The organism is Bacillus cereus ATCC 14579 (assembly GCF_000007825.1).
In the GTDB taxonomy this organism is placed as follows: domain Bacteria; phylum Bacillota; class Bacilli; order Bacillales; family Bacillaceae_G; genus Bacillus_A; species Bacillus_A cereus.
The window spans coordinates 3085218-4007963 of record NC_004722.1; the positions used below are offsets into that span (position 1 = coordinate 3085218).

Below are 922746 nucleotides of genomic sequence, written 5' to 3' on the forward strand. Positions count from 1 at the left end.
GCATCTATTTTTGGTGTCATTAATTATTACATTGCGCTAATAGTTACATTAGTGGCAGCATTTACATTAGATAGAAACTTACTATTTAAGATCGATTACTTTCTTCTAATAACCTTTGTCTGTTTTTTTATTTTCATCGGAAACATTTCACATTCGGATGCACTGGAGACATTTGCTCGCGCTAATTTAAGAGGAGATACTTCAGTCTTCTTTAGTTCCATATTTTTGAGTCAATTGATTAGCAATTTTCCTACTTCAATTCTTCTATCAAACTTTACTTCTGATTGGAAAGCTTTATTACTAGGAGTAAATATTGGAGGGCTTGGAACAATTATCGCATCTTTAGCCAGTGTAATCTCCTATAAACTATTCATTCAGGCCAATGTTAAAGAGAGTAAGGCGTATTTAATTAAATTTAGCATTTACAACTTTTCATTTTTAATCATACTTACATGTATACAATACTTTATGTTTAAATTTCTAAAAATTTTTTAAAAAATTAATTCCTTTAGAAAAACCCAAATTCTCAATTTAATGCTGAGATATTTGGGTTTTAATATAGGTATGTTTAAAGAGCTACAACAAAGTTACCATCAATTTAATATTTTGAGATGTTCTCACAGCGAAAATCTTTTAGCTTTTACGTTGTTTATTAGATTTCAGTTCATTTTTGAAGTCTTCTTCACAAAATCCTTAATGTCCCTCAATTTTTTCCTGCTAATATTATCTTTAATGGTTGAATCTATTTCAATTTTTAATTTTGCAAATGCTACTCCTACACAATTATAGATACTTAATCCAAAAGCAAGATGTCTTGCAGTACCACTAAATGCCTTTTTAATATCAATGTCAGGACGATAAACGTTGAATTTATCAGGCCTTTCAAATACGTTAGAGTCACAATTTGTTGCACCAATCATACAGTAGTATCCACATAACTAGTTACATTCTCCTTTTTTCTATTGTTAATAGCTTCGTAATAAAAGCTGTTAAACATCAAAAGTGCGAAGTCTTAAATTAAACTTCGCACCTTATACAAATTTACAATCCGTGACGATACCAATACAAATGCAATACTAGATACATACTAATCACTCATTATATCTGTTGCTCTTTTAATTGGCCAATGTATAAACAAATCCTTTTACTTAGCCATTCTTCATGATTGGCTTGATTGTTTCTAGATACTTAATCCCTCTATACTCTTTCAAGCGGTAATCCATTCCGATGGAAATTACAAATGACAAAATTTATCCGTTTTTCCTACTTTCTAAATTCAGCAAGTAAAATGTTCTTAAAAACTTCCGGGTTATTAAGGTTTAAACTGTTCGAATTGATAGCGAGTGTATGTTTACCTCCAAGTGTTCCACCAGCAAAAGTGGAAAACCCTGGAACGGCACCCCTGTGTCCCCATACCGAGACACCGTTCGGAAGCTTAATTTCAAGTATTCCAAGACCATATCCGGTTCCCTCTCTATTTGTAGGAACTGTAGTAAGCATTTGTTTTAACTGCTGTTCCTTCAGTAATTTGCCACCTAGTAAGCAAGAGAAGAATTTGTTTAAGTCGTCAGCAGTAGAAATCATATCTCCATCCGAGCTACCTGGGTTAATATAAGTAACATCTTTTAGCTCACTCGCTCCGTTTATTTGCAAGTAGCCACGGGCATGCTTGGTGCCTGGAATCACGCTTGAATTGCCAGGTAGGAATGTATTTGACAAATCAAGCGGTTCAATAATTCGGTTTTCAACCTCTTCGGCATAACTGTTGCCGGTTACTTTTTCAATAAGGATCCCCAGTAATACGTATCCTGTGTTTGAATAAGACCAACCCTTTCCTGGGGCAAAGTCCGGGGGAAGTGAAATCCCCATCTTTACGAATTCTTCAGCCGTATACGATTTTTTTGTATCCATAATATCAAAGTCTTTTGAATTTACATAGTCAGCAATACCACTTGTATGATTCAATATTTGACGGATCGTAATCTGGTTACCATCATATCCGTTTCCTTGAATAACGCCAGGTAACCATTTTTCAATGGAGTCGTCTAGATTCAAACGGTTCTCTCCAGATAATTGAAGTAGAACTGTTGCAATGAACGTTTTCGTCACACTGCCAATGCGAAAGCGGAAATCTGCTTTCATTGGTTTCTTAGTTTTCAGATCCGCTACCCCAGCTGTATAACTCCAAGTTTTACCCCCCTTAGAAATTTTAGCGAGTATTCCCGGGTATCCAAGTTGCAGTTCATCTCGCATTGCTTTCTTAACGGAAGTACGATCGCTTTGCGTACTTGTTTGTAACGAACTAGATACATTTTGCGTAGGTTCTGCTTTTACAACTGATGTTGGTGTTATGTATAACAGGGAACTTCCACCTATTAAAAGTGCTAGACTTGCACATGTAATTTTACTGCGTGTTTTCATAAAGAATTCCTCTCTTCTATTAAAATTGTATAGATAGTTGATAGAAGTGTCATATACGAACCACACAGCTATCCATTCTCCAAATGATGAAAAGGCAACAATGCATTTGCAATCATTGTACTCATTATTTTCACAAAACACTCTTGTTACTGATTGTTTGTTTTATATGTAGGCCGTAATTGTTCCCCCCCTTCACGCTTCCTTATATTTTTATCCTACACAATGAAAATCTCTTTTTTCTTACCTATTCCTTACAAATTCCTTACATACAAAATCACTTCTACAATAGGATTGAAGTAGCATCTGTGCCCGAAAGCGCAAAAAACACCGATGCTTTTCGCTTCAGTGTTTTTGCGCTTTACATATTGAAGATTCGTTTTACTCTTAACAGGTTAAACTGCTAATTTTTTCTAATGCGATTATTCTTCTTGCTATATAGAACAAATTTCATTGTGTTATATGAAACACTATGAAATTTGTCATTAAGGCACATGATTCTAAATTTATTGATGTACTTGAGATGGACTCACTTTTTGAATTTGAACAAGTATATCAAATGCTTTACCTAATGATATATCAACAGTTTTTGGTATATCAGGCCCTTCGGTAGTTATTCCAGCGAAAATTGGATGTTGTTCGTTTAACCAAGTTTTTGTCACGCCATTCGCCTTACGTAAATCAATAAAAAATTGATCTTTTTTGACCTGTCCAAAAATGTAGTTATAACTGTTTGGATCATCCGATTTTAATGTTCCATAGGGGCCAAATTCACCATCGCTATTCTTGACATTATATTGTCCTTCATAAACTGACGTTCCAATAGATACGTACCGTTTTCCGTAATATTCTGCTAAATGCTGCCCTGCTACTTTAGGGTATATAAAAGAAAGCATATTTGTTTTCGAAACGTGTCCATTATGTCCCCATACAATGGTTTTTCCTAAATGTTCTTCAGTCCACTTCGCATTTTCATACATTGCAATATCATGTTTCAAATAAAAATCCGCTGGTTTATCAGGAGGTGTCGCTAACATTGTAGTAAACTGTTCAATAATACGAGCATTTTGCTTTATCCATGCAAACTCTTTAGATTTCCCATTTAAATAGCTTTTATTTTCCTCTAATAAAGCACTAATTTGTTTAGCATCTAAAACATACTTTTCTTTTTCTTCTTTCGTAAGGCTTTCAAAAGTATTCATATCCTTTGTTACAGGAATAAGCCCTTTTATCTTCTCTTCTACTCTAGGCAACAGTTTTGAGTTGTTTGCTTTAATATATTCTATTATATTATTATAAACATTTTCGTTTACTGATTGAATGTCCATCCCGATGACACGTACTTTCGATTTATGTTTTGGATTAGCATTATATTGCCGAATCCAATCAAGTAAATCTAGCATTTCTTTCGTCTTAAATACAGGTGTTAGATGTTGGCTTGGGTTTCCCTTACCAGTAAGAACATATCGATCAAGTTCCAAGGCCCTGTCCCATCCCTCTTCTAAAACTAGATTGGTAAAGCCCTTTTCAGATACTAAATACTTAACAATGCGGTGTTTCATTGTAAAAACTTCATGAGCCCCATGCGTAGCTTCACCTAAACCTACAATTGAAGCTGAACCTACCATATTCTTAAGTGGTTTCAAATCATTAAGAGATGCAGTTGGATTAGTTGTTTTTAAAGGCTTTGCATGTGCTTCTAACCATTTCGCTATTTGATTTGTATTGTAGGGAGCTGTAACAGAAACCTCTGTTTTCGAATCTGCATAAGTATTTCCTACAAAATGAGTCATTGTTATAGCAGAAGCAACAATTGCAATAATTATTTTCTTTTTCATAAAAAACCTCCTGAAATATTTACTTATAGCTTTTTGACATACTCTGCCAATTTCCGTTTAAAACATTCATTTTCTTATTACTGTTAAGATACATTTATTCTAGTTCCTAAAACTCACTTATTTCTTAATAGGTTCTTAAGAAATTCTTAATTCACTTATACGAATATAAAACTAAATAAGCTTCAATTCATTGTATTGTAAATTCCTCATTGCATAACATTATAATGTACAGATATTCGTTATAGATGATGTTATCTAAAGTATTCAATTTCAGTATGTATTATTAACGTAGTTAATATATGGTTAATATGAAGTTCCAAATTTTGATTGTTTGTAGTCTCTTTATCATAGAGTTAATTTAGGGGTTATTTTTTGTTCACTTCATTTTTTCGGCACTCTGCATCTAGACGGTATACCCATTGGCCACAGTTAGACTATTTCAAATCAAAAAAATAGATTACCTGCACACTAAAGAGTATAGCGCACAGGTAATCTAGTTGTTTTTGAGATTAATAAAAAACTAATTTATCTTTTGAATTCTTCCATCAATAATAGACTGAATTGGTTCTTTTGATTTTTTTATATAATCTACTAATGCTTCAAAATCAGTTGGTCCTGTTTCAGCATCTTTACCGTTTTTAAAGGATACAAATCCATCTCCACCTGAAGCTAGAAATGCGTTCGCAACGACGCTGTAAGTTTTAGAAGGAATAATTTCTTCTCCATTTGTTAAGCGAATACTTGTTACTTTTTCTCCATTAGGCTTGTTCGCATCCCAAGTGTATTGGATCCCTGAAATTTGAAGCATTCTTGTTATGTCTTTTTGCCATTGTTGATTTAAAATATCACGAATGTCTTGACCTGTTAAATTTACTTTTATTAATTGATTTCCGAATGGTTGAATACCATATATCTCTCCCCATGTAATATCACCAGCATCTAAGTCATTACGAATACCACCAGGATTCATAAGTGCAATTTGGGATTGCATTGTTGCACGCTGAGCATCAGCAACTAAATTTCCGAGAGTAGATTCACCAGCCGTATTGAGTTTACGATCTAGTGGAGCAATAGACTTACCTACAATTTCATTAACAAGAGGTGCGATTTTTGCTTGATATTTCTCCATCTTCTTCTTGATTTTTTTATCAGGCTCCATGCCTTCATGGTAAGTTGTAACAATTTCTGCTTTTTTCTCAACAATATCTTGTGTTTTACGATCAATCTTTACATCAACATCAGCAAAAGCCATACCATATGAATTTGCTTGTACGACAAGTTTATTATTAACAGTTCCATTTACATAGGTGTGGCTATGGCCACCAAAAATAACATCGACTTCTGGATCAGTCTCATTTGCTAATCGGACGATATCACCATTTGTGACGCCGTTCCCATCTGTTATACCTCCGTTATGTGCAAGAACAACGATAGATTTAACGCCTAGTTTTTTTAATTGCTTTACGGATTTGTTAATAGCTTCAACTTCATCTGTAATTTCTACATTCTTTAGCATAGTAGGCATAACAAGGTTAGGAACATCCGTTGTTACGACTCCGATAAAGCCAACAGGAACTCCTTGTACCTTTTTTATAGTGAATGGTGGTAAAAATAAACGACCGGTGGATTTATTATAGAAATTTGCAGCAACATATGGGAATTTTGCTCCTTTAAAATTACCTGTTTTCTCATGGTATCCACCATAAATAAGGCGGTTCATTTCTTCAACACCTTCATCAAATTCATGATTTCCTATCGTTCCAACATTGAATTTCAAATCATTTAGAAATTCAATCGTAGGTTCGTCTTGTAATAATGCTGAAACAGGAGTACTTGCTCCAACAACATCGCCAGCATGTACCTTTAATGTATTCGGATTTTGTTTTTCACGATCACGTAAATAAGCCCCTAAGTACTCAATTCCCCCTGCATCTTTATTGTTAATTTTTTTTACAGTGTCTAGTTGCCCATGAAAATCGTTAATACCGAGCATTTGTACATCTATGTAGCGGTTTTGTTCTGTACTTGCTTGGATTGAAGGCGCAGCAAATACACTAGTAAAAGTAACTGTACTTAATGCTAAAGCAACTGGAATGATTTTTTTCAACATAAAATTTCTCTCCCCTAATTAAAATCTGACATAATACGATGTTATTTTAATATATTAAGAGAATTATTTCCACAAAAATTCTACCAATTATAAAAATTAATAAGATTTTATTGTTTTCTGACAAGATATTTCTTCCTCAGAAAAATGTATATTTCTTTGTTTTGAGGATTATTCAAAATATTATCTTGATAGTAATATAACAATACTTCTAAGAAATCTAAAAAACTCTAATCAATATATTTTAGCTGTTAAGAAGAGTATTCAATCCAAAATTAATGGAGATTTATCAACCTAACACCTCAATATCACCATTTAAAAAGATGCTCCTGGATTTATCCAAGAGCATCTTTTATAAAGCTTTATTTTTTACTTGTTTATAATTTATCAATTAACAATTATATATTTGTAATCAGTCATTTAAAAATAATAGGAGTGCTTCATTAAATTCTTTAGCATGCGTTGCATGTAGCCCATGTGGACCACCCTTTATTAAGGCCACTTTAGAATTAGGAATTGCTTCATGTGTTAATTTCCCACTATATTCATATGGTACAGTTGCATCAGAATCACCGTGAATAATAAGAGTAGGTATATTAAACTTCTCCAAGTCTTTTCTAAAATCTGTCTTACTAAAGGCGGTAATACAATCAAGTGTTCCTTTAGGTGATGCACTGGCTGCAATATCCCAATTATATAAACGGAATGGCTCACTAACTAAATCTGTTCGATTACCAGCCGCGAAAAATCCCTTAGTAAATTCATCAAGAAATGCAAGGCGGTCATTTATCACACCACTTTTGAATGCTTCAATTGTTGCATCATCTAATGCCCCTTCAGGATGATTCTGTGATTTGTATAAATATGGAGGTACTGCTCCAGCAAAAACAGCCTTTTCAATACGATCTGTTCCATACGTACTAATATACCGGGATACTTCGCCTCCACCCATAGAAAAACCAACAAGTGTGACATTTTGAAGCTCTAAATGTTCTAATAGTTGATGTACATCAGAAGTAAAGGTATCATATTCATACCCTTCCCACGGCTGAGATGATTGTCCAAATCCTCGACGATCATATGTTATAACTCTGTATCCAGCCTCAACAAGAGCGGGAACTTGGTATTCCCAAGATCGACCACTTAACGGCCAACCATGAATGAGTACAACTGGTTTTCCTGTGCCATGATCCTCATAATATATCTCAATTGGTGCTTGATTTTCGGTTCCCACAGTAATTTTAGCCATGCTTCTACCTCCAAAAAGTATTCTAATATGTATCCTTTTCTTCAATAATCCGGATGAATCTCATAACCTATTCATGCACGTTTATGTTGTGAACTCTAAGTATGAAACTCTATTGTTCCAATGCATTCATTTTCTCCTTTTGGAACAATCCCCCCCTCTAATACCTTTTTCATCATAAAATAATTACTGAACATTACTCCTATTCAATTGTAATAACAAAAATAGGTGACTATCAATATTGTTCTATCTATAGGATGTATAGGTAAAACCAATCTATTTTATAGTGAAAACAACTATAGTTACGACCTATACGAATTATAGATAATTTAGAATTGATTAACGAATCAGTTTTCAAATACTATAAATTTGTATAGCACTTCATGTTCTATGAATGCTGCTATAACCAATATTATTGGGCTGCTTAGTTATAAACGAAGAAACTTATGATAGTATTCGACTATTTAAACTTTCTTCGATTACTTAATTTTTAGGAGGAATACATAATGACTGATCTCTATTCTCGTATTAACAAAGACGATGCTGTCGTGCTTTTAGTAGATCATCAAACTGGTCTTATGTCCGGACTAGTACGTGACTATGGTGTTGATGAATTCAAGAACAATGTTTTAGCTCTTGCTCATACTGCTAAGTTTTTTGATTTACCAGTTATTTTAACAACAAGTTTTGAAAACGGGCCTAACGGACCTTTAATGCAAGAATTGGTTGATCTCTTTCCTCATGCACCAAAAATAGCTCGACCTGGACAAATTAACGCATGGGATAATGATGATTTTGTAAAAGCAATCGAAGAAACTGGAAAAAAGCAACTTATCATCGCGGGCGTAGTTACGGACGTTTGTGTTGCTTTCCCTGCACTTTCCGCTATAAAAGCTGGCTATGAAGTATTTGCTGTTACTGATGCTTCAGGAACTTTCAGTAAACAAGTTGCAGATGCTGCCAATACACGTATGGCACATAGTGGCGTGCAACTTATGAACTGGTTTAGCGTAGCTTGCGAATTACAACGCGATTGGCGCAACGATGTCGAAGGTTTTGGCAATTTGCTTGCTAGCAATCTTCCAGGCTATCAAAATATAATTGGAAGCTATAGAGGAGCTCAGCGAGATCTTAGTAAACAAAATGCATAAATGTATCTCAAGTAAATAGCTTTAAATCACCTTTTTTAAAGTAGATAGTATAAATTTAGTGCTGATTAAATCAGCACTAAATTTAAATTAAAAAGTATAGTAGAGCTTCAATTGACAGAAGATACATTACTTTCAATAAACAATTGAAAAAGGAGCGTTTTATTATGAGTAATTTAGAATTGTTAAATCCGGAGAACAGTGCCTTAATTTTAATTGATTTTCAACCTCAAATGACTTTTGGAGTTGCAAGTATTGATAGACAAACATTGATTAATAACGTTATGCTACTTGCTAAATCAGCAAAAACTTTTAACGTACCTACTATTCTTACTACAGTTGAAACACGCAGCTTTTCTGGTTATTTTTGGCCACAAATTCTTGATATATTCCCAAACCATGAAATTATAGAACGTAGTTCAATGAACTCTTGGGAAGATCCGAAATTTGTTGAGGCAGTTAAAGCAACCGGTAGAAAGAAATTAATATTTGCAGCACTTTGGACTGAAGTTTGCCTTGCATTCCCTGTGCTTGAAGCAATTAAAGCTGGCTATGAGGTATATGCAGTTGATGATGCTTCAGGTGGTACTAGTTTGACAGCACATAACGCTGCTATGCGTCGTGTAGAACAAGCTGGTGCAATTCCAGTGACAGCAATTCAAGTTTTACTTGAATACCAACGTGACTGGGCACACAAAGACACTTATGATGCTGTAATGGAGATTGTAAAGGAACACACTGGTGCTTATGGTCAAGGTGTAGAATACGCATATACTATGGTGCATGGCGCGCTTCCAAGCAGGAAAATATGAAACAAGAAGGAGTAGCTGTCGAAGAGACTTATACAAGGAACACGATGGATGCCGGCAATCCAGTAACAACGATTGTTACATGGGAAATTCAAGAAGGTAGAGAAAAACAGTTTGAAACATGGAGACATGAAATTGAGGCTGCGGCTACTAAATTCCCAGGACATTTAGGTGTAAATCTAATAGTCCCAAGTAACGAATCCAGAGAGTATACTGTTATTTTTCGCTTTGATACGTATGAGCATCTACGTACTTGGCAAGAATCAGATGTTCGCCGGGATTTGTTAAAAACGGCGGAGCAATTTCAAGCCGCTAATCCAACTTACAAAACTGAAAGCAGTTTGGCTTATTGGTTTGTTACTCCGAAAACGCCAGTTCCACCGCCAAAATGGAAAATGTCTATCGTTACCCTTCTGGGTGTATGGCCTCTTAGCATGTTAGTTCCTAAAGTGATAGGACCTATTATAAAACATATGAATCCTATTATGTCAGCTTTTTTTGTTTCTGTATGTATCGTGTCCTTGCTATCATGGGTAGTCATGCCGATTTTCGGTAAATTATTTCATCCATGGTTACAAAATAATAGGAAGTAGACGAGGTGTGAATATGAATGTACCGGATATGATCTTATACAACGGAAAAATTACTACCCTTGACCCTTCTCAGCCTGAGGTATCTGCTATCGCCATAACTGATGGTTTAGTCACTGCAGTAGGTGGAGATGAGCTTCTTAATAGTGCCACGGGAAAAAACAAAAAAAATAGACCTTAAAAGAAAGAGAGCTATTCCAGGCCTGAATGACTCTCATATACACGTTATTCGTGGTGGTCTGCATTATAATATGGAATTACGTTGGGAAGGCGTACCATCACTTTTTATTGCTCTAGAAATGCTCAAAGAACAGGCAAGACGTACACCTGCTCCTCAGTGGGTAAGAGTAGTTGGAGGTTGGTCTGAATTTCAATTTAAAGAGAGACGGATGCCAACATTAGAAGAGATTAATGCTGTTTCTGAAGACACGCCTGTCTTTGTGCTACATCTTTACGATAGAGCACTTGTAAATCGTGCAGGGCTACGTGCACTGGGATACACGAAAGATACCCCAGATCCTCCAGGCTGTTTAATTCAGCGGGATAAAAGAGGTAATCCAACAGGCCTTTTAATTGCTAACCCTAACGCTTCTATTCTTTATTCAAGTTTGGGTAAAGCTCCAGTACTTAATTTTGACGACCAGATTAACTCCACACGCCATTTTATGCGCGAATTAAATAGATTAGGTATTACAAGTGCCATTGATGCAGGTGGCGGTTTCCAAAATTATCCTGACGACTACAAAGTTGTTGAACATTTAGCCGAGAAGGAACAATTAACTTTACGTATTGCTTATAATCTATTTACGCAAAATCCTAATCATGAATATGAAGACTTTGCTTCATGGACAAAAATTGTTTCTCCAGGTCAAGGAAATGATAAGTATAAAATGAATGGTGCCGGAGAAATGTTAGTATTCTCTGCAGCTGATTTTGAAAAATTTCAAATGCCACAGCCCGAACTAGCTACGATGATGGAAGCTGACTTAAAGAAAGTAATTTCTCTATTGGTAGAAAACCGTTGGCCATTCCGTTTACATGCAACTTATGACGAATCAATCACACGTTTCTTAAATGTATTTGAGGAAGTCAACAAAGAAATTCCTTTTAATGGTCTACGATGGTGGTTTGACCATGCAGAAACTATCTCAGATCGTAGTATGGAACGTGTTAAGGCTTTAAATGGCGGTATTGCCATCCAAGACCGCATGGCTTTTCAAGGTGAATACTTTGTTGACTTATACGGAAAGGAAGCAGCAAAGCGTACACCTCCCGATTTATCGTATGTTAGACCTTGGTATACCTGTTGGCGCCGGTAGTGATGCAACCAGGGTTTCCAGCTATAACCCTTGGGTTGCTCTTTACTGGATGGTTGCTGGAAAAACCATTGGTGGGCTTTCCATATACGATGAAAAAAATAAACTTGATAGAAAAGTAGCCCTGGAATTATATTCAAAAGGAAGTGCGTGGTTCTCTGGTGATGAAGGTAAAAAGGGAACCCTGGCAGTCGGTCAGTTTGCTGATATTGCTGTATTGTCTGCTGACTACTTTACTGTGCCAGAAGAAGAAATCAAAGACCTTGAATCATTACTCACCATTATGGGTGGGCAGGTTGTTTATGGAAATGATGAATTTAAAAATTTATCACCTGAATTGCCGCCAGCATCACCTGATTGGTCACCGACGGGCGTTTATGGGTATGGTGGTGCTAACCTAGCCAACACTATACTTTCTCACGATTCCCATGATAACAAGTTACATAGTTGTAGTAACCCTCTCCATCAACATACTCATACCGTAATAGGAAAAGATGGAACTAAATGGGGGATTGGTTGTACTTGCTTTGCTTTCTAAATCAAAACCACCGGTATAATGCCGGTGGTTTTCTTTCTACAATAAGGATATGTAGATTCAAAATAGCAGTGTATATCCCTTATGGAATCTGTTACTATACGATAAGACCAAAGAATTGATTGATTAACTTAACTTGTTTTTGATAACCTTCTCTCCTTGCAAAGTTTTTCCTTTTTTCCTTAATTAAAAGTCAATGGTATCCCCTTTTGATCGACTACACCACACATATAAATCCACTGCCTTTTGACTTTAATATAGATCTTAATTTTTCAATTGTTACACTAAAATTATTATTATTTCTATTACACTGATACTTTTTGAGAATCATTTAACTTCTGCATAAAGATACGTGCTGCAAAACTTAAAAATTTATCATCAAAGTGAATAAGATTAATATCTTGACTTGGTGTTGGATCAGTAATACGAACTATGCTCAAAGTATCATTATTAACAAAGTTAACCAGTGAAAGAGGTATTATAGCAACCCCATGTCCATTGTATACAAGGCTCAATAGAGAAATAGAAGATTTTGTTTCTATATTTGCTTCAGATAAAGATAACCCTAAACTCTCACAATATATCTTAATAGATTCACGACAACTACATGAAACCATTACTCTACTGAGCCCTACTAATTCTCGAAAAGAAACAAATGATTTTTCATTCAAAGGATGATTTTTTGGAATTACAAGGACGAGCTCTTCACTATACAAAAGGGTGTTTGTTAATGTGTCTGGAATTTGAGCACTACGTGTAATCCCGAAATCAATATTTTTGTCAACGATTTGATTTACAGCAACTTCGGATTCTATAATCTTTACTACAATGTTGGGATAATGTTGTTGAAACTTCATAATATAAGGTGTTAAATAAGTGAGATCCTCTAATAAACCTCCTATAGTAATCACACCTCTTTTTACACCCTTTAATTCAAAAATTTCATTATAAACGTCATCAAATTGTTGCATGATAAATTTTCCTTTATCAAATAGCAGCTTACCCGCTTCTGTCATTTTGATACCTCTTCCAACTCGATGAAACAAGGGTGTATCAAGTTCACCTTCTAAAACTCGTATTTGTTGACTTAAAGTCGGCTGTGAAATACCTAGAACTTCCGCAGCTTTAGTGAAACTATTATTATTACAAACTTGAATAAAATACTCTAAATGACGTAATTCCATTCTTGATACCCACTCTCCGCTTTATGAAAGATTTATAATTTAAAGGACGATATGTATACGTTAACATAACAACTTTATTTCATACTATACCAATTGAAATTACACGTTTTATTCATTTTGTATTATAATAAATTTACTACCATTTATTAATTTTTCCTCCTATTTATTTAATTTATATTTAATTAGGACATTACTAATTCGAGATATATTTCTAAAAATTTATAGTTCGAGTGCATAATACCCTAATTTTTTCAACTTGTGGATTATCATTTTTTTGTCAATATAGTCCAAACCGCCTAATATTTGCCGAATCGCCTCTTTATGCTGAGGAAAAATAATATCCATCAATTCAATACCTTCTGAAGTAATTGACGCATACGTGACACGGCGGTCTTTAGGACATGGTTTTCGTATTAAGAACCGCTTCTTTTCCAACTTATCCACTACATACGTGATACTACTACTTGCAAGTAATATTTTGTCTCCAATTTTTTGTATAGGCTGATCGCCTTTACTATACAGTAGCTCAAGCACTGCAAATTCAGTTGGATTAAGTCCATAACTTTTTATATCCTCTTCAATACGCTTAGTAATTGACTGTACTGCCCTTGATAATATAACAAATAACTTTAAAGATAAGCTCTCATCGTTAATCACGCTCATAATTACCAATCCTTTACAAGTTATCTTGAATTCGAGATTCATTATATTATCGTCAAAATATTATGTCAATCATTCATTTTAGCTTTATCAATCCATTTATAATTTATTTCTCAACATATGACATATGGAATTAGAAGAAAACAATTGTTACTATATAAGTATCTCAATTACGTTATTTCTTTTAAAGAGAGCTTGTTTTTAATCCGCAAGTTCTCTTTTGCCATATTCTAAATTGAATCCGGACAAATTTCAGAGTATATGATATAGTTTTTAAACAAAGATTAGAGCTCTCCTACAGGAAGGAGAGCTCTAATCTTTCATATAAATATTCACCATTTTTATCATTGCGAGGACATCAAAACTTTAACTTGATGGGGATATGTTGCTATCTCAATTAATAAATATTACAAACCATATATCTATCATATTTTTTATAAACAGGATTAATTAGATTTAAAAAAAGATTTCTTTTTCTTTACTCGTAATAAGTCACCTGTCCATCCTTTGAATCGCATATACATATACATACCCGCTGTTGTGAAAATAATAAATAAGAGAGCGATTAAATAGCTATATTTCCATTCTAGTTCAGGCATGTATTTAAAATTCATACCCCATAATGCTCCTAAGGCTGTCAAAGGCGTACTCACAGCAGTTAATACAGTAAGAGCTTTCATAATTTCATTCCCACGATGAGAAGAAACAACTTCTTGTAAATGAATCATCGTGTCTAATTCTTCTTGGTACTCTTTAACAAGTTGTAATCCACGCTCTAATTTTACGTGTGTTTGTTTATAACAAAGGGTGTTTGTTAGTTTTTCTAACCAAGCTTCTTTTAGGCCTTGTAACACTTCTTGTATTAAGCGAAACACATGTGTGTTCATAAATAATTCATGACGAATATGATAAATCCTTTCTAAAACTGCTATGTTATTATGATGATAAAAATCCCATAATACATTTCTGAAATTGTTTTCAAAGTAATCAACCTTTCGCAAATAATGAGATATAAACATTGATGAGATAGCACATAATCCTTCATCGGAACTATTACAATTTTTTGTACCCATAGGGAAATTATGTATTAATTTTTGGAAATCCTCTTCCTCTTTTTCCTGAACTGTTATCAGTATTCCATGAGCTACGAAATAATGAAGAAATTTTTGAATTTTGGCGTCCTTTTTATCTTGATCATATAAAAACGAACCATATACACAAGTTTGACTTGGTGATAACGTATAAACATATAATCCATTTTCACAAGGAGAACTTATTTTCTTTACAAATTGAGCGAAATAAGATGTTACATCACGAGGGATTATAGAAGAAAGTTTTTCAAGCTCACTAGTTTTCACATGATACCAACTCCATTTCGTCATTTTTATGCATTCCATATTATTCTTCCTTTCTAAATAGTTTTATGTTTAATCGAATCATATCCGTAATACGAAATTTGTATGTAGGTATTCATGTCTTGGAGGAAAAGTTTTTAGATCATCTAAATTACAAAATAAATAACATAGGAGGTCTTATTCTTTTAAAAGGAAGACCCCCTATATATTAGTTATTTTTATTTTCAATTTTAAACATTTCCTCTATACAATCACTTTTTATCTTTTCTTATAAAGAATTTATTATATGTGGAAAAGAAGCTACATAATTTGGCACGTCTATTCAACGAACTCCATTTCATTCGTTATTATAATTTGGATTCATATGCAGATTGATTGGTAATGTCCTCAAATACTTGACTCCCAATAATGTAGTATCCATGGAGTGCAGCCTCTTTCGAAGCGTCTACCATACGGAAAGAAGAAATTTCACTTTGCATTTTTTCAATTCGTTTTTTGTGGAGATCTACTATTCCTCCTGTCCAAATAATAGTGTTATACTGTTCTAACTTAAATTGTTCTTGTAATACACGCATGACGTCTTGGAAGTGTGCATCCAACTCTTTTTGAATCAAAGTATGAACCTGACTTGTCTCATGATTTTCTTCTCGACATTCATATCCTTTTTCTAATATGTTTGGCATGTCGTTAATATGCAATTGATTACTTTCACCCTCATGATTCTGCACGATATTCTTAATATTTTTCAAAGGCTTGCTACATCCTAGTTCCGCCTCATAATGATTTAAAATGACATTCTGTTTCATATCTGTCATTTCTACTGTACGAAATCCGCCATCAATAATTAAGATGCGATCTCGTTCCTGAATGATTCCCTCTTTTAAGAAATAGGCATGTAAAGCGACCGGTTGCTGAAGAATCAAAGCATTTTCCACCGTAATATGAATAAATTTCCCATCAATTTGTACGGAAGTTTCTTTTTTTAGTGCACGTTGTAATTGCTCATGCTGACTACCAAAACAAGTAACGGGGAGCCCGGTAACAACTAGAGGTAACACGACATTTTCTTTATAATCCTTTGCAATGCAACCAAATATTTGTTGTTTAAATCGTTCGCTTTCATAATAATTTTCTATTTCTTCGTCAAATGGAGGAAGAAACGAAGCGTCAGATTGATGTGCTTCATTTCCCATGTAGTATGCAAAATCTAAGTCTATAAAACTTACCTTTGTTAAATCTTCACTTTCAGCATGATTAGGTACAGGGGCTAGTGTGGAAGCTTCACTCTTGATTGTCATCTCAGAATCTACATCCTGTCGATATGCCCTTTTGGTAAAGCCAATTCCTACATCAATTGCATACAGAGATTTCATACTTTTTCCCTCACTTTCTATTTTTAGAGTTAAATCTAGGCACTCTCTTCTTTCCCTTCTTTCACATATTTCTTTTCATTTTTCGTTTTTTCCCCGTCTAAGTTCTTACTATTTTCATTTATTTCGTAATCCTTTTCACCTGTTTTCTTTTTATTATTTTCGTTTTCTGTTAAGTCTTTAATGGTAGAAATGACAACTGGTGTGGCTGTAAGCAGTTGTGGTAATGTTTGTTTTGCAACATTAGCTGCAGTTACAGAAAATTGTTTACTTGTCTCAGTTACCTTCTCCAATGTTTCCTTTATGTTTCCTTCTTGTAGTTTTTCTTTTACGCTTTTTCCTTTTGTTTGTATAGCTTTCCGATTTTCTTTTTTTAATAGGGAGACTATGACTCCGGTCGTAATTCCAATCACAGCATATTTAAATATTGTATGTTTCATTTTTCTCATCCTTTTCTATTTTTATTTTCCTCCATGCTACAACCTAAAATAATTCCCTTACCTATTTATCAGATGTTGCAATCTATTACAGAGAATGATAGTTTTGCGGCTGCCTATCATTCGCCATTGGTACTTCAGCTGTTACTAGGAGTAAAATCTTCCCTTGATCTAGTTTTTCTTCATATAAGTTAGCTTCCTCCTTCGACAACCCCATTTCTTCCATTTGATTTCGAAGTTCGTCCCCTTTTTTGGAGAAAAAGTTGATAATACTTGTTCCCAATCCTTGTTCTTTTACTCCAATCGTATTTGTGTTTGTATCATCCGCAATCCTTTTTGTTATATGTTTTTCATGTGCTAAAACATAAATGTCATCGTGGCGAACCCCTTGCAATTCTAGCTCTTTTACTTTCATAACTACTTCCTGTTCATTTTGATATTCATAAACTACCGTTTTTCTTTCATTCGTATGCATCGTATCTTTCCTCCTTTAGATTTTTTATTTAGTTGTTATGTAATATGTAATACACCTATTTTAAAGATGTTAAACCTAAATTTTCAAAAAATTTTACACAATAGGTTATTCATGTTTTTAATATCAAAGAAATGTCACAAGAACTTTGCTTTGATAAAAGCGCTCCAAATAACGATTTGTTTGGAAGGTAAGCCCATTGTTTTATAGAAATCATAGAAAAATAAAAAAGCACTCCTTTTTAAAGAGTGCTTTTAAAAAACATATAACCTAATCAAAATATTTCTATTTTGATTACGGAAAGAAAGTCTTTATTAAAACATATGGTTGCTAATTTAATTGCGATCTGCCTTGCACCCAAGCAGCAATATCATTTATAACATACTCAGGGATATTAGCAGGACTATAATATTCATTTGGCTTACTTATTTCCCCTTCACCCTCTGTAAAGAAATGATTTAACTTTGGATATAGTCGATAATCTACGTTATCTCGTTCTTTTAATTGTTCTTTCCAAAGAGGAATTTCAATTTTTGATTGAACTTGATAGTCTCTTTCTCCTTGAATAATAAGAAGCGGTGTCTTTTGTTCTTTTGACATTTCTGCCGCTTTAATTTTCCGTATAGAATCCCAAAATACTGCTGATCCTAAGTAAAAATCTTTTGGGGGATTCTGACCAGAGAAATTAGGGTCATTTAATAATTCAAATTGCGATTTGTAGAATTTATATTGATCCAGGTTCATTGCTCCAATAGAGAAAAGGTACTCAAATTGATCTAAAACAACGTCTTGGATCGTACGAGCTGGCCCTCCCATTACAATTGCTCCAGCAATATTTTTATTTTGGTCTTTTTCAATCATTTTCGGAAGCATCATTCCACCTTGACTATGACCCAAAATATAAATTTGATTTTTATTTATTAGAGGCTCATTTTTAAGAAATTGAGTTACAAGAAGAGCATCATCTGTTGTCTCTTTATCAACTGTATAAAAGGGACTGAATTGTGTTTTCAACCCATGTTCATAAGTTCTTTTATTATAGCGAAGGACAGCAATTCCCTTCGATGCAAGACCTTCAGCTAAATCGCGAAATGGTTTTAAAGCAAACGCTGTTTCATCCTGATCAGTTGCTCCTGATCCTTGAACAAGAATAACCGCTGGAAAAGGACCCTTTCCTTTTGGAACCGACAATGTCCCTGGTAATGGAAATGCACCACTTCCAACTACTACTTCTTTATCAACAAATGATTCAGGCTTACTATATGATGGACGCTCTGCAACAGGACTAAACGACATGCTGAGTTGAAAATCGTCTATTTTTCCAGATGGATCTAGTTTAATTAGTAAAGGTACAGTCATTTTTTCAAAAACTAATTGAATCTCCACATTTGTATGAACAGGATTTATCTCTTTTTGTGTAACCTCCCCAATTTCTATAAAAGAACCTGCTTGTAATTGCACTGGGAGTCCCTCCCAATAGTTCTTCAGCCATTCTTCGGATATTATTTTCTGTAATGACCTTGAGGTTAAAGCAAATGCAGATTTATAATCTTCACTATTCATATGGCGAATAAATGAAAGAGTAGTAGATATAATAGGATTTTCATCATCACTATTGTCTACTTTTTTTATAGTTGTGTTTGCTTCCTTTAATTTCGAACTAAATTGGTAGTTAAACGGATAGTTATATGTATAAGGATATAAGCTTGTTTTCAATACTTCCGTATTCCGTCCCTCATACAAACTTGAAGAACTCGTAAAATTTTCAGGTGAAATTACTTCCTCCGCATATGAGACTGAAGGAATTGCTATTGTAAAAATTGCACTGACAAGTAATAACTTATTACTTATTCTTCTTTTCTTATCCATAATTATTGATTCTCCTTTCAAAATTAAAAATTTCTAATACAATATGCCAACTATAAGGAAAATAAAAATTATTAAAGAGATTAATAATCTATTTTACGATCCCCCCTAACTAGTTAAAAATCTATCATTAACAAACTTCAATAAAAAATGCCTTCCCCCTCTTTTTTTATCATTGGATTTTTCAGTGACATAGAAGCACAGTGCCGTATTACATGTAACTGACCCATGTGATTCTCTATTCCAAAAGAAAAAAGCAATCCACTAGATGCTTTCTTTAATTGTTCTCACTCTAATTTTTTTAGATAATTCTCTTATTACTGTAAGATACATTTATTCTAAATCCTAAAACTCACTTATTTCTTGATAGGTTCTTAAGAAATATCAAAAAATAAAGAAAACAAGTTATTTGGTTATTCATTCCGTAAGCTTAATGCTCAAGTTAGTTTTTTTCACACGGTTAAACTTTATTAAGAAAACCTTAAGAAATTTCCCTCTATATTCATAAGAATTTTTTTCTATACTGAATCCTGTAAATGAACAAGAGGAGAAACGACCATGAAAAAATTTGTACTTTGCATACTAGGAATAGGCCTTCCTATATACTTACTACCTTTCATATTACGCGGGGATTTAGACAGATTTAATCCGATTGCTGAAGAAAAAAATGTATACGCCGTTGCGAAGGGATATGGCATTCCAGATTATCATTATAAAGGCCGAGCTATGTACTCACTAAAGGGTGTTGATGAACTAAGCAATGAAAAAGAATATAAAGTTGGAACGAACACGCCTAATGATTTTATAAGAAAAACTTACTTAAAAATTCATGTGAAAGGAAAATATGTGTATTCTTACGATATTATTTCTAAAGAGGATATTCCGGAGAAAATAAGGGGACAATTGGAGATAGCAAATAAATAAAAGAGCCAATTCATACGATTTGGCTCTTTATTCTCTCTCCCATCTACCGTTGGGAAAATTCTTTCGGTAGATTTATTAAATTCGTTATCATTGTTCCAATAACCATTGTTCAATTACTTTTACTGTTTCATCTCGTTGTGCTTTTGCCGTAATTAAACTCGCATTATCACCTTTTTGCTCACCATACATGCCAAAATGAGCATGGTTTCCCCCTTTTATCATGTGCATAGTAGTATTCTTTGACATGAACTTTTTATTGTTCTCTATTTTTTCTACAGTTGCTAAAGCATCTACTTCCCCGTAAATTGATAACATTGGAATCGATTTCGTAGAGAAGTCATCTGCAGGATACGAACCTAAGAAAATAATCCCGTCTACCTTTTCTTCATGTTGAAAGGCATACCTAGAAATCATAGCTCCGCCCATTGAATGCCCAGCAACATACCATTTTTGAACTTCAGGATACTGTTCAATTACACTATCTACCTCATTTATTCCAAATAACGCTAAGTTTAATGGTAACTTAGGCATTACTACAAAATGCCCATCTTTTGCAAGAGCTTCTCCTAAGTAACTATAAGCCTCGGCTTCTACTTTAGCTCCTTGATAAAAAATAACTCCTATTTTTGCATCTTTCTCTCCAAAAACTATATAATCTTCATCTTTTTTATCATCTACTAAAGACAAAGCCTCTTTCGTTGGTTTATAAGTAAACTGAGACCAACTTAAAAAAGTAATACTTCCGACGATTAAAATAGCTAGTAAAGAGTACAGAACAATTTTTATCCATTTTTTCAAAAAGATGACCTCCTAAGATGTATATATTCTATATTTCAGATTATCATTAATAAACATAAAAACTCGAGCATTTTTATTGTGCTCAAGTTTTTAGTTCCGTCTTTAATTTATACTATAAATTGTCCAAGATAAATATGTAGCAAATGCAGACCATAAAAAATATGGTATTAGCAACCATGCCGATACTTTAGATAAATTGGAAGAAAACATAATGAGAAGTAACGTAGTAATAGCGACTAGTAAACAATCTACTGTTGCTAAAAACAAATTCTTTTGGCTAAATTGAAAATAGCTGAACGCTTGATTGAATATATAATTTAAAAGGAATAAAAACCAAAATGTTTTTGGCTTGAATCCATAGTTGTTGTAAATAATTGCAACTGATAATGCGATAAGTCCAAATAATACAGCCCATATCATTCCGATTGTCATACCAGGAGGTGTCCAAGACGGCTTTTCTAACGCATCATACCAAGTACGATCAATAGGGAATAAAACACTAGAAACATAAAACAAACCATATGTTAGGAAAAATACTATAATACTAGATTTTTTCATAAACATTCTCCTTTTTACTAGAAGATTATAGAAACTTTATATGATTAGTATGTCCTTGTAATGGATAAAATCCTAATATTTAAATTCCAAATACATATTGTTTAACCTATTTCATACAAATTCTTTCATACTTTTATATGCACAAAGGGCTCTCTCCCGTGCTGCCTTATGATCAACAATCGGAAAAGGATATGTATCCCCAAGTTTTATATTGGATTTTTGTAAAATATGCTCAGGTGCTTCCCAAGGCTTATGTATATATTTGTTTGGGATATCTCTTAATTCTGGTACCCATCTTCTTATATACTCTCCATTTTTATCAAACTTTTCTCCTTGTGTGATTGGGTTAAAAATACGAAAGTACGGTGATGCATCTGCGCCACTTCCAGCAACCCATTGCCATCCCATTGTATTATTTGCAATATCAGCATCTAGTAGTGTATCCATAAACCATTTTGCTCCTTCTTGCCACGGAATTAACAAATGCTTTACAAGAAAAGAGGCTACAGCCATTCTTGCCCGGTTATGCATAAAACCTGTTTGCCATAGTTCTCGCATTCCCGCATCAATAAACGGATAACCCGTTTTCCCCTTTTGCCATACTCTTAATAACTCCTCTTCCTTATCCCACGGGAAATTTTCAAAGCTCTTATTAAGAGGTTTATATACTGTAAATGGATAATGATATAGTAAATAATAAGAAAACTCTCGCCAAATTAATTGACGTATAAAGCTATTAACTTGTTTTTCAAAAAGACTACATTGTCTTTCGGTACTTTTATTTATTAAGTAATGAAACATTAGCTTTACTGATATTTGACCAAATGAAAGATACGGTGCCAACATCGAATGGACATTTTGACCTGGAAAATCTCTTCCTTCACTATAAGAGACTAATTTACTAGAGAAAAATTTCTTGAATGTTTTATATGCCCCTTCTTCTGTCGGATCCCATATTACTTCCATATGAGATGTCCACGGTATAATCGGCAACAATTGTAATTCTGAAACAGATAAGCTTGCTGGTAAAGAGTTCCCCCACTTTATACTCTGCACTCTGCTAAAAGGTTTAGGTATTACCTGCTTTTGAAATGCATTGTAAAAAGGCGTAAACACCTTATATTCAGTGTTATCTTTCTTTTTAATAATCCACGGTTCTAATAATAAATGCGAATTAAATTCTTTACAGATAATACCTTTATCCTCTAACATCATTTTCATTTTTTGATTAGATTGTAATCTGTCCGGATCATAACAAATATTCCAATATACAGCCGTTATATCTAATTGCTCTATGAGAGAAAGTATTTCTTCCTCCGTACGTCCTTTACGAATTATTAAAGTAGAGCCCAATGCCTCAAGTTGCTTCTTTACATCTATTACAGCATGGTGCAACCACCACTTTGACGCACTTCCTATTGAAAAAGTTTCATCTTGTATATATACAGGAAGAACCTCACCAGACTGAACAGCCTCAAATAGAGCTGGGTTATCATATAAACGAAAATCTTTTTGAAACATAACAATAATTTTATTTTGCATGGCTATCCTTTCTAATTCTTAAAGCACAATTCATTCTTTATTAGAACAAATACTTCTGTTATTTTTAAATGATTATAAGAATCATTTTTTGTAATTGCAAACAAACTCTTCTATCTTTAATGGATTTTTCCAACTCTTAATAAAGATAAAAATATAATGCACTTTGTACTTATCTTAAACTCTTATAAAATAAAAAAGAAAATGGAGAGAAAGATGAAAAAACAATTTTATAAACAATCAAACTTAAATACATCTATAGATTCAACAATCCTATGGACTTTTCAAAACCAAAATGCCATAAATACACTTTTGAATGAAGGTAAGCTTATAACCGATCCTATTTTTGTTAGTAAAGAAGATTGCACAGCATATAAATACATTGTAAGACACATGAAACAGAAAGGTATTGACTTTATTATAGATTTCCCCATTTGGGCATGGCATTCATGCAATGGTTACCAAAAGAAGCCTACTTTTGAGACTGCAAGGGAATTACTATCAGATATTCAATTAGAGAAAGAAATATACCTCATCGAATTCACATGTCCTAATTTTTTATTCATGTTAACAAACTATAGCGGATGGTGCGACATTTATTTTAAACTTACTGGCAATCCTAAAGCAAGTGTAACAAATGATGAAGAAAAACACTTATTTGATCTTTACCCTATCATTGAGGAAGAATGGGAATATCATCATATCCAAGCAACTCTACCCTACCTAAAAAAAGAATGGATTATACAAATAACAGAACTTAGTAAGATAAATGGATTTAACAAATAATATTGTTTATGAATGCTTTATTTAAGCATTCATAAACATAACAAATAGTCACATGAAACTAATACATTTAAAATAGCTTTTTTTATAATGGAATCCTAAATAAGCTCCTTACTACTATGATTTTGTATACATGTAGTTTACTCATTTAGTTTTGGTCTAGTTTGTAAATATAAATGCAAATCTGGACTTGAACCGTTAATAATTATATCTCGAACAATTTTAGAAAGTACCATACTATAAACTAATCCATTATCTCCATACGCATAGATAAAGTGACAATTTGGAAACTCTTCATACATTCCAATTATAGGTAAACCATCATGAGTACCACCATAAAAAGCACTTAAATAAAATTCAGGTTCAACTGTTATATTGGGAAAGAGCTTATTAAATTCATTCACTAATTTCTCTTTTTTATGGATTAATTTTGAATCTCTTTCTTGAGCAATGTTTGTATCTTCATCTAATCCACCTATAATAATCCTATTATCTGCAGTAGTTCTCATATAAATATATGGTCTCGCAGTTTCCCAAATGAGAGTGCGTTTATACCAAGAAGATAAATCTTCCACAGGATTAGTAACAATTGCATATGAGCTAATCAGTGTAGCGTTCTTTTCCTTTTTAAATTCCAATCCTTCATATCCTGCAGCCACAATTACTTTATTGGCAGTAATAGAATTGCCTTCCTTTGTATAAAAGATAGCACATTCTTTCTCTAACTTTTTGCCAACAATCTCTGTATCTTCATAAATGTGAACTCCTTTATTAGAGGCTTGTTCTAATAAACTATGTGTAAATTTATAAGGATTTATTTCACCATCATTATACGTATAAATAGCTGCACGTTTTTTAAATGGATATCTCTGTCCAATTTGTTTTTCTGATAACCAAGCCGCTTTAAAATCATGCTTATGTAAATAATACAATTCCTTTTCTAATTTCTTTATATCCTCTTCATAACTTGCATAATATAAACTGTCCCGTCGTTTAAAGTCAGAGCAATAAGGCAAGTTTTGGTCAGCATATTCAATATCATTAATAGCTTGTTCACATAATTTCATATGCTTAACTGCATACTCTTCCCCAAATGTATTTACAAGTTCAAAAAACATCTTATCACCTAAATATTGAATAAGTGCTGTATTTGTAAGGTTACTTCCATGTCCTACCTTTCTTTTATCAACGATAACAATATTTAAATCTGATTCACTCAAATAGTATGCTGATTGAGCACCCGAACTTCCTGCTCCTATTATGAGTACGTCACATTTTATATCTTCGTCCAAACGAGGATAAGAAGGTGTATTAGAAAAAGTCGTGTTCCAATATAATTTCCCTTTCTGTAAATCCATTTTAATTGCACCGTCCTAAATAAAATAGTTATATCCCCATCGGTATCTCCAAATCATTCTTACTATATACTTCTTATCAAAATTATCTTGCTATCATGAATAAAGGTTTTCATAAACCTAAAAGCCTTGTCTTAAAATTTTTTTTCGAAAAAACGTCAAATAATTTTTTGTTTTTATTATAAAAAGAGCAAAAGATCTCCATTTATAGAAGATTTCTTTTACTCTTTTTAAAGGAAACAACTCCAAATATTTAACATATTATAGTATCTACAAAATAAAAGTTGCTTATCTATCGATAACTTACACATAAGAATGCATTTGTTTCACTACTTTATTAACAGAAACTTTAACAACCGTTTCTTTTTCCCCTGTTCTATCAATCTTGAAACCATGAACTTTAACATCAGACGGTACTAGTGGATGATGACAAATCATATCTATACTCTTCTCAATATTTTCACTAACATTTTCTTTTCCACTTAGCCATTCATCAAGGCTACCACTTGAAAATTCAGGCATGCAATTTTCAAAGAGATAGTCTAGTTCCCTGTTATTTTTTATGGAATCACGTTGAATTTGTAGATTAACTACATCCGTTTCTTTATCCTCTATTCCTACAACAAAAATTTCTTCAACATTTTCTTGATAAATAGCAATAATAATAGATCTCATTATATCTCCATAAGGATGTACAATTACAGAATCGTAGCTGTGTATAGTCAACATGTTTTCTTGTTGAATGTTAGTTACTTGTTGGATAATAGGCTCTATTTCATGTTTAATGTCTGTTAACAATAAAACTTTTTTATTCTTTGAATTCATATGGAGCACTCCTTCTTCATTATTGTATTTATGAAACTTTTAAGCTAGTAACAATAGTTGATAATTCATTACATGATTGTTACCAGTTTTTCCAGTGCCCCTTTGGATCAACACTTGCAAGTCTAACCCATCCATTTTGAACTTTTTCTCGAAATGTGAAATCATTATTTAGCAAACGTTCTATATATTGACTAGGCGCTTGAATTACAATTAGTAAACGAAGTGGTGAATGATACGTCTCACTATCTGACTGCATAACGGATTGCCAAGGTAAGCCTGGCAACAAATCACTTGCATTTCCCTGCATAACACCTAGACCCGCGGTTACAGTTTGGGTTGTTTTGTTTCCACTACCATAATAATGAGGAGCTACAGTTGAAGCGTAATATTGTAGATTTATCCACTGAGCTACTGTTCCTGGTCCTGCAATAATGTTAGCTAATATATCGCCACTTTCATCCTGTTTCCAATCATAATTATGAAGGAAAGCCCTACCTTCTAAGTCACAATCCTGAGTTAATTCTCGTTGCCCGATAATAAAAGATGCATTACGAGCTAATCCCCATTCTGGACGTATTTCACTCCAATCTTCTGCAAATCGATGTGCCTCTTTACTCGCATTTTTTATTTTCGTTTTAAAATTTGGTAATTGCGTTAAACGCTCTCTATTTGCATGTTGGCTCACATTTGGCATAATCGATTCGATACAATCAAATGCTTCTTGCGCAGTTTCCGAAAGTTCTGGGACGTAAATCCATTCCAATTCGTCCACTGTTGTTTTATGTTCAGCTGCTGCAAAAATGGTATCCTTAGGAATTTTAATACCTTCAGCAAACAACGCCTCTCTCACTTCTGGAAGATTACATAAAGTAGCAAAAACTCTTGCATTGAATCCTCCTGCTGCTCCGCCACAAGCACCACACTCAAGTGCTGCAGCATAAGGGTTGTTCGTACTTTGACTACTATGTCCGCACATTACAACTAAAGGAGCAAATTTTTCTGTCAGTCCCACTATTTTTAAAGCTTGACGCACATAGTTCACTTTTTCTTCTTTTGTAAAACCGATAGGTATCTCACCCTTTGTGTCATGAACATGATTAAGCGAGAATGTTGTATCAGGTTTTTGTAACATAGTTTTACGAAGTTTACGAATGAAACCACCAACTCCTCTTGGGACAAAGCTTCTTGTCACCATCTGTAGACCAAGTAAAGGACCACTTAACTCAGGTAGCGCCATACTTGTCATTACGTTCTGTTTCATCGTTTTAAAAGTATAACGTACCGAACTGCCTACCCTCTTACGCTGCTCATAAGATTTAAGTTCATTTTCATTTGTGAGCTCTTTTATTTGATGTTTCGGTTTGAGTATAACTGGCAAAGAAGGATGGTTGTTATTACTACCTAGTTCACTAGTTGCAATTGGTAACCCAAAGAAACCAGCTATTCCAAATGTTTCAAACGGACCTAATTTTTCAAGGTGGCGACGAAACGGTTCTGAACGTACATCAATACAGAATGCTAATTGAGCTAATACACGCTTTTTATCATTGGTTGCACGTTGTGTAGAAGCAATCTTCTCCCTTAATTGCTCTGCATGCGTTTGTTCCCAAGCTTCCAGCCAAAGTTTCCTGCGAATATTTTCATCAAAACGATAAGCGAATGCTAATAATTCACTTTGTTCAGCAGCAGGCATTTGTAACCATTCCCGTGTTGAAATATTCCCCCAATAGATCCAAGAAGCTATAAGTGGGACGATCGAAACTTTTTTCTCAACCTTTTGATTTTTTAAAGGTAAATAAGGTTTTACAATAGCCAGCTCCATAGAAATTCGAACTGCTAAATATTCTATGAGAAGTTCCTGTTCCTGAATTGATTGTTGTGAGCGCCATCGTATCATTCCTGCCCACCCAGGCAAAGAAAGTAAGTGCCCTTCAAGGTAAGATTGTATGTTAGATTCAGAAATTCCTAGTTCAGATAATGCTCTCGCTAAAGCTACTTCGGCATCTTGTGGCCAATTTTTTAAAACTTTACGCTCATTTTTACTGAGCGCTGGATCAAATGTAATAAGGTGTTGCCATGCGCGATAAAAACCTTTCTCTCGATTTGGCATCGTCCAATTTGATCCGGATTCATCAAGATATAATTTACACCATTTAATGATATGATAATTAAGAACATCAGATAGGTTTTCACTATTTTGACTCTCTATAAGCGAACTTATTGGCTGCATAACAGAGGCTTGCATACTTGCTGTATTTATATAATTCATTTCTTCTGCCAATTTATTTACTTCTGGTGATGATAATAGACTAGAAGGTAATTTTTCTAACTTTAAAGCTGCTTGGCAAAATCGCTCTGCTTTCTCTCGCGGAATATGAAAAGATTGTGAATCCAGCCAACGAGACAAACTCATTTGTAAAAATGATTCCTCAATCTCACCTTTCGCTTTTGCCGAATGAATCATGGAGGCACTAGGATAAATATCCACATTACGAGCTTCTTTTAACCAATTTGCGACTTGTTCAAATGATTGCTTTTCAAGTCCCATCCAAGGGTGGTGAGCTGCAAACGTAAAGATAGGCCAAAGTGGCGCAATAACTCGGCTAGCAGATGCAACTAAATCATTTATATTATTTTCTTGCATATCAATGTTTGTATCTTTCTTTAATATTGACGGTATGCTCATCACGAATTACCTCCCTTTGATACATAATGTTTCAGATAGCTTGGGTGACTTTCTACTGACTTTCGTCTCGCCTCACCTACTCGAACTAACCAAAGATAAAGTACAGCGAATAAAGTAGAAGATTGATGACGAGTAACGAAAGTACTAATAACACTACTAAATAGTAAAATACATATAACAAAGATAACGGCTGGAGCTGAAGGTTGAACACTTTGATAAATATCAGTATGCAACCATTTATAAAGAGAATTATGAACGGTAAAGTAAATGAGAGAAAATCCAATCAAAACAATTACGCCAGCAATTCGTCCCATTCTTCCCTCTCCAAAAACAACAAGCTGTTTCCATGAAAAGTATAGTGACCAGCCTAAGATTAACGCACTAACTAGTTGATACCCCTCTCCAGAAGTCATAAACCAGAAAGTAATTGCTATAAATAATCCTAAAACACGCCCAACTATAATCCATAAATTGGACATCTTTTCATTAGACTGATTCACTACCCCAAAACGTTGCACGGAAGAACCAGCTTGTAAAAATAGTGTAGCTTTAAACAAACCATGTAAAATTAAATGAATAATAGCCGCTAAATAGGCACCTAAGGCACATTGAATAAGCATAAATCCCATTTGTGCAATAGTTGAACCTACTAGCTGACGTTTATAATCAACTTGGACTAAACTAATTCCTGTACCTATTAAAATAGAAATACTAGAGAAAATTAGTAAAATTATTTGTGCAATATCATCATGAAAAAGAGGTGAAAATCTAGTTAACATGATACCGCCAGCATTTACTAAACCCGCATGCATAATAGCAGAAACAGGAGTTGGAGCAACAGCAGACTCAATTAACCATCTTTGAAAAGGCCATTGTGCTGCTGGAATCATCACCGCTAATATAATTAATAAGTTAATTCCTGTTCTCTCCAATGTTCCATGTAGCACTACATTTTCATTCGTTAAAACTGATGTTAACTGCCACTGTCCTGTTACTTGAAAAAGCCAAATGATAGCTGATAGTAAGGCAATCCAACTTATTGTAAATAGGTAGCCAGAGATTTTAGTTGCTTCACTAACTACTTTCCACCCTTTATTTAGCCCTATAAGTAGAACCAATCCTATAAGCGTTGCTCCCCAACAAATGAGCATTAAGCGCAGATCATCACTTAACCATGCAACCGAAGATACACCTGTAGTAAATGTAAAAAGTGCAAAGTATTTTCGATATGAGCGATCTCCCATTAAATAACGTACAGAGAAACGCTGAATGATTAAACCAATTGTAAGAACAAAGAAAGCCATTAACCAAGCTAAAGTATCTAGATGCCAAGGCCCCACAACTCTATCTCCATTGTTATTAACAAGTGCGAGTAAAGAAACCAATGAAGGTAAAGCAGCGATACCAATATGGATATGAACAAAACGTAAAGGTATCCTTGCATTTAAAAATAATAATCCACTTAGCCAAGAAGCACTAAGCGCCATAAAAAATAAAGTTAACAGTGTTGATGAACTCAGCGAAATTAACATGTTAAATACTCCCTTCTAAGCGAAAATATCCTATAAAAATTCCTTTTCATTACGATAGTTTTTTTAATTTCAATTTTCATTCACTCTTTTTAGTACATCGTTTTTTCCCATAAAAAAAACCGACAACTTCCATAATTCAATGATTTTATATCATCATTGAATTATGGAGATTGTCGGTTTCACTTCAACTAACTTCAATAAAGTTTTTTGAAGAGCTCCCATTTTATAGAGGATAGTAATGTATGTATTACTCCTATTAAAAATAACAGTATATCTCTGATCTCCTAGATTATGCAATCAATATATCAATTTATGTTATGCGCTATCTTTCAATTAAGAAACTTTTTCATTTAGTCAATATTACATATTAAAAAAATGCTAAAGCCTTAATTATAGCAAACAGTTAAAATAAGCATCTATTAATTTTTTAAAACAATTATAAGATAAACTATATTAAGCAATTTGTCAATTTATTTATCAGTTTTTTGAGCGTTATTCCAATTAAAATTCAGTACACGTAAATAATTTCAAGTTTTTAATTATTATCATGTTAATAAATATAAATAAAGTGCAAAACTTTTAGGTTTCTTAATTATCTCCCACTAACCCTACGATGATTTTAATTTTTAAAACTTTTCCTCAAGATTATGAAACAATTTAAAAATCATTACTCGCTCACCTGTACGCGAACTTATATCCGTATGAAAACTTTTCACTTTTTCTCCAGTTAATTCTAGTATGATCTCTTTCAAATCGTCAATTCCAGATTCAACTAGCTCCGAACGATTTTTCTTTATCGTTAGCATACCGTCTTTCGTTTCGCAAACCGTATATTCAGCCGGTGTTAAAATACCTTGTAAATTTACGAATAATCATATCCCGCAATATATCTGTCTTAACGGATATAGATCCGCGTCCTAGGTAGTCCTTTTCCCAGTGAGTAATTGCTTTGCTTATCTCTGATTCAATCGAGCCTTTTGAGTTTTTCATCTATGTATCCTCCTTCAATAAAATGTAATTACATTTATAATTACAATAACAATATAATAATCTGGATTGATTTTATTTTCAATTATTGAGAAGAATTTATAGGAATCGTTGTCATGTATCCTTTAGTATTAAGGTGAATTTCTATATTGTAATATACGTTTTTTGATTATTACCCGACAAAATACTCTTACTATAAAGACTCTGTTGCATAGATTTCAAAAAGGACATTCCGGAGAAAATAAGAAAACTCTTGTAACGTAATACATAAACGAAAGAGCCGATTTCTTTATAAAATAAGAAATCGACTTTTGGCTTAGTTATTGATTTAGTAATGGAAAACACCTTTTTAAAATAATTATGTTTATACTATAGACGTTGATCTTTCTGAAAGTTTAGTTGAAAATGATCCGCTTCATTGTATACCCCGAATTCATATCCTTTTTCCTTATAAAATTTAATAATTTCCGGAAGCGCTTGTAATGTCTGTAGTTTTTCATGCATTAGAACTACTTCCACATCTTCTGTTGTTGTACGCTTTACATTTTCTATAATTTGCTGTGGGTTACCTTTTAATTTCCAATCATTTGAATCTATCGTCCAATCCCAAACTTTTATTCCTGCTTCTACAATTTTGTTACGAATGTCCTGCCCCTTTAATCCTGGTGCAGATCCATATGGGGGACGGACTAGTTTAGGAGTTGTACCTGTAATATTATGAATAAGAGCTAACGTTTCTTTCATCTCCGTTACAAATTGTCCTTTTTTGTATAGCTTATCACTATTATGTGTCATACTATGTGCACCAATATAATGTCCTTCTTTTACTGCTCGTTTTACATTTTCCTGAAAAGCGGTATTCTGTAAATTGCTACCTTGCATAAAAAATGTCGAGGCAACATGTTGCTCTTTTAGTACATCTAAAAATTTTCCAGTAAATTCGCTAGGACCGTCATCAAATGTTAAATAAACAACCTTTCCTACTGGTTTTCCATCAGGTCTTTTCTGTTTTGCCAGCGATGTGTCCTCTTTCTTTCCTTGTTGTTGCGTATTAGCTAGCCTAATACTTTCATTAGCTACCCCTTTTGCTGGGATAGAGTTCCATTTCCCTATTAAAAAGAAAGTGAAAAAGGTCGTTGCTAAAACAACTACTAGAGATAGTATTGCCTTCGTTACTACACTTATTTTTTTCTTATTTTGTGATTCTTTCATTATGTTTCAATCCTTTCCCTACTCATTTTCATATTCATTATTTATACAGCTAAGCATTAACTCCAGCTGATATTTACAATAAATAGATTAATAGAGGAAGGTGAAGATAAAATGCAGATAATGTCGAAATTAGTTAAAGAATAGCCTATTGCATCCACTCTTTAAAAAATATTTTTTCTCTATTACAGTTAAATTTGAAAACTGAATATACATCCAAAATAAAAGATACTACTCTTTCTAAACAATATTTTTATATCAAGATAACAGCATGTCGGTATAAAGATAAAATACAAAGATAGCCGTACAATTGAAATTCTATTATAATTTTGTAATTGGAATTCATTTGAACCAAATGAAGAACTAGAAGAAATATTATTATGTGGAGGTGCCCCAATGAACCTTGTAATTAGAGAATTAGAAACAAATGATTTAGATAATCTTCCGGAGATTGATGACAGTTTTATAGTGAATGCTCGGTTAATTCTTTCTCTTTCCAAAGTAAATAGACGCATAGAATATACAGTAGAAGACATTCCGAGTTATGAAAAAAGTTATTTACAAAATCAAGATGATAATGAAGAACTGCCTTACAATGAATATATAAATAAACCTAATCAAGTCATTTACATAGCACTGTTACATAACCAAATCATTGGATTAATGGTATTAAAAAAGAATTGGAACCACTATGCTTACATAGAAGATATAACGGTAGATAAAAAATATCGTACAATCGGAGTTGGTAAAAGATTAGTTGATCAAGCAAAGCAGTGGGCAAAAAAAGGCAATATGCCAGGTATCATGCTTGAAACGCAAAATAATAATGTCGCAGCATGTAAGTTCTATGAAAAATGCGGATTTGTAATTGGTGGGTTTGATTTTCTTGTTTATAAAGGTTTGGATATTGAAAATGATGAAGTTGCAATTTATTGGTATTTGCATTTCGACTCTTAACGTTAAACTTAGTCAAAATAAAAACCCCAATCTCTCAATAGTAAAATTGAGAAATTGGGGTTAAGCTACTTAACAATTTTTTTCATTTAAAACAAGTAACTAATTAATAATCCTGCTGACAACAAGAAGCCGAAAATCGTATTTGTCATCGCTGTTGATTTCATTGCGATGCGCATATACCCAGGATCCTTTGCCCCTTTTTTGAAACTTTGAATTGCAGAAATTGGCTTTCTCAAACCTAGGAACATAACTAATGCCCAAGGGCTTATATAACCCATTAATACAATTACGGCAATCCATAAATACGCAATGAAAAAGGCTACCGCTAGTGTGACCACAGCTTTCTCTCTCCCAAGGAGGATTACTAATGTCTTTCTTCCACCTTTAATATCTTCTTCGATATCTCGGATGTTATTCGACATATTGATTGCACCTACTAAAATTCCAATTGGAATGGAAATCAATACACTTTCAATCGTTACAGTATTCGTTTGAATAAAGAAAGCAATGAGTACAAAACATGTTCCCATTAACAATCCAGAAACTAATTCTCCAAACGGGGTGTACGCAATTGGTAATGGACCGCCTGTATATAAATAGCCAACCGCCATTCCAATTAAACCGATGACGACTAACCACCAGCTGCTATTCATACAAATATAAATGCCAATAAAAGCTGCTACGACATATAATAAAAGCGCAACTGTTAACACATTTTTTGGCTTCAATCCATGACGGACAATTCCGCCACCGATGCCAACGGATTCAGCGGTATCTAATCCACGTTTGAAATCATAGTACTCATTAAATAAGTTCGTTGCTATTTGCAATGCTAAACATGCAGCCATCATCGCAATAAATAACAGCCAATCAATTTTGGCAACATAAAGTGATGCCACTGTTCCTAAAATTACAGGAGAAAACGTCGCCGTTAACGTATGCGGGCGTGTCATCTTCCATATTAATTTAGCGGAACTAATTTCTTTTTCTGTCCCCATAACTCATTTCAATCTCCCTACATTTAAGTATAAATTACTAGCAGTATCTTTCTATCTATTTCCTGCCACGCATCCATTCATTATATCAATAAATGATTGTCCTTTCTAACAAATCAACTTTTAATAAGATGAAAAATTATAAAATGAAACTTTCATCAGTAGGAGTTTTGTCATCCCCACTGATTATTAGTACATATCCATTGTTTTTTTCCGGGCAGCCCTCCCTCCCATTCGCTGAATTTTGTGGTGGGAGTCTTACTGTCCGTTAATGCGGGATAAAAAAGAAGTCAAATTACTTCCAAACAACACCTCGCCTCTCATATTCCATTCTGTATTCAACAGCAGCCGCAATTTTAGGACTTGCGAATCTTTCCGTGATCCAAAGTCCCAAATCAACTCCTGAAGTGACTCCTCTTGCAGTGATAACATCGTCTTGATCTACAATTCGGTAATGAAGAAGCTCTGCCCCGTATTCACTCATTTCATCCTGTGCCAAATAGTGCATCGTTGCCTTTCGACCGTTCAATATACCAGAGGCTGCTAACAGCATACCCCCTGTACACACGCCAGCAACGATTGTTCCTGCATTGTACATCTCGCTAATCATTTTAGTCAAAGTTCCAAGCTCTGCTTGCTTTCGTGCCCCATGCTCTGCTTTATGATTCCAGCCACCACCAGGTACAATTAACAAATCTGGACGATTCTCCATTCGTAAAAAATCATGTAGTTTAACTGTAACTCCAAACGAGGTAGTAACTTCCTTCTTTTGTTCACTCGAAACGAATTCAACTACAAATTGAGCCCCTTCTTCTATCGCTCTTTTCAGTACCTCAAACGGTGCGAAAGAGACAAGTTCTCCGAAACCATCAAACAATACTATTTGTATTTTCATTTTCGCACACCTCATATGCTTTCTTTTTTAAATTGTAGATATATATAATGATTGGACAATCTCAAAGTGTAAATTGTAAAGTATACCTAGATTATTCAAATAAAAAATAATATCCCACATAGTTAAATACATTTGTAAACCCTACATTTTCTACAACTGCAACAGAAGGCTTGTTCAATTCCATACAGTCCCAATATGGAATAATATCATTCTCCAAACAATCTTTCACAAAACTATGCGCTATCTTTTGAGCTAATTTTCTCCCTTGGTGACCTTCTATCGTTTCAATATCTATACAGTGTATATTTTCAAAGACGAACCCTGAAAAACAAACACTCACAATTAAATCATCATAAACAATGCAATAGCCAATCCCCTCATTGAAAAAAGAATCCGGTGAAGACCAAAACTCTAAAATTTTTGATTGTAAAAAATCAATGTTCTTAAATGTATTATTATTATTTTCATAGAGAGCTTTACTCATTTTCAGTACAGTATATCTCTGTTCAAATTTAGGCTCATGATGATTTTCATAATCCTCTTTTCCTAGCATATACACTCTTTGATTCCAACTCTTTAATTTACGATGCTGAAATATTCTTTCGATTGTTTTATTCCACTTCGAATGATTCCCGATTCCTTCAAAGCAATCTAATCCTACTTTCCTCGCCTCAGGTACTATTACATGATTAATAAAACGATTCACTTCTTTATTAAACTCTTCATTTTCAGCATCTCCAATAAAGAAGAAGCCATCATTATTACCTAACCAAATAAGTCCCGAATTAGGAGAAGTCACGTTATCTACAAATATACGACCAGGATTCACTCCTGCAATTACAGCACGTACCTCTAATTGACCTTGTTCATTCACTAAACGATTACACCTATAAAAATCATCCTTGCTTAGTTCACAGATCATACGTTACACCCCCTTTTTTAAACTGTTCTATTCTAACTTTACCATTTTACATAATATTCTGCATTTTTACTAAGAGTAGTTTTAAAGCGATGCGATAAATAAATGAAATACATAATAAAAAAGAGCCAATCTCCAACACAATAGAAGATTGACTCTTTCCTTTATTTACTCCCCTGTTTTAGAAAATCGCTTTATACGTTCTCCAATTTCATCTCGAACACGTTGAAATTCAGACCACTCTTTTCCTGCTGGATCATCAAATCCCCAGTGAACACGATTCACATGCGGCGGAGTAGATGGGCAAACAGAATCCGCATGACTACAAAGCGTAACGACTAAATCAGCACTATTTAAAATGTTTGCATCAATTATATCTGATGTTTGATTTGTTATGTCGATATTTACTTCGTTCATTGCTTTAATTGCGTTTGGATTTACTCCATGTGCTTCCATTCCTGCAGAATACACATTCCACTTATCCCCTAAATATTGTTTACCCCACGCTTCTGCCATTTGGCTTCGGCATGAATTTCCTGTACATAAGAAATAGATTGTCTTTTTGTTTTCCATGTTGTTTTCCACCTTTATTTTTGAATTTAGACTGGTTGGTCATTAAAATATTTACGTTTAAACCAAAAGGAAACATTTACAAGTGCAATCATTACAGGGACTTCAACTAACGGTCCAATGACAGCTGCGAATGCTGCGCCCGAATGAATACCAAACACACCAACTGCTACAGCAATTGCTAACTCAAAGTTATTACTACCTGCTGTAAATGCTAACGTTGTCGTCACCGGATAGTTTGCACCAATGTTTCTTCCCATAAAGAAAGAAACAAAAAACATTACAATAAAATAGATTAATAACGGAATCGCTATTCTTACCACATCTAGTGGCACGCTAACAATCATCTCTCCTTTTAAAGAGAACATAACGATGATTGTAAATAGCAATGCAAGTAATGTAAGTGGACTAATTTTAGGTATAAACACTTTTTCATACCACTGTCTTCCTTTTAACTTAACTAGTACAAAGCGTGTCAACATACCTGCTATAAAAGGAATTCCTAAATAGATACATACTGATTTTGCTACTTCTATCATTGTAATATCGACAATAGCACCTTCAATCCCTAACCATTCTGGAATTACAGTTACAAATACGTATGCATAAACTGAGAAAAAGAGCATTTGGAATACCGAATTAAAAGCAACTAAACCTGCCGCATACTCTTTATCCCCATCAGCAAGATCGTTCCAAACAATTACCATTGCAATACAACGTGCTAATCCAATCATAATGAGACCAACCATATATTCTGGTTTATCAGGAAGAAAAATAATTGCTAAAACAAACATAAGTACCGGACCAATAATCCAATTTTGTACTAAAGATAGAACTAACACTTTTACATCTTTAAATACTCGGCCCATTTCCTCATAGCGAACTTTCGCTAACGGTGGATACATCATTATAATTAATCCAACAGCAAGCGGAATAGACGTCGTTCCAACTTGTAATGTATTCAGTCCGTCTACTACACTAGGGAACACAAACCCTAAACCAATCCCAACAGCCATCGCTAGAAAAATCCATAGTGTTAAATATCGGTCTAGAAAAGATAAACGTTTCATTTTATTTTCCATCTCCTATTAACAACAAGAATTTTTAGCTACCTCATTTGAAGTCGCGCAACAAGATGACTCTTCAATTTTGTGAACATTACTATCTGCTTTCGTATAAAAGAATTCCCATTCATTCCCATCTGGATCTGTTACCCAAAACTTATCTTGCACTGCATAGCAACAAGTCGTATCCATCTCATCACGCGCGAAGAAACCTTCTTTTTCTAATCGTTCTTTATGCAATGTAATTTCTTCAGCTGTATCCACTTGGAAACCAAAATGATTTACCTGATTTCCCTTCACTTCATCTCGCACGTTCAGCGTAAAATTAAGTCCTGGCGTCTCTAATAAAAATTTTGCATAATCTGTTTTCACTTTAACTGGTGAAACACCAAATACCTTTTCATAAAATTCAATAGACTTCTCTAAATTCGTAACGTTTATACCGACGTGAACATATCTCATACCTTATTCCTCCTTTTTATATATCATTAATCAATTTTTTTTGATTAATAACTCAAAATTTTAACAGCAACTACCTTTCCCTGTTTTTCTAAAGATACAGCACAATTCTTCTGATAATAAATTATTCACTTCCGCATCATTTAAATCATAATAACTCCACGTACCTTTTGTTTCTTTTACAATCAAACCTGCATCTAATAAAATTTTTAAATGATATGATAATTTAGATTGCGTCATTTCAAAAACTTCTGTTAAATCACATACACACGTCTGTCCTCGCTGGCAAAGTTCATACATGATTTCTAAACGTTTCTGATCCGCCAACGCTTTAAACTTTTTCTCATAGAGCTGAAAATTTTGTGCCACTGTAGTTCACTTCCCTTCATCAACTTTTTTTGATATTTATAGTATATACGTAGATGAGTTCTATATGCAACTTATTAATCAAGTTTTTTTGATTTATCTAAAAAACTTCCTCGCATCATATCTTTGTTACAATTAAAAAAGACCATAACCTTTTCAAAAATGAAAAACTATGGTTCTTTTTACAACTTAATAGTTACAATATTTCCGAGAAATGGAGTCTCTATAACTATTTTAAATTTTAATTTGATCATTATAGAGTAGTGCCCCATCACCCTCAATCTAAGAAAAACAAATACCCCAAAATGAGAAAAATCGATATGCTCTTGTTTTTGGTGCATATTCATAAAAATAGTCTAAATCCTTAAGTTGATGGTTGTGGGGCGGGCCCCCCATAAGAACGGTATCTAAAAGATTGTATGATAGGTGTTAGTTCCATTCCAATGGCCTCAGCCGGCGATTAACTCAAATACCGATTTCGGATGACCGCCATGTGATGAAGTTCGTGTCCTGCGACGCCGTATGCGAGGGCGCGCGCCGTAATGCTTAGGTTGTTGGCTGTGCCCTTGCGGGTCCACGCCTCCGCTGGTAGCCCGCGCAACAATGTAAGCGTTGATTGCCGTACGGCCCGGTAGTCTTCGGCCAATTGCGCGGTTGTCCAGCTTCCGAAAGGAGGTATGAATAATTCCTGATCGAAACCGGTCAGAGGCGTCTGGTCCCCTCTTGCGAACCGGAGCAGGCGGTAGGTCATGACGCGTTCCGCGTCTGTAATGTGGCCCACGACTTCTTTCAGCGTCCATTTTCCTTCCGCATACCGATATGTGGCCTGGCTTTCGGTCAACGATGCCAGGAGCTCGGTCATTTGCTTTTCCTGGGCGAGCAGAATATCGATGATGTTACCGTCCGGCACCAAACGGATATATTCGCCGGAGCTCCCGGCATATTCTACTTCTGACGGTCTTTGATTCATGCGTAGTCACCTCTTTATGTAGATATAGAAAATTATAGCACTCGTCTATGTCTAATAAATTCGCGAAATAATAGAACTTCCCTTCTAATAATTGAGGATAAGCAACTATTTAGTCAGTCGCCACACTATCCTGATTCGTTAGCACAATAAGCAACGCTAATCAATAATGCATAAAAATTAGAAGTTATACAATATTTCAAAGTTATTAATATATATTAGATTATTCCGAAACATATATAAATACATTTTGTCGAAACTATTAAAAAGGGAGAATTTCTCTAGCTGGAGAATTAATAATTGTGTTACCAATATGTAAAAATCTCAATTTAAAATTAAAGGAGAACAAAATGGGACAAATAATTGTATCGATGTACCTCTCACTAGATGGTGTCATGGAGGAACCAGCTTGGACTGCTCCATACTTCAATGAAGAAGTAGCAAAGTTTCAATCCGATTTACTGTTTGAAAGTGAAGCGCTTCTACTAGGGCGAGTAACCTATCAAGGTTTTGCAGCTGCCTGGCCTTCTATGACTGATGAAGAGGGTTTTGCTGATAAGATGAACAGCATACCTAAATTTGTTGCTTCAACAACTTTGGAAAAAACCGAATGGAATGCAAATCTTATCAAGGGTAATATTGTAGAAGAAATATCGAAACTGAAGGAACAGCCCGGTCAGAACCTTTTAATTTATGGTAGTGGTGAGCTTATACAGACATTGATGCAACACGACCTCATTGATGAATATCATTTTATGGTCAATCCTGTTATCGTGGGAAGCGGAAAGCATCTCTTTAAAACCGGAAACGATACAAAGGCTTTAAAACTGATCGAAACAAGAACGACCAGTTCAGGTGTCGTTATTCTTTCCTATCAGCCGGAGAAAAAAGAATAATTATTGATAAATTATATAAACAAAAAAAGATTGACTCTTTCAGATCAGGAAAAGTTAAAAATAACTTCCAATAACAAGAATAATGTAAATAAGCTGTCCATGTGGACAGCTTATTGTTTTTTTGCTTAGCGTGCAAAATTCGCGTCTTGTTCGCGTGACCCCAAACAGTACGATTTTATTTCAAAGACACAACGATCTTACTACACACTTTTTATTTATCCCACACTCTCATCTACTAATATTACTATTTTTTATTACTAATGTTGCCGTTTCACTCGGATGGCTAAGAGGAAAATGATGGCCATATGGAACAAAATCAACCTTACCAAGATGCGATGGAGCAGAATAGCCTCTGTCATACTCCCCCCAAATAATGTGAAGATTATACTTTGTTACTTCATTGAAATCACCTTGATCATTTTTTAGTAGTAAACTGTTAAGCTGAACCGTAGTATTTAAAATTCTAGGAGAAGTAAAACTGTTTCTTATTTTTTCAATATAATATTCAGGGATGCTCTCCATACTTTCAAACAAACCATTACTTAATAAATATCGCCCTATCAAATTAGTAGTTGCCAGTTTTAATTTCCATTTGTTCATAAATTGAGGAACTTTTAGCGATTTAGCATTTTTTTTAACAACAGGCGGCTGAAGTAAAGTGATTGAATACTTCTTATCTATGTACTCTTGTACCAATGCTTCCAGAAGAATAAACGCACCGAATGAATGGCCAATTAGATGTGCACCATTAGTAGCTTTCTCCAATAATTTTTTCACTACATTCAAATAGATATCTAGAAGATTTTTCTCTCGTTTAAAAGGAGAACGTCCCAAACCTGGAAGATCCAAAATCCATACAGGTTGACCAGTTTTTTCATGAAGCTCTTGTGCTAAAGGAAATAAATCCTCTCCATCACTCAATAAACCATGTAATAAAATAAACGGTTTACCCTTTCCTTGTAATTGGTAAAGGGTAGTGTTATCGCATAATGTTCGTTTAAATAAATGATTATGCCGGCCATTTTGATACATCATTCGATAATCCAGATCAGCTACTACGGCAGGGAAAAATTTCATTACACTCGTCTTCTTAAACCAATCTCCTCCCATAATTTTTTTCGCTGAAACATTTAAAAATTTTTGTCTTGTAATAAAATTCAGTCCATCAGAAGGAATTTTTGTTATTTTACTTCCTCCACTATTCATAATTGCTTTCATAAATGGCATTGGAACAGAGATTTTTGGTGCCCTCATATTCATACTTTCCGACATAATACTTAATAATTCAGCAATGTTCTGATCGTGCTGTTTGTCTTCAACAAGTGTATATGTTTGAATAGTCGGTTGCTCCAATCTGAAAACCTGCACAATAAACTTCGCAAGCTCATCGTTTGAAATAAGTGGTAACCTATATCCCTTACCTCCAGGAATCACTGGCATGAGCCCTCTTCGCATACTCATCACAAGCAAACCTAACCCTGCTATCTGCTCTGTACTCCCTGTTTTACTACTACCGACTACAGTTGGCGGATTAATTACAGAAAGCGGATAACCTACTGCTGATGCCTGCTGACGGATATAAAGATCTGCTAAAAATTTTGTTCTCTCATATGGATTTTTTATTTTCAAATAATTGTTTCCTTCTTTAAACACATCAATTGCAATCTTGCTATTTTTATCATCAAAAGGACTCATATAGCCTACAACATGAATAAATTGTTGCAAACCCTTCAATTGATGAATACTTTTAGCTAATTCACTAATATGTTTGGCGCCATTTAAAAATACGGAAGCTGCCTCTTTACTTGTCGCTTGAATATCCATGGGGCCTCCTGCGTGAATAATCACATCCGTTTTCAATACCCTCTCCTTATCTTCAGCACTTAGACCTAAATCTATTTTCGTCAAATCACCTTCAATAAAGTGCATAACTTCCTTTTTTAAGATGCCTCTTTCTTGAAAAAGGCGTGTTGCTTTATTTTTCGACCTCACTAAAAGAAGAATTTTAACATCCTCTTTGGCTAATTCTTTTACCAATTGCTTTCCAATAAAGCCTGTTCCGCCAGTTAAAAATACTGTTCTCATATAAAATCCCCCTTTTAGTACTATTTAGTACTAATTTGATGTAAAAAAAATGCTTCTTTTATCGAAGCAATTTAAAAAAATGATCTGCTGTTTTCGTAATTACAGTTGCATCCTTCAATGTTTCTGAAATAAATAACGCTCCTTCAAGATTTGTAATAAAAAGTGATGCAACCTCATCAATATTAATCGTATTTCTGAATTCTCCATTCTCTACCCCTTGTTTAAGTAATAGAGAAACTTTCTTTTGTAATCCTGTAAAAAAAAGACCTATTTTTTCTTTTATTTGCGTGGCCTGTGTAGGACTTTGAATATAAAGAGTAATAAATGGACAGCTTCCCTTATACTCTCTCGATTGAACTCCTTGTGATAATTGCTTTAAAAACAGTTGGATACGATCTTCAACTAAAAATTGGTTCTGAGAAAGTACGTCATCAATTGCAGATTGATACATTTCAATCCAATAATCAACAACCCCTTCTAATAATACTTCCTTATTAGAAAAGTGATAATACACATTAGACTTTGAAACTTTGCTTACACGTACTAATTCATCCATACTTGTATAAGCAAACCCTTTTTCTAAAAATAATGTTGCAGCTACTTCAATCACACGTTTTTGATTCATTAATTTTACCTTTGTCATAACTAGAACTATATAGTACTAATTTAAATATTGCAAGTATTTATGTTAATTTAGAAAAAAGTTGAACTGAACCCCGAAATTGTTCATTCACTATCGTCTAATAGAAGTCACCATACATGCCCATCAACTTAAGAAAAAGAAATGCCCCCAAAACGAAAAAATGAGCGGCTTCTCAGAATAATTATCTGTAGAGAAAGAAAATTTTAATTTAGGAGTATATGAAAATATTAGCTTGATGGTGATGTGGTGCTCCCCCAATATGTAAATAAAAAGTAGGAGGAGCCTATATTAACAGACTCCTCTTTAAAATAGCCATTCTATACATGTTAGAAATAAATTCATTTTACTAATAATGAATATTCACCGTTTTTATCATCGAATTTATATACATTTAAATAATATTTACCTGGTTTCGCTGCGAATTTCCCCTTTATAACATTTCCTTCATCTTCACCACAAGCTACATAATTTTGCATGTCTGATTCATGATAAAGCACCCATGTCATCCCAATATTTTGTTCATTTACCACAGAAATATCTACTTCTTTTGGATCTGTAACATTAAACGTATAAACATCTGTTTGATCAGGAGTAATCAGATTTCCTTTTACAAGCGTATTAAACGGGAGTACCTTCTCCTCTTCATAAGATTCACTTGTTTGCGGATCTTGTTTTACAGTAACTTTTGTTTGTTCTTTGCTTTCTTTTCCTCTACTATCTTTTACTGTTAGTTCCACAGTGTATGTTCCTTTTTCTCCATATACATGGGTAGGATTTGCTTCTGTACTTGTAGTACCATCTCCAAAGTTCCATAGATAAGAAATAACTTTTCCATTTTCACTTTTTGTACCATCGCTATGAAATTGAATCTCTTCATTTACTATCCCGCTGTATGGTCCATTCATATTTACTATAGTAGTTGTTTTTTCCTTTTCCTCTGTCGCAACACCATGAAAAACAATATCATATTCAAACTGGTTAGCTGCATTCACACGATAGTTTACGAAATAGGCTGTAACTGTTTTATAACCACTCCAACCTTTTTGGGATAACTGCTCTAAAGTTTGGTTTACTTGTTTACTCATCGCTTTCCAATCTTCAGACTCACCTTTTGATGTACCACCTGTGTACTTGCCTTCCACGGTAAATGTATTAAAGAATTGCGACTCATATTTTGTAATTTTGGCATCTTTTATATTTGCTACATCCACAATTTCGTTTTTCACTTCAGCTAGCGGCTTTGGTGCATGTTGAATTAAATAATCATTTGTTACTTTCGGTACATTATATTTATCTTGATTATCAATCAACTGCTGCATATACGCTTGATATTCTGCATTCAATTGTGTATTGTTGCTCAATGATTCACGATATGAGTCATAATTTTTCACATCGTTTGCACGGATTAAATCTTGAAGCTTATCAAATGTTTCAAATTGATGATTATACAAATATGACTGTAGTGCAAAGGAATACTTATAAAAGTCCCATGATCCATATTTTGAGAACAAAGTTTGCTTTACTGTATAACGGCTTGCTGGATCAGATGATAAGCCACTTATCATACTTTTACGCGGAACAACATTATTTGTACGTGTAGATCCTGCAAAAAATTCTGCATTCCCTTCTTGGAACCAAGTTAATCGTTCATTTTGATACATTTCTCCGCTTCCAAATAAACCAGGAACCTCATACCTTCCTTGTAAATAATGAGTGAATTCATGACGGAATAACTCTTCTAAACTATAAATACTCTGCTTTGGCGTACGCTCATATGTAAAGAAGGTCCCCTTCTCTTCAATATAAATTCCACCGTTGTTTGTTTCATATCCATATAATTGTCTATTTAATTGATATTCATCTGGATTATTATAAATTACTATTGTTAGTACATCATCAGCGTTACCTGGTTCTAGCGCTTTATCATTACCAATTACACGGTGATATTGTGCTTTTACTTCTTTGGCTGCCCAATATAATCTCTTAATTTTTTCTTCTGTTACTTTATCTCCCGTCTTAAAGACAATAGATCCGTCATCAAATGTATATGTTTTAGGTAAGTATTGTTGTTTCCCTTCTTCACGTATTTTCTGTAAATCTACTGCATTTCCACTATAATCTTTTCCACCATAGTTTGTTTTCATTTGTTCTACTGCTACAAAATAAGCTCCACTTAAACGAGGATACAAGTTCATCGCTTGTGTAATAACTTCCAATCCTTTGTTTGGATTACTATGAAATTTCCCTAAACGTCCTGCATAATAAATGCCATTATTAATTAACCAACTATTTTCATTTGTTATATTCCCCACGAGAGCAATTCTATTAACCTCATTTATAAAGTTATCAATCTTTCCATACCACATTGTTTCATTAGGTTGCTTATTCGTATCCTGCAAATAAGACTGTATATCATAATCAATTCCTTTTACAATTTCATATACGGCTTGTCCTTTCGCATAATCGCTTACATACGTAGAAAGATTATCATTATAGTGTTTTAAAACATTTACCGCATACTGTACTGTTTCAGTATCACTAGAGGCATTACCAATTAATTTTCCATACGCAGTTACTACTCTATCTTGCTCAGCTGTACCTAATGTGAAGTTTCGATTTTTCGCGATTGCTTTCAATGCTGGTAAACACTTGTCATGGAAGCTTCTCTCTTTTAAGTAACTTAATTCATTATTATAATATCCCACATAAAAAGCAGAACGTAATACTTCAACAAATGTTTCAATGCCCTTTGAATTTTCTTTCGTAAACGTCCTTCCTCGTTGTCCTAATTCATTAATGATAACGTTCATGCGTTCTTTATTCTGATAAAATGCTTTCGTATCTTGATTGAATTGAAATAAATCCGTAATTTGATTCCAAGAAATTTTTGATAATGTATCAATGAGTTCGCTATTAGGCATTTTATTCAGTTCTGCCAAAGTATAGCTTTGCTTTAATTGAATTTCATCACGTTTCATAACCAGAGTAGGACGTTGTGAAAAATCTCCTATTTTTAAACGCTCTTCAAAATTCAAAGTTTCGTCCGCTTTTGTAGCATGTACAATTTCATCTTTTGAAGTTTCTGTCCCCATTGGTTTCATCTGTAAGATATTATAGGGTGCTGTTTCTTCTGCTGATACCTGTGTTTGAATACTTCCAAATGATAATGCCATTGTACTAATCCCAATCATCATTTGGGTAAATCTTAAATTCTTGTTCATTACATTTCCTCCATTTATATATTCCACCCAAAAATATAACATTTTATCTTAATAAATTATTATAATATGTATTATTTCATATTTAATTACATGAATTTCCCTATAAAATGATATTAAATAAAACATTATAGAATTTTTTTCTTTTTTCATTCTTACTCATGAATTGGGTATATCTTTTGTTTGAAATTTACGAGTTCATCGCAAGAAACCAAACTCTCTGGCAAAATTTCGTAAGATATTTGGCGATAAAAATCTTTGAATTTCTTAAGTAAATAGTTGTAATTCATCGGATACAGAAATAGATATACAAAAACGTCATCCTTTCTTATAATTTTACAAAAAGAATAACTTATTTTTTTATAAAAAATACTCGTCAAAGTGTAAAACAAAAAGGGCTATCTCAGCCCTTTTTGTTTTATAAATCCTCTATATTATATTCGGTATATTCCTCATAATAGTAACTAATATTAATACTTTTCATGAATATTTCATGACTATTTATTTCATCTACTAATGCATTTTGGAGTAAATGCTTAATTTCAATATCTTTAATTGGGCTGCGTTCTATTGCAGTAAATAATCTTCTTTATCAATTTTATTGCAGTCGATCACCTGATGAAGTTCATTTTTAAAGATTAAATCTAGCCATATTCTATTCGCTCTACCGTTTCCTTCTCTAAAGTGGTGGCTATATTCATTTCAACTTAAAGAGAGTCTGTGTTTTGGCACAAGCTCTTTTTTATTACATTTCAAATATATTCAACAAGGTGAGTCTTTTGCAATTACAGCAATATAGAAAAAAAGTCTGGTTCTGATATAAAAACTTCAAAATAAACGCAATTAATCTATAAAGCTCGGACATACCAATGAAGAAGCATTCAAACGAATCCGGGCTGTTTAAATTTGATTATAAAACTATTCTTCTCTAGCAAAATAAAGCAAGGCTATGGTCGGAAAAGCGATTCCTATCCATAATGTTAGATTCCATCCTCCTAAGGCATATGCCCATCCTCCAATAAAGGATCCAACAGCACCTCCTAAAAAGAAAATAGCCATAAATAGCCCATTTAATCGACTACGAATTTCTGGACTCAACGAGAAAATTAAACGTTGGCTAAGCACAAGGTTTGCAGATACTCCCATGTCCAACAGAATTGCAGCAATTACTAAAACAGCTATTCCAAAGGACGAGCTACTTTGAATAAAAAGTGGGAGTATTAAAGAAATAATAACAACAGTGAGAGCTATCCCAGTGGCGGGTCGTGTCCAGCCAAGATCAGCTAGACGACCACCTATTGGAGCGGCTATTGCACCTGTAATTCCGACAAGTGCATATAATGCTATGGCAGTCTGAGAAAAATGAAAAGCAGGACTAAATAATAATAATGGAACAGTGGTCCAGAATAAACTAAAAGCCCCAAATACACAAGCATGATAAATGGCGCGACGGCGTAAAATTGGAGTAGTACGTAGCAGTTGCCACATTGAATTAAGTAAGGCTATATAATTTGTTTTTGCCTTTGGTTTCCTAGTAGGGAGTACTTTCGATAATACAAACGCTAAAACAATAATTACAGTAGCAGATAAAGCAAATATTGCATTCCATCCCCACATATCGGCTACTAGACTAGAGATCGGTCGCGCAAGCATAATACCTAATAACAGACCACTCATGACATTGCCAACTACGCGACCGCGTGCATTCTCAGATGAAAGATATGATACAAGAGGTACGAGCACTTGCGCTGCGACCGAACCCAGTCCGATAAAGAATGAAGCAATTAACAACAAGGTTGCGCTTTTTACAAAAACCATAGAAATGAGTGCAAATGCACTTAAAAATAACAATATAAGTATCAATTTTTTATTCTCAACAATATCCCCCAAAGGCACAAGAAATAATAAGCCAACAACATATCCAATTTGAGTTAGCGTTACAATTAATCCAGCGCTACTATTAGAAAGCCCAATTTCATTACTAATTAGCCCAATTAAAGGCTGTGCATAATAAAGATTAGCCACAATAATACCACATGCAGTTGCTAAAAGAATGATTAAACCTGATGAAATGTCCTTATCAATTGCTTTATTTTTAAAATTAGACATAAGTATTTCCTCCCATACTTTTATTTCAAAATTACTAAATCACTTTGGCAAGTACTACTGCGATGCCATTTTTTATTGTAATAAATTAAGTCTGAGCTAATTTCCATTCTGCTTTTAAAAGGTCCAATTTCCTCTCTTTTCCCCCCCCTTTTCTAAATGTTTTTTAGCAATGTAATTTGTGATTTTTGGAACCTAAATATATCCATACCATTACAAGATGTTAGTTAATTAATAAACTGAACGTACAGTTCATTAATTAACTAACATATATACTAGACGTTCAGTTTTGTAAATAGGATATTTCGTTTTTTGTTCGTATTAAGTATACTAAACGTATAGTTTATGTTTTGAAAGGAATGATTAATGTGCAAAGTAAAAGAGGTCGACCACGTAATATTGAAACCCAAAAGGCCATCCTGTCTGCGTCCTATGAGTTATTATTGGAAAGTGGCTTTAAAGCAGTCACAGTCGATAAAATTGCAGAACGTGCTAAAGTCAGCAAAGCTACGATTTATAAATGGTGGCCAAATAAGGCTGCTGTGGTAATGGATGGTTTTCTTTCTGCTGCTGCCGCCAGATTGCCTGTACCTGACACAGGTTCAGCGTTGAATGATATTTTAATTCACGCCACAAGTTTAGCCAATTTTTTAATCAGTCGAGAAGGAACCATTATCAATGAGTTAGTTGGCGAAGGGCAATTTGATTCGAAACTAGCAGAGGAATATCGTGTTCGATACTTCCAGCCACGTCGACTGCAAGCAAAGCAACTTCTGGAGAAGGGAATTAAAAGAGGAGAATTAAAAGAAAACCTCGATATTGAATTAAGCATCGATCTCATTTACGGACCAATTTTTTATCGTTTGCTAGTAACTGGTGAAAAGTTGGATGATTCCTATGTACATGATTTGGTTATAAACGCCTTCGAAGGGATACGTTTGAGGTAATTAACATATAAACAAAGATTTAGATTTCCACTGTTTCCTATACTGATGTAACTAGTATTAACTTGGTAAATAAAGTATCTAATGTTTTAAAACTGATGTATATGGGGTTTTCCCCCATATGCATCAGTTTTAAAAAAGGCTTAATCTACAAGCTATTTTGATAACGTAGTATTAACACATCCAAGCTTTATTTAATACCGTTTTTATCATTATCAAAAACCCTGATTTTTGCTAACACAATTAAGTCTTATTGCCGTTCTTGTTCCATTACTACAAAGACCCCAAGTTCCGCTATGATATATTGGAATGAAGTGAAAGATAACATGTTTGTAATAAAATTGTGTACAATGCTAGGATTACCAAAATTAACATTCTATCTTTTGAAAACACTTTGTGATTTTTGAATGATAATTAAATTGTATAGACTCGAAATTAAACATATAAATATCCTTTACAATAGCGAATTCTTAATTACATTATAATCCTCTATTGTATTCACATCATAAAATAATTTAGCATCGCTATATACAGTAATCTTACCTTGGAAAGACTTGTCAAAGAAAATGGAGCGCGCACCTTGATCCCCTTTTAGTTTTTTTAAACTCGGAAAAATCCCCTTTGAAAATAAAATTGGTGGCTGTGGGATACCTTGAAAGCTAGCAGCTACATAATCAAGCTGTGGGAGGTGCTCATAACTATCTATTAATGAATTTAAAAGCTTAACTGTAATAAAGGGTTGATCTGCAAGCATTACTACTACTCCATCAGCATTCATACTTTCTGCCTTTTCTAAACCACAATGGAGAGAGTAAGATTGACCCAGACATGATTTTTCACAAGAAAGAATATGAACCCTTTCAACTTGTGTATAATGTAACAACCAAGACGGTTGATTTGAAACTACTATAACATCACTCAAATTGGAAGAAAGTGATGTATGTAATGCTTTATTCCCAAGTAATGTATTTCCAGTTGGAAGGTACAGCTTATGTAACCCCGGACCTGTTCTTCTACTCTTTCCAGCTGCTAGATATATTCCTACTATTTTCATCGTTCTTCATCCTCATTATTTGTATCATTTCTGCCAGAATGCTTATAGCAATTTCCATTGGTCCCTCGGATCCAATGGATAAACCAGCAGGAGAGAAAATCCATTTAGGTTTATCCAGTCCTCCTAGCAAACGTACGGTACGATATCGGGACCCTAAAATACCTAGGTAACGACAAGGATGGTTCTGCAATAGACTAAGTAGTTCTTGATCCCGTTTGAAATGATGTGTCATTATCATTATAAAATCCTGTTTCTTTATAGATATCCTGGATAGAATCTTTTTTGGAAAACCGACAACATGCCTATCCGCTTCTGGAAACCGTAGCGGTGTGCATAATCCCTCTCTCCAATCACAAATAGTAACAAAAAACCCTGTTTTTTTTGCTAAGGAGACAAGTGGCTTGGCATCTTCTCCTGCACCAATTACAAACAATTTTGGTCGTGGTTCGAAGCAATATACATATAGATGTTCATACCAACCATTTTTCAATTCAGGAAGTGCTGGAATTTCTCCTTCCCAATCTCCAAATTCATCTCCTTCTTCGCTAAAAAAAAGAGTCTTCGATTTTAATAAATCTTTTATCATCCAGACACGTAGCCCTTTTTCTGTATATTCTCTTACTTTTCGTAAATACTCTTGATATATATAATTCACTTTTTCTAATAATATATAAATAATTCCATTACACCCTACTCCCCATGATAAATCATTTTCTTCCCTCATATCGAATTCATGTATGCTCCATTTTTCATTAATTAAATCTTTAGTATAAAGATAAAGTTCTTCCTCAATACACCCCGCGCTGAGCATTCCAACCTTTGTCCCATCTTCTCCAAATACCATCATTGAACCTTCTTTCCGGTATGATGAACCGGCTACCCGAAGGATGGTTGCAATAGTGTAACCTTGTGGGCTTGCTATTACTGTCTCTAATATCTCATGTATATCAACCATCACAATTCTCCTTTCCTTTAACTTTGAAGAAGGGATTTTACTGCTTCTCTAATTTCTTGATAGCTTGTACATCGGCAAATGTTTGATTCTAACCACTCCTCAATTATTTTGTCTGTTACTTTGGGATAATTTACTATAAGAGCATGACAGTTTACAATAAACCCCGGCGTACAGTACCCACACTGAAATGCCCAATGTTCTATAAATGCTCGTTGTACAGGAGATTCATGTAAACCTTCAATTGTTGTTATCCTTTTTTCTGTTGCTTCTACTGCAAGCATGATACAAGATTTTATCGGCCATCCATCCACTAAAACCGTACAAGTTCCACAGTCCCCATTTTCACATCCACGTTTTGCACCTGTTAGATTAAATTGATCTCTCAATGTATCTAAAAGGGTATCAGCTGTTCTCACTATTCCCTGCCGATTTTCTCCATTTATATAAAGGGTAAGCTTTTTAATCAAAATATCCCTCCTTCAAAATGCTCTAACATGTCCCGTAATATATTTCTTAATACAAACAACCGATATTCTCTTGATCCACGAATATCATCTAGTACAGGTGCTGGAATACGTAACACAGTATTTTCTATCCTCTCTTCAACTGACATCTGATTATTATTAATAGCAAATTCCATAGCAGTAGAACGAAAAGGAAAAGCACATAATCCACTAAATGCCATACGAATTTTATTTCCTTTTTTCAAAGCAGCTAGTGTAATTAATGGGTAATCAATTTTTTCAAGTTTTCTCTTTTTCACACTATAAAAAGGTAGTCCAACATACTCTATATCAGTTAAGACTTGTAAAAGAAATTCTCCCTTACTTAATTGTAGTCTTTCTATAAATAGAGAATGGATAGAGACGTAACGTATACCTTTCATTCCTACAATTCCCAAAGTGCTGTCTGCTAATAAAAACGGAAGCACTGCCTCTCTATAACAGATTTCCCCTGCAATGTTTCCACCTAAAGTAATTTTGTTCCGTGCTGTACGGTCTGCTACTCTTGACGCTGTTTTACTCAAAAGTGGAAACACATTCGAATCTGAAACATGAGTTAAAGTAAGTGCTGAACCAAGAACTACATAACGCTGATACCTTCCAAGCACATTACATTCCGGAATTTCCTTTATATCAATTACAGACTTGAGAGAAAGATTCCCCAATCTACCAAGGGTAATAATTTCAGTTCCACCGTTGTAATATATCGGCGTTTTCCCTTCTTGATAAAGCTTAGAATATAGTTGTAATGCTTCTGTTATAGAGTTGGGGCGGTAATATTCAAAGTCAAATGGAATCATAATAAAGGATTCTCCTTTTTCAGTTTCGTTCGCCAAATTAGTTCTGGAGTAATCGGTAACTGATGCAAAGAAACCTGCGCTGCAACTGATAAGCAATTTGCAAGAGCCGCTGGCATTCCAAGGATGCCATGTTCGCCAAGAGCACGGGAACCAAACGGAGAATCGTCATGAGGAGTTTCTATAAATTCTACTTTATATTCAGGTTGTTGACCGTAGTGGGTTACTTTATATGAACGAAATTGATTGTTTAATACTTTCCCTTTTTTGTCATAAGTAAATGCTTCTCGTGTTGCAAAGCTAAGTCCCATACTCATTGCGCCCATTATCTGGGTCTCAGCTCCTTTCAAATTTAATACCTTTCCAGCATCTATTACACTAAAAGCACGAATTAATTTATATGTATAATCTTGCGTGTCAAATTCAACCTCTACTGCCTGTGCTGCAATTCCCCACTCCGGGCCTGGTTTTCCTTTTCCAGTTTCCTTGTCAGGTTCTGTGATTCCTTCAAACGTATATGCTCCTCTTCCTATAATCTGTTTGTTAATTACTTGTCCGTTTGAGGAGACATATCCTAACGCAATATGAGCTATTTCTATAGAAAGACCAGGAGATTCTTTAACATATACTTGTTTATTAGCAATTTCTAAACTCTCTATCGGATACCCTAATAAAATAGAAGCAGATTTTTTCAACTGCGAAATGATATCTTCTGTTGCTGCTAGCACTGCATTTCCTACTAAATATGTAGTTCTGCTTGCAGCTGTTTTCCAATGCTTTGGCGCAACTTGTGTATCCACTTCCATTTTGATATGTATATCTTCCATCTTCAATTGCATTTTTTCTGCTACCATTTGCGCAAGCACAGTTTTTGTACCCGTTCCAATCTCCACTGCACCACAATGGATATTTACACTACCATTTTCATTAAACGTTATTACCGCCCCTGCCCCTGCATCTGGTGGTGTTGTAGAGTTTTTCCATGCAAAAGCAATACCCTTTGCACGCACTTTTCTATCTGAAATTTGTATATACTGTCCTTTATTCCAATTAATAAGTTTTTTTAATCTTTCTAAACATTGTTTCGGATTTCCCATATTACTTCTTGTTACTGGAACTTGTGTAGGTGTCATATCTCCTGGTTTGATTGCATTTTTTAATCGAAATTCAAGTGGACACATACCTAATTTGTTAGCCATAATATCTATAGTTCGTTCTACAACAAAAGTATATTCAGAATGTCCAAATCCACGGAATGCTGTAGCATAAGGATGATTTGTATACATACAAAGCGAGTCACACTCTACATGCTCAATTGAATAAGGTCCTGTACAATCTAGACCCGCCGCTTTACTGACAACTACAGCTCGATCCGCATAAGCTCCACCATCAAATAAAAAAAGGAATTCTGCAGACTTTAAAATCCCTTCTTTCGTACAACCTAGTTTAACTTTTGCTTGCAAACCAATATGAACGGGCGAAGTAATAAAATCCTCTTCTCTGCTATTACGAAGTTTTACCTTTCTTCCTCCTACAGCTTTGGAAGCAATGTAGGATAATATTTCCAATTGAACCATAGTTTTCCCGCCATATGCTCCGCCTACTAAAGGTACGCTAACATGTATATTGCCTTCATCTATACCAAATGCTTCACTCAACTGTTTTCTAATCTCAAATGGTGCCTGAGATGTTGAAGTAACAAGAACAACTCCGTTCGACTTAATCTCGACTTTTGTACATCTCGTTTCCATTGCAGCATGATCAGATTGCGAAAATGAAAAAGATTCTTCTACAATTACATCGCTCTGGTTAAATCCATTTTTAATATCACCCTTCCGAACTTTTGTCCGTGTAGCAATATTTGTATTGGGCTCTGGTTTTGCTTCTTCTATGATTCTATATTCTCCTAAACGCTCATGAACAAGAGGAGCATTATTTTGATATGCCTGTATTGGGGAATTAACAACAGGAATTTCTTTGTACGTTACATGTATTGAAAAAACCGCTCTTTGAGCTGCCGATTCACTGTCTGCAATCACCATAGCAACCGGCTCACCAAAGTATCGTACCTTCTCAAAAGCTAACGGTGGCCGGTCCACTATACTACTACCGACCAGATAAGGATAGTCTCTACCCGTAACAATATTTCGAACACCCGATATTTTCCAAGCCTCACTTGTATCAATGCTCTCTATATACGCATGTGCATATTCACTAGTTAAAAGCTTTACATGCAATATTCCTGTTTCATTTTCATCGTCAATATACTCTTTGCTCGTCCCGTTACTTTGTCCATTGCTTCTTTCCTGGTGATACTTTTTCCAATGATATGATATTGACTCATAAGTCTCCTCCTTTTTTCCTACTCTATACTATTAGTCTTCTCCTATTTTTAGTACATGGAAGAACTTTCTCTACAAATACCTTTTATATTTCTATGTGAGAATAAGTTTTGGTTTATTTTATACATTCCTAAAATTTAATGCTTATTTTTAAAATTGTGGGGGCTTCCTATATTTATCAAGCTAATCTTAAAGTCCTTTGACCTTGAGTATTTAACAATACCACTTGTATGGTTCAATATCTGCCGGACAGTAATCTGGTTACCATCATATCCGTTTCCTTGAATGACACCAGGCGACCCCTTTTTAATAGAATCATCTAGATTCAAGCGGTTCTCTCCAGCTAATTGAAGTAGAACTTTTGCGGTGAACGTCTTCGTCACGCCGCCAACGCGAAAGCAAAAATACTTTAATTACATTTTTCTAACATCCATTTTTTTAATAAAAAAAGAGAGCCCATATATTAGGTACCCTTTCATAAAAGAATTTTTTATTATTTTTTCTAATTTATATTTTGCTTTTAGGCATATCTTCAGGTTTCACTTCTTCGTATCTATCGATTCCATAATAAGAGTCACCGCTATATTTCCCACCTATTTCAACACGGGAGATACACATTCACTTTTAATTTTTTCTTTCCATAAAACTTATCAAAAGTATTCAATGTTAAAAGAAAAATAAACGTTTTTGAAATCTTCCAGAATTGCGCGCTATTGTTGAATAAATCTTAGATTTCCAAATGACTTTATCGTTATATTTTTAAGTACAGTGAAGTATTTTATATCGAAAATTAAATAACTATATTTTAACCCCGTCCTAAATTTAGAACGGGGTTATGCTTGTTTTAGGTTTTAAAATTAAATAGTTTTTTTGTCTATTTACAGATACAAATGGTAGCTAAATCTGAACCAGAAAACTTTCGTTTTCGTTTTACAAACTCAAGTTCTCTTGCAAGTTCTTCTAAAAATACAGGTGTAATATATCGTTGTAATTCTTCCGCAAATGGTTGTAGTTCTTCTTGAAGCGAGAGATTCATAAGAAAATGTCATCCTTTCTAGTCTAGCTTTTTTAGAAAGAATAACGTTTTTTTACTCTTAGGGGTAGTGAAAATTCTTAAGTTGATGGGCATGGGGTAGCACCACATCACTATCAAGCTAATACATTATATTACCCCAAAACGGAAACAACGAGTTGCATTTATATAAATAGCTTTTGGAAAATTGATAATTTTGTTTAAGGATACTTTAAGATTTTAGCTTGAATGACATATAGTGCTACCTCATAATGAATGATTAGGATATTGAACTTAAACGTGTTATTTTTAGCATTCTAAATAATCGGGTTCAATGTATTTTTCTGTTTCAGGTGAGCTTTTAATTTCTATAGGATATTTCTTAAAAGCTACAACAGTAATTCTATCTTCTTGAACTAGACTTCTGGATTCATTTATAGAAGAGAAACCTGTTCGCTTTAAAAAATTGTATAAAGAAGATTTTGTCATCCAAAAACTATTAACGTTATCTAATGATGCCCATTTTGATTGTAAACGTTCTTCTAATGATGAATTAGCAGAGTGCTCCAGCATTGTGTGCCCCTTATATTTATAATTTTTATAAAGTACTGATACATTGGGAGTACAAGTGATATGAGTATCAATTATTACAAACCTTTTGCATACTTCATACACTTTTTCTAAAAAAGGGAATACATCTGAACTGTCTAAATGATATAAAATACCAGAACATAAAACAATATCAAATTGACCGTATTTTTCAGCACTTAAATTTCTTACATCATCTTGATAAAAGGTTAAGTTTTCTAAATTTAATATGTCTTTAGCAAATATAGCTTTTTGTACGTTTGATTCTCTTCCTTCTATCCCTACAACGGTTGCTCCTTGCATAGCAAACTCAATAGCGTAATGCCCCTCTAAACAAGCTAAATCTAAGATTCGAAGATTTTTAAAATCACATTGTGTGATATCTTGAATCATTGTCACAATTTTTTTTAATGCAGGATTTGGTTGTCGAATATCTCTTGTATATAGAGTATCCGTTAATTTAATATCATAAGCGGTCCATTCACCATATTTACGAATAATGTTTTCTTTCTCGAGAACAAAATCTTTCATGATACAATTCGCCACCTTTAACAAAATATTAGTGTAATATATACCTTTATAAGATCAATATATGTGTGTATAACTTGTATTTAGACGAAGGTAAACGTTTTACGTATTCTCCGAAAGAATTCTCCTTCCTCAAGCGGGTGAAGGGCGTAGCCCAACGATAGGTGGGCGATGAATTTCGGTTTGGCATAGCCAAAAACTTTTGATAAACTAGCTATATGAAGTTCTTTGATAACTTGATATAGAAGGTTGCAGGAAGAAAATAGAGTGCGAAAACCAAGCCATTCGGTTCCTGCGTAAAATATCAACCGTACCAAAAGAGCATCCATGCGTTGGACCTAGGGGCGGAACACCCCGAAGTAACGCTCAGGGAGACGAAAGGTTACTTTCGTCGTGGAACTGAGAAGCTCCCACTTCAAGCTTTGCTAAGTGGCGAGTAGTTCACAGCTTGTCACTTTATCATGTGATATGTCAAAGATTCCTTCTTTTTGGGAGCCACTCGCAAATTTATAACAATAGGCAGCTCAAAATGAAATAACTAAATTAGACACGTTAAAGCTCTTTCAACTTATTAAAGCTATTGAAATTGTTAAAAGCATATCATTTGAACAAGATAAACAAGAGGTTTCATGAATAAGATTGTAGTTTTGCGGTACTGATGCTATAAGTGTGAGTAATGAAAAACTCATTTTTTTATTTTGGGGTAATTCTAAATTCTTAAGTTGATGGGTATAGGGTATCGCCAGTATTTTGGAAAAATCCACGCTAAGCAAAATATTAGTAACATTAAGTTATGACACCGTTTGTTATAAAAAAATCCCCAAAAACCGATTTCTAAATTAGGAAACCGACTTTAAGACATCTTATTCAATATTTAATAATCGTTTATATCTTTCTATTCTTTCCTTTGCTACCCTTAATCTTTCGTTTTTTAATAAACTCTCATGCCTCTGTTGTGATGAAAAACCAGTCACTTCGAGAATATTTATTTCAACATTAAAATTCCAATCATTTATTTTATAATCAATGGGATACTCAATTTGACCAATATCCTGTTCAGCGTCTACTGCTATATATTTACCATCTTTTAAAAAGAACTTATAGCTTAACCCAATTGTATATATCCCTAACAATTCTCCTAATTCAGAATGCGTTATCTTTAATACCTCTCCACGCACTTCAATGTCCTCATTGTTAATTAAATTATTTGCAAATGATTTTTTATCTTTAACAAGATAAAAATAATCAGTGTTACCTACAACTACAGTTTGATCTAATTCATACCAACTTGGTTTCCAGTTAAAAATCATAATACAACACCTCTAAAAGTGATTATTCAACTACTTAGGGGACTGGTGGCAAAACGCGGATTTTATCCGCTAAGATAGTTACTGAAAGTAAAATGTAATCTTTACTACTGTAAAAAAATAAATAGTTCCACGCAAAAGATGTTAGTTGACGTAAAATTCGTTATAGGAAACTAATTTTTAATATTAAAGCAAACTCTTCCCCGAACAGAGAGGAGTTTGCTTTTTTAGCATGCTTACCTTTCTATAAATTACTAGTTATGAAACAAGGATCGTTTCATAACTAGTAATTTACTTGATTATCTTGATGGGTATGGAGTAGTGCCCCTATAAACAAAACCCTCCAGAGACATCTATAATCTGCCCTGTTACCCAGCGGCTATCAGAAGAAGCAAGGAATGCTACTGCATCTGCAATATCTTCAACTTGCCCTATTCGTCCGAACACAGATGAGTTTTTAGCAAAATTTCGTATTTCCGGATCATCTAGCAATTTTGCATTGATATCTGTCTTCGTATATCCAGGCATAATTGTATTCACTGTTATACCTCTTTCTCCAAGATGTTTAGCTAGAGGCAGTGTCATCGTATTTAATGCACCTTTACTTAAGCCGTATGCAATGGACCCTGTAAAACCAAGTCGTACTTCAGCTGATGAAATGTTAATCACACGGCCCTCTGCTCGTATTAATGGTAATGTTTGCTGAATTAAAAAGAATGGTGCTTTCATATTTACAGACATAATTTCATCAAAAACTTCTTCTGTCGTATTTTCAATCGTTCCTTGTGTACCTATCCCTGCATTGTTTACTAAAATATCAATCTCTGATGTACCAACTTTTATTTGTAATTCATTCTTTAACTGTTTTACTAGCTTTTTGACACCATCAATTGAATTAAGTTCAGCTTCAATTAAGAACGCTTTTCCTCCATTAGATTCAATCTCACTAATCGTTTCATCTGCAGCTGTTTTATTTCGGCCGTAGTGAATCGCAACTAATGCTCCATCTTTCGCCAATCTCATCGCAATCGCACGGCCAATTCCACGACTCGCTCCTGTTACTAACGCTACTTTTCCATCAAGATTCTTCATTTTTTCCATCCTTCCTAAATTTCCGTTTGATAAAAACCTATACTTATATTTTCATGTAAACACCAATCATTTTAAATATAGATTTATAGGTAATTTAGTCCATTCGCTTATGATATTATAGTTATAATTCGTAATTTACTTTAGAAAACAAAAATAAGGAGGCTACACAATGCAAAACGCCGTAAAACTGGATGAAATCGATCATAAAATTATGAACTTGTTGTATGAAAATGCGAGAATTTCTGTTTCAGAAATAGGACGAATTATATCCATGACGCAACCTGCTGTAAAAGAACGTATTAACAAGCTTGAAGATCAAGGAGTTATAGCGGCTTATCGAACGAAATTTGAGCCTTCCAAAATTAATAAAAACATTCAAGCATTCATCATGTTTAAAACGAGCCAATGCTCTGATTTTATTCAATTTTGTAATGCCGCTCCTGAAGTAACAGATTTATATCGAATTAGTGGGGAATTTAATTATATGATGAAGGTCATGAGCGATTCGATGGATTCCCTCGCTGCATTTTTAGACTCGTTAATGCAATTTGGCTTGTCATCTCCTTTAATTGTTTTAAAGAGTGAGTTTGAGGAGAAATTGTCGTTCTAATAAAGGGATACGTATTATCCTCCGCTAACAGTACAAGCTTTTCCTTTATGAGAAAATCCAACAGAATCAATGATTAGTAACCAAAAAAAGAACATTGATTTTCAATGTTCTTTTTTATATCTCTACTTATTAATTAGATTGCTATTCGAAAAAAGCACCTTAATCCCCTTACCCTTGATTCCTCTGCGCCTCTCTAAACTCCTCCTTGACCTTCTCTAACAACCCTTCTTCCGTAATTAATCGATAAGCCGTATTTGCTAATGCTTTTGCCGATGTAATTAATGCTTTATCTCCAAGTTCTGAACGTGCTGCTTCTCTAAATTCATTCGTATGTGCAATTAAATCATCTGGTCCGATTTTAATGTACGGGTGAATGGTCGGTACAACTTGACTTACGTTTCCTGCGTCGGTTGAACCGATCCCTACTCTTTCTTTACGATTTACATCTTCACCTAATAGTTCTAGTTCTTCCGCTACAATATCGTTATATGTTTTTGTTACGAGTAATTCATCGATTTCATTTTGGAATTGATGGATTTTTACTTTTGCACCTGTTGCTAACGCTGCTCCCTCAGCAATGTTTCTTACTTTTTCTGTTACTTCCGCGCATCTTTTTCTCGTTGCTGCACGGATGAAGAACCTAGCCGCGGCATAGTCAGGAATAATGTTAGGTGCTTTTCCGCCTTCTGTAATGACGCCATGAATTCTCACGTCTGACGGAAGTTGTTGGCGAAGTGCGTTTATACTGTTGTACAGCTGGATAACCGCATCTAATGCGTTAATCCCTTCTTCAGGTGAAGCTGCGGCATGAGCTGTTTTTCCGTAAAAATGAAAATCGAGTGGATCGACTGCTAGTGAAGGACTCGTTGTCGCTGTTTTTCCGCTCGGATGAATCATAAGCGCCGCATCAATGTCTTTAAATAAACCTGCCTTTACATAACTTGATTTCGCGCTACCATTTGGCCCGCCTTCTTCTGCTGGCGTACCAAACACAACAACTTCCCCGCCAATTTCTTCAAGCGTTTCTGATAATGCAATTGCTGCTGCAACACTAATTGTGCCGATTAAATTGTGACCACACGCATGGCCTAGTCCTGGTAAAGCGTCGTACTCCGCTAAAAATGCGATTGCTGGTCCTTGTTTTCCAGAGCTTTTTCGCGCGATAAATCCCGTTTCATGTCCAGCTATATTGTGCTGCAACTGAAATCCTGCACTGCCTAGCAATAAACTTAACGTTCTAGATGCATAAAACTCTTGGTTACCAATCTCTGGATTCGCATGAATATCATGACTTGTTTCTATGTACTTTTCCTTATTTCTTTCGATACTCTCTTCAATTGTTTTTCTTTGTGACGTTACTCCTGTCGCTCCCATTGTTCTTCCTCCTTTTATTTTCACGTAAAAAAGCCTCTTTCTAAAAGATAGAAAGAGGCTTCTGTATATACAGTCAAAATGAGCTTCTTTCTTATCTTTCAAGTTACCTTGCTGGAATTGGCACAGTATTCATAACGAATCCGCTGCCGAGGTATCATAGGGCCAGTCCCTCCACCTCTCGTGATAAGAATTTTCATAAAATTATATTAAATTATTTTTTATTCTAAGTTCATTCCAAGTAAAAGTCAAGGAATTCCTATCCGAATTTACCGAATATCTAAAAATCCTTTTAATACACCAATTGTTTCTGGTGCTTGCAGTCTTGCACATACGTACGGAAATTCCGTGCTACCTTCAAATATCATTTGAGATGTGAGCGGTGCGCCTGCCCAGAAGATTTCATCATCAATTACGATAAACGGGAATGCTTTATTTTGTCTTTGTAACTTTACATTTTTCAGTGGAACTGGTCCATCACTATAAACTATTATTTGTGCATTTGTACGCATGAACGCTTGCCATACTCGTTTATCTACTTGTTTTGTACTTGGAAGTGAAATAATAATTTTTCGTTTTGCGGCTAAAATATCTTTTAATAGCCCTTTCGGCTCTTCAAGATTCATTTCCATAAACCAGCGTAAACGTTTCGAAATTTTCCGTTCCCACAATTGTCTTGATGTCGTGCGATCACACACATCTCCATGACGTTCTATATGAGCTGTTAATTGCGATAACGCTTGTTTTCTAGAAAGATTTTTACGCATATAATGGCAATCTGATAATTGAATGAACTTCCCTCTCGCTCTTGTCACTGCTACATTGACGAGGCGATGGTTTTTATGGTCAAAGAATAGTACGCCAGGTCGTTCTTGTGGATAACTGTCAACCGTATCAAAGATCATCATATCTCTTTCAGAACCTTGGAACTTATGAACTGTAGCCGCTAAAACTGGTATGTGTTGATATTTCGTTCTCTGCAACATTTCTCTAATACACGTCGATAAAAAGCGTGACTGCGCCCTGTAAGGTGTCACAACACCAATTGATTGAATACCGTCTAACAATCCGATTAACATCATTTGCATCGCTACTAAACCAGACATAATGTTAAAACGTGAACCAGAAGCAGCATCTTTTAACGAAAAAGCTCCCATTTGGCTCGTATCAAATAAAACACTCGCTTCATTTGCGAACGGTTGCAATTGCGCAAGTTCTTTACGCTCTGAAACAGACGGATGATCGTATACTCTATTTTTATAAATAAACGAATTCGTAAACTTCGATATATCCGCATGCATACGTCTTTGTTCCTGCAACATAAATAGGTTTGGGTGTGCTTCTGATTTATTAACAGACTCAACAATCCCAGCGTGGTAAAACATATCTTCCCCAAGCCATTTGCGAACAAGTTCATGATTTGCCATCGCAATTGGAGGTAACTGTAAAAAGTCACCGCAAACGACGATACGTTTCCCAAGTGAAGCAGCTAATGCAATTTGCGGAACGAACGCCATACTCACCTCATCTACGACAACTAAATCAAATGTACGCTCATAAATTAGCGCATCAATGGCACATTTCGATAAAGTTGCGCCGATTACTTTCGCATTTTCAATATATTCTTTTTCTACTTCTTTAATTTTAGCCTTTTGCTTTCGAAGATCACTTTCAATCTCTTGTATACGCTTCTTATCAGCAGATGTTGCTTTATACGATAAGATTTTTTCACGAAGATCTTGGCGTGTCTCTTCTAAGTAGAGTCTTTCCTCACCCCATGATCCGTTCGTCGTTTCAACTAACTTAGATGCAAGTAACGTTTCATGATTTCGTATATGTTCATGCTGACTATAACCGTAACGAACAATTTCGCCAGGCGTCCATTTCTTTTTCTTTTCAATTTGCTTCGTTACTTCACTCATTAATACGTCTACTGCCGCGTTACTATGAGCTAACACAAGTACCGATTTTCCTTTTTGATAATGAGCCGAAATAATACGTGATAAATTGTAAGACTTCCCTGTTCCAGGTGGTCCCCATACGTACGTTGTCGGATTGTAAAACGCGCGATATGCCAGTTCATTTTTCGGATTTTTCATCTTCTCAATATGTTTCGGACTGCTCGTCCCATCAACAAGACGCTTTATACGATTACGTTTTAGCTTGTCTTTACGTGCTTCTTTCAATCGCTCTTGCAGTTGCTCTAAAAGTTGCCACGGTTCACTGTATAAAACCGCTTCTCTTATTTCACCTTGTATATAATCATTTAATTTCAATTCTATTTCTAATCCATGTACAGATAATACTTCTCCTGTCGCTTCCTCACCATCGAACTCAATTCGAATTGGTGATCCTTCAGGTAAGCTTACTTCCGAAATAAGCTGAAATACATACACTGTATTCTCATAATCTGTATATAAAAAACGACCGTTCATGATAGAAATTTTACTACCACCTATCGTTTTCCAATGTTTAATTTCATATGCTAATGCATAATGCCACTCTTTCATCGTTTCTGATAATGAAGGAGTTTGAGTATTTGTATTCATCGTATAATCTCCTTCCTTCTCCCCAAACATACTTTCTCACTATACCATACAACACGCTAAAATTTGTAAGGTTTTTATCTTGCTTATTTTCTTAATTTTCAATAATATGTTGTATATAATTTTCAGAAAGAAGGAATCTACATGCCAGTTAGAAGAATTGAACACGTAGGACTTATGGTTGCAAACTTAGAAGCATCTATCTCATTTTATGAAGAAGTAGTCGGCTTACAGCTCCTTAAACGCATGGGGCACCCAAACCCAGACTTAAAACTCGCTTTTTTAGGTGTGGAAGAATCGAAAGAAACGATACTCGAATTAATTGAAGGCTACAACTCTTCCCTTCCGGCAGAAGGAAAAGTACATCACATTTGCTTTAAAGTGGATTCATTAGAGGATGAAATCGAAAGACTAAAGAAACACGCAGTAACCTTTTTACTAGGAGATGAAATCGAAACATTACCAGATGGAACACGTTACATATTCTTCGCTGGCCCTGATGGGGAGTGGATTGAGTTTTTTGAGACGGAGAGATAGAGTGAAACTTTAGTCAGCCCACAATAAACGGGATAATAACTTTATGATCCACATAAGGAGTAGAAACTGATGAATATAGTTTTTTGGGTACTTATACTATTTCCACTTCTTAATATAATCCTGTTAAAGAGGTGGAATATAAGTCCCATTAATCTCATGGGGGTATTTGGTAATTTAAAAATGCTGTTTATTTATAGCACTTTTACGAATGCAAAAACAGCCAAAATACTCAAGCAGTTTCGCATAAAAACTTGCATATTTTAGGCTGTTTAATTGTACTCCTTATTTTGTTAAAGTTACCCGTCAGTTCAATTCCAAAGACCTCAGCTGACGATTAACTCAAGTACCGATTTCGGATGACCCTCATGTGATGAAGTTCGTGTTCTGTATCCGCTACACTATCTGTAGCAAAAGTTGTTATCTCATTTTCTTCAACACTTGACATTGCTCGATTTATAGCCTGTTCTAGCTTTACGTTCTTCTTGTTCATAGCTGTTACTAAGCGTTCTATAGTTGCTACATCTTTATGATAAAAAATTCTAGAATTATTATTGCTACATTCTTTCATTTTATTAATTAGTATGATATACCATCACAGCACCAGAAAGACTAATATAAGCTAGTATCATCCATACGTTATCATTTCTAATCTATCCTGTTTAGAAATGATAACGTTTTTTTGTACTTAAAGGTATTAAAATTTCTTAAGTTGATGGGAATATAGGGTGCCCCCTATATGGTGGAGATAGAATCGTAGCGGATAACATAGGAGAAAAACTAAACGGCCTAAAAGTATTGTATTTTAATATTGAAATTTTAAGGGTAGCCAACTATATAAAATGTAACACTGACGTTCCAGGGGATTATGTTGAATACAATAATGAGGAGAAATGGTTTATGTCTATATTATTTTCTCTTCCAATTACTATATATTTTTAGCATACTATTAACTATAAGGAGGGAGTGCAGAAATGGAAGAAAAGAAAGTGACGTGGTTAGAACTCTTTTATGATTTGTTATTTGTGGCGGCAGTGACGGCTGCGACTCATGTTTTACTTCATGTTGAAGATGGTCAAATCCATGCAGAGTATTTAGTAAAATTTGTCTTAATTTTTATTCCGATTTGGTGGGCTTGGGTAGGGCAAACCATCTTTGTTAACCGGTTTGGAAAAGATTTATTTCATCAAAGAATTTTTTTGATCCTGCAAATGTTTTTTGTCCTAATAATGACATCAAGCTTATCAGCTGATTTTGATCCTTATTATCTTTCTTTTTTAATTGGCTATATTGGCTTAAGGGTCGTGACTGCAATTCAATATCTTGTTGTCCAGCGTATAGAAGAGGGAGCTCGAAAAAAAGCAGCACTCTTTTTAGGAAGATATTTTTGGATTGGAATCGTTATTTCATTATTATCCGTCTTTTTTGATTCTTGGATTCGATATGCTGTGTTATATTTTGGGATTCTTATCGATATTATTGCCCCACTGCTTGGAAGGAAGTGTTTAGAAAAGGTTCCTACAAATACAGCCCACTTGTTAGAGAGATTTGGTCTATTTTCCATTATTCTCTTTGGGGAAGCTCTTGTAAGCACTCTTGTGGTCATTCAACCTAAACAAGGAAATTGGGATTCAATAAGCTTTGCGATCATTTCATTTATCCTCATTATTTCGATGTGGTGGCAATATTTCGATAACATGGAGAAGAAACTCGACAAGTCTAGACAAACTTCTGGTCAAATTATTATTTACGGTCATCTATTTATTTTAATGTCTTTGAGTATGGTTGCAGCATCCATTAGATTATTATTTTTACATGAGGTCTATTATTCTTTTATCTTATATTTTGTTTTTGGTTCTGTATTGCTCTATTTCCTGTCAACTACAATTGTTTTTCATCAATACAGGTTTGAACAACACCGCTTGAACATTTATCATTTGTGCTTGTTTTTAGGAATTTTAGCAGTCTTTTTTGTTATTAATTTAATTATAGTAGTGCCGAATATTGTGATAATAGGACAATTAACCTTATTTTTTATCATCTATGCTAAATTAACAAGCACATAAATAAAAGAATCAAATAAATTAGTATCAAACTATAATACTGGTTTATATATATATTGGTAAATTTTATATTTATATTAAATCTTATAATTCACGGTGACTCTGATGCAACTGTACCTTTTGAGTTAAGTGGAAACGCACATATGATTCCATTCCTGATAGTAAACTTGCTCTAATACAGGTTGTCCTCATGGATTAAACGCAACTCCTGCAAAAGAATTTAATGAAGTATTATTAACATTTTTAAAAGAATAATCTTTGAGGAACTACCAGAGGCGGTTCAACAGCAATATCAAGAATAATAACACGAATTTATCGATTAGGGTTTTCCAAAAAGAGTAGCGCTATGCTTAATCTTTTGGAAAACCTTCTTTACATAGTTTTTTTAGGTCTCTTAGGGGAATCGTCACAGTGCTATCAAGTTAAAAAATACATTCTTCCCATAAACGAAAAAAACGAACTGAACTTCTATGGACAACTATGAAAGAATGAAATTTTCGTTTTGGGGATAATTCAAAATCTTAGGTTGATGGCGATGTGGCGGTACCCCAAATCCAACATCTCTAGCTAGATTCTGTAAGGTATTTGGTGATAAAAGACTCTTAATCCCCTGTGCAAATAATTGTAAGTCGTCAGATACAGAATTAGACATAAAAAAACGTCATCCTTTCCTATAATTCTACCGTAAGAATAACGTCTTTATGGCGATATGGTGGTATACCTACTTAATTTAGCTTATTCTCCCTTTTCGGGGATTTGGGCAAAATTACCCCACAAAAAAACAGCGAACCCTTCGAATATGTGGGTTCGCCATTATAAATCATTTATTTCACGTCTAATTTTTCTTTCACCTTCCCAGGAAGCTCGTCTTTCTTCACCTCTTCCCAAGCAGTTACACCTTTTTTATCGGAGTGGAACACGCGTAAGAATGCTTCTTTACGAAGCTCTTTAAATCCATTAAATTTCACTGTTTTTTCATTACCAGTTTTGTCAAATCCTTGTAATTAATAATTATACTCTGTGTATTTATTTCCTTCTTTAGATACCCCTGACTTTATTTTCGCATCAGTTGTAATTTGAACATAGTATTCATCTTTTCCCATACGATTCACATCGCAACCAACTAACATTGTAGCAAATACAACTAGAATACTAAAAAGTGTAATATATCTTTTCACGTCATTCACCTCATGTGTTTTTTATTATGCTGTTATCATAACCCCTTTTTATTTGAGAAGAAATTCAAGAACATGACATGAAGATTACACTTTTGTAAGATAATAAAAAGACGACTACAACAGCTGCCTTTTTAATCAACATCATAACAATCACTTGCATTGTAGTCTAACATTTAAATAAACCAACCCATATAAACACAAAAAAGAGGAGTCACCCTAAGGTGACTCCTTTCCTAAGATAACTCCCAAAATATAAGTTATACAACATCCTTAAAAAAATAAATAATTTACTCCGGTTGCTATGATAGAGAATCCCATAATAATTGCTATTACAATACTGTGACGTACACGATTCATAACGAAGATTGCAATATACTCTCGAATCATCGCATTTGGCCAATAATAGAAGGCTGTTTTTGAGCCAATTCCTTGGCTATTTAATCCTACTATTTTAGCGTATAATCCTGCGCGAAACACATGGAAGTTGTTTGTAGAAAAAATGCAGTTATACTGTGTTCCTTTTAATGATTCCATAATTCTCTTTGAAAAAAGCATATTTTGGTATGTTGTAGTAGAACGGTCCTCTTTTATTGTATTCTCTAGAGGAATCCCATTATTCACAGCATACTCCTGCATAGCTTTCGCTTCAGAAATATTTTCATCTGATCCTTGTCCACCAGAGAAAATAATCTTAGGTGGTGAGGAAACTGCTTCTTGTTTCTTATAAAATTCAATAGCTCTATTAATTCTGCTAGCTAAAAGTGGCGGAACCTTATCATTAATTAAACCACTACCAAGAACAATGATAAAATCCTGGTTGTATTTTGGTCTATTGAACTGGTATAGGAAATAGGCCGTTAGGAAATTAGATAAATCTATAAATAAATATAAAGAAATGAGAACTGCTCCCCAGTAAAGTGTTCGAATCGCTTCGGGGAAGAAGTTAATTGGTTCAACTAAAGAAATTACTAAAAAGAACGAAAGAAATATACCTAAAACGAAAGTTAAACTATTTGCAAAACGTCGACTTTCTTTGCTCATAAGAATCTTAGCATTTAGAAACAGCCCCAATATTAAGGCAACTAAGCCGAAACTTAACATAAAGAGAACAATCACAGCAGGTATTAAAGCGATGAACAGTAAAAACTGATTTCCTGTAATCATAGAGAAATACGCACTTGCAATAATTATTGAAATTATAAACAGGTTAAATAAAAAACCGTTTATTATCCTTCTAGGATCAGTTAAATAAAAACCTAGAAAAAGAACGAGTAACATGATTGGAATAAACGCGTAAAACATAAATTTTTAACACCTCAATAAATTGATATTATACAGATACTTAAAAACAACTTTTATAATATCCCATATTTATTAAATTAAATCAATTTTATATTTCATAAATATAAAATTGATTTAAAACAAAAAAGAAATAAATTTTTAGATTTATTATCTTTTTATAACTTAGAAGACTCTTAGTTCACTAAAATTATTGTCAGAAAATCCAACTAAATCATCCCTCCCTAATTCTGTCGAAACAATCCAGACAAAAACAATCTGAAATATGGAATAAATAACCATACTACATAAAGAAATAGGATTGATTTAAAAAATAACTTTAAAGATATTCTGCCCAAAAAACATACCCTCCCTTTTCACCTCAGAATAGCACGAACAAAACGTAAATTTTGTACGCTAAGAAACCGAATTTTTTAGATTGTTGAACTCAATCCCCGTCAGTGCCATAAGAAAAAGGGTTACCGTAGTAACCCTTTTTCTTATAATACACGTCATTTTGGGAAGCTACGGATGAATAAAGTCAATCTATGAGATTTCCCACAATCTTTTAACTTCCACCAATTCCTACCCATTGAATTCCATTCTATATATATCTGGTTTTGATGTCTGTAGTAAAAAATTCAAATCATACTTACTGTCATAATACCCCATCATCAAAGTCATTACAGCTCTATGAGTGCCTAATACTATTTTCTGTCCTCGATAGGTGTTTAATAATTCTTTTAAGGCTTTTGTCGCACGTTTCTGACAGTCGACATTAGACTCTCCTCACGTTAAAGCAAATTCGGGGTCTAAGTTTGGGTTTTTACTTCCAAAAATATCTTAGCGTATAAGAGGATAGGAGACGATTCCCGGTATTAGGTTAGGGGCCACTCTGGGATTTGATTACAAATAAAAAAGAACTTTATTCAAGTCCCTTTAATCTACGATAAAGATCGACCTAACTTACACATGTAATTTGTCATATTTGTTTAAAAATCAAATATATATTCTCTACACTCCCCAGTTATCAGTAGGTCATGTATTTAAAAATCTAAAAAGGTCCTTTTAGATTTTCTGAAGAGACTTTTTACTTCAATAAAGTATAATAAAAGCCGTAGGAGTTTAATGCCTACAACTTTGTAAAAGGATCTTGATTCACTATAAAATATCCTCTATAGATTTATTCTTAAAATTTACTTTTAACTTGATGTTAATGTGACGTAACCTTAAATATTTAGAAATTTAAAAAGCCCCCTAATATTGTTAAAGGGGCTTTACTCATACGAATGATAATTTTTATAAATAATTGCTAAATAGTGAATTTACATAAATGCTTTTAGAAGCTCTTGAACTAATGGGATTGCTCCACCTATAAATTTTAAAACTGCCATTGCGATTTCCATATTATTTCCTCCTCTTTTGTTAATACTGGGATGTGATTAAACTTTATACCTTCATTATAGTAAACGCTTACATTTGTAACAATACATTTCTGTATGCAATATTGCATATTTATACGTTTTGACAATATTTGACCTCTATTAGCCATTCTTTAATGGTACCATAACGAAGTGAGAGTCTTTAAGGGTTCTCCTTAATAGGAGTAAATATGGAAAAAGTTCAATATATTTACAGTAATATAAAATTTAAAAGTTGGTTTAAACAAGTATTAGCTGTAGGAGGAATATTAGGATTCTGCTACTTGGTGTTATATGGTTTTTGTTTTTTAGTTGATATGTAAATATTATACAACGATACTAGTGGAGTCTTGCCTACAGAGGTAAGACTCTTTTATTGTACTTGAGATGAACAAACTACATACAATAGCTTTCAGGTTCTTCAAATTTCTCTGTATGGTTCTTTGTTCCTCTATGTTCTAGACCCACTATTTCCTATCATTGAATATAAATAAACTTCCGTTTATATTGAAAATACAATTTTATTGATAAAAAATGTCTTTTTACTAGATACATATTAAAAAGAAAAGTATAAGTTGTATTCCATTTCGGTACAATCTTTTTATCTTTGAAAAGGACTTAAATCTTATTAATAGATTTGAGTCTTTTTTGTATACATCAATCTCTATATAACCATATAAATATAATATATTAAAAATAATTTAAATGCAAGAATACTTGTAGAGGAACCGCCAGCACTTCGAAAAAAACAAGCTAAGCCAAAAAATACAATAAGCTGCCCATATGGACAGCTTATTTACACAATTTTCTTTATGGGAAGTACACTTAAGGTCATTTTTAACTTAATAGGAGTCTAATATCTCAAGTTTCTTAGCTAATACCCAGCTATTTAGGCCTAAAGATGCATAAATATTGTAATAAAAATAATTCCCGTTTCTCAATGTTTCCTATAATTCTTTAGTATCTTCATAGAACATAGGCCAACCTTGCATTAAGATATTATATATATATTTCTTACTACAAATATGGACGGTATTATCCTTGTTGCAGTTTTAATTTTAATCAAGTCTATTGTAATTACACAGATTGAAATATCTATTCAATTTTAAAAATAGTAAAGGAAATGTATATAAAAAGATTACTTGTCTTAGAAACAAGTGATCTTTTTATTAGATAAACTGCAACTTGCTAACAGCAGGTAATTGTTATCCTATTCATATGTTCAATAGATATCATAATACATTTTTTAGTTATATAGACGGAATTGTTTCTAATAAAATGAGACCAAAAATATTTCAAAAGGTACCATTAATTATTTAATGCTTTAAAAATGCAATTTTGAACCTTTCGAAGCACTAAATTAGGTAGATTTTAATAAACTTCAAACTTTGTCTGCATCAGGATCTCACAATTGAGTCTGAGTAATTAATGCTGTCAACATAACAAAAGAGTCCTGATTGAAACAAACTCTTTTATGAGTTTTTACAAGAGTAAACTTTTAAGCACATAATTACATTTCTATTATTTATTTTACCACTTGTACAGATGCTGGTTTCCACCCTTGATTCTCTACCCAATCAATATTAACCTTATATTTTTTATTACTTTGTTTATCTCGTACATTACCGTAGGCTTTATTATTACCATTATTTCCAATAAAATCGAAAATCAATTGGCTCTCTGGAACATCAACAGCATAAGAGATTGCTTTTTTCATCTCACTCCAATCTACTGTTCCTTCTTTAAATTTCATATCAGGTTTTGCTCCTTGCTCTGTACCAATTGGCTTCCATGAAGGATTAGTTTGAGGATCCTTTTCTTGAGATACCGTTTTTTCTTCCTCTTTATTTTCAGTTCCGTTCGTTTTTACCGATTTTTCTACTTTTTGTTTCCCTTCTAACTGTGCTGCTTCTTTATCTTCGCTTTTCTTTTCTTCTATCTTTGCTATTTCTTTATCTTTAGTTTTCTTCTCTTCTAACTTTGTTGCTTCTTTATCTTCAGTTTTCTTCTCTTCTATCTTTGCTGTTTCTTTATCTTCAGTTTTCTTCTCTTCTATCTTTGTTACTTTCTTTTCTTGAGCAATTGCTTTCGTTGATGTATTAGAAGGGGTAAACAATTGGTATGTCACTATACCAACTGTCACTAATACCAAAGTAAATGCAATATTAAAAATTGCCTTTTGACGACGATTCTGTTGTTTTTCTTGAAATCTGCTTACTTGTCCCATTCTTCAAACCTCCGTGTTTACTTTCTCCTCTACTCTTTATGTATTATCCCTAAAATTCTTAATATTTTTATTAAACAATAGAAATAAACTACACTTTCCATACAGGATTTCATATCATAATAAAATTTGTGTTTTTTCAAGTATCTGACATATGTTATTCAAAATAGTTTAATACATTAAAAATTGATAAGCTTCTGCACTTAAGAAACCTTCAATTTTATTCAAAGGTGATTCCAATTACGTCCACATTAGATCTCCTGTAGAAAGCTTTTTAACAATTAAACCTCTTCTTCCCTTATTAATAATTTTAAAATTAAATTTCCCTCTATAGTATAATAAAGATGTTTCGTTTTCTAATGGGGTATGTCGTAAAATCAAAAGAGATTTTATCTCTTTTACCTTCTTTTCAGAGTAAAGTTCACCACTAGGAAATTCTATTATTCCTAATGTAATCTTTAATTCGCTCTCATCAAAAGCCCACTCTTTATTAAGTTCTCTTATCTTTTGTATAAAGCTTCTTTTAGTTTGTCCTATATAGAGCAATGTTACATTCTTAGCATATACTCTAGAGATTGCAAATATCCCCTTCTTAGAAGCTTCTTCCCTATTATAAAAGTCATTTATACTATACATGCCATACCACTTAATATGTACTGTTTCTATGAATCTCACCTCGTTTTTAGACAATATTATAATTTCTGAATGTTCAAATTATTATGGGTACATATGCTTGATTACTTGAATTATAAATTGTGCTTTTCAATAATACATTTTATTATTACTAATTTCAATAATGAAGAAAAAATACAATATTATAGTTTAATTACAAAGCTGTATAAAAACAAAGTGATGTCGTGCCACATATTTTCTTTTTTTACAATATCAAACTATCGTGAACAAAATTTTAAAATTTATGGAATAAAAATATAATGTGTATGTACATACACATTATATGAATTGAAGAAAAAGAGTAGAAATTTAATCTCTCTACGCTGTTAAAATTATTCAACTCCAAAAAAACTGTACATCTTCTAGAGATACTAATTTTCTAGTTTTGATGTTTTTATAGTGCTTGAGCGTGATATTATTCAAGCTTTTTCATTGAGAATGCATAAATACAAACAAAACCAGTAATACATCTTTTCTGTACCGTACTGGTTTTGTTTAAGATCATCTTAAATTATAGCTAGTTCACCGAGATTGCAAATTCCGATTTCGGTGCCCCAGCGAATACGATTGTTCCGTTCTTCGGAAGTTCCACCTTGTTATTGCCACTCACAATGGTGAAGTTGACGCAAACTCCCTTCTCATCATACACCGCAAATGAACCATTTGATGGCAGCGTCACGGTCATCCTTTTGTCTGTTGCCGCTTGTGGAATTGTAAACCATTTCGCATGTCCATTTGCTCCCAGCGTAACTTTGGATGATTGGCCTACATCAATTGGTTTTACATTAGATTCACTTACGTATAACAATCCAGCCATCTCGATATATTCATTGCCGCCTTCTGTATAGAAGTGTGTTTCCGTCGTATCACGACCATTCATCACGGGTACTTGGATCTGATGCACCGCGGTGTTCGGACCTGTAATTTTTCTGCCATCCCAATAGCCTGCTGGGCCTTCCTTGCGAGTAATTTGAGTACTAAGATGTTTCGACTGAACAAGATATTGAATAGAACTAAATTTCTCGTTTACACGATAAAACTTGACACCTTCCCTCTTTGCCCATGCAGCAGCGGTTTTCTTCGAAAGCACGTTGTCTTCTAGTTTCTCAGCTAAATAGTGGGTCATCACACTTTGCCCTAAACCTGGATAAGATTTATATGCGCTCTCCTTCAAATAAGTTCTTCCATTCTTCTCGGTTACGAAGTTGAGCTTGGAAGTACCCCCCTCATTAATAAAGCTTCCATCAGCAGTATATACATATTTTTCTTCTGGATTAGATGGTAAGAATAGTTCACCGTTCTTCGTAATTTCAATTTTGAAATGAGTTTCGCTATTGCCATAAAATCCTGCTTTCTTTGCTACGCCTTGAGGCATTTTGACTTTGACCGGCTTACCAAAGGATTTGTTCGGCTTGATTTCCTTAATAGTACCTTTTTCTTTAAGCGTAGCGAGCAGCAATTCAGTTGCCATTAGCTGATTTGTAGAGCTCCGTCCACCAGATGTCAATACAGCCGCTGCTATTTTCTGTTCCGGAAGCACGACTAATATAGCATGTTGCAATGCCGTATCGCCGCCCTTAGCCAAAGCTTTGATCCCATATTCACTGAATGGGTATAGTTTCACACTATCCCAGCCAAGACCATAGTTAAAAATATTCTCGCCAGCCCCCGGCCACATTCCTTTTTTATATTCCTCTTGCTCCATTGCCTTAACTACCTTATCAGAGAGGATTCCTTTTCCCTGTCCCATAAATAGTTGTGAGAATCGCACCATATCTTCTGCCGTGGAAGATATGCCTCCCGTACCAATAACATTCACCGATTCAATTGGAAGTTGCCCTTGGTACGCCGAGTAATATAGTCCAGCCCGATTTTCATCCCTCCATTTGTCCTGTGGCGTTTTCGTATGATTCATTTTTAAAGGCCCTGTAAAGTTTTGATGTAGAAATTCAGTAAAGCTCATACCACTAACTCTTTCCACCAAAATTTCGGCCAGCGTAAAACCATCGTTACAGTATACTGAGAAAGCACCAGGGTCCGCCTTCAAGTTTTGATTTGACAATTGCTGTAACAAGGTATCATGGGCATAGGTATCATTATCGTTAAATAAAAATGCATTACCTAACGTAGAACCTTGCAATCCAGAGGAGTGATTCAATAACATACGCGGTGTTATACGTTTGTATCGACCGTCCTTCATCTTAAAATCAGGAACATAGCGGACAACAGGAGCATCCAAATCGACTTTTCCTTCATCGACCAATTTCATTACAGCCGCTGTTGCATACATTTTACTAACTGAACCAATCCCGTATAAAGTATCTTTGGTTAGCGGCTTTTCCCCTTCCATATCGTTCTTGCCAGCCTGACCAGACAAAATAAGTTTTCCATTATCAATTAGTGCATACTGCACGCTAGCTGCCCCATGGGACTTCGTAAGTAGCTCCGCTTTCTCTGCTGCACTCTTCTTCAGTTCCTGACTAGCTACTTCTTCACCAGTTACAACAGTAGTCTTACTTTCAGAAAATGCTTTCGCTCCTGTTGGTAGAATCATAGTTACCGCTAATGCAGTGGCTAACACACCAGTTAGCTTATTTTTCATCACGGAATTACCTCCTTAAATAATTGATCGTTTTCATCATTCCTTTGTGTAACTATGAAACTATGATAAATTTTACCCGTTTTTACTTTTAGACTACTTGCTAAATTCAGCAAGTAAAATATTTTTAAAAGGATCAGGAGTATCAGCTTTAAGGCTGTTCAAATTGACTGCCAATGTATGCTTGCCTCCAAGTGTGCCTCCAGCAAAAGTTAAAAAGCCAGGAATGGTTCCTCCATGCCACCATATCGATACACCGTTTGAAAGCTTCATTTTGAAAATTCCAAGCCCGGAATCGCCAAGTTCATCTGTTCCTGTAGGGACTGTTGTAAGCATTTGCTTTAGTTGCTGTTCTTTCAATAATTTGCCCCCAAGTAAATAAGAAAAGAATTTGTTTAAATCATCAGCTGTAGAAATCATATCTCCGGCTGAGCTCCCCATACTTGGGTTATAATAAGTAACATCTTTCGGCTCACTTGCTCCGTCTAATTGGATATATCCACGGGCATGCTTGGTTCCTGGAATGACGCTTGAATTTCCAGGTAAGAATGTATTCGCTAATTCAAGTGGTTCAATAATTCGATTTTCAATCTCTTCCGCATAGCTGTTCCCAGTTACTTTTTCAATAAGAATTCCTAGTAATACATATCCTGTATTTGAATACGACCAGCTCTTTCCTGGAGCAAAATCTGGAGGCATGGATATTCCCATCTTTACTAATCCTTCAGCAGTATAAGATTTTTTTGTATCCATCATATTAAAATCCTTTGACCTTGTGTAATTAGCGATACCACTTGTGTGGTTCAATAATTGGCGGATAGTAATCTGTTTATCATCATATCCATTTCCTTGAATGACACCAGGTATCCATTTTTCAATAGAATCGTCTAGATTTAAGCGGTTTTCTCCTGCTAATTGAAGTATAACTGTTGCAGTGAACGTCTTTGTCACGCTGCCAATTCGAAAACGAAAATCTCTTTTCATTGGTTTCTTAGTACTCAGATCAGCTACACCAGCCGCATAACTCCATGTTTTTCCACTCTCAGAAGTTTTAGCAAGTATCCCTGGATATCCTAGTTTCAATGTATCCCGCATTGCCTCTTTGACGGAATTATGATCTCTTTGGGTGCTTGTTTGTAACGAACTAGATACATTTTGAATGGACTCCGCTTTTACACTTGAGGTTGGAGTTGTATAAAACAGGGAACCTCCAGTTATTAAAAGGGCTAAACCTGTACATGTAATTTGGCGATGCTTTTTCATCAAAATATTCCTCTCCCCTATTCATATTGTATAAATGGTTATTTGCTGTTTGGAACTAATCACACAGCTTTCTTCTTACCCCACTGCAAAAGGACGATATTGAATCTGTAATGTCTCTTTTCCTCCAAACAAGTCTTATTAATTGATTTGTTTTTTATAGAAATATATAGTATTTTTCTCCTCTCACTCTTCTTTACATTTTCATCTTACACAAGGAAAATCTCTTTTTTCTTACCTCTTCCTTACAAATTCCTTACGTTCAAAATTACTTTTATAATTAATTATTTTTTATTTTAATAACATTTAGTTGTATTAATTTGATAGGAATTTGACTTCACATAAAAGTTTATTTATTTCAAAAAATGAATTTAAATACAAATTAACTATTTAATATTCAACACCTCACCTATACATGTCCTAACATAAGTTCCTATCATCTATATGTATTATTTATTACAACAGCTTCACGCTAAAAATAAGATATTTCAAAAAAGAGAAATATAGGTATCTCAACAAGAGATTACCAATATAAACAATGTGAAAATGTAAGAACCCCTGTATTACTGCTGATTTCCCTCTAACTAATACAGTTTCAAACATTGGACACAAATACTACATGTAATGTTGAATTTATTACCTATTCAAAATTCTGTTAGTTCATTTTTTCTTAAAATACAAAAATATTTAACTTATAAATATACAAGCTATAATAGGGACGTCTAGGGATAACCTATTAGCACCTTAGAAAATATCAACTTTCTAAAATTGGACAAGATGAAAAAATCACTCAAAGAAAGGTGTGTAATCAAAAAGAAAATTCATTAAAAATTCTTTAGCAGCAAAAGACATCGCATTAGCTATGCCTTAGCAATGTCTACAATGTTGACGAGGTTATTGAAGCGATGTAAAGGGATGGAAGACAGATGTCTTGCGAATTAAAAGCAATAGTTTTAGAGGAATTCTGGACATACTTACAATTTTTTAATCCTTATTCACTTAAATACACCCATCTACAATCAACAGATTTTGAAAGCGTTAACAAACATTAAATTTTAGATTCAATTAGAGAAGAACACACGATTTGAGGAACTTGTAGGAGATTCATTTTCCAGAACGACTTATATTCCTAAGACTTAAGAATAGGATACAAGGAGGATTTATTATATGAATGGGAATACTGCTAAAAAAATAGAATTGCAATCTGAAAATACTGTGATTACAAACGAGAAATATTTGGATCCTAAAAAGTGGCATAAGCAAGATACTACGTGGGCATTGAGCCTTTTTGGGACAGCAATTGGAGCAGGAGTACTCTTTTTACCAATTAATGCAGGTTCAGGTGGTTTATTATCATTATTACTCATTACATTACTTGCCTATCCAGTTATGTATTACTCACATAGGGCGCTTGCTAAAATGATATATGCTTCCAATTCTGCCGATGAGGGAATTACGGGGACAATAAGAGAGTATTTCGGAAATACAGCGAGTATTATTTTTAACATCGTATACTTCGTCTCAATTTATACAATTGTCTTGATGTATTCAGTTGCACTTACAAATACTGCAAGTAGTTTTATTGTGAATCAATTACATATGAAAGAGCCCTCAAGAGCCATTTTATCGCTTGTCTTAGTACTGGGTCTTATCGCTATACTAAATTTTGGTCAAGATATCACTGTAAAAATTATGAGCTTGCTAGTATACCCTTTCATAGCTTCTCTACTATTTATCGCAATATCCCTAATTCCTCAGTGGAACACATCAATGCTTAGTTTTTCAGATGTCTCTACTGCTTCAACCGGAACAGGATATTTGGGAACGATATGGATGATACTACCTATCATAGTGTTTTCATTTAACCATTCTCCAATGATTTCGTCTTTTGTGATAAAACAAAGATCTACGTATGGGATAGAAGCAACTGATGCTAAATGTGCTCAAATACAAAAGATTTGTTATATCATGACGTTCGTTGTTGTTATGTTCTTCGTTTGGAGCAGCGCACTGAGTTTGACTCCAGATGATTTAAAAGTGGCAAAAGAGCAGAACTTATCAATCCTATCCTATCTCGCTAATGAACTTAATTCGCCAGTAATTACGATTGCAGCTCCTATTATTGCTTTTATGGCTATAACAAAGTCTTTCCTTGGTCATTATATAGGATCATATGAAGTAATGCGTGATATGATTATCAAATTTGGTAAAACACGTGGAAAAGATATAGAAGAAAAAACAGTTAAGACAGTAATTCTTACTTTTGTCGTATTAACATGCTGGTATGTTGCTTATGCAAATCCAAGTATTCTTGGGCTCATTGACGCTCTAAGCGGTCCATTAGTTGCTGCTATCTTATGTCTATTACCAATGTATGCGATCCGTAAAGTACCGGTATTAGCTAAATATAGAGGTAAAATGAGCAATGTATTTGTTATTATTGTAGGAGTACTTACAATCTTAGCAAGTATTAAATCTTTATTCTAACTTACTAGTTGATTATCGTTATTACAAATCAGAATAACAAATTATCAAAACGAAAAGAAGTTGACGAACGATGTATATAAATATAAAAAAATCTATGTATATTTAAAATTTAATTTATGGTTGTCTATATTAATATACTAGGATTAACCAGGAAGCATCCAACAAATTATTATTAATCACTACATTTTCTTTCATAGTATGTCAACGTATAAAAAGACACTTTCTATAGTGTCTTTTTATACGTTATAAGATGAATACACTAACTACATACTTATAATTGGAGAGCTTTTGTGAATATCTTCTATGAGTTGGTCCTTTTCTTTCCCCGTTCATTTCTTCTTTTGAAAAGGTACCCCTATATGGACTAAATATCATAAAATGTTAATTTTCTTTTGCTTGCCTATATATTCAATCGCCATCCAGCCATTTTTGGGTATGTTCGATAAAACGTTTTGTCGCTGGTAATGCGTGTTTAATTGAAGTAAGTGACAACCCAAGCGATCGTGTAGGTTTGTCTTCCAATTCCACAACCGTAACATTTTCGCATTGTCCTTGTAATGCGAGTTCAGACATGACACTGATTCCCAGCCCGTTCTCCACCATCGCGACAATCGCATGATCATCACCGGTTTCAAATTGGATATCGAGATGAATCCTAGCAGCTTCTAATACTTTCCTAACATCGTAACCACATGAAGAAGCAGGCATAATAAAAGGCTCTTTCTCGAGCTGATCGTACTGAATTATAGATTGTTTACTTAATGAGTGATTTTTAGGAAGGACACATAGCATTCGATCTTTTCTTAGTGGAATAGATTCTAGATGGCCCGCCGATGGTAGTGACATAAAACCTAAGTCAATCACCCCTTGTTGAATCCACGTTTCAATCATTCCGTAATCACCTTCCATTAATTTGATTTCAATTCGAGGATATTCCAAGTGAAATCGATGAATGATTGCAGGCAACCAGTGAATAGAAACGCTTGTAAAGGTTCCAATGCGCAAGGTTCCTGCAACTATCCCATTAATCTCTGCAACAGTTTGCTTCAATCGCTCATTATGATTTACTACTTCACGAACATGCGTTAAAACACGCTCACCATTTTCCGTTAATCGAACTCCCGTTTTATTCCGGGATAACAGTTGAAAACCATACTCCAATTCAAGACTTCTAATCGCATGGCTGACACCTGACTGAGTCACGTTCATTGCTTCGGCCGCTCTTGATAAGTTCCCCATTTCAACCGTCTTCAGAAAGATTTCTAACTTAGTCAGACTCATCGATTCTCCTACTTTCTCATGTATGAATTTTGTTCAAGTATATCATTACATATATTCGTTTTACTAATACTTGAATCACAATTAAACTAAGTACATAAAAATTTTAAAGGAGAACTAAAAATGAAACCAATAAAGGCTAATCTTATGATCTTACTTGTTACAATGACCTGGGGTACTTCCTACCTTTTTATGAAAATCGGATTGGAAACTGTCCCTTCATTTTCTCTTGTTGCATTACGCTTTGGTATTGCTTTTTTTGTTTGTGCTGCTGTTTTTTTTAAACAATTTCGTTCAATTCATTTTGTCACCTTAAAATACGGCTTTATTCTAGGATTTTTACTTTTCGTTGTATCTGCTTCAGTCATCTTAGGTTTAAAAACGACATCAGCTTCAAATGCTGGTTTTCTAGCCAGTTTGACCGTAATCTTTATCCCTTTATTATCTATCGTTCTGTTTAAGGATCGACTGAGCTACAGACTAATCATTAGTTCCCTTGTAGCAATGACTGGAATTGGTTTACTGACTTTGAATAATCAATTAACACTTAATTCTGGAGATTTACTCTGTATACTCGCTGCTCTCTTTTATGCTTTTCATATTATTGTCACCGGAAGGGCGGCTAAAGTGGCCAATACATTGCAGCTTGGAATTCTTCAGTTGGGATTTGCAGGAGGGTTTGGCGTACTCTCTGCCCTGATTTTCGAAGAGCCGCAACTTCCATCCACTAAAGAAAGTTGGATCGCTGTACTGGTATTAAGTATATTCTGCAGTGCTTTTGCCTACATCATTCAGGCGATGGCCCAGAAATACACAACACCGACACATACAGGACTCATTTTTTCATTAGAACCTGTATTTTCTGCACTATTTGCATACCTGTTCATGAACGAAGTATTGTCACTCAAAGGGTATATCGGAGCATTACTTATTCTAAGCGGTGTTATACTTGCTGAGATAAAAGTAAAACGAAAATCTACATTATTGCTCTAAACCTAATCGTTCTTAACATAACAGAATTGGCAATTGCTGTCTCTTATATATATATTATTAGGGCTTTATCAACATTGTTTACTAATATTTGGTCAGGAAGTCTTGTAGATCGTTCAAATAAAAAATGTCTCATGATAGCACTAGGTTTATTTTTTATACGAGTCCCCTCACCATCAATTTAAGAATTAAAAAAAGAAGGGGATTATCCCCCTCCTTTTTACGCTTGCTCCGACTTTCGAAATTATTTAATATACCCACGATTCAGTTCCGTTAACTTTTCATTGATGTTAAAAATTTTCACTCTAATATCTTTTACACCAGCTGCTTCAAGTCTGCTCTTGTGCATTTCCGCGTATTTTTCAGCATCTTGTTTTTCTTCAAATACATAAATGCCTCCAGCTTCTTTTGTTTCTTCATTCTCTGTCCATATTTTCCAATGAAACCCTTCTTCTTCGTTAATACTTTTTGCTAAATCCCAAAATCCTTTTTCCATTTCTTCACCAAAAGGACCTTCAAACGGAAAATCAACTTGTAATAAATATGCCATTTTCACTCACTCCTATTTTTAATATAAAATTCTTCCCATTCTTTTACTGATTATGATTCAAATGATCGTAATGTCTAAATCAGTATTGCTATTATTATTCAAGCACTAATTTGAGAATCCCCCTATTTGTAAAATAATCACATAATGATAGTAACTTGAACGCATAAAGTGAAAGTTTAATAGTTTTCGGTTATTTTTAAAAAATGTGATACAAACTTATCCCTAAACTAAGGACAAACAAAACAAGTGCAGGTATCGCTTTCTTAAAGGGATCTCTCGCTAATACAATTAGCGTTAATGCAGCTGCAAGCATCGTACCGCCTAATAACAAGCCTGCCCATAAAGCTACTGTTGAAATCCAAATTCCTATCAACATTCCAATCGCTCCTACAATCTCAAAAGCTCCAGTTAAGAAATTAAAAAACGAAGGTAAACCAAATCGTTTGAACTCATCTGCCATTTTCCCGGATATAATTTTCGTTCCCGTCATTAAAAAGAACAGAAACAACACTACTTTTACAATATTGATGAAAATTAAAATAGTAATCACACCTCTCTTATTATTTGGTAAAAACTCAGTATTGTTCAGATAATAGTCACTACCTTTATCCTATTTCCTGAGATTACCTGTATGGAAGTCGCTTCAATTTACATTACCCTTTTCAATATTAAAGGGCTAGAAATTACATGCCATAGCATGTATAATACAAAAAATTTGACTGGTACTAAGCAAAAAAGTGACCCTGAATCAGATATCATACAAAATAAAGTTATCTTCCCATTCTTCCAAATGCAAATTATGTGCTATAGCATATATAATACCTAAAACAAAGTTTGTTCCTTATGAATAGCATAGCATCAATAAGGAACAAATATTAATAGTGTGTATCATACAATTTGTTTAATAACGATTGTAATACTTTAATTTCTTCCTCGCTCAAATTACTCGTAACAAAATGGTGAGCGTCTTTCACTACAGGCAAGATTGTTTTCTTTAATTCGTCACCTTTTTCAGTTAAAAAAAGGTTATGTGAACGCCTATCTTGGTCATTCAAAGCCTTCTTTACAATCCCTTTTCTCTCCATTGACTGTATCATTCTAACAACAGTAGTTTGATCTTTATCAATAGCTTCCGCCAACTCTTTTTGAGTAGTGCTCCTTTGGCTACAAAGAACACTAATGATCCCCCACTGCTCTGGCGTAACTCCATACGGCTTTAATTTCTTCGTAAAATAATTGGTCATTTTCACATCAGTACGATGAACAAGATAGCCTATTAAATCATGTAAGTTCATATATCACCTCTATAAATTAAGATATAAAAGGATATAGCATACCAGTCAATCATTCACAATGAATGTATTTGTTTCACCATATATATGCTATGGCACATATAATAAAGTAGATTATTTTAATTGTCAAATGATTTACCTATTATTTTTCAAAAACAAAATCGCCTCCTTAGATTATAGAAGGAATGACTAATTTGACGTATCTCTCTGACGATTTCTCCCTTATCATTTTATGATATGCTAATAACATTTGATAAAATATGGTATCTACAAATAGTCAAACACCTTTAAAGATACCTCGTCCAGTTCTTGCTGTTGCAAGATAAACAGCATATAATCAGTTAACCCCCCTCATGAGCAACAAAAACATAAAAAAGACATTCCAAATACGGAATGCCTTCTTTCATTTTATAACCCCCTCCACTTAAATCTATTTTACAACTATAACATTCAACACGCTGAAATCTTCTATTTAACGTAATCAATCAATTAACTAAAAAAAATTGTTAATTGCACAATGCTCTTCTCACTTTTCTTGCAAAATTTAGTGGATCATCAACGTCTTCGATATTAACGTAAATCAAATTTGGATCATCACATAACCACTCATTGTGTATAGACGAAACGATTATTCCTTGTTTAATAATTGTCGCCACAAATTCAGTGACTTCTTTTTGTAAGAGTGCTACTCGGCCTAGGCATAATGCCCGTCCAGTTTTATTGTCTCGTGATTCGAATGAAAAAGAAGTGGTTACTCTAAAACGTTTTCCCAAGATTGTTGCTCGTATTTCATCCCTGTTTATTGTTGCCACGCATTTCCCGCCGGCGAATCCTTCTTGTCCACCGATAATTCTTGCAAACTGTTGACAAATTGATTCCTCATTAACTGCCATACCTTTAATCATCCCCCCTTTTACTGTTAGGTTATGAATGAATACATAGGTCTGAAACGGTAATGAATCTAATGTATTATAAAAAAATGATGACAATCTACCGAAAGCTATTAACTCAATTATTCTTGATCGTATGAATTGTTATCAGAGTTTAAATGGTGCGGAATTTTCATTTTATGTTTAATGGGCATCGGAGACTAAAAGCAAAACTCAGCTATTATATGGTAAGACATTTTTAAAAAGCATAAAAAAGACACCCTAAGGTGCTATCCTCCGACTTGAGAATCGTATCTATGTATGGATAAATTTTGAAAAGACAAATACAAAAGAGAAGATTCTAACTATAATTTATAGAACTCTTATGCCATGAATTACTTACATATTTCCTTATTTACCAGAAGAAGAATCTCAGTTACATTATTTTCTGAACAGTCTCGTTAAAGCCATCCCAAGAAATCCAATGCCCATTCCTATTAGCCATCCAGTTTGGGCATTATCTAACATAGATCCCACTCCTCCACCAAGAAACATACAGCCAACGAATACTAATCCTCCAATTCCCCAATTCGGCCGTTCCATAATTCAATCACATCCTTTCAATAAAACATATGCGATTAGCTCCCTCAACTTTCTTCTATAGGATAGTTCATTATTTTGCTTAGGTTTAGTGCTATCAGGGAATTCAAAAATTTTTCTTTTTATATAGACCATTCATTTGCCACATTTCTGTTTACTTATATTTTTTAAAAGAAGGTTTCCATTCTGTTAAATCCTGATAAACAAACGTTATATTGTTACATATTCCCTCTACAACTTCGTACATACGTTTCATATCACTAGTCGTAAATAATATAGATCCTTTGCGTTGAGTGCTATCTACAATAGTTGGTATGATGTCTCCCTCTTTTACTAATAGATCAATTAATACGACCTCGGATATGTTATTTAACTCCTTATACTTGATTTCTTTTAAGCAACCTGGTTTTGGAATCAAGCTTAAAGACATAGCATGACATTTTGAAGATACACATCTAAATTCATCTATAGTCTCAGTAGCTAACGTATCAAAATAGTATCCAAATTGAGATATGCCCGTTGTTAGCTCCACCATTTTCCAAATATTCCCGCCACCTATTCTAACTTGAGACTCTATGATTCTTGGTTTATTGTGTTTGTCTATCTTTATTTCTGTATGAGTAATGCCGTTTTCCATTTGCATGTCGTCCAAAAATAGCATTACTTTCTCCATAATTAATTGTTTTTGAGATTCGTCTATAGGTGCTGGCATAATAGTATAGTTTATTATAAACGTATCTTCTTTAAATACTTCAGCTGATATAGCTAGTATAGAATGTTTTTTGTTATAAGAAACGGTTTCGACCGTATAAACTACATCACCTTCAATGTACTCTTCTACTAAAACTGGTAGTTGAATACCGTTATCTTTAATAAATACTCCTACATCATCTCCTGTATCTAGCTTGGATACTCCTTTACCACCTGCGCCAATCGGAGGCTTTATTATAATACTATCTTTTTTGTTCAAAAATTCATCAATGTCTTCAATAGTATTGCAAACTTTCGAGTCTATCGAAAAGTTTTTGCCTGCTAGCATTTCACGCATCATGTCTTTATTGCGCGTTATCAAATTGGCATTGTAAGAAGGTCCTTTAACATTAAAAATCTTTGCGATTATGCAAGCCGTATCTAAGGCTGTTTCGTTGAAAGATATAACCACATCAAATGGTTTCTCTTTGAATAATTCTTCAGCATAGTATACAGACAAGGGTATGTTTGTTGTGTCTATTTCTTTTTTATAGTAACACTTTTCTAAGATAGTTCCATCGAAATATATATGTTTAGCGTAAGATCCTATATATGAAACAGTATATCCACTGTCTAAAGCATCTTGTATTGGCTTTGTCCATCCCCCTATAAATAAAATGTGTGGTGTAGTATATTCAATGTCATTTCCTTTTGATACCTTATACATCATAATCATCTCCTCTAAAATGAACTCGTATATTCAATGTCATTTCCTTTTGATACGCCACGTCTTAACAAGGCCACTAAACACAATGTTGTTCCGAATCCTCCTATGAATAACGTAGTTTGAAGCCCAAATATAGAAACTAAAAATGCACTAGCAAAACTTCCTAATGCCCAAGCCCCCCAATTCAGCGTACGTTGTACAGCATTTACTCGGCCTAGCATGTGATTTGGTGAGGCAAGTTGTCGTATGGTTGCAGCGTAAGGGCCAAATACACCTTCTCCCATACCATGTATGATACTTGCAGCTACTATACCGTAAACGGTTCCCATATATCCCATTATCGGTATAAAGGCCAAACCAGTAACTGATACAGTAGCGCTATAAATAAGCATTTTTGTATTATTAATTTGTTGACTTTTTTTCATGAGAACCGTATTGCCTATTAAAAATCCCACTGCTGCTGAGCCTACAACAAACCCTATTTCAAGTTCAGATAGACCCATTACCTTATACAGGAATATTACTAAAATACTATTTAGTATGTATTTAAAAAAACCGTAAACAGCGCCACAGGTTACAATTGGTTCCAATACAGGGTGTTTTTTAAAATATACCAAGCCTTCATATATGTTTTGGTATATGGATTTTATATTTACGTCTTTTAAAGATCCATCTGTATGTGGTTTAAACTTTGAAATAAATAGTACAAATGCAAAACAAACAAAATACGTTACTGCGTCAATAGTGAAAGAGCCTGTTAATCCAAATAGAGTAATGATGATTCCTGCTAGCATAGGACCAATTACTACAGAAAGAGACTCCGAAAGAGCTAGTTGGGCATTTCCTTTTTTTAACTTGTCTTTATCTGTTACTATTTCCGGTAAGAAAGAAGGAACAGCAATGTTATAAAATGTAGTAAATATTCCATTTAAAAACATGATAAAAACTAATAAAGGGAACGTTAAAATATTTGTTACAGTCAGTATGAATACTGATAAAAATAATACTCCTTGACATATACTACAAATTAGCAAGGCATTTTTTCTATGAAAAATGTCTATTAAAGCACCGGCTACTAATCCGAAAATTAGATAAGGGACGAATATAATCCCACGAAGCATAGCAGCATTTGCTTCACTTGTTTGTAACACCTCTAATGCAAAAAGTGGCAAAGCTACTATTGTAAACTGAGTACCTAACAAACTTATAGACTGTCCTAGCCAAAGTTTGTGAAAATTAAAACGTTTGCTATCTTTCATAATATCCCCCCACTAAATTCATATTTATAAATTATCAAGTTAACGATATAAATAAGAACAGGAAAAGCCTATCTTTCAACTAATGTCTGTAGCACATAAAAATTCGAAGCCTAGTATAAAAGCGATTTTAGTTTCAAAATGAAGACTTGATCTTTAAAGCTCTCTTGGCTATTAAAAAGCTCATTTTCCGAAAAATAATTCTGCATTCGTTTATAAACCAATTGATATACAGATGAGATTTATTTGTAAAAATCTAGTTATTAATTAGCTTGCTTCGAATTCATTTTCCGATTTTATGTCACTTTGAATCACCTCCAGCATCAGTATAACCTTGAAGGCACGCTGTTGTACGCATTTTGGAATGTAACAGCAAGATATCAAAGTTACGATGACAAGTTTTTATGTAATTATACGTAATCAAATCTGCACAATTTGAGAAAAAGAACAATCTGTGAATCTAAGGTATCAAGTTTGAATTCAACTCGTCACAAATACACACTTGGATTGGAACGATACTTTTATAGCGGTGATATATCAAGTTACCCTTTCCTAGGATTCTTCAGAAAGAACAGCGTATTTTTTCATATTAGGTGTTATTTTGTTTTGTTAGTTTAATAGCGATGTAGCACTCCCCTTTCAAAATAGTAAAGTATAAACATGAAAAAACTCCAAACAAATTTTGTTCGGAGTTTTTTCAAATACGCGATATTTATTTAATCTTCATTATTGAGTTCTATTGTACCTGTCCTAGCACTAACTTTTAAAATATTTAACAGATTATCAGGTGTCTTGATTTCCACTTCATATTCAAATTTTGATTGTGCTAAGTTGTCATCTTCTAATTCGAATTCTTTTTTCACATTAATAATTTCTCCATTTGTATGAGCTAAAGAAATTTCACGAACTTGTTTCTCTGTGTAGTTTTCATTCTTTTTTGCATAATTGTAACCCATACCATAATATCCACCAACAATAGCAATACCACTTACTAAAATAGCAATTACACTTATCATTATTTTCTTTTTATATTTTAACATTTTCATCCACTCCTTAATGATTAATCATCTATTCCAAATCTTGCTTCAAGTGCATTTTCTGCTTGCTCTAATTGATCTTCCAGTATATCGTGTTCTTTTTCTTGCGTTTGATATTGCTCAACAGTTATCGTTCCAGCGTGATAATCTGCTTCTAGCTGATTATCAGATAGATCTATCTTGTCATCCAGTTGGTCAATTTCTTTTTTTGCTGCTAAGTACGTATTTAAGTTATCTTCTTTTGCTCCAACTGGTTTCGTGTTATTTGCCTTTTCTACAATAGATGAGACTTCGTTTTTGAAATCTTGTATTTGTTTCTTATCATTTGTAACAGCTTGTGTTTTGTTTGGTTCTTGTTGTAATTGAGCAACTTCTTTTTGTAATTTATCATTTTCCACTTTCAGTTGTTGTACTTGTGTATTGTTATCAGCTTGAGTAGAACAAGCTGTTAACAATACACAAGACATTGCTCCAATCAGCATCCATTTTCCCATTCTGTTTTCCTCCCTTTACATGTGCACCTTATCCTTGCCTTTATATTACTCAACAAACATTAAAGGAAGATTAATGTACAAAAAAATAAAGTGAAGGCTTTTACAGGCAGTTAATCCCTACCTCCCTCGCATTCACCGAATTTTGAGGGAGGAGTCTTACTGCCCGTTAATGCGGGATAAAATGATATAATTAACTAGTTTCTAATCTTTCTTTAATGTTTTGGAATTATAGTGATACATATTAATAAGAAGAAAAGGAGAATGTTAATGCGAGTTCTTATCGTCGAAGATGAACAAGACTTACAAAATATATTGGTGAAACGATTAAATGCAGAACATTATAGTGTCGATGCATGTGGGAATGGAGAAGATGCCCTGGATTATATAAACATGGCTACCTACGATTTGATTGTCCTTGACATTATGATTCCCGGAATAGATGGTTTACACGTATTACAAAGATTACGCGCGGACAATAATGCAACTCCTGTCTTGCTTCTTACAGCTAAAGATACAATTGATGATCGTGTAACAGGACTCGACTTAGGTGCAGATGATTATTTAGTAAAGCCGTTTGCTTTTGATGAACTGTTAGCAAGAATTCGAGTGTTAATGCGAAGAACAACAGGAAATACATCTAATGTATTTGAAATCGCTGACCTAGTGGTAGATTGCAATATGCATAAAGTAACACGAGGAGACCAAGTTATCACTCTTTCCAGTAAAGAATTTGCAATTTTAGAATATATGATTCGTAATAAAGAAGTTGTGCTGACACGAGATAAAATTGAGCAACATGTGTGGAATTACGACTATGACGGCGGATCGAATATTATTGATGTTTACGTCCGCTATCTTCGTAAAAAAATTGATAGCCAGTTTGAAACGAAGTTAATTCATACAGTGCGCGGAACTGGTTACGTATTGCGAGTAGAATCATGAAAAGACTATCAATAAAAATGAGAGTGACCCTGTGGTATACGGGTCTAATTGTAATTATTATGGCACTCGTGTTAGCTTTTATTTTAACTTCTTCAGATAAAGTTTTGCTTTTTAATATGAAAGATCAATTAAAGAGCACAGTAAAAGAAAGCATGGAAGATATCGAATATAAGCATGGGCAGTTAAAGATTGACGATGATTTTGAAACCTTAGAAGATGGAGTAAATATAAGCATTTATAGTAAACAAGGTGAGCTGTTGGTAGGACATAGTCCAACAAGCTTTAATAAAAAGATATCGCTTAAATCCGATGAAATACAAACCATTAAAGACGGCAATAAAGAATGGATAGTATATGATTTTCTCCATAATGCAGGCGGCGATGAGCAAGTCTGGGTTCGTGGAATAATGACTATGAACCAATTATCCTCAACGATGAATACGCTTATCGTGGTAACAATCATCTCATTCCCATTACTTATTCTTATTGCGGCATTCGGAGGATATTTTATCACGCAAAGGGCGTTTCGACCTATGCAACAAATGAGTGATTCAGCCAGTAAAATTGGTGATGGTAAAGACCTTTCGAAGAGAATTAATTTACAAGGTTCACCGAAAGACGAAATGTATCATTTAGCACAAACCTTTGACAAAATGTTTGAGCGATTGGAGACATCATTCGAAAGTGAAAAACAATTTACATCTGACGCATCTCATGAATTAAGAACGCCAACATCTGTTATTATTTCGCAATGCGAATACGCTTTATCGCAGAGGAATAACCCGAAAGAAATGGAAGAATCGTTAGAAGTAATTTTAAAGCAATCACGTAAAATGTCCGCTCTAATCTCACAACTCTTATTATTAGCAAGAGCTGACCAAGGAAATCATAATACTTTCCAATTTGAATGTATCAATATGAGTGAATTAACGGAAATCGTTGTAGAAGAACTTTCATTAATGGTTCAAGAAAATTCGATTGAAATAACAACTAATATAGAGGAAGACCTATTTATTAAAGCCGATCAAACATTGATGATGCGTTTATTAATGAATTTACTAACGAATGCGATTGCTTATAGCAAAGCGAGTGGAACTGTGAATATGCAACTATTCCGTGATGAAACCAACATAATAGGTAAAGTCTCCGATAATGGCATCGGCATCAGCGAGCAACATATTACTAAAATATGGGACCGCTTCTATCGAGTTGACGCAGCACGAACATCTTCAAACATCGGAAACACAGGTTTAGGATTGTCGATGGTAAAATGGATTGTCGAACTACATGGAGGAGAAATTACGGTTGAAAGTAAATTAGGAGAAGGCAGTACTTTTACATTTAAACTACCAATTGAAAAAAGAGCATAATTTATACGTGTCTGTCGCTTCAGAATAAAGATTGATTCAAAGGCTCTCTACAATCCTTATGTAAAAATAACTGACGCATTTTAAACATCATCGATTTTATCATTTTGGACAACCTATTCTGTTAAATTAATATACATACGAAAAAACTATCAAAATAAAACCCCAGAAATCCAATGGTCTCTGGGGCTTCATTATATATTTAGCTCTTTTTGCTTTTTGTTTTGTTTATGTCTATAGAGCAATTTACGACTTATTAGAGAAATCACTAATAAGGTCAGAATGAATAAGATAAGTTGCATAAATGATAAATCAAAATATTTAGCACCTGTAACGATTAAAAGTGTAGAAATCGTGCCTTTTACAACGAAAAAAATAATAACCCATAATCCGCCTTTTTTCCAGTTCATTTTATATTACCCTTTCCTACGTTTAAATTCTTAAAATATTTAATGATAGTTCGTAAATATGACAACTTAATAGAAATCTATTATATTAACAAAAAATTCATGTCTAATTAAATGCGACGATTCTATATTAAGTGAAAATGATATTCATTGTCAATTTTATTGATTATTTGAATACTTATTCTTAATCTCTTTCTACTTTGTTTCTTATAAGCAATACACTCTTGTATTCAAACAAAAACACCTCCATTGCATTTGCACACTTAGTATGCGAATGCAAGAGGTGTTTTTTCATATACCATCAGATAAGATTTCCTGCTTTGTTTATTTCTTGATACGTAGCTATTTTCTAGTACACGATAACTGGATCATACGTGTTCAAACTATCATATACAGTTTTTGCAACATTAGGAAGAAGGTTCACACACCCACCTGATCCACCTGTTAAATAAGCGTTATTTCCCCAGTCTTTTCGCCAGCCGGCATCGTGGAATCCTTGACCGCTATTTGTGAATGGAACCCAGTAATCTACTTTAACCGCATAATCAGCTTTCCCTACTGCGCTACCTCTTAGCGTGTATGGTGTTCGTTTGTATAGAACGTACCAAACGCCTGGTGATGTATCTTCACCCGTGCTATGTTTACCCGTTACTACATTTGTTGTAACGACTAATTTTCCATCTTTGTAAATCCAAATTTGTTGCTCTGCAATTGAAACTTCCGCATACGTGTCTCCGATGCCATTATTCGCTGTTGTTTTATAACCGATACCTTCCTTCTCCCAACCATTTCCGTGAATGTTAGAAGCAGAAAGCGACTTTTCGCCTTTCTCAAAGGCTTGTTGAACTTGTTTAGTTTCTTTTTCAACATCTAGTGCCCAGCCGTAGCCTTGCCCTTTTACTGATATGACTGAACCAGAATGCGTTTTAAATGAGAAATCTTTATTTAATGTTGATTTGGCATTATTAATTTCAGTAATTTTCTTCTTAATGTCGCTCGCGTCAATTGTAACTTTCATATCCTTTGACATAGAAGCATTTTGAATTAAATCTTTCGCTTTTAAAGGATAAACTTCATTCTGCACTTTATACTCAACAGACTGCCCAAGAAGATTCTGTAGTGCTTTCTCCTCTTTTTTGACAATCGGATCGTCTTCTTTAATAGGTTTTATGTATGCAGACTTCAGATGAATTTCGCTTTTATATTTTTGCTTATCGTAATCTTTCAGTAGACTAGTAACGTCATACTGTTTTCCTTCCACACTTTTCGAAATAACAATTTTTCCTTGTTCTAGCTTCGCCATAGCATCTTGAGGCGCTTTTAATTTTTCATTCATAGAGATGAGCGTTTCTTCTACAAGTTTTTTCATCGTTTCACTACGATACTGATCTGCCTTCTCTGGTAGTAATGAATAATTTTCTCCCTTTGAGGAAGGGAAAAATGTCCACTGACTTTTTAATAGTTTCTTAACTTGAGGCAAATCTTTTTCCGTAAGTTCCGTTTTTGTATCTTTTTCATCTAAAATTTGTTGTTGATCAACATAGACTTTGTTTGCTAGTCCAGATGTCTTTAATTTCTGTATTGCCTGATCAGCACTCAGACCACCAACTTTTGTGTCATTAATTGTAACATTCGAATTGAAGTGAGTTGCCTGATAATAACTCATTCCCCCAATAAGAAGTGCAATTACACCAATACCCGCTGCGATAAACTTCCAATTTGTATAACGTTTTTTTGATCTTACTCGTTTTTGATCAATTTTTTCAACTGATTCATTTGTGGGAATGTTGTTCACCAATCTTTCCCCCGTATGCATTAACGTCAAACGATTTTCAACTAAAATCATAGACTAGTGTCCCTTATTTTTCCTAAAATTTCATTATTTCCGCCCCCATTTTATCGCAATTTAATGATTTAATTTAGATTTTTTAATAGTACGATGCATTGAACAGCCCTTTACAAGTCATAAAATGAAACTTAAATTAACCGTCACACCAAGAGATTTAGCTTAATATTCTAGGGGGAAATTTTTCTCTTTACGTAAAATGCGAATTATATTATCCATTTTTATGAACATCAATCCCTAATTTTGTCAAAAAAAAAAAAAAAAAAAAAAAAAAAAAAAAAAAAAAAAAAATAAACGATAGTCCTTCTACATTTTTGATAAAAGGACTATCGTTTTTTCAGTTAGAGTATTTGTATAATCGTTTAACTTTTTATTTCCTGAAGGTCTAACGTGATGAAAATGATGAAATTTCATCTCATAGCCTTTAAATGAAAAACATTATGTTTTTTATGACAATCAAGTTTATTTTTATAAATTAAACCCTTAGCTTGATAAGAGTCCGTTCAACTAGATTTTTTCTAATATTTTTAGGAGCATCTTATTTCAGCCTCGTCATATTACACTAATCGAATTTAAAACACATCCGTATGCTATTTAGTAAAATTTACGATTCGAGCCATAATTATTGCAGTAGCCAAGATAATAATAGCGGTTATCAAACCAGATTCTCCAATCCAAATCTCAGTTTGATCTCCTGTACTTGCACGTGCGAAAGGTCCTTGAATAATGGCATTCCAAGTAGTATGAATGATAACCGAAGGCCAAACGCTACCTGTGATAAGTCGTAAATAAGCTGTAATATAACTGAATGGCACAATACAAAAATAGATGCCAAGTACTGAAAGTAGGGCCGATGTTCCCTCTACATATAGACCAGCAATAACAATTGGAACATGCCACGTTGCCCAAATTAATCCGCTAATAAGAATGGGACGTGAAAACTCTGCATCGATTAGCCTTGTGAGCATATAACCTCGCCAACCCATTTCTTCTCCCATAACTGGAATTAAGTTAAGCAAGCTACCTAAAACTCCGCTCAATACTACTATAAAAATGAAACTTAATGGTATCGGTAGATATTGAAATCCAAGTATATTGTAAATAGGTTCTAGCATACCACCTTGCGGGGGCTGAAACCTCGCAAGTCCGCTAAACCAGGCGATAGAATAAGTAATTCCACATATTATCATAGGTATTAACAGCGCAAAACCAATCCCCTTCCATATCTTTAAGTTACCGAGACTAAAAGATACATCTTTAAACCCTTCTTTCAATATTATGCGAGTCAAAATAGAAGAAAATGCTGGGGTAAACATATATACCACAATAAGCGGCATACTTTTAGTAATCATTACTACTACATTTAGAATAATAGAAGTAATGGTTAAGATACTTAGAAAGAGTTGAAGTCCTATTTTAGCACGTTGGATTATATCTTTATTGTGGAATGCTTCTCCGTGTTATAACATTTGTAATCCCCCTTTCCCCTTTAATTCATTTGTTTATCAAATTTACTTCCTGTCATTTCAACAGCTACAACTTAGAATAAAAATATTTTGACATACAGATCATTCATCTTTAAAATCCCTCCCAAATTCATAATCTAGTCTTACTTGCGATTCAACAATTTAATTATTATTTATAAACTGTCATAGCCGATAGTACAAAAGTGTAATGATTAACCTATGACTTGTGTCAATTAATCTTATGACAATATGTAACTAGAAAATATGATATGGAATAAATAACAATTGAATTAAAGCAATTGATTCGTGCAAGTACATGAATCAATCTTGCTTTTGAAAATAATTCAATTGAGGTGGGCAAAAATGAATAAGAAAAGAATGATTGCAATGGTTAGTACAGCTTTATTAGTCACAGGATGCGCGGAAGTAGGAAACGCTCAAACTGTAGCAGTCGAAAATTCAGGTCAATCAGTCCAAAAAAATATAGTTAAATCAATACAATCACAGGCTAACCCATTAAAAACGATAGAGCCGTCAAAACCATTTGAAGATTTAAAACCACTTAAGAAAATGATTGGGAACGCGCAATATGTAGGATTAGGAGAGAATACTCATGGAAGCTCTGAAATTTTTACTATGAAGTTTCGCCTTGTGAAATATTTGGTTACTGAAATGGGTTTTACGAATTTTGCAATGGAAGAAGATTGGGGAAACGGCTTAAAACTAAATGAATATATCCAAACAGGAAAAGGAAACCCTAGGGAATTTTTAAAATTGTTATATCCTACTGACGAAATTATAGCCATGATTGAGTGGATGAAAGATTATAATGCTGATCCATCCAATAAAAAAAAGATCCAATTTATTGGGCTCGACTTAAAGGCGTTGGACCAAGGTAGCTTTAATAAAGTAATTGATTATGTAAGGCTGCATCGACCAGATTTGCTGGCAGAAGTAGAAGAAAATTATAAAGAATTGTCTTCTTTTACTGGAAGTATACAGGAATATATGAAACTTACTCCTAAATTGAAAGAGAAGTTCAAAGCAAACGCTGAGAGAGTAGCCCGATTACTAAAAGATGAGAATGAACAAGCCAACACAGAAATAATTCCATCCGAGTACATCTGGGCGAAAGCAACGGCAAGTGCAATAGAGAAATTTACCACAATGCTACTCCCTAACGACTATCCAAGTATAATAAAACTACATGAACAATACTTGGCCGATCATGCAATGTGGGCACAAGAGACATTTGGTGGTAAAACGATGGTATGGGCACACAATATTCATATAGCTAAAGGAATTATCGATGAGAAATTATACCCTTATGTTGCGGGGCAGTTTTTGAAGGAACGTTTAGACAATAATTATGTCACAATTGGTAGTACAACTACGGAGGGGAATTTTACCTTATACAGCGAATATAATCCTTCCACTGGAGGTAAGATTACAACAGACACTATTCCACAAGATGTAAAAAGTTTCAATTATACTCTCGGAAAAGTGCCATATAAAATGTTTTTATTGGATAACCGTCACCTTAAAGGACAAGCAGAAAAATGGGTTAAAGCAAAAAGACCATTACTAAGTATAGGGGGACAAATCCTCCCGAACAGTTCGGTGTATTTTGATACTTCATTGCTTGAGCAATTTGATATTATTTTTCATATTCGAAAAACAAGTCCATCTCATATTAAATAAAAGTACAAAGCAATCCCGTTCTTGCAGATGTAAGAACGGGATTGCTTTGTGGAGGAGTAATAAAGTGAAACTTTAATCAGCAGGTTTTTGTTCATCCCCCACTGATTATTAGCCTTCACCAATCGTGCGTTTACCGGCAGCCCGCCCCCCACCTAACGCTGAATTTTGAGGTGGGAGTCTTACTGCCCAGTAAATAGCGGGATAAAAGCATCTTTTTTAACCAGAAGTAAGCTGCTCTCCCCTTTTTAACATCATTTAGAACTGTCATATGACACTTTTACACTAGTGAGAATGACAAAAAAAGCAGTATGATTCGGTTATTACACAGATAGGAGCGATGAACTTTATGAAATCAAGATTCATCCATAATGGTTATTTTTTATTGCTAACTTTCGGTACAGGATTGTTTTATTTTTGTTTTTACCTAATAGCTCTGCTATTTAGTTTAACCCTTTCATTTACTGTTGTTGGGATTCCATTAATTATGCGCGTACTACAGACTACCACACCCTTTATCCAATTCGAGCGCATACAGACGAAAATTTATACAGATATTTCAACAGACTCTTACGATAGAAGTATAACAATGGATACATCGAACTGGTCTCAGGTGAAATTAGTGCTAACAGATCGTCGCACTTGGTGTGCTGTCTATTGGCTAATGCAGAAATTTACGATTGGCATTTTCAGTCTCATTAGTGCAATCATTTTTTACGTAATGCCACTTATGTTCCTGTTGGCACCACTACTGTATCGATACATCGATATGAATATTATATTTATACAAATAGATACTTTTGCCAAGTCACTCTTTGTAATGTTTATGGGTATAGTATTTACCGCCATAAGTATTAGAATAGTCGATGGTTTGACAAAGAAAATTGGGGGCTATACACGTAGTATGATTCGGCAACTAAATCAATAGAAGTTTGCAGTCTGTGAGTAGTATCGTAGTTTTAAATTAAAAAGTATAATAAGGCAGGAAGGATTAAATTATTATATAGGAAGTAAAATGGTAGGCTATTTAGGGGGTAAAGGACTTGTTAGATATGGTTAAGTATTGGTTTTGGTATGATTGGATTATGTTAGGGGTACGCCTACTTGCTAGTGTGTCTATCATTCTAGCTACATTAAATTTTCAGGATGGTTTAACATTACCACTTTGGATTATTATTCTTTGGGAAATTATTGCCTTCTCTGTTCCATGGGTAGCCTTACTATTCAATTATAAATATTATTTGTTCACAGAAATACTGCTATATGGTGGACTATGTATATATTTAACCTTATTATTTCCAGAAGCTTACAACACATTTCTTATATCGGTGTTTCTAATTGCTGCGAATAGTAAGCATTTGTCCTATTATTGGACAGCTCCAATAACGGTTTTTATAACAACTGGAATTTTCTATGCGGTTGCGCCAAGTAATAGCTATTGGATTATGGTCACCTATTATGGATTCGCATATGTAATGGGCTTCGCTTTTCATTTATTAATCGTCAATCATAAACAAAATGAATCAATTCGTAAACAAAACGCGGTACTTGAGCAATATATGTCTCAGATTGAACGCATTACACTGGCGGAAGAACGAAACAGACTGTCGAGTGAGCTTCATGATACAGTTGGTCACGCTTATACTTCTATTATTATGGGGATGGAAACGTTGCGCACCGAACTTGCTACGGAAATGGGTATACAGAGGCTAGATTCTCTGCTTGAAATGGGACGTAAAAGCATCGAGGACGTGAGAGGTTACCTACATCAAATGGAGTCTCCTTGTCAATCGCCTTCCTTAATTCAATCTCTCCAAAATCTTGGAGCCGAATTTCAGGAGCACGCTCTGGTTAATGTAAGTTTTCGGGCATACGGAGAGGAATATGAATTGTCTCGGCAAGCGAAGATAGCGTTCATTCGTTGCTTACAAGAGTCCCTTACGAATGCAGTACGTCATGGTCAGGGAACTGAAATTATAGTTTCATTGCAGTTTGAACAACAATATACGAGATTAGAAGTTCAAGATAATGGAAAAGGAAATGTAGAATGGCAAGAAGGCTTCGGTATGAATGCGATGAAAGAACGAGCAATGAATTTGCAAGGTCAATTGTCTGTATATACAAAGCCAGATGAAGGAATGCTTGTTACATGTACCATACCGCGACAAACTGAAATAAAAGATGGACTTATTCGTTTGTTAATTGTAGACGACCAGCCATTTGTTCGGGAAAGTTTGAGGACACTACTCGATAGATATGAAGATTTAAATGTAGTCGGTTTGGCCGAGGATGGCAATGAAGCCATCGATTTGTGTGGGCGCCTTCAACCTCATGTTATACTTATGGATTTAGATATGCAACACATGGATGGAGTCGAAGCAACCAAAAAGATTAAGCAACAATGGCCACATATCCGCATATTGATTTTCACCACTTTTCAGGATACCGAACAGGCGTTGGAATCGCTTCGCAACGGTGCGGATGGTTTTTTACTCAAATCTATTGAAACATTGGAGCTAGCTAATACGATCCGACTTATTCACAAAGGTGGGACACTGATTGATCAGGGAATGTCTCACAAAATATTTGAAAAGTTTGATGCGCAAAAAGAGACACCACAATCAAAAGCAACCGCTTATGAGCTAACAGCTAGGGAGATAGAAATATTGCAACTAGTAGCCAAGGGACTTCGATACACTACCATAGCATCAAGGTTATATTTATCGAATGGTACGGTCAGAAATTATGCTTCCACAGCTTATACAAAGCTAGGAGTCCGCAACAAAGAAGAAGCTGTGCAAAAGGCTCTAGAAATTGGAATTATTGAATAAAAAAACGTTTTTTGTTTCTTTACAGCAAGGTAAAATGTAGTTACAAGGTACAGTAAAGGATAAAGTGAAACTTTAATCAGCCCTCATCAGTCGGACTTTTACGGGCAAATAGCGGGATAAAATGAGCGAACTATCATGAACTCCTGTTTTATGCGTATAATTAATAGACAACCTAAGTAACAAGTTTGTTCCATTTTTATCAGTAGTCGTATCTAGAAACCTAAAAAAGTCCATTTAGAAGATTTAAATGGACTTTTTCACTCATATAATACTATCTATAGTTAAACAAATAAGATTAAATACATTTAAATTTTCTTGTTTTATCTAATAAACTGTTTAGGCATTTCTTTAACGTGCTTATCATCATCACGCCAATCATAGGTTTCTTTCTGCGAAACATCTAAAGTTTGATCTCCAATTCTAACAATATTCTTATTTACCCATTCAATATATGGATCGGTATCTGGATAATTCCAATATATATTTTTCTCTGAATCTGTATCAAGGTTAACTAATTCACCCCTAACAGCATCCGCACTTAATGATCCTGCATTATGAAAATAAGTCTTGATGAGATATTTTCCATCTGGAGATTTCACTGTTCGAATTAATTCCCCTTTTGGATATTGCAAACTAAAAAGTTTCCAATATCCAAATCCAATTATAATTACTAACATAGTAAGTATAGTTAGTAATACTTTTCTTTTTGTTTTTTTAATTTCACCTTTTGTATTTATAATACTCATTCAACTCCATTCCATAATATATCAAAAATAAAAATACTCCGTTAATACGGGATAAACATGAAAATTCCCATTTAAGAAAACTTAAAAAAATCAGACTGTATACTTGAATTGCTCTCCGCAAGAGAATATACTAATAAAGCAGGCTATGACGTTCCTTCCTTCTAACTTCTTTGGCGAAATAGGGATGTTACTTTCCTGCTAAACACATAGGCTATGACAATTCTTCCTTCTTTGTAGAAATTTCAAATTGTTTTAGAGTTGTCAATTTCCTATGAAAATAATTAGACTATAAAACCTCTTTCTTCTTTGGGATTGAATAAACTTTAGTTTATCAACCATTGATGTAGAGGTTTTCTTTTCTTAATTAACAAATTACCACTTAACAACTAAATGTTATACCCCTAATTTTTCACTAAAAAATAGCTTTATACCCTCAGTGCATTTCTCTACAATTAGTGTGTTTATGCATGTAAAAATAAAAATCTACCACTGAAAGGAGGACAGTCAGACTATTCCCCTCTTTTATAAAGAGTGAATAATCGGCGTTCTCATGAAAAATTCTATTTATATAAGAAGAAGTTTGAAAGTAATTATAAAAAGAGAAGAAAATAAACTACCGAACATGTATTTAGCCACTGCTTTAAAAAACTTGGAAAGTTTAGGATTTACTTTTTCTGAGCCTTTAATAGAAGAGTTGCAAACACTTTCGGTTGGTGCATTCACATCGTTTTACAAAGAGTTGGTAAAACATTTAAAAGAATTGGTTGGTGCACATATTCAGTTTACTCCTATGTATCCAAACTTTCCGCAACAAATGATGGATTTAAGTGACGCTGATTTATACATCAATGCCGTTATTCATTATGTGACGTTGCGCCTACCTGTATCAAAAGTAGAAGAACGACTTCCTCTTTTAGATAGCGTTGATTTGAAAGTTATTGACTTAGGAAGTGAAGAAGATTTCAATCAAATGATTTCTCAATTGATTCGTGCAAACAGCTCTATTTCCTCAACTGATAAGACAGATGTAGAATGGGCTATTACACACACTGAAGATGTTTCCTGTTTTCTACCTAATGTAATTCCCCATAAGGAAAATATGTCTTTTATAATTGGGGTTTTATTAATAAACAGAAAAATATCAGCCGATGCTGCTGCAAAGTATTTTAAAACAGCAACTGATGTTCTTCGCCTTGCAGTTGCTTTATCTGAAGGTGATGTGAGTTTAGCATCCTCCGTTCGATTCAAGAAGTTTAACCGAGTAGAAAGACGCTTCCTTTTAGGATTGTTAGAGCAATGCGGAAACATTACCGAAGATATGATTCGATACAAAAAACGTTGGATTCGTTTAGGTGAAATTCTTCATCCAGCAGAATATCATACTCGTTTCCCAAAAACCCACCGAGCATTTGAGATGCTTCTATTTTTCCATTAAAGTTGAAACATTTAATGGAAAAATAGAAGCAGCTTTGTTGAATCGTGATATCATGACAGCGAAAAATCTTTTAAAAACTCGCCCGGGGGAATTTGCCAGACGCTTGGATCATTTAATCCGTTTATGTAGTGATACGTCAACAGATGTTTTCAATATTCTCGAAGAGTTTCTAAGTATAATAGGAAATGTTTCTACCCCTGTATTACTTCAACTCACGGCTCATTTTAAGCATCGAAATGATAAAAATGAATTTCGCACCTTTTTTCCAAAGGGAAATGTAGCAAAAGCTATAGGTATTGAAAATACACTTCCATTTATCTCAGAGGATATTTGTTTAATGATTGTAAAAATGTGTGAAGATACTTTAAAAAATCGCTTCGCAGAACTTCCAAGTCTCGGAAAAGTATTTTTGGATGAACAGTTAAAAAATCACTTAGTTCCCTTCTCTCAACGTTCAGCCAGCAAAGCGCTTCGCACATTATCTCGAGGAAGTAAAGTAGATTTGCCAGAAGGAGATACGATTCGTTTTTTCCTATGGTGGAAAGAAGGCTATGTGAATGGACAACATACAGGACGTGTTGACATTGATTTGTCTGCTGCAATGTACGACGAAGATTGGCAATACAAAGAACATGTATCCTTCACGAACTTACGTTCAAAAAATTTCAAAGCCTACCATAGCGGAGATATTACTTCTGCACCAAAGGGAGCATCTGAATTCATTGATTTCGATATTCCGTCTGTGCTGAAATATGGTGGACGCTATGTAGTTATGACTTTGCTTTCTTACACAGACCAACCATATAAAGATTTACCAGAATGCTTTACTGGTTGGATGGTTCGTCAATATCCTGGTTCAGGTGAAGTATTTGAACCTTCTACTGTTCAAGATAAAGTGGATATTACTGCCGACACCCAAATCTCTATTCCAGTTATTTTAGACTTAAAGGAACGAAAATTGATTTGGACAGATTTGTCTCTTACAAGAGATCTAACTTATGATAATACCATCGAAGCTAATCAAAAAGGTATGATACTAGTTGGAAAGGCTTTAACTAATTTAGTTAAACCGAATTTATATGACTTGTTCCGATTACATATTGAAGCTAGAGGTGAACTCGTTCAAGACATCGAAGAAGCAGAAACTATTTTCTCTTTGAATAAAGGGATTACTCCTTTCGATATCGAAAAAATAATATCTGATTTTATAGCTGACTCAAAAGGCTAACTACATTACAAACATTGATAATGTGTGGAAAATATCGATGTATAATGTCTATGTGAAACAGGACCTGATAGATGTATATCAGGTCCTGTTTTTTATTTAGTAGATACTAAATAATCTGGTTAATCACTATTCATCTAAATACACTATACTAATAAAGTGAAATTTATTCGAAAGAAGTTCATTAGTTAATATGTATCTAATTAAGAAACATTCATATACCAGCCCAAACATCTTTTCCATATCGCCCTTCATCTTGCACACGATCCAACCAATTTCTTGCTTCTTGTTCACTGACTTCATGAATTTCTTGATATGCTTGACAAAGGGTATCTTCTACATCCGGAGCCATTTTACTTCCATCACCACATATATAAAGATGAGCTCCATTATCTAATAACGAAATTAAATTGATTCTATCTTGTTTTATCAAATGCTGTACATATGTTTTTGGATGTCCCTCTAGACGAGAAAAAGCTGTGTGTAAAGAGATTAATCCATCTCTTTCATCATTTTCTAATTCTGTACGATAGAGATAATCTTTTTCAGGATGACGACAACCAAAATATAGATGCGCTTGTCCTAAGTTCATACCTTTTTGCTTTTGAACACGACGCGCTTGCAAGAATCCACGGAATGGTGCAATTCCAGTACCTGGCCCAACCATAATAATTGGTGTTTCTGGATCTTTAGGTAATTCAAAGTTTGATTGTGGCGTTCGAATGAAACAGATAATCTCATCTTTATTATGACGCTGAGCTAAGTAATTAGAAGCGACTCCTTCATATGTCCCTTCCCCACTCCATGCAGGCGCATTAACAACACCGACCGTAATGCTCAGACGATTGTGTGCAACGAGTGGAGAGCTTGAAATAGAATAGTAACGCGGTTTGAGCGCAGGAAGAAGTTCTAAAAAGCGTTCAAATCGGATTTCACAAGCCTCATACTTTTCAAGAAGGTCCAACATTGAAATCCGTTTCTTTAATATTTGTTCATGATAAACTCCTTCTTCTAATAATGCTTCCAATTCTTTTTTATGAGGAGGACATGCTGTGAATGTTACCATTTCTCGTATTTGTGCTCGAGTGGCAGCTTCTTGAACTTCAACACTATAACTAAGAAGGGCCAATAAACTAACAGGACTGTCTAAAGGTATGTGATTTATACTTCGTCCACTTGCACTCAGTATAACTTGATCCTTCCCATTTAATCCAAAACGTTTTAAAATTCGGTTGATATTTTTCTCGCTATTAACTGGCAACACTCCAAGGTGATCTCCTTCTTTATATGTAGCGCCTTCTGGCAAAGATACCTCGATATGTCGTGTACTTCTATCACTGCTGGATGATTGAAGTTCACGATTTTCTAGTATAGATGCATAAACTGCTTCATATGTTCGTGCAAGAGGAGATCCTCCAAGACGACTGACAAATTGCAGACTCAAAGTACTGCGCTCTTTTTCCATATTTTTGTTGAGCTCCAATCCAAATGCCTTCATCGCATCAGACCACATGTTTTGTTTCCATTGCTCAAGCTGTTCCTCGAAATCACCACTTGCATCTGCTTCTCCGCGTTTAGAAAATCTTGTTGCTCCTTTTTGAGCCATTTGCTCATCAATGTATCTTGGAATCCGTTGGTAGGTACTAGCCCAATTATGATCTCCACAACCAAAAACTGCGTATTGAACCCCTTTTAGCTCATCTGGTTTTAGTTCCTCCAACCATTGCACAAACTGCCCTGCATTACTTGGCGGTTTTCCATTATAAGAAGAAGTCACAATAAGTACCGCTCCTTCTTTTGGCAAACTTCCAATTCGATCGTTAAGAGCTACCACTTCCGTTTGAACTCCTTCTAAACTAGCTGTATCTGCTAATTCTCTTGCAATACCTTCTGCTACACCTGTATCCGAGCCATACAGAACAAGAAGTGAAAGATTATCGGCCCCAATAATAGAAGGTGTCTTCTGGACATGTTGCTTAATTTCATCGTTTTTCAGCTTGTCCTCTGTAGGTGCAAGAACAGTAGGATGACTAATAGTTTGTTTTCGGGGTAGAATCCTAATCTTAAAATCACCGGGCTTTAGCGTTAATGTTTGTTTTACGTCCAGCTGATAGTTTTGATAATCGATTAATTCAAAATGTTGAAGAAGCATTCCCATTACAAGAGTGGCTTCATGAAGTGCAAATTGCATACCGATACATGCTCTCTGGCCATTTCCAAATGGCTTATAAGCATGATGAGGAACCTTATCCAGCTCTTCAAATCGTTCAGGTTGGAATTCTTCCACATTGTCTCCCCATGCATCTTTATCCCTATGTAGCTGTGGAATAAGAACAGAAATACGATCTTCTCCTTTCTTAATTGGGTATTTCCCGCCAATCACTGTATCTTCTTTTGCATAAAGACTGAATGCTGGAGCGGTAGGCCATAGACGTAGCGATTCATTTAAAATCATCCGCATATACTTCAGTTTCATAACTTGTTGGTATGTTGGAGTAGGATCTGTCAAAACACGGTCTACTTCTTCATAGGCTTTTTTCAATTTATCCGGATTCTTTAATAAGAAGTAAATTGCAAAAGATAACAATCCACTTGTTGTCTCATGTCCAGCTATTAAAAAAGTAATAATTTGGAAACGAATGTTTTCATCATCTAATTTTTCACCAGTTTCCGGATCTGGCACATTTAACATACGGGAAAGTAAATCATTTTCTTCCTGATCTCCACTACTTTTACGTTCAGCAATAATATTATCTACTAAAGAAAACATAGATTGGATATCATGCTGAAATTGACGTTTCGTTCTCCACATAAGTTTGTCTTCTATATCCAGCCGCTGCAATTGGTGCATCGCCTCATCTAGAGCACGGGTCATGCTAGTAATAAAAGGATGAGGTGTCTCACGATAAAAGCTATTGAATCGGTAATTAAAACCACATAGACCAATTGTATCTAACGTAAGACGTGTCATATCCTCCGGAACATCTACGTTTTCATTCGGATTAAGCCGTGCCCATTTTTGAACGAGTTGTACAGCAATATCGACCATCATGGCATGGTAATCTTTCATTGCCCGTTGGCTGAATGTAGGCATCAAAATATTATGAGCTTTTTTCCAGTTAGGCTCGTGAGTCTCGCTAGTAAATAATCCGTCCCCAGCAAAGGCACGAACTTTTGCTAAAGCACCCTCTATACTTTTATCGAACCGTGTTTCGTCACAGACTTCCGCTACCAATTCATGTCCAGAAACGACAATGATGGTATCACTTAAAGTTTGAATTTGAAAAATGGGACCATACTCTTCCGCTATCTTGATAAAGGATAGGGTCGGTTTATCTTTATCGATTAATGGGAGATTACCCAGCGGTCCATATGTTTTCGGCTGAGGAATGGCAGATACTTTTTTTTCCATTAAAAACACCCTTTCAAAAAAGCATGAAATAAAGATATGTAATTGATTACCTTATTTTATCTTTTCCCTAACTATTCATGATTATGATATTGCGTATAAGCTTGGCAATTAGATTTATAACTTGTAGAAAAATACTAAATTAAAATGAAGCGAATAAATATAGTTGGAGCCTTTTAATGTTGGTATTAAAAGATAATCTAAACTTGTAATGTTTATGAGAAATTGCAAACGGATCTCATCTCTTGTATTTGTTCATAAAAATGATTATTTTGATTCATTTTCTTCTAAAACATCCCAAAATAGAGAAGTTGACGAGCTTAAGATTGTAGTATTTGAAAAATCAGTGGTTTAGTTAAACCAATACAATAAGCAATATACCGTGTTACTAATGAAAGAGGACCTGATATGAACATCAGGTCCTCTTTCACTATATAATTATGTCACTGCTTCTTTCAGTTCTTTTCCCATTTTAAATACCGGCGCCTTAGTAGCAAAAATTTGTATTTCTTTATAGTTTATCTAATCAGCAAACAACTTGTAGGAATCATTATCTAACGTTTTATTCTTCTCTACCGATTTAACTTCTCGACGGCTTCCGCACTTGTGTCTACACGTTTAACGAAAAAAACTAATAGTAGTGCAACAACATTCATGCCAAGCGCTACATAGAATGAATATTGAATTCCGGATAATAAAGCCTTCTGAGTTACTATTGCCTTCGTAGTTTCTGTGAAGGTTGTTGGATCTATATGAGACATTAAACTTTCAGCTTTTGTTTTTGTTACAGAGTTCATAATCGTAACAAGAATAGCAGTACCAATGGAACCGGACACTTGTTGAGCTGTATTATTAACAGCTGTACCGTGCGGATTTAAGCGAGTTGGCAATTGATTAAGACCATTTGTCATAAGTGGCATCATCACCATCGCCATCCCAAACATCCGCAGTGTATAAATAAGAATAATATGTGTATGACTAGAGTCAATTTGCAGACTTGCCAACATATAAGTTGAAACAGCTGTAATGGAAAGCCCTACTATGCCAAGAATCCGAGGACCATATTTATCAAATAGTTTACCTGTAATTGGTGACATAATCCCCATTATTACCGCACCTGGAAGCATCATCAGCCCAGAGCTCAGCGGCGAAATACCACGGACGTTTTGTACATAAGCTGGTGTTAAAATCATACCTGAAAACATGGCCACCGCGTTAACAATTGCAATTACAGACGCAAGTGCAAACATTGGGTACTTGTAAACACGTAAATCCAATAACGGCTCATCCATTTTTAATTGACGGATAATGAAAGCAATTAAGGCAATAGCGCCTATGATTAAGGCTGTTAAGACAACTTTATTCGTCCAGCCATCGGAGCTTGCAGAACTGAATCCATATAACAGACCGCCAAAACCGACAGAAGATAATAGTAATGAGAGATAATCAAGTTTTGCATTTTTGTTTTGTTTCATGACATTCTCAGATTTCCAAATCCCTAACAGTAAGCTAATGATTGCTAACGGTAAAATCATTTCAAAAAGCAAACGCCAGTCATAATACTCTACAATATAACCTGATAGTGTCGGCCCAATTGCTGGAGCTGTAATCATAACTAGTCCAAAAATCCCCATTGCTGTTCCCCTTTTTTCTCTCGGAAAGCTTACTAGCATAATATTCATTAACAAAGGCCCCATAACTGAAGAGCCTGCCGCTTGAACCATCCGACCAGTAAGTAATAAACCAAAGTTCGGTGCTACAGCCGCTAAGGCAGTACCAAGAATAAAAATCACCATAGATGTAATAAATAGGCTCCTATTTGAAAAACGCGTTATTAAAAATGCTGATGCCGGAATTAATATACCACTTACAAGCATATACCCTGTAGAAAGCCACTGGATCGTTGAATAATCTTGAATGTTTAAATCTTTCATTATTGATGGCAAGGCTACATTTAAAAGGGAGTTATTTAGAAATGAAACAAATGCCCCAATAAAAAGGATTACAAGCATTAAATATGGTGGTTTTCTTTTATGTAATGTTTCACTCATATATTTAATTGCCCCTTCATTATAAATTTCATTGATTCGTTTAAATCGTTTACATATTTGCACAAGAAAACATTACCCTTGCAGTATTTTGCCAAACTCTTCGAATGGATATTCTCTTTTTAGCAATTCCACTTGCTCAACATACCATTTTAAAATCTTTTTGTTGATGAAACCTTTATAAAAACGTTTGTTAACGGAATTTAAATTAGGCTGAAATACAAAAAGAAGCAACTGAAAATACCCTTCTAAAATAAATTGAAACTTTAAATCAATGGGAATTTTACAGGCAGTGAGAAAAATCAACAAGACCACGCACCCATTCCTTTAAATACAGGCTTGTAGATCTAGTTATGTAACCATCCAAAAAAAGGAATATTACATAGGCTAAGTCTAACATTACATTTTTAAAGTGAGGGGAATTAGCGTATGCACCAATATTGGTATTTGAAGTCACAGGGAAACGGGGAACAATATAATAACAAAATTTCATTATATTCACAGCCCGAAATAACTAAATTTGAGGTAATAAATGATTTGAAGCTTCCTGAGAATTGGAGTTACCGAGTTTATCCAGTTAGTTGGGATTCATCAGCCAATTATACGGGGTTCAATCCCCAACCTCCGCCCTTCTCTTTGGGGCAGCAGCCAATTAATTATGCAGGGATAATACCACAAGGTCACCCTGCTAATTGGACTCCATTACCAGGTCATGCAGGTTTTAATTTTCAAAAACCTCCCTTCCCCTGGGCGCAACCATTCAATCATACAGGGATGTTCGCACAAGGTCATCTTGCAGCTTTACTATCGCCGCCAGCCAAGCCTTTTCATTTCAATACCAATAACTCGGGTGTTTTTGGAAACCCTCCAGGATGGGGTGGTCCGTGGGCCCCAATAGGATGGGGAAATAACGGAGGTAACGGTCAGCTAGGACTGCTTGGAAACTTACTTACAGCAGGAAAAGGCACCATGAGTGGAATAGGAATGATCAGTAGTTTAATCGGGATGGGGAAGTTCTTCTTTTAGTTAATTAGAACAGGAGAATGTGGCTGTAGCTTTAATCAGCCACATTTAAGGACAGTAATCTCCCACCTAACTTCCTAGCATAGCATTCGCGGAAATTTTAGGTGGATATGTATTGTTACAAGTTACTGTTTTACTTTGAGTACTCCTTTACTTTCTTATCAAGTGCCTTACTATAAGCATCTTTGTTTTCCTGTGATAACTCATAAACTGCTTTTTTCCAATGCTCTCCGTCTACACCTGATAAAAATTCAGTACCTTTCATTGCAGCTTCTTGAATCTTCTGTTTATCTTCTTTACCAGCATCCTTAATTAACTTCGTTGCTTTTCTTGCCTCTGTTACCCCTTCTTGTATGGATTTGTGAATGTCTTTGTATGTATCAGGTACTTTTATATGTTCCATATTATCTAAAATTTTATCTATCTCGTTTGATGTTTTTAAAACAGCTTTTGCTTTTTCTTTATCCTTTAAGGATTCTCCTAAGTTTAGTAATAGTTCATCTTTCTTAAATTGGAACTCTACCACTTGCTCACATATGTAGTACGGATACTGTTGTTCGGAAAGTATTGTTATTGCTTTACTAGTTTGCTCAGTCTTATGAGTAGAATCTTTATCTCCTACCTCGCATCCGACTAACAGCATAAATGGAACTGCTAACGTTACTAGTTTCTTTGCTCTCATTATGTATTCTCCTTGTAGAAATTATTGTAAGTAATTAACATATCAAACTATAACATACATTACATTATGGTTCACTTCCATTACGCTTTTAAAATGTAAAATAAGAATACACCCCATAAGCCACAAATAAGATTAATAGAATAGAAATGCCGAGTACCGTATATATAATCCATTTTAAATTTGAATTCATATCATCCTCCTACCTCTCAATAATTCCAGTATATAACAAAAAAGCATTGGATACCCAATGCTTTTTACACTTACACAAATAAAGAAGTATTCGCATATAAAGCTGGTGAACCACCTGAATGTACGAATAAAATATTGTCTTCCTTATTAAAATTACCTTTTCTAATTAAGTCGATTAATCCCGCTACTGCCTTACCTGTATACACTGGATCAAGTAAAATACCTTCTGTTTTCGCAAGTAACTGAACTGCCTCTACCATTTCCGGCGTTGGTAACGCATAGCCTGGTCCTACATATTCATCAAAGCACGTAACAGCGTCGCGCGAGATAAAGTTTGGAATACCAACATGTGCTGAAGTTTCATCTACAAGTTTTGCTACTTTCTCTTCTTGCTCAGCTTTTCCTCTACTTACATTAATCCCGATTACAGGAATATGGCTTTGTGTTCCAGAAAAACCAGTAATTAAACCAGCATGCATACCGCCGCTACCACTTACACAAACAACTGAACTGAAATCAATTCCTTGCTCAAATGATTGCGCCATAATTTCTTGCGCACAAGCAACGTATCCCATAGCGCCTGTAGGGTTTGATCCACCAACTGGAATTACATATGGTGTATTTCCTTTTTCACTTACTTCTTTTGCTACTTTATGCATTTCTTCCATCAGGTCTGCTCCGTTCGGTACAACAATGACGTTTTCAGCACCTAATAAGTGATATAAGAAATAGTTTCCGTTAAAGTCTCTCTTCTCTTCTGTCTCAAGCCCTTCCTCTAATACAAGGATACATTTCATTTTTTCTTTTACCGCAGCAGCAAGTGTCAGGCGGCAATGATTTGACTGAATACCACCAGCTGTAATTAACGTATCTGCACCATTTTCCTGTGCATCTGCAACTAAAAATTCTAACTTTCTCGTCTTATTGCCACCGGCTGTTAAACCAAGTAAATCATCTCGTTTAAAATAAATAGTCGGACCACCAAGTGCTTCAGAAAAATTGTTTAACTTTTCAATTGGTGTATATGATTCTGTATATTTTTTTCTCGGGAATTTAGCTAAATTCATTGTAACGCTCCTTTTGTACTTCTTTCACAATATATGTAACGTTACTATTATTACACGTAAAAATGGTGAAGTCATCTTTCTCGGTTAAAAATGTATTAGAATTTCATTTTGATAAGTAAAACCGTATTAATGCTTTTAACTTAATTATGGTACATGAAATTTATATCAACGATTTTTTAAATATATCGTTCATTACTTACAATATATCAACGATTTTTCAAATATATCGATCGTAACTTGCAGTATATCAACGATTTTCTTAATATATCAATCTATCGACAAAAAACGACAGACAGGCAACCCCTTTCTCATCAACAAAAAAGAGCCCACACATTCAAATGCAGACTCCCTCCAATCACTTATTTACCGAAAAACGAAGTAACTGCGTTAATCCCGGCTCTAAATTCATTTCACCTTTGTGGCGTACGTATACGACTTTATCTCCATCAAATTTCGGAGGATTTGCTTTACTATACGTATGCCACTCATTCGTTCCTTCTATAGTGTACTCCATATATTCAGTTGCACCGACAATTATATTTTTACTATCATCTGCCGTTACATTTGGTGCCATCTGCGCAATTTTTGAATCACTAATTAATAACTTCTTTATATCCTTATCACGTTTGTAATCGTAAGCTGTCACAATTACATCGTTACCATATGCTTTCACTTGTAACCCTTGTTTAAATGAATAGCCATCTGGAGCAGTTTTCTCTCCTCCATTTGGCCCTGCTGACATCCAGCCTGTTTCAATCCCGCCCGTATTTACAACAGTGAAACCTTTTTCATCTCCGCCTTTAATTTTCTTTTTACCAGCCCAGTCAGGTAAGTTTAAATCCCAATGCGTATGACTCGTAAAGAAAACAACTTGCGGATAGTCTTTTAATATATCGTACAACTTATCGATGTTTAAATAATCTTGTAAGTACGGTGATTGTCTTGATCCAGATACTGTATCAGGTAAAACGTGATGAGAGAAAATAAAGATTGGCTTATTTTTATCTTTTTGACTATACTCTTCTAAATTTTGTTTTAACCAACCTAATTGCTCATCACTCATATATACTTCGTCCCACATTTTTGAATCGTGGTATTTCATATATTTTTCAGTTCCTAAAAATAGAAGCGGATACCCATCTAATTCTTTTTTATGATATACCTTTTCTTGTCCACTAAATTTCAGATATCGGTTAAATAAAGTTTCCTCATTTACACCATTTGGCCATGTACTTTGAGAGAGTTTTCCATCTGCTGTCCATTTACCAGCATAAAACTCATGATTCCCAACAGTAGACCATACATTTTCCGGATACTTATTTTTATTTAACACACGCTTTACATCATCATATTGTGACTGTTGTCCAGTCGGCGTTATATCCCCATTCATAATAAGCGCTCTAGAAAGTGGCGTCACTTTGTTCATATCTTTTAGCACATGATCAAAATCCCCTAAATCCCCTTGAATATCACTAATAACGTTAAAAGTTGTAGCTGATTTTCGGGCTTGCTCTTTCCCTTCCGCATGCACTGAAAACGTCGGTAATAATGCCGCCATAACTGCTAACGAAGCAACTGTCTTTTTCATACAAATTCTCCCCCTAATAATAGAATGTACAAACTGACATGTTCTGCTTTCTCTTAGGTGCTTGTCCAATTCACATTATAAGGAGGGATTGTAAAGATAGATGGAATAAAAAATTAAGTGTTTTTTAAGAGATTTTGTTGTTTTTTGCACTCCACAATTCGCGATTCACGCCAATCTAGCTTTCTAGTCTTTTACATTACATACATGTAAATTTTGATGTTAAATCTTTTCGTTTCATACGTTGTTTTTATTACTTTTAATTTTCGGGAAAAATCCACTAATTAATAATGTTATAATCCATACCATTATTAGAATGAAATTTATTGTATTACCGGAATTCAAACTAAACACTCTCCACAAATTGGCAGCACAAAAAACGAGAACAGCAGGAATAATAAGTAAAAATGTCCTAACTACTAATCCGATGTAAGATTTCTTCGCTTGCTTAAAAATGAACGTTCTTCTACCTTTGTACAAACTAATCACAAACAGTAGCAAATATATACTAAATGTGGTGCCAATAACAATTGATGTAATGAAGTTAGTTTTTCTCTGCTCAGCTAGAGCGAAGTAACTTTCAGGTAATTTTCCAGTTTCATATTCAATCCATGCGTGGTAAATATCCTGTCGTAAGTCTATACCACCTTCACCATTTGTAAGGATTACCAATCCATCCTTTGTATTAGGAATGAAACCATAAAAAGAATGCCAGCCACGATTGTCACCAGAATGATAAAGTAATTTCCATTGATTAGATAGTTTTTTTTCAAATATACCTAAACCATTCTCCCCTAATATCGGCTTTTGCATTTCCTCAACACGTTCACTTTTGATGACACCATTCCCTTTATTATTTGCATCCATGCTTGCAAGTATCAATGCCATCATATCGGTAACATTTGTCTTAAGACCTGCAGCAGCCTGTTCGGTAAATTGGTAACTAGGGAGCTCCTCTCCAAAATAACCATAAGCTTTTGAAAGGTTATGGTTTTCAGGACGTTGTAAAAATGAACTAGATTTCATTCCTAAAGGTTTCATAATTTGTTCTTCCATATAACGATCAAACGGTATTCCGGTAACTTCTTCAATTACAAGTTGTAAAATTGTATATCCGCCACCAGAGTAAATTGTTTCTGAACCTGGTTTATTGGTAACTTCCACTGGTTCATTAAGCCATCCTTTTCCAGACAGAGACTCCTCAATAGAGTCAAGATGTTTCCCTGGTGCAACCCCGAGATATCCTTTATGTGCAGACAGCCCTGCTGTATGACTTAACAATCTTCTTATCGTAACTTCATTATTATTAAACTCTGAATTAGATAATTTCCATTTGGTCAGATATTTTCCAACGGGATCATCTAGTAATAAACGCCCTTCATCTACAAGGTGCAAGATTCCCCACGCTGTAAGACTTTTAGATATGGAACCAGCCTGAAACAAAGTATCATCACTCACCGCTTTTTTTGTCTTTTTATCTACATAACCGTAGTTAAGTGTATAAGCAATACGTCCCTCATGCACAATTCCTATTGCAACCCCGGGTACCTCATAATCCTCCTGCCATTTTGGTACCTGTTCATCCAGCTTTTTTTTGAAATCCTCTATACTCCTATCAGTCAGCGTGCCCGATTCTGCCCTCACCACATTTGTAAACCATGCTTCATTCGTAATAAATATGCAAATAATTAAACATAAAATACTTTTGCATATTATCGATGCTTTTTGTCTATTCTTCATTTGCTCCGCCCTTTTTTTCAGAATATTCTATCCGTTAATTAGAGTATCCTATTCACATATCTAGTTCTATCGATTTTCATTACTTAACCTTACAAAATTGTAATAAAAATCAAAGATCTACATGCTTAGGGGTTTTACTGTTCTTTATTCGAGGGCAGGAAATTTAATACAAAAAAGACACAGAGATTCCTCCCCATGCCTACTAATTCCTTACTTCTTCACCGCATGTACATAATGCACCGTCTCAAAAGCTTTCAAATAATCATTTCGTCCTTCAAAATATAATGTATTTATGTCCTCTGGTGATAAATGCTCATAAATAAGTAAGCCCGCCTTCTCTAACAGTGCTTCCATTTCAGCATAAGAATAACATGATTTCATCGGTTCTCCGCCTACCGCAGCCATTTTCACCATATTTTCAACTCGATTGGACAGTCCTTTTTTCGTAAATAAGTTTTCATCTGGATAATCAAAAACGATAGAGCTTCCTTCTGGAACCATCTCGAATAGACATTCTATTAAACTGGAAAGTTCCTCTTTCGTTAAATAATATGAAACACCTAAAAGGCTAAAGAAAGTCTTTTTATTTTCAAATCCTTCATTGCGTAACTGTTCATAGGAAAATCCTTTCGTAAAATCCATTGAAACAAAATGAAGGTTTTTTGGAACTTCAAGTTCTGTTTCTTTTATTCTTTCCTTCTTAAACACCTGCGTAGAAGGATGATCCACTTCAAATACTTCTATTTTATTTTCTAATTCTCGGTGTCTAAAACTGAATGTATCTAATCCCGCACCGAGTATAACGTATTGTTTCGCTCCCAGCGTAATCTCGTGTAGTAATACTCTTTCACAATATGCCGCACGTGCTAAAGGTGTTGGTGATAATTGCACTTGTGTAATCCATTTTAATATTTCTTGTGGATTATCTTGAAACTGCTGTGCAATGTCTGTATTGAAGAAATGTATTCCTTGAACCATATTCGTTTCAATATTAATTCGTTCTTTTGGCGAAATGAACTCTTTAGCTACATAATCATCAAAGATTTTCGGATTATCAAATTCACTATGATATGCCCTGCTGAAAGCTGATACTAACGACGTTACACTTGCTTCACCTTGTTTCACGCACATACACTCTCCTTCATTTTCACAACAAAAATAGGGTTCCCCTGGCCAGGAGAACCCTATTATACACCTTATTTTTATATTGGTAAATTATAGCACAAATAAGTTTTTTTGTCAAGTTTCCAGCCTACTAACGCTCCAACAATTTGTGTAATCTCTAGCAGGAAGATTTCGATCTACACCGAATATTCCAGTTCATAACAATACAAATGGAGGCCAATATGAAACGATTCGTCATTATTACTGTAGGAAAAACACACAGCGGTAAAACTACATTTGCAAAAGCTTTAGAAAAAGAGTTATCCCACTCTTTCGTTATGGATCAAGACAACCAAGCTGAATTTATTAACACGCATTACGAAAAATTACAGCCGGCTGAAGGTGCTAATACATTTAAGCACGGTCTTTCAAAATTCATTGTTGATTATGCGAAAGAACATACAAATTTACACCTTATTATTTGTAATTCCAATCGCAGTAAAAACGGAAGATTCTATTTACTAAACGAATTATTTCCACAGAATGAATATGTACGCATATTAGTTCATTTTGACATTCCAGATGATGTACTTTACGAAAGAGTGGCTCGAAGCACGCGAAGTACGAATATTTTTAGAGGTGGATATTCTAGTTTCAAAGAAGTACTTGATCGACAACAAACTGAATCACTTCACGATGATGTAGTAGATCCTATAGAAAATGAAGCTGATTATTTGTTTGTTATTCGTAACAGTAAGGATGTAAACTCTACTATATTAAAAATTGTCCATCTTGCTAAAGAGTACTCCCCTACCCCAAATAAGAGATTATAAAAATTACATAATCATAGATTATTATGCAAATACTTCCTCTAGGCGGCACAGATGGTATATAATGATGGAAGAATCTACTTCTATATGCTCAATTTTACACAAAACAGCTCATGCATATGAAAGAAAAGAGGTACAAAAATATGAAAACAAAACAAACAATTGCTGCGTCTACACTAGCTTTAGCAATGATTGCTGGCGCGAACTCTACTCATGCGGAAGTAAATGATGCTACTCCTCAGCAAAGTACGGGAGATCGATTAGCTGAAATTAAGCAACATAAACAAGAGTTAGATGCGAAATTACAGCAACACAAAGAAAACGTGGATCAAACATTGAATGAACTTAACAAGGTTAAGGAAAATGTTGATACGAAGGTGAATGAACTACATGAACGTAAACAAGTTGCTGATGAAAAAATTAACGAGATTAAACAACATAAACAAGAGTTAGATGCAAAACTTCAGCAAGACAAACAAATCGCCGAAGATAAAATCGCTGAAATTAAAGAGCATAAAAAACAAGTAGAAGATAAAGTTGCTGAAGTAAAAGAGCATAAACAAAATATCGATAACAAAGTGAATGAGATTAAAGAACATAAACAAACTGTCGATGAAAAAGTGAATGAAATGAAGCAACATAAAGAGAACATTGATCAAAAGGTTAATGAACTTAAGGAAGTTAAAAAACAAGTAGATGAAAAATTAGCTGAGTTAAAGAAAGCGAAACAAACTGCTGAAGACAAACTCGCTGAACTAAAAGAAAACAAGCCGAATACTGGTAACACGTTAGAGGAACTTAAGAAAATTAAAGGCAATTTAGACAGTCTTTCCGCTAACTTAGAACTAGCTAAACAAGATGTAAAAAACAAACTAGCTGAATTACAAAAGGCTAGAGAAGATTTACTAAATAAAATTAACGAAATTAAACAATCGAAACAAACTGTTTCAGACGATTTAACAAAGAAAAAACAAGACTTAGATATTAAAATCAACGACTTTAAGCATACTGAGAAAAAAATTGACGACAAATTAGCTGAGTTACATACAACGAAGCAAAATGTTGATAACAAGATTAATGAAGTATCACAGTCTAAACAAACGCAAGCAGATAATGGTACTAAAAACGATAACGCTAAAGAACTTCCTAACGCTGGTAGCGAGCAATCAAACAATATGGCTCTAGGAATGCTATCTGTATTAGGCGGGATTTTATTACTTACTCGTAATAAAATTAAAACGTTATTCTCTAAATAAATCCATTAAAAAAAGGAAAACCGCACATACATGTACGGTTTTCCTTTTTTTATATTAACTGTCCATCTCGAAGCGTCAATATACGATCACATACATCAAGCATTCTTTCATCATGTGTAATCATAATTGCTGCTTTTTGGCTCTCTTTCACTTCACGTTTCATCATTTCAACAACTTCACGTGCGCGTTTTGAGTCTAAGCTTGCCGTTGGCTCATCCGCTAATATTAAATCTGGGTTGTTCATGAACGCACGAGCAATTGCTACCCTTTGTTTTTCCCCACCAGATAGTTGATTTGGATAATGATTTTTTCTTTCTCCTAATCCAAATGCCGCTAATAAATGATCCGCACGCTTTTCTGATTCTTGTTTACTTTCTTTTTTTAACTTAGCAATGTAAAGTAATTGTTCTTTTACATTTAAATATGGAACAAGATTTGCGAACTGGAAAATGAAGCCGATTTTTTTCAAACGAATATCTGTCATTTCCTTTTCTGATAACTGTGTAATATTTTGCTCACGAATGTAAATATCCCCTTTTGACGGTGATAATAATGCACCCGCGATTGATAATAACGTACTTTTCCCTGATCCAGAAGGACCGACGATTCCGATAAACTCTCCAGCTTTCACATCAAGCGACATCGGATGAAGGGCTGTTACTTCCGTATTCCCTTCTCCGTACACTTTACTTACTTTGTCTAATTTCAATAATGAAGTCATTACATCCCGCCTCCAATTGCTTCTAATGCATCAACTTTTAATACTTGGTATAACGAAATAAGTGTTCCTAAAATACTAATTACGATAAAGATTGCTGCGTATTGTGCAATCATCGGTGTTGTTAATAAGAACGGCATACCCGCTGGTAAAATTTGTTCTAATCCTTGTACAAGAACGATACTAATTACCATCGCAACGACTGATAAGAATAACGCCTGTACGACTAAACTATTTGCTAAATACGAGTTCTTCGTACCAATTGCTTTTAATACACCTAATTGCTGTGTTTTTTGTAGTGTAATAACATAGAAGAATACACCGATTAATAACGCAGCGATCACAAGTAAGAACGCAATGATCATCGTTAATGTTCCTTGCTCTTCTTTAAATCCTGGAATACTTTGCAGTACTTCTTTTTTATCGATAACGTGAGCATTTTTAATTTCTTTATCTGTGTTAAGTGCAATTGCACTATAATCTTTTTGGTTTGGTTGTGAAATAGATCCCCATACGTCTTCATTTATATAAACGACTGGTGTATGGCTAAACATTTGATCTTTCGTAAATCCGACGATTGTAAATTCTTTCTTTGAAACAGGATCGATAATTGTATCTCCAATATCGATTCCCTTCTCTTTAATCGATTCATCAGCAACCATCTCGTTGTTTGCTGTACCTAATTTCTCCCCTTTTACAATGTTCGGTTCTAAAAATGAATCTCGTTCGCTTGAGAAAATAGCGATATCAACCTTTTTCGAGCTATCTTTCTTTTCATATGTTGAAACTTTCACACGAAACGGAACTGCCTCTTTCTCGCCTACTTGACTTACTACGTTATCTACATCGTCTTTCTTAATTTGTGAACGAAGTAATTTATTTTCCGCATCATCTGCTAAAACGAACTTATTTGCCTCCATATTTTGAATCGATGAAGCATTATCATATGATAATCCATTTGCTAATCCTGAAATAACAAGGACTAAAAATGATAATAACACCATAATCAATCCGATTAATCCGTATCGTAATTTTGATTGTTTTAATTCACGCAGAGCTAAAAACATTTCGCTCGCTCCTTCCTCTTTCTTTCTATGCACTTATCATAAAAAAGAAATATGAACGGAATATGAACAGAAGATTACAGAGATTAAGATTAAATTTTCAGAAAGTATTGAAAATAATTGAGATCCTTGATACAATTCAGTCAAATAATCTTGACCGAGTAATTTAATTTAAGGAGTTGATCATTTTGAAGCCCGTATTAACACTAACTACTTATAGCCAACTAAAAGCATTAAGCGATCCACTACGTTCCGAAATGATGATACGTCTATGCGAACGTCCTTATACTGGACAATTACTATCTGAGAAATTCGGCATTTCAAGGGCGAAAATTCATTATCATTTAAAAGAATTAGAAAAGAATGGTCTTATAGAGATCGTTTATACAGAAGAAAAGAATGGGATTGTTCAAAAGTTTTATCAATCTGTCGCGAAAGGCTTCACCCCTGCTGCAGATCTATTACCTCATTTAGAAATAGTAAGCGAATCAGGTCGCCAAATCTTTTTACAAATGATAGAAAGAACGAAAAGCCAAATTCTCGCTGCACCAGAAGAAGCTTTTACATTACGAAATGCAAGTGAAGATCCAGCTAAGTGGAATTACGTTTCATCCTGCTGGGAATTTGATGCTACGCCAGAACAATTTCAAGTGTGGGTAAAAAAGTTTTATGAATTAATGGCTGAATTAAACGAAATCACAAAAGGTGCAGATAAAGATCCAAATAGTAAACCTTATTATATTTCTACTACTGCACTTCAAATCGCTGAGAGAACAATGCAGCAATTTATTAAAAAAGAAGAAAAATCGTAATACGATTTTTTTTACATAAACGGTCAAATTTATTTTACCGAATAAATTTATTATAAAGGAGCAGATAAAGTGGACATATTAAAAAACCGGAATTTCCGCTTATTATTTTTAGGGAGAATTTTTACAAACATAGGAGATAGTTTGTATTATGTAGCAGCGATGTGGCTCGTATACAAATTAAGTGGTAATCCTTTTTATTCTGGATTAGCTGGTTTTCTTACATTATTACCTTCTGCACTTCAATTTCTTACTGGTCCATTCGTTGATAGATGGTCCATTAAACACACCCTCGTCATCACACAAGTTTTGCAATGCATTCTTATTTTAATCATTCCTATTACACACTACTTCGACCTATTAACAGTCCACCTACTACTCATCATCATGCCAATCGTAGCCTTTATTGAACAATTCGCCTATCCCGCACAATCAAAAGCTTTACCACTTCTACTGCATAAAACACAATTATTAAAAGGAAATTCACTCTTTTCATTTGCGTATCAAGGCATTGATTTAATTTGTACGACGCTTTCTGGCATATTAGTAGCACTATTTGGCGCGATCACTTTATATGTAATTGACTCTTTCACATTCGCGATTACTGCCCTTTTGTTCTTTTCATTGAAAATACCAAAGCAAACCGAAACGGGCACATCACTTTCAACTAAACAATATTTCTCTGATTTAAAAGAAGGTTTTTCAATTGTCTTCCGTTCCTTAATGGGCGTATTCTTAATCGGTTCCGTTGTCGCTAATTTTTCAATTGGTATGACGATGGCCATACTCCCTTCTTTCGCTGATTCTTTAGGGGGCGTGAAATCATATGGCTTCTTCTTAGCTGCTATATCAGCAGGTAGTCTCATCGGTGCATTATTCAGTTCATGGGTTGGTAAACGTAATGTTGGCCGTGTCTCTATTATTGGCTTTGCGACTGGCGCTACCTTTTGGTTTCTCTCTACAATCGTACCGTTTCAATGGCTATCTATTCTCTTATTCGGCCTAGCTTGGATTCCAATTGGTGCAACCAACATATTATTTGCGACAATTAGCCAAATTGTAATTCCAAATCAATATATTGGCCGCATCAATTCAGTCATGCGAAGTATGAGCACAATTGCTATGCCGATCGGTTCTTTAATTGGCGGATACACTGCAAATGTATTTAGTAGCCAACTCATTTTCGCGCTCGCTAGCATCGGGATTTTATTTATTTCTCTCGTATGGCTACTTCATCCGAAATTACGAGCATTGCCGAAAGCTGATGAGATTACAGCGGATACTTTTGGGGTGCAGTTTAAGGAGGAGCGCAGGAAAGGTGCTGCTTTATAGCCAGCAAACATAACCCCGTTCTAAATTTGGGACGGGGTTAAAAATATAATAATAAAGTCGTTTGAATATCTAAATTTTATTCAACAAAAGCACCAACCTAAAACGGCAGTTAACGCTTTGATGGCCATGCCCCCTGCATTTTCCTTAATTGAATAATTTGGCCTGTATGATAAGCATCATGAAGCATGATGTCCAGTAATTTACCTTCAAGTGAATTTTGTTCAAGCTCTCTTTCAGAAATTGCACTTAATACCTGTCTTAAATTACGCTGAGCATTTTCAGAGCGTTCAACGACTTCCTTCCATTCCGTATCATTATTAGATTGCTTAGTCAGATAAAAGGTGTCATTACCGTCAAGATTATGTGTCCATTCACGTCCTTCCAAGTTTGCAGCAAGTCTTTCTTTGTAATAAGTGAGATGATTAACATTCTCCCAAATGGTATTCGTTGTCTCTCCAGCTGGTTTCCACATAGCCTGTTCAGCTGTAAGTCCTTCTATAGCATATTTAAACGGTGCATACCAACTCTCTTTGTCGAATGTTGAATCTAGTACGTTTAATAACAAGTCAATTCGTTTCAAAGTAATTTCCTCCCTACACAGTTCAAGTTTTAATACACTCCCTCTAACTCTGTAGAGATTCTACATTTTTAAATAAACTTCCTCCTAATCCCACTCCATAAACTCATCCGATTATGCAATTAAAATGACTCATATTTTTTCATTTTACACGTATACTAGCGACAAAAAAAGAAGAGGCTGTTCCCAAACAGCCTCTTTCATCTATTTAGGAAGCTCCACCCGAACAGTCGTCCCTTCCCCTTTCGTACTATATACCGAAACGGTCCCTTTATGCAGTTCAACAATCTTCTGCACGATTGATAATCCTAAACCGCTACCTTCTACGTTTCTTGCTCTCGCTGTATCCACCTTATAAAAACGATCAAAAATACGATCCATTTCTTCTTTTTCCATACCGATTCCGTTGTCTGATATAGAAATTATAACGCTAGACTCTAACTCTTCCACGAAAAACTCAATCGTTCCACCATCGTTTGAAAACTTAATGCTATTCGTGAAAATGTTACTCCATACTTGATGAAGTAAGTTTTCATCACCTTGAATTGTAATGTCCGGCACATCAAATTCAACGGCGATATCTTTTTCCCGCCATTTCCATTCAAGCATAAAAATGACGTCTTTAATTTGTTTTTGTAAGGAAAAGTCTTTTATTTGTAAAACCTTTTCCTCCTTATCTAATGAGGCGAGCGTAAGTAACTGTTTACATAAACTAGACATTCGCTTACTTTCACCTTCAATAATTTGTAAGTAATGATTTCTTTCTTCCTCACTCATCTTTTCTGTTTGCAACGTTTTTGAAAAACCTTGTATGGAAGAAAGCGGCGACTGGAATTCATGTGAAACGTTCGAAACAAATTCTTGTCTCATTTCATCTAGTTCTTTAATACTTTTCGTCATCTTTTGGAAGCTTGTAGATAACGTTCCTATTTCATCTTTTCGTTTTACGTCTAATTCAATTTTATATTCCCCACTCGCAATTTTTTGCGTAGCCTTCGTAAATTTACGGATTGGGCGAACGATATAGCCTGCTGCAATCGCTATAAAGATAATGCTTAATAGTACGATAAACCCAAGTAATACCGCTAAGAAAATTCGCATTTCGCCAAATTGGTTCTGAATGTCGGGGCGAATAAATAACGCGTACTGTTTATCACCGTGCTTTACCGGTACACCAACACTATTTATTAATTCATTATCGAAAAATCCTGTAATAAAAAGACGCGTTGGATACGTAGAAACACCATTAAACGTTTCTCCTTGCAATACTTTATGAACAGTAGCATCGCTAATAGACGTCTTACGAAACGCATTACCGATACGCTTTCCATTCTTTTGATCATCGACAATATAAATTTCATACCCTAACTTCGCAATAGAATGCAAATACGTCTCTTGATTTTCTTCACTTTGCTTTTCATATAACGATTTAACTTCTTCCGCATACTTTAAAATCTTTTCACTATTATACGGTTTTAACTTCACTTGATAATATACGTTCGTTAATAAAAAGCCGATAATACTACTAAGTAGCATAATGCCGACCGTCATAAATACAAATCTAGAATATAGTGATTTCATCTTATTTCAACTCCAACTTATACCCGAGGCCGCGCACCGTTGTAATTTGAAAATCATCCGTTCGTTTTGAGAAACGATCTCGGAGCCTTTTCACATGAACATCAACTGTTCGTTCATCTCCTTCAAAATCCATTCCCCATACTAATTCAATTAATTCTTCTCTTGAAAATGTTCTCCCAGGATAACTAGCTAGTTGTGATAATAATTCAAATTCCTTTAAAGGAAGTAAAATCGTCTGGCCGTTACACTTTACTTCAACACCTTTACGATCAATTGTCGTTCCATGGAGTGTAATTATGTCAGCGCTCAGCATTTGATAACGGCGTAATAAAGCTTTCATACGGAAAATCACTTCAGCTGGTTCAAATGGTTTTACGATATAATCATCTGTACCAGAAATGAATCCTTTTTCTTTATCCACTAACTGGTCTTTCGCAGTTAATAAAATAACAGGAATATCATGATACTTCCGAATTTCTTCACATAACGTATAACCATCAACAAAAGGCATCATAATGTCTACAATCGCAAGATGAATATTTTCCTTCTCTAATACGTCTTGCGCTACCTTTCCATCTTCCGCCTCAAAAACTTTAAACCCCTCTTTTTGTAAATGATAATGCAATAACTCTCTTATATGTTTATCGTCATCAGCTAATAAAATATGTATCATCTTCATTAAACCCTCTCTCGTTCATCCTTCTACATCACTACATTAAGAAACAATTGGATTTTTTGCAAGAAAAAGAAAAAGAATCTATTTTGAAAAAAGACTATTCAAAATAGATTCTCACGTTTTAGTATTAAGATTATTTTAATCAAAAATAATTTTTAAGCCTTCGAAATATCAACAAATCCTTCTCCGAACACATCACGAACATCGTGGATAGCAATGAACGCAGCTGGATCCGTAGTTTGAACAATCCTCTTTAGCTTCACTACTTCTTGCTTATTAATAACAACATATAGAATGTCCTTCGGCGTTTTCGTGTAATAGCCATGACCTGAATACACGGTAACCCCTCTGCCCATTAAGGTTGTTACCTTCCCGGCAATTTCATCCGGATTATCAGAAATAATTGTAATGGCCTTTTTCGGATTTAAACCTTCAATTACAAATTCCATTACTTTCGTTCCTACATATAGCATAATAATTGTCAGCATCAGTTTTTCTGCACCAATGATGAAATAAGATGAAAATGCAACGATTAAATCGAAGAACAGTAGACCATAGCTAATGCTCCAGCCTAAGTATTTATGTGTCATCCTCGCTAAGATGGTAGTTCCTGCTGTCGTTCCACCAACGCGAATGATAAGACCAATCCCGCATCCGATAAATATTCCACCGAAAATGGCATTTACCAGCATTTCATCTGAAGTAATCGTCCATCCTTCTGTTAAATGAAGAAATAGCGAGTTCGTAACTACAGCGATAATCGTATAAATCGTTGTGATCTTATTTAAAAATTTATAGCCGACTATTAACAAAATCGCATTTAAAATTAAGTTAACTAAACCTGGTGACCACTCAAATAAATAGTACGTAATAATCGTGATACCTGTTACCCCTCCCTCACCAAACTCGTTCGGAATAACAAATAAATTGACACCTAACGCAAAAAGAAATGCACCGATAATAATAAAAATAATGTCTGTCGTTCTTTTTTTCATACAGTACCTCACTTCTTATGTAAATATTTATTCTGCCATAAACTCTCACTATTATATCGTGGAATATTCAAATCGAACAGTGGTTTGTTTTTATTTTAATATAAGATAAAAAATCAACATTATTTATTATGTACTGCAAATAAAGTTTTGATTTCACCCGTAATTTACTCTTAAAAAGAAATGCTGAACATTGACTTGCACAAATTTCAAATAAAAAAGTACCCATCTAATTGTCATACGCAATGAGAATTAGATGGGTACTGCATGATACATTTAGTTTTTACATGTATTGTTTGGAGAAAATTGCAAATAACGACCTATACTCGCCTTATTAAGACCAAATCCATACATCATCATTATTTTCAGTGTTCGTCTTTGCTTCATGAACTCTTTCGATATGATCAACTGTGTTCCAGTTAATAGAACTTCCGCCCCAGCCCACATACTCCATATCAATTTTCACTTTCTCACCCACATTAAATACTTGTCCCTTTGTTAAGAAAACATCAATAATATCTTTCTTCCCATTTAGCGATGGATACTCAACTACAACATATTTAGTAGCACCGTCTCCCTCATCTTCCATCGTTCCTACTTTTGATACTTCTCCAATTACATAATTAGGTGAGCCATCTTCTTTCATGTGCATACCTAACTTGTTTGTTGTATTTTCAACTGCAGTTGCAACCATATATTCTGTAAAATTACGCATCATAGATCCAGTAGCTTTTACTTCATCTCCTACTTTCACGTTTGAAAGTGAATCAATATACACACTAACAGGTTCCTCATATTGCTTAGATTTTACAACAATCACACCGGTATCTACTTCTACTACTCGTCCTTCTAACGTCGAGAAATTCGATTCAATAGAAGCTGCACTCGCTTTTGTTAGTTCTAATCCTGGTACATTTGTTCCTGATAATGCTGCGATCCCTAAAGCACCTGCTAAAATTATTTTTTTCATACCCATATGTAACATCTCCATTCATGATGATTTTATTTTTTTGATTGGTATCGACCAACCTGTAATCATTATAGTTACAGGTTATAAAAATAACAACCGTTTTCCTCATGCAATGATGCATACTGTGATTTTCAAATATAAATTTTAGCAAAAAACATTTGTAGATTATTCCTATATTCAGCACTAATACTAAATTCTCAAATTACAGCAGGTGAACTTATTGAAGGCGGAGAAACTAATGTCATGTACAATGTTCTTCAACTCTACGGTTTGTATAGCCGTAGTTCATTACATTATGTAGGAGCGGGATTCATATGTTAATAAAGCCAAAGAGATTACAGCCTGGAGATATCGTAGCGACAGTAAGTCCTTCGTGGGGAGGAGCAGGTGATGCTGAAATAAGATGGCGATATGAGCAAGGAGTAAAAAGATTAGAAGAAGTTTTTAGTCTTACGGTTATCCCAATGCCAAATAGCTTAAAAGGTAGCGAATACCTTTATAACAATCCAGAGGCTCGTGCGGAAGATATAATGACAGCATTTAAAGATACACGTGTGAAAGCAATTATCGCGAATATTGGCGGTGAAGATAGCATCCGGTTACTTCCCTATATAGATTTTAATGTGATACGCGAAAACCCGAAAATTTTTATGGGGTACTCTGACGTTACTATTACACATTTATTTTGTCATAAAGCAGGGCTTTCCTCTTTATACGGTCCAGCAATTCTGACCGATTTTGCCGAAAATGTAGAAATGGATCCATACACAATTGAAATGGTAAATCGTACCCTCTTTTCAAATGAAACGATTGGCGAGATTCAACCAGCTCATGAATGGACAAGTGAGCATTTAGAATGGATTGAAATAAATAAGGATACAAGACGTACGATGCAGCAAAATAATGGATATGAGGTACTTCAAGGCTCTACCACTGTACAGGGGCGCTTAATTGGTGGTTGTATTGAAGTATTGGAATTTGCAAAAGGAACGGAACTTTGGCCTGAGAAAAAACATTGGGAGAATAGTATTCTCTTCTTTGAAACTTCTGAAGATCATCCAGAACCAAGTTATATAAAGTATTGGTTGCGAAATTATGCAGCGCAAGGCATTCTGCAAAAAGCAAAAGGTATCATTTTTGGTAAACCGAAAGATGAACAATATTATGAAGAATATAAACATGAAATACTGCAGGTTATGAAGGAACATCATTTAGAAGATTTGCCGATCCTTTATAATTTAAATTTCGGCCATACTGAACCGAAGTTTATTTTACCTTACGGTGCGATGGCGGAAATTGATTGTGAAAATGTATCTTTTTCTATTTTAGAGAGTGGCGTGGAATGAAGTGTAACTTTAATCAGTGGGGGGTCCATTCACATCGCTATCAAGCTAACATTTTGAAGTACTCCCAAAACAAAAATTTATTCTTTTCATAGGTAACCAAGGACATTTAGTTTATTTTTTCGTTTTAGGGAACAATTAATTTCTTAAGTTGATAGCGATGTGGCGCTATCCCAAAATATAAAAATCTCCTTCAAAAAAGAAAGGCGCCTACGCACCTTTCTTTTTTAACTCACTTGTACTCTCTTCAGCATCCAAAATCCCTTCGGAATCACTTTAATACATCATTGTACGGATCTAATTGCTTTTTAGAAAAGTAATGGATTGTCTCCTTACTTTTCAGTAACATATTTCCTTTTATAATTAAAAAAAATGATATTATAGTTTTTCAATTCTCATATAAAGTCTATTGACTGTTTATATCTTTCTCTATATTCTTTAACAACATTTCCAACCTATCCCTAGTAACTTGATTAAAATGTGGATTTAATTCCTTTATTATGAATTCAAGTAACTCATAGCTTATGTATTCACCCAATTCCAGTGAATATTGTTCAGCTAAAAAAGACTTTAATTTTTTAGAGATATCAATCTTATCCTTTTTACTAATTTTTATCTCCATTCGATAACAAACCCCTCTTAGATTAATCTGAAAAGCTAATTAAAATAACTTTTTATTACCTGAGAACTGGTCACTGTTGCATATCTTTTTTTGAAGTATCTCTGTTTTATATATTACACAGCACAATATATAAAACAAAGCCCAAATACAGAATTTTTTACCTTTTCCACCTTTTTTAGGAATTCCAAATAAAATTAACTTTTTCATATTATTAAATTTTTTCTATAAATTTTTCATACCTTCTACCTTTTTGGCACTTTCGTTACCGTAAGTTGCAATTTTCCTCATTTTTAAAATAATACAACCTAGACTCAATGCAAAAAGTGCAAATATCCCAAAAGTAACAGTTATAGTATTTAATGATAGACTCCAGCTAATTAAGAAAGATACTAGTGCCCCCCCCCTAAACTGGCCGATGCGATAAATAGACTAGTCACTTGATCAATATTATTTTCCATAATACGGGAATCTATGATTAATGTTATTGGAAAAACACCCGCTATGACTAAACCAATAATGAAGATGACAAACAAATACATACCTGTACCTCGAACAAAGGGAAATAGAGATAAAAGAATCACTAATGTAAAGCAACTAGATGTAATATATGTCCAATAATTAAATTTATGGGCTAGCTTACCTACAAGTATTCTTCCTATAACTATTGCTAGCCAAAAACAAGATATACTTACTGAACTGATTAATTCATTCTCAGTAAGAATCATTATTGTAGATAAAAAATTTGCAAGATTAGTTTCTATGCCTGCATATAAAAATGCAAAAAGTGAAATGAATAATATAACTGTAATCTTTTAAATTTTAGAGTAAATGAGGAAAGGGATGCTCCTCCCTTTCCATTATTTTGAGGAGAAAAATTTAGAAATTTTGTACGTCCAAAGATGTACTAAACAAATAGTGTAAAAATAAAGAATAGTAATATCCCATAAAGAATAAAATACCATTCATAAAATTTTATAATATAATTAACTAGTAACGGAAACCCTAGCGTCCCAACCCCAAACCATACTTCGAGAATGCTAAATTTAGCAGCACTATTCCTTTCTGCTGAAATAATAAAGGAACCCACCGTAGTTTCTAACAAACCCCTAATACAAAGCAAATAACAGTTAAATATGCCCATTCTTTAATATATATAAAACCTCCTAGAACGATGGACATTACTAAAACACCTAATGTTATTGTTTTAAAATAATGATACTTTCTTACTAGTATGGGTGAACTTAGAACACCAAATAAAAAAAACGTAAATTGAAAAAATATTAAAACGCCTAATTGATCAGGGGTTCTTCCATAATATTGTATGAATGAAGGAATTAAACTACCTATGCAAACATGTATTATTCCTACAATAAAATAAAACAAGCAACCATATCTAGTCCTTTATCCGGACAAAAAAATCGATCCAGTCAAAACTTTAAAACTTATAGTTTACCTGTAGGTACCAAAGAATTGAAATGGGTTATTGTGCCTTCAGAAAAAGATCATCCTTCTACTATCTCTTTCAATGTAATGATTGATGTTCCCCTAGGTACTGATTCTATTCGTTGGAAAAATATTTCACATGAATCTAGGACTGAAGCTTACACAAATACCAAATATTATATCGCAAGTCCAATTGGTGCCACTAGCAAATTCACTGTGCAAATTTATGCTATTACAAATTAGAAAATAAAGAATCCCAATGGAGTACCATTAGGATTCTTTTTCGATTTCATTTCGTAAACAATAGATGGAGATTAAATTTATTTGCAAATCATTTAAACCATTTGAGAATTTATATTTTGAACGGCCGTTTATTTCCAAAGAAAAATCCAAAAATATTAACTACATTTTCCTGCTTATCATTTACTCAAAACTGGCTTCCAAAGCGATAGGGCAAAAATCCAATTTGTGTCACCATTGCCTTGATAACCTTGAACTGCTTTATACACTTTCCTCTCATATACTACTCTATCACCTTTAGTATATGCTTTTCTCGCATCCCATTTTTCATATGTGGAATCCTCTGCCTTTGTTGTTACATCCAATACATCACTTCTACTAGATTCATTTCCAGCTAAATCAACCGCTGTTACTACATATTTATACGATGTATTAGCCTTCAATTCCTTATCCATAAAGTTAGACTCTTTATTTTAATACTAGTAGAATCATTTCGTTCATAGAGACTATCTTCAATTAATATTAAAAGCTACTTTCTGGTTGCTGTTGTCCATCTTCACCTATACAATTAGTTTGTAAGAACCCTCCTCTTAAGGAAGGCCCTATCTTTTATCAGAAGTAGAATTCAATTTAATACTTAGGGCAAACATTTTATCGCAGACACTATCAAAGGTACATTGCATCATTTAACAAATATTTTAATCCTACCGCTAGACTTACAATAAGTATAGACAAATATCAATTTCCGCACCAATACTATTGATAAAACCAATAGTATGTTGATCAAAACATAAAGAAGGGACTTCATTATTTTCTATTTTTACAACAACAGATAATTTGCATTTTAGATTATGTTTACTTTGCATATTAATTATTTCATTTTTTTTATGTTCCAATATGGAAATTAACTTTTTTACAACCTCTTCTGCATTAAGAGATTCTTCATACCCTGTTTCAATACTCCAGTTTGTTTCTTCCCGAATAAATAACGAATTACCTCTAATAAACTCACCTTTTTTATAAGTCATCGTTGGTTCTAAATTAAATTGTTTAGTTAGCTCTTCTGGATTAAATATTTCTCCGAAAATGGCTAGTTCTACATTTATTAATGTACTCAAATTATTTAACACATCCCTATTAATATTTGAAGTAAAGGATAATAAATTTTATCCTTTACTTCATACTTATAATTCATTATAACTAAAAATCTAAAGTCATTTTTTCACAAATGACTTTAGATTTTTTTATTTTATAAATGAATCAGTTGGTATCGGAGTTCCTTTTCCACCTTTTAGGTAAATCCAAAGTCTTCCTGTTTTCTTATCCACATAGATATCATATTTTGAAATACTAACACTTCTACCCAAGTAGTCTCTTTTTAATTCGTGAGCATCAATACCTTTTCTTTTAAGGAATTTATCATCAACCTTATTTATACTCTTGGGAACCTGTTTCATTGCTGAAGTTACTGCTTGTTTTCCATACTTTTTTATTGCATATTGTATACCATATCTAGCCACAGCCGCTACTACTACAGGCCAAATAGAAGCACTTGCTTTTAGGGTATTAACTTCATATTCTTTTCCTGTTTCTTGATCAACGAATGTAGCTATAAAGTCATTTCCTTCAACTTCTTGTACATAAACATCAAAGTTTTGTTGGGTTTCTTCACCATTTTCATCAACCGTCTTACCGAATACAGTAATTCCCCCTGTTTCAAGGTTCATGTCGATATCTGTTGAAACTGATAAATCTGTTGTGTCTAAAGTTGTATTAACTACGACCTTTTCGTCTGTTTCTTTTTCTATATTAATCTTTAATTCATTTGAAACTTCAATTCCTAATTCTTTATTTACTTCAGATTCCACTTTACTTACATCAACGGAAGTTACTTTATCTTGTATTCCTGTATCTGCTTTTACATATTGTATATTAGGAAGTAAAGTAAGTAACATAGAAAACACTAATATTTTAACAATTACGTTTTTCGTTAATCGATCTCCTCTTTCAATCTATCATTATTAATCCAGAACCATATTCAGAATCATATCCTTTTTCACCTAGATCTTTAGTTTTATCATTTAAATAAGCTTTAATATTCTGACTATTGAAAATTATATCTTTTTGTGCTAATAGGACTGCTACAGTACCCGTAACATACGCAGTAGCAAAAGAGGTACCACTATAATATGAATAGTCACCTTTATTATCAGTAGTTAAGATATTTATTCCGGGAGCTGCATAATCTATTTTCCCTTTTGCAGATACACCAGATCGTTTTAAATTTTCTTTTATTGCTGAAACAGATATTACATTTTCATATTTAGCTGGATAATCAACTGATAATCCTAATGTATTTCCTGAAGCTGCAACAATTATGATTTCCTTGTCTAATGCTTCATCTATAGCTTCTTTTAATTTCGGATTATCTGATTGTACACCGAAACTAATATTCATTATTTTCACATTTTCTTGAATGCACCATTGTATAATGAAAACGATAGCTCAATTCACCCTTGGTATACTTATCTTTAAGTATCAAAGATACCAACTCTTTAAACATAGGTTTTATATCGATTTTTCTAATTCCATTCGAAGCAACTATTTCATATGATAATAAAGGATTGGAAGAATTATTGATATCAATCGCTTGCTCCAACTCAATAGCAGCCTGTCCTTCATATTGGACTGTTTCACGGACACCCAATAGTGCTGAAACAGCATCAAAAAGCCTTCCCATACTTGAAGTAAGAGGAGAATTAATTCCTTTTTGAATCATTTTTATAAGTACATCTAGTTCAAAACTATTTCGCTCTGAAATTATCTTTATTGGTAATTCTTTGACTTGTTCACCATATATTTGCGTCAATATTCCTAAAGCAATTCTATACGGTTCTTTAACAGCTTTATCACCGCCTGGCAGCTGAAAGTAATCGATATATGCCGCTCTTTGATAATTAAGAAAATCACCGATTAAAAACTCTCCACCCCAAATATTCCCATCATCACCATAACCCGTACCATCTAAAATAACTCCTAAAACAGGACCATCTAATTGATTATCAACCATACAAGAAGCCATGTGGGCATGATGATGCTGAACCTGTACAACTGGTAAAACTTTTTGATCAAATGCATATTTTGTACTATAAAAATCAGGATGAAGATCACTTGCAATTACAGAAGGACTAATTTCAAAGATTTTTTGTAAGTGAGCTATAGTATTTTTAAACGATTCATAAATTTTATAGTTTTTTAAATCACCAATACGATGACTAATAAAAGCTTTTTCGTCTTTAGTTAGGCAAATCGTATTCTTTAATTCTGCTCCTAAAGCAAGTACATTAGTTGATCCTTCTTTAAAATCAATTGGGTTTGGTACATAACCTCTAGCGCGACGAATTATTTGTAGTTTTATTACTTCATCATCTAAATCAATACCCCTAACAATAGAGTCATCTACTCTAGTGAATATCTCCCTATTGTGTACTAAATAATAATCTGCAATTCCCTTTAGCTGCTCAATTGCATCTCCATCTTTATATACAATAGGTTCATCAGAAACATTGGCGCTCGTAGCTATTAATGCAATAAAATTCCCTCTTAAAATAAGATGATGAAGTGGTGTATAGGCTAACATTACCCCATAATTATTATTATTTGGTGCAACATCTAAAGAAATAAACTCATTATCCTTTTTGTTCAATAACACAATTGGTCGTTCTTTAGAAACTAATAAAGTTTCTTCATTTTTTGTTATTTCAGCAAAATTTTTCACATCATCTAATTGAGATGACATTAAAGCAAAAGGTTTTTCATCCCGTTTTTTTCTTTTTCTTAATTCTTTTACAGCTTCATGATTCATTGGATCTACAACTAAGTGATATCCACCTAACCCTTTAATAGCTAGGATTTTCCCCTTTTTCAACAAATCAATTGTTTTTTCTATTGGATTATCAGTGGAGACATTTGTACCATCTGTTGTTTTCAATTGAACTTGTGGTCCACATTTCCAGCAAGCATTTGGTTGGGCATGGAATCTCCGATCCAATATGTCTTTGTATTCTTTATCACACTCTTTGCACATAGGAAATTTGGCCATTGTAGTATATGGTCTATCATAAGGAATATCTTTTATTATTGAATATCTAGGTCCACAATTTGTACAATTAATAAATGGATAACGAAACCTTCTATTCGTTGGATCAAATAATTCGTCTAAACATTCATTACATACATAAGTATCAGGAGATATTAAAGTTTGCCTACTACTATGTTTTTGGCTACTCAAAATATCAAAAGAGCTATAACGATTGTTGGATTCTTGTTCCTCTATTAATTTAACCTCTTGCACATAAGCCAATTCTGGGGAATTAAATTCAATATCATGAATAAAATGCGTAATATTATTTTGTTCCCCTTCTACTTCTATAAGCACTCCATTTGAATCATTTAACACCCATCCGTTTAGATGATACTTTTTTGCTATCCTATATACGAAAGGTCTAAAACCAACACCTTGCACAATGCCTTTAACTTGATACTTTTTTATAAACATATTTATTACTTTTTTCATAAATTGTCTCCTAACATAATCGAGGTAATTCTGCCCCATATAATAACTCAATGAGTTTCAATTCACCTGATTTTGCTTCCATGAGCACTTGTCTTTCTTTTGTTTGATTAACTTTACCAATTACCGCAGCTTCTTTACCATATTTAGTATTTTTTAATACCCTCACGACTTCCTCACTTACCTCTGGAGAGACAAACATACAAACATTGCCCTCATTAGCTAGATACATTGGATTAACACCTAACATGTCGGCAGCCATAATAGTTTCTGCTAACATAGGAATATCTCTTTCTTGTATTTTTATTCCAGTATTAATTGTTTCTGAGACTTCATTTAAAACTGTACCTAGCCCGCCTCTTGTAATATCTCGCATACAATGTATAGAATCACCAAAAAGATTTTTCAACTCTGATATCATATGATTTAATGGTGCACAATCACTATTTATTCTCTGTTCAAACCCTAATCCTTCTCTGATAGAAAGGATATGTATACTATGGTTTCCTAGTTGTCCTGTTATAATGATATCGTCACCTTCTTGAATAGAGTTTACCGAAAACGGTGATACATCTCCTTCAAAAACTCCTATTCCAGTTGTATTAATAAAGATTTTTTCTACTTCACCTTTTTTAACAACTTTTGTATCACCAGCAACAATATACACTCCAGCTTCTTTCGCGGTCTCTCTTATAGAATCTAATATTTCTTCCAAATCTTTAATTGGAAAACCCTCTTCTAGTACTAATGCCAATGATAGATAAAGTGGTTTTGCACCACTAACCGCTAAATCATTAACCGTTCCACAAACTGCTACTTTACCTATATTCCCTTCACCAAAAAAGATAGGATCAATAACAAAAGAGTCTGTTGTCATCGCCAATCTTCTACTACTTACCTCAAGAATGGCACTATCCTCCATTTTTCCAAGGTGAACATCTTCTAGTTTTGCAGTAATAATTGAACTAATTAAATCCTGACTCAATAGTCCTCCTGTTCCATGGTCTAAAATTATATTTTCTAAATCTTTAGTTAATTTCATTTATTAAAACTCCTTTTCATTTTTATTTTTGAAAAATAATATCACTTGCTACATAGAACAAGTGATATTACAACGTATTTACTTACGGAATTGCAACTCCATCAAAAGAAATATCTTCATTTTTAGAAATTGAATTGCAGATTTCCTCGATACTCATAATCTTTGCACAATATGAACCTAACCATTTTAAAGCTCGTTCCTTATCTTCAGCCTTCGCTGAAACAACTGCATCTTCTGGTACGATTACATTATAACCACGGAAAAATCCATCCGCTGCAGTTGTTTGGACACAAATTTGAGTTTGCATACCCGTAATAATAATTGTATCTACTCCTAATTTTTTTAAGGTTTCATCAAGATTTGTCTCAAAAAAGCCACTATCCTTATTTTTCTCCATAATAATATCTTTTTCATGAAGAAACTCAGGTAAGATTTCTGCACCTTTAGATCCCTTTGTGACTGGTAAAAAATCACCATATCGTTCAGCTTTCGGATCATCTTCTAAGTTAATTAACTGCAGGTGAATAATAGAAACATCATTTTCTCTCATAGTATCTAAGAAAGACACCATTTTAGGCGTAAACGCCTCCACAGCTGCAATTCTATCCTCATTTTTATTAACCAAATCGTACTGTAAATCATTTGTGAGCACTGCATATTTCATAATAATCCTACCTCCAATTAACTAAGAATTTAATTTTTCTAAAATACAATGTTCATTATTCCATCAGTAGTAAGAATATGTAAAATATTATTTTTTATCTAAATTTTCTAAATAATTTTCTGAAAATTAATACCTAATAGGACTCTATTTCCTATTAGGTATTAATTTAACGCTTTTTATTTTGAATAATCACTCATATGTAATTAAAGTTTTTCACTCTCTGTAAAAAATGATTTATGTTCTACTGGAGAAGAAAGCACTATTAAGGTTGTAGGCTTTCCATACTCTAAGCACAAATTAATATAGTCTTCGAGTGTATGTACAGATTCCGTGACTACCTTTGTTAGATAACTATACATACCGGCAATCCGGTGACATTCAACCACATCTGAATGTTCCATTGCAAACTTTTTATATTTATTGCAATCCCTTGGTTCCATCAAAACAAACGCAGTAATATGTTTTTTTAATTCTTTCGGATTAACAATCGTGCGATAACTTATAATTACCTCTTGTTCTTCTAGTCTTCTAACTCGCTCTGTAACAGAAGGAGAACTCAAACCTACCAGTTTTCCTATTTCAACCATACTTAAACGTGCATTTTCCTGAAGATGAGAAAGAATCTTTAAATCTGTATCATCCATTGCTTGGCCTCCCCTTGATTAATTAAGAAAACACTTAATAATTCTTAAATTCTTTAAGAAAATTATAATTAATACATAAATTATAGCATGTTATCTTTTTTTTAAACTTTATATAATTAATATCAATTAACGAAAGAGAGGCTGAGAATCTTGACACAACAATCATTGAAACGTTCAATTACTTGGGTACAGGGGACCGCATTAACCATCGGAGCTGTGTTAGGTTGTGGAATCCTTATTTTACCTTCAATTACTGCAAATAGCGCTGGACCAGCTTCAATTTTATCTTGGGTTATCATGTCTATATTAGCTTTTCCTATTGTAGCGACTCTAGCGCGTCTTGCTAAAATGATTCCCAGTGCTGGAGGAATTACAGCTTATGTTCAAATGGCATTTAATGCAAATACAAGTGCCATCCTAGGCTGGATTATGTTAGGTTCTATTCCTATTGGAGTACCTATTATTGCTTTAACAGGTGCCCATTATATTGGATATGTTTTTCCAATAAGCAATCTTAGTGTTATAGGAATTGCAGCATTAATTTTAATTACCTCTTTACTCTTACATATAAAAGGGATCGAGCTATCATCAAAAGTTAGTGTGTTTGTAATTTGTATTATTTCACTTTTAATAGTTGTCGCTGTTATCGTTTCTATACCATATGTAAAATTAAGTTCTTTTACACCATTTGTACCAAACGGGTGGTCTTCTGTTGGCGCTTCTTCTGTAATTATCTTTTTCTCATTTGTAGGGTGGGAAATGATAACCCCATTAGCTGAAGAATTTAAAAGGCCCGCTAAGGATATTTCGATTAGTTTATTTTTAGGAGCAATTTGTATCTCCATTATGTACATTGCAATATCTTTTGTAACAATAGGGACCCACTCATATGGTGATAAGGATCAGATAGCTTCCCTTAGTATTCTAATATCAAAAGGATTAGGACCGATAGGTACATATATAACAACTATTTTAGCAATTTTCATTTCGTTTAGTGCTGTACATGCTAACATTGCAGGTTTTTCAAGAATGATTTACGCTCAAGCTAGAGAAGGACATTTCCCTTCCTTCTTTGCTAAGTTACACTCTCAATTTCAAACTCCAACTAGGGTATTACTAGTTCTAGGAGGCATTTTTAGTTGTATTTTAATTTTTTACGGTATGGCACGACCAAATTTAGAAATGCTTCTTAAAGGTCCTAGTGTAATATTTATTACTTCATATATTTTTACAATGCTAGCTGCTCTTAAATTATTAAAAGTGCGTGATATAGGTTGGTGGATGGCCTTCCTATCTCTAATTATATGTATTATTGTATACTCATTTAGTGGTTGGGCTATTTTCTATCCAGTTATCTTATCAGTTATTGGTTGGATTTATATAGTTATGAATAAGAAGTATAGTACTATAACCAATCATTCAATAAATACATCAAATGAAAATTAGGTTCTACTCCTATAAACTAATACCACAACTTATATACTGTTATTAACACTATCCAAGTTGGAAGAAGTACAGTTTCAGCTGACTTATAACTAGGTCAAAGTAATTTAATAAAATATGAATGATTAATAGAATTTATTTTTCAACTTTCAAATAACAACCCTTTTTTATAACGTATCTCTGCAAAGAAATGTTATAAAAAAGGGTGATTGATTATGTGCAGACCCTCTTTCACCTTACTTCACATATACATAAGCTTCATTTGCAATTACAAAGTAGGTTTTATCCTTATTGTTGTGTATTTTAACAGTATAAATATAGGTTCTCGTGCAGCTTTTTTAAACTATAATAAACTCCGAAAAACCAACTAAGGAGCATAATAGATAAGATATGTTAAAGAAAAGTAGTTTGAAAAAGATAATATGTCTGAAATTCTAAAGGAACGTGGTATTCCAATTTATCCAACAATCATTATGCACTAAGTTCGTAAATATGAAAATTTTATCCGTTACTTTTGAAAAACAACAAAGCAAAAATACCTTTTTATCTTTATACTCAACATATTCTTTCCCCTCCACTACCGCTACCACTGCAAATTCATCATTTAAAACCAATGAACCCACATGTTTGCATTAACCACTCCACCTATAGTGATATATTTTATGCTACCTAGCCTTATCTCCCCTTCATAACTTCTTTTTCAAGTTGATTCCTACATGTAAACATCGCAATAATCTTTGTGCGATTTTTTTCATCAGGTTCTAATTGTTCAATGCTTACGTCACAACGAATGGTTACTATTAATTGGTGACTTTCTATTAAATGAAAATCGCCTCTTATAGAGCGCAGTTTTACTTATGTTCATTCTTATGCAAATTCTGAAGCATATTCTTCGTATGTCTTGAATGTATTAAGCAATCGAGCTGATTCAATCATGATTTCGTTCGATGAATCAGTTACACAAATGACAATAAATCGATTATCATCTCTATCTCCAAACAACCCTTCTGATTCAAGTTCCATTAACACATTTAACGTTTCTTTCAACAGTGTATGTACTCGTATGTTAAAGTCATCTTCGACGATATTATGATATTTCTTAATAATTTTGTTCACTTCATCAAACGTTCCAAAATCGTTCCATTCGCTCCACTCAACAGCTCCGTATCTATAATAATTGTATAAAGGGTCCGATTTATTAACTTTGATTAGTCTTTCTTTATTTGCCACTGGTCCAATGCTATTGACACAATCGTCTGTTAATATGGAGTACCCGTATATTGTGTCAACACCGCATCTTGTTAAAAGTTCGTTATAATGACAACGAATTGCATTTTTCAATTCAACATAAAAACTTTTTTGCAGCTGCATTTTCATCGTATTTCCTCCATTTTTTTTGTAGCGACCTGTTGTTACATATTTCAATCTTAATATTAAAATCAACATTAAACGTTTACTGAGCCAAAATAAGAAAAACCGAAACTAAAAATCATTTCGGTTTTTCTAACTAAAGAAGTCTATTTATTTTAAAGAATGAACAAACAACCCACTACGCAGTTTCGGTTCAAACCACGTTGATTTCGGCGGCATGACTTCTCCGGCATCTGCGATTGCTAATAAATCTTCCATAGATGTCGGATATAATGCGAATGCTGCTTTGTATTCGCCGCTGTTCACAAGGCGTTCTAGTTCTTCTAATCCGCGGATTCCTCCGACAAAATCGATACGTGAATCAGAACGCGGATCATGTATTTCAAGCACTTGGCTTAATAAATGATCTTGCAGGATAGATACATCTAAACCTCTAACAAGATCATTCGCATCAAACGTTTCCTCTTTCACTGTGAGCTTATACCACTTCTCATTTACATACATACCAAATGATTTGGGCTCATTTGGTTTATACGGAGAAACAGTTGCTTCTTCTACATAAAAGTACTGCGTAATTTGATTTAAAAACTGTTCCTCTGATAAGCCATTTAAATCTTTCACAACTCGGTTATAGTCCCAAATCGATAATTCATCATGAGCTCGAATTCAACCGATAAGAAGAAATTAAATTCCTCTTCTCCTGTGTAATTTGGATATTGTTCTCTTCGCATAAGTCCTACTTTTGCAGCTGATGCAGAACGGTGATGCCCATCTGCAATATAAAGATTAGGAATATCTTCAAATGCGTTTACTAAAGTCGTAATTACATCTTCATCTGCAATCTTCCACGCAACATGCTTAACACCGTCTTCTGCTGTAAATGTATAAATTGGCGCATGCTCTTCTTTCCAGCTTCTAATTAAATGCTTTACTTCATCTTTTGTACGGTACGTTAAAAAAATCGGACCTGTATTTGCGTCACACACATCTACGTGGCGAATACGATCTAGCTCTTTTTCATGACGTGTTCTTTCATGTTTTTTAATTGTATCATCTTCATACTCATCAATAGATGTACAAACGACAAGGCCTGACTGCGTTCTTCCTTGCATCGTCAGTTCATAAATATATAGCGCTGGCTCTTCATCTTGTATGAACACTTCTTCTCGTATAAATTGCTTTAAATTGTCTCCCGCTTTTTCATACACGCGATCATCATACGGTGACAGTTCAGGATCTAAATCAATTTCTGCTTTATCAACATGCAAGAAAGAATATGGATTCCCTTTTACAACTTCCCTTGCCTCTTCACTATTTAATACGTCATACGGTAAAGCTGCCACTTGTGCCGCTTTTTCCTCTACTGGACGAATGGCCCGAAACGGTCGTATTTTTGCCACATTCCTCTCTCCTTTACACAATCATTCGAACGGCTACAACACCTGTAATTTTGCTTATATTTTCTACAATATTCTCTTTTATTATATCATCAATTCCGTTATCGATATCAATCATTGTGTATGCCCAAGAATGTTTACTACGATTAGTCATATCGGCAATATTAATATGATGTTCCGCTAAGCATCCTGTAATTTGCCCTACCATATTCGGGACGTTTTGATGCATAATTGTAATGCGTTTCTTTCCGATATACGGCAGCTCAACATTTGGATAGTTGACTGAATTACGTATATTTCCTGTCTCTAAATATTCACGTAATTGACGTGCTGCCATTACTGCACAATTTTCTTCTGATTCAGACGTAGATGCACCAAGGTGAGGCGTCGCTGTTACATTTTTCATCTTTATTACATTTTCATTCGGGAAGTCCGTTACGTAATGTGTAATAATATCTTCTTCTAATGCTTTTTGAAGAACCTTTTCATCTACAAGTTCTCCTCTAGAGAAATTAAATAGACGCATCCCTCTTTTCATCTTCTCTACAGCGTGTTCCCCAATAATCCCCTTCGTTTGATTCGTAAGAGGAATATGCAATGTAATATAATCACATGTTGCAAAAATTTCATCAAGGCTAAATGCTCTTTGCACATGTGTAGAAAGACGCCAAGCTGTTTCAACTGAAATGTAAGGGTCATATCCGATAACATCCATCCCTAACGCTAACGCATCGTTCGCAACTAAAGCACCGATTGCGCCAAGTCCGATAACACCTAGACGTTTCCCTGCAATTTCTGATCCAACAAATTGTTTTTTTCCTGATTCAACAAGCTGTGGTACTTCTTCACCCTCTAAGTTTTTCGTCCAACTTACACCATTAATAATGTTACGTGAAGACATAATAAGACTGGCAATAATGAGTTCCTTTACAGCGTTTGCATTTGCCCCCGGCGTGTTAAATACTACAATTCCTTTTTCTGTACATCGCTCGACAGGAATATTATTTACACCAGCGCCAGCTCTTGCAATCGCCTTTAAGTCTTTTGAAAACTCTTCTTGATGTAAAGAGTAGCTACGAAGCAAAATTCCATCTGGATGATTGATTCTATCTCCTACTTCATAACGTTCTTCAGTAAAAACTTGCAAACCTTTTTCTGCAATTTGATTTAACGTTTGAACACGAAACATATCCCCATCTCCCTATCTATTCTCAAGCTCAAATTCCTTCATATAATTTACTAATTGCTGTACGCCTTGTACTGGCATCGCATTGTAAATACTAGCGCGCATACCACCGACTGATCGATGCCCTTTTAACGTAACAAGTCCTCGTTCTTTCGCTTTTTGTAAAAACTCACTGTTCAGCTCTTCTGACGGTGTTGTAAACGGAATGTTCATAAGTGATCGATACGTAGGATCAACTGGTGAAGTAAACAATTTTGATTCATCTAAGAAATTATAAAGAAGTGAAGATTTCATTCTATTTTGTTCTTCAATCGCAGATACTCCGCCTTGCTCTTTCAACCACTCTAGTACAAGTTTCGTTACGTAAATACTAAAGGACGGCGGTGTATTATATAAGGAGTTATTTTTACTGTAAGTTTCATAATTTAACATTGTCGGACAAGAGCGATCTGCTTCCCCAATTAAATCTCTTTTTATAATAGCAATCGTTAAGCCCGCAGGTCCTAAATTCTTTTGCGCCCCCGCATATATAAGACCAAACTTCGAAACATCATATCGCTCTGATAAAATATTTGAGGACATATCCGCAACGAGCGGCACTTTTTCTACATGTGGAATGTCCACATATTTTGTCCCCTCAATTGTATTATTCGTTGTAATATGTACATAATCTAGTTTTTCATCACTTAATAAACCGTCCAGTTTAGGAATCGTAGTAAACTTCTCTTGCTCGGAAGAAGCAATCACTTGTACTTCCCCAACTTTTTCGGCTTCTTGCAATGCCTTTTTAGACCATGAGCCAGTTAGTACGTATCCAGCTTTTTTATACGTATTCATTAAGTTCAACGGTATCATAGAGAATTGTAATGACGCACCGCCTTGTAAAAATAAAACTTCATACTCATCAGGGATGCTCATTAATTCACGAAGTAAGTTACTCGCTTCCTCTATAATACTTTGAAAATAAGAAGATCGATGACTCATTTCCATAATAGACATGCCTGTCCCGTTATAATTTAATAGCTCCTTTTGCACTTTCTCTAAAACTGGCAAAGGGAGTATTGATGGTCCTGCTGAAAAATTATAGACTCTCTCCATTACCCTCATAACCTCCCTATTTCTCATCGGATTATTTTTTAAACTTTCTGAATTATAACCTAAAATATAATATGTGGTCAATTTGTTTTCTATTATTAGGGCGCAAGACGCGATGGAATCGCTTGCAAGTGCAGACTTTTTTATGGACATATAAAAAAGTGTTAAGTACATAATCGTACTTAACACTCTAATAATGAAAGAATAATAGCTAATCGTTCGTAAAGAACCGATCAAAAATTTGATAAATAGCAGAGAGACCAATGAGCCAATAAATAGTGTCCACAAGCGCCGGCATAGAACCAAACCATTTCTCAACTACATTGTAATCTAACGCTACAAATAACCAATTCAAACCGCCAAGAATCACCAAAATTACTGTAAGGTAAGACAAAAATTTCATTATGATTGCCCCCTAGGTGATAAGATGGTGAAAGGCCTTTCACTAGAAATATATGTAGTAAACTTTAAAACTTACCTATTTTATAAAATTTATTTTCTGTACCACCCGTTAATAACTGCCTCTGCTTCTTTACTATGTATTTGATACGCATGTGTACTATCATTAGAGCCAATAAACCAAATTGAAAAACCTTTAAAATATGGTTTCGGTTCTAATACATCGCGGTAAGCACGCCATCCATTTAATTGCACATCCTTCGAAAACACATTTGAAACATCTGGATTCCATGGATTTTGTAATCCAAGTTCACGTGCTGGAACGTTAAATCCACCGAAGTAAACTGGCTTTCCTGTTGCATTATGTAATTGTTCCAATTGCTGAACAACATTTTGCCCACGATTATATACTGTTGTCGCAAATAAACTTTGCTTCACTTCTTCATATGTTGGATTTCTTTTTCCTGAAACTTCAAACCAACTGTCTATGCTAACAATATCCACCTTTTTTAAATACGGGCGATTGATTTTCTCTTCAAACTTCGCTTCATAAGAAGGGTCCCAGCTTGCTGTTAACCACCAGTTCATTTGATACAAAACATTTCCTTGATACTGATTACGAACAAAATCAATTGTATCGCTCCAGTATCCTTCTGCATACTCCATATTCACGAAATTAGAAGCAATCTTTAGTCCATACACATTGTATTTACTTGTAATGGAATTAAAAATATCTTGCAGAATAACCGTCTTCCAATTCCAGAAGAAATCATTAATGTTACTTGGGTTCCATTCTGTCTCTCCAACATTCCCCTGCTGAATATACGGGAACGGTTCCACTATAACTTGAATATTACGCTTTAATAATTCTTGAATTAAAATAATAGCTTGTTGCTTTTGCGCTTGATTAATTACCATGTTAGTAGAAGTCACATTTGGGATATCTACTTGAATCGGTACATTTACTGTATTTAAATTTAAGCGCTCTACATCAGCTAATACTTTCGCTACATTTCCAACTTCCCATACTGTTACGTTTCCTGATTTGATTTTTCCAGATTGAACAGTATTTACATCTGCCTGTACATTTCCTTGAAAACAAAAAGAAAACAACATAAGAAACACTCCTAAAAAACTTATTAAACTCTTATTTTTCTTCACAACTTTCCCCCTATAATTTTTGGCTTTCTTGATTATTTTATACAACGTTTCATATATATTCCACAAAAAATCCAATAAATTTTTATTGATAAAAATGCTATTCATCCTTTATTCACATCTTACTCATACTAAGCTCCTAAAAATAGTAAGATAAATAAAAAAGGAACGGATTTCCGCTCCTTTTTTATCTTTTTACAATTATCAATCCATTTCCCTTTTAGGCTCTACCAACATGATATGGGATTCCTTTTCAGTGAAAGGTTTATGCTCAACGCCTCTCGGGACAATAAACATCTCGCCTTTAGAAATTTTCACCTGTCCATCACGAAAATCGATGAACATCTCCCCTTCAAGCACAATAAATAGCTTATCTGTATTAGGATGCTCATGCCATATAAAATCTCCATTAGCTTTAAAAAGCTGAATTTGATCGTCATTCATTTCACCAATCACTTGTGGATACCAATAATCGTTAATTTTAGATAACTCGTCATTTAGTTTAATAGGTTGGTAATGGATAATAATCCCTCCTCACTTTCAAATTCCACTATATTACAGTAATATAAGTAAAAAAGTCGTTATTACGCTTAAAAAGAAAATGCTCCGGCCAGAACTTTTCATTCAGATAGTACAAAGGAGTGATTTCAATGAAAGTACTTTCAATCCAATGTTTCCTTTAACTCTCCATAAGTATAGAACAGTGATTTTCAAATAAGAATGGACCCCTGTTGACATTAGTATGGATTATTGATGAACTTCTCGCGATATTTAGTAGGCGAAATGCCAACTCGCTTCTTGAAAACTCTACTAAAATAAAAAGGGTCTGCGATTCCAACAGCCTGCGCAATTTGTTGTACAGGCACATCACTTGTACATAACATTTTTTGAGCCATCTTTATACGATAGTTCAATAAATATTCTGCTGCCCCCATACCTGCATGCTTTCTAAACACGTAAGAAAGACGATTTCGATTAACATTATTTTGTTCTGTAAGTGTATGAATTGTAATATCTTTATAATAGTATTTACGAACGTAACTAGATATTCGTTCGAATAAAGTATGCGACTCATAATTGCTTTCTCTATTGAAAACACTTAATAAAGCTTCATTCAACGCTTCGCGAAACAGCATTTCGGTCTGAAACATCGAAATGCCTCCACGCTGATTATATACATCCCAAAGACGCATAAGTAATTCGACAAGACGAGGAGATTGTCCTGTTAATAATTCAAAATGCTGATGAGTAAATCCAGAGTCTTCTCGTTCTGAATTGCTTATCCGATATAAAACAAGAATATATTCCCAGTTTATTTCACCAAGCATTTTATGGGCTAATGTCATTTTTGCACCCCCATGTATAACTTTTCCTGGGGAAAGAGTATACGGCGTACCATTAAATTGAAATTGCGTCTTCCCTGTAATTGGAAATACAAATCCTGGGAAATAATCTGTAGACTCAGCAAAAGGCACACCTGGATTTTTAGCATAACGATATACTCCTTCTACTCGGAAAGGAGTATTGGCAAGATACTCTGCTAACTCATTCACGTCTAACTTCACAATACACGCCTCATTTCAATAATAGTTTTCTTGTAATTCGCGAGATTAATTGGTGTACATTCTGGGAAACGCTAAACTAAAAATAGTACATACAACTTAACAAGATCTGGTTATTAACCTATAAATATATTGTTTTTCATTTATTGACCAAAGTATCCTCCCTATATTATTGATAATGATTTTCATTGTAGTTTGGTAAAAAAACATTTGTCAAGTTGGCTGGCCTAGAAAAATGATGAAACAAGGGGGATAGAGGAACAGTTCTGTTGCAAATAATACCTAGTCTTTGTTAACTAATTCCCCTCAAAACTGGAATGATCATGTTAATAGTTGTAATGACTTTATTAGTTACAGCACTTACAGCATGTGGAAATAATCGTAATCCTGAAGAATTTGCTACAGCGTATTTCGAAGATGGAAACAGCCTACTATCAAATTAAATGATAGTAGGCTGGCTGTTAAAATTATTTAAGAACTGGGTTATGTTCTAAATGATAAGCTTTCATTATCAAAAAGAGTATTACTAGTTCCCTCCACAAACAAAAACACCCTATCACTTCGGTTCTAAATTTAGCACCTTCCCCTCTATCCCCTCCGTATTCAATGTAGTCGTATGATACGTGCCATTTACCCAATCATCTATTTGATCATGATACCAATCGCTTCTAAAATGGCCCGACTGTCCTGGCCCTACGATATGATAACCGTTTGACATATCTTTCGTATCAATAATGAATCTCCAAGACGCCCCGTGATTTACAATGCCGTTTTCGCCGTAACTCGCTGCTTGCACGGTAACTTGGCTCCCACCAATCGGAACTGGTTTCTCACGATTAAAAGCGAGTAATGCTAACATACTCGATGATTTCGAAATGGGATGTGTAAAAGCGAGTTGATGGTAATCGCCCCACTTCCACTCTCCAATATCGGGTCCATATTCCTTCTGCAATTTCTTCATTACATTCTCGTACGATGTATGCACAACTTTTGTGAAACCTCCGTACTTCGTAAACCAAACGCTATTTTCTCCCGCTACTTCTTTTCGAATCAATTCATCAACAACTTGTGACTTCCCTTCAAATAACTCCATTACATCTTTCGGTATTTCTTTTGAAAATAACGTATTTGAAATCTCTTTCATTAACAAATGGAATATTAATGGTGCCGCTTCATCTTTACTATCGTAAAAATTCCACTTTGTTAATTGGTCTACGCCTTCTTTCTCTACCTCATTTAAAGATGCTTTATTTAACTCTTTTAAAAATATAGGAGTAAACTCTTTCCCATATAAATTCTTTTGATCCATCTGTAACTCTTCTAAATCTTTCACCGTGTACTTTTCCTTCTCTTGCAAAAATTCTTGAATACGCATTTGCCTATATGGCTGCGCCCACGTATTGCTAATATGATACGGATAATCATCATCAACAATTTTATTATTCGCAGTTGAAATAAACCCTTGTTTTGGATTAATTACTTTTGGAAGTTGATCAAACGGGATATACCCTTCCCATTCATATTCATCTGTCCATCCTGGAACAGGTAAGCTACCATCACCTTTTTTACGCACTGGTATATTTCCATTCGCTTTATAAGCAATTGTGCCGTCTTTTGATGCAAACACAAAGTTTTGGGTTGGTGTATGAAAATCTTGAAGAGCGGTTTCAAACTCATTCCAGTCTTTTGCTTTGTTCATATTTAATACAGCTTTTAACTCAGCTGAAGGTTCTAAAGCTGTCCACTTTAAAGAGAATACTGTTTTCGTTTTCTCCTTCCCCTTATCCGCAAACTCTGAAATTACTGGTCCATGCCTCGTAATCGTAACGTTATAAGGAATTGGCTTCCCGCCTTTTACTTTAATAGACTCGTCTACAACGGTAGCTTTTTCCCATTTATCGTTATACAGAAATTCATTTTCATCATTAGGATTTCTCTTCTCAATATATAAATCTTGCACATCAGGCCCTGTATTCGTAACACCCCACGCTATTTTGTCATTGTGTCCTAATATAACACCTGGTACTCCAGCGAAAATAACGCCACTCACATTTAAACCTTTCATTTCAAGTCTCGTTTGATACCAAATAGAAGGCGTCGCAAGAGATAAATGAGGATCATCTGCTAAAATTGGCTTACCTGACGCACTCTTCTCACCGCTCACAACCCAGTTATTACTACCGTTAAACTCCGGCGGAATTATCGTTTTTGAAAAACTTTGTGCTACGTCCACATTTGTATTTTTCAGTTCAGCTAGCAATCTAGGGGCATCTTTCGGATATGCAGGAAATAGCTCATTCGCTTGCTCTTTCGGAAGATTTTTCAGCGCCCAATATCGAAATGCCTGTCCGTGCCAATGTCCTCCTAAGTCAAACGCCATATACTTCCCGATTGTTAAAGTATCAACAATTGACCACTCAGCAGGTTCATAACCTAATATAGTAAACTCAACTGGTAATTTCTTTTCCTTTTTCGCCTCACGTATAAAAGCGTTCACCCCATCAGCAAATGACTGCAGGGCATCTTTCGCTTCTCCATTATATTGACTAACTGAAGCTTCGGCCGCTCGCCGTAAACCGAGTGTTCGAAACAATTTATCTCGGTCAACAGCTGCTTCCCCAACAACTTCACTTAACATACCAGAAGCTTGTCTTCTACTTAAGTCCATTTGAAACAACCGATCTTGCGCTTGTACATATCCTTGTGAAAAATATAAATCATGTGCATTTTCCGATTTAATATGCGGGACACCTTTACTATCACGCTTCACCGTAACAGCGTGTTGTAAATCCTCTAGCTTTATCGTTCCATCTATCTTTGGCATAGATTTCAGCGTATATATGTTCAAAAAAATCGCAGCGGGAAATAACTAACAAAAGAACGATACTACTAGCCCAAATAAAAATTCTTTTTCCCCTTTTTCGTTTCTTCTTTATAACGACTTCCATATAACCACCCCTTTCTCACACTATTCGCTTCTTTTTGAGAAAGAACCTTTTAAAGACATTGAAAAACCCCCTTCATTTTCCTACCAATGAAGGGGGTTTTTCTTATCGTTCGCTACGCCAACTTTCATTATGCCCAAGATTTGAATCTGTCGCTACTTGGACATCATATAACATTTCACTAAAGAAGCGTTTATCTACTTCTTTTGGTACAATACGTCTTTCATCATCAATCTCATCGTATTCATATGAACCACGATTCACTGTACCTGCTTTATAAAATTGAATGTCAAATACACATACATCTTCTTCATCTTCATAACCAATCGGCGCTCCGCTAAATGACAATTGCACGCCTAATCCGGTACGAGTATCTTCTTTGTAAAATGTATAATACACACCGCCATCTTGAACAGACCCACGGATCCATCCAAGCTTCGTCATCTTACCGAATAACGAACGACCATTTAATAAAATACCGCCAAATCTCTCAATAGCACTCTTATCATTCTTTTCTACTACAAACACTGGACGCTCAATTTGTAGGAACGGCTGAACAATTCCCGCACTTTCTAATTGCTCTTTCCATAATTCCTTCTCCGCCCCAGACAATTCTAACGGATGAACGAAACCAATAACAGTGCCAGATGAAAGTTCATAACTCTTCCCGTCAATTGTACAGAACACGCCACCTTCTGCATAACGGAATGCCTTCAGCAACTTCCCTTCCTTATACTCACCCCAAATGAGTGAAATAGAAAATTGCTTCATAATTGGATTATCCATAAATACAGATTTCCATGCATTATGTGACCAATAACGCTTTAACGAAAGTGCCGCTTCTAATCGTTGTTTTTGCATGGAAAGAGTAGTTCGGAGTTCCTTCTTTAAAGAGGCTAATTCTTTTTTAGCCTCTTCAGCCTTTTCTACATCATCTTTTGCATTCGGCTTTGGAAGTGACTTCATACGTTTTCCTTCTTCTGTCTCTAATTCAATTTTTGACTCTGTAGTTAAAATGGCAGTAAAACTTCGATTCCCGAAATCAATTATCTTTTCACCCTGTATAGTAAAGCCGAGGTCCGGCACCAATTGATCTTCCAGCTCTTCCTCTGTTATACCACGTGTTTTCGCAGCAAGACCTAGCGCTTCTTTTGCTGCATTACGTACTTGCTTATGTTTATATTTAAATGCTATTGCATGAATAGACATAAGTGCAAGCTTAGATGAAGACAAACCTAAAGCACGAACGGCATCCGCTGCTATCTTTCCTCTCATTTGAAGCACCCATTCATCAATTTGCTTTATAAGTATGTCGACCATTTTGTCGTCACTATACATTCCGTATAACGAAAGAATTCCACGCTTCTTCACATCTGCGTCTTGAGAAATCCATATTTGATATATTGTTTGCACACATTCTTTTAAGTCCTCTTCATTTAAAGCTCTACCAATTACTTCTGCCGTTTCTTTCTTCTCAATAACAGCATCTGAAATATACTGTTGTAAATAGGCTAACGGAATTGCAGCATCAGCAATTTCATCAGAGTCACGTAAACGGATTTGTGGCTCATCCCCAATCAATTGCAGAAGTGAATTTCTTATTTGTTCAGTTAAAATACGTGCACATAGTTCTTCTATTTTTTCTTCCTCCGTTTGGAATAAAAATGAGAATTTTCCTGCGAAAGATTCATTTTTACTTTCTTGCAAAGCTTCCTGTACAATTTTCGTATATTTTTCAAGCTTATACTCTATTAGTATTTTCATCACATTTTCACGAACAATCTTCTTTTTATTATGAAGTTCAACTGCTACATCTGCTGCAGCTTCCACATCTTTTGAAAGCAGTTTAACTACAGACTCACGCATTTTTTTAGATGAATCTCCTAAGCTTTTAATTAAAATTGGACGCATTTTAATCATGTTATCCTTTGCTAACTCTTCTAAAATATATGCTTTTGCCACAGCAGAATACTCATCAAATCTTTCAATGATGTACGCTTGTTCTTTTACAATTACACAAACAAGCGCTTCCTTCGCCTTATTTCTCTCTTCACTGTAGCATGCAGCTTCTTCAACTGCATAAGCGATAAGCTTTTCCTTACTTAACCCATACGAAAGCAGATCTTCTAATACTTGTTTCGGTTCTACTCCTCTGACAGAACATTCGTAAAGAAGTTCGTATAAATTAACACTATCATCATCTCCAAACTGTAGTGTAAGTACAGCTTCCCTCTTCGCTACATCATCTATATCCCAAAGAAGCGCAACCTCTAACACCGGCATACCCCAATACATACTCCTATATTTCGGATTTTTAAGTATTTGCTTCATATCCTCAAGTGACAATTTCCCTTGTAAATAATCACGATATGTATCCCGCACTGTAGACAATTTTATTTGCAAAGCAGCAACAAAAAATTCTTCTCGCATTTTCCCTATATTTAGCTCATATCCTTTTTCAGCTAACGTTCGTGCGATGATGAGATAATTCATTTTACTTACATATTGCAAAGTATGTTGAATACATTCAGGATCTTCCTCCAACATAAAGCATAGCAATTCATATTCATACGTCTTACAAAAATCCTCACTGTTCAAATCATGTTGCCTTAGACGATGCGCAAAAAATCTTTCCTTAGAAATCCAAAACTGTGTACAAAAACTTTGAATTTCTTCATATGTTTCTCTATTTACACTACCAGTTTTTTTGTAGTTTTGAGACTGACCGAGAGTGTGACACATATAACGTGTTGCATAGTTTATAAAACCCCAAACATTTTTCTTCGCCAATATTTCAATATATCGCCTCGCAACATCCGAATATTTATGAACACAAAATAATAGCCGCCAAATATGTTCCGGTAAATTCCCACCTATAAATACTTCACTATCATCTTCACCTTTTAAATACCGTTTAACTGCTTCAACCTTTTCCTTTTCCCCTAGCAGTTTTAATATAAATTCTGTATGTTCTTCTAACCTTTCATTCAATAAAGAACTATATGTACGAAACTTTTCATAATCTACATCAAACATTATGAGAAGTAATGTTAATTGTTGCTTAGTTGGTAAAGTATGTAATTGTCCCTCTATATAGTTCGGACTCTCTTTTGTTAACTCTCTAAGAAAAACATCTGCTTCATTTACATAACTTGAAATACTGGATAAATATTTACATGCGATTGCTACAAGTTTGTCCAAAGGAAGTGCACTTTTTTCTAAATAAATCTTCATTTTAGAAAAACTGACATGCGCAAAACGGACTACAAGAACATTTAATAATTGCTCCTCGAGTATATGGTAAAATAATCGAAAAAAATCCGGATCTTGTTTATGCACTTTCCTAAAATCGTTTATAAATCTCTCCGCAAAATCACTTCTTTTTTGATCACGAATTGTCGTTAGTTGAATATTTTTTAAAATCTCTTCTTCTTTTGTCTGTAAATATCGTTGTGATAATTGTTTCTGTTCTTCTGTCATATTAATATATTGAAACAACTCAGATGTACTAGTAGTCAAACTTTGTACCCCCCGCATCTTTTTATCTATTATAAAAATACCCTTATTTAATGGTAGTATAGCATAAAACTCACAAAAACGAACGTACATTCTGTATTAAATTAATGTAAATTAAAATACACTACTCAACATACATTTCCTTCTCTCTAAACTTCCCATTACAGACTTCCCCCCACTAAAATCCTTTAACTTTTTGCTACACCAATTCCTCAAAATCCCCTTCACATAAGCTAACGTTTTCTTATTATTTTCAAACGCAATTTTAAGTGCCTCTAACACTTTCTCTCCAGAAAGTCTTTGTATCCAATTCTTCAATTCCTTCACAATATATGGGGATAAACTACTAATATTTTGTTCATAAAACTTATAAACTTCACTATTTGGAACGTCCTCTTCTATGGTTTCCACCTCTTCCGCTTCTTCTTTCTCTTCAATAACTACTTGTGAACTACTATTATCCTCTTCTTTTGGCATACCAAAATGCTGCAGTACTAATGGAATCTTGTATTCTTTTTCAAGGCATTTACGTAAAAATATATGTATGAACTCATTACTTTTTACAGTCTTTAACTCACGTAATACGCACTTCTCCACATTCGTATTTGAAATAGGGTTATAGTGTAACCAATTTATTATGAATACCTCTTTCGTTTCCGTATCATATAGAATCTTTCCATACTCAACAAACCTGTTTAGCAACTTCTCAACAGTCTCCATACTATAACCTGTTTCAAGCTCTGCCACACGCTTCGGTAATATGTAGATACCACATTGCTTCGTTTTCGTACCAGTTAACAAATATATGTAAAAATAACGCTCCTCTGGCGTTAAATCTAATATGAATTCATCTTGCCAAAAGTTCACCTGCACATTACGGTATACCGCCATATGTTTCCCTCCACTCTTTGCTAGTAAATAGGAAAATTTTAATCCTTCATTATAAAGATAGGCATGCGGGAATGGTTTTGGCATTCGAATTACAATTTTTTTTACTACTACAACGCCGGTTTCATTTTTTCGTGCTTGTTTTGTTCTTGTAGTTGTTTTTGTTTTTGTTTTTGTTTTTGTTTTTGTTTTTGTTTTTGTTTTTGTTTTGCTTTTGTTTTTTCTTAGTGATTTATTACTTGGTAGGGGCTTATGAGGGGCTTGGAAGGGCATTCTACATTACAATCTATCAAATACAATTGTTCTTCCTACTAAATAGGAGCTATTCCAAATTATTATTTTGGATAGCTCCTTTCAAATTCTTCTTATTTTTTACTTCTACCAATGTCAGCTTCTACATACAATTTCTTCTGCTATTTGCGGGCAGTAAAACTCTCATTTCAAAATTTGGTGAATAAACTGCTTGATGTAAGTGCGAGTGGCCCTCACTGATTAAAGTTTCCTTTTATTTTTGCATTGAATCTAACATCTTCACAATAAAGGCAGCCGCCTGACCACGAGTTGCTGTGCCTCGAGGATCAAACTCATTATTTCCAATACCATTAACTACCTTTAAGCTGTATAATCGTTGAACCGATTCTTTGTATGTTATTAAATGCTTATCTGTAAATGGTAATGCTACTAACTCACCTGTAATTCCTTTATATCGTAATGCTTTGTCAATCATAATAGATACTTCTTCACGAGTAATTGGTGAGTTAGGATCAAAAATCCCTTCACCACGACCATTAATAATTCCTGCACTTGCACAACGTTTAATACCGTCATGAAGTGATGGATGTGCCTCATTGATATCTACAAATGACTTATTTCCCTCTGGTAGTTTAAGAGCATTCGAGATTAATTTCGCAAACTCCGCTCTCGTTACATTTCGATATGGAGCAAATACACCATTGCCTTCGCCTTGCATAATACCTAGACTGTTTAATTTACGAATATGCCCTTCAAACCATCCACCTGTAATATCATCTTTTGGTTTTTGTACTTCTTCCTTAGGCTTTTGTACTTCTTCCTTTGGTACATTGTAGTTAATTTTAATCCAACTTGGGTCATAGAAAATCCATTCTCCATTACCTACTTTATACCAACCATTTTTAACCGCTAATACTTTGTAACGATCTCCGTTTGAAGCTTTACGTACAACACGATGTTCAATGCCCGCATCACTACGTACATTGATGCCACTACCATTTACCACTAGTTCCATGCTAGGTTCAGCTGGATTATTTTCATTTGGATTAAATGAGTCATTTTTATCTTGTAAAGGCGTATCAATCTGCGCATTTATATTTGCATACCACTGAATTCCTTGTACGAAACCAGCCCAATTACCTCGTGAAATTAAAATGTCAGGACATTTTTTCCCACTCCATTGTTGATGCTTGTATATATGATCTGCACCAATTCCTTCTTTGTTCATTAAATAACCTGCAAGTCGTTTTGCATTTTCTAACGCTTTATTGTAATCACCGTCTTGGTTAACCGCAATCTCGATACCGATAGACTCCCTGTTTCCTGAACCATCTCCATCTCCTGCATGCCAACCATTTTCGTTTGTTGGTAAGTGTTGATAAATTTGTTTATCATCTACAGTAAAATGCCATGAAGCTGTTCGGAAAGTGCCTTCAGTTGCTTGCTTGTATAAATATTTCGCATGATTTTCAGCATTAGCACCAGCGGCTGTATTTGCGGTCTCATGGATTGTAATGTAACGTGCTTTCATCGGATTCGCAGGACGAATATCAGGATTTCCTGCTGGAACAATCCACTCCACAAATGGAACTCCTGCAAGTGTTCCATATTTCTTCGTACTCTGTGCACTATATTGAATACCTCTTGGCTTTGCAACAGGTTTCATTTGACGATCAGATCCATCATTTCGACCATCTACAGATTCAAATGCCCTTTCAATGTTTGAAATAGCTTCCTTTTCTGCTACTTGTCCCTTCTTAGCATCTTGCATTTTGTTTAATTCTTCTGTTTCATCATGTTTATGCTTATATTCTTCTAAAAGCATTTTTTCATTTTCAGATACTTCTGCTTCGTTAATTTGTACATGATCAGGAACTTCCAACTTGAAATTAGAATAATTTAATCCGCTCGTTCCGTGTTCTCCTTGGGCAATATTAAGTTGATCAGTTTGAGATTTGTTGATCTCTTCTGCTGATGCTGATAAAGGTACGCTCCCTAAAATCACTAGACTTGTTGATAGTGCGATTACTTGTTGTTTGATTGTCTTATTCATTATTATAATAATAGATACATACACATTCCCGCCGTGTATGTATCTCAACCTCCCTTTATTGTCACATTAATTTTTTAAAATATGAATCTACTATGTACTTTTAATGCATTTTCTTTTTATTCATATATTTAAATTATCATATTTTATACCCACTAAGAAAATATTTATATGTCATCCCTACAGATGAATTTCATCTAACATACTTTTTATAAAATTCATCAACAAACATTATTTTACAACTAATTACAAATACCGTCAAAATAATCAATTTAGACTTAGACAAATAACTGGCATACAATTTCATAATAAGAGATCCTATACTATCGAAATACATCTATTCCAAATTCCCTTTAACGTTTTCAACAATCTCATTTATCGTATTCCGATCAAACTTATCACTAATTTCATATGACTCACGATCTCCTACGAATTGCACGCCTACGATATCATTGCGATCCTTACCGTATTGCACTTCAATAATAGATCCTCGCTCTATTTGTTTCCAAATGAGACCTGCTTCATCTTTATTATCTAAAATAATGCAGTCTTCAATATTTTCATCAATCCCAATTAATTTATTATCATCCATATATCCAATCTCGTATTGTTGCCGTTCTTTCGCTTTGCCACTTACTAATATACCTTTGCTACCATATGAGTAATCCATATAGTCCTTTTTCTCCGTTTGTACTGCTTTCGGCTTTTGTGCTTCAGTTTTTTCAGCAGCCCCACAACCTGTAATAAAACTGATTGGGATAACCACTATTAATACTAATCTAGTAAATTTCTTTATCATTTGTAACCAACCTCATATATTTAATGTAAAACTCCATTTATTACTTCTATTAAAGAATAACATGATACTAAGTAAACAGAACGAAAGATAACATATTATTTACATACCCACTCTTTAATGAAGGACCAGGCCATTTAAACCTAGTCCTCCATAACTTTAACTTTGCTTCACATACTTAATTGTATGAAATGACGTCTCATTAAATAATTGCAAGTTTTCCCCATCATAATCTTGAACTTTATATGCTATTTTCTTTTTTTGAATTGTATCTTCTACACCGTCTACTAAACGTTTATTGAGATGTAAATAGATTGTAAAAGCTTCCTTATCATATTCCCAAGTTCCTTCAATATAATTCTTTTTATTTGGATACTCACCTTTACCATACGTTTCAAATGTCTTATCACCTTTTAAAATGAGTGACATATTAAAACCGTCTGTTCCTTGGAATCCCCAATTACCGATTAATTCCGTACCATCTTTCACATTCTTCATAACGTTATCTGTATTAATTCCAGCTTTCTTATCTAACTCTTTCAAATCTTTCACAGATACTGTACCGTCACCGATTTTAATATCCCCTTCAAGATCTTTGAATGCCTTAAGCCAGTAAATATCTCCTTCTTTCACTAACTTTTCGGATTTCTCCATTAACTCTTTATCAGTCTTATCGCCTTTTTCTCTTTTTTCTTTTCGGGTGAATACTTCATTTATTAAAGAAAAAGACTCTCTAAAATAACCAATTGCTTTTTCAAAATCCTTTTGTTGATTTACATACTCTGCAGGGGGATCTATCGACTCAAATTTATCTAACACTTTATTTAATTCTTTCACACTATCTACTATATCTGATTTCTTTTTCTTACCGTCAAAAACCTCTCTTGTAATATTGTTATGCTCCGCAAACAACTTATCAAACTCTACCCCTAATTTATACACTTTATTAGGATAGTCTTCCTTTGAAACTTTTTCTTTCTTACTATTAGACTTCGATTCTTTTACTTTAGACTCTTCCGTTTTCTCCTGTTTAGAAGTGTTCGTTTTCTCAGAAACTCCACAACCAAATAACAACATGACCGGAACTGCTACCCCTAGTAGTTTCTTTGCATTCATGACTGATTTCTCCTTCTACTTGAATGGATTACTCTTGCTATACCCATCCTCTTTTTTTATCTTGTAATTAAAGTTACAATCGCAATAACTCCTAGAATCGGTCCCCAATATTCCATTTTTATAAAAAATAATGAGTGCTTTTTGTTAAACATAACTTTTTCACCAGTTTCGGCATCTATATAAACTTTCCCATCTGGCTTATTAATATATTTACCTAAATACCAAGACATAACCCCTGATATAATAAACATTACCGCCATTGGCCAACTATGGTCTTGAAAATATGTAGCGTCCCCCGTTATAGATCCAAAGATAGCCTTACCCAAAAGAGTATTAATAATTACAATAATTGCGACTAAAAAACCCCAACCAGACCAAATAATCATCTATTTCTCCTCCTAAAGCGTACAACTTTGTACTTTATGTTAATTTGAACTGCAAACGAAAATGTTTAAAAAACCGAATATTCAGACGTTGATAATTATATTTAGCTTACATTCGATTCTAACTTTAATGTCCTAAATGCAAATGAACCAGATATAATTTGTAAAATTGTCGGAATAAGTAAAAAGAATAATGACATAAACAACATAACTATAGGAATCACAATCATACAAACTCCATAAACTTTATTATTAACCTTGTTTACTAAACACGATAAAATGAAAAATCCTATTTGAACCGTTAAAATAATAGAGTAATAAGCTAAAAGTTCGTAATCAACACCTTCCATAATATTAAACGCTACAACTATTAATATTATGGAAATAATAATTCCCAAAATGCCACCAATTAAACCTAATACAAATTCAGGTGTTCTTGTCAATTCAATCCCCCTTTTTTGAAAAACTAACAACTTGTATATTTTTCCCATTCACCATCATACCAAATATTTATTGGAAAAACTATACAAATCATTTTTATTCTACTGTACTTTACTTCTAACTATAGATAACTTGTAGCAGTTACAAAATTAAAACCTTCACAATTACTTACTGAATTGTCATATTGAAAATTATAAATTAAAACGATAGAATTATAGGATTTATTTAATTTAACTACTTCCTTAATTCGAGAAAGTATTTTATCATCATATGAACATCCCGTTAATAACATAGAAATGTCATCACTCGCTTCTTCTAACACTTCCTTTTCAATAAAATCTTCATCTACATCAATCATATCAATATTAAAATCAACAAAAAATCTTGCTGGTATAGAGTCTCCTTCTTCATCATACGTAACATCTATATATGTATCCAACTGATCTTGCGTTTGCATATTACCGAACCATATTGAAACCATTCCGTGTACTTCCATTAATAGCGTCCTCCATTATGAATATATATTCTCATTCAACTTACGCTGTAAAATTCATGATTTTTATAAAAACCATTTCTTCTTTCCTTTCAGTCAAATAGGATTATTCGGAAATTCATTGTCATACTTATTAATTAGCTCTTTATCATTTTCATCAATTGGTACTTCACCTAAGTATTTATGTTTCCAAATAATCATCTGATCACTAAAACTATATTCTGTATCGAACCAATTTGTATAATCGAAATGCATGTTAAATTTCCCACTATGTTCAAGAGACATTGTAAAGGAATACCAAAGTTCTTGGTGGTTATCTTTGAAAACATTTCTTAATTCCTTACTCAATTTATATAAAAAATCTTCTTTCCTTTCAAACTCCTCTTCATCAACTTCGTATTTAAAAGGAATTTCTACACTATACTTATAATTTTCTTTATTTCTGAAGTTGTTATAGAAAAAGTAAGTTCCCCCTCCATCTTCTGATATTTGTGCATAAAAATAAAATTTCTCCCATTCTTCTGGAATCATGGCATGAACCGTTTCCGCTATCTCTCTATATAATCGATTCAATTTTATTTCCAATTGAATACCCCCTATTTGATTTTCATCATTCACTTTTTCTATATTATACCACCCTTTTAATTAGCTCTTTATTTCATCTAAAATTCAAACCAAGTTTCGATACTTTTAGAAAGTAGACATACCTCTTGAATACAATTAGTATTAAAATAAGAAATATGAAAGACTTAAAAAGGCTCTTACATGAAGGAAGGAAGTGCACAGCTATGGATTTTAAAACAGTTATGCAAGAACTTGAGGCTCTAGGTAAGGAACGAACGAAAAAAATATACATATCTAACGGTGCGCATGAGCCAGTATTCGGAGTAGCTACAGGTGCTATGAAACCAATCGCTAAAAAAATAAAATTAAATCAAGAGTTAGCTGAAGAGCTTTATGCCACAGGTAACTACGATGCTATGTACTTTGCAGGTATTATTGCCGATCCAAAAGCTATGAGTGAGTCTGATTTTGATCGCTGGATAGACGGGGCATATTTTTATATGCTATCTGATTATGTAGTGGCAGTAACTTTATCAGAGTCAAATATCGCACAAGATGTTGCTGATAAATGGATTGCAAGTGGGGACGAACTTAAAATGTCTGCAGGCTGGAGTTGCTACTGTTGGCTTTTAGGAAATCGCAAAGACAATGCGTTTTCCGAAAGTAAAATTTCCGATATGCTTGAAATGGTGAAAGATACAATTCATCATTCTCCAGAACGAACAAAATCCGCTATGAATAATTTCCTAAACACTGTGGCAATCTCATATGTACCACTACATGAAAAAGCAGTCGAGATTGCAAAAGAAGTTGGTATAGTTGAAGTCAAACGTGATAATAAAAAAAGCAGTTTGTTAAATGCTTCTGAAAGTATTCAGAAAGAACTTGATAGAGGAAGACTTGGTTTCAAGCGTAAGTATGTAAGGTGTTAAACAGATTCGTATCTGGGTGTCAATTTGATAAAGATTGACACCTTTTTCATTCAGGTTATATATCCCCTCATTTACTTTTAACTTATATTAAAAAATAATATCCTGATAACCTACTTCCATTACCTTTTCATTTAATAAACGAACTCCTACACCATTTTCTATATCCCACGTACAATTAAATGTAATTCCAACCTCTTTTCCCTCCATAATATCTGCATACGGAACAACAATACCATCTAAACTAATCATCTCTAGTATTTGATCATTTGTTTCAATTAATGGATAATTTTCTTGCATTCCAACATCATATCCTAATTCACATCGCCTTTGTTTGTAATAATCTAATATAGAATGTAATAAACTTATTTGTACCTCTTCCCAATTTTTTATTAATGATTGATATGCTACATACTGCCCTTCATCAAACACTCCATCTTCTTCACCATCTATCATCAAATCAATCTCAGTTACATTGCCTATAAAAGTTATAGGCATACACTTAGCCCAAGCATAATTATATTCAATCTCTCCAAAAACTGAATTGTTTACTCTCATTTATCTGTCATTCCTCTCGCACTTATTACTAAGGTGTCCCTGCTTCTTGTTAACTTCCATCAACACTTAACACTTGAAATACTCTTTCAAAAACATATAAAACGTTGGCCAACTCTCCTTTAATTCTCCATTTAAAAGTAATTCATCTCCACCTTCAAAATTTACTGAGTAAACTTTATCGGTTACACTATCAAGGACCAATACAGCATTTGCTGTCATTTCCGTTAATACTAAATACTTATTAGGAAATCCATGTTCCTTTCGAGCAATAATTGTGTAATATTCTATATTATTCTCTTCATCTATAATGTCAAGTAATTCATAAGGAACATGCACTTCCCAAAATGGTCCTGCAAATCGATAATAAAACTCTCTAAATGTATTAGACACTTCTACACCTAACCTATTTATTACTTCATTCACCTGACCTTTATCTTCCCGTTTATATATATCTTCTTTCAAGACTTCTTCTAAACGATTTGGCAAAGCATGCATTTGTATCCCTCCTTTACAAGGTTTATCCATGTGTTTATGAAATGAATTTGCAGCTCCCTGCAAACTACCTGTACGGCATAGAACCAATAAATGTAACCTCTAAACCATCAAACATATCCTCTCTTTTCACTTCATTATATTTAAAATCATAAAGAACAATAGCAAAGTTAATATCGTTCGCTAAACTATCTCCATTTACTAGCTTTTTTATTTTAGGAATAATTCGTTCACTATAAGAAAAATCATTTAAAATATGTTCAATTTCCCTTTTATTATTCTCATAAAAACAAATTTCAATATTATCTTCATCATAATAACCGAATTCAAAGCTCGTCCCAAACTTTGAATGAACTGAATCACCATCTATCGTGTAATCTATATCGACATACTCCTCAAGATTTTGGAGTGATTTAGAAATTCCAAACCAAACTGAAGCCATTTCACTATATTCCACTTTCCCACCCCCTCTAGCCGGTCTATAATTCATATAAACATTCTTTACTTTACTATTTTTGTAATCTCAAACTAGAAATCAACTCATTTAAACTGTTCGAAATCTCCATAAACAACCCACGTTCGAAATCCTCCAATTCGACTTTGCCACTTACATTATTTAAAACAACTAGTAAACCATTTCCTTCTACTCCTATAGGAATCTTATCTAGCTTACGATGATTTTTTTCATACCTTTCTAACTTCTCTTTGAAAGAGTCCAACTCTATATTTGGCAATACAGCCTCTAAACTAATATAATGGTCATCGATAAACCCATCCAAATCAGTAAACCAATATGAATTAAAATAGTGATGAACTGAATCATGAAACTTAATTCCGAACCGCTCCTCAAGTATTGTTAAATTAGTTTTAATATATTTCTCAACCGGTTTCCATGAAATTTCTTCTTCCTCTATTTCCCCATGATAGATAACGAAATTGACTTTTTCGTTATACGGTGTTTTAAATAAGAAATTCAAACCTCTATCAAAATATTCTTTTCTTAATTTAAAATATGTACTCATAGCATTCTTCACTATCACCATACTCCTCTTCAATGCACCATACATTTACATTTTCATTTTCACTTCCAATTATTCATATAAGCTCTCAATTTCCATACACCAAAAAGAACCCTTTTCCATACACTTATCATCAATTTTTTCAATTCTTCCTTCAACCAACTTATTGTAAACTCTGGTATATTATTATCGATAAAGGCATCCTCACCATTTATCTCTACTGCCTTATCAATCATTTTTGAATATACTAATAAACATGCTGCAAATGGAAGTTTCACTTTATCCTGCAATCTCAGCCGAAGAGAGCCCCTCATGAATATTTCCGCTTACAATGATAGAATGTCCCCAAAATATATCTCCATCCGAAAAGAATATTTCAAAATCACCTTCTGAATAAACGCTTAAGCTGCTTAATGTGATGGAATTAATGAACATTTCTTTTGTAATTTCGTCGATTTCTGCTTCATCATCATCTTGTAGCCATTCATTTGCTAACTCTACCAGTTCTTTTGCAGCGTACATTTTCATTTTCATTTTCCATTCATCTTGCTCTTTGAAAAGTGCATGTGCTGTTTCCAGTGCAGACTTCATCATATGTTTGTCTTCACTCCAATCAAAATATAAATGACATTCTTCACCAGCCCAAGATATTCTCTTTTCAAAAGCTTTCACTCTTTTATCGAGTTCGAACACACCCAACATCTCATCATGATAAAAAAGCGGTTTCATTGCATCTTGTAAGATGATTTCCAACTCATCATCTTTATATGGTGTTTCCAAAACCTTAACAAGCATCAATGAATTTTCTGACTTGCGCACCTGTAATGCTACAACTGTATTTGCTGTCAAAATGTCTTTTGATTTTCTCCATTCTGCATCATCAACCAACCATGCCAGTCGTATGTCTTCTTTTCTAATCGTTTCATTGTTATGTAAGTCTTTCCACGCAATCAAATCAATTGACGCAGTCCACAAAATGTTGTCACCGCCTTTTGATGCACCGATTCCTAATGCCCCTGTGACAGCTGCTATTTCAATCACATTTTCTGAGAATCTATTTTCAAATCTACTTATTTCACTTGATTTACTCAATTTCGAATACATTCCTTTCATAGCCCACAGGCATAAGTACTTTGTGAGTTTTCCTGTTTTATTATAATTGGTCATGGTAATGCCTATATAGAATTATAGCTATAATTCTATATAGGCGTTACCTGGAATTTTAAATTTATTTACATCATATTCTTTAATTATATATACTTTTATAGCTTTAAAATCTTTACCAAAAGCAAGAAATGGATTTTTTAAGAAATATATTATTTCTTCGTCGTCATAAATTCGGGCTTTAATTATTTCTTTGTCCGAGTGAAACGATAAATTGACTCCTTTGTAAAAATATTCGTAGTATCCTTCTTCATCCTGCTCACTCTTATCTTCAAAAGGAACAGATTCAATATAATATATATTCCCATTTACATTTATTGATTTCATACAGCATGACTTCCTTTTCAAGAATATTCATAAGAAATTAAATAGTCTCTGTCAATCATACCAAAAATAAGGGATTTACTTTTAGAATTTATAAAAAATATATAGGATTAAATTTAAATCTTTATATTTTTTTCCATATTACTTCATTATCTCTGTACAATTGTGTAATGTGTCACAGAAGTAGACATATTGCAATGAGTCGCAGTGAAGTGGGATATCCCTTGAGAATATAAAATAAGAAGATTAATCTAGAAAGACTATCTAGTCTAATCTTCTTTTATTGAATTTTTAATTAATGCATTTTTACCCTTAAAATAATATAATCAACGGGTGGATTATTATTTACATCCTCAAAACTGGTTCTAATTTTAAAGTCAAATTCATTTGTTATATTTTTCAATGAATAAAGGTTTGTTCCATCTACACTTGTACGGAGCAATATATCCGAAAACGTAAAACGCATGAAGAATATGTTGAGGAACTATTAGAAAACGCGGGTATGATATGCCGCAGAGGTTTTAGAAGTTCATGGCGATAATATCGAAGTTATAGGAACATACAAAGGCGCTAGAAATACCACAGAACACAAATGTAACTCATGTAAAAATATATGGGAGGCAGCACCAACAAATATTTTAAAAGGAAAGGGAGAGAAACATTATGTCAAAGTTATTACGTGAATTATCTAAACCGGATAGTGAGGCCCTGCGTTCCGAAGCACTAGAACAGTTAAAAGTTACTTCAGGTAAAATTGTTGCTTGTGATCCTCTTATTTTTAATAAAAATCACTTCGAACAAACAATTCAGCCAGGTACATATTCAATTGTTGCTTGGTGGCATAAGGAAGATGGAGTCATTGCTGGTGCTGAATTGAAATTGTCGGAGTCAAAAGCGGTAGGATGGAAGATGGCAACAAAACCAGAACAAAATGTCAGTGAACTGGAAGACGGATATATTTTTGGTTACCCGGTTGATACAGGCTTAGGGTGCTTTGCAGATGTTGAAGCAATTGATAAGTTAGAAGAAATAGAAGATAGGTTACAACAAGAACTAGGAGAAGAATTTACTAGTTTGTATGATGATCTTATAGATGACATACTAACAGAACATGATGAAGATTGGGGAAATTGCGTGGTGTGTGAGGAAACAGGAAGTAATATCATTATATTCCGTTCAGGTTATGGAGATGGATTTTATCCTTCCTATTGGGGAATCGATGAAGCAGGAAAAATTGTTTCACTTGTTACTGATTTTCAAGTGCTACATGAGGAAAATTGAGGACAACATCAATAATAATATAAAAGTCAATATTTTTTTCTTTTACAGCGTCTAATATTTGCAAATAACTCGTGGGATAATCTCCTTATATACTACTGGTTCTAATAAATAGGGTTATATTCTTAAGTGAATATAACCCGTCATTTTATCATGATAGAGTTGAACTTCAGAACACTCTACGCTCCGAAATTACTTTTTCTATGATTTCCTGGCGATTATATTCTACCTGCACCGTTTCACAGTTTCCCCAATGAGTAGGAGCGGATTTTTCGTTTGACTCAAATACATCTAGAAGACGATTCAATATCTCTTCCTCGTTAAATGCTACAGTCGGATACATTGCGATTGTAAAATAATTCGGTTTCATTTTACTACTCCTTTTATTTGCTTTATCACAGCCAAATAAGTTTAAATCCCTTTCCCACTATTAATCATGTAACTTATTTAAAAACTCCGTAAAATCATTAGCAATACAGAATACATTTTCTCTTGCTCTTTCCTCTGCTTCCTCAGCCGTAATCCCTTCACTTTCCATCAATGTTTCCTTTTCCCATGCCCCCTCATGTTCCCAAAAGACGACAATTGGATCTTCTTTATGATTTTTATAATCAAAGCAGATTAAATTTCCTGCTGGGTCAAATGCGAATGGAATCAATGCACTCGGTAATGTGTCATTGTAATCATTGAATATCTCAATAATATTTTCATCATCATCCATATCATAAGTTAGTAATGTGCAAAAAACTTTTCTCTTCCCCTCAACTTCAAATACTTCTGGACTAACATGTGCTCCGTTATTCTTCATTACACATTCTATATAATCTAAAGGAAAATGAACGCCCAACTCTTTTTCTCATTTATATTTGTTTGTTCGCGCCATAAACATACTTCTATATTTCGATACCTCTTCACATTTCCTATATCTCTTTCTACGACTATCTCTCACTCGAATTACAATTCGTTATTTTATTAATATTCAACATTTTTAATATAGTGCTTATTACTTCTTTAAACCGCTACTGAATTTTTCCGCATATAGTATATCGAATTCAGTTAGTTCTAGTTTTTGTTCTACAATATTCCCTTGTTCATCATACTTTTTAAAAGTCATTTCACGTCCCGCAATACATTCAGACTCATGCTTCTTCATTCCATTTTGAAAAAATTCAACACAGTACCCTTCAACCGCACTTCTATTCATATTACTGATTCTTTTTATATTTCCATCCATATAAAACTCCACATACTCTCCTTGTTTAACACCATTTTCTACATAGAAATAACATTCTATATTTCCATTCTCATAAACATCATAAGCTAAGCCAGTAAACAATTTTTCTTTACCATCATCCGCACACTCTACTATTCCTAACCCATAAGGTCCCCCATATTCTAAACATTCTTCAAACTCAAGGCCATTCTGTATTATATACTCCTTCGTTAACACATCATTTAACATTTTCAATCCTCCTTTACAATATTAGCTAATGGTTAAGCCTTGTGTAATAGTAAGTTTTTATCGTAATATAATTCTATTTTTATTGTGTAATTTCTATATACAATGAGAGGGATTTTCTAATATTCGTTTGTAACGTATGCTATCATAGGCCTTTAAATGTTCAAAATTCATTTACTTCTCACCAGACACACTTTTCTGTTCAATCCAAACCTCGCATTTACACAGTGCATCTCTTTCAGTAAATTAAAGCAATAGAAACTATCTTTAGTTTTTCCTCTTCTCTTATTTTTTGCCACAACTGTTTGCTAAGTGAACATGTTCATTAAAAATGTTGTTGTTAATTTGTTTTTCATATTTTTTTAATGTTTCATTTATTTTACTGCCAGTTTTACTTTCAAAACTTTTCTCTAATTCTGCTGCTATATCTCTTAGACTTGTTTGTAATTCATGAAATGCCCCTATGTTTTTTTGAAGAGCATATGTATCTTCTTTTATAATGTCTATTGATTTAAACCCTACTTCTGTTTTTAACATCATACGCTGCATTTCTCTTTCAATCTGTTTTTTAGCAGCTTGTAACTCCTCAACAACCTGATCTGCTAAATCTCCTGTAACACTTTCGATTTGCTTTTCTATCTTTTTAATTTCCCCCATAAAATCCATCATATAATTATCTCCTTATCTAAACTGAAAATTCCCCGCTAATTGATTATCTTTATCCCTAAGTGAATTTGCTGCATCACTAATTTCATCCCCAAAACTACTTAAACTTTTTTGTTCTTTTCTTAAAAGATGAATTAATTCTTCTGCCATGTGTACATCGTGAAAATAGTCATTTCCACCTTCTTTCGTTTTGGCAATTCGTGAGATGGCTTCATCTATTTCATATGCTTCTAATAGATGATATTTCCCACCTGGCCCTGTTTCATATTTTAATTGACTTTTCAACTTTTGAACCGCTTCAGCTTCTCTTCTTTGAAACTCTTCTATATTTTTTGCTATATCTGATAATCGATTACTGAGCATTTGAATTTTTTGTGCTTGTCTTATAATATCTTCAGGTTCTAATTTTAATATTGGACTTCCATTTGAATGAAATGCTCCTCTAAATGTATCTCTACCGTGTCCTTCCATAGTTAAACGTGTAAAAAAATCTTCTTTTGTATCATTCTGTCTCACTGTAAATTGCTTACCAATTAGAGGTGCACCGAATTGAGTATGGTTACCAATTGGGTCATTCTCATGTATATAATCCGTAGCTTTGTTTTCCATTTCCCCTCTATCTACCCGTTTTTTCGCTTCAGGACTTAGCAAACGATAAGGATTTGGTGCAGCCCATGTAGTTGCATAAAAATTCCGTTCCGAAGCAACATAATCAGCTTCTGCGCCTCCTTTACTATGCCCTGTAGCATGCACATAAGTTGGCTGATATGTTTCATTTACTTTATCTACCCATTCCAACCCGGTATTAAAAGATGTTGCAAAATCTGGTTTTACTGTTTGACTATTACTTGGAGTAATTAATTTAGAATGTGTTTTAATTCCAAACGTAATTTGATCGATATCTGTTTCGAAATCTGCTAATTGCTTAGGCTCTGTTCCACGAAATGCAAATACTATAGTTTCATAGTGAGTTTTATTCTCTTTATAATCATTTTTCGGCACCACTGCAATAGCTTGTAATCCATTTTTCACTTTTTGACAATCTGCATCTATTGATTCTATAACAACCCATTTTTTACCATTAACACCTTTTATTTCTACACCTTTGTGCAAAAATTTATCATCATACACTTTATCTGATAGTTCGAAGTAATCTTCATCTGTCGCAATTGAATTCTTTTTAAATTCACTCATATCTTTCAACTCATTTCATGGTATATTTTAACTATATTCAAATACAAGGGGATTTTTTATGAAGAAAAAATTAGTAATTATTTTATCCATTATTTGTATTATAGCAGGAGGATATTTTACAATGGAATACTTAAAACATAAAGAAAAAGAAGAATTTTTTTGGAAAACACAAGAAACAAGAGTAGAAAAGTATATTCATTATAATGTTAAAGATGTTAAATCGATTACATTTATAGAACATAAAATAAGTCCAATGGGAATTCCGTCTATAGAAGGATATATAAATGATGATAAAGATCTATGGTTTGATGCTAGTATCAGTACTACAGAAAACTTCGAAGATAAATTTTCACGTTCTGGAGAACTAGGAAAACTTATAAAAGACCCTGAAAAATCCGTATCCGAAATTGAAAAGGAAGAGAAAGAAAAGAAAAAAGAATAGTCTTTGCACTATTCTTGTCTTGTCTTCCCTATCCAATTTTAAAAAGAATGTAATAGGGGCATTTCTAATGAAGAAAGTAATTATTTTAATTGTATCTGCTTTGGTGCTCATAGCAGGAGGGTATTTTACAATAGAATACTTAAAACATAAAGAAATAGAAGAAAAGTTTTGGAAAGCACAAGAAGTTCGTGTAGAAAAGTATATTCATTATAATATTAAAGATGTGAAATCTATTACATTTACAGAACGTGAAACTAGTCCTATGGGCATTCCTAGACTAAAAGGGTATATAAATAATAACCAACAATTAGATTTTGTAGCTCGTATTAGTACTACAGAAAATTTCGAAGATAAATTTGACTGCTCTGCGGAATTAGGAAAACTTATAAAAGATCCTGAAAAGTCTGTTTCCGAAATTGAAAATGAAGAAAAGAAAAAAATCCAAGAGTAGTCTTTACGATTACTCTTTTGTTTTCCTATAAAAAATAAAACAAAAGTTGATTATTTGTAATATAGTAATAGCCATTTAACTATCTATAAGATAATTTTTTTATATTTGATAACCATATGCCTATCAATCCCATTATTTTAGTCTTATTTTTTTCCAATCTTTATTATCTCTCATCTATCTTATGTTTTATGTATGCAGCGATTTCTATTCTCTTGTTTAGCTATGTCTCTTATATTGGCAGAAACATGAATTATTCAACCGAAGATTTATAATCACTCTTTACATTTTTTAACCCTTCTATTACATTATTTATTCTTATCGATAAATCTTTTATTTCCTCTACTGTCAATTCTCCTTCTGCCTCTTGAGGGTTAAACATACTTAGCCTCTTTGTTATACCTTCAATACGCCCAACAAAAACTATATGATAATCGACTGCAATTTCTCCTATGGCAGTATCAACTATAACACCTTCAATCTTTCCTAAATTATCAAATTCATCCGCTAGTTTTGCTATAGCATATCGATACCCTCTCTCTTCATCTAATAACTCTTCATACGCCTCCCGAATTGCATGAAATAATTCATTATACTCCCAATCTTTCATACATCCTCCCTCAAAAAAAAATCCCCACGCTTATGTGAAAATAATCTTTCAACACAAATATGAGGACTTCCTTATTTCATTACTATACTTTACACATTTTATTCGTTAGAATCTTCTTCATTCAATTTATATACTCTATCTCTTTTCTCATCACTTTTGACAAAAATAAGCTTTCCTTCTTTAACAAAACCTTCTAATAGTAAGCATACTTGCCCATATGCTTTAGGCTTATTCGTTGTGAATCTCTCATCTGATATTTTACCAGCTCGTATTAATTGTTCGCATAACTCAAGTGCACTTATTTCTTCAGAATTAATTAATTCTAAAATATCCTTTTGTAAGGGCGATAAAGGCACAGGGGTCTCAGCTACCTCCACCTTTTCTCGTTTGTTTTCTTCTTCAAATAAATCTTCGAATGAAATTTGATTCATACTTCTTTTCCTTTCTAACGATTGATTTGTATAACATGAACTGAATCCTATAGCGTATGTATTATTATGTTACCTTTTTTCATAAATCCCAAACTCATGTACATCGTTTCATATAGTATATTTCGATTATACCAAATATACGTTCTGTTTTCTATTGTAGAATTCGTTATAATAGGAATGAAAGTAATGATGAACATTTTTCTCGTTGTTAATTGTATACTCTCTGTAAAAAAATAGAAATTAAATTTATAAATTTGTATAATAAAATAGTACGAGTGAAATTTTATTATAGAAAGGTTCTGTTAATATGTTAGGTATTCATGTTGAAAAAACAAAAGATGAACTAATTATTTCATGGCAATTCTCTAAAATTCATATTGCATTATGTGAAATCACTGAGGTAACGGAAGATAATACATATGCTGGTGTTGAAGAAAAAAGCGCAATCCGAATTGGAACAGCATATGGTACAACTGATCGTATTTTAATTAAGACAGTAAAACAAAATTATTTATTATTCACTACTAATAGAGTATCCATTTTAAATAAAATAAAAGCTTAATTGTTTTTCTTCCTATATTTAAACGTTAAACACTTTCATTCTATTATAGGAAACGCTACAAAAGATTCATTGATTACTCCTGCTCCTAATTCGGAAGCATATGGTGAAACTATATAACACAAACACCCTAGCTCTTCGCTAGGGTATTCTTAGTTTTATCTATAATACAGTAGTTCTACAATTCTTATTTATTTTTATGAACTCCTTGTAATTGACTAAGAACCTCATTGGCAGTCCTCTCAAATCTTTTAGGGTTATCAGCAATAATTTCATTAAGTAAATTAATTATCGTTAGTTGTATATCATGATTCATTCCTACAAGTACTTTAGCATACTCACTTCTATATAAATCATTATTTAAAATTCTTATGTTTAGTAGCATTGCCCACTCTTTTGCACTCTCAACCATTTTTGGTAAAGCTTTAGGCATCTCCGTTAAATATTTTCCGAAGCTCCCCTAGCTAGTTTTAACCATTTTATTTATCTAGATTGATATTTTAACGAAGTATATCCAGGCTATTTGCAGATTCAAATTCAGCTAAATTTTCATATTCCTACACGCAAACTTTAGAGTTATTTTATATAAATTTATTAAATAACCTCTTTACAAATCTATCATTTGCTATTAATTCAAATAGGTTGGTAATTGATTTAACCATTCTTCAAAATTATCCGCTTCCTTAGTTACACCATGTTCTTCATGAAAATAAAAGTAAACTCCCGTTCTCTGCCCCTCTTTTGAATGAAGGCAAAAGTAATCCCCATTACCTATACTATAAAAAGGGATTAGTTCTTTTTTCCAAAAACCTTCTTTCATTTCATAATCATAAATAAATTCAATAGTATCATTTCCGTTCGTCTTACCACTAGAAACATTTAAAATATCCCCTGGAAATACATATTCAGACATTAGTTCAATAAAGCATTTAAATTCTTTAGGAAATTGACATCCAAATTTTTTCTCCAGTTCCCTCCAATCATTATCTGAAGGGGAATCTAAATCCTCTAATTCTTTATCTAACATACTGTCTAATAAGTTTGCAATTTCATCTTTTCCCACAAACTATCCCCCTTATACTAGAAAAAAGGCTGAATTCTATTTTATTTACAAGTATTCTCTCGATTAAAGTCAAATACTACTAAATATGTGTTCTTTTCCATAGTATCCCCTTATCACAATTTCTCTAAGATTAAATTTACTTTTTCTAAATATAAATCTGGATTGTCCTCTCTTATCTCGAGAAGAATTCCTTTAATTATTTGCTTTGTTGAACTATTTATATTTTGTAAAACATTCATATACGATACGACTAAATCTTTTGAATGTAAAAGTGTCCAATGAATTCTTTCCACCTAGAATTCTGCATGAGATAACATTTTAGGAATAATAATAGCTAATTTGCATAGTCCTTCCTCTACTCCGGAATGTTTAGCAATATAAAAAATCGTTTCAACAAGGTAGTCACCCGCTGATGGCTCAGCAATATGATCCTCAAAAATTATACAAAGATCAGGAATTATATCATTTGTCCCTTTATTTGCTAATTCATTAAGAATACTCTCAAAAACTTCAATATTATCCCCTTCATTCTCTAGAAAACGCATTTTATATAGAACGGAAATTTCCCCTTTAAAATCTATTAACTTCTCCTCCTTTTTACAACATCGTTATTATAATTTATCACATATCTTCACATCATTATGTTCATAATACGTTCAACTAATCTATTATAATAAATTATTACTTTCTAATAACTGATACCAATCATCCTCTTTGCTTCCTACGGTTTCACTAATTCCTCCAAATTGAACAAACTTATTACCTAATTCACAATATCTTTTTCCTACATAATAATGTTGTAAGAAATTATTAAAATCACCATATGACTCAATAATAAAATTTTGATTAATTAAATCTCCATACAAACAAGAAACTTCTCCATTAATCTTATTAATAAACAATGGATATCTTTCAATTTTCCCTATACAAACCCACTTATCAGTACCACCTGGCATGTCCTCCGTATAAAATTGAATACTTTCGCGTTTTAGATGACCATATATAGTAATTACTCCACCGTTCAACAATTCATATTTTTTTATAATAAAATTATAATCTTTCAGAGGGTCTTCTTCTAATCTTTCATCAATCTTTTTTTCTGCCTCTATAATTTCACCAATAAGCAAACAAAATGGATCATTATCTAAAATATCCTTAATTAGTTCTATTTTTTCTAATACTGATTTCTCCATTTTCTACTCCCACTCATTATCTATTTAACTAAGATATAACTATTGCTTTACCCCTTTTAAAGGTTATTATTTTTCACTTCCTCAAACCACTCATCAGCAAAATCATCCGCCGTTTTTATATCATCATTTGTATGGATTAAATCATACTCATATTCAGCTTTAAACTTACCACTCTTAGTATCGTATATTAATTTCATCTCAGTTGGCATATCTTTTTCGTATTCTTTGCATAACATTTCAATTCTTTCGATATCTTCACTTATAATTTGTAGAACCTGAAACATTCGTTCTGGAGATACATCATATCTTTTTTCTCCATTTTTCAATGCATCATTAACCTTGTGACACTCTACATAGTTATTGTTAATGAAATAAAAGAAACTACTAGAAATCATATCTTCTTCATATGAAGCGTACACATATACTTTATCAGCTCTATTTTCAACATATTCCATACATATGGATACCATATCAGCTTGCAATTCACTAAACCTTTCCTCAAATTCTTTCATATTACTTTTTCACTCCTTAGATTAAAATTCAAATAGCAACGTCTTGATACCCCACTTCAGTTACTTTTTCATTTAGTAAACGTATTCCTAATCCATTCTCTGTATCCCACGTACAATCGAAAGTTATCCCAATATCTCGTTCTTCATGAATATCTCCATATGGGACTACAATTCCAACTAAAGTGATCCTCTTAAGTAATTGATCAATTGTTTCGATATGCGGATAATTTTCATTAAATCCAATATCATATCCTAATTGTTGACGCTCTTGCTTGTAATAGTCTAAAATCGCTTGTAAAAAATCTTGCTGCAATTGTTGCCAATTTTGCAATAATGAATTATAAGCAGTATATTGTCCTTCATCAAACTTACCGTCTTCTTCACCTTTCACTATCAATGCTATTTCAACTTCTTTTCCACAAAATTCAACGTTAATGTCCTTAACCCATCCATATGTATACTCAATCTCACCAAAAACTGCATCATTTATAATCATTTTTAACTCTCCCTATTTACTCCCTTGGATCCATATAGATTTCTCTATTCGTATAAAAGTTACCCTCTAATATTAACTGTTTTTTCCAGTCGTTTCTATACTCAGTATAGTACTATCAATTGCTAATTTTTCAATGAGTTTTTTCGCCTTCCCGTATGGAAATCTCTCTACTAATATATAAGGAAGATTTTTTGAACCCTTTAGCAAATCAATTACGGAAATCTCAAGCCCTAATATGTTCTTTATTCTTATTAAATCTTTCAAACCTTCACTAGGAGTTTTCACTAACACTATATTACATATATCAGACGACTTATGTATCGCTTTCTGTTCTATTTCACTTACACAACCACTATTCACCCATTTTTTAAAATCAGCGGTAATTACAGTAGCATGGCTTGGATTCATGTCCCCAGAATCAATTACTACCACCTCTTTTTCCTCTGCATGTTGAGCCATTAAAAATACATTACCCCCACCGTCATCACCAATTGAGACATATCCCCTCGCATACTCATCTACTTCCCAAACCTCGTTCCTTTCTGCAATATGCTCCGTACCATAAATAAGTAATCCACTACCGATTGAAAAGCCATTTGTACATCTCAATAATTCTTTATATACATTAGGTAATGTAACATTCATGCGATTTTCTACTGCTTGAATTTCAATATCACTCGCTGCTGACTTTTCTATCAAATCTGGAATATTAGATAGATTAATCATTTAATAATCCCTCCTAAACTATTAAGATATTTAAACGTATCGCCTGCCCTCTCTCTATAATCATTTCGCAATAGAGTTCATTAAATTCATAAAGTATGTCAGTATGTAAGCCTTCATTTTTCATTTGGTAAGTAGACAATCATTTTCCCATTCATGTACTCACCTTTCCATCCACAAGGCCATCCTCCCATTTTATACACCTCAAATACCTTTTCATAAAAATTATCCACTTTTCCATTTACTAAACGATTTAGTGCACACATCTCAAGGTCTCTTTCTACTTCTTCAAGAATATTTAGATGATCAATAGAAATAAATTCTAATCAAAAACAACTCTCAATCCTAAGTTTTACGATAAATAAAAAACATCCATCTTGAAATTCATCTAATTGCTCAAAAGAACATACATCAAAATTCACATACTCTCTAAGTTTTTTATGCTCTAGGTTCATAAGTTCTAAATTTCTCTTTACCTCTACTTTTTGATGATAAGAATTAAATTGTATGATTGTCATTTTTACTCCATCCCTATTATTACATTAAACTTCTAATCTTCATAAATTACCGATCCCATATACTTCAGGCTTCTACCATCCAGTTTTGCTTCTTCAACAAGTTCTTCATATTCAAAATCATATAACCTAATGACAGTATTGTATTGTTCTTCTAAATTTCCACCATAAAATTCTATAAGTTCACTTATAATTGATTCAGAATACGAAGCATTCTGTAGTAATTCAGACAAAGAAGATGTAACATGTTCATTATATGTACATTCTAATAAGTCTTGATTATACTCAATGAAATCTATTTGAAAATCAGTCATAAAACGCGAAGGAATCCTGTTCCCCTCATTATCATATTTTATTTCTACATACTTTCTTAACACCATTTCGCTAGTACCATTTCCAAACCAAAGAGAAACAGCTCCTGGACTTTCCATATTAATCCTCCTTTCCAATTTTTCTATGTTCTAATGGTAATAAATCAGGCATACTGTTTCAGATATAATGTAATTAGGTTCTTAATTTCTTTTTAAATGTTTCAATTCTTTACCAGTTACGTTATTAATAAATCTTATTTTTTCATTTTCAATTTGTACGAGTTCGTTAGTTTCATATACATTCCATGTGTTTATATTCATCATTCAGTAAAATGTCACCTCGCCTAAGCTCGTACTTCGTTTTCTATTCTATCATTGCACTTAGTACTTCATGATGGTTGTACCATCATGGAGTGTATTCTTCAAAATAGCCATTTCTTTTTCTATTTACTTCTCATATATGCTTATACATGTTTACGCTAAGCCACTACAAACTTTTATCATATATGATATTGTACTCATTTTTTTGTATCTTCCAGATTTTTAAGATGCTTTTCTAAGTATTTTTTCCCTGAATTACTTTTAGGCATAAGACCAAGATGTTCATATTCCCAAATAATCATTCTCTCGTGGGAATTTTCATCTGAAAGGTCATCATAATTAAAGTCAATATCAAACTTTCCTGTATTATCAAAAATCATAGTGAAATTTGTCCAAGCTTCTTGATCATTATCAATAAACTCTTTCTTCATTCTCTTAATACAATCTAACAAACGATGCCACTTCTTAAAATATTCTTCTTCTGGGACATTAAAGATTTCAAAAATACTATGACTGTAAATAGGAGTACTATTCTCTTCAGTGTAGTAATAAAAATATGCCTCTTGAGCACCTTCCCCAACCTCACCATACAGGTAAACCTTAAACCACTTCTCTGGAATTGTATCAATTACAACCTCTGCTATTTCATTGTATAACTTGCTTAATTTTTCATCATTCATCTAATTTTCCTCCTGGTACATTATCAAAATCCCTCAATCTCCATCTATCTTCATCACCAATTTTATATCTAATAACAACACTGTCTGGACGTTTTGAATTCCCGCTATAATTCGGCGTTATTTTCACCCTAACTTTATCACCATCATTAAGAGCATTAGCCCATTCATTCTCTAGTTTTTTCCATTCTCCTCTGTTTAAGTTACAATTCATTGGAACTAAATTATCCATATTACCAGAGTCTTTAAATATAGTTGCAATTAAATGTCCGCCGTCATCATCCAAACGGTCATTCCCACCTACCACTCTCTGAGCGTAGTTATTCCGCTTACCATCACCTAATTGAAGGCTACCCTCGCAACTTGCAACACACCCTTGACTATCTGTTGTATATGTATATCCTTCTTTACTTGTTCAACATTTTGCTTTAATATCTTTTTACGTTTTTCCCTAGCATATTGTTCTCCATAGTTTACTTTTACAGGCCCTTCACCCGTACCCTTAACCCCACCACTCTCCAAATTCGAGACCCTACTCTGAATACTCGCCTTTGAGGCATCATGGGCTTCTTGGAATTTTCCGCTATAGTTCGTTCCAGTTCTAACGACACTTCCATCTGGCAGTATTTCTACACTTTTAACGAATGGGGATACGGAGTCCGCACCTTTCGCTAATGTATTTTCAATTATATAATACCAGTAATTTGGGTTAGCCTTAATTCACAAAAATAATTTTTATAAATTTATAGCATGCCTACCTATTAAAAAAGCACTTATTGCCTTTCGTAGACAATCAAGTGCTTTAAATTCATCTGTTTTTAAGCAGCATAAATTTATAAGTATTTTAGTAAAAGTATGACACCTTGTATGCATCGTGACAAGTAGATTAAAACTTACGAGCTTGTACGAGTTCATTAGTTTCAGGTTCATTTTAAGTGGTATATATTCGTAGCCAAATAAAACCTCATCTCACCTAAGCTCGTACTTTGTTTTCTGTTCTTTCATTGCACTCCATGATGATACAACCATCATTAATCTGTACTTTTTAACAGCCCATTTTAAATAGCGACATCTTGATAACCTACTTCATCTACCCTTTCATTTATAAGACGAATTCCTAAACCATTTTCCTCATCCCATGAACAATCAAACGAGATCCCTACATCACGTCCATCACGAAGGAAATCATACGGAACAGAAATACCTACTAATGTTATATGTTCTATTAATTGATCAACTGTTTCAATTAATGGATAATCTTCATTAAATGCAACATCATAACCAAGCTCATGCCTTTTTTGTTTATAATAATTTAAAAGTGGTTGTAATATGTTATGTTGGATTTTCTCCCAATTATCCATTAATGAATTGTATGCCACATATTGACCTTCATCAAATTTACCATCATCTTCTCCTCCAATTAATAATGCTATCTCCGTGTCCTTTCCTAAAAACTTTATGGTTCTGTATCCTACCCATGTATACTGATAATCAAGTTCTCCAAAAACTTTATCATTTATTGTCATTTTATAATCTCCTTATTATTTATTTGCAAATCCTCCAGGTTCAAAAGCTCCTGCGTTTATTTCACCAACTCCACCAAGGTGTCCAAATTTGGCGTTTATTTCTGTTGGCACAAGTTGTATAGTAACTCCATCATTTAACTCATGCCATGTTAATTTATTTTTCACTCGGTATTTTTCTATATCTTTTGCCGTAATTCCACCAGCTTCCATTCCAAATTGGTTTGCCAATTCTGGTGAATTATTAAGCTGATCTGCTAACCTTTCATTTGCTTGCTTAAAATTATAATCTCTAGCAGTATTTCCTTTAGCCCCTTTTCCACCTAGCATATAATCGATTTCCAACTGTGCCTTTGCTACTGGTGAAAAATCAGGAACTCCATTTTTATACTCAATTCCATTAATACCAGCTTCATTTAAGATTTTCTGTAACGTAGGATCTGGTGGTGGTTTTAGGGTACATAAAGACTCACCTCTAACCCCTTCAAAAACGACATTTGAATTCGTTTCTGCGGGTGTTTGCTTGAATCTTGATTCATATGTACTGGCAAATTCCTCTTGCTTGAAGGCTGGTGGAACTTCAGCCTCTCTATTACCCGTACCCTTAACCCCACCACTCTCCAAATTCGAGACCCTACTCTGAATACTCGCCTTTGAGGCATCATGGGCTTCTTGGAATTTTCCGCTATAGTTCGTTCCAGATCTAACGACACTTCCATCTGGCATTATTTCTACACCTTTAACGAATGGGGTTACGGAGTCCACACCTTTTGCTAATGTATTTTCAATTATATAATACTAATAATTTATGTTAGCCTGAATTCATAAAAAATAATTTCTAAAAATTTATAGCATGTCTATCTAATAAAAAAGCACTCGTTGCCTTTCGGAGACAATCAAGTGCTTTAAGTTCATGTATTTTTAAATAGCATAAATCTGTAAGTTTTTTAGTAACAGTACGACACCTTTTATATGTCATGACAACTACTACATTAAAACTTACGAGTTTCTATCAGTTCGTTAGTTTAATATGCATTCCATGTGTTTTGAAGTATGCACTTTTTAATAGCCTACTTTTTTTCCACTGCAAATACACTTTATTTTCTATTCATCTACATATATGATTGTTATCTTTAACCAAGTACCACATTTTTTAGCATTCTCATGTATAAAGTATAGTTTTAGCATTTATAAAGTTACTGTAATCCATTTCGTATATTTGCTTAATATCTTAAATTATTAATTACAACATATAAAAGTTGGTAATTAAGGATTCTTCAATCCATTAATAAAATCCTTAAAGCTATCAGCTATTTTATACGTATTTTCTTCTTCACTAGACTGTGGAAAATAAAAAGAATGATCCCAATAATATACACCATGGTTTTCAGTATCTGTAATAAGTACAATTAACCCTGAACTCGGATCATCTCCTATGATTAAACTGGTCGGTAACATATCTTCTTCAAACTCTTCATAGCATTCACTTAAATCAAAAGTTTTTTTTACACCTATACCATACAAAACATCTAAAGGGATTTCCTGATTTAATTCTTTAACAAAAAATTTACTATACCTAACTTTCGAAGTACCTCCGTTATATTCACTTAAAAATTTTTTATAATCTTCCGGAAGTAAAAATCCTAAAAACTCTTCTAATTCTTCAATTGATTCTTCAGTTGCTTTACCAAAAGCATTTAAATTCATTTATTTCACTCCTATTTAATCTTTTAACTTCTTAGCTAATGACATTCCACCCATATGTCGAAATCTTCTATGCATCTCTTTACTAACTTCTTGCATTGTTGTTAAATCTTGATGATGGTGCCATGTGTTTTCATCTAATTTTGGTCCATTTGGAGCTAATTCATCAGCTTTAGCAAAATCAATGTCATATCTATTAAATTCACCTATCGGAACTTCTTGTCTTACCAACCCAGCAGATTTAAAGTCGGGAAAACCTCCAGGATAAGAAACTCGATTTGGAGGAATCTCCCAATCAATATAAGTCCATATTCCTTCCTCACTAATTTCGATTTTCCCACCTTTTTTCTGCCATTTTTCAGGATCTCTAGAATATAAGGGTTTAGTAGATAATTGTTCCTCTGTAAATTTCACTATTTCTGGATTTTCACCCGTACCCTTAACCCCTCCACTCTCCAAATTCGAAATCCTACTCTGAATACTCGCCTTTGAGGCATCATGGGCTTCTTGGAATTTCCCGCTATAATTCGTTCCAGATCTAACGACACTTCCATCTGGCAGTATTTCTACACCTTTAAAGATTGGGGATACGGAGTCCGCAACTTTTGCTAATGTATTTTCAATTATATAATTTTCACGACTTAATCTATCTAACAATCCTTAAAAATAATCTATATTGATTTTCACTTATTTATCAATCTCTAATATCTCTAAGAAAAAAGCACTCGCTACCAATAATAGGTTTTCGAGTGCTCAAATGTATATAATCCCCATCATATTTAAATCATTTTTAAGATTTGTTCCTTCACATTTTCATCAAATTTGGCTCCTTCTACCTTTGCTCCTGTCCAAACTACATTGTCAAGTTTAGCACCGGTAAAATTCGCGCCCGTAAAATCACCATTTAAAAGGGTCGCTCCCGTTAAATCTGCGTCAGTAAAATCTGCATTTCTAGCGTTTACTTCTGATTAATTAGCATCTTCTAAATATGCTTTTTCAAAGTTACCTTCTGTAAGATTCGCGTTGCTGAATTTTGTTCCCGTACAGTCGGCCTGTTTTGCATCTATTTTATATAAATTTGCTCGTCGAAAAGTAGCATGATTTAATATCGTTCCAACTAATTCTCCATATGAAAAATCAACTTCATCAAAACATGTTTCAAAACAACTACTTATATTTATCTTTGCATATTTCATATTCGCTTTAGAAAAATCCGCTTCGCCAAACCTACAATCTGCAATATGTATTTCCTCTAAATTACAGCTCCTGAAATCAGCAAACTCAAAATCACAATCAAAAAAAGATGCTCTCATTAGTGAAGAAGCTCTTAAATGGACTTGTTTTGCCATGATACCCTCTGCCATCACCTCTGACAAATCTGAAAAAGTAAGATCTAAATTGCTCATATCTAGCCCATCTATAGTTTCATCATTGTATTGAGATCTATTTAATATTTCCATGACTCTTATTCTATCATTATTTTTCTCATCCATGATTACAAATTCCTTTCATTTAACTTTCCAGATACTCCTTCCAAGCAACATTTGGAGAATAAGTTACAACCATTCGACTTTCATGAAAACTTGGCATGGCCATTACTTGAGCTGGTTCTAAGTATTTCATTACATGTAACCAACTATCAAGTAACATATCTATATCGGCTTCTAATGGATTTTGTAAAAGGTCTATACAAATCCCACCCCAATCCAGCTCTGATACGACAGCTGGGCTATTTAGTAATAATTCCTTATCAAACATGTCTAAAATATGACCACTCAAATATGTTTTAGCGCCTACCCCCAAAGGACCGTTAGGAAGAAACCTTACCGGTATAGGTAAGGCAGACATATTCATCCACATATGTAACCGTTCACGTTCTGTATTCCATGGATAAGACGCTTTCCAAAAGATTTGCGACACCCCAAAACGTGGTTTTACAATTTCTGCGATTTGATCGGATAACTCAAAAAAAGCAGACCATAAACTTTTAGGTATTGATTTATGAAACTCAAACTCAAGATATGACCTATGACTCCAGTTAACTTTAAAGCTTCCTCTATAGTGCACTGCTTTATCACGATACAAATGTACTTCTGATACTTTACGTTCCAAAATCACCTTTTCAAGAATTTCCTCACGATTATATTCTACCCGTACAGTTTCACTGTTACCCCAATGAGTAGGAGCAAATTTTTCATTCGAATCAAACACGCTCAAAAGACGACCTAGTATCTCTTCCTGATTAATCGATACTGTAGGATACATTGCAATTGTAAAATAATTAGGTTTCATTTAAATCCCCCTTAATACTAAAAAGTAAAGTTACATACTTATCTATATTTTTATCCATATACCTCCACCAGGGATATCTGGGTGCGCCCCCCACTTATGTGTCACTTTACCACTATTTGGATCAGTATAGAAAATGTCACTCTCTTTCGCTAAAGGCCCACTTGGTCTTGGATGAGGAGGAATCCCATTCAAATCGGGTTTATCGCTTGATATTGTCACAATATGACTTCCATTTTTATCTTCGAGCATCTCTCTTTCAGCTCGCATTTGGCTGTCATTATGAATAACGTGTTCTTTGTCACTTATTTTGTGTTTGTGATCATGAACTAAATCGATTTCATCCTTAGCATTACGACCTATACTATCTGGACGCGTAAGATGCCCTTCACTGGATGTATACGTAACAACCTTGCCAGAGTTATTGTCCTCTAATGTACGATTTAGGTGTTCTCCCAAAGCTTTTCTTCCTTTTATTTCTTCTTCTCTTCCACGCTCTTGACTTTTCTTTAAATTTTCACGCTTAACATCCCACTCTTTACGTTCTAAAGGCTCTTTTGTTTCTTCACAATGACGATTATACCTAATGTTATCTGCTTCCTTATAATCCCCCCGTGCTTTGGCTTCATCTATTTTTATTCGATAGTATTTTTCTCTCTCCGGGGTTAGTTTAATTTTGTTTGGGTTTGCGTTACTACCACCACTACCCTTAGCAAGTTGATAAGCGTCATCCTTAGCTGCCGTACTTGCCTTTGAAAACTTTCCAGCTACTTCTCCAACAGTTGAAGATTCTATATAAGGAAGCTTCATTCCTATTCCAGTATCCACCATCCTAACTGCTACTGGAATAGGAGTATTTTTCATAGCATCTAGTGCATTTTTTAAAGTCTTATTTTCCTTAAGCGATTGTACCACATTTTTACCCAAATTTGGATTAAAACCAGGCATTCCTTCTTTGAATTTTAATAATTTGGCTAAATCAGCTAATTCACTCGTCCCTTTGAATGCTTTTACTCCTTTTCCTACCGCTCCAACAACTGGGATTGCATCTAATCCGCCAAAAATGATGTTTCCTACCCGCTCTTCTTGGCTCAATTTCCGGTGTGTTCCCCAGTCTTCTCCGTCGATACCACTTTTTATTTGTACAGCGCCGTATACTACTGCGGCAGCGGCCCCGAGTGGTGGACAAAGGATTGTTGTGATGATGATTCCTACGCCTATTCCTATGTCTCGCACCATTTCTAGTTTTTTCTGTTCATCTTCTATCGATTTGTATTCAAATCCTCGTGTGGATGGGACCACTTTCTTGTATTCTTCATAATTTAATTTTGCATCTGGATTTTGTTTTTTTAGTTCTTCGTACTCCGCTCTCAGTACGTTATCAAATGCAGGTGAATCTTTAAAAATATCTTCTACTGTTATTTTATCTTTCTTCTTCTGTATTGTTTGTGGTACACTTCCGTAGCCCGCATGCGCACCTGGTAATACTGTCGTTGTTGTAGAGCCAATTCGGTTATTTGTTTCAAAACTGAGAATAGATGTATCTCTCATTTTTTGAGCGAATTTATCCATTTCTACTAAAAAAGGTTTATCTATATGTTCAGAGACTAATCGACCTGCTTCTCCGCAATATTTTTGTAATGTCGAATAGCTATCAAGTAATTCCCCGATTTTTTGCGATTGATCTTTAGGATTAAAATGTATACTACCATCCGAGTCTAAATCTCGTATTCTTCCATCAATTCTTTTTAATGATTCATTTGCTTCCCGTAATTTCATGAGTGCATCTTTTGTAATTCGATTCATACCATCCCCCATGTTTTGCCATGGTTCAGGTCTATATTTCACATCCATCTCGTTTTCATCCCCCCAGCCGTATGGTGATTTCTACAACTTACTTAATATTTCACGTAATTGTTCGTCCTTTTCAAGCATTTCTACACATACATTTCCTACAACTGTCGCTGACCTAGAATAGTGTTCAGCCAATTCTAGTGTTTTGTGTAATATATCAGGATATTTTTCAATTACTCTCATCGCTTCACCTTTTTGATAAAAATCACAGCTTAATAAACTCTCAATATTCGTTCCAATGACGTCTACATGGATTTTATATATATTTTCTAACTTCATTACTATATCTAGTAGTTCTTGAAAATTAACTAATACTTCTTCTCCACCACCAGAACCACTATCTCCCATTGATACTTGCATTATTGAATACCTCCTAACGAGAATTGTCTCGGGTCAATTAACTTTTTATATGGCATTTTTAACACGTCATACAATTTCTTATTAACCGCATAGAGGCTCACCCAGTCATATTGATTACGATCTACATCTATTTGAACGAAATCTTCTCCTTCAGTGAAATATAAGAAACATTCCCATTTTCCTCCTCTATTACTTCGAGGCCTCGTATACGTTTCTATCGCTATAACGTTTTTATTTGATAAATCTTTTTCCTCAAATGTTTGTTGTTCTTCTTCTGTCATTCTCTTTGAGAAAAATGTATCTTCTATTTCCCTCGGTTCTCTCAATAAGAAAGGGATGCGTGTTAATAAGGAAAAATATACGTCTGGCTTTGGTATGTAGTCGATCTCGTATTTTTTATTTGGTTCTATTTCCGTTAATACAGCCACTCGGTCTTTATCCTCTTTCAAAAAGCCAATTAATACATTATTCATTCTCGTGTATTCATGACAACTTTCATATTCCTTTAATAGTTCAATTATTTGAAAAGCTGCAGGGGTAATTCCATTTTCACTTGTAAGTAGGCCTTTTTCTTTTAAACTCGTAGTTGCTTTCGTGACACATTCTGCATCAAGTAAAATAATTGCGTCACGGTTTGGCAATCCAAATATATCGGTAACCCCAGCTGCACCTGCGAGAACATATAATTCAGCAGGTGCAAAACTCATTTCTTTCCCCATTCTTTTATCCCTCGTTTCTCCATCACACTTGTTTTATCGCCCTTACTTCCGATTTATCTCCGTACGTTTGAATGCTTTTATCTAACTCTTTCAAAGCTTTCGTATGTCCTTCAAATGCCTCTACCATTTCTGAATTATATTGAATGATTAAATCAAGATAACTTAAAAATGCATCTCTCGTTTTTCCATTCCATTTCGCACCTGTGACATATGCTTTTAAGTCTTTCGCTTGGTTTAAAGAATCCTTCATACCATTTTCAATGTTTTGTGCGTAAGAAATGGCACTTGCAGTGTTACTTCCTATAATTTCAACCTCTTTACCACTCATGTTGGTTCCCTCCATTCTTTGTATGCTTAATGGATAAGTTTTTCAAATTCCTTTTTCTTTTCTTCAAAAGCCTTGGTCGCTGCAGCGTATGCTGACGCTTTCTCTGATTCTGCTTTCGCTTTATATTCCAAATACTTTGCATAAGCTGTACTTTTTGCAGATCCAACATCGCTTAATGCACTTTTAAAATAGGATAATACTGTATTTAAGTCTTCATCCTTTTCATGACGTTTTTGTTCAAATTCAACTGCCGGAATTTTATTAGCTTCTAAGCCATTACTTTTACTCTCATACTCTCTCTTCGCTGATTCAGCCTCTTGAATGAATTGCTTTAACTCTCTTTCTTTATCTTTTAAATAATCATGTAAATCATCATACCGATCTCGTTTCCTCGCACTTTCTGTAAAACCAGACGCATTTAAAAAAGCATTGTATAATTCATCTAACATCTTTCTCCCCCTTTAGCACAATAACTATGTAGTTAAATTCGTATATTTAAACATGAATATTCATTACATTAAGAATTAACAAATAATTATTTTTACATATTGCTATTTTATCAAAGGGATTTTAACATTTCCATATTTTATGAATGGCTTTCGCATTTTTCTTCAATAAAGTGAAACTTTAATCAATATGACTATGTATTTATGTGCAGAAATAATAAAAAACACTGCCAGGCGCAGTGTTTTTTATTACTACCTTTTATCCAATTCATTCGTATTAAATCCTTGCTTGAGAGTAAGACCAGTTCTTTCTTATTTCATCAACAACTATTTCTGGATAATCCCAATGAAGCGTACGAGTAGGCTCCCTGATTCGTTATACTATTCCTTAGGCTGTTTTATTTCTATATTCATTCCAATATTTTGGCTCAGTCGCGCTTAAAAGAACAATAGAAAAAGGATCTGATATGAATATCAGATCCTTAACTTTAATTTCTTAATACATACATCTTTTTACACGATAACTGGTTCATACGTGCTCAAATTATCATACTCAGTTTTTACAATACTAGGCGGAAGGTTAACACATCCTCAGATTCACCTTTTCTTGTAGCAATGCATAATGTTTAATAAAATTAAAGCATATTTTTACTTACCAGACTTAATTTTTTCGTTATATTCTTCTAAAGTTAACCCTTTTTCTTTTAGATAAACAGCAACTTCTTTCCCTACATAACGATAGTGCCATGGCTCATACTTAATGCCAGTAATATTCTCTTTATCTTTTGGATAGCGGAGAGTAAATCCATATTCTGCAGCGTTCTTATCTAACCATTTGAATGCATCGGTAGTTTCAAATTTTGCATTTAAATCTTCTACAGTATTCTGCCATTCAACTGAAATAATGTCTAACGCTAATCCAGTATGATGTTCACTTGCACCAGGATACTGAAGATATTCCAATGCCTTAGCACTAGCCTCTTTATCCGACAAACCTTGAGATTTATAGCTTTTAACTGAAGCATCATAATAAGTTTGTTGTAATTTTATAGCTCGATAACCTGATCTTAAATAAAGATTGATTCCCTCTTTTTTTGCAGCTGCTACCATATCCTGATAGGAAGTTGCAATTCTACTATCTATTTTCATATTTGGCTTCGCATTTTGAGTGATACTTGTTAATTCAATTCCTAGTTCCTTTGATAACATATGCTCTCTATTTACAAGGATAATTCTCCAATCATTAACATCAGAGATAGGTAAAACATCTTTTTTCTTCGCATGTATTTCATTTTTATTTTTATCGTTATTATTAGTAGTTGCCTGAGATGTTTGCTTTCCACTACAAGCAGCCAGACTCCATCCCATTGCTAATACCAATGCTAAAATTATAAATTTTTTAATTGTATCTCATTCCCTTTTTGTTTATTAGTCTTTATACCAATTTCCCAACACGTCTCTAGGAATCTCCTTGAAATCCTTCAAAGAAACGGGGCCGACAAATTTTTTAATTCCATGTTTTTTAGAATTTTCATCCGAATAATCTTTTAAAAATTGAATTTTAAATTGTTTCTTACCATCGGCATAGTCGGTTACTGTCGGTACGATTGCCGCTTGTCGTATACCAAAAGTTTTATCTTCATACTTAACAAATTGTACATAAGATAATCCTCCAACTAATGTTTCTAATTTTTCTTGCGCAGAAATAAGATTTCCAAGAGAATAATAGATTAGCGTTTCATGTCCATCTTTATTTTGTTTCCACTCAATTGGTTGAATTACATGTGGATGATTTCCAATTACTACATCTACACCTAAATCTGTTAAATATTGAGCAACTTCTTTTTGTTGCTTTGAAGGTGTTGAGGTATATTCTACTCCCCAATGCACCATAACAATCACCATATCAGAGCTATTCTTCGCCTTTTCCACATCATTTTGTATCGCTTTTTTATCAATTAAATTTAAAGCCCAAGACTTATCAGCTGGAATTTTAATTCCATTCGTACCATATGTATAATTGAGTAACGCAAAACGAATACCATTTTTTGTAATCGTTTTTATTTCATTACGCTCGTTTTGACTCTCATTAATACCTACCGGGATAACATCCGGATATTTCTTCCAGTATTCTCTTGTATTCGCAACACCTTTAATACCCATATCCATAGCGTGATTTGTCGCTTGCGTCACTATATTGAATCCAGTGTCCACTAAAGATTGGCCTACTTCTTCAGGTGTATTGAAAGTCGGATATCCTTGTACTTTTAAATTATTTCCGGCAATCGGAGTCTCCTGGTTCACGATAGCAAGATCACTTGATTTAACAGCTTTTTTGATATTTTCATAAATATAATTATAATCATATGAACCGTCTTTTTGTTTGCCATCTTTAATTACTGCGTCATGATATAAATTATCACCCGTTGCTATTAAATTCACAACCGATTGTACTTTTTTATCTTCCGTAAAATTAGGAGACTGTTGGATAGGACTTTTATCTACCCAATTTGGTGCTTTTAATGATGTATCTATATTGGATTCAGCCGGTGGTAATGAAGCTTTAGATGTCTTAACATCAGTATTACCACAAGCGGTTAAAAGCACTAAAAAAATAAGACATACTAAAAAAAACTTTTTACTTCTCTGTAAAGTATCTAACATGTGATCCTCTTTTCTGTTTTATTCCTTATAACTAGTTCTAACAAATCATTCTTTACAACAACGTATTTTGGTTTTACCCTTAATTATGGAAGGACACTCTGTTACACCTGCTTCGGAATATACTAATAATTATTTTCCGCTTTCTAGCAATCTATCGATTCCATCAGAAGTGATAGATTACTAGAAAAAGATGATCCATCAGGATGTCGACTAGTTTGATATACCTGTTCCAATTGCAGTAACTCGTTTAATATTTAAACAAGATAGGAGAATCGTTCATATAGCCTCTTCTCTCGCTTTATGTTTAAGGTGCCTCCCAAAAAAGGGATCGTTGCTGTACCCCTTTACATAGTGCGAAATTTTTGCAACTAATTTCTTTCATTCAAGCGACAAACATTATACCGATAACAATAAGTAAGACCCAAGAACTTATTTTACCAATATACGAAAAAAGTAGCAATCTTTTGCCCCATATAAAGAAGGCAATTAGGAGAAATGAACGAGAGATTCATTCTATTCAATTCCTTCATTGATTAATAAAAAAACAAGCCACCCAACTATTGGATGGCTCTATACTATAAAGAGAATTTGTTATTGGATTACTTCAATTTCCCTTCAAAAACAATCTTCCTACCGCACGGCTCAACTACTGTTTTGCCGTCTTTCTTTACTTCATGAAAGATTGGCTCTTCCATACGACGAGACGGAGCGTAGCCTTCTTGTTCCATACGTGCTAAGCAGTCTGTAATTGTTTCATTTTCAAGTACTTCAAATTTCTTTTTATTAGGTTGTTTTGTCATGCCCTAACCTACTTTCTATTTTTCTTGATGCGAATTGATTTTTCATGTAGACCATATATAACATTGCGAGAATTCCCATTATAATCATAACCGCAATAAAAAAGCTTGTATACTGTATTTTTTCTATAAATACGCCGCCTAATACAGGTCCCATAATACTTCCTAAACTAAAAGCGATTCCGGATAATATATTACCTGCTGGTAGTAAGTGTCTCGGTAATAAATCAGTCATAAATCCAAGCCCTAAAGAGAAGCACGATCCAATAACCATACCCGCTAAAAGCATGCAGGCAAAGACGATCCAGTAATATTGATCAAATACGGCGGCAAGTAGAAAAATGCCCGTACTTATGCTAAACGTCCACGTTAAAATACGGTCCCTTCCGTATTTATCACTCAATATACCGAGCGGAATTTGTGTAATAATACCCCCAACTGCAAATGCTGGTAATAAGAAGGATACATCTGAAACAGACCACCCTTTACGAAGTGCGTATACTGGTAAGTTACTGTTTAGCATTGCTTCAAGTACACCATATGCAAGTGGTCCTAGCAGTGCAATCCATCCTAATCCAACAACTTGTTTATAACGAGAAAATGATGATTCACTCTTCACTTCTCTTTCATCTTGCGCTGGGAATGCATTTTTTGTTGGAAGTAGTAAAAGCCAACCTATTAAACAAAGTATAGTAGATATAATAAATGGCGTTGCAAGACCGTACTGCACAGTGCTTGCTAAATACGGACCAACGGCAAAACCAATTCCGAAGAATACACCGTATATCGATACTTGTCTCCCTATTTTACTTGGGTCTGATGTCGTCGTGATCCATGTTTGTGTTCCGACATGAAGCATATGATCTCCAACTCCAACTAGAAATCTAAGGATAAACCATACCCAAAATGAAAATGTTTGTGTAAAAAAGAATAATGAAATAATAACGAGAAACCCACCTATAACAATAATCGGCTTCATTCCAAACCTTTGCATCGGTTTTTCAAGAAACGGCGAAATAACTAATATCCCAATGTACAATGCCGTCGCATGAATACCATTAATACTTGAACTAACCCCTTCTTGTTCAAAAATCATTGCAATGGCCGGTAAGAGCATTCCTTGTGACAAACCCGAGATTGCTACAATCCCAACCATAATCCAAAAAGTAAAACGCATTGACATCCTCTGTCCCTCTCCTTCTCATGCTTCCACTTTTCATTATAAACTGTTTCTTCAAATGCGTGTACGAATATTCGCAATAAAAAACAAGCTAAAAGAATGAACCTTTTAGCTTGTTATCTTATCCTTCCCAAACTTGCGCTTTCACATTGTAATGAAAGTGTTTAAAATATGGATTTTCATAAAATGAAGGTCCATATAAGTAATGTTGCATATGAGCTGTTAGTGGCTGCTGCATTTGTAAAGGAACTACAGCTGGTGAAACTTGCATATACATCGGATCTATCATTATTTTTGTATAGATATGATGATTATATGGCGAATAAGCGATTAAGGATGGTTTATGCATTGATAATCTCCCCTTATACATACAAATGTTATAGTATATGCAACACTTCTCATTTCGGGGATTATTTCTGTTCTAACCAATCCTCTACATGTTTTATAAATATATCTAAACAATCAATAAACGGCGAGTGTCCGCAATCTTCTAATACCTTCAACTCTGCATTTGGCAAATGTTTCGCTAATTCCTCACCGACTACTTGCGGTACGACATAATCTCTATCACCTTGTATGACGAGTGTTGGCGCTTTAATACGATGAATTTGTTTACTTCCCTCTACAACCCCATTATGTTCATCTGAAATATTAAATGTAATGAGCGCATAATTCACATCTACGAAATTACGTTGCGTTAACATATCATCTAAATACTTTTCATAACGATCCGGTTCAGGTTGATTATGTGTATATATTAATAGATTCCATACTGTACGGTAATATAGTTTGTTCATATTTTTTATCGCATCTAATACTGGAGCGATTTGTACTGGATCTTGCGCAATTTCTTCTTTCGTCTTTACTAAACTTGATACAATCGGCTGCCCATTCGTATCTTTTTTAAAGATTGGGTATCCTTTCATTCCTACTGATTCTACTAAAATTAACTTTTCTACAAAAGTTGGGTGATTCGCTGTAAATTGCATCGCAACGCCACCACCCATTGACCAGCCCATTAATGAAAATTTCTCTAGCTTTAACTCGTCAATAAATAATTTTACATCGTCTGCAAAGTCTTGTAATGAATCTATCGACTGATTATACGTTGATTGTCCAAACCCTCTTAAATCAAGAGCGTAAATATGGTATTGATCTTGCAACTTTTCAATAACTAAATCCCAATGTTGTGACGATGTCATGTTCCCGTGAATGAGTACAAGAATATCTGTATTTCGCCTTCCAACTTCCTGATATGCAATCGTTTCTCCGTTCGATAGTGAAACAAACTCCATTGTTGCAGGCTTAATCATCACAAGTTCCCCCATTCTATTTAATAGAAAGAAAATTCTTTACTTAATTAAAGAATAGCACGTAGAATATACGTTCGCAACATAAAACCTATAAGAATTTTTTACATAAATCAACATGTCTATTACTAGACAATTATTATAAAAAAGTATATAGTTAGCTAGGTAACTAATTTGAAAGGATCAAAATACATGGACGAAAAACAACATTTTTTTCACATCGTCAGCCAGACTTCTCGAAAGTTTACGAAGAAATTTAATGAACGTGTATCTCCAACAGGGTTATTTAGTGCGCAATGGGCTGTTATTTTCCGCATTAATCAAACTGGTTCTTGTACGCAAACAGAATTGTGCCAGTATTTAAATGTTGAATCACCAACGATGACTCGTACGTTAACACGTATGGAAACGATGGGATGGATTATTCGTACAGAAGGTAAAGATCGCCGCGAGAAGCTCATTTCTTTATCCGAAACAGCGATAAAGATGATTCCAGTATGGCAAGAAGAAGTTGATACTTTCGAAGAAAAAACGCTAGAAGGTATTAATGAAGATGATTTACATCAAGCATTTCAAGTGTTACAACAAATTATTAAAAATTTAGATTAAATTGGAGGGATGACGATGCAAAGTGAGAAACTTTGGACGAAGGATTTCCTCGGAACTTGTTTTAGTAGTCTATTTCTTTTCTTAACATTTTACATGCTTATGACTACTCTGCCTGTCTATGTCATAGACGGCCTAAAAGGAAAACCTGAGGAAATTGGTTTAGTTGCAACTGTGTTTCTTATTTCTTCTGTTTTATGTAGACCATTCACAGGAAAATGGCTCGATGATTTAGGAAGAAAGAAAATATTATTTATTTCACTTTCATTATTTTTAGCCGCTACTGTTATGTATTTCGGTGCGCAAAGTTTATTCTTATTACTTGCCCTTCGCTTCTTGCACGGTATTGGGTTCGGGATGGCAACGACAGCTACTGGTACGATTGTAACTGATGTTGCGCCAGCTCATCGACGAGGCGAAGCGCTTGCATATTTCGGCGTATTTATGAGTCTGCCGATGGTAATTGGTCCTTTTTTAGGTTTAACAATTATTTCTCATTTTTCGTTTACTGTATTATTTATCGTTTGTTCCGTATTTTCATTACTTGCATTTTTATTAGGACTACTTGTAGATATTCCGCACGAAGCACCTGTTAGCAAACAAAAACGTGAAAAAATGAAATGGAAAGACTTAATCGAACCATCTTCTATTCCGATTGCACTTACAGGATTTGTTTTAGCCTTTTCTTATAGTGGTATTTTATCCTTTATTCCTATTTATGCGAAAGAACTCGGTTTAAGTGAAATTGCAAGTTACTTCTTTATTTTATACGCACTTGTTGTTGTCATTTCTCGTCCATTTACAGGAAAGATTTTTGATCGCTTCGGTGAAAATGTACTCGTTTACCCTGCTATCATTATTTTCACAATCGGAATGTTCATATTAAGCCAAGCCCAAACTTCATTTTGGTTCCTTGGCGCAGGTATGCTAATCGGTTTAGGTTACGGGACATTAATTCCGAGTTTCCAAACGATTGCGATTTCTGCCGCTCCAAACCATAGACGTGGTTCTGCGACAGCTACGTATTTCTCATTCTTTGATAGTGGTATTGGTTTTGGTTCTTTCATTTTAGGTATTGTCGCAGCGAAATCCAGTTATCATAATATGTATTTTATCGCAGCTATTATCGTTGCGTTCACTTTACTTTTATATTATGGATTACACGGACGAAAACAAAAATTCAAGAAACAACCTACAGACGGAAAAATTTCCGCTTAACGTTAATAAGGAAAGTAAACTTCCCCGTTTACTTTCCTTATTTTGTATTTCTTTCAAGACGAACGTATACTTATAGTAGAAATAAAAAGGAGGGCCATATATGAAACTAAAAAAATCTCCCCTACTCTTACTTATACTAACATTCATATTTGTAATTACAGGGCTTGGGTTTACTTACTTCAAACAAAATAAAACGACCCCACCAAAACATAATGTGACAAAAGAAAACTGGTTAAATGACCCTTACTTACGTTGGTCATATACCCATATGAAAGAATTCACTTTAGTTAATGACGTAAAAAACAATCCTGACCAAATTGCTCACTTCCCTTCCGCATTGCAAAACTTAGACGATTTTGCTGTGGAGCGTAGATTCGGAAATACAACTCCTCTAAAAAAACTTTTAGATGATAACAAAACAGATGCTTTTGTCGTTGTACATAATGGACAACTTGTTTACGAACGATATTTCAATGGGTATAAACAGAATGAACCTCATGGTATGGCATCATTAGCAAAAGTCTTTACCGGGGCAATTATACAATCTCTGGCTGAAGAGAATCGTATCGATTTAGAGAAAACAGCTGACACTTACATAAAAGAATTAAAAAACACACCGTTCGGTAATGCCACACTTCAGCAATTAATGGACATGCAAGTTTCAGCTGAATATCCTACTCATGGATATGAGCAACCTGGGCTAGAAAATCAAGATGCACAATTATATTTAGCTAGCAATATTTTACCCCGCGGCAAAAATTACGACGGTCCGATGAAAATTTATGATATGTTACGGGAAGCCGAAGAAACCTTTATTGGAGCTATTTATTCGTTTAAATTATATAGACAGGAGTACAAATGATTCACTTATAAGAAACAATAAAAAACAGTAGTGATTTTACATTACTGTTTTTTATTGTTCATTTTTAATTGTAAACTTTTCATTTTTAGTTAACTGTATATTCTATACATATGAGGTTAACATAACCCATCATTAGCGTTAGCGAGGAAAAAGGACAACCCTGCTCTCACAAGTGAACCCTTTTTTAGTTCTATGAATCTATACATATTATATACATTCCTATCCTAACGTGGTTTTAGTGCTCTTGTTTGTTACTGGATTAGCCAAAAAACTGTATAAAATCTTGCATACTATTAGCTTGTTTTTTCTAAAAATACTGGCATCCCCCAATTTGTGCTTTCTTATGGATATTTCTTGACTCCTCATTAAAACACTCTCCTGTTCTTTGTCTATCTTTAAGAATAAACCCTGCTTGTTTATTTCAAGTTCTTGCATCGAGGTTTTACCTTCTCCCAAAGCCAAACAAACAATTCAGATTACATGCCTATATCAAACTAAACATTCAATCTTTATCCAGTTTGTAAATAAAATAGGATAATCAGCCCCATAACGGACTAACTATCCTATAAATTATTATCTAAATTCAATAAAGTGAAACTTTAATCAGCCCTCACCAATCGGGCTTTTACGGGCAGTTGATCCCCACCTAATTTCTTTGCTTCCGCTGAAATTTGAGATGAGGGTCTTACTGCCCGGCAAATAGCGGGATAAAACTAGAACTTCTTTTCCTATGTATATTTACTTCGTTACCTCTCCAAACTGCGCTCTCGTCACTTTCGCCAAGTCATCTACTTTAAGCTCAATTTGTATACCAATTTTCCCGCCACTTACTATCATCGTTTCAAGTGATTGGGCACTTTCATCAATACATGTAGAAAATAACTTCTTCATTCCGACTGGTGAACAACCACCACGAATATATCCTGACACTTTCGTAATATCTTTTACAGGAATCATTTCAATTTTCTTTTCACTTACTGCTTTTGCGGCAGCTTTTAAATTTAGTTCCTCATCTACCGGAATAATAAACACATGATAATTTTTACTATTCCCTTGAGCGATTAACGTTTTATATACTTCTCTCACTTCTCGTCCAATTTTCTCGGCTACTGATACGCCATCAATTTTCCCATCGTCTGGATCATATGACATCATCGAATATTCAATTTTTTCTTTATCTAATATTCGCATCGCATTTGTTTTATCTTTTTTCATAGTGATCTCCTTAAAAGGTTATTTCATATTATTAAGTTTTATTATACACCCTTTTCCATTTCTCCTACATAACTTCACGTATATTTCAAAACTAAAAATATTGATAATTCAAAAATCATCTGATATAATTTGGAAAAACTTACGTTAAGGAGAGATTTGCAATGCTAAATTTTAATACTTCTTTCCAACTTCATCATCAAACGTAACGCCGTGTATCCGAAGAAAAATTTTTCTTCGTGGGTACAGGGCTTTTCCTGTTGACCCACGAAGCGTTCATAAAGCTATGTGGGTATTTTTATACCTGCATAGCTTTTTTTAATTTGAAAAAGGAGTGATTATGATGGAAATGAGAAATGTAAAAGGAACGAAAGACTATTTACCAGAGGAGCAAGTGCTGCGAAATAAAATTAAAAGAGCTTGTGAAGATACGTTTGAACGATACGGATGCAAACCTTTAGAAACGCCGACGTTAAATATGTATGAGCTTATGTCTTACAAGTACGGCGGTGGCGATGAAATATTAAAAGAAATATATACACTTCAGGATCAAGGAAAACGTGAGCTCGCCTTACGATACGATTTAACTATTCCATTCGCAAAGGTTGTGGCAATGAATCCGAACCTCCGCCTCCCTTTTAAACGTTATGAGATTGGGAAAGTATTTCGAGATGGGCCAATTAAACAAGGAAGATTTCGTGAATTTATACAATGCGACGTTGATATCGTCGGTGTTGAGTCTGTCATGGCAGAAGCTGAACTTATGGCTATGGCGTTTGAGCTGTTCCGAACGTTAAACTTAGAGATAACGATCCAATATAATAACCGAAAATTATTAAACGGTATTCTCGAGTCTATTAACATCCCTACTGAGTTAACGAGTGACGTCATTTTGTCATTAGATAAAATCGAAAAGATTGGGATTGATGGTGTACGAAAAGATGTATTAGAGCGCGGGATTTCTGAAGAAATGGCTGATACGATATGTAATACCGTATTATCTTGTCTAAAGCTTACTATCGCTGACTTTAAAGAAGCTTTCAATAATCCACTCGTTGCCGATGGAGTAAACGAATTACAACAATTACAGCAATATTTAATCGCCCTTGGAATAAATGAAAATACGATATTCAACCCGTTTTTAGCGCGAGGACTCACAATGTATACAGGTACTGTATATGAAATCTTTTTAAAAGATAGATCGATTACATCTAGCATCGGTAGCGGCGGCCGTTACGATAACATTATCGGAGCATTCCGTGGTGATAACATGAACTATCCAACAGTCGGTATTTCATTCGGTTTAGACGTTATTTATACAGCACTATCACAGAAAGAAACGATATCATCTACAGCGGATGTATTTATCATCCCGCTCGGAACAGAATTACAATGCTTACAAATCGCCCAGCAATTACGTTCTACCACTTCCTTAAAAGTCGAACTTGAACTAGCAGGACGCAAATTAAAACGCGCCCTTAATTATGCCAATAAAGAAAATATCCCTTATGTGCTTATTATTGGGGAAGACGAACTTAGTACAAACACTGTTGTGTTGCGGAATATGAAGGAAGGTAGTGAGGTGAAGGTTCCGATTTCTTCTTTAAGTAGGTATTTATAATACGAACCACCCTCGTTTGGGTGGTTTTTCTATTTTATAGATACCTAACAATTAGTTTACATAAAATTATTATAATCTATTAAAAATACAAATAAACAATATCCAATTACCTATTATTTTTGGTAATATATAGATATGAATTATTTTAGGAGGATTAACTTTGAAAACCTACATCCAATTACTAAAGTGGACTACAGGGATCTATCATCTTTTATTACTTCCTTGTTATTATGTATTTCCAAGTCTTGTTAACCTATATGGGTTACCTTTACTACTATTGATTGTTTTTCATATCACTACTATTTTATTAGCTAAAAAAGAAGGCATGAATACGTACCCTCATTATATCGGTATTATCGTTACTCTAGTTGCCTTCTTTCCTTATATAGACATCTTTCTACATATGATAGCAGCCATTTTCCTTTTATTAGATGCTGCTTCTACGAATGCAAAAGAAGTGTATGATTCATAGATGGATAAAATGAAACTTTCATCCATTGAGTTTTGAAATAGGTCAGCAAAAAGGGTTTACTTTTTAAGTAAACCTTTTTTCATTTTTAATTACTCTCCTTACTTCAGAATAATAAAAGAATATTCTGTTTAATTTTTATAAATTTCTAAATATTTATAAAACATTCAAATTAACATACATTTTAGTTATGTAAAAAATCTAAGTTTTAAGGAGATGAATCCATGCTGAAAAAGTTGGTAGCAGGTGCATTATTAACTGTTTCGTCGTTAACTGGAGGACTGGGATCAGTATCAGCTAGTACCGAAAAAGATTATACGATTTCCTCTTTCGAATATGTAACTGTAGATGAAAAGACTGTTGATTCGTTTAACAAATTGAGTGCTCCATCAAAGGAAGACATAAAAATAACGTTAGTTCTACCGAAACAAAATCAAAATGGAGACTGGTTATCTTATGGATTTTCGAGCAAAGAAAGTTTAGAGTCTTTTATTGAAAAAGATAAACAAAGGTTGAACAATTCAATCACTCCCCTTGGTGTTGGAGGAAGCGGACCTGGTAGTACAGACTTCTATAAACGCACAAATCAAGGTAGCGAGTATTTTTCTCTAAGTAGTGGTTATAAAAACTTGTCTGCTAGTTGGCAAAATCAAATTGTTTCTGTACGTACAGCAGCTCCTACTGCTAGCTATTCAACAACACTATGGGAACGTACTTCAACTGACGGATATGGAAAAGGTGTTGTTTTTAAACATGCTGATTGGTATGGTCAAACTGCAAACTTAAATAACTTTCCAACTTCAGCAGTTGAAGTTAAAAAGTAAAAAATATAGAAATAAAAGGTGTTTTCATGTATGAAAGCACCTTTTATTTCTTCTATAACAATTTCAACTCTTAATTATTATTTTTCGTATTCCTATTCTCCAAAACCTTCTCCATATTATGAGTTGCCCATTCCATCATTAATAGAATCACTGGACGTAGTGATTCACCAAGCTCAGTTAACGAATATTCAACTTTAGGTGGCACTTCACGGTATACTTCACGATGTATAATGCCATCAGCTTCAAGTTCTCTCAGCTGCAGCGTTAACATTCTTTGTGTGATATTTGGTTTTAATCTTTTTAATTCATTAAAGCGCTTTGTACCATCTAATAAATGATACAAAATTACCCCTTTCCATTTCCCTCCAATCACCTCAACCATAGCTTCAACTGGACAAGAATATTTATTTAAAAATGGGTAATTTATATTATTTTCGTTTGGACAATCCATAATAAATCCCTTCCCTTAACAATAGTATCTTTTTTGATACTATACCACATAAATGTGCGTACTTGTATCTATGTTACTTTAAAAATATAATTTACTTACAAAAATAAATTCATGAAAAGAGGAACTTTTATGACAAATACAAACGAAATTACAAAAGAAAAGATTATGGAGGCTTTTCATTTCAGACATGCATGTAAAGAATTCGATCCTATGCACAAAATTTCAGAAGAGGATTTTAAATTTATTTTAGAAACAGGCAGATTATCTCCTTCTTCTTTTGGATATGAGCCTTGGAAATTTATTGTCGTACAAAATAAAGAATTAAGAGAAAAACTACAACCGTATTCATGGGGGGCTGGTGGGCAACTTGCAACAGCTAGTCATTTTGTTATTGTTCTTTCAAGAAACATTAAAGATATGCATTATGATGCAGAGTATATTAAATATATGATGAACGATATTATTGGATTGCCTGAAGACACTCAAAAAATTAGATATGAATTCTTCAAAAAGTTCCAGGAAACAGATTTTAACTTATTACAATCCGATCGTGCTGTATTTGATTGGGCATCTAAACAAACTTATATTGCTTTAGGTAATATGATGACGAGCGCAGCTCAAATCGGTATTGATTCTTGTCCAATAGAAGGATTTGATAAAGAGGAAGTAGATTCTTTACTTCGTCAAGAAGGCATTATACAAGACGATAACTTTGAAGTATCAGTTATGGTTGCCTTTGGTTACCGTAAAGAAGAGCCAAAGCGTGATAAAACAAGACAGACTATGGATACAATTGTTGAATGGATTAAGTAATATAGCACAGACAAATAATGCTCCTAATAGCTGGATACTTATACTAAAGAACTATCAGTCGTTTTTCTTATGTATGAATTTGGTTTTTCATGGAAAGATATGTTAGTATGTATACAGTTTGAGTGCTCTATTTTTAGAGTCGAACAGGAGGAGAATGAATATGTCTGATATTGAAGTTGGCGAAGTGTTTACTCTTAGTGATGAGAATAACGAAGAGCAAGAAGTAGAAGTACTTGGAGCGATGGATGTCGAAGGTGCAGAGTATATTGCTGTTGCCTTTGTTGAAGATATCCAAACAGAAACTGAGGAAGACATTGATATTTTCTTTTTAAAAGTAGAAGAAGATAATGAGTTTTCATACATTGAAAATGATGAAGAGTTTGATAAAGTATCTACTGCGTTTGAAAAGATTTTGGATGAGCAAGAGCAAGAATAGTATGAATGAAAAACACGCGGGCGGATGTATATCCGCCCTCTTTTTATTTATTACTCATCCAGAGACTCACGCAGTAATTGCAGTACATCTTTCATCGCAAAAGGTCCATCTTTTTTAACATGTTCCGCAAATTCTGAAACGAGACGTAATGTTCTCACACTTTCGATTGGATGCTCTCCTGATGCACTTTCAGCTGAAAGCATAACTGCATTCGTCCCGTCCAGTACAGCTTGAAACACATCAGTCACCTCTGCCCTTGTTGGAATAGAATGATCTACCATAGATTGAAGCATTTGTGTTGCTGTAATGACATATGTATTCGTTCGATTACATTCCTGAATCATCATTTTCTGTAAAAGCGGAATGCATTGATACGGTAACTCTACTCCTAAATCGCCCCTTGCAATCATAATTCCATCTGCTTCTTTACATATATCTTGAAAATTCTCGATTGCTTCCATCGTTTCTATTTTTGCAATTACATTAGGTGACGTTTCTTTATACTGTTGTATAAAATCTCGTATTTCTTTTATATGACTAGGTTTTCTTACGAAAGAACACGCGATAAAATCAACATTCTCTTCTAAAAGAAACTGAATATCTTTTTTATCTTTCTCTGTAATAGCTGGTAAACGAACAGCCGCATCTGGTAAATTAACTCCTTTATGAGATGAGATATTGCCACCTGTTTTTACCTTCGTTTCTATTTTGTCCGTACTTATCTTTTCAACAATTAATTCAACTTCTCCATCATTAATTAAAATTCTACTGCCTACTTTCACATCATTCGCAATTCCTTCATAATCAACGCTTGCTTCTGTATTACTCCCTGTAACTGGTTGTGTATGTAAAATAAAAGAATCTCCTGCCTGAAGTGTAATTTGCTCTCCCTTCACTTCACCTAATCTTATTTTAGGACCTTGTACATCACCCAAAAATTTAATAGAGTCATCTAATGATTTCACTAAACGAATGATGTCTTTATGACTTTCATGCGTGCCATGCGATAAATTCAGTCGAACAATTTTCATACCATTCTTTATTAACTGTGCTAACGTTTCTTTATTATTACTTGCGGGTCCAATTGTACAAATTCGATCGATTGTCATTTTTGTCACCATCCTTTTTTTAATAAGTTTCCCATATGAACTTAAAAATAACAGAGATTCTGACATGAATAGATTTAAATTTACATGAATTTCATAAAATTAAACCTGTATCCCTTGCTGGCTAAGCATTAGAAGATATATTCGCTTTTTTGCAAATGAAGACATGTTGAATCGAAAGTAAAAGAAAAGTTAAGTATGGGATAAACCATTGAGAGTTTCGAAATTTTCATATATTGTATGAATTGAGTTCGAACTCAAAAATTTAAAAAGGTGGGAAAATTAGTGAATATGAAAAAATCTTTATCGGTGACAACTTTAGGGTTAGCGGTTTTAGGTTTTGGTTTTACTAATAACGCAAGTGCTTCAGAGGTCGATACTGTAGACAAGCAGCCCGTTTTAGTTGACTTTGATACAATTCAATCAACAAAAACATCTAGTGTTCCTAGTTTGACTGTTGCAGTTGCACCTAAGAATGACTCTAACATTAGCGTATATACTCCCTTTTTTGGTAACCCATATGCAGTTGCTAAATCGAATTCAACTACGACCGAAGACTATGTTTATGCAAAAGCAAGAACTTTCAATGGCGATGGCTCATTAGTGAATACGAAAAGTAATAGTGCAAAAAAATCATCCTTTGTAAGTGCTACAGCGACCAACACAAGCATTTATTATGGAGATGATTACGCTATCGGTAATCATACCTATAAATTAAGTGGTTATAATGATGTGAATCACGAAACAAAAGCTTTCTGGTAAGAAAGAGAAAAAAGATATGCATCTTGCATATCTTTTTTCTCTAATATTTTACATATATTGAGGTGCTATTTATGAAACAAATATATATTATTAGCGGTGTTTTACTTATTTCATTACTTACAATTTATATTTTGTTCAATACTTCATTCATACAACCTCATCCACCTTCCATAGAAAATAAACGAGAGCAACAAACCAATACTATTTCTTACGGATTGAAGGATAATCAAGGCCAACATATTAACAATGGTAGTACAATTACTAGTGAGGATAATAAAATTAATGTAACATTATCATTCGTACATACTATTAATGAAAACCGAAAATATGGATTAATTGTTCTAGAAGATTACGAACAAAAACCTTTTAAAATAGAAGATACTACTACTGAAATATCACACTATTTTTTTGATATGAAACCAAACAGTTCAATTACTACGAAAATCTCTTTACACACTTCTCCTAATGCAAGTGAATTAACCTTTTTAATAATTAAAAAACCTGAATACAAATTAAAAGATAATAACTTAAATAAAGCAGCTATTTTAGAAGATATTCTAAGTATGCGATATTCAATACATCCTCTTCAGAAAGAAAACGAAAAAATAAAACTCTCCCTTATAGATCCAGATGCTATTCTAAAAGATGGTCTTTACGAACCATTATTTGTTACGAACCGTGAAGAGAACTTACAAACTGTCTTCTTTGTAAAGGAAGGCAAGCAATTAATTTTATCAAACGGTAATGAAACAAATGATGAAATGACTTACGCAATCGTGGCTTTTAAAGATTGGAAACAAGTTGAAATATTTAACAATAGAAAAGTCGTTTATACTAAGGTTGCACCTGAAACGAGGCAAATCTTTAATTTCACATTGCCTTCAGTGGATCAGGAAAGTAATTTGCAACTCGTCGCTTTTCCATTTCCTTATAAAGTTAGCGAAGAAGATTATATCAGTCAACAAGCATTCAGTTCCTTTCGCATCGTAATTGAAAATGAAAATAAATAAGTTATACTATGCACATTACAACAACCTAAAAAAGGCCTACTCACACGAGTAGGCTTTTGAAACTATGAAAGTTTCGTCAATAACTGATTTAAATCTTTTTTCGTTTTCATCGTTAATGATTTCATTTTATTAATATCGATTTTTTCTTTCTCCGCTCCTACAATTAACGGATACATACTTTGACCGATTGTTTTAGAATCCGTCGGATGTGATGCTTCTAGCTCTTTTTCAATCACATCCCACTTTTCATTAATTTGTTTGCCAAGCTTATTCACTGTTTCCAATTTTGGATTAGCAGCTAACTGCTTGTCCAAGCTATCAATTAATGCTACAACTTCTTTAACATTCGTTTTCACAGCAACACTTTTCTTCGGATCTTTCGTTGTCTTTCCGTTATTGTTTGTGCTTGTACTTGTGCTTTGATCTGTTGTTTTCCCGCTAGTCGTTTGATCATTCGTTTTTCCTGTCGTCTCTTTTTCTTTTGTTTTTACATTTTCGTTTTGAGTTGACGTTTTGCCGTTACTTTCTGTCCCTGATGATTCTTTCGTATTTTTTGCATCCTTATCTGTTTTTTCATTTGAAGAAGTATTTGTTTCTTTTTCAGTATCTTTCGTTGTTTTTGACGCTTCATCTGCACTTGTCGTTTTTGCTTCTCCATCATTTTGCGCAGTTACTTGCTCTTTCTTTTCCGTTTCTTTATCTGCTGAAGGACTACAAGCTGCCATAGTAAGCATTGTACCAATTGTTATCGATGCGATAGCGACCTTTTTCATTTTCATATAAATCCCCCTATGTTTTACATAATTTATCCTCCCCTTTACGATTCGATTCCCCCTTAAAAAATCCCTTTTCATACGAATTATCATCTTTCCGACAGTAATCTTCATAATAATACGTACAAAAACTGATAAACTCATTTTAATATTCGAGTTTCTTCTACTTCATTTTTCTACTCGCAAGTAAAAGAAAAAGAGTATATTGTCACATTAAGAATTACGATCTTCATATGACGATATACTCTTCTATCAAATTTTTATCTTTCTTGACATTTTATTTATACAAAAAAATAAAATTTTCTTTCGTTTTTTGTTTCTCAACATTTGTTAACATAATATTTTTATGAGTAACCACCATTCGAGTGAATGACTTGCCCAGTAACCCATTTCGCTTCTTCACTTACTAAAAAAGAAATTAAGCGCGCAGCATCCACCGGTTCTCCTACTTTACCTTGCGGGAACTTCCATACTAAATGATGCTTCAGCTCCTCTGTAATCCATCCTGTATTCGTCGGTCCTGGATCTACAGCATTCACTGTAATCCCCTTCTCCATCGCAACTGGTGCTACTGACTTTGTAAATGCTTCAATTGCCCCTTTCGTTGCTGCATATGCTAGTTCATCTGGCATTGGACCTACTGACTGTCCTGAAGTAAGATTAATAATACTCCCGCCCGTTTTAAGTGAATAATGTTTTATAAACAATGAACTTAATAGCATAGTAGCCCGAACATTAACTGTATAATGTTTATCCAACTGCTCTACATCTAATTCCTCAATTCTTGTATGAGTAGAATATACTGCATTATTAACTAGAATAGATGGATCACCTAACCGTTCTGATACCATATAAAATAAACGATTTGGCGAATAAGACTGCGATAAATTGATTTCTGCCATTTCACATCGAACATCGTAACTTTCAATTTCCTTTTTCAGCAAAAAGGGTTCTTGATCACTCATTCCCCATGGCATCGCTTTATCATACTTTGGCCAGTACGTGAAAAAAATGTCTATCCCCTTTTGAGCAAGCACCTTGCATACAGCTGCACCAATTCCATTCAGACGAGTTGCCCCTGTTACAATTGCTATTTTCTTCACCTTTTTCTCCTCCATCTATACACAGATCCCCTGCATGAATACAGAGGATCTATCTTCTTATTGAATATTTGACAGTATACGTTCAGCACCTAATTTTAACATTTTAATAAAGATATAATTTACAATCGTAAACATTACAAATAAAACGATAAACATAACCCACAGTCCGACATGAAGGAAGAAGTATAATACACTTACTCCCCCCACAATAATTAAAGCTATTAAAATATTAGCTAAAAAATTCCACAAAGTTGTATATCGACTTTTAAATAATTTCTGCTCTGTATCCCAATGAATATCTGCAGTTTGCGCGTCCCAGCGTGTTCCGATTAAATTAATTAATAACAACCCGTTCGCACTTAGTAAAAACCACAGTATCATAAAGACTGGAGAAATCCCAGCTACAACTGCCATCGTAATACCGAATACTGCTAAAATGATCACATTAATTAACCAAGCAGTGATTGCTTTCGCAAAAAAGATATCCGAAGCCTTTACTGGTAAATAACGATTCACAAACCAAGAGCTTCCATCTCGCGAAAATGACGTTGTTGCAATGACGTTACTACCCATTAAAAATAACGATGCACAAAGGCCAACACCAATTGCAAATCCCGTTGTCTCTGAATTGTTAATATACTCTGTAATAAACTTTAAATTTCCATCTTGCACAAATAAAATAAAGAACAACATAATTGGCATAACGAAAGTTTGTACAATGCAATTTAAGAAAAATTGTGGTGTACGGAATAACGTTTTAAATTCTTTTTTCACATACGCTTTTAAATGCGAACTTTGTACTGTTGATTTCTGTAAACCTTCCGCCGAAATAACTTGTTTCTTTGCTGTACTCGTTGAAAGTCCAATAACCCCTTTTAAATATGTACGCTCTGCTATGTAATAAAACAACACAAAGAAGACAAATGAAATAACTGCAAAGATTATTACATATAAAGGTCCCTTCCAATTTGCATTTTCTACTAATGCTACTGCTCCAAAATATGTAGTTGGAAAATAGTTTGTCATTTGTACTAAAAGAGAAGACTGGTTGTTTGCAAGGTAATCCGCAATTGCATCTTCAGAAAACGAACTTTTATTTTTCCACTGCAAAAATACGTTAATTCCTACAATAAATAGTATACTTACGATTCCAATAAATATATTTCCTCGGTCTTTATTTTTCGCTATATTTGTATACCTCATAATAACTGTCATCAGTAACGAAGCTAGTACTAACGGCACAATTGGGAAGAGTAAGTAAATGAAAATCATATATATGTAATATGTAATAAATGCGCCACTTTTTAAACCGTACGTAATAAAGATCGGTAATAAAATAAATGAACTCATTACGTATTGTGTAATTAATACTGTTAAAAATTTGGCTGAAATAATTTGCGCTGGTTTTAATGGTAATGGTAATAACATTTCAATGTCATTGCTGTAGTAAAATACAGTTAAAATGTTCGTAATACTCATTAAAAATACCCATATACTCGCAATCGCAAGTCCCATTGCGATAATCATTCCTGGATCTTGCCCTAAATGTATCATTCCCTCATACATTGCATGCGTGATAGAACCAAACAGTAAAAAGCCGACAAATAAAATAGCTGCAAATGAAAATACATACGCCCATCGCTTCTTCTTATCTGTTATAAAATCTGCATAATTTAATTTCAATAATACTTTCGTTAACGTCCAAATTTTACTCATTGCCCGTCATCTCCAAGAACATTTTTTCAAGTGATTCATTGGATTTAAAATGATCTCTCATTTCATCTAAATTCCCTTTAAACTGAAGGTTTCCCTTATTAATAATCGCGACGCGGTCACATAATTTTTCTGCCACTTCTAATACGTGTGTAGAGAAAAATACAATCTTTCCTTTATCCGCATGCTCTCTCATCATTTCTTTTAAAATATATGCAGATTTCGGATCAAGCCCAGTTAATGGTTCATCTAAAATCCATACATCTGGCTCATGTACGAGCACACCAATAATAACGATTTTTTGTCTCATACCGTGCGAATAACTTTGAATTTGATCAGATAAAGCATTATAAAGATCAAACTTCTTCGCTAAAGACTCTATTCGTTCTTGTCGTACTTCTTTCGGCACTTCATACATATCGGCCATAAAGTTTAAATATTCAATTCCTTTTAATCGTAAAAACATATCTGGACTATCTGGTACATAACCAAACGTCTTCTTCGCTTCCATCGGCTCTTCCATAATATTTTTTCCGTTAATCGTAATAGTCCCTTTGTCCACCCCGTGAATACCAGTAATCATCTTAATTGTCGTTGATTTACCCGCACCATTCGGTCCTAAAAATCCAAAGATTTCGCCGCTAGGTACAGATAAACTTAAGTCTTTTACTGCATAGGTAGACCCATTATAACTTTTTGACACATTCGTAATTTCAATCATTTCATCCAATCCTTTCCTTAATTACCAAATAACTATATTGATATTATAGCATAGTTCTATTTTAATATTTTTACATTTTTCAGTATATTTAACCTTTAAAATAAATATACACCCCTAATCCAACAACTAAAACGACAGCTAGTATAATATAAATCATTGTTAAGCGTTTAATATTCCCCTTTGTCGCTTTGCTATAATTTGCATCACCATTCCGCCCAATTAACACCGTCGCAATGACAGTAATCACTACAAGTAATACAACGATCATGATCCAAGTTAGCATTTCTTCCTCCCCCTCCTTACAACCATTTTACAATATTATCCTCTTTATTTCGCAGCATATTTCCTCTTTTTACTATTATTATGAACCAAACTGGAAAACTATTATTACCATTCCTATCCATATGTGATATATTTATAACATAACGTGATTTATTTCTAACACTATAAGGAGGAACTATCATGAAAACAACTTGGATAAAATATTTAGGATTTCTCGGTTTCTTCGGTTTCCTCGGATTTTTTTATGAAAAAGGATTGTTTACTATGTTCTGTTTCTTCTCCTTTTTCACATCGTATAGAACAGTTCAACACGATGAACTGTTTGAACAAATTGTCAATAAATCGTGTCGCAATGCATTTATCGTTACGTTACTAACTACCACAATCATTATGTTTATTGAAATGTTATTTCCAAACCCTACGCTACAAGAGATTGATATCGCTCTTATTTTCGGCACACTCATTCTTACATTCGGCTTTTCTATGTTCTTTTTCGATAAACCAATGGATGAAATGGAAGATGCACCATGGCATTCGTAACGAGAATAAAAGAATACCGTGCCAAATTGAACATGACACAAGAAGATTTAGCGAAGAGCGTTGGTGTGCGACGTGAAACAATTAGTCATCTCGAAAAAGGTAAATACAATCCTTCCTTACAACTTGCTCACGATATAGCGAAGGCATTACATAGTACGATTGATGAGATTTTTATTTTTGAGGATTGATTAAAGACGTCCAGTCACAAGAATCACAAAAAAAATACCGTCATTCTTTCCAAGAAGAATGACGGTATTTCTCATTGATTATCCATATAAAACCGCATGAAATACGCCTAATAGCAAGTATTGATCCTGCATGTAATCTTCATCATATACATTCATCTCAATGTAATACATATCTTCCTCAAGACGAATATTCCAATCTGCAATTACATAGCCCTTTCGTAATAACTTTCCCATTCCAAATAAAGTTTTATGAACAACATATTCTTCTGCCTTATATGTAAAGGTAAATAAGAAATTTGCATCCAATAACTTTCCGTCACATACAAGTATTTCATGCTCTGCATCATGATTATCTTTGTACATTACTAAAATCCTTCTTTGGCGCTGCCTACTTACATCCTTTGCAATGACGCGAATATTGTCCTTACTATCCTTTATTTCATAAATAATATTACTACCAATTTTTGGAATAAAATCCAGCGCTCTCATCAGCGTATTTTTATAATAGCCCCTTACTACACCTACTTGCTCACTTCCATTATAAACCTCTATCGGTGTCGTATCTGCTTTGCTATCACACGGTCGTTTGTAAGAGAGCTGCATCATTCGCTCTCCTCTTAAGTACTGATCAAACGTCACAGGATATTCTATCATGCGCAGTTCTTTATTTAGCTCATACAAATAGCGTTGAACACTCTCTATTAATGTTGCAGTAGCTATACGCTCTTGAAGTTCAAATTCTTGCCAGCTGGAAAAAACAATCCATTGATTATGATCCTCTTCATAGAAGAAACCAAGAATTACCTCTTCACGGTCAGCCGTTTCATATTTCATAGGCACGTTCTGCCCATGTTGAACTTGTTCCATCCACTGACCTAAATAAATCCCCAGCTCTGCAACCTTCATACATGATTTTTGAAAAAATACGCTGTCACTCGCGCAAATCGTTACATCTCCTTCGATAAAGCCCTTTGAATAAGCATCATACCGTGGCTCATCCTTCTGCGGGAGATTTTTGTCTAACTCAAATAAAAACGTTAACATCCTTTATTCACCTCTAGTTGTTACACTAATCATACATGACATCGCATCACGCTAGGAAACTATTTATATACGCATATTTAATTCACGCATTATAACACGTGAATGACCTTGTATAGTAGCTCTATTTTTTTGTTCTATATCTTAGTATATGAATTTATATGAGCGATTTTTCAAATATATCTATCGCAACTTACAATATATCAACGATTTTTTCAATATATCTATCGCAACTTACAATATATCAACGATTTTTCAAATATATCTATCACAACTTACAATATATCAACGATTTTTCGACAAATATCAGCACGATTAAAATGAAGCTACCTTTTCTTCCGCCACTTCTACAATTTCTAAAATTTGGAGCAGACTCTCCACTTCATAAGTCGGGTTAACATCTGTCCCGTTTTCTTTCAAACTCGGATTATACCAACACGTATCAATGCCGTAATCTTCTCCGCCTTTCATATCAGAAGTTAACGAATCTCCAACCATTAGTACGCTTGATTTATCAGTAATCCCAAACTTCTCAAACGCATAATCAAAAATCTCACGTGCTGGTTTTTGATGACCAACTTCTTCAGAAATAATAATGTGATCAAAGAAATTACATAAAGGTGAATTTCCGATTCTTGATTGTTGCACCTTCGTATATCCATTCGTAATAATACCTAACTTGCAATCTTGTAGATTTTCACATAATTGTACTGCGCCTTCTATAAGATGTACTTCCTTCCCTAAATTTTCAAGGTATACATCACTAAATTGCTGTGCATCTACGTCTATATTATGAAGTGCAAATAATTGTCTAAATCGATCTACTGCTAATTCACTTAGCGTAATCATTTTATTTTCTAAATCTCTCCATAATCCATTACTAATCTCTTTATAGCTTGCAAGATAATCATTATACCCTGTAGGCATATCAAACTGTACAAACGCATTATGTAATGCGTGTCTTTCCGTTTCAGGGAAATCTAATAATGTATCATCTACGTCGAATAATATAACTTTGTATTTCATGATGTTTTTCTCAACTCCTATATTCTCATAGCATAATTATAACAACAATAGTAAAAGGAGGCTAATCCGCTCAGCCTCCTTTTACTTATTAGTCTTCTAGTAATAACTCTTTCATTTTCTCTAACGACTCTTTCGTAAAGCCAAGAGCCCTTTCAGCGTATGCTTCAACTGATCCGTATTGCTTTTGAATTTCACCAATCGCAGCTTGCAAGTATTCAGCACGTGCTTCAAACATTGCACCTAATATCGCTCTGCTCTCATCGTTTTGTAATTTCGCACCTAAAAAGGCCATCATTTTTTCATTTAGCTTTTCACGGAATCCGTTACTTAGTAAGTAGTCTTCCATTACTGTTTTTTCTGGTACACCTAGTAAAAGTAGTAATAATGCTGAACCAAATCCAGTACGATCTTTTCCAGCTGTACAGTGGTTTACTAACGGTAAGTTTTCCGGGTTTTGCGCTAAGTTTAAGAAGCTCACGAATGCCTCGTTACCACTTACGAAATCTTGATTCATTTTCACAAGATACTCACCTGGTTTTCCTAACATAGAAAGGTCACCAACTTGGAAAAACTCATTTATATTTAAGTCTTTCGCTAAGTCTTGCATAACTGGTAAGCACACTTGACGAGCACCTGTAATCTCAGGATTGGGCTTATGCTTTACCTCAAAGTCTGTACGATAGTCACAAATTAACTTTAAACCAGACTTTTGTAAATAGTCGATATCCCACTCTGTTAGTCCTGCTAATTCTTCAGAACGGTATAATTTGCCCCATTTCACTTTACGTCCATCTGTCGTTTCATATCCACCCATATCACGGAAGTTAAACGCACCTTGTAATGGCAATCTACGCTCAGCTACTGTCACTGCTTGTCCATTACTACCTACTAGTCTAAAATATGGACGCTCATTGTCGCTCGGGTTTTCAATTGTATATGATAATTCTCCATTTACAGTTGCAAGTAATTCTCCATTTTCTTCAATATGATCTGGCGAAGTACTCCAATAAATACGAACTTCTTCTATATTATTTTCCCACTTTATTTGTAACGTATTATCTTCAATTCTTTCTACAGTTGCTTGTAGCCAATTTCTTTGCTGTCCCATTCTTTCACCAACGCTTTCTCTTATAATTGAATCTTACCCTATTGTATTATGGGAATATCCGTTTTGTCGTTCTCATTTTTCTTTTTATCTTACAAACAGGCGAAAAGTTCTTTTACTTGTTCAAAATTTGTACATGGATTACCGCGAAATACGTATGCGATTTGTTCATTACCTAAATCTTCGTATACAACTGTTCCGCGATTAGGGTGCGAATAAAACTCTAACCCGTTTATAATTTGTTTTGGGCCATAGTTCATTGTCCATGAAGAAATAGGATAATACGCTTTGTTTTTATGTCTACAAACCCAAAGTGCATATAGTTTATTAACTTCGTCCCAGTATACATACTGCGTTTCGTCATTTCCGAAACCGACCGATTCAAGTTTCCAATTTAGTTTTTCATGAATTAACAAATTTACATAGGATACGTCATCTGGAGCATTCCACTCTCTACATCTTCCTATCTCACCCATTTCACTTCTCTTCGCTTGAAAGCTTAATAAGTGAAATGATGTATGTAATATCGTTTTCCCAAGCTCCATATTTACTGGTTGTAATTCAAATAGAAATCGTTCCATTTCGTCTTGGTTTACATATCCATGATCAACAGAAATTTCAACTTGTGTTTTCCATATAGATGTAACGTAACTTTCTTTTCCTTTATAATTTATACCTTTCCAATACACAAGCCCTTTATATTGAAAACAATCTCCTTTTGCTTGAGAAATACAGCTATCCGGAAATACTGGTTCCATTATATCGAGAAAAAATTCCTTTACTCGAAACATCCCAGTTGGAGTAACAACCTGAAACCAAAAAGTTCCCCACTTTTCACCTTCATAACGTTCTGAAACTTTTTCAACATTCCAGCCTTCTAACAATACATTTGGATACAGTAACACGAATGAATGCATGGATTGCTTTAACATATATAGTCCCCTCCCGCTATACGAGTTCGAGAGTATACATCATTCATCCTCCTAAAACTTTCTCACATATCTCTCAGTTGAACTAAGCAGCTGACATCCGTTCTTTTCAAAAACATCCTTCATCCACTCATTTTGCATATTTGTCTCACCAATATAATAAGATGCACCTATTTCCTTTAAGACAAACATCGCACCTGCAAATAACGCAGCTTCATATCCCTTATTACGCATATTTGGAGTAACTGCGAAGTACATAAGTTTCCCTTCTTCTAACGCACCTCTTTCAATATATGGAATTACAATTCCTATCGGCTCTTCACCTACACTCGCTATTAAACAATGTTCTTTCCACTGCTCACCAATTTCTTCTAGCATCATATGCACAAATTGATCATGAGCGACTGGTTCTCCCGTTGCTTCATTCCACAGTGAATAAAAAGCCTCTTCTCCAACTTCTTCAATAAGCTTAAAATCAATTTCACTTTCTACATCTTCTACTTCGTATATATCTTTAAATACAATCATGTTTTCCGTAACATATTCAAATGAATACGTTTCAAAACATTTTTTATACACATCATAATTTGGACTTTTTGAAGAGATTTCAAAATGTAGTTTTTCTAATCCATCTTTTTCAGCTTCAGCAACGTAATATTGCACCATCTCTTCTAATTGCTCTTCTGTAAAAACCTCTGCATTATTTTCTTTTATCATAATAGAAGAAGCACTTCTTCTTATTTTAAAATGTTTTTCTAACTGTTCTATCGTCGTCATATTCTTCCCTCATCTATATCATACTCGAATTTCTAATCGTTCTCCTTGCATGAGCAGGATTGTCCTTGAATATATAGAATACTAGAAAAGATCGCATCTTTAAAGTGCGGAGGAGGTTCTCCATTGGATATTACAGCATTGCAACAACAGTTAGAGCTTATACAACAAAATGACTACACGCAACTGCAACATATAGACGTAAATGAGTTAACTTTGAACATGCTTCAGTATATCGGAACGACTGATAGCTACGTTCGTTACCAACTTATATATAAATGTTTTGCGCATTTCATTCATCATGAATTCCTTATGGACGATCAGCTGAAATTACTTCTGCAAACTTGTTTAAGTGATGAGTATTTATATTGTGACATTTACTCCCCACATACAGATGGGGTTTTCACACGTTCTTACACTGTTTCGTTAATTGCGTTAATACTCCAATTCGCTAATTCGCACTACTTTTGTACAGAGGAGGATATCGAAGAAATAAAAAATAAACTCATTACATACACAAACTTAGAAACGGATTTTCGGGGCTATATTGAAAATAAAGGATGGGCTCATTGTCTTGCTCATGTATCTGATGCCTTTACTGAAATTGTTCATAATACGTATACAACTTTTGAATGGTACGAAGAATTAATTCATTGTTTATTAAATAAAATCTTTATTCCATCTGACCTTTTTCATAATAACGAAGATGAACGCATTGTTACTCCATTACTAGCAATGCTGTATCATGATTTTCCTCAGAACGATTTAATTTCTATTATTCATAAAAAAATAAAAAGGCTTCCTCAAATTAGAAAACGCCTTTCGCTTAATGAGTATTGTATTTTATGTGCCAATATTAAAACCTTTTTACGCACATTATTTTTCAGAACGAAAGATGACCATAACTTAGCCTTTACAGCACGTAAAACAGAAAGAATGTTAAAAGAACTTCCTAACTATTATTAAATACAAGGAGCAATGACATGGGTTATATTGAAGATATGAGAAATCTAGTAGGAAATCATCCACTTATTCTAATAGGATCACACGCCATTATATTAAATGAAAAAGATGAAGTATTGCTGCAGCTCCGTACAGATTTTAACCGCTGGGGCATTATTGGCGGTGCCTTAGAATATAACGAAACGTTAGAAGATGCTTTAAAACGAGAAGTGTTTGAAGAAACTGGACTTATTATTAAAAATCCAGAACTATTCCGTACATACTCAGGACCAGATTTCTTTCAAATCTATCCAAATGGCGATCAAGTACACGGTGTACTCGTTGTTTATATTTGCCGCGAATTCCACGGTGAGCTTGTATGCGACCATACGGAATCGAAAGAACTACGCTTCTTTTCACTTGATGAATTACCTAATAATCTTCCTCCTGTTATCGAGAAGATTATTACAGATTATCTAAAAAAATAAGGGAACGCTTAACGTTCCCTCTCAAATCCAATCCGTTTTTTAATTTCTGCTAAATTTATCTTCGCAATAGCGCGTGCCTTCTCAGCACCGTTTTCTAATGCTTCATATAATAAATCCGGCTCATTCATATACATTGCGTACTTTTCACGAGGTCCAGCTAACTCATGATCTACAACGCGAAACAACTCTTTTTTCACATCGCCCCATCCGATTCCAGTCTCATATTTTTCACGTAATGACTGTACTTCGTCTTCTGTCGCAAACTCTTTATATATCATAAATAATGTTTCTAATTCTTTCGGTTCATTTGGAAGTGAAGAGTCTGTTTTGATTTTAAATATTAACTTTCGAAGTTTTTCTTGCTCTGCAAATAATGGGATTACATTTCCGTAACTTTTACTCATCTTCCTTCCATCAAGACCAGGTAAAATAGCTCCTTCTTCTTGCACTACATACTCCGGTAGTGTAAATGTCGTGCCAAATGTATGATTAAAATACGTCGCAATATCACGCGCAATTTCAATATGCTGAATTTGGTCTTTTCCAACTGGTACATGAGTAGCTTGAAATAATAATATGTCAGCTGCCATTAAAATCGGGTACGTGTATAACCCCATATTCACTCCCGCATCGACCTCTAACCCTGCTTCTTTATTTTGCTCCACCTTCGCTTTATACGCATGAGCACGGTTCATAAGACCTTTCGGAGTTAGGCAGGCTAAAATCCAAGCTAATTCTAGAATTTCCGGTACTTCTGTTTGCCGATAAAAAACAACATCTTCCCCAAGTCCAAGCGATAACCAAGTAGCTGCTACCTCTTTCGTATAACTGCTGAACTTTTCTGAATCATGCACAGCATTTAATGCATGATAATCAGCTATAAAGTACAATGCTCTTCCTTCATTATTCTTTGACATTTGTAATGCAGGTTTAATCGCACCAATATAATTTCCTAAATGTGGATAACCTGTCGGCTTAATTCCTGTTAACATTATTTTTTCACTCACACTAACTCCTCCTTTCGCAAAATAAAAAGAGCCCCTCATCCTTAAAAAAGGACGAGAGACTCCCGCGGTACCACCTTAATTAGCTATCATTAGCTCACTTCATACTTCAATAACGTGAAGTAACCGTCTTTACCTACTCATTTCAGTTAGAAGCTCCAGAGTCCATTCCATATTCATCCCTTACTGATTTCCACCACATATCAGCTCTCTGAAAAGTTTCGAATATGTACTCTTCTCTTTCATTGCTTTTTCGTTATTTTTTACAGTTTATCACATTTCACTTCCAAACAAACCCTAATTTTCTATTTTATATAGCAGGAATTTCCACTTCAATTGTCTAATATTATATAGGTTTGTTGAAATATTCGAAACAACTTTGGAGGTTTTTTCATGGTAAAATATATATCAATTTTAGGTTCAACAGGATCCATCGGCACATCTGCATTAGATGTCGTTTCAGCTCATCCTGAACATTTTAAAATCGTCGGTTTAACCGCAAATTATAATATCGATCTTCTTGAGCAACAAATCAAAACGTTTCAACCTCGTATTGTAAGCGTTGCGACAAAAGACTTAGCAGACAAGCTTCGTACGCGTATTTCAGCAAATACAAAAATCACACACGGGACTGATGGCTTCATTGCAGTAGCTACTCACCCTGATTCAAATCTTGTATTAAGCTCTGTTGTAGGTGTTTCAGGATTACTTCCAACAATTGAAGCATTAAAAGCGAAGAAAGATATCGCTATTGCTAATAAAGAAACTTTGGTTGCAGCTGGACATATCGTAACTGAACTAGCGAAACAAAACGGATGTCGCTTAATTCCAGTAGATAGTGAGCATTCAGCTATTTTCCAATGTTTAAAAGGAGAAAATAATAAAGAGATTGAGAAGTTAATTGTAACAGCTTCCGGTGGTGCTTTCCGTGATAAAACACGTGATGAAATGCAAACATTACAAGCAAAAGATGCTTTAAAGCACCCAAACTGGTTAATGGGTGCAAAACTAACGATTGATTCTGCCACATTAATGAATAAAGGGTTCGAAGTAATGGAAGCGAGATGGCTATTTGATATTCCATATAAAAAAATTAATGTAATGATTCATAAAGAAAGTATCATTCATTCTTTAGTAGAATTTATTGATGGATCAGTTATGGCACAGCTCGGTGCTCCTGATATGAGAATGCCGATTCAATATGCGTTTCACTATCCTACTCGGCTACCTTCTTCCTATGAAAAATTAAATTTATTAGAAATCGGTAGTTTACATTTTGAAAAACCAGATTTAGAGAAGTTCCCTTGTCTACAATACGCATATGAATGTGGCAAAATCGGTGGTACTACTCCCGCTGTATTAAATGCAGCAAATGAAATTGCGAATGCGCTATTCTTAAAAAATGAAATTGCCTTTTTCGATATTGAAAAAACAATTTACAAAACAGTTGAAGCTCATCATAACGTAAAAGATCCTTCACTAGATGCTATATTAGAAGCGGATCAATGGGCACGCCAATATGCAAATGAATTGTTAATAAAAAAGCGCTAAAACAGTTCCCACTGTTTTAGCGCTTTTTTTCACGTATTCAACTTAACAAATCTATAACCGTGCGTAACTAATACTTTCAATATCGCATATCCTGGAATCGCTAAAATAATCCCCATAATCCCGAATAAGTTTCCGGCAGTTAAAATGATAAAAATGATAGTAATCGGATGAATATCTAACTTTTTACCCATAACTTGCGGAGAAATAAATTTACCTTCTGCTAATTGTACAACCATCATAACGATAATTACTTTTAACACCATTGCTGGCGAGTCGATAAATGCGATAATTAACGCTGGTGTAATCGCGATAATTGGTCCTACGTACGGAACGATATTTACAATCATCGCTAAAATCGCAAGTAATACCGCATATTTAATACCAATAATAAGATAACCAATTAATAGCATAATACCGATAAATAAGCTGACGATAATTTGACCTCTAATATACGAGCTAATCGCATAATGCATATCATCTAGTATTCTCATTGCTGCTGGTTGTCTTTGCTCTGAAATAAACTTTAAAAAGTGATTCGGCAATTGCTCACCATCTTTTAAAAGATAGAACAATATAAATGGAACCATTACAAATGTCAAAACAACCTCTGTAACAGTACTCAAAAATCCAGTTACATTCCCAGTTACTGATGATAATGACTTTGTAAAATCAACTGTGTATTCTTTTACCATATTCGCAACATTAATATTTAAATTCTCCTGAATTTTACCGAGTAAATTACTTTCCCCGAATCTACGTGCTGCTTGTTCAATCTCATGGCCAAAATACGGTAAGTTATCAATTAATGCATCAATTTGATCTTTAATAATAGGGATAACCGTTACAACTAAAAATACAAATAATCCTAGTACGATTAAATATATGGAAGCTATCGATACGATTCTTGAAACACCTTTCTTTTCTAAAAGCGAAACGAATGGATGCAAAATATAAAATAGCACGCCTGCTAATAGTACTGGGAAGAAAATTGTTTTTAAAAATACGATAAACGGTGTAAAAACAAATGATATTTTTGTTAGCAATAAAATATTAATGAACAATAACGCAAATCCAAGTAATACCGCCAAATAATTTTGTTCTCTAAAAAACTTTCTTAACTTATCTCTTTTTCTTATATTTATTTTCTCCAATGAAACCACCTCTTCGAATGATGAAAAGCCCTTATTCAGGGCTCTTCATCATAATCTATATCTCTATTTCTTTGCAGCTTTCACTACAAATGATACAATAAGAATTAACACGATTGCACCTAATAATGCCGGCACGACATGAATCCCACCAAATGATGGCCCAAAGGATCCAAATAATCTACCACCTAACGAAGCACCTAATAAACCTGCGATAATATTTCCGAACATACCACCTGGGAAATTTTTACCTGTTATAGAACTAGCAATTGCACCTATAATAGCACCAACTATTAATGTGATAATCCATCCCATTTTTAGTCCTCCATTTCTATTATAGTTTGTATGATTCAATACAAACATATGTATTTATCATTGCTAATCATATTTCACTATAGAAATATATTTACTACTATTTTACATATGGAGATACATATATTATATGCAAAAAAGAAAAATATTGTCAAACTCACCCATAAAGCAATTATATTCATATACCATATTTAAAGGAGGCTTCATTGTCTATGATTCTTAAGTTAAATTCCACTTCTTTTGAAGTAGCAACATCCATTTTACAGGTTCAAATTCCAGCTTATAAAGTTGAAGCAGACTACTTAAATAGTACTGCCATACCTCGTTTATATGATACTGTAAACGATATTCAAAATTGCGTTGAAACATTCTATGGATATTTTTCTGAAAATAAACTTGTCGGTTTTATTTCTTTTGTACAAGAAGAAAAACTAATCGATATCCACAGGTTAGTTGTATCGCCCAATTTTTTTCAAAAAGGAATCGCAACGAAACTCCTAATTTATATATTTAACATGTTTCCCTCTTCAATGGCATACATTGTACAAACAGGTAAAGCGAATACCCCTGCTATTACTTTATATAAAAAACACGGATTCATTACAGTATCAGATACAATACTTCCTGACGGTATGATTCTTACGCAATTAAAAAAGACAGAATACACAAAATAATTTGACTTGTTCGCTCCTTTATGTTATTTTTTACTTTATAAAACCTTTTGCTGAGTCCAAATTTTGGAGCGGGGGAACCATTTTTGTAGCTATGCTACTTGGGGCGAATCTTTTTTAAGTAGGGAAACTCTCACTTCCCGAGTCCGACAGCTAACCTCGTAAGCGTAATGGGAGAGGAAGGTGCTTTTTGCCTATGTTACACATTTTGCCTCCTTAATTATAAATATGGGATCGATATCAAATAGTCACCTATATTTATAGAAAAGGAGAATGTATTATGTTACGTTTATCTGATCACGCAATAAAAATGATGGAGCAAAGACTCCGAATTGAAAAACAACGCACATATCAAGCAAATAAAGTTGTAGATAACTTACATCACAAATACTTCTTTCAGCATATTTTTCAACCGAAAAGATAAAGAAAATGTTTATTTAATATTAAAAAACACAAGGTGTGTCTTACAAAGACATTCCTTGTGTTTTTTATATTCTTTATAAAATTCTCACTACATTTAAGCTTGCTGTAATCGCACCTGCTATAGTAGTCACATGCCCTACACCTAACGGGCCATTTTGTAATATTAATGTTGAATTGGCACTCGTCACATTCACAAGAAGTGTATTTGAAATGGCTGGTTCGATTACTACAGTTGATGTCGTTACGTTTTGTATAAAACTCCCTGTTAGTTGCGTTCCATTTAATAGCAATCTAACAGATACTGTCTCATTCCCACCATTTGCATCCCCTTGAAAATAGTAGCTTACTAAATATATTCCTGGCGTCGTTACTGTGACTGTCGTAGCACTAGTTAAAGATACACCAGTTCCATATACAGTGGATCCAGAATTAATTGGGATGTTGGCATTTGCTGCAATTGTGCTTGTTGATGTAGAAAAGAAATATCCGCCACCTGTCGATATAGCAGATGATCCTGTTGCTCCAGTTAAGCCTGTTGGACCCGTGGCACCTGTTGGGCCCGTTATCCCCGTTACCCCTGTTGCTCCAGTTATTCCTTGTATGCCTTGTATTCCGGTCGGTCCTGTTGCACCAGTCACTCCAGTCGCTCCGGTTGCTCCGGTTGCTCCCGTCACACCTTGTGGACCTTGGATTCCTTGGATTCCTTGTGGACCTGTTGCTCCCGTAGGGCCGGTCGCTCCCGCCTGCCCCGTTACCCCTTGTGGACCTTGGATTCCTTGTGGACCTTGAGGACCCGTTGCTCCCGTCTGGCCGGTTGCTCCCGCCTGCCCCGTTGCTCCTTGTGGTCCTTGAATTCCTTGAGGACCTTGGGGACCCGTTGCACCAGTAGGTCCGGTTGCTCCTGTTGGACCAGTTGGGCCCGCCTGGCCAGTTATTCCTTGTAGACCTTGAGGGCCTGCCTGACCAGTTGGGCCTTGTGGACCTTGCACGCCTTGTATCCCCTGAATTCCTTGGGGGCCGGTTGGACCAATTGGACCTTGTATTCCCTGAATTCCTTGAGGACCCGTTGCTCCCGTCTGGCCGGTTGGGCCTTGTGGACCTTGCACTCCTTGTATTCCTTGAGGACCGGTTGGGCCTATACTTCCTTGTGGTCCCTGAATACCTTGTATTCCTTGAGGACCAGTTGGACCGGTTATGCCACTCGGACCTTGTACGCCTTGCACTCCTTGAGGACCGGTTGGACCACTCGGACCTTGGATTCCTTGTAGCCCCTGTAAACCAGTTGGACCGGTCGCTCCCCTTACTCCTTGCTCACCTTGTATGCCTTGTAGACCTTGAGGGCCGGTTGGACCGATTGGACCCTGTGCCCCTTGCACTCCTTGTGGACCAGTCGGACCGGTTGCTCCTACCGGTCCCTGGATTCCTTGTAGACCTTGCGGACCAGTCGGACCGGTTACTCCTTGTATCCCTTGTGGACCTTGAATGCCTTGATCACCCGTTGGACCCGTTGCCCCCATCGGTCCCTGTACTCCTTGCAAACCTGTTACACCAGTTGCTCCGGTCGGTCCCTGTATTCCTTGTACCCCTTGAATTCCAGTCGCTCCTGTTGCTCCGGTCGCTCCTGTTGCCCCTGTTGCTCCAGTCGGACCAGTTGGACCCCCTGGTGATCCTGCTGGACCGGTTGGACCAGTTGGACCTCCTGGTGGACCAGTTGGACCGGTTGCTCCAGTCGGGCCAGTTGCAGAACCTGTCGGACCAGTTATCCCAGTGGCTCCTGTTGGGCCGGTTGGACCTGGATCACCTTGTAAACCGGTTGGACCAGTCGGACCGATTACACCTTGCACTCCTTGTATTCCTTGTATTCCTGTTGGACCTACTTGCCCCATTTCTCCCTGGGGACCTTGTAAACCTTGAACACCAGTTTCCCCTTGTGGACCCATTGGTCCTTGCTCCCCTTGAATTCCTTGAGAACCAGTTGGCCCTGTTGGACCAATCGGACCCTGTATTCCTTGTATTCCGGTTACACCTTGTAAACCACTACCTCCTAAATTACCTTGCACACCTTGTATACCAGTATTTCCAGTTGGTCCAGTCGGACCAATTTCCCCTTGCACTCCTTGTATGCCTTGTATTCCTGTTGGGCCGGTTGGACCGATTTCTCCTTGCATTCCTTGTATGCCTTGTATTCCTGTTGGACCGGTCGGACCGATTGGGCCAGGAATTCCTTGTATCCCTTGAATACCAGTTGGACCAGTCGGACCTCTTTCTCCTTGTATTCCTTGAACACCTTGTATTCCCTGTGGGCCTCGTTCTCCCATAGGTCCTTGATTACCTTGAGAACCTTGTGGTCCAGTTAAACCAGTTGGGCCGGTTGGACCATTTTCTCCTTGCATCCCTTGCACTCCTTGTATTCCTTGTGGGCCGGTTGGACCGATTGGACCTTGTACGCCTTGTATTCCTTGCGGTCCAGTTGGTCCACCTAAAGCACCAGTTGGACCGGTTGGACCAGTGGGCCCCGTAATACCTGGCGGTGGAAAAGGAATAGGTGCTTGAAACTTACTACACTTATCTTGATTCTTCACAAGCATCTCCCCCGTTATAACTAACGTATCAAACTATTTTTAATACATTTAAACTAGCTGTTATCACACCAGATAATGTCGTTACATGCCCGATAGCTAACGGACCATTTTGTAAAGACAAAGTTGCATTTGAAAAAGTAACTTCAATGACCATCGTATTCGAAACTGCTGGTTCTAATATAAAAGTACCTCCTGTAACATAAAAAATAAAACTCCCTGCGACTTGTGTTCCATTTAAAGTAAGCCTCACTGAAATTGTTTCATTTCCGGCCGTTGGATCACCTTGAAAATAATAGCTTACTAAATAAATTCCCGGCGTACTTAACGTTACAGTTGTTGCATTTGTTAAACTGACATCAGAACCAAAAACTGTAGATCCAGAATTAATTGGTATTAACGCATTCGCTGCAATTGTACTCGTTGAAGTAGAAAAGAAATAACCGCCCCCACTAGGTAAACCAGTCGCTCCTGTCGCTCCCGCTATTCCAAAGAAACCTATTGAACCTGCACTACCAGTTGCTCCTGTCGGTCCCACCACGCCACTTGGGCCCTGACTACCTTGTGCTCCAACTGGGCCTATACTACCACTAGCACCTGTCACCCCACTTGCTCCAGTTGGGCCTTGCAAACCTTGAACTCCTTGTATACCTTGTATTCCTTGCGAACTCGTTGCACCTGTATTACCTGCCGTTCCCGTTATTCCTTGTATTCCCGTAATCCCTTGAACTCCTTGCACACCTTGTGGTCCAGTTGCCCCGGTTGCTCCAGTTGCCCCAGTTTCACCCGTTGCACCTGTAATTCCAACATTTCCTTGTGGACCTTGGGGCCCTTGACTACCTTGCGCTCCTTGGACTCCTTGAGGTCCTGTTATACCAATTTCCCCTGTATTTCCTTGGGGGCCTCTAATTCCTTGTGCACCTGTTGGACCGATAATTCCTTGCACACCTTGTATTCCTTGCACTCCTTGCGCTCCTGTTGGACCCGTTATTCCTTGTAATCCTTGAGGACCTTGCAAACCGATAGCTCCAGTCGGTCCTATTATTCCTTGCACTCCTTGAGGACCTTGGGCACCTTGTGTACCTGTCAATCCGGTAGTCCCTTGTATCCCTTGAACACCTTGAGGACCTTGTGTTCCAGCTGCTCCTGTTTCCCCTTGAATTCCTTGTACGCCTTGGATTCCTTGTGCTCCAGCTGGGCCGGTTGCTCCTCGGATTCCTTGTGCTCCTTGAGCTCCTTCCGCTCCTGTAACACCAACTGGACCAGCTATCCCTTGTATTCCCACCATTCCTTGTGCACCTGTTGGACCTATCACACCTTGAATACCTTGAATACCTTTAGGACCTTCTGCACCAGTTGGACCAGTTACTCCCAGCGGACCTTGTATTCCTTGAGAACCTTCTGCACCCGTTGGACCTGTTATACCTTGGTTACCTTGAGGACCTTGTGCTCCTTGTACTCCAACTGCTCCAACTACACCTTGGGCACCTTGCGCTCCCCTTACACCTTGATGACCTGTTGGACCGGTTATACCTTGCACACCTTGCCCTCCAATTGGACCTATCCCTCCGCTTACACCTGTTGAACCGGTCGCACCCGTTGGACCTGTTGGACCTCCTGGTGGACCCGGTGGGCCAGCTGGTCCAGTCACCCCACTAGAAGGGCCAATTGGACCGGTCACTCCCGTCGGACCGCCCGGTGGTCCTTCTGAGCCTTGAGTACCAATACTACCTGTCGCTCCCGTTATACCTCTTATTCCTTTTATCCCTTGAAAACCTGTTGCTCCCGTTATACCTTGTATTCCTTGCACACCTTGTGGTCCTTGTAAACCTATTGCACCTGTTATCCCCTTTATTCCACTTATACCTTGGGCACCTTGCATTCCAGTAGAACCAGTTGGACCCACTTCCCCTTGTATTCCTTGAGCTCCTTGCGGGCCTTCCTCTCCAGTAATTCCTTGTATACCTTGGAAGCCGTCTTCTCCTTGTATACCAATAGCCCCTTGCTCTCCTTTTATTCCTTGAACACCTTGAGGGCCTTGTGGACCAGTTACACCCGAGACTCCAGTTACGCCTCTTTCTCCCTGCATTCCTTGTGCCCCTGTTTGTCCTCGCTCACCTATTTCCCCTTGTATTCCTTGTATACCTTGTATTCCTTGACTACCAGCAGGACCCGTAGCTCCTTGTATTCCTTCTAATCCTTGTACTCCAATATCACCAATTAGACCTTGGTTTCCGATTAATCCTTGAGCACCTTGGAGACCAGTTGGGCCAGTTATACCTTGCTCTCCTGTATCACCAATAACTCCTTGTATTCCTTGTGCTCCTGTTGTCCCTCGGGGACCTTGTATCCCCCTGATACCTTGAGGACCTTGGGGCCCAGTTGCTCCCGTCGGTCCAGTCACCCCTGTAGGACCAACAGGACCTTCATGCCCTCCAGTTGGACCGATTGGACCACTATTACCTGTCGGACCCGTTGTTCCTATAAGCGGAAGAGGCAGTGCCACTCCAAATTTTTTGCACTTTCTATGATGACGCACAACAATCCCCCTTCCCCAAAATAATTACACCTTTTATATGAAATGCATTTTTATAAGAAAAGTACACCTTTGACCTCATTTTTTTAAAATAAAGAAGCCTATCATTTCATCTATTTGAAATCATAGGCTTCTTTTATAAAAACACTTTACTTTCTAGCTTTAATAATAAAAGTAGTCGGCACCATTCTAGCTTTATATAAAGAATAATACTTCATAGACGGCTCAGCTAGTTCTCCATCAAACGAGCTTGATGGTTCAGGCTCTTCTATTCTCTTAATTTTAAATCCCACTCTATTTAACTCATTTATGTATGTACTTATTTTTCTCTTATATAATGTCGCTTGTACATTTTCTCCTTTAAATGTTTCAAACGTAATGGGCGTTTCCTCATGATAAGAAGACTTTATAGCAACTTCTTCCGTACCATACTGTAAGTTTGAATATACCGGGTGCTCCCAACTAAAAATAAAACTTCCCCCTGGCTTTACATATGAATAAATCAGTTCCAACGTTTTTCTTAAATCCGAAGTCCAACCTAATGCATAAATGGAATATACAATATCAAAATATCCTTTCGGAATATCGCCTTCTTCTTCCATTGCTCCACATATTAACTTTGGATTCCACGACTGTAACGTTTCATGTGCCGTTTCAATTTGTGTTCTCGAAAAATCAAGTCCCCACAATTCTTCTGCGCCATGTTCCGCCATATACTGCAACGAATGTCCACTTCCACACCCAATATCAAGTACCTTTTTATCTTTAATTGAATCGAACAAATGAATCTCATCTTCAGATGCCGTATACGGTCCGTATTTCGGTAAACAATCCACTTGAAAAAATAAGGTGCAACTGTATCCCAACACTTTTTATTTAAAGCTAACATTTGCGTACCTTTCATATTTTACATTCCCCCATCCATTTTTCTTTCTCTAATATTAATTACATATCATAACCAGATCGCCCTTTTCTCTTCGCCCGGTAGTTTTTCACTTTCGCAATCGTACCGCATGCTCTTCCTCCTTCTTCTCCAGCATACATACCGCACCATCTTTTACTTCCATTTCGCGAATGATCATAAAATACCCAGCGACAATCTGGACATGCTTTTAACCTTCCCCATACATTTTCTTGAATTGACATTAACACAATGCTTAACACTTTTGTATACACATTCTCTTCATATACCGGTTCATATGTAATACCTTTCATATCATCCTTTATATGTACATGAAATGGGTATTTCTCTAACCATTTTTGCAATGATCCTTCGCCTTCAATTGTCATCCGAATATCTTCTCGAAAACCTCTTAATTCCTCTATCGTATGAAATGGAAACTCTTCATCAAAATATTCTTTCATAAAAAGCTTTATGTCTTCTTCTGTTTGCAGCAAATCAATTGGCTCTCTCGTATCGTTTGGTATTCTCCATGTATTTAAAAATTCCCGAATATATTCTAGTTCATTTGGAGCGTTTTGATTCAATTCGATCCACCTTCTTCTTAAAATTTACTTTTTTCTGACTTTATGTATAATTATAGTATAAAATAGTTAACCATCAAATTATTTTACTGGTTACATAATTAGGAGGATTTCTATGAAAAGTTTCTCAACACCGATACGTTTCATGCTTATTTCTTCATTTTTTATGTCTTTTGGGTATTTTGCAGTATACGCATTTTTAGCTATTTATCTATTAACCTTTCTTCATTTTTCTGCTGTCCAAGTAGGAACAGTGTTGACGGTTATGACAATTACATCACGAGTTATCCCATTATTCTCAGGGTTAATTGCTGACAAAATAGGCTATATCATTATGATGATAGCCGGTTTATTTTTGAGAGGAATCGGATTTATCGCTTTAGGAATATGCTCTGATTTCTATACAATTTCTATTTCTTCTGCACTTATTGGCTTCGGAACTGCATTTTACGAACCTGCTGCGCGCGCCATATTCGGTTCACAACCAGCTCATTTGAGAAAAAATTTATTTACATATTTAAACCTTAGCTTTAATTGCGGTGCAATAATCGGACCAATTGCAGGAGGGTTCATACTCTTACTTGATCCAATCTATGCCTTCTCTCTAACAGGATCACTTATGCTGTTATTCGCTTTTATCTTTTACTTACTTAAAAATCACTTCCAAGTCACTACTGAAAACACGTCTATTACATTAGGAATACAGGCCATCTTACAAAACAAGTCTTTCCTTCTGTTTTCCTTTATCATGATTTTCTTCTATATTATGTTTACTCAACTTACTGTCGCACTTCCACTTCATATGAAAAACATTAGTAGTAGCAATCAACTTGCTACACTCGTTATTACGATAAATGCGATAACAGGCGTCATATTTATGGTATTATTCCGAAAATTATTCCACAAATACAACACACTTTCAATTATTAAATACGGTGTTTTATTAATGAGTATTTCCTTTTTACTCATTCCTTTATTTCAACACCCATATTGGCTCTTTATTTGTGTAATTTTATTTACAATCGGTGAAACACTCGTATTACCTAACGCTGATATCACTATTGCAAATTACAGTAATGAATCATATACAGCCACTTTCTTCGGATTTTATCAACTATCACTCGCATTTGGTTTTATCATTGGTAATTATACCGGTACATCTTCTACATCCAACTTAAGCGGAATGTATACACCATGGCTTATTTTTGGCGGAATAGGACTTATTGGTTTTATTTCACTACATATTTTGAATATAAAAAAAGTGGCCTCTAAAGAGGATATACACCTATGTAATACAAGCGACCTATAACGAAAAAGATTCGACCATCATCTTTGACAGTCGAATCTTTTTATTTTTCATATTCAAGGTGATTATGTCTTTTACAACCAAATAAATAGCAAGCCCCTATATAATCAGTTTCAAACTCTAATCCTGGAACGTATCCAGATTTGATACGTTCTACCATTGTTTTATAACAATTATTCTCTTCTGTATATTCCTCAATTAACTCTTTCTTATCATTTTCTGTCCAGTTTTCTTCTACTTCTTCATTCTGAACATCTTCTATTTCTGCTGTTTTCGCTTCGATACATTCCCGTATAACTTCATTTATACGGGAGAAATTATTCGTTTTATATAGAGCATACACAAATCTACCAATCCAATTAGGACTTTTCCAGCATTCTTTATATCCCTTTTCGAACCATTCAATTGCTTCTTTATAGCAATTCAACTCAACATATAAATCTGCTACATTAATTTCCCCTAAAAAATTATCAGATTCCCTGTTAAAAGTATCTAACTTCTCTTTTGCTTCTGTCGTTCGTTCTAAATCAATTAAACATTTTACATAGCTATACATGATATAGTCCGAATCCCCTGCAACTCGCAAGAAAAAGTCTGAAGCTTTTTCCAGCTCTCCAAGGTTATAATGCGCTACAGCTACATTATGATATGCTTCATCCGATGGTTGAATCGAAATAGATTTTTGTAATACTTCCTTCGCTTCTTCCCACTTTTTTTGTTTTATATAAATTTCCCCTAAGATGTTATAGGGAAAGTATGAAGAAGGATTCAACTTAACAACTTCTCTTATTAATTCAAGAGCTTTCTCATCATTCTCTTCCTCATAAAAGTACATCCAAGCCAGATTATTGAGAGATTGTACATCTCTAGATTTATGTACTGCTTGTTGAAATAGTTCCATTGCTTCCTCATATTTATTTTGTTCAAACATTTCAATTGCCTTCTCATTAATGTTCAAATAACTACCTCCGAAGTGAATGAATTCATCTATTCCCTATCATTATTGTAAAATGTAAAAATTGTAATTTCTATAAAAAAATTTCTTTCTCTCGTCTACATTTCGATTGAAATAGAAGCTAAAACACAAGAATTTACAACAATCAGTAAATTCTTCAATCTCCCTTAAATTGGATATACACCCTGTTTTAATTTACATATTATGGTACAATTAAGGGGGTACTAACTAAACATTTACGCTCCGCACTAGTAATCTAGCAATACCAAAATCAAAAATCACATAGAATCGGAGGGGATGTTATGAAAAAGAAATTACTTGTTCTTCTATTCACTGGAATCATATTATCAGGATGTTCAACTATAGCAGAGAATTCTTTAGAAAGCGGGAAAGGCAGTATGGAATTATTAACACCAACGATCACAGCAAAAGATAATGAATTAGAAATTAAAACTAAAGGCATTGATGAAAATAAAGTAACTTTTATTTATGTTGCTAATAAAAAAGTGTTGGAACAAAAACTAAAAAATGGTGAATCCTACAAACTTAACATTAAAGATATCGAACACGCTCATAGGACGGACTACAAACCAAAAGTTCAACTTTTACAAACGAAAGACGATGATGATGATGGAGAAATAGTAACCTTCAAACAAGTTAGATATACAGTTAAAAACTGATTTTAAAGTTGTTTCATTATAAATGTAACAAAAGAAAATATACTTTTAACAGTAGATAAATGTAGGGGGTGCTAACATGAAAAAACGATGGATTTCTTGGTGGATTGGTAACATATTTTGGATTATCGTTTTTGGAATATGGGCCGCTATTATTTGGCTACGAGATGTTGATGGTGCTGGTGTTATTCAAACACCTGAAATTAAATCAATATCACTTATCGTTTTATTAATCACGTTTATCATACCGGTATTTTTTCAAATTATATGGCTAATCATTAATTTGAGAATGAGTAAAAAACATAATTATACGATTTAGTTTTTTTGAATTAACAGATGAATATTTTTCATAAAAAAAGAGAGGAATCTACATCAAAATAGATTCCTCCCTTTTACATTTAGACTTATACTGCGCTTTTAATGCATCACTATTCCTCTTTTTTACGATGCATGTTCATCTTTCTTCTTCATTAACGCTCTTTTCTTCATCGCCTTCGTTAAATATCCACCCTTAAACGAGCGAATTTCATACGAAGACATAAACGCTTTCGGTGCAATTTCATTAATGATTTCTAAAAGCTCTTTCTCTCTAGAACGCTTTGCGACGATATCTAAGCGATAACGTATAGAATTAATACCTTCGCCTTCAAATACTGTAACGCCAAATCCAGAGTGACGTAACTCATCTACTAATTCATTACAACGGTCTAGTAAACTAACTTGATACGTAATATAACCAATTGCTAATTTATTCTCTATATAACCGCCTAATAACAGTCCCGCACTAAAGCCAATGACATAGGCAACGATATTCATCCAATTTGATAAATCTTGAAACACAATACCTAAACTGACAATGTAAATAGCTCCTTCTAACAATCCAACACCAGCAGCGGATCTTGTTTGATTCTTTACAAGCAAAATCGTACGGATTGTTAAAATTGGAACGTAAATAATTTGAAGCACAAAAATAAGTAGCGCTTGTAACATTGGTATCCACCTCTTTCAAAAAGTCTTTTGTCATAATAACATACATAACCTTTAGAAATCGATGGGTTTTTAATTTTTTTTTTATTATTTTTCATACTATTGAAAAACGCAAAAAAGAAGCGTATTATATTTGTCGTTAATTTGATTACTTGTATCATATCGCTAAACTAAAAAAGGAACCTGATTAGGTCCCTTTCATCATAGCTCTATGTTTTTTGAAGCATGTTCTCTTTGCTTCTCTTCTTCTTTCACTAACTGCATATTTGCATAAGCTAAATTTGCAATCATTAAAAAGTGACCACCTAAAATACCTGTACCGAATGCCCACATTTCCATTTCATGCTCAATTTCATACATGATGATAGCTCCTAAAATAGCAGCTGCAAATCGGTTTAAAACTCCTAATCCAGGAGCCTTTTTCTTCATTACGATACTTTTTCCGAGTTTCTCCACTCTGCGAGCTAATAACCAAAGACAATAGGCGCTTACTGCTAATCCAATACCGAACCCTGTCACTTGTTTTCCAAACGGAGTAATCGTCCACATAAGTAGTAAACCACTAAAGATCACATACAATTGTAATCGATATACACGTAAGGCTTCTTGAATCAAAATATCCGCTCCTAAGTTCTCATTTTTTGTACTTTAGAAGAAAAGCAGCAACTTACACAGTTGCTGCTTTCTCTTCTTCTTGTTCTTGTTCCATCTTACGAATTTCAACACGTTTAATTTGGTAAGCGTCTTTTTCTAACACTTTAAATTCAAAACCTTCCGCCTCAACGTGTTGTCCTTCTTCGATTTCATGATTTTGCATCATAATCCATCCACCGATTGTATCCACATCATCTTCTTCGATGTGTAATCCAAATAAATCTTTCACTTCTGAGATAAGCACTTTTCCATCAACAATAATATGTTGCTCGTTCACATGTTGAATTGGTGGTGCTTCATCTTCATCATATTCGTCACGAATTTCGCCGACGATTTCCTCCAAGATATCTTCAAGCGTTACAATTCCAGCTGTTCCTCCGTACTCATCATATAAAACAGCCATCGGAATTCGCTTCTTCTGCATTTGAAGTAATAAATCGTGAATTGGAGTCGTTTCCATCACTTCAATAATCGGACGCATATACGAGCGAATAGATGATAAATCTTTTTGATCCTCGGTCATATATCGAATAAAGAAATCTTTTACGTTGACCATACCGATAATATCATCTTTATCTTCTCCAAAAATCGGATAACGTGTGTATCGCTCATTTTGGATTACTTTCATGTGTTCTTCTACTGAATCTTCCAGGTAGAAACCAACGATTTCTGTTCGCGGTACCATAATCTCTTTTGCAATACGATTATCAAATTCAAAAATATTATTTACATACTTGTATTCAGCTTGATTAATTTCGCCACTTTCATAGCTATCTGAAAGGATAAGACGTAATTCTTCTTCTGTATGAGCTACTTCATGTTCAGAAGCCGGTTTTAAACCGAATAAACCAGTTATCACACGAGCTGAACCGTTCAATACCCAAATAAACGGGTACATCACTTTATAGAACATCATTAGTGGAGCTGCAAATAATAATGTTACTTTTTCAGCCTTTTGAATTGCCATCGTTTTCGGAGCCAATTCCCCAACTACAACGTGTAAATACGTCATTAACATAAAAGCAAGACCAAATGTTAATACTGATGAAATAGAAGGATTTAAGTTCCATTTCTCAAATAACGGGTGTAATAACTTTTCAATTGTCGGTTCACCTAACCAACCTAATCCCATAGCTGTAACTGTAATACCTAATTGACAAGCAGATAAATATTCATCCAAATTTGTTGTTACCTTTTTCGCTGCTAAAGCACCGCGTTTTCCTTCCGCAACAAGCTGATCAATACGACTTGAACGTACTTTTACAATCGCAAACTCTGCTGCTACGAAAAATCCAGTAAATGCGATTAAAATCGCAACCATGACTAAATTAAATATTTCCAATGAATCCCCTTAGTTAAAAAACTAAGGTGTCCACCTCCTGTATACTATAATGTTTTCTTATTTGTTTGTTAGAAAACATAGCCCGATACAAAAATTAAAGAGGTCGGATTTCACTTATTCTATAATAATAGAGCAAGTGTCTGTATTAAAGCTGTCGTTTGACCTGATAAAGATTTCGATATTTTTTCACGTTGTGAATCAGTCAATTCATCTAAAAGCGGTTTTAACTCAGTAAGCTCCACTTCTAATCGATGAATATGGTCTGTCACTTCATTCACTTGTTTCGAAACGTGTTCATTGATACCGAGCAGCTTCTTCTTCTCCTCGATTTTCTCTTTAATCTCACAAAGCGGCATATGCATTTCTTTGCACTTTTCAATAAATTGTAATGTCTCAAATGCTGTTTCGTCGTAATAGCGATAATTAGATTGAGATCGCTCCGCTTTTAAGATACCTAGATTCGTATAATAATCAATCGTTCGTTTCGACACGTGAGCCATGAGAGCCAACTGTCCGATTCGATACACCTTCCCAACGATCTTCCCCCCTTGTTTATATTACTTACATCATACAATACATAAACTGTACAGTCAAACGTGACGGTTTATTATTCACAATTTATACAAAATTCCAATCTCCTCCTATGATGATTCAATACGAGTAATCTACACTTATACAATAAAATTACTAAACTACTACCTAATCACTACATTATCTGCCACTTTTAACCTTTCTTATTTAAAAGCATATCCTACTAATAATGATTGCTTGTATAGGAGGGAATTAATATGAAAAAGACAATCATTTCTCATTTTTATAATGAAGAATACCTACTTCCATGGTGGCTTATGCATCACACGAAAATATTCGATCACGGCATTTTAATTAATAGAGGGTCTACAGATCGTTCCGTAGAAATTTGTAAGCTATTAGCACCCCACTGGGAAGTACGAAATTCAAGATTTCTTGAGTTTGATCCAACTAATACTGATATTGAAGTGATGGAAATTGAAAGAGAAGTTTCAGGTTGGAAAATCGTTTTAAATACTACTGAATTCTTTTGTTGTAATAATACTGAAGAATTTTTTTCATCTCTTCATACACTAGGCCAAAACATGTATGCGATTAGAATGATTTTAATGATAGATAATCATAATTATAATTATTCAAAGCCTAGATATTCTATCCCCTTAGTAGAACAGCGATACCACGGTGTCTTCCCTTATAACCCAAATCTCGGATGTGCTTGGAGATTTATTCACAATCATCTAGACGGTGCATATTTACCTGGTAGACATCATTCGCGGCACGGATATATAATTTATGACTATCCTTCATTTATTTTAAAATTTTATTTTAGCCCTTGGAATGAACAATCAAAGGCAAGAAAATTACAAATTACACCTACCCTTTCAAAAAGGGGTGTTCAAATGGGACTTCAAACACATTACGGTCAATCTCCTGAAGTACTGGACATACGTTTTTTAGAGCTTAGTAACCTAACACAAGACCTCCGTCATAACCCTGAATATCAAGAATTATTTCCAAAATTCAAACCGTAATATTTTCTGCATCGTCATCACCTCAAACATTTTCATTCACTTAATCAAAAACAATCTCATTTGCATAAAACATGAATACTGTATAAATAATAAATTTTTATTTTAGGAGGAAAAAATGAAAGCTGTTATTCTTGCTGGTGGGTACGGTACAAGAATTGGGGAAGAAACACATTTAAAACCGAAACCTATGATTGAAATTGGAACAAAACCCATTCTATGGCACATTATGAGTTTGTATAGTCATTACGGGATTACTGAGTTTATTATTTGCTTAGGCTATAAAGGATATGCAATTAAAGAGTTCTTTCTAAATTACAACTTACACATGTCTGATTTCACAATACAGTTAAACGATAATACAATTACTAGCCATTCTCATCGTGTAGAACCATGGAAAGTTACACTAATCGATACTGGTGTAAATACCGAAACGGGTGGCCGAGTGAAAAAGATTCAAAATTATGTCGGAGACGAACCTTTCTGCCTCACTTATGGTGATGGATTAAGTAATGTAAATATAAAAGAACTTATTACATTCCATAAAAAACATGGAAAATTGGCTACTGTTACTGCCGTACAACCTCCTGGTAGATTTGGTTCTCTCATATTAGATAAACAGTCTGTAACATCTTTTCAAGAAAAACCATTAGGTGATGGCGGATGGATTAACGGTGGATTTTTCGTTTTAAATCCTGAAGTTTTCAATTACATTAGTGGAGATAAGTCTGTTTTTGAAACAGACACTTTAGTTCAGTTAGTAAACAAAAATGAATTGGCCGCATATCAACATTCTGGTTTTTGGCATCCGATGGATACATTGCGCGATAAAAATAAATTAGTCGAGCTATGGGAAAGTAATAGCGCTCCGTGGAAGGTTTGGTAATATGGCTTCATCATCTTTTTGGAATAAGAAAAAAGTATTTATTACAGGACATACTGGATTTAAAGGCTCCTGGCTCACCCTTTTCTTAAGTTCTTTAGGTGCAGAAGTAGTAGGCTTTTCTTCTCATCCCCCATCCATTCCTAACATTTTTGAACAAGGTAACGTAGCAAAAGAGTGCACGACAATGAAAGGCGATATTACAGATTACCATTCTTTATTTCATGCCATGAAGCAGCATAAACCTGACATAATATTTCATTTAGCAGCTCAGCCAATCGTAACCGCTTCATACAAAAATCCTATCGATACATTCAAAACGAATGTTTTAGGTACTGTCCACGTGCTAGAAGCAGCAAAGTCCGTCGAAAGCGTACGTGCCATTATTAATGTGACAAGCGATAAATGTTATGAGAATGACGGTAGTGGCGACCGAGCGTTCGTGGAAAATGACCGACTAGGAGGTTTCGACCCTTATAGCGCTAGTAAAGCTTGCGCTGAAATAGTGGCAACATCCTATCAAAAATCATTCTTCCGCACTAATACCCAGAAACTCGCCTCAGTCAGAGCTGGTAACGTCATCGGCGGTGGTGATTGGGCAGAAGATCGATTATTCCCTGATATCATTCGGGCATATTTGCACAATCATACTTTGTATATTCGAAACAAATATGCCGTCCGTCCGTGGCAACATGTTTTAGATCCTCTACATGGCTATATCCTTTTAGCTGAGAAACTTTGGAATGATGATAAATATGCAGAAGCGTGGAATTTCGGCCCAATGAATGAACCTAACAGAACCGTTCATGATGTCATTGAATCTGTAATAAAATTATGGAATAACCCACTAACAATCATTTCCTCCTCTACAAATACTCCTTATGAATCACCTGTTTTAACACTCGACAGTACAAAAGCAGTAAATAAACTCGGCTGGACTCCTAAGTTATCAACAGATGATGCTATCGCTTGGACTGTTGATTGGTACAAAAAATATGCATCTGGTGAAAATATAGAATCTTTCACACGACAACAAATCGATGTATTCAAAAATTTATAAGGGGGCTATAAAATGGAACAGAAAAAATGCCGTTTTTGCCACTCATTACTAACCAACACTTTTTTAGATTTGGGCGTTTCCCCTCTTGCTAATTCATTTGTAGCTCCTGAAAGCTCATATAAAATGGAACCTTTTTATCCGCTGCACACATTTGTTTGTAACTCTTGTTTACTCGTACAGCTAGATGAATTTGAATCCCCACAAAATATTTTTCATAACTATTTATACTTCAGCTCTTACTCCTCAAGTTGGCTACTACACGCTAAACAATACGTAGAAATGGCGATTAAGCGTTTCAACTTAACGAAACATTCAAAAGTGATTGAAATCGCAAGTAACGATGGGTACTTATTACAATACTTTAAAAAAGAAAATATCGAGACATTGGGAATTGAACCCGCGAAAAACGTAGCAGAAATTGCTATCAAAAAAGGAATTCCTACTCATGTAAATTTTTTCAGTAATGACTTAGCAAAAAAATTGCCACAAGCTGATTTAATCGTCGCAAATAACGTATTAGCACACGTTCCGAACTTGCATGATTTTGTCGCTGGTTTAAAAACACTATTAAAACGTGATGGCACGATAACAATTGAATTCCCACACTTATTAAACCTTATATCCTTTAACCAATTTGATACCATCTACCATGAACACTTCTCCTACTTCTCACTTATAAGCCTTCAAAAAGTTTTAAGTTATCATCATTTAAAAATTATTGATGTAGAAGAACTTTCAACGCATGGTGGTTCCTTACGGATTTTTGTAAACCATCTAAGTGCCCAATCAACTATCCATTCCAATGTTACAAAATTAATTCAAAAAGAAGTCGATCATGGGTTAGATACTTTAGATTACTATCTCCTTTTTTCTAAACGCATCGAACAATTGAAAATAAATATTTTAAAGTTTTTTATTGAAGCGAAAGTTTTAAACAAACAAATTATCGGTTACGGTGCTCCAGCTAAAGGAAACACCCTTTTGAATTATTGCGGGATAGGTAAAGAATTTCTAGCTTATACAGTAGATAAAAATCCTCACAAACAAAATCTCCTTTTACCAGGAACTCGTATTCCAGTAAAATCTCCAGCAGAAATTAAACGTACAAAACCGGATTACATTTTCATACTTCCTTGGAATTTGAAAGACGAAATTATGAAAGAATGCTCTTTCATTCGTGAATGGGGCGGTAAATTTTTAGTGACGGTTCCAGAAGTTGAGGTGATCGAGCCATGAAGAAAGTTGTTGTAACAGGTGGTAGTGGCTGGATAGGTAAATATGTTGTACATTCACTTATACAAAAGGGATATGAAGTGCACGCCACGTATAATAAAAATAACCCCTCTCACCTCCCTTGCCATTGGCATAAAGTAAACTTGCTTCGCGATGACGAAGTAAAACAATTCATTTCGGATGTTCAGCCTAGCCATCTCATTCACCTTGCTTGGGAAGCAGTGCCACCAGCATGCTATGTATCTATTAATAATTACTATTGGCTAAAGTCTAGTATTTCATTGATTCAACACTTCACAACATGCGGCGGAAAGCGTGTTGTCGTTGCAGGTACTGGCGCAGAGTACGAATGGTTTAACGGCGTATTATTTGAAGATTCATCGCTCCTTTCCTATAAAACCCCGTATTCTTTATGTAAAAATGCACTGCACTCCTGGCTAGAAACGTATGCACAACAAACAGGCCTCAGCATGTGTTGGGGCCGCATTTTTCATATGTATGGACCTCACGAACAAGGTAATCGGCTCGTTTCTAATATTATCACTTCCTTATTAAAAAATGAGGAAGCACTATGTACACATGGAAAACAATCGAGAGATTTCCTCCATGTGAGTGACGTCGCAGACGCTCTCGTAACAGTATTAGAACATGGCGTTACAGGCACCATCAATATCGCTTCAGGTCAATCTGTACAAATTAAAGAACTAGCTTCTATCATCGCTAAAAAGATAGGAAAAGAACATTTAATTAAACTAGACGCGATTCCTTTCTCTAAGGATGAACCTTTATTCGTCGGCGTTAGTGTAGAACGTTTAAAAACTGAAGTAAACTGGGAAACCAACATACGATTTAAATACAGGAATAGAAGAAACAATTTTATGGTGGGAATCATTTATACAAAAACATAACGATATACGTCACTAAATCGTAAATCCTTCGTTCCTCTCGCTAATTCCTTATACCATTCTTCTAATCTTTCCGGCGTAATAATATGGTGCGTCCCCATTCCCCCATGCTTACTAGCTTCAGAAAGAGTCGGACCAATTTGTAACTTTCTCTTTCTCATCACATCGTTCCACGGACTAAATCCAAACCATAATATACAAGCAAGAGGTGGATAAATCATCGATTCATGCGCAGATAAATGTCTTCCAACCGTATAACTTCCATGCTCATGATTATGAATAAATCTACCTCTTCTCCATAACGGCCAATCTTCTGGTAAATAACCATGAAATCGCTGTTTCATTAAAGGTATTCCAAAGTTAAGGTCAGGATAGTTGTAGTTAGGATCATCAACCATAATAAGCCCGTCCAGCCAATACATCCTCCCCCCCAATTCATTTAGCGATTTCCAAAACTGATTTTTATCTTGCACGCAAAGAAACTCAGTCGTATTTAAAATCATTTTCCATCCTTGTACTTCTTGTTCTATCCTCATCACTTCATGATCTGTCGCATATGCATCAAACTCTGGATTTACAGAATCTCGCACCTCCCAATGCGGTGCGAATTTTTTACAAATCTCAACGGAACGATCTGTTGAACCTTTATTAATTAAAATACCATGATCAAAAAGTTTCGTATGATGCATAAGCCACCATGGCAATAAATACTCTTCATTGTAAAAATGTGAAATAACGGTTGTAGTTATAATAATCTCCTCCTCTTTCTCTATTAATCTACTTTTTATCCTACAACCAATATACTCATAAGCAAAAATATGTTTCCTAATTATTGATCAAATATTATTATTAATATTTTTGTAAGTTTTCCTTTGGTACCCAGCCCTTCTCACCATCTCTTCCTTCGCACCAAACCCATTCATTCAATTCTTCTAATCCGATCAATCTTTCTCCAATATTCACATTTAATTCTTTCGCAGTATATTGTTTTATAATAATTCCTGTTCCATTCATATCTTTTCTTATAATTTGCTCCGGAACCCATCCTTTCCGGTTATACTTCTCTTCGTGACAAAACATCCAGTTTTCCCAGTTTTCCGGACCAGCGTAACTCTCTATCATTTTCACTACATCCCCCTCTTCTAAGCGAATTGGATTAGGATAATTGCTAACATGTGATTTTATAACGATATATTTCATAACAACCTCCAATAATCAGAAAATTAAGTTATAATATCATTATAACTTAAAGAGGAGGAATGCACTCATGTACTACAACACTTCATTCGAAAACGATCAACCTGTAGGCCGTCTATAAACTAAGACGGGCTTATAACACATACACTATGCCTCGTCTTAGGGAACTCATATTACCCTAAAAATAGACGGAGGTACTTCAAATGAAACAAACAATTTTAGGAGCTATATGCTTATCACTAGCAGCAAGTATATGGGTCGGTATGTATGTTGTTAGCAAATACGTACTCGATTTCATTCCACCACTAACACTCGTTTGGCTACGCTTTATTATCGCTTTTGTTGTTTTATATGGCATTTTGAAACTAGCTGAGAAAAAGCAAAAGAAAAAAGTAACCATTCGCAAAAAAGATTGGCTCCTATTCGCTTGGATTGGATTTATCGGCTATTTCATTTCGATCACATGCCAATTTATCGGAACAAAATTATCCGACGCTCATACAGGCTCGTTAGTTACATCAGCTACACCTGCATTTATGGTTATATTTGCAGCGCTCATTTTGAAAGAAAAACTAACTGCTCGTAGACTTTTATCTACTATAATAGCGACAATCGGTGTCATTATCGTAATCGGATGGGATATTGAAATTGGCTCCTATTTTATTGGAACAATCATTTTAGTTGGAGCCGCTATTACGTGGGCTTTACTATCTATTTATGTAAAAATCGCTTCAATCCAATTTTCATCCTTAGTTATTACAACGTACGCAATTTTCTTTTCACTCTTTTTTATTACACCTTTTATGATATGGGAGCTACAAGCGGCCTCTATCGGAACAGTAAATACGTACGTAATATTAGGCGTATTATACTTAGGAATCGTCTCAACAGCAGGTGCCTTTTTCCTTTGGAATAAAGGATTAAAATTACTGGATGCAAGCATAGGTTCCTTATTTTTCTTCTTCCAACCTATCGTTGGATCATTACTTGGTTGGCTCTTATTAAATGAAACATTAAATAGTAACTTTTTTATTGGTGGTATTCTTATTATATGTAGCGTTTTAATTACTACTTTTGAAAAGAAATAAAAAGCAGGCAGAGATTCTTAGTCTCTGCCTGTTCGCATTATTGGATCTTGGTCGTGAAAACCAATACAAATCGGTATATTATTTTGCACTTCACTACGTACACTTATAAAACTACACAGCGTTTTAGCAATTAAATATAAAGTGATACCGATTGCTTTTTCACTTGTGTCAAAGCCATTTTCATTATACATATCCGCTAATTCTACAGACTCCGGTCCCTCAACATCATATGTCCATTCAGAAGCCCAATCATCATCCTCTTCTTCAAGTGGAGCATACTCCTCACAAATATAAAACTGACTAGTCCACTCGTTATCAAGGTCATACTCAAAATAAATCGCTTTTGCTTCTTCATTAGTAGCCATTTCTACAGCTGCATCCAAACCTACTCGAATATTTACCTTATATGACTCTACATCAATTACTTTAATTCGTTCTGCATATTCTGTAGACGCCAACATGCAACAAATATCATAATACTTCGCTTCTATTTGCTCTACTGCTAACGAAAAGACATCCTCTTGCATCTCTTCTAAATACTGAAATATATCCACACTAAATACTCCTCACTCTTTACGCACTCCAATGCGATGGACGAGACAATAATTTCGGTAATTTCGTATGTTTGTCCCCTCTAGCAGCATTAACTTGAACTTGCGTCAGAAAAATACTATTAGTAAAATCAGCCCCGCGAATATCTGCATCTCGCAAATCTGCTCCGATGAGATCTGCTCCTCTTAAATCTGCACCATTTAAGTTAGCCGCAATTAAGTAAGCTCCTCTTAAATTTGCACCTTGTAAATTTTTCTTTTTCAGATTCGCTCCCATAAGGTCTGCTCCGCGGTGAATAATTCGTTTCTTACGCGCAGTATTCATTTCCTTCCATACTAATTCGCTCGTTTCTAAAAGAAGAATGTTCACCTCTGCCCTATGCATTGGAACATTTATTTTCATTAGCTCATCTGGATTTAAATTCGAAAGTCGCTCTGTCTCCTCAATTGCGGTCTCCAGCTCTTTATGAATTGGCTGTGTTGCCTTTAAAAGAATCGCTTCATTCAAATACCAAAGCATTTCATGAAGTTGATGCATAACCGGAAAAGCATCGTACATTTTTCTTGCATGCTTTGCATCTTTCCTCCAATCAATCCCTTTAAACGTACCCTGAGAAATCTTCTGCCCAGCACCGAAACACTCAAATACTGTACAACCTTTATAACCTTTTCCTCTAAGATTTTTATGTATACTACATTTAAAATCTGATTGTAAGTTGGAACATGGTTTACCACCATCTTTATTCACTGCAAAATCTACCGATGCTGCAAACGGTAATGCAACGCAACATAGACCGAAACATTTTTCGCAGTTTGCTTTTAAATGATCGTTATGATTAGTCAAAATCTATACCCCCTGTTGTCTTTTGACTATTTCATAATATTCCAACTGTAATAAATAATCAATTTTAAAATAAACCAGCATCTTTCGTTTCAATTCATAAATTTATCATTCGATTTCCTTTCAATTGAAAAGGACTATTTCTATTTAATGAATTATAATTAAATTATAAATTTTCTAACTAAAAAGGAGACTTATTATGGCACTAGAAATGAAAACAAACTGTCAAATTTGCGATCAATCGCTCGAACAAGATTCTGAAGCATACATTTGTGTATATGAATGTACATTTTGCGCACCATGTACAGAAGAAAGACATAACGTTTGTCCAAACTGCGGCGGCGAATTAGTACGTAGGCCGAAAAAGAAACAATAAAAAGCAAAGCGATATCGCTTTGCTTTTGTTTAGGCATCTGAAATTATATATTTAAAAACTTCACACAAACAGGCTCTGGCACAACAACATCAGATTGTAAAAGTGTTAACTTACCTGTAGATTCATCTCTTGAAAATAACACAAGATTATGTGACTTTTCATTTGTAGCAACAAGGAACTTTTCAGTAGGATCTAATACAAAGTCTCTTGGCCAATTTCCTTCTGTAGATGTATGTTCAACAAATGTAAGCTGACCTGAATTTTGATCTACGCTATAAACAGCGATACTATTATGACCACGATTACCTGCATATACAAAACAGCCGTCAGAAGAAATATGAATCGCACTTCCTTGATTATTTTCATCAAACTCTTCTGGAACAGTAGAAATATACTGTAGTTCTGTAAAGGATCCTTCTGTAGGATTATATGTTAACACAATAACCTCTGAACTAAGCTCCGTCATTACATACGCATACTTTCCATTCGGATGAAAAGTAATATGTCTTGGACCACTTCCTGGATTTACAGATAAACGATTCACTTCTGTTAATATACTATCTTTTACTTCATACGTAATTATTTTATCTATCCCTAAATCAACGCCCACTACATATTTTTCATCAGGAGTATATCCCGCGTAATGTGCATGTGGTTTTTCTTGTCTTTCTTTATTCGGACCTGAACCTTCATGTGTCATAATAGATGCAGCAGGATTTACAGTTCCATTTTCTTCATTTACTTCAAAAGACTCAATCGTTCCTTTATGGTAATTTGCTGTAACTACTGTATGATTTCCACTATCAACACTAATATGACAAGGAGAAGCCCCTTCTACTACTTGTCTATTTTTCGCTTTTAGTTCTCCAGTATGACTATCCATGGAATATGCAGCTACACCGCCAGATTCGCCTTCCTTAACAACGGAATAGAGATATTCATTATTTCGATTAATCGTTACATATGTAGGGTTATCCAACTTAGCGGCAAGTGTTACATTACTAATTTTTTTTGCTTCCGTTTCTAAAGTAAACTTATATATTCCTTCACTATTTTCTTTCGTGTATGTTCCAACATATCCGATAAACTCTTTGTTATTCTTCATTTTCATAACCCTCTCTCCCTATATTTTTCATTCATCATACTTCTTAAAATATTTTATGTTGAAAGACCATCCTAAAAAATCGGAGTACCTCTTTATACGTTACCATATTTTCTTGGTAACTAGCTTTTAAACCCACTTTTTTTGGTACGCTGCTATACTTTCATATTCTTCTTCCAATTGACGAGACAGACGAATATAGATTGGTGTTAAATCTTTATATTTTTCCACACTTTCCATGTTTGGTTCATGATGGAAATTCGCACCTACCATTTCAGAAACTACATGCAACGTATCTACTTCACCTAAACTATATAAACCGAGGATTGCAGCTCCTAAGCAAGAGCTTTCAAAACTTTCCGGAACATATACGTCTTGATGGAAAATATCTGCCATCATCTGTCTCCAAAGTTCCGATCTTGCAAAACCACCTGTCGCTTGAATTTTTTTCGGTTCACCAATTAGCTCTTTTAAAGCAAGAAGAACGGTGTATAAATTATAAATTACTCCTTCTAAAACAGCACGGATCAGATGTTCTTTCTTATGATGCAATCCAAGTCCAAAGAAAGATCCTCGCGCATTTGCATTCCATAAAGGAGCTCTTTCTCCTGCTAAATACGGGTGAAATAATAAACCGTCGGACCCCGGACTCACTTTTGCTGCTATTTCAGTAAGCACTTCATATGGATCTTTCCCTAAACGCTTCGCAAGCTCAATCTCTGAAGTACCCAATTGGTCACGAGCCCATCTGAAAATCATACCACCGTTATTAACTGGTCCACCAATTACCCAATGGTCTTCAGTTAAGGCGTAACAAAAAATTCTACCTTTTGGATCTGTTACAGGACGATTTGTTACAGCACGTATCGCACCGCTTGTACCAATTGTCACAGCAACAACACCAGGATCAATTGCATTTACACCTAAATTGGATAGGACTCCATCACTCGCTCCTACTACAAAAGGCGTAGAAACAAGTACATTCATCTCTTTGGCAAGCTCTTCATCTAATCCGGTTAAACTGTGCGTTGTTGGAACGAGTTTAGAAAGCTTGTCATCTGTAATTCCCGCAACATGTAAAGCCTCTTCATCCCATTTTAAAGATTTCAAATTAAACATCCCTGTTGCTGATGCTATAGAATAATCAATTACATAATCCTTATATAACTTATAAAAAACATACTCTTTAATAGAAATAAATTTATAACTTTTTGCGAACAATTCTGCCTGTTCATTCTGTAACCAAACTAATTTCGAAAGTGGCGACATCGGATGAATTGGTGTCCCAGTACGCAAATAAATTTCATGACCATTCATATCATTCTTTATTTTCTCTGCCCAGCTTACACTTCTATTATCTGCCCAAGTGATACATCTCGTTAACGGTTTTCCCTTCTCATCTACAGCAATGATACTATGCATTGCCGAACTAAAAGAGACACAAAGAATATCATTCGGCTGTACACTACTTGACTGTACAGTTTCTTTAATCGTATTTATTACTGCACGAAAAATTTCTTCTGGGTCTTGTTCTGCTATTTCAGGTGTAGGAGAATATAAAGGATATTCAATTCCATGACTTGCAATAACAGACCCATCAGTAGAAAATAGAACCGATTTTGTACTAGTTGTCCCAATGTCTACACCAATCATATATTTTGTGCTCACCATTTCTTCCTCCTAACAAAAATCCCTACAGTATCCTAATCATATAAGAACCATAAAAATATATTTATTTTATCTGTTCATAACGTTATGTGCTAAAGTTGTCTCTCTTAATTGATATAAAAATATCCTTATTTTAAACAAACATATCAAGTAGTAAAACTCCTCCAAAAGCGATAAATGAAAGTAACGTTTCTAATACCGTCCATGTTTTAAATGTTTCTTTCACTGTTAAACCTAAGTATTCTTTTACCATCCAGAACCCAGCATCGTTTACGTGTGAAAACATTAATGCTCCTGCACCTGTTGCAATGACGAGCAACTCTAAATTCACACCTGTCGTATTTTCAATGATTGGTGAAACGATGCCTGCTGCTGTTGTTAAAGCGACTGTCGCTGACCCTGTCGCAATTCGAATTAGTCCTGCTACTATAAATGCTAATACAATTGGAGATAGAGCTAAATGCTCAGACATTTGAGCAATAGCATTGCCTACACCACTATCGATAAGAATTTGCTTAAATCCCCCGCCGGCACCAATAATCGCAACAATTGAACCGATTGGTAATAAGCTATCTTCTGTTACCTTCTTAATAGCCTTTTTATCGATACCTTGGCGAAATCCAAGAAAATAAAACGCTGCAAAACATGCAATCAATAACGCAATGATAGGACTACCGATTAATGTGATAATCTTCATCAAAGTAGTAGAAAGTGGAACATAAGGAGCCGCTGCAGCTAAAACCATTAACATAACTGGTAACAATATGACTAAAAATGAAACTCCTATTCCTGGTAATTTCGTTGATTTTGTATTTACACGAATCAATTCTGGCTCATTTTCAGGAATTACACGTTTGTGAATCCATTTAGCGAATATAGGACCTGCAATAATCGCTGCAAAAAATGTAATAATGAGTGAATACAATAGTACCTTCCCAAGGTTCGCTTTATAAATACCAATTGCAACGATTGCCCCTGGATGCGGAGGAACTAGGCCATGTACGACAGATAGCCCAGCAATTGCTGGTAACGCTATCAATAAAATATTTTGTTTCGTAGTTTTATGAATTGAAATTACTAACGGCAACAATATTAAAATACCTACTTCAAAAAACACCGGAATTCCAATAATAAAACCTGCAATTAACATAGCCCACGGTAAGTTTTTTATCCCAAAGGATTTAATAAAGAACTCTGCCACTTGCATTCCAGCACCTGACTCTGCCATCATTTTCCCTAAAATTGTACCTAAAACTAAAATACCTACTAAATGCCCGAGAACACTCCCAACTCCCGTTTCATAAGCACTCACTATTTTATCCATTGGCATTCCAGACATAATTGCTAAAAACAAACTTGCAACCGTTAAACTAATAAACGCATGCCATCTCCACCACGAAACCCCTAAAATAACAATTACAATTGATAATAATGTAATCATTAAAAGGTACATATTCATACTTAATCCCCCTTTATGTAAACCCTTTCAAAAATGCTATATAATGAAAAGAACCTATATAGTTCTTACTTGAGTAAAAGATAGCTTTACATATTGATATGCACTTAAAAGCATCCTCACATCATAATGATTTATACAAAAAGAATCTCCCTTATCAGAGATATACTTTAACTCATCTCTCTGATAAGGGGATTTCTCTTTCATAATTATAATGTCATTGTGATAAACGCTTCGCGTAAGCAAATTTTCCTTTTTTAAAAGTGAATGACGCTTTCTTCTCTTGCTGTTTTCACATAGTAAGACTACAAACTCGGGATCCAGTTTAAACGATGAAGTTACTTAGAATTTGTCCTCTCATGAAAAGCAATTTTCAGCAAGCCCCTTCACTTTTATACATTATAATTTAGGAGCTTTCGCCCAATCCGCAGCAAACTTCTCAATACCTTGATCTGTTAATGGGTGCATAGCAAGTTGCTCGATTACTTTATAAGGGATTGTTGCAATGTGAGCACCTGCCATCGCTACACGAGTTACATGATCTGGATGTCTGACAGAAGCCGCAATAATTTGTGTATCTAATTGATGAACATCGAATAATTCAGCAATTTTAGCAACTAATAGTACACCATCTTCAGAAATATCATCTAAGCGTCCTAAAAATGGAGAAACATACGTTGCACCTGCTCGAGCAGCTAAAAGTGCTTGGTTCACAGTGAAAATAAGTGTAACGTTCGTTTTCACACCTTTTTCAGTAAGATAGCGACAAGCTTCTAATCCTGCTAGCGTCATTGGAAGTTTTATCGTGACGTTTTTATCGCCACCGTTAATTTTAATTAATTCTTCTGCTTGAGCAATCATTTCTTCAGCTGTAACAGCATCTGGCGTTACTTCTGCCGAAACAGACTCAACTTTAGGTACTGCCTGACAAATTTCTGCGATACGGTCTTCAAACTTAACGCCCTCTTTTGCTACTAAAGAAGGATTCGTTGTAACACCAGCTAAAACTCCAAGTTTATATGCTTTTTTTATGTCCTCAAGATTTGCAGTATCAATAAAAAATCTCATGATCAATTCCCTCCAGTTTTTAAACGTTGATGAGTTACATGTTTAATATGCTTATCCCGTAAAAGCCCGATTGATGTGGAATAAAGCCCCTACTTATTAAAGTTTCACTTTATTTCTTTTCTACTGCATGTCCGCCAAATTCATTGCGCAGAGCTGCTACAACTTTTCCTGTAAATGTATCATTGTCTAATGAGCGGTAGCGCATTAATAGAGACATTGCGATAACAGGAGTTGCTGTTTGAAGGTCTAATGCTGTTTCTACTGTCCATTTTCCTTCACCAGAAGAATGCATAACACCCTTAATTTCATCCAGTTTTGCATCTTTAGAAAATGCATTTTCTGTTAATTCCATTAACCAAGAACGAATGACTGAACCGTTGTTCCATACTCTTGATACTTTTTCATAATCGTAGTCAAATTCACTTTTCTCTAGAATCTCAAATCCTTCACCAATAGCAGCCATCATACCGTATTCAATTCCGTTATGAACCATTTTTAAGAAGTGACCACTACCAGCTTTTCCAGCATATAAGAATCCATTTTCTACAGCAGTATCGCGGAAGATAGGTTCAACGATGTCCCAAGCTTCTTGATCTCCTCCGATCATGTAACAAGCACCATTACGAGCGCCTTCCATTCCACCAGAAGTTCCTGCATCCATAAAGTGAATGCCATCTTCCTTTAATTGCTCATATCGGCGGATAGACTCTTTATAATGTGAATTACCAGCTTCAATTAGAATATCTCCTTTTGATAAAAGTGGTGTAACCTCATCAATAACAGAATCAACAACAGCGTGTGGTACCATTACCCAAAGAATTCTTGGTGATTGTAATGACTGAACAAGTTCACTTAAACTAGATGTACCCGTTGCCCCGTACTCTTTCATTTCTTCTACTGCGCTCGTATTTAAATCAAATGCTACTACTTCATGTTTATGATCCATTAAATTTTTCCCTAAATTTAATCCCATTTTACCTAACCCAATTAATCCTACTTGCATAATATAATTCCTCCTCAAATCATCTTTTATTAAAAATCCATATCACTACAATCTGGAATACCTTTCAGCACTGAAATGTTAGTATGTACAAGAAAGGTATTCACAGTCATAGCTTAAGAATTCAACACATTTTTTGTAATTTGAACAACATTTTCTGTCGTAAATCCAAATAGATTCATGACTTCAGTTCCAGTTCCTGAAGCTCCAAATGTTTCAATTGATAGTACTTTTCCTTCTTGTCCTACATAACGTTCCCACCCGAGAGATACACCCATCTCAAGAGATACTCGTTTCGTTATAGAAGACGGAAGAACGGATTCTTTATATTCGTTCGATTGGCGATCGAATAACTCCCAGCTCGGCATTGCAACGATGCGAACAGAAACTTGTTCTTCTTCTAATTTTGCTTTCGCACTAGCAGTTAAGGATACTTCAGAACCTGTCGCAATTAAAATTACATCCGGATTTTCATTTGTTTGTGTTAATACGTAAGCTCCTTTAGAGAGATTCTCTATGTTCGCTTTCGTTTCATTAAACACCGGTAAATTTTGACGGCTCAGTACTAAAACGACTGGACCATCCGTTTGCTGTAAAGCATACGCCCAAGCACTTGCTGTTTCATTTGCATCTGACGGACGGATAACTGTTAAACCAGGAATTGCTCGAAGCGCTGCCAATTGTTCAATTGGTTCATGCGTTGGACCATCTTCTCCTACAGCAATCGAATCATGTGTAAATACGTAAGTAACAGGTAAATTTTGCAGTGCAGCCAGTCGAATCGATGGCCGAAGGTATTCATTAAATACAAAGAATGTCTTTACGAAAGGTTTTACTCCTCCGTGAAGAGCCAGTCCATTCGCTGCCGCGCCCATTGCATGTTCACGTACACCGAAGTATATATTTCGTCCAGCATATGATTCTACTGCATATACTGCTTCCCCTTTATATCTGTCATCGTAGAATGAGAAAGATCCGCACTTCCACCGAAAATAGAAGGAATCGATTTCACATAATGATTAATAGCTTCCCCACTTGCAACACGAGTGGAAATCGTTTTTTCAGTATCAAAAGATAGAATGTCTTTCGCTTCAATTAAAACATCACCTGTAATCGCTTTTTCTAATTCATCTGCTAGCGCAGGATTCGACTCTCTGTATGAGTTGAACTGCTCATTCCAGTCATTTTCTTTTTCAATACCTTTTTGTTTCAGTTCATTAAAATGAGCTGTTACTTCTTCAGGCACAAAGAAGTCTTCCTCATAGTGCCAACCATACACTTGTTTTGTCGCTGTCGCTTCTTCTACTCCAAGCGGATTACCATGTGCTTTGTTCGTTCCAGCAACTTTTGGACTTCCATAACCTATAATGGTTCTAATTTCTATAAGAGTAGGTTGATCCGTATTTTCTTTCGCTGATTGAATAGCTTTTGTAATAGCATCGACATCGTTTCCATCTTCAACTCTTACATATTGCCAATGTACAGATTCTGCCCTTTTCTGAATATCTTCAGAGAAAGCAATGCCTAATTCACCATCAAGTGAAATTTCATTTGAATCATACAGTACAATTAACTTGCCAAGTTTCATATGTCCTGCCATTGACATCGCTTCATAAGCGACACCCTCCATTAAGTCACCATCTCCGACTAAAGCGTACGTATTGTGATCTATAATAGAGTGACCATCCTTATTGAACTTCGCTGCTAAATGCGCTTCTGCCATTGCCATTCCGACAGCATTAGCAATCCCTTGTCCTAACGGGCCTGTCGTCGCTTCAACTCCAGGAGTATGACCAAACTCAGGATGTCCTGGTGTTTTACTATTTAACTTTCTGAAGTTTTTCAAGTCATCAATTGAAACGTCATATCCAGCTAAATGAAGTAAGCTATACAGTAGGCTCGATCCGTGTCCCGCTGATAAAACGAATCGATCACGGTTAAACCATTTCGGATGATTAGGATTGTGATTTAAATGATTCGCCCATAATGCATAAGCCATCGGTGCTGCTCCCATCGGAAGACCTGGATGACCTGAATTTGCCGCATTAATAGCATCAATTGATAATGTACGAATTGTATTCACTGCTAATTGATTTATGTTTTGTGTCATAGTAATCGTCCCCCTACATGCTTTCATGAAAGAAAGTACTTATTTTTCCGTCTCTTGATCTAACCACCATTTAAATCCACTTTCTTGCAATAATTCATTAGACGCATCTGGACCATATGAACCAGACTCATATTCATGAAGTGGTAATAAGTTCTCCTCGAATGCTTCAAGAATTGGTTGTACCCATTCCCATGACAATTCAACTTCTCTCCAATGTGCAAAGAATGTAGCGTCTCCACTCACCGCATCATGAATGAGTCTTTCATACGCTTCAGGTACTCCCACATCCGCTTGCTCACAAGTAAAGTTAATACGCATCGGTTCAATTTCTCCATTTTTCAATGGATTTTTACTATTTAACTGTAATGAAACGTTCTCACCTGGACTAATTTCAATTATTAATAAGTTAGGTGCTGCATTTGGATTACTATCTTGATATTGCTGTTTTAACGTATTTTTAAATTCGATTACAATACGAGTAGACTTTTCTTTCATTCGTTTACCTGTTCGTATATAAAATGGAACGCCAGTCCAAAATGGATTATCGATCCACAGGCGAGCAGCAACAAATGTGTCTATGTTAGAAGAAGGATTTACTCCTGGCTCCTCTTTATACGCTACAACTTGTCCGCCTTTTATTTCTCCTGAAACGTATTGACCGCGAACGATATGGTTTTGAACGTCTTCTTTTTTCACTTTACGAAGCGTCTCCATTACCTTTCGCTTTTCCTCTCGAATTTCACATGCATTAACCTTTTCCGGCAGATTCATAGCAGTCATCATTAATATTTGTAACATATGATTTTGAACCATATCTCGAATGGCTCCTGCCTGGTCATAATATCCTGCCCTTTCTTCAACCCCAACTGTTTCACTAGCTGTGATTTGTACATTCGCTATATGTTCTTTATTCCAAATCGACTGGAGAACAGGATTTGCAAATTCTAGCGCTTCAAGGTTTTGAATCATCGGTTTACCTAAATAATGATCAATACGGTATATCTCGTCTTCTTCAAACGTGCGACTAAGCTTATCATTCAGCTCACGAGCAGATGCAAGGTCGTGCCCAAACGGTTTCTCAATCATCAGGCGTTTCCATCCATCTGTTTTATCAAGTCCGCTTTCCTTAATATTTAAAGCAATCGTCTCGAAAAATTCAGGAGCAACTGAAAGATAGAACATTCTATTACCTTTTATATGTAGTTCTTCTTCCCTTTCACGAACGACTTGTAATAATCTCTCATAGTCTTCCGGCTTACTCACATCTAATGGACAATAGCGAAAGTTATCTAAAAAAACTTCGAGTTCTGGAGTACCTTCTTCTCTATGACGGGAAAACGTCTCTATTGATTCTTTTATTCTTTCTTGAAAATCCACATGAGATACTTGACGTCTCCCAAGCCCGATAACGGATATTTGCTTTGGAAGCTTTTGATCTCTATATAAGTTATATAGTGCGGGGTAAATTTTGCGTTTCGCTAAGTCCCCTGTCGCTCCAAATAAAACAAAGGTCATTGATTCCAATTTCAGTCCCCCTCTTGTTGTATAATCCTTGTCAATATTTTAAAAATGAATTGTACAGAAGCCCCTGTTTTTATAAAAAAAACAAAGAGTTATCAAATTCCAATTCCTTTTATACCTTTCGCTTTCTAATTGTCCCCAATATTAATAGTGGCAATTCAAAGCACTTCTACCACAGATTACTTATTTATCGAACTCAACAAACAAATGTATATCCGATTACTTTTAGTAATTAAATAATCTTATGTCTAGTATATTAACCATATAAATTATTATCGTCAATAAAAATGTCTTGCATTACATACTATTTATTTCGTAATGCTTTTCTAAGTGTATTCCTAATTACCATTCATTTTCAAAGATAATGATTGATATAACAAATGTCAGTTTCATCAAAATCTTCAATCATTTTTCCGTTAAACTCACGAGCAGACGTTACATGATAACCAAAAGGCTTCTCTATAATAAGACGGTTCAATCCTTTTGTAGCCCACAATCCACTTTCCTTAATATTTAAAGCAATGACATCAAATACTTCTGGTATAACAGATAGGTAAAACATGCGGTTTTCAGGAATGTTTAATTCTGTTTCACGCCTCTTTACAAGACGCAACAAATCTTGATAGTCCTCTATATTCGCTGTATTTAATTGACAATAACGAAATGTGCTAATAAATTCTTCTACTCCTAATTCATCATCAGTAGATCTTCTAGAAAATGTAGCAAGGGATTGTTCTACCTTTGTTTGAAATTCCACATCTGACATTACCCTTCTGCCGATACCGATAATCGAAATAGATTGTGGTATATTTTGATTACTAAATAGCTTATATAAAGCAGGATAAATTTTGCGTTTCGCTAAATCCCCTGTCGCTCCGGATAAAGTGAAACTTTAATCAGTGGGGGTTTTGTTCATCCCCACTGATTATTAGTTGAACCAATCGGGCTTTTACAGGCAGTTGCCCCCACCTAACTTCTATGATATCGCTGAATTTTGAGGTGGGGGTCTTACTACCTGTTAATGCGGGGTAAAAGAAATGTCATTGAATCCATTTGTTCTCTCCCTTTTAAAACAATTGATAGAATAGAATATATAAGTTCATTCGCTACTTAGCACAATACTGTCTCTAAAACCTCATACTTTACCAATGTTTCTTCAATACAATTTTCCCAAGAGCACGTTCTGACTCACTTATGTGGTGTGCTTTTTTTACACCTTCTACATGTAAAGGCAACACATGCGTGACAACAGGTTTAATCTTCCCGCTCTCAATTAATTCTGGAATAAGAGAAAGGGCATATCCGTTAGGCTCAGCAAATATATGGTCACTCTCAATATTTTTCTCTCTTGATATCTCGGTTTGCGGAATTTTCATACCTTTCGGACCATAAATAGACGCTAACTTTCCATTTGGTGCAAGTACTTTATAACTATTCTTTAGTACATCCCCACCTAACACATCAAATACAATATTGTAATTATGCAAAAGCAAAGAAAAGTCTTCCGTTTTGTAATCGACGACAGTATCAGCGCCTAGATCCTTTACAAATTGCATGTTTTTCGTACTAGTCGTAGTTGCAACATATGCACCGAAGCTTTTTGCTAGTTGAATAGCAAACGTACCAATCCCGCCAGATCCAGCATGAATTAAAACCTTATTACCCTTTTGAACATTAGCGAATTTTACTAAACTTTGCCAACTTGTCAAACCTACTAGAGGGATTGATGCTGCTTCCTCAAAAGATAGATTTCTCGGTTTTTTCGCTACATACTTCTCATCTACAGCCACGTACTCTGCATAAGTACCATTTCGTTCAATATCTGGACGACTATATACTTCATCCCCCACTTTAAATGCGGTAACGTTTTTTCCTATAGCAGCAACTACACCTGCAACATCCCATCCTAAAACGAGCGGGAAGTCATAAGAAATTACGTCTTGAAGTAAACCCTCACGTATTTTCCAATCCACAGGATTTACACCAGCTGCATATACTTCAATCAGTACATCGTTGTCTCCCAATAGCGGTGTCTGCATTTCAATCTCTTGTAGTACACTTTTATCTCCATATTGCATAAGTCCTATTGCTTTCATTCTTTTCACTCCTTTACAAGGCTGGGAAATGCGGTAGCACTTCTTCTCCTAGCTCATCCAATACTTCGTCAGCTGGACGTTGACCATCAAATAGAGCAAGGAATAAATGATTCACACCAATACTTTTATATATATCAAGTAATTCAATTAGTGCCTTACGCCCTGTACGGTAACCTAAACGTATCGGTGTAGGACGTTCATTTGGATCTTCAGATAAATCTAAATGCATCGGTTGTATAAATGGTTTGAATACATCTGGATGATAATCCTCTACTAGTTCTCTCCATTGTCCAATTGCTCCCGCCTGATGCACCGGACTACGTGGATAATACATCCATCCATCTCCATGTTCAGCAAACCATTCCATATTTTGCTGACTAAAACCTGTAATAAAGGTTGGAACACGTTTAGACGGTTTTGGAACTAAATTCGCACCATGAACTTCTCCTAGTGTCGACTGGATAGACGGGAAGTTTTTATACAAAATTTCTTCCAAGTAAGCAAATGCTTCTCTAAACTTTTCACCTCGTGTTTCATGACTAACACCTAACGCTTTGAAATCGGCACGTCTGTCACCGGATGAAACGCCAAGCATAATTCTTTCTGGAAATAGTTGATCTAATGTAGCAATTTCTTTTGCTACACGCAATGGATGACGAAGTGACAACACTGTTGCCGACGTTCCAAATGCGATTTTCTCTGTCTTGCTTGCTAAATACGTCAAATAAATCATCATATCGTAAATTTGACCTGTTGCAGGATCACCAAAATCAGGGTCTTGCAGCAATACATCGCGAAGCCATACACCTGTAAAACCGTATTGTTCCGCTTTTTGTACTAACTCTACTTGTTTTTCCATCGTTGGAGCATGAAACTGATAATTTTCAATCGGAATGTGAACTCCTAACGTAAGTTGATCTTTCGCAAACATACGATTATATCCAAAATGGTTCGCAAACTTTTCCATGTGTTTCACTCACTTTCCCTCATTCATATAAACCTATACTTTTCATATTTCTTCTCAAAATTTATAAGCAACACTGCAACACCACATTGTTGCCGATTGTAATCGTTATAACTTTCTTTGTGCTACGAGTGTTATTATAAATCGGCCATAACATGAATAACAGTACGTACTTTAAAGTGATGTAGGCACTTTAAAGTACCTATACTAAGTGAGTAGTAATAAACATAATGAATAAATCGTGCTGCAAAAATAACATCTATCCTTTCTTCAAAAAACTTTACAGTTGCTTTTGCAAGTACGTTACATGATCCCACGTACTTTCCTCTTCTTTATATAAAATGCTCAATATCCAAATTCAAAATATTATACTTATTTTTCGTACTTTGCTATGCTATAACCACAAACAGGAGGTATAAACTATGAAAGCACAAATTATCCATTCTTTTGGGGGTTCATCTGTATTTCAATTAGAAGAAGTTTCAAAACCAAAACTTTTACCAGGTCATGTTCTAATCGATGTAAAAGCAACAAGTGTAAATCCAATCGATACAAAAATGCGTAGTGGTGCCGTTTCAGCAGTCGCTCCTGAGTTTCCAGCTATATTACACGGCGATGTAGCTGGTATTGTTATTGAAGTAGGAGAAGGTGTTTCGAAATTTAAATGTGGGGATGAAGTATACGGATGTGCCGGAGGTTTTAAAGAAACTGGAGGTGCACTTGCAGAATTTATGCTTGCTGATGCACGATTAATTGCTCACAAACCTAAAAGTTTAACAATGGAAGCAGCAGCTGCTCTACCATTGGTTGCAATTACAGCTTGGGAATCTTTATTTGATCGTGCAAATATTAAATCAGGTCAAAATGTGCTCATTCATGGAGCTACTGGTGGCGTAGGACACGTAGCCATTCAATTAGCTAAATGGGCTGGTGCTAAAGTTTTTACAACTGCTTCTCAGCAGAACAAAATGGAAATAGCCCATCGTCTAGGAGCCGACATAGCTATTAACTATAAAGAAGAATCTGTTCAAGAATATGTGCAAAAACATACGAATGGCAACGGATTTGAAGTTATATTTGATACAGTAGGTGGCAAGAATCTCGATAACTCTTTCGAAGCTGCTGCAGTCAACGGAACTGTCGTAACAATTGCAGCTCGTTCAACCCATGACCTCTCTCCTTTACACGCAAAAGGACTCTCTCTGCACGTTACTTTTATGGCGTTAAAAATATTACATACAGATAAACGTGACGCTTGCCGGGAAATTTTAACTAAACTAACGCAAATAGTAGAAGAGGGACACCTTCGACCATTACTAGATTCGAAAACTTTTACGTTTGATGAAGTTGCACAAGCACATGAATATTTGGAATCAAATAAAGCAATTGGGAAAATAGTGTTGAAAAACGTTTGGTAACTTTCACTAAATAATACAAATAACAGCGGGATTGCTTCGTCTTATCTTTTTCTTAAGAAATGCCACAACGCTAAAAGCTTTCCATCCTTTACAACAAGTAAAAAAGAACAGCCGAATTTTTCTTATAGTAGAAAATCCGGCTGTTTTCTTATCACAATTTGCTTTTTGTATATTTCTATTAATGAGTAAAATACAACTTATTTGTCTTACCATCTTTACTTTCTACAGAATACTATGTTGTTTTTAATTTATTAAAATACACTACGTACTAATCCCCCGTCTATTCGCAACGCGGAACCATTAATCGCTGAAGAAAGTGGGCTGCTTAAGAAAGTGACAAGATTGGCAATTTCTTCTGGACGAATAAGTCTTTGAATAATAGAGGTTGGTCGATTCTCTTTCATAAATCGCTTCTCAGCTTCTTCTATTGTCAATTGCTCATTAGGATAAAGACTATTTAACATAGTCTCCACTCCTTCCGTTAAAGTCGAACCAGGCATGATAGTATTAACAGTCACATTCGTTCCTGTCGTCAGCTCAGCTAAACTGCGAGAAAGTGAAAGTTGCATCGTTTTAGTCGCACTATAGTGAGCCATTTCTTGAGATGGCATAATAGCTGCTTCGCTAGCAATAAAGATAACTCTTCCTTCTTTTCTTTCAATCATTTTTTTCAAGTACGAGCGAGTAAGCCGAACACCACTCATAATATTGACTTCAAACAATTTAAACCAATCTTCATCAGGGATATCAAAATATTCTACAGGTTCAAAAATTCCTAAGTTCTCAATTTCACCCTCTACTTCAGGGTACTTTTCAATCACGTTTTGGCACCCTTGTTCTATTCCTAAATCAGCTACTACAGGTTGAAGGATAGCCTCCGGATACTGCGCTCGAATTTCGTTTATCGTTTGATTAACATTTTCTTCACGGCGTCCATTAATAAGTACAGTAGCTCCTTCCGCTACTAATGAAGTGGCAATTGCTTTTCCAATGCCTGCCGTAGATCCAGTAACCAGTGCTGTTTTCCCTTTTAATTGCATATGCATATAGATCCCTCCAAATTCATGTGCTACATGATTGACTTACGTTGGAATAAATAATTACGTTTATATTGTGGTTCACTTCTCTTATCTTTAACAGAAAATAAGCAGATCCACCCTTTTTTCGAAAGAGTATAAACGAAAATTATGTAGCTATTGCACTCTGTACTGAATTAAAAATCGAAATTATCATCATTTAGATCTACTCGATAATTCTGATTCTAATCATTGTCATGTTAAAAAATCACATCAACAGCAGAGTAAAGCTAAAACCAACCAGTAAATACCATTATGATCTATATTAACTAGAAAGAAAATTACGCACTTTAAAGTTCCATAGGAACAAAAAAGTGCCCTATATACTATAATTTCTAACTTTTTATATTTACTAACGTAGTATCCTTTTCTATCATAAAAAAGAGTGTAAAATTACACATTCTTACATACAGTTATAGGATTATTTTTTATCCTAATTAACTAAAAACCATATAACATAAAGTGAAACTTTAATCAGCCCGACCCCCACCTAACTTCTTTTCTTCCGCTGAATTTTAGGGCGGGGTCTTACTGCCCGGCAAATAGCGGGATAACATTCAAAAAAACCTTGCAGAAAAATTCTACAAGGTTTTTGTCTATATATACAAATTAATCACTATATTAAAATGAAAGAATTTATAATTCATCACAATAATATTAAATATAAGCTGCTTTAAAGGCTTGTTGGACAGCTTGTACTTCTAATGAGTCTTTACCATATAAGTTCGTTGCTACATGAATACAAGCTTCTTTTAATTCTTTAAAGTCAGAAGTCATATTTAATTCATCCGTATTTGCATAATAGAAAATATCAAACATTTTATCTTCTCCAATGCCATGTACGTTTACTCCATTATGGTTTCCACCACTAGCAATCAAGTAAGCTACTTTATTAATAATGCTAGAGTTCGTGTGTACACCACCATGATCGTGGTCAGCATCAATAGGTAAGTTATTATAATGTCTATAGTCCTCCGGATATCTAGAAGAGATAGATGATGGGTTTTTCATATCTCTAAAAATACGACCAGATTGTTCTCCCATTGTCCAATTGAACTTTCCGTTATTTGCATACTTTTCAACTGCTACTCCTAAAATATCAGATAACGCTTCATTAATTGCACCAGCTTCTCCTGCGTACTCAAGTCCAGACTCATTTCTTGTAACCGCGTGTGTAAATTCATGTCCTGCCACATCAAATGCTCTAACAATTGGATCTCCATATACCAGCATAGCCCCATTACTAAATGCATTAAACCACTGCTTAGGATTCCCTTTATTCGTACCATTTGTGTTCCAACCATGAACGACAGAAATTACTTTTTGTCCGTTATTATCAAAGCTGTTACGGCCATATTTTTCTTGATAAAAATCATATACTTTCGTTGCTAAATAATGGGCACTAACTGCTTTAGGATCTGTAAAATTTGTAGAATTACTTGTTACTAAATCATCGAGATAACCCCATACATTTCTTCTATAATTATTATAATCTTTATAATTAGCAGTATATGTTTCAATTCCCTTACCACGAGAATAATCTGCAAGCATGTACGTTCCATCACTTCGCTGCGTAATTCCAAACGTACGATTAATACCTAAGTCATCTTTTCCTGTACCTGTTAATTTTGAAGGATCTTGTGATTTATTTACTGTCGCAGATTGGACAATACTACTATCTACTTGTATACCTAATTTTTGAACGAGTTCTTTTAATAGATTACCACCAAAAGCATCAATTAATACTGTACCAGATACATATTCAGGTGTAGATGCACTAAAAGTAATTTGATATGCGTTTGTAGCTTTATTTGTATTTTCATCTACATATACTACTTGTTTAATTTCTGGTTCTTCAATAAATGTAAGATCATTTCCATAGATGTTGAAAAGCTGTTTCTTTGCATCCTCTTCTGATAAAGTAATAGGTTGTTTCAAATCTTCCTGTTGTTGTAGATCTTGGGCACTATCCCCCGAAACGCTCGTAAGTACACCATCATCATTAATATGTGCTGTTAGTTGATATCCGTATACATCACGTCCTTCATACGTTTGTTGAAGACGTACCAATGTAGTACCATCATAAGATTTACGACTTTGCGTAACATTATAATTAACTTTGGATTCCGTATTAACTTGCTTTGATGATAATGCTTGTTCTGTTTTTCCTTTTAGTGCATCCTTTGCTACATTTTCTGCCGAATTTTGAGAAGGTGCTGTTAAATTACCTGTTCGGAACGTATCCTCCTTTGTGTCCACTTTTAAATCTTCTGTTGCCGCATGTACTCCTCCATAAGGCATAATCGCCGATAACACCACTCCTGTAGTTAAACCTACCTTTACGAAATTATTCATATTCTTACTCCTTTATAATCTTATTATTAAGTTAAATAAATGTTTTTTCAAAATTGGAAACATAGATATTTCAAACTATCTATGTTTATCTACTGTTTATGAATTGTGATTCCTCATAATATAGATAGATTGCGTCTTTACTTTTAGATTCATTTCATTCCTCAAAAATTACTCATTATATAAGCTATCTTTATATTTATTTATATACGTTATTTTTTGTGGTTCTGATAACATATTTATCGCCATCCACACATTCTTTTTCATTTCTAATTTTTGCATTGGTATCTCTTTTAAAACCGGATTACTTATAATTTCTTCCATTTCTTCATCAATTCTTTTCATAAGATTTTCTTCTGGATTATTTTTTAAATAAGTATTTTTCAGTCCCCATTTTGTCATTATAAATTCATTTGTTTTATTCATAGGATTAATAATAGTAGCTTTACTAGTTAATCGTTTTTTTATTTCATCATGATAGATTTTAATTTTATATCCTTCTTTTAGTGGAATAGTATCTTTTACAATCGTTACATTTGTCCCTTCCATTTCCTTCGTATAAATTTTTTCACCTTTCTCATTAAACACCTCTATTGATGCGTATTTTTCATCTGTATAATAGCTATGAGGCGTTTTAGTAGTAACCGTAAAAACAGCCCGCTTTTGCTCTAAGTCTGTATTTAATTCGGCAAACTGATCATCTCCTAATCCTAGGAATTGAATCGTTTCATTTACCAAATTGCTCACTTTCATTTCGTTAACATCAATCGTTAGACTATTATCCTTTTCCTTTACATAGGCATAATACGAACGGAAATGATACATTCTATCCATTTTCTCACCTGAAATTTCAACCGTATAAACCCCATTTGGTACGTCTTGTAAATTGATATCTGCTGTTTCAATTGTTTTTTCTTGAACAACTGTATTCCTTTCTTTTAATTTAATCTTTCTTCCTTTCAATGTATCTATTTCATTTGTATGTAAATGGATATGCAAATTCCCTTTTAACCCAAGTGAAGCAATTTGCTGATTCGTAACTATTTCAAAGTTAGAGTTTATCGGAATATCAGGATCAACTAGAGCTCTCGCCTTAGCTAATTGTGATTCAGGCACTATATACGCTAAAGAAGTAATTGCCGGATAACCTTTCGCCCTATTCATCTCTATTTGTTTATGATTAAGCTTAAAGCCCCATCTTTCAAAAACGGGTGTAAAATCAACTTGTACATTCTCGCTATAATACTGATTCATTAAATCCGGTAAAGAATAATCCCCCTTTTTGAAAGCAGCATTGCTAGCTAGTTTTCGATAACCTTGATACATTTTTGCAAAAGCTTCATCGCCAGCTTTTTGTTTCGCCATCGTTAAAAGAATAAGTTTTTGTCGCAAATCTAAATCATCATAATTTTTATTTTCTTTCATTAAAGCATTGTATAAATTCCGTTCTACCTGTTCCTTCTTCCCAAAATTAAATAACCAACCAACTTGATCTGCTTTTTTGCCGTATTTACTATATTGATATTGAACACCAAATAGATTATTAGAAACTTCTCCTGTAAATATTCCTTGATTATCAAAACCAGCTTGGTATCCATGAGCGATTTCATGTAAAGTTCCCCAACTTAGTTTATCTAACCACATCTTTGTACTATCTGTACTATTGGCTGTCCAATTTGCGCCATAATAGGCACCGCCAGCACCAGATATATCTGCTTTTAAGAAATAACGATTTTGACTTTTTTTATTTTCAACCGTTGAGCCATCTAAACCAATAATTGAATCATACATCGCAAAAATATCTTCATAATATGCAATTAACTCATCCAACGATTGAAAATCTTTTAAAGATCTTACTAACTCTTTATCTTTTTTAGGTACAAATAATTGAAAACTCTCCCCTTGAATTAACGCATACTCTCCATCAAATTGATCCCATGTACTAAAAAATTGAGATACACTTCCTTGTTGTTTATAAATCGCAAGAGGTTTAGTAGCACTTTCATTCCCTAGTTGGTACTCAAGTACAGCGTGCTCTTCACCATACGGAGTATCTATGAAAGGAACTAAAGGCGTATCACCTTGAATGGTAATCCATTCATTTCCTACTTGTATGGATTTTTCATTTTTAGAGTCATTAGACAATAAACGTAATGTTAATTTGTCTTTAAAATTAGGATTCGTTTGTCTTACCTTTAATGGTGTATTTCTCTGCAAAATAAATCCTAAATCTTGTCGATCGTGATATTTACCCTTACTTATGCCCGCCTGAAATATCCAAGTAGGCTCTTCTAAACTAGTAATTTCTTTTACATTTGTTCGTTCATCAGCATGTAAGTGTATATTTCCTATGAGGAAAAACATTGTATACATGATGCCTATAACAAGTAGCCTTTTCATTTACATATCTCCTTTTCTATTTTTTATATACAAAATACAATAAAACCCTCCTTCTTTACTTATAACTGTCGTCAGTAAGTTACTTATTAGTGTAATTATTATAGTTACATTAGCTCATGATTATCAATCATTAAATATATGTAATTTTGCATATATGGATATAAAACCGAAATTTTTGAAATACCGTGAAATGATCCAATATTATTTCATACATTATTCAATAAAAAAACACACGAAGCCCCTTAAGTCTTCATGTGTTTTCATACATGTTATTACATTTGTAATTGAATAAATTATCTTATTCTGTAATATTAAATTTTGAAACCAGTTCCGTTAATTCTTCCACCTTTTCTTTCATTTTGTTAGATTGAATTGATATTTGTTCAATTGATACAGCTTGTGATTGAATTGATTTTACTGTTTGAAGAGTCTCTTTTTTTACATCCGTTGCAGTTTCAGAAACTAGCGAAAGAGAAGCATTTACTTCTTCTGTACCAGCAGACATCTCTTCTGTCGCTGCGGATACTTCTTGAATTTGACTTGTAATCTTATCAATATCTCTCATAATAGACAAGAAGGTTTGATTCGCTTTGTGGGCAGCTTCTTTTCCTTCTACTGCCTTCTGTTGGCCTTTTCGCATGACATTAACTGTATCTTGAGTATCTTGTTGAATGGATTTTATTAAATGATTCACTTCCTTTGCAGATTCTTTAGATTGCTCAGCCAAGTCTCGAACTTCTGCGGCAACCACTGCAAATCCTTTCCCATTCTCTCCAGCACGTGCCGCTTCAATAGCGGCATTTAAGGCAAGAAGATTCGTTTGTTCGGCAATATTAGTAATTGCAGCGAGAGCTGTATCAATCTGTTGTGTACGTGTAACAAGTTTATTTATTACTTTTGATGTTTCCTCGACAACATCATGCACACTATTCATTTGAAGAATAGAGTGATTTATCACTTCACTACCGATATTTATTCGTTCTGTAGTCGTTACTGCTACCTCAGCGACTACTGCTGAAGATTCAGCTACAGTTTGCACCCCTGTTGTAATTTCTTCCATTGAGGATGAGCTCTCCTGAATACTAGTTACCTGTCCTTCTATTTTTGTTTTTACTTCTAAAACAGTCTGTACAACCTCATTTGAAATACTAGACGCTCGATTTGTATCTTGTAATACGCCCTCCGTAGTAGAAATAACCTCTTGTGTTGTCATCTTAACATTCGCAATTAATTGTTGAAGGTTATCTAACATACTATTAAAAGACTGAACAATATGCCCTAATTCATTATTTGCTTTATAAGGAGTACGTGTTGTTAAATCTCCAGCTGCTACTTTTTCCATATCATTTTGTAGTAACACAAGTGGTTTTCGGATAGTTAATTTAATAATATATCCAATTAATATAATTATCAAAATTGCTAAAAGCGAAATACTAACAAACATTATCATTGTATTTTGAGCACTATTATTATTTTCCTTCTGTAAAAGCTCTGCATTATTACTATTATATAAAATTAATTCACGAATTGATTTTATTGATTTTTGCATATTAGGTTCAATCTCTTTTAGGTAATATGCATATGCTTCCTCATTATTAGATTTCCCTAATTCTTGCGCTTTCTTCATTTGAGTTCTTAATTTATTAAATGTTTCATAAAACGTGTTATATAATTCTTTTTCTTTAGTAGAAATAACTTTAGCCTCAAACTGCTTTAAAAGATAATCATTTTCCTGACGAATTCCGTCCATTTCTCTTATTAATTCATTCATTCTTTTTTCATCTTTTGATACCATAATTTCCATAAAGTTCATATTAACATGATAAAAATTAGATTCTACAATACCAATCCACTCAATTGGTAGTAAATTATCCTCATACATATTAGAGGAAGTACTTTTCCCTCTTTCTAATCCCCAAAACCCTATTAGGGATAATACTATACATGCAATACTTGATATAGTTATTAATATGTTTAGTTTTGTACCAACCTTACTGTTTCTTAATAATTCCAATTCACTTTCTCCATTCTAATATATAGTTTAAGTAATGTATTTTATACCAAGAATCCAAAAATTACGATGTTTATTTTGTAATATGCAATTTTGCATATCATCCACTACTGATTCAAAATAACCTAACATTGTAATTTTGGTTTTCCAAAAATTCATGATTATGAACACACCCTATTAATTCTTGAACTTCTCATCCAAAATATCCAAAAATATTGTGGCACTAGGGGAACCCATCATTGATGTATAAATTACACTACCATACAAGACTAGCTTAAAAATATTTTTCTTATTGCTCATTTTTCTATTTCCTCTCTATTAGAAGTACTCCTAGCACATCACACTAATAAAAACGATAGTATTAAAAAATAAGGAAAGACATAACACCTATGTCTTTCCTCTAAAATTGTAACACTCAATATACTCTTAGCTCTATTTGATTTGCCAGTTAAATCCTCACATTTCTTTCTTTATAATATCTCCTAACTCCGTCCAACTTGTAATCCGCGGGATATTGAGATGTTGATTGTAAGAAGTAGTTTTTGCATACACATTTATCGGTTTTCCTATTAACGTTTCTAAGACTGCCGGCTTATCATCAAAGAAATAGTTTAATTTTATTTCTTGTATGAAGTGTATTTTTTCTTCATCCTTCATTCCATAGAAAAAGCGATCTTCATGTACCGGAAAACCTTTTTCTATTAACCATTTTTTTGTTTGCTCTCCATGTTCTTTAGGCCGTGCTGTTATATAGTATATTTCATGTCCCTGTTTTTCTAATTCTTGTAATGTCTCTACTGCATATGGAAACGGTGAACAAGAAGTATAATAAATCTCATCCAGCAAACTATTCCACATATGACTGCCTTCCTCCGAAGTCATGCCAAATGCTTCATGAATTTCAATTGTTTTTAAAGAATGAAATACATCCAATCCTACTTTTTTGTTTAATTTCTTATTATATAAATGAAAAGCATGCTGCCTTAAATCAATTAATGTATCATCGATATCAAATCCAAACTTCACTCTTCATCGCTCCTTTCTGCAATCCATTTATCGGAACATATAAGTAGCTTTTATTCTCCTTATATGTTCCGATATTCTGGATAGCCAATAAATCTATAATCTTTTCCAACCTGGGTAAATGATACATCCTTAAATTCAATTGCATCTTGCATTTTAGTAATACCAGTCCCCTCTACAAAGCTAGGCGCCAATCTGCCCCCAATAATTTTTGGTGCGACATATAATATAAGTTTATCCATCAATTTATTTTCAATAAACGAAGCATTTACCTCTCCCACCACCTTCAACAAGCAGGGAGGAAACTCCTTTTTGCCCTAAAACATCAAGCATTTCATGTAAGTTTATATGCTTTTCTCCGCTAGTAACAAATACTTTAACTCCTGCATTTTCTAATGCTATCTTTTTTTTCGCTGCATGATTACTTGTTGTAAATATCCAGGTAGGAGCTTCTCCATCTGTAACAACATTAGCTTCCATCGGTATGCGTAATGTCGAGTCCAATATTATTCGAATTGGATTTCGTCCATTTGGAATACGTGTTGTCAATGATGGATTATCCTTTTGAACAGTATTCGCTCCTACTAAAATAGCCGCATTTTCGTTTCGTATTTGGTGTACTTCTTGTCTTGCTTCTGTAGATGTAATCCACTTACTATCCGATGAAGACGTAGCGATTTTACCGTCTAATGTAACTCCTGATTTAATCGTTACAAATGGACGCTTTGTCAAAATATATTTATTAAAGACTTCATTCATTTTTTTAGATTCTTCTTCACACACTCCTACAAGTACTTCAATACCTGCATCTTGTAGAATTTTAATTCCACGTCCAGAAACAAGCGGGTTTGGATCAAGTGTAGCAACTACTACCTTCTTAATTCCTGCTTGTACAATTGCTTCAGCACAAGGCCCTGTTCTACCATGATGAGAACAAGGTTCAAGAGTTACATAGATTGTAGCACCACGTACCTGTTCTCCAGCCATACGTATCGCATGTATTTCGGCATGTGGTTCTCCGGCCTTCATATGTGCTCCGACCCCTACAATTCGATTATCATTTACAATTACAGATCCAACCAATGGATTTGGAGTCGTTTGTCCCTTCATAGCCTTGGCATTTTCTAGTGCTAGCTTCATATACAATTCATGCTCAAGCATGTAAGTGTCCCCCTTCAAAATGTCCAGAACGCTGAATCTTCGTTTGCAAATATTTCTCATTAAACTCTGAGATATCACCCCATAACGGTTCACGACTCGTAACATTTAATCCAGCTTTTTGTAACGCTTCTAATTTTTTCGGATTATTTGTAATAAGTTTTACAGGTTTTGAGCGTAGCGCTTTTAATACTTCAATTGTATCATCATAGTTTCGAACATCATCTTCAAAGCCTAGGTTCAGATTAGCTTCTACTGTATCTAACCCATTTTCTTGCAAGAGGTACGTCATTGCTTTACTAAACAAACCAATTCCTCTTCCTTCATGATTCGCTAAGTAAAATAAAGCACCTGAACCATGTTCTGTAATCATTTGTAAAGACTGCTTTAATTGGAATCCACAGTCACAACGTTTACTACCAAAGATATCACCGGTGTGACAAATACTATGCATACGAATTAGGGCATCTTCAGAATTCTCAAAATCACCATATACAAGCACACTAGATTGCTGCATATCAGCTAAATTAATAGATGAGAGTTTTTTGATAATTCCTTCTACACTATTTGTAACCTCACTACATTGTAACCAAGAATACCATTGGAAAATTTTAGTCTCCCCATATAAATTAATTGGCAATTTGATAGGTCCTACTAAATAAATATCCTTTCCATCTTGATGTATAAATTGAATTTTATCTTCTAACATATGAATTGTATCTGTTGTAACCATTAGGTACCTCCTAGTATTGAGAATCTCTAAAAATTCTCTTCCATTGTTATATTTTTTATTGTTTAACTTACACAACGTAAGTGTTTTTACAGATGCTATTCTTTTTTCTCTCAGCTTATATGCAATATGTATCATTACAACTTTGGCCATTTAAAGAAAAGAGTTTTAGTTACATAAAACAACTTAGTTACCTTATGTAAGTGAATATACATTCGTAATTAATTTACGTCAAGTAATTAATTATAAAAACATTTGTTACTAATAGTAAGATGTTATATAATTTGTTTTAGGAGGTGAAGGAAAATGAATGATTCTACATTATGCCCTCGCTTTGAAAAAGGAATGAAATTTTTTAGCCAACGATGGACAGCACTAATTATTTACCAACTTTTTTCTGGATCTCAGCGCTTTTGTACGCTTGAATCTTCTCTTCCTGTTAGCGGAAGATTACTTTCAGAAAGATTGAAAGAATTAGAACTAGAAGGAATTGTCGAACGTAAAGTCTTTCCTGAGACACCAGTTCGTATAGAATATTCTTTAACTCAAAAAGGATTTGCTTTAGAAGCTATTATTCGCGGAATAGAAGAATGGTCACAGGAATGGATAGAACTTGAGGAATAACATAAAAGCTTTTTCGTATATAGTTTTAAGTAATCAAATTACAGATACCTATTATTAAAACGCTAGTTTTTCAAGCATTTATGAAAAGCTAGCGTTTTTTAATGAATAAAATAAAATTTAAGAAATGAAACAAGATGATCAAACCGATCACCTTGTTCCTTTAAAGATTAAAATAGTGATTTTAACAACTTTTATTAATACATACTCGATTAACAGAAATAATAAATAGAATTTTTGTAACTAAACAGTTTTATTTTCGCAATACAGTTAGCTTATCCCGCTATTTGCGGACAGTAAGACCACCACTAATTAAATTTCCATTTTATTGCATTTGAATATTACTTATGAAATTTCACACGCTCTTCAAGTGGTTGGAATTCTTTTTCACCTGGTGCAGCTGTTGGATTACCAAATGGCATTTGTGCAATTAGCTTCCAATTAGCAGGGACATTCCATTCTTGTTTTATCTCATCGTCAATTAATGGATTATAATGTTGTAAAGATGCCCCTAATCCCTCTGCTTCTAAACCTGTCCACACGACTAATTGGTGCATACCTGATGCTTGGTATGACCAAATTGGGAAGTTTTCAGCATATGCAGCAAATTTTTCTTGAAGCGATTTAACGATAGCCTCATCTTCAAAGAATAGTACTGTTCCATAACCAGCTTTAAAAGAATCCATTTTTTGTTGCGTTCCTGAGAAATCTCCATCTCCAACTACTTTTCTTAATGTTTCAGTTGTAATATCCCATAATTTATCATGAGCTTCACCAAATAATACAACTAATCGCGCAGTTTGAGAATTGAAAGCTGATGGAGTATATTTCACAGCAAACTCCACAATTTCTTTAATTTTTTCATCCGATACTTGTACCTCTTTGTTAATTCCATAATAAGTACGTCTTTCTTTCAGTGCAGTATAGAAATCTTTTGTCATAATTCATTTCCTCCTAAGTTTTAATATTCTTCAAAATGATACATTGCGAAGATAATATGAGTTGAAATGAGTTCATTTTTGAACCATTGAACACCATAACACCAATTGCTAGTCATTCTGAATCTAAACCACTGCTTCTTGCTTCAGTTTCCCTAAAAAAACACTTATAGCATCATTGATACAATCTAGTGATCATTCGGTATTATTTTACCCATTCTCTATCCATGTATCCTGCTTGTTTCATATTTACACAAATATGAAAATAACCTTAAATTGCTGGTCAAAAAAGCCAGGTAGCATGAAATAACACATTACCTGGCTTTTTACATTTTCAATTTAAATTCAACTAAACATTACCAATGAATAGTAGTAAAAACTATACCCGTCACTTATTTAATAATTAACATCTCATATGGATGTTGTTCCATAAATCTATTCTCCCAAGGAATCTCTAATGATGTCCAATTTGAACCACCGTCTACTGACTGATACACTCCTTTATTGCTAAACAGATAAAACGTTCCATCACTTGTTGCCTTTAATACTGGTATGATTGTCCCTTTAGGAGTTGGTAAACCTGCATTCATTTCCGCCCAAGGCTGATCTTTTTCTTTCTTATAAATAAATGATTCACAATTTCCATTATTGTAATCATGCGCTACGTGTGGATTTGAAGATGTCGCGATGATAATATTTTCTGGATCATTTGGGTTAACTGCCATTTGATATGCGTAATGATGCTTTAGCCCACTACACATATAGTTCCACGTCTTACCTCCATCATTACTCTCCGCATACTCTTGACCTGGTTCTTTCAAGAATGAATCACCTAACACCCCGTATAAACGATTTGGGGCATTGCGATGTGATGTAAGAATGTGAATATCTTGAGGATAGTTCCCCTCTTTTTCCTCAGTCCATGTCTTACCTCCATCTACACTTTTAATTAATCCCCCAACCTCAATAGTCGTATAAATAGTTTCTGGATTATTAGCATCAATTTCAATATGTTTTACATGGTGTGTATATGTTCTTTGAGGAAAGAACCATGATGAATATGATGGCATTTGTCGATAATCAGTTAGCAGCTCAAAACTGTCTCCTCCATTTTTGGATACGAACATTGCGCTCGGTTCAGTTCCTACATATACAATCCCGTTACCGTCATCCCCCTTCTCTGGAGATACAGAAACTGCTGTAATAGCTCTCATATGAATAGCATTTGCTGGGAACACTTCACCAAAGGAAGGTAACGCACCAATCGCTTCCCATGAACTTCCTCCATCTTTACTTCTCCATAATCCCCTGTCAAAGGTACCACAATACATTCTTTCTGGATCGTATGGATCTGAAGCTAATGCAACCGGATTCGCACCTACAAACTGCGATTGGACGCTCCATGTTGAGTCTTTTTTTTCTGCAATTACAAGTTCTCTATCAAACGCTAATATGAATTTTTCCATTACTAAAATCTCCTCGTTTCATAATATATCTACTGTATTATTTAAATTTTTACCGTTACAAGTTATGAGATAACACTTATATGCTACAGCATATAAAGGATAAATTTTATAAGCAATATGTGATTAAAAACTTACATTATATAATTTGTTAACTTCACATCAGTATGATGAACAAGATGTCCTGTTAACTCATATAAGTCCATATGCCACCTTCAAATAAATCGCAATTTATATGCTATAGCATATATAATATAGAATGCATTATTTTATGTCAAACTTTAATACTGTTAATAAGTTCTTTAGCTCGCCTAAAGTAATTTAAAAGTCATAATATAAACAGAAACATTTTATTGAATAGAAAATAAAAAAAGAGTGCAATTTTTGCACTCTTTTTACTCATTTCTATTAGAAATCAAAGTTATCAGGATCTGGACCAACGCGGTGATTTTGATTTAATGCATCGATTTTTTCCATATCTTCTTTCGTTAATTCAAAGTTAAATACATCTGCATTTGCAATAATGCGGTGCTCTTTCGTTGATTTCGGAATTGTGATTACTCCATTTTGAAGATCCCAACGTAAAATAACTTGAGCTGTTGTTTTACCGTGTTTCTCAGCAATCTCTTGTAATGTTTCGTTATCTAATAATTGACCTTGCATAAGTGGTGACCATGCTTCCATTTGAATACCTTGTTCTTTACAGAAAGCTTGTAATTCTTTTTGTGTTAAACGAGGATGGTATTCTACTTGGTTGATCATCGGCTTAATTTCTGCATCTTTTATTACATCTTGCAGATGGTGAATTTGGAAATTACTTACGCCAATTGCACGTACACGCTTTTCTTTATAAAGTGTTTCTAACGCTCTCCATGTATCTTTATATTTCCCTTCTACAGGCCAGTGAACAAGATATAAATCTAAATAATCTAGCTTTAATTTTTTTAAGCTCTCTTCGTATGCAGCAATCGTTTCTTCATATCCTTGATCTGCGTTCCATACTTTTGAAGTAATAAATAATTCTTCTCTTGAAATACCAGTTGTTTCAATACCGGCACGAATCCCCTCACCTACAGCTGCTTCATTTCCGTAAATTGCAGCTGTATCAATGCTGCGGTATCCTGCTTTAATTGCTGATTTAATCGCTTCTACAAGTTCTGGTCCTTCTTCTACTTTAAATACACCTAAACCAAACCAAGGCATTTCCACACCATTACTTAATACTGTTTTACTTTGTAAGTTTTTCATTTTATTTTCTCTCCTTTTATTTTACTTGATCTCTTTTTTCTAATGTCATGCTCCATGCTGTTAAAATAACAGCACCTACTACCATAATGCCGCCTACCCAAGCTGTATGAATTAACCCTAACGAGTTCGTTACAATACCGCCTAAATAAGCACCAAGAGCAATCCCAGCATTAAACGCCGCAATATTAATTGCCGATGCAACATCGACAGCACTCGGTACAAATCGTTCAGCTAACATTACGACATATACTTGTAACCCTGGAACATTCATAAATGCGAATAGCCCCATTAAAATAATTGTGATTAACCCAGCTACCTTAAATGGTGCCGTAAATGTTAAAACAAATAGTATAATCGCTTGAATAAAGAACATGTAGAATAGCGCTCGAATTGGATTATGATTCGATAATTTTCCGCCAATCACATTCCCTATCGCAATGGCGATTCCATACACTAATAAAATGATAGTAACCGTATTTGCTTTAAATCCTGTTACCTCTTGTAATAACGGAGATAAATACGTAAAAGTTACGAATGTTCCCCCATATCCTAATGCAGTAATAATGAAAACTAGTAACAGTCTTCCGTTCGTAATCAGTTTAAATTGATCGCGGAATGATACAGACGCACCTTTTTTCATATTAGATGGAATGAGAATACTATTTGCAATTAAGGCGATAATTCCAATTACTACAATTGCTAAAAATGATGTTCTCCAGCCAAATTGTTGACCAATAAATGTTCCAATTGGTGCACCTGTAATAGTTGCAACTGTTACACCAGTAAACATAATCGCAATCGCGCTAGCCCGTTTATTTTCTGGGACAAGTGCCGCAGCAATTGTTGAACCAATTGACATAAACACACCATGCGAAAGTGCAGAAATAATTCGCGCAATAAGTAATACAGTGAAGCTTGTTGCTACCGCTGCGATTCCGTTACCAATAATGAAAATAATCATAATCCACATTAATAACGTTTTTCGTGACATATTAGCTGTTAATGACGTTAATACTGGAGCCCCAAACGCTACGCCTAACGCATATAAAGAAACTGTTAAACCAGCCGTTGTAACCGACACATGTAAATCTTCCGAAATAGATGGTAATAAACCGACACTAACAAATTCAGTTGTCCCAATCCCGAACGCACTAATTGCTAACGCTAACAACGCAAATATACTTCTTCGATTCGTCTGAACTTCTGAAGACGATGCTGTATATGAATTCAATTGAGTTTCCCCTCTTCCCTATAATTCCTATCATAATAGTGCGATAAAAAGGCCCTTTTATCTTCTAAAAAACATATTTAATCTCTACAAACGCTATTATGAATGGTTTCATTCTTTTTTTAAAGAACGCACTTTAAAGTACTATAGGTACTTTTTAGTACCGTAAAGCTTGTCTCTCTCTTACATGTACTATTATGAAATATATTCAATACAATGAATAGTACGTACTTTAAAGTGCTGTAGGTACTAAAAAGTAACATAGTTAGTTACCAGTACCGTAAAGCTTGTTTCTCTCTTACATGTGCTATTATGAATGATAATCACCCTAATAAAAAGTACGTACTTTAAAGTACTATAGGTACTAAAAAGTAATATTTATATAACCTAGCTTATTTTGCTCAAAAATTGAAATCTACATTCCATGAAAAAGACTTTCAAATGAAGAAATACACTTTCCCGTAGAGGCAACTTTAGAGAATATTACTTAAACATATAAAGGATCATGTTCATTACCACAGACAAATAATAAAAAGGCAAAAACGAACAGAAATGTGTTCATTTTTGCCTTTTTTATTTAATGATTAAAATGTACGACTTTTGGAAAGGAAATCTGCATTAGCTCCTGTTACACCACTTTGTCCCCAGTTCCCTGGAATCATTTCACGAATAAGAATTAGCACTTTATCCAAAGGTGCATGAGTATATTTAGATGTTACTTGTGTAAGTTCGTTTACCCACTTATCCTTTGTCTCTTGATCAAATGTATTCCATATATCAACCTTAATAATAGCCATTCCATTAACGTTACGACCTAGTGTATCGTAAGACTCTTTTGTCTCCCAATCGGACACCCTACTTTTCACAGCAAAGGTAGCATCACTTGCTACAGCCCCAGCTTTCCCCCAGTTTTCTTTCTCAAGTTCCGTTATCAACACTTGAATTTTGTCAGGGACAATTTTTAATAGTTTTATTGTAAGTTCCGTTACACTATAAATAAATTCCTTCTTTTCTTCTGTTGACATGGTTGGCCAAGTATTTAGCTCGATTAATGGCATAGTATTGCCCCCTAAATTTAATTATCTATTGACTAGTTACAACTATTGGTTCAAATGATTTTTAACTGCTCTTACTACCAATTCGTGATCTTCTTCTGGTGGTAATCCTGAAACTGTTATCATTCCAATAACCCCTACGTTTTTTATCCTGATAGGAAAGCATCCACCAAACGCAGCATATTCCGAAGTATCTAAAAGATATTTTTCATTATATGAAATTCCAGTTATTTCACTTTGTATCTGCATATAATACGAGCTACGATCATGCAGGGAAACGACTCGTTTTTTACGCTCAATCCATTTCGTATTTTCCGCATTTGTCCCTGTCATCTTGAAATGAAATAATTGCACACCATTTTTCGTTATATCAACAGCAATCAATTTCCCCTCTCGCTTTGCTGTTTCAACGATAAATAAACCTAGTTGCAAGGCATCTTCATTTGTAAAAGAGGAAAATTGAAGCGTTTCCTCCTCTTTTAAAATTTGTTTACTTATTTCATTCAAATTTGAAGTGCTCATATTTTTAACCTCCATAATTGTTTTATGCCACACCGACATTTTTTCGAAATTATTAGGCCATATAGTACAACCCTTCAATCAATCTGATTCCAAATAAACTGCTGTAACATCGTTGGTAACTAGTAGTACCGTAAAGCTTGTTTTCTTCTTACTGGTGCTATTATGAATGATATTCAAAGTTATAAAAAGTACGCACTTTAAAGTGCTATAGGTACTTTAAAGTACTATTCTACTTATCCCTATCTTACAGAGACTATTATGAAATATATTTAACATCTTAAAAATGTATGTACTAAAGAATAATATTTTTAATCACTAACTTTTTTGATCAATCGTTATAATCCAATTTCATCAAAATTTTTATCAATTATTACACTATCCAACAATAGGAGGAAACAAAGATGGATGAAAATATATCCAAAAGCTGAAAAGCAGTTGAGTCCCTTGAGGGAATAGTTATAATTCACTACTTATAGAAATAGACATACAAAAACGCCATCCTTTCCTATAATTCTACAGAAAGAATAGCGTATTTTTCAAAAATGAGTTCTTTTATTGAGAAACTTTGATTCTATATCATACATAAAAGGGCAACCAGTGCTAAAACAGCTGGAAGTCCTTGTTTCACAATAATTGATTTATTAGATGTGAAACCTCCGAAAATAGCTGCTATCACCACACAAATCACGAAAAATAATTGGACCATATAACCAATTGGATTGAGTCCAAGTACAAGTCCCCAAATGAGACCAGCCGCTAAAAATCCATTATATAAACCTTGGTTTGCAAACATAATGGCTACGTTTCGATCTCCTTCTAAATGCTTCGGTAATTTGAAAGCACGTTTCGCTACTTTTGAATCAATAAAAAACATTTCAAGGATCATGATAAACAAATGTTCTAATGCTACGATCCCGACTAAAATAGCTGCGATTATTTCCACACTATTCTGCCCCCTACACTCTCTATTCTTTAATATTCTCTACATTTTTTTGCACCTGTAATAGAACATGAATAAGTATTTTGCGTTCTTCTCCACTGATATTTACGAACATTTCCTTCATAAAATGTTCCTTTTCTTTCTTGTCAAAATATTAATTGATATATCAATTATTGATACATCAATTAATATACATCTCTCTTTTTATTTTTGCAAGTTTTTTTGCTCAATTGGTTTTATTTTGTTCCAGCAACTTTAAACCAATTCAAAACATCAGTTCGCATTTCTAGAAATCATAATTACTTTAAGTTCATTCTGACAATCATATTTAACTAAATATATAAAAGAATTGAGTTATATCTCCATCAATTTATAAAAATTAATTTTTTCTAAAAACAGATACTTTACGTTTTTTATAGTAATAAAAATCATTTTTTTGTTTCAGAGGCAATCCATTTTGTTAGCCTGATGGGCATAAGATAGCACCCATATGGAGAACCAATTATCTTTCAAGAAGATGGCTAGAAATCTGGATTTGGTACAAGAGTTGCCTACTTCCCCGATTCAGATGGTACTAATTTAGAGCTAATTGCTCCAAAAGGGCCATTTAGACGTGACTAATAAATTAATACCGAAACAGCCACCTTATCTGAAAGGTGGCTGTTTGTTAATAGATTGAATAAAAAGGACAAACTCTCCAACTTGAGAAGTTTGTCCAAAAATAGATATTTCATATTCCACTACTTTGACACTAAAATCAACAATAGTGAATTAGAATAATGACTTAATACTTGCTAAGACAGTAAGTACACCTACAATAATAACAAATACGTTGCTCATTTTCCCTTTGTATTTAGCTAGTACTGGCACTTTTTGAATCGCATACATCGGTAATAGACATAAGATAGCAGCAACTAAAGGACCGCTTAGAGAATCAATAAGTCCAAGAATACTTGGATTTGTATAAGCAACAAACCAGCATGATAATACAACAAAAGTAAGAATTATTGTCTTAATTGTTTTTTCTTCAATATCTTTTCCACGTGATTTACCAAACTTAATAATCATGTCACGCATTACTTCAAATGCTCCTATATAATGGCCAAGGAAAGACTTTGTAATAGCCACAAAAGCAATAATTGGAGCTGCAATAGTGATTACAGGCGAATTAAGCTCATTAGCAAGATATGAAAGAATTGATAAGTTTTGTTCTTTTGCCATTTTTATATCATCTGGAGTCAAGCTCAATGCGCTACTCCAAACGAAGAACATAACAACAGCGAATGTCATGATATAACAAACCTTTTGTATTTGCGCACATTTAGCATCAGTGGCTTCGATTCCATACGTAGCTCTCTGTTTCACAACAAATGATGAAATCATAGGTGAATGATTAAATGAGAATACGATGATTGGTAGAATCATCAATATCGTCCCAAAATAGCCTGTTCCTGTTGAAGCAGTTGAAACAGCTGAAAAACTAAGCATTGACGTATTCCACTGTGGAATTAAAGATATTGCGATAAACAGTAGAGAAACTATGAAAGGATACACTAACATACTCATTACCTTTACAGTAATATCTTGACCAAAATTCAGTATAGCGATAAGACCAAGAACTAATACAAGTGATAAAATAGCTCTTGGAGGTTCTGGCATGTGCAATTGATGCACGATAAAACTACTTGCAGTGTTTGTAAGCGCAACCGAATACATTAGTACGATTGTATAAATTGAACCGAAATATACGATGTTAAAAATGATACTCGCTTTATTTCCGAAATACTCTCTAATTGTACCTGTGATCCCCTCATCAGCAGAATTAGAAGCGTATATCATTTTAGCAAGTGCCCTATGTGAGTAGTACATAACTGGATATGCAAGCAATGTAATTAGTAGTAAAGATAATAAACCACCTGAACCTGCATTAATCGGTAAAAAGAGCACCCCTGCTCCAATTGCAGTTCCAAATAGACTGAGTGCCCATGTAGTATCCTGCTTATGCCACTTTTTCGGATCTGCATATTGCTCATTTTTTAGTGCGGTATTTTCAGCTTGAACTTCTATTTTCTTTGCAGTATTCCCGTTCATATAATAACTCCCCCTTGTATCTATTCCTGCATCTCTCTTTGCACCTAACAAATATTCCCTTTTTGAAAAATGAATTCCTTACAAGTTGCCCCACATTGTATGTCCTTCATCATAATGAATCCAAATTGAAACATTCGCTAATTAGCGTCCTAATATAATTGTTAGCGTTCACAAAAAAGTTTACTCGTAATATCCGCTCTTTATATAAAGAACCCTTAAGAGAACAATATAGAATAGACTTCATAAATACGTTGCAACATTTCTAATAACAGTGTATTACTTTAATGGTTTCTCTTTTTTACTTTTAACAGTAATTTTAGCTAAACCGGCCTCTCTTCATTTGCGAGGCATTTCTTTCTCAATTCTATACATTACTTTCATAACTTCGGTAGCACTGATGATATTGCTCACACAAGCCACTGAAGCACATTACATACATTTCGCCTCTAATCACACACCTTTCTTACTAATAATCGCATTTTTTATATTTTCTCCAGAGATAATAAAATTTCTCTCGACGCCCTCATTATAACGTGTATATTTATAAAATTAATATTTTTATATTTTCAGAAATATTAAAGAGGAATAATTTTATATGGATAATATTTTACAGTTAGCATGTAGCCATTGTTTTTATCGCTTAAAGCTGAATTAGTTAGTAAAAAAATACAATAATACATTGTTTTTCTAGGTGACTTATTATAAAAATACTTATATCCCCTTTTATCAAAAAATTTTATTTTAAACATAAAAGATATTCTAATAAATAATTAATGTAGGTAAAAAGAAAAAAATCCCAAAATACAAAAACCAAATTTTAGGATATATATTATTAATATTGAATTCATATACAATTTAAAAAGCTACACTGAGCAAAAAACAAAAAAGCTGCCCCATATGGACAGCTCATTTACATAATTATCGTTATCAGGAATACACAAACAAATCACTTCAATATCATCTTAATTGTAGTTTGTTCGGCTCTTCTTCAGGGATATCTCTATATTAGTAATGAATCGTTTTTACATCATTTCCTTTTATGCGAAAAGTAATTGTGTCCCATAAGGCGGATTGTGTGCACCCTCAAAAGTTTAAATTTTAAAATCCCTCATTAACTAGCTCTTTTATCGAGTTTAATTTTGAAGAAAGCTCGATAAACCATTCTTCATCCCCTGTTAATAATGCAAGATCTATAAGATAAAGGATTTGTTCCTTATTTATTACCTTTGATTCAGGGAGTTTGTTAACGTGTTTACTAAAGAGTAAAATCGCTTCGTTTATTGTGTACTGGCCGTCACGTTTCACAATACTAACTGTAACTATATCCTCTACATCATCAAGTGATACAATATAACCAACTATTAATTCACCTTCATTTGATATTCCACGAACCCAATCTCCTACTTTTAAAACATGATTATTATTTGACATCATACCGTTTCACCTTCCTATAAATATTTTTTGTGACGATAAAAAAGATATAAAAACAAATTATACTGTAATATTTTTCATTACATTTAAATGTTAAGAACTCACGGCTATATAATAGTTAAGCCGCTTAACGCTCTTGATTGATAAGGTCAACAACTTCTTTCATTGTATAATTCTTTAAGTATTCACCTAGATGCTCTTCAGCACCTAAGAAAATAGCGAAAAGAACTTTTCGCATATTCGAACCTACAACACACTGATTGTTTGATTCTGGACACTTCGGCTGCAAAGCACCTTCAGAGGTTATCTGATAAATATGCCAAAGATTAATTTCATCTAAATCGCGAGCGAAAATAAAACCGCCACCAGTCCCCTCTTTCGATTGTATAAACTTATGTTTTTTTAACAAACTTAGTACTTTGCGAATGCGTACTGGATGAACACCTGCACTTTCTGAAATAGCATTACTTGTTGACATCCGGTCTGGCTGTAAAGCTAAATAAGTTAAACTGTGTATGGCCAAGGTAAAGTCGCTGTTCATGATTTTCCTCCTACGATTAAAAATATTGTTTCTCATATATTAACATACTGTAGCCATAAATATTACAGATTGGTTAGAACGTTAAAACATGTGGAATGCTTCTTGCCATAAAAAATTAATTCCATTATATTCTATCCCGTCCCACCTATATCTGATAACTTCATTTAGCTTTTTAAGTTAAAAAGAAAATTAAACACTCCACTGTTTCTTCACTTGTTCTTCTGCCAACTGTTCAATTTTTGTCCAAATCGTATCTTTACTCACAATAACATTTGTTTGATAGTTTCTATCTTTATAATTAACTGTAACGCATACTTCTATCACCTTCAGTTTCCTCCTTTCAAAAAATTTCTCTTTCATACTATTACTTATTAATTAGCCAACTTTTGCAGTTCAATGTTTAAAAATGTTCGGACACTACGTGGTAAAAATTTGCGAATTTCTTCTTCGTTAAAACCAATTTGCAATCTTTTTTCGTCCAGCATAATCGGGCGACGCAACATTAGTGGATGCTCAATTATTAATGTATAAAATTCATTTAGCGAGAGCTCATCAATATTTATATTTAAGTCCTGAAAAGTTTTGGATCTAGTTGAAATAATTTCAGTAGCCCCCTCTTCAGTTAAACGAAGAATCGATTTAAGCTCATCAACTGTCATAGAATTTGATACGATGTTTTTTTCAATATAATCAATTTGATGCTCTTCAAGCCATGCTTTCGCTTTTCGGCATGAAGCACAGCTTGCTGTTGTATATAGAATTACCATATTTAACTCACTCCTTTAATGTTATTAAACGTACATTTTAAATATCGCTTATTGAAATGTATTAAAAAAAATTACAGTTTAGAATCAAATTCACATAATGTTAATTATTCAGCAATGTTTCATTTATCTCTATTATTCATGCTACATTTTACAGACGTTAACAACTCACTTTTAAAAATCTTACTGTAATTTTAAACTTTACAGTTCAATTAATCAACTGTTAAGTCTTGGATTAATTTTAATAACACAACAAATTATTCTCATGTAAAATTCCCCATAGCATGATGGCTCCTTCAAAGCACATTTCACGCATTTCTTGCTTACAAGTGCTATTATGGATTATATTCATCCTAATAAAAAGTACGTACTTTAAAGTGTTATAGGTACTAAAAAGTAACATATGCATTTTTAAGTGCCGTTCTGCTTATTTCTCTCTTACATCGGTTATTATGACCGATATTTAGCACAATAAATAGTACGCACTTTAAAGTGTTATAGGTACTAAAAAGAAATAATTTTAGTATTGCAACGGATGTAGGCTCACAACTGTAATCTAAATTCATCAAAGGAGTTTTTTTATGAAGACATACAATATTCCTGTAGAAGCGACTTTAGAAGTTATTGGCGGAAAGTGGAAAGTTGTTATCCTTTGTCATTTAAAAAAAGGAACAAAAAGAACGAGTGAATTAAAACGTTTAATGCCTGGTATTACGCAAAAAATGTTAACGCAACAATTACGGGAACTAGAAGAAGATGGTGTAATCCAAAGGAAAGTATATGACCAAGTACCACCAAAAGTAGAGTATTCTTTAACGGATTACGGTTCGTCTTTAGGAGCTATACTCGATTCCCTCTGTTCCTGGGGAGAAGTTCATCTTGAAAAAACCGGGAACACATCCATGCTGATTACAGCAGATGAATCATAACTGTAGAAGACATAAAATAGGTTGAGACAATGCTTGCCTCAACCTATTTTATGTCTCTTTATAATTTTTTTGCCGTAATGACTGTTTCAAACTCAAAGGTTTCCGGTAGATGATCTGCATAAGAATATTCAAAAGTTCGTCCATCCGTTAAGTAAGCTACTTGCTCAACTCGCATTAGGAAATCCTGATTTGTTAAGTTCATAAACTGCTTTTCCCTATCATCTGGGCGAATCCCTTTAACCCTGACAACAGATGTCCCTACTTCAAGACCAAGTTTATTTTGAATATGTGAGTATATCGACTCCTCTAAAACAGAAGCTTCAACACCTGGGATAACCGAAATTGGCATCCATGTATGCTCCATAATCGTCGGAATGCTGTGAATGATGCGGAGGCGAATGATTTTATAGACGAAATCACCAATTGAAACTCCCAATTTCTCAGCAACTACTTCATCAGCACCTACAATCGCAAACTCGATAATTTTACTTTCTACCTCACTACCGTAAACAGCTTTCGTACCTGTTAAAGTTTGAATCATTCGTGCCTTTTCCTGCTGATGCCAATCTTGTACCACTGTTCCACTTCCGCGCCGACGGATAATGTAGCCGTCTCTTACTAATAGATCCAGCGCTTTTTTAATCGTAAGTGCTGAAACATCGAATTCTTCAGCAAGGACGGAGCTACTCGGAATTTTTTCGTTGATTTTATATTCATCCGTCTAAAATTTGCTGTTTAATCTTTTGATAAATGCCGAGGTATTTTACTTGTGTTGATCCGCTTGCCATTTCCATACCTCCTTTATACTGCAAACTCTCTTCTATTCATTCAAATGTAAAGCCTCAAGTTTGTAAACTGAAGGTGATGGGGCAGCAAATCCGTTTTCCAAGATTTCAATATTCGTTACTGCTTCTTCATCTTTCACAAGTTTTGGTGCACCATTTACAATTGTGTCATACGCTGCATCATAGAAACGACCGTAATCACCAAGCGGCGTTTTAATTTGTTTTTCAATCCAGTCACCATTTGCATTACGATACTTAGCAATTCCATAATACATCGGCGAATCTTCACCAAATCCTGCACTCTCAGGCATAATACCCGCTTTCAAATCATTTTCCTGCTGATCTTCACCGTATTTAATAAAAGAGCCATTTGTTCCATGAACGATAAAGCGTGGATAATCTTTTGCTACGATATGGTTCGTTTTCAGCTTAATCTTCAACTGATTTCCATAATGTAGACCAACATCGAAATAGTTATCAACCGCACCTTCCACTTCATTATTACGAATATCGTATGTCACTGTATTTGGACGGCCGAATAGTGAAATCATGCGGTCCATCGTATGAATACCTAAACTGTAAAATGAACCTTCTTCTTTTGGAGCTTCATGAGTGATTGAACCAGGACGGAAATAATCAATATGTGATTCAATCTCAATAATATCACCAAGGAATCCTTGTTCAACTACTTGCTTTACAGCTAAAAAATCACCATCAAAACGACGGTTTTGATAAGGCATAACGACTACACCTTTCTCTCGTCCTAAAGCTAATAATTCTTTCGCATGTTCTACTGTATCGCAAAATGGTTTTTCAACGATAACTGATTTTCCGGCTAGTATAACTTTTTTTGCTAATTCATAATGCGTATGTGCTGGCGTACAGATCGTCACGACTTGAATTTCTTTGTCATTCAACAATTCGTCCAAATCAGTAGTGAAGTAAACACCTCTTTCCTCATATGGAGCCGCTAATTCTTCATTTATTTGACGTACAAAAATCGTTTTTACTTTTATATTATTACGTGTCTTTAGATAAGGTAGGTGATAACGGTTAGCTGATTTTCCAAATCCAATAAAGCCCATTGTTAATGTCATGTTCTTCAACTTCCTTGCTCATAAATTTTCGTTTCTACATTTATTATATATTTTTTCTTTAAAAGTATATAGTTTTAATTTTAAAATTATATACTAAAAAGTCGAGATAGAAATCATTTTCTGATTCCCATCTCGACTTTACGTTATAGACTTATATCCTATCATCATTTTATTTATACTCAATGACTTGAGAGCTACTTGGTTACATGCTCTTATTCATACATATACGAACGTGTCATCGGAATTGTATCATTAATCCCTTTTGTAAATACAAATTGATGTAAATCAATATTACCTGTAAAGAACGAAGCTGCACATGCATTTAAATATAAACGCCACATGCGGATAAATCGCTCATCTTTCGTTTTACGAACTTCCTCTAGTACGTTTTCAAAATTTCGAGCCCAATGTTGTAATGTTTTTCCGTAATGTCTACGTAAGCTTTCTACATCCACAATAAAAAATTGTTCGTTTGTCATGTTCGTGATTAATTCGTTCACAGCAGGAACATACCCACCAGGGAATATATATTTTTCAATCCAACCATTCGTAGCACCACCATTAGCCGGAGAAGTAATACAATGCAGTAGAGAAATCCCGCCATCATTTAATAATTTGTTAACTGTTTCAAAGTATTGCGTAATGTTGTCTTTTCCTACATGTTCGATCATACCTACACTAACAATTTTATCAAATTTATGATTCTTAATATCGCGGTAATCAAGTAAAGATACTTCAACTAAATCCGTAAGTCCCTCTTGTTTAATTCGCTCAGAAGTCTTAGCATATTGTTCCTCACTTAACGTTACTCCCATCGCTTTCACACCGTACTGTTTAGCGGCAGCTGTAATGAGTTCACCCCACCCACAACCGATGTCTAATAGCGTATCACCTTTTTGAAGGTTCAACTTTTTCAAAATATGATTCACTTTATTATGCTGCGCTGTCGTTAAAGAATCTTGCTCATTTTGGAAATATGCACAAGAATATGTCATTGTTTCATCAAGCCATAATTTATAGAAATCGTTCCCAATATCATAATGATGAGCAATATCATCTTTATTTTTTTGTTTTGAGAAATTCCATTTACTTTTGAAATATTGCAACTTACTATCACCTAAAAAGCTATCCTGCCTTTTATAAATAGATTGAATTGCTTTTTCAAGGTTACCCTCTATTTCAAGATCCCCATTCATATATGCTTCACCGAATGCAATAGAAGGATCCTTAGCGATTTCTTTTTTTGAAAGTGGCTTATGGAATGTTATGTGAAATTGAGGTTCCCCTTCGCCATATTGGATTGTTTCTCCATTCCAAAGTGTAATTTGAACTGGATCTGAAAACAGATTTTTGAGTATTTTTTTATAAAAAAGTTCTTCAACCATAAAAACATCTCCTACTAAAAAATTGAACAAAAAACTATACTAGTTAATAAGTCTTTTTGAACATAGCTTAAAATCGTTATTGTACTGACTTCTTGCTACGAGTGTCATTATAAAACGGTTATATTATGAAGCATAGTACGTACTTTAAAGTGATGTAGGCACTTTTAAGTACCCATGACTGAAACAGGTTCTCAAAAATTTTACTTTTCATCATAACAACTTTCTAAAGTTTTAAAACGAAAAACACCACCTCGTCATTAGGTGGTGTTTTCAATATTACATATAGAGATTTCACTTAACTTCTGTGTTTTTTCTATCTATGCATCGTTCTCCCCAATGCGGTTAATTGATTTAATACATTCTGTAAAGACCACCCATAATCGGTTAGAGAGTATTCTACTCGAGGGGGAATTTCTTTATAAATTTCACGTGTAATCACACCATCTTCTTCCAGCTCGCGTAGTTGCTGCGTTAACATTCTCACAGAAATTTCAGGAATCAAACGTTGCAACTCACTCGTTCGCTTCGTCCCTTTCGTTAAGTGACATAAAATAACGACCTTCCACTTTCCCCCGATAATTTCTAAAGTTGCCTCTATCGGTATATTGTATTGTTTCACACGATCTCCCTCCTTTTTTCTAAATTTCTTCTCTATTGTTGCGTAAAAACAAATAATTTTCTATACGGCACATTTTAGTTCCTACAGCACAAAAAAGTACCTATATTACAAAAAAGTAATTATGCTGCGTAAAAATCTCCCTCTATACAAAAAGAAAAAACGAACGTATTCTCGTTCGTTTTTTCTTTCTTTATTCAGCTGCTGTTATAAGCATAGATGTGTTCCCATTCTTTTCAAGATGATTTTCTCCCCAGTTACAAAGAGTATCGAGTATAGAATCTAAAGAATGACCGTAATCAGTTAAAGAGTACTCTACTTTTGGTGGCACTTGGTTATACACTTTTCTCTCGATTACACCATCTTCTTCTAATTCACGTAATTGTTGCGTTAACATCTTTTGTGTAATACCAGACATTAATTGTTTTAATTCGCACGTTCTCTTTTTGTCTTTCTTTAAATGACAAAGGATAACTACTTTCCACTTTCCACCGATAACCTCTAAAGTTGCCTCTACAGGAATATTGTATGTTTTCATATAAAAATCTCCTTTAATAATTTTATAAGACAAATAAGCTAAAATATTTAAATATTACTTTTAAGTATCTATAGCACCTTAAAGTACGTACTTTTTACCCTGTTAAACATGTTTCATAATAGCATACGTAAACAGCAGATGAGTAGTACGGCACCAAAAAGTACCTGTATTACTTTTTAGTATCTATATCACTTTAAAGTACGTACTTTTCATTATGTAAAATACATTTCATAATAGCATTTGTAAGGGTTGAGTGAGTCATGCAGTGTTAGAAATTACCTGTTAGTACCTTTACTTTAAAGTGAGTATTTTTCTCATACATTTTGTCAGACGATAAAATGACATGTTTTCATTTTCACATCCATTCACAATGAATAAATATTTTTCAAATACATTTTAGGAGGATATCTATAATGAGTAAATTACTAAAAGAAAAAATCGGGTTTGGTACAGCACCACTAGGAAATATGTACCGTAATATCCCAGAGGAAGAAGCAATCGCTACAGTGGATGCTGCTTGGAAGAATGGCGTTCGTTACTTTGATACAGCTCCACTTTATGGATCTGGCTTAGCGGAGATTCGTCTTGGTGAAGCACTATCAAAAAGAAATCGTGATGATTACTTTTTAAGTACGAAAGTAGGTCGAACTATTTCGGATGAATTAGAAGATCCATCTGCACGTGATTTAGGTGAAAAAGGCGGGCTTTTCGAATTTGGTCGCAAAAATAAAATGATCAATGACTATAGCACAGATGCAACACTTCGTTCTATCGAGCAAAGTTTGAAACGTTTAAAAACAGATCGTCTAGACTTTGTTTTCATTCATGATTTAGCACAAGACTTTTATGGTGATGCGTGGATTTCACAATTTGAAATTGCTCGAACAGGAGCATTCCGTGCGCTAACACGTTTACGTGAAGAAGGAGTCATTAAAGGCTGGGGGCTTGGAGTAAACAAAGTAGAATCAATTGAACTTATGCTTGATTTAGAAGAAGCGAAACCAAATATATCCTTATTAGCTGGTCGCTATTCATTATTAGACCACGAACGTGCATTGCAACGAGTAATGCCTGCAGCTGTAAAGCATAATATGGATATTGTTGTTGGTGGCCCATATAGCTCAGGTATTCTTGCTGGAGGCGCTCACTTCGAATATCAAAAAGCATCGCCAGAAATTATTGCAAAGGTTGAGAAAATCAAAGCTCTTGCAGATCGTCACGAAATCAGCATCAAAGCTGCTGCACTACAATTTTCACTAGCCAATCCAGCAGTTGCTGCTGTTGTTCCTGGTGCAAGTAAACCGGAACGAATTGTAGAAGACCAAAAACGCCTTAAATACAGTAATTCCAGCAGCATTCTGGGAAGAAATGCGCGAACAAAAATTAGTAGCACCTAATGCACCACTACCAATCAACGTAAAATAATTTGAAACCTTAATCAGTGGGGTCATCCCCACTGATTATTTGCTCGCAAATATCGAGATAAAAAGGAGCGTAATGAACATGGCACATACTACTACATCTATGGAAATTTTCGGTTCACCTGAACAAGTATGGCAATTAATCGGAGGTTTCAACTCCCTTCCAGACTGGTTACCTTATATACCTAGCAGTAAATTAACGGAAGGCGGTCGTGTACGTCATCTAGCTAATCCAGATGGCGATACAATTATAGAACGCTTAGAAGTATTCAATGATAAAGAACGCTACTACACGTATTCAATCATGAATGCACCATTCCCAGTCACTAATTATCTATCTACAATCCAGGTGAAAGAAGGTACTGAAAGTAACACATCGTTAGTAGAGTGGTCTGGTACATTCACTCCTGTTGAGGTTAGTGATGAAGAGGCAATAAATCTGTTTCATGGTATTTACAGCGATGGACTGAAAGCATTACAGCAAGCATTTCTAGATTAATTCATGTAATAAATTGAGACGAAAAAGTAAATTAACAGTCAAATATTCGATTTTTTTAGTTAAATTCATTATGAAAGATAAACAAATACAAATTTCATGCCTGCTTGTTATTGACAAGAAATAAAAAATACTACCTCCAAATGGAAGGTAGTATTTTTTTATTAATCAGGAAAAACAATTAATCCCTCTTCTTTTTCCTCCTGTTTTAAATCTTCTTCTGGGAAGGTTACAGTTGAATTTTTATCACCTGTTCTTTTTGTTTCTTCACCTGGAAATACGAAAGTTGAATTTTCTTTTCCTTCATTTTTTTCTACGTTATCTGGAAATACCATAGGATCATTGGTAGTCAAATCACTATGAAATCCAAGGTTAGACAAAATTGCTTTTAAATCTGGTAAAACCCCTATTTTATCAGATGATGGGTTATTAGACTTTGTGCCTGTATTAGGATTACTTAAAATTGCTCTCAATTCTTTTGGTGTATATGCCTTACCTAAATGTTCTTTAGCAATCCCTTGAATCGATACAGCAGCCCCAGCAATTATAGGCGAAGCGCTAGAAGTACCACGGAAATTAGAAGTATAACGATTAATTATGTTCTGATCTGTAACTTTTTGTCCTTTACTATTTTGATTTTGATATGTATCTAATGTATCAACATACTCTCCCCAACCATATACATCAATTCTACTACCATAGTTAGAGAAAGCTAAACGTTTATGAGGAACTCTTGCTGTAGATGCTCCAACTATAATAGCTCCTGAATCTTTAAAGTCTGGACTATTTCGATTTAAAATCTGCTTACCATTACGGTCTTTAAATTCATCTAAATCAATCCCACCATTACCAGCTGCTTCTACAATAATAATGCCTTTATCTGTACCTTTGCGAATTGCGTTAAATATACTCGGGTATACTTCTACTGGTAAAGGGTCATCTCCATATCCATCATATTTAAAGGATTCTTCTATTAATAAAACATCTCCAGCCTGTAAAGAATCTACGGCACTTAAAATAGCATCTCTTACATCGATTCTCCCATTATCTCGGATCACTGAAATTACTTTTGCCTTTGCTTTTGGTGCAATCCCAATATTCCCAATCCCATTGTCAGCTGCCGAAACAACACCTAGAACTGAAGTACCGTGAGAAAGATCATTACTCATTTTTCCAGACATAAATTCAATATTTTGACCGACTAAATCTTCATGATTTAGTAACCAGCCTTCTTCCAAATCTACAAAAGTTGCTCCCTGGCCATTTCCTCCTTTAATTCCCCAAGCATAAGGAGCATTAATTCCTAAAGGTGCCTCTTCAAGATATCCCTGTCTTGAAAATCTAGGTTCATCATAAGGATTGACTGATAATACAGGCAATCTCGAGCCAGTTGTTGTGTTTATACTCTTATTAGAACGAACTTGTATTTTACTAGAATCGTCATTAGCAGCATATACTGTATTTGTTACAAATGTCGTACCTACCCCAGCAAAAGTTGTAATTGCAAGTGATGATATTAACATACCTTTAAATTTTTTCATTTTTCCACCTCTAGTTTTCTATTAGAAATAACATATTTAATAATGTGTATGAACTGAAAAGCATTTTATCTTATTATAAAAATTAATAGATTTTTATAGCTTTTTGATTTACATAAAAACTCCCTTCATTCTTGTAATTCAATGTGGACATTTCAAAATAATAAACTTACTGTAACTATTATAGTTACACCTCTATTAATTTTCAACTACGAAATATAAATTTTTAAAAATAAATTTATATTATTAAAACAGCACTAGCCTTTTACTCACATAAAGTGAAACTTTAATCAGGGTTTTTTTGTTCATCCCCCACTGATTATTAGCCCTCACCAATCGGGCATTTACGGGCAGTTAATGCGGGATAAAAATGCAAAATATCTGTCCAAATTACAGCAATCAATAAGTTTATGGACTACGAAAGAAATACGAAAAAGCAAAGCGATATCGCTTTGCTTTTTTTATAAAATCCCTTTTAACTTTTCACCAATTAACTTCGCTAGATACTCATAACCTTCTGGACCAAAGTGTAATCCATCTTTTTCATCATTTTCTACAAACCTTTTATAATTCAGTTCTTGAATCATTTCAGCATACAAATTTAGAAAATAGCTTCCTGTTTCTTTTGCCACTTTCTCCACCACGTCTGCATACTGACAGAGCACTTCATTTGTTCTATTATGCTGCCTCTCTTCATCAACTGGCGCAGGGCTAATAAGCAGCACTTTACCTGACGAAACTTGGTTCACAATCTTCTCTAAGTTTTCTTTATATGCTTGTAATGACACTTGAGAAAAAGAAACTGCATCATTCGTACCAAGAAAAACTGTTACGAAATCTGGTTTATATGATATTACATCTTCTTCAATCCTATTTAACGCATCGAATGTATTATCACCTGGAACACCTGCATTCACTACTATCCAATTCGGAAACATCTCTTGCAAACGTGGTGTTAATCTCGGCATTCCATCATAAAATGTTTCATCAGCTGTAATACTATCTCCAAAACATACTAACGTTTTCATTAAGCTACTCTCCTTTTACGTATGAAACAACTTTCCTTCTATTGCTTTTATATATCTTTCAGCAGAACGTTCAACTGCCTCATTTGCATTTTCCTTTACTACTCGATGAAAAGCGTTGTATAAACGATTAAACTGTAACGGCTTCACTCGATTCACCATTTCTTCCACTTTCCTCGCTGGTAGTGGAATTAAGTTTGGATAGCTGTACATGAAGCTTACCCACCGCTCATCTGCTACAACTTGAATAATATCACCTGTTAACAAAATCCCTTTTCCATCATTACCTTCTTCCCAATGCAATACAGAACCACCACTAAAATGTCCTCCAAGACGATGTACAGTAATCCCATCAGCTAATTGTAAAGACTCACCAGACCAATAAATAATACGACTACTCGGACGCATCACCCACTCTTTATCATCTTCATGTATATAAATTGGTACATCAAATGTCTCTGCCCATTCTACTTGCGTTGAATAATAATGAGGATGAGACAATGCAATCGCATCTAATCCGCCAAGCTCTTTTATTTTCGTAATTGTCGTTTCATCTAAATACGTAATACAGTCCCACAGTAAACGATATGACTCTGTTTTCACTACAAATGCCGTTTGACCGATCGCAAATCCTGGTTTTGTCGTAATACTATAAAGTCCATTTTCCTCTTTAATTATTTCATTTTTATATGTATCATCTGTTTGCAAATTTTCTAAAGTCGTCCAAGACTGCCCTTTCGGATTCACATACTGCCTTTCTTCATCACAAATATGACAACTCACTGGTTCTTCTACACTCGCTGCATACTGCACGCCACACGTTGTACAAACGAAATTTTTCATCATAATTCCCCCTATCCCTAAATTTTTATTAAGCTGCTTTTTTATGTTCAATTAATAAACTTATAAAAGTAAGTAAATAGACAAATGTAACCGATAATGGAATTACAGTAAATCCTTTTTCGCTTCTGCAACATTCATCTCACCATCTCCCCTAAAAATATTTGTACTATAAAGTCACCTCAACCTCACCCATCCAATAACGCCAAGCTGCTAAATAATCTTCTAAATCTTTCGGGTGGTGCCGTAAACATGTATCTATACGCAAATATAATCCTATGACTATCTCTTCATATAAATCACGGTCATTTTTATGAAATACACATTGTTTCATCGCATAACCAATCGTTTCTTTTGTTAAATCTTCCGGAGTTGAACAGAACGCATAAATTAAATCATATATAGGATCTCCTAACACTGGTAAAGGATCAATTACACCGTGCAGTTTATTCTCTTGAAATATAAAATTATGAAATCCAAGATCACCATGCAATAAAAATGGCTGATTTATTCCAGTCCCCCTACTTGGACTATTTGCTAACTTAAAAACCGTTCTATACGCTTCCTCACTTATGTAACGTCTTACATTTTCATGAGCTTCCATCACATTTGTCGTTAAAAATTCATTCCAAGATTGAACTGGGTTTTCTTTCCATCCCCAGCCATCAATCTCTGTAGCTACTTCATACTTATTGATAACTTCCTTTACAAGTTTACAAAGAACGCTCCGTTTATGGCCTAGTTTGCAAAAAGTTGTGCCCTCAAGGAATGAGTAAACAATATAGCGATTTAAAGGTTCCTTATAAAAAAGCTTTGGAAATAATTCATCCTTTTTATAAAACTGAAGAAAATAAGCTTCTTCACGTATGACATCCGATTCATTCAACTTTACAACGTATTGTTCATCTAACAAATATATAGTACTTGTTGTTCCCCCGTTTAACACTTTTACACTATTTGGATAATGTGAAATCACTTTCTCCTTAACTAGTTGTGCAGTGATTATTGAAATATCCATTCTCTCACCCTTTAACTCCGAATATTCCCTTAATTCAAAAGACAACTTTACTATTATTTGACAAACATAAGGGAATCCCTCCTAAAAATCTTAATATAACAAAAGATAATTTTATTTCATTGCAACTGCGTCTTTCAATATTCCATCATATAGTTCATTCCATTGATGGTAATGCGATGTAATTTCTTCACTCCAAATGTTCTTCATTTAATCTAGTAATTTCTATTGAATTATCTCTTTCTTTTAACTTATGAGCCAAACTTTCTACACCAAACACTTCTGTAAACGTATGACTGCCTACAATTAAATTAATCCCTTTAAATTTCGCATGTTGCACTGTATATAATGTTTTTTCACCTGTTATGTACGTGTCACACCCTTTTTCTAATGCACGTTCAATCAAATTTGTATTGTTTCCTGCACCGGTTAAAATCGCAATCCGTTTTACTGGTTTATCGTGATTTCTCCAGCTCTTCACTTTCTCTTCCATTCTTTCTTCAAGTTTTCCAACTAAGTTTGAAAAAGGAATCGCTTCTTTATATTCTCCTATTCCCGGTAGTTCTTCTTCCTCATACGTGGAATATTCCAGTATTGTATCTATCCCAATTCCGTTAAATAACGATGTACATGTGCCAAACTTTACAAAATCTAACGGCAAATGAACCCAAAAATGATTCATTTCATATTGCTTCAATTTCTCAATACAAGCCTCTTCCATACCAAATAAAAAACTCCACGGCGCATGATGTGTAACTATCATATCGACTCCATTTCTATACGCTTCTTCAATAGTTTCTAACGTTAAATTTGTTGTGTAACCGATTTTGTGAAATTCATCTTTACTTATATGAGTAAAACCATATTCATCATCGCCGTATTTATGAAGATGCTCTCCAAATAGTGATGTTATATGTTCGTTAAACTGCTTTATATTCATTTTATTTCTCCTTTCATTTACTTTTATATTTCAAAAATAAGGAAATACTAAATAAAAACGTTACATACATATAGGAGGACACCATGAAACCTGAATTTTTAAAAGCTGTACATGATGCCATTGGAAACGTCGAACATATTCATATAGAAGAAAGCGGTGCTGACAGCTTACTTATCCATCATGATGATGCACAGCAATTACAACAAGTCGCTAAAACGCTAGAAAATAACAATTTTCGCTCTGCTTTAAGAACAACTGGAGATGCTTCGTATATTGAAGTGTTGAACAGATAATGAAAGTCCGGATGTATGCCGGGCTTTCTTTTTTATATTAAAACTTCAAACTCTTTCACATACACCGCTGTTCCAGCAATATCTATTTGTAACTTTTCGTTTTCTATCCCTTTCGTTACATAAACAGTTACACGACCATCTTTATTTATTTCCTGTCCTTGCTCAACGATTAAGTCCAATTCATGTTCAAAATCTTTCTCTAAATACTCCGCATAATACGCTCCCATTACACCTGAAGCTGTTCCTGTCACTGGATCTTCAATCGTCCCAGCATAAGCTGACGAGAAATGACGGCCATGCATTTGTGCTAGTTCATCATAAGTTTCTAGACAAATTGGGTGAATAGAAGCATTAGGTATTTCTTTTAATACCGATGGAAATGCAGCATTATTAGGTTTCATTCTCTCACACGCATCTAGATTTTTAATCGGCACAATTACAGTCCAGTTTCCTGTACTTCCATATACTATCGGTAAACTTACATCTAAATCATTTACTTCTAAACCAATACTATGAGCTAATTCTTCTTTTGAACCTGCAAAATCTTTAAACTGAGGTGCTGTCTGCCTCATTTTAATAAAGGTTTCTCCATTTTCATTTACAACTATTTGTATCGGTAAAATCCCTGCCTTCGTTTCAATCGTAAGGTTACTTTTCTCTTCTAATAAACCTTTTTCGCGCAAGGCATATATCGTCCCTACTGTCCCATGACCACATAAATCCATTTCAAAACCAGGTGTAAAATAGCGCATTCTTATATCTCCTACTTCTGAGGAAAGAACAAAAGTTGTTTCGTTATATCCAACTTTTTCAGCAATAATTTGCATTTCCTCTTCCGTTAATCCATCTGCTTCTAATACAATACCTGCTGGATTTCCCTTATTTGGTTTATTCGTAAATGCGTCATAATGAAATACGTTTATAGTCTTCATTTTCTTTTCCCCTTATTTGTCTATTTCTTTATTTTTATAATCAATAAGAAAATTGATCTAACCAACTTTCATAATCATCATTTTGGAACGGACGGATCATCAGTCTCTTTGTCTCTACCTGTAATAGCGGCAGCTTCATTTATATCTCTTCCCTCAATTGTTTTTCGAATATTCTTTATTATCTTACACAAAATACAAAATCTAGTAAATCATTATGTTTTTAATACATAAAAACCCAGTCATGCCTTATACATAACTGGGTTCTCCATCGTTTTATAATTTTCTATTTCACAAGAACTACATCTCGTAATTCCCTCTTCAACACTTTTCCTAAAGCGTTTTTCGGTAACTCGTCTATGAATACTACTTCTGGTATTTTATAACTTGCTAACTTCTCCTTACAATACTGAATAATACTTTCTTCTGTTAATGTTGTTTCGCCATCCTTCACAATGTAAGCTCTTGGAACCTCTCCCCAAAAGTCATCTGGAACTCCAACTACTGCAACTTCTAAAACACCTTGTATTTCATGAATAACATCTTCTACTTGATCTGGATATACGTTGTCACCACCGCGTATAATAACGTCTTTATATCTTCCCATAATATGCAGGAATCCATCATCATCTATCATGCCAGCATCGCCCATATTAAACCAGTTATCTTTTACTACCTTCTTTGTCGCCTTTTCATTATTCCAATACCCTTTAAACATGTATGGACTTTTCACATGAATCTCTCCAACTTCATTTGTTGTTAGTTCATGTCCTGTTTCCGGATGAACAATTTTCACCTCTACATTTTTCAAGGTTTTTCCTACAGAAGACATCTTTTCTTTTCCCATCATTGGATGCCATGAGGTTACAACCCAACCTTCTGTACTACCATAACCTTGCACCATATAGATTCCTTTTTCCATATATTTTTGAATGAGTGTTTCTGGCACTTTTGTACCACCGCTTTGTGCTACTTTAAAGGTTGAAATATTACGTTCTTTTTTATTTAATTCATCAAGCATGTAACTATAAACAGCAGGGAACGCAAGCATCGTAGTAATTTTCTCTTCTTCAATCTTATCCCAAATAATAGCAGGATTCGAATCAGCTAAGAAAATCATCGTAACGCCATGATAAATACAATTTAAAATAGAAAGCACGCCACTCATATGGAACAATGGATGCACAGATAAAAAGCGTTCACCTGCTGGGATTTCTCTTTGTCCCGCAATTTCAGCAAAATAGTGATGTAAGTTTTTATGTCCAATTACACATGCTTTCGCCTGTCCAGTCGTTCCTGAAGTAAATAAGTAAATGGCGTCGTCTTCTTCATGAACTTCTACGTTCGGTTCTGTCGTTGGCTGTTTTTGCAGCTCTAATTCAAATGAACCAAAACCTTCTTTTGTCGTTTGAATTACATAAGGAATTTCTTTAACAGCATCAACATTTAATAACACTTCACTAAATTCTTCATCAATAACTAACACTTTTAATTTCGCTTCTTTTACAATTGTTTCTAATTCATATACAGTAAGCTGATGATTTAGCGGAATAAATACCGCTCCAATTTTTAAACTTGCCATCATAACGCTTGGAAATGGGTGATTATTTTTGCATAGTATTCCTATACGATCTCCTCTTTGCACACCATTATGTAACAAATAATGTGCAAGCTGATTTACTCGTTCATTATATTGCTGAAACGAATATCTTTTCTTCCCTCCTACAAGCGCTTCCAAATTTGGTGACTGCATTGCTCTCTTTTGTAATAATTGTCGCATCGTTCTCAAGTAAAACTCCCCTTTATATATGTTAGGTTTTTTATTTTACCAGATTAACTATTAATTTACTAAAGATTACACTTAGTGAATATAAGAAAAATATAAAATAGCCATTTACTTCACAAGTAAATGGCTATTTTTCATTATATATTAGAATACTTCTTGTTCATTACATATTGCACATACTCAGGTGCACTTTTATCAATCTCTTCATCACTTAGTTTATATTCTGCACCATATAAATAAAAGGAAGGTATAAATTCCATACCTGTATATAGGCATGTAGCTTGGAATGGTTTCGTCAACTCATCCATTGTAATCCCACTATTTTCATAGTCTTTTTCTAATCCACCTATAGAAATAGCTACACCAAATTCTTTCCCCTTCACTTTATCTCCTTGTGATCCGTACGCAAATCCATATGTTAATACATCATCGAACCATTTTTTTAATAATGGTGGTGTGCTGTACCAGTAAAGCGGAAATTGAAATATATATCTGTCATGTTCTACTAATAACTTTTGCTCTTCTTCAATATTAAACTCCCAATTTGGTGCCACCTTATATAATTCATGCACCGTAATTTCATCTGAATGTTTCTCAAGTTCTTCTATCCATCTTTTATTAATTTTTGATTTTTCAATATGAGGGTGTGCTACAATTACAAGTGTTCTCATCATTTTCCAGCCCCTTTATAAATTAATCAATCCTTTACGTATTAGTATGAATGAGTTACATATAATTGAAAAGTACGTACTTTCAGGTACTATAGGAACCTTGAAGTACCTTTGGAGGTGTTATATGAATCAAAATGATAATTGCCCAATTGCAACAACACTCGATGTAATCGGTGGAAAATGGAAAGTTCATATTTTATGTATTTTGTCGGATGGAAAAATGCGAACAAATGAAATTAAACGAGAAATCCCAAACATTACACAAAAGGTTCTTACACAACAACTTCGGCAACTTGAAGCTGATGGGATTATCTATCGTACCGTATATCAAGAAGTACCACCAAAGGTTGAGTACACACTAAGTGAATACGGAAAATCTTTAATGCAAATAATGGATAATCTGTTTGAATGGGGAAAAGATCATCAAATTAAAAGATTACATGACTAAAAAAGCACTATATACTTTGTTTAATCCTCTACGTTCATATTTTTTATTTCTATAATTTTTATTTTCATCATTTTTTAGCTAACTTGTTTTCTTAGATTGATGGACGTGACCCCACATCCATCAATCTAAAAAGATACAATTAGAAAAATGAGATTTCTATAAAGTTTCGCATATAAACACTACTTCCGCCTCATTAAGCGCTCGCTCTACTTTTTCTAATCTCAATTGTACGTAAGCTATAAAGAAGCACCCCTAAACCGAGAATTTTTTCATTATTAGACGCATTAGAACCTAAGGTAATAGTAGGTACATTTAAACCCATTAAACCTTTCACTCCATTCTATAGGCATATAAAAAGATACTCCTTAAAAATAAAAAACGCTATTCTCTCTGTAAAATCATAGAAAAGAATAGCGTTTTTTATTTTGAAATAGAAGTCATTATTTAAACTAAACATGCTAATATTGATTTTGTGCGATTGTCAGTTACCTCATAATAAATTTCTAATCCTTTCCGAGTACCTGTAACCATTTTAGCAGCTTTTAGTTTAGATAAATGTTGACTAATTGTACTTTGAGGCATTTGTAAATCCCCATACATTGTTGTTACATTAGTAGGACCTTTTGCAAGCATTATTTTTACTAAAGATAGACGAACTGGATGCGCCAATACCTTTAACACCTCAGCGATTTCTTGAAACATTTCTTTTTTTTCTTTCATCTTATTTCTCCCCTTTTATATACATATTTATGTTATCCATATATATAATTCGAAGGTATATGCGTTTTTGTGTCCGTCATTTTAAAAAAATATAAAAAAACTTTAATCCGAAACTAAAGGATTAGCTTAACATACTGTCTCACTATTCATAATGAATAGGAATCTCGTTATAGAAGCAGCAGTTTTTATGCTACAACTCTACATTCAACTAACTAAAACTAATGAAAAAAAGAGCAGATAGTCCGCTCTTTTATGATGCCTCCTTATGTTCCGTGGAATGTTTAACACTCCCCAGTCTCTTTAGTTTATTCCACCCTACCGCTACTCCTCGAAGCGATGAGAATATAGATTTAATGACAACATAAGTCATAAATTGACGATAAATAAAACGTTGTAAAATTAACCATACTAATGGTTTCGGATTCTCTTCCTCTAATTTAAATGCAAATAGAGAAGCGAGAAGATCCATTAAAAAGAATACAAGATAAAATCCTAAAACTTTTAGCGGATTACTACTAAATAGTCCTATAATCATTAATATATCTGCAAAAGGAGCAATGAATTGCAGAACATATTGGAATAACCACATGTTAGGCAGTGCAATAAACCCTAATGTTTTATGTTTAGAATTACACAACGCTTTTCGATGTTTCCAAAGACATTGAAGTGTACCATATGACCAACGATATCGCTGTTTAATGAGACTTTTCACATCCTCAGGTGATTCCGTAAAAGCATGCGCTTTTTCTTCATATACAATTCTATGCCCTTGACGTAAAAATGTAATAGTAAGATCCGTATCTTCTGCTAATGTATCTTCGCTTAAATATCCAGATTCAACTACATTCTTCTTGCGCCACGCCCCAATAGCTCCTGGAACGACTGTAATACAATTTAACTCATCAAAAGCTCTACGTTCTAAATTAAACCCTGTAATATACTCAACATGTTGCCAAGTAGTTAACAAATTCCGTCTATTCCCCACTTTGACATTACCTGAAACTGCAGCTACATTCTGATCTTCAAAGTGTCTAACCATTAAAGAAATAGCGTCTTGCGCAATAATAGTATCCGCATCTAAAGTGACAATGATTTCTCCTCGCGATTGTTGAAACCCTAGGTTCATTGCCGATGATTTCCCGCCATTTTCTTTCTGAATGAAACGAACTTTAGGGTGTTTATAAAATGTTTCTTTCATTACTTTTGACGTACCATCTGTCGATCCGTCATCCACAACAATAACTTCAAATTCTCTATAATTACTATTCAAAATTGAGTGAATCGTCTTGGCTATCACCTTTTCTTCATTATATGCCGCTATGACAACACTAACAAAAGGTTGATAAGACGAATTAATATAGCGAGATAACGTTTTTCTTTTCTGCTTCCATGCAAAATAAATTAAGAATAAAAATCGAAAAATCCCTAATCCAATAGCAATATAAAAAATAGTAGTTAATATATGCTTAAAATATCCGGCTCCTGAAAAGACAGCTTTATTGTAAAGTAAATATTGCTTCCCCTCAGAAGAAACAGGAGGCATAATTTCATCTCGTTCTTTATTCATTAAATCTGAAATTGTTACAAAACTATATCCATGCTTTTTTAGGTCTTTAATAATGATTGGGAGCGCCTCTACTGTATGTGTACGATTCCCTCCCGCATCATGGGGAAGAATAATATTTCCCTCTCCCTTATAAATGGGGATTAAGAGCACGCTTTACTAATTCATTTGTTGATGGTGTTGCCCAGTCTTCGGGATCAACTTTTTCCGCTACCATTGTATAGTTCATATTTTGTGCACGTAAAATAGGCAATATTTCATTTGATGAATCCGGGTTAGCATCCGCTTCATATGGCGGTCTAAATAAAACCGTAGAATGTCCAGTTACTTCCTGAATTAAACGTTGCGTCGTATTAAGTTCTACTTTCGTTCGTAGTAAAGACGTATCAGCTATGTTAGGATGCTTGAAAGTATGATTGCCAATTTCATGCCCTTCATCGTATATTCTTTTTACAATACTAGTATTTAGTTGTGCGTTTTCACCAAGTACAAAAAAAGCAGCTTTTATTTGATTCTCTTTTAATATATCTAAAATTTCTGGCGTATATTTCGGGTCTGGTCCATCATCAAATGTTAATACTACTTGTTTCCCATTTGGTTTTCCATATCGTTGCACTTCATATGCAGATGGTAAGGATTGATATACTTCATCTGTAAGGTAACCATCTTTGCCTACTTTAAAATCTCTCAATCCATTTTTTCTTTCATTCTCAATCTGTAAAATTTCACCTTGTCCAGAATAATTTACTTCATCTAAACTATTGATTTTATGTAATACATTAGGATTTTTTTGTGCCTCAATCGGATTTTTTAAAACTTTCCATATTGTAGGGTCTTCTGCTCCTAGTCTCCATAACGCAAATCCCTTTGCATTATTGTCCATTGCGATTTTCACTTGATTATAGAGAGTAACGCCATCTAAGAACCAAGCAGTATGTTCTTTCTCTCCTGTTTTATATCTAAAATAAGGGTTCCCACTACTCTTATCCCATTGAATTTTCATATTTGAACCTTGAGCCATTGCCATAACTTCTGAAAAAGTTAATGATTTCGCTGGTTCTTTACTATTCACTTCCCAATCATATCCATAGTTACCGAAAGCAACTATAAGTTTATTAGACGGAATATTCAGTTCTTTCAATGTATGTTGGAACCACTTATTTGAAGCAATTGGTCCTGGTTCCCCGGCTCCATAGTGCTCATCGTACATCATTACAATCATTCGATCTATTATTTTTGCTAACGCACTATAATCAAAAGCCTTATCATTAGCTGGAACATCTTGTGTAACGAGCAAATCATGTTCATGAAATTCCGTAGTAAGTTCTTTCATAAAATTTGTTAAGTTTTCTCTATCACTTTCAGGTACGGCCTCAAAGTCAATATTAATTCCTGAAAAATGATTCTTTTTAACTTGGCTTACTAAATCATTAATAAACTTTGTCTTTACATCATTTGAGGAATTCAGTAACTTATGAATTAGCCCACTATCAGGACCAGAAGCTTCCTCAGTATAGTTAGTAAGCAAAGGCATAATCTTCACTTGATTTTTTTCTGCCAACTTTACTATCTCAGGTTTGATCTCACTTCTAATCGTTAAATCTGCTTTTAAATGATACCACTCTGGTACTAACGTAGTTAAGGAATCGATATTTTCTTTTAAAGAAGCGGTACTATTTTCATCCCAGTTTACGTAAAAACCATACACTTCTTTAGGTTGTTTACTATCCTTCGGCGGATTCACCAAATTTTTATTATCCTTCGTTTCGGTATTTGGGTTAAATTCTTCCTTCTTTAACTGCTGATCACTAAGTTTTTGATTAATTGGTACAAGTTTAGTATCTTGTTGTACAGCGGTATTCATATTTGGAATTTCTGGTGTTGAAAAAATACTTTGAAAGAAAAAATAGAATACAACACCTACACTAACTATTGAAATACATAGAAACGAAATAAAGGCTATGTTTCTCCTTCCTTTCGGATCATAAAAAACAGGTTTTTCTTTATCTTTTTCTTGTTGAATGTTTTTCTCCATTATATTTTTCACATACTCCTTCTTAATAGAACTATAGAATAATAAAGTGCAACTTTAATCAGCCCTCACCAATCGGGCATTTACGGGCAGCCCGATCCCCACCTAACTTCTTTGCTTCCACTGAATTTTGAGATGGAGGTCTTACTGCCCGGCAAATAGCGGGATAAATCCTTTTAGCTTTGAAATGAATCTCTCACTTCCATATTCTATTGATTCTTCTTTTCATTCCCTTGCTGGTGGCCTCTATTTTCTTGTTGAGACCCCCTACCATTGTTCCCTTGCTCGTTTCCGTCATTTTCTTTCTGGGATCCTCTTCCATTGTTCCCTTGCCCATTTCCATTATTTCCTTGTTGTGATTCTCTTCCGTTGTTCCCTTGCTCGTTCCCATTATTTCCTTGTTGAGACCCTCTTCCGTTGTTCCCTTGTCCATTTCCATTATTCCCTTGTTGTGATCCTCTTCCGTTGTTCCCTTGCCAATTTCCATTATTCCCTTGTTGTGATCCTCTTCCGTTGTTCCCTTGCCCATTTCCATTATTTCCTTGTTGTGATTCTCTTCCGTTGTTCCCTTGCTGATTCCCATTATTTCCTTGTTGAGATTCTCTACTGTTATTCTCCTGTTGATTCCCTCTATTTTCTTGCTGAGATCCTCTTCCATTGTTTTCTTTTATTTGCTTCGATGGCTGTCCCTCTGTTTTCTTTTGTTCTTTCTGCTCTTGCTTTTCATATTTTTTTTCTTTTACAGGAGATAAATCCATTGATGCATCAGGAGATGACTCCGGCTGTGATTGCACCTCTTCTTCATTTTCCACCGGATTAGGCGGCGTGGCAGGAGGAGTAAGCGATTTGTTTTTCTCATTCTCTTGCTTTATATAGACACCTGTGCCAATTCCAGCTTTTCTAGCATTCTCTCGTACTTGCATCGTGCTACTTTGATATTCAACTGTAATATGTTTTAACTCATATTCTTTCTTCAATTCTTTCATTGCCTTTTCTAACTGTGGTTCTAGCGCCTTGTCCTTTGCAACTGCTGTTAGCATAACTTGCTTATCATTCGTTAAATACTTATCCTCTTGACTTTGCTTTATAATAGTACGTATTACTTCTTGTAATTGTTTATTTTCCCATTGCTTCAATTCTTTTAAAATACGCCTTCCATCATCATTACAAGCCTGTAAATCTATAACACGAAAATCCTTCGTTACGCTCACCTCTAAACTTGGATTTATATCAACTGAGACGTAAGCAAATACTTTTTCTTCTGGTTGGTTGTAGAAAAACAGCACTGCAAATAGAAAACAAGCAACAAGTATTGATGCAGGTTTTAAAAAGGAAGGGATCGAAAAATGCGATGCTTTTTGTTCTTGCTCATCAAATGAGATTTCCTCCCCGATCATGCAAGAATCCCCTTTTCTTTTACACGTAATAAACTCTCCATTTGGTGTTAAAACAACTACGCTATGCTTTTTTATATCCATCACAATTCCTTTATTCATCATGCTTTTCCCCTCTTATGTAATCCAGAATATATGTATAGTTGTTTGCAAAAATAATACACATTGCAATAATGTATTTTCTATGTCGTTCCAACGTTTTACGACTTACCCTAACACGCGGTTCAATATGTTTAAGTGGTAACTTTTTCTTTCGGAACAGCTCTTCCATCATTTCCTCTTCTTTTATAATAATTTTTACAATTTCTATTAAGTGCTCACGCGTATCACGATGCTTAGGAGATTCTTTAGCAAGCTCTGAGAATGTGATTTTAAACTCAGCTAGCACACTTTGAAAATGAAGAATTTCCTCCTTACGGTTACTATTTTCCATCTCTTTCATATACTCTGTAAGCGACACTTGCATTTCTAACATTTCCTCTTGCTCATCTTCTTTTAAAAAGACAAAGTTATGTTTAGACTCCTTACGTATATAGTCAATTACATCTCTTTTTATAAGAAGATCAGCAAACGCTAAAAAGGATTTTCCTTTTGTATAGGAATACTGTTCAATTGCTTCGTTAAACGCAAACAATCCAATGCTATATTCATCATCCTGTTCTGTAATATACCGGCGGCAGACAGATGAGATTGATTTTCTAATAAAAGGCTGATACTGTACGATAAACGCTTCTTTATCTTCTTCGTTGTTTTGTATGTTACATACGATATCTTCTATTTTCGGTTTTCTTAAGATCTTCATTACTAAACTCAACACTTGTAATCTCCCAGCCTCCTTCAAATAGCAAAATGGCCACTACACAAGTGACCATTTAACCAGATTTTCTTGGTACTTTTCTTCGGTCTTGTTTTCTTGCTGTTAGTTATATTTTTCGAGTCTAACTTTTTCCAACGTTTTCTTAATGATTTTCCTTTTCTCTCGGCACTACAGTTAAGTTTGTATTTTTATCTACTTTCTTATTTTCTACCGTTCGTTTTGCTTATTCTTTTTCTATTTTATCTGCAATCCTTGAATAACTCTCCTCTATACCATTGGTAATTTCATCCTTTTATTTTGGATGCCCACCTAATCTAGTAATTTTATTAATGCTTCTATATTCTTTCATAGTCATTTTTCTTCTATTTATTTTCTTCACTATACATATTCGGAGGAATACATAGTTTTATGGGGGTCAAAAAATATTTTTATAAAAAAATACATATTTATTTCAAAAATAAAAACCACCAATTTGAAAAAGGATAATCAAATTGGTGGTTTTCTTATAATATCTATTAAATTAAGTTGGATTCTCATTATATCTAAAAAAGTACTAGCTATCCTCTTCTGATTTTCTCCATTTTTATCTTTCTTGGTTATCATAATATGTCTTATCTGCGTATTTTCTATCATTTCCTTTTAGATAAGCTAAAATTACTTTTGGATTTTTAAGTAAAGTCCAGTCTCCATATGTATCAAATCTTCTGCATGAAGTTATCATTCCATTTTTAATAGTACCGAATTTCTTATTATTTTTCTTTCCCCACTCTTTTAAACGTTTAGCGAAATCTGCATCTTCTGCCATAAGCATGTTTTCATTAAATCCGTTGATTGCCATAAAATCTTTTCTATAGCACCAAAAAATCCCTACAGATATAGCTCCGTACTTAAAAAGTAAGGGGATTATGATTAACATTGCGGAGAGAAATATTCCTAAAGATATTCTTTCAAACTTCCCATTTACCCCACCACCAATGTATTTACCTGAAGCTAAATATTTATCTACATTAGACAACATAGACTCTGTCATTATGGTATCAGCGTCTATAGTGACGATTATTTCTCCATTAGCTATTTTAGCCCCTGCATTTCGAATTTTAGATAAGTTTTTATCGTTATTTTTCAATGTAACACAATTATAAGATTTTGCTATTTCCTCTGTTTTATCTGTGCAACGATTTAAAACAACTATAACTTCTGTTTGCTCCTTATATGCCTCTGATGCCTTTGCAATTGAATCTAAACATTTTCTAATGTACTTTTCTTCATTGTGTGCAGGAATTATAATAGAAAACTTCACATCTTTTTTCAAATTGACTCCTGAAGATTCATTTGTCTCAGTCATAATATTCCCCCTTATTTTATAAGGTAAATATCTACTATACATAAATTATATTAATATTTATTAGGTTATATTATAGAAACTGAAGGTAAAGAGGCTCTTACTGTCGACGTTCAAAAGCAAGACGTACAGCAAGCCCCGTTAAAACACTTGCCATAAGCCAACGCTGCACTCGTAACCACGTTGGGCGTGTGCCAAACCATTTTGCAATTTTACTTGCTGTACATACAATTACAAGGTTAACTATAAAGCTAACAGTGATTTGCGCAAGTCCCAAAACTGCACCTTGAAAAAGCAACGATCCCTTCTCTGGATCTTCAAATTGAGGTAGAAGTGATACATACAAAATAGCAATCTTTGGATTCAGAAGATTCGTCATGAGTCCCATCAGAAATAATTTCCTTGGTGGCTCATTAGAAATCATACGAGGTTCCATAATAGATGTAGCACCCGGTTTAATCGAATTCCAGGCGAGCCAGAGTAAGTAAGCAGCACCTGCCCACTTTACTGCTTCATATACAGCGGGAACAGCAACGAATAGAACTGTAAGTCCAAACATAGTTGCGATTATATAGATTACAAATCCGAGCATGATGCCCAATAAAGAAATAAATCCCGCCATACGTCCTTGCGTAATGGAACGGGAAATGAGGTAAATCATATTAGGCCCAGGTGAACAAACCATGCTAAGCGAAACAATTGCAAAAGCTACCAATGTACTCAAGCTGACCATAAACCTTCCCCCTTTATTTTACATAAAATTTCCTATTGTACATTTTATCATGATTGAGGAGAGAAAAGATTAATATAAAACGATGCAGCTAAGTAATATTATCGGATCGAATGTATTGTAATCACATACTTCTCATTCTCTTAAGTAAGGATCTAAGAGTACCTATCCATAGAGCTACTAAAACCACTACAAATAAAGCTAAACAACATGTGATATTTCGAATCCATTTTTGTATATCACCAAAATACCTTTCTATAAATATAGCGTTGATAGTAAGCATAAGAAATAAAACAAAGAAAGGCAGCGAGGTATAGGTCCATTTTTATCTTCATGGCTGGAATTATACCCCTTACCAAACTTCTAAATGAAATGTATAGCTGAGTAGTTACCTTATTTTTCAAAAAAACATTCTGATTATTTCTTTTTCACTTCTTCTACAAATTCCCATGTCTCTCCGTTATCTTTTGATTGATAAAGTGCACTACTATCGCCATTGTAGTCTCCATCTGCCCCTTGTCCAACTAACATATGAAAAACCCCATCTTTCTCATATGGCATACTAGGTGAATCAAAAGGACTTATTGTGGACTGTGTATGATCTAATTTCACTTCATGCGGCGGATATTCTACCTTTTTAAAAGATACTCCCCCATCATCTGTGCGATATAACTCTCCTTCATTACCAGAAGGCCTAATTGCTCCTAAAAACCCAAGTTTATCATTTATAAAAGTGATTCCTGATACACTACCAATCCCCCCATTAAATGGGTCTGGATTGATAACCTCCCATGTTTTCCCTTCATCACTAGTCTTGCTTAATGAATAAAAGGCGCTCCCTAATGCTTTATCTGTCATATTTAGTTTATAACCAACTTCTTTCGATAGGAAAAACTGTTCTTTTTCATTCTTTAAATCTTGTTGTTTCTTCTCTTTAAGCATATCTTCTTTTGGAGGCGTCTTTGATTTACTCCAACTTGCGTCACTTATTAAATTATATCTAGCAGGGACTAGCTCTTGCTCTTTTCCAGGGACAAATATAGATACAGTATATCCAATGATATCAGAAGCTGCTTTTTTAAGACTCTGTCCCTTACCATCCTCAGTAATATTAATAATTCCCTCTGTATTGGATCCCCAATTTCTTTTTCCATAATAAATCAACCCATACTTACTTTCATTCCATTTTCTAACCGTTTGCTTAACTGGAATCGCCTTAACCGTTTCAATTAAAGGTTCTACTAATTTATCATCATTATAATCAGGCTTTGCGTATCCGTCTCGTATTATAGTAATATCTTCTGACTTCTTCTTATTATAAGAGATTAAATAAGTTTCTTCTTTCCCATCATCATTTTTCCCATAAACAAATGTATCAAACGCTGTGATTGTTCCATCTGAATGAAATGTAAGATCAAAATCAGTTGCCATATACAATTTCTTTGGCAAAGGATATTTTTTATTTATATCTTCAAAAATACCTTCTACTCCAGACTTATATATATTATTATGTTTAAGTTTAACTGACCTTTCATGTTTTAACTTTTCTATAAACCATGCCAATTTACCATTGTAATTTATTGCACTTTTATAAATCTGCATCCCATAAAATGATGTAATTGCAACAATAATGATAATAGAAATGGATCTCCATGCTATTGAATTTGTTAATTTTTTAGATTCATATTCTCTATTTTTTATCACCCGCATTGTAGTAAATGTAGTTATGGATATAAAAAGTACTATACATAATAACAAAATGTAAATATTATAATTCATTCTTCTGTACTTACAGTATAGGGCCAACTCATAACAAAAAATTCCGTATACAATTATTAGTATTGGATTTGTTACTAATGACAGAAGTATCCTTTTTGTATTTTCTCTAAATATAGAAACCACCCCTAATTACATGAATTACTGATATTAAGTATACTTTATTGTAAAGTAACAAAAAAGCTATTTAATCTTGCCGCAAAAAATACAATAGACATCTTTCTATTAAAGCCGTTTACAAATCTAGTTGTTTCATAGACAATGGATTTTTGAGTGAATACTAAAGTTGCTTCATTTATATGAATTACAAATCCAAGCATGATGCTTAATAAAAAAATAAATCCTGTCATACGCCCCTGTGTAATGGAACGAGAAATAAGATAAATCAAAATAGGCCCAGGTGAACAAACCATACTAAGTAAAACAAGCGCAAAAGCTAGCAAAGTACTCAGGCTCACCATAAACCTTCCTTCTTTATCTTACATAAAATTTCCTATTGTACATTTTATCATGATTGAGGAGAGAAATGATTAATATAAACCGATGCAGCTAAGTAATATTATCGGATCAAATGTAGTGTAATCACATATTTCTCATTCTCTTAAGTAAGGACTAAAAATAACCTATCCATAGAGCTACTAAAACCACTACAAATAAAGCAAAGCAACATGTAATATTTCGAATCCACTTTTGTATATCACCAAAATACCTTTCTATAAATATAGCGTTGATAGTAAGCATAAGAAATAAAACAATGTAAGTAAAAGATCCCAATTTATCGTTAAATTTTTCATTAGTAAATATACTTACATGAAGGAATAGAAAAACAAACGTTACTATGAATAGCTCAAATAACCTTTTTTTATTCACCCCACCACCACCTTACAGAAATTACCTTTTATTCCATTTTATCAGAACATACTGTGTAGCAGCACATGAATATTATATTCATGTTAAAAAGGCCAACAATCCAAGATTGTTAGCCTCTAATTTCCATATTCGCACCTTTTATCACTTTACTTCCTAACAACAGGAATCCACATTTCACCAAATACTAAGCCATTTCTCTGCCCCATTTCAACCGTTGTATTCGGTCCACCAACATAGGCAAAATCCTTTGCTTCTGGTAAAGCTTGACCGAAGGCGATGCCAGTAAGCTTATTACTTAGCTCTTTAGCCGTTTTGTCTTCCCCTTTCACTACTAAGTATTCTCCCCTCGGAAACTGAATCACTCTAGATTCTTCTTCTATTTGTGCTTCTGTCATGACACCCGCATAATACATCATTTTGTTATTCACCGCTTCGCTCACGGAAAAAATGTATTCATTTGTAGCTAAAGCTTTTAAAGTGTCCAGCCTTCCATCTTCTTTAACAGCCGACCAAAAGTCTTCCTTTTCTTTATTTATTCCAGCAAAGTCTGTGTATTCACTCTTAATTTCAGTTCCAATACCTAACACAATAAAGCTATCTTTTTCTTCTATAGTATAATTTTTCATTTGCAAAACCTGCCTCTTGTTTTATTAATCAAACGATTTATCTTTTCATCTGATACGTTTATAATACCTTTAAATCATGTCAAAAAATGATACTGTTTAGGAGACTAAAATGAAAAAAGTTGAACGGATTAATACAATTATGCGGTATATCAACAACCGCTCCCACTTTACAATTTCTGAAATCATACAAGAATTTAACATATCACGGTCGACAGCTATTAGAGACATTAGAGAAATCGAAGCTATGGGAATGCCACTTGTCGCTGAAGTTGGGAGGACCGGGGGATATTTTGTTATGCACAACTCTATCCTGCCCGTTGTTCGCTTTACTGATAATGAAGTGAAAGCTCTTTTTATTGCCTTTATGGCTACGAGGAATCAACAACTTCCCTACCTAAAGAGTCGTCAATCTTTAGCCGAAAAACTACTAGGACTCATCTCAGAAACCCAGCAAGATGATCTCGTTCTTTTAAATCAACTCTTGCTTTTCCAAGGGACTAACCCTCATAATCCCGATCTACTTGAGCTTTCTGATCTCCCCCATCCTATGTTAGAAAAACTCATTCAAATCCTTCTTTTGGATAACCATTTATTGATTACTATGAAAGAAGATGAAGAAATCAAGACTTATCCAATTTATCTATTGCACCTTTATCAAGAAAAAAGCCATTGGATCATTGAAGGGTTTGACTTAAAAAAAGAAAAGAAGATGATGTTTCCTGTCGATGATCTCATTAATATCGAACCATACACGACGAACAAAAGGCTAAATAAGAAAAAGATTTTAGAAAAACTAAGTAAGAAGGACGAAATAATCAACTTGGTACTTGAACTTGGACCAAAAGCAATTGCCCAGTTCAAAAAATACCATCCTTTAAAAATTTCAATATCTTATACTAATCCTTACCAATCTACAGCCATTTTAAAAACTTTTATCAATGTTAACAATCCCGATGAAGTGACGGAAATAATAAATTGGCTGCTTTTTCTAGGGAAGGATATTAAAATCAAAGAAATACCCGATGAAGTATTAGCAGATTTACAAAAACGAGTGTGCTTATACATTCCATAAGCAGTGAGCCTCAAATATTAAGCTTTATCACTGGATAATTATCCTATTTTTAAATACCATTTCATTTACTACAATGAGAGCATGATAAATAATAAAAGCACGGAAAATCTCCCGTGCTTTTCTAAATATATATTATTCCTGAAGGTTTCGTTTATCTCGTTTCTTACCCTAACTGACGTTTAAATGCTTTACTGGCGAAAAAGTAAGAAATAATCATTATACCTACGCACCAAGCGAGTGCAATCCAAATGTCGTTGCCAACAGTTCCTTTATATAATAAAGCACGGATCGCATTCACGATTGAAGTTACAGGCTGATTCTCTGCAAACGCACGAACAATTTTTGGCATCGTTTCGGTAGGCACAAAGGCCGAACTAATAAATGGAAGAAAAACTAGCGGGTACGAGTAAGCAGTCGCCCCTTCCATAGACCTCGCTTTCAATCCTGGAATGATAGCTAGCCATGTTAGCGCCAGCGTAAACATCCCAAGTATCCCAGCTACCGCGAGCCAATCTAGAATATTAGCACTGGAACGGAAACCCATTAAGAGTGCAACAAGAATAACCACCACGATAGTAAGTACATTAGCAACTAGAGAGGTTAAAACGTGAGCCCACAATATGGATGAGCGCTTAATAGGCATCGTAATGAAACGTGCCATCAGCCCACTCTTTACATCCGTAAAGAGTCGCACGGAAGTGTAAGCTACACCGGATGCGATAGCCATTAGCAAAATTCCCGGCAATAAATAATTAACGTAGTTTTCCGTTCCAGTTTTTATTGCGCCGCCAAACACGTAGACAAATAATAGCATCATCATAATCGGTGTAATCGCTACTGTAATAATTGTATCCGGACTGCGCATAATGTTACGCATTAAACGACCTAGTAATACACCTGTTTTACTTTTCATTTACATCTCCTCCTTTTTGCCAATGATCGAAAGGAATATTTCTTCCAATGTCGGTTGCTTCTCGATATACTCCACTTTTGCTGGCGGGAACATCTCTTTTAGTTCAGCAAGAGTACCTGTCGTAATAATTTTTCCACCATGCAAAATAGCGATACGGTCTGCCAGTTGTTCTGCTTCCTCCAAGTACTGAGTCGTAAGCAAAATAGTTGTACCGCTACCAGCAAGTTCCTTGACTGTATCCCACACTTCGATTCGCGCTTCAGGATCAAGTCCAGTCGTTGGTTCGTCAAGAAAAATAACTGCTGGCGCCCCAATCAAACTCATCGCGATATCAAGCCGGCGCTTCATCCCGCCTGAATACTGATCTGCCCTTTGGTTTGCTGCATCAGTCAGGCTAAATCTTGCAAGTAGATTGTCAGCAACTTGAGCGGGATTGGAAACACCACGTAATTTGGCGATCATTATCAAGTTTTCCCTCCCAGTCAGCATACCGTCTAAAGCTGCGAACTGCCCTGTCAAACTGATACTTTGACGAACATGATCTGATTGACTCTGTACATCAAATCCACAAATACTTACTTCACCGCTATCTTGCTTCATTAGTGTCGAAAGGATGTTGACCGTTGTCGTCTTTCCCGCTCCATTTGAGCCTAGCAGCGCGAAAATTTCTCCACGCTGCACCTCAAAATCTACCCCTTTTAAAACTTCCTTATCTTTAAAGGATTTTTTCAAGCCTTTTACAGAAATCGCTGCATGACTCATACTTTTTTCCTCCCTATAAAAATGTTTTGCGAAGACTATTTATTTACCTCTATCTATTTAGTATCACTGATATTCTGTATTACTTAGTACCGAGTTAAAAATATAACTGAATAGCTATGATGGCAATTCATATGTGTAACCAGCTAATCAGTCGGTACTACTTATTCCATTTATTTTTTTCTCAATTTCTTCATAATACTTTCATTCAAATCTTCACGATACTTGGAGACGTAAGTTTTAGCATTTGCCACTAGTTCGTCAGCAAAGGAAGCCACGTCATCCCCAGTAATGTCAAGCACTTGTCTTCCTTCCGCTGCACCCGCTTCGAACAAATCGATTAATTCATACTGTATGTGTAACATATCCATCCCGTTACCCGCTGAAAAATTCCACATGTAGTTTTGAATTTTCTTAAATACAAATTGGTAGTCCTCTGGCAGAGCCTCAACTCGTGCCATCATCATTTTGTACTCTTTTTTATCACCAATTAACTTTTTGAACATTTCTAACATCTTATTTTCCTCCTTTTTTATAAAACCGAACAAGAAATTCCCAAAGTACTGGCCGGAACATTTTATCTTATGAACCTATTTTGACTTCAAGACGTTAATTTTTGACGATACAAAATCCCATTTTTCCCAAAACAATTCAAGCTCCTGGCGGCCTTCTTCATTTAATGAATAAAACTTACGAGGCGGTCCCATATCTGATGGTTTCTTTTCAATATTCACAAGCTTTTTCTTCTCTAATCGTACGAGGATGGTATACACCGTACCTTCCACAACTTCGGTAAACCCAAGATCATTCAGGTGGCGGGTAATCTCATAGCCATACGTTTCACGGCGACTAATGATTTCCAGTACACACCCTTCCAGTGAACCTTTCAGCATTTCAGTTAAATTTTCCATGTCCTGATCCTCCTTTACCCCCTATTCTGTCTGACTTATATTCAGTATCACAGAGTACTAAGGCGAATTTTTTACTGAATAGTTTTTGTGAATCCGAACTATTCAGTATCACTTATTACATCTACATTGTATGACTAAGTAGTGATAGATGTCAACTGATTTTCAAATTTTTTCTAAAATCCGCTATTACCTATTGTCTACTGAAAATATTTTGAGAAGCAACACTACTCAGTATTGCTTATTACAAGTACATCGTATGACTAAGTAGTGATGGATGTCAACTCGATTTTTAATATTTTTTCTAAAATCAACTATTACCTATTCGATACAGCCTATTTTCTTTTTTTATTTTGCCCCATACCTATCCCACTAAGAAAAGAAAATACCCCAAAACAAAAATTCTACATTTTTATTTTGGGGCGCTATACTATACCAAAGTTAATGAATATGGCTAGCTCTTCTTATTTAATAAGACAGATCATTTTTTTGTTACGATAACATCATACCTATGTCTTCTGCTGCATTTGTAATTAGTTTTAAACCAAATGTTTCTTGTAATACATCAAGCACGCCAGGTGAAATAAATTCAGGAGCCTTTGGACCGATGCGAATATCTTGAATTCCAAGACTAAATAGCCCGAGTAAAATGGCAACCGCTTTTTGTTCAAACCATGATAGCACAATACTTACTGGCAATTCATTCACTTCACATTGGAAAGCATCAGCTAATGCAGCTGCTATTTTCACTGTAGAAATGGAATTATTACATTGTCCTAAGTCGATGTAGCGCGGAATCTCGGTACCAGGTACAACACCGTAATCCACATCATTAAAGCGGAATTTCCCGCAAGAAGTTGTTAAAATAACTGTTTCTGGCGGAAGTGACGTTGCTAATTCACGATAATATTCTCCGCCTTTTCCCGGTGCATCACAACCGGCGATAACAAAGAAACGCTTTATCTTTCCCTCTTTTACTGCATTAATAATTTCCGGAGCTAATGATAATACTGTATGATGATGAAACCCTGTTACTAACTGTTCATCCGACTCCATATGTACTTCTGAAAGTTCTAGTGCTTTTTGAATCAATGGTGTAAAATCATCATTTTCAATTTTTTGTACACCCTCTAAACCTGCAATGTCATATGAAAAGAATCGATCAGAGTATGATCCTTTAATTGGCATAACACAGTTCGTTGTAGCTAATATGGCACCAGTAAATTTTTCAAAAAGGCGTCTTTGATCATACCATGCCTTACCGATGTTTCCTTTTAAATGTTTATATTTTTTCAGTTGCGGGTATCCGTGTGCTGGTAGCATTTCAGAATGCGTATAAATATTAATGTCTTTTCCTTCTGTTTGCTTTAATAGTTCTTCTAATGCAAATAAATTATGGCCCGTAACTACAATTGCTTTACCTTCTACACGATTTTGTGTAATTTGTACAGGTTCTGGCACACCAAAATGATTCGTATGTGCCTCATCTAATAATTCCATCACCCGTAAAGCTGATTTCCCCACTTTCATAGCCATATCAATATGCTCTTGTTCGTTAAAATTAGAATTTGTTAATGTCATATATAAAGCTTCTTGTGTTGTAGCATCTACAAATCCATCCGTATACCCTAGCTGAGCAGCATGTGTGCGATAAGCTGCAATTCCTTTTAGCCCAAACACAATCGTATCTTGTAGACTCGCAATCGTTTCATTCTTGCCACAAACACCCATTACTTTACATCCGCCTGTTGGCGTTTGTTCACATTGATAACAAAACATATCATCCCACCCTCTCCCAATCATTCATTACACCTTAAGCATAATACCCATTGAAAAAAAGTGATGTGATATCAATCACAATAATATATAAAGATTTGTGACAGTTCATATTGTTGACATAATACTTTTATTGACATCCAAAAATATACATTAGTGTGCACACATCTTTCGATACTTTTAAATAGCTAAATAATTAATTTGGAGAAATATATACAACAAAAAATTTTTTTGAATCCCTTATACAAATAATTGCAATTCATCTCATATGAAAATAGCGTATTTTTTATTTTAAGGAACTATCATTTTTTTATTAAAGCCTTCATTGTAAACCTCTTTATTTACAATACATTTACACTATCTTAACATTACTTACATTATTTATATGATATATTTATATAGAAGCTACTTAAGAAATTTCATATACATTTTATCTTTATGATCTCTAATCTAATCAATAAAAAGATCATGTTATATTTTTATAACAGGGGTGAATTACGATGACTGAAACTTTAAAAACACTTATAATGCTTGATGCTACTTACGCTGTTATTGCAATTATGACAGTACTAGTATTTGTATACTTGGAATTAAAATCTCAGTAATATATGCTGACGTAATCGACAGATTCAGCATTTAAATATAGTTAGAAGAAAGAAAGGAGAAAATTATTTCTCCTTTCTTTTGTATTTCTACAATTTCTTATTTTAATAAATCCAATGTATGTAAAAGTAATCCCTTGTCTCCTACTTCTCCATGACCAGGTACTACCGAATTTATATTTCCATATCGCTTCAGCACATTCTCAATCGATGTAGACCATTCATTTACATACGCATCCGCAACATTTCCTAAATCTTTAGCTTCCGCAGATTTTACTAAACAGCCTCCAGCTAAAATTTGATATTGTGGCAACCAAACAACAATATTATCTTCTGTATGTCCTTTCCCTGGATAGAACGTTTCTACTTTTGTATTGCCAAACTTCAAACTCGTAATTATTTGTAAATCTCCAAGCGGCTCTTCATATCCACTGTTCTTTGCTAGTTCTGCGGTTAATGCTGTACTATGCGCTTTAATTCCTCTTTCTTTCAACGTTTTTATTCCGCCAATTCGATCAGCGTGCGCATGTGTAATAATGACATCCGTTCTGCGCTTCTGAAATTTCTTTTCTACCATTTCTATTAGTTCCTTCGTTAATTTGTTATCCCAAGAAGAATCAACAAGCACTAGTCCTTTAGCAGTATTAAGAACTAGACCGTTCGAAGGAACTGCTTCTCCATTAAAATAACCTAACTCCGTATGAACCCATACATTCTTGTTTAACTGAGATATTGAAATGGTTCCCGTCTCATTTTTTATTACTGTTTTCTCTACCTTTTGTGATGCTTGTACAGAAGAAATTGTGCTAACAAATTGAATTGTTCCTAGTAAACCTACACATAATCCTACTTTTAACAACGTATTCTTTTTCATGTTATCAACCCTTTCTTTCAAGCTAAATAGTTATTACCTATATTAAGACAATTTATCTCAAATGTTTGTTCCATCTTCATTTGCATACTTTTATGTAATTAACAAAAAAGCGTACAAAATTTTGTACGCTTTAAAACTTAATCTTTCATTCCATAATTCTCAAACTCTTCCTCATTCCCATAAAATACATTCAAATCAATATACTTTTCTTTTCCATTATAACCGCTTAATCTCCCGCGGTTCGTGTATTGCCAAAACGTCCATTTTCTCTCATCAGATAAACTCGGTTTTGTAAGAACACTGCGAATCCATATATTACATTTTGGATACGCATCCTTTATATATAAATCATACGCCTCTTGCGTTGCATACAATATTACTTTCTTATCGTAATGTTTTTCTAGCATTTCAATCATGACCGCCAACTCTTTCGTAACATCTTCACGCTTAGGCGGATTATCTTTTTTGTTAGCGTAAAACTCAACATCAATCACGGGTGGCAGTGCTTGTTTATATTTTGGAACAGTTCGTATAAATTGCTCTGCTTGTGTTTCACCCTTACTATCGAAACTAAAAAAATGATACGCTCCGATGCGCATATCTGTCTTATTCGCATTCCTCCAATTTTTCGAAAAGTACTCATCCACAAACGAACTTCCTTCAGTCGCCTTTATAAACGCAAACTTCATATTTTGCTTTTCCAACTCTCTCCAATCTATATCCCCTTGATACGATGCGACATCTACACCTTTTATTTCATACTTATCAGCACTTATTTGATTCGGAATGAATATGCCTTGAAAAACTAAGTAAACGACAACACTTATTACACTAATTAAAGTAAAGATTCCTCCTATAAAAAGCTTCTTTTTCATTCATATCACCCATCTTTACAAATTAAAATTCTACTTACCATTCACGCTTTTTATTAATTTTCATTTTTTCTTTAAACGCCTTCTCTAAATCAATATTTAATTTATTTGCTAAATCACATACATTCCAAATTACATCAAACATTTCTAAACCGATTTCTCTTTTCGCATCTTGTATTGTATCACGCTTTAATATGACTTCCGCTAATTCACCTAATTCCGCCATCGTATATATCGTACGCTCTTCAATTGTTGTATCTTGAAATCCTTTTTCTTTACTGAAATTTGATACATACCTATGAAACTCCACAATATTCATACTTAATCTCCCCTCATTACCAATACTCCATTTTTCTATTACACTTAAAACCAAATTTATATTTTGTTAAATTATAACATTCGGACTATAATCTATTTATAGCCCATTAACGGAGGTGTTTGCAATGACTCTCTTCGCTTCACCAACATTATTTATAGTAGCAATCATTTCATTTGCACTAGCTTATTTCATCGGAGTAAAGCAGTACACTTGGCTCTTATCAGGATTCAACGAACGCCGCGTGCCTGATAAAGTGAAACTATCAAAAATAGTAGGTCTTTATAATTTAATTGCTGGTGTCATTGCGACAATCGGTAGTGTCTTCACTACGCCTAATGTCACAAACGTTATTCCTATCATTATAATTGGACACTTTATTATCGCCGCTTATGTAAATACACGCATGGTGCAGTGAAAAAAGATCACCCAAATGGATGATCTTTTTTATAATTTATTAACATATTGCTTCGCTTCTAGTAAGGAAAAACCAAAAGCTTCTCTTACTCTCTTAACTGCTGTAACTTTTTTGCCTTCTTCTACAAGCTGGCGTAGTTCTTTATTAATTTCAGGTTCTCTTTCTACAATTCCCATTTCTTTCGTAATTAATTGTAATCTATCTTCAATTCTCTTTAAATGCGCATCATTTTTCTTTTCAATTGTAGTTAATTTTTCAGCGATATAAATGAAACCAAAGGCTACTATCAGTATAACCATCCAGAATTCCATGAATGTTCCCCCCTTACTAACTTTCATTTGCTTTAATTCCACTAAATTATGTAAATCTTACCACAATACACATTTAATGTATAATATCACTATATCAAACTGTTAATAAAACCTATTATTTTAGGGGGACACTTTATGAAAAGATTTTTAAATACGTTACTTCAATTTGTAGTTCTTTCAATCGTGCTACATTTGTTATTTGATATAGTTGGTTGGCTTGTTTTCAATGCACCAATTAAAAACAAACAAATCATCATTTCTTTAATAACAATCTCATGGGTTATGTACATGTACCGAGACAATTTTTTTCAAAAGTTCACTTCAAACTAACTAAAAAAGAAAACACTTCATTGGTGAGGTTGTAAAAACGTTACCCTTATAATAAAAATAAAGAAGCTGTTCCTTCCAGCTTCTTTATCTATATAACATTTTTCGCAACAATTTTTATATGTTCTGGTGCGATAATCTCCGTTATACTTTCTTGGAAATCTTCCCGCAACATTTCTTCCAAATGTTCTAACTGCACTTCAACATGAGTGCATTCTAAATTATGTATATTTAACAGTGCATAATGATCTTTTTTCTTAATTACTAAATATTGATTTTCCTCTGTCACAAGTACAGAACCTAATCGGACTCCTAGTAAGCGTTGATCATCAAACTTCATAATTACTTCTCCTTCCCTCATATAAACAAAATTACAATGAAAATAATTACATTTATGGAAAAACACACTTATTTAGACTATATCATAATTTACTAAAATAGAAATATCTTTTTCTGTTTTAATAAAAATCCCTATTTTTTCGTATATTTCGATACAAAAAACTTTCTCAACATTAAATTTGAATTTTCAGTTTTTAATTCTATGAAAGTCTATTATAATAAAGTTAATAAATGTTTGACCTCTCCTAATTCATGTACATATGGATGATCAGTAGTTATTGCTACTGATCTATTTTTTTGATTTCAGAAAGTACATACTCTGCATCCTTTCCTACACCACAAATAAGTGCGGAACCCCTTTGAGATTGCCATGGTAAACCGATATAATACAATCCTTTTACTGGACTGATTCCCTTTATATGATTAGGAAATCCTTTCTCATTCACTGCCTGTTCAATTTCAATCCAATTATAATTTTGAACAAAACCAGTTGACCATATAATGCTTTCTGCACTATAAGTATCACCATTCTGAAACATAATGTTATTTCTTGATGCACTTACTACTTTTTCTTGCAGTTTGATTGCTCCATTACGAATAAGTTTCTTACCTTCAAAACCGAAAATAGGGTCCTTTCTCTTCTGAAACCATCTTCCCCTCTTTGTATTTATTTCAGCGTACAATAAACCCACTTTTTCTAGCAGATTAAAAATACTTTTTCCAAAAAGTTGTAACGGTAAAAACGTTAAAGGATGACTAATAGACACCGTAACTTCATGAGTCTTTGCCAGTTCTACTGCAATTTGCATTCCTGAATTCCCACCACCTACTACTAGTACTTTTCCCTTAGGAATTTGTGATGGTGATTTATATTGTGATGAATGTATTTGAAAAATATGTGATGATAGATTTGCTGAAACTGAGGGAATAAACGGTTGCTGAAAAGCACCTGATGCGATAATAACTTTTTTCGTTTGTAAAATTTCTGTAGGAGTATGTAATTCAAATATTTCTTTTTCTTTCTTTATTTTTAGAACTTCCGTTTGTAATTGTACCGGTAATTGAAAATGTCTTGCATATTCTTCTAAATAAGTTGCAATTTCATCTTTATATGGAAATTCATTTTTTTCACCTATTAACGCCATACCCGGCAAGCTACTGTAAGACCTTGGGGTAAAAAGCTGCAAAGAATCATATCGATTTCTCCATGAATCACCAACTCGTTTTCCTGCCTCAAGTAATAAAAAATTATACCCTTCTTGCTTCAAGTAATATCCCATTGTTAATCCAGCTTGACCCGCCCCAATAATAATTAGATCTTTCATTCTAATCCCTCCTCTTCTTAAACGTATGAATATTTGTTCATATATTCATACGTTTCCATAATCATAACATTTTCTTTTTATATGATTCAATATCTACTCAAAATAAAAAAGAGCAGTTCACTGCTCTATGAACTACTCTTCATTCCATTTCTACAATTTTTCCTCGTATAGTGTAATTCTATTTGAAAACGGATCAATTACAGTTAATTCAATTGTACCCCAAGGTGTTTTTTCTATATTCGGCTTCGAATAAGCATATTCTTTACTTAATAATACAGAATGATAATCCTTTACATCATCTATTTTGATCCGAATCGCACCACCTGGTGAGGCATCACCATGATGTTCTGATAAATGTATCACAGCATCCTGTAACGAAATTTGCAAATATAATGGCATATTTTCCTCATACCGATGTTCCCAATCCAGTTTAAATCCTAAAAAACCTAAGTAAAATAGTTTTGCTTTTTCAATATCAAAAATTCTAAATATAGGTGTTATCATTTATACTCTCCTCCTATTTATAAACATCTGCTGCCAATTCTCTCAAAACTTCCACGTTTACTACTTCAAAACAACCATCATTCTTCTTTATTATCTCTTTATCACAAAAAACATTTAATGTGCGCAACAAATGCCGATAGCTCGTTCCTAACAATTCCGCTGTTTCCGTTAAATTCCCACTAAATACAATTCTATTTCCGTGCTGTACTGCCCGTTCTCCTGCTGCTAACATGTAACTCGCAAGTCTATTTTCAAGAGGATATAGTAAATTAATTGTACTATTTTTTGAAAGCCGATTTAACTTATGCGCTAACGATCCGCAAATACATCGTAAAAATTTCGCATCATTAAATAGTTGATTTCTCACTTTCCCTAAAGGCAAACCAACACAATATGAATCTGCCATCACTTGTACGTTTGAAGTTGTCTTTTGAGAATGAATTAACTCCACATCTCCTAACAGCTGCAAGCTATCATAAAAGCATAATAATACAGATTTCCCGTTACTTAATGTATTAAACGCTTTCGCTTTTCCTTCAACGAAGAAAAATAAATAATCTATCTCTTCATTTTCTCTACAAATAAACTCATTCTTTTTAAAAAATATAAGTTTCATATATGGCTTCATATCATGACTAAAAAATGAATCAATATTATTTTTCTTCATATACTCTGCTAATTTAATAGAATTACATACTTTCTTCATAGTTCCCCACCTTTACAACTCATCCCCATTGTAATCAAAATTTTCTTCTTCCACTATGACATATGTCATAACAATACACAATTTCAGCATGATACAGTCATTACAAATATGAAATACAAAGGGGATATTACATTGTATAACTTTCTTTCTATCTTTATTGGTGTGCTCATCGCCGTTATGCTTCCATTGAATGGAATTTTATCTGAGTTAATTGGCAAGTACACAGCAAGCGTGGTCATTCACCTTGTCGGTTTAATTGCAGTTATCTTCATTTTAATCATAAACAAAAATAAAATTCGTTTCGATAAAAGTATTCCACTTTTTTTATATAGCGCTGGAGCGATTGGAGTATTCACTGTTCTTTTTAACAATATAAGTTTCTCCGTCCTTGGTGCTTCTATTACGATCGCATTAAGTTTACTCGGTCAATCTATTGCTTCCATCGTTATTGATCATTTCGGCTTATTAGGAATGAAAGTTGCAAAGTTTGAAAAGAAAAAACTAATTGGATTATGTTTCATCTCTTCTGGAATTATAATCATGACAATTTATTAATGGGGGCAAGAAAATGTTATATATTACGATCGCTATTTTAGCTGGTGTTTCTATCGTTGTTGCTAGAATTATTAACGCGAATTTAGCAAAGGAAATTGGAAACTGGGAAGGCACGTTTTTCAATTATATTACTGGATTATTTTTCTCTATGTTATTTTTAATTTTCAGTTCAGATTCATTGTATATCCCTATTCATAAGTTGCAATCTATTCCTATCGCCGTATACTTAGGCGGATTAGTAGGAGTTATCGTTATTTCATTATCCAACTATATTACTCCTAAAATATCAGCCTTTTATTTAACATTACTCATCTTTATCGGACAATTATTTGCGGGGACTATTATTGATTTCTTCCTGACAAATGAACTCTCAATTGGTAAAGTTATCGGTGGCATTTTCGTATTAATTGGGCTCACTTACAATTTACTCATAGATCGCCCGATAAAAACTGTGAAGCATAACCAAGTTCAACTATAATACTTTACGCTTACCTATCATATATTAATAGAAAAGCTCTTCACACGAAGTAATAGAGAGGAGAAAATCCTATTAAAAAAATTATTTTATTGCTAGGTAGCGTATTAATTATTTCTGGAATTGCATGGTTTATAAACTCGGGAAAATCTATTCAAGATCTCTATACTGCAAATAAGCCGAAAAAGAAAGCTACTATTATTTCAAGCTCGCGAGATCCAAATGAGCCCTCTGTTTTTTTAGGTAAACAGGAAATAAAAGATATACATGTCGAATCAATTAAAACAAAACAGGATATCTTTCTCACAAAAACAGATGAATTAAAAACGTTTATTAACAGTATGAATACCGCAAAAAAAGGTAAATTAACATTAGATGAAGAAGGATCAGACTTAATAGATTGTGATATGTGGATTACTTTCGAGGATGGAACTTATAAAAAATATTTCATATGGGTAGTTGATCATCACAGCAGCGAAGTGATGATTGCTCAGCAAGATACTCCTGATGATGTAAACCTTACGTACTATCAGTTAAACGAAGATAGTTCAAAAAAAGTTTATAATTTATTTAAAAAAATTATTTAAACGAAAAAGTCATGAGCACGCGAACTCATGACTTTTTGCACTATATATACTCAGGGAACACTCTACAACCCTTTTCCTGCTCTATATCATGACCAAAGAAAACAATTGGTTTCTCTTTCGCCACAACTCCTTTTAAACGTTTAATTGAAGATAAAGCTAATTCTGGATCAAATCCTGCGAACGGCACTTCATCTTCAAAATTCTCTTTCGTGTACGATGCATCAATTGTTAATAAAACTGAGCCGGATTGCTCCGTCTCAATGAATAGCGACTGATGGCCTGGAGAATGACCTGGCGTATACAATAATTGAACACCTGGTACCACTTCATAATCCCCTTCAATAATTTTGTAGTTCAAATGCGGTAATATACATTCTTTCATATATTCTTCTCTATGAAGTGCTGCCTCATATTCCGTTCGCTGCACAATAATCGGTGTATTTGTAAAAGCACCGTTTCCTCCTGCATGATCAAAATGTAAGTGAGAACTAATAATATATAAAAGGTCGTCCGGCTCATACCCTACACGCTTTAATATATTCACGATTCTATCTTCTTCAGTCATTTTCGGTAAAATCTGTCCTTCAACAAATGTACCGTTAAAAAGCCCTTCATTATTAACTGCACTTTCTGGCATACCTGTATCTACTAAAATAGGCCCCTCTTCTGTCTCCAAAAGATAACACCATACAGGTAAGTTCAATAAATTCCCTGGCGCGAGTGTACCATTAACAGAAGAATGATCTAACATACAACGACCTGCTGGGATGAAATAAAGCTTCTTTACTGTCATTATGTATCCACCTTTACATTTAGTTTGGGATAAAGTAATACAATAAAAAATTCTTCTTTTTAGAAATAAACTCCTTCTAGACTATCAGTACAGCTTACATAAAAATGAAACATTAACACCGATTAACGCTGAAAACTAAAAGAAAGCACATGCACTACTTGAAAGCGGGCACACCATTGGGAAAATCGTATTAGAGAGATTTTAATCATGATAGTGACAGATAGTATGTGAAACTATATCAACGATTTTTCGAATATATCTATCATAACGTACAATATATCAACGATTTTTCAAATATATCTATCATAAATCAAATTATATCAATGATTCGTCAAGCTATATCGATTTATCGACAAATAGCAACAATAAGAAAAGGCTGTTCCAGATGAACAGCCTTTTCTTTATTTACTTGAAATCTCTTTATTATTTTGAACGTCTAACGGAGCTCGCTTTCCTATTCCGAAAGCATAGAAACTAATTGTAACGATAGCTAAGAAAATAATACCTACAACTAATGAAATACGAGTATCATCGTTAAACCACATTCCGATTAATACCATAATTAAAAAGGCAATCGTTAAATAGTTTGTTACAGGAGCAAATGGCATTTTGAATGGATGATCTTTCATCTCTGCTCCCTTTTCTTTTCTAAAATTAATTTGACTAATTAAAATGACAAACCATGGTACCATACCAGGAAGTACACTCGCACTATATACATATACGAATAAGTTTTTCGGTGCGATGTAACTTAAAACAACACCAACCGCCAGACCGATAATTACGCCAACTGTACCAAATAAAGGTACACCATTTCCAGAAAGTTTCGTAAAATATTTCGGTGCTTGTCCATTTACACCTAACGTATAAAGCATACGACCAGCACTATAAATACCACTATTACAACCAGACATTGCTGCTGTAATAACAACAAAGTTAATAAGTCCAGCTGCTGCCGTAATACCAACTTTCGCAAAAGTCGCTACGAACGGGCTACCAATTGTACTTAATTGATCCCACGGATACACAGTTACAATAACGAAAATAGCACCGATGTAGAAAATTAAAATACGCCAAATTGTACTTTGAATCGCTCTTGTAAGTGTCTTCTTTGGATCCTTCGCTTCACCAGCAGTAATACCGATTAATTCCACACCTTGATACGCTCCAACTACAAGTGATAATGCAAAGAAGAATCCTGAAAAACCACCTGTAAAGAAACCGCCATTTGACCAAAGATTAGATATGCCAATCGCTTCTCCGCCGTTACCAATTCCAAAGAAAATAAGGCCAAATCCCGCAATAATCATTAATAGAATCGTAACGATTTTAATCATCGCAAACCAAAATTCAAATTCACCAAATGACTTAACTGAAATTAAGTTAGCTGCACCAAGAATAACCATTGCGATTATACCTGGTATCCAAGCTGGTAAATCCGGGAACCAATATTGCATATATGCTCCAACCGCGATAATTTCTGACATCCCAACGATAACCCACTGGAACCAGTTACTCCACGCTGTCATATAACCAGCTAACGGGTGAATATACTTATGACCGAACGTCGCAAATGAGCCTGTACTTGGCTCCATATACAACATTTCTCCCATGGCACGCATGATGAAGAAGATAAAAATACCTGCAATGGCATAAGCAAGCATTACTGACGGACCTGTCCATTTAATTGTGCTGGCTGACCCCATAAACAAACCAACACCAATCGTTCCGCCTAAAGCAATCATTTGAATATGACGTGCTTCTAAACCTCTTTTCAATTCTTTGTTTGCCACTTCACTTCCCCCTCTTAGATGATTCATAGCCGCATTTTAACACAAGATGCTTTCCCCTAATTCCTTTCGGCCCTGAAAATGATGAAGCAAACGTCATTTTACACTAGCTTTAAAGCTATCCTAAAATCGTTTTGCGCTCCTAATAAAATTCTCAAAACCTTTCATCTTCCAATATTCTATAAATCTTAAAATTACTTACCTTATATTAATTCATTAATCTGAAAAATCAATTATTTTTTCAATAAATTATTATACATGAAGTCTGATTAATTTCTAACTAAATTAACAATAAAATACGTCTGATTAATATGATTCCGGCATGTATATTATTACAATATAAATAACAGAGGAGAGCATTTCTTCCTCGGTTTCATATGTCAAATACTTGAGCCTTTATAGTTGATAACGTAATTTCCCACACATTCGATTTATATACCAATAAGAAATTTAATATATTAATAAACTACTAACTTCTTTACCCCAGCCAAAATATAAAAGAGTCTCATTAAAAAATGAGACTCTTTTACAATTTCATATTTAAATCGATTTCGAAGTTTGCTTACCAAAGATAAATACCCTAGTAAACACTACCATTATAACTACAATAACCAGAAAATAAAGTGGCATCACCAGTAACGAGCCCGTATGCAATTGACTCATTCCCCAAATTGTCATCGTTACAATTACATAGTATCCTAAGCTAAACAATGCTCCGGCTGTACCAATAACATCTTGAAAATCTACTAATGCTAAACTTAAACAGTTAGGCAACGCTACTCCAATTCCTAATAGCAATATAAACATCGCTATTAAAAATCCAATCATATATATTATGTTTTGGTTTAATCCCAATGCTGTAATAACAGTTAAAAGGATAGCTCCCACTGTCATTACAAGACAACCAATATATATAATTTTCTCTGGTCTATACGTGGCAAGCAATCGTTTTGAAACTTTCGCCCCAATAATAGAAGCAGACGCAACAACAATTCCTAAAAACCCGTACATACTAGGCGATAACTGAAAGTATTCAATAAAGATAAACGGGGCTTCTGCATAATAGCTAAATAAAACACCATTTGCTCCTCCAATTAATAGCCCATACGTTACTACTTTCGGATTTGTAATTAACTTCTTAAAGACTGAAAACACATTTATTTTATTCGTTACTGAGTCCGTCTTTGTTTCAGGAAGAGAAAAAAACGTATACAGAAAAATACCGATACTCATAACTACTAAACTTAAAAATACTATTTTAAATCCAAACATTTGATCAAGAAAGCCACCAATTAACGGTCCTATCGCTGGTGTAAAAGCAATGACTGCCGAGATTTGAGCAAACATAACATGCCTCTTATGCCCTTCTACACTTTCACGAAGAATCGTTTGCGTCACAACTGATCCTACACTTGCTCCAAACGCTTGAATAAAACGACTTACCAATAAAACTTCAATGGAATTTGCAATATAGCATAAGAAACTCCCAGCGCCATATACGACAATTCCAAGTAACATCGCCCGGCGACGACCAATTATATCTGATAACCACCCAATAAAAAATACACCTAACGCAAAACCAGCAAAATACACACTAAGTGTTAACTGCACCTCATTATTACTTACATGTAACGCCTTTGAAATATCAGGTAACGACGGTGTGTAAATCGTTTCACTAATTTGCGGAAATGCGACAAGAACAATCATTAACAAAAGTGATGGTACTGAGACTTTTTTCATTTTTCATACCCTCCTATAACTTTGAAAATCTCAGAAATAAAAAGACTTTCCTTAGCTACGGAACAGGAGGGGCCATTATAGAAATCCGTTCATAAAACAACAAAGAAAACACCTCAATTACGTATGTTAATACTTATAGGAGGGTAATATTAACATCGATTTTTAAATATACTTTTTCAATTATATTACATACTACGTTTCTTTTACTAGTGCTCGGCCTTGGAGGATTGTTAAAAAGATAACTTGATGCAGTCGCCTTTTTATGGAATAATTAGAAATAGTTTGAATTCGTAAGTTTAATTATTAAACGATAGACTAGCATATTTTAATGTCACAAGCTTACAAACTGGAGGCCTTTCGTAATGATTGAAATTTTAAGGACAGTAGTAAACTTTCTAATTTCTCTATTCTCAGGAGAATTACCATTTGTATATTATGTATGGATTATTACCCTATTCCTAATTCAAATACCCCAATCTACTCTAAACTATAAACTCTTTAACAAGAAAGGCAATTTCAGCACTTATATATCGGAAGGATTACTTGCTTTTATTATTTTATTGTTTGGAGGAATATTAGTATCTAAGTTACTTGCTTACATAATAGACGATCCTACTATTAGTATGACGAATTTAACACATTATTTTGTTTCTCTTATCATATTAACTATATTTGTCGTAATAACCTGTGTTAAAGACTTTATAGAGATATCTATAAAGAATAAAAATATATCTCTTTTGAGCTTTTTAGTAATTTCCTTCATAACAAGTATACTTTCATTCAAGTTTTTATCACCTTTAATTGAAGGTTCTTTTTCTCTTTCTAAATCTTTTATCACCACTTTAATCATTCTAGTAACTGTATCCATTCCTCTATTAATTTCCTTAGAGGATAAGTATGCAGATGAAAAGGAAACGGAAAATTTATAGCTTCTCATTTACATAAAAGAAAGAGGGAGCTCCCCTCTTTCTTTTAAATCATTCCTTTTAATATTAATCCTAAAACTGACATTATTATCGCACTAATAATAATTCGCAAAATCCAAGTTGTGTTTGTACTTATTTTTTCTAATTGCTTATTGATTGTTGCTATATCTTTCTCATTAATAGTAGTACGCGTTTCTAAAGCACGAATGTCTCTCATAATTTCTTTTTGCTCCGCCTTGAGACTGTCAATTTTAGCGTAAACATCTTCCATATATTCACACCCTCTGTTCATCTTAATAGAAAAATCTATATATATTATGAGACAACCCTCTTACCTGTGAATACATTGCGTACATCCGCGTACCAAATTATTTGTACAATCTAATTGAATTATTCATATGTTTCCTATCTTCTATATAAATCAGCGTTAAGATAAATTAAAAAAGGAATCCCTTGTTTATTTAACAACAAACAAGGTGCAATCCAACATTCGGGAGCACCTACGATAATTTCTATTGTTTTCATATTTACAACTCCATATAATCAGTATGATTTTCTGAAGAAGCCACTTTTTGAACTGCTTAAAGTATACTAATATGAATACGAAATAGCTGTATTGATAAACTCTCTAGAACAATAAATATACTGGCTGAAACCGATCTATATCCAATATTTTTTCCAGTAACATGAATGGTTATTTCTGATAAATACGTTTGTATATCATTGTTTTCAAAAATTTCATCCTCAACCTTTACAATATCTGCTTCACAATCTACTTCTTTAAAAGTTTTCAATAATTTTGTTTCCAATAAACTACAATCAAAATTCTCATCTTTTATTACGGCAAATTTAACCTTCATATCGATTTCCCCATTTTTAACAAACTAAAATCATTAAATCAATATAAATATATATTATTCTATTAAATAATTCAAAATATACGCTTCTCATATACATTATTTCCTTTCACTCATACTTTTATCATTGAGTTTTTATTCACAAATTCGTAACACATATATATGAGTTATTATGCTAAAATTAGTTTATTCACAAGAAGAAGTTATTCTTAATAAATCAATCATTTTTAATACCCTGTTTAAAGCCTTGCCCCCCTGCAAGGCTTTTTCCTATTTAACTAGAGTAGTAGTTTTCGTTATGCATCTCTCCCCTTTGTTCCTTACCCTACAAATAATACTGAATGTTTATTTTACTTTTTCAACATCCTTACTCGCTCTGTTCGAGAGCTCTTTACCAAATATTCAATCTAATGATAAAATTGACCAAATTAATATTTTCGTCCATAACTGTATCAAAAAGTACACTAAAGAAAAAATAGCACTCTCACGATTAAGTAAACGCGAGCTTTTTTCTTCTATCTACTTACTATTTAAGGTTAATAGTTTAGTAACAAGATTTAAAAATTCGACTTAAATTCATTAATGAATGGAGAGGTTTATATGAAATTAAAAGACAAAGTAGCAATCATAACTGGTGGTGCAAGTGGAATTGGCGAATCTACTGTTCGTCTTTTTATCGAAGAAGGTGCAAAAGTAGTTATTGCTGACTTTTCTGAACGTGGAAAAGAACTATCAGATGAATTGAATGCACATGGATATAATACGTTATTTATTAAAACCGATGTAACAAAAGAGGCAGATATTAAACAGCTAATTCATGAGACAGTAAGTACATACGGTAAATTAGATATTATGTATGCCAATGCCGGCGTTGCTGATGATGCACCGGCAAACGAATTATCCTATGAAAAGTGGAAAAGAACTATTGATATTAATTTGTCTGGGGTATTCCTTTCTGATAAATATTCGATTGAACAATTTCTTAAACAAGGTACAGGTGGTGTCATCGTTAACGCTGGTTCGATTCATAGTTTTGTTTCATTACCTACACCAACAGCATACTCCTCTGCAAAAGGTGGTGTGAAACTATTAACTCAAAATTTATGTACTGCCTACGCTAAATATGGAATACGTATTAACGCGGTGTGCCCTGGTTATATTGACACCCCTTTACTAGGTAGTGTTAATCCTCAACAGAAAGAATATTTAGCTTCACTTCATCCACAAGGCAGACTTGGAACACCAGAAGAAGTCGCTAAAGCTGTCTTATTTTTAGCAAGTGATGATGCTAGTTTTGTTAACGGCACAACACTTCTTGTTGATGGAGGCTATACTGCACGTTAATTTAAAAATTTTGAAGCACCCTAAAAAATATATAGTCTTCAACAAGAAAAAGCGCCATCACAAGTGACGGCGCTTTTTCTATGTAAGAGCAACTAGAAGATATCCTTCTAGCCTACTCCCATTTATAAGTCCAAAACTGTTCAAGTTGCAGCCATTTTAATGTTGCTGCATCTTTGTTTTTTATTTTTGCATGCGTGTCTTCAAGCATTGCTTCTGTTTGTGAACGGTGCGCACCTAATGCAGTTAATTTATGATCAAATACTTCACTAATGTTATTTACAACATCCGGTTCTCCTAATACTGCTTCACGATTTTTCGTAATCGCAACAGCATGAATAACTGGGCGCTCTTCTTTTGGCATACGTGATACAGCGCGAACGACAGCGCGGCCAAATGCATTATGATCTGGATGTACACCGTGCTCTGGATAAAATGTAATAATTCGAGATGGATTTACTTCTTGAATGATTGCTTCAATTTTGTCAGCAACGAAATCAACATCTTCAAATTCTAACGTTTTATCATGGAAGCCAAGCATTCTTAAATCTTTAATACCCATCGCTTCACAAGCATCTTTCAATTCTTTCTTACGGATATGTGGAATCGTTTCACGGTTAGCGAATACGTTCTTACCCATGTTACGTCCCATTTGTCCTAGAGTACCACATGCATATGTTACAGGTACTCCTTGATCTGTTAATAAGCGAATTGTTCCTCCCGCAGCATATGCTTCATCATCTGGATGCGGAAATACAACAAGTACATGTCTCTCCATAAGTTTCCCTCCTTCTTACTTAAATGGTGTTAAGCTTAACTCAAGTGCAACTGCTAGACGACCTAAATTATCATGTCCAGCTAATAATAAACGCTCTTGATCGTCTACTTCCCAGTGCGTAATACCTTCAGCATATACCCAACCGTGATCCATTTTCAGACCAACTCGGTATGGATTTGTTCCAGTTATCTTCCCGCGTTCAAAACGGATAATCGCATTTCGAATGAAAGCACCAACTGTCATCATCTTTTCATTTATATGTGATGCATACGCTCCGTTTGTCGTTTTTAAATGAATATATACATCTTTATTTACAAAACGTTCAATTTCATTTTGAATAAGAGAACTATCTTTTACTATTTCCATCGGAATTCACCTCTTTAAACCATTTTACGCAAAAATAATGTAAATTGCTATCTCTATATTAGAGGACAACGCTCACTTTTCCTAATAATTTGCACTGTGTTTTTTATATTTTTTATATGATATGTAAAAAATACATTTTTTCCTTCACTTTGTTAAATAGTTTTCTTTCTTTTTTGAATTTGCTACAATATATTTTATCCCGTATTATTGCAGCGAGATACATTTCGAAAATTGAATACATAATTTAAAGAAGGTGACATGATTGGAACAGTCAGCACATGAAGTAGCAAATTGGCAATATTATTTTGCAATTGCCGTATTTTTAATCACGTACGGATTTATTATTTCTGAGAAATTGAATCGTGCTGTAATCGCACTATTCGGAGCTGCTATTATGATTATTTTTGGAGTTGAAGATTTACATACTGCTTTCACATCACATATTCAATGGGAAACGATTACCCTTTTAATTGGGATGATGATTCTCGTACATATTACGAGTCAATCAGGCGTCTTTGAATTTGTGGCCATTAAAGCGGCAAAAGCAGCTGGCGGAAAACCGATTCGCATTTTATTATTACTATCCCTATTAACTGCTGTCGGATCAGCATTTTTGGACAATGTAACGACTGTTTTATTAATCGTTCCTGTTACATTATCCATTACACGTATTTTAAAAGTAAATCCTGTGCCTTATTTGATTTCAGAAGTGCTGTTTTCAAATATAGGCGGAACAGCAACATTAATCGGTGATCCACCTAATATTATGATTGGATCAGCAAACAAGCATTTAGACTTTAACGCCTTTTTACTTAACTTAGCTCCAATCGTAATTATTATTTCTATTGTGACACTTGGCATTATTTACTTCATGTACCGTAACAAACTAAAAACAACACCTGAACAAATCGAAAAACTAATGGCATTAAATGAAAAAGATTATATTAAGGATCAAAGCCTCCTTTTAAAATCTATTTCGATTTTAGGACTAACTATTTTAGGCTTCGTACTTCATTCGATTATTCATGTAGACGCTGCCGTTATAGCGATGACAGGCGCTACACTTCTTATGTTAATCGGCGTGAAAGAACATGATATTGAAGATGTATTTGCCCACGTTGAATGGGTAACCATTTTCTTCTTCGCCGGACTATTCGTTCTCGTTGGCGGGTTAATTGATATCGGACTTATCTCTTCACTTGCAAAAGAAGTAATCGGCGTAACAAACGGTGACATCGGATTCGCAGCTATACTTATTTTATGGGTATCTGGCATCGCATCTGCGACAATCGACAACATCCCTTTTGTCGCTACGATGATTCCTCTTATTCAAGACTTAGCTACAGGACTCGGACTATCTGTCGATTCTCCGCAAATCGAAGTACTATGGTGGGCGTTATCTCTTGGAGCTTGCTTAGGAGGAAATGGAACGCTAATCGGAGCATCTGCAAACGTAGTCGTTGCTGGTATTGCAAAACGTGAAGGACATGCTTTCTCTTATATGGACTTCTTAAAAATTGGTTTACCATTAACTATTGTTGCACTCTTGTTATCACATGCTTATATATATTTACGTTATTTAATGTAAAAGTTGTATTGCATGAAATTATATCGTCAAATCCAAAAGGTTTGCAGCATCGTGCTGCAAACCTTTTTTCATCACCAAAATATACCGATAATTGCTAACCCACCTAAAATCATACCACCAATTTGTCCGACAATTGTTGGTGATAATTGAACACCTTTTCTCACTTCAACAACTGGTCTTTCGTGCCTTAGTTGCTGCACTTCGCTTTGCAGTTGATGTACACTTCCGTGTAACTCTTTAATTAGTTCCTTTAATTCAGCGACCTCTTCATTTACTGGTTTTGCTTTTTCTAAATTCATTTTACATAACTCCTTATAAATTCAATCAGTTCACTGTAAATTTTCGCCAATTATCATTATATCTCCTGCATACTACATATATAATATTGAATGTATTCGCTAATCTTGCAACCCTATCCATTCATCCCGCAATATCCCCATAATCATACGGTCAAAACACTTCCCATCTCTTTGAACCGCTTCTCTCATACAGCCTTCCATTTCAAAACCCATCTTTTTATACAATGCAATGGCAGGTTTATTATACGAAATAACATCGAGACCGATGCGGTGTAAATTCAATTCATAGAAAGCATACTTTAGAATAAGATGTATTGCTTCTTTCCCATATCCTTTTCCTCTATCATTCGCATCTCCTATACCAATGGCTAATAAACCTGTTCTGTTATTCCACTCTATACCATGAATCGCCACAAAACCAATTAAGCGATCTTCTTGAACTGTCCTTACCATGAAAGAAACACTATTCGATCTCCGTCCTTTTAATAACCCATCACTTGCTATTTCATTTAAAGATTGCGGGAATGCTACATCTGTATCAACATTTCTTAAATACTCACTATCTTCTTGCCACATAGCCATTACTTCAGCATCTGTCTCTCTCATAGCTAATAATTTAATCGTTCTATTTCGAAAAAGATTCATTGTCATTTCAAACTCCCCCTTTATTAAATAACGGGGATAATTATTCAAGCCTATTTACCCCCTCGTTTCATAAACTGTTTCATAAACGGGATACTTACAATAAGCGCTGACATTGGCATATCTCCTCTACGTTAAATTAAATTCATTGTATAATTTTTCCATTTATTCTAACAATAAAAAAGACCCTCAAAATTTAGAGGGTCTTCCTAACAACGAATCGATATTATTTCGTAAACATTTTCTCCGCTTCATCCATTGCCATTTTGTTACCTAAAGCAGAATAGTCAAGCCATGGTTGGTCATTAATAATGTATACGTGCTTACCTTTAACAGCTTTTAAGTCTTTCCAAATTGGTGTTTCTTGAAGTTGTTTAAATGCAGCTTTCGCTTTATCATCTCTATTAACGACAACGAAAATCGCATCTGCATCAAAGTCAGGTAATACTTCTTGTGAAATGACTTCGAAAGGGCGGTTTCCATCAATTTTCTCTACACCATTTGCAGGTTGTAACCCTAGGTCTTGGAATAAAATTGGTCCCATCGGTCTTTTCGTACTAAATACACGCAATTCTTTTGCAGTAACGCGAATTGCCATTACTTTTTCGTTATTACCTAGCTCTTTATCTATTAAACCTTTTACTCGTTTTGATTGCTCTTCGTAATCTTGAATATATTTATCTGCTTCTTTCTCACGGTTTACAAGTTTACCAACTTGTTTTAAATGCTCTCTCCACGTACCTTCATCTAAATTGAAAGAATGTGTTTTTGCAATTTTTTCGTATTTCGCTACATCTTTACCAGCATATTTTTCATCAACATAAATGTCAGTTGGCTTTAATTGAAGTAACGCTTCCATATTCGGATCTGTTACAACACCAAGCTTCTTCGTATCTTTCAACTTCTCTTTTGCGTGCGGTAAGAAATCTTTTAAATCTCCGCCAATAACAGAACCTACTGGTGTAATTCCTAATGCAAGTAAATTATTTGTTAAATGAATGGACATAGAGGCGATTTTTGGATCATTACTTTTTTCCGTTTTTTTCGTTGCCTCTTCATTAGCTTTAGTTTGACCACATGCTGCTAATACTAAAATACACATCATGCTAAATAAAATAGTAAGTTTCTTTTTCATATGTTCTCCTCTTTGAAGTATTTATTTTGTTTTTGTAAGTAAATAAAGAAAATACGGTGCTCCTAATGCCGCCACTACTACACCAGCTGGAATAGAGTTTGGCTCAAATATAGAACGACCTATCGTATCTGCTAGCACTAAAATAATCATTCCGATAATGCCAGCTAAAGGAAGAAAGTGTTGATATGTAGTACCTACTAACTTCCTTGCGATATGCGGAGCAACTAAACCGATAAAACCAATCCCTCCTGCCATCGATACACTTGCGCAAGATAATCCAACCGCTGTAGCTAAAAGTAATAACCGTTCTTTTTGAACAGAAACACCAAGTCCTGCCGCTACACTATCACCTAGTGACAATGCATTTAACGCTTTAGATTTTAGCCACGCATAAGGGGTTAGTATGAAAATCCAAGGTAATAATGCAAGGACATGAATCCAATCCCTTCCCCACACGTTACCAACTAGCCATCTAGAAGCGAATGTATACGTCTCATCATTTAACTTGAGAGAGAAAAATAACGAAATTGCACTAAAACCAGCTGAAACTGCAATACCAACGAGAATAAGTCTAATGGGAAGTAAACCATTTGACCGATCACTCGCAAGTAAAATAATAAGAAATGCAGCTAATACTCCTCCGCCAAATGTAAATAACGGTATTAAAATAGATGCACTTTCATTAATAGAATGAAAGAATGTAACGAATATAATTAGCCCGAAAGATGCACCTGAATGCAGTCCAAGAATACCAGGGTCTGCAAGTGCATTACCGGATAATCCTTGCAAAATCGCACCGGAAATCCCAAGGCCAATACCAGCTAACATTGTGATTATAATTCTTGGCATACGATAATCATATAGCACGGTTGCGCTCTCAAAATCACCATAACCAAAAAGTGTTTGAATTACTTTAAGTGGCTCTATACTCAGTGTCCCTGTATTTAGACTGATTAAAATTACAGCGATACTTACACATCCGAATATTGTAGTTACAGTAATAGCTCTCTTTTTATCCGTGTTAAAAAGATCTTTCACTTATAACTCCCTCCCAACTTTACGTGCTATATAGAGGAAGAACGGAACTCCAACAAGAGCTACCATAATCCCTATCGCAAGTTCCTTAGGAGGATTTACTGTTCTTGCTCCTAGGTCAGCTACAACTAATAACATAGCTCCTAATAATGCTGACATAGGAATAATGAGTCTATAATTCACACCAACTAATTTTCTAGCAATGTGCGGGATAACTAATCCTACAAATCCAATAGAACCAACAGCTGAAACAGAAACACCTGCCAGAATAACTACTATAATCATCCCTAGTATTCTCGTTCGGTTCGTTTTCACTCCTAAATTTGTAGCAACATCATCCCCCATTGATATGAGTGAAATAGATCGCCCTAACACTATTGCAAAAATAATCGTTATAAGAATAATAGGGACTAAAAATTTCAAGTGTTCCCACTTAACCCCTGCAACACCACCAGCATACCAAAACGCTAAATCCTGGCTTAAATCATAATAAATCGCAACACCTGAACTTAATGAATGTAAAAGCGCTGCCATAACCGCTCCAGCAATCGTTAACCTCATTGGTGTTAACCCGCCTGATGTTGCTGATCCAATAACAAAAATAAGTACTGTACTTAAGACTGCTCCAATAAAGGAAACAATCATTAAATAGGAATACGGCATATGCGGAAAAAAAGCAAAACTAAGTGCTACTACAAACATCGCTCCTGCATTTATGCCAAGTACACCTGCATCAGCTAAAGGATTTCGTGTTACTCCTTGCATAACCGCTCCAGCGACCGCAAAAGCTGCCCCTACAACTGCTGCTCCAATTACTCTCGGGAGCCTTAATTCATAAATAATTTGGTGCTGCGTTAATTTCGGATTGTAATCCAAAACCGCAGTCCACACCGTTTGTAAATGAATATCCTTTGCACCAAATGAAATGGCTAAAAATATAGATCCAATTAAACATAAAATTGTTAAGCTCATGAAACATATGAACTTAATATGTATCCAGCGGTTACTACCAGCATGTACAGTAGACTTATGTAACATGTTTCATTTCATCCTTTATATTCAGTTGTTTTTTATAATTATTTTTTATTTGTAATTATTATTGATAATAATTATCATTTTCATTTAGATATTATATCCCCACTTTTTTTAAATAGCAAACTATTTTTTTACTTTGCTACAATATTAAAATACTCATTACAATTCCCTTCTAAAACTTACAAATACATGCAAAATAGTCCACCTCACTATTTTTCAAATTCTAGGTATACTTATTAATTATTTTGATTTTTCCAATAAAAATACCGAAGGTGACACAGTGTTCTATATAAAACAACTACTATATTTCACTTACGAGCAAGCATTATCTTGCTTATTCCCAGTCGTTATTTTCTTAACACTAGCCCTGTCAAAAATTGTTTCAATCCCAGGATTATATCGTTATGATTTCATACTCATCGTATGCCTTCTTATGCAGTGGATTATGTACAAGACTGGACTTGAAACAAAAGACGAACTAAAAGTAATTACCATCTTCCACCTCATCGGCCTTTTACTAGAAATATATAAAGTACATTTCGGTTCATGGAGTTATCCCGAAGAGGGATATTCGAAGGTTTTTGGAGTTCCGCTTTACAGCGGTTTTATGTACGCAAGTGTCGCGAGTTACATATGTCAAGCGTGGAGAAGGTTGCATTTAAAAATGCATCATTGGCCGAAAGCTATTTTTGCCGTGCCGTTAGGAGCTATGATTTACTTCAATTTTTTCACGCATCATTTTCTATACGATTTTAGATGGATATTAACTTTACTACTATTCATCGTTTTCTTTCGGACATTTGTGGAATTTTCATTACGAGGCGTTCCATATAAAATGCCACTCGTTCTCTCCTTTTTCTTTATCGGTTTCTTCATTTGGGTTGCAGAGAACATCGCAACATTTTTCGGAGCATGGCAATATCCAAATCAACGGGAAGCATGGAGTCTCGTTCACTTAAGCAAAATTAGTTCATGGTTTTTACTCGTTGTTATTAGCATTATGATTGTCACGCAGCTCAAACATTTGAAGGAATTAAAAAGATAATGCTGATTATGTAAAAACAGTTAGCCCATCACTCATTAGAGAGTGATGAGCTAACTGTTTTTAGTAATATTTTTTAAACCTTCCTTATCAAGGGAGTTATAATTTACAAGAGTATAAGCAATTACACATTATGAACTGCTACTAGCAGAAGAGGTTGCTGCAGATGAAGCGGCAATCGTTGCCATCATAGCTGCTTGTTGTGCTTGTATGAGGACTTCTATCATTGTTTGTAAACCTGTGTTGGTAGCTTTACTTTCCTCACCTTTCTGACTTACGAACAGTTGAATAGCAATAAGAATATTTGTATCTGTATGCCAACGGAATAATTTATCCCCCTGTAATTTTTCAATAAATGCTCGAATAGAATGAATCTCTTTTTCTCCGTCCTCGAGTAACGCTAGTAGCCCGATAGCTGGGTAATGCATCTGTTTTACTTTTACCTTTTCTTGCTTTAACAAATTCCATATATTTGTACATTTTGCAACTAATAGTTCTTCCCTGACATCCTTCTTTAGTGAAAGAATATGACTCAAAAATTGAAGATCATTCCCTTTACGCAAACCAGCTGTCGCTAGTTTCTGATAAAGACGTTCCACTCGGTCCATAAGTGTTTCTACATGCTCTGATTGTCCTGCTAATAAAACTGCGAGCGGATAATCATTTGTACTTGTAAGAAAGAGGTGATCCTTTTTCATGCGTTTATATACTTGCATCGAACGCTGAATGTGCGCGCCATGCTGTTCATTTTCTTCTGTTAAAAGCACAGCTGCTGCGAGATAAGTAAATATACTCCGGCTAAAGCCACCAGTGACCAATTGTTCATATAAATCTAAAAACTTCCGAAAAGCTTCCTTGTAATCTGTAAAGTGAATATCTAATGTTGCGGCCACTACAAAACGATGATAAGACTTTAAGTATGAAAACATCCCTACCTGATTCTTAATATAACTACTAATTTCTAAAAAACGTCCGAGATCAAACAATTTATCACTACCTGCATACATAGCAGCAATCATCATTCCTGTTCGAGAATCACTCGTTTTCCATTTTAGTTCTCCCTTTAACTGTACATATGTATGTTTATATTGCTCCAACTTTTGCTCTAATGTAATCATAGTATTCACCCCTATTTCTAGTTCTTCTCTATTATTATACGTATATTCCATATTTAGGAATACTATAATTAATAATCACAACATAAAAAATTATAAAATTCTCTAATCCTTCAAGAAGTTATACAAAAAAGGTAGATAATAATTTATCTACCTTTTTTGTATATATTATTTAACATTACAACTGTATTGCTTGTTATATGCAATTAAGACTAAAGAGCTTTAATAATACGTTCCATCGCCTTCATTTGCCCAATATGATCAGCTTCATGATAAAGCATCATACCGTAAAGCTCCCCTACTGTTTCCAATCCTAGGAATGGCTCTGGCAGTTTATTTTCAAATGCTTCTGCTGGAATTTCGTTAATACGTTTTGCTTGTTCTTTTAATTGAGCCGTTAACACTTCTAACGATGGTCCTTCTGTCGTCCATTTAGATGGTCTTGATCCATATCCAAACATACCTGGATATTCAGTTGGCAATTGTTTAAATTCTCTTCCGAACATGAAAGTCTCTGCTGCTGTTAACACGTGACCGATATGCCAACGAATTGTATTGTTAAAACCCTCTGGCTGCGTATCCACAGTTTTATCATCTAACGTTTCCATAAATTTAAGTAACGCCCCGCGCGTTATTTCAAATTGTTTTAAACCCACTATTCTATTCATTTTATCGTTCCCCTTCTTGATGTACAATTTATTATGAACTAAGAATGTTCAACTTACTAAAGTTTCACCTTGTTTAATCTATCAGAAACAAATAAGAAATACATCTAATATGCTTATTAAAAATAATAAAAAGGTTCACTCCTCGTAAATATAGAATTACTTACTATGTTAATAAAAGAGGAGTGTACTTGCATGTTACATATTTTAAAACAACAATATAATCTTATTAGCTCTACAAGAGAAACTCTATTTTCGTTTTTGGAAGAAATCCCAATAGAAAAATTACATAGCACAGTTTCTAATTTCGGAAGCGGTAGCATTATAAAGACTCATATTCATGTAGCCGATTGCTATCGATACTGGCTTGGATCATTCGCATTCAAGCAAAAAAGAGCAGATTTTTCATTTGCTAGCGATTACGAAATTGAGCATGCAAATGTGGAAAAAGTTCGCGCTAGATTTAAGTTAGTAGATGAGACTGTACAACATTTTTTAGATGAATACAATGACCGTTGGCTCGAAAATATAGCAAATGAAGTGAAATGGCAAAAAGAACCTTGGAGCACAACTCCGCTATGGCTTTTAACTCATACGGAGACGCATGAATTTCACCATAAAGGACAAATTGTATCTATGGCTCGTCACCTTGGATATACTCCTCCTGATACAGACCTTAGTTAATACATTCGTGTTCATTTAAAAGCGGAATGAGCAGCAAGAATAATAGTATGATCAAAAAACTCGTTGATACATTTTGTTGTGTATAAAACATTTATTATTTGTTTTAGGTATACCATGCCATTATAAAATTCATGTAACATCGAATTAAGATTCATATTTTTTATGTAACTCATTGAAGAAAGTTAAGTATTTATACATTCAATTACTAACTAAAGGAGAAAATTATAATGAGATTAGAGAGCGAGAGAATTTATTTAAGGCCTCTTTGTCAGCTAGATGCTCCTATTATATTAGAAAGTACAATGGATGATGAAATAAGATATATGACTGGAACTAAGTCCACTTTTTCATTGGAGCAAATTACGAAACATATAGATCATATAAATAATGATTCAAGTCGCTATGATTTCGCTATTTGTTTACAAAGTACTGACAAGATGATTGGAGAGTTGTCGATTTTAGATATCGATGAGGAGAACAAAAGAGCAGGATTCAGAATATCAATGCTTTCAATAGCATTAACAGGACAAGGCTATGGAACGGAAGCTATTAAAATAGTTTTAAGATTTGTTTTTGAACAACTATCATTAAATCGTTTACAGTTAGAAGTATTTAGCCATAATTTACGCGGAATTAAAGCTTATAAAAAAGTTGGTTTTGTAAAAGAAGGAACCTTACGTCAATCTTTATTTTATAACGATACATACTCAGATGAAATTATTATGGCCATACTTAAAAGCGATTATATAGAGAGACCTTTGTAAATGGATGCAGTTAATCTATTAAACAAATTTAAAGAACCTTACCACAATAAAATGCAGTAAGGCTCTTTCATTTTTATATCAAATAACAGCTCTTAAAACATGTATAATCGTATTAATACCAAATAGTCTCCGCATAATTATATGCATCACTATTCGGAATTGCATGTTTCCCTTGTGCTTGTGCCTTTCTTGGATCTAAATCATATACCATTGGTGTATAGCATGATGTTTGCCCTTTATTTACAACACCATTTCCTCCAGCACTTCCGCAAGTGTATGCCTTTCCATCTGTTTTTCTAACAATCCTTGCATCAGCTTCATTATTATAAACTGCCAGGCGAGTTACAGTAACTTTTGCCCACGCTGTTTTACACGTCGTGCTAAATTTTAATTCCACATAAGAATTTGAATCAATCCACTTCTTTTCTTTCGTTACTGCAGATTGATCACAGCTGTTATAATAAGGACTTTTCCCATCATATGAATGGTCTTCTGCGTATGCTTTATCGCTATTAGTCGTGCTAAACATACTAGTTACAACGAGTAAAGATAGCAATAAACATGCACTCGTCTTTTTTAAAAGTTTCATATCATTTCACTCCTTTCTTAATAACGTGCTGTTTTCCCGTAACCGTTATTAAACGTAACTGCTTCAGCATCTGCTGTGTATCCGAAATCAGCAGTCAAATCAAATACCATTCCTGTATAAGTGCTCGTTTGACCTGTTTTTATTGTGCCGTTCCCCTGATTAGAAGTAACTGATTTTTGGAATACACCATTTTTGTATTTATTCACAACAGCGTACGCGTACACTCCTCCCGAAACAGCTGGTGCTGGTTGATCTAAAACAAACTTAGCCCATGCTGCATGACATTTATTACTGTAACGTAAATACACTGTCCCTACTTTTTTACTACCTTCATATACAGCTGTAGATTTTGCATTAAATCCATCTGCATCACACGTCGTACTTCCCCCGTATACTTTCGTTGTTGCTGGATTTTTCCCGTCATAATAACTGCTTAAATCAGTAGCTGCAAATGTACTTCCTTGGAAACTAAATAATACCCCTACACTCGCTGCACTTAACACACATACTTTCATTAGCTTTTTAAACATTGTAAATCTCCTCCCTCAAAATAAGTACGTTTATCTATCCCCTATGTACGCCCCTCCTTTCATGCTGCCTAGAGGCATCTTACAGAAACGAATAAAAGTTGTAAATTCCCTTACGATTATTGGAATATACAAAGAAATTTACTTATCCTTTTAAGAAAAAAAGTTGAGAAATACACATTTGAAGACATCCTTTATTTCAAACATAAAAGAACCGATACTTGTTACATGCAAGCATCAGTTCTTTATAAAAAATTGCCATTTTTTCTTTTTATAAAATAAATATTTCTCCACTTAATCCGTTGTAAAGAACTCCCTCGTTACATCAATAAATTGCTGCAGTGGCACTGTCATCCATTTGTCTTTATGCCAAGCGATTTGCGTATAAATCGGAGAGATTGTATTTTCTAAATGTAACTCTTTTATCGTCCCCTCTCGTATATCTTTTTCTACTACTATTGCTGGTAAAACGGCTATGCCTAAATCTGCAATAACACATTGTTTAATTGCTTCAACACTAACAAACTCAATTTTATTTGCTGGATATACATCTTCCCAGCGAAATAGCTCTTCAAATAAAGTCCGATACGAGCAGCCTAATTCTGTTAGTAACAGTGTTTCACTCTCTAAATCTTTTATAGAAGCAGTAGTCTGTTCAAGTAAACGATGTGTAGGAGCAGCTACTACTTTTAATTCTTCTTTCATAAGCGGTTCCACATGTAAAACATCTTCTGTTTTACACTCATCCAAAATAAATGCAAGATCTACTTTTCCCTCCATCAATTGTTCCTTCGCATCTTTATTGGAATGTGCTGGTTTAAATATAAGTTTTATTTTTGGGAATTGTATTTTAAACCTCTTTAATATAGAAGGCAGTCTGTATGTACACTGACTTTCGTGTGCTCCAATTATTATCGTCCCTGCTATTTCTTCATCATCTTTCACAGCCATTTTCGCTTCGTTACTGAGTGCAATCATCTTGTCGGCATATAGTTGAAACTTCCTACCTGCTTCAGTTAAGAAAAGACGTTTCCCTAATCTCTCAAATAGTGGTGTACCGAGCTCAGCCTCTAATGTTTTAATTTGTGCTGTAACGCTCGATTGGGCAAAGTTTAATTTCTTCGCAGTTTGTGTAAAGTTCAAAGTATGTGCCGCTACTTTAAATGTAATTAACTGTTTTATTTCCATTTATCATCCCTCTTTTCAATCGATATTTCCGATTGATTCCATCGAAATAATCCTCTTTGTCTATTGATATTTGTATTGTATGATAAAGAACATCTATAAACAATATAAATGGAGGTATTCCATATGAAAGCACTTTGTTTCGAAACATTCGGAGACGCTAATGTTCTACACTATAAAGAAATACACGATCCAATCATAAGTCCAAATGAAATTCTTGTCCGCACGAAAGCAATCGGATTAAACTTCGCTGATATTTATAGACGCCGCGGCGATTATCATCTTGCTGGCAATCCGCCTTATGTATTAGGTTATGAAGGAGCTGGAATTGTTGAAAAAGTAGGAGCTGACGTTACTACTATCAACCTAGGAGACCGTATTGCATTTGCGGACGTCCCATTTGCAAATGCAGAACTAGTTGCCGTTCCATCTGAAAAAGTAATCCCACTGCCAGATTCTATTTCTTTTGAAACAGCCGCTTCTGTCTTATTACAAGGATTAACTGCACATTATTTAACGCACGATAGCTATCAACTAAAACAAGGTGATATAGCTTTAGTACACGCTGCAGCTGGTGGCGTCGGTCAACTTCTTATTCAAATGATTAAACTACAGGGCGGAACAGTAATTGGTCTTACATCATCAAAAGAAAAAGCAAAGATAGCTACATTAGCTGGTGCCGATCACGTATTTTTATATACCGAAGCATGGCATATGAAAGTACTGGAAATGACTAATGGAACTGGAGTAAATGTTGTGTATGAATCAGTAGGTTCTACATTAGGGGAAAGTTTTAACGCTACTAAAATTGGCGGTACTGTCGTATTTTACGGAATGGCTGGTGGTAATCCTGCGCCAGTTGATCCGCGTATGCTTATGGATACTTCAAAAACTTTAACTGGTGGAGACCTTTGGAACGTGCTTACTACTTTTGAAGAACGTAAAAAACGATCTACTCAATTATTCGATTGGATCGCAACTGGAAAATTAAACATTTCAAATCCTACTACATTCTCTTTACAAGACGGTGCTCTTGCTCATGAATTATTAGAGAGCCGTAAAAGCACAGGGAAGATTTTATTAATCCCATAATTCACAAAATGAAAAGGAAGCTAGATTTCTCTACCTTCCTTTTCTTATTTCTATTTGAGATTTAATTATATTTCCACACTTTCTTTCCCTTTTGCAACATAACTCATATCTCCAACAGACTCGACTGTGTATGTTCCATCTTGATATACAATTTTCGTCACACTAGCATTTTCCACTCCAAGTTTTGTTTTGCTACTGTCTAACATTTCTATTAAGGTAGTAATCAAAAGCCCATGAACGACAACTAAAACGTTACCGCCACCATTTCCAGCAGCTTCTTCACTAATTTTATCTATCTCTGTTTTTATACGAGTAGAAAATAAGTCCCAATCTTCCGCCTGTTTTGTAGGATCTGCTACGCTAATAAGATTAATCACTTCTTGAATAGAAAACTTCATAAGTTCTTCTGATGATGCAACGCCTGCAGCTTTTCCAACCACATCCCACATATTCTCAAGTTTTTCACCTTCAAAAATACCGAAATTTAATTCTCGCAAATCTTTTCTTTGCTCAAGTTTTAATTTTGATTGCTCACTATATTTTAATACTAAATTAGCAGTTTCAATTGCGCGGCCGCTATCACTACTATATGCATTCATAAAATGAATATCTTTTAATCCTGTCCCTAAATTTGTGGCAACTTCAACACCTTTTTCTACTAATGGAGAATCAGCCCAACCTTGCGCACGATGATTCGTATTTAATATTGTTTTACCGTGTCTTGTAACATATAACGTAACTGCATTCTCATTGCTATCTGTTTCTCGCTTATTCATTTCATTCTCTCCCTTTACGTTTCTATATCAATTTTACCACCTCAATTATTCATTGAGCAAAATATACGTCAGTAGATCCGCTTAATAAAAAAAGCTATCTTTCTGTATATCCATACAAAAAGATAGCATCTTTTATGATTACATTTCTTAACCGTTACTCCTACTCAGCAAAAGCACTCGAATATTGTACAATTCCTTTTACACCTCGAAGAGCATTTTCTGTTAATTCCATTATCATAAATACCTCTTCAGGCACTTCAAACGGTGCTTTTATATTCCACTCACTTGCTTTCTTAAAACCAAATTTCGGGTAGTACTCTGGATGTCCCAATACTACAACTGATCCGTATCCAAGTTCTTTCGCTTTTTCTAATGCAGCTACAATCAGTTTTCCACCAATTCCTTTTTTCTGATGACCCCTAGCAACTGAAACTGGTGCAAGTGCTAACGATTCTACAGAAGTTCCATCTTGTTCTATTGTAATTTTCGATAACATAATGTGACCAACTATATCTTCATCTACCGCAACAATTGATAACTCTGGAACAAACGCGTCACATTCTCTAATACGTTTTACAAGTTCATGTTCTGTTTTATCACTAAATTCTTCCTTTAAAAATGCTTCTTTTATGACTTCTTCTGTTTTTCTATAATCATTTTTTTGTTCTTGTCTAATCGTTACCATTTTAACTTATCCTCTATTCTTTCTTATTTCTTTTTGAATTTTACGCAGTGCTTTTTTCGATCCGCGCTCAATATCGTGTTGCATTTTTCTTTCTTTATAATCAACAAATAGTGTATTTAAATCGTATCCTTCTGGATATAACTCCTTCGCTGCTACTTCTAAAGTAATACGTTTTACATTTACTTCAACGAATTCACCGTTATAATATACAACAACGTTATAAAAATTATCTTTTTCCTTATAGATGATACCAAAATCATCATGATCCAATAAATTCACACGATCGCCGATTTTGTACTCATAATGAGATTCTCTTTTTTCTTGTACAAATTTCGGTTTTCTAATTTTACTTTCATTCACTTTTTCTAAAGCGTACTCTTTATTTCCCATATACTCTTTCGCTCTTTTCAGTACATGTTCTTTTACGCTCATTTTATTCGCAATCCAAAGTGCATTACTTTCTCCTGATTTTCCGATAACTAATTTATAAAGCGGCTCTAGCGTTTCACTATTAAACTGCATCGCTGCATTCATAAAGTCATCATGCATTTCTGAGAATCGTTTAATTTCTCCGTAATGCGTACTCGCAACGGTAATACATCCCGCAAGATAAAACTCCTCTAAAATAGAAATTGCAAGTGCTGCCCCTTCATTCGGTTCAGTCCCGCTCCCTATTTCATCAAATAAAAGTAACGTATTATTATTTGACATCCTCATAATCTCAGACAGATTTTTCATATGAGACGAAAATGTACTTAGTGCATTTTCAATACTTTGATTATCACCAATATCTACGAATACATTTTCGAAAATAGCGATTTCTGTACCTTTATCTCCTGCAATATGAAGACCTGACATTGTAGCTAATGTTAACAATCCAATCGTTTTTAACACAATTGTTTTTCCGCCCGCATTCGGCCCTGTAATAATTAAACTACGATACTCTTGACCAATTTTAAAATGTAACGGTACAACTTGCCCTGTTAAAAGCGGATGCTTACAATTCACTAAATGAATGTAGCCATGATCGTTTAACTTCGGTTCTATTCCATCAATCGATTTACTAAACTTCGCTTTCGCAAATACCATATCATACTGACTAATTAGCTCCATGTTAATCTTTATATTATAAATGTTTTCTAACACCATTCCTGATAAAGTCGCTAAAATCTGATACTCTTCAACCGCTTCTTCTGCTTTCAAACCTGCTAATTCTGCATTCAATTTCGTAACCGTATGCGGTTCTATAAATACAGTAGAACCTTTTGCCGAGGCTTCAATAATACTTCCAGCAACTTGATTTTTATAGGAAGATTTAATTGGAATCGTATAACGGTCATCCTTTTTACTAATAAAGAATTCCTGAATGAATTTCTTATTTGCACTACTATTTAAAAACTTCGTTAAACGTTCTTTTATTTTCCCATCTACAGAATCGATATTATTTCGAATTCGTTTTAACTCTTTACTTGCAGCTACATCAATACTATTTCCTTTAATTGAAAAGTTAATTTCCTCTTCAATACTTTTATATTCAGTCATTGAATTTGCATAAGAAGCTAATACTGGTGCAAAAAATTCTTTATCTAACATAAACTTTTTAATCTTTCTACACCCACGTAAAAAGTCTGAAACACTTACTAATTCTTCTGGATCTAAAATCATCCCTTTTTCTAATTTTTGAATTGTACTAGCAATATTAGAAATGCCGAAGAAAGGAACATGCCCTTCTGCATCTAATATAGCTCGTGCTTCTGTCGTTTCATTCAAGCGATTTCTCACTACTTTTATACTCGTACTCGGCTCTAATTTGTTTACTAATTCCTTACCTAATCCGCTTACACAATAAGATTTCACTATATCCTTTAATTCGTTATATTGTAACTTTTCAAAAGTCATCGTATTCATTTTGTTTCTCCTCACTATGATTGATTTTTATCATAAATGAAGATACCTACTCATTAGATTCCAATGAGCTCTACATTATTTAATTACCATTTTTATACATTAAAAATATATACAAAAAAGCTGCGGGGATACCGCAGCTTTTACATTTACAAGGCATGTGTAATAACGTATGAGGAAATAAGCCATAAAAATAGATGGCAGTCCCTTATTACACGCTTTATAAAGTATTGTAGGTATCTTCATAGGTTTTGAAATAAATGCATGACAAAATTAGGGGTATGATGTACATAAAAATCCCCTGGTCTTATCCGATTTATTTCATTAAATTTTTCCTATTTAATACCTACCGCACTCACAAAAAGCACCTCTCATTAATTTATATTATAGTCATTGAAATCTAATTTATTGAAATCATCATACTATACGTTACGTGAGAAGTAAAGGTGTCATACTTTAGTAGTACGTAACTATAGATTTCAATATTGCTTAAATTAGGTCTATATTCACTGAAGAGAAATTATAAGAAGCGCCTCCGCTATTGCGAATGTCATTTACTTCCCCTAATACATTTAATAATTATGACAAGCAATGATAGGAGGTTTACTATATGAGTGAAGAATATAATATTTTACATGGACCTGCTCTGGAACCAAATTTAATCGGTCCCACACTACCATCAATTCCACCATTTACATTCCCCACCGGACCTACTGGAATCACAGGACCTACCGGTGCGACAGGTTTTACCGGAATTGGAATAACTGGTCCTACCGGGGTTACAGGTCCTACCGGAATCGGAATAACTGGTCCTACTGGGGTTACAGGTTCTACCGGAATCGGAATAACTGGTCCTACTGGGGTTACAGGTTCTACCGGAATCGGAATAACTGGTCCTACTGGGGTTACAGGTTCTACCGGAATCGGAATAACTGGTCCTACTGGCGCAACCGGTTTGGGGATTCTTCCCATATTTGGAACAATAACTTCTGAAGTAGGAATCGGTTTTTCAGCAGTAGTTAATACAAATATTAATTTTACCATTCCAGGACCTGCTAGTGGAACTACCCTAAATCCATTAAATAATTCTATTACAATTGATACCACTGGCGTGTACTCTGTATCCTTTTCAATTGTATTTGTAATACAAGCTATATCGTCTAGTATATTAAATCTTACAATAAACGATTCCATTCAATTCGCAATTGAAACGCGAGTTGGTGGTGCTTCTGGGGTGAGAGCTACATCCGCCAGAACTGATTTACTACCTTTAAATCAAGGGGACGTTCTTCGAGTACGAATAAGAGAAGCCACGGGTGACATTATATATTCCAATGCCTCTCTTGTTGTTATAAAGGTCGACTAACTCTTTTATTACAATAAAGATTCAGGAAAAATAAAGTGAAACTTTAATAAGCCCTCACCAATCGGACTGACCACAAATAGCGGGATAAATATGCACAATATAAAAAGAAGAGGTAGACTTATATTTCAGTCTACCTCTTCTTTTTCATCACCAAATTACTGCTGAACATATATGGAAACTGATCCTCCACTTACTTGGAATTGCCCCCACCCGTCCTTATTAATTGTTACAGTATTTGTTTGATTACCCGTAATATCGTACCATACTTCCCCTGCGTTATTCTTTCCAACATCCATCCACTTCGCCCCTCCTGGTCCATCAGAGATTAATGTTGCTAAACCAGAATTAGCATGTACACTATCACCTTCTCTTGTCCAGCCAATCACATCTGGATGATCAAAATAATCCCGCTGCGTACCATATGCAAAGTTTTTTCGTGCCGTCAAAATCGGATCAATTTTGTCCTTTAACGCTGGAATTTCATAGTTACTATTTCCTTTTGTACCATAGTAATCACCATAGAAAACAGAAGGATACCCCTCTGCACGCGTTAAAATAAATGCATATGCCAACGGTTTGAACCAAGGGCTCACTACAGATTCCAATGACTGACCAGGCTGTGAATCATGATTTTCAACTAGAGTAACCGCAAGTGTAGGATGATTCGCAACTACCGTTCCTTTTAAAATATTTCTCATATCATAATTCCCATTTCCTGTTGAAGCATAGTGAAAATTATAATGAAGTGGTGCATCGAACACAGATTGATTATAATTAACCTTCGCTAAATAATTATTTAAAGTCTGGATATCATTTTGCCAATATTCAGCTACTGTAAACATTTCTTTCCCTGTTTGCTGTCTAACGTGATTTACCCAATCGCGCAAATATTCATGATCAATATGTTTAACAGCATCTAAACGAAAACCATCTAAATTTAATTCATTCGCATACCACGTTCCCCATTTTTTCATTTCATTCGCAACATCTGGATGATCAAAATCAAGATCCGCATACATCAAATAATCATAATTCCCATTCTCGCTAGACACTTCCCAGTCCCATGCTTTACCTATGCCCCTAAATTTATAAATTCGGTTTAATTTCCTTCCTTCATCCCAATCCGTTCCGTCAAAATGATACCATTTCCATTTGAAATTAGAATAAGAATCTCCACGTCCTGGAAAGTTAAATCCCGTCCACGCACTAATTTCATAATCACCTGATACTTCAACATTTCGATTGCTCGGGTCTACCTCAACTGCTGTTACAGTTTCTGTATAATCAGCCCCACCTTTATGATTCATAACTACATCACCGTATACATCGATGTTTTTCTTATGTAAAGCGTCAATTGCAGATTTCAATTGTGCTTTCGTCCCATATTTCGTCCGCACTGTGCCCTTTTGATTGAATTCCCCCAGATCATATAAATCATATGCTCCATATCCTACGTCATTTTGCGTAGTTCCTTTATATGCAGGTGGTATCCAAACAGATGTAATTCCTTTTTCCGCTAAATTTTCAACATCAGTACGCAAACGATTCCAATGATTCCCATCATTCGGAGCATACCACTCAAAATATTGCATTAACGTTCCATTGTTAACTGTGTCTGCATATGCCTTACTCCCCTCATATATACTAGGTAAAAACATAACAACTGACAATCCGACTATTGTTATTCTTTTAAACATCTGTACACCATCCCCTTCCAAGAAAGCGTTTGCATAGTTTATCAGAATTATTATAATATTCGTCCCACCGTTAGTAAAGTAGCAATCTCTCACTCTCCCATATTATTTTTAATCTAATTTCAAATATTCAACGTAGTTTTAATTTCACATCCTATTCAAGATTGTTTACAATTTACCTATAAAAGCATAACGGAGGGATTTCGATGACAGACTTTCAAAAACAATTTTTCGCACGATTACATATAGAAGAAAAAGACACAGTTTCATTTGAAGATTTATCTAACATTATGTACGCAATGGCACAAACTGTTCCTTTTGAAAACTTAAATATTCTCGAAAAGAATTTTAAAGAAATATCAAAAGAAAATTTGAAAGAGAAAATTTTAGTAAATAACCGTGGCGGTCTTTGTTATGAACTCAATCCTACTATGTATTACTTCCTGAAAGATTCTGGATTCGATGTTCATCTCGTTTCAGGAACAGTTTATAACGCTGCAAACTCCATATGGGCTGTTGATTCTGGCCATATCGCAACCGTTTTAACACATCATAATGAACTTTATTTAATTGAAGTAGGATTCGGATCATACTTACCTCTTGCCCCTGTCCCTTTCTTAGGTGAAGTCATTCACTCTGCTACAGGAGATTATCGTATTCGTAAAGAAATGACCGAAAAGGGAAACTACATTTTAGAGATGCGGAAAAACAATGAGTTCTTGGATCAATCTGCTGCTGATGATTGGACGTTAGGCTATGCATTTTATATAGAAGAAGTGGATGAAGAAAAAGCAAATACAGCACAAAAAATTATCGTTGAACATGAAGGATCACCCTTTAATAAAGTACCTCTTATTGTAAAACTAACTGAAGATGGGCATGCCTCTTTAACGAAAGATAGCCTTACAGTAGCGAAAAATGGTAAAAAAACGAAAGAAACCGTTACAGACATGCAATATACAAACCTTTTACATTCAAAATTCGGAATTACACTATAAGTATGTAAGCCTTGTTATTTTAGCAAGGCTTTTCAATTTTCAGCAGGGATTTTTTGCAATTTGTTGTATTTCATAGTTATATAGAAATATAACTACATGTTTAGAAAGGAAATGATTATGACAGAACTTAAAGATCGATTACAAGTAGCTGATATAGAAAAATGGGATTTAACAGACATTTACCATACAATTGAAGATTGGGAAAGTGATTTTCATAAAATTGAAGTATTAACGAAGGAATTACACGAGTTTAATGGCAATATTCACGATGGCAATAGTTTATTAGCTTATTTAACGAAGAGTGAAGAAATTTCTAGCATAATATCTTTAATGTTCGCTTATGCACGATTACAATCTGACCTTGATACACGCGATACTGACGCACAATCTCTTGTCGATAAAGTATCACAATTACACGTGAAAGTAAGTGCAGCTAAATCTTTCTTTTCCCCCTTCTTACTTAGCATAGACGAAAGCACATTACATTCTTACATAGAAGAAACAGAAGGCTTACAATATTATAAAGAAGACTTATTTGAATTATATCGTTATAAAAAACACGTATTGAATAAGGACCAAGAAGCAATTTTATCACAGATGGGTGAAGCTCTTTCTTCTCCACAGCACACATTTGGTATGTTAAACAATGCAGATATATTATTTGGTGAAGTGACGACTGACGATGGAGAAAAAGTGAACTTAACACGCGGAATGTATGCAAAGTTAATAGAAGATACGAATCGTGAAAAGCGTAAAGAAGCTTATAAAGCATATTACAAACCATATGTTCAGTTAAAGAATTCCATCGCATCTACTTTATCCGCTGCTATTAAAAATAATGTTACTGTTTCGAAGCTAAGAAACTATCCATCAGCGCTAGAGAAATCATTATTTGGCGATATGGTTCCGAAAGAAGTATATGAAAACCTAATTGATACAACGAAAAAAAACATTCAAACATTACATACATACAATGAAATTCGAAAAGAAAAATTAAACGTAGATGAACTAAGACAATACGACTTAGGCGTCGATTTAGTAGAAGGTGCAAAACAAGACATCCCATATAGTGAAGCATTTGACATTATGATTGCATCACTAGCTCCTTTAGGAGAAGAATATATTGAGACATTAAAAAGTTTTAAAGATAAACGATATATAGACGTAAGAGAAACACCAGGAAAACGTTCTGGTGCTTATAACTTTGGTGTATATGGTGTTCATCCTTTCATTCTTTTAAATCATCACGATGATTTAAATAGCCTGTTCACTCTTACTCATGAATGCGGGCACGGTATGCATACGCACTATTCACATGGATACCAACCAAGAATTTCTGCACATTATTCTATCTTTGTGGCAGAAGTCGCTTCTACAGTAAATGAAGTGTTATTAATTCACTATTTATTAAAAGAAGCAAAAGAAACGAACGTGCGTAACCATTTAGTTAACCATTTTATTGAAAAATTCAAAGGTACTTTCTTTACACAAATTATGTTTGCAGAATTTGAAAAAATCACACATGAAATGGCGGAACAAGGTAAACCATTAAATGCACAAGTCTTCAGTGAAATTTATGAAAAACTATTTAAAGAATATAACGGTGATTCACTTGTATTTGATGAAGAAGTAAAATACGGATGGGCTAGAATCCCTCATTTCTACCGCCCGTTTTACGTATACAAATATGCAACTGGATTCGCATCTGCCATTCAAATCGCTGATAAACTATTAAGCGGTGATCCGAATGCTCAGAAAAATTATATTGAATTCCTGAAAGGTGGAAGTTCTGATTATCCACTAAACCTATTGAAAAAAGCTGGTGTTGATTTAACTACGCCAGAACCGATTGAAAGTGCATTGAAACAATTCACTCAACTTGTTGAGGAGTTTTCAGCATTATAAAAAGCATGCAGAGTATATGCTCTGCATGCTTTTTCATTTGAATTACTCTATTCTATATGCTGCTGCGTCACACAGTGAATCATACCACCATACGCATACAATTCATTCACATAAATACCGACAATTCTTCTTCCTGGAAACTGACCTTCAATAATTTGCAGCCCTAACTTGTCATGTTCATCACCATATACAGGAACTAATACAACTTCATTACCAATATAAAAATTCAAATATGAACCCTTACAGTCTGCTTCTTTTACCACTTTTCTTGTTACTGGTACTGGAATGAGCTGAAATGGCTTTCCATCTATATTTTTCGCTTGTCGTAATTCTTGATAATGCTTTTCGTACGCCTCCAAAAGGTATGGCTCTCCTTCACCGAAAGGATCATATTCATACAGTATCGTATTTTCATTTACAAACCGTGCCGCGCCATCAATATGATAATCCGTATCTTCATCATAATTATCTTCTCCGCGTATACCAGTTATCCATATAAAATTCGTTACTCCTAAATATTTCGTTAATTCTATTTCAATTTCTTTTCGTAACTAAAAAACAAATTTGTGTCACATACTCTTCTGCTAAACAATCACATTCAGGTCCCTTTATATAAACCTCATATGGCGAATTAATTATCACATACCCATTTCTTTCAATCCATTCTTCTAACGCTATATAAGCGTAACCTATATAGTCGTAACTTCCATAATGCATAGTAGTAACGATATGATGTGGACTTAGTTGTTTCATTTCATACTCTTGTGCTACGTCTTCATCATTCCCCTGCATAACCGGGATTCTTAATTCAATATCACTGTTACTTGGAATATATTCTTCATCATAAAAGACTGCAGATGGTGAACCGACTATTTGAAAATTATTTTTTTGTACCTCTTCATATAAGTCATAAAAATAATCATCCATATCATCTATATCTATTTTTACTCTTTGAGTAATTATCGTTACTTCATTCCTCATTCCCATTAATATATCGTAATTTCTATGACGAGCAATATTTAGACTACTATTCACCTTTACCATTTCATTCATTTCTGAAATAACCTGTAAATTTTGCTTCACTTCATGAGACAACTCGATAATTTGTGATTGTATATGTTGAACAAACGAATCTTGATCTGATGACTGCAAAACAATTTTAATTTTTGGAAGAGGAAATTTATACTCCCTTAACTTTTTGATTTTCAACGCTACTTCCAGCTGCTCTTGTTCATAATATCTATACCCATTAACCGGATTCACATATGCCGGTTTTAATATCTCCTCTTTGTCATAATGTCTTAACATCCGCGTACTCATTTTACAAATCCGAGAAAACTCAGCGATGGTATACATATCAATACTCCTTGAATATATTTTCTTTTCATTACTTATTTATTAAAACCAATCAAAAATCTTCTTCATTGAAAAATCTTCATTCTGATTTTTCAATCTTCTCATTTTCGAAGGTAACAAATGACTTGGACAATACCACGTTAAACAATTCATCGCGCCTCCCATTGTTGATATTTCTCCTACATGAATTTGAATAACTTGTTTCTCCGTATACTGTTGAATATATCGTAAAACTTCCTCATCTTTAGCTAGTCCAAACTTAGGAACATAAAGAGCATCACATGATTCTAACATATTTATATACAACCCTTTTGCTGATGCTATCTCTTGATCATATTGTCCTTTCTCTGTATATGATGAAGGAACAACTATAAATTCAGCTTCTGGCATTTGTTCTTGAATAATCTCTTCAACACTATATCTAAATTCATGATCCCCTAAAAAATCACTAATAAACATTGTATGTTCATCAATAAATTTAACCATTCCGTCTGCGTGTGCTAGTACATCCCCTTCTTCAGCAGGAATAATAATAACTCGGCTCACATCTAAATCCCATTCTAACTGCTCAATAATTTCCTCTTCTGTCCAATCATCGTTATCATCAAATATACGTTCTGTTAATATTACGGTATCTTTTTTATTCCAAATAAGATTACCACCATCTAATATTAATGGGGATTTCACATATTCAAAGTCATTCTTTTTCAACCATTTATTAAACTGTTGATCTAAATATCGCCCTTGATCATCTGGCAAATAATTTGGTCGATATTTAAATTTAACTAGATGATTTGTGACAACCGGTGCAACATCTCTTAGCCAAATATCATCATACTCAAAACAGCTCGTATGAAAGTCTTGTTCTTCAACAGATAAAGATATAAGTTGATCCGCAATTGATTTCTTTTCATTTAAACATTCATTAAAGTAAATCAAGTCTTCATAAAATGGTTGATAATATTCATTTGATTCGTTTGGTATTGCAGTAAAAATAATGCCATTATGTTTTTGTTCCATATTATTTACCTCGCTTTTTAATAGTAGTTACATAACTGATTTTACAAAGCCAACTATTCCTCAATTTATGTCTTTTTTCGTTACAACTCATGCAACATGTACATTTCATGAATGGATTATAGCATGGAGAAATATTATATATTTATATAAAAAATATAAAGCTGACGTTAAGCCTTAAATTGACTCTTGACAATTTTTTTAAATACCATATTTTAAAACAACAATAAATGATTAAATGATTTTTTTATCAAGATTCAAACCCATTACTTCTAATAGATCGTTTTGATTGAATAAATTCACTAAATGCGTTTCTACTCCTATACAAATTCCTTCTAGCGGAAGATCATTTGGATCCTGACCAAAGGGATCTTCAATTTCAACCCCTATTGCTTCAATACCTATGAATGCAAAACTTATAAATGTAAACTATTTTGATTATTGTAATGAATCATATTTACAAAAACCTCTTTCTCTATTAACCTTTTATTCTTTTAAATCATGAAAGTATACAATTAAATAATAGAATCATAAACCCTATCATTATGAGGCTGGTTAAGATTATTTCTTTCAATACCGTTACTCCTTTTTTGCAAAAAGATAAAATATCTTATTTAATTCAACAACAAATGTTTACTATTCTAAATCCCAACGCATCATTTTAGAATTCGCAATGAACAATGCACTAATTAATACAAAGATTGCACAGGCATATAACAATAAATCTAACGGACTATCGTGATCTATAATGATGAGACGCACAATAGCTGTTATACCTATATATATAAAATATCGTAATGGAAAATGAAAATTCATTTGAAAATACTTTATAATCATTACGATGAACTCGAAGTACAGAAAGAATACGACGATACTATCAATTAAATGATAACTAGATTCATTACCATCCAATTTCAGTTCTTGCATAAACTGAATGACTTCTTTCATAAGAAACACACTTAGAACAACCCCTAAGCAAATTAAAGCTACATTTAAAATGTACTGTAAAACGATAGGGAAATACGAAAACACTATTTTAAAATTCTTTAACACAAACATTTTTCTCCTTTACCATATAAAACGAAAAGCGAATATACACTACAATTCATTCATCATTATATTTAAATTTATTTTTATAAATAATAAGGAATGACAAAATAGGTAATAAGATTCCCCCTATTTTGTCTATATAGCAGCACAACGAAATTACAATTAATTACTTCAATGCAATTGGTTGTTGTTGTGTCACACAATGTATCATACCGCCGTTTTTATACAACTCCCTCACATCAATACCGACTACTTTACGATCTGGGTATAACTTCTGAATCGTATCGTTTGCGATTTTATCATTCGGATCATTATAATTAGGCACTAATACAACTGTATTCCCAATATAATAATTGATATACGATCCCTTATAATCGAGAGTTTTTCCATTCTCTAAAGCAACCTTTTCTTTACTAAGCGGCAAGTATTCATACTTATATTTCTGTCCTGAAGCATTTTTGGCATCTAACAATGTATCCATATCTTTATTGGATAAACCCCATTCAGCTAGGTCATCTTCTTTCATCGTTACAATGGTAGATTTATTATGGAATTTAGCAAATCCATCAATATGAAAGTCCGTAATATCTAAATTAGGTACTCCGTCTAACCAAATAAAGTTTGATACCCCAAGGTCACTTATATATTTTTCAATTTCCTTTTCTGATAAATCAGGATTTCTATTTTTATTCGTTACTGCACTTCGAGTTAATAAAGCAGTCCCATTGCTGTCTAATTCAATTGCGCCGCCTTCAAGGACAAATTTCCCCCAATCAACTCTTTCAATTCCTGATTGTTTACTAACATTCTTACGTATTTGAGCATCATTTTTATAAGGTGTTTTCTTCCCCCAACCATTAAATGCTGGATCTAATATTTTGAGATTTTTATTGCTGTCATAAACAAAAATTGGTCCACTGTCCCTTGCCCATACATCATCAGTAGGCGCGATAAAGAAATCAATCTTCTCCATATTTAACCCTTCATCTGTTAAAAGGTTATTGATTCTTTCTTTTTCTTCCTGGTCATATGCAACAATGTGGACTTTCTCACCCTCAGTTAAAGCACTTGCCATCTTAACCCAAATAGGTTCAACTTCCTTCTTATACTCTTCACCATATGTGTATTCATGTGGCCATTGCAGCCATGTACCTTCATGTTTATCTTTTTCATCTGGCATCGTATATTTCCCAGCATTTTTCTGTACCTCTACTTTTTCCCCTTCTTTCCCTTTAACATTTTCATTGTTACCCTCAAAAGAGCATCCACTAATAATTGTTGTAGATAATGTAGCTATTAAACAAAACTTTATTGCTTTTTTCATTTTTTCAACCTCCTGTTCTTGTCTCCAATAATATAAAGCTTCACATAGTGTGAAGCTCAAGCTTTTTTATCAATGTAAAAATTACCAATTGTTCTTTGCATTACTTAGCATTTAACTACCTATTTAGATTTATTCATATGCCAATCACCTTTCTTACCTATTTATCCCGCTATTTATGGGCAGTAAGACCCTCACCTCAAAATTCAGCGCAAGCAAAAAAGTTAGGTGGGGGCCCTGCTGCCCGTAAAAGCCCGATTGATGAGGGCTTCTACTCAGTGGGGGATGAACAAAGCCCCTCCACTGAATAAAGTTTCACTTTATTCAGTAAGTAAAACTTTACAAAATAAAAAAATCGGTATTGATAATTACATATCAATACCGATTTTTTTATAATTACTTTCCTTCTATTAAATCATTCGCCATTTTCCTGAATTCTTGATTAAATGCGTCATTCATACCATTTTGGACGTTAGAAAATAATATGACAAACGTTCGTTTATCCCAGTTAAAATTATTAAAAGTGTTCCAGCCAGCTAATACACCGTGGTTATGATAATAATCTGGGTAAATATAGAAACTAAATCCATATTTTCTTGCAGGTGATGCAGAAAACATATCTGATACACTTTGTTTAGAAAGTAGTTTACCATCCATAATAGCTTCATCTAACTTTTTCATATCTTCAACAGTCGTATACATTTCACCACAACCATACAGCCAGTTCATTTTTAAGCGCGGCGTGGCTATTAACTTATTATCTTTTTTCGTATACCCTTCTGCTAAGAAAATATCTTCTGGAAGTGTTGCGCCCATTCCAGATTCATTCATTTCAACGGGAGTCAAAATATTTTCTTTCACATATTCAGCAAGTGGTTTATTCGATATTTTTTCTACAATATATGCAAGCACCATATAATTATAATCTGTATATTTCCATCCTGTCCCTGCTGGAAATTGTAACGTTTGTGCCCCAATCCACGTTACTAATTTTAACCGTGATGCTGCGTCAACACTACCTTGTCCCTGTTCTGGTAATCCAGACGTATGTGTTAACAAGTTTCGTAACGTAATATTTTTATCTGCTGGAAACGATGGGATATATTTATTTACATTGTCTTCAATGTTCAACTTCCCTTTTTCTTTTAGTTGCATAATAGATATTGCAACAACTGTTTTCGTAATAGACCCAATGCGATATTTCGTTCTTGGCGTTGTTAATACTTGATCTTTCACATTCGCATAACCGTAGCCTTTTCGTAAAATGACATGATCTTTACTTGCTACAAGAACACTCCCATTAAATCCTTTATCTTTTAAGTACTGATCTAGTTTTCCAGCTGCAATTTCATAACGCTTTTTCTCATTCGCATCAACTTCCTGCTTAACATCTTTTTGCTTACTATTTACATTAGAAAATGCCTTTGTATCATATTTTTTTCCTTTATTTGCATGTATTAGTGTAACAACACTTCCACAAAAAACAGCAAAAATAAAGAAAACGATTAACCATTTCTTTAACATACTAGGAACCCTCTTTTATCTAGTTTCACTTAACGTACATCCATTCTATTTTATATCTTTTAATTATCAAGTATATTATAATATTATTTAATATTCACTCTGTTAAAACTAGATTCCTTTTTCTCATTTTCAATTTTGACTACTCTCTATTGTATTTCTTTCTTGCAAAATTTCCAACATACAATCGGATGCATTAAACTATAATTTCAAATTCTTTTGTAACATTTGTTACATACTAAAAAGAATGGAGATGTAATATGAAAAATACCGATAAACGCAATCGTTTAGATGATAAAATGTTTCATTATCGGATAATAAAAAACAACATGGTATTAATTGAATATTATGGAAAACAGATTATGGTATTAAAAGGAAATGATGCTGAAAAATTTTTAAATAAAATAAATCATGCAAATAACGATAAAGAAAAACAGCTAATTATGGCTAAAATTACAGGTAATTTCAAAAGAGGTAATGAACGAAATTGAAAACGAATCTCATTTACATTTTGATTATACAACAAATAAAAAAGAAATGTCGCTCATTCAACATTTCTTTAGACTTTCTTCATAAAAAATTTACATTGCTAACATTCCTTCATTTTCTATACTTCCTATATAAGCTAACCGCTGAAATAGTTAGTAATACAACTATGCATAACCACGCGTACGTATATCCCTTCTTATCTACAATATAACCAAATAAAGCAGGCGCAACAATAATAGCAATTTGATTTAATGTAAGTGCAAAACTCACTGTCATCCCTACCGATTCTTCACTTGCTGATTCCGCAACTTCAGTTATAAAAAGACTAAACCATCCAATTGAAAAGAACCCTAACAATGCACTTACGCCATACAATACATTCGTTATTGTATGTATGCTCATTACTAATATTAGAATGAAGAAAATAGAAATACAAACAGTTATAAATAAGGGGGTACGCCTATTCCCCTTATAAAATAAATCACTAGTAGCTGCTAATATAACCCTACCAACCATTCCAGAAAAGAACATAACGGAAAATACTTTTCCAGCTAAAATTGGCGTGATTGATTGTTCCAATACTAAAAATTTTATAAAGTGTGCAACTAACACCATTTGCAATGAAATCATACAAATGCCAGTTATATAAATTGCATACAACTCTTTTTTACACATCACTTCTTTTAACTGCATCCAAAAAGAAAGTTTACTACGTTCTTGTTTAACTTTCTCTTGAATATATGGTTCCTTATAAAATATAAAAAATAAAAACCCTCCAATTATACAAATGCATGCAATGCTATTTACCGCATAGGCCATATTATATTTTATTGTAAGAAACGGGATCAATACTCCCGCTAATGTACCACCAATCGGTATACCGGCTTGTCTAATCCCCATCGCTAACCCGCGATTTTCTTTTGAGAACCACTTCATTATCACCTTACTTCCTCCTGGCTGCGAAACACTATAAAACGTTCCTACTAATAAAAGTACAAAGAGTAACCCATTAAATCCATTGACCATATTAGTCAGTAAAAACGAACCTCCTAGTAAAAATGAACTTATCGAAATTAACAACTTTTCATTGTATTGATCAAGTAGCCGCCCGACAAAAAGCATACAAAATAGCGGTCCTATATTTACAACACTTACTAACAATCCAATCTCCGTATTCGTAAGTGCATATTCTTCTTTCCAAAATAAAGCAAACGCTCCAACACCATACGTTATAAGTGTCGCTGTTGTTTGAGCAACCGTCGCAAAAATTAACATAACCCACTTATAAGTACTATTCACCCTTTCTTCCATTAACACAATAATCCCTCCATCCCCTTCCATTGTATGAAAGTTCTGATATCATATAAAATAAAGATTTATCATGTAATTCATCAAAAAAAATGATACCTTTTCTGGAGGGATGATACTTGGATATAAAAGATTTAACTGTATTTTACGAAGTTGCGAAAGAAAAAAACATATCTCACGCAGCTAAAAATTTAAACTATGTACAGTCTGGCGTAACAATGCGTATGAAACAACTAGAAAACGAATTAGGTGTGCCTTTATTTTACCGAAACGGAAAAGGTGTAACTTTAACTTCTAACGGTGAGATTTTATTAACATACGCCAAACAAATTATCTACTTAATGGATCAATCTGTTAAAGCAGTTCAAAGTAATGGGATCGAACCAAGAGGCACTTTAAAAATTGGATGTACAGAATCTACAACCGCTGTAAGACTTCCATCTATATTAACGGCCTATTATGAGAAATACTCAAAAGTCGAATTGATTTTAGAATCAAATACGACGGAACAATTGATTAGGCTTGTACTAGAACGAAAACTGGACGGAGCGTTTATAGCTGGCTCTACTCAGCATGCTGAACTTCATACAAATATATTTCGTGAAGAAGAATTAGTTCTCATTAGCAAAAAGCCTTTATCTTCCTTTAAAGACATAGGAGACATGAATTTACTTGCATTTAGTCATGGGTGCTATTATAGAAATTTATTACAAGATTGGCTTCAAGAAGAAGGAATTTCACCTAAGCGAGTATTAGAGTTTGGAACAATTGAAGCGATTCTCGCATGTGTAAAATCAGGTATGGGCATAGCAATTATGATGAAGTCTATTTTAAGTGGTCATAAACATGACATATCATTCAATCCTTTACCAAATAGCTTCAAAAAAGTTCCTACTACTTTTATTACTAGAAAAGATATATATCACTCTGCTGCATTACAAAAATTTATGGAGATGACTCACAATGCGTGAAAAGAAAATACGTGGTATGAACCGAAAAACAAACACTATGATAAAGCGAATTGAGGAACATACAAAAACGTTCCCTTCTACTTTCTATAACAATGAATATTGGAATATGCTATTGCCAGTTTCGCAAGCTTTTATTGACTCTCGTAAAACACCTAGAAAAGTAAAACGGTTATGTATTCAAACCTTATTAAATCAAGCAAATCATTTAATAAATATGAAACCGAGCGATACACATACATATCGAGTTGTTGTTTTGATTTCTATAAATAATTTGTGGGATTCGCAAATCATTATATTTAAAAATGAGGACTACTTTCATAATTTCTTTAATAGAGATAGTGAATTTCAAAAATGGATTCTTCTTTCAAATGAAATTGATTTTTGGGAGACATGGGAAATGTCAGTTTGTCATTCCTTCAAAACGCTTCACTTTCAAGAAATTATTTATGATGCAGATGAATGCTATGAAAAAGAGATTCTGTTTATCGGAGAGTTAGATTAAAAAGGGTATACCTAAAACACTGGTATACCCTTTTCCACTTATTTTTCCTTCAATACACTATGTAATCGATCCGGATAATTTGTAAACATTCCTGTAGCACCCCATTTGATTAACAGTCTCATATCTGGTTTCTCATTAATTGTATAAGGGTGAATTAACAGTCCATTTTTCCTAGCCATTTTCATATATGACTCATCAATAATTAGTTCCCCGTTATCATTACGTAAGTTTGGTCCAATACCAGCTGCATACTTTTTAATTTCTTGAAAATCATCATTTGTTACACTTTTCGGTTCATGTGTAATGCCAGACCATTCAACAATTTCATTGTTTTCATTTGGATAATACCAAAGCAATTGAACTAACGGAATATTTTCATTCATACTATGAATCTTTTTCAAACTATCTTTACTAAATGATTGAATCATAACACGGCTAGAAGACATGTTTTGGCCTACTAAATTATATTTTTGTAACAACGCCAACAATTTCTCTTCCATTCCTGGATACACATCTGGTGATTTTGTTTCAATATAATACTTCATACTTCTTCCATACTTTTGGAAGATTTCTTCAAGAGTTGGAACCTTTTGCCCAACATACTCTTGCTTAGCCTTTTCTGGATACGCTTTATTAAACCATGATCCAGCATCTAAACTCTTTATTTCACTTAACGTTTTATCGCGTACTTCGCCTGTTCCATTTGTAGTGCGATCAACTGCTGTATCATGCATTGCAATTAATTGGCCATCCTTTGTTAATTGAATGTCTAACTCTAAATAATCCGCTTTCATTTTTTTCACTAAATCATAAGAAGCAAAAGTATGCTCAGGTGCATGTCCACTTGCTCCGCGATGTGCAATATTTAAAAACTTATTCGTATTCCATTCATGCTTTCCTTCTGCTTTCGCATGAACAGCTCCCCCAGCAAAGATACTTCCAGTCATAAAGAAAATAACTAAAACGCTAATAATCTTTCTCATTCTTCTAACCCTTCCTACGTTGCAAATTTCAACAAGCTAATGAGATTTACACGAAACAGAAGACACACTTTCATTATTTTTATAAACCTATATTAAAATTCCAATCTTACAAATGTTTTCTATATTATTAATATAGAAAACTAGTATTATCCTATTTAATTTCTATAGCCCTCCTTTTCACATGTAACTCCCTATTTTGTACGGTTCATTCAATAAAAAAAGCCATAAATTATTTAGGCTACACTCCTGTATCCCTAAATAAATTTATGGCTTTTCTCAAATATCTCCGGCCTCTATTAACTTGTCGAATTTAATCATATCAAACCTATTGAAATTTGTGAATATTTTTTTCAGTGCAGTGAAGCACATAAAACAATATTTCCGTAGTTACTTAAAAATCACATAATAAATTTCCCATTACCTCGTCCAATACTATATCTGGATTTACTACCGCTTTTTCTGAACGCCATCCTATAAAGCCATCTGGTCTAATTAATACAGCACCTCCATTCTCTATACCATATAATTTGCTAAAAATATCTTCTGGAGCAATAAAGTCTCCACTTAAGCCAACACGATACCCTTTTATATTTATTCCTAATTTAGCTGAAACAGTATGTGCTGCCTCAGCCCAAGAACTATTTTCTACTCCTGTAAGTAATACAAAACTGTTACCGAATAAGTCTAATGTAGAAACTTTCTTCCCGTTCATACGTTCCCCATAAATGTGGCGCGCGCGTTCCAGGTCTTCCGTTCAACTCTATGCTATCCATTCTATGTGGAGTGACTGAATCATCTATAATTGCCTCTGAACAATACTGATATCCAACTGTAACAGCTAAACCATCCATATTATTCAAACTGCCTTCCTCTCTATTCGCAGCACGAAACAGTAAACTACTTGCATAAGCTGTCGTTAATTTTGCAACAGAGTGTCTCTCTTCATGATATGTTTCTAACAATTTTGGTTTTGCCTTCCCTTTTATAACAGCCGCTAATTTCCAAGCTAAGTTATGCGCATCTTGTATTCCTGTATTTGAACCAAATCCGCCTGTTGGCAGCATAATATGTGCTGCATCTCCAACTAGAAAGACTCGATTTCCTTGAAATTTCATTGCTGTACTTTCGACCGCTTCCCACGGTAAAACACTTAATATTTCTGACTCAACATTTGTACTTCCAATTGCTATTTCAATAATTTGTTTACAACGTTCCATCGTGAAATCCTCTGGTCCCTCTCCTTTTAATGGATCGTAGGCTACATGGTAAATCCATTTTTTTACGTTATCTACTGGGATCAGTGCACCAAGAACCTCCGGATGAAGTACCATCGAAAAACCGAATGCGTCTCCTTGTATAAACTCTCTTAAATCAGCTTCAAAATAAATATTCATATAATAGCCACCAATGGTTCCACGCCCCTCAGTTTTAATCCCTAACTGCTCACGTATTTTACTTTTCGCTCCATCTGCTGCAATTACATAGTCACAATGTATGACACTTTCTTTTTCTGTTTCACGATTTCGAATCTTTGCTTTTACCCCGTTTTCATTTTGTTCAAATGAAACTAATTCATGATAAAAAGATAGTTGCCCGCCTAATGTTTTCGCTTCTTGTAACATCATCTCTTCTAAAATAATTTGATAACATGCAGTTTGTTTTGATGGACTAATCTTTTCTATTTTTTGAAGTAACTCTTCATCGTTTCCGTATTGTGTCGCTCTCATTTGTTCCAATTCTTCTTTATTCGCCTCAGCTATTGTATGAACCGCTATTCTTCCTCGGCAGTTCTCTAATGCTTTACCTGCCAATTTAATTCTTTTTTCCAAGCCTAATTCTCGAAATAACTCCATTGTACGTAAAGTAAGACCGCCTGCTTTCGGATGAATGGCAGTAGACGGATGCCTTTCAATAAGTAAGTGCTCAATGTTATGTTTTGCAAGAAATAACGCAGACGCTAACCCAGATAATCCCCCTCCAACAATTAAAACTGGTACATAATTCGATTTCATATATTTCCCCTCCAAATCATTGTTCTGAGCTCAGTGACATAAATATAATCAAAAAAAACATTAAAATATAGACTTATATTTCATTTTGAATTATCATATAGATAGATTACGCCCCAAAATTCCTTTTACCTTTTCATACATCTATAATCCACCTGAATTGTGTCTGTATGAAAGTGTAAAACAAAAGAACGTACTTTACGTTGAACCATGTTCTATCGTAAAATTCAAAAATAATACAAACATTATAAGCGGTCGTAACCTTATGGATTATACAAGGTTACGACCGCTTATTTTATTGTTACATCATTTTTTGTTTTTAAAACCTCATCTATTGTGTTATGTAGTCCTTCCAATCCCTTTTCTATCTCCCTATAATTTTCAACAATAAAAAATTCATTCGTCTCGATTTTCTTTCTCAATATTGCACCTCATACAACAATCATGTAGCATTACCGTATCGAAGTAATGGTTCATCATCTTAAACCTTTCGACTAATTACCTGGAGGCAAAGTGATTGAAATGAATAAACAAGAACAATTAAATATTATAAAAAAAGATTTTATTGATTCTCAAAAAGTATTATTGGCAATTGGTGATGAAACGCGTCAAGCTATTTTATTAGTGCTAATGGAAACGGAATGTCAAACAGGATTACGTGTAGGAGAAATCACGAAGCAAACACACCTTTCCCGTCCAGCAGTATCACATCACCTTAAGATTTTACGAGAAGCTGGCATTATTTTAATGAGAAAAGAAGGTACAAAGAATTTTTATTATATTGATATACGTACAAAATTAGGTTTATTAAAAAATCTTGTATTAGATATTGAAAAGCTATTGCAAAACTTTTATTAAAACTTGGAGGTATAAGAAATGAAAGCAATGATAATTGATAGATATGGAAAAGTCCCAATGCGTATGGCAGAGGTACCTACTCCTGAAATAAATGAGTATGAAGTGCTCGCAGAAATTCATGCAGCTAGCATTAACCCAATTGATTTTAAAATACGCGACGGAAAAGTAAAAATGTTACTGAAATATGAAATGCCCCTAATCCTTGGTAACGACTTTGCCGGTGTCATCACGAAGGTTGGATCAAAAGTAACTCGTTTTAAAGTTGGTGATGAAATATATGCTCGTCCAAGAAAAAATAAGATTGGTACTTTCGCGGAGTATATAGCCATTCATGAAGATGATATAGCTTTAAAACCGAAAAATTTAAGTTTTGAGGAAGCTGCTTCGATTCCACTCGTTGGCTTAACATCATATCAAGCATTACATGACATCATGCAATTACAAAAAGGACAAAAGATTTTAATTCACGCCGGATCCGGTGGTGTTGGTACTTTCGCTATTCAGCTAGCAAAAATAATGGGTGCCATTGTTACAACGACTGCTAGTGAAGCTGGTGCGAATTTAGTAACGTCTCTTGGCGCAGATGAAATTATTAATTACAAAACAGAGAAATTTGAAGATATACTAAAAAATTATGATGCCGTATTTGATACAATCGGCGGTGCAACACTTGAAAAATCATTCAATATTATAAAAAGGGGAGGAAACATTGTTTCCGTTTCAGGCATGCCGAATGCTCGCTTCGGTAAAGAATTTGGTTCAGGATTCTTTAAAACTCTCTTATTTTCATTAGCCAGCAAAAAACTTACTGCACTTGAAAAAAAGCATAATGCTCAATATTCATTTTTATTTATGAAGCCAAGTGGGGATCAATTACGTACTATTGCAAACTATATTGAAGCTGGTGAAATCAAACCGGTAATCGATCGAGTTTTCCCTTTTGAAGATGCGCAAAAAGCAATGGAATATTCCGAGGCTGGAAGAGCAAAAGGAAAAATAATTGTAAAAATTAAATAATAATAAAACCTCCATTTTCTTAAAATGGAGGTTTTAAATTTGCTGTTAAATAGACATAGTGCAATGAAGTCCTTACAATAGATTGCAAGGGGAAATATTATATTATACTTTTAGTTAACTTTACAAAGAATACATACGTACAAATACATAATTTAAAATACAAAAAGGAGGAGATACAATGACTAAAAATAATGAAACAGGTTGGAATTTAGATAATAGTTATACGACTTTACCACAATCATTTTATACAGAAATCCCCCCTACTCCCGTAAGTTCACCGGAGTTAGTTAAACTAAACCATTCATTAGCGATATCTCTTGGCTTAACCCCTGAAGAACTGAAAAAGGAAGCTGAAATTGCCATTTTCGCTGGCAATGGACTTCCAGAAGGAGCTCATCCATTAGCTCAAGCATATGCTGGCCATCAATTCGGACATTTTAATATGTTAGGCGACGGTCGTGCTCTTTTAATTGGCGAACAAATTACTCCTTCAGGTGAGCGTTTCGATATTCAACTGAAAGGTTCTGGGCCTACTCCCTATTCACGCCGAGGAGATGGCCGTGCTGCACTCGGTCCGATGCTACGTGAATATATTATTAGCGAAGCAATGTATGCACTCGATATTCCAACTACCCGCAGTTTAGCAGTTGTCACAACCGGTGAACCAACCTATCGTGAAACAAAGTTACCTGGAGCAATTTTAACTAGAGTAGCTAGTAGCCATATTCGCGTCGGTACATTTCAATATGCTGCAGCTCGTGGTTCAATAGAGGACCTGAAATCACTAGCTGACTATACGATAAAAAGGCATTACCCAGAAATTGAATCTCATGAAAACCGATATACTGCATTACTACAAGAAGTCATTAAAAGACAAGCCAGTCTTATCGCAAAATGGCAACTTGCTGGATTTATTCACGGCGTAATGAACACTGACAATATAACGATCAGTGGCGAAACAATTGATTACGGTCCTTGTGCATTTATGGACAATTACGACCAAGGAACTGTATTTAGCTCTATTGACACACAAGGTCGTTATGCATATGGAAATCAACCATATATGGCCGCATGGGATCTCGCACGACTAGCTGAATCTTTAATACCAATTCTGCACGAAGATGAAGAAGAAGCATTAAAAATCGCTCAAGACGAAATTTCGAAATTTAGCGTACAGTATGAAAAACAGTGGTTCCTTGGAATGAAAAAGAAATTAGGACTATTTAGCAACGAAGAACAAGATCACTCACTTATTGAGCAACTTTTAAAAATGATGGAGAAATATAAAGCGGATTACACAAATACATTCCGTTCATTAACTCTTGATGCTATCGAAAATACAGCTCTATTTGAAAGTCCTGAATTTAAAGAATGGTACAAACTGTGGCAATCTCGATTAGACAGACAAGAACAATCGAAAGAAAACGCCTACGAGATGATGAAAAATAATAACCCATCAATCATCCCGAGGAACCACCGTGTAGAAGAAGCATTAGAAGCAGCTGTTACAAATGACGACTATAGCGTAATGGAGAAACTTCTTGAAGCTTTATCAAACCCTTATGCGTATTCTACAGATCAAGAAGAATACTGCGCTCCGCCTGCACCGACGAATCGCCCTTATCGTACTTTTTGTGGCACTTGATTAAAAATTTGTTTTTATTTTAACCCAAAAATTTATTAAGTTAACTATTAATCACAAACTTAAAAGTTGCTTTCAATATTGAAAGCAACACATTTAGTATCCAACCTTAAACAAGTCACAAATTATAATTTGTGACTTGTTTAATTACCCACGTTCAATAGAAGATTTGTTTTGCAGGCATCGTTGTATCTTCAGAGACAGCATATGGATTTTCATTAGGTTTTATAATTATAAACGTTCCACCATATCCACTTTGAGCTAATTTATTACAAAGACCTTCTACCATAAAACCCCATAACTCCAGCTGCTATTCCCATTATAGATAATCCAAGTTTTTTCTTTATTTCAATGCTTCTTTTTCAAGTATTCTCTTTTTTATTTCATAACTCATAAAAAAATACTTTTCTGCTTTTTCTATATTACCTACTTTATGAAACTCTAATGCCAGACTTTCAGTATATTCGTGAATATACTCCGATAAATTTTTTCTTTCAAAGTAAGAAAAACCTTCGAGAATAATTTTTTCTATTTTTTCTACCTCTAAATGCTGACAAAATCCCTTTAGAATTAAAAAGTGATATCTATATTCATCATTTTTTAATTCCTCACAAACCTTCAATCCACTTTCAATTAATTCCTTCGCTTTTTCTATTTCACCTAATTTATAATATTCTCTTGCCTCTAAAAAGATTGCCTTATAATGAGTAGGCATTTTTTTAGAAACCTCAGATAAGTGTCTAATTGCTAAAACTGAAAGATTTTGACTCGCATACAATAAACCTAAATTATGTCTGATTCTTAATACTAACATTTCAGCATCATTTTTTTGTAAAATGTTTATTGCTGACGCAATATATTCCTCACCTTTATCATGCTGCTTTAATTCCGAAAAAGATAATCCTAATATATTTTCGCACAGCGCTATGTTCACTTCATACCCTGCTTGTTTAACAAAGATATCTCTTGCTTTTGAAGCGTATTCAATAGCTGAATATGCGTAATGCAAGTGGTATTTTAATATAGCAACTCTATAATTAAACTCTGCATATTCAATTTCATCTGAAATATGCTCTAATAACCCTTCAGCTTTTTCAAAATAGTTGCTAGCTTCACTATAATTAGTAAGAATTGTATAATGAATGGCTTTGAATAAATAATAATAATAATTAGAATATTCATCATTTGGTTTAGGCAATGCATCTATTTTATCAAAAGCTTTTTTCAAATTACCTAAACCATCTATTAACACTTTATATCGAAATTCTAACAGATAATAGTGAAATGAAACCTTTACATCTGATTCGATAATATAAAGCTTTTTATCGATCTCCCCTTTTAATTTTTTTGCTTCACTTATACGTTGAGCTCTAATATCTCGATACCAATCATTCAGCATCTTAGTAATTAATTCATTGCCAGTGATTTGTATATTCATCAAATCCACTCTCCTTCTTTTAATCATCATAAAAATAACATAATTCGATTTTTTATATCTATCTATATATATATTTCTCAACAATTGAACGAAATTCATTCACTGAATTTCGTTCAATATTTTAATAAATCCGCTGTAAATATGAATACTTTTTCTTATAACCTCTGAATATGAGTATCCTTAAAACCCGTCTCATATTTCAATCCATATCCAAACATTCGATCCATTCCAATATGTGCTGTCCATATTAAGCCAATCATTATAACGGTATCTATCTTAAAATAGACACCTATTAGAACAATTAATATGGATATGATATATGTGTGACATACATTATATATTTTCGCACCAACGTGATTATTAATCCCATATGCTAACATTGATAGATCCGGCGCTAAAAGGAATACAAAAAATATAATCCAACTAAACTCATATATCGAATACATATAAATCGTGGCTAAAAATACAACCATTCCTTCAAAATGTACAATACGTTTTTGCATTATTTATCATTCCTATTTTTCTATATTTATTAATACATTTTCATCGCTAAAAGTATTCTTTTCATTTTTTGCATTTTTTGACCAGATGGTTGCTAATATTGGCCCTGCAATGTTATGCCATACTGCCGCTAATACACTTGGGAGTGCAGCAGCCGGTCCAAAATGCAAAATACATTCCAGCTACATTACTTATCGCTTCTAGTACTTTCATCCACTCAGCCCCTATCTTTTAATTGAAACACCTTATTCGGATTCAAAATATTTTGCGGATCAAGAGCTTTCTTTATTTTCTCCATTACAAATAATGCTGCCCCATGCTCTTCTTCTTGATACTTTCGTTTTCCGATTCCAACGCCATGTTCTCCTGTACACGTTCCTCCTCGTTTAAGAGCATACTGAACGATACTTTCATTTATTTCGTCTGCCTTCTTCACTTCCTCTCTATCATTTGTATCAATCATTAAGAGTACATGGAAATTCCCATCCCCAACATGACCGAGAATACCGCCAATAAGCCCTACTTTATCTAATACCTCTTTCGCATGTTGAATCGCTCCAGCTAATTCCGAAATTGGCACACATACGTCTGTACTCATTAGCTTTTTACCAGGATAACTATGCACGTAAGAGTACGCTAAATTATGTCTTGCATCCCACAGTTTATTTCTCGCTGCTGTTTCCATCTCAAACGCAATTTCTATACATTTATGATCAAGAACGATTTCTTTCGTAAATTCAATATCTTGCTTTAACCCTGCTTCATTGCCGTGAAACTCTAAAAACAGTGTCGGTTCTTCTCTGTAACTTGTTTCATTGTAATGATTTACTTGTTTCATAGATAATTCATCAACGAGTTCAATTCTCGCGATTGGAATACCTGCCTGTAATATGTTAATTACAGCTTCTACTGCATCATTTATAGTTGGAAACGATGCCCTCGCAGCCATAACATGTTCTGGTATACCGTATACTTTTAAAGTTAACTCCGTGAAACATCCAAGTGTTCCTTCTGAGCCTACGAAAATACCATTTAAATGATAACCTGATGATGACTTCGCCGCTAAATTCCCGGTATGTATTACTTCTCCATCAGCAAGAACGACTTCTAAATCTCGGACTTGATCACGCATTACCCCATACTTTACCGCTGTCGTTCCGCTCGCATTTGTAGCAGCCATTCCTCCTAACGTTGCATCAGCTCCTGGGTCTACACTAAAAAATAATCCATACTTTTTCAATTCTTTATTAAGCTGAGAGCGCGTCACCCCTGGCTGTACTCTCACAAGAAAATCCTTTTCTCTTATTTCAAGTATTTTGTTCATAAGAGAAAAGTCCATTGTAATTCCTTTTTCGTAAGGAATTACATGTCCCTCTAAACTGGACCCTACTCCAAATGGAACGACAGCTGTTCCGTGCTGACTCGCTATTTTCATTATCGTGCTAACTTCTTCGGTCGTTTTTGGAAAAACAACTACATCAGGTAAACTACTAACATGGTAAGATTCATCTTTACTATGTAACTCTCGTACTGTCATATTTATTACTACTCGATCTTCAGGAAGTATGCCTTTTAATTCATTTACTACATGTTCAATTGTTATTTCCATAATCAACTCTCCTTTTTAAATTTAAAACAAGTATACCATCTTTATACAAAATAATTAGAAAAATTAGATTTTTAAACCTAAACATACAAAAAAGAACCTGCAGCACACGCTACAAGTTCTTTCCCACTACATTTTAAACGATTTCTTTATTAACAACATAAACCAAATTAAAGTAACTGCCATCAACGAATGAGAAAATCCTACAATATAAGTTAACCCTTTAAAGTCAGCTCCATTTAACTGAAGAAGCCCTCTCGCTGCTAGCGAACCTAACATTAATGTTAATGCAATGTTATGTAAAACAAACCACTTATTAAACCCTTGCACTTCATGAAACGCGAATACTTTTGCTAATCCTAAAGCAATTAAAAAGAAGAAAAAGCCAAGTACAAGTGTATGTGTATGCAAAAGATTTAACAAAGTAGATCCTAAAATCCCTTTATACTTACCATACTCCCTAGCGAAAATCCCTGATAATAAACCGATAATCAAATACGTAAACGATGCATTATATAATTTCTTCATTATGTACCTCCTTGAGTAGAATGTGTAGTGTGTCATATTTAGTAATAATGATAGTTATATAGTAAAAACTCCTAGTCACCTAGGAGTCATTGTATAAGCATCTCACTCTTTACAATCAATCCTAATTATAAAATATCTCTCTATACAAAACAAACGAACTTTATGTGAACAAACAAAGCTCCTTTAAAATATGTTGCACTTTTGTTTTACACAATCCATACTAATTGTTATAACTTTTTAAAGGTGGTGTAATAATTGATAGTTCTTGAAACCGAACGTCTTAACCTTCGTTGGTTTGATATAAAAGACGCTCCTTTTATTCTTGAGTTAGTAAACGATCCTGCATGGATTCAGTTTATCGGTGACAAAGGAGTTAGAAACTTAGAAGATGCAAAAAATTATATTGTAAACGGTCCCATCGATATGTATAACAAACTCAGATTTGGCCTTTACTTAGTAGAACGAAAAGAAGATCTCACTCCACTTGGTATGTGTGGCCTTATTAAAAGAGATTCATTAGAAGACGTTGATATCGGATTTGCCTTTTTAGAAACATTCCGTTCAAAAGGATATGGCTACGAGTCAGCTTCTGCGATAATCGAATACGGTGTACAAAAGCTCGGCATGAAACGAATTGTAGCAATTACTTCTATAGATAACATTGCCTCAGGAAAGCTTTTAGAAAAAGTAGGATTACGATTTGAGAAAATCATTTCAGATTCAGGAGAAGATTTAAAATTATTTGGGTATAACGCATAGTAAAGAAGGTCGCCTTGAATGGCGACCTTTTTTACTACTTTACTGATCTCGTAATAATACTTTTAGTTACATTATAGTTTTGCAGTAATTCTTGTGATTACTACTATGCCTTTCATATCACATTTTTTGGAAATTCATAGAAATAAAACTTTCACATTTAAATAAATTATATTAATATATCAAATAAAGAAAGTGAGAATAAATGGAACAACCGCTATTTTTATTAGTTCTTCAATTCATTGCATTCATATTAATCATTTGTATCGTATATGGAATGTTGTACAATACCGTATTAAATTTAAATATGCCTAAATGGACTGCACATATAGTAGCTACGGTCTTTTCCCTTGGTATTACCTATCAAGCTTTTATAAATTTTATTTGAAAAACTTTTGTAGCAATTACTTCTATTGTTGATGCAGTAAAGCTTTTAGAAAAAGCAGGATTGCAATTTGAGAGGGTTATTTCAAGATCAGAAAACGTAACCATTTTTTATAAAGTCTTTCCAGCGCAAAATAGTGAAGAAGTTAGTTCCGCTGAAAGTGTGTTTGCATAAAAAGAAATGAATTTAATTGATGCTACAAAAATTTTATTTTAATTCTGGTTCTATTGTTTGGAATCGTTCTAGGGTACCATTTGTGTGGACTTTAAAAATTTTCATTTGCGCACCAAAATGTTGCGTTAAGTAAAATGTATCACCAGTTATTAAATTTCCAATCTTCCAATCAGGTTGATATGTACTTTCCATGGAACTTTCTAAATCCCCAATCATTATTAAATCGATATATAATGAAGATGAACTACTCAACATTTTCGTTAAAGATAGTCTATCAACCTCTAACTACCTAATGAACTCAAGTAAACACATCTTCAGTCATTTTAAGAGGTACAAAAGGCACCCTTTCGGGTGATTTTTGTATAAAAATTCTATTTTTTTATATTCGATACCAACCACGAACCTTTTTAAAATAATAGTATCATTATGTCTCCTTTTTAGAGATTATTTTTAATTACCTTGAATTTTTTGCACCAGAACCGGAAAATCCCTGACTACTCGAAATATCAACTATCAGGTGCTAATATTCAATAACGCGTACTGAAAATGATTAAACATTTTTATAAACCAGTGGAACATTTAAGAAATCAATTTTTCTCTTATCGAAATTTAATTAGCTTACAGTAATACAGTGGTCATATATTTTTAAGAATAACGGAAGAATATATAGAAATTGCTACAGAAATGTGAAGTTTAATTAATTTAGGAGGAACAAACTTGTTTAATCAGCTTGTAAAAGTTATACCGAATTTATTTACGATTGGAAATTTATTGTGCGGTGTTTTCTCAATCACCTTGAATATGAGTGAATATTTAGGAGCAGCCTCCATTCTCATTTTCTTTTCAGCTGTTTTAGATTTTCTTGATGGAAGAATTGCAAGAAAATTAAAAGTGAACAGTGAGTTTGGCGTAGAATTGGATTCCTTAGCTGATATTGTTAGTTTCGGCGTCGCTCCTGCGCTTTTATTTCATACGATAGCAACACCTTCTATTTTAACTTCTTTGGCATTTATCCTATTCCCAACAATGGGTGCTTTAAGATTAGCTAAATTTAGTATTAAACCAACTATTGGATATTTTAAGGGATTACCTATTCCAGCTGCAGGATTATCATTGGCTGGTATGGCATTGTTTTCATATAGTAATGCATGGATTACTTTAATCCTCGCCCTCTTAATGGTAAGTCCCATTAGGTTTAAAAAATTTTAATGAAGGTCACGCCCAACGCCATTAAGGAGCATTTTAAATGGATTTAACGCGTCAATAAGTATAAAAAAGCGGGACAATAATATTAAATTAGGTGCCCTTCGAAAAATTAAAACCTTGTATTTATGGCTATTGGGTTAATCCACCGATATGTTATTCTGAAACGTCAGTCCACTTTTAACAGGAGCTCCCTTTATCAAGAGAGCTCCTGTTCTTATTTCTTCTTCTTTTCTGTCGGTTGGCTTTGTTTAGCAAAATTAGATGAATCATCAAAATTTGGTTGCTTTTCACCAGCATTATTACTTTTACCTTTTACCCATATGTAATGCACCTCCCTTCCCCCTTACTATTCCCAATAAAAAAATTCTCTTGCATCCAAGAGAATTTTAAATTAGGTTCTTATTGATAATACCTAAGTACTTCCAACTCTGCCATTCCATAAAAGATGGATCCAATGTTAAATTATTTAATGCTAAAACAAATATTACATTTTCATATTTAACTGGATAATCAATTAATAATCCTAATGTATTTCCTGAATCTGCGACAATTATGATTCCCTTTTCTAACACGTCATCTATAACTTCTTTTAATTATTCTTACCTAGCATATAATATTTTCCTACACATTGAGATTGCATGTTGTATAAGGAAGCCCTTCTTCTTTCCATGCAAGAAATCCTCCCTTTAAATTCACTACTTCCTTTATACCAGCTCTTTGTAAAATACTAGCTGCTATAGCGGAACGTAATCCGGTTCGACATTGCAAAACTATTGGAAAATCTTTCGGTATATAATCTAGTTGTTCAAATAGATTACCTAAAGTGATATGTATTGCATCATGAAGGTGTCCTTCCTCCCACTCTTTTTTACTACGCACATCGATAACCTTAACGCTTCCACCTTTTATATGCGGATATAATTCAATCGATGTTTTTTCTTTGTAACTTTCAAATCTATCAAGTCTTTGTATTACTTTTAAGGGTGCAAAAGCAATAATATTATCTAACCCAATAGATTCAAATTCTCTAATAACTGCCTCTACTTTAACCTTTTCCTCATCTAGAATTATTAAAGTTTCTTTTTTATAATCTAATAACCATCCACACCAAGTTGTGAAAGAATTGTTATAAGGTATGTTAATTGACTTCTCGATATGACCTGCAGCAAAACTCTCTACATCCCTTATATCAACTATTTGATAAACGCTCTTCAAAATTTCTTGAAGTTCTTCTACTGTATTAATAGCAGTACTTTTTCTCTTCTTACGAATTGGCGGACCATACTTATTTAAATTCTTCATTAATGAAAAATACTTTGGAGGCTCTGGCTGTCCCGTCAATAAAGGCGATATAAAATCACTTTCTTCATTACACCGAAATGCCCAATTGAACATCTTTTCATAACCTAATGTAGAAGTTGGAATTGCTCCTAATGCTTTTCCACATGCGCTTCCCGCACCATGTGATGGCCATATTTGCAAATAATCAGGAAGTATTTTTATTTTTTGTATAGAATCAAATAATTGTTTCGCTCCTATTTTTGCAGTATCTTTAATACCGACTGCAGTTTCTAATAAATCCGGTCTTCCTATATCTCCTACAAATATAAAATCACCTGTGAATATTCCTATCGGTTTATCATTCGTATAATTATTTTGACTTGTATCAGTTACTAAAAAAGAAATACTTTCAGGCGTATGCCCTGGGGTGTGAATTACATTAAATTTTATATGACCTACTTTAAACTCTGTACCCTCTCTAACCAATTTGTATCGACCTTCGTTAAGATATTGATATTTCCAATCACAATCTCCTTCATCAGATACATATAAATTTACATGGTAAAGATTAGAAAGTTCTCTAGACCCAGAAAGAAAATCAGCATGAATATGAGTCTCAGCCGCAGCAATTACTTCCATCCCCTCTTTCTTAGCAAATTCTATATATTGTTCTATATAGCGACTAGGATCAATAACGATTGCTACGCCTTCTTTCTGACAACCGACTAAATAGGAAGCATGTGCTAATTTTTCATCATAAAAATATTTTAAAAGCATAGCTATTCCCTCCAATTAGTTATTTCAAATTAATTTTCAATTTTTGTAACCACTTTTTATCTTCTCCTATAGAATCCCTTTCAACATTAAATTCCAATACATATATGGCAACATATATCTTTTAAGTAAAAACATACTATACCGTTCTTTCGCTTGATTAAATGGAAACGTTTCTTGAGGCTCATGTTCATAGTTAAATTCAGCAAGTATAAGACTTTTATATCCTGTAACAATCGGACATGATGTATATCCATCATATTTAGCCTGTAAATCTCTTCCGCTAAGTACGTCCATAATATTTTGTTTTAAGACGGGTATTTGTTTTCGAATTGCTGCTCCAGTTTTAGAGGTAGGTAAATTGGTACAATCTCCAAGTCCAAAAATATTTTTATATTGCACATGCTGCAAAGTATAAGGGCTTATATCTACCCACCCCTGATGATCACTTATCTCACTCTCTTTAATAAAATTAGGTGGCCCCATTGGCGGAACAACATGTATCATACTATATGGTACGGTTTCTCTTTTTAGTGTTTGCGTATCTTCAAAAATTGCCTCTCTCTTTTCGGCGATAATTTCCACTAGATTTTTATTATAATTCGTTATAATTTGCTTTCTTTCTAGTACTTGTTCTAAAGTATTTGCATATCGTGGAACCTGAAATATGTTATTGTTTGCAGAATAAAATATTACTTTACTTCTGTTTCTTACACCACTATTACAAAAATACTCCTCTGCTAAGTACATAATTTTTTGTGGAGCACCACCGCATTTAATAGGAGTATTAGGGTGGGTAAAAAGCGCATTTCCTCCTTTAAATTTTTCGATTTCTCTCCAAGTAGAATCAACATATGTATAAGAATAATTGCTACATACCCCATTAGTGCCAATAGACTCTTTTAAGCCTTTAATACTGTCCCAATTTATTTGGATACCAGCTGCTACAATAAGAATTTCATACTCAAGTAGCAGTCCGTCATCTAAAAGTATCTTATTTTCAGATGGAAATAACTCAACAACACTTTTAGGGATCCACGTTGCCCCTTTTGGAATAAGCAATTCCTGATTACGCATCGTACTTTCCTTTGAAACAATTCCTCCCCCCACTAAACTCCATAGTGGCTGAAAGTAATGTTTTTTTGATGGATCAATAATTGCTATACTTTCTTTCAATAGGGGTACATTTCGTAATAAATGTGCAGTAGAAGATAGTCCTGCTGTCCCAGCACCAATTACAATAATTTTATAACTATCTCTGGTCTTCATTATCCTCTTCCTATCTAAAATTGATTTTTAAATTAACTAATTAGTAGCCATTTTTTCATCGTAGTAACATGATTATAAGTTAAAAACATCATAGTTTTATCTGATTTAAATGAAAATTTCGTTAATTTCACCATCAACATTACTATATGCGTAAATCCCCTATGTTACTTCCATATTTTAGTTTTAATATTAAAACTAAATATTATTATATAAAATAAAAATAATGCATTAAAATACTTTTCATGAATCCGGATAAGTAATGTTTAAAAAACAACATCTAACATCTTAGATGTTAAAATAAACAAATTCACATACTTCACAAATATGAAAAGTATTAAATATCGCTTAAGTTTCGTTACCTTTTTCTGTATATATTGATAAAAAATTGTGAAATTTTATCGCATTATGCAAGACATTTAATATCAAATATATTACTTTTACTATGAACTAAATGGTTTATAGGGCTTTTCTAAATAAACAAGGTGCTAAATTAATTCTTAAGAAGCCATTATCATTGCATTTATCTAAAATTTAAAAAAAATACACGCAGATGGATATCATCTTAAATACATATATAATTACCTTTAATTTTTTGACACGATTTCACATAATTCTTAAACTGATTTTTTTGCGTGCATTATGAAAAAAAATGCACCGTGTCAGTCTTTAAAAGATTATATATCATAACTTTAAGAGAGGCAGGAAAACTATGAAGATGAAAAGAAAAATCTACTGGTTAAATGCTAGCCAATAGATTTTTCTTTTTTATCTAAGGATTCTTTTAAAAGAACAACAATTTTACTACAGTAATCAAGAACAGGTTTCTAAATTAAGTTACTGGAGAATATATAACTCTGGCGCAATATCCCTACCAGCTTTCATTCCAATAATAACTCCATGATATAACGTCAAAGATGAAATCCCTCAACTTAGGTATTTGACTTTTTAAATTTATACAAATGTCTTAGCTCTATGTACTGTGATATATAGGTCCACATCAATATGTTATTGCATCATATACTGAACAGATAATTTAAATTACTTTTATAAAGGATGATGAGGATGAACCTAGAAGATATACAAAAATCCTATGGCGTAATTGTAAGTTTAGGAGGATTGTGTCAAGTCACCAACCAAATCAAAAGACACAATTTAAGAACATTTTCTGGACCTTTAGATTGGTTTTATTATCCATCACTTTCAGATGTAAACAAATTACTTCAAAATCGATTTAAAAAATTCATGAAGTTGGAAAATATGGTTATAGAAGGTTCAGAAAGTTACGGTCTTATTGAATCAGAATTTGATAATCAAATTAAATGGGCAGAACGAATTACCTACTGTATAAAGGACACTTATTATAATTGTTTTTCAATGCATGATTTTCCTATTAATTCCGAAAAGGATTTGAAATCAACCTATCCTTCTTTTAAAGCTAAATTAGACACTAGAATTAATCGATTCCTTGAAAAAATAAATAGTAGTGAATCCATTTTATTCATTAGAATTTGGGGAAATCGAGATGAAGCGGTTGAATTACAAAACGTATTATCTAAAATTACAAATAAGGATTTTAATATTCTTATTGTTAATTTCAAGGAGGGTATATCTAATATTGTTGAACAAAATTGGGGAATATCGAGGGTTTGTTCAATTGAACTCCCACGTTATCAGGATAGATGGGAAGGTGATGATTCCGATTGGGATGTTATTTTAAACAAAATAACATTAACTTAATAATTTTCTTCTTACTTTTAACATGATTTGGCCCGTAAAATCAAATAGGTGTAGAAAAATAAAATTCCTGTCTAATTGATACACACTTAATTAACAAAACGTTCATATAATAATTCGTAAGTCCTTCTTTATTGAATAAATAGTTCTTTACAAAATTAGTTCCATCACTAGAGCACCTTTATGCGGTGCTCTTTTTTGAATTTATAAAATGTAAAAATAGTTGTTCCATTTTCCTTTAAATGGCTAATTCCCTTTGTTATTCTTCTATTGATTTCTGTATAATCATTTATGCGATCAGCATATTCTGCTTATGTAGTGCATTCACGACTACTTACTTCCATACTTTATCTTATATTTTGTCTTCTTGGATATTTCATTATAAGCTTCTTCAATTCCCTTGATTTCCTTCCCCTTCTTTTATCTTAAGAACAAGCAATTTCTTTCATTAATATTAAATAAACTAAAGCATAGATTTTAAAAGAACCTAATTTACATATAATTAATGATAAACTACAGTGTGTATTCTCCACGTTTAATCAGCATCTGAATTATAAATCTAACATATTTTTTTTAGTTGATTGTCATTATGGTACAACCGTGTATACATTTACCAAACAAACTACATAGTTTAAATTAGTAAAATATATAGAGAGGAAGGAAATAAATCTATGAAAGTCATAATTTTGTGTGGCGGAAAAGGGCTTCGGATGCAAGGAATTTTAGAGGACATTCCCAAACCATTAGTTCGAGTTCAAGGAAAGCCTCTCCTCTTGCATATAATGAATTGGTATAGAAAATATGGACATTCTGATTTCATTTTACCCTTAGGATATAAAGGTGAGAAAATTAAGGAATATTTTATGGACTTTAGCTGGAAAGAGAATGACTTTAGTTTGAATTTTAAAACCAGTCAATATACGCTACTTCAGAAATTAGAAAATTGGAATATACACTTTATAGATACAGGAATTGATACAATGACCGGGGCAAGACTAAAAAAACTTGAATCCTTTGTACAGGGTGAAACCTTTTTATTAACTTATGGTGACGGATTAGCCAATATAGATATTGATCAACTAATAGCATTCCATAAAGAAAAAGGAAAAATTGCTACATTAACTGGAATTAAAAAAAATAGTCAATACGGCCTATTGGCGGTCGAAGATGGAATTGCTATTGATTTTAAAGAAAAACCATTACTTGATGAAGTAATTAATGGCGGTTTTTTTGTATTTAACAAAGAAATATTCAATTATTTAAGTAATAATGATGATTGTGTTCTAGAAGAAGATCCTCTTCGAAATTTAATAAAAGACAATGAGCTCGCCGTCTATGAACACAATGACTTTTGGGCTAGTGTCGATACACCTAAAGATTTAAAAACTGTAAATGAAAGTTGGAATCCAAATAAATTTTAGTGGAGAGGACTGAATAAGCATTGAACTCTAATGATAAAAAAATAAGTTTACCTCGATTGTACATCCCCTCTAATGAGAAAATAGTTAACCCACTTTCAACAGGAATTAAAGCTTCAAATCTCTCCAAAAAAAATACTCAAAAAAGAATTAATCCCCAATTCTATAATCAACAACATAATCTAAATAATCATTTCTGCGTCATTGTAGGTAGTGAGTATGTCTTGAAAATTATTGCTTTACAGCAATCATTAATGCAGTACTCAGAAAAATTCACATTGTGGATTTGTTGTATAGATCCTTTTGCATATTCACTATTAAAAGAAATGAGTTTAATTAATGTAAACCTTTTACAAGTTGAAGAATTAGAAGATCGTGAACTAAAAGCAATTAAGAGAAAAAGAAAAGTAAATGAATATTGTTGGACTTTAAAATCTGTCTTGATAGAATATTTATTGGTCAATTATGATTTACCATCTATTCTATATTGTGATGGTGATTTATGCTTTTTCTCTGACCCTAATATTATTTTTGAGGAATGGGGTGACCATTCTATCTTCCTAACCCCCCAAAGAGATCGTGATTGGGTAGAAAAAATGTACGGAAAATATCAGGCTGGTCTAATTGGATTTAAGAATGATCTCTATGGACTAAAAAGTGTAAGATGGTGGAAAAATAAATGTATAGATTGGTGCAGTGCCGAGGCTGAAGAGGGGAAATTTGGAGACCAAAAGTATTTAGATTATATCCCTATATATTTTCCAAAAGTAAAAATTTCAAATAACTTAGGTATAAATGCTGCGCCTTGGAACTGTATATATAATAACGATTATAAAATTGACAAGACTAAAAATGATATATTTATTGAAAACGACAAACTAGTTGTTTACCATTTTGCATGTATTACTATCTTTACTGAAAATGATTTTGATCTTTGGTCTTTGGGAGAAATTTCAATACCCAATAATATATTAAACCATATTTACACTCCGTATTTAGAGAGAATTCAATTTGTTTTAAAGCAATTAAAGGATAAATTCAATAAAGATACTAAACAATTTTTAAGTAAAAAAGATATAAATAAAGCTCAAACTTTATATAAAGATTCACAATTAAGAAGAAAAATGAATCAATCCAATCATTTTATGAACTTTTCCATGATTATAAGTAAAGAACGATTAATTCAAGGATTGACCTCTTATTATTCCTTAGAAAATTTCAACGCTAAATTTACTGTATGGATCTGTTGTATGGATGATCTAACTTATCAAATATTAGAGAAATTAAAATTAAAGCACGCCATACTAATTCCGGTAAAAGAAATTGAAAATCATGAACTCCTCAGTATAAAAAATGATAGAAGTTTACAAGAGTATTGTTGGACATTAAAAGCGCCCCTATGTCTACATGTCCTTAGTCTTTATCCGGAAGTTGATCACATTATATATTGTGATGCTGATATGTATTTCTTTACAGCACCTAATATCATTCTTGATGAGTGGTGGAAATACTCTGTATTCCTTTGCCCTCAAAGAAGCTCTACTGAAATTGAAAGCATACACGGTATATACCAAGCTGGTTTAGTAGGCTTCAAAAACGATCAAAATAGTAAAGAAATTTTAACATGGTGGAAAGATAAATGCCTAGAATATTGTAATAATCATTATGATGTTGAAATGGATAGATGGGGTGATCAAAAATATTTAAATCACATTCCTAACATCTTTTCTAATATAAAAATCATGACTCATAGAGGTATTGATGCAGCACCTTGGAATGTCATTTTAAATAGCAGTTCTATATCCAAAACAGATAATAAAGTTTTTATTGATCAAGATGAATTAATAGCTTTTCATTTTGGAAGTATGCAAATTATTAATCCAAATGAGTTCGATTTATGGAAACACGAAACTTTAGAATTACCTCCAGCAGTTTTAGATTATATATACATTCCTTATATTGAACAATTGAATAAGACATGTCATACCCTTCATAATACTTTTCAAAAACCTTCCTCCTCTTTATTTGCTGATCAAATTGATACAACAACAATAAAAAATTATTTTAAATACCCCTCCCCTCATCACAATTAAGACTGATACTTTCCTTATTTAAAAATAAATCTATTTATTTCAGCAACTAAAAATACATCTTAATAAAGGATAGATTATCACTATGATTGCTTCATTTAAAAATAAAACTTTCCTTATTACTGGTGGATACGGTTTTATTGGTTCTCACTTGGCACGAAGACTTTTAAATTTACAAGCAAAAATTGTTCTTTTCATAAGAACACCATCAAACTCTTGGAGACTAAAGGATATTCTAAAATATATTGAAACCTATGAAATAGATATACGAGATAAAAAACAAGTACAAGATGCAATAAAGAAAATTAATCCCGATTATATCTTTCACCTGGCAGCCTATGGTGTAAATTCTGCCCATACAGATTACATCCATGCTATAGAAACAAATGTTATAGGGACTTGTAACATTATTCAAGCAGCAAAATTGGTGAATTGTAAAAAAATCATCAATTTTGGGAGTAGTTCTGAATACGGTAACAAGATGGAACCTATTCATGAAAATATGTTACTAACTCCTGTGGATATCTATGGAAGTACCAAAGCTGCTGCTACTATACTCGCCCATCAAATTGCTAGCGAAAACAATATTAATCTTATAACATTAAGACCTTTTGGCATATTCGGAGAAGGCGAAGAACCGCATAAAATTTTTAGCTATATAATCTTGCGAGTATTACAAAACAAAGATGTAAATTTAACTTTATGTAATCAATTAAGAGATTATTGTTATATAGAAAATGTAATAGATGCCTGTATCCTAGCAGTAGAAAATACTACTGTACAAAATGAAATTTTTAATATTGGGAGCGGCACTATTCACCCCTTGAAACATTATGTAGAATTATTATTCAAACATTTGAAAACCAATTCCAGACCAAATTACGGTGCAATTTCCTCTAGAACAAATGAAAGATGGGTTCCTGAAGCGGATGTGCAAAAAATAAAAAACTCTCTTTCCTGGGAACCTAGAATTAATATTGAAGAAGGAATTATAAAAACTGTTAATTGGTATAAAAATAATAAACATTTATACCTAACCCCCTAAAAATAGGGTACTAAAGGAGGTGGACTAATTGTTAAACCAAAACTTTAATAATGCTTTTTACGGAAAAACAATTTTAATTACTGGACATACTGGTTTTAAAGGTTCTTGGTTATCCCTATGGTTGAATGAATTAGGTGCTACTGTAATCGGATATTCATTAGATCCTAAAAATAAGAATGATAACTTTAACATTACTAACCTTCAAAATAATATAATTGATATTCGTGGAGACATTAGAGATTTTAATAAATTAAATAAGGTTTTTACAGATTATAAACCTGAAATTGTATTCCATTTAGCTGCCCAACCTCTAGTTAAGTATTCATATGAATATCCTAGAGAAACATACGAGGTAAACGTTGTAGGAACTATGAATGTACTAGAGGCAATTCGATTACATGAATCAGCTAAAATAGGAATTATGGTGACAAGTGACAAGTGCTATGAAAATAAAGAATGGCCTTGGGGTTATCGTGAAATTGACCCTATGGGCGGCCATGACATATATAGCTCAAGCAAAGGATGCTGCGAACTTTTAATTTCTTCCTATCGAAATTCTTACTTTTCAGTAGAAAACTTTTCTCAACACAAGAAAATAATTGCAAGCGTTCGAGCTGGTAATGTAATTGGTGGTGGTGATTGGTCAATAGATAGAATTATTCCTGATTGTATACGAGCATTAGAATCAAACAAAAACATTATTATTAGAAACCCTACTGCTATTAGACCCTGGCAACATGTACTAGAACCCTTAAGCGGGTATTTACTCCTTACAGAAAAAATTATAAATAATGGTATCCTTTATTCAGGAGCATGGAACTTCGGGCCATCCCTAAGCAATATTGTTTCAGTAGAAAAATTAGTGACCAGTTTACTAGATATTTGGGGCTGCGGGGATTGGACAGCAGAAAATATAGATCCAATAAATTTTCATGAAGCAAATTTACTAAACCTTGACATTAGCAAAGCAAAATTCAATCTTAATTGGCAGCCAAAATGGTCCCTACAACAGACTTTAGAAAATACAATAGAATGGTATAAACATTATAATTCTTACACCAGTTCTGAGATGAGAAATCTATGTATTAGCCAAATCAAACAATATTGCATGCTTTGAACTACTCCCACTTCCCCATACTTGCTGTGAGTTCCTTATGGAGGGAGTCTTCTTGGTTAAAATAATAAAAGATACATTAATTTTTATAGTCTAAATTATAAACCTACTATACCTAAAATTATGTGATTGTCCATTAACAAAGATTTTATTTCTTCGGTTATTTCAAATCAACTATTGACATTATACTTAAGCATAAAGGAATCACATATTTTTCTAGTGATTCCCTTGTTCTGAGAAAATAATGTCTTGCTTTAACGACAATACAGTATATGCGATTATTAATTTATTTGTTCTAGTTATGAAAAAATCTATTCCTGTCAAAAGAGCTTTCTTCAAAGAAAAACTTCCTATTTTCTTCTACTTATCCTACCCGAAAAGTAACTAAGATGAAAATTTTGATAATTATATCTACTATTATAGAATTATCCCCTTCTTGTAGCTATTCCACTAAAGTTCATGCTTATATATTGATTCTCTGATTTATTATCACCAATGTTGATGAATTCATGCATTGCTTATTCTATACACAAATTGATTTTTGAATTATCTTTTCAGAATAAGTAAAGAAGGCTTTCTCTTTTATGCACTTCCTCCCTACCAGTCTTTAATTTGCCTTTAATCAACAATAAGAACAAATCTTCAATATAGTACATCTTCTATAAAACAAAACCATAAGTAAGATAATTTCACTATTACAAATAATGAGATGTTCTGTTTCACCTTTTTACATTATCTAAAAAAGAACTTGTAGGAATTCTTACAAGTTCTTTTTTGTTTTCTTTATTGTCTTCTTATTTACATACGCAAGATTTATATATTTTATCGGATACATACTATATGTATCCGATAAAATAATTTAAAAATTAATATGTAATTGATCCGTTTTAAGAAAAGGAAATTTCATAAATCTTCAATCACAGTTTCTAAGTTCACCTGATAGAACGTATAAAGACTCATATCATCTTTTGATAATCTTTTGATAATTTTTTGGATGTTTTATTCTAAGTATATTCGACACAAATTGATTGTTTTTTATGAATTTTCTTGAAAAATATTGTAATATCACTCCATTTTTTCTTCTATTTTGTTATGATGTTTATAATTAAATTGGATTAGGATTTTTTTAGAAAATGGGGGCGTATATTATGAGTGTTTCAGTAAAGGGAAATGAGCAATTAACCTCTCTATTGAACGACTGGTATCGAGCTATGCTATCTCAACAAGTTATAAAAGCTACTAATCTAAAAAAGAAAATTGATGAAAAAATTAATAAGTTAAGCATTGAGCCGGATCAAGAACATCAGGATCAAAATTTGTTACTATACTATTCACTACTCGAATTTCGTTACAAGGTCTTAACAGATAGCCTTGGTATTCAACAAAATAGTTTTGATACTATTAGCGATTATGATATGCCTACAGATCAATTTCTACAATTCTATTATCATTTTTTCAAATCCATTCATTCCACTTTTATATCTAATTATACTGAGGCAGAGGAACATTATAAACTAGCAGAAAAAATATTGGTAGCTATACCAGATGAAATTGAACATGCTGAATTTTACTATAGAATTGCTACTTTCTATCACCATACCTATAACAATCTCGCTTCTATCGAGTACGCAAATAAATCGAGAGCAATCTTTTCAAAGTACGAAGGTTATGAAGTAAAAACAGCCTTTTGTAATAGTTTGCTAGGTGGTTGCTGCATCTATTTAAAACAGTACGAACAAGCAGAAGAATATCTACATTGCGCAATTGATTTACTACAAAAAAATAGGGAAGAAGATTCCTTGTTATACGTAAAAAATACTATGGGGTGGCTGTATTCTGATCAAAGTATGTCTACTTTAGCTATTCGTCACCTTTCAGAAGTAACAGAGAAAATCCCTACACACTTCAAGGCCATCTTCCTACAAGCTAAGGAACATTATAAGTTAGGAGAACAATCAACGGCCAGCCAACTCATTGATAAGGGACTACAGATTTGTAGAGAAATTCATAACGAAGAATACACACACCACTTCTCTATTTTAAAAAAATTAAACGAAAATATTCCATTGGAAGAATTAGAAAAAATCATTCAAGAAGGAATCTTATACTTTGAGGAAGAAGAATTATGGGAATATGTTGTCGAATACGCCGAATTATTTGCCACAAAATGTAGACAATTAGAGAACCACCAAAAAGTAAGTGACTATTTCCATATTTGTTATCAAGCAAGACAAAAATCAATCGCAAAAGGAGTGTTAAAATAATGAAAAAAATTAGCTTATTATTATCAGGCATTGCTTTTATTGGGGTATTAACGGTGGGAATTTTTCAGTTTTCTAAAACAGATCAGCTTGCTACTCATGGGCATTATCCTGCTCCTTCATATAGTGTTGGCGATTATGGTGGTGCACCACCACAAATTTAATGTAAATGTATTTAAAAACCCTCCAAATGGAGGGTTTTTAAATGGCTTATCTGCCTGTTCAATACGCATAGAGAGTACATATTATACTTATTTACTATGTTATAAGATTTTTCATTTCCACTCTGTAACAAGATTCTAGCATTCTCTCCTAGAATCTCAACTTAAATCTTAAATCCACCAATTAACTCTTGAAGTTCTTCCGCCATCTGTGCTAATTGTATTGCTGAAGAATTTATCTCTTCCATAGAAGCATGTTGTTCCTCAGATGAACCAGCTATCGTTTGCATACTTAAAGAATTTTCTTTTACAGCCATAGCTATTTGATCAATCGATGTATCAACTTTCATTGCATCAGTTGTCATTTTATTTGATAGTTCTACCATACCATGCACTTTTGATACAATATCATTTGCAGATTTTGAAATCTCATAAAAACTTTGTTTTGTATCATTCGCAACCTTAATTCCCGACTGTACTTCTACGCCTACTTCATTCATAGCTTTTACAGTCTCATGTACGTCTGCTTGTATTTCCTTAATTAAACTTCCAATTTCCATTGAAGATTCGGATGATTGCTCCGCCAACTTTCTAACTTCATCAGCAACAATTGCAAACCCTCTCCCCTGTTCCCCAGCTCTAGCTGCTTCAATCGCTGCATTTAATGCTAATAAATTTGTTTGTTCCGCAATATTTTGAATCGCTTCTAATATACTGCCAATTTGCTGTGATTTCTTATCTAATAATTTTATGACATTATCGGATTGAGAAACAGAGTGATGGATAGACTGCATTTGTGTTACAGTTTGTTCTACTAATTGTTCACCTTCATTGGCTTTTTGTTTAGTGTATATGGATGAAGCCGATACTTCAGAAGCATTCTCAGCTACGTATTGAATATTTCGTGTTACCTCACCAATTAATTCAGCTCCAGACTCAACTTCATTATTTTGAACCTCTGCACTGTTCGAGATTTCTTCCATCTCTTTTGTAATTTGTTCTGTCGCAACACTTGCTTGCTCTACACTAGCAGTTAGTTCCTCAGAAGACGCAGCTACATGTCCTGCAGATGTGTTAATTTGAGAAATAATATTACGTAACGACTCTGCCATTGTATTGAAACTACCACCTAATTGACCAAGTTCATGCTTTGAACGAATATCTATTTTCTCGGTTAAATCTCCTTGACTAATTCTTTGAGCTGAAATGACTAATTGTCTTAGTGGAGTAATTATAGATTTGAGTATGAATAGAATTACAATTCCACCTAACAATAATGAAGCACCTATTATAGTGAGCGTTTTATAAAAAATAGGATTGGTAGCTTCTTCAATTTCTTTCGTAGGCATTACGCCAGCTATTTTCCAACCTGTTTTTTTATTTGTCTTAAAGCTTATGTTTCGATCTTCACCATTGAGGCTATAAGTAATTACTCCATCTTCTGTCTTGTACAATTCATCCACTAAAGTTTTATCTAATTTCTCTCCAGGTTTTAGTGATGGATGAACAACTATAGTTTTATCTTGACTAACTATAGATACAAATCCTTGCTTCCCAATTTTTATCATTTTGGATGTTTTTACGATATCTTTAATATTCAAATCTACGCCAATGACACCACTTTTATCTGCATTCTGCTTTGCAATTGCAATTACCATATTTCCTGTAGACTTTGACTTATATGGAGATGAAACAATAATCTCTCCATCTGCTTTTACTGCATCCTTATACCAACTGCTTTCTAGCGGATTAAACCCTTCTGGTATTTTTCCAACAGGTGCATGAATAAATTGATTGTTACTGGATGCCGTATAAATCGTTTCTATCTCTGGATGTAACTGTATATATTGATCAAATTTATTCTGTACATTTTGCGATTGTTCAGGATTATAATCCCCTTGTGTGAGTACCTTTGCAAAATGAGTGATATCTGTATGCTTATTTTCTAATTCATCATCAACAATCTTATCTAAAATACTTATATTATCTTTTGCTGATTGTAGAATTGTTTCATTAAGATCTGTTTTTGCCTTATTATAAGATGATACTCCTACGATAAGGCTTGGTATAATTAATATTGCTATAAATGCCATAGACAACTTCGTTTTAAGCTTTATTTGCCCCAATCTTTCTTTTATATTAAACACTAGCTACTTCTCCTTTTCATTTTTACTACTTATATAGTTTATTTAAATTTTTCTCCTTTACTTTTCCACATTCATTTATGGTACCATTCGAAATGAAACCACAATTACATCCTATTATCCGCACTTTATAATTTAGAGATTTAATTTTCACAGACAGAGTTTTATCTGTCCTCCTTTCGAATATGTTATTTTTCTAGATTCAGCAATTATTAGACTACGAATTATTCCAAATAAACTTGATACAACATATGCTTCATTTAAAAAATAATTATTGGATTTGTTTGGATAAAAATCTAGTTTAGCGCTAATCCAATCGAATGAAATTCTTACCATAATACATTCACTAAACAAAGTAAATTTATTTCTTTTAATACTTATATTTAACTGCCTTTTAACCATTCTAACTGTATTATTTCATCGTTTTATCTATTTATTACAACCACTTTCGTTTTATTGAATCACTAAACTATAAATTCTAAATAGGAGAATAAAATAAATTAGAGAATTACATTGTAACATATATATATAAGTGGTTAATATTAAAATTTAAAACTTTACTATTTTTCATATGCAATATTACATGCGAAAAGCCATATTTTTTTTGTTATACTATGCATGTGGATTTTTCATCCAAAATCCACCCAAACGCATATTTATGTATATGCCACCCTAATTGATGAAAGTGAGAAGAATGTTTATCATTTTTCTCACTTTTTTATTTAGGCTCTGTTAATATTGATTATTGATAAAAAGTATTAAATAAGGGAAGACACCTTAGAGTTGGTGCTTCCCTTATTTGTTGATTATTCAAATCTAAAATAGGTATTTTCTAAACCTATTCTTTGCTTTAATGTTCTGCCCAAAGCATAATTATTTGGTAATTTTTTTCAATGACACAAATAATATAACCTACTTTTCCTGTTGTTAAATTAGTTAGTTATAAGTAGTTAGTGTTGTCGTAGATATAAGAAATAATATATCCATAGAAATTATTTTCTTTATCTTCTCTATTCATACCAACATTGTACAACCTAACTCTTGCTCCTGCCCAAATTTCATCATCATCATCAACATTACTTAAAGGCATCCATTTCGAGTTATCCAATATTTCACCCTTTTCTTAATTCATTCGTTTATACACGAATGTTGCTAGACACAAACTATCATAAGCATCCGTCATTTCATTGATTAGACGACCACCGACAGAGAAAAAAGACTCAACATAGCTTTTTACCCATTAAAACACTTGCTCTTTTAGTTATTTTTACATTTTGAATCTACGAAAATGAATTCCCTTATAAAAACTCTAACAGAGAATCTTCCTTCCAAATTTCACCTAGGGAATTATTTATTTTCCAAAAAACCTACCAACATCTTTATCAACTCATTTTAGAATATTTAAACAATAATTCCATATACATTACCTGCATAAATTATTCATTTTCTTTTATATAAGACCTACCTTTTTACTTCTGATAAATTATTAAACATTGGATTATTATACATAAACCCCAAAAACATGCGGTATTTTGTAGAATTTTGTCTATCAATATGTATGTACACCCTTTTGTAGTGGATATAGACTGTGAGGTGTAAGGAGATACCTTACAAAATAATAAAAAGGAGATTATAGAATGAGTAGATTAACAAAATTCTCAAAGTTAGTATTTTCAACTTTAATCGCGGGAAGTAGTCTAAGCACCTTTGTTTCGTCACACAATGTACAAGCTGACACCTTAGATCCTAATTACCAAGACAATGTAAAATTCATACCACCTTCTAGTGCTAGACCAACATTGGAACAAAAAAACACTATTGTTCCAGAAGCAAAAGTTGTTAAAAACCATTATGTAAAGTACTCTAAAGCACATTTCCAAACTAAAGAAAGTATACCAAAAGAGATTTATTATTCTTCAGAAGGCTTTAAGGGCTATATACAGGCAAGTACCGTTTGGGATATGGGAGATCATTTCGCAACACTATATTCCGGAACCGTTATTCGATGTTAGACTTTTAATCCATTCTCCCCTAATGCTTCAAATGATTAATAGCTCACTGCCAATACTGTAATATCTATTGTTCATAAAATAAACCACAAAATCTTTCGATTTCATGGTTTATCAAATATAAAGATAATGCTAAACGAATACTCTAACATTACCTTCCCCAAAGTTAATTATAGAGTATTTTCAAAAAAAAGACACTCTTGTAGTGTCTTTTTTATAAGTATTTTAAAAAGAATTCCACCTACTAACACCTTTTTGCTGCGCCTATTCGTTTATTTCAATATGATACTTTTCCATCTCGTATATGCAATAGACAATGATAGCTAAACTCCAACTGACACTATAATAATTATGTGTGTAGAAGTCATATCCCGCTTTAATACCTTTCTCTATTACAACTAATGTAAATCCTAAAGCCACCCATCTGTTAATTTTCATCTTTATAAACGTTAAAGAGATAATTATTAAAAATAAAATATTTGTAAGATGATTTATCATTAGCTCATATTTTTGAATGTATACTGCCATTATACAAGCAACGATATTAGTCGCAATGCCAAAGGCAATCACCGCTCCCCAAACCCTGTCCGAAAGTCCCACTCCTGAGTCAGTCCCTTCCTAAACAAATATCCCTTTCTTTAATTCGTTCCTACACCCTATTCAAGATATGCTAAATTATCCTTGTCTGATGAATATCTATTTATCTTTTCATATAGAGCAAACAAAATTTCTACTCATAATTTTTTCTTTATTAGACAAACTATGTCTAAGCCGTTTGAACTAGCGGCTTCACTCTTCTGGTAATGGGATAGCACAATTTATTGAATTGACTAACTCATTCAACCCACTGGCACCGGCAGGCAACAAAATAGTTGTCTGCCATTTTCATGTATACTTTTTCTAATTTCATTTCAAACCAAGTGTGTGCTGTACTGATTTCAAAAGGACAGAATTTCATTTTTTAAAATGTAAAAAAGATAAGGTCCTGTCTACTTTTGGTATAGGACTTTTTCTTTTCACACATACTATTTTTGAACCTGTTTACCAATACGTGTCCTAATGGTGTCTTGAATTCCTCCTAAAAAGGGCTGCAGATACGACTGCATGCCCTTTTATTTACGTTGCTTCTCTATATTGAATAAAATAATTAAAAACTAAAAATGTAATATTACATATTTTTTCTGTTCAGATTATGTTAGGATTTACTTCGTAGTCGAATTATAGTTTCGTATCTAATTCAGCAATATGTGAACTGTTTACCTAAAGAAAAGACACCCAAAAGGTGTCTTTTCTTCTTTTAATCTAAAAAACATTTTTTCTTTTCAGTAAGATCCAATTATCCCTCTAACCTAAACCTCATAATTAAAGGCAATTTAATCATGGTACTCAAGAGTTTTCATCCATTTCAATATACCTATAGCTTAATTTAAAATCACATTTCCAGCACTATATTTGCTTTCCTACAGATTTTCTGTCTTGTTCTTAATTCTGTCAAAATCCTCATGTAGCTATACAAAGAATATATGCTACTATGATATTAAGAAACTATGCGTTCCCTTAACCCTGTATCCGGCCCTGTATTTATTACAGGGTCTTTGTTTATTTTATTTACTTTTATTGGCTTATAAGGGTTAATACACAACCAATTTCAATTAAAATCGTTTAAATGTTAGTTAGAATTTGAAATAATATATCTATTAACTTTTTTAACAAATGTAATCTAATATTAAATTTCTAAATCTATACTGTACTATACACCAGTTAACACTATATAAATAGTATTAACTATCTTAATTGAATATTAGTAATAGTAAGTATAAATATTATCAATTTACTACATCTTACATTTATGTAAAAATAAATACATGTTAAGCTTTTTCAAAATCTTTCCCCTAATAAAGATTTGAAGTAGCATTTCATGATTCTCTTTACTGTTAATATGCCTTGAAAAAGAGCCCTATAGGGTTCTTTTTCTTCTCATTATAACCTCAGTAAGTCCATACAAAAAGGACTGCTAGTTATTAGAACATTGCTTCATTTTCAAAGAAACAAAAAAGGAATCCTTTACGGATTCCTTTTTGCAATGCACTCTTTTTCAAATGGTACATTTTGTACCTACTTTTAGTATACCTTATAATCCCTATAAGATAAATAAGATTAAATTGAATTTACTTCATTTATTTTCATAAAAGTATATAAATCTATAAATTAATACTACTAGGTTCACTTCCAAAAGGTTTGTATTTTTTCAATAAAAAGAATACATTATACTTCTTTATAATTTTACACTTTAGGTTTATCTGTTAATGCAGTAACAATCCTATCCACTAAGTCTTCTGGCATCCATTCATGATTTATATCATTCGTTTCATTTGTCCCTAAAGAATCAATAAACTTTTTAAACTTTGGAAATAAAACAATAGAAGTGATCCAATGTATCGTATGATTTATGGAGAAGAAATGAAAAGCTCCTTGCTTTTCACCCTCCTGTAATATTTCTTTTAACTGTTCAAAATTACCTATGAAATACGGTTTAATCTTTTCTAATCGTGCACTTTCCTTAATAATCTCCTCATATGCCAATGATCCAATTTCAGGGTTCTCTTTTATATGTGTAGTAAAAACCGTTAAATAGTCTCTAAGGGCATTGATAGGATCAAATTGATTCTTCTCAAGAAAATTGGGTAGCTCATTAGCAAGACCATATTTCTTAAATACCTCATAATATAGGTTTTCTTTCCCGTTAAAATAGTAAGAGGCCATAGCAACATTCACTTTCGCTTCTTTTGCAATTTCTTGTATGCTCGTACCTTCGTAGCCACGCTCTCCAAATTTTTTCTTAGCAGCCTTTAAAATATTTTCCATTGTCTGCTCTCGAGATTTCCCCATTTCACACACCTCAAATAGTATATATTTCACTTCAAAAACCCAATAAGGACTTTGAATAGAGTATCTTTTTAATGAAATTTAATTATATATTTAAAGTGGTAACTTAACAACCGATGAAGTTCTGATTACTTTAAACAATATCCCCTTGCGTAATATCAATAGCTTTCAAATACTTTACGCTCTTTTCTAATCGAGTGAAAGTCTGGACAAAAAACATCTAATATTATCTTAACTTCGTGTGCAAACAAAAAAATAATAAGGACCAAAGTTTATCTATTTTATAGATAAACTTTAGTCCTTTCATTACATTATACAGATTTAAAATAAACTCGTATATTGATGAGATAATTATCCATCAATCGGCCATCATTTACTGACTAGATCTGTTTAATCTCGATATAAGGTCCTTTAATGTTTAATTTGTTAATATCATTAGAGATATTGCCTACAGTTGATTTTTCATTAAAAGTATAGACCTTTTCACCATTTACAAAGATACCCCAATTTTTATCTTCGTAACTGATACCATAACCAGCATTGCTAGATGTAGCTTTAAGTTGATTTCCATTCATTGAAAGAGATAATTTCCCTTTTCCTTTGTTAAGTTTATCATTCACGCTGTTGATACTATTCATTTGTTCTTCAAGGGCTTTTTGGTTATCAAGAGTAACTTGATGGTTTTTCCAGTCTAATTTATAGTGGTTCGTAAAGAATTCATTATATGTATCTTTATTATTTGTTCCCCACCATTTTGAACTTACCCATTCGATATTGTACTGATCTGAAATTCTACGATTTGTTATTTTTAAATCTGATGTAGTTTCTGTTTTATCAGCAGTAATAACCGCTACTACGTTTGGAGAAAAACCATATCCTGTTAAAGCTGGTACTGTATCTTTTGAAACAAAATTATTCGTTCCTTCATTATAACTACGTGATTTCATAAATAGTTGATTACCATAGAAAGTATTGAATGAATCACGATTATAAATTCCCCACTCTGGGAAGTTAAATGATTGGAATCCTACTTTCCAATTTAATTTTTTATCTGTGTGGGTCTCTAATACCGTTTTATAATCTACTTGATCATAAGATACACTTTCTTTCCAAGCAAAGCTACCTGTGATACTTGCATCGGCATTTGGCCCTTTATCATTTACTCCTACTTTAACACTTCCACCAAGTGTATACCCTACCTCCGAAGTGACCTTTGCTGAAGTCATTGTATTAACTGGGGCAGCTTTATGGAATTGAGCACTATCACCACTTGTTATTTCTGCTTCAGTATGATAGGCTGATGGCCATTTTAAACCTGCGTTATAGTATCCGCTATTAATTGTATATTTAGCATCTATATTACTACCATCAGTGGTAACAATTGCAATCTTTTTATCTGCGTAAGGATCCTCAATAAAAGAAACCTTTATTGAATTTTTGATATTTTGCTTCATGTCATAAGTAGTTTTAAAACTATTATAGACCTTCCCACCATTTTGAAGATTTTCTACAGTTCCTTTAGAATCTGCAAATGCAGATGTTGCTTGTAAACCAAATGATCCAGACATAATAACGGACGCTACCGCAACGCATTTAGCTATTTCTTTTGCTTTTTTCATACAGACAGCCACTCCTTCTTAAACATTTAAAAGATATAAATATATTATTTCTACTTCACAAAAATAGAGATAGATTCATAGCCATACAATATAGAAATTCATTAACTTTTATGACACTAACTAAAAACACATATTTCACTAATCTTCCTCTCACTATTATTGATAACTATTATCAACATTATTAAAACATAAAATAACGATTTAAACAACAATTTTAAATACAAATTTAAAATTGTTGTTTAAAAAAATTATAGAATTCTTCATTTCGAGAATTACTATATTTTCAATTACTTATTACAGCCTATATTCAGATACATTATTTCCTTTCCATTCATAATAATCTAAAATTCCTTCATAAATGGCTTCTGCTGCAATTTGTCTACCATTTTCCGTAGATAATTTACTGTAATCAATACCATTATCTATAAATGCCAGTTCTGTCAACACAGCTGGCATGTCATTTTCCCTTATAACATGAAGGTCTCCATGTTTAACTCCTCTGTCTCGTGTTTGAAGTGCCTCTACTAAACGTGTTTGAATTTTTTCCGCTAAAACACGACTTTCTTCCACATGAGGATTTGTTTTTTCAGATTTAGAAGATTTATAGTAATATGTTTCTGTCCCTTTTGCATTACCATTAAAAGCATTTGCATGTACGCTTATAAAGATATCACCCCGATTTTTCTTAGCAAATTTAACACGTTCCTGTAAAGAACTTTTTTGATCATGTCCTGGTCTATTATCAGATTGACGAGTTAATAAAACTGTAAATGGTGTATGCTTTTCAAGTAATTGTTGTAGACGTAAAGAAGTGTCTAGTACAATCTTACTTTCAGGTAATCCCTTTGTGGATTTCCCAGGATCTTCGCCCCCATGTCCAGGATCAATAATAATTGTTTTGCTTTCTAATGGGTTTTTTTGACGATGTTGCATCATATCTGTTTTTGCAGTAAGTTGAGCAGCTTCAGCACGTGTTATAAATCTATTTGGTTGCCAACCGTTCTCAGTACCATTGGAAATTTTCAAACCGATTAAAATATTGGCATATTTTTCTCCCCAATGCCCTTTTAAATCTTCAAATTTAACCTGCTCATTATGATTTGGTGTGCTTTGTAGTTTATATGCATTTACTAGCATCGTAGCCATAGCAGCGCGAGTTACTTTTCCGGATGGATTGAAGATTCCATTACCCTCACCTTTAACAATACCAGCTTTTTCAGCAGCAGCAATATACGGAGTCGCCCAGTGGTTTTGTGAATCTGTAAATGATGGTTTTGCATTAGAGTCAATTTGTAGACCTAAAACTTTTGTCATAATTTTTGTAGCCGAAGCTCTGTCTAATGAGTCATTTGAACCGAAAGTTCCGTCTGGATAGCCATTCAATACCTGTTTATCAACTAAATAATTAACGGATTTGTCCGCCCATGCAGGAACATCTGGGAACTTATGAGTATTTGCAAATGTATTAGATGAGTAGGATAATAGACTTCCAGCAAGAATTCCTGTAGCAATTAATTTGTATTTCAAAATGTAACACCTCTATCAAGTTATTACAATTTGGTAAATATATCATTTATAATTAATCTTTAAATAATACGACCTTGAATAAAGAATAGATTAAGTTCTTCGCATTACTATATAGCAGATAATGAATTTAAAATCGAACTATTACTCCAAAAATAATCCTCGGACATACACTTATAGATAGAGATTATTAAATATAATTACCAACATTGTGTAACGAGTATAGTTACTCATATATATGAGTGTCAATTAAAATAACCTTACACTTTTGTAAGATAATCACCTTAATAGTAAACCAAGTAATTATTAAATAATATAAATAGTTACTACATATAATAAAATAATAATATTAATTTTTGAACAAAAGCTAATTATTTTGATAGAAAAACAACTTATAATAACCACATTTTTAACAATGCTTTTGAATCCTACTTTACTCTATAATTCTCTGTTATATCCCAACGTGAATGCTCCTATACTATAGTCAATTGCTGCAATGAATACTACAACTTATAATATTGTATTCCCTCAAAAAACATCTCTAGAAGCCACCTAAAGTAGCCTTTATTAATACACCCACACAATCCATCTTTTCACTCCCTTAAGACATCCTCAAATTTTACAAGGAATGAAAAAAGAAGAGGGATACCTTCCCTCTTCACCAAAAAAATTAAAAAACACCTTAATTTATATCCCCTGCCCTTTACAATCTCACGTCTATTGATAGCCAGTTTAATTCTTCAATTCTATTTTCGTAGATCCATATATTCTTCTAAAGTCTGTTTTTGTTTATATATAGTTCTTAACAGAAAGACTGTATATCCTTCTATTTGTTTGACATCATTAAAATGCTCACAGATATAAATAAATTCTATTCCTACATATAGATAAAAAATCTAAAAATTTATATAATAAGATTAGAAGTGTAGCATATTATTATTGAAGGGTCTTGGTATAATGCTAGGCATTAATGTAAAAAAAACAAATGAAGAGTTAATTATTTCATGGCAATTGGCGGAGATTACAATTCCATTACGTGATGTGATTGAGGTTACCGAAGATGCTACCTATGCTGGTGTTGAAGAAGTAGATGTAATACGTATTGGAACAGCTTATGGGACAACAGACCGTATTTTAATTAAAACAGTAAAACAAAATTATGTATTATTTACTACAAATAAAGTTGCTATTTTAAATGCCATTCACGCTTAAATATAGGAGTCTTCTTGGCTAAAATGATAAAAATAAGCACATCTTGTTATAAAAACAGATGTGCTTATTTTTTAATTTCTATGCATTTTTACGTTTTAAGAAAATCACTCCACCAACAATTAACAGTAATGCTCCTGCAGCCATAGAGATCCAACTTGTAAGATTAGTACCTGTTTGCGGTAACCATCCAATTTTAGATTGAATTTCTTTCTTAAGTTGTGGTTGTTCTTTTACTTGCTCGTTAGGTTGCTCTGGTGTTGTCGTATTTTTACCTGAATTTGGCTGTTCTGGTTTTGGTTGTTCCGATTTTCCCTCTTTAAATTTCACTGTTTGTCCCTTATCTTCAATTTCAGCGTGAATAGCTACTAATATATTATCTTGATACAGTTCTTCAAATACTACTACTTCTTTACCTTGTAATGCAGAAGCATTGAAAGTGAAGTCTAATGTGATAGAACCATTCTTCTCTTTAGCAGTAAACTTAGATTCTACTGTTACTTCTTTACCATCAACTAATAATGGCTTGTTTGTTGCTTTATCCACTAGTTTACCTTTTACTACGTACTCTTTACCCACGATTAAGTCTTTGTATTCCACTTTATCTTGGATTGTCACAGATTTAGAAGCATCTAACTCTTTAGAACCATCAGCTTTGTTTGTTGCTGTCGTTTTAATAAAAGGTTCTACAAATCGAACTGTTTGACCTACATCGTTAATGTCAGCATGAGTTGCAATTACTTGCCCTTCATGTAATAAGTCTTCGAACACAACTACTTCTCTTCCTTGCTGTTCAGCACCAACAAAAGTAAAGTCTAATGTTACAAAACCGTTCTTTTCTTTTGCAGTAAATTTAGTCTCAGCTGTTACTTCTTTACCATCAATTAGTAATGGTTTGTTAATAGCTTTGTTCATTAATTTTCCTTTTACAGTGTACTCTTTACCAACAACTAAGTTAGTGTACTCCACTTTATCCTGGATTGTGATAGAATCCTTTGAATGAATCTCTTTTCCACCATCAGCTTTGTTTGTTGCTGTCGTTTTTACTGATGGCTTAACGAACTTAACTGTTTGACCTTTATCATTGATATCAGCATGTGTCGTAACAACTTTTCCGTCTTTCAATAACTCTTCGAATACTACTACTTCTTTTTCTTCTAAACCAGTTGCATCAAAAGTGAAATCTAGTGTAATAGAACCATTTGCTTCTTTTGGTGTAAACTTCGTTTCAGCAGTTACTTCTTTACCATTTACAACTAATGGTTTATTAGTCTCTTTATTCATTAATTTACCTTTTAAAGTATACTCTTTGCCTACTTGTAGGTCTTTGTATTCCACTTTATCTTGGATTGTTACAGACTTAGACGTGTGCATTTCTTTTGTACCATCTGTTTTATCAGTAGCTTTTGTTTCTATTGAAGGAATCTTTTCATCTTTGACAATGTGTTTAATGATTTGACCATTCTCTTTAATTTCAAAAGAGAATGTTTCTTCATTTAATACATAACCTTTTGGTGCAACAGTTTCTTTATATGTGTATTTTCCAAATGGTAACTTTTCAAATTTAGCGATTCCTTTATCGTCTGTTTTTCCTTTTACTACTTCTTTTCCTGCTTCGTTATAAATCGTAAATTCTGCATTTGGAAGCTTGTTATTTCCATCAGCTACATCTACCTTTGTAATTTCTAGATCACCTTTGATAAGATGATTAACTGCCAATAGCTCAATAATCTTTCCATGTTCCTTTATTTCGAACATAATCGGTTCTTTAACAAGAACGTAACCATTTGGAGAAGCCTTTTCTACAAATGAATATTTACCATACGCTAAATCTTTGACGTTAATCTCACCATTTTTATCTGTCTTATATTCCCCAACTACTTTTCCACTTGCATCTTTTAGCTCGAATGCTGCACCTTCTAATTTTTTACTAATATCTTCATTATCTACTTTTAGTAATTTTACACTACCTTTCACTTCGGTATTTTCCACTGTAAAAGTAAGTGTTTTATTGTGCTCTTTAATTTCAAAAGGATACTTTGTTTTATTTCCAATATATCCATTAGGTGTTTTTGTCTCTAAGAAATAATATTTACCATACGTAAGACCTTCAACGTTTGCAATTCCATTTTCTTTTGTTACTACTTTTTTCACTTCTTTTCCATCTTCAGTGAAGACTGTGAATTCAACATTTGGTAAAATCTTTCCTGAATCACTAAGCTTTTTAATTTCGATGCTACCTTTTACTTTGTTATTTACTATTTGGACAGCTCCTGTTTCTCCTGTCTTAACTTCAATAGTTTGTGGTTTATCATCTGAAACATAGCCTGTTGGTGCTTTAATTTCTTTTAATGTGTAAGTACCAATTGGTAAGTTGTTTAATTCTGCCATACCATCAGCACCAGTCGTGATTTTTCCGACTGATTCATTATTTACATTAAAGACCTCAAATACTGCACCAGCTAAAACTTCTCCATTTTCTCCAACCTTTTTAATTTTTAAAGAACCAGCTGCTTCCCAATTTACTGCAAGATCACTACTAAGCTTTTCTTCATTTCTCTCTAATAGTACTGTAGCATTCTGAACAGTATCCGTACCACGGTAAGCAATTGCTTGAACTTTAATTAAATTAGCAGCAACACTTAAATTAAATTCACCCGTTTTTGTATTCTTAGGAATTTGGATACGAAATTTTTCTCCAACTGAAAGCTGATCTTTCACTTCTCCATTTTCACTTACAATTCTAACTCCATTAGGTGCATTTTTCGCTACTACCTTATAAGAACCACTCTTAGCATTTGTTTGTACTGAATATAGATTTGTTTCGAAGAATTCACCCTTTAATTCTGCTTTTTGCTTTTCAGCAGGAATCACATTCATAAAAACATCTTGAGTCTCTTCACTATTATTAGCATTACTAATAATAGCCTTAGCTGCTTTTTCAACATTTTTATTCTCATGTTTTAATTCATTTACATCGAGTTGACCTAATGCATTCCAAACCGCAAGTTGCGTTGCATAATGCGCTTCATTTTTATTAGCTACTCCCAGCTGTTCAGCACTTTTTTGCGGGAAACCATTTAATAAGACTCTATATACTACATTATCTGTTTTCCCCATTTCAGGAAGATCTTCACCATTTGGTGATTTTAATCCAAGGGTTAAGCAATAAGCAATTTGACCACTTGAATTTTTAATCATTTCAGTGCGAATGTACTTACCTAGACTATTACTATAACTCCAGTCCATTGAATATTTCTCATGCGTCATAACCTCTGCACTAGCCCTAGGTAAAAATACATTAAGGAATAATGCCAGTACTGATAATAATGTAAAAACTCTTATAATGACTTTCTTACCCAATTTTGTAACCTCCCTAGAATAAATTAATCCGAGTATATATCGCAATATCTAAAACATTCACGATCGACCCATTTATCATTATAAAACAATAAATTACAAATATTAAATAATTTTAATAAAATAGTCAAAAAATTTACACATTTTATTATTTATCAAGTTTTTTAACGAATTTACTATATACAAATTCTAAAACACGCCTACAATTTAAAAGACAAATATGTATGTTAAATATATAAATAGCAATTCCTTTACTCCAGTTATTAAGCTTTCCCCTATTAAAAATATCCTCTTCATTTTCTTGTTAACCTGAGTAACTTATACACCTCTTCTAATCTATTACACTCCTCCATTTAAATATAAAGGTGACTTCTCGTTCAAAGAATAAAGTGAAACTTTAATCCTCCCGATTCCCATCTAACTTCCTTGCTTTCATTGAATTTTTGGGCGGGAGTCTTACTGCCCCAAAATAGCGGAATATATTATGCAATATTGCATTTGATAATCATTTTCACTGTAACTATAATGATTACAGGGTTACTATTAATCCAATATTCTACATGGAGGTTTTATTATGTTTAAAAAAATTATTGTATCTTCTATGGCGCTTACTATGTTCGGTGGAGCTGCAACTATGCTAGAGGCACCTACTGCTCAAGCAGCTTCTTATAACTCAACGTCATCCTCTTACTTTGATGTCACTCCTGAAGAGGCCGTGGCTTTCTATCAATCTCAAGACTATAAAAAATTAAAAGTATTTTTGGATGACTTTGAAGCAAGAAACCCTTATACTCCAGGTGGAGGCTACGCTCAAGGTAGTGTACGTATGCAAAAATTCAACGATGCTCTTAGAGATGCCAAATTAACAAATGTCTACCAAGAATTTATTAGAATCTCATACTACAATCATTATCCAGAACCAAAATAATAACAACGGATAAAGTGAAACTTTAATCAGTGGGGGTTTTGTTCATCCCCACTGATTATTAGTTGAACCAATCGGGCGTTTACTGGCAGTTGATGCGGGATTAAATGTTTATTGTTTCTATAACTTAGCCTAATTTTAAATGTATAACCTAAAAATAATTACTAAAAACCACTCATATAAGAGTGGTTTTTCTATTTCCCCATATCATTTAGCTGAATGTTACATCATCTTTATTTTAATATCTTTTATAGTAGACATTCTCTCGTTGACACAATCTAGTAGGTTAGCAATGGGAATATCAAAATATATTTATAATTATTTTCTGTTTAATAGCAAAAAACGAACACCCTCTCCCAATTAGATAAGGTGCTCGTTTTCATTTTTATCGGTAATTCTCAATTCAATTTAGCTTCTTTCCAATAAGTAAAGATTAAATTAACTTAAAAACAAGGCGTTTTAAATTTAATTCATAGATCTTACTGAAACTTGGAATTGCCCCTTAGAACCATCATCATTTGAAACGTAAATTTTATATGTTCCATTCGGTAATGGAGATAAAGCATTCCGTACATTTGTAACATTAATTTGTTGTTCTCCAGGTTTTATATAACCACCAACAATTAGCTCTGTATTTGGACCTTTTACACTATATCCCATTGTATTTTGACCATTATTTTTCATAGAGAAGCTTAAGTCAGTACTCCCATCATATACGAAAGAAGTTACAGCCTCACCACTATAATCCATTGTTTGAGTTAATAATAAGTCTGCAGAAACATGTTCAACTACATGAATTGGATCATTCGTTTTGTGCACTTCTTCAGCATAAGTATTATTCCCTAACACACCAAGTGTTAATGCTGAAACTACTCCACAACTAAGCACTAGTTTATTTAACTTCATTTTAAGTTCCCCCTTGATGTTTGTATTCTATTACCATCATACATCCTTTTCCAAGTGCGTTTTTATGTAATAATTCATATCTATAAACCTATATATCTTAACTTTCAACCTTAATAGTTATTGAGAAACCCACATAGATAAAGCTACAATATTACGCTTCATAAAAAACTTATAAATTTTAAAGTCTTTTTCTAACAAAGTTTTATACGATTAAGTACCAAAATACTCACATAAATAGCATTTCTATTTCAGATAAAATGTACTAATAAAATTTTTCTAAAATTTCACTTTGTAATTTGATATATTCCATGTTAATATAACGAAGGCTACAAAACAGGAGTCACCACACATATCATTTTTACAGAATATTCATACTTAAAGAACCTTATTTTATCAGTAACTCAATCCCAATTTTACCTATACAAAAGTTATTTTATAATTTCATATGCACATAAATTTAAATAGATTTTTTATCTATTATTTTTTCCTATTTTCCTTATCGATTTTAATACGAGTAATATAACAGCACTTTTCAAGTACCCTTCCTTTTTTGATAAAAAGTCTACTAATACTAAACATCTTTGTCCAACTCATACATAATTCTACTTACAAACTATTGGAGATGCAAAACTATGGGAATTTCTACTCTTTTATTAAATACCTTTATTATAATAATTTGTATCCTTAGCTATCACGTATTCTGGCTAGAGTTTAAAGAAAAAATAACATGTAATAATATGTTATTTTCTATCCTTTCCTCCATTGCTATTATTTTTTGTATGACTTTTCCTTTTCATTTACATGTGGGATTTATTTATGATTTACGTTTTATTCCTATAATATTAGTTTTTCTATATGGAAATACAAAAAACATTGTTTTTATAGGAATTTTATATCTTTCTTATCGGTTTTACTTAGGCGGAAATGGCGTTCTTCCATCATTTATTATCTTCACTATTATTTTTGGTATAACAATGCTCTTTCGTTACTTATTACCTATGTATGTTAAAGAAAAAAAAGTATTATTAAGCTTACTCCTTATTTTAGTATGTACAACTTCACTTTCTATTTGCGGTATTGTAACTCAAATACATACAGGAGGGAAAATAGACTCTACTCTCATAGAATTTTTATTAAATTACATAATCATTAATATTTTCACAGTATTATTATCAGTTTATTTAATAGAGGGAATGATCGAGAAATATAAAATGAAAGAAAAGCTACAACGGGCTGAAAAATTTTATATAGCTAGCGAACTAGCAGCGTCAATTGCACACGAAATCCACAATCCACTAACCACGGTACATGGATTCACTCAATTATTAAATGAAAAACATGCCTCTAAGCTATCTCAGGATCAATACTTAGAAATCATGTTAATTGAAATGCAGCAAATACAATCTACTATTAATAACTATTTATCTTTAACCAAACCACAGAACACCCTAAAAGAGAAAATAGATATTAATCACATTTTAAATCAGGTGAAAGATACTATTTCACCACTCGCTCTATCATACAAAGTTGAAATCAAACAAAATAGTACAGATTCCTTTTATATAAATGGGGACCCCGAAAAATTCAAACTCTGTCTAAACAACATCATCCAAAACGGAATTGAGGCTATGAAAAATGGTGGATTATTACAAATAAATATACAAAAAGTAAAAGGAAATATCATAATTGATATTATTGATTCAGGAATTGGGATGTCATCTCAACAAATAAAACGAATTGCTTTGCCATTCTATTCAACAACAGAAAAAGGAACTGGGCTTGGTACTATGATTGCTTATAGTATTATTAGAGAATTAAACGGAGATATAGAGATAGAGAGTGAATTGGGTAAAGGGACACGCTTTTCTATTAGTATCCCTTGCTAATGCGACAAAAATTTTCTGTTTAGTTAATTACATAAGCACATTTTAAGAATCCTGCTAGCTAACTTACTTATTAATTATCTTAAATTTATGTGCGTTAATTAAAAACAATAAGGATCAGAGCTTATCTATTGTTACAGATACACTCTAATCCTTTAGTTTAATTACATTAAACGCACTTAATATTTATAACTATTCTTACATCGTGATGAAAGAATAGTTCATCGACTTTATCTCATTTACTGATTAGATTTGTTTAATGTAAATATAACATCTCTCGGCACTTAATTTGTTATTATCATTATAGACATTTCCTACAATTGTTTTTCCATTAAAGTACAGACCTTATGCCATTCATTGAAAAAGACAACTCCCTTTTTACTACTTTACTTCCACCGTATAATTCCCTGTTCCACCACTATACTGATACACATGTAAATAATACTTCCCTGGATACGTGTAGTAACTACCTACTAGTTTATTCCCTTGTTGCTGAGCATACGTAACATAATTATTTAAATCTGCTTCAGAATAAAGTACCCAGTTCATTCCGATATTATTTTCATTCGTTACGTTAATTTGAAGGTTTTTAGCAGTCTCCACATTAATTTCAAAGAAATCACTTGTATCGCCATTTCCTAAACTAGCACGTAAAACTTGATTTAACTGCAGTTTGTTTGCTGTTTGGAATGAGTTATTCGGTTCTTTTTCTACACTATTATCTTCTTTCTTTTGAACAGTTACAGTCGCTGTAGCAGTATTAGTTGCTCCTTTATCGTCTGTTACTGTTAATTTCGCCGTATACGTTCCTTCTTTTATATATACGTGAGTTGGATTTTGCTCATTACTTACAGTACCGTCTCCAAACTCCCATTTATATGAAATAATTTTCCCGTCTTCATCTTTTGATCCGTCGCTTTTAAATGAAATTGCTTCATTTACATTTCCACTATACGGACCGTTTATAACCGCAACTGGCGCTTTATTCTCTGCACCTTCTTCTGTATTAATACCGTGGAATACAACATCATATTCAAATTGTCCTGATGCATTCACGCGATAATTTACGAAGTATGCTGTTACTGTTTTATAGCCTGTCCATTCCTTTGCACTTAAACGTTTTAACGTATCATTAACGTTTTGTGTAATTGTTTTCCAATCTTCATATTCTCCTTTTGCTGCGATTCCTGTATATGTTCCTTGTAGTGTGAATGTATTAAAGAACTGTGATTTATTTTTCTTTACTGATACATTTTTCAATTTTGCTTCCGCTGTGATTTCTGCCGCAATATCTGAAACTGGCTTTGATGCATGATTCGCTAAATAATCGTCTGATACTAATGGCACATTATATTTCTCACGATTATCAACTAGCATTTGCATATAGTCTTGATATTCTTTATTTAAATTCACATCTTTACTTAATGTAGAGCGATATGCATCATATGCTGTTACATCATTTTTCCTAATAAGATCATGTATTTTATCGAACATATCATATCTCTTATTGTACATATAAGATTGTAAAGCAAAGGAATAATTATAGAAATCCCACGTTCCATACTTTGCATTTAACGTTCGCTCTGCCGTATAACGCTCCGCTGGGTTTGAAGATAATCCTCCTATAATACTCTTTCTCGGTACAACATTATCCGTTCTCGTTGCCCCTGCAAAAAATTCAGCATTCCCTTCTTCAAACCAAGATAATCTTTCATTTTCATATATTTTCCCTTGTCCCCATAACCCTGGTACTTCATATCTACCTTGTAAATAATGCGTGAACTCGTGTCTGAATAATTCTTCTAAACTATAAATACTTTCTTCTGGCGTACGCTCATAAGTAAAGAACGTACCTGTTCCTTCTATATAAAGACCACCGTTATTCGTTTCATAACCGTACAATTGACGATTAAATTGATATTCTGCTGGGCTATTATAAATAACCATCGTTAGTACATCATCAGGATGTCCTTTTTCTAAAGGTTGATCACTTTCAACCGTACGATGGAATTGTGCCTTGACTTCTTTTGCCGCCCAATATAAACGTTTTACTTTTTCTTCTGTCACTTTATCTCCAGCTTTTAAAACAATTGCCCCATCATCAAACGTATACGTTTTTGGCAAATATTTTTTCTTTCCATCTTCTCTTATTTGATCTAAATTCACCACTTTACCATTTGCATCTTTTCCGCCATAATTCGTTGCGATTTGCTCAGCAGCTACGAAATATTGCTCCCCTAAATACGGATAAATTTTCATCGCATCTGTTACAACTTGTAACCCTTTCGTTCCTGTACTATGGAATGTACCGAGTCTACCTGTATAATAAATGCCATTATTAATAAGCCAACCGTTTTTTGCTGTAATCGTTCCCATTAATGCAAAACGACTTAGTTCATTAATATAACTATCTATTTTCTGATACCATACTGTATCTTTCGGTGCTTTCCTCGTATCGTACAAATACGATTGAATGTCGTAATCAACACCTTGCATAATATCGTAAATAGCATTTCCAGCTGAAAGATTATCTACTAATGTAGAAAAATTATCATTATATTGTTTAAAAATCTTTGCAGCTGATGTTATCGTTTCCACATCACTCGAAGCGTTTCCTATTAACTTTCCGTATGATGATACCACTCTATTTTGCTCTAATGTACCCAGCTTGAAATTTGAATTGTTAGCTATCGCTTTTAATGCAGGTAAGCATTTATCATGATAACTCCGTTCATTTAATTTACTAAGTTCCGAATTATAAAATCCTAAATAAAATCCTGAACGCAATACCTCCACTAATGTCTCAATCCCTTTTGAATCATCCTTCGTATAGGCTTGTCCTTGCTGCTTCAATTTATCAATAATCGCCTGCATCCTACTATCATTTTGATAGAATGCTAGACTGTCTGTATTAAACTGAAATAGCCCCGTAATTTGCTCCCAATCAATTGTTACAAGTAAATCTACTAACTGCTGATTGCTTAATTGATTTAATTCAGCAATTGTATAAGTTTTCGCTACAGCTAATTGCTTACTTTCTTTTTTCACCTCAGGTGGTCTTTGTGATAAATCGGCAAATTGTAGCCTTTTCTCAAAAGACTTGCTTTCGAGCACTTTCGATGAATGAGCTAATTCTTGTACTGGTAGTTGTACACCGACTGGCTCCATTTTGAGCACATTTCGATAAGAAACTTGCTCTCCCTTAGTATCTTCTGCCAAACTGCCCCCTTGAAAACTCCCTAACATTAAACTAGCAAAACTTACCCCTACTAACATTTTCTTTGAATAGCTTTTCATGCTCTCCCCTACCTTACATTTTTAGTGTCCCGCTCCATTATTTTACTATTTTTACTTTTTGTCCTGTATTGAGAAAAAATAAGGTAACGTTCACACATATATTCATTTCATGTAAAATTAACGCTTGACTTTCCGTGCATTTTAGATCAAAAAAAGATAGATAATAGCAAAATTTCTGCTACATCTATCCTCGTTTTCAACACTATGATTTTAACTTTATAAACATAACTTCCGGTAATGTTTGCATATGCTGAATAAACTCATTCTTTTCTTCTGACGATATATTTTTCAGCTGCATTCCTACCTTATAAACAGTTTCTGTACCTTGCTGTGAAGCTTCCACCTCATATGAGAGTATTGGGATGCCTTTCACTTGTAGTGTTTCTAATATTTGTTGTATCGCTTCATGTTTATTTACAAACATTTGCACTGTTATATTTTGTGGAAATAGAAATTGCACCTTAAAAATACGACTTACAATTTCTAAACCAATTAAAACGAGAATCGTCGCTCCAATGCCTACTACATACATTCCCGCTCCAATTGCTAATCCTATACCGGCAGTAGCCCATAAACCAGCCGCGGTCGTTAATCCTTTCACCGCCTGCTTTTGAATAATAATTGTGCCTGCACCTAAAAAACCAACTCCACTAACGACTTGTGCTGCAATCCGACTTGGGTCTAGAGACGTATGCTCTTCATACACAATATCTGAAAAGGCATATTTCGAAACAACCATTATTAACGCACTTCCTACCGCTACGAGGAAATGAGTCTTTAATCCAGCTTCTTTCGATCGAATTTCTCTTTCAATACCAATCATTGCTCCTAACAAGCCAGCAACACCGATTCGTATAATAAAATCAAAATCTACACTCACGGGCACTTCCCCCTTTCATTCATTATAGATAGATAAAACAAAAATTATCACAAACATCCATTTATCACCATGAAAGAATACCACTAAAATACACTTAATACTCCGACTGTTTTATGTTAATATTTTAAATATTAACATAAAATAAATAACTCCTGATTTTAAACCTTCACTAATTTTCTAAAAAACCAAAGGTGGATTGCATGAAATTAGGTTGAGAAATTTTAGAAAACGCTTTCATTTTGTTTCATAATTTTTTATAAAAAATACATAAATAAAGGAGCTTACTAACAATGAACGTCTCGTTACTTACACCTACTACTGATTTACAAGAAGAATACTTAGATTTCTATAACGAATGGAAAGATAGCGGTGAAACAATGATCCCGTGGGTTATCTCAAAAAATCCTGCCAACTTCCCAGCTATGGTTCAAGAACTTCTCGATGCGCATAACGGAATAAATATCCCTGAAACTTGGGTACCAGACTCTACATATTGGCTTGTTACAGATGAAAATAAAATTGTGGGAGCTGTTAATATACGTCATAGTTTAACCGAACATTTATTTAACGCTGGCGGTCATATTGGTTATGGCATTCGCCCTTCTGAAAGAAGAAAAGGTTATGCTACGAAGTTACTAGCATTATCATTAGAAAAAACGAAGGAATTAGACATCACGAAAGTACTTGTCGTTTGCGACGCAGTGAATACCGCTTCTGAAAAAACGATTTTACATAACGGCGGGCTTCGTGATGATGATTTCACTGAGGAAGATGGGAATGTAGTAAGAAGATATTGGATTGAGCTATGAATGATCACAAATAAGCGAGAAAGTGATTATACACTTTCTCGCTTATTTTACACTGCTTCTATTTCAAACTGCACTGTAATACCACTTGGATCTACCACCACAAACCCATTTGTAGTTTCATTTATTTCATGTTGTTTTTCTATTAATCTTTCTTTCACTTCATCTAACGCTTCTTTATACGGTAGTACAATCGTATACACCTTTAGCCCAGTTGCATGTACTGGTGGGTGTGGATTGTTTACTCCGTTCCACGTATTTGCACCAATATGGTGATGATATCCCCCTGCTGAAATAAATAAGCAATCCTCTTCACGCTGTTGTACTTCAAAACCTACTGTTTCCACATAAAATTCATGTGATTTCTCTACATCAGCTATTCGTAAATGTACGTGCCCAACGACAGTATTAGCAGGCAAACCATCAAACTCATAATCAACGAATGTTGCCAATTCTTTTAAATCAAGTGGTGTACTTCCTCCTGGCCCTTCTCCCCATCGATCGCGCGGACGGTCTACATAAATTTCAATACCATTCCCCTCTAAATCTTGCAAATAAAAAGCTTCGCTATATGTATGATCACTTGCACTATTAAGCCTTGAAATTGGTAAAATTTCATTTGAATATGTATAACGCCCTTCTTGCTCAGCCGGGCTGTCAATTACATTCTTATTACGAAGAACCCCAAATAGCGCAGAAGCAAAAGCTTCACGAGTCGGAACTAAAAAGGCTACATGATATATACCAGTCGTACGCGGTTCTTGCAGTACCCCGTCCTCTAACTTTTCAAGAACAAGTAACGCATTCTTTCCACCTTTTCCAGATAAATATGCTTTATTCCCCTCTTGCTTAATTACCTCTAATCCTACAACATTCTCATAAAAAGCAATTTGACGCTCTAAATCTTTCACTTTAAATTCAACATGACCAATACGTGTTTTCGGATGAATTTTTACCATGAATAACTTCATCTCCTTATCCCTATATTTTCCCCATTACATATAACCGTTACTATGAAGGATACAACTAAAATCATCCTATGTAAATAAGAAAAGTCAGAATTTACATACATTTTTATTTTCATAATAAAAAGCCACCTTTTCTAACTTTTAGAAAAGGTGGCTTTTTAACTCTTATCTCATTTTATGTACTTCAGCAACTAGCTTTCCACCCTGAATGCCCATATAAAGCTTCACAGGTGCATCATTCGTATTTTCAAATACTAAATCTAAGTATGGATATGCAATTGTAGCATCTCTTCCTTGTGGAACATAACCTACCGTTTTAGAATGTGTAGTTCTCTCCACCATTTTCAGACCAGCTTGATCTGCTGCATTGTATAAAGTTGAAGATGTTTGACAAACACCACCGCCATATCCATCTACTAATTTACCATCAACTATTTCTTTCCCTAATTGATATCCTTTATCTGGTGTTGTATCACCGATTAATGAATTAAAAGAGAAACGGTCTCCTTTTGCTAACACAACTCCATTTATGCTCGCTGCTGACAAACGAATATTCTCAATACGGCCACCTGTTGAACCACCTAAGTTCGTTTCATATCTACCAATTACCGTACCATTTCCTTGCGCATCACTTAATGTTGCGACTGGTTTTTTCTCCACGATCGGCAACTGATACGTAGCATCCCACATACCAACATTTAACAATTTATCTACTAATTCTTTTTCCATTAATTCATAAGAAGGTTTTCCTTCTTGCCAACTTCCATCAGGTGCTATACGTGAAGGAACCATTTTTTTGTCGACGCTTTTTCCAACCTCACCAACAACCTTTGTTACAGACTTTTTAAATTTCGCTTCATCTTCAAAATAGCCTAAACTAGATAAATCTAATTTTTTCACTTCAGTACCAGTTCGACCATCAACTAAACTAATAGTATCCTGCACTTCTGCTTTAGCCTCTACAGTATGCCCACCAATATCACTTACCAATGCAACATCACTTACTTTTGCACCACAGCCACTCATTATAGCTACACATAACACCCCAACCAATATACCCTTTACTTTACGGAACAATATACTCTCTCCCTTTCCCCAACATCACTATTATGTATTTATTTCATTTTCATGTATGTTTTGTTACAATCATTTTACAATATGTTTATAAAATGTTACAAGTTATTTTTCACTCTATATAAATTACTCTTTTCTTTTATAAATGTCTATACATATTTACATAAAAGTTTGAGTTTGATAGAATTGTAACTTTTATGTAAACTCTCTCTTTTATCCAGTATATACCATTAAGCAAAAGAAATACAAATCAAAAACCCTCAAGCTATTTTTTATAAAGTGAAACTGTAATCAGTGGGGGTTTTACGGGCATCCCGACCTTCTTTGTTTCTGCTGAATTTTGACATGGGGGTCTTATTGCCCAGCAAATAGCGGGATAAAGAGAAATCCCGTCAACATAAATAGGTATTTGCCGTGCCACCACTCCGCTTTTGCACATACATTATGGTGAATTCAACCTATTTTAAAGAAATGGAGGATGTTATTATGTATCCCTACAATCCATATGATCCATATAATCAATATGCGTACCAACAACCACAGTATGACTTACAAACACAATATCAATCTTATATAGATCAAGCAGAGCACACGAATCCATATGACCAAAATAGACAATTCCAACTTCCAATCTCTTTTCCTGGCACTGGAAATCGTCAATTAGAAAGACGCGTAAATGAGCTTGAACAAAGAGTTCGTCAACTAGAAAATACAGTTGAGCGCCATACACGTAGACTAAACCGCTTAAACCAACGTTTACGCACAGTAGAAAACAGACTAAACATTCCATTCGCAGCATTAGAAGACGGATTTTAATCGAGAAAATAAAGATTATATAAAGGAAGGGGCTTCCCCTTCCTTATATAAATTGACGAAAGTTTTTTCCATCTCTATACTGATAAGAGTTAATGAAATGAAACAAGGTGATAAATATGGATTTTGAAATAAATTATCTTTCCTTTTATGTTGTACAAGTAGAAGGAAAAGGTGAAGCAGTTGATAAACGCTACAAACATTTTCAAACTTTAGACGCTGAAGAATATGAAGATAGTTCCTTAAAAGAATTTTTGAATGGTGAGTTATTAAAAATATCGAAGCGAAAAGTAGAACGTCATGCAAAAACAGAACAAGCCCCAACAAAAATTGGTCGCTTTATTGTAGAAGAAGGGCACGAACTTGATTCAAACCCTCATTACAACCTTTTTAATCGTATTCGCTTTGCAGAAACAAAAGAAAACTTTAAAGATATGAGCGAACCTCTCGTTTATACATATCTTGACACAAGCGCTGTACGTGGTGGTGTATTTTTAATTGCTCAGGCAAAACTACGCAAATACTTTGATGATCCATTCGTATTCGTAATGAAATGCGACTTTGAACCAAAGGTTGCTTCTATTTCTGATGAATCAACACTGATTCGTAACGTTGAAATGGCCATCACAACAAAGAATATGAAATCTATCCAATATCCGTACATGCCTGAAGAAGGTATGGTTGAAGTAGGCGAACTAAAAATACACCAAGCATCACATGCCCGCTACTTTGAAGACTTCTTAAAATTCGTCGAATACGAACGCTCTATGCCTGAAATTATGAAAACACAAGTAATGGACATGGTATACGACCAAATTGAAGATGTATTTGAAGAAGGTACGGAAGAACGCGAACAATTCGACCAAGCGATGGAAGTATGGGCTGCCAGTCCGAAACGCGAAATTATGGAACAATTTTCAACCGAAGAAGTAATGGAAGCAACTGCTCAAATCGTCGAGCATGCTCCTGAAGTCGAATTAAAACTAAAAGCAGATCATATCTCTGTGAAGGCCCTGCTTGCTGATTTCGGGGATCAAATACATATTGCGAAGGTAAATGATCGATATGTACTTATGATTGAAGCAGACACACTTACATTTGAAAAAGGCTTCTCTCCTATTGAGTTTCTGAAGCCAGATGAGCTGCAAGATGTGATTGAGCGGATTGAGAATAAGCAGCAGTATTCGTTTGATCCGAGCGGTATTGAATAAAGTGAAACTTTAATCAGTGGGGTTTTGTTCATCCCCCACTAATTATTACCCTCACCAATCGGGCTTTTACGGGATAAATACTTCCATATAACTGTTGTTACTGGGCGCTTATAATAAGCGCTCTTTTGTTTATATTAAAAACCGATTCTACTAAGAATCGATTTTTCTGCTTTATAATAAAACATGTTTATTTTCAAATTTTTTTGATGCAAGATGACATTTGTTGCAGAATCAAATACATCCCTTCCTTGTTATACAAGCTTATTTCCATTAGAAATATCTACTTCAATATTTCTAGTTGACCAAGACCTTCTATAAGTTGTTAAGATGCAAATTTCACTTTACTACCTCAAATTTATTGTACTCGTAAAAAGATAATTGAAAACGATATTCCGGATGTTCTCTCACCCAATCGTAGGCTTCTTCTAAAATTTCCATTTTGTTTTGCAAGTCATTAAGTTCACTACATTCGTCCCTTTTCTGTTTGCACAGAGGGCAGAATCCATTCACTATTTCCGCACTCGTCGCCCTAATAGTTTTACTTTCTAAATCAACTACTAGACGAAGAATAACAGAATGCTCTTCTTTTGTAGTCACCTTCATTTCAGCAATCCGATCCTCATTCCAAAAGACACCGTTTAATTCCATCTTTACTGTGACATCTTTAATATCCAAGTCTACCACTATCACACCTCCCTTGTACAAAACTCAATCTTACTCTTCTATTTTAAACTTTAATACACCACAACTTAAAGAGATATTAAGTTTTTTCCAATTCTTCTTTACTATGAAAGAAAGTGTAGTTAATGCTAATTGTGTGGTAAATATTATCCCAAAAACTAAAACAGTTAAAATGTTAAAGATCGTTTCCATTAAACTACACTCTTTTCTTTATATATATTTTTATTTTATTAATACGGTTTAAAACTCTTATTACGTCTTAACAATCCCAAAGCAATTATAATGCACAATCACAACAACAAGTTGATGCCTATTTAATATCAATACGCTGTTATTACATGTATGTAGTTAGAGGGGGAGGAGAAATTCATTTAACCTCTGTATTCTCCTCCATCTCAGCCAAATACCTAATCTGCCGTTCCGCTTTTCTCACTGCTGTACGAAAATGTTTTTTCAGGAGTTCCACTGTATTTTCACTTATATAATATCTTTCCGTTATACTTTCCCACGTGTCACCACTTTCAAATGTACTCCATTCAAAAGGGCGTTCTGTATTTTTCTTTAGTTCTTTAAAAACCCATTTTCGCATCTTTTTTTTCGCTTTTTCTGTTAGTTTTCCGTTTTTTACAAGTTCAAGTTCACCATGTCTCCTGTATCGCTTATTGATATCTCTCTCGCTATATACTCTAAGAAGTATATTTGCTGTATTTTCAGCATCTGCTAAAGCACGGTGCTGTTTTCCTTCCCACGTTAAAGCGAGCTGTTCTACCGCAAATTGTAAACTTGGCGTATGTTCAAATAATTCCTCATATGCTTGGAAAACAAATTTTTGCAAATCAATTCTATTTTCTTTTTCTATACTTGGGCATTCAACACCATATAATGTACAATCATGAGATAGAAAGCGATAATCTTCTTTTCCCCATGAAACAAATATAGAACCTTCGCCGATGAACTGAATAAATTTCTCTATAATTTGAGGGAATTTTTCTACACCCATTAAATCTTTTTTCGTAATACCGGTTAATTTTGTTGTATGACGAGTTAATCGTGCACTTGGTTTTACTAACTCCGAAAATTCTTCAATTATCTTCATTGTACCTATTTCTATTTTTACAGCTCCGATATCAACTATTTCTGATGGATCTTCTGATTTATACGGTCTGAAATTCCTTTCAATATCAAACACAATGAAATGTGTAGCGTTTTTCAATTTATTTACCTCTTTCTAAATTCCTTTTCACACAAACACTTTATTTTCAGTATTTATTTATTCATGTACTTTATACAAAAATACTCCGAATAAATAAATGAAAATTCAGTCTTGTTATGATATGTAAGTAGGAGGACATCTATAAAAATGCAAAAAAAAAGAAGGGCGAGCCCTTCTTTTTTCAAAAATTACTTCTTGTTTACGTTAGTAGCTTGAGGTCCACGGTTACCTTGTTCTACTTCGAAAGTAACTTCTTGACCTTCTTCTAAAGTTTTGAAGCCTTCGCCTTGGATAGCTGAGAAATGAACGAATACGTCTTCTCCGCCTTCAACTTCGATGAAACCGAAACCTTTTTCTGAGTTAAACCATTTTACTTTACCGTTTTGCATGAAAAAAATCCTCCTACAATGTACCTATATGTACATATTCATTTTCAACCACCTTACAATAATAAGCCAGATATTAAAAAACTGCAACCCCTGAGGAGATTTAACATTGCTATCCTCCTCGGAAGTTACAGCTCATTTAAATCTCTATATTATTAAAAGTAAAATGGTTTAAATATACTATATCATATCAATATAATAAAAGTAAAGTTTTTTTCTTAAATTATTTTTTGTTCCCACTGCATTGCTTTTAATTCACCTGATCCGGCTACTACATAACCATCTTTTTGATTAACAATGCGCCATCCGTGCCCTTTAACTGAATCACATACTGTAACAATACCTTCTTCAAGAAGCACACGGCACACACTACTAATCCCCGCCTTATTTTGCGTTGAAGTTGTATATAAAACATGTTGATCCACACTTAAGTCTAAATAACTACTTGCTTTCTGCTCACTTTGACATGTATGCCAATATATTTTTTCACTTGCAATACTTTCATCTATTTTACAATAAGAAATATTTCCGCTAACTCCCTTGCACGATCCACTTGCCGCTACTAAATAAGAATTGTGTAAAGTCAACGCGGAGATCATTTGATTCATCGCAATTTTAATCCTCTTTAATTTACGTGTCTTCAAATCAAAGAGCCAAACACCACCATATTTAGCATGTATTTTCGTACCAATAAATAAGTAATGTTTATATAAAAATAATGATCGAATAGACGGTGCCGCACTGCCATACTCAAGAAACGGATGAATAGTTTCCCATGTCAAACCGAAATTATTAGAAAGATACAGCGTTTTTTCTCCATGAGCAACAACAGTTCCTTGTACATTGCTACATACATTCCAACTCGTTGCTTTTGTTGGAAAACGCTGAATTGTCCAGTTCTCTCCACCATTCATACTGCGAATAAAAATCCCTTCGTCACCTACACCATAAACTACATTATCTTCGCTATGTAAATCCCTAATTCGTTTTTGAAAACCATTTAAAATTCGTTTCCATTCTCCGTCTTGTTCAACAAATAAGCCATTATATGTAGTAGCTAACAACAGTTTTCCATCTCTTAACTTTGTAATAGCAGTTGCACTTAACATTGTCTCCACGTTGACACTCCCATTCTTAGAACTTCTCAGCAAATGCAATTGCAAAATTACTGCATTTTTCAACATCCTCTTCATCTTCTGGAGCTAATTCAATTTTCAGCCCTTCTTGTACAAGCTCTGCACCGCGTTCCACAAGACGTTCTTCAAATATCGTTACCGCTTCACAAAACAGTTCATACGCCGTATCACCCGATCCGAATACCGCTACCTTTTTCCCAGCTAAATCTATATTTTCTAAGTCATCATGAAAATCTTCCGCTTCAAATGGTAATTCACCATCGCCCCACGTATAAGATCCTAAAATGATTCCATCATAAGCTAATAATTCTTCAGCGTCCATGCCTTCCATTTCTTGCAATACTACTTCATGATCAAAAGCATCTAAACTAACTTTAATTAAATCAGCAATACTCTCTGTATTTCCTGACATACTTGCATAAGCTATTAAAATTTTTGCCACTTTGGCATCCCCCTCTAACAATAAATGATTCTCATTCTCATTATATTAATAATGAGAATCAATTTCAATTGATTTTTTCTACTTTTATTTACATTTCACATTACTTATTTCAAATAAGGTGAAACTTTAATCAGTGAGGGTATTCATCCCCCACCTAACTTCTTTGTTTCCGCTGAATTTTGAGGCGGGGGGGGGCTTACTGCCCGGCAAATAGCGGGATAAAGTGAAAGTTTAATGAGTCCTCACCAATCAGGCTTTTTCAGACAACCCACAAAGAGCGGAATAAATAAAAAAGCACAGATGACTATACAATCATCTGTGCTTTTTTATTATTTTTTAAAAATACCAAAAGGCTTTCCTACTGGTAAAACAACTTTTCCGAAGTGTGTATTTAACACTGCTGCAGCTGAACCGTAGAAAGATAATAATGAAATAAGAAGTTCAGAATATGCTGCTAAATTATGCATTGCATGCGGCATAACACCTAAAGTACTTAATGAAAGACCGATAAATAAGAAATCAATAAGGACGAAAATCATAAATAATACTTTATGTGTTTCCATTGCACCAATTGTCATAAAGATTGTGAAAATCAAATATCCGATAAAGGCTACACCAAGCTGTTTTGAATCTGCAGCTTGTGCTAATTTTTCGCCAAATACTCCAAGTTGAATTAACCAAGTCATTCCAACACCTAGCCAAAATAGACCGTACGCACCGAATGCTGTTGTACCGAATGTATTGTTATGCTTTGCATCATGAATGCAAGCAAAGATTTGTGCAAATCCTCCTAAAAAGATTGCCCACGGTAATACAAGTGAAACGCCATCTGTTAAGCCTAACTTTTGAGATGATGCTACAAGTGTTACCATCGCTAATCCAAATAGACCAATTCCAGATGGATCCGCTGTTGTCATTTTCACATGATGTGTAGTAGTTTGATTGCTCATATAAACCTCCTGATTATAAACATACTCGAATACAATACTTAAATCAGAAGACTATGTCAATGGTTTTTTTTGTATGTTGTCAGACGTTATATTTTATAATGATTAAATATATTTCTGACCACTTCATAAGGTTTTATATTCACTTTTTCCAACTCGTTTATCGGTAACCATAACGGAATATAATTTCCCCTACCTTCCAGCTGAAATTCCTCAGCTGTTCCGCTTCCGAACACTCCGCCTGTAATATAGGCAGCATAATAATATTCATTTCCTTTATATTTTACCTTTGCAATAAGGTGCTCCACTTGTATATGTACCCCTAATTCTTCGTATACCTCTCTTTTCGTTGCCTCTTCAGGCGTTTCACCTTCCTCAATCCCTCCGCCAGGAAAAACATAATATCTTTCCTCTTCTCGAATACGTTTTATAAGAGCGATTTTTCCTTCCTGTACAATGATAGCGGCTCCGCGATTTCTTATCATTTTATTACCTCAATACGAATCGCAACTGTTCCCCACTCTTTTTCTTGTTCTTTCGTATATATTTTGTATGTACTTTCTAACATTTCCTCTAAACTATCATTTTCACAATCCAATAATTTTTTATCGATTTGTTCATATATAGCTTTAAAGCTCTCGTATCGCTTTATTTCCGTTACTTTTACCGTCATCATTTCTGTTGTCTTAAGATTCGTAAATACGATTTCATCGTCTTTGTTTATTAGTTGACGTTTTTTATCGTATAGGCGTACTTCATATACTTTTTTCCCTGATCGAATTGACTGAAACGGTTTATTATATAAACCCATTTCGTATCGCATACATCCCACTCCCTTTTGTTCATTTCACCTATTAATACAGTTCACATTACTACATCTTGCATATAATATTCCATACGTATCACTTAATTGAGAAAGGAGGCTGAAGAAGCATGTTATATTTAAATCAAAAACCTGAATATAATAAATATGATATTGGTGATTATACTTATAGTAAAGTAGGACCAACCATTTTTTCTTGGAACGATGAAACAAAATTGAAAATAGGTAAGTTTTGTTCATTAGCAGAAGAAGTCGTTTTCATACTTGGCGGTGAACATCGCGCAGACTGGATAACAACTTATCCATTTAATGCACTTTTTGATGAAGGAGCACATATTACTGGTCACCCTTCTTCAAAAGGTGATATCGTAGTTGGCAATGATGTATGGATTGGTTATCAATCCTGCATTTTATCTGGTGTTACAATTGGTAACGGTGCCATTATTGGTGCAAAAAGTGTTGTTACAAAAGACGTCCCTCCATATGCAATTGTGGCTGGTAATCCAGCAAAATTTATTCGATATCGTTTCCCGCAAGAAACAATTGACAAACTAGAGAATCTTGCATGGTGGGACTGGGACATTTCTGTTATAAAAGGAGCTATTCCATTACTACTTTCCGACAAAATCGACGAATTTTTCACCTCGCCCGAAAATGAATCTATATGATTAAAACAGAAAGAGCATCCAATTATTTTTCAGGATGCTCTTTCTGTTTTTATTTTTTATGTCCATGCAAATGATTACACGGAGAACATTGAAATGGAATCTTATCTAAGCAATTAAAGTTTGTTTCGCAAATTTGTTCAATCGTTGGAACAAATGGAATGACAACTATGTTACTTTCTACTATTTGTGTAACAGGTGGCAATACTGTGCCTACTTGATGTTCAAAACGAATACTCGCTTGATTTATATAATTTCCTGAACCATTTGGCGCGCTCTGTACTGCTACTTGGAACGAAACTGTCCTTGCTTCACCAGGATTTAAACTTCCGATAAGAAACCCTACTGCCGGGCTTACATTCGGCACTGGCGTATTATCAACCGTTACACTTCCAGGAACAAATCGAACACTACTATCTAACATATCTTGAAAACGAATATTTTGCATTACAGTATCACCCGTATTTGTGATGACTGTCGTAAACGTAATGACATCTCCAATTGTTGCTACCTGTAAATCTGCCGTTTTTACGACTGTCGTTGAGACATTTTGAGGAATAAACGGGATAACAACTGTATTACTATCACCTTCAACTACTACTGGCGGCTCATTCGGATTTACAGTTGCAAGCCCATTCGCTGTAGCAGTATTTGTAACTAAATTATTTACTTGCCCTCCTATTATTACAACTTGGAAATTAATAATTGCTGCATCATTTGGCTGAAAATCACCTAACGGAATACCAGTATTCGGATTAGCAAATGGAAGAGGTACATCATTTACCGTTACCGTACCATTTATAAATAGCGTATTCGGATCAATGATATCTGTTAACACAATATTGGTCACAGGAACTGTACTATCATTTATAACAGCGATTCCGTAAGTGACAACATCCCCTATCATTGCTACTTCAAAGTTTGCTCCTTTTGCAACAAATAAGATTGCAGTATTTACCGTCACTATAACTGTATTGCTTGTATCCATCACTGTAACTGGCGGCTCCCCTGGTACTAAAATATATTCTGCTAACGCCCCAGCAACGTTCACTACTGTACCACCATCCGGAAAACTTGTAATCGTAGCTTCATATGTTACAAGTGACGTCTCACCAACTGGTATATCAGGTATCGTAAATCCAATCTGCGGATTTAACCCCGGTTGCGGAACCCCATTTATCGTTACACTATTTGGAACGAAATCAGCTTCCTGAGATAGCACATCGATAAATTGAACATTCATTGCATCAGCAGTACCAGTATTTAATATACGAACAGTATACGTTACCGTTTCTCCTACACCAACAACTGAATGGTCTACTTCTTTTAGCATATCTAAGCTACCTCTATTTACCGGCGTAACCGTCGTATTACTTGAATTTGTAATTGTAGACGGAGGTTCTCCTGGAATCAATTCGAAATCACCCGTTACTCTTGCTGTATTCATAATGCTACTAGAAGGCGGAACTGCGATTACATTTACTTCAAATGTAATTAATACACTATCCCCTACTGCAAGATCAGGCAATGCAAAGCCTACAAATGGATCTAAACCTACTTGCGGAATCCCATTTATTTGTACACTTCCAGGAACGAATTCTAAACTAGGTGATGGAACATCGATAAACTGAACATTCGTTGCTGTTACCGTTCCCGTATTTGTAACTTGCACACTATACGTTAACGTATCTCCTAATCGTGTCGCTTCTTTATTTACAGATTTTATAACGCTGAATCGTCCTCTATTCACTCTAGTTATCGTCGTATTACTCGGCTCTGTTACTACAACTGGTGGTTCTCCTGGCACTAAAGTAAAGCTTCCTGTTATATTTGCAACGTTCGTAATTGTTCCTGATGACGGGATGTTTGTAACTGTCGCTTGAAACGTCACTATAACTGTTTCACCAACTGGGATATCTCCAACTCCAAATCCAGTAATCGGATTTAAGTTTGGTTGCGAGGCTCCATTTATCGTTACACTATTTGGTACAAATAACGCCCCTGCTGAAATGGTATCAACAAACTGAACAGCATTAGCTGTTACTGTTCCAGTATTTGTTATTTGAACCGTATACGTTAATATATCTCCAACGAGAGTAGCAACCCTATTTACTTGTTTAATAACATTAAATTGCCCTCTATTTACAGTTGTAAGTGTTGTATTGCTCGGCTCTGTTACTATAACTGGTGGTTCTCCTGGTACTAATACAAAACTTCCAGTTACATTTGCCGTATTGGCAATTGTTCCGTTTGATGGCGCACTAACAACGGTTACTTGGAAGATGACTTCTACACTTTCACCTGGGTTTATATCTGGAAGCGGGAATCCATTATTCGGATTGAATCCAGGTTGTAACACACCGTCTATCGTTACAGTGTTCGGCACGAATGCTATAGAGGAAGGTAATACATCACTATATTGAATATTCGTTGCTGGCACTGTTCCTGTATTTTGAACTACTGTTGTATATGTGATTGTATCGCCTACTGCAACAACCGGCTGACTCACTGATTTTAAAACATTCAAACCAGGCTCATTGATTTCTGTTAATGTCGTATCACTTGTCGTTGTTTCCGTAATAGGCGGTTCTGTTTCACTTACAGCAAATGTAGCTGTAACGTCTACAAAATTAACAATCGTTCCACCTTCTGGTATGCTTGTAACCACTTCCTGATATGTGACAAGTACAAAATCATCGACAGGTATATCTGGAACTGTAAAACCAATGAAAGGATCTAATCCTGGTGCTGGTACCCCGTTTATGCTCACACTTCCTGGTACAAATGCTACACCCGCGGAAGTAGTATCGATAAATTGAACATTCGTCGCTGGCACTGTTCCGAAATTAAAAATCAATACATCATACGTTAATATTTCTCCTACCGTCGCTACTTCTTTATCTACTAGTTTCAATGGAAAAATAAACGCTATATTAATTGTCGTAACGACTAAATTTGTTAATATCGTTTCCGTAATCGGTGGTTCCTGCGGATTTGGTTGTGAAGTAAATGTAACATCTGCATCATTTAATATGACTTCATTATCTGGAATTTCTGTAATCGTCACTTGGAATGTGACCTCAATACTTCCACCAGCGATTAATAATGGAGTAACTGTAAATCCTATTTCTGGATTTAAATCAAGTTGCTGCACTCCACCTATCGTTACACTATTGTCAACAAACGTCGTTCCTTCTGGTATGACATCTTGGAAGAACACATCTGTAACAGGGATAATTCCTACGTTTGAAATGAGCACAGTATACGTTAATACATCCCCAACGGCCCCAGTTGCAACATCAACTGTTTTTGTTGCAGTTACTTCACCAGGAGGAGGTAACGGTATTGTAACTACCGTTGTATTACTTGAATTCGTTGTTGTTACAGGTGGCTGTAAAGGATTTAATAAGAAAGTGGCTGTAGCAGATGCTGTATTTAATACCGCTCCACGTGTAGACGGTGCAACTACCGTAACTTGGAACGTTACTGTCAATGATGTTCCAGCTGCAATATTAGGAAGCGGGAAACCAACATTTGGGTCAAATCCAGGTTGTGGCGTTCCATTTATCGTTACACTATTTGCTACAAAAGTTGTTTCTAAAGCAATTGGATCAAGGAAAGAGACATTCGTTGCTGTTACTGTACCGTTATTTCGAATGACAACAGAATACGTGTAAGTTTCTCCAAGTGCTGCTTGTTGTACAGATGAAGATTTTTGTATATTTAACTGTGCTGTGTTTACTTGCGTCACTACAAAATTACTATTTGTAACAGTCGTTATTGGAGGGTTTGCTGGATTTATAAGAAAACTTGCAGTAACGTTCGATTGGTTTCTTATATTTCCACCGCTCGGAACACTCGTCACTGTAACTTGAAACGTAATCGTAGCCGTTTGCCCGACCGGAATATTTGGTACCGGGAAACCTAGCATAGGATCCGCGCCTTGCTGTACGACTCCATTTATCGTCACACTATTTGCTACAAAGGCAGTACCAGACGGAATTGGATCTTGAAAAACAATATTCGTTGCAGGAACAGTTCCTGTATTTTGAATAAGAATGGTATACGTTAACGTATCTCCTACACCGGCTTGTAGTGTATTTACACTCTTCATTACATTAAGTGATCCTACATTCACTCGCGTCACAACAATATTACTAATCGTTACAATTGTAATTGGTGGCTGGAGAGGACTTACTTGGAAATCAGCAGTGACATTCGCATTATTCGGAAGAACTCTATTTGGTGGTACACTCGTGATTGTCACTTGAAAAGTGACCGTCACCATTCCTCCTACTGGAATATTAGCAAGTGGAAATCCAGTTGTCGGGTTTAAACCTGGTTGAGGTGTCCCGTTTATTGTTACACTATTCGCTACAAAAGTGGTTCCAACTGGAATCGGATCAAGGAATGATACATTTGTCGCTGTCACCGTTCCACTATTTTGTATACGAACTGTATACGTTAACGTATCTCCTACACCGGCTTCAGTAGCACTTACACTTTTCATTACATTTAACCCTGAAGAATTCACGATCGTCATAACAGTATTACTTGGTACTGTTACAGTAATCGGCGGCTCTGTTGGATTTACAAGGAAATCTCCAGTTACATTCGCATTATTTACAACATTATTTCCTTGGGGAATTTCATCAATTAATACTTCAAATGTAACAATAACACTGGCGCCAGTAGGCAAATTATTTAATGGGAATCCAAGTTCTGGATCTGCCCCTTCTTGTAAAACACGCATTCACAACTACACTATTTTCAATAAATAATGTCCCTTGGGGAATTGAATCTTGGAAAAATACATTCGTAGCTGGTACACTACCTGCATTTATGACTTCTATTGTATATACTAAAATATCCCCTACTGTTGCAACATCCGTATTGACTGCTTTCACAACTTCAAAGTTTCCTGATTGTACTGTCGTATTCACAACATTACTCGGTACATTGATTGTTACTGGTGGTTCATTCGGATTCACTTGAAAGCTTGCTGTTACATTTGCTTGATTTAAAATATCTTCATTTTCTGGATTCTGTACAATTACTACGTCAAATGTGACTACAACCGTTTGAGCCGCAGGAATATTCGGAAGAGAGAATCCTGTATTCGGATTTAGTCCACTTTGCTGTACTCCATTAATTGTTACAGAATTTGCAACAAATGAAACAGCAGAAGAAATAGCGTCTTGGAAAAATACATTTGTTAACGGAACATTCCCTGTATTTTGGACGGCAATTGTGTACGTTAAAGTATCCCCTACCGCCGCTTGCGTTGTATTTACTTCTTTTATTACATTTAAACCGCCTGTATTAACTTGTGTCACAACTGTATTCGTTTGTCTATTAATTGTTATCGGTGGCTGATTCGGAATAACGACGAAATTAGCAGATACATTTCCGCGATTCGCAATCGTACCTCCCGATGGTGTAGATGTTACTCGTACTTGAAATGTAACAGTCCTACTTCCGCCAGGAGATATATTAGCTACTGTAAACCCAGTCGCTGGATTTACCCCAGGTTGTGAAACCCCATCCACAGTCACACTATTTGCTATAAATGTCGTTCCAATTGGTATTGGATCTTGAAAAATAACGTTCGTTGCAAGTACATTTCCTGTATTTTGAATTGTTACCGTGTACGTAAGAACATCGTTAACCGTTGCAAAAGCTCTATCCACTGTTTTTCTCGTTGTTATATCAGCTATATTAATTGTCGTAACTACAGTATTACTTGTCGCTTGCCCTGAAACTGGTTGTTGACCAGGCACTGGAGTAAAGGTAAATGTTGCACTTGCACGGTTTGGAATTGGATTGACAAGAGGGTTCGATGTTACTCGAACTTGAAAGCGCACTACAGTCGTTTGCGAAGCATTAATACTTCCTAGATTAATACTACTTGCTGGATTCGCTCCTGGACGCGCTACTCCATTTACCGTAACGCTATTTGCGACAAATGTTGTTCCAGCAGGGATACTATCAACAAAAATAACATTGCTCGCAGTGACATTTCCATTATTTGTGATATTAACTGTGTACGTTAATACATCATTAAGCGTTGCCGTCTGTAAATCTACAGATTTCTGCATACTTATAGTTGCTTGATTCACTGTCGTTTGTACTGTGTTTGAAGAAGACGTACTTGTAATAGGAGGACTACCAACGAAAGGACGAAATTGATATGACACCATTGCACGATTTAAAATAGGATTGGGATTCGGGAATGATATTATTCGAACTTGAAATGTAACAATTCTTTGCGTGTTATTTGGGATTGTACCTAAATTAATTCCATTAGAAGGGTTTGCATTCGGCTGTGTTACTCCCCCTACCGTAACACTACCTGCAACAAACGTCGTTCCGTTCGGAATACTATCACGTAATACAACGTTTTCTGCACTTCCTGTTCCTGTATTTGGGACCGTAATCGTATAAGTGAGAATATCCCCTACCCCTGCGACTGTTCTATTAACTGATTTAACAGGATTAATAATTGGACCTGTTGCATCAATTTGAACACCAAAACCAGCTGCTGCGTATCCATCTCCATTTGTAACAAATCGAACCGTTGCTGATGTTTGACTGTTTACTAAAGATGAGGAGGCATCTACATTCGTAATATCCCACCCTTGTCTTCGGACGGCCAAAGCTACCCCTAACGGCTGATTCAAATCTCCAAACGTGCCGCTCGTATCTAAATTTCCACTATCATTACAAATTTGTGACTGAAAGAAATTATTCGCAGGATTTCTCGGTCCGAATAATGCAACTGTAGCATTTGCATTCGGCCCAAAGCGAAGTTGATCTCCAACAATGTTAGAATCACCTTCTTGAGCAGTTACGAGCACTCTTCCTGTAACAGCTCCTGTTGCCGGCGTAGCAAAACCTGAAATTGTAGCATCAACTGGCGGGGATGAAGCATCGATAATTTCTTGACCTGCATATACTGACAAATTTCGAAGTGGTAAACTTGCATTTTGATACACAACCTCAAGCGTCCATCCAGCTGAACGACTGATTGTCGGGTCGGCTGAAGTTCTTGCAGCTGGCACAGCACCCGTTGTATATGTGCCTGCTCCACCTGCACTAACAAGATTTGTTACATTGGCAGAGCGAGCATAATAAAACTGATTTCCTACTGAACCTTGCTGCGCGGTAGCAGGATCTGGCGTAACAGAAAACGTCCCTGCTGGCGTTGTAAATGTAATGTTATCATTTAAAAATGGTAACACATCTTCCGTATCAGTCCGGAAAGTACCAGCCCAAACTAATTCTGCATATAATACACTGCTTCCCGCTGGAAGATTTAAAATTGCACTTGAAGAATTCAATTGCCATTCATCTGTTGTCCCTGCTGGGAACCCTGGTACTTGCAATGCTGTATTTACTGTCGTAAACACAGCAAGTGTACCAAAAATATTACCTGGTGCAGGTGATGTAGGGCTAAGTCCCAGCGTATTCCCAGTAAACGTGACGGCACCAGGTACTGTTGTCGTAAACCTATTTATAAAAGGCACACAATCATCTCATTTCAATTATAGTAAAAAGTGCTCTATACTATAAAATGTAGACAAACTATACAATGTACGTTGTCCAACAAAATTCCGCACATATGAGAGGGGTTTATAAAACTATGCGCTACGTTATCATAACAGGAACTTCACAAGGTTTAGGTGAGGCAATCGCTACGCAATTATTAGAAAAAAATACAACTGTCATCTCTATTTCTAGAAGAGAAAATCAAGAGCTTACAAAACTTGCAGAGCAATATAACAGCAATTGCATTTTTCATTCCCTAGATCTTCAAGATGTACATAACTTAGAAACTAACTTTAAAGAGATCATTTCATCTATTAAAAAAGACAATGTATCCTCTATTCATTTAATTAATAATGCGGGTACAGTTGCACCTATGAAGCCAATTGAAAAAGCTGAAAGTGAACAATTCATTACGAACGTTCACATTAATTTACTTGCACCTATGATTCTTACATCTACATTTATGAAACATACGAAAGACTGGAAAGTAGATAAACGCGTTATTAACATTTCATCTGGTGCAGGAAAAAACCCTTACTTTGGCTGGGGCGCTTATTGTACAACGAAAGCTGGTGTAAATATGTTTACACAGTGCGTAGCAACTGAAGAAGTGGAAAAAGAATATCCAGTAAAAATCGTCGCTTTTGCACCTGGCGTTGTTGATACAAATATGCAATCACAAATTCGCGAAACAAATAAAGAAGATTTCATAAATTTGGACCGCTTCATTGCATTAAAAGAAGAAGGAAAACTATTATCACCTGAATATGTTGCGAAAGCTATTCGTAACTTACTAGAAACTGAGGACTTCCCTCAAGGCGAGGTTATTAGAATCGATGAATAACAAAAAGGCGTGCTAAAATAGCACGCCTTTTTGTTCTACTTCTCTAAAAATATAAGCACAGACTCCGCAATTTGCTCATAACCAATTTCTTGATAAATTTTATTCGATGTCGGATTCGCTAAATCAGTATATAACGTAGTCGTCTTGTACCCTTCATCTAACATATGTTGACTAAGTGCCGCTACACACTTAGATGCGTATCCCTTTTTCCTTGCTTCTTTCGGCGTATATACAAAATTAACTGTTATATTATTTTTAGTTGGTCTCGTTTTTGCAGCTACAGAAACGAGTTTCCCATCCACTTCCAAACCAAACAGTCGATTTGTAGTTATTAATGTATATGCAGTTTGTTTTGCTTCTTCTTTCGTAGTAGGAAGCTTTACATCTTCACAAAATTGATATATCCACTGTTCTATTAATGGTAATTCATCATTATTTACCGCTCGAAAAAGTCCATTCGCATTACACTTCTTCTTTACTCTGTTCAACTCATACACACCTTGCTCCATTGCAACATTCATTTTCTTATTTTCTAATACCGCAATCTCTTCCGCTAATTTCTGTACAATTTTCTTATTACCGATCAATCCAGGAATATCCGGATATACTTTCGTTAACTCTTTTGCAAGTTCCTCAATAGCTACTCCCGAAATTTCAGAAGTTGCAACAATGATTTGTTTCTTCTCTTCTGTTTGCAGAAATACAACCGCAATGTCTTCTCCTTGTTTCGCTATCCCCATAAATATCGGTCCTTGAACCATTTGTAATACACCTAATATGAGATTGTTTTCCTGCTCATTCTTTTCTAGAAATGGTGTAACATCTTCTTTAAAATGAAAAATCTCTTCATATACATGTAATTGAATCATCGACAATCTCTTCTCTCTATTTATATTTTAATTAAGTATTGGCGATTAATTCATTAAATCCCTCTTTTACGATTCAATAATATTCAAAGCTAATGTATTCAAGGCATTTTCAGCTTGTAAAATTCTCTGTTTTTCCTTTTCAAATACATCTTCTTCTTTTCGAAAGGACTCTTTTCGATTTTTAATCATACGCTTCATTTCTTTTTTACTCGGTCCACCGTATACATTTCTTTTTTGAATAAAAGCTTCTGGCGATATAATTTCTTTCCACTCTTTTTCTAATACATTTATTTTAAAATGTTCTTGCAAATACATATTTACATCTTTGAAGTGTAATTCATGTAGTTCTTTTTTCTGCTCCAATGACATATTTGCAATAGCACTTGCTGCATGATGAGCATGCCGAAATGGAATTTCATAATTTTTCGTTAAAACATCAGCGAAATCCGTTATCGTTATTGCATGTTTATAGGAACGACTTTTTAACGTTTCTTCTTCTACTTTCATCGTTAGGATCACTGCATTCATCATACAAAAAACACGAATCGCCTTTTCAATCCCTTTATATAAATATGGCTGCAAGTCATCTTCCGTATCGACAATATCACCAAATGGTGTATTATGAATCATTTGAAATACTGTAAATGCTTCTCCTAAAGCACTACTCGTAATTGCACGAGCGTGTTCAATTGAAACCGGATTTCGTTTTTGCGGCATAATACTACTAATTTGTACATATGGCTTTGCAACAGTAATACCGTCATATTCTTTCGTTGCTAACAACAAAAAGTCATGAATCCATCTACTCGTATTCGTCATCATTACCATAAGTAGCGAGCTAACTTCTAATAAATAATCCGCTCCGGCAACAGCATCATATGAGTTCTCAATTACAGTTGTAAATCCAAGTAGATGAGCAACTCGTTCTCGTTTAATCGGGAAACTTGTTGTAGAGAGTGCAGCCGCCCCCATTGGAGACTGATTTAAAAGCTGGTACGTTTTTTTCATTCGTTCTAAATCTCTTTGCATCGTATCATAAATTGCTAACGTATAATGACCAAATGTTGTTGGCTGTGCCGGTTGTGTATGTGTATAAGCTGGCATGATCGTTTCCTTATGATCATCAGCAAGTTGCAGTACACTTTCTTGCAATAACAAATGCTGTTCTATCAATCGTAATACATATCGCCTTAAACTCATGCGATACATCGTTACGCCCATATCATTTCTACTTCTACCAATATGCATATTACTTACAAAATCGCATTTCGCTTCTTGAGAAATTAAATGTTCGACTAAAAAAAAGAGATCTTCCTGCTGCTCTGTATAGAGCAATTGCTCTTCTGGAATTCCCTCTACCTTTTTTAATGCGTGCAATATAACTTTAGCTTCTTCCTTTTTCATTAAATTTTCTTCCGTCAGCATCGTAATATGTGCTTTATGCACTTGAAACATATCTTTCAATAAGTAATTTCGTTGAAAATCAAATACATGTTGTAATACACAATCCACATATGTTTTTCCAGGGAAATCAGCGCCTTCACTCTTTATAAACTCTTCCTTACTCTGTTTCATCACCTTTTCCCCTCTCACCTAAGTATTACTACCCATCATACCCATTGATAGAAAAAAAGTGCCTGTACATAAAAATAAACTCGGTGCTCTCTGCACCGAGTTTATTTAATAAAAGTCGCATCATACTTATCACTTTGCAACACTTGGAAATGTAAGTTTGCTAAATGTTTCCGTATTTCTGCACTATCGTCTTCATTTAAATTGTTCGCCAAAAACACAATTTCTGTACAGTTTCCACGTTTATCCATAGCGTAAACCGCTTTTGTAACCGTCCATGGTGTGTAACCATTCTTTTGCCCAGCATGTCTAAATGTTTTACGATATTTCTTAGCACTCATGTCTGTTTCAACGATATTTGCCCACACTTTTTCTTCAGCTTCTGTCAAGCCACCTTTATGGTTTGCCTTTTGAAGTAATACCATATAATCATTTGCAGAAGCTGCTGGTAATCTATCTGACCAAATTTTGTCGTAACGTTCCTCTAAATAAAGCGGAATTTCCTTCTGTAATAATGGTCCCTTCTTCTTTAAGCGTTCATGAATAATCATCGAATATTCACGATATTGCTCTTGAGACATTTCTTTTAACTTTTTCTCTATTTTATATTTTGGAACATGTAATTCTTTATGCAAATATCCCGGGATATACAAAGATGAAACGATTGGAAATAGTGGTTGATGTGCAGGAAGTGATAAACTTTGTAAATTTCGATTGATGTTATCTAATCCTAACAATTCCATTAAGTATTCAGCATTTGCATTCGAACTAAACTTAACCATTCCTTTTGCCACTTCTTCTAAAGAAACCGCTCCTTCAGTTATCTTGCCCGTCTTCTCCAAATACTTTTGCCATCTATCTTGCGCACCACCATCTGTATTCGGCACATAATAGCGATTCACATCATTAATCGACACGAAACTAGAAGAATCAATTTTCCCTTCAGTAACTTGTTTCGTATATTCAAGCGCCACAATTAATTTCATCGTACTAGCAACTGGCAATACAACATTTGGGTTTACAGAATAAACAACTTTATCATTTCTCTTTACTAGAAGCGCACTATTTTTTTCATCTTTATGTTCTTCAATAAAAGATGCAATATACTGTGCATCATCATTATTTGAACTCCACACTTTTTTCACTAAAAAGTTACCCGATATTAGCAAAACAAAAATACCCACAATTACTGCGCATACTATAGTTTTTTTCAAGTAAAATTCCTCTCCTATTGTGTAACTCTTCTCTATTTATCATTTAAAAACAAAATAATGGAGATGGTCATTTACATAACCATCTCCATTATTTTAACTTGTATGCTCCTATTATGTCTACGTCATAAATTTCACAAAATCCTCAAGAAACTTTTTATAATGTAACGACCAACCAATTCGCACCCAATTTTTTAATGCTTTTGCATCAGGTTGAGGCCGAAAATCAGCAATACTCTCTCCTTTTGCAATTCCAGCTGTATCTACATCGACACGACGATATACATAATCTAAAAGGGATGGATTTGCCGCAACCATCATTGTAACGACGTCATGTACTGGACTTCCTTTTATTTTCGGATTTAACTTTCTATAAGCTTTATAATAGTACGTAAATATCGGCTCGATTAACTTATTAAAACTCGTTTTAGAGTGTTTCGTAATATATTTTACCATTTCCGGTGTAATAATTGCTTCAGATGTAACGTTAAGTGGCACTAATGTCACATTTTTGGCATTTTGCATAACTAATTGTGACGCAATGGGATCACCATGAAAATTCGCCTCTGCGACTGGTGTTACATTGCCAGGCATTAAGAAAGCACCGCCCATTATATAATATTCTTTCACATACTTCATCATCGGCTTTTCTAAAATAAATGCTGTCGCTAATGTTGTCGATCTACCAGCATCGACTATTATTAATTCTCCTTTATATTTTTCAAGAAGATCAAAAAATGTACAAAAAGGCTTTATATTTGGTGAAAAAGTTTTTGGAGGTTTAATTGGCCCTAAACCGTCTGTCCCATGAATTTCTGGATAATACGTCGTAATATCTCCGGATAAAGGAATTTTCGCACCATTAATAACAGGTATATCTTCCCGTCCTGCCATTTGCAATAAATATGCGGCATTACTTGTCGCCTTTTCTTGTGTTACATTTCCATATCCCGTTACTACACCAACAATATCAATATCAGGATGCAACAATCCATACATAATTGCTAAAGAGTCATCAATTCCCGGGTCTCCTAAAAATAACACTTTTTTCATCGACCTCAACTCCATCCCCTCAGTTGTTATTAATTTATGAATAACCGTGGATATACAGAATAAAAAAAGAACAAATTCATACGAAAAAACGCAGTCTTATAAGGACTACGTTCTTCAGCTAACCTATACTGTTTTTTTTACAGCACTCATACTTCCAATAACATAAGCGATAAACGCAAAACAAATCGGGAAGACAACTGTATGTATACCGAACGGATTTGGATAGAAAAGATGAATACACATATATGAGCCTACCCCAACTAAAATAGACGCAAGCGCTCCTGTAGCATTTCCTTTCCTCCAATATAACCCTAATACGATTGGCCAAATGAATGCTGCTTCTAATCCACCGAAAGAAAATAAATTTAGCCATATTAAAAAATCTGGTGGTTTAATCGCCGCTGCATAAACGAGTAGTCCTACAATACCAGTAATCCACAAACTTCCTTTTTTTATCGTACTGTCTGCTGCATCTTTATTTATGTAATTTACATATATATCTTTAATAATTGACGAGCTTACAAGTAATAATAAAGAGTTTACTGTAGACATAATCGCTGCCATCGGTGCAGCTAAGAAAACTCCAGCTAACCAAGGAGGTAACACTTCCATCGCAAGTAGCGGCATTACTTTATCTGGTACCGTTATACCTGGAAGTACTACTCTTGCAAATACACCAGTTAAATGCATACCGATCATAATTGTGCCAACGACAACGGTTCCAATTATTAAAGCTTGATGCATCGCTTTTGAATTTTTATAAGACATGGCACGCACGCTAATTTGCGGTAAGCCGACAACGCCAATTCCAATTAAAATCCAAAATGATGTAACATATGATTTCGTTAAACTGCCATCTGCTCCGAATGGTGTAATTAACTTTGGATTAATTTGAACAAGTTCCTGCATAATCTTTTCAATTCCACCACCAGCAATGACAGTAGCAATTAAAATGATTGTCGTTCCAACTAACATAATGATTCCTAATAATGTATCTGATAGAGCAACTGCACGAAATCCACCAATTAATACGTACACAAGTACAGAAAAAGTAAATAAAAATAGTGCTGTTGTATACGATAGACCAGTTAGTGACTCGATTAATCGTCCACCACCGACCCACTGGGCTACTGTCGCTGAAAATAAAAAGATAATAATACATAACGCAGAAAGTATAACAACTGCTTTATTATTGTATCTCCCTTTTAAATAATCGATAAGAGTAATTGCTTCCATCTTCCTAGCGATAATTGCAAACTTTTTACCGATAACCGTTAAAACGATATAGCCTGTTACAACTTGAATCGCAGATAACAGTACCCATCCAAGCCCCATATTGTAAGCAATACCAGGGCCACCAATAAAGCTACTTGCACTACCGTACGTAGCAATCATTGTCATCGCTAATAATAAACCGCCTAGCTCACGCCCACCAAGAAAATATTCTTGTAAAAATTTATTATGAGCAGTTGCTTGCACACGTTTTGAAGCATATACACCAATTAAAAATTCAACGATAAACGAAATTATCATTGGAATGATTACATACCAATTCATCTATTATTCCTCACTTTTTTCTTCCTCATCGAGTGAAATATCTTGAAATACAAAACGAACAACTAAACTAAGTAAAATAACCATAACGATAAATCCAACGATACAGCTATAAAAAAACCATGCGGGAAAACCTAATACATATGTATATTCATTCGGATTTTTACTACCAAGCCCATAAGCAAATCCGTACCATATTATAAAATTAATAATAGCAAGTCCAAGACCAATTAACGCTTCTCTATGGGCTATTCGAAAGCGTGGATCATCATGATAATCTTTCATTTTTCCCCCTCCTCTCACGATGTATTATTGTACCATTGTTCTTCTAGTTTTTCCTACTAGAAAGCAAAAACAAGCAGGATTTTTTATAATCATATAGAAGCTTCTCTTACATTACATATTTTTTACAATTGTAACACAAATGAAATTTGAATTTTCAGTATTTATTAATTATGATTTTAATTAGAGGCTTTCCATCTAGTTTCCACATCCTTGATTTCGGAATAAACGCCGTCTCGTACTGCGTTTACATTATATTTTCAAGGGGGTTATACAATGAGTCAACTAGCTGTAAATCTTCATGAAAAGGTAGAGAAATTTCTTCAAGGTACAAAAAAGTTATATGTGAATGGATCTTTCATTGAAAGCGCTTCCGGTAAAACATTTAAAACACCTAACCCAGCAACTGGTGAAACACTTGCCGTCGTTTCTGAAGCTGGTCGCGAAGATATTCATAAAGCTGTAGTCGCAGCTCGTATGGCTTTTGACGAAGGTCCTTGGTCTCGTATGAGCACCGCTGAGCGAAGCCGTCTCATGTACAAGTTAGCTGATTTAATGGAAGAACATAAAGAAGAGCTTGCACAGCTCGAAACATTAGATAACGGAAAGCCAATCCGTGAAACAATGGCAGCAGACATACCACTTGCAATTGAGCATATGCGCTATTACGCTGGATGGGCTACGAAAATCGTTGGTCAAACAATTCCTGTTTCCGGTGATTACTTTAACTATACACGCCATGAAGCTGTTGGTGTCGTTGGTCAAATTATCCCTTGGAACTTCCCGCTTCTTATGGCAATGTGGAAAATGGGAGCAGCGCTTGCTACAGGATGTACAATCGTTTTAAAACCTGCAGAACAAACTCCACTATCTGCTCTATACTTAGCTGAATTAATTGAAGAAGCTGGATTCCCGAAAGGTGTTATTAATATCGTACCTGGATTCGGTGAATCAGCTGGACAAGCTCTCGTTAATCATCCACTCGTTGATAAAATTGCATTTACCGGTTCTACTCCTGTCGGTAAACAAATTATGCGACAAGCATCCGAAACATTAAAACGCGTTACACTTGAATTAGGCGGTAAATCACCAAATATCATATTGCCAGATGCTGATTTATCTCGCGCGATTCCTGGTGCACTTTCTGGTGTTATGTTTAACCAAGGACAAGTATGCTCTGCTGGATCACGCTTATTTGTTCCGAAGAAAATGTATGATAATGTCATGGCTGATCTCGTCCTCTATTCTAAAAAACTAAATCAAGGTGTCGGTCTTAACCCTGAAACAACAATTGGCCCTCTCGTTTCCGAAGAACAACAAAAACGTGTAATGGGCTACATTGAAAAAGGGATTGAAGAAGGCGCTGAAGTACTTTGCGGAGGAAGTAATCCATTCGATCAAGGCTACTTCGTTTCTCCTACAGTATTCGCTGACGTAAATGATGAAATGACGATCGCAAAAGAAGAAATTTTCGGTCCAGTTATTTCTGCAATACCGTTTAACGATATTGACGAAGTAATTGAACGTGCAAATAAATCACAATTCGGCTTAGCGGCTGGTGTGTGGACAGAAAATGTTAAAACAGCACACTATGTTGCAAGTAAAGTACGTGCAGGTACAGTATGGGTAAACTGTTATAACGTCTTTGATGCAGCATCTCCATTTGGAGGATTTAAACAATCTGGTCTTGGCCGTGAAATGGGATCTTACGCATTAAATAACTATACAGAAGTAAAGAGCGTTTGGCTTAACTTAAATTAATGAGAAAGAACCTGACCTACCTGGTCAGGTTCTTTTCATTATGTATTCCTTTAAACTTGCAGTCCTCCGCTCACATTTAATACTTCACCTGTAATATAAGATGCGTATTCTGATGCTAAAAAGGCTGCTGCGTTCGCAATATCTTCTGGCGTTCCAATTCTACCAACTGGAATAGCGCCAACCATCTTTTCTTTCACTTTATCTGGTATCGTTTTGGTCATATCTGTATCCATAAACCCCGGACAAATCGCATTACAAGTAATACCGAAACTTCCAACTTCTTTCGCTGCTGTTTTCGTTAATCCTACAACTCCTGCCTTTGTAGCCGCATAATTTGCTTGACCTATGTTTCCTTCTCTACTAATTGAAGATATATTAATAATGCGTCCATACCCTTGTTGTCTCATGTAAAGAAGCGCGGGTTGCATACAATAAAAAACTCCAGTTAAGTTCACTTGTAATACTTGTTCCCAAGCAGACTTCTCCATTTTATGTAACATTGCGTCTCTTGTAATTCCAGCATTATTCACCAAAATATGTAATGTACCAAATTTTTGAACCGCATATTCAATTAACGACTTTGCTTCATTTTGATTACTCACATCACATCGATATGAGCACACTTCATATCCTTCATCTGATAACTCACGTGTCGTTTTTTGTAGATTTTCTTCATTTACATCGCTAATTAATACTTTCGCCCCTAGTTTTGCATAAACCCTTGCAATCTCTTTTCCAATTCCCTGTGCAGCTCCTGTTACAACAGCTGTTTTCCCATTTAAAAACTCCATTCCTATCCCCCATTTCTATTACTTATACTGTATATTTCGGCTCCTTGCTTTCCAATTCCTCTTTGTATAAAAAAGTCTATTTGTGTCAAACTAACTTTGCAACGTCGCATAAACGCAAGGAGATTGTGTCGAATGAACAAAAAGAATTTCAAACAAAGCAAAGCAACTGATGGCATTGATGTTGAGTTCTCTCGCGAACTCGCTGACCACAATGACTTAGAAGCAAACGCACGTGCAAATGCCGCTGATGCACGTCAAAAGCGCCAATCAACCGAAAAATAAGGTACATCACAACCTTATTCTTTTCAAAAGGGACCTACTACCCAACAAAATAAACCGAGAGACATCTCTCGGTTTATTTTCTATATTTTTTTGCATAATGAGCCAAAGTAAGCAATGGATATATATGAGCATAACTATGATAACGAATATAAAACCCACCTGGTAAACCTGTTCCAGTAGGATATTTTTCATTTATATAAGAGTTGGAGAGCAAATATGAAATACCTTTTCGAATGACTGGCGTTTCTTTATCATAGTAAGAAATGAGGGCATCTAACGCCCATGCTGTTTGGGATGGTGTACTAAATGGCAAAGTAACAAATCTTTTTTCCACACTACTTTGGCAAGATTCTCCCCAGCCACCATCTTCATGCTGTATATGTTCAAGCCATAAAGCTGCTCGTTTCACTGATGGATCGCTAGATGGTATTCCTAGTGACCGTAAACCAGTCAACACTGCCCATGTCCCATATATATAACAAATTCCCCATTTCCCATACCACGATCCATTTTCCTCTTGTACATTCATTAACCAATTTATCGCACTTTGTTTTTGTTTCTCGGGCAATTCATTTTGCGTATACGTTCCGAAAAATTCTAATACCCTTCCTGTAATATCTGGTGTAGAAGGATCTGTAATCATATCACTTGCATTTTCGATTGGTAAATTTGCTAATATACGGCTCGTTACCCCTTTTTCAAAAGCCCCCCAACCACCATCATTATTTTGCAATCCTTTAACCCAATTAACCGCTCGCTTCCAAGCAGTGTCTACATTTTCGTTCCCTCTACTTCGCGCCAATGCTCTTAACGCAGCAGTTGTATCATCAATATCTGGAATCGTCGTATTCACATCCGAAAAGCCCCAACCACCCGGGAAGAGATCCGGTGCATGTACACTCCAATCTACTTTCTTCGTTTGCTGTTTTCTTAGTAAATATGCTGATGCATTGTGAATCACTTTACTTGCTTTCGGAACTTGAGCTTCTTGCAAAGCATAACTGAGTAAAGCTGTATCCCATACAGTTGATGGAGAGTTTTGCAAATGGCTCCCTCTCTCCATCTTCCATATATAAGATGTGATTCCCGTTATAGCTTTTTGAATAATTGGTGATTGAATAGAATGTCCTAATGCAAGTAAAGCATAAATCATATAAAACGAGGCAGTTGCGTAGCTATATAATGTTCCATTTTCATCAATACGCTCTTTCATAAAACGTTCTACTTCCTCATATCCTTTATGATGCAAAGAAAGTGGATACGTTATAATTTTCTTCACGTCACTTACTAACGTTTGAAAAACTGGAGACCGGTCCTCCCGAAACCATTCTCCGCCCCCGCCTGCAATGTGATTTAAATTTGGCAATAACTTTTTCCCTACTCGAAATCTTTTATTTAAACACAACATCATCGGAATTAAATGAATACGTGCTGAGCTACTCAGTTCAAAAATACTGAGAGGGGAATCATTCTGCAGAAACATAATTGGTGTTGGCAAATGAAAGAGAGAAGGATATTCATATTCTCCATGAATCGCTAATAAAAACTTCGTCATAAAATGAGCACGCGCTACCCCACCGCGCTCATTTATAAACATTTCCGCTCGCTTCATATTCACATCTTCTTTTGTATATTTTTTCGATGCAAGTAAGGCAGCATAAGATTGAATTGTAGCAGATAAATTACCACCCACTTCATCTTCATACAATTTCCATGTTCCTTCATTTGTTTGGAGTGATGCTAATCTTTTTACAAACGGTTCTATCTCTTTATCTTTACCTAATAATTTTAATAAAAAAATCATATGACAATCTGTTAGTGGCGCTCCTTCAAAACAAAACCGCCACGTACCATCTTGCCGTTGCATTGTTTGAAGTGCAGTTGTTCTTCTCGCTATTTCTTCATGCACTTTTTCATATAATAACAAGTTGCTCACCCACCCTTTCGAAATCCGTATAACGATATTCAAAAAGGTAGCTGAATATGTATAAAAACAAAGAAAAGCAGAACATATAAAATGTTCTGCTCATAAACAATACCCTACTCCGACAATAATCCCTAATAAAGCACCGACTACTACTTCATACGGTGTATGCCCAACAAGTTCATTTAACTTCTTATATTCTGTTTCTCTACCGTGAAAAAAGTCATTCAATATTTTTGCTTGTTTACTTACTGCAAGCCTTACTCCTGAAGCATCATACATAACAATAATGGCAAAAATTGTAGCAACCGCAAACATCGAGCTTTCCACGCCTTCCACTACTCCAACTCCTGTAGCAAGCGCTGTAACTGTTGAAGCATGAGAACTTGGCATCCCACCTGAAGCAAAAAACTTTGCAAAATCAAATTCACCTGTTTTAACTAATTGGAAGACTACTTTCGTTGATTGTGCTAAAAACCATGAAATTACAGCTGCCATAAGCGGATCATTATGTAAAATTGTTACCATGTACTCAACTCCTTACTGACTATGATGGAAATCTTATATAATATAAGTATAAAGAAAAATGCGTAGAAAATACTACGCATTATGATACTTTTGCTGATTTATTTTTTATAAATTTCGGTTGTTTCTGCACTAAAAACTTAGTCTTCGCTACCGAGAATACAAATAATGCAACCCATATACAGAAAAATGCAATCATATGAGTAGATGTGAAATGTTCACCAAATACGAATACACCTAAAATTAAGCTAATTGTTGGTGCAATATATTGTAAAAAACCTACCATATAAAGCGGAATAAGTTGGGCTCCTTTTGCAAAATAAAAAAGTGGTAGAGCTGTAACAATACCTGCTCCTATTAATAGTAATGTCGATAACATTGAAATAGATCCAAATGAGCCGAAACCATGGGCGCCTGTCATAACAAGGTAAATGATTGCAAGCGGTGTCACTAACATCGTTTCCATCGTAAGTCCAATTGTAGCATCATAGTTTAACAGTTTTTTCGTTAATCCGTATAATCCAAATGAAAAGGCAAGTGAAAGAGAAACCCACGGAATAGATCCGAAACGCACTGTTAAAATGATAACCCCCACTCCAGCTAAACCAACTGCAACATATTGCCAGAAGTTTAACTTTTCCTTTAAAACGACTGTACCAAGTAAAATACTAATAAGCGGATTAATATAATAGCCAAGACTCGCTTCAATAACATGATTATGATTAACGGCCCATATGTAAACAAACCAGTTTCCGCTAATCAAGACTGAAGCTATTGTTAATGACATTAATAATTTAGGTCGTTTAAAAAGATTCACAAATTCCCCAATAAACTGACGAAACCTCTTCGTAACACCTAATACGAGTAACATAAAAACAAATGCCCAAACGATGCGGTGTGCTAATATTTCATCTGCTGGAACTTCCTCAACCCATTTCCAATAAATCGGTAGGATTCCCCACATCGTGTAAGCACCAGCCGCGTATAGTATCCCTTTTTTTTGCTCTGCTGATTGACTCCCCATCTTCCTTTTTCTCCTCTTCTCATTTTTTCTCCATTATACGGTCTCACATGCTCACTTTACCAATAATCAATCTGCATTTCTTTCGACATTTCTCATACAACGAATAATAAACATACCGTTATTACAACAAGTAACGGTATGCCGAAAACAAATTTCTTTTTATGAGTTTTATGATGAAACATATACATGCCGATCCAAGCTCCAACTGCTCCTCCAGCTGCCGCCGATAAAAACAACGTACTTTCTGGCGTTCTCCACTGTTTCTTCTTTGCTTTTCGTTTATCAAGCCCCATAAGGCTAAAAGCTATAACGTTAATAATAAGAAAATAAATCCATTTCATCGCTTTCTCTCCTTATGAAAAATTCGATTAATAGTAACACGAAAAAACGACGGAAACAACTGAAGAACTCTTTTTATCCAACTAGTTTCATTCCTTTTTCTTAATTAGTTACCTTCATATTTACATAACCAACTAAAATCGCAGTTAAAGCATTTAATATAGAAAAATGTTATGAGTAGAATCTTATATTTCATTACATTCATCCACTACCATATCATCAAAAAAATTGCTCTCAATCACTTTCTCATCAAAACGAAGAACTACAATTAGCCCTACATATAAAGAAACAAAATTTAGAAACCATTCCCCATTCTCATCTTTCTTAGCTAAGCATTTAAATATCTCTTGAAATTGCATACGCTCGTCTGCAGCAACAATGGGACGTACACCAAAATATTTCAATACAAGATTCAGCTTCAGCTGTACGGATAATGATAAAATATATTTTAATAGCTTCGTATACTCTGAACTATCTTTTTGACTATACAACTTCACAAGCTTTGGATGTAAATTCGAAATCGATAATTCCTCGTCAGTCACTCTAGTTACTTCTATCGTTTCAATCATCTTTTTCATATCCATCACATTCACCCCTTCTGAAAAAATTCTAAAGCCAAAGAGTACTTAATTCAAAAATGTACAACAATTGTGCGTTTCTCGTCTCTCGTTCTTCCTCACTGACTAAATCATACTTTTTTAGGAGGTGAAAAACATCATTTAATAATTTCTGTGAATGAATACCTTGCAAAAAACTCTTTAACTCTTTAAAGATCCCTTCAGGTAAAAAATTCTTTTGACTTTCAAGCTTATTCATCACATCTTCAATAGAATGATCAATGTTACATGCCATACTAAACTTCCCCCTCTATCCTCTATAAATAATATCCTCAGCTAACGATGTAAACACTTCTCCAACAAGAGAATCTTCATCATATACAGATGAGCCATTATTTTCTTCACGTTTCGCAAAAGGTATTTTGGCAATTACTTCTGTTTGCAATTGTTCTGCAAGCATTTCGCCGCCGCCTTTTCCGAAGAGATAATTTTTCGATCCATCTTGTTCTTCATAATAAGCCATATTTTCCACAATACCTAAAATCTCATGCTTCGTATGTTTTGCCATTACACCAACTCTTGAAGCAACGAATGAAGCTATATTGTGCGGAGTTGTAACAATTATTTCTTTCGCTTGCGGAATCATCGCTGCAACATCAATCGCAACATCTCCTGTACCTGGTGGTAAATCAAGTAATAAATAATCTAATTCTCCCCAGTGCGTATTCGCAAGGAAATTTTGAATCCATTTATTTAGCATCGGTCCGCGCCACATCACTGGGTTATTTCCTTCTGTAAAGAATCCCATCGACATGATTTTAACACCGTGACTAATGACTGGAATTGCCGTTTGATCAATCATCGTTGGTTTCTTATTCGTTTCCATCATAGCTGGAATACTAAAACCATATATATCTGCATCTAATATCCCCACTTTTTTGCCCATACGAGCTAGTGCAGTTGCAAGATTAATTGTCACCGTTGATTTTCCAACTCCGCCTTTTCCGCTCGTTACCGTAATAAAACGTACTCCTGAATCCGGGCGAAGCATGCTCGGCATACCAGTTTCTGTTCTAGTATTTCGCTTTAACTTCTCTGTTAAAGCTGCACGTTCTTCTTGTGTCATAGAACCAAATGTTACCTCCACTTTAGAGGCACCAATTGCGTGAAGCGATTCTTCAATATCTTGTTGAATTTTTGCTTTTAACGGACAACCTTGGATTGTTAGTACTACTTCAAGTTTAACCTCTGTTCCGTTCATTTGTATATTTCTAACCATATTTAATTCTACAACACTTTTGTGTAACTCTGGATCCTCTACATGTTTTAATGCATTCATTATTTGTTCTTGAGTAAGCATAGAACTCATCCCTTCTCTTATTCTAATTTATATACAACATTTTCTTGGCACTTCATCTGGTGAAAAAGCTTATTATCCCCCGCTAACGGGTGGGATTAATGCGACTATATCTCCGGCTTTTATCATCTCTTCATTCATTACAAACTCTTCATTAACAGCCACCATCACTTTATCCAGCGATTGTAAACAATAGCTGGCTTTGAGCCATTCTTTTAATTGCTGCACTGTCATTTCTTGCTTTTCTGAAATTACTAATCGATCCGATCCAACTTCCTCACGCAAATTTGCAAACAGTAAAATTGTAATCATTTTCTCATTCTTCCTTCTTTGGTTTTCCTTCTGGATAAGGTGTGTTTTCAAGTTGATCTCCAACCCACATCGTTCCATCTTCCCAAAATTCTTTTTTCCAAATTGGAACGATTCGTTTTATACGTTCAATCGCGTACTCATTCGCTTCATAAGCTACTTTACGATGCGGTGATGAAACTGCAATGACTACCGCAATATCCATTATTTCTAGCCGCCCTACACGGTGCGTAATTGCTACTTTTGCATCCAGCCATCTTTCACTAATTTCTTCACCAATTCTCATAAGTTGTTTTACTGCCATCGGTTTATATGCTTCATACTCTAAATGTAGCGTTCGTTTTCCTTTTGTTAATTCTCTCACCGTACCAATAAATGTTGTAATCGCACCTGCTTCCCTTCTTGCGACTTTATTCGTTACTTCTTCAACTAAAATCGGTTTATCTACAATCTCAAATAGCACTTGTCCCATTAAAACCACCTCTCACTTTATGAAATGTCCAAGGCCATTCACTACCTTCGTTATCTTCTAATAAAAGAACATCGACAAACATATCTTTTTTATATCCTCTTGTCCCGCCCGGCAATACGATAAACGCGTTGGATTCTGCCAATGAAGAAACTGAGCTAGATTTATCAAACCCTGATGGATAAGCGATTAATTTCCCCTCATCATATTGCAATTTTGCTCGTACAAATCTTGTAAATGGATTCGGTTTTAGAAAATCTTCTCCTAATAACGCTTTTTCTCTTTTTAAATGTACTTTTTCACTAAACATATACGTCCGAATACACGGTCTTACGAATAATTCAAACCCTACGTAACAAGCTGATGGATTCCCTGATAAACCAAATAATAACTTGCCATTTAATTGTGCTACAGTCGTAACACTTCCTGGTCGCATTGCAACTTTATTAAAAAGAACAGATGCACCTAACTTTTCGTAAATAGCTGGTAAATAATCATAATCTCCTACTGATACACCGCCCGTTGTAATTAACATATCTACTTGGCCAAGCGCTTCTTTCACAGCTGTAAAACACGTATTAAAATCATCACTAAACTTCCCAAAATATTTTACTCTTCCGCCCGCTCTTCGAATTTGAGACAATATCATGTACGTATTACTGTTTCGGATTTTCCCTGGCTGTAAGGAATCATTGACATCCAGTAATTCACTCCCAGTCGCTAACAATCCAATTACAGGCTTTCTCGCAACTGGTACTTCACTATAACCGAATGTAGCAAGAAGAGCTGAAATACCTGGATTAATGTACGATCCCTTCTTTGCAAGAACGGTTCCTTTACGAGCATCTTCACCTTGAAAAGAAATATTGTCGCCCGTTTTGAATGATCGCTTCACTTCCATATAATTGTTGCCGTTCTTCTCATATTGACGAGTCAGCTCTAACATAACAACCGCATCACACCCATTCGGAATTTGTGCTCCTGTCATAATTCGAACTGCTTGAAATGGACCTACTTTCTCATGGAATAGCGATCCTGCACCAATTTCACCCACTACTTCAAATACAATTGGCGTTTCATAACTTGCTAAATTAGTATCTTCTGCTCGAATAGCAAATCCGTCATACGGCGAACGATTAAATGACGGTACATCATGGTCAGCTACTAAATCCTCTGCTAATATACGTCCATAAGCTAATTCAATTGGTAATAGCTCCTTTAAGCCCTTATCAGCAAATCCCATCACTTTACGAACAGCTTCTTCAACCGTAATTGGCACTCTTCTTTCCATTGTTGACACCCTCTCTATTAACCGAATACGCGATAATATAGTTGTTTCGCTTTCGAAATATCATTTGTACCATGAATAAAAACACGACCATCCCGAAAAAAAACGATGCGGTAATCATCGGATTGGCAAGATAGTAAATACGGATTCCGATCTACTTTTCCCAGTTTTTTTAATACTTTTTCTATATCATCAAAATTGTATTTCCTATTGTCTACTGTTCTAATTTGAACTGTATTTCTTCCGCATAGAACAGCTGCTTTCGTTTGATTTTCGTATGATAAATAAGGATAAGTTCGATTCAAACCGCATGAGAGACAAGCGTCTGTTTTTATTTTCCCTAATTTTATAAAATGATTTTGATTACTCCATATATCAAACATGAAAAATGTTTTTCTAATTGCTGAGAAATCTTCCACTAAAATTTTGAGCGCTTCTGCCACTTGATATGCTGCGACGATTTGAACAGTCGGGCTAATAATCCCAGCAGTATCACACGTCACACCTGTAACAGGGATATTTTTCAGCATACAATGTAAACACGGTGTCTCTTGCGGAATAATTATATAACTCAATACCATATGATCCAACGCAAGAACCATATACCCACGGAATATTATGTTTTTGTGATAAATCATTTATTACAAATCGAATATCAAAATTATCTGTTGCATCAATGATTACATCTACATTTTTTAATAGACCTTCCATATTTTCTGAAGTTGCATCCATTACGAAAGCATGTATTTGTACTTCCGAATTAATTTGTTCTAGCCGATTTTTTGCAGCAATTGCTTTCGGCATTTTCTCTCTCGCATCTTGTTCAGAGTACAATTGTTGCCTTTGTAAATTACTCCATTCAACGTAGTCACGATCGATAATCGTCAACTTACCAACACCTGCACGTACGAAACTTTCGGCACTTGCACTTCCTAATGCGCCTGCCCCTACAATTAACACATGTTTATTTCGAATTTTTTCTTGTCCTTTACTCCCAATTGGTTTGAACAACTGTTGTCGTGAATACCGATCAGCCATTACATACCCTTCCTCTCAAGAACTCTATTTCATATTAGAATGTTGTTTCTGATAACAAGCAAAGTAAGCAAAACCAACAAACCCAGCTCCTCCAATTACATTTCCGATAAAAACAGGAACAAAATTTTTAGCCAGATCCATCCACGTTAGATGACCAGCAAAAATAACAGCGGAAATGACAAACATATTTGCTACTACTTGCTGAAATCCAATCACTACAAATGCCATAATTGGAATCCAAATTCCGATGATTTTCCCGACAAAATCACTCGTCCCGTAAGCGAGCCAAAGAGCAAGACAAACGAGCCAATTACAACCAATTGCTAAAATCAAAGTTCTCCCAAATGATTCATGTAACTTCCCTTCCGCTATCGCTACCGTTTTATTTAAATACTCTCCCTCTGTTAATCCGCCAAGATGTCCAAAGCAATACGCAACGAAAATTGCCCCAATAAAGTTCATGAGAGTAATCCAAACCCAGTTATTCAGTACACTTATCAATGTAATTTTCTTTGCATAAAGCGCCATAGACAGTGACATCATATTTCCCGTAATTAATTCTCCTCCTGCTAATACTACGAGCATGAGTCCAACAGGAAATACCGCTCCTCCTAAAACATTCACTAGACTTCCCCAGCGCTCAGGTAAATTCCCTAAAACTCGAATGTTAAGTAAAAAACCTATCGCAATAAACGCTCCTCCTAAAAAACCGAGAATAAGCATCGCTGGCAATGTCTGTCTTACTTTTTGAACACCGGCCTCAATGACAAGCTCAGCAATTTGTTCCGGCTTATGAAATGCCATTACCCATTCCTCCATTTTCTCCAAATAAAAAAGCAGCTTCAAAAAACCTCCTCAAAATAAAGGTTTTTGAATGCTGCTTAATTTCTCTGCACATCTTTTACAGAGATATCAATCATCACTTTTACTATAAAATAGAAAATCCACAACTCTTGTAAATTTTCCATTTTTCACTATGACGCTAGCTTTATATATTAACCACCGATATGTGACATTTCAATTTTAGGTATTGTTTTCTTATTTGTATGATTTAAGCGTTCATCTGAATAACGATCTTCCCTATTATTCCATATATCGCGTACTACATCTGTAATGTCCTCATCTGTATGTTCAGAACGAAGCAATTCTCTTAAATCATTTCCTTTAGAAGCAAATAAGCAAGTATATAATTTTCCTTCTGCAGAAATACGAGCTCTCGTACATGATGAGCAAAAAGAATCTGTTACTGATGAAATAATACCTATTTCCTCATCGCTTCCTATATAACGATACCTAGTAGCCACTTCACCAGAATAATTTGCTTCTATCCGTTCTAACGGCATAACTTGATGAATCGTATCTACTATTTCTTGTTTAGAGACGACCTCTTTTAAATCCCAACCATTATAATTTCCAACATCCATATACTCAATAAAACGAAGAATATGCTTATTTTCCTTAAAATATTGCGCCATCTGCAAAATGTCCTGTTCGTTTTTTCCCTTTTGAACGACCATGTTTATTTTAATTTTCATTCCAACTTCAGCTGCAGCCTGTATTCCTTCCAGAACCCTTTGCACTTTGCTCCTATTACCATTTAAATAGAAAAACCGCTCTTCTTCTAAGGAATCTAAGCTAACTGTTACACGTGATAGTCCCGCCTTATATAAATCAGGAGCAAACTTTTTAAGTAACGATCCATTGGTTGTTAAACCGATATCTTCTACACCATCAATTTTATTAAGGCGCTCAATAAGCTTTGGAAGCCCTCTTCGAAGTAACGGTTCTCCGCCTGTAATCCGTAATTTTCTCACACCTAAAGAAACGAAAATACGTGTTATCCTTTCAATTTCATCAAAAGATAAAATTTTATCATTAGACAAAAACGAGTAATCAGGACCAAATATTTCTTCTGGCATACAATATCGGCAGCGAAAATTACAGCGATCAGTAACTGAAATACGTAAATCCTTTAACGGACGTTGCAACTTGTCTAATGTAACTGATTTCATCTTCATTGCCTCACTTTTATTTTATATTTAAAACACGTTCTGGATGGGTATATACATTTAAGGAGTGATTACGAATAAATCCTATTGTCGTAATACCTAAATCTTCCGCTAGTTGCAAAGCTAACTCAGTTGGAGCTGATTTTGATAGTATAATTTCACAACCGATTTTTGCAACTTTCAATAATATTTCCGAAGAAATACGACCACTAAAAACAATGATTTTATCTTTTATAGAAATATCGTTTCTTAAACAATAACCGTAAATTTTGTCTAGTGCATTATGCCTACCAATATCCATTCGGCTTAAAATAATACCATTAACATCACATAAAGCTGCATTATGAACCCCACCAGTACGATGAAACGTATCCGCAGATTGCTGCATTTCTTTCATTAACCGAAAACAATCATCGGCAGCAACCTGTACATGGACACCCTTCATTTTTTTTGCACTTAGTGCATCATTTGCAAAAACAAACCCTTGCCTACTCATACCACAACAAGACGTAATATAGCGTTTATTTTGCATTTGTTCATAATACGGATTTACTTTTGTCGTTGTTACATGCACAAATCCTTCTTTCTCCTGCACCCATACACTATCAATGTCTTCATACTTCCGAATGATTCCTTCAGACGCTAAGAAGCCTATTACCATATCTTCTATATATTCTGGAGTACTAACCATTGTAACAAACTCCTGTCCGTTCATTTTAATGGTGACAGGAAACTCTGTTACAATGCTGTCCTCTATATGTTTAATTGCTCCTTGTTCATAACGAAAGATTTCTCTTTCTACCTGTATCGGTTTCACGATCAGTATCCTTCTCTCACGTTATATTTTTATCAAAAACAAATACAGAAACTGCAATATCTTCTTCTACTTTCATATCTGAAAACAAATTCACTAATTTCGCTCCAACAAGTTCCTCCAAATGTTCACGGGAATTCGCAGCATACACTTCTTGAATCATTTTCGTTCTAGCCATATGAACCATTTCCGCACCGTCCATCGTACTTGAAATAAATTTTTCAGTAGGTGTTAAGTTTCCATAAAGAGTCGCTATAGCCATATTTTCCGCAAAAACAGTATGAATTCGTTCTGGTCCTTTTCCGAAAAGTTCCTTTCGAAGTTTTCGTATCATATCATTAAATTCATGTACTTTTTTTGACATACAATTATACCTCCCAAAAGCCTCATTTTACTCTATTATATATTTTACCAAAATGAGCCTTCCGCCCAAACTATTTCCTACAAATATTTGGGCGGAAAGGTTCACTTCATGAAGTTTATTCGCCTTTTAACCCTTTCCCCATACCTTTTAAGAAATGAAGCCCAAACCCGATAGCACGGTTAATATCTGGGTCTTTCAATACTTTCATAAGATCGAATACCCCTACTTTTTTATTACTTTCTAGATGTTCATTACCTTCTTCTAGCCCGACTAATAAACTACCTATAAGCTTTTTCGTAAGTTCTGGGTCAAGTTCAGTTAACGCACCTGCAGCGCCCATCATATTATTAATTAAATTTGTAACAGGCTCACGAGTTACTTGACCTAGAACAATTTTCGCAATTGGTTCTTTCGCTTTTAGCATTGAATTTGCAGCTTCTAGCATTCCAATGTCATTTAATTCCCCTACTATATTAAACATCTGATTTAGAGCTTCTTCATTATTAGTTAGAAGCTCTTTTAAATCATCTAACTTTTGCTGTTTTATTTCTTCCTCAGTTAATTCTTGTTTTTGAATCATTTTTATAGGTGCAGCCATAGTTTTCTCCTCCTACTTATCCGTTAAATGCACATACCCTGGACGTGCCCACTTACGATGTACCTCAATTCCAGCTTGAGGGTGACGTTTTTTATTGCGTGGGTTCGCTTTTGGCATCGGATTTTCGCCATCAACTTCTAATACTTCCATACGTACTTTTGTTTGTTTATACGCAGGTGTATTCGTACGTACATCCACAGCAGGACCTGTTAAGAAATTAATTGCCGTTTCGTTATCTGTAGAGTTCATCGGTAAATATAACTCATTCGCTTTTACACGATCTGTAACGAGTGCACGTAATTTTAATGCTCCAAAAGGAGAGACAAGACGAACTAACGAACCTGTTTTTACGCCACGTTCTTTTGCAAGATCTGGAGAGATTTCTACGAAAACACCAGGTACTTTCGTTTGAATACCTGTTGATTTATTTGTCATATTCCCTTCATGGAAATGCTCAAGCATACGACCGTTGTTAATGTGAAGGTCAAACTCAGCTGGAAATTCAGCTGGACGTACCCAGTCAGCAATCGCAAAACGAGCCTTTTTATCTGGGAAGTTAAATCCGTCTTGGAACAGAAGTGGTGTATTCGTTCCATCAAAACTTCCCCAATGGAAACTGTTCCATCCTTCAAGCACTTCATAGTTCGCTTGCGAGAACAATGGTGATAAACTTGCCATCTCAGCAAAAATTTCACTTGGGTGGCTATAATTCCAGTTTGCACCTAGTTTATTCGCAACTTCCTGGACGATCCACCAGTCTGGTTTCGCATCTCCTAGCGTAGGAAGAACTTGATATAATCTTTGGACACGGCGCTCTGTATTTGTGAAAGTACCTTCTTTCTCAAGAGATGGCGCTGCTGGTAATACAACATCTGCATATTGAGCAGTTTTAGAAAGGAAAACATCTTGCACAACGAAGAAATCAAGGCTCGATAACACTTCATGTACATGATTTGCATTAGAATCTACAAGAGCCATATCTTCTCCGACAAGATACATTGCTTTCATTTTTCCTTCGTCAATTGCGTGAAGCATTTCGATATTATTAAGACCTGGTTCACTATCAATTTTCACTCCGTAAGCAGTTTCAAATTTCGCACGTTCCATTTCGTTAGTAACGTGCTGATATCCTGGAAGCCATCCTGGTAAAGTACCCATATCACAAGCACCTTGTACGTTATTGTGGCCTCGAAGTGGGTATGCGCCTGCTCCTGGACGACGGTAGTTCCCTGTTGCAAGAAGTAAGTTTGAAATTGCAGCGGAAGTATCAGAACCACCTGTATTTTGCGTTACCCCCATACCCCAAAGGATACATGTACCATCTGCATCACGAATCATTTCAGCCATTTGAATAAGCGTTTCTTTTGAAATGCCTGTTACTTCTTCTGCATATTCAAGTGTATATTCCTCTAGGCTTTCTTTGAAATCTTCAAAGAAGTTTACATTCTCATTAATGAATTCCTGATCATGCCAACCTTGATCAATCATATATTTCGTAACAGCCATTAACCAAACTTGATCTGTTCCTTGTTTTGGACTAATAAAGACATCTGATCGCTCTGCCATTTCGGTTTTACGAAGATCAGCTACAATTAACTTTTGTCCGTGTAATTTATGTGCACGTTTAATACGTGTAGCTAGAACAGGATGACCTTCTGTCGGATTACATCCTACAATAATAACAAGACCAGATTGCGCAATATCTTTAATCGTTCCGGCATCACCGCCCATACCAATTGTACGGAACAAACCATCCGTTGCTGGTGATTGGCAATAACGTGAGCAGTTATCAATATTATTCGTTCCAAATACTTGTCGAGCTAATTTTTGAATTACATAATTGTCTTCATTTGTAATTTTAGAGGAAGAAATAAATCCGATAGAACCTTTACCGTACTCTTCTTTAATAGCGCCTAATTTATTTGCAACTACATTCAGTGCTTCTTCCCATGTAGATTCAACAAACGTTCCATTTTTACGAATTAAAGGTTTTGTTATTCGTTCTTTAGAATTTACGAAATCCCAACCAAATTTCCTTTTTACACAAGTGGAAATTGCGTTAACTGGTGCATCTGAAGATGGCTGTACTTTAAGAATTTTACGCCCCTTCGTCCACACTTCAAACGAACAACCTACACCACAAAATGTACATACTGTTTTCGTTTTCTTCGTACGAGTATCACGCATGGCCGCTTCCACTTCTGATACCGCAAAAATACCGCTATATCCAGGCTCAACTTCTTTAATTAAATCTACCATCGGTTCAAGAATATCTGGTTTTAATCCCGTCATAAATCCAGCTTCACCGAGCATCGTTTTCTCCATTAAAGCGTTACAAGGACAAATCGTTACACATTGACCACAGCTAACGCATGAAGAATCATTAATATTTACTCCTTCATCCCAAATAACTCGTGGGCGTTCCGCTTCCCAGTCTATCGATAACGTTTCATTTACTTGTAAGTTTTGACACACCTCAACGCATTGACCGCATGCAATACATTGATTAGGATCATAGCGATAAAACGGATGCGTCATATCAACTTCACTTACATCTACTTTCGGTTCATACGGATATTTTTGATGTTCAATTTCCATTAATTCTGCTGTATTATGCAGTTTACAGTTCCCATTGTTGTTGTCACATACTGTACAGTATAATAAATGATTTTCTAGTAACCGATCCATCGCCTCTGTTTGTGCTTCTTTTGCGCGAACAGAAGCACGTTCAATGTTCATACCTTCCGTTGCTATCGTCGAACAAGAACGCATTAACTTTCCGTCAACTTCTACAATACAAGTGTCACATGTTTGAATAGGATCTACTTCTGGCACGTAACAAATTTGCGGATGTTCAATCCCGTTCTCATTAATAACACCCAATATCGTTGAACCGGGCTCCGCTGTATACTTTTTTCCGTCAATTGTAATATGAACCATGTTGTTATTCATGGTCTTTCCCCCTTTTTGAGAATAAAAAAACTCCACCACGAAAATATACGCACCACATTTCGGCACGTTATTATCATGGTGGAGTAGTTTATTAGCACATCTTGCTAAAATACCAATCCATTTATTCATAAATAAAACGATAGAGTCATAACAGGTCATATCACGATTCCATCTTTAACACTATAATTATAGCGTTACAGTTAAAAATATACAATATAAAATTTAAACTACGCATATGTCAGCTTGTAACTATCCATAATAACCCATATAAAGTGAAACTTTAATCAGTGGGGGGTTTTCTTCATCCCCCACTGATTATCAGCCCTCACCAATCGGGATAAAACATAACAAGGAGTAAGCGAACAAATGGGGTCTTTTAATAAATGGATTCGTGGTGAAAAATCTCTTTCTACCCAAGAGCAAGCTGATTACGCATTAAATAAATCTATCTCTTCTTCCCTTTCCCTTAATTTAAAGCACTTGTCCAAACTGTTTAGCGGTATTCCAGAATTAATAACACGCACTTTTCCATTAAAAAACGGACAGGAAGCTGCACTCATATATATGGAAGGACTTGTAGACAAAACTGTTATTAACGTAAACATTCTTCGTCCTCTCTTATTTAAAGAGTGGAATGAAGACGATTTTTGGAAAGCCTCTGTTTCTATCGGAAATATTAAAAAAGTTCAACAGTGGGCAGACATTGAACAATCTCTTTTACACGGCAAAAGTATTTTATTTATAAACGGACAACTATCCGCTTTAGAGCTCGATACGCAAGCGGCACCAAAAAGGAGTATTGAAGAACCTACAACAGAGAGCTCCATAAAAAGCTCACACGAAGGATTTAATGAAGTAGCGAGCGACAGCCTTGCACTTATTCGTCGATATATTCCAAATCGCGAACTGAAAGTGAAGGAATTCACTGTTGGTGAACGAGCTACTTCAAAGGTTTTTTTGCTTTATCTAGCAGATGTTGCGAACGAAAATGTCGTAAAAGAAATGGCATCCCGTATCGAGTCAGTAAAAGTTGATGCGATTCTTACTACTGGTGAATTAGAGGGGTTTGTTGAAGATAATTCATTTACTCTCTTTCCGCAATTATCAATAACTGAACGCCCCGACACAACAGCACATCATATTCTTGATGGGCGAATTGCCGTTGTTGTAGATCGCTCACCAGGCGTATTAATAGGACCTATGACCTTTTCATCCTTTTTTCAGACGATAGATGATTACAGCTTCAGACCTATGATTCCATCTTTTATACGACTCCTTCGTTTCACTGGGCTATTTATTGCAATATTTGCTCCTGCTCTTTATATTGCTATGATTTCCTTCCATTATGAAGTGATTCCGCTCAAATTGTTGTTAACGATTGGAGAATCTCGAGCCAAAATTCCTTTTCCTCCCATATTAGAAGCTTTATTAATGGAATTAGTTCTCGAAATGCTCCGAGAAGCAGCGATTCGGCTTCCTGGACCTGTTGGGCAAACAATCGGCGTCGTAGGAGGAATTGTAATTGGACAAGCTGCCGTTCAAGCTGGGATTGTTAGTAACGTTATGGTTATCGTCGTATCAATTACTGCGGTTGCCTCCTTCATTATTCCTAACTTAGAAATGTCAGCAGGAATTCGGCTTCTTCGATTCCCAATGATGATAGCCGCCTCTTTATTTGGCGTCATTGGAATTATGGTTGGGATGGCGATCATTATTATTCATATACTTTCTATGGAATCTCTCGGTGTTCCTTATGGTAGTCCTTTTTCTCCGTTATTTGCTTCGGATTTAAAAGATACCCTTGTACGTTTCCCATGGAAAATTATGAAGAAACGGCCACTATCTCTACAATTAAAACAAGATAACCGGCAAAGAGATGTTGAGGAAAAGGAGGATAATAAGTGACAAAACGTGCAAAGAGGGAGATTAGTTTATTTCAATACATTTTAACGATTAGTGGTGTTCAAGTAGGATTCGGTGTCCTTACACTTCCGCGTGAAGTTGCACAAGGGGCAAATACAGATGGCTGGATGTCTATTATTATTGGATGTGCTCTCACTACTTTAGTCAGTTTATGTATTGTGAAAATTATGGAAAAGCATCCTGAATATACTTTACTCGATGTGCTAACTCGTTATCTTGGGAAGTGGCTAGGAAGAGTAGGAATGATTTTTTGGATTTTATATGCTGTCCTTGCAGCTATTTCCTTAATTTTTTCCCTCTTATACGTTATTCACATTTGGATTTTACCTAGAACTCCAATGTTTTTAATTATGATTTTACTATCTATTCCAATGTTAATGCTAGCATGTAAAGGCGTTCTTATTATAAGTCGCTATGCTGTTTTCACTGTATTTTTCACACTATGGATGCCTTTTCTATTGTTTATTCCGCTTAAAGATGGGCATTGGATTTATCTTCTTCCTCTTCTTAAAGAAGGCTGGATACCAGTTTTAAACACAGTAAAATCAACTATCATTGCGTTTCTCGGATTTGAGTTTGCATTTGTCCTTTATCCTTATCTCAGTAATAAATCATCTGCAAAAAAAGGAATTGTTCTTGCGAATTTGATTACGCTATTTATTTATCTTCAAGTCACCTTTGTCTCTTTTGTTTATTTTAGTCCAGATGGTATAACAAAGTTTTTATGGCCGACTCTTTCTCTTGTTACACCGTTTCACTTCTCATTTCTTGAGCGATTTGAAATTATCTTTTTGTCATTTTATCTCTTTATTATTTTTGATTCCTGTATTCCTTATATTTTCACTGCTTCAGATGGAATTAATCAATTTCTTAACAAAAAAGGCAGTTCATTACCTATTTATGTTTTATTATTCGGGTGTATTTTCATCTTATTCTTTTATATCCCTTCTTCTTATCAGATAAGTGCGTTGCGGGAATTTTGGGGAACTGCTAGTTATTTTATCGTTTTTCTATTCCCAGTCGTATTTCTCTTATACATGACACTTTATCAGCATTGGAAAAGGAGAAGAGTTTAAATGAGGCGCTTTATTCATTTCACTATACTTTACTTTCTCATAACCTTTTTAACAGGCTGTGGAGATCGACTCGACTTAGAAAAACAATCGATTTCATTAATTTACGGCTTTGACGCAAAAGCAAAAGGAAAATTAATTGTGTACCACGTGAATCCTATTTTTAATGAAGACGTAGAAAAAAAGTACGAAACACATGAAGCGAAAGTACGTACACCTCGAGAAGCAAAAGCAACGTTTAATAGTTCAAGTGGCGGTTTAGTATCTACAGAAAAGTTACAGCTCATTTTATTTAGCACAAATTTTTTAAAACAAGAAGGAGCTATGCCTTACCTTGATGTTTGGTATCGTGATCCTAAAAACACTGGAAACATGCGCATGGTTGCAGTAGACGGTCCAATTTCTTCAGTTATATATAATAACTTTAAAGATAAGCCTGCCCTTCCCGAGTATTTAACAGATTTAATTAATACGAACAAACTGTACAATCGGACCGTTTTTACGACATTCCATGAATTTCACAGGCAAACGTTTAATAAAGGTATAACACCTGCTATTTCAGAAATAAAAAAAGGTAAAAAGGATGTTATCGTTACTGGTTCCGCGCTATTAACTTCTCGCGGAATTTATAAAATGTCATTAAATCGTTATGAAAGCGCCCTTCTTCTTTTGTTACAAAAGAAAGCGAATACACCGGTTTCGCTTACATTGAAAATCCCTTCTACTTCAGTTGAAAGTAATAGTGATTTAAAAGATACCGATGGCGGCGATTTCGTAACAATAAATGTTCTTAGCATGAATCGTGATATCCATACAGATTATAGCGATAACCACTTCAAATTTCATGTTAAAATGGATTTGAAAATTGCTGTCTCTGAACTTACATTCAATATGGATATAGACAAAGATAGAAAGAAATTAACTTCTCTTATTACAAAACAACTAAACAAAGATTTGAACGATTTAATCCACAACATTCAAAAACAGCAACTTGATCCATTCGGATTTGGTGATTATGCGAGAGCGTTTCAATATAAAGAATGGAAACAAGTCGAAGATGATTGGCCGAGTGCCTTTTCAAAAGCTAATGTGAAAGTGGCACCAACTATTAAAATTTTAGAAAATGGGATTATTAAATAGAAAAAACACGCTACTTGTTCTTATATGAATAAGTAGCGTGTTTTCATTTCCATTACAAGTATTATTTCAATGGACTATACTTTATTTCTATTTCTAACATTACTATGTTTTTTAGCATATACAAAATATATGAAAACACCTACTATAATCCATGCAACAAAACTAATTAAAGTAAGCTTAGAAAGGTTCAAAGCTAAATATATACAACTTACTATCGAAACGATAGGTAAAAAAGGTACTAGAGGAGCACGGAATGGCCTCTTCATATTAGGATGTGTCTTTCTTAATACAATGACAGCTATAGATACAAACACAAACGCTGTTATCGTTCCCATATTCACTAAATTAGCTAATAAATTCAAATCCACTAATCCCGCTAATAAAGCTGCTAGTATACCTGTAACCCATGTATTAAAAAATGGAGTTTGTAAACGTTTATGAACACTTGAAAGTCTTTTTGGTAACAATCCATCTCGACTCATCGAGTAAGATACACGAACAAATGCAAACATAGCTACTAACAGAACTGTTGTTAGCCCTGCTATCGCTCCGACCGATAACAACCCAGCAATTCTATCTTCTCCTACAGTGCGCAACGCATATGCAACCGGATCAGCAACATTTAATTCCGTAAACGGAACCATTCCAGTTAACACGAATGAAACACCTACATATAGAACCGTACAAATGAACAAGGAAACAAGTAGCCCAATTGGCACGTTACGTTGTGGACGCTTCACTTCTTCTGCGGCTGTTGCAACTGCATCAAATCCTAAAAAAGCAAAAAATACAGTAGCAGCGCCTCCTACCACACCGTGAAAACCAAACGGTAGAAATGGTTGCCAATTCTCTGGTCTTACATATTGTGTCCCTACAACAATAAACCCTACAATAACAGCCAGTTTAATAATAACCATTATATTATTTATTCGTGCACTTTCTTTTGCACCACGGCTTAATAAAAATGTAACAACTAAAATAATAAGAACTGCTGGTAAATCAATGATTCCACCCTTCCCCATTCCTGGTGCCGAAGCAAAAATCGTAGGAATGTGAATATTAAAACCTAGTAGCAATGACTGAAAATATGCTGACCAGCCTGCTGCAACCGCAGAAGTCACTAATAAATACTCCAGCATAACACACCATCCAACTATAAATGCAAAAATCTCACCTAGTGTCATATATGTATATGAATATACACTTCCTGAAACTGGAACTGTAGATGCAAATTCAGCATAACAGAAAGCTACACATGCACATATAATTGCCGCTAATACAAAAGATAATACAATCGCCGGACCAGCATGTTTCGCTGCTACAATACCAGTTAATACGAAAATACCTGTACCAATAATTGCTCCAATCCCTAAAAGAGTTAGATCAATCGCTCCTAAAGTTTGATTCAATACTTTTTTCTTTTCTTAATCCATCGCCTTCTCTATATGAACACACTCTTTCTTTGAAACCTCTTTTTCAAGTTTATCTCTTACTTGTTACATTCTTTATTACTGTTCTATTTTAAAAATAAAAATATACATAGTTCACTTCCCCTATAGACTTAGTAACCCACCTCAAAAAAACAGAAAAATCAATCTCTTTATGCCGTATTGAATTTTCAAAATATTAATTGTACCAAAAAACCATTAAGAATGCTGATTGAATTTATCATACAATTAATTATATTGTCAATAATAAATCAATCAAAAACAATCGGTTGATTATGTATCAAATGTTATTTTTATACATAATTATTTTCTCAAAAACATTGTTGTTTTCCACCTTAATATTCATACACATTTTATTACATTGATTTTCATACAATTTTCATTACATACAATGCAATAATAATTCATTTGAGGTTATTTTACCATTTTAATACTAACAAAAAAGTGCAGATTTTCATCTGCACTTTTTTTATTCTTCCGCTTCAGCTTCTGCACTACTATTTCCAAGATGCTCCTTCTGAGCTTCCTCTTGCAGCTCCGCTGAAATCATCCCATAATAAAGTTCCGGATATAACCCAAATATTTGATATACACTTCCTAAAAACGGCATCAGAATCCCTCTTTTCTAAAGTTGTATTGCCACTTTTAAGGATTCCCTTTTCATTCATTATACATTCGTTTTTGACGTTTCTTCTTCATCTTGAACACCTAATAAATTTTGCCATTTTTTATACGGAGCGCTATTTGGATCTACATATCCTTTCGCATGCGAGCGATCCCACAATTGTTTAATAAACATTTCTTTCTCTTTCTTTGCCACCATATCGGCACCTGTACCGTAATAGTTCTGGAAATACAACTCGATTTCATCAAGGAATAGTCTTAATAATTCATCTGATGTTTCTTCTAACGTCGGATCATACTTCGCTTCACGATCATACATTAAAATCATATCTAAAAGATTGTGGACATGTTCTTTTCTAAGCCATCTTACATCTTGGGCTCCTAATACGAACGGATGTGTATATAAATGTCCACCTTGTATCATCGCCTTTTCTTCCTCTTCTTCAAATCGTGACAAGATGTTTTCATAAATAAACGGATTATGAAGCAACGCTCTGTGTAATTTATAACTTTCGCTTGAAATATTTTTCCCCATTGACTGAATTAAAAAGCTACGTCCTACACCGTTATATTGATACACAAACTGTCCATCAACAGCAACTAAACTAATCCAGCGATACATATATGCGTATAGTAATGCACGATTACATTTATCATAATCTAATTTTGTTTGAGTCGCATTTAAATCTGGCATAAAGGCTGGTAAGTGCCAATACTTATCTAAATGCGGCGTTAAACTAGATTTTTTACTATTTAATTTGTTTACACGGCGATAATACGATTGGAAATAGTCACCTTTATCATTCATAAATCCATTTGAAATATGTCCTGATGATAATTTAGGAAAGTCTTGCAGCGATAAGCCGTAATGCGCTCGATAACAGATCACTTCAAATGGCGAAAAGGCTTCATGTACTGTATCTTTTTCTTTAAACATTTCTTGAATTAATTCCTCTTGCAACTCTTTCTTTAAAGAAGGATGTATACCCCAATATTGTAATTCCCTATGATGAGCAACTTTCGGAACGAATGGACTAGCTAAATGGAACAGGTCTTCAATTTTTTCACGAACGTATTCATCGCGATCACGTTTCTTATAATCTGCTTCTTTTCGCAACGCTTCAATAATATTCAGTTCTAATTTATCACGATAGCGTACTTGCAGTTCGTCATAACAATAGCTCAGTATATGTTCTCGGTAGAAATCCTCTACCTTTTTCGACTGAATCTCTTCTGTTTTCGCATCACGACAATATTCCCCGTACAAACTCATGTAAATTTCCGCTGATATATCTTTCGGTAGTACACCTAAATTTAAATGTTGCTGCATATCTTGCCATATCTTTTCTTGCAGCTGTTCCTCAGCTAATACATATACATTCGTCGGGTTTGTTTTCCCTTCAAATTCCTTACTGCGCTTTTGGATTTCAAACAGTAAATTTTCACGTGTTTCATGTAAATTATCAAAAAACCTTTCCCAATATTGAATCATTTTATTAACTGCTTGATATAGCGATTGATATACAAGTTCTAATAGCATTTCTTTTCGATATTCATTTAATTTGTGTACATATTGCGTTACGATGTCTTCAAATTCTCTTTTGAATAAACGTTGCTGATTATTAATCATTTTTCCGAACCAGCCTTGTTGTTGAGCAATTTCTACTCGGCGTACAGCCGTTACCGTTCCATCAATATTACCCACATTAAATTTTTTATCGTAATTTTGAATTACATTACGCTTTTGTTCATTATTTTCATGTAGTCGATTCATTTTTTCTACTAACTGCTTTCGGATTTCATATAACATAAAACGCGCTGCTACTGGGTGAACGGGATCTGTTTTCTTTAAAAACCATGTATTTAATTGATAGGACTGCCCTTCAGAACCACTTGGTGAAAAGCGGTCTGATTCAATCATGTCATATAAAAGTGTCGTTACATGTTCATGTACCCGGCTCGGAATCGCATACGCATATAAACGCACCGCATGATCCACTCTTGCCACTTCACCCTTCATCTGTTCCATCATTTTCAGTTTCGTAGCTGAAATTTTACACTCATGTTGCAGACGATTTAATTCCTCATCTTTTTGCACCGTTCGTTGTACATAACTTTCTACAGCTTCTAAAAACAGTTTTGATTTCGCAACTCCGAGCTTACCACCCTCTGCTCCTTCACGTGTTTCATTGTACATTTGTCTATAGAAAATATGAGCTTGCTCTGGACGGGTAGCAAGATGCTCCAAGTCCTCTAAATAACTTTTACCTCTCTCCGGCTTTTCACGTTGCATCCCACGTTTTACATCTTGATCGTATCTTTGCTTCTTCTCTTGAAACAGTTGATCTAAATGAAGCCACGATTCATCTAAACCTTGCACGGCCCATTTTAAAGCACAATATTTTAACACATGCTCATATGGATAAATAATCTTTGCCGTTCCGGCCCCGCAATATCGTCCTTTTCCGCTTGATTCTGCTAATTGCTGAATTTGATTGTCTTCCTGTGCAAAATGACTTGTGGACATCGGGCTAAATAACTGTAAATAAATTGTATTTGCCATCTGTTCCATATAGTCTGATAAATTGTGTAAATGGTGTCCATGTAGGTTTTCGTAATCGTATAAGAAACAATAATTGTACGGTAAATGATGTTGTTTAATTGTATGATTCGTTCTTCCGTCTTCATCTACTTGATCAGGGCGATACTCTAATTCAATTGTTACACCGCCGCGTTTTGATAATTCTCCAGTAGACCCGAGCGTAATAGCATGTAATTCTTTTAACGATGCATAGCCATTTGCTTGCACCGTTTCAAATTCTTTCGCGCTAACCGTTCTCGTCTTTACTAAAACATCCGGCATTAAAAACGCACCGCGTATTAAAATGTTATGATGCTGCAATTTCTTCCGAAGCATTTCACGTAAATATAAAGCAATTTGCAGAAACATCCCTGAACCTGTTCCGCCTGCTAGTGATGTTACTATAATGACACGCACACCATATTCCGTTTGATCACTTGTAACCGGAAAGATTTTCTCGATTTCTTGCCAAAAAGACGTCAATTTATCTTCTTTCATCGCAGCACGTAACGCTAAACGTGAAATGACGCGTAACTGTCCTGCTCCTTCTGTTAATGGTTTATCAAGTATAGTCGGATCCATCGGAAACCACTCTGGGATCGTTGGATCTCCCGCAATATACTCCCTAAGCGTTTTACTAGAACTTGTTTGTGTCTTAAACTTTCGAATATGATCGAATTTACTTAATGTATTCACATCTGTATCAAATACGTGCATTGCTACCTTTTTCCGGCGCTCTTCAAGCAGTTTTTCATATATTTGATGCGTCACAGTACTACCGATTCCACCTAAACCAATTAATATTGTTGGAACTTGTAATGTCATGTGAACCACCTTCCTATTCTTGCTTGTTGGAAAAAAGGGAAAGAGGATTAATACTCCATCCCCTTCTTATCCCTACCTACTATTCACACTCGTATTTGTAAATCTCCTTACCATATCCTCTATCAATTACTAAAAGTTCATTTGGATATAGTGTCTTATGTTCCATTCCAACCTCATCCTCTGTTATAAACATCCCATCAATAATCATTCCTACTACTTGTGACTCTTTCGCTACAAATATCGATTTCGATCCTTTCTTTGCTATAAACGTAACGGATTGCACAGTCTTTCTTTCTGCTCTATACGGAATACCAAAATAATGTTTCCACCATTTATTTTTGAGTAACTCTGGCTCAGATTGATATAACCAATCTTTCGCTACCTCTTGATCCCATTCGTAATACAATAATGCTTTCCGGTGAAATCTTGGACGGACAATCCATCCTAAAACGATTATTCCTACTATTAACAGTAATAAAGTGATAGGAATAACAAACTTAAAAATAAGCGCATACTTTTCATAAAACGGCGCATTTTGAATATGGAGTGTTATATCTTTCTTTACTTTTGGTAATTTTGAATCCTGCACTACGATGGTAGCTTCTACGGTGCCGGTATCTGTAAAATTGAATGTGTCGGAGTAATGCGGTCGAGGATAAATGTAAATTTGATTACCATGCTGTTTTATTTCATAGTTGATTGATTGTTTAGATGTGACACCAGTAGATTTTAATAGTTTTTTTACAGCCTCTTCTGTCATCGGCTTATCATCTAACTGTGGTTGTATAATAAATGGTTTACTATTCTCTAAATTTGTTACTTTTTCTTCATAATCTTTCGTGACAGTTTGAAGTGATAATTTAGGCTTTTTCGTTGTTTCGATTTTAAATTCTTTCGTCTGTCTGTAAAACCCCTTTATGTTCATATGAACTTTCCCGCGTACTAATCCTTTAGTAAGCTTCGTTTCGTAATAAAATACATGTCTTTTATCGTCCCACTTCATCGCATATTGCTTCCCGTCTATTTCTACTTCTGCCTGAAAGTAAGAAGACTGAACTGGCAACTCAGTAGGTTTTGCTTCAATAACAGCTGTCACATCTTCATACATCTCCTCAACATTTTTTCTATCCTTATCCTCTTTGTCATAAGTAGAAACAGTATAATTAAGTGCCGGTTCGACTAGTACTTGTAATCCTTCTTTCTCAATATCTCGGTCCACTTCTATCGTATACGTTCCTGGTTTAATAACTTCTTCATTTTCCGTACTGATATGAACTATATTTCCGAACAATTTCGCTTCACCTGGTGCATGTATGGAAAAAGAAGATTGTAATTGTAATGGTTTAGAAATTTGTGTGACCTGATAATCGGGCAAAGAAGGCGATTGTCGTACAAGTGTCATACGTTTTAACGGAAATGGTGTTGTAATCTCTACTTTCTTCCCTACTACTTTCGTTTTTACAATCGATTCAACGGAAGAGAACGGATCACGATTTGCAACTAATGCTGCCACTTGATTGACGCTTTTTACAATGCCATCTTCTCCGCTTGACGGCATCGTAACACCATTTATCTCTTTCTTCCATATTTCCTTGAACGTATTTAGTTGTTCTTTTTCTTGTTGTCCTAAATCTTCTTCCATCGTAATTAAGACTGGATGTAACGATATCTTTTTTGTATCCATTTCTTTCTTAAACTGGGCTAATTTCTGCAAAATTTGTTCTTTTCCGCCAACCTTATCTTTCTCTAAATCATTAAATGCCCCGTCAGTTAATACAATAAGCCAAAATTCACGTTTTCCATCTATATCTGCTTCCTTTTTTATAGATTGCATCGCCGTTTCTACCGCGCTAAATGGAGTATTTAAATACGTTTTCCACGCTCCAATTCCCTCAATTTCTGTTTGCCTTTTATCCTTCGTTAACGAAATGTTTAATGGATCATTCGGCTTACTCATTGGAACGTAAGAAAATTTATCTTTTTCATCCAATAGCGCAACTAAACTTTGCAAAGCATAATTGGCATATTTCCAGCGATCGTTATTTCTCATGCTGCCCGAATCATCATATACAAGTGAAACGACCCTTTCCTTTGCCTCCTCTCCTTTTGCAAAAGTCCAAAAAGGATGTAACCATATAAATAGAAACAACATGAATGTGGCACAAATTCGAATTTTCATGATGAGGCTTCGCCACCTTTGTAGACAAATTCCTATGTTTAAATTTATGAGAGGAAACAAGATATATGACTTGTATTTTAGGACAACTAACCCACCATAACTTTATTATGTAAACAGATCATACACTTGGTAATATTCCTTCTAGCATTCTCTATCCAATTATATAAGTAAAAAAGCCTGTTTAAGCTCCACGCTTAAAACAGACTTTTCCTACTTTTTATTTTAAAAACACATGACAAAAAGTTTGATTTTTAACTTAACACATCACTTCTATTGTAAATCCACCAGGTGCTTCAACGTAAAACGTATACGCATGGGCATGCTTAGGAGGCTCGACCAAAAATCCATCTTCCTTCAATCTTTGATTTATCTTATCTACTTGTTCTTCACTTTCTTGTGGAAATCCTACATGAAATGTTTTTGGATACTGAACTTCTTTTCCTTTCATTAACGTTAGTATAAATCCATCATTATCACGCATAACTGCAAAGGCATTCCCCCTTGTTCCACTACAAGTTAAGCCAAAATACTTTTCTAAAAACTCTCTTGCAGCTACTACATCTGCAACTGTTAAATTAAGATGTTTAATTCCCAATTCATCACCTTCTTTCTTAATTTTCTAACATTTTATCATACAATTAAAAAACACGCCTTTCACAGCGTGTTTCCTTGCTTTACATACACTTCAACAATCGGATTCTCTTTATGATCCGCATGCAAGCGTATATTCTCTTCACTTGTATTATAAATACTAGCTAATAACATTATCGTTAACACATTAGGTGTCTTCGCATCACTTCCGTATTTTCTCTCAAGCGCTTCCTTATATTCAAAATCTAAATCCCCCTGCACATATGTATACACTTCAAAACCATCTTCTAAATTGCAAACTACTGTATCAATAATATCTGCCCCTACTTGCTTCTTCATTTCCTCTCGCAACGCTTCAATAAATTCTTCCCACGGTACTTCGTGTGTCTGAAACTGATCTGTAGATTTCATGCCTTTTCCTCCTTATATATCCTCTTCTTATATTTCCCCTTTCCTATAACAATTATGATAGATAGGGCATTCGTACAAGCCGCACTTGTCCCCCTTACATATCGTATTACTGTAATGCGGAAGGAGGAAAGAACATGCATAGACAAAAATGTTATGATACATGCCGACGTTACTTCGGAAAAGTTGTTCGGATTGAAGACCGTGATGGCCGTATACATTTAGGGAAAATAATCGATGTGACACAAAGCTCTGTATGGATTGAACCGGTGCAACAGCGCTCATCTTTTGATTCAGGATTCGGCTACTATGACGCTTATGCAAACGGTGGTTGTGACCTTTGTGGAGGCCTTAGCAGGTGTGATAGTTGTGGATTCGGATGCGGTGGTGGATTCAGCAGCTGCGGATGTGGTGGTCGTGGTTGTAGTAGTTGTGGTTGCGGCGGCTGGGGAGGCGGCGGTTGTGGCTGGGGTGTTGAACTCGGATTTGGTTTCATCTTCGGAATTACATTAGCTGCATTATTTTTCATTTAACATAGTAAAGAGTTGGCTACCTTTAGCCAACTCTTTTTCTTTATTTTTCACATATAAAAATACGATGCCCTAAAATGTGTTGGTACATAAGCCGTATATTTTCATGCTGTACCCACGCCTCATATAACTCATTCGGAATATGTGAGGATACATTCCATTCTGGCTCTTCTACATAGCCAGAGATCGTTTCTGCAATCGTGCCACCGCCAGCAATTGTAATTCTTTTAAAATTTGCTTTCTGAAATAATTGTACCCACTCATTCTCCGTTAATAATTCTTTCATACCATATAATTGGGCGATTTTTTCTTCCTCACCCTTATCAATGTGCCTATCAATAATCATTTCAATGACAACAAGCTTACCGTCCTGCTGTAATACACGATAACACTCCGAGATAACCCTTTCTTTGTCTGTAAAAGCGATGATTGATTCTCCAAGTACGAACTCAAATGAGTTATTCAAACACGGTAAATGCTCCACATTTCCTTCAATTAATTGTATAGCTAACCCTTCAAACAACCATCTATCTTTTGCCTTTTGAATCATAATTTCATTCTTTTCAACCGTTGTTACTTTATAACCAAATTCCCTTGTCATATATGCCGCTGTTTTCCCCGTACCGCAACCTATCTCAAGGACATTCGCTCCATATTTAAAAGGCAGTTGTGCTAACAATTGTTTTGTTAACGTAAAGCCACCAGGATGAGCGCTTCCTATTCCGTAATAAGCTAGGAAATCGATGTATGTGTTTCGCTTCATGGGATTCTCCCTTTTTTATTTTATATATTCGAGCAAGGAAGAAAAGTGCATAGAAAAAAGGGCGTATTGTACGCCCCTCATCTTACTTATCCTCTGTAATATATGCCCATTTATAGCTGTAGTCTCCACCAACTGGATGGTGAACAATACCTTTTACTTTAGGTCTTTGAACGATAGCATCACCACGTTGATATAATGGTGCAATTACAGCATCATCAAGTAACATTTTCTCAGCTTTTAGTAAGCTATCCCAACGTTCTTTCGTTTTCGTTAATAGCTCGCCTTTACCTTTTTCTACAATTTCATCATATTTTGGATTTGAATATCCAGTTTGGTTATGAGGACCATTTGTAACGAACATATCAATGAATGTCATTGGATCTAAGTAATCAGGGCCCCAACCAGCGTAAGATAAATCATAATCTAAATCTGATTCTAATTTTAACTTTTGTTTAAACGGTTGATTTTTCAAGTTCACTGTTAACCCTGGTAAGTTTTTCTCAAGTTCTCCTTTTAAGAACTCCCCTACTTTTTTCGCATTATCGCTATCGTAGTTTAATAGCTCAATCGTTACTTGCTCTTTTCCAAGTTCTTTTTTCGCTTTTTCCCAATGCTCTTTTGCTTTTTTCACATCTGTTTTTAAAATATCTCCGTTATCTTTACGGAAGTCTTTTCCATCTGGACTCTTCGCAAATTCTTTTGGTACTAAGTAATCTGCCGGTGTAGATCCGTCATTTAAAATAACGTTCGTTAAGCCTTTTTTATCATATGCCTTTGCAATCGCTAAACGTAAATCTTTGTTTTTTAATACTGTATCTTGCCCACCACGTTTTTGGTTTAAACGTAAGAAGAACGTTGATGGTGTTTTTTGTGTATAGAAGTCTGGATTTGATTTATATTTGTCAACCATTTCAGATGTAAGTCCCGCACGATCGATTTGTCCACTTTCATATAAGTTTACACGTGTACCGCTATCTTTTACTACGTTAAAGTTGATTTCATCTAACTTAACTGTTTTATTATCCCAATATTGTGCATTTTTCTTTAATTTCCATCCTTCTTCATGTTTCCAGTCTGTTAATGTAAATGGTCCGTTGTATAACGTTGTATCTGCTTCTAAACCAAATTTTTCACCTTTTTCTTTTACGAATTTTTCATTTAACGGATAGAATGTTCCGAATGAAGTTAATTCTACAAAGTAAGGAACTGGATTTTCTAATTCTACCTCTAATGTGTAATCATCTACAGCTTTTACACCTAACGTATCAAGTGGTGCTTTCCCATCATTAATTGCTTTTGCGTTCTTTAAATCAAACATAATGTATGCATATTCCGCTGCTGTATTTTTATCTACCGCACGTTTCCAAGCAAACACGAAATCCTTCGCTGTTACAGGGTCTCCATTTGACCATTTTGCATTTTTATTTAATGTAAATGTATACTTTTTACCATCATCACTCTTTTTATATGATTCAGCAACCCCTGGAGCTGCCTTATTATCTTTATCAAGTCGATATAAACCTTCCATTACGTTGTTTAAAGCTAGAAACGATACTTGGTCTGTCGCTTTAGCAGAGTCCATAGATGGAATCTCTTGAGACTCTGTTAAATTAAGCACTTGCTTCGCCGCTAACTTTCCGCCTTCTTTTTCACCGCTTTTTGGTGTTGTGCTTGCCTTCTCTTTATCTCCTGATCCAGAGCAAGCTGTTAATGCCATACTCATTACTAAAACTGGTGCTACGACCGCTGTCAATTTTTTCATCTTTTTTCTCTTCATTTTTTTGTACCCTCCCCAATTATATGTACGATATTAACATTTAGAAATTCTCTACTAACTTTCGTTATCAGAAAATTCTTATTAATTAATATTCTACTGTTTTTTTAAATTTTGTAAAGTATTTTTGTAAATTTTCTAAATATTTATTTTTTTATTATAGTATCTTGTTGTTTTAACTACTATATGAATTATCCCCCGTCTACTATATGTAAACATCCCTTCTCTTATTCCACTCTATTACTACATTCTATATTTTTCTTATTAGCATGAGGTCTCTTACTATCATTCATCTTTCTTACCACTTACTGACCTCTCTAATTTCCTCAGATAGAACCTTCCTAATTACCTATCCGATTCTCAATAGGCTAAAGAGATTTATTCCCTTATACATACTAAAAAGCATCTCAAAAGCAGCTCAGCCACTTTTGAAATGCTTTCACTTTATTTTTTTCCGCCATCCTCAGTTACATACGCCCACTTAAAGCTATATTCTGGACTGATGTTATGTTTCACAATTCCTTTTACATTCGGTTTCATTACGTACGATCTTCCTGTTTGATATAAAGGAACTAACCCTGCATCTTCTTCAAGGAATAATTTTTCAGCTTTCCCTAACGTTTCCCAACGTTTTTTCGCATCACTCATTAATTCATTACCTGCTTTTCCTACCATTTCATCGTATTTTGGATTTGAATAACTCATTTGGTTGTACGGGCTCTTCGATTCAAACATATCAATAAATGTCATTGGATCCGCATAGTCTGGACTCCAACCTGCATAAGAAATTTCATAATCTTGCGCAGTTTCTAATTTTAATTTTTGTTTGAACGGCTGAATTTTCGTATTAATCGTTACACCTTTTAAATTTTTCTCAATTTGATCTTTTACATAGTCAGCAATCTTTTTCGCAGTTCCATCATCATAACTTAGTAATTCAATTGTCACTTGATCTTTTCCAAGTTCTTTTTTCGCCGCTTCCCAAGCTGCTGCTCCTTTTTTCGGATTATATTTCAGACCATTTTTAAATGTATCTTGATAATCTTTACCATCTGGCCCTGTCGCAAGTCCTTTTGGAACCAATTGATCTGTTGCTTTTGATCCATTATTTAAAATTACATTTGCCAATCCTTTTTTATCAACTGATAATGCAATTGCTTCACGTAGTTTTTTGCTCTTTAAAGGTGTATCTTGTCCGTTACGTTTTTGATTTAAACGTAAGAAGAATGTACTTGATTCCGCATACTCACCATATTCTTCTTTGTTCGATTTATATTTATCTACAAACTCTCCTGATAGTAATGTAAAATCAATTGATCCTGTATCATATAAGTTTACTTTCGTTGCAACCTCTTTTACTACACTATAGTTAATTTCTTCTAATTTCACAGTCTTTTTATCCCAGTACTTATCATTTTTCTTCAGCTGCCAACCTTGTTCATGTTTCCATGAAGACATAACGAATGGACCGTTATACACAGTTGTATCTGCTTCTAAACCGTACTTATCACCTTTTTCTTTTACGAATTTTTCATTTAATGGATAGTATGATGGGAATGCTAATAAATTTAAGAAATACGGTACCGGTTTTTCTAATTCTACTTCTAGCGTGTAATCATCTACCGCCTTCGCTCCTAATTCAGTTACAGGTTTTTCCCCTTTATTAATCGCTTCTGCATTTTTAATATAGTAAGCAATAAATGCATATTCTGCCGCAGTATTCTTATCAAGTAAGCGCTGCCATGCGAAGACGAAATCTTTCGCTGTTACAGGGTCTCCATTTGACCATTTTGCATCTTTTCGCAGTTTAAACGTATACTTTTTACCATCTTCACTTTTCGTACTAGACTCTGCCGCAGCAGGAATTGGCTTATTATCTTTATCAAGGCGATATAGGCCTTCCATCGTGTTCCCTAAAATTTGCGCACCTAATGTATCAGTAGATTTAGAAGTATCCATCGTCGGAATTTCTTGGTTTTCCGTACGATTTAATACTTGTTTCGCTGCATATTTAATATCAGATTTTTTTTCTTCCCCATTATTTGATGTAGTAGTCGTTTTCTTTTCCCCACCTGACCCAGAACATGCTGTCAATGCAACACTCATCGCTAAAACTGGTACCACAACTGCCGTTAACTTTTTCATCTTTTTTCTCTTCATTTTTGTACCCTCCCTAATTATATGTACATTACCAACCCTTGAGAGACCCCTTACTAAAGATTCATTTTTCTGAAAATTACAACTAATGTTATTCTACTCTTTTTTTCACATTTGTAAATAGTTTAACTTTAAATATTCTTACTTTCTTATTTTAGTAGGATTTATCCCCCATCTACTATATGTACATACTATACACCTTATTCTCCTCTATTTAACCATACTAAAAATTAGTATTTTAAGCTCACAAAAAAAGCATTTAAAGGTAGCTAAGCCACTTTTAAATGCTTTTTCAACTCTATTATTTTTCAGTCACATATGCCCACTTAAAGCTAAATTCTGGACTGATATTATGTTTTACTACTCCCTTTATATTTGGTTGTAAAACATAAGAATCTCCACGTTGATATAAAGGTACAATCGCTACATCTTCTTCAAGTAATGTTTTTTCAGCTTTTCCTAACTCTTCCCAACGTTTTTTCGCATCGCTCATTAATTCCGTTCCAGCTTTTTTCACCATGCCATCATATTTAGGGTCAGAGAAGCTCATTTGGTTATGAGAATGTCCAGTCTCAAACATATCTAAGAACGTCATTGGATCTGCATAATCCGGATTCCATCCGCCATACGAAATATCATATTGTTGTTCAGTTTCTAATTTTAGTTTTTGCTTAAATGGTTGAAGTTTAATATTAACTGTTACACCTTTTAGGTTTTTCTCAATCTGATCTTTAATATATTCGCCAACTTTTTTCGCATTACCAGTATCGTAGTTTAAGAATTCAATCGTAACTTGATCTTTTCCAAGTTCTTTTTTCGCTTCTTCCCAAGCTGCAGCAGCTTTTTTAGGATTTGGTTTCAAACCGTTTTTAAATGTTTCTTGGAAGTCTTTACCGTCCGGTCCAGTTGCTAACCCTTTTGGTACTAAGAAGTCAGCTTCTTTTGATCCATCATTTAAAATTACATTTGCTAAATTCTTTTTATCAATTGATAGCGCAATTGCTTCACGTAATTTTTTGCTCTTTAATGGCGTGTCTTGTCCATCACGTTTTTGGTTCATACGAATGAAATACGTACTCACTTGTGAATATGTGCCAAATTCATCTTTCTTGCTTCTATATTTATCAACGAACTCTCCATTTAATAAAGCAAAGTCAACTTGACCGCTATCATATAGATTGACTAAAGTCGCAGCCTCTTTAACAACACTAAAGTTAACTTCTTCCAGTTTCACAGTCTTTTTATCCCAATATTGATCATTTTTCTTTAATTGCCATCCTTGTTCATGCTTCCAATCTTTAAGAACGAACGGTCCGTTATAGACAGTTGTATCAGACTCTAAACCGAACTTCTCGCCCTTTTCTTTTACGAACTTTTCATTTAATGGATAATATGATGGGAATGCTACTAAGTTTAAGAAGTACGGTACTGCTTGCTCTAACTCAACTTCAAGCGTAAGATCATCTACTGCTTTTACTCCTAATTCAGTTACAGGTTTTTCTCCTTTATTTACTACTTCTGCATTTTTAATCGGGAATGCGATAAATGCATACTCAGCAGCTGTTTTTGGATCTAATAGACGTTGCCAAGCGTATACGAAATCTTTCGCAGTTACTGGATCTCCATTTGACCATTTTGCATCTTTGCGTAGTTTGAACGTATATTTTTTACCATCTTCACTTTTCGTGCTAGATTCTGCTGCTGCTGGAATCGGCTTATTGTCTTTATCAAGACGATATAACCCTTCCATCGTATTACCTAGCATTTGTGAAGATACTGTATCAGTTGATTTTGAAGAGTCCATCGTCGGAATCTCTTGTGTTACTGTTCGATTTAACACTTGTTTTGCTGCTAATTTTTCCCCTGACTTACTATCTCCACTAGAGCTAGAATTTGTGCTTGTCTTCTTATCTCCACCTGATGTAGAACATGCTGTTAACGCCATGCTCATTGCTAAAACCGGTGCTACAACTGCTGTTAGTTTTTTCATTTGTTTCTTTTTCATTTTGTACCCTCCCTAATTCTTAACGATAGCTATTAAAGAATTTTCTGATAATTCTGTTTTTCTCTATATATTTATCAGACGATTCTTACTAATTCTTATTCTACTAATTTTTTAATTTTTGTAAAGTATTATTATTGAAAATTTTTAAAAAATTATTTTTTTACAGTAATATTCATAAAAATTCCATATGTTGTTCAAACCTTATTTTGCATTCATACACATTCGTTGTTTTAATCACTTTCATCTCATTTACCACTTGAATACTTGTTAATTATTGCTAATAAATAATGCATATATCTAAAAACATCTTTTCTACAAAAATAAAAAAGCAGACATTACATCTGCTTTAATTCTCCTCAATCTGTTTTTCACTTAATCCTAGATGTGTTCTAAGAGTATTACTCAAACTCTGTAGATCTTTTTTATTAGGATTATAATAATATACACGTTGCCCGTTTGGGCCATTAGGTAAGTATAAATCATCACCAGCTAATTGTATTTTTTCAACTGAACCGTTTAAACCGTATTTATAAAAAGATAAAATATCATCCATTACTAAATTTGTTTTAAAATCACCATCAACTGCCTCAACTATTTTTTCTAGCTTCGTAATCGATCCTACACTTTTTAATTTACTTAAAATCGCTTCAATAACAAGTTGTTGGCGCTGTCCTCTCATTGCATCACTATCAATATGGCGCGTTCTTGCTAGTGCAAGTGCTTCTTCCCCATTTAATTTTTGTAATCCTTTTTTCAAATGAATCGCATCAGGTTCATCTTTACTATTTTGCTCCGTAAATTCAACTGGGACATCCACTTCAATACCATCTAACCCATCAACAATTTTAGTAAAGGAACCAAAATTAAATTTCACAAAATAATCAACAGGCACCTGTAACAATTTTTCTACTGCTTCCACAGAAGCTTGCGGTCCTCCATCTTTACCATTTTTAACGAAACCACTTCCATATGCATGGGTTATTTTATCTTTTTTCTTTTCAACTGGAACATATGTATATGTATCACGCGGTATGCTCGTTAATTTCACTGTTTTATCGTCTTTATTAAAAGTCGCTAACAATAATGCATCTGTATGAAATGCACCATTATATTCCTTTTGTCGTTCTTGATTTTCATCAATTCCCATAATTAAAAGTGAAACATGATTTGCAATTGGCTTTACAGATTTCTCACGTAAATTGGATTTTTCACCTCGTGCTAAATTCAAATTAGATTTTTGTACAAGACTAGAAGTTTTCATATATACATAGGCTCCATAGCCAATTCCACCAAATAGTAATACCGCCAGTAGTAAACTTATTATCGTTTTCTTTTTATATTTTTGCTTATTTTTCTCTTCTCTTAAAGATGAATGATTACCCATTTACTCTCCTCCTGTTTCTATTCATCCAATATGTTTTTCATTTTTTCATATTTAGCACTATCCTTTTGAAACATACTTTCTTTCAATCCCTTATCTATTTGTATCCATTCAGTCGTAACTGAATATTGAATCAAGCCTTCTTGAAAACTAAGAAATTTCAACATAATCCCTGTATTTTTCTCCACAACCATTTCGAATTTCCCTCTTAAATCTTCAGAGGTGCTAACAGGCATCTCTATGTTTATAACTCCTTCAATTTTGTAACAATCTAATCCAAGATATTTCGTTTCTTTATAATTCCAATCTTTATATCGAATTAATAAATCTGCGAATTCTGATTGAATACTATATTTAGCTAGCCCTACATATTCATCATCATATCTCTTTTTCTCATCTGATTTTCTCACTAACCTTTCCGTAGGATTTAATTTTAATAGTTCATTGTTTCTTTCTTTCGGGTTCCATTTTTTCTCTTTATAGGTATACTTCTCATCATCAAATTCTTTTTTCTTCCCCTCGTTATATATAATTGTTCGTTTTTTGGCTAGTTTATCTTCTTTCGAAGAGATACCTCTTTGTTTCTCCGTATCAATCGCATACTTATATGTTGTAGCAATTCTTGATGAGCTAGAATATTCCTCAAATTGTCCTGAAATATTTTTAAAATAATCAATAGAATCTAGCATTTTTTGATGAATCTTTTCTTTATCTGGATAATGTACATTCGATTTTATTTCTTCTTCATTTTCATAATCAGAAAACGCTTTTTTCTTTACATATTCAAATACTCCACCATTTTGCGCAAAACTTTGTATAGAAAACTCAGACATAGATACCACTGAAAGTATACAAACCACTGCACTAATTATCATCATATGAATTTTGTAACTCTTGTTTTTTACCTTAAGATTATGTAGCGTGCTATTAATCTTTTCATTTAACTCTGGAGGTACTATAACATTTTCATCTTTTATTCTCTTTTTTAATTTCTCATCAAATAATTTTTCATTATCCATCCTTTACACCCCCTATTCCATCTTTAATCGTTTTTGTAGTTGTTCCCTCGCACGTGATAATCTTGATTTCACTGTTCCTTTCGGTATTTCTAACAGCTTTGCTATACTCTCTTGATGCATGTCTTCATAGTAATAAAGCACCGTAACAGCTCTTAATTCTTCATGTAACGATTGAATCGCATTACACAAATCTATATCTTCATACTGATCACACGCACTCATAATGTAATCATTCTCTTCTGTCACAATTACATTTTTATACGCTCTAATAATATTGTTACACTCATTTATTAGTATTCGAATTAACCAAGTTTGAAAAAATTCTTCTTTTTTTAATTTTTTTATATTTTCATAGGCTTTTAAAATTGTTGTCTGTATCGCATCCTCTATATTTGTCTCATCACGTAACATCGCCTTTGCTATTCGATACATCTTCGCTTTTTCTGTATGTATAAGCGCTATAAAGGCTTCATGATCACCTTTTTTCGCTAAAGAAACATCCGTTTCTTCTTTTACAATCATTTTATATAAAGGGATTACTTTCACAATTGCTCCTCCTGTTTCATCCTCACTTCATCACTTCCAATTTAACTTTACATGTATTAGACGTATGAACCTAGAAAAAGGTTCATTTTTTTGAATATTTTCTTAATTAAAAAGATAAATATCCTTTATAAGTGTTATGCGATAAACATACTAGTTTAAATTTACAAATAAAAAAAGCCCACTTTCTCAGTGGACTTTCTACTCTATAACGGTAAATCCCTCTTCCTAAATAATACAATCGCTACGATAAAAATACAAAGCGCTACAGTAGTTAAACCTATACTTACCGGCCATATATTATATGATCCTTCAGCAATTTCTTTCGGACGAAACAGCGTGAATAATGATAGGTTTTTCATCCATTCTAACTTATCACTTAACTTCCCTACCATATCCAATACGAAAAATAAAATAGTTAAACTCGCTGAATAACTTAGTGCTTTTCTTTCGTCATTACATATACAAGAAAAGAAAAATGAATACGCACTAATGACTAAAAATATGAGCCCTCCGACTACATTTATCTTCAAAAATAATTCTTTATTTAAGGTGTTATCTTGTAAAAACCATTCTGCACCTACTAACCCAGCTACATACGTAACAGATACAATAATTAGAAGTCCCAATATGAGAACAGCAGCTTGTGTAATCGCAATTTGCACTCTAGATACAGGTGTTGCTAGCAAGTATGCCATTGCTCCTTTATCTACATGACGAGCAATTAAATGTGTCGCAACTGTTACGCAAAAAATTGTTAAAATGATAATAAACAATAGACTATAGTATTCGCCCGCTAGAAAATCCATTACGTTTTGAATCGGACTTTCCATACCAACGATTTTTTTCACACTATCAGGCATGGCAGCTATTAATTCATTTAGCCCTTTCGCTGATACCATTGACGGGAATATCCAAATTAATAACCACAGATATAAAGCTGCACCAGACGCATAACTCAAAAACTTTTTTGTGTTTCTCTCAAACTAGCTAAAAATAATAGCTTATTCATGCGTTACCCCTTCTTTCTTATCGTAATAATGCATAAATAAATGTTCTAAATCCATCGCTCTCGTTTGAAGTGCCGTTACATTATAGTTTGAAAGTGTTTGTAAAACAGTTTGATAGTTTCCTTGTACAATGATAGATGCCTCTCTACCTTTTACCGCTTCAAATTGCAAATTACACTTTGTAAGGGACTCAATCTCTTCTTGTGATGATACTGTTACATCTATCACCTGTCTTCTCATACTTTGTAAATCGTGAATATTTTCAACCGTTACGAGTCGACCATCTTTAATAATAGCTACTCTGTCACAAGTTCTCTCAATTTCAGTAAAAATATGTGATGACATTAGGATTGTTTTTCCTCTTTGCTTTTCCTCTAATATTAAATCTATAAACACTTGTTGCATAAGTGGATCAAGTCCAGATGTTGGTTCATCTAAAATTAACACCTCTGGATCGTGCATAAATGCAGCGACTATCCCTACTTTTTGCTTCATTCCTTTAGACATTTTGCGAATCGGTGTTTTCACATCAAATTGCAGACGCTCTATCAGTTCATCTCGTCTTTTCGTATCCTTTAATCCACGCATTCCCTGCATTAATTTTAAAAACTCTAATCCATTCATTCCTTCAATAAAAGAAATTTCACCTGGCAAGTAACCAACTTCCCTTTGAATTTTCGCTGCTTCATTCCAACAATCTAATCCAAAAATTGTCGCTTTACCAGCTGTCGGTTTTATAAATCCCATTAAATTACGAATCGTCGTTGATTTTCCGGCACCATTCGGTCCTAAATAACCAAATACTTCTCCCTCTTTTACATCAAATGTAATATGAAACAAACCTTTTCCATTCGAAAACTGTTTTGTGACATCTTGAACTGAAATCATAATTCCACCTCATTTTTTGAAATATTTAATGTTTGATATTTCAAAATTATTGTACTCCTCATCTTCCATATTCGCAACAACTTTTTGAAATATTTATTAGTCCATATTTCAAAATTATTGTTTTCCATTATTTTTTCTTGTATATTTTAAGTGAGGTGATTGCATTGAACGGCTTTGAAAGAGTAAAAGAAAAGAAAAAGCGTGCCATTAAAGAAGCAGCATTCGTATTATTTTCAGAACGTGGATTTAATGAAGTGAAAATAGAACATATCGCAAAAGAAGCAAACGTTTCTCAAGTTACAATTTATAATCATTTCGGAAGTAAAGATGCGTTATTTAGGGAGCTTATACAAGAATTTATCATATCTGAATTTCAATATTATAAAGAGCTTGCAGAAGAAAAATTACCTTTTCATGATATGATGCAAAAAATGATTGTAAGAAAAATGAATACTGGCGGATTATTTCAACCTGATATGTTACTACAAATGATGCAAAGGGACGAAGAACTCCGTAAGTTTATTTATAGTTATCAAAATGAAAAAATCCTACCCTGGTATTTAGAAATATTAGAACAAGCTCAGCGCAAAAACGAAATTAATCCACACCTTACTAAAGAAATGATGTTACTTTACATTCAAATGTTTACAAAATTAGGTGATGAATTTGGAGCACAACTTCTTGAAGGAGATCGGGAAAAACATATAAAAGATATCGTTACGATGTTCTTTTATGGACTGTCCGTCCCAGAAAAATAATTGTTTCTAAAAAACAAATACAATCACCAAAAAGCCCTTTGGATATTTAAATCTCAAGGGCTTTTTCATATCAAATAAATAGCTAAAACTAACTTTATCTTAAAGAAGTTAAATGCTGCTTTATAGATAACACCTTATTATAGATTAACTCTTTTAGCATAACAGGCTGAATTGAAATAATCGTTTCACCGAAATTCAGAAAATAATTTGAAATAAAATCAGATTCTTGCTTGTTAAAATAGCCTGTTATAATGTAATTTTCATTTTCCTTTTGCAACCTCATGGAAAGGTAATTCTCTTTATCAAAAATGTCTTTTCCTTTTTGATTAACAATGACGCTAAAATCAATTGCATCAGACTTTCTGTGAAAGGTAGTAAGATAACTTAATAATTCTTCAAGATTTTTTGGATGAACATTGCTTGTTTCCACAATAGAAAGAATTTTATCACATCTAATTATTTGAACATGATTTGTCTCAAAATTAAAGATTTTAGCATACCACTGGCCAAATTTAGATTCTATTCGAATAAATTGGGCAACCAATGCTTTCTCCTCACCTTTTTTTAAATATGTTAAATGATAAACTTGCTCAGCAAAAATTCCCTGTAAAATTTCTTTTAAGAACGGACTAAAATTACTATGATTTGTTACTTCAAAGGAAAGCGTTCGTTCCATAATTGAAATATTTTTACTCACATTATCAGGTAATACATGTTTAAATTTATTTTCAAGCGCAATACTTTCTACATTAAATGGTTTTGTCTTGTATCCATTTAGCGTAAGAATTGAAAAGTATAACGCATACATTTCATCCACACTAAAATAAATTGGCGATAACACACTATTTTCTATAATTTTATAACTTCCATTTCTACCTAATTCAGAATATATGGGTACACCTATTTCTTCCAATGATTGAATATCTCGCAACGCAGTACTTTTAGAAATATCATATCTAGCCATTAAATCTTTTAAATTAAAATATCTTTTATTATTTAAGAAAATAAGCATGTCATTTATTCGTTCAGTTTTTTTCATATTTCCCTCCCAAAAAGGTATCATGTATTGAAACCTTTTTAATCTATATTATAATTATCAACTAATAAAGGAGTTATATATTTATGACATTAGAGATAGCTATTTTTCTTTCAATGAACGGGCAAGCAAAGGAGGCGATTAACTTTTATACACGTAATTTAGAAGCCAAAAAATTAATGATTGTTACGTATGAAGAACTGGCGAAAAGAGATAGTTCTTTTAAAATTACAAGTGAAAATAAAGATCATATTGCTCACTCTGTTTTACAAATTGGGAATACAAAGCTAATGATAGCAGAAGATACAATGAAGCATAATGAACGTTATAACGTTGGAAATAACATGTCACTTTGCATTCAAAGCGCTAATTTAGAAGAAATACAACGGTTTTATAATAATTTAATTTCCGATAAGCATGTGAAAATAATCTCTCCGCTAGAAAAAAATATATTTAGTGAAGCATATGGTATTATTGAAGATCCTTATGGCATACAAATCCAATTAATGTATGATAAACGACTAAACTAATTAATTAATCATATTCACATATTCCTAATAAAAAAGACACGAATTTCGTGTCTTTTTATTTTATAGAAATGACTCTACCCTTTTCACTACTTTCAATCGCTAATTGAATCATTTTAATAACATCTAAACCTTCTTTTGCTGTTACAGGTAGTTCCTCACCATTTAATATACTATCTCGTACACCTTTATAATAATTGTCATAACAACCGACTTCTGTTGGAATACGCTCTAAGCTTTCTTCTGTTTCTAAAGTAGCAAAATTCTCTTCATCGTCTACTCCATAACCGTTATCACCTGGCTTCATTCCATTTTTTAATTGCTCTTCCTGCGAATCCATACCGTACTTCACGATAGAACCTTTCTCTCCATGCACTATAAAATGTGGTCCAGCTTTTTTCACATAACTGCTACTACGTAAAATGACACGTTTAACTCCGTAATGAAGTACTATGTGGAAATAATCATCCACCTCTGCACCTGGTCGTTGTTTTATTACATCTGCACTTATCGCATCTGGTTTCCCGAATATTGATAACGCTTGGTCAATTAAATGTGATCCTAAATCGTATAATATACCGGAGCCTGGTAGATTTTTTTCTCTCCATCGATCACGTACATGTGGACGGAAACGATCAAAATTCGATTCATATGCGTATACATTCCCTACTCTGTTTTCTCCTAACAATTTCTTAATTGTTAAGAAATCATTATCAAAACGACGATTATGATATACGCTTAACATTACATTATGCTGCTCTGCTAATGAAATAAGCTCTTCCCCTTCTTCAATTGAGACAACAAATGGTTTTTCTACAACAACATGCTTACCTTTTAAAATTGCTTCTTTTACATATGGAAAATGAGTTGTATTAGGTGATGTAATAACAACTAAGCCAACATCAGCTCGCTTCACCAATTCATCAATTGTACTAACAACATTAGCGTTTGGTAATGTGTCTTTTACTACCTCTTCTTTTGAGGATAATACAGCACGAATATCATATTCTTCTATTGTTTGTAATAGTGGGATATGAAATGTCGTACTAGAAAAACCAAATCTTACAATCCTTACACCTATTTTTTTCATGTTGCCCCTCCATTTGTGCCGCTTTAACGAGCAGTAAGATTCTTAACCCAAAATTCAGTGAAAGATAAGGAATTAGGTGAGGAATCAACTGCTTGTTAAAGCCCGATTAGTTGAACTTTATGAGAACGATTTCATTCAGTTATTATAACAAGATTATTATTATTTACATAATAAATTGCCTAGAAAAAAGCATCTTGCTACTATTCATAGCAAGATGCCCTCTTTATTCTGGTCTTTTCTTCGTCCACGTTTCTACTACTTCACCAGTATCATTAACATCTAGCACAAGGCTACCATTACTATACCGGTCTTTATTTCGATACGCTTTCGGATCAATTTCTTCTACAATGTTTTTCTCTGTCTTCATGTAAACTAATTCATCGTCCCGAACGATTTCAATACCGACAATGCGGTACGGATTACGTTTTAATTCTTTGAAAATAACAAGACCTCGCTTCGCCCTCGTTGATTTCTCAATTTCTGATGCTTTTAGGCGTTTTACAGCACCGCGCTGTGTTACGAGAATAAGTTGATCTTTGTCACCATTTAACGGTTTACCAGAAGCGACATAGTCATCTTCTTTTAAATTAATTGCTTTCACTCCAGCAGCTCTTACCCCGACTGGACTTACTTCCTCTTCATGGAAAATAAGTGCATATGCACCGTGTGTAGCAAGAACAATATCACTCGTTCCATCTGTCGCAAATATATCGACAACTTCATCATCTTTTTTCAAGTTTACAGCAACGAATGCCCTTGAATAACGCTGAACTTTATATTGATTTAATTCTGTTTTCTTTATCATACCATTTCGTGTTACAAATACGATAAATCGTTTTTCTTCCTCAAAGTTCGGTACAACCGTTGCCCAAATGATTGTTTCATCCCGGTCGAGTGAAACGATATTAGCAACGTGCTGACCTAAATCTTTCCAACGAATATCTGGCATTTCGTATACTGGCAGATATATATAGTTTCCTTTATTCGTAAATAAGAGGACTGTCTCTGTCGTATTCGTATCGAATCGTTCAAGTAAGATGTCACCCTCTTTCATACCGAAGTCTTTGCCGTTTGAGGCATTATGTGAGCGCCATCCAGTACGTTTCACATATCCTTCTTTCGTTACAGTAACGATGACATCTTCTTGTGGGATCATCACTTCTACATCGATTTTAATTTCCTCGATTTGATCTTCAATAATCGCGCGTCGATCATCACTATACGTTTTCTTAACTCTCTTTAAATCAGTTTTAATTACTTGAAGCAATCTTTTTTCACTTTGTAAAACTGCCTGTAGCTCAATAATTTTCTTATTAAGCTCATCTGCTTCTTCTTGTAACGCCGTAATGTCTGTATTCGTTAAGCGATATAATTGCAAGGAAACAATTGCTTCTGCCTGTGCTTCTGTAAAACCAAATTTTGCACTTAAATTATCTTTCGCGTTACGTTTATCTTTTGAAGCTCGAATTGTCTCAATTACTTGGTCTAAAATCGATAATGCTTTCTTTAAACCTTCTACAATATGTTGACGATTTTCTGCTTTTCTTAATTCATATTGCGAACGTCTCGTAATAACCTCTTTTTGATGTCCAATATAAGCATCTAAAATTTTCGGTAATGTCATAAGTGTTGGACGACGATTATTGATCGCTACCATATTAAAGTTATATGGAATTTGCAAATCTGTATTTTTATATAAATAATTTAAAATACCTTCGGCGTTTGCTTCTTTCTTTAATTCAACAACAATTCGTAAACCAGTACGATCTGTCTCATCACGCACTTCAGCAATACCATCTAACTTTTTATCTAGACGTAATTCATCCATTTTCTTTACAAGGTTTGCCTTATTCACTTCGTAAGGAATTTCAGTGATTACAATTTGTTGTTTCCCACCACGCACTGTTTCAACTTCTGCTTTTCCGCGAATAATAATTTTACCTTTACCTGTTTCATACGCCTTTTTAATACCATCAATCCCCTGAATAATACCGCCTGTTGGGAAATCTGGTCCTTTCATAACTGTTAATAAATCATCAACAGTACTATTTGGCTTATCAATACGCATCATTGTAGCATCAATAACTTCTCCAAGATGATGCGGAGGAATTTCTGTTGCATAACCAGCGGAAATCCCTGTAGATCCGTTCACTAATAAATTCGGGAACGCTGCTGGTAATACAACTGGTTCTTCACTCGTATCATCAAAGTTTGATACGAATTCTACTGTTTCTTTATCAAGATCACGTAATAACTCAGATGCAATTGGTGATAAACGAGCTTCCGTATAACGCATTGCTGCTGCTGGATCCCCGTCAACACTACCGTTATTACCATGCATTTCAACTAAAACATTACGTACTTTCCAAGTTTGGCTTAAACGTACCATCGCCTCATATACAGAGGAATCACCATGTGGATGATAATTACCAATAACGTTACCGACTGTTTTAGCTGACTTACGGAACGCTTTATCATGTACATTACCTTCTACATACATAGAATATAAAATACGTCTTTGTACTGGCTTTAAGCCGTCACGCGCATCTGGAAGTGCACGATCTTGAATAATATATTTACTATAACGTGCAAAGCGATCACCTAACACGTCTTCAAGCGGGAGGTCATGAAACTTCTCTGCTTGCATGTTATTCCACCTCCGTCTCCATAATCATTTCATTTTCTAAAATATTTCCTTCTTCTTGCATACCAAACTGTACATTACGTTCAATCCATTTACGGCGCGGTTCTACTTTATCGCCCATTAACGTTGTAACGCGGCGCTCTGCCCTAGCTGCATCATCAATTTTCACGCGAATTAATGTACGCGTTTCAGGATTCATTGTTGTTTCCCATAATTGATCCGCATTCATTTCACCAAGTCCTTTATAACGTTGTAACATATAGCCTTTTCCAACTTTTTTCGTTACACCGTCTAATTCCTCATCTGACCAAGCGTATTCAATTACCTCACTCTTACCTTTTCCTTTACTTACTTTGTATAAAGGAGGAAGTGCGATAAATACTTTACCAGCTTCGATAAGTGGCTTCATATATCTGTAGAAGAACGTTAATAACAATACTTGAATATGAGCCCCATCCGTATCGGCATCGGTCATAATTACAACTTTATCGTAGTTAATATCTTCAACATCAAATTCATTTCCTACACCGCCGCCAATCGCATAAATGATTGTATTAATCTCTTCATTCTTAAAGATATCAGCAAGCTTTGCTTTTTCTGTATTAATTACTTTACCACGTAGCGGTAATACGGCCTGGAAACGTCGGTCTCGTCCTTGTTTTGCAGAACCACCGGCAGAGTCACCCTCTACTAGGTATAGTTCATTTTTTTGCGGGTTACGTGATTGTGCAGGTGTTAATTTCCCGCTTAACGTACCTTCTGATTTTTTCTTTTTCTTACCACTACGCGCTTCTTCTCTTGCTTTACGGGCTGCTTCACGGGCTTGTGCTGCTTTAATTGCTTTTCTCACAAGAAGTGTAGCTACATCAGGGTTTTCTTCTAAAAAGTATGCTAAATGCTCAGATACAATGGCATCAATTGAAGAACGCGCTTCACTTGTACCTAGTTTCCCCTTCGTTTGCCCTTCAAACTGAAGCACTTCTTCTGGTACACGTACCGAAACGATAGCCGCTACACCTTCACGAATATCTGTACCTTCTAAGTTTTTATCTTTTTCTTTTAATAGTGCTACTTTACGAGCATACTCGTTAAACACACGCGTCATCGCTGTTTTAAATCCAGCTTCATGTGTTCCACCATCTTTTGTACGTACATTATTTACAAACGATAAAATGTTTTCTGAGTAGCCATCGTTAAATTGAAATGCTAGTTCTGCTTCAATCCCATTTTGTTCACCAGTGAAATATACAACTGGGTGAATTGAATCTTTTTCTTCGTTTAAATAGGAAACGAAAGCTTCAATTCCTGTTTCATAATGAAAGACATCTTCTAAATCATTTCGTTCATCTTTTATTGAGATTTTCATCCCTTTTAATAAGAATGCAGATTCGCGTAATCTCTCACATAATGTTTCATAGTTATAATTTGTAGTGCTGAAGATCGTTGTATCTGGTTTGAAATGCATTGTTGTACCAGATTCTTTCGTCTTTCCGATTTTCTCAAGCGTCGTTACAGGAATACCACCATTTTCAAAGCGTTGTTCATAAATATTTCCGTCACGCTTAATCGTTACGACTAACCATTCAGACAAGGCGTTTACAACTGATGCCCCAACACCGTGTAAACCACCACTCGTTTTGTAACCACCTTGACCAAACTTACCACCGGCATGAAGTACAGTTAAAATAACTTCAGGTGTAGGTTTCCCAAGTTTATGCATTCCCGTAGGCATTCCTCGCCCTTTATCTATAACGCTAATACTATTATCTTTATGTATTACGACTGAAATTTCGTCGCCAAATCCCGCTAACGCTTCGTCAACGGAGTTATCTACTATTTCATATACTAAATGATGCAATCCACGGCTGTCCGTGCTCCCGATATACATACCCGGGCGTTTTCGAACGGCTTCAAGTCCTTCTAACACTTGAATCGCATCTTCATTATATTGGAACTGATGCTTCGCCAAACTCCTTGCCCCTTTCCTAATCCAAAATCAGAACATATGTTTCTATTATAGAATAACGCCTCGACTATCGTTTTGGCAAGTTATCTTATCTCTTTTATATACCATTTTCAATAGAAAAATCCTTGTTTTCTCACAAGGATTCCTCTAGGCTACTATTTCAGAAAAATAATCGTTTGTCAACGAGAAATGGATATGTATTCCAAGATTACACATTCCAAACCTTTATTATGATCCAAATGATCAAGATCCAAAACGGGATTACAAGTAACAATCCCCAAAAACAGCCTTTAAAAAATCTCATGATGAACACCTCGTTCATCGGCCCTACTTATCTATAATGAGGGCTGAATCAATCTTTCTACCTTTAAATCTATACTATTTTGTCATCGCATGTTCTACTTTAATACAACGATCCATTATTACAATATAGTCTTTTTCTTTTAAAAGTTTATATGTATCCTCATCTTGTACTCCTAATTGTGCCCAAAAAACATCTGCATCAATCTCTACAAATTCTTTTGCAACATCCATTAAAAACTCTGAGCGACGAAATACATTTACAATGTCAACGTGTTCCTTAATATCCTTTAGTGAAGAAACTGCCTTTTCTCCGAGCACCTCATCTACTGTTGGATTAACTGGAATAATGCGGTATCCAGCATCTTGCATTGCTTTTGAAACCATATACGATGTACGTTCTGGCTTATCTGATAATCCAACAACCGCAATTGTTTTGCTTTTCTTTAACACTTCACCAATTTCCGTACGAGTTGGGTTTTCAATTGTCATAATTAATCCCTCCTATTCCTTTAGTATAGCCGATAAAGAAAGTCTCTTTCAATATGAAAGAGACTTTCTTTTATTTCGATTATTGATTCTTTGTAGCTGAATTATCTGCTAAAGTAGCCGATTTCGTCATTTTTTGACCGTTACGGTAGAATGTAACTTCTACTTTCTCGCCTACTTTTTTCTTTTCATATAAATATTTACGGAATTGAAGAGCATTCTCTACTTTTTGATTATCTAATGCTACTACAATATCATATTGCTCTAAACCAGCTTTTTCAGCTGGTGATATTGGGTAAATTTTACCTAATACAACGCCGTTTGTTACTTCTTTCGGTACTTTCAATTGATTGACTGCATAAGCTTGCACATCTTCTAGTGAAACAACACCTACTCCAAGAGCTGGACGTTTTACTACTCCATCTTTTTCAAGAGATTCAATAACTGGTTTTGCGATGTTAATTGGAATAGCAAATCCAATTCCTTCAACTTCTTGCTGTGCAATTTTACTTGAATTAATCCCAATTATTTCACCATTTTGGTTAAATAATGCACCACCACTATTACCTGGATTAATCGCTGCATCCGTTTGAATAACTTGTGCTTGCCAATCTGGTCGTTTATCCCCATCAATATCAACCGGAATTTCGCGTTCTTTACTACTGATTATACCTTCCGTTACACTTCCATCAAATCCAAGTGGATTACCGATTGCAATGGCTTTTTCACCCGCACGAAGTTTACTTGAATCACCTAAAGTGGCAACTTTATTTACATTAGATCCATCAATTTCAACAACCGCTAAGTCTAACCAAGGGTCCTTACCAACTAATTTCGCATCAACTTGCTTTCCGTCGCTCAGCTTCACAGCAAGTTTATTTGCTCCATCTACTACGTGGTTGTTTGTTACAATATATGCTTTATTTCCTGCTTTTTTATAAATAACACCTGATCCTGAACCGGCTTGTTGTTCTTGACCTGTCGGTTGCATTGCAAATGGATCAACACTTTGTTGCATATTAATAACACCTACAACAACATCTTTCGCCCCTTCAATCATACCAGGTAAATCAGTTTCATTTTTCGCTTTATTTACAACAGGAACTACAGTACCTTCTACTTTTGAATCCGAACTAAATGATGATACTGGCGCTCCATTATTTTGAGCCCATGGCATATATGGTGCTGCAAAACTAATCGAAACCGCTCCGACTACAGCTCCCACTAAACCTGTGAAGAAATAGCCTTTTTTACTACCTGATTTTCTCACTTCTCTCGTTTCACTATGCTCTTCATTTAAATTTGGTCCATCGTAATATCCCATGTTTTATTTCCCCTCTCTGGTGAATTCGTATTTTCAGTATAGTCACGTTTTGTGTCCTTCTTGTGAACTCATCGTGAAATCCAATTAAAAAAATACACTTATCTAACATTGTAGACAAAAAAAGTATTTTTTGTACATTTTACCTTCAAAAGAGAGTATAAAATTACCATTTCCCTAGGCTAAATTACACAAATCGTTCTAGATTATTCTTCAAATTTATAACCAACTCGAATAACAGTACCGATATGCTTCGCTTTATCTCCTAGCTTATTTCGAAGTTTTTTAATATGGGTATCAACCGTTCGGTCATCACCGTAATAGTCATATCCCCATAACTGGTCTAATAAATGTTGACGTGATAACACAATTCCTTTGTTCTCCATTAAATACACAAGAAGTTCAAATTCTTTATGTGTCAATATAATTTCTTCTCCATCTACTAAAACAGTTCTAGATAGACGATTCACTTCTATTCCAGCTAAAGACATAGCATTTTCTTCCGCTACTCCTACCGCACCATCCGCACGTTTCAATAACGTCTTTGCACGAGCTACTAATACTTTCGGGCTAAATGGTTTCGTTACATACTCGTCTGCACCTAATTCGAAACCTAGCAATGTATCATCCTCATCCGAACGCGCTGTCAACATAATAATTGGTACTGCTGATTCTTTTCTAATTCTTCTACAAACAGACCATCCATCTATTTCCGGTAACATAATATCTAACATAATTAAATCAATTTCATGCTCTGCAAATAACTCTAGCGCTTTTTTTCCATCTTCTGCTTCGATTACTTCAAAGCCTTCATTACGAAAATAATCACTAACAATTTCACGTAATCTTCTTTCATCTTCAACAAGCAATACCGTTTTGTTCATATAATCTATCCCGCCTTTTTACTCTTTCAATCGAATAATACGTTGATTGGAGCTTCCGCGAAATGGAAGTGTTAAATCTTTTTCCTCAATTTCAAACCTTCCATCGACTAAAACATCCCCATAATGTAACAACTCTATCATATCATTATTTTGAGAACTCTGTATCTCTTCTAACGTATAACCTGTATACATCCATAGGTTTTTTTTCAAATCTTTCCCGATTTTTGCTACCTTTTTCACTTCAGCAGCTTGAAAAAATGGATCTCCACTTGAAAATGTTACATCAGTTAATGGATTACTTGCAATCTCTTTCACAATTTCTTCTACTGTCATTTCCGTTCCGTTGCAAATATTCCACGATTTCGGATTGTGGCAACCAACGCAACGATGCGGACAGCCCGCAAAAAACACGACTGTCCGCAATCCTTCTCCATCTACTACACTATCATGAATAATATTCATCACTTTCATTTATGTTTCACCCGATCTATCTCTTCACTACGTTTCGCACTATTCCACTTTGACATATCTCCTACAAGATAGCCTGTTATACGGCGAATTCTTTCTATATTAGCCTCATCTTCATTCCCGCAACTTGGACATTCATTCCCAATAACCCCGTGATAACTACAGCACTTACAACGGTCAACAGGATGATTAATTGAACCGTATCCAACGCCATGTTCTGCCATGGCTTGTACAATTTGTTTTAATGCCTTTTTGTTATGCATTGCTGCTCCGTCTAGTTCAATATAAGTAATATGTCCCCCGTTACATAGAGCATGGAACGGACCTTCTAAACGAATTTTATTTATCGCTTGAATGTTATAATAAACTGGAATATGGAATGAATTCGTATAGTAATTATGGTTCGTTATACCGCTAATCACGCCAAATTCTTTTCTATCTTTTTTCACAAACTTCCCTGATAATCCTTCTGCTGGAGTTGCAATTACTGAGAAATTCAGTTGATGTTCTTCTGTCGCTTTATCCATTCTATCTCTCATAAAGGAAATAATTTCATACCCAAGTTTCCATGATTCTTCATCTTCCCCATGATGCTTTCCTGTTAAAGCTACTAAACATTCCGCAAGTCCGATAAAACCAATACTTAACGTCCCTTGTTTTAAAATCGAGGCTACGGAGTCTTCAGGCTGCAACGTTTCTCCACCACGCCATACACCTTGTGAATATAAAAACTGAAAATCTCTTGCTCGCTTCGTACATTGATACGCATATCTTTCTAATAGCTGCTTAATTCCTAAATCTAAATAATAGTTTAGCGCTTCAAAAAACGCTTCTTTTGAACCACTAATTAACGCTAATTTCACTAAATTAATAGACGTAAATGATAAATTCCCTCTACCAATCGCTGTTTCTTCTCCATGTATATTAGACATAACACGGGTACGACATCCCATGTAACATACTTCACTTTCTGGTCTTCCATCATAATGCACTGCATTAAACGGAGCATCTAAAAATGAAAAGTTAGGGAATAATCGCTCTGCGGTTGTCTCTAATGCTAATTCAAATAAATCGTAGTTCGGATCACTTTCTTCAAAATTCACACCTTTTTTCATCTTGAAAATTTGAATCGGAAAAATCGGTGTCTCTCCTTTACCAAGTCCAGCTTGTGTCGCTTTTAAAAGTTGTTTAATTAACATTCTTCCTTCTTTTGATGTATCTGTTCCATAATTAATAGAAATAAACGGTACTTGTCCTCCGCCCCTACTATGCATACTATTCGAATTATGAACGAAAGCCTCACACGCTTGATACGTATCATTTTCCGTTTCTTTCCATGCAAATTCTTCTATTTGTTCTTTCTTAAGCGGATATGATTGTAATCGTTTTTTATGTCTCTCAATTGTTTTTCGTACATAAGGTGCTAAATCAATATCAAAGAGTGCAAACGATTGACCACCATGCTGCATATTTTGATTCGCTTGAAAAATAATAGACGAAAGAGCCAATGCACTTTTAATGTCTTGCGGTTGTCTCATATGTCCATGTCCAGTATGAAAACCGTTAGCAAGCATTTGCGCTAACGGAATTTGTGAACAAGTCGTCGTTCCTGTTGCATAAAAATCTAAATCATGTGGATATAATATATTTTCATTTATCGCTTTTTTCACTTGATCTGACAATAAATTCTCAACAGCATAATATTTTGCACTCTCAGATGCGAACGTTCCCATTACGCCCATTGGAGAGCGGCCGTCTACATTTGCATTTTCTTGCATCAAATCTTGTTCATTGCCGTGGACTATTGTCTCAAACACTTTCATTAATTCTTCTCCACGTGTATTATTTTGTAACATTTATAACCCTCCACCAATATGTTGTTATCTTTTGATTAAAATGTTACTACATATAGTCTTACTGTTTCTGTGAGAAATGTAACATTACTGTGAAATTTTTTTCACGAAATAATGAATTTTTCATTTACAAAAAAGAAATGTGCTCTTTACAAATGTATGGTACAATATACGGGAAAAACTCTTTTTACCCTTTATCAACACATTTGAATAAAGGAGACTGAACTTATGGTTACTACATATCTTTTATTTATCGTTGCCTACTTACTTGGCTCGATTCCATTTGCACTAGTTGTTGGAAAAATCGGCTACGGAATCGATATTCGTGAGCACGGGAGCGGTAATCTAGGCGGAACAAACACATTCCGCACATTAGGGAAAAAAGCAGGTTTTACCGTTACAATTGCTGACATTTTAAAAGGGACATTAGCAACAAGTCTACCAATGATTTTCGGATTAGATATTCATCCACTATGGTTCGGGTTAGCGGCTGTTCTTGGACATGTCTATCCAATCTTCGCGAAATTCCGCGGTGGTAAAGCAGTTGCAACTTCTGCTGGGGTGCTATTATGCTATTCACCAGTTGTTTTTGCAATATTGGCTGTTGTATTTTTCACCCTTTTATTTACAACAAGATACGTATCACTTTCTTCTATGGTAACAGCAGTTGTTGCTGTTATTGCATCCATTGTTAGCGGGGATAAAATCTTCATTATTGCGATGTGTTTATTAGCAGGTATGGTTATTTATAAACACCGTGCAAATATCGGACGAATTATAAATAAAACTGAACCAAAAGCAAACTTTTCAAAAAAGCAAAAATAAGATCGTAACCCACATAACGCAAAAAGAAAACGTGAAGCATATTAATAGCGTCTTTTTGCGTTATTTTTTATACTAAAGAAAAAGCAACATAATTTGGAGGAACTATACATGAATCTTTCCGTAACAAAAGAAGCAGCACAATGGTATAAAACTGAATTAAACTTACAATCAAATGAAACACTACGCTTTTTCGTACAATACGGTGGTTGCAGTACTGTGCAAAAAGGACTTTCTTTAGGTATTCGTAAAGATGATCCTGCACATCCTGCTGTTCAAATTCAAGAAGAAGGTATTAATTTCTTTATTGAAGGCGATGATGAATGGTTCTTCGATGGACATAATTTATCTGTTACACTTAACGAAGGTGACGACTTCCCACAATTTAATTATGAAAAATAAAAAAACGTGGCTTCTGCCACGCTTTTTTATTTTTTCTTAATTTCCTCATATTTCGCATACCACTCAGGATATAACTTTTTAAATGATACAGGGCGGAACCCTTCTTTTTTCGCACAAATATTCGTTGTGCTTGCAGTAATACACAGTTCACCATCACCATTATATATTTCATATCCATATACAACGCGAAGTGGGCTCACAGTATCTACCCATGTTTTTACGCTTGCTTTTTCTCCGTAACGCATCGCTTTACGGTATGAAATTTGTAAATCTAACACAGGAGAAATAATTCCTTCTTTCTCCATTTCAACATATGAAAAACCTAAATCTTGTATAAGTTTCGTGCGACCTAACTCAAGCCACACTAAGTAGTTTGAATGGTAAACAACACCCATTTGATCTGTTTCCGCATAACGGATTTCAACTTCATGTTCTGCTACAAACATATGTATTCGCCTTCTTTCACTTCTGCTACCTTGCATACATTTAATCATAATACAGTGACATCAAAAATAAAATAAAAATAGTGAATCTTTTCCCGAAAGGAGCAAGCATATGATTCAAATTGTAACGGTTCGTAGTGGTGATAGCGTATATAGCTTGGCATCAAAATATGGATCAACACCTGACGAAATAGTAAAAGACAATGGATTAAATCCAGCTGAAACGCTCGTTGTTGGTCAGGCACTTATCGTTAATACGAAAGGGAATAATTATTATGTACAGCCTGGTGACAGCCTATATCGAATCTCTCAAACATATAATGTCCCCCTCGCTAGTTTAGCTAAAGTTAATAATTTATCTTTAAAATCTATTCTCCATGTCGGACAACAATTATACGTACCAAAAGGTACAAAACGAACTGTAGAATCCATCGCTTATTTACAGCCTTCCACTATACCGATTAAAGAGAGTTTAGTTAATGCTACACGTGCCATCAATCCATTTTTAACATACTTAGCTTATTTTAGTTTTGAGGCAAAAAGAGATGGCACATTAAAAGAACCTACTGAAACAGCTAAAATCGCTAATATTGCAACGCAGGGTAAAACAATCCCTATGCTCGTTATTACAAATATTGAAAATGGTAATTTCAGTGCCGATCTAACATCGGTTATTTTACGCGACGCAACGATTCAAAACAAATTTATTACTAACATTTTGCAAACAGCTCAAAAATATGGCATGCGAGACATTCATTTCGATTTCGAGAGTGTAGCACCTGAAGACCGCGAGGCGTATAATCGCTTTTTACGAAATGTAAAAACACGCTTACCTAGCGGGTACACATTGAGCACAACTCTCGTACCGAAAACAAGTTCAAATCAAAAGGGAAAATTTTTCGAAGCTCACGATTATAAAGCGCAAGGGCAAATTGTTGATTTCGTCGTCATTATGACATATGACTGGGGATGGCAGGGCGGGCCACCGATGGCGATTTCTCCTATCGGTCCGGTGAAAGAAGTACTTCAATATGCAAAATCTCAAATGCCTCCCCAAAAAATTATGATGGGGCAAAATTTATACGGGTTTGATTGGAAGCTTCCATTTAAACAAGGAAATCCACCCGCAAAAGCAATTAGCTCTGTCGCAGCTGTTACACTAGCTCGTAAATATAATGTCCCTATTCGTTATGATTTCACAGCCCAAGCTCCTCATTTTAATTATTTTGATGAAAACGGCGTGCAACACGAAGTTTGGTTTGAAGATTCACGGTCTGTTCAAAGTAAATTCAATTTAATGAAAGAACAAGGTATAGGTGGTATTAGTTACTGGAAAATCGGTTTACCATTCCCACAAAATTGGCGTTTACTTGTTGAAAACTTTACGATTACGAAAAAGGGCTGACAAAAGTCAGCCCTTTTTGTATATTTTGTTAAGATTCATCTTTGATTTCACTTTTTAATGAGTCAATACTTTCTAAACGTCTTTGATTTTTTGCTTCAATAGCAGCACGATCTTTTTCATTAGAAAGTTCCGCTGTTTCTTTTGCTTCATTAAAGTTATCAACTGTATTTTGCACCATTTCTTGTAACTTTTCAGCGTTGTCACTTCGATTATCTGGATTTGGCATGTACTTCCCTCCTAATATTGTATATACACACCATCTTAAATTACCTATCTTTCCTCAAATTTATACATAAAAAAGGAGAATGTAATATTCTCCTTTTCTTTAACCATTATCAACAATCGGTTGTTTACCTGTTTGATCTTGCATTTGCTTTCCTTTATTTCCACCAGCTTTTTTTGATTGTGTTCCAATATGATTCGGTGCAAAGTCTTTTGAATTTTTTTTCGGATTACCCATTACTATCGCCTCCTTAACACTAGTATCGTACTAGTGTTAAGAATTATTCAGCTTGCTTAAAAAGTTTCATTTCATAACGTTTTTCAATGCGCTCTTCAATGCGATCAATTGCCTCACGATCGCTTAATAATTGTTGTTTATTTTCATTTACAAGTTCTTCAAACGATTTACGGCGACTTCTTCTCATGTTGTTCACCCTCTCTCCTTCGCTTTCTTATTACATAGTATGAGCAAACAAAAAACTCTTTAATCAGATTTGCAAGAAAATTTTATGTTTTAGTACTCCTAAAAAAACTCCGTGTACAATATATTGCACACGGAGTTTTTCATACCATAATATTTAAATACTCTTTCAACTTTTCATCTGCATTCATTTCATTTTCTTTATAATCATGAAGCGCCTGTAATACAAAATCATACTGTTCTAAAATATAACTTTCTAATCTCATAACATCCTCTAAGCTATTAAGCATAATTCTCGTATTACCAACTTCACTTTTTAACGCTGGTTCACATTTTAAGCTTGTACATATTTCTTTCACATCTTCTTCTAATATCTCTGTTAATACATATTTCTTTCGCCCTTTTACCTTTACTCTCATAACTGGATAAAAAGCTTTTATATCTAAATAACTTCCTACGTTCATACAACGTAGCCATTCTACATTCCGTTTATTACATGCAAGTATTTCTTTCACCGCTTCATATACCGCAGTTTCATCAAGCATAGCCTTATTTACTTTTCGTTTCCCTTCTTCTTCAATAGCTGCACACTTTTGATAAACAGCAGCACACGTAATGCAATCGTCAAATGCATTATGAGAGCTTAAACGAATTCCAAGCATTCGTTTTAACGTTTCAAGTTTATGATTAGTCGCATGCTTCATGTATTTCTTCGCTAAAAATACAGTATCAATTACTTTATTTTTAGGTTCAGGCAACCCAAGCATATTTACATTACTTTTCAAAAAGCGCATATCAAAAGAAGCATTATGGGCCACAATAACATTTGTATGTAAAAATGCTAAAAATAAAGGTAACACTTCTTCAATCGTCGGAGCATCTGAAACGCGATAATTAGTAATACCTGTTAAACTCGTTATTCGGTCCGGAATTGGCCGCTCTGGATTCACGTATGAAACAAATTGATCTACTAATTCATGATTACGATATTTCACTGCTGCAACTTGAATAATTTTATCATTATAAGGGTTAAATCCTGTTGTTTCAAAATCAATTACAACATAATCTAACGGTAAGGATACATTCCCCACTCCATACACTCCTTTATCTCTAAACGGTTATATTTCTTACATCATATCATGAAGTGATTACTACTTGAAAAAGAAAAGGCAGAAATGGGAACTCTCCACCTCTACCTTTTCACCATTATTTTAATTTAGCAACTCTTTTCTCCATCTCTTTTTGTGTCATCGGCCCAATAAACTTATCTTGAATGACACCTTTTGTATCTATAAAATACGAAGTTGGAATCGTAATTACTTTATACGCTGTTGTCACATCAATGTTCTTGTCCAATAAAACAGGAAAAGTAATTCCTTTTTCTTTAATAAAATTGCTTACCTTCTCTTCCCCCCCACCTTTTTCTGAAGGCGTATAATTGACCGCTAAAATTTCTACGTTCTCTTTATGTTCTTTATAGAAAGCCTCCATATCAGGCATTTCTTGTTGGCAAGGTCCACACCACGTTGCCCAAAAGTTTAAAATCACTTTCTTTCCTTTTAAATCTGATAGCTTTACATTCGTTCCATCTAACTTCGTTAATTCGAAGTCTGGCGCACTCTTCCCTATTTCAATACCATTCCTTGCGATAATCTCTTTCATCGCAGCTTCACTTTTTTCTTGCTTCACTTTTACCGCCTGCTCTTTATTACCAAACTGTTCATAAGCTGCATATCCCGCTAAACAAAGTAACACTACAATAATCGTAAGCTTCCGCCACATTTTATATCACCCTAACGTATTATCTTCTTTTAACACATTCATCAAAATACTATATACCTTATTTTAGCTTATACGGACAAGCTTGGAAATATTCACATTCTAAATAATCAGAATTTTTATAACTATGATGAAATATTTACCTTTCCATCATATAATTAGAAATAAATATAATATTTTACAATGAAAGGAGCTCTCATGAATTTATTTGAAAAAATACTTCTATATATTCTTAGTTTTATATTTTCCCCAATCGGAATTATCACATGGATTATCTCACTATTTAGTAAAGATCCTGAAAAAAAACAAGTTGGACGTATTTGTCTCTATATCGCATTAATCTCATTTATCCTTTGGGCAGGCCTCGGCATTATTACTTTTTTCACGATGACTACCATTACTACTATAGAATAGTTATAGAAAGGATGATTATTTTGGGAGAACACCCTATCACCAAAGAGCTACGCTATATACGAATATGCTTAGTTATTTTAGTAATCGTTCTTTTATTTTTCAACAGTGAAAAAGTCGTTGAAATTTCTACAAATCATGATTCCATAGAAAATGTTCCCACCAGTAATATGACACAAATTGCGGAAAATACATTCGCTATTCAAGAATATAATCCATTACTAAGTAGCGAACATACAATTAAGATTTTCAAATATAATCCAGATACAAATCAACTTACTCTCGTCAAAGAAGTTAATTCTAGTGATCCGAATTCTTATACTTATCAACTTAATGAGAACGAATAAAGTGAAACTTTAATCAGCCCTCACCAATCGGGCTGCCCGGCAAATAGCGGAATAAAGATAAGGGCATTACATATCTCTTATCTTTTTGTTTGCAACTCTTTGTACAATGAGTTGCAATTTAATAATTCTCTAGGATTCCCACATTCCACAATAGTCCCATTCTTTATGACAACAACACAATCTGCTATCATCGCTCTCTCTACATCATGTGTTGCCACAATTCTCGTTACATTTCTCCCTATCCCTTCAATTATATTCCAAACCAGTTCTTGATTGCCTGGATCTAACCCAGCCGTCGGTTCATCTAAAATAATAAGAGTTGGATTTGATACAATCGCTCGCAATAATGCGAGACGTTTTCTTTCGCCTCCTGAAAGCTCTTCACCGCTTTTATGTAGCACAGTTTGACTCCCTTCAGGTAACCCTCTAATAATCGGCGTTACATTTATAAGTTCACTATTTTTTTCTAACTGATTTTCTAAACACTCTTCCCCGAAATACATATTCTCTGTTACCGTCGTTCGGAAAAAACGTGGTTCTTGCCAAACTGTAGTCATACGAGCTTCATTACCATAATAAGCAATGCTACCGTTAGATGGTTTATACAAGCCCGTTATTAACTTTAAAAGCGTTGTTTTTCCTGCACCGCTTTCTCCCACAATAATAACGAGTTCACCAGGACGAATTTGCAAATCAATATTACGAATTCTGCATTTCTCTTCGTCATTCTCCTGAAATGAAACATTTGTTATCCTGATACCCATCGCTCTTTCTACATTGTTATCTGCTGCTCGTTTATTTAAAAAGCAAAAAGTTCTATTTGCCGAAGCGACTGCAACTTGTGTCATTATTAATAAATCGCCTACATAACGGACAGGGAAAAAGAGCATCTCAATTGTCGCTAACACTGCAATGAGTGAACCAACTTCTATTTCTCCCCTCATTATTTTTTGTGCACCTATAATGAGAACAAGGATATATGCTCCTGTTTCAATCACCGTTCCAACTACTCCAATACAATGTTGCATCATCGTCTTCTTTACTTCCGATTTATACGATTGTGCCGTTACTCTTTTAAATAAGCGAATTGCCCATTTTTCTTTTTGTAAACTACGTAAATCTTGTACTCCTTTTACAAACTGTGACACCATCTCTACGACACTTGACTGATTTTTTTGAGCAATGCTTGCGATATTTCTTACCTTTTCCCCAAGCAACATCGGAACTGTTGCACTTAAAAATAAAAACGGAGTTATCCACAATATGAACTGTATATCTATATGTTGTAGTGCTATGAACGCACCTATAAATTGCGCAATGGCATGTATATATTCTATTAATATAGAACTATATAACCTAATCCAATTCGGAATATCAGATACAACTAGCGTCTCTAACTCTCCTTGTTTAATTTTCTCACTCTCTTCAAACGGTAATAGGGAAAAAATGGCGCAATACATCTATACGCTTCTCTCGTAATATTCGCTGACTCGCTTTTGAGCTTATATAATCAAATGAGAGGTTGTTCACCCACATCAACAAGCGGCAAACTGTAAACAAAGTAATGTAAAAATATGCTCCCTTCAACTCCCGTTGAATCAAATTATCTACAATTAGTCCCATGAATAGTGGCCGAGATAAATTTAAAATCGCTGCAAAAAGCCCACTACATACAGCTGCTATTACTAATATTTTTTCTTTCTGTAACGGTAACAAAATTCTTTTATATTCTTTCATGACGTTTCCTCCATTTTTTCACAGTAAAAAGAAAGGGATGAAACCAAATGGTTTCATCCCTTTCCATAAAATAAGGAAGCTAACAGTTGTTAGCTTCCTTCTCGTTCATTTCAATTATTTAGTTTGACACTTTTGACTCTTCAATTTTCTCACGAAGAACCATTTGCAGAATACCACCGTGACGGTAGTAATCAATTTCAACTTCACTATCGAAACGAGCTACTACTTCAAATTGTTTTTCGTTGCCATCTAAATCAGTTGCAACTACTTTTACAAGATCACGTGGTCTAACTGATTTGTCGATTTGAATTTCAAATGACTCGTTACCAACAAGACCTAACGTTTCAGCACTTTCGCCATCTTTAAATTGAAGTGGTAATACACCCATTAACACTAAGTTACTGCGGTGAATACGTTCGAAGCTTTCTGCGATTACTGCTTTAATACCTAATAAGTTAGTACCTTTCGCAGCCCAGTCACGAGAACTTCCCATACCATAATCTTTACCAGCAACAACTAGAAGACCTGTGCCATCTTCTTTATATTTCATAGCAGCATCATAGATTGATGTTACTTCACCAGTCGGCCAGTATGTTGTATATCCGCCTTCTGTTCCTGGTGCAATTTGGTTTTTAATACGGATGTTCGCGAATGTACCACGCATCATAACTTCATGGTTACCACGACGAGAACCGTAAGAGTTAAAGTCAACTGGTTGTACGCCGTTTTCTAATAAGTAGCGTCCAGCTGGTGTGTGCTTACCGATTGAACCTGCTGGTGAAATGTGGTCTGTCGTTACAGAGTCACCAAATTTCCCAACTACGCGTAAGCTTGATAACGTTTCAACTTCACCTGGTTCTTTAGATACTCCTTCAAAGAATGGTGGGTTTTGAATGTATGTTGAATCATTATCCCAAGTATATAAAGCTTCGTTTGAAGTTTGGATTTCATTCCAACGCTCATTGCTATTAAATACTTGTGCATATTCTTTCTTGAACAGCTCAGATGTAACAACGCTTTGAACTACATCTTCAATTTCTTTAGCTGATGGCCAAATATCGTTGAAGTAAACAGCATTACCATTTGCATCTTTACCGATTTCATCATTTTTCAGGTCAATATCAACAGTACCTGCAAGTGCATATGCCACAACAAGTGGTGGTGATGCTAAGTAGTTCGCTTTTACAAGTGGATGAATACGACCTTCAAAGTTACGGTTACCAGATAAAACAGATGTTACTAATAAGTCGTTTGCTGCGATTGCTTCTTCTAATTCTGGCGCTAATGGACCAGAGTTACCAATACAAGTCGTACAGCCGTAACCAACTGTTTGGAAACCTAATTGGTCTAAATATGTTGTTAAACCTGATTTATCTAAGTACTCAGTAACAACTTTAGATCCTGGTGCTAATGATGTTTTTACATACTCAGGTACTACAAGTCCTTTTTCAATTGCTTTCTTCGCAACTAGACCTGCTCCAATTAATACGTATGGGTTTGATGTATTTGTACAGCTTGTAATTGCTGCGATTGCAATTGCACCTGTTTTCATCGTTACTTCTTTATCTTCTAATGTAACCTTCACTTCTTTATCGAACTCTTGCTCATTAAATCCAAGTCCTTGTGTTCCAACTGGTGCTACAACAGCTTTGTGGAACGCATCTTTCATATCTGAAAGTGGAATTAAATCTTGTGGGCGTTTCGGTCCAGAAAGGTTAGATTCAATTGTATTTAAATCAATTTCAACAAGATCAGTATAGATTGGATCTTTACTGTCTGCTGTATAGAATAAACCGTTCGCTTTACAGTATTCTTCAACAACGCGAATTTGTTCTTCATCTCTACCTGTTAAACGTAAGTATTCTAATGAAATATCATCGATTGGGAAGAATCCACAAGTTGCGCCGTATTCTGGTGCCATATTTGAAATTGTTGCACGGTCAGCTAAAGGCATGCTCTTTAGTCCATTACCGAAGAACTCAACAAATTTACCAACTACACCTTTTTGACGTAATACTTGTGTTACTTTTAATGCAACGTCTGTCGCTGTAGTACCACTTGGAAGTGTACCAGTTAATTTCACACCGATTACTTCAGGTACTGGGAAGTATGAAGGCTGTCCAAGCATTCCTGCTTCTGCTTCAATACCACCAACGCCCCATCCAAGAACGCCGATACCGTTAATCATTGTTGTATGTGAGTCTGTTCCAACTAATGAATCTGGGTATGCAACTAAGTCACCTTCAGCATTTTTCACAGCATGAACAACTGGTGCTAAATATTCAAGGTTTACTTGGTGTACAATACCTGTAGCTGGTGGAACCGCACGGTAGTTATCAAATGATTTTTGTGCCCAGCTTAAAAATTTATAACGTTCTTCATTACGTTTAAACTCTAAGTCCATGTTGAATGCAAGCGCGTCTGCCGTACCCGCTCTATCAACCTGTACAGAGTGGTCAATTACAAGGTCTACAGTAATTTCAGGATTAATTTTGTCAGGATCTCCGCCCATGTCTGCCATTGCTTTACGAAGCGAAGCCAAATCAACAACAGCTGGAACACCAGTGAAATCTTGTAAAATTACACGAGATGGTTTAAATGGAACATCGATATCTTGAACATCTTTCGTTCCCCATTTCGCTAAATTTGTAACATGCTCTTCTGTGATTACACGTCCGTCTACTTGACGAAGTACTGATTCAAGTAAAACTTTCACGGAATATGGTAATTGAGATACGTTGCCAACCCCTGCATTTTCAAGCGCTTTCAAATCATAATAATGATACGTTTTTCCATCTACTTCAAAAGTTGCACGTGATTGAAATGGATTATGTTTGACCATTATGTTTCCCCCCTGTTAAACGTGACTAAGTTGTCTGAATATAAAATGTAGACAAACTTTTCAATACCTTACGATAATATCTTATTACAACTTTCTAAATAAGTAAATAATAAGAAACTTATAGATTATCATAAGTTTTCTTTATGTTTCTAAATTTGAATAGCTTTCATACTCCTTATGAATACTATTATCATAAAGTAAAGTGCTCTATCAGCGGTTTACTTACAGTTCATACATACTATGAACTGCTCATCATTCAACATACAAAAAATGTTATAGAGGTGAAATAAAATGGGTAAAAGAAAAGCAAATCATACTATTTCAGGAATGAATGCTGCATCTGCACAAGGACAAGGAACTGGTTACAATGAAGAATTTGCAAACGAGCCTTTTACTCCAGCAGAGCGACAAAATAATAAGAAACGTAAAAAGAACCAGTAAAGAAAAATCCCAAAAGGTCTATTTTCCTTTTGGGATTTTTTCTAATGTTTATAACGTAGTAATTCCGAAACCGTTACAAATCGATAGCCCTGCTTTTTCAGCTCAGGTAAAATTTTTGCTAGTGCCGCTACCGTTTGACTACGATCATTTCCTCCATCATGTAACAATACAATATCGCCACTTTTAGCATTTTTCACTACATGATTTACAATGGATTCAACCCCTGGATTTGCCCAATCACGTGGATCTTGATGCCACGACCATAGAACAGTTTGATAACCAGCTTCTTTCGCTGTTTTAAATACAGCGTCGTTAATATATCCGCCAGGAGGACGGAATAACAAAGGTTCTTTCACCCATTTTTCAAAAAATTTCTTTCCATCTAAAATATCATTTTCTAATTTTTCATCTGATGAATTACTCGCATACAAATGATTCATCGTATGATTTCCAATTTCATGTCCCTCTTTTAACACTTGTTTCACTAAATATGGATTGCGCTGAACTCGAAATCCAATCATAAAAAATGTCGCTTCAGCCTTATATTGACGTAATAAATCTAAAACTTGTGGTGTATACGTTGGATCTGGTCCATCATCAAATGTAATTGCAATAATTTTTTCATTATTAGGTACTTCCCATGTTACATAACCAGTTGGTTCTAACTCTTTTCTAAGCAACATTTTCGCTTCCACTTTTTCCACTTGAAATATATGTACTGCACATAGCAAAGAAAAAACTAATAGAAAAATTTTCTGTTTTAGCATAACGTTTACTAAAGCAGCAAGGTTGTCGAATAAACAACAACCTCATTTACTTTTCTAATCGATCTACATTTCGCATTATATTTTGGAGATTATTTTCATATTGCTCAAGTTGTGGACGTTGTGTTTCTGAAGCTACCTCTAGTGCATTTTGAATTTGTTCATACGCTTCCTGAACCTCTTGGCGTAATTCTTTTAAATCATGACCGTAGTTTGGATCATTTTTTACAATGTTGTTAAATGCATTTTCTGCTTGTGTAACACCTTGCTGAGCTGCTTGAAACGCTTGTTGTTTATCTTTATGATATGGCATTATATAATCCCCTTTCCATAATAGTTAGTCCCATTTATCTTTACCTTTTTTTCTAAAAACATTCTCGTATAAATTTGCAAACTTCTCTCATTCTAAAGAGGAAGAGGAGGTGTCACATACAATGGGAAAAAACAATCGTGAAGCGAAAGAAAAAAAAGGACAACCTGAACCATTAAGCGGATCTCATAAAGTAAAAAACCGTAACCATTCACGCCAAAAACATCATGCGCATCATGATATGTAAAACAAAAAGTGCACACTAGCTATCTTTTCCACATACAATGTTTATATTTTTCCATTTATTCTTCACCCCTAATTCATTCATGCATAACATAGTATGAATTGAGATTTTACGGAGGGTGTCTTACATGGGCAAGAAAAAGAAGGATTGTCTTTTTCATGTTGATGGTTTCGAAGAATGGATGGATCAATTTTGTTCTGACTCTTGTAGTAACTTTAGTTTCCCAAATCAAATTCATATTGATCTTTGCGAAACGGAACAAGAATACATTTTGGAAACAGATGTACCAAATGTAACTGAACAAAATGTAGTCATTAAAAAGATGAAGACAGGCCTAACCATTTGCATACTTCATAATAATATTTCTTTACAGCGGATCATTCCTTTACCCGATAATATTATTTATAAGAAGATGCTAGCCTGCTTAGAAAATGGATATTTAGCCATTCATATTTCCAAAAATGAAGTTGCTGATAAGCATGAAAAGAAAGTTCTTTTTTCAAATTAAGAGTTAATATAATACACACTAAGCCCCAGTTGGTTACTGGGGCTTATGTTATTTCGCATGCATTTCTATATTAGAATTTCTATCATATCTTTTTTTCGATAAACCTTTTGTAACTAAAAGCACAGGAAATGCCACAGTTGAAAATATAGCTAGTGCTGAAAATACTGCAAACCCATTTTGGTACCCGTAGTAATCGAGAAGTACTCCTCCAAACCACGGACCTATTACTGCTCCAATTCCCGAGAAACCCATCGCACCGAAGTATGTTCCTTTTAGATGCGCAACAGCAATATCATCAATAAATACATCCGTCATCGAAAACATTAAGACTTCTCCAATTGTAAAAATAATTGTACAAACGGCAGCACCTAGCATAGATTCTACTATTCCAAAGCCAAATAATCCCCCGCTCACAAATAAAGTCCCAACCATAATGGATGTTAACGGTGTATACTTTTTGCACATTTGAATAACAGGGTATTGGATAATCACTACAACAATTGCATTTAAAGCGAGCATATATGAGAATAGCTTCACCCCATCCTCAAATATATGTGCATTTGCAAAATATTGAGATACTGTCGTCGTTAAATGTGAAAAACCGCAATTACTCAAAATAATACCGACTAAAGCAACTAAAAATACTATATCTTTTCGCAATATACGCATTGCATTTAACATTGTAACAGGTTTTTCTGTACTCACTTTCTTTTTTTCCATTGGATACTTCTTAAATTGGAACGCTAATATAGCTGTATATAGAATATATACCCCAGCTGCTACTAAAAAAGGAATTGTTGATTTTGCACTTCCAATCTGTAATCCAACAATTGGTCCAATAGCAACTCCAACATTTATTGCACCGTATCGTAAGTTATAGACGAGTAACCGATACTCAGGCTTTGTTAAATCTGATAATAATGCTCTTGATGTTGGCTCAAAAAACGACCTACATAATCCATTTAAAGCGTTTAATAAAAAGAAACTTAAAACATGATCCGCAAGTGAAAAACCTATAAACACAAAAATCCAAACGATCATGGACCAGAGCATAATTGTTTTCCGGCCAAATCGATCTGATAAATTCCCTCCGATAAAACTAGCAAAAACACCAACAAGTGCACTCGTTCCGATAATAGCACCAGTCATTCCAGCTGATACACCTTTAACAGTCGTTAAATAAATCGCTAAAAAAGGGATACTCATTGAAGTTGCAAACCTAGCAAACAATGTCCCTAAAATAATACTCATTCCAAGCGGATGAATATGCTGTAACTTCCCCTTCATCGTTAAACCTACTCTCTCTATTTTCACAAAAAAAGAAAGCAAAGGATCTGCTTTCTTTTCCTTTTTCTATACTTGAGCTGTTGATACCCGAGTTGTTCTCGTTATGTCCATATCAATTCCATATGTGAACTGTAATTCTTTACACACATCTTTAATTAAGATTGCGACATTATACTTTTCATTAAATTGTAAAACTATGTTTTCTACTTCTTCATATGTATACTTATATTCCCCTGTAATGACACTTTTTAGATCAAAGCATTCGTTAATACAAAGTTGTACAAGTAGCTGGTCATATTTCTCTATTACATCTTCTTTCTTCCAAAGTAACTCTTTTACATATAATCGATCAAACTTCACACTTTCTCGATTACAATCCGTTAAAATCCGGGTCATTTCGTTTAATTCTCGATATAATTCGGAAATATTTCTACTTAAACTAAGCAGTTTATCTACGCCGTTTTCATATAACATATTCATTCCACCCCCGCATTTTCTTTTTCTTATTATAGCAAGAAAATTCTAAAAATAGTTTCTTTCTTCTGAAATATTAGGAAACTAATTTCAATTGCTTTACAATGAAACTAGTTAATGCGAGAGGAGAAAGAAAATTGGAGCACAAATTATATTACACTGACGCTTATAAGCAAGACTTTACTACTAAAATTATAAAGCAAGATTATGATAAAGACGGTAACTTATACGTTGTTTTGAATGAAACAGCATTTTATCCGACAGGTGGCGGACAACCATATGATACTGGTACATTAAATGATATCAATGTAATCAATGTAGAAGAGATAAACGGAGAAATTCGTCATTACATTGCAGAACAATTACATACAGAAGACGTAGAAGGTAAAATCAATTGGGATCGCCGTTTTGATCATATGCAGCAACATGCGGCTCAGCACATTTTATCTGCTGCCTTTTGGGACCATTTTAACATGCCTACAATTGGATTCCATCTTGGTAAAGTAACAGTAACAATTGATTTAGAAACAGAAAATCTTCATGCAGAAACGGTTGAAAAAGCAATACAAATTGCAAACAAAATTGTTTTTGAAAACCATCCAATCCGCATCCAGTGGATGAACTTAGAAGAAGCGAAAACGTTGCCCCTTCGTAAAGAACCGACTATGACAGAAAATATACGCGTTGTTATGATCGAAAACTTTGATTATAACGGCTGTGGCGGAACACACCCGAAACGTACTGGTGAAGTAGGTCCTATTCAAGTTCTTAGCTGGGAACGCAATAAAAGGTGGCATACGACTAACGTTTATCGCTGGCTGGCGCACACTTAAATTAATAGGGCAGCAACAACAAATTATGAAGAATGTCTCCAAACAATTAAACAGTAGCGAAACTGATATTCCAACAAAAGTGGCGCAACTGCTTACTTCTCAAAAAGAAAACGAAAAAGCAATACAAACAATGAATGAAAAATTATTATTTGCAGAGGCAAATGAACTACTTCAACACCCTACGGAAATACATGCCGGCATACTTATTTCTAAAGTATTTACAAATCGTTCTATGCAAGAAATCGCAAAGCTTTCCGCTATTATTACAGAACAACAAGAGCATGCAATTACGTATTTCGTCATCGAAAATGATGACAAACTACAATGTATTCTCGCTTGCGGAAAATCAGTATCACTCGATATGAATGCTCTTTTAAAAGACGCTCTTCCTACACTCGAAGGAAAAGGTGGCGGAAATAAGAAGAGTGCTCGCGGTGGCGGGAAAGCAATTATGAGCGGAGATGAATTTTTAAATCAGCTTGTTTCTTCTTTACAGTCAGCAGTTTAAAACATGTTATGAAGGATAGCGAACGGCTATCCTTCCCCTATATTTACAGACCTATATTTTGTTTCAAACCTTGATAACTCCCTGCATTTACAAAACCTTCACTTATAAGATTGATAAAAGTTTCCGAAAAACCATAATGACTTAAATCTTTAATCAGCACCATTTGCACATCATGAATTGGATTATGATCAAACTCGTTAGAAGGTAGCATAATTTCACCTTCAATCCTTTTAAGCAAAAACGTTATATGTAATAAAGACGGGCGAGCATCTGGTTTATCACAAACATAGAGTAGCTTCTGAATGTTAACTTCTAACCCTGTCTCTTCTCTCATTTCTCGAATCATTGCTTCCTCTAACGTTTCGCCATTCTCTGCTCTTCCTCCAGGTAAAGACCAATTTCGATTAGCCACTTTTTGCTTTACTAGCAATACCTTTTCATCTTCAATTAAAATTCCTGTAACACGAACTTGCATTACATTTTCCATATGCAATCTCCTCTTCCCATTATATTTACAAATTAACCCTTCCATAAAAAGAACATATGTTTTATAATTGAAGGGAATTATGGAAGAAAGTAGTTGTTACATTCATGCGTCCACCTTTAACAAAGTCTATATCACTTGAAGATTTCCAAAACTATTATTGGTTAAAAGCAGAACTCCAAACATTTTGTCGTGAGAATGGGTTGCCAGCTAGTGGCTCTAAGATCGAAATAACCGATTGTATCTCACATTATTTAACTACTGGTAAAATATTAAAAAACAGCTCTGTTCAAAAGGTGAGTAAAACTTCTCTATCCTATAAAGACCTTTCTCTTCAAACGATTATTACTAACAATCACCGCTGTAGCGAAGATGTTCGTGCTTTTTTCAAAGAAAAAATCGGAACAAACTTTCGCTTTACAGTAGCTCTTCAAAAATTTTTCAAAGAGAATGTTGGAAAAACATATGAAGACGCGATAGCTTTTTGGCATGAAGAAAACGAACGAAAAAAAGACCCTACATACAAAACAACTATCGGTACACAATTTGAATACAATCGCTTTACTCGTGACTTTTTCGAAGATCCAAATAATAAAGGGAAAGCAAAAGCTGATGCGATTGCTGCTTGGAACGAAATGAAAGCGAAGCCTGGTAGCAATATTTATGTTCCTCAAAAAGTAGAAAACTAGTTACCTCGCTAGTCTTCTACTTTCTCAAATAATAGCGCAATCCCTATCCCGCCTCCAATTCCTAATGTAGCAATTCCATATTTCATAGACTCTCTTTGTGCCTGATAAAACAAACGTGTTACAAGCATAGCACCAGATGCACCGTACGGATGACCGAGCGCAATTGCTCCACCATTTACATTTACTTTTTCGTACGGGATTTGTAACTCTTTTGCGCAAGCAACAACCTTTGAAGCAAATGCTTCATTTATTTCAAAATAATCGATGTCCTCTACTTTCATATTCATTTCGTTTAATAATTTGTTCACCGCAAATATCGGACCAGTCCCTGGAAGCTTGGGATCCACTCCCACTACAGCACTACGAACGAAACGAAGGACAGGTTTATAACCTAACTTTCGGGCTTGTCCCTCTTCCATTACAAGAACAGCACATGCCCCATCATTTACACCACATGAATTACCTGCCGTCACTGTTCCATTTTGTAAAAATGCGGGCTTTGTTCTTTTAATGATTCGTTCATAATTCATTTCTAGCTTTATAGATTCATCTAATAATCCATTAAAAGAAAATATTTCATCATGTATATATCCTTTTTCTAACGCTTGCAGTGTCCGCTTATAACTAAGACAAGCATACTCGTCTTGCATTTCTCTCGTTATATTATAACGTTCTGCAACATATTCAGCCGCTACTCCCATGTCAGGATCACCAATTGTTTCAGGTGAAAATCGTGCTCTTTTTTGAAAAGGTGACGTACTTGTACTCTCTACTCCCCCGGCGATATAACACTTACCTGCCCCGCCTTGAATGAGATAACACGCAGTTCGAATTGCTTCTAAACCAGCACCACATTGCCGATCAATCGTTACACCAGGAATATGATAGCCAAGTCCCGCCTCTAAAGCAGATAGTCTCGCAACATTCCCTCCTGGCCCAACAACATTACCTAATATGACATCATCTATTTCCCTCTCAATCCCTTTACTTAAAAACGTAAGAAGCGGCGTTGTTAATTGCTGAACTTCATACTCTTTTAACATCCCATTCTTCTTACCAATAGGTGTTCTTTTCGCCTCTACAATGACTGCTCTATTCATATATTTTCTCCCGGTTTTCAATCATACTTTTTGCTTCCATACGAGCGATTTTCCCACTATTTGTATAAGGTATTCCATCTACAAAATGCCATTCTTTCGGTATTTTAAAAGAGGATAATCTCTGTAAGCAAAAACTCTTTAATTGTTGTTTCGTAGCACTTCCTTTTACGATCGCGACGGGCTTTTCACCCCAGTAACTATCTTTCACACCAATTACAACTATTTCATCAACAGCTGGGTGTTCATGTAATACACTTTCTATTTCTTCTGGATAAATATTGATTCCTCCAAATAAAATCATATTCTTCTCTCTACCAACAATATATATAAAGCCTTCTTCATCTTCATAGCCTACATCTCGCACTGTCATCCAACCTTCTGCATTCAACTCCCGTGTTAAAACCCCATCTATTATGTATCCCATAAAAAACTGATCACTTTTCACATAAACAGTTCCTATTTCACCTTTTTGTACTTCTTCGCCTGCTTCATTACATATTCGAACTTGCACATTATGACAAGGTTTTCCTACTGAATTTGGCCTTCTTTCGCTTTCTGCATCGACTAGTGCTGTTACAAAACTTAACTCTGATGCACCATAAAATTCATATCTTTTCGCATAAAGAAATATATTCTTTATTTTTTCTTTCGCTTCAGCTTCCCATTTCGCTCCTGACGAAATAATTTTCACTTTATTTTCTATTAATCTACTTTCTTTATATAAAGATTCAAGCATTGTCGGAACTGTATACATAACTGATATATTTTCAGTTTCTAACTTATCTAATACTTGATTTGGAAAGAACTTTCTCATAATGTGCACTGTTTGTCCTACATATAATGCACTTATTGCCCCGTATAAGAAAAGAGAATGAACGAGCGTCCCAGCTATTAAAATTGAATCCTCCCTTTTCATATGAAAGTCATGTACATTACAATCAAAACTATGAACCCACGATTGCTGTGCACGTAAAAATGCTTTTGCTGTTCCTGTTGATCCTGATGTAAATCCCATATAAAAAGGAGCATGTTGTACACTTTCTACAGTGGAATATGTAGGAAGATATTTCTCTATCATTCTTTTCCACTCATCAATTTCAATTACTCTTCCTTCTTCATCCAATAGATCATTCACCTTATATCGTTCTGTCACAATCATATCCGGATTACTAATTTCAATTCTTTCTCTGAGCTCATCTTGTTTCCACTTTATATCTAACGGAACACAAACCCACCCGGCCATAGCGGCACCAGAAAATAGTTGTAAAAACTCTATATGATTTTCTAATAGGATTGCTATCGTTTTATTCTTCGATTTTTTTTCATTTAACCAGCTTGCTACTTTACAAACTGATTCAAACCACTCTTTATATGTTAAAACTCTATCATTTTCCTTTATCGCTATTTTATTTGGTTGTAAAGAGGCATGCTTTTTATATTCTTTTGTAATCCCCATATGAGACGTCCTTTCTTTACAATAATAATAAAAAGAAACACGCAATTAACGTGTTTCTTCCCTTTATCATCCCGCATTTGTATATTTTCCATTCTTTAAAGCGGGCGTAATAATATGTTTCAATGAACGATGTAATTTTGTTACGAGAACTGCCGCAATAATTGCTTTTATACAATCCCCTGGTAAAAACACAGCACTCACTTTCATTGTCTCCCATACAGAAACATCCATTAAGAACGCTTGTACAGTAATACCAAATACATAAACTACGAAAATACCACCAATTATATTAATACATAATACTTTTATAATAGAAACTTCACGTAAACGCTCAATTAAATAACCAATAACAAACGCCCCAATGATGTAACCAAGTAAATATCCTGCACTTGGTCCAACAAATACACCAAGGCCACCGCGTCCACCAGCAAGCAATGGTGCTCCAACTCCTACAATAAGTAAGAAAATAAGCTGACTTAACGCACCTAGACGTGATCCTAACAACCCACCCGCAAGCATAACACCGAGTGATTGCAATGTAATTGGAACTGGTGTAATAGAAAGAGCAATCGGAGGTATTAACCCTAACACTCCCATAATAGAACTAAATAAAGCGACAAAAACTAAGTTTTTTGTATTCATATTTGCTTCTCCTATTTGTAAACTTAAAATTCATTTTAGGTAACATATCACAAAAATCATATTATCTTTCCATTCTTCTTTTGTCAACCATTAATGTATTAGAGTTTACAAATAGAAGTTCACTTATTTCTCTCTATGCAAATGCTCCAGTTCTTTCCGAAGCGCCTGTTTTAAAAACTTCCCAACAGATGTTTTCGGTATTTCTTCCATAAAGACAATATCGTCTGGCAACCACCACTTCGCAAACTGTGGTTTTAAAAACTCATATATTTCTTCTTTTGTAACCGTACTATTTTTCTTTTGAACAACGCAGGCAATTGGTCGCTCTTGCCACTGAGGGTGAGGAACTGCAACGACAGCCGCTTCAAATATAGCATCATGTGCCATTAAAGCATTTTCAAGATCGACCGAAGAAATCCATTCTCCCCCGCTTTTAATAACATCCTTCGTACGGTCAACAATTTTCACGCAACCTTCCTCATCCACTGTGACAACATCACCAGTATATAACCATCCATCGCGAAAACCTTCGACAGTACGATCATCGTTATAATAGCTTTCAGCGATCCAAGGTGCTCGTAAACATAGTTCTCCCATCTCCGTACCGTCCCACTTCACTTCACCATTTGTACCGACTACTTTCATCTCTACACCAGGGACAAGATACCCTTGCTTTGATCTAATTTCTAATTGCTCTTCATACGATAATTCTGTTTCATAACTTTTTAAACGTGCAAGTGTTACGAGTGGGCTTGTTTCGGTCATACCATATGCATGGATGAAAGGAACATTGTGTTCTGTTCAAATGCTTTAATAACACTTTTCGGTGCGGCTGCACCACCACATAGTATTCTCGTCATACTAGATAAATCATAACTATTATTTTCTAACTCTTGTAATACACCGAGCCAAATTGTCGGCACACCGGCAGCTAACGTCACTTTTTCAGATTGGATCATTTCTAATAAAATTTTCGGCGTAAACATCGGTCCTGGAAGAACTTGTTTTGATCCAAACCAAGTAGCAGCGAAAGGAAGTCCCCAAGCATTCACATGGAACATCGGTACAATTGCCATCGCCGCATCACTTTCCGATAAAGCAGCTGTATCCGCTAAACCGAGTGCCATGCAATGCAGTACAGTACTACGATGCGTATATACAACACCTTTCGGATTTCCTGTAGTCGCTGACGTATAACACATACCAGCTGGTGTATTTTCATCAATATCTTTTACAAATTGGAAATTGGGATCGCCTTCTTCTAATAGCTTTTCATAATGATATACAGGCTTCAGCGTAGTGTTTGGGAGTTCATCTTTATCAGTCATAATAATGTAAGCTTGTACAGTTGATAATTGTGATTGAATATTTTCAACAAGCGGTACGAGATCTTCATCTATAAGTAGAATTCGGTCTTCTGCGTGCTGAATAATGTATGAAATATGTTGAGGAGATAAACGAATATTAATTGTGTGTAAAACGGAAGCAATACCAGGAATAGCAAAATACGCCTCCACATGTCGATGATGATTCCACGCTAACGTTCCTACACGTTCGCCTTCCTTAATCCCAAGCTTTTTTAACGCACTAGAAAGTCTTCTCGTCCTTTCTCCTAGCTGCTTATACGTTAATGTCGTAATGGTATCATGTGTACGAGAAACAATTTCTTTCTTTGAGAATAACTTTTCTGCTCTTTCCATCATAGAACTAATTGTTAGCGGTACATTCATCATCATATTGGTTACATCCCCCTTTAAAGCGTTTTCATTTTTTCGTTTATTATAACAGACTTCCGCAAATGATTACGACATTTTTCTGTATTTTCTGAATTATTTCTTTGGAAATAATTCAGAACGATAAACTATCTACCTTTTTTCTTACTTTCTTTTTCAGTTTAAAAATAAAACGATTACTGTATTCCTTATTTTCTACTAAAATTCGATATATCTCCCATACTCCTAACACACGAACAAAAAGATAAACTCCGATTTGTTGTTATCAAAATAAAAAAACTCCTTGATTTATTTAAAGGAGTTTTTCAATGTAAGATATTTCATTGATTCATATATCCTTCTCTAGATATACAATATCTTTTTGTATCGCGATTCTTACCTTTAATAAACATATCCTTCTGAATTGTATATTTGTACTCCATATTCAAACGTTTCATTAATTTTTCAGATGCTTCATTTTCTGAATCACATCCCGCTTCAATACTATTAAGATGCAACTCATGAAAACCATAGTAGAAAAAAGCTAATGCAGCCTCCGTGGCTAATCCTCTTCCCCAATATTTTCGAGATAAGGCGTATGCAATTTCTGCTGTATGTGTGACCAAATCGTATTTTATAAATCCACACGTGCCTATAAGTTTTTTCTCCTCTTTTAATACAATTCCAAGAGGTGCTACTTGCCCTTCATTATATTGCCCCACAATCTCTTCTACATAGTTATATGTGTCACATAACGATCGATGAGCATCCCATACAGTAAAAGTTGTCATCTCTTTATCTGTAGCATACTCATATATATGTAAACTATCACTCATATTCATTTTCCTTAACATAAGTCGTTTCGTATACAACGTTGGATATGACCATTTCTCAATGATCATAACGGCTTCTGCTTAAACTTTTCATAATGTCGTACTTTTAATAGAAGGATATTCCCACAATCTGTACAAATATACGCATCCACCGGTGAAGATGTGAACATCGTTTCCTTTTTCCGTATTTGTGCATATCCGACAAACTCACCTTCTCCTATGTTTTGAGAACCACAATTAGAGCATGTCTGCACGGTTTTTTGTTTCATGAGAGCACCACCTTTAATCTGTTTCCACTCCCTTCGACAGCTCACTTCCATTTCCCTTCCAAAAAAACCCTTATTCTCTCACATTCCAACAGGAATCTCAAAACAAAAATCGTATATGTACTATGAAATATATTTATTAACGGAGGAATTTTATGACTACTGTTATGACACTCGATATAGCAACAGAAATTGAAAATGCAGAAATTGACATGCTCTCTTCTAGATTAGAGAGACTACAAACAATAAGCGGAAACCCAATGCAAGTGCAAATGAAAAAATTCGGTAGCGCCACTGCCTTTTCATCAAAAATAATTGCTGGTCCTGCTTTTAATACAGTAAAAGGTATTACAAATGCAGATGCGATTGATGCAATCATTTCTTATTATGAATCACTACAAATCCCTTGTCGTTTTGAAATTACCCCAGCACAAGGTACAACTGAATTATTTCAATACTTATCTCAAAAAGGGTTTTATCAATCTAGCTTCCATACTGCTTTGTATAGTATACCGAGAGAGGGTTCATCACTTCTTCCTTCTAATATTACAATACGAAAACTAAAAGAAAATGAGTTTGATATTTTTGCAGACATTTATGTACGTGGATTTAATATGCCATCCTTTACAAAAGATAGCGTGCGCCAAAATAATGAAATTCTTTACAATGAACCAGGGTGGCATTTTTTCATAGCTGAAGTTCAAAATATCCCTGCTGGTATTGGTGTCCTGTATATAAATAAGGGTGTCGCATCATTAGCTGCTTCTGCTACTTTGCCAGAATTTCAGCGTAAAGGCTGTCATACTGCATTAATTCAAAAACGAATTAAGACAGCTATTGAATCCAATTGTACTTTAATAGTTGGACAAGCAAGGTTCGGTAGCGGCAGTCAAAATAACATGGAACGTGCTCACATGAAAATCGCTTATACAAAATCAATATGGACCGCAAAAGACGGGGGATAATTTACTTTATTTCTCCTTCCGTTACATTTTTAAACATTTTATGACAATTCCTTTTCTATCCTATTAATCATTTGAATATTCAAACTAGATTTGGTACGATATTACTAGATACATCATTCAACTTGCAATATGAAAAGAGAATTCTAATCAAACTACAAGGAGGAGAAATGTATGACTAAACATGATCATGGTTTAAAAGAAAAAGTAGAAGGTACCATTGATAAGGTAAAAGGTGAAGTCAAAGAAGTTGTTGGGAAAGTAACTGACAATAAGAAATTACAAGCTGAAGGAAAATGGGATAAGGTGAAAGGCACTGCTAAAGATACAGTTGGTAATGTGAAAGAAAAAGTACATGAATATAAGGAACATAAGAAAGAAAAATAAAAAAAGAGCCCATCGGCTCTTTTTTTATTTCCCTTCATTTTTCTCTAACACGTATAAATCTTCTTCCATATTCGTTAATTTCTCACTTACAAGCTTTCTTGCATCTCCAATTGCTTGATTGTATGCAAATGGTCCAACTAATTTAATCATTTCTTCTATTAAACGCTCTGCTTGGAAACGTCCAATTTCATCTAGATCTTCTTCCATGAAAAATTGCTGAATTTGTGCTACAAGCTCTTCTTTTTTATCATTTGGTATTTTTATATTCATCATCGTTGTTACTCCTCTATATTTAAGATAATATCTTCCTTAACTCTACCATAGAAAAACGATTACCAGGACAGCTTTTTGTAACTCCTTCTAACTCCCTATGACCTAGTATATTTTCTTTCTTTATAGCAAATTGCTTCATAAACATTTTGCATAAAGAATATAATGCATTCACTTGTGCAGGAGTGGGATCGTATTTATCGAAATTTCCCGTCATACATATTCCAATTGTATGACGGTTATGGTCTTTCGCGTGCGCTCCAATATGTAAACCTCGCCCTTCCACTACAGTTCCATCCTTTTCGATAAAATAGTTGTAACCAATTCCGCTCCACCCCCTTACAGTTTGATGAAATTCATGCGTTTTATACACGTCCCATCCATCTTCAGCTGTATGGTGAATAATCAGTTTGTTTACTTTTTCTAAAGGAACTAATTCATCTTGAAATGTTAGATTGACACGTTTAATTTCCATTTGAACTGCCTCCTCTTAAAAATCAATCATTATAATCGTTTTATCATCTGGCCTTATTCTCTTTTCCGCTTCTAGCTCTTCAATAATTGCTATATATTCGTTTATACTATTCTTTCTTATATATGCAACAGTTTGTTCTAATGACCAATCTGGGTGAAATAACCCGTCTGAACAAATAAAAATCCCACTCACTTCATCTGTATGTAATTCACCATGTTGTAAATAATGTATCGCTTCTTTCATTCCATTTGCAACTGAATAACCATTTGGCATATTTGCAAGATAACGATTGTATTTTAACTGTTCTCGAACATCTTGAAAAACATATTCTTCTGGTACAGATAACCCTTTTTTACGATCTTCTTCCCTCTTCTTTTTTGCTCTTTTACTAATTCCTTCAACTGTGTCTTTCGTTAATACTTGCATCGTTCCATTTTGAAAAGTTGCGACAATCATACAGTCCCCAAGCTGCGCATATTCAATTTTCTCACCAACTATTTGGACTGCCGCGATACATGTGCACCACAAATGCTCTTTTTTTCTCGTGTCTACTTCATATTCTAACATTTTGCTTTGCAATGCTTCATTTGCTTTGGCAACTGCAAATTGTAAACTATGATTCTCTCGTAATGCAGTAAAATAACTTGCAAATAAATGCGAAGCGATGTATGCTCCATTATGTCCCTTTTCATCACGAAACGTGACAAGTGGTGTTGCACCGTCACATACACCATAAATCTTTTTTTCTTTATTACAAAAATAAGAATCCTCACATTCTTGCTTCAACAGGCTTTTCTGTTGATATGTTTTTATCTTCACAACTGTATCCCCTTTCAAATGATAAAATACTCAAATTCTTTTGATTAATCTAATTTACCTAAATAAACTGTTTTTACCCAAAACTTTCAATATCATATATAATCTTGAAATAATATGAATTTTTCAGTGAAGGACGGGAAAGAAATGGTCAGATTCCTTGGTGTTATTATCGGTTCTATTATTATTGCGGTTGCCTTTAATCTTTTCCTTATCCCCCACAAAATTTTAAGTAGTGGAATTGGCGGAATTGCTATTATTTTAGGGATTGTAACCCCTGTAAACACAGGCATTATTAACTTTGTATTAAACTTACCTATCCTTATTTTAGGGTACATAGGTCTTGGAAAAAAAGTAATTTTTAACACAGTTGTCTCTGTAGTTGTATTATCTGTTGCATTATACTACGTTCCAGTAAAAGTCGTAGCAACAGATCCATTGTTATCTTCTATCTTCGGAGGTGTAATCGCCGGAGCTGGTATTGGTCTTGTTTTTAACTGTAATGGATCCACTGGTGGATTTGATATTATCGGTATGCTTTTATCCCGCAAGCGAGACATTAAACTTGGCGGATTCCTTATTATTTTAAATGCAGTCGTTGTAATAATCGCAGGATTCTTCTTCACCTGGGATGTTGCACTTACAAGCTTACTTTCAATTTATGTAACTGGTAAAGTAATTGATGCTGTTCATACAAAACATCGTAAAGTTACACTTATGATTGTAACAAATGAAGCAGAAAAAATGAAAAAACAACTTCTTTCAACTGTTGTACGTGGAATAACGTTACTTGATGGCGAAAGTGCTTATTCAAGCGAGAAAAAGCGTGTACTTATGACCGTCGTTTCTCGTGAAGAATTATCAAGTATGAAACTAACAATTTCTGAAATCGACCCGAATGCATTCGTTAATATTACAGAAACTGTAGAAGTGTTAAGACTTTTCAGAAGAAGTTAAAGACTAGGTGGGAATCCACCTAGTCTTTATTTTGCATAAATTCAATTCGGTTTCCAAATGGATCTGACACGTAAAATCGAATTACATCTGGCCTTGCATAATCATCAATCACTTTAACACCTTGCTCTATAAGTGTTTGCTTAAATTCATTAATTTCATTCACATAAAAAGCTGGATGAGCCTTTTTAGCTGGTGTAAAGTTCCGCTCGACACCAATATGGATTTCTTGATTTCCGCATTTAAACCAACATCCACCTCGTTTTTTCAACTCTTCTGGCTTTGGAATTTCTTCCATACCAATCGTATTCCCATAAAAATCACGCGCCTCTTCTTCACACCCTACAGGTGCAGCTACTTGCACGTGATCAATCCCTTGAATATAATTTTTCATTTTCTCTCCCCCTCCTCTACCCTAATGTTATACGGAAAACAACCGTCTGTAACTTACAAAAGGTTTATAAAACAATATAAGCTCCCCTTATTACCATCCTGCATTCACCTTGCAAAAAATAAAAAAAACAAAATTTATTCTATAACTTCCATTTTTTATAGAAATACACATTACATCTATATTATAGTTATGAATAGACAAATCTTTTTAGATGCTATTTGTACGGAGGAACTATTATGAGTCGTAAAAAATATTCACCAACTCAAAAAAAACGTCATCCGAACATTTCTAGACGTTTGCGAAACCATATACAAGATCGTTCATTAACAGAAATGTACGCATCTCTGTTCGAACACAATCCTGATAGTATTATTTCATTAAATTTAGAAGGAGTTATTCTACATATAAATCCTTCTGCCGAAAGAATATTAGGTTACACTTCTTTAGAATTAGAACAGAAAAATATTACCTCTATTTTAGAAGCCCATATTTCTGAGCAAGTATTACAAAATATAAAGAATACTGAAGCGGATAATCAACAAGAGTATATCTTATCTATTTATCATAAAAATGGATTCTTATTAGATGTTGTGACAAAACTAGTTCCTATTTTTGTTCAAAATCGTCTTACTGGCGTATATGCTATTATGAAGCCGCTTGAAAAATCAGAAAGAATTGAGAATATACTAAAAGAAAGTGAGAAGAGATTGCGTACATTAGTAAACTCCATGCCTGCGTTTGTTATTTTTAAAGATCATGAAGGGCGCTGGCTTGAGGCAAATGACTACGCACTTTCTTGCTTCAATTTCCATCATGTACCTTACCACGGGAAAAAAGATAGCGAACTCATTCAATATAATGAAGCATACCGAGAAGCTTTTTTACATTGTGAAGAAATTGATGAACTAGCATGGCAACAAAGACAAATTCTTCATGGCGAGGAATTTATTATACATAGAGATGATTTCGATCTAATCTTAAGTATATCAAAAGTCCCGCTTTATCATCCTGACGGTTCTCGCAAAGGTCTTATCGTGATGGGGAGAGATGTTACTGAGCTAAAAGAAACTGAAAAGTTATTACGAAAATCTGAGAAGCTCGCAGTAGTCGGACAACTGACAGCTGGAATTGCCCATGAAATTCGAAATCCACTCACTTCTCTAAAAGGTTTTCTAACGTTGCTCCTCCCTGAAATAAATGAGGAGCAAAAATGGTATATCGATGTTATGTTAAGTGAGATTTCACAAATGGAATCCATCACGAGTCAATTTATGGCGATGTCTAAGCCACAAGTATTATCTATCCAAACTTGTAACATACAAACTTTAATTGAAGAGGTAGTTACATTTATTTTACCGACTGCAATTATGCATAGCGTTCATATCATCATGGATCATTTTGATTACGTATATGATATTCAATGTGACGGTAACCAATTAAAACAAGTTTTTATAAACATATTAAAAAATGCGATAGAAGCGATGCCAAATGGCGGAAATATTTTCATCCAAACAAAACCATTAGAGGATAATTTCATCTTAATACGAATTATCGATGAAGGTTGTGGCATTCCAGAAGATCGTATCTCCCGTCTAGGCGAACCTTTTTATAGTTTAAAAGAAAAAGGCACAGGACTAGGATTAATGATGTGTTACAAAATAATTGAAGAACATCATGGTAAATTACACATTTCAAGCGAATTAAATAAAGGTACGATTGTTGATATTGAGCTACCACTTTCTTCATCTCATCTTGCAATCCAGTCTTAAATAAAAAAGAAGCATCTGCTAATCGTTAGCAGATGCTTCTTTTTTTAAAATGCTTTGTCATACCACTCTTTTGCTTTTTCTACTTCACCCATCGTTAATTGATGCCCTCGATTTTCCCAATGCATTGTTACATTCGCATTTGCATTTTCTAATAGTACCTTCAATTCCTCTGACTCTGCTGATGAACAAATTGGGTCATTTGTCCCAGCAGCAATAAACACAGATTTCCCTGCTAAATTTGCTAATTGCATTCCTCTTCTAGGTACCATTGGGTGATGAAGCACAGCACCTTTCAATGCATTTTCGTAATGGAATAATAAGCTTGCTGCGATATTTGCCCCATTCGAATAACCGATAGCTACAATGTTATTTCTATCGAATTTATATTCTTTAGCCGCTTCATCTAAAAATTCATTTAATTCCTTCGTACGGAAAATTAAATCCTCTTCATCAAAAATGCCCTCTGCTAATCGGCGGAAAAAACGCGGCATCCCATTCTCTAACACATTTCCCCTAACGCTTAATACCGACGCTTCCGAATCAACTATTTCTGCAAGTGGTAGTAAATCTAATTCATTACCACCTGTGCCATGAAGTAATAACAGCACTGGTTTTGACGTATCTTTTCCTTTTTGAAAAACATGTTTCATCATAATCCTTTTCCCCCTTCAATCACTTTAATCTAAATTTCTCACTTCAAATGGTAAAAGCGTTTGTTCAATCTGTTTTCTATGTTGTTCATATTGTTCCGGTAACTTTAATTCCTCCCCCATCGTCTCTAACGATTCATCATGAGCGAAACCAGGAGGATCTGTTGCAATTTCAAATAAGATTTCACCATGTTCTCTAAAATAAATCGCGTTAAAATAATTTCGATCTTGTACAGGAGTTACGTGATATCCAAAACGCGACACATACTCTTTCCAGTCTAGCTGATCAGCATCATCACTCGCTCTCCAGGCTATATGATGAACTGTACCAACGCCCATTTGGCCACGACCGATTGTTGATAATTTCAAATCAATAATATTTCCAATGTCAGCAGAAGAACGAAATCGAACAAATTCGCCCTCTTCTCCAATTTTTTCAAGACCCATAATATGTTCTAACAATTCAGCTGTTTTTTGAGGCTGTGCAGATAAAAGAACAGCACCTCCAAACCCTTTAATTGCTACTTCTGGTGTAACTTCTCCAAAACTCCAATTGTTTAATTCGCCTGCTTCTCTTTCAACTAATTCTATATGCAAACCATGCGGATCATCAAATTCTAAATACTGCTCTCCAAAACGAGTCATTTTTGTATACGAAACATCGAATTTTTCTAATCTATTTTCCCAAAACTCCATTGTACCTTTTGGTACAACGTAAGACGTAATTCCTACTTGACCGTCCCCAATAATACCTTGACGAGCACCTGCCCATGGGAAAAACGTAATAATTGTTCCAGGCTTTCCTCCTTCATTTCCAAAATAAAGATGGTACGTACCTGGATCATCAAAATTCACTGTTTGTTTCACTAAACGTAACCCTAATACACCAGCATAAAAGTCTACATTTTCTTGTGGATGCCCTACAATCGCTGTAATGTGATGGATTCCCATTGTTTTCTTTTCCATTTCTTCCACTCCTTTTTTATTTCATTATAAAAATTCTTTTACATTTAAATTCATTATTCATTTTGTCCATGCTACAAAGTAAAATCCGTTATAATAATTTTATCTCGAATTCGAGATATTAATTACAAAATTACACATTAGCGTCTAACTTATCGGGATTATCTCGATTTCAAGATAGTTTCCAAAAAACATTTACTCACTCTAAAATCATAATAAAACTTGATTTAGAATGTCATTTATCTCAACATCAATACTTATTATAAGTTACTTACTTTTCTTTGTCAATAAGTTACTTATTTCATTTAAAAAGAAAAGAGAGTAAACGTTATTCACCATCTACTCTCTTTTCAAATCATTTCGTTTCTTCTTCCAGTACTGCTTCCATCTCATTAAATTCACGATGAACTGCCTTAACGGGTTCTTTCGTTAATAAACTTACAACGATAACAGTTAATAAACTACAGAAGAATCCAGGTACCATTTCATACATAATTGCTTTTAAACTTGGAATTTGTACCCATGCTATAACAACTACTGCACCGACAATCATACCAGCAAGAACGCCCCATTTGTTCGTTCTCTTCCAATATAAACTTAATAAAATAGCGGGTCCAAATGCTGAACCAAATCCTGCCCAAGCATAACCTACAAGTGTTAAAATTGTATCACTTGGATGATACGCTAAAACAACTGCTATCATAGCCACTACTAATACTGATAATCTACCGATAAATACAAGTTCTTTGTCACTTGCGTTACGACGGAAAAATGTTTTATAAAAGTCTTCCGTTACTGCACTTGAAATAACAAGTAATTGTGAGGAAATACTACTCATAATCGAAGCCAAAATAGCTGATAATAAAAATCCTGTAATGTATGGATGGAATAAAATATTTGAGAATGTTACAAAGACCATTTCTGGGTCTTGTAATATCGCATTATTTTTAGCATAATAGGCGATACCAATTAGACCAGTAAGCATTGCACCTATAATTGAAATCGTCATCCAACCGATACCGATTCTACGAGAAGTTTTTAAATCTTTAATAGAGGTAATTGCCATAAAGCGGACAATAATATGTGGTTGACCAAAATATCCAAGGCCCCATGCTAAAAAGGAAATAATCCCTAATACTGTAGTCCCTTTAAACATATCCAAATGCGATGCATCGACTTGCTTAATCGTATTAAATGTTTCTGTTACACCACCGACATCCGTAAAAGCAACAATTGGCACTAATACAAGCGCAATAAACATAATACAACCTTGCACAAAGTCCGTCCAACTTACGGCTAGAAAGCCACCGAATAGTGTATACGCAACAACGACACCCACTGTTACAAATAAACCAATTTTATAATCAAGGTTAAAAGAATTTTCAAACAAACGTCCACCTGAAACTAAACCAGCCGACGCATAAAATGTGAAAAATACTAAAATGACGATAGCGGAGACAAAACGAAGTATTTTCGTACGATCTTTAAACCGATTCTCTAAAAAGTCTGGAATCGTAATTGAATCATTTGCCACTTCTGTATACGTTCGTAAACGCGGGGCAATGATTAAATAGTTTGCATACGCACCTATTAATAAACCTATCGCAATCCATACACTTGATAATCCTGTTGCATACATCGCACCAGGTAATCCCATTAGCATCCAACCACTCATGTCAGAAGCACCAGCTGATAAAGCTGTAACTGCTGGACCGAGTCCCCTCCCGCCTAACATATAATCTGATAAATCGGATGTCTTCTTATAAGACCAATATCCGATATACAACATACCTGCCATATAAATAGCAAGCGATACCATAATTTCAATCTTCACCAAATCTCTCCCTTAGTCCATAAGCCATTCAAAATTTCGAAAAATGACTTTTTCTATTTTCTTGTTTTCGCTTATGGTTCCCTACCTTAACAAACATTTTTTGTTCTTTCAAGTGAACGAGCACTTTTTATTACATGTGAAAACCTTTATAAACGCCTTTATCCCAGTGGATTACAATGATTTTTTAAGGAATTAAAGTAATAATATTCAGAAAATTAAACGGTGTTTTTTCACACCTTATTTTCATTCGTTTACCCGATAAATTTTAAAAGAAAAAAGCCATACAAATGTATGACTTTTAGCTTATTGACGTCTCAATTTTCTCTTTCTCTACATATACTTTACGAAATTTCATATAACATCCAATACGCCAAGGTACTATATAACAAACCGCAAGAGTGTAGAAAAGAATGCCGATTGACTTTGGATCTAGACCTTGTAAATGTCTTCTAAAATAAGCACGTAAAAGAACGATAACTAAAAATGTAGCAATAAAAGCGATACTTTTTTTTGCATAAATTTGACCATCTTCTCTGACTTCATACCCACTTAAAATAATAAGTGGAATTGACAATAGCAGTCCGATCCCAGCAGCTATACAAAATTGCCAACCAGCAAGTTGTATCGGTGCTGCGTATAAAGAAAAACCTGGTAATAAGAAAAATAATGGCAATAGTAGTCGTCTTCCTTTATTATTAATTGGTCGATTCATAGAGCGCATGCGTCTAAATATAACGAGCCCTATGACGAGTAAAAAAATTGTAATACTGTAAGAACCTTGTTGCAAGTGAATCTCTCCCTAAAAATAGTCATTTTTAAAAATACTTCCCTATTATACTCCTAATTTTTCCAAAAATATGATTATTCCTTAAAAAAATCTTACATATCAAATATACTTTTAGGTTTGATTTACTATAGGAAACAATTCCGAAAGAGGAACTACTCTCCCCACCTCGTCTTTAAACACAATATGCTCTCTATTTAAATGGCGCGGGCTCTTCACTCCCGCCGCTGCCGCTAATGAAAATAAACTATATCTCATACTAATAATATAATTCATGACTCGCCACTTCTTCTCATACGGATCTAACGCTTTTTGATAATGCGGATTCGTCGTGGCTACACCAGATGGACATTGGCCAGAATTACATTGAAGGGCCATAATACAGCCGCTTGCCATCATAAATCCGCGGGCTGAACTTACAGCATCCGCCCCAATCGCTAAAGCAATCGCTACTTTATCTGGTGTGATTAATTTACCCGATGCAAATACTTTAAACTTGTTACGAACACCATAATGGTTTGCTGTATCAATAAATGTAAGTAATGCTGGAATAAGCGGCAGTCCCATACAATCTGCCATCGATTTATACGTTGCCCCTGACCCGCCTTCTGAACCGTCTATTGTAATAAAATCTGGATAAATGTTTAGTTCTTTCATTGTTTTTATTAAATCTTCCAAAGGCTTCTGCTGACCAATTACAATTTTCATTCCAACTGGTTTACCGCCGCTTTCTTGCAACTGTTGAATAAAATAAAGTGTATCCGCTGCATTCTTTAAAAATGAAAATCGATTCGGTGAATTAATCGTCTCTCCCTTTCGGACGTTGCGAACAAACGCAATTTTCTCATTTACTTTTTGCCCCTCTAAATGACCACCACGTATTTTAGCACCTTGCCCAAATTTCAATTCGAATGCTCTAATATTACTTTCTTTCACTTTCTCCATGAATTTTCCCATTGAAAAATTACCGTCTTCATCACGGTATCCAAATAACCCTGGACCAATTTGCGCAACGATATTCGCTCCTGTATGTAAATGTTCTGGAATAACGCCACCTTCACCCGTATTAATCCACGACCCGCCTGCCATTTTTGCTCCAAGACCACTCGCTAAAATATAATTTTCTCCAATCGCACCATAAGAAGTCGCAGATGCACCAAACATGCCATGTAGCTTCCACGGATATTTACGGTTCTCACCGACTATAATTGCATCATCTTCTTCGTACAGCCAAAGATTCGTTGTATCCGCTGTCAATTTTTCTCTTCTTGAAAATAACCCTTCTTTATGAATCACGTACTTTTTACCTTCTCGCTCTTGCGTGAGATTCACACTTAATTCCTCCGTTAATATCGGAAATAATGTATTAGCAATATAATATCCAGAAGCTTCAAAATCTCGTTTTGATCCAAAACCAAGTATTTCAGAGCGATATTTCGCTAAAAACATAACACTTTGAAAATCATAACGTGAGAAAGGCTTTCCATCCGTATCATGATCAAACCAATATTGTCGAAATTCAGGCCCTATCTTTTCCAGTAAGTAGCGCATTCTTCCTAAGTACGGATGTAATTTTAAAATAGAATGATGTGTTCGTTTTTTTATAAAAAATGTAATGATAAAAAAGACGATTAAAAGCAACATTAAAAATAGTAATATACTAATAATAACGAGTAGCGTTTCACTCATCCCGCTTCCCCCTATGAAATTCCATAATAAAAAGAGAACACTAGATGTGTTCTCCTTTTATCTTTATTCATACTAACGTAACAAGATGCTCTTTCGCGTCATATTCAACTAAACTTTCAGCGTGTTTAATTCGATGAACAAAGTCTGGATTAGCAATTAACGGTCTTCCGAATGCCGCTACATCAATCGTTCCTTCTTGCAACGCTTCTTCGGCCTCTTTCGGATTTAAATTACCAACCCCAACAATCGTACCATCCCAATATTTTCTTACTAGTTGATGAAAATTCTTTCCGTCAGCAATCTCTTGGGTATAATTCATCGTTGAAGGATGGATCATCGTTAATCCAACCTCTTTAAACATATTTATGAACGTTTCAATTGCAAACTCAGGGTTTTCCCACATATAAGTAGGATTATCACCTTTGAAAGCAGAGAAACGAAGAAGTGTTTTATTAGCTCCAACAGCTTCTATTACAGCTGCCGTTACTTCTTTCATAAACGTTAACCTTTGTTTTAAATCACCGCCATATTTATCTGTTCGCTTATTCGCAAACTCATACGTAAATTGATCGATTAAATATCCGTGTGCACCGTGAATTTCTACTCCATCAAATCCAGCTTCGATCGCATTTTTCGCAGCTTGTGCGTATTGATCGATCACTTCTTGTATTTCTTCTAACGTCATTGCTTCTGGCATATCAAACGGTTTACGAAAGCGTGGAACATTTCCCTCTGCAGCGATAGCCGACGGCGCTTGTGGCATTTGACCACCAATTATTTCATGATGACTCATACGCCCAACATGCCATATTTGAGCAATAATCGTCCCGCCTTCTTTATGTACTGCCTCTGTAACAGGTTTCCAAGAATCGATTTGTTCTTGTGTATAAATACCTGGTACTCCTGGGTTTCCTTTTGCTCTCGGACTAATGACAATTCCTTCTGTAATAATTAGTCCAATTCCATCCGCAGCACGTTTTCTGTAGTACTCCACTACATCCGCACCAACTACTCCAGTCTCATTATCTGCAAAGCATCTTGTCATCGGTGCCATCGCTATTCGATTACGAAGAGACCAACCTCCAACTTGAATTGGATAAAACAACTTTGTTTCTTCAACGTTTTCAAAAAATCCCCCAGCATTTACATTTGTTCCTTCATAAAAACTCGTTGCTTTATTACGTGAACTTGTCATTTTTTTTCCCCCTAAAAAATCTTACTATAATCGCATAAAACTTACTTTTAGATAGGAACGTCAATTTTTACGACTTTAAAATAAAAAATTCGTATTTTCAAAAAAAAAAAAAAAAAAAAAAAACCATGGCAAGACGCTATAAATAATATTAAAAAGGTTTCCTTAGGAGGAAACCTTTTTTGTTGACCATATATGGCTGTCAATTCGTTTATCTCTTTAATAAAAAAGCACCTTATCAATAGAAGTGAAAATGGTTCAGTATTCTTCTAAAAATAATAACTTATATACCTAAAACAATGAAAGCCCTACCTCTCTTTCATCCTTACGGCTCCTCGTCCGTGCCAGTGTGAATCAGGATTGCAAAAATCAAGTAACTATTTTATCGAAGTATTCAATTAAACTTCGAACATTCATAAATGAAATTAAAAAATAAAAATGGATTTGATTGTAGTAATAACAATAGAGGTAATGCTCTAAAAGTGGTTTGAAAGAGTTGAATGTCTTTGAAATGATAAATTTTCTATAATTATGTTCCCAAAAAATTCAAGATCTTTTTTGGGATATAATACATTATTTGTAATGAACCTTAACAAAAGCTTTTTATCTGATTTTCTGTGATACCTTCAATTAATCCCAGTTCACTAATCAAAAATTCATATGCGTTATCTAACATCTTCTTTTCGCTTGCATTAAGTGCTTTTTCTTTCTGTATACGCATTAAATCACGCACAACTTCAGCACCTTCTTGCATTTTACCCGTCTTTATTTTATCAGTGTTCAATTTATACCTTTGTTTCCACGTAAGTAATCTATCTGATTCCCCATGTTGAAAAATATCCATTATGTGTGCTAATGCGGTTATATCCGTAACTGGACGTATATTCGAATTCAATATTCTCCCTGCTGGAATCATTAGTTCCATATTACTAGCCGACATTTTTATAACATAATACTGTTGTTTTTCTCCTGAGATTTCCTTCTCTTCTATGGCTTTAATTATACCTGCTCCCTGCATTGGATAAACAATGTTATCGCCAATTTGAAACAAATAATCCACCTCCATATATGGTAACCTTCTCAAGCTTAACATACTTTTAGTTTTTTAGCAAAATTTTTATTTTATCATAAAATTATTTTACACGTCAACACTTCAGAAGCAAGAAATTAAATTTACACAATAAACTATAAAAATCGCAATTCCATTAACGGTTCCACACACATTCATTCTCTTTTAATACAAAAACACATCACTACATTTAAGTAGTGATGTGTTTTTGTTAAGGCATAAATAAAGATCTACTTTTCCGTCTATATACTAACTTGCTTACTAACCGTTTCCCTCGCTAAAAGAAAACTCATAATCACTTGCGCTGCTACTCTACTCGTCATATCTCTGAAATCAAGAGTTGGATCAATCTCTACTATATCCATCCCTTGAACGAGCGGTTCTTTACCAAGGAATTCAATCGCATCTAGTAAAGTCGTACTATCCATTCCACCAGGCCCAATTGCTGGACAACCTGGTGCAAACGCTTGGTCTAGCACATCCATATCAAGAGAAATATAAATAGAAGTCACACCTTGATTTCTTAATAATTCAATACTTTCCGTGATAATATCTTTTATTTCTCGCTCTCGTACGTCTTTCATTGTATACACTGTTACACCATGCTCTATTGCATATTCATGGTACGCACGTGCATTAGAAAAATTACGAATTCCAATTTGAACAAGTTGTTTCCCTGTAATGACATCATTTTCTAGTAAACTACGGAATGGTGTACCATTTGACGGGCCTCCATCATCTAAATTACGTAAATCATGATGAGCATCAAATTGAATAATCCCGACCTTTCCTTTACTGTTTGCAAAACCTGTTATACTCGGAAAACTAATCGAGTGGTCACCACCAAGAACGATTGGTATCATGTTCGGGTTTACTTTCGTTACATGACCAACTGTTTTCGCAATTCGTTTATGACTTTCTTTTATATCCGTCACATGCATCGTAATATCGCCGCAATCATATAAGACACTTTCTTTCATATCGTGTTTTTCTGTAATTGCATATGTACTATATGCATCTAACATCGCACGAATTGTCTTTTGGAGCAAAACTCGCTCCTGAATGACTAATAGATGGTTTAGAAAGGGGTGCTCCAATTAAGGCAGCACCGAATATTTCTACACCTTCCTCCCAATCTTTAATCATCTCACTCCATTTTGTCACTTCACGATCAATAAACTTTGCGTTTTTCTTTAAATAGTGGCCGTGCTCCACGATTGTTCACCTCTTGTATATGCAATATTACCATTCTTCCATACTGTATTCACATGACTTACGCCGTAATGATACGGTACGTAAGCATAATTGTAAGCATCCCATAAAACTAAATCTGCCTTACGACCAACTCTAATTTTCCCAGCTACATCACCACGGTTAATGGCATATGATGAGTTAACCGTTACGGCATTCCAAACTTCTTCTGGTGTCATTTTCAATTTTAGCATCGCAATGCTCATAATAAGCTGAATATTTTCAGTTGGACAGCTACCTGGGTTAAAGTCTGTAGCTAACGCAACTGCAACACCTTCATCAATCATTTTACGACCGCGAGCAAAGCTTTCTTTATTTAAATAGAAAGTTGTTCCTGGTAATAATGTTGCTACTGTATTCGAGTTTGCAAGCATTTCAATCCCTTTATCAGAAGCGCCAACTAGATGGTCTGCTGATGCTGCACCGATTTCTGCCGCTGCTTCCGCACCACCAAGAGGGTCGATTTCATCTGCATGAATTTTCACATCAAAGCCAAGCTCTTTTGCTTTTAATAAAAATTCTTTTGATTCTTCTACTGAGAACACACCTGTTTCACAGAAAATATCAACGAATTCCACCAATTGTTTCTCTTTCATTTCTGGTAATAGGTCTAACATCCATTGTAAAAATTCTTTCGATCTACCTTTATATTCTTTCGGAACTGCATGAGCACCTAAAAATGTGGAAACTAAATCGATCGGATGCTCTTTTTGTAATTGTGCAGTTGCCTCTAATTGTTTCCATTCCGTCTCATCATCTAATCCGTAACCACTCTTCGCTTCTACAGTTGTAACGCCGAAAGATAACATACGGTCTAAATGGAATTTCGCTTTTTGAACAAGTTCTTCTTTCGATGCTTGTTTCGTTGCATTTACAGTTGAAAGAATACCTCCGCCTTGTTCTAAAATTTCTAAGTACGGAACTCCTTGTAATTTTAGCGCAATTTCATTTTCACGAGATCCACCAAATACAAGATGGGTATGCGGATCAACAAGACCAGGAGAAACCATTTTCCCCCCGCTATCAATAACTTCTTTCGCTTGTAATCCTTTCGCTTCTTCCGCTGTTCCAACGAAAGTGATTACACCATTTTCAATTCCAACCACACCGTTTTCGATAACAGGAAGCGTGTTCATCGCTTCTCGTCTTAACAAGCCATCTTCTTGATCCATTGTTAGTAATTGACCGATATTGATTAGTAAAGTGTCCAGCATGTTTTCTCCTCCTTATTTCATCATTGGAATGTTAACGCCTTTTTCTTTCGCAGTTTCCACAGCTAAGTCATACCCTGCATCAACGTGACGAACAACACCCATACCAGGGTCAGAAGTTAATACGCGCTCAATACGTTTTGCTGCTGCTTCTGTTCCATCTGCAACGATAACCATTCCCGCATGAAGTGAATAACCCATACCAACGCCACCACCGTGGTGAACAGATACCCAGCTTGCACCGTTTACACTATTAATTAATGCATTTAAAATTGGCCAGTCAGCTACTGCATCACTACCATCTTTCATCGCTTCTGTTTCACGGTTTGGAGATGCTACTGATCCACAATCTAAATGGTCACGACCGATAACGATTGGTGCTGATAATTCACCATTTGCAACCATTTCATTAATGATGCGACCAAATTTCGCACGCTCACCGTAACCTAACCAACAAATACGTGATGGAAGTCCTTGGAACTCAACTTGTTGACGTGCCATACGAATCCAGTTACATAAATGTTCATTATCAGCGAACTCACGTAAAATTACTTCGTCTGTTTTATAAATATCTTCTGGATCACCAGAAAGCGCTACCCAGCGGAATGGCCCTTTTCCTTCACAGAATAATGGACGAATAAATGCTGGAACGAATCCTGGGAAATCGAAAGCATTTTTCAAACCTTCATCGAAAGCAACTTGGCGAATGTTATTTCCATAATCAAATGTAATTGCGCCTTTTTCTTGCATCGCAAGCATCGCTTCCACATGTTTTGTCATACTTTCTTTTGATAATTGTACGTAACGTTCTGGATCTTCTTCACGAAGTTTCGCTGCTTCTTCTAATGTGTAACCTACTGGAATATAACCGTTTAATGGATCATGAGCAGATGTTTGATCTGTAACTAAATCTGGCGTAATATTACGCTTCACTAGTTCTGGTAAAATCTCTGCCGCATTTCCTAACAAACCAATTGAAATTGGTTCTCTCTTCTCTTTATACTCGTTCGCAACAGTTAATGCTTCTTCTAATGATTCTGTATACATGTCACAATATCTCTTTTCAATACGACGATCAATGCTGCGCTTATCAACATCAATAGCAATAACAACACCGCCGTTCATCGTTACAGCAAGAGGTTGTGCACCACCCATACCACCTAAACCAGCAGTAAGTGTTAATGTACCTTTTAATGAACCGTCGAAATGTTGACGAGCTGCTTCACCAAATGTTTCATATGTTCCTTGTAGAATCCCTTGTGTTCCAATGTAAATCCAGCTACCAGCTGTCATTTGTCCGTACATCATAAGACCTTTTTTCTCTAGTTCTCGGAAGTGATCCCAGTTTGCCCATTTTGGTACTAAGTTTGAGTTCGCTAACAGAACGCGAGGTGCATCTTCATGTGATTTAAAAATGGCAACTGGTTTTCCTGATTGAACAAGTAACGTTTCATCGCTTTCTAACGTTTTTAATGAATCTACAATCGCCTGATAGCTTTCCCAGTTACGAGCTGCACGGCCAATTCCGCCATACACAACTAATTCTTCTGGTTTTTCAGCAACTTCCGGATCTAAATTGTTCATTAACATACGAAGTGCAGCTTCTTGCACCCACCCTTTCGTTTGTAACTCTGTCCCTCTTGGCGCGCGAATTGTTTGTTGTACTTTTTCCATTTCAATCTCTCCCTTTTCTCGTTTTATAGTGCTGCGTTTACATCCAATCTTTCTTTTATCGAATCACTCGCTTTTAACCAATGTGCAATATTTTCAATATCCGTTGAGAAGATGCGATCATTTGTAATAGATGGTACTTGCTGACGCCCTTGATGGTAGAAGCTCTTCGTCACTGTACTCATGTTTTCAATCCCGCGATATTCTGCCGCTTGCATCGCACAAATCATTTCAATTGAAAGAACACGTCTTACATTTTGAATAATTTGATGTGCATGACGTGAAGCGATTGTTCCCATACTTACGTGATCTTCTTGGTTAGCTGATGACGGGATTGAATCAACACTCGCCGGATGTGCTAACGTTTTATTTTCAGAAACTAGTGACGCTGCAGCATATTGCATAATCATTGCACCAGACTGAAGTCCTGGTTCTGGACTTAAAAATGGCGGTAAATCGTTTAACTGCGGATTTACTAAACGCTCAATACGACGCTCTGAAATGTTTGCAAGTTCCGCCATTCCTACTTTTAAGAAGTCCATCGCAAATGCAATCGGTTGACCATGGAAATTACCACCTGAAATTACTTTTTCCCCGCCATCAAAGATTAGCGGATTATCTGTTGCGGCATTCATTTCAATTTCTAATTTTTCTTTCACATAATTCAAAACTTGCCAAGAAGCACCGTGTACTTGCGGGATACAACGAAGTGAATAGGCATCCTGTACACGTAGTTCTCCTTGTTTTGTTGTTAACTTACTATCATGAAGAATGTCACGAATTCTGCTTGCTACATCCACTTGCTCTTTATAGCCACGTGCTTTATGAACATTTTCATCAAATGCATCAATAATGCCTTGTAACCCTTCAATTGTCATCGAAGCAATTAGTTCAGCTTGATATGCCGTTGCTTCTGCTTCTATATAAGAAAGAACTCCTTGTGCTGTCATCGCCTGCGTACCATTAATTAACGCAAGACCTTCTTTCGCTTCAAGTTCAATTGGCTCAAGCCCTTCTTCTGTAAGAGCAACCATTGCATGAACGCGTTTCCCCTTATAGAACACTTCACCTTCGCCTAATAATACGAGCGCAAGATGAGATAAAGGTGCTAAATCTCCACTTGCACCAAGTGAACCTTGTTGCGGAACGACTGGATGAATTTTACGATTTACAAACTCAAGAAGCATATTTACAACAAGCGGCCTTACGCCTGATACTCCTTTAAGCATCGTGTTCGCTCGTAAAATTAACATTCCGCGCGATACTTCTTCCGGGAATGGATCACCTATCCCACATGCATGTGACTGAATTAAATTATGTTGAAGTGCCTTTACATCATCTTTTTGGATAAGCACATCACTAAACTTTCCAAATCCAGTTGTAATACCGTAAACGACTTTTCCGTCCTCTACAATTTTCTCAACTACTTCGCGGCACTCCGCTACCTTTTGCATACTAGTTGGACAAGCTGTTACACCTTCTCCTTCCAGTAATAACCTCTTCATTTCTTCAACTGTCAATGTATGTCCTGTTAACGTAATCATCATTTTTCCTCCTTAAAAAGGCAAAAGGGGACCTTATCTTTCTAAGACAGACTTCTGTCCTAAAAAAGTAAGGCCCCCTTCTAACTAATAGACTATGGGCAAATCATATGTGATTAATTCCTAAACCAATCGCCTCATGCTCAGATCCTTTTACAGGTGCACCAATCGTTCCATATAATGCAACAGCAACCCATTCGCCTTCTTTTTTCCCGTCGTATGGTGTACCGCGCACAATCGCAAAACGAAGTCCTACTGTACGAAGAACGTCTGCTAACTGAATTTGACCTCTCGTCACTCCGTACAAAGCTTCCATAATTGCATGATAAAGTGCATGTGTTTCTCTGTAAACGTCTGTTTCAATAACTTGGTTGCTTTTAGCCGCTGTTTCCATTGCTGCGACAACCTTTTGCGAATTCATCGAACCCACTTTCCCCGTACAATACTTCCAACCTTTTGGAATGGATAATACAGGACTTTCATTCTCATCCGCAAGTGCCAACAGCATGGCCATACGACCAATTCGATGTGTTCCTTGAAGAAGCATGTGACTCTCTCATTTCTTTTGAATTATTTGAATATTACTTAATTTAAGAATATATGAAAACGGTTAAATCGTCAATAGTTTAAAATCATATTCAAACATTTTTTTCATCCCCCTAATTTTGTGTACACAAATGATTTACACAAAATTTCCAGACGTGCTATAGTCTCACTAACAGATGCAAAGGGGCGAAATTTCACTGACAAAACGAAAAGATATTCATTTTCGAATAGAAGAGAAATTACTTGAAAGGTTTGAATCATCACTCCATTACGAAGGTTTAAAGAAAACAGATGTATTAACACATGCAATCCAACAATTTTGCACAAAGGTGGAATGTGACAAAATGAATGATGTAAAACGTCAATATAACGTTAGCAACCATTTACAAACACGCATCGACACACATACACATTACGAAATAAAAACACGTAGATTTAGATAAGATCGTCATTGAACATTTACACCTTCAAGGGGATGAAAACATATTAGAGGTTGGGTGCGCTAGTGGAAAATTCCTTTCCCTTTTACAAACAAATGGTCATAAAGGCCCATTAACCGGGTTTGATCAATCCGAAGCTATGCTTGCTGAAGCTGCTAAAATAAATAACTTAATATAATGGAAACGAGGGGACGCTAGTAAACTTCCTTTCGAAACAAATTGTTATGACCTAATAATTGCAAGACATATGTTATACCATGTGAAAGATGTTGAAAAAACAATTCAAGGCTTTTATAAAGTCATTCGTTCTGGCGGAACACTTTTAGCTACAACAAATTCTAAAGTTTCATTACCTCGTATAGCTGAAATGTGTAACAACATGCTTGACGCATTTGATCTAGCGAAAACATCACCAGCAGTCTCTCCATTTTGTTTAGAAAATGGTAAAGAGATAGTATCATCTGCTTTTCCAACGGTTGAAGAAACAGTTATTCATAATGCGCTCGTTTTTCATCATGCTACCCCAATAGTAAACTATATTTCCAGCATGTTTCCATCGTTAAATATACCCGATAATATGTATCTTCAAGCCGAGATGAAAGAATGGCTAACAGAAGAAATCAACAAGGAATTATCGCTCCATAACGGTATATGGCGCGATCCAAAAACGTTAGTAATTTATCGGTGTAAAAAAGCTAGCATTTGCTAGCTTTTACACGTTTTCTCGTAAAAGTTTCTCCATTACTACATTGCCTTTACCACAATAAAAATCTGTATTATGTTCGTCTGCCACTCCAAAATAAGAGGCAATCGCTATTCCAAATGGTACAAATGCATGCCCTTGTGCTGTAATGATATTTGAGTGTTGCACAACTTCTTCATACACGAAATTTTCTACTGGAAAACAATCGAATTTTTGATAATCTATAGTCGCAGTATAAGAAATCCCTTTAAATAACCCTGCTTTTGCTAGCGCATACGGTCCAGCACAAATTGCCGCCACTAATTTTTCTTGTTCGTGAAATTGACGAATGACTGAAAAAAGAGATTTCGCATCTTTCAACTGTACTTCTTCTCCACCTGGAATAAGTACCCCCTCATACTCATCTACACGTACTTCACTTACTTCTATATGTGGTTGCACTTGCAAACCTGTTTCACTTATAATCAATTCTTTTGTTAAGCCCGCTGTAATGATTTCAAATTTATTTTTCAGCAATGCCGTCGCTACTGTTATTTCAAACTCCGCAAATGTTGGGTATACAAATAAAAGTATTTTTTTCATAGCCCTCTCTCCTTTAACCAGTCCATAAAATATACCTCTAAATCGTCAACTGTTAATCTATTTGTGTCCACATAAGTTACAGGAAATTGTTTATACCAGTCTTTTTCAGTTTCTGCTAATTTAAATTGCTCCTCAAATGTACTTCTGTTTCTTGTTCTATCATTATTTTTTCTATCATATACATTCTTTTTCGTAACATCTAAGTAAAAAATCACATCCGAACGGCATTCTCTTAATTTATATAATTCATCTTTCAATTCAGTTTCTATATCCCACTCTTCTCCTATACTCGTTGGATAAAAGAGTGTAAAAAACTCAATGTCTTCTGGTCCGCGATCAAAAATTACGACTGAATCTTTCACATTTTGAAACTCCTTTATTTTTGCTTCCATAAACATTTTTTGATTCATAATAAACCCTACTTTTGAATTCATATCTAAATTCAATTTTTTTCGCTTCTCTACAATTGGATATGGATTTTCATATATAACTCGAAACCCTCTCTTTTCTAACCTTTTTGCTAATGTTGTTTTCCGCTAGCCATCGGCCCTTGCAGTGAAATTACGTATGTCACACCTCTCATTCCCTTACACTTTAGTACACCTATAATATACAGAATCTTGAAAACTCTCAACATTATATATATCATCTTGTTTCTTATTCTTATCTAACTTATAATGAAAAATAGAGATTATGACGGACGCATCAATAATGTAAGCTTGGAAATCCAAGCTTACATTATTTTTTGCTTTCCCTTTTCTAATAAAAAGAGTATACTAGATTAGAACGTATGTTCTTAATAATTACATACAGTAAGGAGATAGAACAATGGTATACGACACAAAAACAATTTCTTGGAATGAATCTTTAAAACAACTTCAACGCCGCTATACAAACAAACAAGTTGACCGAAAAGAATTTGAGGATATTGAACTGATGGAATTCTTCCGCGATAACGACTACATTTCTTTACCTACACACATAAGCGGCCTATCAAAAACACGTTTTACTTCTTACTCTATTTTCACAACTGAAGATAAAGATCGTAAAGTTGGCACATTAATCATTGAATATGTAGAAGATGATAATAATAATTTACATGTGGAACAACTATACTTTGTTTAAATGATAACGCTTGGTCAAAATGACCAAGCGTTCTTGCTTTCTATGAATCTCACTGTATATAATATGAATAAAAGAAAACCGCTATCATTAAGGGGGGATATGCTTGCTCGAAGGATGGTTCAGTTGGTTCATTGTATTATGGACGGTTATTTTATTAGGGCTTATGTCTATCGGTGGATACTTTATGTTCAGAAAATTTTTAAAACGTTTACCAAAAGAAGACGGCATGTCCATTTTGGATTGGGAAGAACACTACATAAATAAAACGAGACATTTATGGGCTGACGAACAAAAACAATTGTTAGAAGAGCTTGTAAGTCCTGTTCCAGAACTATTTCGCGATGTTGCAAAATCAAAGATTGCTGGAAAAATCGGGGAACTTGCATTACAAGAAAATGCCTCTCAAATTACACAAGACTTAATTATTAAAGGATATATCATTGCCACACCAAAGCGTGATCATAAATTTTTAATTAAAAAACTACAAGAAAAAAAGATTGATTATTCTAACTATCGATCTTTACTCGCAAAGTAACTTCATATTATTTTCGATAAAAAAGACAGCGCCTTTGACGCTGTCTTTTTATTTGGTACATATACAGTTTTTAAGTTAGCTTCATATCTTTTTCATTATAAAAACCATCTTCTTTTTCCATTTCCTTTTGTAATTTCGTAAAGGAACGGTACATGGCAATTCTCCATGACACAATCATCGCGAACGCCAGTAAGAAGAACATGCCACTAAGTTGTCCTAAATCAAGAGATTGGCTTAAGTATGTTTTAAATACAATCCGCACGACAAGTAATCCAATTAATATAAAAACAAAGGCTTTTGAACGCTTCAAATAAATCTCTTGTCCTCTAATTTCAAATTTAGATGTTTTAATAAGAAAAATAGAGAAAAACAAACCGACGCCAATTGCTTCTAACATTTCCGCTGGAGTTAATCGAAATTCAGGAAAAACATACATCAATGCTCCCGTGCTCATAAAAAATGGCGGAAGTATAATTTTTTTCAATGTTGCAGGTTTCTTAGCTGCTTTTAAACGAATAAACATCGCACCGACAGCCATACAAACAGCAACGATACTTGATAAAAGAACTATGTTCATATTTTCTCATCCTTTTTTGTGGCTATATGCAAAATATACTTTCATTATATGCTTTTCCGTTAGTATTTCCAACATTTTCGCAGAATAATACTAAAAACCGGTAAAACCACCAAATAAACTTGAGAAATATACGATAATTTTCGTCATCCAGTTAAAGTATAGGAAGACCCCCATAACAATCATAATATATCCTCCGACTTTCATGAAGGCCATACTATTTCTTTTAATCCAAGACATTTTCGTAATAAAGAATGACAGTACGAAAAACGGGATAGCAAATCCAAGTATGTAAGCAATCATGTAAATCATTGCTGATTCTGGGTTTGTTGCTGCTAATCCAATTACGGACACTAGAATTGGTCCGGTACATGGCGTCCACCCTGCTGCAAAGGCTAATCCAATTAGTACTGATCCAAAATAGCCACTTGGACGATTTTTAAATGTAAATTTACGGTCTTGCATTAAAAATTTCGGCTTAAACACCCCGACAATAATTAAGCCGAACACGATGATAAATATACCACCTAACTGTCTGATTAAATCTTTATAGTCAGTAAAGATTCCTCCAATAAAACTTGTACCAAATCCAATTGCAATAAATATAATTGAAAATCCAAGTAAGAAAAACGCTGTATGTATCATACTTCTTTTGCGAAGCATTGCATTTTCTTCTTTCAATTCAGAAACCGACATACCTGTTATGTACGATAAAAATGCCGGATAAAGCGGTAAGCAACATGGGGAAATAAATGATAAGAACCCGGCGCCAAACGCTAAAAAAATACTAATATCTTGCATCATTCCACTCCTCTCCCTAAATATTGTAACAAAAACACATAAAAATACTATGAACAATTCGTGAAATCACTTTTACAACGTGGCAATAAGAAAAACCGTACTTCCTCACAGTTTCTAATAAAACGTTTTCATTTCCTTCTATTATATAGAAAAAACTCAAATGGATTATGAAAACTCCTTTAATTGTCATTACCATAACAAAGGTAACATAGTTTCTCAAATAATTAGCACGTTACTAGTACGTCTATATACATATTGGTTTAAAAAATATTTTTTCAAATGCTGGCTCTATACAATGCAAAGTTGATTTTATAATACTTCTACTATTAATAATTTCAAGATTATGCATAAATATCATACTTTTATTATTATTCTATAAAATGTCATACTTTTCTTTCATTTGACCCTTTATTTCTAATTTTGTATACTTCCCTCTAGTTATATATTTTCGATACGGAACAACTTCATATAGATGGGAGGAATTTTTCATGCTTCGTTATTCTCTTTTAGTTTTATTAGGAGCGTGTAGTTATGGAATTTTAGCTATTTTTGTTAAGCTTGCATATGCAGAAGGATTTTCACTTGGAGAGGTAATTGGCAGCCAATATTTGTTCGGTTGGATTATTTTGCTTGCTATTACACTTCTATTTTCTAGACATCGCGTTCCTTTAAAGCAAGCATTACTTTTATTCGTTGCAGGAACATCTGCAAGTTTTACCGGAATTTTTTATTATGCTTCATTAAAAACTGTACCAGCTTCTATTGCAATTATTCTTTTATTCCAATTTGTTTGGGTCGGAATTATCATTGAAGCAGTCGCAACAAAAACATTACCTTCAAGAGAAAAAGTTATTTCTGTTATTTTCTTACTTGTAGGGACATTTTTATCAAGTGGTTTACTTGAACAATCAGCAGGTGCTTTCGATACGACTGGGATCATTTTAGGTTTATTATCTGCTGTTACATTCGCAACATACATTTTCGTGAGCGGAAAAGTTGCTGTTGAAGTACCTTCATTACCGCGCGGTGTTCTCTTAATGACTGGTGCTTTAACTTTAGTCATGATTGTATTCCCACCAACATTTATTTTTAATGGTGCCATTTCTCAAGGTCTTTGGAAATACGGTTTAGGATTAGGAACATTTAGTATCGTAATTCCATCTATTGCCTTTACAATCGGTATTCCAAAAATCGGTTCTGGCTTAGCAACTATTCTTGGTGCAGCGGAACTACCAGTTACAACAATTATGTCCGTATTCGTTTTAAAAGAGGCTGTACTATCTTCACAATGGTTCGGTGTATCACTTATTTTAATCGGGATTGCAATCCCGCAAATTGCATACGCAATGCGTGGACGTTATCGTAAACATCATACGCATAAAAAAGTCGCAGCATAAAGCGAAACTTTAATTAGTTGAACCAATCGGACTGCCCATTAATACGGGATAAACGAGAGAGGATTTTCATTTGAGAATCCTCTCTTTTATTGTTGTATACTTATGATAAATATTTTGCTGAAGAAAGAAGGCATACTACATGGTATCTATTTCAAATCAACTAAAAGAAAAACTTATTTCCATCCGTCGACATTTACATGAGTATCCGGAACTATCATATGAAGAGTTCGAAACAACAAAAGCAATAAAAAATTGGTTAGAAGAAAAAAACATTACTATCATTGACTCCAATTTAGAAACAGGAATTATCGCTGAAGTGTCTGGTAATAAAAACGGGCCAATTGTAGCAGTTCGTGCTGATATTGATGCCCTTCCTATTCAAGAAGAAACACATTTGTCCTATGCATCTAAAGTACGAGGAAAAATGCATGCTTGTGGACACGATTTTCATACAGCTGCCATTTTAGGTACTGCTTTCTTATTAAAAGAAAGAGAATCTTCCCTAAATGGAACGGTTCGCTTCATATTCCAACCAGCTGAAGAAAGTAGTAATGGCGCTTGCAAAGTTATTGATGCTGGACATTTACGTAATGTGCAAGCGATTTTCGGCATGCATAATAAACCTGATTTACCAGTAGGTACAATTGGCATTAAAGATGGTCCACTGATGGCTGGAGTTGATCGATTTGAAATTGAAATTCACGGAGTTGGTACACACGCGGCTGTACCAGATGCTGGCGTAGATCCTATTGTCGCATCCTCTCAAATTGTGATGGCACTGCAAACAATTGTAAGCCGAAATATAAGTTCATCTCATAATGCGGTTGTTAGTGTTACAAATATTCACGCAGGAAATACGTGGAACGTAATTCCTGAAAAAGCTACGTTAGAAGGAACGATTCGCACGTTCCAAGCTGAAACACGTGAAAAGATTCCAGCACTCATGGAGCGTATTATTAAAGGTGTATCTGATGCATTAGGTGTAAAAACGAAATTCCGTTTTTATTCAGGTCCTCCTGCTGTTCACAACGATAAAGCTCTTTCAGACTTATCTACTCAAGTTGCCACAAAGATGAATCTTAATATCATCTCGCCTAGTCTATCAATGGCTGGAGAAGATTTCTCATTTTACCAACAGGAAATACCAGGTTCATTCGTCTTTATGGGAACGAGCGGTACACATGAATGGCATCATCCTGCTTTTACAATTAATGAAGAGGCACTGCCTATAAGTGCAGAATACTTTGCTTTACTAGCCGAAAGAGCACTTAAACAATTCTCATAAAAAAAGCCGTTCAAAGTGCATCTCAGCACCTGAACGGCTTTTCTTATTAAGTTAAATCACGTTTTAAAAACACAGTATATGAAATACATAAAAATACGAACAAATAAAGTAGCAACATACATGATGCAAACGGGAATGTTACTCCATCAATAAAACTTCCGTTCTTTGAAATACTATATAAATCTGTGTTTGCTGGCAATAAATATTTCGCCCAGTTATATCTAGTGGCTGCTAATAACGCAATATTGCCTGATAAAGCAAGGAATAGTGAAATACCAATTGCACCTCCACTAGATCTCGTTAACACAGAAATCATAAATGCAAACGATGCGTACACAACCGTTGGTAACCACGATAAAACATAATATTTACTTGCTTCTACAAAAATGTTTTGTTTTATTATATTTCCATCTTGGAAAATAAACTCACTCCATGCAGGCTGTTGGAATTTATAAATAACAAGTCCACATAAAGCGGAGAAGATCATATTAAATATAAATAATAAAGCTGCAAATATAACGATTGCTAAAAATTTTGCTGTTAAAATTTTAAAGCGACTCGCTGGTCGTATCGTTAAAAATTTATATGTTCCCCAGCTATATTCATTCGCAAAAATTGTACTTGCATACACGAGGATAAATGGGAGCAAAATTGGAAATACGATAAAACCTGTATCTCTCATGAAAGAAAGTGGAGAACTGCTTGCCGGTGCTGTATCCGTATCTAAATGCTTCATCTTAAGCTGGTATTCTTTTACAAGCTCATCCCCTGATTTTTCTGCTAAAATAGCTTCTTTTTTCATGCCAAGCTTTTTCTCAATTTCTACAGTTCGTTCTGTATAATCTACTTTCCATCCTTTTGTTTCCGGTTCAAAATACTTTACCGTAACCCATCCTAATCCGATTATTAATACTGCAATAACTGCAAATGGAATAATCGTTCGCTTCCGCTTAAATATTTTATACAGTTCGTTATATACTAAATTAAACAATATCTTTTCCTCCTGTTAATTCTAAAAATTGCTCTTCTAACGTTTTTCTTTCTTCATATACACGATACACTTGAATATTTTTCTCAAGCAATGTACGAATAACATTTGGGATTTCTTCATCTTTTACATTAATAAGTAATTCATTATCTTTTACTAAAACATCATGCCCTAATATTTCTGCTGCTTTATTCGCATCATCTACACGTATACGGATCGTCTCCATCTCTTCGCTTTGGCTATGCTGAATATTTTGCGTAGCCACATATTCCCCGTGCTGAATAATGATAACTCTGTCACACATTAATTCAACTTCTGAAAGTAAGTGACTTGATACAAGTACAGCTTTTCCTTGTTCATGTGCAATTTTTTTTATGTACATTCTCATTTCATGTATTCCACTAGGGTCTAATCCATTTGTCGGTTCATCTAGTATCAACACGTCTGGATCGTGAATAAGTGCCTGAGCGATTCCTAAACGTTGTCTCATGCCGAGTGAATACGCTTTTACTTTGCGATCAATTACTTGTCCCATCCCTAACAATTTCACTACTTCATCGATACGTTCTTCGGTCACATTACCATTCATTCGTCCGAAATATGTTAAATTTTCATAGCCGCTCAAAAAAGGATAAAATTCAGGTGTCTCAATTACCGCTCCAATTTTCGCAGCTGTTTTTTCGAATTGCTGTTTCACAGATTGACCATCAATCCATACTTCACCTTCTGTCATACGGATCATACCAACCATCATTCTCATTAAAGTCGTTTTTCCAGCACCGTTTGGTCCGAGTAAACCGACAACCTCGCCTTTTTTCACTTCAAAACTAATATTTTGTACAAGTGTCTTTGATCCGATTCGCTTCGTTAACCGATCGACTTTTACAATTGATTGTTCATTTGTCATTCTATACAACCTTTCCTTCCCATTCTTTGTCAGGTCTTTTCACTGTAACATGATTATTTTTATGTGTAAAATGGAAAAAGGCATGATTTCTCATGCCTTTTTCTTGAAATGCAACGAATTTTTATCTTGTAAACTTTGAACAAATCGAAAACATTGCACCATCGATAATAGAAGGATAACAATCATAATTATACTCACTACTACTATTGCATATATTGTAATCGGTGCACTATTTATCCCTTGTATTCCTGCTATTCTTATAAAGATAATCGTAAATAATTTTAAAAATAACATCCCATTAACTAATCCAAAAACAAACGCTGCTCCATAAATGAATAATTGCTCCTGACATAATAAACATAGTACTTCTTTTCTTTTTATATTTTCTGCTACATAAGATGTAAACTCCTCTCTCCTCACTAGCAAAAGGGAGTACATCATTTTATATGTAGTAAAAATACATATGAAAATTAGTACAATAAACAGTGTGTAAAAATACATTTGAAATACAAATGCATCCCCTACTTTCAAAATAGCTCCTTCATTAAATTGTAACGATATCATAAAAAACAAAATCATAATACTCATAGCAATCCACATAAATTGCTTCATCCTTTTGGTAGCAAATGTTCTAATATTTTTTCTCGCTAACCGACATAAAGACATAAAATTCTTCCCCTACCTTATTACATACGCATTCTATACTACTAGTGTATAAAAATATGACATTTTAAACATCGCACTACAATCGGAATTTCTTCTAAGTCTTTAGTCCTAGAAAACGAAATGATAAAAAATCACATTTAGAATATAATTGTAAAAAGGAGGAGATTGCATGCGTATAAAATTACTATCAATCTTGTTTTTATTATTACTCACAAGTTGTAGCAAAATAAAAAACAATGAAGTTGCCATTGTTGAGCCATACAAATTAACAAAAGAGCAAGCTTCTATTTTACAAATGACTCCTTTTCAAGAAGGAAATAGCATGTTTTATAACGTTACGCTTAAAAATGATAAAGATGAAATAAATGCTACAATTGATTATTATAACAATGGTAAAAAAACAAAAGAAATTGCTAATATAGCTACCTCACATTTTTCAAAAAAGAAAGTAAAGCTTTCTTTTTTACCACCACATTTCCAATTCGATAAAGATATACAAGAAAAAAGGCAGTGGTATATGAATATTGAAGGTGCTTCAACGCTTGTTCATGAAGAAGCACCACCAAGCGTAAATAGCTCCGCAACTACTACAATCCAATCTATAAAAAATTTAAAATACAATCAAAAAACAATTTTAGCTGCTGTAATCCAAACAAGTAAAGAAACTGTAAGCGTCCCTACAATTGACGAAGACAAAGGTATTGATTTACTCTTAAAAGAAAATGAACACGTTTATCTATTTAGTATCGAGCTAAGAAAAGAACAATAAAGCGGAAATGCAACTTAAGTTGCATTTCCGCTTTATTGTTTAACAAGGTGTACTTTTATAAATCTGAATTAACTTCATTTTCTGTTACTACTATTACTCATCTTCTACTTCTATTCTTTTCTTCTCTCTTGCAATTTTTAAAAACTCTAGCAACTCTGGATTACTATTCATTTTTTTGTAAGCCACTGACATTTCTGCCACAAAATTAGAATCATATAATTCTTTATATACAACTTCTGTTTTATATAACTTATTTGCCGATACGGGTATTACTGTAATTCCAATTCCTGCCGCTACAAGCCCCATAACTGTTTGATACTCTGTTGCTTCTTGTACAATACGTGGACTAAATCCAACTTCTCTGCAAAGAGATAAAATTGTATCATACAAAGCTGGCCATACTGGTCTCGTAATAAATACAAACGGCTCATCTCGTAAATCTTCTATATGTATTTCATCTTTCTCTGCAAGTGGATGTGCCTTTGGTAAACATAAGGTACAAGATAACCTTTGAATTGGCTCTAATTCTAATAATTGTGTTGGAATTGGTGGACGTAAAAAGCCAATATCAATACGGTTATCATGAAGTGCATGAACTTGATCTGGTGTTGACAATTCATGTAATGCAACAGACACTCTCGGAAATTTCTTTCTATATTCCCTAACAATTGATGGTAAAATATCATATATCGCCGCACCTACAAAACCAATTGAAAGTGATCCTACTTCTCCCCTTTGCGCACTTTGTGCAACTTCTACTGCTTTTTCAATTTGTTCAAACGCTTTTTTTACTTCTTTTAAAAACATTTCTCCTGCTTCTGTTAGTTCAACCTTTCTTTTCGTTCTTGAAAATAATGTAACTCCCATTTCTTTTTCTAATTGCTGTATTTGTTGACTAAGTGGTGGTTGTGTCATTTGTAAACGAGCAGCTGCCCGTCCAAAGTGTAACTCTTCTGCCACAACAACAAAATATTGCAAATGCCGTAATTCCATTTTTGGACACCCTTTTCACTTTCGATTAATATGTCTAATATATTAATAACATATAATTTATATATTAGACAAATATTTTGAATGAACGTATAGTAGAAATTGTTAATTCTTTTTTACAATTTTTATGTAAAAAAAGAAAGAGGTGGTTACTGTATGAAATGGTGGAAGTTAAGCGGACAAATTTTGTTACTATTTTGTTTCGCTTGGACAGGTGAATGGATTGCAAAACAGGCACACCTCCCAGTTCCAGGAAGTATAATCGGTATTTTTTTATTATTAATTTCGTTAAAATTTAACCTAGTTAAGAAAGAATGGATACAGGACGGAGCAGATTTTTTATTAAAAGAACTTATTTTATTTTTCATCCCTTCTGCAGTCGCTGTCATACGTTACAGAGATACACTAACACAATATGGAATCGATCTCATTTTAATTATTATGATTAGCACTCTTTGCGTTACCTTAGTTACAGGACTTTTAACAGAATTGCTACTAAAGCGGAAAGGATCAACGCAATGATCGGATTTCTTTGTTTACTATTAACACTATTCACATATTGGATATCAAAAAAAATGTATCAACGTTGGAATTGGAGTCTACTTTCTCCTCTTCTCGTCTGTCCCATTATTTTAATTGCTTTATTGCTCGGATTAGATACACCTTATGAAACATATGAATCTGGTGGTCACTGGTTAACTGAATTATTAAAGCCCGCAACAGTTGCTTTTGCATGGCCAATCTATAAATATTTTGATTTGTTAAAGAAACATGGAATGGCTATCTTACTTAATGTCATTGTCGGTTCGTTTTTATCAGTCATTACTTCAGCACTACTAGCAAATTATTTTCAAATTGATTCATCACTAGAACATAGTTTAGCGCCACATATCGTAACAACACCAATCGCAATGGCTATTTCAGAAATGATTGGTGGTATGTCACAATTAACTGCTGTATTTGTCGTTTTAACTGCCTTAACAGGAGCATTGCTCGGTCCTTCTCTCATACGCATTTGCCGCATTAAAACAGCAATCGCAAAAGGTATTATGTTATGAACGAGCGCAAATGGAACCGGTACATCAAAAGCATTCGAAATCGGTCCTGTGGAAGGAACAATTGCAAGTTTATCCATGCTTTTTACAGCAGGCGCTAGTTTAGTTATCGTTCCGCTTTTCTTGTCTTAGATACATTTAAGAAGCTAGTATTCTCCTACTTGCCTCTTTATCCATATATTGGCACAGCAATTCATAATCCTCTGGAAGAAGCTAAACTCAATTGTTCAATTTCATGCACCCCTTCCCAAGCAATTTCATGTATTAACTCATCAGGATCCTGGATTTTCATATCACCGCCTATTTGTTTAACAAAATAATAATGGACATACACTGGAACACCGTATGTAATACCCTCTTTTTCATATATTTTATTCACCACTTCCACATTGTAACCTGTTTCTTCCCAAACTTCCCTGATACAACATTCTTCTAGTGTCTCTCCCTTTTCAAGTCCTCCACTTGGGACAGACCATCTTTTTTCTTCTCCCTCTTTGCCCTGCAGTACCATTAAAACTTCATTTCTTTCATTTACACATACCGCTGCACTACCTATCCATCTCTCCATAAACATCCCTCCCCTACTAAAATTCGCCCTCTTTTTTATTTTCCCCTTGAAAAAAAGAGGAAAATAATAAAACAATGACGAAAAATTATATCAACTTCATAGACAATCCTTTTTTAGAAATTAAAACTGGAAGGATGAAAATATGATTTCTAATTATGTTGTGGAATGTGTCTTTTGTGAAGAAAATCGAAAGGCTCGCCAAGCTATTGTCACAGTTCCCGCGACTACTCAGCTACTAGCCATTGAAAAAGTGCGTGCGGAATGCAAACGTCGCTTTGGAAAAACTGTATTATTACAAACAGAAATTAAAGAAAAAATTGTTTTTGAACAAAAAGAAAGCCGACCATAAATTGGTCAGCTTTCTTATCCGATCATATTTTCACATGAAGATTAGGGGCATCCTCTTTAAGGATCGGGATTTTCCCATTATGTACGTTCCATAATGGTCATCGAACAATATATTTCTATGCAATTAACTATTGAATAGAATAGGGCAAAACTTGTTCGCATTTTTAGAAAAGGGATAGGGATATAATTCAAGTAGTACTTCGAATACTCGAACTTTACACTCATAATATTAAAACAAATCCTTTTATATGGGAAATATGAATTACCTACATAATTCATTCGTAAAATATATTAATAGTTTGCTATATTAATTTTATCCCGCTATTTGTAAGCAGTAACCCCCTACTTATTATAATTTCACCTTACTCCATCAATAGCATACATCCAGCTAAAACCGGTGTCATAATCATCGAAAACCTCAAAAGCATTCGCGGTGCATAATTTGTAAACTTCGCGCCAATATATGCCCCTAACATGGTCCCAATTAATACTTGCAATAACAATATATAATCTAAATATCCTTCCGAACTATATCCTAGACCGCCTCCAATTGCAATCGGTAATATAACAAGCATTGTTGTCCCTACAGATTGCTGAATCGTTAATCCCAATAGAACCATTAATCCAAGCTGAATAAACGGTGCAGAACCAATCCCAAATGAACCAGCCATCATTCCAGTAACTAATCCAAGGCATATACATTTCAACAAGTAGTTCATGGAAAACTCTTTATGCTTATATAAAGATGACTGTTCTTTGTTTTGGAACATAATTAATTTAATAAACATAAAAATTGCCGATAAAAATAACATCCCAGCTGTAAACCAATGAAGAAGATGTGCTGGTATAAGTGAACCAAATTTAGAACCAATATAAGAGCCAATTGCGCCAAATCCCCCAACAATCCCGCCTATAATAAGTGCTACATTACCTTCACGGTAATGACTGACAACACCTGATAATGTCGTAAACGCCATTGCAGTTAAAGATGTTGCAAGAGCAACATGAATAGGAATATGAAATACTAAAGTGAGTATCGCGATAATAAACCCAGCTCCTCCAGCTCCAACAAATCCTAATAAAATACCCATTACTAACATTGTTATAATAATTGCCACAGACTTTCCCTCCAGTAACACAATTATCCATCATATTTATCCTTACATACAAATAAAAAGCATCCTAGATGGATGCTTTTTATTTCAATGATATGTACTTAATCTTGATTAATCAAAATAACCGCTGGACCAGCTACTACTACTCCAGCTACTTCTATTTTTTCAAATTCCTTTACTGTAATAGATATAACTCCTTCTCTTTCCATCCATTCTTTACTCAGGACATCAGTCGGGATTGCTTTCACCGTCTTACCTCCTTTTCATTTATACAATATGATAAAGTGAAACTTTCATCAGTGGGGTTTTGGTCCGTACTTATTGATTATTAACCCTCACCAATCGGGCGAATAATCGCCCAATGCATCTATATATATGCATCACCTCCGCTTTCATTCCTTATTCCACTCAAAAACCTTCTCCCCCTTCCTTGACATATTGAAAAATAAAAAAGAAGCTATAACATATAGCTTCCCTCCACGTTTCTTTAATCTTTATGCACCGTATATTCCATGACTTTACCATCTCTATCAAATTGTAAAATAAGCTGTTCGCTATCTATTGGGATAAAGCCACGTTCAGTCCCAAGATAATACAAAGTGATAACTCCTTCTCCCCCACTTCTCGTTTCCGTTGGGGCTCCTAACAATTGTGTAATTTCTTCATTTGATTTCCCTATTAATTTATATTTTTGTAATAGATCATCTACCATATGTACCCGCTTATCTGCATGATTTAACCATCTATTTTGATTAAACTTTGATGTATATTCATTTACACTTAGTTGTACAGTGCACACTATTAATGGTATGAGTGCTACTATTAACCCCCCCAACATTTGCTTCTTTTCTTCATTACGATTTTTAGAAACATATAAAATAGCCCTTTGAATCATGACTAATAAAACAAATGGTATGAATACTACAAAAATGCTCCTTACACTTAAGGGTATATGGACCATATCAATGACGAATATAAATACAATGTACATTACTATATACAAACAAAAATAGACATACAAAATGCCACGTAGCATAGCGTTCAGAAAGATCTCCCCCTTTAACTCACTATATAATTCATCCGGCTAATCATTTCTCGAATCTGTTCTAATTCTTGCACTGTATATACTATTTTTCCTGCTAAGATTTCATTTCTGAAGAACGTTACAATTTGCTCCCGATCTTTTAATCTAGGTGTTTCCTCACTTGAAAGATCTATTATTTCTTTTCCATTTTCATTATAAAAATATACAACTGGTTTTACCTTTTCTTTTATACTATTAGCCTGCATTTCTTTCAAACAATTGTATAAAATTTGAGATAGTTTCTTCGCCCTATATACTGGATTCCCTTCATTTTTCACTTGTATAGTTGCCGAATCTTTACCTACTATATATTCAAATGTCTCTTCTTTTTCAAGTTCTTGTTGATACTTACCCATTTCATCAATCATAAATGAATATATACCAGCATTTTCTTTCGTTAAACCATGAATTAATTTCTCTTCCCATTCTTTCGTCTCAAGTAGATAAATACCAGTTTTGCACAAAATGAGATGATGGATTCGATTATCGTTTATTTCACTATTATTTTTAATAAAAACATTCGGCATGATTTCAATTTCAGCATCTAATATGATGCCTTGCTCTATGAATCCTCGCTTCATATAATGTAATGTTTCGTACGTATTCATTTCAGCGCCGTTTTTAGTATATTCTCGTAAATTTGCAATTAATTTTTGAAACATATGTATTTCGTTATTATGTTTATTTTGTATTTCACCACGTTCTTTACTATGTTGCATAGCTAATTGATTCTTCATCATACGCATATTTTCAATTTCTCTATTTGCACTTACTTGTAAATCATTGTATTTTTTCTGTTCCATATTTTTTAAATTATTTTGTTGTTCTTTATGCTCTATCACCGTAGCTGCAATTTCATTTTTATACGTTTCAATCGCTTGTTTCTTTTCAAATTCTACTTGCTGACTCTCTGATTCTAACTGTTTATTTTTATAAAACAGCACAAATACTACAGCTAATAATATTAAAACCGCACCTATTAGCACATAATTCATATTTTTACCCCTTTATTTCATTTTCGATTATTTTTTATAAATATATCTATTATAGTATACTATGGTTTCGATATAGACTTTGTAAAAGTTGTATATTTTTAATAAAAGGCACCTCTGACGGGGCACCTTTTATTTTCACTCTATTGTACACCATACTGAATATAACTTGGATCATAGTATATCCATTGATTTGTCCCTAAGCAAAGCCATCCATCTTGCTTACTCCATACTCGATACGATTCACCATGATGTAACTGTCTTATAACATTTCCATTTAATGATGGAGCATCACGCAAATTTACATTATCACCAGTAATAGTTGCCACATAATGTTTATACTGAATATAACTCGGATCATTATATACCCACTGATTTGTCCCTAAACAAAGCCATCCATCTTGTTCTCCCCAAACTTCATATGTTTCGCCACGATTCAATTGGCGAATTACACTAGACTGCAAAGATGGTCCACTTCTCAAATTCACATTATCTCCATTAATTATAGCAACCCCGTACACTGGAGTTGCATTATTAGGCGGGGAAACATTACCTCCACCACTTGCTCCATTCCCTTTTAAAGCTTCTAATGAAACTGCAGCTGATACATCACAATTTCCTACGCCTGAAATTTGTCCGGAATCTGTGTACTGCCACGCTGTCCACGTTGTCCATCCACCAGCATCAGCAGGCGGTGTACTCGAGTATTTAGCAATCCAAAGCGGTATATCACTTAATCCGCTAATTCCGAACTCATTAATATACCAAACTCCTGTATATAACATTACATCTTTTCCAGTAGCCTGTTTCACATAATTTATGAAGCTTCTTGCCCAATTCGATATAGCGTTACCAGTTAAATTACTGTTACTCGGATCTGTTGGTGATTCTAAATCCAGAACTGGCATTAAGTCTGTCTGGTTATTTTGTAATATACTCACAAAATATTTTGCCTCTGAAATTGCATCATTTTGTTCTGGGCGCGCAAAATGGTATGCACCAATTAATACATTCGCATTTCGTGCTGCTTGTACATTCTTAGTAAAAGTAGGATCAATGTAGTTTACACCTTCTGTCGCTTTTGCATACGCTGCTGGAATTCCAGATGCCTTCACTGCATTCCAATCAATATTCCCTTCCCAATGAGACACATCAATAAACGTAACATTTGAACTTGATCTGTTTTGCATATAAAATCTCCTATCATTTTTTTACTTCGTATACATACAATATGTACAAGTTTCATAAGAGGACACGACATTTATGCTATAGAAACAAAGAGTAAACATATTTTGTATACAAAATAAAAAAGACCTTGTATTACAAGGCCTTTTGCAAACTCACTTTATTTTGTAGCAAATACATATTATAATACAAACCTTGCTCACTTAATAATTCTTGATGTGTCCCTCTCTCTACTATCTCTCCATCATGCATCACAAAAATTTGATCCGCATCTTGAATTGTAGATAACCTATGCGCAATGGCTATCGTCGTTCTACCTTTTCGCATTTGTTGCAACGCTGTTTGAATAGCCTCTTCTGTTTCTGTATCGATATTAGCTGTTGCTTCATCTAATACTAATACTTTCGGATTCGTTGCTATCGTTCTAGCAAAAGCAATTAATTGTCGTTGACCGCTTGAAAATGCTGCACCTCTTTCTACTACTTCTGTTTCATACTGTTTTGGTAACTTTTCAATAAACGTATTCGCTTGCACAAATCGAGCAGCTTCTTTTACTTCTTCATCCGTAATTTCTTCATTATACATACGAATATTTTGCTTTACATTTCCAGCAAATAAAAATGCATCTTGCAATACGAGTCCTATTTTCTTTCTAATTTCTCGTTCTTCAAATTTTTCTAAATCTACACCGTCTATTACAATATTTCCTGACTTAATATTATAAAATCGCATTAACAAATTCATAATCGTACTTTTTCCGCTACCAGTATGCCCAACAAAAGCAACCGTTTGCCCTTGTTTCACGTGAAATGATACATTTTTTAAAACGTCACGCTTTCCATCATATGAAAAAGTAACATTTTTAAATTCAATATCTCCATCCACGATTTGAGGATTCTCATTACCTTTTTGAACCGGTGCTAAATCTTTCTCGTCCATTAAATGAAATACACGTGATGACGAAACAAGTGCCTGTTGGAAGAAGGACAATTTCATCATCATCTCATTTACAGGTTGGAAGAAACGATGTATATAGTTAACAAAAGCATATAAAACTCCTACTTCAACAGGGCTCTTTAAAGCATCAATCCCAAATAAACCTAGTACTAACGCAATAGCTACAATATGTACTAAATCCGTAGCTGGTCGTAAAAGTAATGCGTCTAACTTCAAAGTACGTCGCCCTGCACTATAATGTTTATTATTCACTTCTTCAAACTCTTTTCTCATACGTTTTTCTTGTCTGAACACTTGAACAATATTCATTCCTTGTATGGACTCGTTCAACTTTGCATTTAACACGCTTAGTTGATTACGTACTTCTAAATAAAAAGCTGCACTTTTCCGGCGATATAATACCATAATCGCAAACATTATCGGAATTAATACGAGAGAAAATAGCGCTAATTTTACATCTAATAAAAACATCGCTACTAAAATACCTACTAAAAAGACTACATTTTTTACAAATGTTGATAATACACTGACATAAAAATCTTTAATCGCTTCCGTATCATTTGTTATACGCGATACAAGTGTACCAATCGGCGTACGATCAAAGAAACTTAATGACAGCTTTTGAACATGTTCATATACTTCAACTCGCATATCTTGAACAATCTTAAAAGCAATGTTCTGAAAGTACAATAGATTTAAATACGTAAATAGTACTTTTAATAAATGAGCAACTATGTAAATTACAAATAAAGTAACGAGCGCTGATCGTTCAAAATCCCGCGGTACTAGGTGTTCATCGAGGAATTGTTTAATTAAAAAAGGACCCATCATTTCCGTTACTGTCGCACCAACTAAAAAGATAAATGCTAAAGATAGTAACCCTTTATATGGCTTCATATAGGAAAGCAATCTACTTAAATCACTTCGCTTCTTCTCTACCATCATACGCCTCCTTTCTCGACTAAAGCTTCTAATTGCTGGCTTTCATACATTTCCTTATACCAGCCTTTTTCCTTCATTAATTCCTCATGTGTACCTCTTTGTACAATTCTACCTTCATCAACAACAAGAATAAGATTGGCATGCTGAATTGCACTTAATCGGTGTGCAGTAATAATCGTCGTTTTCCCTGCTCTCTCCCTCTTTAAGGCACTTAAAATCGTCTCTTCTGTTTTTGCATCTACCGCTGATAAACAATCATCCAAAATTAAAATTTCAGCATTTGTTAATAAAGCACGAGCAATAGAGATTCGCTGTTTTTGACCACCAGATAACGAAACACCTCTTTCCCCTACTACTGTTTCATATCCTTCTGAAAATTGGAGGATGTCATTATGAATACAAGCAATCTCTGCTGCTTGGGTAATTTCATTATATGTAGCATCCGCCTTTCCAAAGGCAATATTCTCGCCAATACTTGCTGAAAATAAAAAATGATCTTGCGGCACGTATGAAATGGCAGAACGGACACCATGAAGTGTTATATCTCGAATATCTCGCTCCCCAATTTTTAATTCACCATTAAAATGATCATACTCACGGATTAAACATTTTAATAAAGTCGTTTTCCCTGCGCCTGTACGTCCTACAACTCCTAGCGTTTCGCCCTTCTTCAAATCAAAGTGAATATCGTTTAAATGTAACAATTCATTTTTCTTATACGAAAATGAATCAACGGCAAACGAAACATTACCGCTCGCTATTGTATGTACAGCATTTTCGCTATTTACTACATCTGATTTTTGTGAAAGAATTTTTTCTACACGGTCATATGAAGCACGCCCACGCTCCATAATATTGAATAACCATCCAAACGCTAACATTGGCCAAACGAGGGTACCTAAATATGTCGTAAATGTAACGAGATCACCTACTGTTAATTCACCTCTTACAACTAATACCGATCCGTAACATACTGCGATTAAAAAAGAAAATCCAACGATAAGAGAGATTGTCGGATCAAATAACGAATCAATACGTGCAACTAACACATTTTTATGTACAACATCTTCTGATTTTCTTCGAAACGCCTGTAAATCTTCTTTCTCTTGTCCAAGCGAGCGAATCACTTTCATTCCACTCATACTCTCTTGCACTTTATCATTGATTTCCGAAAACGATTGCTGTGCTTTATGAAACCTTTTATGTAATAAAGTTCCATAATAATTTGTCGAAATAGCTACAATCGGCATTGGAATTAAACTTAATAATGTTAACTTCCAACTAATTGTAAAACCCATCGCTACGAGTACACATCCTCCGACAGCTAATGAGTCAACAAGCGTCAAAACACCTGCTCCAGCAGTTTGCTGGATCGCTTGAATATCATTGGTCGCATGTGCCATTAAATCACCTGTCCGATTTGACTGATAGAAAGATGGACTCATCTTTGTAAAATGTTCATACAAATTTTTTCGTAATTGGCGAGCTAATTTTAATGAAGACCCGAAAATCATAATACGCCATATGTAACGTAATATGTACATCGTAATACCTACAATTACTAATAGTACAACCCATTTTAGTAACTTATCGGTCGTCAATGTTCCATCATTAATTTCATCTACAACGATTCCAATTACTTTTGGTGCTACAAGTTCTAAAAGTGCAACGCCAAACAATAAAATAATTCCAGTTATGTACGCTCGTTTTTCTTGTTTAAAAAACCACGCTAAATTCATAAACACTTTCATTTTTTTCCTCCTCCCTTAAAATGAGCGATGTTTTCAGTTTACCAAAAATACAGAATTTTTAAAAGTTTTAAAAACTATAACTAACAAAAAGAAAGACACTCTTAGCGAGTGTCTTTTAGCGCTTATTTCATTTGTTGCTTGTTCATTGCGCTCATCATTTGATTGATTTTCTTTTGGGAAGGTTTTTGTCCCATTTGCATCATCATCATTTTTAACATTTGTTCGTTAATTGGTGGATTTTTTTGTAAGTAATTCATCATGTATTTGCGGGCAATGAAAAATCCTAACGCCACGCCTGCTACTAGTGCTACTACGCCCACTAGAATACCTAACCAAATTGGCATATATTTTCCTCCTTCATGTTGTCTACCTTACAGTGTACTAAAACCTTTTCAATAAGACAAGATACAATTCGACATTTTTTACACATATGTTCGTACTTGTTTTAGAGGATTCAGCCATCCGTACTTTGTATTTTCATAATCCATAGCTAAAAATGTTAATTCACACTTTCTTAACACCTCAAAGAACGTCGTTTCCATAGAGACATTTCCAGAGGTATTCATACGAATATAGTGCGGTTTCACCATTATTTCGCCGTACTCCGCTCCCGTATAAATTGTATGTGTATGATGTGTTCTATCATATTTACCAAGAACGCGCAAAGCTTGTTCTAATTTATGATGAATTTTCATTACTTGCAATGGCATCGTTATATACATCATTTGCTTATATAACACTTTTTTCTCCGAAAGGGACCCAGATTCTGAAAATCGAGCAAATAAATCAAAAAACAAATATTCACGACCAAAATAAGCTTTCGCAATATCCTCTTGAATTAAATACAATTCATACGTTTTCATTTTTCCACTCCCAATCTGGACAACCTTTTCTCTTCATTATATATAAGAAAATTTGCAATGATTGTCTGACTGCGGAGAGATAAAAAACTTTTTCTGTCGAAAAAACTCATTTACATAGAAAAACCTCTCCATGCCGGAGAGATTTTTCTGAAATCATTAAAGCATTTCTTTTACTTTACGAACAACGTTCTCTACAGTAAATCCATACTCTTCCATAATCTTCTCACCAGGAGCAGAAGCACCGAATGTATCGATACCTAACACATCTCCTTCAAGACCTACGTAACGGTGCCATCCGAATGTAGCACCCATTTCGATTGCGAAACGTTTTGTTACTGCTTTTGGTAATACAGATTCTTTGTACTCTGCAGTTTGAGCTTCGAAGCGATCCATAGATGGCATGCTGACAACAGCTGCGTCAACGCCGTCTACTGCTAATGCTTTTTGAGCTTCAACAGCTAGGCTTACTTCAGATCCAGTTGCAAGTAAGATTACGTCAGCCGTTTCTTTCTTGCTTGCAGAAACTACATATGCACCTTTTGCTACTTTTTCATACGTATCATCTTTTGCACCTTCTAATGTTGGAAGGTCTTGACGAGTTAATACTAAAGCAGTTGGTTTGTTTGTAGATTCTAAAGCTAGTCTCCAAGCTGCAACAGATTCGTTACCATCAGCAGGACGGATAACAGAAACGTTTGGCATTGCACGAAGCGCTGCTAATTGCTCGATTGGTTCATGTGTTGGACCATCTTCACCAACAGCGATACTGTCATGTGTGAATACATACGTTACTGGCAATTGCATTAATGCTGCAAGGCGAATTGCTGGACGTAAGTAATCAGAGAATACGAAGAACGTACCACCGTAAGTTTTTAAACCACCATGTAGTGCAATACCGTTCATTGCTGCACCCATTGCGAACTCACGTACACCGTACCAAATGTTTTTACCGCTGTAATCATCTCTTGTAAAGTCTTTTTCGTTATTCATGTATGTTTTGTTAGAACCAGCAAGGTCAGCAGATCCACCGAAGAATGATGGTACAGACTCTGCAATAGCATTAATTACAGCACCAGAAGAATTACGAGTTGCTGCTTTTGATCCTAATTCATAAGTTGGTAAGTTTTGCTCCCAACCTTCTGGAAGTTGACCGTTCATTGCTGCTTGGAATTCGTTTGCTAATTCTGGGTATGCTTGTGCATATTCACCTAGCATCGTGTTCCACTCAGCTTGCGCAGTTTCACCAACATCTTGTACTGTTTTACGGAAGTTGTCATATACTTCTTCTGCTACGTGGAAGTCTTGCTCAGCAGTCCAAGCATATGCTTCTTTCGTTAATTTTGTTTCTTCTACACCAAGTGGAGAACCATGTGAAGCTGATTTTCCTGATTTGTTTGGAGAACCGAAACCAATTGTCGTTCTTACTTCAATTAGCGTTGGGCGTTTTTCGTCAGCTTTCGCTTCTTCAATTGCTTTCGCGATTGCTTCAATATCGTTTCCATCCTCAACACGGATTACTTGCCATCCGTATGCTTTGTAACGATCTTCTACACTTTCAGAGAATGAACGATTTAAATCGCCATCTAATGAAATATCGTTTGAATCGTAAAGCACAACAAGACGACCTAATTGTAAATGAGCAGCTAATGAAGATGCTTCAGCAGAAACGCCCTCCATTAAATCTCCATCACCACAAATAGCGTATGTATAATGATCTACTACATTATACGCATCACGGTTATATTTAGCAGCTAAATGTCTTTCAGCCATTGCCATACCTACAGCAGTTGCAATACCTTGTCCAAGTGGACCAGTTGTTGCATCTACACCAGCTGTATGACCATACTCAGGATGTCCTGGAGTTTTGCTTCCCCATTGACGGAAGTTCTTTAAGTCATCCATTGTTACATCATAACCAGATAGGTGAAGTAGGCTGTATAATAACATTGAACCATGACCTGCAGATAATACGAAACGATCACGGTTAAACCACGTTGGGTTATTTGGATTGTGTTTCATAAATTGAGTCCATAATGTATAAGCCATTGGTGCTGCACCCATTGGCATTCCTGGGTGACCAGAGTTTGCTTTTTCAATCGCATCGATGGATAATGTGCGAATCGTGTTGATAGAAAGTTGTTCGATTGAATGTGACATGCTATTCTTCCCTTCGCTTATATTAGTAAACGTTTTATACATTTATATGATAGCTTCCCACGCAAGATTATACAACATGTATCGACAAATATGTTGATATTTTTTTGATTTTTTATAAAAAAATCAATGTTTCCGGGAATGTATGGGCATTCAATATGACATACTTTTTTATTATTTTTATTTTAAAAAGAAAGGGAATTATCTGTATATTTATACAAATTTCTTCTATACTTACTTTTTTAAATACGTTTTTAAAAACATAAAAAAGCATCTAACTTCGATGCTTTTCAAATAAGTTAAACAATCCGTTTCCGAATCGAGCTTGAAATCAAATCAATTATAATTACCATTAAAATAATACCTAATAAAATAATACCAACACGAGACCAATTCCGTGAACTCAGCGCAAAAATTAAAGGTGTACCAATCCCTCCTGCTCCGATAACTCCTAAAATCGCAGCGGATCGTACATTAATTTCAAATCTGTATAACGTATACGATAGAAAATCTGGTAACACTTGCGGTAACACCGCATACCAAAGTATTTGAAAACGATTTGCTCCTGTTGCTAGTAACGCTTCCGTCGGTCCTTTATCTATGTTTTCAATTCCTTCTGAATATAGTTTTCCTAACATTCCAATAGAATGCAATCTTAAGGCTAATACTCCTGCAAAAGAGCCTGGACCAACAGCTTTTATAAATAAAAGAGCCATAACTAATTCAGGAAACGTACGAACAAAACTAAGTACAAATTTCCCAAATCCTGAAGTTAATTTTCCACTACTCATATTCGTTGCCGCCCAAAAAGCAAACGGAACAGATAAAAATGCAGAAATAAATGTACCTAATATCGCAATTGCCAACGTATCAATTAATCCATGTAATAAATCTTCACCATCTGGCAAAGATACATACGCCCAGTCTGGAGTCAATATCCCTGTCATAATTGCTTTTGTAATTTCTCCCGCCGTTTCCTTTATTCCCTCTAGCGGTACTCCTGAAAAAGCCCATATATAAACAAATGTAAGTGCTATAAAAATAAACGAGCGATACACACTCGGTTTCTTCGGTTTTGGTACGATTATCGTCGTTTTACTCATTATAATTTCTCCCGCAACAATGTACTTACATAATCAATTACCAATACAACAACAAGAGTATAGATGATAATAGATGCAGTTTGTTGATATTGTAAAAATCCAAGTGTACGATCATAATATAGTCCAATACCACCTGCTCCTACTAAACCTAGGACAGCCGCTGCCCGTACATTCACCTCAAATGTATATAGTACATAGGAAACAAAGTGTGCTTTTACTTGTGGAATGACTCCATAAACAATCCATTGCACCTTATTAGCCCCTACAGCTGTCATCGCTTCTAGTGGGCCAGGGTCAATTGATTCAATTGATTCATACAACAATTTCGCCACGAGCCCAATTGAGAAAAAAGTAAGAGCTAAAATACCCGGAAGTGGTCCTATTCCAAAAATAGCTACGAAAATTGCCGCTAATAATAAATCTGGTATCGTTCGAATAAAATTTAAAATCAATCGAGCTGGACTGTATAAAAATGTACTAGTAAACACATTACTTGCCGCAAACAGTGCAAGTGGAATAGCTAAAATCGCTCCTAAAGTCGTCCCAATAATCGCCATACGTATTGTATCTAACATTGCTGTTGTAATAACTTGAAAATAACTCCAATCTGGCGGCACCATTTCTTTTAACAAATCCATTATATTAAGAAAACCAACTACTAGCTTTGAAAATGATGCGTCGACCTGTATACTACTTCCCCACAACAGTAAAATGAATAGAATAAACGTTAACATATGTTTTAACTTACTCGGCGGCTTCGGTATCGACTTCGAATATATCGTCACATCATTCATTTAGCTGCCACCTCTAACAATTCACTTTTCTGTGCTACGTCACCATAAATTTCAGCAAACTTTTCATCCGTTGCTGCTTCTACTAAACCATCAAAAACAATTTCGCCTGCATGTAATCCAATAATACGCGTCGCATATTGCCTAGCTAAAGCAATAGAATGTAAGTTTACAATTGTTGTAATTCCAAAATCTTCATTAATTTTCTTTAAATCATCTAATACTTGCTTTGTTGTTAGCGGATCTAACGACGCAACAGGTTCATCTGCCAATATGATTTTTGCTTCTTGCGCCAATGCTCTAGCTATCGATACACGTTGTTGTTGTCCTCCTGATAATTCATCAGCACGTGCATATGCTTTTTCTAAAATATTCACTCTTTTTAACGCTTGAAATGCGAGCTCCACATCCTCTTTCGGAAACAAACCTAACGTTGTACGCAATGTCGAATGATATCCAACACGGCCAGCTAATACATTCTTCAATACTGTTGATCGCTTTACAAGGTTAAAACTTTGAAAGATCATACCAATATCCCGGCGCATACGTCGTAAATCTTTTCCTTTTGCAGCAGTAATAGACTCACATTCAATCATGATTTCGCCTTCTGTAATCTCATGAAGACGATTTACCGATTTTAGAAGTGTAGACTTTCCAGCTCCGGACAGCCCTACCATTATAACAAACTCACCTTTTTGAATTTTCAAGTTTATATTATTCAATCCTTTTGTACCATTTGGATACACTTTGGAGACATTTCGAAATTCTATCACACATCTTACCTACCTTCTATGTATTCAAAACGGCAAACTAACTGAAAACATTCCCTTTCAGCTAGCTGCCATTTCCATATGTATTATTGCGTTTTTACTTTCTTCCCATATTCACGAACGATGTCAAATTTACTATCATCAGATTTAACATATCCTTCATGTGAATATACTTCTTTAATGATTTTGTGACCTTCCTCATTTTTTCCAATTTCAATGAAAGCATCCTGTAATTTCTTGCTCCACTCTTCATCTAAATCAGAACGTACCGAAATCGTATCGTTTGGAATTTTCTCCGTAAATTTCACTATTTTCGTTTGCTCGAATATATTCGGATAATCTTTTTTTACAATATTACGAGCATCTTGGAATACAACAGCTGCATCTACGTCACCATTTAAAAGAGCAATAAGCGACTGATCGTGACCTTTTAATGTAACAGGTTTCACATCTTTTAACGGATCAATTCCCTCTTTTAATAGAACAGCTGCAGGCCATACATACCCTGCTGATGATGTTACGTCTTGATAACCAATCTTTTTACCTTTTAAATCTTTTACACTATTTATATTAGAGTCTTTTTTAACAACAAACTCAGATTTATAATAATCTACTAAATCTTTTGTAGGAGCTCCTGTTTCATCCTCTACTCCAAAACGTTGTGCTTGTAAAATTACATTTGCAGCCTTCTTTTCATGTGCTAATACGTACGCTGTTGGCGGTAAAAATCCTACATCTACTTGTTTAGATGCCATCGCTTCTACAATTGTATTGTAGTTCGTTGAAATACTAACTTTTACTGGAATATTTAACTTATCACTTAATAGCTTCTCAAGCGGTTTTGCCTTCGCCTCTAACGTATCTGCATTTTGAGAAGGAACAAATTGAACATTTAAAGTCTTCGGTACATACCCTTTTTTCGTATCTTCATTTTTACTTGCACTTGATTCCTTCGTTCCACAGCCACTTAATAATCCCGCTGCTAGTACAACTGTTGTGCTCATTGCAAAAACTTTTTTCAACATATTAATGCCTCCATTTTTCATTGTTATAAAATAACCTTTCATAAACATGAAGAAATATATCACATATTTTTACAAATAATTGATTATTTACAGAATCTTTACACATTCTATACACTCACATTAAAATTCTCTTCACATATTTGATATGATGAATTGGAAGATAACAATAGAAAAGGTGAGTCATATTGGAACAAAATCAAACTGTAACTTTAAACATCTTATTAACAAGCGATATACATGGCACTGTTTATCCTATTCACTACCAAGATAACTCCCCAGCAGAACTTGGTTTAGCTAAAATTTCTACTCTTATAAAAAAAGAACGTTCCCAAAATACAAACGTTCTTTTAATTGATAATGGCGACTTTATTCAAGGAACACCATTTACTTATCATTATGTTACATACGAAAAAAACAAAAAAAACCCAATGTCCTTATTAGCGAATTACTTACAGTATGACGCTGCAATTATCGGCAATCATGAGTTTAATTACGGGATGGGTATATTAAATAATGCTGTGACTACTGCGAACTTCCCGTACCTATCAGCAAACATTTTAGATAAAAACATAAAGAAACCTTATTTCGGAAAACCTTATATAATCAAACAGATTGAATCCAATATAAAAATTGCTATTTTAGGGGTGACAACGCACTACATTACCAATTGGGAACAACCCCATCACATTAAAGACTTACAATTTGAAGATGCATTAGAAACAACGAAAAAGTGGGTTTCTTACATTCGCAAACATGAGAAACCAGATTTACTAGTCGTAGCGTATCACGGGGGAGTTGAACGAGATTTACAAACCGGGGTACCGACTGAAGTTTTAACAGGAGAAAACCAAGGATATGCAATGTGCCATGAAATTGAAGACATAGATATTTTATTAACAGGCCACCAACACCGGGAAATTGCTCACACAATGGCTAACGGTGTAACAATTTTACAGACCGGATGTAATGGAAACTCAGTTGGAAAAGTAAAAATAACATTCGAAAAAACAAAACATAAATGGGTTAAAAAAGAGAGTTCTTCTGAATTATTATCTGTACAAGGAGTTGAGGCTGACCAAGATGCACTTTCATTGGTAGCCGATTATGAAGAGAAAACACAAAAGTGGCTTGATCAACCTATTGGAATCATTCAGGGGGATATGCAAATTTCAGATGCTATGCAAACTCGTTTGCATGATCATCCTTTTATCGAATTCATAAATAAAATACAGATGGATATAGCTAATGTATCAATTTCTTGTACAAGTTTGTTCCATAATACATCTCCAGGTTTCCCGGAACATGTAACAATGCGTGACATCGTTTCTAATTATATTTATCCGAACACATTAAAAGTAATTAGACTAACTGGAGCGGACATAAAAAATGCTCTTGAACTCTCTGCTTCTTATTTCACATTAAAAACAGATGGATCCATCACCGTAAGTCCTACCTACATAGAACCAAAGCCACAACATTATAATTATGATATGTGGGAAGGGATTTCATACGTATTAAACATTTCAAAACCAATTGGTGAAAGAGTAGAATCTTTACAGCATAACAGTGCTCCTCTTAATATGAATGAAGAATATGACGTTGTAATGAATAATTATCGTGCAAGTGGCGGGGGAAATTTCTTTATGTTTCAAAACAAACCGGTAGTAAAAGATATCCCCACAGATATGTCTGAACTTATCGCTAATTATATATTGGAACATAAAACGATAGAAGCAACAGTTAATAACAACTGGAAAGTTATTAAATAACGATTTTTAAATATAAAAAAGATGGGCTTCGCCCATCTTTTAATTTAATCTTGCATTATCTTGCTTTTTTAAAGCTTTTAATTTCGTCGGTGTAACATCTGTACCTTCTTCGTTAACAACTTTAATACCTTTAAGTTCGTTTAACATATTTTGACGAAATCCTTTTAAATATTGTTCACGTAGCGATTGACGCTCACGTTGCTCTTCTTCAGTTAAACCTTCAGCTTTTGCTTTTTTCGCTAAGAAGTTAATGCGTTCAACGAGTTCGTGATTAATCATCTCGAATCCCCCTTCTAATCAAAACTGATTATTATCATACAATAGTTACTCTTCTTTATCAAGCAATTGCTTCGTATACTCTACATATCTACGATGTACAGTCGCCTTTGAAACATTATGACCAAATCCACGTAATGTTGCTGCAATTTCTTCAAACGTGAGTTCACTTTTTCGCAAACGTACAATTTCCTCAATTGGCACTTCTTTTTTCTCTCTTCCTACACTTAAATGACGATTTTTTAAATTTTTTTCTGGACGATAACCTTTTTCTACTGCACGTTGCATACCTCGTTTAATTTTCAAATTATGAATCTTTCTTTGATATTCTTCAACAATACCAATAATATCTAATACCATTGAATCAGAATCCGACAATTGTAATTCACCATTATGTGTATGCGTATATACTTTTATGCCTTCTTTATGTAAACAATGCATTAACGCGATCTTCGCATTTCCTCTACCAAGACGCGTTTCATCTTGTATAAGTAACACATCAATTTGTTCGTCTCGAATTGTATCCAACACCTCTAATATACCGTCACGTTCAATTGTATATCCACTAGCCTGCTCTTCAATCACCTTAGTAACATTCATTTGATAGCGCTCAGCTAAATGCAATAATTCATCTTTTTGACGTAATAATGATGTTTCTTGCGCTTCTTTCGTTGTACTCACACGTGCATAAATAATTGCATTCATTTTGAACCCCTCTTTCTCCCTATTATTTCCCTATAGTGTAACATAAATCCGCCATTTGTTCGAACTTATGTTTGTAGAATGTTTTTTCACATGTTATACTTATTAATAAGAAAAATGAAAGAAAACGAGGTGTTAGAAAACATGGAAAAGTTAACGAAACGCCAGCAAGACATTCTCGACTTTATTAAGCTAAAAGTACAAGAAAAAGGATATCCACCTTCCGTACGTGAAATTGGTCAAGCAGTCGGCCTCGCTTCTAGTTCTACAGTGCACGGACATTTATCACGATTAGAAGAAAAAGGATACATTCGACGCGATCCAACAAAACCACGTGCAATTGAAATTTTAGGTGAAGACCGAATGGATACGGAAACACAATCTGTTATTCAAGTTCCAATTGTCGGAAAAGTCACTGCTGGTTTACCAATTACAGCGGTCGAAAGCGTAGAAGAACATTTCCCACTTCCAGCTAGTATTGTTGCTGGAGCAGACCAAGTGTTCATGTTACGTATTTCTGGAGATAGTATGATTGAAGCTGGTATTTTCGATGGAGATTTAGTTGTTGTTCGCCAACAGCAGTCTGCATATAATGGTGAAATTGTAGTCGCTTTAACAGAGGATAACGAAGCAACAGTTAAACGTTTCTATAAAGAAAAAGACCATTTCCGTCTACAACCAGAAAACTCTTCATTAGAACCTATCATTTTAAAACAAGTGTCAGTTATCGGGAAAGTAATTGGCGTATATCGTGATTTACATTAAAAATAAAAAAAAGAAGATAATTACCTTATTTATATACGGTAATTATCTTCTTTTTGTATTTTGATAGATTTCCATGCATTCTATTTCTTATTAACGAGTTTCAATCGTCACATCTCCCGCAGCCGTTTTACCGCTAATCTTTTTACTGCCATTTCCAATTGTTACATTTTTATTTTCTTCATTAAAAATTGTTACATCTCCAGCAGCACTTTGCCCAGTAATTACCGCATCTTGTGGTTTTTCCGATAAAGTAATATCTATATCTCCCGCAGTTGAACTTGCTTCTAGATTATACTTAGAATCATGATCTTGAATATTTATTTCCCCACTTGTTGTTTTTGCGGTCACTTTCCCTAATACCTTCTTAAAGTTCACCTCACCAGCTTTTGTCGATCCCTCCACATTCTTAGCCGTTACTTGTTTCAACTCTACTTCTCCAGCAAGTGTTCTAACACTTACGCTATCACTTTTCACATCACTCATTTCGATTTGTCCAGCAGATGAATTTACTTTTACATCTTGGTAAGAGCGTTCGGGCACAAGGAGAGTCAATTTAGACGTTTGAAACCTAAAATCGTAAAAAGAAAAATCAAATGAAGCACCTTTTTCTCTTTCCCCAATAATTTTTAATGTGTCACCATCTTCTGCGATACGAATCTCTTGTTTACGTACATCTCCCGATTGCTTTACATAAAAAGAAGAGTCAGGAGATTTTTGGACAATAATATCCCCGGCATCTAACTTAACTTCTATATTTTTTAATGTTTCGTTTTTAATTACATTTTCTTTATCGCCTTTTTCAGCAGTTTGTACTGCTTTTTCATATGTTTGGGAAATTCCTATTACTCCAATAATGATACAAGCGATAGCGATTAAAAATAGTTTTTTCATCATTTACTCTCCTTTTATCATTTTGAAGTTCCATATTACATATCGTACACACAATCTCTTAAACCACTTTGTACTATAAAAAGCGATAATACATAACAATAAACCTACCCCAACAAACGTTATACTAACGAAAAGATCCAACCATATAAAAGTACCCATAAATACTTTTCCAATAATGAAAAATGGTGTTACTACACTAGCAATACCACCGATCCAAAAAGAAAATATAAAAGCAATAATTGCGACTAACGGGCCTAACACAATAATAAAATTAAACAAACTAAGTCCAATCGCTGCCATAACAGCTCTTGTCACATTTGAAGTCGATGGATTTTTTTTCATTTCATCGAAGCGATACATCGCAAGTAATTCTTTCGCGATTACTTTCGGAGAACCAAGGCTCTGTATTATTTCCGATTCAGTTTTCCCCTCTTCTAGTCCAAACTGAAAGTGCTCTTCATAATCCAATAAAATATCTTGCCTCTCTTCCTCTGGTAACTTTCTAAGATAACTTGATAATTCTTTAAGAAACCCTTCTTTACTCATCCCATTCCACCCCTTCAATAATTTCTTGTACCCCTTTCGCAAAATCACGCCATTCTGTTACTAACAAATGAAATTGCGTCTCCCCTTGCTCTGTTAATTGATAATATTTACGAGGTGGCCCTTCCGTAGATTCCTTTAAATACGTTTGAAAATACCCTTCTTTCGTCAAACGACGTAATAAAGGGTATACTGACCCTTCCGATATTAAAAATTTATTAGAAATTTGCTGAACAAGTTCATAACCGTAACTATCTTTACGTTTTACAAGTGCTAATACACAAAGTTCAAGCACACCTTTTTTAAACTGAACGTTCAAGTGCCATCCTCCTTTCCTATCTTAGTACTGTTCAATACACGGTACCTGTTTTATCCATAATATACCACTTGGTATTATTTATTGCAAGGTACTGTATTTTTCATTTTTATATTTAGCACTATTCACACTCACAACATCAAACGTCGAGCAAAACATACAATACAATTATTCTATATATGTTCACAGCTACCACGCATATTAAACACTTGTTCAACCACCTCTTCCTGAACTGCAAAATGATTAAACCTTTTACATTAAATTAAAAATATACGGTACCACCTCAAATAATCTCTTTGATTTTTTCAGACATTTCACAAGCGCCTCTTTTGCCCGCGAAAAGAAAAGTCCGGATACCATAGTATCAAAGCTTTTCTTTTCGTATAGGGACATATACCGACCGCGTTCCCATCGGTGAACTTATGTATGGAATATATCCTCTGAATTTAACAAGTTTTAAATTGCGCTAAAAATCCAAAATAAGTGGGAGCAAGTTTAAAGGTGGTGGATCCAGTTTTACTTCTACAAAATTGGCCTTTAAAATGGATTATCGATATACAAAAAGCACCAAATAAACACTTAAAATAGAGGTATTTAAATACTAATGCATGCTAAAAATATTACTGAATTAAAAAACAAATAAATAATATTATTAACATCTTGGAAAGAATGATTGATGATATAAATAAACATTACAAAGCAGCTGTCGTTATATTAGAAACTAAAGAACTTTCTTTACTATCCAGACTAGATTTCAAGATTTTTGATAGCGTTTGAGCACATCTCGACTCTTGTAGTTATTATGATAATCCTATATTAGGTGAAATGTGTAAGGTAGAACAGTCTCTTCAGTCTATATTAAATAGAAATAAATAATATTAGCCCATCCTCAAAATAGAATCGATATATAGGAGTACAAACTCATTGGTACATAGACAAATTGATTGAACTTTGAAAATAGAAAAATCAATTGATTTAGAACTCATAGAAATTACGAATATAATAAATAAAAAAAGACCACCTATTACAGGCGGTCTTTTTTTATTTCACATATATATAAATTTCATTTGCTGTTAAATAGTATGTTTTCCCTTTGCTGTTGTGTACTTTATATTGTGGAGATCCATTTACACTTACTTTAGCATCAATAGTGAATCCTAATCCTATATTTACAGTACCAGCAACATCTTTATCCTGCCAAGATAGGGATTCATAGAATCGTAGATTGTCCACTTTGGAAATAACCTTTTTACCAACTAATGTAGAAGCATCCATCCCCTTGTAACGGATATATGAGGAATCATAATAAATCCACTGATTACTTCCAATATCTAACCAATCTCCTACCTTCTTACCTACTTTATATGTCTCACCCTTTTGTAGTTTACGAATGACTTTGTTCTTAGCTGATGGTCCAGAACGCAAGTTTACATTGTATCCCTCAATATTTCCAACACCATTCGCCTCCACTATGCTAGGTAAATCATTTGACTCTTGTGGTTTAGCATCAACCGCAACTGAATCACTGTTATAGACATTTAACACATCCGCTCGAAATTTAGCCTCAGATACACCATGACTACGAAGATAATCAAGAGGGTCCTCATGATCTGTTCCACCTAATTTATAGGTAACATCCTTATGTGTCCATAGGCCCTTAGAAGGATGAATATTTCGTTCTCGCAAGATTTCTCCAATTAACTTTACATATCGCTCATAAGAACGTTTGAATTTGGATGAATCACTTGTCTCACACAATTCAACATGAACAAATCTAGTATTTGCTGCTGGACCTGCCCCCCATGCACGATATTTAATAGATGCTATTTGAATCTTTTCTTCCCAATCAACTGCATAATGAACAAATGCCGAACGCCATGTACGAGACTCATATTTTTGAATATTAATTGCTGGCGCCTCAGGGGTAGCTGTAGAATGTGCCACAACACCTTCAAAAGCACCAACACCATAACGGAAAGGTTGCTTAGGCAATTCAGGAATAAGTAGCGTTCTATCAGCAAATGCATTGGTTTCAATTGTTACTATTAAAATCATAGTAACAAATATGGATAAAATATATTTGCATTTCTTTTTCATTGCTTATTGTCATCCTTTTTCATAATTTTCGTATGATCAAATAATCCACTTGCTGATAATCCGATAATTATTCCTTGAAATATATTCATTTTGGTATCTTGAGACAAAAATAAAACGCCTAACGTAATGCCAAGCGTCAAATTAAATACTGGGATATATTTTGTTTGCAGTCCAGTTGTTTTTGCAATTTGTGAAATTCCTACAACAACCCCAATCATTGCCGTAATTTCAATCATTACATACCTCCCCCTTTCAAAAAGAAGGTAAGAGCAACTCCAATTATTCCACCGATAATAAGGCGTAAGATCCAAGTTGTATTAGCACTGATTTTATCTAATTGCTTATTGATATTAATAATATCTTTTTCATTACCTGTCGTCCGCATTTCTAAACTTCTAATCTCTAATCGTATATCCTTAATATCTTGCCTTATTTCCTGAACATTACTTTGCACCTCTTGTAAACCATCCATATTTCCACCTCTTTCCCACTTCTTATTTAATTTAAAATTAAAAATCCTATATTACATATGCTTGGCTTTGCGTTTCATTATTGAGTTCCTTCTTTTTTATCTGTCTCATCTATATGTCCCTCAATAGAGCCCGCACCATCAACTTTTGTAGGAATTTTTACTGTGTTTAATTCGTTTGTGATTTCACTTTTTTTCGTTAATATTTCTATGGATTTGTTAAACTCTTCATTTGTCTGTTGCATTTTAGTCACTGTTTTATCTATTTCACCTTTTGTATTTTTCACAGTAATTATGATTGTAGAACCTCTCTAAGATTCCTTGTAATTTCATGGTATTGCCCCATACTTTTTTAGTACTTTTCACCCTTGGCAAAGCTAGATATAATTTGCTCCTCTAAAATTTCGAATCATTTTTTCTTTGGTAACTTGACTAAGTGCTTTGTAATATCTTTACATAGAATAGTCACAGCGTTTATGCAGCAGCCTTTAAACAAATTAGTCACTAAACTACTCCTTTCATTCTCGAATCGAGACACGAAAACAACTTAGTTCAGTACACACCGCCATTTTTCTTCCTCTGTCATGCCCAGATTCCAAAATAAAGAGCCACTCATATGAGTGACTCTAAACCTTTCATCGAATGTCTAAAATATCAAAATGTTCTTCAGGTGCCCAACTATTTCTACCAACATCAATCCATCCTTCTTTACGAGCATAAATCATGATAGGCGCTTTTGAAGAAATTCTACCTTTATATGGACCATCAATACCATCGTAATAATTTACTCCCCATCCTTCTGGATACTTTGATACTGCTTTGAAAGGCCAGTAATTATAATGTTCAGCCTTTACCCAACGACTTCTACCTAAATCTAACCAAACATCACCATCTGCTCCCCAGTAGGCACCCCAATATAATACTTCCGCTGCTGTTGTAAAACGTCCTTGAAAAGAGCCGTGTGGTTTATCATGATAGTTAACACCAAACCCTTCTGGATACTTTGATTTGGCAAATCCAATACCCTCTGGTTGCGGCACACCGTTTCCGCCACCTTTGCCCAAGTAGTCTAACGGGTTCACAGCATCACTCTTACTAACATTCCAGCGTCCTTTATGCAATTCAAAATGTAAGTGTTGGCCACTGGCCTGCCCCGTTTCTCCCATTACTCCAATTGTTTGTCCCTGTATAACGTAATCGCCTTCTTTAACCGTTCGAGAACCACTACGCATATGAGCGTATACAGTTTCCCATGTAACTCCATCAATAGTATGCACAATCATAATACATTCACCATAACTGGATGAAAGATAAGAACGACTAACTTGTCCGCTAGCCGCTGCATAAATCGGATGATAACCCGATTCAGCAAGGTCTACCCCATGGTGATCTGGTCTGTCACCCCTAAAACCACTTGTTACTCTTGTTGTATCCGTTGGATAAATAAATTTTGCCATATTAATCTTCCTTTCTATTTTTACAAAATATAAAAAAGGTACTTAAATGAGCACCTTCGTTCACTGTCTATATTTATTATTTTTCTAATATATTATAGTTTTTCAAATCTAAAGATGAACAGAATGAAAAGCTCTCCGCCGTTACCTAACATCAAAATGTTCTTCTTTTAACCACGCACCATTTCCAATATCAAATCAACCATCTTGTCGTGCATAAACCCTATATGGAACAAATCCATCTACATTACCTGTATAATTCCTATTAGGACCATCATATGTGTTAATACCATAAACTACTGGATATTTTGAATAAGCAATGAATCATTGTTCAACTAATTTTACTACCCTTTTATCGAATATCTAAAATATCAAAATGTTCTTCTGGCGCCCAACTATTTCTACCAACATCAATCCATCCTTCTTTACGAGCATAAATCATGACAGGCGCTTTTGAAGAAATTCTACCTTTATATGGACCATCAATACCATCGTAATAATTTACTCCCCATCCTTCTGGATACTTTGATACTGCTTTGAAAGGCCAGTAATTATAATGTTCAGCCTTTACCCAACGACTTCTACCTAAATCTAACCAAACATCACCATCTGCTCCCCAGTAGGCACCCCAATATAATACTTCCGCTGCTGTTGTAAAACGTCCTTGAAAAGAGCCATGTGGTTTATCATGATAGTTAACACCAAATCCCTCTGGATACTTTGATTTGGCAAATCCAATACCCTCTGGTTGCGGCACACCACCACCAGTTCCTCCATCAAAATCTACATATTGTTTAACAATTTCAGAGTAGAAGAAATTCCCCCCGTTTTTATATCGATAACCACCATTGTAGGCAACAGCGATAGGGTTACTATATTTCACCATAGCACCGGTCGTATTTCCAAGTGATGGCGCAACAACCGTTTTAGAATACAGATCTGCCACCGGTAATGAATGCTGTTTATTGTTAGATGCTAACCAGCGAAGGTAAGCTCGTCCAAAATTATATGATTGAACAATGGCACTTAAATCTGTAATTCCATTTTTCTTCGCATCATCAAAAGCACCCTTTAAATGCTTCACTCCGTAATAAATTGAATCTTTCGGGTTTTTAATTGTATTCATTGCCCACCCTTGTGATTCACTGGATTGCATAATATCAGGTGTCGTTTCAGAATTCCCTCCACTTTCCACCATAATAATTCCAAGCACGTAAGGAACTAACTCAGGTACACCTTGTGCAGAACATTCGCTTTCTACCATTGATTGCCAACGTAACACCTGTTGTGGCAAATTCTTTGTTTTGACTGAAGCAGCTAATAAACTCATCATTAAACATCTCCTTATTTTTCTATTATTTTCGCCTGTAAAACTACTACTTTACTAAATATAACTAGAAGCTAAAGACCTATTAATCCATCAAATCACTTCATATTACTCACCTTCTTTCACATCAAAAAGAGCAACCATAAAAATAGTTGCCCTTTCGTCGAAATCTTATATTACTACTATAAATCACTTTTTCAATACTTTCTGTACACTGCATGTATCCTACAAAAAGGTAACACTAAAATCCATCTAAAAACTTGACAATCTTCCTTATTTCAGCATGTTTTCGGCGTATATAGCCTGTACTATAATGTAATTCAAACGCAATTTGCTCTAAAGTCATTCCATCAACATATTTCATTTTAAGTATTTGATGATCCAGTCCTGTAAACTTATTAATCAAAAGCTTTAAATCATACTCCTCATTCATTTTATGAGCTAATTCATATTCAATTGCTTCAATCCGCCCTTCTACCTTAGCCCCTTCCGATTCAGCCGTTAATCGTACATTTTGCAAATCACCGCTAATCCAACGCTTCAATTCGGCTTTTGATTTATCTAAGTTGTATTCTAAATAAGCAATTTCTTCTTCTAACTTCTTATAATCTTTGAGCCATTCGAACACTTACTGATTCACCCACTTCCGTTCTTTTTACAAAGTCTCTTAATACTAATTTAATAGCATGAATATGCTTATTAGCCTTTTCAATCTTTATTGCTTGTAAATCATCTAGCATTTTTTCTTATGACCTATATTTATTTAACACTTCTTGTAATCTCTCACGCTCTTCATCAGTAGACTGCACGGTTTTTCTTTCCTCTTCTAGATTTGTTGATTCATCATCTTTATATAACCAATCGGGTACAATCTCTTTTCTATTTGAATACTTCCTACCTGTCCCGTTATATTTCTTTTTCTTGCTCATTTCGAAACGTCTATCTAGTATAGCCACATCAACTAATGTTTTAACTTCTTGCTCCTTCCAATTCCTCAATATAGCCTTAATGTAGTTCCATCTTGGCGCATTCTCATCAACAGCTTTATTAATTGCATGCTGAATTAACTCCCCACTAAACAAATTACAAAAGCTCCCCAACTCTGCAATTGCAATTTCACTTAACGGAATGCCCATCCCCTTAATAAAGTTACAACTTACTTTAACCCTCTCATTGATGAATACACGAGATTCTAATTGATCCATATCATCATAATCATTATTATTTCGTTTATTAGTATTTAGTCTATTAGTATTTAGTAGTTTCTGATTTTCCTCATATGGCTTTACCACATCTTGGTTTTCCATTTGTGGCATGTCCCTTTGTGGCGTTTCGTAAATTTCCGTATCCCACCTTGCAATTTTTTTCGTATTCCCATCACGAACAGGATAACGTTTTACATAACCTAATTCTTTTAATTCCTTAAAACCTGTACGGAGCGAATCTTCTCCATCCTTAGCATGTCGAGCTAATTCACTAATATGAAAAGTCCAATCGTCTGGTAATGTAAGCGCATAGGCTAAGATTCCTTTCGCTTTCCATGACAACCTTTCATCTTTTAAACCAGTATTATTTATAACGGAATAATTACTATCTTTTTTCACTCGAATAATCCCCATACTAGCCACCTCATAAATTCTCAAAAACGGTATTCAATGTTATACTTATCTAGAGATATTTTTTCTTATAGAATCCGCTGCAACGGATTCTTTTCTTATGCATTCATTCAAAACAATCATGCTATCCATATCTATTTTCTTCTAAACCTCTCTTATTCCTCAAGTTCAACATCCACTTGAATTTCGATATTCATTGGAATTTCTTGTGTTATACGAATCACATTTTGACTCATTCCTTTTTGAATAAGCTTTCTAACCTGCTCTTTTGCATCTTCTTTTGTTTTAAATTCACTGACAGTTGGTAACCCTGCTAAACTGCTAGTAATTACTAAAATCTTTCTTTGCATGTTCTTTCCTCCTACTGAATGTCTGCCATATTTATTTGTGAGTTTTTAACTGTAATTTCTTCATTTAAAACAGTTGGAATTGAATATTCTTCATTAATCATTTGTATTGCTCTATCCAAATGATAACGTTTAATAGCTTTATAACTATTCACACCAAATTCCCGATGTAACTGACTATAAATATCTCTATATAACTTCCTTCTAAGGCCGATATCCTGATAAGAATTTGAATTTTTACCTCCCAATAACATAACACCTAAGCTTTTTACAGCCCTTGTTATCTCTTCACACTCGATAGCATAAAGCGGCGTATTTTCTCGCAAACCCTTCACCTCAGACTTTATCTCTTGTATCTGCTGAGTATGTCCTTCTAACGCAGCAAATGTTAACTTTAAAACCCCCATTGGGTCCTTTGGCACATTTTGTTGATTTTGTATATATTGCTTCATTCGTTTGAACTCTTTCATAAATTTAATTTTCATTCCAACCGCTTCTCTACTGGTATATCCCATAACAAGTAACGTGAATGCTTCTTCTGTTAAATCATATTTAGGGATTCGCCTATTCTTTGAATTAAAATAAGTGGACTCGTGAAAATTTTCTCCTCCAAACTCTTCACCTACATATACAATTTGTTTTCGAATTTCCTTCAAAACGTCGAAGTGATTTTTTTTGAATATCTTCGCAATTACCAAACTATCCGTTACTACTTTGCCATTAACTTCAAATACTAATGAACTATGTACTGATGAGTCAATTAATTGCCCCATCCTCATCTCCTCCTCACTACTAATTTTGGACTATCTTTATTGCATTGAGATAATTTCGCACTACGCATAATTCTTTACTTTCTTTTTACAAATTAACTAGTTATCAGAATTTAAATTAAATACTTTGATATGAACCCTCTTACTAAATCATCATTCAATAATTCGATTATAGGGTTACATTTTAAGTAAATTTCCTCCGATTTCAATTCGCTTCATTTTCTTCAAATTCAAAAAGATATTCCAAACTATGTTCTGGAAAAAAAGTTTTCTTAATTTCAAAAGCTTCATCATAATAAAAACGAAATTTACCATTTATTTTGTCGCTCACTGTTGCGTGGCGAAGTTTCAGATGCGAAGAAATTTGTGTAATCATAATTCTTTTTCTCGCCATCTCTGCACGCAAATTCGGATACATTTACTCACCACCTGTTTTTCGTACGATATTGCGTTCATTTCCATTTAAATATAAACTCAATTTCGTATTTAGTCAACAAAAAAACGTATTTAAATACTCAATTTCGTATTTAGTCAACAAAAAAACGTATTTAAACACTCAATTTCGTATGCTTTTCTATTTACTAACAATTTTAGTTAGGTTATGATATATACAGAAATACGCAATATCGTATACATTTTAATAAGAAAGATGGTGAAAGTAATGAAAAAAGCAGAGGTTGTAACACGCTTAATAAAAGAAGCTGGCTATAGTAAAAGAGCCTTCGCCGAAAAAATAGGTCTCCCCCCCACAACACTGCAATCCATGTTATCAAGAGGGATTGGTAAAGCATCTGTTGATAATGTCATAAAAGTTTGTAAGGGATTAGGAATCACTACTGATGATTTAGAAAGACTCGCAACTCAAGAGGACAATACTGTTAAAGAAGAAGTTTCTATTTATGAAACCATCCAAAACGATCAATCAAACATTATTTACATTCCTATCATTGGTTCTGTAGCAGCCGGTACACCCATACTCGCTGAAGAAAATATCGAAGGCTATTTACCCATGCTAAGTACATTTTTAAACAAGCGTAAAAAGTATTTTTATCTTACTGTAAAAGGCACTAGCATGAATCTCGAATTCCCTGATGGTTCTTATGTTTTAGTAGAGGAAACTCCTTATGTTGAAAACGGACAAATTGCTGTTGTAAAAGTCAATGGTTATGATGCTACCGTGAAAAAGATTTCAAAATCCGGAAGCATCATTACTTTAATACCATTGAGTAATGACCCTATCCACGAACCAAAAACTTACGACCTTTCAGCTGAAGATGTAAAAATAATTGGTCGCGTTGTACAGGCAGTAAAGAATTATTAAGTTTTAGCACAAGTGATTAAAAAAGATAAAATCAATTCTTTTGAAAAGATTTTCTTAGTAACATGATTCAAAATAACCAAAAACAATCCATTATCTAGTAGTTAACATATCCAATAACTTCACTAAAAAAGCCCTGATACCGTAGTATCAAGGCTTTTTCATTTCACAAATTATATAAAACTTACATTTATCTGATAATGTTTTTCTATGATATCACTACTTGTTATTAATTATTGGCTTTTATGTGGCTGTTTTTCATTTTGCAACCACATAAAATTGTAATAATAGGGAATTAAAAAACCCTTGATACGAGTTGTATCAAGGGTTCAAGCCTCTTAGTAAAGAGACATATATTGATCGCGTTCCCATTGGTGAACTTGTGTTCTAAAAATATCCCACTCAATCTCTTTCGCTTCGATGAAGTGCTCAAGTAAGTGTTCTCCTAGTGCACCGCATACTACTTCATTAGATTGTAATGTAACTAATGCTTGCGCTAATGTTGCTGGTAAGTCAACGATACCTGCTTCTTCGCGCTCTTCTTTTGTCATTACATAGATGTTACCTCCTCTACTGCTGCTGGTGGAGTTAATTTGTTTTTAATTCCATCAAGACCTGCAGCTAATAATGTAGCCATTACTAAATATGGGTTTGCAGCTGGGTCAACACTACGTACTTCTACGCGTGTACTAATACCACGAGATGCAGGGATACGTACTAACGGGCTACGGTTTTGTGCAGACCATGCTACGTAACAAGGTGCTTCATATCCAGGTACTAGACGTTTGTATGAGTTTACAGTTGGGTTTGCTATCGCTGTAAATGCTGGTGCATGTTTTAAAATACCTGCGATGAAGTGACGAGCATCATCACTTAATTGTAAGTCACCGTTTGCATCAAAGAATACGTTCTCACCATTTTTAAATAATGATAAGTTACAGTGCATACCTGAACCGTTCACACCGTATAGTGGTTTTGGCATAAACGTTGCGTGTAAACCATGTTTACGAGCAATTGTTTTTACAACAAGTTTGAATGTTTGAATGTCATCACATGAGCGAATTGCATTTGCATATTTAAAGTCAATTTCGTGCTGTCCTGGAGCAACCTCATGGTGAGATGCTTCAATTTCAAATCCCATTTCTTCAAGTTCAAGAACGATATCACGACGACAGTTTTCCCCTAGATCCATCGGCGCAAGGTCGAAGTATCCACCGTTATCGTTTAGTTCTAATGTTGGATTTCCTTTTTCATCCACCTTAAATAGGAAGAATTCTGGCTCTGGTCCAAGATTGAAGTCTGAAAATCCTAAAGCTTCCATTTCTTTTAACACACGTTTTAAGTTGTTACGTGGGTCTCCATCAAATGGAGTGCCATCTGCATTGTAAATATCACAGATTAGTCGAGCTACTTTACCTTTTTCAGCTGTCCAAGGGAAAATTACCCAAGTGTCTAAATCAGGATATAAATACATATCAGACTCTTCAATACGTACGAAACCTTCAATCGAAGATCCATCAAACATCATTTTGTTATCAAGAGCTTTCGTTAATTGTCTCACTGGAATCTCTACGTTTTTAATTACCCCTAAAAGGTCCGTAAATTGTAAACGGATATACTTTACATTCTCTTCTTTCGCCAAACGGAAAATATCTTCTTTTGTGTATCTAGACATTATAAATTCCTCCTTAGTCCCTCTAATCGCCTTCAGAATCAGTTATCTTTAGTGAAAAAATCTTGAAATGTCACCTTGTCGCAATGAAGTTCGATTGAATCTACCTGTATGTTGTAGTTCATCTCGAAGTATTTTGCGAAGCTCAGTTTTTGAAATTTCTTTCGTTTCTTCTTTTACTTTCACTGCTTCTGTTTGATTTTCTTTCATTAGTAACACTTGTTTAATACCAGCCATATTCAGGCCTTGATCTAACAAATCTTTAATTTCTAACAACTTATCTACATCGTTAAATGAAAACAATCTACGATTCCCCTTTGTACGGGTTGGAGAAACAAGATTATGCTCTTCATAGTAGCGAATTTGACGTGCAGACAATTGTGTTAAATCCATAACAATACCAATTGGAAACAGCGGGGCAGAACGTCTATCTTCTTTCATTTTTCAGTTCCTCCTTCGCCTTAACTGCTTCTCATTTTATAACATGTTATGTTTAGTGTCAATAGATGTTAGCTTTTCTTACATGATTTTTTTATAAATTTTTTCATTCTTTTTTCTAATCGCATAAATCGTTACTTTTATACGAAAAAAGCTGCCGATATCGACAGCTCCCCATTAAGAAATTGTTAATAAATTCTTTTCAATCAATTCGTCAATTGCAGAACAAATCGCAATTTTAACATGCGAATACGTTAAGCCACCTTGCACATATGCAACATACGGTGGTCTAATTGGACCATCAGCAGACAATTCAATACTTGCACCTTGAATAAATGTTCCCGCCGCCATGATTACATCATCTTCATAACCTGGCATATAGTTTGCATACGGAGTAAAATGCGAATTAATTGGAGATGCATATTGAATCGCTTGGCAGAAGGCAATCATACGGTCTTTATCATCAAATTGAACAGATTGAATTAAGTCTGTTCTTGGCGCATTCCACGCTGGTGACGTGTTCATTCCTAACTTTTCTAAAAACGCAGCTGTAAAAATTGCACCTTTCAGCGCTTGTCCTGCAACATGTGGCGCTAAGAAGAACCCTTGATACATTTCTTGCAGACTGTATAAAGACGCTCCAGCTTCCGCACCAATTCCCGGAGATGTTAAACGATATGCACACGCTTCAACATACTGTTCTTTCCCGACAATATAACCGCCAGTTTTAACAATTCCGCCGCCCGGGTTTTTAATAAGCGAACCCGCCATTAAATCTGCACCAACATGACATGGCTCTTGCTCTTCAATAAACTCACCATAACAGTTATCTACAAACACAACAACATCAGGTTTAATTTCTTTAACAAACGCGATCATCTCTTTAATTTGAGAAATAGTAAACGATGGACGAGTAGCATAACCTTTCGAACGCTGAATACCGATCATTTTCGTATTACTATGAATCGCTGCTGCAACAGCTTCAAAATCAACAAGCCCACCTTCAGTTAGCGGAACTGCATTGTAACCAATATTATATTCTTTAAATGAACCTACACCTTTCCCACGCACGCCAACGATTTCCTCTAACGTATCATACGGTTTTCCAGTGATGTACAATAACTCATCTCCTGGACGTAAAATACCGAATAACGCTGTAGAAATAGCGTGAGTACCTGAAATAATTTGCGGACGAACAAGTCCAGCTTCCGCTCCAAACACATCAGCATACACTTTTTCTAACGTATCACGGCCAATATCATCATAACCATAACCTGTCGTCGGGATAAAATGCGAGTCACTAATTTTATGTTTACCAAAACTTTCTAATACACGAAACTGATTACTTTCAATTACTTCATCCGCACGTTTATGTACTTCTGTAATCTGACTCTCTACTTCTTTTACGATTGGAGCAATTTTTTCTCCATTTTTCAAACGATCAAACATTTTTATTTTCTCCTTCTTCCACTAAAAATCTCTTTAATTGCACATTAAGCGATGAATGAGTAAAAATATACCCTGCACAATCATATACAAATTTATCTTCCAGAAACTCCATCTTTGCTAATAGCGTTTCCGTCTTTAAAAGCGTTAATAACTTACCTTCACTCGGAGGGATTTCTACTCGATAACGATCCATTTCTTTCTTCATTTTCATTTCTATCGCTTCTTTTATACGCAATACATCACTTTCTTCAAAAGCACTAGTCATTAAGAAATCACTTTTCGGAAACGGAATAAAGTTTTGATGTAATTCATCTTTTTTATTATATAACGTAATAATAGGAATATGATTAATTTCAAGTTCTGATAATAATCGTTTTACTGTTTTTTCATGCCCTATGTAGTTAGGATCCGCAGAATCAACTACATGTAAAATGACATCTGCTTCCCCCGCTTCTTCCAGTGTCGAACGAAAAGCAGCGATTAATGAAGTGGGTAAATCTTGTATAAAACCAACAGTATCGGTTAGTAATACTGTATAACCAGAAGGTAACGGCATCTTCCTCGTCGTTGGGTCTAATGTTGCAAACAGAAGGTTTTCTTCAAACGTATCAGCTTCCGTTAATCTATTAAACAGTGTCGATTTCCCTGCATTTGTATACCCTATTAACGAAACTTGAAATACTTTATTATCTTTTCTTCTCTCACGATATCTTTTTCGATGTTCCACAACAACTGCAAGTTGTTTCTTTATTTCATCAATACGGGATCGAATATGACGACGATCCGTCTCTAATTTCGTCTCACCCGGTCCTCTCGTTCCAATACCACCACCAAGACGCGATAAGGACAATCCTTGCCCCATAAGACGCGGCATTGTATATTGCAACTGAGCTAATTCTACTTGAAGCTTACCTTCCCTCGACTTCGCACGTTGCGCAAAAATATCCAGTATTAGTTGCGTTCGATCAATTACTCTCGCATCTAATACTGAGGATAAATTCCGAATTTGACTCGGCGTTAATTCATTATTAAATACAATAACATCCGGCTCTAATTCTTCAGTTAACATTGTAAGCTCTTCTAATTTCCCTTTACCTATGTAAGTTGCCGGATGAAACTTTGGTCGTTTTTGCGTTGTTGACACTAACAATTCTGCTCGTGCAGTCTTCGCTAGTGATGCAAGCTCTTTCATGGAATGCATAAATTTTTCATCATCATCTTGTGGCAATTGACAGCCTACTAATATGACTTTTTCTTTTTCTTCCATCAAATATGTTCACTCATCCTTTTCGAAATTTAAACCTTCTAATATAATAGCAGAGGAAGCACATTTCATCTAGTTAGCGGGGGAGAAAATTCATGGCATGGGAGATTTTTAGCATCATAGGCACAATCGCTTTCGCACTAAGCGGAGCCATTATTGCAATGGAAGAGGATTATGATATTTTCGGGGTGTATATTTTAGGAATGGCAACCGCATTTGGGGGAGGTGCCCTTCGTAATTTATTAATCGGTTATCCGATTGTCGCGTTTTGGCAACAAGACATGTTATTCCAAATCGCACTTTTATCAATGACTATTATTTTTCTTTTTCCAAATAAGTTAATTAGACATTGGAAAAAGTGGGAAAATATCACTGACGCTATCGGCTTATCAGCATTTGCTGTACAAGGAGCATTATATGCCCAAAAATTAAATTTACCAATTAGCGCCACAATTGTAGCAGCTGTTTTAACTGGTATCGGCGGCGGTATCATTCGCGATCTTTTAGCCCGCAGAAAACCTCTCGTTCTTCGAGCTGAAGTATATGCCTTTTGGACAATTTTAGCAGGTTTCTTAATTGGCGCTCAAATTATTGTTAGCGATTGGGCTCTTTACATTTTATTCATTTTAATTGTTTGCTTCCGCATGGTTTCTATTCATTACAAATGGCATTTACCGCACAGACGTATCGAAACGAAAGAACGTTCAATGCATAAATAGCAATCTAACCTCTTTACATATCGTAAAGAGGTTTTTCTTTTCTAACGATTTTTTCTTTATATAATGTTTATACTAATTTTTAAAGTGAGGTGAATACACATGACAAACCACGTTAATAAAGGAGCTCAAAAAAGCTCAGTAAATCAATTCGGGCACGATCCTAATTCAGCACACGAAAAGAGCGCTAAAATGGAACACTTCCATAAAGCACACCAAGAAAAAGCAAAAAAAGAGTAAACGAACTTATACACAAAATCGACGCACAGTTTATGTACTGTGCGTCTCCTCTTCGAGCATCAAATCCATACTCGATATTCCAATTAAATCATTTTTATCATAGGCATCTTCTTGCAACAACCGCATCGCCTGTGTACGAATTGATTTTTCAACAATATTCCGTACATACCGCCCATTACTAAACGATGTAATTTGCGACGAATACTTTACAGCATGTAAATGATCCCTAAATTTCCATTCAGCCTCTTTCGATAACTGATATTCACGCTCTTCATACATTCTTTTCCCAATTTCCAACAACTGATTTACCGAGTAATCCGCAAATTCAATAATAAATGGAAAACGAGATTGCAGCCCTGGATTTAATGAAAGAAAGTGATTCATCTCTCTTGAATATCCAGCTAAAATCAATACAAAACCATGTTGTTTATCTTCCATATGTTTTACAAGCGTATCAATTGCTTCTTTTCCCAAAGTCCTTCTCTCCTCCTCGAGCTAAAGAATACGCCTCATCAATAAACAAAATACCTCCCATTGCTTTTTTTATTAAGTCTCTTGTTTTTTGGGCTGTATGGCCGATGTACTCTCCTACAAGATCAGCACGTTCAGCTTCAACCAAGTGGCCTTTCGATAGAATATTCATCTCAAACAGCAATTTTCCTATCATTCTAGCAACTGTTGTCTTCCCCTGTACCTGGATTCCCTTTAAACAGCATATGAAGTACTTGCTTCTCTGACTTCAATCCCTTCTCTTGTCTTTTTTTATTCACATAAATCCAAGCATATATTTCTTTTATTATCTTTTTTATATCATCCATCCCAACAAGCTTCCCCATCTCTTCTTCAATTCTCTGCAGCATTTCATGTTTAATTGTAGTTTCATTTGAAATTACCGTTTTATTTTCTGCGGCTGGCAAAGAAATTTTCTTTCGATGGTTTAACACAATATTAATTTGATTATTGTTCTTCTTTCGCATCGATTGTTCCATACAATCACCTCATTTTATCCACTCACCAAATATTATTATTCCTGTCCCCCTTGTAAATGCCTATTTTCAGAAAAGTTTGCTATAATATAAGAAATAATTAAGGTGGTGGGACTATGGAGACAACGGAATTCCATGATACAATACAAGCCTTTTCTATTTTTTTATTGAATAAAGGCCGAAAACCCTCAACTATTAAACGTTATGTTTATGACGTTGAAGACTTCGGACATTGGTTAGAAAAAAACAAAAAGCTCCCTTCCAGTAATATATGGGCTACACTTTGTACAAAAGACTACGAAGATTACTTTTCCGATTTAAAAACGAATCGACATTACTCAGAAAAAACGATGCATCGTGTATTTATTGTACTAAATAGAATGCATCATTTTCTAAACATTCCTAATCCATTGAAAAATATGGAGATATCTATTCAACCAGACCGTACACTTCGTAACGAAGATTTCATTTCACCTGATGAAGAAAAAAGGTTAAAGTATATAGTCACTTCATTAGAAGGACTTTCAGAAAAACAACTTCCTGTGCGCCCCTTATTAATGGATCGCAATATTGCTATTTTAAATCTATTGATTGACTACGGTTTATCCTTACAGGAACTTACAGCATTAACAATGCATCACGTTCACTTTGAAACTAACACATTATCAATCCCAGCAACCGCAGGTGTAGAAAGAACAATTACATTAGCAAAAGAAGACAAAAAACAACTATATAATTATTACAAAAGCATCCCGGAACCAGTTCGTCCCAAATACCATAGTGATGATCCATTATTTGTCGCATTCGATTTTAACCGTGGAACATACAGATGGGTATATGAAAATGATGCACCAAAGGCATTAACGGAAATTGCTATACAAAAAATGATTCGCCTCGAAGTGGCTAGAGCCAATTTACGTAAAGGAATTTCAGGACAACATTTTCGTAACACCTATATTTTAAACTTAATAAAAAAAGAAACTCCTGAATCAGAAATTATAAAACTCGCTGGATTCAAATCAAAAATTTCATTAAAGCGATATTATCAATACGCAGAAAATAGAAAAAACGCCTTATTGTAAGGCGTTTTTTCTATTTTTTCTTTAAACAAACGATTTTACTATGACCATTTAACTAATTTCTGCATCTACTATGATGAGTTTCGTTCACATTTTCGTGAGAAAGGAGAGATTTAATGTCTCGTTATAACGACAATCAAAACAAATTCTCCAAACCATGCTTTCCAAGTAGCGCTGGACGAATACCAAATACTCCATCAATCCCAATTACTAAAGCTCAACTTAGAACATTTCGTGCGATTATTATTGATTTAACAAAAATAATCCCAACACTTTTTGCAAATCCATCTCCCCAAAATATTGAAGATCTAATCGATACATTGAACCTACTAAGTAAATTTATTTGTTCACTAGACGCTACTTCCTCCCTGAAAGCACAAGGGTTAGCTATTATTAAAAACTTAATAACTATATTAAGAAATCCAACCTTTGTAGCAAGCGCTGTATTTATTGAGCTTCAAAATCTCATTAACTATTTACTATACATTACAAAATTATTCCGAATTGACCCTTGCACACTTCAAGAGCTCCTTAAATTAATAGCAGCATTACAAACTGCTCTAGTTAATTCTGCTTCGTTTATTCAAGGGCCTACCGGACCTACTGGACCAGCAGGCGCTACTGGTGCCACTGGACCTCGAGGTAACACGGGCGCTACTGGCGCTACCGGTGCCACTGGACCTCGAGGTAACACGGGCGCTACCGGTGCCACTGGACCTCAAGGTAACACGGGTGCTACTGGCGCTACCGGTGCCACTGGACCTCGAGGTAACACGGGCGCTACCGGCGCTACTGGACCTCAAGGTAACACGGGTGCTACTGGCGCTACCGGTGCCACTGGACCTCGAGGTAACACGGGCGCTACCGGCGCTACTGGACCTCAAGGTAACACGGGTGCTACTGGCGCTACCGGTGCCACTGGACCTCGAGGTAACACGGGCGCTACTGGCGCTACCGGACCTCAAGGTAACACGGGCGCTACTGGCGCTACCGGTGCCACTGGACCTCAAGGTAACACGGGTGCTACCGGTGCCACTGGACCTCAAGGTAACACGGGTGCTACTGGTGCCACTGGACCTCGAGGTAACACGGGCGCTACCGGCGCTACTGGACCTCAAGGTAACACGGGTGCTACTGGCGCTACCGGTGCCACTGGACCTCGAGGTAACACGGGTGCTACTGGCGCTACCGGACCTCAAGGTAACACGGGCGCTACTGGCGCTACCGGTGCCACTGGACCTCAAGGTAACACGGGTGCTACTGGCGCTACCGGTGCCACTGGACCTCAAGGTGCTCAAGGTAACACAGGTGCTACTGGTGCTACCGGCGCTACTGGTGCTACTGGACCTCAAGGTGCTCAAGGTAACACAGGTGCTACCGGTGCCACTGGCGCTACCGGACCTCAAGGTGCTCAAGGTAACACAGGTGCTACTGGTGCCACTGGCGCTACTGGACCTCAAGGTGCTCAAGGTAACACAGGTGCTACTGGTGCCACTGGCGCTACTGGACCTCAAGGTGCTCAAGGTAACACAGGTGCTACTGGCGCTACCGGTGCCACTGGACCTCAAGGTGTTCAAGGTAACACAGGTGCTACTGGCGCTACCGGTGCCACTGGACCTCAAGGTGTTCAAGGTAACACAGGTGCTACTGGTGCCACTGGCGCTACTGGACCTCAAGGTGCTCAAGGTAACACAGGTGCTACTGGTGCCACTGGCGCTACTGGACCTCAAGGTGCTCAAGGTAACACAGGTGCTACTGGTGCCACTGGCGATACTGGACCTCAAGGTGCTCAAGGGCCTGCTGGTGCTACTGGCGCTACCGGACCTCAAGGCGTTCAAGGTAACACAGGTGCTACTGGTGCCACTGGCGCTACTGGACCTCAAGGTGTTCAAGGTAACACGGGTGCTACTGGCGCTACCGGTGCCACTGGACCTCAAGGTGTTCAAGGTAACACAGGTGCTACTGGACCTCAAGGCGTTCAAGGTAACACAGGTGCTACTGGCGCTACCGGTGCCACTGGACCTCAAGGTGTTCAAGGCAACACAGGTGCTACTGGCGCTACTGGACCTCAAGGCGTTCAAGGACCAACGGGTGCTACCGGCGCTACTGGCATAGGAGTTACTGGACCTACTGGACCTTCTGGTGGACCTACCGGACCTACTGGGCCTACTGGACCTAGCTTCCCTATAGCAACAATTGTTGTAACAAACAATATTCAGCAAACAGTACTGCAATTTAATAACTTTATTTTTAGTACTGCAATTAACGTAAACAATATTATCTTCAACGGCACAGATACAGTTACTGTTATTAACGGTGGTATTTATGTAATTAGCGTATCCATTTCTACAACTGCGCCAGGATGCGCTCCACTCGGAGTAGGAATTTCAATTAATGGAGCAGTCGCAACTGATAATTTCTCTTCAAATTTAATAGGCGACTCACTTTCATTTACTACAATCGAAACATTAGCAGCTGGTGCAAGAATTTCTGTTCAATCTACTCTTAATGAGATTACGATCCCTGCGACAGGAAATACTAACATCCGCCTTACTGTATTTAGAATCGCTTAAATTTCATGATATATTGTTTATGACAAATAAAAAAAGAGCGAGGAAACTCGCTCTTTTGTTGTTATGTACAATAATTCATTACTATTCTAATTCAATTGAAACATTTTTTTGTGGTACAAATGTGGAGATTGCATGTTTATAAATAAGCTGCTGCTTACCTTCTGTTTCCAGCAGGACTGTAAAATTATCAAATCCTTTAATTAGTCCACGAAGCTGGAAACCATTTAATAAGTACAGCGTAACAAACGTATTTTCTTTACGGAGTTGATTTAAAAACTGATCTTGAATATTGATTGATTGCTTCATGTCGAATCCTCCTCTTTTTCTCTACTTACTATTATTCGACTTTACTTGTAACTTTCCTTCTATGTATCGTAAAATTTCTGACGTTTTTTCACCGTCTGTAACATCAAACCACGTGACATCCATTTTATTACGGAACCACGTTAATTGACGTTTTGCATAACGACGCGAATTCGTCTTTAATTGTGACACCGCATCTTCTAAAGAGGCTCGATTCTCAAAATAATCATAGATTTCTTTATATCCAATCGCTTGAATAGATTGACAATCTCGTATCCCTCTATTATACAGCCCTTCTACTTCCTCTAATAGGCCTTGTTCCATCATCAAATCCACTCGTAAGTTAATGCGATCGTATAGCATTTCTCGATCCATTGTCAAGCCAATTAATGAAACATCATAGAGTAACTCTTTTTCTTGTTTCTCAATTTGTTCACTCATTTTTTCACCCGTCGTGTGGAAAATTTCTAACGCCCGAATGACACGTCGTACATTATTTGCATGAATACGCTCCGCACTTTCTGGATCTACTTCTTGCAATTTTTCATGTACATATTCCACACCGCGTTCTAAAGCTAACTTTTCCCTTTGCTCTCGGTATATCACATCACCAGCATCATCTGTAAACTGATAATCGAATAAAACAGATTGTATATAAAGACCGGTCCCACCAACTATAATTGGTAATTTACCACGTTCTGTAATTTCTCGAATATGCTTGCGAACACGTTCTTGAAATTCCGCGACAGAAAATGAATCTTCCGGATTTTTTATATCGATCATATAATGTGGAATTCCGTCCATCTCTGCTTTTGTTACCTTTGCGGTTCCAATATCCATCGTTCGATAGATCTGCATGGAATCACCACTAATAATTTCACCGTTCAACGCTTTGGCAAGATCGATACTTAACTTCGTCTTTCCAACAGCAGTTGGTCCAATGATGACAGCAACTTTTTCACGTTGCACTTCTCCCATATCATTCAACTCTCTTTATGTAATATACTCCATCTATTGATTATACCCAATCTTACCAATTTTAACGGCATGATTGCAAGTTCTTTCATTTCGGTACATGAAATTATACAGAAAAAAGAACATAGTTTGTCCAATTCTGCATATACATGATAAAAATAGTTTCGAGAGGATGAGTTAACTATGAAACAATCCACCATCAATTTTTCATCTTTGACAAAAGACCTCATTTTAGCCACTTCTACAAAAGAACAAAATTGTTCACAAGAGGAATTATACTTCGCCCTAAATTGTTTACTACGGGCTTTTCATTCTACTCTCCATGAAACAACATTACATCCAGAAAATAAAAATACAGAATATATACAAACGCAATTTTGCAGTGCATATAAAATTATTACAGGTAAAACTATTTATCCATTTCAATAATCCATAAAAAGCGGCTGCTTACATAGTTTCAAGCAACCGCTTTTTATATTAATATCGATAACCTATTGTATAACTTTCACTTTTACAGATTTGCGCCCCCAGCTATTAGCACTACCATCTGAACCGACTAATACATCAATACGATTTCCTTTAATCGCACCACCGGTGTCTCCAGCAATCGCTTCTCCATATCCTTCTACCCATACTTTTGATCCAAGCGGAATTACTTTCGGATCAACAGCAATTACTTTCATATTTGGATTTGCTGTTAAATCATGCCCCATTGCAGTTAATACACGACCACCATACGAACCATTCTCACTCGGATCTGCTGTATATGCCGTTGCTTCTACTGTAATTTCACGACCACCAGTAGGCGCACTTGTTTCAGTAGATTTTGCAACTGGTTTTGCAGCCGGTTTTTCTTTTACCACAGGTTTACTTGATTCTACATTCTTAATAGAATCGTTACTCTTAACAGACTCTTTATTCTTAACTACTGTATTATTTTTAACTGGCGTATTTGTTCTAGCTGGCGCTTCTTCTTGAGCTACAACCTCTTTCTTTTCGATTACAGGTGCTGTTCCTGTTAAAAATGGCACGTGAACATATCCAACTTTTCCATTGTAGTCGAATTGTAACCATTCATTTTGAACTTGATTCGTCGTTTCAATCACATCATTTTTATTAAGTTTACCTAAAATTTCAGAATCAGTATTCGCTCCAGCACGAACATTTAATACGCCCGCCGTTACATAATATGTGCTCTTTGTAAAATCGGCACTTACAAACGCTTCCTTGACCGTTCAACTTAATTTTTGTCCATCCATTTTCTGTATTTATAACATCTAGTGTATTCCCACTGAACACTTTACCTACAAGCTTTGACTCTACATTTGGGTTTTCTCTAACATTTAATACGTCTGTTGTTACAATTGTTTCCGCTTTAGCAGAACCCGCAAAAATCCCAAGACCAAAAACTGCTGCTGTTGCTATACCTAATAATTTTTTCATGAATAGCCTCCATTTGCTTTGTTTTCGTATTTTCATTATAGCAACAGATTTTTAGAATTTTTAGAAATCACACAATTACAAAGCATTCGTAATATACGATTAACGAGTTGTAACATAAATTTCCATATTAATAAAATGCATTTCTAATACAATCTCCAGTGGTTTTCATATATTTTTCATATACGAGCACAAGAACTTTTTTCCAGAAAAAATTACAGTGTTACTTTTTTGTTACAAAAAATTCACAATTCGTTACATCTTTTACCAAAAAACATCAATATTCAATTGTTAACCTATTTTTTTGTAATAAAAAGAGAGCAGCTACTAAAAACTGCTCTCTTTTTATTTGTTATTGAACTTTCTTTTTCCAAACACCTAGCGTAACAGCCGAGACAATTGTTCCAATTAATATAGAGAAAATATATAGTAACGGTTTATTTACTAACGCTATTACAAATAATCCACCATGCGGTGCCGGTAATGTAATTTGGAATAACATAGATAACGCACCTGCAATACTTGAACCAACAACACAACTTACGATTACTCGAACCGGATCTGCAGCTGCAAACGGAATCGCACCTTCTGTAATGAACGACGCTCCCATAATATAATTTGTTAAACCAGATTTACGTTCCGCTTCTGTAAACTTTGATTTAAAGAATGTAGTTGCGAATGCAATCGCAAGTGGTGGTACCATCCCACCAGCCATAACTGCTGAGTGCACTCCAAAATTCTGCGCTTCTATTGCAGCAATACCAAACGTAAATGCCGCTTTATTAATTGGCCCCCCCATATCAATTGCCATCATACCACCTAAAATAAGACCTAGTAATATAGCATTCGTACCGTTTAAACCATTTAACCACCCTGTCAACATTTCATTTAATGCTACTACAGGCGGAATTACTACTTTTTGCATTACAACTCCTGTAATCAATAATCCAAAGACTGGATATAACAATACAGGTTTAATTCCTTCTAATTGTACTGGTAGTCCTGAAAATAATCTTTTCAACCCTAAAACAACATATCCAGCTAAGAAACCAGCAATTAATCCACCTAAAAATCCAGCATTCGCATTCGCCGCTAAAAATCCACCTACAACACCAGGCATAAAACCAGGACGATCAGCAATAGAACTTGCAATAAATCCAGCTAAAATTGGTACAAGGAATAAAAACGCACCTGTTTTTCCTCCACCAATTGACATGAACAATTCAGCTAAAGGACCTTCCGCCTTTATACCACCAAACGAAAACGCTAGCGCTATTAAAATCCCGCCACCAACAACGAATGGAAGCATATTACTTACACCGCTCATTAAATGCTTATAAATTCCTAATCCTTTTTCTCCCTCAATACTTTCTGATTTCCCGTCCTCTTTTACACCTTTAAAGATTGGTGCATCTTGTTTGACAGCTCGCTTAAGCAGATTTTCCGTTTTTCGAATCCCATCAGCAACTGGCACTTGAATGACATGTTTACCAGCAAAACGATTCATTTCTACTTGTTTATCCGCCGCAACAATAATAGCTGTTGCACGTTCAATATCCTCTTTCGTTAAACCGTTTTTAATACCTGTTGATCCGTTTGTTTCAACTTTAATCGCTATTCCTAACTCTGTCGCTTTTGCTTTTAAGCTATCCGCTGCCATATATGTGTGAGCGATTCCAGTTGGACAAGCTGTAACAGCAAGTACGTACGGTTCATTTCCTTCTGGTTTTGCGACTTCAATCTCTTCTTCTTTTTCATTCTCTTTTTCATCAAATAGTTGAAGAAGCTCACTTTCATCCTTTGCTTCTAATAGTTGCTTGCGAAATCCTTCATCCATTAATAATGTCGATAAACGAGACAACGTTTCTAAATGAGTATTATTCGCTCCTTCACTTGCAGCAATCATAAAGAATAAGTGTGCTGGCTGTCCGTCAAGCGACTCATAGTTGATACCGCTTACACTTCTACCAAAACAAATCGATGGTTGTTTAACAGCCTTTGTCTTCGCATGAGGTATTGCAATACCTTCCCCTATTCCAGTCGTACTTTGGGCCTCCCGCTTTAAAATAGCTTCTTTAAATTCCGTTTTACTATTTAAACGATTTGCCCCGTTTAATTTCTCAACTAATTCATCTATGACAGCTTCTTTATTTGAAGCTGTCAAATCCATAATGACTGTATCCCTTTTTAATAGTTCTGTAATTTTCATATGTTGCTTCCCCCTATCGCTTAGCTACAATTACTTGCGACAATAATTCTTCTACTTTTTCCTTCTTACATAAATCAGCTGAAAATGCTGTTGCACTCCCTGTTGCAACGCCGTATTGAAATGCCTTTTCAATATCTTTTGTCTGTTCATATTTGCCTACAAACCCTGCAACAAGAGAATCCCCGGCCCCAACTGAATTAATTACAACACCTTTTGGAACAGTCGCTTCATATATACCTTCTGCCGTAAATAATAAAGCTCCCTCTCCAGCCATCGATACGATAACGTGTTTTACACCTTGTTCAATTAATTTTCTTCCATAAGGTAAAACGTCCTCTACTGTTGAAAGCTCCACTCCAAACAACTCACCAAGTTCATGGTGGTTTGGCTTAATTAAAAATGGCTTATTTTTAATTACATGTTGCAGTGCACTTCCACTTGCATCTACTACTACACGAATACCTTTTTCAGCTCCAAACGCAGCAATTGATTCGTAAAAGGTACTTGGAATAGAAACTGGTACACTCCCAGCAAGTACAACACAATCTCCAGGTTGCATACTCTCAATTTTTTTCATTAACTGTTCGAACTGCTCTTTTGTTACAATAGGACCTTGGCCATTTAATTCTGTTTCTTCTTCCCCTTTTATTTTCACATTAATGCGAGTATCTTCATCTACTTGGACGAAGTTTGTTGTTACACCTTCCGTCTGTAATACCTCTTTAATAAATTGACCAGTAAATCCACCAGTAAATCCAAGTGCTATATTTTTAACACCTAAACGCTGAAGAACACGAGAAACATTAATTCCTTTTCCTCCAGGAAACTTCATATCTTTTTCCGCTCGATTTATTGTTCCTAAATCAAAGGAAGAAACTTGCACTACATAATCAATAGATGGGTTTAAAGTAACTGTATAGATCATTGTTTATCAGCCTCAATTACATTGGTTTGTTGTTTATATTTTTCTAAATCAATTTCTAAATGGTTTGTAATAATATTTGCATCTTCAACATTTGCAATTTTCGCAAACGCAACTTCTGAAAACTTACTTTCATCAATTAAGAAATATCCTTCGTTTGCTAATGTTAATGCCATTTGTTTTAAGAGCGCTTCTTCTGGATCTGGTGTTGTAAAGCCAAGCTGTTCATGTACACCATTTGCACCTAAAAAACATTTATCAAAACGATACTTCTGCATACTTTCCTGTGCCATAGCACCGATTAAAGCTTTCGTCCTACTCTTCATCATTCCGCCTAGTAAATACGCACGAATATTATTTTCAACTAAAGCTTCAATATGCATAAGTCCATTCGTAACGACAGTAACATCTTTATTTATTAAAAATGGAATCATTTCAAATGTTGTACTTCCTGCATCTAAATAAATACAATCACCTTGTTCAATAACGCTAGCCGCATACTTAGCAATTTGTTGTTTTATTTGAATGTTTTTGGATGATTTTTCGACCATCGTTGGTTCTTGCCCTTTTCCTGTTAAAACAGCGGCACCACCATGAACTCTTTTTAATAACCTTTGCTTTTCCAATTGTGCTAAATCACGGCGAATTGTCGACTCAGAGCTTTCTGTTCTTTCAACTAATTGCTGTAATTTTACAACTTTCTGTTCTTTTACAAGTTGCAATATCATTTGATGACGTTCAGGAGTTAACATTTTATTCACCTCTTCTTTGATTACAGTATAATGAAAACGGTCACAAAAATCAACCATAAACAACCAAAAATAATCAAAAACATCCACAAACATTTATAAACAGCAAAAAAAGAAACCTATTCGATCAAACAATCAAATAGATTTCTTTTCTAGATTCACTTATAAAGAAGCTTTATATATACTTAAAACATCATCTTTATTTAATTTTTTAAAGTTACCAAATTCACCATACGCCATCGCTTTATCCGCCATTAAATCAATTTCATTTTCTCCAATAGCGTAATCAGATAATGTTACTGGCGCCTCAATTGAAGTCCAAAATTGACGTAACGCCTGAATTCCTTCTAACGCAATTTCTCGATCAGTCTTTCCATCTGTTTCTACATTGAATACTCGAATAGCAAACTGTTTAAAACGACTTACATTTCCCTCTACAACATGCTTCATCCAGTTCGGGAATAAAATCGCAAGGCCACCCCCGTGTGGTATATCATGAACAGCAGAAACTGCATGCTCAATATTATGAGTCGCCCAATCTCCTTTTACTCCCATTGCTAAAATGCCGTTTAACGCCATAGTACCACAATATAAAATAGTTTCTCTATGCTCATAATTTTCTAAATCACTTAAAAGCTTAGGAGCTGTCTCAATTACTGTTTTTAAAACAGCTTCACAATAACGATCTTGTAGTTCTGTATTCGTTCCATGATGGAAATATTGTTCTAATACGTGCGACATAATATCTACCATACCGTAAATTGTTTGATCTTTCGGTACAGAAGTAGTATGAACTGGATCTAAAATCGAAAACTGCGGGAAAGTAACCGGGCTACCCCATCCATACTTTTCATTCGTTTCCCAGTTTGTAATTACCGAGCCTGCATTCATTTCAGATCCTGTTGCTGCAAGAGTAAGTACAGTACCAAATGGTAATGCCTCATTAGCAAATGTTTTTTTCGTTACAATATCCCATACATCTCCATCGTACTTACTACCAGCTGCAATTGCCTTCGTACAGTCGATTACACTTCCTCCACCAACTGCTAAAATAAATTCAACACCATTCTCTTTACAAATTTGAATCCCTTTCTTTACAGTTGATACACGTGGATTCGGTTCAACACCTGTTAATTCAAATACTTCTGCATTAATATCCTTTAAAATAGAAATTACATTATCATAAATACCGTTTCTTTTAATGCTGCCTCCCCCGTATACGAGAAGAACTTTTTTACCGAACTGTGGAATTTCAGTTTTTAACTGTTCTAATTGACCTTTACCGAAAATAAGTTTCGTTGGATTACGAAATACAAAATTTTGCATATTTCTTTACCATCCCTTCTATATAAAAAGCAACTATACTTTTGTATACCATATTTTTTTCATTTCACAAAAATATTTGCCTAATAAAAAAATCCCAGCCTACAGGCTGAGATTTTTTTATTGGTAATAAGGTGAGATCATTAAGTAAACAATAACACCAGATAAACTTACATATAACCAAATCGGCATCGTCCAACGTACAATTTTACGGTGACGTGTTAATTGATTTGTAAAACCAAATACAAGCGCAAACAATGCAAGTGGTACGATAATTGCTGCTAGGATAATATGTGTAATTAAAATGATGAAATACACATATTTAATGAATCCTTCTCCGCCAAAATGTGTTGCCGGTGCTAAGTAATGATACGATAAATACGACACACAAAATAGTAAAGTTGTCGTAAATGCTGCAAGGATAAAACCACGATGCATTTTCACATTCTTTTTAATAATAGAGAATAACGCTGCTAATAAAAATACGAACGTAAAGCTATTAAAAATCGCGTTTAACATTGGTAAAATCGTTACATCAAAATGTACTTCTCCTTCATAGCCAACAGGTCCAAAGAACAAAAATAAAATAATCGCATTTACAATTACAGAAAGCGTTATCACAATAGGAGCATAGCTTTTCTGATTTGTTGATTGATCCACCAAAATGGTCACTCCCTCTTCCTTCAAGTATGTATACATAACCTCACTATTTTAACATATTATTCACAGTGTAAATGTGACAATAGTTTGACACAGCAAGACCAGACAAAGAAAAAAATCCTTCTTAATAAAACTTCTTAAGAAGGATTTTATCGCTTTATTATTCAAATAGCAATGCGATTAGTTTTTGTTAAAAAATGTATCGCTATATGCTTGAAAAATTTCAGACACTTGATATCCCATTAATGAAATTGCTGTTAATGAAAAGAAACCAATCATAAGAAATCGAAACCACATATAAATCTCCTCCTTGTATTTAGCTTAAAAAACGTTAGCTACCTTACAAGTTGAGTGGCACTCTTCATCATCACTTTCCTTTTTCCTTACAATTGCTGTAATAAATCGAATCATAAAGAAAACTACAAAAGGAAATTGTTCGTAATTCACATTGGCATAGTTTAGCAACGACTCGCGCTGCACATCGAACGGAGATGAGAAGGAATAGAACATACCTTGCTCTTCCATATATACAATTACAATTTTCATGCAAAATACGATTCCTAGAAACGAAACAATATCTTGCCATTCTGTCGTATATAACAGGTTATACAGCTCTAATACGTACTCTTCCATCATCATCCCCCCTTCCTTTTTTACCATTTTGCTCGCCTTCGTATAAAAAGTCAAGAAAAAAGTTTATATCCACTATGACAATAGTAATTACTTGTTTCTATGATTATATATGATTCTTTTATAGCAATGACTGGGTGTAACTCTCTTCGAAAATAAGAAAATTAGAATCGAACAGATTCCTCATTCTTACTTTTAGGATTCAAAACTGTGCTATTTTTATTTCTATTAAAAATAAAATAAGAAAGTATGATAAGAACTGTAACAAACATTGTTAAAAGTGCTTGTGAACGTAAAGTATCAATTGCGAACATCGCAACTAAAACTGCTATAATAGCAGCAATTGTAACATACGTTACATACGGAAAAAGCCACATTTTCACTTTCAAATTTTGTTGTTCTACTTTCCCCATTTTTTTACGCATCTTTAAATGCGAAACTGCAATAACGAGATAAACTAGTAACGCAATCCCGCCAGATGCATTCACTAAAAACAAAAAGACTTTATCTGGAGAAATGTAACTAAACACAACTCCAATATAAGCGAAGAAAGTTCCAAATAAAACCGCTCGAACGGGAACACCACTACTGTTCAATTTTAAAAATGACTTTGGAGCATCTCCTCTTTCTGCCATTGAAAAAAGCATTCTTGAATTTGTATATAAGCCTGAATTTAAGCAAGAAAGTACAGCTGTTAAAACGATAAAATTCATAATTTGTGCTGCCGCTGGTATTCCTATATGTTCAAGTACAGCTACAAATGGACTTTTTAATATGTTTGCTGAATTCCATGGCAGTAGCGTAACAACTACCGCTATAGACCCAATAAAAAATACAAGAATACGCCAAATCACACTGTTTGTTGCTGTTTTTACTGCTTTTACAGGTTCTGCAGATTCACCAGCCGCTACTGCTACAATCTCTGATCCCATAAATGAAAATATAACAACAGTAATTCCAAGCAGGACCGAACTTATACCGTTTGGCATAAATCCACCTTGTCCAATTAAATTCGAAGTGCCGGGTGCTTCTGTTCCTGGAACAAATCCTAAAATAACAGCAAGACCTAGACAAAGGAACAAAACAATACTTATTACTTTAATAAAAGAAAACCAATATTCAAACTCTCCAAATGATTTCACCGAAAAAACGTTCGTCAGCGTTAATAAAATTGTTAATATTAAACTTAATAACCAAAGCGGTATTTGTGGAATCCAATATTGGATAATACCAGCACCTGCTGTGGCTTCTATTGCAATAACAATTACCCAAAAAAACCAATATAACCAGCCTATTGTATAACCCGCCCAAGGACCAATCGCTTCTCTTGCATACGTTGCAAATGAACCACTTGTCGGATTAACAGCTGCCATTTCTCCTAGCATTCTCATGACGAAAATGACTAGAAGTCCTGCTAATGCATATGAAACGATAGAACCTGGTCCTGCCGAATGTACAACTGCACCACTTCCAACAAACAAACCAGCCCCTATTACGCCGCCAATTGAAATCATTGTAATGTGGCGTATTTTGAGGTCTTTCTTTAGATTTTTATCCAAATCTTGTACATCCCCTTCCAAACTAAATTTTGAAACTTATGTAAGAGTACTGTGCGAAAGATTTTGTTCTATACGTTAAAATATATCAAAATATTCTGAATTTAACAATTACAATTCAACCTTCTTTAAAAATTATTACATTAGGTTTAATACTTTCCCATACACAATTGTTGAGAAAATTATAGTCCCCTTACAAAGGAAAGAATTTTCAGATATTATTAAATAAACAAGATTATACATCTAGACAACTTTTTGTATAGGAGTGTTGATATGTTAAACAAGTTCAAATTTTTTTGTTGCATTTTAGTAATGTTCTTACTTCTACCGCTATCCCCTTTCCAAGCACAAGCAGCAAACAATTTAGGTTCAAAATTACTCGTTGGATATTGGCATAACTTTGATAACGGTACTGGCATTATTAAATTAAAAGACGTTTCACCAAAATGGGATGTAATCAATGTATCTTTTGGTGAAACTGGTGGTGATCGTTCCACTGTTGAATTTTCTCCTGTGTATGGTACAGATGCAGACTTCAAATCAGATATTTCTTATTTAAAAAGTAAAGGAAAGAAAGTAGTTCTTTCAATAGGTGGACAAAATGGAGTCGTTTTACTTCCTGACAATGCCGCTAAGGATCGTTTTATTAATTCCATACAGTCTCTAATCGATAAATACGGTTTTGATGGAATAGATATTGACCTTGAATCAGGTATTTACTTAAACGGAAATGATACTAATTTCAAAAATCCAACTACTCCCCAAATCGTAAATCTTATATCAGCTATTCGAACAATCTCAGATCATTATGGTCCAGATTTTCTATTAAGCATGGCTCCTGAAACAGCTTATGTTCAAGGCGGTTATAGCGCATATGGAAGCATATGGGGTGCATATTTACCAATTATTTACGGAGTGAAAGATAAACTAACATACATTCATGTTCAACACTACAACGCTGGTAGCGGGATTGGAATGGACGGTAATAACTACAATCAAGGTACTGCAGACTACGAGGTCGCTATGGCAGATATGCTCTTACATGGTTTTCCTGTAGGTGGTAATCCAAATAACATTTTCCCAGCTCTTCGCTCAGATCAAGTTATGATTGGGCTTCCAGCAGCACCAGCGGCAGCTCCAAGTGGTGGATACATTTCGCCAACTGAAATGAAAAAAGCTTTAAATTATATCATTAAAGGAGTTCCGTTCGGAGGAAAGTATAAACTTTCTAACCAGAGTGGCTATCCTGCATTCCGCGGCCTAATGTCTTGGTCTATTAATTGGGATGCAAAAAACAACTTCGAATTCTCAAATAACTATAGAACATATTTTGATGGTCTTTCCTTGCAAAAATAACAAAGTAAAACTATAATTAGCCCCCATCAATCGGACATTTATGGGCAATCAATGCAGGATAAAAACAGCAATAGGACCCTTTATAGGTCCTATTGTTGTTTTTTATTTATGAAAATTACTTTGTCACATCTAAAGTTTTAAGAAACTGTTTTCCATCGCCCAACATCGCACGTTCCTCCGAATCATATTGTTAAATATTCTAGTCACTCTTTTGCTTCAACACAAAAACTGAAAGTTCAGGTACACTACAAAATCTAACAGGCATCCTAGTAGTCCCAATACCACGATTTACATATAAATATAACTGCTTACTCTTCCCCTCCACTTCATACATACCTTCAACATAACTCTCAGCTAGTTTGGTAGTAATTAACGGACCTACAAAAGGGATTTGGACTTGTCCTCCGTGACTATGTCCTGACAGTTGAAGATCAACTGGGTAACGATTTATTTTGGTTACAACATCCGGCTCATGTACTAATAACATGTTGAAATCATTTTGTTTCAAGTTTTTTAAAGTTGAATCTATTTTCGGCTTCCCTAATAGAAAATCATCCAAACCTGATATTGTAATATATTTGCCGTTTTCCACTTTAATTTTCTGCACTTCATTTACTAATACAGAAAAACCAGCTTCCTCCATATATTTTTTGTAAAATAAACTACCGCCCCCGCCCCTATCATGATTCCCAAACACAGCATATTTCCCTAAGGGAGCATAAATTTTCTGCAAAATAGCCTTCGCTCCCTCTCTTTCTGCACTATAAGAACCAAATTTATCTATTAAATCTCCGGTAAAAACTACTATATCTGCATGTAATTCATTCATCTTCTCCACCAAATGTTCAAGTTGCTTCAATGTAAACTCTGGCCCTAAATGTACATCTGAAAACTGTAATATTTTTTTATTATTAAATTCTTTAGGAATTGCAGAAGCTTCTATTTCATTCCATGTAACTGTTACTAGTTTTCGTTCTATTTCTGTCGCATAATAATACAAACTTACTAGTATCATTAATATACTTATAAAACTAATAATAAATATCTTTACGATTGATTTTTTTCGTTCTTTTTTTACATGATTCGTATTCATGTTTCACCTCTAGAAACACTTTAAATCCTTATTGTTACATTAATGTGACAACATGAACTATGTTATTAATATGTAATTTCCTCCCTATTCACTTTGACAATTTTATACAGAAGTCATACCATATTTTTATAATACATATATTTTCGAATCTTTTTCTATTCATTCCATCATTTTATTACGGAGGGGTTATTCATGTCTGTATTTACACCAGAAGAAATTACGGAACTTGCTGCGAATTCCGGAAGGAAAAAAGCTCATTTATCATTACTCCCTATGCTAATTCTCGGTTTTTTTGGCGGTGCTTTTATCGCATTAGGGTATTTACTCGATATTCATGTTATTGGAACAATGCCAAAATATTGGGGATCATTTACTAGTTTTCTAGGCGCTGCTGTATTCCCTATCGGTCTTATTCTCGTTATTCTTGCAGGCGGTGAACTAGTAACTGGTAACATGATGACAGTTTCTATGGCTTGGCTTCAAAAGAAAATTACTTTATTTCATTTCATACGAAATTTAGTTATTGTTACGTTTAGCAATTTCATAGGGGCTGTATTTGTAGCCTACTTTTTCGGCCATATCGTTGGCTTAACTGAAGGAGCTTTTTTAGCGAAAACTATTTCTATCGCTCAAGCGAAACTACAAGATACACCATTGCAAGCATTTATTTCTGCAATCGGATGTAATTGGCTCGTTTGTTTAGCTGTTTGGCTCAGTATGGGAAGTAAAGAATTTATCGGAAAGATTATCGGTATTTGGTTCCCAGTTATGACTTTTGTTGCGATTGGATTTCAACACGTTGTAGCAAATATGTTTGTCATCCCAGCCGCAATTTTTGCCGGTCATTTCACTTGGGCTGAATATTTTCCAAACTTTATTTTTGTTTTCTTTGGAAATTTAGTAGGAGGTATGTTATTTGTAGCACTACCTTACTTCATATCTTATAATAAGAAACTAGCTTCTTATCAAGAGAAGACTGAAATGAAGAACAAATCTCTGTCGGCTTAAATAGAATGTCTATAAAGAACCCTAAAAATATTACAAATTTCATTTTTTTTGCGAATATATGTACGTACACTTGTTCTCGAATGTTTTATACGTTATAATAACAACTTAAATAGCATTATTTACATATGAGGTGAAAAACATGAACAAAACAGAATTAATTAAAAACGTAGCACAAAATGCTGAGATTTCTCAAAAAGAAGCTACTGTAGTTGTACAAACTGTAGTAGAATCAATCACTAACACTTTAGCTGCTGGTGAAAAAGTACAACTTATCGGATTCGGTACATTCGAAGTTCGCGAAAGAGCTGCTCGTACAGGCCGTAACCCACAAACTGGTGAAGAAATGCAAATCGCAGCTTCTAAAGTACCTGCTTTCAAAGCTGGTAAAGAACTAAAAGAAGCTGTAAAATAATGAAAAATATCCTTCTCATTTATGAGAAGGATATTTTTTCATAACATAATTAATAAAAATCTGACCATTATGCTGTTTCTTTTGTTCTTTTATGCAAATAAAATCTTTACTTTCAAAAAAAGGTTTTGCGGTAATGCTCGCCTCTGTATATATCTCCCTATGTCCCAAGTTCACTGCTTTTTTTTCTAACTTCTGTAGTATGTATGAAGCGACTCTTTTCCCTTGATAATCTTTATGCGTAAATAAACGATCTACGTAACGATCATCGTTATAATCCCCAAACCCCACAATCATACCTTTATGATCCGCTACATAGCTAATATTCTTTTCTAAAGACTGTAACCAATTTTCTCTATCTAGTCGCTCCGGTGCCCACGCCTGTAGCTGTAACTCATTATAATCTTTTGCATTAACCGTATGAACTGTTTCATAGAACAATTGTAATACTTGATCTAAATCTTTTTTCTGGAATGTTCTAATTATAATATCTTTTAACATATATAAGTCTCCTTACCAAACTACCTCTTAACTTTTCTACTACATACGATTCTATATTTCTGCTTTATTATATCGTTTTAATTTCTATACGAACAAAAAAACAATACTTATTCAAGTATTGTTTTTTAATTCTATTCAATTACTTAATGTAGCTTTTTAAGGTTTTAATTTAACTCTTTGTAATCGTAATGCATTTAATACAACGGATACAGAACTAAATGCCATCGCTGCTCCAGCAACCCAAGGGGCTAAGAAACCTAATGCCGCAATTGGAATTCCTAACGCGTTATAAGCTAATGCCCAGAATAAATTTTGTTTAATATTTCTTATCGTCATTTTACTCATAAATATCGCATCAGCAATACTATTTAAGTCACCGCGGATTAACGTTATATCCGCTGCTTCCATCGCTACATCCGTTCCCGTTCCAATTGCCATACCAATGTTCGCTGTAGCAAGAGCAGGAGCATCATTTATCCCGTCTCCAACCATCGCTACTTTCTTACCATTTGCTTGCAGTTTTTTCACTTCTTCTGCTTTTCCTTCTGGCAATACTTCTGCAATTACGTGATCAATACCAACTTGCTTTGCAATTGCCTGAGCAGTTTGTGTATTATCTCCTGTAATCATCACAACGTCTAGACCCATTTTTTTCAGTCTTGCGATAGCTGCTTTTGAAGTATCTTTCACAGTATCTGCAACGGCAACTATACCAGCATATTCTTTATCGATTGCAATAAGCATTGCTGTTTTTCCTTCTCGTTCTAGCGCTTCCATTGATTTAGAAACTTCTTCAATATCAATATTGAATTTCTTCATTAATCGACGTGTACCAATTAATAAGTGTTTTCCTTCTACAACTGATTCGATACCAAATCCCGGAATCGCTTCAAACGTTTCTGAACTCGGGATATCAATTTTCTTTTCTTTAATTCCTTCTACAATCGCTTCTGCAAGCGGATGTTCAGAATTTCTTTCTGCTGCCCCTACTAATCTAAGCAGTTCATTTTCATTGAATCCATCTGCTACAATTACATCTGTTAATACCGGCTTCCCATTTGTCACTGTACCCGTTTTATCTAGAATAACCGTATCTAATCGGTGCGTTGCTTCTAAATGCTCTCCACCTTTAAATAAAATACCATACTCAGCCGATCTTCCTGATCCTGCCATAATAGATGTAGGCGTTGCAAGACCTAATGCACATGGACAAGCAATAACAAGTACTGCTATCATTTTCTCAAGTGCTCCGCCAAAATCACCAGGTGTAACAAATATCATCCATACTGCAAAGGTGATAATCGCAATCACAACTACAACCGGTACGAAAATACCTGAAATTTGATCTGCTACCCTTTGAATAGGAGCTTTTGAACCTTGTGCCTCTTCTACTACTTTAATAATTTGAGCTAATGCAGTATCTCTTCCTACCTTAGTTGCTTTCACTTTTAAAAATCCATTTTTATTTATTGTCGAACCTATTACTACATCCCCAATTGACTTATCAACAGGAATACTTTCACCCGTTAACATCGATTCATCAATTGCTGACTTTCCTTCTACAATCTCACCATCTACTGGTATTTTTTCACCAGGCTTTACATAGACGATATCACCAGTTACTACTTCTTCAATCAAAATTTTTATTTCTGTTCCATCTCGCACAACTGTAGCTGTCTTCGCTTGTAAACCCATCAATTTTTTAATTGCTTCTGATGAGCGCCCTTTTGCTTTCGCTTCAAATAATTTACCTAAAATAATTAATGTAATAAGTACCGCACTCGTTTCAAAATATAAATCTGTCATATGTTCCGAAGAACCAATAGATTGAATACTTAAATATACACTATAGAAGTACGCGGCCGACGTTCCAAGCGCCACGAGAACATCCATATTAGCACTTTTATTGCGTAACGCTTTATAAGCCCCAACATAAAACTGTCCACCAATGATAAATTGAACAGGAGTTGCAAGTGCTAGTTGCACCCAAGGGTTCATTAACATATCCGGTAAATAAATAAATGACGTAAATGAGAAATGACTAACCATTGCCCACAATAATGGGAAAGATAAAATAAACGAAATAATAAACTTCTTCTTTTGTCTTTCAATTTCTTGTAATCGATGATCAGTTGATGCATCTTGATCATCTGGTTTCACTTCTAATTTATATCCTAGCTTCGTAATCGCGCTCTTCATTTCATTTACATTAACTTCATCAGGGTTAAAGTCTACTGTGGCTGATTCTAAAGCAAAATTTACTGTCGCCTTGTTCCCACCATCTACCTTATTTAAACGCTTTTCAACTCTATTTGCACATGCTGCACATGTCATTCCTGAAACAGTAAATTCAGCTTTATCACTTACAATTCCATATCCTAATGATTCAACTTTTTCTTTAAATTGTTGCGGATTTGTTTTAGTTGGATCGTACATTATTTTTGTTTTTTCAAGCGCAAAATTTACATTTGCCTCATGAACACCTTCTACTTTTTTTAGACCTTTTTCAATTCTATTTGCACATGCCGCACATGTCATTCCTGATATTTGAAGATTGGCCTCTTTTTTTTCATTCATGTCTCTCACCTCTATATACCCTTATGAGGTATAATGATTAGCAAAATAAATCGTACTTCATTTAAAGTACGATTTATTTTCATATCTAAAAATAATTATTGAACATCGTATCCTTGATCTTCGATTACAGCAACGATATCTTTTAATGTGACAGCAGACGAGTCGATAGTAACTTCAACAGTTCCTTCTGCTAATTGAACCTTCACTTGTTCAACACCGTTTAGCTCTTTCACACTGCTTTCGATAGCATTTACACAATGTCCACAAGACATACCTTCAACCTGTAATGTTAACTGTTCCATTTAAAATCCTCCTCTTGTTTATTCATTGTTTGTTAATCACAATTACATCTTACCATACCCCCCTAAGGTAATCAATGGTTTTGTATCATGATTTTTCAATTATTTTCTAAAAGTTTATTTTACACACACTTTTTCACTACAATACACCCAAATCCAATATGAGGGTAAACAAAAAAACAAGCCAGTTAAATACTAGCTTGTTTTTACGCTTTTGAAAAACGTTCAAATACTGTCATTAATTCTTCAATTGCTTCGTCACCATTTCCATTTTTAATAGCTCCTGAAACACAATGACTCGTATGATTTTTGAGAACGCCCATTCCTACTTTTTTCATCGCTGCATTAATCGCTGAAATTTGCACTAAAATATCTACGCAATAACGATCATTTTCAATCATGTTTTGAATACCGCGGACCTGTCCTTCAATTCTCTTTAATCTATTTATAATCTGTTCTTTTTCTTTTTCTGATCTATGTGTTACTGCTTCATGCTCTTTATGATCCATATTATCACCTTCTTAAAGTTTCTCTTCATCCAATAAAACAATTGTTTTTTATGAGTATACCAATTATAGCATTAAATATCTACGCATGATACCCCATAAGAGTATATTTACACTTTATGATTATTCTTAACAACGCATTAGCTTCTTAATCTCAATTTTCAGTATACCCTTTCCTTTTTGTCAAAAAATCATTATATCTCTCATCAAAATTCAATAAAGTGAAACAAGAATAAGCGGGGATTACCCGCCCCCGCTTATTCTTCGTCTATAATGTTTTAATTTAAATTTTCAGATATTTAACCCGAGAATTTTTTCTTTCCATATATAATTATTGCTGATCACATACTTTTGTATCATTCACTACTGAAGTTCCTTCAACGGTTACCGTATGAAAACAGTCATTTACTCGAACTGTCACAACATTATCTTGCCGATCAATGATATGATATTCATTAAAATTTTTATTTAGAGCACTGCGAATTTGTTCTCCTTCATAAATTGGAATGCCATGTGATAGAACCCAAATAAGTCCAGCGATAGCAAGAATTGTTTTCATACGATCTACCTCCTTGGGAATATAGTGAACTTTTCATCCATGCTTTTTCAGCTCTACGAATCCTGATTGTAATAAACCAAGCCTTTTGGAAATAAGTTCATTTCGTCTATTTTATGTTTATGCTAATTGTGACCGAATTGTGACAACTTTTTGTCTCTTTAGACGAAAAGTTGAAACAAAACTTTCGAAAAGGACAATTCTACACATTAAAAAAGGTTATGGAATGTTTCATCCATAACCTTTTTTCCTATACGTAACTAATAAACCTCAATCCTTTACTTAAAGACGTCGGCACAACAGATGCATGATTCTCCCCTTCAGCTTCATAAAACTTAAATTTAAGTTTATCGTGGTTTACTTGGAGAAGGCGCTCTGATAATTCATTTGCACCTACAACCATATGCTCTCGTTCAAGTGATCCAACTGTAAGGAACACTCCTGTTTCAAACTTAGCATTGTTTAATTCAATTATAAGGTTCTCTTCTTTTTCAAGAACGGATTTATTATTCCACCATATAGATGGACTACTAATAAAATAATTTTGAAAAGCATTCAAGTTTGTAAATAGTATATGCAAAGCGAATAGGCCACCTAAAGAATGCCCAAATAAAGTTTGCTTACCTTTATCAATCTCAAAATTCTTTTCAATTTGTGGTTTCAGTTCTTCTTCAATAAAAGTAAAGAAATTATGTGCTCCTCCTGTTTTAGGCCACGGTTTACCGTCTGGTTTTAAAGGGGCATCTTTTGAAATTACGCTAGGCGTAAAATCATAGCACCTTTCTTCCCCTGAAAATGCACCTTCAATTGGATAACCCACTCCTACTATAATAGCTGGTGAAACACCGGTTTTTTCCGCTCTTACTGATTGTATTTTAACTGCTTCATGAAATGTTTGAAAAAAGGCATTGCCATCTAATACGTAAATGACAGGATATCCTGAATCCGGTGCTGGTTGCTTCGGCTTTGAAATATGAATTTGATATTCCTTACCTTCTAATTTTGAATACATTTTCCACTGCTCTGTATTAGATGTTATAATCTGCTGTTTTTCAACTGTAGTATTCACCCTATCCCTCCCTTTTTAACTTGTTACATATATTTCGATTTTTTCTTCTTGAGATACAACGCTATCATAACCGAAACAAACAGGAGCCCCGTTATACGGATCAATCATGACACGCGCATCAATATGAAATACTTCTTTTAACACTTCATTTGTAATGATTTCTTCTGGGCTACCAGTTGTAACAATTTCGCCTTCCTTCATTGCAATAATTTCATCTGAAAACCTTGATGCATGGTTAATATCATGTAATACCATAACAACCGTACAATTATGTTCTTTATTTAACTTCTCCACAATTTGTAATACATCTAATTGATGAGACATATCAAGGTATGTAGTTGGCTCATCTAATAGCAACACTTCTGTCTCTTGTGCTAATGCCATCGCTAGCCATACCTTTTGTCTTTGACCACCTGATAAATTTGCAATTTGTCTCGTTCGAAATTCAGAAGTTTTCGTTATATCTAATGCCCAATCAATCATTTCTTTATCTTTTGTCGTTAACTTATTTACGTTATTTCGATGTGGATAGCGTCCATAAGAAATTAATTCTTCCACTTTAAGCTCACCTGGTGCAATTGGAGTTTGCGGGAGTAAAGCTAACTGCTTCGCAATTTCTTTCGTTGGAATTGTATGTAAATCCTGTCCTTGCAAATATACTTTACCGCTTTTTTGTTTTAAAATTCTTCCCATTGTTTTTAACAATGTCGATTTACCGCAACCGTTTGGACCTATAATTGTCGTTACTTTTCCTTCTTGTATTTCCACATTTAAATCGCGAAACACTGTAAGCTTTTCATAACTTGTTTCTAAATTTTTTGCACTTAAAATACTCACTTTTATTCCTCCTCTTACGCTTTCGCCTTATAAAGTAAATATAAGAAATACGGTACACCGACAATAGAAATAACGATTCCCACTGGTAGCTCTACAGGTGTAAAAACTGTTTTCGCAATAAAGTCTGAAGCAATTACAAGAAACATTCCGATTACGCCGCACGTAGGAATTATATACTTATGTTGAATACCGACAAGCCTTTTCGCTATATGCGGTGCCATTAAGCCAATAAAACCGATACTCCCTGAAACAGCAACACATGCGCTCACAAGCCCGATACTACTTAATAGTAAAATCGATTTCTCTCTTTCTACTGAAACACCTAAACTTGTAATACTCGTTTCTTCCAATTGAAATAAATCTAATAAATAAGCTTTCTTTTGTATAAGCGGAATTAAGATAATAAGCCATGGTAACATAGCCACAATATACTTCCAGTTTGCACTATATATGCTTCCAGACACCCACACTGCGGCCATTTCAAAATCAGTTGACTTCATTTTGAGTGATAAGTACATAGAAAAGGCTCCAAATCCTGATCCAATTGCAATCCCTGTTAATAAAAGTCGCTGCGAATCTAATTTACCGTTTTTCCAAGAAAACAGATAAATGATGATAGCTGCACCTAATCCGCCTACTAAACCAAACATTGGCATCATCATAATAGAAACCCAGTCTGTGCTTTTTAATTGCCCTTGAAAGAAAAACATAAAAATGACAATCGCTGTTCCTGCTCCGGCATTTACGCCTAAAATACCTGGGTCCGCCAACCCATTTCTCGTAATCCCTTGAATAACGGCACCCGCAACACCAAGGCCTAATCCTACTAATCCAGCAATTACGATGCGCGGAAGGCGAAACTCAAAAATAACTAAATCATGTTCTGGTACTGGATCAATTCTAAACAGTGTTTTAAATACATCTGTAATCGTAATGTCGAACGTACCATTTGTTAAACTAATATAAATAGCACATAGTATTAAAAATATAATAATCCCCATCGTCATTCCGAAACGTTGACTTGAACTTTTAAGCATGTCTCTCTCCTCCTCTAGTACGGATTAAATAAAGGAAGAAAGGAATTCCAATTAAAGAGGTAACGACTCCAATAGGTGTTTCAAATGGATAGTTTACAAATCTACTCAAAACGTCACATAACGCTAAGAAAACGCCACCAATAACACCTGCACATGGCAAAATCCACTTATAATCTACCCCAATTATAAAGCGCGTAATGTGCGGAATAATTAAACCTACAAAACCAACTTTCCCCACTAAAGCAACTGCTGTTCCTGTTAAGAAAATTACCGATAAAATTGCCATCGCTTTAACTAGTTTTGTACGTTGCCCTAAATTAATAGAAACCTCTTCGCCTAATGAAAGAATGGTAATAGATTTTGATATTAACAATGCTAAAATTATTCCAATTATCCCAAACGGTATCGTGATTTTAATGATATTAGGATCTACTTGATCTAACTTTGCATTAAACCAAAAACTAACATTTTGAGAAATTTGGAAATACGAAGCCATTGCAGCCGATACACTACTTAAAAATGTTCCAATAACTGTTCCTATAATCGCTAACCTAACTGGTGATAAGCCATTTTGAAGGAGCGAACCAAAACCAAACACGATACCGGCTCCTAGTGCAGAACCAATCATTGAACATACAACCATACCAATTGATGACATTCCCGGAAGAAAAATCATGCTAAGTGTAATAACAAAGGCAGCGCCATCCGTCACACCCATAATAGAAGGGGATGCAAGATAGTTTCTTGTCATCCCCTGCATAAGTGCTCCTGATATGGCTAGAAATGCTCCGACTAAAAGAGCTGCAACTACCCTTGGTAAACGTGAAGTAATAATAATATTATGATTTACATCGCTTGAATCAAAATGAAATAATGCGTTCCACACTGTTTCAGCGTCAATACTTTTTGCCCCATACAAAATCGAAAGTATAATTGTAAATAAGATGAGTATGGGTGCTATACATAATATAGTTACTGGTACTGCATTTGTTTTCTGCATATCATTCAACGCACCTTACTTATTGTATTATTTAGATAAATTTTTCACGGCTTCTTTTAAGAATGCTGTTTTACTCCAAGCTGTACCACCTTGTGCCATTGGATCTACAACATTTACAAATACTTTCTTTTCCTTCGCAGCATTCATACTTTGCCAAATTGGATTACTTTCAATTTCTTCTAACACTTTCGGGTTTTTATTTTCACTTGCCTCATATTGTAAGAAAATATAATCTGGGTTAAGTTCAGCAAGTTTTTCAAATGAAATTTTCTCTTGTGCTTTTACAGTTTTCAATTGTTCTGGAGCAGTTAGTCCAAGATCTTTATAAATTACAGGATTGAAGTATACTCCTTCTGGATATAGGAATAATTCGTTTGCTCTTAGTCTTATGACAAGTACTTTTTTATCTTTTAACTTATCTCCTAGTTTTGCTTTTGCTTTTTCAGCGTCCGAATTGTAATCCTTAATAATTTTTTCGGCTTTATCTTTTTTACCAGTTAATTCTCCCATTAACTTTAAGTTATCTTCCCAATTTGTTGAAACGTGTGATACCGGGAATGTAGGAGCTACTTTCGTAAACTTTTCAGCTGTTTCTGCTGGGAATTTCGTACTCGATGTAATAACATCTGGTTTTAATTGTAGTAATGTTTCGAAATTGGGTTGCATTTTCTCACCAACAGATTTAGCACCTTCTAACTCTTTTTCAAGATATTTTGGTAATTTACCACCTACAGTAATGGCACCAACTGGTTTAATTCCAAGTACTGCCGCATCTTCCATTGACTCTAAACTAGCTGTCGCAATTTTATCTACTTTTGCTGGCACTGTATACTCTTTACCTAAATATGTGATTTTTCGTTTTTCATCTTTTTTCGTTTCCGTAGCTTTTGTCTGTTGTTTTTGCTCGCCTGAAGTTTTATCCGCACTATTACATGCCGCTAAACCTACACTTAAAACTGTAACCATCCCTAAAGTAAATAATTTCTTGTTCATCTTTATATGTCTCCTCTCGAATTTTCAAACTATATTCTCAATAAAATTTAACTATATGAACCTTGTCCCATATATATATTTCATTAGATTAATAATTTTATCCAGAACTCATTCCCGTTCACTTCCCCTAGACTATAATTCTTTTACGCCTTCATCACTTGATAATCATTTTCATTGATAATGATTATCGTTACTAAGTATATATTTAATATGAAATTATTTCAAGAATGATTTGAAAAATTTTAACAAACTGAATTAAAAAAAGAAGTATCTCCCTAATATTAGGGAGATACTTCTTTTTTTTAGAAATTTATATGTAATTCAACTGGACAATGGTCTGACCCCATTACTTCACTATTAATTTTCGCTTCTGTTATTTGGTCTTTCATTCCTTCCGAAACAACAAAATAATCTAAACGCCATCCGATATTTTTCGCTCTCGCGCCCATACGATACGACCACCACGAGTATGCACCTTCTTGATTAGGATAAAGGTAACGATATGTATCAATAAATCCTTCTTCTAAAATACATGAAAATTTCTCTCGTTCCTCATCAGAGAATCCAGGATTTTCACGATTACTTTTCGGATTTTTCAAATCGATTTCTTTATGAGCAACATTTAAGTCTCCACAAAAAATAACTGGTTTCTTCTCATCTAATCGTTTGATATAGGACCTGAAATCATCTTCCCATTTCATTCTGTAATCTAATCGTTCTAATCCACGTTTTGAATTTGGTGTATATAACGTTATCATGTAAAAATCTTCGAATTCTAAAGTAATAAGTCGCCCTTCTTGATCATGCTCTTCAATGCCTAAACCATATGTAACTGAAAGCGGTTCTTTTTTCGAAAAAATAGCAGTTCCTGAATATCCTTTTTTCACAGCATAATTCCAGTATGTATAATATCCCTCTAAATTTAAATCAATTTGCCCTTCTTGTAATTTAATCTCTTGTAGACAAAATATGTCAGCACTTGATTCCTCAAGATATTCCAAAAATCCACCTTTTGCGATAACAGCTCGCAAACCATTTACATTCCATGAAATTAACTTCATTTATAGTCCTCCTCTTGATGTTTATTTCCAAATTTCATGCTATCACAAAATAGAAAACAATCATATTTTCACCTTTGTAATCTTGCTCTTACATTTATGAATACATACATACGCACTTTATTCAGGTTATACTAATTTCAGAGGTGATGTTCTATGCACAATGAAGGAGTTACATTAACAAATGAGTATTGGCAAGCAATTATTCATAATGATTCTTCCTATGATAGCAAATTCTTTTATGCTGTGAAATCAACTGGAATCTTTTGCAGACCATCATGCAAATCAAGAATACCGAATAGAAACAATGTACGAATTTTTCATCATGCAGAGCAAGCATTAAGTGAGAACTTTCGCCCGTGCAAACGTTGTAAGCCAAATGGGATCACTTTACCTAATGAAGAGTGGGTAGAACAAATTAAAGACTATATCGAAAAGCATTATGACGAATCCTTAACTCTCGACATGCTTGCGGAAATGTGTCACGGTAGCCCTTTTCATTTACAACGTACTTTCAAAAGAATAATAGGGTTAACTCCTATAGAATATATACAACAATTCAGGGTTCTTAAAGCAACCGAATACCTTTTACACACAAATCAATCTATTAAAGAAATTAGTACTGCTGTCGGGATAGAAAACCCAGAGTATTTCGCAACTTTATTTAAAAAGAAAACCGGATTTACTCCTACTGAATATCGAAAAAAGAACGAAATGAAAGAGGGATACGATAATGAATTCCTACAAAAATAATTATATATATTGGACGCTACTTACACATAAAAATTGGCGATTTCATATTGCTGCAACTGAAAATGGACTATGTTTCATTGGATCACAAGACGAAAACTTTGAAGAATTAAATATATGGGCTAGAAAAAAACTGCCCCAACATATATTGACCCATAGTCCAGGTTACTTGCAAATATATACGCAAGAAGTTATCGAGTATTTAGAAAACAAGCGAGAAACTTTTACATTTCCTATCGATGCTTATGGAACTAATTTTCAATTATCTGTTTGGAATACGGTACGTGAAATTCCTTATGGAAAGACATATTCTTATACAGAAATTGCTGAAAGAATTCAAAAACCTAAAGCTGTGCGCGCCGTTGCTTCTGCTATTGCTGCTAACCCTCTTCTTATTACCATTCCTTGTCACCGCGTTATTGGGAAGAATGGGAAACTAACCGGATTTAGGGGTGGATTAGAAATGAAGAAAAAATTGCTTACATTAGAAAAGTTGCAGGTGGAATTCATATGACAGCAGAATATAATAGCGCATTATCTATAGCAGTTCCAAAAGAATTTTGTTTCCAAGAAAATTTACGTTATCTATCACGCTCTAACAATGAATGTATGTTCCATATTGAAGATAACAAAATTTATAAAGTTATCCCTGTTCAAGATGTAAATCCTTTAGTTGAAATTAGTGTGAATACAGATGGGAATATTCAAATACGTTGTTTAGAAGAACCATATACATCTGAAAAATCGATACGTGAAGCTGTAGTTAACTATGTAAAAGAATGGTTTGATTTAACTACTGATTTAGCCCCATTTTATACATTAGCTAAACATGATTTACTCCTTCAAGGACCAATTGAACAATATTATGGCCTTCGTACTTTAGGCATTCCAGACTTATTTGAGGCACTTTCCTGGGGAATTATCGGTCAACAAATTAACTTAACATATGCTTATACACTAAAAAGGAGATTAGTTGAGCAATTTGGAAGTTATGTAGAATGGGACGATAGAAAACATTGGATATTCCCATCACCTGAAACAATTGCAAATCTACATGTAGAAAATCTTCAACAATTAAAAATGACGACTAGAAAATGTGAATATTTAATCGGTATTGCGAAGCTTATTACAGAGAGAAAATTATCAAAAGAGGATTTACTGCAAACACAAGATGTAAAGGTTGCTGAGAAACAATTAACTGCTATCCATGGTATAGGACCATGGACTGCCAACTATGTTTTAATGCGTTGTTTAAGATTTCCTTCGGCTTTTCCAATTGATGATGTTGGTCTGCATAATGCAATTAAATTTATAACAGGTTCCGAAAATAAACCGACAAAAAATGAAATAAAAGATTTCGCGGCAAACTGGGCTAATTGGGAGTCTTATGCGACTTTTTATTTGTGGCGAGTACTATATTAAAAGAACCAAGTAGCACATTCGTACTACTTGGTTCTTTTTTAAGCTTGCTCCTCAAAACGTCTTGCAATTTCCACAATAACTTGAACGGCTTTTTCCATAGTATCTACCGAAACATACTCAAATTTACCGTGATAGTTTTCACCACCAGTGAAAATATTCGGCGTCGGTAATCCCATATATGATAATTGTGATCCATCTGTGCCTCCGCGAATCGGATGAATATTTGGTTCAATGTCTAAACTTTTCATTGCTTCATATGCAATATCAACAATTTCTCTTACCGGTTCAATTTTTTCAAGCATGTTATAGTATTGATCATTCATTTCTAAAACGACTGCATCTTCGCCATATTTTTCTTGCATAGTCTTCACAATATTTTTAACGTTATTTTTACGTGCCTCAAAATTTTCACGATCAAAGTCTCGAATAATATAATATGCTTTACTTTGCTCAACATCACCATTTAAAGAAAGTAAATGATAGAATCCTTCATAGCCTTCTGTATATTCTGGCGCATCTTCTACTGGTAAATACCCATTAAACTCCATAGCAAGTTTAGTAGCATTGCGCATTTTATTTTTTGCTGTTCCAGGATGTGTATTCGTTCCGTTAAACGTTAACTTAGCACCTGCAGCATTAAAACTTTCATACTCTAAACCACCTAATGGACCTCCATCCATCGTATAAGCGAATGATGCACCAAACGCTTCTACATCAAAATGCGCTGGCCCACGACCAATTTCTTCATCCGGTGTAAATGCTACTCTTATTTTCCCGTGCTTAATTTGTGGATTATGTATTAAATGGTTCATTGCAACCATAATTTCTGTAAGACCAGCTTTATCATCTGCTCCTAGAAGTGTTGTACCATCAGTTGTAATAATGGTATGTCCTTTATATGATGGTAATTCCGGGAACTGCTCTGGTGTTAACACAACATTTAGCTCTTCATTTAACGTAATTGCATTACCATCAAAATTTTCATGAATTTGTGGTTTGACGTTTTTCCCTGTAAAGTCTGTTGCCGTATCTAAATGGGCTAAAAATCCGATTACAGGAACATCCTTGTCCGTATTAGCTGGAAGTGTTGCCATTACATAGCCATTATCATCCATCGTTACTTCTGTTAAACCAATTTCTTTTAGCTCTTCCACTAATAACTTACCAAACTCAATTTGTCCTGGTGTTGTTGGTACTGTATGACTTTCTTCATTTGATTGCGTATCAATTTTTACATATCTCGTAAATCTTTCAATAAGTTCTTGTTTCAAGTTCATTCACTCCCTTTTATGTTCCTCCCTCCATTATAATCCTTAAAACGAAATATTTTAACTTTTTTGACTGTGAAGATGTATATTTCATTTACATTGTTAACACTTTTACATAACAAAAAGAAAATTAGTGAACATATTTAAAGTACAGCTTAATACAAATAAATTCACCCTATTTACGACTCTCATCGCAAATAGGGTGTTTCTGTTTTTATCTCGCAATTTAAGAATATATACTACTCATTTACAATAAAAGTATATACATCATCATAAATACAGCCATTTACTTTAATCACATACTTCCCAGGTTTATTAAAACTAATTGTGTATTTATTTAACTGAATTGCTTCTTTATCTCCAGAAAGAATATCAATGCTTCTGCCACTTAATACATACAATTCATTTAGATTCATCGTTACATCAATTGTATTGAAATTTTCTACTTTCACTTGCTGTGCTTCCGCAACGCTTACACTTGGTTCTAAAAACAGTAATCCACTTAATCCAATCGTCCCCGCTAAAGCAACTCCCGCAAACTTTTTAATCTGTTTCATTACAATGACCTCCTTATAGATTTTACGTAAAGGCAATGTCCTCCCTTACACCACAAAGCCTATATGTAATGAAATGAAAAGTAAACGGGGACTGTAAGACAAAATTCTACATCTTTTTCTCCTATTGAATATAAATCCAACGTTTGGAATTTTGACACATTTAAAATTGTTTCCCTAAACCAATTTCTCCATAATTTATTCAAAGACTGAATAATTACTTATTTATTTAACATTCTAACAATAGTTGATAAAGATGCTTTCTATTCAAAAAAAGACTTTGCTATAAAAGTAACTTTTACAACAAAATCCATGCAACTAATTTTATTCAGCTTTCCATAATCTCTCTACATTCATTAATTGTTCTTCTTTAAATTCCATCTTATATATATCCGGTTTTGACGTATTCATTAAAAATTCAAAACCATATTGTTTATCAAAATAGTTCATCATTAATGTCATGACAAGCCCATGTGTACCAATTACAATTTTGCATCCTCGAAAATCCATTAAGATTTCTTTTAATACTTTCACTACTCTTCTCTGGCAATCTGCATATGACTCTCCTTCCGTTCGTGCAAAGTCCGGATTAGAGAACATCTTCTGTACAAGTGGATACACCTCTTTGTCTGATATAACCTGATCCTCACTTGAAAACATACACTCTTTAAGATTTTCATATACTACTATTTCTTTTTCATGGAAATTAGCTGACTCCTCTATCGTTAGCATAGCCCGATTATAAGGACTGGAAATAAAAGTATCAATCCTCTCCGCTTTTAATATGTCAGTTACTCTACGGGCATCCATATGTCCCCTCTCAGTTAATCCACGCATTCTTTCATTTCCTTCTAGTTTTGGTGATTCACCATGTCTAACCATATAAATATATGTGCTCATAATTTCTCCCTTAAAATTTTTTATAAAGTGAAACTTTAATCAGCCCTCACTAATCGGGCTGCCCGGCAAATAGCAAGATAAGTTAATAAATCACGTTCATTTATCCCATTTCAACACTTAGGGGTAATACTAAAATACTTTATAAACTGTGCTGATTTGTTCGTCTAATCCATTCTCCTACTAAACTCTCAAATAATTCAGGCTGCTCAATTTGCAAATTATGCCCTGCCATATCTAACACTGCTAATGTTGCCCTTGGATATTCTTCAATAATTTCTATAATATTTTGATAACCTACTGATATATCTTGTCTTCCAGTCAGTAAAAGAACGGGATTTTCATATTTTTCATGCTGAAAATCCATAGTAAGAGAGTAATTCTTTTGCAACCTTTCAATAAATTCATAATTAGCAACATCTAACCCAGGCTTAATTTCTTCTTTAAATCGCTTATATGTATATTCATTTGCTATTACAGCTAACTCACAAAACTCCTCTCTTTCTGTGGAAGTGAGCGTATTTAAAAATTCCTCATCTTGTACAATTACCTGTTTATCTGGAAGAATCCTTTTTTCTGGCTCCGCTACAACAACAGGACATACTAATAGTAATCCGCTAACTCTCTCAAACATCTTTGCAAGTATACCTTTGGCTAAATAGCCTCCATATGATTCTCCTACCAATAAAAATTTTTCAGTAGAAATGATTTCCTCAATAAATGTGATAAGCACTTCTACTATACGATCTGAACTATTTATCCAATTTGGAGCATTCGATTTTCCCATTCCAGGTAAATCAATATATATTCGCTTATAACCTTCATATTTCTGAAATACTGATTCCATACATTTCATCATTAACCTATGGTCAGGGGCGCAGCCATGTATGATAATGACCGGTTTACCCTCTCCCACAATTTCATAGTATATTTCTGCATCTTTAATTCGATATATCATAAAAAAGCCTCCCTATTTAGTGGCAATACTATTCCACTCTGTAAGAATACACGTTCTTATTTTATATATTTTCTAAATATTTACACAAATATTAATCTTCAGATTAAAAATAAAAAGCTCACCAAAAAAAGATACTCATCATTTTATATGCAATTTTGCATCTCCACTTACAAATCACTAAAAAAACTTTACAATTCAAAGGATGACTAAATATACAATTTCTATTTAAAGTCTTGATACAGTCTATACTATCAACCGCAATATTTTTTCAACCTTAAGAATACTTACACTCTTTAACACTTTCCTTATAAACATGATTTTTATAAGGAAATCTGATACAATTCTTAAATAATATTATTATGTATAGATATAACGAACATAGTGCATAATTAAAGAAGGTGATTTCATTGAAATTAAATAAAAATTTACAATTATGTATATTAATCGGAACATTAATATGCTATTCAATCTATTTTATGTTTTTCTATCTGTTCCCTACTCATTTTTCAAATTCAGATGTACGCTTCGCTTCACTTGTCGTTGAAGCCATTACATTTGTATCACTGATTTACTCTATATACTCTAAAAAAGTCAGTTCAAATCCGTTTTGGATATGTATTACAATAGCAATTGGTAGTTTTTTATTAGGGAAAATAGTATATACATATCAAGATAGCTTCTTCGAAATTCCAATACATCGTTTTACGGTTTCTGATGTATTTTACATGTTTTTTCTATTTTTCTGTCTTATCGCTTTCTGCTATAAAATCTTAAAGGAATGCAATAAATGGGAAAAAGCGTTCTTTATTTGTGATATATGCATAGTGCTTACTTCCATATTTACATTAGAATGGTATTTATTTAATCAACCAAATTTAAATATATTCGCTCTTTCACTAGGAGATGTTTTCCTTTCATTTTTATACCCAATTGCAGATTTATTATTTCTACTGCTAGGTGTTAGTCTCTTTTTCCGTCCAACAATTTTTAATTCCAAACGGAAAATTTATATCTTTATTTTTGTATTAATAAGTTCTGCAACTTTTAACTATATTTATTTTTACTTAAATAACCACTTATCAACTGAAACGATAATATTATTACGTCTTTTATATAGAATACCTATATTACTTATTGCAATAGCTGGCTCTATTTCAGAAGATCATAATAGCCATAGAAATTATTTCCTTGTAAACCCTATAATAGGAAAAAAAGCTTTAGTTGTATTTCCCTATCTTGCTGTTGCAATACTAATCGGGTTTACATTAAAAGAACAAACATCATCTTCAACTCTCATTACAGGAAATTGTATTACTTTTATTTTCGTACTCATTCGTCATTCTATCGTACGTATGCAAAACAATTCCTTAACAAAACGTTTGCAGGCATTTAATGCCCAACTAGAAGAAAAAGTTACTTTACGGACTTCTGATTTAGTTCATAAATCAGAGGCTCTTTCTCAAAAACAACAAAAATTCAAATCATTATATGAATATCATCCTGACCCTATTTTCACCATTGATTTAAATGGAATATTCTTAAATGTAAATAAGGCTGGGAGTGTACTACTTGGAGCACCAACAGATGAGTTACTCGGTGAAACTTGTTTTTCGATTATTTTAGATGAAGATAAGCATAAGCTAGCATTGGCGTTAGAGAAAGTGAAACAACAAGAATCGGCATCCTTACAACTTAGTTCTCAATATAAAGATGGCTTTACTTATTTTTTATACGTTACAATCATTCCTATTATAATAGACGGACAAATTTCAGGAAGCTATATTATGGTGAAAGATATTACTGCACTAAAAAAACAGCAAGAAGAAATAAAATATTTAGCATTCCATGACACTGTAACGAAAATTGGTAACCGTGCCTTTTTCCATAAGAAATTAAAGAGAGTTATAAAAAATGCTGAAATAACAGAAAGCGAGTTTGCATTATTATATTTAGATTTAGATCGCTTTAAAGCAATTAACGATACACTTGGACATTCATCAGGAGACTACATATTAGAAGAAGTAGCAAAGCGCTTCCAATCATGTCTTCCATCACATACTCATCTTTCAAGAATCGGTGGCGATGAATTTACAATCATAATTGAAAACTATACTGACGAAGATTACTTATTCCAATTATGTAACCAATTATTTAAATGCATGAAAAAGTCATTTATCATACATGAGCATAAATTAACTTTATCACTGAGTATCGGCATCGCTATTTATCCACATTCCGGAATCGATACCGCTACACTTCTGAAAAACGCTAATGTTGCAATGTATGATGCAAAAGCAAAAGAACTTAACTCTGTATCTATTTATGACGATGTAATCGCTAAAAAAATTGAAAGACGATTGCGATTAGAAAAAGATTTACCAAACGCACTACAAAATGAAGAATTGTTCCTTTTGTATCAACCTCAAGTTGATAGTGAATCTAATAAAATTATCGGTGCAGAAGCTTTAATTAGGTGGAATCATCCTGAATTAGGTATTATTTCTCCATACGAGTTTATTCCGATTGCAGAAGAAACACTACAAATTATTTCAATAGGTAAATGGACATTAGAGCAGGCTTGTAAACAAATGAAACGTTGGCACGCACTCGGATATTCACATTTAAAAATAGGTGTAAATTTATCTGCTAAGGAATTTGAACAAGAGGATTTTGTAAAATCTATTTCTTCTACTTTAACAAATACAGGTTTACCAGCAAGCTCTCTTGATCTTGAATTAACAGAGCGAATTGCAATGATGGATGAGCGAGAAACATTGATAAAACTGCGTACACTAAAAAGTTTAGGGATTCACATTTCTATCGACGATTTTGGTACAGGTTATTCTTCGCTAGCCTACTTACCTTTGTATCCAATTGATACGTTAAAAATCCCGAGAGAATTTATTACAATGTCTGAAACATGTGATGATGGAATGGAAATTATTAAAACGATCATCACATTAGCAAATACATTAGGAATGTCTGTCATTGCTGAAGGTGTAGAAACGAAAGAGCACGTAAATTTCCTTCAAAAAAATAAATGTCAGTTTATTCAAGGTTATTATTACAGTAAACCTATTCATATTCATGCATTTACTGAGCTATTAGAAAACGGCATTCACCCATAGTACATAACTAATTAGAACAAATATAGCAAAAAGGAAAGAAGATACCTCCTTTCCTTTTGCTTTTCTATTTACATTTCTATTACTTCACCACTTCATTTATTATATCTATTATTTGATGAATACCCTCATCATTTGTTTTCTTATATCCATTCATGTTTTGAATATATTTCTCCTTATTTGTATACAACTTATTTACTGCATGTATAAATGTATTCGTACTTACTCTGTCTTGGAGTATAACTTCCGCATATCCTTGCCGTGAAAAATATTCAGCATTTAAAACTTGATCTCCCCTACTGGAACTGTTAGTTAACGGGATCAGCAACATCGGTTTCTTCAAAAATAACAATTCAGAAATAGCAGTAGAACCCGCTCTAGAAACTACAACACTTGCCATATTTAGTATATGCGGCAACTCGTCGCCTATATATTCAAATTGCATATATCCCTCCATGCCAATAGATGGGTCTACCTTCCCTTTACCACATATATGAATAATATTAAAGTTTAATAGTATTGTATCTAAACATTCCCTTACCATATCATTTATCCACTTAGCACCTTGACTCCCACCCATAATTAATAATACTGGTTTATCTTGCTGAAATTCACAATATCTTCTTCCTCGTAATACGTTACCCTTCTCAATTTCTACCCTTACAATTGGTCCTACATAAACCTTCTTCTCATTACTTACATTTTCTCCTGTCTGAGGAAATGTTGTGCATAGCTTTGTAGCAAAAGGTAATGCTATTTTATTGGCAAGCCCTAATGTGCTATCTGGTTCACGTATAATTATAGGCACACGATTTAACCATGCTCCTATAGCTACAGGAACTGAAACAAATCCTCCTGCTGAAAAGATAACGTCAGGCTTTGTTTTCTTAATTAAATTATAACTTTGTAAACAACCGCGTATAATTTTAAAAGGATCTTTAAAATTATCCCAATCCCAATATCTCCTAAGCTTTCCCGTTGAAACACTATTGTATTTAACATTTTGCACTAATGATTTTTCAATTCCATTTTTGGATCCAATATACTCGACTCTCCAGCCTTTCTCTATAAATTTAGGAATTAATACAATATTAATCATAACGTGTCCGGCTGTACCGCCCCCAGTAAAAAGAATCGTTTTGCTCATAACTTATACCCACCTTTATTATTAAAAATCTAGCTTTCTCTTTACCTTTTAAATGTAAATAAACTTATTATTTTTTATATAAATCTTTAACTCCACCTCTATATCTTGTAAAAGATCGTTAATGAGTTCATAAAAATCATTTCCATACTCACTACACTCGTATTGAGCAAAGATTTGAATCACATATCTAGTTTCCGTCTCTAATGCTGACTTTATTCGATTAACCCTTTTTTCTTCTACATACGCTTGATATTTATGTATTGCCTCATAAATAAGCAATACATGCGCTTCTTCATCTCTCCAGTCCAGCGTATCAACAATTGAAAGAAATAGCGTATTTTGATTATCTATTACTTCATAACCATTCATATATTTCTTACACCCTTTTTTGTTTTTCATTGCATGCAGATGTCACTACACTTCGCATACTCAAGTACATCTTTTAATGATTGATGAAATTCAATTTCTGGGATCCAACCTAAATTTTTTATTTCCTCTGTTGCTAAACTCTCATTTGAGTCGCTCCCACTTTTCTCTGTTTCCTCTATAAAAAAATTAAGCTGTGTTAATTCTTTATATTGTTCTAGTACATCTAATAAAGATCGTTTTACTCCTGATCCGATATTATATTGTTTTCCATTTATTCCATCTCGTAATAACACATGATACGCTTTGACCGCATCACGTACATCTAGAAAATCTCTACTATCTTTCAAACTGTTTACTTCGATAATAGCCTTACTTCTACCTGATTCTATATCTATTATTTTCTTTGCGAGAATCGAACAAATACCATTTGATACCCCTGGACCAATTAAGTTTGAGGGCTTTGCAATGATAATATTTGAATCCATTAATCCTCCCCAAGCCTCTGCAATAATGACTTGCATCGTTTTACTTAAACTATATGGATTTGAAATTTTCATTTCGTTCATACTATCTGCTTGCAAAGCAGATCCTATAACTAATGTTCTACAATGCGAGGCTTCTTGCTTAATTGCTTCTAATAAATATAACGTTCCTATTACATTAATCTCTATATACTCAAGAGCAGCTGTCCAAGATTCTATAACCGAATTCCTTCCTGCTAAATGCAATACGTAGTCTGGCTTTATTTGTTTCATTACCTTCATTACTTCGCTCTTATTAGTTAAATTACACGTAATACCATTTCTAATTTTTTCTCTATGTGCACGATTTTGAAACATAGGAATTACATGAAAGCCCTGCTCTAAAAAATAGTGGCAAGCATGGCGGCCTGTGAAACCATTTGCACCAGTTATTAAAAGGCTCGCATTTTTTTTCATCGCAAAAACCCTCCTTTTAATAGCATTTGTTTCACCTCATGTTTTGCAAGTAAATCTTGTTGAGAACTAAAACTCTTCACATCCACTAGCGGATAGCTAGAATAATATTCTTGAAGTCCTTCGATAGGAATCGTCGGTAGTACCACAAAATAATTTTGATCAAAACTTATACTTGTTTTACTCTCTACCTCAGATAGAAGCATTTCACTTAATTTTTCACCCGGTCTTATCCCTACCTCTTTCACCTTAATATTTTCTTTTTTTGAATCTTCAATTAATATTTCCGCTAAATCTGTTATTTTACATGCCGGCATTTTCATAACAAAGATTTCCCCGCCTCTACCTTGATATACGGCTTTAAATAACAATCCAACAGCATCTTCAACTGTTAAGAAAAATCTAGTCATATTCGCATCGGTAATCCCTACTTCTGAAGATCTTTTAATTTGTTGTTTAAAAAGCGGTACTACACTTCCACTCGTTCCTAAAACATTTCCACCACGAACACAAATGAATTTTGTTTTCTTCGTTTGTATATTCGCATGAACCATTAATTTTTCACCAATTGCTTTTGTCATCCCATACGTATTTGATGGATCAGCTGCTTTATCCGTTGAAACATATATAACTTTTTCAACTTGCATCTGTGTAGAGGCTTCAATTACATTTTGCGTACCATGTATGTTAGTTTTTATAGCTTCATAAGGATAATACTCACATACTGGAACGTGTTTTAAAGCTGCAAGATGGAATACATAATGTACACCTTGGCATGCATAGACTAGTTGATCTTTATCACGAATATCTCCAATAATAAATTTTAGCCTATGATCATTTATAAACTGTTGCTGCATTTCAAACTGAACCGTTTCATTTCTTGAAAAAACTCTAATTTCTTTCGGTGATTTTTCTAATAGTTGTTTTATAAGTTCATGCCCCCACGAACCTGTACCACCAGTAATTAAAATTATTTTATTTAACATTCCTTTTCCTCCTACGAAACATCTCAATTTAAATAATATTTATTGAATTATTTCCAATTGATTCAAATCATAATCGTCGTTTGTTACATTTAATTGACAAAATAAAAAAACAGAAACTATTAAACTTAGTTTCTGTTTTTCATTTCACCTCACAACAGTAAGATTTTCCATACTGTTTGCATGATAAATAAATTCCTTGTAAAAAAACACCGCTCATTTATTTCTTATACTCGTAATAAAATAAATAGAATGATTCATAGCCAATAATCATGTTTAAATTTATGAAAAAGGGAGGTAACGGAATGGACCGAAGCAATTCAAATCATACATATAACGGACCTTCCAAAGCACTGCCTCTCTCCCTATTCGACGTAAAAAATGAATTAAAACAAAAAAGCAAACTTATTCCTTCTGATACCATGTATAAATTAACGAAAGAAGAGCAACTCATCATCAACAAAATAAAAATACAAACAGAACAGCTAAATAAAAATAATGTTACAAGAACACGCGCATACTACCAATTTTACATTCAATATCCAGAAATACATTGGGCACTGCTTGGACATATGGTATCACGTAACGGCGGTTGGAATATGACTGATTTAAAGGGGGATTTATATACGAGAATTTTATCAGAGAAAGATCAATTCATATTTTTTTCTTTTTTAGAAAAAGGGAATTGGCTTATTTTCCAAGATGTATACCCTCAATTTTTACTTTACGAACAAAGTGTAAAGAGATCACAAAAGTTATTTCACCTTCTCCCTCACCTAAATGTTTCTACATTTATGGAAACGATGTGGCACCATTTTTGGAAAACAGGTAACAAAAAAACTTTAGCGATTGCCACTATTATTAATGAACAAAACTACTTAGAAAAAAGAGTGATTCAAAATGTACAATTTAAAAAGACTGTACTAAATAGTATTGGATTTAAACTCTTTGATTTCTTTCAGTTTAATCATATTCTTTTCCCATTCTACGAAAATGATAAGAAACAAAAAGTATTACTATTTGGTGATACAATGAAACATTTCACTTCCTTACATGAACGGATATTAATTGGAAAAAGATTGTACTCATTATTATTTCGAGATACACATGTTTTATCTCAAATAATAAGCTGGGCTCAACACCATCCACATACAGGATCAAGGAAAGATTACTGGCCCCATTTATTTTCAAGTGTAAATGAATCTTTTTCCCGTGAGTTTTATAAGCGCCGAATAAAGAAATGCCAGTTACGAAATGGCGCTTATCGCATATACAGCCCTGCACTCATCTATGCATGGCGAGATATGAAGCATGAAGAAGTTGACAGTGAAGATTGGTTTACCGATTGGCAAGTTGTAAATTACTTAGTTGATAAGGAGGAAAATATAAATGGACAAATTACAGAAGACTACTGCAAAACACTCGAAAAAATTGAACTCGCCATTCTCGCAAAGAAAAATGTCCTCCTCCGAGAAGAAGAATGAGTTTCTAGCATTAGTAGTTACAATCTTTCTCTCTTCTATTATTGGAACTTGCTTAGATGCCTTTTTTGTTCATAAACAAATATATTCCTTTCCGGCTAGGCCCTTCTCATCCACATTTTCGGTTAATATAGCTTTTACATTGTTCGTACTGCCGATTTTAACAGTTATCTTTATACACATTTCAAAAAAATTATCTAACGTTTCTAGAATTTTATTTATTATTTCAATCGGTATTTGTGCTAGCCTTTTTGAACAGATTGCTGAAAGTTTAGGTTTATTTGTACATAACGCGAATTGGAACCATACATATTCTTTATTTGGTTATATGATTTTTCATTCTTTTATTTGGAACGTATATAATTGGATAAAAAAATAAAGAGACCATTATAGGTCCCTTCTTAAGCATACTCTTCCGTTATTGCTAATGGTGCCAATGTTTGAAGGCTTTTAGAGCGTAAACGATAGGCAACGACTTTCTTCTTATATTGCTTAATGACATCAACATGTTCTTCATAGCTATATAGCGAAAATCTAATCTCTTTATTCCCTTTCTTCGTATCAATGACTATGGGTGTCCCTTCTCCGTGCGGCGGGAAATAATGTTTATCTAAAAACAAAGCCTCATTAAATTCATGAATAACTTGTAGTTTCATTTCTCCCTCTATATTTTTTCCATCTATCGATATAGAAGTATTTTCCGCCTCAAGCTTTTGATGCAATTCAAATTTACTACTAATTGATTCCACAACAGAAGTGGGCATGCTAGAAACTAATACTTTAATAGCTCCAAAAACAAATAATGTAACTATAAACCATGTTGTCATTGTTATCATCTCCATTACATTTAAAAAATAAATTTCGTTCCATACGGTATTAGTATACTAATGAGTATTCCAGTTACAATCATCGTTACCGAACCGATTGTCGCCTCTTTCTCGCCTTCCTTCACGAGACGGCTCACACCGATAATATGTGATGCACAGCCCATTCCAACTCCTTTTCCAATCGTACTTGTTATACTGAAAAACTTAAGTACTGTTGGTCCGATAATAGCGCCTGTTATTCCTGCAACAACTACAAAACTAGAAGTCATAGATGGAATACCACCAATTTGATCCGCTAATGATAGGGCAATAGGCATCGTTGCTAACTGTGGTAAAGTAGTTAATATAAGTTCCTTATCTATATTTAAAATTCCGCCAATCACTACATTCATACTCGTTACAGCCACTATACCTATCACTACTCCAATAAGTATCGATAAAAAATTTTTCATAAGTATCTTTCGCTCTTTAAATAGAGGTATGGCTAATGCTACAATTGCAGAGCTCAATAAGCTTGAAAGAATGTCTCCTCCATTTTCCCTATACTCATGATGAGAAATACCAAAAATGAAAAATAAACAAATCATAATTGCCGTAACTGTTAACACCGGTAACGTAAATGCAAACGTAAATTTTTTATATAGCTTTGTCGCCAAGAAATAAATTGCTACAGTAATAATAATTAAGACCATTTGAATCGTGCACCTTGTCGATTTTATTTTTTTGTTGTTATTAATAATTGACTTATATACCCTGAAACAATCAAAGTTACTACAGTACTTGCAACTACTAAAAGGAATATAATACTCTCCTTACTGAAAAGAAAAGACCCGTATTCCATGAGCCCTGTTGTCGAAGGGATTAAAAATAACGGTAAAAATACGATTAACTTTTCCGCACCTAACTCAAACCATTTTAACGGTAAAACGCGAGTGGAAAGGAGCAGGAACAGTATTAACATCCCTATTAAACTTCCTGGCATTGATAGATGGAATACTCCTTGAATCCACGTACCCACTAGGCTAAATACATATAGCACGCCTACTTGAAGTAAAAGCGTCACGTACTTCATTTCTTTCCCTCATTTCACTATCACACATCCATATTATGAAATCTCATTTAGCGTGTCGGCAAACCGTTTAATTCCAAGTTGAATTTGTTCTATATTCGCTCTACCAAACGTAAATCGTATATATTCATTTTTCGAACCTAAAACACTGCCCGGAACAAATGCGACACCATTCTGTATAGATTCACCTAATAAGTGATATTCATCAAACTTTCCTTTCACTTTACACCATACATGTATTCCACCCTCTGGCACGAAACATTCAACTCGGTCTCCCAATGTTCCTTCAAGCTCTGCAATTAATACATCTCTTCTTTGCTTCAATTGTCCACGAAGTATCGTAATATGTTTATGGAAATCCTTTGATTCTAAAAATTGATTTGCTACCCACTGCGTAAATACACTATGGCCAAAATCAACTTGTTGCTTTGCATCTGCTAAACGCTCAATTACACGTGTAGGACCAATTATCCATCCAATACGTAATCCTGATGCAACAATTTTTGATAATGAACTTATATAAAGAACATTTCCATTTTGGTCCATTGATTTTAATGTCGGGTTCACTTCTCCATTAAAAGAGATTAAACTATACGGATCATCTTCTACAATTGGTATACCGAACTCAGAAGACAGTTCTAAAATTTTTTTACGTCTCGCTAATGAAAGCACAGTCCCCGTCGGATTCTGATAATCTGGATTCAAAAACACCATACGAATGCGATGCTTTTTGTGCAAATCGATTAAGTCATCTGGATTCATTCCATGCTCATCAACAGGTAAATGAAATATGTTCAAACCGGCCGATTTAAACATTGGAAGCGAAAAACAATACGAAGGATCTTCAATCGCGATCGCATCACCAGGTTTTAATAAACATTGAACGATAAGATTAAGCGCCTGTTGTGCTCCTGACGTAATAAGAATAGAGCTTGAATCTGCTTCAATTTGTTTATATTGCTGAACATGTGCTGCAATTGTTTTTCTCAACATCTCATTTCCAAGTGGATGATCATAACCGAGGTTTTCCATAAATGTTTTCTCCGACAAAATTGTTCGAAATCTATCACTTGGAATTAATTCTGGTGACAGTTCACCGCTTGCTAAATTAATTAAATCATCTTTTTGTGTTTCCGTTCGAATTTGTTGAACGAGTGGTACGTTAGGTAAGAACGATCCATCCTCCACGTACCTACCCCAGTTCGGTATTCGTTTATGTGAGACACCCCATATGTCTGTATTGACCCGTGTTCCGCTTCCCTTTTGCCGTTCTACTACTCCAAGTGATTTTAATTCTTCATACGCAGCTACTATTGTACTCCGGTTCACCTGTAATTCCTTTGCTAACATACGCTCAGAAGGTAACTTACTATCAGAAGGAAATTCACCTGAAGAAATGCCTCTTTCAATATAATCCGCAATTTGTTTATATACAGGTGTCTTATCTGCACGATTTGGTTTCCATTCCATCTAGTTTCCTCCTTTCAAAACGAACTATCCTCATTTTTCACTAACAGTATTCACCGTAAAAATAGTATTAATTAGTCACATTTTCTTATCCGTAAATGGATATATCCAAAATGGTTCTCTTTCTGATTACTCAATAGCTTCTGAAATTCCAACTTCATACTCTCATTTCAGTTCTTTTACAAACTATTAAATCATTACCGCGTACCATGTTACCCCGGCCAGTAGAACAAAAAGAAGAAGAATATAGATTGCAGATAAGTTTTTCACATTTCTTTTTGTAGACTTACCGTAATTCTCCTCCACGTTTCTTGCAACTAGTACAGTCCCAAATAGCGATACAATTACAATAATAACGACTAGTGAAATTGCAAAACTCATTGTCTTTTCACCTCTCTAAGACCCATCTATTTTAATTAAAGAACTTACATAAAAACCTTCCTCTTTAAAACGTCGATAACATACTACCTTTCTTCTCTTATCATAATAGATGTTTACAAAAAGCGGACCAACCACTTTCATGTTTTTTTGCTCATCCACTTAAAAAATAAAAAGCAACTGATCACTTAGGACCAGTTGCTTTTTTCACACGATAATTTTTCATTTAAAATTAATTCGATTTAAAAGTTTCGCCTTTTCATAATGAAACATCGACTGAGATAACTCAAAAATTGTTCCATTTACAAGATACACTGTATTTTCAATAAGAAGCGCCGGATCACCTTCATTTAATTCTAAAAGCTGTGCATTTTCTTTATTTACTTTTTCACAACTAATAACTTTATCAGCAAAACCAATATTTAATCGTAAATCTTCAATGAAATAACTGTATACAGAGCTTAATGCTATTTCTTCGTTCAAATATGGAATAATATCCTTTTTGAAATAACTTACTTCAATAGAGAATGGTTTAGCATCTACAATTCTTAAGCGCTTCAAAAAATACAACCTAGTTCCAGCTTCGCATTGCATCCGCTTTGCTATCTCTTCGTCCGCATCTATTACTTCCAGCTCTAACACTTTCGTTTCAATATTTTGTGAAATAAGATTTTTCGTTAATCCACGTAAACTTCCTAAATTAATGTAATCTGTTACAGAAGTTTCGCGTAAAAACATGCCACTACCTTGCACTTGAAAAATATAACCTCTATTCACAAGCTGACTAATTACTTTACGTATCGTATTACGGCTTACTTCAAATCGATTCATCAACGCTTCTTCTGTAGGTAGTTTTTTCGTTTCATTAAAAAGCCCATCTCCAAATGTTTTGCTCTAACACATCTGCAATTTGTTTATACTTTGCACTCATACACTTTCTCCTAAAATACGCTTTTATCTGTTATAACTCTTCCCCTCTCGTTTCGACCACACGTTTATACCAATGAAACGAAAGTTTCTTCTTACGTTTTAAGTTATCATTATGATCGACAAAAATAAAGCCATATTGCTTTTTATATCCATTTAACCAACTTAAAAGATCAATCACTGACCATGCATAATAACCTTTTTAAGTTAATTCCCTCTTCAATTGCACGCTTCATTACTTTTAAATGCGCTTCAATAAATTTAATTCTCGGAACATCTACAATTTCTCCGTCAATGATTGGATCTTCATCACCAAGTCCATTTTCCGTTACATACATCTTTATGTCACCGTAACGCGCTTTCAACATATGCAATCCCTCTAAGAAACCTTCGGGAGATATTTCCCATCCCCATTTTGTATATGTTTTATCATCCATTTTAACTGTTCGATAAAAACCATCAAAAGAAGGGTTACCTGGAGCAAGCGTTGAGTTTTCTCGAGAATGTTCCTCACTCTTTATATCCATATCGTATCTTTCTACTCGTATTGGTTGATAATAATTCAAGCCAATAAAATCATTTTCTTCTGCATTTTGTTTAATGATTTCTAATTCTTCAACCGTCCAATTAGGAGTCCATCCTTTTTCCTTTAATTGTTGTACAACATAAGACGGATACTCGCCTTTTAAAATTGGATCATAATACCAATACGTTTCATATTCATTCGCATGATTTGCTGCTTGTATATTTTCTTTTTGATCATCCACACTATAAGCTGGTAAGAAAACATGTGTAATCCCAATCTCACCATATTGTTTCAGCTGCTTGTACACCGCAACTGTTTTCGCGTGTGCATAAAATACATAATGAGTCGCTTGAAAATACTTTGGAACATCATTTTGTATTCCTGGTGGATGTGCACCTTTTAAATAACCTAATCCACAAAACATTACGGTCTCATTAAAAGTAATCCAATGCTTAACTCTGTCACCAAATGCCTTAAAACAAGTTTCTGCATATTTTACGAAAGCCTCTGCTGTTCTTTTATTCGTCCATCCACCATCTTTTTCTAACGGTAATGGTAAATCCCAATGATATAAAGTGACAAACGGCACAATCCCGTATTTTAAACATTCATCAATTAAGTTGTTATAAAATTCAATCCCTTTTTCATTTACCTTTCCATCTCCAGTCGGCAATATTCTCGCCCAAGAAATAGAAAAACGATACGATTCTAATCCCATCTCAGCCATTAAGCGAACATCTTCCTTATATCGATGATAATGATCAACAGCTACATCACCATTTGTTCCATTGTATGTTTTGCCAGGAATTTTTGAAAACTCGTCCCAATTCGTAACACCTTTTCCATCTTCATTCCATGCACCTTCTACTTGATAAGAAGCTGAAGCAGCTCCGAATAAAAAATCATGTGGAAACTTCATAGTATATACCTCCATTTCATTACAACAAATCAAATTCAATCATACATATAAAATTTATAGGTACAAATTTTATATGTATGATTATATCTTATGTTTTTATTTTTTTCTATTATAAAAGTACAATTTATATTGTTGGTTATTGGAAAAGAAATAAGAAGCGATATATTTTATCGCTTCTCACTCTCATCATCTTTATTCTTTTATTAATGACTTATTCGCTCTTATAACTTCTTGATACAATAATGGTGACCACTTTTCATTTATGTAGTCTTGAATTACCCAGCCTACTCTCGCAGGATTCTTTTGTTTTATATGGTTTGCAATTTCAGGATTTATATAAGAGGCATAGTAATATGGACTATTCCATGCTGTACCACCAGAAGACAAGCTTGTAAAATTTATATATAGATGATTTAAATCCTCGCTATTGTTCATCGTTTCATTCATTGTATCTTTAATAGATTTTACTTTCTCATCATAACTCACTTTATATTTATCTTGTACTGTTACATTTACATTTTGATTTACAGTTGTGGTAAACGTCTCATTATCTGGCCAATAAAAATTATTATATCCTCCAGATTCATTACTACCACTATATCTTTTTAGTAGTACAATTTTCCCACGAGCATCTCCAAGTTTTATATTTCCTTCTGTTTTTAAAAAGATAGGATCAACAAAATAATTTTTTTCAAACGTACTACTAAATGAATCTTCTGCCCCTTTCATATCCTCATACTCTTTTTTTAAAGACATAATAATCGTTTCACTCGGGTTATCTCTTAAAAATTGTTTCGCTTCGTTTATGAATTCATGCAGTGTTACATAAAGATATAATGGCCCATGATGAAGAACTATCGTATTATCATCTGTTAAACGTCCTCTTATATCAAAAATGCGAGCTCCATGGTCCATTTGATAGCGAAAATCATATTCTTGCGTCATTCCCCATACTTGCTTAATCGGATTTTGCAACTTGAACGTCCCACTATCGTGTGTTCCTGGAATTGAAATTCGTGCTAACGGGATATTATCAGGTATAGGTTGCATCCATTTCGACCAATTTTCAAGCTCATTAACAGAGCTAGCTGCAACTACTTGCTTATCATGTAAAGCAAATACAAATGTGATAAATATTGTACTACATATGAATAATTTCAAAATTAACTTCTTATTGCTCATTATTATCCCTCTCTTTTTCTGTTTTTATATCAAACTTATTGAATATAATATAAGCTAGTTCAGAAAAAATAAATAACATTTCATCAATATGAAATATTGCATAGAAGTAAAGTTAAAAAATCATTCACATATACTAAATTAGAAAAATTTAAAGGAACTTCATCTGAAGTTCCTTTTACTTATTTTATGTTCAATACGTATGAACCATCTGTATTCTCATATTTATAGACGTATAAATAATATTTACCTGGCTTTGCATTATAAGTTCCTTTAACTACATTGCCTTCATTTTCACCATATGCTACATAGTTATTTAAATCTGATTCATGATGAAGTACCCATGTCATTCCGATATTTTGTTCATTTAGTAGAGAAATATTAATATTTTCCGGCGAGTCAATTTGGAAAGTAAATACATCTACTCTATCACTATTATGTAGCATTCCTTTCACCGGTGTATGAAAGTTAACTTTATTTGCCTGTCTAGGCTCATTATTTGGTTCATTTTCTGTTACTTGTAATTCATTCCCACCGTTTGGTTTTCTTTGTTCATAGCCTAAGTTTACTAGTATAGACTTCAAATCTGGTAAAACACCAATTTTATCTGCATATGGATCTTTAGATTTTGTTCCTGTGCTCTGGTTGCTTAATATTGCTCTTAGTTCACTAGGTCTATATGGTTGTCCTAAATTTTCTTTAGCAATGCTTTGTACTAAAGTCGCTGCCCCAGCAATAATTGGCGAGGCACTAGATGTTCCGCTAAAGCTTGAAGTATATAGATTTACAGCACTTCTACTTTGTTCAGCTGTAGTTGTATCTACATTTTCTCCCCATCCGTACACATCAATACGGCTTCCATAATTCGAAAACCACATACGTTCATGAGGGAAAGATGAAGAGCCAGCGCCTACCATAATTGCACCCGAATCTTTAAAATCTTTACTATTACGATTTAAGACTTGCTTACCTTTTCTATCTTTGAACTGGTCTAAATCATTCCACCCATTTGCTCCAGCCTCTATAATTACAATCCCTTTATCTGTACCAGCACGAATTGCATCAAAAATATCTGGTTGTACTTCAACAGGTAAATATTTATCACCATATCCATCAAAGGATGCTTGCGCCTCTAATAATAAAACATCCCCAGCTTCTAGCTGATTTACAGCGCTTAATATTGCATCAGCCGTATTATACTGTCCGTTATCTCTTATTTGAGAGATAACCTTTGCTTTCGCTTTTGGCGCAATCCCAATATTCCCGACTTCATTGTCCTCAGAGGATACAATTCCTAGTACAGACGTCCCATGACCGACATGCTGATCTATATTTCTTCCAGACATTAATTCAATATTTTGATGTAATAAATCCTCATGATTTAATAGCCATCCGTATTCCATATCAACAAAAGTAATACCATTTCCATTACCGCCTTGAATTCCCCAGGCGAAAGGCGCATTAATACCGTATGGGGCTGCTTCAAGATAACCTTGTTTTTTAAATCTAGGATTGTTATTAGGATTAAGAGCTACACTTGATGATTGCACTTCAGGTGGCATTATTTTCTCTTGTTTCTTCATATACGCATCTTCTATTAAAGAAGATGCCTTTAACTTATCTACTATTTCTTCTTCATACCCACTATTTTGATTTTGAAGAATATAGTAGTTTAATAGACTTGTAGATACATGATTAGGTGCTTTCACTTCAAGGTTTTGTATTTGTTCCGGGCTTACAGATGTGAATAAACGAGTAAATGTTACATCTGGATATTCTGTCAAAAGATCTTTTATTATTTTATCATTCGTTTGAGATTGTATTTGCTTTTCAATACCATCTTCATATGGCAAATCCAAATCCGCTTTAAATTTTACAATGATTTGCTTATCTGTTTCTTGTTCTATCCCTAATTTACTCTGCTGTTCTATAGAATCAGCATATACACTATTGATAGTGCCTCCTGTTCCTAAAAGTGTTGTAATGATTACAGTTGACGCACACATTTTTTGAAATATTTTCATTACATCAATCCTCCTATTAATAATTATTAATCATTATATTAATCTATAATGATTAATTCTATAACGTATTCCCTTTCTACTAAATAGATTATAGTAATCAGAAATATGAACTTCAATGTATTTTCATATGCAATATTTCATATTCTGACTCTACACTAAACGAATATGAAACTTATAGTGATTATTTATTTTATATGTGCTAATATACTTACATTAATATATTACGCATATACACATTTCAAACTACATTACTTAATCGTTTCACCTTAATTTTTTCTTAGGAGGATTTACAATGAAATTACTAAAAATAAAACATATAATTCCTTTATCTGCGGCCGCAATTACATTTGTATGTAGTCAAAGTACAGCTGAAGCTTCTACCATTCATACAGTAAAAAAGAACGATACACTTTGGGGCATTAGTAAACAATACGGAGTTTCAATACAATCCATTAAACAGGCTAATAATAAAGGAAACGATAAAACCTTTATTGGGCGAACAGTTACATATTCCAGGGTCCGTGAAATCAAATGAAATCACTGTTCCTCAAAATGCCAAGTCTGCGAACATTTCTGAACAAATTATTTATCAAGTACAACCGGGAGATTCATTAGAAACGATAGCAAAGCGTTACAATGTCACTGTCCAATCTATAAAACAAATGAACAATACAGTCGGAAACAAGCTTTATACAGGACAACATTTAAAAATCAACTCAAGTATTTCACAAAAAGAAAAAGACTTAATGGCACGCTTAGTTACCGCTGAAGCAGGTGGCGAATCCTATAAAGGAAAAGTAGCAGTAGCCAAAGTTATACTAAATCGTGTAAATGCAAAAGGTTTTCCAAATACAATAACAGGCGTTATTTATGAACCTATTAAATACGGATATGCATTTACTCCTGTTACAGATGGAAGAATTAATCAACCTGCAAGTGCAGAAGCAAAAATGGCTGTAGAAGAGGCTATCTCCACAAATGGAGTAGATTCAGACTGGATTTATTTCTACAATCCAAAAACATCAACGGACAAGTGGATTACGACACGTCAAACAGTAGCAGTAATTGGTAATCATGTGTTTGCTAAATAAGATTTAAAATCATTAACAGACCTCTTCACTTAAAAGGTCTGTTTTTTTCTATGTAAGATGTTATTAATCATATGACATAGTTATTTTTTAAACTGTTTCTTCTTTCAAATAAAAATTTTTGTATTTACTCCACCACTCGTAGAAATTAATAAAGCATCAAGTTCAAAAACTCCCACTTTATTAATAAAAGCTATTTCTTAACTTCATAAAATTGTTATACACTAGAAAAATAAAAAACAAACTATTCGTTAGCAGGTGGAAGAATATGTATGATGTTACGATTATCGGCGCTGGAGTAAGTAGCATTTTTATGGCTTATTCACTAGCTAAAAGTAACAAAAAAGTTTTAATTCTTGATAAAGGTAAAGCGCTAGAAGATCGCCATTGTCCTTTAGACGAAGGAAAAGTGTGTAATTGTACTACATGTGATAAATATTTCGGGTTTGGTGGTTTAGGCAAATCTGAAGGGAAATTTAATTATACAAACGGATTTGGCGGAGAACTTGAGAAAAAAGTCGGTAAAGAGGGTTTTTTACAACTCATGGCTGAAGTAGATGAAATTCTATGTCAGTTTGGTGGAAGTTCGGTTTCAAAATATTCTACTGAAAATTCAAGTCTCACTAAGAGAGCTGAAGCGTGTGGTTTACAAATGCTAACAACAGAAGTAAGACATCTTGGTACTACACTTTCCAGTAACATTTTTCAGCAGCTCTATGAATTTTTACTGACGAAAATAAAGATTCAATTTCATATAGATGTACAACATATTCTGAAACAGGAAGATCATTTTACAATAGATACAAATCAAGGAACAGTTCAAACTAAGCAACTAGTATTTGCAACTGGGCGCTCTGGGGCCGATTGGTTAAAAGAAATGTGCAGTTCCCTAAATATTTCTCAGGAGCAAACACGTGTAGATTTAGGAATTAGAGTAGAAATGAAAGAACATCAATTACGTTCTATATTAAAAGATACTTTTGAAACAAAACTTTCTTATCAAGGTGAGCATTTCACAGCAACTACTTACTGTATGAATCCAAAAGGACGCATCATTCGAAAGTACGAAGAAGGTTTAGTTATGCCTGACGGTCAAAATTTTCGAGAGCAAGGAACTGGCACTTCTAATTTAAATTTCACTTTATTTATTCCTAGCTATTTTCCAACTCTCAAAGAAGCAAATGTATACGCAAGTTCAATTATTAAAGGCATTAACCAAGGACGAGATCGGATTGTTATACAGCGCTTAGAGGACTTACTAAAGAAACAACCTACGGCGGAAAACAGCATGGAACATAGCCGTATACAGCCTACACTACAGGGGGATTATGGAGATTTGAATCAAGAAATTCCTCAATTATATATTGAAGGGCTCAAAGAATTTTTATTACGTTTAGAACAATTTATACAAGAACCTATTGATCAACATACTTTACTATATGGAATTGATGGAAAGTTCTATGCTCCTACGATAAAAATTAATAATCATTTTGAAACTAGTATACATGGGCTATTTTTAATTGGAGATTGTTCAGGCGTTACGCATTCATTATCTCAAGCAGCTGCAAGTGGTCTGTATGTTGGAAAGTACTTATCTGACATTTAATTTCTATCATTAAAATGTCAGTCAAATATTTTCAATTTCAAAACACTTTACTTACATATAGTAAAATTATATTAATAAACCCCCTATCCTTCCCTGCTAATAATTAACCGACAAAAAATCGGGATTTTACAAAATACATATGTAATATAACTGTATATTTAAAACGATTGACATTCAATTCTAATAAATTGAATGTCAACAGTTTTAAAAGTCTCTATCCATTTTCACTTTTATTTGTTCGATATTTTGTAACATCATCATAGTGTTTAATATGGTAGGATGTCTATAAGTCAATTTCACTACAACTATGACTTGTTCTGCCCGTTTCTCAAAAAGAGTTATATTTATGCTACTACGCTTTAAAAATCCCCATTGTATATATATGAATACTTCAAATTATTCCCTTTAGAAAACAAAGTCTAAATGGTTCATTACACTCTAATAGTTATAAAAACATAATATATAACTTTAGTTAAATAAATTATATAAAGAAGGTGTAAAAATGAAGAACAAAATAAATTTACAAATGCAAAATATAAGTTTTGTTATAATAATGGCTTTAGCGGTATGGTTAAAAACATATCTTATTACGCGATTCAGTTTTGATTTAAAAATCGAGTCTTCAACGCAAGAGCTCATTTTGTTTATTAGCCCTCTAGCCGCATCATTAGCATTTGTTGGATTAGCATTATTTGCAACTGGTGAAAAGCGAAATTATATAGCGCTCTGTATTAATTTCTTATTAACAATCGTGCTTGTTGGAAATGTAATGTTCTATGATTTTTATAGTGATTTCGTTACATTACCAGTACTTGGACAAACCTCAAACTTCGGCCAATTAGGCGGCAGTATTATAGAAATATTAAACTACAAAATTATACTCGCATTCGTAGACATTGTTTTCTTCTTTATTTTATTAAAAAAGAAATCATTGGTCTTTAAAACAGAACGTGTAACTCATTCTACGCGCTTGTTATACTTTCTTTTAACGATTGGTGTATTCTTTGCGAATCTACATCTTGCAGAAAAAGAGCGCCTTGAATTATTAACAAGATCATTCGACCGAGTCACGCTTGTCAAAAATTTAGGCTTATATACTCACCAAGTATATGACTTAACACTGCAAGTAAAAGCTGGGTCACAAAAAGCACTTGCTGATAGTAGTAAATTACAAGAAACTGAAAACTACGTAAAAGCAAATCAAAGCGAGCCAAACCCTAATATGTTTGGTGCAGCGAAAGGAAAAAACGTAATTGTCGTCACTCTTGAATCCTTGCAGACCTTCTTAATAGGCGCATCAGTGAACGGGCAAGAAGTTACACCATTCCTAAATGAATTCATAAATGAAAGTTATTACTTTGATAACTTTTTCCATCAAACTGGTCAAGGGAAAACATCTGATTCTGAATTTCTAATCGATACGTCGTTGTATCCATTAAATCGAGGAGCTGTATTCTTTACACACGGTAACAATGATTATACTGCAACTCCAGAAATTTTACGTCAGCAAGGTTATTTCACTTCTGTATTCCATGCTAATAACGCAACATTTTGGAATCGTAATATCATGTACTCTGCTCTTGGTTATGATCGTTACTATAATGAGCTTGATTACAAAATTACACCAGAAACAAATTTAAATTGGGGATTAAAAGATATCGAATACTTTGATCAATCAGTAGATATATTAAAAACTGTTAATCAACCATTCTATGCTCGTTTCCTTACTTTAACAAACCATTATCCATTTACGTATGATGAAGATACAAAATTCATTGAACCATACAACTCTGGTAATGGCGTATTTGATCGTTACATCGTAACAGCACGTTACTTAGACGAATCAATTAAAAAATTTATTGAACGTCTAAAGGCCGAGGGGCTTTACGATGATTCTATTATTGTGTTATACGGTGATCATTATGGTATTTCCGAAAAACATAATCGTGCAATGGCACAGTTTTTAGAAAAAGATCAAATAACAGAATTTGATACTTTAAATTTACAACGTACACCTTTATATATTCATATTCCTGGACAAACAGAAGGTCAAACTATTTCAAAGCCTACTGGACAAATCGATATGAAACCTACTATTCTAAATTTATTAGGTGTTGATTCTACGAATGATATTCGTTTTGGCCATGATATGTTTTCAGATGAATATACTGGCTTTGTTGTTTTACGTGATGGTAGCTTCGTTACAGATAAGTATGCATACAAAAACAACACTTTCTACGACCGTATAACAGGTGAAATTGTAGATTTACCAAAAAAAGAAGCTCAAGCCCTCATTAAACGTGCCCAAAATGAATTACGAATGTCTGACAAAATTATTGAAGGCGATTTATTACGCTTCTCAGAAAGCAATAAAATTAAAACTGGCGAAGTACAAACTAAAATTAAAGAAACAGAAAAATAATCTATATATGAAAAAGGAGCAACTTATTACAGTTGCTCCCTTTTACTTTTATTCTACGCTTGTTTCTAAAGCTACATCCGTATAGGTATTATCATTACCTATATTTAAAATTACTTCACATTGACGCAATCTCAATTCAAAGAGCATGATAGAATCATGATAGATTTCAGGATTTGATTTCATCTTATGTAATATCTCTTGTTTTTCTTGTATTTCTAAATGCGTGTTTTCTACAGCTTGCTTTAAAGAGTTAAATGGATTCCTAAAGAATATATTAATATCTCGCTCTTGTGTGTTTTCAAACAGCTCAAATTGCAAGAAAAATTTCTTCATAATAGAAGCCGTTACTTCAGTATAATCTTCATTTTCTACATACTGTTTGTATTTGTTATATAGCATAGATTTATTTTTAGGAAGAACTCCAAACAATTTACCGGCACTTTTCAGTAAAAATTGTGCTGGCGTAAATCGACGTAAAATATTTACTTCATCCATTTGTATTCTAGTCGTCATCCTGTCAGTATCTCTGCGCCAGTCATCAAGCACTTTAAAGTCACATTCTAACTGTATTCTATTTTCTCCAAATAGTGAATTAAGCCCTTCACTAAGTTCTTCTAAATACGTTTGACTTTGAAGAAGCTCATTATTAGAAGTTGCAATCCAATTTTGCATAGAAAGAGCCAGATTAGGTAACACAGTTTGTTCTAAATATTTATGCACTCTTTCATTCATTGCTTTATTTAGTTCCGTATCCATGTGCCCGAAATCACTTTCTTCACTAATTAAATTAGAACAGCTCTTTAATATCTTCGGAATATTTTCAGTAAGATCATTTGTAATTTCAGTCTTCATTGAACGATATGATTGTGTAATGAAATGAATTTTTTCCCTCTCAAATGTAGTAAGGTTATTAATGCTACCGTTTAGTTTCACTAGCATATCTTCATTCCAATTAATAGCATCTACCAGATTATTTTCTTTCTCAACACGTTTATCCAAAAGATATGTAATTGTTTTTCGAATGAAAAATAATAACTTTTCAGTACGTTCTGCATCGATATTTTTATGATTAAAGTTAAAATGAATAAACTCAGTTAAATCATTTAATTGTTGACTACTTGTATATAACGAGGAATAAGGGAAAATTCTCGCATACGGGAAATATGTGTTTATTCTCGTTGCCGTATCATGTAATACCCTTTTCACTTCTGCTTCACTGTAAATGTTATCGATTTTATTTAATAAGAAATGAATTTGTAAATTTGGCGTATGTTCTTGAATACTTAATAGAATGTCACGTTCTTTATCAGTAAAAGGTGAATCCGCATTCAATACGAACAGTAATTCGTCTACAGAATTTAAATATTCGAATATCTCATCTCTAGTGTCGTTATTCCTATTAAAGCCAGGTGTCACTACAAATGTAAGTTTATTTTCATTTAAAAATCTGCATGGTAATTTAAATTCAACACACGCTCTATCTCTATATGTTTGATGGTGCTGAGACATCATATTATGGTAATCAGAGACATCTTCCGTTGTTGTAATTGCTGAGTCTGTTATAGCGTTTATTTCTATATGAGCATCATTTTTTAAAACTACTACATTTGAAATTGATTTTTCTAATATATTTTCTCCTAATATAGAGTTAATAAATGTAGTTTTTCCGTTCCCTGAAGTTCCCGTTACTAAAATACGATTTGTTCTTAAATCTGCGAGCTCGTCAACTAACCATTTAAATCGGTGACCTATTTCTATATTCTGCTTTTGTGCCCACTGTGTAATAGATTCAAAAAGGTGTAAGCTGTACTCTAAGCCATTTACATGATTAATAGAATGTGACAGTAAGTTTTCCGCATGTTCTATATTTGCTGAATCTATTTTAGAAGGGAAAATCTCATCCCATGCCAATACAGCTGCAGATGGAAATACAGCATAAGATGGATTGACTACCTTTAACCAATTTGCTAACAGATTTGGTATGATATCGTTTAATTGTCTAAGCGTATATTGACCTTGAATTAATGCAAAGTACGTTTCTTCGTAAAGAGCAGAAACTTTGTTCCATATATCGGACGAATGTATTTCAATATGTAAGAAAAATTCATTTATTGTGTTAAGCCACAATAAGTAATTTTTTTCATTTTTATAACTGTTCCAGAGTGATGAAACCATTTGCGTAAATTGTACTTGATCTACATTATTTAATGTAGCTAATGCATCATAAAAATAGTCTGGTGAAATATGTTTAGTAAACCCTTTATCGATATATCCTTTTAACACCTCAAACCAAGGATACGATTCTATGCGAATTAACTCATTCACAGCAAGCTCTACTGCACTATCAAAATCTTGCTGTTCCTCATAAAAGGAACGGGCAATTTTTGTGACATTCGGATAATCAGGATTTAAAGAAACTGCTTCTTTAATAACACCGAAAGCTGAGTCAAAATTATTTTGCTCAATGTAAAGAGAAAGTAATTGTAGTCTAATTTCGGTCATCAATATTTTATTATCAGTAGTAATAGAAGTATAAATATTTTCAGCAAATGATAACTGATTCAGTTCGAAATAAGCATCCGCAATATTTTTTTGTGCCCATGGTGCTAATTCATTACTAACCTTCTCCCATTTAAAAATAGCTGCTTCAAAATCTTGATGACGATAATAAAATTCACCTTGTGCAAAACGAATATAAGACCCATCAGAAATCTCATTTTTTTCTTCGTTTACATAAGCTTGTCCAAGTACGTCAAGAGTTGGTTTTGTTTCATTCTCCATTAGGAATGTTTCATAATACATCTTTTTTATTAATTGTTTTTCTAATCTCATCTTTTCCCCCACTATATCTTGAAAATACATTTTTAAGATATGTCAATACTTTTTGTATGTATGCTTTTTATCTTAACAAAGAATATCTTTTGGAAAATTTCATTTTCCTTTCATTTTTCAAGTTAGATTGAATTTTTATGAGAAAAGTTTCAGTTTTTTTTCAATTACCTTTCAGTTATGAAACAGCATTAAATGTTCCTAATAACCTAATAACACTATAATATTCCACATTATATTATCAAGAAAACCCCATATAAACCATATTATAAAAACAATCTATATTGAATTTATATACATAATTAACTGTGCTGTCAAACAAAAAAAACAACAATAGGAGCCAACAGCTATTCATACCATTTCTTTCTCAAATTGTTTTCCTTTAAAATGTTTCAGTAGTTATGTAATTAAATTCCATTAACCTATATAAATAACTAGTCCAAAAAATATCTATATGCATATCATGTTATAGTAAAGAATTTAGGAGATCCTAAAAGGAGGCATTTTCATGTTTGAAGATAAATCTAAAATAAATTACCCATATGAATTTACTGAAACTACAACAGTTCCTCTAAAGAACCCCATTGATAAAAAATTCAAGAACGGCACAGGTACACATAACTTCCCAATTAAGAAGCACTATAAAGAGCAAGTTCTATACACTGAAAAAATTAATAATAATAAAAATAAGTAATTGTATAGATCCTTATGACAATTAGCTAAATAAGAAGCAACATTCAACCATGCATAGTTATTTAGTTAGTAATGATACAATTCATGCACATTTTAAAAAGTGCTGTATACAGCGCTTTTTTATACATAGATAAATTTAAGCTAACACAACCAAGAAATAAACGGTAAAATTACTCCACCATATTCTCGTTTAACTATTAAATCTACATATGAAAAGGGAGCAACAGTAAATGTTGCTCCCTTTTGAAATATAATTTATTCACTCTACATAACCCTCTTAAACATCTTCTCCAACTCATAAGTAGAATGATGCACAAGAATCGGTCTTCCGTGTGGGCATGTGTATGGGTTTGTTGTTGTACGTAATTCTTCCAGTAAGGCAAATATTTGATCGTTCGTTAAATATTGATTCGCTTTAATGGATGCTTTACAGCTCATCATGATGGCTGCTTCTTCACGTAATTTTTTAATATCCACTTTTTTTAGTTTGACAACTTGCTCCATCATTTCATCGATAATTTCTGTTTCTTGTCCTTTCGGGAACCATGTTGGATGCGAGCGGACGATAAAGGATTGATGGCCGAATTGTTCTAAAAATAGCCCAACTTTTTTTAGTTCTTCTAACTGTTCTTCGACACGTAAAAATTCAGTAAGAGATAGATCAATACGGTACGGTACAAGTAACTCTTGTACTTCTTGCGCTACCCTTCCTACTTTATCACGGAAGTATTCATAATTAATACGTTCCTGCGCGGCATGCTGGTCAATCATATATAAGCCTTTATCATTTTGAGCGAAAATATATGTTCCATGCATTTGTCCAATTGGATAAAGCGGTGGTAAGTCATTCCCGTTCATTTCAATCTCTTTTATTTCCCGAACTTCTTCTTCTAATTCCTCTAGTTCAAAATCCTCTTCATTACTGTCCCACGATTTCTCTTCTTGAATTGGTTCTTCGATTATCGGTTTAGTGGATGGTTGCCAACTTTGTTCTTCTCTTATGAGCGACTGTGGTGGTTGCCATTCTTGTTTCGGCGGTTGCCACAGTTGTGGTGGCTGTTTCACAGCCTGCGGTTCTTCTTGTTTTGCATCCATGCCAGTTGGTAAAACAATGTCCGGCATAGATGGTTCTTTCGGCTTCGCATGCTCAAACTGGAACTGTTCTTGCACACTTTCGTCTTTTTCTTTTTTCTTCGTTGTTACGCCTGCATCTGGAATGAGCTGTATTTTTTTAAATGCAGCTTGCAATGTTTCTTCGATCAGCTTTAGCAATTCTTGTTCTTTACTAAAACGAACCTCTAACTTCGCTGGATGTACGTTAACGTCAACTAGCATTGGATCCATTTCAATCGATAAGAAGCCAATTGGATACCGGCCAACTGGCAGTAATGTATGGTAGCCTTGCTGAATTGCTTTCATTAGTACAAAGTTTCGAACGTAACGACCATTTACGATCGTTGACATATAATTACGAGATGCTCTCGTTACTTCTGGTAATGTTACATAGCCTTTAATTGTAAAGTCTAAAGATTCAGCTTCAATTGGAACAAGCTTCTTCGCAACTTGAATACTGTAAATCGATGCAAGTACTTGTCTTACATCACCGTTACCTGATGTATGAAGCAATTTCTTTTCATTATGAAACAGTTTTAAAGATACTTCTGGATGTGACATTGCAATACGATACACGATATCTGTAATATTCCCGAGCTCCGTATGAATGGTTTTCATATATTTAAGACGCGCTGGTGTATTAAAGAATAAGTTTTGTACTGTAATATCTGTTCCTTTTCGGCTCGCAGTTTTCTCTTGTTTTATAATGTCTCCACCTTTAATTATGAGGTGTGTACCAGGCGCATCACCTGTGCTAGTAATTAATTCTAATTCACTAACAGAGGCAATACTCGGCAATGCCTCACCGCGGAAACCGAGTGTTCTTATGCGAAACAGATCGTTTTCATCTTTAATTTTACTCGTCGCATGGCGTTCAAAAGCGACGATACAGTCTTCTTCTGCAATACCATCACCGTTATCAATGATACGAATTTTCGATAACCCAGCTTCTTCTAAGTGGATTTCAATAGATGTACTATTCGCATCGATAGAATTTTCCACAAGTTCTTTTACGACTGAAGCAGGGCGCTCTACTACTTCCCCTGCCGCAATTAAGTTAGAGAGTTGGTCATCGAGTTTGCGAATTTTCCCCATCTACTTACTCATCCTTTCTTTAACTTTTTCTGTAAGCGATACAATTCGTTCATCGCTTCTAAAGGTGTCATATCAAGTAAATCGATTTTTTTAATTTGCGCCAATACTGCTGTTTCTTTTTGATCTAGCAGAGGTTTGTCTTGTTTCTTCGAAGACTGTTCTCCTCCAAAGAAAGATAATTGCGATTCTTCTTCAGTCTCTACTTTCGTTTCCTGTATTTCTGCTATTTCCTCTTTTACAACTACAGGTTCTGGAGCAGCTTCTTGTACTTTCACTTCTACTCGTTTTGGAATAATAATTTCTTCCTGTCCTTCTAGCTGTGCTAACACTTCTTTCGCGCGGGCGATTAAGCTATCTGGAAGCTCTGCAAGTTGCGCAACGTGAATTCCGTAACTTTTATCAGCTGCCCCGTCTTGAATTTTATGAAGGAATACTACTTTTCCATTCTCTTCAATTGCTGAAACGTGTACATTTTTCAGTTGATCTAAACTCTCTTCTAACACAGTCAATTCATGATAATGCGTAGAGAATAACGTTTTTGCACCAATTTGGTCATGAATATGTTCAATGATTGCTTGTGCAAGTGCCATACCATCATAGGTAGATGTACCTCGTCCAATTTCATCGAATAAAATTAAACTTCTTTCTGATGCGTTTGCAATTGCATTTTTCGCTTCTAACATTTCGACCATAAATGTACTTTGACCTGATATTAAATCATCCGCTGCACCAATTCTCGTAAAGATTTGATCAAATACAGGTAATACTGCTTCTGTTGCTGGTACGAAACAACCGATTTGCGACATAACAGTTACAAGTGCTAATTGTCTCATATACGTACTTTTACCAGACATGTTCGGTCCTGTAATTAAAAAGACATCCATCTTCTCTGGCATAATACAATCATTCGGTACATACAATTTCCCGTTCAATACTTTTTCAACGACAGGATGACGACCATCTTTAATAAAGATTTCACGCTTCGTTGTTAGTACAAGTTTTACAAACTGTTCTTCTTCACTAACTGTCGCAAAACTTTGCAGTACGTCTAATTCACTAATTACTTTTGCTAAATGTTGTAATTTCGGAATAAATACTTTTACTTCTTCACGAAGCGCTGTAAATAAATCGTATTCTAGTTGTACAATTTTTTCTTCTGCTTCTAAAATTAACGTTTCTTTTTCTTTCAGTTCATCTGTAATGAAACGTTCAGCATTAGCAAGCGTCTGTTTACGTTCATAGCGACCTTCTGGAAGTGCTGCAAGATTCGCTTTCGTTACTTCAATGTAGTAACCGAAAATACGGTTGTATCCGATTTTTAACGATTTAATTCCAGTAATATCACGTTCTCTTTTTTCAAGCTCAGCAATCCACGTTTTCCCGTTTTTACTCACGTAACGATATTGATCAAGCTTGTCATTATAACCATCTTTAATAATATCTCCATCTTTAATTGAAAGCGGTGGGTTTTCTTGAATACTTCTTCCTAGTAATTCTGTTAAGCTTTCACATGGATCTGCACCTTGAATTAATCTCGATGCATAAGCGTTATCTAACAAACTAATTGCTTCTAAAATAGCTGGCACTTGAAGTAATGAACGTCTTAATTGTAATAAGTCTCTTGCATTTACGTTACCAAATGCAACTTTTCCTGCTAAGCGTTCTAAATCATATACTTCTTTTAACTTTTCTTTTAAATCTTCACGTAAGAAGTAATCATTTACAAACGTTTCAACCATTTCTAAACGCTCTTCAATTCTTTCTTTCTGTATAAGTGGACGTTCCATCCACTGTTTTAACATACGACCACCCATAGCTGTTTTCGTCTTGTCCAATAACCATAATAGTGATCCTGTTTTTTCTTTCGTCCGAAGTGTTTCTGTCAGTTCTAAGTTTCGCTTTGAATGTACATCAATTTTCATAAATTGATTCGTATAATAAATTTCTACTGGTTGCAAATGATCTAAAGAACGTTTTTGCGTTCTTATTACATAGTTAAATAAACGTCCAACTGCTTTAATTAATTTTGCTTGTGAAACATTTTTCACAAGATGTTCTAATCCTTCCGGAATTGCCGTTGCATCTTCATACGAAATCGTCATTTTCAATGTTTCAGTTAACTTGTTTAGTTCATCTTTAGAAAATGAAGAATCAACAACAATTTCTTTCGAACCAGTTGCATACACTTCTAATAAAATATCTTCTACTGAACCAGTCAGTAACGTTACTGTATTTTGTCCAGTCGTTAAGTCGTTACAAGCTAATGCATATGATCCATCTTCAAAATGTGTTAATGCGGCTAAGAAGTTGTTTTCTTTCTCATCAATTGTACGCCCTTCCATCATCGTTCCTGGCGTAATTAATTGTACTACTTCACGACGTACTACACCTTTAGCTGTTTTCGGATCTTCTACTTGCTCACAAACAGCTACTTTATATCCTTTTTCAACAAGTTGTTCAATATAGTTTTTAGCCGCATGATATGGTACACCGCACATTGGTATACGTTCACTACTACCACCATCTCGGCTCGTTAATGTAATTTCAAGTTCATGGGCTGCTTTAACAGCATCCTCAAAGAACATTTCATAAAAATCGCCTAAGCGAAAAAATAAAAAGGCATCTTGATAATCTGCCTTAACCTTTAAATATTGCTGTATCATAGGCGTATATTGAGTCATACTTTTCCTCCATAATTCTTACATGATAATCTATTTTCATATATGTCGCATTTCACGGACACTCTTATCTCCTATTTCAGGAGTCTTTCTTCATTATAACATATTTCATAAAGAATCATGTTCATTCAGCGCCACTTATGTAAAGTAAAAAGCTAGGAAGAACTTCTCCCTAGCTTTCTATTACTCTTCTTCTGCATCAACGATAAAGTTCGGATCTAATTCTTCAAATTCATCATCAGCAATTTGGAAATCATCATCTGATTCTACGCAACCTTCAGGATTTACACTTACACAAATTTTCGTTTCTCCAACTACTTCTGTTACAAATTCACGTTCTACAGTTACAACAATTTTATTACCATTTGGTGATACAAGTGCTTCTAAACAATTTGGCGGCTGAATAACACGAGCAATAATTTCTAAATCGTCACCAGAAAAGTTTTTATCACGATAACCAATACTTACTTCGTCCGTGTAGTTCACACGTTCTGTTACAACTTCAGTCTTTGTATTTCCATCAAATGAATACCAAGTGTTCACATCATAGAAACCTTCAATTTCCACATGTTTTCCATTCTTTCTTGCTTCGTACGAGTGGTTAATTACCCAGCACCCTAAAATACTTGTTGGCTCATTATTCGATTCACATGTATGCGTTGACTTTGTATACTTACGTCCTTTTCCAACCACTGCTTTTGTAATAATCTCTCTAAATTCGGACATTCGTAACCCTCCTCAATCACTATTCACTTAATCATATGCGTGACAATAGCGGAATGTGTCATTCTTTTTTTTGAGAAGACCTTACGTTTAATCCACAAAAAAAGAGATGTCAATATGACATCTCTTTAACAACCACAATTTCCTTTTTTACTTTCTACTGCTGCGCCAGTTTCACCCTTTAGTACATCGCCACCAGTTGAAATTAATATTTCATCTGTTACGTTGTTAGAAATTGTACTAGCAACTAACTGTAATAAGTCATTTACGTATGTTTGTGAAGATTTAAATTGTTGTACGACTGGAATACTGTCTAACTTATCTTGCAATGCATCAATTTCAGCTTCTACCTTTTTTAAAGCTTCCCATTTCCCGTAATGTTGCAAGTTTACTGCTTGTTTTTGCAGTGCTTTAATTTCATCGATTGCGCGCTTTACATTTTCATTTTTATGAATTTGCGCCTCTGCTTTCTTAAAAAAATCAACTTCTTCTGTTTCAGAAATCATTTTTGCTAATTCTTTCGCTTGTTCAACAATGTCATCTTTCGAATATACTTTCATCTATTATTTCACCTCAATCGGCTCTTCAACTAATTCCCCGTTAAGAGACCAAGTTTTTGCTTCCGTTATTTTTACTTTCACAAGCTGACCAATTAAAGATTTTGAAGCGACGAAGTTTACAAGTTTATTCGTACGAGTATAACCTGCAAGTACTTCCGGATTATTTTTACTTTCCCCATCAACTAACACTTCTACAATTTGACCTTTGTAACGACTATTCTTTTCAATTGCCAACGTATTTACTAGTGTATTTAAGCGTTGAAGACGTTCTTTCTTTACTTCCATCGGTACATTATCTTTCATTTTTGCAGCTGGTGTACCTTCGCGAGGAGAGTAAATGAATGTAAAGGCAGTATCAAACCCTACTTCACGATATAACGACATCGTTTCTTCAAATTGCTCATCTGTTTCATTTGGAAAACCAACGATAATATCTGTTGTTAATACTGCATCTGGAATTGCTTCTTTAATTTTTCTTACAAGTTCTAAATAATGCTCACGCGAATATTTACGTGCCATAATTTTCAGCATATCCGTACTTCCAGATTGAACTGGTAAATGGATATGTTCTACTAGGTTGCCACCTTTGCCAAGCACTTCAATTAAGTGATCATCGAAATCACGTGGATGGCTCGTTGTAAAACGAATACGGGCAATATCAACTTTACGAAGTTCGTCCATTAAATCGCCAAGACCGTATTCTATATCTTCAAAGTCTTTACCATATGCATTTACGTTTTGACCAAGTAAAGTAATTTCTTTATAACCATTTGCAGCTAAATGACGAATCTCTTGGATAATATCTTCTGGACGTCTACTTCGCTCTTTTCCGCGTGTATACGGTACAATACAATACGTACAGAATTTATCACAGCCATACATAATATTTACCCAAGCTTTAATATCACCACGACGTACTTTCGGAAGGTTTTCAATTACGTCACCTTCTTTTGACCATACTTCAACTACCGTCTCTTTCGAGAACATCGCATCTTTTAGAATGTACGGTAATCTATGAATATTATGCGTTCCAAATACCATATCTACATGCTGATTTTTTTGCATAATTTTATTTACAACAGATTCCTCTTGAGACATACAACCACATACACCAATTAAAAAGTCTGGATTTCTTCGTTTGAGTGACTTTAAATGGCCTAGCTCACCAAACACCTTATTTTCAGCATTTTCACGAATTGCACAAGTGTTTAATAAAACTACATCTGCATCCTCAGTTGAAAAAGTTGGTTCATATCCAAGTGCGGTGAAAATGCCTGCCATTACTTCCGTATCATGCTCATTCATTTGACAACCATATGTACGAATATAGAACTTTCTTCCTGTACCAAAATTGCGAAACTCTTCAGGTAAGCCAAAATCCCGTTCAATTTTAACTTCTTCTTTCCCGCGCTTTTTCGCATCCTTTAAGGAAGGTGGTTGATATACACTTTCAAAGTATTTACTATAATCTTTCTCTTCTTTTTTCGTAGAGGAATTTGCTTGTTGACTTGCTAATCGTTGTTGCTCGTTCATTGGTAATCTCCTTTCACCCTTAACTATACATACTCTATAGTCCATTTTAATGCGCCTAGACTCACCTCAAAAATGGTTAGATAGCTTGAGAGATAACTTGTCCTTTGAAACTTGAGTAATCAATCTAATCATTCATAAGAATGAAGTCTTCCCCACGCAAATAGACATTCCCTTTTTATCATTTCTTGTTGTCCTACCAAAAAGCATATTGCTTTATCCCTATAAACATTACCATAGTATGATGTATTTCGCCAATTTTAACAATAAAGAGGCCCTTTATTATCTTACATTTCATAAGCAATGAACTTGCCATTTTCATACAACGATTTATATATTATTTTATCATTCTGAATTTTCTAAGTAAATAAGACTACCCTATATTTTTGTACATAAAAAAAGGTTACCAAATCGGCAACCTCCTCTTCTTACATTACATAAATTCAGCAACAAGCTCATCAAACATTTTCTGATCCATATTTAAATCAGATTTCACTAAAGGCTCTTCACTATAGCCTTTAACAAGTTCTTGATATGATGGTTGCTTAGTATTTTGATAAATTAACCCTGTTACTAAACCGTTATTTTCCATTAAAGTTTGCATAGCCATCATGCGATTAGATGGATCATATCCCTCTACTGTGCTTAGTTTCGTTAAATTCTCTTTAAACCAATCGTAAGTATTTACTTTATTGTAAGTAACACATGGGCTAAATACGTTAATTAATGAAAATCCTTTATGGTTAATACCAGCTTCAATAATTTGTGTTAATTCTTTTAAATCACTCGAAAAGCTTTGCGCCACAAATGTCGCACCAGCTGTTAAGGCCATTTCCATTACATTTAGTGATGGTTCAATTGAACCTTGTGGTGTGCTTTTCGTTTTAAATCCAGCTTCACTACGTGGTGAAGTTTGCCCTTTTGTTAATCCGTAAATTTGGTTATCCATTACGATGTACGTAATGTCGATATTACGACGAATAGAATGGATTGTATGACCCATACCAATCGCAAATCCATCACCGTCACCACCTGAAGCGATAACTGTTAAATCACGATTTGCCATTTTCACACCTTGCGCAATTGGAAGGGCACGACCATGAATACTATGCACACCATATGAATTAATATAACCTGAAATACGGCCTGAACAGCCGATACCAGAAATAACAGCAAGTTCATCTGGATTTAGGCCAACGTTAGCTGCCGCACGTTGAATTGCAGCTTGCACTGAGAAGTCTCCGCAACCTGGGCACCAGTTTGGCTTTACACTGTTACGAAAGTCCTTAAATGTTGCCATTTAATACAACCCCTTTTTTGCATTCGTTGTAAATCTCTTTCGGCAAGAATGGGTTTCCATCATATTTTAAAAGACTAGAAATTTTCTCACCATTACCAAGATTCATTTTCATAATGTTAGCAAGCTGACCTGTTGCATTGTTTTCTACTACTACAACACGCTTCGCCTTTTTCACAAGTGGATCGATTTCAGCTGTTGGGAACGGGTGAATTAAACGCACATGAGCATGGTTTACTTTCATACCCTCTTGTTCTAAACGCGTCATTGCCTCTTCGATCGCACCACGAGTTGAGTTAAATCCAACAAGCAATACGTCTGCTTCTTCATGCTTAACATTTTTATAAACAGGGGTATTAAACTTCAAGTTCTCCATTTTACGGAAACGTTTGTCCATTTGATCTTTACGGTTTATTGCTGATTCCGATGGTTTTCCAGTTTCATCATGTTCTACACCTGTAACATGGTGAACACCATTTTTCATACCAGGTAAAACACGTGGTGAAACGCCGTCTTCTGTTACTTCATAACGCTTGAAGTATGCTTTATTTTCACGTTCTGGTAATTCTACTTCTAAATCAAGCTTACCACGACGAATTTCCACTTTATCTAATTTAAGTGGTTCTACTGTTTGTTTTCCTAAAGAAAGCTGTAAATCTGTTAAGAAAATAACAGGAACTTGATATTCTTCAGATAAGTTAAATGCTTCTACAATGTCATAGAAAGCTTCTTCAACTGTACTTGGCGCCATTACGATTTTTGGAATTTCACCATGCGTACCGTAAATCATCGCCATTAAGTCAGACTGTTCTTGCTTAGTTGGTAATCCTGTACTTGGGCCGCCACGTTGTGTATCAACAATTACTAATGGCGTTTCTGTAATACCTGCTAAACCGATTGCTTCCATCATTAATGAAAGACCTGGACCAGCAGATGCCGTTAATGTACGAACACCAGCATAGTTTGCACCGATTGCCATTGTACAAGCTGCGATTTCATCCTCAGTTTGGATTACTGTTCCGCCAACTTTCGGTAATTTTTTAATTAAGTATTCCATAATTTCTGATGCAGGTGTGATTGGGTATGCTGACATAAAACGAGCACCACCAGCTACCGCACCAAATGCGATTGCATCGTTCCCAATCATAAACATGCGTTTTTTACCATCAGCTTTTTCAAGCTGCATCATGTTTACTTTCTCACCTAGTAATTCTTTCATATATTGAGAGCCACGTTTAATTGCATCCATATTCTTTTGAACGACTTGCTCTCCTTTACGACCAAAGATTTCTTCAACAACATCTAAATAAGCTGTTTCATCTAATCCTAATACTGCACTTGACGCTCCAACAGCAACCATGTTTTTCATTAATGATGTGCCTAATTCTGAAGCAATATCTGTAAACGGTATCACATATAGATTTACATCTGTATTGTCAGGTATTGTTGGATTAAATTTCGCATCCGCAACTACAATTCCACCTGGACGTAGTTCGTGGAAATTAAAATCAATTGTTTCTTGGTCAAAAGCAATTAAAATATCTAAATCATCTGAGATCGCTCGTACTTCTGTTGTACTTACACGAATTTTATTATTTGTATGGCCGCCTTTTATACGTGATGAGAAGTGGCGGTAACCGTATAGGTAATATCCTAATCGGTTTAATGCAATACAGAAGATTTCTCCTGTACTTTCAATTCCTTCACCTTGTTGGCCTCCAACTTTCCATGAAAGTTGACTAATCATCTCCTACACCCCTTTTGGCTGCATTCATTGTAGTGTATTTTTTTACAGTAATAGTTTAGCATTTTTTATGCAAATAAACTACAACGGACGCAAATTATGCCTCTTCTGATTTCCCTGAATCTTTAGTATAAAGCTATTTTGTTTTTCATTCTAGTATTAGGTCTTAAAAAAAGCAATAAAATCAAATGAATTAATTTTAATTTTTCTGAATTTTAAACCAAAACTTAAAAACTCATATGTTCTACAAAATTATCATATAAAAATCGTTCTACAGTAGATGCAGCATAGTGTTTACAAAGCTCATTCATTACATTTTCATAATCTCGATAAACTGATACATTTACAACTGTTTCTAAAATCCCATCAAAATCTGAACCAAATCCTATATTGTACTCTCCACCTAATGAACAAATATATTCGATATGTCTTACTATATCTGTTATATTTGCTTCATTTTCATTCGTTAGAAACTGCGGTACAAAAGTGACACCGATCATGCCATTTTTCTTTATAAGAGCTTTAAGTTGTTCATCGTTTAAATTACGTGGGTGCTCGCAAAGTTTCATACAATTTGAGTGGGAAGCAATAGGATTTTTGGCAATCTCTATAACATCCCAAAAACTTCTTTCATTCAGATGAGACACATCAGTCCATACATGTAGCGCATTCAGTTCTTGTACAACCTGTTTACCAAAATTCGTTAAACCCGCCCCACGTGTCTCTAGCGCACCATCAGCTAAGAGATTGGCATAATTCCATGTTAGTCCAAAAGAACGTACTCCTAGGCGATACAACAACCGTAATTTCATTGCTTCTTTTCCAATTGCTTCGCATCCTTCTAGTGTTAATATCGCTCCAACCTCGTCCTGTTTTAACATGTTAATATCATCTTTTGTCTGAATAAACTTTACACCTGGTAGGGATAAAATTTCATTATAAAAAATATCTACCATTTGTAATGCTGCTTCAAATCGGTTTTCATATGCCACTGTTTCTGGTACATATATAGCAAAACATTGTATACTTCCTTTTCTTCTCTTTAACTGTTCAAATGTAATATGTAATTGTGAATCATCGTTAAAATTCCTTTTCCCTTGTGCACTCCATAACTGAAGAAGCACGTCACAATGAGCATCAAAAATTTTCATTTTCATTCCTCCATTATAAAAACAACCTGTTTGCATACTGCAAACAGGTTGTTTAAAACTTAACGAGGTTCTACAATTAATTTTATTGCTGTACGCTCTTCGCCATCAATCATAATATCTGTAAACGCTGGGATACAAATCAGGTCCAAACCACTAGGCGCTACAAATCCTCTTGCGATTGCTACTGCCTTTACCGCTTGGTTCAATGCACCTGCACCAATAGCTTGAATTTCTGCTGTTCCGCGTTCGCGAATAACACCTGCAAGTGCACCAGCTACAGAATTAGGGACCGACGTTGCTTTAACTTTTAATATTTCCATTCCGCGTTTCCTCCTCGTTTCTTTAAAAAGTATTAGCAATTATTTCACTTTAACTTATATTCACGAGGAATGGCGCGTATTCCTGCTAAATTTTCGTAATTTTTCTAAAAAATTAAAATATAATAACTTATCTAAAATTTAACGGGAATTTACTCAAAAAATGGTTGATCGTCATTAATTAAAATACGTTCAATTTTCTTTGCTTTTCCTGTATTTGGATCCACATCAATTAACACTGCACTTAATTGCGTTCTACCATTTGTTACTTCAAATCGTACTGGTAAGTTTGTTAAAAACTTCTTCAATACTGCTTCTCTATCCATACCTAATATTCCATCATACGGCCCTGTCATTCCAACATCTGTAATGTATGCCGTTCCGCTTGGTAAAATACGGTTATCTGCTGTAGGGACATGCGTATGCGTACCTACTACTGCTGTAGCACGTCCATCTACATACCAACCTAGCGCTTGTTTTTCACTTGTAGTTTCCGCATGGAAGTCAACAAAGATAATATTCGTACGTTTTTTCGCAATATTAATTAATTCATCCACTTTACGGAATGGACAATCAATCGGAGGAAGGAAAGTACGTCCTTGTAAGTTAATAACTGCAACTTCTGTTCCATTACAGTTCACAAAGATAAGTCCTTTTCCTGGAGTTCCTTCTGGGAAGTTAGCTGGTCTTGCAAGATATTTTGCATCATCGATGAATTCAAATACTTCACGATTATCCCAAGCGTGGTTTCCAAGTGTAACTGCTTGCGCCCCACATTCTAAAAAATTTCGATATATTTTTTCTGTAATCCCACGGCCACCTGCTGCGTTTTCTCCATTAATGATTGTTACTGTAGGTGTATATTTTTTCTTTAATGCCGGTACGTATTGTTGAATCATACCTCTACCAGGAGATCCTACTACATCCCCAACAAATAATATTCTCATATGTCTTACCCTTTCTATGTACTGCATTTTTTATTGCTATAGCATCAAGTAAATTCCTTATAATATGTTTATTATAAGTTTGTTTCACTTTTATACTATATAACTAACTGTCTTTATTTTATCCAATTCCAACACAAAAAAATAAAGTGGTGTTTCACCACTTTATTTTGCGTATTCCACTGCACGTGTTTCACGAATAACAGTTACTTTAATATGTCCTGGGTAATCCAGTTCATTTTCAATACGTTTTCGGATATCACGAGCTAAACGATGAGCTTCTAAGTCATCGATTGTATCTGGTTTTACCAAAATACGAACTTCACGTCCTGCTTGAATTGCAAATGACTTTTCAACGCCTTCATAAGACTCTGAAATCTCTTCTAACTTTTCAAGACGACGAATATAGTTTTCAAGTGTTTCACTACGAGCTCCCGGTCTTGCAGCTGATAAAGCATCTGCTGCTGCAACTAAAACTGCAATGATAGAAGTTGGTTCTGTGTCACCATGGTGAGATGCGATACTGTTTATAACTACAGGATGCTCTTTATATTTCGTTGCAAGTTCAACACCAATTTCAACGTGGCTTCCTTCTACTTCATGGTCAATCGCTTTTCCGATATCATGTAATAGACCTGCACGTCTTGCTAGTTTTTCATCCTCGCCAAGCTCTGCCGCCATAAGTCCAGTTAAATATGCAACTTCCATAGAGTGTTTTAAGACGTTTTGACCATAACTTGTACGGTATTTTAAACGACCTAAAATTTTAATTAAATCTGGATGTAATCCATGAACACCCACTTCAAACGTTGTTTGCTCTCCGACTTCGCGAATATACTCGTCCACTTCACGTCTTGATTTTTCGACCATCTCTTCAATACGCGCTGGGTGAATACGTCCGTCCTGTACTAGTTTATCAAGAGCGATACGAGCTGTTTCACGACGAATTGGGTCGAATCCAGAAAGGATTACTGCCTCTGGTGTATCATCGATAATTAAGTCAATACCCGTTAACGTTTCTAACGTACGAATATTACGACCTTCACGCCCGATAATACGTCCCTTCATTTCGTCATTTGGAAGATTTACAACCGAAACGGTTGTTTCAGCAACATGATCAGCTGCACATCTTTGCATTGCAAGAGATAAAATCTCTTTTGCTTTCTTATCCGCTTCTTCTTTCGCGCGAACTTCACTCTCTTTTACCATAACAGCGATTTCATGAGAAACTTCACTTTCTACTTTACCAAGAATAATTGCTTTCGCTTGTTCGCGTGTCAGATTGGAAATGCGCTCTAATTCTGTTTGTTGCTTTTGAACTAACTCTCCCACTTTGCTTTCCAACTCTTCAATCTGTTGTTGTCTCGCTACAAGAGATTCCTCTTTCTTCTCTAACTGTTGCTCGCGTTTATCGAGCGTTTCGTCTTTACGATCAAGGTTCTCTTCTTTTTGCATTAAACGATTTTCTTGTTTTTGTAATTCGCTTCTACGGTCACGAATTTCTAATTCAGCTTCTGTACGAAGTGTATGAATTTCATCCTTTGCTTCTAAAAGCGCTTCTTTCTTAAGTGCTTCAGCATCACGATTCGCCCCGTCTAAAATACGTCTCGCTTCATTAGCCGCACCATTAATCTTCGCTTCAGCAATAGACTTTCGAACAAAAAAGCCAACAACTGCACCGACTGTTGCAAGCAAAATGGAGATGAGTATCCAAACTGTACTCGTCATGATTTCACCTCCCCTTGCTATGAATGAAAAAAGACTGTCGGCATGTACATTGAATTACAACATACAGCAAAGACCGTCGTCCCGCTTTTTTAAGGGACTTTCTTCATTTCACAATTAAAATGTCATATTATTATTTCGGTAAGATTTAAACCTTACTCCGAATATTACTTCTCTTCTTGAGAAGAGTATATTGTATATAAGAAAAAATATACATTCTCATTGTATCTATCGTAATTTTCATTGTCAAGCGTTGTCTACTTTTACTTTCTTTGCCTTCAGCCTTGAATGTGACCTAAATTTTAAAAGTAAGGAGCCTACTATACTGGAAAACCTTAGTAATTCCCATTTCTTTTACTTAAAATATTTATATATCCCTCTTTACACAACGCATTTGAAGTAAAAAAATATTTTTTATCTATAGTATTATGCTCCTTAATAGTAGATAAAAAAATAAAAGACACGAGGCCGTGTCTTTTATTTTTTTAATCAAGAAGAGTTGAATCTTCTGCGCCCTCAGCACCAGAATCTTCACTAATTCCGTGATGCTCACGAATAAAGAAAGCAATTTCTTCTCTTAAATCTGTATTTTCTTTTAAGAACTGCTTCGAATTTTCACGACCTTGTCCTAGGCGTTCTTCATTATAAGAATACCAAGCACCGCTCTTTTGAACGATATCAAGCTCAGAAGCCATATCCAAGATTTCACCTTCTCTTGAAATACCTTCTCCGTACATAATATCAACTTCAGCAACACGGAATGGTGGTGCTACTTTATTTTTCACTACTTTTACTTTTGTTTTATTACCAACGATGTCGTTACCTTGCTTTAATTGCTCCGCACGACGCACTTCAAGACGAACAGTTGAATAGAATTTCAACGCACGACCACCTGGAGTTGTTTCTGGGTTTCCGAACATAACCCCAACTTTTTCACGAATTTGGTTAATAAAGATTGCAATTGTTTTTGATTTGTTGATTGCTCCTGAAAGCTTACGAAGTGCTTGTGACATTAAACGTGCTTGTAAACCTACGTGTGAGTCACCCATGTCGCCTTCAATCTCTGCTTTCGGTACAAGAGCTGCTACAGAGTCAATTACGATAATGTCAACCGCACCACTTCGTACAAGTGCTTCCGCGATTTCTAATCCTTGCTCCCCTGTATCAGGCTGTGATAATAGTAATTCATCTATGTTAACGCCTAATTTTTGTGCATATACAGGATCCATTGCGTGCTCCGCATCGATGAATGCTGCTTGTCCACCTTGACGTTGTACTTCTGCAATTGCATGTAATGAAACTGTCGTTTTACCTGAACTTTCAGGTCCGTAAATTTCGATAATACGGCCACGTGGATATCCGCCTACCCCTAGTGCCACATCAAGTGCTAAAGAACCACTAGAAACCGTAGAAACTCTACGCTCCGCTTGTTCTCCTAATTTCATAATTGAACCTTTACCGAATTGCTTCTCTATTTGTTTTAACGCCATATCTAACGCTGCTTGACGATCACTCATTCAAAATTCCTCCTTAACTGAATTGCTAATCTTATTATACCTATTTTCAATTCAATTTGCCAACAAAAATCGAACATTTATTCGATTTTTTTATTTTCTATCAAATAATATCTAAATTTAACCGTAAAAAAACTAGAAGAAACTTATATCTCTTCTAGCTTTTTATATAAATGATAAAATCCATATTTTGCTGTTCGTTCTCTAATTTGTTGACGACTTCCGCTTAAATTAAGAGGAAAGACTACAGTTGGTTCATCCTTAATCGAAAGCCCAACAAATACTGTTCCTGGTTCTTTCTGTTCTGAAGCATCTGGCCCTGCTACCCCAGTGAAACTAATTCCAATATCCGCTTTTAGTACATCCTTAACATTTTCAGCAAGATAACGAGCACATTCTTTACTAACTGCACCATCAGTATGCAACACTTCTTCAGGCACACGTAAAACATATTGCTTCACATCATTATGATAACAAATGACACCGCCTTTAAACACAGAAGAAACACCAGCGTTTTCAGTTACTTGATTTCCAAAAAGACCACCTGTTAAACTTTCTGCACACGCTAAAGTTAACCCTTTTCTCTTCAATAACTCGATTGCCTTATAATGCAAAAATTCTTGGTCATATCCGTAGAAAAATTCTCCTACTCTTTCTAAAATCAAATCTTCCACATGTTGAATTAGTTTCTCCGCTTCGCTAACATTTTGATGCTTAGCGGTTAAACGTAATGTCACTTCTCCATCATTTGCTAACGGGGCAATTGTTGGGTTTGTTTGTCCATCAATTAAATCTTGAACTTTCACCTCTAATTGGGACTCCCCAATGCCGAAGAAACGAAGCACACGAGAATAAATGTTTTCTCCTGTTGTAAAATTACGTAAAAAAGGCTCTACGTAACTTACATACATTGGTTTCATTTCTTTTGGCGGCCCTGGTAATAAAATATAACTTTTCCGGTTCTTATTTACCCCCATACCCGGCGCCATACCGTGGTCATTTGCAAATACTGTTGCTCCATTTAAAACGAGCGCTTGCTTTTTATTATTCTCCGTAAATTCACGGCCTGTACGCTTAAAGTAATTACTTATTAAGGCTAATGCCTTTTCATCATACACAAGCTCTTCATCTAAACTAGCAGCTATCGTTTCTTTCGTTAAATCATCTTTTGTCGGTCCTAATCCACCTGTAAAAATAAGTATATCAGCACGTTCTTCCGCAGCTTCAATCGCCTTTTGCAATCGCTTATTATTATCACCAACAACAGTATGATAGTACACGTTAATTCCGATTGAAGCTAACTTTTCAGATAAAAACTGGGCATTTGTATTTGCAATTTGTCCAAGTAATAATTCAGTTCCAACCGCAATAATCTCAGCATTCATCCCAATTCCCCCATAAACTTCTATTTTGAGTTTACAAAAGCAGCTCTATTTTTCCAGAAATAATCCCATCCTGAAATAACAGTAAAGATTAATGCAATCCATATGAAGATATCCGCAACTGGAATATGGATTAAATTTAAAGGTACATCGTGTAATAAATATGCTGCAATCGCAATAATTTGTGTCCATGTCTTAATTTTTCCTAGCTGGTTTGCTGCAACTACTTCCCCTGTTCCAGCAAGTACAAGACGTAAACCAGTTACCGCAAACTCACGACTGATAATTACAATAACAATCCAAGCCGGTACATATTGCATCTCTACCAATGTAATAAGTGCTGCCGAAACAAGTAATTTATCAGCTAACGGGTCAAGAAACTTCCCTAAATTCGTTACAAGATTATATTTTCTTGCGTAATGTCCATCAATCCAATCTGTAGCTGAAGCAATGATAAAGATAAGTGCCCCCACTAAATGTTGAATCGGTAAATCAACATCACCAATTTTGTATGAACCCCAATCAAAGGGTGCTAACATAATTACCATAAAAATTGGAATTAAGAAGATTCTAGATATTGTAATTTTATTTGGTAAATTCACAGCTATTCCTCCATCATATCAAAAACATTTGTTCATCGAAAAAAAGTCATCGAAGCGATGACTGTTATTGTGCAGGTTGCTCTATCCCTTGGTTTTTTATCACCAATCTTTGGTGAAGTTCTTTTTCTGGATCCAATGGATAAGCGACCACTTGGCCATTCAGTTTAACTTCAACATTCGTTGCATTTCCAATATTAAGTCGCACTTCTTTTAATGTTGATACATCACGTTTTTCTATTTGGCCCTCTTGTACTGTAGCGTTTAGAATCACATTCCCAGCATCATCTTTAACATCTACATAACTCGCACCTTTACCCGATAATTCCAGTTCTAATGTTTTATTATTATGAATTTCCAAAGTAGATACCTTTCCAGTTGTTCCAACTACTTTCACTTCTTGCTGTCCAGTTGGTTGTGCTGGTTGCTCCTCTTTCTTTGGTTCTTCTTTCTTTGGTTCCTCTTTTTTTGGCTCTTCCGCTTTCACTTCATCTTTCTTCGTATCTAACGGAGAATCTTTCGCTTTTTGAACTTCAATTTTCTCACTTTGAGCACTCGGAACTTTTTCATCATCTTTTCCAGTTAACGCTTGAAACACAAACCAGATTACCACTCCAACTGCGATCACTAACAGCGCAACTAAGATTTTCGGCATGTGATCTGCAATTGGCCATGATGAAGATTTTTGCATTGTTTCTTGTGTTTTTTGTCCCGTTGATACTTGTGGAACTTCACGCTTTTCAGATTGTGGTATCGTACTCTGATGTTCTACGAGCAGTTCCTCTCCATTTAATCCAACCGCATCTGCGTATTGTTTAATGAATGCACGCGCATAAAAAGCTCCTGGCAATACATCATAATTGCCTTCTTCAATTGCCACTAAATGGCGTTTTTGAATTTTTGTAATCTCATGCAGCTGATCAATAGACAAGCCTTTCGCTTCTCTTGCTTCTTTCAGCTTTTGTCCCAATTCCGTCACTACTAACACCTCAATATTTCTTTAAAAGTCAAACATAGAGAAATTATTTTGCGTACCTTGCTCAATTTCATCTACTAAATTATATTGAATTTCTTCATCATAATCGTTACGCAACTCGATAATATAATCAAAATCATCCAATGTGTATTCTGACTGACTCACAAATACATCAGGATGTTCCACAACTTTCGTTGCAGGCAATCTCATAATTTCACGAACGAGCTGCCAATGTCTTTCGTTAGCACGCTTCGTTGACACAATTCCATCTAGGATGAAAATATTGTCATCGCTATACTCATCTTCAATTAATTGACTACGAACAGTTTGCTTAATAAGAGTAGATGATACAAATAACCACCTTTTATTTGCACAAACACTTGCAGCAACAATGGATTCTGTTTTTCCGACACGAGGCATTCCGCGTATCCCAATTAGTTTATGGCCTTCTTTTTTCATAATTTCTGCCATAAAGTCTACAAGTAGGCCTAATTCATCACGCACAAATCGAAATGTTTTCTTATCATCTGCATCTCGTTGTATGTACCTACCATGTCTAACCGCTAGCTTATCTCTTAGCTTGGGCGGACGATATTTCGTTACCGTTATGTTATCCATCGTATTTAAAATTGATTCAAGTCTAGAGATTTGCTCTTGATTATCACACATAAGAAGTAACCCACGTCGTGCATTATCTACACCATTAATTGTGACAATATTAATGCCGAGCATACCGATTAACGAAGAAACGTCACCAAGCAAGCCAGGTCGGTTTTTATGTATTTCATATTCAAAATACCATTCAATCATCCAAGATCACTCCCCTTGCTTACTTTACACCTACGTACTATATTATATGATTTCACCTTAATAGGGAAGCTAAATGTATAATCTACCCTGTGTAATTATTATACAAAAAAAGTAGAGAGGAGAATCTCCTCTCTACTTTTACTTATGGTTGTACGAACTTAACCATTAAATTTGCAATTGTATGTTGCTCCTGTTCATCAGCAACTTTCCAAAGCTCAGCTAATAATTTCTCTTGGTCATTGCGTCCTTCTACTTCATTAGCAAGATAGTCGCCAACACGAAACGCCATATCTGATACCGCACCGCCATCTAAACCTTTGTCTTGCGCTTGCTCTAAACGTTCTCCTAAAAAGCTCTTCCACTGATCAAAATTATCTAATACTGACATAATTAAGCACCTCACTATTGAGTAATAAAATCATCCTTAATTTGTGCAACTATTCATTTTTTATGTAAGAATTTTTTAGCAGTGCCAACCGCCATTCACTCCGATAATTTGTCCAGTTATGTAAGACGCTCCTGGTGATACGAGGAATGAAACTGTTTTCGCTACTTCTTCTGGTAATCCTATTCTACCTAATGGTATATCTTCTGCAATTCCCATTTTATCTTCTTCAGAAAAAACACTTAACATTTCCGTTTCAATTGCTCCTGGTGCTACTGCATTCACACGTAATCCACTTAAAGAAACTTCTTTCGCTAAAGCTTTCACATATGAATTTTGTGCCCCTTTTACCATTGAATAAAGCACTTCACAAGAAGCCCCTATTTGTCCCCATATAGATGAAACAATTACAATATTACCACTTCTTCTCCCGATCATAGGCGGAAGTGCCATAGAAAGTAATTTATATACGTTCTTCACTTGAAGTTCTACCATATAATCCAATTCATCGTTTGTTACATCTGTTACTAGTCCAAAAATACTCTTCCCAGCTGCGTATACAATAACATCAATAGGATGTTCAATTTGTCCCCACAATTGCTCTGCTCCATCACTAGAAGCTAAATTCGCTTGAACAGGGACAACTTCTCCCCATGCCTTCTGCAATTCCAATACCTTTTCTTCACTGTTATTGTAATGAACATAAACTGTATATCCATCTTGAATTAATTGTTTCGAAATAGCAGAGCCAATTCCTCCGCTCCCTCCAGTTACTAACGCATACTTTTTCATAAAGTCCCTCTCTTATCTCTACAAGTTCAATTTTCACATAACTAAATAATACCCTCATCTTACAATTTTTCAATGATAAGATGAGGGTATCTTTTTAATTTTATTTTTTCGGTAACACCTGACAAATACTCATTTTGTCTTCTGATAACAATAATTTCGCTACTTCTTGTAAGTCTTGAACGGTTAGTCCTTCTAATACAGTCAATGCGTCAAATAGGCTAGATTCATTAAACGCGTATCGTGTAAATTGATTTGCAATATATTCTGGTGAATTCAACGAGCGTAAAAAACCACCAATTTTCTTTTTCTTCACTCGTTCTAATGCCGCCGCATCTAATTGATCATAATCTGTTTTTAATAAAATATCTTTTAAACGATTTGCCAATTCATCAGGTTGTTTCGTATCACCGCCAACCATTGCAAAACCGAAGTTATTTTCTTCTGTATAGTCATACGAGAATGAATCATCAATAAGCCCTTCATTATATAAAGTTTCGTAATGAACAGAACTTTTCCCAAATAAATAATCTAAGAGTAACGTAAGCGCAATTTCTTGTTTTAAAAGCGCTTGCCCCTTTTCCTTTAAATTAGTCGCTTTAATACCAACTAAACATTTCGGTGTTTGCACAGGCATTGAAATAATTTTTTTCTTTTCATTTACCTCATTTGGTTCTTCTTCAAATGAACGCACAATTTCTGGCTGGTTTTTATAATCTTTTTTCGCTTGATTTTCACGTACTAAATCCATTGTTTTCTCTGGATCAATTGCACCCACAACAAATAATAACATATTGCTCGGATGATAAAATGTTTCATAACATTCATACAATAAATCTTTCGTAATTTTACTAATAGATTCGATTGTCCCTGCAATATCAATTTTAATTGGGTGTTTTACAAACAAGCTATCAATTAACCCGAAGTACAAACGCCAATCTGGGTTATCTTGATACATTTGAATTTCTTGCCCAATTATCCCCTTCTCTTTTTCAACCGTTTTTTCAGAGAAATAAGGCTCTTGCACGAAGTTTAGCAATGTATTTAAATTTTGTTCTACGTTTGAAGTACATGAAAAAAGGTAAGCTGTTCGTGTAAAGGATGTAAAAGCATTTGCCGATGCTCCTTGTTTACTAAACAATTGGAAAGCATCGTGATCTTCTTTTTCAAATAATTTATGCTCAAGAAAATGTGCAATTCCATCAGGCACACGAATCATTTCTTCTTTCCCTAATGGTACAAATGTATTATCTACAGAACCATATTTCGTCGTAAACGTCGCAAATGTTTTATTAAATCCTTGTTTCGGTAAAACGTATACATCTAATCCATTAGGAAGTTTTTCATAATAAAGTGTTTCTTTTAATTGCTCATAAACAATTTTCTCCATTTACTCTCCCTCCGTTCCTTGTAAAAAGTAAATTGTATCTAGTTCAATATTTTTAGCAACTTTTACAATTTCTTCTTTCGTCACACTTTCTATACCTGTAAGCCATTCTTCAACTGGACGTGTACGATCTGAAATAATACCATGATATAGCATTTCTACAAAGCCACGTGGTGTATCAATTGCCTCTAATATTTGATTTTGGATGACACTTTTTGTTTGATGTATTTCTTCTTCAGAAAACTCTCCGTTTTGCATCGCAAGCATTTGTTCTTTAATAATCTCAACTGCTTTTTCATAATTTTTCGCTTCGATTCCTGACATAACAAATAATAAACCTTTATGACTTTCAAAGCGCGATGCTGCATAGTACGCTAAACTATTTTTTTCACGCACATTTACGAATAACTTCGAATGAGAAAAGCCACCAAACAATCCATTGAACAATTGCAATGCAAAATAATCTTCATCTTTATATGTGACAAATGTACGATAACCGATGTGTAATTTACTTTGTTTTAATTCTTGTTTTTCAACAACTTCTTTTTCTTCATTATTTCGTCTATGAAGGAGTACATTTCTTTCTCTCACTGGACGAGTTGAAATAGAAAAATACTTACTTACAAGATCAACGGCGTTTTCTGAAATATCACCAATAATATATAGATCCATTTCATCTTCCGCTAACACCTTTTGATAATATTGATACAAACTTTCATTTGTAATAGACATAACACTCTCTTTTTTTCCATTTGCACTTAAACGATACGGTTCTACTTTGCACATTTCTTCAATTAAACGCTCGTTTGCATAACGCATTTTATCATCATAAGTAGCTTCAATTCTCTGTAACAGTGCTCTTTTTTCACTTTCTACGATAGAAGATAGGAAACCGTTCCCCTCCGTTGCTGGATGTAACACAATATCTGACAACATAGAAAGCGCTTTTTCAAATAACGGTGGTGCATCATGTAAATAAACTTCATTTGCAATGTCTACATAAATGGAGATAATATGGTCTTCCCCTTTTTTACTTACATCTACCGCTAAAGAAGATCCGTATAATTCTTCTAAATATTGACGAAGACGAATTACAGAAGGTAATTTTTCTGTCGCACTTTGCAATACGTATGGCAATAGGGCACGCTCTGTCACCGTCTCCTCATTTAAAGGCGCTTTAAAACGAAATACAAAGGTATTCGTTTTATATTTATCAGTCGGAATAATATGTACGCGCAAACCACCTAACTCATGTAGTTGTTGTTCCATTAGTTTCATTTATAGCCCTCCTTTACGTATATAGGAATATTCCTCTTCAATATACAGTTTTTAGAAATAAAAAATCAACTTTTCTCCCTTATTATGCTTACATATGATTCTTTCTAAAAACTTTAATATGTAAGGAACATAGTAAAATTCCGTATTAAATATATTCTATGTAAAAAAGCCCACACTAATGTGCGAGCTTTTTTATACTTATAAAATACTTATCGTTTTCCTTTTTCATAAGGAGTTCCTAAAGCTTTCGGAGCTTCAGAACGACCTACAAAACCAACAAGCGCTAATATTGTGAATATATATGGTAATATCGTTAATAAAACACTTGGAATTTGATCTAATACAGGGATTGTTCCGCCCGTTACACTTAGAGATTGCGCAAAACCAAAGAATAGAGCTGCACCTAGTGCGCCTAGTGGATTCCACTTTCCAAAAATCATAGCAGCTAAAGCTAAGAAACCTTGTCCTGTAATAGTTGCCCCTGAGAAGTTATTAGAAATTGACATTGCAAAAATCGCTCCACCAATTCCAGCAAACACTCCTGAAATACAGACTCCAATATAGCGCATTTTATATACGTTAATCCCCATCGTATCCGCTGCCATTGGGTGTTCACCAACAGCACGTAGACGAAGACCGAACGGTGTTTTATAAATAACATACCAAACAACGAATGCTAAAATAATGGCAATATATGACGTTATTGGTACGTTTGAGAAAAATATTTTCCCTAAAACCGGAATATCCGAAAGGCCTGGAATATCAATCTTTTCAATACGATACTGAATAAAGTCAGTCTGCCCTTTATCAAAAATCTTCTTAATTGCAAATACTGTTAAACCAAGAGATAAGAAGTTAATGGCTACACCACTTACAACTTGATCTGCTCGGAATGTAATAGAAGCTACCGCATGAAGTAATGCAAATAATCCACTACCAATTGCCGCAAATAGTAACGCAATCCACGGAGTCATCGTTCCCCAAGTATCACCCATTAATAAGTTTGTAACGACTCCAATAAATGCACCAAATAGCATTAGTCCTTCTAATCCGATATTTACAACACCCGATCGTTCACTAAATACACCACCTAGTGCTGTGAAAATGATAGGTGCCGATGTATATAACGTACCCGTCACAAGAATGGCTAATATATCTAAAAAGCTCATTTATTTCCCCTCCTTGCTCATGCGTGTAAGCGCCCATCTTAACACATAACTACATGCAACAAAGAAGATGATACATGCAATAATTACATTAATAAGCTCTGACGGTACATCTGCCTCAAAGTTCATTTGAGGGGAAGCACTTTTCAAACCACCAAATAATAAAGCTGAAAGGATTATACCAAACGGATTATTCCCTCCAAGTAATGCTACGGCAATCCCATCAAATCCTACTCCTGTAAACGAAGACATCGCTGTCATACTCTGGAATGTCCCTAATCCTTCCATCGCTCCACCAATCCCCGCAAATGCACCAGCAATTGTCATGGAGAATACTACATTACGAGAAACTTTCATACCTGCATATTGAGAAGCATGCTGATTAAATCCTACTGACTTTAATTTCGTAACCTAAAGTTGTTCGATCTAATAAGAACCACATTAAAATAGCGATTAAAATTGCTACAATAATTCCCCAGTGTAGACGTGAACCATCAGTAATAGAAGCAAGCCAGTCTGAAGATAGTGACGCACTCTCTTTAATATCATACGTTTTGTCATTACCCGCATGTAAGAAACGCTTAATGATGTCATACGTTACATACAAAGCGATATAGTTCATCATAATAGTTACAATAACTTCATTCACTTGAAACTTCCCTTTTAAATATCCCGGAATGAAGCCCCAAATTCCGCCCACCAATGCTGCAAATAAAATAGATAATGGAATATGAAGGAAAGCTGGTAGTGAGACTGCATAACCGAACCAAACCGCTGCAAGCCAACCAACTAACAATTGACCCTCTACCCCGATATTAAATAAACCTGTACGAAATGCAAACGCCACCGATAAGCCAGCAAGAATAAGCGGTATCATTGTACGAAGCGTTTCACCAATCGCACTTGCGCTGCCGAACATTCCTGTCCAAAGTGCACTATAACCAACAATTGGATCATAGCCACTAACTAGCATTACAATCGCTCCTACAAGTAAGCCGAAAATAACGGATAGTACTGGGACTAAAATATTTATCGTTCGTTCTGTTAAAAGCTTTTTAGCCATTTGTACCCACCTGCTCCTTCTTTGTTCCTCCAGCCATTAACAATCCAAGCTGTTGTTCATTCGTTTCTTTCGCATCAACTATTGCTACAATTTCCCCTTCATAAATAACAGCAATTCGATCGCTAACATTTAAGATTTCATCTAACTCTAATGATAAAAGTAATACACCTTTTCCTTTATCCCTTTGCTCTATTAATCTCTTATGAATAAATTCAATTGCTCCTACATCTAAACCACGTGTTGGCTGTGCCGCAATTAATAAATCTGGATTTCGGTCTACTTCACGTGCAATAATTGCTTTTTGTTGATTCCCCCCAGATAGAGCGCGTGCTAACGTTTGCTCACTAGGTGTACGCACATCAAACTGTTCAATAAGAGCCTTTGCTTTTTCTGTAATTTTGCTGAAATTTAAAATCCCTTTCTTTGAAAATGGATTTTTATAATACGTTTGCAGAACTATATTATCTCTAACAGAAAAATCAAGAACGAGTCCGTGTTTATGACGATCTTCTGGAATATGACCAATTCCTTCTTCTGTTATTCTTCTAACAAGCCAATTTGTTATTTCTTTTCCTTTAATTGCAATAGAACCTGACTCAACTTTTCGTAAACCAGTAATTGCTTCTATTAATTCACTTTGTCCGTTTCCATCAATCCCTGCAATCCCAACAATTTCCCCCGCACGAACAGTTAAGTCAAGGCCTTTTACAGCAGGTAGTTGACGTGCATCGTGAACAACAAGGTTTGCAATTGAAAGTACCTCTTCTTTTGGCTTCGCGTCTATTTTTTCTGTTTTAAAATTCACTTGACGTCCGACCATTAATTCTGCAAGTTTATTTTCATCCGTATTTGCAACGTCAACCGTTCCAATCCCTTTTCCTTTACGAATAATCGTACAACGATCGCAAACTTCCATAATTTCTTTCAACTTATGTGTAATAAGAACAATAGATTTTCCTTCTTGCACAAGCTTTTTCATAATTTGAATTAGCTCATGAATTTCTTGCGGTGTTAACACAGCTGTTGGTTCATCAAATATTAAAATTTCTGCACCGCGGTAAAGAGTTTTCAAAATCTCAACACGCTGCTGCATACCAACTGAAATATCCTGTATTTTCGCATATGGATCTACAGATAAACCGTATTGTTCAGACAGTTTTTGAATTTCTTTAGCAGCTTCCTCAACAGCAATTTTCCCTTTTTTCTTCGGTTCATTTCCGAGAATAATATTCTCTGTAACTGTAAAATTATGAACAAGCATAAAGTGTTGATGGACCATTCCAATACCAAGGTCATTTGCTATATTCGGATTTGTGATTTTTACAGGTTTACCTTTAATTTTAATTTCACCCTGCTCTGGTTGGTACAAACCAAATAGTACATTCATCAATGTGGATTTCCCTGCACCATTTTCTCCAAGTAAAGCATGTATCTCACCCTGCTTTACTTGCAGCGTAATATCATCATTCGCTACAATGCCTGGGAATACTTTCGTAATGTTATTCATCTCAATTACGTATTCCATTGTGTTCCTCCTTTTAACAGGGAACATTCCCTATTACACTATTAACTTATTAAGCAATTCGGAAGTTTTATACATACAAAGGTTAGTTCTATGAACTAACCTTTGCTATTTCTCTATTTATTTTTTTAGAGAAGCTTCATATTCTTTATACTCTTTATCTGTAGCTGGCACTTTAATTTCACCGGCTGTAATTTTCTTTTCAAGCTCTTCTACTTTTGTTAAAATTTCAGGGTTAACTTTTTTCACGTTATCAGTTGTTTTTGAAATACCAATACCGTCATCTTTTAAGCCAAACTCTTCAATTTTCCCGCCTTTTAAATTCCCATCTTTTGCTTCTTTAGCTACTTTTTCTACTGCTACATCAACACGTTTAATCATTGAAGTTAATGTTACATTTTCAGGCATACCTTCCTGATGTTGGTCACGGTCAACACCGATTACCCAAACATTTTCACCTTTTTTCTTACGGTTTTTCGCTTCTGTGAACACACCGTTACCTGTACCACCAGCAGCATGATAAATTACGTCTACGCCTTGACCATACATTGCTGAAGCAAGAACTGTACCTTTTTCAGGCTTATCGAATGCTTCTGCATATTCAGATACGATTTCAATGTTTGGATTTACTGCCTTTGCACCAGCTTTAAATCCATTTTCAAATTTACTAATTAAATCACTTTTCATTCCACCAACAAATCCTACTTTATTCGATTTTGTTGACATAGCTGCTACCGCACCTACAAGGAATGATCCTTCATGATCTTTAAACGTAATACTCGTTACGTTCGGTGCATCTACAACAGTATCTACGATTGCAAATTGTTGTTTTGAAGATTCTTTTGCTACTTCTTTAATTGCACCTTCTAATTTATAACCAATTCCGAATGTTAAATCATATTTATCTTTTGAGAATTTTTTTAAATTCGGAATATAATCAGCTTCTTTTTCAGACTGAAGGTAACGATAATTTGTCTTTTCTTTTAAACCATTATCTTTACCAAACTTTTGTAACCCTTCCCAAGAAGATTGGTTAAATGACTTATCATCAACGCCCCCAACATCCGTTACGAGACCAACCTTGAAGTCTTTATTGTCTTTCGTGTCTTTCTTGTCACTGCTCGCCTTATCCGAGTTACCACATGCACCTAAAACTGTACTTGCTGCTAAAGTTAATGATAATAAAAGGCCTGCTTTTTTCTTCATACTAGAAACCCCTCCAAAAATGATATATATTTATTTATTCTTACGCTGCTGTTCCTTACTTCTTGCTGTCACCTCCCTAAAAAGGAATTTACCTACATACGCTTTCTTAATACGTGGAAGCTAAATTTATCAGCTCTAAAGTAATTGATAGAATATAAGATTGGCTCATCATTTTGATCATAGTGCATTTGTTTTAATACAAGCAGTGCTGTTTCAGGCTCACATTCTAAAATTGGTGAGATTTTAGGGTGATAGCCAATTGGCTCAATGTGAGCAACCGCATATGTTATGCGCTTATGCGTGTTATTATGTATCACCGTTAATAATGATTCCTCATTGTAACCCGATAAGTCTGGCAATATTTCTTTTGCAAGTTTATCGATACAATACACAACAGGTTCCCCATCTGCTGTACGCACGCGTTCAATCATCACTGCATTAAAACCATCTTCACTATTAAACTTCTCTTTTTCCTCTTCTGTTAAAGTTGTAGTAGATGATGATAAAAAGATTGTTCCTGGTGTTTTCCCCACACTAGAAATCATATCTGTAATACTAGAAAGTTGTTCTATTCCAGAAGAAAATAATGGCTTTGCATTTACAAATGTCCCTACACCATGTCTACGAATGACAACATTTTCTTCTTCTAAAATACGCAACGCTTCCCTTAAAGTCGCTCTACTTACGCCAAGTTCTTTCGCTAAATCAAACTCTGATGGTAACTTTTGTCGTTCTTTATAAGCGCCATCTTTAATTTTTTCTTTGATGTGATCAATCACCCGTAGATATAGGTGACGACTATCAGATTTTACTGACATAAGACTCCCCCGCATTTCAATTATTCGACCTCTGATGTAAGACTTCTTTTCTCTTTTTTCAACTTACAACATAGTACAAATGACTAAACACCAAAATAAGTGTAATTGTCGAATAAATAATAATAATTTTTTAAAATAAAATTTTCACTCTTTATTGCATAAAAAAAACTTTGCACCATAAACATTCCTCATTTCGAGAAAAAGTTCGGCACAAAGATCCTTTACATCCTTTGTTACACACTTTTCCCCTCATAGTCTAGCAATTCATGGTTGCCAGGTAGAAACTTATGGACCTTATCTCCAAGATTATATGAGGCAGTGATTCTTTTCGAAGTAATCTTACCACTTGCTCTCATACGTGTCAACAAAATCTAACATTTTTCCGCATTAAATATCGAACATTTACATAAAACATACTCAAAGTATTCGTATTCTAAAGGGCACCCCTAAATGTAAGCCCTTTCTTTATCGCTGAGTATAGTATATAACAAAAACACTATATAAAAAAGCCTAATTGTAAAAACAATTAAGCTTTTTTTAAGAACTTTTTTCTTGTACATCATTAATGAGTACTTCTCTCGGTTTACTCCCTTCATACGGACCTACTACACCATTCATTTCCATTGCATCAATTAAGCGAGCAGCTCGCGTATAACCTACTCTAAACCTACGTTGTAACATAGAAACAGATGCTGTTTGCATTTCCACTACAAGTTGAACCGCTTCATCATATAATTCATCTTCTACTTCCTGCTTCGTATCAAGAACATCTTGCGGAATCATATCTTCTTGATATTGCGCTTTTTGCTGTCCAATAACATATTCTACGACTCTCTCAACTTCATCATCTGATAAAAATGCGCCTTGTACACGTACAGGTTTCGATGCACCAATTGGTATAAACAGCATGTCTCCACGACCTAGTAGCTTCTCTGCACCACCACCGTCAAGAATTGTACGAGAATCTGTTTGAGAAGATACAGCGAATGCAATACGTGATGGAATATTTGCTTTAATAACACCCGTAATAACGTCAACTGACGGACGTTGCGTTGCAATAATTAAATGAATACCAGCAGCACGAGCCATTTGCGCTAGACGCATAATCGCATCCTCTACATCAGACGAAGCAACCATCATTAAATCTGCTAACTCGTCCACAATTACTACAATATAAGGTAATTCGGGTTGTTTCGCTTCTGATTGACTATTATGCTCTTTTATATAATCGTTGTATCCTTCAATGTTACGTGTACCACTATGAGCAAACAATTCATAACGACGTTCCATTTCACTCACAACTTTTTTCAATGCTTGCGATGCTTTTTTCGGATCAGTTACAACTGGCGTTAACAAATGAGGCACACCGTTATATACATTTAGCTCTACCATTTTCGGGTCAATCATCATTAATTTTACTTCATGTGGTTTTGCACGCATTAAAATACTAACAATAATACCGTTAATACATACACTTTTCCCGCTACCTGTCGCACCAGCTACGAGTAAATGAGGCATTTTATTTAGCCGGGCTAATACAGCTTCACCTGTAATATCTCGGCCAAGACCAATTAACAACTTCTCTTCCGGATGATTATTAGCCTTAGAGTCAAGAACTTCCCTCAGCGTTACCATCGAAACTTCTGAGTTTGGAACTTCGATCCCTACAGCTGATTTCCCGGGAATTGGCGCTTCAATACGAATGTCCTTTGCAGCTAAAGCAAGGGCTAAATCATCACTTAAACTGACAATTTTGCTTACCTTTACCCCCATATCAGGATACACTTCATATTTTGTAACTGCAGGACCTCTATGCACTTTTGTTACTTTCGCTTTCACTCCGAAACTTTGGAATGTACGTTCTAATTTACGAGCATTCTCATAAATTTCCGCATTTTCATTTGTAACTTGCTTATTCTTTGGAAATTTTAATATATCAAGTGAAGGAAGCTTGTAATCTTTATTTTCTACATTTGAAAATTGCATAGGAGGTGCTTGCGCTTCACTCTCTAACGATTCAACAATTTTTTCTCCACGCTTTTTCTTTGGTTCTTCAATTGGCGGAGTCTCTTCAATAAACGGTGAAGTGATCAACTCTTCTTGCTCTACTTCGATTCGTTTATCCTCTTCTTCATTTACAGGATAATTCTCAGTGAAATTCGAAATAATCGGAGGATCAATTGAGATTTCTTCCATCGGCTCAATAATTTCTTCTTGTTCTGCAGCACGTTTGCTTCTTGTGCTTCTTGTTGTTTTTTTCTTTTCTGTTTGTTCAGCCGTTCTTTTGGCTCTCCAATCTTTATAATCCCCTTGCATCACTTGAAACTGACTTCTAAGAATTCTACCAACTGGAGCTAACACTTCTCCAATATGCTTATTTGTTATACAAAGTATACCGAGAATAACTAGAATAATACCAATGATATAAGCTCCTACTTCGTCAAATAAGAAGTAACATGTTGCGAACATAAGCGCACCAAACATACCACCACCTAAATGAACGCTATCTGGCCCCTTTTTCATTTCAAGAAAGAAGTTATCTTTCGTACTCACAATAACAGAAGTATTTTGCACTGCTCCATCTTTTGTAAGAAGGTTAAATAATGTAATATGACTAAACATTAATATCGCCAATACAATTAAATAAAATCCAATTAATCGTTTATTTAAAAGGTTCGGCCATCCGCGTTTTATAACAAAGGAAACCGATAAAGCTATTACACCTAACACACCAATTATGTACCACTCACCAAAGAAGAAGCGAAAAAATAACACAAACGATTTCCCTACAACGCCTAGCTGTAAAATCGTAATGATTGAAAGTGCAAAAAGAGTTAAACCGACGATTTCATAATACAAAGTTGGCTTTATCGTACGTCTTGCCTTTGCCTTCGTCCCTCTTTGCTTTTGTTTTGCCATTTCTTCACCTCGTGTTCTACATATAAGTAAAGCTCCCTTCAAAACGCTCTATTTATATGTCTGTTTTCTCTATTTTTCTGGTCTTTATATCTTCTATTTTTACACTTCTTGTAAAATGCTAAATAAACAGAAGAAAGCAGCCTACTCATGGCTGCTCAACCGTCTTGTTTTTTATATTATACCATAGCTTCTAAACAAAATCCTTCTTTTTGCTAAAAGGTTATTTTCTGACCGGGCTCAAACTCTAAATAGTGAAGTGGGTCCGTACTTAGCACACGTACAATAGAATAACATCCATGTTCCTCTTCAGAAACCATTAATTCCACACCATTTATATTTACAACTTTTTGACTTTCACATTGTGAATAATCGACCGGATACACAAGTTGCTCTGGCATAATTGTATATAAAATCATTGTAGCATTGTCCCTTCTGTACTATCTTCCGCACGAACATCTATTAATTCGTTTAATTTTCGAATCGCATTTCCAATACCGCCGACATCATCTATAAGACCGTACTTTACTGCATCCCCACCAATTACATTCGTCCCAATATCTCGCGTTAAATTTCCTTTCGCAAACATAAGCTCTTTAAAACGATCTTCTGTTACTTTCGAGTGCTTCGTCACAAAACGAATGACTCTTTCTTGCATCTTATCCAAATACTCAAATGTTTGTGGCACACCTATGACAAGACCTGTTAAACGAATTGGATGAATTGTCATCGTCGCAGTTTCCGCAATAAACGAATAGTCAGTAGAAACAGCAATCGGTACACCGATGGAATGTCCCCCACCTAAAACTAGAGATACTGTTGGTTTTGAAAGTGAAGCTACCATTTCAGAAATTGCTAGCCCAGCTTCAACGTCACCTCCAACTGTATTTAATATTAAAAGCAAACCTTCAATTTTCGGATTTTGTTCAATCGCAACAATTTGCGGAATGATATGCTCATATTTTGTTGTTTTATTTTGCGGTGGTAATTGAACATGACCTTCCACTTGTCCGATAATCGTTAAACAATGAATACGTGATTCATTCATCTGTGGTACATTTGTCTGTCCAAGCTGTTGAATTTTTTCAACTATTGAAGCCTCTTTTCCAGCTTCTTTTGGCTCAGCTTCTTTTTCTTCATTTGTATATCGATCACGTTCTGTCATTTCGCATCCCCTTTCACTCGTATATAACTATTATTTCTTAAGTTATAAATTTCATTCGATAGGGTTAAAAAGAAAAAAGATCACCCATAAGGGTGATCTTTTTATACTTCCATAATAATCGGTAAAATCATAGGTTTTCTCTTTGTCTCTTCGTACAAGAACTGTCCTAATAATTCACGAATATTTTGTTTTAACATTGACCATTCAATTGAATATTCTTTAATTGACTGCTCAACAATCATACGTACAATCTCTGTAGATCGTTCAATTAACGCTTCTGATTCACGAACATATACGAAACCACGTGAAATGATTTCTGGGCCAGAGATAATTTTCTTTTCATCTTTACCAAGCGTTACAACAACTACTAGTATTCCATCTTGAGATAACATCTTTCTATCTCGAAGAACGATATTACCAACGTCACCTACACCTAATCCATCAATTAAAACATTACCAGCTTGTACTTTACCGACTAAGTTTGCTTCATCGTCACCAAAAGCAATTACATCGCCTTTTTCTACGATAAAGATATTTTCTCTTGTAATACCTACATCTTCAGCTAAATATGCATGTGCTTTTTGCATACGGAACTCACCATGTACGGGTACAAAGTACTTTGGTTTCATTAAATTTAACATTAATTTTAATTCTTCTTGGCTACCGTGACCTGACACGTGAACTTTTCGTTCGCCGTAATAAACAACTTCAGCTCCAGCTCTAAATAACAAATCAATAATTTTTGATACAGATATTTCATTACCCGGAATTGGCGAAGCAGCAATGATAACAGTATCACCTTTACGAATTGAAATTTGCTTATGCGCTTGTTTTGCCATTCTAGATAGAGCAGCCATCGGTTCACCTTGACTACCTGTCGTTAAAATAGCTACCTTTTTCTCTGGGAAGTTGTCTACTTCTTGTAATGAAATAACCATACCTTCTGGAACATCTAAATAACCAAGACGTCTTGCAATGTCTACTACTTTCACCATACTACGTCCTACTACTGCTACTTTTCGCCCTGTTTCAGCAGCAGCATCAAATACTTGTTGAATACGATGTACATTCGATGCAAATGAAGCAACGATAATGCGACCTTCTGCGCCGTAGAACACTTTAGAGATTTCTACACCAACTTCTTTTTCTGAACCTGTATAGCCTGGGCGCTCTGCGTTTGTACTATCAGATAATAAGCAAAGTACGCCTTCATTTCCGATTTGTGCCATTTTACCAAGGTCTGCTCCACTATTTCCAATTGGAGTTTGATCGAATTTAAAGTCTCCCGTATATACGACTGCACCTTTTGATGTATGGAAACAAACGCCAACAGAATCCGGAATACTATGTGTCGTTCCGAAGAATGACACCGTTGTAGTGTTAAATTCTACTGTTAAATTTGAATCGATTGTTTTTAGGTCTACACGGCCTAACATGCCCGCTTCACCAAGTTTTTCTTGTATAAGTCCTACTGTTAATTTCGTTGCATAGACTGGAATAGATAATTTACGAAGTACATACACAATTCCACCAATATGATCTTCATGACCGTGAGTAATAAATAAACCTTTTACTCGCTCTTGATTTTCCACTAAATATGTAATATCAGGAATAACGATATCAATTCCAAACATTTCATCTCCCGGGAACATTAACCCTGCATCTACGATAAAGATTTCAGAATCAATTTCAACACAGTACATGTTTTTCCCGATTTCACCTACTCCACCAAGAGCAAATACTTTAACAGACTCATTCTCTTTTCTCTTCATGTTGTTGCCTGGTTTAAAAATCTTGCAAACACTGATTTCACTAAAATTGCAGAGACACCAGGGGAAACTCTACAACCACCATATTTTCACCGTCCAAGACGAATGTCCTTACCGTTATGCGATATCATGTCCTTGTTTATTTTTTAAACCAGGTTTCACCTCTCTTTCATTATATAAATCAAATATCTTATTCGATATGATATGAAAATTTAATTAAATTATAATTTTTCCCAATTTTGCTAAGCATACCCGTACTAAGCTACTTAGCCATATTATACCTGATACAAGAAATAGAACACAAGTTAAATCGTGCGAAAGAAAGAGGAAAAGAACGGAATGACAACAAAAGTATCGAACGTATTTCCTTTATATTTACTCCGATTTTATACTCCATATTATTTTGAAGAACTAGCCATACATACGCTAAATTCATTTCATAATAGGGAGTTTCAAGATTTATTTTTCTAGAATCCAACAAAAACACTTACAAAATGGAGTTTTTTTATGAATTACGTCACATTTGAGGGGATTTCTCTAAAAACAGACACCGTAGTTTATTACGTTTATGCCATAATATCTATCATTTTTTGACTCAGTTAAAGGGGTACGATTATTTTCTTATACACATAATGAAGAAGCGATTAATATTCTTATAAGAACACATATAAGTAAGAAAAAGAGGAAAAGATTTGCATATAATAAAAAATGACCTAGTTCTACACTAGGTCATTTTTTATTAACGAGGGATAGATTGCATTACAGATTGTAACGTTACTCTTTCTTCTTCTGTTAATGGAAGAAGTGGTAAACGTACAGAACCTACATCTAATCCAACCATTTGTAACGCTGTTTTTACTGGAGTTGGACTTGGCGCCATAAATAATGAATCAGTTACTCTTACAAGTAATTGATGTAATTTTTGTGCCTTCTTAAATTCTCCTGCTTGAAATGCTGTAATCATTTCTTGCATTTCGTTTCCGATAACATGAGAGGCTACCGAAACGATACCTTTCGCTCCAACTGCCATAGCTGGTAACGTTAAACCGTCATCACCGCTGTATACCGCAAAGTCGTCCGCTGTTTTTTCAATGATTTCTGTCATTGTTAACACATCGCCGCCGGCATCTTTAATAGCAACAATGTTTTCTATTTCTGATAAACGAACAACTGTATCAACGGAGATTTGTACAATAGATCGTCCTGGAACGTTATATAGCATAACCGGAAGCGGCGTGCTTTCAGCAATTGCTTTAAAATGCTGATACATTCCTTCTTGACTCGGTTTGTTATAATACGGTGCTACTAGCATTACTGCATCCACACCAACTTCTGTTGCCTTTTTAGTTAAGTCAATAGAAGCATGCGTATTATTGCTACCTGTTCCAGCGATTACGGGCACTCTTTTATCGACAACAGATACGACATGGCGATATAACGCTACTTTCTCTTCTGAAGTTAATGTAGGAGATTCTCCTGTCGTTCCTCCTACCACGATTGCTGTTGTACCGTTATCAATTAAATAATTTACCAATTTCGTTGTCTTTGCAAAATCGATATTCCCGTTTATATCAAACGGTGTTACCATCGCGGTTGCAATTGTCCCAAAATCTATCATGGTCTCACTCCTTATTGTTCCAGTTGCTTTTCTTTTGAAAGCTCAAACGCACTATGTAATGCATTTACAGCCTCCACTAAATCAGTTTCTTTTACAAGAACCCAAATTGTTGTATGACTATCTGCCGATTGCAGGATTTGAATACCTTTTTCCGCTAAAGCTGTAACGATTTTCGCAGTAACCCCTGGGTATCCTGCCATTCCAGCCCCAACGATAGATACTTTCGCACAATGTTCTGTCACAATTGGCTCATATCCGAGGTTCTGTAATAATTTAACTGCATGACTTGATACATTATCACTCACCGTATATGCTACGCCAGTAGGTGAAATATTAATTAAATCAACACTTATTCCTTCGTTCGCCATCTCTTTAAACACATGTTGTTGCAAATCATATGCCGTTTCTTTTGCAAGCACTTTAATTTGCGTTACGTTTGATACGTGGGCAATGCCTGTAACAGGACGTTCTTCTACATCACGACCTCTTGTAGCACCGTCATATGCTGAAATAAGCGTACCTTCACTATCAGAATACGTAGAACGTACACGAAGTGGCACTTTTGCATGCATCGCAATTTCAACTGCACGTGGATGAACGACTTTCGCACCTTGATAAGCCATGTTACAAATTTCGTTATACGTTACAGTTTGAAGATGACGTGCATCTTTTACAATACGAGGATCCGCAGTCATAACACCTTCTACATCAGTGAATATATCGATGTATTCAGCATGAAGTGCAACACCTAATGCTGAAGCTGAAGTATCACTACCTCCGCGTCCAAGTGTTGTCGTATCACCTTTTTTCGTTTGTCCCTGGAATCCTGTAACGACGATTACATCTACATTTTCTAACTCTTCATGTATACGATCGCAATTCATTTCAATAATCTTTGCATTCGTAAAGTCATCATTCGTTACAAAACCAGCTTGTGCACCATTTAATGCTGCTGCTTTTATACCGTTCTCATTCAACATATTAGAGAAAACAATTGCAGAGATTAACTCTCCACACGATAATAATAAATCTTGCTCACGCTTAGAAATAGTAGATTCCTCTTGATTTACAAGACTTAATAACGTATCCGTTGCATATGGTTCACCTTTACGGCCCATAGCAGATACGACAGTAACTACTTTATAACCAGCAGCTAATGATTTTTTTATATGATGAAGCGCATGCTTACGTCCATTGTCATCACGTACTGATGTGCCACCAAATTTTTGAACAATTATTTTCATATTTTGCACCTTCTCTTAGCCGTTTACACTAATTGTAATTTTACTAAGCGCTCTGCAATTTGAACAGAATTCCATGCAGCGCCTTTTAATAAGTTATCAGATACGACCCAAAGATGGAATCCTTTATCGTTATTTAAATCTTTACGGATTCTTCCAACGAATACTTCGTTTTTACCTACTGCAGTAGCTGGCATTGGATATAACTGCTCTTCTGGATTATCTTGTAGAACAATACCTTCCGCATTTGCAAGTAAGCTCTTTAATTCTGCTACTGTTACGCCTTCTTTTTCTACTTCGATGTAAACAGACTCAGAGTGTCCTGATACAACTGGTAAACGTACACATGTTGCCGCTACTTCTAATTCAGGCATATGCATAATTTTTTTCGTTTCGTTAATCATTTTCATTTCTTCAAACGTAAATCCATTATCTTGGAATTTATCAATCTGTGGAATCGCATTAAAAGCAATTGGGAAATGCTTCTTATCACCTGATACAGGAAGAACATTTGCCTTAACTTCTTCGCCATTTAAGATTGCTTGTGATTGTTCATGCAGTTCTTCAATAGCTGCCGCACCAGCACCTGATACAGCTTGATATGTGGAAACGATTACTCGTTTTAAACCATATTGCTGACGAACTGGCTCAAGAGCTACTACCATTTGAATTGTAGAACAGTTTGGATTTGCAATAATACCATTATGTTCTTTTAAGTCGTTTTCATTTACTTCAGGTACAACAAGTGGCACGTTTTCTGTCATACGGAATGCACTTGTATTATCAACAACAATCGCACCGCGTTTTGCTGCTTCTGGCGCTAATTGTTTCGATACAGATCCACCAGCACTAAATAGTGCAATATCTACTCCTTCAAAGCTTTCAGGAGTTGCCTCTTGAACTGTAAATTCTTCGCCTTTAAATACAAGTTTCTTACCTGCAGATCGTTTAGATGAAAGTAACGTTAATTTCCCGATTGGAAATTCTCGTTTCTCTAAAGTATTTAACATTTGTTCACCAACTGCGCCGGTTGCTCCAACTACAGCGACATGAAAAGTTTTTTGCTTTTCCATCACTATGCCCCTTTCTAGATACCAATCCTTCTATAACTTAGAATCAGAAGGAGTATACAATACCCCTTCTAATCTTAATAACGTTAATTTTATCATATTCTACAGTAAGAATGATGGTTTCATCAAAAATTGTCCGTTTTTTTTCGTTTTTTAATTCATATATCTGAATTTTTCTACGACCACCGGTTGCAATTGCTTCCCTTGCAGCGCTTCTAATACTGTATCTTCCAGTAACTCCATACGAGCTACCATTGAGTTCGGTTTTTTCTCTGGCGCATCTTGACCGAATGGGACGAAGTAGATGTTTTTTGTTGCCATTAGGCGCATGAGATTTACCCCATTTAATCCTAAAGCATCATTCGTCGAAACCGCCAATACGACAGGCTTGCCATTTCTTAGCGTCGCTTTTGCTGCCATTAGTACTGGAGAATCTGTCATTGCATTTGCAAATTTACTCATAGAATTTCCTGTTAAAGGAGCGATTACCATGCAGTCTAATGGAATTTTAGGTCCAAGTGGCTCTGCTCCAACAATTGAATTAATTGCTTTAAAACCTGTTATTTCTTCAATCTTCTTAATCCACTCTGCTCCTTCTCCAAATCTAGTATTTGTTGATTGAACAGTGTATGAAACAACAGGACGTACTTCTGCTCCTTCAGCAATTAATTTTTCTAAGTGCGGCATAACTTCCTCATACGTACAATGTGAACCTGTAAATCCGAAACCAATTCGTTTCCCCTTCAAACTCATTTCTTTTCCTCCTCCTTTGCGATTGCATCTGCTGCTAATAACTGAGAAAGAACATTTGCTAAGATTTGCCCAGCCGTTTTTGGGGCAACAATACCTGGTAATCCAGGTGCTAGCAATGCTTTGACTCCTCTTTTTTCTGCATATCTAAAGTCGGTACCGCCTGGTTTAGAAGCTAAATCAATCACTAACGTATGAGCTGGCATTTTTGCAATAACATTCGCTGTTACAACGAGGTGCGGAATCGTATTAATTACAATATCGATATTTCCTACTTCTTTCTCTATGTCTTGCATATGAAAAGGAGAAAACATCATTTCTGTAATACGTGCAATATGTTCAGATCGTCTTGCTCCAACTTTGACATGGGCTCCTAATGATTGAAATGCTCTCGCAACACTCATTCCTGTTCTACCAAATCCTAGAACCATTACATTGGACCCATGAATTGTATAGTCGGTATGTTGAATTACCATCATTAATGTACCTTCTACCGTTGGAATAGAATTGTATATTGCTACATCATCACGATCAAATAATTTAACAAGTTTTCGGTTCGTAGTAGATACGAGATTTTCCAAGTAAGGTGTACCAATACCTGAATATATAGTAAAGTGTTCTGGTGTATTTTCAATTTGTTCTTTCGTTATTGAAACTTTTTCATTTGAAAAAATAGTATCTACTTCTCCTTTGGCATTTGTACCGGCAACCGGCAAAATAATTGCGTCTACAGAAGTGAAATCTAAATTTTGTATACTTTCTTTTGCTGCCCCTGTGAAACCATGATCTAACTGATCAAAACCTATCAAAGAAAGTTTCGCATCCAATTCAACTAGCTTACGAATTACTTCTAGCTGCCTTGCATCTCCTCCTATGACAGCAATATGCATCTCAGTCAACATTCCCTAATTCACCTTCTTTTTCTGTCATTTATAAGAAAAGTGCCTACTTTTTCTTTTTCCTCCACATCATATGTAATGTACGAGTTTATGGTGATTGAAAATCCAAATGCACATATGATTTATCAGGTTTCTATGTAGATACAAAAAAAGATGACCAAAATGGCCATCCTTCACTCCGAATTTGAACGATCTATACTATCACAAAGAAGCATATCGTGTCCGACTTTCTTTATTTGACTCCATGCCACCCTTACTTCTTGTGGTTCCTTTTTAAAACCTCCCCACTTCCCTACAGGTATTATAAGTGTTTGTATTTGCCCGTCTTTCTCATTAATCTCTAAATCCATATAACCTAAGACTCCCATTTTTTCCGCTTTTTCTATATCTACAACCTCTTTACCACTTAATTCACTTAATCGCATACACACTCCACTCCCCTAATGAATTTTTCATTTGCATTGTCTATAATTAGTACCTATTCTATATGTATAAAAAAAATAACCTTCTCTCATTTAAAAAGAGAGAAGGTTATTTTTTATACATCGTAAAAATTGATTATAGTTTTATTCCTTTTGGAAGTTTTCCGTCTGGACTAATAAGTGCCGCAGAGAACTCGTCAGTAAACATATTGCGAATTAATCCGTCCACATTTTCTTTTGTTACAGTGTTTACACTTTCAATAATCTCATCAAGTGAACGATGTTTACGAAGAAGCAATTCATTTTTACCGTTACGGCTCATACGGCTATTTGTACTTTCTAAACTTAACATTAAGTTTCCTTTTAATTGCTCTTTACTATTCATAAGCTCTTTTTCTGTAATACCTGTATTTTTCAATGTCTCTAATGTTTCTTGCATTGTTTCATACAATGTATCTAATTGTTGGCTACCTGTTCCACCGTAAAGTGTTAACATGCCTGTATCTTCATAAGAAGAGTGGTAAGAAAATACTGAGTAAGCTAATCCACGTTGCTCACGTACTTCTTGGAATAAACGGCTACTCATGCTACCGCCTAAAACATTATTTAATACAATTAAGTTATAAATATCTTCGTGTCCCATTTGTAAGCCTTTATATCCTAGACATAAATGAGCTTGTTCCGTTTCTTTTTTACGGGCTACCTTATTGAAATGGAAAATTGGGCTATGTACTTGTTCACGGTTTGTTGTTCCTTCATAACTACCGAAATATTGCTCCACTGTTTGTAAAAATGCTTCATCAATATTTCCTGCGATTGATACAACTACATTTTCAGGTGTGTAATGATCTTTTATATATTGACGTAACGTATCACCTGTAAACGTATTAAGCGTTTCTTCTGTTCCTAAAATAGGATATCCAAGTGGATGCGTTTCATATGTTGCTTTCGTTAACATATCATGCACAATCTCATCTGGAGCATCTTCGTACATTTTAATTTCTTCACATACGACATTCTTCTCTTTTTTCAGTTCTTCCTCATCAAATGTTGAATTAAAGAACATGTCTGCTAAAACATCTAAAGCATATTTAGCATGCTCATCTAATACTTTTGCATAGTAACATGTATATTCTTTTGAAGTAAATGCATTCACTTGACCACCAATGCTATCAAATGATTCTGCAATCTCTCGTGCACTACGTGTTTCTGTCCCTTTAAAGAACATATGCTCTAAAAAGTGAGAAATCCCGTTATTTTTTTCATTTTCATTTCTTGATCCCGCATGGATCCAAATACCAATCGCAACCGATCTTACAGTTGGTATATTCTCCATAACTATTCTTACACCATTTTTACAAGTATATTTTTTAATCAAAAACTTTCCTCCTACTGCCAGTTTCTCTAAATAAGTGCTATTATTTAATGATAACAAGTTTAAGGATCAATGTCATGCAAATGTATTTAATCCACACGTTTTTCATCCAGTAATTCTGTTATATTCCCCACTTTATATCCTTGTTCCTTCAATTTTTTAATCATTGTATCTAATGCTTCTGCCGTTGACGAAGTAGGATGCATTAATACGATAGCACCTGGGTGTATTTTTCTCATTACTCTCTGCAATAGTACATCTGGCTCAGGTCGCTTCCAATCGATTGTATCGACAGTCCACATAATCGTTCCCATTTGGAAATCATCAGCGATTTTCACGACTTCATCCCGAAAACTTCCACTCGGCGGGGCAAACCATCTTACTTTTTGATTCGTTACTACTTCTATCATTCGATTTGTTTTTTGTAACTGCTCTCGTATTTCATCAGACGATAGCGTTTTCATATTAGGGTGCGTATAAGAATGATTTCCGACTTCTTGATTTGCATCGACAATCATTTTTGCAAATCGTAAATTTTCTTTCACCCAACGTCCTTCTAAAAAGAAAGTGGCCTTCACATCATGCTTTTTCAATATCTCTAATATGCGAGGCAAATACTCATTTCCCCATGCCACATTTATTGTTAATCCTACCATTTTTTTATTTGGATGGCCTCTATAAATTGGAGCGGGTGATAAATCTTCTAAATGAACACTCGGTGAGACTTCTTTGAATTCAAGATATTTTTGATCAAATTCCTTTAGCTTCTTCATATTATTATACGATGCTTCAATATCCACTTGTCTTCCATTATATCCAGGTGTTGCCTTCCATATTTTATCAATCATCGCATTTTGAGGTGCAATCTCATACTTTTTTGCATGCTTTTGAATTTCTTCATGCAAGTTATCTTGTGCAAAAACAGAATAAGAGCCTAAACTGACATATAAAGAAAATATACATATGTATGCCAATATACGAACTTTCATATAAACCCTCCCAAATTAACTATATAAAAACATTTTCTTCTTATCTTTGTTAATTTGAGCGTTATAATGAAAACTATACCTATGCTGACATAAAAATATATATAAATCATATTTTTACATAACAAAAAAAGCCAGTTAAACTGGCTTTTACTTATTGCTGCTCTTGTTTGTTTTCTTCTTTAACAGCTTCTTTTTCTTGCTCTTCTTTTAGCAATACTTTTCTAGATAGATTTACGCGACCTTGCTTGTCAATCTCGATAACTTTAACTGTAATTACATCACCGATTTTTACAACGTCTTCTACTTTACCTACACGCTCAAGTGCAAGTTCAGAAATATGAACTAATCCATCTTTACCGCTGAATAATTCAACGAAAGCACCGAATTTCTCAACACGTTTCACTTTTGCTTCGTAGATTTCACCTACTTGTACTTCGCGAACGATATCTTCGATAATTTTCTTAGCTTTGTCGTTCATTTCTTGGTTTATTGAAGAAATGAATACTGTGCCATCTTGCTCGATGTCAATTTTAACGCCAGTTTCTTCAATAATTTTATTGATTTGTTTACCGCTCGGTCCGATAACGTCACGGATTTTATCTGGATTAATTGTCATTGTAATAATCTTTGGAGCGTACGCTGATAATTCAGTGCGTGGCTCTGGAATAACAGATAACATATGATTTAGAATGTGCACACGACCAACTTTCGCTTGTTGTAATGCCTCTTCTAAAATTTCACGAGATAGACCATCGATTTTAATGTCCATTTGTAGTGCAGTTACACCTTGTGCTGTACCTGCTACTTTAAAGTCCATATCACCTAAATGATCTTCCATACCTTGAATATCAGATAAAATTGTGTAATGCTCACCAGTTTTAACTAGACCCATTGCAATACCTGCAACTGGAGCTTTAAGTGGAACACCAGCATCCATCATTGCTAAAGTACTACCACAAATACTTGCTTGTGAAGTAGAACCATTTGATTCTAAAACTTCAGATACAAGACGTACTGTGTATGGGAAATCTTTTTCAGATGGAATTACAGGCTCAAGTGCGCGTTCTCCTATTGCACCGTGACCGATTTCACGACGACCTGGTCCACGCATTGGTCTTGTTTCACCAACACTAAATGATGGGAAATTGTAATGGTGCATAAAGCGTTTTGATTCTTCTACACCAAGACCATCTAAAATTTGCACATCGCCTAATGCACCTAATGTACAAATACTTAATGCTTGTGTTTGTCCACGAGTGAACAAACCAGAACCGTGTGTACGAGATAAAATACCAACCTCTGATGCTAATGGACGGATTTCGTCACCTTTACGGCCATCTGGACGGATTTTTTCAACTGTAATAAGACGACGTACTTCTTCTTTTACAATTTTATATAAAATCTCATTTACTTGTCCTAATGTATCAGCGTCAGCTTCCTGCGCTTCGTAATGCTCAATAACACGCTTTTTCACTTCGTTAATTGCATCTTCACGTGCATGTTTCTCATGTACTTGAATTGCTGAATGCATATCTTCTTCAGCCATTTCACGTACAGCTTGGTTAAGATCAGCGTCAACTTCATAAAGTTTCACTTCTGATTTCTCTTTACCTACAGCTTGTACAATCTCTTCTTGGAATGCAATTAGACGTTTAATTTCGTCATGACCAAACATAATTGCTTCTAACATTGTTTCTTCAGGTACTTGATCTGCTCCTGCTTCAACCATGTTAATCGCATCTTTCGTACCAGCTACAACTAAGTGAATATCACTTTGTTCTTGCTGTTCTACTGTTGGGTTAATAACGAATTCGCCATTAATACGGCCAACTGTCGCACCAGCGATTGGACCTTCAAATGGAATATCTGAAATCGATAACGCTAATGAAGAACCAAGCATAGCTGCCATTTCAGAAGAACAATCTTGATCAACACTCATTACAATGCTGACAACTTGTACTTCGTTACGGAAGCCATCTGCGAATAGCGGACGAATTGGACGGTCGATTAAACGACTTGCCAAAATTGCTTTTTCACTTGGACGACCTTCACGCTTAATAAAGCCGCCAGGAATTTTTCCGACTGCATATAAACGCTCTTCATAGTTTACTGTAAGTGGGAAGAAATCTACATTTTTTGCTTCTTTTGATGCAGTTGCTGTAGATAGAACCGCTGTATCGCCATATCTTACTAATACTGCTCCGTTCGCTTGTTTTGCAAGCTGACCAGTTTCAACTGTTAGCTGGCGACCAGCTAAATCTATCGAGAAGACTTGCTTTTCTTGACTCATTTAAGTACCCCTCTCAATTTAAAGTATTCAATTCTTCTATGTAAATGGATAGTATATCACAATATTCTACCTCTAGTATTGCCTAAAATTAAGTAAGCTATAAAGCGTAGAAGATATATTTTTACCTAACAAAAAAGCGGGAATATTCCCGCTTCTTTGACTATCGACGTAAGCCAAGCTTTGTGATTAATTCACGGTAACGTGTGATATCGCTATTACGAAGGTAAGTTAGTAAGTTACGACGTTTACCAACCATCTTTAATAGACCACGACGTGAATGATGATCTTTCTTGTGAGTACGTAAGTGCTCGTTTAGAGTGTTAATTTGCTCCGTTAGGACAGCAATTTGAACCTCTGGAGAACCAGTATCAGTCTCATGAGTTCTAAATTGTGCAATGATTTCATTTTTACGTTCTTGTGTTAAAGCCATCCTATTTCACCTCCTATTAATTAAACCCCCAATTACCTAGCAAGCGTCGGTGAGTCGCAATGCCAAGCAATGGTTGTCATAAAGTACATAACATAGAATACTACTTTTCATTTGAAAAAGCAAGTATATTCTTTTCGCTCATAAAATATTCTTGTGCTGTTTTCTTATCTTTTGCGATTTGTTCAACTAACTCATCAATACCGTTGAATTTCTTTTCTGCTCTTATACGCATATGCCACTCTACTGTAACATTTTGATCGTATATATCTTTGTTAAATTCAAATAAGTGCACTTCAATTGATAATTGACGCTCATCTTCTTTAAAAGTCGGTTTATATCCAATATTACATACACCATCGTACCATTCATCGTGAACTTTTAATCTCACTGCATAAACACCTACAGGTGGCAATAAATACTCATCACTTAAACCTACATTAGCTGTCGGGAAACCAATTTGACGCCCACGTTTGTCGCCGTGTATAACTGTTCCCGCTACAGTATAGGCTCTACCTAAAATAGATGGAATTTGCTCCATTTCGCCATTTCGAATTAACTTTCGTAATGCTGTAGAACTTACTTTCTCTTCTTGAAATTCAACTTTTTCAATCACAGTCTGTGTAAACTCCCCTCTTGCATGAAATGGTAAAGTCTCCATCTTTCCTTTTCCTAAACGTCCATATGAATAATCAAACCCTGCTACTACATGCTTTACATTTAAACCAATAATATAATCATCTACAAATTGTTGCGGTAATAACCCTGCAAATGATTCATCAAATTTAATCACATATAATATATCGATTCCTAAGCTTTCGACTATTTTTTCTTTATCACGCATTGGTGTAATATACTCCACATGCGCATCCTTTTTCCCTAAAACAACAGATGGATGAGGATGAAATGTCATAACTGCACTTTTATATCCTCGTTCGTCCGCTATTTTTTTCGCAGTTCGAATTACACATTGATGTCCTAAATGAATGCCATCAAAAAATCCTAATGCCATTACAGTAGGTGGTAATTCTAATTTATTTTGTTCATGTGGATGAGTTAAATGAATAAGTTTCACGCTTGAATTCACCTTTTTCTGTAATAATCCTTCCAATAATTCATTATAGCTTTAGTTCTTGATTATTCACAAGTACTTTCATCGGCTTTAACATGCCAGGATGTTTCGGATGATGTTCATAAATTGCTAAGCAACGATCATTTTTATCAAACACTGTAATAAATGGTGCTGTTATTTCTAATTCATTCTTTAAGAACATACCATTCTTTATTTTCTCTGCTTGCTTTTCATCTACAACCATTTTTGGAAACTTACTTAATGCTTCATCAATTGAAATGAAGATAGACTCTACTGTTCCATTTTGCACGTTTTCTTCAATTTCTTCAAATGATATGCAATCTTCTAATAAAAATTCACCAGATGCCGTTCTTACAAGGTGAGACATATGTGATGGGAAACCAAGTTTCTCCCCGATCATTACAGCTAACGTTCTTACATATGTTCCTTTACTACACGTTACACGGAAACGGAATGAAATATTTTCTCCTTCAAAAACTTCACGATCATCAAGTAATACGAATTCATGAATTGTAATTGTACGAACTGGACGTTCCACCTCTTGTCCTGCTCTTGCATATTCATATAATTTTTTCCCGTTTACTTTTACAGCCGAGAACATTGGTGGCATTTGTTCAATCGTGCCTGTTAATTCCGCAAGGACTTTCTCTACTTCCATACGAGTAATAGTACGATCTACATTTTTCGTTTCAACAACCTCACCAGAAGCGTCTTCAGTTGTCGTTGAAAACCCTAATGTTACTTCACCTTCATATGTTTTCGTTTCACTTGTTAAAAATTGTGCAATTTTCGTTGCTCTTCCAACGCAAATTGGTAATACTCCTGTTACATCTGGATCTAATGTTCCCGTATGACCAATTCTCTTTTCTCGCAATATCTTTCTTAATTTAAATACTCAATCATGTGATGTCATGCCTTTTGGCTTATGTAATAATACTACACCTTCCATATATGTTCACCTCATCATAATTCTTTCGTATTAAATATCCAAAACTTATTTTGCATTGAAAAAATGGATAGACAAATGTCTATCCATTATTCTTCACGTTTACCGTCTTTATTAATTTCATGTAAAAGTGTATCAATTCGATGACCATATCCGATAGACTCATCAAACTCAAAGGTAATTTCCGGTGTTTTACGAAGACGAATACGTTGGCCAATTTCTGAACGAATAAAGCCTTTTGCCTTCGCTAAACCTTTTAAAGTATTTTCTTTCTGTTCTTCGTCACCTAAAACAGAAATATATACTTTAGCAATTTGTAAATCACCACTCACTTGTACATCTGTTACTGTAACAAATCCAATACGTGGGTCTTTAATTTTACGACTGATAATATCGCCTAATTCTTTTTTCATTTGCTCGCCCACACGGTTCGCACGTAATTTCATAACTCTTCACCTCATTCAATACCATTCCAAATGTGTTATTGTACGTTCAATTTCAGGAAATGAATCGATGTACTCAAGTACACGATTCATTTCTTTTTCACAGATAACACGATTTGAGGATACGGAAACAATTGCAATTTCTGTACGTTGCCATACATCTTGGTGCCCAACTTCAGAAACAGCTACATTATAGCGCTGTTTCACACGAGTTAACACACGTTGTAAAATTGCACGTTTCTCTTTTAAAGAATGCACATCGTAAATCATACACTCGAATGAGAGTGAAGCGATAATCATCGCTTCACTTCTTCCATAATGTACGCTTCAATGATGTCCCCTTCTTTAAGATCATTATATCTCTCAATTGTAATACCACACTCATAGTTTTGTGCAACTTCTTTTACGTCGTCTTTGAAACGTTTTAACGTATCAAGTTGTCCTTCGAAAATTACTACGCCGTCACGGATAATACGTACGCCACTATCACGCGTAATTTTACCGTCTGTTACATAACAACCTGCGATTGTTCCAACTTTTGTTACTTTAAACGTTTGACGAACTTCTGCTTGACCGATTACTTTTTCTTCGAATTCTGGATCAAGCATACCTTGCATCGCTGCTTCAATCTCTTCGATTACTTTATAAATAATACGGTGTAAACGAATATCAACGTTCTCTAATTCAGCTGTACGCTTCGCGTTCACATCTGGACGTACGTTAAATCCAATTACAATTGCATTAGATGCAGAAGCTAAAATGATATCAGATTCTGTAATCGCACCTACACCAGTGTGAATGATTTTAACTTTTACGCCTTCAACATCAATTTTACGAAGTGATGCTGCCATCGCTTCAACAGAACCTTGTACGTCTGCTTTTACGATTAAGTTAATTTCTTTTACATCGCCCTCTTGGATTTGTTGGAATAAATCTTCAAGGCTTAATTTAGATTTCTCACCACGTTGTGCAACTAACGCTTCTTGTGCACGTGATTCACCAATTTGACGAGCTTTCTTCTCATCAGCGAATGCCATGAAACGATCTCCAGCCTGTGGTACTTCGTTTAAACCAGTAATTTCAACAGGAGTTGATGGACCAGCAACTTTTACACGACGACCAATATCACTTACCATTGCACGAACACGTCCGAATGAAGTTCCAACAACGATTGGATCTCCAACTCGAAGCGTACCGTTTTGAACAAGTAATGTCGCGATAGTTCCTTTACCTTTATCAAGCTGTGCTTCGATTACTGTACCAGTTGCATAGCGGTTTGGATTTGCTTTGTATTCTTCTACTTCACTTACAAGAAGGATCATTTCTAGTAAGTTGTCAATGCCTTCGCCTTGAATTGCAGAAATTGGTACGAAAATAGTATCTCCGCCCCAAGCTTCTGGAACTAATTCATATTCTGTTAGTTCTTGCATTACGCGATCAGGGTTTGCAGCTGGTTTATCCATTTTATTCACAGCAACAATAATTGGTACTCCTGCTGCCTTCGCATGGTTAATTGCTTCAACCGTTTGTGGCATAACACCGTCATCCGCTGCAACAACAAGGATTGTAATATCCGTTACTTGTGCACCACGAGCACGCATCGTTGTAAATGCTGCGTGACCAGGTGTATCTAAGAATGTAATCTTCTTATCGTTTACTTCAACTTGATATGCACCGATATGCTGAGTAATTCCACCCGCTTCGCCTGCAGTTACTTTTGAGTTACGAATAGAATCCAGTAATGTTGTTTTACCGTGGTCAACGTGTCCCATGATTGTAACTACAGCTGGACGTTCTTTTAAGTTCTCTTCATCATCTTGCTCATCAATGAATGTTTCAAACTCAGTCTCGCTCACAATTACTTCTTCTTCTACTTCAATACCGTAGTCGTTAGCAATTAACTCAATTGTATCTTTATCCAAGTCTTGGTTAATTGTTGCCATAATTCCAAGCATGAAGAGCTTCTTAATAATTTCAGATGGCTCTTTGCTTAATTTTTTAGCAAGATCTCCTACTGTAAGGCTTCCAGAGAAAGTAATTTTATCTGGTGTTTCTACAATTTGAGTTTGTTGTCTACCAGCAAAGTTCTCTTGACGTTTGTCTTCGTTTCCTTTGCCTTTTTTCTTTTTCTTATTGCTGTTCTTTTTACTGCGAACAACTTTTTCTTCTACTTCAAACTCATCTGCAACAGAAGGTTTTTCAGTTTGATATTCATTATCTAATTTATTTACTACTTCATCGTCTAACATTGTCATATGATTCGAAACCTCGATATTCATTTCTTTTAGTTTTGTCATAAGATCTTTACTTGAGATATTATGTTTTTTTGCATATTCATGCACTCGAATTTTACTCATACCTTCACCCCCGGTAATTTGTATCGAGCATGCTACGCAGCTTTTTCGCAAAGCCTTCATCTAACACAGCTACAACGACTCGCTCATCTCTCCCAATCGCATGCCCTAATTGTTGTCGATTTTCGACCTTTCTCATTGGTACGTTGTAGTACGTAGTTTTATCTGTGATGCGTTTTGTAGTATTTACTGACGCATCTTCAGATAGCAATACAAGTTTTGCTTTGCCACTTCGTACTTCTTTTAAAACGAGTTCTTCACCCGAAATAATTTTCCGAGCCCGGTTTGCTAGTCCTAAAAACGATTTCCAATCGGACACTTATTTCGACTCCTTCTCAACAAGCTCAAGAAGCTCTTCATATAAAGAACCGTCGATTTTCGCTTTTAGATGATGTTCCAAAACATTTTTCTTTTGAGCTTGAAGAATGCTCTCCTTGTCCTTCGACAAGTAAGCACCTCGTCCTGATTTTTTCCCAGTTAAATCAATGGACACTTCTCCCTCTTTGGAACGAACAATGCGAACGAGCTCTCGTTTTGATTTCATTTCTTGCGTTGCAACACATTTTCGTAACGGAACTTTTCGATTGCTCATACTCATCACCTCTATTCGATTTCGTCTTCCACTGAATCGAATCCAAATGCGATTACGCTATCTTCTTCTGTTACAATACCAAGTTGTTTCGCATCAGACTCACTCTTAATGTCAATTTTCCAGCCTGTTAATTTAGCTGCAAGACGTGCATTTTGTCCACGCTTACCGATAGCTAATGATAGCTGGTGGTCTGGAACAACTACTGTTGTCGCTTTTTCTTCTTCATCTACAAGTACTTTAACAACTTGTGATGGGCTTAATGCATTTGCAACATATTCAACTGGATCATTTGACCAGCGAACGATGGCAATTTTTTCACCTTTTAATTCGTCTACAATGCGTTGTACACGTTGCCCTTTTGGTCCTACACAAGAACCAACTGGATCAACATCAGTGTTCTCTGCATATACAGAGATCTTAGAGCGATCGCCAGCTTCACGTGCTACAGAACGAATTTCTACAGTTCCATCATAGATTTCAGGAACTTCCATTTCGAATAAACGTTTTAAAAGACCAGGATGTGTACGTGATACGTAAATTTGTGGTCCTTTTGTCGTTTTTTCTACTTTCGTAATGAATACGCGAATACGATCATGTGGTTTGTATTGCTCATTAGGCATTTGCTCACTTACAGGTAATAAAGCTTCTACTTTTCCTAAGCTTACATAGATGAAACGAGCATCTTGACGTTGTACAATACCTACCATAATATCTTCTTCACGATCACTAAACTCAGAGTAAATAACACCGCGCTCTGCTTCACGCACTCGTTGTGTTACAACTTGTTTTGCAGTTTGTGCTGCAATACGACCAAAGTCTTTTGGTGTTACTTCAATTTCTAGTACGTCACCATCTTGGTAGTTTGGATTAATTTGTCTTGCTTCCTCTACAGAAATTTCAAGACGTGGATCAAACACATTGTCTACTACGTCTTTACGTGCTAAAACTTGAATTGTTCCCACTTCTGGGTTAAAGCTCACACGAACGTTTTGTGCTTGATTAAAATTGCGCTTATAAGCAGAGATTAAAGCTGCTTCAATCGCATCAATAATAATGTCTTTGCTAATGCCTTTTTCAGATTCTAATACGAGCAAAGCATCTAATAACTCAGTGCTCATGAAGATCCCCCTTCTAACTAAAACGTAACAGCAAGTCGCGCATTTGCGACTTTATCCATCGAAATTTGGATTTCTTTTTTACGTGTTTTAATTGTTAATAATAATGTTATTGTTGTACCATCGTAAGAAAGCAGTTTTCCTTCAAACATCTTTTCACCATCAATCGGCTCATATGTTTTAATTGCCACTTGTTTTCCTACCGCTTGCTGGAAGTCTTTTTCTTTCTTTAATGGGCGTTCCGCTCCAGGAGATGATACATCCAAAAAGTAAAGATGAGGAATTGGGTCCTCTTTATCTAAAGCTTCGCTTAAACGTTCACTTACCGCACCGCATTCTTCAATGTCGACTCCCTTTTCAGAATCGATGAATACGCGTAAGAACCAGTCTTGTCCTTCTTTCACATACTCTACATCTACAAGTTCAAGATTTAACTCTTCAACGATCGGCTGCGCAAATGCTTCTACAACTTCTGTGACTTTCTTATCCATAAACAGCCTCCTTCCTGCCGTCATGTACCATTTAAAAGAAGAAGACCCCGCCAATTTAAAAACGGTCTATCTTATTCTTTCTCGTTAGCTAACAAAAGCCCCTGCTGTTCAGCAGGGATTATCTGTCTTAGTATTACCAAATTTAAGAAGTAAAACTTGTAACAAAATATGTATATACGACAGAAATCTTTTACCTATCTACGTAGATAAAACATAGATAGTAACACGAAAGAGTGGGTTTCCCCACTCTTTTCTTTACACAATATACATGACATGGTTATCTCGGTTAATAGTATATCATAGGAAATGTTGATTTGCAAAGACTTTTCCTACCTACTAGAACAGTGATAACTGGTTTTGATCTGGTAAGTCTCCTAAACAACCTTGGCTATCTAAATACTCAATAATTGTTTTCGAAACCTTACTTCGCTGTTGCAAGTCTTCTTTTGATAAGAAGTCTCCATTTTTACGTGCTTCTACAATACTTAAAGCTGCGTTTGTGCCAAGACCAGGTACTGCATTAAATGGAGGGATTAATGTATCTCCATCAATAATAAATTCTGTTGCATGTGAGCGGTATAAATCCACCTTTTGGAATGAGTATCCACGCTCACACATTTCAAGTGTCATTTCTAGTACCGTTAATAAACTCTTCTCTTTCGGCGCAGCATCGAGTCCCTTTTGAGCAATTTCATCAATTCTTGCACGTATAGATGCTGAACCTTTCGCCATTGCCTCTACATCAAAATCATCTGCACGAACTGTAAAATATGCGGCATAGAATAACAGTGCAAAATGTACTTTAAAGTATGCGATACGTACAGCCATAAGTACGTAAGCAGCCGCATGGGCTTTAGGGAACATGTATTTAATCTTCTTACATGAATCAATATACCAACCTGGCACATTATTATTTTTCATGTCTTCTTCCCATTCTTCCGGTACACCTTTACCTTTACGAACCGACTCCATGATTTTGAAGGCTAATGATGGATCTAGACCTTGATAGATTAAATATACCATGATGTCATCACGACAACCGATAACTTCGCTCAGCGTACATGTACCGTTATAAATTAACTCGTTTGCATTACCAAGCCATACGTCGGTACCATGTGATAGTCCAGAAATTTGGACTAACTCTGAGAATGTCGTCGGTTTTGTCTCTTCTAACATCTGTCTTACGAATTTTGTACCAAACTCTGGTATACCAAGTGTACCTGTTTTACAGTTAATTTGTTCTTCCGTTACCCCTAACGATTCTGGACCAGAGAAAATTTTCATTACTTCTGGATCATCCGTTGGGATTGTTTTCGGATCAATACCACTTAAATCTTGTAACATACGAATAACGGTCGGATCATCGTGTCCTAGTATATCAAGTTTCAATAAATTATCATGAATCGAGTGGAAATCAAAATGCGTTGTTCTCCATTCAGCACCAATTGAATCAGCTGGATACTGTATTGGTGAGAAATCAAAGATATCCATGTAATCTGGCACAACGATAATACCGCCTGGATGCTGTCCTGTTGTACGTTTTACACCGGTACACCCTGCTACTAAGCGATCAATCTCTGCATTTCGAATCGTTAAGTTATGATCATTTGCATAACCTTTTACATATCCGTAAGCAGTTTTTTCCGCAACTGTACCAATCGTTCCTGCACGATATACATAGTCTTCACCGAACAGTACTTTCGTATAGTTATGGGCACGTGGTTGGTATTCCCCGGAGAAGTTCAAATCGATATCGGGTACCTTATCTCCTTTAAATCCAAGGAATGTTTCGAACGGAATGTCATGTCCATCTTTTACATATGGAATATTACAAGCAGGACATTCTTTATCTGGTAAGTCAAAACCAGAGCCTACAGAACCATCATTAAAGAATTCTGATTGCTTACACTTCGGACATACATAGTGTGGTGGTAATGGGTTTACTTCTGTAATTTCCATCATCGTTGCAACAAATGATGATCCTACCGATCCACGCGAACCTACTAGATATCCGTCTACTAACGATTTTTTCACAAGCTTATGTGAAATTAAATAAATTACGGCGAATCCATGCCCAATAATACTTTTTAATTCTTTTTCTAAACGTGCTTCTACAATTTCCGGTAGCTCTTCACCATAAATGCTACGCGCCATTTTATAACTCATATCACGCGTTTCATCATCAGCACCTTCAATTTTCGGTGTGTATAAATCGTCTTTTACTGGATGCACATCACCAATTAATGACGCAATCTTTTGTGTATTTGTTACAACAACTTCTTTCGCTTTATCTTCACCTAAGAATGAAAAACATTCTAACATTTCATCAGTTGTACGGAAATGTACTGGCGGTAATGAATGTCGATTTAACGGATTGGCTCCGCCCTGCGAACTGACTAAAATTTTACGATACATTGCATCCTCAGGGTCTAAATAATGCACGTTTCCTGTAGCAACAACTGGTTTATCTAACGTCTCACCTAGTTTTACTAAGTTAGAAATAATTGTTTTTAATTGACCTTCGTCTCGAACAAGTTCACGTTCTACTAAATGACGCAACACCTCTGGAGGCATTACTTCAATGTAATCATAGAACTGGGCAATTTCTTCTACCTCTTCAGGTGCCTTTTGCATCATTGCCTCGAAAACTTCACCTTTATCACAAGCCGTTCCTACTAAAATTCCTTCACGGTATTTTTTTAATAGTGACCTCGGCACACGTGGTACACGGTAAAAGTAATTAAGGTGAGAATATGAAACAAGTTTATATAAATTTTTCAATCCAACATCTGATGTGGCAAGTAACGTCATATGACTTGGACGGCCACGCTTATACGCATCCCCTTGTCCCATGCTATCATTTAATTGATCGTGATATTCAAATCCCTTTTCAATTACGTCTTTCAACATTTTCACAAGTAAATATCCCGTCGCTTCTGTATCATAAATTGCACGGTGATGTTGTGTTAATTCAATATCAAGTTTTTTACACATCGTATTTAATCGATGATTTTTCATTTCTGGGAATAAGAATCGTGCAAGTTCTAACGTATCAATAACGGGGTTATTCGTTTTTTCTAGTCCAGCCTTTTTAAAACCTACGTTAATAAAGCCCATATCAAAGCTCGCGTTATGGGCAACAAGTGTATGGTCGCCCATCCATTCCTCAAACTTTTTAAACACTTCGTCCACTTCAGGTGCATCAGTTAACATATCATCTGTAATACCTGTTAATTCAATGATCGTCGCCGATAATGGTTGATGCGGATTTGCAAAAGATTCAAAGCGGTCAATAATTTCGCCACCCTTTACTTTTACAGCAGCCAACTCAATAACTGTATCGTATACAGCTGATAAACCTGTCGTCTCAACGTCGAAAACAACATACGTTTCCTCTGCAAGTAAACGATGCGCTTCGTTATATGCTATCGGTACACCATCATTAACTAAATTTGCTTCTACACCATATATAACTTTAACTCCAGCCTTCTTCCCCGCAGAATACGCCTCTGGGAAAGACTGAGCCACGGCATGGTCTGTAACCGCAATAGCCTCATGTCCCCATTTACCAGCTTGAGCAACAAGCTTAGAAACTGGAGTGACAGCGTCCATTTGACTCATCGGAGTATGGAGATGCAGCTCTACTCGTTTTTCGCCTTCTGGTGCTTTATCTTTACGAGACGGTCCTGTTATTTCATTAATATCATTTGCAATCATTACTAAATCTCGAACGAATGTATCGTTTTGAACAGAACCACGCGCTTTCACCCACATTCCTTTTTTCAAGGATTGCAGCATTGGAATATCTTCTTTGTCACGCGAGAACATTTTGATCATAATAGAATCCGTATAATCCGTTATTTTTAAAGTTAATAACGTACGTCCACTACGAAGCTCTTTTGTTTCTACATGGAAGACATATCCTTGAACCGTTTTTCTTCTTTCTTCATCTTGAATTTCTCGCATCGGTGTAATCTCTTCATCTGGCTTAATAAGATACCCGAGTGTAATCGGTCCTTCATACACAACGCTGCTTTCTTCAGCTTGCTTCTTCGCCATTTCTTCCATAGCTTGTATAACACGCTCGCGGTCTTCTTGCTGCGTTTGTTCACGAAACTTTTGCATTTCTTCTGTATTTTGCTGTATATGTGTGTCTAACTGAAAACGCGGGAATCCAAAAACTTCGTATTGATCCCCTACTGGTTTCGCAACGTTTTTCTTTAAAGCAGTAGACTCCAACTCGTTATTCACATTTATTAGCAACTTCACTCCATTCACCTGTGGAAGCTGCTTCTTTAAGTATGCGAACATAGGTGAAAATGTAATTCGTTCCGTACAAAGCGGCCAATACGCCCTCACTTCTTCTTCTGTAAATTGTTTATTCTCTGTTTCTAATGCAAATGTTGTTCTTGCAATATGAGAAAATGATTGCTTAAGCTTTGTTTCTAGCAATTCATATAATTCTGTAGGCAAAATACGTGGCACTTGTAAATCAAAATGCCAACTTTTATTCGCTTTATCAATAACGAGCCTTTCAATACCACCGCCTTGTAAATATTGATTTATAAGGTCGTCTGGTATTTGCAACTGCTGGAGCAAAATTTGAAATCGCTCTTGTTGTTCATTTGTTAAAGACATAAGCACTCTCCTTCCATTTGCTATTATAAATTGAAACGTACCACAAAGAAAGATTTCTCACCTCTTCTTTTACAAAATACGTTTACAAAGAAAGAGAAGGTACCCCATTACGAGGTACCTCTTCTTATTTTAAAATATTTGCAATATATGTTTGAAGTTCTTCTACTTTTACTTCTTCAGACTCACCTGTAGCACGTACTTTCACTTCTACAATACCTTCGTCTGCTTTTTTACCAACTGTAACACGAACTGGAAGACCGAATAAATCTGCATCTGCAAATTTAACACCTGCACGTTCTGCACGATCGTCTAATAACACTTCATAGCCTTGTTCTTGTAATGAGTTGTAGATATTTTCACCCATTTCACGTTGTGCATCCGATTTCATATTTACTGGAATTACATGCACATGGAACGGTGCTACAGCTTTTGGCCAAACTAAGCCGTTCTCATCGTTAAACTGCTCTGCAATTGCTGCCACTGTACGAGATACCCCGATACCGTAACAACCCATAATAAGTGGTTGTGTTTTTCCGTTTTCATCCAGGAATGTTGCGTTCATTGCTTCACTATAACGAGTTCCTAATTTGAATACATGACCAACTTCAATTCCGCGTGCAAAAAGAATTGTTCCGTTTCCATCTGGAGATTGGTCTCCTTCTTGGATGAAGCGTAAATCTGTATATTGACTTACTTTAAAGTCACGTTCTGGATTTACATTTACATAATGGAATCCTTCTTCATTCGCTCCTGAACATCCGTTAACAATTGATGCTACAGCATGATCAGCAATAATTTCGATATCACCTGTTACATTAATCGGTCCTAATGAACCAACTTCCCAATTTAATAATGCTTTTACTTCTTCATGAGAAGCAAGCTCAACAACTGAAGCGCCGTATACATTTTTCACTTTCACATCGTTTACTTCGTGATCACCACGAACAAGTACCACTACTAATTTCTCATCTACTTTAAACACCATAGACTTAATGCACTTGTCAGCTTCGATGTTTAAGAATGCAGATACTTCTTCAATTGCTTTTTGGTCTGGTGTTGCTACTTTTTCAAGTGCTTTTTCTGCTTCGTCACTCTTCGTATACGTAGCTACAACAGGAGCCATTTCGATGTTTGCTGCATAATCAGATGTGTCAGAGTATGCAATTGTATCTTCACCAACATCAGATAATACCATAAATTCATGTGTATCTTTTCCGCCCATTGCTCCAGAATCAGCAATAACTGCACGGAAATTCAAGCCACAGCGAGCAAAAATGTTAGAGTATGCTTTATATAAACGATCGTATACTTCATCTAAGCTCTCTTGTGTAGCATGGAAAGAGTATGCATCTTTCATTAGAAACTCTCTTCCACGTAATAAGCCGAAACGAGGTCTTTGCTCATCACGGAATTTTGTTTGAATTTGGTATAATGTTAACGGTAATTTTTTATATGATTTCACTTCATCACGCACAAGATCCGTAATTACTTCCTCATGTGTCGCTCCTAATGCGAATTCACGAGCATTACGATCTTTCATACGCATTAATTCAGATCCGTAAGAATACCAACGACCTGATTCTTGCCATAATTCCGCAGCTTGCATAGCTGGCATTAATAATTCTACAGCTCCTGCGCGCTCCATTTCTTCTCGAACGATACGTTCTACTTTGTGTAATACTTTTAATCCAAATGGTAGAAAGCTATAAATACCAGAAGCATTTTGACGCATAAAACCTGCACGAAGTAATAGCTGATGACTCTTAATTTCAGCATCAGCTGGAACTTCACGTAATGTAGGACTGAATACCATACTTTGTTTCATTTATTTGCACCTCTTCATTTTACTCTTACACGCAGTAAAACCCCTCACCTCGAGTTAGGTGAGGGATTTTATTCTACGAGCTCTATTTCATTATAAGTTTCACTTTATTTTACAAGAAAAACTTACGAATGTCATTCCAAGTTACAACTAACATAAGTAACATTAATAATGCAAAACCAATAAAGTGAACCATTCCTTCTTTTTGGCGATCAATTGGTTTCCCTCGTAACGCTTCAATTAAGAAGAAGAATAAACGGCCACCATCTAAAGCAGGAACTGGTAATAAATTAAATAAACCAAGATTAATGCTTAGAACTGCAGCTAAACTTAGTACACGCGTAAACCCATAATCTACAACTTGATCTGTTAGATTATAAATTCCTACTGGACCTGATAACTCATTAATAGAAAATTGACCAGTTACTAATTTAACAAGAGATTCAAAAATTAGTTTCGTCCATTGGTACGTTTGTTCAAATCCTGATTTAATAGAACCCATTACTGTTTTCTCTACAGGAGAATACACACCGATTCTACCAACTTCGTCTTTTCCTTCTTTATCGAGTGTTGGCGTTACTTTCACATTAAACTGTTCATTATCACGCTTTACTTGTAACGTAATTTCTTTATTTGGGTTTTCACGTACAATAGTAACAACATCTTTCCATGTACTTGTGTTTTTCCCATCAATAGCTTGAATTGTATCATTCTCTTTCAATCCAGCTTGCTGTGCTGCACTGTTATCCATCACTTTTCCAACCATTGGTTTGTCAACAGGAACCCCTTGTACAAATCCAAGAATCACAAAAATAACAAATGCTAAAATGAAGTTCATTGCAGCACCCACAAAGATTGTTAAAGCGCGTTGCCCTAGTTTTTTCGAGCCAAATTGTCTATTATACGCAGCAATTTGAATTTCTTCCCCCGCAGTAATAATACGAGCCTTTTCATTCACTCGGAATGTTTGAAGCTCTTCCTCGTACTCTTCATAGCCCGAAATTGTTAAATTATGCTCCAAATCAGCTTGTTCGACTTCAATAACACGAACATTTGGATACTTTTCATATCCATCAAAAACTAATTTTACAACTTCGTCTTTTTCATTTAATACAAGGCCAACCTTTTTCCCAGGCTTTAACTCAACTGTGTCCGCATCCTCGCCGGCCATTCTTACATAGCCACCAAGGGGCAGTAATCGAATCGTATACACCGTTTCATTCTTTTCAAATGAGAATATTTCGGACCAAAACCAATCGCAAACTCGCGGCATAAAATACCTGCTCTTTTTGCGAAATATAGATGCCCTAGCTCATGGAAAAATACGAGTGCACCGAAAATTAATATAAAGGCAATCGCTGTATTCAATTCCATAACCACCTTTGCTAAATTTGTTCCATCACAAACCGTCTTGTGGCCGCATCAATTTCCAAAATTTCCTCTAAGCTCGGTCGTGCAATGACATTGTGATGGTTCATTGCTTTTTCAATGAGATCTTCCACTGTTAAGAAACCAATTCTCTTTTGTAAAAAGGCTTCAACCGCTACTTCATTCGCTGCGTTCATTACAGCTGGCATACTTCCACCTGCTTTTCCAGCTTCATACGCAAAACGTAAACAACGGAATCGTTCTTGGTCCATTTTCTCAAAATGCAACGTCCCTATTTCCCATAAGTTTAACTGTTTTGTGTCTGAAAGAGGCAATCTATCAGGATATGTAAGTGCGTATTGAATTGGTACTCGCATATCAGGTGAACCAAGCTGCGCCATTACACTACGATCTTCAAATTCAACCATAGAATGGATAATACTTTCTTTATGTAAAACAACATCGATTTGCTCATAAGGGATACCAAAAAGCCAATGTGCTTCAATTACTTCTAGTCCCTTATTCATCATTGTAGCAGAATCAATTGTAATTTTCGAACCCATTGACCAGTTTGGATGTCGAAGCGCATCTTCTACGGTCACATGATGCAATTCATCCCTCGTTTTATCACGGAAACTTCCACCAGAAGCCGTTATAATAAGACGAGAAATTCTTTTTTCATTTTCACCATTCAAGCACTGAAAAATAGCCGAATGTTCACTATCTACTGGAAGTAACGAAACATTATGTTTTCGTGCTGCTTCCATTACAAGATGTCCTGCAGTTACTAACGTTTCTTTATTTGCAATTCCAATTGTTTTTTTCGCCTCAATTGCACGAAGTGTTGGTAACAACCCTACGCTACCTACAACAGCATTTACTACAATCTCCGCATCTGGATGTAATGCTACTTCTAAAAGTCCTTCACTACCATATACAATTTTTGTATTACCAGAAACAGATTGTAATTTTAAAACATCTTCCTCTCTTTGCACAGAGACGATTTGCGGAGAAAATTCTTGAATTACCTTTACTGCGTAGTCAATATTTTTCCCTACAGAAAAAGCAACGAGACGGAATTGGTCTGGGTGCGAGCGTAATACATCTAAAGTTTGTGTACCAATTGATCCGCTTGCACCTAATAAACTAATGTTTTTCATGACTCCAACCCCTCGTTCATTTATTAATTGTATTGTAATAAGAAGTAGAGAATTGGTAAAACGAATAACCAACTATCTGTTCGGTCTAATATACCACCATGCCCAGGTAAAATTGTACCTGAATCCTTTACGCCATAATGACGTTTAAAAGCAGATTGTACTAAATCACCAATTTGTCCAAAAATAGAAATGATAATTGTCAGCACAATTAAAATTACTACATTCGATTCGACTGGGAAGAACACGTTGTAAACAAGTGCCACAATAATTCCACAAACGATACCGCCTAATGAACCTTCAATCGTTTTATTCGGACTAATTTCTGGCCACAATTTTCTCTTGCCCAATGCTTTTCCTACGAAATATGCGCCTGAATCAGTAGCCCATATAACAAATAATGCGCAAAATACATATTTAATTCCTAATATTCTCGTTTCATTTAAATATAAGAATCCCATTGCCACATATGTCGTTGCCATCAGTAAAAATGAAGCATTATCAAAAGTAAATGTATTCTTAGAAAGGACTGTATATGATAAAAGTAATAAAACAATCACAAATGTGATTTCCAATTTACCTAATCCAATCCATGTAAACAGTTCTGATGCACTACTTGGAATTAAAAGAATCCACAATAATACTGCAGCTAAAACTGTCGGTACTGAAATAAGCGTAAGCTTATTCATACGAATTAATTCATATAAACCTATAGAAGCAAGTGCATACACTAAAACCGTAAAAGGCACGCCACCGTATATTACGATGGGAATGAATAGCGCGGCAGCAACCACTCCAGTAATAATTCTCTGTTTCACTACCAAACCCTCTCTTTCTACACGCCTCCGAATCTGCGCCCTCTATGTTGAAAGTCAGTAATCGCATTTAGCAAATGTTCTTCTTTGAAGTCTGGCCAATACACGTCTGTAAACCAAAACTCCGAATATGCAATTTGCCATAACATGAAATTACTAATACGTAGCTCTCCGCTTGTTCGGATTAACAACTCTGGATCAGGTAAAGAACTCGTCATTAAGTAGGAGGAAAGCATTTCTTCACTTACCTCTTCAGAACGAATTTTTCCTTCCTCATTATCTTTCATCATATGTTGCACAGCAGAAACGATTTCATCTCGACTTCCATAGTTTAACGCGAAATTAAGAATTAATCCCGTATTCTCTTTCGTATCTTCCATGGCTTTCTCCATCGCTCTGCGTGTATGCGTAGGAAGACGATCTTTTTGCCCTATTACTCGGACTTGTACGTTTTCTTCAATCAATTCTGGTAAAAATGTACCTAGAAATTCTTCTGGAAGCTTCATTAAATAATCAACTTCCTTTTTCGGTCTTTTCCAGTTCTCAGTTGAAAAAGCATAGAGAGTTAACACTTTCACATTAAGTTTACTTGCAAATTTTGTAATTTTCTTTACAACTTGCATACCTTCATGATGTCCCGCAATACGAGGCATTGCTCTCCTCTTTGCCCATCTTCCATTCCCATCCATAATGATGGCAATATGTTCTGGGATATATCCTTTTTTCACTTCTTCAACGAGATGATCAAACGATGTGTCCTTTTTACCTTTAAAAAAAGGAAAGTTTTTAAACATCATTCATACCCTCCAGCAAGCAGACGTATGCCTAAAAGTGTAAAAAGACCCCCTTAAGAAGAGGGTCATATTTGCGAAGTTATCGCTATTACACTTCCATGATTTCTTTTTCTTTGTTTTTTGCGATTTCGTCAACTTTTGCAATATATTTATCTGTTTCTTTTTGGATATCTTCAGTATATCCTCTTAAATCATCTTCTGTAATCTCGCCAGCTTTTTCAAGCTTCTTAAGATCATCATTTCCGTCACGACGTACGTTACGAACAGCAACTTTTGCTTCTTCAGCATATTTTTTCACAACTTTTACAAGATCACGACGACGCTCTTCTGTTAGTGCAGGGAATGCAATACGAATTACAGTTCCATCATTAGAAGGGTTTAAGCCTAAATCTGCTTTTAAAATTGCTTTTTCAATATCACCGATAGAAGTTTTATCATAAGGTTGAATTACTAGTAAACGCGCTTCTGGAACTGTAATGTTCGCTAATTGCACAACTGGTGTTGGTGCACCATAGTAATCAACTTGTACCTTATCTAATACAGACGCGTTTGCACGACCAGCACGAACTGTTGCTAATTCACGAGAATAAGCAGCAACTGCTTTTTCCATTTTTTCATTTGAAGACTTCAATACTTGTTGTCCCATATTTATTTCCCCCTTACCACTGTTCCGATATTTTCGCCTAAAACGGCACGTTTAATATTACCTTTTTCCATAACTGAGAATACAATTAGTGGAATATCATTATCCATACATAGAGAAGAAGCTGTAGAATCCATTACACCTAAACCTTCTTTTAATACATCTAAGTAAGTAAGCGTTTCGTATTTTGTAGCTGTTGGATCAATAGATGGATCCGCATTATATACACCATCTACATTGTTTTTCGCCATTAAAATTACATCTGCTTCAATTTCTGCCGCACGTAATGCTGCTGTTGTATCTGTAGAGAAGTATGGGTTACCTGTACCTGCTGCAAAGATAACAACACGTTTTTTCTCTAAGTGACGAACTGCTTTACGACGAATGTAAGGTTCTGCAACTTGACGCATCTCAATTGAAGTTTGTACACGAGTTTGAATTCCGATATTCTCCAAGCTATCTTGAAGAGCTAATGAATTCATAACTGTCGCTAACATGCCCATGTAATCTGCCCCTGCACGATCCATGCCCATTTCACTTCCAATTTTTCCACGCCAAATGTTACCGCCACCAACAACAACAGCAACCTCTACATCAAGTTCTGCAATTTCTTTTACTTGTTCCGCAACTGACTTAATAACAGTTGGGTTAATTCCAAATCCTTGCTCTCCAGCTAAAGCTTCTCCACTTAGCTTTAAAACGACACGATTATATTTCGGTTTACTCATAATGAACCTCCAATTGCTTACATCTTTATTTTAAAAAAGGGAACACAATGTGTTCCCTAATCTGTATTAGTTACTACCTTTTACTTGGTTCATTACTTCTTCAGCAAAGTTGTCTTCGCGTTTTTCGATACCTTCACCAACAGCGTAGCGAACGAATCCTTTTAATGTTCCGCCTTTAGACTCAACGAACTGACGAACTTTCATATCAGGGTTTTTAACGAATGCTTGGTCAAGTAAGCAAATCTCTTCGAAGAATTTGCCTAGACGGCCTTCAACCATTTTCGCAACGATTTTCTCAGGCTTGCCTTCGTTTAATGCTTGTTGTGTTAATACTTGACGCTCATGCTCAACTTCTTCAGCTGTTACAGCATCGCGGTCGATGTATTTAGGGTTAACTGCAGCGATGTGCATTGCAACATCTTTAGCAGCAGCTTCATCAGTAGAACCTTCAAGAACTGTTAATACACCAATGCGTCCACCCATGTGTAGGTAAGCGCCGAATGCATCTGCATCAGTTTTTGATACGATTTCGAAACGACGAAGTGTAAGTTTTTCACCAATTTTAGCGATTGCTTCGTTGATGTGCTCTTCAACTTTTTTACCGTTTTCCATTGTTTGAGCCATAGCTTCTTCAACGTTAGCTGGTTTGTTAGTTAATAAGTGAGCAGCTAATTCTTTAATTAGTGTTTGGAAACCTTCGTTTTTCGCAACGAAATCAGTTTCAGAGTTTAATTCTAAGATTAAAGCGTCGTTACCGTTTGTTTCGATGAAAGTTAAACCTTCAGCAGCAATGCGGTCTGCTTTTTTAGCAGCTTTCGCAATACCTTTTTCACGTAAGAAGTCAATTGCCTTCTCCATGTCGCCATTAGTTTCTGTTAAAGCTTTTTTGCAGTCCATCATACCTGCGCCAGTTTTTTCACGTAATTCTTTTACCATTTGAGCAGTGATTGCCATACTTTTCATCCTCCTAAAATATGTATTTATACCTTTTATAAAGGTGTTTATACCTTAAAAAAGGTGATAAAAGGCCGAACCCCTTATCACCTTTCCAACTTTGTTACGCAGTAACAGTTTCTTCACCTTGTTTTGCTTCAAGGATCGCGTCTGCCATTTTAGATGTAAGAAGTTTTACAGCACGAATTGCATCATCGTTTGCTGGGATAACGTGATCGATTTCGTCTGGATCACAGTTTGTATCAACGATACCGATGATTGGAATGTGTAATTTGCGTGCTTCAGCAACTGCAATACGCTCTTTACGAGGGTCTACTACGAATAATGCACTTGGAAGACCTTTCATATCTTTAATACCGCCTAAGAATTTCTCAAGACGCTCTAACTCTTTTTTAAGTTGAACAACTTCTTTCTTAGGAAGTACTTCGAAAGTACCATCTTCTTGCATTCTTTCGATGTCTTTAAGACGCTTGATACGCTTTTGGATTGTTTGGAAGTTTGTTAAAGTTCCACCTAACCAACGTTGGTTAACGAAGTACATACCAGCACGAGTTGCTTCTTCTTTAATAGCTTCTTGTGCTTGTTTTTTAGTACCTACGAATAAGATGTCTCCGCCTTCAGCAGCGATGTCGCGCATCGTTCTGTAAGCTTCCTCAACTTTTTTCACAGTTTTTTGTAAGTCGATGATGTAGATACCGTTACGCTCTGTGAAAATGTAACGCTTCATTTTTGGGTTCCAACGACGAGTTTGATGTCCGAAATGAACACCAGCTTCAAGCAATTGCTTCATAGAAATTACTGACATAATATAGTTCCTCCTAAATGGTTTTTGATATCCTCCGTTTACTTCATCTCTAAGCGAAACTACAAACGTAGCACCAACACTTAAATCAGTAAACGTGTGTACTTTGTACTGACACCACTGCTTACTATATCATACTGAAATATTACAATCAAGTCGAAAATGCGAACAATGTAAAACTTTCTTTGTTCATACTCGAATTCTAGTATTACCAACCTTCTTTTCTTTTAAGCAAAAAAGTAAATACAATTAATAGTTTTCCCAGAAAACACGCTTATGACACTTTTCACAAGCATCTTCTATCCATTGCACAAAAAAACTCTCCTCAATTGAGGAGAGTTTTTTATAAATTAGTTTGTTTTTAATTTAGCAAGTTCTTGTAGAAACTTGTCGTTTAGCACTTTAATGTATGTTCCTTTCATACCTAAAGAGCGAGACTCAATAACACCAGCACTTTCTAATTTACGTAGTGCATTTACGATTACAGAGCGAGTAATTCCTACGCGATCAGCAATTTTACTTGCAACAAGTAAACCTTCTGTTCCATTTAATTCTTCGAAGATATGCTCAATTGCTTCTAACTCACTGTAAGATAATGAGCTGATTGCCATTTGAACAACAGCTTTACTACGCGCTTCCTCTTCGATTTCTTCTGCTTTTTCACGTAAGATTTCCATACCTACAACAGTTGAGCTGTACTCAGCAAGGATTAAATCATCATCTAAGAACTCTTGACCAAGACGAGCTAATACTAATGTACCTAGACGCTCACCGCCACCAACGATTGGTACGATTGTAGTTAAACCTTGACCGAATAATTCTCTGTTTTCTACTGGGAATGCTGTGTAAGCACTGTTCACATCTAAGTTTGAAGATGTTTCTGTAATGTTGAATAAGCTTTGTGTATATTCTTCTGGGAATTGACGTTCTGCAAGCATTTGCTTCATGCGTTCGTTTTCGATTTGTTGGTGAATTGCATAACCTAGTAATTTACCACGACGGCTAACTACGAATACGTTTGCTTCGATTACTTCACACATTGTGTCAGACATTTCTCTAAAGTTTACAGGCTTCCCTGCTGCGCTCTGTAATAACGCATTTAATTTTCTCGTTTTTGCTAATAATTCCATTTCAAAAGTTCCTCCTACATGTTACTCACATATTTTTTCATCACTTGGAAACTAGGGCGAGTCACCTGATGACACTATTACAAAATAAACTGGCTCACATCTTTATTTTTAGCAATTGTTGCTAATTTCTCCTCAACGTATTGAGGTGTTATCGTTATTTTCTCTAACGTAATTTCAGATGCTTCAAACGATAAATCTTCAAGGAGCTTCTCCATAATCGTATGAAGTCTTCTTGCTCCAATATTATCTGTATCCTGATTAACTTGATAAGCAATCTCAGCAATCTTACGAATAGCTTCGTCTGAAAATTCAATTTCTATACCTTCAGTCGCTAATAATGCCATATATTGTTTAATTAACGCATTGTCAGGCTCGATTAATATTTTAACAAAATCGTCTGTCGATAATTTTGTTAATTCTACTCGAATCGGAAATCTCCCTTGCAATTCCGGAATTAAATCCGACGGTTTAGACATATGGAACGCTCCAGCTGCAACGAATAAAATATAATCCGTTTTTACTGATCCGTATTTTGTCGCAACATTCGACCCTTCTACAATTGGCAGAATGTCACGTTGCACACCTTCACGTGATACATCTACGCTATTCGACTGCTTACCAGCAATTTTGTCAATTTCATCGATAAAAATAATCCCGAGCTGTTCAGCACGATAAACAGCCTCTTGTGTAACTTCATCCATATCAATTAAGCGCTGTGCCTCTTCATTTGACAAGAGTTTTCTTGCTTCTTTTACAGAAAGTTTACGTTTTTTCGTTTTTTTCGGCATAAAACTTCCTAGCGCATCTTGGAAATTCATTCCCATTTGTTCCATGCCAGTTCCTTGTAACATATCAAACATAGAAGACTGTTGTTCAGTCACTTCAATCGATACAATTTCTTCTTCAAGAAGCCCTGCAGCAAGCTTTCTCTCCACATCTTGACGTTTCTTTTCGATTTCAACATCTTCTTGTGTATCAGACGTTTGATTCGAATTTTGAGCGCCTCCAAAAAGCATCTCTAATGGATTTTTGAATCCAGATTGCTTCTCCGGACTCGGCACTAAAATTTCAACAAGACGTTGATTCGCTTGCTCTTCTGCTTTATCTTGAACTTTCACTACCATTTCTTCTTTTACGATACGAACCGATGTTTCCACCAAGTCACGTACCATCGACTCTACATCTCTACCCACATATCCAACTTCTGTGAATTTTGTAGCCTCAACCTTAATAAAAGGTGCTCCAACGAGTTTCGCCATTCGTCGTGCTACCTCTGTTTTCCCAACACCTGTCGGTCCAATCATTAAAATATTTTTAGGTGCAATTTCGTCACGTAAATTTTCAGCTAATTTACTGCGGCGATATCGATTTCTCAACGCTACAGCAACCGCTTTCTTTGCGTCTTTTTGACCGATGATGTATTGATCTAATTTTTCCACAATTTGGCGCGGAGTAAAATGTAAATGCATATAAAATGCCTCCCTTACGATTCTACAATTCTTCAACAATTATGTTGTGATTCGTATAAACACAAATATCGCCAGCAATCTCTAAACTCGCTTTCGCAATTTGCTTCGCTGTTAAGTGTTCACTTGCATATTGCTTTAAAGCACGACCTGCAGAAAGTGCATAATTCCCACCAGATCCAATTGCTAAAATACCATCATCCGGTTCAATCACTTCTCCTGTACCTGAAACAAGGAGCATAGTTGTTTTATCCATGACAATGAGCATCGCTTCTAGCTGACGTAACATTTTATCGCCACGCCATTGTTTTGCCATTTCAACAGCAGCACGCTGCAAGTTGCCATTATACTCTTCTAATTTCCCTTCAAACATTTCAAAAAGAGTAAATGCGTCAGCAACTGATCCTGCGAAACCAGCTAAAACTTTACCTTGGAAAAGTTTACGAACTTTACGAGCTGTATGTTTCATTACAACAGCATTTCCCATTGTCACTTGGCCATCTCCAGCCATTGCACATTCTCCATTATGATGAACTGCAAATATCGTTGTAGCGTGGAAATTTCCCATAGAAAAAACTCCTTTATTTGTTTTTATAGCTTTTAAAGCAATTTATGCCCGCGGGTGATGCTTCATGTAAACAGAACGCAATCTTTCTTTAGAGACATGCGTATAAATTTGTGTCGTCGACAAATTTTCATGGCCTAATAGCTCCTGTACAGTACGTAAATCCGCCCCTTCATCTAGCATATGTGTAGCAAATGTATGCCTTAACATATGGGGACTTATCCGCATTGTCAGCGAAGCCTTTTTAATGAGTTCATTTAAAACATAACGAACCCCACGACTTGTTAGCGGTGTACCTTTCGCATTTAAAAATACCATATGAGAATCTTCGTCAGTCTTATTAACTAACTGTTTTCTCCCATTCTCTATATAAGTAATTAAAGAATCTTGCGCATAGCTTCCGAACGGAATATACCTTTGTTTTTTTCCTTTTCCCATTACTAAAATTGTTCCCACCGCAAAGTCAATATCGGTAAGTTGTAAATTGACACATTCACTCACACGGATCCCAGTCGCATACATCAACTCTAATAAAGCTTGATTCCTTTGACCTAATGGCGTTTCCGTGTCAGAAACTTCAAATAATTCCTCTAACTCTTCAGCATATAAAAACTTTGGGATTGACAATTCTTTTTTGGGGAGTGACGCAAGTGCAAACGGATTATCCTTTCGATAACCTTCACGCATCAAAAAACGATATAAACTTCGTAAGCTTGATACTTTTCTTGCGACAGATTTACGGGCTAACTTTTCATCGTGCAACGTCGTTAAGTACAAACGAACATCCGCGTATGTAACGTCTAAAAAAGAGGATATGCCTTCTCGTTCCATAAATTGCACAAAATGTTCTAAATCATTTTGATAACTTGCAATTGTATATTTTGAATAATTTCTTTCAATTTGTAAATATCCAACGAATAATTGTAACAATTTCTTCACATTCACACAACTCACCTCAATAAAGGCTACTAAATCGTATCACAACTTAGTAGCCTTTGCAAGAAATTTAACTAAATATTTACAAAATTTCGAATCGTTTCTAAAGCGCGTGCTGCGTACGCTTCATTTCGTTCTACTTTCTTTTTAATCTTCTTCTCTAACGGTGCAAATAGACCGAAGTTTGCATTCATCGGCTGGAAGTTTTTAGCGTTCGTTGCCGTAATGTAATTTGCCATGCTACCCATCGCAGTTACTGGCGGTAATACAACTGGCTCTTCACCTTGCACAAGACGCGCAGCATTAATTCCTGCTAATAATCCTGATGCTGCTGATTCAACATATCCCTCTACTCCAGTCATTTGACCAGCGAAGAATAAATCATCACGTTGTTTATATTGATATGTTGGACGAAGCAAATTAGGTGAATTAATAAACGTATTACGATGCATTACACCATAACGTACAATCTCTGCATTTTCCAATCCCGGAATTAACTGTAGCACTTCTTTTTGCGGTCCCCACTTTAAATGAGTTTGGAAACCTACGATATTGTATAAAGTTCCCGCTGCATCATCTTGACGTAACTGAACAACAGCATATGGCGTTTTCCCTGTTTTGGGATCTTCCAATCCAACAGGTTTCATAGGTCCAAATACTAACGTCTGTCTCCCTCTACTTGCCATAACTTCTACTGGCATACAACCTTCAAAGAAAATTTCTTTTTCAAACTCTTTTAAAGGCACTGTCTCAGCAGCAATTAGAGCCTCATAAAAACGATCAAACTCTTCTTCTGTCATTGGGCAATTTAAATATGCAGCTTCACCTTTGTCATAACGCGATTTTAAATACACTTTATTCATGTCAATGCTGTCTTTTTCTACGATTGGGGCTGCAGCATCATAGAAGTAGAAATAATCTTCTCCTGTTAATTCTTTCAATTTTGCAGAAAGATCAGGAGATGTTAATGGACCTGTAGCAATAATTGTCGGTCCCTCTGGAATATCTGTAATTTCTTCATTCATTACAGTTACATTTGGATGGTTCTTTACGTATTCTGTTACTTTAGCTGCGAACTCATGACGATCTACAGCTAAAGCACCTCCAGCTGGTACAGAGCACTCATCCGCCGCACGAATAATTACAGAATCCATTAAGCGCATTTCCTCTTTAATAACTCCAACTGCATTTGTTAAAGTGTTTGCACGAAGTGAGTTACTACATACTAATTCAGCGAATTTATCTGTGTGATGAGCTGGCGTTTGCCTTACCGGTCTCATTTCATATAATCTAACTTGGACACCACGTTTTGCAATTTGGTAAGCTGCTTCACTTCCTGCAAGACCTGCGCCAATGACGTTTACTACTTGTGTTGTCATTTATATCACCTTTCCTTTTCTTCCCGAAAAAAATGTGAGCAGTTACGCTCACATTTGTTGTTCTTCTTCATAATCGCACGAAATACATTGTACTTGCACGCCTTTTTTCAACTTTTTCTCTACAAGCATGCCTTCGCACTTCGGACACTTACGACCAATTGGCTTATCCCAAGATACAAAGTCGCATTCCGGATACGTACCGCACCCATAGAAAAGACGTTTCTTTTTATTAATACGGCGTTCAATAATTTGACCCTTATCACACTTTGGACAAGTAACACCGATTTCTTTCACAATCGGCTTTGTATTACGACAATCTGGGAAATTCGAGCAAGCCATAAATTTCCCGTATTTACCCATTTTAAAGACCATTGGGTGATTACATAATTCACAATCTTCCCCAGCTGGTTCATCTTTAATTTCCACTTCACGCATTTCTTTTTCCGCTTTTTCTAAACGCGGTTCAAAACCTACGTAGAAATCATCAACAATTTTTACCCAATTCGCATTTCCTTCTTCTACTTCATCAAGGCTTTGCTCCATATTGGCAGTAAATTCAATGTTAATAATTTCTGGGAAAAACTCTAAAATAAGTTCAATTACTATTTCACCAAGTTCAGTCGGAACGAAGCGTTTATTATCCAAACCTACATACCCACGCTTTTGAATTGTTTCAAGTGTAGGTACATATGTTGACGGTCTTCCAATTCCAAGTTCTTCAAGTGTTCTTACTAGGCGAGCCTCTGTATAACGCGGAGGAGGTTGTGTAAAATGTTGCTTTGGTTCTAAATCCTTTGAAAATACAGTTTCCCCTACTTCTAAAGGTGGCAACATCTTATCCTTTTCTTCAGCACCATCATCTTTTGACTCTACATACACTTTCATAAATCCTGGGAACTTTACAACCGATCCACTTGCACGGAACTGAACATTGTTATTAATGAGTCTCGCTGTCACAGTATCCATTATAGCAGACGCCATTTGACTTGCAACAAATCGCTCCCAAATCAATTTATATAATCGAAGTTGATCACGACCTAAGAAACTTTTTAGTTCCTCTGGCTTTCTCATTACTGAAGTAGGACGAATTGCCTCATGCGCATCTTGTGCATTTGACTTTTTCGTTTCTTTCTTCTTTTCTGTTCCTATGTATTCCGTACCATCCACTTCAATGATGTAAGTACGAGCCTCTGTTTGAGCTGTTTCTGAGATACGTGTTGAATCAGTTCTCATATACGTAATAAGACCTACAGTTCCTTGTTTTCCAAGATCTATCCCTTCATACAATTGCTGTGCAAGCATCATTGTTTTCTTTGCTCGCATGTTTAACTTACGTGCTGCTTCTTGTTGCAAGGAAGATGTTGTAAACGGTAATGCAGGATTACGTTTTCGCTCTTTGCGCGTTACATTTTCAACTGAAAACGCATTGTCTTTCATCTGTTCAATTATTTCATTCACTTGCGTTTCATTTGTTAATTGAACTTTTTCACCATCTACACCGTAAAAGCTTGCTTCAAATGTGTCTTTTCCTTTTACAAATTCTGTTTTAATTGTCCAGAATTCTTCAAGTTCAAAGTTTTGAATTTCCCTTTCACGCTCGATGATTAAACGAACTGCTACAGATTGTACACGCCCTGCACTTAATCCTTTTTTTACTTTCTTCCATAATAAAGGACTAATATTGTAACCAACAAGACGATCAAGTATACGTCTTGCTTGTTGTGCATCCACTAAATCCATATTAATTGCACGAAGATGTTTAAATGATTCTTTGATTGCATCTTTCGTAATCTCATTAAACACAACCCGACAATCTGATTCAACGTCCACATTTAACGTATTCGCTAAATGCCAAGCAATCGCTTCCCCTTCACGGTCTGGATCGGCCGCGAGATAGACTTTCTTTGCTTTTTTCGCCGCTGATTTTAAATCTTTTAAGACGGGACCTTTACCACGAATGGTAATATACTTCGGGGTGAAGTTGTTCTTTACTTCTATCCCCATTTGACTTTTTGGCAAATCGCGAACATGTCCCATAGACGCGACAACTTTGTATTTTTTCCCCTAAATATTTCTCAATGGTCTTCGCCTTAGAACGCGACTCCACGATTACGAGGTAATCTGACATGCTAGTGCCTCCTTAAGAGGTGGATTCAAGTCTTCATTAATCTTATTGATTTCTCTTGTTTTTGTCAATCAAGAATGAATATACCATACAGTGCCAATCTACCATTTGTCAATAATTGTTTAATAAAAACATAAAAATATAAGGTTAATTTAAAATCTCTTCCAAGATATCTTCTGCATTTCTTACTAGTTTTGCTCCTTGCTGAATAAGATGATTCGTTCCCGATGCCCCCTCTACAAATATAGGTCCAGGAAGCGCAAACACCTCTCTATTTTGCTCTAACGCAAGGTCTGCAGTAATAAGTGTTCCACTTCTCGATTTCGCTTCTACAACTAAAACACCTTTACTTATACCACTAATAATCCGATTCCTTTTTGGAAAATACCATTTTTTCGGTGCATAGTGCGGCGGATACTCTGTCAATAACAATATATATTCCTTCCACATTTCATATAAATGTCTATTTTCTTTCGGGTACATAAAAGACAATCCATGCCCTAATATCGCAATAGTCGGGCAATGATGCCTTACTGTAATCTCATGAGACATTGTATCTATCCCTTTTGCAAACCCACTGACAATAAGCCACTCTCTTTCTAATAAAGGGTGTAAAATAAACTTCAAACTCTCATAACCATATAATGATGGTTCTCTCGTTCCAACAACTGCTAATTTATTTACTTTATTCAGGAAATCTTTCTCTCCTTTTCCATATAAAACGAAGGGAGGGTCTTGTATTTCACGTAATAATTGCGGATAATCTTCATCCCATATCGTTATATAAAAAATACGATTTCTCTCTAAATAAGATATATATTGCGGAAGATTTGAATTTTGAAGAAATTTTACTAGTTCTGAAGATTTTTTCGAGGATATTCCAGTGTAGTGTTCCATTTGTTTTTCGTTAAAATTATATATGTTCTTTAATTCTGGATCGACATATAGTAGCCTCTCCATCGCTTTCCAATAATCTGCTAGCAAGTAATGAACATGTAATAATCTCTCTCTTTTCATCTTGATTCTCCTTACCCATAATTTTTATTATGTAAACAGAAAAAAGTGTAAAAAGACACCCTCAAGTAAGAAGGTGTCTTTCAACAGATTAATAGTTTTTACAAGTCTCAAATAAACCTTTTTCTTTTAAAACAGAGATTAGCGTTTCTCCCATAACTGCTGGAGTTTCAGCTACTTTAATGCCACAAGCTTCCATTGTTTTAATCTTTTCAGCAGCAGTTCCTTTACCGCCAGAAATGATTGCACCAGCATGGCCCATACGTTTGCCAGCAGGCGCTGTTTGACCACCAATGAAGCCTACGACAGGTTTTGTCATATTAGCTTTTACCCATTCAGCTGCCTCTTCTTCTGCTGTACCGCCGATTTCACCAATCATAATTACAGCATGTGTTTCTTCATCTTCATTAAATGCTTTTAACGCATCAATAAAGTCTGTACCGTTAACAGGGTCTCCGCCGATACCTACAGCAGTAGATTGGCCAATACCTTCTTGTGTTAACTGATGTACAGCTTCATAAGTTAATGTACCAGAGCGAGATAGGATACCAACATGACCTTTTTTATGAATATATCCTGGCATAATACCAATCTTACATTCATCTGGTGTGATTACACCTGGGCAGTTTGGTCCAAGTAAACGTGTATGTTTACCCGCCATATATCTCTTTACGTTTACCATATCTAATACAGGAATCCCTTCAGTAATACATACTACTAAATCAATTTCTGCATCAACAGCTTCCATAATTGCATCTGCCGCAAAAGCGGGTGGAACGTATACAACTGAAGCGTTTGCGCCTGTTGCTTTCACTGCATCTTCTACTGTATCAAATACTGGTACACCTTCAATATCAGTGCCGCCCTTACCTGGTGTTACACCACCGACAATTTTCGTACCGTATTCAATCATTTGTTTTGTATGGAATAAACCTTGAGAACCTGTAATACCTTGAACAATAACTTTTGTATCTTTATTAACTAATACGCTCATTTTTCTCCCCCGCTTTCTATTAGCCCACTAGTGAAACAATTTTTTGTGCACCGTCTGCCATAGATTCTGCTGCAACAATATTTAAGCCAGACTCATTTAAAATTTTCTTACCTAGTTCTACGTTTGTGCCTTCAAGACGTACAACTAAAGGTAACTCAAGACCTACTTGTTTCGTTGCTTCAATAACACCTTCTGCAATAACATCACACTTCATAATGCCACCAAAAATGTTAACGAAGATACCTTTTACATTTTTGTCAGAAAGGATAATTTTGAATGCTTCTGTAACTTTTTCTGCAGTTGCACCGCCACCAACATCTAAGAAGTTAGCTGGGTCACCGTGGTAATGTTTAATGATATCCATTGTAGCCATCGCTAAACCTGCACCATTAACCATACAACCGATATTTCCATCTAAAGGAATGTAGTTTAAGTCGTATTTTGAAGCTTCAATTTCTTTTGAATCCTCTTCATCAAGATCACGAAGCTCTAAAATGTCTTTATGGCGATATAACGCATTAGAATCAAAGTTTAATTTTGCATCTAATGCCATAACTTTACCTTCGCCTGTTGTAACAAGTGGGTTAATCTCAGCGATAGAGCAATCTTTTTCGATAAACGCACGATATAAGCCCATCATAAACTTCACAGCTTGTCCTACAAGCTCTTTTGGAATATTGATGTTAAATGCAATTCGGCGCGCTTGGAAACCTTGCAAGCCTACTGCTGGATCAATATATTCTTTAAAGATTTTTTCAGGTGTTTTTTCTGCTACTTCTTCAATTTCTGTTCCGCCTTCTTCAGACGCCATTAAAACAACTTGAGAAGTTGCACGGTCTAAAACTAGACCTACATAATATTCTTTTTTAATATCGCAACCTTCTTCGATAAGTAAGCGTTTTACTTCCTTACCTTCAGGACCTGTTTGATGTGTCACAAGTGTAGTTCCTAAAATGCTTTCTGCATATGTACGAACTTCATCTAAATTTTTCGCAACTTTTACTCCGCCAGCTTTGCCGCGTCCACCAGCGTGAATTTGTGCTTTCTCTACACATACATCTGTTCCTAATTCTTTCGCTGCTTCTACAGCTTCTTCTACTGTAAACGCAACCTTCCCGTTCGGAACGCTAACCCCATAGCTTCTAAGGACTGCCTTACCTTGGTACTCATGGATATTCATGGTCCCATCCTCCCCTGTTTTCCTGTTTTACTCGAAAAGTTTTTTAATGTTTAAAAAACATTACATTGCCATTGTATAAGATGATTGGCACGCTGTCTACAATAAAGTGTCAGAAAACTGAAATCGCTTTATTCTTTTTCGAAAATAGTAATGTTTATATGCCAAAATAAAAAAATAAGCTGTATATTTACAGCTTATTTTTGAATCATATCTTTAATTGGTGCGAATGACTTGCGGTGTTCATCTAGTACTCCATGCACTTCAATTGCCTCTAAATGTTGCTTTGTGCCATATCCCATATGTTGCTCAAATCCATATTCAGGATACTTCCCTCCCAGTTCTTTCATCATACGATCTCTCGTTACTTTTGCTATAATGGATGCTGCTGAAATCGAAACACTTTTCGCATCACCTTTAATAATTGATGTTTGCGGAATTGGTGTAGGAAGCTTCATCGCATCAATTAATAAATGTTGAGGTGTACAAGATAAATTTGCAACTGCATCTAACATCGCTTGTTTCGTTGCTTGGTAAATATTAATGTCATCAATAACTTGCGGTGATACAATTCCTACTCCAATTGCAATTGCTTGTACTTTTATTTCATCATAAAAACGCTCACGTTTCGCTTCACTCAACTTTTTCGAGTCATTTAACCCTGGAATATAAAAATCCTCAGGAAGAACGACAGCTGCCGTCACAACAGGCCCAGCCAATGGCCCGCGCCCTACTTCATCAATACCCGCGATATATGTGACCCCTTTTTCACGCAAAGCATTTTCATACTTGGACATTTCAAAAAACTTCTCTTTTTCTTTCTGTTCTAACTCTTTTTGTTTATACCACTTCAAAACGAGCTTTTGAACACCTTTTCGATCATCTTTCATTAACAGTTGAAAGCGATCATCTTCTTCATTCATAATTTCTTTCAATACATTTTCCGCTTCTTTTATCGTCATAGTTTGCATTTATACAAGCTCCTTTTTAAACATATCCAAAAAGAAAAGACGCACAAACGCACGTCTTATACTTCTTCTATTTTTTCCACATCTTCCACTTGCTCTCCAAACTCTTCCGGTGTTTCAAACGTCATTTTTCCAAGTTTGCCACCACGAAGCTCACGAAGCACAAGCTCAGATGTCTTATCATAATCAATCATTCCGCCGCCCATTAAGCAGCCTCTATTTTTTCCAATTGCATCGAATAATTCCACAATATCTTCTGGAATCTCATTTAAATTATAGCGTTCTTTCAAGCGTTCTGGATAATGTTTCTCCATAAAACGTAATGCGTAAACAGCTACATCTTGTAAATTTAAAATTGAATCTTTAATTGCACCCGTTGTCGCTAAACGAAGACCCACTAATTGATCTTCAAATTTAGGCCACAGAATACCTGGTGTATCTAACAATTCCATTTCCTTCCCAACTTTAATCCATTGTTGAGCTGTTGTCACACCTGGACGATCTCCTGTTTTAGCAATATTTTTCTTTGCCAATTTATTAATCAATGTAGATTTACCAACATTTGGTATACCTACAATTAATGCACGAATCGCTCTCGGTCTAATACCTTTTGCAACCATTTTATCAAATTTTTCTTTAACAAGCACTTTACAAGCTGCTGCAATTTCCTTCATACCTTGTCCAGCTTGCGCGTTAATCGAAATTGCCATATGGCCTTTTTCTTTAAAATATGCGATCCATTGTTTTGTTAAACGATCATCCGCCATATCCGCTTTATTTAAAACAACAAGCCTTGGCTTATGTGTAATGATTTCATCAATCATTGGGTTTCGAGATGATAATGGTAATCGAGCATCTACAAGTTCAATTACAACATCAATTAATTTTAATTTCTCCGTTACTTGGCGTCTAGCCTTCGCCATATGCCCTGGAAACCATTGAATTACCATGTTGCCACCTTCTTTTTCATTTATTTCACAATACGTGCGTCTTCTAACGGCCAATATAACATATTAGCTTTACCAATTACTTGATCCATTGAAATCGTACCGATTGAACGGCTATCTTTACTAAAACGACGATTATCACCTAAAACAAATAATTGATCTTTTGGAACGGTTTTCTTGCCTGTCATTTCTTCAAGATTAAAATCATATGTAAGCGGTCCGTCAGCAATTTGCTTTTTCTGCTTGTCTAAATACGGCTCCTCATAAGCCTTTCCGTTAACATACAGTTTATCATTACGATACTCTATTTCATCGCCTGGCAGGCCTATAATGCGCTTAATGTAATCTTTATCTTCTGTTGCTCGAAATACGATAATATCAAAGCGTTTTGGATCTCCAATGTGATAACCAATTTTATTCACAATCATTCGATCACGATCATGTAAAGTAGGTGCCATCGATACCCCGTCTACGAGAATTGGCGCAAAGAAAAACTGTCTAATAACACCAGCTAATACAACAGCAATCAAAATTGCCTTAATCCATTCCCAAAGTGAACTCTTCTCTTTTTTCATGCATTTCCCCTCCACGGTTATGTAAACTGCTCGTATTATACCAAAATTTCATATAGATTGGAAAAAGGGAGCTTGTGCATTTACAAGCTCCCATACATGTCTTATCGAATTTCTTTAATACGTGCTTTTTTACCGCGAAGGTTACGTAAGTAGTATAACTTAGCACGACGTACTTTACCACGGCGAAGTACTTCGATTTTCGCGATTCTTGGCGTGTGAACTGGGAATGTACGCTCAACACCTACACCGTAAGAAATCTTACGAACTGTGAATGTTTCACTGATTCCGCCACCACGACGTTTAATTACAACACCTTCGAAAAGCTGAATTCTTTCACGAGTTCCCTCAACAACTTTTACGTGTACACGTAAAGTGTCACCAGGACGGAATGAAGGAAGGTCAGTTTTTAATTGGCCTTTTGTAATTTCTGCGATTAATTGTTGCATATTAAATTCTCTCCTTTAAACAGATGCTCTTATAAAGTCTTAATAAATTACAGCGGAACATCGTTAATACGGCTACTGATTTCAGTAGCACAAATGTTATAATAGCATATTACTAGGCCTGTTGCAATAGCAAATATATGAAGTTATTACTGCTCTCGCTTTATTTCCTCAAGCCATTTTTTCTCTTGTTTAGATAACTCTCTCTCATCTAACAAATCCGGTCTACGCGTATACGTTCGACGCAAAGATTCCTTATGTCGCCATTCATCAATGTTTTTATGATTCCCTGACATTAATACATCCGGTACCTTCATACCACGAAAATCAGCCGGACGTGTATAATGAGGATGCTCTAATAAACCTGTACTAAACGAATCCTCTACTTGTGAAGCATGATTTCCTAGCACACCTGGCAAGAGACGTACAACACTATCAGTAATAACCATAGAGGCTAATTCTCCGCCCGTTAATACATAGTCACCAATAGAAATCTCATCCGTTACGAGATGCTCACGAATTCGTTCGTCATACCCTTCATAATGCCCACATACGAAGATCAAATGTTCTTCCCCTGCAAGCTCTTCCGCTTTCTTCTGCGTAAATCTTTCGCCCTGCGGACACATTAAGACAACTCTAGGCTTACGCTCTGTCTCTTTCGTCAAATCTTCTACAGCATCAAAAATAGGCTGAGGAGTAAGCACCATACCAGCTCCTCCGCCGTAAGGATAATCGTCTACACTATTATGCTTACTTGTTGTATAATCACGAAAGTTAACAACACGAAGGTTTACCGCTTCTTTTTCTTGTGCCTTCTTTAATATAGAAGATCCAAATACACCGGTAAACATGTCTGGGAACAACGTTAAAATATCAATTTTCATTATAGCAGCCCTTCCATTACATGAATGGTTACTAATTTATTTTCAATATTAACTTGAAGTACAACGTCATCGATATAAGGAATTAAGAGATCTTGACCCTTCGGGCGTTTAATTACCCAAACATCATTTGCACCAGGAGATAGAATCTCTTTGATTGTCCCTAGCGCTTCTCCTTCTTCCGTTACAACACTGCAACCAATAATTTCATGATAGTAGTATTCACCTTCAGCAAGTTCACCTAACTGCTCTTCTGGTACTTTTATTAAAGAACCTTTAAACTTCTCTACTTCATCTACATTGTTATATCCTTCAAATGTTAATAAATCGAATGTCTTATGTTGGCGATGAGAAGTTACCTTCACCGGAAGGTAGTCTGTGCCTTTCTCATTCGATATGTATAACGTGTTTCCTACTTTATATCGCTCTTCTGGAAAATCAGTACGAGAAATAACACGGATTTCTCCTCTTACGCCATGAGTATTTACAATTTTCCCTACGTTAAACCATTTTGTCATAAATAGTATGTCACCCCTGGTTTCTATATAAATTAAGCATCTCCATTTCACAGATGGAACATGCACTCTCTATTTAAATGTTAAAAAAGGGAGAGGAATAACTCCTCGCCCTTTTTTACGTTTATTGAATTTCCAGTGTTACTTTTTCATCATTATGATGTCCCACTGAATACAAGAGCATTCGAATCGCTTTCGCAACTCTCCCTTGCTTTCCAATGACTTTTCCAACATCCTCAGGATGTACAGTTAATCGATACTTTATCTCTCCGTTGCAAAGTTCCTGTGTAACTTTTACATCTTCAGGATAATCGACAAGAGGCTTGACAATCGTCTCGACTAACTTCTTCATAGTCATTGCCTCAATTACTTACCTTGTTTAGATAAGTGGAATTTCTCCATGATACCTTGGTTAGAGAATAAGTTACGAACTGTATCAGATGGTTTAGCACCATTTCCTAACCATTTTAATGCTGCTTCTTCGTTGATCTTAACTTCAGCTGGTTGAGCAACTGGATTGTAAGTTCCGATTTCCTCAATGAAACGTCCGTCACGAGGAGAACGAGAATCTGCAACAACTACACGATAGAAAGGAGTTTTTTTAGCTCCCATACGTTTTAAACGAATTTTAACTGCCATTTATAAAGCACCTCCGAATTTATTTCACACAGATAATTATATTAGCAAAAAGACTATTGCTTTGTAAAGTATTTTTTCTTAACAGAGCCATCTTTTTTTCCTTACATGAATGGAAACTTCAATCCACCTAGTCCTTTTTTCTTACCTTTTTGCATTCCCGTCATCGTCTTCATCATTTTTTTCATGTCATCGAATTGTTTAATTAGACGATTGATTTCTTGTACAGTTGTACCGCTACCTTTGGCAATGCGCTTTTTGCGACTAGCATTGATTATTTCCGGTTGTTCTCGTTCTAATTTAGTCATAGAACGAATAATTGCCTCAATATGCCCAATTTGTTTTTCATCAACTTGTGCATTTTTCAGCCCTTTAATTTTATTTGCACCAGGAAGCATTCCTAACAATTCATCAAGCGGCCCAAGTTGACGCACTTGTCCAAGTTGTTCTAGGAAATCGTCAAGCGTAAACGAAAGCGTACGCATTTTTTGCTCAAGTTCTTTCGCTTTCTCTTCATCAACTGTAGCTTGCGCTTTTTCAATCAATGTTAAGACATCGCCCATCCCTAAAATACGGGATGCCATACGCTCTGGATGGAACGCTTCAATTGCATCTAGTTTTTCACCCATACCAGCAAATTTAATCGGCGTGTTTGTTACAGCCTTAATAGATAATGCAGCACCACCGCGCGTATCACCATCTAATTTCGTTAATACAACACCTGTTAAACCTAACTGTTCATGGAAACTTTGCGCAACATTTACCGCGTCTTGTCCCGTCATCGCATCGACAACAAGGAAAATTTCATCCGGTTTCGCAACTTCTTTAACTTTCGCTAATTCATCCATTAGTTCTTCATCAATATGCAGGCGACCCGCTGTATCGATTAAAACATAATCGTGATGATCTTCTTTTGCTTTTGCAATCGCTTGTTTCGCAATTTCAACAGGACTTACTTGATCTCCTAAAGAGAATACAGGCATGTCCAATTGCTTCCCTAATGTTTCAAGCTGTTTAATCGCTGCTGGACGGTAAATATCCGCTGCAACAAGCATCGGTTTACGGTTATGCTTTTTACGAAGCAAATTCGCAAGCTTACCTGTCGTCGTTGTTTTACCCGCACCTTGCAGACCAACCATCATAATAACAGTCGGTGGCTTATTAGCAACAGCAATTTTGCTTTGCTCTCCGCCCATAAGTTCTGTAAGTTCTTCCTGTACAACTTTAATTACTTGTTGTCCAGGTGTCAAACTTTTCATTACATCTTGTCCGACAGCACGTTCAGACACACGCTTCACAAAATCTTTTACTACTTTAAAGTTAACATCTGCTTCTAAAAGAGCTAGACGAACTTCTCTCATCATTTCTTTCACATCGGCTTCAGAAACTTTTCCTTTGCCGCGGATTTTTTGCATTGTCTGTTGAAGTCGGTCGGCTAATCCTTCAAATGCCATATTGCCGCCCTCCTAATCTAATTTTTCGATAGCTTCAACAACTTGTTTCATTTCTTCATTTACATGCTCTTCTTCGCTGATTAGCTGTTTTAGCTTTGCAACAAGTCGCTGTCGCTCTTGAAACTTTTGAAGTAATACTAATTTTTCTTCATATTCTTCAAGCATCGCTTCAGTCCGTTTAATGTTATCATACACGGCTTGGCGACTTACATCAAATTCTTCCGCAATTTCCCCAAGAGATAAATCATCTAGATAATAAAGCGACATATAACTTCTTTGTTTTTGCGTTAACAACGATTGATAAAAATCAAATAAATAGTTCATTCTCGTTGTTTTTTCGAGCATGTTGGATCATCCTTTGTTAAGTGATTTCCCTTTACATGAATTAGTTTACATGTAGTCCAAAAGAGTGTCAAGTTTTTTTCTTAACATCATATATTTTTTATAGAAAAAGAAGCGGAAATACCGCTCCTTTCACTTATACTTCTTCTGTTTCTACTAAGTTCGCAAATAAACCATACACATATTGTTCTGGATCAAACTGTTGCAAGTCATCCATTTGCTCTCCTAATCCAACAAACTTCACTGGTACATCCATTTCGTTACGAATCGCTAATACAATACCACCTTTAGCAGTTCCATCTAACTTCGTTAAAACAATACCAGTTACATTCGTTGTTTCACGGAATGTTTTCGCTTGGCTTAAACCGTTTTGTCCTGTTGTTGCATCAATAACAAGTAATACTTCATGAGGAGCACCTGGTACTTCACGCTCAATTACACGCTTCACCTTCTCTAATTCTTTCATTAAATTTACTTTATTTTGCAAGCGTCCTGCTGTGTCACATAGTAATACATCTACCTTACGTGCTTTCGCAGCTTGTACAGCGTCATACATAACCGCCGCTGGATCAGATCCAGATCCTTGTTTAATCACTTCTACACCAACGCGATCGCCCCATACTTCTAATTGTTCAATCGCTCCAGCACGGAATGTGTCTCCTGCCGCTAATAGGACTGACTTACCTTCTGATTTAAACTTATGCGCCAGTTTACCAATTGTCGTCGTTTTTCCTACACCATTAACACCAACAAATAAAACAACCGTTAATTGGTCCTCTTGCATATTAATTTCGTTACTAAAATCGCTGTCGCCTTTGTAAATTCCTACTAGTTTTTCTGAAATAACAGCTTGTACTTCTTTTGGATCTTGAATGTTACGACGTTGTACTTCTTCTTTCAATTGGTCAATTAATTCCATTACCGTCGCAACGCCAACGTCTGCACCGATTAAGATTTCTTCTAACTCTTCGAAAAAATCTTCGTCCACTTTACGGTAACGATAAACTAAATCATTCACTTTATCCGCAAATGAATTTCTCGTTTTTTCTAATCCTTGTTTAAATTTCTCTGTAACTGTATCCGTTTGTTTTGAAATTTTTTCTTTTAGTTTTTTAAAAAAACTCATACTTTCCCATCCTTCCTATTCACTTGCAATAAGTTCTTCTCCGGCGTCTAAACGAACCGAAACAAGTTTAGATACCCCTGATTCTTGCATTGTTACACCGTACAACACATCAGACTCTTCCATTGTACCTTTTCTATGTGTAATTACAATAAACTGCGTCTCATTACTGAATTTCTTTAAATACTGTGCAAAACGAGCTACATTCGCCTCATCAAGGGCTGCCTCTACCTCATCTAGTACACAGAATGGTACTGGGCGTACTTTTAAAATACCAAATAAAAGCGCAATTGCTGTTAAAGCACGCTCTCCACCTGAAAGTAAACCTAAGTTCTGCAGTTTCTTCCCTGGCGGTTGTGCTACAATATCAATACCCGTATTTAGTAAATCCTCTGGATTAGTCATTACTAAATCCGCTCTACCGCCTCCAAATAATTCAGAGAATACCGATTGAAACTCCATTCTAATGCCTTCAAACGTAGTAGAAAAGCGTTTTTTCATTTCTTCATCCATTTCGGTAATAAGCTGGTGCAATGTCGCTTTCGCTTCTTCTAGGTCGTCTCTCTGCTCTAGTAAGAATGTATGACGCTCCGCTACACGTTCATATTCATCAATTGCCCCTAGGTTCACTGTACCTAACTCTTCTATAGATAATTTGATTAATTTTACTTTCTTACGCGCATCTTCTGCAGGCATTGTCATTGTATATTTTAGTTTTGCCGCTTCAAATGAAATCGTATATGTTTCACGTAAATGTTGTAATCTATTTTCCAACTCTACATCAAGTCGATTTATTCTCACTTCTTGATCTTTCAACATTTCAAGAATATATTTATGTTTACCTGTCGTTTCTTTCAAATTGCGCTCTAAATGTTCTACCCTCTCTTGCAACGATACACGTTGTTCACGACGAGAGCGAATTAATTCTGAAGTTTGATTACGATCATGTGCTTTCTTCTCAATCATATTCGTAATTTGCTCTTCACCACTTGAATTAGATGTCATTTCTTGTTTTAAGAACGCTAAATCCTCTTTCGTTTTTACAAGTGTCGCATCCGTTTCTTCTTTTTCCTTCGTCAATCGTTCAACTTTTTCTTTTTGATTAAATAAGCGTTGTTGCTTTTCAGCTACCAGCACTTTTAACTCCGTCATTTCTTTTTGAACTTTTTCTTTCGAAGAATGTTGCTCACTTTTTTGTTTTGTTAAAGCTACAATTTTACTATCTAACTTAGTGATATCAGCTTGAAGATTCGTTAAAATCCCTTCTAACTCCTCTTTACGCCCTTGCATTTTTACTCGATCTTGTAAAAACCCTTCAATCTCTAAATCATAAATAGACAATCGATCATTAATACGATGTTCTTCTAATTCTAGACGATTAATCTCTTCTCTTAATTTCTGCTCATCTACACGATCTACTTCTACAGTTTGCCTTAGTTCGCGTATTTTCACTTCTTTTTCTTGAATCTCTTGTTTTACTGCTTTAACAAAGTTTTCTAACTTCATTGTTTTTTCTTCCATATCAGTTAACTTGCGAGTCCACTCTTCCAGTTCACGTTGGCGTCCTAATAAAGAAGATTTCGCTTGCTTTACCGCCCCACCAGTCATAGAACCGCCAGGATTCACTACATCACCTTCGATTGTTACAATGCGATAACGGTATTGCAGTTGTTTCGCCAACTCATTTGCTCCGCGTAAATCTTTCGCAACAATAACCGTACCTAATAAATTTGAAACTACATTTTCATATTTATTGTTGTACTGCACAAGTTCTGCCGCCACACCTACAAACGATGGGTGTTGATTTGCAATGCGTAATTGCTCAAATGATAAAGACCTGCTTTTAATAACAGCTTGCGGTAAAAACGTTGCACGTCCATGTTTATTTTGCTTTAAAAATGCTATCGCATTACGAGCATGCTCCTCTGTTTGTACAACAATATGCTGCATCGCTGCACCTAGAGCAATTTCCATTGCAACTTCGTATTCTTTCGGTACCGTTAACAGTTCCGCAACAGCACCCTCGATACCTTGCAACCTATTTTCTCTAGCTTTCAATACTTCACGTACACCTTGATAGAATCCAGAATAATCTTCTTGCATCTCTTCAAGCATTTCTTTTCGAGAACGTGCCTGTTGCACAAATTGATATGCTTGATACAGTTTTGTTTCATTTTCACTATACTGCGTCTTACATTTCCCAAGCGCCGCCTCTGTCTTCTGTATGTTTGAGAGAATGCCAGCTACTTTTTCTTTCGCTTGTTCGTAACTTTCTACAAGTTTCGTCTTTTTCGCTGTAATTTCCATACGCATTTCTACATATTTCGCATTCTCTTCATCTAGACGCTCGTTTTTAGACGTTTGCTGTTTAGATTGTTCTTCAATCATAGATAATTCATTACGATGACTAGCTTGTTGATTTAAAAGCTCAATATAGTCACCTTTTAAATTCTCAATCTGTTCCTCTAAATTGTCAGCAAAAGTAGCAAGCAGTTGCTCATTATCATGCAATTTTTGCTCCAACTCTTTTACTTCATTCACAAATTGCATTAAAGCTTCTGTACTTGACTCAATCTCACCATCGTAACTTTTAGCTTTCTCTGTTAATTCAACAATTAACTGCTCAAGTTGCGCACAATGCGTCGTAGCATTTTGCTTTCTCTCTTTTAACAACTCACGCTGCCCTTCAAGTTTTTCTAGCTCTTTACTAGAAAGAAGAAGTACTTCTTGCAACGAGTCTACAGACTCATCTACCGCTTGTAATTGTCCTCGTAATTCCTCAAGCTCTTCTTCACTTTTTTGTAAATTCGTTGACATTTTAGCTTCTTCGTTTTTATTATGCCCAAACTGATTTCGAAGCGCTTCCCATTTCTCGTGCAATTCTTCAATTTCATGGACAATAAGCGCAGCTTCTACTTTCTCTAATTCTTCTTTATTCTCAAGATAATCTTTCGCAATAGAAGCTTGTCTTTCTAAAGGTTCTACTTGACTACTTAATTCATGAATTATATCTTGTACACGATTTAAGTTTTCTTGTGTTTCTGCTAATTTCCCTTCAGCTTTCTTTTTGCGAAGTTTGTATTTTAGTACGCCTGCCGCTTCTTCAAATACACCTCGACGCTCTTCTGACTTACTACTTAAAATCTCTTCCACTTTCCCCTGGCTAATAATTGAAAAAGCTTCTCTTCCCATACCAGAGTCCATAAATAAATCGATAATATCTTTCAATCTACATGATTGTTTATTAATATAAAAATCACTATCACCTGAACGAGATACACGACGTGTTACACACACCTCATTGTATTCAATTGGTAAACGTTGATCTTCATTATTTAAAGTTATTGTTACTTCAGCAACATTAACCGCTCTCCTCGTATCACTGCCTGCAAAAATAATATCCTCCATCTTTGCACCACGTAATGATTTTGCAGATTGTTCACCAAGTACCCAGCGAATTGCATCAGTAATATTACTTTTCCCGCTTCCATTAGGTCCTACTACAGAAGTTACACCTGGGACAAAATCAACAGATACACGCTCAGCAAAAGACTTAAACCCTGCTATTTCTAATCTTTTTAAAAACACGAAAGGCCTTCCTCCTATTCTCCGTCGTTATAAATGTTCTCTATACAAAAACAAGTATTATACGGATTTACCTTCTTTTTCATTATAAACAAAAAGAAAGTTTCATTCTATGCACAAGGAATCCCCCTCATTCAAAGGGGGATTCCTTATAGTTGTTCTTTTAATTTTTTCAATGCTTCTGCAGCAGCTTGTTGCTCTGCTTCTTTTTTCGACTTACCACTACCAAGACCTAAAGCTACGTTATTTAACGTAACACGTGACACAAATTCTCGATTGTGAGCTGGTCCTTTTTCTTGCAAAATTTGATACTCAACATTGCCACTGCCATCACGCTGAATCAATTCTTGCAACTGACTCTTATAATCCATCACATGAGAAAAAGCACCCTCATTAATTTTCGGATATACAATTTCTTTTAAGAATTCCCAAACTGTTTCTAGCCCTTGATCAAGATAAAGGGCACCAATAAACGCTTCAAAGACATCCGCTAATAAAGCTGGTCGTTCACGTCCACCTGTCATTTCTTCACCTTTTCCTAATAAAACAAGGCTACCAAATGACAATTCGTTCGCAAAACGAACAAGAGATGGCTCACATACAATAGCTGCACGTAGTTTTGTTAACTCTCCTTCGCTCATTGTCGGATATTTTTGAAACAGATACTGCGATACAGTCAGTTCCAATACTGCATCTCCAAGAAATTCAAGACGCTCATTATCTTCATGCGGTTTTTTTCGATGCTCATTCACATACGATGAATGCGTAAATGCTTGAATCAATAATTTTTCATCTGTAAACGTAATACCTATCTTTTCTTGAAACACTTTAAATGCTTCACGATATTTTGTTTCGTATTTTTTTTCTCTATATTTTCGGTACGGCATAGGTCCCTCCAGATATAAGCCAGAAAGCCCCGCTAAAAAACGGGACTTCACTTAAGCATTATAGATGACTCTCTATGTAAGTCACAGCATCGCCAACAGTAGCAATCTTTTCAGCATCTTCATCAGAAATTTCCATTTCGAATTCATCTTCTAATTGCATTACAAGTTCTACTACATCTAGGGAGTCTGCTCCTAAATCTTCCTTGAAGCTTGCAGCTGGTACTACCTCAGTCTCTTCTACTCCTAAACGATCAACGATGATTTTTGTTACGCGCTCTAAAACATCTGCCATTCCATTCACCTCCCCTCAAATATTATATTAAATATTGACCAAAAAAACTAGGTGAAATCGATTCTTTTATTACATTACCATACCGCCATCAACATTTAACGTTTGACCTGTAACATATTTGCTTTGATCAGAAGCAAAAAACGTTACAGCATTCGCGATATCTTTCGCTTCACCAAATTGAGCAGCTGGAATAACTTTTAACATTTCGGCTTTAATATTCTCATCTAGTACATCCGTCATATCAGTCGCAATAAAGCCCGGCGCAATTGCATTCACTGTAATATTTCGACTTGCTAACTCTTTTGCAGATGTTTTTGTTAATCCAATAACACCCGCTTTAGCAGCAACATAGTTAGCTTGTCCTGGGTTTCCTATAACACCAACAACCGAAGCGATGTTTATAATTCTACCGTGACGTTGACGCATCATATAACGAGATACTGCTTTTGTACATAAGAATACACCTTTTAAGTTTGTATTAATAACTGTATCCCATTCTTCTTCTTTCATACGCATTAATAAATTATCTTTCGTTACACCAGCATTATTTACAAGAATATCAACTTGTCCAAATGTATCTACTGTTTGTTTCACCATATTTGTAACATCATCAGCATTTGCAACATCTGCTCTTACCGCAATTGCATCAGAACCTAATTTTTTAATTTCATCTACTACTTCATTTGCTTTTTGTTCATTACCAGCATAATTTACTACTACATTTGCCCCTTGTTTCGCTAAATCAATCGCAATCGCGCGACCAATTCCACGTGAAGCGCCAGTTACTAATGCTACCTTCCCTTTTAACATCAGTTTTCTCCTCTCAAATTTGAAATGGTATCTTTTAATGTCTCTTCATCGTATATCGCATATGCTTTTACTGATGAATCAATTGACTTCATAAGTCCAGCAAGTACTTTTCCAGGTCCAATTTCAATAAATGTATCTACTCCCTGGTTCACCATATATTCAATAGACGGGTACCATAATACAGGCGAATAAAGCTGTTCGATTAACTTTTCTTGAATGTCTGCACCACGTGTAATAACTTCCGCCGTAACATTTGCAATAACAGGAATATTCGTGTCATGAATTGTAATTTCATTTAAAACACTTTGGAACTTCTCAGCTGCCGGCTTCATAAGTGAAGAATGGAATGGCCCACTTACTTTTAGTGGAATTGCTCTCTTTGCACCATTTTCTTTCGCTCTTTGAGAAGCAACCTCTACGCCTTGCTTCGTTCCAGAAATCACAATTTGCTTCGTACTATTCATATTAGCGATTTGCACTGCATATCCTTCACTTGTTACTTCTTCTGTAACTTGTTTCAGCATATGTGGGTCAGCACCTAATATAGCTGCCATTGCGCCTTCCCCGCCCGGAACAGCTTCTTCCATATATTCGCCACGTTTCCTTACAGCATATACAGCATCTTCAAAAGTTAATGCACCAGCTGCTACAAGAGCACTATATTCACCTAAACTATGACCAGCGACAAAGTCAGGTGTAATGTCATACTCTTTCAAAGCTGTCAAAATAGCAAAACTCGTTGTTAATAATGCAGGCTGCGCATTTGTTGTTAATGTAAGCTTTTCCTGCGGTCCTTCAAAAATCACTTCTGAAAGTGAATCTTCCAACACCTCATCTGCTTTTGCAAACACTTTTGCAACCTCTTTATTATTCTCTGCTAATTGTTTACCCATTCCAACTGCCTGTGAACCTTGGCCCGGAAAAAGAAATGCTATTTTTCCCATTTCAAATCCTCCTCTTATTGGAGTGACTCTTTCTCCATTACGCTTGAAATCGTAGGAATTACTTCTTTCGCTACCATTTCTCTCGTTTGACGAATCGCACTAAATATCGACTGATCATTAGAAGAACCGTGAGCCTTAATGACAGGTGCTTTCAATCCAAATAATGCAGCTCCTCCATACTCCGAATAATCCATTTTATCTTTTAATACCATAAGTTTTGGCTTTAATACCGCCGCTGCTAATTTGCTCGTAAATGAACTCATTAACTGTTCTTTCAACATAGAGAATAGCGCAAGTGCTGTTCCCTCTAATGATTTCAACGCTACATTCCCTGTAAAACCATCACATACAACAACATCTGCTACACCTTGCAATAAATCTCTTGATTCAACGTTCCCCACGAAATTAATTGGCGCATCTTTAAGCATTGCAAATACTTGCTTTGAAAGCTCGTTTCCTTTTCCATCCTCTGTTCCAACGTTTAATAGTCCAACGCGAGGATTTTCAATTCCTCTTACCTTCTCAGCATAAACAGATCCCATTACTGCATATTGATATAAATGAATTGGTTTTGCATCAACATTTGCTCCAACATCTAACATAACAAAACCTTTTCCATCTACAGTTGGCATTGTAGGCGATAAAGCTGGTCTCTCAATTCCTTCCATACGACCGACTACAAATAATCCAGCTGCCATTAAAGCTCCTGTACTACCTGCGGATATACAAGCGTCTGCTTCTCCATCCTTTACTTGTTGTGCCGCAAGCACCATTGAAGCTTGTTTTTTTCGACGAACCGCTCTTACTGGTTCCTCCGTTGATTCTATTTTTTCGTCTGTATGAAGAATAGTAATTCGTTCATCACTCATTAAGCATTGACGAATTTCCTCTTCTTTCCCTACTAACGTAATATGTAAATCAGAATATTCCTTAATAGCTTTCATTGCCCCTAATACTACAGCCTTTGGAGCGTGATCTCCGCCCATTGCATCTATTGCGATTTTCATAAGTTGTTACCTTCCTCACTATAATTACTAGATCGATACATTTCAAAAGTGCCTGTAAAAACAAGTTCTTCTCCAACGAAGCTACGCACTTTGACAACCGTCCGTCCTTTATCATTCTCTACATCTTCAACGCGCGCTTTTGCAACAACACGCTCTCCTAATTTTACAGGGCGAATGTATCGAATGGTAGACTTTGCAGTTAAAGCTAATTCTTCATCAATAACCGCAACAGCTAGTGAGTTTGCTTGCGCAAACAGATGATGCCCACGAGCGATTTGATTTCTTTTAAATACATGTTCTATCTTTACTTCAAAGATAGAGATTGCATGTCTATCTAATTCAATATCAATAATTTCTCCAACAACCTCTTCTAACGGTAAAGATTTCACATCTTCTTCATGTTGCTTTGTAGCTACATGTTTAATTCTCTCTCTTAATTCAGGAATAGACAATTCCATACGATCAAGTCGTACCGTTTGTATACTCACTTGAAATTTTTCCGCTAAATCTTCATCCGTAATAAAAGGATTTGATTCGATTGTTTGTTGTAATAACTCTTGTCTTTCTTTTTTACTTCTTCTTTTTTTCATACCGCACCATCCATTTTTATGACTAGGTACTAACAGTAGTATATAATCATTAAAAGTAGAATGCAACAAAAACTTTTGTTGACTCCCTTTAATCGAGCTTTTCTCCTTGGAACACACCTGTCCCATCAAGATACGTACGCAAGGCAGCATACTGATCATTGTGCCAAAACGCTTCTGAATCTACTAGTATCGCCGCATCTTGCCTTGCCGTTTCTAACGCTCGATAATCATGTACCATGTCAGCAACCTTAAATTCTGGTAAGCCACTTTGCTTACTCCCAAAGAAATCTCCAGGACCTCGTAATTCTAAATCTTTTTCTGACAATACAAATCCATCATTTGTTTCAGTCATTATGCGCATTCTTTCTTTCCCTGTTTCTGATTTAGGGTCTGCTATTAATAAACAATATGATTGTTCACTACCACGGCCGACACGCCCTCTAAGCTGATGAAGCTGCGATAAACCGAAACGTTCTGCATCATAAATAACCATTACAGTCGCATTCGGTACGTTCACACCTACTTCAACAACTGTTGTCGATACAAGAATTTGTACTTTATTTTCACTAAACTGTCCCATTATCTCTTCTTTTTCCTGAGACGATAATCTCCCATGCATCAATCCAACTTGGCATTTCCCTTGGTAATGATGCGTCAGCATACTATGTAAGTCGATAGCATTTTGCACATCAAGTTTCTCAGATTCTTCAATTAGAGGACAAATAACGTATGCCTGTCTTCCTTTTTTTATCTCCTTTTCAACGAAACCGAGAACGCGATCTAACATATCATGTTTTGCCCAGTATGTTTCAATCACCTTTCTACCTGCTGGCATCTCATCGATTATCGAAACATCCATCTCTCCAAATGCAGTAATTGCAAGCGTACGCGGAATTGGTGTCGCTGTCATAAATAATACATCTGGACTTTCACCTTTCTCCCGTAAAACTCGGCGCTGCGCTACACCAAATCGATGCTGTTCATCTGTAATAACGAGACCCAACCTATGAAATATAACTTCATCTTGAATTAAGGCATGCGTTCCAACAAGAATATCTATTTCTCCTTGTTCTAACTTCGCTAAAATTTCTCGACGTCTCGCCCCTTTAACAGAACTTGTTAACAGTTCCACCTTCATACCAAAATGCGAAAACGTTTCAGCAAGCGACTGATAATGTTGCTCAGCTAAAATTTCTGTAGGAACCATTAAAGCACCTTGATAATGAGCTAATTTCGATGCATAAAGACCAATCGCAGCAACAACTGTTTTCCCAGAACCAACGTCACCTTGCAATAGTCGGTTCATCCGATAAGGAGATGTCATATCTTTCAAAATTTCATCTACAACTCGGCGCTGCGCACCCGTTAATGGAAACGGCAGTGCATCGATAAATTCTTGTAATTCTGCTGACGGAATCTCTTTCTTCGTCCCTTTTGAATTTTCCCTCTCCATTTTCCGGAGCGTTTGCATTTTCAGCTGAAATAAGAAAAATTCTTCATATACAAAACGGCGACGCGCTTGCTTCAAATCTTCCTGTCCTACCGGAAAATGCAATGCCCTGAGCGCTTCATATCTTGGTAATAATTTATATCGCCCTAACAAACCATCCGGTAACACTTCGACTATAGAATCTCCATATTCCTTTAACGCTTGAGCAATAAAACGACGCATCTGTTTTACTGTAAGTTTCCCCTTTACTGAATAAACAGGTTCCACTTCTTGTTGACGTACAACCGGTCCAAAATGAAGTTCTGATACAGCAATTGTTTGACGATGTTGATCCCATTTACCAGTAATCGTTATCGTTTCATCTAACTTTAATTTTTGCTTATAGTAAGGCCTATTAAAACATACCGCCGTAATTAAATAACGACCGACGAGAACACGAACTGTTAAACGCGATTTCTTCTTACCATAATATTGCAGCAAAGGAGCACTATGAACCTTCCCTTCAACCGTTACACGTTCATCATGCTTTACTTCAGCAAGATCTTTCATCGCATAATCTTCATAACGGTACGGAAAATGTTCTAATAGATGAGAAACTGTATAAATACCCATCTCATGTAGTAACTCAGATGTTTCTCCTCCGATCCCCTTTACATCCGTAACAGGAACTTGTACAACATCATTCAAGATTCTCACACCCCGTCACATTATTTTCTTTATTGCATTTTATTTGAGTACCAATTAGCATCTGTAATCGCTCTCTTTCACCTTATATATTCTATCATAGGCATTCTAAGAGAAACTACTCAAATCCCTTATATAAAACAAGTAAAAAAGAGCCTCACTATTAGCAGCAAGGCTCTTTTCTCTCTTCAATATGCTAGCCTTTTGAATAAAAACTAGTAATAAACTTCATATTACTACTTCTTATCCATTAGCAAGTAAGTAATCCATTTATTTTCAAAACGAATCTTATCTTATTCTACAGAGAAGATGAAAGAATACACTGGTTGGTTTCCAGCATGTACTTCTACTTCTGCATCCTCAAATTTCTCTTCTACAAATTCAACTAACTCCGCTACTTCTTCATCAGTTGCATCTTCCCCTTGTAGAATCGTTACGATTTCAGAATCTTCATCAATAAGCGCTTCTAGCAATTGCTTCGCAGCTCCTACTTTTTCAGCATTTGTAGATACAATTTTCCCATCTGCAATACACATGAAATCATCTTTTTGAATTGCTACACCATCAATTTCCGTATCACGTACAGCATACGTAATTTGACCTGTTTTCACATGAGATAAAGCTTCTTGCATGTTTTCTTCATTCTCTTCTAACGTTCCAACTGGGTTAAATGCTAACATTGCTGCCATACCTTGAGGAACTGTTTTCGAACGAACAACAATAACTTCTTGATTTACAACTGATGCCGCTTGTTCTGCTGCCATTACAATATTTCCGTTATTCGGTAAAATAATGATTTTTTCAGCATTTGCTTCTTCAATTGCCTTCACGATATCCTCCGTACTTGGATTCATCGTTTGACCACCTTCGATAACTTTCGTTGCGCCAATGCTCTCAAATAAAGTTTTAATACCAGAACCCATAGCTACAGTTACGATACCATATGGTTGTTTTTCTTTCGATTGAGCTGGTTGCTCAGGAACCATAGTAGGTTCATCTAACAAAGCAGTATGCTGTTCACGCATATTTTCTACTTTAATCTTAATTAAACTACCGTATTTTTGCCCGTAGTTCATAGCGTCTCCAGGATGTTCTGCATGGATATGAACTTTTACAATTTCATCATCAGACACAACTAGTAGAGAATCACCATATACACTAATATCTTCACGGAATTTTTGTTCAGAGAAATTATGCTCTTTTACCTTTTCAGCCTCTAATTTCACCATGAACTCCGTACAATATCCATACTTAATATCTTCTGTACTCAATTGGCTTTGTACACTACGGTGATGTTCTGCGCGTACCATTTCATTCATAGATGGTTGCGTCGGTGCATCAGAAGAAATCGTTTCTCCTTTTAAGTCAGCTAAAAACCCTTCGTATACCACTACAAGACCTTTACCACCGCTATCTACAACGCCAACTTGTTTTAATACAGGTAATAAATCTGGCGTACGATTTAACGATGCGTTTGCTTCTTTCACAACGTCTTCCATAAACAAAACAAAGTCGCGCTGTTTTTTCGCAACTGTTACTGCATATTTACCCGTTTCTCTTGCAACCGTTAAAATCGTTCCTTCAATCGGTTTCATAACCGCTTTATAAGCCGCCTCTACTCCAGCTTCTAGTGCTGCAGCAAAATCAACTGTTGTTAATTCTTCTTTTTGTTCAATGGATTTAGAGAAACCACGGAACAACTGAGATAAAATAACTCCAGAGTTACCACGAGCTCCCATTAATAATCCTTTGGCTAAACTTACGCCGACTTTACCAGCATGCTGTGAAGGATTTGCTTTCACTTCACGCGCACCTGAAGTCATAGATAAGTTCATGTTTGTACCGGTATCGCCATCTGGAACTGGAAATACGTTTAATGCATCAACAAGCTGAACATTATTTGTTAAATTATTCGCTCCTTGCATGATCATTTGTGATAAACGTTTTCCATCAATTTTTTGAATTGACACAGATTTTCCTCCTTAATGCACATTACAAGTTTATTACTTTAACTCCTTGTACGTAGATGTTTACAGAATCTACTGCTAGTCCTACAGTTTGATCTAATGTATATTTCACTTTCGTCTGCACATTATGTGCCACTTCTGAAATTTTCGTACCATAGCTCACAATAATATACATATCAATATGTACTTCATCTTCATCTTTACGAACAATAACACCTCTAGTGAAGTTTTCTTTTCGTAAAATGTCTGTTAATCCATCTTTTAACTGATTTTTTGATGCCATACCTACGATACCGTAGCAATCTACCGCGGCACCTCCAGCAATTGTTGCAATTACATCTGTACTAATATCAATTTGACCGTACTTCGTTTTAATTTCAATTGACATCTCGTTTCCCCCTTCATAAATGGTGAAAGTGAGCTAGACTACTTTAGTTACTATCATATAATCTTTTTAAAGAAAATTCCATCGTTCTTTCTTTTCACTCTCATATTTTATGTTTTAAATTACACTTTTTTATGATGAGCAAAATAGTCCATTGTTATTATACAACATGTACCACTATAATATGTCAAGCAATTTTTATGGATTTCAACTTTTCTTCATTGACATATAGTGTCAAGTAAATTTTCTTGATTTCTTTTTTCTACGGTGTTGCATTCTCTTTTTAGTTGTGTTAAATTATAGTAGTGTTTTTAGCATCGCATAAAAGACTAACATTGAAAAATTACGTATGGTAAGGTATCAAGGGAGGGAAATATAAATGGCTCGTGTTTGTGCTATTACTGGAAGAAAAGCTCGTTCTGGTAACTCTCGTTCTCACGCAATGAACGCTACAAAACGTAAGTGGGGCGCTAACCTTCAAAAAGTTCGCGTACGCATCGACGGAAAAGTTCAACGTGTTTACGTTTCTGCTAGAGCATTAAAATCTGGCAAAATCGAACGTGTTTAATAATAAAAAAAAGAGCCGATAGGCTCTTTTTTTACTATAACAATGGAAAAAGCACCGGTGATAGGTGCTTTTTTTAATCTTTTTTGAAGGTATTTAACATTGCACGAACAATTCCACCAAGAAATTTAGGTAACTTAATTGTATAAAATCTCATGGTTTCCCTCCTAATCCCCATTACTCCACTTGGTCACTATATGATGTAAGGAGCAAAATTGTTTCTTCAATCAGTGCTTCTTATCAACATTAATATGCCAGAAGTAAATGAAAAAGTACCTTTTTCCTCAACGAGTTCGTTACTAATACAAAGTGTTGATCCCCACTCTATTGTTTTATTAGTAAGCGGGTACTTAAAACCAAACAATGTAATCCCTTCCACTATTTCAGTAACTGGTACAAAAGATACATAAGGAAAATTTTTATTTTCTTCAATTATATGTGTACCCACTTTTTTAACTGTTATTTCATTTTTATTGTCCACAATACACATTTCTATCTCTACTTCTAACCCTTTTAAAAGCATCTGTATATTTGCCAAACCGTGATCAAGCCTTCCACCGGTAGCACCAAAAATACGAATTAGTGCCGGCTTCTGTCCTAATGCCCAGTTAATTGCAATTTCTAAATCCGTTTGATCTTTTTCTCGCGGAACAATATGTAATTCGTTCGTTTGCTGTCCCATCCATACTAATTCTTCTTCGGTAACTGAATCGTAATCTCCAAACGCAACAGCCGGTGTAATCCCTTTCTTTAATAGACGGTATACTCCCCTATCAACCGCTGCCCACACTACTTCCTCATCCTCATATCGAGCAAAATCTGCACAATATTCATGAAGGTCCTCCTGCCAAAATATGAATAATCATTTTTTCTTCCCCTTCCATTGTAAAAAGGCAATCTGCCATTCGGTAGATTGCCTTTTTACATATTTTTACGCTATCCTATGAATACCTTACTAGGATAAAGTTCATCACTACCCACGAATTACGCGAATTGCTTCACCGCGGTCTTTTTGATTGTATACTGCTGATCCAGCTACAAGTACATTTGCTCCTGCTTCCACACAAAGTCTTGCTGTTTCAGCATTTACACCACCATCAACTTCAATTTCTACTTCTAGATTGCGCTCTTTCACCATGTCTGCAACTTGTTTAATTTTCGGTAATACAGAATGGATAAACTTCTGTCCACCAAATCCAGGGTTTACTGTCATAAGTAATACCATATCTATATCTTCTAATACATGCTCAATTACTGAAACTGGCGTATGTGGATTTAATACAACGCCCGCTTTAATACCATGAGATTTAATTAACTGAATTGTACGATGTAGATGTGGACACGCCTCTACGTGAACAGTAATAATATCCGCTCCCGCTTGTGCGAAAGTCAGGATATAGTTATCAGGATTTTCAATCATTAAATGTACATCTAATGGTAATGATGTAATTGGACGGATAGCTTCTACAATTAACGGTCCAATCGTAATATTTGGTACGAAATGTCCATCCATTACGTCAACGTGAATGTAATCCGCTCCGCCCTTTTCTACATCTTTAATCTCTTCCCCTAATTTTGAAAAATCTGCTGATAAAATCGATGGTGCAATTTTAATCATAACTAATACCTCGGCTTTCTCTCTCTAATTTCTTCTACGAATTGTTTATAGTTCTTATAGCGATATTCTGTAATCTTCCCTTCTTCAACCGCAGCTTTCACCGCACATTTCGGTTCAGAAAGATGTGTACACCCTCTAAATTTACAGTATTGGCTCGCTTCTTTCAACTCTGGAAAACAATATGTAAGATCTTCTACTTCTATATCAATGAAATCTAGTGAACTAAAACCCGGTGTATCTGCTACTAGTCCACTCCCAATTGCAATTAATTCTACGTGTCTTGTCGTATGCTTCCCGCGTCCTAAATGGGAGGAAATATCATTTGTTTTCAGCTCTAATTCTGGACGTAGCACATTAAGCATTGAAGATTTCCCCACACCAGATTGACCCGCAACGACAGAAACACAATTTTCTAAGTATGGTTTTAATATATCAATGCTTTCTGACGTATTAATAGAAGTAAATAAAACATCATAACCCATCTCACGATAATCATTCGCATAAGCTTCAACAGTTGCTTTCATCTTTTCATCTACTAAATCCATCTTGCTAATACAAATAATTGGCTTAATGTTATGATATTCAATCAGCACTAAAAATCGATCTAACAGTCCAGGATTAAAATCTGGTTCTACTGCAGAGAACACAAGGATCGCTTGATCGACATTAGCAATAGGAGGTCTAACAAGTTCATTTTTTCGATCAAACACTTCAAGCACATAACCTTCAGTTGGATTATCTGCCTGAAAAACAACTTGGTCTCCTACAAGTGGTGTAATTTTATTTTTTCTAAATACACCTCGTCCACGACATTGCGTAACCCCTTCTTCATGCTGCACGTAATAAAACCCACTTAAAGCTTTTATAATTTTTCCTTCTGGCATAGAATTCTCCTTTTTTGTATAAGGTGATGCTGAATTTAAAAATGAATGGATTTAAATTTTCTAAATAACGTTTTCAAAACCTACCATATATACTTTCACTAATATACATTAAATTTCCCATTAAATGCAAAAAAATATTTACAGCTGCATCACGTTACTAGCTTTTTGAATCATATATTTTTGCCTGCTATACCGTCCACTTTGTAGACAGCATAACAGGCAATAATAATAAGTAGACTTTCACTATTATTGAGTTGGATATGGTACTTCTTTATCAATAATCGTTACTCCATCTCGTACAATTTTATAGTGTCCCTTTGAACCTTCTTGAATTACAAATTCTAAAGAAATAGTCGCTGATTCAGTAATTGTTCTCGTTTCAACCGGTCTATCCATTTTTTGCTGCATGTCTTCTTTATAAATTTCTATTGTTTGCGGCTTTTTTTCACCTGTTACAGCAGGCTCATATGGGATAGAGATATTGTCCAATTTTACCGTTTTAGTCACTTTAGGCTTTTGACCATCAGAGATAATAATAGTTACTTTATCTCCCTCTTTTAATGGTGTACCTGGTTTTGGAAATTGCGAAATTACAAGTCCTTTTTCGACTGTATCTGAATACTCTCGTTTTATATCTGACGTTAGTTTTCTCTCATTCAAATAACCAGTTACACTATTTTCAGTCCACCCCGAAAAGTCACCTGGTCTAATTTGATAAGGACCTTTACTTACCCAGATTTTCAGTTCTTGCTCCGCTTCTATAACCATTTGATCAGGCGTCGGAATTTGCTCTACAATTTCACCTTTCGGCTTATCATTTTCAATATAATTTACTGTAACTTGTTTATATTTTTCTTCTAACTCAGCTTTTACACTCTCAAAGTTTTGCCCTGTGAAATTCGCCATCTTACTTTTCTTTTTCCCACCTGATTGATAGATAGTAATTTTAGCGTTTTCTTTTACGACTCTTCCTGCTACAGGGTCCGTTTTTATTACATCCCCAACTTCAACATCATCTGTATATACAATATTAGGCTCCGTCACCTCAAAGCCCTTTTCTACTAATGTATTTACAGCTGTCGTGTATTTCATACCAGCCACATCAGGAACTTTCACATCTTTCGGAATAAATAATCCTGGAATAACCGTAAGCGCTAATGTTATTCCTATTGCTAAAAATAAAAATGTTGAAATTAAAACTTTAAGCCACTTGTTACTCCGTTTTTTCTTCTTATCTAACTCAGCTGCTTCTGCTCTTATCGGTTCTTCCACCTTACTCCCTTTTAAAACAATCGTTTCATCACTTACATTTTCAAATAATTGTTCTTGTTGAATAATCGGAATCGCTTTCGTCGCTTCCATATCTTCTGGTATGTAAAACGGTTGCTCATTTATCCTCTCTGGATATAGCGCAGTTTCAATATCTCGCTTCATCGCATTGGCAGATTGATATCGATGGAACGGATCTTTTGCAGTTGCTTTTAATATAATATTTTCAACACTTTGCGGAATATTTTCATTCCATCTTTTTGGTGATGGGATTTCACTTTGTAAATGTTTTAAAGCTATAGCAACAGCAGATTCGCCAGAAAACGGTTGTCTTCCTGTTAACAATTCAAACATAACTATCCCAAGAGAATAGATATCTGATTGTTTATTTGCTATTCCGCCACGTGCCTGTTCTGGTGATAAATAATGGACTGAACCGAGCACTGAATTTGTATGTGTAATTGTTGTTGCACTTGTAGCTGTCGCAATTCCAAAATCTGTTACTTTTATTATTCCATCAGCTCGAATTAAAATATTGTGCGGCTTTATATCACGATGCACAATTTCAAAATGATGGGCGTGTGCCATAGCGGATGTTAACTGCTCCATAATATCAAGAGCTTCTCCTATAGGTAACATCCCTCGCTCAATTATGTATTGCTTCAATGTTTGTCCTGGTACATATTCCATGACAAGATAGTATATACCATCTTCTTCTCCGACATCATACATATTCACAATATTTGGATGCGACAACGTTGTAACAGACTGCGCTTCTCGATGGAAACGTTTAATAAACTCTTCGTTATTTGAGTAGTCGAGTCTTAATATTTTTACCGCTACATCTCGGCCAAGTATATCATCATGAGCTAAATATACATTGGCCATTCCGCCACCACCAATCATTTTCAGCAGCTTATAACGGTCATTTAAGCGTTTTCCAATCAGCACGTTGCACTTCACCTACTTTCGTTTGTCGAACCCGCATAATCAATAAGAACAAGTGTGATATTATCTTCTCCACCGCGATCATTTGCCAATTGAATGAGACACTGCCCTTTACCTTCAAGCTGTTCATTTAACTGTAAAATTTGTCGCATATCATCAATAGAAACTTTGTTTGATAACCCATCAGAGCAAAGAAGTAATTGATCATCTTCCTCAATCACCAACGTTTTAACATCTAACCCAACTTTTTCTTCTGTTCCTAATGCTCTTAATAACACATTCTTTTTCGGATGATACTCTGCGTCTTCCTTTGAAATTTCACCATGTTTCACAAGCTCATTTACAAGCGAATGATCTTCCGTTACTAGCGTCATTTCTCCTTCTGATACCATATAGCAACGACTATCTCCTATATGCCCTATTGTCACAAAGCTTGGTGTACAAACAGCTATTATAAGCGTTGTTCCCATACCATTACATTCTGCATTTTGCTGAGCATATTCATATATACGCTCATTAATAATCCCAACACTAGTATGTAACCATTGTTCTACTTTTTTCGGCTCATTCATATTATGTGTTTGCTTCCAATAATCATGGAATAATTGAATGGCCATCGAGCTAGCTACATCACCAGCTCGATGACCTCCCATTCCATCTGCTACTACCGCTAATACATTTCCATCTAAATTGTGAAAAACTCCTGCACTATCTTCATTATGTTGACGAACTTTTCCTTTATCCGATAGAAATACGGCTTTCATCTCGTCACCTCGTCTCTTCTTTGCGCTCCTTCGCACGCAACTGACCGCAGGCTGCATCAATATCATGACCTTGTTCACGGCGAATCGTTACATTCACTCCACGATCTTTTAACGTTTTTTCGAACAAGAAAATTTGTTCACGTGGCGTACGTACATAATCACGTTCAGGTACGTAGTTTACCGGAATCAAGTTCACATGACATTTTACACCTTTTAAGAGCGCAGCAAGCTCTTCAGCATGCTCTACTTGGTCATTTTCTCCTCCAAATAATCCATATTCAAAAGTAATACGACGCCCTGTTCTATTTACATAGTATTTAATAGCTTCCATTAAATCTGGTAATTTATAAGCACGGTTAATCGGCATTAATTTTGAACGTAATTCTGAGTTTGGAGCATGCAATGAAATCGCAAAATTAATTTGTAGATCTTCTTCAGCAAACTTATAAATTTTCGGGATAATTCCACTCGTCGAAACAGTCATATGTCTCGCACCAATATGAAGTCCTTTTTCATGGTTAATGATGCGTAAGAATCCCATTAAATTATCATAGTTATCAAATGGTTCTCCAATCCCCATAACAACAAGAGAACTTACACGTTCTTCTGTTTCATCAAGCGCACGCTGAACTTCTACTACTTGCGCTACGATTTCTCCAGCTTCTAGGTTTCGCTTTAATCCACCAAGTGTCGAAGCACAGAACGTACACCCAATACGACAACCAACTTGCGTTGTTACACAAATGGAATTTCCATATTCGTGTCGCATTAATACCGTTTCAATAGAATATCCGTCATATAATTGGAATAAGAATTTAATTGTTCCATCCGAAGACGTTTGTTTTACTAACGTTTTTAAAGTAGTAATATCAAAGGAATTCGACAATTTATCACGCAATCCTTTAGAAAGGTTTGACATATCCTCATAATTTTTTACACGTTTTTTATATAACCAATCAAAAATTTGTCCAGCACGGAACTTCGGTTCTCCTTGTTCCTTTAACCAATCTTGCATTTCATGAAGTTGTAAAGAGTAAATTGATGGTTTCTTCGTTTCTAAATTTTTCTTTTGTTTTCTTACAGTCGTTTCCATGATGCTACACCTTCTTCCTTAAACAAGCAATATAAAAGCCATCCGTCGCAAAATAATGCGGTAAAATTTGCACTTGACCTTCATCAATATACGGAGTTAATTTTTCTGGCATACGCTCTTTAAGCGTAGTATCCCATTCAAATTCAGGATGTTCTTGTAAAAATTTCTCTATTACTTGTTCATTTTCTATTTTCTCAATTGTGCACGTACTATAAACAAGACGACCGCCTTGTTTTAATAATGGTGCTATTTTTTCTAGTATTGCAATTTGAATCGTCGATAATCTTTCACTATCGCCTTTATCTTTTCCTAACTTAATATCAGGTTTACGTCTAATTACACCAAATCCAGAACACGGTGCATCTACCAATATTTTATCAAACGTTTCATTTGCAAAGTGCTCTTGCACTTTTCTAGCATCTAGCGCTTTAGTTTCGACATTTTCTAGACCAAGTCGCTCTGCTTGCTGTTTAATTAAACGTACTTTGTGTGCATGTAAATCAAGGGACATGACCTTACCAGTTCCCTTTAATCGTTCCGCGATATGCGTTGTTTTTCCGCCTGGAGCAGCACAACTATCAAGAACTGCATCTCCCGTATTCGGTTCTAAAGCGCGTGCTACAAGCATAGAACTTTCATCTTGAATAGAAAGAAATCCTTTTTTAAACGCTTCTGTATGCGCTACATTTCCTCTTTCAATCTGAATAGCATCATCTGATAAGTCACCAAGTTTTGCTTCTATACCTTCACTTGCTAACAACTCAATCGCTTCTTCTACAGTTACCTTATCAACATTCACACGCGCTGTTGGTACAGGGGGTAACATGTTTACTTCGCACATTTTTTCTGCAGTTTCTAAACCGTATTCTGAAGTCCACTCTTGGACAAGCCAAACTGGATGACTTGTTGTAATTGCAAGACGTTCTACTGGATCCTTGATTTCATCTACAGAAGGTACACCTTCTCTCTGAATCGAACGTAATACACCGTTCACCATACCAGCAATTCCTTTATGCCCGCGACGCTTTGCAATCTCAACCGCTTCATGAATAGCCGCTCTTTCTGGCACTCGGTCTAAATAAATCATTTGATATAAAGATAAGCGAAGCAATACTCTTACCCACGCCTCAACCTTCTTTTTTAAAAAAGGCTGTAAATAATAATCTAATGTGTCACGACGTTGAATCGTTCCATATACAATTTCAGTTAATAAACCAATATCTTTTCTATCAATTGCACTTTTTTCAATTAGATTATTTAAAAGTAAGTTGCTATATGCACCACTTTTTTCCACTTGAATTAAACCATCAAGAGCTAATTCACGAACATTTTGTCTCATGCATTTTCTCCTAACTTCGTTCCAATTTCAGGTTTTGTTCCACGTAAAAATTGTGAACAACTCATACGCTTTTTACCAGAAGGTTGCAATTCAGTAATTTTAACACCTGTTTCATTACTCGTTGCTACAACAAAACCATCTTCTTCGATTGCAACAATCGTACCTGCTTCAGCCGGTTCAGTTATAGGCACTTTTTCCCCCCACCATACTTTAACAACTTGTCCTGCTAAAGTTGTATAAGCAACTGGCCATGGATTCAATCCGCGAATGTGATTGTATACTTCTTCACCTGTTTTTGTCCAATCAATTTTCTCTTGCTCACGTTTTATATTGTACGCAAACGTTACTTCTTCTTCGTTTTGTTTAATCGGTTCTAACTTACCTTGAATTAATAAAGGCACTGTTTTAGATAGAAGGTGTGCTCCTGCTTCACTTAATTTATCAAATAATGAGCCTGTCGTTTCACGCTCTTCAATTTCAACTTCCACTTGCGTTAAGATATCACCAGCATCCAATTTTTCTACCATATACATAATTGTAATACCTGTTTTTTCTTTACCTTCCATAATTGCATAATGAATTGGTGCACCACCACGAAGTTCAGGAAGTAAAGAAGCGTGAACATTAATACACCCATACTTTGGTGCTTCTAAAATTTCATTTGGTACAATCTGCCCAAATGCAGCTGTTACAATTAAATCTGGCTCTAATGCCAATACTTTTTCATATTCATCTTTTTCACGAATTTTTAACGGCTGTAACACAGGGATACCATGTTTTTCCGCTTCAACTTTAACAGGTGTAGGTGTTAATACTTTTTTTCTACCTACTGGACGATCAGGTTGCGTCACAACACCTACTACCTCATAGCCATCCTCAATAAGACGACGAAGCACCGGCACTGTAAAGTCCGGTGTTCCCATAAACACTACTTTTATCATTTAAAAACCGCTCCTTTTAACACCTATTCTAGTTCGTTTTCTTCATAATATCTTGTCACTTTCGATGTAAATAAAACACCGTGTAAATGATCAATTTCATGTTGAATTGCACGCGCTAAAAATCCTTCCGCTTCTAATAAGAATACTTTCCCACGGCGATTTTGCGCTCTTACTTTAATATAATCGGCACGTTCTACTTCACCATAAAGTCCCGGGAAGCTTAAACAGCCTTCGGGACCTACTTGTTCACCACGTTTTTCTAATATTGATGGATTGATTAACTCGATTTTCCCAGTATCATCATCGACATCAACAACCGCTACTTGCAAGCTTACACCTACTTGAGGCGCAGCTAAACCGACTCCGTCCGCAATTAACATTGTTTCATGCATATCTTTCAACAATTTCACTAACTTTTTATCAAAGTTAATTACTCTTTCGCATGGTGTTTCTAACACTTCATTTGGATGCTTTATTATTTCTAAAACTGCCATATTTCCCTCCGCTACATTAACATTGTTGGATTAAAATCAATTGAGATTTGTAGCTCTTTTTGCATTTCTGCTTGATAATGTTCATTTACCATTTTGAGCACGTTCTTTAAGTTTGGTTCCCGTTTGTATTTTATCATGCATTGATAACGATATCTATCTTTTATCCTTGGAATCGCTGAAGCAACTGGTCCTAGCACCATTGTTTGCTGTGAGCAATGCGTTCGTAAATACGAGGCAATTTTTTCCGTCACTTGTACCGCTTTTAATAATTCTGGATGAGATACAGTTACGAGTACAACATAGTAATATGGGGGATATTGTCTTGTTCGTCTCATTTGCATTTCTTGGTCAAAAAACACATCATATTGTTGGTTCTTCGCTAACTCTATACTGTAATGTTCTGGCGTATACGTTTGAATCACAACTTCCCCTGGCAATTCATGTCTACCCGCTCGTCCACTTACTTGCGTCAATAACTGATATGTCTTTTCACTCGCCCGAAAATCAGGTAAGTGAAGCATCGTATCTGCAGTTAAAACCCCAACGAGCGTTACTTTCGGAAAATCTAATCCTTTAGCAATCATTTGTGTTCCAAGTAATATATCTGCTTTTTCTTCCCCAAACGCCTTTAATAATTTTTCATGCATTCCTTTTCGACTTGTCGTATCTACATCCATTCGAATGACTCGCGCCTCTGGAAATAGTTTTGTAATTTCTTCTTCTACCTTTTGTGTGCCGTGGCCAAAGAAACGAATGTATGTACTTTGACAAGCTGGACACTCAGTTGGCATATTCTCTTCGTAACTACAATAATGACATTTTAAACGATGATTCATTTTATGATATGTCAATGAAATATCACAATGCGGACATTGGACAACATACCCACAATCACGGCACATAACAAATGTAGAATGACCTCTTCTATTTAAAAAGAGTACCATTTGTTCTTTCTTTTCTAATCGATCTGCTATTTTTTCATGCAGCGCCTTAGAAAACATTGATCGATTCCCGTCACGAAGTTCTTCTCGCATGTCAACAATCTCTACCGTTGGTAAAGCTTGTTCATTCATACGTTTTTCCATTGTTAATAGTTCATAAACACCTTTTTTCGCCCTTGCAAACGATTCAAGTGTTGGTGTCGCACTACCAAGAACGATAGGACATTTATGATATTGTCCTCTCCAGACAGCTACATCTCTTGCATGATACCTCGGATTATCTTCTTGTTTGTAACTTGATTCATGCTCTTCATCAATAATAATAATCCCTAAATTCTCAAAAGGCGCAAAAACAGCTGAACGCGCACCAACTACAACTTTCACTTCTTTTCTTAAAATCTTACGCCACTCGTCATACTTTTCTCCAACAGACAACGCACTATGAAGAACTGCAACTTGCGAGCCAAACCTACCTTTAAAACGATCCACCATTTGGGGCGTTAGTGCAATTTCAGGAACAAGAACGATAGCTTCTTTTCCTTTCTTGAGCACTGCTGCTATAGATTGTAAATATACTTCTGTCTTTCCACTTCCTGTAACACCATATAGCAAAAATGGATTATAAGTTTCATTTGTAATTGATGATAAAATCGGTGTAATAACTTGTTTTTGTTCCTCCGTAAGTGGAAATGGTTTTGTTTGTTCAAAATCATCATCGTCATACGGATTTCGGTATACTTCCACATACTTTTCTGAAATGAATCCCTTTTTAACAAGTGCTTTTATTGGAGCATCTGTTATTTGTAACTCTTCTGTAATTACTTTCAACGGTGTACTTTTATAATTTTCCACAAAATAATAAAGTACATCTTGTTGTTTTTTACTTTTCAGTTCAAATGCCGCTAATTCCAATTTATCTTCTGGCAACTCCGGCTGAACCACTCTTTGCTTCTTCTTTTGTACTTTATCTTTCACTTGATAAACGACTTCAACCGTACCATTTTTAATTTCTTGCTGAATAGTTCGGTATAAATGTGGCTGTTGCTCGATTACTTCAAAATCAATTGCTTCTTTATCCTGAAATAAATATAGTATTTCTGGTGCTATTTCTTCCTGTTTACAAAGTTGTAGACGTTTTTTATACGTTGCTTTTATCGCAGTTGGAAGCATCACTTGAAAAGCTGAAATCATGTAGCATAACGTTTCACTTGTAAGCCAATATCCAAGCTTTAATAATTCATCATTTAAAACCGGTGTTACATCTAATATTTCATGGATTGTCTTTAACTTCTTACTTTCTACATCCACCGAATCTTTAATCCCAATAATAAAACCTTGCAATTTTCTTGGCCCAAACGGAACTACCACACGCATTCCTGTCTGTACAATATCTTCCCATTTTTTAGGAATAATGTAATCAAATGGTCGATCTGTCTGACGGGCAGGTACATCAACAATTACACTTGCAAATTTCATAAACGATCATCTTCTAACATCATTTCAATTTGCTTCAATATTTCACGAGCTACCTCTTTTTTCATTAAAAGTGGCAACTCAATAACTTTTCCATCTTTTCTATACATTGTTACAATATTCGTATCCGTGCCAAATCCAGCTCCTTGCGCTTTTACGTCATTCGCGACAATCATATCTGCATTTTTCTCACGTAGTTTTTTCGTTGCATATTCCTCTACATTTGTCGTTTCAGCAGCAAAACCGATAAGTAACTGTTTATCCTTTTTCTGACCTAATGTTTTTAAAATATCCACCGTTCTTTCAAGTTCAATGACAGCATCACCATTTTGCTTTTTCATTTTATTCTCATGCACATATTTCGGACGATAATCTGCAACTGCTGCTGTTTTAATGACAACGTCTACGTTTTGATAATGTTGAAGAACTGCTTCTAACATATCTTGTGCAGATTCCACTTGCACTGTCGTTACATGTAACGGTGGATTTAATGCTGTCGGTCCTGAAACGAGTATAACATCAGCGCCTAAATTCGCTGCCACTTCCGCAATCGCATACCCCATTTTCCCAGAAGAAAAATTCGTCATAAAACGAACTGGATCAACCTTTTCACGTGTTGGGCCAGCAGTTATTAATATTCTTTTTCCCTGCAATGGTTTGTGTTCTGAGAAAGCTTCCTCTAACCGTGCAATAATTGCTTCAGGTTCTTCTAGTCGTCCCTTCGCTACATATCCACATGCTAAAAAGCCTTCCCCAGGCTCAATAAATGTATATCCTAGCGTTTTCAATGTCATCATATTTTTTTGAACTATTTTATTTTCATACATATGCACATTCATAGCAGGCGCAATCCATACCGGAGCTGTAGTAGCTAACAAAGTAGTTGTAATCATATCATCTGCAATACCACCAGCTAACTTTCCAATACAATTGGCAGTAGCAGGTGCGACAAGTACAACATCCGCCCAATCTGCTAAATCAATATGAGCAATAACAGCTGAGTCTTTCTCATCGAATGTATCCGTATATACATCATGGCGAGAAAGCGCTTGGAATGTAAGAGGCGTAACAAACTTCATTGCCGACTCACTCATCATTACTTTGACACTCGCGCCAGATTGTGTTAATTTACTCGTTAACGCAGCTGCTTTAAAAACCGCAATGCCTCCTGTTACACATAAAAGTATCTTTTTCCCTTTTAGCATATGACTCGTCCTCTTTCTTTTTCAAACTTATAATACTGAAATAGAATTCTCAGCTCGTCAGTACCGATATTTCATTCCTTTCGTAAAAAAATAACAACCTACTTGTAAATAGGTTGTTACCGTTACATAGAAAATTATAAAGTCTATGTTTTATTTTGTCGAAGGCAAAGGCTTATTCAGCTACTTTATCTTCACTTGGTACGTAGCTTAATGCTTCTGCATCGATTTCTTCTAATGCTTTACCTACACATTTATGAGAAACAGGTTTTTCTACAACACAGTTATTAGCAAGTTGCATTTCACGTGCGCGTTTTGCAGCCACTGTTACTAAAGTGTACTTAGAATCGATTTTTTGTAGTAATGAGTCAATTGATGGATTTAACATAATTATAGACCCTCCGTCATTTCTTTATAATATTTTGCTACCCTTTCGCGGCGGCAATGTTCGCCAACCACAATTGCTTTAATTCTATCACAAGCTAATTCAACTTGATCGTTTTCTACTACATAGTCGTAAGCGTCCATCATCTCGATTTCTTCTTTCGCTACAGTTAAACGATTTTCAATAACATCTTCAGTCTCTGTACCACGTCCGACAATACGGCTCTTTAGTTCAGATAAACTTGGAGGTGCTAAGAAAATAAATACACCTTCTGGGAAAGCTTTCTTAACTTGAATTGCTCCTTGCACTTCAATTTCTAAGAATACATCTTTTCCTTCTTGTAATGTTTTTTCAACATAGTCAATCGGTGTTCCGTAATAATTACCTACGAACTCAGCCCACTCAAGTAATTTTTCATTACGAATCATTTCCTCGAATTCTTCTCTTTCTTTAAAGAAATAATCCACACCATCTACTTCACCTTCACGCGGCTTACGTGTCGTTACTGAAATAGAGTACTGAAAACGTGTATCCTCATGGCTAAACAGCTCTTTACGAACCGTCCCTTTTCCAACCCCAGAAGGCCTTGAAAGAACGATGAGCAATCCTCTTCTACTTCTCATAAATATGTAAAACCCACCCTTCCTCACTTAAATCTTCTTTATTATTCAAACGATGTGCAATCGTCTCTGGTTGAATTGGACTTAATACAACATGCCCATCATCCATAACAATAACCGCCCTTGTTTTTCTCCCATACGTAGCATCAAGCAAAGCATTATGTTCGCGTGCTTCTTGTACTGTTCGTTTAATAGGAGCTGACTCCGGACTTACAATAGCAATAATTCGATGAGCAGATACAATATTTCCGTATCCAATATTTAAAAACCGCATGGCCATAGTTTGCGCCTCCTAGTAAGTCTATCCGATTTCTCCACCACGTATAACTTTATATATTTTTTGAAAGCTACTCAATATTTTGTACTTGTTCACGAATTTTTTCAAGGTTATTTTTCATTTCTACAACATATTTTGAAATTGTTAAGTCATTTGCCTTAGAACCAATCGTATTAATTTCTCTATGCATCTCTTGCACGATGAAATCCATTTTCCTTCCAACAGGCTCTTCAATCTGCAATGTTTCACGAAATTGCTCTAAATGACTTTGCAAACGAACTAACTCTTCATGAATATCACAACGCTCTGCAAAGATTGCGACTTCTGTTAGCAATCTTTGTTCATCTAGATCTTGATTATGTAATTCTTTTAAGCGATTTTCTAATCGTTCACGATATTTTTGTGTAACAATTGGTGCATGTGGAATAATCGCATTTACACAATTGCTAATCTCTTGTAAACGATACGCTATATCTTTATGTAATCGTTCTCCTTCGCCATCTCTCATCGTTTTCAACATATGAGCAGCTTGACGAACAGCCTCATATAAACTGTTCTCAAAATGTTCATTTACATTTTCTATTTCTTCAATTGCTGTTACTTCTGGCATTGCCATTAATTGTTCGAGTGTAATAGAATCTTGTAATTGAAATTTCCCTTTTATATCTTCCATCATCGATTGGTACTGCTCAAGAAGTGACCAATTCACACTTAATTTTCTTTCAACAAGTCCTTCACCTGCTATACTAATAGACACTTCGATGCGCCCACGTCGAACTTGCTGTGCAATTATTTTACGAATTTTGTCCTCAAATACCATCATTTGCTTAGGAAGTCGAATACTCATCTCTAAAAAACGGTGGTTCACCGATTTCATTTCTACTGTAATTTGAAAAGTATCACTTTCTACTTTCGATCTTCCAAACCCTGTCATACTAGAAATCATTTTTATCACATCCAAGCCATAAAATAACTCAATGAAAAAGGTAATAGAGACAAGGCTCTACTACCTTCTGTAAATTATATCACATTTTCATAACATTGACTATTTCAAGTTTAATCCCTTCTTATATAACATCGGCTTTTTCTTCTTAGCCTTTTTCCCTGTTAATAAAGAACCTACTAGTAAGAAAGTCGGAATTGATGACAAACCTCCAATTAATAACCAATCTCTTGCTTGTATCGGCATTGTGCTAAAGATCGGTTGTAACGGTGGATAATATATAACCACTAGCATAAGTAGTAACGAAATAATAACCGCCCCTACTAAATACACGTTCCCAAATGGATTACGGTGAAAGACAGAATGCTCACTACGACAATCAAATACATGAATAAGCTGTGCAAGTACCAACGTCGCGAACGCTACAGTTTGTGCATATTTCAGTTCATTTGGATGTTGGTTATACGCAATAATAAACGCCACTAACGTCACTGCTCCAATTAAAAACCCTCGACTTATTATTTTCCACGCAAGCCCTCTAGCGAATACCCCTTCTTTCGGGTGACGCGGTGTTCTCTTCATCACATCTCCTTCAGCCTTATCCAAACCTAATGCCATCGCTGGTAAACCATCAGTAACTAAGTTCACCCATAAAATTTGAATAGGAACCATCGGCAGTGGTAATGCAAGTAACATCGCAAATAACATAACTAAAATTTCTCCAACATTTGACGCCAATAAGTAGCGAATGAACTTACGTATGTTCTCGTATATATTTCTTCCTTCTTTAATCGCTGACTTAATTGTAGCAAAATTATCATCTAGTAAAACAAGTGAAGAGGCTTCTTTTGCAACATCTGTCCCTGTAATCCCCATCGCTATCCCAATATCCGCTGTTTTTATAGCTGGAGCATCGTTCACTCCATCACCTGTCATCGCTACTATATGTCCTTGATTTTGCAATGCTTTAACAATTTTCAATTTATGCTCAGGTGATACACGAGCGAATACATACGTATCTTCTACAACATTTTCTAATTCCTCCACATCCATATTCGCGAGTTCTACTCCTTCAACAACGCGTCCATCTGGTGGTAAAACTCCTAATTGTTCAGCAATCGCCATTGCTGTCACTTTATGATCACCTGTAATCATTACTGTTCGAATACCAGCTTCTTTACACTCTTTTACCGCCTGCGCGACTTCTGGCCTTGGCGGGTCAATCATACCTTGTATCCCAACCAACATAAAATCTTTTTCAACGTCTCTTTCATGTTCAATAGAATCCGTGACTTTTAAAGGTTTAAACGCAACTGCAATTGTTCGAAGCGCTTGACTACCTAAGCTATGAATAGCCGCTTGTACTTCTTTTCTATATAGCTCACTTAACGGCTGCTGCTTATCCCCCCATAAGATTGTTTGACTCATTTGCAAAAGAACATCCGGTGCTCCTTTCGTAACAATAAACTTTTTCCCCTCTCGATCTCGTACAATAACACTCATCATTTTTCGAGTTGAATCAAATGGAAATTCACGAATAATTTCAAATTTCCCTTTCAATGCCTCACGTGTTATCCCAGCTTTCATTGCTGCAGCTACAAGCGCTCCCTCTGTTGGATCCCCATCTAATACGTACGCCTTTTTCTTTTGAATAATATTTGCATTGTTACATAGTGAACCAAATGTAAGTAGCTGATAAAGTGATTTTGTCTTAGCTGGATTCACTTCTTTTTCACCTTTCATAAAAGAGCCATTAGGTTCATATCCTTGCCCTGTCACTTTCCACAATTCTCCGCCTGACCACATATGTGTTACCATCATTTTGTTTTGTGTCATTGTTCCCGTTTTATCAGAGCATATAACAGAAGCGCAGCCTAACGTTTCTACGGCCGGTAACTTCCTTACAATTGCTCTCTTTTTTATCATACGCTGTACACCAAGTGATAAAGCTACTGTAACAATTGCTGGCAATCCTTCTGGAATAGCCGCAACAGCTAGCGATACGCCAGCTAAAAACATATGATATACTTCATTCCCTTGATACACACCAGCCAATACAACGAGCGCTGTCAAAATAAGGGCTACAATAATTAATATTTTTCCGCAGCTGTTCTAACCTTCTTTGCAGTGGCGTTTCCATTTGCTCTGCATTTTGCAACATATTTGCAATTTGCCCCATCGCTGTATTCATACCAGTTGCTACAACGACTCCTGTACCAGATCCTCGCGTAATCATTGTCCCCATAAAAGCCATATTTTTTTGATCCCCAATTGCAACATCTTGCCCTTGCAGTGCTTCTACCTTCTTTTGTACAGGTACGGACTCCCCTGTCAAAGCAGACTCTTCAATATATAAACTTGATGCCTCAACAAGACGCACATCAGCCCCAATACGATCACCACTGGAAAACTTAATAATATCACCTAAAACAAGTGCTTTAGATGGTGCTTTTACCCACTTTCCATTCCGCATTACAGTAACTTGCGGGGCAGCTAGTTCCTTTAAAGCTTCCAATGATTTTTCAGCTTTTCTTTCTTGAAAAAAGCCGAGAATACCATTGATAATAACAATGGCAACAATAGCAATAGAATCAATGTATTCACCTAAAAACGCAGAAACAATTGTTGCTCCAAACAAAACGAGTACCATGAAATCTTTAAACTGTGCTAAAAATACCATTAGTGCAGAAGGCCTTTTTGCTTCTTCTAATTCATTAGTACCAAATTTCTTTACTCGCCCTTCTGCTTCTTTCTCTGTAAGTCCAACCTTTACATTCGTATTCGTTCTCTCTTCCACTTCATGTGCTCGCATTCCATACCAGTTCATCCTGCTATCGACCTCCTGATTCCAGACATACTCTATTGAAAGCTTATTCAGCCTCGTCCAAAAAAATGCTATAATTAACATTTAGTTAGAAAGGAGTGTTCATTTATGGCATTCGATGGATTATTTACAAGAGCGATTACACATGAAATTGAAAATTCTCTTTACACAGGAAGAATTTCCAAAATATATCAACCTTCAAAATACGAGATTTTATTACATATTCGAGCGAATGGAAAGAACCAAAAACTAATTCTTTCATCTCATCCTACATATGCGCGTATGCACTTAACGAATCAAAACTACGATTCGCCAGCAATACCGCCGATGTTCTGTATGCTTCTTCGCAAACATTTAGAAGGTGGATTTATTGAAAAAATTGAACAAATCGACTTAGAACGCATTATTCAAATTACAGTTCGCAGTCGTAATGAAATCGGAGACGAATCATTAAAAACATTAGTAATTGAAATAATGGGACGACATAGTAACATTATCTTATTAGATACGAAAACAAACGTGATTTTAGATAGCTTAAAACACGTTTCATTAGCCGTAAACCGTCACCGAACTGTATATGCTGGTGCTGAGTACGTCGCGCCACCAGCCCAACATAAAATCAATCCTCTGCAAATTGAAACCGCAGATGATTTTATTAGACCGCTAGACTTTCTATCTGGAAATATGGATAAACAACTCGTTGGTGCTTTCATGGGAATATCCCCATTATTTGCAAAAGAAGTAGTAAAGAAAGCCGGTATGGTAAACGAGAAAGCATTATCAGAAGCATTTTTCTCTATACAAACACCATTACTATCTCATGCATATACACCTACAATGATTACTGCAAATGGAAAAGAATTCTTTTATCTTTTCCCTCTTACACACTTGCAAGGAGAAGAAAAAACATTCTCATCAGTGAGCGAATTGTTAGATCGTTTCTTCTTTGGCAAAGCAGAACGTGATCGTGTAAAACAACAAGCTCATGATTTAGAACGCTTTATGCAAAACGAAAAAAATAAAAACGAGAAAAAACTCATTAAACTCGAAAAAACACTGCAAGATGCTGGAAAAGCAGATAAATATCAACTATTTGGAGAGCTACTTACAGCCAATATGTACGCTTTAAAAAAGGGCGATAAAGATATTGAGGTCGTTAATTATTACGATGAGGATGGTGGAACTGTAAAAATCACATTAGATCCTTTAAAAACACCATCTGAAAATGCACAACGCTATTTCCAAAAGTATCAAAAAGCAAAAAATTCGGTTGCTGTTGTAGAAGAACAAATCGAAAAAACAAATGAAGAAATTCTTTATTTTGATAGCTTACTTCAACAAATGGAAGCTGCTTCTTCAAAAGATATTGAAGAAATTCGTGAGGAATTAGCTGAAGAAGGTTATGTGCGCAATCGCAAAACGAAAAACGCAAAGAAAAAGCCTACTAAACCAGTATTAGATAAATATGTAGCAAGTGATGGCACAGAGATTTTCGTTGGTAAAAACAATAAACAAAATGATTATTTAACAACGAAGTTTGCCCGCCGTGATGAAATTTGGTTACATACGAAAGACATACCTGGCTCTCACGTTGTCATTCGTTCTTTAGAGCCTGCTGAAGAAACTTTACTAGAAGCTGCCAAAATTGCTGCCTATTACAGTAAAGCGAAAGAGTCTAGCTCTGTACCTGTTGATTTCACCAAAATACGCCATGTCAAAAAACCGAGTGGTGCAAAACTTGGTTTTGTTACGTACGACAATCAGCAAACCGTATATGTAACACCAGATGCTGATATTGTAATGAAATTAAAAGCGTAAATACAAAAATGCGTTGCTTATAAGCAACGCATTTTTTATATTCGTTCACACTAGTTCATATACCCATTTACTAATTCATAACATCTTGCTTTTGTCATCTTATATTTCTCTTCTGAAGCTTCTATACGCCTCATCGTTCCGTTATTTGTATCAGTACCAATTGCTTTAACTTTACTTTCTTTTTCTTTAACCCACGCAATTTGTTTCGTTTTTAACGACTGAAACGCATCAGGTGACATCGTACTTTTTAATGTACTGTAAATTTCATTTAGTTTATTATCCCACAGTTCATAATTTCCTTCTATTTCATTTACTATATCATTGGTTGACATAGCATTCGTATGTTTTTCTTGTTTATCTATAGCAGCTAATTCACTTAAAACATTTGCTCTATCTATCTTTGAAGAAGATTCTTTTTGCGATTGTTTCTCTTCTTTTGAGCCTGTATACGCACTCGAATCCTTTCTCTGTACTTGTTCTGTTTCTTGAATATTTCTTTCTTTCGTTACCTTTTCATACCTATTTTTATCTACATTGTATGAAATAAGAGATGTTTTCGCATTTACAGTAATTAATCCGTTACTATCTTTGAATATGTATTTCTTATCGCCACTATTTTCTTCACTTACAAATGACACATTCTTATCGTCTGGCATTTTTAAAATTCTATTTGCTTCTTCTTTTGTAAGTTTTAAATCTTCAGGAAAAACGAATGACCATTTATCCATTAACCATTCCCCTTCTTTATACACCAAATGAAATTCCCAATCTTGGGCCGCATGACCTATTTCATCTTCTAAACTTAATGTATGTACCGTTAAATTTTCTTTATCTTGTGAAGAAGAAAATCTTATTTCAGTTTGAAAATAATTTGGGAATGGTAACATATCAGTCTCTCTCGATCTATTAAAGTTAGCAAGCAATTCAGGAAGCTGATTCTCTACAAACTTTTCTGAAACCAATCCTTTAACTCCTTTTTTAGCTGTCTCTAAATCCCCAGGATTATTTCGGCTCCATCCATTTTCTTTTTCCATCTCACTAAACGCATTTGCTATTCCATCTACACTCTTTCTTACAATCTTTTTCGCTTCTTTTTCTGTCACTTCTGGCGCTTCATCAAGCTGTTCAATCGTTTCATTTACTTGAACTTTGTGTTCACTTGTTTCACACCCCGTTATAACAAGCATACTAGCGGCCAAACAAAATGACATTACTTTACTTAATTTCTTCATACACTCACATTCCTTAACCCAGTTTTTTTCGTTACATCCCTTTACCTATAAAAAACGTAACAATCCCTTATTATACCAATTAAATTAATCCATTTATACAAAAAATATAATATTTAAATTAAAAAGATTTTCGTTTGCGAGTTTATATTATTGTTCAGTCACATAAAAACTTACTGTAAAAATTTTATATATATTTATTTTACATTCGTCTAGTTTTTTTGACACACAGCTACCCTCTTCTCTTTTATTCTAAATAAATATACTGGCACAATTCTTGCTTTATTAATGTAAAAAGGAGGAATTAAAATGAATGTAAGAATAACTAACATCCAAAAACAACTACATAATTACGGAATCGACGGGTTACTTATTACAAAAAAAGAAAACCGTCAATACGCAACAAACTTTACAGGTAGCGCAGGCGTTGTCTTAATCGCTGCGCATAAAGCTATTTTCATTACTGATTTCCGTTACGTAGATCAAGCAAAAACGGAAATAAAAGCAGCAGAAATTATTATGCATAAAGGAAATTTAGAAGAAGAAGTTGCAAATCAAGTATCAAAATTAAAAATTCAAAAACTTGGTATAGAAGACAATAATATGACTTTGCAACAATTTAAGAAACTACAAAAATATATACATATAGAAATGGTTCCAGTGTGTGAGATTATTGAAGATATTCGACTTATTAAAGACACATCTGAAATAGAAACAATGAAAATCGCAGCTACGATCGCTGACGAAGCATTTCACCATATTGTTACATTTCTAAAGCCTGGAATAAGCGAGACTGACGTTCGAGATGAGTTAGAATTTTCCATGCGAAAAAAAGGGGCCACATCTTCTTCATTCCAAATTATTGTAGCTTCTGGTGTTCGTTCTTCTCTTCCACATGGAGTTGCATCAAATAAAATAATTGAACGAGGCGACATCGTTACATTAGACTTTGGTGCACTTTACGACGGATATTGTTCCGATATAACACGTACCGTAGCAATAGGGGAACCATCGGAAGAATTCAAAAAAATATACAATGTTGTACGAGAAGCGTTAAAACGTGGGACTGAAGCGATTAAGCCTGGAGAAACTGCGAAAAGTATCGATGATGTAACAAGAAACTACATTACAGATTGTGGATATGGTCAATATTTTGGTCATTCTACTGGTCATGGTCTTGGCTTAGAAATACATGAACCTCTTCGCTTATCCCAAGAAAGTAAAGCTACATTAAAAGAAGGTATGGTTGTTACAGTTGAACCAGGCATTTACATACCGAACTGGGGCGGTTGTAGAATTGAAGATGATATCGTCATTACAAAAGACGGATATGAAGTTATTACAAAATCAAATAGAGAACTAATTATAATCCCTTGTTAATATTATGAAGGTTTAAACAAAACTTTTTTGCACATAGAATTCCTTCTCTGGAGTATTCATTTAAAGAGGGGAAATTTTAATTGAATTTTGTAATTGATAAATTGGAGGGTTTACATGTAGAATTTTCAAAGCTTGTTTCCATGATGAATTACGCTCGCTATACAACAATGCAAGCAGTGGAAAGTTTAACAATTGAAGAACTTGATTATTTATATGATAAGGAAGCAAATTCAATTGGCATGTTATTGTATCATATGGCTGCTATTGAATTTTACTACCAAATTCATACTTTTGAAGACCGTGAACCAACGGAGGCTGAATTAGAACGCTGGTTACCTGGCATTGAATTAGGCGATCTTGGGCGTGAAAAAATAAAAGGAAACGCTATAGAATTTTACATAAATACATTACAAGAAGTACGTTCCAAAACAATCGAGACTTTTCAATCGTTACCTGATGAATGGTTATTTAAAACGACAGACTTTTGGTATGACAAACCAGCAAATAACTATTTTAAGTGGTTTCACGTTTTTGAAGATGAAATCAATCATCGTGGACAAATTCGTTTAATTAAAAAGATGCAAAAAGCTCATGCAGTAAAATGAGGAAATGCCACCGAATAAGGTGGCATTTTCTTTTATTCATTAACGAATAGCTTTTCGTTTACTATTTTAGCGACTACCACTACCAACATTAAAATGCATATTAAATATAGCATTTTCGCAATAAACAACCACCCTTGAAACATTACAATTCCATCTATTATCTCATTTCCTTTCCATAACAAAAACGGAATTGTGCTGATTATAATGACAAATTCGATGCTGAAAACCATTTTCTTTTTTCGACTATATGCTTTCCATTCATTCCAACGATACATAGGAGCAAAAATCAATACTCCTATACATAATATAACTGGTACCCATTCACTGTTAAGAAATTGTCCTGAAATAATTGATAATAGTAAACAAACTAGCACACCATAATATCCTATTTTTTCTCTCATTCGTACTCCCCCATTCTACTTCTCCTTTAATATGTAACTTGCTATACTTATAACAATTCTTAGAAAAATAACAACTATAATTACAAGATAAAGAACGTTTGCAGAAGACATCCATTCTTGAAAAATAGACATTTTCTCCATTTGTTTCTGACCCTCTATTAAAATAACCCCTGCGAACAATGAGCAAACAACGATGATACCTATCATAATTCCGATACTTTTTACTGTATTGTTTCATACCATCCCAGTTATATAAAAGTATAAATACAAACCCGAAAACAGGTATAATACTTATCCATTCATTGTTAGTAAATAGCTTTAAAATGATTAATAGACTACAAGATATGATAAATCCCAAAAATCCAATTTTTTTGTGCATAAGCCCTCCTTGAATTCCATTTTTAGGATTAATTGTATTGTAACATCCATTTATCGTCCTTACCATTACAGTACATGAAATTTTACTTTTTTCTTTTTCCTATACTCACATACTTTCACTGCTTTCATACAATAAACTACACGAATGCCTAAAGGATGTGAATGTTATGGGAGTTGAATTAGCGCTATTACACGCTCTCTATGTTATTTGTTTACTCACTATTATTACCTTTTTTATTCTCCGGAAAGATACTACAATTATTTGTATCGATTTTATCTTTTTATTAACATTAACTGCTACAAGTTCTATCCCTCTTGCCGTTAGCGGCATTTTTCAAAGTTTTATTTACGCCATTACTGAGCTATTACCAACTATATTAATCATTTCTATTATTGTATCCATGAGCAATTTACTCGTTCATACCGGTATAAATGATACGATGATTTCACCATTTACAAAGATGATCCGTACCCCTACCCTCGCCTACTGGATTATTGGCCTTTTGATGATGACAATTTCTTTCTTCTTTTGGCCTTCTCCCGCTGTCGCCTTAATGGGAGCTATTTTATTACCGGTTGCTGTACGCGTCGGTCTCCCCCCAATTGGAGTAGCAATTGCTATGAACTTATTCGGACACGGCATCGCCTTATCTGGCGACTTCGTTATTCAAGGTGCACCGAAATTAACTGCAGACGCGGCTGGTCTCCCTGTTTCCAGCGTCGTATCTGCAAGTGTTCCACTCGTTATCGTTATGGGCATTGTGACAACTTCCATCGCTTTTTTCTTCTTACGAAAAGAGTTTCATACAGGCTTATCTATACAAGAATCTATCCCATCAACTGATTCTTCTAAAACGCTCACTTCATTATCTCCTCGCATAAAAAAATGGCTCGCTATATGTATTCCTATCGTATATATCATTGATATCCTTTGCATGATTCAATTTAAACTACAAGGAAGCGACGCAACTGCACTTATCGGCGGAACGACTGTTATTATGATTATCATCATTTCACTCATCGCCTACAAAGGTAATGGACTAAATAAAACAACCGATTATTTTATAGAAGGGCTCCAATTTGGCTTTAAAATCTTTGGTCCAGTTATTCCAATTGCTGCACTCTTTTATTTAGGAGATAGCGGCTTTGTGAAAATTATCGGAGACTATTTACCGAAAGGTTCACATGGAATCATTAACGACTTAGGGATTGCCTTATCTCAAACGGTCCCTTTAAACCAATACGTATCGGGGGGAACATTAACTATCGTTGGTGTCATAACAGGCTTAGATGGATCTGGTTTTTCCGGTATATCGCTTGCTGGTTCCATTGCAAACCTTTTCGGAACAGCTTTAGGTCATGGAACAGCTACATTAACAGCACTCGGGCAAATTGCAGCTATATGGACCGGGGGCGGGACGTTAATTCCTTGGGCACTTATTCCTGCTGCTGCGATTTGTAAAGTCGATCCATTTGAACTTGCACGCCGAAACTTTTTACCGGTTGTTATCGGTTTAATTGTCACCATGATCGTTGCGATGTTTACCCTATAACGTAAGCAAGTGTTCTCTTGCTTACGTTTTTTTCTTGTAAAATTCATCATGAATTATCAGTTTTCAAGAGGGATTCGTTATTACTTAGCGAAATTATATTAGGAGAGTAATTTTTTCAAAACGTTTACGAGAAACAGATTACTGCAATTAGAAAAGGGGACATACCTATGAATGAATTGATTTTCGTCTTATTAATTTGTCCATTATTTATCTTTATCGTATCTGTTATTGGAACACGCAAAACGAAAACGTATTACGTAATGCCAATTGTAACGTTTGCTAGTTTTTTAATAATAGGTGTTATCGCCTTTACTCCAAAATTTTTCTTTTGGGTTGGCATGTACAGCATCTTCTCGTTTATCGTTTCTTATATGACGCTATTGTTTGTGAAAGGATATGAGGTTGCTGAAAACGCTAAATAGTTGTTAACAAGGAGACAGCAATATGATTTTCTTTGATATTGATGGAACTTTACTTGATTATGAGGCTGCTGAAAGAAATGGTATTATAGATTTTTTTCAAATATATATTTACTTCTAGTGAACTTGGTATATCGAAACCAGATCCTGAAATTTTTCACAGAACCGTATTACAATCGAACCTTGAAATGAAAGATTGCTATTATATTGGCGATCGATTAGAGACTGATGCGATTAGTAGTACAGCAGCTGGGATGCAAGGGATATGGTTAAATCGAGATAACTCACAACTCAAGTACGATATTCCTACTATCTGTTCTTTACATGAAGTTTTAACAATAATATAAAAAACGACCGCGTTCCCCCGCGGTCGTTTTTTTCATGTTACGCTGTGATCCAAGCTTCGTTAGCTGGATTTTTACGCCACTCTTGTAATTTTTTCGTTTCAGCTTGTCCAATCATACCTTTTTCTGCTGCAACTTCAGTTAATGCACTGTAATCACTTAAAGAATATGATGCTACGTTAGCTGCTTCTAGTTTTTCTTTTCCTGCTTCTAACTCATATGTGAAGATTGATACGATTCCTAATACTTCACATCCAGCTTCGCGAAGTGCTTCTACACATGTAATTGCACTACCGCCAGTTGAAATTAAGTCTTCTACTACTACGACTTTTTGACCTTTTTCAGCTTTTCCTTCGATTTGGTTCCCTTTACCGTGACCTTTTGCTTTACTACGTACGTAGCACATTGGTAAATCCATACGATCGCTTACCCATGCAGCGTGCGCAATACCAGCAGTTGCTGTTCCTGCAATAATTTCTACAGTTGGGAAGTGCTCTTTAATTAACTCTTCTAATCCAGCTGCAATCGCTTGACGTACTTTTGGATAAGATAAAGTTAAACGGTTATCACAATAAATTGGTGATTTCATACCTGAAGACCAAGTGAATGGATCATTCGGTTGTAAAAATACTGCTCCAATTTCTAATAAATGCGATGCGATTTCTTTTTTCATACTGTTACACCTTCCCACTGTTGTTTTACTGTTTTATACGCTTCAAGCGGATTTTCTGCTTTTGTAATACTACGTCCAACTACGATGTAGCTTGAGCCAAGTTCCCTCGCACGTTTCGGTGTTGCTACGCGCACTTGGTCATTTACATCATCGCTTGCAAGACGAATCCCCGGTGTTACTGTTACAAATTCATTTCCGCATACTTCACGTAATTTTGGAACTTCAAGTGTTGAACAAACAACGCCATCAAGTCCACTTTCTTTCGTTAATTTTGCATAATGAGCAACCGCTTCTTCTAACGTTTTCTCAATGCCGATCTCTTTTTTCATCATAGCTTCCGAAGTGCTTGTTAGTTGTGTAACTGCAATACAAATCGGTCTCTCTTTTCCTTCTTGCTTACCTTCCTCTAATCCCTCAATCGCAGCTTTCATCATGCTGCTTCCCCCAGCAGCATGAACATTTACCATATCAACATCTAGACTAGCTAGGCTACGCATAGCGCTTTTTACTGTATTCGGAATATCATGAAGTTTTAAATCTAAGAAGATCTTATGTCCCTTTTCTTTTAAGTACGTAATAATCGCAGGGCCTTCTTTGTAAAATAACTCCATACCTACTTTGACAAATAACTCTTCCCCTTCAAAGTGGTGTAAGAATTGTTCTACTTCTTGTTTCCCTGGAAAATCTAGTGCAACGATTAACGACTGTGACATGTTTGCTTCCAGCTCCTTCCTTGACATTCCGAAATGTGATCAAATCCTAATTCATCTAATAATGCTGGTAACTCTTCAATAATTGTCGGACATACGAACGGATCGATAAAGTTCGCTGTACCTACTGCAACTGCGCTTGCGCCAGCATAGAAGAATTCAATTACATCTTCAGCTGTTTCAATACCACCCATTCCGATAATTGGAATGTTAACCGCTTGGCTTACTTCATGTACCATGCGAATTGCTACTGGCTTAATCGCAGGACCTGATAATCCGCCTGTACGGTTTGCTAAAATTGGTTTAGCTGTTTTTAAATCTAGACGCATACCAAGCAATGTATTAATCATCGTTAAACCATCTGCACCTGCATTTTCAATCGCTTTTGCAATTTCTACTATGTTTGCCACGTTCGGTGACAATTTCACGTATACAGGTACTTCAGAAACCTCTTTTACTCGCTTCGTTAAATCAGCAGCAATTTCAGGATTTGTACCAAAGGCGATACCACCTGTTTTTACGTTCGGACAAGAAATGTTTAATTCTAGTGCATGGACATTAGGCGCTTTAGAAATTTCCTTCGCAACCGCTACGTAATCCTCAGCTTGTGAGCCTGCAACGTTTGCAATAATTGGAAGGTCAAATTGTTCTAACCATGGTAATTCCGAATTCATTACTTTGTCTAATCCCGGGTTTTGAAGTCCGATTGCATTTAGCATGCCCCCTGGTGTTTCAGCAACACGAGGCGTTGGATTTCCATAACGTGGTTGTTCTGTCGTCGCTTTAATCATGATTGATCCTAGTACACTTAAATCGTAAAACTGTGCATATTCACGACCAAACCCAAAGCATCCAGATGCCGGTATAATTGGATTTTTTAATGATAATCCTGGTAATTCAACTTGCAATCTGTTCATAGTACAACCTCCCCGATTGGAAATACTGGTCCGTCGCTACACACCTTCTTGTAAGAATGTCCACTTGGATCTTCTTGTAAGTGGCATACACATGCGAAACAAGCTCCAATACCACAGCCCATACGTTCTTCTAATGAAATATAGGCTTTTTTCTCTTTGTAACGTCCTTCTAATGCACGAAGCATCGCTAGCGGACCACATGAATAAAGAATATCAAAGTCAATTCCGTAATTATCAATTACATCTGTGACAAATCCTTTTGTACCGTGTGTACCGTCTACTGTCGCAACGTACGTATCACCAAGTTCTGCAAATTTTTCTTCATAGAAAACTACATCTTTCGTTTGAAAGCCTAAGATGTGAATAACACGTACACCTTTTGCAACGAGGCGCTGTGATAATTCATAAAGTGGTGGTACACCAATTCCCCCACCTACTAGTAAAGCTGTTTGACCAGCTTCTGCTTCTTCTACAGGAAAACCGTGTCCTAATGGTCCTAGTACATCTACCATTTCACCTTGTTTTCTAGTTGCTAATGTTTTTGTCCCTTGTCCTTCGGCACGATATAGCATTGTAAATTCGTTCTTCTCTTGATCTACATTACAAATACTAATTGGGCGGCGCAGAAGGGGCGCAATGCCCTCTGCTACCTTAATGTGTACAAACTGCCCTGGTTCGTTCATTTGCTGTACTAACGTTCCTTGAAGCACTAATTCGTAAATATTTTTTGCGATTTCTTTTTGGTTAACGACGATCATATTTTGCTTTTGCATCATGCATGTACCACCTCGTGACGCTTTGTTTGCGTAATTTCTTTCATTGAATGAGCTGAGAATGTCATAGATTCTAATACTCGTAAGATTGCTCTTGTTGTATCAAGTGATGTTAAGCAAGCCACACCATTTTCTACTGATTCACGGCGAATGCGGAAACCATCACGCGCTGGTTGTTTACCTTTTGTTAATGTGTTAATTACAAACTGTGCTTTTCCTTGACGGATAATATCTAGTAAGTTGTAGTCTTCAGAATCAATTTTGTTTACAACTTGTACTGGGATATTTTGCTCTTCTAATGATTGTGCTGTTCCAGCTGTTGCTAATAAGTTATAGCCGATTTCGTGGAAACGTTTTGCAATTTCCATCGCCTCTTCTTTATCTTTATCCGCTACAGTAATGATTACTGAGCCGTGCGTTGGTATGTTAATTCCAGAAGCAACTAATCCTTTATATAATGCTTTTTCAAGCGTTAAGTCTTTACCCATTACTTCCCCTGTTGATTTCATTTCAGGTCCTAATGTTGTATCAACTGAGCGTAGTTTCGCGAATGAGAATACCGGAGCTTTTACATATACTTCTTTCTCTTCTGGGTGATAGCCAGTTCCGTATCCTTGCTCTACTAGGTCTTGCCCTAAAATAACTTTCGTTGCAACATTCGCCATCGGTACGCCTGTAATTTTACTTAAGAACGGTACTGTACGGCTTGCACGTGGATTTACTTCAATTACGTACACTTGATCTTTGAATACTACAAACTGGATATTTAGTAATCCAACAATGTTTAATCCTTTTCCAAGTGCAATTGTATGTTCAATGATTTGTTCTTTTAGTTTTTCAGATAAACTTTGTGGTGGATATACTCCAATTGAGTCACCAGAGTGAACTCCAGCGCGTTCAATATGTTCCATAATACCTGGAATGAATACATTCTCACCATCGGAAATTGCATCTACTTCAATTTCTTTACCAACCATGTAACGGTCGATTAATACTGGGTGATCTGCATGAACTTTAACTGCATTTTTCATGTAGTGCAGTAGTTCTTCTTGACGATATACGATTTCCATCGCACGTCCACCTAGTACGTAAGATGGTCTTACTAATACTGGGTAACCAATTTCTTCTGCGATTGCTACCGCTTGTTCTACAGTCGTTGCTGTTTTACCAACTGGTTGCGGGATGCCAAGTTTTGTTAAAGCAGCTTCGAATTTATCACGATCTTCTGCACGGTCTAAGTCTTCAAGTGATGTTCCTAAAATTTTCACACCGTGTTCTTCTAGTTTCGCTGCTAAGTTAATTGCCGTTTGTCCACCGAACTGAACGATAACACCTTCTGGTTTTTCTAAATCGATAATATGCATTACATCTTCAATCGTTAATGGTTCAAAGTATAATTTGTCAGAAATACTGAAGTCTGTTGAAACTGTTTCTGGGTTGTTGTTAATGATAATTGCTTCATATCCAGCTTCTTTAATTGCCCATACTGAGTGAACTGTTGCGTAATCAAACTCAACACCTTGACCAATACGGATCGGACCAGATCCTAGAACTACTACACTCTTACGATCTGTTACAATCGATTCATTTTCGTCCGCATATGTGCTGTAGTAATATGGCGTTGCAGATTCAAACTCTGCCGCACAAGTATCTACCATTTTGAATACTGGCATCATATTATTTTCTTTACGCATATCGTAAATTTCGCGCTCCGTTTTGTTCCAAGCTGCTGCAATGTAGTGATCGCTGAAGCCCATTTCTTTTGCAGTTTGTAGTACTTCCATATTTCCTACATTCGCTTTTACTTCACGTTCCATATTTACGATGTTTTCAACTTTTTGTAAGAAGAAGAAGTCCATTTCACACCATTCATTGATTTCTTCTTTCGTTACACCTTGGCGAATTGCTTCTGCTACAATAAACAGTCGTTCATCATCCGCTTTAATGATACGTTTTTTCATCGTTTCTTTATCAAGTTCTTTTAAGTGGTCTAATTCTAAGTGATAAATGCCAAGCTCTAAAGAACGAACTGCTTTTAGTAATGATTCTTCTAAGTTACGTCCGATTGACATAACTTCACCAGTTGCTTTCATTTGTGTTCCAAGCGTTCTGTTCGCTGATTCAAACTTATCAAACGGCCAACGTGGAATTTTTGAAACAACATAGTCTAACGCTGGCTCGAAGCAAGCGTAAGTTTTTTGTGTTACTGGGTTTACGATTTCATCTAACGTTAAGCCGACTGCAATTTTTGCTGCTAATTTCGCAATTGGATATCCAGTTGCTTTAGATGCTAGTGCAGATGAACGACTTACACGTGGATTTACTTCGATTACATAGTATTGGAAGCTATATGGATCTAGTGCAAGCTGAACGTTACATCCACCTTCAATTCCTAGTGCACGAATAATTCGTAATGACGTGTTACGTAACATTTGGTATTCACGGTCGCTTAGCGTTTGGCTCGGTGCTACAACGATTGAATCACCTGTATGAACACCAACTGGATCGATATTTTCCATGTTACACACTACAATCGCGTTATCATTTGAATCACGCATTACTTCGTATTCAATTTCTTTACAGCCAGCAATACTTTTCTCTAATAAACATTGTGTTACTGGGCTATGTTTTAAACCACTTGTTACGATTTCAATTAGCTCTTCTTCGTTATGACAAATTCCGCCGCCCGTTCCTCCTAATGTGAACGCTGGTCGAACGATTACTGGGTAACCAATTTCGTTTACAAATCCATATGCTTCATCAAGGTTATGAATAATTTCACTTGGTGGTGTTGGTTCATTTAAATCTTGCATTAATGTACGGAATAAATCACGATCTTCCGCTTGCTCGATTGCTGATAATTTTGTTCCTAAAATTTCAACTCCGCACTCGTCAAGTACGCCTGATTTTGCAAGTTCAACAGCCATGTTTAAACCTGTTTGACCACCTAATGTTGGTAGGATTGCATCAGGACGTTCTTTACGAATAATACGGCTTACGAATTCTAATGTTAATGGCTCGATGTATACTTTATCTGCTGTTGCAGTATCCGTCATAATTGTTGCTGGGTTAGAGTTAACAAGGATTACTTTGTAACCTTCCTCTTTAAGAGATTGACAAGCTTGTGTACCAGAGTAGTCAAACTCCGCTGCTTGCCCAATTACAATTGGTCCTGATCCGATTACTAAAATTGTGTTAATGTCTAGGCGTTTTGGCATAACTCTTCCCCTTCTTTCTTGAAGTTTTCAATCATTGTTAAGAAATCTTCGAATAAATCATTTGCATCTTCTGGTCCCGCTGAAGCTTCTGGATGGTATTGTACTGTAAATGCCGGGAACTTCTTATGACGAAGACCTTCTACCGTTCCATCGTTTAAAGCAACATGTGTAATTTCAAGATCTGTATTTTCAACTGATTCTTCTTCTACTGCGTATCCGTGGTTTTGAGATGTAATTGCTACTTTTCCAGTTGCAAGATTTTTTACTGGATGGTTTAAACCACGGTGACCAAATTTCAACTTACTTGTATTTGCACCTGATGCTAGAGCGAACAATTGATGTCCTAGGCAAATTCCGAATAAAGGAACTTTACCGATAATGTCTTTTAACATTTCAATTGCTTCTGGTACATCTTTCGGATCTCCAGGTCCATTACTTAACATAATTCCATCTGGGCTAAGGCGTAAAATTTCTTCCGCTGTTGTGTTGTAAGGAACTACAATTACATCACAGTCACGCTTATTTAATTCTCGTAAAATACCATGTTTCATACCGAAGTCTACTAGTACAACTCGGTGACCACGACCTGGGCTTGGGTATGGATCTTTCGTTGATACGCGTTTTACATGATCTGTAAATACTGTCGCTTTTAATTGGCTTACAATGTACTCTACATCTGCATCCATGTTACAAAGGCGTCCACGTAATGTACCGTATTGACGAATTTTTCTCGTTAATTTTCTCGTATCAATCCCTGCTAATCCTGGGATATTTCTTTCTTTCAAGTAATCATTTAACGAAATTTCATTACGGAAGTTTGATGGGTGATTACAAATTTCGTTTACGATTAAACCATTTACAGATGGGTGAATGGATTCAAAATCGTCACGGTTAATGCCGTAGTTTCCGATTAATGGGTACGTGAATGTTACGATTTGACCGCAATATGATGGATCAGATAATGTTTCTTGATATCCAGTCATTCCTGTTGTAAATACAACCTCACCTGACTTTTCGATTTCGCCTCCGAAACCTGTTCCAATTAATACTGTTCCATCTTCTAAGATAAGTTGTCTTTTCATACTAATGCACTCTCCTTTTGCCATGCGATCTTACCACCAACGATTGTCATTACCGGCCATCCTTGGCATTTCCAACCTGCGAATGGTGTATTTTTTCCTTTTGATAAGAATGTTGTTGGGTCAATCTCTTCTTCTTGTTCTAAATCAATGATTGTAATATCAGCTGCTCTACCTTCTTTTAGGCGACCTGCTTCTAAGCCGAATGTATCAGCTGGCTTTTCTGTTAAGAATTGAATTAACTGTTCTAGCGTAATAACTCCCTTTTTCACAAGGTTTGTGTATAGAAGCGGGAATGCTGTTTCAAAACCAGTAATTCCAAACGGTGCTCTTTCAATTCCTTGTGCTTTCTCTTCCGCTGTATGCGGTGCATGGTCAGTTGCGATCATATCGATCGTTCCATCTAATAAACCTTCAATTAATGCTGCATGGTCTTCTTTTCCACGAAGCGGTGGGTTCATTTTAAAGTTAGGATCAGCTGATGGGATATCATCTTCACATAACACTAGGTGATGCGGTGTTACTTCTGCTGTTACTTTAATTCCAGCGCGTTTCGCATCACGGATTACACGTACAGAACCTTTCGTACTTACATGACATACGTGATAGTGGCAATCTGCTGCTTCAGCAAGCAGTATATCCCTTGCAATATGTACAGATTCACATACTGATGGGATACCGTTTAATCCGTGTTTCTCAGAAAACTTCCCTTCATGTACACAACCTTTATTAATAAGCGTATTCTCTTCACAGTGCGCAACTACTGCCATATCTAATTTTGCTGCACGTTTCATAGCCGCTAACATCATGCTCGCATCTTGTACGCCTACGCCGTCATCTGTGAAAGCAAATGCTCCAAGTTCTTTTAATGTTTCGAAATCTGTCATTTCAGAACCAGCTTGACGTACTGTAATTGCTCCGTATGGTAGTACGTTAACATGAGCTTTTTCTTCAATACGTTTTTGCAAGTCTTCCATATGTTCTCTGCAATCTGGTACCGGGCGTGTATTTGGCATTGCGCAAATTGTAGTGAATCCACCTTTTGCCGCTGCTAGTGTACCTGTTTCAATTGTTTCTTTATGTTCACCACCTGGTTCACGAAGATGTACGTGTACATCTACTAATCCAGGTGCGATTAACTTTCCGTTCACATCGATTACTTCAGCATTATCTGCCGTAATATTTTCTGCTACCTTAGCGATTTTACCGTCTTGTACGAGAAGATCCGTTGCTACGATTTTTCCTTCTTCATTCATATAACGACCATTTTTAAACAAATAATTCATGTTTCATTCCTCCTAATACATTTGGTAAGGCGCGTTTTAGTACAGCCATTCTTACGTAAACTCCATTTTCCATTTGTTTAAATATACGTGAACGCTCACACTCAACAAGTTCACTTGCAATTTCAACATCACGGTTTACAGGAGCTGGATGCATAATAATGCTTCCTTCTTTCATACGCTTTTCTCTTTCTACTGTTAATCCGTGTTTCTCATGATATTCTTTCATAATGTCTGTTTCATAATGATCATGACGCTCATGTTGTACACGGAGTAACATCATTACATCAACTTCTGGAACAAGTTCATCTAATGGTTTGTATGTTCCAAATGTGTTGTCTTCATCTTTCCACTCTTCTGGACTTGCAAAGTAAATTGTTGCACCAAGCTTCGTTAATGCTTCTGCATTAGAACGTGCTACTCGGCTATGACGAACATCTCCTACTATTGCAATCTTCAAACCTTCAAATCTTCCAAACTCTTGTTTAATTGTAAGAAGGTCCAGTAGGCACTGTGTTGGGTGGTTTCCGCATCCATCTCCAGCATTTAAGATTGGAATATTCACCTGATCTTTTAGTTCATCGAAGTAGCGATCTTGCTCGTGGCGGATGACCACTGCTTTTGTTCCGATTGATTCTAGTGTTCTTATCGTATCGTATAGAGTTTCTCCTTTTTGTACGCTAGATGCATCAGCTGAAAAGTTTAAAACATCAAGTCCTAATCTCTTCTCAGCAACTTCAAAGCTAAATCTCGTTCTCGTACTATTCTCAAAGAACAAGTTCGCAACAAAAGTTTGCTCTGTCGTTTTGCTCTCTTTTCCATTCGCAAAATCTTCTGCATCTTTTAGGATTTCTGAAATTTCTACTTCCGATAATTCACTCATCGTTAACAAATGGCTCATCGTCATCCCTCATCTTTCTGATTTTTATGTTACCACTTTTGAATTTTTATAACAACCTTTGCATAAAAATACCCTAATCGTGTGAGACTAGGGTGCAAGAAAGAAGCCACCCTTTCCGGTCTCACAGGACTGAATTAAAAGGTTATTATTATGAAGCAATCTGCTTAGATTGTTTTATTTGTTTCGTTTCCGGTAGTAGTAGATTTAACAGTACACCTACAATTGCTGCTAGTGCCATTCCTTCTACTTGGAATGATTCTCCTACGTGAAGTACCGCTCCACCAATACCGATTACTAATATTACTGATGCAATCATTAAGTTTCGTTTGTCACTTAAATCTGTTTTATCATCTACCATCATGCGTAATCCGCTTGATGCGATTACACCGAATAGTAAGATTGATACACCACCCATAACTGGTGTTGGGATCGAATGAATCAGTGCAGAAATCTTACCGATAAATCCGAACATGATTGCGAATACTGCTGAACCGATGAATAAGTATACACTGTATGCTCTCGTAATTGCTAGCACACCGATGTTTTCACCATACGTTGTATTCGGTGGCCCACCGATTAGTGACGCGATTAATGTTGCTACTCCGTCACCGAAGATTGAACGGTGTAAACCTGGTTTTTCAATTAAATCTCTTTTAATAACATTTCCAAGAACAATTTGATGTCCGATATGTTCTGATATTGTTACTAGTGCAACTGGTACCATCAAGAGTACAATCTTCCATGAAAACTCTGGTGTGTATGTTACAAATGGTACTGTGAAATCTGGTACAACAAACCATTTTGCCTCAGCTACCGGCTTTAAGTCTACTAGCCCTTGGAAGTAAGCGAAGATATATCCGCCGATAATGCCAAGTAACACTGGTATGATACTGAAAAATCCTCTTCCAAATATCGAGCATATAATTGTAATTGCTAATGTTACTAACGCTACTGAAAAGTGTGTAAAGCTATATTTGCCATCCGCACCGTTCATCGCCATGTTAACTGCTGTATGTGCTAAAGCTAGACCGATTACCATTACTACTGGACCAACTACGATTGGTGGTAGTAATTTCATAATCCACTCTGATCCTGATTTCTTAATTCCGAGTGAGATTAAGATGTACACAAGTCCTGCTAGCAAACCACCAAGCATTGCCGCTCCCGGTCCACCTGCCGTTTTCGCTGTTATAATCGGTGCGATAAAGGCGAATGATGATCCTAGATAAGCAGGTACTTGACCTTTCGTTATAAGAAGGAATGCTAACGTTCCTAATCCACTTGATATTAATGCTACTGATGGATTCAATCCTGTTAAAAACGGAACAAGCACTGTTGATCCAAACATCGCGAACAAATGTTGTATACTTAAAAATAACCATTTTCCCGGTTTCGGTACTTCATTAACGTCTAACACTGGCTTTTGTTCCATTGTTACATCCTCCTTCAGTTTAAATCTTTGCAATAAAAAAAAACTCTTTGTGCCTGTGCACAAAGAGTCCTACACTTTCTTATGCCAAATTTGACATATGAAAGCCAAGACCCTTTGGCAGCCTCACAGGACTACATTTAAAAGGGCTTTACTTATCGTATATGCTTACTCGATCTTGTTGATCTGTCTCTTGCAAATCAACTTCGATACGCTCTTCACTTGATGTTGGAATATTCTTCCCTACATAATCAGCGCGAATTGGTAATTCGCGATGACCTCTATCAACAAGAACCGCCAATTGGATTTGAGATGGTCTACCTAAATCCATAAGAGCATCCATTGCTGCTCGAACTGTTCTTCCTGTATATAATACGTCATCCACAAGGATAACTTTTTTCTTCGTAATATCTACAGGGATATCAGAACCTTTTACAAGTGGTTCTTTATTTTTCGATTGTAGTGTTAAATCATCACGATATAACGTAATGTCTAACTCTCCAACTTCCATTTCTTTTCCTTCAATTTGACCAATTCGTTCTGCCAAACGTTGTGCAATAAAAATTCCACGAGTTTTAATTCCGACAAGAACACAATTATCGACACCTTTATTTCGTTCCACGATTTCATGACTAATTCGTGTTAAAGCGCGGCGAATCATTTGGTCATCTAAAACGACAGCTTTCTCTTGCATGCTCTACACCTCCAAGCTTTTTTCTTGCGTGAGAGTAATGGTATAAAAAAAGTCCTCTCAGCGTGTGCGAGAGGACTTTTGAAAAAAGGGTACAACATACCCTAAGTATTTCAAACCGTTACCTTCTCAACCTCACGGGGCTGTGTTAAAGGATCATTATTTAACTGTTGTCAGTATCTCAGTTTTCTTATGATTTGTCAATACTATTTTCGTAAAATATTTAATGCGTCTTCAAACACTTCTGGAATCGGTGCCTCAAACTGAATATATTCACCCGTACGAGGATGATCAAAGCCTAAAATACCCGCATGAAGTGCTTGTCCATTCATATCTAACGTTTTCTTCGGACCATACTTCGGATCTCCTGCAAGTGGATAGCCAATATATTTCATATGAACACGAATTTGGTGCGTACGTCCCGTTTCTAAGCGACATTCTACAAGTGTAAAGTCTTTAAAGCGTTCTAACACTTGGAAGTGCGTAACAGCGTTCTTACCATTTTCATCAACTGTCATACTTTGACGCTCTTTCTTATCACGAGCAATCGGAGCATCAATCGTTCCCTTATCATGCGGAATCACACCGTGTACAATCGCTTTGTAACGTCTCGTTACTGTTTTTGCTACAAGCTGATTCACAAGCGATTCATGTGCCATATCATTTTTAGCAACCATTAATAGTCCAGATGTATCTTTATCAATACGATGCACGATACCTGGACGCATTACACCGTTAATGCCTGATAAGTCTGTACAATGATGCATAAGGCCATTTACAAGTGTACCACTTGTATGCCCTGGTGCTGGATGTACAACCATACCACGTGGCTTATTTACAACAAGCACATCTGCATCTTCATAATAAATTTCTAAATTTAAATCCTCTGGTTGAATATCTAACTCTTCTGGTTCAGGAATTGTTACTGTAATTTCATCTTCTTCTTTTACTTTATAATTCCCTTTTACCGCTTTCCCGTTTACTGTCACAACGTTATCTTTAATCCATTGCTGCACTTGCGTACGTGACCATTCGTTATTTATCCCTGCAACGAATTTATCAATTCGCTCGTTTTTTTGCTCTGCTGCAACTGTTACTTGTACTACTTCACTCATTCAATTACTCCTTCGCTTTCTTGCCTTCTAATAATGTTTGAATAATAATTAATACAACACCAATACATAATGCTGAATCAGCTATATTGAATACTGGATAGTTGTACGAGAAAATATACACGTGAATGAAATCCACTACTTCTTGTCTAAATACACGATCAATAAAGTTACCAATTGCCCCGCCCAAAATTAGGCCTAACGAAATACCTAGAAGCCTGTCTGTTTTCGCATACTTTTTCATATAAAATACAATAAACACTACAAAAACAACTGTAATAATGTAGAAGAACCACATTTTATTTTCTAAAATACCCCAAGCAGCGCCTCTATTTCGATGTGATGTTATGTATAATACATTGTCAATAATCGGAATACTCGTACCCAATTCCATGTTCTTTACAATTAACCACTTCGATATTTGATCGATAGCAATGACGAATAACGCTATTACATAATATATCATTTTCATTTCCCCCACAAAGACAGTGTACCTCAAAATTTTAGCATAGCTGCTACCTTTTCACAATGAACCTTTATAGAAGAATAAAATAAATTAAAAAAAGGTAATATAATATCGTTGTGCGTATTCATACATTTACCTTTTCATAAAAGAATTCATGAATCGTACGGGCAGTCGGCATTGTCTTCATTTGCTTTGTCGAAATTAATCTCCCCGTCTCTTCACAAATACCATACATGTCTATTTCCATTTTAAATAATGCGCGTTCTACATCCTTTAAATCCTCTTTTATATCATGTAATAGCAATTTTTTCTTTATCTCTTCCTTAATTTCATATCCAAGCTCTTGGCTGAACTCGACATCATATTTGTGCATTACTTCTTTAGCTAGTCTCTCTTGCAACTCTTTTCTCATCAATTGCAATTCTTCTTTTATTTCCATGTAAATTTCATTCACGTGTACATTCCTCCTAGCTGTAATGTACAGTTAGTGTGTCCGAAATTTATTTGCTTACCTCACACACATTTTTCCTTCACAGGAAAGAGTCTGAAAGTGATTTTGATATGCCATAAACAAAAAAACTGACTGCATCAATAGCAGTCAGCTTTTTTTATTATTTTACATAGTTTTCTTTAACAACTGTTGCACAACGCTCACATAATGTTTCATGTTCAGCATCTTTACCAATTGTTTCTGAAACTACCCAACAACGTTCACATGTTTCACCAGTTGCTTGAGCAACAACAACCGCTGTATGTTCATACTTCGGTGCATCTGCTGGCGCTTCATCCATCATACCACCAAGTTTATACTCAGAAACGATGAATAATTGCTTTAAGTCTTCGCTAATAGACTCTAACATAGCTTTCATTTCTGCAGTTGGATATAGCGTAATGCTTGCATTTAATGACTTACCGATTACTTTTTCATTACGAGCTACTTCTAGTGCTTTTAACACGTCATCACGTAATGTCATAAATGCATCCCATTTTGTTTTTAACGCTTCCGCGTCATCTAATTGTACAGCTTCTGGCATATCAGTTAATTGTACACTTTCTTCTGTTACGCCTGGAATGTATGGCCATACTTCATCAGCTGTATGCGGTAAGATTGGTGTTACAAGTTTCGTTAACGCAACAAGAACATCATATAATACAGTTTGAATCGCACGACGATCTTCGTGGTTTGCACCTTCAATATATAAAATGTCTTTTGCAAAGTCTAAATAGAATGAACTTAAATCAATTGTACAGAAGTTATGAATTGCATGATACACAGCAGCGAAGTCGTATGTCTCATATGCTTCTTTAACTTTTGTAATTAAGTCATTTAATTTCACTAACATGTAACGATCTACTTCACGAAGTTCAGCTACAGCTACTGCATTTTCACTTGGCTTAAAGTCGTCTAAGTTTCCTAATAAGAAACGGAATGTGTTACGGATTTTACGATACACTTCTGCTACTTGTTTTAAAATATCATCTGAAATACGTACGTCAGATTGATAGTCAACAGAAGATACCCATAAGCGTAAAATGTCTCCGCCTAATTGATCCATAATTTTCTTCGGTACGACAATGTTTCCAATCGACTTACTCATCTTACGTCCTTCACCATCTAGTACGAAACCGTGACTTAGTACGCCTTTATATGGAGCTTTACCTGTTACAGCAACTGCTGTTGATAATGAAGAGTTAAACCAACCACGATACTGGTCAGATCCTTCTAAATATAAATCAGCTGGACGCTGTAAATCTTCGCGCTCTTCTAATACCGCTTGGTGAGAAGAACCTGAATCGAACCATACATCCATGATGTCTGTTTCTTTACGGAATTCGCCATTTGGGCTACCTGGATGTGTAAATCCTTCTGGTAATAGATCTTTCGCTTCACGCTCGAACCATACGTTAGAACCGTGTTCACGGAATAAATCTGCTACATGGTTAATTGTTTCATCCGTAATAATTGGATCACCATTCTCAGCATAGAATACCGGAATTGGCACACCCCATGCACGCTGACGAGAAATACACCAGTCACCACGGTCACGAACCATATTATGAAGACGAGTTTCTCCCCATGCTGGTACCCATTTTGTTTCTGCTACAGCTTCTATTAATTCTTTACGGAATGCTTCAATAGATGCAAACCACTGTGCTGTCGCACGGAAAATAATTGGCTTTTTCGTTCTCCAATCATGTGGGTATGAATGTGTAATGAATGTTAGTTTCAGTAACGCGCCTACTTCTTCTAATTTTTCTGTAATTGGTTTATTAGCTTTATCATAGAATAAGCCTTCAAATCCAGGTGCCTCATTTGTTAATACACCTTTATCATCGACTGGGCAAAGTACTTCTAATCCATACTTTTTACCAACAACGAAGTCATCTTCCCCGTGTCCTGGTGCTGTATGAACACAACCTGTACCTGCATCTGTTGTTACGTGGTCTCCTAGCATAACTAATGAATCACGATCGTAGAATGGATGTTTTGCAACTGTGTACTCAAGTTCGCTACCTTTTACTGTTTTCACAACTTCAGCATTTTCCCACTCTAACGTTTTTGCAACTGTCTCAAACAGCTCAGAAGCAATGATATACTTCTCATCGTTTACTTTTACAATGCTATATTCAAGCTCTGGGTGAACAGAAATACCTAAGTTTGCAGGTAATGTCCAAGGTGTCGTTGTCCAAATGATGTACTTTTCATCACCTTCTAATACGTTCTTTCCATCTTTTACAGGGAATGCTACGTAAATAGATGCTGATTTTTTATCTTGATATTCAATTTCAGCTTCCGCTAAAGCAGATTCACTCGTTGGAGACCAGTAAACTGGTTTTTGACCTTTATAGATATAACCTTTTTTCGCCATGTCACCAAACACTTTGATTTGTTGTGCTTCATAAGCTGGCTCTAAAGTAATATATGGATTATCCCAATCTGCACGTACACCTAGACGCTTAAATTGTTCACGTTGACGTTCTACTTGTTCATATGCATACTCTGCACATAACTTACGGAACTCAGCAACTGTCATTTCTTTACGTTTTACACCTTTATTTGTTAAAGCTTGTTCAATTGGTAAACCGTGCGTATCCCATCCTGGAACATATGGCGCACTAAAACCAGTCATTGATTTATAACGAACAATAAAGTCTTTTAATACTTTATTTAATGCATGTCCCATATGAATGTCACCATTCGCATATGGAGGTCCATCATGCAATACAAATAAAGGACGTCCTTTTGTATGTTCTTGTACTTTTTCGTAAATATTCATTTCAGCCCATTTTTCTTGCATTGCAGGCTCACGTTTTGGTAAATTCCCACGCATTGGGAACTCTGTTTTTGGCATCAGTAATGTATTTTTGTACTCCATGCTCAATTCCTCCTTACATGTATAAAAGAAACACTTAAAAAACGGAATAAAAAAGAGACCTTCTCATCCCAAAAAGGGACGAGAAAGTCTCCCGCGGTACCACCCTAGTAGATCATATACATATGTATAGAATCCTCTTTATATTCTTAACGCGAATACACGCCTACGCTTACTCTATTTGTTCAGCGCGGAACTCCAGGGTGATATTCCCACTATCTCCTTATCCTGAGCTTACACCATCCTCAGTTCGCTATATAAGGTTTGAAAAGGTACTTATCCCTATCTTCGTTTTTCTTAATAAATATGTTGTTTAAAATTATATGTAATAATGAGAAAAACGTCAAGCTTACACTGTTTCTTCTTTTTTCAACAGTTCATCTACTTCGTCTTCTAATTCAATTAGTTTATCCCAATCATCGTTGTTTAACATCTCAAGCTGTGTTTCTAATAACATACGGAAACGAGTTCGGAATACTTTCGCTTGTTTCTTTAGCTCTTCAATATCAAAAGCAACTTTTCTTGATTTTACTAATGCTTCGTTAATAATACGATCAGCATTCTTTTCAGCTTCACGCACAATTAATTTCGCTTCTTTTTGCGCATTACGTTTTACTTCTTCCGCTGCTTCTTGTGCAACGACGATAGATTTGTTTAACGTATCTTCAATATTAGAGAAATGATCTAACTTCCCTTCTAACTGCGCAACTTTTTCTTCTAAAGCTTTTTTCTCACGAATGACCAATTCATAATCTTTGATAATTTGATCAAGAAACTCATTTACTTGATCTTCATCATAGCCACGGAATCCGCGACCAAATTCTTTGTTATGAATATCTAATGGTGTTAACGGCACAACGCCACCTCCAAGTAGTTATCTAAATTTCCTCTTTCAATTATATCTTTTCTTCGACAAAATAGGAGGATTTCCTTCTAAAAAACCAATCATTTTAGTATACCATACAAAATTCTCCATTTGTCGCGTTTTGTTCTACCTTCTACAGAAAATAATTTACTTCGGCCATACCCTCTAACAGAAAAAACATCTCCTGGATAGCATTCATAAGAAGTTTGCTCCACTGTTTTCCAATTGACTTTTACTAAACCATTTTTTATGAAAGGTTGTACTTTCTGTCTAGATAAATGTAACATTTCAGCTAACATAACATCTAAACGAAGTGAAGAAACCGTTCCAGATTTCTCTCCCCACGTTTCATCTATCTGTAGAATTTGTTCTCCTTGCACTGACGCTAAAGAGACTTTTACTTTCCCTATTGATTGTAAGTTCATCTCAATATACGATACAATTTCTTTCGCAACTACAATTTGGGCACGATTTTCTTGCAGCAAAATATCACCACATTTTTCTCTTGTTAAACCAAGAGACATAAATGTACCTAATATTTGCCTATGTTCTAGCGTATAAAACTTGGAAGGATAGTCAATTTCTAATACTTCTACTTGAAATTCTTCTTCATTTAATTCTAGATAGTCTGGATAAATAAGTGCTCTTTTACGCTCTGCATTAGGCGTTGCACCACCAAATTGTACAGCAACATCACCTTGTCCTATTACCATAGAAACAATTTGTTGTTGCCTAGGATCAAGAAAATCCGTTAACTTCACTTGATGGTACTCCGCCGCTCGCTTCCACTCTAGCACTTTATCCACAAAGACCTCCTCATCAGGCCTAAAATGTTCGTAGATGCTCATGTATTCACCTTCTTACTATAAGAAATAGCTTAATAAACTGAACAAACCAGTTTTAGCAAGTTTCAACGCAAAGATCGCAACGATTGGAGAAATATCAATCATTCCAAGCGGCGGAATAAAGCGGCGGAATGGTTCTAAATACGGTTCACAAATACGTGCCAGGAACTCTCCAAAAGATGATTCCTTTGCACCAGGAAACCATGATAGGAGAATGTAAATAATAAGTGCCCACGAGTAAATCTCGATAGCATAACTTAACACTATAAAAACTGTTGTCATGGCGTATTACCACCTCTTTATATTTGTTTCTTCTTCTTCACCGAATAACTCTGAAATCGCACCAACAATATCTACATTTTCAGGTGTACACATAAATGTTTTCGGCCCTATTTTTTGAATGTCCCCGCCTATAGCGTATACAGTACCACTTAAAAAGTCAACGATACGTACCGCTTGATCAGTAGACATTCTCTGCAAATTAATTACAACAGCTCGTCTACCTTTTAAGTGGTCCGCAATCCCTTGTGCTTCCGAATATGTGCGTGGTTCTAATAAAACAACTTTTGAAGATTGTTTTGCTGTTTCAATACTCACAACATTTTGCTTCGGTTGCGCTTTCGGAAACGTAACGTCTTGTTGTTCTGGTGGATCTTGCTGCTTTTTCATGTCTGTTTGCTCCTTTTCATAACCATATTGAGCTGCTTCTTTTTCTTCCGGTGTATCAAAAAAGAAGTATTTTACTTTTGACCAACTCATAATAAGATTCTCCTTCCTTTTACGCTTTTCCTACTAAAATCGTTCCCAAACGAATATATGTAGCCCCTTCTTCAATTGCAATTGTGTAATCGTTGGACATTCCCATTGATAATTCTTTACATGGCGCATGTAATAACTCTAGCTCCTGCACCTCTGTTTGCAGCATACGTAATTCCTTAAAACAGCGTCTGATTTCTTCCTCTTCTTCTGTAAATGGAGCCATCGTCATTAGTCCAACCACTTCAATTTTATCGAATTCTTGCAAACTTTGAATAAAAGAAACAACCTCTTCTATTGCCAATCCTTGCTTCGATTCTTCAGATGAGGTTTTCACTTGAATAAAGCATTTCACTTTCTTATCAGCACGTTTCTGAATTTCTTTCGCCAGCGAAAGACGATCTAACGAATGTAAATAATCAATTTCATTAATGATTTCTTTTACTTTTCTCGTTTGTAATGAGCCAATAAAGTGCCAATTAACTTTTGAACCGAAATGCTCGTATTTCTGTAAGAAACCTTCATTTCTATTTTCACCTAAATCGATAATTCCAGCTTCAATTACTTCGTTTGTTTTTTCAATCCCTACAGTTTTTGTAACTGCAACAAGTTTAATATCTTGCAACGAACGTCCAGCTCGAGCGCAAGATTCTTTAATAGCTTCATTTACAATTACTAAATTTTCTTGTACTGTCACTTGCTTCCTTCCTCCTTAAAACCTATGAAACTCAACATTCTTCCTGTCTTACCTTGATCACGACGATGAGAGAAAAATAGTTGCTCTTCACAGCTTGTACAAAGAGATGACATTACAATATGCTCTTCTTTTATGCCTGCTTGTACACATAATATACGATTAATTTCTTTTAAATTAATTGCGTACTGCCCGTCAGAAATTTTTTGATGAGGAACAGCACCGCTAACTACTTCCTGTGCTGCTGTTAATACACGATCATCCACAACATAACAACAAGATCCGATCGACGGCCCAATTGCAACATGAATTTCATCACTTGAAATACCTTGTGCATTCCACTTTTGAATCATTTCCTTTGCAATCTCTTGTACAGTGCCTTTCCATCCAGCATGCGCAAGTCCTATCATACCATGTGATGGTGCATAAAAATAGAGCGGAACACAATCCGCGTAACAAGACGTTAACAGAACATCTTCATTACTCGTATAAATGCCATCTGTTTTTGAAATGCCGTCCTCATATGAATAGACACCACTTCCCTTTTCCTGTTGCCCTACTTTTTCAACATGATGAGCATGAACTTGTTCAGAGCAAATCCAGTTTTCTAATGGTTTTTGTAACTTATTTGCTAAAATGCGTCTGTTTTCATGAACGTTCTCCACGATATCATTCACATGTAATCCTAAATTCATCGCATGAAAGGAGCCCGTACTTATCCCACCATCTTTTGTCGTAAATCCAGCAGTAATGTTTCCAAGTTCTTTCCACGCTTGTAAATACAGTATACCGTCCACATATTTAAATGGTTCTCTCATAATAAAGCGGCTCCTTTTAATTAAAATAACAGAAAAAAGCATGGTACTTCCTGTCTATTTTACCATACTTTTATTTTTTCATAATCCTAACAGAAAAAAAAGAGGAATTTGTAATATTCTTTATGAAATTGTCGGTGTTTGTATTGATTCTGTTACAGAATTAACAGGATTTACTCTTACAAGTATGACATCTTCCCCAATTTTCACAATTTCCTTCCAAGGAATTACAATCTCAACATCTTTTCCAAAAATACCTAGCATACGTGTCTGTTTGGAAATAATAACAGAACAAATTTTCCCTGTGTTCATATCAATTTCAATATCTCCAATATTCCCAATCCTTTTTCCATCTGAAATATTTATAACATCCTTCATCTGTAACTCTGAAATTCGTATCACCATTTTTATCCTCTCCCTTATATGACAAATTGGAAACTGTTTCTCATATTTACAGGAAGCCACCTATACGAAACACCATGCTAGTTTCATTATATGAACACTAATCCCCTACTATGAGCACAAACCATATTACATATAAAAAGGTCTCACCATAATTGGTGAGACCTTATCCTTGAATCGTTTTATTCATTTGTTTAATGGCTGACTTCTCTAAACGTGATACTTGCGCTTGGGAAATCCCAATTTCTTCTGCAACTTCCATCTGTGTCTTTCCTTGGAAGAAACGTTTTCTAATAATCATTTTCTCTCTATCATTTAAACGCTTCATTCCTTCTTTCAATGCTAATTCTTCAACCCACTGCTCGTCCTTTTGTTTTTCATCACTTAACTGATCCATAACAAAGATAGGATCTCCCCCATCATTATAAATCGGTTCAAATAATGAAACTGGATCTTGAATCGCATCTAAAGCAAATACTATCTCTTCATGAGTTACTTCTAGCACTTTTGCAATATCCATTGCTGTTGGTTCTTTTGAATTTTCTGCAATCAATTTTTCTCTTACTTGCAAAGCTTTATACGCAATATCTCGCAATGAGCGCGATACGCGAATCGGATTATTATCACGCAAATATCTGCGTATTTCCCCAATAATCATCGGCACAGCATACGTTGAAAATTTTACATTTTGGCCTAAATCAAAATTATCAATTGATTTCATAAGTCCGATGCAACCAACTTGAAATAAATCGTCAACATATTCTCCTCTGTTATTAAATCTTTGGATGACGCTCAGTACAAGACGTAAGTTTCCATTCACTAATTTTTCTCTTGCGCTTATCTCTCCACTTTGCATTTCACGAAATAATTTACGCATCTCTTCATTTTTTAATACTGGAAGTTTAGCTGTATCAACACCGCAAATTTCTACTTTGTTTCTCGTCAAAGTGTTCCCTCCTATCGGGAGTTGCTGTACAGTGTAAAGTATTTCCTTTGAAGGGGATTTTATGCATGTGGTTTTTTCACGATTTATTATTTAAATTATCTTTCCTAATACAACTAAATAGAATAAGACCAGCCTACATAACGGCTGGTCTTATTCTTTACACCATTTTATTAAATTCTTTTCGTAATCTTTTTATAATTCTTTTTTCTAAACGCGAAATGTATGACTGTGAAATCCCAAGCATATCAGCCACATCTTTTTGCGTCTTTTCCTCTCCTCCAGCAAGCCCAAACCGAAGTTCCATAATTTGTTTTTCACGATCATTTAATTGGTGTAATGCTTTCATTAAAAGGTGACGATCTACAGTAGCTTCTAAATCTTTTGTAATAATATCATCATCTGTACCTAACACGTCAGACAATAACAGTTCATTCCCATCCCAATCAATGTTTAGTGGTTCATCAAAAGAAACTTCCGAACGATTTTTGTTATTTCGACGTAAATGCATTAAAATTTCATTTTCTATACAACGCGATGCATATGTTGCTAATTTTATTTTCTTTTCTGGATTAAATGTATTTACCGCTTTAATAAGGCCGATTGTTCCTATACTAATCAAATCTTCAATATTTATCCCTGTATTTTCAAACTTTCTTGCTATATATACAACGAGCCTTAAGTTACGTTCAATAAGTAATGACCTTGCTGCCTGATCTCCTTTTGGCAATTTATTCAAAAGAACTTCCTCTTCTTCTTTTGTTAACGGTGGTGGCAACGCTTCACTTCCACCAATATAATAAATTTCATCGGTCTTAATTCCTAATTTCAGCAATACTTTATACCAAAGGTATACTAAATAAAATTTTAATTTCATCATATTATCCCGCCTCTCATTTATTAAGCGATCACCATTTTTTGCGAAATCAACATTTTTGGATGCACAATACATTGATACTCCCCATTAGTAGACAGCTGTTGTGTATTTAATCCAATTAATACTTTGTTTACAACAATAGAACTACCTTCATGGTCAACTTGCACACTGTCAGGCTTAATTGCCCACAAAAATTGACTCTCTACTCCTACTGCACGGAAAGGAATTAAGCGTAATTTGGTCGCCCAACCAGAATCATTTTCTGGTATTTGAGGAATTTCTGTTTTGGAATAAATTTGTTCTGTTAACCAAGATGGTAAGCAATGTTCTAATGATGAAACATGCATAATCATAACAGGTGTTTTTGTTAATGGGTCATAAAGTTGGTTCCCACTGTCAATAAGACCTGCGAGTTCTAGTTCTTCTTCGGCTAATTGAATTTTTACTTTCACAATTTGATCATAGTGTATTTTCGTGACCTCTACGCTTTCAATACGCTTTTTAGAAAAATAATAAATTACTGGAAAACCAAAAATAACAAATAACCAACTAATTGGATCACCGTAAGAAATTGACTGAGATTGAACCAATCCATTTACCATTTCATTCGTTTGCAAAAAGAAATGAGTTCCAATTAATCCTCCGCCAACCATAAAGGTTACAAAGTAAAAAGTAAAAACAGTTTGTGCATAATTTCTAAATGTCGTAAACCCAAATGCTGTATACACAATAAGTAACGAGTACAGTAGTTTCATAATTGGATGTGTCATCATAGAAGCAAAAGGAGTAAAGGCAAAAATAACAATGGTTGAACCTATAAATGCCCCTAACACAAGCCTCCATCTTTTGATTTTCTTTTTTAACACGGTAGCTGTTAATAAAAGCAAAAGAAAATCAATGCAGGCGTTTAACAACCAAACAACGTCGGCGTAAACAACCAAACAATTCACCTCTTTTTTCAAGTTGAGACTAGTATAATGCATATCCAATAGGAAAGTGTGTCAATTTGCGGAGGTGTTTTTTTGTTATTTTGTGATTTCTAGACATAATCTGTCGGTAAAAAATAAAAGTACAAATTCATAGAATGATATACTCTTATTTTCACAAACAAAATATATTGAAATATACGAAATAAAAAAAGACCTGCTTAGCAGGTCTTTTCCATAAAAAATAAAAAGGAGCATGAAAGCTCCTTTTTTTATCGTCTACGACGGTTACGTAAAAATGCTGGAATATCGATATCATCTGAATCTGAATGACGCTCATGTACAACTGGCTCTTCACGCTTCATTTCACGTTTTACTTCACGCTGTTTTGAAGGTTGAGCTACTGGTTGTTGCTGTTGTTGCGTGTGGTTCGCATTCGGACGAATAATTGGTTTTGGTGGTTGAGTTGCAATGCTATCATCAAAACCAGTTGCAATTACAGTTACAACGATATCATCTTTTAATCCTTCGTTAATAACAGAACCGAAGATCATATTTACTTCTGGATCTGAAGCTGAAGCTACGATGTCTGCCGCTTCTTGTACTTCATATAAGCTTAAGTTAGCACCACCCGTAATGTTCATGATAACACCTTGAGCTCCATCAATAGATGTTTCTAGTAATGGGCTAGAAATTGCTTTTTTCGCAGCTTCTGCAGCACGATTTTCCCCATTACCAGAACCAATACCCATTAAAGCAGAACCTCTATTAGACATAATTGTCTTTACGTCTGCAAAGTCTAAGTTAATTAAACCTGGCGTTGCAATTAAATCCGAAATACCTTGAACACCTTGACGTAATACGTTATCAGCTTCACGGAATGCTTCTAACATTGGCGTATTTTTATCAACAATCTCTAATAAGCGATCGTTTGGAATTACAATAAGAGTATCTACATTTTCTTTAAATGCTGCAATACCAGATGCTGCTTGCGTCGCACGCTTACGTCCTTCAAAAGTAAATGGACGTGTTACAACACCTACTGTTAAAGCACCTAATTCTTTTGCAACTTGAGCAACAACTGGAGCTGCACCAGTTCCAGTTCCACCGCCCATACCGGCAGTTACGAAGACCATATCCGCACCACGAAGTGCTTCTTGGATCTGTTCTTTACTTTCTTCTGCAGCTTTTTTCCCTACTTCAGGGTTTGCGCCTGCACCAAGTCCACGCGTTAATTTTCCACCAATTTGCATTTTTGTTTCAGCTTTTGATAGATTTAATGCTTGTGCATCAGTGTTCACAGCGATAAAGTCTACACCTTGTACACCGTGTTCAATCATACGGTTTACAGCATTGTTTCCGCCACCGCCGACACCGATAACTTTTATATTCGCTAATTGATCTTGAGTAGTATCAAACTCTAACATGTCGAAATCCCCCTAGAACCTCATTTTTCGTGTCCAATTTTAATCCCATAAATAACGGAATACACGTTTTACTTTTGACATCATGCGGTCATCATTTTGATTATTATTGTTTTGATTACGAGTTTTTTGTTTCGTGGGTTGCTGTTGTACCGGCGTTGGTGCTGGTGCTGGTACTGGTTCAAAATGCTCTTGCTTTTCCTGCACATTTTTCCCACGTAATTTAGCTTTTTGATAAGAATGTTTAATTAATCCAACTCCACTTGTATATTGGGGCTCACGCACACCAATATAATCAGGAGTTGCTACACGAACATTTTCATGTAAAATATCATATGCAAGATCAAGAACACCTGGCATAGAAGCAATTCCGCCAGTTAGTACATAACCAGAAGCCACTTGCTTTACTCCTAACTTACGCACTTCATCTTGAACAAACATTAAAATTTCCTCTACACGAGCCTCTATTATATCCGATAATTCCAACTGAGAATATTGTTCTGTTTGATCACTTCCCATAATAGGAACCGTAAACATCTCTTCTTCAGATGCTGTATCATAAAAAGCATGTCCATATTTCAACTTAATTTGATCTGCATTTTCTGTTGAAGTTTTCAACCCAATCGCAATATCTTTCGTTATATGGTCTCCACCTAATGGTAATACGCTTGTCGCTTGTAACTCTCCATCTTTAAAAATAGATAAAGTTGTAGATCCTCCCCCCATATCAACAAGGGCTACTCCTCTATTTTTTTCATCTGAAGATATTGCAACTGTTGCAGCCGCTAAAGGTTGAAGACAAATATCAACAATTTCAAGACCTGCTTTTTCTACACAACGAAGTAGGTTATGTAGTAAAGTTCTCGAGCCTGTAATAAGTGTACCTTCCATTTCTAATCTTACACCGATCATCCCGCGTGGATCGTTAATCTCGTCAAGACCGTCTACGATGAACTGTCGAGGTACCACATCAATAAACTCACGTTCTGGAGCAATTGACACAACTTGTGCTGCATCTAGAACGCGTAAGACATCTTCATTCCCGATTTCACGATCTTCATTTGAAACAGCGACTACTCCGTGACAAGGAAGTAGCTGTACCTGGTTTGCATTGACACCTACTACAACTTGCTCAATGTGGATCCCCACCATGCGCTCAGCTTGTTCAATTGCTTTTTTAATTGATCGAACAGTCTCGTCTATATCAACTATCGATCCCTTCTTTAAACCATTTGATTTTACATTTCCAACACCAATAATGTTTAAGCTGTCATTAACCATTTCACCAATGATGACTTTAACATTGGATGTACCGATGTCAAGACTAACATATATTTCATTGCTGTTCATTCTTTGGCACCTCCTTCTTTATTTATACCATACAACTCAATATATGGAACAACAATCGCAACTTTACTATTTATAAGAAAAATATTCAACGTCTTTATACGTTTCCCTTTTTTAACCCTATATTTTTCTTATTTTTATTTAGCATTCAATTAAGAATATCGCAGTAAACTATGAATAACTGCTTATCTTGAAATAATTCTATTTCGAGTGTAAAGTTTACCGCCAAGTATAAGTCTACACTAAGATGTACTCATAGAAAAGTGAAACTTGTACCAATACTAGTATGAATCTAAGAATTTTTACATATTTTTCATCAAATGAACCATTCTTCTAAATTCGTATACACATAATAGAACATTCGTTTCGTTTTTTCTGCTATAAGTAACGAAAACTACCATTCTATTCTTTTTTTTCTTCCGCACCTAATTCTTTCGTATATGCACCTACTTCTAAGTCAATTAATACCTTCTTACCTGGCTCAATTGTTTTTAAAATAAGCGGATAGGCTTCCATACGTTTTGCGAAATTTTGAATTGTAGTGCTCACTTCATAACCTTCATTCATATATAAAGTAAGATGATCTTCATTCGCATTCGTTGGTGAATAGCGAATCTCCGAAATAGATTTTAAAATAGCTGGTGTTAATTTTTCTAGTTCAGCGATTAACTCCTTCATTTTCTCTTCTTTAAAAGGTTCGAAAATCGGTGCTGCAACAGGAAGTTTTCCATTAGGTAGTACATCAAGCGTTTTTCCATTCTCTAATAACGGTTGTAATTTTCCCTCTTTATTTATATAACCAATCGTTAAATATTCTTCGATATGAATATCAATATTGTTTGGAAAACGTTTTTTTACATTTACTGCTTTAATTTCTTTTCGCTTCGTTAAGTTTTCTTCAGCTTTATGTGCTGTCACTCGGAAATAACTTGTATCATATGTCACGCCTGAATCCTTCATTACTTGTTCATCCGTCATATAGTGATTTCCAAACACACTAATCTTTTTTATATTACTAAGCGGAGACCGAAAATAAATTAAAAAGAGCACTAATAAAAATAAAATTGATATGTATAAAATCAATCGATGATTAACATTTTTTTTGTTTTTTTTCTTTTGATTTTTCAATTTTGGTACACGATCTTGTAGTTTAATCACTTTACTATTATTCATGTACGATCCCCCTATGTAACATAAAGAACGGCATGTTCCTCATGCCGTTCTTATCTTCTTATTATAACATAAATGATAATGAGCGGAACGAATAACCGTTATCTTCCAATGATTTCTACTTCTGTGTGCATATCTACATCAAATTTATCCTTAATTGTATGTTTTATTAATTCAATTAAAGACAATACATCTTGCGCTGAAGCTCCCCCAGTATTAACAATAAAATTGCCATGCATTTCAGAAATTTGAGCTCCACCAATCCTATAGCCACGAAGCCCTGCTTTTTCTACTAAATCTCCTGCAAAATGTGGGATTGGATTCCGAAATACACTTCCTGCACACGGGTGATTCCATGGTTGCGTTTCACGGCGGTAATCTTTATTATTTTGCATGCTACGTACAATTTCTTCACGTTTCCCCGCCTGTAATTGAAACACCGCCTCTAAAACAATACCAGGACGTTTCGTTTGCAATACAGATGCCCGATAAGAAAACTCCAGTTCTTTATTCGTTAACCAGTCAATTGCACCGTCTTCAAACAGAATGAGAGCCTTCGATAATACACTCGATATATCCGATTTATGTGCACCTGCATTCATATATACTGCACCACCGACACTTCCTGGAATACCGCTTGCAAACTCCAATCCAGCTAACCCTTGACGACTAAGTAAAGTTGACAATTTAATAAGAGGATATCCACTACCAACTCTTACCTTATGTTTTTCGACCTCTAAGTGATCTAATCCTTCTCCTAAACGAATAACAACACCTTCTATGCCTTGATCAGATACAAGAAGGTTTGAACCGCGACCAATTACAGTCCACTTCGTTTTGTATTGCTTTACTAACTGTAATGTTTTTTCAATACCTGCTACATGCTTTGGCACAATTAAAATATCCGCTGGGCCACCTATTTTCATAGTTGTATAACGTGCTAACGGCTCGTTAACCAAAACACGACCAACGTCTGCTTCTATAAGCTCATTTACTAATTGTTCCATAGATAATCTCCCCCATATTAAGTCTCCTTATGACAATAATATGCAGGGCGTTCACCTAACGTTATCCCTCTATTTACGGGCAGTACAGCTCCTAAATCAAAATTAGGTGATAACAAAGAAATTAGGCGGAATGAGGATACCAGTAAACATCCGATTAGTGAAAGGTAATAATCAAAGAGAGAGAATCACTCCCCACTGATTAAAGCCTCACTTTATTTTTTTACAAGTTTATTCATTACTTCATACAGCTTATTTGCTGCATCTGGAATACCTAGTTGCTTAGCAGCTAGCTTCATATTTTGTAATGTTTGTGTATCTAATAAAATCTCATCAATATCACGAATAAGCGTTTCAGCTGTTAAATCTTTTTCAAGTAACATTTTTGCCGCTCCTTTATCAACAACTGAACGTGCATTCTTTTCCTGATGATTATTTGTTACATACGGACTCGGTATTAACACACTTGGTTTTCCTAACGCTGTTAATTCTGCAAGTGTTGTTGCCCCAGCCCTTGAAACAACAAGGTCTACACCAGTTAGTACCTCTGGCATATTATGAATGAACGGCTTAATAATAACATTGCTTGGGTTCCCTTTTTGCTTCACGGCTTCCATCACTTTGTCATAATGTACTTCACCTGTTACATATAGTATTTCGTAGCTTTTGTTCCCAAACTGTTCAATTGCTTCAACGAAGGCATCGTTAATCGGTCTAGCCCCACGACTTCCACCAAATATAAGTACAGACTTTTTAGGAAGAGAAAGCCCAACTGAACGTTTCCCCTTCATTCCATTTTGTTCCATTACCTCTGATGCTCGTGGATTACCTGTCATTACCACTTTTGACTCCGGAAAATGCTCTATAGCTGCTTCAAAACAAACAGCAACTTTATCAACATAACGGCTTAAAAACTTGTTCGTTACACCTGGTACACTATTTTGTTCATGTACAATAGTTGGAATACCTAATTTGGCTGCAGCGTATACAACTGGTCCACATACATATCCACCCGTTCCAATTACGATATCCGGATTAAAACGACGAATATATCGTTTACTATCCTGTACACCTTTTAGAAAACGCATTACTGTTTTCACATTATCTAATGATATTTTTCGTTTAAATCCACTTATAACAATAGATTGAAATGGTATACCTGCTTTTGGAACGATTGTACTCTCTAGTCCATTTTCCGTACCAATATATAAAAATCTTGCTTCTGGATTTAACTTTTTTATTTCTCTAATTAAAGCAAGAGCTGGATAAATATGACCACCAGTACCCCCACCACTCACTAATACACGCACTACTAACTCCTCCGCTTCTCTTTTCTTATTTCCATTATATTTATTTCTATATACATATTGCATTTTTACACACATACGAAAAACCCTGTCTTATAAACAGGGTTTAGTAGCGAGAATGGCGACTTATATTTAATAATACACCTACTGCCATTAACATTAATGTCAAACTTGATCCACCATAACTTAAAAACGGCAAGGTAATACCCGTAACAGGCATTAGTCCTGTTACAACACCAACATTAATCATTACTTGAATCGCAATCATCGCCACAATACCTACTGCTAAAAACGTACCATATAAATCTGGCGCTCCTAATGCGATACGAATCCCGCGCCATAATAATAGACTAAATAATAATAACACAAATGAACCACCAATAAAACCTAATTCCTCGGATAAGATCGCAAATATAAAGTCAGTTTGTGGTTCAGGTAAATAAAGAAATTTTTGTCTACTTTGTCCAAGTCCAAGCCCAAATAATCCACCAGGTCCAATTGCAAGTAATGATTGGATAATTTGAAATCCACTCCCGAGCGGATCTGACCACGGATCTAAATATGATGTAATGCGTTTCATTCGATACGGTGCTGATGCAATTAACCCTACAAATCCTGCTACACCAATCAAACCAAACATTGCAAAGTGAAAAACTCTCGCTCCCGAAATGAATATCATAATGATACATGTCCCAACCATTACCGTTCCTGTCCCAAGGTCTGGCTGTAACATAATCATCCCAAAAGCAAGAAACACAAAAATAAGAGCCGGTAATAAACCACGTTTAAAAGATGTAATCAATTTTTGCCGTTCTGCTAAAAACTTTGCCAAGAAAATAATCATCGCAAACTTCATAAATTCTGACGGCTGAATCGAAAATGCTCCGATTCCAATCCAACTTCGTGCTCCTCCTCGAACAAGACCTACTCCAGGAATAAGAACGAGAATAAGAAGAATGAAGCAAACTAGCAAAATCACTTTTGAATACGTACGCCACACCCAATAATCAATTTTCATAATAAAAAACATAGCTACTACACCAAGACCCGCAAACAGTAATTGTCTTTTTGCAAAAAAGAATGAGTCCCCCATTTTATAAGAGGCCCAAACTGCACTCGCACTATAAACCATAATCATTCCGATTGTCAACAATGAAAGTGTTACGATGATGAGAATAAAATCAGGCGTTTTCTTCATTACCCACAAACACCACCTCTTTAGGCAGAACCTTTTGCCCTATGTAACAAAACATCAGTAGGTGTTAGCCTACTGATGTTTTGATTTACTTTATATAAGTTTATGCACAGCTTGTATAAAAATGTCTCCTCTTTCTTCAAATGTTTTAAATTGATCCCAGCTTGCACACGCTGGAGAAAGAAGAACGACATCACCATCTTTAGAATGAGCATAAGCTTTCACCACTGCTTCATCTAAAGTATCGACACTTTCAATTATATCTAATCCCGCTTTTTCTGCCGCTCTTACTAGTTTAGGAGCTGTTTGTCCAAATGTTACAATCGCTTTTACATTTTTGAAATACGGAATTAAATCATCGAATTCATTTCCGCGATCAAGCCCACCTGCTAGTAACACAATCGGTTGTGTAAACGCAGATAGTGCTTTCTCAGTCGCTAACATATTCGTTGCTTTTGAATCATTATAAAACTTACGGTTGTTAATCGTTGTTACATATTCTAAACGATGTTTTACACCCGTAAAACGTTTTAACACGACCGTAATTGCTTCATTAGAAGTACCTAATAATTTCGCAATACTCATCGCAGCTAAAATATTTTCTAGATTATGTTGACCAGGTAAAACGATATCGCTTACTTCAATAACTTTTTCACCTTTGAAATAAAGAGCGTTATCTTTTATACACGCACCATCTTCAATTTCTTTCGTTGTCGAAAACAGGATTTTTTGACCTTTAGAATACGCAGACAAAGCCATCACATCTGCATCATCCGCATTTATTACACTATAATCATTTTCTGTTTGGTTTTTAAAAATATTTGCTTTTGCTAAACCATATTCTTTCTTCGTCCCATGATAGTCTAAGTGGGCCTCAAATAAATTTAAAAACGCAGCAATTTTAGGTTGGAACAATTCTACTCCCATCAATTGAAACGATGAAAGTTCTGTAACTACAACTTCATTTTCTTTTGCATCCTGTGCTACTTCACACGCTACAGTTCCAATGTTCCCTGCAATTACAGGATGCTTTTGTCCTTCTTTTAGCATTTCAAATGTCAGCATTGTCGTCGTCGTTTTACCGTTAGACCCCGTAATCCCAACAAATGGTGCTTCTGAAATACGATATGCTAATTCAACTTCCGTAACAATCGGAATTTGCTTTTCTTTCGCAGCAACTAATATTGGATTAGAATACGGGATTCCTGGATTTTTTACTACAAGAGAAATATTTCTCTCTAATAATTCTAAAGGATGACCACCGCATACAACGTCCATTCCTTTTGCTTGTAATTCTGCAGCAAGTACATTCTCTGCTAAAGGCTTTCCGTCATTTACAATAACATTCGCCCCTAACTTTTGTAACAATGTAGCTGCTGCATAACCACTTTTTGCAATGCCCAATACAAGAATATTCTTATTTTGAAATTCAGTTACAGTTTTCAATTACATCCACACCCCGATATAAATTCCTAACACAGCTAATAAAAATCCTGCAGACCAAAACGTCACAACAACACGCCACTCTGACCAACCACATAATTCATAGTGATGGTGTAATGGACTCATTTTAAAGACACGTTTTCCTGTTGTTTTAAATGAAATGACCTGAATGATAACCGATAAAGTTTCCATTACGAATACTCCGCCAATAATTACAAGTAGCAATTCTTGTTTTAATAAAATCGCTACAGCTGCAATGGCTCCACCTAAAGCTAATGAACCTGTATCTCCCATAAACACTTTTGCTGGATTCGCATTGAATACTAAAAATCCAAGTACAGCTCCTACAACTGCCATACAGAATATCGCTACTCCAAATTGCTCTTGTGCCACAGCAATAATACTAAATGCTCCAAATGCAATAGCAGCTGTTCCTGATAATAAACCATCTAAACCGTCAGTTAAGTTAACTGCATTTGATCCACCAATAAGCATAAATAGGACAAGTACGAAATACGCCCAACCTAATTCAAACTTAACATCCGTTCCCGGAATCATGATGTATGTGTGGAACGCTTGCCCTTTTCCAATTAAAAAGAATGCAATAGCAATAACAAGCTGACCTACTAATTTTTGCTTTGATGTTAAACCCAGATTTCTCTTCTTAACTACCTTTATGTAGTCATCTAAAAATCCAATCAATCCGTAACCAAACGTCACTAATAGTAATAACGAAACCTCTGCACCTAAATAATTAAACTTAATCGCCATAATAAGTGAAGTTACCATCATAGATACGTATATGACGATACCACCCATTGTCGGTGTCCCTGATTTTTTTTGATGTGACTTTGGTCCCTCATCACGAATACTCTGTCCGAACTTTAATTTTCTTAAAAATGGAATAAACAATGGCGAAAGGGCAACAGAAATTAAGAATGCTACCCCTGCCGTTACTAATAAACCTTGCTCAAGCACATGTAGTCCTCCTCTCACGTTGTTACTCTTCGTTGTTTAAACGCCCTGTAATTGCTTCTTTAGCAACTTCACGATCATCGAAATGATGAACTTCTTTACCAATAATTTGATACGTTTCATGCCCCTTACCAGCAATAATAATGATATCATCTGCTTTCGCTTTAGCGATTGCATGGTGTATTGCTTCTTTTCTATCAATGATCATTTCATAATTTTTCCCGCTTGCACCATGTACCATATCATCTAAAATAGCCGCTGGATCTTCACTTCTTGGATTATCTGATGTATAAATTGCATGAGTTGCATATTTTGTTGCAACACTTGCCATTATCGGTCTCTTCGTTCGGTCCCTATCGCCACCACAACCAACGATACAATACACATCACCTTTTGCAAATTGTTTTGCAGTTTTTAATACATTTTCTAAACTATCTGGCGTATGTGCGTAATCAACAATAACTGTATAATTTTGCCCTCCATCAACAACTTCAAAACGTCCTGGAACCCCAGCTAAATCCTTTATAACAGCAATGATTGTTTCTAATTTCACACCCGAAACAAGTCCTGCTGCTGTTGCTGCAAGTACGTTATATACATTAAATTTACCTATTAATTTCATCGTAACATTTACACTTTCATATGGTGTGACAAGCGTAAATGTAGTCCCGCCACTCGTCATAACGATATTTTTTGCCATAATATCACTTGTTGTATCAATACCATATGTTACAACTGTTGCTGCAGTACTTCTCATATACTCTTCTGTTACATTATCATCGCTATTGAGCACAGCGTACTTTTCACGATTATGATTATAACTATTGCCAAGCTGTGCAAATAGTAACCCTTTTGCATGTTTATATTCTTCCATCGTTTTATGATAGTCTAAATGATCTTGGGTTAAATTCGTAAACACCGCTACATCGTAATCACATCCGTGTACACGACCAAGATCTAACGCATGTGACGAAACTTCCATTACCGTGCTGTCCACACCTTGTTCAACCATTTTTGAAAACGTCTGTTGAAGTGTTAGTGCATCTGGTGTTGTATTTTTCACCTCAAATGTTTCATCACCGATTTTCATATTAATCGTTCCAATTAGCCCTGTTTTATGACCATGTGCTCGCATAATCTCATCCATAATATGCGATGTTGTTGTCTTTCCATTTGTACCTGTAATTCCGATTAAATGTAACTTGTGTGTCGGTTGACCATAAAAATAATCAGCTAAAACCGCTAACGAACGAAAAGTATTTTTCACAAGTACAACTGGAACGTCAACATCAATTGGTCTTTCCGCAACAATAGCAGCCGCTCCTTGTGCCGCTGCTTGCTTAGCAAAATCATGGCTATCAACCGTATATCCTTTCATACATACAAATAAGCTTCCCTCTTTCACTTTACGTGAATCAGCTTCTATAGATGTGATTTCTGGATTTTCTTTTGGAACAACTGGAAAATCATGCAAACATGATACAAGTGTATGCAACTTCATTTCACTAAACCCTCTCTACATTGTTTATTTATCTTTTTTTCAGTAAGCAACACATTACCTCCTATATAAGGAGGTAAGTGCTACTGACCTATTTATGAATGAGACACTTACTGTCTCAAATTAAGTAACTGTTCTATAAAGAACTCACTTCCACCAATTGTACCATAAAACGTACTATGTTACCTTTAATTCCCGAAGTAAATTCTAATTTTTGAGCCTTCTTTTACTTTAGCTCCCGCTTCTGGTGATTGTTTAATTACTTTCTCTCCATCTCCACTTATATCAAGCTTCAAATCGACGAGTTGTGTTTGTAAGTCTTTCTTTTTCATTCCAATTAAATTCGGAACTTCCACAGTTGGTGTATCGCCCCATTTATATTCTTTCTCAACTTGTTCTTTTCTCGGTTTCACTCCCATAACAGGAAGCGCATCTCGAAGGATATTCCCGACAATCGGAGCTGCTACCACTCCACCAAACTGTGTAACCCCTTTTGGATTATCAACAGCAACATACACAACAATCTCTGGATCATCCGCTGGAGCAAATCCGATAAAAGATACTATATAATTATTCTCTAAATATTTACCATCTTTCACCTTTTGAGCAGTACCCGTTTTTCCACCTACACGATATCCATCAATATAAGCACCTTTACCAGAACCTTTCGCTACAACATTCTCTAATGCATAACGAACTTTTTCTGAAGTTTCCTTGGAAATAACTTTTCTTTTCTCAACAGGTGTCTTTTTACTAACAACTTGATTATTTTTCGGATCAATAAACTCCTTAGCTATATACGGCTGATACAATGTTCCACCATTTACAGCCGCCGCTACAGCTGCTACTTGTTGAATCGGTGTAACAGAAACCCCTTGGCCGAATGAAGTTGTTGCTTGCTCTACTGGACCAACTTTATCTAAATTAAATAAAATCCCACTGCCTTCACCTTGCAAGTCAATTCCAGTCTTCTGCCCAAAACCAAAATTACGAATGTATTTAAATAATCGGTCTTTACCAAGGCGATCACCAAGTTCAATAAATCCCGGGTTACATGAGTTTTGAACGACTTCTAAAAACGTTTGACTGCCATGACCTCCTGCTTTCCAGCATTTCAATCTAGCTCCACCTACTTCAGCTGCTCCATCATCATAAAACGTATCCTTCTCTAAGTCTACTAAATTTTCATTCAATGCTGCAGCTAATGTAATGATCTTAAATGTTGAACCAGGCTCATACGTACTCCATACAGGTAGATTTCTGTTATACACTTCTGGAGAGACACTTTGAAAATCCGCTGGGTCAAAACTCGGTCGACTAGACATACCTAAAATTTCACCATTTTTAGGATTCATTGCAATCGCAATCATACCGTCAGGATTATAAGTTGACTCAGCAATATTCATTTCTCTTTCCATAATCCTTGTAATACGCGCATCGATTGTTAATCCTAAATTTAAACCAGCTTCTGGCTTTTTGAAATCATCACCAACATTAGGCATTCTTTGTCCTTTCGCATCTGCAAAAAAACGCACATGACCTTTGTCCCCATTTAGCTCTTTATCATAATATTTTTCTAGTCCCATAAGACCTTGGTTATCGCTACCTGCAAAACCTAATACATGTGATAAAAAGTTTCCAAATGGATAGTACCGGATAGAATCCTCTGCGATATACACGCCCTTCAAACTTAATCCTCGTACTTCTTTCGCTTTGTCATGTGATATTTTCCTTCCGCCTTTATCTAACCTTACAATCGATTCTTTTTTTGTAATCCTTTTATAAATCTCATCTTTTTCCACACCTAATACTGCAGCTAACTTCTCTGCAGTCTCTGCTGGTTTTTCAATTTGCCTCGGTACAACAAAGACAGTTGGAGCACTTTTATTCGTGGCAAGTTCCACACCATTTCGGTCTAAAATTTTCCCACGTTCGGGTTCAAAAGTAATATTACGACTCCATGAATCTTTCGCACGATCCGTTAACATATTCCCAAGAAAAAATTGCACATATCCAAGACGAATATCGATAATAGTGAAAATAAGTATACCTGATATAAGTATAAAAATAAGTCGTTTTCTAACTGTTACATTTGATACACGCATATCGGAACAAGCCTCCCTTACGCCTAGCTTGTTCCAATATATGCTTGTACTTATTTAATTAGAACTTATTCTCTTTTACCATTACGGCTTTTCTGCTTCTTGCTGTGGTTCGAGTGGCGGTACGAGTGTGACACCTAATTCTGTACCAGGTTGTAATAATGTTCCTTCCGCCACACTTTGTTCTGTTACGTATCCTGTACCAGAAGGTTTCAAGTTAAGCTGTAATGTCTTCGCTAAATTCATAACATCACGCAGTGCCCATCCTTGTATATTTGGCATTGTAGGCTTATCTCCTACCAAGAAGACTCGGTCGCCTTTTAATGTTTGTTCAGTCGCTTTTGGTACTTGTTGCTGTACTTTCCCTTCACCTAGTATGATTGGACGAAGTTTTGCTTTATCAATCGCTTTCCCCGCTTCAGCCATCGTTTTACCAGTTACATCTGGAACAGTAGTTTGTTGTTCTTTCAGATGCTTTTTCGGATCTTTCACTTCATTTGGCTTAATCTTTAAATACTCTAAACTATTTTTTGTTACATATTTAAAAATATCAGCTAAAGGTTGTGCGCCGTTCTCATCATCTTTTAATTTCGGCTGTTTAACAGCTACATACACGACAAGTTGTGGATCGTCCATTGGTGCCATACCTAAGAATGAGAATATATAATTCTGTCTTCCTGTCATATAGCCGCCTTTTCCATCCGGAATTTGCGCTGTACCTGTTTTACCACCAACTGAATATCCATCAATTTTATAAGCTGTCCCTGTACCTTTCGGAGATGTAACAACACGTTCTAATAACTGTCTTACTTGCGCTGCTGTTTCCTTTGTAACAGGTTTTCCTACTTCTTCTGGCTTATGTTCTAATTTTACTTTGTCTGTTATCGGATCTACAATTTTATCAATTGCATAAGGTTTCATCATTTTCCCATCATTTGCAATGGCCGTTGCAGCTTGTACAAGCTGAATTGGTGTTACAGTGGAACCTTGTCCAAAAGCTGTTGTCACTTGTTGTATTTGCTGATCAAATAAAATTGTATTCGATCCTTCACCTGATAAATCAATGTTCGTTTTTTCATCTAATCCAAAACTATGAATATATTTTCGGAAACGTTCTGGACCAAGTTTTTGATCTCCTAAAATTGCAAACGCTACGTTTGAAGAACGCTCTACCCCTTCATCAAACGTGATAGAGCCCCAACCAGCACCGCCATTATGATCTTTTATTTTCCTATTTCCGACTTGATATGTCCCGGATTGATAATAATCTTGTCCTTTGTACACACCTTCATTAATAGCTGCCGCTAACGTAAAAATTTTCATTGTTGATCCAGGTTCAAATGCATTGGCAATCGCGTCATTGAAGAAATATTTAATTTGGCGATCATTAGGGTCATAACTAGGTTTAGTAGACATCGCTAATATTTTCCCAGTTTTCGGATCTGCAACAATCCCTATTAAACTTTCTGGCTCATATTGCTTACTTGCTGCTTTCATCGCGTCTTCTAAATAACTTTGGACACGTTGATCAATTGTTAAATAAGCATTATCTCCATTTTTAGGTGCCTTTACATTAACTTTTCCCCCATCAAGGGACACACCTTTACGATCACCTGTATATGCTACTTCTCCATTCGAAGCACTTAAGTATTTATCCAAGCTTTTCTCTATGCCAAATTGACCTACCGAGGTTCCATTCTCATTTGGTTTTGCATGACCTATAACGTAAGATGCAAAATCACCGTTTGGATACACCCTTGCATTTTCTGTAATAAAAGATATTCCCGGCAACTTCAACGCTTCTATTTGTTCCTTCTTTTCTTTCGTCAAATCCTTGCCTAACGTTCCAAATTCGACTTGACTTCTACCTTCCTTGTTTAAAGAAGCTAAAATATCCTCTTCGCCTTTTCCAAGTACTCCTGCAATTTTCTTTGCAGTATCTTCTTTATTCTCAACTGAGTTAGCACCTTTTAGTGCAGCTACCATTTTGTAAGAGTTTGCGTCTTGCGCTAACACATGACCGTTTTGATCATAAATGGTTCCTCGGTTCGCTTCAAGAACTCCTTTTTTACTATGCTTTTGTTTAGCAAGTGCATCTAAATCCTGATTATGAACGGTTCCTGTTGATTGTATGTAAAAAAATCGGGCTAATAACAGCAAAAAGAGCAGGAGGAAAAATATCATAAAATAACCTGCTCCCTTATTGGTATGAAATTTAGTCATATTCTTCTTCATCGTTCCTTCACACCTATTGCCTTATTTGAGGCCTTTCACATTATTCGCATTAATTTCTAGCCCATGTTTTTTTGCAACTTCAGCGATTCGTTCATAGCGACTTAACTTCTCTACTTCAGCTTGTAATTCTTGATTTTCTTTTTGCTGCTGTACAATTTTTTCTTCTATCGTCGCTGCTTCTACATTAACTTGATAAAGGCCTGCTTTATTTCCAATAAACGCGACACAGGCATACAATAAAAAGCCAATAAACGCTACATACAACAGTTTTTCGATTCTTGTAATTTTCGCTTTAACCTTCGGCTTAGCCATCTGCTGTGGGGGCGTTTGAATTTGCACCTCTTCTTGCGCTTGTTGTTTGTACTTTACAGCTAAATTAGTCATACCTCTCTCTCCCTTTTATCGTTTTTCAGCGATTCTCAACTTCGCAGAACGCGCACGATTATTTTCTTCTAGCTCTATATCAGAAGGTAAAATCGGTTTTCTTGTAATAAGCTTTAATTTCGGCTTAAATTCATCAGGAATAATCGGTAATCCTGGCGGCAATTGTGGCGTTGTACTATTTCGCTTAAACGTTGTTTTACAAATACGATCTTCTAATGAATGGAATGTTATAACACTAACCCTTCCACCTGGCTTAACCATCTCAATAGCAGATTCCAATGCTTCTTCAAATACTTTTAATTCATCGTTTACAGCTATACGAATTGCCTGAAACACTCGCTTAGCAGGATGCCCACCCGTTCTACGAGCAGGAGCCGGAATACCTTCTTTAATTAGCTCTACTAATTCTCCTGTCGTTTCAATAGCTTTATTCTCACGATAAGCTTCAATTTTTCTTGCAATTTGTTTTGAAAATTTCTCTTCACCGTATTGGAAGAAAATCCTTACAAGTTGTTCATATGACCAGCTATTTACAACATCGTACGCTGTTAATGGGGCATCTTGATCCATCCGCATATCTAGCGGTGCATCATGATGATAACTAAAGCCTCGTTCTGGTGTATCTAATTGTGGGGATGAAACACCTAAATCAAATAAAATACCGTCTACTTCTGTTATACCTATTTCCTGCAGTTTTTCAGCTAAATAACGGAAGTTACTCTTTACTGTTATAAACTGTTCACCGTATGAAGAGAACTTTTCTTTCGCGTTTTGAATCGCTATCTCATCTTGATCAAACGCTATTAATTTTCCACCTTCAGTTAATTGGGATAATAAATAAGAACTATGTCCTCCTCCCCCCAGTGTACAATCTACATATGTACCATCTGGCTTTATATCTAAGCCGTCTACTGTTTCCTTTAAAAGCACTGTTACGTGTTTAAACATTGTTGCACCTACTCTTTTTCCAATTAATTATGTTGAATGTATCCCTTCCTCTAAACACATATTTCACGCTTAGAGAATGAAATAATATGAAAGAACGACTCATTTAACTTACCAACAAAGGCAACATACTATACAAATCGCTATTTTCTTTTATTATATACTAAATTTTATCATCTTTTGCGGGAATTTAAATAAAAAACTGTCGAAAAAGCGAATAATACGTTTACATTTTGTGCTATTTTGTCATATATTTAAGTATCCAACGCAATTGCCATATTTAACACTTTTTTGATTGATAATTCAGAAAAAAAATCACTTCACAGTAAATTCAACGGAATAAAAATAAAATCCTGCTCCAAAGAGCAAGATTTTATAGTTTTATAACATGATGTTTTCCGTCCCAAGAAAAAGGGTTTTCCATTACACGATCAACGAAATCCAAACCAAACTGATTTAAATAATAACATACATTCCACACACGTTCTTGCGGTGCACCTAATGGACGAAGTGCGAATTGTATACGGCGGAATTTATTTAGCTGAACCTCATACTTTTTCTCAACATTTCTTTTCAACATTCTTTCCAGCAGTTCAATTTGTTCATTAATTTTCAATTCGTTTTTCCCTGCAAACGCACCTAACCCTGGCTCTATTTTCTTTACAAATTGCTGTAAAGATGTATGAATATCGGCAATTTCTTTTTTCGCCTTTTCAAAATGATCATCAATCGGTTCCTCTATTTGATTAGACAACCAGTTTTCACGCAATTTATCGACATCATTTAAAAACGGATCACTTTCTCTCAATTGCAAATCAAATAAATCCGTCGCTATATCTCTCTCCACATAAGTAATTGTAAGACGAGGAACGACAGGTGGCATTTGAAAACCGACAGTATGGAATACTTGTTGTAATTCACTCCAATAAGCTAATTCTCCTGGACCTCCAATAAATGCGAGCGTAGGAAATACATACTCTTGCATAAGAGGACGTGTTACAACATTATTACTAAAACGTGCCGGATTTCTCTCCATCTCTTCAATCAACTCTTCGTATGAAAAGGAATGCGCCCCATCCTTTCCAACAAACTTACCTTGTTGATCTTCAAGCAATACTCGTTCATCATCTATTTCCATGAATATATGCACTGCATGAGACTTCGTTTCAATAATCGGTTTGTATCCTAGTTCTTTAATTACTTCTTGCTGATTACGAAGCCCCTCTTGTACCTCTTTATACTTACTTATAATTCGCTTGAAAAATGGAATTTCTAACTTTCTTAATTCAGGATGATGTGAATCAACAAGGATTAAACCAGAATTAGCAAAGATTTTCGTAATAAGATGAGCAAAGAAATCTACATACGTATTCGATTTTTTCAAAGCATCATCAACAAATTTTAATACATCCTTTGTAAAATTTGTTTCTGGGTATGTTTTAAAAATCTCTTCAATCCAATTTCTACAATCTTCAACAGAAAGTTCAGACTCAGAAGCACTCGCCTTTTTCGGATTACGGTCATAAAAAATAGTTTTTTTCATCTTTTTATTTTTCGCTACAAAAGTATGGTTAATCTCATCCATATCATGGTCTTCACCCGCAATCCAGAAGACAGGGACAACTTTAACTCCTAAACTTTCTTCCTTTTCCTTTGCAAGCTGTAAAATTGAAATAACTTTATGAATTGTATAAAGCGGTCCAGTTAATAACCCTGCTTGTTGTCCAGCTATAACAACATATGTATTTTCATCTCCAAGCGCTTTTACATTTTGAAGTGTAGATTCTCCCGCTTGTAATTTTGTATTATATTCTAATAAATGCGCTACTAAATCTTGGCGGAAAAACTCCCTTTCACGCAAATCATGTAAACGTTGTTTAAAAGCATCTTCTGTTAACATATAATCAAAACATGACTGTATCTCTTTTTTACCGTTCATATAGTCCGCTACAACACCTTGTTGCGGAACAGAGATTTCTTTTATCTCCATATAATTCTTCCTTTCGTATCCAGTTCTCTCACCAATCCACATTGTAGTCAATGTTTCACGTAAAAGCAAAGAATAACACTTATACTCTTGTTTCTAACCCTTTTATTGCATCGAACAAAAATTGAAGTGTCGGAACTGGTAGTTGCTGTTTCTTAGCTTCTTCTAATACATATCCAACAATCGCATTAATTTCCGTCTGTCTATTCGCTCTTACATCCGCTAACATAGAGGATGTATTACGAGACGTTCCTTCACACACATTTCGTACCATTTGCCATACCATTTCTTTTTCTCCTCTAATAAGAAATGCGACCTCCTGAAACACTTGCTCCATCATTTGATAAAAAAAACGATTCGTGATTAATTCACCATTCTTAACTCCCAATAGTGCTGTCAATGGATTGATACATACATTTACTACTAATTTTTTGTGCATAATCTCTTCCCAATCCGTTTCTATTTGAACTGGAAAATAAGTAACAGGAAAATAACGGAATATTTTCTTGAAATGTATAGATTGACCACAAACCACTCCAAATTTTGTTACCCCTATCCCAGTATGATGAACGATATGCCCTCCCTCTTTTTTCGCACCATGTTCTACAATACCAACAGCTATATTTTCACTCCCTATTTTCAGCATCTTTTGAAGATGCGACATTCCGTTTTGCAAAAAGATTAATGATGATGCCCCTTCCACAAACGGTAGTACGTCATCTATATGATATTGCTTCACAGAAATAAATATATAATCTAAATTTTGTGCTACCATACTTTCTATCGGTAAAACAGGTGGATATACTGTTTCACATCTTCCATCTCTAATACAAGTTACACCTGTTTCATTCAACTCTTCAGCCTGCTTAGCCGTTCTTGTAAACAACGTAACATCTTGGTTACTTTTTTGTAAATAAAATGTATACAATAGACCAATAGCACCTGGTCCGACAATTCCAATTTTCATTTTCACACAAGGGATTCACATTAAGCGCCCTTGCCTCCCCTCCTTTTTATATCTTTTTAAAGTACATGAGCACGCCCTATAATTTCGTTGTCCTCTGTCAAACAAATACACTCTCTTTTTTCGCTATGTATAATACTGCCTATTAATACACTTATACTCTTAGTTTAGCAAATCCTCAAAAAAATAATAAAAGAAATATACTATCTTCTTCATAAAAATAAAAAAATGAGTTATAATATTATTGTAAATATTTTTACTTTTCTGCATTCAACAAGATAACAAAAGGATGTGATGTAATGGGATTCCCAAAAGTTGAGCGCTTGCTCATCAATTATAAAACGTTAGATGAATTCAAAAAATTTAAAGGGTGCGGAGCCCAAGAACTATCTATGCTGGAAGAATTGCAAGCAAACATTATTGAAAACGACAGTGAATCTCCATTTTATGGCATTTATTATGGTGGATCACTAATCGCACGTATGAGTCTATATATGAAAAGAAACGGCGGAGAACCATTCGAAATTACAGGTCCTTACCTAGAACTTTATAAACTTGAAGTATTACCAACTTTTCAAAAACAAGGATTCGGGCAAATGCTTGTAAATCATGCGAAACAAATGCAATTTCCTATTAAAACAATAGCACGTATTCATTCAGCTGGTTTTTGGGATAAATTAAATTTCAACCCCGTATCAGTAACTGATGGTGATTTTTATATTTGGCATCCAGAAACAAATTTGAATGCGGTTACAAACGAAGAATCGGCTTAAAAAATAAAAAAACAGCTGTATAACAGCTGTTTTTTATTTCTTAAGCTTCTCTAACTTCTCATTCGAGCGAGCATTGTTTCTTTCCGCTACCATTACACTTCTTTTTTGATCGATATAATCAAGTAATGTTCTATACTCTTCTTCATATACTGATAATCGCTCCAGAAGGCGCTCTCTTTCTGTTTGTAATGATTCAACTTGTTGTTGCAACACCGTTAAAGAGTTTTCATCTTTATAATTTTGCAAGAAATCAATAACATCATTCAACGTAATTGACGTAGGTTCTAACACCTTTGTCTCTTTCACTTCATAATGTTCTACTTTACGAAGTTGCTTTGCTTCCTCAATACGTTCTTTATATTGCTTTCTTACGTAAGAATTCCATCTAAACCCACATGCTGCTGGTGTACGAGATAAATTTTTTCCCACTTCCTTAAAGGCAGAAAGTTGTGTTCCACCTTCTCGAATATGCCGGAGTACTACTTCTGCCAGAAGCAAATCTTCATCATCAGTCCAAGCATCTTGTCTTGTTGTCGCCATCTCTCTAGTCCTCCCTATGCATTTTTTATTAAGCATATGCAGTTACTAGAAAAGATAGAATACAACAACTAAAGATTAAGACAAAAAAAAATAAACGCAGAAGATATCTTCTGCGTTTATTTTCCCGCAATTACTTGCTGATTACTTCTTTACCTTTGTAAGTACCGCATGCTTTACATACACGGTGAGCTAATTTCGCTTCACCACAGCTTGGGCACTCTACCATACCAGGTACTGATAATTTGAAATGCGTACGACGCTTTCTTTTTACTGCTTTAGAAGTTCTTCTAAAGAGGTACAGCCATTATCCCCACCTCCTTAAAAGAAATATTCATTTTCATATGAATGCCTGAACCATTCTTCCGATTATTTGTTAAAAAACTTTGCAAGTCCTGCCTATCTTGCATCAACAGTCTTTTCTTTGTCTTCTTCCGAAATCACTTGCCAGTCTTGACCTTGCGTCGGTGCTCCACCAGAAACATCATCACTGAAAATTTGCATTGGAATCTCCAAAAGTATATTTTCCTTGATTACGGGCAGTAAGTCAAGTACTTCTCCTTCTAAAGAATGAATTTCAGCTTCAGTTTCAAATTCTTCTTGTGAAGTTTGAAACACCTCAGTTGTTTTAATGTCAAATGGTAATGTCACATCTACTAAAGAGCGAGAACATGGTAAAACCATGCTTCCAGTTATATGTAGATGAAACGTAAACTTACCGGAGCCAAAATCAACTCTTCCCGTTACATGAACAGGATTAATTTCACGAATATCTTTCTCGACCTCTTTTAGCTCACTTACATCTACCATCTCATCCAATGTCAATCCTTTATTTCTCAATTTATTCAATTGATGGATGGACCATTTCATATCATATCACCTCAAGGCAACAAACAAAATTATAGCTAGCCATTTTATATTTGTCAATGTTTTTTCTTTACACTATAATGAAGTCATCATAGTAAATAATATATAGAGTATCACGTTTTTCAAAAAGATGCTACATCGAAAGGAGAGATTACCATAAAAGCTGGTGGTATTGTTGTTGAATATAACCCTTTTCATAACGGTCATCTTTATCATGTGCAACAGACAAAAAAGTTAACACAATCCGATATAATAATTGCCGTTATGAGTGGTCCTTTTTTACAGCGTGGTGAGCCCGCACTCATTTCCAAATGGTATCGCACTAAAATGGCCTTAGCAAACGGCGTAGACCTTGTTGTAGAGCTTCCATACGTCTTTGCAACACAAAAGGCTGAAACCTTCGCAAATGGTGCTATTTCCATTTTAAATGCCCTACGTGTTTCCGAAATTTGTTTCGGTAGTGAGGATGGACAAATCGAAAATTTTTATAATACCATCTCCATACAAAAAAACGAAGAAGAGACTTTTAACTGCCTTGTAAAACAATTCATGGACGCTGGTAATAGTTATGCAAAAGCAACATCGGATGCTTTCTCACACATTTTAACATCTGAAAAAAACATAGATATGTCACAACCAAATAATATTTTAGGCTTCCAATATATGAAAGCAATTCTGTCACAAAATAGCTCTATACAAGCTCAAACTATAAAAAGATTTGCCTCTCATTATCATGATGAAACATTTAATGACCAACATATTGCAAGCGCGACAAGCATCCGAAAACAACTCTTTAGCGAAGAAGGATCATTTACAACAATTGAACCTTTTCTCCCACAGGCAACCACTTCGCTTTTAGCAAATTACAAACAAAACTACGGGATATTACATAATTGGGAACAATACTTTTCATTTTTTTAATATAGACTCATGACGATGTCTCCAGGGGACTTACGACATATATATGAAATAGAAGAAGGTTTAGAGCATCGTATTTTATCAAAAATACAAAACAGTTCCTCCTTCTATTCATTCATGGAAGCATTAAAAACAAAACGTTATACATGGACTAGATTACAAAGAGCTTGTACACACATTTTAACAAACACAACAAAAGAGGATATACGTAGCGCAAATATAGAACAACACGCACCATATATTCGCCTGCTAGGCATGTCACAAAAAGGACAAACTTACCTTTCAAAAAATAAGAAAAAAATCGAACTTCCAATCCTTACTCATACAAAAACATTCGACCATGTCGCTTTAGATATAGAGAAAAAAGCAAACTCTGTATATTTCTCCATCATGCACGAACCGTTACGCACACAACTATTAAAACAGGATATAACACACCATCCTATTCGCTATGATGAAACAACTACAAAATTCCTATAAAAAACCTCTCTATTTCAGAGAGGTTTTTTCCTTATCCATCTTTTCTAAATATGTTAACGCATCATCCAGCGTATCCACTGGTACAATTTTCATTTTTGTTTTAATATCCTTTGCAGTCTCAAGTGCATCTTTATAGTTCGATTTCTCCGCACCTTTTTCATTTGGCGCAAAGAACACTTCAGCCCCAGCATCGCTAGCAGCTACCACTTTTTGATTTATACCACCAATCGGGCCCACTTCTCCTTTTTCATTAATTGTACCTGTTCCAGCTATTTCATGTCCTTTCGTTAAGTCTTCTTCCACAAGTTGATTATATATTTCTAATGTGAACATTAAACCTGCGGATGGTCCACCAATTTCATTAGAATTAATTTTCACTTTCGGATCGACCACTAGTTCTCTTTCCGTAACGATAGAAACACCTATACCGACACGTCCATTCCCATTAGGAATCGTCTTTACATTTAAATTCTCTTTCAATTGTTTTCCATTTCTCATGTACTCAATACTTACAGCATCATTTTCTTTTTTCCCTGTCATATATTCAATAAATTGCTCCGTCTTTTCAAATGTTTTTCCGTCAACAGCTATAATAACATCACCAAGCTTAAGCTTTCCTTCTGACGGCATTCCTTTTGCCACACCAGCAACTAATACACCTTTATTTTCAAAAGATACTGAGCGATTTGCACGTTTATATGCATTATAAATCGCTGCATTTTGTGAATCTTTCATCGCATAATTTTGGCGAAATTGATATTCTTCATCACTCTCACCTTTTTGCAATATTTCTTCCGCTTTCGAAATATGTGTATATTTATTAAACTGTGCCGCTATTAAATTCACCACATTTGCTGGTCCCATTGAAACCGTAACAAGCATAAAATCACCAGATTCTTTCGTTCCACCCTCAACTTGAACATAAGGCTCTAATTTGGCAGCCATTCCTGGTTTTGTTATATAATACGGTAAACGTACGTAAACAAGTAACATCGCCAATATAACCCCTATTAAGATTGCATATATAAACCGAAAACGCTTAAACATTATGTTTCTCCTTCCACTGCTCAATTAATAAATAAATATTTGAAATATGTTTTTCTGCTTCTACTTCTCCAACTCGAATAATGTCTTCAATGTTTGTAAAAGCACGTGAACTAAATTGCTCTACAGCTGGTCGCATCATTAAATCCGATGCAATTTGCCGATTCATTACAAGCTCATGCTGCATAATTTCAATACTTTGCATGATTACGTCATAAATGGACGTAACATCGCCATTTACCTTAATTGGAGATACATCAACAGCGATAACAATATCAGCCCCTAACTCTTTCACAACCGATACTGGGATGCGATCAATGACTCCACCATCCACTAATAATCTTCCATCTATTTTTTCTGGTACAAACACTCCAGGAACAGATATGCTAGCCCTCACCGCATCTGCAACTGGCCCACTTGTAAAAACCACTTTTTCCCCCTTCAATATGTCAGTAGCCACAACAGCCGTCGGGATATCTAACTCTTCTAAATTTTTATTATATGTAAACATTTTAATCATATCTTTGACACGTTTTCCAGCAATAAATCCCATTTTCGGTACCGTGAAATCTAAATAATATTTCCGCTTAAAAACAGATGCTAATTTATACAATCTTTCAACGTTACTACTTGCCGCATAAAACGTACCTATTAGCGCCCCCATACTACTTCCTGCAATCATGTGAATAGGGATACCCGCTTCCCTTAAAACCTTTATTACACCAATATGAGCAAACCCTTTCGCTCCTCCAGACCCAAGTGCTAAACCAATCTTTGGTTCTTTCATTTTTCTCACCCTTTAATTTTTTTCATTCCTTTTTCATACTTATGGTCTAAATTCACTACGTATCCACGTATACTGAAATGAACGTTTTTTGGGACAAAGGGGGATTTACTTACATGTATGAAAAATGGAAAACCGCTTTCCTTACCATATCAACGCTATTTTTAACCTTTTCTCTTGTACTCCACCCCCAAGCCGCTTTGCAAGCTTCTATTCGCGGGTTAAATATATGGTGGGAAGTTGTATTCCCTTCACTACTACCGTTTTTCATCATTGCGGAACTTCTAATTAGTATCGGTGTTGTAAAATTTATTGGCGTTATATTAGAACCACTCATGCGCCCACTTTTTCGCGTTCCAGGGATAGGCGGATTTGTTTGGGCGATGGGAATGGCTTCTGGTTTCCCTGCAGGCGCCAAATTAAGCGCTAGACTACGAAAAAGCAATCTTTTAACTCAGATTGAAGCAGAGCGCCTCGTTTCTTTCACAAATTCTTCTAATCCACTTTTTATTTTCGGTGCTGTGTCTATCGGTTTTTTTAATAATCCGAAATTAGGAATTATATTAGCCGCTGCCCATTATTTCAGTAACTTTGCTGTCGGATTAATTATGCGTTTTTACGGCGATAATACCGCTTACAAAATTAATACACACACTACAAAAAAACGTCGCTTTCAAAACCCTTTTTTAATCCTTCACGAGACACGCTTACAAGAAAAAAGACCAATTGGTAAATTACTTGGGGATGCCATTGTTTCTTCTATTCAAACATTACTTATGATTGGCGGATTTATTATTTTATTCTCTGTGTTAAATAAAATGATTACTGTATTTCACATTACAGCAGCTCTTTCTTTTATTATGCAACATATTTTATCATTCTTCCAACTAAGTACAGATTTTAGTATACCTATATTATCAGGTATTTTCGAAATGACACTCGGAAGCCAAATGATTAGTCAAATAAATGAAACACCGCTCTTACAACAAGCTATGGTAACAAGCTTCATTTTAGCATTTAGTGGTCTTTCTATTCAGGCACAAGTTGCTAGCATATTAGCTGAAACAGATATCCGATTTAAACCCTATTTTTTCGCACGAATTATTCAAAGTATTCTTGCCCCTATTTTTACATTTGTATTTTGGACACCATTTTATGAGAAAGTGAGTTCTTTCTCGCCTATGCCAAAAGATATTCCTGTATTTTTATCCGAACATCCTTCTATACTACATGAAATTTGGACATCTTTTATACATTATGGACCAATTTTCACATTATTTTGTCTATACTTATATGTTATTTTATTATTTTTGCGCACATATAAAGAAAAACCCCGTTCACTTTAACGGGGTTTGAAACTTTTCTTTTAAAGCACGTTCTACAATAGGAGGTACAAGATCTACTACACTTCCTCCATACCTCGCAACTTCTTTTACAATACTCGAGCTTAAAAATGAATATTGATTGTTTGTCATAATAAAAAATGTTTCAATATTTTCATCTAATTTTCGATTCATAGAAGTAATTTGCATCTCATATTCAAAATCAGAAACTGCTCGTAAACCACGTAATATTGCATTTGCATTACGCATTTTTGCATACTCTACTAATAGCCCACTATGTGAATCTACTTTTACATTCGGGATATCCTTTGTCGCTTCTCGAATTAATTCTAATCGCTCTTCAACTGAAAAGAATGGTTTTTTTGATGAATTGTTTAAAACGACTACGTACACCTCATCAAATACTTTTGCTCCCCTTTTAATAATATCCAGATGCCCAAGGGTAATTGGATCAAAACTTCCTGAAGAAATAGCTATACTTGTCATTCTGTCCCCTCACCTTCATACTTATAAATCGATATTGCAGTAATCCCATAATTCTCAGCTCGTACTTTTACAAGCCTTCCTATTGAATTAGGTAAAACTACATCATTACCATGCTCTGCCATAATTAATCCATCACTATGTAGCAATCCATGTTGATCCATTATACTAATTAAAGATACAATTTTTTGCTCTTTATATGGAGGATCTATCAATATAAGATCGAATGACATTTCACGTTTTATTAGCGCCTTTACTGCACGTTCAGCATCATTTCGATATACTTCAGCTTGTTCCTGTACTCTACAACTTTCTAAATTTTGATGAATTACTTTTATCGCTTTACTATCCCGATCAACAAAAATTGCTTTATCAATCCCTCTGCTCAAAGCCTCAATTCCAAGACCACCACTACCACCAAATAAATCAAGGGCGATACCACCATCAAAATAAGGACCTATCATATTAAAAATAGATTCTTTTACTTTATCTGTCGTTGGACGTGTTGTATTACCAGGAACCGCTTTAAGTGGGTGTCCTTTACATTTTCCTGAAACTACTCTCATCTGTTGTCACTACCTTTATTTCAATCTATCGAGCGATTATAGAAAGCCATTCCCACTTCGGTAACCGTTAACAAACCACATTCACCTAACTATAGGAAAACTCGGCCTCAAATAACCTCTCGTTATTTTTATGTATTCATCTCATCATTCACTAATATGAACCCAATATGTATATTAGTTCCACTTTATCTTTTTTATCCTATCACAAAATAAAAAAAAGAAAAATAAAAAGCCCAACATAAAATTTAATTTCATTATGTATATCTTCATTTAGATTGGACATAAATAATTATAACAACATCACCTTCGATGTTGTTGCCAACCGCGGAGAAGACTTACGTTTCCCCATAAGTTCTTCCTCCGGTTTCTCCTCTCCCTTTGCCTTCTTACTAGTACATGCTAGTATAAGAAGGGCCCTGCTATGCAGGGTTTTTTTTCTTTGTGTGCTTTTCATTTAAAAAGTGAAATGGTACAGTAAAAGAAAGAGGAGGAAAAGATATGATTCAACGCTTTATAGAACTTGGAGAAGGCTACTCTGATTTATATGAATTACTTGAAATTGCCAAAACAAATCAAGAACGTATAGCACATATGTTACAATTTGAAACAATAAAAAACGATAAAAAAGTATGTTCGCTTGTTGTAATATTAAAACCAACTACTACTGGTGATTTCCAACCATTATACATATGTCGTGAAGGCATTCCTGTATTTGAAAATAAAAAAAGTAAACGTGTCATTTTATTTGAAGAAACGGCAGAACAACTCGGAAAAAAAGTGGCTACCTTTACTGTAAAACCATCTACAACTTTCCCAGAAAAAGAACTATTTTTTAATCATTTAATTGGTATTTTACGAATGAACAATTTCATTCCTCCGATGAAATAACACGTTATTTCAAGTGAAAAATCCCCGGCTAAATTTAGCCGGGGATTTTTTCTATTAGCTATAATCGTATTCTTTTGCTCGATCAGGACGGGAATTTTCAAATTCCGTTTTTAAATACGGGCGATACGACTGTTCTATCTTTTTCACAAAAGGAAGTTTGTTCAACTTATGCATCATATGCTCAATTTGTTCCATATCACAATATACTACAGCATATTTTAATCGTTTTGATATGTAATGTATGTTACCATATTTCCTTAAAATCTTGGCATGTTTCAATGAATGTAAATAAACAATCATACTTTGTCGTTGCCCGAACATAATCTTCTCCATCTTCTCCTTTTAAAAACATATATTTTATATTCTATGAAAACCAATCAGAAATTTATAACATTACAGGACAAACTCTGTATACGTTTTCTTCCAACTTCTAAAAAACGGGGTACATCACCCCGTTTTTTTACAACCACAACCTCCGCCAGTACCACAACCTCCACCACAGCCACCAGCATCAAAGAATGGATTTCCTGTTGGCACTTTAATGGAAGAAGACACTTCCGAACCGATTGCTACACTAACTTCGTCTAATAACTTCTGCAAAGCAGTTTCTGCTCTTTTAAAAGCTGCAACCTTATCATGTAAGTCCACAGAACGCTTTAATTCTCTCATTTTCATTGACACGGTAGTATAGTCAGGATGGTATTTTCCAAAACGCTGTACTTCCTCATACCGTTCTTTCATCGCTGTAAATTGCTGAATGAGCGTCTGAAGTTCCATATCTTCATGTAATTCTCTATAATACTTACGATAATCTTCTGCTATATCTGAACAGATAATCGCTTTTGCAAGCTGCTCTGCCTTATCTAATATTAATACGCTTTCTAGCGTCGCTACAATCATGAGAGACACCTCCGAGTATCCATCATACCACATTTAGATTAGAACTACTAATTGAAGTGACTTACTCAAAAGAAAGATATAATGAAACTATTTTTACACTATATCCGTACACACTTATACATTAATATGTTCCGCTATATTATATTTAAGAACATCCCACTTTCCACTATTTTGTTTCACATAACTAATACACGCATTTTTTAATGGTGTCTTAAATGTAATTTCATCTGGTTCAATGGCATGTAAAATCGCTTTTATCGCGTGTGAGTGAGCAACAATAATAATACGTTTGCCAAAATGAGTTGTCGCAACATCTTCTAAAGCAGCAAAGCAACGAGCTACAATCTCTTCATCTCGCTCCATACCTTCTACTTTACCTTCAGCAATCAACTCTCTAACAGCCGCAACCGGCTTCCCTGAAGCTTCTCCAAAATTCCGTTCAACAAATCGCTCATCTAATAAAATCGATTGTAATCCAACTGTCTTTGCAATTTCATTAGCCGTTTCTTGCGCTCTAATTAACGGGCTACTTATAATGATATCCCACGTTTCTTCTTGTAAAGCAGCTGCACTCTGACTCGCTTGCTTCTTACCAACTTCATTAAGCGGAATATCTTCTCGCCCCTGAATAATTTCTTGAAAATTCCAATCAGTTTGTCCATGTCGTACTAAACAAATTTCCGTCATGCTGCAACTCCTTTTTAAATAATCAACCTCTATTGTAACAAAAGTTCTGCATGACGGACATATTTTTCACTTCCAATTAAGTTGCATTTTGTTGCTTCATATACTGAAACATATCAATCATGATCGAAGCAACGGCCAATTGATTTTGAAACTTTTCCACTTTATCTGGTATTGTTTTTTTGAAATGTTGCATCGCCGCTAACTCAAAAGCCTCTTTTTCTTCAAGATTTCGTGTTAATTTTCTATACCAGTACGGTTGCTCTCTAATATAGCGAGATAAATCCTCATCAGCCTTTATAAACTCCATAATTTCTGCTCTCATCATCTTTCCCCCTAATCCTTTTGAAAGAAAAATGGGTTATTTTCTGAAGTACTTTGCTCTTGCTGCGTACGGTTACCTTGAAATTGCTGAATAACTTGTTGCACGCTCCCAATTGCACTCGTCACATTGGCTAAATGGTTCTGCATTTGTTCCACGTCCAACTTTTTAAAAAAAGAAAGCATTTGCCCCATCACATCAGCAGTTTTTTCCTCTTCAGTTCGATTATCTTTTTCTTTTTTATTTTCTTTTACCGAAGAAAACGCAGGCGCTCCATCCGGTCTATAAGTTGCCCATATTGGATCTTCTTCACCAAGTAAGTACCATTCTTCATAAAATTGTTGCCATGTTTTATGACCACTTCTAACCTCATGAACCATTTTAGGGTGATGGTTTACAAATTCTTTAAACTGTTGAACCGATGGATGTAACGGTCCTTTTGTTGTTGGCATAATCCTCACCTCTCCATGTATATCTACTATATAGTAAGAAAAAAAAGGCGCATGGTTCGCCTATTTTTAGACGATTCATGCACCTTTTTTTCTGCTATTTGCATACGGTCAGATTCCCACCTACAATTCAGTGAATACGAAGTAACTAATTTGGTGATGTTAACACCCCACCGCTTACAATTTCACTTTATTTTCGAATAAAGTTTTGTGTATAAAATTTATCGTATACACCCACACCTAATCCTGTAAATTGTTCATTTAATAAATTCTTTCTATGCCCCTCACTATTTAACCAACCTTGCACTGCCGCAATTCCATCACTATGTTGAGCCGCTATGTTCTCACCAGCAAGTTGAAATCCTACTTTCCCGCGCTGCAAGCGATCTCCTAGTGTACCTAATGTAGGTGAGTCATGAGAAAAATAATTATTGTCTTTCATATCTTTACTGTGACCAACAGCAACATCTGCTGTTTCCTGATCCCATGTTAATAATGGTAATTTATGACGACCTCGAATGATATTTGTTAAATCAAAAATTTGTTGCATATTCCCATTTTCTACTTGTTTTATTTTTTCTGGAGTCAATGGTTGTTCTGCTATTAATTCACCTGAATAAACGAGCTGATACGGTCTTTGGCGTAATAAAGTTTCATCATCCATATAACGAACACCAACAAGCTCATGTGTAAATTGATCAAAATACAATTGCGCCCATCCATCTTCTACAGGTATTAACGGTTGTTCCATGACTTCGGTATCAGATAGCTCAAATTGATAACTATTTTTCCCTCTTTTTAATGAAATTTCATGCGAAAGCGGACTTTTTTTATATACTTCTTCATATTTTTCATTTATATAATAAGGTGGAACCTTAACTTGTTCACCAGCTGCGTATGCCGTTACAACTTTACGTTCAGAAACTCCAAATTGAACATACTGAGTTAAATCCTGGTTGTATACCCACCATTCATATCCGTATGCAGATGGCTCTATTCGAGAGGGTTCTCCCCACTTCGCTAATAAGTTTTCAGAGTCTTCACCAATCATATTTAAAACAGTGTCTGAGGAGTCTTCCTTAATTTGCTTTTTCTTTTTCACAATTTTATTTTCTTGCTTTGATTGAGATGGGGTTAATATATATTGTGAAACGAGTAATTTCCCGTATAAATCAACAGCTAAAATTAAAAATGTAATCATTACGATACGCAATAATTTCTTCAAACGATATACCTCCTGAACAAAACATAAAATTGAGATATACACAAATCCTTTTCTTTCTTTTTGTGTGTACCGTACTCTTTTCACTATATCATATTTTTGTGAAAAAAGTCTGGATTATCCCTTTTCTCTCAATATGAATTGCACTTTCTTATTATTCATACTATTATAAAAATAATGGTGTAACATTAAAAAAGGAGGTATTATATGCAATTTACAAATACGCAATTTAATGGAGCCGTCGTTGAATTAACTCTTTTAACTGAAATCATGGAAAACAACCACTTCGTACTTGCCGGACAGTGGGATTATGAGCGAGTTACATACGATTATAAATTTGAAATATTAAAGGATGTTTATTATTTACGAGTGCAAGGAGTTGCTGTTGAAGGTGACATTGGCAGTAGACACGCTGAAGTAAAACTACTTCCCCCCTTATTAGGAAAACATTATTATCCTCACGGCGTTGAATATGGTGATGATGAGACTTTCCCAACGAATGTACTTCAAAAAAGCGAACAACTCCTACAAAATGTCGAAAAAGAGTTAAAAGAATTTCAAATTATTGATTAACAAAAACAAGCGCATCAATATGATGCGCTTGTTTTATTTCCCTTCCCTAAGAATGAATCGTTTTTTTTACTGGATATCCATAAATAGATCCATCTTTTACTTTAATCTCATCTTCCCAAGGAACCTTATATTTACCTTCAGCTAAATCTTTTACAAACGTATATGGATTTTCTTTCACCCCACCAGGAGTTGCTACATATCCTCTTGAACCTAGATTATATATATTATTTTCCAATCCCCATCCTAATCTAGCCTGATCTGCTAGTTCTGGATATACTTCAGCAGTAACAATCTCCCAAGGATTTCGATGTCCCTGTACTAAAGTAGTCCCATCAAAATTACATACTTGTCCTTCACCAAAGTAATAAAATACGCCATCATAACCCGCTAAGTTTACCGACAATGTATACATTAAATTCTGCCATGCATTTGAACGATTGGTTAGCATCCATTGTTCACTAACTTGTGTACTATATCCAGAAATACGAATTAAGACATTTGCACCTTTATAGGCCGCTTCACGAGCTACTTCAGGGAACATGCCATCATGACAAATACAAACAGCTAATTTACTTCCTCCAGGTCCATCACAAACAGGTAAGCCTAAATCTCCAGCTTTCCAAGGCTCGACTGGCACCCAAGGATTTAGCTTACGATACTTCAAAATCATTTCACCTTGTGGATCAATAATAACTGCTGTATTATATGGCTCTCCACCATCAGGATTTTTCTCCATTATTGAAAAAACACCATATACTTTAGATTCTTTACATGCCTCAGCAAATAAGTCTGTTTCTGGCCCAGGCACTGTGCATAAAAATTCTTCTGTAGTCCATTTTTTTGTATTGAGCCCTTGTGTACTATATTCAGGAAATACTATCAATTCTAAACCAGGGTAACCTGATTTGGTCGAATGAATTGTTTTTATGATTTGTTGAATTTGTTTATCAATGTCTGCACGCGATTCTACTACTGGTACTGGATATTGAATTAGTGCTGTCAAAAAACCACTAATCGGCTTTACCATACTTCCACTACTACCCATTTAAACTCCCCCTTAAAATAGTTCGTGTTTATTAAAGATAACAATATATATTTGTAACTCTCTAAAAAACTTGCACTACATATGGAATTATTACGCATGAAAGCTAGTAGTAAATTTTATCTCCACTTTTAGTACACGCCTACACTAACTTAACATAAAAAATTAGAAAATTCAATCTTTTTAAGGTAGCTAAAACTAAAAAGAAAAAGCGCATGGAATCCCATACACTTTTTTTACTTAGTCTGTAAATACGGCGGCAATTGTTGCAACTGCTCCTTATCCTTTTCACGTTCTCTACGTGCCCATCTAAAGAATACATAGCCTATAATTGTACCGTACACTATTTCCTGGACAATTTTCATTATGATACCACCAGTTTGCTGGTCTTGTACGACTGGCATCCAGTGCAAAAATTCTGGTCCCGTTATATTTAAATCTGATAAAGTGCCCGCTGGTACACATAGTTCCATCGCTTTCATCCAAGCAGCCGGATCCGTATACGTTGCAAATAACGGGGCTGTCGCAAAAATGATTAACGCACAAGCAGGCGTTAATAATATGCCATTAGCAAACATATAACCAAGTTTCTTTATATCACTTAATGTTTGATATTCTGGTAATGGATTTAACATCGGCCACCACATCATGATTGCTGTAAAAAACAATATAGCGAGACAAATAGGATGAGCTATTTGACTTTGTTTTACCGTATCAAAAACAACTGGTAAATGATAAAAAGAAAACAGGCCGTTAAATACAAATAACGCAATAAGTGGTTTAGCAAATGCCTTTAATATAATTTGAACAAACTTAAAAGAAGTAATGTAACGATATAACCAAATTGGTATACCAAGCAACAGTAACGGTGGAACTGCAATATACATGACTGCCATTTCAAACATATGAGCACTAAATATAATATGGCCAATTAAATCAATAGGCCCTCCCTTTACAAAATACAAAAGAACAATACCAGTCGTAAAATAAAAAATTTGCTTCTTACTTACCTTCGTCGCATTTTCAAATCGCATTCTATATGGCCCAATAATTAAGAAGTACCCAATAAGAATCGAAAGCATAAATAATAAAAAGATTGGACTCCATAAAGCCTGAAAACCAAATATCCACAAGTTACTCATTTTCACACCTACCTTCGTAGGTTATCTCATAATATGAAGAGGGAGCTGTGACAACACAAGCTCCCTTATTTTTCACTTTTCAAATCCACACGATTGTCATAAAAGCTAAAATTGTAATTAACCCTATTAGCAGACCAGAGTAAAGAAAGAAACTTGCTGCTTCATGTCCTTTATGACTCATATGCATAAAATAACACAATTGAAAAATTACTTGTACCACTGCTAATAGTAAAATAAACGGTACAGAGAAAATCGGACTAAAAGTTTTTGGATACGCCACCGCTACAAATGCAACTAATGTTAAAAAAATCATTAATGCAAACGTAATAACTTGATGCCTCATTTCCTCCGCACTTTTTCTCTTCCGATAAACAAGATCAACTTTAGGATTATTCGTTTGCTTTATCGCCATTGTTTATCCCACCATTCCCATTAAATATACTACAGTGAAAATAAACACCCAAACTACGTCAATAAAGTGCCAATAAATCGATGCAACATAAAACTTCGGTGCATTGTATAAATTTAGACCTCTCTTCGCATTTCTAAAGATTAATGTTAGAATCCAACATAACCCAAACAATACGTGGAGTCCATGTGTACCAACAAGAGCATAAAACGCATAGCCAAACGCACTACTTCTCATAGTATGCTTAAATTCATGTGTATAATGATAAAACTCATATATCTCAAACCCTAAAAACCCTAAACCTAGCAATACTGTTACTAGTAACCAAAGCTGCATTTTCTTAAAGTTAAAGTTTTTCATGTGATACATCGCATATACACTCGTTAAGCTACTCGTTAATAAAAGCATCGTCATAATGAAAACGAGTGGCATTTGGAACATCTCTTGAGATGTTGGTCCACCATTTGTAGAATTCTTTAACGCTAAATATGTTCCGAATAAGGAAGCGAACAACACTGTTTCGCCTCCAAGAAATAACCAAAAACCGACAAACTTATTTTTCCCTTCAAGGGTTGCTTTTTCAGGCTCTGCTGGAAATGTTTCATTCGTTAATTTTTCATCTACATGCATTATGCCTTGCCCCCCTTATCCTCTAAATCTTCTTTATGAATATGATACCCATGATCATCAATTACTGAACGTAGGAACATTGCGCCAAATGTAATGATTAAACCAATAATTGCTACTAATAACCAGAACTTATCTTTTCCGCCCTGCATATACATCGCACCAAATGCCGCTATAAACAATCCGAAAGAAATGACAAATGGTGAAAACGAAGGATTTGGCATATGAATATCACCAACTGGTTCCGCTGCTGTCATCTCTTTATTACCTTCACGTTTTTCAATCCAAAACGGATCTAATCCGCGAACAAATGGTAATTGTTTAAAGTTATATTCTGGTGTCGGTGCTGGCATTGTCCATTCTAATGTACGTGCATCCCACGGATCACGACCAGCTTTTTCTTTTGATACTGTCGTTTTAATTACATTGAATAGAAGAACAATCGTTCCAAGAGCCATAAACACCGCTCCGATGGAACTAATCATATTCCCCATTTCCAACCCTTGCCCTTCAAGATATGTGTAGTAACGGCGTGGCATACCAATCAAGCCAAGGAAATGCTGAATAAAGAACGTTAAATGGAAGCCGATAAAGAATAGCCAGAACGTTATCTTTCCTAATGTTTCATTTAATACTTTATTAAACATCAGTGGCCAATAATAATGAGCTCCTGCAAGTAAACCAAATACAACACCGCCAACGATTACATAATGAAAATGCGCTACTACGAAATAGTTATCATGAAATTGATAATCAGCTGGTGCAGATGCTAGCATAACCCCTGTAACTCCACCCATTACGAATGATGGAATGAAAGCTACTGCCCACATCATTGGTGTCGTAAAACGAATACTTCCGCCCCACATTGTAAAGAGCCAGTTGAATATTTTGATACCAGTTGGAACCGCAATCGCCATTGTTGCGACCGAGAAAATAGCATTAGCAACTGGACCAAGTCCAACAGTAAACATATGGTGCGCCCATACCATAAATCCTAAAAATCCAATTAATACAGTCGCAAACACCATCGATGAATAACCAAACAATCGTTTTTTCGAAAATGTCGCGAAGATTTCTGAGAATATTCCGAAAGCTGGGAGTATAAGAATGTATACTTCTGGATGACCGAAAATCCAGAATAAATGCTCCCATATAATTGTATTCCCGCCCAATGCCGGATTAAAGAAACTTGTTCCAAATAAACGATCTAACATTAAAAGTCCTAATCCTACAGTTAACGGTGGAAAAGCGAATAATATAAGCGAAGATGTTACAAATGTCGTCCATGTAAACATCGGCATACGCATGTACGTCATTCCTGGCGCCCGCATATTAATAATGGTTACAAGGAAGTTAATACCTCCAATTAATGTACCAATACCTGAGATTTGCAAGCCGAGTACATAGAAATCAACACCATGACCTTTAGAGGCTAAAGCTAAAGATGCATAAGACGTCCATCCTGCATCAGGTGCTCCACCTAAAAACCAACTTAAATTTAAAAATACTCCACCAAAGAAAAATAACCAAAATCCGAGTGAATTCAAAAACGGGAACGCTACATCACGTGCACCAATTTGAAGTGGTACAGCGGCGTTCATAAATGCAAACACGAGTGGCATAGCTGCGAGGAAAATCATTGTTGTACCGTGCATCGTTAATACTTGATTATAAGCATCCCCAACAAGAAAAGCGTTGTTAGGAATCGCTAATTGAAGGCGAATAAATAGAGCTTCTATTCCGCCTATTACAAAAAACAATCCACCTGCAATTAAATAGAGAATGGCAATCTTTTTATGGTCTACTGTCGTTAAATAATCCCATATGACAGCACCCATCCCCTGTTTTTTTGCTACAGAACTCACGTTTTCAACCTCCCCTTCGCGAATAATCCCTCTTTACTTTTCAACTTTTAACGTTTGTAAGTATGCATTTAATGCATCAATTTGATCATCCGTTAAGTTGCCATATTTGCCAGTCATTTTGTTTCCTGGCTTCATATTTTCAGGATCTTTCAGCCATTTTTTTAAGTTTTCTTCATTGTTTTCGGCAATACCGGCAACCATATCGCGATCCGCAAAGTTTGCTAAGTTTGGTGCGATACGAGCGGAAGGTGGTCTACTATCATTAGATCCAACTGCATGACAACCAATACAGCTTTTATTAAATATTTCTTGGCCCTCTTGCGCCTTTGTTGAAGCTACTTCTTTCTTCCCATCAATCTTCTTCATATCAGCAAGCCATTTTTTGTACTCGCTTTCATCTAAAGCTTTCACTTTAAATTGCATTAAAGAATGTGATGGGCCGCAAAATTCTGTACAAAAACCATTATAAGTGCCCGATTTATCTGCCTTTAACCACATTTTGTTCACATTGTCTGTATTTGTATCCATTTTCCCTGCTAAAGATGGAACCCAAAATGAGTGTTTAATATCGGCACCCTTCAAATTTAAATACACTTTCTTACCTGTGGGGATGACCAAATCTTGCGAAGTTACTATCTTTTCTGATTTATAAGAAAATTCCCACCAATAAAGATTCGCTGTTACATCAACAACGATAGTATCTTTATCAATATTCTTTTTCTCCATCGCACTTACATCAGCAAGTTTGAATGTATATGTAACTGTTGGAACAGCTAAGATTAGTAAAAGAATAATCGGAATAACTGTCCATATAATTTCTAGCTTGTGATTCCCTTCAACTTGCTCTGGAATATAATCTTCCTGACCTTTCTTTTGTCGGAAACGCACAATTACATATAAGAAAATAATAGTAACTACTAGTACTACTCCTACCATGATTGCACTCGCCAGTAGAAGTAAATCATATTGCATTTTTGCTACTTCTCCTTGCGGAATTAAAGTAGATTGAAAGGCTTTACCGCATCCCCCTAACAGTAAAGCCAGCAGTGAAACGAACGAAAGCAGTCGCCACTGTTTCTTCATACAAACAACCCCCACTTTCCTTGTGAATTAGATTGTACTTTATAGTTAAGTAAAGTAAATCTCAACGTAAAGAAATCCAATTATGTCGTTGTCTTAGAAGAATGTAACTACAATCATTGATACAAATAAGATTGTTAAATAATTTAGGGAATAAACAAACATTTGCACGGACCATTTGATGTCATCTTTCTTACGGAAGCCATAAAATCCTAAAACGATCCATCCGATGTTAAGCAGTGTTGCAATTACCATAAATGTTATCCCTAGTCCACTCATATAAAATGGTAGTGGTAATAAACATACTGTCCAAATCATAATTTGGCGTTTCGTAATTTCAAATCCATGAACTACAGGAAGCATTGGAATTCCTGCATTTCGATATTCATCAACACGTTTCATTGCTAATGCAAGGAAATGTGGGATTTGCCAAATAAACATAATTAAAAATAACATCCAAGCAATTGGATGGCCTAAAGATGGATCGATTGCTGCCCATCCAATTAAAGGAGGAACTGCACCAGATATACTACCTACAACAGTATTTAGTGTATACTTTCTCTTTGTCCATAAACTATATAGAACAACATATGTGAAAGCACCAATAAATCCCATTAAGACTGCCATTGGTGTTGTTAATAATAAAAATACAAAACCAAGAAGTAATATGACTAGTCCAAATGTAAGTGCAAATCCTGGTTTATACTTTCCAGTAACCGTTGGACGGGTCTTTGTTCTTTCCATTAATGGATCGATGTCTCGATCAATGTAGTTGTTTAAACAACATACCCCTGCCATAACTAATCCAGAACCAACGATTGTAAAGAATAACTTATCCAGATTGTCCATTACACTTAATCCATTAAAGTGTAATGCCAACCAAAATCCTGTAAATACAGTAAGTGTATTTGAGTTTACAATCCCCATTTTAACGAGTGCTTTTAAATCTTGTAACCGAGTTGTTTCCGGTACACTTGTAACAGCGGACTCATCATGCAGCTCACTTGTTGCATGGTTCATCACTCTAACCCCCTCTTAAAACTTTCATCTTTCTTTTTGCGCATATTTCAAATGAAATAATTCGCTTCTATATAGCAATATTATTACAGTAGAAACATTGTTAACCCATTCTACTACTAATCTACGCCCATACTCCAATATATTAAATCATATTTCCCGAACATTTTGTGAAGAAAACATGAACTTTTTGTGTCGAATATAAAAAAACTTCATTCTGACTTGTCCTTATCATAACATGATGTTACCTTCTATAATAAACTATTTTGTCTTATTTAACACGTATTCTCCCCATTTCTTTTCAAAATAGCCTATTTTTCACCTAAAATTTTCCTTATGAACCCTGTTTTTACACCTATTTTCTCCCCCTTTCCTTCCCCCTCCATTTCTTTGCTATTTTATTATTTTTTATATATCATAGGAACTAGCGCGTTTTATTCTATACATAATGGAATGAAAATATTTCGCAATAACTTCATAGCAGAAAGATGGTGAAAGAGATTGCAACGCTTTATTAAATGGTTAGCAGTCATTACAAGCCTTGATTTATTAATAGTTTTATTAGGAGGCGCTTTAGTTACAAAAACAGGTTCTGGTCAAGGTTGTGGTAAATCATGGCCACTTTGTAACGGTGAATTTGTTCCATCTAATTTATCAATGGAAACTATTATTGAACTTAGCCACCGATTAACATCCGGATCAGCTGGAATTCTTGTCACTCTCCTTTGTATTTTGTCCTGGAAATATTATAAACATGTGCGTGAAACAAAAACGTTAGCAATTTTATCCTTCGTATTTTTAGTTGCACAAGCATTAATGGGAGCAGCAGCAGTTGTTTGGGGCCAAATGCCAGCTGTACTTGCTATCCACTTCGGTATTTCCTTAATTTCATTTGCTTCTGTCATTTTATTAACGTGTCTTATCTTTGAAATTGACCAAAAATTTGATGCACGTTCACTTATTATGGACAAAAAAATGAAATTTCATATTTATGGTGTAACAATTTACAGTTATATCGTCGTCTACACAGGTGCTTTAGTACGTCACGAACGAGCTAGCTTAGCCTGTCCAGACTTTCCTTTATGTAGCAAAAACAGACCTATGCCAACTCAACTACATGAATGGGTTCAAATGGGCCATAGAGTTGCAGCGATGTTAATTTTCGCTTGGATACTATACGCGATGATTCTCGCTATTCGCCATTACAAACAGCAACCTGTCGTATATTGGGGATGGATCATTTCATTTATCCTTGTTACACTTCAAGCTGTAGTAGGAGTTTTAGTTGTATTTACAAACGCTAGTTTAGCAATGGCATTGTTACATTCTCTATTCATTTCTTGCTTGTTTGCCGTACTATGCTATTTAGTTATGTTAGGAACAAGAAGTAAAGTGAATGCAAAAGAAGCCGAATTAACTTCTAAACAAACAAAATAATTTAAAACTAAAATCCCTTGCCAATTCGGCAAGGGATTTTTTGCAATAAAAAAAGAGCTGTATTTTACACAGCTCTTTTTTTATTTTAGTGATCTAATTCAATAAGTAAATCACCCGTTTGAATCGCATCACCATCGTTAACATATACTTTCTTCACTTTACCATTGAACGGCGCTTGAACTGTCGTTTCCATTTTCATCGCTTCTGTAATTGCCATAGAATCGCCTTTTTTCACTTCATCGCCTTCTTTTACAACTACTTTAATTACCGTTCCTGGCATCGTTGCACTAATATGATTTGGATTCTCACGGTTTCCTTTCACACGTTGTGCAACTGTTGCTTTTACACTCTCGTCTTTCACGATAATTTCACGTGGTTGACCGTTAAATTCCAAGTAAAGGACACGATTTCCATCCGGCTGAGGTTCTCCAATTGATACTAGTTTAACCATCAATGTTTTACCCTGTTCAATTTCTACATCAATTTCTTCACCTAGTCTCATACCATAGAAGAACGTCGGTGTATCAAGTACAGATACATTTCCATAAAGCTCAGCAACTTTTTCATAATCCATAAATACTTTTGGATATAAAGCATATGCAACTACATCAAAAATCGTTACTTCGCGTCCAAGTTTATGGAATAATTCTTCTTTTAACGCTTCGAAATCTACTGGCTCTAGTAATTCACCTGGTCTTACTGTTAATGGCTCTTTCCCTTTTAAAATAATCTTTTGTAATTCTTTCGGGAAACCACCGTACGGTTGACCTAAATCACCAGAGAACATTTCAACAACAGATCCTGGGAAGTCCATAGCATGTCCACGCTCTAAAACATCTTGTTCTGTCAGATGGTTTTGAACCATAAATAATGCCATATCACCAACAACTTTTGATGATGGCGTTACTTTTACAATATCTCCAAACATGTCATTCACACGGCGGTACATTACTTTCACTTCATCGAAGCGATCTCCTAAACCAACCGCCTTCGCTTGTTGCTGAAGATTACTATACTGCCCACCCGGCATTTCATGCATATATACCTCTGTATGAGGCGCATTCATACCACTTTCAAACGGTGCATAGTATTTGCGTACATCTTCCCAATAATGAGATAGTTTTTCTAAAGAATCTATATTAACATCTGGTTGTCTTTCGTTTCCACCTAATGCATAGTATAGCGTGTTCGCACTTGGTTGTGACGTTTGACCAGCCATAGAACTCACTGCTACATCGACGATATCAACACCCGCTTCAATTGCCTTCGTATACGTTAATATACCATTTCCACTCGTATCGTGCGTATGCAGGTGAATCGGAATCGACACTGTCTCTTTTAATGCAGAAACTAAATCATATGCTGCATTTGGTTTTAATAAGCCCGCCATATCTTTAATACCTAAAATGTGAGCTCCTGATGCTTCTAACTCTTTTGCTAAATTTTTATAGTAATTTAAATCATATTTACTACGCAGTGGATCATGGATATCCCCTGTGTAGCACATTGTTGCTTCTGCAATTTTACCAGTGTCTCGTACAGCGTCAATTGCAACTCTCATGCCTTCCACCCAGTTTAAGCTATCAAAAATACGGAATACATCAATGCCTGCTTGAGCAGAACATTCCACAAATTTTTGAATTAAATTATCTGGATAGTTTTTGTATCCAACTGCGTTTGAAGAACGAAGTAACATTTGGAATAAAACGTTCGGCATTTTTTCACGAAGATCTAGTAATCGTTCCCATGGATCTTCTTTTAAGAAACGATACGCAACATCAAACGTTGCACCGCCCCACATTTCCGCTGAGAATAGGTTCGGTAACATTCTCGCTGTTGGCTCCGCAATTTGATGTAAATCTTTTGTACGAATACGAGTTGCAAGTAATGACTGGTGTGCATCACGGAATGTTGTATCCGTTAAAAGTACACGTTTTTGATCCTGTACCCATTTTACTAATCCGTCCGCTCCACGCTCGTCCAAAATTTGTTTCGTTCCATTTTGGATTGGCTCTGAATGTTTTAAACATGGAATACGAGCATCTGGGAATATTGGTTTTTCTTTTTTACCTACTCCTGGGAAACCATTTACTGTTACTGTACCAATGTAATTTAACATTTTCGTTCCACGGTCTTTACGTTTCGGGAACAAGAACAATTCAGGTGACGCATCGATAAATGAAGTATCATATTCTCCTGATAAGAAGTTTTTATGTTTTACTACATTCTCTAGGAATGGAATATTTGTTTTAATACCACGAATACGGAATTCTTTTAAGTTACGTTCCATTTTTGCAGCAGCTTGCTCAAAAGTAAGTGCCCAAGTTGTAACTTTTACAAGTAAAGAATCGTAGTACGGTGTAATAACTGCACCTTGGAAGCTATTTCCTGTATCAAGACGTACACCAAAACCACCGCCTGATCGATACGCCATAATTTTTCCTGTATCCGGCATAAAATTATTTAGCGGATCTTCAGTTGTTACACGAGATTGAATTGCAAATCCATGTACAACTACTTCCTCTTGCTTCGGAACACCTACCATTTTGCTATGTAATGAATGTCCATCAGCTATTAAAATTTGTGATTGAACAATATCTACTCCCGTAATCATTTCTGTAATCGTATGTTCTACTTGAACACGTGGATTTACTTCAATAAAGTAAAACTCATCATCTTTTACAAGGAATTCTACTGTTCCTGCATTTAAATAATTTACATTTTTCGTTAACTTCACAGCAGCATCACAAATACGCTGACGCAGATCATCTGAAAGTGATACACTCGGTGCAATTTCTACAACTTTTTGATGACGACGTTGTACAGAACAGTCACGCTCGTATAAATGAACAACATTGCCTTCTTCATCTGCTAAAATTTGTACTTCTATATGTTTAGGTTTTTCAACGAATTTTTCGACGTAAACTTCATCATTACCAAAGGCTGCTTTCGCTTCTGATTTCGCTCGATTATATGATTCTCCTAATTCCTCACTAGTACGCACAATACGCATACCACGACCGCCACCCCCAAGGGATGCTTTAATAATAATCGGGTAATCATACTTTTCAGCAAATTTTTCGACTTCTTCTAATGAATTTACTGGACCATCACTACCAGGTATAACTGGAATTTGTGCTAGCTGCGCTTGTGTTCTTGCTTTCACTTTATCTCCAAACATATCTAAATGCTTACTTTTCGGACCGATAAAGATAATTCCTTCTTCTTCACAACGTTTAGCGAATTGAATATTTTCTGACAAGAAACCATATCCAGGGTGGATTGCATCTACATGATTACTTTTTGCAATCTCAATAATGCCTTCAATATCTAGATAAGCATCAATTGGTTTTTTTCCTTCCCCAACTAAATAGGACTCATCGGCTTTATAGCGATGATAAGAACCACTATCCTCTTTAGAATAGATTGCAACTGTTTTTAATCCAAGTTCCGAACAAGCTCGAAACACACGAATTGCAATCTCTCCACGGTTAGCTACCAATACTTTTTGAATACGTTGCAGCTTTGTCATGATTTTCCCCCTCTACTTTCCTACCACTCTAGAGATAAAATATATACACACCTTAAAAAGCGTGAAGTTCTTCACTTTCCACATTATATTATACTTAGAAAGCTTCACTTTATTTTTATCCATCATACCTTATTTTTTAACAAATGATAAGTTTTCTGTGCAATTTGTTTCACAAAAATAGTATAGCATACCTCTTCCTTTTCTAACAACTTAATTGTATATCACATTAAACTAAATGTGATATATTTTTTAACCGGAAGATACATTAATACATCACATTTAAAACTACTTAAAAATAAAAACACATCATGCTCTAAAGCACAATGTGTTTTTATTTTACAACTACAAGATGTGGTCCATTTTGTTCTTTTTCTTTCATTAATCCATTCTGTTGTTTCTCTTGTCGTTTCACGTGACTAGCAATATTGAGTAGTATCCCCATCGCAAGTAGATTAGCTATTAAGGAACTTCCACCATAACTAATAAATGGTAAAGGCACTCCCGTAAGCGGTATTAATCCAGACATACCACCAACATTAACAAAAGTTTGTACTCCTATTAAACTTGCAATTCCGATTGCAATTAAACTTCCAAAAGGATCGTTACATTTTTGAGCAATCCTGAATGAACGAATAATAATAAGTAGCAAGCAAATTAAAATAATAGCTACACCAATAAAACCTAATTCTTCAGATATAATAGCCATAATAAAATCTGTTTGCGGTTCTGGTAAATATCCATATTTTTGCACACTATTTCCTAATCCTCGACCATTTAGCCCTCCTGAAGCAATTCCAATAAAAGAATTTACTAATTGGAATCCATCATTCTGAGGATCATTGAATGGATCAAGAAAAACTGAAAAACGTGCCTTTTGATATCCACTTAATTTATAATTAGCCAAAAAATATAGAGCTGGAATCCATACTATAGAAGTTAAAACAATTCGTTTAATCCATAAATTAATCCTTACTCCTGAACAAAGAAACATAATCCCTACTGTTCCTGCAATTAACAAATCGGTACCTAAATCATTTTGCTTTAAAATTAAAAACATTGCCATTCCAACAAATCCAAGTGTAAGTCCCGACCCTTTAAAAACAGGTGTATTTGTTTCTTGTCTCCTTGCAAAAAAGCGAGCTAATATAATAATAATCGATAGTTTAACAAATTCAGCAGGCTGTATACCTAATATCCAACCTTTTGCACCATTTATTTCCTTACCAAAAATCAAGGCTGCTGCTAGTAAAGCAATACTCCCTAGCCCCATCGCGGATAAAATTATTCGTTTCCTCCAAAACTTATAAGGTAACGAAGCTACAATTACTAACAATACCGTTCCAATAGCTAAAGTTATTAATTGTTTTTTAAAAAAGTAATTTGCCGGCCAGTTATGCCTCGAAATCGCAACAATGGAACTAGAACTATATACCATTATTACTCCCAGCACACATAAGATAACAAGAGGAAGTAATAATGAATAATCCATTGATTTCCATACTTTTTTCATTTCATTTCCTCTTTCTGTTTCAATTTAATTATTGGAGTATTCCATATGTACATTGATTCTTCCTGCTTTATTATACAAATAAAAAGCTCAAACTAATTTAGTTTGAGCCCCCTTATTTGAACCCGTTATTGTTGTTTGTTTGTAAATGCTTCATGAAGTGCAGATAACTCACGTTCGAGCTCACCTAACATTGCTTTCCCTTGTTCTTCTGCAATAAGACCAAGGCGAACTGCAAAATCGACCTCGCGGGATAGTCCAAACATTTGTGTGTCTAACACTTCTTCATATAATGGACATTGCGGCATTGTAAGATGGTCCATTTGCACCTTAATAAGTCTTAAAATCTTCTCTGCATCCGCTTGTAGAAGGGCTAGTGCCTTTTCCTGATGATTTGCTACTGTCTCAGACGCCAAATTGATTCCCTCCGTTTCCGTCCTACTCTCCTCTATCCTATCTATTAATATTAGCGATAGTTTTAATAAATTGCAATAGAAACATTTTTTGTGACAACAGTGTCTAATACTATTATACTGAAAAGTGGGAGTATAACACAAATGGGGGAACAACAATGAGCGAAATTTTATTTATTAACGGAAAAGTACGTTTTCCAATCACTATTGATCCAACTGTTTGGATCTTTGATGATCGAAAAGTAGATTTGACAACTTACTTTGATGAAACTAGAGAAAACACGTCTGAACTAGAAACTTATTTAAAAAACACTTCAGAACATTGGGATCGCGAAATCCGTGATGGTGCCGCTTTTCCTCCAATACAACAAAGTGTGAAGAAATATAAAAAAGAACAGCTGATTACTGGAACATTTGGTATACCATTTCATCCATTCCTTGCTAACGCTGAAATTTTAGAGGACGCTACGCAAGTTGAAATTGAAACGGTAGATCATACAATGACACTTCCATTAGAAACTGTCAAAAATGCTATACTAGGCTTTTCAAAAGAAGGAAAACCATTAAAAGAAGACGGGCCTGTTCATCTCTATTTCAACGATGGATCTAATCAACAAAATCCAATCCGTAACATCCGTAAATTTACAATTATTTAAAGAAAAGGAGTGAGCTTAAGCTCACTCCTTTTTACAATAAATCTGCTGCTAGTTGAGCTAAATTAGATCGCTCCCCTTTAACAAACTTCACATGACCACTAATACGCTGTTCTTTAAACTTCTCTACAACATACGTTAAGCCATTATTATATTCATCTAAATATGGGTGATCAATTTGCTGAGGATCTCCCATCAATACAATCTTACTCTTTTCCCCTACCCTAGTTAATATCGTCTTCACTTCATGCTTTGTTAAATTTTGTGCTTCGTCAATGATAATGAACTGATCTGGAATACTTCTCCCGCGTATATAAGTAAGGGCTTCTACTTCAATCGAACCCATTCCAGCTAAAATAGCATCTAACTCTCCTGGCTTTTTCGTATTAAATAAATACTCTAGGTTATCAAAAATTGGCTGCATCCATGGTCTTAATTTTTCTTCTTTTTCTCCTGGTAAATAACCGATATCTTTTCCGACTGGAACAATTGGTCTTGCCACAAGTAATTTTTTATATAACCCTAAGTCTTCTGTTTGCATAAGTCCCGAAGCTAACGCAAGTAACGTTTTTCCTGTGCCGGCTTTCCCCGTTAACGTTACAAGCGGAATATCTTCACGAAGCAACAATTCTAATCCCATAATTTGCTGCACGTTTCGTGGTCGTATCCCCCACACTTGTTCATTGTGAAAAATAAGTTTCTTTACCTTCTTCCCTAAGTGATCCACAATGCCAAGCGCAGAACTAGAGCCCCCTAATGCATCTTTCATTACTACAAATTGATTTGGGTAAAAAGGATGATTCGCAATTTCAGATAGAGGCAATTCACCTTTCTCATAAAAATAATCCAATTGTTCTTTTGATATATATCCTTCTAAAAAACCAGAATATATATTTTCTACTTCAATTACGCGATCACTTAAATAATCTTCAGCCTTCAAACCAATTGCATCAGCTTTTACCCTTACGAGTACATCTTTACTTACTAAAATAACAGACTTCCCGTCCTCTTTTTCCTGTTCTTCTAAAGATAGATTTTTTGCTACAGCTAAAATTCGATTATCATTTGTTTTTTCTACAAAAATATCTTGTAGTTGCACAAATGAACGATGGTTCAATTCAATACGAAATGTTCCGCCGTTTTCTAGCGGGATACTTTCATGCAGCTTTCCTATTTCACGAAATTTATCTATTAACTTAGATACATAACGAGCGTTTCTTCCTACTTCATCCATATAACGTTTTTTCGAATCAACCTCTTCTAATACAACTGCTGGAATCACTACTTCATTGGTTTCAAATGAAAAAATAGATAAAGGATCCTGCAAAAGTACATTCGTATCTAACACATAAATTTTATCCAACCTGTTACCCCCTGACTCCACTTTTAAATTTGTAGAACAAGGGTTTCATCCATAAAATATGGACGAACCATTGTTATAATTATATGTACCGTGTAAACGAGGTAGAATCGAAAATCATAGTCATTAAACCTTTTATTTATTCTTTATTCATTTCTATTCAATATATTACTTTTTATTATAATTATTAACGTTAAATCACAATAACCGACTACAAAAGTGAATAAACGAATTTCTTATTTAGCATCTTTATAATTCTCTTATCCCTACTAACACTTCGTTATCCAGCTTTTTCGCTGCCCGAAGATCATATGTTTTTTCATATGTTGGTTCAATTGCAAGTTTCGCTCCATAAAACATAACATCACGCACTTCTTGCACCTTTACTTCTATTACAGTTAATTTTAGAGAAATACCTTCCATTCTATCTGTCAAAATTTCACCTGCACCACTTATAGAAAATACGGATTCATTCGCCATTATAGTCAATACCACACCTGTATTATGACGTATATTTTCCACAATACGTGAACGTTGATCTACTGCAAATCGAATACTAGTTTCACTCACTGCATACACCCAAGAAATAGCACTTACGTTAGGAACTTGTTTTTCGAAATCTGTCGTTGCTATCATAACAATACACTCTTTACGCAACGTTTGTACTAAATCCTCTGTTAAGGTAGGCTCTACTACATTCGCCATATTTTCACCTCCAAATATACTTGGTATATCCTTATCATAACTTATTTTTTGAATTGCGAAAATATTATTTTTTCCCACTATTATTCAAAAACATTATACTTCCATGATATACTTATACTGATAGAATTCGTATTGAGGTGACGAAATGAGAGTCAAATGTATGATTTGTGATAAAAAAGATATGTTAGATGATGAAAATCCTATGGCAAAAAAACTGCGTAATCGCCCTATTCATACATATATGTGCATGGAATGTTCGGAACGAATTGCAGAGCGTACAATGGAACGTCATGCAAGTGGTAATTTCCGATTATATCGTGATAAAAAAATCGAAGATGATTGGTAAAATGTAAATAAGTCCTTACTCATATAAATAAGTCCTTACTCATATAGATAAGGACTTATTTATATTTTTCTGGTTCACGATTCATCTGATCCAAAAAACAATCAATGGCTTCTAACGGAAACCTTGCAGATTTCCGTTCTCCATTTATTTCATATGTAATTAAATACATTTCCTCGTTCTTTTCGACTTCCACATTTCTTAATTTATGTTCTTCATATACCATATTTTGAAATAACAAATATGTTTCTTTTGCAGCACTATCATCTGGACGTGCTTCCGCAACTGTTTTAATTGTTAACCAATTATATAGTGCATCTTGTACTGAACGCATGAAAACTCCCCTTTCTTATCCTGCTTTTTGTTGTTTCGCTTGACGCAAACGCAGTCTATAAATTCCAAGTACAATTGCCGCTACAACAAGTCCTTCTCCAACAGGTAAAAACACAGCAAAAAAGGTTAATACTGTGCATCCAATTGCTAATGATATGTATATCACAATATTTTTTAGTACAGACAACTTTCTAGCAAACCCTAAATTATAAACGAGAGCACTTAATATAATAATCGTCCCATAAAGTAACCACATTCCTAACTCTGGATTTTCATCTACCTTACACAATTTTGCAAAAAAAGACATCCTTTCTAACACACTCTTCCCCCCCTAGCAGTAAAATGCAATTTTCTTTATACACTTAATACAAGAGTAACTCGCAAAAAAAATACTGTCCACAAAAAAAGAGTAAATATTCTAAAAAATAAACAAAATAAAAAAACAACGCCCTTTATAAAGGGCGTTGTTTTTTTATTTTTACGCTTCAACAGATTTCTTTTTCTTAGCAGCTCTTTCGCGCTCACTCTTATCAAGAATCTTTTTACGTAGACGAATTGATTCTGGAGTTACTTCACAGAACTCGTCATCGTTTAAGTACTCTAATGATTCTTCTAAAGTCATTAGGCGTGGTTTCTTCATTGTTGAAGTTTGATCTTTCGTCGCAGAACGAATGTTAGTTTGTTGTTTCATTTTCACAACGTTAACTGTTAAGTCGTTCTCACGAGTGTGTTCTCCGACAATCATACCAGCATATACTTCTGTACCTGGTTCAACGAAGATTACACCACGGTCTTCAACTTGCATAATACCGTATTGTGATGCTTTTCCTGTTTCAAGTGAAACTAGAACACCTTGGCGACGTCCACCAACTTGTCCAGCGTGTACTGGTTGGTAGCAATCGAATGTATGGTTTAAAATACCGTAACCACGAGTTAATGTTAAGAATTCTGTTGTGTAACCAATTAAACCACGTGCTGGAACCATGAAAGTAAGACGAACTTGACCGTTTCCGTTATTCACCATATCTAACATTTCACCTTTACGTGCACCCATAGATTCCATAATAGAACCAGTGTATTCTTCAGGTACATCGATTTGTACGCGCTCTACAGGCTCACATCTTACGCCATCAACTTCTTTAATGATTACTTCTGGCTTAGATACTTGTAATTCATAACCTTCACGACGCATGTTTTCAATTAAGATAGATAAATGTAGTTCCCCACGTCCAGATACGATCCACGCATCAGGAGAATCTGTATTATCTACACGTAAACTTACATCTGTTTCTAATTGTGAACGAAGACGCTCTTCAATTTTACGAGATGTAATGTATTTACCTTCACGACCTGCAAATGGGCTGTTATTTACAAGGAACGTCATTTGTAGTGTTGGCTCATCAATACGTAATAATGGTAACGCATCTTGATGTTCAACTGGACATACTGTTTCACCTACGTTAATGTCTTCCATACCAGAAACGGCTACTAAGTCCCCTGCTTTTGCTTCTTCAATTTCTTGACGTTTTAATCCCATGTAACCGAATAATTTCGTTACGCGGAATTGCTTCACGCTTCCGTCTACTTTCATTAAAGCAACTTGTTGTCCAACCTTCATTGTACCGCGGAATACGCGACCAACTCCAATACGTCCAACGTAGTCGTTGTAATCAAGAAGTGCTACTTGGAATTGAAGTGGCTCTTCGCTGTTATCAATTGGTGCTGGAATATGTTCGATAATTGTATCGAATAATGATTTCATATTCTCTTCTTGATTTGCTGGATTTGAATCTAAGCTTGCTGTTCCGTTCATTGCTGATGCAAATACAACTGGGAACTCTAATTGATCTTCGTTTGCACCAAGCTCAATGAATAAGTCGATTACTTCATCAACTACTTCATCTGGACGAGCGAAGTCACGGTCAATTTTGTTTACAACTACGATTGGAGTTAAGTTTTGCTCAAGAGCTTTCTTTAAAACAAATCGTGTTTGTGGCATACAACCTTCATATGCATCAACAACAAGTAAAACACCATCAACCATTTTCATGATACGTTCTACTTCTCCACCGAAGTCAGCGTGACCAGGTGTATCTAAAATGTTAATTCTTTTATCTTCATAGTGAATCGCTGTATTTTTCGCTAAAATTGTAATACCGCGTTCTCTTTCTAGATCATTTGAATCCATTGCGCGTTCTTCAACGTGTTCGTTCGCACGGAAAGTCCCCGCTTGACGTAATAACTGGTCAACAAGTGTTGTTTTACCATGGTCAACGTGGGCAATAATTGCTATATTACGTAAATCTTGTCGTTTTTTCAACATGTCCAACTCCTAATGTCTTTTTAATCCTTCTCTATTATAAGAGCGAAGGGGATACAATAGCAATTAAAATAAAAGCAAGAATGAAAATATAGTTGTATTCTTACTTTTGTGAAAGTAAAATGAGATTGGAGGGTGAAGAAATGGAACACATTCAATATCGCTTTTTATTAACTGCAATTATCGGTGTTATTTTCTTAATCGGTATCGGCATTATGATTGCTGAAAATAGTCCAATCGGTATTATTATTTGCATTATCGGCACATTTGTTACAGTTGGATACGGTTTTGTAACAAAAAGAAAAATGCGCAAATCACAATAACGCTAAAAAGTAAGAAGCTTATACACAGCCTCTTACTTTTTTTGTTGCTCTCATATAAACGATAACACTTCTTCATACACTCCTGGTTTTGCAACTAACACACTGCTCTTCTCTATGATAGAAAGTGGCGCTCCAGAGAATGTCGTCACCTTACCTCCAACTTCTTCTACAATTATCTGCCCTCCGCCAAAATCCCATGGTGATAATCTCGGCGTTACATATGCATCTATTCTTCCTGTTGCAACGTATACCATCTCTAATGCTGCACAGCCATATGACCTTGTGCCCCTTGCTTTCTTAACAAGTGCCATCATACTTTCCATATTAAGCAATGGATTATCTGTAAGCCATATCGCATTTAAAGCTACAATACCTTGCTCTACAGTTCCTTTTTCCAATGGAGGAATTGATATATCATTACAAAAAGCTCCAGATCCCTTGACTGCATGATATAGCTCATCATGCACTGGATCATATATAAGTCCAATCTTTCCGATACCGTTCTCATAAATCCCAATTGAAATCGCAAAATTTCTTTTTTGATGAACAAAGTTCATCGTGCCGTCAATTGGATCAATTAACCAAACAACCCCGTCAGAAGACGTTATCTCGTCTCCATAACCCTCTTCTCCTAAAATATTATGATTCGGGAATGTTTCTTTAATTTTCCCAATTAAAAACTGTTCTATCTCTCGGTCCATATTTGTAACTAAGTCAGCTGCATTTGATTTTGTTTCTATAATAAGTGCTTTTTTCATTGATGCCATTAAATGCTCTCCTGCATCCCGAATCCACCGTTTGGCGTGTGCATCGATGTCTTTCCATACTTCTTGCATGTTTAAACACTCCGATCTATACTGTTCACAGAAAAAACGAACCCTTTATAAGGTTCGCACCAACTAATTTTTTATACATATACTATTATTACGCTTCTAAACGAATCATTTCAAGTCTTAATACTTCTAACTTTTGTACACACTCTTCTTTTTTCTGGTTATCATCTTCCATCATCGCATCATATAAAGTTGCTAATTCATAATCTAGCTCCAAACGTAGCACCGGTATTCTCTTTTCAGCATCTGTTCTCTTTAACGCATTAATCACCTGTCTCATATTATTTGCCTCCTCCCAATATTCGTCTGCCCTCGGACTAGAATTAATTCAATTTTCTGATTTTTTGTTTTATACTATACTATGTTGGATAAATCATCTATGCAACAAAATTATATTTTTTTATTTAAATTTTTTTGTGCTGTTTTTTTTATGAATAGTACAAGCTATGCTAAAATAAAAGCAAAATAGGAGTTGGAGGAACAATCATGACAATACAAACATTCAAGTCAACTGATTTTGATGTCTTTACAGTTGATGGTCTCGAAGAACGAATGAGTGCAATTAAAACGAACATTCATCCTAAGCTAGAAGCTTTAGGGGAACAATTTGCAGAATACTTATCCAAACAAACTGATGAGAACTTTTTTTATCATGTTGCAAAACACGCACGCCGCAAAGTCAATCCACCAAACGATACTTGGGTTGCTTTTTCAACAAATAAACGAGGATATAAAATGCTACCGCATTTCCAAATCGGCTTATGGGGTACTCATGCCTTCATATACTTTGGTTTAATCTATGAGTGTCCACAAAAAGTTGAGACGGCTCATGCCTTCTTAGAACATTTAAATGATTTAAAAACAAATATTCCAAATGACTTCGTTTGGTCCATTGACCATACTAAACCAAGTGTGAAATTACATAAAACACTTGAAACCGAAGACTTACAAAAGATGATTGAACGATTAGCTACTGTAAAAAAAGCAGAATTATTAGTTGGTATTCATATATCACCAGAGGAGTTTTCAGCAATGACCAACGAACAATTCCTTGCTAAGATTGAATCTACGATGCAATCACTCCTTCCTTTATATGCACTTTGTAATCGATAGTAGAAAACGGACAATTTATATTGTCCGTTTTTAGTTGTTATCACATTATATCACTTCAGTTTTTATTTTTCAAAATATTTTTTACATTTTTACAAGCTTTTGTTCTTCGACTTCTTTTGCCCTTTGAATAGCACGATATATAGAGTATCCACTTACTTCTTGAAATTCTTTATCAATTTTCTTTTCTTCTGCTTTCGATGGAACAATCTCTTTAAAACGACGATATAAACCCATTAACTCTTCTCTTATAATTCCTTTTTCATAAGCTTTCTCAATCGCTTCATAAAACTTCACCATTGTAACCATTTCCTCATTTGACCAATCATAATCTAACGGATATTGATATTCCATTTTGCACCTCATTTATCATTTCTTCTTGTTTCATTATGCTATCTTAAAGAGAATATTTTATTCTTCATTATAGCCACTCTGCATTATACACTATTTATTCATTTTAATGGAATTGTCTTCCTCTATTCATTAGTTGAGGCTAACTATTAAACATACTCACCTTAAAAAGATTTTTTTCTATACATCTATAATTATTGGTGATATAATGCTTTTGTTTTATAGAAAATAAAGTGAAGCTACCATCTCAAAAACGATTTTTTGAATGGCAGAAAAACAAGCCTTATTCTAAAAAGGGCTACACTTTTTTAGAGCAGGATTATATAAAACAAATTACACTAAATATTATGAAGAAGAAGGGGTGTATAGATTGTCCCAATACGAAACACCATTGTTTACCGCTTTAGTTGAGCACAGTAAGCGAAATCCAATTCAATTCCATATTCCTGGTCATAAAAAAGGACAGGGCATGGATCCTACATTTCGCGAATTTATTGGGCATAATGCATTAGCAATTGATTTAATTAATATTGCGCCACTCGATGATTTACATCATCCAAAAGGTATGATTAAAGAAGCACAAGATTTAGCAGCAGCCGCATTCGGTGCAGATCATACTTTCTTTTCTATTCAAGGTACAAGTGGCGCTATTATGACAATGGTGATGAGCGTTTGCGGTCCTGGTGACAAAATCCTAGTACCACGAAACGTGCATAAATCAGTAATGTCAGCTATTATTTTCTCAGGTGCAAAACCGATTTTCATGCATCCTGAAATCGATCCGAAGCTCGGTATTTCTCATGGAATCACAATTCAATCTGTAAAAAAAGCACTTGAAGAGCACTCAGATGCAAAGGGCTTACTTGTTATTAACCCAACGTACTTTGGGTTTGCTGCAGACTTAGAACAGATTGTACAATTAGCACATTCTTATGACATCCCTGTACTAGTCGACGAAGCTCATGGTGTTCATATTCATTTTCACGATGAATTACCTATGTCAGCGATGCAAGCTGGTGCGGATATGGCAGCAACAAGTGTTCACAAATTAGGAGGCTCTTTAACTCAAAGTTCTATTCTTAATGTGAAAGAAGGCTTAGTGAATGTAAAGCATGTCCAATCTATTATTAGCATGCTTACAACCACATCAACTTCTTACATCTTGTTAGCATCCCTTGATGTTGCGAGAAAACGTCTTGCTACAGAAGGAACAGCACTCATAGAACAAACAATACAATTAGCTGAGCATGTTCGTGATGCTATAAATTCTATTGAGCATCTTTACTGTCCTGGAAAAGAAATGTTAGGTACAGATGCTACCTTTAACTATGATCCTACAAAGATAATTGTATCTGTAAAAGATTTAGGTATTACCGGCCACCAAGCTGAAGTATGGCTTAGAGAGCAATATAACATTGAAGTAGAACTCTCAGATCTATACAACATACTATGTCTTATCACTTTGGGAGATACAGAAAGTGATACAAATACACTTATTGCAGCATTACAAGATTTAGCAGCAACATTTAGAAATAGGGCAGATAAAGGTGTTCAAGTACAAGTAGAGATTCCAGAAATTCCAGTGCTAGCACTTTCTCCTCGAGATGCTTTTTATTCGGAAACAGAAGTCATTCCATTTGAAAATGCAGCGGGGCGTATTATAGCTGATTTTGTTATGGTTTATCCGCCAGGGATTCCAATCTTTACTCCGGGGGGAAATTATTACACAAGAAAACTTAGAGTATATTCGTAAAAACTTAGAAGCTGGTTTACCTGTACAAGGTCCTGAAGATATGACATTACAAACATTACGTGTTATTAAAGAGTACAAGCCTATCAGTTGATAGGCTTTTTTTTCACCTTTTTTCCTTTTCTTCATACGATACTTAAGAATGTAACGTATAGGTGGGGATACTATTATGATTGTAATAGGCCGTTCTATTGTACATCCTTATATTACAAATGAATACGAGCCATTTGCAGCAGAGAAACAACAAATTTTATCAATAATGGCAGGAAATCAAGAAGTTTATTCCTTCCGAACAGCTGATGAACTCAGCTTTGATCTCAATTTACGAGTTAATATTATTATCTCTGCACTAGAGCTTTTTCAAAGTGGATTTCAGTTTCGTACATTTCAGCAATCCTTTTGCAACCCCCAGTATTGGAAAAGAACGTCTCTTGGAGGATTCGAGCTTCTTCCAAACATACCACCTTCTATTGCCATACAGGATATTTTCAAAAACGGAAAACTATATGGAACTGAATGCGCAACCGCTATGATCATTATTTTTTATAAAGCTTTACTATCATTGTATGAGGAAGAAACTTTCAATCGTCTATTTGCAAACCTTTTACTTTATACATGGGACTACGACCAAGATCTAAGGCTCATAACAAAAAACGGTGGCGATCTTGTTCCAGGTGACCTCGTTTACTTTAAAAACCCACAAGTAAATCCAGCTACGATTGAATGGCAAGGAGAAAATACAATCTATTTAGGAAATTTCTTTTTTTACGGGCATGGCGTAGGTGTAAAAACAAAAGAAGAAATTATTTATTCATTAAATGAACGACGAGTCCCTTACGCTTTTATTTCAGCTTTCTTGACCGATACTATTACCCGTATCGATAGTCGTATAATGAGCCAATACGCTTCTTCTAGTACACCACAGACCTCCATAAGCTTTATTCCGATTAGGGATGATGCAATCGTTGCAACAGTTGGTCATACAACTACAATTTATTAAAAAAGCGCCTACACATGTAGGCGCTTTTTCTTATTATTAAGCTTTTGTATGTTCTTTATGGTCACATTCGCAATGAGATCCACATTTCCCGTATAGTACTGTTGATTTTTCATCTTCAAAATGTCCAATTGTTCCTTCACACACTTGGCATACGATTGTTCCCATTTTCATTTCCCCCTGAGTTTCAATAGTAATCTATTTATTTATCATTAAGCTTTCGCATTATCTTTTCTAGCACAGTCACAATTTGTTCCGCATTTTCCGTAAAGTACCGTCGTTTTCTCATCTTCAAAATGTCCGATTGTTCCTTCACATACTTGGCATACGATTGTTCCCATTTTTCATTTCCCCCTAAGTTTATGGTCCTAAAAACTTTTAGCTGTCCATTTCCTATCAATTATTGGGCTTTTGTATGCTCTGTGTGATCACATCCGCAAGATCCACATTTCCCGTAAAGTACCGTTACTTTCTCATCTTCGAAGTGTGCAATTGTACCTTCACAATCTTGACATACGATTGTTCCCATTTTTCATTTCCCCCTAAGTTTATAATCCCAAAAACTTTTTGTAACCGCTTAACTTTCTGTCTTTATTTTAATATGTTATACTTTTTACGTCAATAGGTTTTTAGTATAACACATTAAATATTTTAAATTTAAATTAGTATGCGATATTCAAATAAAAAACAGCCATATTTATAAGTACGACTGTTTCACATTAATTATTCTTCATATTCCGCATGTAAAGAAGTTGACGGAACTAGAAATTTGAAAAACTGAGCTAACTCCTTTGCTTCCTCTTCTGATCCTAATTTAAAAATCTCCTGTATATATTGAACATTCTCTACATCATCTCGTCCGAGTAAAGTAGACCTTCCTGTTTGCATACAAACAATGAGCGGCTTTCCAAAAAACATATTTGTATAAATAACACCAAAATCATAACGTGTATCATGTGTCATAAACCCTAAAAATCGTACCTTCACACTTTCATGCTCATCATACAATTTTTCAAACATTGGTTTCCACCTTTCTACATCACGTTTCATTAATAGTATATTAAACAAAACATGTAATACTCCTTTTAATTGTCAAAAAATTCAGTAGGATGTAGAATGATAGTATTCTACTAAGTTAGGGGGAACTTATATGCAACACGCCTTTATTACGCTTGTACCGAAATCCAACCAACAATCAGTTTCAATAGATGATATAAAACAACTTTTTCATTATTATAAAACAGTTACTTCTAAAACTGGTGCCCAAATTAATTACACGTATACAAATACCGCTTTTCCTTATGAAATTTTAGATACATCTACAACAACATTAAAACTTCAATCCAATCACGACCGGTATGACTCAATTTATATTGGTGTTGGTATAGAAAATGAACAATCTTTCATCCAAGTTTCTTTACCACCTAATGCAACATTTGGTGACAAAGGGAAAGCAAATGAATTTTGCCGTTTTTTAGCGAAGAAATTAGAAGGAGAGTTACAATTATTTAATGGACGAACAATGTATTTTTATAAACGCTAATTTAAAAAATAGATAATATGATTAAAAATAATATACAATTCGAACATGTAAGAAATAAAGCTTGCTTTCTTACGTGCAATACAAAATATGCTATTACATAGGCTAAATATAGAAATACGAAAAAAAGAATAACTTTATAATGAAACTTATCACCATTCGATAATGTTAATACAGTGGAAAAGCCACTCCATAGTAGTAAATGATAAAATATAACATGTAATATTTTCATGGAACCTTCTCCTTTGACATGCTCTATTTTATTAATATATGGGGGTACGTTTGAATCAATTACATATTATAGGATGATATATATTACCTTTGAAGTAAGTTAAGCCGGAATCATTTGTTAAAGTATTATATATTCATTCGACAAGTACGTTTAAAGACCTTGCAAGTCATTTGATGAAAATAAAAATAGCCCCTCTCTTACAATAAGAGAAGGGCTATTTACATTACTTAAATTATTTTACAATGTGAATTGGCATTCCAAGAGCAACTTCAGCTGCTTCCATTGTGATTTCACCTAATGTTGGGTGAGCATGGATTGTTTGAGCGATATCTTCAGCTGTCATTCCAGCTTCGATAGCTAAACCAATCTCAGAGATAATATCAGAAGCACCTGCACCTGCAACTTGAGCACCTACAAGCAGACCATCTTCTTTACGTGTTACAAGTTGTAAGAAACCGTCAGTGCTGTTTAATGATAATGCACGACCGTTAGCAGCGAATGGGAACTTAGATACAGTTACAGTCATTCCAGCTTCTTCAGCTTGTTTTTTAGTGTAACCAACAGATGCTAATTCTGGATCAGTGAAGCATACTGCAGGAATTCCGATGTAATCGATAGCTGATGCATGGCCACTAATTGCTTCTACAGCTACTTTACCTTCGTAAGAAGCTTTGTGAGCTAATGGTGGTCCAGGAACGATATCACCGATTGCATAGATGTTTGGTACATTTGTACGACATTGCTCATCGATTTCGATGATGCCGCGGTCAGTCATTTTAACTCCAACCTGCTCAAGACCGATTTCTTGAGTGTTTGGACGACGACCTACAGTTACTAATACGTAATCTGCTTCTACAGTTTGGATTTCACCTTTAACTTCAAAGCTAACTTTTACGCCAGTTTCTGTTTCTTCAACGCCTTTAGCCATAGCTTTTGTATGGATATTTACGTTACCTTTTTTCTGTAGAGCACGTTTAACAACAGAGCTCATAGCTTTTTCGAAACCAGCTAAGATTTCGTCGCCAGCTTCTACTACAGTAACTTCTGTACCGAAGTTAGCATATGCAGTACCTAATTCCATACCGATGTAACCGCCGCCGATTACAACAAGTTTTTTAGGAATTTCAGGTAAGCTTAAAGCACCTGTAGAGTTGATAACACGTTTAGAGTATTTGAATCCTGGAATTTCGATTGGTGTAGAACCAGTTGCAAGAACAGCATTTTTAAACGTATAAGTTTGAGCTGCATCTTCAGTCATAACGCGTAATGTATTAGCATCTACGAAGTAAGCTTCACCGCGAATGATTTCAACTTTGTTACCTTTAAGAAGGCCTTCAACACCGCCAGTTAATTTCTTAACTACGCCGTTTTTCCATTCTTGAACTTTTGTAAAGTCAACTTTTACGTTTTCTGCAGTAATACCCATGTCATCAGAATGCATTGCATTCTCATAACGATGACCTGCATTGATTAACGCTTTTGAAGGAATACATCCAACGTTTAAGCATACGCCACCAAGGTTAGCTTTTTCAATGATTGCTACCTTTTGACCTAATTGTGCTGCACGAATTGCCGCAACGTATCCACCAGGACCTGCACCAACAACGACTGTATCTAATTCAATTGGGAAATCTCCTACTACCATTGTTATTACGCCTCCATTACTAATAATTGTGGGTCATTCAATAGACGTTTAATTTGGTTTAACGCTTTTTGAGCAGTTGCACCGTCAATTAAACGATGGTCAAAGCTTAGAGATAATGCTAATACTGGAGCTGCAACGATCTCACCGTTTTTCACAACTGGTTTTTCAGCGATACGGCCGATACCAAGGATTGCTACTTCTGGGTGGTTGATAACTGGAGTGAACCATTGTCCACCTGCAGAACCAATGTTTGTAATTGTGCAAGAAGCACCTTTCATTTCAGCTGGAGCTAGACGACCTTCACGTGCTTTACCAGCAAGATCATTGATCTCGTTAGAGATTGTGAAGATAGACTTACGATCTGTATCTTTAACAACTGGTACTAATAGACCTTTGTCTGTATCAGCTGCGATACCGATATTGAAGTAATGTTTATGAACTACTTCTTGAGATGCATCGTCTAAAGAAGTGTTTAACATTGGGTATTCACGTAATGCAGATGTTAAAGCTTTAACAACGTACGGAAGGTAAGTTAATTTAATACCTTTGTCAGCTGCTACTGCTTTGAACTTCTTACGGTGAGCAACAAGTTCTGTTACATCTACTTCGTCCATTAATGTTACGTGAGGAGCTGTGTGTTTAGAGTTAACCATTGCTTTCGCAATCGCTTTACGGATACCACTCATTTTCTCACGAGTTTCTGGATATTCACCAGCTGGGATTGGTTGTGCTTTTGGTGCTTCTTCTTTCGCTGCTGCTGGAGTAGCTTCTACTGCTGCTGGAGCCTCAGTTGCTGCTACAGTTTGTCCACCATTTGCAAATGCATCGATGTCAGCTTTTACGATACGGCCATTCTTACCAGTACCAGCTACTTTATGAATGTCTACACCTTTTTCACGAGCGTATTTACGAACAGATGGCATAGCGATTACGCGCTCATTTACTACTTCTGCAGTTGCTGCTGGAGTAGCTTCCGCTGCTGGAGCTTCTACTGCTGCTTCTTCAGCTTTTGGAGCTTCATCATGATCGTCACCTTTAAATTTAAGGTTTTCGTATCCAGGAGCATCAAATTTAATTAATGTATCTCCTACGATTGCAACTGTTCCTTCTTCTACAAGTACTTCAAGTACTTTACCTTTAACAGGAGAAGGGATTTCTACTACTGCTTTATCATTTTGTACTTCAAGAAGTACATCGTCTTCGTTTACTTCATCGCCTGGTTTAATAAACCATTTTACGATTTCACTTTCGTGGATACCTTCACCGATATCTGGTAGTTTAAATTCAAATGCCACGGAATTCAGCCCCCTGATTCATTTCATTATTATGGAATATGTACAAAAGAAACCAGCATGTGCTGATTTCTTTTGCACATGAAAAGCTAAAAATTAGAAGTTCATTACTTTGTTTACAGCTTCAACAATATCTTTGTGGTTTGGTAACCATACGCTCTCTGCTTGAGAGAATGGGAATACTGTATCAGCAGCTGCAACACGTACAACTGGAGCTTCTAAGTTTAAGATTGCACGGTCGTTAATTTCCGCTACAACGTTAGCTGCAATACCAGCTTGTTTTTGAGCTTCTTGAACTACAACTACGCGACCTGTTTTTTCAACAGAAGCGATGATTGTTTCGATATCTAATGGTTGAACTGTACGTAAGTCAACAACCTCTAAAGAGATACCTTCTTTTTCAAGTTCTTCAGCAGCTTTTAATGCAGCGTGAACCATAGCACCGTAAGCGATAACAGATACATCTGTACCTTCACGTTTGATATCAGCTTTACCTAAATCAATTGTGTAATCACCTTCTGGTACCTCTTGACGGAATGAACGGTACAATTTCATATGCTCTAAGTAGATAACTGGATCGTTGTCACGAATCGCAGAGATTAAAAGACCTTTAGCATCGTATGGAGTAGATGGAATAACAACTTTTAGACCAGGTTGTTGAGCCACTAATCCTTCTAAGCTATCAGCATGAAGTTCAGGAGTATGAACACCACCACCGAATGGAGAACGAACTGTTACTGGAGCAGTCCAACGTCCACCAGAACGGTAACGCATACGAGCTAATTGACCAGAAATTGAATCCATTACTTCATAAACGAAACCGAAGAATTGGATTTCTGGAACTGGACGGAATCCTTCAAGTGCAAGACCAACTGCAAGTCCACCAATACCAGACTCTGCAAGTGGAGTATCCATTACACGATCTTCACCAAATTCAGCTTGTAAACCTTCAGTAGCACGGAATACACCGCCGTTTACACCAACGTCTTCACCAAATACAAGTACGTTAGGGTCATTTTTCATTTCAACGCGTAAAGCATCAGTGATTGCTTGAATCATTGTCATTTGAGCCATGGCTTACTTCGACTCCTTTTCTTTGTAGATTTCATATTGTTCAGCTAAGTTGTAAGGCATTTTTTCGTACATGATTTCCATTAAATCAGTTACTTTTTGTTTTGGAGCTTGGTCAGCCTTAGCAATTGCTTGTTTGATATCTTCTTTTGCTTCTTCGATTACTGTCTCTTCAACTTCTTGAGACCATAGGCCTTTAGCTTCTAAGAACTTACGGAAGCGTACGATTGGGTCTTTTTGTTCCCATTCGTTTTCGATATCTTTTGTACGGTAACGAGTTGGGTCATCACCAGCCATTGTATGTGGACCGTAACGGAATGTTAAAGTCTCGATTAAAGTAGGGCCTTCGCCATTTACTGCGCGCTCACGAGCGAAAGCAGTTGCTGCGTATACAGCTAATGGATCCATACCGTCTACTTGAATTCCGTAAATACCTGCTGCTACTGCTTTTTGTGCTACAGTTTTAGCTGCAGATTGCTTTTCTACTGGAGTAGAGATTGCATAACGGTTGTTTTGAACAACGAAGATTGCTGGAGCTTTGAATGCACCTGCAAAGTTCATACCTTCGTAGAAGTCACCTTGTGAAGCACCACCGTCACCAGTGTAAGTAATTGCAACAGATTTTTTACCACGTAGTTTCATACCTAACGCAACACCAGCAGTTTGGATGATTTGCGCACCGATAATGATCTGTGGAGCTAATGCATTTACATTCTCAGGCATTTGGTTACCCATGAAGTGTCCACGAGAGAATAAGAATGCTTGGTATAATGGTAATCCGTGCCATACTAATTGTGGTACATCACGGTATCCTGGTAAGATGAAGTCTTCTGCTTCAAGTGCGAAATGACTTGCTAATTGAGAAGCTTCTTGTCCAGCTGTAGGTGCGTAGAAACCTAAACGTCCTTGACGGTTTAAAGAAATAGAACGTTGATCTAATACGCGAGTATACACCATACGACGCATTAATTCTTTTAATTGATCATCAGATAATTCAGGCATAGCTGCTTCATTCACAACTTCACCGTTTTCATTTAAAATTTGTAATGTTTCAAATTGAGCTGCGATAGCTTTCATTTGCTCATCAACATTAAATAGGGTCTTTTTTGTTTTAGTACCCATTCCGTTCACCTCTTCCTCTCTTGAACCATATTCTGAAACGCTTTCACTGGCTATTTTCCAGTTTAAAAAGCGCAACGATGTAAACCAACATGTTTGTATGTCGGTTGAGAATAATTTTGTGTACCTAACAATCTGTACTAATGTTTTTTCAGAAACATATTAATACAATCTTGATCACGTTTTTTAGTTTACAACTATTCTAATTACGATGTCAATTACTTTGAATACGTTTTTTTATAAATAATATGCAGGTTTCTACTACACAAACGTGTTTTTATTTTTTACATCTGTATTAGTAAGCATTGACCTACTGTTATATTATTCCCTTTTTCACTTATTTTTTCTCTTAGAATAATATGTAAACGATTTAATTCTCTTTAGTTTTTCTCTCTTCGTAACAAAAATATACAAACTACTCTTCCTTTTTTAGGTAAATACCTATACATTTCTACCCTCTCTTCCATACATTATAGTAACCGCAGTATTAGCGGGAAATGATAAAGGAGGTCATCTCATGTACGGATACTCATATTGCTATCCAACTTGTTCATATCCTTCCTACGGTTATGGCGGTTCTTGTGGCGGGTCTGGACGCGGCTTCGCCTTAATCGTTGTGTTGTTTATTCTTTTAATTATCGTTGGTGCTGCTTGCATTCGCTAATTGTAAAACGAAACAACTATGGAAAGAAAAAGACGGCTTTGCCGTCTTTTTCTGTTTATCACATACATAACTACTCTATAATAGAACGATTTTCAAAATGCCTTCCCTTTCTTGCCGATGACTTTTTCCATCTCCTTTGGTAGACTAAAGAGGAAAGGAGAGATTACATATGCTTACAATGAAAGATGTTATTCGCGAAGGAGATCCTATTTTGCGCAACGTTGCAGAAGAGGTGTCCTTACCGGCAAGCGAAGAAGATACAACTACCTTAAAAGAAATGATTGAATTCGTAATAAATAGCCAAGATCCTGAAATGGCTGAAAAATATAGTTTACGCCCTGGAATCGGATTAGCGGCTCCGCAAATCGGTGTTTCAAAAAAAATGATTGCAGTTCATGTAACCGATGCGGATGGTACATTATATAGCCATGCATTATTCAATCCAAAAATCATTAGCCATTCTGTTGAACGTACATATTTACAGGGTGGTGAAGGCTGTCTATCTGTAGACCGCGAAGTACCTGGTTATGTTCCTCGTTATACAAGAATTACAGTAAAAGCAACTTCTATTAACGGAGAAGAAGTAAAATTACGTTTAAAAGGTTTACCAGCAATCGTATTTCAGCACGAGATTGACCATTTAAATGGCGTTATGTTCTATGACCATATCAATAAAGAAAATCCTTTTGCCGCTCCTGATGATTCCAAACCTCTAGAGCGATAATAATAAAAAGGCGGAAGTTAATCTTCCGCCTTTTTATTATGAAATGGGTTCCATATTCACTTATAGCAATCCAGCCCACTTTAGTCCATGATATATACCGTCTTCATTAACATCCTTTGTCACATGATTTGCAAGTTTTTTCAAGTCTTCATGGCCATTTCCCATCACAATACCTGTGCCAACGGCTTCGATCATTTCTAAATCATTTAAGCCATCTCCAAATGCATACACTTGATCACGATTAAAACCTAACTTTTCAATGTATTTCTCAATTCCTTTTGCCTTAGAACCACCATTCGGAATGATATCCATTGAATATGCATGCCAACGAATAAAATGAAAATCTGGATAATGATTAATAAACTTTTCCTCTTCATTTACTTCACAAAAAAGTAGTGTTTGATAAATATTACGTTCCTCATAAAAATTAGGCTCATATGCTGGATGCTCAAAGTTTAAGCTTCCAAAGCCTTCTTTCACATAATCATGATATTCCACTGATGCTCTCATATCTTGATGGTCAAGATATACAAGTGGATATCCTTCTTGTTTTGCAAACTGAGTAAACTTATGTAAAGCATCTGGATGTAACGGATTATTAAATATTACCTCATCTTCAAAGACAACATATTGTCCATTAAAACTAACATAATTATGTATATCAAGTTCCTTACGAATATCTTCGAACATAAATGGCGCGCGCCCTGTCGCAATTGCTACATGTACACCTTTTTCTTGTAACTGTTTTACTGCATCTCGTGTAGATTGCGGAATTTTTTTATCATGATCTAATAATGTTCCATCAATATCAAAAAAGACAATTTTATCATTCATTTGTCAAAATCCTTTCTGGCACTCTATATTCCTATTTTGAATATCACTTTTCAAATTCTAAAAAAAAGTATAACATATTAAACATCTGTGAAGAAAGCGTTCCCTTTCTGACCTTATTTGTAAACTTTGCATATATATATTAGTAAAACATGTAGATACTTGTTCGTATGAATTTTCTTTTCCATTCTTCCTCATACTATACCTATAACTAACGGCTACTGATCGTTACTATAGAATAACTTTCACTGTATGGGAAAGGACAAGATTCACCATTCACTTTTGTCCTATCTCTTATATCAGAGATAGAGTTTTCACTAGTAATAGGCATGTTTAAAATAAGGAAAGGAAGGAGTAATCATGCTGAAGAAGCTGAAGAAAAAGCTCAAGCGTTATTTAAATGGTCTAGTCCGTAAAAAGACAGTCGCTTAAATTGTGCCCATTTCGGGCTTTTTCTTCATTCTCATTCGAAAAAACATGAAAATCGTGACTGTTTGCTTTATAATAAGTAACAGATAATGCAAAACATAGACAAGGAGAGGTTTTCCAAATGATTTTTAAAGTATTTTATCAAGAAAAATTAACTGAGGTTCCAGTACGTGAAAATACAAAAGTTTTATATTTAGAGGCTACGTCTGAAAAGGATGTTCGTACAAAATTAAATAAGTTCGCATATAATATCGAGTTTGTTCAGTCTGTTACTGGCGCTCATCTTGAATATGAAAAAGAAAACGCTGATTTAACATTAGCGGAAATCGTATAGCGATATGAAATTTCTAAAAAACGACCAAGTTGCTGTATTTGCTCTCGGTGGGCTTGGTGAAATCGGTAAAAATACATACGCTGTTCAATTTCAAGATGAAATTATTATAATTGATGCTGGAATTAAATTTCCAGAGGACGAACTTCTCGGAATCGATTATGTAATACCAGACTACACTTATTTTGTGCGAAACGAAGATAAAATTAAAGGGTTATTCCTTCCACATGGTCACGAAGATCATATCGGCGGAATCCCTTACCTATTACGTCAAGTGAACATTCCAATTTACGGCGGAAAATTAGCAATTGCACTCATCAAAAACAAATTAGAAGAACACGGCTTACTTCGTAAAGCAAAACTTTACGAGATTCAAGAAGATGACGTTATTAAATTCAAAAAAACGTCTGTATCCTTCTTCCGTACAACTCACAGTATTCCAGATTCGTACGGCGTTGTTGTGAAAACACCTCAAGGTCAAGTTGTTCATACAGGTGACTTCAAATTTGACTTCACACCAGTTGGTGAACCAGCTGATTTAACAAAAATGGCTGAAATCGGTAAAGATGGCGTACTATGTCTATTATCTGATAGTACGAACAGTGAAGTTCCAAACTTTACTATGTCTGAGCGTCGCGTTGGTGATAGCATTCAAGACATTTTCCGTAAAGTAGAAGGACGGATTATATTTGCAACCTTTGCATCAAATATTCACCGCTTACAACAAGTTGTTGAAGCTGCTGTTGAAAACAACCGTAAAGTAGCTGTGTTTGGTCGAAGTATGGAAGCAGCGATTGAAATTGGACAAAACCTTGGTTATATTCGTTGCCCGAAAGATACATTCATAGATGCATCTCAACTAAACCGCTTACCAGCTAATAAAGTTGTTATTTTATGTACAGGTAGTCAAGGTGAACCGATGGCAGCACTTTCACGTATTGCAAACGGTACACACCGCCAAATTCAAATTATTCCTGGAGATACAGTTGTTTTCTCTTCTTCACCAATTCCAGGAAATACAATTAGCGTAAGTCGTACAATTAACATGTTGTACCGCGCTGGCGCTGATGTAATTCATGGGAAACTTTCAAATATCCATACAAGTGGACACGGTGGACAAGAAGAACAAAAGTTAATGTTACGTCTAATTAAACCGAAGTACTTCATGCCAATTCATGGTGAATATCGTATGCAGCGTATGCACATGAACATAGCAAATGATTGTGGCATCCCTGAAGAAAATTGCTTCATTATGGATAATGGCGATGTTCTTGCTTTACGTTCGGATGAAGCTAGCGTAGCTGGAAAAATCCCATCTGGTTCGGTCTACATTGATGGAAACGGTATTGGAGATATTGGCAATATCGTATTACGCGATCGTCGTATCCTTTCTGAAGAAGGACTTGTAATTGTAGTTGTAAGCATTGATATGAAAGAATTTAAAGTTGCAGCAGGACCTGATATCATCTCACGCGGTTTCGTTTACATGCGTGAAAGTAGCGATTTAATCAATGATGCACAAACATTAATTACAACTCATTTAGAAAAAGTAATGGAGCGTAAAACAACACAATGGTCTGAAATTAAAAATGAAATTACAGACACATTAGCTCCATTCCTATATGAGAAAACGAAACGTCGTCCAATGATTTTACCAATCATTATGGAAATATAAGAAAAAGGACAATGCCATGAAGGCATTGTCCTTTTCTTTTCTCTTATCTTAAAAAGTGTTTAAATCGATCCACTTCATCGTCATGACCAATGACAATTAATATATCTCCTGCTTGAATATTCTCCGTAGCTCGAGGGGATACGATAACTTCTTTGCCTCGTTTAATTGCTACAATATTCAATCCAAACTTCGCACGAATATCTAATTCAATTAAAGAGTGCCCATCAATTTTTTTATTCGCAATAATCTCTACAATACTATGCTCATCTGAAAGCTCAAGGTAGTCTAGCACATTGCTTGATGCAATATTATTAGCAATCCTTTTTCCCATATCACGTTCTGGATGCACAATATGATCTGCACCTATTTTACTTAATACTTTTTCATGATAATCATTTTGAGCTTTTACAGTAATATTTTTTACACCCAACTCTTTCAAAATCAAAGTCGTTAAAATACTTGAATTTAAATTATCTCCAATAGCAACGACTACGTGATCAAAATTTCGAATACCAAGGCTTTTTAATACCATCTCATCTGTTGAATCTGCAATTACAGCATGCGAAGCTATATTTGCAAATTCATTAATTTTATCCTCATCTGAATCGATTGCCATTACTTCCATTCCTAATTGAGCTAGTTCTCGGCAAATACTTCCACCAAAGCGACCAAGTCCAATGACAGCAAATTCTTTTTCTTTCTCACCCACGGGAATTCCTCCAATAACTTCAAGTACTATTTATTTTCAGTGTAACACACTTTATATGCGTCACAAAAACTGTAATTAGCTCTTATTTTTGTTTTTGTATATAAAAATATTGTTGCAAGTAAAAAGCGATACCAACAAGTAGCATAGCAAATACAAATATATTTCCAAAAGAACTAAATGTTTCAAAAACGAATAATAATGTTTCTTGACCAAAAAAGGCAAATAGAAGCTGTGTGAATGCAAATAACAACGCCCATATGTAATGATGTTGATGGAATAAATAATGCGTTGCACCTAAAAAAGCAATAAACGAAAAGATAAAGATCCACCAATTTTCTAAAAATAGTTGCCAATTAGAAAATTGATATCCATTTACTAATATCGCAATAAGCGCGATAACTACCATCGTCGGCACACTCCAAAATAATGCCCGTCCTCTAAAGAAACGAGTGCCTTTAACATCTCCTTTTTCATGTGCAATATATGTTAGTACTACTGTGCTTATATACAAAACAGAAAGAATTGTTAAAACGATAATAAGCCAAAAATGTAATTGATAATATTCATGCTCTATATTTGTCACGATTGCAGCTAACATGCACGGAATTAACATTCCCGTCCAACCATCTACTTTTCTTTCATTCCAAAAGACCGTATTACCAATCCTTATTCCTAACAACATAAAAATAATGATACCCAATACAAATAACGTAGTTTTATTCCCTACTAAACTCGTTGAGAAAGCAATTAATCCAATAAATAAAAAGAGCACAAACCCATTCATAATTTCTAGTACAGGTGATAAATATCTCTTCACCCATTTGTATGTTTCGTCATATTCATTATTATCTACTAGACGATAGGCATAAAAACTTATCCCAAAATAAACCGCCGCAATAATAACATACGCATATAAGACGAAACATAAAATCGCACTGCTAATTTGCACGTAATTCCCCACCCTTTTTTCTATGTTTCACATTGATTTTACACACTTTTCATACTAAAAGTAAACATATATAAGTTAGTCAAATAATTAATAATGAGCAGTGGCTAAACCCCCTGCTCATTATTAAAACAGTACAATTAACTTTAATTCTTCCATTTGTATGTCAATGTCTAAAATCAATCTATACGAGCGTTACTTACACCTCAGAACAAAAAGTTTTTTGGAACCTTCAAGAAAGTGGAAGTTTTATTTTCTATTCCCTTTCCACTTTACATATTGGCTTAAAAATGTAATTGCCTTTTCAATCACTTCTTCGTCTGGTTTTAATTTTGCATGATGTAAACCATATTCTGAATTTACTCCAAGCCAAAACATAAATCCAGGGATTTCTCGAAGCATATAACCAAAATCTTCACCCGTCATTGCCTCAGTACATGTAATAACATTCATATCAGTTTGTTTATGTACAAATTCCATAAACTCTCTCGTTAACTCTTCATGGTTATATACTTGATGATACATTGCTCCGTAATCTATAATCACCTCACACTGGAAAGAAGCTTCGATGCCTGCAACAATTGACTCAATTCTGCTTTTTACACGCTTCATTGATTCCACTGATAATGTTCGAATCGTTCCTTCTAAACGAGATTTTTCTGCAATAATATTTTGAACCGTACCACCAGTAATTTTCCCGATTGTAATTACTGCACTATCAAGAGGATTTACATTGCGACTAATAACGGATTGAAGCTGTGTAACAAGATGACTCGCTGCAACAATCATGTCATTTGCAGTATGTGGATAGGCAGCATGGCCACCTTTCCCTTTTAAATCAATATATAATTCTGAAGTATTGGCAAATAACAGTCCTTCTTTCGTTGCAATTGTCCCCACAGCGTATTCTGGTGCAATATGAAGACCAAGAATTATATTCGGTTTCCATTCTTTTAACTCTTCACTTTCTAACATAGGAAGAGCACCGCCTGGTCCTTCTTCTGCTGGCTGGAATAGAAATACAAGGTCATCATCTATTCTTTCGCTCACAGCTTTCGTTAGAAGGCCTAAACCGATTGTTGTATGTACATCATGGCCACATGCATGCATCATTCCTTCATGAATAGAAGCAAACTCGTATCCAGTTTCCTCTGTAATTGGTAAACCGTCTATATCTGCACGATAACCTATTATTTTTTCGGGATTTTTTCCATTTACTTTAACGATTACACCCGTTTTCCATGTCTTCACTTCCACAAATTCATGAGAAAGTGTTCCTATATAATCTAAAATATACTGTTGTGTTTTCCATTCCTTAAATCCGATTTCTGGAATTCTATGTAGATCTCTACGAATTTGGACAAATTTGCTTACTGTCATTTTTGCACCTCTATCTATAAAAAGCGTAAGAGCCCATTTACGCTCTTACGCTTTTTTTACTTTTTATTTCTCTGGGTTTAATTGACGAAGCTCTTGTTTAATTTCTGTTTTTGCTTTTGTCTTCTCATCAATTTCTTTAATTACACGTGCTGGAGTACCTGCAACAACTGTGTATGGAGGCACATCTTCTGTTACAACAGCTCCCGCTGCTACAACTGCACCTTTACCTACTGTAACACCCTCTAAAACAACTACATTTGCACCGATTACTACATCATCTTCAACGATAACTGGTTTTGCAGAAGGTGGCTCAATAACACCTGCAAGTACAGCACCTGCACCTACGTGACAGTTTTTACCGACTGTTGCACGTCCACCAAGTACTGCGTTCATGTCGATCATAGAACCTTCACCAATTACAGCACCAATGTTAATTGTTGCATTCATCATAATTACAGCGTTGTCACCAATTTCAACATGGTCACGAATAATAGCACCTGGCTCGATGCGAGCTTTAATACCTTTTAAATCAAGCATTGGGATTGCAGAATTACGACGATCGTTTTCTACAACGTAGTCAACGATGTGCTTATTATTCTCATCAAGAATTGTCTTAATTTCAGACCATTCTCCGAATAATACACCTGATTTTTTATTCACAAATGCTTGTACTGTTTCAGGGAATGTTACTTCTTTTAAATCCCCTTTTATGTATACCTTTACAGGAGTTTTCTTTTCACTTTTTTGAATAAACGAAATAATTTCGTTAGCGTCCATCATTTTCATTCTTGTTGCCTCCTAAATCCATTTATAATGTTACTCTACCAAACGAAAGAGCGAGTAGCAAGATAATAATCTTATTTTCCCCTTTGAATTTCTTCTATAATTTCTAAAAATGCTTGTACTTGCTTCAACTGCCTTGCCGAGTCACTTGTTAACAACCATGTTTCTCTCGTCAGTTGAACAGGTGTTTTATACATATTTTCCTGTACTTCCTTTAAAACAGTAGAAGGTAAAAGGGCATAACCTATACCATTTAAAACAAGTTGTTTACATGTTTCAATTTGGTCAACTACAATCGTTCGCTTAGGCGGATTAGAAAATAAACCATACCACCAATTTTGTATTTGTCCATAATAAGTCGAGTCACTTTTAAATTGAATGAACGGCCTATTTGTTTCTTTTAACATCGAAATATCTTTTATTTCTTTATCAACTAAATACAGTTCATCTTCAAATAATTGTTGCTTCTGACCTTTATATTCTTGTGTTCCCCTCAGTATAGCAACATGCACGTCTCCTTCATAAAACTGCTTTTGCACTTCACTACTCCATCCAGTAAACAGCGATATCTTTACAGAAGGATATTTATGCACAAACTTTTTCAAAACAGGAGGGAGCCAATATTGACCAATAACTGATGCAACAGCTATTTTTAACGTTCCATGAGTTTCCGTTCTGAAAACAGCCAGCTCACTTTTTATATCTTCTTCCCTTTGCAACATTTCTTTGGCATAATTTGCAACTTTTTCCCCTTCAGGTGTAATTGTCAATCCTTTTTGTGAGCGAATAAAAAACTTCATTCCCCATTGTTTCTCCATAGATTGTAATCGTTGACTCAGCGCAGGTTGGGAAACAAATAAACGTTCCGCCGCTTTTCTCATATTTGATTCCTGAGCTAACACAACCATCATTTGAAAATCATCAATTTGCAACTTTCTCCCTCTTTCCTTAGCTTCCATACACCTTATTTCAATAAGCTTTTCATCCTTAATTTACCCGAATGCTTTCATTCAGAAAATACAATTGTCCAGCACAAACTTTCCTTATGTTTTATGTCTTTTTAAATATAATACATACACAAGTGATATGCACGAAAAAAAAGTGACTTCTTCGTTTCTATGAAGTCACTTTTTTCACTTTATCGATTATGTTGCCTTACTTTCTTATTCAACAATTTTAAAATAGCCCGACGTGTTAAAATCCCCTCAAAATAGCCTTCTTCATTAACAGCGCAAATAAAAGGATGATCAATTGTCATTTCTAAAGCTTTTGCAAATGAATCGTCTAATTTAAGAACAGGTATATCTTCTTTCATCACCTGCTCTACTTTCATATCATCGAGCCTTTCAAACTCAATACGTTCTAATCCTAACATACCATCTAATATCATGGCAGTACTAATCAAACCATGTAGTTTATACATTGGATCTAAGACAGGTATCGCTGAATATCCAGATTTTACAAGAACGAGTAAAGCATGTTCTAAACTATTTCCAATTTGGACATGAGCTACTTTTTCCGATGAAATCATTAAATCCTTCACAAGAATTTGTTGAAATTCGTCTTTCGGAATACTAATCATATTACATCCCCCATTTTCCCTTTTTCCTGCTTATGTTCACAACTCTATTCACATTTTATGACAGCGTTTTCATATTATTATTTTGTCCTAAATTTATTTCAATAAAAATACAATCACACAGCTATTTTAGCATACCGCACAAAAAAAAGACTACCATTCCGGTAGCGCTTAATACCCTTTATTTTTTAATCTGTAAAATCACCTTGTGATTTTTTTATATTGCATCACATCTGTCTGTTTCAAACCATTCTCAATATCTGTAAGTTCCACAGCTAAAATTTCACTTGCGTAATTTTGCTGAAATAAAATATCTAGTAGTAAACTTTCTTCTTCCTTCGTTAAAACAACTTCCCTTTGCATATACCCCTCTCCTTACACTCGCATCGTTACTCTTATTATATAAAAAATTCAACCTATTTAATAGATGTAATATTCAGTTTTCGTTTAAAGATATGTAACAATCGTACACATACAAAAAAATCATTTCGTATATCGATTTGCATAGCTAAACGCCGCATAAGCATCCGGCTTAATTTTTGCAGTTAATCCCATCGCTCGAATTTTTTCTGTCATATCTAAAATAAATTCTTTTGTTAAGCCATCATTCCCAATGTCTAAATGAATTTCCATTATGAATCCAGCCCCATCTTGAGCATAAGGATGCAATAACTCCCATATTGTTTGTATATGAGTAGGCGTAAATAGACATGCGATTTCTTGACTAAACTGCGTTTCTAAATATATTTTCTCACGTAAGGTCGCTGGCTTATCTTTTACTGATCTATGGTGTAAACAACCCCAGGCACCTTTTCCAACACGATGAATATGGATTGCTGTAATAAACCTCGTATCCTTTTGATGCGCTTGCGAGTCTGTCCCAATGGATAATCGATACAAATTTCGCGGATCCTTTTCAATGAAACTACAAATACGGTTAAAGACCATATCAAAATTTAAATGTCTCTCTGAAACATTGTAAAATTTATGTGCACCGTCCACAGAGTCACGTCCTTTCAATTAGACAGACTTTTCGTATTCTCATTGTATGGGACAAAAACTAAAATTATAACTTCCTATCCTTTATTCGTTTCAATATTTCGAATTACAAAGTGACAAACTTGGCACGTATAAATTACATTTTGATTAGATTGAGCCGTTAATACATGAATAATCTCAGCAGAACTTTGACAATTAGGACAAATCACAACTGGTAAACGTTCCATACGATAACCTCCTAGTTATATTTCTCCCGCTATTTGCAAAACCCAGAGATAGTGAGAAGTTTAGCTTCACATATTCACCCGGTTGACGGGACTAATTATCCACATGGATAAGCAAACTTGCACGGATTAAATTTTCATTTTAATACCATTGTAGGAAAAATAAAAAACTTCTATACATTATGCTAGAAAGTAATAGAACTAAAAAAGGTACTGCCATGTGGCAGTACCTTTTTTATATGTATCAAGAAATGATATCGTAAATCTCAATTGCAACCATGTCGATATTATCGAATTGATATACTTGAGGTTTTTCACCTTGTTGATACACTTCTAACTCATACATTTCACTTTTATCGAAAAATTTCACGCTACATTTGCGCTCACCGTTCACTTCAAAATAGCGTTGTGCTACTTCACCGCTTTCAGCTTGTTCTTGTAGACTAACAAGTCGAGTTAAAATTCCTTGGAGTAGAGACATGAAATCTCTCCTTTCTCTGATCTTCCTACCAATAGGTTTTACAGCTATACTCATTCTATCCGTCATAACAGAAAAAATGTTCCACACTCTAGGATAAAGGTTATTGGCCAGAAACTCAACTAAAAATTTGTCGAAATGCGAAGGAAAAAATAGAAAGAACATATTTCTCCTTCATTATTGCGGTTTTTATACTGGAAGAATATAATAAAAAACAGAAAAAAGGAGGAATTACAATGAAAAAAATTGAGGTTTATACACAACCCGATTGTCCGCCATGTGTTATTGTAAAAGAATTTTTGAAGCATAATAACGTTGCATATGAAGAATTTGACGTAAAAAAAGACGCTGCTGCTCGCAATCGTCTTTTATACGACTATGATTCTTATTCAACTCCAACAGTCGTAATTGATGGCGAAGTAGTTGCAGGTTTTCAAATTGAAAAGTTACAACAACTACTCAATATAGAATAGGAATAGGTAAATACCTATTCCTATTCTTATCCCGCTATTTGTAGGTAGTAAAACTCCCACCCACTGATTAAAAGTTTCACTTTATAATTGTTGCAACCTTTTTATTTCAGTTAAAAGTTCCTGACTTTCATGATATCCTGCTAACTTCCATTTATCTTGATCCCTTTTCAATGTTACAATTTGATATTGTCCACTTTTTGTCCGCTCATATACATATAAATTTTTATGTTCTTCATCATACGACATTTTCGTTTCTGAATTAAAAGAAAACGGTGCTTCTTTTGCCGGAAGTAAATATTCACCACTTTGTTTATCACTTCTGCTATTTTCATCTGTAAATACTTGAAGGAAATTATCTGTAAAATACGGTGATAACGTCTCTATCATCTTATTCATCGGCAAATGCTTCCCACGAATTGAAAACTGGGTTTCATAGCCTTTTTGTATCGTTGTAAATACTTCTTTCCGATCGACTTCCACTTCCTCTTTTCCTAAAACAGTCGTAACACTATAACCAACTAGAAAGGCAACACATACAAATAGAACAAGCCATATTCCATATTTCCTCATTTTTTCACCTTCCTTTTAAAAGAACTTGTCTTTGTAGTATTCATTGTAACAATGATTATGCAAAGAAAGGACAGATTTCGTTCGTAAAATCTTTACAACGATAGACAGCATTTTCATCACCATTTTCACTATTACCAATTTATGATAAAAACAAACAAAAAATGCACGAATCTCTTCGTGCATTAAAATAAAACATCTTCTTCATATAAATATTCATAAGATAAATCTATAAATAAAAAGTTGTCATCATCAATCGGGAAAGAAAATGTTCGTACCATTTCTCCCGTTTCAATATCTGCATATAAATCTGAAAGCCTCGCCTTATTCTCAAAACGCATTTTCATTATATTCTCGAGAAAATACGGGCGCCAGCTCCAGTTCTTCATATAATAATCCGGCATCACAATCCATTCTCCATCTTTTTTCATAACATTTCCTGATTGTTGGAAACCATCTTCATTACAAATAAATATACGAAAACTACACTGTGATACACTTTGACTAAATTGTAATAACCAATCATTTATATCTTCATTCTTTTTTTGTTTTGATAAAACATCGCCAATGCGATCGCGTAACATCTCTGTTAAATTATAAATTTTTTGTAACTTCTTCTTTTCATGCTGAATAAACTGATGACATTCATTACCTAGTCGCTCTTTCAAAACATTCGTTTCAATAAAATCAGGTAAACATTCTTTTAAATAATTACCTTGATAATATCTTCCGCCGTTCTTCCAAGCATATTGCAGTTGATAAAAAGCATCTATTTCTTCATATAATAAAGTTGCACCAATTCTTCTAGCAAGTAATGATAAAGAATATAAAATATCTTGATAAGATTGTAAAAGTGCTGTTTGCCTTAAGTTCGTTAAATCTACTTTTAAAATATCAGGTGCTAACACGCTAATACGCTCTAAATTACTTGTACCCGTTCCTACTTTATTAATCGAAATTTGAATACCATATGTACGATAATACATAAGCAAATGATTAAATTGCTCTATATCTTCTTTACATTCATGCTCTGTAATCTCTAAAACAATTTGTTTTAAATTTAAACCTTGTTCTTCATACCTCAATAAAAGTTGAAGCAAGCTTTCATCATCATCATTCATTAATACATTAGCATTCCGATGTATAAATAATAATAATTTTTGATCGCTTTCTAAATAACGATTTAAAGCTTTTTCTACTATAATATTATCCGCTTCCAATTGAAATTCACTTGGAATCGAATCATCGTGAAAGAAAGAAGCTAAACTTTGTATGCCCTCTTCTGTTTGAATACGTCCTACTACTTCATATCCAATTACAGTATGCTCATCAGCACTAAAAATAGCTTGATAATAAGGAAGGACTTTATCCAAGTTACTCATTACATCTAATGCATCTATCAACGTGCTTCCCTCCCTTTACTTTTCAAAAATTATAACATGATATTTACGGAAAAATAATAAAAAATCCCTTCAGTTTTCCTGAAGGGATTAGAGGGGTAAAATGCTAAGGGGAATTAGCAATTCTACTATGAAGAAAAAAGAGGTCTTAAATATAACGTATATATGACCTCTTGTAAACACTTTTCTTTCATATGTCACAATTCCGTCACATTTAACCGTAAAAAAATGAATCAAACATTCATTTTTTTATCCCTTTTAAAATGGATATTGATGTAAATGTTGTCCTCCATCCATTGTCATGCAAGTTCCATTTATGTACGCAGCTTCATCTGAGCATAAATAATAAGCTAGACCAGCGATTTCTTCTGGCGTACCCAGCCTTCCAAGCGGAACACTTTGTATCGTACGCTTAGCCATTTCTTCTGAAATCCATAATTTATCAGCACCGCCCGTACGTTCAATTGGTCCTGGAGCGATAGCGTTAACTCGTATTCCATATTTACGTCCCCACTCAACAGCGAGCGTCTTCGTCATCGCTAATACTCCTGCCTTCGCTGCAGCCGAATGAATAACTCCTGGACCTGCATCCCATGCATATGTTGCTACCATGTTAATGATATTCCCTTTTATACCTTTTTCAATCCAATATTTTCCGACAGCATGGCTACAGTAAAATGTACCGTTTAATACAATATTAATGACCGAATTCCACCCATTCACGGATAAATCTTCTGCTGGACAAATAAAGTTTCCAGCTGCATTATTTATTAAAACATCAATTCGACCAAACTTCTCATCAATCTGTTCAATCATTTTCTGAATGTCATCCGTATTTCTTACATCCATTTGTACAGGTAATACTTGCCCTGGAAATTGTTCAATTTCCAACTTTGTTTCCTCTAGTTTTTCTTTTGTACGTCCTGTAATAACAACTCGTGCCCCTTCTTTTGCAAAGCGAGTCGCCATTCCTTTTCCCATTCCACTCGATCCACCTGTTATAATAACTACCTTTTCTTTCACATACATCCCCTCCAAAAAAATGAATACACATTCATTTTATCACTTTATTTAATAGAAATCTTTATATTTTTAAACTTTTCTGATATTTTAATGTAAAGAACTTTCTTTTTATTCATTTTTTTCGTAATCTATACTAATTTTTTATTATGTAAAGTATATTTTTAAATAAACTGAAAGGAGATTTGAGTAGCCTGTAAATGGAATAAAAACATTGAGGTATACTCATATTTTTATGACGCACATTACAAGAAGAAATTTTTTAAAAATTGGTATGCGTACTTGTCTCTATTCATTTATAACCAGTGGCATCGGATACTACTATGCTAAATATATAGAACCCCATTTCATTTCTTTTACACAGCACACATTAAAATCACAACTCATCCCAAAAAGTTTTCATGGTATGAAAATTCTTCAATTCAGCGATTTACATCTCGGATACTATTTCTCGCTTCAACATTTATCTCAAGTTGTTTCTAAAATTAATGCTGTAAATCCAGATATTGTCCTTTTTACCGGAGATCTCATTGATAATTATCAAACGTATACTGACACTCCTTTTGTCGCGTCCATTTTAAAAAATATACAAGCCCCCTTCGGTAAATTCGCTATTTATGGTAACCATGATCACGGTGGATATGGAACTGAATACTATGAGCACATCATGCGTGAATCAGGATTTGAACTATTGCTAAATAGTAAAAAAAGAATTCGTCTAATGGATAATAGTGAAATTTCTATTTTCGGTCTCGATGATATACTACTAGGCAAACCAAAAATAGAGAAAACATTACAACATGCACGGCAAAATACTTATAACATCGTTCTTGTTCACGAGCCAGATATCGCGCCGCAAATTTCCAAATATCCAATCAACTTGCAACTTTCTGGTCATAGCCATGGCGGACAAGTACAAATTCCTTTTTTAGGGGCTATTATTACACCATCACTCGCCAAAGACTATATTGAAGGCTTCTATACGATGCAGGATTTAACTCTCTATGTCAATCGAGGCCTCGGAAGAACACGTGTCCCATTTCGTTTCATGTCAAAACCTGAAATCACAATTTTCACACTCCAACATTCGTAATAATTCGCCTATTTTCTTACATATCCTTTCTTGTACGCGCTCATCCATGTTTCGTTTACCATATGATAAAAGTGAGTCCAATAAAGGAGGTATGTTCATGTATCCATATTATCAACCAATTCCAGTCCGTTCAGCACCTATTGGTCCAGTAGGCGACTCACGCTTCTTCCCGTTTTTTGGCGTTCCCTTTCTAGCTGGAATTGCTGGTGGATTGCTCGGCGGAGCATTAGCTTTCGGCCCTCGACCATTTTATCCACCTTATCCACCACCTTTCCCGCCGCCAGCACCTTATCCTTGTTACGGTGGACCATGTCAGCAACCCTACTATTACTAGGTTAAAGTAACGATTCTTTCAAATATTATTCTCTCAACGAGCCATCTCATTACACGCTTATAATAAAACTATTGTTTCTACTCATCCTTCTATTTTTGGAGCATATGAGTAGAAAAAAGTAAAAACCTCTTATGGACATAAGAGGTTTTTACTTTTTTTCATTATTCAGCGTCTGTATTTTGATACGCCATCTTAAACAACTTCACTTGGCTATCAATTTCTTCTGTACTACCATTAATAACATAATAGTAATCACCATCTTTATTTTGTTCACGTGTTTTCACATTATCAGCTAATATAAGCTGTAAAATCGCCTTAATTCGTGCCTTCATTTCAATATCTAATATCGGGAAAGATATTTCCACTCGCTTCTCCATATTTCGCGTCATCAAATCAGCTGAAGATAAATATATTTTCTCCTCCCCATTATGATGGAAATAATAAATACGGCTATGTTCTAAATATCTTCCAACAACACTAACTACACGAATATTTTCACTTACATTTGGAATACCAGGTCGTAGGCAACATGTTCCTCGAACAATGAGCTCTACCTTTACTCCAGCTTGTGATGCTTCGTACATTTTTTTTATTAACGGTTTATCTGTTAATGAATTCATCTTAGCGATAATATATCCATTTCCATATTGCCTATGATAACGGATTTCTTCATCTATTAAATCCATAAATTGCTCTCTTATATCAAATGGAGCAACCGATAAATGATGAAAATGTGGCTTTGTTGTATAACCACTTAAATAATTAAAGAAATTGGTTGCATCGACCCCAAAATCTTTTCTTGATGTAATATATCCAAAATCAGTATATAACTTCGCTGTTGCATCATTATAGTTCCCCGTTCCGAGATGTACGAACCTTTCGATTTTTCCGTTTTTTCTCCTTACAACTAGCGTAATTTTACTATGTGTTTTCAAGTGACTGACACCGTAAATAACATGACAGCCTGCCTGTTCCAATTCTTTAGCCCAGTGAACATTGTTTTCTTCATCAAACCTTGCCTTTAATTCAACTAATACCGTCACTTGTTTTCCCTTTTCAGCCGCTATCTTTAACGCCTGAATAATCGGTGAATCACCACTTACACGATATAACGTTTGTTTAATCGCAAGTACATTCGGATCGTCTGCCGCATCACGGACAAAATCAACTACCGGCTGAAATGATTCAAAAGGATGATGTAATAAAATATCATGCTCAATTGCTTTTTCAAATACATCTTCTTCATCACCTAAATCTTGAGGCGGTTGCGGAATAAGAGCTGGATATACAAGATGTTCATATAAAGGAGCTAGTTTTTTATATAAAGAAAACAAACATGTTAAATCTAATGGGCCATCCATTATATATACATCTTCATCTTTTACTTCCAGAACCTCATATAATAATGCTAATACTCTTTCATCAATGTGTTCTTTCCCAACTTCTAAACGTACAGCAGCCCCCCACTTACGCTTTTTTAATTCTTTTTCAATTACCTTTAATAAATCTCTCGCACCTTCTTCATGAATCGTTAAATCTGCATTGCGTGTAATACGGAAACGAGTAACAGATGATACTGTATATCCCGTAAATAATTTATGAGTAAAGCTACTAATTACGTCTTCTAATAAAATAAATTTATGCTTTTGCCCTTCACTCGGTAAAATTATGAAGCGCTCAAGTAATGAAGGAACTTGCACAATCCCTAACTTCGTCCTGTTTTCTTCTTCTGCTTGCTTCTCATCATATAAAAGAGTAGCCAAATTCAAACTTTTGTTTAATAACATTGGAAATGGGCGATATGCATCAATAGCTACAGGAGTTAACACCGGAAAAATTTGCTCGTCAAAATACTCTTCTATAAATTCTCGCTGCTCTTTCGTCAAATCATTGAATGTTAAACGTTCAATTCCCTCTAACTCAAGCGCTGGTAATACATAATTTTTAAATGTATCATATTGTACTGTCATTAGTGCATGGGCTTTTATCGCAATTTTATTTAATTGCTTTTTCGGTGTTAAGCCAGCTTTATTTTCTGGTTGATTAAATCCAGCACTCACTTGATCCTTTAATCCCGCTACACGTACCATAAAAAATTCATCTAAATTCGAACTAAAAATACTAATAAATTTCAATCTTTCCAAAAGTGGATTATTTGCATCTTGCGCTTCTTGTAAGACACGTTCATTAAATGCTAACCAACTTAACTCTCGATTATTGTAATAAGCTGTATCATTTAAATTTACTGCATTCCCCTTCAATAATTCCATTCTCTTCACACTTCCCCTTGAAACTTTTTTACTATAATTTAGTTAATTTCATTTTATCAAATTACAATATTACAAAGTGTAAATTTTTCGTAAAGACATCCGTACAACCCTAATGTTTTAGTTCAAATAATAAATTAATATTCGTTTTTAATACTCTTTCTAACTGTTTTTTTTGTTTTTCAGCTTGTACTTTTTCTGCTAATGCCGATTGTTCACATAAAACTTTAAACGTTAATCCCTCTTCGCTTTCTGTTATAGATATGGTATCAATAAGCGATCGTTGCCTTACATTTAAAGTAGCTGAAAATTGTAAAACAGCTCCTAACAGGCGGATTTTTTTTTGTTCGCTTTTATCAAACCAACCTTCAAATGGAGATAAATGTTGTTTAAATAACATTTTTGATTTATACGATGCAATAAGCGCTAGCCTTACTCGATCTTTATGCATCATGCCATCAATTGTCTTATTCGCTAATAAATAAAACGTATGTAAACGGCTTGCTTCTTCGTCTATATATTTGCCTATATTAAATACTTTCGCAGCTTGATGGAACACTTCCCAGTCTTTTACTGACATAGAAATAAGCCCTATTTCCTCAAGTTGTTTGCAAATTAGTCTTCCATGTTTAATAAGTTGAATAACAAATTCCATGTCCATTTCGTATTCATGTGATAGTAAATGCAAACTTTCTTCAACTACGTTCGGATAATATGAAATCCCCAAATCTTTTGTCAACTCTTCATAGAAAACACCTTCTCTTAACCCTTTTCTACTTAATACAAATGCCGGTGCCACTATAACATGAACAAGTGTATGAAATACTTCAACCGCTGGAATAATCGTATCTGCTCGATCTTTTGCTAATCCTTCCAATTTCTGAAGTTCTATGAACGACAATTTTTCCAATTCCTCTTTTACACTTTCAACATCTTCTTCTTTCATCTTGTATAAATGTAATCCTGCTATAGGATAACATATTAAATTTTGATGGATTTTTACTAAGTTCCTAGCACTACCACCAATTGCAATAAGAGGCAATTTCTTATTGATTAACCATGGTAACGTTCGAAATTGAAACTCTAAATACTGTTGCATTCCCTCTAACTCATCTTTAGTAGGAATATCACCTTTAATAAATTGTTGCTTTAAAGAAAGTGCCCCAAAAGGAAAACTATGGTACTCTAAAATCTCTCTATTTCTAAAGTATGTAACTTCCGTACTTCCCCCACCAATATCTACCGTTATTCCTTCTGAAAACGATGTAGAATTCATAACCGCCAGGTATCCGTAACGCGCTTCCTCATACTCTGATAATACTCTAAGAGTAAAGTCCGTTTGTCCTTCAACAAGCTTTTTAATTTCCTCTTGATTCTCCGACTGTCTAATTGTTGCTGTTGCAACACAAAGTACATGATGCAACTGATGGAATCTTGTACTTTCTTGAAATTGAAATAATGTCTGTAATAATACTTCTATTCCCTCTTCATTCAATACACCATCAATTAAGTAATTCCTTAACCTAGCAACAACTTTCGTATTTTCAATCTCTTTATAAAAACCTCCATTTTGCTTTTCATAAATAACTAAACGCATTGTATTAGATCCAATATCTATAATGGCATACTGTTGTTTTAATATTTCTTTCAAACTTCTCACTCTTTCATTATCAAATTTCAAAAACATATTCTATGACTATTATACAAAATAGTTGTTTTTTGTAACAATATTGCTTTAATATTGAAAATATATACAATCACTTTTTGCGTATAATAAATACCTATTTTATTTATGGTATAATAATGAAAAATTGAAAGGAGATTCAATATGAAACCTTCACAACCACAATCTCAATTACAAAACCAACATTCTATTAATCGACTAGCTCAATCTATTTTCGTTGTGAATCGTCATGCTAAAGCAGCTACTAATCCTAAATATTTATACTGGTTAAAAAAGACAGCTTTAGAACGTTTGATTGCTGAAAAAAAAGCAATTAAAGAAGGATTGCATTTTTCTAGAAACCCACGTTTTAGCCAACAACAATCTGATGTCCTTATACGTTTAGGCGATTATTTTTTCCACATCCCTCCTACGAAAGAAGATTTTCGAATTCTACCGCATCTTGGTCATCTTGAATCCTCCTATCGAAATCCGAAAACAACCTTATCTTTAACAGTAGCAAAAAAAACACTTCAAGATTATATTGGTCCTGAAGCATTAAAACAAGAAAAAAAATTAAGTGAGCCTGTTCCATGGTATAGTCGTACTTATACAAAAAAATAAAACAGTTTGGCCAAGTGTAGGCCAAACTGTTTTATTTTTTCTCTTCTTTAATTTTAATATTTGCTTGTTTATAAAAAGCTACTTTTTCTGTATTATAAGACTTTGTAAATTCATTAAATTTATCTTTTTCTGACTCAATATCCTTATAAGATTGATTTACTACTTTTACTTTTTCACTAATATCTTTTAATTTAGTACCTTTATCTTGTAACATTGTATATAACTCTTTTTCTTGTTTTAAAGATTTGTTATAGCTGTCATACATTTTATTAAATGAATCGTGGCGTTTCTCATACGTGCTTTTCACTTTATCAGCTTGATCTTTCAATTTCTTATCTTCAATTTTCTTCACATACTTATCAGCTGACTTCACTTCTTCTTGCGCTTTATTTAAAACTTCTTTTTCTTTTGTAAGCACTTTTTCTCGTTCAGTTGTATTTTTCACTGCTTGATTCAGTTTTTCTTTAACAGTTTGATTATTATCTTTTCCTTCTTGAACAATCTGGTTATATAATTCTTGTCCTTCTTTCTCTAAAGTCTCAAGTTTTTTTGCATCTTCAAACATTGTTTTTTCTTGTTTAGCAGCGTTTTCAAACGCTACATATAATTCTTCTTCTGGTTTCGGACCGAAACAACCGGCTAATAAAATCATTGATAATGTAGTTACAATTGCTAATTTACTATATTTCAACATCTCTTCCTCCTACTTATAAACGACCATCGTGTAATATAAAAAAGTTATAAAATATGTAATTGTTCTATACACTCGCATCTTTTTTACGAAGATCATTAATATTGTTTGTACAAATTATTACTTGATATTACATTATTCTTTTTGAATTATTTAGCAATTCCATATCCATTTTTAAGTATACTACTTCGTGTTTTTTAAGGCCTGTTCACACTATGTATTACTTTAATATCCACGGAATTTCACCTCAGTCTTAATAAGACTATAATAGTTCACCTGATAAAAGGTGATCGCTCCGCTCTCACGTCTATCATTCCCTTTCCAGCTTTCTATCAATTAATCTCTTTGTTCATTTTACACAGTACAATCGATATCTCGCAACAACTTACAAATATTCTTTTCATTTCCTAAAAAGGAAAAGTGTAGAGCTTGCTTTCCTCTACACTTTTAAAATAAAACACACTGTGCAAATTGCATTGGCACTACCATCATAATTATATGCTTATTTCATATATTTTTAAAGACTTTTATTACAAACGTGGCGTTTTTTTGTAATAAAAGTCAAAAAAATGTTACAAATAAAACATCTTCCTATCATATATCTTCAAATCAAAGCTTCACTCATTTTCTTGCAAATTTCTATACTGGTACAATTGATTTTGCGACTTTCTCAACAGTTCTTCAAACGTTTTTCCTTCTACTGGATAGCTAGCTGCTCCAAATAAAAGAGTGACACTGAGTAAATCACCTTCTATTTCACTTTCAATATTTTTCATTAATCGTTTTGTTATTGTTGATGTTTCATGCCCATTATCAATTGCTACAATAACGTACTTATTTTCATCCCACTTTGTAACAACATCGCCCTTCCGAATTGTCTTTACAATGGTACTCTCTAATTTTTGTACTAACACTCCCAACTTTTTTTCTTGCAACGTGTCTTTTAACCCTTCCCATTCTTTTACAGAAAGAATGTACACTGTAATATTACGAGAATCTCTTTCAGATAAAGCAGCTACTTTCCCAAAAAAATCAACAACAAAATCATTGCTTGCCATTCCTCCTACTTCCATACCCATACGCTCGTTTGTTCTTTTATCGTACCAATGTCCAAAATAATAACTTAGTATCATTTGCAATATATAAATAATAAAGACGGTATAAAATGATCGTGAATCCAGTTTTGCAATTACATCCTGAAGTGCAATCCATTCTGTAACTGCCACAGTATTGCCAAGCAATAATCCACTAATTTTTCCTTTATGTTTCATACTTTTCCCCCTTTTATACCAATATATGTTTCTATATCAATAATGTTTTTCTACAAAATAAAAAATGTACATATGCAATGTACATTTCTGCTTAAGCTTGTATACCTTTTCTACTCTATTTCATATATATAATATATAACTTTTATAGAAAGGAGTAATCTATATGCTACAAAAAGAGAATCTATCAGATGCTATGCGTTTGCTAGCTGGTTTTCTATTATCATTAAAATTATTATTTACCTCTTTCGGGATACACTTTATTACAAACGATCAAATCGACGCTATTGTTAATGTTGTTTCATTTTTATTTATTCTATACTTTGGCTACAAAAATAACTATGTAGGAAAAAAAGGAATGGAGCAAAAGAAAATACTCAAAAAACACAACCTTCACTAAAAAAGGAACCTTTTGTACAGGTTCCTTTTTATCATTGACGCACAACAACTTCATTTGTTTGCAGTGGGCCATATGATATCTCTTTATCTTGAAATGTATATGTAGCCTGAAAGAATGTTTGTTTAAGAGCTTTATCTTTATTAGCTTTTATTTTACAACGTAGTTCCACCTTCTCATTCGGTAACAAATCATCAATTCGCCATCTAACAAGCTGGAATAAAAACTCACTTATCCCCTTATCAACTTTTAAAGAATTAGGAATATAAGCAAAGTAATCTCGAATCATATGACTTACAACAACTCTCGAAATCATTTCTACCCCTTTATTTTCCACTTCAATTCTCATAATAAGTATGTCGTTTACATCGTAGGTCAATTCATACGAAAATTGTTCTGTATACATACTACCAATTTGTAATGTAACGGCTACTTGAGGAAATTCGTTTTCCTTTTTCGATCCGTCAATCCACAATACTGGTTGTAGCGGTATTGAATACTTTCCTGTATCCGAAATTCGTCCCCATATTTTCATAATATATATTCACCTCATTTCAGATGTAACATACACACAATGAATTCCCCAAATTCCTAAAGCTTGCTACAAGCAATGTTTAATATTTCTCTTCCTTTTATCCTATTCGACAATATGAAGAAAAAACCATTTTTCATCTATTAACAGAAGGTGTTCTTTATGAAATTTTTTTACAATTTACTTCATTCCCTTCATAGCAATATTCGTATGGCTCACTCGTTCTCTACTCATACGAAAGAATATTTTGACGGAAGAAAAAATTTGCTTTATAGTCAAATTTGACTATAATATTCTTTATGGCATATAAGTGCACTTATGGAAAAGAAATTAACATCAACTATACATTTAAATTTTTTATCCACTGCACTCAAAATTTAATATAGTTTACTTATTTCTAAAGGAGGGTTATATTTGGAAACTCAACCATTAAAAAAAGAAGCCAACAAGACAAAATTTGTTGTTGCTGGTTTACTGCTTGGTATATTAATGGCCGCAATGGATAATACAATCGTTGCAACCGCAATGGCAACAATCGTTGGAGACCTGGGAGGATTTGATAAGTTTGTTTGGGTCACATCAGCTTATATGGTAGCAACAATGGCAGGGATGCCTATCTTCGGGAAACTTTCTGATATGTACGGGCGGAAACGTTTTTATATTGGTGGCCTCATTCTTTTCTTATTCGGTTCTGCGCTCTGCGGAACAGCTTCAAGCATTGAGCAATTAAGTATTTATAGAGCTATTCAAGGGATCGGTGGTGGTGCCCTTATGCCTATCGCCTTCACAATTATGTACGATATCTTCCCACCAGAAAAACGCGGGAAGATGACAGGACTATTCGGTGCTGTTTTCGGGACATCTAGTGTATTCGGTCCTTTATTAGGTGCTTATATTACAGACTATATAAGTTGGCATTGGGTCTTCTATATCAATATTCCATTAGGACTTATCTCCTTTTTCTTCATTACTAAATACTACAGTGAGTCTCTAGAATTTAGAAAACAAAAAATTGATTGGGCTGGTGCTATTACACTTGTCATAAGTATCGTTTGCTTAATGTTCGCATTAGAACTTGGTGGTAAGGAATATGCCTGGAATTCTACTGTAATTATTGGCTTATTTACAACAGTAGTTATTACGCTTATTATTTTCTTCTTTGTAGAACGAAAAGCAACCGAGCCTATTATTTCATTCCATCTATTTAAAAAACCTTTATTCGCAGCTAGTCAAGGAGTTGCCTTTTTCTATGGTGCCGCTTTCATTATCTGTACAGTTTATATTCCAATCTTCATTCAAGGCGTCCTTGGAGGTTCCGCCTCTAATGCTGGATTAATTTTAACACCAATGATGGTTGGTTCTGTAATTGGAAGTCAAACGGGAGGACAATTAGCTTCTCGAACAAGCTATCGTAACATTATGATGGTATCTGGTGTCTTCTTCGTTCTTGGTATTTATTTATTAAGTACTTTAACAATGGACACACCTCGTTTACTCGTAACACTATTTATGATTCTCGCTGGGCTTGGTGTTGGTTTCTCATTCTCAGTATTAAGCATGTCTTCTATTCACAAGTTGGAAATGCGGGACCGTGGTTCGGCGACATCAACAAACTCATTCTTCCGATCACTCGGTATGACTCTTGGTGTAACGATTTTTGGTACAATTCAAAATCATATTTTTACAGATAAACTAAACTCTGTATTCCCCCCTGAACTAGCAAAATTAGCTCCAAAAGGCGGAGACACAAGTTTCTTATTATCACCAGGCGCTACCGCAAAAATTCCTGCTGAAATATTAGCGGGTATTAAGGAAGCTCTCGCTACATCTATTGCGAACACATTCTTCTGGGCACTCATCCCGGCTGTACTAAGTATTATTTGTATTTTACTTATGGGAAATGAACGCCTCTTTACAGGCCCTAAAAAGAAAGAAAAACAAAAGCAAGTTAGTTAATATAAAAAAGAAGCGGCATATCCCTTTATGAAAAAGGATATGCCGTTTATAATATGTATAAAGTTTTTATATACAGGAGTTGAGACAGCATGAGCATGAAATTAGTCATTCTCGGCTTACTACTCGAAGGAGATAAACATCCATATGAAGTGCAGCATATTATGAAAGAACGACAAATGGATTGTTACATTAAATATGCTAAAGGATCACTTTATTACGCCTTCGAGCAATTAGAAAAGCAAGGGGCAATTCATATTACAAATGTAATTAGAGACACAAATCGACCTGACAAAACGATTTTTCATATAACAGAAGCAGGCAAAAAACTATTCCACACTTTACTATTAAAACAATTCGAAGCCAAAAACCAAATATATAAACCTATTTATTCAGCCTTATCTTTCGCTCACTTTAGCAATGATCACGAATTAGTTCCTATTTTAGAAAAAAAGAAAAACGATACTCTTCAATATTTACATACTATGCAAACGATATATGATTGTAATAAAGGAAAGGTTCCACGTGCACAACTATATATTTTGCAAAGTGTAATTGAGCATATTACAGTTGAATTACAATGGCTAAACACCCTCCTTAAAGATGCTATAGCAGGCCGACTTTCAGAAGTTGCTATAGATGAAGATTGAGCTATGAAAGAAGACATCCCTACTTCTTTCATAGCTCAATTTCTCTTTTCATACTGTAATATTATTCGTTACTCCAGAATACAAAAAGTCAGAATACTAAGAAATAAAAACTTTAGAATTTTCTTATTTTAAAACAGTAGACAAAATTCCAAAAATTATGTTAAAATTTGTTTCAATATCATATCGCTTGTTAAATTCCTTTCAAAAGGAAAATAGGTACACGAAAGTTTTGTTTCGTGTTTAAAAGGGAAGCTTGGTGAAACTCCAACACGGTCCCGCCACTGTAAATGCTGAGATTTCTTTTTGGTGCCACTGTGAAAACGGGAAGGTAAAAGAAATTATATGAAGCATAAGTCAGGAGACCTGCCTGTTTTAACAACACTGATAGATTCACGGATGATGATGAGGTGTTAAAACAAAAAGGAAGGCTTATTTTCTATGTCTTTGTACTTTTTGTTATAGGTATTTCCTAGTAAACGGAAATGCTTACTTTCAATTAGGGAGGAATTTAAAATGGCAATTCAAACAAGTAACTTAGGTTATCCACGTATCGGACTACAACGAGAGTGGAAAAAAACATTGGAAGCTTTTTGGTCCAATAAAATCGATGAAGAACAATTTTTAACAACAATGAAAGAAATTCGCCTTCAACACGTAAAAGTACAGCAAGAAAAAGGGATTGAACTCATTCCAATTGGCGACTTTACATATTATGATCACGTTTTGGATACTGCCTATATGCTAGGATTTATTCCATCACGTTTTTCTGAGTTTACATCTTACCTTGATGTATATTTCGCAATGGCGCGTGGCTCTAAAGATCACGTAGCTTCCGAAATGACAAAATGGTTTAACACAAACTATCACTATATCGTTCCTGAATATGAAGAGGGATTACAAATCTCTTTAAAAGATAATCGTCCACTTCGCTTATACGAAGAGGCAAAACAAGAATTAGGAGTAGATGGAAAGCCTGTTATTTTAGGACCATATACTTTCTTAAAATTAGCTAAAGGCTATACACAAGAACAATTTCCTACCATTTTAAAACAGTTAGTTGCACCTTACGTACAACTACTTTCAGAACTACATGCAGCTGGTGCACCAGCCATTCAAGTTGATGAACCGATTTTCGCTTCTTTAACTAAAAAAGAAGTTCAACAAGCAAAAGAAATTTATGAAGCTATTCGTAAAGAAGTTCCAAATGCGACTCTTCTTTTACAAACATATTTTGATAGCGTAGAAGAAAACTATGAAGAAATTATTACATTCCCGGTATCCGGTATTGGATTAGATTTCATTCATGGTAAAGAAGGTAATCTAAATGCTATTTCAAAATATGGATTCCCAGCTGATAAAACTTTAGCTGTCGGTTGTATAGATGGCCGTAACATTTGGAGAGCTGACCTTGATGAAGTTCTTGAGTTATTTACAACGTTACAAAAACAAGTCCAAACGAAAGATATCATCGTTCAGCCTTCTTGTAGCTTATTGCATACACCAATCGATAAAACAGAAGAAACTCACTTATCGACTGAGCTGTTTGATGCGTTAGCATTTGCAAATCAAAAATTAGAAGAATTAGTTCTTATTCATTCCGCTCTCACTCAAGGTACAGAAAGCATTAGTAATGAGCTGGAAACATATCGAAACGTACATCATACAATTCGTTCATCTGCTGCACGTAACCGAGAAGATGTCAAAGCAGCACGAACAGCACTAAAAGAAGAAGATTTTTCACGTCCTCTTCCATTTGAAAAACGATACGAATTACAACAAGTTGCTCTAGAGTTACCGCTATTACCAACAACGACTATTGGTAGCTTCCCGCAAACAACTGAAGTTCGTCAAACGCGAAAAGAATGGCGTAACGGTGTTATTTCAAATGAACAATATGAACAATTTATTGAAAAAGAGACAGAAAAATGGATTCGTTACCAAGAAGAAATTGGGCTTGATGTCCTTGTACATGGTGAATTTGAAAGAACTGACATGGTCGAATATTTTGGTGAGCGCCTTGCTGGTTTCTCATTCACTAAAAACGGTTGGGTACAATCATACGGTTCCCGCTGCGTAAAACCACCTGTTATTTATGGTGATGTAGCCTTTATTAACGGCATGACTATTAAGGAAACAGTTTATGCGCAAAGCTTAACAGAGAAAGTTGTAAAAGGAATGTTAACCGGACCTGTTACAATTTTAAATTGGTCCTTCGTTCGAAATGATATTCCAAGAAAAGAAGTTTCGTATCAAATTGCACTAGCTCTTCGTCACGAAATTGAACTACTTGAATCTTCCGGAATTAGAGTAATCCAAGTCGATGAGCCCGCACTTCGTGAAGGAATGCCACTAAAAGAAAAAGATTGGGATGCTTATATTACATGGGCAGTACAATCCTTCCTTTTAGCAACTTCTTCTGTAGCAAATGAAACACAAATTCATACTCATATGTGTTACAGTAACTTCGAAGATATTGTTGACGCGATTCGCGCATTAGATGCAGATGTAATTTCTATCGAAACATCAAGAAGTCACGGAGAATTTATTGATACATTAAAACATACAACATATGAAAAAGGCATCGGCCTAGGTGTATATGATATTCATAGCCCACGTGTACCGAGTAAAGATGAAATGTATAAAATCGTAGAACAATCTTTAGAAGTATGTGATCCTAAATATTTCTGGATTAATCCTGATTGTGGTTTAAAAACGAGAAGAACAGAAGAAGTTATTCCAGCTTTAGAACATATGGTGCAAGCAGCGAAAGATGCTCGTTCCCTTTTAAAAACAAACGCATAACAAAAATGGGTTATCCTTTTCTCAGGATAACCCATTTTTTATTCTTTACTTTCAAAAAAGAATTCATATTGTATTTTATATAATTCATCATCCGTTGGCTCTTCAAGAGGAATTGCTTGTAATACAACTGTATACTCACCATTTGGAATAGGTATTTGAAATTTATTAGAAAGAATACTCGTTATAACGATACTTTCATTTTCAACTGTAAAAGGAACCGTAATCGTTCTAACTACTTCTTCTTTTTCAATATGTTTCCCTGGGGTCACTTTCACTTCACAAGTATAATCAGAAAGTGCTTCAAAAATAACAGTTCCATCTGCCTTAGCATAACCTCTTTCAAAATCTTCATCAGTCCAATCTACATAAGGCTGCTCACCGTCATAGTTCATCAACATTAATTGCGAATAAGAAATCGTTAACTCCATAGTTCCCCTTCTCCTTCATTATGAAATATACAACTACTACTTCACTTCAAATTTTACTCGCGTACCATCTGGGTATTTATCTAACTTATTCCCTACCCAAGAACCTGCTCCGCGGTTATCCGCCGGACTTATATATTCAATATGTGCTCCTTTTCCGCCTTCCTTGCACATCGCCATTGGCCATTCATCACGATCATACCCTTTTTTTGATGGATATTGTGCTAACGACAATTTCCTTCTATCTGCAGCACCACCACGATCGATTGTACAAACTTCTGAATGCCCTTCTTTTATAGCATCCGTAATATGTTTTCCTGTCTCTGGATAACGTTCTTTCGGAAATTCTAACACTTGATCATACGTATTCGTTTTCTTTACACTTGTTTCCTCTGGCACAAGTACTTCATAAACTGCTACTAAAATAGACAGAATTGCGATAATTGAAATGATAATACCTTTTAATTGCTTCATGTATACCTCCATGTTTCTACCAGTTTCTTTTCCTCCGTTATTATAACAAACTTCTCCTGTATATGTTTTCAGACATTATTTTAGTTATTCCTTGCCATTCCGCCAAAAATTTTCATTTTTTCACTAATGCTGTAGAAAACTAATAGCCTTCCGACATTCTTTTTCAAAGGAAGTCCTCATAAAAGATTGAAATGATATATACGATACTTTTTGGGGAGGAAATATGATGGAAGCTACCTATAAAACGAAAGATGTCACGAATAAAACAGGCATCCCAAAACATATAGTTCGCAAATATAGTCAACTGTTAGAAGAACATGGTTATATGATTTCCAAAACAGCTGATGCTCGTATTTATAAACTTGATGATTTAAAATTATTGAAATCTATACACGAAAGAGCTGCTACATTACAAGAAGATATTTCAGAAACGATACCGATTATTTTAAAAGAAAAAGAGGCCCCACCTGTACCAGTTATACAAGATAAGCAAGAGATACAAACGAAAGAAAAAGAAGATGGGCGTAACTTTGAGGAGTTCATGTTAAAACTTGAAATGCTAGCTCAATTAAATGAGGCAATTATTCATCAAAATTCTACTTTAATTACACAAAATCGTTTAAAGGATGAGAAACTAGACGAATTGATGCAACAAGTTTATGTAAAAGAAGGCTCTCAAGAAAAAATGCTTCAAGAGTTAGTCGATCACGCCGCTCAAACAGATGCACTGCAAAAAGAAAAGATGGACTTATTAATGAATCATATGTATAAACGAGAATCCAAACAGGAAGAAAAAATGAATAAACTTGTTAGTCAAATTTATAATAAAGACAGTAACCGTGATGCACAGCTTATGCAAGTTATTCGAGAAATTCAAGAAACAAAAAGAATGGTTGCTGCCTCAAAAGAGCAAAGCTTCTTTCAATCATTTAAAAGTTTATTTAGCCGAGCAAAACAAGAAAAAACAAATGAATAAACAATATAAAATAAAAAGTTACCTTTCATCGGTAACTTTTATTCCTTATTTTGTACAGCTGGTAATATAATAATTGCTTCAGTGCCTTTTCCACTTTCACTCTTATATTCCAATGTACCATTATGCGCTTGTAAAATACTAAATGTTACCATAAGTCCTAATCCTGTCCCTTTTTCTTTTAAAGAATAATATGGTTGCCCAAGCCTTGCTAACTGTTCATTCGTCATACCAACACCACTATCTTTAACTCTTATTATGATTGTTTCGTCTTTTTGAATAGCTGTTACTTTTAAATATCCTTTATTTCCTTGAATTGCTTCAATACCATTTTTAACAACATTCATAATAGCTTGCTTCAATTTTGTCTTATCACCAATCGTATAAAGACTTTCTGAAATTTCAACTTGTAAATATACACCTTGCATCGCTGCAAATGACGACATGAGAGTGGTCATTTCTATTAATTGGGCTGATAAACAAATGTGTTCTTTTTTCTCAATTTGCGGCCTTGCTAAATTTAAGTAATCTGAAATAATTTGTTCCGCCCGATCCAATTCAGCTAATACGAGACGCATATAATCCTTATTCTTCACATCTTCCGTACTTTCTAGCAATTGGATAAATCCACGAACAACAGTTAGTGGATTTCGAACTTCATGTGCCACACTTGCTGCTAACTCACTTACAATATTAAGCTTTTCTGATTTTTGCATCTCTGTACGTAGCAATGCATTTTCATTTAAATATTCAGTTAAATACACCTGAAATACCATTGTCATGACCATGATAAGCGAGGCAAATATAAATCCGCTATATATTTGCGAAATATACGGTGTAAATCCTGTTTCCAAAAGAACATTAATCATGCCTAATACTAAAGAAACAAGCACATAAAATGATGAAATCATAAATGCTAAAATTAATTTCTTATCCCTTGAAAAAAGAGACCATTTCTTTGATAAAAATAGCGGAACTATCAATAAAAATATTACTTCTAAAACTGGAAGAAAGCTCATTCCCTTTAGTAACCATTCATACGCAACAAAAATAACCGCTGGGATTAAACCAACAATCCCACCATATAAAAAACCACTGACAATTGGAATGGGGTGAAAGTTATACCCACACACATTGCCAAAACAAATAGAGTATGTCATGGAGAGAACGAGCGTAACGCTAGATAAAAACATAATAAAGTAACGATTTGGCTTCGGAGGCATTTCTTGATAGCGATTTAAACGAATCGCTTCATATAAAAATAGTGGCAAAATTATGATGGCAATTTGAATCAATAAATCACGGATAAGCTCCATAACCTCTCATCCCCTATATGTATTTTGATATGATTATATCATTTTATAGGTGTATTTGTTTTAAAATTTTGATTTTTCTTAACATATTTGTTAATTCTTTGTTAACAACTCATAATAATTGTTACAGATTTTCGAAATGATTGTAAACCCTGTACCAAATTTCCTTCGTGCAGTATACAATGAATACGGATTACAAAGAAAATATAAAAATACTTTTTTAGACGGACAACTATAGCAAAATACAGCATATAATCCATACTATCTATGTTTACAAATAAGTGATCATTACTTTAGTAGGAGGAAGATAAATATGGCGGGTACTACGCTTGTTTTAAAAGAAGAAAATTTGGTTGTTCTAGAAAATGTTGAAAAATCAGTATATGAAGAGTTACAGCATAAAGCGGGAGATGAAAACTGCACATGTGCTGTGAACCAATCAGTCGTTCACCTTGGCAAGGTATCCTCTGTACTCTGGAATGAAGATGAAATAGATTGGGAATACGGATATTAAAAAGTCGCTTATAGCGGCTTTTTTTCTCTTTTCTCTCTCTTTCTAAATAACATATACAAAGCGTAATCATAGAAAATATGATAAAATGAACTTAATTTTCAAACGGAAGAAAGGGAGATACAATGGAACAATTCATTAACCCTAGAGTGAAGGACATCCAAATTTCTGGAATCCGTCAATTCTCTAACATGATTCAAAACTATGATAATTTGATTTCTTTAACAATTGGACAACCCGATTTCCCTACACCTTCTCTCGTAAAAGAAGCGGCAAAACGGGCGATTACAGAAAACTATACAAGCTATACACATAACGCTGGTTTACTAGAATTACGTAAGGCAGCTTGTAACTTTGTAAAAGATAACTACGATTTACATTACTCACCTGAAAACGAAACCATCGTTACAATCGGTGCTAGCGAAGCAATTGATGTTGCATTCCGAACGATTTTAGAGCCAGGAACAGAAGTAATTTTACCTGCTCCTATTTATCCAGGTTACGAACCCATTATTCGATTATGCGGTGCAACGCCTGTTTTTGTAGATGTTCGTGAAACTGGATTTCGTTTAACAGCTGAAGCGCTTAAAAATGCTATTACAGAAAAAACAAGATGTATCGTACTACCGTATCCTTCTAATCCAACTGGTGTAACTTTATCAACAGAAGAGCTAAAAGATATTGTAGATGTTTTAAAAGATAAAAATATTTTCGTCCTTTCAGATGAAATTTATAGCGAGCTTGTATATGAACAAAAGCATACATCTATCGCTCATTTCCCAGAAATGCGTGAAAAGACAATTGTCATTAACGGTTTATCTAAATCACATTCTATGACTGGCTGGCGTGTTGGACTTTTATTTGCACCAAGCTATTTAGCAGGACACATATTAAAAGTTCATCAATACAATGTAACGTGTGCTACTTCAATCGCTCAATACGCTGCAATTGAAGCATTAACAGCAGCTAAAGACGCACCAAAAATGATGCGCCACCAATATAAAAAACGCCGTGATTACGTATATAATAGACTCACTCAAATGGGATTAACAGTTGAAAAGCCAACAGGTGCATTTTACTTATTCCCATATGTTGGTCATTTGACATCTTCATCATTTGATTTTGCACTTGATCTTGTCAAAGAAGCGGGACTAGCTGTAGTTCCTGGAACAGCATTCTCTGAATACGGTGAAGGCTACCTTCGCTTGTCCTATGCGTATAGTATCGAAACTTTAAAAGAAGGCTGCGACCGATTAGAAGCCTTTCTAATGAAAAAAGCTAAGAGTTAAACTCTTAGCTTTTTTATGCATAATGATCACAAGTTTGACGTTTTAGTAATTTATGAGGAATAATGATACACTTTGCAGTGGATTCTGCATTCTCTACTTTATCAACTAAAGCTTTTGCCGCCTCATATCCTAGCTGATAAATATTCACATCAACTGTCGAAAGTGGAGGGCTCGCAATTTCCGATAATAAAGCATTATTAAAGCTTACAATAGAAACATCTTTCGGTACAACAAATCCTTTTTTAGAAAGAGCACTTAACACACCAAGTCCAATTAAGTCATCCGTTGCCATAATTGCCGTTGGCGGTTGCTGCAGTCCCATTAATTCCTCAACAGCTTGTTGACCACTTTCCCTCGAAAAATCAAAATGTAAAATATATTCTTTTGGTAATACAATGTCTGCTAATTTCAAGGCATCACTCATACCAGCTAAACGATCTCTCGTTACAAGTAAATCTGATCCACCACCAATGAACGCGATTTGTTTATGCCCTAATGAAATTAAATATTCTGCCACTTCTCTTGCAGCTGTATAATTGTCATTATCTACATATGTAATTTCATCTTTTCGATCATATGGTTTTCCTATTAAAACAAACGGGAAATTTTGTTCATGTAAATATTGAATAATCCGATCATTCTCCCTTGAATATAAAAGAATAATGCCACCAATTTGGCGTCCTTGTACCATCTTTACGACACCATTAAAAATTTCTTCTTCCGTTTCACCTGTCGACATGTAAAGCGCATAACCTTCTACGTGTGCAAATGAACTAATCCCTCTTATAACTTCTGGGAAAAATGGATTTTGAAAAGCTTTACTTGCAGAACTTGGCATAACAAGACCAAGTGTTTTCGTCGTTTGGTTCGCAAGATTTCTCGCATTTAAATTGGGATGATACCCTAATTCACTCATCACTTTCCTAACACGGCGCTTTGTCTTTTCACTTATACTTGGATTATCAGCAATTACACGAGAAACTGTTGATGGTGCAACATTCGCTTGCTTCGCCACATCTTTAATTGTAACTGTCATAAAAATCCCCCTCCTCTCATTTCTCTGCCATTTTTCATATATTTTATCTCGCACTCATTGCAAGTCATAAACTTTCATTTCTTATATCTTGCAAAACTAATCCTATTCTCCCTCTTCATGTATTGTAAGGGATATAGCTATTTTTTCCTATACTATAATATACTATTTATTTCACTTCTTTTCACATGTGATGTCAAATCTCTTTTCATCTCCCTATAAACTTATTTATAGGGAGATGAAAAGAAAAATGGGACGTAATGTCCCATTTTTCATCCTTTTGTACCTCCAGCTGTTAAACCAGAAATAAAGTATTTTTGTAGTGATAGGAATAAAATTGAAATTGGGATCGCAATTAACACAGAACCCGCTGCAAACGTTGTAAATTCATTACCGAATTTCTTCGCAACCATTTCATATAATCCAACTGCTAAAGTATAATTTTCTGGTGTTCGCAAAATAATACTCGCTAAAATGAAATCTGTAAATGGACCAATGAAAGTAAATAACGCTACAACCGCTACGATTGGCTTTGCAAGTGGCATAATGATTTGCCAAAAAATACGAAAATGCCCTGCTCCATCCATTCGAGCTGATTCATCTAGTTCTTTCGGAATCGTATCAAAATACCCTTTCATAAGCCATGTATTCATCGGAATAGCCCCGCCTACATAAATTAAAATTAATGCGAGGTGTGTATCAATTAATCCTGTTAATTGAGCTAATACGTATAAAGCAATTAACGCTGCAAAGTTTGGAATCATTTGCAGAATTAAAAATGTTAATAAACCATTTTTTCTTCCAACAAAACGATATCTCGAAAATGCATAAGCAGTAAAGCTAATTGCTAACACTGAGAAAATCATCGTTAAAACACTTACTTTTAATGTGTTTTTATACCATAGTAAGTAATTACTATTCTCTAGATCTAATAACTTACGATAATGATCTAACGTTGCATTTTGTGGAATAATACTTGATCCAGATAAACTATCACCCGGATTAAACGATGAGCCAATAATCCATAATAACGGATAGAAAATGATGGCACACATTACGAAAATAACTAAATAACTTAATGAGAGACGTAACATCTTCTGTCTTTTAATATTCATTTACATCATATCCTCTTCTTGGAATGATTTTGTTCTCTTAAATTGCCATAACGCAACTGTAATAACGATTAACGATAATATCATTGTAAGAGCTGCTGCTTTTCCGTACTGCGCTGAAGTCATCGTTAACTTATAAATCCATGAAATTAAAATATCCGTTCCACCTGCGTCTTGTCCAGCTACAGCAGGACCTCCACCGTTAAATAGATAGATGATACTAAAGTTATTAAAGTTAAACGTATATTGCGTAATTAATATTGGTGCTGTTGCATATAACACAAGTGGCAATGTAATTTTACGAAACTGTTGCCAAGCTGTCGCTCCATCTACTGTAGCCGCTTCATATAATTCTCCCGGAATCGATTGCAGTATACCCGTTGTCATCGCAAAGATAAACGGGAACCCAAGCCACGTTTGAATCATAATTAAAGCAATCTTCGCCCAAAATGGATCTGTCATCCAAGCAATTTTTTCAATTCCGAATAAAGCTAATACTTGATTGTTAATCGCTCCGAATGTTTCATTAAACATTCCAGAGAAAACAAGAATAGATACGAATGCTGGAACCGCCCACGGTAAAATGAAGATTGTTCGAATAATTGCCTTTCCTTTAATACCGGGCTGATTTACGATAATCGCTAAGAAAATACCAAGCGCAACTTGTAATGTTGTTGCAACGAATGTCCAAATGACAGTCCAAGAGAATACACTTACAAATGTCTCTCTCCACATCGGTAAAGTGAAAATATCAATAAAGTTTTTAAAGCCCACCCAATCTACTAATTTTGCTGGAGGAGAATGATATAAATCATAGTTTGTAAATCCAATTAAAATTACGAAGATGATTGGAAATACGACAACAAAGATAAGTAGTAGAAAACCTGGTGAAACCATTAAATAAGGAAAACCTTGATCTAACAAATTACGGTATTGCTCTTTTACAGAATTTAACGGTGTTCCGATATCACGTTTCTTTCCATTTTGGTATGCATCGTATAAGTTAAATGCATATATGCCGAGCCCAAAAGCGATAACGATAAGGGCCAAGATTCCTTCTACTAATAGAAAGACAGAATGGTCACGTGGAACTTCTGTACCAAGCGTTACAATACCCCATAATCCCATATTTAATAAATCAGCAAAGGCTACAATAAATGAACCTGTTAATACTAGAAAAATAAGACCTTTTACAAATTGTTTATTATACATTTGGCCCACGCCTGGAATGATTGATAACATGGTTGCCATTTTTCTATGCTTTGAATGGTTTAACCCATTTGCTGGTTCCATAGATGTTTGCATGTTCCTTCCCCCTTTTTTCTTCCTACATGGAAGGGAGAGAAATTCGTGCCTCTCATATTCGAGGCACGAATTTCACCTTATTTTTTCTTGTTATGATTTGCCTCAATATTACCTTTAATTTGTTTCACTGCACTATCAAGCGCCGCTTTTTGGTGCCTCTTTATCTGTAACAAATAATTGAAGCGCATCTCCAGCTGGTTTCCAAACTTCTTGCATTTCTGGAATGTTTGGCATTGGAATTCCATTTTCAGAGTGCGTTGCAACTGCTTTTGCAGCTTCGTTATATTTAATAATTGGATCTTCCATAACTGATTTTACTGGAGGAATTTCTTTTGTTTTCTCAAATCGAATTTAATTGCGTTTTCTTCATTTGTTACCCACTCAGTGAATTTTGTAGGTAAATCATTTTGTTTAGAGAAACTTGTTACATGCCATCCTTTAACCCCAACAAACGTTTTCATTGGTTGACCATTTGGTAATTTCGGCATTGGAGCAACGCCATAATCAATCCCGTTCTTTTCCATTGCTTGGAACGCCCATGGGCCATTCATGATAGAAGCTGCTTTTCCTTCATTGAATAGTCCATCAGCAGCAGGCCCACCTGATTCACCGATAATACCTTTTGGGAATAATTTTTCCTTGTACCATTTTTGAAGATATTCAGCACCTTGTACTGCTCCGCTATTATTTAATCCAACATCACTTGCATTTGGCTTTCCATCTTTTTCACCAAATACATAACCGCCCATACCTGCCATGAATGCATTAGCAAAGTAGAAGTTATCTCCTAATGCTAAAAATCCGTACTTGCCATCTTTCGTAAATTCTTTTGAGAAGTTAAACAGCTCGTCCATCGTTTCTGGCGCTTTTGGCATTAGTTTTTTATTGTAAATAAAGACTGGTGTCTCAATTGCTTTTGGTAAACCATATATTTTTCCATTATATGTCTGTGCTTCTATTGATGAATTAGTAAATTTACTCTTTACAGCATCATCTGCTTTCACTTCAGAAAGTAAACCTTCTGTTACTGCATTTCCGATTTGATCGTGTGGCAATGTTACAACATCTGGTCCAGTCCCCGCTGGTCCATCAAGGCGTAACTTCTTCACTTGATCTGTCATTTGCATTTCAACAACTTTTACTTTTACTTTATATTTTTCCTCAAAGCTTTTCACTGCTGGTTCTAAACCAACACCTTTTTTATCATCTTCCCAAACAAGAAGATCATAGTCTTTTTTCGCTTTACTTTCCTCTTTTTCCCCTGAATCTTTCGGTCCACATGCAGATAACATACCAATAGATAATGCTGAAACCGTTAATAATGATAATGCTTTCTTCATCCCAAAAACCTCCCTAAATTGTCTATGTACCTCAGTAACTGAAAACGTTTGCATTTAATAGTTTAATTGAAGCGCAAACAATATCTCAATCTATGAAAACGTTTGCGCTATTTGTCTATCATTATACATTCTTTTATTCATTTTGCAAATATTAATTTAAAAATTATGTCATTATACTCTTTATACATTGACTTTATATGAAATGAATACTACTCTTATAAGCAATATTAAAGCTACGAGAAAGGCAATCGTTTGCAATATAGGCTTTATTATTACACTTAAGGGAATACTATGTATAGAGATATTGAAGGGGGATTTTCTATATGTTTAAAGAAGCTATTTATCATAGGCCGAAAGATAATTATGCATACGCTTATGATGAACAAACAATTCACATCCGAGTACGTACTAAGAGAGATGATATTCAAAGCGCCGATCTTATTTACGGTGATCCTTACGAATGGAAAGACGGGAAATGGATATCAGCAAGTACACCCATGAAAAAAACGGGTTCTACTGCATTATTTGATTATTGGTCCATTTCAATCGAACCAAAATTTAAACGCTTACGTTATGCGTTTGAATTAAAATCTGAAACAGACACTCTTATTTATGCAGAGCGAGGATTCTTTTCTAGCATTCCAAATGATGATGTTGGTAACTTTTTCTGTTTTCCATTTATTCATGCAGATGATGTATTCAAAGCACCATCTTGGATTAAAGACACCATTTGGTATCAGATTTTCCCTGAGCGATTCGCTAATGGCGATAGTACGCTGAATCCAGAAAACACCCTTCCTTGGGGAAGTGCGAATCCAACTCCAACTAATTTTTTCGGCGGAGATTTTTCTGGTGTTATTCAAAACCTTGATTACCTTGTTAAGCTTGGCATTTCCGGAATATATTTCACACCTATTTTCAAAGCTCATTCAAACCATAAATATGACACAATTGACTATATGGAAATTGACCCACAATTTGGGACGAAAGAAACTTTTAAAGAGCTCGTTGAAGAATGTCATAAGCACGGTATAAAAGTAATGCTCGATGCTGTGTTTAATCATAGTGGATACTTTTTCGAGAAATTTCAAGACGTACTAGAGAATGGTGAGAAGTCCGCATATAAAGAGTGGTTCCACATTCATGAATTTCCGATTATAACCGAACCACTTCCAAATTATGATACTTTCGCCTTTACACCGTATATGCCTAAATTAAATACAGCTCATCCAGATGTAAAAGAATACTTACTTGAAGTAGGACGTTATTGGGTACGAGAATTCAATATAGATGGCTGGCGCCTTGATGTCGCCAATGAAGTCGATCACAACTTTTGGAGAGAATTCCGAACTGAAATAAAGACACTAAATCCTGAAGTATATATTTTGGGAGAAATTTGGCACGATGCCCTTCCGTGGCTACAAGGCGATCAATTTGATGCTGTCATGAGCTATCCTGTTACAAACGCTCTACTTTCTTACTTTGCTAACGATTCCATTAAAGCAAGTGAATTCATGAAGCAAATTACAGAATCTCTACATTCCTACTCTATGAATGTAAATGAAGCAGCATTTCATTTATTAGATAGCCATGATACTCCAAGAATTTTAACAACATGCAACGGAGATAAAAATAAGTTGAAATTGCTCTATGTATTCCATCTTTCTTTCATCGGCTCTCCTTGTATTTATTACGGAGATGAAATTGGTATGGATGGCGGCATGGACCCTGATTGCCGTAAATGTATGATTTGGGATACTAAAGAACAAGATCATGCATTATTTACCCATATACAAACATTGATTTTATTACGGAAACAACATAAAGCATTTGGAGGACATGGTACTTTTCAATTCATCGAAGCAAATGATGAACATAATTATATTTCTTATACGAAAACATATGAGGATGAAACTATCTTTTTCGTTTTAAACCCTACTAATAGTGAAGTTACAGTTTCACTCCCTCTTCATGTTACTGGTAAGAAAATAATTAACATTTATACAAACGAAGAATTTTCAGCAGAAGCAAGTGTATTACAAGTTACACTTCCTCCATATGGATTCTCCATATTAAAATGGTAATCCAAAAAAGCCTTATGCCAAGTTTGAAGTGGCATAAGGCTTTTTCTTATTTCAATTTGAACACTATCGCTTCATACGGACGTAATGGAATGTTATCTATTGATCCGATTTCTACATCGTAATTATGTATAAATAACTCTGATTCACTATAACTAATATCCTTAGGCATTTCAAATACACTTTCATCCGCAGTAAAGTTTGCAATGACAAGTAGTTTTTCATCTCCATATGTTCTTACATAAGCAAAAATAGAAGGGTCATTATTTAATATTAAATCATATGATCCATACACAACTATTTCATTATTTTTGCGTAGTTCAATTAATTTCTTATAGTAATAAAAAATTGAACCTTCATCTTGGATTGCTTGTTTCACATTAATCTCTTTATAGTTAGGATTTACAGTAATCCAAGGTTCACCTTTTGTAAATCCAGCGTGATTCTGATCATTCCACTGCATCGGAGTTCTAGCATTATCACGACCCTTTATATAAATAGATTCCATTACTTTTTCTATATCTTCACCATGGTCTATCACTTTTTCTTTATACATATTTAACGTTTCAATATCTCGATATTCATCAATTGACTCAAATCGGACGTTCGTCATTCCGATTTCCTCTCCTTGATAAATATATGGCGTTCCTTTCATCATATGAAGAACTGTCGCTAACATTTTTGCTGATTCAATGCGATACATTCCATCATTACCAAAACGAGATACAACGCGAGGCTGATCATGATTATTCCAATAAAGGCTATTCCATCCGGTATGCTCTAATGCTTTTTGCCACTTTGTTAAATTCTCTTTTAAAGTAAGAAGTGAGCATGGTTTTACATCCCACTTTCCACCTTCTCCTGAATCTAAATCCATATGTTCAAATTGGAATACCATTTGCAATTCTTTTCGTTCTTCTCCAGTATACAATTTCGCTTCTTCTGTCGTTACACCAGGCATTTCACCAACCGTCATAATATCATAATGCGATAATACTTCCTCATTCATTTCATGTAAATATTTATGAATGTTTGGACCGTTCATAAAATGCTTATGACCTGAAACATACCCCTCTGCTTCTGTTTCAACAGCTGGTAATCCCTCTTCTTTAGAAATAAAATTAATAACATCCATACGGAAACCATCAATTCCTTTTTCTAACCAAAACTTCATCATTTCATAAACATCTTGTCTTACCTTTTCATTATCCCAATTTAAATCTGGCTGTTTTTTAGAAAACAGATGTAAATAATATTCATCTGTCATTTCATCATACTGCCATGCAGATCCACTAAAAGCAGCTCCCCAGTTGTTCGGTTCTTTTCCTTCTTTTCCAGGGCGCCATATATAGTAATCTCTATATTTATTATCTTTTGATTTACGTGATTCAATAAACCAATTATGTTCATCAGATGTATGATTAACAACTAAATCCATCATCAATTTCATATTACGTTCATGCATTTCATGTAATAGCTCATCCCAATCTTCCATTGTTCCGAACTCGTTCATAATTTTACAATAATCGCTTATATCATAACCATTATCATCATTTGGAGATTCATAGACTGGTGATAACCAAATCACATCAATCCCTAACTCTTTTAAGTAATCTAGCTTTGAAATAATCCCTTGAAGGTCTCCTATACCATCACCATTACTATCCATAAAGCTACGAGGATAAATTTGATATACTACACTTTCTTTCCACCATTGTTTTTCCATTATGCTACCCCATTTCATTCATCATTCATTTTTCTCTTTTTTAAGGCGCAAACGTTTTCATTAATGAATGATAACAGATTCTATCTCAATTTAAAATAGCGCTTACAATTTTTATTGTTCTTTTTCTAAGAAAACATGCGAAAATCACTAATAACTCTCCAATATATGAAAACGTTTTATTTTTTTATTTATTTTTTGAATCTATTCGTTTATAATGAACTCAAAGAAAACGTTTGCATAATTATTTCTAGGGGGAAATACCATGGCAGAACTTAAATTAGAAAACATTTATAAGATATATGATAATAACGTAACAGCTGTAACTGATTTTAATTTACACATTCAAGATAAAGAATTTATCGTATTTGTCGGTCCTTCTGGATGCGGAAAATCTACAACGTTACGAATGGTAGCTGGACTCGAAGATATTTCAAAAGGCGAGTTTTCAATTGATGGTAAACTAATGAATGATGTTCCTCCAAAAGATCGAGATATCGCAATGGTATTCCAAAACTACGCTCTTTATCCACATATGAGTGTATATGATAATATGGCATTTGGATTAAAACTTCGAAAAATACCAAAAGATGAAATCGATCGTCGTGTAAAAGATGCAGCAAAAATTTTAGGACTTGAACAATATTTAGATAGAAAACCGAAAGCATTATCAGGTGGACAGCGCCAACGTGTTGCGTTAGGTAGAGCAATCGTTCGAGATGCAAAAGTTTTCTTAATGGACGAGCCATTATCAAACTTAGATGCTAAACTCCGTGTTGCAATGCGCTCAGAAATTTCTAAGCTACATCATCGCCTTGGAACAACAACAATTTATGTAACACATGATCAAACAGAAGCAATGACTATGGCTTCGCGTCTTGTCGTTATGAAGGATGGAAAAATCCAACAAATTGGAACTCCAAAAGAAGTATATGAAACACCAGAAAACATCTTCGTGGGTGGATTTATCGGCTCACCAGCTATGAACTTCTTCCGTGGTAAATTGACTGAAACCGATTTCGTTATAGACAATACTATAAAAATTAAAGTATCTGAAGGAAAAATGAAGATGCTACGTGAACAAGGCTATGTAAATAAGGAAATTGTTTTAGGTATTCGTCCAGAGGACATTCATGATGAACTACTATTTTTAGAAGCTTCACAATCTACTGCCTTCACAACAAAAATTGAAGTCGCTGAGTTATTAGGTGCTGAATCCATTTTATATATGAAACTTGGGAATCAAGATTTTGCGGCACGTGTAGATGCAAGACATACGTTTTCACCTGGTGACCAAATTAAATTAGCATTTGATATGAATAAAGCGCATTTCTTTGATAACCAAACTGAACAACGTATTCGCTAAAAAATTTATCTTTACTATACACATATAAAAAACCGTCCACATATATTGAGGGCGGTTTTCATTATTATACTAGGGCTTCTACTGTATGAAATGATTGTCCTTTCGTGCCAATAATACCGAAAATCGGTAAATCACTAAGCACCACTTCTTCTTGCTGTTTCATAAAAGATGACGTTAATTGTTTTATCTCTATCCAAACGTCATTAATACAAAGTACATTGGAATCGTTCTCTTGTTGGCGAGAAAAAATAGAATCTATTTTATATAAACCAGCATTTTGAAAAAGCATGTCAATGCGACTGAATGCATTCAAAGTAATGCTAATAACGCGTTGCCAATCTCCTTGCTTTTCCATATCATAGAATACAAAAAGGGCTTCTCCGCCTAGATTCGTAATTTCCTCCACTGTTGCTTGTCCACTCTCTTGATCAATGTCCGTCACAATAACTTTTGCGCCTTGTTTAGCCAACAAAAGAGCTGTATTACGTCCAATACCGATGCCACCGCCAGTTACGATAGCAACTTTTCCTGCAAGCTTCATTTTCATTACCCCTTCTATAAGTCTTACCGTCATTCAGTATACTCCTTTATGAGATTATTCTGCAAGCAAGAAAAATTGCCATTCGATTGTGTAAACGTTTACTTTTTATCCTTCTTTTTTCTTACTCTTACGCTGATCAAGAACTAGACCGATAAAAATGAGAATGCCCCAAAAAATTATGCTACCTCCTGTCATCTCAACTTCCCCCTTATTATATAAAGTAAAACTTTAATCAGCCCCAAATGGTGAGATAAAGATATTATTTTTAATTATTATACCATTATCTTAATTTTCAATCTATTATAAATAGAAATGACACATTTTAGTTTTTCCTTACTGTAAATATTCACAATATACTTATAAAATAAAAAAAGACCCTTTTATATATAAAAGGGTCTTTTTTTATTTTATTATACAAGACTTATTATTTTCGTCTTTGTAATTAAGTCCTGAAAACCGCAATTGTCTTTGCGGAACAACATCATATATACGTTACATATTAATGGAATTCCTAATAGCAATACGTTCGGTAATAACACTACAAAAAATCTTATAATTAATGTTTGCAACGTTAGCTTTTCACTCTTCAATGAAATTAATTTTATTCTCGTTACCTTTTTGCCAAGTGTAACACCGTTCCAAATAAAGGGTAATACAATAAAATATATCGCCATTAATATGAAAACTACTGCGAAATCATATCTAAAATCACCTAAGCTTATATTAAAGCGCTTAAACATAGCACTATAGTTTCCGGTCATAATAGCTACTACTGCACCATACATAACCGAGATTAAAAACATGTCAATTAGGGAAGCACCTATGCGATTCATTACAAGCGCTGGACGATGCATCTTTAACTTCATTTTATGTCGACTCCTTCATATCCTTCTTTACCCGTCTCATCGTACCACTTCTAAAAAACATTGTAAACTAGCGTTTCTCTTACTTTTCTTGTACAATTTGTTACAATAGCATTATAAAGGAGGTTCCCATATTGAAAAAATGGATAATCCTATTCGTCGCCTTCCTATTAACTGGTTGTGCAGGAAACACAAGTCACTTAACTTATACGGTTAACGATGAATACGAACTCATACGTACTTCTGGAAATGCATTTGAACTTTTCCCCTCGCAAGATGCTGTATATGCCACACAATACATCCCTGCAAAAATTACAGACATTGCTTGGGATGATAAATACATTATTGCAAAACAAACTGAGGAAAAATCAGATCCAAATAACCCTGACGCAGCAATTGCAAATAAAAAAAGTGAACATTATTGGATTATTGATGTAAAGCACAATAAACGTTTCGGTCCCTACAATGAAAAGCAATTTAATGAACAAAAAGATGCGTTTAAAATTAAGGTGCCTTTTCAAAATGTAGATTCATACATAAAAGAAATAAAAAAACAGTCAGCATAATATTTGTATGCTGACTGTTTTGTCTTACATTATTTTAGTGAGATGTTAAACGTTTGTGGCTCTTTTACAACATCTTGTGTTTCTGAATCTCCTGCAAGTAAATCATCAGTTGTAAACTGAATATCCTTTACCTTGTCTTTTCCATCGTCAAGTATTAAACCAATAATACCATCTCTTATTTCACCAGGCTTATAGTCTTCTCTTGATACATTTTTTGTACCAACTAACGTATCTTCGTCATATAAAAAGTTTTGAGTGGCTACTTTAAAATGTTGCTTACCATTAATCATAACATCATTCATAGAGAAAAATTGCATATTTTTATTCCCGCTATTCTCCACTTTATATGTAATCTCAACGTAACGAATTGTATTACTAATCTCTGTTCCACTTAGCGATGCATATAATTCTGCATCTTCTTGGCTTACTTTATCCCCTAATCTACGTTTTACTTCTTCAGGAGTTAGTGCCGTGTATACTTTCAATGTATTTTTTGCCTTTTCACTCATTTGTGATAAAGAGATTACTTTCACATCTTGTACGTGAATTTTCATTGGCGCTACTTCAAATGTTTGATTCACAGAATGCATCTGCTCTAACTTGAAAGTACCCCATCCTGTTTCTTTCACTTTTTGTCCTACTTTTTTCAGCTCACGCCCACCATATTCTTTCGTTTCAGGAATAGATTCTTTCTTCTTCGGTTCAGCTTTCTTTTCTTCTTGATGGAAGCAACCACTTAACATAAGAAGAAAACTACATAAAACAAAAATACTTTTCCATGCTTTCATCATTTCATTTCTCCTAACGCTATCATTCATGAATATAAAATTAGTCCCTTGCTTTGTAAACTATAGAAACAATGACAATTCCACAAAATGAACTTGTCAGTCCAGATACTATTATACCTCCAATTTGGAAAATATGAAAATAGGGGTCTAGGAACGCATGCACGATAAATATAAAAGCTGTCACAATGATTATCGAAACCCAATACTTTCTTTTTTCTAAAGCTACAATCATATCTTTCCCTGTTTCATCTTTATACTTCCATAGTACGTATAATAGCAATAATAAGCCAACACATGTACTCCCATGTTGCATATATTTATACAATGGAATACTGTGTAATTCAATTTGTAACAATGCTATTTTCATAACGAAATAGCCTGTATTATGAGTAAATGCATCCCAAACGACATGCGTGAGCATACCTAATAATGCAGAATAGCAAAATACAAAGAATTCTTTCCAGGTATGTAGCCCCCACCTCTCATCTATTGCATATGAATAATAACCAGCAAACGGTTTAGGCAAATGCGTTATAAACGGCTTTTTTAAAATGTAATGATATATGTATGCGATTAGAAATACAAGCGGTAAATTTAAATATAGGAACCCAAGCCATGTATGGCCAATAACACCATAGGGTCTAAAGTGCAAAAAATATTCAAAGTCAGGCGCCATACTACCTAATATAAGAGCCGTTACTGAAATATGTTTAGAGTGCTTTTTCGCAAAAGGAAGAACTGCTGCTGGATGTGCAAATGTAAACGGCATACTTTAACTCCTTCTCACATTTTCAATAGAATACCATATATCATAACGAGAGAATGAATCTTCATGCAATATTTATTTTCACATTGGAATATGATAGTTTAAATGATATAATCCACATAAAATATTCAGAAAACAAGAAGGGATTCAGGTGTCATTAACACTTGTATTTGCTGCCTTTTTAAATTCAAAATCCGTTATGAATTGAGGTTTATATATTGATTGACGTACCCTTTTTACAAAATGTCACATTAAAAAAAGAAAATATCCCTAGTTTTTTTTTATATCCTTACTGCTTACCCGCTATTCGAACATTACAATCACTAGATTTCCATCCAAATGTAACATTCATTATTGGAGAAAACGGAACAGGTAAATCAACATTACTTGAAGGAATTGCGATTGCGTTAGGTTTTAATGCAGAAGGTGGAACGAAGAACTTCCGCTTTAGCACAAACGATTCCCATTCATCTTTACATGAATACCTTCGAATTTCAAAAAGTTTCAATACACCAAACGACGGTTTCTTTCTTCGCGCTGAATCATTTTATAACGTTGCTTCTTATATTGATGAAATAGATGCTGATAGAGAAGCACGTGGGAATCCGGTTATCAACTCTTATGGTGGTATCTCACTACACAAACAATCACACGGTGAATCATTCTTCTCATTATTTATGAACCGTTTTTCAGGACAAGGTTTATACATTTTAGATGAGCCTGAGGCAGCTTTATCACCAATGAGACAACTTTCCATGCTCATTCGAATGCACGAACTAGCTGAACAAGGTTCACAATTTGTTATCGCGACGCATTCTCCTATTTTAATGGCTTATCCTGAATCCACTATATATTCTTTAACACAAGAGGGAATTCACGAATCCACATTAGAAGAAACTGAGCATTACCAAACGACGAAACTTTTCTTTGAAAATCGCGATCGATTATTCCATCATCTATTTGAGTCGTAAAAAAAGAAGCAGCAATAGCTGCTTCTTTTTTATAGTGCTTCTATAAATAAGGCAACCCCGATACCGCCACCGACGCATAAAGAGGCAATTCCTTTTTCTAACCCACGTCTTTTTAATTCGTGAATTAAACTTACTGTAATACGAGCCCCTGTACAACCAATTGGATGCCCAAGTCCTACGCCACTACCGTTTACGTTCACTTTTTCACGGTCTAAGCCTAACTCTTTCTCTACAGCTAAATATTGAGCCGCGAAAGCTTCATTAATTTCAAGTAAATCTGCATCTTCCAATGACCAATCTACTTTTTCTAAACCTTTACGAATTGCTGGTGCTGGTCCAATACCCATAATTTTTGGATCTACTCCAGCTACTGAATATCCAACAATTCTAGCTAACGGTTGTAAACCTTTTTCTTTCGCTTTTTCTTCGCTCATTAATACTAGAACTGCACTCCCGTCATTAAGGCCAGATGCATTTCCAGCAGTCACTGATCCATCTTTACGGAACGCCGGCTTCAATCCAGCTAATTTTTCAGCTGTAATATCTGCACGTGGATGTTCATCCTTCGAAAATACAACTTCTTTTCTACGCTCTTTTATTGTAATAGGAACAATTTGATCGTCAAAGTATCCAGACTCGATTGCCTTCAGTGCCAATGTATGACTGCGAAGAGCAACTTCATCTTGTTCCTCTCTTGTAATTTCATATTGTTTAACTAAATTTTCCGCTGTTTCACCCATCATAATATGGTGAATCGGATCTTCTAACACTTCCCACACCGTATCACGAATTTCTCCGTGCTGTAGACGTTGTCCCCAGCGGTGCTGTTTCAATGCATAAGGGCTCGAACTCATCGCTTCTACCCCACCTGCAACAACAACATCACTTACACCTAATTGGATTTGCATTGCAGCTGACATAATTGCTTGCATACCTGAAGAACATTGACGTTGGATTGTATATCCCGTAACTGTGTCAGGAAATCCTGCCGCTAATGCAGCTGTTCTCGCCGTATTTGCTTCATCAGTTCTTTGAATACAATGACCTAAAATTACTTCATCAACTTCATGTGGTTCTACCCCGCCTCGTTTTACAGCTTCCTGAAGTACAGGAACAGCTAATTCTACTGGCGTTACATTTTTTAGCGCTCCTCCAAAAGTTCCAATTGGCGAACGAACTGCAGCTGTAATAACAACATTATGCATTTTGCACTTGCCCCTCTCTTATGTACCCTAGTCAGTTTTTAGGTGAAATTCCATAAGATGTATATCTATAACTATCATACTATAAACATACTAAAAAATCAAAATATTTAATATAATAAAAATAGAAGGAATTAACCTTCTATTCTGTCAGCGCATATAAAAACTTTTGTAAAATTTTCTCTGTCGTTTCATTCAATTTTGGCAACTTATCTACTGGAAAATATTGAAGTTTTAACCCTTCATGATCGAGCTTTAATTCCCCGCTCACATGATGTGCCTGATACAGATGAATAACATTGAAAATTTCATCGCCATTCGGATAACGGAAATATACTTCTTTTCCTGATAGAACACCAAGAAATTGCATTATTTTTGCAGTTAACCCCGTTTCCTCAAATAACTCTCTACGTGCAGTTTCTTCTGTCGTTTCGCCCAGTTCCATCGCCCCACCAGGTACACCCCAATCATATGTATCTGAACGATATTGAAGCAATACTTCTTGATTATCGTTTAATATAATAATTGCTGATCCTACGAGAATAAGCGGCCTTGTACCAACGACTTTTCGTAACTCTTCAATATACCCCATATGTAAATTCCCCTTTCCCTAACCTCCCTTATCATAACAAAATTTTGCTCTTTTTGTTCATGTAATTTTAAAGAAAAAAAGAAGCTTTCGCCTCCTTTTTTTCACCTTTATTTCTTAAAACTTTCATATTTTACAGCTTCAAAAGCTTCCTCAATTTCATCATTACGATAATGGACATATGTAAAACGCCCCAATTCTACTAATCTTGCTATTTCCTGTAACGCTTTATGCTGCTCATATGTTTCTTTCAGCTTAATATGTACATAAAACTTCATTAACGGATGTTCATATAAAGGTTCTCCCACCTCTACATATACATCTTCCACCCCTTGTACAACTCTTACATAACTTGCAAATTGATAAAGAGCTTCTCTGTCTGAAACGATTTTTAATGTATACATATATTCTCCCCCTTTTCTTTACTATATCAAAAAGATGATCACACTACGTTATAGAACTATGAAATTTTTTCGACTTGTCATCTATATATTCAATAAAAAAGGCGTTTATCCATACATGACATCTTTTCCCCACATATATTATAGGAAGAACTTTTTTTCAGTTGAGGTGTTCCTTATGGATCCATACGTCAATATATGTATTTGTATTACTCCCGGCGCCGATATTTCTGATGACCGCATCGCAAAAGATTTAGCTGTTGCAGAATCAATTTGGCACCCCATTACATTTCAAATTCAAGAAGTAATTGTATTAAATGAACTTTTCCGTTTTTTTGACCGTGAAATCAGTTATAAAAATTCCATTCAAAGTCAAGAAAAGCTGGCATCCTTTTTCCAAACATGTGTAAATGAAGCTCCTGAATGCGACCTTTATATTTGTTATATTGGCAGTGATTATTTCAAAGAAACAGCAGTAATTGCCTGCGCTTACTCTTTAGCAAAACAGCAACAACTTACCGGATATATCGTTTTAACAAACTCGGCTGCTCCTATGAAAAATATATATACGCTTGCTCACGAAATCGGTCATATTTTATTTACAAGACGTGTTCACGGAAAACTTACTCACGCAGATCCTCATTCCCCAACTGGCTCGGAGCACCATCCTTCTCCAACCAATCTTATGTATCCGATAGTCCCGCGCCCTGAAAATGTTCCTATTCAGTCTCTATTGACGAACGAACAAAAAACACTCTCTTTACAAAGCTCTTTATTGCAAAGAAAAAAACAGTAACCCTCATGTTACTGTTTAAAACAACTTATTCCAATCAACAAAACAAATCCCGGCTGCTAGAAATAAAAATAGACAACTAAATGTAAATGTAATCCCTCTAAAAATCCCTATATAATATTTCTTTGGAAATAATTTTTGGTATATCCAGAGCAGCCTTTTTCCTATTAAACTAAAAAGATAGATATAAACTTATCACCTAATAAAATATTAAAATAGGCATCATGTATTTCTTTTGATAAAAACAGTATGGTTGATCTGAGAAATCCCCTCCTCATATACATAACTCTCCTACTTGTTTATTTGTATACTTCTCTTTTTTCTAATTTTATCTGAATTTGTAAAAGCATATAAATAGCAATGAAAAGAATTATTTGTTGTACATACATTCCGATAACGCTTGATACATCTATCATTCCAAATGCATATTCTAATGCAATTGGAACTAGTAAATATGACAAAGTAAACCAACCACCAAATTTAATATTTATAACAGCCGCTAAAAGAACTACTCCACCAACAAGGATGAAACTGTCTGTACTAGTAAACTTAATAAATGTTGTACCATAAAACTTATTTAATAATGCAATACTAAAAATTGATAAGAACCATACCGCACCACTTATATATATAATTAAAAATTCAATTCTTTTACGCTTAAATGATGCTGTTCTCATCCCCCATATTAATACAATAATTCCTGCAAAAATCATAATCGGATAGCCAATTAACTCAATTAAAGAATAAGACAAACGATGGTCGGTTTCACTAAAGAATACGCTCTTCATCATCGTAAAAGCCAATAAATTTACAATAAAGTAAAGCAATAATTTATAATTACCTTTTCTATCTATACCCATCTCTTTTGCAAGTTGATTAGCATACTCTTTTGGCGAATCACCAAATATATCACTTACCGTTTTTCCTTCTTTCTCACCTTCAATTAAATGAAGTTCTGCATCTTCTAAAAAAGCGTCAACATCTTCTTCTTTAATTCCTTTCGTTATTAAATACACTTTCGTATCAATTAAAAACTTTTCTCCTTCTTTAGAAATCATCATGATAATCCCTCCCTTATTAAACCGTCTCTCTTCTATTCGTCTTCATCATAATTTCAAGGAAAATTAAAATAAACAAACTTCCGTATAAACATATAATTTGAAATAACATTGGAACAAGGTCTTCCGTTGTAAATGTTTTAAACACTAACATAATTGAAAGTGGAATGATTAAATATAAGTTTTTAAACCATCCTTCAAAATATATATTTATAGCTACTGTGATGATAAAAATCCCACCAGCCACTATATAACTTTGCACTTCGGTGAATGTGAGCATTTTTGTCGGATATATCACGTCTAATATCGTAACAGCTCCTAATAAAAACATTGGAGCGATCATAACTAAAGACCACATAGAAAACCATGTTTTTGTAAAACTTGTTACGAAGGCCATTTTGCGAAGTAGAAAATTAGGACCTATAACAACTAAAATCAATGAAAAACTATAACCGATACACTGAATAAGTGAAATCTGTAACATTCCATGATTCACTATTAAGATAGAAGCAATAATCCAAAACGATACGATATTCATTACTGTAAAACCAATTTGCTTCCACGTTTCCTGTCTATCTCTTTCCATTACTTTGACAAGTTCATTTGCATATTCTTTCGGTGAGCTTCCGAAAATATCTTCTACACTTTTCCCATCACTCTCACCCTCAATTAAATGGAGTTCCGCATCTTCTATAAAATTTTCAATATCGCTTTCTTTCACACTCTTTGCCGTCAAAAATAATCTCATATCTAACAAAAACTTTCGCGCTTCACTTGATAGCATTATTTTCTCCTTCCCTTCCCTTCAAGTAGACGTTCTACACTACTTTGCATCGTTTCCCAGCGATCCATAAATTCATCAAGTGACTTCCTCGCCTTTTTCTGTTAATGTATAATATTTTCTCTTTGGACCAGATGGAGATTCCTTCATTACGCTTGTTATTAGTCCTTCTTTTTGCATTCGTATTAATAACGGATAAATACTTCCCTCACTCGCCATTGTAAAACCATACTTCGCTAGCTTTTCACTCATTTCATAACCGTATATTTCGCCTTCAGAAATAATAGCAAGTAAGCATCCTTCTAAAATCCCTTTCAGCATTTGACTTGTCGACATAATTCAAATCCTCCTACTATCTTGCTTTACAAGATAGATAAGCGTAAGTATCTTGCTTTACAAAATAGTATAGCAAAGACTATTTTGCAAAACAAGATAGCTAACGATATTTTTTCCAAATGTTTGCAGGAATTTCATTATAGCTTCTCTAAATAGAGCACTATGAAAACTTTATTATGAAGGGATGTTTTTCATCATGGTTACAAATCGAGTTGTCTTTTTAACCAGGTGCTGCAAGTGGCATTGGTTATGAAATGGGAAAGGCTTTTGCAAAAGAAGGTGCAAAAGTTGTGATTACCGATCGGCTTGAAGAACGTGCAAAAGAAGCTGCTGAACAATTACAAAATGAAGGTTTTCAAGCTATCGGTTTAAAATGTGACGTTACATCTGAAGAGGAAATTACAGCAGCAATTTCTCAAACAGTTGATCATTTCGGTTCATTACATATATTAATTAACAACGCAGGAATGCAACACGTTTCACCCATTGAAGACTTTCCAACTGAAAAGTTCGAGCTACTAATTCAAATTATGCAAATTGCTCCGTTTATTGCAATTAAGCATGCCTTTCCGATTATGAAACAACAAAAATATGGTCGTATTATTAATGTCGCTTCTATTAACGGCCTTGTCGGGTTTGCTGGAAAAGCTGCCTACAATAGTGCAAAACATGGCGTAATTGGATTAACAAAAGTTGCCGCTTTAGAAGGTGCTACGCATGGTATTACTGTTAATGCCCTTTGCCCTGGTTATGTTGATACCCCCCTTGTACGTAATCAACTACAAGACTTAGCTACTACACGAAATGTACCACTTGAAAATGTTTTAGAAGATGTTATTTATCCACTCGTTCCACAAAAGCGCTTATTACAAGTACAAGAAATTGCAGATTATGCGATGTTTTTAGCGAGTGAAAAAGCTAAAGGTATAACTGGTCAAGCTGTCGTTATCGATGGTGGTTATACCGCTCAATAAAAATAAAGTTTGCTCAAGAAGAGCAAACTTTATTTTTTATCCCGAGGATCTTCGTACTTTATTAATTGCCGCGGGAGCTTCTCAATTGCAACAATTACCCCCTCTAATTTACTTTCAATGCGGTGGAGTAAATATAATGTTACAACAATCGGAAACCCTACATTACCTATCATCTTGATCCACTCTTCCACCCTCTTCCCCTCCTTTCATTATATAAGTAAGAGAAAACACTGCATTTAGGCATAAAAAAACAAGCTATTATGTATTAGCTTGTTTTTCAAATAATGATGCAATTTCTCGTTTATAGTCCCCGCGTATAATACCTTTCTCAGTAATAATTCCTGTAATTAATTCATTCGGTGTTATGTCAAATGCTGGATTATAAACATCCGTTCCAATTGGTGCTACTTGTTTTCCAAAGATTTTCGTAACTTCTGTTTCATCTCTTTCTTCAATAATAATTTCGGCTCCAGTTTCTTTCGTAACATCAAATGTTGACAGTGGCGCAGCAACGTAAAATGGGATATTAAAGTACTTTGCTAAAATAGCTAAATTCATTGTCCCTATTTTATTGGCTGTATCTCCATTTGCGACAATTCGATCCGCCCCCACAATAATTGCGTTTATTTCTTTCGTTTGAATAGCATGAGCTGCAGTATTATCTGTTATAAGGGTCACATCAATATTTGCTTGCTTCAATTCCCACGTCGTTAAGCGACCACCTTGTAAAACTGGTCTCGTTTCACACGCATATGCATGTAAACGCACACCTTTCTCTTTTCCAATATAAAAGGGAGCTAATGCAGTTCCATATCTGGCAGTTGCGATACTTCCAGCGTTACAGATTGTTAAAATATTATCGCCATCTTTAAAACATGTTAACGCATATTCCCCAATATTTCGACACACCTCTTCATCTTCCTGTTGAATGCGAAGCGCTTCTTCTTCTAATATTTTTTGCGCTTCTTTTATTGTAGTAATCTCTCGAATAGATTCTCTCATACGATCAATTGCCCAAAATAAATTTACTGCCGTTGGGCGTGATGTCCCTAAATAGTTACAGTCTCTATTAAACTTCTTTTGAAATTCTTCGATATGTAAAGTATTATATTTTTTCGCTGCAAGCGCCAAGCCAAATGCAGCTACAATTCCAATTGCAGGCGCTCCGCGTACTTCTAACATTATGATACTTTTCCAAACCTCTTCAATAGTCGTTAATGTTTTGTATTCTGTGCTATGTGGCAATTTCGTTTGATTTAATACCGCAATTGCATCCCCTTTCCAACTTACAGATCTCGGAACCGTAACGATTGTACTCATGCTTTTACACCCCTTGAAACTGTCTGTTGAAATAATGTTCGAAACAGTTGAATATCAGCACTTTTAGATTCATATTTTATTAGTTCTTTTCCTAAGGATAGCGCTTGTTTCTTAGCTTGAATTCTTGTTTCTTTATTTTCTATTTCATCTAAATCTGCTACATGAGCTAAACCAATTGTTCTACGAATTAGTTCACATCCGGCAAATCCAACAGCATCAGTAAAGATATTTTGCAAAATAATTGGTAACCATTGTTTTTCTTTCGTATATGCTTCTACACCTTCTCCAATCCATAACTTTGTAAAAGTCTCTACAAAATAACTCCACGTCTTTTCTATATGGAAAAATAGTACACTTCTCTTTTCTTCTTCTCTAGATAACGCATTTAATAATAGATTTGCAATAAATTGACCTATGTCAAACCCAAATGGGCCATATGTCGCAAATTCTGGATCAATCACTTTCGTTTCAGAAGGTGACGAAAAAATACTACCAGTATGTAAATCACCATGAATAAGAGTTTCTTTTCTTGTTAAGAACTTATATTTATATTGTGCTACTTTTAGTTTTAAAGTTTTATCACTCCAAAGTTCATCAACCACGAGCTGTAAATCTGGCTCATAATCATTTGTATCATAATGCCCAAACGGATCTGTAAACACTAAATCCTCTGTAATTTTACATAGGTCCGGATTTACAAAGGTACCTTCTAGTATCCTCTTCTCTTCTGACTGTAAACCAAAATCTGAAGTGTAAAATAAAACATGTGCTAGAAAACGACCAATATGCTGGGATAAAAGCGGATATTCTTCTCCGTCTATTAATCCTTTTCTTGTAATTGTTAGTCTTGATAAGTCTTCTATTACCGTTATCGCTAACTCTTCGTCATGACTGTACACTACTGGAACATAATCCGGTACATACTGCGCAAAAATTTGTAATGCCTTGCTTTCAATCGTTGCTCTTTTTATAGACAATGGCCAGCTTTCACCAACTACTTTCGCATAAGGCAGTGCTTGTTTTATTATAATGGATTTCTCTCCATCATCTAATTTGAACACGTAATTTAAGTTTCCATCTCCAATTTCATGACAAATGACATTTGCCTTCTCTTCAAAATAGCCATAATCTTTCGCATATTGTACAGCTGTTATTTCTGTTAATGAATAATATCCCATCTTCTTCTCCCCCTTTTTAAATTCAGAGGTTTTTCTAACATAGAAAAACCTCTTTCCACTAAGAAAGAGGTTTGAAGTTTATCTTCTCCCCTCTTATCTGCCAGAAAGTTTTACTTTCTGCTGGAATTAGCACCGTGCCTTTTGGCGTAATAAACGCCCCATTTCACAATGGTATTACGGTCGGTTGTGGGCTTCATCGGGCCAAATCCCT

Annotated in this window: 846 protein-coding genes, 79 pseudogenes, 5 riboswitches and 2 other annotated features (2 of these 932 running past the window's edge); of the genes and pseudogenes, 206 read left to right on the forward strand and 719 right to left on the reverse strand. The window is 35.0% G+C overall.

What is annotated here, in order from left to right:
• Positions 1-495 carry the end of an anion transporter gene (locus BC_RS15605; RefSeq protein ID WP_000659298.1) on the forward strand. The gene continues 657 nt to the left of window position 1, outside the view, so 495 of the gene's 1152 nt are visible here — the last part of the coding sequence; its start codon lies beyond the left edge, outside the window; it ends in the stop codon at positions 493-495.
• A 164-nt stretch (positions 496-659) separates the two neighbouring features.
• Here BC_RS15605 and BC_RS15610 read toward each other — a convergent pair whose 3' ends face one another.
• The 5 genes from BC_RS15610 to BC_RS15630 form a co-directional block, all read right to left on the reverse strand.
• A complete protein-coding gene (locus tag BC_RS15610) occupies positions 660-920 on the reverse strand; it encodes a cytochrome P450 (RefSeq protein ID WP_002041425.1) in 261 nt (86 codons plus the stop codon).
• Positions 921-1263: 343 nt separating this feature from the next.
• A complete protein-coding gene (locus tag BC_RS15615; RefSeq protein ID WP_000857806.1) occupies positions 1264-2421 on the reverse strand; it encodes a serine hydrolase domain-containing protein in 1158 nt (385 codons plus the stop codon).
• A 503-nt stretch (positions 2422-2924) separates the two neighbouring features.
• Positions 2925-4256 (reverse strand): erythromycin esterase family protein, encoded by a 1332-nt coding sequence (locus BC_RS15620; protein WP_000726836.1) that lies wholly within the window; start codon positions 4254-4256, stop codon positions 2925-2927.
• 520 nt (positions 4257-4776) lie between these two features.
• The gene (locus BC_RS15625; protein ID WP_000913782.1) at positions 4777-6366 is read right to left on the reverse strand and encodes a bifunctional metallophosphatase/5'-nucleotidase; all 1590 of its coding nucleotides are present in this window, start codon (positions 6364-6366) and stop codon (positions 4777-4779) included.
• 409 nt (positions 6367-6775) lie between these two features.
• Complete coding sequence (locus BC_RS15630) at positions 6776-7612, reverse strand: bromoperoxidase (RefSeq protein ID WP_001074324.1); 837 nt, start codon at positions 7610-7612, stop codon at positions 6776-6778.
• 503 nt (positions 7613-8115) lie between these two features.
• Between BC_RS15630 and ycaC the strand changes: the two genes are divergently transcribed.
• The 4 genes and pseudogenes from ycaC (at position 8116) to BC_RS15655 (ending at position 12010) form a co-directional block, all read left to right on the forward strand.
• Positions 8116-8760: an isochorismate family cysteine hydrolase YcaC gene (ycaC, locus tag BC_RS15635; protein ID WP_000131214.1), complete on the forward strand. Its 645-nt coding sequence runs from the start codon at positions 8116-8118 to the stop codon at positions 8758-8760.
• Between the two features lie 164 nt (positions 8761-8924).
• On the forward strand, positions 8925-9569 hold the full coding sequence (locus BC_RS15640; protein WP_000067162.1) for a hydrolase: 645 nt from the start codon (positions 8925-8927) through the stop codon (positions 9567-9569).
• Positions 9566-10159, forward strand: a complete 594-nt coding sequence (locus BC_RS15645; RefSeq protein WP_000806862.1) for an antibiotic biosynthesis monooxygenase — start codon at positions 9566-9568, stop codon at positions 10157-10159. The genes BC_RS15640 and BC_RS15645 overlap by 4 nt, the downstream gene beginning before the upstream one ends.
• A gap of 13 nt (positions 10160-10172) precedes the next feature.
• Positions 10173-12010 (forward strand): annotated as a pseudogene (locus BC_RS15655) (amidohydrolase).
• Positions 12011-12312: 302 nt separating this feature from the next.
• Here BC_RS15655 and BC_RS15660 read toward each other — a convergent pair.
• The 7 genes from BC_RS15660 to BC_RS15690 form a co-directional block, all read right to left on the reverse strand.
• Complete coding sequence (locus BC_RS15660) at positions 12313-13191, reverse strand: LysR family transcriptional regulator (RefSeq protein ID WP_000423188.1); 879 nt, start codon at positions 13189-13191, stop codon at positions 12313-12315.
• A 219-nt stretch (positions 13192-13410) separates the two neighbouring features.
• Entirely contained in the window at positions 13411-13854 is a 444-nt protein-coding gene (locus BC_RS15665) for a MarR family winged helix-turn-helix transcriptional regulator (protein WP_000111427.1), read from the reverse strand.
• A 443-nt stretch (positions 13855-14297) separates the two neighbouring features.
• Positions 14298-15248, reverse strand: a complete 951-nt coding sequence (locus tag BC_RS15670; RefSeq protein WP_000388926.1) for a magnesium transporter CorA family protein — start codon at positions 15246-15248, stop codon at positions 14298-14300.
• 305 nt (positions 15249-15553) lie between these two features.
• Positions 15554-16579: a ParM/StbA family protein gene (locus BC_RS15675; RefSeq protein ID WP_000839441.1), complete on the reverse strand. Its 1026-nt coding sequence runs from the start codon at positions 16577-16579 to the stop codon at positions 15554-15556.
• A 35-nt stretch (positions 16580-16614) separates the two neighbouring features.
• Positions 16615-17016, reverse strand: a complete 402-nt coding sequence (locus BC_RS15680; protein ID WP_000683216.1) for a hypothetical protein — start codon at positions 17014-17016, stop codon at positions 16615-16617.
• A gap of 85 nt (positions 17017-17101) precedes the next feature.
• Entirely contained in the window at positions 17102-17488 is a 387-nt protein-coding gene (locus tag BC_RS15685) for a general stress protein (protein ID WP_000557321.1), read from the reverse strand.
• 327 nt (positions 17489-17815) lie between these two features.
• Positions 17816-19354, reverse strand: a complete 1539-nt coding sequence (locus BC_RS15690) for an alpha/beta hydrolase (RefSeq protein ID WP_000358952.1) — start codon at positions 19352-19354, stop codon at positions 17816-17818.
• Positions 19355-19909: 555 nt separating this feature from the next.
• On the opposite strand from BC_RS15690, the gene BC_RS15695 reads away from it, so the two are divergent.
• Positions 19910-20275, forward strand: coding sequence for a YxeA family protein (locus BC_RS15695; protein WP_000714948.1), 366 nt, complete (start codon positions 19910-19912; stop codon positions 20273-20275).
• An 87-nt stretch (positions 20276-20362) separates the two neighbouring features.
• On the opposite strand, the gene BC_RS15700 is transcribed toward BC_RS15695, so the two are convergent.
• The 3 genes from BC_RS15700 to BC_RS15710 form a co-directional block, all read right to left on the reverse strand.
• Positions 20363-21073: an alpha/beta hydrolase gene (locus BC_RS15700; RefSeq protein WP_000758846.1), complete on the reverse strand. Its 711-nt coding sequence runs from the start codon at positions 21071-21073 to the stop codon at positions 20363-20365.
• A gap of 102 nt (positions 21074-21175) precedes the next feature.
• Positions 21176-21631, reverse strand: a complete 456-nt coding sequence (locus BC_RS15705) for a TspO/MBR family protein (RefSeq protein WP_000749726.1) — start codon at positions 21629-21631, stop codon at positions 21176-21178.
• A 111-nt stretch (positions 21632-21742) separates the two neighbouring features.
• Positions 21743-23173 carry a cryptochrome/photolyase family protein gene (locus BC_RS15710; RefSeq protein ID WP_001179969.1) on the reverse strand — a complete coding sequence of 477 codons (1431 nt, stop codon included), beginning with the start codon at positions 23171-23173 and terminating at the stop codon, positions 21743-21745.
• A gap of 213 nt (positions 23174-23386) precedes the next feature.
• On the opposite strand from BC_RS15710, the gene BC_RS15715 reads away from it, so the two are divergent.
• Complete coding sequence (locus BC_RS15715; RefSeq protein WP_000743893.1) at positions 23387-23956, forward strand: DUF3841 domain-containing protein; 570 nt, start codon at positions 23387-23389, stop codon at positions 23954-23956.
• Between the two features lie 137 nt (positions 23957-24093).
• On the opposite strand, the gene BC_RS15720 is transcribed toward BC_RS15715, so the two are convergent.
• The 6 genes and pseudogenes from BC_RS15720 to BC_RS15745 all read right to left on the reverse strand — a co-directional run bounded on the left by BC_RS15720 (position 24094) and on the right by BC_RS15745 (position 32550).
• On the reverse strand, positions 24094-25311 hold the full coding sequence (locus BC_RS15720) for an NAD(P)/FAD-dependent oxidoreductase (RefSeq protein WP_000365630.1): 1218 nt from the start codon (positions 25309-25311) through the stop codon (positions 24094-24096).
• A gap of 300 nt (positions 25312-25611) precedes the next feature.
• On the reverse strand, positions 25612-26133 hold the full coding sequence (locus BC_RS15725) for a carbonic anhydrase (protein ID WP_001086255.1): 522 nt from the start codon (positions 26131-26133) through the stop codon (positions 25612-25614).
• Between the two features lie 79 nt (positions 26134-26212).
• Positions 26213-28819 carry a DUF2309 domain-containing protein gene (locus BC_RS15730; RefSeq protein ID WP_000026962.1) on the reverse strand — a complete coding sequence of 869 codons (2607 nt, stop codon included), beginning with the start codon at positions 28817-28819 and terminating at the stop codon, positions 26213-26215.
• Positions 28819-30351, reverse strand: a complete 1533-nt coding sequence (locus BC_RS15735; RefSeq protein WP_000908940.1) for an NADH dehydrogenase subunit 5 — start codon at positions 30349-30351, stop codon at positions 28819-28821. Before BC_RS15735 ends, BC_RS15730 begins: the two co-directional genes overlap by 1 nt.
• A gap of 626 nt (positions 30352-30977) precedes the next feature.
• Positions 30978-31341 (reverse strand): annotated as a pseudogene (locus tag BC_RS15740) (DUF2294 domain-containing protein).
• Positions 31342-31707: 366 nt separating this feature from the next.
• Positions 31708-32550, reverse strand: coding sequence for a polysaccharide deacetylase family protein (locus BC_RS15745; RefSeq protein WP_000665154.1), 843 nt, complete (start codon positions 32548-32550; stop codon positions 31708-31710).
• A gap of 393 nt (positions 32551-32943) precedes the next feature.
• Between BC_RS15745 and satA the strand changes: the two genes are divergently transcribed.
• Complete coding sequence (gene satA / locus BC_RS15750) at positions 32944-33504, forward strand: streptothricin N-acetyltransferase SatA (protein WP_001055000.1); 561 nt, start codon at positions 32944-32946, stop codon at positions 33502-33504.
• A gap of 86 nt (positions 33505-33590) precedes the next feature.
• Here satA and menA read toward each other — a convergent pair whose 3' ends face one another.
• From menA to BC_RS15790, 8 genes are all read right to left on the reverse strand, one after another.
• Positions 33591-34502: a 1,4-dihydroxy-2-naphthoate polyprenyltransferase gene (gene menA, locus BC_RS15755; protein WP_000536365.1), complete on the reverse strand. Its 912-nt coding sequence runs from the start codon at positions 34500-34502 to the stop codon at positions 33591-33593.
• A gap of 292 nt (positions 34503-34794) precedes the next feature.
• Positions 34795-35394, reverse strand: coding sequence for a DJ-1/PfpI family protein (locus BC_RS15760; RefSeq protein WP_000701573.1), 600 nt, complete (start codon positions 35392-35394; stop codon positions 34795-34797).
• Between the two features lie 91 nt (positions 35395-35485).
• The gene (locus tag BC_RS15765; protein WP_000562830.1) at positions 35486-36316 is read right to left on the reverse strand and encodes a GNAT family N-acetyltransferase; all 831 of its coding nucleotides are present in this window, start codon (positions 36314-36316) and stop codon (positions 35486-35488) included.
• A gap of 165 nt (positions 36317-36481) precedes the next feature.
• Positions 36482-36886, reverse strand: coding sequence for an arsenate reductase (thioredoxin) (gene arsC / locus BC_RS15770; RefSeq protein ID WP_000428363.1), 405 nt, complete (start codon positions 36884-36886; stop codon positions 36482-36484).
• 26 nt (positions 36887-36912) lie between these two features.
• Positions 36913-37953, reverse strand: a complete 1041-nt coding sequence (gene arsB / locus BC_RS15775) for an ACR3 family arsenite efflux transporter (protein WP_000826549.1) — start codon at positions 37951-37953, stop codon at positions 36913-36915.
• An 18-nt stretch (positions 37954-37971) separates the two neighbouring features.
• Positions 37972-38409, reverse strand: a complete 438-nt coding sequence (locus tag BC_RS15780) for an ArsI/CadI family heavy metal resistance metalloenzyme (RefSeq protein WP_001271013.1) — start codon at positions 38407-38409, stop codon at positions 37972-37974.
• A 60-nt stretch (positions 38410-38469) separates the two neighbouring features.
• Positions 38470-38775 carry an arsenical resistance operon transcriptional regulator ArsR gene (arsR, locus tag BC_RS15785; protein WP_002026021.1) on the reverse strand — a complete coding sequence of 102 codons (306 nt, stop codon included), beginning with the start codon at positions 38773-38775 and terminating at the stop codon, positions 38470-38472.
• Between the two features lie 457 nt (positions 38776-39232).
• Entirely contained in the window at positions 39233-39742 is a 510-nt protein-coding gene (locus tag BC_RS15790) for a DinB family protein (protein ID WP_001076326.1), read from the reverse strand.
• Between the two features lie 347 nt (positions 39743-40089).
• Between BC_RS15790 and BC_RS15795 the strand changes: the two genes are divergently transcribed.
• A complete protein-coding gene (locus BC_RS15795) occupies positions 40090-40635 on the forward strand; it encodes a dihydrofolate reductase family protein (RefSeq protein ID WP_000529753.1) in 546 nt (181 codons plus the stop codon).
• A gap of 228 nt (positions 40636-40863) precedes the next feature.
• Here BC_RS15795 and BC_RS15800 read toward each other — a convergent pair whose 3' ends face one another.
• The 4 genes from BC_RS15800 to BC_RS15815 form a co-directional block, all read right to left on the reverse strand.
• Positions 40864-42720: an alpha/beta fold hydrolase gene (locus BC_RS15800; RefSeq protein WP_001261126.1), complete on the reverse strand. Its 1857-nt coding sequence runs from the start codon at positions 42718-42720 to the stop codon at positions 40864-40866.
• 58 nt (positions 42721-42778) lie between these two features.
• Positions 42779-43345, reverse strand: a complete 567-nt coding sequence (locus BC_RS15805) for a TetR/AcrR family transcriptional regulator (protein WP_001072323.1) — start codon at positions 43343-43345, stop codon at positions 42779-42781.
• 356 nt (positions 43346-43701) lie between these two features.
• Positions 43702-46584, reverse strand: a complete 2883-nt coding sequence (colA, locus tag BC_RS15810) for a collagenase ColA (RefSeq protein WP_001039012.1) — start codon at positions 46582-46584, stop codon at positions 43702-43704.
• A 915-nt stretch (positions 46585-47499) separates the two neighbouring features.
• Positions 47500-48690, reverse strand: a complete 1191-nt coding sequence (locus tag BC_RS15815; RefSeq protein ID WP_000064481.1) for an MFS transporter — start codon at positions 48688-48690, stop codon at positions 47500-47502.
• A gap of 365 nt (positions 48691-49055) precedes the next feature.
• On the opposite strand from BC_RS15815, the gene BC_RS15820 reads away from it, so the two are divergent.
• Positions 49056-49634, forward strand: coding sequence for a TetR/AcrR family transcriptional regulator (locus BC_RS15820; RefSeq protein ID WP_001190900.1), 579 nt, complete (start codon positions 49056-49058; stop codon positions 49632-49634).
• Between the two features lie 451 nt (positions 49635-50085).
• Here BC_RS15820 and pucB read toward each other — a convergent pair whose 3' ends face one another.
• The 10 genes and pseudogenes from pucB to BC_RS15870 all read right to left on the reverse strand — a co-directional run bounded on the left by pucB (position 50086) and on the right by BC_RS15870 (position 59809).
• Positions 50086-50685, reverse strand: coding sequence for a xanthine dehydrogenase accessory protein PucB (pucB, locus tag BC_RS15825; protein WP_000706287.1), 600 nt, complete (start codon positions 50683-50685; stop codon positions 50086-50088).
• On the reverse strand, positions 50645-51640 hold the full coding sequence (locus tag BC_RS15830) for an XdhC family protein (protein WP_000227607.1): 996 nt from the start codon (positions 51638-51640) through the stop codon (positions 50645-50647). Before BC_RS15830 ends, pucB begins: the two co-directional genes overlap by 41 nt.
• Positions 51641-51657: 17 nt before the next feature.
• Positions 51658-52107, reverse strand: coding sequence for a (2Fe-2S)-binding protein (locus BC_RS15835; protein ID WP_000592341.1), 450 nt, complete (start codon positions 52105-52107; stop codon positions 51658-51660).
• Positions 52104-52943 carry an FAD binding domain-containing protein gene (locus BC_RS15840; RefSeq protein ID WP_000611958.1) on the reverse strand — a complete coding sequence of 280 codons (840 nt, stop codon included), beginning with the start codon at positions 52941-52943 and terminating at the stop codon, positions 52104-52106. Before BC_RS15840 ends, BC_RS15835 begins: the two co-directional genes overlap by 4 nt.
• Positions 52940-55284 (reverse strand): annotated as a pseudogene (locus BC_RS15845) (xanthine dehydrogenase family protein molybdopterin-binding subunit). Before BC_RS15845 ends, BC_RS15840 begins: the two are co-directional and overlap by 4 nt.
• A 180-nt stretch (positions 55285-55464) precedes the next feature.
• Positions 55465-55686, reverse strand: a pseudogene (locus tag BC_RS15850) (serine hydrolase); the annotation flags it as partial.
• Between the two features lie 479 nt (positions 55687-56165).
• Positions 56166-56318, reverse strand: a pseudogene (locus tag BC_RS15855) (IS4 family transposase); the annotation flags it as partial.
• A 285-nt stretch (positions 56319-56603) separates the two neighbouring features.
• Complete coding sequence (locus BC_RS15860) at positions 56604-57413, reverse strand: class I SAM-dependent methyltransferase (RefSeq protein WP_000651403.1); 810 nt, start codon at positions 57411-57413, stop codon at positions 56604-56606.
• Between the two features lie 860 nt (positions 57414-58273).
• A complete protein-coding gene (locus tag BC_RS15865) occupies positions 58274-58720 on the reverse strand; it encodes a hypothetical protein (RefSeq protein WP_000577091.1) in 447 nt (148 codons plus the stop codon).
• A 324-nt stretch (positions 58721-59044) separates the two neighbouring features.
• Positions 59045-59809, reverse strand: coding sequence for an SDR family oxidoreductase (locus BC_RS15870; protein ID WP_000792651.1), 765 nt, complete (start codon positions 59807-59809; stop codon positions 59045-59047).
• A 169-nt stretch (positions 59810-59978) separates the two neighbouring features.
• Here BC_RS15870 and BC_RS15875 point away from each other — a divergent pair, with 169 nt between their 5' ends.
• Positions 59979-60419 carry an Lrp/AsnC family transcriptional regulator gene (locus tag BC_RS15875; protein ID WP_001178565.1) on the forward strand — a complete coding sequence of 147 codons (441 nt, stop codon included), beginning with the start codon at positions 59979-59981 and terminating at the stop codon, positions 60417-60419.
• Between the two features lie 168 nt (positions 60420-60587).
• Here BC_RS15875 and BC_RS15880 read toward each other — a convergent pair whose 3' ends face one another.
• Together BC_RS15880 and BC_RS15885 are read right to left on the reverse strand one after the other, a co-directional pair.
• The gene (locus BC_RS15880) at positions 60588-61793 is read right to left on the reverse strand and encodes a M20 family metallopeptidase (protein WP_000501370.1); all 1206 of its coding nucleotides are present in this window, start codon (positions 61791-61793) and stop codon (positions 60588-60590) included.
• A gap of 88 nt (positions 61794-61881) precedes the next feature.
• Positions 61882-61983, reverse strand: a riboswitch (SAM riboswitch).
• Between the two features lie 76 nt (positions 61984-62059).
• Positions 62060-64369: an AAA domain-containing protein gene (locus BC_RS15885; protein ID WP_002195651.1), complete on the reverse strand. Its 2310-nt coding sequence runs from the start codon at positions 64367-64369 to the stop codon at positions 62060-62062.
• A 111-nt stretch (positions 64370-64480) separates the two neighbouring features.
• Here BC_RS15885 and BC_RS15890 point away from each other — a divergent pair, with 111 nt between their 5' ends.
• On the forward strand, positions 64481-64873 hold the full coding sequence (locus BC_RS15890) for a VOC family protein (protein ID WP_001145269.1): 393 nt from the start codon (positions 64481-64483) through the stop codon (positions 64871-64873).
• A 379-nt stretch (positions 64874-65252) separates the two neighbouring features.
• Here BC_RS15890 and BC_RS15895 read toward each other — a convergent pair.
• Positions 65253-65435, reverse strand: a pseudogene (locus BC_RS15895) (hypothetical protein); the annotation flags it as partial.
• Positions 65436-65844: 409 nt separating this feature from the next.
• On the opposite strand from BC_RS15895, the gene BC_RS15900 reads away from it, so the two are divergent.
• Both BC_RS15900 and BC_RS15905 read left to right on the forward strand, forming a co-directional pair.
• Complete coding sequence (locus BC_RS15900) at positions 65845-66936, forward strand: low temperature requirement protein A (RefSeq protein WP_000391547.1); 1092 nt, start codon at positions 65845-65847, stop codon at positions 66934-66936.
• Positions 66937-67007: 71 nt separating this feature from the next.
• Positions 67008-67188: pseudogene (locus BC_RS15905) on the forward strand (alpha/beta fold hydrolase); the annotation flags it as partial.
• Between the two features lie 569 nt (positions 67189-67757).
• On the opposite strand, the pseudogene BC_RS15910 reads toward BC_RS15905, so the two are convergent.
• From BC_RS15910 to BC_RS15940, 8 genes and pseudogenes are all read right to left on the reverse strand, one after another.
• Positions 67758-68111 (reverse strand): annotated as a pseudogene (locus tag BC_RS15910) (YxeA family protein).
• A gap of 270 nt (positions 68112-68381) precedes the next feature.
• Positions 68382-69413 carry a YdcF family protein gene (locus tag BC_RS15915; RefSeq protein ID WP_000498961.1) on the reverse strand — a complete coding sequence of 344 codons (1032 nt, stop codon included), beginning with the start codon at positions 69411-69413 and terminating at the stop codon, positions 68382-68384.
• A 561-nt stretch (positions 69414-69974) separates the two neighbouring features.
• Positions 69975-70217, reverse strand: a pseudogene (locus BC_RS15920) (histidine phosphatase family protein); the annotation flags it as partial.
• Positions 70218-70714: 497 nt separating this feature from the next.
• Positions 70715-70902: pseudogene (locus BC_RS28340) on the reverse strand (hypothetical protein).
• A 1433-nt stretch (positions 70903-72335) separates the two neighbouring features.
• On the reverse strand, positions 72336-73037 hold the full coding sequence (locus BC_RS15925) for a YrrS family protein (RefSeq protein WP_000532026.1): 702 nt from the start codon (positions 73035-73037) through the stop codon (positions 72336-72338).
• Between the two features lie 237 nt (positions 73038-73274).
• Complete coding sequence (locus tag BC_RS15930) at positions 73275-73709, reverse strand: hypothetical protein (protein WP_002164503.1); 435 nt, start codon at positions 73707-73709, stop codon at positions 73275-73277.
• A 514-nt stretch (positions 73710-74223) separates the two neighbouring features.
• Positions 74224-76308: a serine hydrolase domain-containing protein gene (locus tag BC_RS15935; RefSeq protein WP_000791781.1), complete on the reverse strand. Its 2085-nt coding sequence runs from the start codon at positions 76306-76308 to the stop codon at positions 74224-74226.
• A 93-nt stretch (positions 76309-76401) separates the two neighbouring features.
• Positions 76402-77568: a serine hydrolase domain-containing protein gene (locus BC_RS15940; protein WP_000716613.1), complete on the reverse strand. Its 1167-nt coding sequence runs from the start codon at positions 77566-77568 to the stop codon at positions 76402-76404.
• 1164 nt (positions 77569-78732) lie between these two features.
• On the opposite strand from BC_RS15940, the gene BC_RS15945 reads away from it, so the two are divergent.
• Positions 78733-80052, forward strand: a complete 1320-nt coding sequence (locus tag BC_RS15945; RefSeq protein ID WP_001014149.1) for an aromatic amino acid transport family protein — start codon at positions 78733-78735, stop codon at positions 80050-80052.
• A 408-nt stretch (positions 80053-80460) separates the two neighbouring features.
• Here the strand turns inward: BC_RS15945 and BC_RS15950 are convergent, their stop codons facing one another.
• Positions 80461-81333, reverse strand: coding sequence for a LysR family transcriptional regulator (locus BC_RS15950; protein ID WP_000059810.1), 873 nt, complete (start codon positions 81331-81333; stop codon positions 80461-80463).
• 120 nt (positions 81334-81453) lie between these two features.
• Between BC_RS15950 and BC_RS15955 the strand changes: the two genes are divergently transcribed.
• A complete protein-coding gene (locus BC_RS15955) occupies positions 81454-82323 on the forward strand; it encodes a DMT family transporter (protein WP_000802592.1) in 870 nt (289 codons plus the stop codon).
• A pseudogene (locus BC_RS28075) lies at positions 82305-82475 on the forward strand (MFS transporter); the annotation flags it as partial. The gene BC_RS15955 and the pseudogene BC_RS28075, both read left to right, overlap by 19 nt.
• Before the next feature lie 89 nt (positions 82476-82564).
• Here the strand turns inward: BC_RS28075 and BC_RS15960 are convergent.
• From BC_RS15960 to BC_RS15995, 9 genes are all read right to left on the reverse strand, one after another.
• Complete coding sequence (locus BC_RS15960; RefSeq protein WP_000323757.1) at positions 82565-82870, reverse strand: monooxygenase; 306 nt, start codon at positions 82868-82870, stop codon at positions 82565-82567.
• Positions 82871-83066: 196 nt separating this feature from the next.
• Positions 83067-83417 carry a DoxX family protein gene (locus BC_RS15965; protein ID WP_033685496.1) on the reverse strand — a complete coding sequence of 117 codons (351 nt, stop codon included), beginning with the start codon at positions 83415-83417 and terminating at the stop codon, positions 83067-83069.
• Between the two features lie 328 nt (positions 83418-83745).
• Entirely contained in the window at positions 83746-84165 is a 420-nt protein-coding gene (locus BC_RS15970) for a MarR family winged helix-turn-helix transcriptional regulator (protein WP_001048563.1), read from the reverse strand.
• Between the two features lie 503 nt (positions 84166-84668).
• Positions 84669-85055 carry a DUF1259 domain-containing protein gene (locus BC_RS15975; RefSeq protein WP_002204749.1) on the reverse strand — a complete coding sequence of 129 codons (387 nt, stop codon included), beginning with the start codon at positions 85053-85055 and terminating at the stop codon, positions 84669-84671.
• A 417-nt stretch (positions 85056-85472) separates the two neighbouring features.
• On the reverse strand, positions 85473-85634 hold the full coding sequence (locus BC_RS27700) for a hypothetical protein (RefSeq protein ID WP_000441006.1): 162 nt from the start codon (positions 85632-85634) through the stop codon (positions 85473-85475).
• Between the two features lie 151 nt (positions 85635-85785).
• The gene (locus BC_RS15980; RefSeq protein ID WP_000278930.1) at positions 85786-87048 is read right to left on the reverse strand and encodes an ATP-grasp domain-containing protein; all 1263 of its coding nucleotides are present in this window, start codon (positions 87046-87048) and stop codon (positions 85786-85788) included.
• A 14-nt stretch (positions 87049-87062) separates the two neighbouring features.
• A complete protein-coding gene (locus BC_RS15985; protein ID WP_000655286.1) occupies positions 87063-88307 on the reverse strand; it encodes an MFS transporter in 1245 nt (414 codons plus the stop codon).
• Between the two features lie 713 nt (positions 88308-89020).
• The gene (locus BC_RS15990) at positions 89021-89344 is read right to left on the reverse strand and encodes a PepSY domain-containing protein (RefSeq protein ID WP_000922396.1); all 324 of its coding nucleotides are present in this window, start codon (positions 89342-89344) and stop codon (positions 89021-89023) included.
• Positions 89345-89364: 20 nt separating this feature from the next.
• Positions 89365-89835: a hypothetical protein gene (locus BC_RS15995; protein ID WP_000521305.1), complete on the reverse strand. Its 471-nt coding sequence runs from the start codon at positions 89833-89835 to the stop codon at positions 89365-89367.
• A gap of 267 nt (positions 89836-90102) precedes the next feature.
• On the opposite strand from BC_RS15995, the gene BC_RS16000 reads away from it, so the two are divergent.
• The gene (locus tag BC_RS16000; protein ID WP_001264517.1) at positions 90103-90777 is read left to right on the forward strand and encodes a response regulator transcription factor; all 675 of its coding nucleotides are present in this window, start codon (positions 90103-90105) and stop codon (positions 90775-90777) included.
• On the forward strand, positions 90774-92147 hold the full coding sequence (locus tag BC_RS16005) for a sensor histidine kinase (RefSeq protein WP_011110230.1): 1374 nt from the start codon (positions 90774-90776) through the stop codon (positions 92145-92147). Before BC_RS16000 ends, BC_RS16005 begins: the two co-directional genes overlap by 4 nt.
• A gap of 191 nt (positions 92148-92338) precedes the next feature.
• On the opposite strand, the gene BC_RS16010 is transcribed toward BC_RS16005, so the two are convergent.
• The 3 genes from BC_RS16010 to BC_RS16020 all read right to left on the reverse strand — a co-directional run bounded on the left by BC_RS16010 (position 92339) and on the right by BC_RS16020 (position 95830).
• Positions 92339-92554 (reverse strand): hypothetical protein, encoded by a 216-nt coding sequence (locus tag BC_RS16010; RefSeq protein ID WP_001104102.1) that lies wholly within the window; start codon positions 92552-92554, stop codon positions 92339-92341.
• Positions 92555-92900: 346 nt separating this feature from the next.
• Positions 92901-94367 (reverse strand): L,D-transpeptidase family protein, encoded by a 1467-nt coding sequence (locus BC_RS16015; RefSeq protein ID WP_432431163.1) that lies wholly within the window; start codon positions 94365-94367, stop codon positions 92901-92903.
• Positions 94368-94987: 620 nt separating this feature from the next.
• Complete coding sequence (locus BC_RS16020; protein WP_250702597.1) at positions 94988-95830, reverse strand: CPBP family intramembrane glutamic endopeptidase; 843 nt, start codon at positions 95828-95830, stop codon at positions 94988-94990.
• A 396-nt stretch (positions 95831-96226) separates the two neighbouring features.
• On the opposite strand from BC_RS16020, the gene BC_RS16025 reads away from it, so the two are divergent.
• The 3 genes from BC_RS16025 (at position 96227) to BC_RS16035 (ending at position 100392) form a co-directional block, all read left to right on the forward strand.
• Positions 96227-97564 (forward strand): erythromycin esterase family protein, encoded by a 1338-nt coding sequence (locus BC_RS16025; protein ID WP_001036232.1) that lies wholly within the window; start codon positions 96227-96229, stop codon positions 97562-97564.
• Positions 97565-97910: 346 nt separating this feature from the next.
• Positions 97911-98489 carry a sensor domain-containing protein gene (locus BC_RS16030; protein WP_000842190.1) on the forward strand — a complete coding sequence of 193 codons (579 nt, stop codon included), beginning with the start codon at positions 97911-97913 and terminating at the stop codon, positions 98487-98489.
• Between the two features lie 115 nt (positions 98490-98604).
• Positions 98605-100392: a helix-turn-helix transcriptional regulator gene (locus tag BC_RS16035; RefSeq protein WP_000886428.1), complete on the forward strand. Its 1788-nt coding sequence runs from the start codon at positions 98605-98607 to the stop codon at positions 100390-100392.
• 320 nt (positions 100393-100712) lie between these two features.
• Here the strand turns inward: BC_RS16035 and BC_RS16040 are convergent, their stop codons facing one another.
• On the reverse strand, positions 100713-101138 hold the full coding sequence (locus tag BC_RS16040; RefSeq protein WP_000022545.1) for a DUF5412 domain-containing protein: 426 nt from the start codon (positions 101136-101138) through the stop codon (positions 100713-100715).
• Between the two features lie 550 nt (positions 101139-101688).
• On the opposite strand from BC_RS16040, the pseudogene BC_RS16045 reads away from it, so the two are divergent.
• Positions 101689-103801 (forward strand): annotated as a pseudogene (locus BC_RS16045) (TerD family protein).
• 211 nt (positions 103802-104012) lie between these two features.
• Here the strand turns inward: BC_RS16045 and cypD are convergent.
• The 3 genes from cypD to BC_RS27895 all read right to left on the reverse strand — a co-directional run bounded on the left by cypD (position 104013) and on the right by BC_RS27895 (position 109570).
• The gene (cypD, locus tag BC_RS16050; RefSeq protein WP_000412767.1) at positions 104013-107210 is read right to left on the reverse strand and encodes a bifunctional P-450/NADPH--P450 reductase; all 3198 of its coding nucleotides are present in this window, start codon (positions 107208-107210) and stop codon (positions 104013-104015) included.
• A gap of 569 nt (positions 107211-107779) precedes the next feature.
• Positions 107780-109258: a DHA2 family efflux MFS transporter permease subunit gene (locus tag BC_RS16055; RefSeq protein WP_000005110.1), complete on the reverse strand. Its 1479-nt coding sequence runs from the start codon at positions 109256-109258 to the stop codon at positions 107780-107782.
• 72 nt (positions 109259-109330) lie between these two features.
• Positions 109331-109570: a hypothetical protein gene (locus tag BC_RS27895; protein ID WP_000243463.1), complete on the reverse strand. Its 240-nt coding sequence runs from the start codon at positions 109568-109570 to the stop codon at positions 109331-109333.
• A 114-nt stretch (positions 109571-109684) separates the two neighbouring features.
• Between BC_RS27895 and BC_RS16060 the strand changes: the two genes are divergently transcribed.
• A complete protein-coding gene (locus tag BC_RS16060; RefSeq protein WP_000554416.1) occupies positions 109685-110281 on the forward strand; it encodes a hypothetical protein in 597 nt (198 codons plus the stop codon).
• 130 nt (positions 110282-110411) lie between these two features.
• On the opposite strand, the gene BC_RS16065 is transcribed toward BC_RS16060, so the two are convergent.
• The 5 genes and pseudogenes from BC_RS16065 to BC_RS16085 form a co-directional block, all read right to left on the reverse strand.
• Positions 110412-110960 carry a hypothetical protein gene (locus BC_RS16065; RefSeq protein ID WP_001201796.1) on the reverse strand — a complete coding sequence of 183 codons (549 nt, stop codon included), beginning with the start codon at positions 110958-110960 and terminating at the stop codon, positions 110412-110414.
• 260 nt (positions 110961-111220) lie between these two features.
• Positions 111221-112216: a D-cysteine desulfhydrase gene (locus BC_RS16070; RefSeq protein ID WP_001046622.1), complete on the reverse strand. Its 996-nt coding sequence runs from the start codon at positions 112214-112216 to the stop codon at positions 111221-111223.
• A gap of 355 nt (positions 112217-112571) precedes the next feature.
• On the reverse strand, positions 112572-113804 hold the full coding sequence (locus BC_RS16075) for a DUF4073 domain-containing protein (protein ID WP_000754291.1): 1233 nt from the start codon (positions 113802-113804) through the stop codon (positions 112572-112574).
• 196 nt (positions 113805-114000) lie between these two features.
• A pseudogene (locus BC_RS16080) lies at positions 114001-115541 on the reverse strand (serine hydrolase domain-containing protein).
• Positions 115542-115751: 210 nt separating this feature from the next.
• A complete protein-coding gene (locus BC_RS16085) occupies positions 115752-116672 on the reverse strand; it encodes a class I SAM-dependent methyltransferase (protein ID WP_011110235.1) in 921 nt (306 codons plus the stop codon).
• Positions 116673-116887: 215 nt separating this feature from the next.
• On the opposite strand from BC_RS16085, the gene BC_RS16090 reads away from it, so the two are divergent.
• Both BC_RS16090 and BC_RS16095 read left to right on the forward strand, forming a co-directional pair.
• Positions 116888-117478, forward strand: coding sequence for an AAA family ATPase (locus BC_RS16090; protein ID WP_000819859.1), 591 nt, complete (start codon positions 116888-116890; stop codon positions 117476-117478).
• A 140-nt stretch (positions 117479-117618) separates the two neighbouring features.
• On the forward strand, positions 117619-118731 hold the full coding sequence (locus tag BC_RS16095) for an LPXTG cell wall anchor domain-containing protein (protein WP_000851032.1): 1113 nt from the start codon (positions 117619-117621) through the stop codon (positions 118729-118731).
• Positions 118732-118780: 49 nt separating this feature from the next.
• Here BC_RS16095 and BC_RS16100 read toward each other — a convergent pair whose 3' ends face one another.
• Together BC_RS16100 and BC_RS16105 are read right to left on the reverse strand one after the other, a co-directional pair.
• On the reverse strand, positions 118781-119452 hold the full coding sequence (locus BC_RS16100) for an ABC transporter ATP-binding protein (RefSeq protein ID WP_000202612.1): 672 nt from the start codon (positions 119450-119452) through the stop codon (positions 118781-118783).
• Complete coding sequence (locus BC_RS16105) at positions 119452-120516, reverse strand: ABC transporter permease (RefSeq protein ID WP_000477770.1); 1065 nt, start codon at positions 120514-120516, stop codon at positions 119452-119454. The genes BC_RS16100 and BC_RS16105 overlap by 1 nt, the downstream gene beginning before the upstream one ends.
• Positions 120517-120701: 185 nt before the next feature.
• Between BC_RS16105 and BC_RS16110 the strand changes: the two genes are divergently transcribed.
• Together BC_RS16110 and BC_RS16115 are read left to right on the forward strand one after the other, a co-directional pair.
• Positions 120702-121325, forward strand: coding sequence for an ArsR/SmtB family transcription factor (locus tag BC_RS16110; protein WP_000805797.1), 624 nt, complete (start codon positions 120702-120704; stop codon positions 121323-121325).
• Between the two features lie 69 nt (positions 121326-121394).
• Positions 121395-122654, forward strand: a complete 1260-nt coding sequence (locus BC_RS16115; RefSeq protein WP_000353378.1) for an MFS transporter — start codon at positions 121395-121397, stop codon at positions 122652-122654.
• Between the two features lie 109 nt (positions 122655-122763).
• Here BC_RS16115 and BC_RS16120 read toward each other — a convergent pair whose 3' ends face one another.
• From BC_RS16120 to BC_RS16140, 5 genes are all read right to left on the reverse strand, one after another.
• Positions 122764-123234, reverse strand: a complete 471-nt coding sequence (locus BC_RS16120) for a DinB family protein (RefSeq protein WP_000821005.1) — start codon at positions 123232-123234, stop codon at positions 122764-122766.
• Positions 123235-123435: 201 nt separating this feature from the next.
• Entirely contained in the window at positions 123436-124812 is a 1377-nt protein-coding gene (locus BC_RS16125) for a sensor histidine kinase (protein ID WP_000839519.1), read from the reverse strand.
• A gap of 1 nt (position 124813) precedes the next feature.
• A complete protein-coding gene (locus BC_RS16130; RefSeq protein ID WP_000781961.1) occupies positions 124814-125491 on the reverse strand; it encodes a response regulator transcription factor in 678 nt (225 codons plus the stop codon).
• Between the two features lie 152 nt (positions 125492-125643).
• On the reverse strand, positions 125644-126483 hold the full coding sequence (locus BC_RS16135) for a YitT family protein (RefSeq protein WP_000747503.1): 840 nt from the start codon (positions 126481-126483) through the stop codon (positions 125644-125646).
• A 331-nt stretch (positions 126484-126814) separates the two neighbouring features.
• Positions 126815-127456: a F0F1 ATP synthase subunit alpha gene (locus tag BC_RS16140; protein WP_000525494.1), complete on the reverse strand. Its 642-nt coding sequence runs from the start codon at positions 127454-127456 to the stop codon at positions 126815-126817.
• A 308-nt stretch (positions 127457-127764) separates the two neighbouring features.
• Here BC_RS16140 and BC_RS16145 point away from each other — a divergent pair, with 308 nt between their 5' ends.
• Positions 127765-128796, forward strand: coding sequence for a S66 family peptidase (locus BC_RS16145; protein ID WP_000905873.1), 1032 nt, complete (start codon positions 127765-127767; stop codon positions 128794-128796).
• Between the two features lie 268 nt (positions 128797-129064).
• Here BC_RS16145 and BC_RS16150 read toward each other — a convergent pair.
• The 4 genes and pseudogenes from BC_RS16150 to BC_RS16165 all read right to left on the reverse strand — a co-directional run.
• Positions 129065-129175: pseudogene (locus BC_RS16150) on the reverse strand (HXXEE domain-containing protein); the annotation flags it as partial.
• Positions 129176-129199: 24 nt separating this feature from the next.
• Entirely contained in the window at positions 129200-129415 is a 216-nt protein-coding gene (locus BC_RS16155) for a DUF2164 family protein (RefSeq protein ID WP_000403243.1), read from the reverse strand.
• Between the two features lie 39 nt (positions 129416-129454).
• A complete protein-coding gene (locus BC_RS16160; protein WP_164928333.1) occupies positions 129455-129622 on the reverse strand; it encodes a hypothetical protein in 168 nt (55 codons plus the stop codon).
• Positions 129623-129637: 15 nt separating this feature from the next.
• Positions 129638-130762, reverse strand: a pseudogene (locus tag BC_RS16165) (MFS transporter).
• Between the two features lie 36 nt (positions 130763-130798).
• On the opposite strand from BC_RS16165, the pseudogene BC_RS16170 reads away from it, so the two are divergent.
• Positions 130799-131101 (forward strand): annotated as a pseudogene (locus BC_RS16170) (hypothetical protein); the annotation flags it as partial.
• Between the two features lie 176 nt (positions 131102-131277).
• Here BC_RS16170 and BC_RS16175 read toward each other — a convergent pair.
• From BC_RS16175 to BC_RS16210, 8 genes and pseudogenes are all read right to left on the reverse strand, one after another.
• Positions 131278-131562: pseudogene (locus BC_RS16175) on the reverse strand (carbohydrate-binding protein); the annotation flags it as partial.
• A gap of 252 nt (positions 131563-131814) precedes the next feature.
• Complete coding sequence (locus BC_RS16180; RefSeq protein ID WP_000105603.1) at positions 131815-132216, reverse strand: DUF4279 domain-containing protein; 402 nt, start codon at positions 132214-132216, stop codon at positions 131815-131817.
• A gap of 126 nt (positions 132217-132342) precedes the next feature.
• Entirely contained in the window at positions 132343-133110 is a 768-nt protein-coding gene (locus BC_RS16185; protein ID WP_227944855.1) for an SAR2788 family putative toxin, read from the reverse strand.
• Positions 133106-133555 carry a S8 family serine peptidase gene (locus BC_RS16190; protein ID WP_232288814.1) on the reverse strand — a complete coding sequence of 150 codons (450 nt, stop codon included), beginning with the start codon at positions 133553-133555 and terminating at the stop codon, positions 133106-133108. The genes BC_RS16185 and BC_RS16190 overlap by 5 nt, the downstream gene beginning before the upstream one ends.
• Complete coding sequence (hypF, locus tag BC_RS16195; protein ID WP_002195710.1) at positions 133545-135674, reverse strand: carbamoyltransferase HypF; 2130 nt, start codon at positions 135672-135674, stop codon at positions 133545-133547. Before hypF ends, BC_RS16190 begins: the two co-directional genes overlap by 11 nt.
• A gap of 10 nt (positions 135675-135684) precedes the next feature.
• A complete protein-coding gene (hypE, locus tag BC_RS16200; RefSeq protein ID WP_000778917.1) occupies positions 135685-136713 on the reverse strand; it encodes a hydrogenase expression/formation protein HypE in 1029 nt (342 codons plus the stop codon).
• Between the two features lie 82 nt (positions 136714-136795).
• Positions 136796-137377 carry an isochorismatase family cysteine hydrolase gene (locus tag BC_RS16205; protein ID WP_000872526.1) on the reverse strand — a complete coding sequence of 194 codons (582 nt, stop codon included), beginning with the start codon at positions 137375-137377 and terminating at the stop codon, positions 136796-136798.
• Positions 137378-137580: 203 nt separating this feature from the next.
• Positions 137581-138021 (reverse strand): Lrp/AsnC family transcriptional regulator, encoded by a 441-nt coding sequence (locus BC_RS16210; protein WP_000342842.1) that lies wholly within the window; start codon positions 138019-138021, stop codon positions 137581-137583.
• Positions 138022-138171: 150 nt separating this feature from the next.
• Here BC_RS16210 and BC_RS16215 point away from each other — a divergent pair, with 150 nt between their 5' ends.
• Positions 138172-139467 (forward strand): APC family permease, encoded by a 1296-nt coding sequence (locus tag BC_RS16215; protein ID WP_000193978.1) that lies wholly within the window; start codon positions 138172-138174, stop codon positions 139465-139467.
• 672 nt (positions 139468-140139) lie between these two features.
• Here BC_RS16215 and BC_RS28080 read toward each other — a convergent pair.
• The 9 genes and pseudogenes from BC_RS28080 to BC_RS16255 all read right to left on the reverse strand — a co-directional run.
• Positions 140140-140259 (reverse strand): annotated as a pseudogene (locus BC_RS28080) (enoyl-CoA hydratase); the annotation flags it as partial.
• Between the two features lie 72 nt (positions 140260-140331).
• Positions 140332-140841: a DUF4303 domain-containing protein gene (locus BC_RS16220; RefSeq protein WP_000783835.1), complete on the reverse strand. Its 510-nt coding sequence runs from the start codon at positions 140839-140841 to the stop codon at positions 140332-140334.
• 144 nt (positions 140842-140985) lie between these two features.
• Positions 140986-142235, reverse strand: a pseudogene (locus tag BC_RS16225) (DUF1015 domain-containing protein).
• Between the two features lie 13 nt (positions 142236-142248).
• On the reverse strand, positions 142249-143421 hold the full coding sequence (locus BC_RS16230; protein WP_000490229.1) for a 3-phosphoglycerate dehydrogenase family protein: 1173 nt from the start codon (positions 143419-143421) through the stop codon (positions 142249-142251).
• A gap of 12 nt (positions 143422-143433) precedes the next feature.
• A complete protein-coding gene (serC, locus tag BC_RS16235) occupies positions 143434-144516 on the reverse strand; it encodes a 3-phosphoserine/phosphohydroxythreonine transaminase (protein ID WP_000442921.1) in 1083 nt (360 codons plus the stop codon).
• Between the two features lie 208 nt (positions 144517-144724).
• A complete protein-coding gene (locus BC_RS16240) occupies positions 144725-144916 on the reverse strand; it encodes a DUF378 domain-containing protein (protein ID WP_000670804.1) in 192 nt (63 codons plus the stop codon).
• 89 nt (positions 144917-145005) lie between these two features.
• Positions 145006-146073: a glycoside hydrolase family 113 gene (locus BC_RS16245; protein WP_000739792.1), complete on the reverse strand. Its 1068-nt coding sequence runs from the start codon at positions 146071-146073 to the stop codon at positions 145006-145008.
• 201 nt (positions 146074-146274) lie between these two features.
• On the reverse strand, positions 146275-146514 hold the full coding sequence (locus BC_RS16250; protein WP_000997182.1) for a cupin domain-containing protein: 240 nt from the start codon (positions 146512-146514) through the stop codon (positions 146275-146277).
• 293 nt (positions 146515-146807) lie between these two features.
• The gene (locus BC_RS16255; protein ID WP_000762819.1) at positions 146808-147635 is read right to left on the reverse strand and encodes a helix-turn-helix transcriptional regulator; all 828 of its coding nucleotides are present in this window, start codon (positions 147633-147635) and stop codon (positions 146808-146810) included.
• A gap of 314 nt (positions 147636-147949) precedes the next feature.
• Between BC_RS16255 and BC_RS28220 the strand changes: the two genes are divergently transcribed.
• Positions 147950-148075 carry a hypothetical protein gene (locus tag BC_RS28220; protein ID WP_106403835.1) on the forward strand — a complete coding sequence of 42 codons (126 nt, stop codon included), beginning with the start codon at positions 147950-147952 and terminating at the stop codon, positions 148073-148075.
• A 113-nt stretch (positions 148076-148188) separates the two neighbouring features.
• Here BC_RS28220 and BC_RS16260 read toward each other — a convergent pair.
• From BC_RS16260 to BC_RS16305, 10 genes and pseudogenes are all read right to left on the reverse strand, one after another.
• Positions 148189-150580: pseudogene (locus tag BC_RS16260) on the reverse strand (penicillin acylase family protein).
• A 102-nt stretch (positions 150581-150682) separates the two neighbouring features.
• Positions 150683-154096 (reverse strand): DUF4132 domain-containing protein, encoded by a 3414-nt coding sequence (locus BC_RS16265; RefSeq protein WP_000213800.1) that lies wholly within the window; start codon positions 154094-154096, stop codon positions 150683-150685.
• 111 nt (positions 154097-154207) lie between these two features.
• The gene (locus BC_RS16270) at positions 154208-155068 is read right to left on the reverse strand and encodes a DnaD domain-containing protein (protein ID WP_106403839.1); all 861 of its coding nucleotides are present in this window, start codon (positions 155066-155068) and stop codon (positions 154208-154210) included.
• Positions 155069-155486: 418 nt separating this feature from the next.
• Positions 155487-157286: an S-layer homology domain-containing protein gene (locus BC_RS16275; protein WP_002195707.1), complete on the reverse strand. Its 1800-nt coding sequence runs from the start codon at positions 157284-157286 to the stop codon at positions 155487-155489.
• 334 nt (positions 157287-157620) lie between these two features.
• Positions 157621-158082, reverse strand: a complete 462-nt coding sequence (locus BC_RS16280) for a hypothetical protein (RefSeq protein WP_000591632.1) — start codon at positions 158080-158082, stop codon at positions 157621-157623.
• Positions 158083-158238: 156 nt separating this feature from the next.
• Positions 158239-159195, reverse strand: coding sequence for a DUF3994 domain-containing protein (locus tag BC_RS16285; protein ID WP_000992203.1), 957 nt, complete (start codon positions 159193-159195; stop codon positions 158239-158241).
• Between the two features lie 56 nt (positions 159196-159251).
• A complete protein-coding gene (locus tag BC_RS16290; RefSeq protein WP_000587853.1) occupies positions 159252-159581 on the reverse strand; it encodes a hypothetical protein in 330 nt (109 codons plus the stop codon).
• A 101-nt stretch (positions 159582-159682) separates the two neighbouring features.
• The gene (locus BC_RS16295) at positions 159683-160021 is read right to left on the reverse strand and encodes a DUF4064 domain-containing protein (RefSeq protein ID WP_000198846.1); all 339 of its coding nucleotides are present in this window, start codon (positions 160019-160021) and stop codon (positions 159683-159685) included.
• A 119-nt stretch (positions 160022-160140) separates the two neighbouring features.
• Entirely contained in the window at positions 160141-160515 is a 375-nt protein-coding gene (locus tag BC_RS16300) for an immunity 22 family protein (RefSeq protein ID WP_000451794.1), read from the reverse strand.
• A 93-nt stretch (positions 160516-160608) separates the two neighbouring features.
• The gene (locus tag BC_RS16305; RefSeq protein ID WP_000403546.1) at positions 160609-161097 is read right to left on the reverse strand and encodes an antitoxin YezG family protein; all 489 of its coding nucleotides are present in this window, start codon (positions 161095-161097) and stop codon (positions 160609-160611) included.
• Positions 161098-161300: 203 nt separating this feature from the next.
• On the opposite strand from BC_RS16305, the gene BC_RS16310 reads away from it, so the two are divergent.
• Positions 161301-162008 carry a DNA alkylation repair protein gene (locus BC_RS16310; RefSeq protein ID WP_000346313.1) on the forward strand — a complete coding sequence of 236 codons (708 nt, stop codon included), beginning with the start codon at positions 161301-161303 and terminating at the stop codon, positions 162006-162008.
• Between the two features lie 87 nt (positions 162009-162095).
• Here the strand turns inward: BC_RS16310 and BC_RS16315 are convergent, their stop codons facing one another.
• The 7 genes and pseudogenes from BC_RS16315 to BC_RS16345 form a co-directional block, all read right to left on the reverse strand.
• Positions 162096-162563, reverse strand: coding sequence for a DUF6985 domain-containing protein (locus BC_RS16315; RefSeq protein ID WP_001265696.1), 468 nt, complete (start codon positions 162561-162563; stop codon positions 162096-162098).
• 66 nt (positions 162564-162629) lie between these two features.
• The gene (locus BC_RS16320) at positions 162630-163058 is read right to left on the reverse strand and encodes an SMI1/KNR4 family protein (RefSeq protein ID WP_000543095.1); all 429 of its coding nucleotides are present in this window, start codon (positions 163056-163058) and stop codon (positions 162630-162632) included.
• Between the two features lie 64 nt (positions 163059-163122).
• The gene (locus BC_RS16325) at positions 163123-163545 is read right to left on the reverse strand and encodes an immunity 22 family protein (RefSeq protein WP_002195702.1); all 423 of its coding nucleotides are present in this window, start codon (positions 163543-163545) and stop codon (positions 163123-163125) included.
• 19 nt (positions 163546-163564) lie between these two features.
• The gene (locus BC_RS16330; protein ID WP_172459104.1) at positions 163565-164077 is read right to left on the reverse strand and encodes a SecY-interacting protein Syd; all 513 of its coding nucleotides are present in this window, start codon (positions 164075-164077) and stop codon (positions 163565-163567) included.
• Positions 164078-164146: 69 nt separating this feature from the next.
• Positions 164147-164340, reverse strand: a pseudogene (locus BC_RS16335) (hypothetical protein); the annotation flags it as partial.
• A 13-nt stretch (positions 164341-164353) separates the two neighbouring features.
• Positions 164354-165187, reverse strand: coding sequence for a DUF2262 domain-containing protein (locus BC_RS16340; RefSeq protein ID WP_000677950.1), 834 nt, complete (start codon positions 165185-165187; stop codon positions 164354-164356).
• A gap of 78 nt (positions 165188-165265) precedes the next feature.
• Positions 165266-165565, reverse strand: coding sequence for a hypothetical protein (locus BC_RS16345; RefSeq protein WP_000836243.1), 300 nt, complete (start codon positions 165563-165565; stop codon positions 165266-165268).
• A 660-nt stretch (positions 165566-166225) separates the two neighbouring features.
• Here BC_RS16345 and BC_RS16350 point away from each other — a divergent pair.
• Positions 166226-166843 carry a DUF4241 domain-containing protein gene (locus BC_RS16350; protein ID WP_000040618.1) on the forward strand — a complete coding sequence of 206 codons (618 nt, stop codon included), beginning with the start codon at positions 166226-166228 and terminating at the stop codon, positions 166841-166843.
• 132 nt (positions 166844-166975) lie between these two features.
• Here BC_RS16350 and BC_RS16355 read toward each other — a convergent pair.
• The 5 genes and pseudogenes from BC_RS16355 to BC_RS16375 form a co-directional block, all read right to left on the reverse strand.
• Positions 166976-167210, reverse strand: a pseudogene (locus BC_RS16355) (hypothetical protein); the annotation flags it as partial.
• A gap of 60 nt (positions 167211-167270) precedes the next feature.
• Positions 167271-167696, reverse strand: a pseudogene (locus BC_RS16360) (SMI1/KNR4 family protein); the annotation flags it as partial.
• Between the two features lie 147 nt (positions 167697-167843).
• Positions 167844-168302 carry a toxin-antitoxin system YwqK family antitoxin gene (locus BC_RS16365; protein WP_000930907.1) on the reverse strand — a complete coding sequence of 153 codons (459 nt, stop codon included), beginning with the start codon at positions 168300-168302 and terminating at the stop codon, positions 167844-167846.
• 282 nt (positions 168303-168584) lie between these two features.
• Positions 168585-168968 (reverse strand): hypothetical protein, encoded by a 384-nt coding sequence (locus BC_RS16370; RefSeq protein WP_000968639.1) that lies wholly within the window; start codon positions 168966-168968, stop codon positions 168585-168587.
• A 12-nt stretch (positions 168969-168980) separates the two neighbouring features.
• Positions 168981-170159 (reverse strand): hypothetical protein, encoded by a 1179-nt coding sequence (locus BC_RS16375; protein WP_001288653.1) that lies wholly within the window; start codon positions 170157-170159, stop codon positions 168981-168983.
• Between the two features lie 58 nt (positions 170160-170217).
• Here BC_RS16375 and BC_RS16380 point away from each other — a divergent pair, with 58 nt between their 5' ends.
• A complete protein-coding gene (locus tag BC_RS16380; protein WP_000728330.1) occupies positions 170218-170601 on the forward strand; it encodes a DUF1433 domain-containing protein in 384 nt (127 codons plus the stop codon).
• A 67-nt stretch (positions 170602-170668) separates the two neighbouring features.
• Complete coding sequence (locus BC_RS16385) at positions 170669-171052, forward strand: DUF1433 domain-containing protein (protein ID WP_000755747.1); 384 nt, start codon at positions 170669-170671, stop codon at positions 171050-171052.
• Between the two features lie 250 nt (positions 171053-171302).
• Here BC_RS16385 and BC_RS16390 read toward each other — a convergent pair whose 3' ends face one another.
• Positions 171303-171659 (reverse strand): Imm3 family immunity protein, encoded by a 357-nt coding sequence (locus tag BC_RS16390; RefSeq protein ID WP_000656085.1) that lies wholly within the window; start codon positions 171657-171659, stop codon positions 171303-171305.
• Between the two features lie 98 nt (positions 171660-171757).
• On the reverse strand, positions 171758-172090 hold the full coding sequence (locus BC_RS16395; protein WP_001071930.1) for a DUF3895 domain-containing protein: 333 nt from the start codon (positions 172088-172090) through the stop codon (positions 171758-171760).
• Between the two features lie 307 nt (positions 172091-172397).
• Here BC_RS16395 and BC_RS16400 point away from each other — a divergent pair, with 307 nt between their 5' ends.
• Positions 172398-172652: a hypothetical protein gene (locus tag BC_RS16400; protein ID WP_000900616.1), complete on the forward strand. Its 255-nt coding sequence runs from the start codon at positions 172398-172400 to the stop codon at positions 172650-172652.
• Between the two features lie 184 nt (positions 172653-172836).
• On the opposite strand, the pseudogene BC_RS16405 reads toward BC_RS16400, so the two are convergent.
• The 30 genes and pseudogenes from BC_RS16405 to phaZ form a co-directional block, all read right to left on the reverse strand.
• Positions 172837-173100 (reverse strand): annotated as a pseudogene (locus BC_RS16405) (Imm30 family immunity protein); the annotation flags it as partial.
• Between the two features lie 177 nt (positions 173101-173277).
• Entirely contained in the window at positions 173278-173712 is a 435-nt protein-coding gene (locus BC_RS16410) for an SMI1/KNR4 family protein (protein ID WP_000513840.1), read from the reverse strand.
• Positions 173713-174005: 293 nt separating this feature from the next.
• On the reverse strand, positions 174006-174257 hold the full coding sequence (locus BC_RS16415; protein ID WP_001211429.1) for an Imm30 family immunity protein: 252 nt from the start codon (positions 174255-174257) through the stop codon (positions 174006-174008).
• A gap of 123 nt (positions 174258-174380) precedes the next feature.
• Positions 174381-174905, reverse strand: coding sequence for a hypothetical protein (locus BC_RS16420; protein ID WP_000415780.1), 525 nt, complete (start codon positions 174903-174905; stop codon positions 174381-174383).
• 56 nt (positions 174906-174961) lie between these two features.
• On the reverse strand, positions 174962-175417 hold the full coding sequence (locus BC_RS16425; protein WP_000657445.1) for an immunity protein YezG family protein: 456 nt from the start codon (positions 175415-175417) through the stop codon (positions 174962-174964).
• Positions 175418-175445: 28 nt separating this feature from the next.
• On the reverse strand, positions 175446-175913 hold the full coding sequence (locus BC_RS16430) for a DUF2004 domain-containing protein (protein ID WP_000586115.1): 468 nt from the start codon (positions 175911-175913) through the stop codon (positions 175446-175448).
• Between the two features lie 72 nt (positions 175914-175985).
• Complete coding sequence (locus tag BC_RS16435) at positions 175986-176639, reverse strand: SMI1/KNR4 family protein (RefSeq protein ID WP_000609233.1); 654 nt, start codon at positions 176637-176639, stop codon at positions 175986-175988.
• A gap of 113 nt (positions 176640-176752) precedes the next feature.
• Positions 176753-176956 (reverse strand): annotated as a pseudogene (locus tag BC_RS27705) (cytoplasmic protein); the annotation flags it as partial.
• Positions 176957-176962: 6 nt separating this feature from the next.
• A complete protein-coding gene (locus BC_RS16440) occupies positions 176963-177154 on the reverse strand; it encodes a hypothetical protein (protein WP_000152601.1) in 192 nt (63 codons plus the stop codon).
• 32 nt (positions 177155-177186) lie between these two features.
• Positions 177187-177582 (reverse strand): immunity 22 family protein, encoded by a 396-nt coding sequence (locus BC_RS16445; RefSeq protein ID WP_000445621.1) that lies wholly within the window; start codon positions 177580-177582, stop codon positions 177187-177189.
• 81 nt (positions 177583-177663) lie between these two features.
• Positions 177664-177786, reverse strand: a complete 123-nt coding sequence (locus BC_RS28225) for a hypothetical protein (RefSeq protein WP_000981111.1) — start codon at positions 177784-177786, stop codon at positions 177664-177666.
• 194 nt (positions 177787-177980) lie between these two features.
• Positions 177981-178463 (reverse strand): antitoxin YezG family protein, encoded by a 483-nt coding sequence (locus BC_RS16450; protein WP_000997349.1) that lies wholly within the window; start codon positions 178461-178463, stop codon positions 177981-177983.
• Positions 178456-179150 (reverse strand): annotated as a pseudogene (locus BC_RS16455) (DNA/RNA non-specific endonuclease). Before BC_RS16455 ends, BC_RS16450 begins: the two are co-directional and overlap by 8 nt.
• 368 nt (positions 179151-179518) lie before the next feature.
• Positions 179519-179986 (reverse strand): DUF6985 domain-containing protein, encoded by a 468-nt coding sequence (locus BC_RS16460; RefSeq protein ID WP_000154327.1) that lies wholly within the window; start codon positions 179984-179986, stop codon positions 179519-179521.
• Between the two features lie 15 nt (positions 179987-180001).
• Positions 180002-180709 (reverse strand): HNH endonuclease, encoded by a 708-nt coding sequence (locus BC_RS16465; RefSeq protein ID WP_001112758.1) that lies wholly within the window; start codon positions 180707-180709, stop codon positions 180002-180004.
• A gap of 540 nt (positions 180710-181249) precedes the next feature.
• Positions 181250-181690, reverse strand: coding sequence for an SMI1/KNR4 family protein (locus BC_RS16470; protein ID WP_001052204.1), 441 nt, complete (start codon positions 181688-181690; stop codon positions 181250-181252).
• Between the two features lie 15 nt (positions 181691-181705).
• Positions 181706-182344 carry an HNH endonuclease gene (locus tag BC_RS16475; RefSeq protein WP_000887069.1) on the reverse strand — a complete coding sequence of 213 codons (639 nt, stop codon included), beginning with the start codon at positions 182342-182344 and terminating at the stop codon, positions 181706-181708.
• A gap of 122 nt (positions 182345-182466) precedes the next feature.
• Positions 182467-183180 (reverse strand): annotated as a pseudogene (locus tag BC_RS16480) (pentapeptide repeat-containing protein).
• Positions 183181-183199: 19 nt separating this feature from the next.
• The gene (locus BC_RS16485) at positions 183200-183979 is read right to left on the reverse strand and encodes a hypothetical protein (RefSeq protein ID WP_000804110.1); all 780 of its coding nucleotides are present in this window, start codon (positions 183977-183979) and stop codon (positions 183200-183202) included.
• Positions 183980-184021: 42 nt separating this feature from the next.
• A complete protein-coding gene (locus tag BC_RS16490) occupies positions 184022-185830 on the reverse strand; it encodes a hypothetical protein (protein ID WP_000382737.1) in 1809 nt (602 codons plus the stop codon).
• A gap of 33 nt (positions 185831-185863) precedes the next feature.
• Positions 185864-186190, reverse strand: coding sequence for a hypothetical protein (locus BC_RS16495; RefSeq protein ID WP_001198201.1), 327 nt, complete (start codon positions 186188-186190; stop codon positions 185864-185866).
• Complete coding sequence (locus tag BC_RS16500) at positions 186190-186909, reverse strand: DUF5081 family protein (RefSeq protein ID WP_000514124.1); 720 nt, start codon at positions 186907-186909, stop codon at positions 186190-186192. The genes BC_RS16495 and BC_RS16500 overlap by 1 nt, the downstream gene beginning before the upstream one ends.
• A gap of 22 nt (positions 186910-186931) precedes the next feature.
• Positions 186932-187237, reverse strand: a complete 306-nt coding sequence (locus BC_RS16505) for a WXG100 family type VII secretion target (RefSeq protein WP_000014536.1) — start codon at positions 187235-187237, stop codon at positions 186932-186934.
• Positions 187238-187263: 26 nt separating this feature from the next.
• Entirely contained in the window at positions 187264-187686 is a 423-nt protein-coding gene (locus BC_RS16510; RefSeq protein ID WP_000883465.1) for a hypothetical protein, read from the reverse strand.
• 645 nt (positions 187687-188331) lie between these two features.
• Positions 188332-189063, reverse strand: coding sequence for a M15 family metallopeptidase (locus BC_RS16515; protein ID WP_000241986.1), 732 nt, complete (start codon positions 189061-189063; stop codon positions 188332-188334).
• Positions 189064-189111: 48 nt separating this feature from the next.
• Positions 189112-190347 carry a CapA family protein gene (locus BC_RS16520; protein ID WP_000887601.1) on the reverse strand — a complete coding sequence of 412 codons (1236 nt, stop codon included), beginning with the start codon at positions 190345-190347 and terminating at the stop codon, positions 189112-189114.
• Positions 190348-190946: 599 nt separating this feature from the next.
• On the reverse strand, positions 190947-191147 hold the full coding sequence (locus BC_RS16525) for an NETI motif-containing protein (protein ID WP_000166303.1): 201 nt from the start codon (positions 191145-191147) through the stop codon (positions 190947-190949).
• Entirely contained in the window at positions 191131-192327 is a 1197-nt protein-coding gene (locus BC_RS16530; RefSeq protein WP_000062798.1) for an MFS transporter, read from the reverse strand. Before BC_RS16530 ends, BC_RS16525 begins: the two co-directional genes overlap by 17 nt.
• Before the next feature lie 118 nt (positions 192328-192445).
• Positions 192446-192673 (reverse strand): hypothetical protein, encoded by a 228-nt coding sequence (locus BC_RS16535; protein ID WP_000549500.1) that lies wholly within the window; start codon positions 192671-192673, stop codon positions 192446-192448.
• Between the two features lie 61 nt (positions 192674-192734).
• The gene (gene phaZ, locus BC_RS16540; RefSeq protein WP_000594876.1) at positions 192735-193637 is read right to left on the reverse strand and encodes an intracellular short-chain-length polyhydroxyalkanoate depolymerase; all 903 of its coding nucleotides are present in this window, start codon (positions 193635-193637) and stop codon (positions 192735-192737) included.
• 189 nt (positions 193638-193826) lie between these two features.
• On the opposite strand from phaZ, the gene BC_RS16545 reads away from it, so the two are divergent.
• The 3 genes and pseudogenes from BC_RS16545 to BC_RS16555 form a co-directional block, all read left to right on the forward strand.
• Positions 193827-194243, forward strand: coding sequence for a MarR family winged helix-turn-helix transcriptional regulator (locus BC_RS16545; protein ID WP_000343680.1), 417 nt, complete (start codon positions 193827-193829; stop codon positions 194241-194243).
• Between the two features lie 15 nt (positions 194244-194258).
• Entirely contained in the window at positions 194259-195458 is a 1200-nt protein-coding gene (locus BC_RS16550; RefSeq protein ID WP_001190318.1) for an MFS transporter, read from the forward strand.
• A 100-nt stretch (positions 195459-195558) separates the two neighbouring features.
• Positions 195559-196269 (forward strand): annotated as a pseudogene (locus BC_RS16555) (serine hydrolase); the annotation flags it as partial.
• Positions 196270-197058: 789 nt separating this feature from the next.
• Here the strand turns inward: BC_RS16555 and ybaK are convergent.
• Positions 197059-197535 carry a Cys-tRNA(Pro) deacylase gene (gene ybaK / locus BC_RS16560; protein WP_000710860.1) on the reverse strand — a complete coding sequence of 159 codons (477 nt, stop codon included), beginning with the start codon at positions 197533-197535 and terminating at the stop codon, positions 197059-197061.
• Between the two features lie 340 nt (positions 197536-197875).
• Between ybaK and BC_RS16565 the strand changes: the two genes are divergently transcribed.
• The 3 genes from BC_RS16565 to BC_RS16575 all read left to right on the forward strand — a co-directional run bounded on the left by BC_RS16565 (position 197876) and on the right by BC_RS16575 (position 200446).
• Positions 197876-199153, forward strand: a complete 1278-nt coding sequence (locus BC_RS16565) for a histidine--tRNA ligase (protein WP_000425988.1) — start codon at positions 197876-197878, stop codon at positions 199151-199153.
• Positions 199154-199313: 160 nt separating this feature from the next.
• The gene (locus BC_RS16570; protein WP_000860726.1) at positions 199314-199625 is read left to right on the forward strand and encodes a hypothetical protein; all 312 of its coding nucleotides are present in this window, start codon (positions 199314-199316) and stop codon (positions 199623-199625) included.
• Positions 199626-199846: 221 nt separating this feature from the next.
• Positions 199847-200446: a hypothetical protein gene (locus tag BC_RS16575; RefSeq protein WP_000914420.1), complete on the forward strand. Its 600-nt coding sequence runs from the start codon at positions 199847-199849 to the stop codon at positions 200444-200446.
• 70 nt (positions 200447-200516) lie between these two features.
• Here the strand turns inward: BC_RS16575 and BC_RS16580 are convergent, their stop codons facing one another.
• Complete coding sequence (locus BC_RS16580; protein WP_000340579.1) at positions 200517-200897, reverse strand: winged helix-turn-helix transcriptional regulator; 381 nt, start codon at positions 200895-200897, stop codon at positions 200517-200519.
• A gap of 129 nt (positions 200898-201026) precedes the next feature.
• On the opposite strand from BC_RS16580, the gene BC_RS16585 reads away from it, so the two are divergent.
• Both BC_RS16585 and BC_RS16590 read left to right on the forward strand, forming a co-directional pair.
• On the forward strand, positions 201027-201710 hold the full coding sequence (locus BC_RS16585; RefSeq protein ID WP_000185713.1) for an NAD(P)H-dependent oxidoreductase: 684 nt from the start codon (positions 201027-201029) through the stop codon (positions 201708-201710).
• A gap of 154 nt (positions 201711-201864) precedes the next feature.
• Entirely contained in the window at positions 201865-202146 is a 282-nt protein-coding gene (locus BC_RS16590; protein ID WP_002026117.1) for a DUF1292 domain-containing protein, read from the forward strand.
• A gap of 50 nt (positions 202147-202196) precedes the next feature.
• Here the strand turns inward: BC_RS16590 and BC_RS16595 are convergent, their stop codons facing one another.
• Positions 202197-203255, reverse strand: a complete 1059-nt coding sequence (locus BC_RS16595; RefSeq protein WP_000151079.1) for a pyruvate kinase — start codon at positions 203253-203255, stop codon at positions 202197-202199.
• A 282-nt stretch (positions 203256-203537) separates the two neighbouring features.
• On the opposite strand from BC_RS16595, the gene BC_RS16600 reads away from it, so the two are divergent.
• Positions 203538-204014 (forward strand): hypothetical protein, encoded by a 477-nt coding sequence (locus tag BC_RS16600; RefSeq protein WP_001056358.1) that lies wholly within the window; start codon positions 203538-203540, stop codon positions 204012-204014.
• A 71-nt stretch (positions 204015-204085) separates the two neighbouring features.
• A complete protein-coding gene (locus BC_RS16605) occupies positions 204086-205024 on the forward strand; it encodes a hypothetical protein (protein WP_000810155.1) in 939 nt (312 codons plus the stop codon).
• 62 nt (positions 205025-205086) lie between these two features.
• Here BC_RS16605 and BC_RS16610 read toward each other — a convergent pair whose 3' ends face one another.
• The 5 genes from BC_RS16610 to BC_RS16630 form a co-directional block, all read right to left on the reverse strand.
• Complete coding sequence (locus BC_RS16610) at positions 205087-205803, reverse strand: hypothetical protein (protein WP_000782544.1); 717 nt, start codon at positions 205801-205803, stop codon at positions 205087-205089.
• 338 nt (positions 205804-206141) lie between these two features.
• The gene (locus tag BC_RS16615; RefSeq protein ID WP_000716965.1) at positions 206142-206900 is read right to left on the reverse strand and encodes an SDR family oxidoreductase; all 759 of its coding nucleotides are present in this window, start codon (positions 206898-206900) and stop codon (positions 206142-206144) included.
• 57 nt (positions 206901-206957) lie between these two features.
• A complete protein-coding gene (locus BC_RS16620; protein WP_000036886.1) occupies positions 206958-208616 on the reverse strand; it encodes a putative ABC transporter permease subunit in 1659 nt (552 codons plus the stop codon).
• Positions 208609-209334, reverse strand: a complete 726-nt coding sequence (locus BC_RS16625) for an ABC transporter ATP-binding protein (RefSeq protein WP_000570206.1) — start codon at positions 209332-209334, stop codon at positions 208609-208611. The genes BC_RS16620 and BC_RS16625 overlap by 8 nt, the downstream gene beginning before the upstream one ends.
• Positions 209335-209422: 88 nt before the next feature.
• Positions 209423-209617 (reverse strand): hypothetical protein, encoded by a 195-nt coding sequence (locus BC_RS16630; protein ID WP_000958863.1) that lies wholly within the window; start codon positions 209615-209617, stop codon positions 209423-209425.
• A 179-nt stretch (positions 209618-209796) separates the two neighbouring features.
• Between BC_RS16630 and BC_RS16635 the strand changes: the two genes are divergently transcribed.
• On the forward strand, positions 209797-210156 hold the full coding sequence (locus BC_RS16635) for a DUF3796 domain-containing protein (RefSeq protein ID WP_000859226.1): 360 nt from the start codon (positions 209797-209799) through the stop codon (positions 210154-210156).
• Positions 210144-210344 carry a helix-turn-helix transcriptional regulator gene (locus tag BC_RS16640; RefSeq protein ID WP_000896323.1) on the forward strand — a complete coding sequence of 67 codons (201 nt, stop codon included), beginning with the start codon at positions 210144-210146 and terminating at the stop codon, positions 210342-210344. Before BC_RS16635 ends, BC_RS16640 begins: the two co-directional genes overlap by 13 nt.
• Positions 210345-210422: 78 nt before the next feature.
• Here BC_RS16640 and BC_RS16645 read toward each other — a convergent pair whose 3' ends face one another.
• From BC_RS16645 to BC_RS16665, 5 genes are all read right to left on the reverse strand, one after another.
• A complete protein-coding gene (locus BC_RS16645) occupies positions 210423-211388 on the reverse strand; it encodes a tubby C-terminal domain-like protein (RefSeq protein WP_000955098.1) in 966 nt (321 codons plus the stop codon).
• Between the two features lie 312 nt (positions 211389-211700).
• Entirely contained in the window at positions 211701-212411 is a 711-nt protein-coding gene (locus BC_RS16650; RefSeq protein ID WP_000875906.1) for a YjjG family noncanonical pyrimidine nucleotidase, read from the reverse strand.
• Between the two features lie 88 nt (positions 212412-212499).
• Positions 212500-213519, reverse strand: a complete 1020-nt coding sequence (locus BC_RS16655) for a tyrosine-protein phosphatase (RefSeq protein ID WP_000531489.1) — start codon at positions 213517-213519, stop codon at positions 212500-212502.
• A gap of 89 nt (positions 213520-213608) precedes the next feature.
• Positions 213609-214448 carry a hypothetical protein gene (locus BC_RS16660; RefSeq protein WP_011110255.1) on the reverse strand — a complete coding sequence of 280 codons (840 nt, stop codon included), beginning with the start codon at positions 214446-214448 and terminating at the stop codon, positions 213609-213611.
• 51 nt (positions 214449-214499) lie between these two features.
• On the reverse strand, positions 214500-215222 hold the full coding sequence (locus BC_RS16665; protein WP_000207417.1) for a GNAT family N-acetyltransferase: 723 nt from the start codon (positions 215220-215222) through the stop codon (positions 214500-214502).
• A gap of 123 nt (positions 215223-215345) precedes the next feature.
• Between BC_RS16665 and BC_RS16670 the strand changes: the two genes are divergently transcribed.
• Positions 215346-216185: a DUF2785 domain-containing protein gene (locus BC_RS16670; RefSeq protein ID WP_000355451.1), complete on the forward strand. Its 840-nt coding sequence runs from the start codon at positions 215346-215348 to the stop codon at positions 216183-216185.
• Positions 216186-216202: 17 nt separating this feature from the next.
• Positions 216203-216649: an NUDIX hydrolase gene (locus BC_RS16675; protein WP_000540457.1), complete on the forward strand. Its 447-nt coding sequence runs from the start codon at positions 216203-216205 to the stop codon at positions 216647-216649.
• A gap of 8 nt (positions 216650-216657) precedes the next feature.
• Here BC_RS16675 and BC_RS16680 read toward each other — a convergent pair whose 3' ends face one another.
• Complete coding sequence (locus BC_RS16680) at positions 216658-217656, reverse strand: tryptophan--tRNA ligase (RefSeq protein ID WP_001290900.1); 999 nt, start codon at positions 217654-217656, stop codon at positions 216658-216660.
• A gap of 44 nt (positions 217657-217700) precedes the next feature.
• Positions 217701-217908, reverse strand: a binding site (T-box leader).
• Positions 217909-218046: 138 nt separating this feature from the next.
• Here BC_RS16680 and BC_RS16685 point away from each other — a divergent pair.
• Positions 218047-219204 (forward strand): 1-deoxy-D-xylulose-5-phosphate reductoisomerase, encoded by a 1158-nt coding sequence (locus tag BC_RS16685; protein WP_000241785.1) that lies wholly within the window; start codon positions 218047-218049, stop codon positions 219202-219204.
• Between the two features lie 29 nt (positions 219205-219233).
• Here BC_RS16685 and BC_RS16690 read toward each other — a convergent pair whose 3' ends face one another.
• A complete protein-coding gene (locus tag BC_RS16690; protein ID WP_000411484.1) occupies positions 219234-220355 on the reverse strand; it encodes an AI-2E family transporter in 1122 nt (373 codons plus the stop codon).
• Positions 220356-220418: 63 nt separating this feature from the next.
• Positions 220419-220667, reverse strand: a complete 249-nt coding sequence (locus BC_RS16695; protein ID WP_000539732.1) for a GlsB/YeaQ/YmgE family stress response membrane protein — start codon at positions 220665-220667, stop codon at positions 220419-220421.
• Between the two features lie 209 nt (positions 220668-220876).
• Between BC_RS16695 and BC_RS16700 the strand changes: the two genes are divergently transcribed.
• Positions 220877-221338, forward strand: a complete 462-nt coding sequence (locus BC_RS16700) for a GNAT family N-acetyltransferase (protein ID WP_000601230.1) — start codon at positions 220877-220879, stop codon at positions 221336-221338.
• 38 nt (positions 221339-221376) lie between these two features.
• Positions 221377-221519, forward strand: a riboswitch (cyclic di-AMP (ydaO/yuaA leader).
• 96 nt (positions 221520-221615) lie between these two features.
• Complete coding sequence (locus BC_RS27710) at positions 221616-221759, forward strand: hypothetical protein (protein ID WP_000945243.1); 144 nt, start codon at positions 221616-221618, stop codon at positions 221757-221759.
• A 73-nt stretch (positions 221760-221832) separates the two neighbouring features.
• Here the strand turns inward: BC_RS27710 and BC_RS16705 are convergent, their stop codons facing one another.
• The 4 genes and pseudogenes from BC_RS16705 to BC_RS16720 all read right to left on the reverse strand — a co-directional run bounded on the left by BC_RS16705 (position 221833) and on the right by BC_RS16720 (position 228361).
• The gene (locus BC_RS16705; RefSeq protein ID WP_002195688.1) at positions 221833-224346 is read right to left on the reverse strand and encodes a BC_3345 family exosporium-associated protein; all 2514 of its coding nucleotides are present in this window, start codon (positions 224344-224346) and stop codon (positions 221833-221835) included.
• A 22-nt stretch (positions 224347-224368) separates the two neighbouring features.
• Positions 224369-226876, reverse strand: a complete 2508-nt coding sequence (locus BC_RS16710) for a collagen-like protein (protein ID WP_001215813.1) — start codon at positions 226874-226876, stop codon at positions 224369-224371.
• 146 nt (positions 226877-227022) lie between these two features.
• Positions 227023-227777 (reverse strand): annotated as a pseudogene (locus tag BC_RS16715) (class I SAM-dependent methyltransferase).
• 41 nt (positions 227778-227818) lie between these two features.
• Entirely contained in the window at positions 227819-228361 is a 543-nt protein-coding gene (locus tag BC_RS16720) for a CGNR zinc finger domain-containing protein (protein ID WP_001072930.1), read from the reverse strand.
• A gap of 112 nt (positions 228362-228473) precedes the next feature.
• Between BC_RS16720 and BC_RS16725 the strand changes: the two genes are divergently transcribed.
• Positions 228474-229667, forward strand: a complete 1194-nt coding sequence (locus BC_RS16725; RefSeq protein WP_000834865.1) for an MDR family MFS transporter — start codon at positions 228474-228476, stop codon at positions 229665-229667.
• A 40-nt stretch (positions 229668-229707) separates the two neighbouring features.
• Here the strand turns inward: BC_RS16725 and BC_RS16730 are convergent, their stop codons facing one another.
• Positions 229708-230622, reverse strand: a complete 915-nt coding sequence (locus BC_RS16730; RefSeq protein WP_001024472.1) for a tetratricopeptide repeat protein — start codon at positions 230620-230622, stop codon at positions 229708-229710.
• A 299-nt stretch (positions 230623-230921) separates the two neighbouring features.
• Between BC_RS16730 and BC_RS16735 the strand changes: the two genes are divergently transcribed.
• Positions 230922-231299: a hypothetical protein gene (locus tag BC_RS16735; RefSeq protein WP_000728046.1), complete on the forward strand. Its 378-nt coding sequence runs from the start codon at positions 230922-230924 to the stop codon at positions 231297-231299.
• 76 nt (positions 231300-231375) lie between these two features.
• Positions 231376-231615: a DUF3923 family protein gene (locus tag BC_RS16740; RefSeq protein WP_000747681.1), complete on the forward strand. Its 240-nt coding sequence runs from the start codon at positions 231376-231378 to the stop codon at positions 231613-231615.
• A gap of 122 nt (positions 231616-231737) precedes the next feature.
• Here BC_RS16740 and BC_RS16745 read toward each other — a convergent pair whose 3' ends face one another.
• The 4 genes from BC_RS16745 to BC_RS16760 form a co-directional block, all read right to left on the reverse strand.
• Positions 231738-232286 carry a DUF2179 domain-containing protein gene (locus tag BC_RS16745; RefSeq protein ID WP_000938438.1) on the reverse strand — a complete coding sequence of 183 codons (549 nt, stop codon included), beginning with the start codon at positions 232284-232286 and terminating at the stop codon, positions 231738-231740.
• Positions 232287-232484: 198 nt separating this feature from the next.
• Positions 232485-232898, reverse strand: a complete 414-nt coding sequence (locus BC_RS16750; RefSeq protein ID WP_000613883.1) for an ATP synthase subunit I — start codon at positions 232896-232898, stop codon at positions 232485-232487.
• A gap of 52 nt (positions 232899-232950) precedes the next feature.
• Positions 232951-234279, reverse strand: coding sequence for a hemolysin family protein (locus BC_RS16755; protein ID WP_000402273.1), 1329 nt, complete (start codon positions 234277-234279; stop codon positions 232951-232953).
• Positions 234280-234398: 119 nt separating this feature from the next.
• Complete coding sequence (locus tag BC_RS16760) at positions 234399-234806, reverse strand: MerR family transcriptional regulator (protein WP_000285639.1); 408 nt, start codon at positions 234804-234806, stop codon at positions 234399-234401.
• Positions 234807-235067: 261 nt separating this feature from the next.
• Between BC_RS16760 and BC_RS16765 the strand changes: the two genes are divergently transcribed.
• The 5 genes and pseudogenes from BC_RS16765 (at position 235068) to BC_RS16785 (ending at position 239938) form a co-directional block, all read left to right on the forward strand.
• A complete protein-coding gene (locus tag BC_RS16765) occupies positions 235068-235841 on the forward strand; it encodes a glycosyltransferase family 2 protein (protein ID WP_000750973.1) in 774 nt (257 codons plus the stop codon).
• Between the two features lie 115 nt (positions 235842-235956).
• On the forward strand, positions 235957-236724 hold the full coding sequence (gene rfbF / locus BC_RS16770; RefSeq protein ID WP_000648803.1) for a glucose-1-phosphate cytidylyltransferase: 768 nt from the start codon (positions 235957-235959) through the stop codon (positions 236722-236724).
• Position 236725: 1 nt separating this feature from the next.
• On the forward strand, positions 236726-237781 hold the full coding sequence (gene rfbG / locus BC_RS16775) for a CDP-glucose 4,6-dehydratase (RefSeq protein ID WP_000168660.1): 1056 nt from the start codon (positions 236726-236728) through the stop codon (positions 237779-237781).
• A 12-nt stretch (positions 237782-237793) separates the two neighbouring features.
• Complete coding sequence (locus tag BC_RS16780) at positions 237794-239017, forward strand: class I SAM-dependent methyltransferase (protein WP_000435778.1); 1224 nt, start codon at positions 237794-237796, stop codon at positions 239015-239017.
• Positions 239014-239938, forward strand: a pseudogene (locus tag BC_RS16785) (NAD-dependent epimerase/dehydratase family protein). Before BC_RS16780 ends, BC_RS16785 begins: the two are co-directional and overlap by 4 nt.
• Here BC_RS16785 and BC_RS16790 read toward each other — a convergent pair.
• A complete protein-coding gene (locus tag BC_RS16790; protein WP_075678122.1) occupies positions 239907-240707 on the reverse strand; it encodes a glycosyltransferase family 2 protein in 801 nt (266 codons plus the stop codon). The pseudogene BC_RS16785 and the gene BC_RS16790 overlap by 32 nt on opposite strands.
• Before the next feature lie 61 nt (positions 240708-240768).
• Positions 240769-241119: an SH3 domain-containing protein gene (locus BC_RS16795; RefSeq protein ID WP_000875287.1), complete on the reverse strand. Its 351-nt coding sequence runs from the start codon at positions 241117-241119 to the stop codon at positions 240769-240771.
• Between the two features lie 200 nt (positions 241120-241319).
• On the opposite strand from BC_RS16795, the gene BC_RS16800 reads away from it, so the two are divergent.
• Entirely contained in the window at positions 241320-242204 is an 885-nt protein-coding gene (locus BC_RS16800; RefSeq protein ID WP_000814758.1) for a DMT family transporter, read from the forward strand.
• 17 nt (positions 242205-242221) lie between these two features.
• On the opposite strand, the gene BC_RS16805 is transcribed toward BC_RS16800, so the two are convergent.
• Both BC_RS16805 and BC_RS16810 read right to left on the reverse strand, forming a co-directional pair.
• A complete protein-coding gene (locus BC_RS16805; RefSeq protein ID WP_000350940.1) occupies positions 242222-242758 on the reverse strand; it encodes a hypothetical protein in 537 nt (178 codons plus the stop codon).
• Positions 242759-242777: 19 nt separating this feature from the next.
• Complete coding sequence (locus BC_RS16810) at positions 242778-243599, reverse strand: pentapeptide repeat-containing protein (RefSeq protein WP_000181430.1); 822 nt, start codon at positions 243597-243599, stop codon at positions 242778-242780.
• 196 nt (positions 243600-243795) lie between these two features.
• On the opposite strand from BC_RS16810, the gene BC_RS16815 reads away from it, so the two are divergent.
• Positions 243796-243972 (forward strand): DUF1272 domain-containing protein, encoded by a 177-nt coding sequence (locus BC_RS16815; protein ID WP_001162789.1) that lies wholly within the window; start codon positions 243796-243798, stop codon positions 243970-243972.
• 43 nt (positions 243973-244015) lie between these two features.
• Here BC_RS16815 and BC_RS16820 read toward each other — a convergent pair whose 3' ends face one another.
• The 11 genes and pseudogenes from BC_RS16820 to BC_RS16870 form a co-directional block, all read right to left on the reverse strand.
• The gene (locus BC_RS16820) at positions 244016-245083 is read right to left on the reverse strand and encodes a lactonase family protein (RefSeq protein WP_000782642.1); all 1068 of its coding nucleotides are present in this window, start codon (positions 245081-245083) and stop codon (positions 244016-244018) included.
• Positions 245084-245203: 120 nt separating this feature from the next.
• Positions 245204-246745, reverse strand: coding sequence for a gluconokinase (gntK, locus tag BC_RS16825; protein WP_000255195.1), 1542 nt, complete (start codon positions 246743-246745; stop codon positions 245204-245206).
• Positions 246746-246875: 130 nt separating this feature from the next.
• A complete protein-coding gene (gene gntP, locus BC_RS16830) occupies positions 246876-248201 on the reverse strand; it encodes a gluconate permease GntP (RefSeq protein WP_001057631.1) in 1326 nt (441 codons plus the stop codon).
• A gap of 396 nt (positions 248202-248597) precedes the next feature.
• Positions 248598-249266, reverse strand: coding sequence for a fructose-6-phosphate aldolase (gene fsa, locus BC_RS16835; RefSeq protein WP_001210267.1), 669 nt, complete (start codon positions 249264-249266; stop codon positions 248598-248600).
• Between the two features lie 109 nt (positions 249267-249375).
• Entirely contained in the window at positions 249376-250269 is an 894-nt protein-coding gene (gnd, locus tag BC_RS16840) for a phosphogluconate dehydrogenase (NAD(+)-dependent, decarboxylating) (protein WP_001195924.1), read from the reverse strand.
• A gap of 113 nt (positions 250270-250382) precedes the next feature.
• A pseudogene (tkt, locus tag BC_RS16845) lies at positions 250383-252376 on the reverse strand (transketolase).
• Positions 252377-252415: 39 nt separating this feature from the next.
• Positions 252416-253900, reverse strand: coding sequence for a glucose-6-phosphate dehydrogenase (gene zwf, locus BC_RS16850; RefSeq protein WP_000445365.1), 1485 nt, complete (start codon positions 253898-253900; stop codon positions 252416-252418).
• Positions 253901-254252: 352 nt separating this feature from the next.
• A pseudogene (locus BC_RS16855) lies at positions 254253-254789 on the reverse strand (glucose-6-phosphate dehydrogenase); the annotation flags it as partial.
• A gap of 250 nt (positions 254790-255039) precedes the next feature.
• Positions 255040-255993, reverse strand: a complete 954-nt coding sequence (locus tag BC_RS16860) for an NADP-dependent oxidoreductase (RefSeq protein WP_000643797.1) — start codon at positions 255991-255993, stop codon at positions 255040-255042.
• A gap of 13 nt (positions 255994-256006) precedes the next feature.
• Entirely contained in the window at positions 256007-256960 is a 954-nt protein-coding gene (locus tag BC_RS16865; RefSeq protein ID WP_002195683.1) for an LLM class oxidoreductase, read from the reverse strand.
• 134 nt (positions 256961-257094) lie between these two features.
• Positions 257095-257274, reverse strand: coding sequence for a hypothetical protein (locus BC_RS16870; RefSeq protein ID WP_000534222.1), 180 nt, complete (start codon positions 257272-257274; stop codon positions 257095-257097).
• 105 nt (positions 257275-257379) lie between these two features.
• On the opposite strand from BC_RS16870, the gene BC_RS16875 reads away from it, so the two are divergent.
• Positions 257380-258375, forward strand: coding sequence for a zinc-dependent alcohol dehydrogenase family protein (locus tag BC_RS16875; RefSeq protein WP_000647271.1), 996 nt, complete (start codon positions 257380-257382; stop codon positions 258373-258375).
• Positions 258376-258626: 251 nt separating this feature from the next.
• On the opposite strand, the gene BC_RS16880 is transcribed toward BC_RS16875, so the two are convergent.
• The 7 genes and pseudogenes from BC_RS16880 to BC_RS16910 all read right to left on the reverse strand — a co-directional run bounded on the left by BC_RS16880 (position 258627) and on the right by BC_RS16910 (position 269128).
• Positions 258627-259421: an SDR family NAD(P)-dependent oxidoreductase gene (locus BC_RS16880; RefSeq protein WP_000551096.1), complete on the reverse strand. Its 795-nt coding sequence runs from the start codon at positions 259419-259421 to the stop codon at positions 258627-258629.
• Between the two features lie 687 nt (positions 259422-260108).
• Complete coding sequence (locus BC_RS16885) at positions 260109-261806, reverse strand: M4 family metallopeptidase (RefSeq protein ID WP_001058941.1); 1698 nt, start codon at positions 261804-261806, stop codon at positions 260109-260111.
• A 168-nt stretch (positions 261807-261974) separates the two neighbouring features.
• On the reverse strand, positions 261975-264203 hold the full coding sequence (locus BC_RS16890; RefSeq protein WP_000826224.1) for a putative mucin/carbohydrate-binding domain-containing protein: 2229 nt from the start codon (positions 264201-264203) through the stop codon (positions 261975-261977).
• A gap of 298 nt (positions 264204-264501) precedes the next feature.
• Entirely contained in the window at positions 264502-266217 is a 1716-nt protein-coding gene (locus BC_RS16895) for a methyl-accepting chemotaxis protein (RefSeq protein ID WP_000422016.1), read from the reverse strand.
• A 453-nt stretch (positions 266218-266670) separates the two neighbouring features.
• On the reverse strand, positions 266671-267240 hold the full coding sequence (locus tag BC_RS16900) for a 5' nucleotidase, NT5C type (protein WP_000668224.1): 570 nt from the start codon (positions 267238-267240) through the stop codon (positions 266671-266673).
• Between the two features lie 59 nt (positions 267241-267299).
• Positions 267300-268398, reverse strand: a pseudogene (gene ribD / locus BC_RS16905) (bifunctional diaminohydroxyphosphoribosylaminopyrimidine deaminase/5-amino-6-(5-phosphoribosylamino)uracil reductase RibD).
• Positions 268391-269128, reverse strand: coding sequence for a GTP cyclohydrolase II (locus tag BC_RS16910; protein ID WP_000258858.1), 738 nt, complete (start codon positions 269126-269128; stop codon positions 268391-268393). Before BC_RS16910 ends, ribD begins: the two are co-directional and overlap by 8 nt.
• A gap of 303 nt (positions 269129-269431) precedes the next feature.
• Here BC_RS16910 and BC_RS16915 point away from each other — a divergent pair, with 303 nt between their 5' ends.
• On the forward strand, positions 269432-269749 hold the full coding sequence (locus BC_RS16915; RefSeq protein WP_001000104.1) for a winged helix-turn-helix transcriptional regulator: 318 nt from the start codon (positions 269432-269434) through the stop codon (positions 269747-269749).
• Between the two features lie 338 nt (positions 269750-270087).
• On the opposite strand, the gene BC_RS16920 is transcribed toward BC_RS16915, so the two are convergent.
• From BC_RS16920 to BC_RS16950, 7 genes are all read right to left on the reverse strand, one after another.
• A complete protein-coding gene (locus BC_RS16920; protein WP_000158941.1) occupies positions 270088-270687 on the reverse strand; it encodes a nitroreductase family protein in 600 nt (199 codons plus the stop codon).
• 389 nt (positions 270688-271076) lie between these two features.
• The gene (locus BC_RS16925; protein ID WP_000410434.1) at positions 271077-272150 is read right to left on the reverse strand and encodes a glycosyl hydrolase; all 1074 of its coding nucleotides are present in this window, start codon (positions 272148-272150) and stop codon (positions 271077-271079) included.
• Positions 272151-272555: 405 nt separating this feature from the next.
• A complete protein-coding gene (locus tag BC_RS16930) occupies positions 272556-273395 on the reverse strand; it encodes an aldo/keto reductase (RefSeq protein WP_000793567.1) in 840 nt (279 codons plus the stop codon).
• Positions 273396-273411: 16 nt separating this feature from the next.
• A complete protein-coding gene (locus tag BC_RS16935) occupies positions 273412-274626 on the reverse strand; it encodes an MFS transporter (RefSeq protein ID WP_001089891.1) in 1215 nt (404 codons plus the stop codon).
• 581 nt (positions 274627-275207) lie between these two features.
• The gene (locus BC_RS16940; RefSeq protein WP_001128308.1) at positions 275208-275681 is read right to left on the reverse strand and encodes a tautomerase family protein; all 474 of its coding nucleotides are present in this window, start codon (positions 275679-275681) and stop codon (positions 275208-275210) included.
• 42 nt (positions 275682-275723) lie between these two features.
• A complete protein-coding gene (locus BC_RS16945; RefSeq protein WP_002195678.1) occupies positions 275724-276239 on the reverse strand; it encodes a heme-degrading domain-containing protein in 516 nt (171 codons plus the stop codon).
• Positions 276240-276771: 532 nt separating this feature from the next.
• Positions 276772-277143, reverse strand: a complete 372-nt coding sequence (locus BC_RS16950) for a DUF1304 domain-containing protein (protein ID WP_000402472.1) — start codon at positions 277141-277143, stop codon at positions 276772-276774.
• Positions 277144-277626: 483 nt separating this feature from the next.
• Between BC_RS16950 and BC_RS28450 the strand changes: the two are divergent.
• A pseudogene (locus tag BC_RS28450) lies at positions 277627-277761 on the forward strand (VOC family protein); the annotation flags it as partial.
• 150 nt (positions 277762-277911) lie between these two features.
• On the opposite strand, the gene BC_RS16955 reads toward BC_RS28450, so the two are convergent.
• From BC_RS16955 to spxA, 6 genes and pseudogenes are all read right to left on the reverse strand, one after another.
• Positions 277912-279231, reverse strand: coding sequence for an aromatic amino acid transport family protein (locus tag BC_RS16955; RefSeq protein WP_001014168.1), 1320 nt, complete (start codon positions 279229-279231; stop codon positions 277912-277914).
• A 1005-nt stretch (positions 279232-280236) separates the two neighbouring features.
• A pseudogene (locus tag BC_RS28455) lies at positions 280237-280322 on the reverse strand (DUF3888 domain-containing protein); the annotation flags it as partial.
• Between the two features lie 7 nt (positions 280323-280329).
• Positions 280330-280665 carry an IDEAL domain-containing protein gene (locus BC_RS16960; RefSeq protein WP_000987462.1) on the reverse strand — a complete coding sequence of 112 codons (336 nt, stop codon included), beginning with the start codon at positions 280663-280665 and terminating at the stop codon, positions 280330-280332.
• 124 nt (positions 280666-280789) lie between these two features.
• The gene (saiR, locus tag BC_RS16965; RefSeq protein ID WP_001083465.1) at positions 280790-281203 is read right to left on the reverse strand and encodes an Rrf2-family transcriptional regulator SaiR; all 414 of its coding nucleotides are present in this window, start codon (positions 281201-281203) and stop codon (positions 280790-280792) included.
• A gap of 189 nt (positions 281204-281392) precedes the next feature.
• Complete coding sequence (locus BC_RS16970; protein ID WP_000573516.1) at positions 281393-281527, reverse strand: BA3454 family stress response protein; 135 nt, start codon at positions 281525-281527, stop codon at positions 281393-281395.
• A gap of 47 nt (positions 281528-281574) precedes the next feature.
• Positions 281575-281970 (reverse strand): transcriptional regulator SpxA, encoded by a 396-nt coding sequence (gene spxA / locus BC_RS16975; protein ID WP_000236189.1) that lies wholly within the window; start codon positions 281968-281970, stop codon positions 281575-281577.
• Positions 281971-282548: 578 nt separating this feature from the next.
• Between spxA and BC_RS16980 the strand changes: the two genes are divergently transcribed.
• Entirely contained in the window at positions 282549-282896 is a 348-nt protein-coding gene (locus BC_RS16980) for a winged helix-turn-helix transcriptional regulator (RefSeq protein ID WP_000860832.1), read from the forward strand.
• A gap of 48 nt (positions 282897-282944) precedes the next feature.
• Here the strand turns inward: BC_RS16980 and BC_RS16985 are convergent.
• The 5 genes and pseudogenes from BC_RS16985 to BC_RS17005 form a co-directional block, all read right to left on the reverse strand.
• Positions 282945-283684: pseudogene (locus tag BC_RS16985) on the reverse strand (GntR family transcriptional regulator).
• 32 nt (positions 283685-283716) lie between these two features.
• Positions 283717-284778 (reverse strand): oxidoreductase, encoded by a 1062-nt coding sequence (locus tag BC_RS16990; protein WP_000176601.1) that lies wholly within the window; start codon positions 284776-284778, stop codon positions 283717-283719.
• Positions 284779-284990: 212 nt separating this feature from the next.
• The gene (locus BC_RS16995) at positions 284991-286163 is read right to left on the reverse strand and encodes a cyclopropane-fatty-acyl-phospholipid synthase (RefSeq protein ID WP_000229037.1); all 1173 of its coding nucleotides are present in this window, start codon (positions 286161-286163) and stop codon (positions 284991-284993) included.
• A 313-nt stretch (positions 286164-286476) separates the two neighbouring features.
• Positions 286477-286782, reverse strand: a complete 306-nt coding sequence (locus tag BC_RS17000) for a winged helix-turn-helix transcriptional regulator (RefSeq protein WP_011110266.1) — start codon at positions 286780-286782, stop codon at positions 286477-286479.
• A 190-nt stretch (positions 286783-286972) separates the two neighbouring features.
• Entirely contained in the window at positions 286973-287317 is a 345-nt protein-coding gene (locus BC_RS17005; RefSeq protein ID WP_000860820.1) for a winged helix-turn-helix transcriptional regulator, read from the reverse strand.
• Positions 287318-287730: 413 nt separating this feature from the next.
• Between BC_RS17005 and BC_RS17010 the strand changes: the two are divergent.
• Positions 287731-288742 (forward strand): annotated as a pseudogene (locus BC_RS17010) (aldo/keto reductase).
• Between the two features lie 78 nt (positions 288743-288820).
• Entirely contained in the window at positions 288821-289237 is a 417-nt protein-coding gene (locus BC_RS17015) for an SRPBCC family protein (protein WP_000951521.1), read from the forward strand.
• Between the two features lie 161 nt (positions 289238-289398).
• On the opposite strand, the gene BC_RS17020 is transcribed toward BC_RS17015, so the two are convergent.
• From BC_RS17020 to BC_RS17040, 6 genes and pseudogenes are all read right to left on the reverse strand, one after another.
• On the reverse strand, positions 289399-290775 hold the full coding sequence (locus BC_RS17020) for a S8 family peptidase (RefSeq protein ID WP_000713609.1): 1377 nt from the start codon (positions 290773-290775) through the stop codon (positions 289399-289401).
• Between the two features lie 458 nt (positions 290776-291233).
• Positions 291234-291800: an SGNH/GDSL hydrolase family protein gene (locus BC_RS17025; RefSeq protein ID WP_000855217.1), complete on the reverse strand. Its 567-nt coding sequence runs from the start codon at positions 291798-291800 to the stop codon at positions 291234-291236.
• Positions 291801-291815: 15 nt separating this feature from the next.
• The gene (locus BC_RS17030; RefSeq protein WP_011110268.1) at positions 291816-292643 is read right to left on the reverse strand and encodes an MBL fold metallo-hydrolase; all 828 of its coding nucleotides are present in this window, start codon (positions 292641-292643) and stop codon (positions 291816-291818) included.
• Between the two features lie 25 nt (positions 292644-292668).
• A pseudogene (locus BC_RS28460) lies at positions 292669-292764 on the reverse strand (DUF7010 family protein); the annotation flags it as partial.
• Positions 292765-292806: 42 nt separating this feature from the next.
• The gene (locus BC_RS17035; protein ID WP_002195676.1) at positions 292807-293655 is read right to left on the reverse strand and encodes a phosphotransferase; all 849 of its coding nucleotides are present in this window, start codon (positions 293653-293655) and stop codon (positions 292807-292809) included.
• Between the two features lie 187 nt (positions 293656-293842).
• Positions 293843-294592, reverse strand: a complete 750-nt coding sequence (locus tag BC_RS17040; protein ID WP_001022442.1) for a Nif3-like dinuclear metal center hexameric protein — start codon at positions 294590-294592, stop codon at positions 293843-293845.
• Between the two features lie 83 nt (positions 294593-294675).
• Between BC_RS17040 and BC_RS17045 the strand changes: the two genes are divergently transcribed.
• A complete protein-coding gene (locus BC_RS17045; RefSeq protein ID WP_000801653.1) occupies positions 294676-294885 on the forward strand; it encodes a hypothetical protein in 210 nt (69 codons plus the stop codon).
• A 32-nt stretch (positions 294886-294917) separates the two neighbouring features.
• Here the strand turns inward: BC_RS17045 and BC_RS17050 are convergent, their stop codons facing one another.
• From BC_RS17050 to BC_RS17060, 4 genes and pseudogenes are all read right to left on the reverse strand, one after another.
• Positions 294918-295817: a PhzF family phenazine biosynthesis isomerase gene (locus BC_RS17050; protein WP_000849327.1), complete on the reverse strand. Its 900-nt coding sequence runs from the start codon at positions 295815-295817 to the stop codon at positions 294918-294920.
• 46 nt (positions 295818-295863) lie between these two features.
• Positions 295864-295956, reverse strand: a pseudogene (locus tag BC_RS27875) (GNAT family N-acetyltransferase); the annotation flags it as partial.
• A gap of 144 nt (positions 295957-296100) precedes the next feature.
• Complete coding sequence (locus tag BC_RS17055) at positions 296101-297594, reverse strand: class I adenylate-forming enzyme family protein (protein WP_002195674.1); 1494 nt, start codon at positions 297592-297594, stop codon at positions 296101-296103.
• 143 nt (positions 297595-297737) lie between these two features.
• On the reverse strand, positions 297738-298271 hold the full coding sequence (locus tag BC_RS17060) for an NAD(P)H-dependent oxidoreductase (RefSeq protein WP_025921899.1): 534 nt from the start codon (positions 298269-298271) through the stop codon (positions 297738-297740).
• 124 nt (positions 298272-298395) lie between these two features.
• Here BC_RS17060 and BC_RS17065 point away from each other — a divergent pair, with 124 nt between their 5' ends.
• The gene (locus BC_RS17065) at positions 298396-298719 is read left to right on the forward strand and encodes a winged helix-turn-helix transcriptional regulator (RefSeq protein WP_001072981.1); all 324 of its coding nucleotides are present in this window, start codon (positions 298396-298398) and stop codon (positions 298717-298719) included.
• Between the two features lie 193 nt (positions 298720-298912).
• Here BC_RS17065 and BC_RS28230 read toward each other — a convergent pair whose 3' ends face one another.
• The 12 genes and pseudogenes from BC_RS28230 to BC_RS17120 all read right to left on the reverse strand — a co-directional run bounded on the left by BC_RS28230 (position 298913) and on the right by BC_RS17120 (position 310590).
• Positions 298913-299041 (reverse strand): hypothetical protein, encoded by a 129-nt coding sequence (locus tag BC_RS28230; protein ID WP_002026084.1) that lies wholly within the window; start codon positions 299039-299041, stop codon positions 298913-298915.
• 122 nt (positions 299042-299163) lie between these two features.
• Complete coding sequence (locus tag BC_RS17070) at positions 299164-299439, reverse strand: ArsR/SmtB family transcription factor (protein ID WP_000660066.1); 276 nt, start codon at positions 299437-299439, stop codon at positions 299164-299166.
• A gap of 250 nt (positions 299440-299689) precedes the next feature.
• Positions 299690-303038 (reverse strand): annotated as a pseudogene (locus BC_RS17075) (glycosyltransferase).
• A gap of 206 nt (positions 303039-303244) precedes the next feature.
• A complete protein-coding gene (locus BC_RS17080; RefSeq protein WP_000981223.1) occupies positions 303245-304534 on the reverse strand; it encodes an anti-sigma factor domain-containing protein in 1290 nt (429 codons plus the stop codon).
• On the reverse strand, positions 304524-305246 hold the full coding sequence (sigI, locus tag BC_RS17085; RefSeq protein WP_002082432.1) for an RNA polymerase sigma factor SigI: 723 nt from the start codon (positions 305244-305246) through the stop codon (positions 304524-304526). Before sigI ends, BC_RS17080 begins: the two co-directional genes overlap by 11 nt.
• A 583-nt stretch (positions 305247-305829) precedes the next feature.
• Positions 305830-306591: a glycosyltransferase gene (locus tag BC_RS17090; RefSeq protein ID WP_000141006.1), complete on the reverse strand. Its 762-nt coding sequence runs from the start codon at positions 306589-306591 to the stop codon at positions 305830-305832.
• Positions 306592-306688: 97 nt separating this feature from the next.
• Positions 306689-307321, reverse strand: coding sequence for a LysE family translocator (locus tag BC_RS17095; RefSeq protein ID WP_000254112.1), 633 nt, complete (start codon positions 307319-307321; stop codon positions 306689-306691).
• Positions 307322-307442: 121 nt separating this feature from the next.
• A pseudogene (locus tag BC_RS17100) lies at positions 307443-307628 on the reverse strand (DUF3963 domain-containing protein); the annotation flags it as partial.
• 107 nt (positions 307629-307735) lie between these two features.
• A complete protein-coding gene (locus tag BC_RS17105; protein WP_011110271.1) occupies positions 307736-309220 on the reverse strand; it encodes a WD40/YVTN/BNR-like repeat-containing protein in 1485 nt (494 codons plus the stop codon).
• A gap of 169 nt (positions 309221-309389) precedes the next feature.
• Positions 309390-309555: pseudogene (locus BC_RS28085) on the reverse strand (LysE family translocator); the annotation flags it as partial.
• Positions 309556-309706: 151 nt separating this feature from the next.
• On the reverse strand, positions 309707-309964 hold the full coding sequence (locus BC_RS17115) for a DUF3963 domain-containing protein (protein WP_001036203.1): 258 nt from the start codon (positions 309962-309964) through the stop codon (positions 309707-309709).
• Between the two features lie 146 nt (positions 309965-310110).
• Positions 310111-310590: a GyrI-like domain-containing protein gene (locus BC_RS17120; RefSeq protein WP_002195671.1), complete on the reverse strand. Its 480-nt coding sequence runs from the start codon at positions 310588-310590 to the stop codon at positions 310111-310113.
• 109 nt (positions 310591-310699) lie between these two features.
• Between BC_RS17120 and BC_RS17125 the strand changes: the two genes are divergently transcribed.
• Positions 310700-311662, forward strand: a complete 963-nt coding sequence (locus BC_RS17125) for a helix-turn-helix transcriptional regulator (protein WP_000755022.1) — start codon at positions 310700-310702, stop codon at positions 311660-311662.
• A gap of 163 nt (positions 311663-311825) precedes the next feature.
• On the opposite strand, the gene BC_RS17130 is transcribed toward BC_RS17125, so the two are convergent.
• The 8 genes from BC_RS17130 to BC_RS17165 all read right to left on the reverse strand — a co-directional run bounded on the left by BC_RS17130 (position 311826) and on the right by BC_RS17165 (position 318685).
• On the reverse strand, positions 311826-312575 hold the full coding sequence (locus tag BC_RS17130; protein WP_000837817.1) for an ABC transporter permease: 750 nt from the start codon (positions 312573-312575) through the stop codon (positions 311826-311828).
• Positions 312576-313337: an ABC transporter ATP-binding protein gene (locus tag BC_RS17135; protein WP_000017474.1), complete on the reverse strand. Its 762-nt coding sequence runs from the start codon at positions 313335-313337 to the stop codon at positions 312576-312578.
• A gap of 170 nt (positions 313338-313507) precedes the next feature.
• On the reverse strand, positions 313508-313849 hold the full coding sequence (locus BC_RS17140) for a DUF1048 domain-containing protein (RefSeq protein WP_000891986.1): 342 nt from the start codon (positions 313847-313849) through the stop codon (positions 313508-313510).
• Between the two features lie 75 nt (positions 313850-313924).
• Positions 313925-314245 carry a PadR family transcriptional regulator gene (locus BC_RS17145; RefSeq protein WP_000429487.1) on the reverse strand — a complete coding sequence of 107 codons (321 nt, stop codon included), beginning with the start codon at positions 314243-314245 and terminating at the stop codon, positions 313925-313927.
• A gap of 489 nt (positions 314246-314734) precedes the next feature.
• Positions 314735-316021 (reverse strand): hydroxylamine reductase, encoded by a 1287-nt coding sequence (gene hcp, locus BC_RS17150; protein WP_011110272.1) that lies wholly within the window; start codon positions 316019-316021, stop codon positions 314735-314737.
• Positions 316022-316720: 699 nt separating this feature from the next.
• Positions 316721-317494 (reverse strand): BcII family subclass B1 metallo-beta-lactamase, encoded by a 774-nt coding sequence (gene bla2 / locus BC_RS17155; protein ID WP_000742477.1) that lies wholly within the window; start codon positions 317492-317494, stop codon positions 316721-316723.
• A 137-nt stretch (positions 317495-317631) separates the two neighbouring features.
• Positions 317632-318369 (reverse strand): glycoside hydrolase family 25 protein, encoded by a 738-nt coding sequence (locus tag BC_RS17160; protein ID WP_000727665.1) that lies wholly within the window; start codon positions 318367-318369, stop codon positions 317632-317634.
• 34 nt (positions 318370-318403) lie between these two features.
• Positions 318404-318685 carry a MazG nucleotide pyrophosphohydrolase domain-containing protein gene (locus tag BC_RS17165; protein ID WP_001028115.1) on the reverse strand — a complete coding sequence of 94 codons (282 nt, stop codon included), beginning with the start codon at positions 318683-318685 and terminating at the stop codon, positions 318404-318406.
• 124 nt (positions 318686-318809) lie between these two features.
• Between BC_RS17165 and BC_RS17170 the strand changes: the two genes are divergently transcribed.
• Positions 318810-319100, forward strand: coding sequence for a DUF3784 domain-containing protein (locus BC_RS17170; protein ID WP_000171774.1), 291 nt, complete (start codon positions 318810-318812; stop codon positions 319098-319100).
• A gap of 29 nt (positions 319101-319129) precedes the next feature.
• Here BC_RS17170 and BC_RS17175 read toward each other — a convergent pair whose 3' ends face one another.
• The gene (locus tag BC_RS17175; protein WP_000397720.1) at positions 319130-319411 is read right to left on the reverse strand and encodes a hypothetical protein; all 282 of its coding nucleotides are present in this window, start codon (positions 319409-319411) and stop codon (positions 319130-319132) included.
• Between the two features lie 135 nt (positions 319412-319546).
• Between BC_RS17175 and BC_RS17180 the strand changes: the two genes are divergently transcribed.
• The gene (locus tag BC_RS17180; RefSeq protein ID WP_000819661.1) at positions 319547-319741 is read left to right on the forward strand and encodes a hypothetical protein; all 195 of its coding nucleotides are present in this window, start codon (positions 319547-319549) and stop codon (positions 319739-319741) included.
• A gap of 88 nt (positions 319742-319829) precedes the next feature.
• Here the strand turns inward: BC_RS17180 and BC_RS17185 are convergent, their stop codons facing one another.
• The 4 genes from BC_RS17185 to yeiL form a co-directional block, all read right to left on the reverse strand.
• Positions 319830-320078, reverse strand: a complete 249-nt coding sequence (locus BC_RS17185; protein WP_000666948.1) for a hypothetical protein — start codon at positions 320076-320078, stop codon at positions 319830-319832.
• A gap of 280 nt (positions 320079-320358) precedes the next feature.
• A complete protein-coding gene (locus BC_RS17190) occupies positions 320359-321402 on the reverse strand; it encodes a flavin-containing monooxygenase (protein ID WP_000653868.1) in 1044 nt (347 codons plus the stop codon).
• A 150-nt stretch (positions 321403-321552) separates the two neighbouring features.
• Positions 321553-321906 carry a glyoxalase superfamily protein gene (locus tag BC_RS17195; RefSeq protein WP_000632403.1) on the reverse strand — a complete coding sequence of 118 codons (354 nt, stop codon included), beginning with the start codon at positions 321904-321906 and terminating at the stop codon, positions 321553-321555.
• Positions 321907-321919: 13 nt separating this feature from the next.
• Entirely contained in the window at positions 321920-322612 is a 693-nt protein-coding gene (yeiL, locus tag BC_RS17200) for a transcriptional regulator YeiL (protein WP_000754835.1), read from the reverse strand.
• Positions 322613-322720: 108 nt separating this feature from the next.
• Between yeiL and BC_RS17205 the strand changes: the two genes are divergently transcribed.
• From BC_RS17205 to BC_RS17215, 3 genes are all read left to right on the forward strand, one after another.
• A complete protein-coding gene (locus tag BC_RS17205) occupies positions 322721-323167 on the forward strand; it encodes a DMT family transporter (RefSeq protein ID WP_002195666.1) in 447 nt (148 codons plus the stop codon).
• A gap of 13 nt (positions 323168-323180) precedes the next feature.
• Positions 323181-323645 carry a DMT family transporter gene (locus tag BC_RS17210; RefSeq protein ID WP_000965811.1) on the forward strand — a complete coding sequence of 155 codons (465 nt, stop codon included), beginning with the start codon at positions 323181-323183 and terminating at the stop codon, positions 323643-323645.
• 89 nt (positions 323646-323734) lie between these two features.
• Positions 323735-324229, forward strand: a complete 495-nt coding sequence (locus tag BC_RS17215) for a hypothetical protein (RefSeq protein ID WP_000901702.1) — start codon at positions 323735-323737, stop codon at positions 324227-324229.
• 40 nt (positions 324230-324269) lie between these two features.
• Here the strand turns inward: BC_RS17215 and aiiA are convergent, their stop codons facing one another.
• The 3 genes from aiiA to BC_RS17230 form a co-directional block, all read right to left on the reverse strand.
• On the reverse strand, positions 324270-325022 hold the full coding sequence (aiiA, locus tag BC_RS17220) for a quorum-quenching N-acyl homoserine lactonase AiiA (protein WP_000216574.1): 753 nt from the start codon (positions 325020-325022) through the stop codon (positions 324270-324272).
• A 401-nt stretch (positions 325023-325423) separates the two neighbouring features.
• Positions 325424-326815 (reverse strand): amino acid permease, encoded by a 1392-nt coding sequence (locus tag BC_RS17225; RefSeq protein ID WP_001284404.1) that lies wholly within the window; start codon positions 326813-326815, stop codon positions 325424-325426.
• Between the two features lie 537 nt (positions 326816-327352).
• Complete coding sequence (locus BC_RS17230; RefSeq protein WP_000758015.1) at positions 327353-328552, reverse strand: multidrug effflux MFS transporter; 1200 nt, start codon at positions 328550-328552, stop codon at positions 327353-327355.
• A gap of 362 nt (positions 328553-328914) precedes the next feature.
• Here BC_RS17230 and BC_RS17235 point away from each other — a divergent pair, with 362 nt between their 5' ends.
• Positions 328915-329481, forward strand: coding sequence for a DUF5823 family protein (locus tag BC_RS17235; protein ID WP_000570037.1), 567 nt, complete (start codon positions 328915-328917; stop codon positions 329479-329481).
• A 43-nt stretch (positions 329482-329524) separates the two neighbouring features.
• Here BC_RS17235 and BC_RS17240 read toward each other — a convergent pair whose 3' ends face one another.
• Both BC_RS17240 and BC_RS17245 read right to left on the reverse strand, forming a co-directional pair.
• On the reverse strand, positions 329525-329749 hold the full coding sequence (locus BC_RS17240; RefSeq protein WP_000390461.1) for a hemolysin XhlA family protein: 225 nt from the start codon (positions 329747-329749) through the stop codon (positions 329525-329527).
• A 310-nt stretch (positions 329750-330059) separates the two neighbouring features.
• Positions 330060-330338, reverse strand: coding sequence for a hypothetical protein (locus BC_RS17245; RefSeq protein WP_000865005.1), 279 nt, complete (start codon positions 330336-330338; stop codon positions 330060-330062).
• 597 nt (positions 330339-330935) lie between these two features.
• Between BC_RS17245 and BC_RS17250 the strand changes: the two genes are divergently transcribed.
• On the forward strand, positions 330936-331679 hold the full coding sequence (locus BC_RS17250; protein WP_000768018.1) for an SDR family NAD(P)-dependent oxidoreductase: 744 nt from the start codon (positions 330936-330938) through the stop codon (positions 331677-331679).
• 112 nt (positions 331680-331791) lie between these two features.
• Here BC_RS17250 and bshB2 read toward each other — a convergent pair whose 3' ends face one another.
• Positions 331792-332454 (reverse strand): bacillithiol biosynthesis deacetylase BshB2, encoded by a 663-nt coding sequence (gene bshB2, locus BC_RS17255; protein ID WP_000439483.1) that lies wholly within the window; start codon positions 332452-332454, stop codon positions 331792-331794.
• Between the two features lie 15 nt (positions 332455-332469).
• The gene (locus BC_RS17260; protein WP_000407049.1) at positions 332470-332820 is read right to left on the reverse strand and encodes a YojF family protein; all 351 of its coding nucleotides are present in this window, start codon (positions 332818-332820) and stop codon (positions 332470-332472) included.
• Between the two features lie 262 nt (positions 332821-333082).
• Here BC_RS17260 and BC_RS17265 point away from each other — a divergent pair, with 262 nt between their 5' ends.
• Complete coding sequence (locus tag BC_RS17265) at positions 333083-334408, forward strand: ArsB/NhaD family transporter (protein ID WP_000437980.1); 1326 nt, start codon at positions 333083-333085, stop codon at positions 334406-334408.
• A gap of 71 nt (positions 334409-334479) precedes the next feature.
• Here the strand turns inward: BC_RS17265 and BC_RS17270 are convergent, their stop codons facing one another.
• The 5 genes from BC_RS17270 to BC_RS17290 all read right to left on the reverse strand — a co-directional run bounded on the left by BC_RS17270 (position 334480) and on the right by BC_RS17290 (position 338557).
• On the reverse strand, positions 334480-334707 hold the full coding sequence (locus tag BC_RS17270) for a hypothetical protein (protein ID WP_001047304.1): 228 nt from the start codon (positions 334705-334707) through the stop codon (positions 334480-334482).
• Positions 334708-334806: 99 nt separating this feature from the next.
• Positions 334807-335358, reverse strand: coding sequence for a GNAT family N-acetyltransferase (locus BC_RS17275; protein ID WP_000178514.1), 552 nt, complete (start codon positions 335356-335358; stop codon positions 334807-334809).
• A 217-nt stretch (positions 335359-335575) separates the two neighbouring features.
• Positions 335576-336484 carry an iron-hydroxamate ABC transporter substrate-binding protein gene (locus BC_RS17280; protein WP_000728223.1) on the reverse strand — a complete coding sequence of 303 codons (909 nt, stop codon included), beginning with the start codon at positions 336482-336484 and terminating at the stop codon, positions 335576-335578.
• Positions 336485-336505: 21 nt separating this feature from the next.
• Positions 336506-337522 (reverse strand): FecCD family ABC transporter permease, encoded by a 1017-nt coding sequence (locus BC_RS17285; protein WP_000653827.1) that lies wholly within the window; start codon positions 337520-337522, stop codon positions 336506-336508.
• Positions 337523-338557 (reverse strand): FecCD family ABC transporter permease, encoded by a 1035-nt coding sequence (locus tag BC_RS17290; protein WP_000902739.1) that lies wholly within the window; start codon positions 338555-338557, stop codon positions 337523-337525.
• A gap of 277 nt (positions 338558-338834) precedes the next feature.
• Here BC_RS17290 and BC_RS17295 point away from each other — a divergent pair, with 277 nt between their 5' ends.
• Positions 338835-339599 (forward strand): DUF817 domain-containing protein, encoded by a 765-nt coding sequence (locus tag BC_RS17295; RefSeq protein ID WP_000499399.1) that lies wholly within the window; start codon positions 338835-338837, stop codon positions 339597-339599.
• Between the two features lie 128 nt (positions 339600-339727).
• Here the strand turns inward: BC_RS17295 and BC_RS17300 are convergent, their stop codons facing one another.
• Together BC_RS17300 and BC_RS17305 are read right to left on the reverse strand one after the other, a co-directional pair.
• Positions 339728-340765: a DUF4003 domain-containing protein gene (locus BC_RS17300; RefSeq protein ID WP_002195661.1), complete on the reverse strand. Its 1038-nt coding sequence runs from the start codon at positions 340763-340765 to the stop codon at positions 339728-339730.
• Between the two features lie 158 nt (positions 340766-340923).
• On the reverse strand, positions 340924-341379 hold the full coding sequence (locus BC_RS17305) for a DinB family protein (protein WP_001080055.1): 456 nt from the start codon (positions 341377-341379) through the stop codon (positions 340924-340926).
• 192 nt (positions 341380-341571) lie between these two features.
• On the opposite strand from BC_RS17305, the gene BC_RS17310 reads away from it, so the two are divergent.
• Both BC_RS17310 and BC_RS17315 read left to right on the forward strand, forming a co-directional pair.
• Positions 341572-342060 carry a DinB family protein gene (locus BC_RS17310; protein ID WP_000902391.1) on the forward strand — a complete coding sequence of 163 codons (489 nt, stop codon included), beginning with the start codon at positions 341572-341574 and terminating at the stop codon, positions 342058-342060.
• Positions 342061-342287: 227 nt separating this feature from the next.
• Positions 342288-342824, forward strand: a complete 537-nt coding sequence (locus BC_RS17315; protein ID WP_001235430.1) for a GNAT family N-acetyltransferase — start codon at positions 342288-342290, stop codon at positions 342822-342824.
• Between the two features lie 112 nt (positions 342825-342936).
• Here BC_RS17315 and BC_RS17320 read toward each other — a convergent pair whose 3' ends face one another.
• The 3 genes from BC_RS17320 to BC_RS17330 all read right to left on the reverse strand — a co-directional run bounded on the left by BC_RS17320 (position 342937) and on the right by BC_RS17330 (position 345128).
• The gene (locus tag BC_RS17320) at positions 342937-343413 is read right to left on the reverse strand and encodes a DUF2690 domain-containing protein (protein WP_000771162.1); all 477 of its coding nucleotides are present in this window, start codon (positions 343411-343413) and stop codon (positions 342937-342939) included.
• Positions 343414-343430: 17 nt separating this feature from the next.
• A complete protein-coding gene (locus BC_RS17325; RefSeq protein WP_000473741.1) occupies positions 343431-343943 on the reverse strand; it encodes a YjfA family protein in 513 nt (170 codons plus the stop codon).
• Between the two features lie 291 nt (positions 343944-344234).
• Positions 344235-345128, reverse strand: coding sequence for a LysR family transcriptional regulator (locus BC_RS17330; protein ID WP_000403892.1), 894 nt, complete (start codon positions 345126-345128; stop codon positions 344235-344237).
• A gap of 123 nt (positions 345129-345251) precedes the next feature.
• Here BC_RS17330 and BC_RS17335 point away from each other — a divergent pair, with 123 nt between their 5' ends.
• The gene (locus tag BC_RS17335) at positions 345252-346217 is read left to right on the forward strand and encodes a quinone oxidoreductase family protein (protein ID WP_000645267.1); all 966 of its coding nucleotides are present in this window, start codon (positions 345252-345254) and stop codon (positions 346215-346217) included.
• A gap of 65 nt (positions 346218-346282) precedes the next feature.
• Here BC_RS17335 and BC_RS17340 read toward each other — a convergent pair whose 3' ends face one another.
• The 3 genes from BC_RS17340 to BC_RS17350 form a co-directional block, all read right to left on the reverse strand.
• Positions 346283-346993 (reverse strand): histidine phosphatase family protein, encoded by a 711-nt coding sequence (locus tag BC_RS17340; RefSeq protein ID WP_001042046.1) that lies wholly within the window; start codon positions 346991-346993, stop codon positions 346283-346285.
• A gap of 160 nt (positions 346994-347153) precedes the next feature.
• Positions 347154-347678: a GNAT family N-acetyltransferase gene (locus BC_RS17345; protein ID WP_000256461.1), complete on the reverse strand. Its 525-nt coding sequence runs from the start codon at positions 347676-347678 to the stop codon at positions 347154-347156.
• 6 nt (positions 347679-347684) lie between these two features.
• Positions 347685-349586: an endonuclease MutS2 gene (locus tag BC_RS17350; RefSeq protein ID WP_001095202.1), complete on the reverse strand. Its 1902-nt coding sequence runs from the start codon at positions 349584-349586 to the stop codon at positions 347685-347687.
• A gap of 607 nt (positions 349587-350193) precedes the next feature.
• On the opposite strand from BC_RS17350, the gene BC_RS17355 reads away from it, so the two are divergent.
• Positions 350194-350949 carry an exosporium leader peptide-containing protein gene (locus BC_RS17355; RefSeq protein ID WP_011110275.1) on the forward strand — a complete coding sequence of 252 codons (756 nt, stop codon included), beginning with the start codon at positions 350194-350196 and terminating at the stop codon, positions 350947-350949.
• 155 nt (positions 350950-351104) lie between these two features.
• Here the strand turns inward: BC_RS17355 and amyS are convergent, their stop codons facing one another.
• The gene (amyS, locus tag BC_RS17360; RefSeq protein WP_000476408.1) at positions 351105-352646 is read right to left on the reverse strand and encodes an alpha-amylase; all 1542 of its coding nucleotides are present in this window, start codon (positions 352644-352646) and stop codon (positions 351105-351107) included.
• A gap of 203 nt (positions 352647-352849) precedes the next feature.
• On the opposite strand from amyS, the gene BC_RS17365 reads away from it, so the two are divergent.
• Together BC_RS17365 and pepF are read left to right on the forward strand one after the other, a co-directional pair.
• On the forward strand, positions 352850-353641 hold the full coding sequence (locus BC_RS17365) for an arylamine N-acetyltransferase family protein (protein ID WP_000129191.1): 792 nt from the start codon (positions 352850-352852) through the stop codon (positions 353639-353641).
• Positions 353642-353758: 117 nt separating this feature from the next.
• Complete coding sequence (pepF, locus tag BC_RS17370; RefSeq protein ID WP_000137534.1) at positions 353759-355546, forward strand: oligoendopeptidase F; 1788 nt, start codon at positions 353759-353761, stop codon at positions 355544-355546.
• 47 nt (positions 355547-355593) lie between these two features.
• Here pepF and BC_RS17375 read toward each other — a convergent pair.
• The 7 genes and pseudogenes from BC_RS17375 to BC_RS17405 all read right to left on the reverse strand — a co-directional run.
• Positions 355594-356094 (reverse strand): annotated as a pseudogene (locus BC_RS17375) (agmatine deiminase family protein); the annotation flags it as partial.
• On the reverse strand, positions 356081-356902 hold the full coding sequence (locus tag BC_RS17380; RefSeq protein ID WP_000287979.1) for a MerR family transcriptional regulator: 822 nt from the start codon (positions 356900-356902) through the stop codon (positions 356081-356083). The pseudogene BC_RS17375 and the gene BC_RS17380, both read right to left, overlap by 14 nt.
• Before the next feature lie 42 nt (positions 356903-356944).
• A complete protein-coding gene (locus tag BC_RS17385; RefSeq protein WP_000435528.1) occupies positions 356945-357922 on the reverse strand; it encodes an agmatine deiminase family protein in 978 nt (325 codons plus the stop codon).
• 231 nt (positions 357923-358153) lie between these two features.
• A pseudogene (locus BC_RS17390) lies at positions 358154-358345 on the reverse strand (bestrophin family ion channel); the annotation flags it as partial.
• Between the two features lie 210 nt (positions 358346-358555).
• Positions 358556-358972: a phosphate-starvation-inducible protein PsiE gene (psiE, locus tag BC_RS17395; RefSeq protein ID WP_000916575.1), complete on the reverse strand. Its 417-nt coding sequence runs from the start codon at positions 358970-358972 to the stop codon at positions 358556-358558.
• Between the two features lie 163 nt (positions 358973-359135).
• Positions 359136-360293 (reverse strand): agmatine deiminase family protein, encoded by a 1158-nt coding sequence (locus BC_RS17400; RefSeq protein ID WP_000709181.1) that lies wholly within the window; start codon positions 360291-360293, stop codon positions 359136-359138.
• 393 nt (positions 360294-360686) lie between these two features.
• Positions 360687-361814, reverse strand: a complete 1128-nt coding sequence (locus tag BC_RS17405; protein WP_000915203.1) for a serine hydrolase domain-containing protein — start codon at positions 361812-361814, stop codon at positions 360687-360689.
• A gap of 257 nt (positions 361815-362071) precedes the next feature.
• On the opposite strand from BC_RS17405, the gene BC_RS17410 reads away from it, so the two are divergent.
• Positions 362072-362302, forward strand: a complete 231-nt coding sequence (locus BC_RS17410) for a hypothetical protein (protein WP_000798786.1) — start codon at positions 362072-362074, stop codon at positions 362300-362302.
• Positions 362303-362411: 109 nt separating this feature from the next.
• On the opposite strand, the gene BC_RS17415 is transcribed toward BC_RS17410, so the two are convergent.
• Positions 362412-363641 (reverse strand): MFS transporter, encoded by a 1230-nt coding sequence (locus BC_RS17415; RefSeq protein WP_002195716.1) that lies wholly within the window; start codon positions 363639-363641, stop codon positions 362412-362414.
• An 86-nt stretch (positions 363642-363727) separates the two neighbouring features.
• On the opposite strand from BC_RS17415, the gene BC_RS17420 reads away from it, so the two are divergent.
• Entirely contained in the window at positions 363728-364579 is an 852-nt protein-coding gene (locus BC_RS17420; protein ID WP_000351696.1) for a LysR family transcriptional regulator, read from the forward strand.
• Positions 364572-365081 carry a DUF3916 domain-containing protein gene (locus tag BC_RS17425; RefSeq protein ID WP_001208350.1) on the forward strand — a complete coding sequence of 170 codons (510 nt, stop codon included), beginning with the start codon at positions 364572-364574 and terminating at the stop codon, positions 365079-365081. Before BC_RS17420 ends, BC_RS17425 begins: the two co-directional genes overlap by 8 nt.
• 38 nt (positions 365082-365119) lie before the next feature.
• On the opposite strand, the gene BC_RS17430 is transcribed toward BC_RS17425, so the two are convergent.
• From BC_RS17430 to BC_RS28235, 3 genes and pseudogenes are all read right to left on the reverse strand, one after another.
• A complete protein-coding gene (locus BC_RS17430) occupies positions 365120-366064 on the reverse strand; it encodes a glycerophosphodiester phosphodiesterase (RefSeq protein ID WP_001226340.1) in 945 nt (314 codons plus the stop codon).
• 391 nt (positions 366065-366455) lie between these two features.
• Positions 366456-368076, reverse strand: a pseudogene (locus tag BC_RS17435) (FAD-dependent oxidoreductase).
• A 287-nt stretch (positions 368077-368363) separates the two neighbouring features.
• On the reverse strand, positions 368364-368495 hold the full coding sequence (locus tag BC_RS28235; RefSeq protein WP_001227549.1) for a hypothetical protein: 132 nt from the start codon (positions 368493-368495) through the stop codon (positions 368364-368366).
• Positions 368496-368586: 91 nt separating this feature from the next.
• Between BC_RS28235 and BC_RS17440 the strand changes: the two genes are divergently transcribed.
• The 3 genes from BC_RS17440 (at position 368587) to BC_RS17450 (ending at position 371593) form a co-directional block, all read left to right on the forward strand.
• Positions 368587-368931 (forward strand): ArsR/SmtB family transcription factor, encoded by a 345-nt coding sequence (locus BC_RS17440; RefSeq protein WP_000571870.1) that lies wholly within the window; start codon positions 368587-368589, stop codon positions 368929-368931.
• A gap of 18 nt (positions 368932-368949) precedes the next feature.
• Entirely contained in the window at positions 368950-369948 is a 999-nt protein-coding gene (locus BC_RS17445) for an NADP-dependent oxidoreductase (protein WP_000646436.1), read from the forward strand.
• A 178-nt stretch (positions 369949-370126) separates the two neighbouring features.
• The gene (locus tag BC_RS17450; protein ID WP_000164930.1) at positions 370127-371593 is read left to right on the forward strand and encodes a protein adenylyltransferase SelO; all 1467 of its coding nucleotides are present in this window, start codon (positions 370127-370129) and stop codon (positions 371591-371593) included.
• A 154-nt stretch (positions 371594-371747) separates the two neighbouring features.
• Here BC_RS17450 and BC_RS28240 read toward each other — a convergent pair whose 3' ends face one another.
• The 6 genes from BC_RS28240 to BC_RS17475 form a co-directional block, all read right to left on the reverse strand.
• Positions 371748-371879, reverse strand: coding sequence for a hypothetical protein (locus BC_RS28240; RefSeq protein ID WP_000229167.1), 132 nt, complete (start codon positions 371877-371879; stop codon positions 371748-371750).
• Between the two features lie 54 nt (positions 371880-371933).
• Positions 371934-373028: a hypothetical protein gene (locus BC_RS17455; protein WP_001025508.1), complete on the reverse strand. Its 1095-nt coding sequence runs from the start codon at positions 373026-373028 to the stop codon at positions 371934-371936.
• A 155-nt stretch (positions 373029-373183) separates the two neighbouring features.
• Positions 373184-373531, reverse strand: a complete 348-nt coding sequence (locus tag BC_RS17460) for a DUF4260 domain-containing protein (RefSeq protein ID WP_001172064.1) — start codon at positions 373529-373531, stop codon at positions 373184-373186.
• Positions 373532-373543: 12 nt separating this feature from the next.
• Positions 373544-373699: a transporter gene (locus tag BC_RS17465; RefSeq protein ID WP_000545391.1), complete on the reverse strand. Its 156-nt coding sequence runs from the start codon at positions 373697-373699 to the stop codon at positions 373544-373546.
• Positions 373700-373746: 47 nt separating this feature from the next.
• Positions 373747-375138, reverse strand: coding sequence for an FAD-binding oxidoreductase (locus BC_RS17470; protein WP_000406586.1), 1392 nt, complete (start codon positions 375136-375138; stop codon positions 373747-373749).
• A gap of 126 nt (positions 375139-375264) precedes the next feature.
• A complete protein-coding gene (locus BC_RS17475) occupies positions 375265-375663 on the reverse strand; it encodes a DUF2871 family protein (protein WP_000737896.1) in 399 nt (132 codons plus the stop codon).
• A gap of 255 nt (positions 375664-375918) precedes the next feature.
• Between BC_RS17475 and BC_RS17480 the strand changes: the two genes are divergently transcribed.
• On the forward strand, positions 375919-376422 hold the full coding sequence (locus BC_RS17480; protein WP_000636204.1) for a GNAT family N-acetyltransferase: 504 nt from the start codon (positions 375919-375921) through the stop codon (positions 376420-376422).
• A 202-nt stretch (positions 376423-376624) separates the two neighbouring features.
• A complete protein-coding gene (locus BC_RS17485; RefSeq protein ID WP_000437513.1) occupies positions 376625-376807 on the forward strand; it encodes a hypothetical protein in 183 nt (60 codons plus the stop codon).
• 204 nt (positions 376808-377011) lie between these two features.
• Here BC_RS17485 and BC_RS17490 read toward each other — a convergent pair whose 3' ends face one another.
• Positions 377012-377194 carry a DUF5065 family protein gene (locus BC_RS17490; RefSeq protein WP_002000399.1) on the reverse strand — a complete coding sequence of 61 codons (183 nt, stop codon included), beginning with the start codon at positions 377192-377194 and terminating at the stop codon, positions 377012-377014.
• A gap of 501 nt (positions 377195-377695) precedes the next feature.
• On the opposite strand from BC_RS17490, the gene pssA reads away from it, so the two are divergent.
• Positions 377696-378187: a CDP-diacylglycerol--serine O-phosphatidyltransferase gene (gene pssA / locus BC_RS17495; RefSeq protein ID WP_000483080.1), complete on the forward strand. Its 492-nt coding sequence runs from the start codon at positions 377696-377698 to the stop codon at positions 378185-378187.
• Between the two features lie 618 nt (positions 378188-378805).
• Here pssA and BC_RS17500 read toward each other — a convergent pair.
• Together BC_RS17500 and BC_RS17505 are read right to left on the reverse strand one after the other, a co-directional pair.
• Entirely contained in the window at positions 378806-380242 is a 1437-nt protein-coding gene (locus BC_RS17500) for an MBL fold metallo-hydrolase (RefSeq protein WP_000925324.1), read from the reverse strand.
• Between the two features lie 66 nt (positions 380243-380308).
• Positions 380309-381508, reverse strand: coding sequence for an FAD/NAD(P)-binding oxidoreductase (locus BC_RS17505; RefSeq protein ID WP_000857310.1), 1200 nt, complete (start codon positions 381506-381508; stop codon positions 380309-380311).
• Between the two features lie 1062 nt (positions 381509-382570).
• Between BC_RS17505 and BC_RS17510 the strand changes: the two genes are divergently transcribed.
• The 7 genes from BC_RS17510 (at position 382571) to BC_RS27720 (ending at position 391334) form a co-directional block, all read left to right on the forward strand.
• Positions 382571-383245 (forward strand): papain-like cysteine peptidase, encoded by a 675-nt coding sequence (locus tag BC_RS17510; protein WP_001047147.1) that lies wholly within the window; start codon positions 382571-382573, stop codon positions 383243-383245.
• A gap of 668 nt (positions 383246-383913) precedes the next feature.
• The gene (locus BC_RS17515; RefSeq protein WP_000864434.1) at positions 383914-384663 is read left to right on the forward strand and encodes a sugar phosphate nucleotidyltransferase; all 750 of its coding nucleotides are present in this window, start codon (positions 383914-383916) and stop codon (positions 384661-384663) included.
• A 20-nt stretch (positions 384664-384683) separates the two neighbouring features.
• A complete protein-coding gene (locus BC_RS17520; protein ID WP_001087533.1) occupies positions 384684-386753 on the forward strand; it encodes a glycosyl transferase in 2070 nt (689 codons plus the stop codon).
• Between the two features lie 82 nt (positions 386754-386835).
• Positions 386836-387795, forward strand: a complete 960-nt coding sequence (locus tag BC_RS17525) for an NAD-dependent epimerase/dehydratase family protein (RefSeq protein ID WP_000561952.1) — start codon at positions 386836-386838, stop codon at positions 387793-387795.
• 28 nt (positions 387796-387823) lie between these two features.
• Positions 387824-388912 carry a CDP-glucose 4,6-dehydratase gene (gene rfbG / locus BC_RS17530; protein ID WP_000934346.1) on the forward strand — a complete coding sequence of 363 codons (1089 nt, stop codon included), beginning with the start codon at positions 387824-387826 and terminating at the stop codon, positions 388910-388912.
• A gap of 1145 nt (positions 388913-390057) precedes the next feature.
• Positions 390058-391173: a Rap family tetratricopeptide repeat protein gene (locus BC_RS17535; protein ID WP_000116953.1), complete on the forward strand. Its 1116-nt coding sequence runs from the start codon at positions 390058-390060 to the stop codon at positions 391171-391173.
• On the forward strand, positions 391173-391334 hold the full coding sequence (locus tag BC_RS27720; RefSeq protein ID WP_000724107.1) for a hypothetical protein: 162 nt from the start codon (positions 391173-391175) through the stop codon (positions 391332-391334). The genes BC_RS17535 and BC_RS27720 overlap by 1 nt, the downstream gene beginning before the upstream one ends.
• Before the next feature lie 161 nt (positions 391335-391495).
• Here the strand turns inward: BC_RS27720 and BC_RS17540 are convergent, their stop codons facing one another.
• Positions 391496-393478: a methyl-accepting chemotaxis protein gene (locus BC_RS17540; protein ID WP_000481858.1), complete on the reverse strand. Its 1983-nt coding sequence runs from the start codon at positions 393476-393478 to the stop codon at positions 391496-391498.
• A gap of 803 nt (positions 393479-394281) precedes the next feature.
• Positions 394282-394565 (reverse strand): annotated as a pseudogene (locus BC_RS17545) (hypothetical protein).
• 547 nt (positions 394566-395112) lie between these two features.
• On the opposite strand from BC_RS17545, the gene BC_RS17550 reads away from it, so the two are divergent.
• A complete protein-coding gene (locus BC_RS17550) occupies positions 395113-395487 on the forward strand; it encodes a hypothetical protein (RefSeq protein WP_000088972.1) in 375 nt (124 codons plus the stop codon).
• 261 nt (positions 395488-395748) lie between these two features.
• Here BC_RS17550 and BC_RS17555 read toward each other — a convergent pair whose 3' ends face one another.
• The 4 genes from BC_RS17555 to BC_RS17570 form a co-directional block, all read right to left on the reverse strand.
• On the reverse strand, positions 395749-396084 hold the full coding sequence (locus tag BC_RS17555) for a hypothetical protein (protein ID WP_000524431.1): 336 nt from the start codon (positions 396082-396084) through the stop codon (positions 395749-395751).
• A 1683-nt stretch (positions 396085-397767) separates the two neighbouring features.
• Complete coding sequence (gene hlyIIR / locus BC_RS17560; RefSeq protein ID WP_000520483.1) at positions 397768-398373, reverse strand: hemolysin II regulator HlyIIR; 606 nt, start codon at positions 398371-398373, stop codon at positions 397768-397770.
• 377 nt (positions 398374-398750) lie between these two features.
• Entirely contained in the window at positions 398751-399989 is a 1239-nt protein-coding gene (gene hlyII, locus BC_RS17565) for a hemolysin II HlyII (RefSeq protein ID WP_000709367.1), read from the reverse strand.
• A gap of 294 nt (positions 399990-400283) precedes the next feature.
• Positions 400284-401516 (reverse strand): N-acetylmuramoyl-L-alanine amidase, encoded by a 1233-nt coding sequence (locus BC_RS17570; protein WP_000875660.1) that lies wholly within the window; start codon positions 401514-401516, stop codon positions 400284-400286.
• A gap of 954 nt (positions 401517-402470) precedes the next feature.
• Here BC_RS17570 and BC_RS17575 point away from each other — a divergent pair.
• Complete coding sequence (locus BC_RS17575; protein WP_000900695.1) at positions 402471-402725, forward strand: hypothetical protein; 255 nt, start codon at positions 402471-402473, stop codon at positions 402723-402725.
• Between the two features lie 78 nt (positions 402726-402803).
• On the opposite strand, the gene BC_RS17580 is transcribed toward BC_RS17575, so the two are convergent.
• Positions 402804-406085: a VaFE repeat-containing surface-anchored protein gene (locus BC_RS17580; RefSeq protein WP_000516926.1), complete on the reverse strand. Its 3282-nt coding sequence runs from the start codon at positions 406083-406085 to the stop codon at positions 402804-402806.
• Positions 406086-406656: 571 nt separating this feature from the next.
• Between BC_RS17580 and BC_RS17585 the strand changes: the two genes are divergently transcribed.
• On the forward strand, positions 406657-407010 hold the full coding sequence (locus BC_RS17585) for a hypothetical protein (RefSeq protein WP_000473483.1): 354 nt from the start codon (positions 406657-406659) through the stop codon (positions 407008-407010).
• 462 nt (positions 407011-407472) lie between these two features.
• Here BC_RS17585 and BC_RS17590 read toward each other — a convergent pair whose 3' ends face one another.
• Entirely contained in the window at positions 407473-407913 is a 441-nt protein-coding gene (locus BC_RS17590) for a hypothetical protein (RefSeq protein ID WP_000773522.1), read from the reverse strand.
• 632 nt (positions 407914-408545) lie between these two features.
• On the opposite strand from BC_RS17590, the gene BC_RS17595 reads away from it, so the two are divergent.
• Positions 408546-409799 carry a sensor histidine kinase gene (locus BC_RS17595; RefSeq protein WP_000513014.1) on the forward strand — a complete coding sequence of 418 codons (1254 nt, stop codon included), beginning with the start codon at positions 408546-408548 and terminating at the stop codon, positions 409797-409799.
• A 378-nt stretch (positions 409800-410177) separates the two neighbouring features.
• Here BC_RS17595 and colA (BC_RS17600) read toward each other — a convergent pair whose 3' ends face one another.
• Together colA (BC_RS17600) and BC_RS17605 are read right to left on the reverse strand one after the other, a co-directional pair.
• Complete coding sequence (gene colA / locus BC_RS17600; protein ID WP_000844552.1) at positions 410178-413093, reverse strand: collagenase ColA; 2916 nt, start codon at positions 413091-413093, stop codon at positions 410178-410180.
• A gap of 202 nt (positions 413094-413295) precedes the next feature.
• Positions 413296-413973, reverse strand: coding sequence for an MgtC/SapB family protein (locus BC_RS17605; RefSeq protein ID WP_000109727.1), 678 nt, complete (start codon positions 413971-413973; stop codon positions 413296-413298).
• 290 nt (positions 413974-414263) lie between these two features.
• On the opposite strand from BC_RS17605, the gene BC_RS17610 reads away from it, so the two are divergent.
• Positions 414264-414782 carry a GNAT family N-acetyltransferase gene (locus BC_RS17610; protein WP_001103118.1) on the forward strand — a complete coding sequence of 173 codons (519 nt, stop codon included), beginning with the start codon at positions 414264-414266 and terminating at the stop codon, positions 414780-414782.
• Between the two features lie 47 nt (positions 414783-414829).
• On the opposite strand, the gene BC_RS17615 is transcribed toward BC_RS17610, so the two are convergent.
• A complete protein-coding gene (locus BC_RS17615; protein ID WP_000238832.1) occupies positions 414830-415738 on the reverse strand; it encodes a VOC family protein in 909 nt (302 codons plus the stop codon).
• A gap of 174 nt (positions 415739-415912) precedes the next feature.
• Complete coding sequence (locus BC_RS17620) at positions 415913-416824, reverse strand: VanW family protein (RefSeq protein ID WP_000488973.1); 912 nt, start codon at positions 416822-416824, stop codon at positions 415913-415915.
• A gap of 483 nt (positions 416825-417307) precedes the next feature.
• On the opposite strand from BC_RS17620, the gene BC_RS17625 reads away from it, so the two are divergent.
• Together BC_RS17625 and BC_RS17630 are read left to right on the forward strand one after the other, a co-directional pair.
• Positions 417308-417637 (forward strand): hypothetical protein, encoded by a 330-nt coding sequence (locus BC_RS17625; protein ID WP_000283715.1) that lies wholly within the window; start codon positions 417308-417310, stop codon positions 417635-417637.
• A 116-nt stretch (positions 417638-417753) separates the two neighbouring features.
• Positions 417754-418845 (forward strand): DUF3900 domain-containing protein, encoded by a 1092-nt coding sequence (locus BC_RS17630; protein ID WP_000345046.1) that lies wholly within the window; start codon positions 417754-417756, stop codon positions 418843-418845.
• Positions 418846-419181: 336 nt separating this feature from the next.
• Here the strand turns inward: BC_RS17630 and BC_RS17635 are convergent, their stop codons facing one another.
• The 8 genes from BC_RS17635 to BC_RS17670 form a co-directional block, all read right to left on the reverse strand.
• On the reverse strand, positions 419182-419529 hold the full coding sequence (locus BC_RS17635; RefSeq protein WP_000227983.1) for a hypothetical protein: 348 nt from the start codon (positions 419527-419529) through the stop codon (positions 419182-419184).
• Between the two features lie 364 nt (positions 419530-419893).
• On the reverse strand, positions 419894-420739 hold the full coding sequence (locus BC_RS17640) for an exonuclease (protein WP_000786420.1): 846 nt from the start codon (positions 420737-420739) through the stop codon (positions 419894-419896).
• A 188-nt stretch (positions 420740-420927) separates the two neighbouring features.
• Positions 420928-421128, reverse strand: a complete 201-nt coding sequence (gene cspB / locus BC_RS17645; protein WP_001179150.1) for a cold shock-like protein CspB — start codon at positions 421126-421128, stop codon at positions 420928-420930.
• Between the two features lie 215 nt (positions 421129-421343).
• Positions 421344-422243, reverse strand: coding sequence for a WD40/YVTN/BNR-like repeat-containing protein (locus BC_RS17650; protein ID WP_000449496.1), 900 nt, complete (start codon positions 422241-422243; stop codon positions 421344-421346).
• Between the two features lie 16 nt (positions 422244-422259).
• The gene (locus tag BC_RS17655) at positions 422260-422703 is read right to left on the reverse strand and encodes a flavodoxin (RefSeq protein ID WP_001062752.1); all 444 of its coding nucleotides are present in this window, start codon (positions 422701-422703) and stop codon (positions 422260-422262) included.
• 329 nt (positions 422704-423032) lie between these two features.
• A complete protein-coding gene (locus tag BC_RS17660) occupies positions 423033-423653 on the reverse strand; it encodes an acetate uptake transporter (protein ID WP_000070938.1) in 621 nt (206 codons plus the stop codon).
• A gap of 86 nt (positions 423654-423739) precedes the next feature.
• A complete protein-coding gene (locus tag BC_RS17665) occupies positions 423740-424135 on the reverse strand; it encodes an NUDIX hydrolase (RefSeq protein WP_000620822.1) in 396 nt (131 codons plus the stop codon).
• On the reverse strand, positions 424132-424473 hold the full coding sequence (locus tag BC_RS17670; RefSeq protein WP_001268367.1) for an ASCH domain-containing protein: 342 nt from the start codon (positions 424471-424473) through the stop codon (positions 424132-424134). Before BC_RS17670 ends, BC_RS17665 begins: the two co-directional genes overlap by 4 nt.
• Before the next feature lie 110 nt (positions 424474-424583).
• On the opposite strand from BC_RS17670, the gene BC_RS17675 reads away from it, so the two are divergent.
• On the forward strand, positions 424584-425141 hold the full coding sequence (locus tag BC_RS17675; protein WP_000966303.1) for a CatB-related O-acetyltransferase: 558 nt from the start codon (positions 424584-424586) through the stop codon (positions 425139-425141).
• Positions 425142-425190: 49 nt separating this feature from the next.
• Here BC_RS17675 and BC_RS17680 read toward each other — a convergent pair.
• Positions 425191-432664 (reverse strand): annotated as a pseudogene (locus tag BC_RS17680) (DUF7507 domain-containing protein).
• Positions 432665-432780: 116 nt separating this feature from the next.
• On the opposite strand from BC_RS17680, the gene BC_RS17685 reads away from it, so the two are divergent.
• Entirely contained in the window at positions 432781-433530 is a 750-nt protein-coding gene (locus tag BC_RS17685; RefSeq protein WP_001271070.1) for a (S)-benzoin forming benzil reductase, read from the forward strand.
• Positions 433531-433565: 35 nt separating this feature from the next.
• Here BC_RS17685 and BC_RS17690 read toward each other — a convergent pair whose 3' ends face one another.
• The 6 genes from BC_RS17690 to BC_RS17715 all read right to left on the reverse strand — a co-directional run bounded on the left by BC_RS17690 (position 433566) and on the right by BC_RS17715 (position 440074).
• Positions 433566-434399 carry a GNAT family N-acetyltransferase gene (locus tag BC_RS17690; protein ID WP_000615381.1) on the reverse strand — a complete coding sequence of 278 codons (834 nt, stop codon included), beginning with the start codon at positions 434397-434399 and terminating at the stop codon, positions 433566-433568.
• A gap of 66 nt (positions 434400-434465) precedes the next feature.
• Positions 434466-435974, reverse strand: coding sequence for an argininosuccinate lyase (gene argH / locus BC_RS17695; protein WP_000813966.1), 1509 nt, complete (start codon positions 435972-435974; stop codon positions 434466-434468).
• Between the two features lie 101 nt (positions 435975-436075).
• Positions 436076-437185 carry a serine hydrolase gene (locus BC_RS17700; RefSeq protein WP_000751368.1) on the reverse strand — a complete coding sequence of 370 codons (1110 nt, stop codon included), beginning with the start codon at positions 437183-437185 and terminating at the stop codon, positions 436076-436078.
• A gap of 117 nt (positions 437186-437302) precedes the next feature.
• A complete protein-coding gene (locus BC_RS17705; RefSeq protein ID WP_000756458.1) occupies positions 437303-438235 on the reverse strand; it encodes a nucleoside hydrolase in 933 nt (310 codons plus the stop codon).
• 123 nt (positions 438236-438358) lie between these two features.
• A complete protein-coding gene (gene panF / locus BC_RS17710; RefSeq protein ID WP_001104806.1) occupies positions 438359-439792 on the reverse strand; it encodes a sodium/pantothenate symporter in 1434 nt (477 codons plus the stop codon).
• Between the two features lie 3 nt (positions 439793-439795).
• Positions 439796-440074, reverse strand: a complete 279-nt coding sequence (locus BC_RS17715) for a YhdT family protein (RefSeq protein ID WP_000656239.1) — start codon at positions 440072-440074, stop codon at positions 439796-439798.
• Positions 440075-440347: 273 nt separating this feature from the next.
• On the opposite strand from BC_RS17715, the gene dhaS reads away from it, so the two are divergent.
• On the forward strand, positions 440348-441832 hold the full coding sequence (dhaS, locus tag BC_RS17720; RefSeq protein WP_000080281.1) for an aldehyde dehydrogenase DhaS: 1485 nt from the start codon (positions 440348-440350) through the stop codon (positions 441830-441832).
• Between the two features lie 50 nt (positions 441833-441882).
• Here dhaS and fabG (BC_RS17725) read toward each other — a convergent pair whose 3' ends face one another.
• Positions 441883-442623 carry a 3-oxoacyl-ACP reductase FabG gene (gene fabG, locus BC_RS17725; RefSeq protein ID WP_000395038.1) on the reverse strand — a complete coding sequence of 247 codons (741 nt, stop codon included), beginning with the start codon at positions 442621-442623 and terminating at the stop codon, positions 441883-441885.
• A 132-nt stretch (positions 442624-442755) separates the two neighbouring features.
• Between fabG (BC_RS17725) and BC_RS17730 the strand changes: the two genes are divergently transcribed.
• Entirely contained in the window at positions 442756-442905 is a 150-nt protein-coding gene (locus BC_RS17730; RefSeq protein ID WP_001035815.1) for a YfhD family protein, read from the forward strand.
• A gap of 73 nt (positions 442906-442978) precedes the next feature.
• Here the strand turns inward: BC_RS17730 and BC_RS17735 are convergent, their stop codons facing one another.
• The 17 genes and pseudogenes from BC_RS17735 to fdhF all read right to left on the reverse strand — a co-directional run bounded on the left by BC_RS17735 (position 442979) and on the right by fdhF (position 458472).
• Positions 442979-444832 carry a terpene cyclase/mutase family protein gene (locus BC_RS17735; protein ID WP_000928147.1) on the reverse strand — a complete coding sequence of 618 codons (1854 nt, stop codon included), beginning with the start codon at positions 444830-444832 and terminating at the stop codon, positions 442979-442981.
• A gap of 99 nt (positions 444833-444931) precedes the next feature.
• Positions 444932-445357, reverse strand: coding sequence for a divergent PAP2 family protein (locus BC_RS17740; RefSeq protein WP_000256363.1), 426 nt, complete (start codon positions 445355-445357; stop codon positions 444932-444934).
• A 79-nt stretch (positions 445358-445436) separates the two neighbouring features.
• Positions 445437-446378 (reverse strand): EamA family transporter RarD, encoded by a 942-nt coding sequence (rarD, locus tag BC_RS17745; protein ID WP_000535539.1) that lies wholly within the window; start codon positions 446376-446378, stop codon positions 445437-445439.
• Positions 446379-446470: 92 nt separating this feature from the next.
• Positions 446471-446719 (reverse strand): DUF1294 domain-containing protein, encoded by a 249-nt coding sequence (locus BC_RS17750; RefSeq protein ID WP_000871349.1) that lies wholly within the window; start codon positions 446717-446719, stop codon positions 446471-446473.
• Between the two features lie 183 nt (positions 446720-446902).
• Complete coding sequence (locus BC_RS17755) at positions 446903-447301, reverse strand: hypothetical protein (protein ID WP_000367303.1); 399 nt, start codon at positions 447299-447301, stop codon at positions 446903-446905.
• A gap of 25 nt (positions 447302-447326) precedes the next feature.
• The gene (locus BC_RS17760; protein ID WP_000752374.1) at positions 447327-447569 is read right to left on the reverse strand and encodes a hypothetical protein; all 243 of its coding nucleotides are present in this window, start codon (positions 447567-447569) and stop codon (positions 447327-447329) included.
• A 15-nt stretch (positions 447570-447584) separates the two neighbouring features.
• The gene (locus BC_RS17765; protein ID WP_000957508.1) at positions 447585-448634 is read right to left on the reverse strand and encodes a P-loop NTPase; all 1050 of its coding nucleotides are present in this window, start codon (positions 448632-448634) and stop codon (positions 447585-447587) included.
• Between the two features lie 72 nt (positions 448635-448706).
• Positions 448707-448943 (reverse strand): molybdopterin converting factor subunit 1, encoded by a 237-nt coding sequence (gene moaD / locus BC_RS17770; RefSeq protein ID WP_000628500.1) that lies wholly within the window; start codon positions 448941-448943, stop codon positions 448707-448709.
• Positions 448944-448947: 4 nt separating this feature from the next.
• Positions 448948-449412: a molybdopterin synthase catalytic subunit MoaE gene (moaE, locus tag BC_RS17775; RefSeq protein WP_000531881.1), complete on the reverse strand. Its 465-nt coding sequence runs from the start codon at positions 449410-449412 to the stop codon at positions 448948-448950.
• A complete protein-coding gene (locus BC_RS17780) occupies positions 449393-450700 on the reverse strand; it encodes a molybdopterin molybdotransferase MoeA (protein WP_000442200.1) in 1308 nt (435 codons plus the stop codon). Before BC_RS17780 ends, moaE begins: the two co-directional genes overlap by 20 nt.
• A gap of 374 nt (positions 450701-451074) precedes the next feature.
• A pseudogene (locus BC_RS28465) lies at positions 451075-451735 on the reverse strand (ThiF family adenylyltransferase); the annotation flags it as partial.
• 24 nt (positions 451736-451759) lie between these two features.
• On the reverse strand, positions 451760-452539 hold the full coding sequence (locus BC_RS17790) for a formate/nitrite transporter family protein (protein WP_000863998.1): 780 nt from the start codon (positions 452537-452539) through the stop codon (positions 451760-451762).
• Between the two features lie 191 nt (positions 452540-452730).
• Positions 452731-453747, reverse strand: a complete 1017-nt coding sequence (gene moaA, locus BC_RS17795; RefSeq protein ID WP_000844124.1) for a GTP 3',8-cyclase MoaA — start codon at positions 453745-453747, stop codon at positions 452731-452733.
• 16 nt (positions 453748-453763) lie between these two features.
• On the reverse strand, positions 453764-454561 hold the full coding sequence (gene fdhD / locus BC_RS17800) for a formate dehydrogenase accessory sulfurtransferase FdhD (RefSeq protein WP_000802695.1): 798 nt from the start codon (positions 454559-454561) through the stop codon (positions 453764-453766).
• 16 nt (positions 454562-454577) lie between these two features.
• Positions 454578-454922 carry a DUF2294 domain-containing protein gene (locus BC_RS17805; protein ID WP_000039582.1) on the reverse strand — a complete coding sequence of 115 codons (345 nt, stop codon included), beginning with the start codon at positions 454920-454922 and terminating at the stop codon, positions 454578-454580.
• A 115-nt stretch (positions 454923-455037) separates the two neighbouring features.
• A complete protein-coding gene (locus tag BC_RS17810; RefSeq protein ID WP_000729898.1) occupies positions 455038-455520 on the reverse strand; it encodes a DUF1641 domain-containing protein in 483 nt (160 codons plus the stop codon).
• 12 nt (positions 455521-455532) lie between these two features.
• The gene (gene fdhF / locus BC_RS17815; RefSeq protein WP_001063639.1) at positions 455533-458472 is read right to left on the reverse strand and encodes a formate dehydrogenase subunit alpha; all 2940 of its coding nucleotides are present in this window, start codon (positions 458470-458472) and stop codon (positions 455533-455535) included.
• Positions 458473-458838: 366 nt separating this feature from the next.
• On the opposite strand from fdhF, the gene BC_RS17820 reads away from it, so the two are divergent.
• Genes BC_RS17820 through gerSC form a run of 3 tightly spaced genes read left to right on the forward strand, consistent with a single transcriptional unit; the run spans position 458839 to position 462608 of the window.
• Positions 458839-460377: a spore germination protein gene (locus BC_RS17820; protein ID WP_000534525.1), complete on the forward strand. Its 1539-nt coding sequence runs from the start codon at positions 458839-458841 to the stop codon at positions 460375-460377.
• Positions 460374-461471: an endospore germination permease gene (locus tag BC_RS17825; RefSeq protein ID WP_000166516.1), complete on the forward strand. Its 1098-nt coding sequence runs from the start codon at positions 460374-460376 to the stop codon at positions 461469-461471. Before BC_RS17820 ends, BC_RS17825 begins: the two co-directional genes overlap by 4 nt.
• A complete protein-coding gene (gene gerSC, locus BC_RS17830) occupies positions 461472-462608 on the forward strand; it encodes a spore germination protein GerSC (protein ID WP_001252213.1) in 1137 nt (378 codons plus the stop codon). It begins immediately after the preceding gene.
• A gap of 74 nt (positions 462609-462682) precedes the next feature.
• Here gerSC and BC_RS17835 read toward each other — a convergent pair whose 3' ends face one another.
• The 6 genes from BC_RS17835 to BC_RS17860 form a co-directional block, all read right to left on the reverse strand.
• Positions 462683-464017, reverse strand: coding sequence for an amino acid permease (locus BC_RS17835; protein WP_001076971.1), 1335 nt, complete (start codon positions 464015-464017; stop codon positions 462683-462685).
• A 508-nt stretch (positions 464018-464525) separates the two neighbouring features.
• Positions 464526-464666 carry a hypothetical protein gene (locus BC_RS17840; RefSeq protein ID WP_001116195.1) on the reverse strand — a complete coding sequence of 47 codons (141 nt, stop codon included), beginning with the start codon at positions 464664-464666 and terminating at the stop codon, positions 464526-464528.
• Positions 464667-464723: 57 nt separating this feature from the next.
• The gene (locus BC_RS17845) at positions 464724-468086 is read right to left on the reverse strand and encodes a tubulin-like doman-containing protein (RefSeq protein ID WP_000175100.1); all 3363 of its coding nucleotides are present in this window, start codon (positions 468084-468086) and stop codon (positions 464724-464726) included.
• A 79-nt stretch (positions 468087-468165) separates the two neighbouring features.
• On the reverse strand, positions 468166-470265 hold the full coding sequence (locus tag BC_RS17850; protein WP_000702089.1) for a vWA domain-containing protein: 2100 nt from the start codon (positions 470263-470265) through the stop codon (positions 468166-468168).
• 256 nt (positions 470266-470521) lie between these two features.
• Positions 470522-470860, reverse strand: a complete 339-nt coding sequence (locus tag BC_RS17855; RefSeq protein WP_000511515.1) for a VOC family protein — start codon at positions 470858-470860, stop codon at positions 470522-470524.
• 59 nt (positions 470861-470919) lie between these two features.
• A complete protein-coding gene (locus BC_RS17860) occupies positions 470920-471267 on the reverse strand; it encodes a hypothetical protein (protein ID WP_000842881.1) in 348 nt (115 codons plus the stop codon).
• 134 nt (positions 471268-471401) lie between these two features.
• Here BC_RS17860 and BC_RS17865 point away from each other — a divergent pair, with 134 nt between their 5' ends.
• Positions 471402-471797 (forward strand): hypothetical protein, encoded by a 396-nt coding sequence (locus tag BC_RS17865; RefSeq protein ID WP_000555000.1) that lies wholly within the window; start codon positions 471402-471404, stop codon positions 471795-471797.
• A 40-nt stretch (positions 471798-471837) separates the two neighbouring features.
• Here the strand turns inward: BC_RS17865 and BC_RS17870 are convergent, their stop codons facing one another.
• The 9 genes and pseudogenes from BC_RS17870 to BC_RS17910 all read right to left on the reverse strand — a co-directional run bounded on the left by BC_RS17870 (position 471838) and on the right by BC_RS17910 (position 483334).
• Positions 471838-472557 (reverse strand): class I SAM-dependent methyltransferase, encoded by a 720-nt coding sequence (locus tag BC_RS17870; protein WP_000828243.1) that lies wholly within the window; start codon positions 472555-472557, stop codon positions 471838-471840.
• Positions 472558-472639: 82 nt separating this feature from the next.
• Positions 472640-474334: a peptide ABC transporter substrate-binding protein gene (locus BC_RS17875; protein ID WP_000823440.1), complete on the reverse strand. Its 1695-nt coding sequence runs from the start codon at positions 474332-474334 to the stop codon at positions 472640-472642.
• Positions 474335-474775: 441 nt separating this feature from the next.
• Positions 474776-476491, reverse strand: a complete 1716-nt coding sequence (locus BC_RS17880; protein WP_000823465.1) for a peptide ABC transporter substrate-binding protein — start codon at positions 476489-476491, stop codon at positions 474776-474778.
• A gap of 298 nt (positions 476492-476789) precedes the next feature.
• Positions 476790-478493, reverse strand: a complete 1704-nt coding sequence (locus BC_RS17885; protein WP_000730166.1) for a peptide ABC transporter substrate-binding protein — start codon at positions 478491-478493, stop codon at positions 476790-476792.
• 346 nt (positions 478494-478839) lie between these two features.
• Positions 478840-479877, reverse strand: coding sequence for an LCP family protein (locus tag BC_RS17890; protein ID WP_000526730.1), 1038 nt, complete (start codon positions 479875-479877; stop codon positions 478840-478842).
• Positions 479878-479894: 17 nt separating this feature from the next.
• Positions 479895-480893 (reverse strand): ECF-type sigma factor negative effector, encoded by a 999-nt coding sequence (locus BC_RS17895; protein ID WP_000368254.1) that lies wholly within the window; start codon positions 480891-480893, stop codon positions 479895-479897.
• 12 nt (positions 480894-480905) lie between these two features.
• Complete coding sequence (locus BC_RS17900; RefSeq protein WP_000864729.1) at positions 480906-481439, reverse strand: sigma-70 family RNA polymerase sigma factor; 534 nt, start codon at positions 481437-481439, stop codon at positions 480906-480908.
• A 203-nt stretch (positions 481440-481642) separates the two neighbouring features.
• Positions 481643-482448, reverse strand: a pseudogene (locus BC_RS17905) (ABC transporter permease subunit).
• Entirely contained in the window at positions 482441-483334 is an 894-nt protein-coding gene (locus BC_RS17910; RefSeq protein ID WP_000626569.1) for an ABC transporter ATP-binding protein, read from the reverse strand. The pseudogene BC_RS17905 and the gene BC_RS17910 overlap by 8 nt, the downstream one beginning before the upstream one ends.
• A gap of 155 nt (positions 483335-483489) precedes the next feature.
• On the opposite strand from BC_RS17910, the gene BC_RS17915 reads away from it, so the two are divergent.
• Positions 483490-484092 (forward strand): TetR/AcrR family transcriptional regulator, encoded by a 603-nt coding sequence (locus tag BC_RS17915; RefSeq protein WP_002041614.1) that lies wholly within the window; start codon positions 483490-483492, stop codon positions 484090-484092.
• 94 nt (positions 484093-484186) lie between these two features.
• Here the strand turns inward: BC_RS17915 and BC_RS17920 are convergent, their stop codons facing one another.
• Positions 484187-485155: a helix-turn-helix transcriptional regulator gene (locus tag BC_RS17920; protein WP_011110297.1), complete on the reverse strand. Its 969-nt coding sequence runs from the start codon at positions 485153-485155 to the stop codon at positions 484187-484189.
• A 59-nt stretch (positions 485156-485214) separates the two neighbouring features.
• Between BC_RS17920 and BC_RS17925 the strand changes: the two genes are divergently transcribed.
• A complete protein-coding gene (locus BC_RS17925; RefSeq protein WP_000171342.1) occupies positions 485215-485658 on the forward strand; it encodes a VOC family protein in 444 nt (147 codons plus the stop codon).
• Positions 485659-485713: 55 nt separating this feature from the next.
• Here the strand turns inward: BC_RS17925 and BC_RS17930 are convergent, their stop codons facing one another.
• From BC_RS17930 to BC_RS17965, 8 genes are all read right to left on the reverse strand, one after another.
• Positions 485714-486745, reverse strand: coding sequence for an oxidoreductase (locus BC_RS17930; RefSeq protein ID WP_000719807.1), 1032 nt, complete (start codon positions 486743-486745; stop codon positions 485714-485716).
• A 223-nt stretch (positions 486746-486968) separates the two neighbouring features.
• The gene (parC, locus tag BC_RS17935) at positions 486969-489392 is read right to left on the reverse strand and encodes a DNA topoisomerase IV subunit A (RefSeq protein WP_001147466.1); all 2424 of its coding nucleotides are present in this window, start codon (positions 489390-489392) and stop codon (positions 486969-486971) included.
• 1 nt (position 489393) lies between these two features.
• Complete coding sequence (parE, locus tag BC_RS17940) at positions 489394-491358, reverse strand: DNA topoisomerase IV subunit B (protein ID WP_001062193.1); 1965 nt, start codon at positions 491356-491358, stop codon at positions 489394-489396.
• A gap of 375 nt (positions 491359-491733) precedes the next feature.
• Complete coding sequence (locus tag BC_RS17945) at positions 491734-492147, reverse strand: CoA-binding protein (RefSeq protein WP_000151389.1); 414 nt, start codon at positions 492145-492147, stop codon at positions 491734-491736.
• A gap of 79 nt (positions 492148-492226) precedes the next feature.
• Positions 492227-493468, reverse strand: coding sequence for a S1C family serine protease (locus BC_RS17950; RefSeq protein ID WP_000542646.1), 1242 nt, complete (start codon positions 493466-493468; stop codon positions 492227-492229).
• 203 nt (positions 493469-493671) lie between these two features.
• Entirely contained in the window at positions 493672-494349 is a 678-nt protein-coding gene (locus BC_RS17955; RefSeq protein ID WP_001044679.1) for a response regulator transcription factor, read from the reverse strand.
• Between the two features lie 18 nt (positions 494350-494367).
• The gene (nrdG, locus tag BC_RS17960) at positions 494368-494820 is read right to left on the reverse strand and encodes an anaerobic ribonucleoside-triphosphate reductase activating protein (RefSeq protein WP_000867082.1); all 453 of its coding nucleotides are present in this window, start codon (positions 494818-494820) and stop codon (positions 494368-494370) included.
• Positions 494817-496673 carry an anaerobic ribonucleoside triphosphate reductase gene (locus BC_RS17965; protein WP_000940078.1) on the reverse strand — a complete coding sequence of 619 codons (1857 nt, stop codon included), beginning with the start codon at positions 496671-496673 and terminating at the stop codon, positions 494817-494819. Before BC_RS17965 ends, nrdG begins: the two co-directional genes overlap by 4 nt.
• 225 nt (positions 496674-496898) lie before the next feature.
• Between BC_RS17965 and plsY the strand changes: the two genes are divergently transcribed.
• Positions 496899-497495 carry a glycerol-3-phosphate 1-O-acyltransferase PlsY gene (gene plsY / locus BC_RS17970; RefSeq protein WP_000258974.1) on the forward strand — a complete coding sequence of 199 codons (597 nt, stop codon included), beginning with the start codon at positions 496899-496901 and terminating at the stop codon, positions 497493-497495.
• Between the two features lie 108 nt (positions 497496-497603).
• Complete coding sequence (locus tag BC_RS17975; RefSeq protein WP_001054455.1) at positions 497604-497894, forward strand: HesB/YadR/YfhF family protein; 291 nt, start codon at positions 497604-497606, stop codon at positions 497892-497894.
• A gap of 26 nt (positions 497895-497920) precedes the next feature.
• On the opposite strand, the gene BC_RS17980 is transcribed toward BC_RS17975, so the two are convergent.
• Positions 497921-498340, reverse strand: a complete 420-nt coding sequence (locus tag BC_RS17980) for an acyl-CoA thioesterase (RefSeq protein ID WP_000495817.1) — start codon at positions 498338-498340, stop codon at positions 497921-497923.
• 109 nt (positions 498341-498449) lie between these two features.
• On the opposite strand from BC_RS17980, the gene BC_RS17985 reads away from it, so the two are divergent.
• Positions 498450-499742 (forward strand): glycosyl hydrolase family 18 protein, encoded by a 1293-nt coding sequence (locus tag BC_RS17985; protein WP_000614866.1) that lies wholly within the window; start codon positions 498450-498452, stop codon positions 499740-499742.
• Between the two features lie 28 nt (positions 499743-499770).
• Here BC_RS17985 and tlp read toward each other — a convergent pair whose 3' ends face one another.
• The 5 genes from tlp to BC_RS18010 form a co-directional block, all read right to left on the reverse strand.
• The gene (gene tlp, locus BC_RS17990) at positions 499771-499968 is read right to left on the reverse strand and encodes a small acid-soluble spore protein Tlp (protein WP_001133511.1); all 198 of its coding nucleotides are present in this window, start codon (positions 499966-499968) and stop codon (positions 499771-499773) included.
• Positions 499969-500067: 99 nt separating this feature from the next.
• Positions 500068-500202, reverse strand: a complete 135-nt coding sequence (sspN, locus tag BC_RS17995; protein WP_000527987.1) for an acid-soluble spore protein SspN — start codon at positions 500200-500202, stop codon at positions 500068-500070.
• Positions 500203-500245: 43 nt separating this feature from the next.
• A complete protein-coding gene (locus BC_RS18000; RefSeq protein ID WP_001254703.1) occupies positions 500246-500389 on the reverse strand; it encodes an FbpB family small basic protein in 144 nt (47 codons plus the stop codon).
• A gap of 139 nt (positions 500390-500528) precedes the next feature.
• Positions 500529-501476 carry a 3'-5' exonuclease gene (locus BC_RS18005; protein WP_000528765.1) on the reverse strand — a complete coding sequence of 316 codons (948 nt, stop codon included), beginning with the start codon at positions 501474-501476 and terminating at the stop codon, positions 500529-500531.
• Positions 501477-501591: 115 nt separating this feature from the next.
• On the reverse strand, positions 501592-502167 hold the full coding sequence (locus tag BC_RS18010) for a redoxin domain-containing protein (protein WP_000269085.1): 576 nt from the start codon (positions 502165-502167) through the stop codon (positions 501592-501594).
• A gap of 195 nt (positions 502168-502362) precedes the next feature.
• Between BC_RS18010 and BC_RS18015 the strand changes: the two genes are divergently transcribed.
• Together BC_RS18015 and BC_RS28345 are read left to right on the forward strand one after the other, a co-directional pair.
• Entirely contained in the window at positions 502363-502578 is a 216-nt protein-coding gene (locus BC_RS18015) for a hypothetical protein (RefSeq protein WP_001047912.1), read from the forward strand.
• 11 nt (positions 502579-502589) lie between these two features.
• A complete protein-coding gene (locus BC_RS28345; RefSeq protein WP_074555548.1) occupies positions 502590-502922 on the forward strand; it encodes a YmzC family protein in 333 nt (110 codons plus the stop codon).
• A gap of 77 nt (positions 502923-502999) precedes the next feature.
• Here BC_RS28345 and BC_RS18025 read toward each other — a convergent pair.
• Both BC_RS18025 and acnA read right to left on the reverse strand, forming a co-directional pair.
• A pseudogene (locus tag BC_RS18025) lies at positions 503000-504659 on the reverse strand (ABC transporter ATP-binding protein).
• A 118-nt stretch (positions 504660-504777) separates the two neighbouring features.
• Positions 504778-507501, reverse strand: a complete 2724-nt coding sequence (acnA, locus tag BC_RS18030) for an aconitate hydratase AcnA (protein WP_000238567.1) — start codon at positions 507499-507501, stop codon at positions 504778-504780.
• Between the two features lie 291 nt (positions 507502-507792).
• Here acnA and sspO point away from each other — a divergent pair, with 291 nt between their 5' ends.
• On the forward strand, positions 507793-507942 hold the full coding sequence (gene sspO / locus BC_RS18035) for a small acid-soluble spore protein O (RefSeq protein WP_000518056.1): 150 nt from the start codon (positions 507793-507795) through the stop codon (positions 507940-507942).
• A 41-nt stretch (positions 507943-507983) separates the two neighbouring features.
• Here the strand turns inward: sspO and pdaB are convergent, their stop codons facing one another.
• Both pdaB and BC_RS18045 read right to left on the reverse strand, forming a co-directional pair.
• Positions 507984-508709, reverse strand: coding sequence for a polysaccharide deacetylase family sporulation protein PdaB (gene pdaB, locus BC_RS18040; RefSeq protein ID WP_061665781.1), 726 nt, complete (start codon positions 508707-508709; stop codon positions 507984-507986).
• A 46-nt stretch (positions 508710-508755) separates the two neighbouring features.
• Positions 508756-509019, reverse strand: a complete 264-nt coding sequence (locus BC_RS18045) for a hypothetical protein (protein WP_001146296.1) — start codon at positions 509017-509019, stop codon at positions 508756-508758.
• A 121-nt stretch (positions 509020-509140) separates the two neighbouring features.
• Here BC_RS18045 and BC_RS18050 point away from each other — a divergent pair, with 121 nt between their 5' ends.
• Positions 509141-509263 (forward strand): small acid-soluble spore protein P, encoded by a 123-nt coding sequence (locus BC_RS18050; protein WP_000517649.1) that lies wholly within the window; start codon positions 509141-509143, stop codon positions 509261-509263.
• A 124-nt stretch (positions 509264-509387) separates the two neighbouring features.
• The gene (locus BC_RS18055) at positions 509388-509768 is read left to right on the forward strand and encodes an Hsp20 family protein (protein ID WP_000516748.1); all 381 of its coding nucleotides are present in this window, start codon (positions 509388-509390) and stop codon (positions 509766-509768) included.
• Between the two features lie 48 nt (positions 509769-509816).
• Here the strand turns inward: BC_RS18055 and BC_RS18060 are convergent, their stop codons facing one another.
• Together BC_RS18060 and BC_RS18065 are read right to left on the reverse strand one after the other, a co-directional pair.
• Positions 509817-511055, reverse strand: a complete 1239-nt coding sequence (locus tag BC_RS18060; RefSeq protein ID WP_000676812.1) for an MDR family MFS transporter — start codon at positions 511053-511055, stop codon at positions 509817-509819.
• Between the two features lie 66 nt (positions 511056-511121).
• The gene (locus BC_RS18065) at positions 511122-511529 is read right to left on the reverse strand and encodes a hypothetical protein (protein ID WP_000965149.1); all 408 of its coding nucleotides are present in this window, start codon (positions 511527-511529) and stop codon (positions 511122-511124) included.
• A gap of 137 nt (positions 511530-511666) precedes the next feature.
• Between BC_RS18065 and BC_RS18070 the strand changes: the two are divergent.
• A pseudogene (locus BC_RS18070) lies at positions 511667-512870 on the forward strand (serine-tRNA(Ala) deacylase AlaX).
• A 43-nt stretch (positions 512871-512913) separates the two neighbouring features.
• Here BC_RS18070 and BC_RS18075 read toward each other — a convergent pair.
• A complete protein-coding gene (locus BC_RS18075) occupies positions 512914-513357 on the reverse strand; it encodes an NUDIX hydrolase (RefSeq protein ID WP_000432567.1) in 444 nt (147 codons plus the stop codon).
• Positions 513358-513461: 104 nt separating this feature from the next.
• Here BC_RS18075 and BC_RS18080 point away from each other — a divergent pair, with 104 nt between their 5' ends.
• Complete coding sequence (locus tag BC_RS18080) at positions 513462-514043, forward strand: DUF6434 domain-containing protein (RefSeq protein ID WP_001247747.1); 582 nt, start codon at positions 513462-513464, stop codon at positions 514041-514043.
• Positions 514044-514051: 8 nt separating this feature from the next.
• Here the strand turns inward: BC_RS18080 and BC_RS18085 are convergent, their stop codons facing one another.
• The 7 genes and pseudogenes from BC_RS18085 to BC_RS18115 all read right to left on the reverse strand — a co-directional run bounded on the left by BC_RS18085 (position 514052) and on the right by BC_RS18115 (position 520055).
• On the reverse strand, positions 514052-515143 hold the full coding sequence (locus BC_RS18085) for an acetyl-CoA C-acyltransferase (RefSeq protein ID WP_001078007.1): 1092 nt from the start codon (positions 515141-515143) through the stop codon (positions 514052-514054).
• Complete coding sequence (locus BC_RS18090; protein ID WP_000513150.1) at positions 515136-516599, reverse strand: acyl-CoA synthetase; 1464 nt, start codon at positions 516597-516599, stop codon at positions 515136-515138. Before BC_RS18090 ends, BC_RS18085 begins: the two co-directional genes overlap by 8 nt.
• A gap of 66 nt (positions 516600-516665) precedes the next feature.
• Positions 516666-517241 (reverse strand): biotin transporter BioY, encoded by a 576-nt coding sequence (locus BC_RS18095; protein WP_001093334.1) that lies wholly within the window; start codon positions 517239-517241, stop codon positions 516666-516668.
• Between the two features lie 123 nt (positions 517242-517364).
• A pseudogene (locus tag BC_RS18100) lies at positions 517365-518977 on the reverse strand (long-chain fatty acid--CoA ligase).
• 112 nt (positions 518978-519089) lie between these two features.
• Positions 519090-519230, reverse strand: a pseudogene (locus BC_RS18105) (helix-turn-helix domain-containing protein); the annotation flags it as partial.
• Positions 519231-519294: 64 nt separating this feature from the next.
• Entirely contained in the window at positions 519295-519855 is a 561-nt protein-coding gene (locus tag BC_RS18110; RefSeq protein ID WP_000582845.1) for a GNAT family N-acetyltransferase, read from the reverse strand.
• Complete coding sequence (locus BC_RS18115; protein ID WP_000810948.1) at positions 519852-520055, reverse strand: hypothetical protein; 204 nt, start codon at positions 520053-520055, stop codon at positions 519852-519854. The genes BC_RS18110 and BC_RS18115 overlap by 4 nt, the downstream gene beginning before the upstream one ends.
• Before the next feature lie 152 nt (positions 520056-520207).
• Between BC_RS18115 and BC_RS18120 the strand changes: the two genes are divergently transcribed.
• Both BC_RS18120 and BC_RS18125 read left to right on the forward strand, forming a co-directional pair.
• The gene (locus tag BC_RS18120; RefSeq protein ID WP_000214342.1) at positions 520208-521017 is read left to right on the forward strand and encodes a GNAT family N-acetyltransferase; all 810 of its coding nucleotides are present in this window, start codon (positions 520208-520210) and stop codon (positions 521015-521017) included.
• A gap of 171 nt (positions 521018-521188) precedes the next feature.
• On the forward strand, positions 521189-521401 hold the full coding sequence (locus tag BC_RS18125) for a CsbD family protein (RefSeq protein WP_000160421.1): 213 nt from the start codon (positions 521189-521191) through the stop codon (positions 521399-521401).
• A gap of 24 nt (positions 521402-521425) precedes the next feature.
• On the opposite strand, the gene BC_RS18130 is transcribed toward BC_RS18125, so the two are convergent.
• From BC_RS18130 to BC_RS18140, 3 genes are read right to left on the reverse strand one after another with little or no spacing between them, the layout of a single operon-like run.
• Entirely contained in the window at positions 521426-521674 is a 249-nt protein-coding gene (locus BC_RS18130) for a DUF2164 domain-containing protein (RefSeq protein ID WP_000981066.1), read from the reverse strand.
• Positions 521675-521693: 19 nt separating this feature from the next.
• Positions 521694-522146, reverse strand: a complete 453-nt coding sequence (locus tag BC_RS18135) for a peptidoglycan recognition protein family protein (RefSeq protein WP_000404000.1) — start codon at positions 522144-522146, stop codon at positions 521694-521696.
• 15 nt (positions 522147-522161) lie between these two features.
• Positions 522162-522983 carry a protein phosphatase 2C domain-containing protein gene (locus tag BC_RS18140; protein ID WP_002195735.1) on the reverse strand — a complete coding sequence of 274 codons (822 nt, stop codon included), beginning with the start codon at positions 522981-522983 and terminating at the stop codon, positions 522162-522164.
• A 126-nt stretch (positions 522984-523109) separates the two neighbouring features.
• Here BC_RS18140 and BC_RS18145 point away from each other — a divergent pair, with 126 nt between their 5' ends.
• Positions 523110-523919 carry a YitT family protein gene (locus tag BC_RS18145; RefSeq protein ID WP_000251345.1) on the forward strand — a complete coding sequence of 270 codons (810 nt, stop codon included), beginning with the start codon at positions 523110-523112 and terminating at the stop codon, positions 523917-523919.
• 19 nt (positions 523920-523938) lie between these two features.
• On the opposite strand, the gene BC_RS18150 is transcribed toward BC_RS18145, so the two are convergent.
• Positions 523939-524310, reverse strand: coding sequence for a VOC family protein (locus BC_RS18150; protein ID WP_000800772.1), 372 nt, complete (start codon positions 524308-524310; stop codon positions 523939-523941).
• A 236-nt stretch (positions 524311-524546) separates the two neighbouring features.
• Between BC_RS18150 and BC_RS18155 the strand changes: the two genes are divergently transcribed.
• A complete protein-coding gene (locus tag BC_RS18155) occupies positions 524547-526079 on the forward strand; it encodes a BA3702 family sensor histidine kinase (protein ID WP_000087648.1) in 1533 nt (510 codons plus the stop codon).
• Positions 526080-526123: 44 nt separating this feature from the next.
• On the opposite strand, the gene BC_RS18160 is transcribed toward BC_RS18155, so the two are convergent.
• The 12 genes and pseudogenes from BC_RS18160 to hutP form a co-directional block, all read right to left on the reverse strand.
• Complete coding sequence (locus BC_RS18160) at positions 526124-526732, reverse strand: alpha/beta hydrolase (RefSeq protein ID WP_000975492.1); 609 nt, start codon at positions 526730-526732, stop codon at positions 526124-526126.
• Positions 526733-526756: 24 nt separating this feature from the next.
• A complete protein-coding gene (locus BC_RS18165) occupies positions 526757-527695 on the reverse strand; it encodes a ring-cleaving dioxygenase (RefSeq protein ID WP_000412739.1) in 939 nt (312 codons plus the stop codon).
• A 352-nt stretch (positions 527696-528047) separates the two neighbouring features.
• A complete protein-coding gene (gene putP, locus BC_RS18170) occupies positions 528048-529526 on the reverse strand; it encodes a sodium/proline symporter PutP (RefSeq protein WP_000687595.1) in 1479 nt (492 codons plus the stop codon).
• Positions 529527-529824: 298 nt separating this feature from the next.
• A complete protein-coding gene (locus tag BC_RS18175) occupies positions 529825-530313 on the reverse strand; it encodes a cytochrome c biogenesis protein CcdC (protein WP_001183920.1) in 489 nt (162 codons plus the stop codon).
• 111 nt (positions 530314-530424) lie between these two features.
• Positions 530425-531999, reverse strand: a complete 1575-nt coding sequence (locus tag BC_RS18180) for an FMN-binding glutamate synthase family protein (RefSeq protein ID WP_000005166.1) — start codon at positions 531997-531999, stop codon at positions 530425-530427.
• A 67-nt stretch (positions 532000-532066) separates the two neighbouring features.
• Complete coding sequence (locus BC_RS18185) at positions 532067-533194, reverse strand: alkene reductase (protein ID WP_000204560.1); 1128 nt, start codon at positions 533192-533194, stop codon at positions 532067-532069.
• Positions 533195-533780: 586 nt separating this feature from the next.
• Positions 533781-534242, reverse strand: coding sequence for a CarD family transcriptional regulator (locus tag BC_RS18190; RefSeq protein ID WP_170317877.1), 462 nt, complete (start codon positions 534240-534242; stop codon positions 533781-533783).
• A 260-nt stretch (positions 534243-534502) separates the two neighbouring features.
• Positions 534503-535475 (reverse strand): annotated as a pseudogene (gene hutG, locus BC_RS18195) (formimidoylglutamase).
• On the reverse strand, positions 535454-536725 hold the full coding sequence (gene hutI / locus BC_RS18200; RefSeq protein WP_000887560.1) for an imidazolonepropionase: 1272 nt from the start codon (positions 536723-536725) through the stop codon (positions 535454-535456). The pseudogene hutG and the gene hutI overlap by 22 nt, the downstream one beginning before the upstream one ends.
• A 12-nt stretch (positions 536726-536737) precedes the next feature.
• Complete coding sequence (gene hutU, locus BC_RS18205; RefSeq protein ID WP_000416948.1) at positions 536738-538396, reverse strand: urocanate hydratase; 1659 nt, start codon at positions 538394-538396, stop codon at positions 536738-536740.
• 23 nt (positions 538397-538419) lie between these two features.
• On the reverse strand, positions 538420-539937 hold the full coding sequence (hutH, locus tag BC_RS18210) for a histidine ammonia-lyase (protein WP_000631873.1): 1518 nt from the start codon (positions 539935-539937) through the stop codon (positions 538420-538422).
• 103 nt (positions 539938-540040) lie between these two features.
• Entirely contained in the window at positions 540041-540481 is a 441-nt protein-coding gene (hutP, locus tag BC_RS18215) for a hut operon transcriptional regulator HutP (RefSeq protein WP_000926516.1), read from the reverse strand.
• A gap of 196 nt (positions 540482-540677) precedes the next feature.
• On the opposite strand from hutP, the pseudogene BC_RS18220 reads away from it, so the two are divergent.
• A pseudogene (locus BC_RS18220) lies at positions 540678-541629 on the forward strand (class I SAM-dependent methyltransferase).
• Between the two features lie 3 nt (positions 541630-541632).
• Here BC_RS18220 and BC_RS18225 read toward each other — a convergent pair.
• Positions 541633-542205, reverse strand: coding sequence for a DJ-1/PfpI family protein (locus BC_RS18225; protein ID WP_000722200.1), 573 nt, complete (start codon positions 542203-542205; stop codon positions 541633-541635).
• Positions 542202-542788: pseudogene (locus tag BC_RS18230) on the reverse strand (AAA family ATPase). Before BC_RS18230 ends, BC_RS18225 begins: the two are co-directional and overlap by 4 nt.
• Positions 542789-543033: 245 nt before the next feature.
• Here BC_RS18230 and BC_RS18235 point away from each other — a divergent pair.
• Together BC_RS18235 and BC_RS18240 are read left to right on the forward strand one after the other, a co-directional pair.
• Positions 543034-543330 (forward strand): hypothetical protein, encoded by a 297-nt coding sequence (locus tag BC_RS18235; protein ID WP_000262407.1) that lies wholly within the window; start codon positions 543034-543036, stop codon positions 543328-543330.
• Positions 543331-543433: 103 nt separating this feature from the next.
• The gene (locus BC_RS18240; protein WP_000889373.1) at positions 543434-543865 is read left to right on the forward strand and encodes a DUF2621 domain-containing protein; all 432 of its coding nucleotides are present in this window, start codon (positions 543434-543436) and stop codon (positions 543863-543865) included.
• A gap of 70 nt (positions 543866-543935) precedes the next feature.
• Here the strand turns inward: BC_RS18240 and BC_RS18245 are convergent, their stop codons facing one another.
• The 3 genes from BC_RS18245 to BC_RS28350 all read right to left on the reverse strand — a co-directional run bounded on the left by BC_RS18245 (position 543936) and on the right by BC_RS28350 (position 545406).
• Complete coding sequence (locus BC_RS18245) at positions 543936-544442, reverse strand: CcdC family protein (RefSeq protein ID WP_001028439.1); 507 nt, start codon at positions 544440-544442, stop codon at positions 543936-543938.
• Positions 544443-544532: 90 nt separating this feature from the next.
• Positions 544533-545240 carry a cytochrome c-type biogenesis protein CcdA gene (gene ccdA, locus BC_RS18250; RefSeq protein ID WP_001152676.1) on the reverse strand — a complete coding sequence of 236 codons (708 nt, stop codon included), beginning with the start codon at positions 545238-545240 and terminating at the stop codon, positions 544533-544535.
• A gap of 16 nt (positions 545241-545256) precedes the next feature.
• The gene (locus BC_RS28350) at positions 545257-545406 is read right to left on the reverse strand and encodes a peptidase T (protein WP_071732505.1); all 150 of its coding nucleotides are present in this window, start codon (positions 545404-545406) and stop codon (positions 545257-545259) included.
• A 322-nt stretch (positions 545407-545728) separates the two neighbouring features.
• On the opposite strand from BC_RS28350, the gene BC_RS18255 reads away from it, so the two are divergent.
• A complete protein-coding gene (locus tag BC_RS18255; protein ID WP_000947043.1) occupies positions 545729-546637 on the forward strand; it encodes an EamA family transporter in 909 nt (302 codons plus the stop codon).
• Between the two features lie 139 nt (positions 546638-546776).
• Positions 546777-547922, forward strand: coding sequence for a M20 peptidase aminoacylase family protein (locus BC_RS18260; protein ID WP_000253674.1), 1146 nt, complete (start codon positions 546777-546779; stop codon positions 547920-547922).
• 46 nt (positions 547923-547968) lie between these two features.
• On the opposite strand, the gene BC_RS18265 is transcribed toward BC_RS18260, so the two are convergent.
• From BC_RS18265 to BC_RS18275, 3 genes are all read right to left on the reverse strand, one after another.
• Positions 547969-548913 (reverse strand): ABC transporter permease, encoded by a 945-nt coding sequence (locus tag BC_RS18265; RefSeq protein ID WP_000482759.1) that lies wholly within the window; start codon positions 548911-548913, stop codon positions 547969-547971.
• Entirely contained in the window at positions 548906-549817 is a 912-nt protein-coding gene (locus tag BC_RS18270) for an ABC transporter ATP-binding protein (RefSeq protein WP_000180622.1), read from the reverse strand. Before BC_RS18270 ends, BC_RS18265 begins: the two co-directional genes overlap by 8 nt.
• 90 nt (positions 549818-549907) lie before the next feature.
• Positions 549908-550483 (reverse strand): ABC transporter permease, encoded by a 576-nt coding sequence (locus BC_RS18275; RefSeq protein ID WP_000050617.1) that lies wholly within the window; start codon positions 550481-550483, stop codon positions 549908-549910.
• A gap of 169 nt (positions 550484-550652) precedes the next feature.
• On the opposite strand from BC_RS18275, the gene BC_RS18280 reads away from it, so the two are divergent.
• A complete protein-coding gene (locus BC_RS18280; RefSeq protein ID WP_001220613.1) occupies positions 550653-551252 on the forward strand; it encodes a hypothetical protein in 600 nt (199 codons plus the stop codon).
• Positions 551253-551345: 93 nt separating this feature from the next.
• On the opposite strand, the gene alsR is transcribed toward BC_RS18280, so the two are convergent.
• Positions 551346-552245 (reverse strand): acetoin biosynthesis transcriptional regulator AlsR, encoded by a 900-nt coding sequence (gene alsR / locus BC_RS18285; RefSeq protein ID WP_000423234.1) that lies wholly within the window; start codon positions 552243-552245, stop codon positions 551346-551348.
• A 153-nt stretch (positions 552246-552398) separates the two neighbouring features.
• On the opposite strand from alsR, the gene BC_RS18290 reads away from it, so the two are divergent.
• Both BC_RS18290 and BC_RS18295 read left to right on the forward strand, forming a co-directional pair.
• Complete coding sequence (locus tag BC_RS18290; protein WP_000872365.1) at positions 552399-552764, forward strand: CidA/LrgA family holin-like protein; 366 nt, start codon at positions 552399-552401, stop codon at positions 552762-552764.
• Positions 552761-553429: pseudogene (locus BC_RS18295) on the forward strand (LrgB family protein). The gene BC_RS18290 and the pseudogene BC_RS18295 overlap by 4 nt, the downstream one beginning before the upstream one ends.
• 6 nt (positions 553430-553435) lie before the next feature.
• Here BC_RS18295 and BC_RS18300 read toward each other — a convergent pair.
• Positions 553436-553865: pseudogene (locus BC_RS18300) on the reverse strand (NUDIX hydrolase).
• 142 nt (positions 553866-554007) lie between these two features.
• Between BC_RS18300 and BC_RS18305 the strand changes: the two are divergent.
• Complete coding sequence (locus BC_RS18305) at positions 554008-554214, forward strand: DUF3903 domain-containing protein (RefSeq protein ID WP_000625222.1); 207 nt, start codon at positions 554008-554010, stop codon at positions 554212-554214.
• A gap of 361 nt (positions 554215-554575) precedes the next feature.
• On the opposite strand, the gene BC_RS18310 is transcribed toward BC_RS18305, so the two are convergent.
• From BC_RS18310 to BC_RS18375, 14 genes are all read right to left on the reverse strand, one after another.
• Positions 554576-555331: a sulfite exporter TauE/SafE family protein gene (locus BC_RS18310; protein WP_000974659.1), complete on the reverse strand. Its 756-nt coding sequence runs from the start codon at positions 555329-555331 to the stop codon at positions 554576-554578.
• A 98-nt stretch (positions 555332-555429) separates the two neighbouring features.
• Positions 555430-555576, reverse strand: a complete 147-nt coding sequence (locus tag BC_RS18315; protein ID WP_000644413.1) for a BC1881 family protein — start codon at positions 555574-555576, stop codon at positions 555430-555432.
• A 239-nt stretch (positions 555577-555815) separates the two neighbouring features.
• Entirely contained in the window at positions 555816-556364 is a 549-nt protein-coding gene (locus BC_RS18320; RefSeq protein WP_000943753.1) for a hypothetical protein, read from the reverse strand.
• 23 nt (positions 556365-556387) lie between these two features.
• Entirely contained in the window at positions 556388-557407 is a 1020-nt protein-coding gene (locus BC_RS18325) for an NERD domain-containing protein (RefSeq protein WP_001110276.1), read from the reverse strand.
• Positions 557408-557547: 140 nt separating this feature from the next.
• Entirely contained in the window at positions 557548-558594 is a 1047-nt protein-coding gene (locus BC_RS18330) for a GH25 family lysozyme (protein WP_001181398.1), read from the reverse strand.
• A gap of 130 nt (positions 558595-558724) precedes the next feature.
• Positions 558725-560488 (reverse strand): ABC transporter ATP-binding protein, encoded by a 1764-nt coding sequence (locus tag BC_RS18335; protein WP_000229520.1) that lies wholly within the window; start codon positions 560486-560488, stop codon positions 558725-558727.
• On the reverse strand, positions 560488-562239 hold the full coding sequence (locus BC_RS18340; protein ID WP_000862454.1) for an ABC transporter ATP-binding protein: 1752 nt from the start codon (positions 562237-562239) through the stop codon (positions 560488-560490). Before BC_RS18340 ends, BC_RS18335 begins: the two co-directional genes overlap by 1 nt.
• A 122-nt stretch (positions 562240-562361) precedes the next feature.
• The gene (locus BC_RS18345) at positions 562362-562583 is read right to left on the reverse strand and encodes a YneF family protein (protein WP_001123317.1); all 222 of its coding nucleotides are present in this window, start codon (positions 562581-562583) and stop codon (positions 562362-562364) included.
• Positions 562584-562661: 78 nt separating this feature from the next.
• Positions 562662-563102, reverse strand: coding sequence for a sporulation inhibitor of replication protein SirA (gene sirA, locus BC_RS18350; protein WP_000860636.1), 441 nt, complete (start codon positions 563100-563102; stop codon positions 562662-562664).
• A 156-nt stretch (positions 563103-563258) separates the two neighbouring features.
• A complete protein-coding gene (gene tkt / locus BC_RS18355) occupies positions 563259-565259 on the reverse strand; it encodes a transketolase (protein WP_000019766.1) in 2001 nt (666 codons plus the stop codon).
• Between the two features lie 296 nt (positions 565260-565555).
• Entirely contained in the window at positions 565556-566359 is an 804-nt protein-coding gene (gene phnE, locus BC_RS18360) for a phosphonate ABC transporter, permease protein PhnE (RefSeq protein WP_000047895.1), read from the reverse strand.
• Entirely contained in the window at positions 566359-567153 is a 795-nt protein-coding gene (gene phnE / locus BC_RS18365) for a phosphonate ABC transporter, permease protein PhnE (protein WP_001000761.1), read from the reverse strand. The genes phnE (BC_RS18360) and phnE (BC_RS18365) overlap by 1 nt, the downstream gene beginning before the upstream one ends.
• On the reverse strand, positions 567150-567923 hold the full coding sequence (gene phnC, locus BC_RS18370; RefSeq protein WP_000569240.1) for a phosphonate ABC transporter ATP-binding protein: 774 nt from the start codon (positions 567921-567923) through the stop codon (positions 567150-567152). Before phnC ends, phnE (BC_RS18365) begins: the two co-directional genes overlap by 4 nt.
• Positions 567924-568006: 83 nt before the next feature.
• On the reverse strand, positions 568007-568945 hold the full coding sequence (locus BC_RS18375; protein WP_000915065.1) for a phosphate/phosphite/phosphonate ABC transporter substrate-binding protein: 939 nt from the start codon (positions 568943-568945) through the stop codon (positions 568007-568009).
• A gap of 185 nt (positions 568946-569130) precedes the next feature.
• On the opposite strand from BC_RS18375, the gene BC_RS18380 reads away from it, so the two are divergent.
• Positions 569131-570714, forward strand: a complete 1584-nt coding sequence (locus BC_RS18380; protein ID WP_000437455.1) for a bifunctional metallophosphatase/5'-nucleotidase — start codon at positions 569131-569133, stop codon at positions 570712-570714.
• Between the two features lie 39 nt (positions 570715-570753).
• Here BC_RS18380 and BC_RS18385 read toward each other — a convergent pair whose 3' ends face one another.
• Both BC_RS18385 and BC_RS18390 read right to left on the reverse strand, forming a co-directional pair.
• On the reverse strand, positions 570754-570993 hold the full coding sequence (locus BC_RS18385; protein WP_000607016.1) for a DUF896 domain-containing protein: 240 nt from the start codon (positions 570991-570993) through the stop codon (positions 570754-570756).
• Between the two features lie 45 nt (positions 570994-571038).
• The gene (locus BC_RS18390; protein ID WP_000991469.1) at positions 571039-571695 is read right to left on the reverse strand and encodes a YneB family resolvase-like protein; all 657 of its coding nucleotides are present in this window, start codon (positions 571693-571695) and stop codon (positions 571039-571041) included.
• 141 nt (positions 571696-571836) lie between these two features.
• Between BC_RS18390 and lexA the strand changes: the two genes are divergently transcribed.
• Positions 571837-572457 (forward strand): transcriptional repressor LexA, encoded by a 621-nt coding sequence (lexA, locus tag BC_RS18395; protein WP_000413738.1) that lies wholly within the window; start codon positions 571837-571839, stop codon positions 572455-572457.
• Between the two features lie 90 nt (positions 572458-572547).
• On the opposite strand, the gene BC_RS18400 is transcribed toward lexA, so the two are convergent.
• From BC_RS18400 to BC_RS18465, 15 genes are all read right to left on the reverse strand, one after another.
• Positions 572548-573351: a DUF4097 family beta strand repeat-containing protein gene (locus BC_RS18400; RefSeq protein ID WP_000976237.1), complete on the reverse strand. Its 804-nt coding sequence runs from the start codon at positions 573349-573351 to the stop codon at positions 572548-572550.
• On the reverse strand, positions 573352-573894 hold the full coding sequence (locus BC_RS18405; RefSeq protein ID WP_000031387.1) for a DUF1700 domain-containing protein: 543 nt from the start codon (positions 573892-573894) through the stop codon (positions 573352-573354).
• Positions 573887-574210 carry a PadR family transcriptional regulator gene (locus BC_RS18410; RefSeq protein WP_001102628.1) on the reverse strand — a complete coding sequence of 108 codons (324 nt, stop codon included), beginning with the start codon at positions 574208-574210 and terminating at the stop codon, positions 573887-573889. The genes BC_RS18405 and BC_RS18410 overlap by 8 nt, the downstream gene beginning before the upstream one ends.
• A 1038-nt stretch (positions 574211-575248) precedes the next feature.
• A complete protein-coding gene (locus BC_RS18415) occupies positions 575249-576304 on the reverse strand; it encodes an N-acetylmuramoyl-L-alanine amidase (protein ID WP_000725954.1) in 1056 nt (351 codons plus the stop codon).
• On the reverse strand, positions 576301-576540 hold the full coding sequence (locus BC_RS18420; protein ID WP_000570187.1) for a holin: 240 nt from the start codon (positions 576538-576540) through the stop codon (positions 576301-576303). Before BC_RS18420 ends, BC_RS18415 begins: the two co-directional genes overlap by 4 nt.
• Positions 576540-576776 carry a hemolysin XhlA family protein gene (locus BC_RS18425; protein WP_000348875.1) on the reverse strand — a complete coding sequence of 79 codons (237 nt, stop codon included), beginning with the start codon at positions 576774-576776 and terminating at the stop codon, positions 576540-576542. The genes BC_RS18420 and BC_RS18425 overlap by 1 nt, the downstream gene beginning before the upstream one ends.
• Before the next feature lie 77 nt (positions 576777-576853).
• The gene (locus BC_RS18430; protein WP_002026207.1) at positions 576854-577060 is read right to left on the reverse strand and encodes a hypothetical protein; all 207 of its coding nucleotides are present in this window, start codon (positions 577058-577060) and stop codon (positions 576854-576856) included.
• A 348-nt stretch (positions 577061-577408) separates the two neighbouring features.
• Entirely contained in the window at positions 577409-578230 is an 822-nt protein-coding gene (locus BC_RS18435) for a M23 family metallopeptidase (protein ID WP_001051360.1), read from the reverse strand.
• Positions 578231-578579: 349 nt separating this feature from the next.
• Positions 578580-579557, reverse strand: a complete 978-nt coding sequence (locus BC_RS18440; protein ID WP_025921790.1) for a lysozyme family protein — start codon at positions 579555-579557, stop codon at positions 578580-578582.
• A gap of 238 nt (positions 579558-579795) precedes the next feature.
• Positions 579796-580182: a DUF1492 domain-containing protein gene (locus BC_RS18445; protein WP_000464425.1), complete on the reverse strand. Its 387-nt coding sequence runs from the start codon at positions 580180-580182 to the stop codon at positions 579796-579798.
• Positions 580157-580294, reverse strand: coding sequence for a hypothetical protein (locus BC_RS27725; RefSeq protein ID WP_000883316.1), 138 nt, complete (start codon positions 580292-580294; stop codon positions 580157-580159). The genes BC_RS18445 and BC_RS27725 overlap by 26 nt, the downstream gene beginning before the upstream one ends.
• A 6-nt stretch (positions 580295-580300) precedes the next feature.
• Complete coding sequence (locus tag BC_RS18450; RefSeq protein WP_000511415.1) at positions 580301-581173, reverse strand: DnaD domain protein; 873 nt, start codon at positions 581171-581173, stop codon at positions 580301-580303.
• Between the two features lie 152 nt (positions 581174-581325).
• Positions 581326-581520: a hypothetical protein gene (locus BC_RS18455; RefSeq protein ID WP_001189065.1), complete on the reverse strand. Its 195-nt coding sequence runs from the start codon at positions 581518-581520 to the stop codon at positions 581326-581328.
• Positions 581521-581531: 11 nt separating this feature from the next.
• The gene (locus tag BC_RS18460; RefSeq protein WP_000531223.1) at positions 581532-582290 is read right to left on the reverse strand and encodes a phage regulatory protein; all 759 of its coding nucleotides are present in this window, start codon (positions 582288-582290) and stop codon (positions 581532-581534) included.
• 202 nt (positions 582291-582492) lie between these two features.
• A complete protein-coding gene (locus BC_RS18465) occupies positions 582493-582705 on the reverse strand; it encodes a hypothetical protein (RefSeq protein WP_000283431.1) in 213 nt (70 codons plus the stop codon).
• 243 nt (positions 582706-582948) lie between these two features.
• On the opposite strand from BC_RS18465, the gene BC_RS18470 reads away from it, so the two are divergent.
• A complete protein-coding gene (locus tag BC_RS18470) occupies positions 582949-583608 on the forward strand; it encodes a LexA family protein (RefSeq protein ID WP_011110319.1) in 660 nt (219 codons plus the stop codon).
• Positions 583609-583943: 335 nt separating this feature from the next.
• On the opposite strand, the pseudogene glnA reads toward BC_RS18470, so the two are convergent.
• The 4 genes and pseudogenes from glnA to hflX form a co-directional block, all read right to left on the reverse strand.
• Positions 583944-585280, reverse strand: a pseudogene (glnA, locus tag BC_RS18475) (type I glutamate--ammonia ligase).
• A 48-nt stretch (positions 585281-585328) separates the two neighbouring features.
• On the reverse strand, positions 585329-585718 hold the full coding sequence (glnR, locus tag BC_RS18480) for a transcriptional repressor GlnR (RefSeq protein ID WP_000656783.1): 390 nt from the start codon (positions 585716-585718) through the stop codon (positions 585329-585331).
• Between the two features lie 174 nt (positions 585719-585892).
• On the reverse strand, positions 585893-587164 hold the full coding sequence (locus BC_RS18485; RefSeq protein ID WP_000460286.1) for an aminotransferase class I/II-fold pyridoxal phosphate-dependent enzyme: 1272 nt from the start codon (positions 587162-587164) through the stop codon (positions 585893-585895).
• Positions 587157-588431, reverse strand: coding sequence for a GTPase HflX (gene hflX / locus BC_RS18490; RefSeq protein ID WP_000391393.1), 1275 nt, complete (start codon positions 588429-588431; stop codon positions 587157-587159). The genes BC_RS18485 and hflX overlap by 8 nt, the downstream gene beginning before the upstream one ends.
• Positions 588432-588523: 92 nt before the next feature.
• Between hflX and BC_RS18495 the strand changes: the two genes are divergently transcribed.
• Together BC_RS18495 and BC_RS27730 are read left to right on the forward strand one after the other, a co-directional pair.
• Entirely contained in the window at positions 588524-589147 is a 624-nt protein-coding gene (locus BC_RS18495; protein ID WP_000312258.1) for a trimeric intracellular cation channel family protein, read from the forward strand.
• Between the two features lie 99 nt (positions 589148-589246).
• Complete coding sequence (locus BC_RS27730; protein WP_000181500.1) at positions 589247-589384, forward strand: hypothetical protein; 138 nt, start codon at positions 589247-589249, stop codon at positions 589382-589384.
• Positions 589385-589414: 30 nt separating this feature from the next.
• On the opposite strand, the pseudogene spoVK reads toward BC_RS27730, so the two are convergent.
• A pseudogene (gene spoVK / locus BC_RS18500) lies at positions 589415-590373 on the reverse strand (stage V sporulation protein K).
• Between the two features lie 113 nt (positions 590374-590486).
• Here spoVK and BC_RS18505 point away from each other — a divergent pair.
• Together BC_RS18505 and BC_RS18510 are read left to right on the forward strand one after the other, a co-directional pair.
• On the forward strand, positions 590487-591452 hold the full coding sequence (locus tag BC_RS18505; protein ID WP_000450326.1) for a tyrosine-type recombinase/integrase: 966 nt from the start codon (positions 590487-590489) through the stop codon (positions 591450-591452).
• Positions 591453-591565: 113 nt separating this feature from the next.
• Positions 591566-594022, forward strand: coding sequence for a Gly-Xaa-Xaa repeat protein (locus BC_RS18510; protein ID WP_000092667.1), 2457 nt, complete (start codon positions 591566-591568; stop codon positions 594020-594022).
• Positions 594023-594103: 81 nt separating this feature from the next.
• Here the strand turns inward: BC_RS18510 and hfq are convergent, their stop codons facing one another.
• Complete coding sequence (hfq, locus tag BC_RS18515) at positions 594104-594328, reverse strand: RNA chaperone Hfq (protein ID WP_000813896.1); 225 nt, start codon at positions 594326-594328, stop codon at positions 594104-594106.
• A 21-nt stretch (positions 594329-594349) separates the two neighbouring features.
• Positions 594350-595303: a tRNA (adenosine(37)-N6)-dimethylallyltransferase MiaA gene (gene miaA / locus BC_RS18520; RefSeq protein ID WP_000504930.1), complete on the reverse strand. Its 954-nt coding sequence runs from the start codon at positions 595301-595303 to the stop codon at positions 594350-594352.
• A 180-nt stretch (positions 595304-595483) separates the two neighbouring features.
• Here miaA and BC_RS18525 point away from each other — a divergent pair, with 180 nt between their 5' ends.
• Positions 595484-595729, forward strand: a complete 246-nt coding sequence (locus BC_RS18525) for a hypothetical protein (protein ID WP_000814429.1) — start codon at positions 595484-595486, stop codon at positions 595727-595729.
• A gap of 62 nt (positions 595730-595791) precedes the next feature.
• Here the strand turns inward: BC_RS18525 and entD are convergent.
• The 8 genes and pseudogenes from entD to gabP form a co-directional block, all read right to left on the reverse strand.
• A pseudogene (entD, locus tag BC_RS18530) lies at positions 595792-596743 on the reverse strand (cell wall-binding protein EntD).
• A gap of 349 nt (positions 596744-597092) precedes the next feature.
• Complete coding sequence (locus BC_RS18535) at positions 597093-598949, reverse strand: PTS fructose transporter subunit IIABC (RefSeq protein WP_000704606.1); 1857 nt, start codon at positions 598947-598949, stop codon at positions 597093-597095.
• A 13-nt stretch (positions 598950-598962) separates the two neighbouring features.
• A complete protein-coding gene (gene pfkB / locus BC_RS18540) occupies positions 598963-599874 on the reverse strand; it encodes a 1-phosphofructokinase (RefSeq protein ID WP_000640859.1) in 912 nt (303 codons plus the stop codon).
• A complete protein-coding gene (locus tag BC_RS18545) occupies positions 599871-600623 on the reverse strand; it encodes a DeoR/GlpR family DNA-binding transcription regulator (RefSeq protein ID WP_000957279.1) in 753 nt (250 codons plus the stop codon). The genes pfkB and BC_RS18545 overlap by 4 nt, the downstream gene beginning before the upstream one ends.
• 159 nt (positions 600624-600782) lie before the next feature.
• A complete protein-coding gene (locus tag BC_RS18550; RefSeq protein WP_001179093.1) occupies positions 600783-601946 on the reverse strand; it encodes an iron-containing alcohol dehydrogenase in 1164 nt (387 codons plus the stop codon).
• Between the two features lie 117 nt (positions 601947-602063).
• Positions 602064-602606, reverse strand: coding sequence for a DUF420 domain-containing protein (locus BC_RS18555; RefSeq protein ID WP_000228315.1), 543 nt, complete (start codon positions 602604-602606; stop codon positions 602064-602066).
• A gap of 318 nt (positions 602607-602924) precedes the next feature.
• Positions 602925-603263, reverse strand: coding sequence for a hypothetical protein (locus BC_RS18560; RefSeq protein WP_002195769.1), 339 nt, complete (start codon positions 603261-603263; stop codon positions 602925-602927).
• A 134-nt stretch (positions 603264-603397) separates the two neighbouring features.
• Positions 603398-604792, reverse strand: coding sequence for a GABA permease (gabP, locus tag BC_RS18565; protein WP_000360113.1), 1395 nt, complete (start codon positions 604790-604792; stop codon positions 603398-603400).
• 270 nt (positions 604793-605062) lie between these two features.
• On the opposite strand from gabP, the gene BC_RS18570 reads away from it, so the two are divergent.
• The gene (locus BC_RS18570) at positions 605063-606145 is read left to right on the forward strand and encodes a chitinase (RefSeq protein ID WP_000932437.1); all 1083 of its coding nucleotides are present in this window, start codon (positions 605063-605065) and stop codon (positions 606143-606145) included.
• 199 nt (positions 606146-606344) lie between these two features.
• Here the strand turns inward: BC_RS18570 and BC_RS18575 are convergent, their stop codons facing one another.
• The gene (locus BC_RS18575) at positions 606345-607238 is read right to left on the reverse strand and encodes a metallophosphoesterase (RefSeq protein WP_001095334.1); all 894 of its coding nucleotides are present in this window, start codon (positions 607236-607238) and stop codon (positions 606345-606347) included.
• A gap of 192 nt (positions 607239-607430) precedes the next feature.
• On the opposite strand from BC_RS18575, the gene BC_RS18580 reads away from it, so the two are divergent.
• Positions 607431-608246, forward strand: coding sequence for a formate/nitrite transporter family protein (locus BC_RS18580; protein WP_000110544.1), 816 nt, complete (start codon positions 607431-607433; stop codon positions 608244-608246).
• Between the two features lie 139 nt (positions 608247-608385).
• On the forward strand, positions 608386-608658 hold the full coding sequence (locus tag BC_RS18585; RefSeq protein ID WP_001043904.1) for an HU family DNA-binding protein: 273 nt from the start codon (positions 608386-608388) through the stop codon (positions 608656-608658).
• A gap of 15 nt (positions 608659-608673) precedes the next feature.
• On the opposite strand, the gene BC_RS18590 is transcribed toward BC_RS18585, so the two are convergent.
• The 11 genes from BC_RS18590 to BC_RS18640 all read right to left on the reverse strand — a co-directional run bounded on the left by BC_RS18590 (position 608674) and on the right by BC_RS18640 (position 619091).
• Positions 608674-609156: a GNAT family N-acetyltransferase gene (locus BC_RS18590; RefSeq protein ID WP_000910168.1), complete on the reverse strand. Its 483-nt coding sequence runs from the start codon at positions 609154-609156 to the stop codon at positions 608674-608676.
• Between the two features lie 156 nt (positions 609157-609312).
• Positions 609313-611733 (reverse strand): heavy metal translocating P-type ATPase, encoded by a 2421-nt coding sequence (locus BC_RS18595; RefSeq protein WP_001003185.1) that lies wholly within the window; start codon positions 611731-611733, stop codon positions 609313-609315.
• Positions 611734-611828: 95 nt separating this feature from the next.
• Positions 611829-612035, reverse strand: coding sequence for a copper chaperone CopZ (gene copZ, locus BC_RS18600; RefSeq protein WP_000436973.1), 207 nt, complete (start codon positions 612033-612035; stop codon positions 611829-611831).
• Between the two features lie 203 nt (positions 612036-612238).
• A complete protein-coding gene (locus tag BC_RS18605; protein WP_000349637.1) occupies positions 612239-612541 on the reverse strand; it encodes a metal-sensing transcriptional repressor in 303 nt (100 codons plus the stop codon).
• 328 nt (positions 612542-612869) lie between these two features.
• Entirely contained in the window at positions 612870-613097 is a 228-nt protein-coding gene (locus tag BC_RS18610) for a hypothetical protein (RefSeq protein ID WP_000849103.1), read from the reverse strand.
• 247 nt (positions 613098-613344) lie between these two features.
• Entirely contained in the window at positions 613345-614163 is an 819-nt protein-coding gene (locus BC_RS18615) for an alpha/beta hydrolase (protein ID WP_001098699.1), read from the reverse strand.
• Between the two features lie 15 nt (positions 614164-614178).
• Positions 614179-615000 (reverse strand): ABC transporter ATP-binding protein, encoded by an 822-nt coding sequence (locus BC_RS18620; RefSeq protein WP_000025766.1) that lies wholly within the window; start codon positions 614998-615000, stop codon positions 614179-614181.
• 14 nt (positions 615001-615014) lie between these two features.
• Positions 615015-616037, reverse strand: a complete 1023-nt coding sequence (locus BC_RS18625) for a FecCD family ABC transporter permease (protein WP_000920450.1) — start codon at positions 616035-616037, stop codon at positions 615015-615017.
• Positions 616030-617037 carry a FecCD family ABC transporter permease gene (locus BC_RS18630; protein ID WP_001173042.1) on the reverse strand — a complete coding sequence of 336 codons (1008 nt, stop codon included), beginning with the start codon at positions 617035-617037 and terminating at the stop codon, positions 616030-616032. The genes BC_RS18625 and BC_RS18630 overlap by 8 nt, the downstream gene beginning before the upstream one ends.
• 27 nt (positions 617038-617064) lie before the next feature.
• Positions 617065-618030, reverse strand: a complete 966-nt coding sequence (locus BC_RS18635) for an iron-hydroxamate ABC transporter substrate-binding protein (RefSeq protein ID WP_001035506.1) — start codon at positions 618028-618030, stop codon at positions 617065-617067.
• Positions 618031-618332: 302 nt separating this feature from the next.
• Entirely contained in the window at positions 618333-619091 is a 759-nt protein-coding gene (locus tag BC_RS18640; protein ID WP_000767618.1) for an exodeoxyribonuclease III, read from the reverse strand.
• 153 nt (positions 619092-619244) lie between these two features.
• On the opposite strand from BC_RS18640, the gene BC_RS18645 reads away from it, so the two are divergent.
• From BC_RS18645 to BC_RS18655, 3 genes are read left to right on the forward strand one after another with little or no spacing between them, the layout of a single operon-like run.
• Positions 619245-619841, forward strand: coding sequence for a bifunctional transcriptional activator/DNA repair enzyme AdaA (locus BC_RS18645; RefSeq protein WP_000551322.1), 597 nt, complete (start codon positions 619245-619247; stop codon positions 619839-619841).
• A complete protein-coding gene (locus tag BC_RS18650; RefSeq protein WP_001089842.1) occupies positions 619822-620352 on the forward strand; it encodes a methylated-DNA--[protein]-cysteine S-methyltransferase in 531 nt (176 codons plus the stop codon). Before BC_RS18645 ends, BC_RS18650 begins: the two co-directional genes overlap by 20 nt.
• Entirely contained in the window at positions 620349-621260 is a 912-nt protein-coding gene (locus tag BC_RS18655) for a DNA glycosylase (protein ID WP_000123503.1), read from the forward strand. Before BC_RS18650 ends, BC_RS18655 begins: the two co-directional genes overlap by 4 nt.
• A 38-nt stretch (positions 621261-621298) precedes the next feature.
• On the opposite strand, the gene pepT is transcribed toward BC_RS18655, so the two are convergent.
• The 4 genes from pepT to BC_RS18675 form a co-directional block, all read right to left on the reverse strand.
• Positions 621299-622531: a peptidase T gene (gene pepT, locus BC_RS18660; RefSeq protein ID WP_002164459.1), complete on the reverse strand. Its 1233-nt coding sequence runs from the start codon at positions 622529-622531 to the stop codon at positions 621299-621301.
• A 236-nt stretch (positions 622532-622767) separates the two neighbouring features.
• The gene (locus BC_RS18665) at positions 622768-623085 is read right to left on the reverse strand and encodes a hypothetical protein (protein WP_000809495.1); all 318 of its coding nucleotides are present in this window, start codon (positions 623083-623085) and stop codon (positions 622768-622770) included.
• A 321-nt stretch (positions 623086-623406) separates the two neighbouring features.
• Positions 623407-623982, reverse strand: a complete 576-nt coding sequence (locus BC_RS18670) for a histidine phosphatase family protein (RefSeq protein ID WP_000109179.1) — start codon at positions 623980-623982, stop codon at positions 623407-623409.
• Between the two features lie 139 nt (positions 623983-624121).
• Entirely contained in the window at positions 624122-624937 is an 816-nt protein-coding gene (locus tag BC_RS18675) for an alpha/beta fold hydrolase (protein WP_000640334.1), read from the reverse strand.
• A gap of 407 nt (positions 624938-625344) precedes the next feature.
• On the opposite strand from BC_RS18675, the gene BC_RS18680 reads away from it, so the two are divergent.
• Positions 625345-628065, forward strand: coding sequence for a sensor domain-containing protein (locus tag BC_RS18680; RefSeq protein ID WP_000773561.1), 2721 nt, complete (start codon positions 625345-625347; stop codon positions 628063-628065).
• A 79-nt stretch (positions 628066-628144) separates the two neighbouring features.
• Here BC_RS18680 and BC_RS18685 read toward each other — a convergent pair whose 3' ends face one another.
• The 4 genes from BC_RS18685 to BC_RS18700 are packed head-to-tail and all read right to left on the reverse strand — an operon-like array spanning position 628145 to position 631499.
• Complete coding sequence (locus tag BC_RS18685; RefSeq protein WP_000047551.1) at positions 628145-629209, reverse strand: undecaprenyldiphospho-muramoylpentapeptide beta-N-acetylglucosaminyltransferase; 1065 nt, start codon at positions 629207-629209, stop codon at positions 628145-628147.
• Positions 629210-629257: 48 nt separating this feature from the next.
• On the reverse strand, positions 629258-629608 hold the full coding sequence (locus tag BC_RS18690) for a DUF6572 domain-containing protein (RefSeq protein WP_002164458.1): 351 nt from the start codon (positions 629606-629608) through the stop codon (positions 629258-629260).
• Positions 629605-630516, reverse strand: a complete 912-nt coding sequence (locus BC_RS18695; RefSeq protein WP_000739077.1) for an NAD-dependent epimerase/dehydratase family protein — start codon at positions 630514-630516, stop codon at positions 629605-629607. The genes BC_RS18690 and BC_RS18695 overlap by 4 nt, the downstream gene beginning before the upstream one ends.
• The gene (locus BC_RS18700) at positions 630513-631499 is read right to left on the reverse strand and encodes a UDP-N-acetylglucosamine 4,6-dehydratase family protein (protein ID WP_000932614.1); all 987 of its coding nucleotides are present in this window, start codon (positions 631497-631499) and stop codon (positions 630513-630515) included. Before BC_RS18700 ends, BC_RS18695 begins: the two co-directional genes overlap by 4 nt.
• Before the next feature lie 302 nt (positions 631500-631801).
• Here BC_RS18700 and BC_RS18705 point away from each other — a divergent pair, with 302 nt between their 5' ends.
• On the forward strand, positions 631802-632980 hold the full coding sequence (locus BC_RS18705; RefSeq protein WP_000376159.1) for a DUF2515 domain-containing protein: 1179 nt from the start codon (positions 631802-631804) through the stop codon (positions 632978-632980).
• Complete coding sequence (locus tag BC_RS18710) at positions 632955-633356, forward strand: CBO0543 family protein (protein WP_033666325.1); 402 nt, start codon at positions 632955-632957, stop codon at positions 633354-633356. Before BC_RS18705 ends, BC_RS18710 begins: the two co-directional genes overlap by 26 nt.
• Positions 633357-633378: 22 nt before the next feature.
• Here BC_RS18710 and BC_RS18715 read toward each other — a convergent pair whose 3' ends face one another.
• The 9 genes and pseudogenes from BC_RS18715 to BC_RS18755 form a co-directional block, all read right to left on the reverse strand.
• Positions 633379-633804 (reverse strand): YfmQ family protein, encoded by a 426-nt coding sequence (locus BC_RS18715; protein ID WP_000214646.1) that lies wholly within the window; start codon positions 633802-633804, stop codon positions 633379-633381.
• A 20-nt stretch (positions 633805-633824) separates the two neighbouring features.
• Positions 633825-634496 carry an LrgB family protein gene (locus BC_RS18720; protein WP_000242943.1) on the reverse strand — a complete coding sequence of 224 codons (672 nt, stop codon included), beginning with the start codon at positions 634494-634496 and terminating at the stop codon, positions 633825-633827.
• Positions 634497-634519: 23 nt separating this feature from the next.
• Positions 634520-634876: a CidA/LrgA family holin-like protein gene (locus BC_RS18725; RefSeq protein ID WP_000878488.1), complete on the reverse strand. Its 357-nt coding sequence runs from the start codon at positions 634874-634876 to the stop codon at positions 634520-634522.
• A gap of 33 nt (positions 634877-634909) precedes the next feature.
• Positions 634910-636343: a PLP-dependent aminotransferase family protein gene (locus tag BC_RS18730; RefSeq protein ID WP_000454965.1), complete on the reverse strand. Its 1434-nt coding sequence runs from the start codon at positions 636341-636343 to the stop codon at positions 634910-634912.
• 186 nt (positions 636344-636529) lie between these two features.
• On the reverse strand, positions 636530-636721 hold the full coding sequence (locus BC_RS18735; RefSeq protein ID WP_000006458.1) for a hypothetical protein: 192 nt from the start codon (positions 636719-636721) through the stop codon (positions 636530-636532).
• A 219-nt stretch (positions 636722-636940) separates the two neighbouring features.
• A pseudogene (locus BC_RS18740) lies at positions 636941-637649 on the reverse strand (GntR family transcriptional regulator).
• 30 nt (positions 637650-637679) lie between these two features.
• A pseudogene (locus BC_RS18745) lies at positions 637680-639090 on the reverse strand (glycoside hydrolase family 1 protein).
• 192 nt (positions 639091-639282) lie between these two features.
• Positions 639283-640272, reverse strand: coding sequence for a phosphatidylinositol diacylglycerol-lyase (plcA, locus tag BC_RS18750; protein ID WP_000066288.1), 990 nt, complete (start codon positions 640270-640272; stop codon positions 639283-639285).
• Between the two features lie 179 nt (positions 640273-640451).
• Positions 640452-642293: a S8 family peptidase gene (locus BC_RS18755; RefSeq protein ID WP_000689195.1), complete on the reverse strand. Its 1842-nt coding sequence runs from the start codon at positions 642291-642293 to the stop codon at positions 640452-640454.
• A gap of 292 nt (positions 642294-642585) precedes the next feature.
• On the opposite strand from BC_RS18755, the pseudogene BC_RS18760 reads away from it, so the two are divergent.
• From BC_RS18760 to BC_RS18770, 3 genes and pseudogenes are all read left to right on the forward strand, one after another.
• Positions 642586-643384: pseudogene (locus tag BC_RS18760) on the forward strand (cell wall hydrolase).
• Positions 643385-643649: 265 nt separating this feature from the next.
• Positions 643650-644987: an NAD(P)/FAD-dependent oxidoreductase gene (locus tag BC_RS18765; protein WP_000272405.1), complete on the forward strand. Its 1338-nt coding sequence runs from the start codon at positions 643650-643652 to the stop codon at positions 644985-644987.
• 502 nt (positions 644988-645489) lie between these two features.
• Positions 645490-647409, forward strand: coding sequence for an LTA synthase family protein (locus BC_RS18770; protein WP_000791025.1), 1920 nt, complete (start codon positions 645490-645492; stop codon positions 647407-647409).
• 48 nt (positions 647410-647457) lie between these two features.
• On the opposite strand, the gene BC_RS18775 is transcribed toward BC_RS18770, so the two are convergent.
• Entirely contained in the window at positions 647458-650241 is a 2784-nt protein-coding gene (locus tag BC_RS18775) for a dynamin family protein (RefSeq protein WP_001235309.1), read from the reverse strand.
• Positions 650242-650746: 505 nt separating this feature from the next.
• Here BC_RS18775 and BC_RS18780 point away from each other — a divergent pair.
• On the forward strand, positions 650747-650932 hold the full coding sequence (locus BC_RS18780) for a hypothetical protein (protein ID WP_000461138.1): 186 nt from the start codon (positions 650747-650749) through the stop codon (positions 650930-650932).
• 263 nt (positions 650933-651195) lie between these two features.
• Here the strand turns inward: BC_RS18780 and mutL are convergent, their stop codons facing one another.
• From mutL to BC_RS19220, 88 genes and pseudogenes are all read right to left on the reverse strand, one after another.
• Entirely contained in the window at positions 651196-653139 is a 1944-nt protein-coding gene (gene mutL, locus BC_RS18785; protein ID WP_000516465.1) for a DNA mismatch repair endonuclease MutL, read from the reverse strand.
• Between the two features lie 8 nt (positions 653140-653147).
• A complete protein-coding gene (mutS, locus tag BC_RS18790; RefSeq protein WP_000196020.1) occupies positions 653148-655820 on the reverse strand; it encodes a DNA mismatch repair protein MutS in 2673 nt (890 codons plus the stop codon).
• Positions 655821-656000: 180 nt separating this feature from the next.
• The gene (gene cotE, locus BC_RS18795; RefSeq protein WP_001288799.1) at positions 656001-656543 is read right to left on the reverse strand and encodes an outer spore coat protein CotE; all 543 of its coding nucleotides are present in this window, start codon (positions 656541-656543) and stop codon (positions 656001-656003) included.
• A gap of 125 nt (positions 656544-656668) precedes the next feature.
• Positions 656669-657100 (reverse strand): RicAFT regulatory complex protein RicA family protein, encoded by a 432-nt coding sequence (locus BC_RS18800; protein WP_000870461.1) that lies wholly within the window; start codon positions 657098-657100, stop codon positions 656669-656671.
• A gap of 3 nt (positions 657101-657103) precedes the next feature.
• The gene (gene miaB / locus BC_RS18805; RefSeq protein ID WP_001005381.1) at positions 657104-658633 is read right to left on the reverse strand and encodes a tRNA (N6-isopentenyl adenosine(37)-C2)-methylthiotransferase MiaB; all 1530 of its coding nucleotides are present in this window, start codon (positions 658631-658633) and stop codon (positions 657104-657106) included.
• 430 nt (positions 658634-659063) lie between these two features.
• Positions 659064-659930 carry a 2-oxoacid:ferredoxin oxidoreductase subunit beta gene (locus BC_RS18810; protein WP_000190155.1) on the reverse strand — a complete coding sequence of 289 codons (867 nt, stop codon included), beginning with the start codon at positions 659928-659930 and terminating at the stop codon, positions 659064-659066.
• A complete protein-coding gene (locus BC_RS18815; RefSeq protein WP_000625418.1) occupies positions 659917-661674 on the reverse strand; it encodes a 2-oxoacid:acceptor oxidoreductase subunit alpha in 1758 nt (585 codons plus the stop codon). The genes BC_RS18810 and BC_RS18815 overlap by 14 nt, the downstream gene beginning before the upstream one ends.
• A gap of 224 nt (positions 661675-661898) precedes the next feature.
• Positions 661899-662822 (reverse strand): dipeptidase, encoded by a 924-nt coding sequence (locus tag BC_RS18820; protein ID WP_000688045.1) that lies wholly within the window; start codon positions 662820-662822, stop codon positions 661899-661901.
• A gap of 59 nt (positions 662823-662881) precedes the next feature.
• Positions 662882-663142, reverse strand: coding sequence for a stage V sporulation protein SpoVS (gene spoVS, locus BC_RS18825; protein ID WP_000404341.1), 261 nt, complete (start codon positions 663140-663142; stop codon positions 662882-662884).
• Between the two features lie 149 nt (positions 663143-663291).
• Positions 663292-664086, reverse strand: a complete 795-nt coding sequence (locus tag BC_RS18830; protein WP_001221095.1) for a TIGR00282 family metallophosphoesterase — start codon at positions 664084-664086, stop codon at positions 663292-663294.
• A 162-nt stretch (positions 664087-664248) separates the two neighbouring features.
• Entirely contained in the window at positions 664249-665811 is a 1563-nt protein-coding gene (rny, locus tag BC_RS18835) for a ribonuclease Y (protein ID WP_000204912.1), read from the reverse strand.
• 482 nt (positions 665812-666293) lie between these two features.
• A complete protein-coding gene (gene recA, locus BC_RS18840) occupies positions 666294-667325 on the reverse strand; it encodes a recombinase RecA (protein WP_001283860.1) in 1032 nt (343 codons plus the stop codon).
• Between the two features lie 143 nt (positions 667326-667468).
• Entirely contained in the window at positions 667469-668707 is a 1239-nt protein-coding gene (locus BC_RS18845; RefSeq protein WP_000990694.1) for a competence/damage-inducible protein A, read from the reverse strand.
• 20 nt (positions 668708-668727) lie between these two features.
• The gene (pgsA, locus tag BC_RS18850) at positions 668728-669306 is read right to left on the reverse strand and encodes a CDP-diacylglycerol--glycerol-3-phosphate 3-phosphatidyltransferase (RefSeq protein ID WP_001052967.1); all 579 of its coding nucleotides are present in this window, start codon (positions 669304-669306) and stop codon (positions 668728-668730) included.
• A gap of 64 nt (positions 669307-669370) precedes the next feature.
• Positions 669371-670282, reverse strand: a complete 912-nt coding sequence (locus tag BC_RS18855) for a helix-turn-helix domain-containing protein (RefSeq protein WP_000137461.1) — start codon at positions 670280-670282, stop codon at positions 669371-669373.
• 21 nt (positions 670283-670303) lie between these two features.
• Positions 670304-671089, reverse strand: a complete 786-nt coding sequence (locus BC_RS18860) for a DUF3388 domain-containing protein (protein ID WP_000574107.1) — start codon at positions 671087-671089, stop codon at positions 670304-670306.
• Between the two features lie 142 nt (positions 671090-671231).
• Positions 671232-671477 (reverse strand): DUF3243 domain-containing protein, encoded by a 246-nt coding sequence (locus tag BC_RS18865; RefSeq protein WP_000114451.1) that lies wholly within the window; start codon positions 671475-671477, stop codon positions 671232-671234.
• A gap of 75 nt (positions 671478-671552) precedes the next feature.
• Positions 671553-672266: an elongation factor P 5-aminopentanone reductase gene (gene ymfI, locus BC_RS18870; protein ID WP_000759609.1), complete on the reverse strand. Its 714-nt coding sequence runs from the start codon at positions 672264-672266 to the stop codon at positions 671553-671555.
• Positions 672267-672366: 100 nt separating this feature from the next.
• Positions 672367-673653 (reverse strand): EF-P 5-aminopentanol modification-associated protein YfmH, encoded by a 1287-nt coding sequence (gene yfmH, locus BC_RS18875; RefSeq protein WP_000411976.1) that lies wholly within the window; start codon positions 673651-673653, stop codon positions 672367-672369.
• A complete protein-coding gene (yfmF, locus tag BC_RS18880) occupies positions 673654-674928 on the reverse strand; it encodes an EF-P 5-aminopentanol modification-associated protein YfmF (protein WP_000772418.1) in 1275 nt (424 codons plus the stop codon).
• Positions 674929-675137: 209 nt separating this feature from the next.
• Positions 675138-676097, reverse strand: coding sequence for an ABC transporter permease (locus BC_RS18885; protein WP_000008856.1), 960 nt, complete (start codon positions 676095-676097; stop codon positions 675138-675140).
• A pseudogene (locus tag BC_RS18890) lies at positions 676098-677157 on the reverse strand (ABC transporter permease). It abuts the gene before it with no gap.
• Positions 677150-678682, reverse strand: a complete 1533-nt coding sequence (locus BC_RS18895) for an ABC transporter ATP-binding protein (protein WP_000456912.1) — start codon at positions 678680-678682, stop codon at positions 677150-677152. The pseudogene BC_RS18890 and the gene BC_RS18895 overlap by 8 nt, the downstream one beginning before the upstream one ends.
• 117 nt (positions 678683-678799) lie before the next feature.
• The gene (locus BC_RS18900) at positions 678800-679885 is read right to left on the reverse strand and encodes a BMP family lipoprotein (protein WP_000725771.1); all 1086 of its coding nucleotides are present in this window, start codon (positions 679883-679885) and stop codon (positions 678800-678802) included.
• A gap of 92 nt (positions 679886-679977) precedes the next feature.
• Positions 679978-680703, reverse strand: a complete 726-nt coding sequence (locus BC_RS18905) for a GntR family transcriptional regulator (RefSeq protein ID WP_000114182.1) — start codon at positions 680701-680703, stop codon at positions 679978-679980.
• 232 nt (positions 680704-680935) lie between these two features.
• Positions 680936-681037: riboswitch (purine riboswitch) on the reverse strand.
• A 203-nt stretch (positions 681038-681240) separates the two neighbouring features.
• Entirely contained in the window at positions 681241-683622 is a 2382-nt protein-coding gene (locus BC_RS18910; RefSeq protein WP_001118781.1) for a DNA translocase FtsK, read from the reverse strand.
• A gap of 212 nt (positions 683623-683834) precedes the next feature.
• Positions 683835-684038 (reverse strand): YlzJ-like family protein, encoded by a 204-nt coding sequence (locus BC_RS18915; RefSeq protein ID WP_000605036.1) that lies wholly within the window; start codon positions 684036-684038, stop codon positions 683835-683837.
• Positions 684035-684784 (reverse strand): translocation-enhancing protein TepA, encoded by a 750-nt coding sequence (gene tepA / locus BC_RS18920; protein WP_000139806.1) that lies wholly within the window; start codon positions 684782-684784, stop codon positions 684035-684037. The genes BC_RS18915 and tepA overlap by 4 nt, the downstream gene beginning before the upstream one ends.
• Before the next feature lie 101 nt (positions 684785-684885).
• Entirely contained in the window at positions 684886-686556 is a 1671-nt protein-coding gene (locus BC_RS18925; RefSeq protein ID WP_000823075.1) for a ribonuclease J, read from the reverse strand.
• Positions 686557-687292: 736 nt separating this feature from the next.
• A complete protein-coding gene (gene dapA / locus BC_RS18930; RefSeq protein ID WP_000564763.1) occupies positions 687293-688171 on the reverse strand; it encodes a 4-hydroxy-tetrahydrodipicolinate synthase in 879 nt (292 codons plus the stop codon).
• Between the two features lie 11 nt (positions 688172-688182).
• Entirely contained in the window at positions 688183-689415 is a 1233-nt protein-coding gene (gene dapG / locus BC_RS18935; protein ID WP_000692451.1) for an aspartate kinase, read from the reverse strand.
• 23 nt (positions 689416-689438) lie between these two features.
• Entirely contained in the window at positions 689439-690485 is a 1047-nt protein-coding gene (gene asd, locus BC_RS18940) for an aspartate-semialdehyde dehydrogenase (protein ID WP_000414846.1), read from the reverse strand.
• 150 nt (positions 690486-690635) lie between these two features.
• A complete protein-coding gene (gene dpaB, locus BC_RS18945) occupies positions 690636-691235 on the reverse strand; it encodes a dipicolinate synthase subunit B (RefSeq protein ID WP_000053596.1) in 600 nt (199 codons plus the stop codon).
• Positions 691232-692134, reverse strand: a complete 903-nt coding sequence (gene dpaA / locus BC_RS18950; RefSeq protein WP_000954735.1) for a dipicolinic acid synthetase subunit A — start codon at positions 692132-692134, stop codon at positions 691232-691234. Before dpaA ends, dpaB begins: the two co-directional genes overlap by 4 nt.
• Before the next feature lie 170 nt (positions 692135-692304).
• The gene (locus BC_RS18955) at positions 692305-692556 is read right to left on the reverse strand and encodes a YlmC/YmxH family sporulation protein (RefSeq protein ID WP_001239759.1); all 252 of its coding nucleotides are present in this window, start codon (positions 692554-692556) and stop codon (positions 692305-692307) included.
• A 133-nt stretch (positions 692557-692689) separates the two neighbouring features.
• Positions 692690-693931: a M16 family metallopeptidase gene (locus tag BC_RS18960; RefSeq protein ID WP_000593002.1), complete on the reverse strand. Its 1242-nt coding sequence runs from the start codon at positions 693929-693931 to the stop codon at positions 692690-692692.
• Positions 693932-694017: 86 nt separating this feature from the next.
• Positions 694018-694917 carry a polysaccharide deacetylase family protein gene (locus BC_RS18965; RefSeq protein WP_000868217.1) on the reverse strand — a complete coding sequence of 300 codons (900 nt, stop codon included), beginning with the start codon at positions 694915-694917 and terminating at the stop codon, positions 694018-694020.
• A gap of 151 nt (positions 694918-695068) precedes the next feature.
• Positions 695069-697207 (reverse strand): polyribonucleotide nucleotidyltransferase, encoded by a 2139-nt coding sequence (gene pnp, locus BC_RS18970; RefSeq protein WP_000076736.1) that lies wholly within the window; start codon positions 697205-697207, stop codon positions 695069-695071.
• 160 nt (positions 697208-697367) lie between these two features.
• Positions 697368-697637, reverse strand: a complete 270-nt coding sequence (gene rpsO, locus BC_RS18975) for a 30S ribosomal protein S15 (protein ID WP_001229392.1) — start codon at positions 697635-697637, stop codon at positions 697368-697370.
• Between the two features lie 100 nt (positions 697638-697737).
• Positions 697738-698709, reverse strand: coding sequence for a bifunctional riboflavin kinase/FAD synthetase (gene ribF, locus BC_RS18980; RefSeq protein ID WP_000766706.1), 972 nt, complete (start codon positions 698707-698709; stop codon positions 697738-697740).
• Between the two features lie 43 nt (positions 698710-698752).
• Positions 698753-699676, reverse strand: a pseudogene (truB, locus tag BC_RS18985) (tRNA pseudouridine(55) synthase TruB).
• Positions 699677-699762: 86 nt separating this feature from the next.
• Positions 699763-700119, reverse strand: coding sequence for a 30S ribosome-binding factor RbfA (rbfA, locus tag BC_RS18990; protein ID WP_000776437.1), 357 nt, complete (start codon positions 700117-700119; stop codon positions 699763-699765).
• A 15-nt stretch (positions 700120-700134) separates the two neighbouring features.
• Positions 700135-700416: a DUF503 domain-containing protein gene (locus tag BC_RS18995; RefSeq protein WP_000582363.1), complete on the reverse strand. Its 282-nt coding sequence runs from the start codon at positions 700414-700416 to the stop codon at positions 700135-700137.
• The gene (gene infB / locus BC_RS19000) at positions 700413-702473 is read right to left on the reverse strand and encodes a translation initiation factor IF-2 (RefSeq protein WP_000036343.1); all 2061 of its coding nucleotides are present in this window, start codon (positions 702471-702473) and stop codon (positions 700413-700415) included. Before infB ends, BC_RS18995 begins: the two co-directional genes overlap by 4 nt.
• Positions 702474-702477: 4 nt before the next feature.
• Positions 702478-702789, reverse strand: a complete 312-nt coding sequence (locus BC_RS19005; protein ID WP_001286523.1) for a YlxQ family RNA-binding protein — start codon at positions 702787-702789, stop codon at positions 702478-702480.
• Positions 702790-703062 (reverse strand): RNase P modulator RnpM, encoded by a 273-nt coding sequence (gene rnpM / locus BC_RS19010; protein WP_000071127.1) that lies wholly within the window; start codon positions 703060-703062, stop codon positions 702790-702792.
• Between the two features lie 11 nt (positions 703063-703073).
• A complete protein-coding gene (gene nusA, locus BC_RS19015) occupies positions 703074-704180 on the reverse strand; it encodes a transcription termination factor NusA (RefSeq protein WP_000102602.1) in 1107 nt (368 codons plus the stop codon).
• Positions 704181-704197: 17 nt separating this feature from the next.
• Positions 704198-704668, reverse strand: a complete 471-nt coding sequence (gene rimP / locus BC_RS19020) for a ribosome maturation factor RimP (RefSeq protein ID WP_000359096.1) — start codon at positions 704666-704668, stop codon at positions 704198-704200.
• A 336-nt stretch (positions 704669-705004) separates the two neighbouring features.
• Positions 705005-709306 (reverse strand): PolC-type DNA polymerase III, encoded by a 4302-nt coding sequence (locus BC_RS19025; protein WP_000060005.1) that lies wholly within the window; start codon positions 709304-709306, stop codon positions 705005-705007.
• A gap of 124 nt (positions 709307-709430) precedes the next feature.
• Entirely contained in the window at positions 709431-711131 is a 1701-nt protein-coding gene (locus tag BC_RS19030) for a proline--tRNA ligase (protein WP_000814303.1), read from the reverse strand.
• Between the two features lie 109 nt (positions 711132-711240).
• A pseudogene (rseP, locus tag BC_RS19035) lies at positions 711241-712502 on the reverse strand (RIP metalloprotease RseP).
• Between the two features lie 11 nt (positions 712503-712513).
• Positions 712514-713656 (reverse strand): 1-deoxy-D-xylulose-5-phosphate reductoisomerase, encoded by a 1143-nt coding sequence (gene dxr / locus BC_RS19040; protein WP_000790373.1) that lies wholly within the window; start codon positions 713654-713656, stop codon positions 712514-712516.
• Between the two features lie 23 nt (positions 713657-713679).
• Positions 713680-714471 carry a phosphatidate cytidylyltransferase gene (gene cdsA, locus BC_RS19045; protein WP_000813592.1) on the reverse strand — a complete coding sequence of 264 codons (792 nt, stop codon included), beginning with the start codon at positions 714469-714471 and terminating at the stop codon, positions 713680-713682.
• Positions 714472-714488: 17 nt separating this feature from the next.
• Positions 714489-715265, reverse strand: a complete 777-nt coding sequence (gene uppS, locus BC_RS19050) for an isoprenyl transferase (RefSeq protein ID WP_000971296.1) — start codon at positions 715263-715265, stop codon at positions 714489-714491.
• Between the two features lie 85 nt (positions 715266-715350).
• The gene (gene frr / locus BC_RS19055; protein ID WP_000531501.1) at positions 715351-715908 is read right to left on the reverse strand and encodes a ribosome recycling factor; all 558 of its coding nucleotides are present in this window, start codon (positions 715906-715908) and stop codon (positions 715351-715353) included.
• A gap of 2 nt (positions 715909-715910) precedes the next feature.
• The gene (gene pyrH, locus BC_RS19060) at positions 715911-716633 is read right to left on the reverse strand and encodes a UMP kinase (RefSeq protein ID WP_000042668.1); all 723 of its coding nucleotides are present in this window, start codon (positions 716631-716633) and stop codon (positions 715911-715913) included.
• A gap of 66 nt (positions 716634-716699) precedes the next feature.
• The gene (gene tsf, locus BC_RS19065; RefSeq protein WP_001018578.1) at positions 716700-717587 is read right to left on the reverse strand and encodes a translation elongation factor Ts; all 888 of its coding nucleotides are present in this window, start codon (positions 717585-717587) and stop codon (positions 716700-716702) included.
• 103 nt (positions 717588-717690) lie between these two features.
• The gene (gene rpsB, locus BC_RS19070) at positions 717691-718392 is read right to left on the reverse strand and encodes a 30S ribosomal protein S2 (protein ID WP_000111485.1); all 702 of its coding nucleotides are present in this window, start codon (positions 718390-718392) and stop codon (positions 717691-717693) included.
• Positions 718393-718739: 347 nt separating this feature from the next.
• On the reverse strand, positions 718740-719519 hold the full coding sequence (gene codY / locus BC_RS19075) for a GTP-sensing pleiotropic transcriptional regulator CodY (protein WP_000421290.1): 780 nt from the start codon (positions 719517-719519) through the stop codon (positions 718740-718742).
• 77 nt (positions 719520-719596) lie between these two features.
• On the reverse strand, positions 719597-720988 hold the full coding sequence (hslU, locus tag BC_RS19080) for an ATP-dependent protease ATPase subunit HslU (RefSeq protein WP_000550077.1): 1392 nt from the start codon (positions 720986-720988) through the stop codon (positions 719597-719599).
• A 22-nt stretch (positions 720989-721010) separates the two neighbouring features.
• On the reverse strand, positions 721011-721553 hold the full coding sequence (hslV, locus tag BC_RS19085; RefSeq protein ID WP_000526272.1) for an ATP-dependent protease proteolytic subunit HslV: 543 nt from the start codon (positions 721551-721553) through the stop codon (positions 721011-721013).
• A gap of 42 nt (positions 721554-721595) precedes the next feature.
• Positions 721596-722495, reverse strand: coding sequence for a tyrosine recombinase XerC (gene xerC, locus BC_RS19090; protein WP_001101243.1), 900 nt, complete (start codon positions 722493-722495; stop codon positions 721596-721598).
• Between the two features lie 65 nt (positions 722496-722560).
• Entirely contained in the window at positions 722561-723865 is a 1305-nt protein-coding gene (trmFO, locus tag BC_RS19095; RefSeq protein WP_000213003.1) for an FADH(2)-oxidizing methylenetetrahydrofolate--tRNA-(uracil(54)-C(5))-methyltransferase TrmFO, read from the reverse strand.
• Between the two features lie 48 nt (positions 723866-723913).
• Positions 723914-725993, reverse strand: a pseudogene (gene topA, locus BC_RS19100) (type I DNA topoisomerase).
• 144 nt (positions 725994-726137) lie between these two features.
• Positions 726138-727007: a DNA-processing protein DprA gene (dprA, locus tag BC_RS19105; RefSeq protein ID WP_000818060.1), complete on the reverse strand. Its 870-nt coding sequence runs from the start codon at positions 727005-727007 to the stop codon at positions 726138-726140.
• An 88-nt stretch (positions 727008-727095) separates the two neighbouring features.
• Positions 727096-727998, reverse strand: coding sequence for a succinate--CoA ligase subunit alpha (gene sucD, locus BC_RS19110; protein WP_000115177.1), 903 nt, complete (start codon positions 727996-727998; stop codon positions 727096-727098).
• Positions 727999-728017: 19 nt separating this feature from the next.
• Entirely contained in the window at positions 728018-729178 is a 1161-nt protein-coding gene (gene sucC / locus BC_RS19115; protein ID WP_001020783.1) for an ADP-forming succinate--CoA ligase subunit beta, read from the reverse strand.
• Between the two features lie 194 nt (positions 729179-729372).
• On the reverse strand, positions 729373-730146 hold the full coding sequence (locus tag BC_RS19120; RefSeq protein WP_001194268.1) for a ribonuclease HII: 774 nt from the start codon (positions 730144-730146) through the stop codon (positions 729373-729375).
• A gap of 56 nt (positions 730147-730202) precedes the next feature.
• Entirely contained in the window at positions 730203-731093 is an 891-nt protein-coding gene (ylqF, locus tag BC_RS19125) for a ribosome biogenesis GTPase YlqF (RefSeq protein WP_000236704.1), read from the reverse strand.
• Between the two features lie 20 nt (positions 731094-731113).
• Complete coding sequence (lepB, locus tag BC_RS19130; RefSeq protein WP_000711853.1) at positions 731114-731665, reverse strand: signal peptidase I; 552 nt, start codon at positions 731663-731665, stop codon at positions 731114-731116.
• 101 nt (positions 731666-731766) lie between these two features.
• Positions 731767-732111 (reverse strand): 50S ribosomal protein L19, encoded by a 345-nt coding sequence (rplS, locus tag BC_RS19135; RefSeq protein ID WP_001186516.1) that lies wholly within the window; start codon positions 732109-732111, stop codon positions 731767-731769.
• Between the two features lie 146 nt (positions 732112-732257).
• A complete protein-coding gene (gene trmD, locus BC_RS19140; RefSeq protein ID WP_000686903.1) occupies positions 732258-732992 on the reverse strand; it encodes a tRNA (guanosine(37)-N1)-methyltransferase TrmD in 735 nt (244 codons plus the stop codon).
• Positions 732992-733507, reverse strand: coding sequence for a ribosome maturation factor RimM (rimM, locus tag BC_RS19145; RefSeq protein ID WP_000170278.1), 516 nt, complete (start codon positions 733505-733507; stop codon positions 732992-732994). The genes trmD and rimM overlap by 1 nt, the downstream gene beginning before the upstream one ends.
• 121 nt (positions 733508-733628) lie before the next feature.
• The gene (locus tag BC_RS19150) at positions 733629-733856 is read right to left on the reverse strand and encodes a KH domain-containing protein (RefSeq protein WP_000737401.1); all 228 of its coding nucleotides are present in this window, start codon (positions 733854-733856) and stop codon (positions 733629-733631) included.
• Positions 733857-733870: 14 nt separating this feature from the next.
• Positions 733871-734143, reverse strand: a complete 273-nt coding sequence (gene rpsP / locus BC_RS19155; RefSeq protein WP_000268750.1) for a 30S ribosomal protein S16 — start codon at positions 734141-734143, stop codon at positions 733871-733873.
• Between the two features lie 101 nt (positions 734144-734244).
• Positions 734245-735594 (reverse strand): signal recognition particle protein, encoded by a 1350-nt coding sequence (ffh, locus tag BC_RS19160; RefSeq protein ID WP_000863460.1) that lies wholly within the window; start codon positions 735592-735594, stop codon positions 734245-734247.
• A 12-nt stretch (positions 735595-735606) separates the two neighbouring features.
• The gene (locus tag BC_RS19165; protein WP_000891062.1) at positions 735607-735939 is read right to left on the reverse strand and encodes a putative DNA-binding protein; all 333 of its coding nucleotides are present in this window, start codon (positions 735937-735939) and stop codon (positions 735607-735609) included.
• A gap of 133 nt (positions 735940-736072) precedes the next feature.
• Positions 736073-737062, reverse strand: coding sequence for a signal recognition particle-docking protein FtsY (gene ftsY / locus BC_RS19170; protein WP_000007656.1), 990 nt, complete (start codon positions 737060-737062; stop codon positions 736073-736075).
• A 15-nt stretch (positions 737063-737077) separates the two neighbouring features.
• Complete coding sequence (gene smc / locus BC_RS19175) at positions 737078-740647, reverse strand: chromosome segregation protein SMC (RefSeq protein ID WP_000478972.1); 3570 nt, start codon at positions 740645-740647, stop codon at positions 737078-737080.
• Positions 740648-740793: 146 nt separating this feature from the next.
• Positions 740794-741531 carry a ribonuclease III gene (gene rncS / locus BC_RS19180; protein ID WP_001146875.1) on the reverse strand — a complete coding sequence of 246 codons (738 nt, stop codon included), beginning with the start codon at positions 741529-741531 and terminating at the stop codon, positions 740794-740796.
• 58 nt (positions 741532-741589) lie between these two features.
• Positions 741590-741823, reverse strand: coding sequence for an acyl carrier protein (gene acpP / locus BC_RS19185; protein ID WP_000786062.1), 234 nt, complete (start codon positions 741821-741823; stop codon positions 741590-741592).
• Between the two features lie 69 nt (positions 741824-741892).
• Entirely contained in the window at positions 741893-742633 is a 741-nt protein-coding gene (gene fabG / locus BC_RS19190) for a 3-oxoacyl-[acyl-carrier-protein] reductase (protein ID WP_000911773.1), read from the reverse strand.
• The gene (gene fabD / locus BC_RS19195; protein ID WP_000515899.1) at positions 742633-743577 is read right to left on the reverse strand and encodes an ACP S-malonyltransferase; all 945 of its coding nucleotides are present in this window, start codon (positions 743575-743577) and stop codon (positions 742633-742635) included. Before fabD ends, fabG (BC_RS19190) begins: the two co-directional genes overlap by 1 nt.
• A 14-nt stretch (positions 743578-743591) precedes the next feature.
• Positions 743592-744584 (reverse strand): phosphate acyltransferase PlsX, encoded by a 993-nt coding sequence (gene plsX / locus BC_RS19200; RefSeq protein WP_000684092.1) that lies wholly within the window; start codon positions 744582-744584, stop codon positions 743592-743594.
• The gene (fapR, locus tag BC_RS19205) at positions 744581-745174 is read right to left on the reverse strand and encodes a transcription factor FapR (protein WP_000747348.1); all 594 of its coding nucleotides are present in this window, start codon (positions 745172-745174) and stop codon (positions 744581-744583) included. Before fapR ends, plsX begins: the two co-directional genes overlap by 4 nt.
• A gap of 88 nt (positions 745175-745262) precedes the next feature.
• On the reverse strand, positions 745263-747311 hold the full coding sequence (gene recG / locus BC_RS19210; protein ID WP_001000816.1) for an ATP-dependent DNA helicase RecG: 2049 nt from the start codon (positions 747309-747311) through the stop codon (positions 745263-745265).
• A 290-nt stretch (positions 747312-747601) separates the two neighbouring features.
• The gene (locus BC_RS19215; protein WP_000027130.1) at positions 747602-749278 is read right to left on the reverse strand and encodes a DAK2 domain-containing protein; all 1677 of its coding nucleotides are present in this window, start codon (positions 749276-749278) and stop codon (positions 747602-747604) included.
• Positions 749279-749300: 22 nt separating this feature from the next.
• Positions 749301-749663, reverse strand: coding sequence for an Asp23/Gls24 family envelope stress response protein (locus BC_RS19220; protein ID WP_000021109.1), 363 nt, complete (start codon positions 749661-749663; stop codon positions 749301-749303).
• A gap of 376 nt (positions 749664-750039) precedes the next feature.
• On the opposite strand from BC_RS19220, the gene rpmB reads away from it, so the two are divergent.
• On the forward strand, positions 750040-750228 hold the full coding sequence (gene rpmB / locus BC_RS19225) for a 50S ribosomal protein L28 (RefSeq protein ID WP_000124776.1): 189 nt from the start codon (positions 750040-750042) through the stop codon (positions 750226-750228).
• Between the two features lie 73 nt (positions 750229-750301).
• Here the strand turns inward: rpmB and spoVM are convergent, their stop codons facing one another.
• The 17 genes and pseudogenes from spoVM to BC_RS19310 all read right to left on the reverse strand — a co-directional run bounded on the left by spoVM (position 750302) and on the right by BC_RS19310 (position 768243).
• A complete protein-coding gene (gene spoVM, locus BC_RS19230) occupies positions 750302-750382 on the reverse strand; it encodes a stage V sporulation protein SpoVM (RefSeq protein WP_001213599.1) in 81 nt (26 codons plus the stop codon).
• A gap of 66 nt (positions 750383-750448) precedes the next feature.
• Positions 750449-751130 (reverse strand): annotated as a pseudogene (locus BC_RS19235) (thiamine diphosphokinase).
• Between the two features lie 68 nt (positions 751131-751198).
• Entirely contained in the window at positions 751199-751843 is a 645-nt protein-coding gene (rpe, locus tag BC_RS19240) for a ribulose-phosphate 3-epimerase (RefSeq protein WP_000589959.1), read from the reverse strand.
• Positions 751844-751845: 2 nt separating this feature from the next.
• A complete protein-coding gene (rsgA, locus tag BC_RS19245; protein WP_001113932.1) occupies positions 751846-752727 on the reverse strand; it encodes a ribosome small subunit-dependent GTPase A in 882 nt (293 codons plus the stop codon).
• 246 nt (positions 752728-752973) lie between these two features.
• A complete protein-coding gene (pknB, locus tag BC_RS19250) occupies positions 752974-754947 on the reverse strand; it encodes a Stk1 family PASTA domain-containing Ser/Thr kinase (protein ID WP_000904747.1) in 1974 nt (657 codons plus the stop codon).
• Positions 754948-754955: 8 nt separating this feature from the next.
• Positions 754956-755708 carry a Stp1/IreP family PP2C-type Ser/Thr phosphatase gene (locus BC_RS19255; protein ID WP_000648703.1) on the reverse strand — a complete coding sequence of 251 codons (753 nt, stop codon included), beginning with the start codon at positions 755706-755708 and terminating at the stop codon, positions 754956-754958.
• Positions 755709-755712: 4 nt separating this feature from the next.
• Positions 755713-756801 carry a 23S rRNA (adenine(2503)-C(2))-methyltransferase RlmN gene (gene rlmN, locus BC_RS19260; RefSeq protein WP_000450540.1) on the reverse strand — a complete coding sequence of 363 codons (1089 nt, stop codon included), beginning with the start codon at positions 756799-756801 and terminating at the stop codon, positions 755713-755715.
• Positions 756802-756805: 4 nt separating this feature from the next.
• Positions 756806-758140: a 16S rRNA (cytosine(967)-C(5))-methyltransferase RsmB gene (rsmB, locus tag BC_RS19265; RefSeq protein ID WP_001249665.1), complete on the reverse strand. Its 1335-nt coding sequence runs from the start codon at positions 758138-758140 to the stop codon at positions 756806-756808.
• Positions 758137-759081 (reverse strand): methionyl-tRNA formyltransferase, encoded by a 945-nt coding sequence (gene fmt / locus BC_RS19270; RefSeq protein ID WP_000598811.1) that lies wholly within the window; start codon positions 759079-759081, stop codon positions 758137-758139. Before fmt ends, rsmB begins: the two co-directional genes overlap by 4 nt.
• A gap of 23 nt (positions 759082-759104) precedes the next feature.
• Positions 759105-759575, reverse strand: coding sequence for a peptide deformylase (def, locus tag BC_RS19275; RefSeq protein ID WP_000279455.1), 471 nt, complete (start codon positions 759573-759575; stop codon positions 759105-759107).
• Positions 759576-759586: 11 nt separating this feature from the next.
• Positions 759587-761992 carry a primosomal protein N' gene (priA, locus tag BC_RS19280; RefSeq protein WP_000666718.1) on the reverse strand — a complete coding sequence of 802 codons (2406 nt, stop codon included), beginning with the start codon at positions 761990-761992 and terminating at the stop codon, positions 759587-759589.
• The gene (coaBC, locus tag BC_RS19285; RefSeq protein WP_000911762.1) at positions 761989-763194 is read right to left on the reverse strand and encodes a bifunctional phosphopantothenoylcysteine decarboxylase/phosphopantothenate--cysteine ligase CoaBC; all 1206 of its coding nucleotides are present in this window, start codon (positions 763192-763194) and stop codon (positions 761989-761991) included. The genes priA and coaBC overlap by 4 nt, the downstream gene beginning before the upstream one ends.
• A gap of 172 nt (positions 763195-763366) precedes the next feature.
• Positions 763367-763579, reverse strand: coding sequence for a DNA-directed RNA polymerase subunit omega (gene rpoZ, locus BC_RS19290; protein WP_000933960.1), 213 nt, complete (start codon positions 763577-763579; stop codon positions 763367-763369).
• 2 nt (positions 763580-763581) lie between these two features.
• On the reverse strand, positions 763582-764199 hold the full coding sequence (gmk, locus tag BC_RS19295; protein ID WP_001257745.1) for a guanylate kinase: 618 nt from the start codon (positions 764197-764199) through the stop codon (positions 763582-763584).
• The gene (gene remA, locus BC_RS19300) at positions 764189-764476 is read right to left on the reverse strand and encodes an extracellular matrix/biofilm regulator RemA (protein ID WP_001251457.1); all 288 of its coding nucleotides are present in this window, start codon (positions 764474-764476) and stop codon (positions 764189-764191) included. Before remA ends, gmk begins: the two co-directional genes overlap by 11 nt.
• 67 nt (positions 764477-764543) lie before the next feature.
• On the reverse strand, positions 764544-765419 hold the full coding sequence (locus BC_RS19305; RefSeq protein ID WP_000625866.1) for a YicC/YloC family endoribonuclease: 876 nt from the start codon (positions 765417-765419) through the stop codon (positions 764544-764546).
• Positions 765420-765518: 99 nt separating this feature from the next.
• Positions 765519-768243 (reverse strand): annotated as a pseudogene (locus BC_RS19310) (calcium-translocating P-type ATPase, SERCA-type).
• A 105-nt stretch (positions 768244-768348) separates the two neighbouring features.
• On the opposite strand from BC_RS19310, the gene BC_RS19315 reads away from it, so the two are divergent.
• Complete coding sequence (locus BC_RS19315) at positions 768349-770058, forward strand: Rqc2 family fibronectin-binding protein (RefSeq protein WP_000863284.1); 1710 nt, start codon at positions 768349-768351, stop codon at positions 770056-770058.
• 50 nt (positions 770059-770108) lie between these two features.
• On the opposite strand, the gene BC_RS19320 is transcribed toward BC_RS19315, so the two are convergent.
• The gene (locus BC_RS19320) at positions 770109-771290 is read right to left on the reverse strand and encodes a lysozyme inhibitor LprI family protein (RefSeq protein WP_000736520.1); all 1182 of its coding nucleotides are present in this window, start codon (positions 771288-771290) and stop codon (positions 770109-770111) included.
• Between the two features lie 306 nt (positions 771291-771596).
• Between BC_RS19320 and BC_RS19325 the strand changes: the two genes are divergently transcribed.
• Together BC_RS19325 and BC_RS19330 are read left to right on the forward strand one after the other, a co-directional pair.
• On the forward strand, positions 771597-772667 hold the full coding sequence (locus BC_RS19325) for a M24 family metallopeptidase (protein ID WP_001102862.1): 1071 nt from the start codon (positions 771597-771599) through the stop codon (positions 772665-772667).
• An 80-nt stretch (positions 772668-772747) separates the two neighbouring features.
• On the forward strand, positions 772748-773272 hold the full coding sequence (locus tag BC_RS19330) for a DinB family protein (RefSeq protein WP_001012056.1): 525 nt from the start codon (positions 772748-772750) through the stop codon (positions 773270-773272).
• 32 nt (positions 773273-773304) lie between these two features.
• On the opposite strand, the gene BC_RS19335 is transcribed toward BC_RS19330, so the two are convergent.
• Both BC_RS19335 and BC_RS19340 read right to left on the reverse strand, forming a co-directional pair.
• Entirely contained in the window at positions 773305-773673 is a 369-nt protein-coding gene (locus BC_RS19335) for a YoqO family protein (RefSeq protein WP_001208249.1), read from the reverse strand.
• A 15-nt stretch (positions 773674-773688) separates the two neighbouring features.
• Positions 773689-774052 (reverse strand): annotated as a pseudogene (locus tag BC_RS19340) (YoqO family protein).
• A 166-nt stretch (positions 774053-774218) separates the two neighbouring features.
• Here BC_RS19340 and BC_RS19345 point away from each other — a divergent pair.
• The 3 genes and pseudogenes from BC_RS19345 to BC_RS19355 form a co-directional block, all read left to right on the forward strand.
• Positions 774219-775604, forward strand: coding sequence for a transporter (locus BC_RS19345; protein ID WP_000537860.1), 1386 nt, complete (start codon positions 774219-774221; stop codon positions 775602-775604).
• A gap of 167 nt (positions 775605-775771) precedes the next feature.
• Complete coding sequence (locus BC_RS19350) at positions 775772-776026, forward strand: YbeF family protein (protein WP_001003915.1); 255 nt, start codon at positions 775772-775774, stop codon at positions 776024-776026.
• Positions 776027-776118: 92 nt separating this feature from the next.
• Positions 776119-776370 (forward strand): annotated as a pseudogene (locus BC_RS19355) (HAD family hydrolase); the annotation flags it as partial.
• A gap of 37 nt (positions 776371-776407) precedes the next feature.
• Here the strand turns inward: BC_RS19355 and pyrE are convergent.
• The 39 genes from pyrE to panE form a co-directional block, all read right to left on the reverse strand.
• A complete protein-coding gene (pyrE, locus tag BC_RS19360) occupies positions 776408-777040 on the reverse strand; it encodes an orotate phosphoribosyltransferase (protein ID WP_000711440.1) in 633 nt (210 codons plus the stop codon).
• On the reverse strand, positions 777037-777753 hold the full coding sequence (gene pyrF / locus BC_RS19365) for an orotidine-5'-phosphate decarboxylase (protein ID WP_000083510.1): 717 nt from the start codon (positions 777751-777753) through the stop codon (positions 777037-777039). Before pyrF ends, pyrE begins: the two co-directional genes overlap by 4 nt.
• On the reverse strand, positions 777738-778667 hold the full coding sequence (pyrD, locus tag BC_RS19370) for a dihydroorotate oxidase B catalytic subunit (RefSeq protein ID WP_001081049.1): 930 nt from the start codon (positions 778665-778667) through the stop codon (positions 777738-777740). The genes pyrF and pyrD overlap by 16 nt, the downstream gene beginning before the upstream one ends.
• On the reverse strand, positions 778664-779443 hold the full coding sequence (gene pyrK, locus BC_RS19375; protein WP_000983359.1) for a dihydroorotate oxidase B electron transfer subunit: 780 nt from the start codon (positions 779441-779443) through the stop codon (positions 778664-778666). The genes pyrD and pyrK overlap by 4 nt, the downstream gene beginning before the upstream one ends.
• The gene (gene carB / locus BC_RS19380) at positions 779440-782658 is read right to left on the reverse strand and encodes a carbamoyl-phosphate synthase large subunit (protein WP_001126101.1); all 3219 of its coding nucleotides are present in this window, start codon (positions 782656-782658) and stop codon (positions 779440-779442) included. Before carB ends, pyrK begins: the two co-directional genes overlap by 4 nt.
• Positions 782643-783740: a carbamoyl phosphate synthase small subunit gene (locus tag BC_RS19385; RefSeq protein ID WP_000828686.1), complete on the reverse strand. Its 1098-nt coding sequence runs from the start codon at positions 783738-783740 to the stop codon at positions 782643-782645. Before BC_RS19385 ends, carB begins: the two co-directional genes overlap by 16 nt.
• On the reverse strand, positions 783737-785023 hold the full coding sequence (gene pyrC / locus BC_RS19390) for a dihydroorotase (protein WP_001108367.1): 1287 nt from the start codon (positions 785021-785023) through the stop codon (positions 783737-783739). Before pyrC ends, BC_RS19385 begins: the two co-directional genes overlap by 4 nt.
• Entirely contained in the window at positions 785007-785921 is a 915-nt protein-coding gene (gene pyrB, locus BC_RS19395) for an aspartate carbamoyltransferase (RefSeq protein ID WP_000018849.1), read from the reverse strand. Before pyrB ends, pyrC begins: the two co-directional genes overlap by 17 nt.
• 148 nt (positions 785922-786069) lie before the next feature.
• Positions 786070-787353 carry a uracil permease gene (gene uraA, locus BC_RS19400; RefSeq protein ID WP_000435928.1) on the reverse strand — a complete coding sequence of 428 codons (1284 nt, stop codon included), beginning with the start codon at positions 787351-787353 and terminating at the stop codon, positions 786070-786072.
• A 148-nt stretch (positions 787354-787501) separates the two neighbouring features.
• Positions 787502-788044, reverse strand: coding sequence for a bifunctional pyrimidine operon transcriptional regulator/uracil phosphoribosyltransferase (pyrR, locus tag BC_RS19405; protein WP_001156491.1), 543 nt, complete (start codon positions 788042-788044; stop codon positions 787502-787504).
• Between the two features lie 203 nt (positions 788045-788247).
• On the reverse strand, positions 788248-789156 hold the full coding sequence (locus tag BC_RS19410) for an RluA family pseudouridine synthase (protein WP_000005831.1): 909 nt from the start codon (positions 789154-789156) through the stop codon (positions 788248-788250).
• A gap of 4 nt (positions 789157-789160) precedes the next feature.
• Positions 789161-789619 (reverse strand): lipoprotein signal peptidase LspA, encoded by a 459-nt coding sequence (gene lspA, locus BC_RS19415; protein WP_000642185.1) that lies wholly within the window; start codon positions 789617-789619, stop codon positions 789161-789163.
• A 124-nt stretch (positions 789620-789743) separates the two neighbouring features.
• Positions 789744-790073: a molecular chaperone DnaK gene (locus BC_RS19420; RefSeq protein ID WP_001002956.1), complete on the reverse strand. Its 330-nt coding sequence runs from the start codon at positions 790071-790073 to the stop codon at positions 789744-789746.
• 157 nt (positions 790074-790230) lie between these two features.
• Positions 790231-792996 carry an isoleucine--tRNA ligase gene (gene ileS2, locus BC_RS19425; RefSeq protein WP_000455951.1) on the reverse strand — a complete coding sequence of 922 codons (2766 nt, stop codon included), beginning with the start codon at positions 792994-792996 and terminating at the stop codon, positions 790231-790233.
• Between the two features lie 71 nt (positions 792997-793067).
• Positions 793068-793291: a binding site (T-box leader), on the reverse strand.
• A 51-nt stretch (positions 793292-793342) separates the two neighbouring features.
• Entirely contained in the window at positions 793343-793849 is a 507-nt protein-coding gene (divIVA, locus tag BC_RS19430) for a septum site-determining protein DivIVA (protein ID WP_001131611.1), read from the reverse strand.
• A gap of 89 nt (positions 793850-793938) precedes the next feature.
• The gene (locus BC_RS19435; protein WP_002164454.1) at positions 793939-794706 is read right to left on the reverse strand and encodes an RNA-binding protein; all 768 of its coding nucleotides are present in this window, start codon (positions 794704-794706) and stop codon (positions 793939-793941) included.
• Positions 794707-794721: 15 nt separating this feature from the next.
• A complete protein-coding gene (locus tag BC_RS19440; protein WP_000214233.1) occupies positions 794722-794985 on the reverse strand; it encodes a YggT family protein in 264 nt (87 codons plus the stop codon).
• Positions 794986-794991: 6 nt separating this feature from the next.
• Positions 794992-795462: a cell division protein SepF gene (locus BC_RS19445; protein WP_000119129.1), complete on the reverse strand. Its 471-nt coding sequence runs from the start codon at positions 795460-795462 to the stop codon at positions 794992-794994.
• A 19-nt stretch (positions 795463-795481) separates the two neighbouring features.
• Positions 795482-796156 carry a YggS family pyridoxal phosphate-dependent enzyme gene (locus BC_RS19450; protein ID WP_000218005.1) on the reverse strand — a complete coding sequence of 225 codons (675 nt, stop codon included), beginning with the start codon at positions 796154-796156 and terminating at the stop codon, positions 795482-795484.
• On the reverse strand, positions 796153-796971 hold the full coding sequence (pgeF, locus tag BC_RS19455) for a peptidoglycan editing factor PgeF (protein WP_001209009.1): 819 nt from the start codon (positions 796969-796971) through the stop codon (positions 796153-796155). Before pgeF ends, BC_RS19450 begins: the two co-directional genes overlap by 4 nt.
• 120 nt (positions 796972-797091) lie before the next feature.
• A complete protein-coding gene (locus BC_RS19460; RefSeq protein ID WP_000236745.1) occupies positions 797092-797373 on the reverse strand; it encodes a YlmC/YmxH family sporulation protein in 282 nt (93 codons plus the stop codon).
• A 163-nt stretch (positions 797374-797536) separates the two neighbouring features.
• On the reverse strand, positions 797537-798316 hold the full coding sequence (gene sigG, locus BC_RS19465; protein ID WP_000197755.1) for an RNA polymerase sporulation sigma factor SigG: 780 nt from the start codon (positions 798314-798316) through the stop codon (positions 797537-797539).
• A 157-nt stretch (positions 798317-798473) separates the two neighbouring features.
• Entirely contained in the window at positions 798474-799193 is a 720-nt protein-coding gene (gene sigE / locus BC_RS19470; protein WP_000976948.1) for an RNA polymerase sporulation sigma factor SigE, read from the reverse strand.
• A 20-nt stretch (positions 799194-799213) separates the two neighbouring features.
• Entirely contained in the window at positions 799214-800131 is a 918-nt protein-coding gene (gene spoIIGA / locus BC_RS19475; protein ID WP_000261975.1) for a sigma-E processing peptidase SpoIIGA, read from the reverse strand.
• A gap of 257 nt (positions 800132-800388) precedes the next feature.
• Entirely contained in the window at positions 800389-801543 is a 1155-nt protein-coding gene (ftsZ, locus tag BC_RS19480; protein WP_000888984.1) for a cell division protein FtsZ, read from the reverse strand.
• A 39-nt stretch (positions 801544-801582) separates the two neighbouring features.
• Positions 801583-802890 carry a cell division protein FtsA gene (gene ftsA, locus BC_RS19485; RefSeq protein ID WP_001087558.1) on the reverse strand — a complete coding sequence of 436 codons (1308 nt, stop codon included), beginning with the start codon at positions 802888-802890 and terminating at the stop codon, positions 801583-801585.
• Between the two features lie 399 nt (positions 802891-803289).
• Positions 803290-804060 (reverse strand): cell division protein DivIB, encoded by a 771-nt coding sequence (gene divIB / locus BC_RS19490; RefSeq protein ID WP_001065793.1) that lies wholly within the window; start codon positions 804058-804060, stop codon positions 803290-803292.
• A 98-nt stretch (positions 804061-804158) separates the two neighbouring features.
• Positions 804159-805064 carry a UDP-N-acetylmuramate dehydrogenase gene (murB, locus tag BC_RS19495; protein ID WP_000437020.1) on the reverse strand — a complete coding sequence of 302 codons (906 nt, stop codon included), beginning with the start codon at positions 805062-805064 and terminating at the stop codon, positions 804159-804161.
• 212 nt (positions 805065-805276) lie between these two features.
• Positions 805277-806371 carry an undecaprenyldiphospho-muramoylpentapeptide beta-N-acetylglucosaminyltransferase gene (murG, locus tag BC_RS19500; protein WP_011110342.1) on the reverse strand — a complete coding sequence of 365 codons (1095 nt, stop codon included), beginning with the start codon at positions 806369-806371 and terminating at the stop codon, positions 805277-805279.
• A 103-nt stretch (positions 806372-806474) separates the two neighbouring features.
• Positions 806475-807566 carry a stage V sporulation protein E gene (spoVE, locus tag BC_RS19505; RefSeq protein WP_000753518.1) on the reverse strand — a complete coding sequence of 364 codons (1092 nt, stop codon included), beginning with the start codon at positions 807564-807566 and terminating at the stop codon, positions 806475-806477.
• Between the two features lie 90 nt (positions 807567-807656).
• Positions 807657-809009 (reverse strand): UDP-N-acetylmuramoyl-L-alanine--D-glutamate ligase, encoded by a 1353-nt coding sequence (murD, locus tag BC_RS19510; RefSeq protein WP_000860115.1) that lies wholly within the window; start codon positions 809007-809009, stop codon positions 807657-807659.
• Entirely contained in the window at positions 809010-809984 is a 975-nt protein-coding gene (gene mraY, locus BC_RS19515) for a phospho-N-acetylmuramoyl-pentapeptide-transferase (RefSeq protein WP_000893060.1), read from the reverse strand.
• Between the two features lie 22 nt (positions 809985-810006).
• Positions 810007-811482 (reverse strand): UDP-N-acetylmuramoyl-L-alanyl-D-glutamate--2,6-diaminopimelate ligase, encoded by a 1476-nt coding sequence (gene murE / locus BC_RS19520; RefSeq protein ID WP_000766313.1) that lies wholly within the window; start codon positions 811480-811482, stop codon positions 810007-810009.
• Between the two features lie 185 nt (positions 811483-811667).
• Positions 811668-813584, reverse strand: a complete 1917-nt coding sequence (locus BC_RS19525; RefSeq protein ID WP_001266234.1) for a stage V sporulation protein D — start codon at positions 813582-813584, stop codon at positions 811668-811670.
• A gap of 81 nt (positions 813585-813665) precedes the next feature.
• Complete coding sequence (locus BC_RS19530) at positions 813666-815816, reverse strand: penicillin-binding protein (RefSeq protein WP_000739959.1); 2151 nt, start codon at positions 815814-815816, stop codon at positions 813666-813668.
• Between the two features lie 21 nt (positions 815817-815837).
• The gene (gene ftsL, locus BC_RS19535; protein ID WP_000182804.1) at positions 815838-816200 is read right to left on the reverse strand and encodes a cell division protein FtsL; all 363 of its coding nucleotides are present in this window, start codon (positions 816198-816200) and stop codon (positions 815838-815840) included.
• A 15-nt stretch (positions 816201-816215) separates the two neighbouring features.
• Positions 816216-817148: a 16S rRNA (cytosine(1402)-N(4))-methyltransferase RsmH gene (gene rsmH / locus BC_RS19540; protein ID WP_000472508.1), complete on the reverse strand. Its 933-nt coding sequence runs from the start codon at positions 817146-817148 to the stop codon at positions 816216-816218.
• Between the two features lie 370 nt (positions 817149-817518).
• Entirely contained in the window at positions 817519-819135 is a 1617-nt protein-coding gene (gene bshC / locus BC_RS19545) for a bacillithiol biosynthesis cysteine-adding enzyme BshC (RefSeq protein ID WP_000403038.1), read from the reverse strand.
• Between the two features lie 79 nt (positions 819136-819214).
• Positions 819215-820099 (reverse strand): 2-dehydropantoate 2-reductase, encoded by an 885-nt coding sequence (gene panE / locus BC_RS19550; RefSeq protein ID WP_002164452.1) that lies wholly within the window; start codon positions 820097-820099, stop codon positions 819215-819217.
• Positions 820100-820395: 296 nt separating this feature from the next.
• Here panE and BC_RS19555 point away from each other — a divergent pair, with 296 nt between their 5' ends.
• Entirely contained in the window at positions 820396-820869 is a 474-nt protein-coding gene (locus tag BC_RS19555) for an N-acetyltransferase (protein ID WP_000506694.1), read from the forward strand.
• A gap of 33 nt (positions 820870-820902) precedes the next feature.
• On the opposite strand, the gene BC_RS19560 is transcribed toward BC_RS19555, so the two are convergent.
• From BC_RS19560 to BC_RS19570, 3 genes and pseudogenes are all read right to left on the reverse strand, one after another.
• Positions 820903-821409 carry an RsfA family transcriptional regulator gene (locus BC_RS19560; RefSeq protein WP_000246467.1) on the reverse strand — a complete coding sequence of 169 codons (507 nt, stop codon included), beginning with the start codon at positions 821407-821409 and terminating at the stop codon, positions 820903-820905.
• A gap of 130 nt (positions 821410-821539) precedes the next feature.
• Positions 821540-821714 (reverse strand): annotated as a pseudogene (gene rpmF / locus BC_RS19565) (50S ribosomal protein L32).
• Positions 821715-821805: 91 nt separating this feature from the next.
• Positions 821806-822276 (reverse strand): YceD family protein, encoded by a 471-nt coding sequence (locus BC_RS19570; protein ID WP_000872148.1) that lies wholly within the window; start codon positions 822274-822276, stop codon positions 821806-821808.
• A 213-nt stretch (positions 822277-822489) separates the two neighbouring features.
• Here BC_RS19570 and BC_RS19575 point away from each other — a divergent pair.
• Positions 822490-823671: pseudogene (locus BC_RS19575) on the forward strand (nucleotidyltransferase).
• Between the two features lie 9 nt (positions 823672-823680).
• Here BC_RS19575 and BC_RS19580 read toward each other — a convergent pair.
• Both BC_RS19580 and BC_RS19585 read right to left on the reverse strand, forming a co-directional pair.
• Positions 823681-824718: a SepM family pheromone-processing serine protease gene (locus BC_RS19580; RefSeq protein ID WP_000476281.1), complete on the reverse strand. Its 1038-nt coding sequence runs from the start codon at positions 824716-824718 to the stop codon at positions 823681-823683.
• Positions 824711-825502: a patatin-like phospholipase family protein gene (locus BC_RS19585; RefSeq protein ID WP_000662588.1), complete on the reverse strand. Its 792-nt coding sequence runs from the start codon at positions 825500-825502 to the stop codon at positions 824711-824713. The genes BC_RS19580 and BC_RS19585 overlap by 8 nt, the downstream gene beginning before the upstream one ends.
• 113 nt (positions 825503-825615) lie before the next feature.
• On the opposite strand from BC_RS19585, the gene ylbJ reads away from it, so the two are divergent.
• Complete coding sequence (ylbJ, locus tag BC_RS19590; protein WP_000273082.1) at positions 825616-826845, forward strand: sporulation integral membrane protein YlbJ; 1230 nt, start codon at positions 825616-825618, stop codon at positions 826843-826845.
• On the opposite strand, the gene coaD is transcribed toward ylbJ, so the two are convergent.
• Complete coding sequence (gene coaD / locus BC_RS19595; protein ID WP_000200601.1) at positions 826837-827328, reverse strand: pantetheine-phosphate adenylyltransferase; 492 nt, start codon at positions 827326-827328, stop codon at positions 826837-826839. The two genes, ylbJ and coaD, sit on opposite strands and share 9 nt — an antisense overlap.
• The gene (gene rsmD / locus BC_RS19600) at positions 827325-827891 is read right to left on the reverse strand and encodes a 16S rRNA (guanine(966)-N(2))-methyltransferase RsmD (RefSeq protein ID WP_001266978.1); all 567 of its coding nucleotides are present in this window, start codon (positions 827889-827891) and stop codon (positions 827325-827327) included. The genes coaD and rsmD overlap by 4 nt, the downstream gene beginning before the upstream one ends.
• 498 nt (positions 827892-828389) lie before the next feature.
• Here rsmD and BC_RS19605 point away from each other — a divergent pair, with 498 nt between their 5' ends.
• Positions 828390-828779, forward strand: a complete 390-nt coding sequence (locus BC_RS19605; protein WP_000616017.1) for a DUF7147 family protein — start codon at positions 828390-828392, stop codon at positions 828777-828779.
• A gap of 54 nt (positions 828780-828833) precedes the next feature.
• On the opposite strand, the gene BC_RS19610 is transcribed toward BC_RS19605, so the two are convergent.
• From BC_RS19610 to BC_RS19635, 6 genes are all read right to left on the reverse strand, one after another.
• Complete coding sequence (locus BC_RS19610; protein WP_002082261.1) at positions 828834-829100, reverse strand: YlbG family protein; 267 nt, start codon at positions 829098-829100, stop codon at positions 828834-828836.
• Between the two features lie 126 nt (positions 829101-829226).
• Positions 829227-829679 carry a YlbF family regulator gene (locus BC_RS19615; RefSeq protein ID WP_000634366.1) on the reverse strand — a complete coding sequence of 151 codons (453 nt, stop codon included), beginning with the start codon at positions 829677-829679 and terminating at the stop codon, positions 829227-829229.
• A 114-nt stretch (positions 829680-829793) separates the two neighbouring features.
• Entirely contained in the window at positions 829794-830366 is a 573-nt protein-coding gene (locus BC_RS19620; RefSeq protein ID WP_000134946.1) for a histidine phosphatase family protein, read from the reverse strand.
• A gap of 76 nt (positions 830367-830442) precedes the next feature.
• On the reverse strand, positions 830443-830688 hold the full coding sequence (locus tag BC_RS19625; protein WP_001200987.1) for a YlbE-like family protein: 246 nt from the start codon (positions 830686-830688) through the stop codon (positions 830443-830445).
• Positions 830689-830699: 11 nt separating this feature from the next.
• Positions 830700-831137, reverse strand: a complete 438-nt coding sequence (locus tag BC_RS19630) for a YlbD family protein (protein WP_001143346.1) — start codon at positions 831135-831137, stop codon at positions 830700-830702.
• A gap of 187 nt (positions 831138-831324) precedes the next feature.
• Positions 831325-832359: a CAP domain-containing protein gene (locus BC_RS19635; protein WP_000735376.1), complete on the reverse strand. Its 1035-nt coding sequence runs from the start codon at positions 832357-832359 to the stop codon at positions 831325-831327.
• Between the two features lie 204 nt (positions 832360-832563).
• On the opposite strand from BC_RS19635, the gene BC_RS19640 reads away from it, so the two are divergent.
• Positions 832564-832929, forward strand: coding sequence for a YugN family protein (locus BC_RS19640; RefSeq protein ID WP_001160952.1), 366 nt, complete (start codon positions 832564-832566; stop codon positions 832927-832929).
• A gap of 46 nt (positions 832930-832975) precedes the next feature.
• Here BC_RS19640 and BC_RS19645 read toward each other — a convergent pair whose 3' ends face one another.
• The 7 genes from BC_RS19645 to ctaB all read right to left on the reverse strand — a co-directional run bounded on the left by BC_RS19645 (position 832976) and on the right by ctaB (position 840114).
• Entirely contained in the window at positions 832976-833974 is a 999-nt protein-coding gene (locus BC_RS19645) for a formamidase (protein ID WP_000535802.1), read from the reverse strand.
• A gap of 233 nt (positions 833975-834207) precedes the next feature.
• Positions 834208-835113 (reverse strand): cytochrome c oxidase assembly factor CtaG, encoded by a 906-nt coding sequence (gene ctaG, locus BC_RS19650; RefSeq protein ID WP_000069023.1) that lies wholly within the window; start codon positions 835111-835113, stop codon positions 834208-834210.
• A gap of 79 nt (positions 835114-835192) precedes the next feature.
• On the reverse strand, positions 835193-835525 hold the full coding sequence (gene ctaF, locus BC_RS19655) for a cytochrome c oxidase subunit IVB (RefSeq protein WP_000985705.1): 333 nt from the start codon (positions 835523-835525) through the stop codon (positions 835193-835195).
• Positions 835526-835528: 3 nt separating this feature from the next.
• The gene (gene ctaE / locus BC_RS19660; RefSeq protein ID WP_000557863.1) at positions 835529-836152 is read right to left on the reverse strand and encodes a cytochrome c oxidase subunit III; all 624 of its coding nucleotides are present in this window, start codon (positions 836150-836152) and stop codon (positions 835529-835531) included.
• Complete coding sequence (ctaD, locus tag BC_RS19665; protein ID WP_153579316.1) at positions 836152-837987, reverse strand: cytochrome c oxidase subunit I; 1836 nt, start codon at positions 837985-837987, stop codon at positions 836152-836154. Before ctaD ends, ctaE begins: the two co-directional genes overlap by 1 nt.
• 60 nt (positions 837988-838047) lie before the next feature.
• A complete protein-coding gene (gene coxB / locus BC_RS19670) occupies positions 838048-839097 on the reverse strand; it encodes a cytochrome c oxidase subunit II (protein WP_000745268.1) in 1050 nt (349 codons plus the stop codon).
• Positions 839098-839190: 93 nt separating this feature from the next.
• Positions 839191-840114, reverse strand: a complete 924-nt coding sequence (ctaB, locus tag BC_RS19675; protein ID WP_001015058.1) for a protoheme IX farnesyltransferase — start codon at positions 840112-840114, stop codon at positions 839191-839193.
• Positions 840115-840612: 498 nt separating this feature from the next.
• On the opposite strand from ctaB, the gene ctaA reads away from it, so the two are divergent.
• Positions 840613-841548, forward strand: a complete 936-nt coding sequence (gene ctaA / locus BC_RS19680; RefSeq protein WP_001188743.1) for a heme A synthase — start codon at positions 840613-840615, stop codon at positions 841546-841548.
• Between the two features lie 85 nt (positions 841549-841633).
• Here ctaA and pyc read toward each other — a convergent pair whose 3' ends face one another.
• The 3 genes from pyc to BC_RS19695 all read right to left on the reverse strand — a co-directional run bounded on the left by pyc (position 841634) and on the right by BC_RS19695 (position 847003).
• A complete protein-coding gene (gene pyc, locus BC_RS19685) occupies positions 841634-845080 on the reverse strand; it encodes a pyruvate carboxylase (protein ID WP_000164087.1) in 3447 nt (1148 codons plus the stop codon).
• 331 nt (positions 845081-845411) lie between these two features.
• The gene (locus BC_RS19690) at positions 845412-846590 is read right to left on the reverse strand and encodes an FtsW/RodA/SpoVE family cell cycle protein (RefSeq protein WP_000758411.1); all 1179 of its coding nucleotides are present in this window, start codon (positions 846588-846590) and stop codon (positions 845412-845414) included.
• A 125-nt stretch (positions 846591-846715) separates the two neighbouring features.
• The gene (locus BC_RS19695) at positions 846716-847003 is read right to left on the reverse strand and encodes a YlaN family protein (RefSeq protein WP_000135694.1); all 288 of its coding nucleotides are present in this window, start codon (positions 847001-847003) and stop codon (positions 846716-846718) included.
• 155 nt (positions 847004-847158) lie between these two features.
• On the opposite strand from BC_RS19695, the gene BC_RS19700 reads away from it, so the two are divergent.
• Complete coding sequence (locus tag BC_RS19700; protein ID WP_001289809.1) at positions 847159-847656, forward strand: hypothetical protein; 498 nt, start codon at positions 847159-847161, stop codon at positions 847654-847656.
• A 31-nt stretch (positions 847657-847687) separates the two neighbouring features.
• Here the strand turns inward: BC_RS19700 and BC_RS19705 are convergent, their stop codons facing one another.
• Positions 847688-849016, reverse strand: a complete 1329-nt coding sequence (locus BC_RS19705) for a PhoH family protein (RefSeq protein WP_000358083.1) — start codon at positions 849014-849016, stop codon at positions 847688-847690.
• A gap of 246 nt (positions 849017-849262) precedes the next feature.
• Positions 849263-849718 (reverse strand): pyridoxamine 5'-phosphate oxidase family protein, encoded by a 456-nt coding sequence (locus BC_RS19710; protein WP_000024593.1) that lies wholly within the window; start codon positions 849716-849718, stop codon positions 849263-849265.
• 145 nt (positions 849719-849863) lie between these two features.
• On the opposite strand from BC_RS19710, the gene BC_RS19715 reads away from it, so the two are divergent.
• A complete protein-coding gene (locus BC_RS19715) occupies positions 849864-850064 on the forward strand; it encodes a YlaI family protein (RefSeq protein WP_002082250.1) in 201 nt (66 codons plus the stop codon).
• A 55-nt stretch (positions 850065-850119) separates the two neighbouring features.
• Here BC_RS19715 and BC_RS19720 read toward each other — a convergent pair whose 3' ends face one another.
• From BC_RS19720 to typA, 3 genes are all read right to left on the reverse strand, one after another.
• Positions 850120-850395 (reverse strand): hypothetical protein, encoded by a 276-nt coding sequence (locus BC_RS19720; RefSeq protein WP_001258151.1) that lies wholly within the window; start codon positions 850393-850395, stop codon positions 850120-850122.
• Positions 850396-850410: 15 nt separating this feature from the next.
• The gene (locus BC_RS19725) at positions 850411-850713 is read right to left on the reverse strand and encodes a YlaH-like family protein (protein ID WP_000893662.1); all 303 of its coding nucleotides are present in this window, start codon (positions 850711-850713) and stop codon (positions 850411-850413) included.
• 159 nt (positions 850714-850872) lie between these two features.
• Positions 850873-852717 (reverse strand): translational GTPase TypA, encoded by a 1845-nt coding sequence (gene typA / locus BC_RS19730; RefSeq protein WP_000914762.1) that lies wholly within the window; start codon positions 852715-852717, stop codon positions 850873-850875.
• 140 nt (positions 852718-852857) lie between these two features.
• On the opposite strand from typA, the gene BC_RS19735 reads away from it, so the two are divergent.
• On the forward strand, positions 852858-853037 hold the full coding sequence (locus BC_RS19735) for a DUF5325 family protein (RefSeq protein ID WP_000400127.1): 180 nt from the start codon (positions 852858-852860) through the stop codon (positions 853035-853037).
• A 50-nt stretch (positions 853038-853087) separates the two neighbouring features.
• Here BC_RS19735 and BC_RS19740 read toward each other — a convergent pair whose 3' ends face one another.
• Together BC_RS19740 and BC_RS19745 are read right to left on the reverse strand one after the other, a co-directional pair.
• Positions 853088-853873, reverse strand: coding sequence for an inositol monophosphatase family protein (locus BC_RS19740; protein ID WP_001158701.1), 786 nt, complete (start codon positions 853871-853873; stop codon positions 853088-853090).
• A gap of 88 nt (positions 853874-853961) precedes the next feature.
• The gene (locus tag BC_RS19745) at positions 853962-854150 is read right to left on the reverse strand and encodes a hypothetical protein (protein WP_001250165.1); all 189 of its coding nucleotides are present in this window, start codon (positions 854148-854150) and stop codon (positions 853962-853964) included.
• Between the two features lie 206 nt (positions 854151-854356).
• On the opposite strand from BC_RS19745, the gene BC_RS19750 reads away from it, so the two are divergent.
• Positions 854357-854983 carry a YktB family protein gene (locus BC_RS19750; protein WP_000155317.1) on the forward strand — a complete coding sequence of 209 codons (627 nt, stop codon included), beginning with the start codon at positions 854357-854359 and terminating at the stop codon, positions 854981-854983.
• An 81-nt stretch (positions 854984-855064) separates the two neighbouring features.
• On the opposite strand, the gene BC_RS19755 is transcribed toward BC_RS19750, so the two are convergent.
• Positions 855065-855334 (reverse strand): UPF0223 family protein, encoded by a 270-nt coding sequence (locus tag BC_RS19755; RefSeq protein WP_000456562.1) that lies wholly within the window; start codon positions 855332-855334, stop codon positions 855065-855067.
• A gap of 367 nt (positions 855335-855701) precedes the next feature.
• Between BC_RS19755 and speA the strand changes: the two are divergent.
• Positions 855702-857175: pseudogene (gene speA, locus BC_RS19760) on the forward strand (arginine decarboxylase).
• A 75-nt stretch (positions 857176-857250) separates the two neighbouring features.
• Positions 857251-858081, forward strand: a complete 831-nt coding sequence (locus BC_RS19765) for a protein-glutamine gamma-glutamyltransferase (protein ID WP_000635337.1) — start codon at positions 857251-857253, stop codon at positions 858079-858081.
• A 36-nt stretch (positions 858082-858117) separates the two neighbouring features.
• On the opposite strand, the gene BC_RS19770 is transcribed toward BC_RS19765, so the two are convergent.
• The 4 genes from BC_RS19770 to BC_RS19785 form a co-directional block, all read right to left on the reverse strand.
• Positions 858118-858246, reverse strand: coding sequence for a GapA-binding peptide SR1P (locus BC_RS19770; RefSeq protein WP_000536796.1), 129 nt, complete (start codon positions 858244-858246; stop codon positions 858118-858120).
• A gap of 44 nt (positions 858247-858290) precedes the next feature.
• Positions 858291-858419: a GapA-binding peptide SR1P gene (locus tag BC_RS19775; RefSeq protein ID WP_000536803.1), complete on the reverse strand. Its 129-nt coding sequence runs from the start codon at positions 858417-858419 to the stop codon at positions 858291-858293.
• 59 nt (positions 858420-858478) lie between these two features.
• Complete coding sequence (locus BC_RS19780) at positions 858479-858607, reverse strand: GapA-binding peptide SR1P (RefSeq protein WP_000536778.1); 129 nt, start codon at positions 858605-858607, stop codon at positions 858479-858481.
• A gap of 194 nt (positions 858608-858801) precedes the next feature.
• Positions 858802-859098, reverse strand: a complete 297-nt coding sequence (locus tag BC_RS19785) for a DUF3055 domain-containing protein (RefSeq protein WP_000462038.1) — start codon at positions 859096-859098, stop codon at positions 858802-858804.
• 130 nt (positions 859099-859228) lie between these two features.
• Here BC_RS19785 and BC_RS19790 point away from each other — a divergent pair, with 130 nt between their 5' ends.
• A complete protein-coding gene (locus BC_RS19790; RefSeq protein WP_001163299.1) occupies positions 859229-859621 on the forward strand; it encodes a DUF1885 family protein in 393 nt (130 codons plus the stop codon).
• Position 859622: 1 nt separating this feature from the next.
• Here the strand turns inward: BC_RS19790 and BC_RS19795 are convergent, their stop codons facing one another.
• From BC_RS19795 to pdhA, 5 genes are all read right to left on the reverse strand, one after another.
• Positions 859623-859850: a hypothetical protein gene (locus tag BC_RS19795; protein WP_000697469.1), complete on the reverse strand. Its 228-nt coding sequence runs from the start codon at positions 859848-859850 to the stop codon at positions 859623-859625.
• 232 nt (positions 859851-860082) lie between these two features.
• Positions 860083-861495 carry a dihydrolipoyl dehydrogenase gene (gene lpdA, locus BC_RS19800; protein ID WP_000260104.1) on the reverse strand — a complete coding sequence of 471 codons (1413 nt, stop codon included), beginning with the start codon at positions 861493-861495 and terminating at the stop codon, positions 860083-860085.
• 5 nt (positions 861496-861500) lie between these two features.
• Positions 861501-862790: a pyruvate dehydrogenase complex dihydrolipoyllysine-residue acetyltransferase gene (pdhC, locus tag BC_RS19805; protein WP_000863430.1), complete on the reverse strand. Its 1290-nt coding sequence runs from the start codon at positions 862788-862790 to the stop codon at positions 861501-861503.
• Between the two features lie 93 nt (positions 862791-862883).
• Positions 862884-863861 carry a pyruvate dehydrogenase complex E1 component subunit beta gene (gene pdhB, locus BC_RS19810; protein WP_000068168.1) on the reverse strand — a complete coding sequence of 326 codons (978 nt, stop codon included), beginning with the start codon at positions 863859-863861 and terminating at the stop codon, positions 862884-862886.
• 3 nt (positions 863862-863864) lie between these two features.
• Complete coding sequence (gene pdhA, locus BC_RS19815; RefSeq protein ID WP_000536895.1) at positions 863865-864980, reverse strand: pyruvate dehydrogenase E1 component subunit alpha; 1116 nt, start codon at positions 864978-864980, stop codon at positions 863865-863867.
• A gap of 514 nt (positions 864981-865494) precedes the next feature.
• On the opposite strand from pdhA, the gene BC_RS19820 reads away from it, so the two are divergent.
• Together BC_RS19820 and def (BC_RS19825) are read left to right on the forward strand one after the other, a co-directional pair.
• Entirely contained in the window at positions 865495-865641 is a 147-nt protein-coding gene (locus BC_RS19820) for a YjcZ family sporulation protein (protein WP_000274562.1), read from the forward strand.
• 169 nt (positions 865642-865810) lie between these two features.
• Positions 865811-866365 (forward strand): peptide deformylase, encoded by a 555-nt coding sequence (gene def, locus BC_RS19825; RefSeq protein WP_000957048.1) that lies wholly within the window; start codon positions 865811-865813, stop codon positions 866363-866365.
• A gap of 60 nt (positions 866366-866425) precedes the next feature.
• On the opposite strand, the gene BC_RS19830 is transcribed toward def (BC_RS19825), so the two are convergent.
• Positions 866426-867199 (reverse strand): Cof-type HAD-IIB family hydrolase, encoded by a 774-nt coding sequence (locus BC_RS19830; protein WP_000998268.1) that lies wholly within the window; start codon positions 867197-867199, stop codon positions 866426-866428.
• Between the two features lie 547 nt (positions 867200-867746).
• Between BC_RS19830 and BC_RS19835 the strand changes: the two genes are divergently transcribed.
• A complete protein-coding gene (locus BC_RS19835) occupies positions 867747-867959 on the forward strand; it encodes a DNA-dependent RNA polymerase subunit epsilon (protein ID WP_000576435.1) in 213 nt (70 codons plus the stop codon).
• A 4-nt stretch (positions 867960-867963) separates the two neighbouring features.
• On the forward strand, positions 867964-869631 hold the full coding sequence (rnjA, locus tag BC_RS19840; protein WP_000670379.1) for a ribonuclease J1: 1668 nt from the start codon (positions 867964-867966) through the stop codon (positions 869629-869631).
• 43 nt (positions 869632-869674) lie between these two features.
• Here the strand turns inward: rnjA and BC_RS19845 are convergent, their stop codons facing one another.
• The 10 genes from BC_RS19845 to BC_RS19885 form a co-directional block, all read right to left on the reverse strand.
• Positions 869675-870340: a potassium channel family protein gene (locus BC_RS19845; RefSeq protein WP_000504032.1), complete on the reverse strand. Its 666-nt coding sequence runs from the start codon at positions 870338-870340 to the stop codon at positions 869675-869677.
• Positions 870341-870422: 82 nt separating this feature from the next.
• Entirely contained in the window at positions 870423-871289 is an 867-nt protein-coding gene (locus tag BC_RS19850) for a cytochrome c oxidase assembly protein (RefSeq protein WP_001167324.1), read from the reverse strand.
• Between the two features lie 246 nt (positions 871290-871535).
• Positions 871536-872666 carry an N-acetyldiaminopimelate deacetylase gene (locus BC_RS19855; RefSeq protein ID WP_000218674.1) on the reverse strand — a complete coding sequence of 377 codons (1131 nt, stop codon included), beginning with the start codon at positions 872664-872666 and terminating at the stop codon, positions 871536-871538.
• Between the two features lie 63 nt (positions 872667-872729).
• On the reverse strand, positions 872730-873452 hold the full coding sequence (gene dapD, locus BC_RS19860; RefSeq protein WP_000783241.1) for a 2,3,4,5-tetrahydropyridine-2,6-dicarboxylate N-acetyltransferase: 723 nt from the start codon (positions 873450-873452) through the stop codon (positions 872730-872732).
• 71 nt (positions 873453-873523) lie between these two features.
• Positions 873524-874408, reverse strand: a complete 885-nt coding sequence (locus BC_RS19865) for a LysR family transcriptional regulator (RefSeq protein WP_002026259.1) — start codon at positions 874406-874408, stop codon at positions 873524-873526.
• A gap of 179 nt (positions 874409-874587) precedes the next feature.
• A complete protein-coding gene (gene cbpB, locus BC_RS19870; protein ID WP_000623579.1) occupies positions 874588-875031 on the reverse strand; it encodes a cyclic-di-AMP-binding protein CbpB in 444 nt (147 codons plus the stop codon).
• 198 nt (positions 875032-875229) lie between these two features.
• Positions 875230-875391, reverse strand: a complete 162-nt coding sequence (gene abbA / locus BC_RS19875; protein ID WP_001188691.1) for an antirepressor AbbA — start codon at positions 875389-875391, stop codon at positions 875230-875232.
• Between the two features lie 120 nt (positions 875392-875511).
• A complete protein-coding gene (locus tag BC_RS19880; RefSeq protein WP_000348489.1) occupies positions 875512-876030 on the reverse strand; it encodes a ribonuclease H-like YkuK family protein in 519 nt (172 codons plus the stop codon).
• 74 nt (positions 876031-876104) lie between these two features.
• A complete protein-coding gene (locus BC_RS27740; protein ID WP_000440540.1) occupies positions 876105-876254 on the reverse strand; it encodes a hypothetical protein in 150 nt (49 codons plus the stop codon).
• 241 nt (positions 876255-876495) lie between these two features.
• Complete coding sequence (locus tag BC_RS19885; protein WP_000055151.1) at positions 876496-876732, reverse strand: YkuJ family protein; 237 nt, start codon at positions 876730-876732, stop codon at positions 876496-876498.
• A 233-nt stretch (positions 876733-876965) separates the two neighbouring features.
• Here BC_RS19885 and BC_RS19890 point away from each other — a divergent pair, with 233 nt between their 5' ends.
• Complete coding sequence (locus BC_RS19890; protein ID WP_000717875.1) at positions 876966-877202, forward strand: glutaredoxin family protein; 237 nt, start codon at positions 876966-876968, stop codon at positions 877200-877202.
• An 81-nt stretch (positions 877203-877283) separates the two neighbouring features.
• Here the strand turns inward: BC_RS19890 and BC_RS19895 are convergent, their stop codons facing one another.
• The 3 genes from BC_RS19895 to fadH form a co-directional block, all read right to left on the reverse strand.
• A complete protein-coding gene (locus BC_RS19895; RefSeq protein WP_001233804.1) occupies positions 877284-877772 on the reverse strand; it encodes a DUF3993 domain-containing protein in 489 nt (162 codons plus the stop codon).
• 182 nt (positions 877773-877954) lie between these two features.
• Complete coding sequence (locus BC_RS19900) at positions 877955-879172, reverse strand: EAL domain-containing protein (RefSeq protein ID WP_000564306.1); 1218 nt, start codon at positions 879170-879172, stop codon at positions 877955-877957.
• 255 nt (positions 879173-879427) lie between these two features.
• Positions 879428-880192 (reverse strand): 2,4-dienoyl-CoA reductase, encoded by a 765-nt coding sequence (fadH, locus tag BC_RS19905; protein WP_000660913.1) that lies wholly within the window; start codon positions 880190-880192, stop codon positions 879428-879430.
• 232 nt (positions 880193-880424) lie between these two features.
• On the opposite strand from fadH, the gene BC_RS19910 reads away from it, so the two are divergent.
• Positions 880425-881282, forward strand: a complete 858-nt coding sequence (locus BC_RS19910) for a metallophosphoesterase (RefSeq protein ID WP_002026257.1) — start codon at positions 880425-880427, stop codon at positions 881280-881282.
• A 97-nt stretch (positions 881283-881379) separates the two neighbouring features.
• Positions 881380-881616, forward strand: a complete 237-nt coding sequence (locus BC_RS19915) for a hypothetical protein (RefSeq protein WP_000283738.1) — start codon at positions 881380-881382, stop codon at positions 881614-881616.
• A 161-nt stretch (positions 881617-881777) separates the two neighbouring features.
• Here BC_RS19915 and BC_RS19920 read toward each other — a convergent pair whose 3' ends face one another.
• Positions 881778-883886 (reverse strand): polyphosphate kinase, encoded by a 2109-nt coding sequence (locus BC_RS19920; RefSeq protein ID WP_000421678.1) that lies wholly within the window; start codon positions 883884-883886, stop codon positions 881778-881780.
• A 109-nt stretch (positions 883887-883995) separates the two neighbouring features.
• Entirely contained in the window at positions 883996-885570 is a 1575-nt protein-coding gene (locus BC_RS19925) for a Ppx/GppA family phosphatase (RefSeq protein WP_002195772.1), read from the reverse strand.
• A gap of 141 nt (positions 885571-885711) precedes the next feature.
• Here BC_RS19925 and BC_RS19930 point away from each other — a divergent pair, with 141 nt between their 5' ends.
• On the forward strand, positions 885712-886170 hold the full coding sequence (locus tag BC_RS19930; protein ID WP_000804864.1) for a YkyB family protein: 459 nt from the start codon (positions 885712-885714) through the stop codon (positions 886168-886170).
• Between the two features lie 31 nt (positions 886171-886201).
• Here the strand turns inward: BC_RS19930 and BC_RS19935 are convergent, their stop codons facing one another.
• On the reverse strand, positions 886202-886864 hold the full coding sequence (locus BC_RS19935; RefSeq protein WP_000922498.1) for a YkyA family protein: 663 nt from the start codon (positions 886862-886864) through the stop codon (positions 886202-886204).
• Positions 886865-887478: 614 nt separating this feature from the next.
• Positions 887479-888132 (reverse strand): diguanylate cyclase domain-containing protein, encoded by a 654-nt coding sequence (locus BC_RS19940; RefSeq protein WP_000680820.1) that lies wholly within the window; start codon positions 888130-888132, stop codon positions 887479-887481.
• A gap of 163 nt (positions 888133-888295) precedes the next feature.
• Here BC_RS19940 and BC_RS19945 point away from each other — a divergent pair, with 163 nt between their 5' ends.
• Positions 888296-888529, forward strand: coding sequence for an SPP1 phage holin family protein (locus tag BC_RS19945; RefSeq protein ID WP_000939448.1), 234 nt, complete (start codon positions 888296-888298; stop codon positions 888527-888529).
• Between the two features lie 31 nt (positions 888530-888560).
• Here the strand turns inward: BC_RS19945 and BC_RS19950 are convergent, their stop codons facing one another.
• On the reverse strand, positions 888561-889061 hold the full coding sequence (locus tag BC_RS19950) for a hypothetical protein (protein WP_000708120.1): 501 nt from the start codon (positions 889059-889061) through the stop codon (positions 888561-888563).
• 411 nt (positions 889062-889472) lie between these two features.
• Between BC_RS19950 and BC_RS19955 the strand changes: the two genes are divergently transcribed.
• The 3 genes from BC_RS19955 to metE all read left to right on the forward strand — a co-directional run bounded on the left by BC_RS19955 (position 889473) and on the right by metE (position 894463).
• On the forward strand, positions 889473-891014 hold the full coding sequence (locus BC_RS19955; RefSeq protein ID WP_000449912.1) for an MDR family MFS transporter: 1542 nt from the start codon (positions 889473-889475) through the stop codon (positions 891012-891014).
• 89 nt (positions 891015-891103) lie between these two features.
• Positions 891104-891661, forward strand: a complete 558-nt coding sequence (locus BC_RS19960; protein WP_000062059.1) for a PadR family transcriptional regulator — start codon at positions 891104-891106, stop codon at positions 891659-891661.
• 197 nt (positions 891662-891858) lie between these two features.
• Positions 891859-892046: riboswitch (cobalamin riboswitch) on the forward strand.
• 128 nt (positions 892047-892174) lie between these two features.
• Positions 892175-894463, forward strand: coding sequence for a 5-methyltetrahydropteroyltriglutamate--homocysteine S-methyltransferase (gene metE / locus BC_RS19965; protein WP_001007608.1), 2289 nt, complete (start codon positions 892175-892177; stop codon positions 894461-894463).
• Between the two features lie 38 nt (positions 894464-894501).
• On the opposite strand, the gene comJ is transcribed toward metE, so the two are convergent.
• Positions 894502-894891, reverse strand: coding sequence for a competence protein ComJ (gene comJ, locus BC_RS19970; protein WP_000424030.1), 390 nt, complete (start codon positions 894889-894891; stop codon positions 894502-894504).
• A 36-nt stretch (positions 894892-894927) separates the two neighbouring features.
• The gene (gene nucA / locus BC_RS19975; protein ID WP_000811496.1) at positions 894928-895362 is read right to left on the reverse strand and encodes a DNA-entry nuclease; all 435 of its coding nucleotides are present in this window, start codon (positions 895360-895362) and stop codon (positions 894928-894930) included.
• A 226-nt stretch (positions 895363-895588) separates the two neighbouring features.
• Here nucA and BC_RS19980 point away from each other — a divergent pair, with 226 nt between their 5' ends.
• Positions 895589-896338: a DUF3967 domain-containing protein gene (locus tag BC_RS19980; protein ID WP_000388471.1), complete on the forward strand. Its 750-nt coding sequence runs from the start codon at positions 895589-895591 to the stop codon at positions 896336-896338.
• A gap of 38 nt (positions 896339-896376) precedes the next feature.
• Here the strand turns inward: BC_RS19980 and kinB are convergent, their stop codons facing one another.
• On the reverse strand, positions 896377-897651 hold the full coding sequence (gene kinB / locus BC_RS19985; RefSeq protein WP_000420370.1) for a sporulation sensor histidine kinase KinB: 1275 nt from the start codon (positions 897649-897651) through the stop codon (positions 896377-896379).
• Between the two features lie 310 nt (positions 897652-897961).
• Here kinB and BC_RS19990 point away from each other — a divergent pair, with 310 nt between their 5' ends.
• Both BC_RS19990 and BC_RS19995 read left to right on the forward strand, forming a co-directional pair.
• Complete coding sequence (locus BC_RS19990; RefSeq protein WP_000929278.1) at positions 897962-898162, forward strand: hypothetical protein; 201 nt, start codon at positions 897962-897964, stop codon at positions 898160-898162.
• Between the two features lie 122 nt (positions 898163-898284).
• Positions 898285-899448: an aminotransferase A gene (locus tag BC_RS19995; RefSeq protein ID WP_000434582.1), complete on the forward strand. Its 1164-nt coding sequence runs from the start codon at positions 898285-898287 to the stop codon at positions 899446-899448.
• Positions 899449-899461: 13 nt separating this feature from the next.
• On the opposite strand, the gene malR is transcribed toward BC_RS19995, so the two are convergent.
• From malR to BC_RS20015, 4 genes and pseudogenes are all read right to left on the reverse strand, one after another.
• Positions 899462-900484 (reverse strand): maltose operon transcriptional repressor MalR, encoded by a 1023-nt coding sequence (malR, locus tag BC_RS20000; protein ID WP_000219053.1) that lies wholly within the window; start codon positions 900482-900484, stop codon positions 899462-899464.
• Between the two features lie 269 nt (positions 900485-900753).
• Positions 900754-901596, reverse strand: coding sequence for a maltosaccharide ABC transporter permease MalD (gene malD, locus BC_RS20005; protein ID WP_001022608.1), 843 nt, complete (start codon positions 901594-901596; stop codon positions 900754-900756).
• Complete coding sequence (gene malC, locus BC_RS20010) at positions 901597-902898, reverse strand: maltosaccharide ABC transporter permease MalC (RefSeq protein WP_001194993.1); 1302 nt, start codon at positions 902896-902898, stop codon at positions 901597-901599. It lies immediately after the preceding gene.
• A 77-nt stretch (positions 902899-902975) separates the two neighbouring features.
• Positions 902976-904238, reverse strand: a pseudogene (locus BC_RS20015) (extracellular solute-binding protein).
• Positions 904239-904561: 323 nt separating this feature from the next.
• On the opposite strand from BC_RS20015, the gene BC_RS20020 reads away from it, so the two are divergent.
• Positions 904562-906322: an alpha-glycosidase gene (locus BC_RS20020; RefSeq protein ID WP_000471779.1), complete on the forward strand. Its 1761-nt coding sequence runs from the start codon at positions 904562-904564 to the stop codon at positions 906320-906322.
• A gap of 46 nt (positions 906323-906368) precedes the next feature.
• Here the strand turns inward: BC_RS20020 and malL are convergent, their stop codons facing one another.
• Positions 906369-908045, reverse strand: coding sequence for an oligo-1,6-glucosidase (gene malL, locus BC_RS20025; RefSeq protein WP_000415176.1), 1677 nt, complete (start codon positions 908043-908045; stop codon positions 906369-906371).
• Positions 908046-908307: 262 nt separating this feature from the next.
• Here malL and BC_RS20030 point away from each other — a divergent pair, with 262 nt between their 5' ends.
• Positions 908308-909408, forward strand: a complete 1101-nt coding sequence (locus BC_RS20030) for an ABC transporter ATP-binding protein (RefSeq protein WP_000818931.1) — start codon at positions 908308-908310, stop codon at positions 909406-909408.
• Positions 909409-909472: 64 nt separating this feature from the next.
• Here BC_RS20030 and BC_RS20035 read toward each other — a convergent pair whose 3' ends face one another.
• The 3 genes from BC_RS20035 to BC_RS20045 all read right to left on the reverse strand — a co-directional run bounded on the left by BC_RS20035 (position 909473) and on the right by BC_RS20045 (position 910815).
• Positions 909473-909982 (reverse strand): SDR family NAD(P)-dependent oxidoreductase, encoded by a 510-nt coding sequence (locus BC_RS20035; protein WP_000218413.1) that lies wholly within the window; start codon positions 909980-909982, stop codon positions 909473-909475.
• Positions 909983-910054: 72 nt separating this feature from the next.
• Positions 910055-910144, reverse strand: coding sequence for a hypothetical protein (locus BC_RS20040; RefSeq protein WP_000145638.1), 90 nt, complete (start codon positions 910142-910144; stop codon positions 910055-910057).
• A 215-nt stretch (positions 910145-910359) separates the two neighbouring features.
• A complete protein-coding gene (locus tag BC_RS20045; RefSeq protein ID WP_000769080.1) occupies positions 910360-910815 on the reverse strand; it encodes an RDD family protein in 456 nt (151 codons plus the stop codon).
• A gap of 131 nt (positions 910816-910946) precedes the next feature.
• Between BC_RS20045 and BC_RS20050 the strand changes: the two genes are divergently transcribed.
• Entirely contained in the window at positions 910947-911378 is a 432-nt protein-coding gene (locus tag BC_RS20050) for a DUF3997 domain-containing protein (RefSeq protein ID WP_000758789.1), read from the forward strand.
• A 29-nt stretch (positions 911379-911407) separates the two neighbouring features.
• Here BC_RS20050 and BC_RS20055 read toward each other — a convergent pair whose 3' ends face one another.
• Together BC_RS20055 and BC_RS20060 are read right to left on the reverse strand one after the other, a co-directional pair.
• Entirely contained in the window at positions 911408-912169 is a 762-nt protein-coding gene (locus tag BC_RS20055; RefSeq protein ID WP_000973899.1) for a hypothetical protein, read from the reverse strand.
• 37 nt (positions 912170-912206) lie between these two features.
• Positions 912207-912935: a DUF4184 family protein gene (locus BC_RS20060; RefSeq protein WP_001116856.1), complete on the reverse strand. Its 729-nt coding sequence runs from the start codon at positions 912933-912935 to the stop codon at positions 912207-912209.
• A gap of 215 nt (positions 912936-913150) precedes the next feature.
• Here BC_RS20060 and BC_RS20065 point away from each other — a divergent pair, with 215 nt between their 5' ends.
• Positions 913151-913903, forward strand: coding sequence for an AAA family ATPase (locus BC_RS20065; RefSeq protein ID WP_000567993.1), 753 nt, complete (start codon positions 913151-913153; stop codon positions 913901-913903).
• Between the two features lie 29 nt (positions 913904-913932).
• Here the strand turns inward: BC_RS20065 and BC_RS20070 are convergent, their stop codons facing one another.
• From BC_RS20070 to BC_RS20080, 3 genes are all read right to left on the reverse strand, one after another.
• Positions 913933-915108, reverse strand: coding sequence for an acetyl-CoA C-acetyltransferase (locus tag BC_RS20070; protein ID WP_000552081.1), 1176 nt, complete (start codon positions 915106-915108; stop codon positions 913933-913935).
• Positions 915109-915247: 139 nt separating this feature from the next.
• Positions 915248-915697: an NUDIX hydrolase gene (locus BC_RS20075; protein WP_000540529.1), complete on the reverse strand. Its 450-nt coding sequence runs from the start codon at positions 915695-915697 to the stop codon at positions 915248-915250.
• Positions 915698-915804: 107 nt separating this feature from the next.
• A complete protein-coding gene (locus tag BC_RS20080) occupies positions 915805-916098 on the reverse strand; it encodes a DUF3928 family protein (RefSeq protein ID WP_000288330.1) in 294 nt (97 codons plus the stop codon).
• 175 nt (positions 916099-916273) lie between these two features.
• Between BC_RS20080 and BC_RS20085 the strand changes: the two genes are divergently transcribed.
• On the forward strand, positions 916274-916891 hold the full coding sequence (locus BC_RS20085; protein WP_000371608.1) for an ImmA/IrrE family metallo-endopeptidase: 618 nt from the start codon (positions 916274-916276) through the stop codon (positions 916889-916891).
• A 15-nt stretch (positions 916892-916906) separates the two neighbouring features.
• On the opposite strand, the pseudogene BC_RS28105 reads toward BC_RS20085, so the two are convergent.
• From BC_RS28105 to BC_RS20100, 4 genes and pseudogenes are all read right to left on the reverse strand, one after another.
• Positions 916907-917166 (reverse strand): annotated as a pseudogene (locus tag BC_RS28105) (DNA-binding protein).
• 21 nt (positions 917167-917187) lie between these two features.
• Positions 917188-917946: a DUF1129 domain-containing protein gene (locus BC_RS20090; protein ID WP_002183912.1), complete on the reverse strand. Its 759-nt coding sequence runs from the start codon at positions 917944-917946 to the stop codon at positions 917188-917190.
• Positions 917947-917965: 19 nt separating this feature from the next.
• A complete protein-coding gene (locus tag BC_RS20095) occupies positions 917966-918730 on the reverse strand; it encodes a DUF1129 domain-containing protein (RefSeq protein ID WP_000952885.1) in 765 nt (254 codons plus the stop codon).
• Positions 918730-919063, reverse strand: a pseudogene (locus tag BC_RS20100) (PadR family transcriptional regulator). The gene BC_RS20095 and the pseudogene BC_RS20100 overlap by 1 nt, the downstream one beginning before the upstream one ends.
• Before the next feature lie 196 nt (positions 919064-919259).
• Between BC_RS20100 and BC_RS20105 the strand changes: the two are divergent.
• Positions 919260-920037 (forward strand): annotated as a pseudogene (locus BC_RS20105) (3-hydroxybutyrate dehydrogenase).
• Positions 920038-920066: 29 nt separating this feature from the next.
• On the opposite strand, the gene BC_RS20110 reads toward BC_RS20105, so the two are convergent.
• From BC_RS20110 to mtnK, 3 genes are all read right to left on the reverse strand, one after another.
• Positions 920067-920228, reverse strand: coding sequence for a YvrJ family protein (locus tag BC_RS20110; RefSeq protein WP_000393335.1), 162 nt, complete (start codon positions 920226-920228; stop codon positions 920067-920069).
• 67 nt (positions 920229-920295) lie between these two features.
• Positions 920296-921357, reverse strand: a complete 1062-nt coding sequence (mtnA, locus tag BC_RS20115) for an S-methyl-5-thioribose-1-phosphate isomerase (protein WP_000104604.1) — start codon at positions 921355-921357, stop codon at positions 920296-920298.
• Complete coding sequence (gene mtnK, locus BC_RS20120) at positions 921354-922535, reverse strand: S-methyl-5-thioribose kinase (RefSeq protein ID WP_000542687.1); 1182 nt, start codon at positions 922533-922535, stop codon at positions 921354-921356. Before mtnK ends, mtnA begins: the two co-directional genes overlap by 4 nt.
• A gap of 90 nt (positions 922536-922625) precedes the next feature.
• A riboswitch (SAM riboswitch) is annotated at positions 922626-922746 on the reverse strand (it continues 20 nt past the right edge of the window).

Bases quoted from the DNA above. Each gene is read 5' to 3' on its own strand.
- BC_RS17135 (WP_000017474.1), bottom strand. From the start codon at position 313,337: ATGAGTCATGCAGCGATTTCTGTAAAAGGCTTGAAAAAATCCTTTAAA.
- BC_RS16300 (WP_000451794.1), bottom strand. From the start codon at position 160,515: ATGGAAGTACACGGAATGGTTTCAATATGGTTCGGTAATATGCAAACG.
- BC_RS16945 (WP_002195678.1), bottom strand. From the start codon at position 276,239: ATGTCGGTGTGGCATAAAACAATTATGGAGGTTAAAAATATGAGCACT.
- dxr (WP_000790373.1), bottom strand. From the start codon at position 713,656: ATGAAAAACATTAGTTTATTAGGTGCAAGCGGATCAATTGGTACACAA.
- BC_RS28220 (WP_106403835.1), top strand. From the start codon at position 147,950: ATGATCATGTTAATAGTTGTAATGACTTTATTAGTTACAGCACTTACA.
- BC_RS19305 (WP_000625866.1), bottom strand. From the start codon at position 765,419: ATGATTTCTAGTATGACAGGGTTTGGAAGATCGAAAGTAGAAAGTGAT.
- pyrR (WP_001156491.1), bottom strand. From the start codon at position 788,044: ATGCAAGAGAAAGCTGTCGTTTTAGATGACCAAATGATTCGCCGCGCT.
- BC_RS16270 (WP_106403839.1), bottom strand. From the start codon at position 155,068: ATGCCAAAACCATTCCCGCATGCCTATCTTTATAATGAAGGATTAAAA.
- BC_RS17205 (WP_002195666.1), top strand. From the start codon at position 322,721: ATGAAATACAAAGGGGATATTACATTGTATAACTTTCTTTCTATCTTT.
- BC_RS16885 (WP_001058941.1), bottom strand. From the start codon at position 261,806: ATGAATAATTTCGTAAAGGTAGGTTTAACTACAGGAGTGGTGTTATCG.
- BC_RS15760 (WP_000701573.1), bottom strand. From the start codon at position 35,394: ATGAAAATACAAATAGTATTGTTTGATGGTTTCGGAGAACTTGTCTCT.
- dpaA (WP_000954735.1), bottom strand. From the start codon at position 692,134: ATGTTGACTGAGATGCATATTGCTGTCATAGGAGGAGATGCAAGGCAG.
- BC_RS19710 (WP_000024593.1), bottom strand. From the start codon at position 849,718: ATGGCGAATGTAGTAGAGCCTACCTTAACAGAGGATTTAGTACAAACG.
- dpaB (WP_000053596.1), bottom strand. From the start codon at position 691,235: ATGAGTTTGAAGGGGAAACGAATTGGTTTCGGATTTACAGGTTCACAT.
- BC_RS18110 (WP_000582845.1), bottom strand. From the start codon at position 519,855: ATGATCATTGAGAAATGGTCATATCCAACGTTGTATACGAAACGACTT.
- pyrD (WP_001081049.1), bottom strand. From the start codon at position 778,667: ATGAACAGATTGCAAGTTGAATTACCAGGATTATCATTAAAAAATCCA.
- BC_RS18695 (WP_000739077.1), bottom strand. From the start codon at position 630,516: ATGAAAAAAAATGCGAGCCTTTTAATAACTGGTGCAAATGGTTTCACA.
- BC_RS19630 (WP_001143346.1), bottom strand. From the start codon at position 831,137: ATGCCAACAACAAAAGGACCGTTACATCCATCGGTTCAACAGTTTAAA.
- BC_RS16140 (WP_000525494.1), bottom strand. From the start codon at position 127,456: ATGGGTATGAAAAAAATAATTTTAGCAGGTGCTTTAGGGATCGCAGCA.
- BC_RS17065 (WP_001072981.1), top strand. From the start codon at position 298,396: ATGAATCAAAATGATAATTGCCCAATTGCAACAACACTCGATGTAATC.
- BC_RS17865 (WP_000555000.1), top strand. From the start codon at position 471,402: ATGCATAGACAAAAATGTTATGATACATGCCGACGTTACTTCGGAAAA.
- BC_RS19915 (WP_000283738.1), top strand. From the start codon at position 881,380: ATGTATCCATATTATCAACCAATTCCAGTCCGTTCAGCACCTATTGGT.
- moaE (WP_000531881.1), bottom strand. From the start codon at position 449,412: ATGGGACAAGTGCTATTTGAGATTGTAGATAAACCGATTTTAGTTGAA.
- BC_RS18610 (WP_000849103.1), bottom strand. From the start codon at position 613,097: ATGAAAACAATTCTTGCTATCGCTGGACTTATTTGGGTTCTATCACAT.
- BC_RS17810 (WP_000729898.1), bottom strand. From the start codon at position 455,520: ATGGCTGCACCTATAAAAATGATTCAAAAACAAGAATTAACTGAGGAA.
- BC_RS17875 (WP_000823440.1), bottom strand. From the start codon at position 474,334: ATGAAGAGAAAAAAGATGAAAAAATTGACAGCGGTCGTAGCACCAGTT.
- pyrC (WP_001108367.1), bottom strand. From the start codon at position 785,023: ATGAATTATTTGTTTAAAAATGGTCGTTATATGAATGAAGAAGGAAAA.
- BC_RS18270 (WP_000180622.1), bottom strand. From the start codon at position 549,817: ATGACAAATGAACAATCAATTGTAAAAGTCGATCGGTTAACGAAGCGA.
- BC_RS17175 (WP_000397720.1), bottom strand. From the start codon at position 319,411: ATGGAATTCTGGATGGTTATACTGATAGTAGCCTTTGGTTTCATTTAT.
- BC_RS18095 (WP_001093334.1), bottom strand. From the start codon at position 517,241: ATGAATACAAAAAACTTAGTTTTTGTCGCTTTATTTAGTTCTATTATG.
- BC_RS19935 (WP_000922498.1), bottom strand. From the start codon at position 886,864: ATGTTGAAATATAGTAAATTAGCAATTGTAACTACATTATCAATGATT.
- BC_RS20030 (WP_000818931.1), top strand. From the start codon at position 908,308: ATGGCAGAACTTAAATTAGAAAACATTTATAAGATATATGATAATAAC.
- BC_RS16010 (WP_001104102.1), bottom strand. From the start codon at position 92,554: ATGAACTGGAAAAAAGGCGGATTATGGGTTATTATTTTTTTCGTTGTA.
- BC_RS16665 (WP_000207417.1), bottom strand. From the start codon at position 215,222: ATGACGACGATAGAACAGTTAGAAAAACATTTTAAAATAAGAAGAAGT.
- BC_RS16435 (WP_000609233.1), bottom strand. From the start codon at position 176,639: ATGATTAATCTATCTAATATTCCAGATTTGATAGAAAAGTCAGCAGCG.
- BC_RS19995 (WP_000434582.1), top strand. From the start codon at position 898,285: ATGGAACAATTCATTAACCCTAGAGTGAAGGACATCCAAATTTCTGGA.
- BC_RS15780 (WP_001271013.1), bottom strand. From the start codon at position 38,409: ATGAGATATGTTCACGTCGGTATAAACGTTACGAATTTAGAGAAGTCT.
- BC_RS16075 (WP_000754291.1), bottom strand. From the start codon at position 113,804: ATGAAAAAGACAGTTGCTTCGTTAGCAGTTATGGCGGCATTATTACCG.
- BC_RS16395 (WP_001071930.1), bottom strand. From the start codon at position 172,090: ATGAATCAAATTTCATTCGAAGATTTATTTGAAGAAGAAAACAAACGA.
- hypF (WP_002195710.1), bottom strand. From the start codon at position 135,674: ATGAAAAAAGTAATAAATATGTTTATAAAAAAGTATCAAGTTAAAGGC.
- BC_RS16445 (WP_000445621.1), bottom strand. From the start codon at position 177,582: ATGGAAAGTCCAGGAGCTGTTTCTCTTTGGTTTGGAAATGGTACTAGC.
- BC_RS17090 (WP_000141006.1), bottom strand. From the start codon at position 306,591: ATGACTGAGACAAATGAATCTTCAGGAGTCAATTTGAAAAAAGATGTG.
- BC_RS17335 (WP_000645267.1), top strand. From the start codon at position 345,252: ATGAAAGCACTTTGTTTCGAAACATTCGGAGACGCTAATGTTCTACAC.
- BC_RS18780 (WP_000461138.1), top strand. From the start codon at position 650,747: ATGTTTGAAGATAAATCTAAAATAAATTACCCATATGAATTTACTGAA.
- BC_RS18730 (WP_000454965.1), bottom strand. From the start codon at position 636,343: ATGGAATGGAAACCAAATCGTGCAGATAAGACACCTGTATATAAACAA.
- BC_RS17630 (WP_000345046.1), top strand. From the start codon at position 417,754: ATGGATTTTGAAATAAATTATCTTTCCTTTTATGTTGTACAAGTAGAA.
- BC_RS17615 (WP_000238832.1), bottom strand. From the start codon at position 415,738: ATGGTAAAAATTCATCCGAAAACACGTATTGGTCATGTTGAATTTAAA.
- serC (WP_000442921.1), bottom strand. From the start codon at position 144,516: ATGGAGAGAGTCTATAATTTTTCAGCAGGACCATCAATACTCCCTTTG.
- pyrB (WP_000018849.1), bottom strand. From the start codon at position 785,921: ATGAGCCATTTGTTAACGATGAGTGAATTATCGGAAGTAGAAATTTCA.
- BC_RS19620 (WP_000134946.1), bottom strand. From the start codon at position 830,366: ATGACGGAAATTTGTTTAGTACGACATGGACAAACTGATTGGAATTTT.
- BC_RS18640 (WP_000767618.1), bottom strand. From the start codon at position 619,091: ATGAAGTTAATTTCATGGAATGTAAATGGTTTGCGAGCTGTTATCGCA.
- BC_RS19715 (WP_002082250.1), top strand. From the start codon at position 849,864: ATGAGAGTCAAATGTATGATTTGTGATAAAAAAGATATGTTAGATGAT.
- BC_RS16160 (WP_164928333.1), bottom strand. From the start codon at position 129,622: ATGAAAAAGTTAATTTTATTTGGAATTCCTAAAAAAGGTGGAAAAGGT.
- BC_RS16890 (WP_000826224.1), bottom strand. From the start codon at position 264,203: ATGAAAAGGCTACTTGTTATAGGCATCATGTATACAATGTTTTTCCTC.
- BC_RS19580 (WP_000476281.1), bottom strand. From the start codon at position 824,718: ATGTTTAAGCGTTTTCGGTTTATATATGCAATCTTAATAGGGGTTATA.
- BC_RS16625 (WP_000570206.1), bottom strand. From the start codon at position 209,334: ATGATTGAAATTACGAATGTGTCAAAAAGTTATAATGGGTCTACCTAT.
- BC_RS19255 (WP_000648703.1), bottom strand. From the start codon at position 755,708: ATGAAAGCCGTATTTCTATCGGATAAAGGAAAAGTTCGTCAACATAAT.
- BC_RS18810 (WP_000190155.1), bottom strand. From the start codon at position 659,930: ATGGCAACATTTAAGGACTTTCGTAACAGTGTAAAGCCAAACTGGTGC.
- BC_RS16860 (WP_000643797.1), bottom strand. From the start codon at position 255,993: ATGAAAGCAATAGGACTTATGCAATATGGAGATAAAAGTGTACTACAA.
- BC_RS18915 (WP_000605036.1), bottom strand. From the start codon at position 684,038: ATGATTTTATATACAATTATGCCAGAGCAACTTGTGTATCCGGTCGAT.
- BC_RS18705 (WP_000376159.1), top strand. From the start codon at position 631,802: ATGGACCGAAGCAATTCAAATCATACATATAACGGACCTTCCAAAGCA.
- cypD (WP_000412767.1), bottom strand. From the start codon at position 107,210: ATGGAAAAAAAAGTATCTGCCATTCCTCAGCCGAAAACATATGGACCG.
- BC_RS18635 (WP_001035506.1), bottom strand. From the start codon at position 618,030: ATGAACAAGAAATTATTTACTTTAGGGATGGTTACAGTTTTAAGTGTA.
- BC_RS17060 (WP_025921899.1), bottom strand. From the start codon at position 298,271: ATGAGAACACTTGTAATTGTAGCACACCCTCATATTGAAAAATCAAAA.
- malC (WP_001194993.1), bottom strand. From the start codon at position 902,898: ATGCAAACATCTATGGAACCAGCAAATGGGTTAAACCATTCAAAGCAT.
- BC_RS16090 (WP_000819859.1), top strand. From the start codon at position 116,888: ATGAAACGATTCGTCATTATTACTGTAGGAAAAACACACAGCGGTAAA.
- BC_RS19615 (WP_000634366.1), bottom strand. From the start codon at position 829,679: ATGATTGTAGCGACGCTAGAAAGCGTATTAATATTAGATAAGGCAGAG.
- BC_RS18725 (WP_000878488.1), bottom strand. From the start codon at position 634,876: ATGAAGTACGTGACGCTTTTACTTCAAGTAGGCGTGCTATATGTATTT.
- BC_RS17510 (WP_001047147.1), top strand. From the start codon at position 382,571: ATGAACCTAGAAGATATACAAAAATCCTATGGCGTAATTGTAAGTTTA.
- BC_RS18160 (WP_000975492.1), bottom strand. From the start codon at position 526,732: ATGATGAAACATGTTTTTCAAAAAGGAAAAGATACGTCAAAACCAGTG.
- BC_RS27720 (WP_000724107.1), top strand. From the start codon at position 391,173: ATGAAAAAAATTAGCTTATTATTATCAGGCATTGCTTTTATTGGGGTA.
- BC_RS16505 (WP_000014536.1), bottom strand. From the start codon at position 187,237: ATGAGTGGTAAAGAGGTTGAAATTATAGGAAGTAACACTGCAAGTGCC.
- BC_RS17355 (WP_011110275.1), top strand. From the start codon at position 350,194: ATGAGTGAAGAATATAATATTTTACATGGACCTGCTCTGGAACCAAAT.
- pnp (WP_000076736.1), bottom strand. From the start codon at position 697,207: ATGAGTCAAGAAAAGCAAGTCTTCTCGATAGATTTAGCTGGTCGCCAG.
- BC_RS18965 (WP_000868217.1), bottom strand. From the start codon at position 694,917: ATGAAAGTTCGTATATTGGCATACATATGTATATTTTCTTTATATGTC.
- BC_RS16085 (WP_011110235.1), bottom strand. From the start codon at position 116,672: ATGTGCGTGAAACAAGGTGAAGCAAGTGTAACGTCGTTAGTATCAGCT.
- nrdG (WP_000867082.1), bottom strand. From the start codon at position 494,820: ATGAAAGTGATGAATATTATTCATGATAGTGTAGTAGATGGAGAAGGA.
- BC_RS17455 (WP_001025508.1), bottom strand. From the start codon at position 373,028: ATGAATATACAAATCACTGGCAATGAATTAATTACTAAGATGCTGAAT.
- BC_RS16155 (WP_000403243.1), bottom strand. From the start codon at position 129,415: ATGGAGATAAAAATTAGTAAAAAGGATAAGATTGATATCTCTAAAAAA.
- yeiL (WP_000754835.1), bottom strand. From the start codon at position 322,612: ATGAAGAAAGTATGTAATTCTATTAAATTAGCAGAGTATATGAAGAAA.
- phnE (WP_001000761.1), bottom strand. From the start codon at position 567,153: ATGAATGATGTGACGATATATTCGAAGTCGATACCGAAGCCGCCGAGT.
- metE (WP_001007608.1), top strand. From the start codon at position 892,175: ATGGCAATTCAAACAAGTAACTTAGGTTATCCACGTATCGGACTACAA.
- BC_RS19350 (WP_001003915.1), top strand. From the start codon at position 775,772: ATGAATGAATTGATTTTCGTCTTATTAATTTGTCCATTATTTATCTTT.
- BC_RS17245 (WP_000865005.1), bottom strand. From the start codon at position 330,338: ATGAAGGTTAAATTTGCCGTAATAAAAGATGAGAATTTTGATTGTAGT.
- BC_RS19025 (WP_000060005.1), bottom strand. From the start codon at position 709,306: ATGTCTTTAACAAATGAACAACAAGAGCGATTTCAAATTTTGCTCCAG.
- bshB2 (WP_000439483.1), bottom strand. From the start codon at position 332,454: ATGGAGAGACATGTACTTGTTGTATTTCCGCATCCAGATGATGAAGCA.
- BC_RS15620 (WP_000726836.1), bottom strand. From the start codon at position 4,256: ATGAAAAAGAAAATAATTATTGCAATTGTTGCTTCTGCTATAACAATG.
- BC_RS19795 (WP_000697469.1), bottom strand. From the start codon at position 859,850: ATGAAAATATTACATGTTATATTTTATCATTTACTACTATGGAGTGGC.
- moaA (WP_000844124.1), bottom strand. From the start codon at position 453,747: ATGAAATCAGTTACATTAGACAAGTTGCAACGTCCGTTAAAGGATTTA.
- BC_RS19940 (WP_000680820.1), bottom strand. From the start codon at position 888,132: ATGAAACATAAAGGAAAAATTAGTGGATTATTGCTTGGCAATACTGTG.
- BC_RS16815 (WP_001162789.1), top strand. From the start codon at position 243,796: ATGGCACTAGAAATGAAAACAAACTGTCAAATTTGCGATCAATCGCTC.
- BC_RS17045 (WP_000801653.1), top strand. From the start codon at position 294,676: ATGAAACCTGAATTTTTAAAAGCTGTACATGATGCCATTGGAAACGTC.
- BC_RS19910 (WP_002026257.1), top strand. From the start codon at position 880,425: ATGACGCACATTACAAGAAGAAATTTTTTAAAAATTGGTATGCGTACT.
- BC_RS17385 (WP_000435528.1), bottom strand. From the start codon at position 357,922: ATGGAACAAAAACATAATGGCATTATTTTTACTGCAATACCAAACGAA.
- hlyII (WP_000709367.1), bottom strand. From the start codon at position 399,989: ATGAAAAAAGCAAAAGAAATAGCTAAATGCGTTGCGGTAGCGTCCGTT.
- BC_RS18655 (WP_000123503.1), top strand. From the start codon at position 620,349: ATGACAGCAGAATATAATAGCGCATTATCTATAGCAGTTCCAAAAGAA.
- BC_RS15840 (WP_000611958.1), bottom strand. From the start codon at position 52,943: ATGATTCCATTTGACTTTGAATATTACCGCCCCAACTCTATAACAGAA.
- BC_RS15970 (WP_001048563.1), bottom strand. From the start codon at position 84,165: ATGAACTTACATGATTTAATAGGCTATCTTGTTCATCGTACTGATGTG.
- BC_RS18755 (WP_000689195.1), bottom strand. From the start codon at position 642,293: ATGAAAATATTTCAAAAAATGTGTGCGTCAACTGTAATCATTACAACA.
- ftsL (WP_000182804.1), bottom strand. From the start codon at position 816,200: ATGACTAATTTAGCTGTAAAGTACAAACAACAAGCGCAAGAAGAGGTG.
- carB (WP_001126101.1), bottom strand. From the start codon at position 782,658: ATGCCAAAACGCCTAGACATTAACACAATTTTAGTAATCGGATCAGGA.
- BC_RS16875 (WP_000647271.1), top strand. From the start codon at position 257,380: ATGAAAGCACAAATTATCCATTCTTTTGGGGGTTCATCTGTATTTCAA.
- comJ (WP_000424030.1), bottom strand. From the start codon at position 894,891: ATGGAGTTAACGATTTCTTATTCGCAATTAATGTTGATGAACTATGAC.
- BC_RS16285 (WP_000992203.1), bottom strand. From the start codon at position 159,195: ATGAATGCAAAGAAACTACTAGGGGTAGCAGTTCCGGTCATGTTGTTA.
- BC_RS19780 (WP_000536778.1), bottom strand. From the start codon at position 858,607: ATGGGAACAATCGTATGTCAAGATTGTGAAGGTACAATTGCACACTTC.
- BC_RS19645 (WP_000535802.1), bottom strand. From the start codon at position 833,974: ATGGGTAGTAGTGGAAGTATGGTAAAGCCGATTAGTGGTTTTTTGACA.
- BC_RS18690 (WP_002164458.1), bottom strand. From the start codon at position 629,608: ATGAAAAACAAAAAAGGGTGTAAGAAATATATGAATGGTTATGAAGTA.
- BC_RS20095 (WP_000952885.1), bottom strand. From the start codon at position 918,730: ATGCTATCAAGTGAAGCGCGAAAGTTTTTGTTAGATATGAGATTATTT.
- nucA (WP_000811496.1), bottom strand. From the start codon at position 895,362: ATGAAGCAATTAAAAGGTATTATCATTTCAATTATCGCAATTCTGTCT.
- BC_RS17850 (WP_000702089.1), bottom strand. From the start codon at position 470,265: ATGAAAATTCGAATTTGTGCCACATTCATGTTGTTTCTATTTATATGG.
- BC_RS17275 (WP_000178514.1), bottom strand. From the start codon at position 335,358: ATGACAATGAATCTTTTTCGAAATAGAACGATTAAATTATTAGCTATG.
- phnE (WP_000047895.1), bottom strand. From the start codon at position 566,359: ATGAGTAAAACGACGATAATCGTACCAAAACCGAAGAAACCGAGTGTG.
- ctaF (WP_000985705.1), bottom strand. From the start codon at position 835,525: ATGGCGATAAAGCAAACGAATAATCCTAAAGTTGATCTTGTTTATCGG.
- BC_RS18050 (WP_000517649.1), top strand. From the start codon at position 509,141: ATGGGAAAAAACAATCGTGAAGCGAAAGAAAAAAAAGGACAACCTGAA.
- BC_RS16135 (WP_000747503.1), bottom strand. From the start codon at position 126,483: ATGAAAAAAAGAACGACAGACATTATTTTTATTATTATCGGTGCATTT.
- gnd (WP_001195924.1), bottom strand. From the start codon at position 250,269: ATGCAAGTAGGATTAATTGGGTTAGGTAAAATGGGATTAAATTTAGGG.
- BC_RS18060 (WP_000676812.1), bottom strand. From the start codon at position 511,055: ATGAAGGGGAAGTTACAGCATATTCATCCGCTTGGAATGAGTATTATT.
- BC_RS16795 (WP_000875287.1), bottom strand. From the start codon at position 241,119: ATGAAATATATCGTTATAAAATCACATGTTAGCAATTATCCTAATCCA.
- BC_RS19320 (WP_000736520.1), bottom strand. From the start codon at position 771,290: ATGAAGAAATTAAGTAAAGTAATGTCATTTTGTTTGGCCGCTAGTATG.
- BC_RS18765 (WP_000272405.1), top strand. From the start codon at position 643,650: ATGTATGATGTTACGATTATCGGCGCTGGAGTAAGTAGCATTTTTATG.
- BC_RS18670 (WP_000109179.1), bottom strand. From the start codon at position 623,982: ATGAGCACATATATTTATATGGTTAGACATGGTGAATCACCAAAACTA.
- BC_RS17240 (WP_000390461.1), bottom strand. From the start codon at position 329,749: ATGGAAGATGTTTACGCTAAAATTGACAGTCTCAAGGCGGAGCAAAAA.
- gmk (WP_001257745.1), bottom strand. From the start codon at position 764,199: ATGAGAAGTAGAAGAGGATTGCTCATCGTTCTTTCAAGGCCTTCTGGG.
- BC_RS15630 (WP_001074324.1), bottom strand. From the start codon at position 7,612: ATGGCTAAAATTACTGTGGGAACCGAAAATCAAGCACCAATTGAGATA.
- ctaB (WP_001015058.1), bottom strand. From the start codon at position 840,114: ATGAACCATGCAACAAGTGAGCTGCATGATGAGTCCGCTGTTACAAGT.
- BC_RS16400 (WP_000900616.1), top strand. From the start codon at position 172,398: ATGTTAGGTATTCATGTTGAAAAAACAAAAGATGAACTAATTATTTCA.
- BC_RS17575 (WP_000900695.1), top strand. From the start codon at position 402,471: ATGCTAGGCATTAATGTAAAAAAAACAAATGAAGAGTTAATTATTTCA.
- BC_RS18335 (WP_000229520.1), bottom strand. From the start codon at position 560,488: ATGGTAGAGAAGAAGCGAAGTGATTTAAGTAGATTGCTTTCCTATATG.
- BC_RS15665 (WP_000111427.1), bottom strand. From the start codon at position 13,854: ATGAGCGTGATTAACGATGAGAGCTTATCTTTAAAGTTATTTGTTATA.
- fabG (WP_000395038.1), bottom strand. From the start codon at position 442,623: ATGGAGTTTTTAAATGGGAAAACAGCTGTTGTAACAGGAGCTGCACAG.
- hutI (WP_000887560.1), bottom strand. From the start codon at position 536,725: ATGCTGGACACTTTACTAATCAATATCGGTCAATTACTAACAATGGAT.
- BC_RS17660 (WP_000070938.1), bottom strand. From the start codon at position 423,653: ATGAGCAATCAAACTACTACACATCATGTGAAAATGACAACAGCGGAT.
- BC_RS16430 (WP_000586115.1), bottom strand. From the start codon at position 175,913: ATGATTATAAATGATGCAGTTTTTGGTGAGATTGAGTATACATATGGA.
- BC_RS17705 (WP_000756458.1), bottom strand. From the start codon at position 438,235: ATGAAAAAAGTGTTATTTTTAGGAGACCCGGGAATTGATGACTCTTTA.
- BC_RS28225 (WP_000981111.1), bottom strand. From the start codon at position 177,786: ATGATGAATATAAACACATGGAATGTATATGAAACTAACGAACTCGTA.
- BC_RS17430 (WP_001226340.1), bottom strand. From the start codon at position 366,064: ATGAGAAAGATTATTAGCGTTTTAGTTATTTTCTTTATGACTGGAAGT.
- BC_RS17290 (WP_000902739.1), bottom strand. From the start codon at position 338,557: ATGTTACATAAGTCTACTGTACATGCTGGTAGTAACCGCTGGATACAT.
- ctaE (WP_000557863.1), bottom strand. From the start codon at position 836,152: ATGCATGTAGATGAAAAATTAACGAATGAAACATTTCCAGCAGAGCCT.
- BC_RS16575 (WP_000914420.1), top strand. From the start codon at position 199,847: ATGCTGAAAAAGTTGGTAGCAGGTGCATTATTAACTGTTTCGTCGTTA.
- BC_RS16040 (WP_000022545.1), bottom strand. From the start codon at position 101,138: ATGAGTATTATAAATACAAAAGGTGAAATTAAAAAAACAAAAAGAAAA.
- ycaC (WP_000131214.1), top strand. From the start codon at position 8,116: ATGACTGATCTCTATTCTCGTATTAACAAAGACGATGCTGTCGTGCTT.
- BC_RS17715 (WP_000656239.1), bottom strand. From the start codon at position 440,074: ATGAAAGATTATCATGATGATCCACGCTTTCGAATAGCCCATAGAGAA.
- BC_RS17330 (WP_000403892.1), bottom strand. From the start codon at position 345,128: ATGGAAATAAAACAGTTAATTACATTTAAAGTAGCGGCACATACTTTG.
- hfq (WP_000813896.1), bottom strand. From the start codon at position 594,328: ATGAAGCAATCAATCAATATTCAAGATCAGTTTTTAAATCAACTCCGT.
- BC_RS16800 (WP_000814758.1), top strand. From the start codon at position 241,320: ATGAAACAAACAATTTTAGGAGCTATATGCTTATCACTAGCAGCAAGT.
- BC_RS18585 (WP_001043904.1), top strand. From the start codon at position 608,386: ATGAACAAAACAGAATTAATTAAAAACGTAGCACAAAATGCTGAGATT.
- satA (WP_001055000.1), top strand. From the start codon at position 32,944: ATGAACCTTGTAATTAGAGAATTAGAAACAAATGATTTAGATAATCTT.
- BC_RS17675 (WP_000966303.1), top strand. From the start codon at position 424,584: ATGTTATATTTAAATCAAAAACCTGAATATAATAAATATGATATTGGT.
- BC_RS15995 (WP_000521305.1), bottom strand. From the start codon at position 89,835: ATGGGAAAATGGATGCTGATTGGAGCAATGTCTTGTGTATTGTTAACA.
- BC_RS19745 (WP_001250165.1), bottom strand. From the start codon at position 854,150: ATGAGACAGGTGATTAATGCGTTAAAGAGAACAGATGCTGAAAAGAGA.
- cbpB (WP_000623579.1), bottom strand. From the start codon at position 875,031: ATGATTAGTATTCCGAAAGACGAATTTCAACAAATTCTTGTGAAGGAT.
- BC_RS15745 (WP_000665154.1), bottom strand. From the start codon at position 32,550: ATGAAAGAATCACAAAATAAGAAAAAAATAAGTGTAGTAACGAAGGCA.
- BC_RS18925 (WP_000823075.1), bottom strand. From the start codon at position 686,556: ATGAAGAGAAAAGAGAATGAGTCTGTTAAAGTATTTGCTCTTGGTGGA.
- BC_RS16320 (WP_000543095.1), bottom strand. From the start codon at position 163,058: ATGCATGCTTTGCCAAATCGTTTAGAAGAAGTCTTGAAAGAAGATATA.
- BC_RS18255 (WP_000947043.1), top strand. From the start codon at position 545,729: ATGCTTCGTTATTCTCTTTTAGTTTTATTAGGAGCGTGTAGTTATGGA.
- priA (WP_000666718.1), bottom strand. From the start codon at position 761,992: ATGAAATTTGCAAGTGTAATTGTTGATGTACCTGCCCGTCAGACAGAT.
- BC_RS17845 (WP_000175100.1), bottom strand. From the start codon at position 468,086: ATGACATTACAAGTTCCAACAATATTAATTGGTTTAGGTGGAATCGGT.
- BC_RS17840 (WP_001116195.1), bottom strand. From the start codon at position 464,666: ATGCCGTTTTTAGGAAGTGTATATCAAATATTTGGGTTATATCCGGAA.
- BC_RS16105 (WP_000477770.1), bottom strand. From the start codon at position 120,516: ATGTTTTTAGCTCTGCGTGAATTAAAACAATCAAAATTACGATACGGA.
- BC_RS16100 (WP_000202612.1), bottom strand. From the start codon at position 119,452: ATGACTTCATTATTGAAATTAGACAAAGTAAGTAAAGTGTACGGAGAA.
- gntP (WP_001057631.1), bottom strand. From the start codon at position 248,201: ATGAATATGTACCTTTTAATGATTACATTATTATCAATTGTAATTGTT.
- BC_RS18900 (WP_000725771.1), bottom strand. From the start codon at position 679,885: ATGAAGAAAAAAGCAGGCCTTTTATTATCATTAACTTTAGCAGCAAGT.
- BC_RS16210 (WP_000342842.1), bottom strand. From the start codon at position 138,021: ATGGATGATACAGATTTAAAGATTCTTTCTCATCTTCAGGAAAATGCA.
- BC_RS18535 (WP_000704606.1), bottom strand. From the start codon at position 598,949: ATGAAAATTACAGAACTATTAAAAAGGGATACAGTCATTATGGATTTG.
- BC_RS18320 (WP_000943753.1), bottom strand. From the start codon at position 556,364: ATGCTACGTGGCATTTTGTATGTCTATTTTTGTTTGTATATAGTAATG.
- BC_RS17870 (WP_000828243.1), bottom strand. From the start codon at position 472,557: ATGAAGCGAAACACATACATCGATTTCCTAGCTTATTACGGAATAGGA.
- nusA (WP_000102602.1), bottom strand. From the start codon at position 704,180: ATGAGCACTGAGTTATTAGATGCTTTGCTCGTATTAGAATCTGAAAAA.
- BC_RS19610 (WP_002082261.1), bottom strand. From the start codon at position 829,100: ATGTTCGGGCAACGACAAAGTATGATTGTTTATTTACATTCATTGAAA.
- BC_RS16545 (WP_000343680.1), top strand. From the start codon at position 193,827: ATGGACGAAAAACAACATTTTTTTCACATCGTCAGCCAGACTTCTCGA.
- plsY (WP_000258974.1), top strand. From the start codon at position 496,899: ATGGTTACTACATATCTTTTATTTATCGTTGCCTACTTACTTGGCTCG.
- BC_RS17310 (WP_000902391.1), top strand. From the start codon at position 341,572: ATGTTACATATTTTAAAACAACAATATAATCTTATTAGCTCTACAAGA.
- trmFO (WP_000213003.1), bottom strand. From the start codon at position 723,865: ATGACAACACAAGTAGTAAACGTCATTGGCGCAGGTCTTGCAGGAAGT.
- BC_RS16650 (WP_000875906.1), bottom strand. From the start codon at position 212,411: ATGAAATACAAAGTTATATTATTCGACGTAGATGATACATTATTAGAT.
- BC_RS16610 (WP_000782544.1), bottom strand. From the start codon at position 205,803: ATGAAAATGAAAAAGGTCGCTATCGCATCGATAACAATTGGTACAATG.
- BC_RS18720 (WP_000242943.1), bottom strand. From the start codon at position 634,496: ATGGTCTTAATTATTATTACTGTAGCAATTTATTTCTTGGCGACAAAG.
- BC_RS17080 (WP_000981223.1), bottom strand. From the start codon at position 304,534: ATGATGAATAAAGGAATTGTGATGGATATAAAAAAGCATAGCGTAGTT.
- BC_RS17470 (WP_000406586.1), bottom strand. From the start codon at position 375,138: ATGGAAATAACAATTGAACATGTAGTAAATGAATTAAAAGGCATACTT.
- BC_RS19435 (WP_002164454.1), bottom strand. From the start codon at position 794,706: ATGAGCATCTACGAACATTTTAGGCCTGATGAGGAGGTCTTTGTGGAT.
- BC_RS18495 (WP_000312258.1), top strand. From the start codon at position 588,524: ATGGCATGGGAGATTTTTAGCATCATAGGCACAATCGCTTTCGCACTA.
- BC_RS19440 (WP_000214233.1), bottom strand. From the start codon at position 794,985: ATGACAACAGTTTTTATAGTGTTAAGTTATGCTATCGAGATTTACTCG.
- BC_RS19770 (WP_000536796.1), bottom strand. From the start codon at position 858,246: ATGGGAACAATCGTATGCCAAGTGTGTGAAGGAACAATTGGACATTTT.
- hslV (WP_000526272.1), bottom strand. From the start codon at position 721,553: ATGGGAAATTTCCACGCTACAACGATATTTGCAGTTCATCATAATGGA.
- BC_RS15615 (WP_000857806.1), bottom strand. From the start codon at position 2,421: ATGAAAACACGCAGTAAAATTACATGTGCAAGTCTAGCACTTTTAATA.
- murB (WP_000437020.1), bottom strand. From the start codon at position 805,064: ATGGAACAATTAGTAAATGAGCTTATAGAAGCAGACGTTGGTCGTGTT.
- BC_RS16565 (WP_000425988.1), top strand. From the start codon at position 197,876: ATGGAAATGAGAAATGTAAAAGGAACGAAAGACTATTTACCAGAGGAG.
- BC_RS18330 (WP_001181398.1), bottom strand. From the start codon at position 558,594: ATGCAAAACAGATCAAGTTCAAATGTTACGTTTATTGATGTGTCTCAT.
- BC_RS17740 (WP_000256363.1), bottom strand. From the start codon at position 445,357: ATGGTAACAATTTTACATAATGATCCGCTTATGGCAGCTGTAATTTCA.
- BC_RS18090 (WP_000513150.1), bottom strand. From the start codon at position 516,599: ATGGGGATTACAAAAGAATATAAAAAGCATGCCTCTTTACAACCAAAT.
- BC_RS19560 (WP_000246467.1), bottom strand. From the start codon at position 821,409: ATGGCGACAACAAGACAAGATGCTTGGACTGATGATGAAGATTTGCTT.
- tepA (WP_000139806.1), bottom strand. From the start codon at position 684,784: ATGACAGAACGTGATCGATATACAAATGAAGAAAAAGAAGCTGAGCCA.
- rplS (WP_001186516.1), bottom strand. From the start codon at position 732,111: ATGCAACAATTAATCGCAGAAATTACAAAAGGCCAATTAAAAACTGAC.
- BC_RS19865 (WP_002026259.1), bottom strand. From the start codon at position 874,408: ATGGAAGCTAAGGAAAGAGGGAGAAAGTTGCAAATTGATGATTTTCAA.
- BC_RS17515 (WP_000864434.1), top strand. From the start codon at position 383,914: ATGAAAGTCATAATTTTGTGTGGCGGAAAAGGGCTTCGGATGCAAGGA.
- BC_RS18510 (WP_000092667.1), top strand. From the start codon at position 591,566: ATGTCTCGTTATAACGACAATCAAAACAAATTCTCCAAACCATGCTTT.
- yfmH (WP_000411976.1), bottom strand. From the start codon at position 673,653: ATGGAGAAAATTGTTTATGAGCAATTAAAAGAAACACTTTATTATGAA.
- BC_RS18590 (WP_000910168.1), bottom strand. From the start codon at position 609,156: ATGTTAAAAGATATTATAATTAGAACATTCCAGAAAAAAGATTTAGAT.
- BC_RS17315 (WP_001235430.1), top strand. From the start codon at position 342,288: ATGAGATTAGAGAGCGAGAGAATTTATTTAAGGCCTCTTTGTCAGCTA.
- BC_RS15955 (WP_000802592.1), top strand. From the start codon at position 81,454: ATGAAACCAATAAAGGCTAATCTTATGATCTTACTTGTTACAATGACC.
- pgeF (WP_001209009.1), bottom strand. From the start codon at position 796,971: ATGAGAGAACCATTTAAATATGTGGACGGTATACTGTATTTACAAGCG.
- gerSC (WP_001252213.1), top strand. From the start codon at position 461,472: ATGAGGCGCTTTATTCATTTCACTATACTTTACTTTCTCATAACCTTT.
- panF (WP_001104806.1), bottom strand. From the start codon at position 439,792: ATGAATTGGTATGTAATCATTCCAATGATAATTTCGTTTATCGTTGAA.
- BC_RS17895 (WP_000368254.1), bottom strand. From the start codon at position 480,893: ATGGATAATGAAAAATTATTTGATGAGAAATTAAAAAAGAGAATAAAA.
- BC_RS19690 (WP_000758411.1), bottom strand. From the start codon at position 846,590: ATGAAAAAAGTATGGAAATCAATGGATTATTCATTATTACTTCCTCTT.
- plsX (WP_000684092.1), bottom strand. From the start codon at position 744,584: ATGAAAATCGCAATAGATGCAATGGGCGGAGATCACGCTCCAAAGGCT.
- BC_RS19960 (WP_000062059.1), top strand. From the start codon at position 891,104: ATGAGCATGAAATTAGTCATTCTCGGCTTACTACTCGAAGGAGATAAA.
- BC_RS16365 (WP_000930907.1), bottom strand. From the start codon at position 168,302: ATGTTAAATGATGTGTTAACGAAGGAGTATATAATACAGAATGGCCTT.
- BC_RS17730 (WP_001035815.1), top strand. From the start codon at position 442,756: ATGAACAAAAAGAATTTCAAACAAAGCAAAGCAACTGATGGCATTGAT.
- BC_RS17450 (WP_000164930.1), top strand. From the start codon at position 370,127: ATGACTAAAAATAATGAAACAGGTTGGAATTTAGATAATAGTTATACG.
- BC_RS16920 (WP_000158941.1), bottom strand. From the start codon at position 270,687: ATGACAAAAGATTTCTATACTGCACTGAAAGAAAGACGTACTTATTAT.
- BC_RS16735 (WP_000728046.1), top strand. From the start codon at position 230,922: ATGAAAAAGAAATTACTTGTTCTTCTATTCACTGGAATCATATTATCA.
- phaZ (WP_000594876.1), bottom strand. From the start codon at position 193,637: ATGATTAAGCCTGCAACAATGGAGTTTGTTTCACTATCGAACGGAGAA.
- BC_RS18465 (WP_000283431.1), bottom strand. From the start codon at position 582,705: ATGTATCCGAATTTGCGTGCAGAGATGGCGAGAAAAAGAATTATGATT.
- BC_RS19755 (WP_000456562.1), bottom strand. From the start codon at position 855,334: ATGGAATATCAATATCCGTTAGATTATGATTGGTCAAATGAGGAAATG.
- BC_RS19830 (WP_000998268.1), bottom strand. From the start codon at position 867,199: ATGAATGATAAAATTGTCTTTTTTGATATTGATGGAACATTATTAGAT.
- BC_RS19775 (WP_000536803.1), bottom strand. From the start codon at position 858,419: ATGGGAACAATCGTATGCCAAGTATGTGAAGGAACAATCGGACATTTT.
- lepB (WP_000711853.1), bottom strand. From the start codon at position 731,665: ATGAAAAAAGAGAAGAGTTCACTTTGGGAATGGATTAAGGCAATTTTG.
- BC_RS15720 (WP_000365630.1), bottom strand. From the start codon at position 25,311: ATGGATTTACAGAAAGGGAAATTATATTGGAACACGACTTTTTCTAAT.
- BC_RS16495 (WP_001198201.1), bottom strand. From the start codon at position 186,190: ATGCAAGTATCAATGGGAGATAGTGGTTCTGGTGGTGGAGAAGAAGTA.
- BC_RS16865 (WP_002195683.1), bottom strand. From the start codon at position 256,960: ATGGAAAAGTTTGCGAACCATTTTGGATATAATCGTATGTTTGCGAAA.
- BC_RS16450 (WP_000997349.1), bottom strand. From the start codon at position 178,463: ATGAATGATGAAAAATTAAGCAAGTTATACAATGAAATAGCAGAGGTT.
- colA (WP_001039012.1), bottom strand. From the start codon at position 46,584: ATGAACAAGAATTTAAGATTTACCCAAATGATGATTGGGATTAGTACA.
- BC_RS17625 (WP_000283715.1), top strand. From the start codon at position 417,308: ATGTATCCCTACAATCCATATGATCCATATAATCAATATGCGTACCAA.
- BC_RS16030 (WP_000842190.1), top strand. From the start codon at position 97,911: ATGAAATCAAGATTCATCCATAATGGTTATTTTTTATTGCTAACTTTC.
- BC_RS16550 (WP_001190318.1), top strand. From the start codon at position 194,259: ATGCAAAGTGAGAAACTTTGGACGAAGGATTTCCTCGGAACTTGTTTT.
- BC_RS18885 (WP_000008856.1), bottom strand. From the start codon at position 676,097: ATGAGCTTTTTAGATATATTAGCCATTCTTGTGACGGGTACGTTATAT.
- BC_RS19345 (WP_000537860.1), top strand. From the start codon at position 774,219: ATGGGAGTTGAATTAGCGCTATTACACGCTCTCTATGTTATTTGTTTA.
- BC_RS17340 (WP_001042046.1), bottom strand. From the start codon at position 346,993: ATGAATAAGCGAGAAACAGATAGCAATGAGAATGCAGTTACGTTATAT.
- BC_RS15660 (WP_000423188.1), bottom strand. From the start codon at position 13,191: ATGGAATTACGTCATTTAGAGTATTTTATTCAAGTTTGTAATAATAAT.
- BC_RS18015 (WP_001047912.1), top strand. From the start codon at position 502,363: ATGAATTTATTTGAAAAAATACTTCTATATATTCTTAGTTTTATATTT.
- BC_RS18700 (WP_000932614.1), bottom strand. From the start codon at position 631,499: ATGTTAAATAAAATAATTTTAATTACTGGTGGTACAGGTTCGTGGGGG.
- BC_RS16915 (WP_001000104.1), top strand. From the start codon at position 269,432: ATGAATGATTCTACATTATGCCCTCGCTTTGAAAAAGGAATGAAATTT.
- BC_RS17050 (WP_000849327.1), bottom strand. From the start codon at position 295,817: ATGAAGACTATAAACGTATTTCATTATGACGCATTTACGAATAAACCA.
- colA (WP_000844552.1), bottom strand. From the start codon at position 413,093: ATGAAAAGCTATTCAAAGAAAATGTTAGTAGGGGTAAGTTTTGCTAGT.
- BC_RS18770 (WP_000791025.1), top strand. From the start codon at position 645,490: ATGAAGAACAAAATAAATTTACAAATGCAAAATATAAGTTTTGTTATA.
- BC_RS16130 (WP_000781961.1), bottom strand. From the start codon at position 125,491: ATGAAGATGATACATATTTTATTAGCTGATGACGATAAACATATAAGA.
- BC_RS16315 (WP_001265696.1), bottom strand. From the start codon at position 162,563: ATGAGAGTAAACAATTCAGTTTTTGGAGAGATTGAATATAATTATGCT.
- lexA (WP_000413738.1), top strand. From the start codon at position 571,837: ATGGAAAAGTTAACGAAACGCCAGCAAGACATTCTCGACTTTATTAAG.
- ftsA (WP_001087558.1), bottom strand. From the start codon at position 802,890: ATGAACAGCAATGAAATATATGTTAGTCTTGACATCGGTACATCCAAT.
- BC_RS16620 (WP_000036886.1), bottom strand. From the start codon at position 208,616: ATGAGTAAAATTTGGACGTTAACGAAAGTATTATTGAAATTAAATTAT.
- BC_RS18375 (WP_000915065.1), bottom strand. From the start codon at position 568,945: ATGTTGAAAAAAGTTTTTGCAATGAGCACAACAGTTGTACTAGCAGCG.
- BC_RS19740 (WP_001158701.1), bottom strand. From the start codon at position 853,873: ATGCAAGAAGTATGGAAAGACATCGATGCACACGCCAAACGGTGGATT.
- BC_RS18340 (WP_000862454.1), bottom strand. From the start codon at position 562,239: ATGAAAGTGTTTATGAATTTAGCGTGGTTTTTTAAACAAGAAAAACGA.
- BC_RS17975 (WP_001054455.1), top strand. From the start codon at position 497,604: ATGAATCTTTCCGTAACAAAAGAAGCAGCACAATGGTATAAAACTGAA.
- BC_RS19920 (WP_000421678.1), bottom strand. From the start codon at position 883,886: ATGGAATTATTGAAGGGGAATGCAGTAAATTTAAATGATACAGCTTAT.
- BC_RS17125 (WP_000755022.1), top strand. From the start codon at position 310,700: ATGAAAAAAGTTGAACGGATTAATACAATTATGCGGTATATCAACAAC.
- BC_RS17920 (WP_011110297.1), bottom strand. From the start codon at position 485,155: ATGATACCTTTTTGGGAGGGAAATATGAAAAAAACTGAACGAATAAAT.
- BC_RS16655 (WP_000531489.1), bottom strand. From the start codon at position 213,519: ATGGGACAGCAAAGAAATTGGCTACAAGCAACTGTAGAAAGAATTGAA.
- BC_RS17475 (WP_000737896.1), bottom strand. From the start codon at position 375,663: ATGAAGAAATTATATAATGCATCGTTTACGTATTTGATTATCGGTTTA.
- frr (WP_000531501.1), bottom strand. From the start codon at position 715,908: ATGGGACAACAAGTATTGAAGTCTTCAAATGAAAAAATGGAAAAAGCA.
- BC_RS15870 (WP_000792651.1), bottom strand. From the start codon at position 59,809: ATGAAGAATCTTGATGGAAAAGTAGCGTTAGTAACAGGAGCGAGTCGT.
- BC_RS15945 (WP_001014149.1), top strand. From the start codon at position 78,733: ATGAATGGGAATACTGCTAAAAAAATAGAATTGCAATCTGAAAATACT.
- BC_RS18455 (WP_001189065.1), bottom strand. From the start codon at position 581,520: ATGCAAAGAAAGATTTTAGTAATTACTAGCAGTTTAGCAGGGTTACCA.
- BC_RS16695 (WP_000539732.1), bottom strand. From the start codon at position 220,667: ATGGGATGGATTATCACATTAATAGTTGGTGCTATTATAGGTGCAATT.
- BC_RS15695 (WP_000714948.1), top strand. From the start codon at position 19,910: ATGAAAAAATTTGTACTTTGCATACTAGGAATAGGCCTTCCTATATAC.
- BC_RS17585 (WP_000473483.1), top strand. From the start codon at position 406,657: ATGTTTAAAAAAATTATTGTATCTTCTATGGCGCTTACTATGTTCGGT.
- BC_RS17365 (WP_000129191.1), top strand. From the start codon at position 352,850: ATGACAGACTTTCAAAAACAATTTTTCGCACGATTACATATAGAAGAA.
- sspO (WP_000518056.1), top strand. From the start codon at position 507,793: ATGGGTAAAAGAAAAGCAAATCATACTATTTCAGGAATGAATGCTGCA.
- BC_RS18260 (WP_000253674.1), top strand. From the start codon at position 546,777: ATGGTATCTATTTCAAATCAACTAAAAGAAAAACTTATTTCCATCCGT.
- BC_RS18080 (WP_001247747.1), top strand. From the start codon at position 513,462: ATGCGTCCACCTTTAACAAAGTCTATATCACTTGAAGATTTCCAAAAC.
- BC_RS17145 (WP_000429487.1), bottom strand. From the start codon at position 314,245: ATGGAAAATTTAACTGAAATGCTGAAAGGTTCACTGGAAGGGTGTGTA.
- BC_RS17345 (WP_000256461.1), bottom strand. From the start codon at position 347,678: ATGGTAACGATTAGACAAGAACAAAAAAATGATTATAGAAAAACAGAA.
- BC_RS15890 (WP_001145269.1), top strand. From the start codon at position 64,481: ATGCCAGTTAGAAGAATTGAACACGTAGGACTTATGGTTGCAAACTTA.
- BC_RS17415 (WP_002195716.1), bottom strand. From the start codon at position 363,641: ATGGAAGGGGATGGAGGGATTATTGTGTTAATGGAAGAAAGGGTGAAT.
- ylqF (WP_000236704.1), bottom strand. From the start codon at position 731,093: ATGGTAATTCAATGGTTTCCAGGGCATATGGCGAAGGCTAGACGCCAA.
- rpsP (WP_000268750.1), bottom strand. From the start codon at position 734,143: ATGGCAGTTAAAATTCGTTTAAAACGTATGGGAGCTAAAAAAACTCCT.
- BC_RS18710 (WP_033666325.1), top strand. From the start codon at position 632,955: ATGTCCTCCTCCGAGAAGAAGAATGAGTTTCTAGCATTAGTAGTTACA.
- miaB (WP_001005381.1), bottom strand. From the start codon at position 658,633: ATGAACGAGCAACAACGATTAGCAAGTCAACAAGCAAATTCCTCTACG.
- BC_RS17305 (WP_001080055.1), bottom strand. From the start codon at position 341,379: ATGAATAGAATAGTGGGTTTAAAACAATTTGAAATAACGCGCGGGGCG.
- BC_RS19790 (WP_001163299.1), top strand. From the start codon at position 859,229: ATGCAACACGCCTTTATTACGCTTGTACCGAAATCCAACCAACAATCA.
- dhaS (WP_000080281.1), top strand. From the start codon at position 440,348: ATGAGTCAACTAGCTGTAAATCTTCATGAAAAGGTAGAGAAATTTCTT.
- tlp (WP_001133511.1), bottom strand. From the start codon at position 499,968: ATGCCAAATCCAGATAATCGAAGTGACAACGCTGAAAAGTTACAAGAA.
- BC_RS16275 (WP_002195707.1), bottom strand. From the start codon at position 157,286: ATGAATAAGACAATCAAACAACAAGTAATCGCACTATCAACAAGTCTA.
- BC_RS17765 (WP_000957508.1), bottom strand. From the start codon at position 448,634: ATGCTTACTCAAGAACAAATAATGAATGCATTAAAACATGTAGAGGAT.
- BC_RS18125 (WP_000160421.1), top strand. From the start codon at position 521,189: ATGACTAAACATGATCATGGTTTAAAAGAAAAAGTAGAAGGTACCATT.
- pucB (WP_000706287.1), bottom strand. From the start codon at position 50,685: ATGAAAATAGTAGGAATATATCTAGCAGCTGGAAAGAGTAGAAGAACA.
- fdhF (WP_001063639.1), bottom strand. From the start codon at position 458,472: ATGAATAACAACATGGTTCATATTACAATTGACGGAAAAAAGTATACA.
- fapR (WP_000747348.1), bottom strand. From the start codon at position 745,174: ATGAAAAAAAGAAGAAGTAAAAAAGAAAGACAAGAGTTATTACAACAA.
- acpP (WP_000786062.1), bottom strand. From the start codon at position 741,823: ATGGCAGATGTTTTAGAGCGCGTAACAAAAATCATCGTTGATCGTTTA.
- BC_RS15940 (WP_000716613.1), bottom strand. From the start codon at position 77,568: ATGAAAAAGCATCGCCAAATTACATGTACAGGTTTAGCCCTTTTAATA.
- BC_RS17460 (WP_001172064.1), bottom strand. From the start codon at position 373,531: ATGCAAAAACGTATTGTACATTTTGAAGGAATGGTTGTATTTTTAGCC.
- BC_RS16095 (WP_000851032.1), top strand. From the start codon at position 117,619: ATGAAAACAAAACAAACAATTGCTGCGTCTACACTAGCTTTAGCAATG.
- BC_RS16685 (WP_000241785.1), top strand. From the start codon at position 218,047: ATGGTAAAATATATATCAATTTTAGGTTCAACAGGATCCATCGGCACA.
- BC_RS18425 (WP_000348875.1), bottom strand. From the start codon at position 576,776: ATGGATGGTTTACAAGAGGTGCAAAGTAATGTTCAGGAAATAAGGCAA.
- BC_RS16535 (WP_000549500.1), bottom strand. From the start codon at position 192,673: ATGCATAAACCATCCTTAATCGCTTATTCGCCATATAATCATCATATC.
- BC_RS17925 (WP_000171342.1), top strand. From the start codon at position 485,215: ATGACATTAGAGATAGCTATTTTTCTTTCAATGAACGGGCAAGCAAAG.
- BC_RS17490 (WP_002000399.1), bottom strand. From the start codon at position 377,194: ATGATTGGGGATTTAGAAAGTTCCATGGAAAGTACATATCAACCTGAT.
- BC_RS17425 (WP_001208350.1), top strand. From the start codon at position 364,572: ATGCGTGAAAAGAAAATACGTGGTATGAACCGAAAAACAAACACTATG.
- BC_RS16705 (WP_002195688.1), bottom strand. From the start codon at position 224,346: ATGCTTGTGAAGAATCAAGATAAGTGTAGTAAGTTTCAAGCACCTATT.
- BC_RS16025 (WP_001036232.1), top strand. From the start codon at position 96,227: ATGAATAAGAAAAGAATGATTGCAATGGTTAGTACAGCTTTATTAGTC.
- BC_RS18010 (WP_000269085.1), bottom strand. From the start codon at position 502,167: ATGTGGCGGAAGCTTACGATTATTGTAGTGTTACTTTGTTTAGCGGGA.
- mtnA (WP_000104604.1), bottom strand. From the start codon at position 921,357: ATGAGTACAATCGTTACGGTTCCGAGATCTGTAAGTTGGAAAGGGGAT.
- ffh (WP_000863460.1), bottom strand. From the start codon at position 735,594: ATGGCATTTGAAGGATTAGCCGACCGACTTCAACAGACAATGCAAAAA.
- BC_RS19950 (WP_000708120.1), bottom strand. From the start codon at position 889,061: ATGAAAATATGGGGACGAATTTCGGATACAGGAAAGTATTCAATACCG.
- BC_RS17020 (WP_000713609.1), bottom strand. From the start codon at position 290,775: ATGAAAAAATTTAAAGGTATGTTAATATCATCACTTGCAATTACAACT.
- BC_RS17260 (WP_000407049.1), bottom strand. From the start codon at position 332,820: ATGGAAATAGTAAAAGATAGTTCTCTTATTCAAAATGAAATTGAACGT.
- BC_RS18800 (WP_000870461.1), bottom strand. From the start codon at position 657,100: ATGAAAGTATATTCGAAAGATGACATTGTTGAACAAGCGAAAGAATTA.
- BC_RS18460 (WP_000531223.1), bottom strand. From the start codon at position 582,290: ATGGGGCAATTAATTGACTCATCAGTACATAGTTCATTAGTATTTGAA.
- BC_RS17690 (WP_000615381.1), bottom strand. From the start codon at position 434,399: ATGATTCAATTACATGTATATGAAGAGATTTTTCATTTTAAAGAAGAT.
- argH (WP_000813966.1), bottom strand. From the start codon at position 435,974: ATGAAACAGAGTAAGGAAGAGTTTATAAAGAGTGAAGGCGCTGATTTC.
- BC_RS15640 (WP_000067162.1), top strand. From the start codon at position 8,925: ATGAGTAATTTAGAATTGTTAAATCCGGAGAACAGTGCCTTAATTTTA.
- BC_RS18775 (WP_001235309.1), bottom strand. From the start codon at position 650,241: ATGAGATTAGAAAAACAATTAATAAAAAAGATGTATTATGAAACATTC.
- BC_RS15680 (WP_000683216.1), bottom strand. From the start codon at position 17,016: ATGAAACATACAATATTTAAATATGCTGTGATTGGAATTACGACCGGA.
- cotE (WP_001288799.1), bottom strand. From the start codon at position 656,543: ATGTCCGAATTTAGAGAGATTATTACAAAAGCAGTGGTTGGAAAAGGA.
- BC_RS16675 (WP_000540457.1), top strand. From the start codon at position 216,203: ATGGGTTATATTGAAGATATGAGAAATCTAGTAGGAAATCATCCACTT.
- BC_RS18485 (WP_000460286.1), bottom strand. From the start codon at position 587,164: ATGTTTGATCGTTTGAAAAATGGAGAAAAAATTGCTCCAATCGTAAAA.
- BC_RS18845 (WP_000990694.1), bottom strand. From the start codon at position 668,707: ATGAATGCTGAGATTATTGCGGTTGGAACTGAATTATTACTTGGACAA.
- pdaB (WP_061665781.1), bottom strand. From the start codon at position 508,709: ATGCTAAAACAGAAAATTTTTCTATTAGTTTTTTCTTTGCTATGTGCA.
- BC_RS18675 (WP_000640334.1), bottom strand. From the start codon at position 624,937: ATGATATATCGAATTAAAGATGCAGAAATATACTATGAAATTGTGGGA.
- BC_RS16070 (WP_001046622.1), bottom strand. From the start codon at position 112,216: ATGAATTTAGCTAAATTCCCGAGAAAAAAATATACAGAATCATATACA.
- BC_RS19700 (WP_001289809.1), top strand. From the start codon at position 847,159: ATGAGCGAAATTTTATTTATTAACGGAAAAGTACGTTTTCCAATCACT.
- BC_RS19820 (WP_000274562.1), top strand. From the start codon at position 865,495: ATGTACGGATACTCATATTGCTATCCAACTTGTTCATATCCTTCCTAC.
- BC_RS18575 (WP_001095334.1), bottom strand. From the start codon at position 607,238: ATGAATACGAATCATGTAAAAAAAGAACGAAAAAAATCAATCGTAAAG.
- dapG (WP_000692451.1), bottom strand. From the start codon at position 689,415: ATGAAAATAATTGTTCAAAAATTTGGTGGCACATCAGTACGTGATGAC.
- hlyIIR (WP_000520483.1), bottom strand. From the start codon at position 398,373: ATGGGGAAATCTCGAGAGCAGACAATGGAAAATATTTTAAAGGCTGCT.
- BC_RS17750 (WP_000871349.1), bottom strand. From the start codon at position 446,719: ATGAAATGGATTTATTTTCTTATTATTAACGTTATAGCTTTTAGCCTT.
- BC_RS16470 (WP_001052204.1), bottom strand. From the start codon at position 181,690: ATGAATTTAAATGCTTTTGGTAAAGCAACTGAAGAATCAATTGAAGAA.
- recA (WP_001283860.1), bottom strand. From the start codon at position 667,325: ATGAGTGATCGTCAAGCAGCGTTAGATATGGCGTTAAAACAAATAGAG.
- BC_RS17670 (WP_001268367.1), bottom strand. From the start codon at position 424,473: ATGCGATACGAAATGGGTTTATATAATAAACCGTTTCAGTCAATTCGA.
- BC_RS18120 (WP_000214342.1), top strand. From the start codon at position 520,208: ATGACTACTGTTATGACACTCGATATAGCAACAGAAATTGAAAATGCA.
- BC_RS15975 (WP_002204749.1), bottom strand. From the start codon at position 85,055: ATGGCAGTTAATGAGGAATCAATTTGTCAACAGTTTGCAAGAATTATC.
- BC_RS18860 (WP_000574107.1), bottom strand. From the start codon at position 671,089: ATGATTGAATGGTATTTTGAATATGAAATACATAAAAACCGACCTGGC.
- BC_RS15725 (WP_001086255.1), bottom strand. From the start codon at position 26,133: ATGAATTCAAAGAATAAAAAAGTTTTATTGTTAACAGACATTAAACAT.
- rsmB (WP_001249665.1), bottom strand. From the start codon at position 758,140: ATGAGACAAAATGTTCGTGAATTAGCTCTTGATGGTTTAATTCAAGTG.
- BC_RS15705 (WP_000749726.1), bottom strand. From the start codon at position 21,631: ATGAAAAAATCTAGTATTATAGTATTTTTCCTAACATATGGTTTGTTT.
- BC_RS18290 (WP_000872365.1), top strand. From the start codon at position 552,399: ATGAAATGGTGGAAGTTAAGCGGACAAATTTTGTTACTATTTTGTTTC.
- BC_RS18135 (WP_000404000.1), bottom strand. From the start codon at position 522,146: ATGGAAATTAAACGTGTCAATCTAACATTTCAAGATGAATTAGTTCCT.
- sucD (WP_000115177.1), bottom strand. From the start codon at position 727,998: ATGAGCGTATTAGTTAATAAAGATACAAAAGTTATTGTTCAAGGTATT.
- BC_RS18865 (WP_000114451.1), bottom strand. From the start codon at position 671,477: ATGTCAGTATTAGATAATTTTGATCAGTGGAAGAGCTTTTTAGGAGAA.
- BC_RS17755 (WP_000367303.1), bottom strand. From the start codon at position 447,301: ATGGATATGAAAAAGATGATTGAAACGATAGAAGTAACTAGAGTGACT.
- rfbG (WP_000168660.1), top strand. From the start codon at position 236,726: ATGGCTTCATCATCTTTTTGGAATAAGAAAAAAGTATTTATTACAGGA.
- BC_RS18245 (WP_001028439.1), bottom strand. From the start codon at position 544,442: ATGAACATAGTTCTTTTATCAAGTATCGTTGCTGTTTGTATGGCTGTC.
- BC_RS18910 (WP_001118781.1), bottom strand. From the start codon at position 683,622: ATGGCAAAACAAAAGCAAAGAGGGACGAAGGCAAAGGCAAGACGTACG.
- BC_RS18665 (WP_000809495.1), bottom strand. From the start codon at position 623,085: ATGAAACAGATTAAAAAGTTTGCGGGAGTTGCTTTAGCGGGGACGATT.
- BC_RS17380 (WP_000287979.1), bottom strand. From the start codon at position 356,902: ATGTATACCATCGCTGAGTTTTCTCGGATTTGTAAAATGAGTACGCGG.
- sspN (WP_000527987.1), bottom strand. From the start codon at position 500,202: ATGGGTAATCCGAAAAAAAATTCAAAAGACTTTGCACCGAATCATATT.
- BC_RS18165 (WP_000412739.1), bottom strand. From the start codon at position 527,695: ATGGAAAAGAAAACAATGGGAATCCATCACATTACAGCGATTGTAGGG.
- BC_RS18305 (WP_000625222.1), top strand. From the start codon at position 554,008: ATGATTTCTAATTATGTTGTGGAATGTGTCTTTTGTGAAGAAAATCGA.
- ileS2 (WP_000455951.1), bottom strand. From the start codon at position 792,996: ATGGAGTACAAAAATACATTACTGATGCCAAAAACAGAGTTCCCAATG.
- BC_RS17210 (WP_000965811.1), top strand. From the start codon at position 323,181: ATGTTATATATTACGATCGCTATTTTAGCTGGTGTTTCTATCGTTGTT.
- def (WP_000957048.1), top strand. From the start codon at position 865,811: ATGCTTACAATGAAAGATGTTATTCGCGAAGGAGATCCTATTTTGCGC.
- ylbJ (WP_000273082.1), top strand. From the start codon at position 825,616: ATGTATGAAAAATGGAAAACCGCTTTCCTTACCATATCAACGCTATTT.
- BC_RS19385 (WP_000828686.1), bottom strand. From the start codon at position 783,740: ATGAAAAGACAACTTATCTTAGAAGATGGAACAGTATTAATTGGAACA.
- BC_RS19220 (WP_000021109.1), bottom strand. From the start codon at position 749,663: ATGTCAATTGAAATTAAAACGAAGTACGGTCAAATTGATATTAGTACA.
- asd (WP_000414846.1), bottom strand. From the start codon at position 690,485: ATGGAAAAGCAAAAAACTTTTCATGTCGCTGTAGTTGGAGCAACCGGC.
- BC_RS15985 (WP_000655286.1), bottom strand. From the start codon at position 88,307: ATGAAAGATAGCAAACGTTTTAATTTTCACAAACTTTGGCTAGGACAG.
- BC_RS16745 (WP_000938438.1), bottom strand. From the start codon at position 232,286: ATGTTACAAGCGCTACTTATTTTTGTGCTTCAAATTATTTACGTTCCA.
- BC_RS16055 (WP_000005110.1), bottom strand. From the start codon at position 109,258: ATGAGTGAAACATTACATAAAAGAAAACCACCATATTTAATGCTTGTA.
- BC_RS17160 (WP_000727665.1), bottom strand. From the start codon at position 318,369: ATGAAAAAGAAGCTTTTTATAGGAGGAATCTTTACTTTAATTAGTGTA.
- BC_RS17120 (WP_002195671.1), bottom strand. From the start codon at position 310,590: ATGAAAAATTATACTATAGAAGAAAAAGATAGCTTTATTGTGTTAGGT.
- BC_RS16325 (WP_002195702.1), bottom strand. From the start codon at position 163,545: ATGAATTATAGACCGGCTAGAGGGGGTGGGAAAGTGGAATATAGTGAA.
- acnA (WP_000238567.1), bottom strand. From the start codon at position 507,501: ATGGTCAAACATAATCCATTTCAATCACGTGCAACTTTTGAAGTAGAT.
- ymfI (WP_000759609.1), bottom strand. From the start codon at position 672,266: ATGAAAAAGTATGCGTTAGTAACTGGAGGGAGCGGAGGAATTGGCTCT.
- sirA (WP_000860636.1), bottom strand. From the start codon at position 563,102: ATGAAAACGTATGAATTGTATTTAATTCAAGAGGATATTGCGAAAGCT.
- bshC (WP_000403038.1), bottom strand. From the start codon at position 819,135: ATGGAGATAAAAGAAATCTCTGTTCCGCAACAAGGTGTTGTAGCGGAC.
- BC_RS20085 (WP_000371608.1), top strand. From the start codon at position 916,274: ATGGATCCATACGTCAATATATGTATTTGTATTACTCCCGGCGCCGAT.
- BC_RS18045 (WP_001146296.1), bottom strand. From the start codon at position 509,019: ATGCCATATCATAAAGATAAACAACAAGCGTTTCAAGCAGCTCAGCAA.
- malR (WP_000219053.1), bottom strand. From the start codon at position 900,484: ATGACAGTTACAATTAAAGATGTGGCGAAGCAAGCGAATGTTGCACCA.
- BC_RS17595 (WP_000513014.1), top strand. From the start codon at position 408,546: ATGGGAATTTCTACTCTTTTATTAAATACCTTTATTATAATAATTTGT.
- BC_RS17170 (WP_000171774.1), top strand. From the start codon at position 318,810: ATGACTCTCTTCGCTTCACCAACATTATTTATAGTAGCAATCATTTCA.
- BC_RS20070 (WP_000552081.1), bottom strand. From the start codon at position 915,108: ATGCATAATGTTGTTATTACAGCTGCAGTTCGTTCGCCAATTGGAACT.
- BC_RS19585 (WP_000662588.1), bottom strand. From the start codon at position 825,502: ATGAAAGAACCAAAGATTGGTTTAGCACTTGGGTCTGGAGGAGCGAAA.
- BC_RS16500 (WP_000514124.1), bottom strand. From the start codon at position 186,909: ATGGGGAAAGAAATGAGTTTTGCACCTGCTGAATTATATGTTCTCGCA.
- BC_RS16440 (WP_000152601.1), bottom strand. From the start codon at position 177,154: ATGACAATCATACAATTTAATTCTTATCATCAAAAAGTAGAGGTAAAG.
- BC_RS16605 (WP_000810155.1), top strand. From the start codon at position 204,086: ATGAAACAAATATATATTATTAGCGGTGTTTTACTTATTTCATTACTT.
- BC_RS15925 (WP_000532026.1), bottom strand. From the start codon at position 73,037: ATGGGACAAGTAAGCAGATTTCAAGAAAAACAACAGAATCGTCGTCAA.
- fabD (WP_000515899.1), bottom strand. From the start codon at position 743,577: ATGGGAAAAATAGCATTTCTTTTTCCGGGCCAAGGTTCACAGGCAGTT.
- amyS (WP_000476408.1), bottom strand. From the start codon at position 352,646: ATGTTTAAAAGAATAACAATAGTCGGATTGTCAGTTGTTATGTTTTTA.
- BC_RS17590 (WP_000773522.1), bottom strand. From the start codon at position 407,913: ATGAAGTTAAATAAACTAGTGCTTAGTTGTGGAGTAGTTTCAGCATTA.
- BC_RS28240 (WP_000229167.1), bottom strand. From the start codon at position 371,879: ATGGTAGAAGGTCTTTGTAATAAATTAGCTCAAAGTGGATATGGTGGA.
- rsgA (WP_001113932.1), bottom strand. From the start codon at position 752,727: ATGCCAGAAGGAAAAATTATAAAAGCTTTAAGTGGGTTTTATTACGTG.
- sigE (WP_000976948.1), bottom strand. From the start codon at position 799,193: ATGATGAAATTAAAATTTTATTTAGTATACCTTTGGTATAAAGTATTG.
- fsa (WP_001210267.1), bottom strand. From the start codon at position 249,266: ATGAGATTTTTTATTGATACTGCAAATCTTGAGGACATAAAAAAAGCA.
- BC_RS18000 (WP_001254703.1), bottom strand. From the start codon at position 500,389: ATGAGAAGAAGTCGCCGTAAATCGTTTGAAGAACTTGTAAATGAAAAT.
- BC_RS17985 (WP_000614866.1), top strand. From the start codon at position 498,450: ATGATTCAAATTGTAACGGTTCGTAGTGGTGATAGCGTATATAGCTTG.
- BC_RS20020 (WP_000471779.1), top strand. From the start codon at position 904,562: ATGTTTAAAGAAGCTATTTATCATAGGCCGAAAGATAATTATGCATAC.
- BC_RS15675 (WP_000839441.1), bottom strand. From the start codon at position 16,579: ATGAAATCTCTGTATGCAATTGATGTAGGAATTGGCTTTACCAAAAGG.
- BC_RS17280 (WP_000728223.1), bottom strand. From the start codon at position 336,484: ATGAAAAAGAAACTTACTATTTTATTTAGCATGATGTGTATTTTAGTA.
- BC_RS16125 (WP_000839519.1), bottom strand. From the start codon at position 124,812: ATGAAATCACTATATTCTAGATTTGTATTTATGACGGTCGGCATTATG.
- BC_RS17910 (WP_000626569.1), bottom strand. From the start codon at position 483,334: ATGATTTCAGTTCAAGATGTCACAAAACAGTTTTCGAATGGAAAAGGT.
- BC_RS16740 (WP_000747681.1), top strand. From the start codon at position 231,376: ATGAAAAAACGATGGATTTCTTGGTGGATTGGTAACATATTTTGGATT.
- hypE (WP_000778917.1), bottom strand. From the start codon at position 136,713: ATGAAATTAACTAAAGATTTAGAAAATATAATTTTAGACCATGGAACA.
- BC_RS18420 (WP_000570187.1), bottom strand. From the start codon at position 576,540: ATGATTGAAATTACGGCAATGATTGGGGTTGTTGTAGGAATTTCACAA.
- typA (WP_000914762.1), bottom strand. From the start codon at position 852,717: ATGTTGAAAAAACGACAAGATTTACGTAATATAGCAATTATTGCCCAC.
- BC_RS18470 (WP_011110319.1), top strand. From the start codon at position 582,949: ATGAAAAAAGCAGAGGTTGTAACACGCTTAATAAAAGAAGCTGGCTAT.
- BC_RS17195 (WP_000632403.1), bottom strand. From the start codon at position 321,906: ATGATAACACCTATATTTAGAATTTTTGATATTGAAAAAGCAAAACTA.
- trmD (WP_000686903.1), bottom strand. From the start codon at position 732,992: ATGAAAATTGATATTTTAACGTTGTTCCCAGACATGTTTACCGGTGTA.
- ctaD (WP_153579316.1), bottom strand. From the start codon at position 837,987: ATGGGTGCTGTCATATGGGATTATTTAACGACAGTAGACCATAAAAAG.
- BC_RS18440 (WP_025921790.1), bottom strand. From the start codon at position 579,557: ATGAGTTTATTAGCTGCTTCAGTCAAAACAAAGAATTTGCCACAACAG.
- ftsZ (WP_000888984.1), bottom strand. From the start codon at position 801,543: ATGTTAGAGTTTGATACTACTCAAGATCAATTAGCGAATATAAAAGTT.
- BC_RS16780 (WP_000435778.1), top strand. From the start codon at position 237,794: ATGGAACAGAAAAAATGCCGTTTTTGCCACTCATTACTAACCAACACT.
- BC_RS19335 (WP_001208249.1), bottom strand. From the start codon at position 773,673: ATGAGAGAAAAAATAGGATATTATGGTGTGCTAGTTTGTTTACTATTA.
- BC_RS16415 (WP_001211429.1), bottom strand. From the start codon at position 174,257: ATGCGTTTTCTAGAGAATGAAGGGGATAATATTGAAGTTTTTGAGAGT.
- BC_RS18995 (WP_000582363.1), bottom strand. From the start codon at position 700,416: ATGATTATCGCTTCACTCTCATTCGAGTGTATGATTTACGATGTGCAT.
- BC_RS18630 (WP_001173042.1), bottom strand. From the start codon at position 617,037: ATGCAGAAAACAAATGCAGTACCAGTAACTATATTATGTATAGCACCC.
- BC_RS17535 (WP_000116953.1), top strand. From the start codon at position 390,058: ATGAGTGTTTCAGTAAAGGGAAATGAGCAATTAACCTCTCTATTGAAC.
- BC_RS16955 (WP_001014168.1), bottom strand. From the start codon at position 279,231: ATGAACGGGAATACTGCAAAGAAAATAGAAGTTCAAGCTGAAAATACC.
- BC_RS16530 (WP_000062798.1), bottom strand. From the start codon at position 192,327: ATGTCAATGCGTTTTACTTTTTGGATTATGGTTGGGATTGTAGCAATC.
- BC_RS17790 (WP_000863998.1), bottom strand. From the start codon at position 452,539: ATGGCATTTCATAAGCCGGAACAAATTGCTGAGCTTGTCATTGAGGCC.
- BC_RS19120 (WP_001194268.1), bottom strand. From the start codon at position 730,146: ATGCAAACTATGACGATAAAAGAAGCGGAAAATGTATTGAAAGAAATT.
- BC_RS15795 (WP_000529753.1), top strand. From the start codon at position 40,090: ATGGGACAAATAATTGTATCGATGTACCTCTCACTAGATGGTGTCATG.
- BC_RS20090 (WP_002183912.1), bottom strand. From the start codon at position 917,946: ATGATTTCTAAAGAAGGAGAAAAGTTTTTAATTGATACGAAAGTGTAT.
- hcp (WP_011110272.1), bottom strand. From the start codon at position 316,021: ATGTTTTGTTATCAATGTGAACAAACGCCAACAGGCGGATGTAAAGTA.
- BC_RS17025 (WP_000855217.1), bottom strand. From the start codon at position 291,800: ATGAAAACGTTAGTATGTTTTGGAGATAGTATTACAGCTGATGAAACA.
- BC_RS17820 (WP_000534525.1), top strand. From the start codon at position 458,839: ATGGGGTCTTTTAATAAATGGATTCGTGGTGAAAAATCTCTTTCTACC.
- ftsY (WP_000007656.1), bottom strand. From the start codon at position 737,062: ATGAGTTTTTTTAAAAAACTAAAAGAAAAAATTTCAAAACAAACGGAT.
- BC_RS17880 (WP_000823465.1), bottom strand. From the start codon at position 476,491: ATGAAGAGAAAAAAGATGAAAAAGTTAACGGCAGTTGTGGTACCAGTT.
- BC_RS16420 (WP_000415780.1), bottom strand. From the start codon at position 174,905: ATGGAGAAATCAGTATTAGAAAAAATAGAACTAATTAAGGATATTTTA.
- BC_RS18895 (WP_000456912.1), bottom strand. From the start codon at position 678,682: ATGGAATACGTAATTGAGATGAATAACATTACGAAAGTATTCCCAGGC.
- fabG (WP_000911773.1), bottom strand. From the start codon at position 742,633: ATGTTAAAAGGGAAGGTAGCATTAGTAACTGGCGCTTCACGTGGAATT.
- cspB (WP_001179150.1), bottom strand. From the start codon at position 421,128: ATGCAAAACGGTAAAGTAAAATGGTTTAACTCAGAAAAAGGTTTCGGT.
- BC_RS18685 (WP_000047551.1), bottom strand. From the start codon at position 629,209: ATGAGCAAAACGATTCTTTTTACTGGGGGCGGTACAGCCGGACACGTT.
- BC_RS16595 (WP_000151079.1), bottom strand. From the start codon at position 203,255: ATGACAATCGATCGAATTTGTACAATTGGACCCGCAAGTAATAATAAA.
- BC_RS16765 (WP_000750973.1), top strand. From the start codon at position 235,068: ATGAAAAAGACAATCATTTCTCATTTTTATAATGAAGAATACCTACTT.
- malL (WP_000415176.1), bottom strand. From the start codon at position 908,045: ATGGAAAAACAATGGTGGAAAGAAAGTGTAGTATATCAAATTTATCCT.
- BC_RS20075 (WP_000540529.1), bottom strand. From the start codon at position 915,697: ATGGGGTATATTGAAGAGTTACGAAAAGTCGTTGGTACAAGGCCGCTT.
- rimP (WP_000359096.1), bottom strand. From the start codon at position 704,668: ATGGATAAGAAAGTCACAGAAGTTGTAGAAGCATTTGCGCAGCCGATC.
- BC_RS17685 (WP_001271070.1), top strand. From the start codon at position 432,781: ATGCGCTACGTTATCATAACAGGAACTTCACAAGGTTTAGGTGAGGCA.
- def (WP_000279455.1), bottom strand. From the start codon at position 759,575: ATGGCAGTTTTAGAAATAATAAAGCATCCAAATGAAGTGTTAGAAACA.
- BC_RS15800 (WP_001261126.1), bottom strand. From the start codon at position 42,720: ATGAGAACAGTATTTTTAACTGGCGGAACAGGCTTTATTGGAAAGCAA.
- BC_RS15875 (WP_001178565.1), top strand. From the start codon at position 59,979: ATGCAAAACGCCGTAAAACTGGATGAAATCGATCATAAAATTATGAAC.
- BC_RS19765 (WP_000635337.1), top strand. From the start codon at position 857,251: ATGATTGTAATAGGCCGTTCTATTGTACATCCTTATATTACAAATGAA.
- BC_RS16880 (WP_000551096.1), bottom strand. From the start codon at position 259,421: ATGCATATGCAATTAAAAGGGAAAACAGCACTGGTTACTGGATCTACG.
- BC_RS18830 (WP_001221095.1), bottom strand. From the start codon at position 664,086: ATGAGAATATTATTTGTTGGGGATGTAGTAGGATCTCCTGGTAGAGGT.
- ccdA (WP_001152676.1), bottom strand. From the start codon at position 545,240: ATGCAAGATATTAGTATTTTTTTAGCGTTTGGCGCCGGGTTCTTATCA.
- coaD (WP_000200601.1), bottom strand. From the start codon at position 827,328: ATGACAAGTATAGCTATTTCTTCAGGAAGTTTTGATCCAATTACCCTT.
- BC_RS15865 (WP_000577091.1), bottom strand. From the start codon at position 58,720: ATGATTTTTAACTGGAAACCAAGTTGGTATGAATTAGATCAAACTGTA.
- BC_RS17885 (WP_000730166.1), bottom strand. From the start codon at position 478,493: ATGAAAAAGAAACAAATGAAAAAACTAACAGCAGTTGTAGCACCGGTT.
- BC_RS18550 (WP_001179093.1), bottom strand. From the start codon at position 601,946: ATGCAAAATTTTGTATTTCGTAATCCAACGAAACTTATTTTCGGTAAA.
- murE (WP_000766313.1), bottom strand. From the start codon at position 811,482: ATGAAGTTGCATACACTTGTATCATGTTTGCATGATTTTCCAGTTGTT.
- BC_RS18280 (WP_001220613.1), top strand. From the start codon at position 550,653: ATGCGTATAAAATTACTATCAATCTTGTTTTTATTATTACTCACAAGT.
- BC_RS16350 (WP_000040618.1), top strand. From the start codon at position 166,226: ATGTCAAAGTTATTACGTGAATTATCTAAACCGGATAGTGAGGCCCTG.
- gntK (WP_000255195.1), bottom strand. From the start codon at position 246,745: ATGGTGAGCACAAAATATATGATTGGTGTAGACATTGGGACAACTAGT.
- BC_RS18570 (WP_000932437.1), top strand. From the start codon at position 605,063: ATGTTAAACAAGTTCAAATTTTTTTGTTGCATTTTAGTAATGTTCTTA.
- rpoZ (WP_000933960.1), bottom strand. From the start codon at position 763,579: ATGTTAAATCCATCAATTGACTCATTACTACAAAAAATCGATTCTAAG.
- BC_RS17325 (WP_000473741.1), bottom strand. From the start codon at position 343,943: ATGTTTAAAAAGCTAATGAAAGTATGTGTGTTAAGTGCAGCGAGTGTA.
- BC_RS16290 (WP_000587853.1), bottom strand. From the start codon at position 159,581: ATGATTATTTGGTCTGGTTGGGGTTTTTTAGTCGCAATTATTGTAATT.
- BC_RS15950 (WP_000059810.1), bottom strand. From the start codon at position 81,333: ATGAGTCTGACTAAGTTAGAAATCTTTCTGAAGACGGTTGAAATGGGG.
- BC_RS19570 (WP_000872148.1), bottom strand. From the start codon at position 822,276: ATGAAATGGTCCATCCATCAATTGAATAAATTGAGAAATAAAGGATTG.
- dapD (WP_000783241.1), bottom strand. From the start codon at position 873,452: ATGAAAATGATGGACGCTAACGAAATTATTTCGTTTATTCAAAAAAGT.
- BC_RS16425 (WP_000657445.1), bottom strand. From the start codon at position 175,417: ATGAAAGAATTTGAGGAAAGGTTTAGTGAATTGCAAGCTGATATGGTA.
- BC_RS16380 (WP_000728330.1), top strand. From the start codon at position 170,218: ATGAAGAAAAAATTAGTAATTATTTTATCCATTATTTGTATTATAGCA.
- remA (WP_001251457.1), bottom strand. From the start codon at position 764,476: ATGGCCATGCGGTTTTTAAATATTGGATACGGAAATATTGTATCTGCT.
- BC_RS20080 (WP_000288330.1), bottom strand. From the start codon at position 916,098: ATGTATACATTAAAAATCGTTTCAGACAGAGAAGCTCTTTATCAATTT.
- BC_RS16585 (WP_000185713.1), top strand. From the start codon at position 201,027: ATGACAAATACAAACGAAATTACAAAAGAAAAGATTATGGAGGCTTTT.
- BC_RS16490 (WP_000382737.1), bottom strand. From the start codon at position 185,830: ATGGATGTGAAATATAGACCTGAACCATGGCAAAACATGGGGGATGGT.
- BC_RS17140 (WP_000891986.1), bottom strand. From the start codon at position 313,849: ATGTTAGAAATGTTCAAAAAGTTAATTGGTGATAAAAAAGAGTACAAA.
- BC_RS17760 (WP_000752374.1), bottom strand. From the start codon at position 447,569: ATGGCATGTAACATTGATCATTCTATTGAAGATGTGATGAATAAGCTT.
- hslU (WP_000550077.1), bottom strand. From the start codon at position 720,988: ATGCATTTACATTTTACTCCGCGCCAAATTGTGGAAAAATTAGATCAA.
- BC_RS17410 (WP_000798786.1), top strand. From the start codon at position 362,072: ATGAAAAATACCGATAAACGCAATCGTTTAGATGATAAAATGTTTCAT.
- pdhB (WP_000068168.1), bottom strand. From the start codon at position 863,861: ATGGCTCAAATGACAATGATTCAAGCAATCACTGATGCTTTACGCGTT.
- BC_RS17165 (WP_001028115.1), bottom strand. From the start codon at position 318,685: ATGAATATTGTGGAGTTTCATAGGTATGTATCAAATTTCAGTAAAGAA.
- BC_RS19885 (WP_000055151.1), bottom strand. From the start codon at position 876,732: ATGTCTCTACTCCAAGGAATTTTAACTCGACTTGTTAGTCTACAAGAA.
- BC_RS18225 (WP_000722200.1), bottom strand. From the start codon at position 542,205: ATGAAAAAAATACTTTTATTTGTATACCCAACATTTGCGGAGTTTGAA.
- mtnK (WP_000542687.1), bottom strand. From the start codon at position 922,535: ATGGGATATTATTCATTAACAGAAATAACAGCTGTACAATATGCGAAA.
- BC_RS15915 (WP_000498961.1), bottom strand. From the start codon at position 69,413: ATGTTTTACGCGTTTATTCCAATCATGTTACTCGTTCTTTTTCTAGGT.
- BC_RS19625 (WP_001200987.1), bottom strand. From the start codon at position 830,688: ATGAGAGCAGAAATTATGGAGTTTATAAAGGCTGATGAGGATTTATCT.
- BC_RS17405 (WP_000915203.1), bottom strand. From the start codon at position 361,814: ATGTTAAAGAAATGGTTAATCGTTTTCTTTATTTTTGCTGTTTTTTGT.
- BC_RS19930 (WP_000804864.1), top strand. From the start codon at position 885,712: ATGAAACCTTCACAACCACAATCTCAATTACAAAACCAACATTCTATT.
- infB (WP_000036343.1), bottom strand. From the start codon at position 702,473: ATGAGTAAAATTCGAGTGCATGAATATGCAAAAAAACATAATATCTCA.
- rimM (WP_000170278.1), bottom strand. From the start codon at position 733,507: ATGACAAAATGGTTTAACGTAGGGAAAATTGTAAATACTCATGGCGTA.
- rny (WP_000204912.1), bottom strand. From the start codon at position 665,811: ATGACGAGTACAGTTTGGATACTCATCTCCATTTTGCTTGCAACAGTC.
- BC_RS17805 (WP_000039582.1), bottom strand. From the start codon at position 454,922: ATGTCAAAAAAAGTACATGAATTTAATGATATGATACGAAAACTTCGA.
- BC_RS16510 (WP_000883465.1), bottom strand. From the start codon at position 187,686: ATGTTAGATGAATTATACAATGCTTTTTTAAATGCGTCTGGTTTTACA.
- BC_RS18625 (WP_000920450.1), bottom strand. From the start codon at position 616,037: ATGCTTAAAAGTTCAAGTCAACGTTTCGGAATGACGATGGGGATTATT.
- BC_RS16580 (WP_000340579.1), bottom strand. From the start codon at position 200,897: ATGGATTGTCCAAACGAAAATAATATAAATTACCCATTTTTAAATAAA.
- BC_RS17270 (WP_001047304.1), bottom strand. From the start codon at position 334,707: ATGAATTTAGAAAAAGCAAAACCAGTAAATGAAGAGGTCGCTGAATTA.
- BC_RS18905 (WP_000114182.1), bottom strand. From the start codon at position 680,703: ATGTCAGTAAAATCTGATAGTCGTCACCTATATCTACGGGTGATTGAT.
- BC_RS19835 (WP_000576435.1), top strand. From the start codon at position 867,747: ATGATTTTTAAAGTATTTTATCAAGAAAAATTAACTGAGGTTCCAGTA.
- BC_RS17190 (WP_000653868.1), bottom strand. From the start codon at position 321,402: ATGAAAGATCTAATTATTATTGGGGCGGGTCAAGCTGGATTAACAATG.
- BC_RS15990 (WP_000922396.1), bottom strand. From the start codon at position 89,344: ATGTTAAAATATAAAAAGAAAATAATGATAAGTGTAATTGCTATTTTA.
- BC_RS16015 (WP_432431163.1), bottom strand. From the start codon at position 94,367: ATGCATACGGGGGAAAGATTGGTGAACAACATTCCCACAAATGAATCA.
- BC_RS18180 (WP_000005166.1), bottom strand. From the start codon at position 531,999: ATGAGTGAAACGCTACTCGTTATTATTAGTATATTACTATTTTTAATG.
- BC_RS17015 (WP_000951521.1), top strand. From the start codon at position 288,821: ATGGCACATACTACTACATCTATGGAAATTTTCGGTTCACCTGAACAA.
- BC_RS15710 (WP_001179969.1), bottom strand. From the start codon at position 23,173: ATGCAAAATAAAATTATTGTTATGTTTCAAAAAGATTTTCGTTTATAT.
- sucC (WP_001020783.1), bottom strand. From the start codon at position 729,178: ATGAATATCCATGAGTACCAAGGTAAGGCAGTCCTTAGAAGCTATGGG.
- tsf (WP_001018578.1), bottom strand. From the start codon at position 717,587: ATGGCAATCACTGCTCAAATGGTAAAAGAATTACGTGAAAAAACTGGC.
- bla2 (WP_000742477.1), bottom strand. From the start codon at position 317,494: ATGAAAAAGAATACGTTGTTAAAAGTAGGATTATGTGTAGGTTTACTA.
- BC_RS17945 (WP_000151389.1), bottom strand. From the start codon at position 492,147: ATGACAATTGAAAACCCAACTCGTACGGAAATTGGTGAAGTGTTAAAG.
- BC_RS20040 (WP_000145638.1), bottom strand. From the start codon at position 910,144: ATGACAGGAGGTAGCATAATTTTTTGGGGCATTCTCATTTTTATCGGT.
- dprA (WP_000818060.1), bottom strand. From the start codon at position 727,007: ATGAAAAGAGAGAGATTATTACATGTTCATTACTTGCTAGCAGATTAT.
- BC_RS15670 (WP_000388926.1), bottom strand. From the start codon at position 15,248: ATGGAATGCATAAAAATGACGAAATGGAGTTGGTATCATGTGAAAACT.
- rlmN (WP_000450540.1), bottom strand. From the start codon at position 756,801: ATGGAAACGACTGTAAGAAAACAAAAGAAAAATTTAGAAACGAAGAAA.
- BC_RS19990 (WP_000929278.1), top strand. From the start codon at position 897,962: ATGGCGGGTACTACGCTTGTTTTAAAAGAAGAAAATTTGGTTGTTCTA.
- BC_RS18085 (WP_001078007.1), bottom strand. From the start codon at position 515,143: ATGAATAGAGCAGTCATTGTAGAGGCGAAAAGAACACCTATTGGTAAG.
- BC_RS16345 (WP_000836243.1), bottom strand. From the start codon at position 165,565: ATGAAATCAATAAATGTAAATGGGAATATATATTATATTGAATCTGTT.
- BC_RS16910 (WP_000258858.1), bottom strand. From the start codon at position 269,128: ATGGTTACAACAGATACAATTCATATGTTAGAAGATAAAATTCAATTT.
- tkt (WP_000019766.1), bottom strand. From the start codon at position 565,259: ATGTCACATTCAATCGAACAACTTTCTATCAACACGATTCGCACATTA.
- saiR (WP_001083465.1), bottom strand. From the start codon at position 281,203: ATGAACAGCGACTTTACCTTGGCCATACACAGTTTAACTTATTTAGCT.
- BC_RS16230 (WP_000490229.1), bottom strand. From the start codon at position 143,421: ATGTTTCGTGTTCAAACGTTAAATCAAATTGCAGAAAAAGGTTTGCAA.
- BC_RS17505 (WP_000857310.1), bottom strand. From the start codon at position 381,508: ATGAAGACCAGAGATAGTTATAAAATTATTGTAATTGGTGCTGGGACA.
- rbfA (WP_000776437.1), bottom strand. From the start codon at position 700,119: ATGAAATTACGTGCGAACCGTGTGGGCGAGCAAATGAAAAAAGAATTA.
- BC_RS17965 (WP_000940078.1), bottom strand. From the start codon at position 496,673: ATGTTACAAAATAATACACGTGGAGAAGAATTAATGAAAGTGTTTGAG.
- BC_RS17095 (WP_000254112.1), bottom strand. From the start codon at position 307,321: ATGGTCAGCTTGAGTACATTGGTAGCTTTTGCAATTGTTTCGCTTAGC.
- BC_RS17665 (WP_000620822.1), bottom strand. From the start codon at position 424,135: ATGATAAGAAATCGCGGAGCCGCTATCATTGTACAGGAAGGAAAAATC.
- alsR (WP_000423234.1), bottom strand. From the start codon at position 552,245: ATGGAATTACGGCATTTGCAATATTTTGTTGTTGTGGCAGAAGAGTTA.
- BC_RS19030 (WP_000814303.1), bottom strand. From the start codon at position 711,131: ATGAAACAAAGTATGGTATTCAGTCCTACATTACGTGAAGTTCCAGCT.
- BC_RS18450 (WP_000511415.1), bottom strand. From the start codon at position 581,173: ATGGGGATTATTCGAGTGAAAAAAGATAGTAATTATTCCGTTATAAAT.
- BC_RS17485 (WP_000437513.1), top strand. From the start codon at position 376,625: ATGGAACAACCGCTATTTTTATTAGTTCTTCAATTCATTGCATTCATA.
- yfmF (WP_000772418.1), bottom strand. From the start codon at position 674,928: ATGAAACTAATGGAACAACAACTACATGAGTTAGGTGGTTTGCGCGTA.
- BC_RS15960 (WP_000323757.1), bottom strand. From the start codon at position 82,870: ATGGCATATTTATTACAAGTTGATTTTCCGTTTGAAGGTCCTTTTGGT.
- BC_RS18735 (WP_000006458.1), bottom strand. From the start codon at position 636,721: ATGAGTTTTGCAATTTCACTAGTCGTTATTATTGTAATTGTATCGCTA.
- BC_RS16000 (WP_001264517.1), top strand. From the start codon at position 90,103: ATGCGAGTTCTTATCGTCGAAGATGAACAAGACTTACAAAATATATTG.
- BC_RS18650 (WP_001089842.1), top strand. From the start codon at position 619,822: ATGAATTCCTACAAAAATAATTATATATATTGGACGCTACTTACACAT.
- BC_RS17235 (WP_000570037.1), top strand. From the start codon at position 328,915: ATGATTGAAATTTTAAGGACAGTAGTAAACTTTCTAATTTCTCTATTC.
- rnpM (WP_000071127.1), bottom strand. From the start codon at position 703,062: ATGAGCAATCGAAAAGTTCCGTTACGAAAATGTGTTGCAACGCAAGAA.
- BC_RS28230 (WP_002026084.1), bottom strand. From the start codon at position 299,041: ATGGGTTTAAATGTACCTACTATTACCTTAGGTTCTAATGCGTCTAAT.
- lspA (WP_000642185.1), bottom strand. From the start codon at position 789,619: ATGATATATTATGTAATAGCGTTATTCGTCATTGCTATCGATCAAATA.
- BC_RS17445 (WP_000646436.1), top strand. From the start codon at position 368,950: ATGAAAGCAATGATAATTGATAGATATGGAAAAGTCCCAATGCGTATG.
- BC_RS18155 (WP_000087648.1), top strand. From the start codon at position 524,547: ATGAGTCGTAAAAAATATTCACCAACTCAAAAAAAACGTCATCCGAAC.
- rarD (WP_000535539.1), bottom strand. From the start codon at position 446,378: ATGGGGAGTCAATCAGCAGAGCAAAAAAAAGGGATACTATACGCGGCT.
- BC_RS18275 (WP_000050617.1), bottom strand. From the start codon at position 550,483: ATGTCTTTATGTCGGTTAGCGAGAAAAAATATTAGAACATTTGCTACC.
- BC_RS27700 (WP_000441006.1), bottom strand. From the start codon at position 85,634: ATGGAACGGCCGAATTGGGGAATTGGAGGATTAGTATTCGTTGGCTGT.
- BC_RS18065 (WP_000965149.1), bottom strand. From the start codon at position 511,529: ATGTTATATGAAAACGGCGTAGATAAACTGCTTAGTTTAAGTAGAAAT.
- BC_RS16525 (WP_000166303.1), bottom strand. From the start codon at position 191,147: ATGACAAAACAACCTAATAAAAAGAAATTTGAAGTACTTGAAAATGAA.
- BC_RS16990 (WP_000176601.1), bottom strand. From the start codon at position 284,778: ATGACATTAACAATGGGCTTTATTGGATTTGGAAAATCAGCTAACCGT.
- lpdA (WP_000260104.1), bottom strand. From the start codon at position 861,495: ATGGTAGTAGGAGATTTCCCAATTGAATTAGATACAGTCGTTGTTGGT.
- BC_RS17320 (WP_000771162.1), bottom strand. From the start codon at position 343,413: ATGAAACTTTTAAAAAAGACGAGTGCATGTTTATTGCTATCTTTACTC.
- BC_RS19410 (WP_000005831.1), bottom strand. From the start codon at position 789,156: ATGAGTGAAGTAGTACAAGTAACAGTTGCAGCAGAGCAAAAAAACGAG.
- BC_RS18055 (WP_000516748.1), top strand. From the start codon at position 509,388: ATGGGCAAGAAAAAGAAGGATTGTCTTTTTCATGTTGATGGTTTCGAA.
- BC_RS18580 (WP_000110544.1), top strand. From the start codon at position 607,431: ATGTCTGTATTTACACCAGAAGAAATTACGGAACTTGCTGCGAATTCC.
- BC_RS15645 (WP_000806862.1), top strand. From the start codon at position 9,566: ATGAAACAAGAAGGAGTAGCTGTCGAAGAGACTTATACAAGGAACACG.
- mutS (WP_000196020.1), bottom strand. From the start codon at position 655,820: ATGACTCAATATACGCCTATGATACAGCAATATTTAAAGGTTAAGGCA.
- BC_RS16630 (WP_000958863.1), bottom strand. From the start codon at position 209,617: ATGCTAACTTGGATCATGATCGTTGTATTACTTGTAGTGATTACTGTC.
- BC_RS16980 (WP_000860832.1), top strand. From the start codon at position 282,549: ATGAAGACATACAATATTCCTGTAGAAGCGACTTTAGAAGTTATTGGC.
- BC_RS15790 (WP_001076326.1), bottom strand. From the start codon at position 39,742: ATGAATCAAAGACCGTCAGAAGTAGAATATGCCGGGAGCTCCGGCGAA.
- BC_RS17610 (WP_001103118.1), top strand. From the start codon at position 414,264: ATGAACGTCTCGTTACTTACACCTACTACTGATTTACAAGAAGAATAC.
- BC_RS15625 (WP_000913782.1), bottom strand. From the start codon at position 6,366: ATGTTGAAAAAAATCATTCCAGTTGCTTTAGCATTAAGTACAGTTACT.
- BC_RS20045 (WP_000769080.1), bottom strand. From the start codon at position 910,815: ATGAAGTTAAAGATGCATCGTCCAGCGCTTGTAATGAATCGCATAGGT.
- divIB (WP_001065793.1), bottom strand. From the start codon at position 804,060: ATGAATAATAGTAAAGTGATTAAACTACAAGATCGTGTACCAAAATTG.
- BC_RS19980 (WP_000388471.1), top strand. From the start codon at position 895,589: ATGGAAGCTACCTATAAAACGAAAGATGTCACGAATAAAACAGGCATC.
- BC_RS20060 (WP_001116856.1), bottom strand. From the start codon at position 912,935: ATGCCGTTTACATTTGCACATCCAGCAGCAGTTCTTCCTTTTGCGAAA.
- BC_RS18145 (WP_000251345.1), top strand. From the start codon at position 523,110: ATGGTCAGATTCCTTGGTGTTATTATCGGTTCTATTATTATTGCGGTT.
- BC_RS16485 (WP_000804110.1), bottom strand. From the start codon at position 183,979: ATGAAACCTAATTATTTTACAATTGCAATGTATCCTACAGTATCGATT.
- rpsO (WP_001229392.1), bottom strand. From the start codon at position 697,637: ATGGCTTTAACACAAGAACGTAAAAATGAAATCATTGCACAATTTAGA.
- BC_RS15900 (WP_000391547.1), top strand. From the start codon at position 65,845: ATGGAAGAAAAGAAAGTGACGTGGTTAGAACTCTTTTATGATTTGTTA.
- BC_RS17300 (WP_002195661.1), bottom strand. From the start codon at position 340,765: ATGGAATATACGTATAATAATAGAGAAGAACTAGAAATAGGGGTGAAT.
- BC_RS17350 (WP_001095202.1), bottom strand. From the start codon at position 349,586: ATGAATACGATGACTTTTGAAAAGTTACAATATAACGAATTAAAGGAT.
- kinB (WP_000420370.1), bottom strand. From the start codon at position 897,651: ATGGAGCTTATCCGTGATTTATTGATTCAAATTGCCATCATAATTTTG.
- rsmD (WP_001266978.1), bottom strand. From the start codon at position 827,891: ATGAGAGTAGTTTCAGGAAAATGTAAAGGACACCCACTTAAAGCGGTT.
- spoVS (WP_000404341.1), bottom strand. From the start codon at position 663,142: ATGGAAATATTAAAAGTTAAAGCAACGTCGGTCCCTAATTCTGTAGCT.
- BC_RS15610 (WP_002041425.1), bottom strand. From the start codon at position 920: ATGATTGGTGCAACAAATTGTGACTCTAACGTATTTGAAAGGCCTGAT.
- parC (WP_001147466.1), bottom strand. From the start codon at position 489,392: ATGCAAGCAGAGAAGTTTCATGACCTCCCGCTTGAAGACGTGTTAGGT.
- BC_RS18545 (WP_000957279.1), bottom strand. From the start codon at position 600,623: ATGTTAACTCCTGAACGTCATCAAATGATATTGCAACTTGTAAAAGAA.
- BC_RS17525 (WP_000561952.1), top strand. From the start codon at position 386,836: ATGATTGCTTCATTTAAAAATAAAACTTTCCTTATTACTGGTGGATAC.
- BC_RS18560 (WP_002195769.1), bottom strand. From the start codon at position 603,263: ATGGTAAAAAAGGAAGGGGGGATGATGATGGAAGAGTACGTATTAGAG.
- BC_RS18325 (WP_001110276.1), bottom strand. From the start codon at position 557,407: ATGAATTATGTGCTAATAGGTGCGGTTTTAATATTATTAGCTGTAGTA.
- BC_RS15685 (WP_000557321.1), bottom strand. From the start codon at position 17,488: ATGCATACGAATGAAAGAAAAACGGTAGTTTATGAATATCAAAATGAA.
- BC_RS17400 (WP_000709181.1), bottom strand. From the start codon at position 360,293: ATGAAAAAAGCAATAAAGTTTTGTTTAATAGCTACATTATCTACAACA.
- BC_RS17005 (WP_000860820.1), bottom strand. From the start codon at position 287,317: ATGAAAACATACAATATTCCTGTAGAGGCAACTTTAGAGGTTATCGGT.
- spxA (WP_000236189.1), bottom strand. From the start codon at position 281,970: ATGGTAATTCTATATACAACAGCAAGCTGTGCTTCATGCCGAAAAGCG.
- BC_RS16995 (WP_000229037.1), bottom strand. From the start codon at position 286,163: ATGGTTGAAGAACTTTTTTATAAAAAAATACTCAAAAATCTGTTTTCA.
- hutU (WP_000416948.1), bottom strand. From the start codon at position 538,396: ATGGAAAAAGTACAACAAACAATTCGCGCGCCAAGAGGGACAGAGTTA.
- BC_RS15830 (WP_000227607.1), bottom strand. From the start codon at position 51,640: ATGGTTGATATACATGAGATATTAGAGACAGTAATAGCAAGCCCACAA.
- fmt (WP_000598811.1), bottom strand. From the start codon at position 759,081: ATGATAAAAGTAGTGTTTATGGGAACACCGGACTTTACAGTGCCGGTG.
- BC_RS19555 (WP_000506694.1), top strand. From the start codon at position 820,396: ATGGGATTCCCAAAAGTTGAGCGCTTGCTCATCAATTATAAAACGTTA.
- pdhA (WP_000536895.1), bottom strand. From the start codon at position 864,980: ATGGGTACTAAAACAAAAAAGACCCTATTTAATGTTGATGAGCAAATG.
- BC_RS16005 (WP_011110230.1), top strand. From the start codon at position 90,774: ATGAAAAGACTATCAATAAAAATGAGAGTGACCCTGTGGTATACGGGT.
- BC_RS18815 (WP_000625418.1), bottom strand. From the start codon at position 661,674: ATGATTAGTCAACTTTCATGGAAAGTTGGAGGCCAACAAGGTGAAGGA.
- BC_RS17030 (WP_011110268.1), bottom strand. From the start codon at position 292,643: ATGATGAAAAATTTCGTTTGTACAACGTGTGGCGTGCAGTATGCAGCG.
- mutL (WP_000516465.1), bottom strand. From the start codon at position 653,139: ATGGGGAAAATTCGCAAACTCGATGACCAACTCTCTAACTTAATTGCG.
- pepF (WP_000137534.1), top strand. From the start codon at position 353,759: ATGACAGAACTTAAAGATCGATTACAAGTAGCTGATATAGAAAAATGG.
- rnjA (WP_000670379.1), top strand. From the start codon at position 867,964: ATGAAATTTCTAAAAAACGACCAAGTTGCTGTATTTGCTCTCGGTGGG.
- BC_RS16590 (WP_002026117.1), top strand. From the start codon at position 201,865: ATGAATATGTCTGATATTGAAGTTGGCGAAGTGTTTACTCTTAGTGAT.
- BC_RS18385 (WP_000607016.1), bottom strand. From the start codon at position 570,993: ATGATTAATCACGAACTCGTTGAACGCATTAACTTCTTAGCGAAAAAA.
- plcA (WP_000066288.1), bottom strand. From the start codon at position 640,272: ATGAGCAATAAGAAGTTAATTTTGAAATTATTCATATGTAGTACAATA.
- BC_RS19460 (WP_000236745.1), bottom strand. From the start codon at position 797,373: ATGGTGATACGAATTTCAGAGTTACAGATGAAGGATGTTATAAATATT.
- BC_RS19750 (WP_000155317.1), top strand. From the start codon at position 854,357: ATGACAATACAAACATTCAAGTCAACTGATTTTGATGTCTTTACAGTT.
- BC_RS16930 (WP_000793567.1), bottom strand. From the start codon at position 273,395: ATGAAAAACTTACAAAGTAAAACAGTATTAAGTAATGGTGTGGAAATG.
- BC_RS16635 (WP_000859226.1), top strand. From the start codon at position 209,797: ATGAAAACAACTTGGATAAAATATTTAGGATTTCTCGGTTTCTTCGGT.
- BC_RS15885 (WP_002195651.1), bottom strand. From the start codon at position 64,369: ATGTTTGGGGAGAAGGAAGGAGATTATACGATGAATACAAATACTCAA.
- copZ (WP_000436973.1), bottom strand. From the start codon at position 612,035: ATGGAACAGTTAACATTACAGGTTGAAGGTATGTCTTGTGGACATTGT.
- uppS (WP_000971296.1), bottom strand. From the start codon at position 715,265: ATGATGTTTAAAAACTTTCCTTTTTTTAAAGGTAAAAAGGACACATCG.
- hflX (WP_000391393.1), bottom strand. From the start codon at position 588,431: ATGGAAGAAAAAGAAAAAGTCATATTAGTAGGCTGTCAATTGCCACAA.
- miaA (WP_000504930.1), bottom strand. From the start codon at position 595,303: ATGGGAGAAGTGCAACGTGAAAAAGTTGCTGTCATCATTGGACCAACT.
- rsmH (WP_000472508.1), bottom strand. From the start codon at position 817,148: ATGTTTAAACACGTAACAGTGCTTTTAAAGGAAACAGTAGACGGCTTA.
- BC_RS16700 (WP_000601230.1), top strand. From the start codon at position 220,877: ATGATTCTTAAGTTAAATTCCACTTCTTTTGAAGTAGCAACATCCATT.
- uraA (WP_000435928.1), bottom strand. From the start codon at position 787,353: ATGGAACAAAAGCCAGTGTTAGACGTTAATGAAGTACCGAAACCGGGA.
- BC_RS19720 (WP_001258151.1), bottom strand. From the start codon at position 850,395: ATGCGTTCAGTACAAGATGCACTATATAATTGGTTAACAATTAAAACA.
- BC_RS27730 (WP_000181500.1), top strand. From the start codon at position 589,247: ATGACAAACCACGTTAATAAAGGAGCTCAAAAAAGCTCAGTAAATCAA.
- BC_RS15815 (WP_000064481.1), bottom strand. From the start codon at position 48,690: ATGTCTAATTTTAAAAATAAAGCAATTGATAAGGACATTTCATCAGGT.
- pyrF (WP_000083510.1), bottom strand. From the start codon at position 777,753: ATGTCACAGTCGTTAATCGTTGCACTAGATTTTCCAGGGAAACAAGAA.
- BC_RS16460 (WP_000154327.1), bottom strand. From the start codon at position 179,986: ATGACAATAAATGATAAAGTTTTTGGAGAACTTGATTATCAGTATACA.
- BC_RS17130 (WP_000837817.1), bottom strand. From the start codon at position 312,575: ATGAAAAGTAAAACAGGTGTATTACTAGGTCGTTTAATGCGTAACATT.
- BC_RS15805 (WP_001072323.1), bottom strand. From the start codon at position 43,345: ATGAATCAAAAACGTGTGATTGAAGTAGCTGCAACATTATTTTTAGAA.
- rfbF (WP_000648803.1), top strand. From the start codon at position 235,957: ATGAAAGCTGTTATTCTTGCTGGTGGGTACGGTACAAGAATTGGGGAA.
- ybaK (WP_000710860.1), bottom strand. From the start codon at position 197,535: ATGAAAAAAGATAAAACAAATGCGATGCGAATATTAGATAAAGAAAAA.
- spoVM (WP_001213599.1), bottom strand. From the start codon at position 750,382: ATGAGATTTTATACAATTAAGTTACCTAAATTTCTTGGTGGAATTGTT.
- arsC (WP_000428363.1), bottom strand. From the start codon at position 36,886: ATGGAAAACAAAAAGACAATCTATTTCTTATGTACAGGAAATTCATGC.
- BC_RS20035 (WP_000218413.1), bottom strand. From the start codon at position 909,982: ATGACGGTAAGACTTATAGAAGGGGTAATGAAAATGAAGCTTGCAGGA.
- pyrE (WP_000711440.1), bottom strand. From the start codon at position 777,040: ATGAAAAAAGAAATCGCATCGCATTTATTAGAAATTGGAGCAGTATTT.
- BC_RS18075 (WP_000432567.1), bottom strand. From the start codon at position 513,357: ATGGAAAATGTAATGCAAGTTCGTGTTACAGGAATTTTAATTGAAGAT.
- BC_RS16190 (WP_232288814.1), bottom strand. From the start codon at position 133,555: ATGAATATTAGTTTCGGTGTACAATCAGATAATCCGAAATTAAAAGAA.
- BC_RS19525 (WP_001266234.1), bottom strand. From the start codon at position 813,584: ATGCGTGTATCAAATGTAACAGTTAGAAAACGACTTATTTTTATACTT.
- rncS (WP_001146875.1), bottom strand. From the start codon at position 741,531: ATGCCGTACCGAAAATATAGAGAAAAAAAATACGAAACAAAATATCGT.
- BC_RS19855 (WP_000218674.1), bottom strand. From the start codon at position 872,666: ATGACAGTAAGCAAATTTGTCCAAATTCGTAGAGATCTACATAGAATT.
- BC_RS16660 (WP_011110255.1), bottom strand. From the start codon at position 214,448: ATGTTAAAGCAATCCATGCATTCATTCGTGTTACTGTATCCAAATGTA.
- BC_RS19890 (WP_000717875.1), top strand. From the start codon at position 876,966: ATGAAAAAAATTGAGGTTTATACACAACCCGATTGTCCGCCATGTGTT.
- menA (WP_000536365.1), bottom strand. From the start codon at position 34,502: ATGGGGACAGAAAAAGAAATTAGTTCCGCTAAATTAATATGGAAGATG.
- BC_RS16240 (WP_000670804.1), bottom strand. From the start codon at position 144,916: ATGAAATTTTTGTCTTACCTTACAGTAATTTTGGTGATTCTTGGCGGT.
- pyrH (WP_000042668.1), bottom strand. From the start codon at position 716,633: ATGAGTAAACCGAAATATAATCGTGTCGTTTTAAAGCTAAGTGGAGAA.
- BC_RS15935 (WP_000791781.1), bottom strand. From the start codon at position 76,308: ATGAAAAATAAGCTAACTGGTGTGTTAGCCACTGCATTAGCGGTAACT.
- BC_RS17250 (WP_000768018.1), top strand. From the start codon at position 330,936: ATGAAATTAAAAGACAAAGTAGCAATCATAACTGGTGGTGCAAGTGGA.
- BC_RS18955 (WP_001239759.1), bottom strand. From the start codon at position 692,556: ATGCGATTAAGTGAATTAAGTGGTAAAGAGGTTGTAGATATAGAAAAA.
- BC_RS17950 (WP_000542646.1), bottom strand. From the start codon at position 493,468: ATGGGATATTACGATGGACCAAATTTAAATGAAGAGCATAGTGAAACG.
- BC_RS15980 (WP_000278930.1), bottom strand. From the start codon at position 87,048: ATGTATAAGGTATCAAAAGGAAATGACATTGAATATACTACACCACAC.
- BC_RS17890 (WP_000526730.1), bottom strand. From the start codon at position 479,877: ATGGGTAATCATTCATCTTTAAGAGAAGAGAAAAATAAGCAAAAATAT.
- BC_RS19640 (WP_001160952.1), top strand. From the start codon at position 832,564: ATGCAATTTACAAATACGCAATTTAATGGAGCCGTCGTTGAATTAACT.
- BC_RS18345 (WP_001123317.1), bottom strand. From the start codon at position 562,583: ATGCCAATTTGGTTAGGTATTCTAGTGGGCGTAGTAGCACTAGTAGCA.
- pyc (WP_000164087.1), bottom strand. From the start codon at position 845,080: ATGACAAAGCTGCAACGTATTCAAAAAGTATTGGTAGCTAACCGTGGA.
- hutH (WP_000631873.1), bottom strand. From the start codon at position 539,937: ATGATTACGTTAACAGGACATACATTGACAGTTGAAGAAATGAAGAGG.
- codY (WP_000421290.1), bottom strand. From the start codon at position 719,519: ATGGAATTATTAGCAAAAACGAGAAAATTAAATGCGTTATTACAGAGC.
- BC_RS16940 (WP_001128308.1), bottom strand. From the start codon at position 275,681: ATGCCATTAATCGAGCTAAATACTTGGCCAACCATGTCAACAGAAGAA.
- hutP (WP_000926516.1), bottom strand. From the start codon at position 540,481: ATGCTTCTTCAAGGAACACATCGAATTGGTCGTATGGCCATGCTGTTG.
- BC_RS18400 (WP_000976237.1), bottom strand. From the start codon at position 573,351: ATGATGAAAAAACTATTTTTAATCGCTATCGCTTGTATCATTATTGGA.
- BC_RS17185 (WP_000666948.1), bottom strand. From the start codon at position 320,078: ATGAAGTTTGATGATCAACGCTTACTAGGAGTCCGATTAGGTTCTGTA.
- BC_RS18185 (WP_000204560.1), bottom strand. From the start codon at position 533,194: ATGACAAGTTCACGTAATAAAGCAACGAGTTTTTATGAAGGAACAAAT.
- ctaG (WP_000069023.1), bottom strand. From the start codon at position 835,113: ATGAGTAACTTGTGGATATTTGGTTTTCAGGCTTTATGGAGTCCAATC.
- BC_RS17860 (WP_000842881.1), bottom strand. From the start codon at position 471,267: ATGAAATCTACAGATCAGTTTCAGACACACGAAGTACCGTGGGAAGAA.
- BC_RS17040 (WP_001022442.1), bottom strand. From the start codon at position 294,592: ATGAATATAAAGCAGTTTAACGAACATATAACATCACTATTTGGAGAG.
- BC_RS17780 (WP_000442200.1), bottom strand. From the start codon at position 450,700: ATGGAAAGAAGAGTGCCAATTACGGTTGAAGAAGCTGTTCGTAAAGTG.
- BC_RS18715 (WP_000214646.1), bottom strand. From the start codon at position 633,804: ATGACAACATGGTTTATAGTTACATTATTTGTTTTTGGAGCTATTAAA.
- pfkB (WP_000640859.1), bottom strand. From the start codon at position 599,874: ATGATCTATACAGTTACTTTAAACCCATCTATTGATTATGTAGTGCAA.
- rpe (WP_000589959.1), bottom strand. From the start codon at position 751,843: ATGATTAAAATTGCACCATCGATTTTATCAGCAGATTTTTCAAAATTA.
- BC_RS17230 (WP_000758015.1), bottom strand. From the start codon at position 328,552: ATGAAAAAAGTCTCAGTACCATCACTTTTGTTAATGATTGTTCTTGTC.
- dapA (WP_000564763.1), bottom strand. From the start codon at position 688,171: ATGATAGATTTTGGGACAATTGCAACCGCGATGGTAACACCGTTTGAT.
- coaBC (WP_000911762.1), bottom strand. From the start codon at position 763,194: ATGCTAAAAGGGAAAAAGATACTTTTATGTGTAACAGGAGGCATTGCG.
- BC_RS27725 (WP_000883316.1), bottom strand. From the start codon at position 580,294: ATGCTAGATGATTTACAAGCAATAAAGATTGAAAAGGCTAATAAGCAT.
- BC_RS17550 (WP_000088972.1), top strand. From the start codon at position 395,113: ATGAGTAGATTAACAAAATTCTCAAAGTTAGTATTTTCAACTTTAATC.
- BC_RS16390 (WP_000656085.1), bottom strand. From the start codon at position 171,659: ATGAAAGATTGGGAGTATAATGAATTATTTCATGCAATTCGGGAGGCG.
- BC_RS16645 (WP_000955098.1), bottom strand. From the start codon at position 211,388: ATGTTAACGTTTTTATTTGAGTTAGACAAAAATCTCCCGCAGAAGGAT.
- BC_RS19165 (WP_000891062.1), bottom strand. From the start codon at position 735,939: ATGCTCGAAAAAACAACGAGAATGAACTATTTATTTGATTTTTATCAA.
- BC_RS17055 (WP_002195674.1), bottom strand. From the start codon at position 297,594: ATGCGACAATTATTACAAAAGAGAGCAATGCAGTCACCAAATTTGGAA.
- rpmB (WP_000124776.1), top strand. From the start codon at position 750,040: ATGGCTCGTGTTTGTGCTATTACTGGAAGAAAAGCTCGTTCTGGTAAC.
- BC_RS19925 (WP_002195772.1), bottom strand. From the start codon at position 885,570: ATGTTTTTGAAATTTGATAATGAAAGAGTGAGAAGTTTGAAAGAAATA.
- arsB (WP_000826549.1), bottom strand. From the start codon at position 37,953: ATGAAACGTTTATCTTTTCTAGACCGATATTTAACACTATGGATTTTT.
- BC_RS28345 (WP_074555548.1), top strand. From the start codon at position 502,590: ATGATTATTTTGGGAGAACACCCTATCACCAAAGAGCTACGCTATATA.
- BC_RS19150 (WP_000737401.1), bottom strand. From the start codon at position 733,856: ATGAAGAAGTTAGTCGAGACGATTGTCAAGCCTCTTGTCGATTATCCT.
- spoVE (WP_000753518.1), bottom strand. From the start codon at position 807,566: ATGAAGAAAACGCCTGATTTTATTCTCATCATCGTAACACTTTCATTG.
- pyrK (WP_000983359.1), bottom strand. From the start codon at position 779,443: ATGATGCAAAAGCAAAATATGATCGTCGTTAACCAAAAAGAAATCGCA.
- BC_RS16330 (WP_172459104.1), bottom strand. From the start codon at position 164,077: ATGAGTACATATTTTAAATTAAGAAAAGAATATTTTGATAGAGGTTTG.
- BC_RS19325 (WP_001102862.1), top strand. From the start codon at position 771,597: ATGAATGTAAGAATAACTAACATCCAAAAACAACTACATAATTACGGA.
- malD (WP_001022608.1), bottom strand. From the start codon at position 901,596: ATGAATATTAAAAGACAGAAGATGTTACGTCTCTCATTAAGTTATTTA.
- BC_RS16725 (WP_000834865.1), top strand. From the start codon at position 228,474: ATGAAAAGTTTCTCAACACCGATACGTTTCATGCTTATTTCTTCATTT.
- BC_RS19785 (WP_000462038.1), bottom strand. From the start codon at position 859,098: ATGTTTGAAAAATTGTATGATGAGCATGAAAGTGTGAAGGTACGATTT.
- BC_RS17980 (WP_000495817.1), bottom strand. From the start codon at position 498,340: ATGTTTGTAGCAGAACATGAAGTTGAAATCCGTTATGCGGAAACAGAT.
- BC_RS18595 (WP_001003185.1), bottom strand. From the start codon at position 611,733: ATGAATGAAAAAAAAGAGGCCAATCTTCAAATATCAGGAATGACATGT.
- BC_RS16220 (WP_000783835.1), bottom strand. From the start codon at position 140,841: ATGAAAATGCAGCTGCAAAAAAGTTTTTATGTTGAATTGAAAAATGCA.
- BC_RS19445 (WP_000119129.1), bottom strand. From the start codon at position 795,462: ATGAGTTGGTCAAAAGTAAAATACTTCTTTTTTGATACACCGGAAGAA.
- BC_RS17180 (WP_000819661.1), top strand. From the start codon at position 319,547: ATGAAAAGATTTTTAAATACGTTACTTCAATTTGTAGTTCTTTCAATC.
- BC_RS16640 (WP_000896323.1), top strand. From the start codon at position 210,144: ATGGCATTCGTAACGAGAATAAAAGAATACCGTGCCAAATTGAACATG.
- BC_RS16340 (WP_000677950.1), bottom strand. From the start codon at position 165,187: ATGAAAGGAATGTATTCGAAATTGAGTAAATCAAGTGAAATAAGTAGA.
- coxB (WP_000745268.1), bottom strand. From the start codon at position 839,097: ATGAAGAAACAGTGGCGACTGCTTTCGTTCGTTTCACTGCTGGCTTTA.
- BC_RS16465 (WP_001112758.1), bottom strand. From the start codon at position 180,709: ATGCCAGATGGAAGTGTCGTTAGATCTGGAACGAACTATAGCGGAAAA.
- BC_RS16925 (WP_000410434.1), bottom strand. From the start codon at position 272,150: ATGGAAAAATTCATATTAGCGTTTGATAGAGAACTTGTAATTGCAGAA.
- BC_RS18405 (WP_000031387.1), bottom strand. From the start codon at position 573,894: ATGAGTAAAGAAGGGTTTCTTAAAGAATTATCAAGTTATCTTAGAAAG.
- glnR (WP_000656783.1), bottom strand. From the start codon at position 585,718: ATGAAAGAAGATAGACGTTCTGCCCCGCTGTTTCCAATTGGTATTGTT.
- BC_RS16385 (WP_000755747.1), top strand. From the start codon at position 170,669: ATGAAGAAAGTAATTATTTTAATTGTATCTGCTTTGGTGCTCATAGCA.
- BC_RS27710 (WP_000945243.1), top strand. From the start codon at position 221,616: ATGTTACGTTTATCTGATCACGCAATAAAAATGATGGAGCAAAGACTC.
- BC_RS18505 (WP_000450326.1), top strand. From the start codon at position 590,487: ATGGAGACAACGGAATTCCATGATACAATACAAGCCTTTTCTATTTTT.
- BC_RS19605 (WP_000616017.1), top strand. From the start codon at position 828,390: ATGATTCAACGCTTTATAGAACTTGGAGAAGGCTACTCTGATTTATAT.
- aiiA (WP_000216574.1), bottom strand. From the start codon at position 325,022: ATGACAGTAAAGAAGCTTTATTTCATCCCAGCAGGTCGTTGTATGTTA.
- BC_RS18435 (WP_001051360.1), bottom strand. From the start codon at position 578,230: ATGGCAAAATTTATTTATCCAACGGATACAACAAGAGTAACAAGTGGT.
- BC_RS18525 (WP_000814429.1), top strand. From the start codon at position 595,484: ATGAAACAATCCACCATCAATTTTTCATCTTTGACAAAAGACCTCATT.
- BC_RS17070 (WP_000660066.1), bottom strand. From the start codon at position 299,439: ATGAAAGAAAAAAAAGAAATGTTTCAAGAAATCGCTGAGGTGTTAAAG.
- BC_RS19945 (WP_000939448.1), top strand. From the start codon at position 888,296: ATGCTACAAAAAGAGAATCTATCAGATGCTATGCGTTTGCTAGCTGGT.
- moaD (WP_000628500.1), bottom strand. From the start codon at position 448,943: ATGATTACAATTTTACTGTTTGCAAATTTGCGTGAGGAAGTTGGATCG.
- BC_RS15860 (WP_000651403.1), bottom strand. From the start codon at position 57,413: ATGAAAGATTTTGTTCTCGAGAAAGAAAACATTATTCGTAAATATGGT.
- BC_RS15690 (WP_000358952.1), bottom strand. From the start codon at position 19,354: ATGGATAAGAAAAGAAGAATAAGTAATAAGTTATTACTTGTCAGTGCA.
- BC_RS19735 (WP_000400127.1), top strand. From the start codon at position 852,858: ATGGAACACATTCAATATCGCTTTTTATTAACTGCAATTATCGGTGTT.
- abbA (WP_001188691.1), bottom strand. From the start codon at position 875,391: ATGCAAAGGGAAGTTGTTTTAACGAAGGAAGAAGAAAGTTTACTACTA.
- BC_RS16145 (WP_000905873.1), top strand. From the start codon at position 127,765: ATGTTAATAAAGCCAAAGAGATTACAGCCTGGAGATATCGTAGCGACA.
- BC_RS18235 (WP_000262407.1), top strand. From the start codon at position 543,034: ATGGTATACGACACAAAAACAATTTCTTGGAATGAATCTTTAAAACAA.
- BC_RS19530 (WP_000739959.1), bottom strand. From the start codon at position 815,816: ATGAAGAAGAATATGACTAAATTTCATACCAATAAGGGAGCAGGTTAT.
- BC_RS16310 (WP_000346313.1), top strand. From the start codon at position 161,301: ATGGATTTTAAAACAGTTATGCAAGAACTTGAGGCTCTAGGTAAGGAA.
- BC_RS16375 (WP_001288653.1), bottom strand. From the start codon at position 170,159: ATGAGTGAATTTAAAAAGAATTCAATTGCGACAGATGAAGATTACTTC.
- BC_RS16370 (WP_000968639.1), bottom strand. From the start codon at position 168,968: ATGATGGATTTTATGGGGGAAATTAAAAAGATAGAAAAGCAAATCGAA.
- BC_RS20055 (WP_000973899.1), bottom strand. From the start codon at position 912,169: ATGATGAAAGCATGGAAAAGTATTTTTGTTTTATGTAGTTTTCTTCTT.
- BC_RS15735 (WP_000908940.1), bottom strand. From the start codon at position 30,351: ATGTTAATTTCGCTGAGTTCATCAACACTGTTAACTTTATTTTTTATG.
- BC_RS18605 (WP_000349637.1), bottom strand. From the start codon at position 612,541: ATGGATCATAAAGAGCATGAAGCAGTAACACATAGATCAGAAAAAGAA.
- BC_RS17930 (WP_000719807.1), bottom strand. From the start codon at position 486,745: ATGAAAAAAATAGGTGTAAGGATTGTAAGATTTGGTTTTTCTAGTACG.
- BC_RS19895 (WP_001233804.1), bottom strand. From the start codon at position 877,772: ATGAGGAAATATGGAATATGGCTTGTTCTATTTGTATGTGTTGCCTTT.
- BC_RS19315 (WP_000863284.1), top strand. From the start codon at position 768,349: ATGGCATTCGATGGATTATTTACAAGAGCGATTACACATGAAATTGAA.
- BC_RS18415 (WP_000725954.1), bottom strand. From the start codon at position 576,304: ATGAAAAAGAAATGCAAATATATTTTATCCATATTTGTTACTATGATT.
- BC_RS27740 (WP_000440540.1), bottom strand. From the start codon at position 876,254: ATGGAACGTTTACCAGTTGTGATTTGTCCTAATTGTCAAAGTTCTGCT.
- BC_RS18390 (WP_000991469.1), bottom strand. From the start codon at position 571,695: ATGAATGCAATTATTTATGCACGTGTGAGTACAACGAAAGAAGCGCAA.
- BC_RS17035 (WP_002195676.1), bottom strand. From the start codon at position 293,655: ATGGATATTTCAATAATCACTGCACAACTAGTTAAGGAGAAAGTGATT.
- BC_RS16820 (WP_000782642.1), bottom strand. From the start codon at position 245,083: ATGAAAATGAAGAATAACAAAGAGTTTATCGGATATGTTGGAACATAC.
- rpsB (WP_000111485.1), bottom strand. From the start codon at position 718,392: ATGTCAGTAATTTCTATGAAGCAATTGCTTGAAGCTGGTGTTCATTTC.
- BC_RS15715 (WP_000743893.1), top strand. From the start codon at position 23,387: ATGAAAAAACAATTTTATAAACAATCAAACTTAAATACATCTATAGAT.
- BC_RS18115 (WP_000810948.1), bottom strand. From the start codon at position 520,055: ATGAAACAAAAAACCGTGCAGACATGCTCTAATTGTGGTTCTCAAAAC.
- BC_RS17500 (WP_000925324.1), bottom strand. From the start codon at position 380,242: ATGCTTTTAAAATATTTTTATGATGAAAAATTAGCACATGCTTCCTAT.
- BC_RS15730 (WP_000026962.1), bottom strand. From the start codon at position 28,819: ATGAGCATACCGTCAATATTAAAGAAAGATACAAACATTGATATGCAA.
- BC_RS15765 (WP_000562830.1), bottom strand. From the start codon at position 36,316: ATGATCTGTGAACTAAGCAAGGATGATTTTTATAGGTGTAATCGTTTA.
- BC_RS18150 (WP_000800772.1), bottom strand. From the start codon at position 524,310: ATGAAAAATTATATTCAAGGGATTGATCACGTGCAAGTAGCTGCACCT.
- BC_RS16205 (WP_000872526.1), bottom strand. From the start codon at position 137,377: ATGAAATATGCAGTGCTCACAAATGATTTACAGTACGATTTGGTTAAT.
- BC_RS18820 (WP_000688045.1), bottom strand. From the start codon at position 662,822: ATGAAAATTTTTGATGCTCATTGTGACGTGCTTCTTCAGTTATGGAGT.
- BC_RS16065 (WP_001201796.1), bottom strand. From the start codon at position 110,960: ATGAGAGCAAAGAAACTAGTAACGTTAGCAGTTCCATTTATGCTGTTA.
- BC_RS17955 (WP_001044679.1), bottom strand. From the start codon at position 494,349: ATGAACAAAACGGTATTGCTTGTTGAAGATGAAAGAAGATTACGTGAA.
- BC_RS15880 (WP_000501370.1), bottom strand. From the start codon at position 61,793: ATGGGAGCGACAGGAGTAACGTCACAAAGAAAAACAATTGAAGAGAGT.
- BC_RS16250 (WP_000997182.1), bottom strand. From the start codon at position 146,514: ATGAATGACGATCAAATTCAGCTTTTTAAAGCTAATGGAGATTTTATA.
- BC_RS16960 (WP_000987462.1), bottom strand. From the start codon at position 280,665: ATGATGTCAAATAATAATCATGTTTTAAAAGTAGGAGATTGGGTTCGT.
- panE (WP_002164452.1), bottom strand. From the start codon at position 820,099: ATGAAAATTGGAATTGTCGGACCAGGTGCTATTGGTCTATTGTATACA.
- BC_RS16060 (WP_000554416.1), top strand. From the start codon at position 109,685: ATGCACCAATATTGGTATTTGAAGTCACAGGGAAACGGGGAACAATAT.
- BC_RS16520 (WP_000887601.1), bottom strand. From the start codon at position 190,347: ATGTTAGATACTTTACAGAGAAGTAAAAAGTTTTTTTTAGTATGTCTT.
- BC_RS18130 (WP_000981066.1), bottom strand. From the start codon at position 521,674: ATGATGAATATAAAAATACCAAATGATAAAAAAGAAGAGCTTGTAGCA.
- BC_RS16280 (WP_000591632.1), bottom strand. From the start codon at position 158,082: ATGATAAAGAAATTTACTAGATTAGTATTAATAGTGGTTATCCCAATC.
- BC_RS18645 (WP_000551322.1), top strand. From the start codon at position 619,245: ATGCACAATGAAGGAGTTACATTAACAAATGAGTATTGGCAAGCAATT.